The sequence below is a fragment of the Metabacillus sediminilitoris genome, assembly GCF_009720625.1.
GTDB lineage: Bacteria > Bacillota > Bacilli > Bacillales > Bacillaceae > Metabacillus > Metabacillus sediminilitoris.
The window spans coordinates 4,565,172-5,487,917 of sequence record NZ_CP046266.1 but is presented as its reverse complement, the minus strand read 5'-3'; the positions used below and the strand labels follow the sequence as shown (position 1 = coordinate 5,487,917).

Genomic DNA, 922,746 nt, shown 5'->3' with positions numbered 1-922,746 from the left:
ATCCTGACTTCATTTTTATTCCAGGATATTATGAAGAAGTAGGACTTATTGTAAAGCAAGCTCGTGAAATGGGAATTACAGTTCCACTTATGGGTGGAGATGGCTGGGATTCACCTAAGTTAGTTGAATTAGCTGGTGCAGAAGCGTTAAATAACACATTTATTACAAACCATTACTCTGCTGAAGATCCAGATGAAACGATCCAAAACTTCGTTAAAACATTTAAAGAGAAAAACGATGGTGCAGCACCTGATGCATTCAATGGTTTAGGTTATGACTCTGTATATCTATTAAAAGATGCAATTGAGCGTGCTGGAAGTACTGATTCAACTAAAATTAAAGATGCTCTAGCTGACACGAAAAATCTACGCCTTGTAACAGGTGAAGTGACAATTGACGAGAATCACCATCCAATTAAAACAACAACAGTTTTAGAATATAAAGATGGAAAGACAGTATTCAAAACAAAAGTAAATCCTTAAGCAATAGGATAAACTAAAAGAAATGGGGGGGTTATCCTCCCATTTCATTTTTATGAAGATATTATTTTTAAAAGGAGTGAAGAAAAATATGGAGTGGGTGCAGCAACTAATTAATGGTATATCACTTGGCAGTATTTATGCATTAATAGCGCTAGGGTATACAATGGTTTATGGAATAATAAAACTAATTAACTTTGCCCATGGTGACGTATTTATGGTCGGTTCCTTTATTGGTTTTTACGCCATTACAGGATTTGGATTAGGTTTTGTTCCAGCGCTCTTACTTTCAATGGCAGCATGTGCCGTATTTGGAGTACTTATTGAGCGAATTGCATATAAACGACTGCGAAATGCGACGAGAATTGCTGCATTAATTACAGCAATCGGGGTATCCCTTCTTATTGAATACGGTGTAATCTATGTTCGCGGAGCACAGCCGGAAGCATATCCGAATGTATTTCCAAATGCAACATTTGACCTTTTCGGCGCAAAAATTAGTAGTCAGTCTTTATTTATTTTACTTATTTCAGTCGGTCTCATGATTATCCTGCAATTTATTGTTCATCGAACAAAAATCGGTAAAGCAATGCGTGCTGTTTCACATGATATCGATGCAGCCCGATTAATGGGAATCAATGTTGATCGGACGATTTCTGCTACTTTTGCCATCGGTTCGGCTTTAGCTGGAGCAGCAGGAGTTATTTTTGGAATTTACTATACGAAGATTGAACCGCTAATGGGAATTATCCCAGGATTAAAGGCGTTTATTGCAGCGGTATTAGGCGGAATTGGAATTATTCCTGGTGCCATGGTCGGCGGACTTGTTCTTGGTGTAGCTGAAACTGTTGTAAGTGCATTAGGATTTTCTCTATGGAGAGATGCTGCAGCATTTATCATTCTTATTTTAATCCTCATTTTTAAACCATCAGGTATCTTTGGCAAAAACTCAAGAGAGAAAGTGTAGGTGAAACAATGATATGAAAAAATCAAAAGGTTTTTGGCTATTTTTAATCTTATCTATACTAGGCTATGGTATAACTCAGGTTCTAATTAGCAGTGGAATGTTAAATCCTTTTTATAGCAATATGTTAATTAATATCGCTATTAACATCATATTAGCTGTTAGCCTTCACTTAGTTATTGGGATAACTGGTCAATTCTCTATAGGACATGCAGGCTTTTTAGCCGTTGGTGCTTATGTTTCAGCTATATTAACGATGAAATTACTTCTGCCGTTTCCTGTTGCATTGATAGCGGGCGGATTAGTTGCTGCTTTGGCAGGTTTAGTTGTAGGAATTCCAACATTACGATTAAGAGGCGATTACTTAGCAATTGCTACACTAGGATTTGGTGAAATCATCCGAATCGTTTTCCTTAATATTGAGTATGTTGGCGGTGCAGCAGGGATGCAGGTATCCCATTTTACAACATGGACATATGCTTTCGTTTGTCTGTTCCTTACGATTCTAGTCATTATGAACTTTACAAACTCAAGGCATGGTAGAGCAGCTATTTCGATTCGAGAAAATGAAATTGCGGCAGATGCAATGGGGATCAACACAACCTATTACAAAGTTGTTGCGTTCACGATTGGGTCTTTCTTTGCAGGAATCGCAGGCGGATTATATTCTCATAATTTTTACATTATCCAACCAACGAATTTTGGCTTTTTAAAGTCATTTGATATCTTAATCTATGTTGTATTAGGTGGTCTTGGTAGTTTATCAGGAGCGGTTTTAGCAGCTATATTACTAACAATCATTTCTACCTTCCTGCAAGACTTCCCAGAAACACGTATGATTATCTACAGTTTAGTATTGGTTATTGTCATGTTATATCGCCCGCAAGGATTGATGGGTACTCGTGAAATAACAGATCTATTCGGCAAGCGAAAAGCGACGAAAGGAGGGGGCTCTTATGGCAAATAAACCATTGCTGCAAGTTCAAGGTGCCGGTATTCAATTTGGTGGATTAAAGGCTGTTTCAGGCTTTAACATGGAAATTCATCAGGGAGAACTAGTAGGACTTATTGGACCAAATGGTGCCGGTAAAACAACAAGCTTTAACCTGTTAACCGGTGTGTATGTGCCAACTGAAGGGGAGATCTTGTTTGATGGGAAACGTCTCAATGGATTGGCACCATATCAAGTAACTCGCAAAGGCATCAGCCGTACCTTTCAAAATATTCGACTTTTTAGTGAGCTCTCTGTGTTAGATAATGTAAAAGTAGCTAATCATACTTTAGCAAAGCATTCCATTGTTAGCTCGATTTTACGTTTACCTTCCCATTTTTCAGGTGAAAAAGAGATGGAAGAAAAATCAATGGAATTCCTAAAGATTTTCAAGCTTGATAAATATAAAGATGAAAAAGCGAAAAACCTACCGTATGGGCAGCAGAGGCGGTTAGAAATAGCGAGGGCATTAGCTGCAGGTCCCAAGTTATTATTACTAGATGAACCAGCTGCAGGGATGAACCCGCAGGAAACACATGATCTTATGGAGTTAATTGCCTTTATTAGAGGGAAATTCAATTTAACCATATTATTAATTGAGCATGATATGAAATTAGTAATGGGTATATGTGAAAGAATCTATGTGCTTGATCATGGACAGCTTATTGCAGAAGGAACACCAGAAGTAATTAGAAACCATCCGAAGGTTATTGAGGCATATTTAGGAGAGGAGGTTGACAGTTCCGATGCTAAAGGTTAATGAAATCGATGTATTTTATGGGAATATTCAAGCATTAAAAGGGGTTTCTCTCGAAGTTAATGAAGGAGAAATTGTAACATTGATTGGTGCAAATGGAGCTGGTAAAAGCACTCTTTTAAAAACTCTCTCCGGGTTAATAAAGCCAAAGTCAGGAAGTATTGAATACTTAGGAAGTTCCATTTCAGGTAAGCAGGCACAATCAATTGTTAAAGCAGGAATATCTCATGTTCCAGAAGGGCGTCGCGTATTTGCAAATATGTCTGTAGAGGAAAATTTAGAGCTTGGCGCCTATTTAAGAAAGAATAAGAATGAGATTCGTAAAGACTTTGAAAAAGTATATAGTCTTTTTCCTAGACTGCATGAACGGAGAAAGCAATTATCTGGGACGCTTTCCGGAGGGGAACAGCAAATGCTTGCGATGGGAAGAGCCATTATGGCCAAGCCAAAGCTCCTTCTTCTTGATGAGCCTTCAATGGGGTTAGCTCCACTCATCGTAAAAACAATTTTTCAAATTATCGAAGAAATCAATCGTGATGGTACAACCATTTTACTTGTTGAACAAAATGCGAATATGGCATTATCTGTTGCAAACCGTGCATATGTGATTGAAACGGGAAGTGTAGTCGTTTCAGGCTCTGCAGCAGAACTTCAAGCAAGTGAGGAAATTAAAAAAGCGTACCTTGGCGGATTATAAAACTGGTCTTTGAAAAGAGTCTAACATTGTGTTAGGCTCTTTTTTTCGAGGAAATTAATAATAAAACAGATTTTTTCTATTAATGGTGAACGATTGAACTTTAACAATCGTCATACTATTAGAACAAACAGATAGGGGGTTTGGCATCGATTGGAGCAGGTGGAAGAGAGGAAACTAGTTAGTCAAGCAAAAAGTGGAGAGGATGAGGCTTTCACAAAATTGTTTCAGCAAAACTATCGGTTTTTATATAAATATCTGATTAAGCTCACCCTTCATCCTGATTTGACAGAGGACATTATTCAGGAAACAATGCTGAAGGCGTACGTCAATCTCCATAGCTTTAAAGGGGAAGCGAAATTTTCGACATGGCTTATTGCCATCGCTTCTCGATTATTTATTGATCATCAGCGTAAAGAAAGCAGAGATAAAAAGCGTTATGAAAAAATACGATTGAATGTCAAGCAAAAAATGAAATGGGATGTCATGATAAACGGGAACGACTGGTCCGCATATCTTGAATTGTTCGCAGAACTTGAACCGGATATTCGAACACCCATTTTACTGAGACACTATTATGGATTCACATATCCGGAAATTGCCACAATGCTTCATCTTAAAGAGGGAACAGTAAAATCCCGTGTACACAACGGTCTTAAGCGGATTCGAAAGGAGCTGCAATCATGAAAGAAACAAATGAAAACGAATGGATAACTTTGTTAAAGGAAGATTTACAGAAAGTCGAAGAAATGCATGAAATTGATGTACCACAGCAAGTTCAATTAATGAGTACATTACAGGAATTTAAAATGGAACGGAAAAAAATATCTCAACGTGAATTTATCTTATTTTTACTTACAGCCCTTATCATTTTAGTTTCATATGCCACAATTGCTCTAAAAATGACGACATTATTTATCTGGATTCAAGGTTTTGCGATTATTGTCATTCCATTTATATTCCTTGCAGAAAAGAAACATCGAACTAAGCAAAAAGAGGTGATGAAATTTTGACAATGGATGTACTTGTAGCGATCTTACTTGTTTCTCCAATCTTACTTGCTCAGAGCATCTTGTTATTTAAAGATGCAAAGAAAAAAGGTGCTTATTATTGGTTTTGGGGGATATGGGGACTGATTCAGTTTCCATTGCCAGCAATTTTTTATTATTTTATCGTGATAAGACCTTTACGGAAAAAGCCAAAAATGTCCTAAAGTATAGACGATATGAGTTAGGACACTAAAGCCTTTTGTTGAAAAGAAAAAAGACACGGAAGAAGTGAAACATATGATTACTGTGACGAATATTCATAAACAGTTTGGCTCGCAATCTGTATTATCCGGCATGAATTTTTCAATTAAGAAAGGAAGTATTGTTGGTCTCCTTGGTCCAAACGGATCTGGGAAGACAACGATGATTCGTTTGTTAAATGGTGTTATCAGACCTGAGCAGGGGACGATTGATATAAATGGTTTCAACCCAATGACAGATGGGAATGTCATTCGCCAAATGAGCGGAATTGTTACAGAAGGTGCCGGGTTATATCACGAGATGAGCGGGGAAGATAATCTGATTTTCTTCTCGGAAATATATGAGGTCAAGAAAGTAAGGGAAAGAGTTGCTGAATTACTGAAAGAATTTGATCTTTTTGATCATCGCCATAAGAAAGTTGGAACATATAGTACAGGAATGAAAAAGCGACTTGCCTTGGCAAAGGCGCTGCTCCATCGGCCAAAGTTGTTATTTTTAGATGAACCTACAAATGGTCTTGATCCAGATGGAATAAGAGATGTTATGGGGTATTTAACCAGATTAAATCAACATGAGCAAACAACCATTATTATTTGCTCGCATGTTCTTCAACAGTTAGAAGATATATGCCACTCCTATGTATTTATGGAGAATGGGAGAGTTTTAGCTAAAGGGACAAGACAGCAATTAGAGAAAGAGTTTGTAACTGACATTATGCTAAGGGTTGAAACAGGGTTGCAAGTAAGTGATCCTTCCTATGTTGGGCACCCTGTAAAACGCCTTAATGAGAACACACTTCTCTTTACACTATCTTCAAAAAGAGATATATCTCCTTTATTACAAGAAATATTGAAAGAAACATGGATTCATTCTACAAGTATTGAAAACGTAAGCTTGGAATCTATCTATTTTGAAGTGAGGAGGAAAAGGCATGAATAAAAGAATGGTTTGGATCATTGCGAAAAAAGATATGAAATCAATTATTTCAATTAAACAGATTTTGCTGCCAATGCTGATTTTACCAACTGTATTATGTGTTATTATGCCAGCCGTCCTTATTTTTTTTCTTCAAGCCAATCATCTTTCATTTATTAATGGACCTGATCAAATGCTTACGTTAATCGGTGAGATACCTGGAAGAGAAGGGGAAATGATTAGACATTTATCTGATAAAAAGAGTCAAATGATCTATTTATTTGTGAACTATATTCTCCCTTCATTATTCTTGCTTGTCCCTGTGATCACGTCAATGATGATCGCCGCGAATAGTTTTGTAGGAGAAAAAGAAAGAAGAACACTTGAGAGCCTATTGTTTGCTCCAATCAATATAAAAGATTTGTTTCTTGGAAAAGTCCTTTCAGCATTTCTACCTTCAATGACAATTTCGCTCGGGGCTTATGTATTAGGAGCAATTATCATTAATGTTCTTACGTATGGGCAGTTTAATGGTTTTCTTTTCTTAACGGCAAATTGGTTTTTGTTTGTCCTCTGGATTGTGCCATCTTTAACGACCTTAACGATTTTATTTAATGTGCTCATTTCAGCACGTGTTAAAGGATTTCAGGAAGCACAACAGCTAGGCGGAGTCACTGTATTACCGATCATTGGATTGTTAATTAGCCAGGTGAGCGGGCTGTTTTTCTTTAATCCAGTGATTATCTTTTTAATTGGGATTATTCTCATTATATTAAGTATATTTATCTTACTAAAAATTGCAAAGATGAATGAACGGCATATTCTATTTGAAAAGCAAGTAAATTAAAAAAAGCGTACAAAACGGATTCGTTTTGTACGCTTTTTATTGTTTTTACAAGGTTGTTTTCGTAAACTTTGTTGCTATTTACCAAGTCGTGCGGTGTGGTTGATTGCAGCGAGAGATGCTCGCTTTCCGCGGGGCGGGCGGTGAGCCTCCTCGGCGTAAACGCCTGCATGAGTCTCACCTGTCCCGCTACTCCCGCAGGAGTCTCGCAATCTGCTCCAATCAACTTAAAATAGCTTTCGTTTTAAAAGCGACATCTCTTAGAAAAGAGCTTTTTATAAAGTTGTTATCCTAACGAACACCCTTCATAAATCCTTGTATTTTTGGTGAAAGGGCAAAAAGTACAATGCTAAGCAAAATCGCTACACAACCGATGACACCAAAGTAAACCATTTCAGTTTCAGGTGTATAGAATCTTACAATTTGTGCATTAATCGCTTGTGCAGCGGCGCTAGATAAGAACCATAAACTCATTGTTTGGGCTGAGAAAGCCGCTGGCGCTAACTTTGTCGTAGCAGAGAGTCCAACAGGTGATAAACATAACTCACCTATAACGACAATGAAATAGCTAAGAACGAGCCATACTGGACTAACTAGTGAATCCGTTCCACCAAAGTAGGCTGGTAAAAGAATCACAAGGAATGATAAGCCGGCAAACAGTAACGCTAATGAGAATTTTTTAGGTATTGATGGCTGACGATTCCCAAGTTTCATCCATAACCAAGCAAATACTGGCGCTAATATAATAATAAAGAGCGGATTCAGTGATTGGAACCATGCAGGTGAAATAGATAATCCTGCAAATTCCAGCTGTGTACGCTTGTCCGCATAACTAGCAAGTATTGTTGAGCCTTGCTCTTGAATTGCCCAGAACATGACAGAAGCAATAAATAATGGGATATAAGCAATAATTCTTGAACGCTCAACAGCCGTTGTTTTCTCACTTTTATACATCACAATAAAGTAGAAGGTTGGAATGAGGATCCCTAAAATTCCGACAATATTAATGAATGCATTGATTGTAAGTAGTCCCATTTGGATCGTAATAACCAAAATGATTGCAAGTAAGACAGCACCTAAGCCAATATAAGAATAAACTTTTTTCTTTTCAGTAGGTGAAAGGGGGTTAGGTACAATTGTACCGGCAAGCCCAAGATTTTTTTTCTTCGTTAAGACAAAAAGCAATAGTCCAAAAAACATACCGACAGCGGCAATTCCGAAACCTAAGTGAAAGTCATGTTTCATACCGACTTCCCCAACAATTAATGGAGCAAGGAATCCTCCAAGGTTAATCCCCATGTAGAAAATACTAAATCCTGAATCACGGCGATGATCTTCTTCACTGTAGATTTCACCAACGACACTTGAAACATTAGGTTTAAGTAAGCCTGTTCCAAGTACGATAAGGACCATTGAAAGGAAGAACATGCTGATGCTTCCAGGTATAGCTAATACGATATGTCCAAGCATAATTAGTATACCGCCATAAAAGATCGCACGTGACATACCAAATATTCGATCTGCAAGCCATCCTCCGATAATTCCGGACATATATACAAGTGATCCGTAAATAGACATAATTGCCAAGGCTGTGGTCTCATCAATTCCTAAGCCGCCTTTTGACACTTCATAGTACATATAAAATACAAGAATTGCTCTCATACCGTAATAAGAGAAACGCTCCCAAAACTCAGTGAAAAATAATGTGAACAATCCTTTAGGATGTCCAAAGAAACCTTTTTGCGGGACACTTTCCACAATTTTCAGTTTATTATAGTCTGACATCATACAACCTCCTTATTCTTCTACTATAATACTTTTAACTCTACAATATTGTCAAAAATTTTTAAAATGTTGAATTTGCTTGATTTATGTCTAATTTAGTTGTGGATAAATATTTTTATAGAATAATAGTGTTGAAATAACGGTTTTAACCACTGTTTTATTTCTATTTCTTATAAATTGGATAGGTAAGGTATAAAGAGTAAGAAAAAGCAGGTTGGAAAGTAATAGATTGTGTTTGTATATATAGTGCATACAAGTAAACAAAGTGTATACAATTTGAACGCATTAATGTATACACGTAAACAAATGCGTATACATGTTGGTATATGAGGATGTATACAAAAAGGAATACATGAATACAAATTTGTAGACATGTTTTCAAATTGAATACAACAAGAGAAATATTGTCGATCATTTTTGATGGCTTCACCCTCAAGATAAATGGATAAGTTTCTTGCTTAAAATGTAAGGGAATATACTTTGTATTTATTACTTGCCTATGAAAAGGCGTTAGCACTTTTATGAAACTAATTCATTAAAAATTGAGGGGAATGATTTGGTGAGTATGACTATAATCGCAGCAATTGACATAGGAAATGCTTGAGTGAAAGCGATGTTTGGAAAATATGAATATGAATTGTACATACCTAATGTTATTGCTAGAGATAAGGTGATCGTCCGGTTATTGGAATTGAAGAGTTAAATGATAAAGGCCCATTAGAAGGTATTCAAATTAGAGTTCATTCTACAGCTTTAAAATAATGAGATTTATCGAGTTGGAAATTTAGCGACAAAAAGTGACAATCCTAATAAGTTAGACCTAGGAAGTAGTAAATCCGAAGAAGATCAAACACTTGTTATGCTACTTACCTCATTGCATTAGCTGCAGTGAAAGAGCAAAACTCTACGCTGTCAAAAAAACAATCATGTCATTGATGCTATTTACACTCCCTTTGAACTGGATTACCTCGTCATGAAGTGAAAGAAGGAAGATGTAGGCTATCGCTCACAGCTAGTACGTTCAGTTCATCAAATTGAAATTTATTAACTCCAAAATATTAAATTTGATGAAGTAAAGATATACTCTGATTGATTTGCTACATCTATCAATTTAGTCATGATAAGGATCTAAATATTATTAATCGAGATTTAATTGATAGACGAATCCTCAATCAGGATATTGAAGGATTGTCGACAGATTAGCAATCATAAAAAATCGAATGTAGATGATGATAAAGCACAAGGCTTTAACCTTGGAGTATCTAAATCGTTGGAAGCTATAAGAGAAGAAATCCGTTCAAAGCGCGGTGTCGAATTAGATAGCCGTAGAGACGTGGTTGAAATCATTACCGGCAAAATGATCGAAATCATATAATGGTTAAAGGAAGTCGGACAAGTGTTCAAGAAATAACAGACCGTATATTTCTTGAATCGGCTAAAAAACAATACCATCACTTACGAAATGTGTGGCAGAGAAACTCTCAAACAGAAATCTGCTATTTTGTTGGCGGCTGATCGATGGTCTTAAAATATATTAAAACATTAAATAATAGTATAGATGGTATTTTTTATAGAAGAAAAAGAAAGAATTTAGATGATGGCAAAATGCTTATTATAAGTTAATTTCTGATTATGTAAAAAAATAATAATGAATCGAAGATAAATAGATAGAGAAACAAACAGTACAAAAATAGGGTGGTTTCATGAATGAAAAGAGCGCAGCAAGCATACAAGAGTACAAGCAAATACATTCCACGACATCATACAACCTCCTTAGTTCATTACTATAATACTTAACTCTTTAATATGTTCATAAATTTTCCAATAGTCAACTTTACTGTGTTTCATCTAATTTAGTTAAGGAGAATTATTATTATAAAATAAATGGGGGGCTAATAGGTAGAAAGAGTAAGATAGATTAGGTTGAAAAGTAATAGAAAGTATTTGTATACATATTGTAAACGAGTAAACAAAGTGTATTCATTTTGTTTACAAAACAGTATACTTGTAAACAAATGCGTATGCATGTTGGTATATAAAGATGTATACAAAAATGATTACATGAACACAAATTTGCAGACATGTTTTCATATTGAACACAACTAAAGTAATATTGACGATTACTTTTGACTGCTTTACCCTTAAGTTATGGATAAGTTTCTTTCTTGAAATGAAAGGAAATCATAGTTTGTGTTTATTACCTCGTATTAAAAGGTGAAAACACTTTTATGAAACTAATTCATTAAAAATTGAGGGGAATGATTTGATGAGTATGACTAGAATCGCTGCAATTGATGTAGGAAATGATTGTGTAAAAGCGTTGTTTGGAAAATATGATTATGAATTGTACATACCTAATGTTATTGCTAGAGATACAGAAGATCGCCCAGTTATTGGGATTGAAGAGTTAAATGATAAAAATCCATTAGATGGTATTCATATAAGAGTCCACTCACCTGCTTTAAAAGAGAATAATGCTATTTATCGAGTTGGAAACTTAGCGACAAAAAGTGACAATCCTAATGAATTAGACCCAGGAAGCAGTAAATCAGAAGAAGATCAAACACTTGTCATGCTTTTTGCCTCACTGGCATTAGACGCAGTGAGAGAGCAAAATTCTTCGATTTTCAAAAAAACGAACAATGTGATTGATGCGAATTACACCCTTGGAACCGGATTACCTCTTCGTGAAGTGAAAGAAGGAAAAGATGTAGGCTATCGCTCACAGCTATTAGGTTCAGTTCATCAAATTGAATTTTTAGTAACTCCAAAATATCAAGGGTTAAAGGTCAATATTAAGTTTGATGAAGTAAAGATATACCCTGAAGGATTTGCTGCATATATCAATTTAGTCATGGATAAGGATTTAAATATTATTAATCGAGATTTAATTGACAAACGAATCCTCATTCAAGATATTGGCGGATTGTCGACTGATGTAGCAGTCATAAAAAATCGAAATGTAGATGATGATAAAGCACAAGGCTTTAACCTTGGAGTATCTGAATCATTGGAAGCAATAAGAGAAGAAATCCGTTCAAAACACGGGGTGGAATTAGATAGCCGTAGAGACGTGGTTGAAATCATTACCCGTAAAAATGATCGAAATCATATTATGGTTAAAGGAAGTCGGACAAGTGTTCATGAAATAACAGACCGTATACTTCTCGAATTGGCTAAGAAACAGTACCGTCACTTACGCAATGTATGGCAGAAAAACTCTCAAACAGAAATTTGCTATTTTGTGGGCGGCGGATCAATGGTATTAAAAGAATATATTAAAACACTAAATAATAGTTTAGATGGTTACAATATTGAATTTTTCGAAGATGAAAAGGAAAGCATTTGGATGATGGCAAATGCTTATTATAAGTTAATCTCAGATTATGTAAGAAAAAATAATAAAGAAGTGAAAGATAAAAAGATAGAGAAACAAACAGTTCAAAAATAGGGTGGTTTCATGAATAAAAAGGGCTCAGCAAGCATACAAAGGGGACAAGCAATTACATTCCGTCTGCCATCAGACACACCTGACCACATAATTAAACAGCTGCAAAAATTAAAAGAGACAGAAAGAAGAAATTTCTCCAGTAAAATGGCAGAGTTTATTTTAGATGGGGTTAACAATTCATTAACAAAGGATCGAGAAACCGTCACACTGCCATTACCAAAACAATTAAGCAAAGATCAACGAGATTGGCTAAAACACGCTCATTCAGAGGCTTTGTTAGGAAGTATTGTCTACCAATTGCTGGCAGACCCGATTCGAGCGACATCCATATTAGCATCACTTAATAGTAATGCATTAGATATAAATGAAGCACTATATCTGCAAGAAAATGAACCAACAGAAATCGATCATTTTTATACAGACCTAGATGGAACAACTGATACAGATCAAGAGAAACCTAAAATGGTTTCTCTGTCTGTTAAAGATGATCTTGATAATGATTTGGAAAATTTCGATTGGGAGCAAGCTAGGCAGGAACTTGCAACAGCAGAGGAAGAAAATCAAGATAATGAAGAGACGGATGACGTTGATGATCTTCTCGGCGGGTTTCTGGCTAATATGAATAAATGATAAAAAAGATTGCAATAGAGTATGGTGAATCTGGGATTAACATCATGCCCGGCTTCAATCACAGATGGTTCCCGCAGCTAGTCTAATTTACGCAATGATGGACTAGATTAACCGGTTTGTGTCTAATTCCTAATCTAAAACTTTCTAGCATACTATTTAGCTTAAGGAATAAAAATATACTAAGATAAAATTTAAGAAACATATTGACATAAATATTTGGAAAAATATACAATAAATATACTATTTTCCAAGAAAGGGAGGGTTACAAAGATGAAGAATGTAGCAGGCATGACTTTTCATCAAATTCAATATGATGTAACCCGCCAAATGTTTGTATAAAGATGTCGTTTATTTGATAATAAACTCTTTTTATATGTATTTACACGCAGGTTACAAGAAGTAACGTGCGTTTTTATTTTGTCTGTATGATTAGGCATCGTGCGATTACGCGCGATGTCTTTTTTTACGTTTTTCATGTATATCTTAAGGATTTGGATAGTAAGAATTGTTCAATAAGCTGCATTTATTTGTTTTTCCAAAAAAATGTTCCGAGCTCTTGCTCGTTTATATAAATACAATTAAAAAAGGAGTGTTAACGATGGATAAAGAAAAGGTGATCCGTATTGATTTAGATTGGATAAAAGGTGGCTAACAAATATCAAGCATTTTCAACTTAAGGGGAGGGATTTTACTTTGTTCACGGTATTAGGAAAGCTAAGCTGGTTTTTTAAACAATATTGGAAACGATACACAGTTGCGATTACTTTATTAGTGATTGTAAGTGTATTAGATGTTATTCCACCGAAAATTATTGGAATAGCAATCGATGATATTCAATTTGGTCAAATGACTGGAGACCGTTTACGCGAACTTTTGATGTATTTCGGTGCGCTCATCATCTTGAGCTACGGGATAACGTATGTTTGGATGTATCAGTTATTCGGAGGGGCCCATTTAGTTGAGCGAATCTTAAGATATCGCTTTATGAGGCATTTATTATCAATGACACCAAGCTTTTATGAAAAGAATCGAACAGGTGATTTAATGGCAAGGGCAACGAATGACTTAAAGGCCATTTCTTTAACGGCAGGATTCGGTATCTTAACTTTAATTGACTCGACCATCTTTATGATTATAATCGTTTTTGTCATGGGTATTACGATAAGTTGGAAGCTGACCCTTGCAGCCCTTATACCCTTGCCTTTCATGGCATTAGCCATTAATTATTATGGCAATCTCATTCATAAACGCTTTACAGTCGCCCAAAATGCATTTGGCGATTTAAATGACAATGTCCTGGAATCTATTGCAGGAGTAAGAGTAATACGTGCTTATGTCCAGGAAAAAGCAGATGAAAAACGCTTTATTAATATGACAGAGGATGTGTATAACAAAAATATAGCGGTTGCAAAGATTGACGCTTTATTTGAGCCAACGATAAAAATACTAGTCGGCTTAAGCTATGTAATAGGCCTTGGCTATGGGGCGTATTTTGTCTTTCATCAAGTTATCACATTAGGGGAATTAGTTAGCTTTAACATCTATCTAGGAATGCTCATTTGGCCGATGTTTGCTGTCGGAGAGCTAATCAACATCCTTCAGCGTGGAAATGCTTCGTTAGACCGGGTAAATGAAATTCTTACTTATGACGCAGAGATTAAGGATCATAATCATCCTATTGACATAAAAGACGCAGAAACAGTCTCATTTTCAAATGTTACCTTTCGTTATCCAACATCAACAACTGACAACTTAAAAAACGTCACTTTACAAGTGAAAAAGGGGCAAACAATTGGGGTTGTTGGGAAGACGGGAAGTGGAAAGACTACGCTACTAAAGCAACTGTTACGTGAATATCCATTAGGAACGGGTGAAATACTCATCACAGGGGTCCCTTTGGAACAGATCAAGCTTGATACTGTCCATTCCTGGATCGGCTATGTTCCGCAGGAGCAGATTCTTTTCTCACGAACAATTCGAGAAAATCTTCAATTTGGAAAAGAAATTGTTAATGAAGAGGAAATCGCAAGAGCATTGGATTTAGCAGCATTCAACAATGATATTACGACATTGCCAAAAGGGCTCGATACACTTGTTGGTGAAAAAGGTGTTGCACTTTCAGGCGGTCAAAAGCAGCGGATTTCAATTGCTAGAGCATTATTGAAAGACCCAGAAATTCTTTTACTAGATGACGCAATGTCTGCTGTAGATGGAAAAACAGAGGCAAGGATTATTGAGAATATCCGTAAAGAGAGAGCTGGAAAAACAACCTTTATTACAGCGCACCGACTATCAGCAGTACAGCATGCAAATTGGATTGTTGTAATGGATGAAGGACGTATAGTGGAAGAAGGGACACATGAACAGCTCCTTAAGCAAGGAAAATGGTATAAAGAGCAATTTGACCGCCAGCAGGCTGATTCCTATGGAGAGGTGAGCTAAATGAGACAAAATTCAACAGGAAGACGACTTTTTCACTATGCCCTTCTCTATAAAAAAACAATTATAACAGCGCTTGTCTTGCTCACATTTGCCGTAGCTGCTGAGCTAACCGGTCCTTTCATAGCAAAAAAAATGATTGATGACCATTTGATGGGGATTGAAAGCCCTTGGGTAGAAGTAGGAAAGAAGGATAATGAGGCTGTTTTATATAATGAACGCTATTATAAGAAAAGTTCAAACTTGAAAGAAGATGACGCAAAAGGCGATGCAAATTTACAAATCGTGCAAGTAGGACGTTCTTTTTATGTGACAACAGAGCATCTAACCTATGATGGAGAGAGATTAATTCAAAATAATAATATATTAACAGTTTCTACTGGAACGGAAAAAGCAACCTATGAAGTAGAGAAATTAAGTCAACAAGAGTTAATTGCATTTTATCAACCTGAAATTCGCCCAATTATTCTCTTGCTTGGATTTTATGCAGGATTACTTTTTATAGCAGCCCTTTTTCAATATGGGAAAGCATTAATGCTTCAAAAAGCTGCGAATCGAATTATCCAGAAAATGAGAACAGATGTATTTGGGCATATTCAAAGACTGCCCATCACTTACTTTGATAATCGCCCAGCAGGAAAAATTGTTTCACGTGTAACGAATGATACGGAGGCAATAAGAGAGCTTTATGTAAAAGTCCTTGCAACATTTTTTACAAGTAGTATCTATATGACGGGAATTTTTGTCGCTTTGTTTTTCCTTGATGCAAAGCTTGCGCTTATTACATTGCTCTTAGTGCCTATCATTCTGATATGGACGGTTCTTTATCGAAAACTAGCTTCAACATATAATCACTTAATCCGCACAAGAGTAAGTGATATTAATGGGATGATTAATGAATCGATTCAAGGAATGCCTATTATTCGTGCATTTCAACGTAAAAATCAATCATTAAAAGAATTTGAAACATTAAATGAAGAGCATTTTATTTATCAAAATAAATTACTAAGCTTAAATGCAATGACATCTCACAACTTAGTAAATGTTCTTCGAAATGTAACGTTCGTTGTATTAATTTGGTATTTCGGCGGGCAATCAATAAGTGCAGCAGGAATTGTCTCAATTGGTATGCTCTATGCTTTTGTTGACTACCTTAATCGTTTGTTTCAGCCTGTTACAGATATAGTGAACCAACTTGCCCAATTAGAACAAGCGCGTGTAGCTTCCGGGCGAGTCTTTGAGCTTTTAGATGAGAAGGGTGAAGTGGTAGATGAAGGAGAGCTTCCCAGGTATGAAGGAAATGTGTGTTTTGATCATGTTTCGTTTTCATATGATGGTGAACATGAAGTGTTGAAAAATATTTCCTTTCAAGCAAAAAAGGGTGAGGCTGTTGCTTTAGTAGGGCACACTGGCTCGGGGAAGAGTTCAATTATTAATCTTCTTTTCCGCTATTATGATATTGAAAAAGGGAGCATTACAATCGATGGGATGAATACGAGAGATATTCCTCGTCAACAGCTTAGAAGGCATATGGGCATCGTCCTTCAAGATCCATTTTTATTTACTGGAACAATTGAAACGAATATCAGTCTCGATAATCCAGTTATTACAAAAGAGCAAGTGATAAAGGCTCTTCAGGATGTCGGGGCACAGAGATTTATTGAAAAGCTTCCAAATCAATATGATGAGCCAGTCCTTGAAAAAGGCAGTACATTGTCTGCTGGTGAGCGGCAGCTTATTTCCTTTGCCCGCGCACTAGCATATGACCCAGCCATCCTAATATTAGATGAAGCAACCGCTAATATTGATACAGAAACAGAAGCAATGATTCAACAAGCATTAAATATAGTGAAGGAAGGCAGAACAACTTTTATAATTGCGCATCGCCTTTCTACGATACGTAATGCAGACCTCATCCTCGTATTAGATCAGGGGGAAATTGTAGAGAGAGGAAGCCATGAGGAATTATTGAATTTAAAAGGAAAGTATTACCAAATGCATCAAATGCAACTTGGAAAGGAAATTTCGCAGGTAGGATGAATAGAGGAATGACCGTAAAAGTTTACCTTTTACTAGAATCGGGAAAAAGAAAAGAAAAAGTAGGAGGTAATAAGATGAAAAAACTTATCAAAAATGTCATTACATGGGCTCCTGTTATTTATCCGATCGTAAAAAAGATTATGAATAAAAGAAAAGCAAATAAAATTAAAACGTCTACTTATTAGGAATAAGAAGGTAGGGAATGAAATAGGAGCAGGATTACTATATTAGTAGTCTGCTCCTATTTACTAATGTAAAAACTAAACAGATCTATTATTCGCATTTGCTGCAACCTCAGTTTTTGGTTCAGGGACACGGGCAAGAATCACAATTCCAATAATAAATAAAATGATTAGACTAAACACACCACTATTTGAGTTTCCTGTTAACTGCGCAGTTGCGCCCACTAATAGCGGTCCCATAATAGAAGCGAATTTCCCAAAGATATTGTAAAAGCCGAAAAATTCATTTGCTTTTTCTTTTGGAACTAGCTTTGCGAAATAGGAGCGGCTTAATGCTTGTATTCCTCCTTGTGAGGTAGCAACAAGCATGGCCAATATCCAGAAATCTAAAGTTGTCTTTAAAAAATAAGCATAAATACAAACAAAAATATAAATAATGATGCCAACATACAGCATTTTCTTCCCTGTAAATCTCTCAGACAATCTCCCATATAGAATGGCAAACGGTGCAGCGACTACTTGTGTTACAAATAAAATAATTAGGAGGTTTGTCGAGCTGATTCCTAAATCAGTACCATAGGCTGTCGACATTGTAATAATTGTTCCTATGCCATCAATATAGAAGAAATAGGCGATTAGGAAGATAAATACTGCTTTATATTTCCTGATTTCAAATAACGTTTTACCGAGGCGCTTAAAGCTGCTTGCAACTAGGTTAGGCTCACGTTCTATGTAATATTTTTGATGGACATTTTTAAATAATGGGATCGTAAATACTGCCCACCAAATGGCTGTAATCATAAAAGCAATTTTGCTAGCCCATGTCGTTGAAATCGGGATTGTCCCGCTTTGGGCCAAAATGATGATCACAATACTAACAATAAATGGGATCGTACTACCGATGTAGCCTAAACTGAATCCCCGGGCAGAAATACGATTCATTCGTTCCTCGTTTGTCACGTCAACTAAAAATGCGTCGTAAAATACATTTGCACCGGCAGATCCAACTGCTGCTATCGTATAAAAAATGAGTAAGAGCAGCCATTGGTCACTTGGAATAAACGCCAGCAGACCTGTAAATGTTACACCTAACACAAAAAAGAATGTAAAAAAGCGCTTTTTAAAGCCTTTGTAATCAGCAATCGTCCCCAATATTGGGCCAAGCATTGCTAAAATGAATGTCGCGATAGCAATCGTATAGCCTAAATATGCAGTTGAGTTTGCTGAACTGACTCCGGCATTTGTTGCTGCCGATTTATAAAAAATCGGAAACACAGCTGTTGAAATAATAATAGAATAAGCAGAACTTGCCCAATCATAGAAAATCCAACTATTCTCCTCTTTCGTCATACGCTTCATAAGTTCGGCCTCCCTAGTAAACAATTGTACAAGAAATATAGATTGTAACGGTTTGATAGGTAAAATTTAACATAGAATTTACATTTTTACTTTATATCAACATTGTCTTTAATTGAATGTTATTTCCATGACGCTTGAAATATCTCTAAAACCCATTTTTTCATATAAATTCTTTGCGGGATTCCCCAAATAAACATTTAATTGTGCTTTTTGAAAACCTTGGTTCTTTAATTCGTTTAGCGCATGCTCCATTAGTTGTTTGCCTACTCCTTTTTTTCTATAGGCAGGAAAGACATAAAGCGAAATGATGCTGCCAGTTTTTTGCATATGATAAGGATTGAAATCTGGGCCAAGTAATACCCAGCCTGCAATCGTTTGATGATCTAAAGCAATAAGGTAATAAGCACCGCTGTTTATGAATGGCACAAATGAAGCAAGGCCGTTTTGATAATTAGTTTGTACAAAGCCCATCGAACTTTCACTAATAACATTTACAGTCATGTTCAATAGCATATTTAATTCTGATTGTTTTGCTTTTCTGATTAACATTCACATACCTCCATCAAAAACGTTTAATTAGAAAACATTACCTTATTGTATGCGGGGAGTAGGAAATGTGTATAGAGAGAAAGGGAATTGACAATATACAAACGATATAATAATATGTTTGTTAAATAACAAACAACAAATGGATGTGTTTATAAAAATGACAATATTAGAGATGTTTTGGAATGCTTCAATAGAAGAACTTAAACAAGGATATATACAGCAGCAAGACTCCTATATATGCCTGCTTTGTGGTGAGGAAATTGAAAAAGGGGTTATTTACCCTCACGAGAATTTTCTTTATGAGGCCGAAAGGTATATGCGCATGCATATTGAATGGGCACATGGTTCAGTATTCTCATATTTGATCGGGCTTGATAAAAAACTTACAGGTCTTACAGACCATCAGAATCATTTACTCCGCCTTTTTTATCAAGGGAAAAGTGACGCTGAGATTCAACAGGAAACGGGCATCGGCAGTGTGTCAACGATACGAAATCATCGCTTTGTATTAAAGGAGAAAGAACGCCAGGCCAGGACGTTTTTAACAATGATGGAGCTACTAAAAGATAAAGATCAGCATGCACCGTCTTTTGTGCCCCTTCACAAAACGGCAAAGATGATTGATGACCGATACAATATTACGGAAGAAGAACAAGAGGAAATTGTAAAAAAATACTTTCCGGAAGGGCCAAAAGGATATTTGAAAAAGTTTCCTTTAAAGGAAAAGCAGAAATTAGTTGTCCTTCGGGAAATCGCAAAGCATTTGGAAGCTAAGCGAAAGTATGATGAAAAGGAAATGAATCATATTTTGAAAGCTATTTATGATGATTATGTCATGTTAAGAAGATATTTAATTGAATACGGATTTATCGATAGAAAATCTGATGGAAGCGAATATTGGCTGAAAAAATAAATATCCAGGAAGGATGTAAGTGATATGGAACGGAAAAAAGAGCTGAAACAACTATATAAAGAAATACCAATTGAAGCGGGAGTTTACCAAATTAAAAACTGTAAAAACGAGAAGATCCTTATCGGTAGTACAAAGAATTTGAAAACATTAAATGGAGTAAGATTCAGTCTTGAAAATGGTGTGCATACAAACAGAAAATTACAGGAGGAATGGAAATCCTTTGGCAAAGAAGCATTTGCTATTGAAGTATTAGAGCTTTTAAAAAAGAAAGAGAATATTTATTATAACGAGAAGGAAGAGTTGGAAAAGCTGGAAGAAAAGTGGCTTGATCAGCTGCAGCCGTATGGAGAACGGGGATATCATTAAGATATTCATATAGAGATAAAACGAAACAGCCAGCTAGGATGAAATAAGCTGGCTGTTTTTTACTATCAAAAGTTATTTTTTAGGAGGGTTGTATAGGACTTGAAAATGAGGTCAAAAATTTTTATGCAATAAATGTAAAAAAACGGTTATGAAAAAATACCCAATCTATAAAATGTTTTTAAAGATTGAAAGGGGCAAATGATTTAAATAGCGAAAAGGATTTTCATGAATTTATTACTGTAGACATTTCGATATATAGGGAGATAGTTTGGTTTTTTTAAACAAATCAGTTTTAGTCTGTATTTATCGGGGTAGTTATGTTATTGGTATATTATAGGAAAAAATGGATGTTTAAAAAGATTTTTATTTAAAATTTAAGTCTTTTTCACATTATTTCTGGAAAAAAAGAGAGTTGTACAGCAGATAAACGGGCAGTAATCCCCTACCTCAAGACTTGGAGGAAATGAGAAGTTAGTATGGGATAAACTCCCCCGTTAAGAAATGATCTTAATAGAAAGACTTTCTACTAGAGAGAGAATAGATCCAGGGTATTCACAATTTATATAGATGACTACCAAATAAACAATAGATAGGGAGAGGAATTAAATGTCTGGAATCATTCGCGTTACCCCAGCAGAACTAGTTAGCATGTCTAACCGTTATTCAAGTGAAAGCAGCCAAGTAGGAGAGCAAGTTTCTCGTCTTGATACAATGATTAATGAGCTAGAAAGTATGTGGGAAGGTGAATCAAGCAGAGCGTTCAGTGAGCAATACCAAACGTTAAGACCATCTTTCATCCAAATGCAACAGTTACTTGATGACATTTCTACTCAATTGAACAGCACAGCTAAAGCACTTGAAGATGCTGATCAACAAATTGCTAGTCAAATCAGAGGTTAATAGGAAGCGGGTTTTGACCCCTTCCCATGCACAGACAGTTAAGAGATAGGGAGCGCTCTTTTACAAAAAATTGCGCTCCTTCCTTATGAGGTGAACCAATGTGTACATAGAGATTACGATTGATTTAAAAAACTATCAAAATGAGAGCTTCGATATTAGACTCTCAAACTACCACTCTGTCAAAAAAGTGGTTGATATTGTATGGCAGGCAAAACAATTAGATGGAAAGCCAAGAGAAGGGGCTTGGATAAAGGTGACCAATAAACAGAAGGTTGTCCCGGGAAATAAACGGTTAAAGGATGCAGGCATTACAACTGGAGACAGAATCGAAATATTATAAAGGAGATAAGGGGAATGTCAACACAAAAAGACCTCTCATACTTAGCAGAGAAACTCGAAGCAGATATTAAGCGTGACAAGCAAACAATCTCGTTTACGTTTCAAATAGAGAAAATCAAATTAGATAATCCTGCCGAAATTTCTTTTTTAAAGGAGATAAATCCAAAAATAAAAAAAGAAATTCACATGATGGATGATAAGTTATCCATTCTTCATACAATCCCTAATACATACACTTTTCTTCCCAAATTGGAGCAAGTAGATGAGAGAGATAGACTTATGATTGCTTATAAACTTGTTCAACAAGCTGAATATCATTCTTTAACGAGAATCCATTTACTTGTTTGTCCAGAAAACATTGTCCTTGATCAAGGACTTAATCCAACCTTTCTACATTATGGGGTAAAGGAAAGTCTCCCGCCTTATGAAAAAAATAGTGACCAATTAGTAAAAGAGGTAAAGGCAACCGTTGCGGCCATTGTCGACAAACAATTTTCCTTTGAACAATATGTCCACTATGCCGAAACACTTAAGCTTAATGAATTCACGAAACGCGTTTGTCTTGCTAATAGCTTGAATGAGTTAATGGACATCATTGAAGAGCGCATTCAACAAGTGACAAAAGAGAAATCATTGCTCATGACAGTAAATAAAAAGACATGGAAACGAAACCGATATGTGCTGTATGGGTTAATTTTATGTTTTATTCCAGCACTTATTTACTCCATATACTCGTTATTTTTTCTTCAGCCGAAACAAACAAGCTTTATTCATGCGCAGGAGAAGTTTCTTAATAATGAATATAGTGAAGTTGTGACAGTCCTTCAGCCTTACGACATTGAGGATATGCCTAAAGTCACTCAATACCAATTATCGTTGTCATATATCATTAATGAATCATTAGCAGAGGAACAAAAAGAGAACATTCGAAATACAGTAACGTTACAATCAGATCCCCAATATTTGGAGTACTGGATTCTTATTGGAAGAGGAAATGCCGAAGAAGCACTTGATATTGCAAGGTATTTAGAGGATCGCTCATTAATTTTATACGGATTAATAAAGTACAAAGAACAAGTGAAAATTGATGATGATTTAGAGAGAGAAGAAAGACAACAATTATTAGCAGAAATTGAAGAGGAAACAAAGGAGTATCAGCAGGAAATGAAGGAAGAACAAGCAGCAGAGCAAGAAGCTGAACAGTCGGTTTCAGGGCAAACAGAAGAACAATCTAATGCTGAACAAACAGAAGTGAAATCAAAGGCTGTGACGGAGACCCTAAATAAGAATGAAGAGAAACAATCTGCTGAAACAACTGTACAAGAAACAAAGCCGCCTGAATAATGACCTATTTCACAGCAGGCAAACAAATACGGTAATCAACAATTATTGGTGGTGACAAAATAAATGACGATGTTATGGGTTTTCTATCATGATTCTTATCAACAGGTACCACTGACTCCAGATCCTAAGCAAGAGATCACGATTGGACCTGATTTGCAGCATACCATTACCCTTGGATCAGTACACCTTATTGAAAAACCGCTAAGAGTGAAATTTCGTGATGATTCATTCTGGCTGATTCAAGATAAGAATAATGAGAAAATGGAAGAGAATTCACTGCACTCGATTTCCATTGGAGAAGTGAAGCTGGAAATGATGATCACAGCATCTCCTCAATTTACCAAAACTTTTTATATAGAACACATAAAGGAAGTAACATTTTCAACAACAGATCAGCATGCCATCATACATAAGAAGGCTGAATCATCCTTTGAGCAAGATGCTTTTACGCTTTATAGCGGTAAGAATGGAATTGAGATCGCTGCCCGTGAAAAGGAATGTCTTTATAAAAATGGTCAACAAATACAGGAAGCGTCACAGATTGAAATAGGTGATCAGATATTTTGGCCTTTTATGACAGTGACCCTTTTAGAAAAAGATCTTATCAAAATTGAGAGCTTACAAGAGTTTGAGACTAGACTTTCAGAAACGAATAGACCGCAATCTGAAATGCAGAAGAAATATCCGGTGTATCGTCGTACACCGAGAATGGTCTATGATCTGCCTGATGATAAGGTACAGTTTTCCTTTCCAACACAAGAATCGGAGCATTCTAATCGAAGCTTATGGCTGATTATTATGCCACCGCTCATTATGCTCATTGTGATGGGTGTCGTTGCTATCCTCGTTCCAAGAGGGATATTTATTCTGATCTCGTTAGTGATGTTTTTAACAACACTTGTGACCTCAACTGTTCAATATTTTAAAGACAGAGCAAATCAAAAAAGAACCAAGGAACGTCGAAAACGGATTTATACACAATACTTAGAGACAAAACGTCAGGAGCTGCAAACACTTGCAGATAAACAAAAAGATGTTTTAACCTTTCACTTTCCATCTTTTGAACGAATGAAATATTTAACTGAGCAGCTTTCTGACAGGCTTTGGGAAAGAACGCTTGAAAGTCCCGATTTCCTCCAATTTCGCCTTGGAGTTGGAACGGTTCCAGCAAGCTATAAAATTTCATCAACATCCTCTGATATGGCCAACAGGGAAATGGATGAATTATTAGAACAATCACAGCTGCTTGAAAGAACCTATAAGTACTTAGAAAACTTGCCGATTACTGCAAATCTTTCCGAGGGTCCGATTGGGTTAATTGGAAAGAATGCCGTATTGAAAAATGAAATGCACCAGCTAATCGGGCAGCTTGCCTTCTTCCATAGCTACCACGATTTACGGTTTGTGTTTATTTTTGATGAGCAGGAATATAAAGAATGGGAATGGATGAAGTGGCTGCCGCATTTTCAATTACCAAATTCCTTTGCGAAAGGGTTCATTTATAACGAGAAAACACGTGATCAACTTCTTTATTCATTGTATGAGATGATACGAGAACGTGATCAAGAGGAAGAAAAGGAGAAACTGCGTTTTTCACCTCATTACCTTTTTGTCATTACAAATCATCAACTTATTTCAGATCATGTGATTTTGGAATATTTAGAAGGTGACCATAAGCACCTTGGAATTTCAGTTGTATTTGCAGCAGAAGCAAAAGAAAGCCTATCTGATAACATTCATACCCTTGTTCGCTATATTAATGACGAGCAAGGTGATATTTTAATTCAACAGAAAAAGGCAGTGCGAATCTCATTTGATTTGGATCCACATAAAAGAGAGAGCAATGAAAATTTCGCACGCATGCTTCGCACACTTGATCATCAAATAGGCATGACAAACTCGATACCAAATGCAGTGACCTTTTTAGAAATGATGAATGTGAAAAGCGTAGACCAATTGCCGATTAAACAAAATTGGCTGTCAAGGGAGTCAGCAAAATCGTTGGCAGTCCCGATTGGACTTAAAGGAAAAGCGGAAACGGTCGAGTTAAATTTACACGAAAAAGCACATGGTCCACATGGCTTGCTTGCTGGTACAACGGGGTCCGGGAAAAGTGAATTTTTACAAACATATATCCTTTCACTAGCTGTTCATTTTCACCCGCATGAAGTTGCCTTTTTATTAATTGACTATAAAGGTGGAGGCATGGCGCAGCCATTTAAAAATATGCCGCATCTCTTAGGTACGATTACAAACATAGAAGGAAGTAAAAACTTCAGCATGCGCGCCCTGGCTTCGATTAAAAGTGAATTAAAGCGACGCCAACGGTTATTCGATCACTATCGTGTTTCACATATTAATGACTATACAAAGCTATTTAAACAAGGAAAAGCGGAAAAGCCATTACCACATTTATTTTTGATTTCAGATGAATTTGCTGAGCTCAAGGTGGAAGAACCTGATTTTATTAAAGAATTAGTCAGTGCAGCACGGATCGGGCGAAGCCTTGGCGTTCATTTAATCCTGGCAACACAAAAGCCGGGTGGAGTGATCGACAATCAAATATGGAGTAACGCTCGCTTCCGTGTCGCTTTAAAGGTTCAAAATACGGAGGATAGCCGTGAAATCTTAAAAAATGGTGATGCTGCATCCATTACAGTTACTGGCCGCGGTTACTTGCAGGTCGGTAATAATGAAGTATATGAGCTTTTCCAATCAGCATGGAGTGGTGCTCCTTATCATGAGGAAGAATCATATGATTTGGAGGATGAAGTAGCGATTGTTACCGATCTAGGACTAATACCTTTATCAGAAGTATCTTCATCAGATCTGAAACAGAAGGATTCAGTTAGTGAAATAGGCATCATCGTGGATAAAATTGAGCAGCTTCAAGGAGATTTAGGTCTTGAAAAACTTCCAAGTCCTTGGCTGCCGCCGCTTCCTGGCCGCTTATATCGTGAAGAAATTTCTATAGATGACAGGACGAGTATTGTATTTGCCATGATTGATGAACCTGAAAAACAAAGTCAATCACCTTATACGTATAACGTAATCGAGGATGGTAACGTTGGAATATTTGGTTCCTCTGGATATGGAAAAACACATACGATCATGACCCTATTACTTGGAATTGCCAAACAATATACACCAGAAGAGGTTCATTATTATGTAATGGATTTTGGAAATGGCGGGCTATTACCGCTTAAACAGCTGCCACATACCGCTGATTACTTTTTACTTGATCAAGAGCGGAAAATTGAGAAGTTCATGAGGATATTACGAGATGAAGTAGCAAGAAGAAAACTGCTGTTCCAAAAGCAAGAGGTAAGCTCAATTAAAATGTATAACGCCTTAAGTGAAGAGCCATTGCCATTATTCTTCCTTGTGATTGATAATTTTGACCTTGTAAAAGAAGAGATGCTCGAACTTGAACAACAATTAAATCAGTTCGCACGTGATGGTGTATCACTAGGGATCTATATGATGGTAACAGCAACACGAATCAATTCAGTCCGTCAATCGTTCATGAACAACTTAAAAACAAAAATTGTCCATTATTTAATGGATCAATCTGAAGCATATACGATGTTAGGCAGATTGCCGTTTTCTCCGGAAGCAATGCCGGGAAGAGCGATTGTGAAAAAGGACACTGCGTTCTTTGCACAAGTCCTTCTCCCAACTGAAGGAAAAGATGACTTTGAGCAGATGACGAATGTGAAAGAAGAGGTTCAAACGCTTAAGAAGCAGTATGAGAACATTGCAAAACCAACACCTGTGCCAATGCTGCCTACAGAGCTGACAATCGTCAATTTTACTTCGTATATTTCGAAGAAAAATGGCTTGTTACCAATAGGCCTTGATGAAGAAAATGTTACACCGGTATATGTGAATTTCCAAAAGACCAAGCATTGCATTATTCTCGGTCAGGCACAAAAAGGAAAAACAAATTCCCTAAAAGTGCTCATTCATACAGCGCTTGAGCATGAGATTGAACATATTGCGGTATTTGATTCCATTGACCGCGGCCTAGCTTCATTTATTGGCGAAGAGAAATTGGTCTATCTCGAAGGTAAAGACCATATAACATCATGGCTAGATAAACTGGAAACGATCTTTAGAGAAAGGGCGGAAACCTATGACCTGCACATTCAGAGTGGCAGACAAATGCCGCAATTTTCACCTGTTTTGTTTGTCATTGATGGGTATTCCCGCTTCCTGCAAAGCCTTGATAATCTGACACAAGATCGCATTGTCAAATATATGAAAAGCTTTAGTCATCTAGGCTTTAATGTGATCGTCTCTGGAAACAACAATGAATTAACAAAGGGATATGATCCGTTAACAATTGAAATCAAACAAATTCGTCAAGCTGTTATTTTAATGAGAAAATCAGAGCAAACATTATATACACTAACATATGACCGGAAAGAAGCAGAGGTACAACCAGGTTTCGGTTATTATGTTGAAAACGGTAAAGAACAAAGCATTCAGATCCCACTTGTGAATGTTGAAAGGAAGGTGCAAGTATGAATGAAAAAGCAAGTAGCTTAGTAAAACTGATTGTCGTCATCCTACTCATTGTCATCACCCCCCTTCTTTTCTTCCGTACGATCGGAGATAACCCTTTGAAAGTAGTAAAAAGGGAAAATGCAACACAATCGATTGCGATCATCAATGAAGATATTGGGACACAAGAAGATGAAGAAGACATAAAATTTGGTCAGGATGTAGCGGCAATCTTGACTGAGAATTCAAATTTTGAATGGTCTGTTGTAGGAAGAAGTGCAGGAGAAAACGGTTTGCGTAATCTGAAATACGATGCCATCGTTTATCTCCCATCCGACTTTTCGGAAAACATTATGACATATGATGATGAAAATCCGATAAAAACTAACTTTCAATTTAAGATACAAAGTCAGTTAAATGCGGTGAATAAAGAAAAAGTATTAGTAGAAATCGAAAAAGCAACAAAACGTGTTAATCAAAAAATTTCATCCCTTTACTGGAATTATGTATCAGCAGATATGGAAAATATCCGCCAAGAATTTGATGAAATTCTTGAAAAGGAAGTAGCCTTCCAAGAAACAATGACAGCATTTTATAAACCAAGTTCAAAGGACCTTGCTGGACAAATAGATGAACAAAAAAATATGCTGACATCCTTGCAATCTTCTATCCAGCAGGTTGATGAAACAGCACCAGAACAAAAGTCAACGATGGAAGGCTATGCCCAAAATCTAGACACTTTTGTCAAATATGTTGAGCAATACAAGGAATACCAAGAAAAACAGCAAACAATTCTAACTGAAATTCAAGCACAATCAATCCAATCAGTTAACAAAGCAACCGAAAATCAACAGCCATTATTTGCTGCATCAACAAATCTTTTTGAAGAAAATAGCAATCAACTATTAGAAAGCATGACAAACCTGGAAAATAGCATGATGAGCAGCCAACAAGTGTTCAACAAGCTTGAGGAACAAAGATATTCCCAAGTAGCCAGACAAATCAGTGAATATTACGATCATCAAAGAAAAGTTCTAGAATTCTACCAGCAGCTTAAAGACTCAACACTGCTTAATGATGTCGAAGGACAGCTTGCATCCTTAAGTGAAAAGCTTAGTGTGGGTGAGGAAGAACCGACTGAGCCAACGAAACCAACAGAACCTTCTGAGCTGCCGGTTGAATCTGAATCTTCAGGTGTAACAGAGAAGCCTGAACAACCACCTGTTTTACTAAGTTCGGCTCAAGCAGGCAGTGAACAAAGCCAAAATGATGAAAATAATGGCGGAGAGAATCAGGGGCAAGAAGGTAATGGAGAGTCAACAAAACCTTACGTTGATTTGGAGAAGGAACAAGAGGAATTAAATTCACTCTCAGAAGAAATCTTGAAATTAAAAGATCAACTTTCAAATATGGTGAATCCAACACCAGAGGAGCTCCAGCAGGTATTGGGTACACTTGTTACTCTGAATGATCGCATTGTTGCTTTAAAGACAGCATTAGACGAGAAGGAACCTGGAGATAATCCACTGCAAACAAGAGTGAACGAATTATTAGATGAGATTAAAGGATTAAACAGAGATAAAGATGATTTAAACACGATCATTGCAAACAAGGCGAAAGAAATAGAGGATTTAGTGAAAGAACGTGACAGTCTTCTAAAAGAAAAGAACTATTACAGTGATTTGTCAGAATCACTTGGTAAAGAATTAAATCTATATAAAGACTATGAATCTAATATTATTAAAGAAATTGAAAGCAAAGAACAAGCAATCCTAGCATCCAGCGCTCTTTCTCAAACGCGAAAGGATCTGCTGACACCGATCTTTTCCAAGGAAATAAAAAGCAAAGATCTGTTAGATATGATGTATTACTACTCATACCTCGATCGTTATGAATCAACCTTGAACAGCATGCTTGCAGAAAATAAGGAATTAAAGGCTGTTTTAGGTGATGAGTATTTACAAAAAGAAGCGAATAAAATTGTTGAAATAACAAGTGATGAACAATCAGGTTGGGAACAGTTAGGTAAAGATATGCCAACAACCCAAGATGCATTAAATACAATGGAAGATGGCTTTACTCTCTTTATGGCCAAATATCGCCAGTCAGTTGAAGAACAGCAGGCAGCATTAATTGAAAACCTTGAAGCAATCGAACAGGAAGCAACACAGGTGTTAAATCAAATCAATAAGCCTGAACAGCTTCTAACTGTTGTAGAACCGACACCAGCTGTTGATGGTGAGGAAGTTATCTCAGGAAATGAAAGAATTAACGAGCAAATGGACTCAATTCATATGTGGATGGATTCAGTTAGTGAGAGTCAAAGCAGCATTATCAACTTTACAGGGGAGCTGCAAGGAAGAGTAAATGATGTTCAAGCAGATGCAGACCAATTAAATAACAAATGGTCAGCAAATGTTTCATCAACAGAGCTAATCCGCAATGATGTATTTAGTGTTCTGGGCAATACATTTGTTGATGGACAATCAAATGGCTATGTTTATGATTTCTTAACGAACCCACTAAAAATTAGTGGTGACATTCCAGAAGAAACACAAAGTGGCAATGTGCAAAATATCCCGCCAGTTGTTGTCTTGTTCATTGTGTTAATTTCAAGCCTCCTGATAGGGTATGCAAGTTACTATTTTGCACAGCCGCCACTATGGATTCAAGCGACTTTATTCGTGCTATTAAATGTCATTGTTGGTTTAATTATTAGTTTATTTGGATTAGAAATTTATCCATTGCGAGAAGAAAGTGCAGTTGAATGGACGGTCTATACGATCCTCCTTCTTGCAGCAGGAGCGGCTCTAGTTAGAGTGGCATTCACGGCCCATCACCTAGCAGGATTATTTGTAACAGTCGGCATGGTCATTTTCTATGTAACGCCATTACTTGCGTTAACAACACCTAACTTTTCGTTTACAGATCCGATGTCTGAGGTCTATATGTCGATTCAGTATGGTACAGAATCATTATTTACACAGGCAACGATCATCCTTGTGCTTATTATTGCGGTACTAGCTGCTTTGCAGTTTTTTATCTCAAGAAAAGCCGCGACGATAGCGGTCGAAAAAGGATCAGAGACCTATGAAGCGTAAGCAAGCAAAATTAGTTCCTTTCATCTTGCTTATAATTTCAGCATTTTATCTTACGAATGCTGAAATTGTTTTTGCAGATACCACGAAGATTGATGAGCTTGTTCCGAATGATTATCAACAAAATGAATTCAAATCAAATACAGATTTGTTGAAAGACAATCCTTTATTAAATCAGCCTGTCAATATACCAGAAGAACAAAAGGGGATTACCTTTGAAAAAGACAAAATATCGAAAGACGAAGAATTAAAAAGAGAATTATTTTTAAGCAATGCAACAGATCAAAATACCGTAAAAGCTAAAGCAGAAGAACTACAGTTGTTCTCATCAAAAGAAGCAACAACGAGTAATCAAATAGAAGAGGAAACACCATCCTCTTCTAATCTTTCTTTATCGATCCTTATTTGGGTATTAGTTGGTATTAGTATTATGTTGCTTATTCTTGTTTTAATTGTATGGGGGAGATCCCAAGCAAAACAAAAATCTCTACAAAACGTTTAGAGAGGTGGAAATGATGAGTTTATCGAATACATTGTATTCTCTTCAAAATATGATCTCGTCACAATCGAATGATATCGATGAAAAAATTGATCGATTAAGAAAGGCTAAAAATGATATTAGTCATGAACAAAACCTCCTCTTACAAGAAATCAAGCGAATCAAACAACCAGATTTAGGAAATGAGTGGACGGGTAAACGGGCAAACGACTTTGATAAAGAGCGCGAAGAGGCATACAATGTGATGCAAAAAATAGGGGAAACCGATTATTCTGATTACCAGCGATTAATAGAAAACAAGATAAATAGCTTAGAAATTGAACAAAGCTTTTTAAACATCACAAAAGCCATTGCCTATGAAGCTGGTCAATTAGTTGAAAAAGGCGAAGATGCAGTTGACGAGCTGGCAAATAAAATAAACGATATACAAAGGCGGTTACTATAATGGCGGAAATTAAATTAAATTATGAAACCGTAATAAAAGAGTTGAATGAAGTAAAGTCAGCGCTTGCCAATGTGAAAATTGCTCCGCCGCAAGCTAGTACACTAGGCAAAAACAAATTAGATTTCACAACCTATTGGCTTGAACGAGAAGCGAGAATCCATCAACTGATTAATGAGTATGTAGAAATTGTTGATAAGAATATAGAAGATACGAAGGCAAATGTACGCTCATTAAAGGAACAGGATGAAGCAATAACAACAAAAGTGAAAGCGCCTTGATCAGCTCCGACACCTCGAGGGGCTAGGCGCTGGAACTGGATGACAAGAAACTAAAGGAGGCCAAGAGTAGATTGTGAAGGTACTTGAAGCAAAGACATTAATTGATTCAATGGAATCCAGATCACAAGAGTACAGTGAATTACGGGAAAAGCTTGAACAAGTAAAAAGAAAATGCAATGATATCGTCAATCTAGACAATCAGTTCAAAGGAAAAGGAGCCGATGCCATCAAAGGCTTTTACCAAGCACAAATCGATGTTGTAGAAGCCTGGCTCCGCCTCATTGATCGCAACAGGGCATTTTTTAATGGAATATCAGGAAATGCCGCAGACAATGATCTATCAGGAGATACAGTTGTCCATGTTCCATTTCTAGAAGATGAACTCACACATCACATGAAAAATCACAAAGAAATGGTCGCAAGCCAGCAAGATGAACTTCAAAAAATCATCAACCGCATTGATGATCTTGTCTCATTAACTGTTTTCTCCAAAGCCTCCTTTGATAGCAATATGGAACAAGCAGATAAGGATCGAAAAGAAACAATCAGTGCAGTTGATCAACTTGACAATGACCTAAAATCAGAATACACCTTATCAGAAGGTGACGAACAATATACCATCGCACTCTTCCAGCAGCTAATCGAAGCATCCCGCCAAGGCAGCACCATCTCACCTATCCACTTCAACGCAGAAGCCTATAAAGCAAGTGATGTTTATCAGCTGAAGGAGCAAGCTGAAAAGCAAACAAGTGAATACCTCACATTCAAAGATGAACAGGAAAAATTCAGAGAACAGCTAAAGCGGCAAGAGGAGCTCGAAAACCGCCCATGGTACGAAAAAACATGGGACGGCATCAAAACATTCACAGGAGAATTAACAGGCTACTACGATTATATCCGGGCATCAGAAGGAGTTGACCCGGTCACTGGAGAAACCTTAACAACAGGACAGCGTGTCGCCGCTGGAGCCATGGCAGCCGCAGGCTTCATCCCAGTCGTCGGCTGGGCAGGCCGAATCTTCAAGGGCGGCAGCGCCATCTACAAAACTGCTAAAGGCATGCATGCCGCCAACCAAGCACTTGATGTTTACAGAACAGCTAATACCTTCTCAACCCTCGAAAAGGCAGAGATGGGCATTTATGGGCTTGTATCTGCCAATGGGTTTAGTGAGTATTTGACAGGTAAAGATATGTTTGGGAATGAATTGACGGAAGAGCAGAAGCAGAATAGCCTGAATCAGGCGCTTGGGTTGTTGGCTGTTGGTGGATTGGCATTTGCACCACAGATTGTTCGAAACGGGAAAATGGTTAGTGATGAAACAATCAAAAAAGCGCATGAGCTAGCGATGAAAACGAAGGTTGGGGCTTATAGTTTTATAGATGATGTTAAAAATGGAGCAAGAATTGCATTCAATCCAAATGGTAATTTTGCATTTGCCGGCAATACTCCCAACTTGCCGATGAATGTGATGGAATCTTCATCAGTTAAGAAGGAATTAAACAGAGTCTTGTCGAAGATTTCTGTTGGTAGTGTTAGTAAGGGTATAGATAATGTGAATAGACTTATTCCAGGGAAGCCAGGTATTGTAACAGGGGGTAACTCTAACAAGTTAGGTAAAAATATGATAGAGGGGATGGGACTTAAACGTTCTACAAAATGGAGTGGTTATCAAGCACAACATATAATTCCTTCTGAGATGGCAAATAATCCTGTTATTCAAAAAATAGGAATGAATTTCGACGACTCATCTAATGGTATTTTTCTAAGAGTGCCAGCTAATGATATAAGTCCAATGTCTAGGCACAGGGGGTATCATTCTGTTTATAATGAAGTAGTTGAAAGAGCATTAAACAAAATGGATATTAACCATAGTGTCGATAGTTTACAAAAACAAGTTTATGAGTTACAAAATAATCTAAGGAAATTGCAAGAGAATGGTTTACCTTTATATCCTAGTCAAGGTGCAACAGTAGAACTTTGGGAACGAAAGCTTAAACAACTGGAAGAATAATTGTATGAGGGAATATAGTAAGGAGGTATGTTCTAATGGATAAGAAAGATATTAGTTTCCTTGAAGAATTACTTTATAATACAGATAAAGACTATACAATCAGTCAGTTAACGAATACAGACAACCCTTTACTACTTCATTTTTTTGCTGCAAATTATAATTGGAATATCGGATTTGATGTACCAAATGCTATTTTAGAAAATGAGGCCTGTGATTTAGGGACGGGTTTACTAATGTTTCATTATGCAGACGGATATCGTATGTTAGAAAATTCAAATGAAGTTTCAAGTTCTTCTTTAGAGGAATGGAAAGATTTTTTGAGTAAGATTTACAATAAACTTATAAACTTACAATTTAAATCTCAGAATATTTCCTTTGATCCCGAGTTAACAAAAATTCAAAAGTTTAAGTTGAAAAAGAATAACCCTAACATTCCTGATATTCTTATTAGTAAATCACCAGGCGATGAGGTTGATCTTCCTAAAATATAATGTGATTGTTTTATAACCTTGATTGGCATTATGCCTTTCAAGGTTTTTTAATAGATCTAGATATCTTCTTAATGCATAGGCTTCATTCCAATCGTCGGCTGAGTAGGCTGCATCTTTAAATGAGGCAACGTCATCAGGGTTGGGACTTATAGTTTCATAGATGATGTTAAAAATGGAGCAAGAATTGCATTCAATCCAAATGGTAATTTTGCATTTGCCGGCAATACTCCCAACTTGCCGATGAATGTGATGGAATCTTCATCAGTTAAGAAGGTAATAGATGATGTAGTGTCGAAGATATCTGTTGATAGTGTTGGTAAGAGTATAGGTAAAGATTTAAGTAAGAGTCCAAGGAATAAGCCAGGGGTTGTAAATGAAAGCTTTAAGTTAGATAGAAGTCTTCAAACACAGACCAAGCTTATGTATAATAATGGAGCAATAGGTATAATACCTAAAGAAATAAGAGATAAACTAATAGGCAAACAATTTAATTCCTTTGATGATTTTAGAAAAGAGTTTTGGAAGTCTGTAGCAAATTCAAGCTTTGCAAAAGAGTTTAACAACCGAAATGTTTCAAGGATGTTAGAAGGAAATGCTCCTATTGCTCCTAAAGTTGAACATTATGGTAAACATAAGTCATATATACTTCATCATAAACAGCCTATAGACAAGGGTGGAGAAGTATACAATCTTGATAATTTAATGATTACTTCACCAAAAATGCACCAAAATATTTTAGACCTTGCTTATCATTTTGGAAAGAAAGGGCAGTAATTAATGGAAGGTGGAAAAAATGAGTAAAAAGTTATCTAAAGAGGAATTAGTTGAACTAGTAAATAAAATATGTAATCCTAAGCTATCTGATGAAGAAGTAAGTGAATATATAGATATTTTAGAAGACAATGTTCCTCATCCAGCTCCTAGTGACTTAATTTTTTGGAATGATGAGGATTTATCACCAGAGGAAGTAGTAGAGATTGCCTTAGCATATAAAGAAGAAAAATAATTGTATTTAGAACACGTATTAGTAGAACCTTGAATGGCTATTTGTCATTCAAGGTTTCTTTTTTATAAAAAACTTGAATATGCTTGGGCAAAAGCTTTAAGAGAAGGTCAAGCCATAGGCACGCACACCGCCGAACAAGTTTTAAGCAATAGAAGAAGTAAGTTAATGAACGGATTTCAGCGGACAGATAAGTATCAATATTCAAAATATCTTATATACAATGAGGTTGATCTATTTGAAAGAATAGAACGATAGGAATTAGAAAAATCTTGCAAATTTTTTAGATTATTTTGCAACTCTCAACGTTTATCTTGCAACTTTCCCCATTAATCTTGCAACTCCTCCTCCTGATCAAAATTCCTTCCCATATCAAATCTTCTAAATCAGTAAAACCTCCCCCTCTTTACAAAATCCTAACAAGAAATTAACAAAATTCTGATAGTTTCTACAAACTTTTCATTTAATCTATTAAATAGGTCGGAAGTTATAGAACGAGGAGAATGAAAAAGAATTGTTGTTCCAAAACCATACTTAGGGGGAAGAATGATGAGAAGCAAAGGAAGTCTTCGTCGATTTGGTGTGTTTTCGTTAGCAGGGATTTTATTACTTTCTAGTAATCCAGTTATTCCAGATCATGTAAGTGCTGAACCAGATGCTAGTTCGAAGCTGATCATTAATGAAGTTTATGGCGGCGGAGGAAAGGAGTCTAAGGATGGAAGTGTGAAGGCTCCTTATAAGAATGATTTTATTGAATTGTACAACTCGACAAATGAAGATGTAGCCCTTGATGAGTTTACGTTAACATATACGAACAGTAAAGGAGATACGGTTCAAACATTCCAATTTACTGATGGTCAAGTCATCAAAGCAAATGATTATTTCCTTCTCCGCGGTGAGGCAACATTAGGTGATGAGGGTGACAAAGGATTTGGGGACGTTTTTGCTGCTGATGCGTATTATGATACTCCTAATGCAGGAATTGGGATGAGTGATGAAAAAGGAAACGTTGAGCTTAAAAAGAACGAAACAGTCATTGATGCCCTTTCTTATGGTGAACCTGATACGATAAAGGGAGAAGGATCACCAATCACAGGAATCACATTCGATACGTCTGTGAGACGAATCAATTTTACAGATACAAATAACAACAGTGCTGATTTTGAGGTCGTTACTCCATCGCCAACAATGTCTGGCTATACTGAAGGCGATGTTGAACTGATTGAACTTACAAAGATTGCAGATATTAAGACACAAGCAAAACTTATAGGTCAGCATGTGACAGTAGAGGGGCAAGTTTCTGCAGCAAATGTGAAAGCAAGTGCAGATGGTAGTATGTTATATACGTACATTCAGGATGATAGTGGTGCACTTAATGCCATCGGTTTAGATGCTAAAAAAGGACAAAGAGTGCAATTGACAGGTATGGTGCAAGAAGTGAATGGGGAAATTTCCCTTTTAATCGAACAAGTTATAGTGCTTGATGAGAGTGAAGCAGATGTACCTGTTGCATCGGTTTCTTCTAACGAAGCTTTAGCACTTGAAGGCTATCAAGTAAGTGTAACAGGTGATGTAACGGCTAAAACAGAGAACACTCTAACGCTCAATAATGAGCTGTCTGTGTATTTTGATTCTACAGTAGGTTTAACAGCCAATATTGAAGAAGGACAATCTGTTACTGTGACTGGTGTGATGGCGCCTAATCAACAGGGACAATTAAACCTTGTTGTAAGCAGCATGGACGATCTTGCTGTAAATGAAGAGGAAAAGATTCCGAATACAGTAGAGCTTGAGAAGATTGCCGGCTACAGCACAGGTTTAATGTAACAGCAATCTCTGCAGGAAAAGCGGATATAACTGTTATGACAAATGGCGGAAGCATCGTGCTGCTGCTGAAATCACGGTTACACAGCCAGCAGTACCTGAAGAAGATGAAAAGGATACACCACAGCCAGAATCAAATAATGACTCAAATTATGAAAACAATGATCAAGGAATAAAAACAGAAGATAAAGCGGCAATGCCTTGCCAGAAACAGCTACTGCAAATTATCAATTCCTTTTATGGGGAAAAGTGATCCTTTTATCTGGCGGAATCTTGCTTGTCATTTATAAACGTAAAAGCACAATAAACGAATAATCCAAAAAAGTGCCTATCTCCATCTTTCAGGGAGGGCACTTTTGTTTTATATTATTCACTTGCACTTTCTTCAAATAATTTAGAAATTTCAATCACTGTATTTGTTGCTTTGATCATATTCTCAACAGAGATAAATTCAAATTTCCCGTGGAAGTTTTCCCCTCCAGTGAAAATATTAGGTGTCGGCAATCCCATATAAGAAAGCTGTGAGCCGTCAGTACCTCCGCGTATTGGTTCGACAATTGGCTCGATTCCTAATTTCTCCATAGCTTGATGAGCGATATCGACGATGTACTTAACAGGCTCAATTTTGTCTTTCATATTATAGTACTGATCATTCATTTCCAAGATGACGGATTCTTGCCCATAGACGCTTTTGAATTCTTCAACAAGCGCTGTAATCTTTTCTTTTCTTGCTTGAAATTGCAGCTTGTCATGGTCGCGAATAATATAGTGCAGCTTTGTTTTTTCCACATTACCAGTAAAGGAAAGTAAATGATAGAAGCCATCATAGCCTTCTGTGAATTCCGGTGCTTCCATCTGTGGAAGCTTGCTGTTGAACGCCATCGCTATTTTAGCAGAGTTCACCATCTTTGCTTTAGCCGTTCCAGGGTGAACATTATTTCCTTTGAACGTAATTTTCGCGGCGGCAGCATTAAAGCTTTCATATTGAAGTTCGCCAAGAGGGCCGCCATCCACTGTGTAAGCAAAATCAGCATGAAAGGCTGTCACATCAAATTTATGTGGACCTCTGCCAATTTCTTCGTCAGGTGTAAACGCAACTCTTATTTTCCCGTGCTTGATTTCGGGATGCTTAATCAAGAAAGCCATTGCTGTCATAATTTCAGCAATACCGGCTTTGTTATCGGCACCTAGTAATGTGGTACCGTCAGTTGTAATCAATGTATGTCCTGTATAATTAGCTAAATTTGGAAAGTGAGCGGGTGAAAGGACAATATGTAAAGGTTCATTTAACGTAATATCTTTTCCATCATAATTTTCAACGATTTGTGGGTTCACATTTTTGCCTGTGAAATCAGTAGCAGTATCGACATGTGCTAAAAACCCAATCGTAGGCACACTTTTTTCCGTGTTTGCAGGGAGAGTGGCCATAACATATCCATTTTCATCGATGGACACATCATTCATACCAATCTCATTTAGTTCCTTCACAAGCATATTTGCAAGAGTCAACTGCCCAGGTGTAGAGGGACATGTTTCAATGTCTTCATTTGATTGAGTATCCACTTTCACGTAACGAATAAATCTTTCAATGATCTCGTTTTTCATATGAACGTCCTTCTTTCTAAAATTAGGATAATTTCATCTCAGAATAACTGTAAGTAGAAGCCGGAAGATTTCGCTAACCACATATGGGAAATAGGAAACCCGCCTGAGGGAAGCCTCACTTTATCTTATCACTTTGGCTGAAAGATCGCATGCAAAGCATATTTAGGCAAAGAAAAACCATTGGGAACAAACCCAATGGCTCGGTAGGTGTGCTTATACGCCGCGTCTTGCAAAATCAACAAACCGGAACTTATCAAGTCGATGGCGCGATTCCGTATATTGAAACAAGCTGGCATTATCTAAGTGCACATAGTTTTTAACGACAACAATATGAGAAAATCCTTCTAAGTCAAGGTATGTGCGATCTTCCTCGGTACAGTCCTCAACAACAATCTCTTTTTTGGCAAAGCTAATATTCAGTTGCAGCTCATTTTCCAGATAATCATAGATAGACCCTTCACAAATTTGCTTTGTTAAGGTTGGAACATAATCCTTTAGGAAATAGTCCTTATCTAAAATAATCTTTTCTCCGCCAATTGTTCTTGAGCGAATCACCTTCCAGATTTCATCTTTATTTGAAGCGTTCAGTTGTTGCTTAATAAAGGGATCTGGCTTAATTAACCCAAAATCATGAACAGTTGTAATAGATTCCTTTTTGAGGTTTTTAGAAACTTCTTTAAAACTCACTAATCCCGAAATCGGAAAGCTCATTTTTTGCACATCAAGGACAATTGAACCTTTGCCGCGGATTTTTTGAATAAAACCATTTTGCGATAAGAGGTTTAAGGCTTTGCGAATGGTTTCCCTGCTTGTATCGTGTATGTCTGCTAAGTCGTTCTCAGAAGGAAGCGCATTGCCTGCTTTTATTTCACCAGACTTTATTTTATCTGTCCATTCTTTATAAATGGCAAGGTATTTATTCTTTTTCATCTTTATCACCGTTACTATCTTATCATGAATAACTGGCTCCGGTTAATCTCTTGCTAAATAATAAACAACTGATTCATAAGGACGAAGCTCCATTTTTTCAAAATGATTGGCTGTATCTGCGTAGTTAGAAAGCAATTGCTTTCTTGAAAATCCATTCACATTGATATGCTTCGGTAATTCAAATGTTGTTGGCTTCTCATAGAAATTATTAATGACTAATAGTTTTTCCTTAGGAGTTGTTCTTATATACGCGAATATTTGTTGATCATCTTGTAAAAGCAGTTCATATTCACCATCAGTGATAATGTCGTATTCTTTTCTTAATGAGATGAGCTTTTGGTAATGATAAAAAATAGAGTCTAGATCATTTACTGCACTTTCAGCATTTATTTCTTTATAATTGTTTGCTACTTCAATCCATGGCATTCCAGTTGTGAAGCCTGCGTGTTCAGTAGAATTCCATTGAACTGGAGTTCTGGAATTATCACGTGATTTCCGCCTTAATATTTCAAGAATTTCTCCTTCTGATAGACCTTTTTCCTTTAAAATATTGTACATATTTAATGATTCAACATCACGATATTGATCAATCGAAGTGTACTTAGGATCTGTCATTCCGAATTCTTCGCCTTGGTAAATGTATGGCGTGCCTTGCATCATATGAATCGTTGTAGCAAGCATTTTCGCTGACTCCCGATGATATTTTCCGTCATTTCCATAGCGTGAAACAACTCTTGGCTGGTCATGATTACACCAAAAAAGTGCATTCCAGCCGCCGCCCTTGTTCATGCCAGATTGCCATGTTGATAAAATGTTTTTCAAAGAAAGGAAATCCATTTCACCAATAGCCCATTTTTCACCATTTGGATAATCAACCTTTAAATGATGGAAATTAAACGTCATGCTTAATTCTTGACGGTCTGGATTCGAATATTTAATGCAATGGTCAATTGTCGTTGAAGACATTTCACCAACTGTCATACTATCGTATTTTGAAAACACTTCTTTGTTCATTTCATGGATATAGTCATGAACACGAGGGCCATCTGTGTAAAATCTTCTTCCATCACCTGGTGGAATTGAGCCATCATCATTTGGGAATTCTTGATCTTTTGAGATTAAATTAATAACATCAAGACGGAAGCCATCAACACCTTTTTTAAACCAAAAATCCATCATGTTGTACACTTCTTTACGAAGTTCTTCATTTTCCCAATTTAAATCAGCCTGTGTCACATCAAATAAATGGAGATAATATTGATCTGTTTTCTCGTCAAATTCCCAGGCAGGTCCGCCAAACTTGGATTCCCAATTAGTAGGTAGTGAACCATCTTCATTCGAATCTTTCCAAATGTAGAAATCCCGGTAAGGATTATCCTTTGATGAAGAAGCCTGCTTGAACCACTCATGTTCTGTTGAAGTGTGATTCACGACAATATCCATGATGATTTTTATACCGCGTTTATGTGCTTGGTCTACTAAACGGTCAAAATCAGCCATCGTTCCATATTCTTCATGAATCGTAAAATAATCACTGATGTCGTATCCGTTGTCACGTTGTGGTGATGCATAGATTGGTGTGAGCCAAATCACATCTACACCTAATTTATTTAAATAATCCAACTTTTCAATAATACCCTGTAAATCGCCTACACCATTGCCTTGTGTATCATTAAAGCTTTTCGGATAAATTTGATAAACAACTGCTTTTTTCCACCATGTTTTACTCATTTATATCAACTCCTATTTATTATATCTAGGTTAAAGCCTGAGCCCTAAATCTTTTACAAACCATATAACAGAAAGGGAGTCTATCCAAAATAATGATAGACTCTCTTCTTTTACGTTTAATTATTGTGCTTTACGCATTTTCCCTAAAACAATAGTTAAAACGAATGGTACGATTAACACAATGGCCATTCCGATAAAAAATGATCCCCAGTTTTCCGGGAAGATTGATAAGAAACCAGGAAGTCCGCCGACTCCAATTGACGGAGCTTTCACACCTTGCAATGAAATAAACGCACCTGCAAGTGCCGATCCGATAATAGCTGAAATGAACGCAAAGCGGAATCGTAAGTTAACACCGAACATAGCAGGTTCTGTAATACCAAGGTAGGCAGAAACAGCTGATGTAGCAGACAAGCTTTTCAATTTTTCATCTTTTAATACAATCATCATAGCTAAAGCTGCTGAGCCTTGAGCAATATTTGATAGAGCAACCATTGGCCATAAGAAGGTTCCGCCTGTGCTGCCGATTAACTGGAAGTCTACTGCCAAGAATGTATGGTGCATACCTGTGATAACGAGCGGTGCATAAAGTCCACCGTAAATTAAACCGCCTAAAATTGGAGCGACATTGAAAATTCCTACTACAACATCAGTAATGACGTTTCCAATGGCAAAAGTAATCGGTCCAATTGCGATAAATGATACAAGGCCAGTAAGTAATAAAGTAATAGGAGCAACTAGTAAAAGCTGGAATGCGTCAGGAATGCGCTTTTTCAAGAATACTTCAATTTTTGCTAATACATATGAAGCAAGTAAGACTGGTAATACCTGACCTTGGTAACCAACCTTCTGAACTTCTAAACCAAATAAGTTCCAAGTTGGAATTTCTTCCGCAGAGCCATAGCCCCAAGCGTTTAATAAATCTGGATGAACGAGCATTAGTCCAAGAACCATCCCTAATAACGGACTTCCGCCGAATCGATTCACAGCAGACCAGCCAATGAGACCAGGCAAGAACACAAACGCTGTGTTTGCAATTAAATTAATAATACTTGCAACGTCTTTCCATTGTGGATAGACATCAACAAGCGCTTTTTCATCAAAGAAAATGCCAGGACCTGTCAAAATGTTGTTTATACCCATTAGTAAACCAGCTGTCACGATCGCCGGCAAAATTGGAATGAAAATGTCAGCTAATGTTTTAATTGCACGTTGTAATGGGTTTAAATGTTTTTCAGATGCCTTTTTAACATCATCTTTAGATGATTCCCCTACACCTGTTTGCTGTACAAGCTCTTTGTACACTTTATCTACCGTACCTTGTCCAATAACGACCTGAAATTGACCGTTTGTTGAAAATGATCCTTTAACAAGCTCATTTGATTCAAGTGCTGCTTTATCTACTTTCCCTTCATCAACTAATGCAAAGCGCAGGCGTGTAACACAATGTGTTGCAGCTGAAATATTGTCTTTGCCACCGATGGCATCAATGATTTGACTTACTTGTTTTTGATCGATACTCATGGTTTCCCCTCCCGTAATTCTGAAATTTAAATTATATTGGTTGAATCATCATTAAAAGCGTTTCCAATCTAAACCAGATTGTCGAAACATGTATATACATGTATTATAACTATCATAATCATGTATATACATGTTGTCAACAAATTTATATACGCTTTCATTGAAGATAACCATTTATTCGCTATTTAAAACTTTTGATAGAGGGAAATGCTTGTTAATATAAGGTAGTGCAAGATTACAAGAAAACAAATATCGAAAGAAATATATACAATAAAAATTGAGAGGTTTTGAAGAATGAATTTTATAGATTGTATTGAGCCCTTCCTGCTTTCCGATGATAGGATCATTCAGGACTTCGTTTTACATACACTTCATGACTATCCGAATGTTAGGAAAAGCTGGGTAGAGCAGCTGATAAATGAGGCGATTGAAAAAGCTGAAAAAAGAGAATCTATTTTCATATATTTATCAATTGATCCGATGCATGAAGAGATTGTTCCTTTATTGGTAAAATGTGTAAAAAATGCTCGGGAATATCATAAACATTTTTATGAGCGCCTTTTTACGGATTTAGCTCCTGAACTAGCGTTGAAATATAAGGAAGATTTAACACCATATATGCCAAATGAATACTGGGATTTATATGATTTGTTAGTCAATGGCACAAAAGAGAATATTTTAATGGAATATGAAGGTATTCTTCACCTGCTTGAAGCCGAAACATATCATCATCATGCTTTTTATCGGATTGCTAAAAAAGTGGCCTATACATGTGTTAAAAATGAATGGATAACAGAAGCGGAACTAGATGAAATCTTAGAGGCTAACCTAAAAGAAAAGTGGTTTGATTATCGTGGCATACTAGGTGTATATATGCTCGGCTTAATGAAGAATGACAAGTATGTCCAACAGTTAGCCGCATTGCTTGTCCGCGATGAAGATATTTTGCTTGAAGAGGTTGCGGCAACCCTAATATCATTTCAATCGGACAATGTTGTAGAAGCAGTTGCTCCATATATTCTTAAGGAAGAATCAAATATTTTCGCAACGTCAATCGTGGAAAATATTAAAACGGATTATGCAATTGAAGTTCTGCGTAATAGTTATTACAAGGCAGAAGATGAGGATATACAAGCAACAATTATTGAGGCTCTCGCGCATCAGTTAAGTCTTGCAGGTGAACCAGAAATTAATCACTTTGTAAGTAAAAGACCTACAACATATTTATATGATGTTGAACAGTTAGCCTATAGTTACTATAAAATGATCGGTATTGACCATCCGCTTTTAGAAGAGTGGCTTTTAATCATTCGAAAAGAGGAAAACGCGGAAGAAATGATGATTAGTCAACAAGCGACCGTAAAAAAGGCAGGAAGAAACGATCCATGTCCTTGTGGCAGTGGGAAAAAGTACAAAAAGTGTTGCGGATAAAAGGACCTCCGCTTCTAACTTATAGAGTTGGTTACATTTGCTTAAATGCGGAATCTTCATTAGACTCGAAATTGACATTATGATGACGGAGTGAAGGCAAGGTGGATAAGAAACAAGATCAAACCTTTGATATTATCGAAGTATGTTTGCTGGCAGGGAAGATCATGCTTAGAGGCGGCGCTGAGACTTATCGTGTAGAAGATACCATGATGCGAATAGCTGCTGCCTATGGAATTTATCATTCACATAGCTATGTAACTCCTACTGGTATTATTTTTTCAATTGATAGTCATCACCCTACGAAATTAGTGAGAATTGTTGATCGATCAACAAATTTGCAAAAAGTGGCAAAAGTAAACAGTGTTTCAAGGTTAATTAGCAGTGGGGATCTTACTGTTAAAGAGGCGTTAGAGCAACTTAAAGAGATCGAACGGGATGCACTGGCATACCCAACCTGGGTACAAATCGCGGCAGCTTCCATTTCAAGCGGTTGTTTTTTAATTATGTTTCAAGGCGATTGGACGGACTTTCTCCCTGCCTTACTAACTGGTGGAATTGGATTTTCATGTTTAATTTATTTTCACCAATTGGTAGAAATAAAGTTTTTTGCTGAATTTTTAGCCTCACTAATCATCGGGTTGATATCGGTATTGTTTGTTGTATTCAATATCGGTACTGAACTGGATAAGATTATTATTGGTTCTGTGATGCCTTTAGTTCCAGGTTTGTTAATTACCAACGCTGTAAGAGATTTAATGGCAGGACATTTGGTATCAGGCATTTCTAAGGGTGCCGAAGCATTTTTAACGGCATTTGCCATTGGAGCAGGCGTAGCGATCGTTTTTTCATTTTAAAGGGAGAAACAGTTATTCGTTTCTTCTATAGTATTAGTGCCGTGCCCATTGTTTGGCATAAGGATTGCCGGCTCTTTCGCTTATGTAGGTAAGGAGGCTTTTATATTGATTGAACAGTTCATAACTAGTTTTATTGCGACAGCGGCATTTGGTATTATTTTTAGTGCGCCTGCTAAAACATTATTGAAATGCGGTTTTGTTGGAATGATTGGCTGGATGATTTATCTTATCTTGTATCAATATAAGATGGATAGTGTACTTGCCACATTATTTGCTTCCTTTATTATTGCTGTGATTAGTCATTTTTTTGCTAAAAAATATAAAACACCTGTCATTATTTTTAATGTTTCGGGCATTATACCGTTAGTCCCTGGCGGATTAGCATATGACGCTATGAGACAGGTGGTTGAAAATGATTTTAATGCGGCGATTCCTCTTGCTGCAAAGGCATTTATGATTTCTGGTGCGATTGCGATCGGGTTAGTTTTATCAGAGGTCATGAATCAGATTATTCGTAAGGCTAGTCTTAGGAAGATTTAATGACAATTCACTAAATGTATTAAAAAATGAAACTTTGTCATGTATAATGATTTTCATCACATATAGAGAGGTTTTTATCATGAATTCATTTAGTAAAGATCAAATCGAACAATTTCAAAAGCGAAATCAAAATCGTGGGCGCCTTTTAGTTAGTTGCCCTGACCAACCTGGAATTGTTTCGATGATCTCAAAATTCTTATTTTCCCATAATGCAAATATTATTGAGTCAAGCCAGTATTCAACAAATCCTGAAGGCGGAACATTTTTCATTCGCATCGAATTTGAATGTCCCGGATTAAAGGTAAAGGCAAAAGAGATGGAGAAGCAGTTTGCTCTTCTTGCTGAGGATTTTTCAATGGATTGGACGCTAACTCATGTATATAATGTGAAAAAAACAGCAATCTTTGTATCAAAAGAACTTCACTGTTTATTAGAGCTTCTATGGGATTGGCAAAGTGGAGATCTAATGACAGATATTGCCCTTGTTATAAGTAATCACGAGGATGCAAGAGAGGTTGTTGAATCATTTAACATCCCGTTTTATTATATTCCAGCAAATAAAGATATTCGCGCTCAAGTAGAAGAAAAACAACTGGAGCTGCTAAAAGAGCACGATATTGATTTAATTATATTGGCACGATATATGCAAATCTTAACACCGAACTTTGTTGCCGCAAATCCTAATAAGATTATTAACATTCATCATTCATTCTTACCAGCATTCATTGGCGCAAGGCCATATGAACGTGCGTATGGACGCGGAGTAAAGCTAATCGGTGCAACATCCCATTATGTTACAAATGACCTTGATGAAGGTCCGATTATCGAGCAGGATATCGCTCGTGTAAATCATCGCGATGATATCGATAATATGAAAAAAATCGGTCGTACGGTTGAACGAAGTGTACTCGTCCGCGCCGTGAAATGGCATTTGGAAGATCGAATTATTGTTCATCAAAATAAAACGATTGTTTTCTAAGGTTTTGTAGAGTATCTATTCATAAAAGAATACTGTAAATCATGAGGTACTCAAAAGAATGTGATGAGTACCTCATTTTTTATGATGAAAGTTTTGAGGAAGTCATTGAAGATGGCTCTTTTCTAAGAAATTGTTGCTTTTAAAACGGAAACTATTTAAGGTTGATTGGAGCGGAAGTGCGAGACTCCTGCGGGAGCAGCGGGACAGGTGAGACCCCACAGGCGTTTACGCCGAGGAGGCTCACCGCCCGCCCCGCGGAAAGCGAGCATCTGGAGCGGAAATCAACCACACAGCAATACTTGGTAAATAGCAACAAAGTTTGCTAAAACAGCCTTGAAGATTTAAAAGATAAAATAACTAGCCTTGTCATAACTATGTCAGTCTTTTTTAAATTATCAGACAAACCAATTCTTAAAGATGATACAATATGAACAACTTAGAAAATTATCGGGGGGATTGTCGTGAAACGATTGAATGGCAAAACCATAGCTTTAGCTGGACAAAGAAAATCTGAAGAGCTGAGTAAGCTTGTTGAGAATTTAGGCGGGGTTGCTTTGGTACGACCTGCACAAGGAACTGTCTTCCTTGATGATTCAAATGTTGAGAAAGAGATCCATGCATTGGTCGAGGGAAACTTTGATTGGCTTATTTTCACGACTGGTATTGGGACAGATAAGTTATACCAAACAGCAGTGAGTATTGGGTTAGGTGAAAACTTTATTAAAGCATTAGAAAAAGCCAAAATTGCAGCAAGAGGCTATAAAACGGTGAATGTTTTAAAGAAATTAGGAATTAAGCCAGATGTTAGAGATGATGATGGCAGTACAGCAGGATTAGTAAGAGAACTGAAGGCACATCGTTTAACAGGCTGTCGTGTTGCCCTGCAGCTTCACGGTGATCCAGCGCCATTATTAATGAATTTGCTTGATGAACAAGGTGCCGAATATCGTGAAATCCTACCTTATAAGCATATTCCCCCAAAGCCTGAAGTGATGGCACAGCTTGTTGGTGAAATCTTAAGAGGTGAGATTGATGCGGTGAATTTTACTAGTACCCCTCAAGCTCGCTTTTTAATGGCATATGCTAAAGAGCAAGGTGTTGAAAAAGAACTCTTAGAGGCATTCGCAACAAATGTGATGGCTGTTTCAGTGGGCAAAGTGACTGCGCAGGCTTTACGTGAAGTGGGCATTACAAGAATGGTTGTACCAGAGGAGGAGCGAATGGGTAGTGCGATTATTGCCCTTGTCCGTTACTATCAAGACTTAGAAGGTAACAAATGATCGTTTAATAAAAAGTAGAGCGACGCTTTTAGTCGTTCTTTTTTATACACCCAGAATGATGCTTATAATGGTCCGTCACCAAGAGTCATTTGGTTAATTACAGCAGGTAAAAACAAAAAAAGGTGACTCTCTACTCCTAAAAGTAGAACAGTCACCTTTTTTACCGAGTTTAACGAGAAGTAATAACTCACCAATTGACCGATAAGTCCAGCTTTAAATACTAGTGTTTGATTCCTCCAAATTTAACGCTGCAGCTCCTTTTTTTCGATGCAGCACAAGCTTATAGCATATAACGACAACGATCATAAACAGAGTAGTAATGAAGTAAAGAGTACTATATCCAAGTTGTGTGGCAACGATTCCAAGGACATAAGAACCAATTGCTAAACCTGTGTCAAAAAGTGTAAAGAATGTTGCTGTAGCATGCCCGCTTCGATGGCGATCTGTTGCTTGTACTGCAAGTGTTTGTAAAGATGGGACAACCGTTCCATAGCCAAGACCAATAAATGCACCTGATAGAAGAAGCATAAAGGAAGTTTGTGTAATACTTAATAAAAACAATCCGATGAAAAATAGCGCAAGTGCCGGATAAATGATAAAGTGTGGACCTTTTGTATCAAATAAGCGGCCGCTAAAAGGACGTGCGATTAACATGACAACAGCAAAGACAACGAAGAAAAAGCTTGCTGCATCTAATAAATTAAGCTCTTTTGCATAGATAGATAGAAACGAAAGAACACTTGAATAAGAGAACGCTACTAAACTCCCAATAAAAGCAACTGGCAATGCTTTTTGATCAATTAAATCTGAAAACTGTAATCGTTTCTTCGTTTCAGTAGGTGCTTGCTGTAATTCCTTCACCTTACTTGTAGCTGTTATAAGTAATCCGACTAATATTAATACCGCAAATACAAGAAATAGGATCTTAAATGATGCTGCTTGTATGAGAGTTAGTGAGATAAGAGGGCCGAAAACAACTGCAAGATTCGTTGACATGACAAAATATCCAAGACCTTCACCACGTCTTTTTAGGGGGATAAGATCTGCTGCAATTGCACCAGTCGCTGTCGTTGCGATGCTGAACCACATTCCATGGAAAAATCGCAAAACGAGTAATAAAGCATATTGATCGATCCATAAGTACAAAAATGAACAAATTGTAAATAAGAGAAGACTAGTCATTAACATTCTTTTTTTGCCGTAATCAGCCAATAGTTTGCCTGAAAATGGGCGAACGATAATAGCTGATAAAAGAAAAATCGTGACAACTAAACCTGCATCAAGCTCTGAACGATGGAGTTCATCAAGGACATAAATAGGCAAGGATGCTAGTAAGCCATAAAAGGCGATAAAGATAAAAAAGTTACTTAACGAAATACTGATAAAACTTTTGGTCCAAATTGGTTGCTTTTTTTCATGTTCCATTTAGACTCATTCCTCCTTTTTATTTGTTTGGTGTACCAAGTTTCGTTAATAAGTGGAACAAGTTTTCCTGTTCTTCTTTCGATAACGATGCAAGCATTTTTTGCTCAAATGCTCTTACATCTAGTTCAATGGATGGGAAATTTTCAATTGCTTTATCTGTAAGTGAAACGAGCCGCTCACGTTTATCGCTTCCTTGTGTCCGTTTAACCCAGCCGCTATCCTCGAGCTTTACAATTGTACGGGTAATGGTTGGAGCTTCTACAGATAAATAACGCCAAATATCACTTTGTGTCATCGGTCCATTGATTTTTAAGCAAAAAAGAATCGACCATTGTGAACTATATAAGCCGTGTTTTTGGATATGGTCATTTTGTTCTTTTGTCATTAGCCGCGTTTTCTGATAGAGCATGTGAAAGAGCTTGCTTGTGTTTTCCATTTATAATCTCCTCAATCTATCCCACATAAATATGATTAGTTACAAATTATTTACCTAGGTAAATAACAACTTAACTAATATACCATAAAGGAGAAATTTGTAAAGGATAACAGATAGATAAAAAAGATCGCAATCCCATGCAATCCTAAAAAAATAAAAAAAGCCCTCGGCCAAATGAAGCCGAGGGTAGTCATCTGTATTTTAAACTTTCATAGCATTTCCTTTTAAATTTACTGCTTTCTTCCAAGTATTGCTCACAACTAACAAAATAACAAATGCCATGAGTGCGATGATAGAGAAAATGATAAATCCTGAAGCATAAGAGCCGGTCAATTCCTTAAATGTGCCTAATAATGTTGGTAAAAAGAAACCGCCAACGCCGCCTGCTGCCCCGACAATACCTGTAATAACCCCAATTTCTTTTTGGAATCGCTGGGGAACTAATTGAAATACTGCGCCATTACCCATACCTAAACATAACATCCCGACAAATAATACGGCTGTCATGACAAATAAAGGAGGAAGCTGACTAACGGCTACCATACATATGGCAATCATGATAAACAAGACATTTAATACCTTCGCACCGCCGAATTTGTCAGAAAGAAAGCCGCCGACAGGACGGAAAAAGCTGCCTGCTGCTACACATAGCGTAACAAAATCACCGGCTTGGACACTTGATAATTGATATTCATCAACAAAAAACATACTTAAAAAGTTTGTTAACCCAACAAAACCACCAAAGGTCACACTATAAAGCAAACAGAAAAACCATGTATCTTTATAAGCAAATACTTTGAAGTAATTTGCCAATGGCTGTGGTTCTGGTTGTGTTGGTGCATCCTTTGCTAAAAAGATAAAAATTGTGAACGTAATAAGTAGCGGAATAAGGGCGATTCCCATTGTTGCATGCCAACCGATATTTTCAGCAATACGAGGTCCAAATAATGTGGCAATTAATGTTCCGCTGTTCCCTGCACCAGCAATCCCCATTGCTAAGCCTTGCAAATGCGGCGGATACCATCGACTCGCCATTGGTAATGCAACGGAAAAGCTTGCACCGGCAACCCCTAATAAAATCCCGATCATATAAAGCTCTGATAAGGTAGTCCCGCCAAACGTTCCCCAAAGTAGCGGAATTGTCGTAATGCTCATTCCTATAATGGCTGTCTTCTTAGGGCCAATTCGATCTGTTAACACCCCTAACACTATACGGAAAAACGAGCCGGCAAGAATCGGTACTGCTACAATTAATCCTTTTTGAGCAGGTGATAATCCAAAGTCTTGAGTAATGAATACGCCGAGTGCACCAAGTATAACCCATATCATAAAGCTGATATCGAAATAAAGGAAGGAAGAAAATAGAGTCTTCGGGTTACCACTCGATTTTAAATCAGAAATTTTCATTGCATAATCCCCTTTCAGCATCAAAATAGTAAAATTTTATCTTCGTGTCCTGTACTAGGCGTTGTAGGCTATCCATCTAACCTGTCGCTTGCCTCCTACACTTTTCTTAAATATGTGGTTCATTATAAGCGGAGTTTTTTTGCAAGAAAAGTTACACGTTAGAAAATATAACATGGTTTTTGAAAAGCTCATGAAAAAAGAGCGATTGAATTGGAGGTGAAAAAGAGAAGAATGCAGGACAAAATGAGATTTCATGTTAGAAAATGTAACAACAAAAACCTTTATGAATGAAAAATATGAAATAATTAGTTCATTATGAGAAGTCATACCTTTAATGCTGGAGGTAAAGATGAAGCAAAAATTAGTGGTAATCGGAAATGGAATGGCGGGTATTCGTTGTGTTGAAGAAATCTTAAAACAAAATTCAAGTCTTTTTGATATATCAATAATAGGGAGTGAACCGCATCTAAATTATAATCGGATTTTATTATCCTCTGTTTTACAAGGGGAGACGACATTTCAAGACATATCGATCCATTCGTTAACATGGTATGAAGAAAATGGGATAAAACTCTTTTCAGGAGAAACGGTTGTAAACATAGATGATCACAAAAAACAGATTGAAACAGATAAAAAGCGCATCATCAACTATGATAAAGTGATTATTGCTACTGGCTCCATACCATTTGTTTTACCCATACCAGGTAGTGAAAAGGATGGAGTTGTAACATTCCGCACAATAGATGATTGTAAGGAAATCATTGAAACGTCAAAGCATTATAAAAAAGCGGTTGTAATCGGTGGCGGAGTATTAGGCTTAGAAGCAGCAAGAGGACTTGTAAATCTAGGCTTAGAGGTTAAAGTTATCCACAATTCTGCGTATTTAATGGAACGTCAGCTTGATTCAATTTCATCAACCATGCTTCAAAAAGAATTAGAGAAGCAAGGGATGGAATTTCTCTTAGGGAAAGTGACAAAAGAGATTATCGGAGATCATCGCGTGAGAGAAATTCAGTTTACAGATGGGACATCTATAGAAACTGATTTTGTCGTCATGTCAGTAGGGGTGAGGCCGAATATCGAGCTTGCTAAGAAAAGCGGCATTTTGACTAATCGCGGAATCATTGTTAACGACTATTTAAAAACAAATAAAGCTGACATTTACGCTGTTGGTGAATGTGTTGAACATAAAGGCGTGATTTATGGATTAGTCAAACCACTTTATGAACAAGGGAAAGTTCTCGCTAAGCATATTTGCGGGCTAGACGAGCAGGGCTACAAGGGAACGGTCTTATCAACAAGCTTAAAGGTACCGGGTGTTGATCTCTTCTCCGTAGGTGAATTCGCTGAGGATGACACGACGACCTCATTAAAGATCTTGAATGAAGTGGATGGAGTGTATAAAAAAATCGTTATCCGTGATGATATGATTGTTGGTGCCGTGTTATACGGAAATACAGCAGACCAATCGAAACTATTAGATATGATCATAAAAAGAAAGTATGTTAGCGATGAAGAGAAACGAAGCCTTCTTCAAACGGCAGATACGAATGGTCCACAGATAAAATCTATGAAGCTAACTGAAATTATTTGTAACTGTAATGGGGTTTCAAAAGGAGCCATCATGGAGGCAGTTCAACAGAAAGAGTTAACAACAGTTGAGCAAGTGAAGCAATGCACAAAAGCATCGGGCTCATGTGGCGGGTGTAAGTCAGTTGTTTCAGACTTGTTACACTATATTCATAGTGATGAGTGTAATGAGACTATTCAACAAAAATCCTTATGTACATGTACATCATTGACTGAGGATGAGGTTGTCCTGCAAATTCAACAAAGAAACCTCTTCAAAATCCAAGATGTCTTTAAACAACTTGAATGGAAGACCTCTGAAGGCTGTTCAAGCTGTGTGCCAGCTATTAATTATTATTTAGCGATGATCTATCCGGAGAATGAGACATATTTAGTAGAAGGTAACATGAAGGCACAGCTTCAAAGGGATGGAACATATTCAATCATTCCACAAATGTATGGAGGAAAAACGAATGCTGAAGAGCTTCAAAAAATTTCTCACCTGATGAAAAAATACAATCTAACAGATGTCGGGTTTACACCTGATCAACGAATTCAAATAAATGGTATTAAAAAGGAAGAGCTTCATGCGGTCTATTCAGAATTAAATATGCCGTTGCGAGCAGCCCAAAAACATACGATCAGACTTGTAAACAACAGCTTTGGTGAGCAGTATTGTCAGTGCCATAAGGAAAATGCTTTACAGTTATCGATTGATATGGAAAAGGAATTAGATTATTTACTAACACCCCATAATGTTGTATTAGCTGTAGCAGCTTGCAAGCATAGTCCAGTTGATTTGCTGACAAAAGATTTTAGTGTCATAGGTTTTAACAGAGGATGGGAGATTTACGTAGGCGGAAGCATTAGTCCTCAAATGAAGCAAGGTGAATTATTTACAGTAGCTAAACATGATCAAGATGCAAAGGAATTGATATGCGGGCTTGTCCAATATTACAGGGAAACAGCGAATTACCTTGAGCAAGTAAGTGATTGGGTTGATAGAGTCGGCCTTATTCATATAAGAGAAGTTTTGTTTGATGATGTTCTTAGAGGGTTGTTACTTGAACGTCTTGAAGCAGAAAAGTTCGCCTTTACAGGTCAATTTGTAAAGTAGTGACAAAGGTTTTGTTTGAAATGAAATCAGTTTGCAAGCTAAGTAAGCGGGTTTTGCCTGCTTTCCATTAAATAAATAAAGGGATGATGTGCCTTGACCGAGCTATTACTAAAATATTTCCGGACAAAGCAACAAGAGGTTCAATCCGAGAAAATGTATAATACGCAATGTCCGTTCTGCAGTATGCAATGTAAAATGCAATTAATTGAACAATCAATTGTTTCGAGGAAAAAGTATACAACAATAGGGAAAGACAACCCCACGTCTGAAGGGAGGCTGTGCATTAAAGGTATGAATGCCCATCAGCATGCTTTTCATCAGGATCGAATTACACATCCTCTTCTGAAAGTAAATGGAGAATTTGTGCGAATTTCGTGGGAGCGAGCATTGCTTCATATTAAGGAACAATTTTCAACCATCCAGGCAGTTGATGGCTATGATGCATTATCTGTTTATGGAAGTGCATCAATCACGAATGAAGAGGCATATCTGCTTGGTAAATTTGCTCGTGTCGCATTAAAAACTCGTTATATTGATTATAATGGCCGATTATGTATGTCTGCGGCTGCAACCGCAGCGAATCAGACCTTTGGTGCTGATCGCGGGTTCACAAATACGTTAAAAGAAGTGCCATTTACACGAGTCATTATTTTATCAGGAACAAATATAGCAGAATGTCAGCCGACAATTATGCCCTACTTTGAAAAGGCAAAAGAAAACGGCGCATTTATCATTGCAATAGATCCGCGTGAGACAGCAACAACGCAAATCGCAGACATGCACCTTAAAGTAAAACCTGGGATGGATGCAGCGCTGGCAAATGGATTATTAAAGGTGATCATTGAAGAAAACTTAATTGATAAGAAATTTATCGAGGAAAGAGCGACAGGATTTGATGAAGTAAGGGATTATGTAACATCTCTATCATTAGAGGATCTCTCTGATATGACAGGTGTGCCGATTCAACAAATAAGAAGTGCTGCGATTAAATTTGCCAGCGAAGAATCTGGAATGATTTTCACAGCAAGGGGTGTAGAGCAGCAAATCGACGGGACAGATGCTGTGAGGAATTTACTGAATATTCTTATCTCTACAGGCAAGATCGGAAAGCCGCTTTCAGGTTATGGGGCAATTACCGGGCAAGGAAATGGGCAAGGAGCGCGCGAGCATGGGCAAAAAGCCGATCAACTGCCAGGCTACAGATCGATTGAGAATGAAGAGCATCGTGCATACATCGCAAATGTATGGGGTGTTAAGAAAGAAGACCTGCCTAGAAAAGGTGTTTCAGCTTTTGAGGTGTTTAAAAAAATAGATCAGGGTGAAATTACTGGCATGCTTCTTATGTGCTCAAATCCAGTCGTATCAAATCCAAATGCTAATTTTGTAAAAGCTGCTCTAAAGAAATTAAAGTTTCTTGTTGCAGTCGATTTATTTATTTCTGAGACAGCTCAATATGCTGATCTCATTCTACCTGCTTCATCTTACTTAGAAGATGAAGGAACAATGACTAACCTTGAAGGTCGAGTAACACTTCGCGAAGCGAGTCGGCCATGTCCCGGTGAAGCTAAGCATGATTGGGAGATTCTTTGTGAGATTGCGAAAGTACTAGGGAAAGAACAGTATTTTTCTTATACAAAAGCAGAGGACATCTTTAATGAGTTAAGGATTGCAAGTCGAGGCGGTACAGCAGACTATTACGGGATAACATATGAGAAAATTAAAAACGAAGGAGGAATTCTTTGGCCTTGTCCTGACATTGAGCATAATGGAACAGAACGATTATTTGAAAAATCGTTTGCCCATCCTGATGGAAGAGCTAAAATGATTGCTGTTAAAAACACTCCTGATGTTCCGAAGGAAAAAATATGTGATGAATATCCGTTATACTTAACAACTGGCCGAGTGATGTCACACTATTTAACAGGAGTGCAAACAAGGAAAAGCTCAGCACTAGCGGCGAGAAACTTTGAATCTTATCTTGAAATCCACCCAGAGACAGCAAGGAAGTTTAATATCGAAAATAACCGGTTAGTTTCTGTTGCTTCAAAACGAGGGCGGATTGTCGTTAGAAGTAAATGGTCGGAAAAAATCAGGCAAGATACTGTTTTTGTCCCTTTTCACTGGGCAGATAGTCAAAATGTAAACAAGCTCGTCGGAGAAGAGCTTGATCCGCATTGTAAAATGCCGGGGTTTAAGGTGAGTGCTGTTCATGTAAGTCCTGTGTGAAAAAAAATAACATTCAATGTAAAACTTTGTGTAAGAGGTATGGGAATCCATACCTCTTTTTTATCGCAAAAAGGAATGGTAACTCGCGTTTCTTCTAGTACAATTTTCCCCTTATGGTAGCTGAAAACCGCAATTTCACTAGGTTTTATCATGTTAGAAAATAAAACAATGTTAGAAAATCTAACATGTATATAAAATATTTCATTGGCTCGTGATAAGCTATAAGAAACTTTCTTAGGGGAGGAAAATCAGGTGGATAAAAAGAAACTTGTGCTTGTTGGAAATGGAATGGCCGGTGTTAGAGCAATTGAAGAGATTTTAAAAGTTTCAGAGGACTTGTTTGAGATTACAATCTTTGGCAGTGAACCACATCCGAACTATAATAGGATCCTATTATCAAAGGTACTGCAAGGTGATACAAAGGTTAAAGATATTACGTTAAATGATTGGGAATGGTATGAAGAAAATAATATTACCCTCTATACAGGAGAAACGGTAACGAAAATAAATGCTGATATGAAGGTTGTCATTTCAGATAAAGATCGAGTGATACCTTATGACGAATTGATTATTGCAACAGGTTCTGTTCCGTTTATTCTTCCACTTCCTGGTGCTGATAAAGAAGGAGTAACGGCATTCCGTGATATTAAGGATACGGATGTCATGCTTGAAGCATCAAAGAACTATAAAAAGGCGGCTGTTATTGGCGGAGGCCTGCTCGGTTTAGAAGCAGCACGCGGCTTGTTAAATCTAGGAATGGATGTCTCGGTTATTCATATTGCACCTACGTTAATGGAACGCCAGCTTGATGAAACAGCAGGAAAGCTTTTGCAAAAAGAGTTAGAGAAACAAGGGATGAAATTTCTGCTTGAAAAGAGCACAGAGGAAATTTACGGAACAGACAGAGTAGAAGGATTAAAGTTTAAGGATGGCACACAGCTTGAAGCAGACTTAGTTGTGATGGCTGTAGGCATTAAGCCGAATATTGAACTAGCAAAAGCAAGTGGAATATCCATTAATAGAGGGATCATCGTCAATGACTTTTTACAAACAGATCTTCCACATGTGTACGCTGTTGGTGAGTGTGCAGAACATAATGGCATCCCATATGGTCTAGTTGCACCTTTATATGAACAGGCAAAGGTTTTAGCAAGTCACATCTGTGGTCAAGAAGCAGCACCATATAAAGGTTCAGTCTTATCGACGCAATTAAAAGTATCTGGTGTTGAGGTGTTTTCAGCAGGTGACTTTATGGAAGATGGAGAGAAGAAGTCGATCAAAATATTTGATGAGCAAGATGGAGTTTATAAAAAGATCGTTTTACGAGGAAATAAAATTGTTGGAGCTGTTTTATTCGGTGACAGTAAAGAAGGCAATCGACTGTTTTCAATGATTAAAAAAGAAGCAGACATTTCGGATACTGAAAAAATCACGATTTTACAGCCGATTGGCGAGGAAGCTGGCGCTAGTTTAGTGGCTACTATGAGTGCTGATGAAATCATTTGCGGATGTAACGGTGTATCAAAAGGTGCAATCGTTCAGGCGATTCAAGAAAAAGGTTGTACATCCGTTGATGAGATTAAAGCATGTACAAGTGCATCACGCTCTTGTGGAGGATGTAAACCATTAGTTGCAGATGTATTACAACTTACACTTGGCTCTGAATTTGATGCATCAGCTCAAAAAGAAGCAATATGTGGTTGTACGTCACTTTCAAGGGACGAGATTGTAGATGGAATTAAAGAAAAAGGTTTAACACACATAAGAGAAGTCATGAATGTTCTTGGATGGGAATCTGAAGAAGGATGTTCAAAATGCCGCCCAGCTCTTAACTATTATTTAGCAATGGTTAACCCAACTAAATATGAGGATGAAAGAGAATCACGTTTTGTGAATGAGCGTATGCATGCGAATATTCAGAAGGATGGCACATATTCTGTTGTACCAAGAATGTATGGCGGGGTAACGAATGCGGATGAATTACGACGCATTGCAGATGTTGTTGATAAATATGAGATCCCGTTAGTGAAAGTAACAGGCGGGCAGCGTATTGACTTGTTTGGTGTAAGTAAAGATGATCTTCCAAAAGTATGGGAAGATTTAGATATGAATTCAGGATATGCATATGGAAAATCACTTCGAACTGTGAAAACGTGTGTTGGAGAAACCTTCTGTCGTTTCGGGACACAAGACTCAATGGGACTTGGAATTAATCTTGAGAAGAAATTTGAAGGATTACAAACTCCTCATAAAGTCAAAATGGCAGTCTCAGCCTGTCCGAGAAGCTGTGCAGAATCAGGCTTTAAAGATATCGGTTTTATCGGTATTGACGGCGGATGGGAAATCTATGTTGGCGGTAATGGTGGTACACATGTCCGTGGCGGAGATTTATTATACAAGGTAAAAACAGATGAAGAAGCAATGGAAATCACAGGTGCTTACTTGCAATATTACCGTGAAACAGCAAATTATTTAGAACGTACATCAGCTTGGATTGAAAGAGTTGGCTTAGCGCATGTTCAATCCGTACTAGATGATAAAAACAAGCGCAAAGAGTTAAATGCTCGCATGGATGAGGCATTGTCTGTTTATAGAGATCCTTGGAAAGAAATTATTGAAGATAAGAAAACAACGAAAGAACTATTTGAAACAATTGGCGTGTAAACCCGTTTATACGAACGTTCTTTTAATATACACATAAATAACAGAATATTTCGTCAAGGAGGAATATGGACATGAAGGAGTTAATTAAGACAAAGGTACATGTTGGTTCCCTGTTGGATTTACCAGAACGAGTTGGAAAAACCGTTCAAGTACAAAAAGATAAAGAAGTAGCTGTGTTTAAACTTTCCAATGGAAAAATCAAGGCGATTGAAAATAAATGCCCACATAAAGGCGGAGTTTTGAGTGAAGGAATTGTAAGTGGTGAACATGTATTTTGCCCGATGCATGACTGGAAAATCTGCCTTGAGGATGGAAAGGTGCAAGAGCCGGACTTTGGCTGTGTAAAAACGTATGAAACGCTATTAGAAGATGGAGAGGTATATCTTTTATTTTAAGGCTCTTTTCTAAGAGATTGTTGCTTTTAAAACAAAAACTATTTCAGGTTGATTGGAGCAGTGGGACAGGGTGAGACTCATGCAGGCGTTAACGCCGAGGAGTCTCACCGCCCGCCCCGCTAAAAAGCGAGCATCTGAAGAGGGAATCAACCACACCGCATTAATTGGTAAATAGCAACAAAGTTTGCGAAAACAGCCTATTTTTAAAAAGAGAACTAAACAAAAGTAAGGTAGTATAGAATGGTGAGCCTATTAGAAAGCATGCCTTCCCTTACTTAACATACTAAGGGAGGACTAAAATGATGGGGATAGGAAAAGTGTATTTAGTTGGTGCAGGTCCTGGTGATAGTGAGCTGATTACAGTAAAGGGAGTAGAAGCGATTAAGAAAGCTGATGTGATTCTTTATGATCGATTAGTGAATCCTAGATTACTGGAATATGCGAAAGCAAATTGTGAACTGATCTATTGCGGCAAACTTCCAACTCGCCATTTTATGAAGCAAGACGAGATCAACCAAACATTATTGGAAAAGGCATTAGCAGGTTTTACGGTCGTAAGGCTAAAAGGCGGAGATCCAAGTGTCTTTGGCCGAGTTGGTGAAGAGGCAGAAGTTCTTGCTGATTACAATGTGAACTTTGAAATTGTACCGGGCATTACATCAGGGATTGCCGCACCGCTTTATGCGGGCATCCCTGTTACACATCGAGACTATGCTGGTTCATTTGCAATGGTGACAGCACATGATAAATCAAAAAACGGCAAACCGGATATCGATTGGGAAGGACTTGCTAGAGGTGTCCAAACAATTGCTTTTTATATGGGGATTTCAAATCTAGAACATATTTGTGATAACCTGATTCTTAACGGAAAGTCACCAAATACCCCTGTCATCGTGATCAGGTGGGGTACGTGGAGCAGGCAGCAATGTGTTGAAGGAACACTTTCTTCAATTGTTCAAAAGGTACGAGATGAAAACATTGAAAATCCTGCCATCACATTAGTTGGTGATATTGTTGCGACGAGAGAGAAAACAAAATGGTTTGAGAAAAAACCGTTATTTGGCCAACAAATCCTTCTTGCTCGAGGAAGTGCTGATGAGAAGAGCATGGCTGCTGATTTAATTGACAAAGGGGCAGACGTTATTGAATTTCCTAAATGGGAAATAAAGGAGAAGGCGTTAGATCGTGCGGTTAAACAAAAGGTAACATCATATAGAAGAATTTTGTTTAAGACAACAGAAGCGGTAACGCATTTTTTTAACCTATTAAGAAAGAACAAAATCGACATCCGCCACGTACAGGCAAAATTATATTGTCTACAGCCATCATCAATCATTGCCATAGAGAATAAAGGGTTAATAGCCCAATCTGCTGACAATATGGATACAGACGGAAGTCTATTAATCATAGGCGGAAAGATAAAAAATGAGCAAAGATGGAAGCTTGATTATAAGTATGGGGTACATGATTATGCAAGTGTCTATGAAACATCAATTGATGAAAGATTTGACATGGTGATTAAGAGATCGATTGATGATGCAGCCATCACAACGATTCTATTACCTTCGAGTGATGCAGTACACATGTATATGAAGAAAGCTGAACATTATGAGTTATCCAGTCATCTAAATGATCCATTAATCAGCGTCATCTGCTTAAATAAACAGGCCTTTCAAACGGCGACTATGTATGGTCTCAAACCAACATTGATGGTTGAAAATATAAATCCTTTTACACAAGCAAGCGTAAATGTAATGGCAAAAACACAATAGGTAAATTTAAAGCTGAATCACAAGGGTGGGTGCCCATGGAGCCCAATCCATGGTGATTCAGCTTTTCTTATTTAACAGAGCTAAATCAGATTCTGTCTCCATTAATACTCAATTTCTTCATAATCCTTTGGCTGTGGAAGAGGCTCGCCAGGAAGTGTTTTATTGTATTCTGAAAGTGCTTCTGATTTTCTTTGGTATACTTTCCCTTTAAAAGAAGTTGTCACATTATTTTTATTGTTTGTTTTGTCCATGCTGCCAAGTCTCCTTTTATGTGATGATAATTTTAGTCTATCCATTATTGGTCTTTACAATGAAGGTTTATGTAGAAATTTTACATGTTAAAAATTCACACATTTCTTTCATATCTCAATGCTTTACTTGACGAAACCTTATTATAAAAATATAATAACTTACATAAAGTAACCAGCTAATAAAAAGATATTTGTTTTTTGTAGTAAAAATAAGTGGGTAATGTAAATGATAACAATAGAATAAAAAACTAACGTATTCAGAAGATGAAGATACAATAATCAGGAGGTCATATAGATGGGATTTCATAGTAAACCAAATACATTTGTTGGTCATGTGAAAATAAAGGTGCAAAATTTAGAGCGCTCTCTAAAGTACTATCAAGAAGTGATTGGTTTTCAAATTCTTGAGAGAACCAATACAACCGCTAACCTAACGGCTGATGGCAAAACAAGTATATTATCGATTGAACAACCGGAAAACGTTATTCCAAAACAGAGGAATACGACAGGGTTATATCACTTTGCTCTTTTATTACCGAAACGCGCTGATTTAGCAAATATTGTGAGACACTTTGTTGATAATGGAATACAAATTGGTTCATCAGATCACCTTGTAAGTGAAGCTTTATATTTATCAGATCCAGATGGAAATGGCATTGAAATTTATATCGATCGGGATCCTTCTGTGTGGAATTGGAACAAAGGCGAAGTAGCCATGACAGTCGATCCATTAGATTTCGGCGACCTGCTTTCTAGTGAGGAAGAACAGTCATGGAAGGGTCTTCCAGCGGGTACAGTCATGGGTCATATTCATTTACATGTATCTGAATTGAAACAAACGGAAGAGTTTTATACGAAAGGATTAGGTTTTGAAGTGGTTTGTCGCTATGGAGTCCAAGCACTTTTCATCTCTACAGGGAAATACCATCATCATATCGGCTTAAACACTTGGGCCGGAGTTGGTGCGCCAACACCTCCTGAAAATAGTGTCGGGCTTAACTATTTCACATTAATTTACGACAATGAAGAAGCAAGAAAGCGCGTTGTTGAAAAGTTGAACAATATGGGTGCGGCTGTTAGCGAAGAAAATGGTTCTTTTGTGACCTTAGATCCTTCTGGAAACCGTATTTACTTACAAATCTAATGAAGCGGAGGTAAATACTATAATGAAAGAGGAGACCGGAAGTAGAAAGTCAGGGATCGAAATTGGACTCTATTCACTTGCAGATATAGGACCTGATCCACATACAGGCAGAGTCATAAGCAGCCAACAGCGCATAAGGGAAATAATCGAAGCAGCAAAGCTCGCTGACGGGGCTGGACTTGATGTTTTTGGAGTTGGTGAGCATCACCGGTTAGACTATGCTGTATCAGCTACATCGGTTGTTTTGGCAGCTATTGCGCAGGTAACAAAGCACAATCGATTAACAAGCACAACAACCGTGTTAAGTACAGTTGATCCTGTACGTTTGTTTGAGGATTTTGCTACACTAGATCTCCTTTCAGACGGGCGCGCTGAAATCATTGCGGGCAGAGGTGCATTTGTCGAATCATTTCCGCTATTCGGATATCACACAAATGACTACGATGCCCTGTTTACCGAAAATATCGATTTATTATTAAAGCTGAACAAAAACGAGAAGATCACGTGGTCAGGCCGTTTTCGTTCCTCATTAAAAAATGCTGAAATTGCACCGCGTCCAGTACAGAACGAATTGCCAGTCTGGGTTGGGGTAGGCGGTACACCAGAAAGTGCTGCCCGTGCCGGCAGGTTGGGCGTTTGGATGGCAATGGCCATTCTTGGCGGTGATCCAATCAGATTTAAACCATTAGTCGATCTTTATCGTCAAGCAGGCAAAGAGGCGGGTCATAAACCGGAAGCTCTTAAAATCGGTGTTACAGGACACGGATATTTTGCAAACACAACACAACAAGCTAAGGATGAATTCTACCCTTACTATGCAAATTACTGGTCATATGTTAACCGCCAGCGCGGGATGGGATTCAGAATGTCAAGGGAAGATTTCGAACAAATGACCGCTTCAAATACAGCATTGTTTGTCGGCAGCCCGCAGCAAATAATCGAAAAAATCCTTCAACAATACGAACTGTTTGGGCATCAACGTTTCATTGCCCAAATCGATATAGGCGGGATGCCATTCAAGAAGGTTGCTGAAGGTATTGAGTTATTAGCTACAAAAATTGCTCCGATCGTTCGCAAGGCAACAAGTAAATAGAAGACGCCGCAGGAATGCGGCGTTGTTTTTTGTCTAATTTAATCGAATGCAAGAATAAATGGAAAAGTTGCAAGATTAAGTGATGTAGTTGCAAGATCTTTTCAGGAAGTTGCAAAAATAAGTTCACAAGTTGCAAAATCAAACCCTGAAGTTGCAAGATTCCTGCCATATGGCAGCAACTCTTAATGTTAATGTGGCGAGATCGATACGATTTCAATAAAAACTACTCTAAATCCACCCGCTTCAATGGCTTTTTAGCAGGTCCCTCCACGACATCACCTTGAACAGAGAATCTTGACCCATGGCAAGGGCAATCCCAAGTGCGGTCACCACTATTCCATTCGACTTCACATCCCATATGTGTACACGTTGTATCAACAAGATTCAAATTTCCGTCAGCGTCTTTGTAGCAACCGGCTCTTTTTCCATTAATAACGACGACTGAGCCTTCGTCATTTCGAATGTCTTCAATTCGTTTATCTGCAATATCAATTTTTCCTTCAATGAGGTGACCTGCTACATCTAAGTTTTTCATAAGGAATTGTTTGATGCTCGGGTCTGCGTAAAAGCGTGAAGGGCTATATAAGTCCTGGTAAGGATTTTCTTTTTCTAAAACAAGATCACGTAATAGGTGTGCAGCGGCAATACCGTTTGACATTCCCCACTTTCGGTAACCTGTTGCAACAAGAATATTTGGCTTATTAGATGTGATGGGTCCTACATAAGGTACTTTATCTAATGTATAAAGATCCTGTGCTGACCAGCGATACTTAATTTCCTCAATTCCCATTACATCCTGTCCAAACTCTTCTAGGGCCTTGTAATGTGTAAAAGTTGGTGTGCCTTCACCTGTTTTATGACCATCACCGCTAATAAGGATTAACTTCTCGCCGTTGAATGGCGTATAGCGTAATGACCTTCTAGGGGAATCAGCACTATAATACATCCCGCCAGGAAATTCGTATTTTGTTCGTACCCCTAATACATAGGAGCGCTCAGCATGTAATCTTGTAAAGTAAAAGCCTTTCCCATCAAAAAAAGGAAAATGTGAACATGAAATGGCATATTTACACGTTACTCGGCGTCCTTCCCTGGTAATAACCATAGGCTTTGGTGTTGTTTGATCAATATTAACAGCTGTTGTTTGCTCATAAATTTCTCCGCCAGCCTTTGTTATTTCATTTACGAGTGCTTCTAAAAACTTGATCGGGTGAAATTGAGCTTGGTCTTTCATCACAATAGCTCCTTTGACATCAATAGGCAAAGGGATATTTTCGGTAAACTCGCTAGGGATGCCAAGCTTTTGATAGGCATCATGTTCCTTCCTGACTTTCTGTAAATATTGATCACTTATGGCATATATGTAGGCATCTTCATCTGTTAAATCACACTCGATTTGCAGGTCTTTTACTGTTTGGCGGACAAATTGAAGGGCATTGCTGTTCGCTTCATAATACTGTTTGGACTTCTCAACACCTAGATGCTGAATAAATTCATCATAAATTAAACCATGCTGTGCTGTTACCTTTGCAGTTGTGTGTCCAGTTGTACCATTCAGGACTTGATCTGCTTCTAAAACAGCTACCTTTAGTCCCTGCTTTGTTAATAAATAAGCGGTTGTAATACCTGTAATTCCGCCGCCTACTATCGCAACATCAACCTCTGTATCGATTGAAAGCGCAGGGAATGTCTTTAGCTGAGCTGACTCTCTCCAATATGGTTCTGGTTCAAATGGCATTTTCCCTTGTGGAAATTCTTCTGTCAATTGAAACCCTCCTTTAGTTATACAGTTAATTTTTACCCAATTTGGATAAAAACATGTATGAATAAACCCTTTTTTATACAGGTCTGATCCACACTACGTCTCAAGTCTTAGATCAAAATAAAGCTGGGGCTCGTTATGAGGACTTTCAAATGTAGGTAAGATAAGGACATAGCAAACGAAAGGAGGAAACAAGTAATGAAAAAATTTGGTTACTTACTATTAGGCGGGGTGGCAGTGATCGTGTTGCTGTCAAATCTTGCCCCGATGATCGCACTCGGGATCAGCTTGCTCATCATGTATTTCGCCTATAAAGGCTTCATCAAAACTGATTCAACCTTCAACAAAGTAATCTTAGCAACTATCGGTATCATTGCGTTATTTGCATCAGCATCTAATCTGCCAGCGATCTTAGGATTTGTTGCTGTTTATGTCTTATATGTTGTCTATAAAAATTGGAACAAACCTAAAGCTGCAAAAGTGAAAGAAGATAATGATCCATTCACAAACTTTGAAAAAGAATGGAATGACTTAAAAGGAAACTATTAATTAGAAAAGCGTAAGAGCGTGATCAACCCAGGGAAAATAAGACGCTTATAAAATGAAGGTGTTCTTTACCTTGAATCTATGAGTGGCTTGTGACCTCGATGTGTTAGCGCTGGAGCTAGACATCAAAACGAAAAATAATTTAAATAAGGAGAGATTAAAAATGGCTAATATTTTTACTCGAATCAAGGACTCAATTACTGCTGATTTACATGAGGCGTTAGATCAAAAGGAACAAAAAAATCCAATCTCAGTTCTTAATCATTATTTACGACAATGTGAAGCTGAAACGGAAAAGGTTCGAAAACTAGTTGAACGCCAATATTTATTGAAAGAGGAATTTAACCGTGAGTATAAAGAGGCAGCACATCTAGCAGAGAAGCGTAAGTATCAAGCTGAAATTGCTTCGAAAGCTGGTGAAGAGGATCTTTATCAATTTGCATTAAAAGAGCAAGTCCATTATGAGGAGCGTGCAGCACGTCTAGAAGAATCGCTTCAACAAACATCACGCCAGCTTGATGAGCTTGAACAAAAATATGAAGAGATGAAGCATAAGCTAAAAGATATGCATATTAAGCGTATGGAGCTTATGGGAAGAGAAAATATTGCCCGTGCTCATCACAGAATGAATAAAGTTGTTGATAATAATAGTTATTCTACTAAGGCAATTTCTAGATTTGAAGAAATGGAAAACTACCTTGATCGTTTAGAGCATCAAGTAAACTCCGCGTACCACCGCAATACAATCGACGGCCGTATTGCCGAACTTGAAAAACAGCTGAAAAATGAAGAAGCAAATGCAATTTCTTAACAAAAGTATTGGGTGTTCCTGAACATGTCAGCATTTAACTGGAATTCGAAAAAAATGTGGCTTAGCGGGTTCCATGCCCTTTCCATAACAAAACATGGTATGCTAATAAGGCGTGATTCCCTGCGCCTTATTTTTATCATGATGTACCTAGTCACATGCTTTTTAAATAAGCTACTTCATAATCGAATGTAGTTACTACCTTCGATTATGAAGTGTCTTATGACCAACACATTTGTGTTTATCAGAAAGGAGGATGCCTAATGATTCGAAATATAAAAAGCGATTATGTAAACTGGATTATTATAGCTGGGTTTATCCTTCTTTTATTAGAAGTTTTATTTTTTAATGGTGGATTAATTGTCACGTTCCTTTTATCAATTGGATGTATTTATTTAGGAAAGAAGTGGAAGCCCCGCGTTATGGGGAAAGCATTTTTTTGGATCGGTTGGATTTGGCTGATTATAACGGTTCTCAATATGATGACATTTCGCTATTTTTTATGTGTCGTCCTTCTTTATATCATTGTACAATTTTTCCAATCACAGAAACATCCGAAGCAAATTAAGCCAATTATTTTGGAAGCTAAAACTGAAACAGGTTCTGATCCGTTTATTAAACGTGAAAAGATTTTTGAGAATAAATTTTTTACAAGTCAAATGACACCTGAACACGTATATGAATGGAATGATGTGAATATTCAGGTTGGCATTGGAAATACGGTGATTGATTTAAGCGATACCGTTTTACCTAAAGGAGAAGCAATCATCTCAATCAGAAGTTTAATTGGCAATGTTCAAGTCCTTGTGCCATATGAAGTTGAAGTACATGTGAATCATTCCGTTATGGCTGGGACAGTAGCGATCTTTCAGGATCAAGAGCAAAGGATTGTTAATGAGACAATTGTGTATGAAACGGCTGAGTATGTTCAAGCTGAACAGAAAGTAAAGCTGATTACGTCAGTGATTGCAGGGAATCTTGAGGTGAAGCGAGTATGAGCATTATTCAACGGCAAATTCTCATTGGCGCTATTTTTACGATCATCGTCTTTATCTTATTTTCAGTTTTATTTTTTATCGCGTTTCCATTGGAAGGCTGGGATTCATTATGGGAACAAAAAGTGTTGGATTTGCCTTTTATTTATATCGTTCCAAGTATTTGCATGTTAGTAGGTGTTTGTTTCGGATTTTTTTCAGGCTGGTTTTGGAAAAAACAAATTCAGTCGATCACAACAGCAGTGAGAGAGCTAGAAAAAAGTAGAACCCTTCCGGTGGAACGTCATACATTTCCTGAAATTCATGAAATATGGAGCAGAATTGAAAAAGTACAAAAACAAATGATGGAGCAAACAAAGCTTTCCCAGAAGCTTGCAAATGAAAAGGCAGAGGACAATGAAAAAATAATACAAGAGATGGTCGCGCAAGAACGGAATCGATTAGCTCGTGAGCTGCATGATTCTGTCAGTCAGCAATTGTTCGCAGCCTCCATGATGATGTCTGCTATTACAGAATCAAGGTCATTATCAGAGACCTTAGAAACAAAGCAGCTAAAATTAATTGAAGAAACAATCCATCAATCACAGCTTGAAATGAGAGCGTTGTTATTGCATCTACGTCCTGCAGCTTTAAAAGGAAAATCACTTCAAGAAGGTGTAAAAGAATTATTGGTAGAATTAATGCAAAAGGTTACAATGAATATAAAATGGAAAGTTGAACCAATTCCTTTGGATAAAGGTGTTGAAGACCATTTATTTCGCATCCTTCAAGAGTCTGTCTCAAATACTCTTCGCCATGCAAAAGCAACAAACCTTGATGTCCTGTTAATTAAACGGGATGATTTTGTCATTATGCGCATATCTGACGATGGAATTGGTTTTGAGATTGATGAAGAAAAAACAGGTTCGTATGGGATGCAAACAATGCGCGAGCGAGCTGTTGAAATTGGCGGTACATTAAAGGTAGTGAGTTTGAAAAATAAGGGAACTCGATTAGAGGTTAAGGTTCCTGTACTTGCGATAGAGGGTGATTTAAAATGATAAAAGTAGTATTTGTGGATGATCACGAAATGGTACGGATTGGAGTATCCTCTTATTTATCAGCTCAGCCAGATATCGAAGTGATTGGTGAAGCTGATAATGGCAAAAAAGGGGTAGAACTTTGTCTAGAACTGCGTCCAGATGTTATTTTAATGGATTTGGTCATGAACGAAATGGATGGAATTGAAGCTACGAAGGAAATTATTGCATCTTGGCCAGAAGCAAAAATTATTATTGTGACTAGTTTTCTTGATGATGAAAAGGTATATCCTGCACTTGAGGCTGGGGCAACAAGCTACTTATTAAAAACGTCAAAGGCAAGTGAAATTGCTGGTGCCGTTCGTGCGACTTTCCACGGACAGTCTATTTTGGAGCCGGAAGTAACTGGAAAAATGATGATGAAAATGCGTCAAAAAGATGTGACGCATGCCCATGATCACTTAACATCCCGTGAAATGGAGATTCTTATGCTAATGGCTGAGGGCAAATCAAATCAGGAAATTGCGGATGAACTATTTATTGCATTAAAAACGGCAAAAACACATGTTAGTAACATCTTAAGCAAGCTTGAGGTTCAGGATCGTACACAAGCTGTTATTTACGCATTTAAACATTCACTAGTTAAATAAAGTGAGTATTGTATTATTTGGGGGAGATATACATGCATAGAAACCAAGATTTATATAACTATTTAGTCGAGAATTCTTGGCAAATGTCAGAAGATTGGTATAGTATGGTCGAAGATCATGATCCTAAATCTGTTTATTCGACAAATGATCCTACTATTGTTCAAACATTAAAAGAACAGAACCAAGATTATTTTAAGCATTTACACGAACTTTTTATTAGTGAGGAAGAAGAATTTTTTCATAAGTTCCAGCAATGGTCTGAAGAACTGGCCAAAGACCAAAAGCACTTAAATACACCAATTCACTATGTAGTGCGAGAATTTATGAGAACCGAAGAAGTTTATGCTGCATTTTTAAAAAGATTCTATTCGTTAAATAAAGACAAGATTGAGATCGATCAAGTGTTCAAGTGGTTTGAAATGGTAAAAAAGGTAATTAATCTATCCATATATATTTATATGGATGAGGCACATAAAAACACGATGAGACAGCTATCAGCACAAAAAGAAATGATAAATGAACTAAGCTCACCTGTTATTCTCCTTCAAAATCAAACGGCACTGCTACCTTTAATAGGAGATATTGATACAGCAAGAGCGAAATTAATCATAGAAAATACATTAGCACAATGTGCAGAACTAGGCATCGCAAATCTGTGCATTGACCTATCAGGTGTTCCAATCATCGATACGATGGTTGCCCATGAAATGTTTAATTTAATCCAAGCGCTAAACCTTTTAGGTGTAAAATCGATCATATCAGGAATTAGACCAGAAATTGCTCAAACGGCTATTCAGCTGGGACTTGATTTTGACCATGTAAAAACGACATATTCTCTTGCTCATGCCCTGCAGCAAATTAATACATAAAAAGGATGGGTGCATCACTAAAATCGTAAGGATGTACCCTATCCATATCGTTTATCCACATGCTTTTTAGTGAACTTACGACGAATAAACGCAATGAAAACCAATAATATTGGAATAACAATTTGTAAAGGGATATGTAAGTAATAATCAATAAATTCCTCACCGAATTCCCTGGATTCAATAAAATGACCTGCATATAAAAGTGATAAGGGAATAATAATTGTCCCAAGTGCAAGAATGATTGGTCGATAATCCTTTAGGTTAAAAAATTGGGCAATCCCAACAGCAGCCCCATACATCCATCCACCAACCTTAAAAAACACCCCTGCTACCATCATTAAAATAACCAACGCATCAAATCTCTCAAGAAAATCAGCAATCGAAACCATTCGCGTTGCAGATAAAAGCGGATATAAATCCTTGCCATAAATTTCTGGCCCTAAAACAGCCGTGTTCAACATAGTATTAATGGTTAGTAAAATTCCCCCAATGACGATGGTTGCGATACCTATCTTTCTTTTATTCTGTGGCTTGCTTAGAAGAGGGAAAAACATTAAGATAAGGACTGTTTCTCCAAATGGGAAGACAATTGCTTTTGGAAAAACTTCTTTTAATACAGGCTTTAACCCATTCCCTAATATAGGAGTAAGATTTTTGAGAGTAAAGTTATCAACCGATAATAAAAGAATCCAAATAACAAGGAGAGATAAAATATAAACAGGAAAGACAACTTCCCCCATTCGAGCAAAAGACTCAACATTGCCGCGTAAACAATAAATCATTAATACCATAAAGCTTCCAATGATGATTAACATCGGGGTTTCAACTAAAATTGTCGAATAAATTAATTCACCGAAATCTCGGCAGGCAGTTGAGGCAAGTAAAGTAAAATAAAAAAGGTAATACAATATAACTGGGTAGGCAAGATATTTACCTATGATTTTGGGAATCATCTGAATCAATGTATCACCCGGGTAATAATCAGATAATTTGATATAGATGAACATCAATAATAATCCGCATACCATACCACCTAAGTGTGTTAACCAAGCATCCTGTTTCGCAGCTGCACCTTTTCCAAAAATTAACGTATTACCTATTTCAAAGCCAATCATAATAAAAAAAAGTTGAAGGGCACCTATTTTTTGCAGCTTCATGTTTTACTCCTCTGAATGAAAAGCTTAAATTCGTTTACTGATCATAAACCAGTATTTCTGCTTATTATTACCAACTAGGAATACGTTATGCAATGGAGGAATCTGACTGTTTCCTATTAGAGATAGGAACTGTCACCCTGATTGCCATACAAAAAAAGGATAGAATTAGCAACGATATCTGCTTTTTCTATCCTTTGTATTTCTTCATTTATTTTATTTAGCTGCCCAATCCTCAATATCCCAAACCTTTGTCACCCAATCCTCATAAAAATCAGGCTCATGGCAGACAAGGACAACTGTTCCTTTATATGCTTTAATGGCACGTTTTAATTCTTCTTTCGCCACAACATCGAGATGATTTGTCGGCTCGTCAAATAGAAGCCAGTTGCTTTCATTCATTTGCAGTTTACATAATCGCACTTTTGCTTGCTCTCCACCACTTAATTGTGAAATAGGTCGTGAAATATGTTCGTTTTTCAGACCGGAGCGTGCAAGAAGAGCACGTACTTGATGCTGATCAAGATTTGGGAAGGCGTTCCACACATCATCTATCGGTGTAATCGATCCAGCCTTAGCCTCTTGTTCAAAATAAGATGGAAATAGGAAGTCACCGCGATTTGTCGTCCCGCCTAATGGCTTAATCTTACCAAGAATGGTTTTAAGCAATGTTGATTTTCCGATCCCATTCGCACCAACAATGGCAATTTTTTCTCCGCGTTCAATTGTCATTGTAAGCTTTGGTAATAGTGGTCGATCGTAACCAATTTCAAGATCCTTTGCTTCAAACACATAGCGGCTGCTGCCTCTAGATTCTTTGAATTCAAATGTTGGTTTGATCGCAGTTTCAGGACGATCAATACGCTCAATGCGATCAAGCTGCTTTTGACGGCTTTTTGCACGGCCAGTTGTTGAGTAGCGTGCTTTATTTTTTGCAATAAAATCCTCTTGCTTTTTAATAAATTCCTTTTGCTTCTCATATGCGTTAATATGCTGATTCTTATTGATCTCCGCAAGCTCTAAGAATTTTTCATAAGTAGCTGTATAACGTGTTAGTTTAGAAAACTCTAATTGAAAAATCACGTTTGATACACCATTCATAAACTCTGTGTCATGCGAGATTAATAGAAACGCATTTGGGTAGTCTTTTAAATAATTGCTTAACCAGCGAATATGTTCAACGTCTAAATAGTTAGTTGGTTCATCTAGTAATAATACATCAGGCTGCTCTAGTAAAAGCTTAGCAAGAAGTACCTTCGTACGTTGACCACCGCTTAATGCCGATACATCACGGTCAAGGCCAATTGCATCTAGTCCTAGTCCTCTAGCTGTTTCTTCTACCTTCATATCTAGTAAATAAAAACCGCCGGCATCTAAACGGTCCTGAATTTCAGCCATTTTTTCCAGTAATTCCTCAAGCTCTTCAGGTGTTGCTGTACCCATTTTTTCCGTAACAGCATTTAATTCCTTTTCCTGCTCAAATAATGGGAGAAAGGCATCATTTAAAATATCACGAATTGTTTTTCCTTTTGTTAAAACAGTATGCTGATCAAGGTAACCATAACGGACACCTGGTGTCCATTCCACACGACCTGTGTCATGAATAAGCTGCCCTGTAATAATATTCATTAAAGTAGATTTCCCTACCCCATTAGCTCCAACAAGACCAACGCGCTCTCCTGCTAACAGGCGCAGCGTTACATCTTTAAATAACGTACGGTCACCAAAACTGTGACTAAGATTATCGATCGAAAGTAAACTCATTGCTTTATTAACCCTCCAAGCATAAACAGTATCTTTGCTCATTCTACTATTGTTTCATTTTATATGCTACTGGAAATAGCTGAAACAAAAATTGGATGTTTTAACTTAATTAGATTTCTAAGCTAAATAAACTTATAATAGGTAGATAGGAAATAGGTTTTTGAAAGGATGTTACTATGAGTAAAACAGTCGTTCTAGCTGAAAAGCCTTCAGTAGGAAGAGATTTAGCTAGGGTGTTACAGTGTCATAAAAAAGGAAATGGTTTTTTAGAAGGGGACAAATACATCGTAACATGGGCACTCGGTCATCTCGTTACATTAGCTGACCCTGAAGCCTATGGCGATCATTATAAATCATGGCGGTTAGAGGATCTGCCCATGCTGCCAACACCACTTAAGCTTGTTGTCATTAAAAAAACAGGCAAGCAATTTCAAGCTGTAAAAACACAGCTTTTGCGAAAAGATGTCAATGAAATTGTTATTGCAACAGATGCAGGACGCGAAGGAGAACTTGTAGCACGGTGGATTATTGATAAAGCGCGCGTAAATAAACCGCTTAAACGTCTGTGGATTTCTTCTGTAACAGATAAGGCAATCAAAGAGGGTTTTCGCAAGCTGAAAAACGGCAAAGAGTATGAAAATTTATATGCTTCAGCAGTTGCAAGAGCAGAAGCCGACTGGATTGTCGGGCTAAACGCAACACGTGCCCTCACAACAAAGTACAATGCCCAGCTCTCATCAGGACGTGTGCAGACGCCAACACTGGCAATGATTGCCCAGCGTGAGGAAGATATTAAAAGCTTTAAGCCGAAAAAATATTATGGAATGAAAGCACAAGCTACTAACGGCTTAACCCTTACATGGCAGGATGAAAAAACGAAGGATATAAAAACATTTGAAGAAGCACAAATTGATCAGAAGGTAACAAAGCTAAAAGGCAAATCAGCGTCGGTTGTAGATGTGAAAACAACACCGAAAAAATCATATTCACCTGCACTATATGACTTAACGGAGCTGCAGCGTGATGCAAATAAGCGCTATGGCTTCTCAGCAAAAGAGACTCTTTCGATCATGCAAAAGCTGTATGAGCAGCACAAAGTCTTAACATATCCGCGTACAGACTCGCGTTATTTAACAAGCGATCTTGTTGATACATTAAAGGACAGACTTGCTGCATGTAGAACGAAGGAGTATGCCCAGGTCATTGCCAAGATTACAAAGCAGCCAATTAAAGCAAACAAGTCATTTGTAGATGATACAAAGGTTTCCGATCACCATGCCATCATCCCAACAGAGGAATCTGTGCCGCTTAGTGCGTTAAGTGATAAAGAGTTTAAAATCTATGACTTAGTTGTCAAGCGCTTTTTATCCGTATTATTGCCTGCACATCAATATGAGCAAACAGTTGTTACAGCAAAAATTGATGATGAGTCATTTACGGCTAAAGGGAGAAGAATCACGGCACTTGGATGGAAAGAAGTGTTTCGTGATGATACAGATGATGATCATGAGGATGAACAGAAGCTTCCAGCATTATCAAATGGTGATCAATTACCAATTGTCTCTTTATCAAAAACATCAGGTGAAACAAAACCACCTGCTCGTTTTAATGAAGCAGCCCTTCTTTCAGCAATGGAAAATCCAACAAAGTACATGGCTGGAGAAAGCAAAGACTTAATCAAAACAATTGGTGAAACGGGCGGCCTTGGAACAGTAGCGACAAGAGCTGATATTATCGAAAAGCTCTATAGCAGCTTTCTGATTGAAAAGAAGGGGAAGGAAATTTTCATCACTTCAAAAGGAAAACAGCTTTTAAAGCTAGTACCTGAAGAGTTGAAATCACCTGTCTTAACAGCAGAATGGGAACAAAAGCTGACGAAAATTTCGAAAGGCTCCTTATCAAAGCAAGCCTTTTTAAATGAAATGACACAATATGCAAAAGAAGTTGTTCATGAAATTAAGAATAGTAAGCAAAGCTTTAAGCATGATAATGTGACTGGGAAGAAATGTCCTGAATGTAATAAGCTTTTGTTAGAGGTAAATGGAAAAATGGGCAAAATGCTTGTTTGTCAGGATCGTGAATGTGGCTATCGAAAAGGAGTTTCAAAAGTAACGAATGCACGCTGTCCAAATTGTCACAAAAAGCTCGAGCTTCGCGGTGAAGGAGAAGGCCAAATCTTCGTCTGCAAATGCGGCCATCGCGAAAAAATGTCTACTTTCCAAGAAAGACGAAAAAAGAATCAAAACAGCAAAGTATCGAAACAGGATGTAGCAAAATATATGAAAAAACAAGATGAAGGATTTGCAAATAATGCATTAGCAGATGCACTTGCAAAGCTGAATCTAAAAAAATAATGAAAAGGAGTTGAACGATGTGAACCGAAAAATAGGACATGTTACGATTCTAGTTAACGATTATGATGAGGCAATTGATTTTTATATAAATACATTAGGTTTTATATTACTTACTGATAATTCGTTTGGCGAGGGTATGCGCTGGGTGACAGTTGCACCATCAAAGAATCATGAAACCGCGATTGTATTTGTTGAAGCTGATTCAGAAGCAAAAAGGGAGCGTGTCGGCTCCCAAGCTGCCGGGCATGTTTTCCTCGTCATTGAAACAGATGATTTTATCCGTGACTATTCAAGCATGAAGGAAAAGGGTGTAACTTTTCTAGGTGAGCCAAAAGAAATGCCATGGGGAGTAGAAATCGTTTTTGAAGACCTATACGGCAATCGTTTCGACTTGCTTCAAGTGAAAAATTAAGATTGGAAGATAGAAAGTGCCAATAATTAAGACCGATATGTTTATCTATGCACCACGGGAAATTTGCTTCGATGTCGCTCGCGATATTGATATCCATACTCAATCAGCAAGCCAAACAGATGAACGCGCCATAGCAGGTGTGACAAGCGGCTTAATCAAGTTAAACGAAACAGTAACATGGGAAGCCATCCATTTTGGCATCAAACAAAAGCTAACCGTCCGAATTACAGAATTCGATTTTCCAAATCGATTCGTAGATGAAATGGAAAAAGGCGCATTTAAACGGTTTTATCATACTCATGAATTTATAGAAAAAGAAAATGGAACGCTGATGATCGATACATTTGATTATACCTCTCCATTTGGTCTAGTTGGAAAGCTGGCAGATCGGCTGTTTTTAGAGAGGTATATGAAAGAGTTTTTTATTACGAGAAATCGGTTTATAAAGAAGATAGCTGAAGAAAGAGTAGGAGAGAGTTGACGCCGCAGGGATGCGGCGTTTTTTTTGTTTGAAAATAAGAGAGAGGTGGGCGAAATTCGTCGAATTATGTAGGTTGCAAAAAAATGGAAAAGTTGCAAGATTATCGAGTGAAGTTGCAAAATTCTCACTGAAAGTTGCAAGATTAATATCAAAAGTTACAAGATTCCCTTTCGAAGTTGCAAAATCAATTTACTGGCTTCAAAATTTTCTTCATCTTTAGCAGGATTTAAGTCTATAACTACCGAATTAAGCGGGTAAAACTAGCAAGGAGGCAAGAAATGATTATAAAAGAACGTACAATTCCTCTGCAAATAGAAAAATTACAATTTTTAATTAGCCGGACACCACCATCTCATCCGAAAATGCAAATGATGAATGAAAATTTATCAAAAAGACTTTCAGGTTTCAAAGGCGAAACATATCTTGACTACCCTTTAAGCTTCCTCTCTGACAAGGACTACTACATTCTTCACGACCTTCGGATAAAAGATGCTACTCATTATTTTCAAATCGATTCATTCATCATATCTACAAATATTTTGATTATTTTAGAGGTGAAAAATATAGCAGGAGATATCTATTTAGATCCAATCTTTCATCAACTCATTCGAACGTTGGATGGTAAAGAAACTGTCTTTGAAGATCCAATCATTCAAATAAACCGCCAAGAGCTGCAATTGAAAAAATGGTTAAGAAAGCATCAATTTCCTAAAATACCGATTCTTTCTCTCGTTGTTTTTACTCATCCGAAAGCTCTTCTTCGTACATCTCCTGAAAACTTAGCTATTCCTCAAAAAGTAGTTCACCGCAACTTTCTATCAACAAAATTAACTCAGCTCGAAACAGAATACTCTGAAGAACGAATCTCGATTAAGGACATTAAAAGGATGATCAAACTTTTAAAGAAACAACATACACCTCTTGATCAACCAATTCTTGAACAATATGGAATTGGCTGTGATGAATTGCGTAAAGGAGTTATTTGTCCTGCTTGTCTTCATCTTCCTATGGAAAGAGTATTCGGTACATGGAACTGTCCTCAATGCAAGAACAAAGAGAAAAATGCACATATATCTGCACTAAAAGATTATTTTCTCCTTTGCGGATCTGAGATTACCAATGAAAAGGCAAGAGATTTTTTACAAATCTCCTCCCCCTATTTAGCTTCAAGACTTCTTCATTCTCTGAAATTACCTAGCGATGGAACAACAAAGAATAGAATCTACTATTTGTCCTTTAAGAAATAAATGAAAGGGTGAAAAGACTTAAAATAAGTAAAAATAATATTTCAAAAGTAAATAATATTCTTTTATTGTGTAAATGATTGTTAAAATATTCAAATTATAATTGATTGTAATTCATCTCGATAATATAGTGAAATTGTCCAAAAATGACACGTTCAAAAAAGTGTGTTGATCACAAAATATCGAGGAGTGAAGAAAAATGAAATGGAAAAAACTATTTTTATTAGGGCTAGTCGCGACAACGATTACAAATGTAGGAACGGCGCAACAAGCAGATGCCAGAGGTGCAAATCAATTTCAAACAGAAGATAGTAAGGCTTTTCAAAAGCTACATTCAAAGCTATTAGATCATCATAAAAATGCCGACTTGATGATTACGGCGCACCGTGGCCAGTGGCGTGATTACCCTGAAAACTCACTAGGCGCAATCGAAGAAGCAATCGAGGACGGCGCTGAAATCGTCGAAATTGATGTTCGTTTGACAGCTGACGGTGTACCTGTGTTAATGCATGACGAAACCGTAGATCGCACAACCAATGGCAAAGGTAAGGTCAGTGACTTCACATTAGCCCAAATTAAGGAGCTTCGTTTAAAAGAAGGTCTTGGCGGTGCTACAGCAGCACTAACTGAGCACACAGTACCTACACTTGAGGAGGCAATGCTAGTAGCTAAGGATCGTGCCATCGTTAATCTTGATAAAGGCTGGGACATCCGCGAAAGCATGTACGACGTGCTTGTCAAAACCAATACCGTTGATCATGGTCTGTTTAAGGGAAGTTCAAATGTTGAGGATGCAGCAGCTTTCATGGCAAAGGATCCAGAAATTCTATATATGCACATTATCAAAGACCACAATGCTAATGCTGTTGATTCGTTCCCTGAACGACAGCCAGTAGCATACGAGGTTGTTTTTGACGAACTATCAGATCCACAAATTCAACCTGAGAAAGTACGTCAAATTCAAAAGAATAGTCGAGTTTTTGTAAACGTCATGTGGAATGGACTTGCTGCAAAATACACGGACGAAGCTTCACTGAGGGATGTAAACCTTGGATGGAAGGCTGTAACGAATCTCGGTGCGAACATCATGCAAACTGACAATGTCGAGGCTCTGGATTATTGGCGAGACGGTGGTAACATGAAGCACTGGGAGTCGCAAAAAGGTAATCGCACAGTCCGTGTTCAGGCGGAGGACTATATATCAGGTGGACAGGGTATCGGTTATTATGATCTCGATCCAAACCGTGATGACCCGTCAAGCCCAGACTGGATCGATGTCGCAGACAGAGATGGTGCGACTGTTGTAAAGACAAACATGGCAGGTGAATGGGCAAAATATGAAGTGAATATTAATCAATCTGGCATGTATAAAATCTCTGGGCGTTTGTCTGCAGCCGTTTCTCCAGCTGGTACGATCAAGTTGGATTGGGATGGAGAGTCCAGCGAACAGATTGAGGTAAGAAACACCACTAATACTCGTGCATTCGAGCTTCAGGAATGGGAGTATAGATATTTAGAAAAAGGCAGTCATACATTTGTTGTCAATATAACAACACCTAGTTATCATCAGCTGGACTACATTCAGTTTGATTTGCAGAAGTGAGGTTGACTGTTTGTAGATTTAAGAATGAATAATAAATAAGGTGTACAGGCTGCTTCAAAGTATGGAATAAACCAGTTTTGAAGCAGCCTTTTTTGTCGTTTAGGATACGATAAAATTCTTGAACTGTTGATAAGAGCGCGACGTTCAACTCCAAAGCACAGGACGTCGCGTTTTTGAAGCAATCACATAGTCCCTCATAGTCTACAGCTAGAGCTTGCGCTTTGTTCTGTAAACGCAAAGTATGATGCTATAACATGTCATATTTAATAGATTAATTGAATTGTAAAGAACGTAAACCTTTGTAAATGTAGTGTTAAACAACGGTAAATCGTATTGACGCTCATTTATTGCCCAAATATAATGAAATTGTAATTAAAAATTGACACGTTCCAAAAAAATGAAGGAGGGCACAATAAAACGATAAGCAACAAAGAGATGCAATCATTTATGTTCCAATCATACAGAATATTTCGGCATAACAAACAATGATCTTACAAAAGGAGAAAAAGAATGAAAGCAAAAAAACCATTTCTACTCGTAGTGGCATTCATGTTGGTCGCAAGCATTTTAGCAGGTTGTATGGGTAACAATTCAGCAGAAAAAGATACAGCAACAGAACAAAAAGATGAAAAGAAATCACTTGTTGTTTATTCAAACTCATTATCTGAAGGCCGTGGAGATTGGTTAACTGAAAAAGCTGCTGAAGCAGGTTTTGAGCTTGAGCTTGTAGAAGCTGGCGGTGGAGATCTTTTAAATCGTATCGTCTCTGAGAAGAACAATCCTTTAGCAGATGTTGTTTTTGGTTTAAATCAAATGAACTTTGAAACGTTAAAATCAAATGACTTACTTGTTCCATTTGAACCGGTATGGACGGCTGAAATTCCAGAAGGCTCAAGTGAAAAAGACAATTACTACCATCCGCTTGTAGAACAAAGAATTTTTATGATTTATAACAAAGATGTTTATACAGAAGAAACAGCTCCTAAAGATTGGACAGACTTAATCGAAAACGAAGAATTTAAAGGGAAATATCATGTACCTGGTGATTTAGGTGGAGGAACAAATCGCTCTGTTGTTTATGGAATGTTAATGAGACATGTAGATAAGAATGGCGAGTTAGATATATCTGAAGAAGGTTGGAAAGAAATCGAAGCATTCTTTGAAAATGGCTATAAAACGCCAGAAGGAGAAGATGCTAACGCAAACCTAGCTTCAGGAAAAGTTCCAATTTCATTCACATATTCAAGTGGTTTACCTGGTATCGAAGAAGAATTTGGTTTTGAAGCGGGCATCGTTTCACCAGAAGTAGGTGTACCAACAACTGTTGAGCAAGTTGGAATCATTAATAAAGGGAAAGATCAAGATACTGCAGCAGCAGAAGAATTTATTAACTGGTTTGGCAGTGCGGAAGTTCAAGGTGCATGGGCTGAACAATTTGGTTCTTTACCTGTAAATACAAAAGCAGTTGAAAAAGCAACAGAAAAAATGAAACAAATTCGTGAAATGACAATTATTCAAGAAATGGATTACACGTTCATCTCTGAACATATTGACGATTGGGTAGAAAAAATAGAATTAGAAATCTTTTAAGTAAGAAAAGCGGAAGCGCCTTGAACAGCCCCGACAGGCATAAGACGATTCATAATAGAAGGCGTTCTTTGCCTTCAATTATGAAGTGGCTTATGAGCCCGAGGGGCTAGGCGCTGGAGCTAGACAATAGAAAAGCGGAAGCGCCTCGAACAGCCCTGACAGGCATAAGACGATTCATAATAGAAGGCGTTCTTTGCCTTCAATTATGAAGTGGCTTATGAGCCCGAGGGGCTAGGCGCTGGAGCTAGACAATAGAAAAGCGGAAGCGCCTTGTTAAGACCCGGAAAGCAAAAGACGATTATGAATAGATGGTGTATCTTACCTTTAATACATGATTGGCTTATGAACTAGAGGGTCTAAGAGCTGCCTTGATTAGCCTTACGGTTAATCAAGGCAGGACTGAGCGGAAGAATCCTACTCGCTTCCCTTCAGTCCTGCCTTTTAGGTGGACATCTTAAATTTGTAAAACGTTCTTTTCTTACTCCCCCTAGTAAGAAAAACGGTTAAACCGTCAAATTCAGAAGGGATTTGGCGGTTTTCATCATGAAGGAGGATATCACTTGATTAGTTTCCAAGATATACAAGTAAAATTTGATGATTTTATTGCGATACAAAATTTAAATCTAGATATAAAAGAAGGTGAATTTTTCACGTTTCTAGGACCTTCTGGTTGCGGGAAAACAACGACATTACGAACTTTAGTAGGATTTATTACCCCTACGAAAGGGAAGATCTTCGTTGATGGCGAGGATCTTACAAATACCCCGATTGAAAAACGACAAATTGGAATGGTCTTTCAAAGCTATGCTCTATTCCCGACAATGTCCGTTTATGAAAACATTGCTTTTGGTTTAAAAGTACAAAAATATAAAAAAGAAGAGATTAAAAAGCGCGTGGACGAAATTGCAAAAGTTGTCGATTTAAAAGAGGATAAGCTGATGAAAAATGTATCTGAATTATCAGGTGGTCAACAACAACGTGTTGCGATTGCGCGAGCATTGGCGCTTGCTCCAAAAATCATTGTATTAGATGAGCCTTTGTCAAATTTGGACGCAAAGCTGCGAAAGCAATTAAGAAAAGAACTGAAAAAATTGCAGCTCGAACAAGGGATTACCACGGTTTATGTGACACATGACCAAGAAGAAGCCTTAACATTGTCAGACCGTGTGGCTGTTTTTAATAATGGGGTTGTTGAGCAAGTTGGTACACCAGAGGAAATCTACAATCAGTCAAAAACAGAGTTTGTCTGTAATTTCATTGGTGAGGCAAATTCTATCAGCGAAGAAGTAATAGATGAAATTTCAAAAAGATCAGGGATTAAATTCGATTCAGCAAAAAAATATTATATTAGAACAGAAAAGATAAAAACGAAAATACTAGATAGTGATAACCAATCTGTTGAACTTCACGCAAAAGTAGACTCAAAAGAATTTTATGGCACATACTCTCAATATAAATATGAGGTAATGGGTACTTCCCTAATCAATATTGAGAAAGAAGATGGGAATTTTCAATATTCAGAGGGCGACGAAGTAACCTTGTTTATAAATCCAAAAGACATACTTCAATATTAGGAGAATCATAATGAATAAATTTATAAACACTCATATTCAAAATAAACTCTATCTTTGGGTTGTCGGGATCATTCTCACTTGGTTTATTACAACCTTTCTCATTCTCCCAAATGTAAATATTCTTTATACAACATTTTTTGCAGAGGGTGTCTTTTCCTTAGAGCCATTTCAAAAATTGTTATCATCTGAAAGAGCAATGAAAAGTTTAGCTAATAGCTTTCTATTAGGGATTACATTAGTTTTCACTGTAAACATCGTTGGCATTTTCCTAGTGTTAGTTACAGATTATTTTGACATCAAAGGTGCCAAAATCTTAAGACTCGGGTATTTTACAACCATGATCTATGGGGGACTCATTTTAGTAGCTGGATACCAATTTATTTACGGAAATACAGGATTTTTAACGACATTATTAGTGAAAATCTTTCCTAATATGAATCCGGATTGGTTTGTCGGTTATCCTGCGGTTGTGTTTGTAATGACCTTTGCTTGCACGACAAATCATATTATCTTTCTTTCCAATGCCATTAAAAGCATTGATTATCAAACGGTTGAAGCAGCAAAAAATATGGGAGCATCCCCTTTGGGAATTCTCACCAAAATTGTTCTGCCTGTTTTACAACCAGTATTAACGACATTATCCGTTTTGTTATTTGCAACAGGTCTTGGTGCGATGTCTGCTCCGTTAATCGTAGGCGGAGAAGACTTTCAGACGATTAGCCCAATGATTTTAACATTTGCGAATAGTATGAGCTCAAGAGATCTTGCTGCATTGTTAGCAATCTTTTTAGGTGTTTCACAAATTGTTTTACTTTATTTCATAACAAGAGCTGAGAAAAAAGGATTTTATATGTCTGTTTCAAAAGTAAAAACGAAAATCGTGAAGCAAAAAATAGAAAATAAAGCTGCCAACTTTATTGTTCACTTTTTTGGATATGTTCTATTTGCGATCTATGTGCTGCCAATTGCAGCGGTTATTATTTTCTCTTTTACAGATACGTATAGCATCAGTACGGGAACACTTTCGTGGGATCATTTTACATTAGAGAATTACGCAAAAATTTTAACCGATGCATCAGCATATGAACCGTTTGTGATAAGTATTATTTATTCTGGGTTAACTGCCATCATTGTAGTAGCTGCGATGTTATTCGTTGCACGTTTAATTCATAAATACAACAATAAATTAACCACGGCATTAGAATATTTATTTCATATCCCATGGCTAATACCAGGTATTTTAATGGCGTTAGGTTTAATAATCACCTTTGATAAACCGATGTCAATTATCGGAAATATCGTTTTGACAGGAACATTAGGCTTGCTGTTAATTGCATATGTCATTGAAAAAATACCATTTACATTGCGGATTTTGAAGGCGGCTTATTACTCATTCGACAGCTCGCTTGAGGATGCAGCGAAAAATTTAGGTGCGGGCTCCTTTTATACATTTATTCGCGTGATTATACCAATTGTTTTACCGACAACTTTAGCGATACTGGCTTTAAACTTTAATAGTCTATTAGCAGATTATGATCTAACCGTGTTTTTATATCATCCATTGTATCAACCTCTTGGTATAGTGATTCGAAATAACACAGATCCAACAGCTTCGATTGATGCGAAGGCAATGAATTTTGTCTATTCCGTGATTTTAATGGTTATATCTGCAATTGTTATTTATTTTGTTTATGGTAAAGGCAGCAAAAAGAAAAATATATTGTAAAAGAGGTTTATTATGAAGATCATCAAAGAAAAACTAGAAAACAATCTATTTTTAATTGCAGTTCATCGTGGTAGCAGCATGGGGAATGTTGTTGAAAATACAATACCTGCTTTTCATGCAGGCGTTCAATCTGGTTCAGATATTTTAGAAATTGATATTATCCGTTCGACGGATGGGAAGTTTTATATTTTCCATGACGGTAATGAAAAAAGGTTATTAGGACTAGACCGCAATATAAAAACAATGGATTCTAGTGAGATCGATTCATGTAATTATCGAAATAACAATGGTACTGTTGTGAATGTTAAAGTTGAAAAATTGGAAGATGTGTTGAATGCATTTAAAGGCGACATTCTTATCAATCTTGATCGTTCTTGGGAATATTGGGATACACTTCTCCCATTTCTTGATCAGTTTAATATGGAAGACCAAATTCTATTAAAATCTCCAGTTCAAAAGAGTTGGTTGAACGTTCTTGATGCTCACCAAGTAAAATATTCGTTTATACCGATTATTAAAAATCTATCAGATATTGAAGAAATGGAATCTTATAAAAATATTAATATGATTGGCATGGAAATTATTGCGGAAGATCAGGAAAGTCCATTTTTCCGAGATGAAACAATCAAAACGATCAAAGATAAAGATTTATTGATTTGGATTAATGCGATTCGTCTTGATGATCAAAATATTTTATATGCAGGATTTGATGATGATGCTTCAATCATGAAAGGAAAGGAACATGGTTGGCAAAAGCTTGTAGACAAAGGGGCTGATATGATTCAAACAGATTGGCCGAGTCTATTATATAACTATAGAGAAAAACTTAAGCTTACCAAGTAATGGTAAGCTTTTTAACATCGGAAATGAGGAGAAACTATGGAAGACTTACAAAAAATGCATAATCAAATTGTTGAATGGTTAAACGAAATTGTTCCAATCATTAAACGTTCACTATCAGAAGAGTTAAAAATTGAAATAAAAAGAGATCGCAAGGATCTAGTGACAAATATTGATAAAATGGTTCAAGATTTCCTTATTCAAAAAATTACCGAAGCATATCCAACACATATGATTATTGGTGAAGAATCGCAGGAATTAATCATAAGTGATAATCGAGAGCATGTTTGGATCATTGATCCGATTGACGGTACTGCAAACTTTGTGAAACAACAAGATCATTTTTGTATTTTGATTGCTTACTATGAAAATGACATCGGAAAGCTTGGTTATATTTTCGATGTCATGAATGATGATTTATATTATGCAATTGAAAATAATGGAGCCTTTTTAAATAATGAAAAATTACCAAGTCCGGAAGAGATTTCATTACAGGAAGGACTTATTTCAGGAGACATTCGGGATTGGGTTGGCAAAGAGTGCTTAGAACGATTAGCAGAGGAATCTTTTGACATTCGTTATTTTGGCTGTGGAGGCATTGATAGCATTCATGTTATTACAGGTAAGTTTGCAGCATTTGCCACATCCAAATCAGGGCCTTGGGATTTAGCGGCACAGCTTATTTTTGCGAAGGAATTAGGATTGAAAGTTTCGCATTTTAATGGTAGCCATCTACATTATTTAGATCGTGGTGATTGGATTCTTTCTAATAAAGGAGCATTTGACGACTTAATAGAGATATTAAAAGGCTGGTAATGTTAATTTTATGTAGATTTTGATTCAATACTACTAATAAAAAGAGATTTTTTTGATAAAATTGGTAGAACATTATCTAATTCTAAATGGGCAATAATCCCCTATATTTTGAATTAAGATTAGTAGTGATCGCTAACCATCAGTAAGGAATAACACTCAACTGATGAAAGACTCACTTTTACGTTCTCTAGGAGTGGAAAAGATGGTAACAATTTTAGATATTGCTAAGGCAGCGGGTGTTTCACACGGTACCGTTTCAAATGTGCTGAATGGCAAAGGAAATGTTAGCTCTAAAAAAATGGAGCTTGTACTAAAAGCTGCTGAAGAACTAGGATACAATCTAAACAAAAATGCTAAAGTTTTACGTTCAGGCGATAGCCAAACAATTATTATTATATTACCAACCCTTGCTTTAGATGAATTTGCCACATTTTATGAAAGTGCATTAAAAGAGGCTACAGCAAGAGATTACCAAGTGAAATTGTTCTGTACCTATGATAATCCAATCAAAGAATTAGAAGTTATAAAGGAAATTATTAAAGAGAGACCTTCAGGGATAATGGCAGTCTCTTCGTTAGAGGATGCTAATGAATACTATCAACAACTTTCAATTAATAAAAGCGATATTATTTTTATCAATCGCCGCCCGTTAAATGCCTTGGAGTTTATCTCTTTTGACTTCAAAAAAGCAGGTATGGACATGGCAAATTATATGAATCTTTTTGATGGGAAAATCATTGGTGTGTTTACTGATGAAACGAAACATTCTAACGAAAGCGACTTTATTTCATCATTTTTAAATCAAATAAACAATAAAAACATCGTGATTTCACAATCAAATATGGCCCATGAATATGAAAATGCTTTTAATATGATACAAAGTACGTCATTTGATTTTATTATTACTACAAATGTCTCTAAAGCAGTTATGCTATTAAAGGCTTATCATTATGGATCATCCAAACCTTTACCTAAAATTATTGCGATGGCACCTTTTAAAAATACGTATAGTAACGAAATTCTTTATTATTTTCAAGATTATGGATATATGGGTGTGAGTTTGGTTAAGAAAATTATTCTTAATATTCATTTGAAAGACAAAAGCCATTCAAAAATATACGATAATATCGGGTTTTTAGAAAAACATTTAAGTTATAACAAATACGAATCACAAATCAATATACTAACAATTGAATCACCAACAACTAAAGCTTTAATGAAAGTGATTCCACATTTTGAAAAAAATACAAATATCCGAGTCAATTTAGATATTAAAAAGAATAGCGACATATTTGAAATCATTAGAGATGACGAAAAGTGGAAAAGCTACGACATTATACGGTTAGACGTTGTGGGACTATCTTGGTATGGTCAAAAAATTTATAAAAATTTACAAGGCTTGAATAAAAACTTGGATCATGTATTAGATAATTTGCCATACTTCCTAAAAGATTATTATGCAAATATTAATGACGTAACCTATGCACTGCCGTTTGATGTAAGTATCCAAATGCTTTTCTATAGAAAAGATATTTTTGAAAATGAAATTGTAAAAAGAAAATATTTTGAAAAAACGAAATCAGAATTAAAGATACCAAAGAATTTTACTGCTTATAATGAAATATTGAAATTCTTTAATGAAAGTGATTTTGATTCAATAAAAGATGTAAATGGAGCGTCGATGATTACGGGGAATTCAGGGACGATAGCTACTGAATATTTACTGAGATATTATTCCCTTAAAGGCGTATTGCTAAATGATTCTGAAATAAAGCTAGATGTAGATATTGCAAAAAACGCTATGGAATTAATTTATGAAAATTATCGAAATTCTAAAGTTATCGAATCAAATTGGTGGGGAGAAGAAGTGAAGGCCTTCGTAGACGGTAAAACGGCAATGGTCATTGGCTTTATGAACCACTTATCCGTTGTTTCCCAAAGTAATATTAAAGATTCAATCGGAATAGCAAATGTACCAGGAGATACACCATTATTAGGCGGAGGGATTCTTGGTATCACGAAACCAACAGACAAGCTAAATGAAAGTATTGAATTTTTAAATTGGTTGAATAGCAATGAAATTTCAGAGCAAATTACCTTATTAGGAGGAAATTCAGCAAGTTATTTCTTATCTAATAGTTCAGTCGTCCAAACAATGTATCCTTGGCTAAATAAAGCAAAGAAGACCATTATGAATGGAAAAAGGGAAAATACATTTGAAAATGGCCAAAGTATCGATTTAAAGCAAGCAGAAGAAGTCATCGGAAAATACATTCTGCAATTGCTAAAAGAAGAACAGCCTGACTATGATCAATATGTAGCAAAAATAAATGAAGAACTTGAAGCGAAGCAGGAAGAATTGATCACTCAATATTAATACAAATAAAAAGGATGACTTATTAAAGTCATCCCTCAATTTTATTTAACGAAAAACTTTTTTCTGATTTTTTAACATTTTAAAGAACGGTACAACGAATAAGTGGAACACAGTCATATGTGCGATAAAGACGTTAAGCACAAATGCAAGAATGAAAATGGTATCTCCGACGATACCGAAATCGGCATTCATATTTGAAATAAATACTGCCCACATGGCGATAACGACTGGTATATGCATAATCGCAAGTGTTCTTCTTTCTTTCCATAAAAACAATGGGGTAGACGTTGCAATTAATAAATAAGCGAAAAATACATCCATTTCAATCAGCTCCTTATTATTGGTAACGCTTTCACAATATGTGACAACTTAAAGGACGATTTGTGAACGTTTTGTTACAAGTAGTATAACACACCTTGACAAAATAAATAAAGTAAAGATTAACAAAAAATGTAATGGTGAATGGGAAAGCGTAAAAATAGGTATGTTAAGCAATAAATGTTGACGATATAGAATTTTTTGCAGTATAAGTTAAGATGGTAAGTTTTCCTATGGGACAATCTCCCTTTAGTAATACATACCCGTTTAGGATGATTAAAAACGTTTAATACAGTTTTATGAAGGAAAGGTGGTTTTAATGAAGACTACGCAAGAAATATCTAGAAGAAAATTACTTGGTGTAGCCGGTTTGGGCTGGATGTTTGATGCGATGGATGTGGGAATTCTCTCATTTGTTATTGCTGCTTTGCATAAGGATTGGAATTTAACGACAGAACAAATGGGCTGGATCGGAAGTGTCAATTCAATTGGGATGGCAGTGGGTGCTTTGCTATTCGGATTAATGGCCGATCGGGTTGGCCGGAAGAATGTATTTATTTTTACTCTTCTTTTATTCTCAGTCGGAAGTGGTTTATCGGCTTTTGTGACGTCCTTATCGTTATTTCTCATTTTACGCTTTTTCATTGGTATGGGATTAGGTGGCGAGCTTCCAGTAGCATCCACACTTGTATCTGAAAGTGTTCCAGCACATGAGCGCGGTAAAATCGTTGTGTTGTTAGAGAGTTTTTGGGCTGGCGGCTGGTTAATTGCAGCACTTATATCTTATTTTGTTATTCCTAGCTTCGGTTGGCAGGCAGCGTTAATTTTGACGGCATTACCTGCATTTTATGCTTTATATTTACGGATGAAGCTTCCTGACTCACCTCGTTTTCGCGCAATGAATGTGTCGAAACAAAAGGAATCTTCTTTTGTAAAGATTGCGAAGGTATGGGCGAAACCTTATATGAAGCAAACGACCATGCTTTGGATTTTATGGTTCAGTGTTGTCTTCTCTTATTATGGGATGTTTTTATGGCTGCCAAGTGTCATGGTAATGAAAGGCTTTAGTTTGATTCAAAGCTTTCAATATGTCTTAATTATGACTCTTGCCCAATTGCCGGGATACTTTGCTGCTGCTTATTTGATTGAACGAACTGGGCGGAAATTTGTTTTAGTGACATTTTTAATTGGGACAGCGGTTAGCGCCTATTTCTTTGGAAATGCAGAAACATTGCCGCTATTGCTCACTTCAGGAATCTTTTTATCGTTCTTTAACCTTGGCGCATGGGGTGCTTTATATGCCTATTCACCAGAACACTATCCAACGGAAATTCGTGGAACAGGCACTGGTTTAGCGGCAGCATTTGGCAGGGTTGGCGGAATCTTAGGACCGTTACTTGTTGGATACTTAGTTGCAGCAGAGGTTTCGATTGATTCAATCTTCCTGATCTTTGGAATCGCGATTTTAATTGGTGCGTTAGCTGTTTTATTTTTAGGGGAAGAAACGAAGAAAAAAGAATTAGTATAATGGTTTTAAGAGATTAGATTAAGAGCTAATCTCTTTTTTTTCCGCTTTATTCATGGTAAAAAGAATAGTAAAGGAGGCGTTCACATGAATCAGGTTATTGAAACATTGCAAAATCATCGTTCAATAAGAAAGTTTGATGATAGAGCGTTAACAGATGAACAAATTCATACCATCATAAAAAGTGCACAAGCAGCATCTACATCAAGCTTTGTTCAAGCATACTCAATTATTGGTGTAAAAGATAAGCAGAAAAAGGCTCAGTTGGCTGAATTAGCAGGTGGTCAAACATATGTTGAAAATAATGGCCATTTCTTCATTTTTTGTGCTGATCTCTATCGTCATCAATTGATTGCAGAGAAATATGGACAAGATAATAAGGCTGTGTTAGAAAGTACAGAAAAATTCATGGTAGCTGTTATTGACGCTACACTTGCTGCACAAAATGCTGTGATTGCTGCCGAGTCAATGGGACTAGGGGCTGTGTATATCGGCGGCTTAAGGAATCAGCTAAATGAGGTATGTGACCTGATCAAAACGCCGCCACTCGTTCTGCCCCTCTTCGGCGTTGCGGTTGGGTACCCTGCCCATCAACCAGATCAAAAACAACGTTTACCACTTGAGCAAGTGTATCATGAGGATGTGTATCAGCAAGATAAGGACATGTATTTAGAACAACTAGAAAAATATGATCAAGATATCTCTCAGTATTATGACAAACGAACAAATGGGCAAAGAAAAGACACATGGACTGGGCAGATGGCAAGCATGCTATCTAAGCCAACGCGTATGTATATGAAGGAATTTGTAGCAAAGAAGGGTTTTAATAAACAGTAGAAATTCAGGTCTGATGATACATCAGGCTTTTTTTTTATTGCATGGCATGAAAAATAACGATTATCCGTCCAATATTTTACAAATATAGTATAATGCTTAAAAAGGAGAATTTTCCTGCAGTGGGCACCGTGGATCCCATTAACACCAAATATTGCGCTGACAAGTTTTGCTGTGACCTTCATGGTCGAGGGGTATTCGCGAGTGACAACAGGGAGACCAGTTTATTTTAAAAGGAAAAAGAGGGCGTTAAAAACAAAATCAAGTAAGGCGCATCCTGAAATGACAGATTTTACTCTCATTCATAAATCATAATGAATGAGAGATTGAGAAAAAGTGAGGGGCTCATTTTTGAAAAAAAATAAAAAAATGAGATGGTTGATTGGGATTAGCTTATTATTGCTCGTCACATCGATCATTTATAGCGTATTCCGTGATCGTGATCCATATAAATATTACACAGGTTTAGGAAGTGAACTTGCGATATCGCCTAATGATGAAAAGCTTGCTTTCTCTTATTTTCTCGATGGATTTGAAGCAATCTATATGGCTGATCCTGATGGAGGGAATGTAACTAAAATCAGTAAAGAAAACGAAGGCAGATTTCATACGCCGCGATTTTCTTCAGATGGGAAACAGCTCTTATTTTTATCAGCAGATCATGAAGGTATACAGACACTTATGATCATGAATGTGGATGGCAGCAAGAGCAAGCAAATATCGGACAATGATCTTCATATCATTGATGCGGTATTCTCGCCAACGGGTGAAATGATTTATTATATTGCCATGCCTGCCGAGGATTACAAAAAGGCGGAAGGGGAAACAAAGGAAGGCTACGATCTTTATATGATAGATCGTAATGGAGAAGAAGGCCGGCAGTTAACGAATAAGGATCATTTTACAATGAATGATCTTTCTATTTCCAAGGATGGAGCGGAAGTGTATTACAGTTTGTTTGATGGGAATATAGAACAGATTTATTCCTATCATATAGAGGAAAACAAAGAAGCAAAGGTGAAAGAGGGAATTAAGGGAGATATGTATGCTTCCGTGTTTTCTCCAGATAAACAATTTCTTATTTATACGGCAGTGACGGAAGAATCTAAAAATAGCTCTCTGTTCGAATATGAGTTATTTAGTAAAAGTCTTGAAACAAATGAAACAAAAAGGCTCACAAATTTAAAGGCAAATATTCAGTCGCCAGTCTTTTTTCATCACACGAATAAACTTGCATTTTTGGTGTACAAGAACTGGCCGAATGATCCTGCCGAATATCAGCTTATGACGGTTTCGATCAATGGCGGGGAACCAGAGTTCATCGACTTAAACCTCCCTGCTTCTGAAAAAAGTCATTGGCTGATGAAAACATTTGATTTCTTATTGAATGAAAAAGCGATTGCGGTTTATTATGTGTTACTTTTAGGAAGTATAACGGTTTCTTTACAAAGAAGGTCAGGGAGAGTGTTTCTGCCTGCGCTCATTAGTTTAGGTCTCGCAGTATTCGCTTTTATTGGCAGTTTTGTAATAGCTGCTATTATGAATCCGTGGGTTGGAATTGCTGTTGGCATGGTGGCAATTACGCTCTTTCTTTGTTCGCTTCTTTTAAACTTATTTGCTTTTATCATAAAACGATTTGTAAAACCGATTTAATTTTAATCATTAGGCTGCTCAATTCAAAATTGAGCGGTCTTTTTTTGGGGAAAAGTTGTCCACATCATTTATCATCACTTTTAAAGAAAATTATCAACAATATAATTTTTTCGTAAGAAAAAAGAGTGAAACACGACAAAAGTCCTGTGAATAACCTGTGAATAATGGGTAAAAGTACGAATATATATTGTGGCGAACGTTTGTGCCTACACAAAATGTGGATAGAAATTGTGGATATGTTGATAACTCCTGTGGATAAGATGTTGCTAACAGGTAAGGTGGGTTGTTAATATCTAAATTTTTACACAGAGATTGAAAAAAACGGTATAGAAAAATAAAGTTTTTAATAATGATCCTCCGGTTACCCACAATAAAAAATTACTTTTAGAGTTTAAGTGACACAAACTAGTTATGAATGGTGTCATTTCTTTTTACATAATCTAATAGGGAGAATGGAAAAAAGGACGTGTATGAATGATAGAAAAAACATACGAATGTATCATTATAGGGGCTGGAATTGCCGGTTTACAGGCTGCGATTCAGCTTGGAAGATATATGCATGATGTGCTGGTTATAGATAGTGAAAATGGAAGATCAAACTTATGCAGAGGCTATCATAATATGCTTGGCTGGCCTGATGGAGTAAGTGGGCAAACACTGCGGGATTTAGGCCGTAAACAAGCGAAGAGCTTAGATATCGAATTTATGAATGACCTTGTCATTGGAGCTGAAAAAAAAGACAAGCTTTTTTTGTTAAGGACGAAGCAAGGGAAGGAATTCCAAGCACGGACATTGCTGCTTTCAACAGGTATTAAGGATCGCATTCCGGAAATCAAGTATATCGAGCCTTGTTTAGGAATATCGATATACGTTTGCCCAGATTGTGACGGGTATGAAGTAAAGGATAAGCATGTCTTATTATTGGGATCTGGAAGTACTGGGGCAAATCTTGCGCTCACATTAACATATTGGACAAAGAACATAACATTTATTAATCATGATGCAAAACAGCTTGACGAGGCTTTACTACATAAGCTCGAACAAAATCAGATTCAAATCATCAATGAACAAATTGAGGAGATCATGACAGAAAATGAATCCATTTTTAAAGGGGTTATCTTAAAAAATGGACAAAGAGTGAGTGGTGATCGAGGGTTCATCGCCTTTGGCGGAAATGTTGTGCATTCTGAATTAGCCAGTCAATTAGGTGTCGAACGGCTGGAAAATAAACATATTGTTGTTAACCCGCGGACGAAGGAAACAAATGTTACAAATGTATGGGCAGCGGGCGATGTTGTTGCCCATTCAGAACAAGTAACGATCGCCATGGCAGATGGATGCCAAGCAGCCATTTGGATCCATAAACGGCTTCTAAAAGAAAGAGAGGATTCATGACTAGCTAAATATAAAATTTAATAGAAAGATCCTCTCAAAAATAAGATATAATGAGATGAGATTTGAAGAGATTGCAAATAATGGAATAGGTATTTTTATCACTGGAGGTAAAAAGCATGGCAGTATTAGTTTGTGGTGGAGCTGGATACATAGGGAGTCATACCGTATCAGAGCTTTTGGATCGTAATGAGGATGTCATTGTTGTTGATAATCTTCAAAAGGGACATAAACCAGCTGTTTTAGACGGCGCAAAGCTTTATTCAGGGGATTTACGTGATGAGGCTTTCCTAAAAAATGTTTTCCAAGAGAATGAGATTGAAGCTGTTATTCATTTTGCAGCGGATTCACTTGTAGGTGAAAGTGTTGAGCTTCCCCTTCAATATTATGAAAACAACGTTTACGGTACAATGTGCCTTTTAAAAGTAATGACGGAATATAATGTGAAGAAAATCGTCTTTTCTTCAACAGCAGCAACATATGGTGAAGCAGAAAATATTCCGATTTTAGAAACAGATCCAACAGTTCCAACAAATCCGTACGGTGAAACAAAGCTTGCAGTTGAAAAAATGCTGAAGTGGAGCAGGCAGGCGTACGGTCTTAACTATGTTGTCCTTCGTTACTTTAATGTAGCTGGTGCACATATGGAAGGGAAGCTTGGTGAAGATCATCAGCCAGAGACACATTTGATCCCAATTATTTTACAAGTAGCTTTAGGGAAGCGTGAAAAAATTATGATCTTTGGTGATGACTATCAAACAGCTGATGGCACATGTATCCGTGATTATATTCATGTTACAGACTTAGCAGATGCACATATTTTAGCAATTGAAAAGCTTCGCAAAGATAATAAAAGTGCAACATATAATCTAGGGAATGGAAATGGATTTTCTGTAAAAGAGGTTATTGAAACGGCTAGAGAAGTAACAGGACATCCGATTCCAGCTGAGATAGCACCGCGTCGTGCAGGTGACCCGGCGATATTAATCGCTTCATCAGAAAAGGCAATTAATGAGCTCGGCTGGAAACCTAAATATGCAGATCTTCACACGATGATCAAAAGTGCGTGGAACTGGTTCCAAAAAAATCCGAACGGCTATTTAAAATAAAAAATAAAATAGTTACAATAAAAATTGAATTTGCTAGTATAAGATATTTGTATAACGGGGATAATAGTAGTAATCCCCCCCTAATCTTTATATAATGTATGTGCCTCCTTACTTGTAAGGAGGTTTTTTTTTGCGGAAGGCATGAAAAACAACCCTTTAATTTCTACTAAAAATCATATAAAATAAAATTCATGTGTTAGATCATCTTACAAATTACTAGACATTTGGTAGGGTAGGGGAAACAATGAAAAGTGAAAAATTAAGGAGAGCTGAGATTAATCCATTATATCTTGGTATGACTGCATATATAAAAAAAATGAAGGGTGAAACGACATTTAAATCCAACTTAAACTATGTGGATTTGATGGTTTCAGCCATAGGCTGTCTATTGGCGATGAGTTTGATTAGTGTAATTGCCGTTTCTCTAGGGTATCCAATGGCACTTGGACCAATTGGTGCAAGTTGTCTATTAATCTTTGGAGCTCATAATGGCCCTTTTTCTCAACCTCGTCATATCATTGGCGGTCATTTCATTGCGACCTTTGCGTCACTCGCAATTTGGGATGTATTCGGAAAGAATTTTTTGACTATTGGGATAACTTTAGCGGTTGTTATTATTTTAATGATGGTTACAGGCACCATTCATCCTCCTGCTGCAGCTAGTGCCATTGTAGCGATGAATACAGGAGCTGGGTGGGGGTTTATCCTTTGTATGTTCATTTGCAGCCTTAGTTTAATTGTCATTTCATTGTTTTATAACAATTTGTTTCAATCAAGACAATATCCTAAATTTTGGTTATAAAAAAGAGGCGCCTTTAGGCAGCCTCTTTTCGTGTCTTTTGGTTAATGGGCGAAAATAACAACTTTTCCCTTATCTAATTCTTCTTCAAGTTTCTCAGCTTCAGGTTGGGTAACCCCTAATGAAGTCATTTTCGAGCGAAGCTCATCACCGCGAGAACGGAAAACGTTCGCCATCTTATCGAAGAGACCTTCTTCTTTCATGCCCACATTGCTTGTATCGGTATTTTCTGTTAAATGCTTTGAGCGAGCCGTATCATGTGCAAAAAGATAAATATCATCTTTGCTAAGTCCTTGTGCTTCAAGATTTCTAATTGTTTCTGTAGCTTGTACACCATTTTCTACAACAAAAGTTTTCATGAATCTTCATCTCCTTAGCGTTGATAGTTTACTATACCCGCCTCAAAGTTAATAAAACATGATAGGGGAAAATAAGAATGATTTATCATTATTTAAAAGGGAAATGGGTAAGAAGATTTTACCTATAAAAGTAGTGAACCAATTTGATAAAATGAAGAGGAGCTAGAGAAGAAAAATGTAGAAATGAATCGGTAAGCAAAAAGATTCGGACAAGATCATCTCTTTGTTTGCATTCAACTAGCGGGAGGCATATTGATGCAGGAATTCATTAAAAATGAGTGGTCAACATTATTAAATGGCCAATTTGAAAAGCCATATTTTAAACAGCTTATAGAATTTATAAACGATGAATATAACGAAGGCATCATCTTTCCTAAAAGAGAGCATATTTTTGAAGCACTGAACAAAACATCCTATCAATCTGTTAAAGCAGTTATTTTAGGTCAAGATCCATATCACGGTGACGGCCAAGCACAAGGATTAAGCTTTTCCGTTCAGCCGCATATGAAGCTTCCGCCTTCGCTACGAAATATTTTTATCGAGCTAAAAGAAGATCTGGGCTGTGACACACCGCAACATGGCTCGTTATTGAAATGGGCTGATGAAGGCGTATTATTATTAAATACAGTACTGACAGTAAAAAAAGGGATGGCTAATTCTCATAAAGGTAAAGGCTGGGAACACTTTACAGATGAAATCATTACATTGTTAAATAAACGTGACAAACCAATTGTGTTTATTTTATGGGGGAAACATGCAGGTGAGAAGAAGTCTTTCATCACATCTCCACAGCATCTAATCATCGAATCATCACATCCGAGTCCATTCTCAGCTAGAAAGGGTTTTTTCGGAAGCAAGCCATTTTCTAAAACAAATGATTTTTTAAAGCAACATCATATGGAGGAAATTAATTGGTGCTTAGATGAGTTTCCGTTTCATGAAAAGGAGTTAAACTAGGTGCAAGAGGCAACAGTAAACTGCGTAAAGTGTCAGCATTTCTATGTCACGTGGGATCCAAAGTTTCCGAATGGTTGCCGGGCGTATAGATTCAAATCATCAAGCAGACCTTCCATCATGGTAAAAAAATCATCTGGAACCGCCTGTCTGAACTATAAACAAAAGGCAAACAAGACTTAAAGGAGGGTATAAATATGAATATACATGTATCAAAGCTCCTTCAAAAAATGGAGGAGGAATTACTCAAAGCAAAACATAGTCAATCAGATAAAGAACTAAGAGAAAAACTTGTTGTGATTCAGTCATTATGTGAAGTCATTTTAGATGAAAAGTCAAGCTCGTTGCAGATTCCTTCATCTCCTGCAAATGAAATGAATCAAACGGAACTTCGAAAAATGATGGGGAATCTTTCAATCAAGAAACAACCATCCATTTCATCTAGTCCTTATAAGGAAGAAGATGCAAATGGTGATTCGCTTTTTGATTTTTAACAGCGGATGTGTTCAATGAATCAGTCAATATACTTCAAAATGGTTACGAAATCGTCATAAATTCTGGTTGTAATAGGTTGAAAGAAAATGATAGTGCGATAAGATGGAAGAGTAATAAATAAGGGAGGTGTTGTGGTATATGAAGCTTTTTCTTATTTTAGGTGCAATAAATGCCTTTTTAGCGGTTGCATTAGGGGCGTTTGGTGCACATGGATTAGAAGGGAAGATTCCTGAAAAATACATAAAAACGTGGCAAACAGGTGTAACCTATCAAATGTTCCATGCAGGTGGTTTATTTATCGTAGCTTTTTTAGCAGATAAATTGGCGAATGTTGGATTATTAACAACAGCTGGATGGTTATTTTTAGCGGGAATTATCTTATTTTCAGGTAGTTTATACGTATTGAGTGTGACACAAATCAGTATACTAGGGGCGATTACTCCGCTAGGAGGCCTCGCATTTTTGGGCGGCTGGCTGCTTCTAGGCTATGTAGCAATACGTTATTTATAAAGCGAGACTTCTATCAGTGGGGGGGTCTTCATCCCCCATTGACAGTTAGAGAGACTTATCACGCACAATACGCCACATCGTGTGGCTTCGCCTGACTCGGACGTCAATCGCTCGTCAGATCTTTACGGGCAGTTATCTCCCACTTATCTTCTTTGCTTCTCTCGAATCTTGAAGTGGGAGTTTTACTGCCCGTTAAGGTGGGATAAAAATTGGGATTGGCTGACTCTTTCTAAGGAGTCAGCCAATATGTTTATCTCGGCGGATAGACAGCTAGTGTATTTTGCGGGAAATAGTTAATCTCTTCATCAAATGTTACATAATCTAAATAAACCATTAATAATAAGTAGCGCATGCCTGTTTGCGGATCACTTAAAATAAGGTGATCACGTCCAGCTGCCTCTATCACACCTTTAATCACCTTTGCATTCCACTCGCGATTGCCTTCAAACGTCAAATAAACGGTTGCGGTTTTGCCGCGATTTAAACGTAGAATATTTTCGATATAAGATTCTTCTAAAGGCAACATGCCATTTTGTGCTGTACCTGGAGGCTGTCCAGTAGGTTGAGTACCTGGAAGGTAGGTTGGAGCATATTGTCCTGGATATGTAGGATATCCTGCTCCTGGCTGCATTGGAAATTGTTGAGCACCTTGTACACCTTGAAAACTTGGCATCCCCTGCATGCCAGGCATCCCTTGCATACCAGGAAGTCCCTGCATACCAGGCATTCCTTGCATCCCTTGCATGTCAGCGCCGTAAGGTTGAGATTGCACTTTTTTGTTGTTTGCCATTAATAAAACCTCCTAAATGAAAAATGGAATAATCAGCTAAGAAGACAATCTGCATAGACAGCAAGCTGATAAAAAGAGTTTTTAAATCCTCCTGGACATAACGGTTGTCACGAACAAATTAAAACAGTTTTATTACTATTTTCGTAAGATGAATAGGGAAAACTTCATTCATACTTTGCTCAATTATACGTATGTACGGGGAAAACAACTTATGACTTTTGGTGGAAAATAACAGAGGAGATATAAATATGCTAAATCTTACATTCGAAGAAATAACAGAAGAGCTGCTAAGCATCGCGCAAAAGATTGTAAATTCAAACATTGAGTATAATCTGTTAGAAAACGGCCGAGAAATTCGATCATTAGAGGAACTGAAGGATGAATTTCTAAATCCGCTGACAAGAAGCGTATTCATAAAACGAGATGAAACGTACATTGGTGTCATGGATTACTTGGACGAAAATCCAAATGATCACTATCCATGGTTAGGCCTGTTAATGATTGACCTTGAAGTTCAAGGAAGGGGTTATGCAAAACAAGCCTATCAACAATATGAAAAGGAAATGATCAATTTAGGAAAAACGGCGGTGCGCCTTGGGGTTTTAAAAGGAAATAAGAAAGCAAAACAATTTTGGGAATCAATTGGCTTTGTCTTTTATGAAACAAAGCCATATAAAGAAGATAGACAAGTAGATTGTTATGAAAAAGAGCTGAAAAAATAGACGTTACCGGGTTTGAGGGGTAACGTCTGTTTTCCTTTAAAAGGAAAGAAAAGAAATTATTGTACTTTGTTTTTGTGTCTAGCTCCAGCGCTAGCTCCGAAGCATAGGACGTGCAAGTGCAGTCAATGCGACAGGACGTCGCGTTTTTGACTGCCTCGAGTCATAAGCCACTCCATAATTGAAGGCAAAGTACGCCTTCTATTATGGACCGTCTTATGCTTGTCGGAGCTGAACAAGGCGCTTGCGCTTTTCTAATTGTCTAGCTCCAGCGCCTAGACCCTCGAGGTCACAAGCCAATCAGGAATTGAAGGAAAATACACCTTCTATTCCTGATCGTCTTGTGCTTGTCGGGTCTGAACAGGCGCTCACGCTTTTCTTAGTTCACATAAAGGAAAGAGTGAAGTTTTGAAGCGCTTAAAAGGTTTCCGACAAAGAATGAACCGAATTCTCCGTAGCGTGCACTTACTTCATCAAAGCGCATTTCATAAACAAGCTTTTTGAATTGAAGGACATCATCAGAGAAAAGCGTTACACCCCACTCATAATCATCAAAGCCGACAGAGCCAGTAATAATTTGTTTCACTTTGCCTGCATATGAACGACCGATTAAACCGTGACTCTTCATTAAGTTACGGCGCTCTTCCATTGATAGTGAGTACCAGTTATCATTGCCTTGACGGCGTTTATCCATAGGATAGAAGCAAGAATACTTTGCTTGTGGCAGCTTTGGATATAATCTAGAGCGAACATGCGGGTTTTGATATGGATCTTCATTGCTTTCACCAGCCAAATAATTGCTAAGCTCAACAACAGAAACATAAGAATAAGTAGGAATTGTAAATTCAGCTAGCTTCGTTTTATTGAACTCAAGCTCAATTTCATTAAGTTCCTCCATTGTTGGACGTAAGATCATCATCATAAAATCTGCTTTTTGACCAACGATGGAATAAAGGGCATGGCTGCCTTGCTCTTCATTCTCTGTCACATTCCACTTTTCAAGTAAACCTAAAAACTCATGGATCGCTGCTTGGCGCTCATCACTTGTTAATAGCTTCCATGCTGACCAATCAATTGAGCGGAAATCATGCAAGCAATACCAACCATCTAGTGTTTGTGCTGCTTCACTCATATCTATTCACTCCTATATGATAAATTCGTTATGTACATTTTAACTATATCATAATTTGTCCATTCGACTAAATGAATTAAACGTGAACAAAAACTAAGGAAAACAAGAAAAAAGATTTGGATAAATTGATAAATAAAGCGCATGTTAACAAATTGGAAAGAAAAATAGCCAACAGGTCAGTTATGAAAATCTGCCGAGTTTGTGAAAGATCAGTTTTCAGTCTATTCTGAAAGTATAAACTTTTAAATGAAAGCGTTTAAGTGTAACCTGTATTGTTTGAAATTACCACTAAGTGGAGTATTCTAGAGGAAGAAGTACACATATTAAGAAAGTTAAGGTATTTTAAACTTCATTTTGTGACTGGCTAAAGCTTATGAGCTACTAAGGTGCTTTTACATTTCTTATTTCAAGGAGGTTTTTTTGTGTCAGATTTATTTTCGGCATTAAAGGAAAAAGTGAGCGGACAACAGATTAAAATTGTTTTCCCGGAAGGATTAGATGAACGTATTTTAACAGCTGTTAGCCGACTGGCTAGTGAAGGGGTTCTTCAACCAATTTTGATCGGTAACGAACAAGAAGTAACAAATAAGGCTAAGGGTTTAGATCTAAGCTTAGATGGAGTAGAAATTTACGATCCTCATAACTATCCGCAAATGGACGAGCTTGTTGCTTCATTTGTTGAAAGACGTAAAGGAAAAGCAACAGAAGAGGATGCACGTAAAATTCTTTTAGATGAAAACTATTTTGGAACTATGCTAGTTCATCTTGAAAAAGCACAAGGTCTTGTAAGTGGTGCGGCACATTCTACTGCTGATACTGTACGCCCTGCTTTACAAATTATTAAAACAAAAGAAGGCATTAAAAAGACTTCTGGTGTGTTTATCATGGTTCGCGACGATGAGAAATATGTGTTCGCAGATTGTGCCATTAATATTGCTCCAGACAGCCAGGATCTTGCTGAAATCGCGATCGCTAGTGCAAAAACGGCAGACATGTTTGATATCGAGCCGCGCGTTGCGATGCTAAGCTTTTCAACAAAGGGTTCTGCAAAATCTCCTGAAACAGAAAAAGTTTCAGAAGCAGTTAAAATTGCAAAAGAACTTGCTCCAGACCTAGTATTAGATGGTGAATTCCAATTTGACGCGGCGTTTGTTCCTTCAGTTGCTGAAAAGAAAGCTCCAGACTCAGTAATAAAAGGAAATGCAAATGTATTCGTATTCCCGAGCCTTGAAGCAGGAAACATTGGCTATAAAATCGCCCAACGCTTAGGTAATTTTGAAGCAGTAGGTCCAATCCTTCAAGGATTAAATAAACCAGTTAATGACTTATCACGTGGTTGTAATGCAGAAGACGTATATAAGTTAGCATTAATTACAGCTGCACAAGTATAATGAAACAAGCTTCGATTTTTATAATCGGAGCTTTTTATTATGCAATAATATTATTTATAAGATAAGTAAACCTTATTTTTAGGGAAGTGTTTTTAAATTATTGTATAAAGAGGGATAAAAGATGAGTAAGATCGAAGTAATTGTTTTAAATGAGGAAGATGCTAAAATGGCTGAAGCGTACGGAGCTGACCGCCTTGAATTGGTTTCTGCCATAAGTGAAGGGGGATTGACCCCGAGTTATGGAACGATTAAGAGAGTTACCAATAGTGTCAATATACCAGTAATGGTGATGATTCGCCCTCATAGCTTTTCCTTCGTCTATCGGAAGGAAGAATGGAAAGTGATAAGGGAGGATATCAAGGTTGCTAGAGAACTGGGTGCAGCAGGGATCGTATTCGGGGCATTAACAGAAGAAAAATCAGTGGATTTCGAACTTCTATCAATGGTAGTAGAAGAGGCAAGTGGCCTATCTGTTACCTTTCATCGTGCCATTGATGAAACGAATCCATTAAAACACTATCATGAACTTTGCAGGTCTCCATATTCAATTGATAGAGTGTTAACCTCTGGCGGCAAACCAACCGTCATTGAGGGAGTAGACATCTTACATCAATTGGTTCAGGAATCGATTGGTACTGAAAAGCCTGGCATTCTTCCTGGTTCAGGCCTTACAATAAACAATATTGAAATGGTTCATCAGAGGCTGCAAGCTGAAGAATATCACTTTGGCTCAGGACTCCGAAAAGAAAGAGATTTTCGGAATGCAATTGATGGGGAAGTTCTTCAAAAGGTCAAAACAATTGTGAGCAAAAGGTAAGTGTGACAGCTGCAACTCGTGCAAAGCCATCTCCAAAAAAGGTGCGGAAAAACGCTAAGTAGTTCAGATAATGTGAAGGTAGTGTAAAATCGTAAAGGTTTTACACTTTGTTTTTGCCCAGCTTATCGTACTGGTTTTTCATAGAATGAATGCAACACCTGTTATCATTTTTCACCTGTAGAATGTCCCTGCATTCCATTCTCTTCCTGTTCTCATGGTATGGAAGTGATATATAATAGTAAAAGGAAAAAAACGTTAAGAACAAGGGAGTACTAAGTATGGACCTTTTATCATCAACCACATTAATCACTCAACCGCAATGGCGGGTCATTGATCAATCAAGTTTAGGACCTCAGTTTGATGCAAAGCATTCGTTTGCGATTGATGATACATTATGTGCCAGTGTAGGAAAGCAAAAATCACCAGCAACAGTAAGAACTTGGGTGCATCACAATACGATTGTACTAGGAATTCAAGATACAAAGCTGCCGTTTCTCGAAGAAGGAGTGAATTTCTTAAAGAATCTTGGCTATCGTGTGATTGTCAGAAACTCTGGAGGACTTGCAGTTGTTTTAGATAAGGATGTATTAAATATCTCGCTCATTTTCCCAGATACAGAAAAAGGCATTGATATCAATCGCGGCTATGATGCGATGCTAGATTTAATTAGGAAGATGCTGAAGGAACATGGCGGACAGATTGAAGCACGTGAAATCGTCGGATCCTATTGCCCAGGGAGTTATGATCTAAGTATCAATGGAAAGAAATTTGCCGGGATATCTCAACGTCGATTGCGCGGCGGGATTGCTGTACAAATCTATCTTTGTGTTAGAGGAAGCGGGGAAGAGCGGGCAGATTTGATCCGTCAATTTTATGACATCTCATTAAAAAATGAACAAACGAAATTTATCTTTCCAACGATAAAACCGGAAACAATGTCATCATTAAGTGATTTGCTGCATAGTGACCTTTCAGTTGAAACGATGATGTTTGAGCTATTAACGACGTTGAAGGAGAATAGCCAGCAATTAATTCCTTCTTCCTTAACAGCAGAGGAACAGCTTCTTTTTCAGCAAAACTTAGTTAGAATGAACGATCGAAACGATAAAGTGTTCAAGCAGTTTCGTAATGAATGATAGTTGTGCATGCTTTTTATAGGAATCTCTTTTATTTTACTATTCTTAGAGCTATGAAGGCCAAAAATAGGTTGGGCAACAAGGAAAGAGTCCGTCATCAGAGTTATGAAGGCCAAAAATAGATTGGACAACAAGGAAAAGGGTCGTCATCAGAGTTATGAAGACCAAAAATAGGTTGGGCATGAAGAAAAGGGTCGTCATCAGAGCTATGAAGACCAAAAATAGGTTGGTCAACAAGGAAAAGGGTCGTCATCAGAGTTATGAAGACCAAAAATAGGTTGGTCAACAAGGAAAAGGGTCGTCATCAGAGTTATGAAGACCAAAAATAGGTTGGGCAACAAGGAAAAGGGTCGTCATCAGGGTTATGAAGACCAAAAATAGGTTGGTCAACAAGGAAAAGGGTCGTCATCAGAGTTATGAAGACCAAAAATAGATTGGGCAACAAGGAAAAGGGTCGTCATCAGAGCTATGAAGACCAAAAATAGGTTGGTCAACAAGGAAAAGGGTCGTCATCAGAGTTATGAAGACCAAAAATAGGTTGGGCAACAAGGAAAAGGGTCGTCATCAGAGCTATGAAGACCAAAAATACGTTGGTCAACAAGGAAAAGGGTCGTCATCAGAGTTATGAAGACCAAAAATAGGTTAGGCAACAAGGAAAGAGTCCGTCATCAGAGTTATGAAGGCCAAAAATAGCTTGGGCAACAAGGAAAGAGTCCATCATCACAGCTATGAAGGAAAGGACCCTTATTTTTTCTGAAATGATTAACCTGAACGTTTGAAACAGCAAAGATCATGAAAGAAGAGAGGTCTAACTTAGTTAGATCTCTCTCCCATTTCTAGTCTATCTAGTATTCTTCTTTTCCGGTAAAGCATAATACCTGTTTCAGCTAAATCGTGAATCATTGAGCGATTTGTTATGGCTCCGAACACCATTCCTGCAATGGGGACCATTTGAAGAAGTTTTTTCCATCCAAATTGATCACGGTATGTGAAGACAACCTCGCGCCATCCTTGCAACTGGGAGATCATTTCTTGGTTTGTTGATTGACCTCTTGTATAAAATGTCGATAATTCATTTAAAATGGCTTGTTTCCCAACAATATCAGCTGATGAAAATTGCAGACATTTAACGATGAAAATCCGCTCTTCGCGATCTTTTGGGTCATAACCATAAGTGATGGCAATTTCCTGGAGTGTTTTTAATGAAAGGCCAAGTATAACTGGAATATCCACCGCTAATGTGAAAATTCCGCCGATCCCTGTTGTTGCTCCTTGTACAGTTGCTAGCTTGCTTCGTGTCGATTTCAACTCTTCACCAACGGCATCCATTGTAGTCAATGGAAGTGAGGAGACATCGGAAATGATCAAATCTTCATTTTGCGAATGCTTACGGAGTTTGGTTAAAATCAATTTTTCTTGTGTTAAATATTGTCCGCCTGTTTGGACAAATTGCCCAAGCTCATCTAGTAATAAACCAATTTTCTTTTGAATAAAAGCAGGAGTTATCTTATCTAATAGCTTAAAAGGGAGGCGGCCAAGTTTTTCCCAAAACCAAAGTCCCTTTTGATCCTTCTCCCATTTTTCAATAACGTGTAATTCTGTTTGTAACCATTCCTTCGTTTCCACATCATTCCAACTTTCATATGTTAGTAATAGCAGATGATTGTTTTATGTCTTAACTATACATGTTCTACGGTCTTCAAATAAAAAAGTTTCAAAATGGGAAGGTTTCTGTCTCAAATCATAGAATTTGTATGCAAAAGAAAAAGACGCGGGAAGCTCCACGTCTTTTTACTCAGCCATTTTTTCTAAGTTTCCGTTTCGATCCATTTTAAAGGTAGTCGCGGAAGTGCGATCTTCCTCATCAAATAAGACTAGCTTTCTTGCGCGATTCATAATTTTCATCAATGTTTCATAGTCTTCTTGAACAGTAACGGTATCTTGTTCAAGTCTCTCAACCTTTTTCGTTAATTCTTCATTTTGCTTAGAAAGTTCTTGATTTTCACGTTTTAACCGTTTGTTTTCACTCATTAACGCCTCTGAATGCTCGTTAGATGATTTATAAGAATGCAAGAATGAAATAACTTGCTCCATCGTCAATCTATTAGGTGAACCATATGCTTGAGTCATTCCTTGTGCAGGAACTATGCTTACTTCTTGTGCTTGTTTTGGTAAGTTTGCAGAAACGGTAACATCTTCATCAGCAGGCATCACTTCAGCCATATGACTCTCTAAAGCTGACATCATCGTAAGCTCTTCTTGCTCATCAAAATCAATAGTAGGTACGTCTGGAGAGTATAAAAGCTGTTTCTTAACTGGTTGTCCTTTTCCTAACGCACGCATTCTTTGTTTTCGCTGTTTTTTAGCAAGCTGAAGTGCTTTTTCATAGTCATGTCGTACAACAGCATTCCAGCGAAAGCCACATGCAGCAGAAGTTCGATTCAGCTTATCTCCTACTTCTTCAAAGGCGTTTAATTGGGTACTGCCTTCACGGACATGTCTTAACACCGTTTCAGCTAGTAATAAATCATTCTCTTCAGACCAAGCATCTTGTCTTTGTTTCATCATATTTCCAACTCCCTATAGCATGAAATATTTTTACATTTACTGTTAATAACATGGACAAATTCCTAAAGTTTTATACAAGGTTCTTAAGAGGATAGTAGTTTTTTCTTTTTGAGGGGGAAAAATAACGAATTTTTCACCTTTTAGTGAACAATCTATCTTTTATTTTTCCAATCTACTATGTATGGAAAAACCATCCAGTGGTGGAAGTGAAATATGAAGACGATGACTTAAGCGAACTTGCAATGATTGGTGAGAAGCGGTAAAATATCTTTTAGCTAAAAAGCATCGTACTCCTTTTATAAAGTAGATTAAAGACTCTTATTTTGGGAAAAAATGAATAAAATCTTTCGGTTTTTATATAAGTTGAAAACAACTGTCATCACCATTGTTAAAAGTATGCAAGGGTGATTTTTTAATTGTCTTCTAGCCCATGTATTTTTGTTGTAAAACGAAGAAATTTGTCGAATAAAAGATCTGTTTTTATGGAGTTTTAAGTAGGGTTTTCGGTGTTCATGTCGAATAGATATCGTTACAATATAGAAATAAAAAGATAAGTCAGAACGGAAGAGGGAAGACAATGGAAAATGGAAAATTGTCTGAGGAAAAGGTATTTAAAGATCCCGTTCATCGTTATATCCATGTACGAGATAAGCTTATTTGGGATCTGATTGGAACGAAGGAATTTCAACGATTAAGAAGAATTCGCCAATTAGGAACAACGTATTTAACGTTTCATGGTGCAGAGCATAGTCGCTTTAATCATTCTTTAGGTGTGTATGAAATTATTCGCCGTATTGTGGATGATGTCTTTAAAGGACGTCCAGAATGGAATGATGATGAGCGATTATTGTGTCTATGTGCAGCACTGTTGCATGATTTAGGCCATGGACCGTTTTCACATTCCTTTGAAAAAGTGTTCCATCTAGATCATGAAGATTTTACACAAGCGATTATTCTTGGCGAGACAGAAGTTCATTCGGTGTTAAAACAGGTCGACAACGATTTTCCGAAGAAGGTTGCCGAGGTTATTGCAAAAACATATGAAAATAAGCAGGTTGTTAGTTTAATTTCCAGCCAGATTGATGCAGATCGTATGGATTATTTGCAGCGCGATGCCTATTATACAGGTGTCAGCTATGGACATTTTGATATGGAACGGATTTTACGGGTGATGCGTCCCCGTGAAGATCAAGTTGTCATAAAAAGCAGCGGAATGCATGCGGTAGAGGATTATATTATGAGCCGCTATCAAATGTATTGGCAGGTATATTTTCACCCTGTGACACGAAGTGCGGAAGTTATTCTCACAAAAATCCTTCATCGGGCAAAACAACTGCATAAGGAATTTTACTCCTTTAAACATAATCCTATTCATTTTTATTCGATGTTTGAAGATGAACTGACATTAGAAGATTACTTGAAATTAGATGAATCGGTTATTTTGTATTATTTTCAAGCGTGGGAAGATGAGGAAGATCCGATCTTAAGTGATTTATGTAGAAGGTTTATGAATCGTCAACTGTTTAAATATGTTGAATTTAATCCTAATGAACAAATGATGACATTAATGGAACTGACAACATTATTTAAAAAAGCTGGTATTGATCCGGACTATTACTTAGTTGTCGATTCTTCTTCAGACCTGCCATACGACTTTTATCGACCAGGTGAAGAAGAAGAACGGCTTCCAATCCACTTACTTATGTCAAATGGTGATCTGCGTGAATTATCGAGACAATCAGAAATCGTTGACGCCATCTCTGGAAAAAGAAGGACAGATCATAAATTATATTTCCCGCTGGATATCCTGCAGGATTTCTCAACGAAACGATCAGCAAAAAAGAAAATACTTGAACTATTAAAGATTTCTAAATAGAAAAGCGCCTGTTAACATGACCTGTGCGATGGGGAGAGGTGCTTTTTCCCGACAGAAAAAGAGGATAAAGAAAGAGTTAGGAGATGACGGGGCATTGATGAAAGAACATGCTAAGTTGATGAAGGTTATCTCATCAGCTGGTGAAATCATTGGTCGGAAAAAACTGCAAAAAATGATTTATATCGCAAAAAAGGTAAACCTGCCTTTTTATGAAAAATATAATTTTCACTTTTATGGACCGTATTCAGAGGAGCTGACACTCCGGATTGAAGAGCTTTGTAACTTAGGATTTATTCATGAAGTTCATGAGAAAAAAGGCGGTTATTTTCAATATCGTTATTCGTTAACAGATAATGGGAGCGAGTTTTTAGGGCATTATGATCTAGATATGCCTCCTCTTAAAGATTGTATCCTTGATTTAAATGAGCAGAGCTCAAGGTTTTTAGAACTTGTTTCAACTGTTTTATATTTTGAAGGGTTAGCGCAAGAAGAGGTAAAAGAAAAAGTATTTACATTAAAAAGTAAGCAGCGTTATACAGAAGAAGAAGTTTTAGAAGCGTATAACTATATCGAAAAAATTAGAGGATTAGTAGAAGAAGAGCCCGCCGATCAATAAAGGCGAGCTCTTTTTTCTTACCCTGATAGTTTTATTGATCACTTAAGCGCTTTCCATTAACCGCATAGTGATTTTTGCTCATTTCTTCAATGAAAACAGCGATTTTTTCAGATGGTGCACCAGTTGTTTCAGAGACAGCAGCAGTTACTTTTTCAACTAATGCTCTTTTTTGCTCCTCTGTTCGACCCTCTAGCATTTTAACTGTTACATATGGCATTGTTCAGTTCTCCTTTTATATAAGTTTTGGCTTCATGCTGATATAATATTTGTAAATATAGCCTGTAAATATAGTATACTTTAATCGAAAATGAATTGCATTACATGGTAAGCTTTTAGTGAGTAGTACATGTTCGTTTGATTTTATTCGTCTAAAGGAGAGAGAGATGGACAATTTAAATATAAGTAACTTTTTAGCTTTTCCATTAGAAGTGATACCATATGTTATCATTACGTTAATTGTCGCATTTACTTGCCACGAATTTGCCCATGCCTATGTCGCATATAAATTCGGTGATCCGACTGCCGAGAGACAGGGGAGATTAACGCTTAATCCTTTGGCACATTTAGACCCATTTGGTACACTGCTTATTTTTATAGCAGGATTTGGATGGGCAAGACCTGTTCCGGTTAATCGTTATTTTTTTAAACGTCCTCGTTTAGCAGGTGTGCTCGTTTCTGTCGCAGGCCCTTTAAGTAATTTAGTCCTTGCTTTCCTTGGGACGGCCATTTCGTTTATTTTGGCAGCAACAAATATGCTGTCAGCAATTCCAGAAAACTATGGGAATAGTATGCTGCAATTTTTCGATCTTTTCGTATCACTGAATGTCATGCTGTTTATATTTAATCTGCTCCCGTTTCCGCCGCTGGATGGTTACCGCATTATAGAGGATCTTTCACCGGCAAATGTTAGGGCGAAGCTGACACAATATGAGAGCTATGGCATGATTATTTTTCTGATCCTAGTGATTACACCTCTTGATCGTTACATAATCCACCCTATTTTTGATGTCGGTGGAACAGCTGTGATGAACCTATTTTATTTTTTATTAAGTCCAATTATAGGATAGTTGATGAAGGAGGATAAAGAATGGAACAAGATAAAAAGAAAAAAAGTATCGGGTTTAATATTATAAAAAGTGATCCAACTGATGGGCATAAGGGCTTTGGTGTGGGCGCACTTAGCCTTGATAATGTGTCACCAGTCTTTATTGATGTCGAAGAAGGAGAAGCATTCGTTGATATCGGTGCCATGCATGCTAGAAGTGTTGTTGAAAAAGGTATTAAATTCCTTAAAACGAAAGAAGAAGTTCCTAATGGAAAACCTTATTGGCTTGTATGGGTAACAATTGACCGAAAGTTAGAAGGGCCGTATTATGCTGGTGTGGCTGCGTGTGAAATGACGGTTGACCGTTCGATCAGAAGAGGGTATAAATCACTTCCAGAGCATGTAAATCGCATGGATAAATCAATGAAGCGCCATATCATCGTTGATCATATGGATGAACGTTCAAAAAAAATCCTTGCAGATTACTTAAAAAAGCATGACAAAGGCATGTGGGAGCTTTCTGAACAAAAATTAAAGGATGATCTCAACACAATGTAAATATGTCTGAATTGTGACGGTTTTGTGAATAAATTGGTAAAATCTTGTGATTTTTGCGTAAAATTAGTAGACTAGGTATACAGTTTTTTTATAAAACTAGGACATAAAAAACCCCGAACAGAGATGTTCGGGGTTTTTTACTGTTAAGAGTACTATGGCATGCATGTCGGGGATGTTCAAGGCGCTTCCGCTTTAGTATCAATCCCACCATTTAAACAGCTTATCAAACAAACTATCTTCTTTTTGTTTAGATTCCTTTTCTTTAGGCATTTCCGTGCTATGTTCTGTACAATATTCTGTTGGTTCAGTGCCTTCAACATAATAGGTTAGCCGTTTTTCGGGGCATTCCTTTGTAGCGAGTTTTCCGCTGGCAGGATTAATGTATACCCCGACAAGACCGTCTGGAGGGCGGAATGCCTTTACAGATTCATCCTCCAATGCCTTTTCCATAAAACGAGCCCAGATCGTTTTTGAATAGCCTCGTTCTTGGACGAGATCAATTGATTTCCCTTTATCATAACCTGTCCAAACACCTGCAACGATTTGTGGGGAAAAACCAATCATCCAGCTGTCTGTTGACGTTGAGCCTGATTTTCCTGCGTAGTCCCTTGTTAAGGTATTCGCAATACTTTGTCCTGTAACAGACGTGTATCCATTTAACTTTGGATCGAACATACCTGTCATCATATGTGTTGTGACAAACGCAGCTTGCTCATTTAAAATTTGTTCCTTATTCTTTTCAGCTTTATAGATAACGTCACCATTCGCAGCTTCAACCTTCGTAACAAACGCAGGCTCAATTTTTTTTCCGCCATTTCCTAACATTCCATAGGCATTTACAATATCAACTAACCGAATTGGTGATGTGCCCAACGCTGCTGAAGGGACTTTCTTAATTTTCGTATCCAGCCCAAACTGTTCTCCAGATTTGACGAGCTTATCCATACCAAGGAACATATGTGTTTTCACTGCATAAATGTTATCAGACAATGCAATGGCTTGGAGCATGGTGATAAAGTCATTCGCATAATAGTCATTATAGTTGCTTGGTTTATACGTGGCCTTTCCATCATCATATGAGAATGTTGTTGGTTCACTCATCATCTCTGTAGAAGGTGTAAAGCCATTGTTTATAGCTGTATAATATAATAATGGTTTGATCGTTGAACCTGGCTGTCTTTTAGCTTGTGTCGCCCTGTTAAACGGACTTTTTTCATAATCACGTCCACCGATTAATGCTTTCACATACCCTGTTTTTGGATCCATTGCGACAAAACCAGCTTGTATATCTGATTTTTTTTCAATAGAGGAAGCGACAATTTCTTCTGCGATTTTTTGCATGTCAGGATCCAATGTCGTATAAATTTTTAGCCCCTTTGTTTTGAGAATATCCTCGTCCATTTGTAAGTCCATTGCTAACGAACTCATAACAGCATCTTGAAAATAGGGAGCCATTCCTTTTTGGACCTTTTCTTCCTTCGTTGTATAGACAAGTTTTTCACGTAAGGCACCATCTAACTGCTTCTCTGTAATATAGCCCTCATTTGCCATCATTTTTAAAATAATCGTTTGGCGCTCTTTCGCTTTTTCTTGATTGATATATGGAGAATAAAGATTTGGTCCCTTCGGAATACCTGCAAGCATCGAGGCTTCAGCTAATGTTAATTGACTGGCATTTTTACCAAAGTAGTAATTAGCTGCAGCCTCGATCCCATAAACACCATGACCATAAAAAATTGTGTTTAAATACCCCTCTAAGATCTCGTCCTTGCTATAATTTTGCTCAAGACGAATTGTATAAAATGCCTCCATCGCCTTTCGCTGCCACGTCTTTTCATGCTGCAAAAACAAATTACGAGCATATTGCTGTGTAATCGTACTTGCACCCTGAACCTTAGCCATCGCCCGCAAATCGGCCAATGCAGCACCTGCAATTCGTTTATAATCAAAACCATGGTGATCATAAAAGCTCCTGTCCTCAATCGCGATAGTAGCTTGCAGAACATGTTCAGAGATATCATCAAGATTTACCCAATACCGTTTTTGACCATTATGCAATTCCCCAATCTTTGACCCGTCACTTGCATAAATAATCGTTGATTGTGGAACTGTTAAAGAAGGTGGTCCTTGCCATTTTGCATACAAAACAATACTAAGAACGACCGTGGAAAAAAAGATCAATAATAGCAAACTAATAAATGTTATTGCGCGGATTGTTTTTAACGTAATTCGTATACGCCTTGGTGTGATCACATCCATTTGGCTCACCTCCAACTTTTAAAAATAGAAAGCATAGCTCTACTGTAAAATATACAGAGCTAGGCAAAAATAACTCCGAACTTTAAGATATTAGCCATTATGGGTTCTTTTTAAGCATTTTAAACATTTTGATCAAAAGTCATAAACTTTTTTCTTGATTTTTTGCTAGATTTATCTATAGTTTTAAAAGGATATAAAGAAAAGCGGAGGCGCCTCGAACAGGTCCGACAAGCATAAGACGCTTTCCGAATAGAAGGTGTACTTTACCTTCAATTCGGAAAGTGGCTTATGACTCGAGGACCTAGGCGCTGGAGCTAGACACAAAACTAAGTACAACTGTCTTATTTCGAGCTTTTGTATAAGACTCTAAACATTTTCAAAGAATAATAAAAGCTAAATACAAACATTTCTCTACTTGGGTTTGACCCGCAAGTGTTTGGATAAATGTATAGTAGAAAGCTGAAAGGATGGTAAAAAAATGAGTGAATTATGGTACACAGAAAAACAAACGAAGAATTTTGGGATTACATTAAAAATTAAACAGACGTTACATACAGAACAAACAGATTTTCAGTATTTAGAAATGGTTGAAACAGAAGAATTCGGTAACATGCTATTTCTTGATGGAATGGTTATGACATCTCAAAAAGATGAATTTGTCTATCATGAAATGGTTGCACATGTTCCTTTATTTACACACCCGAACCCTGAGAATGTTCTAGTTGTTGGCGGTGGAGACGGTGGTGTAATCCGTGAAGTGTTGAAGCACCCGCAAGTGAAAAAAGCTACACTTGTTGATATCGATGGCAAAGTTATTGAGTACTCAAAAAAATACCTTCCTGAAATTGCAGGAAAGCTTGATGATCCACGTGTTGAAGTAAAAGTAGGCGACGGCTTCATGCATATTGCAGAAAGTGAAAATGAATATGACGTGATTATGGTTGACTCAACAGAGCCAATGGGACCTGCTGTTAACTTATTTACAAAAGGCTTCTATGCTGGCATTGCTAAAGCACTTAAAGAAGACGGCGTTTTCGTTGCACAAACGGACAACCCTTGGTTTACACCTGAATTAATTACAAATGTACAACGCGATGTAAAAGAAATTTTCCCTATCACACGTCTTTATACAGCGAACATCCCAACATACCCAAGCGGTTTATGGACATTCACAATTGGTTCTAAAAAATACGATCCACTTGAAGTAAGCGAAGATCGCTTCCATGAAATCGAAACAAAGTACTACACAAAAGAATTACACAAAGCTGCGTTTGTCTTACCGAAGTTTGTTAGTGACTTAATTAAATAATATAGAAAAGCGGAAGCGCCTTGCCCAGCTCCGAAAAGCATAAGACAGGCTGGAATAGAAGGTGTACTTTACCTTCAATTCCAGAATGGCTTATGACTCGAGGAGCTAGGCGCTGAAGCTAGACAATATAGAAAGTGAGAGAAAATTCTCTCACTTTTTTTAAAGAATGGAGGAAAAATCAATGAGATTCGATGAAGCATATTCAGGCAATGTATTTATTAAAAGCCACCCGAATTATGAAGAAAGTGAAGCGGTTATTTATGGCATGCCAATGGACTGGACAGTTAGCTACAGACCTGGCTCACGTTTTGGCCCAGCACGTATCCGCGAAGTGTCAATTGGTCTTGAAGAATACAGCGCTTATTTAGATCGAGAACTGGAAGAAGTGAAATATTATGATGCCGGAGATATTCCGCTTCCATTTGGTAATCCGCAAAGAAGTATTGAGATGATTGAGGATTACATCGACCAGCTTTTAGCAGATGACAAATATCCACTTGGAATGGGCGGGGAGCATTTAGTATCCTGGCCAGTCATGAAGGCTATGTATAAAAAATACCCGGACTTAGCGATTATCCATATGGATGCACATACAGATCTACGTGATGAATATGAAGGCGAGCCATTATCACATTCAACACCAATTAAAAAAATTGCGGATCTAATCGGACCAAAAAATGTGTACTCCTTTGGGATCCGTTCTGGCATGAAAGAGGAATTCCAATGGGCAAAAGAAGTGGGCATGCACATCTCTAAATTTGAAGTGCTTGAGCCTTTAAAAGAAGTATTGCCAAAGCTTGCCGGGCGCCCGGTATATGTCACAATTGATATTGATGTCCTTGATCCAGCACATGCACCAGGTACAGGAACTGTAGATGCCGGCGGGATTACATCAAAAGAGCTTTTAGCATCCATTCATGAAATTGCAAAATCGGATATACGTGTTGTTGGTTCCGATCTTGTAGAGGTTGCACCAATTTATGATCATTCTGAACAAACAGCAAATACAGCAAGTAAAATTTTGCGAGAAATGATTTTAGGTTGGGTACAAAAGAAGGGTTGATGACAGAAAGAGTCTAACAAGTAATCTTGTTAGGCTCTTTTTTTTTGCTGAAATGTCCGTAACTATATTGATACATCTGTAATAAAAGCGAAGTCGGCAAAAAGTTGTCAATAGGAATAGGAGTATATAATCCTGGATTAAAAGAGAAATTATACCAATTACAGTGAAATTTTTAGTAAAACAACTAAATCTATTTTTTCTCTTAAAACCTTATTAGATTCAACTAGACAAGTAGATTTTCCTGGGTAAATAAGACTATCATAAAAAAATAAAAAGAAAATTGCTAAATCCTCCCTGAAATATTACAAGAAAATGCATGTTACGATATGTTCGAATCAAGCAAGGATAGGGAGGATGAACACATTGAAGAAGAAAATGATTTTTTCAGTTGTAGCTGGAGCAGCACTGTTAATGGCTAATCCAATCGCAGATAAGGCAGATGCTGCGTCAAATTCATCGAATGCACAAGCAAAAGTGTACTATTACCAATCTAACAATATAAATATCGATGAAATAAATAGTTTATTAGAAAAATACATGCAAAACGTTCAAATAAAACAACCGACAGGCCAGCCTGCAGAAGTTGAAGTGCCTAAAGAAGAAACGACAACAACTGAACAACAAGCACAGCAACCAACACAGCAGCAGCCAACACAAACAGAGCAGCCAAAAACAGAACAGTCTGCATCCCAATTAAGTGCATATGAACAAAAAGTAGTCGACCTAACAAATCAGGAACGTGCGAAAAATGGACTGCCAGCACTTCAAGTTGATACAGCGTTAAGCAAGGTTGCCCGTGAAAAATCATTGGACATGCAAAGAAATAACTATTTCTCACATACAAGCCCAACATACGGATCTCCATTTGATATGATGAAAAAGTTTGGAATTACGTATAAGGCTGCAGGAGAAAACATTGCAAAGGGCCAACGCTCACCTGAAGAAGTCGTAAATGCATGGATGAACAGCGAAGGACATCGTAAAAATATTTTAAGCTCGAACTTCACTCATATTGGAGTTGGGCATGTAGCAGATGGAAACTACTGGACTCAACAGTTTATCGGGAAATAAAAATGAAAGTAGCGACTAGGTAACTAGTCGCTATTTTTCATGGAGAAAGATATGAATTTGGCTTCTTTTTATGTTTATTATGCACTGAGCTTTACGATTAAAGAGTTTTTGACTGAACATGGGGATGATTTTAAAGCAATTGTCTTTCGTCAATTGCTTTTTTCGGCTTATTACCAAGATATGACCTATCTTGGTAGGAAAATCCATCAACTCTGAGTATTAATCTATCAACTTTCTTAAAAAATCTATCATTCGATACAATTCGTAATTTACACACATTCCAAAACAAAAAAGTTAAAAATCAGTTTACTACCCGACAATGAATCTTCCCTCTTGCGTTGTTGCAATTGGTTCTTTACAATAGTAAAGTTATAGAAGAATGATGAAAAGGAGTGTTCGACATGTCAGAAAGCACACCTATTCAATTAACTGTTTTATCAGAAATTCGTAATGGTAATGATGATAAAGAAACGATTGAAGTCAAGACAACAGGAGAGTATGTGCAAAAGGGAAAGACTCTGTACATAAGGTATGAAGAGGAGCATGAACTCGGCTTCGTAAAAACAACGGTTAAAATAGCAGGGAATGAAGTTGTTGTCATGCGTTCAGGGGCTGTTGCGATGAAGCAGCGCTTTTCTGAGGGAATGGTAACCTTAACAGATTATTCAACACCTTTTGGCAAACTTCAGTTAGAGACAAAAACAAAATCGTTAACAATTGATACAAATGAGCTTGAAGGCAAGCTCGTTATTTTATATGATTTGCAAATAGACGAAAAAGAAAAACATGTACATAAATTAGTGTTGACCTATAAGGAGGAACAGAAATGAATATCGTTGAACAAGTAAAAGAACGGTTAAAGGATGAAATCAAAGCTGCAGTTAGTAAAGCAGGTCTTGCTGAAGAAGCACAAATTCCTGACGTTCTTTTAGAAATCCCAAAAGAAAAAGCACATGGGGATTATTCGACAAATATGGCGATGCAGCTTGCCCGCGTGGCAAAAAAGGCACCTCGCATGATCGCAGAAGAACTTGTTGCGAACTTTGATAAAGAAAAGGGCTCAATTGAAAAAATTGAAATCGCAGGACCAGGCTTTATTAACTTTTACATGAACAACAGCTATTTAACAGATTTAATCCCGTCTATTTTAAAAGCTGGAGCTAGCTATGGTGAAACAAACATCGGCAATAAGGAAAAGGTTCAAGTAGAATTTGTATCAGCTAATCCAACAGGTGACTTGCATCTAGGTCATGCTCGCGGTGCTGCTGTCGGCGATTCATTATGCAATGTTTTAGCAAAAGCAGGCTATGATGTGTCACGTGAGTATTACATCAATGATGCCGGTAATCAAATTAACAACTTAGCCCTTTCAGTTGAAGCACGATATTTTCAAGCACTTGGAAAAGATGTTGAAATGCCTGAAGATGGCTATCATGGCGAAGATATTGTTGGGATCGGAAAGAAAATTGTTGACGAATTTGGAGATAGATTTGCTGAACAAGACCGAGACGAGCGTTTAGCTTTCTTTAGAGAATACGGGTTAAAATACGAAATGGGCAAACTAAAAGCAGATTTAGAGGAGTTCCGTGTCTCATTTGATCATTGGTACTCAGAAACATCCCTTTATCATAACGGTAAAATTGATGGCGCCCTTGCAGCATTAAAGGAAAAAGGCCATATTTTTGAAGAAGGCGGGGCAACATGGTTCCGCTCAACAACATTTGGTGATGACAAAGACCGTGTGTTAATTAAAAACGACGGATCTTACACATATTTAACACCTGATATTGCATACCACAAGGACAAGCTTGATCGCGGTTTTACAAAGCTTATCAATGTATGGGGCGCAGACCATCACGGCTATATTCCACGTATGAAGGCAGCGATTGAAGCGCTTGGCTATGAAAAAGACACACTTGAGGTTGAAATTATTCAACTTGTTCACCTTTACAAAAACGGTGAAAAAATGAAAATGAGTAAACGTACTGGTAAAGCTGTTACAATGAGAGATTTAATTGAAGAGGTAGGCCTTGATGCTGTTCGCTACTTCTTTGCAATGAGAAGCGCTGATACACATATGGATTTTGACCTTGATCTAGCCGTTTCAAAATCAAATGAAAACCCTGTGTTCTATGCGCAATACGCACATGCACGTATTTGCAGCATGCTTCGCCAAGGGGAAGAGCAAGGATTAGCATATGAAGATAACTTAAAGCTAGATGAAATCACGTCTGAAAAAGAATTTGACTTATTGAAAAAATTGGGTGAATTCCCACAAGCGGTAGCTGAAGCAGCACAAAAACGCATCCCGCATCGCATCACAAATTACATTTACGATTTAGCATCAGCGCTGCATAGCTTCTATAATGCTGAAAAAGTGCTAGATCCTGAAAATACAGAAAAAAGCCGCGCTAGACTCGGCTTAATGAAGGCTACTCAAACAACTTTACAAAATGCATTTACATTAATTGGTGTATCAGCACCAGAAAAAATGTAAGGAATAAAAAATCAGTTGAACATTTGTTCAACTGATTTTTTTATGAGTTGTAATATAGTCGATGGAAGTGAAAAGGTATAATAAATTAGATAAATGGTTCAATTAAGAGAAGAAGTGGTTCAATCCCAACAAAAAACAGCTGCTCACTATTTGCAATTCGTTATAAAAAATGTGAAACAAGAGTAGCCACAGCTTCTTTCCCTCTTTCTAGCAATGGGCGCTTTTTATAAAACTCATATGTTAACAGCTCAGATCGATTGAAGTCTTCATAAATAGACGTTTTGACAAGTTTGACAAATTCTTGATCATAAATGATGCAATTCATTTCATCATTTAAATATAAGCTTCTTTTATCAAAGTTAGCTGTACCGATATCACATAATTGATCATCGATCACGATGACCTTTGCATGGTAAAAGCCGTGGTAAAAGCGGTAGATCTCAGCTCCGGCTAATAAAAGCTGTCCAAAGTACGGAAAAGCAGCTTGTTTAACTAAAGGATGATCAGCTTTCATAGGAACCATAATTTTTACTTTCATTCCATTTGCTAAAGCGCGCAGTAACTCATCCAAAATTTTTTTCCCTGGTATGAAATAAGGAGAGCAAATAAGAATTTCTTGTTTTGCCTCTTTAATGAATGATAGAAAATGCTCATCAAGATGCTTACCATACGTAGAAATAAAGGTATGTTTACTTTTACCTTGCTCGAGGTTAGGAAAATAACGTGTTTCTTCAAGGTAATTCTCAGCTGTTGAATCAAACCAATCCCTTAAAAATTGCTGCTGCAAATCAGAAACACCTTCACCAGTGAGTTTGAGATGGAAATCTCGCCAATAGCCAAATTTAGGATCTTTTCCGATATATTCTTTTCCGATATTAAAGCCGCCCAAGTAACCGATTTTTCCATCAATAACGGTTATTTTACGATGGTTTCTTGCCTGAAGGGTATAAAAAAAGTATGGAAATCGGGGAGCATGTGAGCGGGCAAATTTTACGCCTTTTTCTTTTAGGACATTGATTTTTTGTTTATCAAGCTCAAAACTCCCAACATAGTCGAGCAGGAGACGCACTTCCACGCCAATGCTTGCCTTTTCACCTAATAAAGAGAGGAATTCATTGCTAATCTCATCATTTTTTACGATGTAAAATAACACGTGAATGCTTTGCGTACTATTTTTTATGCTTTCGAATAAATCATGAAAGAGCTTTTCACCGTCAATAAAAAGCTCGAGATCGCTCTTTTTAGGATGGAATTGAGTATACTTTGATTTGGAAAGATGATCTTTTCTTCCTAAATGATAATCAATTGTAAATAAGCAAATTACTGCCACTATGATAAAGCTGATAATCAAGAATATAGTCAATCACTATTCCTCCTAGTAGCATAACAATGCATTAAAAATCTTCCATTTCCGGTATTGTGTACAAAAATGTTCCTTTTTATCCCGATATCAACGGGCAGAATGTCCCTGCTGAGGATTAATAGCATGTCCATTTTCTTGCATATTTTCGGGGCTGATGAATACATATGTAACGAGTATATTGAAATTTCACAATGAAAAGTGTTGACTGAATGATCATTCATAAAATATCATAAGAGTATAGAATGAATTCAGAAAATTAGAAGTGTTACGAAACAAAGGGTGAAAAGATCGTAAGGAAAGAGACCGGAGCAATGGGGAGATAGGGGGAATAGAATTGGATGCACTATTATGGGTGAATTTTCTTGCATTCGTAATTGTAACCGCTTACGCAATTCATTTGTTTGTCTACTTACTTCGCACGAGAATGGCCTACATTAAGCTAGGGAAAAAAGTTGAATTTGAAAGTAAAGTAAAGGAAAGATTGCAAAAGGTTTGGGTAAATGTGTTTGGACAAAAAAAGCTCTTAAAGGATAAAAAGAGCGGTGCCATACATGTCATGTTTTTCTATGGCTTTATACTTGTTCAATTTGGAGCGATTGATTTTATTATTAAAGGATTAATTCCAGGGGCGCATTTACCACTCGGTCCGTTATATCCCGCTTTTACCTTTTTTCAGGAAATTGTCACATTTATGATTTTAGTAGCAGTTGTATGGGCGTTTCACCGCCGTTATGTTGAAAAGCTTGTTCGCTTAAAACGCGGCTTCAAAGCAGGCTTGGTTTTACTTTTCATCGGCGGACTAATGTTGTCTGTTCTTCTTGGCAATGGAATGGGCATCATCTGGCATGGTCATGAACTGACATGGTCTGAGCCAATTGCTTCCTCTTTAGCCTTTTTACTTAGCTTTGTAGGTGAAACAGGGTCAATTGTGATATTTTATGTCGCTTGGTGGATCCATTTGCTATTTTTATTAACATTTTTAGTATATGTCCCGCAATCAAAACATGCACATTTAATTGCAGGACCAGCAAATGTGTATTTTAATCGTGTTTCAAATCCAGGCAAGCTTGAAAAAATTGATTTTGAAGATGAAACGCAAGAAACATTCGGTGTTGGAAAAATCGAGGATTTCACACAACCACAATTAATTGATTTATATGCATGTGTAGAATGCGGGCGCTGTACAAATATGTGTCCTGCAACAGGTACAGGAAAAATTCTTTCACCAATGGACTTGATTTTAAAGTTACGTGATCATTTAACATATACTGGTGCAGCTGTTACACAGAAGCAGCCATGGGTACCTGCAGCAGCTTTTAGTCATACACAAGGAAATAAAATTGCGATGATGGCTGCTAGTGCTGGTGCGCAGGAATCGGCAGCAACAGCTGTTGGCTATAACCCGTCTTTAATAGGCGAGGTCATCACAGAAGAAGAAATTTGGGCATGTACAACTTGCCGTAACTGTGAAGATCAATGTCCTGTTATGAATGAGCATGTAGATAAAATCATTGATATGCGCCGCTACCTTGTTTTAACAGAAGGCAAAATGGATACAGATGCACAACGTGCCATGACAAATATTGAACGTCAAGGAAATCCGTGGGGACTTAACCGTAAAGAGCGTGAAACCTGGCGCGAAAGCCGCGAGGATGTTGTAATCCCGACTGTAAAAGAAATGAGCAAGGCACGTGTTGAGTTTGAATTTTTATTTTGGATCGGCTCGATGGGCTCTTATGACAACCGCAGCCAAAAAATAGCCCTGTCATTTGCAAAGCTTTTAAATGAAGCAGGAGTGAAATTTGCGATTCTTGGTAATAAGGAAAAGAACTCTGGTGATACACCGCGCCGTCTCGGTAATGAGTTTTTATTCCAAGAACTTGCGACAAAAAACATCGATGAATTTGTGAAAAACGACGTGAAAAAGATTGTCACAATCGATCCGCATGCTTATAACATTTTTAAAAATGAATACCCTGATTTCGGCTTAGAGGCTGAGGTGTATCATCATACAGAGCTGCTTGCAGAGCTGGTTACGGATGGTCGATTAACACCGAAGTTGCCTGTAAATGAAACCATAACCTTCCACGATTCCTGTTACCTGGGCAGATACAATGAAGTGTATGAAGCGCCTCGTACCATTTTAAAAGCGATACCAGGGGTAAAGCTTGTCGAGATGGAACGAAATCGTGAGAAAGGCATGTGCTGTGGTGCTGGTGGTGGATTAATGTGGATGGAAGAAGAAACAGGCAGCCGCATTAATGTCGCACGAACAGAGCAGGCATTAACTGTAAATCCATCTGTGATCAGCTCAGGCTGTCCATACTGTTTAACAATGCTAAGTGATGGGACAAAAGCAAAAGAAGTTGAAGAACAGGTGAGCACATATGATGTAGCAGAGCTGCTTGAAAAATCAATTTTTGGCGAACAAAAAGAGTTGGTTTCTTAAAATGGCGGGACAGTCCCTAACTTATGGAGAGGGGCAGTCCTTGCTTAAAGAGCGCCTTCTATTCTGTCCTGTCTTATGCTTGTCGGAGCTAAGCAAGGCGCTTCCGCTTTTCATTGTCTAGCTGCAGCGCCTAGCTCCTCGAGTCATAAGCCATTCCAGAATTGAAGGTAAAGAACACCTTCTATTCCGGCCTGTCTTATGCTTTTCGGAGCTAAGCAAGGCGCTTCCGCTTTTCTACTGATTGAGCGTTCGTTCGGGTTCATTTATGCAAACGCTTTCTGAAGTTGATATGAAAGCTCATATATATAATGACATAACCATTCTTAAAGGAGAGATACACATGGCGAAAACAGTGATTTTAAGTGGAGTAAGAACACCGGTTGGTAAATTTGGCGGAGCATTATCGACATTAACGGCAGCAGAGCTTGGCGGAATTGCTATTAAAGAAGCGTTAAAACGAGCAAATGTTGATGGAGAACAAGTAAATGAGGTTATTTTTGGAAATGTCCTGCAGGGCGGACAAGGGCAAATTCCTTCACGCCAAGCAGCACGGAAAGCAGATCTTCCGTGGAATGTGAAAACGGAGACGATCAACAAAGTATGTGCTTCAGGCTTAAGAAGTGTGACATTAGCAGATCAAGTCATAAGAGCTGGTGATGAAGAGGTGATCGTTGCTGGTGGAATGGAATCGATGAGTAATGCTCCGTATCTTTTACCAAAGGCACGTTGGGGGTTGAGAATGGGCGATAGTGCTGTGAAGGATTTGATGATCCATGATGGCTTAACATGCAGCTTTACTGGCGTTCATATGGGCACATATGGAAACAGTACGTCTGCTGAATTACATTTGACTCGAAAGCAGCAGGATGAGTGGGCATTAAGAAGTCACCAGCGTGCCGTTCAAGCCCAGGAATCTGGCCTATTAAACGAAGAGATTGTTCCAGTTGCTGTTCCACAACGAAAAGGCGATCCGGTTATTGTTGATGCAGATGAAGCACCACGTAAGGATACATCAATCGAAAGACTATCTAAGCTTGTTCCTGTTTTTGATCATGATGGAACGATTACAGCTGGAAATGCTCCTGGTATTAATGATGGTGCGGCAGCCCTCGTCCTGATGAGTGAGGAACGAGCACAGAAAGAAGGGCTTACGCCATTAGCAGCAATCATTGGGCATACAGCGATTGCAACGGAAGCAAAGGACTTTCCGAAAACGCCAGGTCTTGTGATTAATGAGCTATTAAAAAAGACTGGTAAAACGGTAGAAGAAATAGACTTATTTGAGATCAATGAAGCATTTGCAGCAGTGGCATTAGCAGCTAATCAGATTGCAAATCTCGATCCGGAAAAAGTGAATGTAAATGGCGGGGCAGTAGCACTAGGTCATCCGATCGGCGCAAGCGGAGCGAGAATTATCATTACCCTGATTCATGAATTGAAACGAAGAGGCGGAGGGATTGGTATTGCTGCGATTTGCAGCGGCGGCGGTCAAGGCGATGCCATTATGATTGAAGTTTATTAATTTAAGAGATTGCGAGGAGGATAATGATGGATATTCAAAAGATTATGGTTATCGGAGCCGGGCAAATGGGCTCCGGCATTGCTCAGGTGTGTGCAGCCGCTGGCTTTGATGTTTTTCTTCATGATCTAAAAGAGGAATTTGTTAATAGAGGAATGAGCTCAATTGACAAACAACTCCAAAAACAAGTAGAAAAGGATCGAATTACATTACAAGAAAAAGACGCGATCCTTGAAAGAATTACACCCTCTGTTGACCTTACACATGCAGGTTCAGTTGACATAGTGATTGAAGCTGCTGTTGAAAAAATGGATGTAAAAGCATCATTATTTCATGAACTAGATAAATTAGCACAGGAGCACGCCATTTTAGCAACAAACACATCCTCATTGCCGATTACAGAAATTGCTGCTGCAACAAAGCGGCCAGAAAAAGTAATCGGTATGCACTTTATGAACCCAGTCCCAGTCATGAAGCTGGTAGAAATCATTCGTGGTCTGGCAACATCAGATGAAGTCTATGAGGCTATCCACGATCTGACAAAAAAACTAGCGAAAGTCCCAGTTGAAGTCAATGATTTTCCAGGCTTCGTTTCAAACCGAATTTTAATGCCGATGATCAACGAAGCTATTTATACCGTTTATGAAGGTGTCGCAACACCAGAGGCAGTTGATGAAGTGATGAAGCTTGGAATGAATCACCCAATGGGACCGCTGACCTTAGCTGATTTTATTGGTTTAGATACATGCCTATATATTATGGAAACCCTCCATGAAGGCTTTGGTGATGACAAATACCGCCCATGCCCATTGCTGCGAAAATATGTGAAAGCAGGCTGGTTAGGGAGAAAAACAGGCAAAGGCTTTTATTCCTATTGATTTCACCGCTTTTCGAAGTGCCTAGCTGCTCCTCTTTGCCGGGGCTAAGCAAGGCGCTTCCGCTTTCATTGTCTAGCTGCAGCGCCTAGCTCTTCGAGTCATAAGCCAATTCAGAATTGAAGGTAAAAAACACCTTCTATTCTGCCTTGTCTTATGCTTGTCAGAGCTAACCAGTCGCTTCCGCTTTTCATTGTCTAGCTGCAGCGCCTAGTCCCTCGAGTCATAAGCCATTCCAGAATTGAAGACAAAGAGCGTCTTCTATTCTGGCCTGTCTTATGCTTTTCGGGCCTAAGCAAGGCGCTTCCGCTTTTCTACTAATCCAAAGGGGTGGCATCAAGTGAATTTACATTTTACAGATGAGCAATCTATGATGCGGAAAATGGTTCGTGAGTTTGCAAAGTCAGAGGTCGAGCCATTTGTTGAAGAAATGGAAAAGGGTGTTTTTCCAAGAGCGATCTTAAAAAAAATGGGAGCGCTTGGGCTGATGGGGATTCCGATTCCGGAAGCGTATGAAGGGGCTGGTATGGATTTTACTTCCTATATCATCGCGATCCATGAAATTTCAAAAGTAAGTGCAACTCTTGGTGTTATTTTATCTGTCCATACATCTGTTGGGACCTATCCAATTTTAACCTTTGGTACGGAACAGCAGAAGAAGAAATTTGTCACAAAGCTAGCTAAAGGAGAGCATTTAGGCGCTTTTTGCTTAACAGAACCGAATTCAGGCTCAGATGCTTCCAGTTTGAGAACGAGAGCTGTTAAGATGGGAGATCATTATCGATTAAATGGCACAAAGGTGTTTATTACAAACGGCGGTGAAGCTGATACGTATATCGTATTTGCCAGAACGGGAAGTGGAAAAGGAAGCCAAGGTGTATCAGCATTCATTGTTGAGAAAGGAACACCCGGATTTATAATCGGAAAAGATGAACACAAAATGGGCTTGAATGGCTCTAGAACCGTCCAGCTTACATTTGAAGATGCGAAAGTGCCGATCGAAAATCTCCTTGGTGAAGAAGGGGAAGGGTTTAAAATTGCGATGGCTAATCTTGATGGAGGCCGAATCGGTATCGCAGCACAATCGCTGGGAATTGCTGAAGCGGCACTTGAAAAGGCAACAAAATATGCGAATGAACGACAACAATTCGGAAAACCGATTGCAAGTCAGCAAGGCATCGCTTTTAAACTAGCTGATATGGCAACAACAGTGAAAGCTGCAGAGCTATTAGTCTATCAAGCGGCATTTCTAAAAGGTAATCAACTACCTTGTGGGAAGCAGGCAGCGATGGCCAAGCTGTTTGCCTCAAAAACAGCGATGGATTCAGCGATAGAGGCTGTGCAAATTTATGGAGGCAATGGCTATACAAAAGATTACCCAGTAGAAAGATATTTTCGTGATGCAAAAATATGTGAAATTTATGAAGGAACGAGTGAAATACAACGAATTGTCATCAGCAAATACTTGTTAAAAGAAAAGTAAATATCGGGGGATGAATCTATGTATTTTAAGCTATCTGAAGAACATGAAATGTTGAGAAAAACAGTAAGAGATTTTGCGAGAAAAGAAGTTGCACCGACTGCGGCAGAGCGTGATGAGCAAGAGCGCTTTGATTTGAATATTTTTAAGAAAATGGCTGAATTAGGATTAACGGGCATTCCTTGGGCAGAAGAATATGGCGGAATCGGAAGCGATTATCTTTCATATGTCATTGCTGTTGAAGAGCTTTCAAGGGTGTGTGCATCAACAGGTGTTACGTTATCTGCCCACACATCATTAGCAGGCTGGCCGCTTCACAAGTTCGGAACAGAAGAACAAAAGAAAAAATACTTAACACCTATGGCATTAGGTGAAAAAATTGGTGCCTATGGTTTAACTGAGCCAGGTTCTGGATCAGATGCGGGCGGTATGAGAACAAATGCGAGAGTAGATGGTGACAACTATATTTTAAATGGCTCAAAAATCTTTATTACAAATGGCGGTGTAGCAGATATTTACATTGTTTTTGCCGTAACAGACGCTTCAAATAAAAAGAAAGGTACAACGGCGTTCATAATTGAAAAAGATTTTGAAGGATTTTCGGTAGGGAAAAAAGAAAGTAAATTAGGTATCCGCTCTTCACCTACAACGGAAATCATTTTCGAAGAATGTAAAGTTCCGAAAGAAAATGTGTTAGGGGAGATCGGTGATGGCTTTAAAATTGCGATGATGACATTAGATGGCGGCAGAAATGGGATTGCTGCTCAAGCGGTCGGCATTGCACAAGGAGCATTAGATGCTGCAGTGGAATATGCAAAAGCGCGTGAACAATTCGGAAAACCCATTTTCATGCAGCAGGGAATTAGCTTTAAGCTTGCTGATATGGCAACAAATATTGAAGCGGCGCGTCTATTAACCTATCAGGCGGCATGGCTGGAATCAGAGGGATACCCATACGGAAAAGAATCTGCTATGTCAAAGCTTTTTGCAGGTGACACGGCCATGAAGGTGACAACAGAGGCTGTTCAAGTATTTGGAGGCTATGGCTATACAAAGGATTACCCAGTCGAACGATTTATGAGAGATGCAAAAATTACGCAAATATATGAAGGGACACAGGAAATACAACGACTAGTTATTTCCCGTATGCTCACCAGTTGAAGATAACGACTATTTGATGTTTTACAACAAGCCCACTTTTAGGGCGGGAAAAGCGAGATTTAAATAATGGGAATGGAAAGAGTTTAATCTGTCTTAAAATAAGCGGGTTTCGTCCCCTTTCCTAGAAGTTAGGTGGTAGGTAGATGAAAAAGCGCGAGGTGCTTGCATCTGTGAAAGACGAAAAGTTAATTAAAAAGCGTCGAGATCAGATGGTTAAAGGTGCGGTGAACCTTTTTAAAGAAAAAGGGTTTCACCGCACAACAACAAGAGAAATTGCCCGGTCAGCCGGCTTTAGTATCGGAACGTTATATGAATACATCCGTCAAAAGGAAGATGTATTGTACTTAGTGAGTGATTCCATCTACGACCAAGTACATCTCCGTCTTGAGCAAGATATTGACACAAAACAAGGTACACTTGAAAGCTTAAAGCTAGCAATTAAAAATTATTTTAAAGTGATGGATGATATGCAAGATGAAATCCTTGTTATGTATCAAGAGGTAAAATCCCTATCAAAGGATGCCTTGCCATATGTATTAAAAAAGGAATTTGAAATGGCTGAGATCTTTAAGGAAATTATGAAGAGCTGCATTGATAATGGCGAATTAACGTTATCTGAGCAAGAATGTGAACTGCTGGCCCATAACATTATTGTTCAAGGACAGATGTGGGCCTTCCGCAGATGGGCGATCCAGAAGCTTTATACGATTGACCAATATATTGAATTGCAAACAAAGATGCTTTTGCAGGGAGTTAAATAACGAATTGCAGGTCTTGGGAAGCAGCTTGATTCAGCTCTGACAAGGATAAGGTCCAGAATGAGAGGGGCTAATATAGACAGTTACGGACTCAAGCGTTATCACGGTAACAGATGTGCACATCTGTGCTTTTTTGCTTAGCGCTGCTAGACACGAACAAAGGGGTGTTGTTAAATGGCGACAACAGAAATCTACAAACCGAAGCATTCCGTTCGTTTTGTAACAGCATCAAGCTTATTTGATGGTCATGATGCGTCGATCAACATTATGAGGCGTATTTTACAAGCGAGCGGTGTTGAGGTGATTCACCTTGGACATAACAGGTCGGTTGAGGAAATTGTCTCAGCTGCTATTCAAGAAGATGTCCAAGGGATTGCGATCTCATCTTATCAAGGGGGACATGTTGAGTTTTTTAAATATATGTATGATCTTTTAAAAGAGCAAGGTGCCGAACATATCCGTCTCTATGGCGGTGGCGGTGGAGTCATTATTCCCCGCGAAATAAAGGAATTGCATGAATACGGCATTGCGAAGATTTTTTCTCCAGATGATGGTAGAGAACTAGGGCTGCAAGGTATGATCAATTATATGATTAAGGAATGTGATTACACACCATTATCGGAAAAAAATATTGAGCTTGAGCAGCTGCAGACAGGAGATCCGATTACAGTTGCAAAGCTTATTTCCTATGCAGAAATGAAAGTACAGGAAAAGGAAACATTCCCACATGTTGAAGAACTGTTTGAACAGCTTAAGCAGCATGACACGTATGCTCCTGTCATTGGTATAACCGGTACAGGCGGAGCTGGAAAAAGCTCCTTAACAGATGAGCTGATCCGCAGATTTCTCAATGAGGTGCCAGAGATAACGATTGCTGTTCTATCCGTTGATCCTACAAAGCAAAAAACAGGTGGAGCACTATTAGGGGATCGGATTCGGATGAATGCTATTTTTTCACCGAGAGTGTATATGAGAAGCTTAGCAACAAGGAAATCCAAAACAGAGCTCTCATTGGCCATCCAAGATGCCATTTCCGTTGTAAAAGCGGCCGGATTCGATCTGGTTATCGTCGAAACAAGCGGGATTGGCCAAGGTGATGCCGAAATCGCGGAAATCTGTGATCTATCGATGTATGTGATGACAAGTGAGTTTGGTGCACCATCACAGCTTGAAAAAATCGATATGATTGACTATGCCGATTTCATTGTCATCAATAAATTTGAGCGCAAAGGCTCTGAGGATGCAAAGCGCCAGGTACAAAAGCAGTACCAGCGAAGCAGGCAATTATTTGATCTGCCATTAGATAGGATGCCTGTTTACGGTACAATTGCAAGTCAATTCAATGATCTTGGCACAAATACATTATTTGCAAAGCTCCTCGAATCAATCAATGAAAAAACAAACCAGCAATGGCAGTCATCCTTGCCTGTTGCAAAGGATGTAGAAAAACAAAATGTGATTATTCCTTCTGAAAGAAGATACTATTTGCGAGAAGTGAGTGAAGCAGTAAGAAACTACCATAAACAAGCAGAAGAACAAGCATCTGCTGCAACAAAGCTTTTTCAAGTGAAGGGAACATTGAAAACCCTTACAGAACATGAAGGGAATGAAGGAATTCTTCCATCTTTACGGGCTTTACAAGAGAGACTTGAAGAAAACTTAACACCACAATCTAAAACATTTTTAGCGCAATGGCCGGAAATGAAAGAAAAGTATGCTCAAGATGAGTTGACAACCGTCATTCGTAATAAAGAGATTGTGACACAATTAAGAACCACTTCATTATCAGGTTTGTCCATTCCAAAGGTTTCATTGCCTAAATATCGAAATGATGGCGATATTTTATTGTGGCTTTATAAAGAAAATGTCCCAGGTTCGTTTCCATATACAGCAGGTGTATTCCCTTTTAAACGAGAAGGAGAAGATCCAAAGCGACAATTTGCCGGAGAAGGAACACCCGAACGGACGAATCGGCGCTTTCACTATTTATCAAAGGACGATACGGCAAAACGATTAAGCACGGCATTTGATTCTGTCACATTATATGGAGAAGACCCGGCACACCGTCCAGATATTTATGGAAAGATTGGTGAGAGCGGAGTTAGTATTTGTACGTTAGATGATATGAAAAAGCTCTACAACGGTTTTGATCTTTGTGCTCCATCAACTTCAGTATCAATGACAATTAATGGACCAGCACCAATTATATTAGCCATGTTTATGAATACAGCGATACATCAGCAAGTCGAGAAAAAAGAAGCTGAGCTCAAGCGTGCCCTTTCAGAACAAGAGTATGAAGAGGTAAAGTCTTTTACCCTGCAAACTGTGAGAGGAACCGTCCAAGCCGATATTTTAAAAGAAGACCAGGGACAAAATACATGTATCTTCTCAACAGAATTTGCCTTAAGGCTTATGGGGGATATCCAGCAATACTTTATTGATCAAAAAGTAAGAAATTATTATTCTGTCTCCATTTCCGGTTATCATATCGCAGAAGCTGGTGCGAATCCGATCTCACAATTAGCATTCACTCTGGCAAATGGCTTTACATATGTAGAATATTACTTAAGCAGAGGAATGGATATTAACGCATTTGCACCAAATCTTTCTTTCTTCTTTAGTAATGGACTTGATCCCGAGTACACAGTTATTGGCCGTGTTGCCAGAAGAATCTGGGCAACTGTGATGAAAGAGAAATATGGAGCAAATGAACGAAGTCAAAAATTAAAATACCATGTACAGACCTCAGGCCGTTCTTTACATGCTCAAGAAATTGATTTTAATGATATTCGTACGACATTACAAGCATTAATGGCTCTGCATGATAATTGTAATTCCCTTCATACAAATGCATACGACGAAGCGATTACCACCCCGACAGAAGAATCGGTGCGAAGGGCAATGGCGATTCAAATGATCATTACAAAAGAACATGGCTTAACGAAAAATGAAAATCCATTGCAAGGTTCTTTCATCGTTGAGGAATTAACCGATTTAGTTGAAGAAGCAGTCCTGCAGGAATTTGATCGAATCAATGAGCGAGGCGGTGTGCTCGGTGCAATGGAAACCCAATATCAACGCGGGAAAATCCAGGATGAATCCATGCATTACGAAATGAAAAAGCACACGGGTGAACTGCCAATCATCGGTGTGAATACGTATCTTAATCCTAATCCAAACACACAGGAAGCAATGGATCAAATGGAGCTTGCCAGAGCAACGAAGGAAGAAAAAGAAACACAAATTCATAATCTTCGTGCCTTTCAAAAAGAAAATGAAGGCAAAGTGGAAGAAGCACTGCAAAAATTAAAGAAAACAGCAATTGAAAACGGCAATCTCTTTGCTGAGCTCATGGAAACCGTACAAGTCGCAAGTTTAGGTCAAATCACACAAGCCTTGTATGAAGTTGGCGGAAAATATAGACGGAATATGTAGGAATAGATAAAAAGCAATTGGAGGTTTTGCCAATTGCTTTTCTATAAGAAATAATGTGTAACATATAAAGACCTTCCAATATGGTTATCCTGCGTTTAAGGCGGCGGTGATTTTGCACGATAGTGGTTTTGAATAAAAAAACACTTTGTTGGATTTTTTCCCTCATAAATGTGGCATAAACTGCTAGAATTTGTTTATAATGAATGGTATGATTGGAAGGCTTGACTTTGTACATAACAGATTTTTTAAGAATTGTTTGTGTCTAGCGCCAGCGCCTAGCTGCTCGGGCGGCATGGTCAATCAGGAACTACATTCGTTTTCTTGATTGATTCATATAGCCTAAGGCTGAACAAAGTGCTTGCGCTTTTCGGATAAAAATAGATGTTTGACCTAGAAAGGGAGTGCCTTAACTTGAGTCTAAAGCAATTAACAGAAGAGCAAATAAAGGAAATGGCAATGGTTGAAGTAGCTTATGAACTTTTCCTAGAAAGCAAAAAGCCATATATTTTTAGTGAATTAGTGGAAGAGATTGCTACACTTCTTGGTTTAACGAAACAACAAGTTGAAGATAAAATTGCACAATTTTATACAGATATTAATATCGATGGCCGCTTTATTTGTGTAGGTGAAAACATGTGGGGATTAAGAACGTGGTACCCGTATGAGCAAATTGAAGAAGAAATTGTGCCAACTGTGACACCTAAAAAGAAAAAGACGAAAAAAGGTGCAAAAGCTGACCTTGAGGATGATTTCGATGATATCGAAGACCATCTTGATTATGATGAATTAGATGAATACGATGATACTGATCTTGATGATGACGACGATGACGATGATTTTGACGATATCGATGATGTCGATTTAGATGAAGATGATGATGACGATGATCTGATTGAAGATGATGAAGAATTCGAATTAGATGATGATGATGAAGATCTAGATGATGAAGAGGAAGAAATTTAAGTTCATAACGTCTTGACTTTCTTTTTTATACTAGGTAGAATCTATTTTGGGCTCTTAAAAAAGCAATCGTTTGTATTTATTATACAATTACCGCTCCCTTTCAACTTGTTTGGAAGGGAGCTTTCTATTTTTTTAGACATTTTTCGCAAGCATACAGTGCCGTTGCTGACAAGATGCAGGAGGTTGCGTCTAATACCTGCTCGGGCATGATAAGGCACTTTCGCTTTTCTAATTAGTTCCCCAACTATTTTCACGTTCATTGCATGAAGGAATGGGAAGGAACCCGCTGAATTTTTACAGCTGTCAAAGGTACCCAATAGATTCAGCGTAAAGTTAGCTCGTTCTAACCTTAATAAAAGTGGGGCTTTATTGGCTGCTCCATTTTTTTCTTCATTTTAGCTTATGGCATAAATACGCCACTAGTCTTTTGCACAAAATAAATATATCCAAGCTTCTGAGGGGGAAGACAAACAATGACAAAGTATATTTTTGTAACAGGTGGAGTAGTTTCTTCACTAGGAAAAGGAATTACAGCAGCTTCACTTGGCAGATTATTAAAAAATCGCGGTATGAGTGTAACAATTCAAAAATTCGATCCTTACATAAATGTGGATCCAGGAACAATGAGTCCTTATCAACATGGTGAGGTTTTTGTTACAGATGATGGTGCGGAGACAGATCTAGATTTAGGTCACTATGAGCGTTTCATCGATATCAACCTAACTAAATATAACAACGTAACAACTGGTAAAATATACTCAACAGTATTAAAGAAAGAACGTCGCGGTGATTACCTTGGCGGAACTGTACAAGTTATACCACACATCACAAACGAAATTAAAGATCGTGTTTACCGTGCGGGAAAAGAAACAGGTGCAGACGTTGTTATTACTGAGATCGGCGGAACAGTTGGTGATATCGAATCACTACCTTTCTTAGAAGCAATTCGTCAAATTAAAAGTGACATCGGCCGTGATAATGTGATGTATATTCACTGTACACTTGTTCCTTACATTAAAGCTGCTGGTGAAATGAAAACAAAGCCTACACAACATAGTGTAAAAGAACTTCGCAGCTTAGGTATTCAACCGAACGTCATCGTTGTTCGTACAGAAATGCCAATTTCACAAGACATGAAAGATAAAATTGCGTTATTCTGTGATATCGATACAAACGCTGTTATCGAGTGCCGTGACGCAGAAACACTTTATTCCATTCCTTTAGATTTACAAGCACAAAATTTAGATTCAATTGTATGTAATCATTTAAAACTAAACTGCAATGAAGCAGATATGACAGAATGGAAACAGCTTGTTGAGCGTGTAACAAATCTCTCGAAAGTAACAAAAATTGGTCTTGTTGGGAAATATGTTGAATTACAAGATGCATACATTTCTGTTGTCGAAGCACTTCGTCATGCAGGTTATGAATATGATTCAGATATCGAGATCAAGTGGGTTAATGCCGAAACATTAACAGAAGAAAACGTAAGAGAACAGCTTGACGATGTTGATGGAATTCTTGTTCCTGGCGGCTTCGGTGACCGCGGGGTAGAAGGTAAAATCCTTGCAACTACATTTGCGCGTGTAAACAAAGTTCCATTCCTTGGAATTTGTCTTGGTATGCAAGTAGCATCAATCGAATTTGCACGTAATGTTGTAGGCTTAAAAGGTGCAAACTCATCTGAGATTGATCCAACGACACAATATCCTGTCATTGACTTACTTCCAGAGCAAAAAGATATTGAGGACTTAGGTGGAACTCTGCGCCTAGGATTATCACCAAGTAAGCTGCAAAAAGAAACACGTGCTTATGAAGCTTATAAAGAAGAAGTTGTATATGAGCGTCACCGTCATCGTTATGAATTCAATAATGAATACCGCCAAGCAATGGAAGAAGCAGGCTTTGTCTTCTCAGGAACAACACCTGACGGACGTTTAGTTGAAATCATTGAAATTAAAGATCACCCATGGTTTGTGGCATCACAATTCCACCCGGAATTCACATCTAGACCAACTAGACCACAACCATTATTCCGTGATTTCGTACATGCATCATTAACAGCGAAAGAAGGAAAATAATTTTGATAAGAGCTAGCTCATCTTTGATGAGTTAGCTTTTTTTCGTAGGGGGAGAGAGTTGCTCGAAAATTGCGGATATGTATCGAATGATAGATTTTTTGGGAAAGTTGATAGATTTTCTGTCTAAGTGGATAGATTTTTTCGGAAAGTTGATAGATTTCAAAAAGATTAAATAGAAAAAAGCAATTAATCGTAGTTAATTGCTTATAGATCATCCTCATATTCAGTTAAAATCTCTTTTATCGTGAAACTAAGCGCATAGTAGACATATAAAGAAGTCATTAATGCAGGAAAACCGTATCTTTCACCGTCATCTCCAGGAATTAATGGCTGGCGAAGCTTTGCATCAACATGCAAATCGGTGATTTCCTGTAAGCCCGAATCTGCATTTTTGATCAAAGCAGATACCCCAACGGTTTGAATTCCTTGATCTGACAGCTTTTTGGCAATGGAGATCGCTTTTTCATCTGTTGAACGATACGTAAACAGAAGCACTCGATCTTCTGGTGAAAGAGTTTTTATTTGACCTGCTTCATCCAAAAGAGCCTCAGCGCGAACTAAAGGTTCGGTACTTGTCAAAGCTTCCAATACGACACCATGGAGCTCTTTGCAGCCATATATGTAAAGTGTTCCTTCCCCAATTAATGCCCCAGCAAGGAGTCTTGCACTTTCTTCAATATTCATGTCTTCTTGATCTAAGATACGATTAAAATGTCCGGTTAATTGTGTGGTGAAAATTTTCATCATCGAATGGTAGAACTCCTTTCACATTTCACATGTATAAAGTATTATATCTGAAAGGAAAGAATTCTGAAAGAAACCAGATTTTAAGAGGGTTTTTTCTGAAAATACCAAATATATCAAAAAATGTCGACAAATGATATAATTTAAAAGCAGGAAATTGATCATGAAAAAAGAATTAATGTAAGTGTTGAAAAAAATCGAATGACATGACTAAGTTTAAAATCCGATTCTAACGTGAAGCGGAGTTTTAGTATGTGATGACAAGATGCTAACTGCCGCTGCCATCTAAACAAGATGAGTTTTAAGTTAAGCGGGTTCCATCCCCTTTCCTTCAAGCGAAAATACAAAATTGACAAAGAGGAGTATTAATCATGTTAAAGGAAAAAATCTTAATTGTAGACGATCAGTATGGAATTCGTATTTTATTAAATGAGGTATTTCAAAAAGAAGGCTATCAAACATTCCAAGCTGCTAGCGGATTTCAAGCATTGGAAATTGTCGAAAAGCATTCTCCAGACCTCGTGCTTTTAGATATGAAAATTCCTGGTATGGACGGAATTGAAATTTTAAAAAGAATGAAAGTAATCGACCAAGATATTCGCGTCATCATTATGACCGCTTATGGAGAACTAGATATGATTCAGGAAGCAAAAGATTTAGGAGCGCTCACTCATTTTGCAAAGCCATTCGATATTGATGAAATTCGTGATGCGGTAAAAAAGTATATACCCCTTAATGCAAATAAATAAACATTTATGTAAAAAAAATTGTCGAAATGTTGCCCATTTTCGAAGATATTGGTATGCTTAAGTATGTGAAAAGTGTTCATCCGGACTTTACATATTCGTGAATATTCTGGTCAAGCTAGGTATGATATGCTTTTCTGTATCAGAAAAATTAGGTTCATTAGGAGGATTTTTAATATGCCTTTAGTTTCAATGACAGATATGCTAAATAAAGCAAAAAAAGAAGGATATGCAGTAGGTCAATTCAATATCAACAATCTTGAATTTTTCCAAGCAATCCTACAAGCAGCTGAAGAAGAAAAATCACCAGTTATTCTTGGTGTTTCTGAAGGTGCTGCACGCTACGTTGGCGGATTCAAAACTGTAGTGAAAATCACTGAAGGTCTTCTTGAAGACTACAAAATTACTGTTCCAGTTGCAATCCATCTTGATCACGGTTCAAGCTTTGAAAAATGTAAAGAAGCAATTGATGCTGGATTTACATCTGTTATGATTGATGCTTCACACGATCCATTTGAACAAAACGTAGAAACAACTTCTAAAGTTGTTGAGTATGCTCATTCAAAAGGTGTTTCAGTTGAAGCTGAGTTAGGAACTGTTGGCGGACAAGAAGATGATGTTGTTGCAGAAGGCGTTATCTACGCAGATCCACAAGAATGTAATGAACTTGTAAAACGTACTGGTATTGATTGCTTAGCACCAGCACTTGGTTCTGTTCACGGACCATACAAAGGTGAGCCAAACTTAGGTTACAAAGAAATGGAAGAAATCGCTAACCTAACAAATATGCCATTAGTACTTCATGGTGGTACTGGAATCCCAACGAAAGACATTCAAAAAGCAATCTCTTTCGGAACGGCAAAAATCAATGTTAACACTGAAAACCAAATTGCTTCTGCAAAAACGGTTCGTGAAGTGTTAGCTGCGAAACCAGAAGAATATGATCCACGTAAATACATGGGACCAGCTCGTGACGCTATTAAAGCAACTGTAATCGGCAAAATGCGCGAATTCGGTTCTTCAAACAAAGCTTAATATGTAAGTGAATGATTGATAGCCGCCTTTTTAATAGAGGCGGTTATATTCTGAATAATAAGAAAGCGCTAACAGTACTTGTTAGTGCAACCTTCTAATCCTAAACCTAGCTGATGAGTAATAGAATAGAATGAAACGGGCGGTTTTTAAATTGCCCGTTTTAGCATTCAATCGAACAGGTTGGGTCACATCCCTTAAAACCACTAAACCAGACTACCTCAATTTTTATTATTGGATGATTCTACCTAAAAAAGTGTAATCTTGTAGTATAATATTGTTGTCAAGCCTAATAGATGGTTTAATAAGAAGTAAGTTATTTTTGGACAAAATAAAAACAAATTGTTTGTGATGTATTTACTTGGGCATTAAAGGAAATAAAGATATAAACAGCTTGAATTCTTTTCTTTATCTAGGAAAAAATGTTGACAAGAGATGTTCCTTATTCGGAAAACATGCTGGCTAATGAAGAATAGGCGTATTTTTTCGTACGTGTTTGATAGAGATTTGCTTGCGAAATTAGCGCAATGCTCACCCTCCATGTTCTTTCCGGAAAGTCAACTTCATAAGAAGGGAGACTATCATGGAAAAATTAAAAGTTGCCGGTGGAGATTTGCTCAAAGGTACAGTAAATATTAGCGGTGCAAAAAACAGTGCGGTCGCGCTGATTCCTGCGACAATATTAGCGCAATCACCAGTCACAATTGAAGGATTACCAAACATTTCTGATGTAAATATACTTGGAGACCTTTTGGAGGAAATTGGTGGAAAAGTAGAATTGAAAAATAATGAAATGATTGTTGATCCATCATCAATGATTTCAATGCCTTTACCGAACGGAAAAGTGAAGAAGCTTCGCGCATCCTATTATTTAATGGGTGCAATGCTGGGTCGATTTAAAAAAGCCGTCATTGGGCTTCCTGGAGGATGTCATTTAGGTCCTCGTCCAATTGACCAGCATATCAAAGGGTTCGAAGCATTAGGGGCACAAGTAACAAATGAACAAGGTGCGATTTATTTACGGGCCGATGAACTTCGCGGGGCACGAATCTACCTTGATGTTGTCAGTGTTGGTGCAACAATTAATATCATGCTTGCCGCTGTTCTGGCAAAAGGCAGAACCATTATTGAAAATGCTGCAAAAGAACCAGAAATCATTGATGTAGCAACATTGCTTACTAGCATGGGTGCAAAAATTAAAGGTGCTGGAACTGAGACGATAAGAATTGATGGAGTCGAAACGCTTCATGGCTGTCGTCATTCGATTATACCTGATCGTATTGAAGCAGGTACATATATGATTATTGGCGCTGCAATGGGGAAAGAAGTGATGATTGATAACGTCATTCCGCTTCACTTAGAGTCACTAATTGCCAAGCTAAGAGAAATGGGGCTTCATATCGAGACAAGCAATGATCAAATTTTGATTGTTGGCGGTCAAAAAGAGCTAAAAGCTGTTGATATTAAAACACTTGTTTATCCAGGATTTCCAACAGATCTGCAACAACCGTTCACCTCATTATTAACAAGGGCTACAGGAACAAGTGTTGTCACTGACACCATATACTCAGCCCGCTTTAAGCATATTGATGAGCTTAGAAGAATGGGTGCTGTTATAAAAGTTGAGGGCCGTTCAGCCATCGTATCGGGTCCTGCGAAACTTCAAGGTGCCCGTGTCAAAGCAAGTGATTTACGAGCAGGCGCTGCGCTTGTATGTGCGGGGCTGATGGCAGACGGAATTACTGAAATTACCGGTCTAGAACATATTGATAGAGGATATAGCCAGCTGGTAGAAAAACTAACTGGTCTAGGCGCTACAATCTGGCGTGAAAGGTTATCCGAAAAAGAAATCGAGCAAATGCAAAATTCTTAAGGGGATCCATCTATTTTTCCCTCTTTCGCTTCCTTAGGTCATATATTTTCATTTTCACCTAATTGTATAAGAGAAGAGAAGGAAAATGGATGATGATATATAAACTAGTCAATTGTGCTTTCGTTACAATTGTACACCTGCCAAAATTCATAGACACAAAGGGGAGAATGGCTATGGAAAGAAGCTTATCAATGGAACTAGTAAGGGTAACAGAAGCAGCAGCACTCGCTTCAGCACGTTGGATGGGAAGAGGAAAAAAAGACGAGGCTGATGAAGCAGCGACATCTGCTATGCGTGATGTTTTTGATACGGTTCCAATGAAAGGCACGGTTGTAATTGGGGAAGGGGAAATGGACGAAGCACCAATGCTGTACATTGGTGAAAAGCTTGGTACAGGATATGGTCCACGAGTCGATGTAGCAGTAGATCCATTAGAAGGGACAAACATCGTTGCTTCTGGTGGCTGGAATGCTTTAGCAGTCATTGCGATTGCAGATCATGGCAATATGCTCCATGCACCAGATATGTATATGGACAAAATTGCAGTAGGACCTGAAGCAGTAGGTTGCATCGATATCGAAGCGCCAATCATCGATAATTTAAAAGCTGTTGCAAAGGCAAAAAACAAAGATATTGAAGATGTTGTTGCAACAGTTTTAAATCGGAAAAAACATGAACATATCATTCAACAGCTTAGAGAAGCAGGAGCAAGAATCAAAGTCATTAATGACGGAGATGTAGCGGGAGCAATTAATACAGCGTTTGATCATACAGGTGTTGATATTTTATTTGGACAAGGCGGTGCACCTGAAGGCGTTTTAGCAGCTGTAGCACTTAAATGCTTAGGTGGAGAAATCCAAGGAAAGCTCATCCCGCAAAATGATGAAGAACTTGCACGCTGTATCAAAATGGGCTTGGATGTAAATAAAATCCTTCTTATGGATGACCTTGTAAAAGGTGATGATGCGATCTTTGCTGCAACAGGAGTAACAGATGGCGAGCTTTTAAGAGGAGTCCAATTTAAAGGGAACACAGGTACGACACATTCCATCGTTATGCGTGCCAAATCAGGAACTGTCCGATTTATTGATGGCAGACATAGCTTAAAGAAAAAACCAAACTTAGTAATAAGATAATGTTAGACTGTATGAGTTTTCAAGTACGCACAAATCAAGCTGAGGATAGGATCGCTTATTACTACAGTAAATACCTTTTTGAGAAAGCGCGGTAAATGAAAAACTCGCTTTCTCCTTGTCTAGCGCAAGCACCTAGCCTTCAGTCACACAGGACGTGCAAGTCGAGTGAAGTTGGCATGGATACTCATATGCAGTCTTATTTCCTCGAGTTCCTCGAAGCTGAACAAGACGCTTGCACTTTTCTGGTTGTCTAGCTGCAGCGCCTAGGCCCTCGAGTCATAAGCCAATCCATAATTAAAGGCAAAGAACGCCTTTTATTATGGCTCGTCTTATGCATGTCGGGCCTGATCAAGGCGCTTACGCTTTTCTAATTTGTCCAGCTCCAGCGACAGGACGTCGCGTTTGTAACTGCCTCGAGGTCATAAGTCAATTATGAATTGAAGGTAAAACACCTTCTATTCATAATCGCCTTTTGATTGTCGGGGCTGAACAAAGCGCTTACGCTTTTCTAAAAACCTCAAACTTCTAATTGATTTTCCAAAAATGATTGATTAAATTTGTGAAATAGGGTAAAAATAAAGAGTGCTGCATTGAATGAAAAATGCTAAATCTACTTCAATCTCACCTTCATTTTCCTTCTAACATGTAACGTACTAGTTTTCTCTTCATTAGTGCAAATGATGGTAAATCTTCTGAATGTAAAAACTGGATACCAAAATAAGTCTCCATATTGTAGAAATAAATAGATGGAAATGTAAATGCTTAAATTTGAAAAATAAAAAGAGTGGTGTTTTTATGAATCAGGTTTCAATTTCTTCATTGGAACATATGAAATTGAAAGAATTGTACGAGCTTGCACGTCATTTTAAAATATCGTATTACAGCAAGCTGACGAAAAAAGAATTGATTTTTGCTATTTTAAAAGCAAATGCAGAACAAGAGGATTTATTATTCATGGAAGGTGTCTTAGAAATCATCCAGTCTGAAGGATTTGGCTTCTTAAGACCGATTAACTATTCACCAAGTTCTGAGGATATTTATATTTCTGCTTCGCAAATTAGACGTTTTGATTTACGAAATGGGGACAAAGTATCTGGAAAGGTGCGTCCACCAAAAGAAAATGAACGCTACTACGGCTTACTTCATGTTGAAGCAGTTAATGGTGAAGACCCAGAAACGGCTAAGGAACGTGTCCACTTTCCAGCATTAACTCCACTTTATCCAGATAGACAAATATACTTAGAAACAAAACCAAATTATTTATCAACAAGAATCATGGATCTAATCGCACCTGTCGGATTTGGTCAGCGTGGCTTAATTGTTGCCCCGCCTAAGGCAGGAAAAACAATGCTTTTAAAAGAGATCGCTAACAGTATTACGACTAATAATCCTGAAGCAGAACTTATCGTTCTATTAATAGATGAACGTCCTGAAGAAGTAACAGATATTGAACGTTCCGTAGCTGGTGACGTCGTTAGCTCAACGTTTGATGAAGTACCTGAAAATCATATTAAAGTAGCTGAGCTTGTTCTTGAGCGAGCTATGCGCCTTGTTGAACATAAAAAGGATGTTATTATTTTAATGGATAGCATCACTCGTTTAGCACGTGCATACAACTTGGTGATCCCGCCAAGCGGACGTACATTATCTGGTGGTATTGATCCAGCAGCCTTCCACCGTCCAAAACGCTTCTTTGGAGCAGCGCGTAACATTGAAGAGGGTGGAAGCTTAACCATTCTTGCAACAGCATTAGTCGATACAGGTTCACGTATGGATGACGTTATTTACGAGGAATTCAAAGGAACAGGAAATATGGAGCTTCACTTAGACCGCTCACTTGCCGAAAAACGTATTTTCCCAGCAATCGATATCCGTCGTTCTGGGACAAGAAAAGAAGAACTTCTTATTCCAAAAGACCATCTCGACAAATTATGGGCTATTCGTAAATCAATGTCAGATTCACCAGACTTTATTGAAAAGTTCTTAAGAAAACTTCGTCAAACAAAATCAAATGAAGAATTCTTTGGTCAATTAGATGCGGAAATGAAGGCGGTTAGGAATAGATAATTTTCGGGTGTGTGAGGTAGAGGGATGTTGGGCTTAGTTTTTGCTAAGCGCCCGACATCCAGCTCCAGCGCCTAGCCCCTCGAGGTCATAAGTCAATCAGGAATTGAAGGTAAAGAACACCTTCTATTCCTGATCGTCTTATGCTTGTCGGGGCTGAACAAGGCTGGGCTTAATACTTAGTTTTAGTGTCTAGCTCCAGCGCCTAGCCCCTCGGGGTCATAAGTCACACATGAATTGAAGGCAAAGTACGCCTTCTATTCATGCGCGCCTTATGCCTGTCGGGGCTGAACAAGGCGCTTCCGCTTTTCTTAATTAGTAATATTTAACTTCAGCTTGCTTTTAATCTTAGCACTTGTTATAATTTCCTCATGTGCTTTTCTAGATGATATTTGTCAATCGGACGAGTTGAGTCTAGGATATTTAACTCTGTTTCGGATATGATTCAGGGCGGAAGGAGATGAAAAGAATGAAAACAGGAATTCATCCAAACTTTAATAAGGTTATGGTGAAATGTGCTTGTGGTAACGAATTCGAAACTGGATCTGTATTAAACGAGATCAAAGTTGAGGTTTGTTCTGAGTGCCATCCATTCTACACAGGACGTCAAAAATTTGCAGATGCAGGTGGACGTGTAGATAAATTCAATAAAAAATACGGCCTTAAACAAAAGTAATAAAGGTTTAATACAACAGGCAAGACGAAACTGCTCTTGCCTGTTTTTTCACGTCAAAATTTGTAATTTGTAAGTTAATTTTAGGTGATCCTACATATATTCGTAGGAATGTTGAAAAGTTTCGATGCATGAATTTCATGTTTTATCCACTCTGGTTAACAAGCAAGCAGGGTAGATAAAACAGCTGGAAATCTGCCTTAATATATAGATATTTAAATATTACAGTACCAATATAAACGGTACGGTCAATCGATTCTGAATCTTGACGTCGAAGGGAGAGGCCGTCTAAATGTATGTCATGAAACAAAGCGGGTGGCTTGAAATAATCTGCGGAAGCATGTTTTCAGGTAAATCCGAGGAACTCATTCGCCGGGTTCGACGTGCGCAATTTGCGAAACAAGAAGTAAAGGTTTTTAAACCTAGTATAGATAACCGCTATAGTGAAGAAGAGGTCGTTTCACACAATGGTACAGCAATCATATGTAAGCCGTTAGCTTCTTCACTAGATATTTTTAAGCATATTAGCGAAAAAACAGATGTGATTGCTGTCGATGAAGTACAGTTCTTTGATGAACATATTTGTGATGTGTTGACATTATTAGCTAATCAAGGATACCGTGTCATCGCAGCTGGGTTAGATCAAGACTTTAGGGGCGAACCATTTAGTGTTGTACCACAATTAATGGCTATTGCAGAATTAGTCACTAAGCTTCAAGCCGTATGCTCTGTCTGCGGTTCACCTGCAAGCCGTACACAAAGACTAATTAACGGGAAACCAGCTTCATACGATGATCCAATTATTCTTGTCGGGGCTTCAGAATCATATGAGCCTAGATGCAGACATCACCATGAAGTGCCAGGTGCTCCTGTCATGGATATAACAAAAGAAAATAGTGAGACGAAGCTTTAATATAAATTTTAATAGGGTAAAAAAACAACCTTACTCTATAAAAGGAGTAAGGTTGTTTACTTAATCTATTAAAAACTAAAAATCGAACTAATTAAATTCTTTCGTCTCGGTTTCTTTTGTGTAGTAGACTGGTCAAAAACAAGCGAATGATCCTTTGGCTCGCGTTTTGATTGAGCATTCTCTAAATCTTCTATTTTTTGCTCTAGCAACGCAATTTTTTTCGTTAATTCCTCTATTTCTCTACGGTGCTGAAGCATTTGGTAAGAAACAACATCATCAGCTTTGCTTCGCAGCGCCCTTTCTAGTTCTTCCATTCGTTTGATAAGTGATTCTTCAAGTGGATTCTCGACAACTTCAACATTTTTTAACGTTCCTTTGCGGCTGCCTTGGACCGTCTGTACTGCTTGAGAAACTGGCTGCGATTGTGTTTGTGGTGGTTGCGATTGGCTTTGAATCTGCTTTAATCGTTCAACATCTTCATTTGAAAATTGATAGTGCCCAAGTTCATTTTTCTCCAATTGCATATCTAATTGTTGCACCCATCTCATTAACGTTCTTCTTGAAACACCTAATAATTTTGTAACATCTGCTGTACTCATCCCTTTATTCCTCCCCAAATGTTTAAGTACAATCCAGAAACACTAACGATAAGACAAAAAGAAAAACATCCATCCGACAAGTAAACATCTTTATGTACGTTTTCGACCTTCGTTGTCTGTTCCCTTCACGTATGACAAAACAAGTATGAATTCGGCAAAGAAAGTGGGTGTTTTACATTATTATGTAAAGAGGGTGTCGATACCTGACTAAGCTTCATAAAGCTCAAGTGGCAGACCGTCTGGATCCTGAAAAAATGTGAACCTTTTCCCTGTATGAGGATCAATGCGAATCGGTTCAGGAATGATTCCTTTCTGGGTGAGCTCTTCAACTGCCTCCATTATATTCGGTACATCAAATGCAAGATGTCTTAGCCCGACAGCTTCAGGCTGTGACGGTCGCATTGGCGGATTTGGAAATGAAAACAATTCAATTTGGTATGTTTCATTTATCATAAGATCTAACTTGTAGGAATTCCGCTCTTCACGAAAAACCTCATTAAGAACCTTAAAGCCAAGTATGTTCGTGTAAAACGATTTGGAAGCTTCATAGTTAGAACAGATGATAGCTATATGATGGATTTTGTTAATGTTCATGGATATTACCTCTTTTCATTCTATATAGGTGTGGTATTTTTCCCAAAGATAGTAATTCGACCAAAGAGATCGATAATCCCCCCATTTATAGAAGATTCCCTTTATTATGGGAGTTTTTTCCCGTTAAACGTTAGCGATCGATAAAAGTATACCAATTTTTAGAAACTATAGATCAATTTGCTTTTGACGCTTTATCTGACCTATACTATAATTAGAATGTTATGCATGAAAATTGAGGTGAACATGTATGTTAGATCGTTTACAATCGGTGGAAGACCGTTATGAAAAATTAAATCAGCTTTTGATGGATCCAGACATTATCAGTGATACGAAAAAGCTGCGTGAATATTCAAAAGAACAATCAGATTTACAAGAAACTGTTGAAGTGTATCGTGAATATAAAGAGGTTCGCGAGCAAATTTCTGATACGAAATCAATGCTTGAAGAAAAGCTTGATGCGGAAATGCGTGAAATGGCAAAGGAAGAGCTTTCTGAGCTAGAGTCACGTGAAGAGGAATTAACGGCACGTTTGAAAATTCTCCTTGTTCCTAAAGATCCAAACGATGATAAAAACGTTATTATGGAGATCCGCGGAGCTGCAGGTGGAGATGAGGCGGCATTGTTTGCTTCAGATTTATACCGTATGTACAGCCGCTTTGCTGAAATGCAAGGCTGGAAAACAGAAGTAATGGAAGCGAACGCTACTGGTACTGGCGGTTATAAAGAAATTATCTTTATGATCAATGGGAAGGGTGCCTATTCGAAATTGAAGTTCGAAAATGGAGCACACCGTGTTCAGCGTGTTCCTGAAACAGAATCGGGCGGACGTATCCATACATCTACAGCAACAGTTGCGGTTTTACCTGAGGCAGAAGAGGTAGAGGTAGAAATCCATGAAAAGGATATTCGTGTTGATACCTTTGCATCAAGCGGCCCGGGAGGACAAAGTGTAAATACAACGATGTCTGCTGTTCGTTTAACACACTTGCCAACAAACACAGTCGTTTCATGTCAGGATGAAAAATCGCAAATTAAAAATAAAGAAAAAGCAATGAAGGTACTTCGTGCACGTGTATACGATAAATTCCAACAAGAAGCACAGGCAGAGTATGATCAAAACCGTAAACTTGCTGTTGGAACTGGTGACCGTTCAGAGCGTATTAGAACATATAACTTCCCGCAAAACCGTGTAACGGACCATAGAATTGGTTTAACGATTCAAAAATTAGATCAAATTCTTGAAGGAAAGCTTGATGAAGTTGTTGACGCATTAATCGTTGAAGATCAATCAAGCCGACTTCAAGCTGCGGAAGAATAAAATCATGAACGTTGTTTTCGAAGCCCTGAACTGGGCTTCTTCTTTTTTAAAGGAAGCGGGAAGAGATGAAAATGCGGGTGAGCTTTTGCTCCGTCACCATTTAAAAATGGAGCGGGCCACACTGCTTTCAAATTTGAGACTGGTCCTCTCAAAAGAACAGCAGCAAGCATTTAGATCTGATGTGATCAAACATGCAGAAGGAATTCCTGTACAATATTTGATTGGACATGAAGAATTTTACGGCAGGCGCTTTAAAGTAAACCAAGAGGTGCTCATTCCACGCCCTGAAACCGAGGAATTAGTGGAAGGAGTCTTGCAGCGAGCAGCACAGTATTTTCAAGGAAATGAGAAGCTTCAGGTAGTAGATGTTGGGACAGGAAGCGGTGCCATCGCAATCACATTAGCACTCGAAAACCCGCGCTTCCTAGTCCGTGCTATCGATATCGCCGAAGAATCCCTGCAAATAGCAGAGCAAAATGCCAAAGAATTAGGCGCTGATGTTGAATGGCTGCACGGTGATCTTCTTGAACCAATTTCTACACATCGTTTGAACAAATTTGATATCTTAGTATCAAACCCGCCATATATCCCTGATTGGGAAATTGAAACACTCTCACCCGTTGTGAAGGATCATGAGCCAATGCGAGCTTTGGCAGGAGGGGAAGATGGATTAGACTTCTACAGAAGACTTATTCAAGACATGCAAGACTTATTGAACACTCCGGCAATGGTAGCCTTTGAAATTGGTGCAGGACAAGGTGAAGATGTAAAAGAGCTTATGTTAAAAACTTATCCACCTGCAAAAGTAGAAATTGTTCATGATATCAATGGGAAAGATCGGATGGTATTTGCGTTGATTGGGGACAGTTCCTCTTCAACGTAAAGCAGTTAGCGGTGAAACATAAATATATCAGCGAACGCTGATAAAAGCTGAATTTCGCTGATATATTTAGGATATCGCTGATATAATTGAAATAACGCTGATAAAACGGAAATTTCGCTGATATTTTTAAAAACGCTAATAAAAACCGCTTAATTTAAAATGTGTGTAATACTTCAGCAGTCTTGGGAACTGTCCACACCATTCACAACTATGAAACTATTTTTTTAAAAGATAGTTTAAGAATCTCTCACGCTGTCCATACTGTCTACCAAGGGAGGCGTGAGAAAATGAAAAAACAACAACTTGTACTTATATATATATTCTTATTATTTTTGGGAGCAATCGTTAGTGTTTATAAAGAGCCGGTGTCAGCGAGTACAGAGGAACCAGTTGCAATTCCGGATGAAGCGATTCGACTGCGTATTCTTGCCAATAGTGATTCTGATGAAGATCAAGCATTAAAACGAAAAGTTCGCGATGCAGTGAACAAGGAAATCACAAAATGGGTGGCAGAGTTAACATCAGTAGAAGCAGCTAGACAGTTAATTCAATCAAAGCTTCCAGAGATTGAAGCGATTGTTGAGGATGTGCTTGAGGAAGAAAATGTTGAGCAATCGTATACAGTTAATTTTGAAAATGTAAGTTTTCCAACAAAGCTTTACGGAAATTTTATCTATCCAGCAGGTGAGTATGAAGCGATTCTAATCAGTTTAGGTGAAGCAAAGGGAGCGAATTGGTGGTGTGTCTTATTCCCGCCGCTATGTTTCTTAGACTTTTCAAACAGTGTAGCTGTAGCAGAGGATAAAGAAAATCCAACAATGAATGACAGTGAAAAAACAAATGAAAAACTTTCTTCTCTTGTGATTGATGAAGAGGAGGAAAAAGAAGAAGTAGAAGTAAAATTCTTTTTAGTAGAGTGGTTCCAAGGATTATTTGCATAAAACGGGAACATTCCCTAAAAAATTAGAATAAATCTAGTTTTCACCTCATAGAGTTGAAGTAGAAATTGACTAAATGGGGTGGAAACATGTTTTATCAGTTAAAAATAGCCGAAGAAAAAGATCTTGGAAAGCTATCTGGCTTTGTTGAAAAGGCTGGAGTGAGTTCTGAAGGATTTGAAAGTCTCATAGATTATTTTGTCATGATGGAAAACGGCGAGAATGAGATTGTCGCTTGTATCGGTGTGGAGCCGAACAATGAAAATGGCTTGCTCAGATCTCTCGTTGTCTCGGACAAGCTTAAACAAGCACATATCCTAACACTTTTTCAAAGCATACAAACATTAGCAGAACAAAAAGGAATTAAAAATTTATTTTTAGTTACAAATAAAGAAGCATCTGTTCAGTTCCTATCTTTAATGGGCTTTAAAGAAATTGAACGGATCGCCATCCCCAATCAGTTATTAACATTAGAACATATAAGGGGCTCACTTGAAGATGAAAATGCGAAAATCATGGTAAAGTCTTCATAATGTGGATATATCCACATAATTATCCACAAAAGCCACAACCCTTATCCACAGATTGTGGATAAGGGTTGTTTTATTGAATGTCTTCTTTTATACTTTCATAAGTTAATTAAACGGTAAACAAGGGAGTTAGCATATATGAACACAAAGCAATGGATTGTGGATGATGGAACAGATTTATCCACGACTTATCCACAACTTTCACAACCAGCACAGTTATTACGGGAAAATGAGGTAGTTGCTTTTCCAACTGAAACAGTTTATGGCTTAGGAGCAAATGCTTTCTCTGACGAGGCTGTGCGTAAAATCTATGAAGCAAAGGGCAGGCCGAGTGATAATCCACTGATTGTCCACATTGCATCGATTAGCAAACTAGATGAGATTGTGCAGGATATCCCCGAATATGCGTATAAATTGATGAACGAATTTTGGCCAGGTCCTTTAACACTTATTTTACCGAAAAAAGGGAACAAGTTATCCACAATTGTTACAGCTGGGCTTGATACTGTTGGTGTGCGCATGCCAAATCATCCAGTCGCACTAAAGCTTATTCAGGAAGCTGATGTACCCATAGCGGCGCCAAGTGCAAATAAGTCGGGAAAACCAAGTCCAACACATGCTTCACATGTGTATCATGATTTGAACGGGAAAATAAGTGGGATTGTTGATGGCGGTGCAACTGGAGTAGGAGTTGAATCAACAGTATTGGATTGTACAACAACCGTTCCGACGATCTTGCGGCCAGGGGGTGTTACAAAGGAGCAGTTAGAGTCAGTCATTGGTGAAGTAACAATTGATCAAGCTCTTTTAGAGGAAGGTCATGCTCCTAAATCGCCGGGGATGAAATATACACATTATGCACCAAATGCCCCTGTATTTGTTGTACATGGCGGTGTTTCTTTTTTACAGGAAATAATTGATCAATATCAAAAAGAAGGAAAAAAAGTCGGTGTTTTAACAACTGAAGAGCATTTGCCGCTGCTGCATGCACATAAAGTGATCACATGTGGAACTCTTACTAATTTGCAGACCGTTGCGGCACAGCTTTATGATGTTTTAAGAAAATTTGATGAAGAAGACATCGATCTAATTTTAAGTGAAAGCTTTCCTTATGATGGAGTCGGCGAAGCGATTATGAATCGATTATTAAAAGCCGCTGGAAATAAAGTGATTAAATGAATATACTCGTGAATTCGGATGATATATGTTCCATTTCAGACATTAAAATGAAAAAAACGGACAATATCATAGTCAAATGCGACAATAAATCGTGACTTTAAGTGCAAAAGTTCTATCGCCCATCTGCTGAACAATTCTAACATATTCCAAATCGGCCGAGCATACAGTTAAGTAGGCGTGTCCGAGGAGGGTAATGATGAATATTGAATCGATTATGGGTGAATTAATTACATTATTAATTATGGCACTGGCATTAGGAATGGATGCCTTTTCAGTTGGTCTGGGGATGGGGTTAATCAAATTAAAGATTAAGCAAATCTTTTACATCGGGATCATAATCGGTGTTTTTCATATAGTAATGCCATTAATGGGTATGATGATAGGAAAACTTCTAAGCGATACCTTTGGAACGATCGCAACTTTATTAGGTGGAGGCTTATTAATATTATTAGGTATGCAGATGATTTTTGCTTCGTTTAATAAAGACGATGAACCGCTCATTACCCCAGTTGGATTTGGTTTATTTGTCTTCGCACTGAGCGTTAGTTTAGATAGCTTTTCAGTCGGTTTAAGCTTAGGGATTTATGGGACGAAAACCATTCTGACTGTCATCATCTTTGGACTTGTAAGCATGGTGTTAACATGGTTTGGCCTGCTTGTAGGTAAACATGTGCAAAATTGGATAGGTTCGTATAGTGAAGCGTTGGGTGGCAGTATTCTATTAGCGTTTGGCATAAAATTAATCTTTCCTTTTTAAAGTTAAAACCGGTTGTTTGAAATTGGTCTGACCCAAGAAAGTTAGACATATTTGATTAAGCAGCTTCCAAGACCTGAGTTCGGTATTCTACCGGGCTTAGGTCATTTAATTTTGCCTTCATGTGTTTGTGATTGTAGTACTCAATATATTGCTTTAATTCGTCTTGAAAGTGTTCGATACTATCAAATTTTTGTAAATAAAGTAATTCAGATTTTAACACTCCAAAGAAACTCTCCATTGCGGCATTATCATTAGCGTTTGGTGTAAAATTAATCTTCCCTTTTTAAATGATGAAAGGACTGGGTGCAAATCGAACCAGTCTTTTGGGCGTTTCCGAATATAATGTGACTAAGCACTTCGATATCACAGTATAAAAAACCGGTTGTATGTTTACAACCGGTTAAAAAATGTTTGCTCATAAGATTCTTTGATGCTCATACTATTAAGATCATTTCCGATTAAAATAATGACGGGAGTTTGTTTTATGTCAGCTTCTACTTTTTCAAGAAACAGTTTACGTGAAGCAAGTTGGAAGGAGTAAAGTGAATTCTCTCCTTTGAATTGAATAATCCCTTTTCCACGAAAAATGTCCTTTGGTAATCCCTTCAACCACTTCTCAAATGCCTTTTTTTCGAACACTGGTAAGTTTTCTAATTTCACAGCTTTAATCTTTGCGTGGTTTACATGGTCGTGATCATCATGGTCATGTTCACTGCCATTACAAGAACAGCTTGAATTTTGTTCAGCTTGAGACAGATTCAATGTTCGAACTCTCTTTTTTAAAAGCTCATCTACTGAAATATTGCCAAAGGTGGAATGAAGAATTGGAACTTCGTTAGCTATTAGTTTACGAAGTTGGGAATTGATTTTTTCGAGCTTTTTCTCTGATATAAGATCCGTTTTATTTAAAATAATAAGAGTTGCGCAAGTGATCTGCTCTTTTAATAAAGTACGTATTTCCTTTGAACTTGAAAAAATACTTTGGTAATCAAGGTAATTACTTGCATCGACTAAACTTATAATAGACCGTAATTCAAATTGGTCAATATATGATGGATTAGCTATTGCTTCTATGATTTCATTAGGATTTGCTACTCCTGTACCTTCAATTAATAATGTGTCTACTGGATTCTTTACAAATTGATCTAGAGTTTGTTTTAAATCATCTTGTATTGAACAACATATACAACCGTTTAATAGCTCAACCATTTTCTCATTATCAAATAAATGATTTTCAACGTTGGTGTCACCAAGCTCGTTTAATATAATGCCTAGTTGCTTATCTTGTTTTTTACATTCTTCTACGATCCTCTTTAGTACAGTTGTTTTTCCGCTTCCTAAAAATCCACTTAAAACATATACCTGTATTTTTTGTTTCATAGTAGTCCCTCACCTTATAAAAAATATGATAAATAGGAATCGTTACGATTGTAATCTATTAATCATATTACAATATTATGTAATAAACAACGAAAATAGGTCGAATTTACAAAACCTTAATAAAATCTATAAATTTCTTAAATCTTAGCTTTACAAACAACCACTATTATAAGAACTGTTGAAAAAAGTTAGGAGGAAAGAAAAAATGGTATTTAAAAGAGGTTTGTCTAAGAAACTAGTAACAGTTGGTGTTCTATCAACTCTAGTAGTTGGTGGATTTGCAGGGTTAAACCAAAATGCTGAAGCAAAATCAGGTAATAAGGCTAATCCTGAAATAAAAAATGTCATCTTCTTAATTGGTGATGGAATGGGTCCTTCTCCTATTGCAGCTCATCGTTATATGAATGATGATCCGTCAACTAAAGAGATGGAGCTTACAGAATTTGATAAATATTTAGTAGGGATGCAAACGACATATCCTGACGATCCAGCACAAAATATTACTGACTCTGCATCTGCAGCGACAGCAATGGCATCTGGTATTAAAACATACAACAATGCAATTGGTATGGATGCAGATAAAAATCCATATGAAACTGTTCTTGAGCGTGCAAAAGAATATGGAAAAGCAACTGGCTTAGTAGCAACTTCTGAAGTAACACATGCAACGCCAGCTTCTTACGGTGCACATGATGAAAGCCGTAAAAATATGGATGCTATTGCAAATGATTACTTTGATGAGTTAATCAATGGTAACCACAAAGTTGACGTTATTCTTGGTGGAGGTTCTAATCACTTCACTCCAGAAGGCCGTAAGATCGATGATCGTGATCTAGTAAGTGAATTCAAAAATGCTGGATACAGCTATGTTACAAATAAAGAAGAACTAATGAATGATGATAATGGACAAGTATTAGGATTATTTGCTACTGGCGGTCTGCCAAAAATGATCGACCGTGCTGAAAGCATTCCTTCCTTAGAAGAAATGACGACAACTGCAATTGATCGTTTAAACAAGAATGAAGATGGTTTCTTCTTAATGATTGAAGGAAGCCAAATTGACTGGGCAGAGCATGATAATGATGTTGTTGGTACGATGAGTGAAATGGAAGATTTCGAGAGCGCATTTAAAGCTGCGATCGACTTTGCGAAAAAAGATGGTCAAACTTTAGTTGTAACGACAGCTGACCATGCTACTGGCGGATTATCATTAGGTTCTAATACAAAAGCAGCAAAAAGCGGTGAATACAATTTCCATGTAGGTCCAATTAAAGCATTCAAAGAGACTCCTGACTACATTGCAGCAGAACTTTTTGCAGCTGGCGAAAATGCAAATGTAGAAGAAATCATGCAAAACCATATCGAATCTGATTTTTACGGTAAAATTACAGATAGTGAAATTCAAGCTATAAAAGATGCAGTGGCTTCTAAAACTAGAAATATTACATCAATTGATAATGCAATTGAAGCAATTATTAACGATCATTCAGTAACTGGTTGGACAACTGGTGGACATACTGGGGAAGATGTACCTGTTTTTGCATTCGGCCCTCAAAAAGCTCGTTTTGCTGGATTAATCGATAACACAGATCAGGCTAATATCATTTTCAATCTTCTTGAAGAAAACCAAAAGCCTGGTAAAGGTAAGAATTAAGATAAGGATTAAAATAAGTAATTGCCTAATTTCCTAACAATTAGGTAGTAGGCTAAATGAATTGTGTGCAGCAATTAAAATATTCTTATATCAACCAAAATAAACAATGAACAAATAGAAAGCCATTAACTCTTATGGCTTTCTACTTTTTTAAGGTGTGGATATTTGTATCAATCCTGAAAGAAAAATTCTTATAAAAGGTTATTAGTAGATAAAGATGGATTTCGAATCTTTCTAAAAATTAAAATTATAAACTACTTACTTGGATAAAGGGAGTTTTGAAAATGAATTCTACTATTTTAAAACAGTCAAAGGAGTTAATTGGTTTAGCTCTAGTTGTTATTTTTATCTATTTATTTATTTTCCTAGATTATAATACCCTCCAAAAAGAAATAACGATCCCAAAAGAGTGGTTAAATGTCAATACAATCTTTCTTAGTATTGTTATTGAGGCCATTCCATTTATTTTACTTGGGGTATTTGTTTCGTCACTCATACAAATATTTGTTTCAGAAGAAACATTAAAAAAATACATCCCCAAAAACCCAATTGTTGCCGTGCTGCCTGCTGCACTGCTTGGTGCAATTTTCCCGGTATGTGAATGTGCGATCGTTCCAGTCGTTAGAAGATTAATCAAAAAGGGAATGCCTTTACATGTAGCTTTCGTGTTTTTAGCTTGTGCACCTATCTTAAATCCCGTTGTTGCGGCATCAACTTATTTTGCCTTTAAATCAAATACTAGCATCCTAATTGGCAGAATGGGTCTAGCTTTTGTTTTATCAATGGCCATCGGCTTAGTTTTATATATTTTCTTTAAAAATAGTAACCAATTGAAAGTAACATCTGAAGAATTAGTAGGAAAACAACAAACATCTTCGACACAAATGCTAAACGTAAATAGGTTGAAAGCTACTTTGTATCATGCAAGTGATGAGTTTTTTGACATGGGTAAATATTTAATAATTGGTGCTTTAATAGCAAGCTTATTCCAAACATTCTTAGACCGAAATGTTCTATTATCAATGGGATCAAATGAATTTACGTCGCCATTAGTAATGATGGGCTTTGCTTTCATATTATCTCTATGCTCTGAAGCAGACGCATTTGTTGCATCATCATTTGGAAGTACGTTTGCTCCTGGAGCTTTATTGGCATTCCTAGTATATGGGCCAATGTTAGATTTGAAAAACACGATCATGCTGTTCGCTTATTTCCGCTTAAAGTTTGTGTTCAGTTTTATTCTAGTTGCTACAGCTGTCGTTTATATTGGAGTAATCATCTACCAGTCATTTGTACTGTAAAAGGGAACGGAGGATTTATATGGAACAAACCAATGATTTGAGCTTTCAAAAATTTATACGGGGCATCATCTTAGTGGGCTTTACATTACTACTATTTAAATTAATACTCTCTGGAAACATTACGAACTTTATCGCACCGAGAATGCTGCCATTTGTTTATTTTGCAACTGGCATATTTCTTATAATGGGCATTCTACAGATCTGGAGAAGTGATTCAAAGAAGGATCTTGATATTTTTTGTGATTGCGGGCTTGATCATAATCAAAAATCATCACCAATTAAGTCGCTTATCATCTATTGCTTGTTTTTGTTCCCGATTTTTACTGGATTTTTATTTCCGGATGTGATTTTAGATAGTTCAGTTGTTGCTAAAAGAGGGATAAACCTTGCTTCTGCAAATGCTTCGGTTGAACAAAAGCAGGCTTCAAGTAATGGTGGAAATGAAGCTGTCTCTGAAGCAACTGATTCAACCACATCCGATTCATCTCAGCCAAAAAGTCTAGATGAACTATACCTTGAGGGCTTGCTAAATAGTGACAAAATCGAAGTGACAGATGCGGAGTATTCAAAAATAATTTCCTCTGTGGAAACGAACTTAGATAAGTTTGTTGGAAAAGAAATTGAATTAACTGGCTTTGTCTACCGTGAACCAGATTATCAGCTGGATCAATTTGCGGTTTCACGTTTTACGGTATCTTGCTGTGTAGCTGATGTACAAGTAATGGGAACTTTAGCAACAGGAGAAATTGCAAAACAGTTAAAAAATGATGAATGGGTAAAGGTTACAGGTATAATAGAAAAAGGAGAACGGAATGGTCAAACCTTACCTTCTATTCAAATCAAAAACCTAGAAAAAATTGAAGCCCCATCTGACCCGTATATCTATATATATTAACCATTTAAAAGTGTAGAGTTATTCTCTATACTTTTTTAATTAGAAAAAATAATCCATATTTATGGAGTCTCTGACTACTTTCTGAATAATGATTCCATTATAATATAGAAAAGGAGTGTGTTTTATGACAAATGTACTATTCGTCTGCACAGGAAATACTTGTAGAAGTCCTATGGCTGAAGCGTTGTTTAAGCATATCAAAAACTCTGATACGATTCAGGTAAAGTCTGCAGGGGTTTTTGCAATAGATGGAAGTGATGCGTCACATTATGCAAAAGAGGCATTGAATGAAAAAGGTATACAATGCAGTCATCAATCTTCTGCATTAAGCGAAGAGCTTGTTGAATGGGCTACAGTGATTTTAACTATGACAAATAGTCATAAACAATCTGTCATTGATCAATTCCCACATGCAGGTCGTAAATCCTTTACCCTTGCTGAATATGTCGCAGAAGATGGCGTGGCAACACTTGATATTAGTGATCCGTTCGGAGGAACGCTTGCAATGTATCGTGAAACATTATCAGATTTAGAGGGACTCATAAAAAAATTGCGAAATAAGCTTGAGAAATAATTGTTTTGAGGGAGAAGCAAGTGATGAGAAAAGAGAAAAAGTATACCTTTGGTTTACGGCTTAAACTTGTTTTGTTTACAACCATACTGGCATTGATTACGTATTCAACAAGTGCATTTTTCATTCATGTTATATCTAATTATACGGATCACATGATCTCTCCATCTGTTTTCACAACAATTACGCTATTGCTGGGAGTCTTTTGGTCTGGTGTCCTTGCATACTTTGGATCAGGTTTTCTTACTAGAGCGCTCCAAAGACTGGAAAGCTTTGCATATAAAGCGGCAGAAGGGCATATTAATGAGGATGTTCCGCTGACAAAGAGCAATGATGAAATTCAGGGATTAAGCATAGCCTTTAATAAAATGTTACATAACATGAGAAATATGGTACAGAGTATCGAAACAAATTTTCATGTAACAAATGAGCAATTGAATCAAATGACAAAGGCTTCTAGCGGCGCATCCACACAAGCGGAAGCTATTGCGAAAACAGTTCAGGAGATATCAAAAGGTGCTGATCAATCAGCAATGGCTGTTCAAGAAACGGCAGCTGCTGTTGAGGACATTATTGAATTTGCATCACAGGTTGAGGACAAGGCATCTTCATCAGAGCAACTGTCCAAAGAAATGGTTACTTCTCTAACAGAGAGCAAGAAGGTATATGATTCAATCATTACGGGAATTCAAAAATTAGCGAATGAAAATGAAGCATCGATGACAGCTGTTCGTCGTTTAGAGGAACATGCAAATGAGGTTTCATCCATTGTTAGGCTTGTTGGTGATATCGCAAATCAAACGAATTTACTCGCATTAAATGCTTCGATTGAAGCTGCCAGAGCCGGTGAGCATGGAAAAGGCTTTGCCGTAGTAGCGGAAGAAGTGCGCAAACTAGCGGATGAAAGTGCAAAGGCTGTGCAGGGCATTACAGGGTTAATTAAAAATATTCAGCAAGAGGTTCATAATGTCGTTGGACAAATTGCCGAGCAAGTAAAAACAGCGAAAAATCAAGCTGAGAATGGGCAAATGTCAGCAAAAATGCTTGAAGAAACGAGCCAATCGATCTTAGAGGTGGCAAACGCTGTCCATCAAATAAGCGAGCTCGTTCATCAGCAAATGCATTCTCTGCAAATGACAGGCGAGCAGGCCCAGGAAGTAGCGGCAATTGCTGAAGAAACATCTGCTGGTGCACTAGAAGTTGCTTCTGCGATAACAGAGCAATCGGACAATATAGATCATATGAATCAACTAGGAAAGAAACTAACGGCAAGTGCAGAGGAACTAAGGAAAACAATTGATCGTTTTATTATATAGGCATAGAATAAAGTAAGGGAAATAAAAATCTAAATCGCAGGAGGATACAATGAAGGTAGCTGTAGCATCAGATCACGGTGGAATCAATATACGCAAAGAAATCATTTCTTTACTTGAAGAATTAAATATTGAATATGAGGACATGGGATGTGAGTGTGAGACATCTGTTGACTATCCTGACTATGCATTGCCGGTTGCAACAAAGGTTGCAGCAGGTGAGTTCGATCGTGGAATCTTAATTTGTGGAACAGGCATTGGCATGAGCATTGCTGCAAATAAAGTCAAGGGCATCCGCTGCGCACTTGTTCATGATATGTTTAGCGCCCAAGCAACACGCGAGCACAATGATACAAATGTCCTTGCAATGGGTGAGCGTGTCATTGGACCTGGCCTTGCTAGAGAAATTGCAAAAATCTGGTTAACAACAGAATACCAAGGTGGACGCCATGCAACACGTGTCGGTAAAATTAGTGAATATGAAAAGGAAAATCTATAAGAAGGAAGTCGTGGTACAATGACGAATCTTGATGATTGGCAAAAGGATCTCGTACATCTAGTGGAAGACTTTTGCGCCCAAGCAAATGTAAACAAAGATGATATCGTTGTAATTGGCTGTAGTACAAGTGAAGTCATTGGTGAAAAGATCGGCACAGCAGGATCGGAAGAAGTAGCGAATATGATCTTTCATACACTAACCGCACAGCTAAAAGAGACAACAGGTGCCCACCTGGCGTTTCAATGCTGTGAACACTTGAATCGTGCAATAGTAATGGAAAAAGAAGCAGCAAGAGCAAATCGCTTTGAAGAAGTGTCAGTCATTCCAGTCAGACAAGCTGGTGGAGCCATGGCAACCTTTGCCTACAACCACATGGAAAATCCCGTTGTCGTGGAATCGATCAAAGCCGACGCAGGCATTGACATTGGTGATACATTCATCGGCATGCATCTTAAGCATGTTGCTGTCCCATTGCGAGGTAAAATCAAGCAGCTAGGCTCCGCACACGTCACCATGGCAAAAACCCGTCCAAAACTTATCGGCGGCAGCCGCGCAGTATACGAAATGACAGACGAAAATCAGTCTTGTCGTTAAACAGAGGGAATCAACATATAAAGTTGGTTCCTTTTTTGTGTTGAAAAGAGATAATTGGAGGGAGTGGATTGATTTTGCGGGGACGAACTATGTGATTTAAAAAAATCTATATTCGACTAATTCCGCCACAAACTCCTCTATATCTCAATAAAATGACAAAATATTCTTTCATTGCTGTTGACTTTAGGAGAGAAAGTAACGACAATATATTGTATCAATTTGAAACATGATAAAAATACTAGGAGAGAGCCGTTTCGTCAGGAATTGTAAAGAGTTACTAGGTGAACGAATGATGTTTCTGAAAAACCTAATGAATATTCGTCTTTTAGCCGCGAATTTCAAAAAAAGATCAAAATTAATAAAAATTTTTCAGAAAATCTTTTACATTCCCCCTGATTAACGTGTACAATATAGTTGGAATTAGACGTTGTGAAGCTGTAATCTAAAATTTATAACAAAACGGTTTTGAATGAAGGGAGATACTACGTAATGAAATTTTTACCAGAACAAGATGCGAAAATTTTTGAAGCTATTCAACTGGAACGTACTCGTCAAGAAGCAAAGATTGAATTAATTGCTTCTGAAAACTTTGTAAGTGAAGCTGTTATGGAAGCACAAGGATCAGTCCTTACAAATAAATATGCTGAAGGTTATCCTGGTCGTCGTTATTATGGTGGCTGTGAGCATGTTGACGTAGTAGAGGATATTGCAAGAGACCGTGCTAAAGAAATCTTTGGAGCGGAATATGTAAATGTTCAGCCACACTCTGGTGCTCAAGCAAACATGGGTGTTTACTTCACGATTTTAGAGCAAGGTGATACAGTTCTAGGAATGAACTTATCACATGGCGGTCACTTAACACACGGCAGCCCAGTTAACTTCTCTGGTGTTCAATACAACTTTATCGAATATGGTGTAGACGAAAAAACTCACCGCATCGACTATAATGATGTATTAGAAAAAGCAAGAACACATAAACCAAAGTTAATCGTTGCTGGTGCGAGTGCATACCCAAGAGCAATTGACTTCAAAAAATTCCGTGAAATCGCTGATGAAGTTGGCGCATATTTCATGGTGGATATGGCTCATATCGCTGGTTTAGTAGCTGCTGGTTTACATGAAAACCCAGTTCCATATGCTGATTTCGTTACGACTACAACACATAAAACACTTCGCGGACCACGTGGCGGAATGATCTTATGTAAAGAAGAGTTCGGTAAGAAAATTGACAAATCAATCTTCCCTGGAATCCAAGGCGGACCGCTTATGCACGTGATTGCAGCAAAAGCAGTATCATTCGGTGAAGCTCTTCAAGACAATTTCAAAACATATGCGCAAAACATCATCGACAATGCAAAGCGTTTAGCTGAAAAATTACAAGCTGAAGGTCTTACACTTGTTTCAGGTGGAACAGACAACCATCTTCTATTAGTTGACGTTCGTTCTCTTCAACTAACAGGAAAAGTTGCTGAGCATGTATTAGATGAAATCGGAATTACTGTTAACAAAAACACAATTCCATTTGAAACAGAAAGCCCATTTGTAACTAGTGGAATCCGTATCGGTACAGCTGCTGTTACTAGCCGTGGCTTTGGTCAAGAAGAAATGGATGAAATCGGCAGCATCATCGCTTTCGCCTTAAAAAATCATGAAGACCAAGAAAAACTTGCAGAAGCAAAACAACGAGTAGAAAACTTAACAAGCAAATTCCCTTTATATCGAAACTTATAATATAAAAGCAGAGGACAGACTTATGTGATTAATAAGTCTGTCCTTTTTTGCGGGAATAAAAGGGTTCAGATGGATAGGGCACGGTGAATAGAAATGGTTGGAAAGTGGTTCAATAAACAAAAAAAGAGGTTTTATTAGGAAAGCATTAAGTAGAAAGAGTTCAAAAAACAATAGATATAGTAACGACATTCACCTAAAGCTTAGCAGAGCACAAATCCTTTTCAAAAAGAAAGATTCAATATGTCAAAATAAGTATAGGCGATTTCATATATAACAAACTTGAAACTATGATGACTTTTCTGTAAAATCTATTGAAGTGTCAAAAGAAAAGGAGATGATTTGGTGGGTAAAGTATATGTTTTTGATCATCCATTAATTCAACATAAACTTACATATATTCGTGATATCAAGACAGGAACAAAAGAATTTCGCGAACTTGTTGATGAAGTAGCTAGTTTAATGGCATTTGAAATAACAAGAGACCTTCCATTAAAGGAAGTTGAAGTGGAAACACCTGTATGTACGGCAAAATCAAAGGTGCTTTCGGGGAAAAAGCTAGGAATCGTTCCAATTTTACGTGCTGGATTAGGAATGGTAGATGGTATTTTAAAACTAATCCCAGCTGCGAAGGTTGGACATGTTGGGTTATACCGTGACCCAGAAACGTTGCAACCAGTTGAATACTATGTAAAGCTTCCTTCTGATATTGAGGAGCGCGAATTAATCGTAGTTGATCCAATGCTCGCTACAGGCGGTTCAGCAATCGAAGCCATTCATAGCTTGAAAAAACGCGGTGCAAAAAACATTAAATTTATGTGTTTAATCGCAGCGCCAGAAGGCGTGGAAATAGTCAAAGAAGCACATCCAGATGTAGATATTTATATTGCAGCTTTAGATGAAAAATTAAATGATCATGGCTATATTGTTCCTGGATTAGGCGACGCAGGCGACAGATTGTTCGGAACGAAATAATAAAAAGGGGAAACCGCAGAGGTTTTCCCTTTTTACATGTTTTTTCATTCAAACGAACAAACTACGATAGAGGTGGATTTTGATGAAAATCAATAAATCAAGCATTGCTTGTCTCATCCTTCTAATCGTAATGTTCAATACACGGACAGCTAGTGGTGAAACATACCCGAACATACCGCCCCTTCCAAGCGAAAATCAAGAGGATATGCTACGGGAAATGTTCATTATTAAAAAAGAGCAGCTTCAAGAGTTTACAGAAAAAATAAAAAGCAACCCAGAACTTAGGATTTTGCAAACCTACGAAAAGGTGTTTACGGGATTTTCAATAGAAGGACCAGTGGACCAATTACAAGGTTTAAAAAAGAATCCTGCTGTGCTTCATTCCAGTCCAGTTGTCTCCTATGCATCACAAATCAAAGATAGTGTACCATTTATCGGGGGAGAAGAGGTAAGAGGTCTTTTTGACAGTGAAGATCATCGCTTAACAGGCAAAGGAGTAAAGGTAGCTGTTATTGATACAGGTATCGACTATCATCACCCTGATTTGTATAGAAATTATCGAGGTGGCTATGATGTTATTGATCAAGACAAAGATCCGATGGAAACGAAAGCGCACGATGGTAGTGAAACAATTCATGGTACACATGTAGCGGGTATTATCGCTGCGAATGGAAAAGTGAAAGGTGTAGCCCCAGAAGCAGAAATTATTGCATACAGAGCATTAGGTCCTGGTGGAATGGGAACATCTGATCAAGTAATCGCGGCAATCGACAAAGCCATTGCAGAAAAAGTTGATATTATTAATCTTTCCCTGGGCAATAATGTGAATGGTCCTGATTGGCCAACAAGCCTGGCACTTGATCATGCCGTTGAATCTGGCATTGTAGCTGTGACATCTAGTGGAAATTCCGGCCCAGATGTATGGACAGTGGGTTCACCCGGAACATCTGCTAAAGCAATAACCGTTGGTGCATCATCACCGCCTCTGCAGATTCCATTTTTAAAAGTTTCCGGACTTAAGCAGGCAATTCCTATGAATTCTTTGCAGGGTGCTTTACCTTGGGAGTTACATAGCCTAGACACAATTGTGTTTGGTGGTATCGGTACAGAAAGCGATCTAAATGATGAGGTGCGGGGGAAGATTGTGCTCATGGAAAGAGGGGAAATAACCTTTACTGAAAAAGTGTTACATGCACAGCAGCATGGAGCAAAAGCCGTTATCATTTACAACAATGTAAAGGGGAATTTCGCAGGCTCCCTTCAAATTCCAATTGATATTCCTGCAGTCAGCATTTCGAAGAAAGATGGACTGGCACTTATAAAACAATTAGAAAAACATGCGAGTGTCCGCACAATCTATCAAAAGGAAGAAGATAAACTAGCGAATTTTAGCTCAAGAGGACCTGTGACAAATACGTGGGAAATAAAACCCGATGTTGTTGCACCTGGGGTGGCAATCGATAGCACTGTTCCAGATGGCTATTTAGCCCTGCATGGGACAAGTATGGCAGCGCCGCATGTTGCAGGGGCATGTGCCCTCATCAAACAAGCTCACCCAGATTGGACCCCTGCGCAAATAAAGGCAGCGCTGATGAATACGGCGAAACAATTAGAAAACAAACAGCATGAAAAGCTTAAGCCGAACGAACAAGGTGCAGGGAGAATTTCTGTTAAAGCTGCAGTTGAAGCAGAAGTTCTTGCCTATCCAGGTTCACTTGCCTTTGGCCAATTCGAAACCTCCCATCCGCGTACAAAGAAAGAGGAAGTTCTGACAATTGAAAATCATTCGAAGCGTGAACAAACCATTTTTTTCAATACACCAAAAAATGAACCCGGTATTCAGTGGCAGCTGCCAGGTAAGGTCACAATCAAACAAGGGGGAACAGAAAAAATAACCATTGGTATCGATGTAACACCAAATCGTATAAAACCAGGAATCCATCAAGGGTGGCTTGTTTTAGAGCAATCGACCAAGAAGATTGAGCTTCCATATTTATATGTAGTCGATGAACCGGATTATCCGAGAGTAATGGGCTTTGAATTGGCTTATGGTGATCAACCGGATACTTACAAGTATCAATTATATTTACCTGGTGGTGCTGATGAGATGGGAATCGCGCTTTATGATCCAGATTCTTTGACCTTTGTGGAATTTTTAGATTGGGAAAGAGATGTCCCAAGGGGAATTGTGGAAAAAGAGATTAAGAAAGAGTCGTTAAAAAACAAAACAGGCTTATATAAGGCAATTATTTTCGCGAAAAAAGGCGGGCGGGAAGATCATATAGAAGTTGATGTTTTACTTGGTGAATAGTTAACTGTCTTAATAAAATCAAGGGTTATTTGGGGGTAAATGTGAACGATTTGTGATGAATTAAGTTGTTTGTGAAATTAATAACTTAAATCAGATTGACAATTACTTTTCTACTATTGTATGCTAAACAAGGGCGATTTGGTAAGGTTTTCAAAACCGCCAAAAACGTGTTATTTACCCTCTTTTTCCTTTATAAATCAAGTAGCGAGGAATTGATTTATAGAATGCGACAAAAACAACGCCATCCATTACAAGCGATGGGCCTCATGTCAGCCATTATTTCCCACTTAGTAGGCTCTATATTACTAGGCGTTTTTGCTGGACAATGGATTGATAGCTTTCTACATACTAGGCCGGCATTCTTGATTGTTGGTTTACTGTTAGGACTTGCTGCTGGAATCTACGGTTTACTCAAGTTAGTCCACCACTTTTTCTCAGGAGATTGATCAATATATGTATGATATACACCTGATGTATCGCAGGTACAGATCGTATATATTCTATCTGCTTTCCATCTATGTCATTGGATGGGCGGCTACTGAATATCAGCCAGTTTTTCTCGGTCTTATTTTAGGTACGTCTGTAAGTCTTTATCATTTATGGGTAATGGTACGGAAAAACGTACAGTTTGGACGGGCATTACAAGAAAATAGGAAGATAAGGTCATTAGGGACAGCCTCTAGATTTGCAACGGCTGGTATTGCTACCTTAATTACTCTGAAGTTTCCAGAGATGTTTCACTTAGTAAGTCTAGTTATTGGAATAATGACAATTTACATTGTTATTATGATAGATTATGTCATTCAACAACTACGCGCGTAGTTTGGAAGAGAGGTGAAATCATTGGGTCATGAAGCTCCTATTAAAGAGTTTTTAGGTCTTACTTTTAATTTATCAAATGTTTTTATGATAACTATTGCTAGTGTTATCGTATTTATTATTGCAATGGTAGCTTCTAGAAATTTACAGATGAAACCAACTGGTAAGCAGAATTTCCTTGAATGGATAATTGATTTTGTTAAAGGCATTATTAATAGTTCAATGGATTGGCAAACCGGTGGGAGATTCCTTACATTAGGTATTACATTATTAATGTATATCTTTGTATCAAATATGCTAGGTTTACCATTTTCAATTGCATTAGGTCACACTTTATGGTGGAAATCGCCTACAGCGGATCCTGCTATTACACTTACACTAGCTGTAATGGTTGTTGTACTCACGCATTATTATGCTGTGAAAATGAAGGGTGTGTCTGAGTATGGTAAAGATTTCTTAAAACCATTCCCTGCACTTCTACCAATTAAAATCATTGAAGAATTTGCGAATACTTTAACACTTGGTCTTCGTCTTTACGGTAATATATATGCCGGTGAAATTCTTTTAGGTTTGTTAGCTGGACTAGCTACTAGTGGCTATGCTAACGGCTTTGCAAGCGGTATTCTAGGAACAATCGGAGCAGCAATTCCGATGCTTGTATGGCAAGGTTTTAGTATCTTTGTTGGTTCGATCCAAGCTTTTATTTTCGTTATGTTAACAATGGTTTATTTAGCACACAAAGTGAGTGCAGACCATTAATAATAAAACTTGTTCAAATCTATTGAACGATTTTACAAAAGAAAAAATAGTTTCAATATAATAAAGGAGGATTTTTTAAAATGAATTTAATCGCAGCTGCAATCGCAATTGGTTTATCAGCGCTAGGTGCTGGTATTGGTAATGGTCTTATTGTTTCTCGTACAGTAGAAGGTACTGCTCGTCAACCAGAATTACAAGGTAAATTACAAACATTAATGTTCATCGGTATCGCATTAGTTGAGGCCCTTCCGATCATTGGTGTAGTTATCGCGTTTATCGTTTTAGGCGGCGAATAATAACGGGATATTCCCTGATAAAAGTGGCGAAGATTGATTGAAATACCTTCTTCGCCATTGCTTTATGCCTTGTTATGATTATTTTTTAAAATGAACAACCATTTAATGAAAATTTTTCGATAGACCCATCATGGAAAACTTGAAGGGAGTGAAACCGAGCTATGTTAACATTTGATCTTGCACTAGGTGCGTCTACTGGCGGACTGAACACAGGTGATATTATATTCCAGCTTGTCATATTCTTAATTCTACTTGCATTATTAAAGAAATATGCATTAGGTCCGGTTATGAACATGATGAAGCAACGTGAAGAACACATTGCAAATGAGATTGCTAATTCGGAAGAAAGAAACAAAGAAGCACAAAAACTCGTTGAAGAGCAACGCGATCTTTTAAAACAAGCTCGTTTAGAGGCTCAAAGCTTAGTTGAAAATGCGAAAAAGCTTGGTGATCAACAAAAAGAAGAAATTATTCAAGCTGCACGTGCTGAAGCTGGCCGATTAAAAGATGGAGCTTTACAAGAAATTGAAAGAGAAAAAGAACAAGCTGTTGCAGCACTACGCGAACAAGTGGCATCTTTATCTGTTTTAATTGCATCTAAAGTAATCGAAAAAGAGTTGAACGAACAAGAGCAGGAGAAATTGATCAACGACTACATTAATGAGGTAGGAGAAGGTCGATGAGTAACGGTATTGTTGCAAAACGTTATGCAGTAGCTCTTTTTCAACTTGCAAAGGAACAAAACACAATTGCTCAATTTGAGAAAGAATTGAACATTGTAAAAGAAGTTTTTACAACAAATAAAGAATTGATCGATGTTCTTAAACATCCTAAAGTGACAAATGAAGCAAAGAAGACAATCATAAAAGAATCATTTGCCAGCCTGTCTCCGCAGGTGCTAAATACACTTTTACTCCTTGTTGAACGTCATCGTGTAGATATTGTAACAGAAGTAGTGAATCATTTCATACAGAGTGCTAATGAAGCAAGCGGTATAGAAGATGCAGTTGTATATTCTGTTCGTCCACTTACTGATGCGGAATTAACATCAATTTCTACTTCATTTGCAAAGAAAATTGGCAAGACTTCACTTCGATTACAAAACGTTGTGGATAAAGCGCTATTAGGCGGTTTAAAGCTTCGAATAGGCAATCGTATTTATGATGGAAGTATTAGCGGTAAGCTTGAACGTATAGAGCGACAATTAGTCGCGAATAGATTGTAGATAGGGGTGACACTCATGAGCATCAAAGCTGAAGAAATTAGTGCGCTGATCAAAAAGCAAATCGAAAATTATCAGTCTGATATAAAAGTTAGCGATGTCGGTACTGTAATCCAAGTTGGGGATGGTATCGCTCGTGCTCATGGCCTCGACAATGTCATGGCTGGAGAACTTTTAGAATTCTCAAACGGCGTTATGGGTATGGCTCAGAACCTTGAGGAAAATAACGTTGGTATTATTATTTTAGGACCATTCACAGAAATCCGTGAAGGTGACGAAGTTCGTCGTACAGGACGCATCATGGAGGTTCCTGTAGGTGAAGCATTAATCGGACGTGTAGTAAATTCATTAGGACAACCAGTTGATGGACTTGGTCCGATTGAAACAACAAAAACAAGACCGATTGAAAGTCCAGCACCTGGTGTTATGGATCGTAAATCAGTTCATGAACCACTTCAAACAGGTATTAAAGCGATTGACGCGCTTGTACCAATTGGACGCGGACAACGTGAGTTAATCATCGGTGACCGCCAAACTGGTAAAACTTCTGTAGCAATCGATACAATCTTGAATCAAAAAGATCAAGATATGGTTTGTATCTATGTTGCAATCGGTCAAAAAGAATCAACGGTTCGTGGTGTTGTTGAAACATTACGTAAGCATGGTGCATTAGATTACACAATCGTAGTAACGGCTTCTGCATCATCACCAGCTCCAATGTTATTCTTAGCTCCTTATGCTGGGGTAACAATGGGTGAAGAATTCATGTATAACGGCAAACATGTTCTTGTTGTATATGATGATCTTACTAAACAAGCTTCGGCATACCGTGAGCTTTCATTATTACTTCGCCGTCCTCCAGGTCGTGAAGCATACCCTGGTGACGTATTCTACTTGCATTCCCGTCTCTTAGAGCGAGCTGCAAAATTAAGTGATGCAAAAGGTGCAGGTTCATTAACTGCATTACCATTCATTGAGACACAAGCAGGTGACGTTTCAGCTTATATCCCAACAAACGTTATCTCAATCACTGATGGACAAATCTTCCTTCAGTCTGACCTCTTCTTCTCTGGCGTACGTCCAGCGATTAATGCAGGTTTATCTGTATCTCGTGTTGGTGGTTCAGCACAAATTAAAGCGATGAAGAAGGTTGCTGGTACATTACGTCTAGATCTTGCTTCTTATCGTGAACTTGAATCATTTGCTCAATTCGGTTCTGACCTTGATAAAGCAACACAAGCGAAACTTAACCGTGGTGCTCGTACTGTTGAAGTACTGAAACAAGGATTAAACAAACCATTAAAAGTTGAAAAACAGGTTATGATCCTATATGCATTAACAAAAGGGTTCTTAGATGATATCCCTGTAGTTGATATCACTCGTTTTGAAGATGAATTCCATGCATATACAGAACAAAATAACAAAGCACTTCTTGAAGAAATTCGTACAACTGGCGGACTTCCAAAAGATGAAGAAATGGTAGCAGCAATTGAAGCGTTCAAAAAGACGTTTGCTGTATCTGAATAATAAATAATTGTGCAAAGGTGAAGGCTTTCTAATGCTTTCACCGAGCATGTTTAAGTAGAGAATAATCGAAGGTGGTGAGAACCTTTGGCATCATTACGTGACATAAAAAACAGAATTAATTCAACGAAAAAGACTAGTCAAATTACAAAAGCAATGGAAATGGTATCTGCTTCGAAGAAAAACCGTGCAGAAGCAACTGCGAAGGCATTTGTTCCTTACATGGAAAAAATTCAAGAGGTTGTTGCCAGCATTGCAAATGGTAGTTCTGATGCAAGTCATCCAATGCTAGTAAGCAGACCTGTTAAACGTACTGCCTATTTAGTGATAACATCTGACCGTGGTTTAGCAGGAGCCTTTAACAGTAATGTTATCCGTGCTGCGTACCAAGCGATTCAAAAGCGACATAAATCGAATGATGAATTTGTTGTGATTGCAATTGGTAGAATGGGCCGCGACTTTTTCAAAAAACGTGATATGAACGTAATTTCAGAAATCATTGGTATGGGTGATGATTTATCATTCTCAATGATTAAGGATATTGCAAGTAATGCAGTGAACATGTTCGCTGATGAAGCGTTTGATGAATTATATATGTATTACAATCACTTCGTAAGTGCAATACAACAAGAAGTTACTGAGAAGAAGCTTCTTCCGTTAACGAATATTTCTTCTGGTAAGCAAATAACATCATATGAATTTGAGCCAGAACAAGAAGAAATTTTAAAAGTGTTGCTGCCACAGTATGCTGAAAGTCTCATCTATGGAGCATTGCTTGATAGTAAGGCTTCTGAGCATTCGGCACGTATGCAAGCGATGAAAAACGCAACCGATAATGCAAAAGAGTTAATAAATGGACTTACTTTAACATACAACCGTGCACGTCAAGCTGCGATTACACAAGAAATCACAGAAATCGTTGGCGGAGCTGCGGCGTTAGAATAGGTTTTTTAACAAGTCTAAGTAACGGTCTTTACTTAGTATTAGTGTCTAGCTGCAGCGCCTAGACCCAAAAGTCTAAGTCAATCAGGAAATGAAGGCAAAGAACACCTTCTTTTCCTGCTCGTCTTATGCATGTGGGGTATTTAGCAAGGCGCTTACGCATTTCAGATAGGAGGGAAAACGAGATGAATAAAGGACGCATTACTCAAATTATGGGTCCGGTTGTTGACGTAAAGTTCGAAAGCGGTCAATTACCAGACATTTATAATGCCCTTACAATTAAAACCGATGCTACTGAAACTCAAGTCGGTATTGAATTAACGTTAGAAGTTGCCCTACATTTAGGTGACGATACTGTACGTACAGTTGCAATGTCTTCTACTGACGGTCTTGTTCGTGGAACAGAAGTAACTGATACAGGTGCACCAATCTCTGTACCTGTTGGTGATGTGACATTAGGTCGTGTATTTAACGTATTAGGAGAAAACATTGACTTAGATGAGCCAATCGCTGCAGGAGCTCGTCGTGATCCAATTCACAGAGAAGCACCTAAATTTGATCAACTTTCAACTGAAGTTGAAATTTTAGAAACAGGAATCAAAGTAGTAGACTTACTTGCACCATATATTAAAGGTGGTAAGATCGGTCTCTTCGGTGGTGCCGGTGTAGGTAAAACGGTTTTAATCCAGGAGTTAATCAATAACATCGCACAGGAGCACGGTGGTATTTCTGTATTCGCAGGTGTTGGTGAGCGTACTCGTGAAGGTAATGACCTTTACCATGAGATGACTGACTCTGGCGTTATTAAGAAAACAGCAATGGTATTCGGGCAAATGAATGAGCCGCCTGGTGCACGTATGCGTGTTGCCTTAACAGGTCTTACAATGGCTGAATATTTCCGTGATGATCAAGGACAGGACGTACTTTTCTTCATGGATAATATCTTCCGTTTCACACAAGCAGGTTCAGAGGTTTCTGCCCTACTTGGACGTATGCCATCTGCTGTTGGTTACCAACCAACATTAGCAACAGAAATGGGTCAGCTACAAGAGCGTATCACTTCTACTAATGTAGGTTCTGTTACATCTATTCAAGCAATTTACGTTCCAGCCGATGACTATACGGATCCGGCTCCAGCAACTACATTTGCTCACTTAGATGCAACAACAAACCTAGAGCGTAAATTATCTGAAATGGGTATTTACCCTGCGGTGGATCCTCTTGCTTCAACTTCACGTGCCTTATCACCTGAAATCGTTGGAGAAGAGCACTACAATGTAGCTCGTCAAGTACAACAAACTTTACAACGTTACAGAGAGCTTCAAGATATCATTGCAATCCTTGGTATGGATGAGTTAAACGATGAAGACAAGCTTACAGTTGCTCGTGCTCGTCGTATTCAATTCTTCTTATCTCAAAACTTCCACGTTGCAGAACAATTTACTGGCCAAGCTGGTTCATATGTTCCTGTTAAAGAAACAGTACGTGGTTTCAAAGAGATTCTTGAAGGTAAGTACGATCACCTTCCAGAAGATGCGTTCCGCTTAGTTGGTCGTATCGAAGAAGTAATCGAAAGTGCAAAACAAATGGGCGTAGAAGCCTAATATTGGGACCTAGGAGGGTATGAGTATGAAGACAGTATTAGTCAATGTCGTTACTCCCGATGGCCCAGTTTACGATGCAGACGTAGAAATGGTGAGTGTAAAAGCTCAAAGTGGTGAGCTTGGTATTTTGCCAGGTCATATTCCTATGGTTGCTCCATTGCAAATTGGAGCAGTTCGCCTTAAGAAAGGGAGCAGCACTGAACTTGTTGCAGTTAGCGGCGGCTTTATCGAAGTACGACCTGACAAAGTGACGATTTTAGCACAAGCAGCTGAATTAGCAGAGTCAATTGATGTGGTTCGTGCAGAAGAAGCAAAAAAACGTGCTGAACAACGTCTAAATCAAAAAACAGACGATATCGATTTTAAACGTGCTGAATTAGCACTTCGTCGTGCAATCAACCGTTTAAATGTAACGAAATAAATCACAAAAAAAGGATGGATCATTAGCTTCCATCCTTTTTTATTTTTAAAGTACTTAGAGGTTATATAACCGGAAACTGTCTCTTTATACTCCTTTTATCGATAACATGATTACATTAATATGTATTGAGCTTTAAAGGCCTCTGTTGGCTTTTTTAAGGGTTTTAATCGATATCCCTACACCTAACCATACCCACAACTCTAGAAGCCTCTAAACGACCTGTAGATGATATTCATCCCAATATATGTAAGATGATGAAAGGTAAGTAAACATGTTGGAACTGTAAAATATAACCTTCAAACAATAAATTTTTGTTAAAACTGAAAATTAATCATGTTACAGTCATTTTTTTATATAATGTTCAAGGGTATAGATCATCATCCATTAATTGGATATTTTGGCGAATTTATTTATTACATTATAGGTAAAAATGAGCTTGTATTTTTGCAAAAATGTTGTATGATTTAAGTTGCTTTGTGTCTTTAGTAAAGCAAAATGGAGGGATGTACGAATGCCCGACTACAGCCAGATCGCTCTTATTAGTATGGTTGTAAATCTTGCCTTTATGATTGTTACCTGGTGGGCTTTACAAGCATTCAACATTGAAAAATTGATTAAACCGGGCAAAGTAATACAAGCGAGATTGCTTTTAATCTTATTAACAATCGCAATTGGTTCTATGGTTAGTAGTTTTTTCCTTGATTATTTTTTATGGTCTCAACAGCTTCCTATGTTATTTTAACTAAAAAAATATCGCTAAATCTGTGTATTACCTGGTTTATAGGTCTTTTGATTGGGTAATAAAACTACATAAACAAAAAGAAAGTCTAATATTGACGACTATTTCCACGTATGACTACCTCTAATCCGGTAACAATGTTACTAAGGAGAGGAAGTGGTCGAAAATGAGAAAAAAAGAAATAGCAATTTTAGCCTTTACTATGTTTATCATTATTACGTTAGTGTCGAATCATATAGGAGCCGCAGGGATCGATTCCAACATTTCCCGCATAGCTGATGGGATGAAACAACAAGGCATACAAATTGATGAATGGTCTTTATACGCTAAAAAAAATGTCGATCGAAAATCAATCAATGAAGTGAAACAAATGGCGGGTCAATATCGCGGGTTCAAATGGACGTTTGAAGAAGACGGTGAAGTGTTTAAGGCGATCGGTTACTTTGAGAATAAAAAAGAAAAAATAACCGAGAAACTACAAATTTTAACGACCCTCACAAACGATTATTCACAATCGTATATCCTTTATGGTGTTAAAGGAGTAGGTGAGCACTCAAGCTGGAAAACAGCGGATGAATATTTTGGCAAGAGATCTTTCGACATTTTTCAAGAAAATGTAACAAGTTTCGCTTGTGTGAGTGGAGTAATTGATGATAAGATCAATCTTAGTTTGGTCCAAAAATCAAAACAATTATTAAAAGAATTTCAAGCAAATCCGGTCGAAAATTTACAGGAACAAGATTTTCTTTCGGTATCAGCAAAAACCCCATTATGGGAAGATTTTATACCAACAAACAACAATGAAATGAACATACAAATTGCATTAAGAACGGACGGAATGGGCGACAAAACTACAGTTGTAATAGGAACACCAATCATTACGTCTGAATATTAATATAGAGAAATTGGGACGCGGAGGGGAATACTTTGGAAAAAATCATCGTCCGCGGCGGTCGTAAGTTAAACGGTACTGTCAAAGTTGAGGGAGCAAAAAATGCCGTTTTACCTGTTATCGCTGCATCTTTGTTAGCAAGTGAAGAAAAAAGTATTATCAGTGATGTACCTACGCTCTCCGATGTGTATACAATTAATGAAGTTCTGCGACATTTAGGCGCAGATGTCCATTTTGAAAATAATCAAGTGATTGTAGATGCATCAAAAGAGCTAACAACAGAAGCACCATTTGAATATGTAAGAAAAATGCGTGCCTCAGTTTTAGTAATGGGCGCACTTTTAGCACGTAATGGTCGTGCACGTGTGGCATTGCCAGGCGGTTGTGCAATAGGTTCTAGACCAATTGACCAGCATTTAAAAGGTTTTGAAGCAATGGGAGCTACAATTAAAGTTGGTAACGGCTTTATTGAAGCAGAAGTAAACGGAAGATTGAAAGGTGCTAAGATTTACCTTGATTTCCCAAGTGTTGGCGCAACTGAAAACATCATTATGGCCGCTTCTCTTGCTGAAGGAACTACTATCATAGAAAACGTCGCAAAAGAGCCTGAAATTGTGGATTTAGCTAACTACATTAATGCAATGGGTGGAATTATCCGCGGTGCGGGTACAGGAACGATCCGCATTGAAGGAGTTGCCTATTTAAAAGGTGCACATCATACAATCATTCCTGACCGTATTGAAGCAGGTACATTTATGGTTGCTGCTGCTATTACTGGTGGAAATGTTTTAGTTCAAGGTGCAGTACCTGAACATTTATCATCACTTGTTGCAAAGATGGAAGAAATGGGAGTTACAATAATCGAAGAAAAAGATGGCTTGCGAGTAATTGGACCAGACAAATTAAAACCAATTGACATCAAAACAATGCCACATCCTGGTTTTCCTACAGATATGCAATCACAAATGATGGCCTTGCTTTTACAAGCTGAGGGAACAAGTATGATTACAGAAACAGTCTTCGAAAATCGCTTCATGCATGTTGAAGAATTCCGTCGCATGAATGGAGATATTAAAATTGAAGGTCGTTCTGTCATTATCAATGGCCCTATGGACTTGCAAGGCGCAGAAGTTGCAGCAACAGATTTACGTGCTGGTGCAGCTCTAATCCTTGCTGGCTTACGTGCTGAAGGTCATACACGTGTAACAGAATTAAAACATCTCGATAGAGGCTACGTAAACTTCCACACAAAACTTGCTGGAATCGGTGCTGACATTGAACGCGTCAACGAAGAAATAACAATTAAATCTGAACAGCAAGCTGCTGTATCAGAGTAAATATGCCTTCAATAAAAGAAGTAGTAGTCACCTGTGGCAGCTGCTTCTTTTATTTTTGCCTTTTTTCGGATTATTCTTTGTAACATATCAGCCAATTCTTTGCATATATTGGCCGATTTAACCGAATTTATTGTCCATTCTCCATATTCTCTTAAAAGAATAATTAAAGTATATGTATGTAACAGGACTTTACTAGAATACCTATAATAGTAGAAGTTTATACATAAAAAAATGAAAAAATTCTAAGCTCTACAAATACTTTCACTGCTTGTTCAATCTACATAAAATAATCGATTGTCTACGTTTTTTCAGTCATAATTGCTTGTCCACGCCCATAAGATGAACTATAGATATTCCACTCAACCTATTCAATTGGAGGCCTTAAACATGAAACCAATTAAGCCAGTTCTCTTTGCACTTGGAGCGTTATTTTTCATTATCCTGTTAATTCCCACTCTGTTAGTTGCACCATTTATGGATCAATCAAAAGGGAAATTAGGTGAGGAACTTTCTGTTGCTAAAAGTGATGCACCTGTTTTAGCAGAATCACCTGTCGCTGTCCCTGTATATAGAAGCCAAACAAAGGAAATTGAGAACATCCCATTAGAAGAGTATGTCATTGGAGTCGTTGCATCCGAAATGCCAGCTGAATTTGCGTCAGAAGCTTTAAAAGCACAGGCCCTTGCCGCTAGAACGTATATCACAAAACAATTAATGAATGATCAAGCATTAGGCGTACCAAAAGGATCCATTGTGTCAGATACGCAAATGCATCAAGTTTATAAGAACCCTGAGGAGCTAAAAAAGCTGTGGGGGAACGGGTATACTGAAAAAATGAGCAAGATTACAGAAGCTGTTGCTGCAACACAAGGCAAAATTCTTACATATGATAACCAGCCAATCGAGGCTCAATTCTTTTCGACAAGTAATGGCTATACTGAGAATTCTGAAGCATATTGGAAAGAATCCATTCCATATTTAAAAAGTGTAGCAAGCACATGGGATGAAAAATCTCCTAAATTTTACGATCAAATGGTTATTTCCATTCAAGATTTTGAGAACAAATTGGGGGTTAACATAAACGATAATGGATCAGTCGGAAAAATAACGGAGTTGACACCTGGAAAGCGAGTTGCGAAAGTTGAGGTTGGCGGGAAAGAGTTTACCGGTAGAGAAATACGAGAAAAACTAGGATTAAGATCATCCGACTTTACATGGGAAATGAAGGGCGACTCTGTCGTCATCGAAACAAAAGGATTTGGACACGGCGTCGGGATGAGCCAATATGGGGCAAACTTTATGGCTGAGGACGGGAAATCCTATTCAGAGATCGTTTCTTATTATTATAATGGTACAAAGATATCTGAAGCAGAGCCATTTTTATCGAAATATACAGCGAACAAATAAAGTTGAGATTACCTGCTATTAGTGGAGAGATTTATCTCCCACTGCGAGACATATCGAATATTGTACTGGCAGTTACCCCCACATTGGCTTCTTTGTGTTCTATAATGTGGGGGATCTGTTAATGCAGGATAAAAGGGGCTTATGAGCTCCTTTTATTTTTTTTGAAAAACTTTCGCTTTGCAATCCAATATGAAACGGCAACCCCAATTGTATCTTTAACAAAATCAATCACTGTTGCCGTTCGATATGGTACGAAGGATTGGTGTATTTCGTCTGTAAGGCCATATAGTATTGCGAAGACCCCTGCTAGTATGCTTGCTCTCTCACTCCATTTATGATGTGCCATAAACGCAATGGCAATTAACCAATAAAGAATGGCAAATTCAATTAAATGCAACGATTCCTTCAATAAGGCATCAAAGGAAAATGGAGTTTTAACGAAGGCATCTGCTGGATTGCTCGATAAAAACCAAATAAGCGCCATATATATGAGAGGAAGAATGGTAAGGATGAATTTTTTCACGGAAGAACTCCTTTAAAAAAATTTTTCAAAACAATACATATTATTATAAACAAAGCACATACTAAATTTAAAAAAATTTTTTTAAAGATGTGTATATAATTCAGATAATCTGTTCAGACTGATTGCTGAGGTGATGATACAATGAGAGAGGAAGAAAAGAAACGTACTTCTCAAAATTCAAAAATTCAACAATTTTTTAGAAAACGTTGGGTATTTCCGGCAATTTACCTAATGAGTGCAGCAGTTATCCTTACAGCAGTATTATGGTATCAAAGCATTAGCAACAATGTTGCAGAGGATTTAAATACTTCTGAAGAAGATGCAATGAATGATCCAGAAGCAGTTGAAGTAAATGCATTAAAAGAAAACGTAGCAATGCCTGCTTTAGATCCAGATGCAGTGAATGTTGTCAAAAAGTTCTATGATCCAAATGCGTCAACAGAAGATCAAGAAGCAGCACTAGTATTCTATGACAATTCGTATCGTATGAACAAAGGGATCGACATTGCGAAAGAAGATCAAACAGAATTTGATGTTGTTGCATCATTAAGTGGAACAGTAACAAAAGCTGAAAAAGATCCAATCTTAGGATATGTTGTAGAAATTGAGCATGAAAACGATCTTGTGACTGTTTACCAATCATTAGCTGAAGCAAGTGTACAAGCTGGTGATAAAGTTGAACAAAAGGAATTAATTGGTAAAGCTGGTAAAAACCTTTTCAATGAAGAGGATGGCATTCACGTACATTTTGAAATCCGTCAAAATGGAACAGCAATTAACCCTCTAACATTTATGGATAAGCCGGTAACATCCATTGAAGAGGCTACACAAGAAGAAGCAGCAAATGAGGAAATGATCCAAGAAGAAGCTGAAACAAGCGAAGAAGCACCGAAAGAAGATGCTGAAGCACCAAAAGAAGACACTGGTTCAGAAACTGAAGAATCTCCAGAAGCAGAAAAAGATGCTGAAAAGGGAGAAACTGAAGGTGCAGAACAATCTAGCGAGCCTGAAGCTTCAAATCAATCATTGAATTCATAAGGATAAAACAGATACGAGGCTGAACTCACATTTGTGAGAGCAGCCTCGATTTTTTTGTTTGGCTTTTTTTAAGAGATTGCGGCTTTTAAAACGAAACCTATTTAAGGTTGATTGGAGCAGATTGCGAGACTCCTGCTTAGAAATGCGGAAGCGCCTGTTTAGCCTAGGGCAAATAAGACGCTCTTGAATAGAAGACGTTTTTTGTCTTCAATTCAAGAGTGGCTTATGACATCGAGGGCTAGGCGCTGGAGCAAGACAAGGGAGCAGCGGAACAGGTGAGTCTCATGCAGGCGTATACGCCGAGGAGGCTCACCGCCCGCCCCGCGGTCATCGTGCATCTGCAGCGGAAATCAACCCACTACTTGGTAAATAGCAACAAAGTTTGCGAAAACAGCCTTTTATTGAAACGGGTACCATGCACATCCATCCTCACACAACTCGACAAATTTCTCGGGAAATATTGATCATCCCACATCAATCCATCATATAAAAAACCCCTCAAAAAGCAGTCATATTTCTTGAAATTCACATAAAAATAAAAAAAAATTAAGAAATCCCTTGTCCCTCTTGACATTTCGTGCATATTCCCTAACCCAAGCTAATAAAATGTTACAAACCTATCAAAGAGAGTGTTTGAGGTGAGGGATCGTGAGTGTACATTATATACGCAGTAATGGAGGCATCATACGATCATCTAAGAGAGAGTCAGCCAAGTCTTGGTATGCGAGTCTCATTTCACACTTCTCACATCCATATTAGGGAGGTCGAGTGGTGTGCACGATTACATCAAAGAACGCACAATCAAGATTGGGAAGTATATCGTGGAGACAAAGAAAACAGTTCGCGTCATTGCGAAGGAATTTGGAGTTTCCAAAAGTACCGTCCATAAAGATTTAACGGAGAGGCTACCTGAAATTAATCCTGATCTTGCGAATGAAGTAAAGGAGATACTTGATTATCATAAATCAATAAGGCATCTTCGTGGTGGGGAAGCAACAAAGCTTAAGTATAAGAAGGACGAGATTTTAGAAGAACAGCCAGTAAAATAAAAAAACTATCTATTTCGATGTAAATCGACAAATTCCTACAAAAGCCAGTTAATTTATTTTACAAAATCATACTATTTTTTTGATTTTATGCTAAAATATAAAATTAGGGCAGTAATTCTGGGAATGAAGATTTGCAAGGAGGATATAGATAGAATGTTTGCGAGGGATATTGGTATAGATCTAGGTACGGCAAATGTACTGATTCATGTTAAGGGAAAAGGTATTGTGCTAAACGAGCCATCTGTTGTTGCGTTAGACAAGAATACAGGAAAGGTTCTTGCGGTTGGCGAAGAAGCTAGACGAATGGTAGGACGTACTCCTGGGAATATTGTTGCAATTCGCCCTCTTAAAGATGGGGTAATTGCAGACTTTGAAGTAACAGAAGCGATGTTAAAGCACTTTATTAACAAGTTAAATGTAAAAGGTTTGTTTTCAAAGCCGCGCATGCTGATTTGTTGTCCAACTAATATTACTTCAGTTGAGCAAAAGGCAATTAGAGAAGCAGCTGAAAAAAGCGGCGGAAAAAACGTATTTCTTGAGGAAGAACCAAAAGTAGCAGCGATTGGTGCTGGTATGGACATCTTCCAACCATATGGAAATATGGTAGTTGATATTGGCGGTGGAACGACGGATATCGCAGTGTTATCAATGGGCGATATTGTCACCGCCTCTTCAATTAAAATGGCTGGGGACAAATTTGACCTGGAAATTTTAAACTACATTAAACGTGAGTACAAGCTCCTAATCGGTGAACGTACAGCTGAAGACATCAAAATAAATGTTGCAACGGTATTCCCAGGCGGACGTTATGAAGAAATCGACATTCGCGGCCGCGATATGGTAACAGGTCTACCTCGCACAATTACAGTGAATTCTAACGAAGTGGAAGAAGCACTTCGTGAATCAGTTGCTGCTATCGTACAAGCCGCTAAAAGTGTGTTAGAACGTACTCCTCCAGAGCTTTCTGCAGATATCATTGATCGCGGCGTTATCCTAACAGGTGGCGGAGCCCTTATTAATGGCTTAGATCAACTTTTAGCTGATGAACTAAAAGTACCAGTCTTAGTTGCAGAAGCACCAATGGATTGTGTAGCGATTGGAACAGGAATTATGTTAGACAACATGGATCGTCTTCCACGTCATAAAAAACTTATCTAATAAACTATACGAAGAAGAGTCTCATTTTTGGGGCTCTTTTTCCATTTTTCAGAAAGAATTAAAAATCTAACATACTTTTCCTGAAAAAATGTAATGAGAAAACGATTATACTCATTTATAATAAATAATAGGGGATTCTGTCGAAAGAATTCAGATTGTGCGGAAAAACATGAATAAGTGGGTGAAATGATGTTAAGAGGATTATATACGGCTACAGCAGGAATGCTAACACAACAAAAACGAACAGAGATGCTTTCAAATAATATTGCCAACGCAAATACTCCCGGCTATAAAGCAGACCAGGCAACAATTCGTGCGTTTCCAGAGATGCTGTTAAGCAAAATGGAAAATGGTAAGGTATCTAAAACGGTTGGAACCTTAAATACGGGCGTTTATTTGCAAGAGCTTACTAGTTCAAACCAGCAAGGTGAACTAAGAGAAACGGGATTAATGAGTGATGTAGCACTTATTGAACGTAATGTCCCGATTCACCAAGAAACAAATGTAAAAGGAGCGCTCTTTTTTGCTGTTGAAAACGGAGCAGGTGAAGAGCGTTATACTCGAAATGGCCATTTCACTCTTGATGAAAATGGAACATTGCTTTCTGAAGGAAATCCAATGTTATCAACAACTGGTCAGCCGATTACGATTGCATCGAGCAATTATCAAATTTCAGATGATGGCGATATTTTTGCAGATGGAGAGTTTATTGCGCAAATTGATGTCCGCTTTGAGGATGATGTCCGTAATATCGTAAAAGAAGGAAATGGCTTGTATCGAGCAGTCGATGGTCAGGCAATCCCTTCTGCAACGAATAATGGAGCAGTTGGGTACAGCTTAAAACAAAAATACGTTGAAAACTCTACAGTAGATGTTGGACGTTCATATACAGATATGATGACAGCATATCGTTCATTTGAAGCAAATCAAAAAGTATTGCAAGCATATGATAAAAGTATGGATAAGGCCGTGAACGAAATTGGCCGCTTATAATAGGGGGAACAGAATATGTTACGCTCAATGATTACAGCGACTAATACAATGGGCCAGCTTCAAAAACAACTTGATACAATTGGCCATAATTTAGCCAATATTGATACACAAGGTTATAAGCGAACAGAAACAACCTTTTCAGAGCTAGTTCGTCAAGCATTCAACAACGGAACAAGTGAACGTGATGAAACTGGACGTTTTGGAGAATTAGGAATCCGACAAGGAACAGGTGCAAAGCTTGGTAAAAGTCTCGTTTTTTCTCAAGGCAGCTTAAAACAAACGGGCAGAGCATTGGATCTTGCATTTACTGAACCAAATCAGTTTTTACAAATGAATGTGAATGGGGAAACACAGTATACAAGAGATGGTGCCTTGTATTTATCTCCAACACCAGATGGAAGTAACCGATTGATGCTTGCGACAGCGGAAGGTCATTCTGTCTTTGATGAAAATCAAAATCCGATTATTTTTGATGATACATTCAAAGAACTGCAGATATCAAATGACGGGACCATTACAGCTGTTCCGAAAAACGATGCTGATCAACCGCAAATTTATGGGTTAGGTGTTGTACAATTTGACCGCCCTGAATTACTTGTCCAAAATGGAAATAACCGTTACAGCCTTACTGATGCAGGTGCAGCACAAATCACCTACTTAGATGGAGCAAATCGCGGTGAAGTTTCAATTCAGCAAGGCTCACTTGAAATGTCAAATGTTGATTTATCAAAGGAAATGACCGATTTATTAATCTCACAGCGTTCTTATCAAATGAACGCAAAATCCGTTTCGATGGGTGACCAGATGTTGGGATTAATAAATGGTGTAAGATAGGGGCTTAGACGATTGGATGCAAAACAAACATCGAAGGCAGCTACTCGAGAAGATGTAAAAAAAGCCAAAAAGGAAAACAATGAACAAGAAAAAACAACCATGAGGATTCGAGTCCGCTTAATACCAATATGGGCTAGAGTCCTGCTTGTTCTGTTTTTTATGGTCGTTAGTACGATTGTTGGGATTGTTGTTGGGTACGGCGTTATCGGCAGCGGCAATCCAGCAGACGCATTTGATAAATCAACATGGCAGCATATAATAGATTTAGTTGAAAAAGAATAAATCATGAGGGAAGGTGAAAACCTTCCCTTTGTCGTATATAATTAGAAAAGCGGAAGCACTTTGACTTCCAGGCAGTTACCATTAATACGTTCATTACTGAAAAAAAGGAGTTCATACATATGTTAGATATCCAACAAATTAAAGACATCATTCCACATCGTTACCCATTCTTATTAGTTGATCGAGTTTTAGAGGTAGAGGAAGGCAAACGTGCAGTTGGCATTAAAAATGTGTCAGCGAACGAAGAGTTTTTTAACGGTCATTTCCCAGAATATCCTGTTATGCCTGGTGTGTTAATTGTAGAAGCACTAGCACAGGTCGGTGCCGTTGCGATGCTCAAAAAAGAAGAAAACCGCGGCCGGCTGGCCTTTTTCGCAGGAATTGACAGCTGCCGTTTTAAAAGACAAGTTGTCCCAGGTGATCAATTACGCCTTGAGGTTGAAATTATCCGCTTAAGAGGCTCACTTGGTAAAGGAAAAGCAACCGCAACTGTTGATGGCGAAATCGCTTGTGAAGCAGAAATTATGTTTGCTTTGGGCGATAAGAAAGATGAAGTATAAAAAAGGAGACAAATTGACCCGTCTAGGTCGTTTGTCTCTTTTTTTGTTGAGGATGTTTTAGGCTATAAAAAAATGTCTAAATAGTAAAAGATGGTGAATAATGCCTACATAGTCGGGCAACATATACAAAGATCTATGCCAAAATATATGGCCCACATTGAAAGGAGCAATAATTATGACTAAAAAATGGCTTTTAACATTGTCTGGTTCTCTATTAGCAGCAATGATCGTAACAGGCTGTGCAGATGACGGAGATCCTGCACCACAAGAAGAAACAGATGACCAACTACCGGACGAAAACGGTGGATCACCAGTAGATGAAAACCTAGATGAAAACATGGACCCTCAAGGAACGGAAGAGGGTACTGAAGAAGGAAACGAAAACGATGAGTTAATGGAAGAAGAAGGAACAGAGGACCCTGAAAACGGTAAGACAGAAGAAGGGAATAACGCTGGAACGGAAGAGGGCGACATGACCCCTGATGAAGAACCTAAAGAATAATTGATATGATAGAGAAGCGGCTAACCTTGGTTAGTCGTTTTTAGTGGTGGAAAAGTTGGAAGGGGTCATTTCTTTTAAGAAGTGGTTCAAAATCAAACAGGAAAGATGTTCAATAAAATGAAAAGCAGGTTCATTCCCCGTGAAAAATGGTTCAATATTAAGCGTTCAATCCAATTCTCCAAAACACTTTCCCAAAAATTAAAACCCAGATTTTCAATAAATCATTCATAAGTATGATCCTAATACGAATATGATGATGTAGAAGACGACAAGACTTTTTTGTCCTTAATTTTTAGAAAAATAAGTGGACACCATTACCATAATAAAAAAGAGGTGTGATATAGGTGAAAGATATGAACATTCCTCATGAACAGCAAGCAGCATTCACCAGAATGAAGGCGTATCAACCGTTTCATAGCCGTTTTGACCCTTGCCGACCAATTGGATTGAAATTCTATTCTACGCCTCCAAATTTATATATGGGATTCCAGCCGCCTAACCTTCAACAGTTTTCGCCTAGGGTGGCATTGCGAAAAGGGACTCTCTGGCCGGCATTATATGATCCCTATAGGAATCCTTATGAAGGTAAAGGAGGGAGATAGCTGTGAAGCAATTACCTGATGAATATTATCAGCTGCTTGAGGAAATTCAAGCCACTGATTTTGTCCTTGTTGAGTTAACACTTTATTTGGATACACACCCAAATGACGTCCAAGCGCTCCAGCAATTTAACCAATTTGCTATGTACAGCAAGCAGCTCAAACAATCATTTGAATCAAAGTTCGGCATGCTCCAGCAATATGGAAACAGCTTTGCAGATGCAAATTGGAGCTGGGGAACGGCTCCATGGCCTTGGGAAGTGTAATGAAAAATGAAAAAAGGATCGGCCGTTACCGATCCTTTCCTTCCTGCATGAATGGACAGTCATATCCGCTGGATTAAGCTTGAGTCATAAAAGTACTGGAGGCGGCGGATAACTGCCCATAAATGTCGGATAAGTCTCTCGCTTTAAAAGAAAGGAGAATGTGACACTATGTGGGTTTATGAAAAAAAGCTCCAATATCCGGTAAGGGTTAGTACATGTAATCCAACTTTAGCGAAATATCTAATTGAGCAATACGGCGGCGCAGACGGTGAATTAGCTGCGGCATTACGGTACTTAAATCAGCGGTATACCATTCCAAAGAAAGTCATCGGATTATTAAATGATATCGGCACAGAGGAATTGGCTCATTTGGAAATGATTGCCACAATGATTTATAAGCTTACAAAGGATGCAACACCTGAGCAATTAAAAGCAGCAGGAATCGCTCCACACTATGTAAATCATGATTCAGCTCTTTTTTATCACAATGCTGATGGCGTACCATTTACAGCAAGCTATATTCAAGCGAAAGGGGACCCAATTGCTGACCTTTACGAGGATATCGCTGCCGAAGAAAAAGCAAGAGCTACATATCAGTGGATCATTAATCTTTCTGACGACCCTGATCTAAATGATGGTCTTGCCTTCTTAAGAGAACGTGAAATTATCCATTCACAACGTTTTAGAGAAGCGGTTGAAATATTAAAAGATGAACGTGATCGTAAGAAAATATTCTAATGAAAAGGCACGGAACGCTTTGTTCCGTGCCTTTTTAAAGTAGATATAAGGTCCTTGTACATCGTTTTGGTGTTTAGCTGCAGCACTTAGCCCCTCGGAGTCATAAGCCACTCATGAATTGAAGGCAAAGTACGCCTTCTATTCATGATCGTCTTAAGCCTGTCGGGGCTGTACAGGCCCTTCCGCTTTTCTACCTATAATTTTGTCGTTTCTTTTCGCTGATGAACATTTTCTGTAAAGGCTTTGATGAGAGGATCTCCAGTTAAACCCTGCCCCATTAATGTACGAAGCAGCACCTCTGGATCATAGATTGGTTTTGAGGTGATGAGTCTTCCTTCAATTAGGATTGATGTGTGTTTTTCAAGTGATGTGATGGTTTTAATTTTGGCAATAATTTGTGCGGGGGCATTGCTTTTTTTCGTAATGGTGACAAAAAGTCTCATCTGCTCCTCGGTTTCTACTAACTTTTCAAAAAAAGAATGGAATTCTACCGGTATTAACGCTTCAATTAACCATGAGTTTTCGCCATCTTCCATGTTAATAACTAACCCATCTTTTAAGGGAATTTCTCGGAGTGTTTTCTCTTGCTTGACTTCCTGCTCAACTTTTAAGCCTACAAGCTTGAACGTTTTCAAATTCATCACCCTCATCCGCTTATTTTTTCACTATTATCTGGACGTCCGAGTATCTCTTGCCATCCATTTTTTAGTATTTGTTTCTATTGTAACATATGTACAACCCGAAGCTAATCAGATAGCCTTCTTGAATGTTCAATAAGGGTCCCTAAGTGCTGAAATTAATGTTAATGGTCCCCGCCTTCCTACTTGCAAAATAAATCCGTAACTTTCCAGATCCTTTACTAACCTAAAAGCTTTTGCAGGATCATACATGTGACAAAGTAAAAACCTTTCCAGTATCAAGAGGAAATTCTAAGCAAACACTTGTGAAATCCTCAGATTCAGAAAGGTCAAATGCTCCAATACATGCTTTTCAATAGTTACGTTAAAAGTTTACTAGAAATACTAACAAGTTGTTTGTACTTCAGATTTCATACTAATTACCTTGATTAACTTTACATCTGACATTTTGAAAATATAATAAATGTCATTTTCATCAGTGAAATTTATTATACTTTCATTAATTAAACTCTTATAGACATTTTCTCTAGAATTGGATTGGATTATTTGTGATACTGAAAATCCATTATCAAAATAATAAACAATTTTATAGCTATTCATTATCTTCCTCCATTTCATCACATAAATTACGGTGATAAAGAGGGCTTTATGGGGTTTATTCCTATTTTCTTTTCATTGCCCCACCTTTACCACGTCTTAAGGTCTGTCTCCCTTACAAAGACATAAAAATATCAGCAAAAAAGATAGAAAATAATTTTATAAACAAAAATCGATGATAAAAGGAAAAAATACCTAAATGAAAAAATAGATTCGACAAATCCTATCAAAGTAAAACAAAAATTTACTCATTTTTCCAATTTGAGCAAATCGATTACAATACGAATGTGCATGACAGAAAGGAGGAACGAAGTGATCAATCAAGTCATTTTAGTAGGCAGGTTAACGAAAGACCCAGAAATCCGCTATACAGCAGACGGTGCTCCTGTAGCTAATATTACCCTTGCTGTAAGTCGTCAATTTCGCAATGCCGCAGGAGAAATTGACACAGATTTCGTAAACTGCACGGTCTGGAGACGAACAGCAGAGAACACGGCAAATTACTGCCGAAAAGGCTCAATCGTCGGTGTCACAGGTAGAATCCAGACACGAAGTTATGAAAATGCAGAGCGCGTCCGTGTCTATGTCACCGAAGTTGTAGCTGACTCCGTTCGTTTCATGAGCGGAAAACCACGAGAGTTAGTTGAGCAAGAAAGTTAATTTTTCCGCTATTTCTTCATAAGAAAGAATCAATGGTATCCCCTTACCTCCCCGTTTTTAGGCTGGTTGCTCAAAGTACCTTGAGTAACCAGCCGATTTTTTTGTATAGATTTGCAAAAATATATGACAATGGTTCTAAATTAGGCCACTATAGAAATCTTATTATGGTAGATAAACATACCATCCTAAGTATCGCAGAAGCAAAATAAGTGAAGTCTATAAATTGACAAATTATTTTAATTATAAAAAAAGCTTGAAATTTTGTGGGCGTTTACATATTATATTAATAAAGGTACCTACTTTTAGTTAAAGATCACTATGTTATGATGTTATTGATAAACATTACGATAAAATAGGAGGAATAAGACATGAAATATTTTTTAGACAGTGCAATTCTTGAGGAGATACGTTACGCTTATGAAAATTGGGCAATTGATGGGGTAACAACAAACCCGCGTCACATTATGAATAGCGGGAAACCATTTTTAACGGTTCTTGATGAAATGGCAAGTGAATTCAGAGGGGTAGAGAATTTCCCAATTTCAGCTGAAATTAATCCACATTTAGATAATGCTAAAGAGATGGTGGAAGAAGGAAAGAAAATTGCAGCACTGTCTTCAAACTTTGTCATAAAAATTCCTTGCACAGAGCCTGGCTTAATTGCTGCAAAAGAGTTTGAGCAAGAGGGTATTCCTACAAATGTTACTCTTGTATTCTCACCTTCACAAGCATTGCAGCCAGCAAGAATCGGGGCAAAATTTGTTTCCCCATTCGTGGGTTGGAAGGAAAATAGCGGGGACGATACAACTCAATATATTAAAGACATTGTAGATATCTATAAAACTTACGGTTATGAAACAGAAATTATTGTAGCTGCGTTACGTAATGGCAAGCAAATTGTCGATGCTGCCAAAGCAGGGGCAAACATCGTAACATGTGGCTTTGATGTTTATAAAAACAGTTTTTATCATGCGTTTACAGATTATGGTTTAGGTGTATTTCGCAATGCATGGGATAATACAGCAAAAGAAGTGCCAGTTATTAAATAAAACATGACTGTTATACTAAATGTCCCTCTTAGAATTAATAATCTCCAGCTTGGAGGGGCATTTTTTTAAGAAGAATGAAAAAGGGTGTGCAGGTACTTGTCTAAATATGATTTATTGAAAGAAATAAACCGCCATATATCTATTTATCATGTTGAGGATTCTTTGTTTAAGCAATATGGAAATTTAGTTGATTCCTACGATTTTGAAGAGTTAAAGCCTTATATGGATCAAACGATCATCCCAATAGATAGTAATGAGTATGTAGCATCTGTGACTGAAATGGAGCAAACAAAAGTCAAAGAAGAGATCCAAGCAAACTTTTATGGTGGAATGCCTATTCAAATCGGGTATTGTAATGGTCCAAATAGTACGCTAAATGGTCTTGAGTACCATAAAAGCAGTGAAATTAATGTTATGATGACTGATCTTGTCCTTCTTTTAGGAAGAGTGCAAGATATTGAGAGCAATCAGTATGACGCTAAAAATGTAGACGCATTCTTTTTTCCTAAAGGAACAGCTGTTGAGCTATATGCGACAACGTTACATTTTGCCCCTTGTAAAGTGGATGATCAAGGCTTTAAAGCCGTTGTTATTTTACCTGCAGGCACGAATGAGCCCCTTGAGAAAGCGGTCGAAAAAAAGTCAGAGGAAGATGAGCTGTTATTTATGAAAAACAAATGGCTGCTTGCACATCCAGACAGGGAAGTACTAATCAACCGAGGCGCTTATCCGGGAATATTGGGAGAAAACGTACAAATTTTACACATCAACAATGAAAAATTCTAAAGTTAAACACAGTAGTGAAATATATGAAAACGCTTCCCTCTTTGAGGCGTCTTAAATCAAGGTGTCCTATTTACCTCCTGCGCGTTCCATTCATTTGTTCTAATATGGATGTTACCTTTCTAGTAAGGTGTGATACTCCTTTCGAACGCATCATGAGTTTAGGTCATCTAGGGGATTGAGAGGAATCGTAGACCAAACGAAAATCTCCTGATTTTATTTGGAAGCGGATCGTCTTTCATAAATCTGATACAATCATACATTAAAGTAAGGGGAGAGTTGCTATGCGAGACACACAAGGATTAAGGAAAGTTCGTAAAAGGAACATGTTTGCATATGGAATTGGGGATTTATTTGGAGGCGGGTCCTTCTTTATCATCGGAACATTATTCATGGTTTTCCTGACCGATGTTGTTGGACTATCACCTATTGAAGCAGGAACCATAGTAGCGTTAGGGAAAATTTGGGATGCTTTGCTGGATCCGACAATTGGGTATATTTCCGATAATCTTACAACAAAGCGCGGAAGAAGACGGATCTTTTTCCTATTGGGGATTATTCCGGTTGCGATAAGTTTTAGTATGCTGTGGATACCGATTGAGGGAACTCATGCATTTAAGTATGCGTATTTTGTTTTTGCTTATTTGTTATTCAATACCGCGTTTGGAATGGTTATGGTTCCTTACAACACGTTAGCTGCTGAAATGACAACAGATTATAATACGAGATCGAAAATGACGGGAGTCCGAATGGCATTCTCTCAAGGTGCTTCCTTCTTAGGTGCGTTCTTTCCTAAAAGAATTGTAGACGCTTTCCCAGATGGACAAGGGTACCTTGTTATGGGTATTGTATTTGGTCTATTATTTGCCATTCCATGGATCCTTGTATATAAAGGGACTTGGGAAAGTGAAAGAACGGTTGAGAAAAGAGTGAAGAAACCATTCTTGCAAGAATTTAAAGAGCTTTTCTTGAATTTTGGAACTGCTTTTAAAAATAAATCGTTTAATGTTTATTTGGCTATGTATCTTGGCTCATACGTTGCCATGGATGTATTCAATGCTTTGTTCTTTTATTTTGTCGCATACTATATGCTTCGAGAAGGTATTTATGCAGATACGTTAAGTTTTGTCCAAATTACACAGGTATTGTTCATTCCGTTAGTAACCTATATAGCGATTAAACTAGGGAACAAGCTGACTTATAATCTCAGTATGTTTATTTGGGGCGCTGGTATCGTGTTATTCAGTCTATTAACACAAGACAGTTCGATCTTTTTAATCTATCTTGCAGCCTTTTTCTTAGGAAGCGGACATTCAGGTGCAGTCATGATTCCGTGGAACGTTCTGCCATTCGTCTCAGATGTTGATGAAATGATCACCATGAAGCGAAGAGAAGGGGTTTATGCCGGCTTGATGTCGTTCATTCGAAAATCTTCTCAGGCATTGGCGATCTTCCTTGTAGGACTAGCCTTAAATGGGATTGGATATGTACCAAATGCTGAGCAATCGCTTGCTACATTACAAGGTTTGCAAAAGTTATTTATGATCGTGCCTCCCGTGTTAATTTTACTAGGTATCCTCTCTACATTAGGATTCAAGATCAGTCCTAAAAATCATAAGATCCTGCTTGAAGAGATTGCGAGAAGGAAAAATGGCGGCAAGGCCGAGCACGTAACACCTGAAACAAGAAAAGTATGTGAAAGCTTAACAGGCTATAAATATGATAAACTCTGGGGCGGATCAACAAGTCAGAGTGGAATCACAAATAAATCGGTTAGTTGATGGGTCTTTTAGTTAACTCTTAAGGCCGATAGATAGATGAATAAATGGGCTTAGCCTTTATCTATTAGGTTGGATGACGGAAAAAGCACAGATAGGAGAAGTGAAAGAATGGTAGAAACAATGAAGGTAAATAAAGGACTAGCTGTCAAAACGTTAGAAGATGGATTTGAAGTCTCATTTAATCATGTCCTTTTGCTTCGTCACACGGTCCAACAACCGATGCTATTTGTTGGACAAGGTGAGGAAACAATCGATATGTACCGCGGCAACTTTGATATCAAGGATTATGTGATGGAGCGCACACCGCTTAAATATGCGCGGGTTGAAGAAAAGAACAATGAATATATGGTTGAACTTGCGAAGTCTGAAGGCGGGCAGGCCGTGCTTCTTCTGACAATTAAAGAAGAAGATAGCCGTTTAAAAGTTGAATATACACAAGTTGATTCTGCGATCAACCGTTTCTGGCTGCGAGTAGCAGCAGATCAAACTGAAAAGGTATATGGGTGTGGTGAACAGCTTTCTCATTTTAATATGAGAGGGAAAAATTTCCCGCTATGGACGTCTGAGCCGGGGGTAGGAAGAAATAAAAACACCTATGTGACATGGCAAGCCGATGTGAAGGATAAGGCTGGCGGCGACTATTACAATACAAACTTTCCGCAGCCGACCTTTGTATCAACGAAAAAGTATTATTGCCATGTTGAGACAACGGCTTATGCTGATTTTGACTTCCGGAATCCAAATTTTCATGAGCTGCAAATTTGGGAAGTTCCAAAATATGTCTTATTTGAGACAGCAGAAACGTATATTGACCTCGTCGAAAAGATTACGAACTTGTTTGGCAGACAGCCTGAGCTTCCAGAATGGGTATACAATGGCGTGATTTTAGGCATTCAAGGCGGAACAGAGGTTGTGGAGGAAAAGGTTTCACGAGCATTGGATAGAGGCATGAAGGTTGCCGGCGTATGGTGTCAGGACTGGCAAGGCAAGCGTATCACTTCCTTTGGTAAACGCTTAATGTGGAACTGGAAATGGAATGAAAATGAATACCCTGAGCTTGATAAAAAGATTCCAGAATGGAAAGAAAACGGAATTCGCTTTTTAGGCTATATCAATCCATATGTAGCGATAGAAGGCTATTTATATAAGGAAGCGGAAGAAAAAGGGTACTTGGCATTAAACGAGCAAGGTGACATCTATTTAGTTGATTTTGGCGAGTTTTATTGCGGCGTTGTTGATTTTACAAATGAAGAGGCATGTGTTTGGTATAAAGGAGTCATTAAAGAAAACATGATTGACTTTGGTATTGATGGCTGGATGGCAGACTTCGGTGAATACCTGCCAACAGATGTCGTCCTTAAAAATGGTGTGGATGCACTAATCATGCATAATGCATGGCCAACGATGTGGGCGAAAATCAACTACGAGGCAGTGAGTGAAGCTGGAAAATTAGGTGAAGTTGTTTATTTCATGCGTGCTGGATATACAGGTGTACAAAAATATTGCACCCTCCTCTGGGGCGGTGACCAAAGTGTGGACTGGACGCTGGATGACGGTCTAGCATCCGTTATTCCTGCAGCATTATCATCGGGCATGATCGGATGTGGCTTGCATCACAGTGATATTGGCGGATATACAAGCCTGCACGGCAATAAACGCTCGAAGGAATTGTTAATGAGATGGTCAGAAATGGGCGCCTTCACACCAATGATGAGAACACATGAAGGAAATCGACCAGATGATTGCTTCCAATTTGATGGTGATGAGGAGTCATTAGAGCATTTAGCAAGAATGTCGAACATCTTTGTGACGCTTGCTCCTTATACGAAAGCAATTGTAAAAGAAAATGCAAAGCGCGGCATTCCGGTTCAACGTCCATTATTTATGCATTACGAAAAGGATGAAAAAGCATACGACATCCAATACCAGTATTTATATGGTAAGGATTTACTGGTGGCTCCAGTTCATCAAGAAAGCCAAACAGAATGGGAAGTTTACTTGCCTGAGGATGAGTGGATCCATGTTTGGAGCGGCCAAGAATACAAGGGCGGATCTGTGACTGTGCAAGCTCCAATCGGATATCCACCTGTATTTTACCGTAAAAACTCAGAGTGGAAAGAGTTGTTTTTAGCATTATCGAACATCTAATGTGGTCATTCATACGTTCAAAAGGTTGTTGAAACATTTTTCAACAACCTTTTTTACATCTATTCTGCCAGTTCAATGATCTAAAGGGTTGAAGTCTCGATAAGATAGTAATGTATGTTATAATAGTTATGATGTATGTGAAATAAAAGGGAATTGATCGTTCGTTGCTTTTTACTTCCATCAAGTTTCATTTATATAGATAAATGTAAGTGATTGTAAGATACAATCAGGAAAAAAATGACTGTTAAACATTCAGATCTTAGCTGAAAGGAGATTTACAATTGGCAAGTATGGTTGATCCAAACAAGAATATTTCTTTATATCTTCAAGTAAAAGATATCCTTATTAAACGGATTCAAGAAAAAGTATGGGCTCCTAATACGCTGATTCCTACAGAACAAGAATTGATGGACGAATTTAATGTAAGTCGCACAACGTTACGACAGGCTATTTCAATTCTTGTTCAGGATGGGCTATTAGAGAAAAGGCAAGGGAAGGGGACGATTGTAAAGTCACAGCAGCTAACGGGAAATGGAAGGCTGAAGGGCTTTGCAGAAGAGGTTACTGAAAAAGGGCTGACTCCTAAATCAAAGTTACTGCGTGCCGAATTTAAACATGATTTGTACCACGAAAAATCAATGCTTAATATCCCGGAAGATGAAGAAGTTTTAGTGATTGAACGGATTCGTTTTGCTGACCAGACCCCAATTGCGATTGAGCGCACTTGCTGGCCTTCCCATATTGGAAAGCTGTTTATTAATGAGGATTTAGATCGTGCGAAGTTTTACGAAATTTTAGAAAGCAATGACATTATTTTGAAGCGTGCAAAAGAGAAGATTTCGGCGATTAATGCGACCTTATTTGAAGCTGACTTACTTGGAATACGTGGCGGGGAAGCAATGCTGGAGACGGAACGATTAAGCTTTGGACTTGATGATAGACCGATTGAATTTTCTACAATCAAGTTTCGCAGTGATAAATACCATTATAATATTGAGCTTACGAGATAATGTTGCAAACGAGACAGTGATTTTCATCACTGTCCTTTTTTATTTAGGTTTATTTAAAAGATTGTTGCTTTTAAATGGGAAAACGATTTAGGTTGATTGAAACGGATATGCGAGACTCCAGTGGGAGCAGCGGGGCACTGAGACTTATTCAGGCGTTAGCTCCGAGGAGGCACACCGCCCGCCCCACAGAAAGCGAGCTACAGCGGAATCGCTGATATATCAGCGGAATCCAAGATATATCAGCGAAATCGGAGATATATCAGCGAAATCGGAGATATATCAGCGGAATTCGAGATATATCAGCGGAATCCAAGATATATCAGCGAAATCGAGATATATCAGCGGAAATCGAGATATATCAGCGGAAATCGAGATATATCAGCGGGAATCCAAGATATATCAGCGAAATCCAAGATATATCAGCGGGAATCCAAAGATATAACAGCAGAATTCAAGATATATCCTGTATTGGAAATCAACCATTCCCAAAACTTGTTATATAGCAACTAAGTTTCGAAATCAGTCTTAAATAAAAAAGACAAACCCACAAAGTGGATTTGCCTATAGAATAGGATTATTTGATAGAGCCTGCCGTCATTCCAGCAATAAAATACCGCTGAAGGAAGACATATGCACAAATCATTGGAATCGATGCAATAATAACGCCAGCAAAGATCATCGGATAATTTGTTAAGTATTGTCCTTGGAAGCTTAGAAGGGCAATCGGCAATGTTTTGACACCATCAGATTTTAACAGTAATAAAGGATGCAGCAGGTCATTCCAGACAATCACGAATGCAAAAATGGTAACAGTTGCAATCGATGGAAGGGATAAAGGCATCACAATTCTTAAATACGTTTGCCATTCATTGGCCCCATCAATTTTGGCTGCTTCAATTAGTTCGCCAGGTAATGTTTTCATAAATCCTGTTAAGATAAACACAGCAATTGGGATAAGCGATGCGATCGTCACCACAATCACACCTGGAAGGGTATTCAATAATCCTAATTTATTAATTAATAGATAGATTGGGATCATATTTACTTGTGTTGGCACCATCATTCCGATAACAAAAAAACCAAAGAAGAGGTAGCCAAGCTTTTTAGGCATTCTGATAACCGAATAAGCGATAAGACTTGCAAACAGTAAAATGCAAGCGACACTAACAAGTGTTACGGTCACGCTATTAAAAAAATAGGTCGTCATTGACTCTTTCATAAATAACTCTTTATAATTTACAAATGACCAGCTTTCTGGAAGACCCAGCGGGTTTTTGTATAACTCTGGCGTTGTTTTGAAGGTTGTAAACAACACCATGCTAAAAGGCAATATAATAATCGCGGCATAGATGAATAGCGTCATATTCTTTGATATTTGTCTCAAGGGATCGCCCTCCTCTCTAGTAGTACCTAGTAGTTAACCTCATTCGATTTAAGCATTTTGAATTGAATAATTGTCACAATGGCAATGATCAGCATAAAGATGACAGCGGCTGCTGATGCATAGCCAAATCGAAAGTTAATAAACGCTTCGTGATACAAGAAGGTAGATAAGATTTCAGTTGAATGTGATGGTCCGCCTCCAGTCATTGCGATGACTAAATCAAAGGCTTTAAAGCTTTGAATGGTCGTATAGGCGATGACAATGGTCGCGGATGGTGCTAAAAGCGGCCATGTAATATAGCGAAACGTTTGCCACTTGCTGGCACCCTCAATACTAACAGCTTCATACAGTTCTTTAGGAATCGCATGTAAGCCTGCAATAAAAATGATCAGCATTTGGCCGGTATGTGCCCAAAATTGTACAAAAGCTAAGCTATAGATTGCGATGTTGCGGTCTCCGAGCCAGGACTTAGCTATATTCTCCAACCCAAGCTGACTGAGCAGATTATTGATCACACCGATGTTCGGATCATACATAAATGTCCAAACAAATGCGATAGAAACAGATGCTACAATTGTCGGGAAAAAGTAAAGGGCTCGATAAAAGACGTTTACTTTCGTGTTTTTGACAAGAAGCATCGCAAAAAATAAACTAAGAATCGTTTGGCAAATGAGCACCGTTAGCGTGAATTTTAAATTGTTGCCCAAAGACTGGATAAAAGTTGGGCTATCAGTCAGCATTTCTTTGTAATTGGCAAGCCCAACAAAATTGTAGGCATTCGCAACTCCATTCCAATCCGTCAGACTTAAATAAAGAGCAGATATTGTAGGACCTGCAAAGAAAATGCTATAAATTAAAAATCCCGGGAGTATAAAGAAAAACAAAGACCAATTCCATTGTAATTTTCTCCTCTTTTCAAGTTTAGAAGAAAAGGAGGGAGCGAATTTCGCTCCTGTTGCTTTGATTGCTTTATTATTTGATTGCACGACTAACCTCTTCTTGTGCTTTTTTCGCAGCTTCTTTCGGTTCCACTCCCGATAGAACATCCTGAACTGCTATTTCAATCGCCTTGCTTACTTGCTCCTTTGAAATCGTATAACGAGGTTGGAACAATGTTTTCTTTTCAAGCCATTTTGCTGTTTCAGTTAATTCTGGAGAATCATATTGAATATCATTTAGTGTAAGCATCTGACCAGTACCATTCGCATACTCTGCTGCAATGTCAGGTTGTGTTAGAAATTCAATGAACTTCAAAGCCTCTTCCTGATGTTCAGATTTAGCATTAACACCAAGCATGAAGGTTGACGTATGAATGCCTTCGTATTTCATTTCCCCTTCAGGAACCGTAATCGGGGAAATCAGTCCTTGTTCAATTTCTGGATTTTGTTGTTTTACCGTTGACATCATATAAGAACCGAGTGCAAGGATCGCTCCTTTTTCCTGAGCAAATAATGCGGCTGCTCCTTCTTTTTTCGTGCCAAGCGGGTCTTTTTGAAAATAGCCCTTATCATTTAATTCTTGAATCTGTGACAATGTTTTAACAAACCATTCATTTGTTAATTTTTCTTCGCCCTTTTCTAATTTTGCAAACGTGTCATCAGATGGCTGATTGTTCATGACCATTGGATTAATAAATTGGCCTGGGCTAATATCTCCGGCAAACAAAATTGGATCATAACCATTTTCTTTTAATACTTCGCTTACTTTTAGGAAGCCTTCCCAGTCTGTTGGCGGCTCAAGTCCTAATTTCTCAAAAATCCCTTTGTTATAGACAGGAATATTATAGACAAGCTGGTAAGGAACAGCTAATTGTTTCCCATCCTTAACTCCCGCACCTAGCAAGCTTTCAGAAAAGCGATCGATAAATGCTTCATTTGATAGATCAACATATGCGCCTGATTCCTGTAATGCTTCAAATTGACTTCCCGGGAAGCTTGCAAAAACATCGGCTCCTTCTCCTGATAATAATGTGGCAGAAGCATTGGCAATATAAGAATCAGAAGGCAAAACATTCATCTCAACATTGATACTTGGATTTTCCTGTTCAAACTTTTCGATAAGACCGTTAAAAACCTCTGTATCCTCACCGCGCCAATGCAGGAAATTAATCGTTGTTGCACCTTCTTCTGAATTTGATGCTGAATCTTTAGAAGCACATCCAACAAGTGCCATACTTAGAAACAAGACAAAAGATAAGGAAAGAATCGATATTCTCTTCAATTGTAATACCCCCTCTTAAAATATAGACATGATTTTCATCCTGATGTTGTAATTATTAATTGGAACATCATGATGTTTTTGTTCGGGTGAGACATGGAAAAGAGATGCTTAACCGAATGAACTAAAACGCTTTCATTTTGAATGATGGGAATAAGAGCTTTTCAATCAATCTCAGTACGCTTCTTTTTTTATACTGCTGTTAAATCGTCACTTGGCTCTCCTTTAGGATCTCTTCAATCATGACAGCCTTCCCAAGCTTGATCGATTGTTCTGCTGCCAGTCCAACCAAGACAGACCATAATCCATCCTCTACTGTTGCAGTCGTCGTCTGTTTGTTTTCGATATTATCAATGAAATAAACATGCTCATAATAAGTGGCACCGCCATGGCCGCTAGTCTCGATATGATCAGGATAAGCAGGAGTCATGAGCCTTGACGGCTTCTCTTCCCCGCATAAAATCTCAAGATGATTTCTAGGGCGTTTTGCTGAAAGAAAATCCTCATTTTCAGAAGCCTTTAACCGGCCTTTATCTCCACAAATGACAAGCTCTTCATAAAAAGTTGGTGAAAACATACATAAATTAAAATTTGCTCGTACATCATTTTCGTAGATAACGGTAACAAATGCATTGTCGATAATATCTGCCTGCTCATTGTTATACGTAAAATCAGTAAAATTAACGGCCATGTTACCGCTCGCATATACTTGAACGGGTTTGGACTGTGCAAATAAATTCATTAAATCAAAGTAATGGCAGCACTTTTCGACTAATGTACCTCCAGAATACTTGGAGAACTTATTCCACTGATTGACTTTATCTAAAAATGGAATTCGATGTTCCGTCATGCTAATTGTTTTTACGTCACCTATTGCTTTTCTTTCCAGGGTTTCATGAATCGATTCGGCATATATGGCCTTATAACGGTATTGCAGACCTATTTGAAAAACAGATTCATAGTCTTTAGCCAATTGCATGATTTCATAGGCGTCTCGTAATGTCGTGGCCATCGGCTTTTCTAATAGAATATGTTTTCCCGATTTAACAGCCTCTCGTATCACATCAATATGGGTGTAATTGGGTGTGCAGATGATCAATCCATCTGCCTCGGGATCATGGCAAGCTGCCTGTAAAGAATCATATTTAACTAATGAATGGTCTGAAAGAGTCGAAAATAATCTTTCCGCTTCCTCAATACTAGACGGATTCTGATCATAAACACCGTATATTGTTGCTCTTTCTTCCATCATCGTCACCTTCATGTGCTCTCTTCCAATATTGCCGCAACCAATGATGTTGAATTTGTAAGACGGCTGCTCTCGATAAGAGAAATACCTGTCTTGATCTGGCAAATAATCGAATTTTGGATTACGTGACATATAACGGTTTTTTACTTTCTTACCTAGTAGATTCATATTGTCCCTCCCAAAAATAAATTACATCACTATGATTAAACAAAGGTTACAACCTTAAGGTAGCATATTGAAAAATAAATGTAAACGAAAAATTCAGAAAAATATTTTCCGCTCACGAATGCTTTCAATCTTCCTGTATGAAAGGGCATATCATGATGAAAGAAGGTTTGGAAAAGGGCTCTTAATGGTAGTGATGCTTATTTAATGATCTAGCAGGAGACGTATTTGCAAAAAATATGAAAAAAACACTTGAAATCCTGTAGACGTTTTCATATTATAGTATTAAAGATACCTACTTTTTATCTAAAGGTAATTATGTTTCAGGTGGGCTTACTCTAAAGAAACCTAGTAATAAAAGTTGAATTTTCATAGAGTACAAGGGAAATACTAAGGAAAGCGAAGTATATGATTTTTTTATGGAACGAAAGGTAGTTATCTATTGATTTATTGTAGTGATGAATTAAGTTTGCAGCATAACATGTTAAAGGAGAAAAACGATGGCAAATACAGCAATTTTATATCTTCCAATTGGAAGAAAAACATTTGATCTTGAAACAGCAGAAATGTACCGCAGTCAAAGCATGAGTAGGCTTGAACAAAGTGGTCATCGTGTTGTTGCACCAAATGAAATCCTTACATCAGTAGAGGAGCTTGAACAATTTCTGCAATCAGTAGCAACAACTGAAATTGATACGGTTTTATATCAGAGTGTCACATTTGCAGATGGTGAATTTATGGTGAAGGCACTGGAGTATTTTAAAGTACCAGTTATTGTCTGGTCTGTACGCGAGCCAAGTGTAGGCGGGCGCCTGCGCTTGAATTCATTGACTGGCGGCAATAGCACAAGCAATGTTCTGCGCAATCATCAGCACCCATTTGCATTCGTATTTGGAAATCCTGATGAAGAGAAGCTGCAAACGGAATTGCTTGAGAAATTTGATGTCATGCGTGTTCTAAAATCTTTACAACAAATGAAAATAGGAGTTGTCGGCGACTATCCTCCGGGATTCTTTTTCTCAGATGCAAACGAAGAGGAACTCAAACATGCGCTCGGCGTGACGCTTCATAAGATGGATTTACAAGAAGCGTTTAAGAAGTGTGTGGAACTTCCTGAAGAAGAATGGATCGGTGAAATTGATCGGGCTGAACAACAAGTCATTGGCTTGAATCGCGAGGATGAGACAGTTCATAAGTTCGCACAGTTCTCCACATACATTAAGAAACAGATTAAGGAAGAAGAGATTAAGTCAATTGCGATGAGATGCTGGCCGGACTTTTTCAATGATTTAGGCGCGGCACCATGCTCGGTTCTTTCGCAGTTTACGGAGGATGGAATGGTTTCTTCCTGTGAATCCGATATACATGGCTCGATTTCAATGTATATTTTGCGTGAGTTAACAGGTGGAAGTGCACCATATTTAGGCGACTTGGTTCATGTTGATGAAGGGAAAAATTCAGTTGTATTTTGGCATTGCGGAGCTGGGGCATACTCGCTTGCCCATCCTGCTACAGGTGCGACAGCTGGCGTGCATCCTAACCGAAAAATCGGGCTTGCGATGGATTTTGGCTTAAAGGCTGGGGAAGTCACTATATTCCGAGTAAGCCATACCCCAGACGGGTACCGATTACTCGTTATGAAAGGACATGCACTTGATGTCGAACAGCCTTTTAGTGGAACCTCAGTCGAAGTGGAATTAACAACAGATGTGACAAGCACACTTTATGAGCTGATGAATGCAGGCTATGAGCCTCACTTTGCCCTCGTATATGGCGACGTAACGAAACAATTAATTGAACTTGGGCGTCTGCTTAAGCTGGAAACGAATGTGTTTGTATAAAAGACCGGTTGTTGCTCCTGCTTTGGACTGGAATGTGACTGAAGGGAGTGTTGAATAAGTGGCAAGTCGTTTCGAGCCTTCCAAAAGCACGTCCCTCTATTTACAAGTAAAGGACACGATGATCAAACGGATCCAAGAAAAGGAATGGGCACCTTATTCAATGATTCCGACAGAAAATGAATTGATGAGCGAATTCAATGTCAGCCGAACGACGATACGGCAGGCTGTTTCGATTCTTGTTCAGGAAGGGATTCTGGAGAAAAAACAGGGGAAAGGGACAATCGTAAAGCCTCAAGTCTTTGTGGGAAGCTTAGGAAAGCTAAAGGGATTTGCGGAAGAAGCATTGGAGAATGGCATCTTCCCAAGCTCTAAATTGTTATCTGTTAAAACAAGCCGAGAATTTCGCAAAGAAAAGTCTTTGCTCCAAGTACCTTTAGAGGAAGAAGTTGTTGTCATTGAACGCCTGCGTTTTGCAAATCAGACACCTGTTGCCATTGAGCGTACATGCTGGCCGTATCATATTGGAAGGATGCTGCTCCATCAGGATTTAAATGGTGCAAATTTTTATGACATATTGGAAGAAAAAAATATCGTCCTAAAAACCGCGAATGAGAAAATCAAAGCGATTAATGCATCGCTAATTGAGGCTGATTTGCTCGGCATCAGAGGCGGTCAGGCGCTGCTGCAAATGGAAAGGCTTAGTTTTGGACAGGAAAACAAACCAATTGAGTTTACAACAACAAAATTCTGCAGTGATAACTATCAATATTTTATTGAACTTGTGAGATAAGAAAAAACGGATAGGAGTGGAGAAAATGTCAACAATTACAACAGATAAACAATATGGATTATATATTAATGGGAAGTGGGAGCAAACGGCTGACATGATGGAGGTCGTGAATAAATATACTCAAGAGGTGGCTGCACATATTTCAGTAGCCGAAAAGGAGCATGTCGATGCAGCTGTACAAGGCGCAAAGGAAGCATTAAAAAGTCCATTCTCCCCTTATGCCCGCTATGAGGTATTAATGAAAGCAGCTCAGTTATTAGTTGAGCGCCGCGACGAATTTGCCCAAGTGCTTGCGGTAGAGGTTGGAAAGCCGATCCGCGAATCCCGCGGAGAAATTGAACGTGCTGCGCAAACGTTAGTGATTTCAGCGGAAGAAGCGAAACGCATTCATGGAGAAGGGATTCCAGTTGAGTCGGCGCAAGGCTCTGAGAACCGCATGGCTTTTACAGTTCGCGTACCAGTAGGAGTCATTGCTGCCATTACACCATTCAATGTACCTGTTAATCTCGTTTGCCATAAAATTGGTCCTGCTTTAGCGGCTGGGAACAGTGTTGTGTTAAAGCCGGCAGAAGTGACACCGATTTGTGCCCTGATGTTAGCAGAATTATTGGAAGAAGCAGGTCTTCCAAAAGGCCGCCTTCAAGTCTTGACTGGTGAGGGTGCAACAATTGGAGAATGGCTGCTAGAAAACAAGGATGTCAATATGTTTACATTTACAGGAAGCCCTCGCGTAGGAGAATACATTCGCTCGAAAGCGGGATTGCGCAAGGTGGCATTGGAACTGGGCAACAACTCGGCAACGATTGTGCACAAGGATGCAAACCTAGAGCAAGCTGCAGCTTTGATTGCTCAAAAGAGCTTTAATAATGCTGGTCAAGTGTGTATATCTGTACAGCGTGTGTACGTGCAAGAGGAGATTTTTGCATCATTTATCGAATTATTAAAAGAAAACACAGAAAAGCTTGTAGTAGGTGACCCATCAAGTGAAGCAACAGATATTGGGCCGATGATTCGCCTTCGTGAGGCAGAGCGTGTTGAAAGCTGGGTAGGTGAAGCAGTTGAGCAAGGAGCTGTTATCGCATTGGGCGGTAAGCGCGATGGTGCATTATATGAACCTACCATTCTTACAAATGTACATGACGATATGAAAGTGTGCCGCCAAGAAGTATTTGGTCCAGTGGTGTCAGTTGCGACATATCAGGAAATCGATGAAGTGATTGCAAAAGTAAATGATTCTGACTATGGCTTACAGGCTGGCCTTTTCACAAATAATTTGCAGTTTGCCATGAAAGCAGCTCGAGAAATCGAGGTTGGCGGTCTGATTGTCAATGATGCTTCTGCGTACCGAGTAGATCATATGCCATATGGCGGAGTGAAAAACAGCGGCAATGGCAAGGAAGGTCCGAAGTATGCAATTGAGGAAATGACGGAAGAACGTATTATTGTCTTAAACTTATAATCTTGAAAAATGAAATGGTAAACATCTATTTTCTAGGAATGAAGGTGAACGAGTGGATTTCTTCCTTATCCTTATTCCAATATTCGGCATCTTTGCACTCGGCTTTATAGGTCAAAAGAAAATTGGATTCGATACGAAAACGATATCGACAATGGCTCTTTATTTAATGTCACCTGTTTTAGTCTTCCGAACCTTTTATACAACGAAGTTTGATCTGACCTATTTTTATATGACACTTTATACATTTGCCCTTTGTTTTTGTTTAATTGCGGTTGTCTATATCATTGCATTTATACGCAAATACTCGGTTAAGGAAACATGCGGCATGATCCTGGCTTCCTCGTTTATGAATAATGGAAATTACGGAACCCCTGTTGTTCTATTGCTATTCGGAGCAGTAGGTCTCGATTATGCGATTGTTTTAATGGTGATCCAACAGCTTGTCATGTGTACGGTAGGTGTCTATTATGCTGCAAAAGGAAGCCCTGAAGGAGATGGGGTGCGCTCTGCTATCCGGGCGGTGCAGCGGATGCCTATGGTTTATGGGGCAGCATTAGGGTTTGTGCTTCAAGCCTTTCATGTCAAATTGGGAAATTCCATTACAGAGGCAGTAAATATGGTGGCGGATGCAGCCATTCCAACCGTTATGATTGTCTTGGGCATGCAGCTCGCAAAAATATCGGTGAAAAACCTTGAGAGGGAAAAAGTTTCTCTCTCTCTTCTAACGAAATTAGCAATTTCACCAGGAATCGCTTATCTGCTTACATTGTTTTTGCCTGTTGACGAAATGGTCAAGCAAATCATGATTATTATGGCAGCGATGCCGACAGCAGCGAATACGACAATGTACGCCCTGCAGTATAATACAGAACCAGAATTCGTTTCGAGTGCGACGCTTATTAGCACCTCGCTAAGTTTAGCGACATTGCCAGTCATTTTTATGATTGTTCTTTGATCCTTTTTCTTCTTCACAGAAGAAAAAGGGCAAGAAAATCGTCTGAACGGATGATAAGAAATACAAAAGAATCTCATTAATTCGTTAATGGGATTCTTTTGTAAAGTTTTATCTTAACTCCTACCTCAAGATTCAAGAGAAACAATGAAATTAGGTGTGGAAAACTGTCCATAAAAGAATCCGATGAAGGACAGGACATCCAAGTCAGGCGAGACATGCGATGTGGCGCTTTGAGCGTGATAAGTCTCGCTATGCATCTTAACGGGCAGTAAGATTCAATAGAAAGCTAAAGCAAAGAAGATAGAAGAAGGATTTACTAAAAACTCATCGATAACCAAAGGACGGAGTTTTATATGGAAAAATATATATTGGCGCTAGATCAAGGAACAACTAGTTCCAGAGCAATTCTTTTTAACAAAAAAGGCGAGGTTTTCTATCAGTCACAGGCTGAGTTCAAGCAATACTTTCCGAAGCCAGGCTGGGTAGAGCATAATCCGGACGAAATTTGGAGCTCTATTTTAGCAGTCATCGCGTCTTGTTTATCAGAATCAGGTGTGAAAGCGAATCAAATTGCTGGCATTGGCATCACAAATCAACGTGAAACAACGGTTGTCTGGGATAAAGAAACAGGAAGGCCTGTTTACAATGCGATTGTCTGGCAATCCCGTCAAACAGATGAAATTTGTGAAGAGTTAAAGGATAAAGGCTATCATGACATGTTTCATCAAAAAACAGGGCTCTTGATTGACCCTTATTTTTCTGGAACGAAAGTGAAATGGATATTAGACCATATCGAGGGAGCAAGAGAAAGAGCGGAAAAAGGACAACTATTATTCGGAACAATCGATACATGGCTGATTTGGAAATTGACGGGAGGAAATGCCCATATAACAGATTACTCGAATGCTTCGAGAACGTTAATGTTTAATATCTATGATTTAACGTGGGATGACGAGCTTCTCGGCATTCTTGATATACCTAAGTCCATGCTGCCGAAAGTGAAGTCTTCTTCAGAGGTGTATGCTCATACGGTTGCCTATCACTTTTTTGGGGAATCTGTGCCGATTGCAGGTGTAGCAGGCGATCAGCAAGCAGCTTTATTTGGTCAGGCGTGTTATGAAAAAGGAATGGCCAAAAACACATATGGCACAGGCTGTTTTATGTTAATGAATACAGGAGAAAAAGCCGTCTCCTCTGATCATGGTTTATTAACGACGATTGCTTGGGGAATGAATGGGAAAGTAGAGTACGCATTAGAGGGAAGCATTTTTGTCGCAGGCTCTGCAATTCAGTGGCTGCGTGATGGCTTACGAATGATCAAGGATGCCAAGCATAGCGAAGAATACGCTTCAAGGGTTATATCAGCTGATGGCGTGTATGTTGTTCCGGCATTTGTCGGCTTGGGCACCCCTTATTGGGATAGTGATGTAAGGGGAGCAGTTTTTGGGTTAACACGCGGCACAACAAAAGAACATTTTATTAGGGCTACTTTAGAATCGCTCGCTTACCAGACAAAAGACGTAGTGGGAGCGATGGAGCAGGATTCTGGGATTAAGCTAAAGACATTGCGTGTCGATGGCGGGGCCGTCAAAAATGATTTCCTTATGCAATTTCAAAGCGATATCTTAAATGTTCCAGTTGAAAGGCCAGCAATAAATGAAACAACAGCATTAGGAGCGGCCTATCTAGCTGGATTAGCTGTAGGCTACTGGAAGGATCAAGCAGAGATATCACAAAAATGGAATCGAGATATCTCGATCAAACCGCAAATGGAAGAATCAACAAGAGACCAGTTATATTGTGGCTGGAAAAAGGCCGTTCATGCAGCAAGTGTTTTTAAATAATCGAACGAACTTGGAATAAAGTGAAATGAGGGAGACAAATGAGTTTTTCAAGTGAAAAACGAAACGAAGTTTTGCAGCAGCTAGAAGCTGTGAATTATGATGTACTTGTCATCGGAGGTGGCATTACAGGCTGCGGAATCGCGCTGGATGCTCAAACGCGGGGAATGAAAACAGCATTAGTGGAAATGCAGGACTTTGCCGCTGGGACATCAAGTCGATCAACGAAACTCGTACATGGCGGGCTGCGTTATCTAAAACAATTCGAAGTGAAAATGGTGGCCGAGGTTGGTAAAGAGAGAGCCATTGTTTACGAAAATGGTCCACACGTTACAACACCAGAGTGGATGCTTCTTCCGATCCATGAGGGAGGGACGTTTGGAAAGTTCTCTACTTCGATTGGTCTCTTAGTATACGATTTTTTAGCAGGAGTAAAAAGCAGTGAACGCCGCTCCATGTTAAGTATCGAAGAAACGCTAAAACGTGAGCCTCTATTAAAAAAGGAAGGTTTAAAAGGCGGCGGATATTATGTGGAATACAAAACAGATGATGCACGGTTAACCATTGAGGTTGTAAAAGAAGCTGTTAAGCAAGGAGCCACTGCGATAAATTATACAAAGGTCGAACAATTTATCTATGAAAACGGCGTCGTAAAAGGAGTCATTGTTGTTGACCAAGTAACAAACAAGTCAATTTCCATCTATGCAAAAAAAATCGTCAATGCCGCAGGTCCTTGGGTCGATACATTGCGGGAAAAAGACAACTCCAAACAAGGAAAGTCCTTGCAATTAACAAAAGGAATTCACCTTGTCATTGATCAAAGCCGGTTTCCGCTCAACCAAGCTGTTTACTTTGACACACCTGATGGTCGCATGGTGTTTGCGATCCCAAGAGACGGAAAAACCTATGTCGGAACAACAGATACTGTCTATAAAGGAGATCTTGCCCATCCAAGAATGACAACAGAGGATCGGGAATATGTCATAGATGCGATTAATTACATGTTCCCTTTCTTAAATATCACTGTCAAAGACGTTGAATCGAGCTGGACAGGATTGCGCCCATTGATTCATGAAGATGGGAAAGATCCATCGGAAATATCGCGCAAAGACGAAATATGGACATCTGATTCAGGGCTTATCACGATTGCAGGCGGGAAGCTGACAGGCTACCGTAAAATGGCAGAAATCGTTGTTGATCTACTTGTGAAAAAATTCAAAGAGGAAGACGGAAGAACATTTTCCGATTGCATAACAAAAACACTGCCGATCTCAGGAGGAAATGTGGGCGGCTCGAAACAGTTCCCTGCCTTTGTAGAAGAAAAGGTGAAGAAAGGTATTAAAATCGGACTATCAAGGGAAGAAGCCGAAAAGCTTGTTAAAAGATATGGATCAAATGTTGACGAAGTATTTAAATATAGTAAATTTCATTTGGAAAATTCGTCAGATATGGAATTGCCGCTTTATGTGTTTTTACAACTCATCTATTCGATCAACGAAGAAATGACAACAAAACCTATCGACTTTTTCAATCGCAGAACAGGCACATTATTATTTGATATTCATTGGGCAAGGGAATGGAAGGATAAAGTCGTTACCTATATGGCTGCTGCTTTGGAATGGAATGGGGAACAAACTTGCAACTATCAAAAAGAATTGGAACAACATATAGAAGATGCTTATACAGCTTTAGATGAAGAGACGAAGGAAAAAGTAAGTTGAGATTAAATGAATAAAAGAGGATCATATTTAAGAGGCTGACATAAAAGTTAAAGGGTTCCGTTTTGAGGTGCATTTTGAATAAATGACATAGGAAATGACGTATGAACTGGCATACGTCATTTTCTTTATTTATCAAGGTTATTGGGAGTTTATAATGAATTTTGACATACCCATTGACATCATTTTTTATGGTGGACAATATGTATTGTACAATTTAAAAACAAGGTCAAAACTACTGTCAATTTTAGTACCGTTTGTTGTGTCGGTATTATGACATCCTTCTTCAACTACCATGAAAATTAACTTCTGTTAGATCCGAAAAATGGCAATACTTAAATAGACGCAGCTCATTCATCTTTTTAAAAGGGGAGAGCGTCTGATCATTGGTGTTTATTTACTTGTTTAATGGATTATGAAGCTTCTGTTATTGTAACCGTATAGCCTAAGTTTTCTAGTCTTCGAACCGAATGGCGTACAATTGATACCTGTCTTTGTTTATCAAAGTAGTCTTCGCCTAAGTCTACATACATTTCTTTTCTAGTTAACAGGTAATATGCGATCCGTAATATCGCATGGGCAACTACTATAGCTGCTCTTTTGTTGCCTTTTCGTCCTGCTGTTCGTCGATACAATGCACCAAGATAGTTTTTTGACCCTCTGACTGATTGAGCTGCTTCAGTTAATGCTGATCTTAAATACTTATTTCCTTTTTTAGATTTAGTTGATTTTCTTTTCCCAGCACTTTCATTATGTCCAGGTACGAGAGCTGCCCATGAACAAAGATGTGCCGCAGTTGGAAATTGATTTTGAACATCAGTACCGATTTCAGCTAGGATTTGTTCAGCCATTCTTCTGGCGATTCCAGGAATCGAATCTAGTCTTTCAATATCTTCTTCATACGAGTTTACTCGTTGGGCTATCTCTTGATCTAACATTTCAATTTGCTCAGTTAGAAAATCAATGTGAGTTAAAATCGTTTTGAGCATTAAGCGTTGATGTGGGTTAACATAGCCCTGAAGTGCTAATTCAAGTTCTGCTTTTTTCTTTTTCATTGTACGACGAGCGAAGTTTGCTAGTTTCTCAGGATCATCCTCGCCGTCAGCGATAGCTCGAAGCATATCCTTCGAGGAAACCCCCATAATATCTGAAACGACAGAGCCTAGTTTGATATTGGCTCCTTCTAAAACTTTTTGAATTCGATTATGTTGTCTTGCACGTTCTTCGATAATACTGCGGCGATAACGGACAAGTTCCCTCAGCTCTCTTTGAATACGGTTTGGAATGAAACTCGCTTTGAGTAAACCATGGCGAAGAAGTTGGGCAATCCATTCGGCATCTTTAACGTCGGTCTTACGACCGGGGAGTGCCTTCATGTGTTGGGCGTTTACTACTAGAAACTCAATCCCTTCAGATTCTAGTAGGTTAACGATAGGTTTCCAATAAACACTCGTGCTTTCATTGCGACATGAGTACAGTCATGTTCCTTAATCCAGTCGATTAACTTAAGCAGAAAAACTGTTTTGGTAGGAAACGTTTGAATCTCCTTTCCATCAGGTGTCATAATACATGCAGTGATATTGTCCTTATGAACATCCATACCACATGCTCTTTCAATGATTACATCCATTGAAATTCTTCCTTTCTAGGCTTGTAAATTGGAGGCTGGTGCAACAATCAGAATAAGGATTAATCTACCATGAGTGCTTCCCGTAAGGGAGCGACAGTTTGTGGTGCACCGTGGTCGTTGGAGTCAGACTAACGGATGGGCTCTAAGGCACCATAGTTTATCGACCTTCCTCTCCCAGCCTTAGAAGCAGTATGGACGGATTCAATACATTTTCATTCTTTGTGGTGAAGCGCCGATTTTGCGCTTCATGGATGGCTAACGGGCAGGGTAGTTGAACAAGAAAAAATAATAATAATAAGATTCAGTTAGAGGAATGATATAAAAAACATATCTGAAGGAAGTTGATTTATATGGATAAAAAAAAGACATTCGCTTTAGCGATGTTAATCGTTCCTTGGCTAACTGTTCCGTTCATGGGGAAAAAATCATTTTTTAGGTTTTTACCTGTAGCAAGTTTTGTTAATTTATTCTTAAGTGTGTTAGGTGTAATTGCTAATAAGAAAAAATGGTGGGTAAATAAAAATCCTTTATCTCCCGGTTTTGTAGATTTTACATATATATTAGGTCCTTTTTTTGTAACCACACTATGGGTATTTAAACTAACATACGGCAGTTTTCTCAAATATTTAATTACAAATTTGGTAATAGATGCTATTTGTGCTTATCCTTTTGCTGAAATATGGGAAAAGGTAGGAGTATTTAAATTTAAAAAGTTGAATCATACTATATGGTATTTTATATGTGTGTCATTAGCAATTATTATTTATGGGTATCAGAATATAGTAGAAAAATCGATTAATAAAAATCAAAACGAGGTTTAAAGGAATACTTTGAGTAGTTTCTACATCTCTTTGTGAAATTAAGGAAAAGTAAACTACCAAGGCAAATGACCGTCAAGAATTGCCTATTAATTGAAAAACTTAATTTTAAAGGGGGGAAGAAAAATGTGGTGAACCCCAAAGAAAGGTTATTGTGGAGTATTGCTCTTCCAGGATTTGGTCAATTTTTAAATAAAAAATATTTAAAAGGTATTGTTTTTGTTTTTTTAGAGTTCTTGGTGAATGTCCAGGCAAATTTTAATGAAATCATTATTTTAAGTTTTCAAGGAGATATTGAAAATGCAATTTCAAAGGCAGATTATCAGTGGTTAATGTTTTATCCATGTTTGTATTTTTTTGCAATGTGGGATGCGTATAAAGATTCAGGAGGAGAACAAGATTGCTTTTCCTTTCTGCCATTTGTTTTTTCTGCATATTTCGTTACAGTTGGATGTATTTATTCTTCAAAATTTAAACTATTTGGTGTACTATTAGGTCCTGTTTGGCTTCCAATCATTTCTGTTATTCCTGGTGTGATGGTAGGCTTACTCTTAAGAGGAATATTTTTCAAAATATATTTACTGAAATATAAAAATGTTTAGTTTGTGAAAATATATACTTAAAGTAACGGGTGCTTTACTTCAATATGGAGTAAGGCTTTTTTGTTCTTCAACTAATGGAGCGTTTAGTAAAAAAAGAGATGTTAATTTTACAACATCTCCTTTACTTTTAATTTCTTGTGATTTTTAGACTCTAATTCATATTTTAGATATTCCAGAAAGGGTGCTTTAGTTGAAGAGTGGGCATTGTTGCCGAATCACATTTTCTTTTTCAACAAACGGGTTAATCCAAGATGAAAGTAGTATAAGAATATTATTAGTAGGCGATACCTACACGTGATTTTATATAATCGCTTGCTTTTATCTGTTTAAATGAAAATTCTGCTGTATCCGGTACGGATATTTCAGCTCCACCCTCCGGCAAAAAATTCCGGTCTATTCGATATTTGCCTACCCTTTCTCCATACGGCAAGTACGTAGGACAGACAATCGTCCATTCGAGGGTTGATTGTTTGAGCATATCGTAAACTTTATGATGTTCTTTCGCTGCACGGGTTGACTTCTGCTTTGATTCACTTGATTGATAACGCAGAGAATTTGGCGTGGTTCTACTTTGCAGAATACCCGCAGTTCCTATAGTTATTATTCGTTTTATACCTTCGTTTTCCATTGCTTCGATAATAAGTGGCATACTTTCTGATAGAGTGGTTGTGCCATCAGTATTTAGTGCACTAATAACTACATCAATCCCATGCATTGCACGTACGATATCATCTTTATTTAAAACATTCCCTTTAATAATGGTTAAATTTTCATTATTTATTTGAATCTTCTCTGGAGTGCGAACTAATACAGTAACATGATGACTTTCATGAAGGGCATAAGTAACTATTTGACTTCCAACTCGTCCAGTTGCACCTAAAATTAAAATATTCATAAGAATGAGGCTCCTTTTGCAAATACTAATATTTTACTATAAAAGTTATTTTATTGTCTTGTTCAACGAACGTATAAACCAATAGATATTACAAAAAAGATTGTGAATAAAAAGAAACTTTTTTAAGGGTAATACGTAATAAATATATGAAAGAGGTGAGTTACAGTGGAAACTTTTGTTGCTATTTTAGTTATTTTATTATTATTAGGACTATCTCTTGCCTTTGTAAGTTGGACAGTAAAGGAATTATATAAAATGATAAAAAGAGCTAAGTAGAGTAAGGTTTGCTTTTAAACTCTTTTTTACATACCTATAACATCGCTTAAGTAAACTAATCTTGTAAAGTATACATTGGATTTTTTGGGTACTTGTTGAATTAACGGGTGCGTTCGTATTATGAGGTTAACCAGTTTTTACTGGTTGACCTTTTTTATATAGGACCTATTATATCGGTAGCCAGGGTAGGACGTACGGGTGCGTGGGACCATGATCTCGTCAACTAAACTGTCCGCCCCCTACTTGAAGAAACATGTTTGAGGCTGGTTGGGACAACGATCTCGTATAACAAGCGAAGCTATGATACTGCAAGAGGAATAGGGGCTACTGGCAAAACAAATGGAGAGGAAGAGATAAAGAATGAATCCAGTAATCGGTCTGGATGTTTCAAAAGGGGAAAGCCAGGTTCAAGCATTTTTAGATAAACGAAAGCCGTTTGGAAAAAGTTTTAGTGTATCACACACGACTGAGGGACTAGATGCCTTACTTCATTATTTGAAAGTGGTAGAAAATGAGACTGGTATAAAACCAAGTGTAATATTAGAATCGACGGGACATTATCACACTCCTGTCATTCAGTTTTTAGAGGAACAGAATTATTTATACATTATGATCAATCCTTTACTGTCTTATCAGGCAAAAAAATCGAGTTTGCGAAATGTGAAAACAGATGAAATAGATGCTTTTCGCTTGTGTGAACTGTATTACAAAGAAGAGCTTGAACCCTATAAAAAAAGGGGTATCCAACGTTTAAACCTTCGTCATCTTACTAGACAACATGAAACCCTTACGGGTTTGTATGTTCAAGCTAAGTTACAGTTTCATGCGATTTTAGATCAAGTGTTTCCTGAATATAAAGGGGTATTTGGAGATTTGTATTCAAAAGTTTCTCTAAACATACTCCTGGAATTTAGTACGTCAGAATCTGTGGTACAGGCTGGAGAAAACAAGGTAACCGATAAAATAGCGAGTTTATGTATGAGTCGTTCGGAACGTTGGGCACAAGAAAGGGCAAAGAAGCTTTATGAAGCAGCTCAGCGTAACCCATTTAAGAGCATAGTCTATCAAAGTCATTTGATAAGCCTTGAAATGTATATTCAACTGCTTCTCCAATACCAAGAGCATCTAGCAAAGTTAGATGATCAAATAGATGCCCTGGCAGGAGAAATAGAAGAATATAAGATTATCCAGTCGATTCCCGGTATCGGAGAAAAAATCGCGGCAACGATTATTTCTGAAATTGGAGAAATCGAACGGTTTAATCACCCTAAAAAATTGGTTGCCTTCTCTGGAATCGATCCAAGTGTACATTCATCGGGGAAATTTACAGCGACGATTAATCGAATCACCAAGAGAGGCTCAAGCAGACTGCGACATGCCTTATATATGGCTGTTCTCTGTGGGATCAGATCCTCTCGTAATAAGAAGCTAAAAGAGTTCTATGATCGAAAGCGAGAAGAAGGAAAACCTTTTAAAGTCGCAATGATTGCATGTGTAAATAAGCTTATTCATTGGATTTATGCCTTACTAAAACGTAAAGAAGCTTTCCTGGATTTAGCTTAACAAAAACAATTAGGCAAAACATGAAAAACCTTCCAATATAAATGAGGAAGGTTATTTGGCATGAATATTTTTAGTATATCATTTTGTTTATAGGATTTTTATTGAAAAATGTTGACATCCTATTAGCTGGTTTAGTTGAAGAAGAATTATGTGATTTTATGAGAGAGGTCAGAATTTGATTATTCAATTAAAGGGCGCAATTCTGCAGCAAGAATTACGCTCTTTCTTTTTGTTAATATCCATTTTCCTTAATAAGAGAAAGGATTAATCGTAAGTAAATCGAAGTTAATTAGAAGATGTTATTTAGTTGAGTATCAAGACATACTACTCAACATTAAGGAGGAAATCGATTATGAGCGATACACAGACATTACGAGGACTCACCACAGTTAGTTTTTGGACGGATGATCTTGCAGCAGCAAAGAAGTGGTACGCCGAGCTATTGGGAATCGAACCATACTTCGAACGTCCAGGATATGCTGAGTTTCGCCTCGGCGATTACCAGCACGAACTGGGTCTGATAGATAGCAGCTACGCGCCTGATAGTTCAGCGACCTGCCCGGCCGGTGCTGTAGTGTACTGGCACGTCGACGATGTAACAGCAACTTTCAAGAAGTTGCTGTCTATGGGAGCGAAAGAGTATGAGGCGCCAACAGAGCGCGGCGAGGGGTTCATCACTGCTTCCGTAGTAGATCCATTTGGGAATATCCTAGGCATTATGTACAATCAACACTATTTGGAGGTTCTAGGTTCGACCAGAAAAGTGTGACCTAGACGTCGGCAATCACAAGTTCGCCGAGGTTTGGAAAGTAGCAGTGTGGCGTAGCAATTATTTGTACAGTGGCTGTCTCGAATTATGTTATGCTAACCTAACTGTTCGGTATTCAACTACTATTCTGGAGACAAAAAGTAAAAAAAAGAGAAAAGGTAAAAAGGGTTTCACGAGGTAATATTAGTAATGGACTATTCCAGAATAGGGCGCAATTCTGCAGCAAGAATTGTGATTAATGTCGTAGTTCGCAAATATTATGTAGTAGCTTATTCAAGAATCAGGGCCCGATTGTTGAACAACACCTTTTAAGACCTGATTATTAAATGACTTTATTGTTACTAATTTCGAGTAAAATAAGTACATGTCAAAGAATAATAAACAACTATTTTAACACCATTTGAATTTTTAAAATGGTGTTTTGCGTATTTATGGCAGCAGAATTAAACAACTTTATTGTTATTCATCACTTATATTACTGTTCTTCTTTTGATTCTAGAAAAGCATCGACTGATTCATCCAATAATCTTTCCCGATTTGGGTCTTCATTGACATCTGTATCCACTTCCATTGTTTGTTTAAGTATGTCATATATATCATCTTCTTTATTTAATCGATTAACTTGATTTTTATGTAGGACTGGATTATGGTGATTATTTTTTTGATTTGGCATATAATCTCCTTCTGAAACAGATATTTTATATTAGTATGAACAATTGATTCAAAATAAAATCCAATACTGCTTTTAGATTGATTATTATTTCAGTTTCTTTTCACGAACTGGGGCCTATTAATGATCAATAAGAAATTAAAGATCAATCTTCAGCAAAACTAGCTAATAGAAGCTCAGGTGTTATTCCGTTAAAGGGCGCGATTGTGGAGCAACACAGGTAGAAAATGATCAAACTTTTTTCAAAATGGATTCTTTTTATTTATCGTAAAATGCTGGTTTGTGAGGAATTTTTAATCAATCTTTATTTAACAGCAACAAAGTATGTAGAATTTTCAAAAATAAATGTTGACAGAAAGCATATTTTTCCTTTTAATTGTAAATGTAAACGCTTTATGCAATCGTTTGCGCATCCACGCAAAAACAATCCACGCATTACACACTCTTACCAGTTTCAAAGTTTCATTGAGGAGAAGCTAATAAAATGGAGGTTGAAAGATGCCAAGATTATTGAAAAGTGCACTTGTTTTTATTTTATTTATTACAATGGTATTTCCATCATTACAGCTGCTAGCAGCAAACGCAGCAGAAAAGGATCCTGATCTTCCTGAACACACGGTCAGAATTCACTATGTGAAAGACGATAAAAACTACAAAGACCTTGGATTATGGTTATGGGAGGATGTAGCGGAAGCACCAAAAGAATGGCCGAAGGATGCTTTGCCATTTACAGAGGAGCAAACTGATGAACACGGCTGCTATATAGATGTGAAAGTAAAAGAAGGCGCGAAGAAACTCGGTTTCCTTGTTGTGAATCGCGTGACTGGCGAGAAAATAGGCGGAGACAAAGTTTTCACAATGCTTGAAGACTACAATCATTTATGGATTAAAAATGCGGATGACACGGTTTATACTTCATCTAAATGGGAAAATCCGATTGGCATTGTCAGCGCAGAAATTGTTTCAAAGCAAAAGCTTCTGCTTGGACTGACAAGAACAGAAGGTTTAACGGAAGAGGAACTGCTTTCTTCTATTAAAATACAGGATGAAAACGGCGCGGACATTCAAGTTGAAAGTGTAAAAATTACATCGGATTCAACAGTGGAAGTCAGTACTTCTGCAGAATTGACGAATGATTCTTACTCCGTTACATACGCCGGTAAATCAATTGCGGCAACTAAAGGATGGAGAATGATTGATGAGCTTTATTCGTATGATGGCGATGATCTTGGTGCTGTCTATCAATCTGGCAAAGCTGTGCTGAAATTATGGGCGCCTAAAGCAAGCAAGGTTACAGCGGTTATTTATGATAAAAATGATGCAGTAAAAGAGATTGGCAAGCTAGATTTAGCTATGGGAGAAAAAGGGGTTTGGTCAATAGAAGTCAAGCCTGAAGATCTCGGAATCACTGATCTTAAAGGATATTATTATCAGTATGAGGTAACAAATGGCGGCGAAACAAAGAAAGTTCTCGATCCTTATGCAAAATCAATGGCTCCTTTCACTGTAAATACAAAAGGTGAAGCAGGTCTTGATGGCGATATGGTGGGGAAAGCAGCAATTGTTGACCTTGCAGGAACAGACCCAGCAGGACTTGATTTTGCGAAGATTGACGGCTATGAAAAAAGAGAGGATGCAGTCATCTGGGAAGTGCACGTCAGAGATTTTACGTCTGATCCTTCAATTGAAGGGGATTTAACAGCTGACTGGGGTACTTATGACGCGTTTAAAGATAAGCTTGAATATATCAAATCTCTTGGTGTGACTCACGTTCAATTGCTGCCAGTGATGGCTTGGTATTACGGTGATGAGACGAACATGAGAGAACGTGAGCTTGAGTATTCTGCGGCGAACAATGAATATAACTGGGGCTACGATCCTCACAGCTATTTTTCACCGGACGGAGCTTATTCGATGAACCCGAAAGATCCGGAGCTCAGAATTAAAGAATTAAAGGGTCTCATTGACGCGGTGCATGATTCAGGAATGGGTGTTGTGCTTGATGTTGTGTATACCCATATGGCAAAAGCAAGCATGCTGAATGATATTGTCCCGAACTATTATGCTTTCCAGGATGCTAATGGAAACTTTATCGGCGGGTTTGGAAACAACCTTGCAACAAATCACGTTATGGCTGAAAAGCTAATGGTTGATTCCGTTAAGTACTGGTTTGAAGAATACAAAATAGACGGCATGCGTTTTGATATGATGGGTGATGCTACGTACGATTCCATCCAGAATGCCTATAATGCTGCTTCAGAGATTAATGAAAATGCCTTATTCATCGGCGAAGGCTGGAGAACGTTCGGCGGTCATCTTTCAGATCCATCACTTGCAGGCAAAGGTGCCGATCAGGACTGGATGAACAAAACGGATGATGTCGGAGTCTTCTCAGATGAAATCCGCAATGAGCTGAAATCTGGTTTTGGATCAGAAGGGGAACCACGATTTCTAACAGGCGGAGCAAGAAGCCTTGATCTTATTCTGAAAAATATTAAAGGGCAGCCTACCAATACAGCTGCAGATGATCCTGGTGATATGGTGCAATATATTGCGGCGCATGACAATTTGCCGTTATATGATGTAATTGCCCAATCCATCAAAAAGGATCCATCTATCCCTGAAAACAATGAAGAAATTCATGAAAGAATCCGGTTAGGAAACTCACTTGTGTTAACATCTCAAGGCACAGCATTCCTGCATGCAGGACAGGAGCATGGCAGAACAAAACAGTGGCTTGGCGAAGGCCTGCCTGAGCAAAAATTTCATACGCTCCAAGATGAAGCTAGAAAAGTGTTCGGTTACTTCATTCACGATTCCTATGATTCTTCAGATGCAATCAATAAATTCGACTGGAAGAAGGCAACGGATGCGAGTGCATATCCAGTCAACAACACGACTCGTGAATACACAGCAGGTCTGATTGAACTAAGAAAATCAACGGATGCTTTCAGATTAGGAAGCAAGGAACTTGTTGATTCTAATGTTACTTTAATTGAAGCACCGGAAATGAACGTGTCTGACCTTGTGATTGGCTATAAAAATGTATCGACAGATGGAAAAAAAGCCTACTTTGTGTTCGTAAATGCGGATATGAAAGAAAGGACCCTAACTCTTTCTGAGGATTTGAGGAAAGGCGAAGTCGTTGTCGATAATGACGAAGCAGGCGCTGAAAAGGTTAAAAAAGAATCCGGATTTAAGCTGAAAAAAGATTCCATTACAATCGAACCTTTAACGACGGTTGTCGTAAAAGTAAGTGTTGATTTAAAATAAAGTTTGATAATATAAAAAAGTTCGATAATTTATAAAAAAGATTAAAACAAAGTTTGATAAAACCCTGTTAATATAGGGTTTTTCTTTTGACCCTTAAACTTCAGCTGTATTGTTCAATTAAAGGCGCTTTAAGTGAGGAAGGTTGCAGAAGTACAGGTAAATGTAAATACAGTAATACACAAAGATGTAAATACAGCTATAAAAGAAGAAAAGAATTTAAAAAGGTTACATTTCAATTGGATGTGGACTTACAAAAAAGATTACGTACTTTTGCTGCAATGAATGATACAACGATGGTTGAGATTGTTGAAAAAGCTTTAAATGATTATATGGATAAAAATGAATAAATTTTATTGTACGGCTATAGGTGTATATGAATTCATATAACAATATAAATTAATTGTTGATTCTTAGTATGTTTGTTTGTTGTATAAAATCCCACTTTTTTATGCAGTTTCCAAGCTCCTTTCGAAGCTAAAAACATTGATAAATCAACCATGTATAAAATCATGCATAAACGATAAAAAACACAAAAGCGCCAAACCCTTGATATACAAGGGTTTGGCGCTTTTGTAACTTCCTAAAGTTGCGATTATGTAAACTGACTCTGCATACTCTATACATTTTTTAAGGGGCACAGACAGTAATTCGGAAAAATTGTATGTTAAAGCTATAAACCTGATATAAAAGGAACTTACTACATAGATAACCTGAGTGGGTAGGCAATAATGGAAAGTTAATACTTGCCCAATGTTTTCTAAAATCACTAACATATATTATTTTATAAGTTAAATTTTATGAGGTGATTTATATAGTTAACAATAATCGATCTTTTCAGGGATGCTGTCCTATGGTTCCAATTCCAAAACCGCCGAAGCAAAGAATAATCGGTCCACGAGGACCAAGAGGGCCTCAAGGACCTCAGGGTGAACAAGGACCTCCAATTCTAGGTCCAATCCCTACAACTAATTTATTGTACTTTACTTTTTCTGACGGTCAAAAACTTATATATACAAATGCTGATGGCTTAGCGGAATTCGGAACAACTCAGATATTATCACCAAGCGAAGTTTCCTATATTAATTTGTTTATTAATGGTATAATTCAACCCCAAACTGCTTACCTTGTGCAAACAGGAGTATTAACCTTGTTAACACCAACAGCACCTGAAGCGGGTGTACCGATAACGCTTCAGTTTATCCTGATTAATCTTTAAAAAAGCTAGTATCCATAAAAAAGTCAATAAAATGCGAAATTTTTTATGGATACTGTTTTTTAATAGCTATTTTTATAATTGATTCAAATAACTAATTTATAATAAATTCAAGTATAATTGGCATAGTAGGAGAATCAGTAGCAAGTGAAGCACCGCCTACAATAGTTACTGCAGTAGTGGAAAGACCTGTTACATTATCACTTGTTTGAAGTACACCATTAATATATAAATTTACAACCGCAGGTGAAGCAGGAAATGTTGAAGTAGTAACACCAGCATCATCGGTAAAGTCTGTATTAGCAAATGTTAAATCAGCAGCTGCAGCTGTACCTGTTGATGCTGTGGTTGTAAATCTTCTTCCCGCCATGAATGGTTTGACAATAGGCATTTATATTCCCTCCTTTCCGTAAATAGGACAACAAAATGAGAATAAAAGATTAAACCTCATTCTCATAATAGGTTAGTTCCATTTTTAGTAGAGACCTAAAAAAATTTGTTCTCTTATCTATTTATTTTATTCTACTAGCTTACTTTAGAAACGATTAAATGACCCGGTATATAAGTATAATTTTTAGTTGTATCAGTGACTCAACTAACTTAATTTGTTTATAGCTCCTTAGCATACCTTAAATTATTGACGTACTCCAATAAGCAGTAAAAAAGGATCTTCGAAGATCCTTTTTTCAGTGCCTATAATACTTCATTATGTAAAATAAAAATGTATAAAGTATTCATTCGATCCTTTTGGAGCTTATGTAAAGTACCCTTTACAGTAAAGTTTCCTTTACATTCTAATAATGTATAGAGAGGAATGTTTACTTATATGAAAAATCGAATGAAACAATTTAGGCAGGAGAATGGAATTTCTCAGGAACAAATGGCAAAAATGTTAGGTGTGTCTCGCCAGACAATTATTTCAATTGAAAAGGGGCGTTACAATCCTTCATTGCCTCTTGCTATTCAAATTGCTCGTTGTTTTAACACAATTGTAGAAAAAGTTTTTCTTTTAGAAGATGTAGAAAAAGAATAGTTTAACAAGATTATATTTGCCTTGATAGGAGGTTATTTTTATGTAAATGAGTAGTAAAGCAGGGAGAAGGTTTTTCTTAATAAGTGGCTTTATATTCTTATTTTATAGTCTGCTAATAGGTTTTTCGAGCATATCAACAGGGGCTTTCTTTGTTGGTCATGAACTTGTTTTTTTAGGTACAACAGTTATGTCTTTTTGTCTAGCATATCTATATCCGCAATTTAAAGAAAATGATGAACGTTCAAAAAGAATACGAGAAAGAGGAATGTTTTTTAGTTATTTCTTTATTTTATGTTATATGGTTATTCTCATGCCGCTTTTTCAATTTGAAATCATTAACTTAAATGGATATCAGACAGTTAGTTTGTTAGCAACATTAACAATAATAACTGTATTTTCTTCATTTGTTGTTTTGTCAAAACGTTACTAAGGAATTGCTCCTTATTGTGCTCCCTCAGTTAGATACGATTATCTCTCGAATACTCACTTATTCGCAGGATTTCAAATCACTTGAAAGAATAGTAGGGGATTAATTGAATGAGTTTTGACCATTTTGGCTACATGAAGGCGTACTTAAATAAAGGAGGTAGTAATAACTCCAATAATTTCCATATAATGTACGCATTCTCCACGCTCCCCTTGGAGGTTTTCGCTCCCATGTCTCAACGGGTCAATTGCCCTCTCATTCCTTCGTCACACCTATCCAAGTGGTAGAGGCCGGTCTTTCTAACGGAACGGGTCAGAGCCCTTTTGCACAATAAATCCGGTACTTCGTACTTTCTTTGAGATCCTACGAATAAGCCAATATTCGAAAATATTAATCTTAAAGCTATTAGTTTATATATTAGTACATTAAATAATGTATTCTGGTTTAAGTTATGCAGCCATTTGAGCTATTGGTTGTACTTTGTGGGGACGATAAGATTCATTTTTTTGGGCCATTCCAACTAAAACTCTTGCGAGTTTATGAACTAATTTCATAATCGATTTCATTTTCTTCATTTTTTTCACTTTAACATTGTTAGCGTGCAGCTCTTTAAAATCAGGGTTGTTCATGACTAGACTCATAGTTGCTAAGTACAAAAATCGACGTAAACGAGATCTCCCACGTTTTGAGAGGACAATTTGACCTTTCCATTTACCTGAACTAGCCTCTGCCAGATGTAATCCTGCATGACGCAATAAGGAATTACCGTGTGCAAATCCACTTAAATCTCCTGCTTCTCCTAAAATACCTGCAAGTGCAATTTCGCTAATCCCCTTAATGGCAAGTAACTTTCTTGCGTAAGGAATTCGTTTAAGAACGTCAGTGACTTCCTTTTCAACTCGTTCAAGTTGAGCTGTTGCTAGATCAAACTCTTCAATTAATTGTTCAAGGTGTAGTTTATAAGCATCAAGTGCTTGTCGCGTTCCCACTGAATGCTTAGCTAATTCAATTAATTGATGTGCTTTTTTTAACCCAGGTTGTCTCTTCATTTGAGTTTTCCAACCTTTAACGATATCTGGTGCCTTCATTGAACGAAGTTCATTTGGTGTAGGGAATAAGCGAAGAGTGGCGATTGCACCTTTCCCTTTAATATCTTTGAATACCTGTCGAAGTTCAGGGAATACAATATCTACCCATCGGTTAATTTGATTGATAGTACTGACTAGTCTTTTAACCGTCATATCCCGGTTGGACATTAGCACTCTGAGTTTTTCAAAGGCTTCTGAAGTAGGACGAATAAAGGAATAGTAACCATTTTTGACCATATCAGCAATAACAAGAGCATCTTTTTTATCACTTTTGGATTGGGTATTATCCCTGTTTTCCTTGTTTTTTTTCACTAGATGGGGGTTAACAGTTACAGCTTCAATATCTTGAGCAAATAGCCATTTTGATAGGTTAATCCAATAATGTCCTGTAGGTTCCATACCAACTATTGTAGAATCAAATCCTTTTTTGGTTATTAATTGGTTAATCCATTGTAGTAATCTTGCAAAACCATCTTCATTATTTTCAAATGTAAGAGGGTCTCCGACTACTATTCCACGGAAATTCACAGCTCTAGCTACGTGTAATTCTTGGGCAATATCAACACCAACAACAAGGTGTTTATCAGAAATTCTCTCAATTAGTTGATTTTGTTTGTCTTGCATTTTAAACTTCATATAAGGGCTTCCTCCTTAAGGTTTTGAGTTAGAGTGGTGTCTATACTCAAATCTTACTGAGGGGCCCTGTTTTTTTCAAAGTTGATAATTAATAATCTACAGGAATTCTAATGGGTGCTTAAGTTTAATAAGGACCCGGTATTTTAATAAAGAAAATTCGCCAATACTGACTGTGGCGAGTTTTGCTTTTTTTATAAGCCATTACGAATGCCAAAACAACTGTCATTTCGGTACGTTTTTTTAGAAAAGCACTTCAAAACAGAACCCTTTACAAGTGTCAGCCTCTTTTTCTGTAAAAGTAAATTTATCCGTGAAAAGAATACAGCCCTCTTAGGTCGTAAGAGAGAAATTGATTCCTACACTTTCAAAAAGATTATTGATACAATAAGGGAGAACATGGAAAGGTAAGCAACCATGCGAAATCAAAGATTAGAAACGTTGGAAAGGTAGATCTTTATGAGATTGTCACGGAATAAGGGACCATTTTATATTCAAGTGAAAAATGAATTAAAAGAACGGATCATAAAAGGAGACTATCCAAAAAATTCGTTAATTCCGCCTGAACCCGTTTTAGAAAAGGAATTCGGCGTTAGTAAAATCACGATACGCAAAGCTGTCGAACAATTGACAATTGAAGGCTATGTGGAAAAACATAGCGGTATCGGTACGAAAGTATTGGCTAATCGAGCAATCTCGAAATTATCAAAGGGGCAGGGATTTTCTGAATATTTATTATCGACAGGATATACCTTAAGGAAGGGCAGCGTAACGATCACTAAAGTTGATGTTTCAAGCCATCCAATTTTATCTACCTATTTTGAACGAGAGTGCTATTGCATTGAGCGGATCTATACGTTAAATGATCAACCATATATTCATTTTACGCACTATATTCCAGATCGATTTTCACTTTCGTTAGACCCTGAAGCGTTTAAAAATTCCTTATATGAACTATTGTATGAAAAGGGAGTATACTTTAACAGATTTCAAGATGAATTTGGTGTAGAGACGCCAAATGAAAAAATTGTTAAGCTGCTAAAGATCGAATCAAAACCACTTTTTCAAAGAACTCGTTATTCTTATGATATCAATGAACAATTAATCGAATATTCGATCGGATACTATAATACCGATATTCATAAATATGTTGTAAATTTAAATGTATAGGAGAAATAGCTAAGTTTACCCAATAAGTTCTTAGCTTTTTTTCTTTTATTCAATGTTCCTTGTTGGAGAATGGAATATTTTACATCTAAATTTAGCTAACAAACATTATAACGTTATGTTTACATTGGTGATTTTCTGTGTTATCTTTACGTTGTATCAATCTTAAACAACTTCTTGCACCAACAAACATTATAACGTTATGAACATTAATTGTTTTTCTATACGATCCTATGTGTATGAGAAAGAAATAAGACTGCATGATATGAATTGTAAGCGTGGTTAAATAGAGTACGGAAAAGGTGAAAATGGAATGAAAGACTTCGTAATACGTAATGTAAAACGAGTAAATGGAGAAGAGATCGATATTGTCATTGAGGATGGCAAAATTGCTCAGATAGAAAAGGCTGGGTATGGACGCGGAAAGCATGTATTAGATTACTCGGGTGCTTATGTATCAAGTGGTTGGATTGATTTACATGTCCATGCATTTCCTGAATTTGATCCGTATGGCGATGAAATCGATGAAATAGGAGTCAAGCAAGGTGTAACGACAATCGTAGATGCAGGAAGCTGCGGAGCTGACCGAATTTCAGATTTGGCAGCAAGCAGAAAAAAAGCTAAAACGAACTTATATGCATTTTTGAATATTTCACGTATTGGGTTAAAAAGGGTGGATGAATTATCCAATTTAGAATGGATAGATAAAGGGAAGGTTGTACAAGCAGTAAAGGATTATAAAGAGGTAATCGTTGGATTAAAGGCACGGATTAGCAAAAGTGTTGTTTGTGAAAGCGGTATCGAGCCTTTAAGGATCGCGCGTGCTCTTTCTACTGAAACATCATTGCCGTTAATGGTCCACATTGGTTCTGGGCCGCCAACTATCGATGAAATCATTCCACTCTTGGAAAAAAGAGATATCATTACCCATTATCTCAATGGGAAACAAAATAATCTTTTTGATGCAAAAGGGAATCCCCTCCAAGTGTTCAAGGATGCGATTGAACGCGGTGTGCATTTGGATGTTGGTCATGGTACGGCAAGCTTTTCATTTAAAGTTGCTGAAGCGGCAAAACGACATCACATCGGTTTAAATACGATCAGTACTGATATATACCGAAAGAACCGAATGAACGGTCCAGTATATAGCATGGCAAATGTACTGACAAAATTTCTTTCCTTAGGATATTCGCTGGAAGAGGTGATCGCAGCGGTTACGACAAATGCAGCAAACTGGCTTAAAAAACTTGAGCTTGGCCGCATAAAGGTTGGGGACGTTGCGAATATAACACTTTTTACAGTTCAAAATGAACCGATTATACTCACTGATTCTGAAGGAGAAAAGCGAGTAGCGGACCGAAGAATAGTAACAAAAGGAGTGGTTGCAAATGGCGAATTCATTGAATGCTAAATATGGGCTTAAACGTGTGATAAATGCAAGTGGACGAATGAGTATCTTAGGTGTATCAGCTCCGACTGATACGGTTATGGAAGCGATGAAACAAGGTGGACAAAATTATGTTGAGATTGCTGATTTAGTCGATAAAGCAGGTGACTATGTAGCGAGCATTCTAGGTTCAGAGGCAGCAGTCGTCGTTAACTCGGCATCAAGCGGTATTGCCCTTTCTGTTGCCGCAATAGTGACACAGGGGAATCGCCGTAAAAGTGAGCGTCTTCACCAAGAAGATATTCCCAAAAGTGAAATCATCATACTGAAAGGCCACAACGTCCAATACGGAGCACCTGTTGAAACGATGATTTATTTAGGCGGTGGAAAGCTTGTTGAAGTTGGCTACGCCAATGAAGGAAGAGCGGAACATATAGAGGATGCGATTTCTGAAAACACAGCAGCCATTCTTTACGTCAAATCACACCATGCAGTCCAAAAAAATATGATTTCCGTTGAGGAAGCTTGGGAAATTGCCCAGCGAAATGGAGTTCCACTCATCGTCGATGCTGCGGCAGAAGAAGACATTCAAAAGTATGTGAAATATTCAGACCTAGCGATCTATAGCGGTTCAAAGGCCATTGAAGGTCCAACATCAGGGATTATCGGTGGTAAGCGAAACTATATTGAGTGGGTAAAAGTTCAATTACATTGTATTGGACGCAGTATGAAAGTCGGGAAAGAAACAACATTTGGATTACTTCAAGCTCTCGATGAATACGGCAAAAAAGAAGATAAAAGTGAACAAGAGAAAGAATTATTACAAGCTTTAATGCCATTGAATGAACTTGAGGGCGTCAATGTTACGGTTGTTCAGGATGAAGCGGGTCGTGCGATATTCCGTGCACGGATTCAAATTGATCCAAAACTAGCACACATAACTGCAAAAGAAGTCAATACAGGACTGCGCGAAGGTGAAATTGCCATCTACACACGTGATTATGGTGTGAGACAGGGCTATTTCGATATCGATCCCCGTCCGCTGCAAAATGATGATATTGAGGTAATTGAATCTAAGATACGTGAATTAGTAGGAGGAAAATAAAATGACAACCATTAAAAAACGTTTTTACAAGGACCGTGTTTCATTAAATGTTTTAGCAAATAGTGTCGAGAATGCCAAAGAGGTATTCGAAGCAGCTGAAGGATATGTTTTAGTCGGTGTTCTTTCAAAAGATTACCCAACAGTAGAAGAAGCAGTAGCAGCAATGAAAGAATACGGAAAAGAAATTGATGAAGCCGTATCAATTGGATTGGGCGCTGGTGACAATCGTCAAGCTGCTGTAGTAGCAGAGATTGCGAAATACTACCCTGGCAGTCATATTAACCAAGTATTTCCTTCTGTAGGAGCAACACGTGCAAACCTTGGTGAAAAAGATAGCTGGATCAATAGTTTAGTGTCTCCGACAGGACGCGCAGGATATGTAAATATCTCAACAGGTCCGGTTAGTGCTGCACAGGACGAGCATGCGATTGTACCGATCAAAACGGCAATTGCGCTTGTACGGGATATGGGCGGCAATGCATTAAAATACTTCCCAATGAACGGGTTAAGCAGTGAAAACGAGTTCCGTGCAGTTGCACAAGCATGCGGGGAAGAAGGATTCGCGTTAGAACCAACAGGAGGGATTGACAAGGAGAATTTTGAAACAATCTTGCGTATTGCTTTAGAGGCTAATGTGCCGCAAGTCATTCCTCACGTGTATTCATCGATTATCGACAAAGAAACAGGAAAAACAAATGTCGAAGATGTCCGCGAATTACTTGAAACGATCAAGAAATTGGTGGATCAACATGTCTAAACATGTTGCAGCATTTGGAGAGGTTATGATGCGCTTGCAGGTGCCGGGATATGAACTCCTGTCACAAGCAAGCACATTAAACTATTCTTTCTCCGGTACGGGAGTAAATGTAACCGCAGCTTTAGCACGCTTTGGGCATACAGGGTATCTCGTGTCCACATTGCCAGCGAATGCAGTTGGCGATGCAGCAGTATCGTACCTTCAAAAACTAGGGATTACACAATCATTCATTAGACGAGATGGGACTTACGTTGGAATGTACTTTTTAGAAAATGGATTCGGTGCGCGGCCTAGTCGGGTTACTTATTCCAATCGACTTGAGAGCAGTTTCAATACATCCTCTGAGGGGACGTATGATTTTCATAATATGGCAAAGAAAATCGATGTTGTTCATTTTTGCGGAATCACGCTTGCGATGAATGATTCTGTTCGTCATCACATGAAAACATTCGCCAAAGCTGTTAAAGAAAATGGAGGTACAGTTGTTTTTGACTGTAACTATCGTCCATCCCTCTGGGGTGAAGACGGATATGAAAAAGCGAAGCCACATTATGAAGAGATGCTTCATTTGGCGGATATTGTCATGATGAATGAAAAAGACGCAATGTTTGTCCTTGGTATGAAAACCGAGATGGAAGATCGCCGGGAGCAGCTCATGGATTTGATTCCAGCCGTAGCGAAAAAATACACGATTTCTGTCATTGCTGGTACGCACCGTTCAATCAACGGTAACAATACACATTCTTTGAGCGGTTTTATCTTTAAGAATCAAACATTCACATTTTCAAAAAGACTCACGTTTTCTGTCTATGACAGAATAGGCGCAGGAGATGCTTATACAAGTGGAATTATACATGGTGAAATGGAAGGGTTTTCACCTGAGAAAACAGTTGAATTTGCCGCAGCAGCAGGAATGCTTGCACATACAATTGTAGGCGATACCCCGATGTCATCGGAGAGTGAAATACTGCGGACGATGACAGAATCAGTGGGCGATATAGAAAGGTAGAAACGTTTTGTGGTTATGTACAGTTGCTACTCTCTTATGGATTAATAAGGTACTTTCAACAAGAAAATACCAATTTGTGAATGATAAAGACTAGAGAAAATACGAGAAATGGGAAAAACTCCTTTTCTCGCCAAGGATTTGAAAACGTTTACTTTAGGGAGTAGGGGGAAGAAGGATGGAATTATATTTATTAGCGGTTACATTGCTTGCGATTGTGATTGTCATTTTAGGAGTAGCATGGTGGAAATGGCATGCGTTCATTAGTTTAACCGTGGCGAGTTTGTTCTTAGCGGTTATGTCCGGATTATCAATGGATAAAATCGTTGTTGCTTATGAAACCGGAGTTGGGAGCGTCTTAGGCCATTTAGTAGGAATCTTAGCGTTAGGTACGATTTTAGGAAAGTTGATGTCAGATTCAGGTGCTGGAATGCAAGTTGCAGATTTCTTCATTCGCATCTTTGGTGTAAAGAAATTGCCATGGGCGATGTTGCTCTCAGGCTTTATCATTGGGATCCCGGTATTTTTTGACGTAGGGATTGTCATGTTATTACCTCTAGTTATTTCAATTTATCGAACGACGAAACAAAACATTTTATTAATTGCAATACCTGTTCTTGCTGGGTTATCCATTGTACATGGTCTTGTACCTCCGCACCCAGGGGCAATGACTGCAATTGGTATCTATAATGCCAATATAGGAAAAGTTCTGGTCTACTCACTCATCATTGCACTGCCAGCAGCAATCATCGCAGGTCCATTGTTTGCAAAGTGGGTGAATAATCGCGTTATTCCTGAAAGAGAGCCAGAGCTCATTCGAGTAAGTAAGACGTCAGAAAAATTGCCAAGTACAGGAATATCATTCTTCATTATCTTATTACCTGTTCTATTAATGGTATTATCAGTTATTGCACCGTATATGGCACTGCCTGATGGCGTGTTAAAATTATTTATCTTTATTGGAAGTCCTGTCATTGCCCTTCTCATTTCTTGTTTCGCAGCATTTTACTTCCTTGGAATTCGCCAAGGTATGGATAAAAATTTCATTAAGAAGTTATCAGAAGAGTGCTTGCTGCCAGTTGCTTCCATTATTTTAATCATCGGTGCAGGCGGTGGATTTAAACAAATCCTTATTGAGAGTGGCGTAGGTACATCCATTGCTCAAATGTCAGAGAATTTATCCCTATCTCCAATTGTTTTGGCGTTTATCGTAGCCGGATTAATTCGAGTTGCTACAGGTTCAGCGACAGTAGCATTAACAACAGCAGCTGGTATTGTGTCGCCCATTATCGAACACATGTCAGGTGTGAACTTAGAATTGCTCGTTATCGCAACAGGTGCAGGATCGCTAATGTTATCACACGTAAATGATGCTGGTTTCTGGATGGTAAAAGAATATCTGGGCTTAACAGTAAACGAAACATTTAAAACGTGGACGGTATTGGAGACAATGCTTTCATTTATTGCATTTGGAACTGTTTTATTGTTCGATTTGTTCATATAAAAAGCAAAACTCCTTCTCCTTTTAGGTAGAGGGAGTTTATCTTTATCATCCCTATTGTAGCAGGAGGAATAAAAATGACTTGGTTAAAAGAAATACTGGGAACGGAAAAGGCAATTATTGCAATGTGCCATTTATTGCCCCTGCCAGGAGACCCTTATTTTAATAAAGAAAAGGGGATGGAATATGTTGTTGAAATGGCAAGAAAAGATTTGCATGCCCTTCAAGAGGGCGGTGTGGATGCTGTCATGTTTTCAAACGAGTTTAGCATGCCGTATTTAACAGATGTAAAAACGGAAACGGTTGCTGCGATGGCTCGAATTATTGGAGAATTGATGGCAGATATGAAAGTTCCATTTGGTGTGAATGTATTATGGGATGCAAAAAAATCACTAGATTTAGCTGCTGCAACAGGGGCGAAGTTTGTCAGAGAAATTTTCACTGGTGTATATGCCAGCGATTTTGGAACATGGGATACAAATGCAGGTGAAACGATTAGACATCAGCATCGAATTGGCGCTGAAGATGTAAAGCTGTTATTCAACATTGTCCCAGAAGCAGCCAAATATTTAGCTGATCGGGATATCGAAAGTATTGCTAGATCAACGGTATTTAATAATCGACCTGATGCATTATGTGTATCTGGCTTAACAGCAGGCTCACAAACTGATGCACAGTTACTAAGACGCGTAAAAGAGGTCGTTCCAGAAACCGTTGTATTGGCAAACACAGGCGTCACACTAGATAACCTTGAGGAACAGTTAACGATTGCTGACGGCGCAGTCACTGGCACCACGTTTAAACACGATGGGAAATTTGAGAATCATGTTGATGTTAGACGAGTAAAGGAATTTATGGATAAGGTGAAGACTTTTCGCCATTCGTTTTAAGCTTGTTGGATGAATAACAAAAAAACGACAGTTGCTAAACTGTCGTTTTACTTCAAAACCTTCTTTTCAATTAGTTTAACAAGCTTCTCCCACTGCGGGGCCTTTTTATCTTCCATTATCTTTCCCTTTTTCTTCTTTGTTGCCATTCTTTGAACCCCTTTCCTAACTCATAGACAAGGTAAAGAGCTCTTCTAATTCATCTGCTGAAAGCTCTGTGATCCAATTTTCACTCTGAATAATTTCATCGTTTAAGGTTTGTTTTTTCTCTAGCATTTCATCGATTTTTTCTTCGATCGTGCCTGTTGTTATCAGTTTATGAACGTGGACAAAACGGTCCTGGCCAATGCGGTAAGCCCTGTCTGTCGCTTGGTTTTCAACGGCTGGATTCCACCAGCGGTCATAGTGGATGACATGATTTGCGGCAGTTAAATTTAAACCTGTTCCACCGGCCTTTAACGACAAAATTAAGATTGGAAACTCTTTATTTTGAAAAGCATCAACCATGCGGTCACGCTCATTTTTCATCACACTGCCATTTAAAAACAAGACTCTCTCACCAAATTCTTTTTCGAGCAGGCTTTTCATCATTTCGCCCATCCCGATATATTGCGTAAAAATGAGGCAGCTTTCTTGCTGCTCACGAATATTGGTTGTTAACTCGATTAGTTTTTCAATTTTATGTGAGCGTGTCATGAGCTGTTTCGGTACCTGCTCTTTTAAATATAAGGCTGGATGATTACAGATTTGCTTGAGCTTGCCAAGCATTTTTAAAATTAACGCCTTTCGCTGCATCCCTGCGAGGGAATTAACTTGTTCGAATGTATCTTTAACAAGCTGCTCATATAAAGATGCCTGCTCGATCGAAAGCGGAACATATTCCTTTTGCTCCTGCTTATCAGGAAGGTTCAAGGCAACTTGTTCATCACGCTTCGTTCTTCTCAGCAAAAATGGCTTAATATAACGCTGCAGCTGTTCAATTTGCTCGACATCTCGTTCCTTTTCAATCGGCAGCACATAGTGCTTATGAAAGCTGTGCAAGCTTCCTAAATAACCGCGGTTTAAGAAATCATAGATCGACCAGAGCTCAGTAAGACGATTTTCCATTGGTGTTCCAGTCAAGGCGATATGATGCTGGCCGCGGAGCTTGCGAATCGCGCGCGACTGCTTCGTATGAGCATTTTTTATATTTTGCGCCTCATCAAGACAGATCGTGCTCCAAGTAATCGAGGAGATGTCCTCAAAATCAGCATGTGATAACCCGTAGGATGTTAAGACAACGTCTGCATCCTTGACCGATTCGGCAAATTTTCGATTACCACCATAATGGAGCTTCACACGAAAATGTGGAGCAAATTTCTCAAATTCCTTCTGCCAGTTGCCAAGAACAGATGTTGGTGCAATGATCAGTGCCGGTTGTTCAGGCTTCTCTCTGTCTTTTACATATGAAAAGTACGCAATCATTTGAATGGTTTTCCCTAATCCCATGTCATCAGCTAAACAAGCGCCGAAGGAAACACTGCGTAAAAATAACAGCCAATCAACACCGTTTTGCTGATAAGGACGAAGGGTGCCAAGAAATTCATCAGGAATCTCATGTGTTGGCAGCTCGCTTGTGTCAGTCAGCTTTTTAAGCATGCTCTTCATTTGCTGATTGAGCTCAATTTGAATATTGGCAAATGCCCGTGTATCAAGGATCTCATCGTAATCCGCATCAAGATCCTTAGCACCCAGCTCCTGATGTAAAATATCTGACAGATGCAAGCCTTCGCGATCCGCTCTTTTTAAAATCGCCTGTACCTGCTTAATAAAAGCAGGGTCAAGCTTGATCCACTGCCCTTTAAAATTTACGAGTCGGCGCTGCTGGGAAACAAGTGCTAAAAATTCCTCTTCACTCATTTCCACCCCATTTGTGGCAAAGCGCCAATTAAAATCAATCAGTGAATTCATGCCGACAAAGGACTGTCCGCGTGGGGAAGATGAAACCTTAGCCTTCAGCATCAGCTGTGACTCTTTGACAACCTGCCACCATGACGGAAGTAAAATTTCCACACCCATATTGATCAATGTTTCACTCGCATCCGTTAAAAATAACCATGCTTCATCCTCTGTGACATACGTTGTTCCTGTTCGAAAGCTTAACCATGGAACAACATTCGCAAAGCGCTCCTGTTCACGCTCAATTTTATGAACATATGGACGCCATTTTTTCGGCAGCTCACCTTCGCCTTGAAAATGAACAACTTCTTCCTCTTCTACCTTACTGCGGAGCAGGATTTCAAGCTGCCAATCATCGCCATCTGTCTCAGGTTCATTTAAGCGGAGACCAACAGAGAATGGGGTATCATCAAGCTGCCAGCCGATCTTTTCAAGAAAATCTCCTTCATCGATGAAATGTCCTTGGAAGGTTGTTAAAACAGGATAACTGTTCACAACATCAGCCCAGGCATTTCGGAGTACCGTATCCTTTTCGACCATGTCAGCTAAGGCAGCTGAAAACCATTCTAATGCAAAGCCTTCCAGCTTATTTGCTGCATCCTTAAAGCGTGTCACACCATGTTTCCAGCTTGCAAAATCGGGAACATAGCTTCCGCTTGCAATCAGTTCATAGATTTCCTTCGCTGTTTTTGCTAGCTTTTTGGTTTCCTCTGTGAAAGAAATCGTTGCGAGCGAATTAAACGTTTCCTTTCCAAGCATCTCAACCATCATCCAGGGGGAAAGCAGCACAGCAGGCGTTCCAATATACGTAATGTCTTCCAGGTTCGTTCCGAAAAAGGAGGATTCATGCCACGTGAAAAGGGAGCGTGAGAATTCAGCAACCTCTAATGGGCGTTCATCATGCTCGGCTGTACAATACACATAAAAAGAGTAATCCTCGATTTGTTCTGCATGAACGACAATGTTGACCATATTAATCATGAATCAATTTCCCTTTCTTCAGTTCTTCTTTAAAGGCACGCAGACGCTTATGCTCCTCAGCTAATGTCAAGATGTAATTCTCCCACACTTCTTCGCGTTTCAGCTTTTTATACTGTGCTTTAATGCGCTTCAAATAACGAACAGCCCTTTTATAGTTTTCACGTGACTTCAACCTTATCTCATCCTGTACGGATTTCACATAAATGGGCAGCAGGACACCAGGCTCATTTTTTTCAATATCCTTTAAAACATAAGAATCAAGCTCTGATAATGAAAATCCTAAAAGAGTCTGTAGCTCAATCCAATTCTTGTATTTTTCCTTCTGTAAGAGATAGTCATCATACTCCGCATAACTAAACGGAAGCATGTTCCGGCAGGCATTTTCAAAAAGCTGATCATCCTTCATTGCATCACTATACTCTTTAATTAAATTCAACATATAACGAATCGTCTGCCGTTTTTCATCAAAATGCACCGAACTATGAATATACTCTGTTGAATGGTCCATCAAATAGGAAATCCAGCCAGAAAGCCGTTTCCAATTTTTCTTTTTCAAAATATCTTCAACCCAATTAAACGTAAATGGCAATGCCGCAGGAGTCAGCTTCCGTAAAGTAGTAAAAATCTGCTCATCACGTGACTGAAGGAAATCCATATGCATTAACGCTGTTTCCATTTCCACAGCATAAGGCGATTCCTGCTTCAATTCATCGTGGAGACGTTCTTCAAGCCACTCACGTTCAATCGAGATAAACTTGTCTCTTCGCAAAAGCTCAATCCAAAGCAGCTGATAAAGATGACTACGTTCATACTGATAATGCTTACTCGTATAAAGCAGCTCCCGAAACCGTTCCACACTATCAACCAAAAGCGGATCAAGCGCAAATGGCAAGGCATACCGCTTCATCTCACGAATCGCTGCCCCGACATTGTCTGTAAGTTGATCAATATACGGATAAATAATATGTTGCAACATATAGTCACTTGGATTCGTCTCATTAAGCAGCTTCAAAATCTTCAAAAACACGGTCACAGATGCTTGCACAATAAAAAACTGCTTCATCTCAGGAGACTTCGGTGCCTTTTGCTTAAGAGTCGAATAGTACTGATGAAAAAGACTTTGAAATAGCTGGTGCGGTGATGACACATGTTCATACCATTCATCATATTGACGATCAAAAAAAACAATCCAGCTTGCTAAGGATGAATCCTCATACTCCTTATCAGGCTTATAAAAAGAGCTTGCTTTTCGAACATGTTTCTTTAACACATCATCAACAGACATCTCTTCTTTCCAATAGTCTACAAAAGTGCCAACTCGGTCTACACTTGCATATACATAAAGGAAAGCAGCAATCCGGTGCCTGCAAATCTCCTGTGATGGACATGTACATGAACTCATCACAAAATCATCCAAATCAAGCTCAACCTGAACACTTGTCACATCCTGTACCTTTGCTGAAACCGTATGACTTGTCGTACTTACGTTATAAATACTGCCTTGCCGATATAAGATGAGACCTTTTTTAATTAAATTCCGATCATCCTCATCCTTATTTGAAAGCAATTTTTTTATTTGCTCACCGGCACCAAGTACAAGTTCTTTACTAAGATCTCGACCAAGCATCATCGTGTACCCCCTTTCAAAGAAAAGCGGAAGCGCCTTGTCCAGCCCTGACAAGCATAAGACGATCATGAATAGAAGGTGTAATATGCCTTCAATTCATGAGTGGCTTATGACCTCGAGGGGCTAGGCGCTGCAGCTAGACACATATATTAGATACAAAGAATGTATACGTTTTATATTTACTAAAAACCTAATTCTTCTATTATACCGCATTCGAATTAGATCAAAAAGGTTTAGCATGAGATAAAACGGGGGACATAAAAGGGAAGTTATTTTCGAAATGTGTGAATGTTTTTAAAATGGACAACTGGGCAATCATGACTTAGATAATGTAAATAATAAAAATGTATCTATTCTGTTGACAGAAATTTTCAATAATTACCACGTTGCAAGTTTGTCTATTACCAAGTATAATAGTCTCATATTGTCTGAAATTGTAAAAAAAGAAAGGGATTTGTAACTATGAAAGATAGTCAGCTAAATCAAGAAGAGCTGCTGCAAATTCTGTTACGCGCTCACGATAAAGGCGAAAGAACAACTGACATGACAACAATTGACATGATCGAAGATTTAATCTCACAAATAAAAAAAGTATATGCATCATAAAAATGCGAGCGCCTGGGGTGCTCGCATTTTGTTGTGTTTTGGGGACAGCCAAAAGATTAATTTTATTGATTCGCCAATCCCTATTAAAAATTGTAAAATCATGTTGAAGGAGGTGAAAATGGTGGAAGAAAGATTAACCCGAATAGAAGACATGTTATCGAAGATCATAAAAATGGTAGGAAATATGCATGAAGACCAAACATCGATGAAGCAAGATATCACATCGATAAAAAGCGAACAAACATCGATGAAGCAAGATATCGCAACAATAAAAAGCGATCAAACATCGATGAAGCAAGATATCGCAACAATAAAAAGCGACCAAACATCAATGAAGCAAGATATTGCGTCAATAAAAAGTGAACAAACATTGATGAAGCAAGATATTGCAACAATAAAAAATGAGCAAAAGTCGATGAAAGAAGAACAATCTGCCATGCGCCTTGAACTTAGTGAAATGCGCTATGAAAACGAAAAACATTATGAAGAAATCATTGCGAAATTTGATTCATTAGAAGCAGACCATGAACACACATGGGAAAAGACGGTAAGAAACGAAAGGGAAATAGCAAAGATGAGGAATCAACTTGACCTCTAGTAAATACATTCATTGTGATTAACTCCTCTCAATTCCCCTCAACAAGTACTACTCAAAGACACATATAAGATAAGAAGGAAGTAAGATGTCTTTCATAATGAAAGCGACAATTTTTCTCACATTTCTAACGTTCAAAAATTAAAAGTGCCTGTCCGAAAGGTGATGATCATTCATCTACCGGAAAGGCACTTCATTCATTTTAGTTTAATAACATTGTTAGCAGTGCAGTTACAATAACTGTAACAACTGGGAGTGTAGCATACAGAATCGTTTTGTTACGCTTTTTCACTCTAGCAATTTCTTCAGGTGTAGCCCAAAAATGATCTGACATCAAAATTTCCCCTTTAGATATGATGGTAGCTGGCTGGCTTTTCTAAGAAAGGAGCCCCTATAGCTTTGCGTCATCGCTTTTCAGTGATTTTGCCTTTGTAGTTTTATTATCGGGAGGAATAATGTCGATTTATATGGGTCTTTCGGATTATTTATCTAATTAAGACTAATATACTAGTTTTGATCTGCTAGGTTTCAGTGATTTTGGATTATTACTACTAAGCTTGCTGGATTCACTGATCCCTATTTAGTATTATTTTCTGCTATATGATATGGCGGCACCTGAAACCAACCTTTTGCTTCATTTTTGAAAGTTTATCTGTCAGAGAATAACTGTCATTCCTGTAATAAATATGTAACTTATAGCCAAAACTAACTTTATAAAATTAAATAGTAAAGTATAGGGGGCGTAACATGGGTACAAGTGTCACAAACACAGGAAAAACCACTGTCATCTTTCACCATGATGATCATGCTGTGAAGAAAAGACTTAATTTGGAGCAATTAACGGCTTTATTAGGAGCAGATCTTATATTCATTGATGAATTTAAAGAAGCAAAGAAAATTGATAAAAAGATATGGAATAGTCATGTAAACGGTATGGATTTAGCGATCTATCTAAAATAAACGTACAGATGATGCTTAATAATCCAATGACAAAGGCATTAGTGTCCTCTGTTACCTAATGCCTCCTAATCAATATTTATTTCATAAAATAATACTATCTCTATTCTTCTTTGAAAAAATATCAACGAACATTCTTTTGACATATCTTTTGCCCTATTTAATATACATTTTCCGTACCAACATTTTTCAATTTTTATCAAATATTTTGTTTTTTATAAGAAATCAATAATTTATAAATTATTGTAAAGAGTGTCGAAGGAGGATTTCCAATAATTATCAATTACTTCAATATACTAAAAAAACTTATAGTCAATTTGTTCTGTGCAACATGGAGTTTTATAGGTTATGCAATCTATTAAACAAAAATATTTATTTGTCGATAAATTATATAGATATAGAATAATGTATCGACAAACATGTCGAAATATTTTCAAGGGAACAAAGGGTATGGCAAATTGGATTACACCAGAAGAAATTGCAAGAAAAGAGAACAAAAGAAAAACTTATTACTTACTCACTTCCGATTCTAGCAATCATCATACGGGCACTAGTAACGATAACAACGAATGGATAATAAAATAAAAAGGACTGATTCAAAAAAGTTTGAATCAGTCTTTTTGCTTTATATCATATAAGAATGCGTTTACATGAAATATTTGGTACAAATTGCCCAAAAAAAAATGTAAAAATACTGACAAAAAGGTGATAGAATAAGTTCAGCGGTTAAACAAAACAAGTAGAAAGTCATCCTTTTTTGTAAAAATATGTTGTTTTTTTGTAGATATAAACATATTTATTCTTTATAATAGTCTAGTCATCTTAAAATAATAGATTAAAATTTTTGGAGGTCATCATGGAAGAAACTATCAGCTTGAAGGAGCTGTTTCAGACTTTAAAGAAACGTCTCACACTTATCATCATCATCACAGCCATTGCAACTGCCACTAGTGGAATTGTTAGTTATTTTCTCCTAACACCTATGTATCAATCTTCAACGCAAATTCTTGTCAATCAATCAAAAAGTGATCAACAAGTATATAATCCAGGTGAAGTTCAAACAAACCTTCAATTAATTAACACATATACCGTGATTATTAAAAGTCCAGCGATTTTAGATAAAGTGATTAACCAAGAAAAATTAGATATGTCAGCTGTAGCACTTAATGAATTAATAACAGTAGGAAGTGAACAAGACTCACAGGTTGTAAATATAACTGTTCAAAATGAAGATCCACAAAAAGCTGCAGACATTGCTAACGCAATTGCCAAAACGTTTCAAACTGAAATTTCAAAAATTATGAATGTAGATAATGTAACAGTTTTAACACAAGCACAAATTGGCGAGGATCCATCACCAATCAAACCACAACCAGTGTTAAATATGGCCATTGCATTAGTCGTTGGTTTAATGGCAGGTGTAGGTATAGCGTTCTTACTTGAATACCTTGATAACACAATCAAAACAGAGCAGGATATTGAAAATCAACTAGGGCTTCCAGTATTAGGTGCGATTACAAAGATTAATATGGAAGGCGAATTAAATCCGCAAGCTATTAAAGTAAAGTTTAATGGAACAAGAGGTGAGTCAGTTGGCTCGTAAAGATAGACAGAAGATTTTTCAATTGCAAAACAGAAGTTTAATCTCATTAACAAATCCAAAATCACCAATCGCAGAGCAATTCCGTACTGTCCGTACGAATATCCAGTTTTCCAGTGTTGATGAAGAGCTGCAAACAATCATTGTTACCTCTGCTGGTCCAGCTGAAGGGAAATCAACAACAACAGCAAACTTAGCCGTTGTCTTCGCGCAGCAGGGTAAACGTGTGTTATTAATTGATGCAGATTTAAGGAAACCAACAGTACATTATACGTTCCGTACTGAGAACCACGTTGGTTTATCAAATGTATTAACAAGACAAGCATCACTTGATGAAGCAGTGAAAACTACAGATCAAGAAAATCTTTGGGTATTGTCAAGTGGTCCGATTCCACCAAATCCTTCAGAGTTACTTGGATCAAGAGGAATGAATGCTTTATTTGAGCTTGCAAAGAATGAGTATGATGTCATCATCCTTGATTCACCACCAGTATTAGCTGTAACAGATGCGCAAGTATTGTCAAATCTAGCTGATGGGGTTGTACTTGTTGTTAGCAGCGGTAAAACAGAAATCGATTCTGCGAAGAAAGCAAAGGAACTTCTTGAAAGTGCAAAAGCGAAAATAATAGGTGTTGTATTAAACAATAAGAAAGTTCAAGACAGTCAGTATTATTATTACTACGGGGGAAAATAGTCACGTTTCGACAATTTACCCCCCTTTTCTTGGGGGATTCATGATGTTAAGCTTAGTTCATGTCGAATTTTTGGGTAAAAAGTACGATAAAATGCCAAAATTATCAAGTTGGGGTAGGTAAAATGATCGATATTCATAGTCATATTCTCCCTGGTGTAGACGATGGTGCTCAGTCCATCGAAGATTCAATAGAGATGGCAAAACAGGCTGTAAACGAAGGGATCACGAAAATAATTGCAACACCTCATCATCAGAATGGGAAGTATGTTAATAAAAAGCAAGATATTATAGATAGAGTATTAGAGCTTAATAGTTTATTTTCGAATAAGAAAATACCGTTGGAAGTTTTACCGGGACAAGAAACACGAATCTTTGGTGAGTTATTAGAGAATCTTGAAAAAGGTGAAATCCTCACTCTTAATAACTTAAACTACATCTTTGTGGAATTGCCTTCGGGTCATGTCCCAAGGTATACGGAGAAACTCTTGTTTGATGTACAGTTGCAGGGATTGACGCCAGTGATCGTGCATCCAGAAAGAAATGCAGAGATTATGGAGAATCCGAACAAACTGCTTAATCTTGTAAAAAAAGGTGCACTAACACAAGTTACCGCAGGAAGTATAACAGGACACTTTGGAAAAAAGATTAAAAAATTTTCGCTAGATTTGATAGACGCTAACTTGACTCATTTTTTAGCTTCAGATGCACACAATGTTTCTAATAGAAGCTTTAAAATTAGGGAATCGATTTCTGAGATAGAGAAAGAGTTTGGTAGTCAGGCGGTGTATTATTTTCAAGAAAATGCTGAACTTCTAATTAAAGGACAGGCTGTTTATAATCAAGAGCCAAGTCAAATTAAGCGTAGGAAGTTTTTAGGGTTTTTCTGATTTTTGGTTAGTGATTTCTAAGTTAGTATCAAATCAAAAATCACTTGTACTTAGTTTTAGTAAAATGTGAACTGATAAGGTGATTTTAGCTAACTTCTTTAATTACTAATTGTGGAGTGGGGTAAAAGATGAATAGCTTTAAAGATTTACCAAAAACGATACAAAAAACAATTCGTTATATTTATCAAGACGCACCGTTAGATAAATTGATCTCCATTCAAAAGATAATAAATGATGTAATTAATAAAAGGATAAGAGATGAAAATAATTAGACATTTTATGATAGATGTCTAATTAAAACACATAAATATTGTGTGCTTTAATTAGATATTTCATTGAAAAAAATTTGTGTAAAGAAGGGGTAAAAATTGAGTTATTCTAAACGGATGTCACTTCTGATGGGGATGGATTCAATCATTGTCTTGTTCTCAATCTATATCGGCTATTATATTTTAAATCCTTATTTTAGTTTTTATAATTTACAATTGCTGGTTATTAGTTCTTTAACCTTACTTTTTAGTCATCATGTGTTTGCATTTATTTATCGTTTATACCATAAGGCATGGGAATATGCGAGTGTTGGTGAACTTGTAACGATTGTAAAGGCTATAACTTACTCGATCGTCACAGCTGCTGGAGTGCAGTTAATTGTAAATGGTCACATTTATGTTCGAGTTCTATTTATCACATGGCTTTTACATATGTGTTTAATAGGAGGGTCAAGGTTCTCTTGGAGAATTGTTAGAGCAAGGATTATTAAGTCGGACGTAAAGAAAAAGAAAGCACTTATTGTTGGAGCAGGTTCAGCTGGTACAATGCTTGTTCGTCAATTGTTAAAAAATAACGATAGTGAACTAAAACCAGTTGCTTTTGTTGATGACGATTTTTCAAAGCAGAAGCTTCAAATATATGGTGTGACAGTTTTAGGGAAGTCAGAGGATATTCCTAAAATTGTTGAAAACAATGAGATTGATCATATTATCATTGCGATTCCGTCACTTAGTAAACATGAAATTCAAAGAATTTTTCAAGAGTGTAGTAAAACTAACGCACAAACGAAAATTATGCCAATGATTGAGGATATTGTTACAGGAAAAGTAGCAGTGAATCAATTCCGTGATGTTCAGGTGGAAGATTTATTAGGGCGTGATCCAGTAGAATTAGATATTCAAAGTATTTCGAAGAAACTGACTGGAAAGACGATTCTTGTGACAGGAGCTGGTGGCTCCATTGGTTCGGAGATTTGTAGGCAAGTAAGTAAATTTAAGCCGAAGAAATTATTGCTTTTAGGCCATGGTGAAAATTCTATTTATAGTATTGATATGGAGTTAAGAAATCAAGTTAAAGATGAAGTTGAAATCATTCCAATTATTGCCGATGTACAAGATCGAAATAGAATATTTGAAGTAATGGAATATCATAGACCAGATGTTGTGTATCATGCAGCGGCTCATAAACATGTACCTTTGATGGAATATAATCCAAAGGAAGCTGTAAAAAATAATGTAATTGGGACGAAGAATGTGGCAGAGGCTGCGGATACGTTTGGAGTTGGTACTTTTGTACTTGTTTCATCTGACAAAGCAGTGAATCCAACGAATGTGATGGGTTCTACAAAGCGGATTGCGGAGATGGTAATTCAGGAATTGAATAAGCATAGTGATACGAAATTTGTTGCTGTTCGATTTGGAAATGTACTTGGTAGCCGTGGTAGTGTTATTCCGCTGTTTAAAAAGCAAATACATGCTGGTGGACCAGTTACAGTGACACATCCTGAAATGACGAGGTATTTTATGACAATTCCTGAAGCATCACGTTTAGTGATGCAAGCTGGGGCACTTGCCCGCGGTGGCGAGATTTTTGTCCTTGATATGGGTGAGCCTGTAAAGATTGTTGATTTGGCGGAAAATCTTATTAAACTATCAGGTTATACAGTTGATGAAATTGGGATTAAGTTTGCTGGGATTAGACCAGGTGAAAAGATGTTTGAGGAGCTTCTTGGTGAGAATGAAGTTCATAGTGAGGCTGTGTTTCCAAAGATTTTTGTTGGGAAAACGGTTGGGTTTGAGTATGAGCGAGTGAAGACTTTGATTGAGAATTATGAAAGTTTTGATGTGGAATATATTCGTGAGTATGTATTAGGGTTAGCTAATAAAAATGAAGATTTGTTAGTAAAAAGTGCGAATTAATTGTTGTGCTGTTCTTTAGTTGCAAAAGGTAAGGATATCTATTATTTCAGCTGCAGGACTTAGGGACAGATTTTTATTTGCGACAGCCTAAAGAGTTACTATCTATTGTTGATAATGAAGATAATTTTGATAACTCGTTTGAGCTTGAGTATGATTTGTTCACAAAAGAAGGTTTAATTTTTTTGAAAGAGATTAATAAGTCTTCAAAGGTTGATATATATTATATTTGTAAGAATGTACCAAAAGGATTAGGGCATGATTTGTGGTGGTAGTATATTTAGGTGATATCTCCTTACCTGTACGATGGAGACTAAATCGTGATGATAGTAGGAGTGTCTCTTTTTGTGATTGATGGATTCGCTACAAATTATATAGTTAAAAGTTTGAAGTAAGTGAGATTGTTGGTTGGATAAGGAGAAATCCATTTAGCACTAATTTACTCAATAACTATTCAAGGAGTGTTACATGCATGTATTTGAAGATAAAAAGATTGATAGATATCATTCTTTCTCTAATAGGAATAATTGTTTTATCACCGATATTATTAATTCTTATTATAGCTATTAAGTTGGATTCAAGGGGTCCGGTGTTATTTAAACAAAAGCGTGTCGGTCTTCATAAAACTCATTTTAAAATTTTAAAGTTCCGTACTATGAGAATAGATACGCCCAAGGATACTCCTACTCATTTATTAGGGAACCCTGAACAATATATTACTAGGGTAGGTAAGTTCCTTAGAAAGACTTCATTAGATGAACTACCTCAAATTTGGAACATCTTTGTTGGTCAGATGAGCATTATCGGTCCTCGTCCTGCTTTATGGAATCAGTATGATTTGATTGCAGAACGTGATAAATATGGTGCTAATGATGTGCCTCCTGGATTAACTGGTTGGGCACAGATTAATGGAAGGGATGAACTCCCTATTGAGATTAAGGCAAAGTTGGATGGAGAGTATGTTAAGGGCATTGGCTTCTTAATGGATATTATGTGCTTCTTTGGGACTATAATTAGTGTTTTAAAAAGTGACGGGGTTGTTGAAGGTGGAACTGGAGCTAAAAAGGAAGTTGTGAGCAATAAGGAGAGCATTTCTAAATGAAAAAAATACTTATTACAGGAAAGAACAGCTATGTAGGTATGAGTTTGGAGAGATGGCTTGGCGAATATCCTGAAAAATACTCAATAGATTCTATAAGTTTAAGAGATGATTCATGGAAGGAAAAGGATTGCTCGGGATATGATGTTGTGTTTCATGTAGCAGGGATAGCACATGTTTCTTCAGATCCTAAAATGGAAGAGATGTATTACAAAGTAAATCGTGACCTTACAATAGAATTTGCTAAAAAGGCCAAAGGTGAAGGTGTAAAGCAGTTTATTTTTATGAGCAGTATAATTGTATATGGTGATAGTAGTAGAGATAAAAAAGTCATTGATAAAAATACAGTACCTACTCCAAGTAACTTTTATGGTAATAGTAAATTGCAGGCAGAAGAGGCTATCAAGCCTTTAGAGAGTGATAATTTTAAAATCGCTATTATTAGACCTCCAATGATTTATGGTAAAGGATCTAAAGGGAATTATTCCAAGTTGGCAAAAATTGCTCGAAAACTACCGATCTTTCCAGATATAGATAATCAACGCAGTATGCTTCATATAGATAATCTTTGTGAATTTATTAGGCTAATGATTGACAATGAAGAGAGTGGATTATTCTTTCCACAAAATCGGGAGTATGTTAAAACAAGTGAAATGGTCAGATTGATTGCTGAGATTTATGGAAAGAAGATTAAACTAACGAAAGTTTTCAATCCTTTTTTTAAAGTTGCGGGGATGAAAATTGGGTTAATAAATAAGGTTTTTGGCAATTTAATTTATGAAAAAAGTATGAGTGATTATAAGGGAAATTATCAAATAAATAATCTTAAGAAAACAATTGAATTAACTGAGGAGTAAAGATGAAGGGTGAAAGGGATTTGAAAAAACATATATTGGTTGTAGCACAATATTTCTATCCTGAACAATTTCGTATTAATGATATTTGTACAGAATGGGTTAAAAGAGGTTATAAAGTAACAGTGATTACTGGTATTCCAAACTACCCTCAAGGCAAGTATTATGATGGATATGGATTATTTAAGAAAAGAAAAGAAATATATAAAGGTATAGAGATTATTAGGATTCCACTTATTCCAAGAGGTAATAATCCAATAATGCTTGCATTAAATTATTTATCCTTTGTAGCTTCTGGCTTTTTCTGGAGTTTATTCACAAAAATAAAGGCTGATTTTGTTTTTATATATGAAGTTTCTCCGATGACTCAAGCACTTCCGGGTGTATGGTATGCAAAAAACAGAAGGATACCATGTTATCTGTATGTTACTGACTTATGGCCTGAAAACGTAGAAATTGTTGCGGGGATTAAAAATGAGCGTATTTTAAATATAATCGGAAAAATGGTTGATTATATATATAGACGTTGTAATAGAATATTTACTTCCTCAAAGAGTTTTATAGAAGCTATTAATATGCGTGGTGTGGAGCTAGATAAATTAGAATTTTGGCCTCAATATGCTGAGGATTTTTATGTTCCTGTTGATAAAGATAATGTATCAGTATCAGAAATTCCTCAAGATGATGCATTTAATATTATTTTTGCAGGTAATATTGGTGTTGCACAAGGTTTGAATATACTACCTGAAGTAGCACACATTTTAAAGAATAATAGCATGAAGGTTCGATTTAATATAGTTGGAGATGGACGTTATAAAAATTCATTAATAAATCTAGTTAACGAATTTGATGTTTCAGATATGTTTAATTTTATATCTAAACAGCCTGCCACGAGAATTCCAGAGTTCATGGCAGTATGTGATGCAACATTAATAAGTCTTTCTAAAAGTAAAGTATTTTCTATAACCTTACCTGCAAAAACACAATCTTGTTTAGCCTGTGGGATCCCTGTAATAGTTTCGGCTGATGGAGAAATACAAAATGTTATAAATAAGGCTAAAGCAGGTATTTGTAGTGATGCTGGAGATGCAAAGCAACTTGCTGAAAATATTCGGAATTTGGTTTTAATGTCTTCGGAAGAATTACAAAGGATGTCAAGAAACGCAATTGATTATTATAAGGAAAATTTTGATAAAAATAAGTTGTTAAATAGAATGGATGAACTTTTCAAAAAAAACTAATTTTATAGAATGGAGATAACTAATATGTTTAAAGATAAAACTTTATTGATAACAGGTGGTACAGGCTCTTTCGGTAATGCCGTAATGGAAAGATTCTTAGATAGTGATATAAAAGAAATCCGTATCTTTTCACGAGATGAAAAAAAGCAAGATGATATGCGTAAATTGTATAAGAATGACAAATTGAAGTTTTACATTGGTGATGTAAGGGACCTAGCAAGTGTAAAAAACGCAATGCATGGGGTTGATTATGTTTTTCATGCAGCTGCTCTTAAACAAGTTCCTTCATGTGAATTTTTCCCTCTAGAGGCTGTAAAAACGAACGTATTAGGTACTGAAAATGTATTAACAGCTGCAATAGATTATGGAGTAAAAAAGGTAATTTGTCTTTCAACAGACAAAGCAGCTTATCCAATTAATGCTATGGGTATTTCAAAAGCAATGATGGAAAAAGTATTTGTTGCTAAATCAAAAACTGTTGATCCAAATAAAACACTTATCTGTGGGACTAGATATGGAAATGTTATGGCTTCACGTGGTTCAGTTATCCCATTATTTATCGAACAAATAAAAAATGGTCAGCCATTAACAGTCACTGATCCAAACATGACTAGATATTTAATGAGTCTTGAAGAGGCTGTTGAGTTAGTTATATTTGCATTTCAAAATGCAGAGGCTGGAGATATTATGGTTCAAAAAGCACCGGCTAGCCTAATTGGGGATTTAGCTATAGCTTTAAAAGAACTTTTTAAGGCAAATAATGAGATAAAAGTTATTGGTACTCGTCATGGAGAAAAATTATATGAGACTCTCTTAACAAGAGAAGAGTATGTTGTAGCAGAAGATTTAGGTGGTTTCTTTAGGGTTCCAGCTGATAATCGTGATTTAAACTATGGAAAATATTTTGAACAAGGTAATGAAAAACTTTCAATTGATGAAGAATACAATTCCCATAATACACATCGTCTAAACATCGAGCAAATTAAGGGGAAATTAATGCAACTCGAGTATATAAAAGAAGAACTTGACAAGTGGAAGGTGCTCGTATGAGATTTTTAATATTAGGTGCTACTGGGATGGCTGGTCACGTGATAGCTATATATTTAAAAGAGCAAGGCCATGAAGTAACAGCACTAACTAGAAGGCCTTTTCCGTATTGTGAAAATATCATTGCTGATATTACTAATTTACCAATAGTTTCAGAAACGATTAATAATGGTAAATATGATGCTGTTATAAACTGTATCGGAATTTTAAATGAATTTGCTGAGGAAAATAAACATCAAGCTGTATTCTTAAATAGTTATTTACCTCATTATCTAAGTTATCAAACTAGAGAATCAAAAACAAAGATAATTCATATGAGTACAGATTGTGTTTTCTCAGGTAAGAGTGGAAATTATAATGAAAATTCCATTAGGGATGGAGAAACCTTTTATGATCGATCAAAAGCACTAGGAGAATTAGAAAACGAAAAGGATTTAACTTTCAGGAACTCTATTATAGGTCCCGATATTAATGAATATGGAATAGGACTGTTTAATTGGTTTATGGAGCAAAATGGAGAAATTAATGGTTTTACTAAAGCTATTTGGACTGGAGTAACTACTTTAACATTAGCAAAGGCAATGGAAAAGGCTATGGAAAATAATTTAGCTGGATTATATAACTTAGTTAATAATGACTCAATTACTAAGTATGAACTATTAAAACTCTTTAATAAATATTTTAAAGATAATAAATTAACAATAAATAAAAGTGATAAAGTATCATTAGATAAATCGTTGATAAATAGTAGGAATGATTTTGATTTTGTCGTTCCTTCATATGAAGAAATGATTATGGAAATGAAAGAATGGGTTGTTTCTCATAAAGAATTATATCCACATTATTTTAATTTAGAGTAAAAGGATGATGTATATGAACAAACTTAAAGTTATGACGATCGTTGGAACTAGGCCTGAAATTATTAGATTAAGTGAAACAATTAAAAAAATGGACAAATATTTTAATCATATACTTGTTCATACCGGTCAAAATTGGGACTATACACTTAATCAAGTTTTCTTTGAAGAATTAGAAATTCGTGAGCCAGATTATTATTTAGACAGTGTTGGGGGAAATCTAGGTGAAACAATGGGAAATATTATTTCTAAAGCCTATGAACTTCTTAATAGAGAAAAACCAGATGCATTACTGATTTTAGGAGATACTAATTCATCATTATCTGCAATATCTGCAAAAAGACTAAAGATACCGATTTTCCATATGGAAGCAGGTAATCGTTGTTTTGATGAAAACTTACCTGAGGAAATTAATAGAAAAATTGTTGACCATATATCAGATGTGAATTTGCCATATACTGAGCATGCTAGGAGATATTTGATAGCTGAAGGAGTTAGGAAAGAGCATATCTATGTAACTGGTTCTCCTATGACAGAAGTGTTGAAGAAATATGAAAATAAGATCCAAGAGAGTAATGTACTTGAGACCCTTGGTCTAGAAAAAGGAAAATATATATTAGTTTCTGCCCATAGAGAAGAAAATATTGATAATGAGGAAAACTTTTTATCACTTATGAATGCTATTAATGAGATAGCCGAATATTATCAAATTCCAGTAATATATTCAACCCATCCAAGAAGTAAAAATATTATTGAGAAAAGAGACTTTAAATTTCATCGATTAGTTAAGAGTCTAAAACCATTTGGTTTCTTTGATTATAATAAACTTCAATTAAATGCTTTTTGTGTACTTTCTGATAGTGGGACAGTGCCTGAAGAGGCTTCTATACTAGGATTTCCAGCTGTATCAATTAGAACATCTACTGAACGTCCAGAGGCGTTAGATAAAGGAGTTATTATACTTGGTGGAATCAAAAAAAATGATGTAATTCAGTCTGTTGAATTATGTAGGAGTATGTGGGAGGCTAATGAATTAGTCATTCCTGTTACCGATTATCAAGATACTAATGTTTCTGTTAAGGTTATAAAAATAATTCAAAGTTATACACAGATAGTTAATAGGGTTGTTTGGGGGAAAGGATAAGTTAATCATATGAATATTATGGTTTTTAATGTTCCAGCAGAGTCTGTTGGAGCATTATCAATTTTAAATGAATTTTATGATGACACAAAGTACTGTAAAGATAAGAGTATTAATTGGTTTTTTGTTCTTAGTAAACCAAACCTTAAAGAAACTGATAATATTAAAGTACTGCGGTTTCCTTGGTTAAAGAAAAGTTGGTTTCACAGGTTATATTTTGATAATATTATCGCACCAAAATTAATTAAGAAATACAAAATAGATAAGGTAGTTTCGTTTCAAAACGTTATTATTCCCCATACAAATGTAAATCAAACCTTATATGTTCATAACTGCTTGCCTTTTATTAATTATAAATTTACTTTAAAGGAAGATAGGCTTCTCTGGATTTATCAAAATATAATTTCTAAAAAGATTATAAAATCAATCAAGGAAGCTGATAAGGTAATTGTTCAAACCAAGTGGATGAAAGAAGCTTGTATAGAAAGAACATATGTAAAAGGTGATAAAATTAGTGTGATGCCTCCTAAAATAAATTTAGATATAAAGCATTTTTTTGAACCAAATAAAAAGTCTCTTTCAACCTTTTTCTACCCTGCAAGTGAGTTTGTTTATAAAAATCATGAATTGATAGTTAATGCATGCAAAAAGTTGAAAGATGAAAATATTACAGATTTTAAGGTTATTTTCACTTTAGTTGGTGATGAAAATGACCATATCATAAAGTTATATAGAGAGGTAAAACAACATCAACTTCCGATAGAATTTGTTGGGAGTCTTTCAAGGGAAAAGGTTTTTGATTTATATACAAAATCAATATTAGTATTTCCATCATATATTGAAACTTTTGGATTACCTTTACTAGAAGCAAGAATGCACAGAACACCAATATTAGCTTCTGATTGCAGTTTCTCTCGAGAGGTTTTAGAGGATTATAGTGATGTGAATTATTTTGATCCATTTAATTCAAATAATCTAGAGTATTTATTAAAGGAAAAACTCATGTAATGGTATTGGATTATATATTTGTTTTTTTCCTACACAGATTTTTTTATTTCTGTTCTATAGTTTATCTAATAAAAATGTAATACTAATAAATGGTGAATTTTCCGATGGTAGGAGACAATCATCTCACTTTAAAATTTCGATTATATGATAGCACAATATGAATATATGGAAAAGCTCAAGGTCACGTTATTCTATAGACTTAGACAACTTAGATTTGATAATTGGTCAGTTTTATTACGTTCAGATTATAGTGTCGAAGAATTTGTGTTTTTAAATCTATAATCTATTGCTTAGAAAAGTGAATATAAAGTAATAACCTAATAATATTTAATAATATTCATCATTAGTAGATTTGAGGTTTATGATGGAGAATGAAGTTATAAAATCAGGGCTTAAAAACTCGATTATTGTAGTTATAACACAATCGGTTAGTTTAGTACTCGGAATATTAAAGATTTTGATTTTACCGATCATGTTAGGTACAACCAACTTTGGATACTGGCAAGTTTACCTTTTATATATTTCATATGTAGGTGTATTTACTCTAGGTTTTAATGATGGAATATACTTGCGCTACGGAAAATATAATTATCAGGATTTGCCTAAAAAAGTATTTAGATCAAGTATTAGGGTTTTCATTTCTATTCAAATATGCATTATGTTGATTGTTTCTTTATTAATTTTACTTGAACCTGATATAGAAAAACAGAAAGCCCTGCTATGGGCTTCAATTAACATTCCAATTACAGGTCTATCAGGTGTCTTGATTTACATTTTACAAGTAACTAATCAAATAAAAAAATATAGTATCTATACTATACTTGATAAAATCATTGTACTTTTAATAATAATTTTATTATTCATTTTTAAAACTGATCAGTATATTTTAGTGGTCATAGTTGATACTTTTTCAAAAGTTATAGTTTTGGCTATAATGTGTTATTCATGTAAGGACATATTATATGGAAAAGGAATTAATATAAAAACGGCCTATAAAGAATTATTTGAAAATATTTCGGTCGGAATAAAATTGATGTTAGCTAATCTAGCGGGTATGTTAGTTTTGGGGTTCGGTCGATTTATAATAGAGAGATTTGAAAATGTTGAAGTATACGGAACTTATTCTTTTGCGCTCTCAACTATAAACTTATTGTTAGTTTTTATTTCAGCTGTTGGGTTAGTTATTTATCCCACTTTAAATAGGTTAGAAGAGAAACGATACTCGAAGTATTTTGTAGAGTTGAATAATATAATGGTTATTATAGTTTTTGGGCTGTTGATTTTTTATTTTCCTTTGTACGTATTTATTAGTAGAGTTATGAATGAATATGTACAAATTTTTGAATATTTGCCTATAATTTTTGCTATAATCTTTATTCAATCAAAAATGCAAATTTTAATAAATCCATATTACAAATTACTTCGACAAGAGAAAGCGATGCTTAGAGCAAATATTGTAGGAGTAATAATAGCTATTCTTATTATAGTACCTTCATATCTTATTAATAAATCTGTACTAATGGTTGCTATTGGTACCTTTTTAGCTATGGGAATAAGGTTATATTTATCTGAGATATATTTAAAAAAGATCCTTTCTATTAATTATAAATCAAATATAATAGTAGAGATTTTTGGCATAATAATTTTTATTTTCTTTGCTTACCAATCAAACTTATTAATAGGTTTTTTCGGTTATTTAATTGTTTTTTGTATATGTTTAATCCGTAATATAAAGACTGTTAATCAATTTATAAGATACTTATTTTAGGGGGGATAATTTGCATATTGTATTTATAGTAGGTAACTATTATCCATACTATTCAGCTGTTGGAAACTGTGTTGGTAATGTTGCTGATGAATTAGCAAAAGGGAACAAAGTTACAGTTATTTGTCAAAAGAATTTTAATGAACAAGCTGATGTTGAAGTTTTTAATAAGCAAAAAATTATTAGAGTAGCTACACGTGAAAACAATGTCAGAGAGATACTGAGTTCAAAAATTAATACTGAAAAAGGCTTTAAGAAAAAAATTTACAAGGTGTTACAAGGGACATATAAGGTTTCAAGAGTAATAAAGACTACTTTTTCAAGGGTCACTTTAAGGAAAGAATTAGTGAATTCCTACCTAGATACATTATATAATATCCAAGAACCCATTGATCTAATTATCCCTGCTTGTATGCCTTTTGAAAGTGTTATTGCAGCATGTAAGTTTAAGAGCCAATATCAATATTCTGAGGTTCAAATTATCCCCTATTTATTTGATAATTTTGTTGATAATGAATCCTTGCATAGAACGAAAATAAATATGAAACTTAAAAGAAAAAAACATTTACTATTAGAAGAAGATATGCTAAAGAATACGAGTTCAATACTTATAATGAATCAGTTAAGAGAGCACTTCTCTTTAGAATTTCCTAATTTTGAAGATAAATTGGTAGTAGTTGAACATCCTTTATTAAAACAGTACTCTGAGGACCCTGTAGAAAATAAGGGGAGTATTGAATTAATATATGCAGGGAGTTTCTATAAAAAAATTAGAGATCCAAAGTACTTTTTGAAGGTTGTAGATAATGCATTATCTTGTATTAATGCAACTATTCATCTATATACCTTTGGTAATTGTAATGAAATAATTGAAAAATATTCCAAAATGGATAAACCAATCCTTAATCATGGTAAGGTTTCTACCGAAAAAGCATATAAAGAATTAAATAAAGCAAATATTTTAATTGCAGTTGGAAATAGTAATAATAAGCAAGTTCCAAGTAAAATATTTGAGTATTTATCATTTGGAAAGCCTATTATATATTTTTACTCTAATCCTAACGATACTAACTTAGAAATCCTTAATAAATATCCGCTATCATTATGTTTAAAGCAGGATGATGATAAGTTTGAGGATAACGTAAAATTATTTGTTGAATTTTGTGATAAACATAAGTACTCCCATATATCTTATGAGGTTGTTGAAAAACTTTTTAAAGATGCAACTCCAAAATATACTGCTGAAATAATTAAGAAAATCTATGAGGAGTCAAATATATGACCATAATTGAAAACGAATTAGAAGTTTTGAAGAAAATGGATCTAATAATTCTAATACGTAATATAGTTGTTACTATGCAGGGGAAGAGTTATGGATTTTAAAATAAATCTTAGAAAACTTTCGGTAATTTCTCTATATTTATTAACAATACTTTTTATTTTCTTAATACTAAATGTAATATCTGAAATGAGTTATGACGAATGGCTTATTATAATTAATATATTAATACTCAGTGTTTTACTTATACAACTAGTCTTTATAAAAGTGCTAAAATATGAGTTTTTTTCTATTAGTGTTTTATTTTTACTTTTTTCATATGTATTTCATTTATCATATCAATTCTTACTTTTAATTGATTTTGATTTTGGTGGAATGTCTTATGCTATACCAACAACTCGATATGGAAATGATGTATACAGAGAAGCGGTAGAATATTCTTTAAAGTCAATCATGATGTTATTTTTAGGTATGATGGTACTAATGCCACATCATTCTAAACGTGAAATAATTTCTGTAGATAATTCGGATTCCAATAAATTTAATAAGATATTAGGAATAATATTGATAATTATTTCCCTTCCAGTAAATGTATATATTTTAGTAATTAAGATACAAGGAATGATCGCTGGGGGATATGTAGGTGTTATAGAGAATTCTGTAGGAGTTTTGCCCTCATACTTATCAAATTTATTGTTACCTGGTGTATTTTTACTCTTAGTATCTATTAAAAATAATATAAAATTAGTAAGATTGATTGCTGTAGCTTTTATTTTTTATACTTTCTTAGGAACATTTGCTGGTCAAAGGGCATATACCATTCTAAATATTATTCTTTTCCTTTATTTGTATTTTAATAGTATAGAAAAGCCCAAATTCAAAACTATAATTTATAGTGTAATAGCTGGTTATTTCACCCTTTCATGGTTTATTGTAATAAGAAATAATAGGGCTGAGGGATTAAGTATTTCTTCTTTATTTGAAATATTTAATCTTGAAAATAGTGTTATTCTTAACACCTTTTCCGAGTTAGGGTTTACAATAAATATTGTTTGTATAACTCTTAGTCAAGAGGTTAATCATATCTTTGGCGGTCAAGTGCTTTATTCTATATTAACAATAATACCAAAAGTGTCAGAATTATTTAGTGAATTCAATAATTATAACATTTATAATGCTTTTGATTTAAGTCGTTATGGTAGTTCGTACATTGGAGATTTTAATTTTGACTTTGGTAATGTTGGAATATTTATATCTGCAATATATGGATTAATTATTCAAAAGTTAAATAATACTATTAAAAGATTATTACAAGAAGGAAAGTATTTTAAAGTTGCTTTAATTCTACCGTTAATATTGGAGTTATTGTTTACAGTACGTTCTGGTACTTATAAACTACTGCGTATTTTTATATGGACATCGATGATTATTTTAATCATAAAATTAAACCTCACATTAATTTGGAAAGGAGGAAAAAATAACTATGCAAATAAGAAAGCTCGTTGAAAAAAATGATATATTACTAGGCTACTATTTAAAAATTAGGTGCTTTATTTATTTAGTAGTGTTTTATCCATATCGCAAATTAAGAGAATCATTTAGAAAATATGGATTGGATAAATCTAATTCTTATATTAAAAAGATTAAAGACATTCACTCCGGAGAAAGGTGTTTTATTATTGGAACTGGCCCTAGTTTAACAAAAGAGGATATTTATAAACTGAAAAGTGAATATACTTTTGGCACCAATGCATTATGTTTATTATTTAACGAACTTAAATGGAAAACTAATTATTTTGTTATTTCTGATAAAAAGGCATATAAAAAGTTAGTTAACAATCTACCGAAAGATGACACTAACAATATCTTTATCTCCAGTCCGAAGAGTAAGGATGTTAAAGATGGACACACATATGTACCTATAAATCCTGTAAATAACTACTTAACAACTAATAAGTATAAAAAATTTTCTGATAATATACATGTTTGCTGTTATGATGCAAATACTGTTGTATTTAATGCATTACAGATAGCTATTTATATGGGTTTTAAAGAAATATATTTGATAGGCGTAGATTGTAATTACAGTGATGACGCAAAAAAAAGGTATTTAGTTGATCACCAAATAAATAATCCATATTATAAATCTGCTGGTAGAAGTATGATTGAAGATTTTAAAGTGGCTAAAAAGTATGCAGATAAATTTGGAATAAAGATATATAATGCAACACGTGGAGGAATGTTAGAAGTCTTTGAAAGAGTAAATTTAGATAAAGTATTATAATAAATAACATTAAGTTACTTATCCGTATTAATAATATTTCTTTTAAAATTATTAAAATAGAGTGTTTTAATTATAACGATCTCTAAAGTAGACAAATTAAATCAGATTTAAGGGGAAGTTCAGTAATGATAAATTCTGAACCTTTCTCTTCTTATGCAACTTTTTGACCTTTTCATCATAGTAACCCAATTTCTCAAGATCATTTTTAAAAAAGCTATATTTTGAGGATATGAAGGTTAATTATTATGTATAGAGGATGAGGTTAAGCTAATATTCTATAAATCTTTACATTCTTTCGATGATTACAGTGACAGTAAAAAAGGAATGGGTACAAAAATTGTGCACCGCCATAAAACTATTCCAACTGCACTTGACATTTTTCTGGTACAATCATCGGCATCTTCCTATCTAGTAAATGCACTACCATCTGCGGCACCAACGCTCCAGGCCCTAAAGCTTGTCCTACACTAAGCGTTGGAATCCTCTTATTAGCAATCCACTCTGTAATTTTTCCCTCCGTCGCATAGCTTGGCAGATAGCTAGCATAACTAGAAGAAGGGAAGGTCATTCCTCTTGAAACAAATGGACGTTTCTTTTGTTTTATTGGTTTAAATCAAACAAAAATATGTTAGCTTATGGTGTCTGTAAGTCAGACTGCAAACGTAGGAACCGTCCCATTGTTCCTTTGTACAATTATTAATTGTGATACCTCACGCGAAATAAAATTTTGTGAAACATAGTCTTCGTTCCACCTCATTTTTTCCCTCCTGATTCGTTTCCTATAACGGCTTTCACATTTAGTATTTGGGATAAGCCCTGACCACAGTGACACTCTAAAATAGGTCTTTATCACCGTTGCTCCACATCAATAGGGACATAAAATTTCAAACAAAATTGTAATTGTGAATGCGCTTACAACTCTGATAATATAAGAGCAAGAAATGAGGTGGTTAAAAATTCATGAATGATTTCCTGAATGAGCGTCACAATAAAATCATCGAAATTTTGCAAAAGGAGAGGAGATATGTAACAGCTTCTGAATTGGCTGAAAAGCTACATGTTTCTAAAAAAACTATTTATCGAGACATAAATGAAATATCAGAAAATAATCCTACCTCTTATCGAATTATAAAGAAAGAGAATAATGGATATTCATTAGAACTTATTGAGGAAAACAGCGCCCATGGTGAATTTGAACATCCAGAAGAAAGACGTTTAAACCTATTATTATATCTCCTTTCTATTGCACCTTGTAAAACATCCATCCAGAAAATAGCAGATAGATACTTTGTGAGTCAAAGCTCCATCATAAATGATTTTAAGCATATAGAGAAGAAAATAACGCCGTACAACTTACATTTATCAAGGAAGAATAACGGTACCTGTTTAGAGGGGGATCAACTTGCATTATATCGCTTAATGTCTGTCATTATTGAAAGTTATTTAAAACAAACAGGAGATTCATTAAGTCAAGATGATATACCTGATTGTATTAAGAATATAAAAGTAAAGAATGCCAGATTGGATGAATTAAAGAAGCTGCTTCATGATATGCAAGTGGAACATGATTTACTTTTAGATCAGCCATACTATTTAACATTATTTTGTTCGCTTCTTTCTATTATAGAAAAGCACACGAATGGGATGCAGCTCTTAGCCAACGAGGGAAAAATCTACGAAGAAATAGATGGAAATTCAGCTATCTATTCGATGACGAAACATTTGGTGGATAAGCTGGAATTGCTTTATACCATTCGATTAAAACCATACGAAATGTATTCTCTTTATTATATTTTAAAAGCTTATAAACTCAATTCTAAGTTTTTCCTAAATCAAGATACCAAAGAAATCAAGAATGAAAAAGTCAAGACACTAGCTGAGCAGTTCATTTTAAACGTAACAGAAAACAGCGGTTATCAGTTTATAGAAGATAAAGAATTGGTCGAGCGATTGACCTTGCATCTTTATTCAATGGTCTATCGACTAGATCATCAAATCTATATTATGAATCCTATTATCAAATCGATAAAAACGAATTTCCCAAAGATTTTTAATCTGGTGAAAGACAGTGCCAAAGAATTAAATCAAGAAGGCATCTACGATAAATCGATAACAGATGAAGAGATTGGCTATATCGCGTTGTATTTTCAAATCTCCTACGATGAAAGATTTGCTAATAAAATACCAATATTAATTGAATGTTCAAGTGGAATTGGTACATCTCACTTGCTAAGCGGGAAAATCAAGAAAAATTTTCCGGAAATACACGTAAAAAAAATTATTGCTCAACAGCGGATTAAGCAAAGTGATTATGATGATGTTGAACTCATTATATCTACTGTCAAAACGCACAGTATTGTCGATAAACCTACGATTCTTGTCAGCCCTATTTTAAATGATGAGGAAAAGTATAAAATTCATCAATTTATAAAAAATTATTATCAACAACAAAGTTCACATCAGAACAATTATCTAAAAGTATAGGAGGTTCTAAGATGGTGGTTAATATGGAAGAGTTAGATTTTAGTAAAGTAGTAACGGAGGATCTCATTCAATTGGATTTACAAGCGACAACGAAGATCGAAGTGATTAAGGAATTAACAAATCTATTGTTTGTAAACGGTTGCATAGATGATGAAGAAGGTTTTATTAAGGATGTGATGTATCGTGAAAGTGAGGGTGTGACTGGTTTAGAAAAAGGGATCGCGATCCCTCATGGAAAATCAGATTATGTTCTCAAAACCTCAATTGCCATTGGCCGAACAAAACAGCATGTGGAATGGGAGTCAATGGATGGAAGTCCAATTAATATTATCATCTTGTTTGCTGTGAAAAATACCGATAAAACGACAACACATATCAAACTGCTTCAGAAAATAGCCGTCTTATTGTCTGATGAAGAAACGATTGAACAGTTCCAAACGCTTCAAACGAAGAAAGATTTTTTAAATCTATTATCCAAAAATAATTAATTCGGGGGAATGAAGAATGAAAATTGTTGGGATCTCTGCTTGTACATCTGGCATCGCCCATACGTATATTGCGAAGGAAAAACTAATCAAAGCTGGTCAAGAGCTAGGATATCAAGTTCGAATTGAAACACAAGGAACAATTGGCACAGAGGATGAATTAACGAAGGAAGAAATCATGGAAGCAGATCTGGTCATTATAGCTGCTGATATCAAAATTAGTGGGAAAGAACGATTTAAAGGAAAGAAAATAATCGAAATTCCAACCAATATAGCGATAAAGGCACCGAAGCAATTATATAAAAAGATTGAAGAAGAATTAAATTTAAAACAATAATTCTGTAATAATGAGTCAGAATTTTTAGATTTATTATAGTAAAAGACTAGTCAGATAGTGAGGGCTAGCTCCACTATCTAATCTAGCAATTTATGAAAATATCAATGAACTGGAAATTAACTGGAAAGAGGATGCTGAACGTACTGTAAAAGGAGGGCAATTATATGTTAAAAAAACTTCAAATTAAGAAGCATGCTTTAACTGCTATATCCTTTATGCTGCCACTTGTTGTTGCGTCAGGACTTTTAATTGCAATTGGTAATTTAACTGGTGGAACTGTTATTGAAAATTATAAGGAAGCCTATTCGATTCCATCAGCTCTTGTCTCTTTAGGTGTGTTAGGGATGGGATTACTCGCTCCTGTTATCGCTGGTGCCATTGCCTACTCCATAGCTGATCGTCCAGGGATAGCCCCCGGCCTATTAATGGGTTTAATTGCGAATGCAATCGGTGCTGGATTTTTAGGCGGAATGTTAGGTGGATTTATTGTCGGTTATTTTGTTTTATTTCTTAAAAACAATTTAAAAGTACCAAAATGGGCAGAAGGCTTAATGCCGATGATGATCATTCCCTTACTATCCAGTTTGGTTATCGGTCTATTGATGTTCTTTGTCTTAGGGGTGCCAATTGTATGGGCAACAGATGGGCTAACATCCTTTTTAACAAGCATGCAAGGATCGATGAGATTTGTATTTGGAGCCATTTTGGGAGGAATGGCAGCATTCGATTTCGGTGGTCCGGTCAATAAAACTGCTTCTCTTTTTGCCGATGGACTTTTACTAGAGGGAATTTATGAACCTGAAGCAGTCAAAATTTTAGCCAGCATGGTTCCTCCATTTGGGGTAGCACTCTCATGGGTTATGGCAAAAGCATTTCGTAAAAAGAAATATACCAAATCAGAAGAGGATAATATTAAAATCGCGTTTCCAATGGGAGTTTGTATGATTACCGAAGGTGTTATCCCGATTGCAGCTGTAGACATTGTGAGAGTAGTCGTCTCTTGTACGACTGGTGCAGCAATCGGAGGAGGATTCTCGATGATGTGGGGAGTTGGCTCACCTGTTCCTTCAGGCGGTATGTTTATCGTGCCAGCAATGAATCATCCTCTATTATTCTGTTTAGCTTTACTGATTGGATCAATGATTACTGGAGTCATGCTGTTTTTATGGAAGAAGGAGCCTGTCGAAAATGCAGTGGATACGACTGAAGAAGAAGAAATGGATTTATCAGATATAAAAATCTCATTTTAATAGATTGGAAGTGATTACGATATATGTTTCGATGAAAGGCATGCTGGAACGCGCCAATAAAGGCAAATATGCAGTAATGGCTATCAATTGTTTTAACTTAGAGACCGCTAAAGCAGTGATTGACGCAGCTCAGGAATTGAGAGCACCAATCATTATTGACCTATTACAAGATCATTTGATGGCTCACTTAGGAAGCAAGCTTCTCACTCAACCAATTATCGAGATGGCGAATGCTGCAAGTGTGGAGGTAGCTATTAACCTGGACCATGGACAGGATATAGGGTTTGTCAAAAGATGCTTAAGAGATGGGTTTTCGAGTGTGATGATGGATGCTTCCGCATATCCGATCGAGCGGAATATCGAAATTACACGCAATATGGTCGAATTTGCCCAAACCTATGACGCCAGTGTAGAAGGAGAAATTGGCAATATCGGTTCCGTGGCTGGAAATCATATGACCGATGATGAAATGTATACCGATCCGGAACTAGCGATCTATTTTGCCAAAGAAACAGGGATAGACGCGTTAGCCATTTCCTTTGGCTCCAGTCATGGCGATTATCCAGAAGGCTACTTTCCTGAATTCCGTTTTGATATCTTAGAAAAAATTAAACAGGAAACAAACATGCCTCTTGTTTTACATGGCGGGTCTGGCTGTGGAGAGGAAAATATCAAAAAATCGATTGAACTTGGCATTAATAAGATTAATGTTGGTTCAGATTTTATGAAAGCACAGATTCATAGTATTCAAGAAAGCTTAAAAGACGAAGGTAGTCTAGATTATTTTGAGATGATTCATCGAACAGTATCTGCCGGAAAAGAGTTAGTAAAGGATTATATTCAATTATCCCAATCAGAAGGGAAATCACTGTAGAAAGAGAAGAAAACATGAAACAATTTTTAGAGGTTGCACGTTCTCCTTAGGTTTTGCAGATAGAGCTAGTAGGGTAAATTGTCGTCCATGTCAAAGAGGATTTCAGAGGTAACGTTTCACAAAAAATTGATTGTCCAAATTCAGGAGGTAATGTAAATGCTTACAACGATGAAAGAATTATTAAGTGTAGCTGTTAGAGAGAGATTTGCTGTTGGGTCCTTTAATATCGCAAATAGTGAATTTGTAAAAGCTGTCATTGAAACAGCCGAGGCTGAAAACTCACCAGCAATTCTGCAAATTCACCCTAATGAAATCAATTTAATGACCGATCACTTTGCAGCCTACTGCAGAGAAGCAGCTCATAATGCCAAGGTGCCGATCGTCATTCATTTAGATCATGGTGGAACGATTGAAGATGTTGTAAGAGCGATTCGCAATGGATTTACATCTGTCATGATTGATGGATCACATCTGCCATATGAAGAGAATGTGAAGCTGACTCAAGAAGCGGTAAGGATCGCACACGCTGTTGGTGTATCTGTTGAAGGAGAACTAGGAACGATTGGTGATACAGGTACTAGCTCTGAAGGCGGCGCAATGGATATTATCTATACAGATCCTGACCAAGCAAGAGACTTTGTTGATCGAACAAATGTTGATACATTAGCAATTGCCATTGGTACGGCACACGGATTTTACCCAAAACACATGACGCCTAAATTAGAAATTGATCGGTTAAAACAAATTCATTCGAAAATCGATATTCCTCTTGTGCTGCATGGCGGTTCAGATAACCCTGATGAGGACATTACAGAATCCGTTAAATACGGAATCGGAAAAATCAATTTATCAAGTGAAATGAAACGCGCCTTCTTCAATCAATTAAGAGAAACTCTGCAAGAATACCCAAATGGATATGAACCAGATGTACTTTTCCCAAGCTCAACTGCTGCGGCGAAAGAAGTCATAGCTAGAAAGATGAAGTTATTTGGTTCAACCGGGAAAGCTGATCTGTATGGAGCTTCAAGTAAGGCTGGTTTGTTAGTGAAGTAGGGGGCAGGAAGCAAAAGAAGTGCGGGGATGCTAATCGCGCTTCTTTTGTTTTTTTCAGAAAGTTTATTGACGAAATGAATAAATTAAAATGAACGATGTTGGAACCAATGTATTGGAACTTATTAAGGTAGTAGAAAGGGTATGATGATATGATTCAACCAATCTTTTTAACTCCTGTGTTCCAAGAACGGATCTGGGGTGGAACAAGATTAAAGGATATATTTAACTACGATATCCCATCGAGTACGACGGGCGAGTGCTGGGCGATTTCTGCCCATCCAAATGGGCAAAGTACGGTAACAAACGGGAAATACAAAGGAAGCACATTATGTGAACTTTGGAATGATCATCGTGAATTGTTTGGAAGGATGGAAGGTGATCGTTTTCCTTTATTAACAAAAGTGTTAGATGCAAATGACAATTTATCTGTGCAGGTTCACCCAGATGATCAATACGCAAAAGAGTGTGAAAACGGTGAAATAGGCAAGACAGAATGCTGGTATATTATCGATTGTGAAGACGATGCTGAAATCATTCTCGGTCACAATGCTCGTTCAAAAGAAGAGTTAGTAAGCATGATTAAACATAATAAGTGGAACGAGTTATTAACGAGAAAGAAAATAAAGCCTGGTGACTTTTTCTATGTGCCAAGTGGTTCGATTCATGCATTATGCAATGGGACTCTAGTCTTAGAAACTCAACAAAGCTCAGATACAACCTATCGTGTCTATGATTATGACCGCCGTGATCACAATGGAAATTTACGTGAACTTCATTTAGAGAAAGCAATTGAAGTAACGACTACTCCTCATCGAATAAGAAAAGTTGACCCTATCATTCATAAAATAAACACTTCTACAATTACAACTTTTGTTGAAGAACAATATTTTACTGTCTCTAAGTGGCACGTTTATTCCCGTTTAGAAATGATTCAAGATAAACCATTTATGTCAGTAAGTTTGATTGATGGAAAAGGTAAGTTAACTGTGAATCATGATAGTTATCTACTAAATAAGGGGCAGCATTTTATCTTACCAAACAATATGGGAGCCTTTGTGTTAGAGGGAAATATGCAAATGATTGTCTCACATCCTTAAATAGGATAGCTAATAGTGAAAGTAACTCAAATTTTAAGAATAAAATGTTGGGGGAGAATTATGATGCTATTTGGGGCAATTGAAGCAGGAGGGACAAAATTTGTTTGTGGGATAGGCAGGGAAAATGGACAGATTTATGACCGGGTAAGCTTTCCAACCACTACACCTCAAGAAACAATGAAACAAGTTGTATCTTTCTTTAGCCAGAAAAACATCGAAGCGATCGGAATCGGCTCATTTGGTCCTATTGATCTTAATAAAGACAGTACAACTTATGGATACATCACAAGTACACCAAAACCTTATTGGAACAACTTTGACTTCATTGGTGAAATAAAAAAACATTTTTCAGTTCCTATCAGTTTTGACACAGATGTAAACGGTGCAGCCCTTGGTGAAAGTAAATGGGGAGCCGCAAAAGGGCTGGATAGCTGCATCTATATAACAGTTGGTACTGGGATAGGAGTTGGCGCAATGACAGAAGGTCAACTTCTTCATGGCCTCCTTCATCCAGAAATGGGCCATATCTTGATAAGAAGACATCCTGAGGATCGTTTTGAAGGATGCTGCCCATACCATCGAGATTGTTTAGAGGGAATGGCTTCAGGTCCATCGCTAGAAAAAAGATGGGGCAAAGCAGGATTGGAACTCTTCAATAACGAAAAGGTCTGGGAAATAGAATCTTATTATTTAGCACAGGCGATTGCTAATTATATCTTAATTCTCTCACCTAAAAAGGTTATTTTAGGTGGTGGGGTCATGAAACAAGAACAACTCTTTCCTTTGATACGAAAAGAAGTAGTAAAACTATTAAACGGTTATATACAAGCAAACGAGATTTTAGATGATATTGACTCTTATATCGTTCCTCCAGGTCTAGGTGATAATGCTGGATTAGCAGGGGCAATTGCACTTGCTCAGAACAGCCTTATTGAAATGAGGCATCTGTAAGTTGTATGTATTAAGGGTCGCAGACTTTAATAAAAAGAAATAGAACATAAGGATGGCTTCAGGTATTGAACTGAGGTCTTTTTTTGAAAAGTAAAGAAAGTATAAGTTCTTTCTGCTTCGTTTTATTGTCTAGCGCAAGCTGAAGGCACGAGGTTAAAGAAACGTATCTAGCATATTTTGAAATACTTCGAAATAAAGTAAAAGGAGAGTCAGTCATTAATATGATTAGCTCTCCTTTTTGGATGACAAAAATCTGTTGGATGAATAGTAGGAGAAGGCTTCCTCTGTTAAAATATACCTATACCTGTTTCATCAGGATAGCTTTTTTTATTAAATGATCTTGTGTGATATAGTAGCTGTGGAGGGATGATATGATGATTAGTGAAAAACTAGTAACGGGCTTAATAAAACAGATGAACTATGAGTTTTACTCTGCACATGCATATCTAGGAATGGCTGCTTATTGTTCAGCTGAGAGCTTAGATGGTTTTGCAAATTTCTTTCTAGTACAAGCTGAAGAGGAGCGCTTTCATGCGATGAAGTTTTATAACTTCATTAATGATATGGGGGAGCGTGCAATCGTAGAGGGCTTTCCTGCTCCACATAATGGTTTTGATTCCGTACTAGAAGTATTCGAAAAAGGGTTAGAACATGAGAAAGAGGTTACTCGACGTATTTATGAACTTGCTGATATTGCCTTAGATGAGCGTGAGCATGCGACAATGACGTTTTTGAAGTGGTTTATTGAAGAACAAGTTGAAGAGGAAGCAACATTCGATAATCTTATTCAGAAATTAAAGCGTATTGATACAGATAGTAACGCCTTTTTTATGCTTGATAGTGAACTGGGAAAACGGACATTCGCTTCAGAAGCTTAGAGTTTGGGTGCCAGTCACCATCCAAATTTTATACTTAGTTAAAGAGTCAGTAGAGTAGGAGAAGGATAAATAGTAAAAGGCTCATACTTAATAGGATGAGTCTCAGGCTGTCGAGAAACCTTGGCAGCCTTTAATTTCCCTTAAATACTTTAATCATTCACTGCGTTCATTTTATATCATATATGTAATAATAATGGGTCTGTGAAGAGGATACTTGTTGTATACTCCAATCTGCTAGTAGGCAAATACAAACAAAAATGTACATTCTAAAACAATCAAAATTTTACATAACTTTATTGACATTTATACTCAGGAAAGCAGAATTCAGTACTTAGCTTTATAGAAGTAAAAGATAAAAACGTGTTATATGCTGAATTTTATAAAAGGAATGAGGCGAAGACCCCAATACAAAAAGGCTAGGATGAGGCCGTATCCTAGCCTTTTTGTATACCATAAAATCGATTCCGGTGAAAAAATCGAATGAAATGTAATCAGAATTTTAAACAAATGTAATCAGAAATTTGAACAAATGAAAATAAGTTATGGGATAATGACTACTTCAAGACGGGCTCTGAATATTATGCAAGTTTTTTTTACCTTCAAGAGCCGAATGTGTGTCCATATACTGTAAAAGTTATGGGAGCTAAGTTTAAAACTTGTTTAAGTTAATTTGTTATTACGGTTTAGGTGGTGCAAAGTTTGGGAGAGTCGAAAAAGAAAAGAAAAAGAGTCAGAGTAAGATGGGGAAGAGTATTTGGAGCGCTTCTTCTTCTGTGTATCTTTATTATTGGGGTATATAGTGTTTATCAGTACATACAAGGAACAGTAGAAGCTAACAATAAATCATTTAAAAATGATAAAGGAAACTATTCTTTTCAAGGGAAGAATGATGAAATAGGTGCCGTAAACGTTCTTTTATTAGGAAGTGACTCTAGAGGGGAAAAACAGGCTCGAACTGATACGATTATGGTTGCACATTATGATCAACGTACTCATACGGTTAAACTTATTTCTTTTATGCGTGATATGTATACCTCTATACCTGGACATGGGAAGGGAAAATTAAATGCGGCTTATGCATATGGAGGTCCAGAATTATTGAGGGAAACCATTACAGAAAATTTTAATTTAGATATTAATTATTATGCTATTGTAGATTTTAAAGGATTCGAAGAAGCAGTAGATATCCTCGTTCCAGATGGAATTCAAGTAGATGTACCACATGTGATGTCTTCTGGTATTGGAATGGAGTTAGAGAAAGGTAAGCAGATACTTCATGGAAAAGAGTTGTTAGGATATGTCCGTTTTCGTCAAGATCGTTTGAGTGACTTCGGCCGAGTACAAAGACAACAAGAAGTTGTTTCAAAGATAATGGAAGAATCTATAAGTATTGATAATGTGGCGAAACTCCCTAAGCTATTGGGTATATTGAATTCATATGTTAATACAAATATGGATACTTCTACACTGTTTACTATCGGAAAAGACATTGTAACAAAGAAAAGTGGAGATTTAGAGACTTTACGCATCCCTGAAGATGGCACTTTTCAAAATAAACGCTATGAGGATAATGGTGAAGTATTAGAGGTGGACTTTCAACAAAATAAGGAAGCTCTCAAAGAGTTTTTAGTAGGCGAATAATGATAGTGTTGGTCATAATGAAGTAGAAAAATCAAATGGGGGTTGATTTCAGCATTAGTCTATAAAATTCATTCATAAATTCCTCAAAGCACTACAGAAACAACTTTATCCCATTCTCAGGCGGGCAGTAATACTCCTACTTCAAGATTCGAGAGAAACAAAGAAGATAAGTGGGAGATGACTGCCCGTAAAGATCCGACGAGCGATAGACGTTCAAAGATCAGGCAAAACATAAGGACGTGGCGTTTTATGCGTGATAAGTTTCGCTAACCAACAGTGGGGATGAAGAAAACCCCCACTGTTGGAAGTCTCACTTTATTTTAACCCCGTCCTTACTAAGGAACGGGGTTATGAGTGTTTGAGGTTTTAAAATTAAATAACATTCCATCGATAATGAGTGAAGTTCACATTAATAACTGTTTGGAATAGTGAGTTAATAGTCAAAAAATATCAGAATAAAAGTTATCAGTATGTCCAAGTTTACTAGATTTCTTGCACCAGAACCTTAAATTCTATTGTATTAAGTTATTTTGGAAGTAACCGTCTTCAGTTCCAAAAATAGTCGTTTAAGGAACTATTTTATCAGGTTCATGTTGTTGATCTTATTGGTTTTTAGGAGGAATGCGAATTCAGACATTGTTAACAGTAAGTGTAAAAATGTAATAATCTGTTCATCGTCTATTCATATAAGAGGTATATTATAAGGATGTCAAAAAGAGATTGGAGGAGTTAATGATGAACCTCGCGTGGAAAGAAATGAAGAAAAATAAAGTAAGATTTTTGATATTAGGTTCAATTGTTTTTCTTGTTAGTTTACTAACTTTTATTATTTCAGGTTTAGCAAATGGATTATCACAAGACAATGCTTCATTAATTAAAAATTTACCAAACGGACAATTTTATATGAATGCAGATGCAAACGAAACCTATAATCTGTCGAGAATAGATAGCAGTATCCAGGAAAAACTGCTAAACGATCAGAAAGATGCTGTAGCACTATCAATTCAAATGGGCTTTTTGAATGATAAGAATGGCAAACAACAAAGCGTTGCTTTTGTCACCTCAACAAATTCAAAATTGTTTAATGATGTCAAAGCCGGGGAGATCATATTGGATCGCTCAATGGAGGATATAGGGATAAAAGTTGGAGATATTTTAACGAACAATCAATTTAGTGGCGAGTTTATTGTAAAAGGTTTTGTCGACCAAAAGAAATTCAGCCATGCACCTGTCGCTTTTATTAGTTTAGAGGACTACAAAGAAATTTATCGGGTAGATGAAATGCAATTCGTTTTCATACCAGGAGGAGATTCTTCTCAAGAATTTACGGGGTTACAATCATTTTCAAAGCAAGATTTTCTCAATACGATTCCAAGTTATAATGCAGAACAGATGTCTTTAAATATGATTGTTTGGTTTTTAGTTGTCATTAGTGGAATGTTGTTTGCCATCTTTTTCTACATGATGAACGTTCAAAAAATTGGTTTGTACGGTATTTTAAAAGCAATTGGTCTAAAAACAAGTAGATTATTTAAAATGATGTGGACACAAATGATTTTTATTACAGTAACTTCACTTGCTTTGGCTATTGCACTTAGTCAAGTCTTTACTATGATTGCACCTGAAGAAATGCCCTTTAATTTAACCATTGAAACAACAGCGCAATTGTCTCTAGTATTCCTACTTATCGGATTTATTGGAGCTACACTCTCAGGTATACAAATAAAAAAGGTCGAACCATTAAAAGCGATCCAACAAGGGGAGATTTAATATGTCAATATTTACAATTGATAAAGTTAGAAAAACGTTTACTAATGGGGAAGTAAAAGAAGAAATACTAAGAGGAATTAATCTTTCTCTTAGAGAAGGTGAGGTAACAGCATTAGTGGGTGCATCAGGTTCTGGTAAAAGCACGCTGCTTACAATAGCTGCGGGACTTCAACCTACATCAGATGGCCAAGTCATATTCGAAGGCAAAAATATGACGACCATGAGTTCAGAGCAAATTCGAAAAATACGAGCAAGTAAATTTGGTTTTGTCTTTCAATTTGCACATCTTGTTCCTTTTCTCACAGTAGAAGAACAACTAATGCTAATGCTGGATGTTTCTGAATCGAAATTAAAGAAACATGAACAAAAAAGAGAAGCTAATAGAATTCTGCAATTAGTTGGGATGGACCATCGGAAACATGCTTATCCCTCTTTATTATCAGGTGGGGAGAAACAGAGAGTTGCAATTGCTCGTGCAATCATTCATAAGCCCAAAGTTCTCTTCGCAGACGAACCAACTGCTAGTTTAGATTCGAAAAGGTCTAAAGATGTTATGTCATTAATCAAAGATTTAACGAAAACATTAAACATTACTACCCTAATGGTTACACATGACGAAGAAATGCTTTCTTACGCTGATCATATCATTAAAATGAGTGATGGTCTAATTGCATAATGAAGATTCAACCTTAGAGCCTTAGGAAATTATGCTTTTTAATATAAAAGTAGCCCTGCCATATGCGCTAGGCTATTTTTTATATACAGTTTTATTATTGATGTAATTCGTTTAAATTTTATATTATAGTGGACAACATAAAAAAACTGAAGCTTTAGATATATTTCTAATTTTTACCTATAGGAGTAACCATTATGACGAATATTCTAATTGTTGATGACGATATCAATATTTTAAAGCTTGTAAATATCCATTTATCTGAACAAGGTTATAAAGTATTCAAAGCAAAAGACGGAATCGAAGCTTTGGAGATCCTTAATAAGGAAAGATGCAGTTTGGCAGTTGTTGATGTGATGATGCCTTTTATGGATGGCTATACATTAACGAAAGAGATTCGAAATCATTATCATATCCCGGTCATCCTTTTAACAGCTAAAAATCAAATCGAGGATAAGGAACAAGGATTTCAAGCAGGTACGGACGATTATCTTGTTAAACCATTTGAACTGAAAGAATTAAGCTTTCGTATAAAAGCATTGTTGCGGCGATATGATCATCAACCAGATGAATCTATTCTTCGCATAGGCAGGACAACGATAAACAAAAAAAGCTATGAAGTTAAGATCGGAGACCGAACGATCCTTTTACCATTAAAGGAGTTTGAACTTTTGTATTTTCTCATGTCAAAACCTATGCAAGTGTTTTCCAGAGACCACCTGATTGAACATATTTGGGGGTTAGATTATGAAGGGGATGAACGAACGGTAGATGTTCATATAAAAAGGTTAAGAGAACGTTTTTCTAAATTGACGGATGATTTTCACATTAAAACAATACGCGGGGTTGGATATTCACTGGAGGCAAAACGCGAATGAAATCTCTTTATGTAAAATTTGTTGCAATTACGATTGGAATCATGATTTTTAGTAGTATTTTTGCCTTTTTAATATCCAATACGTATTATCAGCAAAAATTAAAACCCTATAACGATCAAAAAATCACAAAAATTGCACAATCGATCGCTATGTTTACTGACGAGCACCCTCATATGAACTTGAAAGAGTACTTAGAACACATTTCAGCAATTGGATATCAAATTTATCTGGTGGACAATGCTGGAGAAGAGTCTTTTTTTGGCGCAGCATTTAGGGATAAAAGTCTTTCTGTTTCAATGAAAGAGTATGTATTAAACGGCAATACTTATCATGGTATTCTTCATTTTCCACAAAAAACGTTTGTAACAGGCTTCTTTGCAAATGAACTGAAGAATACAATTGGTGTTCCATTAACATATAACGGAAAAAATTACGCTCTGTTCCTCAGGCCGGATATTAAACTCCTTTTTAATGAGATGCATTTTTTATTTGGGTGGCTACTTGCATTCACGATTATTTTGAGCATCGTTATGGTGGTTTTTAGTACCAAATATTTAGTAAAGCCAATTTCAAAATTAACAACAGCCACAAAATCACTCTCCAATGGTGATTTCAATGTTGAACTCGATATTACTCGTCATGATGAGTTAGGAGAACTTTCACATAGCTTTTTACGAATGGCAAGAAAATTAGAACAAATGGATGACATAAGAAAGGAGTTCATCTCGAACATTTCTCATGATATTCAGTCACCTCTATCCAATATAAAAGGATATACAAACCTATTGGAAAATGAATCAATAAGTCTAGAAGAAAGAGGTCAATACGTTTCAATCATTAATGATGAAATTAGAAGGCTGTCGACTTTAACCAAACAATTATTACTTCTAGCCTCATTAGATCGTAATGATGATATGATGAAAAAAAAGCCATTCAATGTCGGTCAGCAAATTAAGGAATTGATACGAAATTATCAATGGCTATTAAGTGAAAAAGGCATAATGCTTAGCTACTCCTTACCAGATACAGAAATGATCGGTGATCCATCTTTGCTCAATACGGTTTGGGATAACCTATTAACAAATGCCATTAAATATAATAAACCTGATGGTACTATTGAAATATTGCTTGAAGTAAAAGGAGAATCGATAGTAGTAACGTTCAAAGATACAGGAATAGGATTGAATCATACAGAAATAGAAAGGATATTCGATCGCTTTTATCGGGCAGATACCGCACGTACACGAACAATCGAGGGAACAGGACTTGGTTTATCAATTGTTTGGACCATTATCAAATTGCATGATGGTCATATTAATGTGAATAGTAAAGAAAAGGAAGGAACTACGTTTATTGTTGAGTTACCTGTTAATTAGTAATACTACAATTTGTCATTCATTGCCGATTGAATTGCAATCGGTAATGAATGACTCTTTTTTTGTAAATGTTTTTATTCATCTTCTGTTCATATTTATGGAGTAAATTATAGAAGAACATGAGAAAGGTACTTATTTATAAATTAAGTCGAGGAGGATTTTGTTATTATGAATAAAAATAGTCAAATACTGCTGGTATTATTGGTATAATAGGAGCGATATTGGGGGCACATATGGCTGGTTCAGGTTCGTATGCATTCTGTCCCATTCATGCACATATCCTCGTCGTTGGTTGGTTAAGCCTTTTTGCATGTGCGGTTTATTATAAGGTTTTCCAAATATCACTCTGCTTTTGAATCTTCATAGTTTTCAGCACCAACTATATGGCAAAGTTTTCGTTTTATTTCATTCGATATCAAGTTAACCAACCTCCAATTTTTATAGTAAAAAGATACGTTTGACCATGTTATAGAAGTGTTACAAACTCAACCAATTATAGCCAGGTAATCCAATAGAAGCTAAATTATTTAATAATTCAATTTTACCAGGACAGATTTTAATAAAACAAAGATCTGTAAATAGGAAATGATTAAAAATAAATAGTTCATTAGAAATTAGTAAGTTAAAAATCTCATTTCAATACGTTATGATTTACCTTGTTTATCCACGAATTATCTATCTAAGTAACTATATATTCTTAATATAACTATGGACTTTAATCCTATTGTGTATGCAGTTATACTTTAAAATAGTAAGATGGTTAGTTGTAAATAAAAATAAGACCTTCATCCTACTTTTTTTTACAAAAACAATAATTAGATGTAACTTAAACTACATATTGGATCAATATTTCTTATCTAAAATAATTAGTGAAACGTTTCGATTTAATTTAATTTAGATAGGAGATGTAAAACATGAACAGAAAATTATTAGCAGGTGCTTCGATTGCATTTACGTTATTATTTAGTCCGTTGCACCAAACATTTGCACATGAATCAACAGGGGATACGAGAAAGGTTGATAATGTTGCACACCGTGGTGCTTCAGCATATGCGCCGGAAAACACAATTGCTGCGTTTGATAAAGCAGTAGAAATGAAAGCAGATTACATTGAAATCGACGTTCAACGAAGCAAGGATGGCGAATTGGTTCTTATTCATGATACTACTGTTGACCGCACAACTGACGGTACAGGAAAAGTAGGCGATTTAACGTTTGAAGAGCTGAAAAGCCTTGATGCAGGAAGCTGGAAGGGCGAGGAATTTACTGGAGAAAAAATCCCGACATTTGATGAAATTCTTGATCGCTATCATGGTAAGATCGGCATTTTAATTGAGTTAAAGGCTCCAGAGCTTTACCCGGGGATTGAAGAGAGTGTCGCTCAGGAATTGAAGGAACGGAATCTAGATAAACCGCAAAATGGAAAAATTATTATTCAATCCTTTAACTTTGAATCTATGAAACTTACGAATGAACTGCTCCCGAATGTTCCGATCGGTGTTTTAACAGGTTCGCCATTAGACACAACAAAGGAAGCATTAGAGGAGTTTTCTACCTATGCTGACTACTTTAATCCACACTATGGAATTGTGACAAAAGATTTAGTTAATCAAGTTCACACACTTGGAATGAAAATTTCATCTTGGACTGTTCGTAGCCAAGAGGCAGCTGATTTCCTTTTTGAAATGGGAGTAGACGCTATTATTACCGATTATCCTGATTATGTGGATCCTAGAAATTAACACTTAAAGAGAGGTAGTGAGACTGGCTCCAATGGTGAGCTGGTCTCTCTCTTCTATAATAGGTTATCGAACAACAAATTTTAGTGCTGGCAGAAAAATGATATTTGATAAAATGAAAAATTGTTAGTTGAATTAATAGTTCTTAAGTTATAAGAGATTAATAAATGAACTGTTTAAATTTATCTTACGATCAAACCCATACTTAATAGGAATTAATATTTTAAATTATGATCAAGTGGCCTAACAGAGACTTTCAGTTTGTTAATAGGGACAATAAGTAGATAAATGGTTTGGTAAAATCTCTTATTTTTAAAAAGATATAAAATTAAGAATTAATTAAAAAGAGGTAGTTGTAGTAGGACGTAGTGGCTCTAGAAAGAGTACAATAATTCGTTCTATCAATAATTCGGAAGCGATTACAAGTGTGAGGTAGTTGTTAATGATCTTAATATCAATGATTCCAAGATTAATATCAATAGTAAAGTAGGAAGTTGGGTTGGCATTCCAACATATTAATTTATATCCTATTCTGCTGGTATCGTAAGAAATAAGAGGGAATAGGGGGACTCTCCCCCAAAAAAAGTCTGGGTGATAACTTAGGCCTGTTTTTTATGGGTTCATTAGAAAGACATAGGTAAATGATCCTGATAGTAAAAAAATGCTTACTAATGTTGGAGGTTTATGGTAAAATGTTGGTGAAACGTTTCGATAGACATATAAATTAGATCTGAAAGGGGTAAATGATGAAAAAAGCAAAGATCGTCAGTTTACTTTTTGTGTTTTGTTTAGTGACAAATTTGGTTATTACAAATATGGTTTCAGCCACTGATTATGAAAAAGATAGAGCTTTACAAGTTGAATTGGAAGCGATTGCAAAGAAAACATATAAATACTTTCAGGATCATACCGATCCAAATACAGGTTTGACATATGATGAGGTGCGCTTCACTGAAGAAGGAAAAACAGAAGCAAGGCATACATCACCGACGAATATTGGAATGGATATGATGAGCACTGTTTCAGCACAACAGATGGGGCTGATTACAGAAGCTGAAGCAGTTAAAAGAATAAAGGTGACATTAAATACGTTAGAAGAGCTTGAAAAATGGAATGGCCTTTTTTATAACTGGTACAATACAGGGGACGGTTCCATAAAAAAAGATTGGGGACAATTTATCTCTCAAGTAGACAATGGCTGGCTTTCAGCGGGTTTAATCGTAGTCGGACAAGCTTATGAGGAATTGTATGATCAAACCAGCAGGCTAGTCGACAACATGAATTATACGACCTTATATGATCCTGAGGTTGGCCAGTTCCGCGGCGGCTATGATGTGGCAAAAGGGAAGTTAACTGACCATCATTATGGCTTGTTTTATACTGAGCCCCGAGTGGCAAGTTATATTTCTATTGGAAAAGGGGACGTACCAGAAGAGCACTGGTGGAAGATGTATCGAACCATGCCAAAAGAGTGGGACTGGCAAGCTCAAATTCCACAAGGAAACGATGTTCAATATGACGATGTGACAGTGTTCGAAGGTCATTATGTTTACAATGGCCAGAAGTTTGTTCCTAGTTGGGGCGGAAGCATGTTTGAAGGCCTAATGCCTGGAATTGTTTTAAAAGAAAAAGAGCTTGGGACAAAAGCATTAGGCTTGAATAATAAACGTCATGTAGAGCTTCAAATTGCATATGCAAAAGAAAAAGGATACGCTGCATGGGGATTTTCACCAGCAGCAACACCAACTGGCTACAGCGAGTTTGCGGCAACGCCACTTGGTACTTCAGGGTATAAGGATGGAGCCACTGTTACTGCACATGCTACTTTCTTAGCTTTAGACTATGCACCAGAAGCGGTTCAGAAAAACATCAAGGCATTAAAAGACTTTAATATGTATGGGAAGTATGGATTCTTCGATTCAGTGAATGTAGAGACCGGAGAACTTGCAAAAGCATATCTCGCACTTGATCAAGGAATGATCATGGTCTCAATTGCCAATTTTGTAAATGATGGTGTCATTCGTGACTATTTTCATAGCGACCCAATTGGTAAAAAGCCAGAAGAGTTGTTAGAAAAAGAAGTTTTCTCGATTCAATAGTCAGCATAAATTGTGGGGCTAAGGCACTTTATACTGAAAAATAGTTTTCAATATTTTATGTAAAATGTAATCTAGTGACAAAGCTTACATAATCTCGTATTATGATGTCTGTTATCGAAACGTTTCACCTTTAAAATATGTAATAATTTACTTAAGTTCGAAAGGACGACCATATATGAACGATTTTCAAAACAATCTCCACTATTTAAGCAATTGTATAGATGACCACCGTTCAACGATGTATGAATTGGTCAATAATAAAGGTTTTACACATCCAGATGTACTAAAAATCAGTCAAAAAATAGATAGGAAAATCATTTTGCTGCAAAAATTAATGGTTGTTTCAGGCTCTTAAATAAAAAAATCCAGCCCCTAAAGCTGGATTTTTATTTATATATTTGTTACTGATTCCCCTTCAATAACAGTAACATAAATTCGTTCATGTTCAACCGGTTCATTAGCGATCAGTTTAAGTAATTGCTCCGAACCGACAGCTCCCCATCTCCATTTAGAGTAATCAATTGTTGCTAAACGGGGATGGACGTAATTAGAAACTTCTATATTATCAAAGCCGATAATGTGAATATCTTTTCCAACTTTATAATCCGTATTTGAAAGATAGTCATAAATACCGATCGCCATTTCGTCATTTAAGCAAAAAACAGCAACTGGTTGGTTGGATTCCTCGAGAATTTGTTTGGCCGCTTTTTCACCAGATGACTTAATAAAATTCCCTTCAATTTCAGTGAAATCAATATCTGGATGCCTGCTGGCCGCTTGTCTGACTGCATTTAATCTTTGGATCGAATCATAGGTACCTTTTGGACCTGTTAGAACGTAAATCTTGCGATGGCCTTTATCAATTAAATGATTAATAGCAAGGGTAGCCCCAGCCTTATTATCGAGTAACACTTGACTAATATTAGGATGGTCCAGCTCCCGATCTAATACCACCAATTTATGACCCAAATCCGCATATTGAAGCAATTCTTCATCAGAGAGTGTTTCATCTAAAATAATTGCACCATCAATCATTCGCTCCGGCAGAAATAAATGCGAGCGCTTTCCGCTGCAGACGATGAGTTCATAGCCTTTTTGACTTAGTGTTTCACGCATTCCCTGAAGGAGTTGTCCGTAAAAAGCACCACTATAGTCTGTTAAAAATACCCCTAATATTTTAGTTTCCCGTTTTTTTAGATTTCGTGCAGCCGCATTTGGGATATAGTTTAATTCCTTGGCAATTGCCAAAATTCTAGCAGAGGTTTCTTGTGTCACTTTTGGGTTGCCGTTTAATGCATAAGACACTGTTGAAATGGACACACCTGCTTTTTTTGCAATATCTTTTATACTAACCACGTTCGATCTCTCCTATCTATCCTTTGGCCATTTCTTATATTATACTGTTTTTTTAGCTAACCTATATTAGATCGATGCAATTCTCTTTAAATTGGTCAGGAAAAGAGATCCTAAATAGCAATCAGGCGGCCAAATGGGCCGCCGCCATTATATAAAAATTTCGATCTTATTCGTAGGTTTAGTCAAAAGCTGCTCCAGATCTTGATTTGAAATGATTAATCCTCCACTTCGGTAACGATTTGATACCGTTTCTGTAGAAACAGGATGACCATTTATTAACACTTTTTTTACCTTAAGACCTTGAAGGTGATAACTAAACACAAGGGAATGATTCATATACTGATAATGAAATTCCAGTCCGTTTAATTTTTCAGGTAATACCGGGTCAATTACAAGATTCCCATTATCCTGCCTAATTCCTAAACAATTGGAAATGAGTTGATTCATATAAATTCCTGGACCGCTAGAATAAATGCGCCAGCCACCTTTTACAGGAACCGAACCAGTAAGCAGCTTATTAAAATTTTCACCAGCTTCATAACGAGTGTTAAATTTACCATCTGAGCTGCTGAAATAAGCATTGCTTTGCCTGCGTTCAGCATTTGAAACCACTTCTTGGATTCCAATCGGGTTGATCATTAATAAACCATTCCAGACTTCATCGACTTTTCCCAGCTTCGCCATAGCTTCTACATAGCGAATATGTGCATGCACATATTGAAGGCCTATTTCACGGCCAAAATTCGCTGCCTGCTCAGCTCGTTTAAAGTTCGTACTAACACCGCCATGATAATTTGCTGGCTTATTCATTAAACGGACACCATCTGGGCAAAAAAGGTTTTCTTTTATTATGTGATAATGACCTTCCGCTTGTTCTGGTGTCAGCAACTCACTAATCATGCTGCGTGTCATCGGGAGGAGACGGTAATCGATCCCAGTCTTTGAGTCTGTTGGATGAAGCATAAGCTCAGGGTTATCAGAATATTCTAGATAAACAAATCCAGGAATGACATCTGACTGTAACATATATTTTGAAAAGTCTTCTTGAATCCCCTTTGCTAATTTCTCAAGTTCTATTGCATCTTGTTCATTTTTTTTTCGTAATACCTTTGAAAGCTGGTTAAAGACTTGGTAAGTTAATGAGACTGTCCAGCTGCTCACCATGTATTGCTTCAGCTGTGAGTTTGCCGGTTGTAGGGTATCGTCCCAATCACCATCACCATAGGAAGACAAGTACGTTTCATGCAAGAAATGGCTTTTAATATAAGCGATTTCCTTCTTTATATGGCTCAAGATTGTATAAGTATCTTCTGTAAATTGGTGATTGCTCCGTCTTGTATATGGTACTTTTTCATCCAAAATGCTAAAATCATTTGTTACAGATAAATAGTCACTTACAACTTTTAATGGCCAGACAATAATATCACCGTGACTTTCTTCAGCCTTGATCGTAAAGTATTTATCAAACATGAACCATTGCGGCCAGTTTCCATCGTCCTCAAATTGATGGGAATAGACTGTTTTTATAATTTCACGAACTGTATCGTATTTCTGAGTAGCCATAAAATATTCTGTCGGTCCTTGACATACATCCCGTGTTCCCCACGCTGCCCCGCCATATTGTTCAAGTCCATGAGGTACGGAATAGTGCACGAGCATATTATGTGTATACCACCAGGCTAAAGCGTTCACTTTTTCCAGTTCTTCAGTTGGTTGGCCATTTTGCTGCAATCGGAAACCATTCATGACTGATTTGAAAAACAATCGATAGCGCTCAATTTCTGTTTCCATTTCACGCTCTATAAATGGGATATGACCTCCATGTAATAAACCTTGAATAGACATCGTCCAGTTGCTTGCCTCATTAATCTCAAGAACAATAAGAGAAGCAGCATGAGGGACGATGTTCGTTGCAAATAGGCTTTCATCCTTCATCGATACCTTTGCACCTGTCACTTTCAGGTGATAGCTCAGGTTAGGGTAATGTGAAGCATTCATTGCTGATCCGTCTGCATAAAACGAAAAATGATCTTCTGTTTCGGCTACATGGAAAGGTGTCTCATACTCATTTCCATTCATTGTTACCTGGTTTGTTACAAGGTAACGGTATTTTTTGCCGCTTGTTGCTTGAATGGTGAGATGTATTTCAGGCGAATCAACGATTGTGTAATTTGTGACAATGATTAATTCATTATTTGCTTTGTAATACCAACGGGCATAGTTAAACCCAAGCTCAAACATAGATGGCATTGTTAAGAGATGGAACTTTCCATCTAATTCGATATAAATTCGTTGTCCAGCTGTTTTCATTATATTTAATGCATTTCGGGTATTTGAAAGCATTTTATTAAAGGAAGTATTTCCTACAACAAGCTGTGAATTAAATACTCCATAAATATGCGAGGTAGTCGTCAGGACAGTTTCTATGTTTTGAACATTTTGCCCTGACATTAAAATATGTCCATGCGGCCTTTCGACATATTGTTCCTTTTCTTTTAAAATGACATGCTCATGCTTATCAGTGAAAAATGATAAGAGAATGTTTCCATCCCATTCTTCTTGATGACGTTTGGGAAAGAAGCGATTAATTTCTTCCTGTGACATAGAAGATGCTTGAAATGGCTTGCCAATTCGATTTGAAATCCGTACCTTTTCTTTAGACTTCATTTCTTTAAAAGAGGTTTCCTGAACCAAATTCCATGCAGTAGCTATTTCTTCTGCAAACTCTGGTGAAGAAACGGCATCAGGATGATTTCCTTTAAATAATCCATAGAATACAAATTGAGCCTGTCCATTCAAACGGACTCGCTCTGATTGCAGGGCGGTATAAGCAAATTCATATTGATAGATTTCATTTGCAAGCATTTCTTTTTTTAACGCTTCAGGCTCATCGGTTTCTTTATAAGATAAGCCGAAAAACTGAAAGCCGTCTGTAGAAAAACCTATAGCCTTTGTTAGTGCCCCCTGTTGCATATATGGAAATTTGCCCTGTTGAGGCTGGTTTTGCCGTGAACATACGACATAACCTTTTTGAGCATCCTCGAAAACAATATGATCAATATATTGAGAAACATAGGCTTCATTTGTGCGAACCGCTCCTTTATCTGCGATTCCCAGATCTTGGCCATAAATAATATCAACTTCAACATTATTGCCTCCAACATTGATATTCCAAAACCAAATTCCTTGTTTAGTAAGAGTAAAAGTAACGGTATATTTAATATCTTCAACTAAGCCATCCCAAGTAACTTGTGATTCAGAATAGTGGACATTGCTGGCAGATTTAATTCCCAATAACGGATAAACCTGTATGCCAGTCTCTTTATGAAGACGCAAATATAAGTTGTTCAGCGAACCATCAATCGGGTTAGTCAGCAGCTGATTAATCATTGTTGTCTGATGAGATATTTCAAAAATGTCTCCGCTATTTAAAAACGTAAATAAAAGATCACCCGCATCTATTCGAAACTGTGTATCAGTCAAAGTGGTCATAGATAAATTCCTCATTTCTGTTATTTTACTAGTTGAAATGGTAATGCGAATACTTCATGGCTATTTGAACCAACATAAGCTTCGAAAGAGCCTGCATCGCTTGTGAATTCCATATTGGAATGATAATAACGCAATTGCTTCTCTGATAAGGTAAAGGTTACCTTCTTCGTTTCACCTGGCTGAAGCAAGATTTTTTTAAAGGCTTTTAGCTCTTTAAGCGGGCGGACAACTTCACCTGCTATATCACGAACATAAAGTTGAACAATTTCCTCTCCAGCCATTTTTCCGTTATTGGTAACTTCAATTGACACCTCTAACAATTGATCATGGGTCATAGGAGTGCCCGAAATTTTGGCATTGTTGTAGCTAAATGATGTATAGCTTAAACCGTAACCAAATGGAAGGAGCGGCTCGTTTGGTATATCCAAATATTTAGAAAAATAGTGATCCTTCGCTTCAGCAGGAGGTCTGCCAGTATTAAAACAGTTATAATATACCGGGATCTGTCCGACTGAATAAGGGAAAGACATTGTTAATTTTCCAGAAGGGTTGGCATCACCAAATAGCAAATCTGCAATGGCTGCACCGCCTTCAGTTCCTGGGTACCAAGCTTCTAACACTGCATCTGAGTGCTCAATAACACCATGTAAATCAAGTGGCCGCCCGTTAAATAAAACAGTTACAATTGGTTTCTGCGCTTGTTTCAATTTTTCTATTAAGTCAAGTTGCGCCTGTGGTAAACGGATATCTGCACGGCTGCAAGCTTCACCACTCATTCCTGAATGTTCTCCGAGTGCTAGAACAATCACATCAGAATTCTCGGCAATTTTTAGTGCTTCTTCATATTGTTTTGGTGAACTAGTTTCAATGTCACATCCATTAGAAACAAGAAGATGGGATGAATCTACTTTTTTCAAAATGCCGTCATATAACTGTACAGCCTCTTCTTTTGAACCTAGCCAAGACCATGGGCCTAAAATGTCCCTATTCTGAGCAAAAGGACCGATTAGGGCAACCTTTAGACCTTTATTAAGAGGGAGGACACCATCATTTTTTAATAACACACATGATTTTGTTGCAAGTTCGCGGGCTGCTTGGCGATGGTTTTCTGAAAGGATGATTTCTTTTTCCAGATCAATGTCTGCTCCACGAAATGGATCCTCAAATAATCCGAGCTTTTGTTTAAGGCGTAATATTCGAACGACCGCCTCGTCAAGTATTGATTCATTGACTTCTCCAGCATCAATCAACTGTCTTAAGTGATCAACATAGCAGGTTGTCATCATTTCAATATCAAGCCCAGCTTGAATAGCTTTTAACGCAGCTTCAGCCGAATCTTCTGCTACTCCATGTGGAATCATCTCTTTTACCGCTCCCCAGTCAGAAATAAGGATACCGTTGAAGCCCCACTCATCGCGAAGTAAATCCCGCATCAATTTTTTGTTTGCTGTTGCCGGAATCCCATCGACCGTATTAAAAGCGGTCATGACCATTTCGCAGCCTTCATCTAGTGCTGCTTTATATGCAGGTAAATAGGATTCATACATCTGGCGCTCAGACATATTCACTGTATTGTAATCTCTGCCGCCTTCGACAGCCCCATATGCAGCAAAATGTTTGACACAGGCAGCAACTCTGGTTTTGTCTTTTGTTAAATCCTTACCTTGGAAACCGCGAACAAACGCCCTTGCAAATTCGCTGTTTAAATATGGATCTTCACCCGTTGATTCCATCACTCTTCCCCAGCGTGGATCACGTACTAAATCAACCATCGGTGCAAATGTAACATGTACACCTGAAACAGATGCTTCATGAGCCGCAATTTCTGCACTTTTTTCAGCTAATTCCAAATCCCAGGAACAGCCAATAGCTAATGGAACAGGAAAGATGGTTTTAAAGCCATGAACAATATCAGCCATCATTAATAATGGAATCCCCAAACGAGAATCTTTTAAATGGGCTTGTTGAATATTCATAACTTCCTTTGCACCTGAAGCGCCAAGAACAGATCCGGTATTACGAATGTTTTCTTCAGAAACACCCATCTCGGCCATTGGACCGGTTATTTCTCCTTGGCTCTTAGATCCTTTAAAAAATGGGGTTGCCAGCTGTAATAATTGGGCAATTTTTTCTTCTAATGTCATTTGTTTTAATATAGAAGTAATTTGCTGGTCTCTCATCATAAATCCTCCAATTTGCTTATTTGCATTCTATGTTACTCTCCAGTCAGGTTTATAGAAACGTTTCGAATCGATATGAATCAAATTATAGACGCTTTCAAAAATGTAGTCAATTAATAATCGAAACGTTTCTCTGAATTTTTGGTAGGAAATGAAACAAATTATATGTATTTAATTGATATAGGGTAAACTTCTTCCGTATATTTTATTAAATTATAAAAAAATTATGTTGAAACCGATTACAAGTTATTTTATAATGTTATCGAAACGTTTCTATGAATCGAATCTCCATCAGGATAGTATTTCCGCAAGTAAAGAAACGTTTTTATGAAAAGATAATCGAAACGTTTCACTATAAGGGGGGAATAGGTTAATAGAAATAGATATATCTTTGAGGTGGATGAATGATTTACCTTGATAATAGGAAAAGTGTTTATTAAAAAAGTTAGATTAGGGGGATTACGAAATGAAAAATACCTTAGTTAAAAAAGCTGGCAAAAAAGTGGCGGCTATTGCATTAATTGGTTCTGTTATTTTTTCAGGGGCCCTAGCAGGCTGTTCAAATAATGAAAGTAATGCCGATTCTGATAAAACAACGATTAATGTTTGGGGCATGGGAGAAGAGGCAAAATCACTTCCCAAAATTGCTGAGCAATTTGAAAAAGAAAATCCCGAAATTGATGTGAAAGTACAAGCAATTCCTTGGGATACGGCACATGACAAATTATTAACAGCAGTTGCCTCCAAAAAGGGACCTGACGTCGTACAAATGGGTACAACTTGGATTCCTGAATTTGCTAGTGCTAATGCGTTAAAGGATTTAACTCCACATATGGAAGATTATCCAGAACTCCAAGCAAGCAATTTTTTCGAAGGTTCAGTAGAAACAACTAAATATGAAGATAAAGTAGTAGGTGTTCCTTGGTATGTTGATTCACGAGTTCTTTATTACCGTACCGATTTATTAGAAGAAGTTGGGTATAAGGAAGCACCAAATACATGGGAAGAACTTCGCGACGCTGCTAAAAAATTAGCTGAACGAGGAGAAGGTAAATATGGAATCAGTATTGATACAAAAGAGCAAACCTTAGGCTTCATGTTTGCCCGTCAAAATGGATCCATGTTGCTTGGTGAAGGAAATAAACCATTATTTAATGAAAAAGAATTTGTTGAGGCAGTATCTTATTTAAATGGCTTCTTTGAGGATGGCTCAACACCTAAACAAGATCTAGGTATTGATATTGTACAAGCATTTAAAGGTGAAGGAATTTTACCAATGTTTATTAGCGGTCCTTGGATGGTTAAATTAATTAACGATCAAGCTCCTGAATTAGAAGGGAAATGGGCTACAGCTGTTCTTCCTGCTAAAGAAAGTAACCTTTCTGCATTAGGCGGCTCGAATTTATCCATTTTTGAATACACAAAAAATGAAGAGGCTGCATTGAAATTCTTAGCGTATATGAGTAAGCCTGAAGTACAAATAGAATGGAAAGAAATGACGAATTCACTTCCGGCTAATAAAAAATCATGGGGAGACAAATCTTTACAAGGAAATGAGCAATACAAAACATTTGGCGAGCAAATGGAAAACTCTCAAGCAATGCCGGTAATTAAGGAATGGGAAGAAATTGCACAAACATTTCTAACAAGTTTCGAAAAAATCTATCGCGGCGGAGAAGATGTGCAAAAAGAGATGGATGCTTTCAATAAGAAAGCTCAAGAGATCTTAGCTGATTAAAATTTTTCAATAAGGATGACTAGCAGGGTTTCCTTGCTAGTTACCCAAATTTGTCCAAGTTATTTTGGGCATAATAAAGGAAGTGACTCGCTATGAAAGGTACTATAAACAAAAAAATTCCATATCTCTTTATTGCACCTGCACTTATTTTGTTGTGCTTGTTTTCACTGTTTCCTATATTTGTTGCTTTAATTATTAGTTTTACAGATATCGATTTGGCCGGCTTAGCTGATTGGTCAACGATTTCTTTTATAGGAATAAAAAATTATCTGGATGTACTAAGTGATCCCATTTTTTTGAAGTCTATCCTTAACACCTTATTTTATGTCGTTTTTGGTGTTCCATTGGTTATTGTATGTTCATTAGGAATCGCCATTTTGATCAATTATGGAAAAGCACCTATATTTAAAGCCTTTCGCGCAGTATTTTATATGCCTTCGGTAACGAACGTCGTAGCGGTTGCGGTCGTGTGGAGTTACTTATACAATCCTCAATTCGGGCTGTTTAATTATATTTTAGGACTTTTTAACATTCCTGCTGTTCCTTGGCTACAGGACCCTCTTATGGCAAAAATATCTTTAATCGCTTTAGCGTTATGGAGAGCTATTGGAGTAAATATGATTATTTTCCTTGCAGCATTGCAAGGAATTCCTAAAACGTATTATGAGGCGGCACAGTTAGATGGAGCAAGTGACTGGAAGCAGTTAACAAAAATAACGATTCCATTACTGAGATACGCCATTTTCTTCGTATCTATCACAACTATGATCGGGTGGCTTCAATTTTTTGAAGAACCGTTTATCATGACCGATGGTGGGCCGCTAGATAGTACGACATCTGTAGCGCTATTTATATACCGCAATGGTTTCCAACTTAGTAACTTCGGTTATGCTGCAGCTGGTTCCTTTATCTTGTTTATTGCCATAATCATTGTGACTCTAATTCAATTCAGGCTACAGAAAAAAGAAGTTGATTATTAAGTGAGAAATCCGAGGTGACCCAAATGAAAGCAAATCAATATGTTAATAATCAGCGCTCCAAGCAGTGGATATTAGGAATTGTTCTAACGATCGGCGGATTTTTAATCTCTATCCCATTTATTTGGATGATTCTATCTGCGTTTAAACCCGAAAGTGAAATCCTTCAAATCCCGCCGACTATGTGGCCAAAAGATTTCACATTTGATAATTTTTCATATTTGTTTGATAATATGAACTTTGGAAAATATACATTCAATACAATCATCGTTGTCCTGTGTTCATTTATCGGACTCTTCTTAAATGCAATGGCAGGCTTTGCATTTGCAAAATATGAATTTAAAGGGAAGCAGCCACTTTTTTATTTAGTTTTAGCAACAATGATGATTCCTGGACAAGTAACGATGATCCCTGTGTATTTGATCCTGAATCAATTACAATTAACCAATACGATGGCAGGAATTGTATTGCCTGGTCTAGTAGGGGCATTTGGAATCTTCTTATTTAGACAGTTTATGTCCACGATTCCAGATGAATTATTAGAAGCTGCAAGACTTGATGGGGCAAGTGAATTCAGGGTATTTATCCAAATTATTTTGCCAATTTCTAAACCGATTCTAGCTGTGCAAGGAATACTAACATTTATAGCAGGCTGGAATAGTTTTTTATGGCCATTAATTATTGCTAATGATGAAAGCCTATATACATTATCTGTTGGGCTTGCATTATTAAAAGGCCAATACGGTGGAAATTTTGGATTACAAATGGCAGGCTCAACGTTCATGGTTGTTCCGATTATTATTATCTTCTTACTTTTCCAAAAGCATATTATCGAAGGATATACGATTTCTGGAATGAAATAAGATGTTTAAAAGTCCCTTGGTTGGGGCTTTTTTGTTGTTTAAGGAACCATATGGGTGATCGAAAACATATTGAAAGATCGCATAGGGTACTATCCCAGAGAATCACAGATGATTTTATAAATCTGTACTTAAAACGCATCGAAGAATCTCAACAAAAACGGATGGTTATGCAAAAAAGTCGATAATGATAATATATATTTTTTTTAAAAAAATACGGAAGGTGTTTCATCATAATAAAGTCGTAATTTATAATATAGTCATTTAAAAAATAATAAAGATGATTAAAACGCCAGTCACGTTATTCCATTAAATGGCCATATTCTTGAATAAGAAAAGAAATTAGATGGTTCATCTTAAAATAGTATGTTATGCCATTAAAGGACAGTATTTCTGTATATAGATATATACGTTAACTTAGAATAAGGTTATATCAGGTTTGTGGGAAGTGAAAAAATTTAAGCATTATTAAATAGGGGAGATAGTCATGCAATATGATTTAAATACTAACGGTATAGATTCACTAAAGCAATCCTACATATGTATGGACGAGTTGTATAAAACAAAATCAGGGTGAAATGAGATGATAATTGATCAATCAAAAGTCCAAATGAGTCTGTTCATTGGACCCGTTCGCCTCATACCAAATGCATATGTTTATGAAGCAAGCGATGCAACCATGCTAGGTTATTTGCTGCGAAAAGTAGAAAAAGAATATGGCATTCACTACATTCGGACGATTCGCAAAAATGCCGTTAAACTTTATGATGAAAAAGAAGTCTTTGAAGCCGGCAAAGGAAAGGTCCTTCGTGAAGGTGGAGACGTGACCATCATTGCGAGTGGCATCATGGTAGCTGAATCATTGAAAGCAGCAGAATGGGAATAGAAGCTTCTGTTATCGATATGTATTCAATCAAGCCAATTGATAAGGAGTTAATTGTCCACTATGCAGAAAAAAACAAAAGCAATCGTTACAGCAGAAAACCATAATGTTATTGGTGGATTAGGTAGTGCAGTTGCAGAAGTATTGAGTGAGCATTGTCCAACTCCGTTAAGAAGGATTGGAGTAAAGGAGCAATTTGGTCAGGTTGGAAAAGCCGATTATTTAAAAGGATTTTATCAGTTAACGGCGAAGGATATTGTCGCTGCTGTGAAGGAATTAATTTAGGTAGAACGATTTTTGATCAAGCCACTATCATAAATTTTGTATAGAGAGTCGATCATTTTAGAGTGATTGTCTCTCTTTTTTATTTTTCTAAAAAAAGCTTTCCTTTTATAAGGAGTAAGGCTTTTTGTATTGAGTACGATCGTTCTATTATAGGTGAGCACATGAATTTTAAAGAGTTAGCTAGAATGGCTGGACTATCTATCGTACTTTAACGATTCTGTTTGTGATAAATGGTATAGTAGGATATAGCTTTTTCCCACTGATAACAAAAGCCGAATTCAGAGAGTGAATTTGACGCTTCAGGAGCAATCTTGTTATCCTAAGACCATTGTTCACTGGCATTTCACTCAGATACTTGGAGGTTTCCTATTGAATCTTATCGTTACCCAATTAAAGAAAATGACCTACAAACAGATCATGATGTACGCGACACTAGCCATTTGTTTTGTCGCCTCTATTATTTTTGTGAATCATAATTATTCATTCTATGATCGTCCAATCGCAAAAGTCATCAAAACGGAGCTGGAAGAGACAACGAAAGTGACCGATTTACATAATAATGAAGATCGATTATACAATCAGCATATCATTGCTGAATTAAAAAATGGTGAAAAGAAAGGAGAGCTTATTCATTTAACAAATGAGTATTCCGCTTCAGGTGCCTTTGATCAAGAATATCAGATTGGCAATGAAGTGTTTGTTTTGATTGATCCAAATACAGATGAAGATACAGGTTTAACTGGGACCATAAAAAACGTAAAGCGGGATAAGTACGTTTTGTTCATCGCATGGATTTTTATTTTTTCTTTACTGATCGTTGGAAAAAAGCAAGGGCTGTTTTCGATTATCAGTTTGGCTGTCAATGCCATTATCCTATCGTATGCTTTAGATGCTTATTTAAAGACAGGCACAATCAGCTTATTAGTGGCATGTGGTATTAGCGTTATATTATTTACTGTCATTTCTCTCCTACTTGTTAACGGTTTTAATGAGAAAACCTATGCTGCGATTGTTGCAACCTTGCTGGCAACCTTTGTATCTCTAATCATTACCTACGGTGTCATGTGGCTGACAGCTGAAGAAGGCCTTCGATACGAGGAAATGCAGTTTTTAACGCGACCTTATAAAATGGTGTTTATGGCAGGGATATTAATAGGATCCCTGGGGGCCGTAATGGATGTGGCCATCACCATGTCTTCCTCAATATTTGGGTTGTACGAAAAAAATAACCATATATCGATAAAAGCTCTAAAAGCCTCAGGGATGGAAATTGGCAAGGATGTAATGGGAACGATGACAAATATCTTATTTTTTGCCTATATAAGTGGATCGATACCCATGCTCATTTTATATATGAAGAATGGCTCACCGCTTGGATTTACACTATCGATGAACTTGTCATTGGAATTAGCTCGAGCTTTGGCTGGAGGAATCGGTATTGTCTTAACCATTCCGATCGGCCTGTATATTTCGATCTTTTTGGTTAATCGAAAGAAGGCGAGATTATGAATGTATTAGTCTGTCTAGCAGCCATCTTATTTCTATTAATGGTACTGATAGGAGGGAAGAAAGGGGCAAGGTCTTTTATCGCCTTATTCTTAAACTTTTCTGTGCTCCTGTTTACCATTCTTATCATGACGAACCCACATGCAAATCCAATTATCTTAACCCTAATTGCTTGTACGTTTATTAGTTGCATTAATCTCTTTTTTATCAACGAAGTGAACAACAAAACAATTACGGCATTCGTCTCTACGATCATAACACTAGCTATTTTGCTCTTTTTTATTGTGATTGTAACAGACAAAACAATGATTCAAGGATTTGGAGAAGAAGAAACAGAGGAACTTAGCGCGTTTTCCCTCTATCTAGGAGTAGACTTTGTAAAGATTGGCGCTGCCATGATCATTATGAGTACCATTGGTGCCATTATCGATGTGGCCATTTCGATTTCTTCTCCCATGCGGGAACTGTACAATCATCACCCAAATGTTAGTAGAAAGGAATTATTCACATTTGGCATAAGTATCGGGAGGGATATACTGGGAACCAATACAAATACATTGTTTTTCGCCTTCTTTGGGGGATACTTAGCCATGATTATATGGTTTAAAGATTTATCTTATTCAGTAGGAGACATTGTTAATTCAAAAATATTTAGTGCTGAAATGATAAATATCCTTTGCGCTGGAATTGGTATAGCTATGGTCATTCCTATTACTTCCTGGATCACAGCCTATTATTTTGATAAAACAAGAGGAAAATAACATTGAAACAGAATGAAAACAGCATCAGAAAGGTGAAATTGATTTAGGTAAAACATGAGGACATGGTAAAAGAATAGATCTATATTCACCGGATGACGAAGTAAATAATTTGTTGGATTAAGTTGGGTTCGGGGTTTTGGTATCCCTACCTTTACCTTACTATTATTAAAAGGTTTATATCAGCGTTCGCCGATATATTTGAAATCTCGCTGATATATGCTGAATTTCGCCGATATATCCTGAATTTCGCTGATATATCATAAATTTCGCCGATATATCCAGATTTTCGGTAACGGCCTTCAGCGGTTAAATAGGATTGGAAGGGACATGGGGATGGGAACCATGTCCTTGTTTTTTAGCTTACGAAAACAATTACAAGAGGTTAGAGCTAATCAAAGTAACGATGAAGAGAAAATTGAATCTTTATCTTCTATCCAGAATGCTGATGCACTAAAGGTTAACCGGAAGTTCCTTGAAACTACCACGTGCCAAAAAAGCATTTCTTTTCTATAAGATGATGGAAAGGATCGAAAGATTTCAGATGAACTTAGCCTCTTTTATTTATTTCAAATGCTGTAGAGAAATAAAACATAGAATAACGGAGCGGCTTTTTATGGAAATGATTCTCTTTTTATATCGACAAATTATTTTTGGAATTGAAAAATAGATTACTTATAGGAATATTTTCCAATATATTTAGTGGGGAAATTAAATGCTTTTTTACATATAACATGATTTTTGCCCTTGTACTATGTCTTAATACTTATATTTAATTGTCGAAATGTTGAGTCTATCCCTTTATTAACCGTACATCCTATAAACGGTAGAATATATACTTATAAATACTTCATAATGTGAATTATTTATAATAAAAAATGTGGGGGATATCGATGAATTTAAAAAAGAAGGTTTTGTCTGTTTCTCTATCCAGTCTTATGGCAATAAGTGCTATTTCCCTTGTTTCTGCCCCAGTTAGTGCAGTAGGCAATGGACCAGGTGCAGGTAATGGCTCTATCCAAACTTCAATTCTACACACGTATGACAGCATGGTAGAATATTTGAAAACAGAGGATGCTAAACAAGAGGCCATGGATTTGGAAATCATCGGTCAAACTGTGAAGGGCCGGAATATTTATTTGTCAAAATACATATCAAATCCTGATAACCCTACCATTCTATTTTTAACTCAGCAGCACGGAAACGAGCAGCTAACAACTGAAGGAGCTCTTGAATTCATTAAGCACTTAGGCACAAATAAAACAAAAGATGTCTTGGATAAAGTGAATATCTTAGTCATCCCTATGTTAAATGCTGATGGTGCAATGGGTGATGTTAATTTCTCCTTGGATCATTATTTAGCCGATGGAAATCGACACTTAACACGGTATAATGCAAACGAGATTGATTTAAATCGAGAGCACGATAAACCAATAAGCAGTATGCAAATTGAAGTGAAAGCCTTATATGAAAATGTGTTTGAAAAATATAATATTGATTACATGATTGACCTGCACCATCAAGGATCAACTAGTGAAACAGAAGGTGAACTTGTTTCAGGGTCAATTCTTTATCCGACTAATTCTGAAGTCAAACCTGATGTTCTTGAGCGTTCTAAAAAATTAGGAGCAGTAGTTTATCATGCTATTGAGAATACCGGCTGGGGCCATATTGGAAAATACAATGGCGGTTCAGGTCAAAATATAGGACGCAACGGAGCAGCTGTCCGTTATGATATATCCACTCTTCTGTTTGAAATGCGGGGCATGTCTGATCACTATATCGAATCCTACGCGCTTGGACAAAAAAGTAATGGTTACCTAATTAAACAAACGATTACCACTTTAGATTCAACGGTGAGAGCGATTGCGGATGGTTCTATCGATACGGTTGATACAAGCTTTTGGAATTCCCTTCCTACTCAAACGAATCGAACTGGTGAAGAATCCGATGAATAAAAATATCTAGATTTTCTTTTTCTTTCTCTAAGGGGGACAAGGGGACAGGACAGGTCCCCTGTCCTAAAAAACAGGGGGACGGTTCTATTGTTTTCAGACATATTGAAAACACAAGAACCGTCCCTTTGATTTCCTTTGTTTTTGGTACCCCTATTTTTCAATCAAACCTATTAAGAAAGATTCCCATTTTTCATGTGAGGTGATCTCCTCAAAAGCAGATTTTTTGATGTTATTCGGTTTCATTTCAGTCACAAAATAGGCTTTATTTTGTGGGACATGGTCTGGTGAGAGCATCATAACTTCTCGAATTTCTATGCCCTCTTTTATTTCCTGGATCCCATCAAAGCTCAAGCCGGTTTTGACAGATTGTTTTGTGATTTGTCCATTTTCATTTAATCGATAAGCATAAGGTGTTTTGACATGATGGATTGCTTCTTCTCGAACGGTAGGCACACCAATCGCTTCTGCCGTGACAACTGAAACAGCAGCTTTTGTACCGATTGCAAGTGCTTCTGGTTGTTCCGTCATTGTCGCTTCAAACTGGTAATGGTTTTCCTCGCCGATTGCTAGCTCGTTTACTGGATAATCATTGATTTTACCAAGCGTTCCTTCAAGCTTCTTTCCTGCGGCAATCGCTGTTAAGGGCATTCCTGTTTCTGACTTTTTATATTGGTTTTCTGTTAGCTGTCCTTTTATCGCTAGGACATTGGATGCAATGGTAATGACAGGATTTCCGAGTTTTTTATTCACTTCTTTGACAATTCCGTCGGTTTCGCTCACCATCATTGCTGAGCTAGTTTGTTCGTTTATAGAGTTTAATTGGCTATCATACTTTCTCACTTCTTCTTCAAGCTTGCTTTTTTCGAGTTCTTGTTTATACATTTCCTGTTCAATTGTACTGATTATCATATCTGAAGAAGCATTTTCATTAATGCGTAAACCAACCTCTAAAGCAGTCTCATCAAATTCAGATTCAGATGCAGAATCAGATTCAGATTCAGTAGTTAGGGTAGAAGAGGAGATAGAGGCTTGGTAATCCAATAATGTACTTAGGTATTCATCAATCCCGGCTATTTCTCCCTCTGCCTGCTGCTTTTCCAACTCAACTGTTTCTCTCAAATGATCTAGTTCAGGTGTTGTAAACTCAAACAAAGGAGTTCCTGCCGTTACTTTATCACCTTCTTTTACAAGAAATCGTTGAAATTCTTTTTCTGAATCATGAAAGTAAATATCATATTCCTCTTGGGGCATAATGACACCATCTGTATGAAATGTCTCAACAACATTTTTTTCTTTTACGCGTGTCCAGTCTTCGACGTATACGGTATGTTGAACCTCGCTGTCATTCTTCCCAATTAAATACCCGTTTATGGCAATAAAACTCAATGAAACAGCCGTTAGCGAAATGATTTTCCACTTTTTCATCCTAACCACCTCCTAAATAAGATAGGTACTTCAACATATGCCATTAAAGCTGTGTACAGCCATGTGAAAAGATAAAATAATAGAATGACAGTGAGGGTTACAAATCTATTTCTTTTAGTAAGATTTTTAAGGTAATAGTAAAGTATCGTTATTGCGACGATGTGAAACAGTGTAATGGCACTGAAAAAATGATTCCAAAACTCGTTACGTATAAAATACTGGCTGATTACTCCAAATGAAAAGGGATTGCTTGCATGATTCAAATCAAATAAAACAAATACAAGAGATGTGATGGAGTTTTCAACTAAATGAACCGCAAACACAATGATCTGAACTGCCACTGCTTTTAGGTAAAAAACATCAAGTGAAAGCCAGAAAATAAAGGCAGCAAACCAAATAAATAGACTAGTATAGAACAAGCTTGAAACAAGTCTTCCTCCTAACAATAACAGCTTGCCTGCTTCAAATTCTTCTATGGTGCGATCCGTAATTGTTCCAGAATATGACTCTGTTCCAATCCCAAAATATGTACTTGCTGCAAAAATAATAAAACTGAATAGATAAAGCAAGATCAGTTTAAGGCCAATACCTGTAACTCTCTCCGCTTTTTGTAATTGATAAAGACTTGTTTCCGGTCGTAATAGCCCTTTTAATACTTGCATCTGATAGAACATACATGTTTCCCCTTTTTAATAGAATTCAGCTATTCTTATTTTATCTTAATTTTTAGGGGAATGATGGATGTAATTAAAAATTTGTTGTTGGCAATTAATAAGCCAAAGCGAGTTCCAACTATAGCGATCATGTTATAAGCAGAGATGGAGGCCTACTACTTTAGCCTGTGGATTTGTAATAATACTGGGATTAATTAATCTGCTATGAATAATCGGTAAACGATAAAAAGTAGAAAAGGGTGCTTAAAAGGTCGCCATTTACGACATTTTGAGTCACCCTCTTTTTAAGTATTTTCTCATTTGACATGAAATAAACCGGGATGCCTAGTCACTACTCATGACCCGTTTTTTAGATCTCTTAGTACCATTGGCATTTTCTTTTCTTCTTCATTTACCTTCTTTTCTGGAAGCTTATTACCTTTAGAATTTGCTGATCGAAATCTTGCTGCATCCATTCCATCTATTATATTAGTCAAGATGACACCTCCTTTTTACTTACCTTTTAACATTTTCGGGTATTTATTCTAGAGACGTCCTAAATGTTTTATGAGCAAACAATTTCCTGTCTGTCTATGAAGGAACTTTCAATAAAAAATCGATCAAGGTTATCCTTGAATTTCTTAAGTTTGCACATATTAAAAATAAACGTTTCATTCAACGTTTGTTTTGCTTGATTGATTTACGTTATATTAATTTGCCCTTTATTAGTCATTTACATAAACATGATAATATGAAAATGTTGTCAAAAATTCCAATAATTTTTAAAGCTGAGAGGAGAAAGGGCATGTCGAAGAGCAAATGGCCAACAAAGCTTTTAGCAATTCCAATGAGTATGATGATGCTAACAACGTTGCTGCCTGTGCAACATGCAGATGCTGCAACAAAAAATTCGGTTCCAACGGCTGAAGCAGGACAAGTTCTTGCAGATTGGAAGTTTTCAAAAGACTATGTGAAATCAGGAACGATTGAAACAGGCAATCTTGTCCTAGAGGACGCGAGCGGAAATGGAAATGATTTAGTCCTTCAAACGGTTGGGGATGCCTCTTCTGCAGAAGTACAAAACATGGTGAAATGGTCAGAGGATGATCTTGCAAATGCTGATGATGTCCAAAGTATCGAATTTGGTAACGATAAGCAAGCACAAGGTGGAAGATATTTTAGCACAATAAATGATGCAATGATTAACAGTGAAAAATTTGAAGAAGGCTTTACAATTGAGGCAATTGTGAAAATGCCCCAAAATTTTGCACCTGAGAAGCATAGCTGGATGGGAATTCTAACTCGACAAGGACAGGCTGCTGACCTTAATAAAACAGAAGGGGAGAAGGAAATCCTCTCTACATTATCTGTGTCGAACCTGAAAGAGTTGCAGTGGACAAGCCATCCTACAAATTTAAATCATAATGAAACAAATTGGTCGTTTTCGTTAGACAGCAAAGAAGATTGGTATCATGTTGCGGTTGTAAATGATGGAAGCCATACAAAGTTATATGTGAATGGTGTGACAGATTTCCGAAATACGGATGCGGAAATGATCGGTATTGATGCTGTGGAAGGGAAGGGCTGGAATATTGGCGCTTCTGAGTGGGCAAATGAATTAGATACATTATTCGCGGGGAAAATTCAAGAAATAAAAATGACGGACGGAGCAACTTCTCAGGAACAATGGTTAGTGAACAATCCTCAAGGTGAACATGTTGAATATGGGACAAATGAAAGGATACCTCTGTTAACAAACAAACAGAATTATAACTTTCTATTTGTACCAGACCCGCAAAAAACGGTGCGTTATAAGCCTGAGATTTTCTCTGCCCAAATGAAATGGGTGGCGAATCAAGCAAAAAAACATAATATTGCGATGACTGCTTTTGTAGGCGATATGGTTGACCAAAGCAATGTCGTAGAGGAGTGGACCGCTTCAGACGCAGGGGTGGACATGTTAGATAAACATCGTATTCCATACCTTACTACAGCTGGAAATCATGATTATGGTACTGGAGATCCGTATTTAACGTATTATGGTGCCGATCGTTTTGTTGAAAAGGACTATTTTAAAGGAAGCTCACCGTCTGGTTATAGCTCATACGGCATAGTACCAGCAGGAAGCTATAACTACTTATTCTTGATGGTTGATATGTACCATATGGAGCAAGACATGGCTTGGGCAAAACAAGTATTAAACGAACATTCTGATCTTCCAACTATTTTGGTGTCACATGAAATTTTAGGAATTGGTGGAGACGGATTATCTGCTTCAGATACGAAACGAGGAAATATGATTTGGAATGAGTTAGTCAATTTAAACGATCAAGTATTTATAACGGTAAACGGTCACCATCACGGTGCTCTCCATCGCATAAAGCAAAATGCAAAAGGGAATGATGTGATCCAAGTACTTGTTGACTATCAATCTAGCTATGCAGGTGGAAATGGCTGGATGCGTTTCGCTGAGTTTGATGAGAAGTTGAACAAAATTAACTTTAAAACGTATTCTCCATGGGTAGAAAATCTTTCAAAGAACGAACGTACGTATTTTGATGTGAAATATTTAAACTCTGAAAACGATCAGTTTGAAATTGATCTTAATTTTAAAGAACGCTTTAATTTTTAATCATATATCTGTTTTAAAATAAAAGATCTCAGGCTCTCTTCCATAAAGGATAGAGAGCCTGTTATTTTAATTCCTTTACACCTTCAATCATATGTAAAAGCATACATTTAAAAGTGGTTAAAAATTTTCAATTAAAAATGATAAGAAAGATTACATTTACATATAATAAAAATACATGTCAGCTAAAACTTAAGAACGCTTCCCAGTACCGCCTATATCTCTTGTTACATCTTTTCTTTCATCTTTTGTCATTCGTAAACACCTCACATATCTTGATATATATAAGTTGTCCACGATTAGGAGGCGATATACATGAGAAGGAGTAATAAAAAGACTGCCGATCAAGCGAGAGTTGGCGACGATGATACACCAAAATCAGAGAATGACCAAGAAAACAAAGATTATATATTTGTTAAGGTAGGTTTTAAAAAGGAGAATTTTGAAAAAATCCAAGCTTATACGACATATGCAAATGTGGAAGCCAAAATGGATAAAATAGATGTGGAATATACAGCAGAGGATTTCATTAAAGGGGCAACGATGTATTTTATCGATTCCATGCTAGATAATATTGATGCACATAAACCAAAAGAAATAACAAGGAAATTATATGAGTCACTTCCTGAGTTCCTGCCTATTTTAAATGAATCCGCCAAAAGACTAGGAAATACTTCAAAGGAAAATGTTGAACCACTGATTCATTCTCATGAAGGCGCGATAAAAAATAATCTAAAGAAAATATTGAAAGAACAAAAGATGACACAAAAAGAGCTATCAGAAATAACAGGTATCGATAAAAGTAACTTATCCATTTATATGAATAATAAATCCCAGCCATCTATCGAATTCTTTCTTAGAATTTGGCATGCTCTCGACTATCCACCCCTCAATGAAATGTTATATAGAGAGAAATCCTCTGATGCATAAGCATTTATTTTTTTGCATCACGGTTATAAGTTTTCAACTTTAATTAAAAATTTTTAAAAAATGGTTATAATACAAGCACCAATTTCAATAACCTATATCATACACATACTAAGGGCTTTTAAAAAATGGGTTATGAATACATTTGGGAAGTTTGTGCTACTGTTCTGCTTCGGAGTAAAGTGGGCTGCATAGGCAAGTAGCGAAAAGCTTCCCAGAAGGAAGGTGCAACTTATGGACATAAATACAGCTTTGTTTATGGTATCTTTATTGACTTTTATCGTTCTGTTAATTGAAAAAATTAAAAAGTAGTTTGAGAGCGCCAGGCCACAAAAAAATTCTCAGCTTTATATAGAACAAGGATTATATATCATAGAGGAAAAGGTACAAGTAATCTAATGAATGAAATAATTCCTCCTTGTCAAATAAGAATCATTACGATATGATATAAACCGGAATCATTACGAAAAGGGGGAATTTACTATGAAAACAGTTAAACATAATAATTGGCACTGCTGCGTCAATTTTATAAGTTTCCATGAATACATACGAAATCACTTTCTTAAAATTGGTATCTTAATGGTATGTGTCAGCTTGTTAAGTGCTTGTGCGCAGTCCTCGCAAAGTACTGTTAAGGAAAAAGCAGAAGACAAACATATCCATTTTCTCTATAATTTCTCCACTAATTCTCTCGATCCTCATGTTGATACAAGTTATGTTCCGCTAAGAGCAGGGATTACTGAAACACTTGTCCGGCTAGATGAAGAAAATTTAACGATTGCACCATGGCTGGCAGAAGGCTGGGAAGGTGAGGATGGGCAACATTGGACGATTAAGCTTCGTGAAGATGTTACGTTCCAAAATGGGAAGAAAATGGATGCTGAAGCGGTGAAAGCCTCTCTTGAACGAGCACTGAAAGAGAGTGTTGCGATTCAACATGCGCTTAAAATCGATACGATTGAAGCAGATGGCTACACATTGCATATTTCAACAAAGGAACCTTTTCCGGAGTTTGTTTCTGAGCTTGTTAACCCTAATGTTTCTATCATTGATGTAACAGAAGAGGACATTGTCAATAAACCTGTCGGTACAGGACCTTTTACTTTGAAGTCATTCACACCTGGAAGTAAGCTTGAGCTCGAGCGTTATGCTGATTATTGGGATGGTGCTTCAAATCTTGATTCAGTGACATTCGCTTTTAATGAGGATGCAAATGCTCGTTCGCTAGCACTGAAGTCTGGGCAAGTTGATATTGTTTATCGTCCAGAGGTAGAAAGCTTGGAATCATTACAAGCACAAGATGGGATGAAAGTTGAATCAACTGAGACATTCCGTGTCCATCAAATGACGATGAATATGGAGCGGAAAAGTTTGCAGGATGTCAATGTGCGCCGTGCTGTTGATGCATTGATTGACCGTCAGAAGATTGTTGATACGATTCTTTTAGGTTATGCGAAACCTGCTGTTGGGCCATTTTTACCATCACTGCCGTTTGCCCCATCTTATGAACAGAGCGAAACAGGAACAGATATAGCTGTGAAGTACTTGAAGGAAGCAGGCTATTCACTTGAAAAGGGGAAAATGCAAAAAGACGGAGAGCCGCTTACATTTACCCTTTTAACCTATAGCGCAAGAGCAGACTTGCCGTTAATTGCTCAAGTTTTTCAATCGGACGCTAAACGAATTGGAATCGATGTTGAAATTCGTCAAATCGATATTCCTGAGGAATACATGGCGTCAAACCGCGATTGGGATTTGGCTACGTATAGTAATTTAACAGCCCCGCGCGGAGATGCCGGCTACTATTTAAATGCAACCTATCATCCAACTGGCGCTCTCAACTTTAGCGGTGCTCATGAGCCTGAACTGACTGCCATTATTGACAAGCTCAATCAAACTGTTAGTCAAGAAGAACGAGCTGAGCTTGCAGAGCAGGCGGCTGATTATGTCCATGACAATGTGATCAATTCCTTTGTCTTGCATCCTTCCACCATTGTTGCGTATAACGAAAACAAAGTTAAAAATTGGCTGACAACGCGAAGTGAATATTACATGATTACAAACAAGCTGGATGTGAAGTAAATGGTTCAAATTCTTGCTCGGAAATTCTTTGAAGTTTTATTTTTTATGTTATTTATTACATTTGTCAGTTTTTTGTTTGTTCGGCTTGCACCTGGTGATCCTGTTTTGACGATTTTGAATGTGGATGAGCTATCAGTTAGTCAGGAGCAGGCAGAGGCATTAAGAGAGGAGTTGGGATTCAACAAGCCATTGCTCGTCCAGTACGGGCTTTGGCTGCTTAACTTTATCCAGCTTGATTTCGGGAACTCTTATGTCACGGGTCAACCTGTCATGGACATGATTTTAATGGGGCTCCCTGCCACAATTGAGTTAGCTGTTGGTGCGTTGATTGTCATGCTGGTCGTATCAATCCCGCTTGGATCGCTATCTGCTCTTTATCGGAATAGCTGGATTGATCAGGTGGGTAGAATCCTATCAATTATTGGCGCGGCCATCCCGAGTTTTTGGCTTGGTCTTATTTTTATTGATTTATTCGGGGTACGTTTTAATTGGCTTCCGACCATGGGGAGAGATGGATTCATCTCATTGGTCTTACCGTCACTGACACTAGGGCTGGCCATTTCAAGCGTATATGTTCGTTTGCTTCGTTCCAGCCTGCTTGATTCGCTTAGTCAGGAATTTATCCGTGCAGCGAGAGCGCGCGGGTTATCAGAATGGCGAATTTTCCTCGTGCATGCATTTCGGCACAGCCTCCCACCTGTTATTACCGTGTTTGGAGTCAGTTTAGGAAGTCTGATTGGCGGTGTTGTGGTGATTGAAGTTTTATTTGCGTATCCAGGGATAGGAAAGCTTGTCGTTGATGCGATCCGTCAACGTGATTATCCCTTAATACAGGGGTATATTTTAATCATGGCGATCATTGTTTTTATTGTAAATACATGTGTGGATGTATCTTACAGATATTTAAATCCCGAAATGAAACTAAAAGAAAGGGAGACTAGCTGATGAAAGGACTGTCTATATGTTTGCCAAAGGTAAAAAAGCACAGTTGGCAAGGGGTGCTGGCGCTGATATGCCTAATCCTTGTTTTTGTAGTCGCCATCTATGCTTTTTTTTATTTACGGCATGATTCAACATTAACAAATCTCGATGGACGCCTCCAGGGAATGAGTCTTCAGCATCCACTTGGAACAGATCAACTCGGTCGGGACGTACTGACCAGGCTCTTACTTGGCGGTCAGCAAACAATCGGTTATAGTTTGCTGGCGCTGATTGTTGCCCTCATTATTGGAATCCCCTTTGGTCTTATTTCAGGTTATAAACGCGGGTTAGTTGATCGGGTATTTATGCGAATTGCCGATGGATTTTTAGCTTTTCCAGATATGATTGTCGCCATTGTCCTGAGTGGATTACTTGGACCGGGCATCTCAAACCTTGTTCTTGCAATTGTGATGGTTAAATGGGTTAGTTATGCTCGTCTTGTTCGCAGCACGGTTTTATCAGAGTCCCAAAAAGAGTATGTGCTGATTGCCCGCACCAATGGGCTATCTTCAAGTAAAATTATGCGTAAGCATTTATTTCCCCATATTGTGGGGCATGTTCTCGTGCTAGCAAGTCTAGATCTAGGAAAAATTATTTTGCTCATTTCGGCCTTTTCATACATTGGACTTGGGGCACAGCCTCCAATTCCTGAATGGGGAGCCATGCTAAACGACTCACGCCCGTATTTTCAGTCAAGACCTGAATTAATGATCTATCCTGGTTTAGCGATTGTGATTGTTGTGCTGCTAACGAATATGCTTGGCGATTATTTACGTGACCATTTTGATGTGAAGAAAGAGGTGGGACAATGATTTTATCGCTTGAGAACGTATCCATTAGCAGCAGAGAAAAGAAAATTGTTGATAACGTGTCACTCTCTATTCAAAAAGGAGAGTGGTATGCACTGGTTGGACAAAGCGGGAGCGGAAAAAGTTTACTGTCACAGGCAATTGGACAAATGCTTCCACCTAATTTGCAGGTAGAGGGAAAGATTCTTTTTAAAGACGAGGATTTGCTATCGTTATCACCAAAACAGATAAGGACTTTTCGCGGCCAAAAACTTTCCTATATTTTTCAAGATTATCAGGGCTCTTTTACACCGTTTCGAACAATTGGCCAGCATTTTGAAGAATACCAGAAAGCACACGGCATTCGCGATGCCAAAACCCGGAAAATAAAGTCAATGGATGCACTTGAATCTGTTGGGTTAGATGAAGCTTTGTACAAGCGATACCCGTTTCAGTTAAGTGGCGGACAACTTCAGCGAGTTTCGATTGCTATGGCCCTTTTGCTGTCACCTGATCTATTAATTGCAGATGAAATAACAACTGCACTTGACAGTGTCTCTGGGCACAGGATTTTAGAATTGCTTGCGAAGCGGCAAAAAGAAACAGGCTGTGCGATTTTATTCATCACCCATGATTGGCGCCATGTCAGACGTTATGCGACTCGTTTAGCTGTCATGAAGGAAGGGGAAATCGTTGAATCAGGCGGGAAGCATCGGATCCTCGATCATCCGCAGCATGACTATACTAAGCAATTGATCCAAGCTGCACCTATACTAGGACGCGGTCTTCCATCAGGGTTAAAGGAGGTTGATACGTATGAGTCTGCTTACTGTTAAACAACTGACAAAATCCTATCAAGCAGGAAAAACAGCGGTGAACAACCTCTCATTTGAACTGAACAAGGGGGAATGTCTAGGCCTTGTTGGTGAAAGCGGCTGTGGTAAAAGCACATTGGCTCGTTGCTTGCTGAGGATTGAACCGATTGACAGCGGATCGATCTATTTTAAGGAAGAAGCAATTGAACAGCTTAATGAGCGTCAGTTACATCCTTACCGAAAAAAAATTCAAATCGTGTTTCAAAATCCATTAGCTGCATTAAATCCAAAGCTTAAAATAAAGGATTCACTGATTGACCCTTACGCCCAGTATAGGAAGGAACTGAACCTTAGCCATTTTTCCTATACCTCTGAGGATGCCTTTGTCAAGCAGCTTTTTGAAGCCGTTGAGCTGCCGCCGGGTTTAGCCAATCAATATCCTCATGAATTAAGTGGCGGACAGCGGCAACGTGTTACGATTGCCCGAGCGATCAGCATTGAACCTGAGCTCATTGTTCTAGATGAGCCAACTGCAAGCCTTGATGTCATTTCACAAGGGGCAGTGCTTACTTTATTGTCAGAGCTTCGCGAAACGTTAAGTCTCTCTTACTTGTTTATTTCACATGATCTTGCTGCTGTCAGGCAAATGAGCCAGCGGATCATGGTGATGAAAGAAGGAGAGGTTGTCGATCAATTCAACAGCGATCATTTATTTAATGAGGAACGCCACCCTTATACAAAAGAGCTCATTTCAATTTTTTAGATAGAATAATAGGTGGATCGTGATACAAAATGGACTGTAAACGATCGGTGTGAGAGGAGTTGCTGTGGCAACTCCTCTTTGATGCAAGCCGCTATTATCAATTTTGTATGGAGAGTCGATCATTTAAGAGTGATTGTCTCTCTTTTTTATTTTTTTTCTAAAAAATTTTAAAACCAACGCTACCCAACATGCACAAACTTCCTATATACCCTATGAAGGAATTTAGGGAGGTCATCACTCATGAAAAAAGCAATCACAAAAATAGCATGCGTTGATACATATGAATCACTCACCACATTCTCAACAATTGAAGACTTAAACCAATCCATCTATAATCACATCACGCACTACAATGAAAATCTATCACCAACAATGATTACGATCTTAAAGCTCTTAGGAAGATACAGTATCAAGTATCTGGGCGTTTCCTTTCTAACAAAAAATAAAATTGGCGAACTGGTCGGGAAAAGTAGACGGACCATTATTCGCGTTTGCCATGAGCTAGAGAACTTAGGAATCATTAAGCAATATCCTCTAAAACGGGGCAGTGATCAGCAGCAAACATCGAATGCCATTGTTATTCAGCCATATGTTGAACAGGTTGAAAATAAGAATGTCACACAAGACAAGCAAGAAAATGTCACACCAAAAACCAATTCTTCTTCTTTAAACAATCTAAAAGATCTTAATACGTATGATGGTCCTATTCAGCTGCCATACCAATCATTTCGTAACATGTGTCATTGCTTTACAAAAGAGAAAAAGATCGTTAATCGCCTTTATGGTGTTTATTTAGGTCAAATCAAACATATCAAGCCATTCTATGATGAAAAAGTGTTGCTTGATCTCGGGATATTAGCGATAAAACTCGCGTTTCAAGCTACAAAGAGGAAAAAGATCGATAACCTTTTTGGCTATTATAACGGTGTATTGGATCAATTGTTTACAAAGCTATATTTTGAGGATATGAAGGGAAATCATTGGAGTGTAGAGGAGGATGTTTGTTAATTTCTATAGACCCAAACTTTAGGATCTATCATTTTGAAAATGAGTTGATGAACCTTCTATTTACAGGCTCATCCGTCATTATTTGGTAAATACCAATGCATGGATTTTAAAAAAAGTAAACTTTTTACATGGTGGATTTAGGCTTCCAAGTTTTATTGTTAACAATACTATGTATGGTATGTCTGCTAACATTATACTCTTCAGCGAGCTTTCGTATCGATATGCCATTTTCTGTTGTATAACGTATTCGAATTTCTTTGACGTTTTCTGCAGTTAGGTGTGAGCGGCTCATATTTGTTTTACAGACTAACATAGGCTGCTTTCTTCTCATCTCATCTAATTTTGATCCAAGAAGGGTTTCTTTAATTTTTGCTTTGGTCGCAATGGATCTAGCTTTACCTAATTTCGCCTTTGATAAGTTTTCTTTATGCTTTTTTGACAGCTTACGCCCTTTCATTGCGATGCTGATCTTTTCAGCTCTAGATAAATCTTTCATTTTGTTCTCCCTATAAGACCGATAATGTAAAAAATTAAGGTTGTATTCTAAGTTTGTTAATTTGTATTATAACCAATTTTTAGGTGAATAGTATTGATTTTAATCGGGAAATTTTGGATAAAATCAGATTGCCTTAGATGGATATGTACTACCAAAAAAAAGGGTACATACGTATATGCACCCACCATAAAACTATTCAAACTGAACTTGCCACTTCTCCGGTACAATCATCGGCTCCTTCCTGCCTAATAAATGCAATACCATCTGCGACACTAAAGCACCAGGCCCTAATGCTTGGCCAACACTAATCGTTGGAATCGTTTTATTTGCAATCCACTCAGCAATTTTTTCTTCCGTCGCATAGCTTGGCAGATAGCTGGCATAACTGGAGGCAGGGAAGATCATTCCTCTTATATCATCAATCGAGCAATTTTCTGGAATCCCGATATAGTCCTCTACATTCATTCCGTTAGGTGAAAATGTTAAAACAGAGGTACCAAATCCTAAAGCAACAGCTGTTGTAATAAATAATCCTTTTTGTCGTGCCTGGCGGTGCAGCACAACGGCTTCCGGCAGGCAGAAGTAATCAATGGCATCAATGACATAATCTGCACCTTCAAGAAACGCTTCAACATTTTCTTCGTTGACTCCTTCTGTGAATAAAGTAATCTCTAAATCTGGATTAATCGCTAATAGATGATCTTTTAGCGCTTCGACCTTCAGCATACCAACTGTACGATGTGTTGCCGCACATTGGCGATTTATATTTGATTCATCAAAAGTATCCGGATCAGCTAATGTTAATTTGCCAACACCCATTCGAGCTAGTAGTTCAGCAGCAAAGCCGCCAATGCAGCCACATCCAGCAATCGCAATTGTTGTTCCGTGTAATCGGCTTACTTCTTCTTCTGACATAATTCCTAGGTTTCTAGTAAACTGTTCTTTAATCATTAGCGTAATACCTCCATAACTTGTTTATCTGATTCCATTAAAAAAGTATATAATGTTGGTCTTTGTTCTTTAATTTGTTTGATTGCTTCTTGGAGATCGACGACACATGGGACGGTTAGCGAACCTAAATAGATTTTTGGTACACCAATTTCTTTGAAAATCGAGCTGAAAATGCGGTTTAAGTACCGAAAGACGCGTTCATCAATACAGGCGATCCAATGTGTAATGCCGTTTTGATTTGAATAATGAAAAATGGTTCGGATCAAATGGACGCCAACTTCATGTTTTGGTAGTTTTGTAAAGGCACTTATTTCTACATAACTGTTTTCTTTTAATTTCATAAGCCGGCCATAATTTAGATCATAGATTTTAAAGTTTTTCATTGTAGGCAGCTGCCCGATCGGCTTAAAGATGAGACGTGTCACGCCAACGACTTGATTGATTGATGTTTCTTGCGCGATAAAATAAAGGGAGTCCTGTTCATAAGGATCCTTTTCACCTTCTTTAAAAAATCCTACCTCCTGATAACGCTTCTGATGAAGGGCGATTGCCTCCTCTCTGATTTTGTTTTTTGCTAGACCAAAATAATACTGAGGGGTGTTTTCCATGCGACATCTCTCCTTATAAATTGTCATTTTTTAGTGCAATTTAACTATATAGGAGAAATGATTACTTTTGTTTGTCAAAAATCGCCAACACTCTACAAAATCAGATAACGGGTAATGGGGAATGATGGTATAATAATGGTATTTATTTTAGCTGGGAGATATCAATATGTTGGAATTAGAGAAGAAACTATACAATGAATATTTCCAGGAACATCGTACAAAGGTTACGACCTATTTGTTTTGGATCAATGCAATCTTTTTACTATTAAGCTGTACATGGAACTTTCTATTTTTAGTCTTTCAATTAGCGTATTCCCGGGCGAATTTTCCAGCATTACTAGGTTGCTTAGGGATTCTGTTTTTACTAGGAATCGTCAATCACTTTGTCAAAATACCTTCGAAAATCAATCAGTATTTCATGTTGGCGTATTGTGCGGGTTTAATAACGGTTCTTTATTTTGAATCAGGATATAGTGAGTCATGGTCCTTTTTTCTCCTTTTACCATTATTAGGAGGACTTTATGGTGAAAAGAGAATTCTTTTCTATTATTCGTTTCTAGGTCTCGGCATTCTATCGTATTTAAGTTTTGCATCGCCAACGAGTTTGTACACACCAGATAGTATTGATATTTCCAACAGGATATTGGTTTATATCATTCTCGCTACGTTAAGCTTTTTCGTCTTAAAGACTCTCCACATCATTTATATGAAACAAGTCAATCTCGTTCTTCAATCGATGCAGATAACAATCGAAGAGGTTGTTAACAGCTTTATCGTTGCGGTGGAAGCAAAGGATCTATATACGTTTGGGCATAGTGAACGTGTTAGTATGTATGCTGTCGCTCTCGCAAAGTATCTGCCGGAATGCAGCAAGGAATGCTTAGAAAAATTGAGATTAACTGGGCTGCTTCATGATATTGGAAAAATCAATATCCCTGAAGCGATACTATCAAAAGAAGGAAAGCTGACAGATGAAGAGTATGAAGTGATTAAAACACATCCTGTTGTTGGCGCAAGAATGGTGGAGCGAATTGAAAGGCTGCAAGAATTAAAAGACGGCGTCCTCTATCATCATGAACGTTGGGATGGGAATGGGTATCCAACAAAACGTAAAGGGGAGGACATCCCGTTAGAAGCTAGAATCTTAGCGATCGCAGATGCATTTGACGCCATGACAAGCAATCGTTCTTATCGAAAAGGATTAACCGTTGATGAAGCATTCCAAGCTCTTGAAGAGGGGAAAGGGACTCAATTCGATCCACAGCTCATAGATGTTCTCCAAAACGTGAAGGGTGAGTTTAGGAACATCTATCAAAAAGCGAACGACCCGATAAAGGAGTTTGAGTCATTGACGGATTTGTTTTAGAAAAAATTGATTGTTTATGAGCTCTTTTGCAACTTTGAAGGGGAATCTTGCAACTTGTCCGATAATCTTGCAACTTTTTATGATATTTTTGCAACTCCAAGATATAATCTTGCAACTTCTTTATTTTTTCTTGCATTCTACAAATTCCATTAAATAAAACAACGCCGCCTTTTTGCGGCGTTTTCTCTATTTCCTCAAAAACGATGCTTCGATTAAACCAATATATTCTTTTACCGCAATAGCTCCATTACTCTGATTCGATGGTGCAAATTGAAGAGGATATAAGTCAATCTTTTTACTAACCAAGTATCCCGTTGGATAAGCTTCTACAGCAACGCCTTCATTCTCAAAATGTTGAACAGCACGTTGCATATGAAAGGCAGATGTAATTAAAATAGGTTTTTCAAATTGATGCTTTTCTAGTAATTCGGCAGTGAACTTCGCATTCTGTTCTGTATTTAAACTGCGATCTTCCATATAAATATCGTTGGGGTTAACACCTAAACTGACAAGCAACCGTTTCGCAATTTCCGCCTCATTCCCGCTATCTTGGAAAACCTGTCCTCCAGATACGATGATCGGAAGCTTCGTCTCATTGTATAGTTGAACAGTTGAGATCAATCGACTAGATGCAGCACCAGATAAATGTCCTTTCCCGTTTAGATCATGAGTATCATGAGTAGCCCCACCCCCAAGCATCACAAGAACATCTCCATCTAAATTTTTCGGCACACTATATTTCTGTTCAAGTGGGAGAAGCAACAGCTGGCCTGTGATCGGGATCACGTATAGATAATTGACAATGGCAATGGAAAGGATCCACTTAAAAAGAAGCTTATTTCGTTTAAATGTAAAGTAACTAAGGATAAAAAGTGCCGTTGGGAAAATACCAGGCGGTGTGAAAAAGCTATAAATAAATTTAATGATATATACCATACAAAGGTTCCACCTTTTTAGAAAGGATTCATACAAGAAAAGTATAATACAAATTTTGTATGGCATGGCCTGAAAATTTCGTGCCTTTAATTAAATGTTTGTTGAAAGAGTACCTCTTTATTGAACCATTTCCCAATATCATTAAATCTACTATTCTTCTATTGAACCACATCTCACATCCATTTATTGAACCAAGTTCATTTTTCCGCCCTCTGGTGTAAACCACGCGAAAAGGGCATGTAATAAAAAATGGTTTTCCCTGTATGATTGGCAAAAAAAGTGGGTTGAAAAATAATTTTTTGGGGTAAAAATTAGTAACGACACCCATGACTGCGTTTTCATTTTCGAATAATATAGCAATCAAAGATAGGAGGCGGTTTTAATGTCGTTGATATCTAAGATACTATATGTTTGGCATCATATCAGAAGGAATTACCATCAGGAGCTGCTTGAAAGTTGCCTTGATCGTAACTTAAAAGCTAAATTAAGAAATAAACTCGATTATCACAAAAAGAAAGAAGATCAGTTAAGATCATTGAAAGCATCAGTATAGATGCTTTTTTTATGTAATGAAGCGTTGACCAAATATATAATTTCTAGACTGGATCATAAAAAAGTCGAATCCTTATCGTAAAGGGAATCGACTTTTTTTATCTAGATTATTTGGCTATATTATTTCTTACTACTCCAATCGCAGCACAACATCCTTTAAAGTATCAACCGTGCCAACATTTCCCGGAAAGATAATATAAGGGATAAAAGGAAATTTACTTTCAGCCGATGTTTTCCAGACAGGAACGCCTGGGGCAATTTGACCAGCAACGATTGCGCGTTTGACTCCTAAGCCTTTTGTACCGATATCACTTGATGTGATTCCGCCCTTTGCAATGAGGTAACGAGGCCTGATTGCAAAATCCCGTACAATGCTTGTGACAGTATCGGAAATTTTTACGGAAAGCTTAAGCTCTTCTTCTTCCATGTTTTCGCCTAAATCTAAACGTTCTCTTTTGGTGTAAATGACGGTTGTGATTCCTTGTGAGACTTTATTTTCTGCTTCGTGGCGAACGCGGGTTACTTCAGTGCTGAAAGCTTTTTGATTTAGGACAAGGTGACAATCGAATTCGATAAAGTGAAGTCCTGGTAATGGGTAAAGCGTTCTTAATTGTTCTGTTGTTTTTTGGACATGTGAACCGACAACGATTAATCCGCCATGATCGATCGCGTCATCAATGATTTCCTTCGTTTATATGTTAGTTTGATAGATCAGAAGACTAAGTGTAGAAAGTGCTAACAAAATAATGTTTATTGAAAATGAATACACAGATCCGTGCTGGATACCCAACTAAATGGCAGCGTACTGCCTGTCTCATCCTATTAATATAACAACCATTGCTGGTGTATGACAGATATCTGTTAAGGAATAGTGTAGATTCCTCTCTATAAAGGGTATAGATAAACCAGTGTCCCCGGTTACAAACCGAATGACACTAGTTATTCTTTTATGATTTTACGACCAACTTTTGGTCACTAAGAAACTTTGCAATCGAAAACGATGAGGCACCAAGGGCACTAGAGTATGTGCCTAAGGAAGAAAAGCGAATGTTTGTGTTGCTTCTATGGTAAGTGGACAGACGCTCGGTTAAGATCCGATTGATTGGATTTGTGATCCAGTTTTCTAAAAGAGCCATGCGGTTTCCGATGATGATCATTTCAGGGTTAAATGTATTGATGATATTGGTCAATCCAATTCCAATATGTTCACCAATATTATTTAATAATTGCAGAACTTTTCGGTTGCCTTTTCTTGCTTCATTCAGGATGGTGTCAATCGAAATGTCTCCATCTATAGAACCCGCTAATTTGCTTTCTTCTAATAAAGCACTTTCAGATGCGTACAATTCCCAGCAGCCGCTATTTCCGCACGGACATTTTTTTCCATTAGATTCGATTGTAAGATGACCCATTTCTCCTGAAATACCTGATGTGCCGGTGTAGAGGGTGTTATTGATAATGATCCCGCCGCCAATCCCGATTCCGATGCTTAGATAAATTAAATTGGCGATGTTTTTCCCAGCTCCGTATAGTTGCTCGCCATAACAGCCAGTATTTGCTTCATTTTCAACCTTTGTTGGAATGTTGAACTTATTTTCGATGATTTGTTTTAGGTCAATTTGGCGCCATTTTAGATTTGGAGCAAAGAGTATGTTTTCATCCCTATCGATCATTCCAGGCACACCGATGCCGATTCCTACTATTCCATAAGGACTTTCCGGCACGGACTTGATAAGTGCTTCGATGATTGAACATATCTCATTCATGACATATTCAAAATCAGTTTCTTTCAGAGGGATGTTCATTTCCTCAATGATATTCCCGCTTAAATCTGTTAATACGCCTAGTAGATAATTTACACCTAAGTCAATTCCAATCGAATAGCCAGCTAAATTATTAAAATAAAGCAATACTGGTTTTCGCCCGCCGCTGGACTGTCCGGCTCCAATTTCGTAAACGAAGGAATCGGTGATTAGTTCTGAAACCATCGTCGATACTGTTGCTTTGTTTAAGCCTGTGTCCTTCGAAATTTGGGCGCGTGATACAGGGCCGTTTTTTCCGATATACGTAAAGACGATGGACTTATTGATTTGTTTGACAAGATTCTGATCGCCGGTCTGTAACGTTTTCATTTTTCCTCCTTATAAGATTTCTTTTTTTCATAGTAACATAAACACTTGGTTTATCACAGTAGGAAATGCATAAAGTTTGTTTAATCGCTAATACAATGTGTAGTAATTTTCAGCCTTTCCTGAATAATTATCATGTTGATTTAGAAAAAACCATCTCTTTTTAAGTGGTTTTTATGAATTTTTTTAAGAAAAATATTGACAACGTTTACACGACGGGAGTAAACTTAGTTTAAACATTAAACAAAGTTAATGTCATTCAAAATAAGTAATCGATAAAACGATAAACAAAACACTTTCTAGGAGGAAATGAGCTATGACATACTTTTCTACTATTAATAAAATCAATTTTGAGGGAGCAAAATCTACAAATCCACTTGCGTTTAAATTTTACAATCCAAGCGAAAAAATTGGCGATAAAACAATGGAAGAATATTTACGTTTTGGTGTAGCATACTGGCATACATTTACTGCTGATTTATCAGATCCATTTGGTGCTGGAACGGCTGATCGTCCATGGGATAAATTTAGCGGCTTAGACTTAGCGAAGGCTCGAGTTGAAGCAGCGTTTGAATTCTTTGAGAAGCTTGGTGTTCCTTATTACTGTTTCCATGATGCTGATATTGCACCAGAAGGAAGTAATTTAAGAGAAACATATAAGAATTTAGATATCATTGTTGCGATGTTGAAAGATTACATGAAAGACAGCAAGACGAAATTACTTTGGAATACGGCAAATAACTTTTCGCATCCGCGTTTCGTACATGGTGCTGCTTCTTCTAACCATGCAGATGTGTTTGCTTACTCTGCAGCAAAAGTGAAAAAGGGGCTGGAAATCGGTAAAGAGCTTGGTGCAGAAAACTATGTATTCTGGGGCGGCCGTGAAGGATATGAAACATTACTTAATACAGATATGAAACTAGAAATGGATAATCTTGCTCGTTTATTCCATCTAGCTGTTGATTATGCAAAAGAAATCGGTTTTGATGCACAATTCTTAATTGAACCTAAACCAAAAGAGCCTACTTCACACCAATATGATTTTGATGTTGCAAGCGGGTACGCTTTCTTACAAAATTACGATCTGCAAAATCATTTCAAGTTTAATATTGAAGCAAACCATGCGACATTAGCTGGTCATACATTTGAGCATGAACTTCGCTATGCACGTATCCATGGTATGTTAGGTTCTGTTGATGCAAACCAAGGTCATCCTTTATTAGGCTGGGATACGGATGAGTTCCCAACAGACTTATACTCTACAACACTTGCAATGTATGAGATTATTAAAAATGGCGGTTTAGGCAGCGGCGGATTAAACTTCGATGCGAAGGTTCGCAGAGGTTCATTTGAGCCGGAAGATTTATTCCATGCACATATCGCAGGTATGGATAGCTTTGCAGTAGGGTTAAAAATTGCGCAAAAATTAATTGATGATAACGTATTAGACGGTGTTGTTCAAGATCGCTATAAAACATTCACAGAAGGCATTGGCCTTGATATTGTTCAAGGAAATACGGACCTTAAAAAATTAGAAGATCATGCATTAGGCTTATCAGAGATTAAATTAGAGTCTGGTAAATTAGAAAGAATCAAAGCGAAAATCAACCAATATTTGCTAACGTTTTACGCTGGAGAATAAAAAGTAGGCGGGTGTTAAAATGAAATATGTCATTGGTATTGATTTAGGGACAAGTGCAGTTAAGATTCTGCTTGTCAATCAACATGGTGATGTTGTACAGGAGCTATCAAAAGCCTATCCCTTAATTCAAGAAAAAACAGGATATAGTGAACAAGACCCGCAAGCTTGGGTAGATCAGACAGTTTCTGGACTGTCTGATCTTCTCAAGGACTTTAACGGAAATCCTGAAGATATTGAAGGAATTAGTTTTTCTGGACAAATGCATGGTCTTGTCTTGCTAGATGAAAAGAATGATGTTTTACGGAATGCTATTCTTTGGAATGATACGAGAACAACGGAACAATGTAAACGTATTTATGAGATCGTTGGCGAGAAACGCTTGCTTGATATTACAAAGAACCCAGCATTAGAAGGCTTTACGCTGCCGAAAATTTTATGGGTAAAGGAAAACGAGCCTGAGGTTTTCGAAAAAGCGAAAGTGTTTGTTCTTCCTAAGGATTATGTACGCTATAAGCTGACAGGCAGCCTGCATATGGAATACTCTGATGCGGCTGGAACGCTTCTTTTAGATGTTCGCAAGCAGGAGTGGAGTAACGAAATATGTGAGCTGTTAGAGATTGATCATCATCTTTGCCCGCCATTAGTTCATTCACATGATGAGGTGGGGACAATTTCTCCTGAAATCGCAAAGAGAACGGGTCTTTCTGAGTCCGTTCGCGTGTTTGCAGGCGGAGCAGATAATGCATGCGGGGCAATTGGCGCAGGCATTTTAGAAGATGGAAAAACGCTATGCAGCATAGGAACGTCCGGCGTTGTTCTTTCATATGAAGAAAACGGGACGAAGGATTTTCAAGGGAAAGTTCATTATTTTAATCATAGTGCACCCGATGTCTACTATACGATGGGTGTTACATTAGCAGCAGGTTATAGTCTCACATGGTTTAAAGATGTTTTTGCGAAAGAAGAATCGTTTGAAAATCTCTTAGCAAATGTGGGATCGGTTCCAATCGGGGCAAATGGATTGTTATTTACACCTTATATCGTAGGTGAAAGAACGCCGCATGTTGATGCCGAAATACGTGGAAGCTTTATCGGAATGGATGGCTCCCATCAGCTGGAACACTTTGCCCGAGCTGTTTTGGAAGGGATTACGTTTTCACTGAATGATTCAGTCGAGATTTTCCGTGAAAATGGCAAAAACATTGATACTGTTATTTCCATTGGCGGCGGAGCTAAAAATGAAGCGTGGCTCCAAATGCAGGCTGATATATTTAATGCAAAAATTGTTAAGCTATCAAGTGAGCAAGGTCCTGGAATGGGGGCGGCCATGTTAGCTGCATATGGCTGCGGCTGGTTTGCATCCTTACAGGATTGTGCAAAGGAATTTTTGCGAGAAGAAAAAGTGTATGAACCAATTCAAGAACATGTTGAATCATATAGAGGGCTATATGAAATCTACAAAGATATTTATCCGGCAACTACTGGATTAAACAAACGTTTAATGGAATATCGAAATTGAATGATTGCGGTCAAAAGGTAGAGTTGCAAAATTAATAGTGAAAGTTGCAAGATTCACCTTAAGAGTTGCAAAATTAATAGTGAAAGTTGCAAGATTCACCTTAAGAGTTGCAAAAATAAAAGTGAAAATTGCAAGATTCGTATTAAGAGTTGCAAAATTATCTAAGAAAGTTGCAAGGTTAATCATGATGCTTGTCTTTCATAGATGTTTAAGAGGTATTTAAACGGATTGTCGAGACCAATTTTTTCTTTCCGGTCCTTCTTTTACAGTACTCCACGTCAAAGAAGTAATGATGTGGGTGCTGTAAAGGACATCTGTAACGACTAATCATAGAAAGGAAAGCGCTTTACTGGATTGCTTTTTCATCAAGGGAGGGACACATAATTTATGAAAACAAAAAATTACTCTTTCTATATTATAGCGATTACACTCATTGCCACATTAGGCGGATTGCTCTTTGGGTACGATACAGCTGTTATTTCGGGGGCAGAGAGATCGTTACAAATTTACTTAACGGATAGCTTAGGATTAAGTTCATTCGTTCATGGGTTAACTGTTTCAAGTGCATTAATTGGGTGTATTATAGGTGGATTTATTTCAGGATATTTTTCAAATAACTTTGGGAGAAGAAACTCTTTAATTATTGCGGCGGTCTTATTTTTTATATCAGCATTAGGGTCTGGTTTTCCAGAATTTTTATTTTTCACTGCGGGAGAACCAAGTATTGAACTGCTAATTGTGTTTAATATTTATCGAATTATTGGTGGGATCGGTGTTGGTCTGGCGTCAGCAATCGCACCAGTTTATATTGGCGAAATGGCTCCAGCTGAAATTAGAGGTCGATTAGTTTCTTGGTATCAATTCGCTGTTATATTAGGTATGCTCGTTGTTTATTTCGTAAACTGGGGAATTGCCAATGGACAAACAGCGGAATGGATCAATGATACTGGTTGGAGATATATGTTTGCTTCTGAAGCGATTCCAGCCCTAATTTTCGGGGTCTTGTTATTTTTTGCACCGGAAACACCTCGTTATTTAGTATCAAAAAACAACGATCAAAAAGCATTGGCTGTTTTAACAAAGGTAAATGGATCTGTAACAAAATCAAAAGAAGTGCTTAGTGAGATTAAGCAAACCTTATCAACTAGTAGTTCATCATCTGGTAAATTGCTTTCTTACGGCAAAATAGTCATCATTGTCGGGATTTTACTTTCTGTCTTCCAGCAATTTGTCGGGATTAATGTTGCTTTATATTATGCACCGCGAATTTTTGAAAGCATGGGAGCAGGACAGGATGCTTCAATGTTACAAACGGTTGTCATGGGGATCATCAATGTCGTCTTTACGATTATTGCAATTGCTACTGTAGACAAATGGGGCCGTAAACCATTATTAATGGTTGGTTCAATTGGGATGGCCATCGGGATGTTTGGTGTAGCCGGTTTAGCTTATTTTGATATTATCGGTGTTTCCACACTTGTCTTTATTATTATTTATACGGCTTCCTTTATGATGTCATGGGGACCGATTTGTTGGGTACTCTTATCTGAAATTTTCCCTAACAAAATCAGAGGGCAAGCGATGGCGATTGCCGTTGCAGCGCAATGGGCGGCGAATTTCTTTATTTCATCAACATATCCGCCGATGATGGAATTTAGCGGTGCGATGACATATGGATTTTATGGAGTCATGAGTGTATTATCAATGGTATTTGTCTGGAAGATGATTCCGGAAACAAAAGGAAAAACACTAGAGCAATTAGAAAGTATTTGGAGTGCTGATAAAAGTCATACAAGCACACAATCTAAAAAAATCGGATAATCAATAATTGGACGGGGTGAAACAAACCCTGTCCTTTTTAGTAATGGGAGAGTGTTCGGATGTGGATTGAAATGGAACGAGTAAAAGGCAGATGGAAGCTTTACAAATTAATGAATGATCATGGTATGGAAGTACATCTTTTAAACTATGGCGGGATTATGACCAAAATCATTGTTCCTGATAAAAATGGAAAGCTGGAAAATGTCGTTTTAGGCTATAAACATGATCAAGACTATGAATCTAATCCCAACTTTTTCGGTGCAATCATTGGTAGAGTGGCAGGAAGAATTCAAAACGCTTCCTTTTCGCTTGAAGGGAATACCTATTCTTTAGAAGCAAACGAGGGCGGAAACCATCTCCATGGCGGGGCAAGCGGTTTTCATTGTGTTGTTTGGGATGCCGAACCCTTTCAAAAGGATGGGGCGATTGGTGTGAAACTCTCACATTCCAGTGTTGATGGAGAGGGTGGATATCCTGGGAATGTAGAGGCGATAGTTACCTATACATTAAATCAACAGAATGAGTTAATCGTCGATTATGTTGCTACATCTGATAAAACAACAGCCCTTACCATGACAAACCATTCCTATTTTAACTTAAGTGGAAATGGGAAAGAGACGATTCACGATCACCATGTGACCATTCAAAGTCATCAATATGTCGAGCTTGACAAGTCACTTATCCCAACAGGAACAGTATTGCCTGTTGAAAATTCACCATTTGATTTTCGCCAAGGTCGAAAGCTAGCGGATGGGATCCAATCTGATTCACCACAAAATCAACTGGCCAACAATGGGTATGATCATTATTTTCTCTTTGATCAGAATAGCAATGAAAAGGTCATTGTAAAAGAACAAACGAGCGGGCGTGTCCTGACAATCAAAACAGATCAGCCTGGCATGGTAATGTATACATCCAATAATTTGAGTAAAGGCTTTGAATTGGCGGAAGGTCCTTCACGAAAGCATCTAGGTGTTTGCTTTGAAACACAAGCCTCCCCAGCATCATTGCACAACGAAGGATTTCCATCTGTTGTATTACAAGCAGGTGAAGCTTATAAAAAGCAAACCATCTTTTCGTTTGGGGTGGAATGAAACTGGCGTATAAATTTATCCCGACAAAATAGACAGAATGGGACCGACTTGTATAGTTGGTCCCATTCTGTCTATTTTTACTGCTTCTGCAGCTGTGTTGGAAGCATTTGAATCGAGTGATTTAATGTGTCGAGCTTGCTTTCAATCCTATTCAGTAAATATAGGGTAACGATGATCGGAAAGCCGACTTCACTAATGACTGATAACCATTGTTCCATTTGTTCACACCTCTTTTATAATGGAATAAGGGTAAGGGCTGACGCTACATTTCGTTGTCAGCCCTCGATCTATTAAGCAAGTGTAATTTCTGTTACATTACGGTCAACCATTCTCGCTCCTTTTTTAGAGACAAAATCTCCACCTGTTGTAATAAAAATATTAGAAGCTAAGATTTGGTCCATTGCTGTTGAAAGGGCTAGCTGATCAACTGGATCCTTTGGAGAATCAATGTTTACTTTCACTGTTTTTCCCTCTGTATTTAAAAAGTGCAGTTCTAATGTTTTCGCCATCATGTTCACCTCCTCATTTCTGTTTTCCTAATACATCATGCTACGACCTCCATTGCTGGTCGTCACATTAGCTCGTCACTTGATTCGTGTCATTACGTTCAATCGATGATAGTGACTGTGTTTGTAAGCTTGCAATGGCTTGTGCTGCTTGAAGCAATTGATCAGCTGTGGCTGATGTCTTGATGTTGTTGTAATTTTTACGCTTCAAAATCACTTTTCCTTTTTCATCTAAACCCATATCAAAGACAAGACTTAGTTGAGACTCGATTAATACTTGAACCGCCATGTTCTCACCTCCTTTCACCCTATATATAGAAAGAAAGGGGAAGTTGGGTAGCGGGGAATTTATATTTTTTTAAAAAAGATGGGGGTTGGTGGAGTGTTTTTATTCCTATTGTTAACTTTAAGGGTCAAAAGGGGTTGAGGATGAAGGGGAAGGTCGTTCATTAGGGGGATGTGGGATGAAATCAGGTTGAGGGTGGGAGAAGGTCGTTTATTAAAGCTATGAAGGACCAAAAGAGGTCGAGGATCGAGAAAAGGTCGTTCATCGGAGCTATGAAGGACCAAAAGAGGACGAGAATTAAAGAAAAGGTCTTTCATCGGAGCTATGAAGGACCGAAAGAAGACGGGAATCGAAGGAAAGGTCTTTCATCAGAGCTATGAAGGACCAAAAGAGGACGAGAATTGAAGAAAAGGTCTTTCATCGGAGCTATGAAGGACCAAAAGAGGACGAGAATTGAAGAAAAGGTCTTTCATCGGAGCTATGAAGGACGAAAAGAGGCCGAAAATCGAAGAAAAGGTCGTTCATCCGAGCTATGAAGGACCAAAAGAGGGCGAAAATCGAAGAAAAGGTCTTTCATCGGAGCTATGAAGGACGATAAGAGGACGATAATTAAAGAAAAGGTCGTTCATCAGACGATGATTAGGATTGGGTAAAATGAGTGGTTTTATAATTCAGTTTCTTCCTTATTGCTAAAAGTTAGCATAACGTGTTAAAGCTTGGAAATAATAAGCAAGAATGAAATATCGTTCTAGGGAGACCATTATGCAACAACAAAAAATAAGTGCACTTCAACTCTTTTATGTCATAGTGGGATTCGAACTTGGAACCGCGATTATTCTGGATATAGGGGCTGGAGCAAAGCAGGATGCATGGTTGGCAATTCTGATTAGTATGTTAAGTGGTCTGATTCTAATGGGTGTTTTTACACAATTATCACTTTATTATCCGAATGATACATTATTTTCAATGTTACCAAAAATCATCGGAAAGTACCTTTCTTATCCAATTATATTGACTTATCTTTTTTACTTTATCTATTTAGCAGCAACGGTTTGCCGTGATTTCGGGGATTTAATTTCTTCTACATTGTTAGTTGAAACCCCAACAGTCGTAGTGATTGGAAGTTTTATGGTATTAGTGATCTATTGTCTTCGTGGTGGAGTTGAGGCATTTGTAAGAATGGGAGAAATGGTATTTCCACTATACATTATATCTTTGATTGTTATTTGGATTTTATTATTAAGTGTGGAAGATTTTAATCTAAATAACCTTACCCCTATAATGGGAAATGGATTAAAGCCAATTTTGAAAGAGGTATATCCTGGTATTATAAACTTTCCTTTTGGAGAAATGATTATCATTATGATATTTATTCCTTATTTAAATAACAAACAAATAATTAGAAAGGTAGGCATGACTGTAATTTTAGTCGGTGGGTTAATACTTACCATTAATTCAATTTTGGTTTTATCTGTCTTAGGTCCAGAAATTTATGGTGAGCATTGGTTTCCTTTTTTTACAGCTACTCAGATGGTTTCTATTGCAGACTTCCTTGAAAGATTTGATGCATTGGTTATTTTAATGATGGTATCAGGGGTATTTTTTAAAGTTGGGGGTTGTATATTTGGTGCTGCTGATGCAATCTCCCAATTAGTTAAGTTAAATCATACTAAATCGGTACTACTCGGTTTAGGGACCATTATTTCTCCATTATCATTATTAATTGCAACGAATTTTGTTGAATATTTGAAAATTGCATATGATTATTTTATTCCCTATCTTTTCGTGCCACTACAAATAATCGTGCCAATAATACTGCTTTGTATTGCATTTATCCGTAAAAAATTTAACCTTGGTAATTCGTCTACCTGAAGTCAATCTATTATTGAAGATATGTTTAAGATATTTAATTGATTACGATTGAAATGGATCAACTTGCGCATTAGGTATGTGAATCTATTGATCCAAAGAGATATTGAGGTTTTTTCAGTTTCTTTAAGTAAAATCTATCTAACAGGCATTACAGGTTGCTTTATCTAAGGGGGGATGAGGTATGGAAAAACTTCTGAAAAGATTAAAAAATATGAAGTTGAAGAGCATTAAGTGGCCGAAATGATTTATGTCTATTTTGATGGAATTTAGCGAAAATGAATAAATTTGATGGAGAAACTATATCTAATAGTCATAAAATTTTTATACTGTCTGAACATCTTAACCAACAATTTCCCTCGCTTTTTTAATCCCTCTCTTTTCGTTCAATAAACCTGTTGAATATTTTTGTAAGTCCTACCCGAAACTTGTCTAACAAAAAGAATAGATAATGACGTCGATACCTTCTATAATTAAAATGGATTTTCCAATAGATACCATAATTGATCGGTATTTTTAAATTTGAAACTAGTAAACCTGAAATCAATTTCATAGATTGAACAATTTGACACATAGCGAAACTGGAGGAGTGTAATGGGTAAGCTAATTTGTATTGTAACAGTGTTAGTATGTGCAGGATCTATTATTGTTGGGAATATTCACTGGAATAATAAGATATCAGCCAAAGCTGAAATGGTGGAGAACTATAAAGAACCTGCAGTAATAGAGGAAAACGTGATGGGTGCGGAAATTCCTATAAAAGAAGTAGAAGAAAAAGAGAGCGATCTATCTACATATACTCAAAATTTGCCAGAACAACTGCAGAAAAAAATTCAACATGCTTCCACCTCTGGAAAACCAGTACATCTTGTCATCTACGGTTCAGAAAGTACTTCTGCTAAAAAAGGTGCATGGCCTGAGCTGCTTAGGAATCAATTACGATCTACATACGGCGAGAAAGTAATTAAAGTCACGGTTATTTCAGAAGGGGACAAGACCTCCATTGATGTGCTACGTTCAAAATCATACGAAAACGTTAGTAAGCAAAAGCCTGATGTAGTCTTATTTGAGCCTTTTACCCTTAAAGATAATAGCGGAAAAATCCCGATAAATAATCGATTAGGCAGTATAGAAGACATGATTGATTCCTGGAAGACAGCAAATAAAGCTGTAACGATTCTTCTGCAGCCGGCAAATCCAATCTATGGGGCAACATATTATCCGAAGCAAATAAATGAGCTGAAAGAATTTGTTAAAAAACACAACATCGCTTTCATCGATCATTGGGGAAATTGGCCTAATGGGAAGGATAAAAAAATAAAGAATTATTTAACACCGACTAGCATGCCTAATGAAAATGGAAATAAAGTATGGTCGCAATACTTAATCGATTATTTTGTTGCTAAGTAGTATGGCTAGTACCAACTGAAAATATCATATGCAATTTCATTCAGCTTGCATAAAATACCTTCTGTAGGATAAGCCTGAGCCAACATCATAAGTTGGCTTTTTTATATATGAACACACAAAGTAAAGATACGTTTTTAATTAACAACGATAAAAACATATAAAAAGAAAGTGTTTTCATTTATAATAAGGACAAGCTACTTTAAACCAAAAAAGGAGTGTTAATAATGGAGCATCAAGGAAATGTGTTTAACGGAATGATCTGGGGGGCATTGTTAAGTATTCCATTATGGCTTACATTCTTTTTAACTTTAAAACTACTGTTCTAAAAAATAATAATATCTTATAAAGAGCTGATAAAGCTCTTTTTTTATTGCCTTAAAAGGGTGAATTTATTAAGGGGAAAAGACAATTGGAGTTTCCTGATTAACTTTTTAGTACTCACGATCTTTTGGCATGGAAAAATATCGCAACATGGAATTTATTTCATTTGATTGCACATACTATTTTCACTTGGAAATAAAAAGTGTTACATAGAGGTGAACCAATGAGAATTGATATACCAAAAGATCAAATTAATCAACTTCATGAATATAAGGAAGCGCAAGAAAAAATGTCAAAACAGATGATTGATTATTGGTATGATTATTCATCATTTGATACATGGCAATTTTGGGTGATTGTCGGAATGATTATTATTCCACTCGTTATTTTATATCTTTTTATTGATCGTAAAAGAATCTTTTTATTAGGATTTTTTGGATTGAACATTCATATTTGGATGGTTTATATTGATGCAATCGGGACAAGATTTAATTTTTGGGAATATCCATATAAAGCGATTCCTCTCCTGCCTATTCACTTTGGGTTAGACACTTCTTTCGTACCGGTCTTATTTATTTTTTTATATCAATGGACATTAATAAAGCACAAAAATTTCTATATCTATTCTTTTTTAGTAGCTGCTGGTTTAACTTTTCTCTTAAAGCCATTACTTGCTGCCCATCACTTTATGCATTTAAAATCTGGAGCGAACTTTTTTTACTTATTTTTGGGATATATCCTTATTATTTTAATCTCAAAAGGTATAACAAATGTATTTATATATCTTCATACTAAGGAAGAGAAAAGTAAGGATTGAAAAAATAGAGCACTCATAAATTTAGTGTTTTTTATATTGGCTGTTTTCGCAAACTTTATTGCTATTTACCAAGTAATGCGGTGTGGTTGATTGCAGCGAGAGATGCTCACTTTCCGCGGGGCGGGAGGTGATCCTCCTCGGCTGTTAACGCCTGCATGAGTCTCACCTGTCCCGCTGCTCCCGCAGGAGTATCGCAATCTGCTCCAATCAACCTTAAATGGTTTTCGTTTTAAAAACAACAATCTCTAAGAAAAGAGTATATATTTGATAAAAAATGCGCGAAGTCAACAGTTCAAGTTGGCTTTTTTGGTTTGCATTCTAGTTCTCTCATATAATCAGAAAATGTATGATGATGTATGAATAATTCTTAGAATAAGATGAATAATAATGTCAGTTGTATTTACAAGTGAGGGATAAATATGGATCTTCTTATTAAGCAAAACTTACTTCTAACAATACGTGCCTTATACTTTTGTGTTGAGGAGCAATGGGCAATATTGGGGAAACGCCACCAAATTTCACCAGCTCAGCAGCATATCTTATTTTTGCTTTACTCATCAAATAAAAAATCACTTGCACCATCAGAATTAAGTGATCTAGGCTGTTGGCATATTTCAACGGTCTCAAGGTTATTGAAACCGATGGAATTAAGAGGACTAATAAAAATTTCCCAAGATAAACGACCGAAGTATAAAGAAGTCAACCTAACTCCAACAGGTATTCAGCTGATACAAGAATTAATTAACTCAGTTGGTAAAATGGATTCCTTTCCTTTGAATATTAGTCATTTAACTAATCATGAAATTGAACATTTTCTTGAATGCTCTCAAAAAATTTTGGATGTTAATAAGAGTGAAAATTTTGGAAATTGGTACAAGCAAGTCAAAACAGGCAGTTACTGATAAGGTGATAAGGGGGAATGTACGTGATAAATATTGGGGATAAAATGAACACGCTATTTTGGACAGCGATCATAGGCCTGATACTTACAACGATTTACTCGATTGTCATTGTTCAACAAGGGATTAAAACAAAGAAAATGATTACGTTTATTTATCAAAATATCTCAAAAAAAAGTACAAGAAATCTTGCTTAACAAGTTAGCCAACACAAGAGTTGGCTTTTTTATATGTTAGTTTGATAAAATTTACCTTTTCTTAATAAACAAATGTGGTTTTTATCACAAACAATGTGTACCATTAAAGTTGTATGAATGTAAATCTCGAAGGTTAAAGGAGTTGAGACTTTTGAAGAATATACGTTTAAAATCTTCCTTAGAACAGAATCAAATACAAAATCGCCTAAAATATAAACCTGAAATCTTGGAGCTACATATAAACGAAGAGAATCTTTATGAACCAGAAAAACTTGTAAGCCAAATAAGAGCTATAACTTCAGAAGGTATCCGTGTCTATCTTCATCATCCCTCGAAATTTAAGGGAGAGTATTTAGATATCATTAGCTCAAGTAAAGAGATGCGTGACTTTTATGATTGGTCTTCCTCTGTGTTAGCAAGTATTTGTAAACAAGAAAAAATCAAATGCATCATTCATTGTCATTATGCAAAATCTGAAAGCAGCAAATTTGTTGATCAAACCAAACGAATCGAAACGAGAAAGCGTATTGAAGAGATTTTAAGAATTAGTGATCAATGTTTTCTTTGGGAAGATACAATTCGAGGTATATTCTCGGCTGGTAATCCTCATCTTTTGGAAGAAATCGTCCAACCGTTGAACCTGCCGTTAAATATCGACATTAGTCATTCATTTATCGCCTTACAAGGTGAGAATCATCAATTACATCATCATTTAGAAACCTACCATCGATATGCACACTATTACCATCTCGTCGATTCAAAAGGCCTTACTCATGATTCATTGCCCCTAGGAAAAGGAAATATTGATTGGAAAATGGTTAAATCATATGTGAAAGATACCGACTTTATCTTTGAAATAGATTTAAAAGAATCGAACTATCTTGACTGCAGTCCGATGATTGAAAGTGCAAAGTATTTTAATCGTTTAGATATCCTGTCACCATCTAAGATTTTTTGACAATATAACGTTCTTATTTAAGAGGGAGTGTTGTAGCACTTCTTTTTTTATTTTAAAAAAGGTGCGTATTGACTTGTCTTTATGGTCGTATTCTAATTTTTATAGAATATATGTTCGTGTTAGATTTTTGAAAATGGTATTTTTATTAAACAAAACAAACTTTTATTAAAGAAAAAATAAAGAAATTGAATTTTAATTTATTGTAAATTTTTACAAAAATTAGTGTTATTTACCTAGTACAGAAGGTATAATTAACTTCGTAAAATCCACCAAGATTCGACTTCAATATGTATACTTCGTTTTTCCGCTAAAAGCCTGCATCTAAGTTCAATCAGACAAAATCAATCTTTTAAAAGAATAGGAGGTGTAAGTGAATCTATTTAGCTGTATGAGCAATCTAGTAAAAAAGGATGGAATCGCATTGCAGCAGGCAAGTCATTATTTCATTAGGCAAAAGGGAGATGAAGTATATGTTCACCTTGAAGCATTTTTTTCTAACAGAAGTAACGCCATTTGAGGATTCTATGTTTATTGAAGTTGGGATCGTCCATGCTTTTGATGGAGCCATTCAAGTAGAAACGATTATCCACTTTGTTGAAGGAGAGATAGAAAACACAGAACCTATGAATCTTGTTCATTAATCGATTTCTAGTTAAGGAGGGATCGCAAATGAAATGGGAATAGAAAAACCCTTTAGCAAACACTTTGAGCGGCGTGTGCAAAAGGGTGCAGTGAGTTGGATATATGCCAACTATACTAGGTATTATATCCAACTCCTTTAAAAAATGAAAGGTAAAAGTTTTAGAGGAGGATGAAGAATATGAAGAAATTCCAACATAATATCCAAAAGGAAGTTAAAGAGGTGCCATACATTATTAATGAATTAACCATGATCATTCTTCCATGGTATTCAAAGCATGCTTATTTAAACAGTACCATACTAGAGTTGTATCAGGAGGTTGATGTCAATGCTGGTTCGTTAGCGATTGTCAACCAAAGCTGTATTTATTATGGGAGTGATCTGAAGGGCAGGTTGCATCACGCTTCCATGATCTTAAAAGGGCAACGCATGCTGCCTGTGTTAATAAGTGAATCAAATCGAATTTGTATGGTGCCGACATGCTCACCTTACAAACCGGAATGTGTATGGCTCTCTTATAAACATGTAAAAGATATTGTTCCAAAAGAAAATCGTACAGTTGTCATCCTATCAAACAATCAGCATGTTGAATTAGATATCACGAGAGATGCCTTAGAAACTAGATTATCAAGAGCCGCACGTGTTGTCAGTACGCAAGGGTACAGACAGGAACAAATGACAGATCTTTATAAAATGCAGGTTGTGGCAGAGGATGCAAATCTTTATACGTTAAATAAGGATGTGGAGCATGATCAATTAGAGCAATAGATCGTAAGTTATGAAATGAAAATGGAAATCCACCAACCATATTCGGCTGATGGATTTCTAGTTTTTGATGTATTCAAGTGTAAGTGGATGACCTTATGTTTCTTCTACAATCTTTTGTGAGATCCAGCCTTCTTTGCCAGAGTCTGTTTCCACCTTTAGCCAGGTAATCCCTCTATCATCAATCGATTCTTCCTCTAAATATGTGACGGTTTCGCCTACTTTAATTGACTCGACGATGTTTCCGTTAAGGGATGGGGTGTCACGAATATTTCCGCCCTCTTCATACTGCTCTTTAAGTGTAAATTCTGTTGGATTGACTGATTCGACTGTTGCTACTACCTTTGATTGCAAACCACTAAGATCAAATCCTAATGATTTTTGGACCTTTTCTTCTGTTGCCCACTTATCAAACTTATGCCATGTTTGTGCATAGGCTTGTGTCGGGTTCTTGACAATCGCAATTGGTAAGAGGATTGCTAGAATAAATGCGGCAATTCGAAAGGTCTTTTTTAAGTGTGCTTTGTGTCTAGTCGGGCGTTTTTGTACGAGATGCTCCGTTTTGCCGAATCCTTTTATCAGAACAGCAAACGTATCCTCAATGAATTCGATCCACGACGGGATCACGTAATTGCCCGCATTTCTCCTTTTTGTTAGGAATGTATGAAACCAATTCATAATTGGATATGAAACAAGTTCAATCGCTTTTTTCAAGATGATGCTTAACCATTCAATAAGCTTCGGTAAGAGACGAATAAGAATGGGGCTGCTTATGATGATAACAAAATAGGTCACAAGCGCAATTCGTAACCATACTGGCAGTAATGACAGTGGCACCCAAAGCCAAAACACTTGATCTATAATGGTTTCCACAGGTTAATTACTCTCCTTTTGTTGTTTGATAGATATTTCGTAATTCATCAAGAGGATCATCATAATGGTTTTCTTGTGGCTCATTTTTCTCTCTGCCAATTGGATCATGAGGAAAATAAGCTCTAATTTTTTCAATTTGTTCTTTTGCTTCCACTTCATCGACTGCAGGGTCTAGTAAGATATTTCGTACTTGTTCCTGCACTTCGATACGGAATCTTTCTTCATTTTGAATGCGATTTTTCACGATGCTTCGTGCATCTTCATTTTCTTCAGCGATTAAAACGGCTTTGATTAGATTGCCTGCTTCGATCGCATCTTGGATTTCATTTGCGAGGAAGCTGGCGTTATTCAATTTCTTCTCACGGCGATGTTGTTCTAGTTCATACTCTTGATCAATTTTTCTAAATTCTCTATCATGCTCTTGGTCATGTGTACTTTGTTTCACGAGCACATTAATATCTGTAACAGCGACGCCGACTTGTTTTAATCCTGCAACCATTGATGAATGCTCATGAAGATCCTCGATATGGCGCTTTACTCGTTTTGCCTCAGAAATTGGATAGTCACATGTGATTTCCTCGAGCCAATACGGAATTTTCTTTTTAATATAGGTAACAATTTCACCAGCACCTTGCTGAATAAGTGAAATTGGGTCGACCACCTTGTAATCAATGGACAGGTCAACTAAGAATTGACGGCCGCGATCCTGTGAGGGCACCTCGTTTTCATATTGAAAGTTTAATGTCGACATGTTAACGATATATACTTTTGTATATTTGCCTGCACGCAGATCACTTCGTGAGATTCGGTCACCATTTTTTACAACCAAGAAGTTGCTATCTTCGTTTGTATAGACAAATGCTTGTGTCATGGATGAAGCTGGCGGCTTTTCAAAAAAGCTAAATTTAACTGGTTGTACTTCGATTAAATTCATTTGAATTTCCTCCTTATTGCTTAAATAACATTCTTGTCAGTAAAGTTTGGAATTAGTTCGGATTAAGCAGCTTGCGCTTTTGTTCATCCATCATTTCTTCATATAATTCGGTAAAAGGCTGACGGTTTTGAGTTAACATCCTGATTTTTAACCAATTTTTTGTTCGCTCTCCTACTGACCTGTTTTCATGGTAGAGGAGGGTGAGGGCGAGGGGAGCTATTTTTTAGGCTGTTCCGTTGCAGTCATTGTTAAAAACTCCTCACCTAATCTCTTTTTTTTGCTATATTTAAGTGCTTCGATTAGAAATGGCGCAAGGTGTTTCTGTATATGATCAGCAGTCTGTGTATCGACTAGGCTTTGGACATCTAATCGGATGATTGAGAAAAAGAAGTGTAGAAACTCAAATGGTTCCTCACGCTTTTCCTGTTCTGCAAGCAGCCAATCTCCAAACTGCTGGTAAAATGCTTCCTCATAATCTACGTTCAAGCTTCCTAGTTTCAGTAAGTACGTAAATGTGTTCGGATAGAGAAAAATGCCAATCTCCGATCCGAGTGCAACAGTTGCCGTCCATTGAAGGGCAAGATTATTTCGCTGTGCACTCCAGCTTTTTAGGAGATTGATAATCTCCTGGACATATTGATTTGAAGTGATGAGCTTTGTTAACACTTTTACCACTGTTTAACGATAAAAGATATTGTCATGCATCCATGTAGCCAATATCCGTATTTGTTTTTTTCGTGAGGCGTTCAGCATGCAGGATGTTTAAACGCTCCCCATCCGTTAAAAACGCTTGCTCATTCCCTTGTATCCATAACGGCTGAAGGTGTTGTGCCATAAGTGTTGATGCTTCCATAAAGGTTTTTTCAGGGACTTCTTTTAAGATTGCTAGTGTCACATATTGAGAAACGAGACTAAGAGAATGTCCATGTTCATGATACCAATGATTGACTCGTTCTTCCACTTGACTTTGCAGTTGACTGATCATCGTTTCTAGATCGATGCTGCCATTTAAAACAGGGAGCAGCTTATCTGGAAGCATGGCAATTTCAAATAGCTGCAGCTTTTCTAAGTATGGATCTATTCTATCTAATATCGCTTCTGGAACGTCATCGATTCCTTGTGCCTCAGCATGCTGAATCAGAATGCTTCTTTTATTAGAAGGACCTTTATGCGAATGTGTGATAACCCAATCAGGCAGCTGAGTGTCTTCTATTGTGATTACAAGGTTGTCAGCTGGATTTGTCCATTTCGGATATTAGCAGCCAACCAGCCAGTTAAGCCGCCTTCTGTTAAAAGAAAGGAAAATTATTTCCCATCCTGATAAATCGGAAACTGGTTATACGACGAGGTATTCATTGTTTGTATAATATATTCAATTGAATGAGAGGATAGAAGAGTAATAACGGTTTTCGATGCAATCGTCATTACTTTAGGAGGTGCCGTTAATAGTCTTGCAATCTTCTCAATATGAAGAACAACTTCCTCATGTGGATATGCAATATACGTACGCATTCGTAACTTCTCGTGAACAAGCGCATTCCTCAGCTTGGCATATTGTTTTAAATCAACAAAAAAGGAATGAATATAAGAATGTCTGCGGCTAGCCTCTAATAAAAGCTTCATAAACGCATCATTTTGATCATGTGGATTCAACCGTTTTAACACACTATGAATCTGATTAAATGCCACTTCAAAACGCTCGGCAAGCTCTGGGATTTGTTGTTGAATCGGGCTTTTAAATAGAATTCACTACCCTTATGAAAATATGTATCTACGATAATAGTATACAAAATAAGGGTCTTATTTCCTAGAGAAGGAGAGATATTTGTCATTATATGTATGAAGGTGGAGAAATTGAACCAAGGATCGTGCTTTGACGAGAGGGGTGGTTATTAATTTTGATATGATCTTGCAAGTTAATAAAGGAATCTTGCAACTGAGAGTAATCATTTTGTAACTTTGATTGATAATCTTGCAACTTATCGTGGTTATTTTGCAACTTTAAAGGATATTTTTGCAACCTTTTTAAAAAGCTACTTTTTTATTGTTTTAGAACTATGAACATAATAATAAATGAATGCTGACAAAATAACCTATGATAGAGATCACGAAAGAAAACATGTAAAACAAAAATTTTGTTCTTTACCTTTGTTATTTAAGGTTGATTGGAGCGGAAGTGCGAGACTCCTGCGGGAGCAGCGGGACAGGTGAGACTCATGCAGGCGTTTAAGCCGAGGAGGCTCACCGCCCGCCCCGAGGAAAGCGAGCATCTGTTGCGGAAATCATCCACACCGCACTACTTGGTAAATAGCAATAAATTTTGTAAAAACTGCCAATGATCGATGTCATGATCGGGATTGTGATTGGTCTTATTGGTGTATGGTTGATTGGAAGAAAGTCTGCATCTAGTCGCATTCCACATTTAATTACCAAAACGATCCGGGCTCAGGCACAATTCTTATTGGTTCTTTTCTCTGAACAGGGAGATGGCTTTCATGCGAGGAATAGTAAAGAGTTAAAAAAAATGCGAATCAATTTAGCGAATTTAAAAACAATTTACCATACAGCTGCGGGGGAAATTCCAGTTAATCGAGAGGACTTGGATTATTATTGGCCCGTTATCTTTTCCATCGAGAATGTAAGCTATCTCCTGGAGGATTGCTCAAAAATGGAGAAACGTCCGATTCTTACCGATCAAGCACTTTCACAATTGCTTTACGCCTGTGAAATGACGGCCAATGCAGCTAGTCAAAAACGTTCACATTCAATAAAAAATATCCCGGAAATAGAAGGATTCCCAAGTATACAGAGAGAATTGATGAATTTGCAGAAGGCACTTAAGTAGGGATATTTCATAAGCGAAAGATAAAGGGAAATGATTTTTTAAATCAATGGCTCTGTTATCTTTTGTTGTTGATTTTTTAGGTAATGGAAAAAGACCGCTTTTTCGGACTTTTTGTCATATTATTTTTCAATTGCTAATCTGAAAACCAAAAGTGCAAGCAAAATGGTTAATGGAGTCATGACCAATGTTTCCAAGGCAGAGCTTGAAGCTAAATTGCCTATTGTATTAAGCACCATAACCCCAAACATGACCCATGTACCGACATTCACTGTTCTTTTGAGCTTTCCTTTGAAGACATATCCTGCTTTTATAGCAATAATTGAAATAAATAGTATTTGCACAACGATTGATATGATTTCAAAGATAATTAAATCCGCCTCACTCTTTAATCGTCCTCCCCATACAAAATCATGTGGCACAATTTTTAGAAGGATCAGGACATGCATCAAAAGTGCTAGTGTATTAATGGTGATTATTATATTACTTGCCAGTCTAACGCTAATTAATTTTTTCATTTCCCTCTCCTCAATCAATTGCGTTGCAATTTTAATGACTCTACATGCAATATATTCAACCATTAAGGATTTATGATGATAGGAAACGTAGGTAATAAAACTGAAAAGCTGCTTAACTTTTAACTTGTTTAAACCAATGGGGCAAGAAGAGTTAAACTTAACGAGCAACTTAGTTCAATATTAAATTAAAAAAGAACCCTTTGAATTAACTAAATTCTAAGGGTTTTCTCTGGTTCAGTGAATAAAGTGTTGAAATTTAAAAGACAAACTCCATGAATAGAGAGCATGCTTTTTGCTAAGCACGTATTTGATAAAAAAGTGGAGACGTACTTGGTTAAGTAGCAGGGGGTCTCTTGATTAATTGTGACTTAATCCATTTTAACTAAAGATGGTGTTGATCCGGTTTACCAATCAGTTTTATAATTGATTTCATTTTCTTCATTTTTTTCACTTTAACATTGTTGGAGTGAAGCCCCTTGAACTCGGGATTGTTCCTGACAAGACAATATTGGAAGAAGATACAAATGATATAATTTGTTAAAACTAATAATAAGGTAATATGTTGTACAAAAAGGATAGATGTAAGCAGGTATAATTCCCCTGTTCATCTATCCTTTCTTTTTTACCCTATATGATGTGTAACATTATAATAAATCGTTTTCTTATAGGTTTCATAATTATTTTCATGCTTTTCATAAACTTATTCCAACATTCTATTTTTTAAATATAGCAAAAGGTTTCCCTACTGGTAATAGAATATGTCCAAAATGAGTATTTAACACAACTGCTGCAGAACCGTAGAATGACAATAAAGCAATACATAGTTCTGAAATAGCAGCAAGCATATGGGTTGCTTCGTGCATAATATTAAACGAACTCAATGATAATCCAATAAATAATAAATCAATAAATACAAAAATAAAGAAGAGCACCTTATGGGTTTCCATCGCACCAATCGTCATAAATATACTAAAGATTAAATAACCGATAAATGCAACTCCAAGCTGTTTAGCATCTGCATTTTCTGCAAGGGTTTCCCCAAAAGCTCCTAATTGAATTAACCAAGTCGTTCCAACTCCAAACCAAAAAAGGCCAAAAGCTCCAAAAGCAGTTGTTCCGAATATGTTGTTATGCTTTGAATCAAGAAAAGCAGCTATTAGTTGAGCCAGGCCGCCTAAAAAGAATGCCCATGGTACAATTAAAGAAAGTCCTTCTGTCAGTCCTAATTTTTGTGAAGATGCAACAAGAGTGACCATTGCCAATCCAAATAAGCCAAGTGCTGATGGATCTGCTGTTGTAATTTTAACTTGCGTATGATTCTGAGTATCCATTATTTCCTCCTAAAAACAAACTCATATAAAAATAAAGGAAAAAATAATATATGTCAATAATATTTTGCCCAGCATGTCAGCAGCAGTTTCCAAAGGCAAATAACTGGTGCAATCACTTCTCAACGAACATAACAACATTGAATTACGGAATAATCTATATTCTCCAAATTTCTTTTACCCTCAACCTCCTACCGCTAGGATTCAAATCACAAAGCCATTCTATTATTATCATGATCTAAATCATAACGAAGACAGTATAGTTCAATAGGACATTTCGAATTTTAATAAGCTAGGTGGGGGAGTATGGAAAGATTCTTGGGAAGGTCTATTAGACATAGGTGATCCGATATTTGTAGATACCAATAATAAAAATTATCCTGTTCTGACTGCTGAACACGGTATGGGTGTATGGGAACCATCTGTATTATATAACTCTTTAGAAGAATTTATAAAGGAAATTAAATAAGAGGGCAACAGCCCTCTTATTTAATGCCACTATTTATAGCTAATATAGGTAGATTAACAAAATAATCCTGCCCTTTAGTACAAGAAGAAAAGGGACTGCCGCAGTAGTCCGATCATTAACTTTTGCACCCCCGTCAGTTGAAGATGTAATAGAAATGGCTATCACAAAAAAATCAACACTTTATATCCTCAATAGACCTTATTAAACACACAAAGGCGATGACACTCAGTCAGCGCCTTTCCATTGTATTGATAATCGAACTTTTTAACACAAGTGGTGGTTTAGCTAAGGATTATTTTACACTGAATCCTCAGCTTTTATTTATTATTGTTAGTGGTTTCCCAAGTAATATTAGGTTCAGAAGGCTGAGGATCATTTTTCATTAAGAAAAGCTGCAAGCCAGCTAAATCATCGGTATTGATAAAATCAACACCCGCTTTCAAAAGTTCCTTCCATACAGCATCCCTAGCTGGAGATGCGATGTCAGGGGTCGCCCAAAAACGTACTTTCTGTCCATTATCATGAGCGGTTAAAACAATATTATTCAGTTTGTCCCTTTCATTTTTTGGCATCTCACCTACACCCATCCATGTAAAATGTTTTGTCCAATTATCACTAATAATTGGCATAAACTCATTGGATGCACCTGAATCAAGGTCACTCATTCGTCCATCATAGGCTGCATAGCGAACGGGCTGGTTCTCCATTAGATCTTTTGGACGATTTCCTGAAATATAAACAGTAATCGCCCCCGGTTTTACCCCTGAAGGCAAAAACTTTGTAAGCATGTTTTGATATTTTTTAAGCTGTTCATGGATAACTTGATAGGTCGCTACATCCTCCGACTTCACATCGATCCATAGGATGAACTCTTTATCATATCCTGGATAAACGGCTCCATTATTATCTTTAACTCTTTCCTTCATTTGGTCAAGATATAGTGATTTCAATGTTCGATCTGGTCGTAAATCCTCTTTATCATGTGCAACAAGGAGTTCACCATCAACAAGCCAAACATCAGCTTCTACACTCGTAAATCCATGCTCCAGGGCATCTGTTAATGGACGGGTATGCTCGTAATCATTATGTGCGTGAGCTTTTGCAAGAGGAACTACAGTCTCTTGTTTAGATAATGGTGAATTGCTTTCCCCGGCAACAGCAAAAACATTTGTAAAAGATAGCATGAAAACAGAAGCAATAAGTGTTAAAACAGCCAAGAATTTCTTCATAGTTTCTAGTCCTCCTATAATAATAGATTACCTTTTCCATCTTAGAGAAAAACCATTAAAGTTCAATGAAATTACAGGATTCTTAACAAACCCTTTAATTACTTTACATGTTTTATATAAATGGCAAAATATTTTTACAAAAAAATAAAAAAATATAAATTTAATAAAAAAATTAAACTTTTATCTTTTGTTCGTTTAAAAGAAAATCAAGTTAATTTCCTTTTTAGTTAATACAATTTTGTTATGCAACTATACTCACCCCTTAGCTTAAGTATAATTGTTCACAATCTATTTGTTTTGATATTAATATTTGATCATTTCACATAGTATATAACTCTTTCCAATAGCAAAAAATAAAATACAAAATTAAAGGGGTAAAGATAAATGCGGGAATTTATAGAAAATTTAGACTTAGGAGCAAAGGGATTATGGTTTCCTGTTGCAGCAAGTATTTTATTTGCTATAACAGCCCTTATAATCCCCAAAAAGAACATTTCTTGGAGGGAAATCTATATTACATTTGGGGTAGTAGGGTTTGTTACTTGGTTTAGCGATGGTCTAATTGCGAGGGTATTTGACCTTTTTGATATAGGGGATCCGAATAAAGCTGGAATTGGAGATATTCTCAGTTATACCTTTATACCAACCTCACTTGCAATACTTTATTTAAACTTCCTTACAAAGGATAATAAATGGAAATTGACAATCGGTTTCACTTTACTATCACTTTTAATAGAATTTGGGATGGTCTATGTTGGGTATATGAAATATAAAGGATGGAGTTGGTTAATTTCAATACCTGTGTTTCTTATTGCTTTCGGTCTTATACTACCAATTCATATTAGGTTAGTTAGAAATAAGTAACTATTGTCTAGATATTATAAACCTTTTAGCTTTTAAAAGAGGACATTAATCGTTTGGATATTGTCCTCTTGAAATATTATTTAATTTTATATTTGATAACAACTTTCGAACATTTCATAATATGGAGGGCAATTCATTTTATTTTTGTAATTCAATACCAAATATCAAAGAATTGTGGCCCTATCCATTTTTTAATGAATGAAACGGGTCTATTTTGGCATTGTCTTTTTGGAGTTAGAAAAGTTTATTTTTATAGTAGCACAATAAAAAAGGAAATCACTGGCTGCCATCCCTTTCTAAAACTCTTGCACCTTATAGTTTAAGTAGAAACCTTCACAATCCCTTCTACCCTTTAACATAATCTAATCCCTAAAATGTGTTGTTTCAGAAACTGGTACAACGCAAAAAGGCGACTTGTTATTAAAGAAATGCTCCCAATTGTAGAAGATACTATCTTTCTTTTTATTGAGAGAAATCACAAGAACCCAATAAATCGATCATGTACGAGTGAATAGTGTCTTTTCAACGTACAGGTTAATGGCAGAGTGAAACACATAGTCTATGTTACTTGCAGTGTTTTTTTATGTGAACGACAAAAAATAACAAATTTATCTAAAAAAGTAATAATAAATTAATATGCTATTTACATTGTTTATGTATTGTTAAATCGTAGCAAATATTAAGGAATAGGATGTGGAGAACAGTGAAGAAGAAAAGAATCTTGTCGTTGACTGTACCGTTTATGTTGGCATCATCTTTGTTTGGAAATGCTGCAAGTGCAGCCCCGAATGATAACTGGTTACAAAGCAGCAAAACAGAGTTAAGTGCTCATCGTGGTGCACAAGTGGCCGCCCCTGAAAACACATTAGAAGCGATAACTCAGGCTGGACTATTAGGATATGGCTTTGTTGAAATTGATGTCCAAAAAACAAAGGACGGCCAATACATATTAATGCATGATAAAACGGTTGACCGCACTACTACAGGCTCTGGAGAGGTAAAAGATTTAACATTAGAAGAACTTCGTAGTTTTGATATTGAAGATAAAGAAGGAAAAGTAACAGAGTATAAAGTACCTACACTTGAGGAAGTGTTAGAGGAAGCTCATAAATACAATATTGGTATCAATTTTGATGGTTCAAAAGGCGACTGGGATGATAAGGAATTCGTAGACGGTATTATGGAAGAAGCTGAAGAAGCCAAAGTATTGAATCATTCATTCTTTGTACTAAGTAATGACGATATTCGAAATCAATTTAACGAATGGTACCCAGAAGCAACTGTGACATTCCTAGGAAATGCATTGAAGAATGTAGATGCTGATATTGAAGAATTAAAACAATATGATAGCGCCATTTACTCAACATCGATTAACAATGTAGATGAAGAAACTGCCAAAGAAGTTAGAAAAGCAGGCCTAAAACTGCATGTATACTCAGTTAACTCTGCTGAAACATATGAAAAAGCGAAACGTATTCATCCACGATTGATTGAAACAGATGTGATTATACCTTAACCAAAATTGGATCACCATCGTTTTAGTTGTTGTATCCGTTATTTTACTGCCAGGAATACTGTTTATAACGAAGGAGAAATCAGTAACCAATATTCCATAGTTTACTAAATTCAAATTTTAAAATTGTTTCATTCCTTCAGCCGATATTGATTTTAAAGCACATATAAGAAATGGGCTTGAGCTAACGGGGAAGGGGAAGTTTAGTTTCATAAGCATATAAAATAAAAAAGGGAAAGTCCCCACTACTCGAGGACTTTCCTTTTTCTTGATTCACTTTTTCAAGCTCAGCTGCCAAAAAAGGATCATCTATCGTTATGGTCGATTGGTTACGAGCCATTTCTTGAGGTGATTCTTTCCTGCCATCATTCAACCCCGAGATGGGGGCATTCCTCTAATAATTTCTCCATGCCTTCTCATACTTCTCAATAATCGTTGGACGAGTCAACGTATTCGTTTCAAGCGGGACTTTATTGCCTTTTTCGTCTGTTATTTCTTGATCAATGTCTTTTCCAAACGAGGTTAAGCCGTCTAGAACGTCATTTGTTAGAAATTTTGTTTTCACGTTAATTTCTGTTTCTTTAAGTGTGAAGGCTTCTCGTTTTGCTAAGACGAATCCCCAGTCGCCAAAGCTTGGGACATCGACGTGCAGGTTAGCTGTATGGAGGTCTGCAGCTTGGACTGTTTGGTTGATGGACCAATACACGTCTGTTGCAAAGGTCGGGCTTGTGGCTTGAATCATGATCGAACCGCCTGGTGTCAGATGGTTTCTTATCAGCTGATAAAATTCCATTGTGTAGAGTTTATTTAATGATTCATTATTTGGATCTGGTAAATCAACAAGAATGACATCATAAAATGCTTGTTCGTTTTTTAGGTATTGAAAAGCGTCTTCATTTTCAACGTGTACTCGTTCATCCTCATATGAGTGTTCATTTAGGTTCACAATATCACGATGTGTTTTGCCAAGCTCAACGACTTTAGGGTCTAGATCGACTAATGTCATTGATTTCACTTCATCGTATTTTTGTAATTCACGTAATGCTAAACCATCACCACCCCCAAGGATGAGAATATGTTCCCGCGATTGTGCGGTTGCCATGGCAGGGTGTACGAGTGTTTCATGGTAGCGGTATTCATCACTTGAGCTGAATTGAAGCTGTCCGTCGAGAAATAACCGCAAATCTCCTTGTTCCTTTGTCAAAATGATTTGCTGATATTCTGTTTGTTCTGTATGTATAATCGGATCGCGATATAGCTTTTGCTCAAAGGAAAAGGCGGTTTCTTCACCAATAAATAAGCCGCCGACAAGCAAGAGGAAAATCGCAATTCCAGCAGTGAAATGACGTCGGAATGTTTTGATTTCCTTTTTAAAATAAAGTAAGATCCATAAGGCTACGACAACATTTATAATGGCTACGAGAAAAGCTGTTTTGACAAGCCCGAATTCCGGACGGAAGATGTAAACAAATAAGAGTCCGCCGATTAATCCACCGGCATAATCGGAAAAGAGCACCCTTGCTGTACTTTTTTTCACGGTGACCCCGATTTCATTCGCTTTTCTAATTAAAATTGGCAGCTCTACACCTGTCAGCGCCCCGACTAGTAAAGTAATGAAATATAAAAAGAAAGAGTCCATTCCTTCACTTAAAAAGGCTGAAACACCAAACAGGACAAATGTTGAAAAACCAGCGATGATTCCAATTAAATATTCAATCCACACAAAAGATAGGAGTAGATTCTTTGTTACTTTCTCACTGATTGAAGCGCCGATTCCCATTCCCGTTAAGAAAAGAGAAATGGTGAGGGTGTATTGTTTCACACCATCACCAAGTAAATAGGAGCCGGCCGCACCGAATAAGACTTCAAAAATAATACCGCATACTGATACAATGCCTGAGGCCCAATAGATTGCTTTGCTTTGTTTTATCGTATTTTCGATCACGAAATGGTCTCCTTGTTTTAAATCATTAAAGTCTCGCTTATGTGATGGATGCACCAATGACGAATGCTAAACCAATCGAAACACACATGCTAATAATTCCAACAGAAATATTTCCTTTTTGCAGCTGTTCTTCGACAGAGAATTTTCTAGTGAGTAATTCAAATAATAAATAAGCAATTAATTGCAGAAGAGTCCCATATGCTCCCCAAATAATCGTGTCTACAACGCTAGCACTATGATAAATGGAGAATGCTAGAATGATACAGATCCCGATGATTTTCCCGCCGATTGAAAGGGATACTGCTTGGTTGCCATTTAATACCTCATCCCAATCCCGATACTTCTTTGTCATGACTTCAAAAATGATTAATCCAATTAAAACAACTGCGATGGCTATCACAAAGTAGACAGCCGTTAACAGAAATGGTTCCATATTTTATCTTTCCCTTCCTGATTATTTTCCAGTACCAGGTCCGCCGCCGCGGACAGCTGATGTGCCACCTCTGACAGTGGAGGACGTTCCGTTTGAATTTTTATAGTACCCACCGGAAGTTCCATAGCCATGATAACAATCTTCATTGTTTGCCTGACATTTATTTCGCTGTTTTTTGCCCCAATCATCAACATCGAGCAAATCATCTAAGATCCATAGCACGAGTAACCCGTCAAAGAAATCCGGACTGTAATTATTACGGACAAAATCGTAAGACGATATTTCAACATTTGTATGTGCCGTGTTTTCTTCATTAGTCGTAAGAATCACAAATGAATCCTGATAGACGAGAACTTGTTTGTTTTCCTTTTTCTCACTAACCTCTTTTGGCTTTTCATAATTTTGTAATTCTGTTGCAACTTCGTCGATGGATTTATTTTCAGCAAGATAAATTTCAGAAATTTCATTTGCACTGTCCTGCACGGATACAACATCTTGAAGGATATAATTCGTATCAATAAATTCAGCAATTCCATCTTTAAAAACCGTACCGCCTGTTGAACCTTGCATGTCATTTCCACATGCTGACAATAGCAAAATAAAAGACAGCATAACAAAAAGAAGTGGTTTTTTCACGTACTCACCTTCTTTCTCGGGCAATCTAGTTAGAAGGACATCTCAAGTTTAATGTACTTAAGATGTCCGATTTTGCCCATTATTCTTTTCCTAATTTTCTTTTTAATGCTGCGAGTTCATCATCAACATCATTTTTTTCTAATGCTTCAAACTCATCATCTAAGCTTCTGTTAGCTGATCTCATGTCTTCGCTTGTTTCGGCTTCTGCCTCATATTGCAGCACTTTTTCTTCCATCCGTTCAAAGCCGCGTTTTGATTCATCACCGCCAATGCCGGAAAGGGTGCGATTAATTTTTGTTTTTGTTTTTGCTGTTTCAGCACGGGCCTTTAATGAATCCTTTTTCAATTTCATTTCATAGTATTCAGCTTTCATCTCGTCTAATTTTTTTCGAAGGGAATCTGAATCAAGCTTAGCGCGATCATAGGATTCTTTTAATGTATCTGCTGTTTGTTTGTGAATTTTCTTGTCTTCTAACGCGCGTCTCGCAAGGTCATCATTTCCTGCTTCAATAGCTGTGACGGCTTGTTCATCACGTTTCTCAACCATTTTCTGTGCATCTTCATATTTCTTTTGGAGCATTTTCTCATTTGCAATTTGTTTGGCCACAGCTGACTCGGCGTCACGAATATCTGATTCCATATCTCTCATAAATTGCTCAAGCATTTTGACCGGATCTTCTGCTTTATCGATTAATGCATTTAATTCAGAATCGACAACTGTTTTTACGCGCTTAAATAATTTAAACATGGAATGTCCTCCTATTTACTTGCGATTATTTTTAATTCGTATTGCTGGATTTCATAACCAGCACTTACTTCGATTTCACTGCCCCATTTTTCAACGGAAAGGAAATTTTCTTCCTCTTCATCACAATAGTCATAGTACCCGCAAATCATACCGTTAACATTCTGATTTCGGCCAATTCCTGTTACACGGGCAGAACCTGATTCATCAAGATGGTAAACGATACCGTCATGTTCAATCTTTTTTGGAAGAGGCTCCTTGAGTTTCAGCTTTACTTTTTCATACATGCCAAGATAGAGCTCGTCATCCATTTCAACACTTAACCAAATTGTCTTTGAAACACCCTCAAGCTGGTAGGCATGCCATTTGAAGCCATGGTCATCATAACTGATTTTACCGACTATTTTATAATCCTCTAAATCATACGTTACGATGTCATCTACTTGCAGGTTAAACATATTTCGTTCTTCTACAGGCTTTGGGACATTCTCTTTCTTCCCAAATAACTTACTAAAAAAACTCATGGATCCACCTCGGCTTCATATCCTTTTTCTTACACGTACTACTACGATAAGAAATGGATAAAGTTTCAAATTTTTGATATAGTCCGTTTTGCAAATGAATCTTCGTTAATGCCCAATAGTGGTATTATACCGCTTTTTTCCAGAAAGTTAACCTGGCGTTGTTGGTAATTGAAGAGTGAAGCGTATCTGAAAAGAGGAGAAATGCACGAAGTACTGAGTTTAATGCTCCTAAGAGTAATGCACCAAGCTTGCATCCAACTCAATACTACTTAATTCCTATTATTTGTAAATTATTAATGAAATTGTTAAGTTTATGTAAGGTGAATGTGTTTTTAATATTAATATTCACTTGATCATATTCAATTTTGGTGTAGAAAGAAATATAGTAACAGAAACATAAAAAATTCTTTGTTTAATTATACGAGGGGTAAGGAAAAGGGAGAAAATGAAAAACTTACAAATGGTTTTAAACTTAGAGTTTATAAAGAAATATGTACTAGAAATAGGCGTTATATTATGTTTTGTTTTGCCGCCTGTTGGGATCTTTTGGCTTTTGTGTATTGGTTGGAATCAATTGAATAAAACGATAGATTTAAAGGTTCCTATTTATTTAAATACGACGATTTTCTTTTATATTTGTTTGGCAATAGCAGCTTTAGGTTCGAGTTTTTCTCAAAAAAATGAATCACATATGTTGATTTTTGTTATGATTTTAGGGTATTTGGGGCTTTACTTAAATATTAAAGAACGTGCATCTTTGGCATTTATTTACCGCTTTAAATATATCATGATCATTGGCGGAATCTATTTAGTGGCACTAGGAAATATATTGAGAGAGTTCCCTGTATCAAACACTTATTTAGGACTGCTTACAGGTACCAAATTTATTGGACCGACAGAAGGTATCGGAGGAAGATTATTTGGAAGTGCATATAATCCGAATTTTACTGGCTTTTTATTATTAGTCATTCTTACTTTTCTATTAGCAGATCTTTTAAAGAAAAAATATGAAAATACCAAAAACATAACAAAATGGGAATGTTTTCTTCCACTATTTATTGTGATGGGAATTTTTCAAACAAGTTCACGTGCTAGTATCGGTGTTATGTTTATCGTGTTAGTCCTTTTCTTGTTAAAACTTGTACCTAAAATAGGAATAACAGCTATCATTGTGATTCTCTTTGCTAACAACCAAATCTTTGCGCTTATACCTAGGTTTGACATTATTAATGAAGCTTTTCTTGAAAGGAAAGTCATTTGGGAAAACAGTATTCGTATTTGGAAGGAGTATCCTTTCTTTGGAACGACTCCATTAGGATTCTATGATGCATACCTTCATGTTGGTAAATCTGTTATTCATGAACCAATATACCATGCTCATAATATCTTTTTAGCAACCTTTTCTGAGTATGGAACAATTGGCGGGCTTGCTTTTATATTACTTTTAATGACGATTACACTTAAGCTGTGCTGTTTAGTATTTTTAAATGCAAAAAAGAAGGCATTGCTTAATTTTTTTCTATTATCACTGCCTGTCATTCTATTATCGGGAATCTTTGATCATCCTCTCGTGTCACCACAGACTGCTCTATTGACTACGATTTTAATAGGTTGTTGGGATCGGTATACGGAAAGCATACCTTTTGTTGAGAAGTCTATTTTGACAATGAAACGGGCTTTTGCAAAGGTGATTTATGTTGAGAAAAAACCTCTTCCACATCACTTGACCGAAACAGAAAAGAAATAAAAGACACAAATATGCGAAGAAAGAAAAACTACATGATCTTTTCTTTCTTCGCCATTTTATGTCAAATAAGCTCTCGCTACACTAATTGATGCAGCATCGGTTCTTCTACTTCCTTCGTAGCCTGTGTAACAACCTTCGTAAGAGAAGTAGATTTTTTCTTTTGATCAAGCCATTTTGCCAAAGCTTTTGTTGTGCTTAGGAAATCCTTAATCGCTGTTTTACTGATTACTTCGTATAAACTAAGGAAATCAAGGACATACGTCTTTTCCCAGAACGTATAGTCTAACGAATCCCAGCTCCAGTTTGTCATATCATACATATCGAAAATGATGACTAAATCTTGTAAACTGTTACGGTATTTTCTTACAGTGTTCTCAGATTTACCAGCAGTTTTTTCTTTAAAAAAGGCAACCATATCTTCTGCGTAGAAGCTATTGATTGATTCTATCGTGAAGCCTAATTGTTCATAGTCTGGATCGATTTCAACTCGCGGAGCCGCTTGTTGATTCTGTTTTGTGATTTGTTCAAATGTTGAAATCCGCTTGTCACCGCCCGTTACAAATGGTGATAACGGAAGACCGAGCTCTTTACGTACAGTATTAAAATCGGCTGTTATGTCAACATGTTGATATTGCTGGCGAACTTGTTGATAAAGATTGAATTCAATTTGCTTTAACCAGTTCTCAGCATCAGCGATTCTTCCAGATTCGATTAATTCTTTAATTGTCAGACCTTTAAATTGCCTAATTGGTTTATCGAATTCAAAGCGGATATCACCTTGGGCATAGAGAGCAAAGTACTGCGGAATGTCTTTCCCAAGTGAAAACATCATGTCTCTAATTTCCGCATAAAATGGAATCGTGAATGACTTCGTTTTTTCATCAAGATTTGTAAGAGCTAAACAATCAATTAATGGATCAATAATTTGTTTAAACTCTTCTAAACGTTTTTCGTCCAAGCTAATAAACGTCAACAAATCGTTTTCAACGAAAAGCTTTCCATACACTTCAGCCAAAAAAATAGGTTCAGAGATTTCATTATCTGTGTATTGATACCAGTTGCCAGCCCAGCTGCAGGCCTTATTTTCCTGATCCCAGGTATCGATCGTAAAGTGTTCCTGGCCATGTATAAATTGAGAAAGCACTTGTTGATCCTGTACAGTATATTGAAGGGTATACTCTAGTATCTCTCTTGTTTGCTTGTCATTTTCTTCATCAACTAGAAGAGAGGCTAGTATCTCTGGTAAATAATCAAACAGCACCTGCTCACGTGTGAGTTTGGCATTTTGCATTAATTCTTCAACTTTCTTCACTGCACGAAAGACACCATTTGGGTCTTGGAAGATTTTAACTCCATTAAAATAGTATAAATCATCAAATGGCTCAAGCAAGGCAATGGTGCCAATCCACGGGGCAAACGTTGGCAGATTATCGCGACTGTCAGCTACCTGATACTGTTCTTTTGTCAGGACGTCCTCAAATAAGATCGTTTCGTTTTCTTTGTTAATGGCTTGGACCAATTTTGGGGAAAGGGTAAGCCATGTGTTTGCCATCTGCTTTTCTTCCTGTGGAAGCTGTGATTCAGTTTCGTTCATAAACATTTCAATGCCGCGGAGTCCGTTTTCAAAGCGATGGAAGAAAAAGAGATAGAAATCAAATAATCCAGAATTTAACATCTCATCAAGAGTGTGTTGTGATCGGTTTTTAAATTCTGCTTCTAATTGGTAATACTGGACACGAGGTATTTTTTTGCTTAAAAAGTCTTTCAGCTTTATCACAAGCTTGTGTTTGTTTTGCAGAAAACGATCTTCTTTGACTTCCTGTATTTGAATGACATTTTCTTTTACTAAACAACATTTTTTATATTTTTTCCCGCTGCCGCATGGGCATGGATCATTACGTTTAATTTCCAAATTTATCACCTATTAATCTCTACTATTTAAAAATGTAACCATATGTGATTTTAGATGATTATATCGAACTATTCAAGTGCCGGGAATTTTTAAATGGATGAAACCTTTGCCCTTTATGATACGTACTAATAGTTGTACGAAAATAAATTTTACTTAATGGGCTGCGAAACCTCCATTTCAAGATGGTGAGAATCAAGGGGAGAACGGTCCTTAAAGATGAAATAACTCTCGCTATATAGGAGTCGATTCGATTGAAACCATTTGTTCATTTTTTACTGAGATCATCAGTTGCTACTTTTTCAACAGGTTCGGTTTGGCTGATTAGTTTTTTCGCATTTAGCCAGCCATTCTTGCTTTCAAGTGCCTATGCATTAGGTGGAGGTGTAGTCGCTTACCAATCTATAAAAGGGGTTACGACACATCGTTTTCTAAAACATAACAAGCTTACTGGGAAGGAATATCGATATATTAAAAAGAATTTACAGGAAGCGGATAAAAAAATAAAACGACTTCGCAAAGCCTTATTGAATATTCGATCAATCTCTTCCATTAAGCAAAATTTAGACATTCTTCGCGTGGTCAATAAAATTTATATGATCACGAAAAACGAACCAAGACGATTTTACTTAGCTGAACGATTTTATTACTCGCATTTAGACTCCCTTGTTGAAATAAGTGAAAAGTATGCTTTATTATCAGCACAGCCAAAGAAAAATGCCGAATTAAACTTTCAATTAAATGAAACACGCCGAACGATCTCAAATCTAACAGAAACAATAGAAAAAGACTTATATAACGTGCTTGAAAAAGATATCGACAATTTACAATTTGAACTAGATGTCGCAAAGCTCTCAATAGATAAAACAAAGAAACAGTAATTGTAGGAGGTATGTTCGTATGACAAATAAGAATGAACTAGATGAGTTACTTTCGAACCCATTCGGTGAAAATGAAGTTATCATAGATGATCCTGCTGCACCTGTCCAATCGAAAAAACTAATTGATGTACTGCCTGAGGAAAACCGTCAAAAGGCGATTCAGCTTGCCGAACAAATTGATCCGAAAAATCAGCAGGCAATTGCATTATATGGTACACAGGCGCAAACAAAGCTTTTGAATTTTTCTCATACGATGCTCGACCATGTTCAAAAAAAGGATAGCGGAGAAATCGGGGCCATCATCGGCGATCTCATGAAAAAGCTTGAACAAGTGAGTCCAGATGATCTGAAGTCTGAAAAAGGGAATCTACTTACCCGTATGTTCGGTAAAGTTTCAAACTCTGTTCAAGAGGCATTATCAAAATATCAAAAAACAGGTGCGCAAATTGATCGCATCAGTGTAAAACTAGAGCATTCAAAAAATGATCTTCTTGGCGATATCAATGTTTTAGAGCAGCTATATACTCAAAACAAAGAGTATTTCCATGCCTTGAATGTTTATATTGCGGCCGGAGAGCTAAAGCTTGAAGAATTAGAGAAAAAGACGATTCCAGAATTAAAGAAAAAAGCAGAGGCCACACAAGATCAAATGGCCTTTCAAGAGGTAAATGACTTAATGCAATTTGCCGACCGCTTGGAAAAACGTACACATGATTTAGTCCTAAGCAGACAAATCACAATGCAAAGTGCACCGCAAATTCGCTTAATCCAAAGTGCAAACCAAGCATTAGTTGAAAAAATTCAATCATCGATCACAACAGCGATTCCGCTTTGGAAAAACCAAGTGGCGATTGCACTTACCCTGCTTCGTCAAAAAAATGCAGTCGAAGCCCAAAAGCTTGTATCAAAAACAACAAATGACCTGTTATTGAAGAATGCTGAAATGCTGAAAGTAAATACAGTTGAAACAGCAAGGGAAAATGAGCGGGGACTTGTTGATATTGATACACTTAAAAAAGTTCAAGATCACTTAATTTCAACACTAGAAGAAACGCTGCGCATCCAAGCTGAAGGCCGTGCCAAACGTCTTCAAGCGGAACAGGATCTCGCAACGATGGAGAACGATATGAAGAAGAAATTGGCGAGAATGTGATCGCAGGGAAAGCCCGATAACCGTTAAATGCGGTTACCGGGCTTTTTTGTTTATTCCTTTGAAAATGCTTCGACATTTGATTGATTGAATACTGATTGGTCTGGTTGAGGCAATTGTCTATCGATGATTCGTTGTTGTGTATGTATTTCTTGAGGTTTAGAGGGGAAGTCATTGCTGAAAATGTACGAATTGCCGAGAAAACAGATAAAAAGAAAGATAAGTGTAAAAATGACGAGCTGTCTGTGATTCATGTATTTTACCTCCATAAAAGTTCTACTATACATAGTTTCGTCAATTCTACGAGTATATAAACAACTTTTACGTATTCTTAAAATGAAGGACAATTCTACTTATATGAATATCAGAAATGGCTTTCATCAAGCCAATGAAGACCAAAACCCCTAAAAGAAACGAAGATAAAGGTCTTCATCAAGCTAATGAAGGCCAAAACCCCTAAAAGAAACGAAGATAAAGGTCTTCATCAAGCCAATGAAGACCAAAACCCCTAAAAGAAACGAAGATAAAGGTCTTCATCAAGCTAATGAAGACCAAAACCCCTAAAAGAAACGAAGATAAAGGTCTTCATCAAGCCAATGAAGACCAAAATCCCTAAAAAGAACGAAGATAAAGGTCTTCATCAAGCTAATGAAGACCAAAACCCCTAAAAGAAACGAAGATAAAGGTCTTCATCAAGCTAATGAAGACCAAACCCCCTAAAAGAAACGAAGATAAAGGTCTTCATCAAGCTAATGAAGACCAAAATCCCTAAAAGAAACGAAAATAAAGGTCTTCATCAAGCCAATGAAGACCAAAATCCCTATAAGAAACGATCGTAAAGTCCTTCATCAAGTCTTTAAAAGTTAAAATCACTTTTTTAGTCATCATGCTGAACCTTAGGAACAATCATATAATCCTTGTATTCAGCCAGCTTTTCCTCCAAAAGGATTTCTTCCAAGGATAACCCAGGTGGTAAAGTAGGGTCACCTTCAATCATAAAATCATCACCACAATTTTCATTTGTAACTGTGAAAAGAGATCTTGTGTACTCATAACCATCTCCTGAAGTAGACTCAGTTGGACCTATATTGACACAACTTTCATCAATCTCATTCTTTTTACCTTGCTTATTGATATAAAAATATTTGTTTTCAATGATTCCTTCACTTTCTGGCAGCGGCGTGATGCCATATCCCTTTTCATTAATCTCAATAACGGTATACCCGTCAATTTTTTGGGGTTGCGGTGCGTGTTCGATATTGTGTAAAACGCTTATTTCACCAATATAGCCTTCAGGAATCACATAATAATCATGGGTTTTCTTTTCATTCACATTTATTAGCTGCATGGAACCTACTAAACTAATTGAAAATAAAGCGGCTATAACAAGTCCATTTAAGATGGCCTGTTTTCTTTTTAAAGGTTGTTCTATCACTCGTCTTTTTTGCCATTCGTCGAAGAGGAGAAAGAATAAAGAACATATAACGGCGAAAGGTCCTAGTTCACCGATTATCAATGAAGTTAGACAAGCAAACAAAAGATGAATAAAGGAAGCGAGTATAAATCTATATTTTCCAGCTCGTTTTGTTAAATAGTCTGATAGAAAAGAAATAGGTATACCATATATGACATTTCCGATACCAGCATATATCATGACAACAATGAAAAAGACACCGGGATCCTCTGATGAAAATTCTAATAGAAAATAAACCAGGGCCAGAAGAAGAGTTGAATAAAGGGCAGCAAAGCTCTTTCTACCTATGTTTGTATGCATTACAATATCTCCAATATTTTGTCATTATAAAATAGTATAGCATTACGGAACGCAAACATTCTTCTATTTGATAACCCAATGGATAATATTGAGAATTTTCGCTATGATGGAAGAAGACAGTTTCAAAAGGAGGACTTCCATATGACAAAAGAATCCATCCTCATCGTTGAAGACGAAGAAAAGATCGTAAGACTGCTCGAATTAGAGCTTGAATATGAAGGCTATACCATCGGCAAGGCGATGGACGGAATTGACGCACTTGAAGCCTATCGAACGGGAAGCTGGGATTTGATTTTATTAGATGTGATGCTTCCGGGGTTAAGCGGAATCGAGCTGCTTCGAAGAATCCGTGCTGATGACTCACTTACTCCGGTTATCATGCTAACAGCGAAAGGTTCTCTTGAGGATAAGGTGTCAGGACTTGATCTTGGGGCGAATGATTACATCACAAAACCATTTCAAATCGAGGAGCTGCTTGCCAGAATTCGTGCCGTGTTAAGAATGCGTCCTGCGGCAACCTCAAAGGAAGTTGATGATGATGAGTGGTTAACAGCAGGTGATTTAAAGCTGAATGAAAAAACACGTGAAGTCACAAGAGGTGAAACAAACATTGACCTTACCCCAAAGGAGCATGATTTACTGCTTTTTCTGCTGAAAAATAAACGTTTAGTGTTAAATCGTGATCAAATTTTAGAAGCTGTTTGGGGATATGATTACTTTGGAGATACAAACGTAGTGGATGTGTATATTCGCTATCTTCGAAAAAAGATCGATTATCATTTTGAAACCCCATTAATTCATACGATAAGAGGCGTAGGCTACGTCCTAAAGGATGCAAAATGAGACTGCGAAAGAAAATCAATTTATATACGACCGTGCTGTTTATTTTCCTCTTGCTTTTAATGAACGTCTCCATCTATCTCATTTTCAGCAACTTGATGAAAACAAATGAAATCGAACGGGCGGAAGCAGAGACAGCAAAAATCGCGGTTGATGTTAGTGAAAATGTCAATCGAATTACCCCATCTGATTTACTTCGTGCCTATCTACCGATAGATGGCATGATCAAAATTGTAAAAGAGGATCAAGGGAAAGGGACAGCTGTTACATCCGATACGGAAAAAGAGTTGAGCAAACGTGAGGGTCACTTTTATCCTGGTGAACAGAGCGAAATTATCACATTTCAGCAGGAAAAATACGTTTTCGTTTCACATCCAATTATTTGGACAGATGGAACAATCGTTAACCTGCAAATCACCAAAAGCATCCAAGCTACAGAAGATATGCTTGCTGTTTTACGCATTGTTTTAATGGCAGTAACGGTCATTGCGATGATCCCTGTTCTCATATCAACTACGATTTTAAGTAACATTATCGCCGGACCGATTCGCTCGATGATCGAGACGATGAAGGAGATTCAAACAAGCGGTCAATTTAAACGAATGAATCTTGAAGGGAAATCAAAGGATGAGCTTGTTGAGATGGGCGATACCTTTAATCATATGATTGATTTGCTGCAAACGAACTTTGAAAAACAAGAGCAATTCGTTTCAAACGCGTCACATGAATTGAAAACACCGCTAACGATTATCGAAAGCTATGCAAATCTTTTAAAAAGACGAGGGTTAGAACGTCCTGACCTTTTTCACGAATCAGTAGAGGCGATTCATTCAGAGGCCATACGCATGCGAGAGATGACAGAACAATTGCTGCTGCTTGCGAAGCATCAGGAACAATGGAATATTGAGAAGGAAATCGTTAACCTGAACGAAATCACCACTGAATCTATCAAAGTGTTTCAAAAGGCCTATCATCGTAAAGTGGAGATTCACAGCAGTGATGATACTATTGAAGCAACTACTGACATTCAAAAACTAAAACAGCTCTTGTTTATTTTTTTAGACAATGCACGAAAGTATAGTGATGATGATATCTCTGTCCATATAGGAAAAACATTTATTCGGATCGAGGATAGAGGCATTGGAATCCCAAAAGCTGAATTGCCAAAGGTATTTGATCGTTTTTATCGTGTTGATAAAGCAAGAACCCGAAAACAAGGTGGTTCGGGTCTTGGCCTTTCCATGGCAAAGGAAATTTCAGATGCCATCGGTGTCCGGATTGACATAGAAAGTGTGGAAGGCATTGGAACGAAGGTCACGCTTTTTTTCGAATAGAGCATGATTTCTCATCAAGTTCTCATTTTACTGCGATATATTAAAGCCAACAAAATGTTGGATGGAGTGATACGATGAAGAAAAGAACATGGCTATGGACAGCAGCAGTCGTTGTCATTTTTACGCTGCTTGTATTTGTCGGTTTTCAATGGCTGGCACCTTCCTTTTCTGCGGAAAACTTGACTGAAAAAGAGGCAAAACAGGTGGCACTGGCAAAATACCCTGGAGAAATTATGAAGACAACAAAAACAGATCATGAATATAAAATTGATATGCAGCTGGAAACAGGGACGTATCTTATTCGAATCGATGCAAAAAGCGGAGATGTTATATCGATAAAAAGACAAAAGGGCCTAGAGAAACAAGAGGGACCGCAAGAAACACCAGAAAAGAAACTTACCGAAAAAGAAATAGAGAATCGTATTTCGTCACAGGGCAGGCTAGAATCCATTGATTATGTCCAAGAGAAAGACCGATCTTATTATAAAGCAGTTGTACACAACAAGAATGAAGTCATTACCCTCAAACTAGACCCATATTCAGGAGCTATACTTGACTCAACAAAAGAAACGGCTACGATTATTTCTGAAAAAGAAGCCATAGTGATTGCTGAAGAACATCTAAATGGAACAGGTGATGATGAAGCAGAATACCATCAGCTTCCAAATCAGACGCCATACTATTTAGTCGAAGTTGAGTTAGAAGATGACCGCGAGGCAGTTGTTCAAGTGGATGCTTACACCCGACAAGTTAAATCTGTTACGTGGGAAGACCAAGATGATGGAGATGATGACGCTGAATAAACGAATTCTCATCAAATTTTAATCTTTCTTTCGCTTTCCTCTCATTTTTGACGTCTATAGTAAAGACTGTAAGACAAAAACAAATTATAGGAGGAAAAAGAAATGAAGAAAATGGTCACAATTACATTAGCTGCAGCGATGGTATTAGGTGGTTCAGTTGCAATCAATCATAGCTTTGCAAAAGAGGATAATCAGACTAAGGCAGAACAGACAACGAAACAAATTGGTATAGAAGAAGCCAAAGCGGCAGCGCTGGAGAAGGTAAACGGAACAGTTGAGAGTGTGGAGTTAGAAGATGGTCAATCCTATTATGAGGTCGATATTATAAAGGATCAGAAAGAGTTTGATATTAAAGTGGATGCTGCTTCAGCTGAAATTTTAAAGGTTGAAGAAAATCGCAATGATGATGATGACGATGATCGTGAATTAGAAGCAGCTGCTAAAGGAGCCGTCATTTCTGAGGATGAAGCGGTTGCCATTGCGAAAAAGAACATCACAGGTGAAATCGTAAAAATCGAATTAGATGAAGATGATGGAAGATTTGAATATGAAATGGAGCTTAACACATCAAATGGTGAAGCAGAAATCACAATTGATGCAACTAGTGGAAAAGTGTTAGAGCTTGAACAAGATGACGATGACAATGATGACGATTAATAAGCTGGCCCCCACCTTAGAGGATGGGGGTCTTTGTCATAGGTAGCGAAAAACGAAAAACTAGGCTATGATAAAGAAAAACTGGTTAATTTTAGGAGGAGAATTCATCAATGACAGATACAATAAAATTCGATCTGCACACACACAATGAGCGCTGTGGACATGCAATTGGCACAATCGAGGATTATGTAAAGAAAGCAATTGAATACGGCTTGAACTATATCGGAATTTCCGATCATTCCCCATATTTTTATAGTGAGGAAGACCATCTCTATCCAACGATTGCTATGCCCAAAAGTGAGTTCGTTCTATACATAAATGAAGTCCTTCGCTTAAAGAAAAAATATGAAGATAAAATTCATGTTTTGCTAGGAATGGAAAGTGACTTCTATCCAGAACATATTGACGTGTATCGCAGACAATACCTTTTACATCCTTTTGACTATGTGATTGGCTCTGTCCATTATGTTCAGGATCTAAACATTTTTAAAAAGGGCCGTTGGGAAGGCTTAACATCACAGCAAAAAATTCAAGTGAAAGAAGAATACTATGATTTAATCCAACAATCAGCAAAAAGCGGCGTATTTCAAATCCTTGGCCATATTGATGCCATGAAAGGATTTTATCCGGAATTTACATCAATTGAAACAGATGCCATTGAACAAACTTTAAAAATCATTGGTGAAGAAGATGTCGCGATCGAGATCAATACATCAGGTAAAACAAAAGATTGCGGCGGCTGGTACCCTGCAGATGAGATCTTAGAACGAGCACTCTTTTATAATGTAAAAGTTTCCTTTGGCTCTGACTCACATACACCAGAACGGATTGGCGATGAATTTGAGCTAGTGCAGAAGCGGTTGAAGGAAATCGGGTTTTCGGAATGGGCTTATTTTATTGAAAAGAAACGGTATATGACACCGCTATAAGCATGGGGGAGATGTTGAATATTGTCGAATGGTCGATATTCTTCTGAAATCGGACAATATATAATAAAAAGTGGACAATAAACCGGATAAACCCGACAATATAATGTTATAAGTGGACAATATTGTATTTGCACATACAATAAGACCGGGAGATTCTCCCGGTCTTATTATATATCTATATCATCTTTTTTTCGTATCTTTCTAAAGATCGTTTTCATCAATATAAAGAACACTGCAACTGCTATATATACTAAAAACAAGGCGATAAATCCCCAAAGTCCGATAATAGCGTCGATAAATTCCATGTTGCCTCGATTTGTTATCGCTTGTTGAATTTCAATAGCGAAAACGAGGACAAACATAAATGTTAAGGTATATAAAAAGGCGATCAGATGAAGGCCGAATGGAAATTGTGACAACCATTTTGAAATGACAAATACACATGCAAAGGTAAAAATACCGATAAAGCCCATAATCCAGAAATGCATGTCCTTATCCGTCATCTGCATGCCGAAAATATCATTGATCATGATAATTAAAATATCGTGGATGTTGTTAACAATCTCAACAATAAATGAAATGCCATCCCTCATAAAAAGTTCACTCGTTTCTTCATTTTAGTAAACTTTATTATACCAGTGATTTTAGCAAGAGTGCATCGTTTCCTATATTTGTTAACGAAACTTAACAACGGGACTGAGCATTGGTGTCTTTTGTGAACAAAATGTAAGCCGCCTCATGATCACCTGAGGTGGCTATGCTATTATATTTTAAATTTCTTAATCATATCCTTTAAATTTAAAGCCATGGATACAGGCTACTCATTTTTCTTTCGAATATTCGTCCACATCCCATCATAGTTTGTTATTAGACAGGCTGCGAGGTGTGGACAAATGAGGAGAAGACCATCAAGTAAACTTCCACTTTTAATCATCATGATCGTTATCATTGTGTTGGTCATCATGATGATTAGGGTTTTATCTGGCTTTGGTGATGAGGATCCAGTTGATATCGTCGAGGCGTTTTATCAATATGAGCAGGAAGGTGACTTTGGCAGTGCATGGGAGCTGTTTCATCCTATGATACAGGAGCGTTTTTCAAAAAACGGGTATGTAACGGAGCGTTCACATATTTATATGAGCCATTACGGTGTGGAGACTTTCTCCTTCAAGCTTTCAGAGGCAGAAGAAGTGCAAAATTGGAAAATGGCTGAGGATGAAGATAAGATCCCAACTGCCTTCCGGATTGAAGTCCAACAAACCTTTAATAGTAAGTTTGGGACGTTTACTGTTGTGCAGGAAGTGTATGTTGTGAAGGTAGAGGAAGAATGGGTAATTGTTTGGGAGTTTGATTAGAGGGAATGAAAAAAGGCCGTGCACTCATCAATGTGCACGGCCTTTCATCTTACATTCCGCTAAACATAAAGAACATAGCTCCTGCAAATACCAAAATAACGAGAAGAATAAGTAATATAGAAAGAATTAAGATAATCCAGCCAAGTACTTTTCGTCCTGTCACAATTAAATAAATACCGAGAACGATTGGTCCAAAGATGAAGCCTAAAATTCCCCAAAGCCATGGGCTGCGATTATGCTTTGGTGCGTCAACCGCTAAGAAAATGGCAATTGCAATAGAAATAATGAGTCCTAATGAAAATTCCACAATAAAAACCTCCTTCAATTTCGTTTACTTTAAAGGATATGGTGCTCTGCTTATTTTATACATATACCCAAATAAATATATCATAACTCTCAAGAGGATTTGTATCACTATAACTAAAAAAAGCCAGCCCATTAAGGACTGACTTGTTCATTCACTTGTGCTTGCTGTATTCTCAGAGATTTCCAAATGCTCTTTCAGCTGCTTAGATAAAGCTAAACGCTCTTCTTCTGGAACAATATAATAGTAAATGCCATTGATTTTATCTCCTGAACCTTTGACTTGGAACTGTTCAAGATTTTGGCTTGCAGCCTTATAATTAGCTTGGATTTCCCACATTTCATCGAAGGTAAGGTTTGTTTTTACATTATCACGAACAACGCCAAACATGTCGCCAAACTTTGTAATCGAAGAAACATTTGCACCCTTTTTAATAACAGCTTCAATGACTTGACGCTGGCGATCCTGACGGCCAAAATCACCTCGTGGGTCTTCATAACGCATTCTCGTATAAGCTAACGCCTTTTTACCATCTAAAGAAACTAATCCTTTGTTGAATTCGTATCCTTCATACGTAAAATCAAGTGTGTTATTTACCTCAACACCACCAACAGCATCAACTGTATCTTTGAAGCTTTCCATATTGATTTTTACAAAGTAATCAATTGGAATGTCAAGGAAATTTTCAACCGTGTCTAATGCCATTTCTGTACCGCCAAATGCATAAGCATGGTTAATTTTATCCTCTTTGCCTTTTCCTACAATCTCAGTTCTAGTATCACGCGGGATACTTACCATTTGCGTTGAGTTTGTATTAGGGTTTACAGTCATTAAAATTAACGAATCAGAACGACCGACATCACCTTCACGTTCATCAACACCCATTAAAAGGATCGAAATGGGATCCTTTTCAGAAAACTTCACTTCTTCGGTACGTTTATCAGATTTTTCCCGATCTAAATCCTCATGGATACTTGCAACCGTGTCAGCAGCTGACTTATAAAGATAAAAGGCATATCCGCCTGTGCTTAGTACAAGAACACCGATTATGCTAAGAATGATCCATAAGACCTTTTTCTTCTTCTTTTTTTCTGCTCTCATATATATTTCATCCTTTTTATTCATATTAATGGTCTAACTATAACGATTATAGTGCTCTCCTCCTATTATCACAATCTTTTTTTTGTGAAAAAATGTTTCCAATCAATAGACGTCCTGTCTTCATAAAAAGTTTCAAGGCTTGTCGAATTTTGTCTATTGATTATAATAGGCAGATAGGATAGAAATCCTTATAATTATTCTGACAATATATAGAAAAAAATAGGAGGAAAGACGAACTTGATTAAACGTTTCGTTTCATTATCACTAGTTTTTACATTACTAATGACCCTATTCATCCCATTTTCGCCAAAAGCAGTTGCTGTAAACGACAGCTTAACTTTTTTACCAGCTAAAAGTAATAAGGATGGAATACAGCTGCAATGGAGAACAACTTCTTCATCACAGGCTGATGAAAGTTTTACATTAATAAAGAATGCTGAGGAGAAGCAAGTTGCTTCGGCAGAAATGATTGAATCTTCCACTGATTCAGAAGGAAACCTACAAAGAACATATCAGTTTATTGACCAACAAGTGGTTTTAGATGAAACATATACATATTCTGTTAAAAGAATAGGTGATACAGAACTTCAAACACAACCAATTGATGTGACCTTTCAACAAGGAAATGAAGCACAAGACATATTCAAATTAAACATTGATCATGTTACAGACAGATCCATCAAGGTGACATGGCCTCAATACCAAGATGCGGATTTATATCAGATTATTTTAGATGGAAAAGTAATTGAAGATATTAAACAACAAACAACCTATGAATTTAAGAATCTTGTAAGTGAGACAAGCTATTCTATTAATATTAAAGCAATAAAAGACGGTTCCGTTTTAACAGAAGCAGAAGAACATGTAAAAACTTCAGCTTCACAGCAACCAGAAAATATAGATCAAAATATTGAAGAAGAAAACATTAGCGATGAATCCAAAAACATCGCTGCAGCTGAACCAGTAGAGGAAATTGTTTCGGTTCCAGACGCAGCTGAACCAACAGAGGAAATTGTCTCGATTCCAGACGCAGCTTTAAAACGTGTCATTAAATCGTCATTAAAGTTAGATCGAAATGACATTTACCTATCAGATATGGAAAATTTAACAACACTTCATGCATCTTATGAAGGTGTTAAAAATCTAACGGGGTTAGAAAAGGCAACAAATTTACAAAAGCTTGAACTAGCAGGAAACGATATTAATGATGCTTCTGTTCTGCAAAATTTAGTGCATCTTAATTACCTTGATCTTTCAGAGACAGGCATAAAAAATATTGAACCAATTTCCACATTATCTAAATTAGAGACATTAGATATTAGTTATTTAGAGCTTTCAACGATCTTACCTTTAGAGCAATTAGCAAATTTAACAACATTAACAATCTATGGTGAATTATACTTTACTTTACAAGACGAAATTGCCTCCCTCGAACGTGATGGACTAATAATTAACCATGATGATTATTACAATTTGTATATCGATGCGATAAAGGCAAATGAAGCACGAGCAATTATTAACTGGGAATATGCTGGTGAAAACGAGGTAGATTATTACGAAGTTAAAGTTGCTGGTAACATAGTGAAAGTGGATGCTCAAGAAACGAGTTATACATTTGAAAATCTTGATCCTAATACCTCATATGATGTTGAAATTATTGCATATGACAATCAGGGCGAACAACTAGGACTAGCTGTGTCTAGTTTTAAAACACTTCAAATACCATCAGGTGAAAAAATTGATTTTCCTGATAAGAATCTAGAAAAGGCTATTAAAGCTGAATTTGGTTTGGACAGGGATCTTGTTGCAACTGACATGGAATCTTTAGAAGAACTTTTTCTTTACAAAAAAAGAATTACAGATTTAACAGGTTTAGAATCGGCTGCAAATCTACGTGTTTTATACTTAGCAGGAAACAAAATTACTAACTTTTCTCCTTTAAATGAGCTTGATCAATTAGAAAGTTTGTCATTAGGTGAAACAGGCATAAAAGATCTATCGATTTTGGCTAACCTTCATAAATTGGCTGACCTTTCTCTTGAAGGTAATGATTTAGAGAGTCTGTCAACATTGCCAAATTTACCTAATTTAAAGAATTTAACAATTTATGATAATAATATTAAAACTCTATCAGGATTAGAAAACTTTAAACAATTAGAAGTATTGGATCTTGATAACAATCCGATAGAATCAATTGCAGGAATTGAGCAGCTAAGCAACTTAAAGGATCTTTATTTAAGCGGAACATTGATTTCAGATATTGATAAATTAGTAGAGTTAGACATGCTGCAATATGTTGCTTTACACGATACGGAAAATCTCGATTTATCTAATGAATCTGTTGCACAAGTCATCGAACAGCTTGAAAATAATGGTGTGATGGTTGCCTATGACGGTTCAGAGGAAGAAGAAGAGTGGTTAGACGTCTATATCAATGCTGTAACAGAAAACTCGATGGAGTTATATTGGGATTATTATGGTGAGCAGGAAATCTCATCATTTGAAATCTACGTAAATGGAGAACTTTTACAGACAATCTTAGCAAGTGATGAAAACTACTTGAAAATTGAGAAGCTAGAACCAGAAACAGATTATGAAGTAGAAGTAAAAGCTTTAAACGAGGCTGGAGAGGTTGTACTAAGTAGTATAACTGATGGAACAACATGGGGTGAACCGTCAGGGGATGTAGTCGTATTTAAAGATGAAGCCCTTAAGGAACTCGTTAAAGAGGATTTAGGTATTGATCGTGATCCACAAGAAAGTGACTTAGAAAAGTTAACGATAGTATATTTGCATGAAACAGATATTACCGACCTTACAGGCTTGGAATATGCAACAAACCTTAATGATTTTAGTGTCTATCGAAATACAGCTCCTTTAAATTTAGCACCACTTGAAAATTTAACAGAGCTAACGCAAATCACGATTGATGAAACTCAAATCGAAAGTTATTCAGGTTTAGCAAAAATCAAAAACCTCCATTCATTAACGATTATGAATAATGAATTAACAGATATTTCTTTTGTTAGTAGTTTGACTAAGCTGGAAGATATTTCGCTGATGAACAATCATATTAACGATATTTCAGCTTTAGAATCTTTAACAAGATTAAACTTTATTAATCTAGCAAACAATCAAATTGAGGATCTTGCACCTTTAGCGGCACTAAATGATTATCTCTACTACTTAGATGTAAGTAATAATCCAATTAAGGATATTACTAGCATCGCAAATCTTGAAAATCTTTATGAGCTGATCTTAGATGAAACAATGATCGAGGATATTACTCCATTATTAACAATGACTAATCTTGAAAGAGTATCATTGTACAATATTTCTACACTGGATCTTTCAGCAGACTCAGTTAAAGAGGTCATTGAGCAATTAAAAGACTGGGGTGTAGACGTTAATGTAGATATTGACAGTACACCTGAACTACACATTGACGAAGTTACACAAAATTCAATCTCTATTTCGTGGGATAAAATGCTGCCGAAGGGGAAAGGCGAATATGTCGTTAATTTGTATTCGAACTTCGGTGAAGAACTTGTTGAAACGATTATATTAGATAGCAGCCAAACGAACTACACCTTCACAGGTCTTACTCCGTTTACAGATTATTTGTTTGATGTAACTGTAGATGAAGAAGATTATTATAATTATGTATATGGTGAAGCAACAACTTTACCAATTGAAGGTTCGGTTAAGGACGTCAGCATGTTTGTATATAAAACAGAAGATGTGCCTGTCGTTGATGCCATGTTCGACCTATATGGAATTGATGAAGAAAATGAACAAGTATATCGTTACGGTTGGTCTGACGAACAAGGTAGATTAATTGACTACACAGATGATGAACCGATTGACATATTTGAACTGCCAATCGGAAATTATGAAATCATCTTCACAACAGAAGATGGAAATGAAATAAGCTTCCAGTTCGAAATCACTGGAACAGAAGATTATGTGGAAAATCCTATTTTCTTCTTATTAGAAGAAGGAGAGGACCCAGTGACTCCTCCGAATGATGGCGATCAGGGAGAAGATGTGGACAAAGAAGAAGAAGGAAAAGCACCAACACCTTCGGCAGGAAAAAATCCTCCTACCACTGTGGATCCTCCAGCTGATGGATCAGAAGAAAAAGCAAATAGAGAGCTTCCAGAAACGGCTTCAATGATGTATAACTATTTGATCATCGGACTTATTGTACTAAGTCTTGGCGGTGCGGTACTCTTTATTCAAAAAAGAAAAAAGGTTAATGAAATGTAAGCTGAAAGAAGAAAGGGGGCCTAATGGCCCCCTTTTTTTGCAGTTAAAATGAAGGGGAGATGTGTCGAAATGTGTCGGGCGGTCAATAAAATACTGTATTCGGACAATATATTTGAAATTAGGACAATAAAAAGTTAGAACTGGACAATAAAAAGATCAATTCGGACAATAATACATGAATTTCGGACAATAAGTTATTTCCAAAGGGCGAAGATCCCGTTCGGATAATAAAATAATGTATTCGGCTGATAAAATACAGATTCTAGATGATAATTTAGCAACTATAGACAATATATACCTAGAACAGGACAATAAAATATGAATTTCGTACAATACGTCATTCTTCGGCTTAGCAGGATGTAGTAAGAATCATGACGAATGAGATAGAGAATAAATATAAAGGACAGGGAATGATGAAATGATCATGAAACAGCGGTTGTATCCCGAAATGATTAAGAAATTAGAAATGCTGCAACTTAGAATTCCGACCGATCATCAGAAGTACCATGTTATTAGTGGGGATTTGGCAAAAAGGAGAGCTGGGTACTTTGGAGAACGAAGTATTGATTACTATCTTGAGTTTCTTCCAGACAAGCACTTCATTTTACATGATGTTAGGCTTTTCGATGGAGCACACTATTTTCAATTAGATACTGTCATACTTTCGAGAAAATTCATTCTGATATTAGAAGTGAAAAATTATGCAGGAACCTTATTTTTTGATAGTAACTTTAACCAACTGATTAGAATTCAAGATGAGAAGAAAGAAGCTTTTCCTGATCCAATTTTGCAGGTAGAACGTCAAAGCTATCAATTGAAAAAATGGTTGAGACTTGCTCATTATGACATGCCGGTTGAATCACTGGTTATCATCAGTACACCGCGTACCATCCTTGGAACAACTCCTCAAAATGAAAAAATCTATCGTAAAGTTATTCAGAGTGCGAAACTCCCATTTGTGATGATGAAACTTGAACAAACGAATAAAAAGAATTACATAAGTGAGGAGCAGCTTCTGCAGCTCAGTAAGTTCATATTGGACAGTCATTCCCCTCTTGAGATTGATATTCTTACTCATTACCAAATACAAAAATCAGATATTATAAAAGGAGTCATTTGCTCGCAATGTCAAGCGATTCCGATGGAAAGAAGGAAAGGTAAGTGGATATGTGAAACTTGCAGTTTTGTATCAAAAGATGCCCATATTTCTGCTCTGAAAGACTATTCTTTACTAATCGACACTACCATTACAAATAAAAAAATGAGGGATTTTTTAAAGATTTCCTCTACATCTGTGGCAAATAAATTACTTTTTTCTTTAAAACTCAGGAGCAGTGGCACTAATAAAGGAGAATCTACTTCTTGAATTTTTGATACTATCAATCCCCCCCTGAAACATGAATTCTGTATAGCCTAGACTTTTTCCTGATTTATACTAAATAAAAACAGAATTTTGTCGAAATAAACTATGAGAACAAATTAGGTAGTAAAGGAGTTTGAACATGGCCGGCCAGGAGTTGAAACAGCATTTAACACAATTAGAAGAGCAACTAGCTATTTTAATGAATAGTTATAAAGACTACAAGTCTAGAAACATTCAAAATGAACAAGTTAACATTTCATTGTTACAACATATCTTATATGTAATGGCAATCATCAGTATTACAATATTATCAACATATGTCATTAGTTCTTTTCTAATCGAAGTAAAGGATTATATGCTATCCATAGCAGTCGTACAAGCTCTCCTTTCAATAGGGGTATATATTTATTTTGCGAAAAAATTGATAAATGTCCCAAAAAAACCACAGCCCAAAACAACTTCAAATAAGTCCGTTTTTGAATTAGATCAACAAAGATTTGCCATTTTACAAGAGCTTGCAAGATCACCCATCCCACAATCATATATTACTCCAACTGCAATAAAAAAAATGCTGCAGCTTGTTAACAGTGGCAAGTGTTTAACAATTGATGAATGTTTAGCTCAAATTAATCTACAGCAAGAAAAGCATAAAGAAGAGCTTAAACTTATTCAAAACTTACAAATGATTTCCTTTCATTAATAAAAAGGAAGTTTATTTCTGTTTATGGGAAATCTTTGTAGATTGCGAGTTTTTGTGTATAATTTTATATAGGAAAATGTCGATTAATGGGGGAAATACTTGTGAAAAAGCTTATAGTTTTAATTACACTAATTGTGTGCGGAGCAGCTATTATTTTTGGAAATATCCATTGGAATAATAAAATTTCCGCACATGGTGAAGAGATGAAAAATACAAATAGAGAAGCTTCCGATGAAAATGTAGAGGAAGATATTAAGCTAGACATCTCAACATATTCTAGTAATCTACCTAAAGGGCTACAGCAAAAAATGAACAATGCGATTAGCTCTGGAAAGCCATTGCAATTAGTTATTTATGGATCTGATGCAACTTCTGATGAAGAAGGAGCATGGCCATACCTACTTACAAAACAGTTAAAGGGTATATATGGTGAAGAATTATTCAACGTTACTGTACTTTCTGAAGGTAACAAAACAACTCTTGATGTTGTTGAACAAAAATCATACGAAGAAGTGAATAAGTTAAAACCAGATGTTATCTTATTTGAACCGTTTATGTTAAATGATAATAGTGGCGTAATTGGTGTGCCAAATACGATTAATAATATTGAAACGATGATAAAATCTTGGGAAGAATCTAATAAGGATGTAACCATTCTTATGCAACCGACTAATCCAATACATGGTGCTACCTTTTATCCAAAGCAGGTTGACGAATTAAAGGTTTTTGCAGAAACGAATAAAATCATCTATTTAAATCATTGGGAAAAATGGCCGGAATTAGCCGATGAAACAATGAAAGAATACTTAATAGATAACAGCCAGCCGAATGAAAAAGGGAATAAGGTATGGGCAGATTTCTTAATTAATTATTTTATTGCTAAATAGACAAAGGAAATACTCTTTTATCTATTTTTCTATCTAAATTTGAAGTAATAATAAAAAGAAGAGGATCTGAAGTTTTATCAGAGCCTCTTCTTTTATATACATGTAAATTAATAGCAAGAAAGGAAAGTGCCCAAACCTTAAAAATTGTTTATGCATGAATGATTACATGTGAAAATTTAATTTAATAGAATTGTATTAGATTTCCAAATGTAACCGATTCTCCCTACGAAGTCAATTTTATACCAGTTACCTGTTTCCTCAATAATTGGATATTCTACTCCTTTCATTATCTTTCCAAACGTAATTTGGTTTCCTGTAATATTTTGTTTAACGTATATATCTGATATGGCTTTTACTTTTTTTGGACTATTCGGTAGTCCGTTATTTAATGAAGGAACAGAAACATTTGCTAGATACTCTGTTTCTCCCTTCTTTATATACCCAAATGTATTTCCGATTTTCACTTTATACCAGTTTACAAATTGATCATCAATAATTGGAAATACTTGATCATTATAGAGTGTTCCAATAATTGAATCACCTGTCATCTGTTTATAAATATTCATGTTTTTCTTTGGAGAAAAATAACTTTTATCCAATGATGTATTGGCCTTCCAAACATATCCTACTCTTCCTAAAAAGTCTATTTGATACCAATAATCAGATTCATTAACAATTGGGTAAGAAATTCCTTTATTAATTTTTCCAATCGTCATTTGGGTCCCAGTTATATTTCCCTTAACATATAATTCATTTTTTGCTGTAAATGATTTCGAAAGGACTCTGCTTTTGTTTAGCTTTGACTGATCAATCGTAGAAATCCCTTTTGTATTTGCTTTTTTGATGTAGCCGTAAGTATGACCAAACTTCACTTTATACCAATTAATAAAGTTAGATTCGATAATTGGGAAAGCTTCTCCCTTGTTTATTGTTCCAATTGTAGCATCACCTGTCATCTGCTTATATACTGGAATATTAGTAGTTGGAGAAAAGAAATCATATTGTTTCTCAGAATCCGTAGCCATTTCTTTATTATAGTTTAGTATTGTTGCATTCAAGTTGCTTTTCTCACTAATAATGATATGTGGATTTAATTTAGGATCTAGCTGTTTCATAATTTTCACTAAGCTGTCTTTATAAATTGCCACACACCCTAATGTATATTGTGTAGAAGTAGTTCTTGTATGAAGGAATATTGCACTTCCTTTACCTTTAATAATCGGATTCGTATTGTAATCAATTGCAACGACATAAGAGTATAACGGATGAGTTAATTTTTCATAGGATTTCCACCTGTTATCCGGATTACCTTGGTAATATACCATCTTATTATAGTCATTAGAATGGACGTCATCGATCCAATAATAATACTTATTTGTATTTGTATAAGGTAGTTTTTCTCCTGTAGGTTTTGTTGCAGTTCCAAAGGCAGAAGTCAGACTATACACACCTTTTGGCGTTTTTCCGTCTCCTTCAATCTTATTTGAAGTTAATCCATTTTTTCCCACAACACCACTCATTCTAGAATACACTTTTACCCATTTGCCATTTTTCTTTTGATAAAACGAAATTTCTGCGTTCCTTGAATTTGTTTTATCAGTGGTCGCTAAAATGACCTGATTAATACCACCTTTGAGTTGACTTAATTGACTTTCAACTGATGGAGTTGCTGCGTTTGTGATGGTTGAAAAGAACGGGAATATTGCAATAATCAAAGTTAGAATGTAAATAAAAACTGATTTTTTCATAAAATATAATCTCTCTCCTCATGTGGTGTTTAATAAAATTATAAGTCTTAATAAATGACTAGAAAAGAACAAATCCAAAAAATGGGCATATTTCTGCATCTAACTAATATGTAATATTACACATGTTTTGTAGGGCATGTACTTCATTTCATGGCTTAAGCGAGTATTTCGTATATTTTTTAAAAAGAAATGACCAAAATCTTGTAGAATTTGTGCATGAAAGGAGAGGATTATGATTAAGATAAATCTTCACTTATTTTCCTTACTGTTATTACTAGTTTTCATGAATTTTACATTTGCTGAAGTACATGCTTTTCAAAAGGTTGATCAGCTCCTCGTTTTAAAAACAAAAAAGTCTCTATTTGATAGTCCTGATAAAAATACGAATACTAAGCAATTAATAGATCCTCAAATTATTAAAACTATTAAAAAACAAAACGATTGGTATGCCATTGAAACAAAAAATGGGGAGAAATGGATAACTAATGCAAGTGTAATAACGAACTTTAAGCAAACCAAAGTAAATAAAACTTACCTTTTAGGAACGAATAAGATTGCCGTTCCCATTCCATTTTTCATAAATGATCGAATCTCAATTCCAAAAGGTACAGTTGTAAAAGCAATGTATGAAGGGAATGGGTTTATTCAAGTTACTTATCATAATAATAGCTACTGGATAAAAAATGATCGTACTTTAAAACCATTTGAACAATCGGTTCAGCCTATTAATAAGAAACTAGTCTTTAATACAAAGAAAGTCCTTTTTTCTTTACCGTCTCAGCATGCTAATACAAAACAACAAGTCGATATTCAAATGATGACTGCTAAAAAGCAATTTAATAACTGGTATGCCATTGATACTGAGAATAGGGAAAGGTGGGTAACAGATTCGTCTGTTCAGGAATATGCGCCGGATAAGACAGAGGAAAATAATAGATTGTTTTTGACTAAACCGAGACTAGGTTACTTTACCCCTGCTTTATTATCAACAAATGCAGTTATCCCAAAAGAAAGTGAAGTTACAATCATAGAAAGATGGAATGATTGGATTTCTGTTGATTATAATGGGAAAAACTATTATCTAAAATCCCCTAGTTATGAAACGAATTTGGTACCAGCGAATCCACAATCTGCTGGAGAGTTAATTAACAAAGAACTTTTACTTAAGACAGACAATGAGTTATTTACATATCCTTCTACTTTATATGGAACTGGAAAATTAATAGATGAACATTTTATTCTTGCAACTCGTCAATGGAAAACCTGGTACCTTATTAATAATGGACAAGAGCAGCTCTGGATAAATAGAGACAATATAATAGAAGATTTTAATCCAATACCTTTTGAAAAAACGTATAAACTAACTGCTAATAAACAAATATATATAGCTCCACTTTATGATGCTGAAAGAATAACAGTCGAAACTGAAACAGAAGTGAAAGCAGTTAGAAGGTGGAATGAGTGGGGAGAGATCGAATATCAAGGAAAGAAATATTGGATACTCGATGAGTAAAGATGAATGAGAAATAAAAGTTGTGTTATCAAACCATGATAAACACAACTTTTTATATTTCTTTTGATAGTAGAATTTTAGTGAAATCAAAATTTCTTTTCGAATAGCGTAATTCTATAAATAATACATACCCTTTACAGGTAGTATATTATTAAGTAAAATAAAGTTTGGATATTTTTCGTAGATAGTTTTAATTGACGATTAATTTCTTGATGTACTGTTTAAAAATGAATGAAATAGACGATATTGATGCGTGTCTGTAATAATAAATATTAGCAAAAATCGATACATATTTTTGTAAGCAATCATTCATTTGCTATATTTAATTAAAGAAAGATCAAAATTTGTTGGAATAAGAAAATTGGAGGTAATTCCTATGTCAAAAGAAGTTATTTTAAATGATATTAAATTTGGTGGAAATAATCCATTTGTTTTAATTGCAGGCCCTTGCATGATAGAAGATGAATCACTTGTTTTATCTACTGCAGAAAAGGTAAAAGAGCTCACAACAAAACTAGGTATTCCATACGTGTTTAAAGCATCTTACGATAAAGCAAATCGATCTTCAATCCATTCACATCGCGGGCCAGGTCTTGAAAAAGGATTAGAGATTTTAGCTAAAGTAAAGGAACAGTTTGATTTACCAGTTACTTCTGATATCCATGAACCAAATCAAGCAGCGGCAGCAGCTGAAGTGCTAGATATCATTCAAATTCCGGCATTCTTATGCAGACAAACAGATTTACTAGTTGCTGCAGGTAAAACAGGGAAAATCGTTAATGTAAAAAAAGGCCAATTCCTAGCTCCTTGGGACATGAAAAATGTCGTAACGAAATTACGTGAAACAGGTAATGATAACATCCTCTTAACTGAAAGAGGTTCTACGTTTGGATATAATAATTTAGTGGTTGATTACCGTTCACTTATTACAATGCGTGAGCTTGGCGCTCCAGTTGTCTTTGATGCAACACATAGCGTACAAATTCCTGGAGGTCTTGGAACAACGACTGGAGGAAAACGTGAATATGTTCCTTATCTTTCTCGCGCAGCTGTTGCTGTTGGCGTTGACTCTGTATTTATGGAAGTTCACCCTAATCCGGACGAAGCACTTTCTGATGGACCGAACACTGTGAAATTAGAAGAATTAGAAAACATTCTTAAGCAAATTAAAGAAATTGACGACATCATGAAGCGATAATGGAAATAGGGGGATGGAGATGGAAATAATTTCTAAAAGTTATCTTTCAAGTTTTCATGAAGTTTTAGAGCAAGAAGCATCTGCAATCATATCCTTAAAAGAAGTACTTGATGAGGAAACAATTAATCGTGCGATCGAGATGATTCTTACATGTAATGGAAGAGTCGTCGTTACCGGAGTGGGAAAATCTGGTATTATCGGGCGGAAAATCAATGCAACTTTAGCAAGTACTGGAACGCCATCACTTTTTCTCCACCCTGCAGAAGGATTGCATGGTGATTTAGGAATGGTAACAAAAGAAGATATTGTTATCGCAATTTCTAATAGTGGTGAATCTGATGAGGTTCTTAGACTTATTCCATCTATAAACAAGATTGGTGCTAAAATGATTGCGATTGTCCAAAATACGAAATCTACTTTAGCGGTCAAGTCTGATCTCGTTCTTAGTATTGGAGATGTAACTGAAGCTTGTCCTCTTGGTCTTGCACCGACAACAAGTACAACAGTTACGTTGGCGCTTGGGGATGCCCTTGCTGTTGCTTTATTAAAAGCGAGAGATTTTAAACCGGAAGATTTTGCTGTGTACCATCCAAGCGGCTCATTAGGCAGAAAATTGTTATTAACTGTTCAGGATGTTGTTGTTTCTACAAATAAGAACCCGGTTGTTCATGGGAATGTATCGATTAAAGAGGCATTATTTTTAATGACGGCTCAAGGAATGGGTGCTACAAGTGTTGTCGATGAGCATGATCTTCTAGTGGGAATTTTGACAGATGGAGATATAAGAAGAGCGTTTGCCCTATCTGATAATGTTTTATTGTCACATGTTGATGATCTTTGTAATCGAAATCCAATTGTTATTACTTCTGATATGCTTGCAGTTGATGCACTTAAAATAATGGAAGAACGAAAAATTAATGTCCTTCCTGTCGCTGATTCTAATAATCGACCAATTGGAATGATTCATATCCATGATTTAATGAAATTAGGAATATAGGGTGTATATATGAATATTAAATTAATCGTGTTTGATGTTGATGGGGTATTAACAGACGGAAAACTTTATATTGGATCAGATCGAGAGGAATATAAAGCGTTCCATACTCAAGATGGCATGGGGATCAGTCTGGCACATTATGCTGGAATCAAAACAGCAATCATTACTGGGAGAACTTCTGAGTCAGTATTAAAGCGATCAGAAGAATTAAAAATAAATTATGTTCATCAAGGTATTCATGACAAGCTCGAAGTTATGGAACAAATCATGAAGGATTTGGATATCACTTTAGAGGAAGTTTGTTATGTTGGAGATGATATTAACGATCTTCCAATTTTACAAGTTGTTGGATTTTCAGCCGCGCCTTCCAATGCTGTTCCTATTGTTAAACAGCATGTTCAGTATATTTCTCAAGAAACTGGCGGTAATGGAGCTGTAAGGGAGATTATTGATCATATTTTGAATCAAATGGGAGATTACTCGGCTCTATTAACAGATTATTTACAAGGGAAATTTAAAATTACTCAATAGATAAGAAAATGAATCAACCTTAGTCCGAATTATTGGGCTAAGGTTTTTGTATTTCCTTTATTTATGTACTATTCATACATTATAGCAATTATACTAAACCATAGATTGTTTGGTATAATTGATATGAAATTTATGGAATATAACTTGTTTAATAATTTCATATCTACCATATCAAAGAATAAGTAAAGTAAAAGTATACTAGCATATAAGTGAGGGAATAGGATGAGATTTGCTTGCAAGTTACCTTTTTGGGCGATGTTTTTAATTGTATTTATTATTTGCAATCATGTATATGATTCAACTGCTAGTGCAGAGACGATTTTAACAAAAAATGAATTACTGCAGAATGAAAAAGCCAGCAGAGAGGAAAAAGAAACAAAACTGCTAGTGTCATATAAAAAAGGAACAAATTTAGATAAACATATAAATAAAACTTTTATGAAGGATAAAAAATCCTTTAAAAACTTGAATATTGATGTAATTACTTTCGATAATCATGCGGATAAAGAGAAAGTAATGAAAGAGCTAAAACGAAATAAGGCTATTCAGTCTATTGAAGAAAACACAACGCGACAGCTCTTTTCTTTACCAAATGATCCTTATACTAAGCAGCAAGGATATATCGAAAAGCTTGAATTACCTTACACATGGGATTTAATGAAAGCTAAAGCAACTCATGAAGTAGTAGTAGCTGTTCTTGATACTGGTTTAGATATAAAACATGAGGATTTACAAGGTGTAATTGCCCCTGGCAGTTATAACTTTATAGACAACAGCTCTCAAGTTTATGATTTGAATGGGCATGGAACCGCAGTAAGTGGGATTATTGCAGCAAATACGAACAATGGAATTGGTATTTCAGGTGTTGCTGGAAACTCTAAAGTAAAGATTTTACCGCTACAAATAGCCTATTCAGATGGAGTAATCTACCAAGAAGATGTTTTAAAGGCTATAGACTATGCTATTGATAATAACGTAGATATTATGAATATGAGTTTTGGTGGGGAAACTTCCTCAACGCTAGAGCAAGAGGCGATAAAAAAGGCTGTTAGCCATGGAATAATGATTGTAGCGTCAGCTGGGAACGAGGGAGATACACGCTATATGTATCCAGCGTCATATGATGGAGTTATATCAGTTGGAGCAATTGATAAATCTAATAACCTCTTCTCATTTTCTAACAAAAACGATAAAGTTGATATTGTTGCCGATGGCAGTGTGATCTCAACTGGATTAAATGGGAGTTATAGTCAATGGGAAGGCACTTCATTTTCAGCGCCTATCGTATCTGGTATTGTTAGTCTTTATAAGGAAATAGATTCTACTCTAACTCCTAGTAAGATTAGCAACATTATTGAATCAACAGCTATTGATTTAGGGAAGACTGGAAAAGACAATCTATATGGATATGGTCTCATTAATCCTAAAGCATCTGTTGCTTATTTGGTTCATCCAAATCCGATTCAACCCAATGTAGAACAAGTTGGAGACAATGATGTTACTATTAAGGGGAAATCTATTAATATAGGCTTTCAAATCATTGCGAGTGTCAGCGGCAAAACGATAGGTAGTTCAAATATAAAAGATGATGGAAGCTTCTTAATCAGCATTCCAATACAAAAAGCTGGAACAACCATCTCTGTCATTGTTAAAAATGATGGAGTGGAAAGTGTACCATTATCAATAAAAGTTACTGATAAGACACCGCCTACTATGCCGAACGTTGGAGCAATAACAAACATGACAACGACAGTATTAGGGCAGGCAGAGGCTAATTCAACTGTGAAAGTTAAAAATGGGAAAACGGTTATCAAATCAGCAACAGTATCATCAACAGGTTCTTTTTATTTGACGGTTCCTCCTCAAAGCGTAAATACGAACCTATCAATCATTGCAACTGATCGAGCAGGGAATAATAGTCAATCTAAAATGATAAAAGTAAGCAAAGAGACAGTCTTTGAGGAAAAGCAGGCAGTTGTACTTGGAAATAATGTAAACATTTTAAATGGTTATTTGCCGCAAAATAAAGTAGTGGGTACTTTAAAAGACAGGGAAGCAGTAAAAGTCATTGATTTAAAGAATGGCTATTATCGAGTGATTGGAAGTAATTCTAGAGGATGGGTACATCATAGCCACTTACTTGTTATCCCTAAGAATATCATTTATTACGGAAATGTTAGTGCATCAACCACTTCATTGCGAAACGGTTTTAAAGATCATAATAAAGTTATTGCAACCCTTAACAACAATGAGCCATTAACAATCATTGAAACAAAGGAAGGATACCATAGAGTCATATCATCCTATTCACGGGGGTGGGTAAAGGCAACCGATGTAAAAGTGACGTTAAATCCTTTGCCATATCCGATAAAATCTGGATTTGTGAAGACAAATCAAGCAGAAATGAAAAATGGCTACATGCCATGGAACTCTGTAATTGGACATCTTCAAAAGGATGATTCAGTCAAGATCATTGACCTTAAAATGGGCTATTATCGTGTTATTACTAATGGAGGAAAGCGAGGCTGGATCCATTTTTCTAACATTCGGTAATGTGTAAAACGCAATCAATAAGTTGTCTTAAAATAGCCCGGCTATTAGGAGATTGTACACCATAACAGCCGGGCTAATAAATTCATTTATTTTTAGTTGATTTACTCAATAAATTTATAGAAAAAGATTACTTAACGTTTTTTTTGCATCCTCATAATCTGCATAATCGATTAATCCGTTTTCAAACATTTCTTCTAATTTTTCAAATCCGTTTGGTACCTGACCAGTTGAAATTTCATGAAGTTCATCCCAGATTTTTTCATTATGTTCGAATTCCATTATACATTCTCCTTTCATAAGTAAATGCAAAAAAAGAAAGATATTATTTGTTATTATTCCCCTTTTTTGGGAGTGGTAATCTTACAAATATGCACTATTTTATTAATTATGATTTTTTTCTTTTTAAAATAGTAAATTTGGAATAAAAAATAACCTACCAGCGCATTGGTAGGTTATTTTTATTGAGTTATTCTTCTACATTCTCATTTTCTGTAGTGATTGATTCTTGATTAGTAACGGTCTCTTGATTAGTAACGGTCTCTTGATTAGTAACAGTCTCTTGATTAGTAACAGTCTCTTGATCAGTAACAGTCTCTTGATTAGTAACAGTCTCTTGATCAGTAACAGTCTCTTGATTAGTAACAGTATTTACTTTTGAAACGCTTTGTTGATTAGTATATGGAACAAGTGAAGAATCAGTTTTCACCCAATATTCTTTTCCGGAAAGTTCAACTAATGTCCAATCTTTCCAAGTTTGCTTTCCGTTGACAATTGACTCTTTATTAATGATTGAATTGTTAGAGTTTAAAGAAGGAATTGTGTAGCCTTCTTTTGATTGTGATAGCTTGAATTGCTGATTAATTGCTGTTGGATGATAATCGGTAATGATAGAGGCATTCGTAATCCAACGTTCACCATATTCAGTATTAATCGCGTACCAGTTTCCTCTTTGTCGAGTTGCTTTTACAATCATAGGTTCAACAGATTCATTTGTATTGCTTCCGTAAGAAGGAAGGTTAAACAGTGTTTTTCTTGTTAGTAATACAAGCTCTTGATCTATAGGCTCTGTCGATTGGTCAATTATAAATGGCTGCAATACACCATCAGTTCTTAACCAGTACGTTTGTTGATCATAGATAACTGACGTCCAATTATTCCATTCGCTAGTTGCTTGGAGAATCGTTCCGGCAGGAATTGATCTAACTGCTGCTGATGATGATGGAATGCTGTGTGCAACTTTAGGTAGTAACAGTTCATAATTACTATCTATTTTCTTTGTTTGGCTTTCAGTAATTGCTGAAGAGTCGCTAACCCATTTTGTTCCGAAAGATGTGTCAATCGCATACCAGTTGTTCATCTTTCTAACAACTTGATAAGTACCTGCTTGAACAGATTGGCCTGAGTTTGAGCCAAACGATGGTAAATCAAATAGCACTTTACCTGTAAGTAAAACAATTTTTTGATCTACTTGCTCTGTGGAACTGTTAATCGTAAATGGTTCTAGTGTATGATCTTCTCTAATCCAATAATGTTTACTATCATATTGTAACTGAATCCAGCCATTCCACTTTTGTGTAGCTGTTACAACTGAATCTTTTGGTAATGATGTTCTATTAGCTGTATAGATAGGTGCTGCCCATGCTACTTTAGGGACTAATAGTTTATAGGTTTCATTAATTGCCGTTGGAGCATAATTTTTTATAACGGATGCATCTGTTATCCATCTATCTCCATATGGAGTATTGATTAAATACCAGTTATTCCATTTCTTTTTAGCTGTCACGACTTGTGGATCAATGATTGTCTTTGTATTTTTGTTTTGCAGCGGCATGCTGAATAATGTTTTCTTCGTTAGTAATAATAATGGTTCATTTACATTCTCAACTTGACCATATACTAAGCTGGATGCATAAATCCATGTCTTACCTGAACTTGTCGAGACTCTTAGCCAGCTATCTTTTGTTGCGTCTACTTTGTATACGCCAGGTTTAATTGTCTTATTAGTAGCATGCTTAGCATTAGGTCGATTTAAGGTTGATTTGGTATCGAAAGTTGTAATGGTTTTATTTACATGAGTAACTTTCTTTTCCCAAAGTTTGTCTGATTCTTGTGCAAGGTATAATCCTACTGCTTTATTTCTTCGCCATTCCTCAGGGAACACAGAAACTGGAGGATTTGTATTAGGAACATAATAGCTAATCTCCGGTGTTAAGCCAGGACGATTAAATGTTTCTATGAACCAGTCTTTATAACCAGAACCACTAGGGGTGGAGGTTGGTATAACGAGACTATAGCCGGTCATGTCTCCGACTTTTTTTGCGATTGTGTAATCACGGTTATAGTTTATTTTATCGATTTTATAGTCCCAAAATAGGATTCTTCCTGAAGAATGGTAGGATACAGTAATTTCAGGGTCAACCCAATAAGTAAAGGATGCTAGCATAGCACTTTCAGGAGCCTGTAAAGCCTTTTTACCTGGATAATTCATATAAGAGGGTTGTTTTACTAAACCAGTTGTCCAGCCTGCTGGATATTGTCTGTTTAGGTCGATTCCTTGAGCATTTGCTTTCCATCTTTTGAAGTTTTTACTTCCGTTATTCATCTTAATTAACGATTGATGTGTCCAAGAAGGAAATGCATTTAAGCCACTTTGCTGAAGTGTAACACCATCTGGATTGACCATTGGAACGAACCAAATTGTTACTTCATTTAAAAGCGATCTAGGGGAGTAGCCATCAATAGTAGAATTATTTACATAGGCTTCAGAATACTGATCGATCATTTCCATTGCGATATTTGTCGTTAACCATTCTCTTGCGTGGTGAGAACTATTAATAAATAACGTTGCGTCTCCTCGTCCGATACCAACTGCCCACATTTCTCTCCCATAAGGAGTCTTCCCAAGTGATTTGTACGTTATAAGATCTGGATACGCCATTCCCAATTTTCTAATATCTGCTGTCATCTCTTCATACGTATATGTTTGGTTTGGATTGACATAGCTTTGGGCATTCGAGTTTTCTGGGAAAAGTACTAACCCCATCCAAAGAAAAAACGAAATTAGTAGTAATTTCTTCATTTTTCAGCTCCTTTATAGTAATAAATAACCAAGTTCTATTATACTAGTAAGTTATATTCATATAAATACAAAATTCTACAAAAATAGCAAAAAAAGAGAGTTGCTTTTAAGCAACTCTCTTTTTAAGGATAAACTCGTTTTGCATAAGAAGTACTTACCCATCCTATTTTTCCGTCTGGCGTACTTACTTTATACCAGCTACCACTTGTAACTAAATTATTATACTCATCTACTATACCTCTTACGTGTGTATAGTCATTTAACGTCGAAATAATGTTGCTAGATGTGGTTGGATTTTCTCGAACGTTTAAAGTAGTGCCTTCGACTTGAATTCTAATTAGATTAAGAATACTCATGTAGTCTTTATACGTTGAGAAACTAAAAGTTGTCCAATACGTCTGGCCTTTGTAACGAAGTTGAATCCAATAGTCATTTGTTTTAGAAGAAACAGAGAAAGTTTCACCTTTAGGAATTGTAATTGCGGATTTACCGCCATTTTTACTTAAATATAATGTAAGATTTGAATTTGCTTTAGCAATAATTCCGTTAGGATATTTATCCGTATAATCTGGAACTGAATAGGTTGGTGTTCCAACATTAAACGTATTTGCATTCTCATAATCATTTGGATTGTAAGCTAAAATCCTATTCATATGACCTGCGATTTTAAATCCCCAATCAGGATCACTAGCATATTTCACGTTCATTCCACCTGTTTTATCGCCTAGGTAAGGGCCGAAAAATTGGAAATAGCCAGGTGATAAGTATTTATGACGAACAAAAGCAGCCTCATAATTAAGGTTTTCTTCAATCGTGTCAAAATAATAAGCTGAATCAAATGGGGCACTATCATAGGCACCTAACCCAAAAAGGTTTTGTTTCGTCTTTGCAAGTGTAGATGTTCCATATGCAGATTCATGAATCGCAAAAGCTGCAAAGAATAATTCATTCATACCGTATTTTCTTGCAATATCGATAAAAGTTTGTCCTTTACCGGAAAAAACACTGTTCTTATTATTAACATTTTCATAGTTAGTAATATAGTTATTAATCTGTGCTGCAGTTACATTAGATGGTTTTCTTAGATTAATATATTGGTAGGTATCCTCTGTTTGAGGAATAACATTAATATAACTTCCAGAAGACCAGCCTGTCATGTCGCCAGATTGAATTTTGTACCAGCCATCTTGCTCATCAAGAATTTTTACATCGGTATTAAAACTAATTGAGCCAATAGAAGCATAGCTAGTACTAGGACCTGTTCGCACATTCAATGTGGAAGAAGTGATAACACCATCTTTTTGTTGAATATCCTCTATTGGTTTTTCTGGTTCTTCAGTTGGAGGTGGTGTTGACTCAGTCGTTAATTTAATTGAACGATAGGAAACCCATCCTCTCGTATTACTTGCAACGACTCGATAATAGCCATTTTTCAAATCAATGATTTCAACTTCTTGACCAGCTTGTAATGTTCCTACTTTATGATTATGTGGCATATATCCATTAAGGACAGAAACATTTCCAGCAATAGAAGCCCCAGTTTGTTTTTCATAAGGTACTGCTGTATTTTGGATATTTACAGATGTTGTTTTTATCCAGCCTCTTGTATATGGGGCAATTACTCGATGATAACCGGATTTTGTTTCTAAAACTGTAAGTGGTTCATTTTGATCAAGAGTAGCTATTGTTTTATTGCTATCAGAATAGCCGTTTTTTACTTCAGTTGTACTATTAGTAGTAACTCCATAATAGACACCAGATGGCATTAATTGAAGATCGTCCTTATGAACCCAACCGCGTGTGTTTTCAGCAACGACCCGATAGTATCCATTCTTTAAGTCGATTACTCTGACATGGACGTTTAAATTTAATGTTCCAACCTGACGGTTATGAGGCATGTACCCGTTAAGTACTTCAACACCATTTTTATCTGCTACCGCCTGCTTCTCGGTATATGGAACGGGTGTAGAACGTAATTGTACATCTGAGACAGGCATCCAGCCTCTAATATATGGCGCAATGACGCGATAATGTCCATTCTTAACCTCTAAAACAGTTAGAGGCTGATTTGCACCGAGAGTATCTAAGACTTTATTATAAGACATATAACCGTTTTTAATTTCAGAAGTTGATGATGTAGTAACACCGTACGTCACACCATTAATGATTTCAGATGCTATTTGTTGGTTGGGAGAATCCTTTTTTAATAGATCGGCTGCTAAGAGGTCCTTGTTCTCAACCCATCCTTTGATTGTTTCAGATTCTACTAAAGACCATTCACCTTGTACTTTTATGACGTCAAACTCAGCACCATTTGTCAATTTTCCTATCTTTTCTTCAAGCAATCCTGGACTATTCCGTACAGTTAAATTATCTTGCGTGACATATGAACTAACTTCGATATTGGTTGTTTTACTTTCAGTTGCAAAAGCGTTAGTAGTTAACAAACCACTTATCAAAAGTGTAGATACCACTGCAAGATTTCTTGCTTTTTTCAATTGATCTCCTCCATTTGTTTTTTTTTGTAAAATAGCATAGTAGCTATGAATTCTAGTAAAATAGTAATTTACTTGAAATATTATACTAGATAAATAGGGTAGAATCTACAAATAATGACATTTTTATATTTTGATTTCATGATTATAAGAATTTAGAACTAAATAAAATGCATCTTTAGTCGAACACTGTTGTATTTTTTTCCATACATAAACGATTCGACCTGAAAATTCAATTTGAAACCAATTATCCAATTCCTTTAGAGTAGGGAAAATAAAGTTTTTATTTATAGTTCCTATTGTTTTTTGTTTACCAGTAATATTTTCTTTTACGAATAGATCTGTTTTTGCAGTAAAGGTTTTAGACGGCACTCTATTTGTACTTAAATGACTATTTTTAATAGTTGATACACCTTTTGTATTTGCTTTTTTAATATACCTGAATGTATTGCCGAATTTGACTTTATACCAATTGACAAACTCGTCTGTAATAATAGGAAACTCTTCGCTTTTATAAAGTGTGCCAATCGTTGCCGATCCTGTCATATGTTTATATAAGGGTATATTTTTAGTTGGAGAGAAATAGTTATAATCGACTCCAAAGTATTTATCGATACCATTTGCCAAACCTGTTACTAGCTTATCTTGATAGGAAGATGTTGCGAGTTTTTTATCTTCATTTGCATTACTCATAAATCCTAATTCTGGAAGCGCGACAGGCTTTTTCGCCCAATTAAATCCAGTTAAATCACTTCTTGGTGATAAACCATCGCTCCATGCTTTTTTAGCTCCAGTTGCATTTATTAGTTCTTCCAACATTAATTCAGCAGCTTTTTTACTCGTATTATTAATTGATTTTGTGTGTTTACCTGAAGGATATAAAATATGGATACCTGAGATATTATTATCATTATTACCATCAGCATGAATACGAACTGTAAAATCTGCATTTACATTATTACAATATTCCGCACGTTCTATATTGCTTAAGCTATATCATGTGCCGTTCTTGTTATGTAAACAGAATAACCGCGATTTTCCATTTCTTTTTCTAACTTTAGTCCAATATTTAGTGTGAATTCATATTCAGGTATTTTTGTAACGGTTCCTGCTGTACCTGAGGATACTTTCGTTTTTAGTGTATTTGATCGTGGGGCAATGGGCTCTTTTCCGCTATCCCATTTTTTTTGATGACCAAGATCTATACAAATCTTTTTACTGTTAGCACTTGCTTCCGAATGAGGGACAGTAATGGAGGTGAATAACAACATACATAACATTAATAAAAATAGAATTTTTTTCATGATTCACTCAACCTTTTAATGTTTGTATCAATTATCTTTGATAATTTATAGTGTAAATGTCATATAAAAGTTTATGGGGATTTGGAACTAATTTCGATAAGGAATTGGCAGATGAATTTTTTAGTGTTGTATGTAGAAGATAATAGAATGATAGAAATAAGGAGTGCTTTAAATTTAATAGCTATAAAATTGATTTATTACACATTCTATTTGAGTTATAATTAATAGTAAATTGTACTATTGCAGTAGGAGGATCATATGCAGAAAGTAAAAAAAGCAGTAATTCCAGCAGCTGGATTAGGAACGAGATTTTTACCTGCAACAAAGGCACAGCCGAAAGAAATGTTACCTATTGTAGATAAGCCAACGATTCAATATATAATAGAAGAAGCCGTACAATCAGGGATTGAGGATATCCTAATTGTTACAGGCAGAGGAAAACGTGCTATTGAAGATCACTTTGATAAATCATATGAACTTGAAACAAGTCTTGCACAGAAGGAGAAGTGGGACCTTCTTGAACAGGTTAGTTCGATTTCTGATCTGGCCAATATTCATTATATTAGACAAAAGGAACCTAAAGGGTTAGGTCATGCCATCTATTGTGCAAGAAGATTCATTGGAGATGAACCTTTTGCTGTCATGCTAGGAGATGATATTGTCCAAACGAAAGAAAAGCCTTGTTTACAACAGTTAATCGATGTCTATTCTGAGAGTGGTTGTTCAGTAGTAGGTGTTCAAAAGGTAAAACATGAAGACGTTTCGAAGTATGGGATTGTCGGTTTTAAGGGGAAAACTGAAAACTCCATCTATCATGTTGATTCTTTTGTTGAAAAGCCTGACGTTACTGAAGCCCCATCAGATATTGCGATCATGGGAAGATACATCTTAACACCGGAAATTCTAAATATTCTTGAGGAGCAGCCTCCTGGTTCAGGTGGAGAAATTCAACTAACAGATAGTTTAAATACATTATTAGCTACTAGTCCAGTCCTTGCATATGAATTTTCAGGTAAACGATACGATGTTGGTGATAAATTAGGGTTTATTAAAGCCACAATTGACTTTGGATTGCAACGTCCGGAATTAAGAGACGATATTATTCGCTATATCACAGAGTTAGGTGTAGTTAACAACACATAATAGTTATTGAGGGGTCTGGCACTGCAGTGGAGTCAGCCTCTTTTTATGTGAATTTTTCTGCATATCGACTTTTTTTTTACACAAAGGTTAATACTTGTATAGATAAGACTTTTTTGATAACTTTGTACATTAAGTTAGTAACAAAATTGTAAACTTTGCTTTTATAGAATTATTTTGACCGTTATGTATAATAGATATTAGTGTTTCAAACACATATTGTTAGGAGTAGAGATGATGGTTGAGAGTTTAAAACAATTACGAGAGCATAAGGGTTTTATTTTAGCTCTAGCTCAGAGAGAACTAAGTGTAAAATATAAACAATCCTTTCTAGGAAAATTGTGGATTGTTATTCAACCTTTTATGTTCATGTTGATTTTAACAGTCGTATTTTCTAAGTTTGCTCGGTTACCGAGTGAGGGAGTACCATATCCGCTGTTTTTCTTAACAGCATTACTGCCATGGAACTTTTTTACGAATGCTGTAAGTGCCGCACCAGGTGTAATAGTCGGGCAAACAGGATTAATAAAACAGAGAGCGTTTTATAGACTATCCTTGGTAGTTAATCGCATGATAACAGAATCAGTAAACTATTTTTATTCTCTGATCAGTCTTGTTATCATCTTTATTTACTTTAAAGTGACATTAAGCTGGACAATGTTTATGATTGTTCCGTTATTTTTCTTACAATTAATCTTAATAATGGGCTTTATGATGCTATTATCATCGTTAAATGTGTATGTTCGTGATATTGGATTAGCAACACCTATTATCACACGTCTATGGTTTTATTTATCTCCGGTTATTTATTCGTTCGAGCAAATTGGTGATGAGTACAAACAATGGCTCATCTTAAATCCGATGACAGGTATTTTAGACGCATATAGAAAAGTATTATTACATCAGCAAATGCCAGAATGGATTCCATTAGCATATACTGCGGGTTTTTCAATTGTTATTTTCGTGATCGGTTTTCTTGTTTTTAATAAATTAGAGAAAAAATTTGCTGATGTTTTATAAGAATGGTGGTTAACATGAATTCAACAGATATCGCAATTGAATTTTCCCATGTTGGGAAAAAATATTCTAGAACGGCAAAACTAACACGTCTTAAGGATGTCGTTACAAAAGTAACTCAGAATTATCGAGGAGATAATGACTTTTGGGCACTAAAAGACGTCTCATTTTCTGTCAAAAAAGGCGAAGCAATTGGGATTATTGGTTCTAATGGTTCTGGAAAAAGTACCTTGTTAAAACTGTTATCAGGTGTAACAGTCCCAACTGAAGGTGATATTAATATTAATGGTTCAATTGGTGGTCTAATCGAATTAGGGGCAGGGTTTCATCCAGAAATGACAGGTAGAGAAAATGTGTATATAAATGGTGCTATCTTAGGTTTATCTAAGAAGGAAATTGAAGACAGATTTCCACAGATTATTGAATTTTCCGGATTAGAAGAATTTATCGATATGCCATTAAAAAGTTACTCATCAGGCATGAAGGTTCGTCTCGGCTTTGCAGTAGCTATTACAATCGAAACTGATATTGTTTTATTAGATGAAGTGCTAGCTGTAGGAGACAGTTCCTTTAGAAAAAAGGCTTTGCAAATGATGGAGAGCTTTCTTGCAGATAAAACAATCGTATTCGTGTCACACGATATCGGACAAATAAAGAGAATTTGTGATAAATGTATTGTTTTAAATCGTGGGAAGCTGGTTTATATGGGTGAAACTGAGGATGCAATGAAAGTATACCAAGACCTTGCTAATGCACCTCAAGCAAGTTTTAATACAAGGCTCCAAAATTACAAAACTCATCTAGTCGAAGGCGTGCTCTTAAATGAACAAAATGAAGAAACTTCAATCTTTAGCCATGGGCAGGATCTTGCTATCAAATTAAAAGTTAATCTTCATCCAAAATTAAAGAATCCAGTCATAAAAGTCAAAATAAAAGCAGATGAGATTTCAACTTTTACGGATACGATCGCAGAGTTTGTCATGAACCCATCCGAGGAAGGTGTCATTGATACCACTCTTACAATAAAAGAGATTCCTTTATATAACGGGAAATATAACGTCGATGTGATGATTTTAAACAGTGCAAATGAAATTGTTGAAGTGAAAAATGGTGTTTTAAGTTTTTCAGTCATTAATCATAAGCAGGACTTTAAAATGAGAGGATTTATTAACGTTCCTCACAACGTTTCCAATCTTGAACAATCATCTGATCAACTATGTACACTTGATAATAAGGCTGATGATATAGAAATTAGGTTAAGTTTTCCTAGTGAGGAAGTAAAATATGGTGTTGTTACTTTCCATAAATATATTAATAAATCATTGTATGTGCCAATTACTCACTTCACAGTGCCAATTAACTATGGACAAACAGGTGTGTTAACGATCCCTAAATCTTTTCTAGGTAATGGGAACTATATTTTTGATATCATTACATTAAACAAAGAGAAAAGAACAGTAAAAAAAGAAGAGAATGTTGTACAATGCTCCATAAATGATAAAACAGAGAAATCCGGCCTAGTTTTTCTAAAACATTCATGGGATTGACACACAAAGGAGTGCAAACCTGGTTATGAAAAAAATCGATTTTTACTTTGTAGATCAAATTAATTTCCACAAACGAAACTTTGATAATTTTATTTCGTTTGTGGAGAATGATTTTTCCTTTAAATATAACAATGCATATCCTGCATTGAAAAAAAGTTTTGGGAAATATGAGCTTAAAAAGATCAGTGGGCTTCCGAATTTTTCAAAATATGAAGAACTATTTAAAGATCTAAATGATAAGCCTCTTTCAGAACTGAAGCAAGTTAGCTATAAAGGCTATAATCTTTGGGATGTTATCCATGCAGAAATGTATGCATATCTTACACCTAAAATTTATCAGCTTTACATAGCAAATGAAATTCCTGCACAACAAGCAGATTCAGATTGTTTATTAGAATGGCTTAGAAGCTCTAAAATTGAAGATGAAACATTTCAAAATTTAGTATTTTATAATTTTGCAATAGGTGCATTTTGGATTGATTATTGGGCTGCTACATTAAAGAGAGTAAAAATAAATAATGTATGTGTGTTTGGTGGTACAACCATTTATTCGAGAGCTGCAACTCTTGTTGCCCAATGGAATAATATAAATGTTCTTTCATTTGAAGGTTCATTTATAAAAGATTTCCACTATGCAGACAGCGCTTCTGGCATGATTACGAACAACCATCGTTTTGCTGATCATTCGAAATGGGTGAGGCTGCAAGGACTAGACTTTCTTGACAAGCAAGCAGAATGGCTTGAAGAGACGATGGCTAATCGTTTAAATCTAAATGTTGTCCAGCCTAACAAGCTCACGAAAGAAGAATTATATCAACGTTATAATATTGATCCAAATAAAAAATTAATCCTGCTTATAGGGCAAGTATTAAATGATTTTTCCATTACGAGAGATTTGAAAAATTATGAATCTTCCATTGATTTTTATGTAAATGTCATTAAATCGATTGCTGATAAAAAAGATTGTCATCTCTTTATCAAACTGCACCCATGGGAAAATCATAAACAAAATAGTACAACAGAATTATCAAAGCGCGTCTTGGAAAAAAAGTTAGCTGACCATTCCATTACCAATTTCACTGTCGATTATGATGTAAATATTGATTCTTTAATTGATTTCTCTGAAATAGGCATTACGTCTTGTAGTCAAGCAGGTTTAGAGATGCTTTATATGGGGAAAAGAGTTGTTCAGGTTGGTAATGCTTTTTATGGCAATAAAGGCTGGACTGTGGACGTAACAGAGCCTGAATTTTTACCTCTTTCTATTGATATTGCATTATCAAAACCGCGTCTGGAGCATATTGAATTACGGGAAGTAAGGAAGTTTATCTATCATTTACTACATAGTAATTGCTTTAAAAGAACTGGTGAAGACATAAATTTTGAAAAGAAGTTTTATGAAGTAACTGCGTTTAATAAAAGCAGAGAAGCAGGTATCATTCAGCGTGTAAATAAAAAGCTTAAAAAATATAAATTGAAATTAAGACGTGTAAAAACACTTGCTAGAAAAGCAATTAAAGAACCTAAAAAGGCAGCATTAGCCCTTAAATACAGAGCAAGTATGTATTTTAGTATCATACAGGCAAAAATGACTTCTAAAAAAATTGTGAACATGGTTATGGGACAAGCAACATACAGCAAAATATTCGAGGATATGCTAGCTAGATTCAATCATGTTTTAAAAGATGATTATTTAATGATTGTGACTGAAAAATCGTTAAAGAATGCAGATGTTTATCATTACTGGAGACCTAACGCCAGTAAATCGGATATTAAACATCCTGGTATTGTAACGGTTCACCATGATTTCGATCGTGATTCAGAAAGCTTAAGCTTAAGACACTTTATCGACAGCTATAAACTTGGTGATATGATTTTATGTTTAAATGAACAACAAAAAGAAAGAATCTCCGAGTACCTTGGACAATCAAAACCAATTAAAGTCATCCCGCATGGTTATGATACAAGCTTTAAACCTAAGGATGTATATAAGAAAGAGATTAATTCAGACAACAAGCTAGTCATTGGTTTTTCTAGCCGTAGATATCCTAGGCTAATTAAAGGTGAAGAGACATTATACAAAATTATTGAAGGTTTAAAAGACCAGCCAGTTAAATTCGTCTTCATTGGACAAGACAGAAAGAAAGAACAAGAATTTTGCGAAATGCTCGGGGTAGATTCTGAAGTATATGAGAAAATTCCTTATAGTGAGTTTCCTCAATTGTATAGTCAAATGGATTTATTTTTAATTACTTCAAAGGCCGAGGGCGGTCCAGCATCCTTACCGGAAGCGCTAGCAACAGGTCTTCCTGTTGTTTCTACTCCATGTGGTTTTGTTCCGGATATGGTGACAAATGGCCAGAATGGTTACATCGTTGATTATGAAGATGATCAAGCATTTGTTAAACGAATAGAACAATTTATTCAAAATCCTGAATTGCTAGAACAAATGGGATTGAGAGCTCTTGAAACGAATAACCTAAAATCATGGGAAGACATTATCAAGGATTACATCAAGGCGTATGAAGAAGTGTTAACTCTTAGTGATAATGAAGGTGAAGAACATGGAATTCAACGCAGCAAGGGTACTATCTAGATACGAAAGAACTGCACGTATTGATAATAAGGAAGTCAAGTATGTACTATACCCTTCTAAAAGTGATAAAATGTTAGTTTGCTTTACGACACTTGGCCCGCATATATATGAAAGAATTCGTATGTTTTGGGAAGAAAACGAAGAGTGGGATATTAATTTTCTTTTTATCTCAGATAATAATGGTAAGCAAAAAGGTGGCTTATATTATTTGGGCTATAAGGATGATTACTTTGTTGAAAGGCAAACGATTCAGTTAATCGAGCTTATAAGTGAGCTGCAAAATGTGAAAGAAATTTACACAATCGGTTCCTCAATGGGAGGATATGCAGCCATTTATTATGCGATTAAGTTGAATTTTCAAGGTGCCATTTCAGTAGTACCGCAAGCAAATGAAGAGCTTATTCATCAATATGGCTGGCAAAAGTGGAAGCAAGTATTACAAGAAGTTGGTCCGTTGCCAAATTTAGGTTCGATCATAGCATCAAGGGAGTCACTGCCAAGTCTTTATATTCAATATGGAACATATCCAGCAGATTTAGAAGCAGCAGAATATTTAAAAAAATCACTTGAACAAAAAAATGGATTATATATGTTTGATTGTTTTCCGAACGGAGAACATACCTCGGATTTCATGACGAAAGAATTAATCTATCAAATCCTTCATCTTTTTTCACTTAAAAGTAATCATGGAGTAAAGGGTGGGATAGGCTAATCATATAGCTTATTGTGTGTATGATGTAACATCAACCCATTTCTTGATAAAGGAGTGTAACATATGTCATCACCAAATATAATATCCACAAAATATGATCAGATTATTTCTAAAGGGAAAGCGATTTTACAAGAGGAAGCTCAAGCGATTTTAACTACAGGTATTGATTTAGGTGAAAGTTTTTATCATGCAGTTGAAATGATCACAGAATGTAAAGGGAAAATTGTTGTAACTGGTATAGGAAAATCAGGCTGGATTGGCAGAAAAATATCTTCAACCATGTCCAGCTTGGGAATTCCTGCTGTTTATATGAGTCCTGCCGAAGGTTTACATGGTGATCTAGGAATTGTTCAAAAGGATGATATTGTCTTAGCGATTAGTAAAAGTGGTGAATCACAAGAGATTTCAGATATCCTTCCTACTCTAAAAAAAATTGAATCAAAGATGATTGCAATTACGGCTAATGAAAACTCTACGATGGGAAAACATGCTGACATTGTTTTAACACTATCTATTGAAAGAGAAGCATGTCATATGAATTTGGCTCCTACTACAAGTACAACTGTTACCTTGGCTTTAGGTGATGCATTAGCATTAGTTGTGTCTGAGCAAATAGGATTCACTTCCAACGATTTTGCACTATATCATCCAGGAGGAAGTTTAGGTAAACGTCTAACATTAAATGTTGAGGATTTACTTGCTTCTGACTCGTATACATTTGTCTCAATTGACGATAAATTTCAAGATATTGTCATGGAGTTAACAAAAAGACCTTTAGGCGGTACAGTGGTATTGGATCATGATAAAAAAATGATCGGAATTATTACAGATGGGGATTTAAGAAGATCCATTGAAAAGCATGGAGAACATTCTTTTCAATTAAAAGCATCGGAAATCATGACAAAAAATCCAATCGTTATAAATAAAGGGATAACAGCTGGCCAGGCTATTCAAGTTATGGAGAAGAATCAACGTGAAATTTCTGTCATTCCAGTAATGGATAAGAATGAGTATGTTGGAATGCTTCGTTTACATGATATATTAAAATTAGGATAACAGAGTGTCCTCATATCTTGAAGTGTGTTTTTTTTCAAGAAAGAGGACTTCTTTTTTATGGATGATAAGGAGATAATGAACATATGTCTCCGTTTACTTATTACACTTATTTTCACTTTAGAGATGACCAACGGTATTGTTTCTATGGTAGAAATGATCTTAAGGAGTTAAGAGAATATGATTGGGGTATTTTGTCCAAAAGAGCAGAGAATTCCTTTTCTGGATTCATTTTTTCAAGAAAGAATTACCTACCAACCTAGAAAATACATAAATCAATTAACAGGCATAACTGCTTACGGCAATGAGTTTTACATTCAACAGGGGATAAAATTAGCTGAGAAAAATAATCTACCATTTTATACAATTCAACAAGGATTATCCTGTCAATTTATGAATGCCGATCAACTGTTTGATTTTGAGTACTCGTTAATAATTGATCAGGACATGTCGATTCGCAACAATGAGGACTCTTCGCAACTAAATGATTTAATTCATACAGCTGATGTGAAAGGAGACTTATTGGAAAGAGCGAAAGAGGCTTTCGATTACATAATTAGAGATAATGCTAATGAGAATGGAAGCATTATATTAGTCGATGAGAAAAAATCGCTAGATATTCAAAAAGAAGCTGCTTTTAGTAAAATGGTCGATATGGTAATGAAAAGCTATCCATTAAATACGATTACCATTATATCGACATTTGAGGGCGAAGGTTACCTAAAGGAGCTTTGTCAAAATGAGAATATAAGAATCATTACTAGTGCTGTTGAAGCTGAAGAATTGCTCTATCAGGCGAAAAAAGTATTTGTTGTGGAGTCGTTTGAAGGATTTAAAGCGCTTCTGCTTAATAAAGAGGTGCATTGCTACGGGTTACCTTTCTATTCTGGATTGGGCCTTACAACAGATGATATGAAAAGTAGTAGTACAAAAAAGGGAAGAACATTATTAGAACTTTTTACCATCTTTTTTTACATCTATGAAAAGCAAATAAATCCATTAACAGGGATGCCTACTGATTTAAATGATATCATTAAAATAATTGAAGACAAAAAAAGGAATCAGCTCGTACCTAAGGAGAAAAAGATCTATTGCTTTGGTATTCAGCCATGGAAAAGAGGATTTGTCCGGCCATTTGCTAAAACTCCTTTTAATACTATTTATTTTCCCAAAACAGTTCATGAGGTACATGAGCAATTCGATCAAGAAAGTGAATTACTAGTTTGGGGGCATAAAGAGCCAGAGGACGTAAGAGAGTTAGCAGATAAATGGAATAAGCCAGTTATGCGCATTGAGGACGGTTTTATTCGATCAGTGGGTTTAGGAACGAATGTAACCCTCCCATGGTCGTTAGCGTTAGATCACAAAGGCATTTATTACAACCCTCAAGAAGCGAGTGAATTAGAAAACATTCTTAATTCTCAATTGTTTACTGATAAGATGCTTGATGATGCAAGAGAAATTAGAAGAAAAATAGTAGAGAATCAATTGACAAAATACAATTCTGAACCAATTGAATCTCTACATCTACCTAGCGAGGGAAAAAAGGTTATTTTAGTACCTGGCCAAGTTGAGGATGATGCTTCCATTCGTTATGGGTGTACAGATATAAAAACGAATACTGATTTATTAAATTCTGTGAGAGAACAAAATCCTGATGCTTATATTATCTACAAACCGCATCCGGATATCGTTTCAAGAAATCGGCAGGGTGAGGTAACCTCAGATTTTATAACTGATGCATGTGATCATATCGAGGTTGATGCAAGTATCATAAGCTGTATAGAATTTGCAGATGAAATCCATACGATGACATCTCTAACAGGATTTGACGCATTACTAAGGGATAAAACGGTATATACGTATGGATCACCTTTTTATGCCGGATGGGGCTTGACTTATGATCGTCATAAAGTAAACCGAAGAAAGCGCACCCTAACACTAGATGAACTTATTGCCGGAGCTTTGCTTGTGTATCCAACATATTATGATTGGGAAAATGAGATAAGAGTTTCCTGTGATACAGTTGTCAATAAGCTTATTGAAAAACGAAATAAATATTTTGAAAATGGCGAAGTGAAAAACAAGATAAAAATACCAAATCGTCTAAAAAAAGTAGGATTCTTATTAAAAGAAATCATACAAAATCATTAAAATGGGGGTAACAAGTTTATGAAAGTAACAGTTATTGTTCCTGCTCGATATGGGTCAACTAGATTTCCTGGAAAACCACTTGCAAATATTCTTAACAAACCAATGATTCAGCATGTATACGAAAATGTATCGGCATCTACATTAGTGGATGAGGTTATCGTTGCAACAGATGATGAACGGATAAAATCAGTGGTAGAAGGATTTAATGGTCATTGTTTCTTAACTTCAAAGGAGCATGCTACAGGTACAGATCGAATCGCAGAAGTTGCAAGGAATCTTTCTACAGATATTGTCGTTAATGTTCAAGGTGATGAGCCTCTTATCTCAGCAGAACTTATTGAAACATTAATAAAGCCATTTCAAGATGATGAGAAGTTACAGATGGCCACTCTAAAGTCAAAAATAAAAAATCAAGAAGATGTAACAAATCCCAATGTTGTAAAGGTAATTACGAATAAAAATAATCATGCTGTCTATTTTTCACGATCAACGATTCCATATAACCGTGAAAAAATTGAAGTAGATTATTTTAAGCATATAGGTGTGTATGCGTATAGGAAATCGTTCCTATTTGATTATATTAACTTACCAGAGTCCATCCTGGAAAAGGCTGAATCTTTAGAACAGCTAAGAGCAATTGAAAATGGTCATTCTATCTATGTATCTGAAGTTTCTAATGAGTTAATTGGAGTAGATTCACCAGAAGATATTGAGAAAGTAGAAAAGTTTTTAAAAGCACGATAATTAAATTATCGTGCTTTTAATAATACATATTAAATTCTAAAAGGCAGTAAAACACTCACATCGAGGAGATTCAAATAAGATAAATAGGGAACTGACTGTAAAGATCCAAAAAGTCTCGCTTTATATGTTTATTGATTTTTGTGCCTTCTCGATAAATTGATCAACTTGATCTATTGTCAACTCGATATCATTTTCATTTGCTATTTGCTGTGTTGCTTTTTCTATTAGAGAAACACCTTTCACTTTCATATCTTTGTGTCGGGGAATAATATGATAGTGAATATGACGGACCATTTCACTTATTGTAACGGAATAAACTCTTTCAGCCAGCTGTTCATTTCTCAAAAAAAGATCAATCTTTTTCATGATGGTTTGAACATCATTCAATACTTCAAGAGGAATGTCTGACCAATTTTCATAATGGTCTAATGGTTCAATATATATGTAACCTAGAATATTTGCATCCAGTGGTGCATGGGAAACAACGATATGTTGGTTACGGTAAATTTCTAAATGATGATGCTGATTATTTTTTTCACAAATAGGACATTGCATGATGTCATTACTCCTTATTTTTTGTAGTTTAGTATTTCCTTTACTGAAGAAATAAAAGTAGGAAAAGGATGATGAATGTTCTTTGCCTTCTTTAAAAAGAAAAGTATTAGTAAGATAAAAGCGACAGGCGTGTTCGTCAATCGTTTAAAAAGCGGTCCTTTACTAATTATTTGTGTTTCTGTTAAACGAGAATGAATATTTGGCTTTTTGTGATAGACTATAATTTGTGGAATATAGCTTATTTTTAACTTTTTTTTCATCAAATCACTTAAAAAGATATTTTCTTCACCAGAGGGATACTTAGTCCCAAGACCAAAGTTTTCATCAAATCGTAAATCTTCGGGTTTTACATTTTTTAATCTGACAAATAATTCGATAGAAGATTTCCTAGTTATATCTCGTTTAGAAATTTGGGTTTTAGGATTTGAATCATAATTATTTTTGTAGTAAACATCTTGTATTGGATCAAATATCTGAAAGCAAGCAACATCTATTGATGCATCTTTTTCTAATGTGTTCATTACATTTTGGAAGGAATCCTCTGGATACCAGCAATCATCATCAGAAAAGGTGACAATTGAACCGCTTATGTATTTCAATCCTTCATTTCTTGAGTAGGATAGGCCCTTTTTATTTAGCTTTACATGCTTTATTTTCATATTATCATGGGATAAATCATGGATACACTCATGATTTATTTGTGTGACTAATATGACTTCGAAATTTTGATACGTTTGAGAGCTAAGACTATTAAAAAGTCTATTAAGTTCATCTGGACGATTACCAAGAGTAGGTATAATTATGCTTATCATGTGAGGCTCCCTTTTTATATTTAAATAAAACTTAACATATAGTATTATATTTTTGGTTTATATTTATCATATAAAACTTTATTGACCATAATCAATAATGAAATGGTAAAAAGTTAATTGATAACACAAAGAAATAAGGAGCTAATAATTTAATGGATATTTGTGTAGTGGGAACAGGATATGTAGGTTTGGTATCAGGTGTTTGTTTTAGTGATCTAGGAAATAGAGTTACATGTGTTGATGTAGATGAAAGTAAAATAAAGAAATTATTAGAAGGTAAATCTCCTATTTATGAGCCTGGTATTGAGGACTTCATCCAAAAAAATCTAAACGAGGGCCGTTTGTTTTTCACAACGGATTTAAAGAAAGCAATGGAATCTGCACAAATCATCCTTATTGCGGTAGGAACACCTAGAAAGCAAAACGGTGAAGCAGATCTTACATATATTGAAAATGTCGCAGAATCAATCGGACAAAATTTGCAAGATTATAAAATCATTGTTACAAAAAGCACGGTTCCAGTAGGGACGGGAAAAATCATTAAAGAGATCATTAGTCGACATGCCGGAGATGTAAAATTTGATGTAGCGTCTAATCCAGAGTTTTTAAGAGAGGGTTCAGCTATCTATGATACGTTAAACATGGAAAGAGCGGTAATAGGAGTTGAAAGTGAAAAAGCGGCGAATCTCCTTAAGGAATTACATAAACCACTGACATCAAATATTGTCCTTACAGATATTGAAACAGCAGAAATGATTAAATATGCCTCAAATGCTTTTCTCGCAACAAAAATAAGCTTTATTAATGAAATTGCGAATGTTTGTGAATTATTAGGTGCTGATGTAACAAAGGTTGCTGAAGGTATGGGGTATGATAAACGTATAGGAAATGCTTTTCTACAAGCAGGTATTGGATACGGAGGGTCTTGCTTCCCTAAGGATACTAGTGCATTAGTAGCTATAGCTGAACAAGCTGGATATGATTTTAGAATTGTGAAGGACGTTGAGCAGGTAAATAAAGAGCAGCGCTTTAAAGTTGTTGATAAATTAAAGGTTGCGTTAAAAAATGACTTAAAGGGAAAGAAAATATCCATTCTAGGCCTTGCGTTTAAACCGAATACAGATGATATGAGAGACGCACCATCTGTAGACGTGATCCCTATCCTGCAAAATGAAGGAGCAGAGGTTGTTGCATATGACCCTGTAGCAAGTGAAAATGCACAAAAAGTAATTCCTAATTTACAAGTCACTGATACAATGCAAGAAGCGATTCTAAACAGTGATGCAATTGTTATTTTAACGGAATGGAATGAATTTAAAGAGATGGATTTGACTGAAGTTGCAAGGTTAGTCAAACAAAAAATCATTATTGATGGTCGTAATATTTTTTCAATTGAAAAAATGGAGTATATGAAATTTTATTATGCCTCAATTGGACGGAAAACAGTCTCTTTCAACTAAATGGATGAAGAGGAGATTTTTTATATGAAAGTTTTATTAACAGGCGGAGCGGGATTTATAGGCTCTAATCTAGCAGATGAATACATAAAAGCTGGTTATGAGGTTGTTGTAGTGGATAACTTAATAACAGGGAAACAGGATCAAATACATCCTATGGCAACATTCTATGAAGCAGATATTTGCTCGGAAGAATTCTATCAAATTGCTCTCAAGGAAAAACCTGATCTTATTAATCATCATGCAGCAAATATTGATGTACAATCTTCAATTATAAATCCTGGATTAGATGCAAAGATAAATATTATTGGGACATTAAACGTATTGGAAGTATGTAAACAATTAGGTGTCCCGATTATTTATCCATCATCTGCAGCTGTTTACGGTACACCTAATTATTTAGGAATCGACGAAATACATGAAATTGCTCCAATATCTAATTATGGTATTTCAAAATATACGCCGGAACAATATATTAAGCTCTATCACGGCCTTTACAATGTCCCTTATACGATTTTCCGTTATGCTAATGTATATGGAATGCGTCAAGATCCAAAGGGAGAAGGCGGGGTTATATCTGTATTAATGAAGTCAGCCATTAATGGACAAGACTTCAACTTATATGGTGATGGTAAGCAAACAAGGGATTTTATCCATGTTGCTGATGTAGTGAAAGCGAATTTATTAGCAAGTGCTACTCCTTTAAATGATATTTTTAATATTAGTACAGGCACTCAAACAGAGCTGCTTCAACTAATTAATTTAGTCAAGGAAACAGTTAAAACGCAATTTCATGTTCATTATCTACAAGAAAGAAAGGGAGATATTAAACATAGTTATCTTCTAAATGATAAGGTTAAGGAAAAACTTGGTTGGAAGCCAACAATCGATCTTTTAGAGGGAATAAATAGGACCTATCAGTATTATTTAAACAAATAAAGGAGTTTTATATGTTTTTCATTCAAGCAGTTTTATGGTTTTTTATCATTTTGATTTTTTATATTTATTTTGGATATCCTACTTTACTGTGGATATTAACAAAATTAAAAAAAGCAACGATTAACTCTGATCTTACCTTTGAACCAATGGTAACAATGTTTATTGCTGCCTATAATGAAGAAAAGGTCATAAGAAATAAACTCTTGAATACAGTTGGTTTATCTTATCCAAAAGATAAATTACAAGTGATTGTCGTTTCAGACGATTCTTCAGATCGAACAAATGACATTGTAAAAGAGGTCGCTGCGGAATATCCTTTTATAGAATTAAATATTGTTTATGGACGTAAAGGGAAAACAGAGGCATTAAATAAAAGTGTAACTTTGGCCAAAGGAGACATCCTTGTATTCTCTGATGCAAATTCAATGTATAAGAAGGATGCAATTCAGCATTTAGTCAAATATTATGTTGATGAGTCAATAGGAGGGGTTTGTGGGGAATTAAAATTAGTTAACCCGACTAATTCTACTATTGGTGAATCTGAGGGCGTATATTGGAAATACGAAAGATTGCTAAAAACATTAGAAAGTCAAACAGGTACAACTGTTGTTGGGAATGGCTCCATTTATAGTATTCGCAAGTCTTTATTTAAACCAATGAATCCAAATGTAGGCGATGATATGCAAAATCCCCTCATTATGATTGGTCAAGGGAAGCGATTTATTTATGATAGGGATTCTGTAACAATAGAAGAAACATCACCTAGTAATGTCGAGGAATTTGGACGAAAGGTACGAATTGTAACTAGAAGTTTTACTGGAGTTCTTTCCTATAAAAGGTTATTTAATCCTATAAAAAGACCAGAACTTTTCTTTAAATATTTATCGCATAAATTACTAAGGTACCTTGTTCCTTATTATATGATCATCATTTTTGTCTTAAATTTATTTCTTATATCTCAGCCTTTTTATATGATTTTGTTTGCTTTGCAAATTCTTTTTTATCTATTAGCATATGTAGGAAGATTTATGAAAAGTTTTGTCACGTATATACCATACTATTTTTGTATCGTAAATTTAGCTGCTTTAATTGGTACCTACCGAGCTCTAACTGGTAAACGACAAGCTGTGTGGAAGCCCACATCAAGGTAAACTCTATCCTTTGAACAGTAAAAAAGTGAAGAGATATTATCTCTTCACTAATTATTTTTATCTTTAAGCGGAGTTCTTGAATTTGTTAATTTACTAAGAACAGTTAACAAAGGCTTATGGTTGCCTATTAATCCAATCAGTTCTGCAAGTACTTGGAACAAGATGCACAGAGCTACAATGATTAATAAAGAAAACCAAAGCGTTCCTCTTGTAAAAAGAATAGCAGATAATCCAAAAGATGCTCCAATTGCGTATATGATCATTACTGTCGCTCGATGGCTATATCCCATTGCTAATAGTCTATGGTGAAGATGGGCTTTATCGGCTGTTGATATTTTTTGTTTGTTGAGTATTCTTCTTAAAATGGCAAACATTGTATCAAAGATTGGAACAGCCAGGGCAATGATTGGTAAGCCTAAGCTGAAAATGGTCACACTCTTATATAAGCCGAGAATCGAGATAACAGCTATACAATACCCTAGAAAAAGAGCTCCTGTATCCCCCAAAAATATTTTTGCAGGATGGAAATTATAAGGTAAAAACCCTAATATACTTCCGATTAAAATAACTGTAATTGAAATAACAAACATTTGTCCATTCATAATAGATAGAACTAAGATAGAAGATAAAGCAATTGCTGATATTCCAGCTGATAAGCCATCAAGCCCATCAATTAAATTGATTGCATTTGTTATTGCAATAATCCAGATAATCGCAATAATATAACTAAAAATTCCTAGTTCAATTCTTTCACCAGTGAATGGTATGATAATAAAATTTATCTTAACACCGGAAAATACAACAATTAGCGCAGCTATTAATTGCCCTAACATTTTCCATTTAGGTGTTAGATTGTATTTATCATCAATCAAGCCAATGACAAGGATGATAAATCCTCCAAGCATCACAGGTACTAAATAGTTATAGAAGGGCTTTAAATAAAGAATACCTGCCGTTGCTCCTAGAACAATTGAAAGACCGCCTATTAGTGGTTTGGGATCTTTGTGAACCTTACGATAATTAGGTATATCTACGAATCCAAATCTTTTTGCAAATTTTATAACAAATGGAGTAGAAACTAACGAAACAGTAAAGGCAAGAATAAAACCAAATATTTGGTAAATTGTGATCATTGTGTTTGTGTCACCTCTTTTAAGGTGTAATTTATAAAATCATCTCATGAGAAGGATAATAGATTTTAATTAATTATGCAATCCTTTTTCTAAAATGTCCTAGTTCGCGAAATGAAGCTCTGATTGATAAGACGTCATGAGTCAAAGAAAAGTTTCATTTTTATTGTCTAACTATATTGCTTGAAATAAACATGTAAAAAAATAAAATAACCGTAGAGAAGATCTCTATAGTTATTTTATTTTTTATATAATCCATTTTTTGCAGGCACAAACAAATTCTTTCTATTCGTTTGTGCCTGAATACTATCACTTTATTAAGGAGCTTACCCTTCATTTGACTCATCTTCAACAGCACCTGTTGTTTGCTTAAGATGATTTTCTAATTCAGTTGAAAGTTCAATAAGTTGCATTTCATCTGGAACGAAATAATATGTCCCGCCAATATATTCATCAGAACCTTCAAGTTTTAGCTGTTCAATGGCAGATGATTTAAAGTTGCTAAATTGTGATTGTAAACCTAAACCTTCACTTACCCGCATATTTGTTTCAATATTATCTCCAACATGTGAAGCAATTTCATCGACTTTTAACAAGTTTTTGGGAGTGAAAATCGAACTAACAGCTGCAGTAATAATTTGTTTTTGGCGGTCATTTCGACCGAAATCCCCTCTAGGGTCTTGTTTTCTCATTCTAGCGTAGGCTAATGCTTCTTCACCATTTAATGTCATTGTACCTTCATGAAACTCAATTCTGTCTTTACCCTTAATATCACTTTTTTCCGTAAAATCAAATGGAACTTCTACAGTAACGCCACCAATTTCATCGATAATTTCTTTGAAACCTTCAAAGTTAACTGTTGCATAATAGTCAATTGGAATGTCTAATAAATCTTCTACAGCATTTATTGTAGCATCTTTTCCACCATACACATAAGCATGATTAATTTTGTCTTCTTCGCCCTCTTCTTCAATATAAACCCTTGTATCCCTTGGTATACTTAAAAGTTTCACCGTTTGATCCTTTGGGTTAATCGTCGCAACCATAATCGAATCTGTACGACCATTTCCACCTGAGGAGTAATTCTCAACGCCTAAGAGTATTATCGAAAATGGATCTTCTGAGATTTCTACTGCTTCTGTACGTAATTTTGACTTATCTCCTCTTGCTAATTCTGAATAAGAGCCACTGGCAGCCTGAAACGTTTCAAATAAAACGTATCCCATATAGCCAGCTATAACTAAAAATAAAAGAATCGCGAAAAAAAGAATTCTTCTTAAGAACAGTCTTCTTTTCTTCTTAACCCTCTTCATTTGTTTTCTCTCCATAAGGTTCTCCTCTTATATCTAAATTTTAAGTTCCTCTTCTAAATAAATAACATCACCTTCAAAAATTTCACTTTTACCATTTGTCAGTTCTGTCATCCATTCAAAAAAGTCATTTTTTTTCTCTTCTTCTACGTAGGTTTCCACTTCCACATCATTTAAATAATGAATTTCCTTTAATAAATATGTGGAAGAACGTAATTCATTTTCCACTTTCCCCAACCATGTATAGTCAATTTTTGTATGAATGACACGCATAAGTTTTCTTTCGACAATTCCAACTGCATTTAATCCTTCCGAAACAGATTTACCATATGCACGAATTAGTCCGCCTGTTCCGAGTTTTATCCCGCCAAAATAACGGGTAACAACGACGACCGTGTTTTTTATTTTTTTCTTTTTTAACACCTCGAGCATTGGAACCCCGGCTGTTCCACTAGGTTCTCCATCATCATTTGCTTTTTGAATGTGATCATTTTCTCCAATGATATATGCTGAGCAATTATGATTGGCGTTGTAATGTTTCTTTTTAATTTGCTGAATAAAATGTTGCGCGTCCTCTTCAGTTAAAACACGCTCTATATAACAAATAAACCGAGATTTTTCGATAATTAGTTCATGCTCTCCATAGCCTTTTACGGTATAATAATGTGAAAGCATGCTTGTACACCTCCTGACAAGCAAGCAAAATAAAATTGTGGCATCTATCTATTATAAAACGACATTTTTCTCACTTCAATCGTAAATAATATGACAATCTATAAAGAATGTCGTTAAATTTTGTAAAAAATTGATGAATTCCATGTTTATCAGTTAATTATTAAGGGTAATATATATAGGTTGTAATCTAATTTTAATAATTAAATCTAACTTTTTATATACAAAACGGAGGCAAAATCATGAACTCCAACAAAATAGACAGTAAGTTACTTGATGAAGTTCTCGACAAAATGATTCATACTGTAGATGGAAGCAAAGACGAAATTTTCCAAATCGGCGAACAGTCACGACATCAATATGAATCATTAGTAGAAGAGTTAAAGGATATAAAAATTCAAGTGAGCCGGGTCATTGATGAAGGTGACAAGCTTGAAGTACAAACAAGGTTGGCCCGTAATCGGCTTTCAGAGGTAAGCAAGAACTTTAAAGAGTTTTCAGAAGACGAAATTCGTGAGGCATATGAAAAGGCCCACAATCTTCAGGTAGAGCTCTCCATGATGCAGCAGCATGAAAAGCAGCTGCGCAATCGCCGTGATGACTTAGAAAGACGCTTGCTGGGCCTGCAGGAAATCATCGAGCGCTCAGAGTCACTTGTTAGTCAGATAACAGTTGTCTTAAATTACTTAAACAGAGATTTACGCCAGGTAGGGATGCTTTTAGAGGATGCCCAGCAAAAGCAGGATTTTGGTTTGAGGATAATTGAGGCGCAGGAGGAAGAACGAAAGCGAGTATCTCGTGAGATTCATGACGGTCCGGCACAAATGCTGGCAAATGTTATGATGAGATCAGAGTTAATTGAACGAGTCTACCGTGAGCGCGGTGCTGAGGAAGGATTTAAGGAAATCCGTAACCTGCGCCAAAACGTTCGCAATGCCCTTTATGAGGTAAGAAGGATCATCTATGACTTAAGGCCAATGGCACTAGATGACTTAGGACTCATTCCGACCCTCAAAAAATATATGAACACAATCGAAGAGTATAATGGAAATACAAAAATTCACTTTGAGAGCCGTGGCTGTCTTGAAGATCAACGGCTTTCATCACGTTTTGAAGTGGCCCTGTTCAGGCTGGCACAAGAGGCGGTCACAAATGCGCTCAAGCATGCGGAAGCAACCGAAATTACTGTGAAGGTAGAAGTAACTAAGGAAACTATTTCAATGCTCATTAAAGATAATGGCAAGGGTTTTGATGTTAATGAATTTAAAAAAATCAAAGATAAAAAATCATTTGGACTGATCGGAATGAAGGAACGCTTGGACTTGCTTGACGGAAAAATGACGATCAATTCAAAAATTGGCCTAGGGACTTTCATCATGATTCAAGTCCCGTATCAAGCATGCTGATGTTCGTACATACTGATAAATACGGTCTAATGGCTTATTGACGGTATATTAGGAAAATAGACTAGAATAAAAACAGTGGGGAGGCGTAAACATGAAAACGAAAATAGTTATTATTGATGACCATCAGTTATTTCGTGAAGGTGTAAAACGCATATTAGACTTTGAACCATCATTTGAGGTAGTAGCAGAGGGTGATGACGGGGAAGATGCTTTAGCAATTGTCGAAGCACACAAACCAGATGTCGTGATCATGGATATCAATATGCCGAAAGTGAATGGTGTTGAAGCAACAAAACAATTAATCGAAGCGAATGCTGAGACAAAGGTCATTATTTTATCTATACATGATGATGAAAACTATGTAACACATGCATTAAAAACGGGTGCAAGCGGCTATTTATTAAAAGAAATGGATGCAGACACACTGATCGAAGCAGTAAAGGTTGTTGCTGACGGTGGTTCTTACTTACATCCGAAAGTGACACATAATTTAGTAAATGAATTTAGAAGACTTGCAACATCAAGTGGACAAGCTGCTACAGCGCAAGCTTTACAACCAGAAATTCGCCGTCCATTACATATTCTCACTCGCCGTGAGTGCGAAGTGCTCCAAATGTTAGCCGATGGTAAAAGCAACCGCGGGATCGGTGAAGCATTGTTTATCAGTGAAAAAACAGTTAAAAACCATGTTAGTAATATTCTGCAAAAAATGAATGTAAATGATCGTACCCAGGCGGTTGTCGTTGCAATTAAAAATGGCTGGGTTGAAGTAAAATAAAGAATGAGAAGGGTCAGGCTCAGGTACAGAGTCTGGCCCTTTTTATATGAAATCGGCTGATATGTTATTGAATTAGGACAATAAAATTAAAAATCGGACAATATAACTGTTGTTCTGGACAATAAAACGGTATTTTTGAACAATTCAGATGCAGTCTTCTCGGAATTATAAGACGAAGTAGTGAAATTCGATGGACTATCCGTTAGAATAAGGAGGTAACGAATAAGATTTTGGTAATAAGGAAGGAATTAATACTATGAAAACGGCTATTTTAACGGATAGTACCGCATATATATCAGAGGAATTACGTGAAAAGTATAATATACAGATGATCCCGTTGAGTGTAAATTTCGGGATGGATACCTATCAGGAAGAAGTCGAAATTACTTCAGAGCAATTCTTTGCAAAGGTGAGAGAAAAAGAGGATTTCCCAACAACATCACAGCCCCCTGTTGGAATGTTTGTTGAACTATTTGAAAAGCTTTCACTTGAATTCGATGCTGTTATTTCTATTCATCTATCAAGCGGGATAAGTGGCACATATAACGGTGCAGCAACAGCGGGAGATATGGTCGATAACATAGACGTATATCCATTCGATTCAGAAATTAGCTGCATGCCACAAGGATTTTATGCCATTGAGGCGGCACAACTTGCTCAAGAAGGAAAAACGCCAGAACAAATCCTCGCCCGATTAGAGGAGATGCAGCAATCTGTTCGCGCATACTTTATGGTCGATGATTTATCAAATCTGCAACGCGGTGGGCGTCTAAGCGGGGCACAGGCGTTAATTGGCAGCTTGCTGCAAGTGAAACCAATTCTGCATTTTGAAAATAAAGTCATTGTTCCTTTTGAAAAAATTAGAACACGTAAAAAAGCGCTAAATCGCGTTTATGACCTTTTTCATGAAGATGCCGGCGAAAATGTTCCGATGAAAGCGGTGATTATCCATGGTAATCGACCTGATGAGGCGGAAAAAATGAAGCAGGATCTAGGTACGAGATATCCGCATGTTGAATTTTATATTAGTTATTTTGGACCTGTCATTGGTACACATCTAGGTGAAGGGGCAATTGGGCTAGGGTGGTACAGGAAATAAGGCTCATTTTCCACTGCTTAACTTGTAGAATAATAAGGGAAAAGTACGAATGGTGTAGTGCTTTTTTCTTATATTGATGTTAAATTATGGACATGTATTTTTCTATCCTCCATAATTACTCATGTGAAAAGCTTAAGGAGGATTAGATTATTGAGTATAACGACCGATCAACTGCCTGAATCCACCCAAGATGTTAGGAAAAGAACATATCGGCATTGGACAACTTTAGAAGACCGGAAGCTAAAAGAATTACGTCAAAACGGCATGAAATTTAAACATATCGCTATTCAATTATCACGCACAGCTATTAGTGTAGAAAAACGTTACCGAAAAATCACAGCACCAACGAACGATTGAGGTGACAAATGAGATTTTTACTGAAAAATCAAGAATTGACACCAGTTTTTTCACCTCAAGAAGGTGCACCGATCGCCAACCATCCACATATTCCACAGAAACTTCTTAAAGAAACATTCGCTTATTCAACAGAGCTTCAACACCATCTACATGGCAGAGAGCTGCTGCAAACTGAAATTCCTATCACACTAGAAACCCTTCATACTCATTATCATCATGGCTTTATTAAACTAAATTATGGTGTTTACCGTGAAAATAACCGCTTAACATGTACTCGATGCGGTAATCACAACCCGTTATTTTTTGCCTCTTTTTCATGTGCACAATGTGGAGAGCAGCACTGCCATTATTGTAGAAAGTGCATCATGATGGGGCGGATCAGCGAATGTACACCTTTGTATCGTTGGACTGGACCAGCACCCACTTATCATGCATCCGTTCCTTTAGAGTGGGAAGGAACCTTGTCTAATGGACAGGCATACGCATCAGAAAAGGTTGTACAAGCTATCCAAGATAATCAAGAAATACTTGTCTGGGCTGTATGTGGAGCTGGGAAAACGGAAGTATTGTTTAAAGGCATTGAATACGGTCTGAATACTGGAAAAACAATATGCATTGCCACTCCTAGAACAGATGTTGTCTTAGAACTAGCACCCAGGCTGCAAAAAGTCTTTCCTTCTGCAACAATCTCCGCTCTTTATGGCGGGAGTGAAGACATTCACCAACCTGCTGCCTTATATGTATCAACAACACACCAGCTTTTGCGATTTAAAGAAGCATTTGACTGTGTGATTGTTGATGAGGTAGACGCGTTTCCATACTCTGTAGATCAATCACTGCAATTTGCCGTAGCGAAATCACGCAAACCACATAGTTCGCTTATCTATTTAACCGCAACACCTTCAAAACAATGGAAACGAGATGTCATGCGAAAGAAGCGAAATGCAGTAAAAATCCCTGCTCGCTATCATGGTCATCCATTGCCAGTACCGGCATACACGTGGTGTGGTGATTGGAAGCGGAAATTAAAGAAGGGAAAACTTCCAAACGTGATTGTAAAATGGATATCCAACCAGCTCCAATCGCAAAAGCAGGCGTTTTTATTTGTTCCATCTGTCTCTGTTATCGATCAGGTTGTTGATATATGTAAGCAGTATGAAAACCGAATTGAAGGAGTCCATGCAGAGGATCGTCAGAGAAAGGAAAAGGTTGCTCGCTTTCGCAACGGGGACATTCCTCTTATCGTCACATCTACAATCTTAGAGCGAGGGGTCACGATCCCAAACAGTGATGTAGCTGTGCTTGGCAGTGAGGATGATATTTTTACTGAAAGCGCCCTTGTCCAAATTGCTGGCCGAGTAGGCAGAAGCTCGACATATCCAACAGGTGAAATCATCCTGTTTCACTACGGGAAAACTCAAGCAATGATTGATGCGAAAAGACACATAGAACAAATGAATCATGAAGCTAGAAAAAATGGTCAATTGATAAAGTAAAAACTTTCCTAAAATCCCCTTGATATGGCATAATCATTATATATTACTGGCTTTAATAAGGAGCTCGATTAGATGGTTATTAATGCTATGGAACGAATTATAAAGGATTTATTAGACGAATATAAAAATCGCTTGTACCTCCATTGTACGTGTGATGAATGCTTAGATGATATTCTTGCCCTTACTTTAAATAAAACGCTGCCTCGTTATGTGACAAAAGAGGAAAATATCACGTACATTAAAGCAAATTTTGTTGATAAGCAAGAATTGACGTCACTTTTAGTGAAATTAGCAGAATGCGCTAAAATAGTCTCGAACAGACCAATCTGCCATAATACGTAATAGGGGTTGATTCCAATCAACTGTCTAATTTGCCATGAGGAAATCGCACAAAAAGCAACATGGACAAGCTTGCTTTTGCAAGCTGACAAGGTTTCATGTGATCAATGTTTTCAAACGTTTAAGCAGATTACAGGATCAACTTGTCCTTGTTGCAATAGACCGCAGGAAACGATGGAGTTATGCAGTGACTGCACAAGGTGGGAGAATGACCCGCAGTGGAAAAACATCCTCGCAAAAAATATCTCTGTTTTTGAATATAATGATGTGATGAAGGATGTGCTCTCTACTTTTAAATTCCGCGGTGACGCAGCGTTAGTAAATGTATTTAAACAAACGTTTGTTTTTAGCTATAAAAATCACCTTTCATCACAGCAATTTGACGCTGTTTTACCCATTCCATTGAGCAATGAGCGCTTACATGAACGAGGCTTTAACCAAGCGAAGCTGCTTGCAAATTTTCTCCCGCTTCCACAACTAGACGCCCTCCAACGAACCCACCATGAAAAACAATCGAAAAAATCCCGGCATGAACGATTACAAGCTGCACATGTCTTTTCAGTAGATAACCCAAGTATCATTGAAAACAAACGTATCTTATTAGTAGATGATATCTATACAACAGGCAGTACCATCCGTCATGCAGCAAAACAACTTATTCAAAATGGAGCAGCACATGTTTCCTCGCTCACATTAATTAGAAGCTAAACTTTTTTCATCCTCTGCCGATATAATGAGTAGATAATAACGGATAGGAGAATGACCATGGGAGAATTAGCAAACTGCCCAAAATGTAATACTTTATTTGTGAAAACACAATTTCGTACCGTATGTGATGCATGCTTTAAGGAAGAAGAAACAGCTTATGAAACAGTCTATCAATTTTTGCGTAAGCGTGAAAATCGTAAAGCACTTTTACATGAAGTCGTCGAAGCTACAGATGTCTCTGAAGATTTAATCTTGAAGTTTATTCGAAATGGACGAATCCAGCTGTCGAATTTCCCTAATCTCGGTTATCCATGTGAAAAATGCGGTGAATCGATTAGAGAAGACCGTTTATGTAAAAACTGTAAAAAGGACATTCATAACCAATTGCATCAAATGGAGCAGGTAGAAATGATTAGTGAACGTAATAAGGAAACAGGGAATAAATACACATACTACTCCCAAAGAACTAAAAAATAGAGAATAGCTAAACAATTAAAAAACTGATCCGATATTTACTATAGATCATGTACGAAGGCGAGGGAATCATCTTGAAAATAAACAATCTTGGTTCAATGGGCGTCAATCCATATAAACGCAGTTTAGAGAAAAGTGCGCAAACAGCACAAAAGCCTCAAGCGAAGGAAGATAAAGTAGAGATTTCCTCAAAAGCAATGGATCTCCAACAAACGAATGAGGTTACGAAAGCGAGACAAGAAAAGATCCAAGCAATTAAAACACAATTAGAAAATGGCACATATACAATCGATCCAAAGGCGATTGCAAATGGCCTGCTAAATTTTTATAAAAAATAATGTCTCACAAACAGCAATGGAGGGTTATCAGTGCAAGCAGAAAAATTAATTCAAACATTAGAAAAGCTTTTACAACTACATCAAAATCTTCACAAAATAACCCTCCAAAAAACAGAGAGCTTAAAAAGTGAGAACGTTGAACAAATAAAGGAATTGCTGAAAAAGGAGCAAATGTTCCTGCAGGCAATTAAACAAATAGAAGCGGAAAGAATTCAGGAAACGATTACCTTTTTAGGAAGTGAAGGAGATCTTACTCTATCAGCCTGTATTGAAAAAGCGAAGGGTGAACAGAAAGAATCTCTAAAGGTCATCGCGAAAGAATTCAAGGAAACAATGGACAAGCTAAAAGAGGCTAACCTGTTAAATCGAGAATTAACACAGCAGGCATTGCAATTCGTTTCCATTTCACTTGATATGCTGATGCCACAAGAAAGCTTTACAAACTATCAACGTCCGGATCAAAACCAAACACAAACGGAAAAACGACGCCGATCATTATTTGATTCACAAGTATAACGAAAGGAGGAAACCATCATGACATCGACTTTTTTTGGATTAGAAATTGCAAGGCGCGGTATGTTCACTCAACAAAGTGCCCTAAGTACAACCGCACATAATGTTGCCAACGCAAATACACCTGGCTATACACGTCAACGTGTTAATTTTGAACAAACAACCCCATATCCTCCTGTAGGAAAAAACAGTCCAACAATACCCGGTCAATTAGGTACAGGTGTTGAGGCTGGTACGGTAGAGCGTGTTCGTGAAGATTTTTTAGACGTCCAATATCGAAGCGAAAACAATAAGGCCGGCTACTGGAGTTCTCGCGCGACTGCATTAGAAAAAATGGAAGAAATCATGAATGAACCTTCAGAAACAGGCCTATCTGTTACACTCGACAAGTTCTGGCAATCCCTTCAGGACTTAGCGGCAAACCCAACAAATGCTGGAGCCCGCTCAGTTGTGCGTGAGCGAGGTATTGCTGTGGCTGAAACATTTAATTATTTATCAACTTCATTAAAATCCATCCAAGGTGATTTGAAAAATGAACTTGATGTAACGGTGAAGGAAATTAACTCCCTTGCTTCACAAATTAACAATATCAATCAGCAAATTTCATCAATCGAACCAAATGGCTATTTGCCTAACGACTTATATGATGAGCGCGATCGCTTAATCGACCAGCTTTCTTCACTGGCGAACATTAAAGTTTCAGCAACTCCTTCTGGTGGGAATGCTTTAACAATCGCTGAAGGAGCATATACAGTTGAAATTGTTGATGATAATGGAAATACACTCGGAACGCTTGTTGATTCGAAACAGAAAAAAGCTAACGAATTAACTGTTGGCTACAATTCTGGTAACGGCTTAGTAGAATCGGTCACAATCGGCAGGCAAAAACTAGATGTTTTAGATTTTAATAGCACAGGGAAAATAAGCAGCTTAATAGATTCATATGGATATACGTATGAAAGCGGAACAAGCACATTTGAAAAGGGTCTATACCCAGACATGCTTACAAATATCGATACAATGGCATTTGAGTTTGCGAACAAATTCAATGCAGCACATAGAGAAGGTTGGAGTATTGAAGATTATAATTCTGACACACATACACCAGTTGATTTCTTTTCATTCGGTGATGTGTCATTAACTGATTCAAGAGGTGCAGCTGAACTCATCCGCATTTCAGATGATATTCTTGAATCGACTGATCACATTGCAGCAGCCTTGCCTAACGCAGCTGGAGAAGTGACAATTGGTGACAGCCAGAATGCCCAAAAGCTTGCTGATGTAAAAAACAAAACATTTAGTATTGATGGCAACACAACCTCTTTCCAAAACTATTACGAAGGAATCATCGGTGGAATGGCTGTTGACTCTCAAGAAGCACAACGTTTAACGTCAAACAGTGAAGTGCTTAGAGATGCAGTTGAGGTACGAAGACAATCGGTCAGCGCCGTATCGCTTGATGAAGAAATGACAAATATGATCCAATTCCAGCATGCATACAATGCATCTGCACGAATGATCACCATGCAGGATGAAATATTAGATCGAATTATCAATGGAATGGGATTATCAGGAAGGTAGGTAATTAGTTATGCGTGTAACACAAGGTATGCTGGCTTCTAACTCGCTGCGTCATTTAAGTCAAAGCTACACGAATATGGGCAAATACCAGGATCAGCTTGCTACAGGGAAGAAGATTACCCGACCTTCTGATGATCCGGTTGTGGCGATTAAAGGGATGTTCTATCGAACGAATTTAACAGAAGTTGAGCAGTATAAACGGAACTTGAATGAAGCGTACCAATGGATGGAAAGCTCTGAGGCTGGAATTGAACATGCCAATCAAGTAGTTCAGCGTGTCAGGGAGTTATTAGTTCAAGGGAATAATGGATCAAACAGTCCAACAGATTTACAAGCAATTGCCGTTGAAGTTGGGCAGCTAAAAGAGGATTTAGCAAATGTCGCAAATACTCAAGTTGCAGGCCGTTATATTTTTAATGGGACGAAAACAGATACTCCACCAGTTAATGTTGAAGATGATACTGTTACTGTCGATATGAATACAGATGCCTTTAATGTAGAAGTTTCAAACGGTGTGAATTTGAAAGTGAATATTAATGGGACAAATGTTTTTGGACAGGACCTGTTTAACACCCTTCAATCCATTGAAGATGCTTTAAACAGCGGCAACATGGAAAATGGCGATGACATGCTTGGTGACCTTGATAAACATTTTGATATGCTATCTGCCGAGCGTTCTGAAATTGGTGCCCGCTATAATCGTTTAGAGATGGTTGATGCAAGAATTCAAGATCAGGAAATCATTGCAAGCAGAATTCTATCAGAAAATGAGGATGCTGACCTGGAGAAGGTCATTACAGATCTAACCATCCAAGAAAGTATTCACAGAGCATCATTAGCCGTTAGCTCAAAGGTCATTCAGCCGACATTAATAGACTTTCTAAGATAAATAGATAATTGATTTGGTCTGACACATCATGCATGAGTCGGACCTTTTTACTAGGAGTGAAGATGATGAACGTACCGCAAATTCGCTTGCAAAGTATACCTGCCCAACTTAGTATTCATACTACAAAAGGACAACAAACAATCGAACAGCCAAAAGCAGAAGTCTTGATGGAACAACCAAAAGCTGATCTAACAATTGAAACCATTCCAGCCAATTTAACAATTGACCAAACAGAAGCATGGGCCGATATGGACCTAAAGCATATCTCACGCAGAGTGAGCGAGACCGCGCAACAAGCCCATCAAGATGCCATGGAAGGAATTGCCCGCAGAGCAGAAGAAGGCCAGCAATTAATGATGATTGAAAATGGCGGAACACCGCTTGCTGACATTGCAAAAAAGCGAAGTGAAAAACCAATGTATCAATTTAATATTGGATTTATACCATCAGCTGGCAGTGTGAAAATAAACTATGAACCTGCTAAAGTGAATATTGATGTTAAAACGAATAAACCAAATATAGATGTAAAAGCAAATAAACCAATCATTGACTATCAACCAGGTGAAGTTGACGTCGAACTAGCAAGAAGAAATGAACTCCATATTGATTTTGAACAAGTAGACAAAGGGGAGTAAGCGAATGGAAATAACAACGAAATACCATGGTGTCATCGAAACGGATGAAAAAGACATTCTTCAGTTCCAAAATGGAATCCCAGGCTTTTTAGAAGAAAAATCGTTTGTCTTACTTCCATTAGAAACGGATTCTGCTTTTTGGATTTTACAATCAACAGTTACACCGGAATTAGGCTTTGTCACGGTGAATCCATTTCTTTTCTTTAAATCGTACGAATTTGATCTTTCAGAAAATGATAAACAGTTTCTTAGCCTAAAGTCAGAGAGTGATGTTTCAGTTTGGACGATTCTAAATGTGAAAGATCCATTTGAAGAATCAACAGCTAATTTACAGGCACCGATTATTCTTAATACGAAAAATAATCAAGCGAAACAAATTATCTTGAATGACAACCGATATAAAACAAAGGAAAAATTGTTTAAGGAAAAAGTTACGAAATAGGAGGTGGAAGTATGCTCGTTCTGACAAGAAAGTTAAATGAAGCCATACAAATAGGCGATGATATTGAAATTACAGTTCTCTCAGTACAAGGGGATCAAATAAAGCTTGGGATTAAGGCTCCGAAAGAAGTTGAGGTTCATCGGAAAGAGGTTTATCTTTCAATTCAAGAAAGTAATAATGAAGCAGCTTCCATTCTACCGAATATATTAGATATTTTAAAAAATACATCGAAAAACCTTAAGTGATAAAACTTGAGGTTTTTTTATTTTTTCTATAAAAATCTATTAAACTATATGAACTCCTGACGATATATAAAGTAAGAGGTTGAACATGTGGCGGCCGACATGTGGGATACCTTAAATTAGTAGAAGATTCACATGGATGTGGGTCATTCATATATTCAAGGAGGAAGTTTATAATGAGAATTAATCATAATATTGCTGCGCTTAATACTTATCGTCAGTTGAATAGTGCTTCAACAAACCAATCTAAATCAATGGAGAAATTGTCTTCAGGTCTTCGTATTAACAAAGCTGGAGATGATGCTGCAGGTCTTGCAATCTCTGAAAAAATGCGTGGACAAATCCGTGGTTTAGACCAAGCATCTCGTAACTCTCAAGATGGTATTTCCTTAATTCAGACAGCTGAAGGTGCTTTAAACGAGACTCATGATATTCTTCAACGTATGCGTGAATTATCTGTTCAATCAGCCAATGATACTAACACAGCTCAAGACCGTACAAATATCCAAGATGAAATGAATCAATTAACAAAAGAAGTTGACCGTATTCGTGATACTACTCAATTTAATACTAAAAACTTACTAAACGGCTCTATGGACGGTGCGGTAAATACTGCTGTTGCTAACATTAATACAAGTGGAACTATTAAAGTAGCTGGATCTGCAATTTCCGCAGGTACTGACGCATTAACAGCTTTACAAGATGCTAATGGAAATAGTTTAGGAATTACTGCTACAGATACTGTTACAGTATCATATGTTAAAGATGGTACAACTGTAGAAAATACAATGACAGTTGGTACCTTAACTACAGCTGATCTTGGAACAACGAATGGTACCACAGATGATACAAATACTGCAGTTTCTGTCTCAGGAGGTAAAATTTTATTTACAGCAAGCAACACTGGATTTACAGGGGCAATTAACGGTTTAACAATTACTGTAAAAGACAGCGGTGGAAATATTCGTACTGCAGCAACAAACGCATTATCATCTTTTACTGAAACTACATCCGCAGCTAATGTTCAAACTGATGGAAAGGCAACTTTCCAAATTGGTGCAAATACTGATCAAAATATACAACTTGATATTAATGACATGGGGGCTTCTGCTCTTGGAGTTAAAGGTTTACAAGTATCAACTCAAACACAAGCAAACGTTGCAATTAAAGCAATTGATACTGCTATTCAGAAGGTATCCGCGGAACGTTCTAAATTAGGATCTTTCCAAAATCGTTTGGATCACACAATCAATAATCTTAACACATCTTCAGAAAACTTAACTGCTGCAGAATCACGTGTTCGTGACGTAGATTATGCTTTAGCTGCGTAAGCAGTAACAAGCACAGTCGTCCTAGTTGGAAACGGCTAGAGATCATAATCGGGTGAATTGCTGGAAACCCCTTATAGCTTTTCTTACCACAACGTAGTTGGAAACGACAAGCGTGATGGTTTGAAAAAAGAAAAGATTGGGCAATCAGCAGCCAAGCTCCTGTCTCGAAAGAGTGGAGAAGGTTCAACGACTAGGATAGACCATCTAAGGCGAAAGCTATGATGATGAAATCCATAGGTGAAACAATGTACATCAGCATTGCGTATCCGAAGTGCCCGACCCCTACTAGATTGCTAGAGGGTGAAGATATAGTCTAGTCATTTGTGAAAGCAAATGTTCGCACGATGGCGAAAGAAATGATGAACCAAACAAAGAATTCTATTCTTTCTCAAGCAGCACAAGCAATGTTGGCTCAATCCAATCAAATGCCTCAAGGCGTATTACAACTCTTGAGATAATTGATTAGAGGGCGTCTAGCTTGGTAACGAGCTAGAGGATAACTGGGTGAATTGCTGGAACTTCCTAAAGCTTCATCAACCACAACGTAACTGGAAACGGTCAGCGTGATGGTTTGAAAATGATGAAGATGAAACAATGGATAATCAGCAGCCAAGCTCCTATGAGGAAACTCTGGAGAAGGTTCAACGACTAGAGAACACGGTCTAAGGTAAAAGCTATGGCTATGAATCTCGTAGGGCAGCAAAAGCTGTTCGAAGTGCCCAGCCCCTTGAAAAAAGACAAGGGTGAAGATATAGTCTATTCTGTAGTCGAAAGATACAGCCGCAAAGCAAGCGAATCAACAACCACAAGGAGTTTTACAACTTCTTCGTTAATTTTAGATTATTTAGGAGAGACTCTAGTTTTACTAGGGTCTCTTTTACATATATAGTTAATGAAAAAGAACGAAAATATATATTATATACTAGAACATACATGCGTCTGATGTTATACAGGGCTTCTCTCTTTTGTGGGAAGTCCTTTTTCAATTGAAGGAGGAGACAAAATGGAGGAAGTGTGTCGGTATGGGCCTTACCTGTAGAATACCTGATTGGTTCTGTAGATTTGTTTAAATTAGGTCACTTTTAAACCATTTTTAAAATTACATATACAAACTAAGAAGCCCATATCTTAAAGATTAGATTGGGCTTCCTTGCTCCTTATATCTTCGATTATATTAAGTTTATCCCATTCTTAACGGGCAGTAAGACTCCTACTTCAAGATTCGAGAGAAACAAAGGAGATAAGTGGGAGATAACTGCCCGTAAAGATCCGACGAAGGACAGGACGTCCAAGTCAGGCGAGACATAAGGAAGTGGCGTACTAAGCGTGATAAGTTACGCTAACCATCAGTGGGGGATGAAGAAAACCCCCACTGATGGAAGTCTCACTTTATTTCTTTTAATCTCAACATTATGCCGATATACATACTACAATTTTAAGAAACGTTCATTAATTCCTCTGTTAATAGTAGGAACTCTCTTTTGTTTCTGTCTCGTAAGGACTGATTGATTTTCTGTTGGATTTTTTCTTTTCGGAAATCAAGCAGAGCCTTGTCTAACACCATTTCAGCAAATACAGAATCTATGACATTTACTTTGTCTTCTTGATCATCGCATTCGAAAGAAATGAAAGGGTATATGCTTCTATTGAATTTTAATACACCAAAATCCCCCATTTCGCTGTAATAAAATCAATGAACCTCTTGATAAGAAAGGAGATTGAAAGGAAGAATGACATCAATTGTTGTTCCTTTATTCATTTCACTTTCAATAACGATCTTTCCTTGATGTGCTTCAATAATTTTATAACAGACCATTAATCCTAAGCCAATCCCTTTTTCTTTGATACTATAAAAAGGTTCTCCGAGATGTGGGATACGTTCTTTTGGAATCCCACACCCTTGATCGATAAAGCGAATGCATACTTGATGATCATCAAGCTTATTGACTTGAATTAAAACGTCTCCTCCTATCGGCATCGCTTCAATTGCATTTTTTAAAATATTGATAAACACTTGTTTTAATTGGTTTCCTTCACAGGCGACCAAAGGAATGGCAGATTCAAACTCTGATCTAATTTGAATGTTATTCATCGTTGCTTGAGGTTGAAATAACGTTATAACCTGATCTACTAGCATGTGTAAATCATTGAGTTGAATCTTAACAGCCTGTGGTTTAGCTATCGTTAAATATTCATTGGTAATTCCTTCAATTCGATTCATCTCTGATAACACCACATCTATATAACGCTGATTGTTCTCATTTTCCGTTAATTTTAGTAATTGCATAAACCCTTTCATTGCGGTTAAAGGATTGTTAACTTGATGGGCAATTGCAGTGGCTAATTGTCCTACAACAGCAAGCTTCTCTGATTTTCGTAATAATTCTTCAGTTTTTAAGCGTTCAGTGATATCTCGAGAGATAAGCAGTAAAACTTCCTTTCCATTCAAGTTAAAAACACGGACATTAAATTCGGTATTTATTTTTTTGCCTGTTTTTTTAAAAACAAATTCGTCTTCTAAAGTGAAAGAACATTTTCCTTCGCTGATTTTTTCCACAATTTTTATGAACATTGTAGAATTTTGAGGAACAATATCGGCATATGGCATCGAGAGAAGTTCTTCTCTACTGTACCCAAATCTTTCACACCCAACTGGGTTTACTTCAAGTAATCGAGATGGATATCGATCCTCATTCAATTCCACTAAGTATACGGCATCAGGTAAATGTTCAACTAGAACACGGTATTTCATCTCACTTTCCTTTAATTGTTGATGTAAATGATGGAGTTCTCTTTTTACTTTTTTTCTTTCGGAAATGTCTCTATAGATTGTTGATATAGCAATCACATTTCCCTTTGAATCCACAATAGGTGAAAGCGTTAAACTTATATTGAAAAGACTTCCATCTTTTCGTTGTCTAACTGTTTCCAACTTAGTGGTTATAGATTCCCCAGATATAATCTTTTGAATAGTTTCAAAGGCTCGATCTATTAAAAAATCAGGTACACAAGGTAATGTTTGTCCCTTGATTTCTTGTATAGACCAACCCAACATCTTCTCATAAGCTTTATTAGCTTGTAAAATATGTCCTTTTAAATCAGATATAATGATCGCATCTGTGTTATGACTGATGAATGATTCCAGTCGTTCTTTAGTCATCCTTAATTCCTCTTCCATCTTTTTTCGTTCCGTTATATCAATAGCAGATCCGACAACCTCGATGACTTTTCCTTCTCGTTTAATAGGCCTAAGTGAGATGAAAATATAGATTTTATCATTTGGCCATGGTAGTTCAAACGTGACTTCGTGTCCTTCCCATGCCCTTTGATAATATTTCAGTAGTCGGGGAACAAAATGTAAAGGGGCGACGGAATTTAAATCTTTACCTGTTACTTGTTCAAGATAGACGCCACTTTTAGCATATAACTGTCCATCACATAAGGTGATGATAAAACTTTCATTCTCCTTTTTAAACTTAAAAATACCTCCTTGCTGTTCATGAACAGTATCCTTTAGTTCTTGCCTTGATTCTGCTAATGTTTGATTCAATCTTGATAAATCCTGTGTTAAGCGATGTAATTTATGGAAAGCTTCAATAAGAAAAATACCAATTAAGAGTCCAATTAAAACAAATAGGTAATATGCAATATGGAAATACATAGTAGCACTTGCATCTGAAAAAGTTTCTACTATTAAACTGTAAACAACAAAATGGATAGCTAGATAAAAAAAAGCTCTTTTTATGGATGGAAGGTTTTTTATGAGGCTTTCAAGTAGAATGAATAGAAAAATCGTTCCCCCTAAAATTACTACGCCCGTTATCCAATAACCACCTATATAAACGTGAGCAATGCAAATACCAATTGCTGTCATCCATCCAGCTCTATGACCAAAATAAACAAATGATAGAATAATAGGAACAAATCGAAGATCATAGAGAAATTCATTATATCTAATGGGGAAGAACATCAGAATAACTGCAACAATGCTAGCATAACATCCTCCCAATAGATAGCTTGATTTCAAACCTTTACTTGTAGTAAAAACTTGAAAGACTATAGCTGCGCTTACAAAGAATGAAAAAATAGAAAGGTTAATGAAAAAATCCTTAAGCATTTATTTCATCCCCCCTAGAAATTATTTCCTGCCAAATGCGGAGTTCTTCTTTAAAACATGTCTCTCTTCAACTTAAGTCTTTTATTAAAAAGACACTTTCACCAACAGGTGAAGTCTTCCAAAAATTCCAAGCCCAATAAAACCAATTTTCATGTTAGTTCCTTCTTATTCTTTATTTTTAAACGGTTACATTTATTTGTACGTGTATTGTATACATTTTTTTGTTTTCTGTATACTTATTTAAATAAAAGTATACAGAATTTTCGCGTTTTTATGTTAACTTTTTATCCTAAAATTTATAATTAGGTGAAATAGTATTCAAAAACATTGTCATAGTGTAGAAAAGGAGGATAGGTTGTTTTTGTATGGCTAATTTGACTTACTTTTTTGTAGCGTCGACACAATTTGGCAAAACAACCATCCTGATCTGCTTATTTGCATTCCTATGAATAGATACGAGATAAAGTGAGACTTCCATCAGTGGGGGGGTTCTTCATCCCCCACTGATGGTTAGCGAAACTTATCACGCATAAAACGCCACGTCCTGTGGCTTTTGCCTGACTTGGACATCCTGTCCTTCGTCGGATCTTTACGGGCAGTTATTTCCCACTTATCTTCTTTGTTTCTCTCGAATCTTGAAGTGGGAGTCTTACTGCCCGTTGTGAATGGGATAAAATGTAAAATGGTGAACTTCCTCGTGGATCAAAACTGTTAGAAGAAAGACTCGTTGGGGAATTAGGTGTTAGCCGTACACCTATCCGTGAATCAATATGCAAACTTGAACAAAAAGGACTTATAAAAGGGAAAAGAGTGGTGAATCCGACAGAAATAGATTTACGCAATATCTTTCAAGTTCGCATTTTACTAGAAGGTTTTGCTATTTTTGACTGCCAAAAAGATTCTTACAGGAATTAAAGCCAAGCATATGATAGAGTCCCGCCAACATGTTGACATATAACCCATGCTAAGACTATAAATGGAAAAAAGCTGATTTCTCCAACGATAAGGAAAATCAGCTATATCTTCAATGGACGTACTTCATTTAAGGTAGGTGCCTTTTTTAAATCAAATGAATATTCCCCGTCCATTTGTTGCTTGATTATTCATTTGTGACTGTAACTTAAAATGTGTAAGCAAAAGTCCAGATCTGCCTGAAGATGATTTTTCATCAGGGTTTCAGCAGCCTGCCCATCTCTTGCTTTAATGGCTTCATAGATCTCTTCGTGTTCATCAATTAAACGTGGACGATTGTATAGCACCACTGTCTTTCGAAAAAGAAAAATAATTGACTGCATTCGGTCTATTGTATCTATCATTATAGAGTTACCACTGGCCCGAACAATAATTTCGTGAAAGCGTTCATTAGCTTTCATAATTTCGTCAATTGTTCCTTCTCTGCCAATTTTGATACATTCCGAAAGTGAATTTAAATCTTCCTCAGGCAAATAAGTTGCAGCTGATTGCGCTGAGAAACCCTCCAGAAGAATCCGTACTTGGAATAAGTCGCGTAAACCTTTCTCAGTAGGCTGGACAACCCTTTTATTGACGATAAGTCCTTCATATTCAAGTTGTCGAATAGATTCTCTAATAGGAGTACGGCTACATCCCAATTCCGTTGCGAGCTTTTCCTCAACAATTTTCGTTCCACCTGGTATATCTCCATTTAATATCTTGTCACGAATCACTTCATATGATTGATGATAAGCAGGACGAGACTTCCCGCTGTTCTTATTCATATTGTTCACTCCTATTTTCCACAACCTAATTATTAATAATATTAACAAAAATTCATCATAAAAAGTATAAGAAAGAAAGCTTGTATAAAAATAAATACAAAAATAAATAAAATGTATACAAAAAATAAAAAATAGCATACAATAATTTTCAGTAAGATTATTTGTAAGCGCATTCAATTTGTGAATGTAACTTTCTTATCTCTTAAAACTAGTCTATTTATACCACAATCTGTTTTACTTTATTCCGCAGCTTAAGTGAATGTTATTAAAAAATTTTCCTTCAAAAACATACTAGACAATTCTAGTAAAAGCGTATATGATTTCTGTATACAAAGATTTATAAAATGTATACAATTTATAAATATTTGTATACTGTTATTTTTGTAAACGTGTACAATGATTTTTACTTTTGCTCGTAATACTTCCTTATAATGAGTTTTACGAAAAAAAGCATTATAGTAAGAGATTTTGTCAATTTTGGGAGGAAAACATATGAAAAGAAAAATTGGTTTTATAGGATTAGGAATTATGGGGAAGCCGATGTCTTTAAATCTTATGAAGAAAGGACATCAGTTAACTGTTTACGATATTAATAAAGAAGCGGTAAAAGAATTGGTAAAATCAGGAGCTGATGAGGCTGTATCATTAGAAGAGGTAGGAGCGAATAACGATGTAATTATTACAATGTTGCCTGCTTCTCATCATGTAAAAGGAGTTATTTTAGGAGAGAATGGCATCATTAATAGCGCAAAAGAAGGTACAGTCATTATTGATATGAGTTCGATTTCTCCAGTTGCTTCAAAAGTAATTGCAAGCGAGCTTTCTACAAAAGGCATTGAGATGTTAGATGCACCTGTAAGTGGAGGAGAACCGAAAGCAATCGATGGTACTTTGGCAATTATGGTAGGTGGTAAAGAAGACGTTTTTGAAAGCGTTAAACATGTACTGTATGGAATGGGAACAGAAGTTACATTAGTCGGAGCTAACGGAAGCGGCGTTACGGCAAAATTAGCGAATCAAGTGATTGTGAATTTAAATATTGCAGCAATGTCGGAAGCACTCGTTTTAGCTGCGAAAGCGGGCATTGATGTTGAGAAAATGTATCAAGCAATTCGAGGCGGACTTGCAGGAAGTACAGTACTAGATGCAAAAGTTCCGTTAATTCTTGATAGAAACTTTGTTGCTGGTGGAAGAATTGATATTAACCTTAAAGATATTACGAATGTAATGGAAACGGCACATGAAATCGGTGTTCCACTACCACTATCTAGCCAGCTTTTAGAAATTTTTCACGCCTTAAAGGTAGATGGAAAAGCGAGTCACGATCATGGAGGCATCGTACAGTATTACGAAAAACTTGCGAATGTTGAAGTAAGGAGGGCTTAAATGATGAATATTATTAAAAGTAATGAAAAAAGAGTAGCAAAAGATGTTTTTAATAGTATACCTTCAGTTGATGAGAATGTTGTGAATGAAATACTTCAGAAAGAGCTCGTGGATTTCAATAAAAAAATTATCGTTCTTGATGATGATCCTACTGGTGTACAAACGATTCATGATATATCAGTTTACACGGATTGGTCAGTAGACAGTATTACAAAAGGTTTTCTAGAAGAAAAATCAATGTTTTTCATACTCACAAACTCTAGGGGTCTCACGGAAGACGAGACTGAAAAAGCACATAAAGAAATTGCTGCAAATGTTGTAGAAGTAGCGAAAAAATATAATAAAGAATTTGTCATTATTAGTCGCGGTGACTCAACGCTTAGAGGACATTACCCGCTTGAAACAGAGGTATTAAAAGATACAGTGGAAACAGATGCTGATATCAAGTTTGATGGAGAGGTGATTTTTCCTTTCTTTAAAGAAGGAGGGCGCTTTACAGTTGATAATATTCACTACGTTCAATATGACGAATATTTAGTACCTGCTGGTGAAACAGAATTTGCGAAAGATCGAACATTTGGTTATGAGCGCTCTCATTTGGGAGAATGGGTGGAAGAAAAATCAAATGGTCAGTTTACAGCTGAAAATACAACGTATATTTCACTTCAACAAATTCGTGCGTTAGATATTGACGGAATTACGAATCAATTACTAGCTGTTCAAGGTTTTAATAAAGTGATTGTAAACGCTGTAGATTACGTGGATGTGAAAATCTTGACAATTGCGTTAGTAAAAGCGATGAAAATAGGTAAGGACTTTATGTTCAGAAGTGCAGCTGCGTTAACGAAAATCATTGGTGGAGTTAGTGATAAAGGATTGTTAACGAAAGAAGAGCTAATGAAAGAGAAATCTGAAAATGGGGGACTAATTATCGTCGGTTCTCACGTCAAAAAGACAACGGAACAGCTTGAGGAATTAAAAACATGCAGCTTTATTGAGTTTATTGAATTTAATTGTCATCTTGTCTTAGAACCTGACCGATTCAAAGAGGAAATCAATCGAGTGATTGAAACGTGTGAAAGTCTCATTTCTTCTGGTAAAACAGTAGCGGTTTACACAAAAAGAGAGCGACTAGATCTCGGTGAAAACAAGAAAAAAGAAGAGTTAATGCTTTCGGTTAAAATATCGGATGCCGTAACGAGTATTGTTCAGCGATTAAAAGTAAGACCTAATTATATTGTCGCTAAGGGTGGGATCACATCGAGTGATATAGGTGTAAAAGGTCTTGAAGTAAAAAGAGCAACGGTAGCTGGTCAAATTAAGCCAGGGATACCTGTTTGGGTAACAGGTACTGAAAGTAAGTTCCCAGGTATTGCGTACGTCATTTTCCCAGGTAATGTCGGAACGAAAGATACATTAAGAGAAGCAGTTGAAATTTTAAGTAGATAAAAATAGGTTTTTCATAGATTACATGCAATGAAAAAGTGGTGTATATGAATGTGCAACATAAACTTCACGTTGTGTGTGCACATACACCATTTAGTCGCCATGATATTTTTGTAAACGGATATCAAACAGCATTTACCTAATATTTATGCTAGTTTCACTCATAATATGAAGTTATCCCATTCTTAACGGGCAGTAAGACTCCTACATCAAGATTCGAGAGAAACAAAGAAGATAAGTGGGAGATAACTGCCCGTAAAGATCCGATAAGTTTCGCTAACCATCAGTGGGGGATGAAGAAAACCCCCACTGATGGAAGTCTCACTTTATCAAACTATCACTAAGGAGTATACAAAATGTTAGCAAATACAAGAGATGTGTTAAAACATGCTCAACATCATCAATATGCGGTTGCTGCTTTTAATGTATATAATTTAGAAACTGTACAAGCTGCAGTGAAAGTAGCTGAAAAAGAACAGCAGCCCGTTATTATCGCGTTAGGAGAACGTTATTTTCCGACTGTAGATGTAGAAGGATTTTCAGCGATGGTCAAAGGAATTGCGACTAAAGCAAGTGTACCGATATGTCTTCATTTAGATCATGCGTATGAAAAGAAGTCGATTATTCGTGCCATTCGTTCTGGTTTTACATCGGTTATGTATGATGGATCAAAGTATGAGTTAGAACAAAACATACAGCATACAGCAGAAATTGTAGATATTGCGCATATGGCAGGTGTATCTGTTGAAGCTGAAATTGGATCTTTAGCAAGAGGCTCTTTTTCGGATGAAGAAGAAGGAAGCGGAACATTAACCGATCCACTGTTGGCGAAAGAGTTTGTTGCCGAAACAGGTGTTGATTTTTTAGCGGCTGCGATTGGGACGGTACACGGTATGTATCAAGGAGAACCAAATATTGATCTTGGTCTTTTAGAAAAAATTCGTCAGGAAGTAGAAGTACCACTCGTTCTTCACGGTGGATCTGGGACACCTGATGAAATTATTACAAAAGCGGTACAAGCCGGTATTTGTAAAATTAATGTTAATACAGAAGTATCGATGGAAGCTGTTTCATTTTTACAGAGGTATTTTAAAGAGAACGAAATGGTTCATCTTTCAACGGTAATGGCTGATATGCAAATGGCGATGGAGCCCGTGATGACTAAGTTTGTCCAATTGTTTGCGAATAGGTAAGATCGAATGAAAAAAATTTTATAAAAAGAAAGCGTTTACGTCTGGGAGGATGAGATATGTATTCAGTATTTGGGTTAAGTCATGATGCGAGTCTTTTACTATATGCAGTCATTTCAATTTTAGGTTTAATCGTATTGATAGCGAAATTTAAAACGAATCCATTTGTCGCACTTATTGCTGCAGCTCTCTTTATGGGAGTGATATCTGGAATGAAATTCCCTGATATTGTAACAGCCTTTCAAGAGGGTGTTGCCGGTGTTTTAGGCTTCATTGCGATTGTTCTTGGTCTTGGAACAATGCTTGGGAAGATGATGGCTGAGTCAGGGGGAGCCGAGCGTATCGCTCGAACGCTTGTTAATGTGTTTGGTGAGAAAAATGTTCACTGGGCGATGATGGTTGTAGCGGTTATCTGTGGTATTCCAGTGTTTTTCCAAGTTGGTGTGGTATTATTAATTCCACTTGTGTTTGTTATTGCGAAACATACAGGAACGCCTCTAATTAAAATTGGTCTTTCATTAATTGCGGGTTTAGCGGTTGTACACAGTCTTGTGCCGCCTCACCCTGCTGCGATGCTAGCAGTTGATATTTTTCAAGCAGATTTAGGAAAAACAATTCTGTATTCTCTTATTGTAGCGTTTCCAGCTGCAGCAATAGCGGGCCCAATTTATGGTTCTTATATTTCAAAAAAAGTTCATGTAGAACCTACTGGAGAACTTGTTGAGCAATTTACTGAAACGAAACACGAAAATTTACCAGGCTTTGGAATTACGTTATTTACGATTTTACTTCCAGTTATTTTGATGTTGCTTGCGACAATCATTGGTTTTATCTATCCTGAAACAAGTACGATTCGATACTGGGCAGATTTCATTGGAAGTCCGGTTGTAGCACTGTTTATTTCTCTAGTCGTTGCGTTTTATTCATTTGGATTTGCTCGCGGATATGATAAGAATGATCTTTTGAAATTTACAAATGAGTGTCTTGGTCCAGTAGCTTCTATTGTTTTGCTTATTGGTGCTGGTGGTGGATTTAATAAAATTCTAATCGCTAGTGGTGTAGGAGAAGCGATTGCTGGATTTGCACAAGATGCACATCTTTCACCAATATTGTTGGCATTCTTAATTGCAGGTTTAATCCGTGCTGCAGTTGGTTCTGCGACTGTTGCGATGACAACAGCTGCTGGAATTGTTGCACCGATTGCGGCAACAATGCCTGGTGTTAGCCCAGAATTATTAGTGCTTGCAGTGGGCGCAGGTTCTATTATGCTTTCTCATGTAAATGATTCAGGATTTTGGTTAATTAAAGAGTACTTTAATATGTCGGTGTCTGAGACATTTAAAACATGGACTGTTATGGAAACCATTTTATCTTTTGTCGCTTTTCTGATGGTTCTTTTACTTGATATATTTATTTAAAAAATTCTTGTGCCATTCCAAATAATTCATATAGGAATTCAAGTTCAATAGGATAGACTCTAACTGTTGGTGGACTTACCTTTTTCGATTAGTTAAATTAAATTTAAGCATCTTTATTAATGAGATATAACTAATTAATAAGGTACATCTCTTCTTAACGAATTTGAAGTGCTCGCTGTGGAAAACAGTGAGAAGGTCAAGAATTATTAAAATGAAGTATCTGCATGAAAGGGTTTTAAATGTAAGAAAGTAAAAGAGTTACTTTCGGAAATAAGATAAACGGACCTATACGGTGAATTTTTATCATGAATGTTTAAATTGGAAGTTGTATTATTTGTGAAACACCAATTTTAATGGATGTTTAAGAAGGTAAAGTTCCAATAGGGTAAATCCTATTGGAACTTTTCTATTTTTACGAAAATGCTACTAACTAATTCGTAAAGAATAAAAAACTTTAACTATATAATATAAATACAGAAGAAATCCTCTATAAAAGAATGGGATAATGATAGTTCAGGTGAACTGATTAAGGAGATCAATAATACCATTTTAGAAAATCAAAAAAAGAATGAAGCAATGCTCAGCGAACAGTTTGGTGCATATCCGGATTGATACCTAACCGAATTTTTTTTTCATCTTCCCCCTTATTTAAAGAATACTCCATATTCAATACATCTAAATCAGTTTAATTTTTTCTTCATATTAAACTTTACAAAAAAGCAACCGATATAAAGATAGATAAAATTAATAGGAGTGTTTTCAATGTCGGTAGAAAATCTATCTTCACAGCCAGCACTTCACACCTTTGATACAACTAGAACAAATGGCCAAATAGAAAGTAAAGAAGCAAATATAAATGATAAACAAGCTATTCAAGATAAACAATCTCCTCCATCAAAACAAGAAATGGAACGGGTAATCGAGGGGATTAACAAAGTATTAGAACCATCAAATACGCATATTAAATTTGAACTTCACGAAAAATTAAACGAATACTATGTCACAATTGTTGATAATAACACAAACGAGGTAGTCAGAGAAATTCCTTCGAAAAAATGGTTAGACATTTATGCGGCAATGACAGACTTCGTTGGGTTGATCGTTGATAAAAAAATCTAGGAGGGCAGGTAAAATGGCAGGAATAAGAATAGGCGGACTTGCTAGTGGAATGGATATTGATACGATTGTATCTGATTTAATGAAAGCAGAGCGTATACCACTTGATAAATTAACACAAAAGAAGCAGACAGTAGAATGGCAACGTGATGATTACAGAGATATGAATAAGCTGTTAAAAGAGTTAGATGATATGCTTTTTATCAATGATAATAGCATCGGAAGAGAAGCCACTTTCTTGAAAAAATCTGTCTCCAGTTCAGATGATTCGAAGGTTTCGGCAAAAGCAATTAATGCACAAACAAATATCTCTTCAACAATTGATGTACTAAGCTTAGCTAATTCATCCACATGGAAAACATCTGGAAATATCAATTATACCGCACAAGATATTGAGTTGAAGTTTAAAGTGAAAGACCCTGGTGCAACAGAATATCGTTATTCATCTATTAAATTATCAGCTTCAGATTCAATTGACAATGTTATAAGTAAAATAAATTCTTCTACCCTCGGTGTCACAGCGATGAAGGAAAAAATCAAAATCTCTGACACTGAATATAAAGATACAATTGTTTTTACCAATAATAAAACAGGAGCAGGAGTTGAAATTGCCTTAGATGATCGAGATGCTGCTTCTGAAACAGCCACACAAACATTTATGAGCAGTTTAGGATTCACCTGGGGTGGCGCTACAGGGAAAACGTTAGTTGCAGATCAAAATGGTGTAGACGCAACCATCAAAGTAAATGGTTATGAAATGCAAAAAAGCTCAAATACTTTTACCTTAAATGGAATTGAATATACTGCAAAGGGTGTCACAAGTTCATCAGTGTCAATCTCTTCCTCAACAGATGTCGATAGCATCCTAGATTCAGTCGTTAAATTTGTAAATAAATACAATGAAGTCATCGATAAAATTAATGGAAAACTATCAGAAGAACGCTATCGTGACTATCAACCACTAACAGATGAGCAAAAAAGTGATATGGAAGACAAAACCATTGAGCTTTGGGAAGAAAAAGCAAAAAGTGGTTTATTGAAAAATGATTCGATTCTTTCAAGCGGATTAAACAGTATGAGAATGGATTTTTATGCCCCTGTAAAAAATTCAACAAATCCTGTAGGATTTCAACAATTAGCTGAAATCGGAATAAAAACCTCTTCTAATTATTTAGATAAAGGAAAATTAATAATCGACGAAACAAAATTACGTGAAAAAATTCAAGAAAATCCTTCAGCCATCTACCAATTATTTAATGCAGATGGAGGTACAGAAGAGACAACTGGGATCGCGAAAAGACTCCGTGAGACGATCAAAGATACGATTAGTAATATAGAAGAAAAAGCTGGGAATTCTTTAAAAGTAAATAATCAATATACACTAGGAAGAAACTTAAACTCTATCGAAAACCAAATCGACCGCTTCGAAGATCGCCTTACCCAAGTCGAAGACCGCTACTGGCGACAATTTACAGCAATGGAAAAAGCAATACAGCAATCAAACTCACAAATGAGCTATCTCATGTCACAATTCTCATCGTAATAAAAAGGAGCGAAAACCATGGCAATCAACAACCCATACGCAGCCTACCAGCAAAACGCAGTCACAACCGCCTCACCGGGTGAAGTCACATTAATGCTTTACAACGGCTGCCTGAAATTCATCAAACAAGCATCTCTTGCAATTGATAATAAAAAAATCGAAGACAAAAACACAAACATCCAAAAAGCTCAAAAAATCATTCTAGAACTCATGGTCACACTCAATATGGATCTAGAAATCTCAAAAAATATGGCTGTTATGTATGAATACATCAACCACCGCTTAACAGAAGCAAACGTCAAAAACGACGGCTCTATCCTAAAAGAAGTAGAAGGACTTGTCATTGAATTCCGTGATACATGGAAGCAGGTTATTCAAATCAACCGCCAGCAACAGCATCGTCAAGGTGGACAAGCATAGTGAGCGCCATCTCAAAGGTATACGAAGTGACAGAACAGCTTTTTCAACTAGTGTCTCAACAAGTCACAAAGGATAATCGTGATGAATGCATTCAACAAATCACCTCACTGTTAGAGATGCGGGAACAGCTCCTAACACAGGTTCATCCACCTTTTGCTGCAGAAGAAAAGCAACTGTTTCAGCAAATTGCCGATTGGAATGAAGTGATTACAACTAAATTCGTTGAGATCAAGCAGCATATTCAGCAGGATATGATCCAATTGAAAAAAACGAAGTCATCCAATCAGCAGTATGTGAATCCGTACCAACATGTTTCGGCAACAGATGGTATGTTTTACGATAAAAGAAAATAGGTGAAGCATGATGGGGTCATTAACGAATGATCAATTTGAATTTCTCCATTTTTACTATAATCTCTTAAATACGATTGAGGAAGGCTTCGATTATGTGATTGATAGCTTTACAAATTTGGATCTTACGGATGCCGATCAGGTTTTTAAGGATATTTTAGTAGCTTTTTATCATGTTGATTCATCGAACGACATGTTGCTATCCCTACTTACTGAAGAAGAAAGTGACCTTGTTCAGGATGTGAAAACATTTGATCAAGTGATTTTAACGTTAGATGATGAATCAACCATTTACTTAACTCCTGACAGACATCAAGCGTTTGTAAGAAATCAATTAGCCCCTGTTTATTTGGCTTGGAAGGAAAAAATCCAATCGAAGCTGCAGCCATATATCGCACATTAAAACTCGCCACTCAAGCGAGTTTTTTTTCATATTCTTGAAATCTCTGCCATATACTATTACACCGTAAGGGAAATTTACATAAAAGAAATAAAATTCACAATTTTTTCACGCTGAATTTACGTTTATGCAGGAAACAAGGAGGGGTATATAGAAATAGTAGACATAGCTTATCCCACATTCATGGACATTAACACCACACCTTAGAAGTTGGAGTCATTCAAAGTAATAAATGTGGAGGATAATGGCCTGCAATGTCAGATAAGTTTAGCTAACCCATCAGTAGAGGCTTATGAAAACTCTTACTGAAGGAAGTCTTGCTCTATACAAAAAGGAGGAATTCAATCATGAGATATAACGTCAGAGGGGAAAACATTGAAATAACTCCAGCATTACGAGAGTATACAGAGAAGAAAATTGGTAAGCTTGAACGATATTTTGAAAATTCCGTTGACGCAAATGTCAATGTGAACCTAAAATTTTATAATGATCAAGAGTCTAAAATAGAAGTAACGATTCCGATGACAGATCTGGTGTTGCGTGCGGAAGAATCCAATCAGGACATGTATGCAGCGATCGATCTTGTCGTAAATAAATTAGAACGCCAAATTCGCAAGCATAAAACAAAAGTCAATCGCAAGTTTCGTGAGCAAGGTGCACCAAAGTTTGTGTTCAGCAACATCCAAACAGATGAGGATGGACCAATTGAAGAGGAAGACCAAGAGGTTGTCCGTACAAAGCGCTTTGATTTAAAGCCAATGGACAGCGAGGAAGCGATCCTGCAGATGGACATGTTAGGACACAACTTCTTTGTCTATACGGATTCTAAAACAAATAATACAAATGTTGTGTATAAGCGAAAAGATGGAAAATACGGCTTAATTGAGCCTCATGTATAAATAAAACAGCGCCTTTTAGGCGCTGTTTTATTTATAGAAAAAATGATTTGACAAAATAAAAGACAGCGATTACAATGTGTGTAACGGGTTACATATTGTAAATCTTTTTTAAAGGCCTATCTGTAACCGGTTACACATTATGCTTGAGGTGGAACAGTTGAGAACAATAAAAGATGTAGCACAAGAAGCAGAAGTATCTGTTGCAACTGTTTCAAGGGTGTTAAATAGTAGTGGGTATGTAAATGAAGATACGCGTAAAAAGGTGTTAGATGCAATAAAAAAATTAGATTATAGACCAAATGCTGTTGCGCGAAGCTTATTTAAAAAACAGTCTAAAACGATCGCATTGATTGTTCCGAATATAACGAATCCCTTTTTTCCAGAGGTTGCTCGGGCGATTGAGGATGTTATGAGTAGTAAGGAATATACACTGATTCTATGTAATTCAGATGATCAAGAAGAAAAAGAAAATAAATATTTTGAAGTGATGAAGCAAAAATATGTGGATGGTGTCATCATTGTTACAAGTACACTAACGCCAAAGCATATTGAGAAAAATGGAATTCCAATTGTAGCGGTTGACCGTTTTATTGATAAAGACATTCCTTACGTTTCTGTTGATAATGTAGAAGGTGCAAGAAAGGCGGTTCGATATTTACAATCAACTGGGTGTCAGAAGATTGCACATATACGAGGGCCTGAAAATCTTCTTAATGCAGAACAACGTTTTCAAGGATATAGGTTAGAGCTTCAAAACAAACATTTGTTTAATGAAGATTTAGTTGTAAATGGTAATTTTAACTTTACAACAACGACAGAGGTAACGAAGCAATTATTAAAAAAACATCCGGATATTGATGGAATCTTTGCTGGTAATGATTACATGGCAGTAAGTGTGGTTAAAGCAGCGTTAGCTCTCGGTAAAAGAGTGCCAGAAGATTTATCGGTTATTGGCTTTGATGGAATTAATCTCGCTAAATTAACGAATCCTGAAATCACAACGATTGCGCAGCCTATTTATCAGATTGGTTACAAGGCAGCAGAACTTTTATTAGATTTAATTGACGGGAAACCAATTGATACGTATAACCATGAATTAAAAGTTACGTTAAGTGTAGGCCAGACAACGAAACAAATGAGGTGAACAAAATGAAGAGTCAAAAGATTACCGTGATCGGTAGTATAAATATGGATATCGTGACAAAGTCATCGATCATTCCTAAGGTTGGTGAAACGGTTATGGGTGATTCCTTTTTTACGATTCCAGGTGGAAAAGGAGCAAACCAAGCTGTTGCAGCAGCAAGGTTAGGGGCTGATGTGACACTTATTGGCTGTGTTGGAGAGGATGCTTTTGGAAAAGAATTGACTGAGCATTTAGGGAAACAAGGTATTATGATCGACAATGTGAAACCGGTTACACATTCGTCGACTGGTATTGCATCTATTACTCTATCAGATGGAGATAATAGCATTATCGTTGTTCCAGGTGCTAATTATGAAGTGACACCTGAAGTTGTTAAAGAACACGAGCATATTATTGAAGAAAGTGATGTCGTGCTTTTACAACTTGAAATTCCACTTGAAAGTGTCATAGAAGCCGTTAATCTAGCAAAAAAGCATCATAAAACAGTCATCTTAAATCCAGCTCCGATTCAACCATTACCTAAGGAGCTATTACAGCAAGTCGATTATTTAACACCAAATGAACATGAACAACAGCTATTGCTGTCAGCTAATGACCTTATAGATGAAGAGCTGGAGCAAATAAAGACTAAGTGTATTGTAACACAGGGTTCTAAAGGTGTTACCATCTATAAAAACGAAGAAAAGCTAATATCAGGATTTAAGGTAGAGGCAATCGATACAACTGGGGCAGGGGATTCATTTAATGGAGCTTTAGCTGTTTCACTTAGTAATGGGGCATCTTTAGAGGATGCTTGTCAATTTGCAAATGCGGTTGGCGCCTTATCGGTAACAAAGCTAGGAGCACAATCAGGTATGCCGACAATACAAGAAGTAGAGGCATTTCTTTCAGCACAGAGAGGATGACAGATTTTGAAAAAACAAGGAATACTTAATAGTCATATATCAGAAATACTATCACGGCTTGGTCATACAGATACAATTGTTATCGGTGACTGCGGCCTGCCAATACCAGATGAAACTCTTCGAATTGATCTAGCTCTAAAACAAGGTGATCCAAGTTTCATAGATACTCTGCAGGTTATTTTAGAGGATATGGTTGTTGAAAAAGTTACACTTGCAGAAGAAATAAAAGAGCAAAATACGTCCATTCTAGAGGAAACATTAGGTTTACTAGGTGACGCGGACTCTGAATATGTATCACATGAAAAATTCAAAGAGCTTACGAAAAAAGCAAAAGCAGTCATACGTACAGGGGAGACGACACCATATGCTAATATCATTCTACATGCAGGAGTGATTTTTAAATGAGCCAAACACCTTTAGCGCAAATGAAAGGAATTTCGAAAGCGTTTTCGGGTAATAGAGTACTAGAAAATGTGGAGTTTGAGATTATGCCAGGTGAAGTTCATGCGTTAATGGGGGAGAACGGCGCTGGAAAATCTACACTCATGAAAATATTAACAGGGATTTACGAGCGTGATTCAGGAAGCGTTTACATTAAAGGCGAAGAAGTTCACTTTAAAAACGCGAAAGAAGCAGAGAATGCTGGTATCGCTGTTATTCATCAAGAATTGAATATCATTCCATATCTATCTGTTACAGATAATATGTTTCTAGGAAAAGAATTAACATATGGAAAGTTAGGGATCGTTAAGCATAAGGAGATGCAGCAAAAAACGAAAAAATATTTAAATCGTTTAGGTGTTGATATTGATCCTGACATTGAAGCTGGTGAGCTGTCTGTTGGTCAGCAGCAAATGATTGAAATAGCAAGAGCAATTGCGGCAAATGCTGAGATTCTCATTATGGATGAACCGACTGCAGCATTAACTGATCGAGAAATAGAGGCTCTGTTTGTTGTTATTAATTCATTAAGAAAGAAAGGTGTAGGGATTGTTTATATCTCACATCGTATGGAGGAAATTTTTCAAATTTGTGATCGAATTTCCGTGCTTCGTGATGGACAATTCATTGGGACAAAGGATATTCCAACAACAAATTTTGATGAAATCGTCAAAATGATGGTTGGCCGCCAATTAGGTGACCGTTTTCCTGAAAGAAATACAACTCTAGGTCCTGAACGATTAAAGATTGAGAACTTTTCATGTAAAGGGAAGTTCGAAAACATAAGCTTTTCTGTTAAACAAGGCGAGATTTTAGGTGTGGCAGGTTTGATGGGAGCGGGAAGAACCGAGATAATGGAAGCTATTTTCGGCCATCGTCATAAGCAGAATGGAACAATGATGATCGATGGGCAAGTTGTCTCTATTAAATCACCATTCGATGCGATTAAAAAAGGAATAGGCTTTGTTACTGAGGATCGCAAGAGTGAAGGGTTAGTGTTAGATTTATCTGTTCGTGAAAACTTTTCGCTAACGAACTTAACAAAGATTTCAACAAATAGCTTGATTTCAACTAAGCAGGAAGAATCTTTTGTTGATGACTTAATTCAAAAACTTCATGTAAAAACGGCAAGTCGTGATTTAGCTGTTAAATCATTGAGTGGGGGAAATCAACAAAAAATTGTGATTGGTAAATGGCTTGGCATTGAGCCGAAAATATTAATTTTAGATGAGCCAACACGTGGTGTTGATGTAGGAGCAAAAAAGGAAATTTACCAGATTATGAATCAACTCACCGAGCAAGGTGTCGCAATCATCATGGTATCTTCCGAGCTTCCTGAAATTTTAGGGATGAGTGATCGAATCCTCGTCATTCATGAAGGAAAGGTTTCGGCTATTCTCTCAAGAGCAGAGGCGAACCAAGAAAAAATTATGCAAGCAGCAACAGGGGGGAACGAATAATGAAATCAAAAACGGTTTCAACTAACCTGCAAAAATTAGGACCGTTTGTCGGTTTAATTATCATTATAATCACTCTATCAATTGTAAGCCCGAATTTTATGACAGTTGATAATATCTTGAATGTTCTTAGACAAGTATCAATTAATGCACTTATCGCTTTTGGAATGACCTTTGTTATTTTAACAGGTGGAATCGATTTGTCAGTCGGTTCAATTTTAGCCTTATCATCAGCTGTTACAGCAAGTATGTTAGCAAGTGGGATGGATCCGATTCTAGCTATTTTAATCGGTTTAATTGCTGGTGCCATCATGGGTGCAATCAATGGGTTTATCATCACAAAAGGTAAGGTTGCGCCGTTTATTGCAACACTTGCAACGATGACGGTCTTCCGTGGACTTACACTCGTATATTCAGAGGGTCGTCCAATTACAGGCTTATCAAGCAGTGAGTTATTTGTCCTAATGGGAAAAGGGTATGTTGGCTGGATCCCTGTACCGGTTATTTGGATGCTTGTCACATATGGGATTCTTTACTTCATATTAAAAAAGACAACGTTTGGACGTAAAGTATACGCAATTGGAGGAAATGAAGAAGCAGCAATTTTATCAGGAATTCGTGCAAATCGAGTGAAAGTATGGATATACTCGCTAACAGGGTTATTATCAGCATTAGCTGGTATCATTCTTTCTTCACGTTTAAATTCTGCTCAACCAACAGCAGGTGCTTCATATGAGCTTGATGCCATTGCAGCTGTTGTTCTAGGTGGAACTAGCTTATCTGGCGGACGCGGCTGGATTTTTGGAACATTAATTGGGGCATTAATCATTGGTGTCCTTAACAATGGTTTAAATATTATGAATGTGAGCTCCTTTTATCAGCAAGTTGTTAAAGGAGGTGTTATCTTACTAGCCGTATTGCTTGACCGTAAAAAATCCGCGTAAAAAAAACATAAATGAAACAAGGGGGATTTACCATGAAAAACATGTTAAAAGGGTTATTATTTTTCGCACTAGCAATGGTTTTATTAGTAGGTTGTTCAACTAAGCCGCCAGGTTCTTCGTCTGAAGAAGGTTCTTCAGAAGGAGCAAAAAAAGAAGGAGACGTGAAAGTGGGTCTTTCCATCTCAACACTAAATAATCCATTCTTTGTCACATTAAAAGAAGGTGCTGAAGAACAAGCAAAGGCAAAAGGAATTGAAATCGTAGTTGCTGATGCTCAAAACGATTCAGCAAAACAAGTTAGTGATATCGAGGATTTAATTCAACAAGGTGTTGATGTTTTACTAGTTAATCCAACGGATTCTGCAGCAGTATCAGCTGCAATTGAATCTGCAAACAGTGCAGACGTTCCAGTTATTACGTTAGATCGTAGTGCAGAAGGTGGCGAGGTTGTTGCACATATCGCTTCAGATAACGTGGCTGGAGGAAAAATGGCAGGCGATTTCATCTTAGAACAGCTTGGAAATAAAGGGAAAGTAGTAGAAATTGAAGGAATCCCAGGATCATCTGCAGCTCGTGAAAGAGGAGAAGGTTTCCATCAATCAGTTGATGCAATCGATACAGTTGAAGTTGCTGCAAAACAAACAGCAGACTTTGACCGTGCAAAAGGTTTAACAGTTATGGAGAACATCCTTCAGGGAAATAAAGACATTCAAGCAGTATTCGCACATAATGATGAAATGGCTTTAGGAGCGCTTCAAGCGGTTGAAGCAGCAGGATTATCAGATGTTATTATCGTAGGATTTGATGCAACGGAAGATGCGGTAAAAGCAGTTGAAGACGGCAGACTATCAGCAACAGTGGCGCAAAAGCCAGCTATTATTGGTCAGCAAGGTGTGGACACAGCTATTCAAGTAGCAAATGGAGAAACAGTAGAAGAATTTATCCCTGTTGAGCTTGAATTAGTAAAATAAGTGATGATTGAGAGAGCCTTTGTGTGAGGCTCTCTCTTTTGTGTAAAGAAAAGGACGGAACCTCTTATTTGAAGGTGGGGTGAAGTAAAAAGCAATTTCAACATCATGTTAAGTGGGAAGATAATCCGCAATAGCCGTTTTGTATGGTGCCTGCCTCTAAGCCTAGGTTGTCCCCCACCTAAAATAATGCTAAAATAAAGGATGTTTAATAATCAAAAAATGTAAATTATGATTTCACTCTATACACAGAGGAGCGTATTAAATGCTTGGAATTTTAAATAAGGTGTTTGATTTTAATAAACGTGCCTTAAATCGTTATGAAAAAATGGCGAATCAAATTGATGCGTTAAGCAGTCAAATTGGCAGTTTATCTGATGAAGAACTTAAGGCAAAAACAGAAGAATTTAAAGGTCGTATAGCAAATGGTGAAACGCTTGATGATCTATTAATAGAAGCATTTGCTGTTGTACGTGAAGCAGCAAAGCGTGTCTTGGGAATGTATCCATATAAAGTCCAGTTAATGGGTGGTATTTCCTTACACGAAGGGAATATTTCTGAGATGAAAACAGGTGAAGGGAAAACGTTAACTTCAACAATGCCTGTTTATTTAAACGCGCTTTCTGGTGAAGGTGTTCATATTGTGACAGTCAATGAATACTTAGCAAGCCGTGATGCACATGAAATGGGTCAATTGTTTGAATTCCTTGGCCTCACTGTTGGACTTAACTTAAATTCACTGAACAAAGATGAGAAGCGTGAAGCATATGCAGCAGATGTAACATATTCAACAAATAATGAGCTTGGTTTTGATTACTTGCGTGACAATATGGTTCTTTATCGTGAACAGATGGTGCAGCGTCCGCTTAACTTTGCCGTTATCGATGAGGTTGACTCGATTTTAGTCGATGAAGCGAGAACACCGCTGATCATTTCTGGACAAGCTGCAAAATCGACAAAGCTTTATATTCAAGCGAATGGATTTGTACGTCAGTTAACGCAGGAAGAAGATTTTACGTATGATGTGAAATCAAAAGCTGTTCAGCTGACAGAGGACGGAATCACAAAGGCTGAAAAAGCGTTTGGCATTGAAAATCTGTTTGATATTAATCATGTGAATTTAAATCACCATATTAACCAGGCATTAAAAGCGCAGTTTGTGATGCAAAAGGATGTTGACTATGTGGTGGAAGAAGAGAAAGTAGTGATTGTCGATTCCTTCACAGGACGTTTGATGAAGGGACGCCGCTATAGTGATGGACTTCACCAAGCGATTGAAGCAAAAGAAGGCTTGGAAATTCAAAATGAAAGCATGACATTAGCGACAATTACATTCCAAAACTACTTCCGTATGTATAAGAAGCTATCTGGTATGACAGGTACAGCAAAAACAGAGGAAGAAGAGTTCCGCAACATTTACAATATGCAGGTTGTGGCAATTCCAACGAACAGACCGATTGCTCGTGATGATAAAGCAGATCTTGTTTATCGTTCAATGGAAGGGAAATTCCGTGCTGTTGTCGAGGATGTCTCACAGCGTTATGATCTTGGTCAACCTGTCTTAGTTGGGACAGTTGCTGTAGAAACATCTGAATTAATCTCACAGCTTTTAAAGAAAAAAGGTGTGCCGCATCATGTGCTGAATGCGAAAAACCATGAGAAGGAAGCAGAGATTATTGAACATGCCGGTCACCGTGGTGCCGTGACGATTGCAACAAATATGGCTGGACGTGGGACAGATATCAAGCTTGGCGAAGGTGTTCGCGAACTAGGCGGGTTAGCTGTTATCGGTACAGAGCGTCATGAATCACGCCGTATTGACAACCAGCTTCGCGGACGTTCAGGCCGTCAAGGGGACCCTGGTGTGACGCAATTCTATCTTTCAATGGAAGATGAGCTTATGCGCCGCTTCGGTTCTGAAAATATGATAAATATGATGGATCGTCTTGGTATGGACGATACACAGCCAATTCAAAGTAAAATCGTTTCCCGTGCTGTTGAATCCGCACAAAAACGTGTTGAGGGTAATAACTTTGACGCACGTAAGCAGCTTCTTCAATATGATGATGTCCTGCGTCAGCAGCGTGAGGTTATTTATAAACAACGTTTTGAAGTTCTTGATTCTGAAAATCTTCGTGAGATTGTGGAGAAAATGGTGCAATCAACAATTGAGCGTGTTGTCAATACACATGCATCACTTGCTGAGGATGAGGAAAACTGGAACTTGGATGGAATCATAGATTATATGAATGGAAACATCCTTCAAGAAGGTGAGCTTTCAATCGACGAGCTTCGTGGAAAAGTTCCTGAAGAAATGACTGAGCTCATCTATAAGAAAGCTCTTGCGATTTATGACGAAAAAGAAGCAGATTTCGGTGAAGAACAAATGCGCGAGTTTGAAAAAGTTATTCTTCTTCGTGCTGTTGATTCAAAATGGATGGATCACATCGATGCCATGGATCAGCTTCGTCAAGGTATTCATTTACGTGCATATGGTCAAAATGATCCGTTACGTGAATACCAAATGGAAGGCTTTGCGATGTTTGAAAATATGATTGCTTCGATTGAGGAAGATGTAGCGAAGTACATCATGAAAGCACAAATCCGCAATAACCTTGAGCGTCAAGAAGTAGCAAAAGGCCAAACGGCTGTCCACCCAAAAGAAGGCGATGAAAAACCAAAGAAAAAACCAACTCGTAAAGTAGTTGAAATTGGTCGTAATGAGGCTTGTATTTGCGGCAGTGGTAAAAAGTACAAAAACTGTTGTGGACAACAATAAGTAGCTTTCATCATCAACAAAAGGATATAATATATAAATGACTAAAATGAGAGAGATGGGAACATCTCTCTCTAAAATTGTTGTATTTGACCTCTCACCTTACTTTCTCAATGTGAGAACCTCTAATCATTCGCAACAAACAAATATCCAAAATAACTAATAAATTAACCCCGAGGTGACTGTAATGGAATTAGTAGAAATTCGACATGAACTTGAAAATACAGCTAAACGTTTAGCGGACTTTAGGGGGTCTCTTTGACCTCGATATCAAAGAAGCGCGAATTCAGCAGCTTGAAGGGCAAATGACTGCACCTGATTTTTGGGATAACCAAAATGCGGCACAAGCTGTTATTAATGAAACAAATGCGTTAAAGGAAATGGTCGACCAATTTCATGAGTTAAACGAGTCTTATGAGAATTTGCAATTAACATATGAGCTTGTGAAGGAAGAGGAAGACGCAGATTTACAAGAGGAACTTGTTTCGGAAATCACGGATTTGGTAAGTAAGTTAAATGATTTCGAACTTCAGCTTCTTTTAAGTGAACAGCATGATAAAAATAATGCGATCTTAGAGCTGCATCCAGGTGCTGGCGGTACCGAGTCACAGGACTGGGGTTCAATGCTGCTTCGTATGTACACACGCTGGGCAGAGAAAAAGGGCTTCAAGGTTGAAACACTTGATTATTTACCAGGTGATGAAGCTGGGATCAAAAGTGTGACATTGCTTATTAAAGGACATAACGCTTACGGCTATTTGAAAGCTGAAAAAGGTGTCCATCGTTTAGTACGTATTTCACCATTTGATTCATCAGGTCGTCGTCATACATCATTCGTTTCTTGTGAAGTTATGCCAGAATTTAATGAAGAAATTGAAATTGAGATTCGGACGGAAGATTTAAAAGTTGATACGTACCGTGCAAGCGGTGCTGGTGGTCAGCATATTAATACAACTGACTCAGCGGTCCGGATTACACATCTTCCAACAAATGTTGTTGTGACATGCCAAACAGAGCGTTCACAAATTAAAAACCGTGAACGTGCGATGAAAATGCTTCAAGCGAAGCTTTATCAAAAGAAAATTGAAGAGCAGGAAGCAGAGCTTGCAGAAATCCGCGGCGAGCAAAAAGACATCGGTTGGGGAAGCCAAATTCGTTCATACGTCTTCCACCCATATTCAATGGTAAAAGACCACCGTACAAACACAGAAATTGGAAACGTGCATGCTGTTATGGATGGCGAGCTAGATCCATTTATTGATGCGTTTTTACGTTCAAAATTATCCTAATATCGAAAACAACCAGGTTTGCATCTGCAGCCTGGTTGTTTTTTGTTGTAAAAGTCTTAATGGATTTTTTTATCCTTCTAGCAAACACTACTCATAAATACTTAAGTGTACAATAACTCTTTAACCAATTACCACGTTATTTAGCTGTTGTTCACAGCTTAAGTATCGTCTGCTATACTCGTCTAGGATATTTTATCACTCATCTCAGAAAAAAGGGGGGAAACCCATGAATGTACGGAAACGACATCATCATTCAAATCCTAACCTTGAAAAATTCATTGAATATCTATACATATTAATTGGGTCAGCCTTCGTCGCGATCGGTTTTAATTTGTTTTTACTTCCAAACCGGATTGCTTCCGGCGGTGTCAGTGGGATAAGTACCATTTTAGATGCGATATTTGGCTTTGAACCTGCTTATGTGCAATGGGCATTCAATATTCCGCTTTTCATTGCAGGTGTTATTTTACTAGGAAAACAGTTCGGGTTTAAGACATTGATTGGGACTATTTTTGTTCCGTTTGTTGTGTTTGCCACAAGAAGCTGGCAGCCGGCAACACTTGATCCGTTATTAGGTTCCTTATTTGGCGGAATTTCAATTGGCCTGGGGCTCGGAATTGTTTTTCGAGGGAAAGCATCGACGGGCGGAACAGACCTTGCCGCACAAATCATTCATAAATTTACCGGGCTATCACTCGGTACATGTGTTGCATTAATTGATGGATTAATTGTGTTATTAGCTGCATTTGTATTTGATATTGAACGGGGTCTTTATGCGTTAATCGCCCTGTATGTAACAAGTAAAACAATTGATATTGTGCAAATAGGCTGGGGACGTTCAAAAATGGTGATGATTATTACAAATATGCAGGTTGAGGTGCAAAATGCCATTCTGAACGATATTGACCGCGGTGTCACACGTCTAACAGCACATGGAGGTTTTACGAATAATGAAAGACCTGTATTGATGTGTGTTGTCGACCAGACTGAATTCACAAAATTGAAACAACTGGTAAGAAGTATTGATCCTGATGCATTTGTGACGGTTACGGATGCTTCTGAAGTACTTGGAGAAGGTTTCAAGCGAACGTAAATAGGTTATACTATTTTTGACTACATAACCGTTCTTATTTTGGGGAGGATCGATTGATGAAAACAAAATTACTTGCCTTAATGCTAGGAACATCCGTTATTCTAGGAGCTTGTGGTGGTGGCGAAGAAGAGCCGCAAGAAGAAGCAACTGGTACAACAGAAGGCGAAACAGCGACTGCTGATGCTGAAGAAATCGTGAATCAAAGCTGTATTGGCTGCCATGGACAAAATCTTGAAGGCGGCGGCGGGCCTAATTTAACTGAGGTTGGCGCAAAGTACAACAAAGATGAAATCAAAGACATCATTGTGAATGGAAAAGGAAGCATGCCTAAAGGTATTTTAGATGAAGCAGAGGCTGAAGTTGTTGCTTCGTGGTTAGCAGAGAAAAAATAAAGCTGTAATAATAACATTATTTTTATTAAAAAGAGAGGCTGACTATGACAAAAGTCATCCTTTTTTTCTTGTTTTCCTCAAGATTAGTCAGGAATTTCGGAAAAAATCAATAAAACGCTTTAGAAATCTTTACGATTTTGTTACATTCTCCCATCGATATCCTCCTGAATCCCGCGATATCAAGGTTTTTACCGGCCTTTTTTCTCCTGAAATAAAAATGTAATATAAATTTAGTCTATTTTTGCCGAAAATTGATGTTATAATTGATTTTGTAGTTTACAAGACAAGGATTTATTATGTCTAACAGGTCGACAATTTACGACAATGAGCGACATAATCCAAAAAAACTATAGTAGGGGTTTTTTTATGATCGAAATGTCAGAAGTATATAAAACATACCCAAATGGCGTTTTAGCCATTAATGGGATTGATATAATGATAAACCAAGGTGAGTTTGTCTATGTCGTTGGACCTAGTGGGGCCGGTAAGTCTACATTCATTAAAATGATGTACCGTGAGGAAAAACCTTCAAGCGGTAAGATCGTGATTAATGGCGTCGATTTATCACAGCTTAAAGAATCAAAGGTTCCGATGTTAAGAAGAAGTATTGGTGTCGTTTTCCAAGACTTTAAACTATTACCAAAACTAACAGTCTTTGAAAATGTTGCATTTGCATTAGAAGTTATTGGCGAGAATCCAAAAACAATTAAAAAGAGAGTACTGGATGTATTAGATCTTGTCCAGCTTAAACATAAAGCACGATTTTTCCCAGATGAGTTATCAGGCGGGGAACAGCAACGTGTTTCTATTGCACGTTCTATCGTAAATAATCCTGCTGTCATGATTGCGGATGAGCCGACAGGTAACCTTGATCCTGATACATCATGGGAAATCATGCATTTGTTCGAAGAAATTAATAATCGTGGCACAACAATTGTTATGGCAACACATAATAAAGAAATTGTTAACACGATGAAAAAGCGTGTCATCGCAGTCGAAGATGGAAAGATTGTGCGTGACGAAGCAAGAGGGGAGTATGGTATTTATGATTAATACTCTTGGTCGTCATTTTCGTGAAACGCTAAAAAGCTTAGCAAGAAACGCTTGGATGACATTTGCGTCAGTTAGTGCAGTAACCGTGACATTAATATTAGTTGGTACATTTTTAGTGATCATGATGAACTTAAATAATGTCGCAACAAATCTTGAAGAAGATGTTGAAATTCGCGTTTTAATCGATGTAACAGCAAATGAAAAGGCACAGACAAAGTTAAAAAGTGAAATAGAAAAAATAGAACAGGTCGATTCAGTTGTCTACTCTCCTAAAGAAAAAGAACTTGATCAGCTAGTTGAGAGTTTAGGTGAAGAAGGTAAATCCTTCGAATTATTTGAACAAAACAATCCATTAAATGATGTGTTTGTTGTGAAAGCATCAAATCCTCAAAATACAAAGCTTGTTGCAGATAAAATTGCAAAGTTTGATAATGCATCAAAAGTAAAATATGGTCAAGACGAGGTTGAAAAGTTGTTTGATGTGCTTTCAATTTCTCGAAATATAGGGATCGCACTTATTATTGGTCTTGTTTTCACTGCGATGTTCTTAATCTCTAACACAATTAAAATTACCATTTTTGCACGTAGACGTGAGATTGAAATTATGAAGCTTGTTGGAGCAACAAATGGCTTTATTCGCTGGCCGTTTTTCTTAGAAGGGTTATTTTTAGGAGTTCTTGGAGCCGTCATCCCAATTGCTCTTATCACGACTGTTTATCAATCATTATACGTTTGGGCGCTGCCAAAACTTCAAGGTTCGTTTGTTGAATTACTGCCATTCAGCCCATTTGTATTTAAGATTTCCGCACTTTTACTCTTGATTGGTGCTTTAATCGGAGTATGGGGAAGCTTGATGTCAGTTCGTAAATTCTTAAAAGTGTAAAACTAGCAGTCTTTGATTGCTAGTTTACTAGCTTTTAAACATAGATAAAGGAAATTTAGGCGCTGAATAAGCGCTTCGATATCAAGCCTAAGCGGCCTGAGTCCCCTTGTATTGATAGGTAAGGAACACCACGCGTTCCTCTAACCTGTCTTTTACTTGGCGGGCCTTAATTAGGGCGCTTTCGCTTTTTACATAACGCAGAGGAGGAAACATGTTGAAAAGAAAAATAGCTGTGTTCAGCTTGGCTGCGATCATGGGGACAAGCTCATTATTACTACCAAATGCCAATCTTGCCTTCGCTGAATCGTTAGAGGAAAAAAAGCAGGACATTGAAAAGAAACAATCCAATGTATCATCTAGCATGAGTGAAAAGGAAAGTGAAATCTCAAAACTAGAAAAAGAGGAAGCACAATTAGATTCGGAAATTGAATCCCTTGATCTTCAAGTAGCTGAAACAAAAGGAAAAATAAGAGAAGAAGAAGCTAGCATTGCAGAAACAAAGAAAAAGATTGAAGAATTGAAAGTGCAAATTGAGGAAGTAAAAGCTAGAATCGCAGAACGTAATAAATTATTAGAAGACCGCGCTCGTGCACTTCAAGAGAGCGGTGGAATGGTTAGCTATTTAGATGTGCTTCTTGGTTCGCAGGACTTTGGCGATCTTGTCGCACGGGTAAGTGCCGTTACGACAATTGTCGAAGCAGACCGCGAGATTCTTAGAGCCCATGAAGAAGATAAAAAGTTATTAGAAAAATCAGAGGCAGATCTAAATAGTCAATTAAAAAAATTAGAAGATTCCCTTTCGGAATTAGAAGCTCTGCAAACACAATTAAATAGTCAGGTTAATAAAAAGAAAGAACTTATGAAAAAAGTACAAGTGGATCATGAAGAAGCATCACATGAAATGCATGAATTAGAAGATGAAGCAGCATTTTTAGCTGAACAGAAAAAGGCGATTGAGCTAGAAGAAAAACGTCAAAAAGCTGCAGCAGAAGCAGCCGCTCGTGAAGCAGCCCGTGCAGCAGAGGAAGCTAAGAAAAAAGCCGCAGCAGCAGCTAAAAGCTCAGCAAATTCTAGTTCAACATCAAGTTCTAAATCCAGCTCAGATTCAAGTTCAAGTTCAAACAGTTCATCATCATCATCTTCACAAAAGCCAGCAGTTTCGAGCGGTAGCTTTACGTGGCCAGCATCAGGTACGTTTACTTCTGGTTATGGATACCGTATTCATCCTGTAACAGGCGGTAGAAAGTTACATGCTGGAATAGACATCGCAAACAGTACAGGTACACCAATTGTCGCATCAGCTAGTGGAACAGTCATCCGTTCTGAATATTCTAGCAGCTATGGAAATGTTGTTTACATTACACATAATATCGGCGGACAAGTCTATACAACACTATATGCGCATATGGATTCACGCCTTGTCAGTTCCGGACAATCTGTTTCAAAAGGTCAACAAATCGGAACCCTAGGTACGACAGGCCGTTCAACTGGACCGCATTTACACTTTGAAATTCATAAAGGACCATTTAGTGGTTCATCAAGTTCAGTTAATCCTTTAGACTATCTATAATTATGTTACCCTTATTAAAACCTCTAAAACGTTTGTTTTAGAGGTTTTTATTTTTTGCCTGACCTTTCTGAAGGGATTTTATTGAGTTTGAATTTGGTTAAAATTTATAAAGTAAGAATGGTCCTTCATCAAGGTATGAAGACCTTTTCTGAAGCGAATTAAGTGAGAATGGTCCTTCATCGATGCTATGAAGACCCTTTCTGAAGCAAAATAAGTGAGAATGGTCCTTCATCAAGGCTATGAAGACCTTATCTGAAGCAAATTAAGTAAGAAAGGTCCTTCATCAAGGCTATGAAGACCTTATCTGAAGCGAATTAAGTGAGAATGGTCCTTCATCAAGGCTATGAAGACCTTATCTGAAGCAAAATAAGTGAGAATGGTCCTTCATCAAGGCTATGAAGACCTTATCTGAAGCAAAATAAGTGAGAATGGTCCTTCATCAAGGCTATGAAGACCTTATCTGAAGCAAATTAAGTAAGAAAGGTCCTTCATCAAGGATATGAAGACCTTATCTGAAGCGAATTAAGTGAGAATGGTCCTTCATCAAGGCTATGAAGACCTTATCTGAAGCAAAATAAGTGAGAATGGTCCTTCATCAAGGATATGAAGACCTTATCTGAAGCAAAATAAGTGAGAATGGTCCTTCATCAAGGATATGAAGACCTTATCTGAAGCAAATTAAGTAAGAATGGTCCTTCATCAAGGCTATGAAGACCTTTTCTGAAGCAAGTTAAGTGAGAACAGTCCTTCACCACCACCGTTACCTAATATTTTCTGCTTTTCCATTTGCCTTACATGATTTGTACAAGCTTGACATATACTAAAAAAAGGATGAGTAAAAGTTGTTTTACATAAACCTGGCTAAGTTGGATATAGGAGGTATACGATGAAACAAAGAATAAACGTCATGTTACTAGCATTAGCTTTCGTCATTGGTGCAGGTGGTATGTATGTTGGTATGGGGTATATGGATCATGATACTCCAATGGATGCAAAAGCAGTTGCGTCAATGGGGACAATGTTTAATGCTGAAGAACAGGCATCTGAAATTGAGGGCTTTGATAAGTTCAAGCAGGCTCTTGAATTAATCTCAACTCGATATGTTGAAGAGGTGGATGAAGAGGAGCTGCTGGAAGGTGCGATCCAAGGCATGCTTTCAACGTTGGATGATCCATATTCGGTCTATATGGATAAAGAAACGGCACAGCAATTTTCTCAGTCGCTTGATTCTTCCTTTGAAGGAATTGGTGCAGAGGTCGGAATGAAAAGCGGTAAAGTGACAATCGTTTCTCCATTTAAAGGATCACCAGCAGAAAAGGCTGGGCTTCAACCAAATGACCAAATCATTAGTATTAATGGTGAAAATGTTGAAGGATTAAACCTGAACGAAACAGTCCTTAAAATCCGCGGGAAGAAAGGGACAAAGGTTAAAATCGAGGTGCTTCGAGCAAATTCAAAGGAAAAGCTCTCGTTTAACGTTATACGTGATGAAATCCCACTAGAAACAGTCTTTAGCTCAACAAAGGATTATCAAGGGAAAAAAGTCGGTTATATCGAAGTTACATCTTTTTCGGAAAATACGGCAGAGGACTTTAAAAACGCTTTAGCCAAGCTAGAAAAGACGAATATCGAAGGTCTTGTATTAGATGTACGCGGCAATCCCGGCGGTTATCTGCAAAGTGTTGAAGAAATTCTAAAACAATTTGTTACAAAGGATCATCCATACATTCAAATTGAAGAGCGTAATGGCGATAAAAAACGATATTTCTCAACACTTTCTAAGAAAAAGGATTACCCAGTCACAGTCTTAATCGATAAAGGAAGTGCATCAGCCTCTGAAATTCTTGCCGGGGCATTAAAAGAAGCATCTGGGTATAAGCTTGTTGGCGTTACTTCCTTTGGAAAGGGAACTGTGCAGCAGGCCGTACCAATGGGCGATGGCAGCAACATTAAACTAACGCTTTATAAATGGTTAACACCGAAAGGAAACTGGATTCATAAAAAAGGTGTTGAACCGACAATTAAAGTAGAACAGCCAGCGATTTATCAAGCAAGCCCGATTCAGCTTGAAAAAAGCTTGGTGCCTGATATGAATAATGAACAGGTAAAAACTGCCCAGATCATCTTAAAAGGCCTAGGCCTTGCGCCTGGAAGAGAAGATGGCTACTATAGCAAGGAAACCGAAACGGCTGTAAAAGCATTTCAGGAAACAAATGAATTGCCTGTCAGCGGAAAAATTGATCTGCAAACAGCAGATACCCTTAATCAAAAAATAACGGAAATAAAAGAAAAAGATGAAAACGATCTACAGCTGAAAATGGCAATAAAGGCACTATTTCAATAAAAAGAACAGTCCCTTACCGCTTAAAAAGCGACGGGGATTGTTCTTTTTTTATTTAACGACAGCCCTTCTAATTAACCACAGTTGCCAACTCTCTCTACGGACGAAAACGCCACGTCATTTTCGAATTAATATAGTAAAAAGAGTACTATGCAGGGGGGAATCAGCATGAAAAAGTCCAGCTATCAAAAGGAGCAGGTTTATCAACGGTTAGTCGTGGAATTAAGTGCTAAAAACTCAGCTGCTCAATCACATGCTAGTTCTAGTAAATGGATTCGATTGTTTAGTATGTATATAGCAAACTACACAACGATTAAAGAAGTAGAACAGATTGATCAAGAGTGTGTTCGCGAATATTTCGCTTATTTGGTGAAAAATCATAAGCGGTTGTCTCTTAGCTTGGCAGATATAAAGAAATCCGTGCAAATGCTTGAGGAGATCCTACATATTGAAGTGGACAGTACGATGAGTGACTTTTCTCTTTCAAATACAAGTCTATGGAACAACTTAAAATAAGCATACTCAATTATCATGAGAGATGGTAAAATATGAGTAACCTAATAGTCACGGGTAGTAACAGTAAGGTGGGATTCTGTTTTGTTAGAAAATTGGTTACTAGAGTTGCTTTTTGCTGTTGGCCGCTTCTTTATTCATCCATTATTTTATTTGTTTTTCCTCATGACACTCGCTTATGGTTATGTTCGTGTGAAGCGGGAAAGAAAGTCTTTTCATATACGTGTCCAAGATTTATATGATGAAATGAAGTTTACCTATACAAAGGGATTGCTTATTGGTGGTATTGCATCTGTTGTCCTTTTTTGTTTAGGTGTCAGCCTGCCATTTGGAACGATCGTCTTGCTTGCCATCATCACCGCAATCATCGGTTTTACGTTTCAATTACGTTGGCTGTCAGCTGCTTTTTCAGTTGGCATCACTTTCTTTGTTACAGTGCTGTTAACAAGTGGACAAGCTGGGGGAATACAAGAATTTTTGGTTGGTTTGTCAGAAACGAATTATGCTTCATTAAGTATCCTAGCCGGGTTAATGATTATCGCGGAAGGTGTGCTAATTTATCGTACAGCATATAAAAACACATCACCTTTTATTAAAACGAGCACGAGAGGATTACCAATTGGTACACATCAAGCAAATCGAACATGGATGCTGCCTTTGCTTTTTCTTGTACCAGGTGGCACATTAACCTCAACATTACCTTGGTGGCCTGTCTTAACGATAAATGGAGAACCGTTTTTACTGATGTTCATTCCGTTTTTTATCGGTTTTCATCAACGTATACAAGGGTCGCTGCCACAGGCAAGTATTAAAGTTACTGGACTCCGCGTCATATGGCTTGGTGTCGCAACCTTGCTTCTATCGGTGCTAAGTATATGGTTTACTGTCGCTGCGTTTATCGCGATGTTCATCGCAATGGTCGGACGTGAAATCATTACAATACGTCAGCGAATCAATGATAATGCAGCAGCCTTTTATTTTTCAAAGCGTGATCAGGGCTTAATGATCCTAGGCATACTTCCTCATTCACCAGCAGAGAAAATGAATTTGCAGGTAGGGGAAATGATTATGAAGGTAAATGGACAAGCTGTCAAAACGGTTGAAGAATTTTATGAAGCCCTTCAGAAAAATGGTGCATTCTGTAAGCTTGAAGTCATCGGTTACAATGGTGAAATTCGTTTTGTCCAAGGTGCTTTGTATGTTGGCGAGCATCATGAACTAGGGATTTTATTTGTACAGGATGATAAGAAGTGGGAGACGGAAGCAGTTTAATTCTCCGGAGCTTTTAAAAAGAAAATGTTTATATTCGCATAAAATGAGAGGTACTTAGAGGTGATGGTTAAATCCCTTATAAGTACCTTTTTTTTATTTCGATGAAAAATGATTAGTACTAAAAATAGATGGGGATAAATGGAAAGTATTTATTGTGTTTCTAAAAAATCAATTTGACAGACCGTATACATTTGTATACAATTTACATGTAAGTAACGTATACGAATGTATACAAGGAGTGTTTAATAATGAAGGATTTAGAAGGCCATATGAAAGGTGAAAAGCATAGGGGTGGGGGGCATAAAGGAAGACGCCATCATCATGGTGCTCAAACCTTTCGCAGAGGTCGTGCACTTGAGTTTTTAGAAAGATTAAATGTAAAACGTATAACATTGACGCAACAACTTGAAGCACCAGAGTTCCAAGAGATCAAACAAGTTATTCTTGGAGAATTAAAAGCAATTGAGTTGATAATTGACGAATTTACTAAGCACTTTGACATCCACGAAGTAGAAGACATGAATACAAAAGAGAACCAATCAGAGAATGAGTAAGAAAATGGTTTAGTTACTAAAAGGAGGAACAGTTCATGAATATCATAGAAATAATCAATTCTCGCCGCAATATAAAAAGTTTTAAATCAGATCCGATCAATATGGAGCAAATTAGCAAATGGCTGCAAGCCGGTACGATGGCTCCTAACCATAAAATGACCGAACCATGGGAAGTGTTTATCATTGGTCCGGAAACAAGAGCAAAGTTAAACCATAAATCCGATTTCTTCAATGCTCCAGCAGTACTTGCTGTTTTATCCAAACATGGCAGCACAGAAGTTGAAACAGTGGAAAATGCACTTGCAACTGCTTGCTTTGTACAGAATTTTAATTTAGCTGCTTGGGCAGAAGGTGTTGGAACATTCTGGTCCTCAATGGGGAATGCGCAGAAAAACCGTGATATTATGGGTGTTCCCGCTGGATATGATGTTATCGGGGTATTTGGTGTAGGTTACCCAGAAGAAATTAATAATCCAAAAGAAAGAACGCCGATTCAAGAAAAAATAAAGCACTTATCATAAAAAATATCATCTCCAGATATCGTTTTTCATCATAGTATAAATGTAATTTTTTATGAGCTCATCAAATTTAAATTCTGGAGGAAAAAGTATGAATGCAGATGAGTATATTGATTCTCTGTATAGTAAAGATGATCCTATATTAGATCATGTTTTAGAGAGTATTATTGCAAATGGCATGCGAAATATATCCGTACCCCGAATATTGGGAAACTTCTTACCCTATTAGTAAAGATCTCCGGAGCCAAAGAAATACTGGAAATCGGAGCACTAGGGGGATATAGCGGTATCTGTCTTGTTCGCGGTCTTCAGAAAGAGGGGCATTTGACCTCTCTAGAATTAAAGCAAGAATATGCTCAATTGGCACATGAGAATCTAAAAAAAGCCGGTTTTGGCGATCGTGTCACTTACTATACTGGAGAAGCATTAAAAAGTTTAGATCAACTTGAAATGCAACAAAAAAAGTTTGATTTCATCTTTATTGATGCGGATAAGGAAAATTATCCGAACTATTTAGATTGTTCATTACGTTTAGCTAATCCTGGTGCATTAATCGTTGGGGATAATGTTTTACAACGCGGACAGGTATATGACTTCTCACATGTTGATTTACGTACTGAAAATATGCGCGCTTTTAATCATCGCATGGCGAATGATCCTAATTTGGAATCTATCATTCTGCCAGTTGGACAAGGGTTATCTATTGGTCGTGTAAAGGGATAAAAATAATAAGGATGAGGAAGGTTACCGATTGGTTTTAACCGTTGGTATCCTTTTTTATTTTTAAAATTTAGCAGTTTCTGAGGCTGCTATAACTAACTGAACAAAAATTATGAATAAGTAGACGGAAAGGAATGGGAAATCCTTTATTTTTTCAACAAAAGGGCCACCTTGTTGAATAATCAGGAAGATTAAAAATTGTGATTAAATATTGTTTTGTTTATGAAATGTTTAACTTTACTAGCGTTTTTTATAGGTAAATAGAGTCTATTAAAAAAATTAGTATCTCTTGAATTAAAGGGATAATGTAATGTTAAAACAGTAGGATTGGATCCGATCCACTAATGATAAGAAAGAGGCTGTCCTTTAAGTGTCACATACTTAAAGAACAGCCTCTAAGTTATTATTATGGGATCGCATAAACTTCGACAGTGAAGCTCTCTCCATTCGTATTTTCCGGATTGGCGATATAAAGATCCTCGCTGGTTTCGATTTCTGTTTCCGATCCGTCCTGGAGGTCATAGAAAATGGTTTCATCGATACCGAAACTAATGTCTTTCATGACATCGAACTTGGCATCCGTTGGTCCATCGACGATTTTCCACTGTAACTTGGTCGCATATGACGGTATGTTCTGAATAGAGAAGTTATCGCTGGAACGGTGGTCCTGACCGTCTTGTGGCTGGCCTTCAGAACGAATCGTCGCAATTTTCTCAGGGGCTTCGACCTGGACGTGGAATCGGTCTCCGTCTAATATACGGTCATACGCGTACCAGGTACCTAGCCATGTCCCTGCAGCTTGATTGGAGTCCGATGAAATAAGGCTCACAGAAAAATTATCCGATCCATTCGTCGAGGAGCCTTGCCAGGTGGAAGCGAACGGATACTCGTCACAATCCTTGCCGGTCCGATCCTCATCTTTGAATTCCCGGTCACAAGTCCTTCTTGTCTTTGACCTGTTGCTGTTGTATTCATCCGGATGACGTTTCGTATACATCCGTGTCAACGTGCTGTCGCCGACAGCGCCCGGTATCTTCTTTCCGACCATTTGAGGCTTTGTCTGTTCCGGGTGATCCATCGCGAACTTCCAATGCTGGCCGGCTTCGGCTAACATCGAAAATTCCGGTTTCGTGATCGGAACATTGAAGATTGGCGTGGCTTTGCTGAATACTGCCCCTTGCCAGAAATATTGATCAGGGAAAGCGAACATATATTTTGCAGAATCGTAACGAACGGTCTGTTTAATGCCATCAATGCTCTTTTGAAATTTTCTTGGTGCGTGGGTAAGGGTAAGTTTTGGCCAAAATTCCATGTACCCCAACTGATCAGGGTTTGCATCAGATGGTGGGGGCGCTTCAGATGTGAAAATTTCTGTACTGAAGTTCGTGTTTTTCCATTGGGCGATCGTTCGTTCCGTCGGTGGATAGTCGGGATCCTCTTTACAGTCACCTGCGTTCAGCTTGGCTTCACATACCATATCGATTTTCAACTTGGCTCCATTCAAGGATGGATGGGTCACGAGAATATCGTCAAGTGTATAATAGACTCTCATTTTCCGGCTTTGGTTGGAGCCATAGCCTATTTCAGTGAATTGAAATTGAACGCCTTCGTTAAGACAGATCCCACCAAAGCATTTTACAGGGACTTGATATGTTGCGACGTGGGACCAACAGAAGGAATACCGGTTCTTGATATACCCTGTTTCTGAACTGCTGTCTGGACTTCTCTGGCATTCTTCTGTAGTCAGGATATGATCATAGTCGAAGTCAGGGGGTGTCCATCCGGCTGCCGTCTTGACCGGAGGCGCTATGTTCGCTCTGTATGTTGTGTCACTTTGCTGGTCTTCTTCCATCAATTCATCTAATGTTTGGATGCCTTCTTTTTTCTGGATCTGATCTTGCTTGATCCCAAGCTCTTCAACTGACTTGCCTTGCTTCATAAGTTTAGTTGCCTTTTCAATCTTCTCCTTGTTGTTTGGGAGCCAATAACCTCCGCCATTTGAATCAGACTGCGCTTGTACTGGTGAAATCATTCCTATGACCAAAAACAAAAGAAGTACAGATAAAACGATATGTCTGTAAAAACTGGACATCCTATCCCTCCCTTATTTTTTGATTTGGAACAAAATGTTGTCTTAGACACAGATAGAAGAATTTTCCTTGTAAACAATAAACTAGATCCATTACTTCGATGGCATCCAAATCGATGACAGGATACTATAAATAGAAAAGTTTGACAATATATTCCAATGAAAATGCAACCAATAACCTACAATAATTTCCAGAATAATTAGCGTACTAGGAAAAATGGGTCGTATAAAGAACCCATTTATATCGGGCGCTTGTGCGGCTGAGCTTAGGTCGTATCATATAACGGGTAGGATTCCCGTCGAGTAAGAACTAGCCATTCGCTCGTAGCGAGTCTTGGAGGACTAAAGGTAACTTTAGTTTTTAAGCCGTAGACAGTTAGGTGGCGGGACGAAAGCCAATTGGTTGAGCCATTGGACAGTTACAAGAGGAAAAGATGATGCCTGAAGGCGTTAAAATCAGACGAATACGGTACCTTAACAATATAGTGGAACAAGATTATCGTTTCATTAAGAAACGTGTGCGTTCTATGTTGGGATTCAAGTCGTATGAAACAGCCACTTCTATATTGAGTGGTATTGAGGCGATGCATATGATGAAAAAAGGACAACTTCACCAACGGTTGAAGTCTGTCCAAAATGAAGTCAAATACATACATAAGTTGTTTGGAATTGCATCATAATCTGTCATTGAACAAGCAACAGTATGTCCAAGTTTTAGAGATTACTTGCAATTGTCTTGAAGTTTTTGCACCAGAACCCGAGTTTTTACAATAAACGTTAGGGTAATGAAAAGATAGATTCCCAGTGTAATACTTGTAATAACAATAGATGTGGTGAAAATGACACCAATTAAAATAGAAATCAAAGCGATGATGGCAAGCCAGGTTGTATAAGGAAACCATTTTACATGGTAGCCCGAAACGTCTGGCTGCTGCTTCCTTGATTTTAAATGGGCAAAGGCAATAATCAGCCATATGAATAGGACGGTATAGCCTAGAGAACCCATTAAAAAATCAAATGTTTTGCTTCCTGCAAATAAAGAGATCAATACACCTACATAGAGAGAAGATGTGCACATTAAAATCGAATAAACAGGCACCTTCTTTTCTGACAGTTTCGCAAAAATTTGCGGAACCCGTCCGTCCTCAGCCTGGGTATACAGCACACGGGATGAGCCGTATAAGCCTGAGTTCATGGATGAAATAATCGCTAATAAAATAACAGCATTCATAATGTGATCTGCTCCCGGAATGCCTATCATCTTAAACACCAAAACGAAGGGACTTTCCTGAACGGCATTTACTTGATTCCATGGAATTAAACTAACGATTATAAAGAAAGGGAAAAGGTAAAAAGCAATAATTCGTGTTAATGTACTACGAACCGCTTTTGGTACCACTTTCTCAGGGTCCTTCGTCTCTGCCAAGGTTACGCCAATAATTTCGGTTCCTCCGTAAGAGTAAATCACAACAAGCATTGCTGTAATTAATCCGCCCGGCCCTTGAGGGAAGAATCCACCGTGCTCTGTTAAGTTGGAAAGGCCGGGAGCCGAATGTTGGCCAAAGGATACAAATAAAAGCAGTAAACCAGCCAAGATAAAAATGATGATGACACTAATCTTGATCAAAGCAAGCCAGTATTCTGTTTCTGCAAAGATTTTAACTGACAGCAGATTGACGATTGTAATTAAAGCTGAAACGGATAATGCTAACATCCAAATCGGATAATCGGGAAACCAATATTGAAGGAAAATCGCAGCAACTACGGCTTCAGCTGCAATATTTAATACCCACATCTTCCAATAAATCCAATCAAGAAAATGAGCAGGGAAATGTCCCAAGGTCGACTGAACAAGATCACGGAAAGTCCTCGCATTGCTATTGCGAACGGCCATTTCAGCCAATCCCTGCATAATAAATAATAAGATAATCCCGCCGATCAGGTAGGCAATAATAACAGAAGGCCCTGCCATATCAATGGCGGAACTGCTTCCTTTAAATAATCCGGCACCAATGCTTCCTCCTAAAGCCATCATCATAATATGACGTGAGGTCATGGTTCGATGCAAACTCTGGTTGTTATTTTCCATAACTTTACCTCCACTTTTGTATAAGTAATACTTTTATTCACTGACTGCCTAATACCAGCCAGAAGCTGACTGCATCTAAAAAATAAAAAAGGCTTATCGTCTCTTTTCTCATCATGAAATGAGAAAAGAGACGATAAGCCTTTAGCTAACCGCGGTACCACTCTTGTTGATCCTGTTGAATCCTGCTTTTAGACCTTTTAACGGGGGTTAATCGTCAAGACATAGGAAATTCCGGTTCATTCCTTTTGTCAAGCAGCTCCCGGGCGAGTTCAAAGCGATCATAGACTGCGTCACACCAACCCGCAGCTCTCTGTTCCTATTCATCAGCTTTTACTACTCCCGTTCTTTGCTTTTGTAAAATTAAAAGATATTGGACAGTTCTAAATTAATACATATCACTATATATGCTGAATTTTTTTATGTCAAGAATTTATTTGCTATTCTTTTTTTATCGTTTGTATGATTCTCGTATGAACCTTCTATCATCAGCATTTAGAAGTATTCCTTGTATATAACGAACAGCGGGCCACCAAGTGATTTCGTTACGAACGGACAGCAATCAGAACCTTTGAAAAGTAATCCTCTCTTTTTTGTTTCTTATCGTGGTAGAATGTAAAAGCGGTAATCAGGGGAAATCCGGTGCAAAATATAAAAAGTTAGATTGAGGGTTATGGTGCAAACCTCGAATTTTGTCAAAGTATCAACAAAAATATAAGGTTAATTCCGAACGTTTCAGTTTTATATGCCGTTAATATTCGGCATATAGTTTTCCATTCTGAATAAAAATTGCTCGTGGAGTAGGTAATATTCATGTTAGTTAGCCGTCTGATTCTTTTTGCACCAGAACCAAATTTTTTATCCATATTATCGGTATAATCTTTGAAAACTTCTTTTTCAAAGATTATCAATATGTAAAGGTTCCGGTGAAACAGTAGAATTATAGGATATTCCTGTGAGGTAAGTGTAAAGAAAGTGGATAGAAGATACAAAAAAAAGCATCTGCTTTCAGCCAGCAGCTATTTTTTCAGCAATTTAAGAAACCCATATCTAAAAGGATTAGATTGGGCTTCCTTGCTTCTTATAAACTTCGATTATATTTCAGTTTTCCTGTTTATATACAACAATTAAGAAACGTTCTTTAACTTTTCTGTTAATCGTAGGAATTCCCTTTTGTTTTTATCTCGTAAGGATTGGTCAATTTTCTGTAGGATTTTCTCTTTTCGGAAATCAAGTAGAGCCTTGTCTAACACCATTTCAGCAAATAGAGAATCTAGGACATTTAATTCAGGTTGTGGTGAATTAAGCAAATTCTTTTCCATAAAAAATCAACTCCTTGACCTTTTTTCTATTATACTAACCACTTTCATAATATTCAAAACATTTGAATTAGAATTCGAGACAATAACAAAATTAATGGCACGGAAATAGTGTAAGCGACCTTGTTTATTCTGATAAGAATAAACAAGGTCGCTTATTGTTGTTAAAAATCTTTTTTAATCTGTTTAGTCAATAGGGGGTATTTTTGCACATCCCCCGAAAAAGAGGAATAAGGAGTACTTCACTGAAATTAGGGAAGTACTCCTGTTAAATGACAATAAAGTTGTTGAATTTCCAATAAAGTCGTTTAAAACATAATAAAGTTGTTTAAAAACGTCAGTCATGTTATTCCGTTAAAGGGCCATATTCTTGAATAAGAGAAGGAATTATTCGTAAGTAAAACCGATCTATAAGTTATTCAATTAACGGGGAGTTTAGTATAGAAGCTAGTTAATGAGAAGAGACTTTAATGGACATCAATCCAAAAATTGGTTATTCTAGCAGCTGATCTGTTATCAAACAGAGGAAATATAAATCCGATGATTGACTGAAAAATATGTTTACAAAAAAACAGAAAAGGAAGGTTGATTCCACATGATAGGAACGGAGAGTAAAAAACAAGAAATTTTAAAAGCTTACCAGTTCAGACATGCTTGCAAGTCATTTGATAACAACAAAAAGATTTCGGATGAAGATTTTCACTTTATTTTGGAGACAGGAAGATTATCTCCAAGTTCAGTTGGCTTAGAGCCTTGGAAGTTTGTCGTGATCCAGGATGAAGCGCTTCGCGAAAAATTAAAACCTGTATCCGGCGGTGCCCAGGGACAACTGCCCACTGCCAGCCATTTTGTAGTTATATTGGCTAGAAGAAAAGAAGGCTTAAGGCATGATTCGGTTCACGTGATCAAAATGATGAAAGACATTCATCATATGCCTGAAGAAGTTGTGCAAGGTCTTTCCGGTTTCTATAAATCCTTCGTCGAAACAGAACTCGAAGATAATGACCGTCTCATTTTTGAATGGGCAAGCAAACAAACATATATAGCATTGGGAAACATGATGACAGCCGCGGCTCAAATTGGTATTGATTCCTGTCCGATCGAAGGTTTTGATAAAAAGCAGGTGACCGCTATTTTACAAAATGAGGGTATCATTAACGCAAACGATTTCGGTGTAGCCTGTATGGTCGCTTTCGGATATCGGCAAGAGGATCCCAAACGTCCAAAAACAAGACAAAATCTGGATGAGGTTGTTGAGTGGCGATAAACTTAAGATGATATTTCTTAACATCAGGAGACATGTTCACAAAGACATGTCTTCTTTAAATGTCATTTTGGCGATAAGTCCCAAAATAGCTATATAAATGAAAAACTGGAACGGAGGGCGAAAATACCTACGTATTTAAAAGATACGCATTTGAATCGTGTTTAATAAATTGTTCCATTAAATGGCGCATTTCTGGAGCAAGAAATGTGCTCTTCTTAATGAATTTGTCCATTTAATGGAAGAAAGATATTGCTTATATTAGACTCTAATATAGAGGGAGAAATTAGTTATGGAGGTGAATAAGAATGAATTATGTCTTTATCGTTTTAATAGAGTTTTATCCATCTTGGCTTGCCATGACTCGTGAAGAAAGAGGAAAACGGGCTAATGAGTTAAAAGAAATTATCTTAAAATACCCTGAAGTACACGTGCGTTTCTTTGATGCAGAAGCCTTACCTGGAAAGGATTACACAGATATTATTTTTTGTGAAACTAATAATGTTCAAAAGTACCATTATATGTGGGAAGAATTAAGAGACCATCCTGTATATACAGAAGGGCATATGAAGATTAAAAACGTTATTATGGGAATAGAAGAAGCCTATAAAAAGTTTGAAGAAGATTCATTTAATAATAATTAAGCATTTTCATCACTTTTTCTTATCGAGTGCTTTTCTTTAACATCTGTGGAGCCTATATCTAACATAAACGATCTTCCGGAAAAGGGCACACAATTTATCTCTTAGCAGGAAAACAATTAAGAGAGCCAAAGGAGGATGAAAACAAATGATCAAACAAAAGAAGAGCTGGTGGATTTTAGCTATTGTATCGATCGGGGTGATGCTGCCTTTTATGTATCCTTATTTGACTCTCGATCCTGCTAAAAGCCGTATAGCGATTTCATCAGAAACCATCGAATATCCTGCACTGATCATGCATATTGCATTTGCTTTCATTGCCTTAGTGACCGGGTTTCTTCAGTTTATAAACCGTATTCGCCGCGATAACCCAAAGGTCCATCGCATTATTGGCCGAATCTATGTCATTAGTGTCTGTATCAGCGGCCTTCTTGCACTCGCCGTTATCTTCTACGTTGAAGATTTTACAAAAGCATTGGCCTTTCTGGCATTGGCCATTTTATGGTTATTTACAACCTGGCAGGCTTACCGAAAAGCTGTAAAAAGACGTTTCAGCGAACATCGGATATGGATGATACGCAGCTTCAGCATCACCCTGGTGGCTGTCAGTGCCCGCATCCTGGTGCCGATTCTTCTTCTCTGTTATCTTACTTTGAATGGCTTCACGCTTTCAGGCGGAAGAGAGCAGCTGATCGAAGAGCTTCTAAAGGTAAATATTTGGGCGGGCCTTGTTCTGAACATCGTGATCGTCGAGTGGATGATCCTGAGCCGTAAAATGAAAGAACTTTAATTTTATCATTGAATCTACCGTTTGGAAGTCAGATTTCACAATCGGCCGCGTTTTTAGAGTAACGAAAAAAGCCCAATTTCTTAATTTTAATACTGAGAAACTGGTCATTTATCAAAAAAAATTTACGATATATTAACGGGAATTCATAATGGAACTGAGGCAGAGCCATTTGGCTGGACTCTTAAGTTGTAGACTTAGAGATTGAAGCAGGAATTAATTATTTAGTTCCTATTTCTGTACATAATATCGTGGGGAAGAAGGTAGTACTGTGAAAACAACAGGAAATTTTACCGACAAGGCCGATATATATGCGAAATATCGCCCCAGTTACCCTAATGAATATATTGATTATTTATTTTCAGCTAACCAACTGAAAGAGGATCGGATTGTGGCCGATATTGGTTCAGGTACGGGGATATTTAGCCACCAGCTGCTTGAAAGAGGTTTATATGTTATTGGAGTTGAGCCAAATGATGACATGAGAAAGATGGCTGAGCAATCGTTAAAACTATATTCTCGTTTTAAATCAATAAAAGCAACTGCTGAAAATACCACTTTAAAAGGGAAAAGTGTGGATTTAGTAACTGTTGCCCAGGCATTTCATTGGTTTGATAAAGAAGCATTCAAAATCGAATGTCAACGGATTTTGAAACAAAAGGCAAATGTCGCTCTTGTTTGGAATAGCAGAGATTTAACTAGTCCGATTATTAAAGAGAATGCAGAAATTTGCCAAAAGACCTGTTCAAATTTCAAAGGATTTAGCGGTGGAATAGAGGAAACTCCAGAAGTGTTTAACAGCTTTTTTAGGGATGGAAAGTATGAGTTTAAAAAGTATCAAAATGATTTGCTTTTTGATTATGAAGGCTTTTTGGGAAGGAATTTATCAGCGTCCTATGCTCCGAAAAAAAATGACGAAGAGTATAAAAGTTTTGTTTTTCTCCTATCAGAGTTATTCGAAAAATACAGTAAGAATGGAAAAATTGTTCTCCAAAACATAACGCGAAGCTATCTAGGCAATGTCTAGACAGCCGAACATAAAAGGGCTTTAATCGAAGTTCCCATTTGAATTTTAGATTATCATTTACTAATTACGATTTTCAACAATCGGGCCATATTCTTGAATAACAAAAGCAAGCATTACATCGATTTTTTTACATATAATTCCATGTTAGCATTTAAATATAGGGAGGAAATATGTGTAATGATTAATAAAAATTTACTAAAGGATGTCATTGTTGTTGGGGGAGGACCAGCGGGTATGATGCTGGGTTTATTACTGGCTAAGGCTGGTGTTCAAGTAATCGTCTTGGAGAGCCACGATAATTTTGATCGTGAATACCGTGGAGAAGTGCTTCAGCCCCGTTTTATTCAATTGCTTAATCAATTGAAATTACGCGAGTATATCGAACAATTGCCTCATTCTAAGCTAAAGAAAGGTGCTTTTTATCATTATGATAAAAAGAAAGGTGACTTTGATTTTACTTCCATGATTGCAGAAGCACCTTATGCGCTCTGGATTCCTCAGCCTATTTTACTTCAAGCACTCTACAATAAAGCAAAGGAATATCCAACGTTTGATATGATGTTTCATGCCCCGGTAAAAAAACTACTCGAGAAGGATGGAACAGTAACAGGAGTGGTTGTTGAGCGAGAAAATAAAGAGCTGCTTGAATTTCAGGCGAAAATAGTAGTCGGAGCTGATGGACGGTTTTCCACGATTCGTCGTTTAGGTGGTTTTGAATTAGAATATCAACATTATCCTGGTGATCTAATCTGGTTCAGTGTAAAACGGCCTTCTCATTGGGGTGAAGAATTACGATTTAAAATCACAGAGGGACACAGCTATATAACACTGCCGAAATACCCTGATTTACTTCAAGTAGGCATTGCTTTACCACGGGGTGAATGGAAAGAAACACAGCGTCAAGGGATAGAAAATTTTCGTCAAGAAATTATGCATGCAAACAAAGGATTTCATGAATTTGCTGAATCTTTGGTTGACTTTAAACCGTTCGTACCACTTCAAGCTAAAAATCATATGGTTAAAACGTGGGCAAAGAATGGCTGCTTGCTGATCGGTGATGCTGCTCATTGTTCATCTCCTGTAGGAGCAATAGGAGTTTCTTTAGCAGTAACGACAGCAGTTGTAGCGGCTGATGTTATTTGGGATGCGCTACAAAAATGTGATGTCTCAGCTAAAGTTCTCTGTAGAGTCCAAGAAATTCGAAGTGAGGAGATTGAGGAAATTCACCAAATTCAAGAACGAATGGGAAATTTGTTTTTTACTTCGTCAAAATTTGTGAAAGGGATCCGACCATACATCGTATCTGCTGCTTTCAAGACTCCCCTTTTTTCGATGATTCAGAAGAAGCTATTTGTCATGAAAAAACCTGTAGCCATTAATCCTGAATTTGTATTCGATAAATAACAAGATGACGATCATCTTTATTTATTGTAAAAACGGCTCTTTGTTCTTTATGGCTGTTCGGGGTTCACGTCAGGTGGCGGGTTCCATCTGTAGGTGTCGATGATGTTCCATAGAAAAAAAGTTCTTTACTGGAACAGGCAGTTGTTCTTAAATAAACGGGCCAGATTGTTTAAGATCAAAGTTGAAATAGCTTAGAGATTATGAAGAGTTGTACTTAAAGTAATATTGTACTAATTATGGTGTTATAAATATTTAAGAAATAACTAGTAGCCATATCAAACGGAGGAGCGTACCTGTATTCGAATACAGTTCTAACTAATCCCAGGTGAACTTCTCAAAAGGTAAATAAGATTCTTTATAATAAATACCTTGTTCAAGGTCATAGATCAATTTTGCAGTTGCTTTCTGAGCTTCCTTTTTTGTTTTAAAGCCACTCCTTTTCTGTTTTGGGATCTCTACAAAAAGCTACAATTTTTCGTAAAAACTCCCTACCCTGCTACATAAAATTTACATAACTTTAACATTTTCCCTATATTCAAATATCATACACTCCTTATAGTAAAATTTGTGTGTTTAATAAGCATTCAACTTCTTAAATTTCGTCTAAGAGATTGAATAAATATTAAAGGAGAAAATAAAGTATTTTAAAATTAATCATTTAAAAATTTGCAGCAGAAAAGGAGAAACATAAAAGGTATGAAATTTATGAAAAAAAAATCAATAATATTACTTGCAACACTAACTATGGCATCTTCTACGCTTCCTGTTCAGGCCGCCAGTCAATATTCTGATATCGAGCGGAGCTTTGCGAAAAATGAAATTCAAACTGGGGTTGATAATGCCTCAATAAAAGATAAGCTTTCAAAACCTTCAAAGCCACAAGGGACTACTGAAGAAGTAAATGTAGATGCTCCTGAAGTTAATCAACCTTTACCAGCAGTGGATAATGGTGGAAATGCTAATGATGCTATCTTAAAGAATATAGCTGCGACTAATCCTTTTATTAATATTTTAGATGGTTTTGATCAAATCTGGTCTATGAATCAACCAGATTGGAGAGACGGAACAGCGTTAACTAAACCAGGTGCAAATGGTAAGGTTGCAAACTATGGTGACGGACCTACCGTTTATTTTGATGGATATAAAAATGATAAGACAAAAGTAGTAGCAGATAAGAAGACATATGCTAACGAAGAAATCAGAGATGCAGAGACTTGGGCAGCTAATATAAAATATGTAGAAGACGTTACCAAAAACAGAACTGATGAAGAGGCGTTAGCGGCCTATTATGATGATCAAAGAGATAAGATATATAGTATGATGGAAGCTTATGGGCCTTTAGCTAATACCTACGTAGATATCGTTAACCCGATCACAAGTGTTGTAAGATCAACAGAGGACATGAATAAAGTATTGGAAGAAACGACTGTTGAAGACGAAAGTCAAGGAATGGGACAATGGAAGGGATCTGAACTATCAGATGCGATGGATTTAGTTCATTTAATTAGATTTAGGAGCCCTTCTTCGTCAAACCCTTCTAAGTACTTTTTCTCTTCTCCAAGACCATACAGAATGAATTCAAATGGAGAAGTGAAAGAAGTTGTTGATAAGAACGGTTTACCTGTTTGGGAAACAATCGGCAGTGGTGAAAGTACAGTAGAAGAATTACCTTCAGGTGGTAAAAAAGAAACGGGAGAAAGACATTACCAACAATATGAAACGAATGTGGAAGTAATTCCTGCATTAGAATATGTAAAAAGAGAAGCGGAAGACGGAAGAGGCAAAGACGGAGCTTTTCCAAGTGGGCATACAAGTGCATCTTATTTGTCAACATTCGGATTTGCATACGCAACACCGGAAAGATATGCTGAATTTTTAACAAGAGCTGCTCAAATGGGAGAAAATAGAATAGTGAGTGGAATGCACTCTCCACTTGATGTTATAGGAGCAAGAATACAATCTACAGCAATGACTGCCTATGCATACAATCTTCCAGAAAACAAAGAGGTATTGGATAAGGCTTATGAAAATACTGGAGAAGTATTTGGTGAATTAGCTGAATCAAAAGAAATGAGCTTGTACGAATATGCACATACGGTAACAGAGGATTATAAGTTTGAAAGTGCGTACGATGAAGAAAAGTGGGAAGATCATGAAGCAAATAAAGCTTTCTATCGGGAAAAACTTACTTACGGATTACCTCAAACAGGAACAAAAGGTTTAGACCCTGTAGTACCTAAAGGGGCAGAAGTTTTATTGGAAACTCGTCAGCCTTACTTGACAGATAAGCAACGTAGAGAAGTATTGTATACTACAGAAATTGAATCAGGCTACCCTGTAATAGACGAGTCAAATGGTTGGGGAAGACTTGATTTGGTAACAGCATCTGATGGATATGGTGCGTTTTTAAGCAATGTAACAGTGGATATGGATGCTTCAAAAGGAAGATTTAATGCCCATGATTGGTGGAGAAATGATATTACTGGCAATGGTATGCTTACCAAGCAAGGGACAGGAACGCTTACATTGACAGGAAATAATAGTTATTCAGGAGGCACATTGCTACAAGGAGGAACGTTAGAAGCTACTTCTACGACTGCTTTTGGTGAAGGCGATCTTTATGTAGAAAATGGTGCAGTTTTAGTTAATGTAGATGGACCTTTAAATTTAAATGGCAATTTAACAATGGAAGCTGGAAACCTAGATATTGCTATGGATAATGACAACAGTCAACTAAATGTAGATGGACTGTTATACCTTGATGGTGGGGACCTGAATTTGGATCTTTCTAATTATGAAATAGAAAAGGTTACAAACATTACTTTAATGACTGCCGACAAGGTGAAAGGTAAATTCGATAATGTAACTGCTGATGGTTACAAGGTAACTGTCACTTACAGAAATAATAGTGTCGTTGCACATATCAAAGCAAAATAATAGCATTTGGTAATTCGAAATCGAGTAGGAGGGGGTGATGCCCCCCGACTCCGGGTAGAAAGGCAGCCCATTTGGCGGCTCAAACCCCCACAGAACCCGGCGTGCGTATTTCCCGCACCGGGCTCTTCAGAAATTACTTCACAGTTTTGCGTACACTTTCAATTTTGAATATGGAATTGAAAGTTTAGGACGCTCTATGGGGAAAGGATTTTAAAAAACATATGGAAGATTTATTATTTATTTAATCACCAATATATTGCTAGATGGTGTGTACATTTACTTATGGTATCCTATTCAGCGCAAACTTGGTATGGCTTCTGGAGAAATGTCTCCACATACTACCTTTGCTATTATGATAGGGGTTGCAGTTATCATTTATTTATTTATTTATTTCAAGTATGGTAAGAGAAAGACAATCAAATTTATGAAAAAATCTGAGTTGAAAACAATTTGAGACTACTAGTAAGAAATAGTGGTCTTTCCTCTTTAGTGGGAAAATCAAGTATTCTATGATGGCATAGCGCTTAAACAAACGGTATCACCAGTCAAGAGCAATCTTCAGCAAAACCAGCTAATAGTTTGTCAACATTTTTCAGTAAAAAACTATATTTTCTCGTGATATACTAATAATGTCCATGACAAATAACCTTCCTAATTTACATATTTGGAAGGTTTTTCATTTTATAGTTAGATATAGTACTTAAGCTATATCTTGGAAGGCTGTTTTGCTTTTTAATAAGGCATAGATCCAGTGTAAGAGCTTATTCACACAAGCAATAACGGCAACCCTAAAGGGTTTACCTTCATCGCGTTTTTTGTCATAGAACTCTCGTAATTTCTTGTTTCTTGCAATGATCTCATCTGTTGTCTTTTGCTTTCTGGTATCACGAATACCGCACCTTACAGCCATATATAGAGATCGCCTTAATCGGCTAGAGCCTCGTTTAGTAATTTTGTTTTGAGTAGCTGTAAATCGACCAGAAGAGTAAACACTAGGGTCTATTCCGGCAAATGCAACTAACTTTTTAGGGTGATTAAACCTTTCTATCTCTCCAATTTCTGAGATGATTGTTGCCGCAATTTTTTCTCCGATACCGGGGATAGATTGGATAATCTTATATTCTTCCATTTCTTCAGCGAGGGCATCTATTTCAGCTGCTAACTTTGATAGGTGCTCTTCGTATTGAAGAACGATATTAATTAATATCTTTAGATTAAAGATGTGACTGTCGTACATATTATGCTGAAATGGATTTCTATCTGCCGCCTCAATAAGTTTCTCTACTTTCTCTTCAGCCCACTGATTTGATCGACTCTTACACAGGGATGAAATGATATTGATTAACTCTGACTTTGGTATTTTTAATACAGACTCTGATGTAGGAAATGTATTAAGGACATTTAAAGAGACTCTGGAATATAGATCTCCAAACACACCTCGATATTCAGGAAATACTTGATCTAATAGAGTTTGTAATTGTAATTTTGTTTGAGATGAGACACTTACTATTGCTTCCTGTTGTCTGGTGAGGTTTCTCAGATTTAATAACTGAATTCCTCTTTTTCTATGAGGTTCTAACTCTTCCTTGTAGAATAGCTCGCAAAGTTGGTACGCATCTACAGGGTCTGTCTTTACCTTTCTAAGATTGGTACTACGTGAGCGATGAGACACTAGAGGGTTCACCATAATATACACATAGTCTTGTTCATCTAAAAACTGGACAACAGGGGAATGATAAGGACCAGTTGACTCCAAGATAACCGAAGGTTTCATTCCATCTGATGCTTTCGTAACCTCCTCTAAGAAAACTAATAAGCTATCTAAACCATCCAAAGTATGCTTAACACTAAAGCTTTTACGATAAGGTTTTCCTTTATCTAAAAAGGCTTGAACCTGACTTTCTCCTTTTGAAACATCCAGACCAATCACTGGATTCATCTATCAATCTCCTCCTTGAAATGAATTAGTCGGTAACCCCTAAGCTTCTTGTAATGCCATAGGTTCGCTTGTTAAACGGGATCTATGTCCCAACCAGCCTAAAACATGTTTATACAAGTAGGGGGCGAACAGTTTTGCTGACGGGATCAAGTCCCACGGGCGCTGCGTTCTACCCCGACTACCGCTATCATAAGACCTCATGAAAAAAGGTCAACCAGAAAAAACTGGCTGACCTTATATTACGATCGGGCGCTATTCTTAAGTAAAGAATGTGCCTTTTTTCTTGTATTTCAAGGGTTCTCACGGTTCTATAATTGGTTATTGTCTGCGATTGTTGAATAACTTGCGTATAAAAAAGTCTCTCCTTGAACATAATAGTATCTAGATTAATTGATTTATAACATGGGAGAGTGAAAGAATAATGTTATTATCAGAAGCCTGGGAAAAGTATCAACTAGATAAAAAAATAGAGGGGTATTCGTCTCTTACATTAAAAACATATTGTTTTCAATATAATCTCTTATTACGATTTTTCGGTGATATTGATATGGATGAACTTACTACAGAAAAATTAAAAGAGTACCTAATACAGGCGGGCGAACACTTAAAGCCGTCTAGTTTGGGACACAGGGTTCGTTGCATTAAATCACTCTTCAAATGGACGCATGATGAAGGCTTTATTCCTAAAAATCCTGCTGCTAAATTAAAAGAGCCAAAATTAGGCAAAAGAATTCCAAAATTCCTTTCAGAACTAGAGATTGAACATCTTAGGGAAGCTTGTCATACTTCGATGGAGAATGCGTTATTTGAATTTATGTATTCTACTGGTTGCCGTATTGGGGAAGTTGTAAAATTAAATCGTGATGATATTAATTTCTCAACGAATTCAGTCATTGTACATGGGAAAGGTGATAAAGAAAGGGAAGTGTACTTTAATACCCGTTGCTCCATCTGGTTAAAAAGGTATCTAGATGAGCGAGATGATAAGGATTCCTGTTTGTTTATTACGGATAGAAGGCCAAACAGGCGTATGAGTATTGATAATCTGAGATATATTATCAAACGCATATCAAATCGCGCGGGGATAAAAAAGAGTATACATCCTCATCAATTACGACACAGCTATGCTACACATATGATTAATAACGGTGCGCCACTTGAAGTGATCCAGAGCTTACTGGGACATGAGAAGAGTGAGACCACTAAAATATATGCTCAGCTAAGTGGAAAGTTGAGACACGATTTTTATAGTAAATATTTTTGAAAGCTATATAAATTAAACTTTAATCGAAATCGAGGCACGCATTTAAATAGGCGTGTCTTTTTGTTATCGGGCCATTTAATGGAGTAAGGCTTATCGAGAGGGCCAGGATTGCAACCTAGCGACTTCTTTTTACCCCCATCACAATTTTATCTAATTGTAATAGGATAATGGGGAAATTCAATTTTTTCTTTCATTTGATGAATAATATCTTCCGAATTAGTAAACTAGTAATAAAAACATATAATCGAAAGGAAATTGATTGTTATGATCAAATTAATTCTCTAAAAAAGAAACACGAATTTGAAAGTTTAACAATTAATAAAAAAATCAACCAAAATCCGTTTATGAAAAAATTAGAATTGTGTTAAAACCTAAAAAGCTACTTCAAAGATTGACATCTCTGAAGTAGCGCCTGCTTTATAACTTTCTATATTTCTCCGGTACTCTGGAATCGAATATGGGAACTTCTTTTCTTATTTGCGGTACTTTCTCTAAATCTAAAGTTGCCCTTAATTCACCAACCTCTTGATCTAATTTCTGAACGATGTCTCCCCAAGGATCTATAATTTGTGAGCAACCTGCGAATTTTACTCCTAACTTTGTCCCAGTTACATTTGATGCAACAACATACATTTGGTTCTCAATTGCACGTGCACGAAGTAACGTATTCCAATGTGTTTCCCTTGCGAGTGGCCATTCTGCTACGATGTGCAGTACTTGAATACCTTGTAATGCTAAGTCACGAATAATTTCAGGAAATCGTAGATCGTAACAAATAATAACCCCCATCTTCACACCTTCAAGTTCAAATACTTCAACTTGATTAAGACCACCCGTTAAAAACTTTGGCTCATCTAACATCGGAACAAGGTGCATCTTGTCATATGTGTGAACAATCTCACCCATTCGATTTACAATAACCGCTCGATTAAAGATATCTTTATCTTCTAATACGACAATCGAGCCACCCACCAAATTTACATTAAACTTCTTAGCCAGTGATTGTAAAAATTCAGTTGATTGATTACCATCCACTTTGCATATTTCTTTCAATTCTTCCAGTGCATAGCCCGTAGACCACATTTCAGGAAGAACTACAACATCCAAGTCGTCATTGTAGTTAGCTTCTAACCAGCGTTCAATGATTTTCCTATTCTCTTCTGGATTTCCAACTTCCAAATCCATTTGAAATACTAAATAATTCACATTGGTCACTCCTCAATTGTATTTAGTAATGAAGTATCTGGTTTCACAAACAACCATAAAATAGCTGCAATGAATACAGGGATTATAGTCACTCCTAATGTGATATTCCATCCAAAGTTTTCTGCTAACCAACCACATAACAACGGTGATACAAATGCTCCTAGATTTCCCCACAAGTTCATCCAACCCGAAACGGATCCAGAAAAATTTCTGCCTAAGTCTGTAGCAGAAGCCCAAGAACACACTACTGTGAATCCAAGTGAACCCAAGCATATTGATAACCATAAAACATTCATATATGGAGATACTGTCATAACAGCCAGGTACATTGAAATAATAAATATAATTAAACCTGAGATAGCTAAAGAGGATCTAGAAATTTGTTTTGAAAAACCTTTACGTACTAAACGGTCAGAAAGCATACCACCTGTCATTACGGTTATTAATATTGCTAACCATGGAAGGCTTGCAGCAAATCCCATTTTACTTAATGAAAATCCTCTATCTTCCAGTAGGTATGTGGGTAACCAAACTAAAAAGAACGTAATGATATATAAAACAACAAAATATTGCAAGCCTAACGCCCAAAATCTATAGCTTTTCAAAAATGTATTCCATGGTGCTCTAGCTTTAGCGGTATTAACAATTTCTCTGCCTTCTAGTATATATTCTTTTTCTTGTTCATTCACTAATTTGTGAATTTCAGGATAGTCTCTAGCGATAACCCACCATACACCCGCAATGATTATTCCTATCAATCCAAAAATATAAAATACAGCTTGCCAGCCAAAATATTGATAGATATAAACCGTAACGATAGGGGCTATAACTGGTCCAAAATAGGAACCTGCCAATAAAGCACTAGACGCTCTAGCCTTTTCATCTCTTCTAAACCAATTTGTATTAAATACGGCGTTAGCTGGAAACATCGGTCCTTCACCTATTCCAAATAAGAATCTCACCGCATACAACAGACCGTGAGATTTAACTAAACCAGTCAAACCCGTAAATACTGACCACCATACTAGAGCAAAAGTGATCATTTTTCTTGGACCAAACTTTTCTGCCAAAAGTCCTGCTGGAATTTGCATTAACGCGTAACCTAATGAGAATAATGATGCAAGCATCCCAAACTGAACTTTATCTAAGCCTAAATCATCCATCATTGGTTTTGCTATTATTGAAATATTCGATCTATCCATGTAAGCGATTACACCAATGATGAAGAAAAAGAAAGCTAGTCCCCATCTAACTTTTGTCGGTTTCTTTTTGGGCGCTGAAGAAGTATCTGAAGTGTACAAATTACGTTGGGCCATTGAATTATTTTTCAAAAAAATCCCCCCTTAATTGACAATGGAATAATGATGTTTAATTTTTCTGTTTAACTTCGGGTGTTCAATTTCATATTCAAATTTATCACCAAAAATAAATCCATTTTTTGTAGGTACAGTACCTGAAAAAATAACAGTATGTTCTAAATCATTTTCCCCTAATTTGTCCAGCTTTTCTAATAAAATATCAACCTCTAAAAGTGCTTCTAAAGTGTCTTCTTGATATAAACATTTTTCCCCATTTGAAGTAACATAAGAACGTAAAATAATATTATCCCAGTCTTCTCTTAAATCTGCTAATTTCCAAAAATCAGTTGCAAGGGGTTTATCACATACTAATTTAGACTTTAAAATATCCTCTTTTTCTACTTCTCGATCAGTATGATCGCTGCCAAGGGTAACCAACCATTCTTTTCCGTCATGGAATAACACATATTCTGTTTCCCCGGAGGAAAATTTGCTTCCATGACATTCATTAGAAAAATTCAGTTGTTCTACTTTTTGTGGATATATCATGGGTACATTAGGTGGAGGTGCAATTCCTAATTCTTTTAATTCATCTATGTGTTCTTGGATTTTTTCTGTATTTCTTCCCCCATACCCAACAACAATTACTTTATTAATCTCAATTTCATGTTTTTTAACCTCTCCATTAGGAAGATGTAAATTAATTACTTTCCTCATTTGAATTCCTCCTCAATTGATTAATAATTTCATTTTTGGTATTTTCCACATGGTTATTCGATGCTATCAAAAGTTGATTTATATCTTGTGATTTTAAACCTTGTACAATTTCTTTATGTTCAGAAATTGTTTCCTCAATACGCGACTTCTCAGTTATTGCTTTTAACCCAAACCATCTTATCTGATCACCGATTTCCTCAAACCATTTTTCTAATCGCTCATTTTTAGTTAAAAATACAATTTTGGAATGGAACTCCTTATCTAATTCAATAAATCTTTGATGATCTGTTTTATTTTTTTCTTGTTCCTCAATGTAACCTTCTAATACTTTTATTTGTTCTAACGTAATATTGCCACAAATTTTTTCTAGTGAGAAACGGTCAAACATCATTCGTATTTCCATTACTTCAATTACATGTTCTTCTGTAATTTCATTAATAAACGTACCAACCCGTGGCTTTGAAATTATCCATTTTTCCCTTTCTAACAACGCCAGAGATTCTCTTACAGGAGTTCTACTTATCCCTAACTTTTCACTTAGGTCTCTTTCATATATTGTTTGACCCGGTAATAGTTCATAATTCAAAATTGATTTCTTAATTGCCTCAAAAGCTATATCTCTTAACGCCATACCTGTTTCTATTTTTTTCATTGTTCACCTCCTGGTATGTGGTATACCTCATTCTATTACATCTTGAAAATTCAGTCAATTCAAAAAAACAGATTTTTAATGATTTACATTTGAAAAGTAGCTACAATATAGTCCAAGTTTCACTCATCAGGTAGGGTTTAATGGAGTGCTTGTTGCATGCTAACGTTCCTGAAAAATGATAAAAATTTTTTCAATTCTTATGATTAAGAACTAAGATGTAAAAGTAAGCCAATTGTAGATTTAATTTTTTTGGATTTAGTAATGCTTTTTATTTCTTGAAAATAGTAAGGAAAATATATACGTTCTTTTTCCGGAATCGGGCGCTTTCCTTGAACAAGGATCAGCGCTTATTTTCATTATAGGGCCAGTTTATGGAGTAACGGAAAAAGTCCAATTTCTCAGTATTAAAATTGAGAAGTTGGGTTTTTATATTGAATTTCCTTAGCGTTGTTAGTTCTAAAAGAATTGACAACGTTTTTGTTAGGGGATATAATATAAATTGTTATCCGAAACGTTTTGGAGGAAATAAAAGTGACAACAATAAAGGATATTGCCAAAGCTGCTGGTGTTTCAGTAACAACCGTTTCAAGAGCCCTAAACGGTTACTCGGATGTTAATGAAAAGACGAGAGAAAAGATTATTGCGGTTTCTAAACAACTAAATTATAGTCCTAATACATTGGCAAGAAGTCTAGTAATGAAAAAATCTAAAACAATTGGATTACTCGTTTCAGGGATGACAAAGCAGAGTGGAAAAGACAATCTTTTATTTGAGGTGTTACGCGGACTTAATCAATTTTCTGCGGAAACAGGCTATGACTTAGTGTTATTTAGTACGAATTCGACAAAGCAGCGTGAAAAAACATATTCTCAGTTATGTCGAGAAAGACGGGTAGATGGTGCGATTATCCAAGGGATTAAAACGGATGATCCATATTTACAAGAGGTTGTCGATAGTGATATTCCTTGTGTATTGGTTGATATTCCGATTGAAAGTGAAACAGTCGGGTATGTAACGACAGACAATGTGCTAGGAGCTAAAAAAGCCGTCAATCACTTATTGGAACTCGGTCACCGCAATATCGCGATGGTCAATGGACATGAATTCGCATTTGTGAGTCAAAAGAGGTTAGAAGGATATGAACAAGCGCTTCAAGAGGCGAATATTCCTTCCCGAACTGAGTGGGTGATAAATGGTGCTTTTGAAGAGGAACAAGCTGAACACCAAGTGTATCAGTTGTTGAAAACGCATCCAGATATTACGGCGATTTATTGTGCGAGTGATTTAATGGCCATTGGTGCAATGAAAGCTGTAAAAAGGCTTGGGTTATGTATACCAAATCAAATTTCTATTATTGGGTATGATGATATTTTGCTATCGTCCTATATGACACCTTCGTTAACCACTATTGCACAGAATTTTTACGAAATGGGATTTGAGGCAGGCAAAATGCTTATCGAGATATTAGAAGACAAGGCAAAGTCTCACAGAAAATTATTAGAAACGAGACTCATTGTTCGTGAATCAACGATCAAAAACCACACTTAATTGTGGTTTTTAAATAACCCTAAATCCGAAACGTTTTGGTAAAAGGAGTCATGCTCCTTTATTTATTAACCTAAAAACCGAAACGTTTTGGATAGAAAATGAGAGGAGACTATTATGGATTATCGAGTAATTAAAGAAAATGATTTATTTTTACTAACTGACACGAAAGGAAATATACCAGAAAACCACCCCTACGGTTTAGGACTTTATACGAAAGATACAAGATTCCTAAGTAAATTAGATTTACGAATTAATGGGGAAGAACCAATCCTGCTTTCTTCAGATGCAACAGAAAACTACATGGCTAAAATTTTACTAACAAATCCGCATATGGAAAAAGACGGAGAGTTAATTTTATGGAGAGAATCAGTAGAGATTGAGCGTCTTCGCTTTATTTGCGATGATATTCTTTATGAAACAATCAAGGTGAAAAACTACTATCCAAAATCCATTTCTTTTAATGTTAGCGTACATATGGACGTTGATTTTGCGGATATGTTCATTGTTCGAGGATTCCAAACGGGAAAAGTTGGCCAGCGTCAAGGTCAAACAGCTGAAGATAATACGCTCACTTACCATTACGCAGGAGCAGACGATATTTACCGCGCTACAAAAGTACAATGGGATAGACCAGCAGAAAAGGTAAATGAAGAAGGAAGCATTCAATTTAATTTTACGCTGGGTCACGGTGAGGAAGATACAGTCACGCTCATGATTCAACCTCTAATTGGTGAAAAACAAGAAAAAACATTACGAAGCGTTCAAGAAGCAATGGAGCAATTAAAGCACTCATATGAGCAATGGGAAGAAAAAATAGTAAAAGTGACAACGGATTATCAACCATTACAACGCCTCATAGACCGTGGTATTGCGGATTTAAAAGTATTGTTAACAGACTTAGGATACGGTCAATTCCCTGTTGCCGGCCTGCCTTGGTTTGGTGTACCGTTTGGCCGCGATAGTTTAATTGCTGCCCTTCAAATGTTAGCGTTTAACCCGGAGATTGCAAAGGGAACGCTCTTAACAATGGCAAACACCCAGGGACAAAGTGTTGATCCATGGAGAGATGAACAGCCAGGTAAAATTATGCATGAAATTCGTTTTGGGGAGTTAGCGAATACGAATCAAATTCCATTTACACCTTATTATGGAACCATTGATGCAACCCCGTTATTCTTAATTTTATTAACTGAATATGTAAAATGGACAGGGGATTTTGAGCTTGTAAAAAAACTTGAAGGAAATATAGAAGCAGCTCTAACTTGGATTGACCAATATGGTGACCGTGATGGTGATCTATTTGTTGAATATCACCAAGAGTCAAGTAAAGGTATTGCAAACCAGGGATGGAAAGATTCTGGTGATTCTATTGTCCACCGCAACGGTTACTATGCCCAAACACCGATTGCACTCTCAGAAGTGCAAGGATACGTGTATCAAGCAAAGACTGGTTTGGCAGATATTTACGAAGCAATTGGCCGTACCGAGGAGGCAGAAACTCTCCGCAGTGAAGCAAATGCGTTGCAAGTTAAGTTCGATGAAGCATTTTGGATGGACGATGTGTCTTTCTATGCGATTGCCCTGGATGGAAACAAGCAGCAAGTGGGAACAATCACATCCAATCCAGGCCATCTCTTGATGTCAGGTATGCTGTCTTCTGAGCGAGTGGAGGCAGTTTCTAAGATACTTCTTTCTTCTAAGATGTTTTCCGGATACGGGATTCGCACGATGGGAGAGGAGGAAGCAGGATACAATCCAATGAGCTATCATGATGGAAGCATTTGGCCTCATGATAACAGCTTAATTATACTTGGATTAAGCAAAATAGGAAAACAAGAAGAGGCAAATAATGTAATTCAAGGCTTGATCGATACTTCTTCACATTTTGAATATGATCGTCTCCCGGAGCTGTTTTGCGGGTATTCCAAAGAACGTGGAAAGCCGGTTTTATATCCGGTAGCGTGCTCACCTCAAGCCTGGGCAGCGGGAACGCCATTATTATTTATTCAATCGATCCTAGGAATGTTCCCGGACAGTACGAAAAAGCAAATTCACCTTAGTCCGCAGCTACTGCCATCCATGAATGAGCTATCTTTAGAAGGGATCGTAGTTGGAAACGGTCAGCTATCCCTAACTGTCAGGAGAGAAAACGACGAAGTTGCAATGGACATTATGGAGAATACAACTGGCTATGAGATTGTTATGCGATAATGCCAACTGGGGGAGTCACGATGAAAAAGTGGTTTAAATCGATTGTAGTTGTCACTTTGCTTTCCGGGTCCCTCCTTACAGGATGCAACCCAGTGGAGAGCTCTGAAACAGCAGATGGAAAAACAGAAATTGTGTTAAGCGGCTGGGGTGGAAATCCTACTGAAGCAAAATTACTTCAACAGACTATTCGTGATTTTGAAAAGAAACATCCAGATATAAAAGTAAAGCACGACGTAATTGCCGATCAATATATGGACGTTTTGAAAACACGTTTAATCGGTGGGACGGGACCCGATGTTTTTTATCTGGATGCATTTGAAGCTCCGGGTTTAATTGAATCGGGAGTGCTGGAACCACTGGACAAATACGTGACAAAGGATTTTGACGTGAACGATTTTGAAAAACCGATGCTGCAAGCTTTTCAACACAACGGAAAAACATATGGGTTTCCAAAAGACTATTCGACACTTGCTCTTTTCTATAACAAAAAAATGCTAGAGAAAGCTGGAGTAGAAGTACCGAAAACGTGGGATGAGCTGCAAGAAGCAGCGAAAAAGCTGACGAAAGACAGCGTGTATGGTTTGGGAATCACACCTGAATTGGCGAGGCTATACTTCTTGTCAGAGTCAAAAGGCGGACAAGTCATGACTGACAATAAAGCAAGCTTTGCCAGCAAAGAAGTAGAAGAAGGTCTGCAATCCATCATTGATATGCGGTTGAAAGATAAATCTGCCGCACAGCCAAATGAAGCTGGGGCAGACTCGGGAATCGAAATGTTCGGACAGGGAAAGGCAGCCCTGGTTTTAGAAGGAAACTGGACCATTCCATATTTAAGTGATACATTCCCAAACGTTTCCTATGGGACGGCAGAAGTGCCAGCAATTGAAGGAAAGAACAATACAATGGCTTTTACGGTTGCATATGTGATGAATAAAGAATCGAAGCATAAAGAGGCGGCATGGAAGTTGATTAAGTATTTAACGGGAAAAGAAGGCATGAAAACATGGACGAGCAAAGGGTATGCTTTACCGACCCGAAAATCAGTGGCCGAGGAACTGGGATTTGCAGACGATTCACTACGCGGACCGTTAGTATCGGGAGCTTCCTATGCAACCGTATGGCAGGATGGCCCTTACTTGCCTATCGCTTTTACAAACTTTAACAATCAATTTTTAAGCGCTTTTTTAGGAGATCAACCATTAAGAGAGGCACTGGAAAAAGCTCAAAAACAAGCAAATAAGGAAATTCGAATTAATGAATGAGAATATGTAGTGAGAGAGCTCTTGGGTGCTCTCTTTACACCATTCACTTTTCTAGTTCACTGTACAACACAGGACAATGGAGCTGATAGATATGAAAAAAACGAGAAAAAAATATACCCTCTATGAGATTGGACAAGGCTACACGTTTATGCTGCCTGCTATCTTTGTGTTGGCAGTTTTTATCATTGCCCCCATTCTCTATGCCATTTTCTTATCTTTTCATAAGGTAGAACTGTTGGGAGGTTCATCTTATGATTTCCGGGGGATAGACAATTTTGTGAAACTGATGGAGGACGAACGGGCCAAGATTGCACTTTGGAATACCATTAAGTACGTAGTCATTGTAGTTCCTGCTCAAACTCTTTTGGCTTTGGTCTTAGCAGCCACTTTAAATGCAGGGTTAAAGGGAGAAAAGTTCTTCCGCATTGTTTACTTTTTACCTACTTTAACGTCTTCTGCCGTATTAACGCTAATTTTTATGTGGATGTATAATCAAAACGGTTTAATCAATAAGCTGTTGGGGATGATCGGCCTACCGGGGTATAACTGGATTGGAGATCCGGATGTAGCCTTGCCTGCGATAATGATTATGAATATTTGGTCGACGGCTCCTTTCTTTATGACCATTTACTTGGCTGCTTTGCAGGATATTCCGGACACCGTTTACGAAGCGGCGAAAATCGATGGGGCGAATTTTTGGCAAAAGTTTTGGTATGTTACTGTTCCACAGTTGAAACCTGTTACATCATTTGTTGTAATTATGGGACTCATTGGAACATTCCAGTTATTTGATCAATCTTACATTTTCTCTAAGGGTTCGGGCGGTCCCAACAACTCCACATTAACTGTTGTTCTTTTAGTTTATCAATACGCCTTTAAAAACTTAGGAACGATGGGATATGCCGCAGCTATGGCATTAGGTTTAGCGCTTGTCATTCTTTTGGCTACTCTGCTGCAGCGAAAGTTTTCGAAGGAAGAAAACCTATACTAGGAGGTAAACAACATGAGAAAATATGGAGTTGGAAAAGTCATTTTATATACGATCCTTATATTGTATGCGATTATCACACTCATTCCATTTTTGTGGGCCGTTTCATCTTCTTTTAAATCATTAGAAGAAATTGTAAAAGGAACGATTGATTTTTGGCCTAAGGACTTTACACTTGATAACTATAAGCAAATTTTTATACAGCAAGAGCATTTTCCGAGATGGTTGTTTAATAGTTTATTTATTGCCATTGTAGGAACCATCCTAAATCTTCTTTTTAACTCAATGGCAGGATATGCTCTGGCACGGCTTAGCTTTCCAGGGAAAAAAGGGTTATTCATTATTATTTTAGCAGTTCTCATGATTCCGGCACAAGTAACTATGATACCGAATTTCTTGATTTTAAAGAGTCTTGGATGGTTGAACACATACCAGGGAATAATTGTTCCATCGATGATTAATGCTACATTTATTTTCATGATGCGCCAATTTTTCCTCAATTTTCCGAAAGAGCTGGAAGAAGCTGCATCACTCGACGGATTAACGAAACTTGGAACGTTCTTCCGCATTGTTTTACCGTTAGCAAAACCAGCTTTAGCGGCACAAGCAATCTTTGTGTTTATGGGATTCTGGAATGACTTTATGAGGCCACTTATTGTGATGTCAGATGTAGAAATGTTTACGCTTCCATTAGGTTTGAATACGTTTAAAGGGCAATTCATAAGTTACTGGAACTATATCATGGCTGCATCCATGGTTTTTACAATGCCAGTCTTGATTTTATATGCTTTCTTTAACCGATACTTTGTAAAAGGGGTTACGTTTACAGGGGAAAAATGATGGATTCTAGTACATGAAATCGATTGTCAATGCTTTTATCATGATTTCGCTTGCAACGCTTGGACTATGGTCGGCGGGAACTGCAGTGGTTGAAGGTGGATTATCCTTTGAAAGGATCTTTGGCGCAGCTCTATCCTATAATCCAGCTTTACCAAAGCTAACGAGCTTTATTTGGCTTTATGTTTTTTATTCTTATATCGTGTTGTATTTAGGAGGGTTATTCCAATTCTCAGATTGGAATGGCAACATTTCTCCTCTTGGCCACGTGCGTCAAACACCGATTGAAGAATTTTCATTCATGCCACTAATCCTATTAACTTGCTTGTGGTCGTGCTGACAGTAGTGGGATTTATTGGCTTTAATAAACGAGATATTGAAAATTAATATTAGCAGAGGGGATTGTCCAGAAAGTCAATGATAACTAACTTCTGGTAGCCTCTTTTTTTAAGTCGAACTGTGGAAACAGTTATAATCCGAAAGAATTTCGATAGTAGATATTCCAGAATAAGGGCAAAAGGTAAAGATCGTTATTAATGTCTTTTAAGATTATCTTGAAATCGAGTCTTCTACATAAGGGCGCTTTAATTGAATAATATTTTTTGTATTTTTTTCAGATAATATATGAAAAATCACATTTAATGAGCTCAAAAAATATATTTTTGCAATTGCGGGAGCTTGTTTGTGACAAGATAGCCCCCATAGGACATTCTATAAGAGATTATGAAATATGGGATGAAGTCTTAATAAAGGAAAAGAAGATGGATGTTCACCTAACCAAGATAAATAAATGGAAGTCAGTATCTATTTTTAGATACTGCTTCTTATTTTAGGGAAACTTAAGCAAACGTTAAGTTCTTGATAATCACTATGATAGATAATATTAAGCAGATCATTGAAGGAATAATCATTACAATTGATTGATGTGCTCGAAAAATGTGAGCATGTATGGCTCCCATCATGAGAAGTACAAACAATACACCTGATCCAACAGCCAAGTTTCTATTCCATAAACCTCCAATCATTCCTATTGCTCCAATAAGTTCAATAAATCCAATAACAGACATGAACCATAATGGATATTGATAATGCTGCCAATGTTCAACCTGAAACGGGATACGTAAAAGTTTTATGAATCCTCCGACTAAAATAAAAACGGCTAAAATTACTTGCATAACAACAGTTATCATTTAACCTCACTCCTTTTAAAGACCTTATTAGGTGTATTCTCATTGAATGATTGTATGGAAAAATATTCTATATAATGATTCTATCATTAATAGAATCATTATAGTGAAAGTTATGTATACGCCTTTGTAGGAATGTGCTTTTTTTTTGAGATAGTATCTAATTTTCTATATTTTGTAGACATTATAAGTTAATAACTGTTAGAATAGTCAGAAATATATTAAGGGTGGAAAAAATGAGGAAGAAGTTAGGCTGCTTACACGCACATTATTCGAATATAGGATATATAGAAAATGCACTTTCATCATTTGAAATAGAATTAGTTCATTTTGTTGACCCAGGATTAATGTATTGTGTTTCATCTGATGAGAAGTTTTTAACATCAGATGCACAAGACAAGGTAAAAGAGCAAATAGAATGGATTTCAAGATGTCATGTTGATGCCATCCTTATAACGTGCACGAACTATATTGCACTCTTAAAGGAAGATGAACTTTCATTAACAGTGCCTATTATAAAGATTGATGAACCCTACTTTGATTACATATGCAATATAAAGGAACCTCAAACAGTTCTATTCTCAAATCCAGCGACTGTTGAAGGAACAATGGCACGTCTTAATAATTATGCTAATATCCATCAGAAGTCTTTGGATATAGAGGTTATTGTGATAGAAAACTCATTTGAGTTGATCATGCAAGGGTTAAAAGATGAGTACAATCAAAAAATATATAAGTTTTTAAACCAAATCTTAAAAGAAAAGAATAAAGTGATATCTGTTGCTCAATTATCTATGGTTGAAGCATCTCAGCAATTTGAGTATAAAACATCTAAAACGATTATTAATCCTTTGGATACATTAATATCTTTCATTATTAATAAATTAGCGCTTGATAAAAAGAATACTAATAGTTAAAGGTTCATTAAAGTTTAAAACAAATAAATCAATTGAGTTCATAAAATTTCCCCCTTTGATAGTTTATCTTAAGCGATCCACGAACGAATGTCCGAGCTAATTCGTTACATCATAATCTAATCGAATACATGATATTCCGATCGTTCTCAAATTGAAGTTAAGATAAACCGGAATGTTGGCGGTAACCCTGAATAAAAAATCTTTCCATACAAACACTATGTATAGATTACTACTAGATCAGGAGGGATTCACATGGAAAATATATTGGAAACAGTTATGGATGCCATGAAATCATTTACAGTTCAAGACGAAGACCAACCTCTTCATGTCGGAGAAGTGATGGCTTGCTGGATTTACTTAGCAGGCCTTGAAATAGCCAAAGTATCAGTTCAAGCAGGTATAAATACTACGACGGATGATGAACTAAAAGCGATACTTGAAGAAGATATGAAACTAGGGAACAGTCAAAGGAAACGACTCCATGATTTCATGATTAAGGAAGGAATTACGTTACCTCCTGCCCCTGAAGAGATGCCACTATCAGACCCTAACAGTGTTCCTCTTGGTGTTAAATTAACGGATGATGTGATTGCAAATGAATTATCTTTAAAAATCATTAGTTTGATCATGCGTGCGGCTAGTGCTGCTACCGAATCAATTCGAACAGATGTCGGTTTATTGTTTATTCAGTTTCAAGCAGAAAAATTAGCTTTCGCGACTAGGTTAAAACATTTAATGCGTAAACGCGGATGGATTAAAGTACCACCGTTTTACGTTCCACCTGGTTCCCAAAAACCATTAAGTTAAGGGTAGCGTAGAAAGTAACATATAGGCACTAACACAAGTATCCTCTAAATAATTCTTGCAGGAGAATTAATATGCCAATCAATACTTGATCTATTACCCATGGTTCAAAAAAATCTTTATTATTACATAGTCAATATGGTCAGGTTATTTCCTCAAAGCAAAAGACAGATTTATGAAATTGGAAAATGGACAGATAGACTTAAACATTGCTGCTGAGTTTACAACTACTTACTGCCATAAACTATATTTTTTATTACTAAATACAGGAAGATATAGAAACAGGAGTTTAACTCATAATAGTCAACTCCTGTTTATTTTTATTCAAAATTCAATTTTATTGCAATCGACATAAAATCTTGAACAATTAAAAACGGTATGACTTAGGTAAAGTAGGTATCCCAATTCCTTTTAATAGAGAGCATGTATTGGATGATGACAGCAGACAAGAAAAAGAATAAGTTTGCTAGAGGGAGAGAACCCTTTTTTAAAGAGAAGAAAGAAAAAGGGTTTAAAAGTTTATTTGCCAGTGGTCTTTTCGTTTTATAGATGGGGATATCGTTTTTTTAGATTGCATTTGAAAATCGTGCATAAATTACAAGGCAGTGCCATGCTGCTGTAGTTTTTTTTATCTTGTTTTTTTGCAATTATTTTCTGGTACCAAACACTAATGTTGCCTTACATTCATAGTTAATAATTTTTCAGCGTTTACATAACCATTCCCTTGCGCATTAGGGTCTTGTTCAATATCTTCACATGCGTTAATCAGCTGTAGTTTGATGTCGTCGGGAGACTGGTTTGGATTCATTTGTAGCATTTGAGCGACTACGCCTGCACAGATTGGGGTGGCCATTGAGGTTCCTGATAAGGAAAAATAGTTTGAATCGACACGTGCTGATGCATTTGTTTTATCTAGAAAAGATCTCGGTGAACGTAAAGAAATAATATTGACCCCAGGTGTCACGAGATCAGGTTTTATCAGACCATCAATTGTTGGACCGCGGCTTGAAAAGTCGGCTACTATATCATTGGTACGGTCAACCGTATTGCGATCGTTGGCAGCACCTACGGTAATCACTTTTGGACTTATCCCGGGGCTGGCAATCGTGGATGGTTGAGGACCTGAGTTTCCTGCGGCTACACACACAACCATTCCATTATCCCACGCTTTTTCCACAGCCCTTACGACAGGGTCATCTTCAGCGGACTGTTGTGCATCACTGCCAAGTGATAATGAAAGAATATCGATATTTAATTGTGCTTGATTTTGGATACACCATTCCACCCCGGAAATAACAGTAGAAAGTGAACCAGATCCCATTTTATCAAGAACCTTTACTCCGACTATATTCGCCTCAGGTGCAGGTCCTTTATATTTTCCCCCGGATAATCTTCCGTTTCCTGCTGCATCTCCTGCACAGTGTGTACCATGGCCATTATCATCATATGGAGCCGTTCGATTATTAATAAAATCTTTAAATCCTTTGATCCGTCCTTGTAAATCTTCGTGTGGATAGATGCCTGTATCAATAACGGCTATAGTTACACCTTTTCCTGTTAAGCCGCTTTGCTGTAATTTGTCGGAGTGAATGGATGGGGTGGCTATATCAAGCAGGGCTGTCACTTTTCGATCATAATAGATTTTTTTAATGTGACTGCAATTATCTAGTAAATGTTCTATTTTTTCGATAGATAATTTAGTAGAGCAACAGGAAATGGAAGGATACTGATTCAGTGTGCTGGTATTTGTATTTTTAACATCATTTATGCCCAGCTCAAAACAATCTGCCTCAAACTCAATAATTAATGGTAACTTCTTTGCCTTCTTACTTACATACTCTATGGGTCGATGCAAAAAACACGGAATGTTGCGAAATGGGGAATAGACTTTCAGTAATTCTTGACGTATGTTTTTATCAAGTTTATGCCCATTTCTCCGAACCAGCTGAACCACGGAAAAACCAAACATGAACATTCATTCCTCTCTTAAAATTTTTGTATAAGATATCCTACGTAAATTTTTAATAGAGGAATGATTAAAACGTTCAAAAAATACAAAAAAGGCAAAAAACTAGAAATAGATTAGCCTTTTACCTCTTTTAGGACGTTCTCTAGATTTTCCCTTGCATTTATAATCATTTTTTCATACAGGCCCAAAATGGATTGACCATAAGTAGTGCTTGGCACAGCCCATTTTCCGTTTAAACCAACCCATGATGGAGCAGAGCCTCTTGCTACAAGATCAAAACGAGGATCAACGAGTGGATATTCATCAGGTAATGGTTTAATAGATGCATAGGCATATAAATGTTGCAAATGGGCAAGCACACCTTCCTTTGGTGTTTCAAAGCTTGCGCCAGGGTTATCCGGACCTGTTGCACCTAATCCACAAAAGTTGTTCTGTTTAGGATGCACAACCCCAGTGAATCGGAGATAGTCTGTTTCATGCATGGCTTGTGCAAAGGCAATGTCACCTCTGATTCCATAATATTCTCCGAACGTTGAATAATAAATCCCTAACTCTAGCGCATCTGGATTGATATTTTTAACAAATAGATTCATATGTTCCGGAGAAAGAAAAGTTTGGCCTAATATGGAATATCCGGATGGTATTTCGACATCTTCGGTACCTCTCGAGTCTTCAGCAATAATAAATGCATCACGGATCCCCGTCATTTTGACTTCTTCTAAACGTTTTTCTGCATTATCCAGGCTTGAAAAAGCCCCTGCCTGAACCCTGTACCAGGTGACACCTGAGATGGATACGGTATCCACAAAGGATTCAATTCCCTTGGACCGAAGAAATGTGACACGCTCGTCCGCATTATCTCTTGACTTGAACGACCCGGCTATAACTTTATATTCCGTACCTGTATCGGGATCATCCTGTTGTTGCTTGCGTTTAAGATTAAATGCTTTTGCTATTCCATTTGCATGACCTTGTGCCACTTTTTGGCGCCATGATGATTGTTTCATCAGTGCTGCATCTTGCGCATTATCAATAAAGCCATTTTCTGATAAAAGGGCATGCATCGCGGTTTCACGCAGAACATAGAAATTGGCCTTTTTTTTGCCGCGGTCTTGTAGTTGATTTAATTTTATTACTTCCGCATGGATGATATTTTGATATGTTGCTGTCGTAGAAGAGTCGGATAAGCCTGTGTGAATATAATCTTCGTAGCCCCTTGCAGAACCATTGAAAGCATTGCAGTGAATCGACAAATAAAAATCGGCTCCCCAAGCGTTCGCCTCATTTATCCGCTCGCTTAAGCTCTTGGTTGTATCGCCTGTACGGCTCATCTTCACTTGAATATTTTCATATTGAGTAGTTAAGATTGAACGTATTTTAAGTGCAATATCTAAAGCAATATCTTTTTCCTTCAGTCCATGGCCCCCGGCACCTGGGTCAGAGCCGCCATGACCTGGATCTAAATAAAGCTTCATCAATACCTTCCTTTCTTCTATTAAATTTATCTTACGTAATATATATATGAGAAAAATTCAAATTTGGATTGGACAAGTGCAATATTTTAGGAATTTAGGATTTATCTTTTCGAAGGAACCTATCATTCATACAGGGTGTATCCCAACAATATCATTTTGCAGTTGTCAGGATCTGCCACCTTATGATAAGATAAGAACAAATGTTCGGTTAAATCGCATTAATCAATAAACAGTTAATAACATAGTAGATTATCCAGACATAGTTTATACCTTCTCTACCTTCCAATGTCATCATGAAATTCAGTTATTACAAAAATATTTCATTATTTTGAAACTAGTAAACTCTCGCTAATCAGATACATATATGTATCTTGATAATATTTTTAAGGAGGATAAAGATGACGCAAAAAAAGGTTAAATTGATTCCTTATACCATTCAGTCTATTGCGGATACAACAAATGAAACACCAAAGGGGATTCAATTGGTACAGGCCCCTGCCATATGGGAGAAAAGCAATCAAGGAGAAGGCATTGTCATTGCCGTCATTGATACCGGTGTTGATACCGATCACCCGGATCTTAAGGAACGAATAATTGGCGGAAGGAATTTTACAACGGATCATAATGGTGACCATACCAATTTTGAGGACAATAACGGTCATGGCACACATGTATCGGGAACCATTACGGCAAGCCTTAATAATAACGGTGTTGTGGGGGTCGCTCCTAAGTCTCAAATATTAGGTTTAAAGGCATTAACAGGAGAAGGTTCTGGTAATTATGAATGGATCATAAATGCCATAAACTATGCAGTTGAATGGCGTGGTCCAAAAAATGAACGAGTTCGAGTAATTTGCATGTCACTAGGCGGTCCGCATGATGTACCTGAAATGCATAAGGCGGTTCAAAATGCAGTTAATCAAGATGTATCCGTAGTAGTTGCTGCGGGAAATGAGGGAGATGGCGAAGAGGATACATTTGAGTATGCCTACCCCGGGGCATATAACGAAGTCATTTCTGTCGGTGCTGTGAGCATGGACCTAAAGCTCGCTCCATTTACGAACACCAATACGGAAGTGGATCTTGTCGCTCCCGGAGTAGATGTGATATCAACATATCTAGGCAATAAATATGCAAAGCTGTCAGGGACCTCAATGGCGGCTCCGCATGTTGCAGGTGCTTTAGCTTTAATCATAAATTTAAGTGAAAAAGAGTTTAATCGAATTCTTAGTGAAGCAGAGGTCTATGCCCAACTAATCAAACGGACATTACCGCTTAATTATCGAAAAAGCTCTGAAGGGAATGGCTTTCTCTTACTTAACTTAGTTGAACAATTAAATGATAGGATCATCACTCCCAGTATGAATGGGAATGATAAACAACCATAATAACTAGATTGCAAGAGAGGAAGAGGAAGTAGGCCATTCACAATAGGTTATTGATAAATACTGCCGCCTCATGGAACGGACAGGCAGTTCCCCCTGTCCGTTGTCTTATATCAAGGCTCTTTTCTAAAAGATTGTTGTTTTATAAATAGTTTTTTTGCAAGTACATTGATAAGTTGATTGGAGCGGAGGGTGCGAGACTCCTGCGGGAGCAGCGTGACAGGTGAGACCCCGCAGGCGCAAAGCGCTGAGGAGGCTCACCGCACGCCCCGCGGAAAGCGAGCATCCTGGAGCAGAAATCAACTACTCTGAACCTTTGTCTAAAGCAACAAAGTTTACGAAAACAGCCTATATCAAACAAGAAAGGAAAACATTATGGAGAACATGAATAGGCAAGAATCAAATGAAAGCGAAGATTTAAAAGCCACATTGTTGGCACTGAAGGATTACAAAAAGAAGATTGAAAATGCAAAAGAGTATTATGACGAAGTAGAGGATAATCGGATCATCAAGGATTATTATCACAACATTGATTTTAATGAAGCAAACAAAACAAAATTATTTAAACAGCTATCTCAATTAATCAAGAATACACATGAAAATCAGCTTCCTTATAACTCTAAAACACGGGATTACCTCTATTCAACGGTTGACCTCCATATAGATGGAACCCTTAAGAGCATCTATTCTAAAAAAGAACAGAAGCCTGAACAAGTCATAAGAGAAGATTATGACACAGACCAAAAAAGAAAAATAGCTTATGACAAGTTATTAAAAAGTAACTTAAATAACGATTATGATAAGCAAAAGGCTGCAGCAGCCATTGAAAATGAAATCATGTATAATTGCGAACATGTTGTGCCTCAGTCATGGTTTGATAAGGATAATCCAATGAGCGGTGATTTGCATCATCTTTTTACATGTGAAAAAGAGTGTAATTCCTCAAGATCCAACTATCCTTATTTTGATTTCGATGACTATCCTCCCCAAATAGAGACTGACGCGATTAGAGCACAGTGCGGGAAATATGAAGAGGGAAAGTTTGAACCTGAAAATGGAAAAGGAGCTGTTGCGAGGGCGACATTATACTTTTTGTTAAGATATCCCGGAGAAGTTAGCCGCTACAACGGTAGAGACATAGAAATGCTGCTAAAATGGCACCGTGATGATAAAGTATCCATTTATGAAAAACATCGAAACAAAGAAATCTTCCAAATTCAAAAGAATCGAAATCCCTTAATCGATTTTCCGCAATACGCAAACAAAATCGATTTTATGTTCGGTTTATCCTAGAAGGAAAACATATAAAAAAAATCCTATTTTCTCCTTTCTAGTTGGTTGATAGACTACTCACCAGTCCTAACTGATTCGGCCATTTTTTTATTTTTGAACTGTTAACCGTTCATGTTATTACAAGATCATAAATCATTCTAGAACCTTGTTAAATAAATAGCACATAGAAATAGTATTTGTTTTGTAAGAGATAGAAAAAAATACCTAATCTTGCTATAGCCGGCTAAAAGGAGACTTTTCATTTGTTAGCCGGCTTTTTTATATAAGATATTTTTGAATTTACGTATAACTCTTCTATAGTATTTTGTGTATAGCCATTAAGAAGGCTATGACTTTATAGTTTTATGAGAAATCCCTTGTTTCTTTTTATAAGATTTCGTTATTGATTAACTTTAACATATCTGTAAAATCAAAAGGATCATATTTTTTAGCAATCTCTGAAAACTGGGATATCGTTCTTAATGTTTCAATGCTTTCGACAGGGTGGGATCCAGATGCACTCTCTGCAGATAGCATCACAGCATTTGTTCCATCTAATACAGCCTGAAAGATATCTGTTACCTCTGCTCGAGTAGGTACAGCATGTTCAGTCATAGATTGCAGCATCTGAGTAGCCGTTACAACAAACTTCTCTGCTTTGTTACATTCATATATGATTGCTTTTTGTAAGAGAGGGATCCATTGGAAGGGTAATTCGACTCCTAAGTCACCTCTTGCTATCATAATGGCATCTGATTTTTCACATATTTCAACAAAATTTTGTATGGCTTCAAGTGTTTCAATCTTAGCCATAAGCTTCGGAGGGTTTGTTATTCTCTTTATCAAAAATTCGCGAATATGTTCAATATGATTCGGTGTCCTAATAAAAGAACAAGCAATAAAATCAACTTGCTGATCAATAAGAAACTGAATGTCTTGTTTATCCTTTTCAGTCAGTGCCGGTAAGGATAGAGCTGTGCCGGGAACATTAACTCCTTTTCTTGATGAAATCGTTCCGCCAACATTTACGATTGTTTTTATTGACTGAGGGTCTTTACCAATTACAGTTAATTTAACTTCACCATCATTGATTAGTATTTTACTCCCGATTTCCACGTCATGAACTAATCCTTTATAATCGATACTTCCAACTTTATTATTACCAACAACCTCATCTGTTGTTAATAGAAATGTTTCTGCCTCTTGAAGGGTAATGCTTTTTTCATGAAATTGACCTAACCTTATTTTAGGTCCTTGAAGATCTCCAAGAATTTTAATTTCCTTGTCTTTCTCTTTGCTAATAGAACGTACAAGTTGGATAACATCATTGTGGCTTTCGTGATTTCCATGAGAAAGATTTAAACGAATCATTGTCATGCCATGATCGATCAATTCAGATAATACCTCTCGGCGATTACTTGCTGGTCCAATCGTACAAATTCGGTCTATCATCTTCTACCTCCTTGTCTTTAACCAGTTATAGTATGTCCAGAAGGATTGATATGACAATCACTAATCCGAAGGGAGCATTTAATTTTGGATATTGCTCTTACCTAAGTTCAATAATCAGATACTTACCAATTTCTACCCCGATGAATGTTCATTTAATCATAGAGAAGGCAAATTCAACAATAGAAGAACTATGTTCAAAGTTACCTAAAAAAACAGTAATCTTTAAATAATTGATAGATTTGTATCAATGATCATTACGCATAAAAACCCTATTTGTTTCCAACATTAATCATGTCAACATTTCCTTCGACAAAATCATATTTACTTTCAATTGTTTATCACCTGAAATCGCTTTACTATAAGGACAAGAACAAAAAAGAGGTGACTCAAATGGAAACAAACCAAAACAAAGGTGACTTTCGCGTTAAAATTCAACGTTTTGGAAGTTATTTAAGTGGCATGATTATGCCGAATATAGGTGCATTTATCGCATGGGGAATTATTACAGCATTATTTATTCCAACAGGCTGGATGCCAAATGAACAATTTGCAACATTAGTAGATCCGATGATTAAGTATCTATTACCACTATTAATCGGATATACAGGCGGTAAGATGATTTACGATGTTCGCGGTGGAGTTGTTGGGGCTACAGCGACAATGGGTGTTATTGTCGGTGCAGATATCCCAATGTTCTTAGGTGCCATGATCATGGGTCCGCTTGGAGGATATCTCATTAAACAGGTTGACAAATTATTCAAAAACAAAGTGAAATCAGGCTTTGAAATGTTAGTCAACAATTTCTCAGCAGGTATTTTAGCGGCAATTTTAACGCTTATCGCCGTTTTAGCGATTGGCCCATTAGTATTAGGTTTAAACAATGTATTAGCAGGCGGCGTACAAGCCATAATTGATGCAGGCTTATTACCACTAGCAAATATTTTCATTGAGCCAGCAAAGGTTCTGTTCTTAAACAATGCAATTAACCACGGGATTTTAAGTCCGTTGGGGATTGAACAGGCAGCAGAACAGGGGAAATCGATCCTATTCTTATTAGAAGCAAATCCTGGTCCAGGGTTTGGGATTTTATTAGCATACATGATCTTTGGTAGAGGTTCAGCGAAACAAACAGCACCAGGTGCAGGGATTATCCACTTCCTTGGTGGTATTCATGAAATCTATTTCCCTTATATTTTAATGAAGCCATTATTATTATTAGCTGTTATCGGTGGGGGAGTTAGTGCGGTATTTACGTTCACTATTTTTGATGCAGGATTAGTTGCAAGTACATCACCTGGCAGTATTTTTGCTATCTTAGCGATGACACCAAAAGGCAACTTTACTGGAGTTGTTTTAGGTGTAATCGTAGGTACAGCTGTTTCATTCGCAATAGCATCATTAATCTTAAAATCAAGCAAGAAAACAGAAGAGGAAGAAGATATTACAGCTGCAACAGCAAAAATGGAATCACTAAAAGGGAAAAAGAGCTCAGTTAGTGAATCATTAACTGTTGTTGAAACTGCAAAACCTGCTGAGGAATTTGATTTTAACAATGTTCATAAAATCATTTTTGCTTGTGATGCAGGAATGGGGTCAAGTGCTATGGGTGCTTCGATTCTTAGAAATAAAGTCCAAAAGGCAGACATCCAAGATGTTGATGTGACAAATACGTCAATTAACAACATTCCAAATGATGCAGATATCGTCATCACGCATAAGGATTTAACAGATCGTGCAAAAGCGAAATTGCCAACTGCACATCATGTATCTGTAGATAATTTCCTAAACAGTCCTAGATATGATGAAATCATTAATCAATTAAAATAAACAATTGGTAAGGGGGATACACTACTTTTTGAGTATATGTATCCCCTTTTTTCATTGTTGAATGATGACACTTGATATTCCGGACAACTGTCATGTTTGTCATAACAATTAAATAATGTCAGGAATACATTTGAAAAAATCACTTTATCATTCATTTGAAACAGAAGTTACTTGATATTTATAATTAAACTATGTCAATAACTCATCTTTGAGGAACGAGTTGATAGATATGATTGTTTCGGCTAGGGAACGCCTCATTCTTCATTATTTAGTTGATGAGGCTAACCAGGAAGTAACGATTAAAGAACTTGCTGAGCAAATTGATGTCAGCGAAAGAACAATTCACCGTGATTTAAAAAATATCGAACCGCTTTTAGCAACGTTTCAATTACATCTTGTGAAGCGGGCAGGAATCGGTATTAAAATCGTTGGGAATGAAGAAAATTTCCAGCAATTGCGTATCGCCATTCAAAAGCAGGATTATAAAGAGTATACGCCAGATGAAAGAATGATGGTTGCATTATGTACGTTGTTAGATCATCATGAGCCAATCAAATTATTAGCCTTGGCAAATGATTTAGGAGTCACAACAGCGACAATCAGTCATGATCTCGACAAGCTGGAACCTTTTGTGAAAGAGTATGGACTAACCCTTATTCGAAAAAGAGGATATGGCATTGAATTAATTGGTAAAGAGGAAGCAAAACGGAGTGCGATTAGCAGTCTTATCACAGACCAGTTTGATGTTCCGGATTTCCTAAAGATGGTCAGAGAAAGTATTGAAAGAAAGTCAACGAATAAAATCGATTCCATTTCAGAACGATTACTTGGCCTTGTGCAAAAGGAAAAGCTTATCATTATTGAAAATCTTATTAATCAAATTAATTCTCGCTTACCATATCCGTTAGCAGATAGCTCCTATGTTGGGTTAGTTGTGCATCTTGCGCTGGCGATTGAACGAATCGGGCGCGGTGAAAACATCACGATCAAAAATGAATACCTTGTACAACTGAAGGATTCCCGTGAGTTTCATTTTGCACAGGAAATTGCACAAATGCTTGAAAACACCTTTCAAATTGACATTCCTGAGGAGGAAATTGGGTATATCACTATGCATTTAAGGGGTGCTAAGCACCGTTTTGAAGGGAAAGTGGATATCCAAGATGAGAATGTTGAAATTGCCTATTTGGTTCAACGATTAATCGAACAAGTTGAGGAAATGACAGGAGACCGCTTGAAGGATGATGCCTCATTATCACAAGGCTTACTCGCACATCTACAGCCTGCCATCTTTCGAATCAAACAAGGAATGAAGATTACGAATCCGCTTCTTGCAGAAATTAAACGGGATTATCAAGAGCTTTTCGATGTTGTCGCAAAAGCGGTGGAAGTCACATTCCCATTTGATCATGTTCCTAATGAAGAAATCGGATACCTCGTTCTCCACTTTGGAGCCGCATTACATAAGCGGAAAGGAAGAACGAATCTAAAGGCATTAATCATTTGTTCAAGTGGGATAGGAACATCAAAGATGCTCGCTACACAAATAAAAAATCAATTTCCTGATATCGCTGAACTCAGAAACATTTCGGCCTTTGAGTTAAAGGATATTGATATTGAAACATATGATATCATCCTGTCTACGATACCGATTGAGGAACTTTCAACAGATTACTTACTAGTAAGCCCGATTTTAACAGCACATGAATTAGAGAAGATAAAAGATTATATTCATAAAAAAGGCCTTACTATAGCAAATTATAGTGTGAATAATGATCATCAGGAAAAAGCAGACATGACGCTGACTTATGAGGAATACAAGACGTTTACAAGGCAATCAAATCGACTTATTGAACTGTTGGATACGATGGAAGCGTTTGGTATTGATCAATCATTTACCATCGAAAAAATCTTAAAGCATGTAAGTAAGAAGCTTGTAGCCAACAGACTCATTGACGATGGGAAGAAGCTTGTCAATGCCTTGCTAAAGCGTGAGCATATCGGGGGATTAGCTATTCCGCAAACAAAGCTTGCCTTGTTTCATACGAGGAGTGATACTGTGATTCGCCCTAGCTTTCATATCATTGATTTGGAAAAGCCAATGATGTTAAAGGCGATGGATAATGAACAGAGTAGCGTCACCCGCATCTTAGTCTTATTAGCGCCAGAACAAGCTGACAGCAGCCAGTTAGAGCTGATGAGCTTTATTAGTGCAAGTATTATTGAATCACAAGCGAGTATCAACATCTTTGAATCTGCTGCGAAAAACAGCTTAATTCAATATATTAGCCAAAAGTATTTTACTAACTTTGTTAAAAATCTAAGGAGTGAATAAATTCATGAGTATATTAAAAGAAGCGAACATCCAATTAAATCAATCATTTGCAACCAAAACAGATGCAATTAAAGCAACAGGTCAAGTATTAGTAGAGCAAGGTTATGTAAAGGAACAATATATCGAGCAAATGTTAAAAAGAGAAGAGCTGTCTTCTACATATATGGGGAACTTCATTGCGATTCCACACGGAACAGAAGAGTCAAAAGAAGATGTTTTACAATCAGGTCTTTCTGTTATCCAAGTGCCCGAGGGCGTTGATTTTGGCAACGGAAATATTGTGAAAATCTTAATCGGTATTGCAGGAAAAGGTAATGAGCATCTTGAGATTCTTTCTAAAATTGCGATTGTTTGTTCTGAAGAAGAAAATGTTGAAAAATTAGTTCAAGCAAAATCGAAAGAGGACATTATTTCACTTCTAAGCGAGGTGAACTAATTTGAAAGCAGTACATTTTGGGGCCGGAAACATCGGAAGAGGCTTTATCGGCCTTCTTCTGCATCAATCTGGCTATGAAGTCCAATTTGTCGATGTAAATGAAACATTAATCGATGAAATCAATAAAGAAAAAGCATATCGCGTGATCCTAGCTAACGAGCAAAAAGAAGAATTCCATGTTGAAGGTGTATCAGGTATCAACAGTGCAAAAGCTCCAGAAGCTGTCATTGAAGCTATTTCATCAGCTGACCTAGTTACAACAGCTGTTGGTCCGCATATCTTAAAATTCATTGCCCCGCTAATTGCTGACGGTCTGAAAAAGCGTACGAAAGAGAATGACATGCCTGTTAATATCATTGCGTGTGAAAACATGGTTGGCGGAAGCAGTGAGCTTCAAAAGCATGTGCTTGAAAAACTAAATGATAAAGAGACGTCATGGGTACAGGAGAATGTTGGTTTCCCGAATTCAGCTGTCGATCGTATTGTACCAAATCAAAAGAATGACCGACTCCTGGACGTTTTGGTCGAGCCATTTCATGAGTGGGTCATTGACTCTACAGAAATGAAGGGCGCACAACCAGAAATTAAGGAAGCGCTGTTTGTCGAAAATCTCCAAGCATATATCGAGCGAAAACTGTTTACCGTTAATACAGGTCACGCTGCTACAGCGTATCTAGGCAATTTAGCTGGCCATGCAACGATTGCTGAATCAATCAAAGATGAAGAAATCAAGAAAACAGTCTTAGGCTCGCTTGAAGAAACAGGTAAAGTACTTGTTGCAACATATGGTTTTAATGCCGATGAACATCAGCAATATATTCAAAAAATCATCGGACGTTTTGCAAATCCATTTATCGTCGATGACGTCCAACGGGTAGGGAGAGCACCACTCCGTAAGCTTGGCGCAAAAGACCGCTTAGTTGCTCCTGCTTTAGCATTTATGAACGAATTCAATGAAGTACCTGAGAACTTAGTGAAGGTCATTGTAGCCGCACTGAAGTTTGTGTCAGAAGAAGATCAAGAATCATTGACTCTTCAGGAAAAAGTTCAGGCAAAAGGCGCTGCAGCAGCATTTAGTGAGATTGCTGGTCTTGATATGGATCATCCATTAGTCAAAAAAGCAGCAGAAACGTTTTAGGAAAGGTAGATCCCCTATTATGATGAATAGGGGATCTATTTTTATTTTTTAATAGCAGAATAAAAAGCTGAATGATGAAAGTCAGCTATTTCCCATATCAGTAGTTTCATTGATTATATTAATGAAAAACCTTTAAAAAATGACAGCTAAAATGAACCACACAATCATTAACAATTGAATCAATACTTTGGCTATGCTGCCGCCTAAGAATCCAATAACAGTAGCAAAAGCAACTTTTGTTGCCTTCATTGTTTCTTTATGAAGGATTAATTCTGTAACAAGTACTGCCAAGAACGGAACAAGAATAATCCCAAAGGGAGGGAAAATGAACGATCCAACAATAGTAGAAATAGCTGCAACAGTCTCTGATATTTTTGAACCGCCGTATTTTTTTACAAAATAACTGTTTGCAATAAGATCCGCTGCAATTAGAACTACACTTAGTAACGCTATACTAATCCAAAACCACAAGGATAATGCATCTGAATCAATGAGGAATTGATAAACAACAAATCCTCCCCATATAGCAACAATTGAAGGAATGATAGGATAGATAATCCCAACAAAACTAAGGGCAAATAACACGATGGTTAATCCCCACCAAACAAATTCCATTAAAACGCCACCTCTTATTATTAACATTTATTTGAATGAACTTAATTATTGATATTTCCATTTAATAATAAAATTCAAACATTCATCTATTATTACGAGACGAATAGGTAAATGGTTTCTATACAAATCGTAAAAAATTGCGACTTTTTCTGATAAATCATTACTATTTTGGCAAATTGATAAACGTGATTTCATAGGGAGTCCAATTAACTTATTTATAAGGCTCTGCTAAACTTGGTTGTTGATTTCCACTACAGGCGTTTGGTTTCAGCGTACGGTTCGGGAGCCTCTTCGGCTACGCCTGTGGGGTCTTGCATTGACACGCTTCTCCCTTGTCTTGCTCCAGCGCCTAGCCCCTCGAGGTCATAAGCCGCTCTTGAATTGAAGACAAAGAACGTCTTCTATTCAAGAGCGTCTTATGCTTGTCGGGGCTGAACAGGCGCTTCCGCATTTCTAAGCAGGAGTCTCACGCCTTACGCTCCAATCACATAGTGATCAAATATCAACAATAGACTTATAGTTATTTTTATAAAAATATAAGAATGCCGTACCGAAGGCGAAATTAAAATCCTCATCCTATAGGAGATAGGGTAGAAAAGAGAAATATCTATGATCCACAAAAAAAGTGAGCTTCTAAAGTCTGCTGTGACAATAGAAGCTCACTTTTTTCATTTCTTATTCTTTATTCATTAAGCTATGCTTTCTACCGTAAATAAAATAGATAAACAATCCAAATACAAACCAAATACCGCATGCTATCCATGTAGAAACAGAGAGTTGAGATATTAAGAATAAACATAGTAGGAATGAGCAAATCGGTATAACTGGAAAGAACGGTACTTTAAAACCACCTGATGGTATACTCTTATCTTTTCTTAAGTAAATGACCCCGATTGAAACTACTGTAAATGCAAGTAATGTTCCCATGTTCACTAATTCTGCTAGTTTAGACAAAGGTATTACTCCAGCACAAAAAGCTGTAAGTGCTGCAAAGATCCATGTATTTTTAATGGGTGTTTTATATTTTTTATTAAGCTCACACATAATTTTTGGTAATAATCCATCACGACCAAGAGCGTAAAGAAGTCTTGTTCCTCCGTATAACATCACAAGTATAACTGTCATCATCCCGATAACAGCACCAAGTGAAATCACACCAGAAACCCAATCTTGATGAATGAGCTGCATAGCAAAGCTGACTGGGTCACTTACGTTTAGATGTGTATATGAAACAATACCAGTTATAACAAGCGAAACCAATACGTAAAGTAATGTACAAATTAATAATGAACCTATAATTCCAATTGGTAAATTTCGTTGTGGATTTTTTACCTCTTCAGCCGCTGATGAGACAGCATCAAATCCAAGATAGGCAAAGAAAACAAGTGCTGCTCCGCTCATTACTCCACTTATTCCGAACGGCATAAATGGCTGCCAATTAGCAGGCTCCACATAAAAAATACCTACCCCAATAAATAAAAGAATAACACCTACTTTAATAAATACCATAATCTTATTAAGCTTTGCAGATTCTTTTATCCCGCGCGTTAATAAAAAAGCAATGGCAAGTATAATGACAATAGCTGGTACATTTATATAAGTTCCTTCTACTGGATTAAAAGGACCCGAGATTGCCTTTGGAATCGTGATATTAAATCCTTCTAACAAAGCAGACAAATAAGCAGACCAACCAGTTGCGACCGAAGCAACTGCTAATCCATATTCTAATACCAAAGCCCAACCAACTAACCAAGCGACTAATTCTCCAAATACAATATATCCATAGGTATAAGCACTACCTGCTATTGGTACGGATGAAGAAAATTCTGAATAACACAAACCTGCCAATGCACAGACAATAGCAGCTATAATAAAGGAAAAAACAATAGCTGGTCCAGAATGACTTGAAGCTACTGTTCCAGGAAGGATGAATATACCTGTTCCAACAATGGCACCAACTCCAAGCAATACTAAATCAAATGCTCCTAACGTTTGCTTTAGCTGGATATCTCCTTTTTTTCTTAATAATTCTCCAATATTTTTTCTTCTGAATAGTACATTTTTCACACGTAACCCTCATTTTTCTTTAAATATTATAAAAATTCTAACCTTTTATTTCTTATAGGTCAATTAATTTTGTCGATTTACCAATTTTTATGTCGAAAAATATTTCACTATGATACCTTTAAATTTTTGCACAGTATCAAAAGTTGTTATTTAGTCGAAGACCATAAAATGAAAATTAGGAAGTTATAGGCGTGTTCGGAGGAGATGAAGATTTGGATTTGCAACAGGGAGACAAGGATTTGTCGAATATTGTAGTTTAGTCAATATCTTTCTGATTTAGGACAGGACAATATAATCCTGATATAGGACAAAATGTTCTAAGATCCGGACAATAAGTTCCGATGACAATAAATTTTAAAGCCGATTAACCTATTATTTCCTCTAATTTTATCAGCTACTACTTTTGTTTGAAAATAAAAAAATACCCACCATTTCATCAATCAAATGGCGGGTATTTATTCATTTATTGCAGATCAGCTGCACCTTGTGCAATCAGATCAAATAACTCCTCAATGTCTTCTGCTTCAACACATGAGAACGCAATACGAAGATCTGTGTCGTTGATTGAAATCGTTCCAACTCCATATTTATCTAATAGATGTAAGCGAAGCTCTTCTGCGTTAATTGTGTGTAATTTTAAGCACATAAAGTATCCAGAGTTAAATGGATAGTATGTCCAGTATTTTTGGTATTCTTCTTTTGCTAATACTTCTTTTGTTTTATCTGCTCTGCTTTTCATAAGCGCGAATTTCTGCTCTTTTTCAACAGGGAATTCTTCTGATTGCAGGGATTGCAGGATAATGGATTGTGAAGGGTGTGAGGCACTTGAAATCGTTCCTCTTATGATCCCTTTTGTTTTTTGCTCTAATGCATTTAGGATTGCAGCGCTTTTACTTGCATATGTGATGAATCCTACGCGGAAGCCCCATACATAGTTTTCTTTTGTTGCACCGTCAACTTTAATTGGCAGGATGCGCGGGTGTACATCTGCTAGCAGACTAAAGATGGACTCTTTCATTGAATCTTCATAAAATAATCCGAAATATGCATCATCAATTAGTGCAATCACATTTAATCCTTCATCAGCTGCTTCTTTAAGAACAGCGACAATTTCCTTCGCCTCAGACTCAAGAGGAGTATATCCAGTTGGATTATTCGGGAAGTTTAGTAAGACAACAACTTTGCCGGCTTCTTTTTGCGCTTGGATGGATTCCTTAAGCCCTGCCACGTTAAAGCCGTTTGCTTCATTGAATAAAGGATATGTCTTCACAATACCGCCGCGGCGAACGGAAAACGTAATGTTGTAGTTGCCCCAATATTTATCAGGTAAGATAACTGGTGTGCCTTCGTCGACAAATAGATCAGCTACGATGCTTAAGCCATGTGTAAGAGCATTTGTGACAACAGGTGTTCCAACTGATTCTGCATCTAAGCTTGGGTTATCTTTAAGAATTTTTTCTTTCCATACTTTTCTAAGATCTTCTTTCCCTTGTGGCGGTGCATAAGGAAAAAGGTCTTTCGGTGCTACTTTATCTCCGAATAGATCTTGAATATGTTGAAAGTGCATTGGTTGGCTTTCCTCTGTCGCAATTCCGATCGTTGCATTAAAGCGGTGTGCTTTTTTGCCTGCTTCAGCAGATTGGCTTAAAATCCCTTTTGGATAAAACATTTCTTTTCCGAGTTGTGACAACATATCATAAACGTGTTCATTGTCTTCTTTCACTGCCTGATTTAGTGTTTGTGCTAATTGATTCATTGCGCTTTCCACCTTTATCGTAAATAAATATTTAGAAAATTCATTATGAGATATTTTATCATACTAAAGATTTTTCTCACAGTGTAATCAAAAAAATTATTCCCAAAATCAGTTCAACCCATATGAGGAAAAATTTTTTTCACGCTATACTATAAGAAATAAACCACGCTAGATAAAAAATGAGAAGAGGGGCATAGACATGCAAATTGTCACAATTATACTTGGAATCATTATTTTACTTAATATGTCATTTGCGATTGTCGTCATTTTTCGTGAACGAAGAGATGCATCTTCTTCATGGGCATGGTTACTTGTACTGTTTTTTATTCCATTGCTCGGGTTTGTGTTATATCTTCTTTTTGGACAAAATTTAAGTCGATACCATATGTTTCAATGGGAGGATCGCAAAAAGCTTGGGATTGACAAATTACTTACAGAACAGCTGGAACATATTCGCGACGATACGTTTGATTTTCGGAATGAGACAGAGAGACAGTATAAGCAGCTCATTTATATGCACCTGATGAATAATGATGCCGTTTTAACACCTAATAATCATGTCGAACTGTTTACAGATGGAAAAGCCAAGTTTGATCGATTGTTTGAGGATATTGAACATGCGAAGGACCATATCCATTTGCAATATTATATTTTAAAAAATGATCAGCTGGGAAAACGGCTTGTAGAGGCGTTAGCGAAAAAGGCAAAGCAAGGTGTGAAGGTAAGGGTATTGTACGATGACTTAGGTTCTAGAAGTCTGCGAAAATCTTTTTTTGCTGAACTGAGAGCAGCACAAGGAGAAGTGGAAGTGTTTTTCCCCTCAAAGCTAAGGTGGATCAATTTGCGGCTTAACTATCGTAACCACCGAAAACTTGTCATCATTGATGGAAGAATTGGGTATGTTGGCGGCTTTAACGTTGGTGACGAATACTTAGGACTGGATCCAAAATTCGGTTATTGGCGTGACACACATTTAAGAATTCAAGGTTTTGCCGTTTTTGCGATTCAAACCCGTTTTATTTTAGATTGGAACCAAGCAACACACAAACGAAAAATTCCATACCTACAGGAACATTTTCCGAAGCTGTCGTTTGAAGGTGACAGCAGCCTGCAAATCGTCACAAGCGGTCCTGATTCAGAATGGGAGCAGATAAAGCACGGGTATATCAAAATGATTTCCGCGGCGAAAAAAACCATTCTCATTCAAACACCATACTTTATTCCTGATGCAAGCTTGCTTGACGCATTAAAAATCGCCTGCTTATCAGGAGTAGATGTGAAATTAATGATTCCGAACAAACCGGACCACCCGTTTGTTTATTGGGCTACTATGTCCTATATAGGGGAAATGCTAACCTCCGGGGCAACTGTTTATATTTATGAAAATGGATTTATTCATGCGAAGACAATTGTCGTTGATAACGACATTTCGTCAGTAGGGACAGCAAATATCGATGTGAGAAGCTTTAAATTAAATTTTGAGGTGAATGCGTTTATGTATGATGCAGAGATTGCCAAAAACCTTGCAGACGTTTTCCAAGAAGATATTGCACGATCGAAGGAGCTAACATTAGAGGCTTACCATCAACGTGGAAGATGGATTAAATGTAAGGAATCAGTCTCTCGTTTGCTTTCACCGATTTTATAAAAAGGCTCCTTTCTAAGAGATTGTTGGTTTTAAAGCGAAAACTATTTAAGGTTGATTGGAGCAGATTGCGAGATTCCTGCGGGAGCACCGCACGACTTGGTAAATAGCAACAAAGTTTGCGAAAACAGCCGATAAAAAAGAAGGGGAATGGGCGAACTTCCCCTTTATTTTGTATCAAGCTTAAAAAACTTTTCAATCATTGCGGTAATGCTTTGTAATGTCGGCTCATTTTTAATATTGCCTAACATCCCTTGAATCACAGGAATTCGCGGTGAATCAAGCATGATTTCCTCCGCTAATACATCAAGTGTTATGATCGTGTCTTCATGCTTGATTCGATCCTTCGCTAAATTTATGTGTCTTATGACATCCTCTTTATTCGGTTCCGGGTAGAGTTCAGACAATTGATTGACAAAATCATCTGTTAAAATAGGCTCCTCATTTGATCGAATATATCCTGCAACCAAATCATCCATTCTATTTAGTATATAGGTTGATAGTTTTCGCAGGTCCACGTTTGCCTTATCAAACATCATCAGCTTGACATAGGCATGAGTAATTCCTTGGAGAATCATGTTTAAATCAAACACATACTTGGCCGCTTTTTCGCCATAAATAGCTAGCAGTGAAGAATGATAGAAGCTTCCAATTTCCTGGCTCATTTTTCGAATGAACGCTTCTATTTCAGGATTCAGAGGAATGGCTTGTTCACGAATTTGCATAATGATAAACTCTTTATTTTTGTATATCTCTGCTAGCTGTGCCTCTAACTGGGCAATAAATATTTCACGAGGTGATAAATTATCTAAGGCCAGTGAATCAAGTCGCTCTTGAATCGATTGAAACTGGTATTTAAAGACGGCTAACATGAGTGCCTCTTTTGATTTGAAATAAAGGTAAAATGCCCCCTTTGAAATTCCACAGGCATCCACAATCTCTTGTATGGATGTTGATGAATAGCCTTTTTTAGCAAAAAGACTAATTCCAGCTTCAATGATTTTCTTTTCCTTTTCCTTCATCTTTATCAATTTCTCCTTAAGAGTTTTATATCGTAATAAGCTGCTGAATGATTTTTTTTAGGGAAACACTATATGAATCATCACCATCTGTTCACATTTACAAAAAATTAATGTCTGAACACTTCAGTTTATATTGACTGTGAACGACCGGTCATTTATATTATTAGTTATTGTGACCGATTAGTCAATTAACCAAATACGAGCTGGAGGATAATATGAATAGCATAATTAATTTTGTTCTAAGAAACAAGTTTGCAGTATGGCTTCTGACGATTATTGTCACAGTTGCCGGTCTTTACTCCGGGTTAAATATGAAGCTGGAAACCATTCCTAATATTACAACACCTGTCATAACAGTTACAACGGTTTATCCGGGTGCAACACCTGAAGAGGTAGCGGATAAGGTTTCAGAACCGATTGAACAAGTTATTCAAAACCTAAACGGTGTAAATGTTGTTAGTTCAAACTCTTTTCAAAATGCCTCATCAATTCAAGTCGAATATGGATTTGAAAAGAATATGGATGAAGCAGAGGATGAATTAAAAGACATTATAGCAGATATTGAATTACCAGAGGGAGCAAATGAGCCTGATGTAGCAAGACTCAGCTTAAATGCTTTTCCAATCTTAGCGTTAAGTATTGCCAATGACGAGCAATCACTTGCTGAGCTTACAACAATTGTCGAGGACGACATTTTACCTGCTTTAAAAGGGGTGGACGGTGTTTCTTCTGTTCAAGTATCTGGTCAGCAGCTTGAAGAAGTACAATTCACCTTTAATGATGAAAAAATGAAGGAATATGGTCTTGATGAAGAAACGGTACAAAACCTTATTAAAGGAGCAGACGTTAATTTTCCTCTAGGCTTATATACACTTGAAGAAACTGAGAAATCAGTTATTGTCGATGGAAATATTGCGAGCATAGAAGATTTGAAAAATCTAGAAATCCCTGTTATGCCATCCTCTCAAGGAGCTGGTCAGGGGGCAATACAAGGAAATCAAGCGACTGATATGACTGTTCAGTCAGCGCAAGGCGGCCAAGCAGCAGGGCAGGTTCCAGCTGCGCCAACAGAAATACCAACAGTAAAGCTTTCTGAAATTGCCGATATCAAATTGGTTGGAAAAGCAGAATCCATTTCCAAAACGAATGGAAAAGAAGCGATTGGTATTCAGATTGTGAAAGCAACAGATGCAAATACGGTTGAAGTTGCGAAAGAAGTTGTAGAAGAATTAGATAAGTTTGAGGAAGACATAAAAGGCTTGGATGTTGTTTATACCCTTGATCAAGCAACACCTATTGAAGAGTCTGTTAACACAATGTTAAGTAAAGCTGCATTTGGGGCACTTTTCGCAGTTGTGATTATTCTTATCTTTTTAAGAGATATTAAATCAACCTTAATTTCGATTATTTCCATTCCATTATCATTGTTAATTGCGATTATCTTGTTAAATCAAATGGATATCACCTTAAATATGATGACGCTTGGGGCAATGACTGTCGCAATTGGCCGTGTAGTCGATGACTCAATCGTTGTTATTGAAAATATATATCGAAGAATGTCTCTTAAAGGAGAACGTTTAAAAGGGAAAGCACTAGTACGTGAGGCAACGAAGGAAATGTTCATGCCGATTATGTCCTCAACAATCGTGACAATCGCAGTATTCCTGCCATTAGCACTTGTTAAAGGGATGATTGGAGAATTATTCTTACCATTTGCGTTAACAATTGTATTTGCATTATTAGCCTCATTATTAGTGGCGGTTACGATTGTTCCGATGATGGCACATAGCTTATTTAAGAAAAACCTTTACGGTGAAGGCAAGAAAATCAAGCATGATGAACACAAACCAGGGAAATTCACCGGAGCATACCGCCGAATTTTAAACTGGACGTTAAATCATAAAATCATTACATCATCCATTGCGATTATATTGTTAGTTGGCAGTTTATTCCTTATTCCGATTATTGGGGTCAGCTTCCTGTCATCTGAAGAGGAAAAAATGCTGATGGTCACGTATAAACCAGAGCCAGGTGAAACGAGAGAATCGGCAGAAGAACAAACGGAAAAGGCAGAAAGCTTCTTCTTAGATCGAGAGAATGTCAAAACAGTTCAATATTCATTAGGCAGTGAAAACCCGATGAATCCTGGTGACACAAATAGTGCGGTCTTCTTTATTGAATATGAGGATGATACACAAAACTTTACCGAAGAAAAGGAAACGGTTATTCAGGATTTACAAGAAACAGTAAAAAGTGGCGGAGAATGGGCTTCACAAGACTTTGCTTCAGCAGGAGCAAGCAATGCGATCACCATGTATATATATGGTGATAGTGTCGAAGAGATTGAACCTGTCGTAGAAGATGTACAAGAAATCATGGAAAGACATGAAGATTTAAAAAATGTTGAATCAAGTTTAGCAGAAACATATGAGGAATATACATTTGTTGCAAATCAAGATGAACTAAGCAAGCTTGGCTTAACTGCAGCACAAATTGGGATGGAACTTAGCCCAACGAGAGAACGTCCTGTCTTAACAAAGGTTGAAAAAGATGGAGAAGAGTTAAATGTGTATCTTCAAGTAGAAGAAGAAACATATGAAACAGTTAATGATCTTACAGATCAAACGATCCAATCACCATTAGGAAAAGAAGTGAAGATTGGTGATGTTGTTGATGTAAAAGAAGGCGAAACATCTGATACTGTTACAAGACGTGATGGCAAAATCTATGTTCAAGTATCAGGAGAAATTAAGACAGATGATGTAGCAAAAGTATCAGCTGATGTTCAAGCAGAGGTTGATGATTTAGATGTTCCATCTTCAATCGATATTAATATGGGCGGGGTAACAGAAGATATTCAAGAATCATTCACACAACTAGGCTTGGCAATGCTAGCAGCGATTGCGATCGTGTATTTCATTCTTGTTATTACATTCGGCGGAGGTTTAGCGCCATTTGCGATTCTGTTCTCATTACCATTTACAGTCATTGGTGCGCTTGTAGGGCTCTTAATTGCAGGCGAAACATTAAGTATTAATGCCATGATTGGAGCGTTAATGTTAATTGGTATCGTTGTGACAAACGCGATCGTTTTAATAGACCGAGTGATTCATATGGAAAAAGCAGGATTAAGTACGCGTGAGGCAATATTAGAAGCTGGTACAACTCGTCTGCGTCCAATTCTTATGACCGCTATCGCTACAATTGGTGCATTAATTCCATTAGCACTAGGCTTTGAAGGCAGCGGAATGATCTCAAAAGGACTTGGCGTAACGGTTATCGGCGGTCTAACAAGCTCAACTCTATTAACACTCGTCATCGTACCGATTGTTTATGAAATGTTAAGTAAGCTTCGTCGAAAAAAAACATTAGTTGAAGAAGAATAAGGTAGTGTAAAAGGGTCTGACTTTGTTATGTCAGGCCTTTTTATTTGTTGTGACGCGATACACCTGTCATGAAGGTTCAAATACTCGAATATTCCCTAATGATTTGACATATATATGTTTAAATAGGATTGGGGGAACATTCATGGATGATATCTTATTTCTCATTATCGCACTTTGTATCTTAAGTCTGATTACGACTCTCAAAATCCTTATAGCGGTGTGGGGAAAGAAATACCGCTACAAAAGTACATGGGATATGCTTGAGTTTGAAGATAGCCGGACAAGTGAAGAAATCAAGAAAAAAAAATATGGTCAATGAAAAGCAGGTGAGACTCCTGTTTTTTTGTTTGGCGGGAAAATGGATGATGCTCGGAAGGAAACTTTATAACATAATATAATGTAATGATCTGTGCAATTTAGTAGATGTTTTCCTTATAGGATAACAAATTGTTTCTTTGAGCTCTTTGTAGTATATTTGAGAGACGAATTCAATAAAAAGAGGTTAGTGCTAATGAGTTTACAAAATGAAATAAATAAGCGCCGTACGTTTGCCATCATCTCTCACCCAGATGCCGGTAAAACGACGTTAACAGAAAAACTGTTATATTTTGGGCAGGTTATTCGTTCGACAGGGACAGTAAAAGGAAAAAAAACGGGTAAATTTGCTGCGTCAGACTGGATGGAGATCGAGAAAAAACGTGGTATCTCTGTAACGTCCAGTGTGATGAGCTTTCCATATCATGATTTCCATGTCAATATTCTGGATACTCCAGGACATGAAGATTTTAGTGAAGATACGTATCGGACATTAACAGCAGTTGATAGTGTTGTGATGATTATCGATTCAACAAAAGGTGTTGAGCCGCAAACAATTAAGCTGTTTAAGGTTTGTCGGATGAGAGGTATTCCTATTTTTACGTTTATCAATAAGCTTGACCGTGAAGGCAGAGATCCTCTTGAATTGCTATCAGAAATTGAAGAAGTACTTGGGATTGAGTCTTATCCAATGAATTGGCCTGTTGGCAGCGGGAAACGATTTTTAGGAATTTATGATCGATTTAATGATCAATTTGTCCGTTTCAAAGGTGACGAGGAAGAGGAAGTATTTCCTATAAGTGAAATTTCAGAGCATGGCTTAGAAGATGAACCTGTCTATCAGGATACATTAGGTGAAATTGAACTTCTTGAAGAGGCTGGAAATGAATTTTCGCCTGAGCGTGTGAAAAAAGGAGAGCTAACACCTGTATTTTTTGGTAGTGCGTTAGCAAACTTCGGTGTGCAAACCTTTTTTGATACATTCTTACAATTTGCTGCACAACCGCAGCCGCGTAAAACGGATCAAGGCTTGATCGAACCAGAGAAGGATCAATTTTCAGGTTATATCTTCAAAATTCAAGCGAATATGAATCCGGCGCATCGTGACCGAATTGCTTTTTTCCGTGTATGTTCTGGAAAGTTTGAGCGCGGAATGAGTGTAAACCTTAGCCGTACAAATAAAATAATTAAGCTAAATCAAACACAGGCATTTATGGCGAAGGACCGCGATACCGTAGATGTTGCCTACCCCGGTGATATTATTGGGATTTATGATCCAAATATTTATCAAATTGGCGATACCTTAATTGAAGGAAAAGGCCAGTTTCAATATGAAGAGCTGCCGCAGTTCCCGCCAGAACTATTTAAACGTGTGCAAGCGAAAAACGTCATGAAAGCAAAGCAATTTAGAAAAGGAATCGAACAGCTTGTTCAAGAAGGAGCGATCCAGTTATTCAGACAAGAGTTGAATGATTCGATGATCCTTGGCGCTGTCGGTCAGCTTCAGTTTGAAGTATTTGAATATCGAATGAAGGCTGAATACAATGTGGAAATCGAGTTCACTTCACTTGGTGAAAGAATTCCGCGTTGGATCAAAAGCGAGAAGTTTGAAAAACGTTTCTTTGATTCTAGAAGTATGCTCGTTCGCGATCGCTATGGAGCATATGCCGTGTTATTTGAAAATGAATTCACGTTAAGATACTTCTTAGAAAATCAAAAAGAAATTGAGCTAGTTGACCTGTTAGAGGAAAATGACTATCAAGGTATCACATCTTAACGATCATGTTTTAGGCTGATTCTTCGGAATTAGCCTTTTTAAATGAAGGAAAACAAAGGGTAACCGGCGAATTTTTCCATTATGCATGATAAGATAATGAGTAACATGACTAGAAAAACACATTTCTTACATAAGCGGGGGAAAACATTGGATATTATTCAAGCGACCTTAAAGGAACTGGACGATGTCACGGCCTTATTTAATGATTACAGAATTTTTTACGGACAACCATCTGATCGAGAGAGTGCGAAAGAATTTATTGCAGCTCGAATAAGAGGGAATGAATCCGTTATTTTTCTAGCGATTGATGGTAAAAAACCGCTGGGGTTTGTACAATTATACCCAATTTTCACATCAGTAGGAATGAAACGAAAATGGCTGCTAAATGACTTATTTGTTAATGAAAGCTCTCGTCGTCATGGTGTCGGCAGAGCCTTAATGAATCAGGCGAAACAGTTCGCGATGGAAACCAACTCAGCCGGGATTCTGCTAGAAACCGCAAAGGATAATCATAAAGCACAAGCACTTTATGAAAGCTTAGACTATGAAAAAGAGGATTCCGTCTTCTTTTATACCCTTTCTATCTAACACGATTACCTTTTGAAGAGGAGAACATTCATGGTTTTAAAAGTAATATTGGCGTTGATACTACCGTTTTTACTCGTCAATTTGTTTACACGTGTATGCTATAACCACTATGTTGGCACAGCTTTAACCGCTGCGTTGCTGATCGCTTCATATGTAAAAGGTTATACAGATAATCCGTTCATCATTGTACTGGACATGACATCGCTCGTTATCGGATTTATTTATGCCCGAAAAATGAAGGCACAGTTACTAAGGAAGTAGCAGGTTTGAGTCTGTCCAAAAGGAGATATACTAATAGAAAGAAGAGAGCTGCCAGAAGGAGCTCTTTTTCTGTTCATAACGCTAAATTGAAAAGTTGCAAGATTATGATCATTGCTCCAAAATAAATGATCCAATTTGCAAGATTATCAGAGAAAGTTGCAAAAATCATTCCTCAAGTTGCAAAATCCAACCGAAGTATATCAAATCAAATGAATTCATTTCTATGTGAATAAAATAAATGCGAACTTTAGTTCGTATTTCTAGTGATTTTCCAGTTAAATGTGGTAAACTACTACTATTGAATCTTTCTGAATGGGGGCTTATGCGTGAGCGAGCAATTTGAATTAGTCTCAAAATACAAGCCGCAGGGTGATCAACCTAAGGCTATTCAGTCGCTTGTCGAGGGAATTCAGCAAGGAAAAAAATATCAAACACTGTTAGGTGCAACAGGTACAGGTAAAACCTTTACTGTTTCAAATGTGATAAAAGAAGTCAATAAACCAACATTGGTTATTGCCCATAATAAAACGTTAGCTGGGCAGCTATATAGTGAGTTTAAAGAATTTTTTCCAAATAATGCGGTTGAATATTTTGTTAGTTACTATGATTATTATCAACCTGAGGCATATGTACCTCAAACAGATACATTTATTGAAAAAGATGCAAGCATTAATGATGAAATTGATAAGCTGCGCCATTCAGCTACATCGGCATTATTTGAGCGTCAGGATGTCATCATTATTGCCAGTGTTTCGTGTATATATGGTCTCGGTTCGCCTGAGGAATATAAAGAGCTTGTGGTAAGTTTACGAACAGGCATGGAAATCGAGCGGAATCAATTATTAAGAAAACTAGTAGACGTCCAATATGAACGGAATGATATTGATTTCCGAAGAGGTACATTCCGCGTCCGCGGTGATGTAGTGGAAATTTTTCCGGTATCTCGGGATGAGCAATGTATTCGTGTCGAGTTTTTTGGCGATGAAATCGATCGGATTCGTGAGGTTGATGCGTTAACAGGCGAGATTATGGGGGAGCGTGAGCATGTAGCCATTTTCCCTGCGTCCCACTTCGTAACAAGAGAAGAAAAAATGCAGAAAGCGATCATCAATATCGAGGCAGAGCTTGAGGAGCAATTAGAGAAAATGCGTGAAAACGGCAAGCTTCTAGAAGCACAGCGTCTTGAGCAAAGAACAAGATATGACTTAGAAATGATGAGAGAAATGGGATTTTGTTCAGGGATTGAAAACTATTCACGTCATTTAACACTTCGTCCCGCAGGTTCAACGCCATATACACTGCTTGATTTCTTTCCAGATGATTTTCTAATCGTCGTTGACGAGTCACATGTTAGTATACCTCAGGTTAGGGGTATGTTTAATGGTGACCAGGCCCGCAAGCAGGTGCTTGTCGATCATGGCTTCCGACTGCCATCAGCAATGGATAACCGTCCGCTGCGTTTTGAAGAATTTGAGAAGCATATTGAAAATATCATCTTTGTTTCTGCAACACCTGGTCCATATGAAATCGACCATACGCCAGAAATGATTGAGCAGATTATTCGTCCAACAGGCTTGCTTGATCCAACCATTGATGTCCGTCCAATCGAGGGACAAATTGATGACCTGATCGGTGAAATTCAGGCGAGAGTTGAAAAAAATCAACGGGTGCTTATCACAACATTAACGAAAAAAATGTCTGAGGACTTGACGAACTATTTAAAAGAGATTGGGATAAAAGTAAATTACTTGCATTCAGAAATAAAAACATTAGAACGGATCGAAATTATCCGCGAGCTCAGGCTCGGTACATATGATGTTCTTGTTGGAATTAACTTGTTAAGAGAAGGATTAGATATTCCAGAGGTTTCATTAGTTGCAATCCTTGATGCGGATAAAGAAGGGTTTTTACGTTCAGAACGTTCACTAATCCAAACGATCGGCCGTGCTGCACGTAATGCTGAAGGTCATGTCATCATGTATGCCGACAAGATGACAAACTCAATGGATCTTGCTTTAAATGAAACGAAGCGCCGTCGGGAAATTCAGCAGCTGTACAACGAAAAACACGGTATTACACCACAAACGATTCAAAAAGGTATACGAGATGTGATTCGTGCCACAGTGGCTGCAGAGGAGCATGAAGAGTATGATACATCTCCTGCAAAGAAACTGACAGGCATGACGAAAAAAGAACGCGACAAAGTGATTTCAGAAATGGAAATCGAAATGAAGGAAGCAGCAAAAGCACTGAACTTCGAACGTGCTGCAGAGCTGCGTGATTTAATTTTAGAGCTAAAAGCGGAAGGATGAAGCGATAATGGCAATGGAACATATCGTTGTAAAAGGAGCACGTGCTCACAACTTAAAAAATATTGATATTACCATTCCGCGCGATAAGCTTGTTGTCATAACCGGTCTATCAGGTTCAGGCAAATCATCTCTAGCCTTTGACACCATTTATGCAGAAGGGCAGCGCCGCTATGTTGAATCATTATCTGCCTATGCGCGTCAATTCCTTGGACAAATGGATAAACCTGATGTTGATGCGATTGAAGGACTTTCACCAGCGATTTCAATCGATCAAAAAACAACGAGCCGCAATCCGCGCTCAACAGTCGGAACGGTAACGGAAATTTATGATTACATGCGTCTTTTGTATGCAAGAGTAGGACGGCCGACATGTCCCAACCATGGAATCGAAATTTCATCGCAAACAATTGAACAAATGGTTGACCGAATTTTAGAGTATCCTGAGCGGACAAAGCTTCAGATCCTCGCACCTGTTGTATCAGGGAGAAAAGGTGCACATGTAAAGGTATTTGAAGATATAAAAAAACAAGGCTATGTGCGTGTTCGTGTAGACGGCGAAATGGGAGAGCTTTCAGACGATATTGAGTTAGATAAAAATAAAAAGCATTCGATCGAAGTAGTCATTGATCGGATCGTCGTCAAAGAAGGGGTAGAATCACGTTTAGCCGACTCACTTGAATCTGCATTACGCCTTGGTGAAGGAAGAGTCATTATTGATGTTATTGGTGAAGAGGAGCTGCTTTTCAGTGAACATCATGCATGTCCGCAATGCGGCTTCTCAATAGGCGAGCTTGAACCAAGAATGTTTTCATTTAACAGCCCGTTTGGGGCATGTCCTGAATGTGATGGGCTTGGAACAAAGCTTGAAGTAGATGTAGATCTTATTATTCCGAACAAAGATCTGACGCTTACTCAACATGCAATTGCACCATGGGAGCCAACAAGCTCTCAATATTATCCGCAATTACTTCAAGCTGTTTGCCAACATTATGACATTAATATGGATGTTCCTGTGAAGGATATTCCGAAACACTTATTTGATAAAATCTTATTCGGCAGTGACGGAGAAGAGATTTATTTCCGTTATGAAAACGATTTTGGACAAATCCGCGAGAACTATATCGTATTCGAAGGTGTAGTTCGCAACGTGGAACGCCGATATAAAGAGACAAGCTCAGATTATATACGTGAGCAAATGGAAAAGTATATGGGGCAGCAAAACTGCCCAACTTGTAAAGGATATCGCTTGAAGAAAGAGACGCTTGCCGTTTTAATTAATGGAAATCATATCGGTGAAATAACGAAATTGTCTGTTGTGGATTTGTTAACATTTTTTAAAAATGTCCAATTATCGGAAAAAGAAGTACAAATTGCTAACTTGATTTTAAAAGAAATTAGTGAGCGATTAGGGTTCCTAAATAATGTTGGACTTGATTATTTAACATTGAATCGTGCTGCAGGAACGTTATCTGGAGGAGAAGCACAGCGAATTCGACTTGCTACACAAATAGGTTCACGACTTACCGGTGTTTTATACATATTAGATGAGCCGTCAATCGGCCTGCATCAGCGTGATAACGATCGTCTCATTCAAACGATGCAAAATATGCGTGATATTGGTAATACATTAATCGTTGTTGAACATGATGAAGATACGATGATCGCCGCCGATTATTTAATCGATATTGGTCCTGGTGCAGGCATTCATGGCGGTCAGGTGATCGCTGTCGGTACACCTGAAGAGGTGATGAACGATGAAAATTCGTTAACAGGTCAATACCTAGTTGGGAAAAAATTCATTCCACTTCCAGTTGAGCGCAGAAAGCCTGATGGACGTTTTATTGAAGTGAAAGGGGCAAAGGAAAACAACCTTAAAAATGTCAGTGTGAAATTTCCTCTAGGAACATTTATTGCCGTAACTGGTGTATCTGGTTCTGGAAAAAGTACACTTGTCAATGAAATTCTTCATAAATCACTTGCCCAAAAGCTTAATCGTGCAAAAACGAAGCCTGGTGAACACAAAGAGGTTAAAGGAATTGAACATTTAGAAAAAGTCATTGATATTGATCAATCGCCAATCGGTCGTACCCCAAGATCAAATCCTGCCACATACACTGGTGTGTTTGATGATATTCGCGATGTGTTTTCAACAACAAATGAAGCAAAGGTACGCGGATACAAGAAGGGACGCTTTAGCTTTAACGTCAAAGGCGGAAGATGTGAAGCATGCCGAGGCGACGGAATCATTAAGATCGAAATGCACTTTCTGCCAGATGTGTATGTCCCTTGTGAAGTTTGTCATGGCAAACGCTATAACCGTGAAACGCTTGAAGTCACGTATAAAGGCAAAAATATTTCAGAAATTCTTGGCATGACTGTAGAGGATGCTGTTTCATTCTTTGAAAACATTCCAAAGATTAAACGAAAACTGCAAACACTTTATGATGTCGGTCTAGGGTATGTCACACTCGGCCAGCCGGCAACAACTCTTTCCGGCGGAGAAGCACAAAGGGTGAAGCTAGCTTCAGAATTACACCGTCGTTCAAATGGCAAGTCGATGTATATTCTTGACGAACCAACAACAGGCCTTCATGTTGACGATATCGCCCGACTATTGAAGGTATTGCAAAGACTTGTAGAAAACGGTGATACTGTTTTAGTCATTGAACATAACCTTGACATCATAAAAGCAGCAGACTACCTCGTTGATTTAGGTCCAGAAGGCGGAGACAAGGGCGGACAAATTGTCGGAGTCGGAACACCAGAAGACCTCATTAAAAATGACCAGTCTTATACAGGAAAATATTTAAAACCAGTCATTGAGCGTGACAGGGAACGGATGAAAAAACTGATAAAAGAAAAAGAGGAAGTTGTTCAATAGAATAAAAAGTGTTTATGTATAGAGAGCATCTAGATTTGAACAGCACCCCAATTGTAAGACATACCTAACAATTGGAGGTGCTGTTTTTTATTTAGCTTAGATAATGTCCAATTAACATCACAAACTATTAAGTGCTGTCCATTAGGACCAAGAGATATGAATACTAAGATGATTGGAGTATACGAAATATGCACTTCTGAAGGAAAAAGGACTAAGAAATAATGATCCCACATAAAAGTAAATGTGGGAATTTTTTGCTAAAAACGAAAATACTGAAACCTTAACCTCCTGCCAATCGTATTAAAACTAAGGAGAGTGAAGAAGAATTGGATAAAACCAATAAATTAATTGCATCGTTAAATTATTTTAGTGTGTTTTTTGCGCCGTTTCTTTTACCGATTGCCATCTATTTTATTGTCGATCATAACGAGGTAAAGCAGCATGCTAAAAAAGCGATTGTTTCTCATATCGTTCCTTTTATATCGGTCGTGGCTATGATTGGGATCGTTGTGTTTAGTGGTTTTTCAAACCTATCAGAAGGTGCCTTTTTAACTGTATTTTTTGGAAGCTTCCTAGTTGTTGGAATCATAAATATCATTGTGGTTATATGGAATATTGTGAAGGGGATTAAACTTTTAACAACGATATAATCAAAGTGGGTGGAAAAGCCAGCTCAGGCACTATACGTTGACTGGAAACAGTTTTTTCAGGTCCAAAGCATGTTCCGCACTCGTTCCATTATATAAAAAGGCTGTTTTCGCAAATTTTGTTGCTATTTACCAAGTAATGCGGTGTGGTTGATTGCAGTGAGAGATGCTCGTTTTCCGCGGGGCGGGCGGTGAGCCTTCTTGGCGTAAACGCCTGCATGAGTCTCACAATCTGCTCCAACCAACCGTAAATAGTTTTGTTTTTAAAAGCAACAATCTCTTAGAAAAGAGCCTATAAAAAACTGAGATTGGGGAGAATCATATGCATGAACAAAGAAAACGAATTTTAAAGCTTGTGGAAGAAGGAAAGCTAACGGCAGATGAAGCTCTTTCATTAATTGAAGCATTAGAGAAGGATGAACAATTAAAAGCAGAAAAGATCACAGCATTATCAACAGAAGTGATTAACAATCATGATGATAATACAGCGAAACAAACAAATGATAAATACTCCTCATTAGGGGCTAAACTTATGGATTGGGTCGATACCGCAGTGAAAAAGGTAAAGGAAATCGATCTTGATTTAAATTTTGGAAAATCAATTGATATTAAGCATATTTTCCAGTTCCAAGGTTCCTCTTTTCATAGCATCGATATTCATCTACCTAATGGCAGTGTCAATCTAAAACCATGGAGCGAAAAGGATATTCGGCTGGAATGTGATGCAAAGATGTACCGTGTAGAAAATATGGATCAGGCAAGACAGAACTTCTTGGCAGAAGTTGAGTGCTTAGTTGAAGGAAATCGTTTGATTTTTAATACAGATAAAAAGACAATGAAAGTCAATTTAATCGTGTATGTTCCAGAACAAACGTATGAACAAGTAAAGATTAAATTGTTTAATGGGCCGATTAGAGGGGAAGCTTTACAAGTAGGGACTCTTAAAGCAAAGACGGCAAACGGTGTTGTGACCTTCTCTGATATCAATGGAAAAAATGGAGAGTTTGAAACGGCAAATGGACAGATTAAGCTTTCGCGGTCAAACTATGAAAAAGTTGAAGCAGAAACAATTACAGGTTTTATCCAGTTTAATGGATCTGCTGACAAGATTGACGCTCAAAGCTTTAATGGGAATGTATTGCTGACGTTAGTTGATACAGCATGTGAGGCATTATATGCGAAAACGACGACTGGTAATATTGAAATAAATATACCAGATGAAACAAAACTCATTGGTGAGTTTAAGTCTCACTTAGGCAGCCTGTCAGCACAGCTGAAGGATGTGGACATCATACTTGAGAAAAATGAAACCATTCAAAAAGAGCTTAAATTCAGAACATCACCAGAAACAAAGCTCTCATTATTTGCTGATTCAAAAACAGGTTCGATTTCGATAAAAAATACGTAAGGGTTGAAGATCATGAAAAAATTAATCCGATCAAATTCAGATCGAAAACTATCCGGTGTTCTTGGCGGTTTAGCAAAGTATACAGGAATTGATGCGTCACTATTAAGGGTTCTGTTTGTCATCTTACTTATTTTTACGGGATTTTTCCCATTAGTGCTTATCTATGCTGCCTGGATTTTTGTTGTTCCAGAAGAATCGGACGTTATGTAAGATGATTAGGTGGTTCGTCAGTATTTTAGTAAATGCGTTAATCCTTATTGTTGTTGCGGGCTACTTTCATTCTTTTCATTTAAGTGGGATCGGAGCAGCCATAGGAGCAAGTTTCCTTTTATCCATTTTAAATATACTTGTTAAACCATTCCTCATTTTGTTAACACTTCCTGTAACCATTTTTACTTTAGGTTTATTTCTCATTGTCATAAATGCTGTTACACTGATGATTGCTGAAGGTCTGATGGGTGATGCGTTTAATATTGATAGTTTTGGTGCAGCCATATTAGCTGCTGTCGTGATTTCCTTGCTGCATCTCATGATTCAAAAGGCGATTGTTGAGCCATTGCAAAAGAAAAAATAAGGCTGTTTTCGCAGACTTTGTTGCTATTTACCAAGGAGTGCGGTGTGGTTGATTGCAGCGAGAGCTGCACGATGACCGCGGGGCGGGCGGTGAGCCTCCTCGGCGTGAACGCCTGCATGAGTCTCACCTGTCCCGCTGCACCCGCAGGAGTCTCGCAATCTGCTCCAACCAACCTTAATTAGTTTTCGTTAAAAGCATCAATCTCTTAGAAAAGAGCCAAAAATAAAGAGTAACTTACCTCTAGATCCTAAATAAACGTTTGTTTAAGAGTGAGATGCTGCTAATCTCGCTCTTTTTTCGGCTTCTTTTCTTTAAAAATCAAAAATCTGCACATACTACTATTGGGTGAATAGCATGTACAGACGAATTCTTTGGCGTAAATATGTTGTTATATGTATAACCATTCTATTACTATCATTCCTGCCTCTGCATTTTGTAAAAAAGAATACCATTCATTCTTCAAGTATTGAAATCCATGCATCAAAAAATCTTTACCTTGCACATCAATATACGTCTGCAACAAATAAACACATGTACGTAAGTGAAAATGCTGCAAATACCGAACCACCCAAAACGTATAGCCCCAAAGGTGAAAAAGAATTCTCAAAAGAAAAATACCGTGCTTTAAAAAAACATAAAAGTCATGCAAATGAAACACGTTCCATCACTAAATTTCCTTACCACCGTTTTGATGTAACGGTTGATAAAGATGTCAAACCTTCAGACAAACTCTTTATCAATTGGGAGGGGAAGTCTCTGCAAGGAAGACAAGTAACGATGTATGGCTGGAATGTATCAACTGGAAAATGGGTGGAGCTGGACCGTAAATTGGCTGGTAAAGACGAATTTCAACTTAATGGAACATTTACCGCTGAAGACTACGTACACAATCAGCAAATAAGTGTCATTGTCCAAGATCAGATCTCCGCACAATCGAAAAACTATGATTACTCATTTATATGGATGTCTGATACACAGTATTATGCTCAAGATTATCCCGCCATTTTTAATACTGTAACAGAATGGATCTCCCAAAATAAATCAAAAATGAACATTAAATATGTGTTTCATACCGGTGATATTGTCAATAAAGGCAATGATGAAAAGCAATGGAAACGTGCTGATTCCTATATGAATACATTAGACGTCGCGAAAATTCCCTATGGGGTCCTACCCGGTAATCATGATAAAGGTGACCATTTTAAGAAGTATGAACAATATTTTGGTGAAAGTCGGTTTCGTAAAAAGCCGTATTATGGAGACTCCTATCAAAATAATCGAGGTCATTATGATCTTATTTCAGCAAATGGCAAGGATTATGTTTTTATCTATATGGGCTGGGAGGTTAGACCTGAAGACATTGAGTGGATCAACAAGGTGTTAAGCCGTCATTCAGATCGTACCGCTATTTTGTCCTTTCACGAGTATTTACAAAAAAACGGGAAACGCAGTCGCATAGGAAATGAAATTTTTGAAAAAGTAGTTGTTCCAAATACAAATGTCGCAGCCATTCTTTGTGGTCATTATCATAGCAGTGAGCAATTAATTGACGATATTGATGATAATTTAGATGGAATTCCGGATAGACGTGTATATCAATTAATCGCTGATTATCAAAAAGGACCTGGTGGGGGGAACGGCTTTATCCGCCTTCTTCTCGTTGATGAGGAAACGAACACAATCGATGTAAAAACATACTCACCATATTTGGATCAATACAATTTTTACAAATCAGACAAATACCCGAAAAAAGATGAATTTTCGATGGATATGGATGTGAAAAAAACCGAAAAAATGATATCAACTAGCTATTTCGAAGTAAACGTGTATAAACGAATCATGGACGAGAAAGTCGTTTACAGAGAAATGAAATAGTAAGCCTAATTCAGATGGAACGAGAGGGCTATTGCATCCTTTATAACACCCAAAATAATAAGAGCTGGAACTGACGCATTTGTATAGAGCACTTGATACAGTATTCAATCAAATGCGAATAGCGGGTATTAGTATGCACACTATTTATAGTAACGCGTATATAGAGTCATTTCATGCAATTCCCAAAAAGAACAGGTAGATTGTACATGCTACGACAGTTTGAAATGACCTAGTACATGTTCAACATAAGTTCTGTTTAATTGTGTGCCAGCTCATGTTATAATGAGAAACTTAGGATCATTACGATTTTTGCTTATAATTGAACGGATGCCAATAAAAGCCTCCGCCTAGCGATAAAATATGGAGGTGTAAGAGAATGAATAAACGATGGACAATCGGTAAAATTAAAGAATTTGTTGAGAAAAATTCGGAAAGTAAGTTGCTAACAACGGAATATCACGGTTTCTCTCAAAAGTTACTATTTAAATGTGCATGTGGTAGCAATTTTGAAAAAACATTTACGAAATTTAAAAATAATAACCAACGTAAATGTGACGTGTGCCAACCGCCAAAAGCGTCACGCTAAACGTATATCGAATAAACGAAGTGCCGATTTCAATGAAATAGAAGTTGGCGCTATTTTTATTTTATAGGATGATGGATCCGTTACTTGGAGCATTGCCAATGCATCTGATGCAACTTAACATACCCTTATACAAAGAAAAAGACGTGTGCGAATTCACACGTCTTTTCATATGTCATTTATTCATTATCAAAGGAAAATAGGCCTTTAACGTTGTCCATCCTTTTGGTTCCTAACGATCAATGCCTGATAGCCTTTCTTAGTTAATTCCGCGGCAAGTTTAGCAGCATTTTCTCTTTCTTGAAAGGCTCCTAGTTGAACTCTATACCATTCTTTCTTCACAGCTTCTGGTATTTTCTTTAGTTTATAGTATGCAGCAATACCACTCACGATAGCTTGTGCACATGCTTGGCGATAGTCAAGTGAGCGCAGTAAATGAGCTTCGACCTTATGAGTCATAAACCCGCATTCACAGAGAATAGCTGGCATATTCGTTTTCTTTAAAAGATAGAAATCAGCTGTTTTGACACCGCGGTCTACCCGAGAAGTGCTTGCAACAAGTTTTGCTTGTACAATTTTGGCTGCTTCATAAGCAGTCTTCGGTTTTGAGGTATAGACATATGTTTCAATCCCTTCTGCAGATGTCCACTCTTTACCATTTCCATGTGCGTTCGCATGAATGGAGATGAACAGATCAGTTTTTGCGTTATTCGCTTTAGAGGCCCTTTCTGCTAAAGGGACATCTCTTTGATCAGAATGTGAAAATAAGACAGTCACATGTTCGTAACCTAAAAGAAGCTTTTTCATTTCATTTGCAACTGCTCGGTTAAATTCGTATTCCTTCATCCCATCCACTGTTCTCTTACCGGCTGTATCAAATCCGTGCCCAGCATCAATCATTACTTTCATTAAGATAGCCTCCTAAAATAGATTTCACCGTATATATAGGAGTTTTTTTCATGTGAGGACTGGTAGTCAAAGAGATTTTTTTCTTGCTTCTATCAATTAGGACTGCGAAATAGGATTTGCCTATAAAATGTTTGACGAAAATGATCGTTGTAATCTGTTCGTTCACCTTTCCTTTTATAAGGAATTAACTTAAGATACTAGACAGAGAGACTAATTTTATATTTTGGAATATAATCCACTAATGCTAAAATAGAGAAAGAGCCTTTTTACTCAGGTAGAAGCACAACAATGTTAACACGAATACATCATTTACATGAGATAACTCTCTTGTAATCGAGGAGGATACACTATGGCTAAAGTTCGCACGAAGGATCTTATTGATAAATTTAATCTTGAAGTTATAAGTGGAGAGGAAGGCATTAATCGCCCGATTGTAACGAGTGATTTGTCCCGTCCTGGTATTGAGATGGCAGGGTATTTTACATATTATCCGAAAGAACGTGTTCAGTTGTTAGGAAAAACAGAGCTTTCATTTTTCCACCAGCTGAGTGTTTCAGAGAAAAAGCATCGCATGGATGAGCTTTGTACAGACATTACTCCAGCCATTATTATTTCAAGAGAAAATGAAGCACCAGCTGAATTAATTGAAGCATCTAATCGTGAGGGTGTGCCTGTTTTACGTTCATCAATGAAGACGACACGTTTATCAAGTCATTTAACAAACTTCCTTGAAGGGAAATTGGCACCAACAACAGCTATTCATGGAGTACTAGTTGATGTGTATGGAGTAGGTGTGCTGATCATTGGGAAAAGTGGTGTTGGTAAAAGTGAGACAGCACTAGAGCTTGTAAAACGAGGACATCGCCTTGTTGCCGATGATTGTGTGGAAATTCGTCAAGAAGACCAAGATACGCTGATCGGAAGCGCACCGGAGCTTATTGAACACCTATTAGAAATCCGCGGATTAGGCATTATCAATGTCATGACTTTATTTGGCGCAGGTGCTGTTCGTAACTTTAAGCGCATTACCCTTGTCATTAATTTAGAGCTATGGGATCAAAATAAACAATATGATCGTCTAGGCTTAGAAGAAGAGAAAATGAGAATTATTGATACAGATATTACAAAGCTGACAGTACCGGTTCGACCTGGTCGAAACTTATCAGTCATCATTGAAGTTGCTGCTATGAACCATCGTTTGAAAAAAATGGGTGTAAATGCAGCTGAGCAATTTACGAATAAGCTTGCAGGTGTGATCGAAGAAGGCGATCATGACGAGGAATAAGTGATGTAAGCGAAAGGGGATGCCCCCTTATCAGAGGGGCAGATCTCTTTGAATAATAGAGAGAGAAGTTAACGATAAATGTAGGGAGATGATCGAATGGAAGAGAGTATAAAGCCTCTTGATCCCATATTTCTTGAATTAGGTCCCATCCAAATTTATTGGTATGGAGTCATTATTGGGGTCGGAGCATTACTTGCGCTATTAATAGCTGTTAGAGAAAGCGAAAGGCGAGGATTACATAAGGATACATTCGTCGATCTTGTCTTATTTGCGATTCCTATTGCTATTTTAGGTGCAAGAGCTTACTATGTCATTTTTCAATGGGATTACTATTCACAAAACCCTGGCGACATTATTAAGATTTGGAATGGCGGCCTGGCGATACATGGCGGTCTTATCGCAGCATTTATTACAGGCGCGGTCTTTGCTAAGGTTAAAAAGCTATCGTTTTGGAAGCTTGCTGATATTGCTGCACCGAGTATTATCCTAGGACAGGCAATTGGTCGTTGGGGGAATTTTATGAACCAAGAAGCACACGGCGGACCTGTAACGAGAGAGTTTTTAGAAGGTTTACAATTACCTGAATTCATTATTAACCAAATGTATATTAATGGACAATACTATCACCCTACTTTTCTATATGAATCAATATGGAATCTCATTGGTTTTATCGGTTTAATCTTATTAAGAAAAGCGAATTTCAGACGCGGAGAACTCTTTTTAACCTATGTGATCTGGTATTCGATTGGCCGCTTCTTTATTGAAGGCCTTCGTACTGACAGCTTAATGCTGACAGAGTCGTTACGAATTGCCCAAGTTATTTCGATTGTTCTCATTGCGATTGCAGTTGCTGTCATTATGATCCGTCGTGTCAAAGGGTATTCTAAGGCTAGGTATTTAGATTCAAGTCAATGATGTAACACTTATTTTGTAGAAACTTCAAGGAGAGACTTGCTGTGGGAAGTAGTTTGAAAAATGGTTTTAAAGCTGGAATGCAGACCACCTGGACATTAGGAAAAGTGATCTTTCCGATTACTTTCATTGTTAGTTTGCTGCAGTATACACCTGTATTGGGATGGCTAACAAAGCTTATTACACCGCTTATGGGGATTTTCGGCTTATCAGGTGAAGCAGCGATCCCGTTAGTAATCGGGAATTTACTTAGTCTTTACGCAGGCATTGGGGCGATTTTATCACTTGATTTAACGGTGAAAGAAGTGTTTATCATCGCGGTTATGCTGTCTTTTTCACATAATTTACTTATCGAGTCTTCTGTTGCAGCAAAGGTTGGTCTTAAACTTTGGATCATCCTGCTCGTCAGATTTGGTCTTGCATTTGGATCAGCCATCATTATCAACCTTGTTTGGCAAGGCGGCTCTGAAATGGCGCAATATGGATTTGTAAGCAAAACAGAAGTGACTCCAAACGGATGGTTAGAAATCATTCTGTTAGCAGTACAGAAAGCCGGGTTAGGTGTTATCCAGCTTGCCATCATTGTGATTCCGCTTATGATTGCCATTCAATTTCTAAAAGACTTAGGATTATTGAACGTTTTTACACGGTGGATGGCGCCTGTTACACGGATGCTTGGCATGAAGGAAAATACCTCAATGACACTTGTGGCAGGACTTACGATCGGATTGGCATATGGTGCAGGTGTGATGATTCAAGCTGTCAAAGAGGACAATGTAAGCTATAAGGATTTAACTCTGGCATTTATTTTTCTTGTTGCCTGTCATGCTGTGATTGAGGATACACTCATTTTTATCCCGTTGGGAATTCCGGTATTACCTTTACTCATTATTCGTTTAACTGTCGCCATTATTTTAACCATAACTGTTGCTGCTATTTGGCGTAAAGCTGAGGCAGGACAGACTCGTAGAAAGGAAGCGTCATATGAAAATTAATACAATACTCTTCGATTTAGATGGAACATTAATCAATACGAATGATCTCATCATTGAATCATTTCTTCACACACTAAATAATTATTACCCAAATAAATATCAACGCGCGGATGTGCTTCCATTTCTTGGACCAACATTATATGAAACGTTTGGCAGCCTGAATCCTGAAAAAATGGAAGAAATGGTGAAAGTTTATCGCAAGTTTAATCATGAACAGCATGATATTCTTGTAACGGAATTCGAAACGGTTTTTGATACAGTAAAAACCCTTCATGAGCAAGGCTTTAAGCTTGGGATCGTGACGACGAAAATTCGTGATACCGTCAAAATGGGGTTAAAGCTCACAAAGCTTGATCAATTTTTTGATGTTGTCGTTACACTTGATGATGTTGAACATGCGAAACCTCATCCTGAGCCAATCTTAAAGGCGTTAGAACAGCTTGGTTCATCACCTGAAGAAGCGATCATGGTAGGAGATAACCATCATGATGTAGAAGCAGGAAAAAATGCTGGAACGAAAACAGCAGGTGTTTCATGGAGTGTGAAAGGCAGAGAATATATAAGCAGTCATCATCCAGATTATTTGTTGGAAAAAATGAGCGATATCCTGCCAATCGTCGGAGCGGAATAATGTGAGAAGAACGACTAGATACCCGGTTTCGGGTGCGAATTCGTTATGGCATGTATATAAAACCGTTCCATTTTGGAAGGTTGTTCGAAACTTTGTTGTGATTCAGCTTGCAAGGTACACACCTTTTTTGGGAATGAAGAACTGGCTGTACAAAACGTTTTTACGAATGAAGGTAGGGGATCAAACTTCTTTTGCATTAATGGTGATGCTCGATGTCATGTTTCCTGAAAAAATATCGGTCGGTAAAAATACCGTGATTGGTTATAATACAACAATATTAGCTCACGAGTATTTAATAAAGGAATATCGTCTTGGAACGGTAGAAATTGGTGACGAGGTGTTAATTGGTGCCAATTCTACTATCCTGCCAGGCGTCACGATCGGTGATGGTGCGATTGTTTCAGCAGGCACACTCGTACATAAAGATGTTCCGGCTGGAGCATTCGTTGGTGGGAATCCAATGAAAATCATTTATACAAAAGAAGAGTTGGCGAAAAGGGAAGAGCATAAGGCTGCTAGTAAATACTAGTAGCCTTTTTGTTTAAGGCTCTTTTTTAAGAGCTTGTTGTTTTTAAAACGAAAATTATTTAAGGTTGATTGGAGCAGATTGAGAGACTCCTGCGGGATAAGCGGGACAGGTGAGACTCATGCGGGTGTTTACGCCGAGGATGCTCACCGCCCGCCCCGCGGTCATCGTGCATCCCTCGCTGCAATCAACCACACCGCACTACTTGGTAAATGGCAACAAAGTTTGCGAAAACAGCCTTTCGTAAAGATTGTTACTACAAAAGCTATTTAAGGTTGATTGGAGCAGATTGTAAGACTCTTGCGGGTGGAGAGGAAATCAACCACCCCGCACGACTTGATAAAGCAACAAAGGATGCAAAAAACCGCCATGCTTAAATAAGACCCCATTGGAATCAACATAATCAAACGTTTGTTTAACTGTCTTAAAACCAATCGCCTTCTAAAAAGACAGAATAAATCATTTTTTCTATTTGAATAATAAGTAAGCCTAAATGTAAATAATTCCTTGAAAAAGTAGCTTTACTTTGGTAGTATATTAGCATATTAGCGAAGTAAAGGATTCTGAAAATTATAAATCATAATTCACTGACGGGGGTACAGACACACATGTTTATGTTTGAGAAACCGCTTGGAATGGTTGATACATTACCAAACTTATTTGAAGTAAAAAAGAAAACACGTCAGGCAATGACGAATGTAATCGAGCAATGGGGATTTCAATTTATTGAAACACCAACACTTGAATATTACGAAACGGTTGGTGTTCAATCAGCCATCCTTGATCAACAGCTTTTTAAATTATTGGATCAGCAGGGGCATACATTGGTGCTTAGACCGGATATGACGGCACCGATTGCACGTGTTGCTGCTTCTAAATTATATAATCATCTTTATCCATTACGCCTTGCATACTCTGCAAATGTTTTTCGTGCCCAGCACCGTGAAGGTGGACGTCCGGCAGAGTTTGAACAAGTGGGTGTGGAATTAATTGGCGACGGGACAACAAGTGCGGATGCAGAGGTTATTGCGTTAATGGTTGCGACGCTTAAAGATGCCGGCCTTGAAAATTTCAAAATAGCGATTGGACATATTGAATATGCAAATGCTTTATTCAAAGAAGTATTAGGAAATCAAGAACGAGCAGATGTGCTGCGCCGCTACTTATATGAAAAAAATTATGTTGGCTACAAAGAGCATGTGAAGAGCCTGCCGTTATCCTCTATTGATCAAGAGCGTTTATTTACGTTATTAACACTGCGCGGCGGCATTGATAAAGTGGAAGCAGCAAAGGCAATTGTTTCTTCTAAAGAAGCCCGCAATTCGCTTGAAGAAATTAGTCAGCTGTGGTCGACACTTGAAGCATTCCAAGTGACAGATTATTTAAAGCTAGATTTAAATATTGTCAGTCATATGAGCTATTACACAGGTGTTTTATTTGAGGTATATGCGGATAATGTTGGCTTTGTGCTCGGCAATGGCGGCAGATATGATCATCTATTTGAGAAATTCAATCACGCTGCACCAGCAACAGGGTTCGGTATACGTCTTGACCGATTAATTGAAGCGCTCAAGATGTCAGATGAACAGCAGCTTCAATGTGTGATTTTTAGTCAGGAACGCCGTGAGGAAGCGATTGCCCGTACTGCAGAGCTTCGTGCTAATCATAAACGTGTTGTCATGCAAGACATTACAGGAATTAAAGATGTGGATTCTTATACAAAACACTTTGTTGAAGTTGATTATATTATCGGATCAAGAAAGGAGGAGCTGTAGGATGTCAAATTTATTAACAATTGCGATGCCTAAAGGGAGAATCTTTGAAGAAGCGGCAGATATGCTTCGTAAAGCAGAATACCAGCTTCCTCCTGAATTTGATGAATCACGAAAGCTTATTTTAGATGTGCCAAATGAAAACATTCGCTTTATTTTAGCAAAGCCAATGGATGTTGTGACATATGTTGAACACGGTGTTGCGGATGTCGGCATTGCCGGCAAGGATGTCATGCTTGAAGAAGAACGTGATGTGTATGAAGTTCTTGATTTGAAAATAAGTGAGTGCTATTTAGCTGTAGCAGGTCTTCCGAATGCAAAACTGGATGATGTGGCTCCTAAAGTAGCAACAAAATATCCCAAAGTAGCATCAAGCTATTTCCGTGAACAAGGTGAACAGGTTGAAATTATTAAATTAAACGGTTCAATTGAGCTTGCCCCATTAATCGGCTTAGCAGATCGAATCGTTGACATTGTCTCAACTGGGAGAACATTAAAAGAGAACGGTTTGGTGGAGCTTGAGCATATTTGCAATATTACATCACGTTTGATTGTAAATCCTGTCAGCTATCGCATGAAGGATGAAGCCATTGATGAACTAGTTGAGCGCCTGTCGAAAGTAATTGGAGGTTAATGTCATGAAAATTACCCGTATTACTGATAAAAAAGTATCGTTAAGACGTACAATTGAAGCTGGTACTGAGGAGCAGCGAAAAATCGTTCAATCGATTATTTCAACTGTTCGGGAAAAAGGGGATGCGGCTCTTTTTTCTTATACGGAAACATTCGATAAAGTTTCCTTATCAAGCTTAAAGGTAACTGAGGATGAATTTTCAGCAGCTTATAAGGAGCTTGACAATGAAATGATCGAAATCATTCGTGAAGCAGCAGCTAATATTCGTTCATTCCATGAAAAGCAGAAGCGTGAATCGTGGATCAGCTACAATGATGAAGGAACAATGTTAGGGCAAAAAATTACCGCACTAGATGCAGTAGGTGTTTACGTACCAGGTGGAACAGCTGCCTATCCATCTTCAGTGTTAATGAATGTCATACCAGCACAGGTCGCTGGGGTAAAACGGATTGTGATTACATCTCCGCCAAACGGGCAAGGCACATTACCTGCGGGTGTGTTAGTAGCGGCAAATGAGCTTGGTATAGCAGAGATTTATAAAGTTGGCGGTGCTCAGGCAATCGCCGCATTAGCATATGGAACAGAATCGATCGAACCTGTCGATAAAATCATGGGACCAGGCAATATTTTTGTAGCATTAGCAAAACGTGAAGTCTTTGGAATGGTTGCGATTGATATGATTGCTGGACCTAGTGAAATAGTTGTCCTAAGTGATGAAACAGCACGTGCAAACGAAATTGCTGCTGATTTATTATCACAAGCAGAACATGATAAAAACTCATCTAGTATTCTCGTGACAACCTCTATGAAACAGGCAGAAGAAGTAAAGGCTGAGGTAGAAAAACAAGTTGCGGTATTACCTAGAGTAGAGATTGCGAAAGCATCCATTGAAGCTTTCGGACATATTTACGTTGCAGATGATCTTGAGACAGCGATTGCTGTTGTGAATGAGCTTGCACCAGAACATCTTGAAGTATTAACAGAAAATCCATTAGCACTGTTAAATGAGATTAAGCATGCAGGGGCGATTTTCCTTGGACGATACAGCTCAGAGCCGATCGGGGACTATTTTGCTGGACCGAATCATGTCCTGCCGACAAATGGAACAGCCCGTTTTTCAAGTCCATTAAACGTAGATGATTTTGTGAAAAAATCGAGCATTATTTCTTACAGTGAAAAAGCCTTCCAAAACAATTACGCGAAAATCACAAAATTAGCAAGACTAGAAGGGCTTGAAGCCCACGCTCGTGCGCTTGAAGAAAGACTAAAATAAGGAGGAATTACTTATGACAAGAACGGCATCAATTAATCGAAATACAAAAGAAACGCAAATTTCCTTATCATTTAATGTGGATGGAAAAGGCGAATCATCACTAAAGACAGATGTTCCATTTATGGACCATATGCTTGATCTTTTTGCAAAGCATGGACAATTTGATTTAACAGTTGATGCAAATGGTGATATTGAAATTGATGATCATCATACAACAGAAGATATTGGCATTTGCTTAGGACAAGCGTTACGTGAAGCACTAGGAGATAAAAGAGGGATTAAGCGCTACGGCAATGCCTTTGTTCCAATGGATGAGGCGCTTGCCCAAGTTGTTGTTGATTTAAGTAATCGTCCGCATTTTGAGTTTAAAGCAGAGTTCCCGAGCGGGAAAGTCGGAACATTTGATACAGAAAATGTCCATGAGTTCCTGTGGAAGCTTGCCCTTGAAGCACGCATGAATCTCCATGTGATTGTTCACTATGGCCATAACACACATCATATGATCGAAGGGATTTTTAAAGCATTAGCGAGAGCATTGGATGAAGCGACAATGATCGACCCGCGAATTGAGGGGGTACTTCCTTCAACGAAAGGAATGTTATAAGATGATCGCCATTATTGATTATGGAATGGGCAATTTATATAGTGTCAGCAAGGCATTAGAGCGGATGAATGTTGACTATGTGATTTCAAATGAAAAAGCTGTCCTCGATAAAGCAGATGGCTACATCCTGCCTGGAGTTGGTGCATTTAAAGATGCGATGGCGATATTAAATGAAACAGGTCTAACAAATTATATTCAAAAAATCGTTGCAGATGGCAAGCCGCTTATCGGTATTTGCCTTGGTATGCAGCTTTTATTTGAAGAAAGTGAAGAAAACGGCTTAACAAAGGGTTTATCACTTTTACCAGGGAAGGTTGTCAAGATACCGGAAAATGTGAACGGAAATCGACTCAAAGTGCCGCATATGGGATGGAATGACCTGCAAATCAAACATGATAGCCCGCTTCTTGCTGGGATTGATCATGGTTATGCTTATTTTGTTCACTCCTATTATGTTGACTCTGAACAAACAAATGCCTTGTTAGCGACAGCACAATATGGTGTTGATGTAACAGCTGTTGTTGGAAAAGACAATGTATATGGCACACAATTTCACCCTGAAAAAAGCAGTGAGCTAGGGTTAGCCATTTTGAAAAATTACATTAAGATCGTGGAAGGGGAATGAAAATGAGCCAATTTATCATATATCCTGCAATCGATATGCGGGGCGGCAAGTGTGTAAGATTGCTTCAAGGTGACTATAACAAGGAAACGGTTTATGGTGATTCTCCTTTTGATATGGCTAAAACCTTTGATGATCAAGGTGCGAGCTGGATCCATATGGTTGACCTTGACGGAGCAAAGGAAGGAAAGCTTGTCAATCATCAGCATGTGATTGATGCGGCAACAAAACTATCAGCAAAGATCCAAATCGGCGGCGGAATCCGTACAGAAGAGGATGTCGAGTACTATTTATCAAATGGTGTTGATCGTGTCATCTTAGGAAGTGCTGCTATCTCAAATCCAGAATTCGTAAAAAAAATGCTCGCGGCCTATGGTGAGAAAATTGCGATTGGTATTGATGCAAAAGACGGTTATGTATCAACAGAAGGCTGGTTAAATACGTCAAATGTCAAGGCAACTGAGCTTGGAAAAGAGCTTGCCGCAGCTGGTGCAGAAGTCTTTATTTTCACAGACATTGCGACAGACGGCATGCTTTCAGGACCAAATGTTGAAGCGATCGTCGAAATGGCAAAAGCTACAAATAAACGAGTCATTGCCTCTGGCGGTGTAAGCTCATTAAAAGATTTAGAGACACTTGCTGAATACGAAAGCGTTGGCGTCAGCGGGGCAATTGTTGGCAAGGCGCTCTATACAAATCAGTTTAGTCTAACGGAAGCATTGAAAGTAGGGAAAGAATCATGATTACAAAACGAATTATCCCCTGCTTAGATGTGAAGGAAGGACGAGTTGTCAAAGGCATTCAATTTTTAGGCTTAAGAGATGCCGGTGATCCAGTAGAACTTGCCAAGTTTTATGATCAAGAGGGTGCTGATGAGCTTGTATTTCTTGATATCTCTGCATCACACGAAGGCCGGAAAACAATGGTCGATGTTGTCGAACAAGTTGCGGCCCAGCTTGCAATTCCCTTTACTGTTGGCGGCGGCATCAATTCACTTGAGGATATGAAAAGAATTCTTCGTGCTGGTGCCGATAAAGTTTCCCTAAATACAGCTGCACTAATGAATCCTGAACTGATTTCTGAAGGTGCAGGCTTCTTCGGTTCACAATGTATTGTCGTTGCGATTGATGCGAAGTATGACGAAGAATTAGGCAGCTGGAGAGTGTTCACACATGGTGGCAGAAATGCAACAGAATGGGAAGTTGTCGCGTGGGCAAAAGAAGCTGTTAAACGTGGTGCCGGTGAAATTCTGTTAACAAGCATGGACAGTGACGGTGAGAAAAACGGCTTTAACCTCGCGCTAAATAAAGCAGTAAGTGAAGCTGTGTCCGTACCTGTCATTGCTTCAGGCGGTGCAGGAAATGCCGAACACTTTTTACAAGCATTTCAAGATGGGAAAGCAGATGCAGCATTAGCAGCGTCTATCTTCCATTATAAAGAAACATCTGTTAAAGAAGTAAAGGATTACTTAGACAAACAGGGGGTGAATGTACGATGATAGAATCAATTAGATTTGATCAAAACGGATTAGTTCCAGCAATCGTACAAGATGCAGCAAGTAAAGAAGTGTTAACATTAGCATACATGAATGAAGATTCCTTAAAAAAGACATTAGAAACAAAGGAAACATGGTTTTACAGCCGTTCAAGACAAGAGCTGTGGCATAAAGGCGGAACATCTGGAAACATTCAAAAAGTAATTGAAATGAGATATGACTGTGATCAAGACGCAATCCTTGTCCTCGTACAGCCAGCAGGCCCTGCATGTCATACAGGTGCGTATACCTGCTTTAGTGAAACGATTGATAAACAGGAAGTAGTAGTAAACCAAGACCGCTTCCAAATTTTAAACACTCTTGAAAAACTAATCGCTGAACGCGAAAATGAACGTCCAGAAGGCTCTTATACAACATACCTATTTACGGAAGGCGTCGATAAAATTCTTAAGAAAGTCGGCGAAGAAGCAGCAGAAGTTATTATCGCCTCTAAAAACCGCGACCACGAAGAACTAAAATGGGAAGCAGCCGACTTATTATTTCACTTAATGGTCCTTTTAAGAGAGCAAAAGCTGCCATTAGATGAAGTATTAAAAGTATTAGAAAAGAGACATGTTGCAAAAGACTAAGGAAGAAAAGGCTCAATACCTGAGTCTTTTTTCGTTTTGTGTGAGGGATGAAATGAAATTCCGCTGATATAACGAAAAAATCGCTGATAAAATGGAAATTCCGCTGATATAACGAAAAAATCGCTGATAAAATGGAAATTCCGCTGATATAACGAAAAAATCGCTGATAAAATGGAAATTCCGCTGATATAACGAAAAAATCGCAGATAAAATGGAAATTCCGCTGATATAACAAAAAAATCGCTGATAAAATGGAAATTCCGCTGATATAACGAAAAAATCGCTGATAAAATGGAAATTCCGCTGATATAACGAAAAAATCGCTGATAAAATGGAAATTCCGCTGATATAACGAAAAAATCGCTGATAAAATAAGAAATTCGCTGATATATCGGAAAAAAACACTAGTGATTCAAATTTTGCTGATAAAACGGAACTTCAACCTACTTTGTACCCATAATGTTGCATACTTAACCTAATTTTTAATCGAATCCTACACAAGCTACTTTCTATAAAAGTGCGAAAAATGTCGTACATTTGAACATTATGACAAGCATCGTTACGATTTCCCACTATTGTTCACCACTTAACTTATGGTATACTAACGTACGGTGAATTCGGTAGAATGGAGGTTTTCAGTGGGAAAACAATTTTTTAATCAACAAAAAAAATCACAGGTTGTCCCGTTTCTCCAAGATGGACAATATTATTATAATAAGGGCCTTAAGGCTTACCGAGAACAAAATTATCCAAAAGCAAGTAAGTATTTGCAAAAGGCAGTTGAGTTAGATCCGAAAGACTCTGTTAAGCTATCCCAATTAGCGACCGTTTATACTGATATGGGAAAGTACAGCCAATCAAATGAATTGCTTTCATATATACTTGAAGAAGTTGATAAAGAGATGACTGAGTGTCATTACTTCATGGCAAATAATTATGCACATCTCGGCTTATTTCAGGAAGCATACAAATGTGCAGTTGCCTACACAGAAAAAGATCCTTATGGTGAATTTATTGAAGAAAATGAAGATCTTATTGAGCTACTAACAATGGAAGATGATGAGGATGATCCGTTTTTAAAGGATCCTGATGACCTGATTATTAAACAGGATGCAGCCAAATCACTATTAGAAGATAGCCAGTTTGAAGAGGCGATTTCACTACTTGAAGAAATTGTCGTTGAATATCCTGAATTTTGGTCTGCGCATAATAATTTATCACTTGCTTATTTCTATATTGGAGAAGTTGAAAAGGCAAAAGAATTTTTGCAAACCGTACTTGAAAAAAATCCTGGTAATCTACATGCTTATTGCAATTTATTAGTGTTTTATTATTATGAACGACAGGATGAAAAGGTTGAAGAGCTTGCAAAAATTTTATCAAATGTCTACCCGCTTCTTTATGAGCATCGTTATAAATTAGGTGCAACTTTTGCCTTGGTCGGCTATTATCCACTTGCCTATAAATGGCTTCGTTCCCTTCAAAAACAAGGGTTTGAAGGTGATGATACGTTTTATTATTGGTTATCCTATTCTGCTTATTTTACAGGGCGTGAAAACGTTGCAAAGCAGATGTGGGAACGGGTATTAAAAGAAAATAAAAACAAGGCTGGTTCAGAACCGTGGAATACTGAAAATAACTTCTCAGGTTTGCTGGCAGCAAGCATGACAGTTGAAGAGCGGTTATATGCCATTTTCCTTGCAAAGAAAACAAATAGTGTTGATCATATTAAAGAATATCAAGCATCAAACGTTCCTCAGTCACAAATAGAAAAAGAATTTATCAAATTTGCTTTATCAAAGGATTCTGGCTCTTATGACAACATATCCTCTCTATATTACATTGCAGAGACATTATTTGATCACAATGATCATGATGAACTGTTTTTATTTGCCTTTCGAGTCCTGATCAATGCCCATAAACATGAATATTCACTAACGAATCATTGCGGATGGGCCGCAGCACTCCAATATGTCTGGAAAAAACAATGTAACGAGTCTGTGAGCCAAACAAACATTGCAAGTACGTATGAGCTATCTGTTTCATCAGTTAGTAAATACGTTAAGCTCGTAAAGAACATTCTTGAATAGAATTATTTTGCTAAAGTGAACAAAGTGGAAGTGTGTGAAAACAAATGCTTCAGGTGAAACGAACGAATGAATGGCTGGTAAAGAACGCCCTTCCTTCATTTACTTTTGTAAACCTTGAGGCAATTGCACTTCCGCTTTTTTTATGAGCAAAAAAATGGCATGAAACGTTTATTTTTTATAGGATGTTTTTAGGGCAACTTAATTAAGTGAGATAAAATCCTCGACTCTTAAGTCTAGAGGTGTGACTGGCTGTTAAAAATGGGAAAAAGACGACGTACACAAATCAAAGTAAATAACCATTAAGGAGTGAACATTGGTGTCTGAAGAAAAAATTTATGACGTTATCATCGCAGGAGCTGGTCCTGCTGGTATGACAGCAGCTGTATATACATCACGTGCAAATTTATCAACATTAATGATTGAACGTGGAGTGCCGGGCGGTCAAATGGCGAACACGGAAGAAGTAGAAAACTATCCTGGTTTCGATCATATATTAGGACCTGAACTTTCAACAAAAATGTTTGACCATGCAAAGAAATTCGGGGCTGAATATGCATATGGCGACATTAAAGAAATCATTGATGGTGAAGAATATAAAACGGTTGTAGCGGGTAAGAAAGAATATAAAGCACGTGCCGTCATCATTACAGCTGGTGCTGAATATAAGAAAATCGGTGTTCCTGGTGAAAAAGAATTAGGCGGCCGCGGCGTTTCTTATTGCGCAGTATGTGATGGTGCCTTTTTCAAAGGAAGAGAGCTAGTTGTTGTCGGTGGCGGGGATTCCGCTGTAGAAGAAGGTGTGTATTTAACACGTTTTGCTTCAAAGGTTACGATTGTCCATCGCCGTGAAGAATTACGAGCACAAAAAATTCTTCAACAACGCGCATTTGATAATGAAAAAATTGATTTCATTTGGAACCATACAGTAAAAGAAATTCATGAACAAGATGGTAAAGTTGGAAAAGTAACATTAGTGAATACGGTGAACGGTGAAGAACAAGAATTTAAGACAGACGGGGTTTTCATTTATATTGGTATGCTGCCATTATCAAAACCATTTGAAAGTCTTGGTATCACAAATGAAAATGGGTATATTGAAACAAATGAGCGCATGGAAACAAAGGTAAAAGGTATTTTTGCTGCAGGAGATATTCGTGAAAAAATGCTTCGTCAAATTGTAACAGCTACTGGTGATGGAAGTATTGCTGCACAAAGTGCACAACACTATATAGAAGAATTAGCAGAAAAGTTGAAAACTGTAAAGTAAACTTAACGATCTACTTGATATCCAGCTCCAGCGCCTAGGTCCTCGAGGTCATAAGCCACTCATGAATTGAAGGTAAAAAACACCTTCATTTCATGAGCGTCTTATGCTTGTCGGACCTGATCAAGGCGCTTACGCTTTTAATCTTCATAAATTCGTAATTCTGTCTTAACTCTCCTGTAACATGAGTGAAACAATTATAGGTTATTATATAAATAGTAATTGACCCCCTTTTATAAATAAACTTATTTAGAGCATGGGCGCCCTTTCCATGCTCCCTTTTTTTGTTTGCAAAACTGTTTGAATTTTATTGAAAATAAATGAAACAGTTTTCTTCCTCATCCGTATATACATATAAAGTATGTTGTCTTCGTCATGCTTCACGCAATTAATTTCTATTTTTATATGAATATCATTCATAATCATGTTCATTACATACCTTCATATAAAAATAAGTTTGGCTAGTCGTGTTCATTGTGAAGACAAGATTAAAATAGTATAATAAATAAAAGTCAAGAGCGATTTTATCCCACTTTAACGGGCAGTAAAACTTCCACTTCAAGATGCAAGTGAAGCAAAGAAGATCAGTGGGAGATAACTGCCCGTAAAGATCTGACGAACGATTGACGTCCGAGTCAGGCGAAGCCACACGATGTGGCGTATTGTGCGTGATAAGTCTCGCTAACCACATCAGTAGGGGATGAAGAACCCCCACTGATGGAAGTCTCGCTTTATCCCACCTTAACGGGCAGTAAAACTCCCACATCAAGATGCAAGAGAATCAAAGAAGTTAAGTTGTAGATAACTGCCCGTAAAGGTCCGATAAGTCTCGCTAACCATCAGTGGGGAATGAAGAACCCCCACTGATGGAAGTCTCGCTTTATTTTACACCATTCAAAGAAAAATCCACCTGAAGAAAAATACAACTGTCATGTAAAAAATTGAGGTGAAAAAGTTGCAAAGAGTAACGAATTGCGTCTTAGTCGAAGGTGATCAAGTCCTTCTTCTCCAAAAGCCTAAAAGAGGCTGGTGGGTAGCACCTGGCGGCAAAATGGAGTTAGGTGAATCCATAAAAGATACTGTCACCCGTGAATATCGAGAGGAAACGGGCATATATATTAAAAATCCTCAATTAAAGGGAGTATTTACCTTTTTAATTCAAGATGGGAAAGACATTGTTTCTGAATGGATGATGTTTACATTTTTAGCAACAGAATTCCAAGGTACAAATGTCCTTGAATCAGAAGAAGGTACGATTAAGTGGCATGACAAAGAAGACATTAACCATTTGCCGATGGCACCTGGCGATCATCATATCTTGGAGTATGTCATGAAAGGGACAGGTATGCTATATGGGACTTTTACATATACACCTGAGTATGATCTTATTTCCTATCGCTTAGATCCGCAATAATGACAGAAATAACCAAAAAGATTGGCAGATTATCTGACAAAAACACAATGTATTTATGGGTTTGTGTTACGTTAAAATCATTCAATCATTAAACATAGATAGGACAAAAAGAAAGGAGGACCAGAACATGTCTGAAGAAAATAAAGTTCAGCAAGCATCACTTCAAGAGATACAAATGGTGATCATCACCGGTATGTCTGGAGCAGGTAAAACCGTCGCTATTCAAAGTTTTGAGGATCTCGGTTACTTTTGCGTGGATAATTTGCCGCCAACATTGTTACCGAAATTTCTTGAGCTTATGAAAGAATCAGGCTCTAAAATGAATAGGGTTGCATTGGTCATGGATCTACGCGGCAGAGAGTTCTTTGATCATCTTTTTCAGGCACTTGATGATTTGGCAGAAAGTACGTGGCTTACTCCGCAAATATTATTTCTTGATGCAAAAGATGCAACACTTGTGACAAGGTATAAAGAGACACGCAGGTCACATCCTCTCGCATCAAAAGGTCTGCCTCTAGAAGGAATCGGACTTGAACGTGAATTGCTTGAGGAGCTTAAAGGCAGAGCACAGCTAATTTATGATACATCAGATCTCAAGCCTAGAGAATTAAGAGAAAAAATATTAAAGCAATTTTCTTCAAGTGTTGAGCATACCTTTACAATTAATGTGACATCATTTGGATTCAAATATGGTGTACCGATTGATGCAGATCTTATGTTTGACGTACGTTTCCTGCCTAATCCGCACTATATTGACCATATGAGGCCAAAAACAGGCTTAGAAGAGGAAGTCTCTTCATATGTTCTAAAATGGAATGAAACACAGAAGTTTTTAGAAAAGCTTTTGGATTTGCTCAGCTTTATGCTTCCTTATTACAAGCGGGAAGGAAAAAGTCAGATTGTCATTGCGATTGGTTGTACAGGAGGACAGCATCGCTCTGTGACACTTGCTGAATATATTGCAAAGCATTTTAAAAATGATTACCACACTCAAGTGTCTCATCGAGATATTGAAAAGAGAAGGAATCATTAATAAATGAAAAAAGAACATTTGCCTAAGGTTGTCATCATTGGCGGCGGTACTGGTTTATCCGTCCTTTTAAGGGGATTAAAGCAGTATCCGGTCGATATAACAGCAATCGTTACGGTCGCTGATGATGGCGGAAGCTCGGGCAGACTTCGCGATGAACTTAACATACCTCCTCCTGGTGATATTCGTAATGTATTAGCAGCTTTATCTGATGTGGAGCCTCTTATTGAGGAGCTTTTTCAACATCGTTTCAATAAAGGAAATAATTTAACAGGACATTCATTAGGGAATTTAATCCTTGCAGCAATGACAAACATTACAGGTGATTTTGTTCATGCTATAAAAGAAATGAGTACGGTTTTAAAGGTGCGTGGGAAAGTATTGCCTGCAGCAAATTCTAGTGTCATCCTCAATGCGGAAATGGAAGACGACACCATTGTTTCAGGCGAATCAAAGATTCCTTTTTCAGGGAAGAAAATAAAACGCGTCTTTCTTACACCTAAAGAAATTGAGCCGTTACCTGAAACATTAGATGTCATTAGAGCAGCGGATTTAATTATCATAGGACCTGGAAGTCTTTACACAAGTATATTACCGAATCTTCTTGTACCGAAAATAGGAGAAGAGGTTTGTAAGGCAAAAGCAAAAAAGGTTTACATTTGTAATGTCATGACACAGGCAGGAGAAACATTAAACTTTTCTGCAAGTGATCATGTGAAAGCATTATATGATCATATGAAATGCACATTTATGAATACAATACTTGTAAATGAAGAGGAAATTCCTGATCATATTAAATCTCTCTATGAAGAAGAGCTTGCAAAACCAGTACACTTTGATATCGAGGCATTAAGAATGTTAGGCCTTGAAGTGATTACAGATAAAATTGTAAGTTATGAAAATAGTGTGATTCGACATGACACGAATAAAGTAGCAAAGCTTTTATATGGAATCCTACAACAAGAAATGTCATAAGTGCATGGCTAAGAATGGGGGTGCAGAGATTGTCATTTGCATCTGAAACAAAAAAGGAATTAACAAACCTGGAAGTAAAACCTTGCTGTGTAAAATCTGAATTATCTGCCCTCATACGCATGAATGGTTCACTTTCATTTTCGAACCGTATGATTATGATTGATATTCAAACGGAGAATGCCGCCATTGCAAGGCGTATTTATACATTGTTAAAAAAGCAATATGATGTATCAGTCGAATTGCTTGTTCGTAAAAAAATGCGATTAAAAAAGAACAATGTGTATATTGTTCGTCTAATCGAAAAGGCGAAAGCCATATTAGAGGATTTAAATATTATCGAGGAAGGGTTCACATTTGTTAGAAGGATATCAGAAAAGCTGGTAAAAAAGAAATGCTGCAAGCGTTCGTATATTCGTGGTGCTTTTCTTGCTGGCGGTTCTGTTAATAACCCTGAAACATCCTCATACCATCTTGAAATTTTCTCGCTTTATAAAGAACATAATGATTCTTTATGCGAGTTAATGAATACATTTGATTTAAATAGTAAAACATTAGAACGAAAAAAAGGCTTTATTACGTATCTCAAAGAAGCAGAAAAAATAACAGAGTTATTAAATGTCATAGGTGCACATCAAGCATTGCTACGATTTGAGGATGTAAGAATTGTCCGTGACATGAGGAACTCTGTCAATCGCTTAGTGAACTGCGAAACAGCTAATCTTAATAAAACAATTGGCGCAGCATTAAGGCAGGTTGAAAATATTCGCTTCATCGATGATAGAATCGGCTTAGAAGCATTACCTGAAAAGCTTCGGGAAATTGCAAAGCTGCGAGTCGAATATCAAGATGTCACATTAAAAGAACTTGGTGAAATGGTATCAAGCGGAACAATTAGCAAATCTGGTATTAACCATCGCTTGCGCAAATTAGACCAAATTGCTGACCAACTAAGATCAGGCCAACCGCTATCATTAAAATAAATATAAAGAAGAGAAGAGGAGATAAATATGATTGAAAAGAAAGTTGAAGTTTACCTGAAAACGGGATTACAAGCTCGCCCAGCCGCATTATTTGTGCAAGAAGCAAACCGTTTTTCATCAGATGTTTTCCTAGAGAAAGATGGTAAAAAAGTTAATGCAAAAAGTATTATGGGTCTTATGAGCTTAGCGGTCAGCTCTGGATCTGAAATTACTCTTATTGCTGAAGGCAATGACGAACAAGAAGCAGTTGAAACGTTAGCAGCTTATGTGCAACAAGAAGGATAAATAGATAAGCACACCGCTTTTACATTAAGCGGTGTGCTTTTTTAACAGATATTATTGTACAGATAAAGGATAATAAAAAAGATCAAGGACAAAAAGGTAGCTAACACGAAAATAAGAGTTTCATCAAAGTTATGAAGGATCTATTGAATGGAAATAAAGTGGGGAAAGTCCTTCATCGAGTTTATGAAGGACTTTTTGAAAGAAAATAAAGTGGAAAAGGTCCTTCATCGAGTTTATGAAGGACCTTTTGAAAGAAAATAAAGTGGAAAAGGTCCTTCATCGAGTTTATGAAGGACTTTTTGAAAGAAAATAAAGCGGAAAAGGTCCTTCATCGAGTTTATGAAGAACTTTTTGAAAGAAAATAAAGCGAAAAAGGTCTCTCATCGAGTTTATGAAGGACCTTTTGAAAGAAAATAAAGCGGAAAAGGTCTCTCATCGAGTTTATGAAGGACCTTTTAAAAGAAAATAAAGCGGAAAAGGTCCTTCATCGAGTTTATGAAGGACTTTTTGAAAGAAATTAAAGCGGTCAAGGCCCCTCATCAAGATTATATAACGCTAATTTTATTTGAAAAAAAAAGCGTGAATTCTAGTATGAATTCACGCTTTAAATCATGATGTGCTTTTCATATTAGCACCAAGTATGACAACCCGATACCTAAAAAAAGCTAGATTCTTTCCAAAATTACTTTTTGCTATCAAGTACATTGCGATCTAACACTTTATCAACTAAGCCATACTCTAATGCACGGCTTGCTGTCATAAAGTTATCACGCTCTGTATCACGCTCGATCACATCTAGAGGCTGGCCAGTACGCTCAGATAAAATTTGGTTTAATTTGTCACGTAAGAAAAGAATACGCTTAGCAGCGATTTCGATTTCAGTCGCTTGACCTTGTGCTCCGCCAAGTGGTTGGTGAATCATGACTTCACTGTTAGGAAGGGCATAGCGTTTCCCTTTTTCACCAGCAGCAAGTAGGAATGCACCCATAGAAGCAGCCATACCGATACAAATAGTTGAAACTTGTGGTTTAATAAATTGCATTGTATCGTAAATCGCCATACCAGCTGTAATCGATCCACCAGGGCTGTTAATATAGATTGAAATATCTTTTTCTGGATCTTCCGCTTCTAAGAATAATAGCTGTGATACGATTGAGTTTGCCACATTATCATCAATACCACTACCAAGCATAATAATACGGTCTTTTAAAAGACGGGAGTAAATGTCGTAAGCACGCTCACCACGGTTTGTTTGTTCAATAACTGTAGGGATTAAATTCATTTTCTATTCCTCCTTCGTAATAAGAAAGATTGTACTAAGGATATATAGTGATTTTTATGTAATCCTTAAGTACAGTGTTAAGCATAAATAAGTAATTCTTTATGTAGTTCCATCATACAACTAAGGTCAATAAAGGTCAAACGAAAAGACTGAAGAACCTTCACGAACTTTGTCTATACCATTCTATGTTCCGTTTACGCATAACATGTATTCATGTTTCCCAAATTTTCCATGTTTCAAACGGCCATGCTTACGAAGCAAAAAATAAGTTGGTTTAAAAAGACAGTTGAAATTACCGGAAAGTTCCCGTATAATTTTCGTTACTGGTGTTATATTTGCGCTCGTAGCTCAGTTGGATAGAGCGGTGGTTTCCGGTACCACGTCTGCCGGGGGTTCGAATCCCTCCGAGCGCGTCATAGAAGTCAAAAATAGCAAGGGTCTGAGTTGATCTCAGATCCTTGCTATTTTTTTGTGAAAAAGAGGTTTGCAAACATTTTGCAAACCTTAAGTTCGATAAGTGCATGTTTTTTTATGGATAAGAAAATTTATTATAAGAAATAAAAACTAATACAACATTTAGTATAATATTTCCATACACTATTTAATTGACAAAAATAATAAAAGAGGATTTGATACTAATAAATTTAATGTTTTTGGAGGATCATACGGAGTTTTTACAAGAATGCTTGGAGCTGTGCCATATAGGCAAGACCAAATGACTTACATGAAATTTCAAATTTGCTTCAAGATATAATGTATAACGAACAAAATAAGCATTTGGATTCTATGTTTATATTAGGTGGCATTGATAAAAACAATGAACTAATATTATTTCAAAGAGGTAGAGACGAAAACAAAATGACAGTGAAAACTCCTGAAAATATTCCACAAGTTACCTACTTACCAAATGAGGAAGCAATGGTATTAGATTTTGATTCAATAATTGGACCTAGAATGTATAAATTGATTCACGGAAAAGGTAAAATAACACCAAATAAAGTACTAAAATTGCACTTGCTACTGAATAGTGAAGTCGAGAAAGTTGATTCAACTGTAGGCAAGAAAACAAGAGAATTAATAATAAAAAGGGAATAATTATTTAATAAGATTCATCAATTAAATGGCTCTTTTTTAACTTGATTAATAAACAATCGTAGAAAAATGCCACATAAATTAACCTCATAAAATGGTAAACAAATTTGTTATACCTTATAATTAATAATTGATTTTATTTTGAATTTAATGGGGGATAACTTTGATAATCGATAAACTTTCAAATGCTGAATTATATTATGGCCTTCATCCTCGTATAAAAAAAGGACTTCAATTTCTTATTGATAATGACTTGAATTCATTAACACCTGGTAAATACGAAATTGAGGAAGATAACATTTTTGTTTTAATTCAAGAATATGAGACTATTCATACTGAACAAGGACGTTGGGAAGCTCACTATAAATACACTGATATTCAATTTATGATTAGTGGAAAAGAGTACATGGGTTATGCGAATGTAGATGGATTGAAAGTAGTAGAAAAACATAAAGAAAAAGATATAATGTTTCTTGATGGCAATGGCGATCTATTAATGGTAAATCAAGGGAGTTTTACTATCTTTTCACCTGAAGATGCCCATATGCCAACACTATGTGTTCAGGAACCTCAACAAGTTAAAAAGGCAGTTGTGAAGGTTTTTTGTGATTAATAAAGGTAAGTTGTGAATTGAGTAATATCTGAAGAACGAAAGAAGCAAGCACATAAAAAATATCATTTTCTTTTAGTCCTCATCATAGAGGGCTTTTTATTTTGCCTTCATGGAGGTGATCTAAAAAAATATATATATATAAAGGGGGAGAGAGCAATGTTACAGGCTACGGAGGTACAACAGAAAATAAATACAATTGCTGAATTAAAAGCTGATGTGAAAAACTTGGACAAAGCGTCTCCACACTTGAAAGGACTTCAGATCGGCACGATCAACAAATCATTTCGATGAATGAGAAGTTAAATAAAATAGATGATAACACTACTTGGATCAAACGCACTATTATTGACGCAAGAATTACAGCGATTAGCACCGGAGTAATCGTCGGAGCAATCGTATGCGGCAACATCTAGTTCGCAAGTAAATGTAAATATTAATCTAGAATATTTAAAGAAAAACTTTAGTTACTGGAATGTCAAAATCACAAGTTAAACAAATATTAGGTAATGAGTATAAAGAGGGGATTGATCATATTGATGGTCATGAATTATGGAGATTTGAAATTGGGAAAGTTGAAGGTTATGAGTTTAATAGTCCAAATGAAGATGCAATCGATATTAATGGAATAAAAAATGGTAGGTTAAAATACTTTGTGTCTCTTACGTTCGAAAAAGAAGTTGTAAAGAGTGTATATATCCGTTACTTAGATAGCGGTGGAAAAGTCCCTGAATATTATAAAAATGATTCAGGCTATGTAAGAGATAATGGAAAGGAATCTAGTGTAAATAATAGTAAGTTTATTGATTTTGGTGATAGTGGTGAACAGGTTAAAAAGGTGCAAAGACAACTAAACTCTAAAAGATTTGGTTTACCACGGTATGGTAGTGATGGTGTTTTTGGAGAAGAGACAGAGAAAGCTGTTAGAGCTTTTCAAAAACAGCAAGGAATTCTTGTTGATGGTATAGTAGGTCCTGTTACTTTGCAAAAATTAGGTATTAATAGTAACGATAGTGTTAAAGAGTTTGGCTATCCTGGATATATTATTAAAAAGGGATCAACCGGTAGTAATGTAAAGAATATTCAAGAGGTAATAGGAGTTAAAGTAGATGGGATTGTTGGACCTAAAACTTGGAATCAGATGTTTTAAATGGTATAAACCTTTTGTTCTTACTAAAGGGTGTACCTTTCCAACGGGTAACACACTTTCTTGAAATAACAAAAAGCCCTTCTCCAAATGATGAACTATACCCCGAATAACGGACACCACTATAAAAGGTGCCCCATATTCGGGGTTTTTTGTACCTCTCAAAAAAATCCCGTTTATAATAAACTTAATGAATATGAACGGGGGATTATCTTAATGAGGAATTTATATACAGATTTTCAAATTAAGGAATTAGAAAAAAATCCAAATATAGTAAGTGTTTCAGAACGGACAATCACCTACAGTCCTGATTTTAAGATAAAAGCAGTACAGGAATATAAACAAGGGAAGTTACCTTCTCAGATCTTTATTGAAAATGGATTTGAATTAGAGATTATTGGCAAAAAGCAACCTAAACGTTGTCTCCAAAGATGGAGGGAAACCTATGATCGTTTTGGTGAGGAAGGGTTCCTTACGGAACGTCGTGGTAAGGGAAGTACAGGGAGACCATCCTCAAAATCCCTTTCTGTAGAGGAACAACTTAAGAAGGCAGAAGCTCGGATTAAATTCCTAGAGGCTGAGAATGATTTTTTAAAAAAGCTAGAAGAATTAGAAAGGCAGGCGTTGAAGAAGAAAAGATATTAACAAAGGCTGAAACGTTTTATTTGATTGAGAAGACAATTAGGGAACACCAGTTGAAGGGTTCTGTTACCTACCTATGCAAATTAGCAGGTGTAAGTCGTAGTGGCTATTATGACTGGCTAAAGTCTGCCTTATCACGGGAACTTCGAGAAGAGAAGGACGAATTAGATATAGAACTAATTAGGCATATCTTTATAAGTAAAAAGGAGAAGGTTGGAGCCCTTCAAATCAAAATGTTCTTGGAGAATGATTATTTAGCTGTGATGAACCACAAGAAGATTAGACGGTTGATGGCTAAATATAATCTAGTAGCCAAGATTAGAAGGACAAATCCTTATCGAAAAATAACAAGGGCGACTCAGGAACATCGTACCTGCCCCAATATCCTTAATCGTGAATTTAGCCAGGAAGAGCCAGGGAAAGTGTTACTTACGGATATTACCTATATTTATTATGGTAATGGACAGAAGGCTTATTTATCTTGCGTTAAAGATGGAACAACGAAAGAAATCCTAGCTTATTATTTATCGACTTCCTTGAAAATGGATATTGTACATAAGACACTGATAAAGTTAGAAAAAGCAGTAAATGGCTACTTCCATCCGGAAGCAATCTTACATTCAGATCAAGGGTTTCACTATACTCATCCTGAATTCCAGATGAAAGTAAAGAAATTAGGACTAACACAATCCATGTCCCGCAAGGGGAATTGTTGGGACAATGCCCCAATGGAAGGATTCTTTGGCCACTTCAAGGATTTGGCTGAGTTTAAAACGTGTGAAAGTATATCTGAAGTGAAAATAGAAATCGATAGAGTAATAGAGGATTATAACAACTACCGTTATCAATGGGGCTTAATGAAAATGACCCCGGCACAATACCGGGGTTACTTATTAGCAGCATAGGCACTTTTTTTAAACTGTCCGTAATGTGGGGCACAGTTCATGAGAGGGGATTTTATTTATTCTTCCTATACTTCATTTATATCTTTAAAATTAGTTACTCCACAAGTTCATCTAATATAATGGACTCTTCAAATTTATTAAACCCTTTATCTTTTTTCACATTTAGAATACTCATTGTTATTATTGTGCCTATCGAATTAATTACAAATATTCCAATATTGATCCGATCAATATTTAGATTGTAAAATCCTGTCGAAAAACAGAAATGAAAATATTTCCTGTTAAAAGGAAATATATAGTAAAATTGATATAGATACAAATAACTAAAGAGGAGAGTTTAGATGAATAAAAGGGGAATTATATCAATTTTAACTGTAGGCTTAATATTTTCATCACTATCATTAGGCACTGTTCATGCAGAGGATAATCAGTATGAATTGTCAAAAAAAGCGATTGATCAACAAAATGAATTGAAAAAACCACTAAATGAAGACATTCATAATTCTCGTGTGTTTGAGGTATTTGAGACTAATTCTCTAAAAACATTGAAAGGTACTCAAAACTCAAAAAATATTAATGGTAACAAAAGCATTAGCGCTGCTAACAAAGATCCATTGTTTGAGAGTGAATATAATGACGAATTTAGAGTAGCAGACTCAATGTTACTTAATAGATTGATGTATGGGCAATTTCTACCTATGTACGATACCGATATTTTTAAGGTAACAATACCAAAGAAAGGTTTATTTTTGGTAGCAGGTTCTTCAAACTCTTATGCTATTGAACTAGCTTTTGGTACTTTTGAAAAAGATTATAAAGATAATGGTAACTTAGAATACTTAGGATCAGAGTTTAATGGGGATGTCGAAGTGCAGGTATATCAAGTGCATAAAGGAGGTACATATTACATATCTGCATTTGACTATGATAATACATACGATCTTGATGATAATACTTATGACGATATGTATGCTTTCATGGCTTCATTTGTAGATAATGTAAAGCCCACAATGCCAACTGTAAATAAGGTGGATAGTAATGACAAAGTGGTAACTGGAAAAGCTGAACCTAATTCTTCTGTTAATGTTAGGCATGGAAAAACAGGACTAGGTACTGCCAAAGCTACATCCAAAGGTGATTTTTCTGTTAAAATTACGGCTCAAAAAGCAGGAGCAAAATTGACAGTTACAGCAAAAGATGCTGCTAATAATGTGAGTCCGACAGCAAAGGTAACTGTGGCAAAGGCAAGTAAGAAGTAAATCAATTTATTTTTTTAACTTGGTTCGTACTTATTGAAGAAGTACAAAAGCCCTCTCCTTAGAAAAGAGAGGGTTATTTATATCTAATCTTCCCAAATATCCTTCATTAAATCTTCAATTTCTCGTCTTAGCTTTTCAGTTTCATTCTTTAATACTTTTACTTTATCTCCTTCAATTTCTACAACGTCACCAACATTGGCTTTATTGGTAAATATTATAAAATGAATTCAAAATGAATACATTAAAGCCTTTTGTCAGGTGAAAAGACAACCACGCATATTCAAACGATCCAACATTATCAGCTGCTAACCACAAGTACGAAACCAACTAAATTGCGCATAAAAAAGACCCCCTAATAATAGGTGGTCTTTCATTTGAATAATTCCCCAAATATTTTACCAGTTACTTTTCCTGCTACTCTTCTTACGATCCTCTTTCCAATAGTACCTTTTTTACAGTATTTACATCTCCTAGGATTTTTGATAATGTGTATAAGAATGATCTAAAACCATGCATGATATTCACTCCTCATAATTGTAAAGGTCATCCACACATACAACCTAAAAACAAGCAAGTTTAAAAGCTTTATCGATAGGCATATAGTTTCGGTTATTTATCTAGTAGAAAATCAGCTATAATATCAAAAATATATACTTTTAATGAAATTATATAATGGAACAAAATAATAATGTTTGCAAACAAAATTGCAAATAGAAGTACTAACGCAATACGAAAAATATGATGTGAACTTACTAAACTATCTATATAATACCCCTGAAAAAACGGGAAATCCATACACTGTGAAAGATAATAAAATGTTCTTAATTGGTTTCCGGTACCACGTCTGCCGGGGGTTCGAATCCCTCCGAGCGCGTCATAGAAGTCAAAAATAGCAAGGATCCTGAGTTCATCTCAGATCCTTGCTATTTTTTGTGGATGATAAAAAATCTTCTTAAACTGGGGATTTAAAAACAGCTTAAAAGGGTATAACAGGATATCCTACCTATTTATCATAAAACAAGAATGAAGGAGAATGACTATGAATGCATCGATGCCAAGTGAGTTAGTATGGAGATTAGTACGTGCGTTTACTAATCAGGATAAAGAAGAAATTAAAAGACTCAATCATATATGGTTTCACCAATTAAAAAAAGCCGCTTAATAACCCATGTTTCGGAAAAAAGAACCATCACATCTCATGAAAAGAAGCTGCCTAACGGTGGCTTTTTTACTTTGAAAATGAGAGGATAAATAGTATGAAAACATTTAAAGGAATTGACGTTAGCCATTGGCAGGGGAAGATAGATTGGAAAAAGGTTCGACATGCAGGAATTGATTTTGTGTTGATAAAAGCAACAGAGGGAGTGGGTTTTACTGATCCAATGTTTAAGGTTAATGCAAAAGGTGCATTGGCCCAGAACTTTCCTAAGGGAGTTGGAGCATATCACTTTGCGAGAATTACTTCTGTTGCGGATGCCCTTGAGGAAGCAAACTATTTTGTGGCAGTTACGAAGGAATTCAATTTTACTGGACCATTGGTGTTAGATCTTGAAACGAATAAAGCAAAGTTAAATAAAGAGCAATTAACAATGGCGGCTGAAGCGTTTTTAGATCTTGTGAAAAGGGAGTCAGAAAAGAACGTTGCGCTTTACGTCAATAAAAATTTCCATGATAACTACATTCATAAAATTGATGTCCCATTATGGTTAGCTCGCTATCGAGATGAAAGCAGAGGTCCTGGGGTAGAATGTGATATTTGGCAGTACACGGATACTGGACGAGTTGAAGGGATTAGCGGCCCTGTTGATATGAATATTGCTTATGGCGATATCACGATGACAAAACAAAGCGAAAACGCTTTGAATCATGGAGAATATAGGACTGAAAAAGGTGATACATTAAGTCACTTAGCTGCAACATTCAAAACCACAATAAAGGAACTTCTACAGCTTAATCAATCTTCAAACCCTCATGATGACCAAAACAGAAAACATGAAGGAAAAGAATCTGCAGCAGCTATACCATCACATAAGTACTATACGATTAAATCTGGTGATACATTAAGTGCAATCGCTTTAAGAAATAAAACCTCTGTTAAACAGCTTCAGCAATGGAACAAGATTAAAAATGCAAACAAAATTTATGCTGGTCAGAAGATCAGAGTGAAATAAAAAAAGATAGATGAAAAATGAACGTGTCATGTTCAAATAAGGGATACGTAAGAATTATTCATTCTTGCATTTTGCAGGAGGACAAATCCCTACGTGCGTTATTACGACGAGGACTTTTGATAAGAGAAAACTCGTCTTTTTTCATGATGTAAATCAATTTGCAGATATTTAGCTAAATTCAGCATTTTTTTACCTAAAAAGCATATTCATGTAGTAAGATAGTAGTATGCGACTAAATTATAGGATTTTAGAACCAACGTATTGAAAGCGTTTACTTAATGCGTTAAGATGGAACTTAGCAAAACCAATGATCAATTCAGTTAGATAAAACCTATACTAATAAGTATATAGAATACAAGTATCTGATCAAATACATACTAATTATTTTGTTGAATAGTAGTTTTCACATGTATAAATGTGTATGTTTTGTGCACTAAGTGTAAAATGTAAAAATAGGGGGAAATAAAATGAAAATTGGGTTAATACAAGAACAATCGTTAAAATTAAAAATGACTCAAGAGTTACAGCAAGCAATCACTTTATTACAATATTCATCAGCTGATCTCCTTTCATATGTCCAGGAACTCACAATGGAAAATCCCCTTATTGAAGTGCGCGAAACGTATAGTACACCGTATAGACAGCAAAGGGCTAAATCTTCGGATAAGCAATCCTTTATCGAAAATACATTGCAGGATAAAACGAATCTTCGAGATCATTTGCGAAATCAATTAATTGATTTTTCGATGAAAAGAAAGGATAGAGTTTGTTTAGAACTACTAATCAATGCACTTGATGCAAATGGTTATTTAAAGGATGACCTAGGTGAACTGGCAAGTGTCTTGAACGTATCCGACGAATTTCTTGAGAGCAAGCTATATTTATTGCAAAGTCTAGATCCTGCAGGCATTGGTGCCCGCTCACTTCAGGAATGTATTTTATTACAACTTAGACGACTTCCTGTTCGAAATATGACAGCTGAACATATCATATCCGATCATTTTCAAGCTTTTGCCGAAAAGTCTTGGAAGGACCTGGCGAAAAAGCTTACTATTTCAATTTGTGAAATACAAGAAATACAACATTTAATTAAAACGCTTGAGCCTAGACCTGGCTTAAAGTATGAAAGTAATGAATCAACATATGTGACTCCAGACATCATCGTAAGAAGGTCAAATAATGAATTGCAAATTATTTATAATGACGAGCTTATGCCGCAACTACTATTCAATCAACCTATAGAATCAGATATTCCAAACAAGTTAGATCTTGAAACGAAAGACTATTATTCTAAAAAGCTAACACAGGGTAAATGGCTTCAAAGAGCATTAGAGCAGCGTAAAGAGACGATGATTAATGTGATGAGGGTGATTACTGAAAAACAAAAGGACTATTTCCTTTATGGTAAAAACCAACTAAAACCGTTAACATTGAAGAATATTGCCGAAATACTTGATATTCATGAATCAACTGTAAGCAGAACGGTAAAGGATAAATATGTTCAAACACCACATGGTCTTGTCAGTATGAAGTCATTTTTCTCCAATAAGCTTGATGAAGAAAAGGGCGAAATTTCCACCACATCAGTAAAGATAAGGCTAAAAGAATTAATTGATGCTGAGGATAAAAACAAACCATTATCAGATCAAAAAATTGCAAATAGCCTAAAAGCAAGCTATGGAATAACGATTTCGAGACGAACGGTAACGAAATATCGTGAGCAATTAAATATTCCGACATCAGGAATAAGAAAGCAGTATTAAGAATGGATGTGCCAGCAGCTAATGAAGAAAGTTATTTTTTACTCAAAGGAAAATTGCTCCTTATGTACGAAGGGGCTTGCAGTATTAGAAGATATTCAACAGGAAATTCCATTTGATTATGAAATTGTTGATATTTACAAGGATGATCAACTCCTTGAGTTATATCAGCTTATGATTCCTGTTGTAAAAATTGGTAAAGATGTTGTTTCTTATGGGATTTTAGAAAAAGAAGAGATAAGAAAGCGGTTACTTTAAAAAAGAAGTGAATCATTCTTGAATATGCAAAACTTCCCTGTTAGAATAAAGATGTAGCAAGGAAGATTTTTTTTTGAGTAGGCGGGACATAATATGTCATACCGGGACATAATTGGTCCATACCGACTCAGAAAGGGATAGCAAAAATGAATTCATTAATAGAAGTACAAAAGAAATTATTGCCTGACCTGTTGCAGGTTATGCAAAAACGCTATCAAATTCTTCAATACATTCGATTGATGCAGCCGATTGGACGTAGAAGTCTCTCAACAAGTCTTGGATTAAGTGAAAGAATCCTGAGAACAGAAGTTCAGTTTTTAAAAGATCAGGATTTAATCGACATTCACACATCAGGTATGTCTCTAACAAAAGAAGGTTCTTCTCTTTTAATTATTCTCGAAGAAATGATGAAAGATGTTTTAGGTCTCTCACATTTGGAAAATAAATTAAAGGAAAGATTTAATCTAGACAAAGTGATCGTTGTTTCTGGTGATAGTGATCAATCTCCATGGGTGAAAAAAGAAATGGGAAGAGCATGTGTATCATGTATAAAAGAGCGATTAGACGGTAAAAATATCGTCGCTGTAACTGGAGGGACAACAACTGCAGCTGTTGCAGAAATGATGACACCAGATAGTAAGAATCGTGAAATTCTTTTTGTTCCAGCACGTGGAGGACTTGGAGAGAATGTGGAGAACCAAGCGAATACAATCTGTGCAAAGATGGCAGAACGTGCAAGTGGGAATTATCGACTTTTGCATGTGCCAGATCAGCTTAGCAAGGATGCGTATCAATCAATAATCGAGGAACCCTCAATAAAAGAACTCTTAAGCATAATGAAATCCTCTAGTATGGTTGTTCATGGAATAGGAGACGCTAAAACTATGGCGGAGCGCCGGAGAACTCCGGAGGCAGATTTTCTTAAAATCAAAAAAGGAAATGCCGTAGGAGAAGCTTTTGGTTATTATTTTGACCATGAGGGTGAAATTGTACATAAGGTTCAAACAGTAGGGATTCAGCTAAGTGACATTGGCGAGGTACCAAATGTTATTGCAGTAGCAGGTGGTGCTTCAAAAGCAAAGGCAATTAGAGCCTATATGAAACAAGCATTAGATTCTGTCTTAATAACAGATGAAGGTGCTGCAAATGAGTTAATAAGGGATTAATCATCCCTGATTATATACGTTCATTTCTTTCAAATTAGTAAGAGGTGAACACATTAATTAATGTAGCGTTCAAAGGTACTTATACCTTGAACATATTAAAGGAGGAAATTTATCATGGCAGTAAAAATCGGTATTAATGGTTTTGGTCGTATTGGTCGTAATGTATTCCGTGCAGCTTTAAAAAATCCTAACGTTGATGTTGTTGCAGTAAACGACTTAACAGATGCTAACATGTTAGCTCATCTTTTAAAATATGATTCAGTTCACGGAAAATTAGATGCAGAAGTAACTGTTGACGGTAACAACCTTGTTGTTGACGGAACAACAATTCAAGTTTCTGCTGAGCGTGACCCATCTAAATTATCTTGGGGTGAGCAAGGTGTTGAAATCGTTGTTGAATCTACTGGTTTCTTCACAAAACGTGCTGACGCTGCAAAACACTTAGAAGCAGGCGCTAAAAAAGTTATCATTTCTGCTCCAGCAAGTGATGAAGATATTACAATCGTTATGGGTGTTAACCAAGATAAATACGATGCAGCTAGCCACGATGTAATCTCTAACGCTTCTTGTACAACTAACTGTTTAGCTCCATTTGCTAAAGTATTAAATGATAAATTTGGTATCAACCGTGGTATGATGACAACAATTCACTCATACACAAATGACCAACAAATCTTAGACTTACCACATAAAGACTACCGTCGTGCTCGTGCAGCAGCTGAAAACATGATCCCAACAACAACTGGTGCAGCTAAAGCAGTAGCATTAGTATTACCTGAATTAAAAGGTAAATTAAACGGTGGAGCAGTTCGTGTTCCAACTCCAAACGTTTCTTTAGTTGACTTAGTTGCTGAGTTAGATGCAGAAGTAACTGTTGACGAAATCAATGCAGCTCTTAAAGAAGCAGCTGAAGGAGATCTTAAAGGTATCCTTGGTTACAGCGAAGAGCCACTAGTTTCTGGTGACTACAATGGTAACCAAAACTCTTCTACAATCGATGCACTTTCTACAATGGTTATGGAAGGTAAAATGGTTAAAGTTATCTCTTGGTATGATAACGAAACTGGTTACTCTAACCGTGTAGTAGATCTTGCTGATTACATTGCTCAACAAGGTCTTTAATCCTTAAAACATACAAACTCTTCATGGGAGAGTTTCATAATAAGGGATATTGCAAGAAAAAAATGGGGAAAGGGGATAATCCCCTTTCCCTTTTTCGGTATTATTCGTTATTATTATCTATGGAGGACTGAAAGGGAGATAAAGCCTTTCAAAAATAGCTGGGTGTACTTTGGATCATACCTGGTTTTGGTGTTTAGCTGCAGTGTCGCTGCCTCGTGGTCATAAGTGAATCCACCCGAATGGTAAAACGTTCTGGGAGGCTTGTTTTTTGCTTGTAACGGGGTTGAAAGACGCTTCCGCATTTCAATTAAATGGAGGGCTTTTCATGAACAAGAAGTCAGTAAAAGACATTGATGTCAAAGGGAAAGTCGTCTTTTGTCGCGTTGATTTTAACGTACCGATGAAAGATGGACAAGTTACAGATGAAACACGTATCCGTGCAGCATTACCTACGATTCAATACCTTAGTGAACAAGGTGCTAAAGTCGTTTTAGCTAGCCATTTAGGTCGTCCAAAAGGTCAAGTAGTGGAAGAGCTTCGTTTAAATGCAGTTGCTGAAAAACTACAAGAGCTTATAGGTAAAAATGTTGTAAAAACAGACGAAGCTTATGGCGAAGCAGTGAAAGCTGAAATTGCAAAATTAGAAGAGGGCGGCATTCTATTATTAGAAAACGTTCGTTTCTATCCTGGTGAAGAAAAGAATGATCCGGAATTAGCGAAAGCATTTGCTGATTTAGCTGATGTTTATGTAAATGATGCATTTGGTGCAGCACATCGTGCACATGCTTCAACTGAAGGAATTGCTAAGCATATTCCAGCTGTTGCAGGTTTCTTAATGGAAAAAGAACTTGAAGTATTAGGAAAAGCTTTATCAAATCCTGAACGTCCATTTACTGCAATCATTGGCGGAGCAAAAGTAAAAGATAAAATCGGTGTTATTGAAAACCTGCTTAACAAAGTTGATAACCTGATCATCGGTGGCGGATTAGCTTACACATTTATCAAAGCTTTAGGCCATGATGTTGGTAAATCACTATTAGAAGAAGATAAAGTAGATTTAGCAAAATCTTTCCTTGATCAAGCAAAGGAAAAAGGCGTTAATTTCTACATGCCTGTCGATATCGTTGTAGCAGATGATTTCTCAAATGATGCAAATACTCAAATTGTATCAATTGACAGTATTCCTAGCGATTGGGAAGGTCTTGACGCAGGTCCAAAATCACGTGAAATTTATGCAGATGTTATTAAAAAATCCAAATTGGTTATTTGGAATGGACCAATGGGCGTATTCGAATTAGATGCATTTGCTGGTGGAACTAAGGCTGTTGGTGAAGCACTTGCTGAAGCAAAAGATACATATTCAGTCATTGGAGGAGGAGATTCAGCAGCGGCTGTCGAAAAGTTTGGCTTGGCAGATAAAATGAGCCATATTTCTACAGGCGGTGGAGCTTCTCTTGAATTTATGGAAGGTAAAGAACTTCCAGGTGTTGTAGCATTAAACGATAAGTAATAAACAAAAGCGTAAGCGCCTTGAACAGCTAGGCGTGGAGCTGGAGCTTTATCACTAGTACGAGAATCAAATCTTAAAGAAATCAAAAACGAATATAGACTTGCTCGTTGAACTATAGGATTTGTCGCGACATCCTTATACGTCAACCACTGCATTTCTATATGAAGAGGACGGTGTAATCATGAGAAAACCGATTATTGCTGGTAACTGGAAAATGAACAAAGTATCTTCTGAAGCTAGAAGCTTTGTAGAAGAAGTAAAAGGTCTAGTGCCTAATGCTGATCATGTTGACTCAGTAGTCTGTGCTCCTGCACTATTCTTAGGAAGTCTAGTAGGCTTAACTGAAGGTAGTGACTTGAAAATCGGTGCACAAAACATGCACTTTGAAGAAAATGGAGCTTTCACTGGCGAAATCAGCCCAGTGGCACTTAAAGATTTAGGTGTTAGCTATGTTGTTTTAGGACACTCTGAGCGCAGAGAAATGTTTGCTGAAACAGATGAGACAGTAAACAAGAAAACAATTGCTGCTTTCAAACATGGTTTAACGCCAATCGTTTGCTGTGGTGAAACACTAGAAGAACGTGAAGCAGGCAAAACAAATGCACTAGTTGGAGAGCAAGTAAAACAAGCTCTACAAGGCTTAACGGAAGATCAAGTAAAACAAACTGTTATTGCTTACGAGCCAATCTGGGCAATCGGTACAGGTAAATCTTCATCTGCACAAGATGCAAATGAAGTATGCGCACATATTCGCCAAGTTGTTAGTGAACAATTCTCAGGGGATGTTGCACAAGCAGTACGTATTCAATACGGCGGCAGTGTAAAACCAGAGAACATTAAAGAATATATGGCACAATCTGATATCGATGGCGCTTTAGTTGGTGGAGCAAGCCTAGAAGCACAATCTTTCCTTCAACTTTTGGAGGCTAGCAATAATGAGTAAAGCACCAGTAGCGTTAATTATCCTTGACGGCTTTGCTTGCCGTGAGGAAACAATGGGAAATGCAGTTGCCCAAGCGAAAAAGCCAAACTTTGATCGCCTTTGGAATCAATATCCACATGCGCAGTTAACGGCTTCTGGTGAAGCTGTAGGTCTTCCTGAAGGACAAATGGGTAACTCTGAAGTTGGTCATTTAAACATCGGTGCAGGCCGCGTTGTGTACCAAAGTTTAACACGTGTGAACGTAGCAATCCGTGAAGGTGAATTTGAAAAAAATGAAACATTTACGGAAGCTATTAACCATGTGAAACAAAACGGTACAAACCTACATCTTTTTGGTTTATTATCTGACGGTGGTGTTCACAGTCATATTCACCATTTATATGCTCTTCTCCAGCTCGCAGCAAAAGAAGGCATAAAAAATGTGTACATCCATGGCTTCTTAGATGGCCGTGATGTTGGACCAAAAACTGCTAAAACATATGTGAATGAATTACTAGAAAAAATCAAAGAATACGGTGTCGGTGAAATTGCGACATTATCAGGCCGTTACTATTCAATGGACCGTGATAAACGTTGGGATCGCGTCGAAAAATCGTACCGTTCAATGGTATATGGTGAAGGTCCTGTTTATAGCAGCCCAATTGAATGTATAGATGATTCTTATAACAATGGAATTTTCGATGAATTCGTCCTTCCATCTGTTATGACGAAAGAAGACGGATCACCTGTTGCCACAATTAGTGAAAACGATGCGGTGATTTTCTATAACTTCCGTCCTGACCGAGCGATTCAAATTTCAAACACGTTTACAAATGAGGATTTCCGCTCATTTGACCGTGGTGAAAAACATCCGAAAAACTTACATTTTGTTTGCTTAACACACTTCAGTGAAACAGTTGATGGGTATGTTGCCTTCAAACCAACAAACCTTGATAATACAATCGGTGAAGTGCTAGCACAAAACAATTTAACTCAGCTTCGGATTGCTGAAACAGAGAAATATCCTCATGTTACATTCTTTATGAGTGGTGGACGTGAAGATAAATTCCCTGGCGAAGAGAGAATCTTAATCAATTCTCCAAAGGTTGCAACATATGATCTTAAGCCGGAGATGAGTGCATATGAAGTAACGGACGCGTTACTTGCAGAAATTGCGGCTGACAAATTTGATGCAATCCTTTTAAACTTTGCAAATCCTGATATGGTTGGCCATTCTGGTATGCTAGAGCCAACGATTAAAGCAATTGAAACAGTTGATGAATGTCTTGGTAAAGTTGTCGATGCAATTCTCGCAAAAGGCGGTAAAGCCATCATTACAGCTGATCATGGAAATTCTGATGAAGTTGTGACACTTGAAGGTGAGCCAATGACTGCTCATACAACGAATCCTGTTCCAGTAATCGTGACGGAGAATGGCATCACACTTCGTGAAGGTGGAAAATTAGGAGACTTAGCTCCAACTATGTTAGACCTATTAAAAGTTGAACAACCAGTTGAAATGACTGGAAAAACATTAATCCAAAAATAAAGGAGAGAAATTAAATGCCATACATTGTAGACGTATATGCTCGTGAAGTATTAGATTCTCGCGGAAACCCAACAATTGAAGTAGAAGTACACACAGAATCAGGTGCGTTTGGTCGCGCTATGGTACCAAGTGGTGCTTCAACTGGTGAATACGAAGCAGTTGAGCTTCGTGATGGAGACAAAGAGCGTTATTTAGGAAAAGGCGTTTTAAATGCAGTTAAAAACGTAAATGAAATCATCGCTCCAGAATTACTTGGTTTCGAAGTAACTGAACAAGTTGCAATTGACCAAGCGTTAATCGCTCTTGATGGAACTGAAAACAAAGGTAAATTAGGTGCCAATGCTATCCTTGGTGTATCTATGGCTGCTGCTCGTGCTGCTGCAGATTACTTACAAGTACCTTTATACCAATACCTTGGCGGATTCAGTGCAAAAACATTACCAGTACCAATGATGAACATCGTTAACGGTGGTGAGCACGCTGATAACAACGTTGACATTCAAGAATTCATGGTTATGCCTGTCGGTGCTGAAAACTTCCGTGAAGCATTACGCATGGGAGCAGAAATCTTCCATAGCTTAAAATCAGTTCTTCATGGTAAAGGTCTTAACACGGCTGTAGGTGATGAAGGTGGATTCGCTCCTAACTTAGGATCAAACGAAGAAGCTCTTCAAACAATCATCGAAGCAATCGAAAAAGCTGGTTACAAACCAGGTGAGCAAGTAATGCTTGCTATGGATGCTGCATCTTCTGAGTTCTACAACAAAGAAGACGGTAAATACCATCTTTCTGGTGAAGGTGTTGTTAAAACATCTGCTGAAATGGTTGACTGGTATGAAGAAATGTCTTCTAAATACCCAATCATCTCAATCGAAGACGGTTTAGACGAAAATGACTGGGAAGGTCATAAATTATTAACTGAACGCCTTGGCGGTAAAGTTCAACTTGTTGGTGATGATTTATTCGTTACAAACACGAAAAAGCTTGCTGAAGGTATCGAAAAAGGAATCGGTAACTCAATCCTTATCAAAGTTAACCAAATCGGTACATTAACTGAAACATTCGAAGCAATCGAAATGGCGAAACGCGCTGGCTACACTGCTGTTATCTCTCACCGTTCTGGTGAAACAGAAGATACAACAATTGCTGACATCGCAGTTGCTACAAACGCTGGTCAAATTAAAACTGGTGCTCCATCACGTACAGACCGTGTTGCGAAATACAACCAACTTCTTCGTATCGAAGATCAACTTGTTGATGCAGCAAGATATGATGGAATCAAAACGTTCTATAACTTAAAGAAATAATAATGTGATAAAGAAGGAGCTGCTCTAGAGCAGCTCCTTTTTATTGTGTTCCGTCGAAATTTGTCATTTGCAAGATTGTTAGCATAAGTTGCAAAATTACATTCGAAAGTTGCAAGATTCCTTGATTAAGTTGCAAGATAATCTTATAAAGTTGCAAGATTATTCGAAAAAGAATCACTTCGCCAAGAAATAACTCAATATTGTGTAAGAACCCTAAGTATGGTACATTTAAACTATCTAGATGTGCGTATATCAGGAGGTGGCGTTTCATGCATACAGCATTAATTATCCTACTTGTGTTAGTATCTATTGCTCTAATCACGGTTGTATTATTACAATCAAGTAAAAGCACTGGCTTATCAGGGGCAATCTCTGGTGGTGCCGAACAGCTTTTTGGGAAGCAAAAAGCTCGTGGACTTGATCTTATTTTACACCGCGCAACAATTGTCTTATCGGTACTATTTTTTATTTTAACAATCTTAGTCGCATATATTGTTCAATAATTTGTGAAGCAAAGGGTCTGGGGCATCAGGCTCTTTTTTTATTATGTTAAGACCTCCGAGCAAACTAATTGGTCATTAATCATACTTTTGTTTAAATAGAAATAAGCAGAATACATAAGTAATGCTAGTAAATATAGGATAAACTAATAAAAGATCTTGATGTTGAAGGAGTTATTAGAATGAAGAGAGTATTACCAAAGCCATTTACATTTGAGGGTGGAGAAAAAGCGGTTTTATTATTGCATGGATTTACAGGCAATACGGCAGATGTCCGTATGCTTGCACGTTTCCTAAGTGAAAAAGGGTATACATGCCATGCTCCACAATACAAAGGCCATGGCGTACCTCCAGAAGAGCTAGTTCATACAGGTCCAGAGGATTGGTGGCAGGATGTCGAGCAAGGATACAATCACTTGAAAAATATGGGGTTTAAAGATATCGCTGTTGCTGGTTTATCACTGGGAGGAGTGTTTTCCCTTAAACTAGGTTACACTGTACCTGTAAAGGGTATTGTTCCAATGTGTGCACCAATGTATATAAAAAGTGAAGAAGTTATGTATCAGGGAATTCTTGACTATGCTAGAAACTATAAAAAGTTTGAAGGGAAATCACCTGAAGTTATTGAAGAAGAAATGGTAGAGTTTGCGAAAACTCCGATGAATACACTTAAAGCCTTGCAGGAGCTTATTGCAGAAGTTCGCAATAATGTTGATATGATTTATTCCCCTACATTTGTGGTCCAAGCTAGACACGATAACATGATTAATACGGATAGTGCGAATATTATTTATAAAGAAGTAGAAAATGATCAAAAACAATTAATTTGGTATGAAGAGTCAGGTCATGTTATAACCCTCGACAAGGAACGCGATAAATTGCATGAGGATGTATACCAATTTTTAGAAAGCCTCGATTGGTAAAAAGGAGGATACGAGATGAGTCAAGAAAATCAAGAAATTCAAGTACATATTGATAAACTACTGGCTTTTATGAAAGAAGAAGCTTATAAGCCGCTCACTGTTCAAGAGCTTGAAGAAGCGTTTGGAATTGAGGATTCAGCGGAATTTAAAGATTTTGTCAAAGCCTTGGTGGCAATGGAAGATCAAGGACTTGTTGTCAGAACACGGAGCAACCGCTACGGCTTACCGGAAAAAATGAATCTATTAAAAGGAAAGTTAATTGGACATGCAAAAGGCTTTGCGTTTGTTGATCCGGAAGATACTAGCTTAGATGATGTGTTCATTCCGCCAACAGAGCTAAAAACGGCGATGCATGGTGATACCGTCTTAGTCAGAGTAAGTCCTAAAGCTTCAGAAACAGGAACAAGAACAAGACAAGAAGGTACCATCATTCGCATTTTAGAACGCGGTGTACAAGAAATTGTTGGAACATATACGGAAAGTAAAAACTTTGGCTTTGTGATCCCTGATGATAAAAAGATTGCCAATGATATTTTTATCCCTAAAAATGCATCAAATGGTGCAGTCGAGGGTCATAAGGTTGTTGTGAAACTAACAACCTATCCAGAAGGCCGGATGAGTGCAGAAGGGGAAGTCATTGAGATATTAGGTCATAAAAATGACCCAGGTGTTGATATCTTATCAATCATTCATAAGCATGGACTGCCAGGCCCGTTTCCTGAAGAAGCGCTCCAGCAGGCAAATGATGTTCCAGACTCAATTAGTGAAGACGATTTGAAGGATCGTCGTGATTTGCGTGATGAAGTGATTGTGACAATCGATGGTGCTGATGCGAAGGATTTAGATGATGCCGTTACTGTTCAAAAATTAGATAACGGACATTATAAGCTTGGCGTTCACATTGCTGATGTAAGCCATTATGTTACAGAACAATCGCCAATTGATCGGGAAGCATTAGAGCGCGGTACAAGTGTGTATCTTGTTGACCGAGTCATTCCAATGATTCCACACCGTCTTTCAAACGGAATATGTTCGTTAAATCCTAAGGTAGACAGACTAACATTATCATGTGTCATGGAAATTGATGAAGAAGGAACGGTTGTGAAGCACGATATTTTCCAAAGTGTTATTAAAACAACAGAAAGAATGACATATTCTGATGTAAACAAAATTCTTGAAGACCGTGATGAGGAGCTTATTCAAAAATATGAAGCACTTGTCCCGATGTTTGAACAAATGGGTGAGCTTGCACAGGTCCTTCGTACAAAACGGATGAACAGAGGAGCTATGGACTTCGATTTTAAAGAAGCAAAGGTTCTTGTGAATGATGAGGGAAATCCAACAGATGTTGTCATTCGTGAACGTTCTGTAGCTGAACGCTTAATTGAAGAGTTTATGCTCCTCGCCAATGAAACGGTAGCTGAACATTTTCATTGGATGAACGTGCCGTTTATTTATCGTATTCATGAAGAACCTAACACAGAAAAGCTGCAGCGATTTTTAGAGTTTATTACTAATTTCGGCTATGCTGTGAAAGGTTCGGCTAATGATATTCATCCGCGGGCATTGCAAAATATTTTAGAAGAAGTAACAGGTACACCTGAAGAAACGGTTATTTCTACGGTTATGCTCCGTTCCATGAAGCAAGCAAGATATGATCCAGAAAGTGTCGGGCATTTCAGTTTATCAACGGAATTTTATACACACTTTACGTCACCAATCAGACGTTACCCTGACTTAATTGTCCACCGTTTAATCCGTACGTATTTGATTGAAGGAAAAGTTGATGAAGGAACGCGCTCTAGCTGGGCGGAAAGTCTGCCTGTTATCGCAGAACAAGCATCAAATATGGAGAGAAGAGCGGTTGAAGCTGAGCGTGAAACAGACGAGTTGAAAAAAGCTGAATACATGCTAGATAAAATTGGTGAAGAATATGATGGCATGATTAGCTCTGTCACAAACTTTGGAATGTTCGTTGAACTGCCGAATACAATCGAGGGTCTTGTCCATGTCAGTTATATGACTGACGACTATTACCGTTATGATGAACGTCATTATGCAATGATCGGTGAGCGTACTGGAAATGTCTATCGAATCGGTGATGAAATAACGGTACGAGTTGTGAATGTAAATAAAGACGAGCGTTCAATCGATTTTGAAATTGTCGGTATGAAAGGGACAAGAAGACGTCCCGAAAAAGAAAAACCAAAGGTCATTTCAGTTGGAAAAGGCCGAAATGATGCTAAACAAAAAGATGGCCAGGCAAAACAAAAGGATGATGGCGAGTGGTCAACAAGACCACCTCGCAAAAAGAAAAAGAAGCATTATGAAAATGCACCAAAAGCAAAAAGAAAAAAGAAAAAACGTTAAATTATTGCAAGCTGACACGAACCTTTCGTGTCAGCTTGCCTTTCCGTTTGATGGAATCAATTTAAAAGTAACTGCGTAATCATTGAGATTACGTCCATTATTTGCTAAAATAATAGTCTATCGCTAAATCCGCAAGTTTTGAGGGGAGGGGAAACAATGCCTAAAGGAATGGGAAAAGTCGTTGCACAAAACAAAAAGGCGAATCATGATTTTTCTATCGAAGAAACATATGAAGCCGGCATTGTCCTTCAAGGTACAGAAATTAAATCGATTCGAAATGGCCGTGCGAACTTAAAGGATTCGTACGCACGTGTTGAAGGCGGGGAAGTCTTTTTACACAATATGCATGTGAGTCCATATGAGCAGGGAAATCGATATAATCACGAACCACTGCGTACAAGAAAGCTTTTGCTCCATAAACGTGAAATTGTTAAATTAATCGGTGCGACGAAAGAAGAAGGATATGCACTCGTCCCGCTGAAAATGTACTTAAAAAATGGCTATGCTAAAGTTTTAATCGGTCTTGGTAAGGGTAAAAAGAAATATGATAAGCGTGAAGACTTAAAGAAAAAAGAAGCAAAACGCGATATCGAACGTGCCTTCCGCGATCGCCAAAAAGATTATTAGGAAAAACCTTACAATTGCAATTTTGTATGAGTTTGATATAATAGGTTTTGTAAGACAGTCACTTACACAACAATTTCATAAGCAATTAAGCTTATTCTATCTTCATATCTCCCGTATTCCCTAGCTGGTATATACGGCTTATCATGGGGGCGTTACGGATTCGACAGGGGTAGTTCGAGCTTAGGTTGCGGGCCGAAGGGATCGTCTTCGTTAAAACGTCACGCCAATAATAACTGGCAAAACTAACAATAACTTAGCTTTCGCAGCTTAATAACTGCGTAGCTGTTCCTCCCTCCATCGTCCATGTGGTAGGGTAAGGGACTCACTCTTAGTGGACTACACCTAATTCCTCCGTCTGGGGATGATGGAAGAGATTAATCAGACTAGCTGCTCTGACGCCTGTCGATAGGCATAGGAGTTAGCGAAACTGCGAATATATCGACTACGCTCGTAGACGCTTAAGTGGCGATGTTTCTGGACGTGGGTTCGATTAGTAATTAGTCGCCTTATGTGGTAACACATAAGTGAAAATTCGGCTTTATCGGTGAAACCTAAGTCACCTAATTAGTGATAGGGCAATACCGAGCGGTATGTGGAGTAATCCAACAGCCGTGTATCGACTCATAGGCTGCCATTGCATGGGTAGTACTAGGATACGAAATTTCATCTGAACATGTTCAGATAAATCTACGTTTCGTATAATACGCCGAGGGGCCTGGTCTTCAGGTTCAAGATATAGTCAGTGCCATATCGAAAGTATGGAATAGCACGTCCCACCGTCTCCACCAAATACATAATTTGGTGGTTTTTATTTTGTTTTTTTTACCCCATATCAAGTAGAAAGAAGCATTATATTCGAAAAAATTACTCCTCAAATAATAACTTCTTTTTTAAAAGCGTTGGACTATATTTTCCGATTCTAAGTGTTACCCTTTCATAGTGTTTTAAAATCCATATGGCACGGTTTCTTTTTTTCTCGACTCTTAAATATCGTGATACATGTTTTAAAGTAAGCAATACATTCTCTTTTTTCTTTATTATTAATGTAAAGGAATCTTTATGTCGATCAGGATTATAATTCTTTTTATTATTAATTGTTCCTCCGGTTAAGGAAAAGATATAAATTAATAGTTCTTTGTCAGTTGAAGAAATTGTAATACATGGTCGTCAGTGTTCGTTTGCATGCAATCTAGTTAATGTGATAGAGCCTTCACCATCAATAATTCCTGCCCTAAATTTCCAACCTTTAAAAGGAACGTTTGTTCTGTGTTATAGTAATTATACATGAATAATTTAAAATAGGAATAAAGAAATGAAAAGATGATAAAAGAATGGGATAGACCTCTAAAAAGTAGTTTTAGTTATTTAAGGTGTCTATACTGTTTGTGTTTTTTTAGTAATTTTTGGGACCTTTGTACAATTGTAGAGAATAATTTCTTTTAAGTATATTTATAGAGTATTTAAAACAATAATTATATTCTTGGTGGTGAAGTCTTGGAAATCTATACATTTAAAAAACCCATCTTAAAAAAGTCTACAAAAAATATAGACATTATAGATTCTGAAGACCAAATAATCGGTAGCATTCAACGATATTTTAGAAACAAATTTGAATACATCGTTGATCAAATATTTGATGAATTATCTATCCATGTTAGAGTTTTTGATAAAAATGGAGATCTAAAAGTGAATGCACAGGAAGGTCCATTTATAAAAAATTTTCTAAAATCAAAATGGGATGTGAACGATAAGGAATATGGTGAGTTTCAACTAGTGGATCATACTAAAATTAAAACGAATGCAAGGCTTGCCTATACGATTCATAATCATCATTACAAGGTAGAAAAGGATATTTACAACAAGGTGACGAGGATTAAAGACAGTAGTGGAAAAACAATTTGCGAAATTACATATGATAAGCCTATTCCGCCTAAGACAATAACGATTAAAATTTTATCACCGGTTACTGATATATATACGATAGCCTGTATTTATTACCTTTTCTCGTTAAGGGATTAATGAAAGTGATGGTGAAAATAGTGGAGATAAGGTAATCATTTAAAAAAAGATAAAGTTATTTGTTCTTTTTAGAAATTTACAATATGGAGTAATTTAACCATAAAACATATATTCATACATGGGTGTACCTTTATACAAGTCAACAATCAGTCTCTTTTATTGAAAGCCTAATTTCTCAGTTTATCTCTGAGTCATTAGGCTTTTTATATTTGTTTCATCTTGACAATGAATTTCATTTTTTCCTGACGTTCCCTGATTGGACATAGAATCTTGTGGGATTTCTAATAAAATTACATCTTAAATTAACCAGTATGAAATATAGGAGGAGATAAATACTAAAATGATTGGAGGTGAAAAGATGGAGAAAAAACCAAATCATTATGATGGAAGTGCTTTATTTGACTTTACTGTAAATAATGAGACAACTAATGAATCGCAACAAATGACGGATGAAATGCGACAGAATATAAGCGGTAATCCTTACTTTTTCGAAGTGAATGAACTGACAAATCCATAGGTACAGGACTTACATAAAAATGTAAATGATACAGATGGAAATTTTAAAACAGAAGGAGAAAACAAATGGCAAAATTACTATACATTACAGCTCATCCACATGATGAAACACAATCTTTTAGTATGGCAGCAGGTACTGCGTTTATTGAGACCTACAAAGAAGTAAATCCGAATGATGAAGTCGTTCATATTGATTTATACAAAGAGAATATTCCTGAACTTGATACGGATGTTTTCAGCGGGTGGGGAAAGCTTCGGTCTGGTAGTGGATTTGAAGAACTTTCAGCGGAAGAAAAAGCAAAAGTGGGACGTCTTAATGAACTAAGCGAACAGTTTATGTCAGGAGATAAATATGTTTTTGTCACACCTTTATGGAACTTCTCATTCCCTCCAGTAATGAAGGCATATATAGATTCTGTTGCAGTTGCAGGTAAAACATTTAAGTACACAGAACAAGGACCAGTTGGTCTATTAACAGATAAAAAAGCACTTCATATCCAAGCGCGTGGAGGTGTTTATTCAGAAGGGCCTGCTGCTGAAGTAGAAATGGGGCATCGCTACTTAAGTATCATTATGAATTTCTTTGGAGTGCCTTCTTTTGATGGTTTATTTATTGAAGGACATAATGCTATGCCTGATAAAGCACAAGAAATCAAAGAAAATGGAATTGCACGTGCAAAGGACTTAGCTCATACTTTTTAATGGATTGTTAGCAATGACTTAGTTTACAATACATTTAGACGCTTTTCTGGAATAGGAAAAGCGTCTTTTCTTATGTTACTATGAAACTAGAAGCGAGGCATTTGTTCCTGAAAGTGGCGAACACCTCTCTATACGACATTATTTTATTCGAAAACAGCCAATAAAAGGAGAATCTTATGTGCCGAAACATTCGAACATTATTTAATTTTGATCCGCCAGCTACCGATGAAGAGATACATGCAGCCTCTCTACAGTATGTCAGAAAAATAACGGGCTATAACAAGCCGTCAAAGCTGAATGAAGAGGCATTCAATCATGCAGTCAATGAGATTGCCATGATCTCTAGAAACCTGTTTAACACCCTGGAAACCAATGCCGAGCCTCGCAATCGAGAGGTTGAAGCTGAGCGTGCTCGTGCTAGATCTGCTAAAAGGTTTGGAACAACTCAATAGGGATTATTTTGTTAGGATTTTGCGCCTCCTGTATTCTTTTAGCTTGTTCCAATAATTTGGCGCTTTCCTTCACTGTGGAGAGCTTTTTTGCGTGTTTGACATAGAAGGAGAATTCATAGTGAAACTAGTTATTTGTTGTCTTATTTTTTAAAGGAAATCCTGAAATTAATATCAAGCTATATCCCCACATTAACCAAGAAGCGAATAATGGTAGTGAATCACTATGTAAATTTGGAAACACTTTTTCAAAATAAAGAATACTAAATATATCTAAAATCATTCCTGGAAGAGCAATTTGGATTGAGGATCGTATACGTTTTGATTGCGGTATCTTCCTAAAGTAATAGTAAGGATATGTTGCGGCTGTAATTAAAGGGATTGTCAGAATAAAAACAGTTAGCAATAAAGGTTCATTGCCAGGAATTAGAAATAATTGTCCAAAAAAACGGAAAAGTAATGTGGCTGAAAGCCATAATAAAAAGCCCCAGAATATATTTTTCATAAAATTACCTCCTATTGGATGTATAGTAAATAATTCCGCGTTTATACTATTTCCCCTTCAATTAATTGGTAATTTTTACATTAAATTGATTCGCGTTGTTATTGCAAAAGATAAAGAAATAATGAACTAAACCAGTGTCTTTTTTAACGTGAAGTTTATAAAAGTGTTTTCTTATTTAACAAACAAAGAAAAAAGACGATTCCCATATCAGAATTAAAGGGTTTCGTTTTCAGGTGCTTTCTTAATAAAAGACATAGGAAATGACGTATGAATTGGCATACGTCATTTCCTTTATTTAACAAGGAATTTGGGAGTTTTTAATGATTATTGACATAGCAATTGACATCTATTTTTATGACGGACAATAAGTATTGTACAATTAAAAAATAAGGTCAAAACTACTGTCAATTTCAGTGTCGTTTACTTTACCGGTATTCTGCCCCCCTTCTTTAACTAACGGAGCAGTTTAGCCTAAGAGCGGTATTTGATTTTTATTTAACATGGGCATTAATATCGAATGTTTTTAAGTCTCCCTTTGGTTTCTTCAGAAGCAAATAAATAGATTCATCAATACAAAAAATAAGAAGTGAGAAACGCCAAGCACTTAGTAGTGAAAGGGTTGGCGTTTTTGTAAATTCGATATGGTTTATATTTGTCAACCGTGTATACAGATTTTTAGATTGTATTTATGTTTAGCAATGTAAAGGAAAAATTGTTTAATCATTATCCTCTTCTTCGTCTACATCTACCACTAAAAAATCGGCAAGGGTCTACAATCACCCTTACGTTGAACGAACAAGTACTGATGTTTCCAGATGCATCTGTTGCGGTACAAGTGACTGTTGTTGTACCAGGGGGAAAGAAGGATCCAGATTCTGGTGTACACACAGCCGTAACACCAGGAGAGTTATCGCTTACTATAGGTTCTTGAAAGTTGACAAATGCTCCACTTGTACCTGAATCATTGAAAACAGTGATATCGTCAGGACAAGTGATGGTCGGTGTACAACATGGATGAGTGGAGGGAACTAATAAAAGCTCCAACGAGTGATTAATAATATAGCCATCAAAGTTAGGGCCACAAGTGCAACCGGTATCAAGAAATGATTGTCCAGTCACACTTAATTCAATAATGATCGGTTCTTCGATAATGGTTGCTGATGCAACTACTTCAATCCCGACAAAAGGATCAAACGTTCTAACTATTGATTCGCCCGGTCCTACTTCAAAAATCGCATCATCATAAGAAATCTGTATAATATTGGGTGGATCTGCTAGAAAAACGTCAGAAGGTGGGATTTCACCAGGAACTACATTCCCTGTAAAAGTCGCATTTCCAGTTAAAATTTGTGCAAATATTTGATCTATTGTAAAACCACCAGCAAAACCTGGTCCACAAGCAACATTAATCAAGGTGATAAGGTTAATAACAAATGTTTCATTAGAACAAATTATCTGAGGGGCGGTTAGAGTATTAGTTATTGCTCCACATAGAGCAGATTGTGTGTCACTTATGGTTTCTGAACAATTGTTTGACAAAGGCATCAGCAAAACCTCCAAAAGTAGGTGGTTGAAATGCATTGATATTAAAGGGAAAACCTCTAAAGTTAAAAGTTACCATTTTTTGTTCTCCTTTTATATATTTTTCCAAATATACTGGTTACAAGTTCTTACTAACTCCCAACCCAAATCACAGTTTTTGTTTTTAAGAGATTAGCTGGACAACATAAATGAAGAAATGAAAAGCCTACTAGTTATATCTATACACCCGTAATATATGTTACAAGTAGTCCTAAAGAAGCTTATACAAATGGTGGAAAGAAAAATTGGCAGATACCTAAATTATTAAGCTACTATGAAAATTAAATTATGTAAGGAAGAAAAGAAGGCAATACTAAAGAAGACGCAGCTCATTCATTTTTAAAAAAGGAGAGCGCCTGATTCATAGGCTATTAAAAAGCTAATCTTTAGACTGGATCAGGATGCTTCTGTTTCTGTCAGCGAAACGGTGTAGCCTAAGCTTTCAAGACGACGAAGCGAATGACGTACAATTGATTGTGCTCTTTGTTTATCAAAGTAGTCTTCACCTAAGTCTACATACATTTCTTTTCGTGTTAAAAGATAGTAACATATTCGCAATATGGCATGAGAGACAACAATAGCAGCGCGTTTTGTACCCTTGCGGGCAGCTGTACGTCGATACAATGCCCCAAGGTAGTTTTTAGATCCTCTTACTGAGTGAGCTGCTTCTTGTAAGGCTGATTTTAAATATTTATTCCCTTTCTTAGTTTTGGAAGATTTTCTTTTACCAGCACTTTCGTTTTGTCCTGGAACTAACCCTGCCCAAGAACACATATGAGCAGCGCTTGGAAATTGATTTTTAACATCAGTTCCAATCTCAGCTAGAATCTGTTCTGCCATACGGGTAGCGACACCTGGAATTGAATCTAAACGTTCAACGTCATCTTGATAAGAACTCATTCTTTCTGCAATTTCATTATCAACCTTCTCGATTTGATCTGTAAGAAAATCAATGTGAGTGATAATTGTTTTAAGCATCATTCGCTGATGAGGGCTAATGTAGCCTCGTAATGCTAACTCTAGTTCCTCTTTTTTCTTTTTCAATGTTCTGCGAGCGAAGCTTGCGAGCTTTACGGGATCATCTTCTCCATCAGCAATCGCACGAAGCATCTCCATAGCGGAAACACCCTTAATTTGTGACACAACTGAACCCAGTTTAATGTTAGCACCTTCTAACACTTTTTGGATTCGATTTTGTTGTCTCGCCCGTTCTTGAATGATACTTCTACGGTATCGAACTAATTCTCGTAATTCTCTTTGATCTCGATTGGGAATATAGCTAGCTTTTATTAATCCATGACGAAGAAGCTTCGCAATCCACTCAGCATCATTTACATCAGTTTTCCGTCCAGGAACAGCTTTAATGTGTTGTGCATTGACTACTAAAAATTCAATTCCCTCACTTTCTAGTAAATTCACAATTGGCTTCCAGTATACGCTGGTGCTTTCCATGGCAACATGAGAACAATTGTGTTCCTTAATCCAGTCTAGTAGTTTTAACAAAAACACGGTTTTCGTTGAAAAAGTTTGAATCTCCTTTCCTTCTGGTGTAAGAATACATGCGGTGATAGAGTCTTTATGAACGTCCATCCCACATGCTCGTTCAATGATTACATCCATTTTAATTTTCCTCTCTACGACATATTATTAGTGGAGGCTGGTGCAACAACCAGAACAGGGATTAATCTACTATGAGTGCTTCCGCAAGGGAGCAACAGTCAGTGGTGCACCGTGGTCGAAGGAGTCAGACTAAAGGGTGGGCTCTAACGCACCATAGTTTATCGACCTTCCTCTCCCAGCCGTAAAATCAGTATTGACGGTTCTAGACCATTTTCATTCTCTGTGGTGCAGCGCTGATTTTTGCGCTGCATGGGCGGCTAAAGGGTAGCTTTAGTTCAATAAGGATCCGGTATTTTTAATAAAGAAAACTCGCCAATACTGTGGCGAGTTTTGCTTTTTTTATAAACCATTATCAATGTCAAAACTAGTGTCATTTCGGCACGATTTTTCGGAAAAGCACCTCAAAACGGAACCCTTTACTTATCAGAAAGAATCGTCTTTTTCAGGTTGAAACTTTACGAGTGACATGTCTGAAATCCTTTTTAAGGTTACCGATTATCGTAACAACGAGAACTCCTAATTACCAAACTGCAGGGATTTCTTCTCATCATCATTACGCACTGTACTTTCCGTCACTTCATTACTTGTTCTCAAAGGGATTTCCTTTAAAAAGAAAACAAGAATAAAGGCTGCAACAAGAACAAGAGTACCTGTTAAGAAAACAGTTGATAATGTTTGACCTAAAGCATCTCTAATACTATCAATCATTTGAATGAAAATCTGTTGGACGTCTGCTGGTAAGCTTTCTTGTGTTTTTTCAAGCAATGGTTTGTTCATTAATGCTTGAGGATTTGCAAATGCAACCATTTGTTCTGTGACTTTTGGATCTAAGGAAGTAAGAGTTGCTGCCGAAGATGATTGCATGGACTCTTTAAGATTAGTAGCCAAATTATTAGACATAACTGTCCCCATTACAGCAACACCAATTGTCCCACCAAGATTACGGAATAATTGAGAAGATGCAGTAGCAACCCCTAATTCTTCATGTGATACAGCATTTTGAGTGGCAAGTGAGAACACTGGCATACCTAATCCGAGTCCTATCCCAAATACAATCATGCTTGTTACAGCCATTGCGACATTATCCATAAAGATCATGATCGCCATACCTGCAATCATGATTGGAACGCCAATCATTGCAAAGCGTTTATATTTGCCAGTTTTCGCCATCATTTGACCAGTCATTGCACTTGCAAAAACCATCACAATCGACATTGGCATTGTTACATATCCAGCATAAGTAGGTGAAATTCCTAATACCCCTTGAACAAAGAATGAGAGATAAATCATTGCACCCATCATACCGAAGTTCATAATAAAACCAATTAAGTTTGAGATTGTCACGACATTGTTTTTAAACAAGTGAAGTGGCAAGATTGGATTTTTTGCTTTTGATTCTACAAAAACAAAGATACATGCTGAAAGAAGTGAAGCAATTAAAAGTCCGATAATTTGAAAGGATGCCCATTCGTATTCGGTACCAGCCCAAGAGAAAGCAAGCAATAAAGGGACAATGGTTGTTGTCATAAATAGGGAACCTAAGTAATCGATACTTTGAACATTCTTTTGCTGAACTTTTGGAAAGAGCATCATAATCATAACAAATGCTACAATACCAACCGGAAGGAAAATCCAGAATAACCAATGCCAATCTAAATGATCGACTAAATAGCCGCCTAATAATGGCCCAAGTACACTAGAGAATCCAAATACAGCTGTTAATAATCCCATCCATTTGCCACGTTCACGTGGTGGAAATAAGTCTCCTACAGCTGTAAATGCAGATGATTGGATAATCCCTGCACCAATCCCTTGGATCCCTCGATATAAAATAAACTGATAAACGTCAGATGAAGTCCCTGTTAAGAAAGCACCTAACATAAATAACAAAATCCCGATTAATAAAAAGGGTTTTCGTCCGTACATATCAGAAAGCTTTCCAACAAGCACTGTGGCTATTGTTGATGTTAATAAATATATATTTATCGTCCATGTATAATAATCCATACCATCTAGAATGGCAATAATACGAGGCATTGCCGTACTAGTGATCGTTTGATTGATTGCCGCAAAAAACATGGCAGCCATAATCGCAATCATGATCGATACTTTTCTTTTCGCTGATAAATGTTCCATTTTCTCGCTCTTCTCCATAATGAAATTTTGATTAAATGTTTGAATTTAAGATTGTAAAAATTCTTTTTAAATGTTGGATATCTTCCTCTGAAAGCTTTCTAAAGTGCATATGCATCAATTTTTCTTGATCCTTCAGAATTTCTTCAATCGCTGCTTTTCCTTTCGAAGTGATGGTGATGTCTACGACTCGGCGATCTATACTTGAACGCTCTTTTTTCACATATTCCTCTGCTAGTAGTTGGTCTGTTACACCTGTTACGGCAGCTGGAGTAATGTATATTGCTTGAGCAAGCTCAGAAACCTTCTGTGGACCATCCTTCTCCAATTTATAGAGTAATTTAAACTGTGTGATATTCAGTTTATAACCTCTTTTATTCCACTCATGGGATATTCCTTTAATAAACATGCTGAACTTTGTGGAGACCTCGAACAATTCTTCACTATTAGCCACAGATCATTCCTCTCTCTCAACTTTCTTTTAGTAAATTAATAGTTAACTAAGTTAATCATTAAGTAATGAATAATATATTCCTAAATTAGTTGTATGTCAAGCGATTGTTTTTATACAAGGCTGTTTTCGCAAACTTTGTTGCTATTTACTAAGTAGTTCGGTGTGGTTGATTTACGCTCCAGATGCTCGCTTTCCGCGGGGCGGGCGGTGAGCCTCCTCAGCGTAAACGCCTGCGGGGTCTCACCTGTCCCGCTGCTCCCGCAGGAGTCTCGCAATCTGCTCCCATCAACCTTAATTAGTTTTCGTTTTACAAGCTATAATCTCTTAGAAAAGTAACTTGAGGTCAGAGGTAAGTCTTATAAGTGCATGGAAGTAATTAATAAATTTTTCAAACAGAGATTAATCTGCCTCAAATAAGGGAACAGAAAAACATACAATGATGAATAAATGAGGTGATTGCTTTGAAGGATACAATTCTTCTTTACGGCAAGAAAATGATAAAAGAATTTAAAGAGGACAGGGTGACAGGCTTAGCTGCCCAGCAAGCTTATTATTATTTTCTCTCTCTGATCCCAATGTTAATTTTATTAGTTTCGATTGTTCCATACTTGAATATTGATCCTAATAAAGCATTAGCTTTCATGGATAATGTCTTAGCACCAGAAACGGCTCAGCTGATCAAGGATAATATTCTCACTATTATTAGTAATGAAAGTGGGGGATTACTAACATTTGGTATTATCGGAACGATTTGGTCTGCATCAAGCGGGATGGATGCTTTTATCAGGGCAATGAATATTGCCTATGATGTTGAGGAGACAAGATCATTTATTAAAATTAGATTAATTTCAATCTTCTTGACGCTTGGATTGATTTTATCCATTGTTGTTGCCCTTGTTTTTCCAATTTTTGGACAAGTGATCTTTGATTTTGTTCAATCCTTTATTCCAGTCTCTGAGCAATTTGAGGTGATCATTACGATTTTACGCTGGGGAATTGCTGGCATTGTCATCATCGGATTTTTAATGACTTTATACCTTGTTGCACCAAATAAACGGTTTCCGTGGAAGCATGTGATACCTGGAGCTGTTTTTGCTGCTTTATTATGGCTGGTCGGTTCAATTGCCTTCTCATTTTATGTCAGTAATTTCGGGAATTATACCGCTACTTACGGAAGCTTAGGCGGAGTCATTGTCCTCATGCTATGGCTTTTCCTGACAGGACTCACCTTTGTGTTAGGTGGAGAAATTAACGCTGTTTATCATCGGGAAAAAAGCCAAAAACTGATTACGCAAAAGGCTGTTTCCTCTTAACTAAAAAATGCATACGAGTAAGCAGGCCAATTCATAAACGGATTGGTCTTTTTAATCATGACCTATAGCATTCAATAAAGGGATCTTTTGACTTAGACAGCAATACAACGAAATTAAATAAATCGTCTCATTTACTACATAAGTTATTTTCTTTTAGACTATATAAGTCAGAAAATACCAATTTCATTTAAAGGGGAGAGGCTCTTGAAAAGGAAAATATGTATTATAGGCAGTGGCACAGCAGGCTTACAGCTAGCTTATTCTTTAAAAGAAGAATTTGATGTGACGGTTGTTCACGCAAACTCTTCTGATAAGATCCAAAATGGCCGAATACTGTCAACCCAAGTACACTTCGGCTCTACAAGAAATCGAGAAAATCGCTTTAACATGCCAAAATGGGAAGATACGACGCTTCTTAACAGTATCCATATGACGATTGGGAATCAAAAACTATTTGTTGGAAAGCTAAAAGAGCCGGCATTATCTGTTGACCAGCGTCTCTACTTTTCACAAGGTATGAAGGATCTTGAAACAAAGGGAGTCTCATTTCGTCATCTAAGAGTACATAAAGAACAAATTGAAAGTTTCGTAGCTGAGTTTGATTTACTGATTGATTGTACAGGGAAATCGGGTCCTCTTTTTCCATTTCCTATAGAAAGTGAGCTTTCCCCTTTCCAAGTGCCGCAAAGAAAATGTATCGTAGGTTATTTTTTCGGAGTCAAGCCAAATCAACCACTAGGTGTTAGCGTAACCGTCCTGCCTGGAATAGGGGAGATGTTTGAAATTCCTGCACTAACAGAACATGGATCTGTTACGATATTGTTTCTTATGGCAATTCCAGACAGAGAGTTAGATGTATTTAAAAAGATGAATAACAAAAACGCATTTACACATCAAATGAAAAATGTAACAAGGGAATATTTCCAAGACATCCACGAACGGATCGAACAAGATATGTTTGCTCTTGCTGATGATAATGCCTTCCTTCAGGTTGCCATTAAACCTGTCATTAGGAAACCTTACGTAACCTTTAAAAATAAACTAGTAGTTGGATGTGGAGATAGTGTTTTTCTTAATGATCCCATTACTGGCCAAGGGTGTAATCTTTCATCATATTGTGCTGAAAAATTGTACGAAACGTTGATACAATATAAAGATTCAAACTGGGATATCCGAGTGGGTGAGGCATATTGGGATCAAACAAAAGCATATGTAAAAGAAGTGACAGAATGGACAAATGCAATGACTAAGGACCTTCCACAGCATGTTATTCAAATGCTGTTAGGGGGTGCAGAAAACCAAATGATTGCCGATGAGGTCGCAAATTGGTTTGCGGATCCGCGTAAAGCATATGAAGCTTTTTTTCAACCATCTAATCTTTAATAGGTAAACTGAAAACAAATGTTTATTAAATGTCTTACCTAATAGAAGGATTTCTTGTAAATCTACTAAAGCTATGTGAAGAAAATTTAAATACGTATTTGTTAAGAGAGTTATACATAATCATACTCTCTTTTTTTTTTTGAACAAATTTACTAACAATTATAGGCGAAAGTACTTTTTTAGTAGAAGAAAGGAAAATTCAATTAAACAATGAATATATATAGATAAGAAAATATGTAAATGGATAGAAATATTTTTATTCAATGAATAGCGCAGGTAGAATAAGGAGGGAAAAGATGACAGTTAATCCTAAACCAGCTGCAACAGTAGTGTTAATGGATGATATGTCCAGAATTTATTTAACGAAAAGGCCAGTAACGATGAAATTTTTAAGCGGCTATTATGTATTTCCAGGTGGTACAGTAGACAAAGATGACTATATACAAGAATGTGAGTTTAGCCTGAATGAAAAACGGGATGTCTCATTTGATCATGCATTTTATGTAGCAGCTGCAAGGGAATTGTTTGAAGAAGTAGGTATTTTACTTTGTGTCAATAACGAGGGATCTGCTGTACGAATGAATGAAGAAACAGAAATAACCTACCGTCGACAGCTGATAAATAGAGAAATATCATTTGTATCAATGTTAAAAAAAGAGGGTCTTTATTTAAATATTAATGCTTTAACCTACTTTGGGCACCTCACATCACCCAAAAAGAGTCCTATTCGCTTCGATACACGTTTTTTTCTTGCTCAGCTGCCGAAAGATCAATCCCCAAAACCGGATTTATATGAAATTGAGAAAGCTTTCTGGTTTTATCCAGATGAAGCATTATCAGCTTTTCAGAGTGGAAAGATTTCATTGGCTGCTCCCACAGTTCTTGCCCTCAAAACGATTAAGAACTATGTAAACGGCAGCTTATTAATGATGCCTGAGATCCAAAGGTGAAAAACAGTCAACTTTTTAAGAGCGTAAAGAATAAGCAGAATTCTGTAATCTGACAGCACCTTCTCTCATCAGCTTGATGAGATGTGCCTCTGTCGTTCTTTTTGCAACATTGTATACCTTAGGGTGAACGTTCTCTTTATAAATCATTTCACTCAATTGATCAGACGTTAAATCCTTATGTTCCTTTAGAAGTGATTTAATTTGATTTTCACGATCTAACCGGCGATTTATAACAAATTCAATATGTTCATATGGCTTTAAAACCCAATCACCATGACCTGGTCCTATTTTTTTTAATGTCAATTGTTTTAAGCGTTGCAATGTTTGAAGGTAGTCAGACATATCTCCATCTGGCGGACCGATCCATGATGTTCCTTGGGCTACGATATTATCTCCAGCAATAAGAACTTGTTGTGATGGAAGATAGAGGTTTAATTGTCCAGAAGTATGACCTGGAGCATGCAAAATTATCACTTCCTCGCCTGCGACCTTGATGATTTCGGTATCATTTAAAAACTTTATTTCTCGTAAAGGTGAAATAGAAGCAAGGACTTCTTGTCTTTCAAAAGAATGACAAAAAACAACAGGGTTCCACTCCTTTAATTGCCGTACACCTGGTGCATGGTCTTGGTGTGAGTGTGTAAGAATGATGGAAGCTGGTGTTGCAAGTTCGTTTTCCTTAATGGCTCTTACTAATTCTATTTTCGTTTCTTTTTGATCATATCCGGCATCAACTAAGATGCATTCCTGCTTATTTCCGATTAAGTAGCAATTCGTTGTCGTATATGGCTTTAACGTTGGCGAAGGAATCGGTACCCGAATCACTTTTAGCGTCTCCATCAAAATCATCCTTTCATTATACCTGCTTATATAATAACTAACGTAATATTCATGAAAACATCTTGAAATTCCTGCTTTAGCATAGACTCTATCGCCATATTCCTTGTTAAAGAACGTAAAAAAATGCTAAAGGAGAATGACACTTGGGGAAGTCAGCAAGTATTTTTAGGACATGCTGGTTGAAAAAAGTGAATAAACATAAATTTAAAGTCAACTATAAAGATAAGAATGATAAACGAGGAGATTTATTGTGGAGCCATATAAAATAAATAACATGATTATTGATGATGAATTTGATGGTGAGGAATTTGTGACAGCAGACTTTACTCACCAAAATGAAGAGTATAGCATTACGTTTAAAAAAGCAGACCTTGAAATCGTTAATGCCTGGATATTTAAGGAGGGTACGTCACTTCCTGCGAATTTATCTGATCATACGATTGAATTAATAAGGGAAGATGTAAAAAAGAGAATCTAAAAAAATGTTTTAATAAGCAGCTTCGTATGATAGGGTAGCGATTCTCAAGAATCGCTTTTTCTTATTGGCCCAACTGAAAGTAAATAGTAGTATCTGCAGTCTTTCGTGGAGGAGAACAAGTAGGTAAACAAATAAAGAAAGAGAACGACCCGTCACCAAGAAGTTCCCTTTTCTATTATCTTAGAATGAAGAAATGAAGATTTAAAACAAACACATATTATTACACAAAAAATCCGTGTCAGTTAATACTTAAAAAACTCATTTATTAGGTTCAGCTGGCTCTGAAATATCTTGAAGGGCATCTCCTGCTTTATCATTTGACTGATTATTAACTGCTAAATCACCAAGAGAGACGATTCCAATTAATTTATCCCCTTCCACAATTGGAAGTCGACGAATTTGTTGCTGTGACATGATCGTTGCCGCTTCCTCAACAGACATATCCTTCGTTCCTTTGACGACATCATTTGTCATTAATTTAGAAACGGTCGATTCACTTGAAAGGTTATTGGCTATTCCATTTATGACTAAATCACGATCGGTGATCAATCCTACTAATTTTCCGTCTTCACAAATTGGAATAGCTCCTACTTCTAGTTCTTTCATTTTTTCGGCAACTTCTTTACACGAATTTTCAGGTGTACAACTATCAACATTTGTTGTCATAACTTCAGCAACTTTCATTGAAACTCCTCCTTTATTATGAATCACTCACATTTAGTACATACCCGCCTTATCATTTATAAAACGAGTTATTAGAATCCGCCTTTTTATGTTTAGGACAATTACATGTTTGTTTAAAGTCGATTCTTGCGGGGTAAAACCTACATAACATAACCTGAGAAGGGGGAATTAACAATGGATAGTAATTGGAAGAAAAAATTTATGGTCGGTGGAATGGCTGCTGCTTTATCATTCAGTGTATTAGCAGGCTGTGGTGATGGTGTGGACCAAGACAATGGTGTGAGTGATGGGGAACAAAAGGATGAAGTAGACGAAAATGAAGAGGTGAAAGAAGGATTAGAAAATGATGTCAATGATGCACAGAAAGAGTTGGAAGAAAGCGGTGTAGGTGATGGGGTCGATCAAGACAATGGTCCTAGCGATGGTGAAGAAAAGGACAGTGTAGATGACGAAAATAAAAATCCAGAAACAAACTAAGGATTGGGATTCCTTTATATAAGTAATTACCTGATCCTGCATAAGTCGGGAATAAGCGATTTGGATCTCTTATTGTCTTATACTGTTCAAGTCGCTTGCGCTTTTGTGGTCTAAAATAAGCTGTCAAAGTTGGGAGGCATTTAAAATGACTAAGACATATTATGTTTCTGTTGAAGCCGAGGATATCCAAGAATCCAAATTGGATGACCATCTGCACTATTATGAAATCGAAGCTACAAAGGAGCAAATACAGGTAATAGCGAATATCCTGCGTGAGATCAAACGAACAGAATATGATCCAAAACCGATTATTACATCGTTAAATGAAGAAAACGGGATAAAAACACGTGAAGAACAGCATCATTTGATTAAAAATCTATATGAAAAAATTTATCAGCTAGGAACCTTTGAGACAAAACAAGAGATCCGTTCATTACAGATTTTAAACCAGCTTTGAAAGAAAGCTGGTTTTCTGTGTACAAGCATTCACACTATCTAACTGAAACTGTTTATTAGTTGCAACCTTAACTCCCACAATTTTTTTATTTTGCTCCTGCTTTTAACAATATTTCTTCTATTTCTTTAAAGCCCTTTTCACGTGCATGCTGTAAAGGAGTCACATTTTCTTTGTCTGGAATGTTCACATCTGCTCCATGTTCGATCAGCAATTGCACCGTTTGCTGCTGTGTTTCGTTGCCATTATTTAATATAATGGCTTCCATTAGAGCAGTCCAACCTAGGTTATTCACATGATTTACATCAATCTCAGTATTGGTAAGAAGCTCTTTCACAACATCTACATAGCCATGCTCTGACGCTGGGATCAAAGCAGTGCCTCCATATCGGTTTGTAATGGCGGGATCAGCACCGGCAGCAATTGTCAGCTTCAGAATCTCGATAAATCCTTCTGCACCAGCATATAGGAAGGGGTTGTTTTTCATGTCATCCTGGATGTTTACGTCAGCCCCAGCCTCAATAAGGACATTGGCCGTCTTTCTATCATTGTTATATGTCGCAATCATGGCCGCAGTACGTCCTTGTGAGTCCTGGATATTTATATTTGCGCCTTTCTTAATGAGGGTTTTTATCCTATCAGTTTCTCCATGTTCTGCTGCTTGAAGTAGCTGTTCATTTATTTCTTCACTCACGATTTCTCGCTCCTTTGCCTGCTTGTTGGCCTCTCCACTCTCATTTGAAACACATCCCTGAAGCAAAAGGCTGCAGCCAATAAATACGATCAGCCATTCCGGTATAACTAGCATCTTCTTCTGCATGAGATGTGACAAGAAAGGAATATGCAACTTAATCGTTCCTTTCTTTCCAAAGAACAAATGGGTCTTTCTCTGGTATAAGGTTGTTCAGCTTAATTAATTTAATATCTCGTTCTTCTTTTGGAAGACTTACTTGCTGATAAACATATTTCGTTCCTAACCCGGCCGCTTCCTCGTCTTCAGCAGTAAATGCATAATAAACATGTTGAATATTTGCCCAGTAAATGGCACTTAAACACATCGGACAAGGCTCACCGCTTGCGTAAAGCTCACAGTCTGAAAGGTCAGTTTTAGTAAGGATACGACAAGCTTCACGGATAGCTTGAAGTTCAGCATGTGCTGTAGGATCATGTGTTTCGAGGACATCGTTTACCCCCTTTGCAACAATCCTTCCATCTTTAACAATGAGTGCCCCAAATGGTTTACCCTTTTTGTTTTTCGTATTGTCATAAGCTAACTCGATGGCCATTTGCATAAATTCTTTTTGACTCATATCCATGCACTCCTTTGAAAAGGTAATTCATTTCTAAGATATCATAATATTAAGGCAAGTTATTTTATTAAAATTCTACTAATAGGTTGTAGAATAAATATTTTAAACCTATCATCATAATTTGTATTTTTTCAGTAAAAACTAAACATAAGAAATTATTCTAATGATACTTTAAATTGTGTACTTAATCACAAAGATGGTGATTTTTAAAGCATTTTAAAGGATTTCTTAGATAAACCGATAATATTTTAAAAAAATTCGAATAGTCCAGGATAACAAATTGAGTTATAATAGAAAAAGCGGCTTTTTATATCCCACTAATCATTCAGTATTACATATGTAAAGGAGAATTGGATATGTCAGAAACAAATACACAAACAAAACCTGAACAAGTTTCACAAAGCTTGTCAGCTAATCAAGAACTCCTTGATCAGTTATTAAAACCTGAGGTTCAGGAGTCTTTAACTACATTAGTTGAACAGCTTCCAAAATTGACTGAACTTGTTAATGTTTTAACAAAGTCTTATGATTTCGTTCAATCTGTTTCAACAGATGAAGTATTAAAAAATGATACAGTTGGAGCGATTACAGAGCTTCTAGAGCCTGTAACACACTCTGTTAAAAATGTAGCAGCTACTGCTATTGAAGCGAAGGATCGTGCAGAGGAAAGCAACGAAGTGATCGGTTTATTCGGTTTATTAAAAATGTTAAAAGATCCACAAGCACAAAAGCTATTCCGTTTTGTAAATGCTTATTTACAAATTTCTAACGAACGTGGTACAAAATAATACTTAACAATTTGAATAGTAAGAACGGAGGATAATCAATGTCTAAACATATCGTCATTTTAGGTGCAGGTTATGGCGGACTTTTAACTGCTGTTACTGCTCGTAAATATTTAAATAGAGCTGATGCAAAAATCACTGTGGTAAACAAATACCCAACACACCAAATTATTACTGAATTACACCGTCTTGCGGGTGGTACTATTGGTGAAAAAGCGATTTCTATGCCATTAGAAAAGCTTTTCAAAGGAAAAGATATTGATCTTAAAATTTCTGAAGTGACATCCTTCTCTGTTGATAACAAAGAAGTAAAACTTTCTGATGGGTCAACTTTAACATATGATGCACTTGTTGTTGGCTTAGGAAGTACGACTGCTTACTTTGGTATCCCAGGACTAGAAGAAAATAGTATGACATTAAAATCAGTTGCGGAAGCAAATAAGATTTACAATCATATTGAAGATCGTATTCGCGCATATGCAGAAACGAAAAATGAAGCGGATGCAACAATTCTTATCGGCGGCGGCGGTTTAACTGGCGTTGAATTAGTTGGGGAAATTGTTGATCATATGCCTAAAGTAGCGAAAGGTTACGGCGTAGATCCGAAAGAATTGAAAATCATGCTTGTTGAGGCAGGTCCAAAAATTCTTCCGGTTTTACCTGATCATTTAATTGAGCGTGCAACAACAAGCCTTGAAAAACGCGGCGTTGAATTTATTACAGGTATGCCTGTAACAAATGTAGCAGGTAATGAAATCGAATTAAAAGATGGCCGTAAAATTGTTGCAAATACATTCGTTTGGACTGGTGGAGTACAAGGCCTTCCAATGGTTGGAGAATCAGGTCTTGCAGTAGATCGTAACCGTGCGACTGTTAATAGTTATCTGCAATCTTCTTCACATAATGATGTATTTATCGTTGGTGACAGTGCAGTTGTCTTCCCTCCAGGCGGCGGACGTCCATATGCGCCTACAGCGCAAAATGCTTGGCAAATGGGTGAACTTGTTGGTTACAATCTATTTGCATTCTTTAATGAGAAATCAATGGAAGAGTTCTCACCAATTAACTCAGGTACACTTGCAAGCTTAGGACGTAAAGATGGTGTTGCAATCGTAGGTGGAAATGAAACTCCACTTAAAGGACTTCCAGCATCATTAATGAAAGAAGCAAGTAATATTCGTTACTTAACACATATTAACGGTTTATTCAGCTTAGCGTACTAATCATATATTTCTTAAAAGAAAAACTCGCCTTCATGAAGTGACCTCTAAAAGTTAGACACGGTTATTTCATTAGGCAACCTGTTGGGCATGAACCCGGTATTGTACCGGGCTCATGCCTTTTAATTTTTCCTTAATTCGTTTGTGATTGTAGTAGTCGATATATTTAGCTAGTTCCTGCTTGAAGTGTTCTAAACTTAAAAGTCCTTCATAAGCATGATGAAGGACCAAAAGGTAGAAAATGAAAGAAAAAAGGTCCTTCATAAGCATGATGAAGGACCAAAAGGTAGAATATGAAAGAAGAAAAGTCCTTCATAAGCATGATGAAGGACCAAAAGGTAGAATTATGAAAGAAGAAAAGTCCTTCATCGGCTTGATGAAGGACCAAAAGGTAGAATATGAAAGAGAAAAAGTCCTTCATAAGCATGATGAAGGACCAAAAGGTAGAATATGAAAGAAGAAAAGTCCTTCATCGGCTTGATGAAGGACTAAAAGGTAGAATATGAAAGAAAATAGGTCCTTCATAAGCATGATGAAGGACCAAAAGGTAGAATATGAAAGAAGAAAAGTCCTTCATCGGCTTGATGAAGGACCAAAAGGTAGAATATGAAAGAAAAAAAGTCCTTCATCGGCATGATGAAGGACTTTCACTTATAATATTAACCTAAAATGATAAATTCTTTTTATATGATAGGCCGTCTAAATCGTTTTTACCAATGATTTATTTTTCTTAGAACGTTATACTTACAGTTGGTAATAAAATACATACTAATAAACAAATATAAGAGGAGATACCTATCATGTTCAAAATTTTCATTGTAGAAGATGATGCAAAACTTGTTTCTCTATTAAAGGACTTTCTTTCAAAATACGAATATGAGATAAATGCGGTAACTGATTTTAGTACGGTATTAGAACAATTTGAACAGTTTGAACCACATATTGTCCTATTGGATGTTAATCTTCCTAAATATGATGGCTACTACTGGTGCAGGCAAATTAGAAAAAAATCAACATGTCCGATCTTATTTGTTTCAGCTCGTGATGCGAAAATGGATCAAGTTATGGCACTTGAGAACGGTGCGGATGATTACATAACAAAGCCTTTTGAATATGAAATTGTGCTAGCGAAAATAAAGAGCCAACTACGGAGAGCATATGGTTCATATGCAGCCAATCAAAATGGATGGACTTTGAAGGTAAATGATTTAGTTCTTGATGTTGAAAGATTAGAATTGCGCCAAGGGAATAGGAAAGTTGAATTGAGTCATACGGAAGCAAGAATTCTTGAAGAATTGATGAAAAAAGCAGATCGGGTCGTCAGTCGGGAACGGCTGCTAGAGAAAATTTGGGATGATCAAGTATTTGTCGATGATAATACGTTAAATGTTTACATTACAAGAGTGCGAAAGAAGTTAGCACAACACCACATTCAAGATGCCCTGCAAACTGTGCGGGGAAAAGGGTATCAACTTAAAACGAATTGGGGAAATGAAGATTGAAATTATTTATTCGTGATCATATCTCTTTAACATTCTTTTATTTTGTCCAACTTGGCGTTATGATTCTTATTTTCTGGCTCGATGGCTATAAAAATCAGACAACGATCCTTTACGCTTGTTTTCTTAGTACATGTATTTTTGCGGGGTATCTTTTTTATCGATTCGTGACAAACAAATCGTTTTATAAAAGATTGTCTACCCCGATCTCTTCTCTGAATGATTTATCGATTGAACTTCAATCAGCACCACTGCCTGAGAGTTTACATCACTTTCAAAGACAACAAATTCAAAACTATCAACAAGAACTACATAAATACAAACATAAACTTGACCACCACATTCAATTTATTAATCAATGGGTCCATCAAATGAAAACACCGATCTCTGTTATTCATTTAAGTATTCAAGATATAGAAGATGATGACCTTTTTGAATCGATTGATGTAGAGCTTGATCGACTTAAAAAAGGACTTGAAATGGTTTTATTCAGTTCAAGATTAGATCATTTTGAAAGAGATTTTCATGTGGAAACGATTAACTTAAATAGCTTAATAAGAGAATTAACATCTAATCAAAAGCGCCTTTTTATCCGTAATCGCGTCTATCCTGAACTTTCAATAGATCCTTCGATAACCATTACATCAGATGAAAAATGGCTTTCGTTTGTGATTTCACAGCTTATAACGAATGCAGTAAGGTATACAGTTGAAAAAGGGCGGAAAATTGTTTTTCGTGGAAGAAAAGATGAAACAAAAACGGTTTTAGAAGTTATTGATGAAGGCATTGGAATCCCTAAAAGTGATTTACCACGTGTTTTCGATCCATATTTTACAGGAGAAAATGGAAGAGCATTTCAGGAATCAACAGGAATGGGGCTTTATTTAGTAAAGCAAATCTGTGAAAAGCTTGGTCATCACGTCGACATTGAATCTGATAGTAAGTCCGGTACGGTGGTAAGAATTAGTTTTTAACATGATAAAGCGATGGGACGCAGCACATGTATGAAAGGTAAAGCAGACTTTCCTTTTCATGCTCTTACTTGCCATAGGAAAATCAAGGCGCTTACACTTTTCGTAGCTTACAAAAATGTAAGCTAACTGTAATTTAACGACATGGAAGAGTTATTTCATTCTAGTTATGATTGTATTAGAATGAACAAGGAGTGAAAGAAATGTCGGTATTACATGTCAATCATCTAACGAAGGTATATGAAGGAAGGATTGCTCAAAAAGCTTTAGATAATATTCATTTTTCAATCGCCAAAGGAGAGTTTGTTGGCATTATGGGCCCATCCGGGAGCGGGAAAACGACCTTGCTAAATATGATAGCAACGATTGATAGACCAACATCTGGTGATATTTTGATAAATGGTAAAAATCCTCATCATTTAAAACGAAGAGAAACAGCTTTATTTCGAAGGCGGGAGCTAGGCTTTGTCTTTCAACATTTTAATTTACTAGATACACTAACTGTTGAAGAAAATATTGTCTTGCCGCTTACGTTAGATGGAGTAAGAATGGAAGAGATGAACAGAAAGGTTAAGCATCTAACGGGAAAATTAGGGATTGAGCAAATTCTTGGAAAGAGAACGTATGAAATTTCGGGCGGACAAATGCAGCGGACTGCGATCGCTCGAGCAATTATTCACAATCCATCCCTTATTCTAGCTGATGAACCAACTGGTAATCTAGATTCGAAATCATCTAAAGAAGTGATGAAAACACTGGCAGCTATTAATAAGGAAGAACATGCAACAACTTTAATGGTCACACATGATCCCCTCGCTGCGAGCTACAGTGATCGCGTCATTTTTATAAAAGACGGAAAGCTTTACAATGAAATTTTTTGTGGAGATAATCGACAGACTTTCTTCCAAAAAATTATCGATATGCTTTCATTGTTGGGAGGAGACAGTCATGACCTTTCGACAATTCGCTTATAGAAATGTAATGAGAAACAAACGTACTTATGCCGCTTATTTTTTAAGTAGTGCATTTTCTGTGATGATCTTTTTTGTTTATGCTCTTTTTATTTTTCATCCAGGAATCCAAAAGGGAGTTACAAATTCGGCTGCCGTTCAGTTAATGATCGCGGCTGAAATCATTATGTACTTTTTTTCCTTCTTTTTTGTGATCTACTCAGTTGGGACATTCTTGAAGTCACGAAAGCGTGAATTTGGGATATTAATGATGCACGGTATGACAAAGAGACAGCTGAATTTACTCGTTTTTTTAGAGAATATGCTTATTGGGATAGGGGCAATTCTAGTAGGCATCTGTTCAGGAGTGATAACAGGGAAATTATTTTTAATGCTTGGTTCAGCCATTTTGAAAATAGAGACCCTACCATTCCATTTTTCTTTTCAAGCATTAAGTTTAACGGTTGGTGCATTCTTGCTGCTCTTTCTTTTTATTTCTTTATTTACAACTTTTCTCGTTCGTACCAATAAATTAATTGATTTATTTCAGGCAGGACAAAAGCCAAAAAAAGAACCGAAAGCATCTCCAGTTTTATCAGGAATCGCAGCTGTCTTACTGCTCACAAGTTATTATTTATCAGCTACGACGACAATGCAAAATTTATTATTTCGAATGCTGCCTGTTATTGCAATGACAATTATCGGAACGTACTTTTTCTACACACAATTATCCGTTTTTATCATCAAATTATTACAGAAAAATAAACAGCTATTCCGGAAAAAAACAAATATGTTGACCATTTCAAATTTAGCTTATCGACTTAGAGACAATGCTAGAATGTTTTTTATGGTAACAATCGTATCAACTGTTGCTTTTTGTGCTGTCGGGACCCTTGCATCGATGAATGTGATTAACAAACAATTTGAAGTCGATTATCCTGCAGCGATTAGTTATGTTGCAAAAAATGAACAATCGATTCACGAACAACATCTGCAGCAAATTAAGAAAGAACTAAAGAAAAATAGGATTGAGTATACAACTTATCAGTTTCCGATCCTTTATATAGATGTGGCTTCAACAAATGAATGGTATTTACCTGCCAAGCTTCCTGTTATTTCTTTTTCAGACTATAAAAAAACCGCTATGTCGGCAGGTTTTGAGTTTGATGAAAAGATGCCTTCATATGATGAAGTTTTGGGAATGACAACACATCGATTTGAAAATGACGATAATCTGGTAAACTATACATTGGGACAAAGCAGAATAGAGGTTACTAGAAATGATTACACAAAGCATGTGGCGATTCCAAGAGAGCTTGTTGAAGATGAAGGGATTGTCGTAAATGATGAGCTTTTTGAAAAGCTTGCAATAAATGAAAAGAAAGAGCAGTTTACTGGTTTTTTTATGAATGATTATAAGAAAACAGCAGGTATGTTTGAGAAACTCGTAAATGAAGGCAGAGTGATGTATACAGATGATCAAGCATATGCAATGACTGTTAGTGGAACACTTCTGAATTATCAAATGAGCTTGTTCAGTATGATGTTATTTATTGCTTTATTAATTGGGGCAGTTTTTTTCATTGCGGCTGGAAGCTTCTTATATTTTAGACTTTATGCGGATTTAGAGTATGATGTCCGCCAATATTTAACGATCATGAGGGTAGGGTTAACAGATCAAGAGTTAACGAAAATTGTTACACAGCAACTTCTGCTGCTATTTTTTGTACCAATTATTGTGGCGATTGTCCACAGCATTTTTGCGTTTATTGCTTTGCAAAGTTATTTTACTGTATCAATTGCAGGTAAAACAATAGGAGTTCTCATATGTTTCTTTCTTGCACAACTGCTCTATTTTTACTTTATTAGAAAAATGTATCTAAGAAAATTAAGGAAGTCATTGATTTAATCAATTTCTATGGGAGGTTAATATGGAAAACTGGATTACAAATAGTATTGAACAATTTGGATATTGGGGGGTATTTTTACTAATTGCCTTGGAAAATGTATTCCCACCGATCCCATCAGAAGTTATACTTACATTCGGGGGAATGTCAACGAATTTTACAGAGTTAACCATCCCTGGTGTCATCCTGTCAGCTACCGCTGGTTCACTAGTAGGAGCGGTGATCTTATATAAGATTGGTAATCTTCTTGATGTAGAAAGACTTGAGAAAATAGTTGATCGCTGGGGGCATATCCTTCGTGTGAAGAAAAAAGATATTCATCGAGCAGATCATTGGTTCGATAAATATGGTTACTGGACAGTCCTTGTTTGTAGAATCATTCCATTGATCAGAAGTCTTATCTCCATTCCGGCAGGGATGTCACGTTTGAACTTTTGGCTGTTTCTTCTGTTTACAACAATTGGTACATTAGTATGGAATATCATCCTTGTTTCGGTGGGGGCGAAATTCGGTGAATCATGGGAAGAAATTGTACAATTCATGGATATTTATTCAAATATCATCTATGCGGTGATTGCATTAGTAGGTGTTGCAGCCGTCGTATTTTTTATTAAAAAAAGAATGATGAATAAGGGAGAATAAAAATGGATTTTCTAATGCTTATAAAAGCAATTATTTTAGGACTGGTAGAAGGATTAACAGAATTCGCACCAGTATCATCAACAGGTCACATGATTATTGTTGATGATGTGTGGCTGCAATCAGAAGAGTTTTTGGGCAAATATGTAGCAAACACATTTAAAATTGTCATCCAGCTTGGTTCCATTTTAGCTGTTGTCGTTGTTTTTAGGAATCGATTTATCGATTTACTAGGCTTAGGCAGACTGAACAAAAAATCAGTTTCTGCTACTAATAATCGCCTTAAGTTATCACAAGTAATCGTTGGATTAATTCCTGCCGGTATACTTGGCGTGCTTTTCGAAGATTATATTGATGAACATTTATTTTCTATTGAGACTGTATTGATTGGATTAGTGGTTGGTGCCATTTTGATGATTATTGCAGATGTTTTTGGTCCTAAACAACCTAAGACAGAAACCGTTGACCAAATTACGTATAAACAAGCATTTACAGTTGGACTTATCCAATGTCTATCATTATGGCCTGGATTTTCAAGATCAGGATCAACGATTTCCGGTGGTGTTTTAGTAGGGATGAGTCACCGTACTGCATCGGATTTTACGTTTATTATGGCAGTTCCTATTATGGCAGGTGCCAGTTTTATCTCCTTATTGAAAAACTGGGAGTACTTCACACTTGATGCGATGCCATTTTTCATCGCCGGTTTTATTAGCGCGTTTGTATTTGCATTATTATCAATCCGCTTTTTCTTGAAGCTGATTAATAAAATAAAGCTCGTACCATTTGCGATTTACCGTATTTTATTAGTGGTTGTTATCTACATTGTTTATTTTTAAATAATAGAAGGCTAAGAATGGCACGGACTTTAAATGCTTTTCTTAGCCTTTTTTTATTTAATTCCAGAATTATAGTGGTTATTTCTTTGACTGGGTCGCAAGTTTCATAGGATAATACTCGTTACTTGAATGAAAGAATACTACTCAAATGATATTATAAACCGTGAAGTATGAATATATACTTCACGGTTTATTCATATATAGTGAAAAATTTTGATAAATACTGTTATTGAATAAATGCAACCGTAACAAAACAAGCTACTACCTCTTTCTAGAAATGATAAAACCATTGTCTATTGCTTCAAAGCCAATTTTAGGATAGTATTCCATTGCAATAGGTGAAGCTAAAAGAATTAACGAAGCTTCTTCACCGATATGTTCTTGAACTAATCGTACAAGTTCTTTGCCTATACCTTTACTTTGATACTCTTTATTTACAGCTAAATCTGATAAATAACAACAATAACTATAATCTGTAATCGCTCTGGCAATCCCAACGAGTTTGCCATTGTCCCAAGCTGTGATGAGAACGTCAGCATTTTCTATCATTCGTTGTAATCTGTCTAAATCATTAACAGGTCTTTTAATACCTGACGATTTGAATAGGATCGATAGTTCCTCTGCTTTAATGATTGCGTCTTTTTTATAAGTGATCTTAATGATATTTTCCATATGTCTCCCCCTAATGAATATAAATGAATTTACCATATTTACATAATTTTGAAAATGAAAATTGAAAAGAACAAGGTGAAACTTCAACAGTAGATGGTTTGATTTTTACTAATAATAAACCATTTTATTTTGGTATTATTTGTAGAATAGGAGTAGAAGGTCAATGGGAGGTGTAAATAATAATCATAAATAATGATTCACAAACTGTCATTATCGTCATACATGAAATTTATGGAATAAACGAGCATATGAAGAATATTTGTCATTTGTTATCTAATAAAGGTTTTGATGTCATTTGTCCAAATTTATTAAACAAAGATACATCTTTTGATTATTCTCATGAGAAAGCAGCTTATCTTCACTTTATGGATAACATAGGGTTTAAGAAGGCATCAGATATAATAAAACGTCTATTATTAGATATGAAAGATAAATATAAAAAAGTATATTTGATTGGATTTAGTGTTGGGGCAACTGTTGCTTGGTTGTGCAGTAAAGAAGAGAGTCTCGATGGCATTGTTGGATACTATGGTTCACGTATTAGAAATTATTTAGAAATAGACCCGCATTGTCCTACAATGCTGGTTTTCCCGCAAAAAGAACGATCATTTCATGTTGATGAGTTAATTTCCTGCTTTGAAGAGAAAAAGATGGTCGAGGTACATAAATTTAATGGGTTACACGGGTTTAGTGACCAGTATTCTCCAAACTATCATGTAAAGTCAGCACAGGAAGCATTTAGCAAAGTGATTGAATTTATTAAAAGACATTGATGAATCGAATGTAGTTGTGAAGAATGTAAGAGGATTTATGCCAGTATAATTCAAAGGAGAAATTATGGAAGAAAACAAATGAAAACATATTATAAATTCTATGTAGGTTGAAACGTAGAAAAGATTAACTATCAAATTCACGGATACCGTTTTAGGTGAGAAAACTTTAGGTATCATTATTCAAATAATTCATAAAACGAGAAAAAAACCCATTATGAGTTGTTTTTGTAGTATCCTCTTTAACTAAGGCGAGTTAACACAAATAATTGAATTTGACAAAAAAATACATTTATGATATAATTTACAATTAAAAAACTTCTGTGTATAATAAGATTCTCCTGGCCGGGGGAATCTTATTTTTTTACACAGGAGGCAATTATAATGAACCCTAATGAGTCCAGTTTAACTTCCTTCATATCAGCTTTTGGGCGAGCATATCACAGTAAATATGACACACCAAAAATTTTTGATGATTTTGTTGCAATAGATCTAATTTCCAAAAAAGAGTTTTCAGACATTAGTGAGAATATGATAAAAGGAATCCAGTTTTTCAACGAAGATATTGCTAAAGCGTTTCAAAATCAACCGGAAGAAATTTTAAAATGGATTACACAAGTCCAGCTTTCTCCAACACCCCTAGCTCGTGCTGCATATTGCGAAAAAGTATTGTTAAATGAAATTATGTTAGGGTTAAAACAGTATGTCATACTTGGAGCCGGTTTAGATACTTTCTGTTTCCGACATCCAGAATTGAAAAACAGATTAGAAATATTTGAAATTGATTATCCAGCTACACAGGAATTTAAAAAGAAAAGACTGGATCATGCCAATTTTAAAATCCCGAGTAATCTACATTTTGTTTCTATGGACTTTACCCATATGTTTTCTTTTCAAGATCTAATAGATGAAGGTTTTGATAACAAAAAAACCTTTTTTAGCTTTTTGGGTGTTTCTTATTATTTAACCAAAGAGGAAAATTCAAGCTTGATAAATAATTTATTTGCCAAAGTCCCATCAGGAAGTTCTATAGTTTTTGATTACGCAGACGAAAAACTCTTTGAAGAAAAAGGAATGTCTAATAGAGTTAAAAATATGGTAAAAATGGCTTCAGCAAGTGGAGAACCAATGAAATCGTGTTTCACTTATTATGAGATCGAGAAAATGTTACAAAATTCAGGTTTACTAATTTATGAGCATTTATCGCCAGCTAGGATAAATGACTTTTTCTTTAGTGATCGGAAAGATTATTTGTCTGCTTTTGAAACGATTCATTATGTCCACGCTGTAAAAGAATAAGATTCTAAGTAACTAACCGCCAATACAAATGATAATTAAGCGGCTAGTTATCTATTCTAATACGATATATCAGATACTATCTCTTACTGAACCACTTCTAATTGAACTAACTTAAAGCGCTTCTTCATGAACGAGGAGGCGCTTTTTCTTGTCACCCCAAAATATAACCCCATTCGAAGATCTATTTCAAAACAATACATCTCAAGCCCTACATGAAAATAAAACCTGAGATTGTTCATCAATTTAAGGATTTATAGGACGATAGTATGAGAAGTAATGAGACCGATATGAAGTGAAAATTTCCTTTTATTATTTCATCCTTTATATAGAGATTCGGTTTAGTTACTACCATTTATATAACGGGGGAATCTTAATGGAAGTGTATATCATTCTTACAGATACAGGTACGATCTTTACAAGATTGCTAAAAATGTTTACGAAGCATTCATTAAACCATGCTTCAATTTCTTTTTCAAATTATTTAGAAGATACGTATAGCTTCGGAAGGAAAAGTCATTATAACCCTTTCATCGGAGGATTCGTAAAGGAAAATATGAACGGAAAGTTATTTGAACAAGCAACTTGTGCCATCTATAGCTGTTCAATCTCAGAATCTGCCTATACGCAAATGCTTGAGGTTGTTCAAGAAATGGAAAGGCAACAACAGAACTATAAATATAATTTCATCGGCCTATTCGGTGTTCTGTTTAATAAAAGAATCAATAGGGAGAATGCTTATTTTTGCTCAGAATTTGTGGCAACGATCTTAAATAGGGGAGGAATTTCATGTAAGAATAAACCAGCATGCCTTGTTAAACCGAATGATTTAATAGAATCTGAAAATGTTCGTTTTGTTTATGAAGGAAAACTACAGACCTATTTATTACAACAAAGGAAAACTACAGAGCAAGAGCCCATTGAGGATACATTGAAAACAAGGAAATTATTAACCGTAGATACTATTTATCTAAAACTTTCAAAGACAATTGCGAGTTAATTGGAATAAAACTATTTTTTTCCATATTTTCAATTTTTGAAAAACACGCTATAATCACTATGTTAACAATTGAGATCGATATGAATAGATAGATTCAACAGTTAGGAGATACAAACGTGTTGGTAAGTAAATCAAAGGTATTAATATTAACTGAGAAATATGGAAATGGGCATGTTCAAGTTGCTAAAACTCTGCAAAAAGAATGTGAAAAAATGGGGTTTGGGCAGGTTATCATAACTGAACTATATAAAGAGTCCCACCCTCTCATATCTCAATTAACAAAACATTTATATATTAAAAGTTTTTCATATGGAAAACGATTTTATAAACTATTCTATTATGGTGTTGATAAAATGTATAACAAACGTTTTATGAATTTATATTATGCATTGGGCTATAAACGGCTTTCTGAATTGATTCAAACGGAGAAGCCTGACATGATTATCAATACATTTCCGATGATGGTTGTACCGGAATATCGCGATAAGACAGGGGAAATTATTCCTACATTCAATGTGGTAACAGACTTTTGTCTTCACAAAATATGGGTGCATAAAAATATTGATAAATACTATGTCGCAAGTGAACAGGTTAAAAAGAAAATTCTGGAACTAGGGGTTAAACCAAATCAAGTACGAATTACCGGTATCCCAATCAGGGAACAATTTGAACACTCTAAAGGTGAAAAAATCAATAACGCAAGGGTATATACGAAATACAATCTAGATCCTACTAGAGAGATCGTCTTAATTATGGCTGGTGCGCATGGGGTTTTAAAAAATGTTGATAAATTATGTGAATCATTATCGAAAGAGAATAACCTGCAGATTGTCATCGTATGCGGGAAGAATGAAACCCTTAAGAAGAAGCTCGATCCGATCGCTAAACTGTATCCAAAGACGATTATTCCATTAGGCTATGTTGAAAATGTTGATGAATTATTTCGAATTTCTTCCTGCATGATTACGAAACCTGGCGGGATCACGTTATCGGAAGCAACAGCACTAGGTGTCCCGGTCATTTTATATAAACCAGTACCAGGACAAGAAAGAGAAAATGCTTTATTTTTTGAGAAGAAAAAATCAGCTGTCATCGTCAACGATTACAAGGAAATGAAAGAAGTTGTGTTGAATCTTCTTGAAGATAAAAAGACATTAGAAGTGATGAGGAATAATATTAAGAAGATGTATCACCCGAATGCTGCCAAAGCTGTTTTGGAAGATATGATTGAAGAGTCGTACAAATAAGAGATTTAGAGGCTAGATTGTGTTCGTTTCACATGGTAGTATGTACTGTTCTTCGATTATTATTTACGTGTAGTCCATCTTCGTTTCCTTGTATTCCTCACGTTTGATGCTTCGTCATACATTAAAATAATATTTTAGAATAAATTTAGGCTTGACGTATACTTGGTAAATTGTTTAGGATAGAGATATCAAAAAATGGAAGGGTGTAGTAAGTACATGATTTTATAATCCTTTTTCAAGAAAAACATTCGTTAATTACGCAATGGTTTCCTGGATAGGATAAGTCTGTACTTTTAAGGCTGCTATACCCTTAATACGGAATTATGTGCTCTTTTCCTATTCAGAAATTTAATCTATTTTAACGATATCTTTTCTGGATAGGATTAGTCATGTGCATATATAGATAAAAGGTCATGCTTTGTTTGCCTTTTGCTATATAACCTTGCCTCCTATTCAGAGACGAATAGGAGGTTTTTGGTTTTTATAAACAAAAACAAGCAAATGAAAAGAAATCCAATAGAAAAGAGAGGCTATCATACATGACAACAGAACAAAGGAAAAAAATGATCATTTTAATGATCAATATGTTTATTGCCATCGGAAGCTTCGGAATTATCATCCCGATTTTACCGGCATATTTAAAATCAATTAATCAAGGGGGAACAGCTGCAGGGTTAATGATCGCTATCTTTGCAGGTGCCCAACTCATCTTTTCACCAATTGCCGGAAAATGGACAGATCAATATGGCCGCAGAATCATGATCATTTATGGCTTATCAGGCTTAACATTGTCAATGTTTGTTTTTTATGCTTTTGATAATATTTGGTGGCTATATGCTTCACGTGTCATAGGAGGAGTTGGAGCAGCTTTCCTTATTCCAGCGATTTTTGCTTATGTAGCTGATATTACGTCATTCGAACAACGTGCTAAAGGCAATAGTTTAGTTTCAGCGGCGATGTCACTGGGAATTGTTATAGGACCTGGAATTGGCGGATTTTTAGCTGATTTTGGCTTGAAGGTTCCATTCTTGGTCTCTGCCCTTGTATCACTTTTGGCTGTTTTATTCTCTGTTCTTGTTTTGAAGGAAAGTGAGACAAAGCAAGGATCTGCAGAAAAGGCAATCCACATTGATAACGAATCAATGGTGAAAAAAATGGTTCGTTCTGTCAAAATGCCATTTTTCATCCCGCTTATTATTACGCTTGTCATGAGCTTTGGTTTAATGGCTTATGAATCAGTTGTCGGTCTTTTCGTTGACGATCTATATGGGGCAACACCACAAGAAATTGCTCTTATGTTCACTTCAACAGGAATTGTTAGTGTTATTGTTCAATTATTTGTTGTTGACCGCCTTGTCAATCGCTATGGTGAAGGAACTGTATTAAATATCTTTTTAGGAGTAGCAGCACTTGGTTTCCTTCTATCCTTATTTGCAACAAGCTATGCATTTTTCTTTGGAATCTCACTATTGATTTTCCTATCAACATCCATCCTGCGTCCTGTTCTAAATACACTTATTTCAAAAATGGCTGGGAATGAGCAAGGTTTTGCGATGGGGATGAACAATGCATATATGAGTATCGGAAATGTATTAGGACCGACACTTGCCGGGCTGTTATATGATATTCAAATTAGTTCTCCATTTATTTTAGGTCTTATCCTGTTAGTCATTACATTAGCGATTGCTTTCGTCTGGCAAAAACGGGTATTACAACAAAATAATATGAGAGTAAAACCTGAGAAGGTATAAATATAAGGACGTTTCTCTTTTAGAGAAACGTCCTTTCTTTTTGTCCTAAACCATCGTTCTGATTTCTTATTCACATAAAATTTCTTGATAGAGACAATCCTTTATATGTGAAATCGAGTGGCATTCCTGTGATTGCTACTCACTTTCTATAAAGGGGAAAGGATCTTGCCAGTCCTTCATAAGCTCTAAATTCTTTAGAGTTGACCAGAGTAGCAACTGTTTTCAAAATTTGAAATTCTGCATGATATAAAATAATTAATACAAAAAACAAATATTTAAAACATTTTATAAAAATAAATTAAAATAGTTAAAACAATACTTGAAATAATTAAGTTATATTGTAGAATCTAATTAGATATATATGGAAGGGAGAGAATCATGGCTTATCCGCTAATAACAGATTGTCCAGTATGCAGTAAAAAATTAAAAGTAAAAAAGTTGCACTGCACACATTGCCATACAACGATTGAAAATGAATTTGAGATGTCTAAATTTGCAAGTCTCGCTACAGAGCAGCTTGATTTCATCGAGGTTTTTATAAAATGCAGGGGAAACATTAAGGAAGTCGAAAAGGAACTATCTATATCATATCCAACAGTCCGTGGAAAATTAACGGAAATCATTGAAGCACTCGGATACAAGACACAGTCTAAAAATAAACTGGATAAGCAAAAGGTTCTTACAATGCTCGATTCAGGAGAAATCACAGTTGATGAAGCGATTAAAATGTTAAAAGAAGATGGGGAGGATTCATAATGAAAGAAGAAATCGCAAAGGTCATGACGATGGTTCAAGAGGGAAAAATAGATGTTGAAAAAGCGACTGAGCTCTTGCAGGTAATGAGGGGAGATGACACACAAAATCAGTCAGAAAAAAGCTCCGATTATTATCGTAAAATGCTTAAAGTTCAAGTTGTCTCTACTGAAAGAGATAATATTTATGTGAATGTGCCAATTAATTTAGTGAAAGCTGTTTTGAAAGCAGGAGTAGGAATCGCTTCAAAAGTTCCACAGGCAGAAATGTATGTAAAGGATATTGATATTGATCTTCTGCTTCAAGCAATTGACAATGAAATAGACGGAAAAATCGTTGATGTGACATCTGCGAACGGTGACAAGGTTTCCGTCGTTATTGAGTAGAAGAATGATGATCGTAAAAATTAAAACGAAGAAGGGCCTTCACTTTTCGGTACCAGTTCCCTATTTTATTATTAATGGCTGCATATCGCTTATCTGTTCACGTGTTTTCTGGAATGGAGTGAAAAGGATGACAAACCATCATCCCAAAGCAAGTGTATGGATTCCGGAAACATTGGATAAAAATACACTTAGTGTGTTAGTAGCATCCTTGAAAGCTCATAAAGGAGTAACGATCGTAGATGTAGACTTGAAAGATAACATGAAGGTGAAAGTCATATTATGAGCAAGAAGAGGTTAAAGAAGATCATTTTATTTATAAGGAGAATACAAGTTGAAAGCAGAAGATAATAAAAATATAGGATTTGTTGTGGCAGGTTTGCTTTTGGCAATCTTAATGTCCTCAATGGACAATACCATTGTTGCTACAGCGATGGGAACGATTGTATCAGATTTAGGCGGGCTTGATAAATTTATTTGGGTTACTTCTGCCTATATGGTAGCTGAGATGGCTGGCATGCCGATCTTTGGGAAACTATCCGATATGTACGGACGTAAACGGTTTTTTATTTTTGGAATTGTGCTCTTTTTAATCGGCTCCATTCTTTGCGGTACCGCCCAAAGCATTGAACAGCTTAGTATTTATCGGGCCATTCAAGGAATAGGTGGAGGGGCTTTAATTCCAATCACCTTTACTATTCTTTTTGATATTTTCCCACCGGAGAAACGCGGAAAAATGACTGGGTTGTTTGGTGCAGTATTTGGTCTTTCTAGTGTTTTTGGTCCATTGCTTGGTGCGTATATCACAGACTACATCAGCTGGCATTGGATTTTTTATATTAATCTTCCACTTGGGCTGCTTTCATTCTTTTTCATTTTGAAATATTATAAAGAATCACTAGAGCATGCAAAACAAAAGATTGATTGGCTTGGTGCTTTCACACTTGTAGGTGCAGTTGTTTGTCTAATGTTTGCTCTTGAACTTGGCGGTAATGAATATGACTGGAATTCTGTTACGATTATTGGTTTATTTGTTGGGTTTGTCATCTTGTTTATTTCGTTTTTAATTGCCGAAAAAAAAGCATCAGATCCAGTTATTTCATTTACCATGTTTCAGGACAGATTATTCAGATCTAGTACGCTAGTTGGCTTGTTTTATGGAATAGCCTTCATTGTCGCATCAATCTATATACCAATATATGTTCAGGGTGTGACTGGGGGAACTGCAACAAATTCTGGTCTCATTCTTTTACCGATGATGCTTGGTGTCGTCGTGTCCAGTCAACTTGGGGCGATGTTTGCATCAAGAATCGGTTATCGGAATGTGATGCTCGTTTTTGCATCTATTTTCATCGTTGGAATTTTCCTGCTAGGTACGCTGACGGTTGATACACCAAAGTTTTATTTAACCTTGTATATGATTATTGTTGGTCTTGGTACTGGTGCTTCTTTCTCTGTTTTAAGTATGGCAGCAATTCATCACATGGATACAAGACAGAGAGGATCAGCAAATTCAACCATTTCATTTGTAAGACAGCTTGGAATGACGATCGGGATTACGATTTACGGTATTATTCAGAGAAATTTATTTTCTGATAAAATGAATAGCTCATTTGAAGGGACGGGTCAACCATTTCAGGGGAATGCATCAAACGATCCGCGAGCACTTTTATCACCTGAAGCACGCGCAGCTATACCAGAACCTATCCTGGAAAAAATCACAGATGCACTTTCTAGTTCAATCGCGCAAACATTTATGTGGGCTTTAGCTCCTGCGATTCTAGTGATTATTTTTACTTTCATGTTAACAAATGATCGACTCGAAATGTCATCAAAACCAGAACAGGAACTGCAGCCTGAGTAAGAAATTTTAAAAGAATAAGCGATTTAGAGTCTATCCTAATTGGATAGGCTCTCATTTTTTATTTCATTAATTAGATGACTAAATGCCTTAAGATTAAGGAACTTATTAAATACTTTTGCTATACTTTAATAAAATAAATGAGATTAGGAGAATTAAATTGTTAAAAAAAATGAAAGCTTGGTCAAAGAATTTGAAGAAGCAGGTTTTTATTCTCTATTTTGCTTATAAAGATGATAGAGTACCCTTGTATGCAAAGCTATTTGCTATTTGTGTGGTTGCATATGCGTTCAGTCCAATTGACTTAATTCCTGATTTCATACCGATTCTAGGGTTTATAGACGATCTTATTATCGTACCATTAGGTGTCATGCTTGCTTTAAAAATGATACCGGAGCTTGCTATAAAGGATTGTGAAGAAAAGGCAAATGAGTTAATGAAAAAAGGTAAACCTAAAAATTGGATAGTTGGGTCTTTCATCCTCTTATTTTGGAGTCTGATTCTAATATGGGTTATTTATTCAACGTATCATTTCTTCACATAACGATTATTTTTATAACTCAGATTCATTCATCATCTGAGTTATAAAAATAATCGACCGGTCTTTTTACCCTTAAACTTTATTTCTCAACTCATCATAATCCGTTTTTATATATTGAAATATTTTTGCGTTGCCGCCTCGATCTGGATGAGCTAGTTTTAATAACTCTTTAAAACCAGCTAACACGTCTTTATCACTAGCCCGTTTAGATAGTCCGAGTTTTTGACGATATTCGTTTGGGAGTGCAGCCTGCTCAACATGATTGTTTCCAAGTCTTTCTTTTAATGAGATAATTTCATCACGTAATTCAATATTTTCTCTTAATAAATCAATTGATTCTTGTTTTAATTTGTTTTTCTTATGTATTAATAACATCATTTCATGATTTAACTGATCTTTTTGCTTTGTTAATTGCTTTGTTGTATTCTCAAGAAGTTCTTCTAATCCTTTTATATGTGCATCTTGTACTTTAAGTTTTAATGTTAATTGACGAATCAACTCATCTTTATTTGGAATGGTCTGCTCATTTATAAATTGATTTAAGGCATCTTCATCGATTGTAAATCCGGTTGCTCTAATCTTCCCTTCACGCAGCCAGTTTCGAAACGTCTCAATATTATCTGTTACCCCTGCTTCCTTCAACATTTCAAATGCTTGATCAGTGTTCAAAAAATACCCCTGCCCCTCGTAAGACATTATTTCTTCTACTATATATATAAGGATGAATACCTCTTTTTTTGCACTTCCTATCAAAAATGACCCATTTTTTATAAAAAGTTATATTTTTTATGTATAAAAGAATGATAGTTTGGGAATGATAAAGATAAGAAGATAAAAAAGGAGGAAATAAATATGTTAAGAGAAAGTAAAGTATCTTTAGCTGATTTTGTAGAGCATGATCGTTTTGATTTAAATACATATCTTAAATGTTTAGTGAATAAGGTTCAGGATGAATTAGAAAATAATTGGGTGAAACAAAAACCAATGAAAAAGCAGGTTCGCTCTTGAAGACAAAGCGTATGAAGACATAAGAAGGGTAGAAGAATACGATAACAATTCTTCTACCCTTCATCTTTAAATTTCACTTTTAGGAGATAATCCGTGCATAATAAATTGTATCGTTCTTTCAATTTCTTCGGGATCATCCCAATCTGCTTCAGGTAAGAGCAAATATCTTGCGATGACATAACCAAAAATCGTGGAAATGGTCAATCTTATGGCACTATATGTCGGCATTTCAATAATTTGACCTTTTGCTTGGTAATATTCAATAACCCTCTCAAATCGCGTAAATATTTTTTTGGCAATATGCTCTTTAAATTGTTCTTTTAATTCTGGTTGAAAAGGTATCTCTTGAATTAAAATGCGAAAAAGCTGCATGTTATGGATGATAAACTTTGCTCGATTCTCAATAATGGCTCTTAAGAATTCTTCAAAGGTTTCAAAATCAGCTTTTAATACTTTATCAAAATCTTTAATGACAAAGGGGGCAATTAGCTTCGCCATCATTGGCGCGACAATCGAGAGGAGTAAGTCCTTCTTCGTTTTATAATGGCGAAAAATGGTGCCTTCAGCAACACCTGCTTTTTTTGCAATTTCACTCGTGGAAGTTGCAGCAAATCCTTTCTCAGCAAAAGCTTCAATCGCAGCAGCTAAAATTTTCTTCTGCTTTTCTGTCAGCTCTTCTTCATGGTTAAACAATTCATCTATCATTTTATCTTGTTCAGACATTTTTTGCTCCTTTGTATCTGATAACAAAAATATCGAAATTTTTGTACTCATTATCGGTTTACTTCTGCTTTTCTTAATCTTAACCGATTTTATAAAGAAGTTAAAATGCTTTGAATACCTTTAAATTTTTCGATACTTTCTAAGCGCAAAAACATTTAAGATGATAAAAACAAGAGAAAATCCAGCCAATATAAGAAGATTCATGTAAATTTCGTTCCAGCCGTACCCTCTTACCATCACATCCCGTAATGCTTCAGCAGCATAGTAAAGCGGCGTTAATGGTCCAATCCAGCTAAGCCAGCCTGAAATTGTTTCCAAGTTAAATAACCCTGAAAAGAAAATTTGCGGTACAACGATAATCGGAATAAACTGAATCATTTGCAGCTCATTATTCGCAAAAGCTGAAAGTAAAATACCAAGTGTTAGAGCTGTTAAGGAAAGGAGTAAAGTAATTAACAACACAAATCCGAATGCACCTTCCATCAGCATACCTAAAACATAAATGGCATAAGCAGCAATAATCGTTGCCTGTAACATGGTAAAAATCCCGAAGCCGATTACATAGCCGATAACGATTTCCCATTTTCGCAAAGGGCTTGAAAGCAATCGTTCAAGTGTACCAGTTGTACGTTCTCGTAAAAATGATACACCTGCAATCAGAAAGACAAAGAAAAACACAAAAAAGCCGAGTAGAACTGGACCAAAATAATCAAACTGTCCCATTTCATTGGAGCCGTGTAAATAATGTACATCTATTTCACTAGCCGTTTCACCATTTCCTTGCAGAGACGATAAAGCAGTTTGAATCCATTTAACAGTTGCTCCATTTACAGAAGGGTCACTGCCCTCGAGAAAAATGAATGGAGTTTGGCCTTCAACATATAGATAGCCATCAATCTCTTTATTTGATAAATCTTCTTTCGCTGTTTTTTCACTTTCATATTTAGTGACTGTCGCATCTTCCAGGTTCATTTTTTCTATCATGGCCTGCGGAACATCGACAAACCCTACTTTAGGTTGATAATCTTCCCCATTAAAAACGAGATTCAACATTGTTAGAACAAGGATCGGTGCAAAGATTAGTAATCCCATTGTTCTCTTATCACGAATAATTTGCCGTAATATTCGAATGACGAGTGCTTTTATTCTCATGATTTAGCACCTCCATAAACAAGAAATGCCTCTTCAATAGTGGCTGAATTTGTTTTTTCTTTCAGTTCCTCAGGTGTCCCGATTGCAATAAGACGGCCATCCCGCATTAATCCTAAACGATCACACTTATCTGCTTCATCCATTACATGTGTGGTGACAATAATCGTCTTGCCATTTTTCTTAAGTTCATAAAAGGCTTCCCAAATGCTTTTCCGTAAAACAGGATCAATTCCTACAGTAGGTTCATCGAGAATTAATAGCTCTGGTTCATGCAAAAGGGAGATGGCTAACGATAATCTTCGCTTCATTCCTCCAGAATAATTCGAAACAAGTTTCGAAAGATGGTCTGTAAGCTGAACGATCTCCATCACTTCATTGATTCTTTGTTGTTGTGCTTTTCCTTTTAAGCCATATAGCGAGGCGAAAAATTGAAGATTTTCTTTTGCAGATAGCTCGCCATAAAGAGCATCAGACTGAGCCATATAGCCAACTCTTTCAATCAGGTTTAACGAAGGCATTTTTTCCTGAAATAAATACGTATCACCTGATGTTGGAAGCTCCAAACCAATCAACTGCTTAACAAGCGTCGTTTTGCCTGCACCTGATGGTCCTAGAAGACCAAAAATTTCGCCTTCATTAATTTCTAGATTAATATCTTCTAAGACTTGCTGTTTTCCAAAGGCTTTTGAGATTTGTTGAATAGAGACAATTGCATCTGTATGATTCAAGTTTCTCCACCTCTTTCGATTAAGTGAGTGATTACTCACTCTTATGTTACAATCTTTTAGTTTATTCGTAAAGTGAGTAATTACTCACTATTAATGTAACTATTTATCCTTTATTGGTGAGGTGAAGACACAAATTTGGCTAGTGAGCAAGAAAAAAGGTCTTCATACGAAAGATGAAGGCCCAAATCCGTCGAGTGAGCAAGAAAAAAGGTCTTCATAAGAGAGATGAAGGCCCAAATGCGTCGAGTGAGCAAGAAAAAAGGTCTTCATACGGGAGATGAAGGCCCAAAACCGTCGAATGAGCTAGAAAAAAGGTCTTCATACGAAAAATGAAGGCCCAAATCCGTCGAGTAAGCTAGAAAAAAGGTCTTCATACGAGAGATGAAGGCCCAAAACCGTCGAGTAAGCAAGAAAAAAGGTCTTCATAAGAGAGATGAAGGCCCAAATCCGTCGAGTAAGCAAGAAAAAAGGTCTTCATAAGAGAGATGAAGGCCCAAATGCGTCGAGTGAGCAAGAAAAAAGGTCTTCATAAGAGAGATGAAGGCCCAAATGCGTCGAGTGAGCAAGAAAAAAGGTCTTCATAAGAGAGATGAAGGCCCAAATGCGTCGAGTGAGCAAGAAAAAAGGTCTTCATAAGAGAGATGAAGGCCCAAATCCGTCGAGTGAGCAAGAAAAAAGGTCTTCATACGAGAGATGAAGGCCCAAATCCGTCGAGTGAGCAAGAAAAAAGGTCTTCATAAGAGAGAAGAAGGCCCAAATGCGTCGAGTGAGCAAGAAAAAAGGTCTTCATACGAAAGATGAAGGCCCAAATCCGTCGAGTAAGCTAGAAAAAAGGTCTTCATACGAGAGATGAAGACCCAAAACCGTCGAGTAAGCAAGAAAAAAGGTCTTCATACGAAAGATGAAGGCCCAAATCCGTCGAGTAAGCAAGAAAAAAGGTCTTCATACGAGAGAAGAAGGCCCAAATGCGTCGAGTGAGCAAGAAAAAAGGTCTTCATACGGGAGATGAAGGCCCAAAACCGTCGAATGAGCTAGAAAAAAGGTCTTCATACGAAAGATGAAGGCCCAAATCCGTCGAGTAAGCAAGAAAAAAGGTCTTCATACGAGAGATGAAGACCCAAAACCGTCGAGTAAGCAAGAAAAAAGGTCTTCATACGAGAGAAGAAGGCCCAAAACCGTCGAGTGAGCAAGAAAAAAGGTCTTCATACGAGAGATGAAGGCCCAAATTCGTCGAGTGAGCAAGAAAAAAGGTCTTCATACGAAAGATGAAGGCCCAAATCCGGTGAGTAGTTAGAGTAAAGGTCTTTCATACGAGAGAAGAAGGCCTAAAACCGACGAGTGAGATAGAGTAAAGTTCTTGATGAAGACCAAGGAAGGAGAGACTCCTTCATAGTTTAAAAGAAACAAGAATTTAGCCAGATTAATAAATTTTTTATTCGTAGAAGGTCCATTGATGAACTCCTACTTTTTTAAAATTTCTTTCTAAAATCTTTCGAATCCTTCTTTTGGATTCTACCACCTTACACCAATCATGAATGACATTTGTCGTAATTCTTTGATCAGGAAAAAGAAGTTTAAATTCTGTTACGTTTCGCATGACTGCAGCTGTAACCTCTTCTTCGTGCCCGCATTCTTCACAAACACATTTTTTCCCCTGCACAGAAATTGAAAACGAGGTGCACTTAATACAAGTGATTCCCTTACGAAGTTGGTCATAATCATAAGCTGTTAATAGTTTAAAAGGTGAGTCTTTAATATGAAGTGAAATTAATTTATCAGCTAGCAACCTATGTTTTTTATCTAACTTTCTAGTAATCATATTTAGTTTTTTTATATAACTATTAACCTGAGCTGGGAAAATGAAAGGTTTGTTGAGAGGTGCTTGGTATAAGGTGAATCCGGGGTTGATGAAAACGACAGAAGCATGAATGGGTATATTAAATCCGAGGTTTTGAAGTAACTGACGCAGCAATGATTCACTTCTACTCAACTGGTTTAGAGGATTAGTAATTTCCGATTTGGGCTTCTTATATAATCGATCTGATTCGTAATAATAGTCCCCTTCATAATTTTTCACTTCGAATAAATAAATGGTATCAGAAAGAATCACTAGGGCATCAATTTGGAACATGGTGTTATTTAGTTTGAGTAGCAAATCATTCAGTATCAAACATTCACACTGAAGCTTATCTGTCAATGTATCAAACAATATCTCGCCTTCATTTCCCTTTTTAAGATTGAAATAGTACTGTTTGTCTTTGTCAGATAAACTGATTCGAGAGTTTAAGGTCTTCAGGATAAGTAATTCTATAGATTCATTACGAGATTTATATGGCATAGTCCACATCCTTTTTTAAATTTTCGAAACATCATGACTATTATATTAAAGATCTCTCTTCATTTAAAACTATTTCCGTGGTTAGTCCTTTGATGAAACCTGCTTTATATTTTTTAAAACCTATTGACAATAGACAGGAAAATAACAGTTAATTAATATAAGTGTAAAAATTGTTACATATAAGGCTAAATCAAACTGCTTTTTGAAAGTGGGGCAGATTTTTGAGGAATATATTTAAACAACCTACATTACTTGTCCAATTAATCGGATTTATTTCAATCATTGTTTTGATGACAGTTCTTTCTGTAAGCGTTATCTTTTCCTCGATGATTGATGACATGACAAAAAAGTCACTAGGTAATCAAGCGATGACGGTGGCAAAAATGACTGCTCAAAAGGAGAAAATTATCGAGGCCCTTGATGATCCTGATCCATCTTTAACGATACAACCAATTTCTGAAGAAATTCGTAAATTTACTGGGGCTGGTTATGTCGTTATTGGTAATAAAGAAGGTATTCGTTATTCTCATCATAAACCGGAAAATATCGGGACAAAGATGGGGACAAGCAGTCGTAAAGTACTTGAAGAGGGTGCATCGATTATATATGAAGGTATTGGGATTTCTGGGCCAGCTATAAAAGCTAAAACGCCTATTTATAAAAATGGAGTTATTATTGGTGTTTCATCTGTTGGTTTTTTAACAGTTGAAGCGGAAGAAAGAGTGAAAGAGTACCGTATAAAATTATTCCAGTTTACGATCATTATTATTTTTATTGGAATGATCGGAGCCATTCTTTTAGCAAGAAGAGTAAAGAAACTAATTTTTAATTTAGAACCAGAAGAAATATCATTTTTGTTTAAAGAAAAAGAAGCTACGATTGAGTCGATAAGGGATGCTACCGTTGCTTTTAATAAAAATTATGTCATCACTTCCATAAATAAAAGAGCTAGGGAATTACTAAAAGGTGATCAAGATGAGATAGGTGGAAAGGTAGTTGATACTCGTCTAATAAAAATTATAGACTATGTTATTCAAACAAAACAAAGTTTAATAAATCAAAAGTTTCTGTTTGGTCACCAGCTATATATGGTCGATGCTGCGCCGATTATACAAAAACTAGAAACAAGTGGAGCTGTATTAACGATCAGGCCGATTTCAGAAATTGAACAATTGACAAATGAAGTCTCACAGATTAAGAGTATTTCTGATAATATTCGCGCTCAAAACCATGAATATTTAAATAAATTAAATACGATATATGGGTTGATTACGCTAGAACAATATGATGAAGCTAGGGAACTGATATCCGATGAAGTGAAAGAACGTCAGGATATTGTTGTTTTTTTAACATCTTCCGTTAAAGACCCGTTTATAGCTGCTTGCCTTCTAGGAAAAATTAATCGTTCAAAGGAAATGAAAATACAACTAGAAATTGATGAAGAGAGCAATTTAGCACAAATCCCTGGATCATTTAACACGAAAATGTTTGTTACCGTTCTTGGAAATATCATTGATAATGCTATGGAAGCTGCAAGTAAAGCTAAAGGAGAACTTGGGTATGTCAAAGTTTCTTTTACTGACTTTGGGAGTGAGATTATCTTTGACATCGAAGATAATGGAAAGGGTGTTCCAGAAGAGTATCATGTAAAAATATTTGAAGAGGGTTTTACGACAAAGGTCGGAGAAAATCATGGACTTGGCCTATCTATTGTTAAAAATACAATCGAATTAATGCAAGGACAAATCTATTTATCTACTAGTGATTCTGGTGGAGCTCGATTTACAATAGCTATTCCGAAAAAAAAGGTGTAAGGGGGAGAGTATATGTTAAAAAGTCCAATCAAAGTCATGATCATAGAAGATGATGAAACCGCTATCAAGATTTATGAAAAATTTACTCATAAGATTGATGGATTTCAAGTTGTAGCAACTACGAGTACTGGGAAACAGGCATTAGAATTAATAAATGTTTTTACTCCGGATTTGATTTTACTAGACGTATTTCTCCCAGATATAAAAGGCACCGATCTTTTATGGGAAATTAGAAAACAACTACGAAGTGTAGATGTAATCTTAATAACCGCAGCCAATGATGTTGATACAGTTAGTGAAGCTATAAGAGGCGGGGCTTTCAGTTACCTTATGAAACCTATTATGATTGATAAGTTTTTGGATACTCTTGAAAAATATAAAGAAACTAGATTAGCATTATTAAATTTAACAACCGTTGAGCAAGAAGATGTTAATAGCTTTTTTAGAATGAACAGTCGCGAAGAACATGTTGTAGACATGGAAAAAGCAGGGGGATTACCAAAAGGAATTGATAAACATACATTAAAGAAGGTTAGACAAAGTATGAAGGAAATGAAAGATAGTATAAATGCAGAGGAATTTGCAAAAATTCTGGGAGCCAGTCACTCCACAGTAAGACGTTACCTTGAATATTTAGTAGCAAATGATGAGATGGAAGTAGAAATTTTATACGGGACCATTGGCAGGCCAGAGCGAAGGTATCTTAAAAAGTAAAGAGAAAAAGCCGGATGTTAGCGACTCAAAAGGTCAGCACACATCCGGCTTTTATTAATAGATAAGAAAGTTTAAATTTTTGAACTTAGTTTCGGTGTCTAGCTCCAGCGCCCAGCGACTAGTGAACTTCCCCCTCCTCCTTACGATAAGTCAACATCGTATCGCTTTCGCTCTTCGTGTTTCCTTTATCTCATACGGAGTGCTCCAGTTCATACGTCGCTGAACGGTCGCTTGCGCTTTTCTTAATGTTTTTCCACAAGCGCCATCCATTCATCAATCGTGACAGATTGGATACGATCGTTCGTTGATTCAATTGAAAAATAGTTTTGAATGATTTTACTAGCTGAAAGGAGATGGGAATCCACTATTTTGACTTGTTCTTCAGATGTAGTTGTTCTTTTAACCCAATCGGGGTAGTTGAATTTCTTTTTGCGGTGTTCTGCTTTTACGAATGATAGGTTAGCTTGCTCAAACCATGTTTTCCATTCTTTTTCGGAATAGCTGCGGACATGGCTGTCATCTCGCAATTTTTCCAACCGATTGACGAAATCATCTAATTCCTCATCTTCTGGAGCAATATTGTCGATAAGGAGAAATTTACCGCCGGGTTTTAGAACACGGGAAACCTCTTTAACAAAAATATCTGGATTCGGAAAATGGTGTGGAGCAATTCGGCAGGTAACCGCATCAAACGTATTTTCTAAAAACGGAAGCGACTCTGCATCTGCGATCACATAAAATATGTTTGAGGCTCCAGAATCCAAGTGGCCTTTAGCCGTCTCAAGCATTTCATAAGTCAAGTCTGTTGCAAAAATCTGTCCTGCGTGCGGAGCTAATGATTTGACTACATGCCCGCCGCCTGTTGCAATATCAAGTACGATCGAGGATGAATCTACATTTAACCAATCCTTTAATAGGACTAAATCTGAACCCTTAGCATGTGTAGTGCTTGTCACATATTTTTGTGCATGTTGACCAAATTGCTGCTGAACCTTCTGCTTGATTGCTTCTGATTTCTCATTCATTTTTCATTTCTCCTTTTGATAGATAAAAAGAGAAGAGATACCTCTTCTCCTATGATGTATTCTGATTGATTGTAAAATAATACTTATTTTTGCATATTTAAAGATTCTAAGATTTCTTGTACCAAAACTTCTTGCTCTTCTAAAAATTTGACAAATTCTTCAGAGTTTTTATATCCGTTTTCCCACCCATTTGTTTCTAAGACTTTTTGCCATTCTGGCGTTTGCGTCAACTCAGTTAATGTTTTATTCCAATAATCAACAGCATAGTCAGGCATTTCTTTTGGTCCGAACAATCCGCGCCAGATCGTAAATTCTGCATCAATTCCTGCTTCTTTATAGGTTGGGATATCTGCATAAGTGCCTTGAAGTCTTTCAGGAGATGATACTCCAAGTACTCGTACTTTTCCAGCCTTTAAATATTCACCTGTACCGGAAATATCAGTAGCAAGAATATCGGCATTCCCGCCAATTAAAGCTGTCATAGCTTCTCCGCCACCATCGTAAGAAATATACTTTATCTTCGTTGCATCTACACCTGCTTTAACGGCAGGCAGCATTGCGACGAGGTGATCTTGTGAACCTGGTGCAGAGCCGCCAGCCAGTGTAAGGCTGCTAGGATCTTTCTTTAAATCGTCAAATAATGATTTCAAATCCGTGTATTTAGAATCAGCACGTACGACAATTGCTCCATAATCCTTTGTTAGCTGTGCCAATGGTGTTAAATCTTTATAAGAGTGTGGGCTGTTTCCTTCTTTTTTCAAATTATTAATAAGTAATGGAACAGAAGGAAGAATCAGGCGATAAGGGTCTTTCTGATCCTGGCTAATAAAATCGGCAATACCAACAGCTTGACCACCACCTGGTTTGTTTTCAACTGTCATTGATTGTTCGACTAGACCTGTATCAGCTAAAGCTTTTGTTAATGCACGGGCTGTCGTATCAAGGCCTCCACCAGCGCCAGATGGTGCATTAATCAAAAATGGTTTTTCAGGATAAGAAACTTCTTGTTTGTTGCTTTCGCCGTTTACTTCTGTTGTGGAACCCGATCCTCCACAGGCTGCCAGACTTAGAACTAATGCTCCGCTGGCAAAGATACTCCCCCATTTTTTCCATTTTAATGTAGAAAACATTTTTCTTCCCCCTTATTTATGATAACGCTTTCAAATGAATCGTATCATTGTCCAAAAAGTGTGAACAGTTTATGATCATTCATTTAATAAAACGTATAAGTGATCTTTTTTTCATATTTTTCATGGATAGCATCCTCTAATTGTGAAAAATATGAAAAAAAGTAGAAAAAATAAAAGCAATTGAACTTATTCTTTTAATCTTCTAATAAATACTACTTTCAAAGATAATTTTGGAAAGCGGTTACATAATTGCTACATAAAATTGGGGGTAGATGGGTTGGAAAAAATTTTTGATCGGTATGCAGGGGTTATCTTTTTATTAATAGGAGCCGCCTTTATTTTCGAAAGCAGAAAAATATCTTCGAGTTCCTATGGCAGTAACGTTGGTCCGGATATTTTTCCGATTGGCCTTGGTATTCTATTAATCTTACTAAGTATACGACTATTATTTGAAACAACGAAGTACGTTGGTGAAGCAGAAAAAAATAGTAAACCCGATTACAAACGTTTTTTACTTATTTTAGGTGCTGCAATCCTATACGTCCTACTTTTAGACACAATTGGTTATGTTATTACGACATTTTTATTTTTACTTTTTTCATTTCGAGTGATGAAAACAGGAGGATGGATCAAAATGATCTTAATCGCTGCGGCTTTTTCATTCGGAGTATATTATGTGTTTGTAGAAGTACTACAAGGATCGTTACCAGGATTCCCATTATAAAATCATAGGAGGTGTATGAATGGAAACTTTGCAATTTTTATTAGATGGATTTAGTGTTGCTATGCAATGGCACAACTTGTTATTTGCCTTTTTTGGAGTATTAATTGGTACGGCGGTTGGAGTACTACCTGGCATCGGTCCGATGAGTGGTGTAGCGTTATTGATTCCAATCACAAGTACACTTACCGGGGGACTAGACCCTGAAAGTGCTGCTGCTAGTTCGCTTATTTTACTAGCTGGCGTTTATTATGGTGCCATGTATGGTGGCTCAACAACATCTATTTTATTAAATACACCTGGTGAATCATCTTCAGTGGTGACGGCTTTGGATGGCTATCAAATGGCGAAGCAGGGAAGGGCAGGTGCAGCTTTATCGATATCTGCGATAGGATCATTCATTGCCGGTATTATTGCCTTACTTGGATTAACTTTGTTAGCTGATCCATTATCTGAAATGGCACTATCATTTGGTCCATCAGAATACTTCTCCTTAATGTTACTAGGTCTTTGTGCTGTCAGTGGACTAGCGGGAAAATCAATCACAAAGGCGTTAATCATGACAGTGCTAGGATTGCTGCTAGCTACCATAGGCATTGATAATGTATCAGGTGTTTCACGTTTTACTTATAATTTTGCCTATTTATATTCAGGGCTTGAGTTTCTAACGGTAGCTGTTGGTTTATTTGCACTTGGCGAAGTGTTCAAGACGATATTAGAAAAGGATAAAGATGGCGGAAAAATTGCTAAGGTAGGTCGAATTCTTCCATCAAAACAAGATTTCAAGGATAGCACAAAACCGATCGTACGCGGCTCACTTCTTGGTTTCTTTATTGGAGTTCTTCCAGGTGCCGGTGCTACACTTGCTTCGTTCTTTTCTTATATTACAGAAAAAAAATTAAGTAAAAATCCTAATAAGTTTGGGAATGGTGCTATTGAAGGAGTAGCGGCTCCAGAGTCAGCGAATAATGCTGCATCAGGGGGAGCGATGATCCCATTGCTGACAATGGGGATACCAGGGTCAGGAACAACGGCTATTTTAATGGGTGCCTTAATTATGTACAATGTTCAGCCAGGTCCATTATTATTTGATGACCATCCAGAGGTTGCCTGGGGACTTATTGCTAGTATGTTTATAGGAAATGTCATGCTACTCATTCTTAATATGCCTTTAGTAAAAGTGTTTGCAAAAGTAATCGAAACACCGTCCCACTATCTATTACCTATTATTATCGCGATTTCCATTTTCGGAGTGTATGCCGTACAAGCAAATACATTTGATTTACTATTGCTTCTTGCCTGTGGTGTGGCCGGCTATTTTTTAACTAAGTACGACTATCCAGTAGCACCTCTAGTACTTGCACTCGTACTCGGTCCTATGATTGAGAATAATATGCGACGGGCGTTAACAGCATCAAAAGGCGATTTTTCCGTATTTATTACTAGTCCAGTTTCTCTCCTCTTTTTAATTATTGCCGTTTTATGGATCTTAGTTCCATTAATTTTGAAATGGAAAGGCCGAGATGTGATCGTTAATGAAGAAGAATAATAAAAAGTAATATGGGATAAGAAGGTAAATATGCATATCTATGTATGTTTACCTTCTTTCTTTTTCTGAAAGAAGGGTAAATCATATGGAAATATTTTTTCAAATCTTGTTGCATATCATTCTTCCATTATTTGTGTTAATTTTGGCAGGGGTTGTACTCATGAGAGTTTTCACCCTTGATTTATCGACCTTGTTGAGATTAACGGTGAATTTTGTTGAACATTAGCCCAGGCTCATACCTGAAATAGAATAGGCTGTATAATCTAATTATAAATGCGGTTTTTTGAGATTCAAATGTACTTAATGATGAACACTATCCCGGCTTCTTAGAAAGTTTGTTCTTTATTGCCCTGGTAAAAGCCACTTTTCGCAATGATTAAAGAGAATTTTGTCCTTCATATGTTAGATGAAGGCCATTTTTTACATTTTAAGAAGAGTTATGTCCTTCAAAGGTTAGATGAAGACCACTTTTTGTAATTTTAAGAAGAGAAAAGTCCTTCATAGCCCGTATGAAGGCCGCTTTATGTAATTTAAAGAAGAGAAAAGTCCTTCATAGCCCTTATGAAGACCGCTTTATGTAATTTAAAGAAGAGAAAAGTCCTTCATAGCCCGTATGAAGGCCGCTTTATGTAATCTTAAGAAGAGAAAAGTCCTTCATAGCCTGTATGAAGGCCGCTTTATGTAATTTTAAGAAGAGAAAAGTCCTTCATAGCCCGTATGAAGACCACTTTTTGTAATTTAAAGAAGAGAAAAGTCCTTCATAGCCCGTATGAAGGCTACTTTTAGTAATTTAAAGAAGAGAAAAGTCCTTCATAGCCCGTATGAAGGCCGCTTTACGTATTTTTAAGAAGAGTTTGGTCCTTTATTTGCCCGGCGGGTAATAACCGAAAAACTCGAATTCAAGCTGTTCTTATGTTTTAAAGGCGTCATCATTGTGGTGAAAGGGTATAATAAATTAGCAGAAGCAGACACTAAAATGGGATAATTGTGTTGATATAAAAAATTAGGTACCTAAAATATGTATAAGGCTAAATTTAAAAATTTGAAGATAAATGTCATAAAAAGAAGAGGAGATACAATGACAAAAGAAACAATAAGTCCGGGATGGAACTTTGACAACAGTTATACACGCCTGCCAAAGAAGTTTTTCACCAGCCATAATCCGACCCCTAAAAACTCACCAGAGTTGATTATTTTTAATGCACCTTTGGCAGCGTCGCTTGGGTTAAATGAAGAAGAGTTGCGAGGAAAGGATGGCGTAGCGGTGTTTGCCGGAAATGTCATTCCCGAAAATGCTTCACCGCTTGCTCAAGCTTACGCAGGGCATCAATTCGGACATTTTAATATGTTAGGGGATGGACGGGCTATTCTCCTTGGCGAACAAATCACGCCAAAAGGAGAGCGCTTTGATATTCAACTAAAGGGTCCTGGTCGAACACCATATTCCCGCGGTGGTGATGGCCGTGCAGCACTTGGGCCAATGCTGCGTGAATATATAATCAGTGAAGCGATGCATGCGCTTGGTATTCCGACTACCCGCAGTCTTGCAGTGGTAACAACAGGTGAGAACATCCTTCGTGAAACCGTACTGCCTGGTGCGATTTTGACCAGAGTGGCTGCCAGTCATATTCGCGTCGGTACCTTTCAATTTGCAGCACAATGGTGCACAGTTGAAGAACTGAGAGCCCTTGCTGATTATACATTGCAAAGACATTATCCTGACATAGACAATGATGAAAATCGCTATCTTTCCTTGCTGAAGGAAGTGATCAAACGTCAGGCTGATTTGATTGCAAAATGGCAACTCGTTGGCTTTATACATGGAGTTATGAACACCGACAACATGACCATTAGTGGTGAAACGATTGATTATGGACCATGTGCTTTTATGGATACGTATGATCCTGCAACAGTATTCAGTTCGATTGACACTCAGGGCCGCTATGCATATGGAAATCAGCCATATATTGGTGGATGGAATCTTGCACGATTTGCTGAAGCCTTACTGCCGCTGTTGCATGAAAATGAGGAAAAGGCTGTCGAACTTGCCCAAGAGGAAATTTCAATTTTTACTGAGTTATATCACCATAACTGGCTGACAGGAATGAGAGCGAAACTAGGAATCGTTAACGAAGAGGAACAGGATGAAGCTCTCATAAAAGATCTCCTAGATATGATGCAGAAGAATGGTGCGGATTATACAAATACCTTCCGTGCATTAACATTTGATCAACATAGGAATACAGTTTTGTCTGGCACGGAAGAATTTGATCAGTGGTATAAGCTGTGGCAGGAGAGACTTGTTAGACAGGAGATTTCCAAAGAATCCTCACAGGAATTAATGCGAAACTCCAATCCTGCTGTCATCCCTCGGAATCATCGGGTGGAAGAGGCGCTAGATGCAGCAGTGAAGCAAGAAGACTTCAGTGTAATGGAACAGCTTCTTGATGTTCTTGCACAACCATACGCACACACACCAGAAAAGGCGGAATACTGCACACTTCCTGAACCGTCAAATCGTCCTTACCAGACGTTTTGCGGTACGTGATAAAAGCCTGCTTTCTTCCATACTAGGATATAAACTTCACCAAGCAATATAGAAAAAGCGTGTATTTAAATCTAAACACGCTTTTTTGATTTGCACTGTCCGAAATGAAGAGCATATTAGCAGGGAGTAAGGTAATTACCTGATATAATGGCAAGAGGATGGAAGGTGGAAATTATGAAGATAAGTATCCTAGATCAATCACCGATTTCTTCAGGTAAAACAGCAGAAGATGCATTAGAAGCATCTGTTAAATTAGCGCAATTCGGTGAGCAATATGGGTACACACGGTATTGGATTGCTGAACATCATGATATATCAGGACTTGCATGCTCTGCTCCAGAAGTCATGTTAGGGTACATAGGAGCAAGAACTAATACAATTCGAATCGGTTCAGGAGCAGTGCTGCTGCCAAACTATAAACCGTACAAGGTTGCTGAAACACATAATTTGCTTGCTACACTCTTTGAGGGGCGTATTGATATCGGAATTGGACGGTCGCCAGGGGGTTCAGCAGAAGCATCATTGGCCTTATCAGATAACTTTTTACAGCAAATGAGTAAATATCCCGAATCTGTTAAAGAACTTTTGAGATTTATAAATCAAGATTTTCCCTCAGACCATCTATTTTCAAAAATTACCGCTTCACCGCAGCCGCGGGAATCCCCTCAGCCATGGATTCTTGGCACTAGTACGAAAAGCGCGTTATTAGCTGCGGAATGTGGAACAGGTTATGCGTATGCACATTTTATGAGAAACCATGGAACGAGTATTGTTGAAGGGTATCGGGACAATTTTAGAAAGAATGGAAAATTGGCGAGACCAAATATCATTATTGCTGTTTCGGTCATTTGTGCGGAAACAACAGAAAAAGCTGAAAAATTAGCTTTAAGTCAATTTTTGTGGGCGATACTGTCATCTAAAGGGGAAAAGATGATTAAAATCCCTTCAATAGAAGAAACAGAGCAATATACATTTTCTGAAAAAGAAGAAGAAATGATACATAAGATGAAAAGGAAAATGATTATTGGGAATCCTCGTGAAGTAAACCAGCAGCTTCATGCACTGCAAGCTTTGTATGGAGCAGATGAAATGATGATATTGACGATCACTCATCAGTATGAGGACAGGCTTCGATCCTATCAACTCATTGCTGAGGAACTTTCTAAAAATAAGTGAAAAGAGGGAAAAATATGAAGTGTAAAATAAACCGTAATGCAGCAAAGGTATTAAAGAAAATGCTAGATAGCGATGATGCAACAGGAAAAATGGTTCGTGTTTTTGTTACACAACAACACGGCGACCATGCCCACTATGATCTAAAACTTGATACACCAACAGAACATGATGAAATTGTAAAAACAGATAAAGATATCGACATTTTATTAGACAAAAGAAATGACTTTCTTGACGGAGTTTGGATTCAATATTTCTACGTGCCTCGAGAAGAGTTCATCATTACAAATCCTTCAAAGGGAAGTCATACTCACTAAGCCACTTATTTGTGAAAGAGACCATGCTTTATTATAGGGAAATCACTATAAATGAGGCATGGTTTTTTTACGTACAATTCAGGAGAAACCGGAAGATACATACTTTCAAATGAGCCATGATTATTGCCTGATTAATGGAAGCACATGCCACAGTTAAATTTAAAATATTCATTTTAATATGAAGGAAAAGGGACGGAAGCCGTTTAAATAGTCATATATATAAGGATATGACAAATAACTTTGATAGAGCTTGTTGATTTCTGCCTTACATGAATTGGATTATGGCACACCAACAGATCTTTAAAGTGAGTACATAAGAGGGGGATGCAAATGGGAGAACAAGATCTATGGTTAAGGATGTCAGATGGTCATGACGTGTTTGTGAAGAAATGGTATGAAGAAAAAAAGAAACCAACAGCCATTTTACAACTATCACATGGCATGGCAGAGCATATTAAACGCTATCACGAGTTTGCGAATTCATTAGCATCAAAAGGTATTGTTGTGTTTGGAAATGACCATCGCGGACATGGTGAAACTGGTGGGAAAAGTGGTGTTTTAGGATTTTTTGCTGAAGAGAATGGATTTGAACGTGCGGTAGATGATTTAAAGGAAATCAATTGTGTTATTCATGAACAATATCCTGATACACCTGTTTTTCTGATGGGGCATAGCATGGGGTCATTTTTAGTTCGACGCTTTGTACAGCGTTATCACAACTGTATTCATGGTGTGATTATTTCGGGGACGGGCGGCAATCCTGGCTTTATGGGAAAGCTCGGTAAAACACTAGCAAAATCTCAAATGAGAAAATTAGGAAACAAAACAGAGAGCCCTTTAATGAATAAACTAACTTTTGGCAGCAACAATAAAAAGATTGCAGATGCTGAAACAGAATATGATTGGTTAACTCGAGATCGAAACGAAGTCAAGAAGTATATTGATGATCCTTATTGTGGGTATATTGCTACGACAGGTTTTTATTATGATTTACTATCAGGACTAGACATCATCCATAAAAATAATGAAGTAAATAAAATCGATAAAAACTTACCATTCTTCTTTTTTAGTGGTGATCAGGATCCAGTCGGCAATCATACGAAGGGTGTCATCGGTGTGATCGAACAATTCAAAAAGCATGGTATTAAAAAGATCGATTATACTTTTTACAAAGAAGGGCGTCATGAAATGCTTAATGAAACAAATCGTGAAGAAGTGACGAACGATATTATTCAGTGGATAGAGAAGCAATTATCGATTAGTTGTTGACATGTAACCAAAAGGTTTCGTATTATATATACGAAACCTTTTGGTTACATAAATAACATGGAGGCAATAAACATGACAAATAATCAAGATAAATTACCTGAAGTCCGTAAAACGACCATTTTTAATGCACCAATTGAAAAAGTATGGGAAGCAGTTTCTACTTCTGAGGGCATTGCTGGGTGGTTTATGCCAAATGATTTCGAACCAAAGGTAGGACATGAATTTACGATTCATTCACCATTTGAAAAATCACCATGTAAAGTGTTGGAAGTAAACCCGCCAAATGGACTGTCATTCTCATGGGGAGTATTTGGCTGGGAAATATCATTTGAATTAAAAGACTTAGATGGAAAAACAGAGTTTACGCTTGTTCATTCTGGTTGGGGAGCGCCAAACGATATTGTCGGACCAGCTGGAGAGACATTTACTGTTGTAAGAGATCGAATGAGCAAAGGCTGGGATTCTATTGTCAGCGACCGTCTGCGTAAAGTAGTTGAGGAATAATGTCTGCCGCACAAAAATATGATGTTTTCCAAGCGATAGCAGATCCTTCGCGAAGAAAAATGCTAAAGCTTTTAGCAAATCAAGAATTACCTGTGACAATGATTAGTCATCATTTCCCAATGAGCCGTACTGCAGTCTCTAAGCATTTGAATATCCTTTTGGAATCAAATCTTGTCAGTGTAGAGAAAGTTGGCAGGGAAAAAAGGTACAAGCTTCAGCCTGATGCCTTACTCGAGCTAAAACATTGGCTATCCTTTTATGAACAATTTTGGGATAACAAGCTTTCGATGCTTAAACATCTTGTTGAAAATGAGGAAACAGATGAATTAAAGGTCATTGATAGCAAACGTACCAATGAATAAATAGAGAGGCTGTCTCAAAAGTTTCCTTTGAGACAGCCTCTTGAATAAAAGATTAAAACATTCCCATTAGCTGATTAACAGCAAGGAACACAAACATAATCACGCAGCCAATTAAGACACTATTTGCCAACCATTTATTTCTAAACTGGGCTTCAACTTTTTTAGAATTAAGCAATATAACTAATGAGATTGCTAGAAAAGGCATAAATAATGCACCAAGTGCACCATAGATAATAATCAGTTGGACCGGTTTACCAAAGAATAATAGAATCAATGGAGGAAATGTCAGCCAAGCTAAGTAAAAGCGATAAGCCGGATCTGTTTCTTCAACAGACTTGTTTTCATAGGATTTATCTTTACGTGCTTTCATAAGACGAATAAAATCCGCAAATAGATATGGAACACCATTCCAAACACCTAATAATGAACTAAATGCTGCAGACCAAAAAGCGATTAAGAATAACCAACGTAAGGTTGCACCGAATTCTTCGCCTAGCATTTCCGCTAAAGTTAGTAATCCTTGATCCCCGCTAAGCGTTACACCTGTCCCAAATAAAAACTGTGCACCGATGATTAAGGAAGCGATTGTAAAGATGGCTGTAACAGTATACGCTACCTTCGAGTCTGTTCTCATAACGGAAATCCAGCTTTTACCTTCCCACTTTTTCTCTTTCAGCCAATATCCATAAGATGCCATCGTAATTGTACCGCCAACACCGCCAATCAAACCAAGCGCCATCATGAAAGAACCATCTGGCATTGTAGGAATGAACCCCTTCGCAAAATCACCAAAACTCGGTAAAAACAATGCAGCAGTACCAATAATCGTAATGAACATAATCGCGATTAATACGGTCATAATTCGTTCAAATAGTAGATATCTGCCACTAAATACGAGAAGGAAGCCAACGACAGAATGGACAATTGCCCATCCCCATATAGGCATGATTGGAAACATCGCTTCCATTGCCATTCCGCAAGTTGCAGCAGCTGCAGCACCATAAACAAAACCCCAAATAATTGAATAAGTACTAAAATATCCAGTTGCCCAGCTCCCTAATGAACGCCATCCTTCTAAAATGGTTTTACCAGTTGCTAAATACCAACGGCCAACACCTTCATTTAAAAAGTATTTTAAGACAGAACCGATAATGATTGCCCATACAAATGTCATCCCAAAAGAAGTACCAAGGACAATGGCCGTAATCATATCTGCTGTTCCAACACCAGTTGCTGCTACCGCAAGCCCTGGACCGACCATCGACAATTTTTCCTTTAGTGATGTTGGTTTTTTGTATTCATTTGGTGGTTGGCTGTGATTGTTCAAATCCTTTTCTACTTTCATCCCATTTCCTCCTTGTCTAATAAAACGTTTACAAAATTAGTTTATCATAATAGTTTGCTGGTTTTTCTTTTATCTACCTTTTTTGGTAGAGTCTGGCTTTGAACAAGTATGGCCCCCTCTAGTAGCTATGAATCTAATCTTTCAATTTAGCAGAATATGAGGGGAGCCTATTTTCATCCTCCTTGCTTAAAAACAGTTTTCAAAGATCGTCGTGATTCCTTGCCCGCCAGCTGCACAAAGTGTCGCTAAACCATATTTTTTCTTTCGTTTTTTCATGGCGTGAAGCAGTGTGACACAAATGCGCGAACCACTGTTTCCAATTGGGTGACCTAAAGCAATCGCCCCGCCATTAACATTTACTTTTTCAAGTGGTAAACCAAGCTCTTTAATGACAGCAAGTGATTGTGCAGCAAATGCTTCATTTAATTCAAAGAGATCAATATCATCTAATGATAATGACGCTGTTTTTAACGCATTTAGAGAAGCTTGAACAGGCCCGATTCCCATTCGGTCTGGTGTAACTCCACTTACCCCAATACCAATGATTTTCGCAAGCGGAGTTAAATTGTATTGATCAATCGTTCGCTTGGACACGATTAACAGCAAGGACGCACCGTCATTTAGTCCCGAAGCATTTCCAGCTGTTACAGTACCATTATCCACAAATGCAGGCTTCAAATTAGCAAGTTTGTCGAGACTTGTTTTTCTAGGATGTTCATCCTGACTAAATTCAATTGGTGCTCCTTTTCTTTGTGGTATGGAAACAGGAATAATTTCCTCCGCAAAATCACCGTTTTCAATGGCGTTTGCTGCCTTGATTTGGCTGTTTAACGCAAATTCGTCTTGCTCCTGCCGACTAATTTCATAATCCTTTGCAAGATTTTCAGCAGTGAGTCCCATCGTAAATCTTCCATAAATATCTGCAGGCTGAGAGCCAGGCTGGCTTTCTTTATTAGGATCCAGCAATTCAGCATTTCCAGATAAATAACCAAAGCGTGCCTTTCTCATATAATATGGAGCTGTACTCATGCTTTCGACCCCGCCAGCGAGCATTGCATCTGCCATTCCTGTTTTAATACTTAGGAATGCATTTTGAATCGCCTGCATACCCGAACCACATTGGCGGTTTACCGTATATCCCGGCAGTGATTCTGGAAATTTTGCTTTTAATAAGGAGTAACGAGCTATATTCGACTGATCCTGTGTTTGCTTTGCTTGACCGATTATGACTTCATTTATGATTTCTAATGGTATCAGCTGTTTTGCTTTTATATCTTCATACAAAGGAAGTAACAATTCATCTGGCTGAACATTAACTAATGCACCGCCGATTTTCCCAACAGCTGTTCTTTGGGCACTTACGACGTAAACATCATTTTTCATCTAGGATGACCTCCTTTAGTGATTCAGCAATGACAAAGTTACTTTCCGTTTTACTTCGAACTTCTTCAAGCTGGATACCTGGCATTAACTCGATTAAAGTAAGGGTATTATTCTTCATTTCAAAGACTGCTAGATCGGTAATAATAACGTCTACTTTCCGAATGGAAGTGATAGGATACGAGCAGCTTTTTACTAATTTTGACTCGCCTTTTTTATTCGTGTGATTTGTTGTCACGATAATTTTTTTAGCGCCGCTCATTAAATCCATCGCACCGCCAACACCCATAATGTTTTCCCCAGGAATCGCCCAGTTAGCAATATAGCCATTTTCATCAACTTGCAGAGCACCTAGTATAGCAACATCAATATGTCCGCCTCTAATCATCGCAAACGAATCGGCACTGCTAAAATAAGAGGCCCCGATTGCTTCACCAATCGGAAGTTTTCCAGCGTTCACTATAAGTGGATCAATATCATCTTTCGTTTTTAGGTCGTCGACACCTAATAACCCATTTTCTGTGTGTAAAAAAACATGTTTAGACTCGATATATTTGCTGACAAGAGTAGGAATACCAATACCGAGATTGACGATATTACCATCCTTCAGTTCTTTTGCAGCACGCATCGCAATTAATTCTTTTGGTTTTACCATTGTGTTCATCGCGCTACAACCCCTTCTTTTGTTACTATTTTTTTGCTGTAGACAAGGGCATCAACATAAAGATGTGGTGTCGCAATTAATTCTGGATCAAGCTTGCCGGCTTCAACTATTTCATCGACTTCAGCAATCACATAATCAGCTGCAGTCGCCATCATCGGATTAAAATTTCTCGCTGTCTTGTAATAGATGAGGTTGCCAAGCTCATCTGCTTTATGTGCGCGAATTAAGGCAACATTCGCCTTTAAAGCTGGTTCAAAACAGTATAACTTTCCATCGATTTCTCTTATTTCTTTATCCTTCGCAAGCTCTGTCGATACAGACGTAGGTGTGTAATAACCGCCAATACCGGCACCTCCAGCTCTAATCGATTCTGAAAGTGTCCCCTGTGGTAAAAGCTGGACATCAATTTTTCCTGAGTGGTACATGTTGCCGACTTCTCGATTACTTGTAAAATAGGAACCTATTGCTTTTTTGATCTTTCCTTGTCGTAATAGCTCTCCAAGGCCTTTTCCTTCTTCACCAAGATTGTTGCTAATAATGGTTAGCTCTGTGGCATCATGGTTGATTAGTCCATCAATCAGTGTCAACGGTGCTCCGACAAGACCGAAGCCTCCAACCATAATGATTGAGCCAGTTTTAATCGGAAGAATAGCTTCTTCTGTTGTTTTCATTTTCCCCATTTTATTTCTGCCTCCTCGTAAACTAGTCGTATGAGTTACTTAAAACAACTCCTTTTTGTTTGAAGGTCACTAGACTTTTGCGAGAACGCAAAAAAGCCCAGACTTGACCATAAGAAAAAGGAAACACAAAGAAATTTCCTCACTTCCAATGGATAAGCTGGGCTTTCTTAATTTAAATGAAATGGGTGTATTTCACCATTAAGAAGACACTATCCGTTCGTAAGAATGTTAACGTTTTCAGTTAATTCTATTTTATTCTAACAAAATAGAATTTTGCTATCAAGAGATTTCCTCCATTTTCTTCTTTTTTTCAATATAACGTGTGTACGCAGCTTTTAATGCGACAATAACTGAATTTGTTGATGGTGTATAATAATGAGTCTCAATCCTTTTAATGAGATCATCTAACCCATTTGTTAAATCATAATTGACAAGAACTCTGCTCAAAAAATCTCGAGCAAGATCAGTGACAAATGTAAATTCTGCATTCACAATGACATTTGTTTCAATATCAATTTCTAAAACAATACCAGATGTCTTATAAATCTCATACATTGCACTGCCTTGTGGGGCTTTCGCATATCCCGTAACGAGCACTGTTTTTAATTCAAATTGTTTTGTCATGATAATTGCATCCCCTTTAATGTATTTATTATATTTTAAAGGAAAAAGGAAAGAATTGATATTCAGATTTTTATAGATGCTGATACTACCCGAGATAGCAGGATGTTCATAATAAATGAAATAAAAGGAGCAGAAAATGGCAGAGGAACTTAGAAATTTATTTAATCAACAATTTATCAATGAACTCTCGAATAAGATAAAAGCAGAGCAAGCAAGTTTTAATAAAGATCAATTTCAAGCACTTATTTACAATGAAAGCTGGAATGAACTCGCATTAAAACAGCGAGTAAGACATATTACAAGTTGTCTTCATCAAACAATAGCACTGGACTATACGGAAGTTCTTGAAGTATTAAAAAAGGTAGCTCCGTCCTTTCAAGGCGGTCTAACTGGCATCATATTCCCAGACTATGTAGAAGTATATGGACTGGATCATTGGGAGGAATCTATGGAAGCACTCCAATACTTCACCCAACTTTCTACATCTGAATTTGCAGTAAGACCTTTTGTGGTAAAAGACCAGTCTCGAATGATGAAGCAGTTTCTTCTATGGAGCATGCATCCTAATGAGCATGTCAGACGATTAGCAAGTGAGGGCTCAAGGCCGCGATTGCCGTGGGGAATCGCTCTATCAAGCCTCAAACAAGATCCAAGTCCGGTTATTCCAATCTTAGAAAATTTAAAAAAAGATCCCTCTCACTATGTACGCAAAAGTGTAGCAAATAATTTAAATGACATTTCAAAAGATCATCCAGAACTCGTCTTAGACATTGCGCAGAAATGGTATGGTGAACACGAACTGACGAACTGGATTATTAAAAAAGGGATCAGAACACTAATGAAAAAAGGTAATCAACAAGCACTAGAACTGTTTGGCTTTGCAGGAAATTCTCATTTAAAAGTAGAAGATTTGCTTGTTACAAAGACAATCCATATTGGTGACACGATATCCTTCTCATTCGGCCTCAAATCAACAGATGAAAAACCAACTAAGCTGAGAATTGAATATGAGATCAACTTCGTAAAAGCAAACGGTAAACAATCAGCAAAATTATTCAAAATCACTGAAACAGTCATTCAACCGGGTGAAAAAAAGATTTATACAAAAAAGCATTCATTTAATGACTTAACAACAAGGAAACATTATCCTGGAGAACATTCTCTCTCAATATTTGTAAATGGTGAAATGAAGGTGACAGAGGAATTTGTGGTAGTGCAATAAATTGAAAAATGGTTCAATTATCGCCATAAAGATTCAATGAAAAGAAAAGAAGTTTCAATCTCTCCAATTCCTTTGATTTATGTAAAAAGGCAGCAGGAGCATGCGAACGGGGGCGTTATTCCAAAAAGGATTAAGGCCTTTTTTGTTGAGGATGTTGCTAACAAGATGAATAGTAGAAGAAGCCTTATAGTTATTTATCATAAGTCTTATTAAACTTACGAAATAGATAAAAGAGTAAATGGGATAAAGGAAGAATATATAGGCAGGTTAATGCCTGTTATTTTTCTTTCATTAACTGGTTTATTCCTTTAACAAAGGAATGCTTGTTACTTATTAAATAAAAACGAAGCAGGATTGTTCAATAAGTAGAAGAACAAAAGATGTTAAAATTTTGTCGTATTAGACATATATTGTATATTAAGAAAAACAGAGTTTTATTTACATCCTCACTAAGCAAAAACTTCAAACACTAAGAAACGGTTGGTTCAAGCACTGTCAATGTATTATCTGTTGAATTTAGATTTACATTAGCACCTATTGGAATAGCGGCTTTATAAAAGCCATGACCTGTAGTAAGGTTGACTAGCAGTGGCTTTCTTAAAGGGACTAATAAAGAATTAATTAAATCTTCATATGTTGTACCATAAGATACAAGGCAATTCGTACATTCTCCCATAATAATACCAAGACAATCTTGAAGTTTACCTGACATTAATAATTGAGTTAAATACCTAAAAATCATTGTAGTTGGAGAGTGGGTTTCTTCTAAAAAAAGTATTTTTCCTTTTGTATCAATTTCATATGGTGTACCAAGTGCATTTACTAACGAAGTCAAATTTCCACCCACTATTGGACCTGTTACATTTCCCGGAACTAAACCCCTTTGGGTTATGTTCGGTGGATTTTGGATCACCCTGGGAGAATTCAACGTAGAAATTGCTTCAAAAAATTGATTGAAGTTATAAGCAGGTGTTTCTGGTCTAAAGTCAATAAGCATTAAACTATGGAATGTAATTAAATTACTAAATTGATATAAACTATTTAATAATACTGTTATGTCACTATAACCAGTTATAATTTTAGGATTCTGTCTAATGACTTCAAAATTTAGATAAGGGAGAATGGTCTGAACCCCAGTCCCTCCACGGGTTGCAAGGATCATTTTGACATTCGGATCTCTGACCATATTCATTAAATCATCTGCTCTTTGTTGAGCTGATGTTGCTACGATGCCGCCATAAGAATAAACATACCTGCCAAAAACGATATTAAAGCCCATATTTCTCAAGTATTGTACTCTGGTATTAATAATATTTGCATCAAGAGGGGTGCCAAGTGTAACTAATCCAATTGTATCTCCTCTTTCTAATACCGGGGGTCTTATTGCCATATTTCCACTCCCTCTTTACAATTAAAATTTACGATAATAAAAAGTATTATAAAGTGATCTGAAATATGTCATATTCAAGATAACTACTAATTAAGTGCCTAAACAGTAAGAAGATAATATTCAACAGAAAAAGGAATTTACTTCTTCAACTAAGGGGTTTTAACGAGCCTAAAATATGCAAATTTTTATACAGAAATGCGGACACATTCCAATGAACAGATTCTACGGATTTTGGTGTTGTTCGTCTTGTAAACATTTATCAAAAGATGCACACATACATGCATTAGATGATTACAACTATTTATTTGGTGAAGAGATTACTAAAAAGCAACTTCGTTCATTTCTCCATATTTCTTCAAGAACAAGTGCAACAAAATTCCTCAATAAGTTAAATTATCACCATATTGGAACAACTAAAAACAGGGTTTACTTTATAAAACATCCTTAGCAAATGAGTACTCAAACAAATAAAATAGAATAAAATAAAAAACCCCATATCTTTTTCTACCCCCTTATTCGTTTATAAAATAGAGAGTGTTAAAAGGAGTGAATAGTATGCATAGTAACGTGCGGGAGGACCTTGCTAATAAGAAGTTATATAAGCTTGAGGAATATATACCAGCGCTTTTGGCATATAGCAAATTTTTAACGAAGAGCAGTTGGGATGGAGAGGATATTGCACAAGAAACTTTTCTGAAGGCAATTGAGAAATATGGTCATAAGCCTGAAAAGATCTCCTCTGCCCTGTTAAAGAAAATGGCCTATAATCAATGGATCGATACAATCCGTAAGCGGAAAAAAGAAGCGATAGAGGATGTGCTTGAGAATATCGCTGAAATGAATGGACATCCATCTGTTGATAAGATGGAGATCGTTCAATATCTACTCAATCATTTTACGCCGAAACAAGCAGTTATCCTTTTTTTAAAAGAGGCATTTTGTTATCAATCTAATGAGATTGCAGAAATTCTTGGGACTACAGAAATGGCGGTAAAATCAATCTTATATCGCTCAAAAAAGCGAATTGAAAAGCAAAGCAGCACAGAGCTCGACTGGGAAAAGGAAGAAAGACAATTGCTATCAGAATTGTTTCATGACGCTCTCGTCCAACAGGATCCTTCTATCCTTATTCGTACTATTCCGATGATACACTCTTTAATGAAGGAATCCATTACGGCCATTCCTTCAAAAACACTCTCTCCTTCAAGCGTACTATGCTTGGCTGCATAACGTATAAACACTGACAAGGAGGGTTTTATAATGACAGCAATTCCATATGTGATTGAGCAATCGAATCGAGGAGAAAGGTCATATGATATTTATTCCCGTCTGTTAAAAGATCGGATTATTATGCTTGGTGATGAGATCAATGATCAAGTTGCTAACAGTGTTGTTGCACAATTATTATTTTTGGCTGCTGATGATTCTGAAAAAGATATATCATTGTATATAAATAGTCCAGGTGGTTCCACCTCTGCAGGATTTGCCATTTTTGATACAATGCAATATATAAAACCAGATATTAGGACAATTTGTACAGGAATGGCTGCTTCTTTCGGTGCTACCCTGCTCCTTGCCGGAACAAAGGGAAAGCGCTATGCCTTACCAAATAGTGAAATTATGATTCACCAGCCGTTAGGCGGAGTGAAGGGGCAGGCGACAGATATCGAAATCTCTGCAAGACGAATTCTAAGGTTAAAAGAGCATGTAAACAAATTATATGCAGACTTCACTGGACAGCCAATTGAAAAAGTAAGAATTGATACAGAACGGGATTATTTTATGAGTGCAGAAGAGGCACTGCAGTATGGAATTATTGATGAAATTATTTACCCCGCCTCTAAACTTGAGTAATACAAAGAAGCGAAGGTGAGGCTGCCCGTAAAAGTTCGACGAAGAACAGGACGTTCAAGTCGGGCTAAAGCCACAGGATGTGGCGTTCCAAGCGTGATAAGTCTCGCTAACCATCAGTTGTAGGTAAGGATACCCCCACTGATGGCAGTCTCGTACACTATCCGCATTAATAGGAAAAAAGGCGATTCCTTTCATTTGGAATCGTCTTTTTTATTGATAAAAATGAGTTAACTAGACCCAAGTTCCTACTAAATTCAGAGACTATAAGCTACTAGAAATAGTGATTGATATGTGTTAGTGTTTACTCTGTGGATTTTTTTAGGGTGAAAAAAAAGGTCTTTTGTTATATTTGAAATATAATTGTAATATTAATAACATAATTTTGTCGCATTTTGATGATATACTACTAATTGTGGCTGAATAAGTCTAAAGTATTACAAATTGATGATAAAAGAATATTACTAGATACATAGAAATAGAATTTGAATGAGAATCGAAAGCAGGGGAAGAGAATGTCAAAAAAGAAACTAATAGTTATGAATTTAGCAGTCATGATCGGTTTAGGCAGTACATTTGCTATTCCTTCAGCAAATGCTGAATCAAGTTCGAGTTTATCAGAAGTTCAGCAGCAGCGTTCAGAAGTTCAAGAAAATATTGCAAATGCAGATCAAGATTTAAAGAAGATTCAAGAAGAAATTAATCATTTAAATGCGCAAATCAAACGCGTTGATCAAGCTATTGCAGAAAACAACAAAAAAATGGCACAAACAGAAAAAGAAATTGCTGCCGCTAATGCAGAGATTAGTAAAATGGAAGAAGAAATCGCAGTTTTAGAAGAGACAATTAAAAATAGAACAGAAATCTTAAAACAACGTGCTATTTCCTACCAACATAGTGGTGGAAATGTTGACTATTTTGATGTATTAGTTGGTTCTTCTAGTTTCAGTGATTTTGTAAACCGCGCAATCGCAGTCGGGAAAATTGTCGAAGCAGATAGAGAACTTTTACAACAGCATGAGGCAGATCAAAAATCTTTAAAAGAAACGCAAGCTGCTAAAGTGAAAAAGCTTGCTGATCTAACAAATCTGAAAACAGAATTAGAAGGTATGAATGCTCAAGTTCTTGAACAAAAAGCAAACAATGATGAGTTGAAAGAACAGCTTAAAAATGATGAAACTGCAACAATAGCTGCAAAAGCAAGTTTACAGCGAAAAGATAGTAATCTTGCTTCAGAAGAGGCTAGTATTGAACAAAGTATTTCACAACAAGCTTCACAATCTGCTGATGTTGAATTAACAAGCGGTGATAATGTCGATTCTTCAAGCTCAAGTTCTAATTCTAGTACAAGCAGTAAAAAAAGCAGTACTAGCAACAAAAAAACAGTAGCATCAACACCAGTAAATTCTAATGGTACTGTTAATGACTTAATTAGAGCAGGTTATAAGTATTTCGGTAACTCTGTTTATGTCTTTGGTGGCGGTAGAAGTGCATCAGATATCGCAAATGGTAGATTTGACTGTTCAGGATTTGTTATTTGGGCATTTTCAACAGTTGGTGTACAATTAAGTGGAAATACAGATTCATTAAAGCACGCAGGTACACAAGTTTCATCTAGCAATATGCAACCGGGAGATCTTGTCTTCTTTGATACGTACAAAAAAGACGGACATGTTGGAATCTATGTCGGTGGCGGAAAATTCATCGGTTCTCAAAGCTCAACAGGTGTAGCAATTGCAAATATGTCTAGCGGTTATTGGGGAAGTAAGTTTAACGGACGTGTAGTACGTATTAATTTATAAAATAGTAGATAGGGCTGACTATTATGTGTCAGTCCTTTTTTACGTAATCTATACCTTTTTAATTCCCAAAGTTTTTTAAATTGAAACATAAAATCTATTATCTCTCCCGATTTTTTTCACTGTAGATGGAATAATTAGAAGGTAAAAGGAATGAGAGAGAAACTGATAGACGAATAAATATTTAATTATCTTTATAGAGTTGCTTTTTCAGACGAAATATTATACGATATAAAACGTAATAATTACGAATTAAGAAATAAACCATTTGATGACAATGAGAGCAGTTGTTTAGATGTTAAGGTGTTACTAATTCGTATCACTTATAAATCGTAATGGTATCGTTTTGTAAGAGGGAGAAGATTGAATGAATAAAAAAGTCCCAGTAACAGTATTAAGCGGATATTTAGGATCAGGAAAAACAACGTTATTAAATCATATTTTAGCGAACAAAGAAAATAAACGGGTCGCTGTCATTGTGAATGATATGAGTGAGGTGAATATCGATGCCACACTCATCAAGCAAGGCGGATTTTCACGGACAGAGGAAAAGCTGGTTGAACTGCAAAATGGCTGTATTTGCTGCACATTACGAGAGGATTTAATTTTTGAAGTTGAAAAACTAGTTAAGCAAGGGGATATTGACTATCTAGTCATCGAATCAACTGGTATTTCAGAGCCCGTTCCTGTTGCCCAAACCTTTACATATGTTGACGATGAGCTAGGAATTAATCTGTCAGAGCTTTGTGAATTAGATGCAATGGTAACGGTAGTTGATGCCAATCGCTTTTGGCATGATTTTTCTTCTGGTGAAACACTTTTGGATCGTAAGCAGGCAACTGATGAAACGGATACGAGAGAGGTTGTTGACTTATTAATTGATCAGATTGAATTTGCCAATATCATTGTCTTAAATAAAGCAGATTTAGTTGATCGGGAAGATATTGAGGAATTAAATGCTGTTATTCAGAAATTAAATCCTGAAGCGAAAGTGATAGAAAGTATCTATTCTAAGGTGAATCTATCTGACATATTGGATACACATTTGTTTGATTTTGAAAAAGCAAGTCAGGCAGCAGGATGGATCAAGGAGCTTATGACTGAACATATTCCTGAAACAGAAGAGTATGGTATTACATCATTTGTTTTCAAACGCAGACGTCCGTTCCATCCGCAAAGATTGATGGAGTGGCTTGAGAATTGGCCGGTAGATGTTGTGCGTGCAAAGGGGTTCTTTTGGTTAGCTTCACGAAATAATATGGTTGGTCTGCTATCGCAAGCTGGTCCTTCGATTATGATTCAAGGAGCAGGTGAATGGATTGCAACATATTCGAAGAAAGAACAGCAAGAGATTCTAAAGGAAGAGCCTGATTTATTAAGGAAATGGGATGAGCTGCATGGAGACCGGATAACAGAACTCGTAATGATTGGGATTGAGATGAATCATCAAGAAATAGTGGATTCCCTTGATCAATGTCTATTAACAAATGATGAGATGAATCAAGATTGGTCAACCTTTGTTGATCCACTACCAGCCTTTACAGCAGCAGTTTAAATTGAGAAACATCTATATTATTATAGGAGGAATAAAAAAATGAGAGTAACGATAACATTAGCATGTACAGAAACAGGGGATCGAAATTATATAACTACTAAGAATAAACGAAATAATCCAGAGAGAATCGAATTGATGAAGTATTGTCCACGTTTGAAAAAGCGTACATTACATCGTGAAACAAAGTAATCGAAAAACCAGAAAGCATTATTTGGCTAAACAACAAGAAGCCAAGTAATGCTTTTTATTGTTAGATATAACCTTGTCTGAGGTTTGTTGCTGATGTCTCTGCTACTCAACTTATGACCTGTTGTTGACACTTATTTTATACTAGACTATTATTAAATCAGCATAAATACGGTAAAAATAGGTTGATAGACTTATATAAAGCTATCATGAAAAGGGAGGACCGGTGAAAATCCGGCGCGGTCCCGCCACTGTAAATGAGAGCTTTTTACATTGTAACCACTGTAATGGGAAGGTTGTAAAGAAGCGTTGATCATGAGTCAGGAGACCTGCCTGTTTTTATTACACCTTGTACTACGAGGATAGGAGGGTGTTAAGAGGGATTCGACATATTCTTGACGTCTACTTCTTAATGATCTGATCTAACTCCTCATAAGGGGTTTTTTTTATGGTTAAGTTTACATATTAGATGGGAGAGAAGGAAGAGTGATTTTAAAGAAAGTAAGAAATTTATTTTTTGCTGTTATAATCATATGTACTTTATCAGTAGGGACTTTTCAGCCTGTTACCTTTGCTGCTGAGGAGGTCACACAAGAAGGTACAATTACGATTGTAGGCAATGGCGAAAATATTCTTGAAGAGACGAGTTATATCTATGAGGAAGATACAACAGCATTTGACGTTCTCGTTAACTCGGTTGGAGCGGAAAATGTCGAGTATGTTGATTATCCATCAGGGAAAATGATTACAGGAATTAATGGTTTAACGCCGGCAGAAGACGAAACGTTCTACTGGGCATTTTACATTAATGGTGTATCGGCACAAGTTGGTGCTGACAACTATAAGGTTCAAAATGGAGATAAAATAAGTTTTCGTTATGTTGATTGGACAAATCTAACAGACTCAAGTGTTTCACTAAAGGTTATCGGTAATGAAGAAAATGACATGATCCTAAATCCTTCAACGATCTCTTTTATTGATCAGCCAACAGCATTTGATTTATTAAAAGTAGTTTTAGGTCCTGAAAAAATGACTTACACCACCTATGATTTTGGTGCAATGATCGATAGTATCGATGGTTTAAAAGCAGAAGGAACTTATTATTGGGCTTTCTACATAAACGGTGAGCAAGCACAAAAAGGTGTCTCTGATTATCAACTTCAGAATGGTGATGAAATCTCTTTACAATATGAATCTTGGGAAACACCTGAAGAAGAACCGAAAGAAGAAGAAGTGGAACAACCTGAAGACCTTTCATCGGCTAAGCCATTTGATGAAGCAACATTAACAAATTCGATTATTAATGCTACAGAATATGTGCTACAAAACGAATTTGGTGATTGGCAGGCAATTGCTATTAAACAAGCAGGGAAAACCTTGCCAGCAAACTACTTTGAAAACCTTAAAAAGCAAATTAAAGACAAAGATGGAAGTTTCTCAAAAATTACAGATTATGAGCGATTAACATTAGGTGTTTTAGCGGCTGGTGGGAATCCAACAAATATTGAAGGCTATAATCTAGTTGAAAAAATTTATAACGGAAATGTCACAAAGCAAGGATTAAATGGTGTAGCAAATGCTTTGATTGCCTTAGATAGTGCTGAATTCGACATACCTGAAAATGCAAATTGGTCCCGTGAAGAACTAGTTGGTTATTTAATGGAGAATCAAAACGAAGATGGTGGCTGGTCATGGAGTGGTGATTCAACAAGTGATAGTGATACAACAGCGATGGTAATAACTGCTCTTGCTCCTTACAAAACTGAAAGTGACGTGAAGGCAGCCATCGATTTAGCTACAAGCTACTTATCTAATCAGTTTCAAACAAATAAAATAGATAATAGTTCTACGGCAGCGCAAATCATCATTGGACTTTCAGCTTTAGCAATTGATGCGAATAGTGAAGCATTTACAAATGATGAAGGCAGTTTAATCGATTATCTGTTAACTTTCCAAAATGTTGATGGTGGATTTGATTGGCAAGGGGGAGACACGAGTGATGTATTTTCAACTGACCAAGCATATCGTGGTATTGTTGCCTATCAATTGTTTTTGAACGGTGAAGGTTCTTTATACTCACTTCCGCTTGTTGACAATGGCTCTACACCAGCACCACCTGTAACTCCGGCAGAAGATGATAAATCAGATGAAGTGAAAGTTGATACGGATAACAACACAACACAAGAGGAAGAACAAGCAGATTCAGTTAACAATACAAACAGTGATAACAAAATAAATACTGAAACCAACAAAGAACAGCAATCGACAACAACTGAAACACACCGCTTGCCAAATACAGCAACATCACATTTTAATTTATTAGCAGCAGGCGGCATTCTAGTAATAATCGGTTTAGTTGTCTTTGTTTATCAAAAGCGACGAAACATGAATAAAGCATAAACGAAATGAGGATGACGGACAAAAAAGAATTTCATTTCTTTCAACCAATCAATACGATTGTTCATGTTGGAGGGATGCTTATTCTTTATGTTAAAGTCACCCTCGTTTTCTTGATATAGCATATGTTATGAGAATCCAAATAAAAGAAGGATATTAGTAGGATAGGAGGTATAAGATGAAGAAGTTTAACATCATGCTCATCGCTTTTATCGCGTCATTATTGTTCTTAACCGCATGTGAAAAAGATGAAGTCGTACCAGCTGCAGAGACAGCAAAAAAAGAAGAGACAACAACAGATCAAGCCACAGCTGACAAACAAACTGAGCAAGAAAAAAAGAATACGTCTGAAGAGCAAGAAAATGAGAAAGCGCAATCAAAAGATGCAGCAAGTACGGTTCAGTCTACAACAGTAAATTCGACAAGCAGCGAAAAAAATACCAATGATACAAGTGAAAAGACAGAAAATGAAGAAAAAACGGATGCACCATCGACTAATCGTACAATCGAAAATAAGCCTGCAAATCATACAACTACTCAATCAGCGGCAAAACCTGTAGAAAAAGAAACGAATCAAACAACTACTACTTCAAAATCACAATCCAGCACGGTAACGAAATCTATACCAGCACAGAAACCTGTAGAAAAAGAAGCAGAAAAACCGAAGGAGCCACAAACCCAGCCACCAAAGAAAAAAGAAATAAAAGAAACGGTTACCATTGCAGTTATAGGTGATTCTGAAAAAGGAACGATCCTCTCGTCAACAAAGGTAGAAATTACAGCTGGAAATACTGTTTTAGATGTTACGCAATCGATTTTAAAGCAAAAAGGAATACCGATTAGTGTAACGGGAAATGGATCCACTGCTTATGTGGAAGGAATTGCGAATCTATTTGAATTTGACCGCGGGCCTTTAAGCGGCTGGACAGCAAAGAGAAATGGTATAACTATAGGTAGAAGTTCAGATGTGATTGAAGTGAAAAATGGCGATACGATACAATGGATCTACACGACAAATTACAAAGAGGATAGCAAATAATGACAAGAGGCATTCATTCGTACCATCCTTTTGTCAGCTTTTTATATTACGTAGGAGCAACAGCACTGGTTATGCTTTATAAGCATCCGGTGTTTTTGCTTGTTGGGGGACTTTTTCTTATTCTATTTAATTTTCAATTAGATAGAGGAAAAACCTTAAGAAGCTGGTTGCTCATGTTACTCATCCTATCCTGCTTTTTTCTCATCGTTAATCCATTCGTAAATCATCGCGGTACACATATATTGTTTTATTTTTACAACAACCCGATTATGCTCGAAGCAATTTATGGCGGGATGATTTCAGCATTATCTATTTTTACGATTATGGTTTTATTTACTTCTTATAATCTTGTCATCACTGCTGATAAATTTTTATATTTATTTTCAAGATGGCTGCCACAATGGGCATTACTTGTAATGCTTTCCATGAGATTTGTTCCATTGTTAAGAAGAAGATTAAGAGAAATAGAAACCGTCCAAAAAGGAAAAGGACTTTCTGTAATAGAAGGGAAAGTAAAGGATCGTGTTAAAAATGGCATTAATTTCGTCCAAATCTTGTTAACATGGTCACTTGAAGAAGCCATTCAAACAGCTGATTCAATGGCTGCAAGAGGGTATGGGCTAAAGAAACGCAGTAAATATACGCCATATAAATGGCAGATGAAAGATTGGCTGGCGAGTTTTTTTATGATCATTATTGGAGCCATTGGAATAGTTGGCTGGTGGTTAGGTGATGGTGTATTAAGTATCTACCCTATTTTAGAAACAATGGCGATTCAAGGTAGAGAATGGTTTTATTTGATGATTTATACCTTCTTTATAGGTGCACCAGTAATGATTGAAGGAAGGGAGGAGTTACGATGGCATTTTTGGAAGCAAGGCAGATAAGCTTTGCATATCCTGAAGAAAAGCAAAAGGTGATACATGAAGTTTCTTTTACAGTTGAACAGGGGGAATTTATTGTTCTTTGCGGTCCTTCTGGTAGTGGAAAGTCAACACTATTAAGATTGATGAAGCGAGAAATTGCCCCGCATGGCAGCTTTTCAGGTGAGTTCTTTCTTGAAGACCGATCACTAGCTAGTGCACATCCAGAGAAGATTGCAAAAGATATTGGGATGGTGTTTCAAGATCCTGAAAATCAAATCGTTATGGAGAATGTATTAGAAGAACTAATATTTGGGATGGAAAATATGGGTGCCTCAACAGAGGAAATGAGGAAGCGAGTTGCAGAAATCGTTCATTTCTTCGGTTTAGAGGGATTACTTAACAGAAAAACACATGAACTTTCTGGAGGTCAAAAGCAATTAGTAAATTTAGCTTCTGTGCTATTGCTTGAGCCTAAAATCCTGTTGCTTGATGAGCCTACCGCACAATTAGATCCTGTCGCAGCTCGAGAATTTATTAGCATGCTTCAGACGATGAATGAAGAATTCGGGATAACCGTTATCATCGCAGAGCATCGATTAGAGGAGTTGTTTGGGATTGCGGATCGAGCGATTGTATTGGACAAGGGAGAAATTGTGTCATTTGACCATCCTAAACAGGTTATATTTACACTTGGACAAAATGCAAATCATCCCATGTACCACTACTTACCTAGTCCTGCCTTGCTTTACCTTGAAAACACAACAAATAAACATGTTCAGGACATCCCATTATCGGTGAAGGAAGGGAAGAACTGGCTTAAAAATCGTCGTATAGAAAGTAGAGGGACATTCGAGCAAAGGGTAAATGATCAGAGTGAATTAATGAAGCTAAAACAAATTGATTTTCAATATTCAAAGGACAAGAACCTGATATTGAACGGACTTTCCTTAACCGTTTTTGAAGGAGAATGGCTTTCAATCGTTGGGGCCAATGGAACTGGAAAGTCAACATTATTAAAGATTATGGCAGGTCTTGAACAGTCACAACGCGGCACTGTCTTTTATAAAGGGAGAAAAGTAAAGAGGCAAATGCCATCAGAAATCGGCTATCTTCCGCAAAATCCAAAGTTGTTCTTTATCCAAGATACGATAAAAGATGAACTTGAGAGTATCATTGACTTTCACCATCTCCAATCTGGGGAAGAGCGAATGAATGAACTATTGACGGTTTTACAACTAGAAAACGTAAAGAATCGACATCCATATGATGTTAGCGGCGGCGAAATGCAAAAGGCTGCACTTGCAGGAGTACTGCTTCCAAAGCCGAAGCTATTATTAGTTGATGAACCTACTAAAGGGCTTGATCCTGAAGCAAAATACCGATTTGGAGAGTTACTCAAATCATTGCAGGAAAAAGGGTTAACAATCGTAATGGTTACTCATGATATTGAGTTTGCAGCCAAGTATTCAACAAGATGTGCCATGATGTTCCAAGGCTCAATAACAATCGAGGCTCCATCAAAAAGCTTTTTTCAAGGGAATGCGTTTTATACAACAGTAATCAATCGAATGACAAGAGGAAGCGATATTCCTGATGTCTTAACAGTTGAGGAGGCTCGGAAAATTTGGCGCGTTCACGGGTAATCCTATTAGTTATTGCGGCATTCATAAGTTTAATTCTTATTGTAGAGCCTCTGATTTCTTCCCAACAGTATGTCCTTGTAAGTTTCCTCATTATCTCATGTACCTTTCTTCCTTTTATGATTCGCTTTGAGCGTCGAAAGGTAGCTGGAAGAGAGCTTGTGATGCTGGCGGTTTTGGCGGCGATTGCAGCTGTAAGTCGGGTGCCCTTTGCATCGATTCCAAGTGTGCAGCCAACAACCTTTGTGATCATCGTCACGGGAATTGCATTTGGAGCAGAAAGCGGTTTTGTCGTCGGGGCACTAGCTGCTTTAGTGTCAAATTTATTTTTAGGCCAAGGGCCGTGGACCCCTTGGCAAATGTATGCATGGGGAATGATCGGTTTAACTGCAGGACTATTGAGGCATACATGGCTAATGAAGCATACAATCGGCAGGCTTATTTTTGGATTTATGGCTGGAATTCTTTTTGGATGGGTCATGAATCTATGGTATTTTGTCAGTTTAGGTGAACGGGTTGGGATGGCTGAAATCGTTGCTTATTATGGGGCAAGCCTTTATTTCGATTTAGCTCATGCTTTTTCGAACGTCTTTTTCCTCATCGTTTTTGCAAACAGCTGGGTTAAGATTTTACAGCGCTTCAGAAAAAAATACGGTTTGCTTGATCAATAAGGGTTAGCACGAGTTTAGGGAAGACCTTTTTTTTGCTTGCAGTGAATTTGATGATTGGTATCAATTACCATTTTTATCTTTTTAAAGATCTATTAAAGTCTAGTAGGGTAAAACAAAAAAGCCATCTCCAAAAGATACTTTTATTAGAGATAAAGAAGGTTTTTCTTGCTTTTTGTCAAATTATTTAAAAAAAGTTTGTAATAGTGAAAGTGGTGATAGCTTGGATTCAACATCTGGATCAATAATTGCTACGAAAAAGAAATTAATTCAGTATTTAGAAAGTAATGAAAAAGATTTTTTAAAAGCCTGGCATAAAAGTATTTTCATTCATGAAAAAGATATGTTTAAGGAGCATATAGAAGGTAACGGATTCCATATGTACGTGTTAATTAAAAAGGCAATTATGGAACCTGTAGCAGATGAGACTGTAAAAGAGTTTGCTTATAAGGTTGCAAAAGAACGGGTCCTTAGTAATAGCAATATTGGTGAATTTGTTTACAATGTGAATTTAGGACGGAGTACGGTAATAAAATATGTAATCAAATCTGGAATATCGATTACGGACTTGCAGCCAATCATCGATGTGATTAACAATCATTTTGATCGTTACTGCTATCATGCCGTTACGAGATACACGGAGTTAAAAGATATGGAATTAAAAGAAAAAGTGTTGTTTATTAATCAATCTCACAAGGATCGATTATCCCTGCTCGGTCAAATGTCCTCTAGTTTTGTTCATGAATTTAGAAATCCTCTAACATCAGTAATTGGCTTTATAAAGCTGTTAAAAATGGAAAACCCCTCATTGAAATATATGGAAACGATTGAGCATGAATTGGATCAATTAAAGTTTCGAATTACTCAATTCCTTCATGCTTCTAAACTGGACGTTGTCGATAAGAACGAAGAAGAGCTTGATATTGAAGAATTGTTTACAGAAATTCTCTCATTTCTATATCCAAGCATTGTTGATGGGGATGTAGATGTAATCACGAACATACAGTCAGCAAGTAAAATCATTGCAGTAAAAGATGAAGTGAAGCAAGTATTAGTCAATATTATATTAAACTCAATTGATGCATTAAAACATAAATCATCGAATCGAGAGTTAGTGATTACTTGCGAGGAAAAACAGCAATCAATTGTGTTTACGATTTCGAATAATGGTCCCGAAATACCTGAAGAAATGAAAGAAGCTATTTTTGAACCTTTTTATACGACAAAAAGTTTAGGGACTGGAATAGGGCTTTATGTATGTAAAACACTGATCGAAAAGCATAAAGGCACCATTCACTGTGAATCTAATCAAGAGAGTACATCATTTATTATCAGTTTCCCGATGGTATAAACGTATGTTATTCATGTTTATGTTTATATTAAATAAAGACGACCACTACTAACATGTAATGGTCTTTTTTGATTTCTTACAATAGAAAAATTTTGTCTTTTCCTTGAAATATCGTTTAAAAAATTTTTAGAAAAGTCTTTCAATTTTTTTTACAATTAGTACTTTTATGTATTTATCTTTTCCTTTTTTTCATGTATACTAATCATTGTGACAAATGTTCATCGGGTGATGAACGAAATTTCTTTGTAAGGGGGTTACGTACATGAAAATAGGTGTCGTTCATTTTGGTTGGGCTACAGCTGGTACAGCCCAGATCGTTCGTACCCTTATAGAAGGACTATCCATTCAAGAGAATACTGTATATGGGATCGAATGCAATAGAACAACTAAAGATATAGAATTAAAAGAATTAACGAAAAAGAGCCTGGCAGCAACATTAGGCTCAAATAGCTATGTGGTAAGAAGTGTTCCTGTTCAATATTGGAACGAGAATGCTTTACAAATAGCGGATCAATTATCAACTCTTGATAAGGTGATCTTATTAGGTGGAAGTGTCGTTAACAGCGAACATCTATCAGGGAAACTTTTACAAGTTCCTGTTAGTATTTTTAATGATGTAAAAGGTTCACAGCTTACATTAGGCTATGATACAGCATTAAACTCGATTGTTGAAAACATTGAGAGTGTAAGAGATACTGCAAGTTCATTGAACTATGGTAAAGTCAGAGTCTTTTGTGTGCAAATTCCCGGAAATGGGACTTCGAAGTTAGTAGTAAATTCAGCGCTGGCAGTTGAAGCTGAAATTGTGTCAACAGCTAGTGTGGAAGAAATTGAACATATTAAGCAACATGTAAAAGAGGAAGAAATCGTCGAACAAGGTTATACTTTCTTATTGATGAACGAGGGAGTAGATCCGAAACAATTAGAAGGACATTTTACTGGATTTGATCTTGATTGGAGATTTGTCGAGATTGATGAATCACAATTAGGAGGACCATATCCAACTGCATTAGACAGATTAATTGCCAATCAATTAAAAGCAGCTGTTCTTGATTGGAGTTTATCTGATCAGTCTTCAGGGCATTTCGTTATACAAGACGGTCAAGTATTGTTAAAATGTAACGCGACAGAACCCGCTTAAATGCAGCTAAATACTTACATGAGGTTATAGTGAAGGCAAGTTTTGTTTTAATGTCTAGCACAAGCAGCCTAGCACCCTGGGGTCATAGCCCGCACAGGAATTGAAGAAAAAAAACTTTCTCTTTCTATGCATCTTACACCTGTCAGGGCTTTAACTAGTCGCTTGCGCTTTTCTTATGAAAATAAATATTTTCGGAGGGAATAACAAAATGAGTGAATTAACACAATTAGAAAAATTATCAATTGAAACAATCCGTACACTATCTATTGATGCAATTGAAAAAGCAAATTCAGGACATCCAGGAATGCCAATGGGTGCAGCTCCAATGGCATACACTTTATGGACAAAGTTCATGAATGTAAACCCATCAAACCCAAGCTGGTTTAACCGTGACCGATTCGTTCTTTCTGCAGGACATGGTTCAATGCTTCTATACAGCTTACTTCACTTAACTGGTTATGATCTATCAATGGATGATTTAAAATCATTCAGACAATGGGGAAGTAAAACTCCTGGACATCCAGAGTTTGGTCATACTGCAGGTGTAGATGCAACGACAGGTCCACTTGGTCAAGGTATCGCAATGGCAGTTGGTATGGCAATGGCTGAACGTCATTTAGCTGAAACATACAACAAACCATCATATAATGTTGTTGATCACTTCACATATGCAATCTGTGGTGATGGTGACTTAATGGAAGGTATTTCTTCTGAAGCAGCTTCATTAGCAGCACATTTAAAATTAGGACGTCTTGTTGTCCTTTATGATTCAAATGATATTTCTTTAGATGGTGATTTACACAAATCATTCTCTGAAAATGTAGAACAACGTTTTACAGCACAAGGCTGGCAAGTAATCCGTGTTGAAGACGGAAATGACTTGAACGAAATTTCAAATGCAATTGAACAAGCGAAACAAGATTTAGACCGTCCTACTTTAATTGAAGTAAGAACAACAATTGGTTACGGTTCACCTAATAAAGCTGGAAAATCTGCTTCACATGGTTCGCCACTTGGTGCAGATGAAATTAAATTAACTAAAGAAGCGTATAACTGGACATTTGAAGAAGATTTCCACGTACCAAGTGAAGTATATGATCACTTTAACAAAACAGTAAAAGAAGCAGGATCAACGAAAGAAAACGAGTGGAATGATTTACTTGCTGCTTATGGAAAAGAGTACCCAGAACTTGCAGCACAATTGAAAACAGCAATCAGCGGTGAGCTTCCAGAAGGCTGGGATAAAGACATTCCAGTATATGAAGAAGGTTCAAGCCTAGCTTCTCGTGCATCTTCTGGTGAAGTATTAAATGGAATTGCAAAAAATCTTCCATCATTCTTTGGCGGTTCAGCTGACTTAGCTGGTTCTAACAAAACAACAATTAACGGTGCAGGAGACTTCTCAAGTGAAGATTATGCAGGACGCAACATTTGGTTCGGTGTACGTGAATTTGCAATGGGTGCTGCATTAAATGGTATGGCATTACATGGCGGTTTACATGTATTTGGAGGAACGTTCTTCGTATTCTCTGACTACTTACGCCCAGCAATCCGTTTAGCTGCATTAATGAATCTTCCTGTAACATATGTATTTACACATGATAGTATCGCTGTTGGTGAAGATGGCCCTACACATGAGCCAATCGAGCAGCTTGCATCATTACGCGCAATGCCAAATCTATCAGTTGTTCGTCCTGCTGATGGAAATGAAACGGCAGCAGCTTGGAAATCAGCAATTGAATCAACAAAAACTCCAACTGCGCTAGTATTAACTCGTCAAAACCTAAAAACAATCAAAGGTACGAAGGACACTGCATACGAAGGTGTACAAAAAGGAGCATATGTTATCTCTCCAGCATCAAAAGAAACTCCAGATGTTCTTCTATTAGCATCAGGATCAGAAGTTGGTCTTGCAATCGAAGCACAGGAAGTTTTAGCGAAAGATGGTATTGAAGCTTCAGTTGTAAGTATGCCTGCATGGAATCGCTTTGAAGAGCAATCTGCAGAATATAAGCGCTCTGTTCTTCCTAAAGATGTGAAGAAACGTTTAGCAATTGAAATGGCATCTCCACTAGGGTGGGATCGTTACACTGGTGATGAGGGCGATATTCTTGCGATTAATACGTTTGGTGCTTCAGCTCCAGAAAGTCGCATTTTAGCTGAATATGGCTTTACAGTTGAGAACGTTGTTGCTCGTGTAAAAGCACTTATTCAAGGATAATATACCAAACATCAAGAGGCTGACGGTCATATAAAGTGTCAGCCTCTCTTTTTATAAGGCTCTTTTCGTAAAGATTGTTGTTTTAGCAAGTAACAAATTGGAACAGCTGTCGATTGTTGTGGCAGGTGAATAATTGAAAAAACAACAAAGTATGCGAAAACAGCCTTTTATAAAACAAGGTACTTCTCAAATCATTATTAATAATTAGGTGCTGTGTATGGAAAACGATAGGCTTAATAAAATCATTGAAGTCGCTAGACTTTATTACCAATTAGATTATAGTCAACAAGAGATTGCTAAAAAATTAGACGTCTCAAGGCCGACTGTTTCAAGGCTGTTAAAACAAGCAAAGGATACTGGAATTGTCGAAATCAAGATCAATAACCCGCTTGAAACAGGTGCAGTATTAACGGAGCGTTTAAAGGAAAAGTTTGGCTTAAAAGAAGTCGTTGTTGCTTCTGTTCCAGATTATGAACACGCTTCAATAAAAAGGCACTTAGGAGAAGTAGCAGCAGACTATTTAAACAAAGTAGTAAAAGACCATGATATCATTGCTACTTCATGGGGAACCACTGTTTATGAGGTAGCAACACAGCTTAAACAAACGCCAATTAGTCATACAACGGTTGTTCAGCTCAATGGCGGTGTCAATCATTCTGAAGCTAAAACATATGCTTCTGAAATTATTCACTTATTTGGTGAAGCCTTTAATACACAAACCTTTCTACTGCCTCTGCCAGCAATTGTGGACCATATCGTTGTAAAGCAGGCAATTGAAGCCGATCGGCATATACGTAAAATACTCGATTTAGGTAAACAAGCCAATATTGCTATTTTTAGTGTAGGAACACCTGTAGTGGACTCCGCATTATTACAAGCAGAATATTTCACAAAAGAAGACCAACACCTTATCCAATCGAAAGCAGCTGGAGAAATTTGCTCGCGATTTTTTGATAAAAACGGTGACATTTGTGTGGAAAATTTAAACAATCGGACGATTGGAATCGAGCTTCACGAACTTGTTAAAAAAGAAAGGTCGATTTTAGTAGCAGGCGGACCTAAAAAGCTGGAAGCTATTTACGGTGCATTAAAAGGGAAATATGCAAATGTATTAATAACGGACGAGCATACTGCTAGTTTATTAATTGAGTTGGATTATTAAAAAGCCATATACGGTTTGTGCGTATATGGTTTTATTATTTGCTGATCAATAAGAAGGATAATCCACAAACATGGATAATTACATATAAATAACACATGATCATTAGGGGATGGTATGATGGAGAATAACTGTTCGAAATGTAACACGGTAATGGTCGAAGCGAGTCTAGACAGTTTTCCGTTTCGAATATACAAAGCTGAAGAAAAACCAAACGCCCAAACAATGAGTGCGATCAGTCCTTGCTATGTATGTCCTAGCTGCGGATTTATAGAACTTTATGCAAAAGAGCCTAATAAGTTTAAGTAAGCAGAGTTATTGTATGACATACTTAGGTAAGGTATTGTAAAAGAAGAAATGGAGGGAAACTAGATGAAATTAACAGGTAAAAAGGTTTTAAGCTTTGTCCATGAGGATTTTGAGGACTTAGAGCTATGGTATCCAATTCACCGTTTACGCGAAGAAGGTGCAATCGTGGATTTAGTCGGTGAAGATGCGGGCTATACATATAAAGGAAAATATGGTGTCCCTGCAACATCTGATTTTGCCTTTAAAGATGTTGATCCGAATGATTATGATGCATTACTTGTACCAGGCGGCTGGGCTCCTGACAAGCTTCGACGCTTTCAAGAAGTAATTGATATCGTTCAACACATGGAAGAAAGAAAAAAACCAATCGGTCAAATCTGCCATGCAGGCTGGGTCCTAATCTCTGCCAAAATACTAGAAGGCAAAACAGTAACAAGCACACCAGGAATTCGCGATGATATGGAGAATGCTGGAGCAAAATGGCTAGATGAAGCAGTTGTAGTTGATGGACATTTAATTTCAAGTAGACGTCCACCTGATTTACCAGATTATATGAGAGCATTTATTCAAGTTTGTGAAGATTAATAATAAAATTGAGCTTATTGTCTGATCCTTATGCATTGTTGGGAACGATTGAAGAACAAAGGACAAATTCAAATTCCTATTACACTCAACTATTATAAGACATTTAAAGTTACTCAAATATTGGGTGCGAAATTATGCAGCTTAATACGATAGTGACATATTACCATATAACAGAAAACACTCATAAACCCCTTTCTTAAAATGTTAGAACGGGGTTATGAGTGTTTTCTGTTTAAAAACGAAATAAAGGAATCGTTATTTTACAATAAGATATTCCAAAAGGAATCTAAATAATCCAGCTGGAAAGAGTTAATTTGTATAAAATAACCTTTCGAAAGTTTCTGACATTAGATTGACAAGATCAGGCACACTGATTACAATTGAAAATGATTATCATCAGCAAGTAGGAGGAAACACACTATGTATAATGGAAGAAATAGTCGAAAAATAATATCTATTACTGCATTTATTTTATTATTATCAATGGTATTACTTGGTTGCACAAATGCAACTAATGGATCTGCACCGAAAAGCGATGAGGACAATATGCTAAAGATAGCTTGGCCGAGAGATGTAGGCGAAATGAATCCTCATATTTATAATCCTTCACAATTATTTGCTCAATCGATGGTGTATGAACCGTTAGTAAGCTACCAAGAGGGTGGCGAACTAAAACCACATCTAGCTGAGTCATGGGAAATTTCTGAAGACGGGAAAGTATACACGTTTCATTTGCGTCAAGATGTGAAATTTTCCGACGGAACAAGCTTTACTGCAGAAATTGTGAAAAAGAATTTTGATACGATTTTGAAAAATGTTGAAATACATAGTTGGTTAGGTTTCATTTCGAAAGTTGGTCGAACGGATGTAATCGACGAAAATACGTTTAAACTGACATTAACTGAACCATATTATCCAACGATTCAGGAGTTGGCAGTTGTTCGACCAGTTCGATTCTTAGGTGAAGCTGGATTCCCTGAAGATGGTGATACCTCAAAAGGTGTCGTTGAACCAATCGGTACAGGTCCATGGGTTTTGGAAGAGTATAAAGCTGATGAATATGCTATTTTCAAACGCAATGAAAATTATTGGGGTGAACTTCCAAAAGAAGAGAAAATCCAAGTGAAAGTCATTCCTGATGCGGAAACGCGGGTACTTGCTTTTGAAAAAGGTGAGCTAGACCTTATTTACGGAGAAGGTGTGATCAGTTTAGATGCTTTCAAACAATTGGAGTCTACTGGAGATTATGAAACTAGCATTTCAGAACCAGTTGCGACAAGACAGCTTGTCATCAATTCAACGAAAGAACAGCTTTCCGATGAACGGGTACGTCAAGCGCTACATTATGGTTTTAATAAAGAAGCACTTGTTGAAGGGATTACATCTGGTTACGAGGAAAAAGCAGATTATATTTTACCGACAAACCTCCCTTATACGAAAGGCAATGACGCTAAGGTCATTGATTATGATGTAGAAAAAGCAAAATCGTTATTAGATGAAGCAGGGTGGACGCTTCCTAAAGGAAAAACGGTTCGTGAAAAAGATGGACAGACTCTTGAAGTCGAGTTGATGTATGATTCAGCAGAATCGATTCAAAAAACAATGGCAGAAACGCTGCAAGCTGAGTGGGGAGCCATTGGTGTGAAATTAAACATTGTTGGGGTTGAATTAACGGAGCAAATTCAGAGATTTAAAGATAATAAATTTGATATTAATTTCTTTAGTAACTATGGAGCTCCTTATGATCCTCATACTTTCTTAAACATTGTTTTGTCAAAAGGATTTGGATTTAATGAGGCGATATCAGCATATCCGAACAAAGACGAATTAATGAAACAAATCGCCGAGGTTCCGAAAACAACAGATGAGGAAAAACGCCAGCAGCTTTACTCGTCTATCTTAACATCAATCCAAGATCAGGGAGCAATTATTCCGATCTCTTATGTTAAGAAAACAGCCATTTATCAAAAGGATGTTACTAATTTTACTTTCCCGGCTAATCGTGACGAACATCCATTCACGGGAATTAGCATCGAGCAGTAAGTAGCAGGAGGCTTTCATGGGCACCTATATTTTTAAACGATTGATATCTATTATTCCGGTTTTTCTCTTAGCTACATTTCTTACAACTGGAATGATTCACCTTTCACCGGTAGACCCGGCTGAGGCCTACTTAGCAGCCGCCCATATTCAACCGACTGATGAGATTTTGGAGCAAAAAAGACATGAGTTTGGTTTAGATCAACCATTCCTCATTCAATATGTAAACTCTATTATGAAGATATGCCAACTTGATTTTGGCATATCTTATGTTTCGAATAAGCCTGTTTTGGATGAGGTTACATTGAGATTACCGGCTACCTTTCAGCTTGCTCTAGGAAGTATCGTCATAGCTGTACTAGTGAGTATCCCGCTAGGCTTCCTTGCTGGAGTAAAGAAAAATAGTGTAATCGACCATTTTAGCCGGATTCTCTCGTTTTTAGGGGCATCGATTCCGTCTTTTTGGCTCGGTTATCTTTTCATTTTTTTCTTTTCTGTTAAACTTGACCTTTTTCCAGTTGAAGGAATTGGGACATGGCAGCATCTTGTTCTGCCTTCCGTTACACTGGCCCTGCCTTTAATTGCAATCTATACAAGATTGTTACGTGCGAGTGTTCTTGAAAATTTGCAACAGCCATATGTGCTATTTGCCAGGACAAGAGGAATTAACGAAAAAACGATTATGGCCAAGCATGTCTTAAGGATTGCCATTTCCCCGATGATTACTGGTCTTGGGATGAATCTTGGGAAATTACTGACTGGAACAATCATCGTGGAAGCAGTTTTTTCTTGGCCAGGGTTTGGTCGTTATTTTATTGAAGCTATTTTTAATCGTGATATACCAGTCATTCAATGTTATGTGCTGATTGCAGCCAGCTTATTTATTTTAAGTAACTTACTTGTTGATTTAATTCAAATGTATATTGACCCGCGCATTTCCAGGAAAGAAGGGCAGCAGCAATGATTATAAGTTTACCTAAGATATTCAGAAGTCAAAAAGTTATTCCCATATGCTCGATTATATTAAGTATTCTTGTTATCATTGCTATCTTTGCTCCATGGATTGCACCCAATGATCCTATTGCTGTCAACTTAGCTTATAAACTTCATCCTCCTTCTTGGGCTTATCCATTAGGAACGGATCATTTAGGAAGATGTAATCTATCGCGTATTTTATATGGGGCGCGCCTTTCATTAGGTTTTGCGATGCTAATCTTTCTTTCATCCATACTCATTGGTTTACTTGTTGGAACCTTTTCAGGGTATAAGGGCGGCCTTGTTGATCATGTATTGATGAGGTTTTGCGATGGTGTCATGGCTTTTCCAAGTCTTATCCTTATTCTTGGACTTGTTGGCATATTCGGACCTGGACTTACACAAGTGATCATCGCGTTGATGCTTGTGCAATGGGTCTACTATGCAAGAATGTTCCGAGGAATGGTCCTTAGTCTGAAAGAACAAAACTTTATTGCAGCTGCGAAAATAAGCGGCTCTTCTCAATGGAAGATTATTAAAAATCATATTGTCCCAAATGTACTCCCTCCACTTGTCGTCATGGGTACATTAGAAATGGGCTGGGCCATTATGGATATATCCGCCATGTCGTTTCTAGGACTAGGAGTGCAACCCCCTACACCTGAATGGGGAGCGATGATTCACGAAGGGAAATCGTATATTCGGACAAATCCAGAATTAATGCTTTATCCAGGTTTGATCATTATGCTCGTTATTGTTACATTCAATTTACTAGGAGAAGCGTTATCTGAACGGTACGGTGTCAAACGTAGATTTTAAAAAGGGATGAGAATATTGGGTGCAGAACAGTCGAATGTGTTACAAGTGAAAGATTTACATGTACAGGTAAAAACAAAAGATGGTGTTACCCCGCTTGTTCAAGAGATAAATTTTGAACTAAAGCCTGGACGTGTACTTGGTCTAGTTGGGGAAAGTGGATGCGGTAAAACTGTTACAAGTATGTCCATTTTTCAACTTCTTGATCGGAAAACGACAACGATTGATGGGAGTATAACATTACAAGGACGTGAATTGAACGGTTTAGCCGATAAAGAAATGCGGAAGATCCGTGGCAAGGATATTGCCTTTATAATGCAAAATCCGATGAATGCTTTTACACCTGTTTTTACGATCGGCCATCAATTTATCGAAACCATTCGTTCTCATACGCAATGGAATAAAAAACAAGCAACAGAGCTTGCCATCGAGGCAATGCAGCATGTGAACTTACCCAATCCTGCTAACCTATTAAAATCGTATCCTTTTCAATTGAGTGGCGGCATGCTGCAACGGGTGATGATTGCCATTGCAGCCTGCTTACATCCAGCCGTTATTATTGCTGATGAACCAACTACCGCACTTGACGTCAATAATCAGAAGAAAGTGCTGTACCACTTAGATAAAATTCGCTCTGAATATGGTTCAGCTATTCTTTTAATATCCCATGATCTCGGAGTCATTTCGGAAATGGCAGATGAAGTAGCCGTTATGAAGAATGGCAGGATTGTAGAAAAAGCGGATGTGTTTCAGCTATTTGATGAGCCGCAGCATGAGTATACGAAGAAACTACTAAATGCACGCTCACTAATACATTTAGATGGATCTATCATCCATTTGGCTTAGCCTAATGATAGGTATTTACCCCATTCTTAACGGGCAGTAAGTCCCTTACCAAGATTCAAGAATTTATAAAGTAGCAAAAAAGATAGGTGAGGGTAAACTGCCCGTAAAGATCCGATAAGTTTCGCTACCATTCAGTGGGGGATGAAAAAAACCCCCACTGAATGAAGTCTCACTTTACAGGAGTGAACAAATGAGTTTATTACAAGTAAAAGAAGTCACTCATAGCTATGGATCCCGAACGTTTTTAAACTGGAAAGGTCGCCCTAAAAAAGTACTTTCTGATATTTCGCTTGCGATTGAGGAAGGTACATGCTTAGGAATGCTTGGTACGAGCGGGGCCGGTAAAAGTACTTTAGGAAAAGTGATTCTTGGTATGGAACGACCACAAAATGGAAAAATTCTGTTTCAAGGCCATGATATTTATACTGCAGATAAACATACTCGGCAAAAAATCCGTCGCGATATTCAAGCTGTCTTTCAGGATTCATACTCATCAGTCAATCCCCGCATGACAGCCGAACGGATTATTGCAGAGCCTTTAGAAAACTATGAAAAGCTTACTATTGCTGAACTAAAACGGACCATTGTAGAATTATTGGAAAGGGTTGGACTGAGTGAAGAGGACTTAAAAAAATACCCGCACCAATTCAGCGGCGGACAATTGCAGAGGATTAATATTGCAAGAGCGATCTCCCTCAAACCAAAGCTAATTGTTCTAGACGAATCTGTTAGTAGTCTCGATATGGTTAACCAAACACTTATTTTAGAATTACTAAAGGAGCTAAAAGAAGACTTCGGGTTATCTTATTTCTTTATTACCCATGATATTAAAGCTGCCTATACGATTAGTGATACAGTTGGTGTACTAGAAAAAGGAGAATTAGTCGAGCATTTCGATTCAAAAGAGGAGTTTTTCACTTCAGAACATCCTGTCGTAAAAGAGATGCGAGGATCTATACTTGCTGAGCACCCACGTTTTCGTTCGATTCGAACAAGGGTTAGCCAAACTTAATTGAAACGTATTTATTCTAATGCCTCGATTTCATTCATATAATCGGGGCTTTTGTTTTTAAGGCTTTTTTCGCAAACTTTGTTGCTATGGAAATATTATTGGGTATGGTTGATTTCCGCTCCAGGATGCTCGCTTTCCGCGGGGCGGGCTGTGAGCCTCCTCGGCGCACAGCGCCTGCATGAGTCTCACCTGTCCCGCATGAGTCTCGCATATCCGTTCCAATCAACTTAAACGTTTTTTGTTTAAAGAACCTTTTTAAAACTAACAATCTTTTAGAAAAAGAATTATTTTTAATTTACAAGGAGGAGAGTCGGATGAATCATCGTACATATCTTGCTTTAGCGATACCTCTAACGATCTCAACGATGACACAGCCCTTATTAGGGGCTGTAGATACAGCCGTGGTCGGGCAACTGCCTGATCCAGCTTATATTGGCGGTGTTGCTGTTGGGACCCTTATTTTTAATACTTTGTATTGGGTATTCGGGTTTTTACGGGTCAGCACATCTGCTTTTGCCGCACAAGCTAACGGGGCAAGCGATTCAGTTCAAGAAGTTCTTGCTTTATCTCGTCCCTTTTTATTAGCCCTACTTGTAGGCCTGTGTTTTATTTTCTTACAATGGCCAATCGAATATTCGGCTCTTACATTGATTGCACCTGATTCTGATGTAAGTCAGTTTGCAGCTGAATATTTTCGGATTCGAATTTGGGGAGCTCCATTCACTTTGATGAACTACGTTATTCTTGGTTGGTTAATGGGGATGGACAAGATTAAAGAAGCTTTATTTTTACAAGTGTTAATGAATATGTTAAATATGATCTTGGCCATACTTTTTGTTCATGGCTTTTCTTTTGCCGTAAAAGGGGTCGCTATGGCCACCTTGATTGCTGAAATCACAGCTTTCTTAATAGGAATAATCATTGTGTGGAGAATATTACCTTTTAAATGGAAAATACCATCCATTCATGCGCTTATAGATACACAGTCTATGAAAAAGATGTTTCATGTTAACAAGGATTTGTTTATTCGAACAATTTGTTTATTAGTCGTTTTTAATATGTTTACAGCAAAAGGCGCTTCGTTTGGAACAGAATTTCTTGCTGCCAATGCTGTATTATTTCAAATTCATTACATAATGGCTTATTTCTTTGATGGATTTGCGAACGCCTCTAGTATTCTAGTAGGGAAAGCGGTAGGATCAAATGACGAAAAACTATATAAAAAAACACTTACTTTATCTTGGCAATGGTCGATAATTATTGCTCTTATCATCGCTTGTGCCTATGGATTATTTCAAGAACAGATTATTGGACTTTTTACGAATTTACCTAGTGTAATTGAACTTTCGACCAAGTATGGTGCTTGGCTTATTATTTACCCTTTTGTTGCTTGTTTTGGCCTTATCATTTACGGTGTCTTTACAGGAGCCACTGAAATTGCTCCCGTTCGAAACTCGATGATTTACGCAATGATTGTCTTTATCATCCTACAAGTTACAGCAACCCCTGTCTGGCATAATCATGGTCTATGGCTTGCTTTCATCGTTTATACTATTGGACGATCCGCCTTCCTAGTCATGTATATTCCTAGGTTAAATAAAAAATTGACACTAAAGGAGGAATTTGAAAATTAGTCAAAATTAACTTAAAAATTATAAAATATCAAATGGAATCATTCTTAATGTGCTAAAAACTAAAACTCTTAAAATAACTGTTCTCTAATCTATAAAGATTTAATACTGTTCAATTGATTAAAAAGAAATAATACGTATCTTGTTGTCTTCATTGTGGTTTTCTTCGATTACAGAAGGTGGAAACCTTAGCGATTAGAATTTGTCAAAATGCAGTTTGTAGCTCACTAGAATTACCATCAGTAAAGAAGGGTGTCTTAAAAATTCGTAAAAACGATTTTTTAAAACACCCTATTTTCCATTTAATATTTTATGAATGTAGTCAATAGCAATGGCACGAATTATTTTAAACTTTTGCTTAAAAATGCTTTTGTTCTGTCAAATTGAGGATTTATAAATAATTCATCTGGATGCCCAGATTCGATAATTTCTCCATCGTCCATGAAAATGGCCTTATTTGCCACTTCCTTCGCGAATCCCATCTCATGTGTCACTACAATCATCGTCATGTGCTCTTCAGCCAAATCCTTCATTACCTGTAATACTTCGCCGGTCAATTCTGGATCCAATGCCGAAGTTGGTTCATCAAATAGCAAGATTTCAGGGTTCATCATAAGTGCTCGAGCAATCGCTACTCGCTGTTTTTGACCGCCCGAAAGATTGGCAGGGTAAGCTGTTGCACGATCAGAAAGACCAACCTTTTGCAGAATCTCACTGCTGCGTTTCTGGATTATTTCTTTTGTTTCATTCTTTACCATTTTAGGAGCAATCTCCAGATTTTCTTTAACAGTAAGGTGTGGAAAGAGATTGAAATGTTGAAAGACCATTCCCATTTTGGAGGTGATATGCTTGATCTCCTGTGGCTTTGAGTAGATCCCATCTTTCACCAGATATTCGTCGGATACGTTGATGCTTCCGCCGTTAATTTCTTCAAGGTGAATGAGACTGCGGAGCATTGTGCTTTTCCCAGAGCCGGAGGGACCAATTACTGCAACCACATCGTTTTTATTTACTTCAAAACTAATCTTTTTTAAAACTTCTAACTCGCCATATGATTTTTTGAGGTTAGATACTTTTATGATAGCCACATACACAACTCCTTCTTATTCAAATTTGAATCGTCGTTCGAGCCATTTAAAGAACATCGTTAAAATAATCGTCATGATCAGATAAATAACGCCTGCTAAAAAGAAAGGCATGATCGTAAAATCACGGTTCACAGCAGTCTGGGCAAAGTGTAACAATTCCGGAACAGCAACAGCATAGAGCAGCGCGGTATCTTTGACCAAAGTCACTGATTCATTCGACACGGCAGGAAGAGCAACACGGAACATTTGCGGCAGGATAATTCGTGTCATCGTCTGCCATTTATTCAAGCCAAGTACTTTTGATGCTTCATATTGACCTTTATCAATTGACAATAGACCACCACGGAAGATCTCAGCAAAATATGCAGCATAATTCAAAATAAAGCCCAAGCAGGCTGCAACAAAGCGATCCAAAACCAAATATTCTCCAATGACTGGAATCATTGGCAAGCCGAAGCAAATAAATAAAAGCTGTAGTAAAAGCGGTGTACCCCGCATCAAATAAATGTAAATCTGGGCGAGCCAAGATACAGGCTTAATGCTGCTTTTTACAGCAAGGGTTAGTAGAAAGCCCAGTGGAATTGACACCACAATGGCAATCAAAAACAAGAGGACTGTCGCCTGAGCTCCTTCGAGCATTGGCTTAAGTATTGAATTGAAATATTCTACTGACATGAGTGTTTCCTCCAAAACAAAACAGGGTTTCCAAAGGAAATCCTGTTCGCCTTATTTTTACTTGTTCATGAATGATAAATTTTTATACTGTTGATGGTGCAAGACATTCAGCTTAAGCGCAAGCTCCTCGAGCCCCATAGGTTGATAAAGGTGCTTTTACTTACTTTAATACCTTATCTTCGCCAAACCACTCTTTTGAAATTTCAGCTGAGGTTCCGTCCTCATTCATTTCATCTAGTGCTTTTTGTAATTTCTCTAACAGAGCTTCGTTGCCTTTTTTAACACCTATTCCATATTCTTCTGGTGCAAGTGATTCATCTAGAAGCTTAAATGTGCCTTCTTCTTTAGACATGTAATACTTAATAACCACTTCATCAATAACGACTGCATCTACACGTCCAGATTTTAGGTCGCTTAGTGCCAAGACATTGTCGGAAAACTCGGTAACTGTCTTGATTTTTGATTTTACAGGATTAGCGTTTAAGGCATCAGATGCTGAAGAAAGAGATTGTAGACCAACTGCTTTGCCTTCTAAATCATCTAGTTTTGTCAGGTCTGAATCAGCTAAAGTGACTACTACCTGTGAATTTTTTAAATAAGGTTTTGTGAAAAGAACTTTTTCTTTACGTTCATCAGTAATGGTATATCCGTTCCAAATAAGATCAATGCGTCCACTGCTTAGTTCTGATTCCTTTGTCTTCCAGTCAATTGGTTGAAATTTAGCCGTTACTCCCATTTTTTCAGCAGCTGCTTTGGCTAAGTCAATATCAAAACCAACAATTTCGTTATTCTCATCTCTAAATCCCATCGGTGCAAATTTATCGTCAATACCAATTACAAGTGTATTGTCTTTTTTCTCCTCAGGTTTTGAGCATGCTGCAAGTAGTGAGAATATCGCTGCAATTGCTAGAATAATAGTTGCAAAACGTTTCATTCTGAAAACCCCTCTTTTATCTTAATATAATTTCGCTTTAGTACGTTACCATATTATAAGATACCATAAAATGAGTAATGGATATACCCCCAATTTTTTCTTTTCATGTTCAAAAACATAATTGTTCACTCTTTTAAATAATTGAATGTTATTTTGTTCTTAAATGGCCATGGTTATTGTTGAATTGAATGACATCTTACGTCTGTTCAAATGAATGAGAATACGTCTTAAGTCTTAGAGAAGTTTACACCTTAAGTCATTTAACGCTTCCACTTTTTGTTATTAGAATAAGGACTGTAGTTATAACGATACAGTTTGTATGAATTCAAAAATTGGAAGGAGTAAACATGTTATGTCTTGGTTTACAAAATGGTCTTTTAAGAACAAAGCTGCAGTAGCCATTATGTCTTTGCTTGTTTTGGTAATGGGAGTATTAAGTTATTTTCGCTTACCAATGGAATTTTTACCTTCAGCTGATCAACCATTTATTTCAGTTGTAATAGTTGGCGAAGGTTTAGATGCGAGTTCAATGGAGGAACAAGTAACAACCCCGATTGAAGAGGCTGTCGATCGTGTAAATGGAAAAGTGAACGTGTTTTCAACAACAGGTGATGGTTATTCCTCAGTCGATATTCATCTTGAATCAAGTGTAGATAAGAAAGAAGCAAAGCGTGAGATTGAAGATGCGTTAGCAAATGTTCAATTACCTGATAATGTAATGAAGCCGAATATCGTTCAATTGAATACATCTATGATTCCAGTATCATACATTTCGTTAACTTTTGATAAAGGCATTAATCCTGAAACCATTCAATATGCAAAGGATGAGATTGTCCCTTATTTCAAAAATATTGATGGTGTTGCAGATATTCAAACCAATGGAACAATTCCATCATATGTATCGGTTGAGTTAGATGAAAAGAAAATGGCGGAAAAAAAGGTCTCGATTGAACATATCATGCCATTGCTGCAAGGGCAAAACATTGCTACCGCAGTAGGTGAAAAGAATGTAGATGGGAAAACATCCAATATCAAAGTTGTTGGTGATCTTAATACAGTTGAAAAGCTAGAGAATACTGAGATTCTTCCATCTATACCACTCAAGGATGTTGCAAGTATTACGATAGAAAAGCAAGAAAACAATCTTACGAAAGTAAATGGCCATGATGCATTAACATTCGTTATTACGAAAGACAGCAATTCAAATGCTGTCACAATAAGTAAAGAAGCGAAAAAAGTTTCTCAAGAAGTAAATGACAAGTATGATAACTTAGAAACAAATGTGATTTTGTCGACTGCTGATACGGTAGAATCATCTGTTCAAAGTATGATGAAGGAAGTCTTACTAGGAGCCCTTTTTGCAACAATTGTGATTATGCTTTTCTTACGTAATCTTCGTTCGACGTTAATTACGATTGTATCCATTCCGCTTTCATTAGGATTTACCTTATTCCTGCTAGCTCAATCTGGAGTGACCTTAAATATTTTAACGCTAGGCGGTGTGGCCGTTGCAGTTGGACGTCTTGTAGATGATAGTATCGTTGTGATTGAAAATATTTTTAGAAGAGCACAAACGGAAAATTTCTCAGTCAAAATGGTGATTGAAGCAACGAAGGAAGTTGGCTCAGCAATCACATCATCAACCCTAACAACTGTTGCAGTCTTTCTGCCATTAGGATTATTAAGCGGCAGCTTACAGGACTTTATGCTTCCTTTTGCCTTAACGATTACCTACTCGTTATTAGCTTCATTACTTGTTGCTTTAACAGTAGTGCCGCTTATGAGTGCAGGTCTTCTTAAAAATGCGAAAATAAAAGAGCATAAACCATCGGCTCGTTTTGAGAAATTTTTAACATGGTCATTAAATCATAAATGGATTGTTGTTTTAACAGCATTGATCCTGTTTTGCGGGTCAATTGGAGCTTATATCATGCTCCCTAAAGGGTCTGTAGACAAAACAAAAGCGGATTATGTCTTTGTTTCATTGGAGTATCCTAATGAAACACCGATTGAAAAAGTAAAAGAAGAGTCTATAAAGCTTGAAGAGTATATTTTAAAACAAGATGGCATTGATAATGTTTATTTGCAACTTGGAAACTCTGAAGATGCCGCAAAGTATGGTGAAGTCGGCAGTCCTACAGAAACGCAAATTTTGACAACATTAAAAGCTGATGCTGATATGGGAGCATTTATCGAAACCATCAATACCCAAAAGGATGAATATAAAGATGCGACATTAGAAGCGACTGAAGCTACAATAATGGGAGGAGGAGCAACTTCTATCACAATTGATGTCATCGGTGATGATGTCGTTGAACTCATCAATGTCTCGGAAAATGTTCAAGCTGAAATAGAAGAGATAGAGGGAGTTGAGAAAGTAACTTCCAACCAAGAAGAAACAAAAACAGTTTATTCATTCGTCGTTGATCCTGGGTTAGCCAAAGCTGATCAAGTTGCCCAACAAGCAGCAGTCATGCTTAACAAAACACCACTTGGTACGATTGAAATAAATGACCTGCAAACAATGGTCATGCTGGAACCAGTCTTCAATCCTGAAACAGAAAAAGAATTATCAAATGTTCCAATCATGACAGCAAATGGTATGACGACCATTGCTAAAGTAGCGGAGTTAAAGGAAACAGAAGAACCTACTAGCACATTCCACAAAGACGGCGAGCAATATGTAAGGGTAACAGCGACAGTTGATCCTGAAAAACTATCAACGATTTCAGAAGAAGTAAATAAAAAGATTTATGGTGATAAAACGGTTGATGGCTTAGAACTCCCTGATAACGTCGAGGTTCTTGTAGGTGGAGCAAGTGTCGACCAGGCTAGTGAATTTAATGATTTATTTATGACGATGCTTGCATCGATTGGAATTGTGTTCTTAATTATGGTCATTACATTTAAAACAATCCGAGCACCAATTGCTATTCTCTTCTCCTTACCATTAGCAGCAATCGGGGCAATATTAGGAATCGTTATAAGCGGTATTACTGTTGATGTTACGGCACTGCTTGGTGCGTTAATGCTAATCGGTATTGTTGTAACAAATGCCATCGTTCTGCTTGACCGGGTAAAACAAAATGAACAAACAATGATTATTAGAGATGCATTAGTTGAAGCTGCGACAATCCGAATGCGCCCAATCATTATGACGGCCGTTGCAACCATTTCCGCCATGCTTCCATTACTATTTAAAGAAGCTGAAATGGGCAACCTTGTTTCTGCAAGTCTGGCCATCGTTGTAATAGGTGGATTGAGTGTAGCAACATTATTAACGCTAGTCGTTATCCCTGTTATTTATGAACTGCTGCACTTCAAAAAGGCAAAAAGACAAAGATTAAAAGCTGAAAAAAACGGTGAAACATTAGCTGGTTAATAGAATAAGTTTAAGAGGTTTGGCTATTGAATAGTCAAACCTCTTTTATTTTTTATGAATAGGAAGGTTTTTGATTTTGTCAATTGTTTAAAAAAGAGTTTTATTTTTATATTAGGAAAAAGTTGTTGTGCATACTTACTAATTTCATCTTGTCTATAAGTTGTTAATTGTGTACCTAATTCAGTTGAAAATTCAGTGTCAAAATCAGAAATATAAAGGGTAAGGACAGCTCCATTCTGTTTCTTCTAAACGATAGTTACTTAAAATATTCATCACAAACACCTCCAATATTAGTAGGGGAAATACAGGACAGCTTTATCTTATTTAACCTGTAGTAAGGGGACGGCGTAATAAGTCTCGTCTTAAAACTGTTATGAAAATGTCAAAGAATATCTTAGTCTCCTAGCTTGTTGGATGTATAATAATGAGTATGAAAGCTATAAATTGGAGTTGATGAGATGTTTAACACATCTGTAGGATTATTACGGTTTTTTGGAATTCTGGAGGGGATTTCTTATTTAGTACTTCTCATAATAGCAATGCCCTTAAAGTATTTTCTAGATTTCCCAATTGCCGTCACCATTGTCGGTGGTCTGCACGGTTTCCTATTTGTTTCATTCGTCATTATGGTAGCCATTGTGAAATTTAGAAAGCATTGGTCTGTTTTATGGGGAGTATGGGCCGTATTTTTATCGTTTATCCCATTTGGTACGTTTTATTTAGATAAACAATTAAAAACGAAGGAATAAGCTAGCTTTTTCTTGATCCCGTAAAAGCACTGTATGACGCAGTGCTTTTTTATTTACTCGGCACAGAAAGTTGAGATTGATACAGAGGGAAAGACAGTTGAAGAAGTGAAGGAAGAATTAAATAAAAATAGACCTCAAATGGGTGAAGGCGGCCCAATGAATGACATTCTTATTAAAAACGCTGAAGAAGCTGGAATTGAAACAGATGGTAAAACAAAAGAAAAGATAATGGAAGAGTTAGGAATAGATAAACCATTGACTTGAAATGATGGAATAAGTTTTAGGAGCTGGCAATTTATTAAATGTCAGCTCCTTTTTGTATTAGGCCTAATGAAGGGAGTGAAGGACTTAATTCGATTACCCTCACTTCATTGAATAATTTCAACTTTTTCTAAAATGTTCTGAGTGGTTTCTTCATTATAGAAATACGTAATGGATAGCTTTTCATTCGTTTTTAGTGATTCGAGTATCTTCATTTGTTCTTGATTAATTTGCAAGGCAATTGGTTTATCATCAATGATGACTTCGATAGAATGCGTATCGATGAGTCCTACATATATTGCTTTTGCAGTAATAAGTGATTGTTCCTTTCCTTGTCCTGTATTCACACTGCTATTTGTTTCCACATTCGTTTGTTTAGATGTACCACACCCGGCTAACAAAATCATGGATGATAAAAGTAAAATGATCGATTTCAAAGAAATCCCTCTGTTCTATGTTTTTTTACTATTTATATAGACTAGCTGACGATTTGATACGTGAATGAGGAAAAAAAAATTGTTTCTCCACATTGACTTATACCGTAGAGGGGTATAGTATATAAATATCAAAAGTATTATACAACTAATTTTCCCATTCAAATTCATTCAAACATTATAAATAGAGGAAACATGCCCATCAACAAATGGAACTGCTTGAGGATAAGGGGAAAACGGCGATGATCGTCGCAATCAACGAACAATATTCAGGTATTGTTGCTGTGGCAGATACAGTGAAAGAAACATTAAAAAAAGCAATCCACCGTTTAAAGAAAATGGGTCTCGAGGTTGTCATGATGCCTGGTGATAATGAACGAACAGCTAGATCCATTGCCGCTGAAGTAGGAATTAACACATTTATCGCGGAAGTGCTGCCTGAAGGGAAAGCGGCAGAGATGAAAAAGTTACAAGCACAAGATCGTGTTGTTGCAATGAAAGCCGCTGATATCACATTAATGCGGGGAAATTTAATGAGTATAGCAGAAGCGATCTTAATGAGTAAAAAAACAATCCGCAATATTAAACAAAATCTGTTCTGGGCTTTTGCTTATAATACAATTGACATTCCAATTGCCGCGCTTGGTTTTCTTGCTCCTTGGCTTGCCGGTGCGGCAATGGCCTTTAGCTCAGTATCTGTCGTATTGAATGCGTAACGTCTGCAAAGAGTAAAATTACATGTCAAAGATATGTGATGAAGGAGTAGAGAAAAATGAAAAAATGGGCAATATCAGCAGTCATTTATTTACTCGTTGTTATTGGTGCATATACACTCTTTTCTCAATTGAGAGAAGATGATGGAAATGACCATCAGGAGAGTGCTGTACAAGAAACAAATCGTACGGATCATGGACATGAAGATCACCATGGTGAAGAAAACGAAAAAGGAAATGAGCGTCAAATTACAGCAAATGTCTCTTATGAGAATAATGGACTTCTTGTGAAGCTAGTGGATGATAAAGATCAGCTCTTTGATGATCTAGAAGTCAATCATGAAAAACTTCTCCATTTAATTATTGTTGATGAACATCTCAATCAATTTCACCATGTTCATCCAGAGAAAACGAACAATGGTACATTCACATTAAATATGGATTTGCCTGAAGGATCATATAAAGCATTTGTTGATATTAAGCCAAAAAATGCATCGTATCATGTAGAACCAATTCCTTTTCATATAGGTGGAAAAGTGGTAGACCATCATCATCAAGCCCTTCAACCAGATAGGACACTTACTAAAAAGGTTGATGAATATGAGGTGTCTTTAAAAATGAGTGCACAAAAAGCATCTGAACCAATCACCTTGTCTTTTGAATTAGATGAAGCTAATTTGCAGCCTTATTTAGGTGCAATGGGGCATATCGTAATCTTAAATGAAGATGCTACTGAGTATATTCATGTTCATCCAGCGAATGATCACGAAGCTATCTTTGAAACACAATTTAGTCAAGCTGGTACGTATAAAATTTGGGCTGAGTTTAAGCAAAATGGTGTTGTTCGAGCATTTCCATTTGTTGTTGTGATTCAGTAGATTTTTGCAAGAACTAGAGCTGGTATATTACTATTAAGAGAAAAAGGTATAGGGGGATGTTGCTGTGAGCACTGAACAAAACAGCCAAAATCACTGTGACCATGATGATGAAAGAAGAAGCCATCATTCAGAAAAAGTGAAAAAAAATCTCGTCACGCGTTTAAACAAAATTGAAGGGCAAATTCGTGGAATTAAAGCATTAATAGAAAAGGATACGTATTGTGATGATGTTATTACACAAATTTCAGCAACACAATCTGCATTAAACAGTGTTGGAAAACTATTGCTTGAAGGACACTTACGGACATGTGTTGTCGAAAGAATTCAAGAGGGTGACGAAGAAATCATTGATGAATTATTAATAACCGTCCAAAGATTAATGAAAAAATAGGAGGAATTATGATGGAAACTGTAACATTAAAAGTAGAAGGTATGTCTTGTAATCATTGTGTGAATGCGATTGAAAGTAATGTTGGAAAATTGCAAGGTGTTTCAAATGTAAAGGTAAATTTAGATAATGGAACAGTCGAGGTAAGTTTTGATAGCAGTGAAGTATCAAAAGAAGCAATGATCGATGTGATTGAAGATCAAGGGTATGATGTTGTTTAATCAAGATAAAAAAGAACCTGTCCAAATTTAGGGCAGGTTCTTTTGATCTTTAATCAATTATTCTTGCGTTTGGCTTACCGCTTCTTTTGCTCGCAAAAACTCTTCTTCTACCTCAATTGAATACGTTTTTTCCTTACGAAGATCAAGATCATATAAATAATCATGTGCACTAGATTGTGCCTCTAGGCGCATAACCTTATCTTCCATTCTCGCAAAGCCATTTACGATATTTTCAGATTGTGAAGAAACTAGTGTGCTTTTGATTCGATGTGTTGTAGTTGCAGCATTTGCTCTTGAAATGAGCATTGATTTACGATTTTGTAAATTAGCATAAGTATCTTTTAATTTAACAACTTGAGCTTTAAATTGTGTCGTTTGATTTTTAATGGCTGCTAGTTGCTGCTCTAGCACCTGTAGCTTCTTTTCATTTTCAATTCGATCATGGATTGCCAGCTTAGCCATATCGTCATTGTCCTTTTCAATTGCTAATTGCTGTTGTCTTTTACGATCTTTAATGATTGTTTCAACTTGCTCGATTAATCCTTTATGCTTTTGTTCAAAGTATAGTTGGCTACCTAATGCAGTCTGTGCTTTTTCAAGCTCTTCTTCAAGTTCTCTTATATATTGCTTAACCATGCTTACTGGATCCTCGCACTTGTCCAATGTATGGTTTATATCTGCAGCTGCAATTGTTTTAATCCGTTTTAAAAGTCCCATTATTTATATTCCTCCTTGTTTGTTTTACGCTCCCACTCATCAAGAATATCGTGAGCATGATTTGTGTGTAATGGTGTGGTAACGAACATTGGTTCATCTATAAAATGTGAAGCTGTCTTTTTCTTTTTAAAAGCGAAATAGAAAACGACTAGTAAAAGTGGGATGGCAATGATTAACGGCAGGATTGAGAACAACCCGATTCCAAGTAAGATCACACCAACCCATTTCTTTACGGATTCTCCATTTGCTTTTTTCCAGATCCACCAGCCTAAAGCAATTAATCCTAGGTTAAATAGGAATGGGATGAATGAGAAGCCGAACATGTTCACGTGACCTCCAATTCCTACATCTCTATGATGAAAACCGCCCCTGCCAGGACCCATATGTGCGTGCATAGATTGTGTAAAGAAATGTCCAACAACATTTAAGACGATTGACAGGACAAGAAGTCCAAGTAAGGTAATCCCAATCCAGAGCAAAGGATTTCTTTTTGTTTTCATTCTTTCACCTCCTTTCAAGATGTGTTAACTTGCTATGGTTATAATGTAATAGAGTTTGGTGAAAAGACGGTGAAAAATTGGCCAATGTTGAAAAATAAAAAAAGCTTGTAGAGTTTTTTCTACAAGCTACATTGTTTTAGATGGAATTTTTACGATAAAAGTACTACCTTCACCTATTTTACTTTCTACTGATATACGGCCGCCGTGTATGTCTACGATCCATTTTGCAATGGAAAGACCTAGTCCATGTCCGCCTTGTTGTCTTGTTCTTGCTTTATCGACACGATAAAATCTTTCAAATATATGTGTTAAGTTCTTTTCATCTATTCCGATTCCATTATCCTTAACAGAGATCGTAACCAAATTCTTTTCCATCGTAATCGACAATGTGACAGAACCAGATTCTTTGGAATATTTAATTGCATTATCGAGGAGGATATACAACAGCTGAGTGATACGGTCTTTGTTGCCAAAGATTGTAATAGCAGTTGAAATGTCTAATTCAAGCTGAATATTTTTCGAAGCAGCATGGCCTTCAAAGGTGTGAATCGTTCGTTCGGCAATAGGTCGAAGGTTAAAATCTTCAAATGAAATGTTCGGGTCATCTGAATCAGATCTTGCCAGTGTTAGTAAATCTCCTACTAATCCAGACATTCGTTTTACTTCGTCTTTTAAATTTCCGACCATTTTTGCTGAGATCTCATTTTTCTCCTCATCCTCCATTTCAAGAATATCTAAAGAAGAGAGCATCACACTTAATGGTGTCCGCAATTCATGGGAAGCGTCTGCCACGAACTCCTGTTGCCGTTTAAAGGCCCGCTCAATTGGAACCATTGCCCGATTTGACATCACTCGGCTAAAAGCAAAAGCAATGAATGAAAAGATAAGCGCTGAAAATGCTAAAATGATGAAAAGTCTTTTTAGTAATTGTAATAAATCCGTGATATTTTCGCCTATATATAGATATCCGACTAGCTGATCATGATCATAGATTGGTCTAGCAATCATCAGAATCTGCAACTCTGGATCTTTTGGTATATAGGTTGAGAAGCGGCGATTATCTTTATTTTTTTCATTTTTTATAAATAGTTTACGATCAAGAATAAATTCCTCTTTTCGCAATTCTTCTTTTTCAGGTTTCCAATTTTTAATAAAATTGATAAAAGCCGTTTTGAGGAGAGGTAATTGTTCATTATTTAATACCAATTCCCCTCTGGTATCTAAAACATAATAAAATAACGGATCACTATCTGTCGTGACGAATTCCTGATTATCATTACGTTCACCTGGATGATGATTAGGGTCTTGTAAGAAAAATTCCTCAACAAGCTCTGCTTCATGTCTTACTCTATCGCGCAATTCACTTCTTTCAGCAGAAAGAAACCAAAAATAGACAAATGAAAATAAAATAATGATAAATAACATCAGAAAAAGAATAATGAGCAAACTATACTTAGCCGTTAGCGATCGCCGGGTTTTATAGAAGAGATCACGTTTAGTTCGTTTCAAGTTTATATCCTACCCCTCTGATGCTTTGTAACCAATCTCCTTTTCCGAATTTCTTTAGCTTTTTACGCAGTAATTTAACGGTCGCATCAATTGTTTTATATGCCACATCTGTCTTGTTTCCCCATATTCGCTCAAATATGATGTCTCTAGTCAGGACTTGTCCTTTATTTTGCACCAATAAATCAAGAAGCTGGTATTCACGCGGTGTCAATTGAATCATTTCTTGATCCATTTGCAGCGATTGGCTTGTTCGATTGATCGTTAAATTTTCAATTAGCAGAACTTCTTCACGAATGGGTGAAAAATTACGACGTGATAGTGCTCTTAGTCTTGCTAATAATTCATCAATTTCGAACGGTTTCACAAGGTAGTCATCTGCTCCAGAATCAAGTCCGGCAACACGATCTTGAATGGCATCTTTTGCAGTTAGCATTAATATCGCTCCACCATACCCATTGCTTCTTAAGAGCCGGCAAATCTCGATGCCATCTCCATGAGGCATCATCCAGTCCATAATGATCACATCATAGTGAGAGGCTTTTGCATACTCATATGCATCTTCACCAGTTTGTACCCATTCTACTTGATACTTTACTTTTTTCATAAGCATATATGTAATAAGCTCACCAAGCTTTTGATCATCTTCAGCTAATAAAATATTCATGTTGCACGACTCCTTTCATACCTACAGCTTAACCTATCGTATCATGATTAAATGAAAAGATAGAGAAAAATAGGAAACGATTAATGAGCTGCAATGAAAAAACAAGTAGCTTGATAATCAGAATCATTGCTATGATCATTTTAGATAAATTTCTGATGATGACAGGGGAGATTACAATGACGTTTGAAAAGTATATTGAGGCATTGGACCTTGCTTATATTTCCTCATTTTCTAAGAAAGTAAACACAAGCTGGGGATGCCTCTTTTATAATGAGGATCAGCCAAATTATTATGATGCAAACCATGCTCATATTTCTAGTTACACACATGCCTATGAAGAAATTATTGATGAGGTCATATCTTTTTATGAGGAAAAACAGTTAGTTCCAAGGATTTATCTTACCCAATATGGAGGACATGAAGATTTTATCACAACACTCAAACAAAAGGGGTTTGGCTTTGAAGAATTTGATAGTCCAATTCAGCTTTGGAAAACAAAGGTTGATATCATTAAGAATCCGAAGGTGCAAATTGAAAAAGTAACAGAAGAGAATATGCAGTCTGCCATCGATATTGAGTGCCAAATCCCAGAATTAGGCGGGACGATCAGGGACAAGGCGTTCAAAGAAGAATTTTCACAAGAAGCTTACACTCATTATTTATTAAAATATGACGGTGCTCCATGTTCAACAGCATGCATTTTTCAACATGAGAATGATGCAAGATTAGAAAGTGTTGCCACATTAGCAGAATATCGGGGAAAGGGACTAATTAGTCAACTCATTCACCATATTCAAGAGGATGTATTAAATAGAAATATTGATCGACTTTGGGTCATGCCAATAAATGAAAGAGTAGAAAACGTTTATAAGAAATCGGGATTTGAGACCATTGCGAATGTTAAGGTTGGGCATGCTTATTTAGGCGGAAAAAGTATAGAAGATATTCGGAAGGGACAATAAAAAATCCTTATATTGACAGGACAAACTTCAGTCTGTTACTTTATTAATAACAATATTTTAGGAGATGTGTTTTGTGAGGGTTTCTGTTCTTAACTAATCGAAGTAAATACTTCAACTACATGAATACACTTGAAAAACTTTTAAGTTATTAAAGGTTTATTTGAGTATGTTTCTGTAGAAAGTTAAGAACAAAAACGGTTAACATACACAATTTGCGATCTCCTGCATAGTGCCCGTATATAAACCGTGCTTTGTTTAAGCACGGTTTTTTGTGCAATCAGAATGGATAGTTTAAAAATGATTGTATAAATAAACAAAGGCAATCGTCATTAAAGTTTGGCGACATGCTAAGGTTTTATATTGGGCAAATATGTTTATTAGGCGAATTCTGCCAAATAATTCGAGATTTACAAAGGTGATGAACAACCCATGTTCATCACCTTTTTTTATTTACTAAGCTATGTTAAAGCTAATTGTTGATTTTTAATAACTTTGTTGATTGTAGCGTAAGGCGTGAGACTCCTGTTTAGAAATGCGGAAGCGCCTGTTCAGCCTAGGGCAAATAAGACGCTCTTGAATAGAAGACGTTCTTTGTCTTCAATTCAAGAGTGGCTTATGATCTCGAGGCAGTTACGAACGCGACGTCCTGTCGCTGTAACTGCACTTGCACGTCCTGTGCTTCGGGGCTAGGTGCTGGAGCAAGACAAGGGAGAGGCTCCCGGACCGCCCGCGGAAAGCGAACGCCTGCAGCGGAAATCAACAACCAAGTTTAACAGAGCCATTTATTAAAAAAATATTGGAGGTTCATACATTGAACAAAACAGCGATTCAACGTCTAGAATTTGATAAAGTACTTGTATTACTAAGTGAATATGCCATGAGTGATGCGGCAAAAAAAAGAGCGAAAGAACTGCTGCCAATTCAAGATGAGAAAAAAATACGCAGATGGCTGAATGAAACAACTGAAGCATGTAAAATCATTGAGACTTCATCAAGTATTCCTGTTCATTCGCTACATGGTGTTGAACAACTCGTTGCCCTTGTCGATAAAGGGTATCTCATCACCCCTGAACAATTCGGGTTTTTAGGGGCATTTTTAGATAGTGTGAAGAAAATCAAAAAATTTATGATGAAACAAGAATACCATGCACCTACAATTAGTTCATATGCCTATTCCCTTTATGAGCTGTCAGAGCTGGCTGATGAAATCTCACGCTGTATTCGTAACAATCGAGTTGATGATTATGCAAGCAAGTCATTAACGAAAATTAGAAATAAAGCTGGGGCACTGGAAGAGAAAATCAAAGCAAAATTAGCGCAAATCATGAAAACATCTTCTAGTTATTTGCAGGAGCAAGTTGTCAGTATGAGGAATGGAAGATATGTCGTACCTGTAAAAAATGAATATAAGCGAAAATTTTCAGGGACGATCCTTGATCAATCCTCAAGCGGTTTAACGGTGTATATGGAACCAAGTGAACTAAATAAGCTGCAAGACGAACTTGCCTTTTTGAAAGTGGAAGAAGAGCTTGAAGTTCAAAAAATCCTTGGGATCTTAACCGAAATGACTGCAAACTATAAACAGGAGCTTCTCCTAAATATTGAAGGGATGATTTCCTACGATTTTATTTTTGCCAAAGCAAAACTAAGCAAGGTTATGCGTGGAAATGAAGTGCAGCTTAGGCCGGATGAAGGTTATCAGATAATAAATGCAAGACATCCATTATTAGGTGAGAATGCTGTACCTTTGAACGTTACATTAGGCAGAGACTATCAGGCTTTAGTGATCACAGGACCGAATACTGGTGGTAAAACAGTAACAATAAAAACGATTGGTTTGTTGGCCATGATGGTTCAGTCAGGGCTCCATATTCCAGCGGATCACAGTAGCTGTTTTTGTATAATCAACGATATCTTTGTAGACATTGGCGATCATCAAAGCATCGAACATTCTTTAAGTACATTTTCTTCTCATATTCGCAATGTCATTGATATTCTAAAACAATCACGAGAAGATACACTCATTATTCTTGATGAAATCGGATCAGGTACAGATCCTCGCGAAGGTATGGGGTTAGCCATTGCAATCTTAGAAGCACTGTATCACTCTGGAGCAATGATTGTCGCGACTACTCATTATAGTGAAATAAAAGAATTTGCCGAAAAAGCGAGCGGATTTCAAAATGGATCAATGGATTTTGATATTGAAACACTGCAACCACTCTATATGCTCATCATTGGTAAGGGAGGAGAGAGTCGAGCGTTTGCGATTGCGCAAACATTAGGAATGCCTGAAGAAATCATTACAAGAGCAACCGAAATTTCCTATGATCAACCTCGGGGGGAAATAATGATAAATCCATCCATATCGACTCGAGAACCAGCTCGGATAAAGAAGCCAATCCAAAAAGGAAACCAATCGGTAATAAATTACCAAATCGGTGATGCTGTTTGGGTTCCACATCTGCAAACGAAAGGAATCGTTGTTTTAAAACCTAACTCAATGGGAGAGATGGAATTATTCGTAAAAGGTGAAAAGCTCATTCTTAATCATAAACGAGTAAAACCATTTATAGAGGCAAAAGAATTATATCCAGATGCATACGATTTAAACCAAGTATTTGATAATAAAGAAGACCGTAAGAAGAAAAAAATGATGAATCGAAAGCATGTGGAAGGGTTAACGATTGATTATCCCGAAGAATAAAAGAAGTTCCATCAAGAGAAAGTTGTAGGAAATGCAACTTCTCTTTTTTACTAGGAAGTGTTTTTCTAAAGTTGGAAGGTTTATTATTTAAATCGGGGTGATTAAATGATAGAAATAATCTATGATACCAGTAATCTTGAAGGATCTTGTTATATAGAGATTCTTCCTGATAAGTATAAAGGGGAGTGTTGGAATCCTTCTTCAATTTACTTTACAGAAGAAAACTTCGGCTATATCACGCCTGTCTTTGAAAAATGCCATAAGAAATTTGATTATTATGCATTCAATGAAATTGATATAGATACTTGGAAGTTAATTAGTAAGGAATTAGAATATGTGAAACAATATTTAGCTAATAGTCCCAATCCATATTCACTGAAAGATATTATAGGGTTTCCGTTCACTGATTCTGAAGAAGAGTTTATAGATAATTTTGATACAAACGTAAAGCAACTGATCTCGATGATTACCCAATTTCTGTCGTGGATAGAGGAAAAAAGTGCTTCAACAAAGTTTATATCCGTTTTAGGAATGTAAACGAAAGAGCAGAGTCAAACAAACTGAATAAAAAAGCTGTCAACAAATGGGTATTGCAAAGATTTGGTGACAGCTTTTTTAATTATTATGTGAAAAACTTCACAAAAACATATTGCATTTTATTTAGGAGCGGCATATAATAAAAACATCAATACAATGTGAATAACTTCACAAACATATGTGAAAATATTCACAAACTATTTTTCAGGAGGAATACAAAATGAAAATTGCCGTTATTGGATGTACACATGCTGGAACAGCAGCTATTTCAAATATGATAAAACTATACCCAAATGCAGATATAAATGTATATGAAAAAAATGATAATATTTCATTTTTATCTTGTGGAATTGCGTTACATGTTAGTGGAGTAGTAAAAGATCCAAATGGTCTATTCTATTCTTCTCCAGAACAATTAACAGAGCAAGGTGTTAATATGTTTATGAAACATGAAGTGATTGATGTAAATATTGAAAATAAAACAATTATTGCACGAAATCTCGTTACTAATGAAACATTACATGAAACATTTGATAAATTAGTTATTGCCACTGGTTCATGGCCTGTTATTCCTAAAATCGAAGGAATTGAAATGGAGAATGTCTTACTTTGCAAAAACTTTAACCATGCACAGACAATTATTGAAAAAGCAAAACATGCACAAAATATTGTTGTAGTAGGAGCAGGTTACATTGGCATTGAGTTAGTAGAGGCGTTTGAAATGAGCGGCAAAAATGTTACGCTTATCGATGGCGAGGAACGAGTTTTGAGCAAATATTTGGATGAACCTTTTACAGATATTCTTGAAGCGGATTTCCAAAAGCGTGATATCAAGCTAGCCTTAGGAGAAACTGTCACACGTTTTGTTGGGAATGATGAAAAAAGAGTAGCAGCCGTACAAACAACGAATGGCACATATGAAGCAGATCTAGTGATTTTATGTATTGGTTTTCAGCCAAATACACGGTTGTTTAGAGGACAAATTGATATGCTTGAAAATGGAGCAATTAAAGTAGATGAATACATGAGAACAAGTAATCAAGATGTATTTGCAGCAGGTGACAGCTGTGCAATCCGCTACAATCCAACAGGCGAACATGCTTATATACCATTAGCAACAAATGCGGTCAGAATGGGAACATTAGTAGCAAAAAATCTTATTAAACCAACCATTCGTTATATGGGCACACAAGGAACTTCAGGTCTAAGACTATTTGATCAAAATATTGCTACAACTGGTTTAACTGAAACAGCAGCACTTCGTATGGGTATGAATGTGAAAAGTATCACAATCTTAGAGCATGACAGACCTGAATTTATGCCAACTTTTGAAGATATTATGCTTAAAATCGTTTATGAAGAGGATACAAAACGAATTGTCGGAGCACAGGTAATGTCTAAAGTAGATGTTACTCAATCTATTAATACACTGTCTGTTTGTATCCAAAATAAGATGACAACAGAAGAATTAGGTTTTGTCGATTTCTTTTTCCAACCACACTATAATAAGCCTTGGAATTTCTTAAACCAGGCTGGTTTACAAACCATTTAAGCTGTGATGTGAGGCTTGCTCAACTTTTTGAGTGAGCCTTTTTAAAAGGATAAGAAAGTATAAGCTTATGTACTTAGTTTTGGTGTCTAGCTCCAGCGCCTAGCCCCGCGAGGTCATAAGCCATTCAGGAATTGAAAAGAACACCTTCTATTCGATCGTCTTATTTGCCTGAGGCTGAACAGGCGCTTGCGCTTTTCTTATGTGTCACGCTTTTAATATAGTTGGAAAAGCCATACAATATAAGATGTAATCATTTTTCGGAGGTGTATGTGGTGAATTATCGTATTGAAAAGGACACAATGGGCGAGATTCAAGTACCAGCTGATAAATATTGGGGAGCCCAAACACAACGAAGTAAGCAAAATTTCAAAATTGGCGGCGAGAAGATGCCAAATGAAGTAATTATCGGTTTCGCCATCTTAAAAAGAAGTGCTGCAAAAGTAAATGATTCACTTGGAAAGTTACATAATGAAAAAGCTAAGGCAATAGTAAAAGCATGTGATGAAATTATAGAGGGTAAATTAAATGAACATTTTCCACTTGTCGTCTGGCAAACAGGCAGTGGAACACAAAGTAATATGAATGTGAATGAGGTCATTGCCAGAAGAGGAAATGAATTTCTAAAGGAAAAAGGGATGGATGTTACGATTCATCCTAATGATGATGTGAATATGAGTCAAAGTTCGAATGATACGTTTCCTACTGCAATGCATATTGCAGGAGTGTTAGCCGTAACCAATAGGCTGTTGCCGGCTATTGACACGCTTTCTGTAACATTGGAAGAAAAAGTAAAAAAATTCAAGGATGTTGTGAAAATTGGACGGACACATTTGCAGGATGCGACACCGTTAACACTTGGACAAGAGATTAGTGGATGGTCACATATGCTTCACCAAACGAAAGAGATGATTCAACAATCGGTCGAGTATATGAAAAATTTGGCTATTGGCGGTACTGCTGTCGGGACTGGAATTAATGCACATCCAGAGTTTGGAAGACGTGTTGCAGAAGAAATCAGCAGTTATACAGAAGAAAAGTTCACATCGTCAATCAATAAATTCCATGCTTTAACAAGTCATGATGAAACAGTATTTGTACATGGTGCATTAAAGGCATTAGCAGCAAATCTAATGAAAATTGCAAATGATGTTCGCTGGTTAGCAAGCGGTCCTAGGTGTGGTATTGGTGAAATAACGATACCTGAAAATGAACCAGGCAGCTCAATTATGCCTGGGAAAGTGAATCCGACCCAAAGTGAGGCATTAACGATGGTTGCAGCTCAAGTAATGGGAAATGATGCGACAATCGGTTTTGCAGCAAGCCAAGGGAATTTTGAATTAAATGTCTTTAAGCCTGTTATCATTTATAATTTTTTACAATCTGTCCAGCTGCTGTCAGATGCCATCATTTCCTTTAATGATAATTGTGCGATTGGTATTGAAGCTAATTTACCTGTTATTAACCGCTATGTGAACGATTCATTAATGCTTGTTACAGCCTTGAATCCTCATATCGGGTATGAAAACGCAGCGAAAATAGCTAAGCTTGCGCATAAGGAAGGATTAACGTTAAAAGAAGCGGCCGTTAGGTTAGAGCTATTAACAGAAGATCAGTTTGAACAATATGTGAAACCTGAAGAGATGGTTTATCCAAAAGAATAATCAATCGATATACAAATCGGTGTAATAAAAGGCAGTGGATTTTTCAAATAAATCCACTGCCTTTTGTGTTTTTTATTGGGGAAAATCTCCTATAAATCAATGATTTAACTATTAACAATTTTCGTTATATGACGATATAAACCTTAGATATAGAAGGGGCAAACTATAGAAAAAGGAGAATACTCATGAAACAGGTTTTAACATTTAAAAGTATAAGATCAAGAATTTTTGCAGGATTCATTATTGTCATTGCATTAGTTATTGGTCTTACGTTAGTTAATATTATTTCAATTAATAAAATTAACAATAACACAGACCATATTGTAAATGAAAATTTGAATTTACTCATTTATAACCAAAATTTATCGTCTACAGTAAAAAATGGTATAGCAGCAGCACGGGGCTTTTATTTAACAAAGGATGAACAATACATAGAAGATTTTGAAGCACAATTCTCTTTGAATGAAGAATTAAGCAAAGAAGCGATTGAAAATGGGATGTCTGAGGAAGGGAAGAAACTTGCAGATAAATCACAAGAATGGTTTGAGATCGCTGCAAATCAAATTATTCCAGCATATAGCCGTGGAGATGTAGAGGAAGCACGCCGGTTATTGGCAGAGACAGATCCTTTAGTTAACGAAATTGTTACAGGTTTTGAAGATGCTACTCAGAAACGAGAAGATTTGATTAATAGTGACGGAAAAGCAATTATCGATCTAGGGGAATCAACTGCAACTATTTCGATTATTGCTTCAATTTTAGTGATTTTATTTGCAGTCCTTTCAGCCATTTTTACATCAAGAGCTATTACTAAACCGATTAAAGTTGTCATGGAAAGAATGGGCTCAATGGCAGCAGGGGATCTAAGTCAGCAGCCAATACGTACTAATTCACGGGATGAAGTAGGAAAACTAGTTGATTCAACAAATCAAATGTCTGATAAAGTTCGTGAGCTATTGCAGCAAATTTCCGATGTGTCTGAAACAGTATCAGCACAAAGTGAAGAGTTAACGCAGTCAGAAAATGAGGTAAGAGTAGGATCTATTCAGGTTGCTACGACAATGCAGGAAATGGCGTCTGGTTCTGAAGCACAAGCCAGTCATACAACAGACCTGACTTCTACGATGACAGAATTCGCAGCGAAAATTAGTGAATTAAACATGAATGGTGAACAAATTCAACAATCTTCCAATCAAGTCATCTCACTTGCTGTTACAGGCAGTGAATTAATGGACGGTTCATCATCACAAATGGCAAAAATTGATGGGATTGTTCAAGAAGCGGTCTTAAAGGTGAAAAATTTAGATTCGAAATCAAAGGAAATCTCAACACTTGTCGAAGTGATTAAAGCAATTGCAGATCAAACAAATCTCTTAGCCTTAAATGCTGCAATTGAAGCTGCGCGTGCAGGGGAGCATGGAAGAGGGTTTGCGGTAGTTGCAGATGAAGTCCGTAAACTTGCTGAACAGGTTGCTGTATCTGTAACAGAAATAACAGGCATTGTAAAAGGTATTCAAGAAGAGACGAATAATGTAACAGATTCTTTAGAATCCGGTTATCGTGAAGTAGAACAAGGGACAGAAAAAATCGAAGAAACTAGCACAACATTCAAAAATATTGATAAGGCTTTAAACAATATGGCTCAGGATATTCAAGAGGTACTAGAAACACTAGCAATGATTTCGAAAGACTCACAAAGTATGAATACAAAGATAGAGGAAATAGCGGCCATTTCCGAAGAAGCAGCTGCTGGAGTTGAGCAAACATCTGCTTCCTCACAGCAAACAAGCAGCTCGATGGAAGAAGTAGCAAAAAGCTCAGATGATTTAGCAAAATTAGCTGAGAAAATGAATCTATTAGTGAGACAATTTAAATTGAAATAGATTGTTAGGAAGTGGATTGTATCCCTGCTTTATCTGACATAAGAAAAGGACCGGTAAAGCGGGTCCTTTTCACCTATTATCTCCATAATGTAAAGGAATTTTCGCATAAAATGCAGCGCCATTTTCTTCATTTGCAGCCCATACTTCTGTTTGATGTATATCTGCAATTCGTTTTACAATGCTTAATCCTAAGCCGAACTCTCCTTTATGTCCCTTTTGAAATGGATCGAAAAGACGATCTTTTATATGATCATCAATTGGAGAACCATCATTCCATAAGCGCAACAAAATGTCATCCTTTGTTTTTGTTAGGGTGATGGAAATCACCTTATTGGCAAATCGTAATGAATTCTCAAAAAGGTTTTCGATCAGTTTTTCCCATTGCTCCACATCACCTAAAACCATCGCTCCATCTAAGTGAAGCTGCCAATCCAGTTCAGGCTTTGCCCATTTAATTCGATCTACCTCATCAGAGAGAAGCTGATCAAGACGAAAGGTTGTTTTTATTGGTTTTCGTGTTGCTAAGAAATCAAGCTTTGTCAAATAAAGCAAATCCTTTATTTTTTTCTCAAGCTTTTCAGATTCCTCTTCAATCACATTCATTGTACTTGTTAAGTCTCCCTTAGGAAAAATCCCGTCAGTTACTGATTGTGCGTATCCGCGAATGACCATTACCGGAGTTTTTAGATCATGAGAGATATTTTGCAGTAAGGTCTGTTGTGCTTCATCTTTTCTAACGAGATGCTGCCTCATTTTCTCAATCGTATGACCGAGCTTGCCAATTTCATCGTTACGATCGACGATTACAGGCTCATGCCATTCCTGTTCAGAAATGTTTTTAACATGTTTTTCTAATGTAACAAGTGGTTTCGATAAATATCTTGCAAGCCATATCGATGGGATCCAGCTGAAAAGAAATACAATAAACATAACGATCATCAGTTGGCGAAAAAGTGTATAGACCAGATCGTTTCGATATGTATCCCAAGAATAGGATAGTAGATAGCTTGGTTCTCCATCAACGGTGAATTTTCTAATGACATAAAAAAGTGTTTGGTTTTGTAAAGTATTTTCATAGCGTTCAACAACATTCGTTTGTTTTTCAGCTAACTTCTGAGTGTGTTTAATAAAATCAGCTGGTAATTCATTTGAATATAAAATGAATGAATTATAAATAGGCAAAATCATATGTGAAACGGTACGATCTCGTTGTCCGGATGCCCCAAATTCATTTCTTTTATTTTCCGGATTTCCGAACTCTGTTAATACCATTTGTTCATTTTCAATCGTTTTATAGATTTCCTTCGTAAAAAACCCCCTTAACGTTGTTGGAAAGAGGATGACCAATAATAATGAAATCGCTAATAAAATCCCAGAGAAGACAAGCCAAATTTGAAAGGCTAATGATTTATTTTTCATCCTTTTAACATCCTATAGCCAAAACCATAAATCGTTTCGATCTTAAGCTCAGGCATCTTTTTCCGTAATCTTCTTACAAGGTCGTCAACTACACGATCTGTTCCATAATAATCAGAACCCCATAATTTTGTTAAGATTTGTTCTCTGGAAAATGCCAGTCCTTGGTTATGCAGAAAAAGCTGTAGTAAATCAAATTCCTTTGAGGTCAGATTTAAGTCATTTCCATTTAAGTAAACAATCCTAACCTGTTCATCAATATGGTAAGGGGGAAGATTGATCATTGTGCTTTCTTTCTCCGAATATGTTCTCGTTAACAGTTTTTGTACCCTGATGACAAGCTCCCTTGGTAAAAAAGGCTTTGAAATATAATCATCACTTCCCAGTTCTAACCCTAAAACACGATCAATATCTGCATCTCTTGCTGAGATAAAGATAACTGGTACGTCAGGTGTTGCAGCTTTAATTTCTCTAATTAATTGGTAGCCGTCAATATCTGGCAGCATAATATCCAATATCCATAGATGAGGAGGCTTGTTAATAAGATTTCTTGCTTCCAAACCTGTTAAACAAGAAGTTACCGACCAGTTTTCATTTTTTAAATACATGGTTAATAGTTCGTTTAAATTTTTTTCATCTTCAACTAAATATATAGTAAAACTCATCGTTTCACTTCCTCTCAGGCACTATTATACAACGTCCTTTCTTAGCTGTTTGGTCTTTTCACAATTTCCCATAATTCTTTCATTATTATCCCAAACTCTTTCATTATAGTATCACTATGAACAAGAAAGAAGGGATGAAAGGCATGAAAGCCATTATTCTTACAGGAGTATCATTATTATTCATTCTTATCGTAATTGGTGGATTTGTTAGTACACAGGGAGCATAAATACATTTCGAGAATACAATATTGGAGGGCTAATGATGGGCTATTATGATGAAACCGAAATCACAAGAGAAAAAAGTAAACCACGTCGAAGCTTTAAACCTATTTTATCATCGCTTGTTAGTGGAGTTGTCGGTGGTGCACTCGTCTTAGGTGTTACAACGTTTTTAGAGCAGGGATCCCAAACGGAAAATAAAGCGTTAGTAGAAACTTCTACACAAAATGAGGCAAAAGAGACTGCATCTACTGTTTCAACAAAGGAATTGTCTGCAGACTCCAATTCAATTGCAGACATTGTTGAGCAATTATCACCAGCCATTGTAGGAATCACGAATATGCAATCGCAAAACAGTGGAGATATGTTTAGAAATTTTTCCGAGAACAGCGAATCTGAAAGTGTAGAAAGTGGGACAGGTTCTGGAGTTATTTTTAAAAAAGCAGGTGATGCAGGCTATGTCATCACAAATAACCATGTTATCGAAGGGGCCGAGTCAATCGAAGTAACCCTGTTTAATGGTGAAAAAGTCCCTGCCGAACTAGTTGGAACAGATGCATTAACAGATATTGCTGTCCTTAAAATTGCTGCTGAACACGTAACAGTTGTGGCAGAAATGGGGGATTCAGCTTCACTTCGTACCGGTGAAAATGTTATCGCAATTGGGAATCCACTTGGCGAAGAATTTTCAAGAACGGTTACACAAGGAATTGTCAGTGGTGTCGATCGCACAATCGATGTGACCACATCTGAAGGAAATTGGGCATTAAATGTTATTCAAACAGATGCCGCAATCAATCCGGGTAATAGTGGTGGACCACTTATTAATATGAGTGGTGAAGTGATTGGTATTAATAGTTTAAAGATAAGTCAAAACGGTGTTGAAGGATTAGGTTTTGCGATCCCGAGTAACGAGCTCATGCCTATTGTTGAAGATTTAATGAAAAACGGAAAAGTTCAAAGACCTTTTATTGGCGTAGGACTCATTGAAATGAGTCAAGTTCCAGAATATTATCTACAGGAAAACATGAAACTACCAGAAGATGTAAAAGAAGGGGTAATCGTTGGCAATGTATCAGAAGGTTCCCCGGCGGCTGTTGCAGGACTGCAACAACAGGACGTGATTGTTTCAATGAATGGAACTGCTACTACAAGTGCCAGTGAATTAAGAAAAATTCTTTACACAGAAACGGAAATAGGTGAAGAAGTAGATATTACCCTTTATCGTTCAGGGAAAAAAATGAACGTTCAGATTAAGTTAACAAACCGAGATGCAACGAATGCATAGTGTTTCGTTAAATGATCAAATAAAGGAGTAGCCGTTACTCGTTTAAAATAGATAGGAAAGAGGCTGACTCATGGTTAGGAGATCCTAATGAGTCAACCTCTTTTGTCTAAATTGACCTTTTTTCCGTTTAATGAGTAACAAATGACCATTTTGCAAATAGTAACGATATGAAGCAACACTTCCATTAGTGGGAGCAATTTGCCCGTTAATAAGAAAAGATCTAGCCAAGGAGTGGTTAATGTATGGAGAAAAAAACAAAGTTAGACAGCAAGCAAATAGCAGGAAGAGCATATGAAGTTGAGGATTACAACCGTCAAGATGAGCTTTCATCAGGCTTAGCTACAACGCATGAACAAGCATCAGATGATTATATGGAAGGTACAATTGATGCAAAGCTTAGTAATCAGGATGAATCTAGAAGCTAAATAAATGAGGCAATTATTGCTTTTCTATTAAGGTTGAAGAAACTATTACATTCACTGCGGTGATGTAATAGATTCTTCAACCTTTTTCTTTGCTTTTATGAAATCTATCGTTTTTAAATAGTGAATTTATAAAATGGGTACAATTGTATGCTTATGTCTTTAACGATGTAAGTTGTTTCAGCATATATTGTTGTTGTATTGTCAATTGAAATAGAAAGAGGTGAACATAAATGGGTCAAGAAGGTGGAGGTTATGCAGGAGGTTTTGCATTAATCGTTGTCTTGTTCATCTTGTTAATCATCGTAGGTGCTGCTTACGTTGGTGGAGGATACTAATCTTAACGAACGATCATAAGGATCAGGGAGAGCCTACTTTTTGGTAGGTTCTCTTTGTTGTAACACTAGTGAGTATAATGAAATGATTTAATATTTACCGGTTTTTTAATAAAGCTGCAAATGCGTTTGTTCTACTAGGACAAGCGATCTAGTCATAAAAATGAAAGGAATACGGTAGGGGAGGAGTCATATGAATACATTTGAAGAAGCAGCTTCCTTCGAACATCAATTTTGGCTTCAAGTATTAGGAGACCATGCTCGGTTTATTTTAGATTCTTTAGCAGAAAGTCAAAAAGCGGATATTGAAAAAGCAAAGTATTTCAGACAAGTTTTCGATACATTATTAAAAAAGGCAAGAGAAAAAACAGATCTAGTATCCTTAACATTAGAAGCAGAAGAATATGCATTAGAGTTTCGGGAATTTAAGCTCTCGATTATAAGAAGGCATGTCGCAGGTCATATAAAGATTCATTTAACCCCAACATTCATTAATCACATGGTAAATGAACTTGAAGAATACTTACTCGTTTTAACATATTTAAAAAAGAAAGAAAAGCCGCCCATTTTCCATGAGCTTCATCATCATTTAGTGTGGTTAATAGATGCTGCAGGTCATGCCGGGGCAATTTCGGATACTCTTGATGCATCAGAAAAACAACTTAAACTTAAAAGTGATTTATTTACGAAGCAATTTGAGGATTTTTACTTAAAGGCAGTTGAATTATCAGGCTATTTAAGGGCAAATATCGATTCTTTTCCAGCATTAACGAGAATGAACAAAGAGGTAAAACTGGAAATTGAACTTTTTAGAGGCTTTTTATCTGAAATTGAAGAGATGGGTCTAACAAAACAAATGTTAAGTACATTCTCTCCGTTAATGGCAGATCATATGTTGCGTGAGGAATGCTACTATTTAATGAAGGTTGCACAGTCAACAAACACGAATAAACCAGATTGCGATCCAACAAAACCTAGATTAGAAAAGTAAAAGTGCCTTGCAACATGTAGTAGACACTCATGTTAGGAAAGGTTTGTTCCTTTCTTTCATGAGTGTCTTTTGATTATGTACTTTTACGACCTGTGTAGGTTCTTAATGAAGAGATTGAATCGAAAAATGGGAAGAGTCCTTCACAAAGAAGATGAAGAACCCAACTTTGTCAAAGACCATTCATCATGGTGTTTTTCCGTTTTGCACGTTCATTTTTAATAGTACGAATTGTGTGGGACGGCACTGCCGAATAAAATGAGCAGTACACCAAAAACCTTTGTGCATGAAACAGATTCATGTAGAACAACAATCGATGCAATGATCGCTGCAGGCAGTTCAGCCGCACCGAGTAATGTGGCTAGACCGGGGCCAATTTTGAGTGTACCTATCGAAAAAAGTAAAACAGGTAAAAGGACCCCAAAAAATCCTAAAATGCTGCCAAACTTCCATAATCCCTCACCTAAAGAACCATTTACGATGAAATTGGGTGAAAGAAAGATTAATAAAAAGAGCATATCTCCTAAGGTCATAAAAAACTCCTCGTTATCGAGGGGAGATGAATGGCAACTATCCGCTAACAAAAATAAAAAAGGGCGAATGAAAAGGAAAAATCTCTCATATTAGAACCTGCTTCCTTCTTAATGCGGGATAAATTTAAGACCAATTGTTGAAGTAATGATCACAGTAATAAAGAATATACGTTTAAAGCTAGCAGATTCTCCTAAAAATAATATACCGATTAATGCACTTCCAACTGTTCCAATACCAGTCCACACAGCATAGGCTGTTCCCATTGAGATTGACTCCATTGCTTGGGACAAGAGGGAAAAACTCAGAGTGAATCCAGCAATCAAATAAAACATGTTCAGAATCGATTTTTTCTTGTTAAATTTAGAAATTGCAGCAACACCAGCAACTTCACAAAATCCTGCTAAAATGAGATAGACCCAAGCCATCTCTTACACCTCCCTTTTTGAAGTATTCCGATCATTCGTTACTAACTTTAACCCGATTACCCCTGAAATAAGGAGCGTACATAAGCCAATTTTTAACAAACTAATTGAGGTACTAAAAAAGAGAATCTCTACAAGCACCGTTCCAGCAGCACCTAATCCAGTAAAAACAGCATAAACAGTACTTATTGGCAAGTGATTTGTCGCTTTAATGAGTAAATAAAAGCTAATCATAATAGCCAAAATCGTTCCTGCCCATTCAAATGAACTCCCAGCATGCTTTAAACCTGTAACCCAACTTACTTCAAATATGGCTGCAAAATAAACGATCACCCAGTGTTTATTCAAACATTTCCCCTCCCTTTTCTAACGCATAGGAATCTATAATTAAGGTGCTTCCGCATGTAATGTTATTCCTTTCCAAAAAATTTTCCAGCTTGCATGTAGTCTTTTTTGAAATCGGTCGTTTCCGCTATATAGCAATTCAACTAAAACCGTATCATATAGACCAATAAATGCCGTAACAACATCATTTACAGGTTCAGTAAGAGAATCACGATTCTGCTCAAAAACGTCAATTAATACTTTTTCGATGTCATCATAAAAGAGATAAACTTTATCCATTACTTGCTGATATAAATGTGTAGGAGGGAGAAAGCCCATCCTTAATAAAAATTTAGTATTATCATACATTTCGTATCTTTTACTAAATCCTTGTAAAAACTCAAAGAGAGCTACCTTTAAATTTAAATGATCTTTTGTAAAAAAGTCTTGAATATAGGTCCTTTCAGTTGCTAGAACTTCATTTAATATTGTTAAAAATAATTCATCTTTATTGGCAAAATGTGCATAAATGGATTGCTTTTTAATCCCTACTTCCCCTGCAATAGCAGATAGTGAGGTTCCATCATAGCCGCTGTTTGCAAAATGAAACAATCCTGCCTTCTTAATTTCGTTAGAGGACATCTTCATCACCTTCCTGACGTTCGTCAGTTATGTAGTATAATTGTCCGTTATAGAAGTGTCAACTAAAAAACGCTTTTATGTAAAATATAGTTGTTTTTACCTATCGCTTCAAAATCTTGACATTGCTTTTTTTATAGCGTCCTTGTTATGCTAGTTCTTGGAATTTAAAGTACAAGTTTAAGAGGAGTAAGCTACATGAATCAATACATCTTTAAGATCACTTCGATCATCACTCTGTGCTTATTCTTATTTCCAAATATGATAAGTGCTACCTCAGAAAATAATGAATTACAACTAAATAGTGAAGCGGTTATATTAATAGATGCTCAATCAGGTCAGGTATTATATGAAAAAAATAGTGACGAGAAGCTTCCGCCAGCTAGTATTACAAAAATTGCAACCGCTATTTATGCCATCGAAAAAGGTAATTTGAATGATATTGTCTCTATTAGTGAAAATGCAACAAAGGCCGAGGGGACGCTGGTATACTTAGAAGCGGGGGAGCAAGTTCCATTAAAAAAACTTATTCAAGGTCTTTTGATTAACTCTGGAAATGATGCAGGGGTGGCGATTGCTGAACATTTAAGTGGTACTGTTGAACAATTTGTAATCGATTTTAATCAATATTTACAGGAAGAAATAGGTGTTGAAGATACGCATTTTACAAATCCTCATGGTCTATACAATCCTGAACATTTAACAACTGCCGAAGATATGGCAAAAATTACACAATATGCAATACAAAACGAATTATTTCGTGAAATTTTTGATACACAAGAGCTTAAGTGGGATGGAGAAACATGGGATACAACGTTAATTAATCACCATCTAATGGTTCGCGATCAGTCGTATGAAGGCATAACAGGCGGTAAAAATGGCTTTGTAACGGAAGCTGGTTTTACACTTGTGACAAGTGCTGAACGGGAAAAGTTGAGCTTAATAGCTGTTACGTTAAACTCAAAAACAGATGAACAATCTTATCAAGATACAACCGCATTATTTAATTATGGATTCCAACATTTTGAAACTGAAAAAATTGAAAGTAATGAACAGTTTGTTGATGCTTGGAAAAATAAGTATGAAACAGATGAGGAAATTGTCTATGTGAAAAAAATAGGAGAAACCGTTGAAAAAGATATTCTCCCAACTGGAGAACTTCTCATTAAGGGTGAAGACGATCGAACGATCAAACAAGAAATGCTTGAAGAGCTGAAAAGCAATGATAAGAATGAACAGTTAAAGAGTAAAATTGTAGAACCGCCAGTCTCGGAAGAACAGATCAATGCAGAGAAACATTTGCATATTTTAGTACCATTTGCCATATTCATCTCATTTTGCATTTCAGGTATTTTTTACTTGCAAATAAGAAAAATATAAAATGTAAAGCAATGCACTTGTTCATCCTTTTTTGCATATATTTGTTAATTTCGTTATAATGTAAAATGGATATTATTCTCTTATGAAAGAAGTGTTAATCGATGAACTTGGGTTTTGGGGAAATCATGCTTATCGTTTTTGTCGCATTATTATTATTCGGTCCAAAGAAATTGCCTGAGTTAGGTAAGGCGGCCGGGAAAACATTAAGGGAATTTAAACGAGCTACAAAAGGTCTTATGGATGATGAAGATGATACATCAGTAAAAAAGTAATGAAGAAAAGCTCTTTTGAATAAGCAAGAGGCGGGGCAATAGCCAATGTCTCTTTTTTTGTGTGATAAAAATAAAAAGCGAATCGGAGGAGTAAAATTGAATACACCTATTTTTAAGGAAACATGGGATTTAGAAACCTTTTTTAATGGTGGTAGTCATTCTTCTGAATTTAAAACGTATTTACAAGAAATTGATCAGCTTGTAAATGATTTGGAGCAAGATATGCGTAAATGGCCTGGCACATTCTCGCAAAATGACATAAATATATTATTAATGTCGATAAAAAAGATTTCATTTATAACCATTAAATTGGAGCAAGCAAACTCATTTGTTGGCTGTTTACAGGCTCAAGATACATCAGATGGGCAAGCCAATCTATTGCGCTCGAAACTAACGTCAATGAGTTCAGCTTTTACAAAAGTCATGCTGACATTTGAACAATTGCTTGGTGATATCGAAGAAGATGTATGGGCGGCACTTCTGAAAGATTCGCAATTAATCGAAATTACATATGTATTAAATGAGATGCGTAATCGGACAAAAGAACGACTTTCTGTTGAAAAAGAGCAATTAATTCAAGATTTGTCTGTCGATGGTTACTTCGGTTGGGAGCAATTATATGATCTTTTAGTTGCGAAAATTCAAATCCCATTTGAAGAGAACAATGAAATAAAACATCTATCAGTTGGCCAGGCATCAAATAAATTTTCAGACCATGACCGCAATGTTCGGAAAAGTCTTTTTGAGAAATGGGAAACGGCTTGGGGCTCACAGGCAGATGTTTTTGCAGAGACGCTTAATAGACTAGCTGGTTTTCGTTTAAAGGTTTATAAAGAACGAGGCTGGGATGATCCTTTAAAAGAACCTCTTGAGATCAACCGGATGAAAAAAGAAACACTTGAAACAATGTGGCAAGTTATATCAGAAAACAAACAGCCACTTGTTGATTATATGAAGCGAAAAGCTAAAATGTTAGGGGTTCCAAAACTTAGCTGGTATGATGTAGAAGCACCGGTGGGTGAAGCAAGCTCAGCAATGACTTACCAAGAAGGGGCACAATTTATTTTAAAGCAGTTTGAACAATTTGGTCCATTGTTAACTAAATTTACAAAAACAGCTTTTGAACAGCAATGGATTGAAGCAGAAGATCGTCCAGGTAAAGCACCTGGTGGTTTTTGTACTAGTTTTCCTGAAAGCGATCAGTCACGCATCTTTATGACGTTTTCTGGTACACCATCAAATGTTTCAACACTTGCTCATGAATTAGGTCATGCTTTTCACTCATATGCCATGAAGGATGTTCACCCATTAAATTGTGATTATGCAATGAATGTAGCTGAAACGGCATCAACCTTTGCTGAAATGATTGTTGCAGATGCAGCAGTAAAACAAGCAAAAGATAAAACGGAGCGTCTCGCTTTGCTGGAGGATAAATTACAACGAAGTGTTGCGTTATTAATGAATATACATGCCCGCTTCTTATTTGAAACAGCATTTTATGAAGAACGGAAACTTGGGGTTGTACCAAGTGAAAGATTGTCTGAGTTGATGGTAAAGGCACAGAAAGAAGCATATTGCGATTCACTTGAAGAGTATCACCCGCATTTTTGGGCATCAAAGCTGCATTTCTTTATTACAGATGTACCATTTTATAATTTTCCTTATACGTTTGGCTATTTATTTTCACTTGGAATTTATGCCAAAGCGCTTGAGGAAGGGAAAGCATTTGAAAAGAAATATATCGATCTGTTAAAGGATACAGGGGCAATGACTGTCGAAGAATTAGCAGCCAAGCATTTGTCTGTCGATTTAACAAAACGTGATTTCTGGGAGAATGCTGTAGCGATAGCTGTTAGTGATGTAGAGGATTTTATGAAGTTAACAAATGAATCGTAATTAACAAGCAAGTATGTTTAAAAAGGATATCTGGTTGCCGTTGTTCTTACATATGTATTGGCAAGCATAGGAACAGCTGGTGTCCCAGGAGTCGGTTTAATCTTATTAGCAATAGTTTTAAACTCTGTAGGATTACCTGTAGCTAGAATTGGTTTAATCTTAGGTATTAACTAACCGCTTATTAGATATGGCACGAACAGCCGTTAATATTACAGGAGTAAGTAGAAGGATATGACTCTCGTCTGTGATATTGGCTACATTTTTGAAACGGAAATAATCCGCAATTAGAGAAAAGTCCTTCATCAAGGTATGAAGGACTTTTCTGCTGTGATGTAAGTGGAAAAGGTCCTTCATCAAGGAAATGAAGGACTTTTCAGATGCGAAATAATTGGAAAAGGTCTTTCATCAAGGTATGAAGGTCTTTTTGCTGTGATGTAAGTGGAAAAGGTCCTTCATTAAGGAAATGAAGGACGGTTTTGATGCGAAATAAGTGGAAAAGGTCCTTCATCAAGGAAATGAAGGACTGATCTGATGCAAAATAAGTGGAAAAGGTCCTTCATCAAGGAAATGAAGGACAGTTCTAATGAAATTTAAGTAAAAATCGTCCTTCATCGATGTAATGATGGACATAACAAAAGACCTTAAATTAAATCTTCTAAAATTGTGATAATATTAAGGAACATAACAAACCAAATGAAGAAATTAATCCAACAATCGCTCCGCCTTCTTCAAATGCTTCTGGCATCATTGTCGATGCAACCATTGCCATAATTCCTCCGGCAGCAAAAGCAGAAATAAATGAAAGAAGTGTTGTGGAAGCATCCTGTAAAAGAGAAAAGCCTAGTAAGGAGCTTAATGAAGCAAGAAGTACGACAATTAGCCACATAATCAGTAGCGTTTTTTTACTGTAACCATCTTTTTTTAGACCAACCGTACTTGATAGCCCTTCAGGAAAGTTACTTAAAAAAACGGCAATCACCATCAAATAACTCACCGTACCTTGTTCTAGCAAACTCACGCCAATAATAACTGATTCTGGAATGGCATCAATGATTGTTCCAATAAAAATGGATAACCCTGAATGATTATCACTTCTCTTTTTTGTCCGTTTCCGTTCATTACCGCCTTTTTTGGTAATAAACAGTTCAGAAATTGTAAAGACAAATGCTCCAGATAGAAATCCAATTGACGTCGTCAAAACGCCATCTTCTCTAATGGATTCAGTAAGTAATTCAAAGGAAGCCGCCCCGATTAAAACTCCAGTTCCAAATGACATAATCAGACCTGTTACCTTTTTCGGGAGATCTGTATATAGACCAATAAGAGCACCTATCAAGATTGAGGAACCGGCAAGTGCTCCCCAAAATGCAGACTGAAGCAAATTTTTATCCTCCTATCCATTATTCTACCTACTATCTTCCCCAGTTTTAAAGAATCATCATCCCATTAAATGAAGAAACTTTGTAAAATATCTAAAGAAATACAAAAAAGCGACTGACCAACGTCAGCCGCTTTTATCTTATTTCATGATAATTTCTTCAAGATCATCAAGTAGCTTATTTGCAGCCAAGACACCACCCGCTGTATTCCAGATCGCATCATCTACTTTATAAGCTTTTCCAGCCTTAACTACTTCAAGGTTTTTCCAAAGTGGATCATTTGTCCATTCTTCTTCTGTTTTCGTTGCTTCCGTATCACCAGGTGGTGCATACGTGAAATAGAATAAGATGTCTGCATCCATTTTTGGAATGACTTCTTTACCAACTTCACGAACAAATAAGTCATCTTTATTATCTGCAAATAATTCTTGAACACTACTTGAATGTTTTAATCCAAGCTTATCGAAAATCACACCAGAGAATGTATCTGTGTAATAAACTCTAGTTAATCCAGCCATAAAACGTACAACTGAAACTTCTTGGTTTAATTTATCACCAGCTGTTTCTTTGAACTCAGTAATACGTGCTTCGAAATCATCAATCACTTTTTGCCCATCTTCTTCAAGGTTGAGAGCTTTTGCATATAATTTAAAGTTTTCCTGCCAGTCGCCTCTTAATGTTTCAGAAAAAACAGTTGGAGCAATTGCTTTTAATTGTTCATAACTTTTTTCCTGACGCATTTTGTTACCGATAATAAGATCTGGTTTTAGTGCAGCAATTGCTTCAATATTGATTTCACTTTCTGTACCAACAACTTCAACATCTTTCATATCACTTGCAATATGTTCATACCAAGGCTCACCTAACCAAGATTGTACGGCACCTACAGGTTTAACACCTAATGAAAGGAGTGCTTCAGTACCTTCGTTTGTCAGGATGACTACTTTTTTTGGTGTTCCGGTAATTTCTGTTGTACCCATTGCATGTTCAATCGTATAGGTTTCTTCAGCTTTCGAATCGTTGTTACCTTCAGCACCCTCTGTTTCAGTGCCTTCTTCAGCCTTGTTGCCGCAAGCAGCTAGTACTAACATGATGATACTAAGTAAAAATAATGATAGCCACGATTTTTTATATGTAGTTTGCATACATATCCTCCTTATTTATTTGATAATGATTTTCATTTGCTAAGAGAATGATAAAATCTATTAATTAAAATGTCAACATTTAATTGAAAATGATTTTCAAATTCAATTATTTTTGTTAGAATAAAAGCAGTTAAAGAGAAGCAATCGTTTGACATAGGGAGAACAACATGGTATTAAAATCAAATCAACTTAAAATTTTTGGCTTAATAATAGGAATTATCCTACTTATTGTATTAATGTTTGGAAGTCTTATATTGGGATATACGGATACAAGCTGGAAACTTGCATATGAAGCATTTACTAGTTTCGATGGTTCAAATGAGCATATTATCATTCAAAATGTTCGCTTACCTAGATCGTTAATTGGAGCAGTAGTTGGTGCATGCTTAGCTGTAGCAGGGGCATTAATGCAAGCGTTAACGAAAAATCCTCTAGCATCACCAGATGTTTTTGGGATTAGTGCCGGTGCAGGATTCTTTCTCGTTATTGGGGTTTCTATATTTTATGTCGATTCATTACAAGCTTTTACATGGATTGCATTCGCTGGAGCCGCCTTTACTGCATTTGTTGTCTATTTCATAGGATCATTCGGTAGAGAAGGATTAACACCAATGAAGTTAACATTAGCCGGTGCCGCTATGGCAGGGTTGTTTGCTTCATTAACACAAGGTTTGCTTGTTGTGAATGAGTCTGCTCTCGATCAAGTTTTATTTTGGTTAGCAGGTTCTGTTCAAGGAAGAAAACTTGAAAGCCTGCACACCATTTTGCCGTATGTTATACCGGCCTTGATCATAAGCATGATAATGGCGCAGAAAATCAATGTGTTAACAATGGGTGAAGCTGTCGCGAAGGGATTAGGACAACGTACAGGATTTGTAAAGATTCTTGCTGCGTTAATTATTATTGTGCTTGGCGGCGGTGCTGTTGCAGTTGCAGGTCCTATTTCTTTTATTGGGATTGTCATCCCGCACTTTGCAAGATTTTTAGTGGGACATGACCATCGCTGGATTATCCCATATAGTGCCGTACTTGGTGGCGCACTATTAGTTATTGCGGATATTTTAGCGAGATTCATCATCATGCCTGAAGAAGTGCCAGTAGGAGTTATGACAGCCTTGATTGGAACTCCCGTCTTCGTTTATATCGCACGCAGGGGGTTCGGTCAAAAATGAAAAAATATTTCAGATTACGTTTAGGTTCAGATAAAATTTCGTTTTTAATTGATAAAAAAGCACTGATAACATCACTTATCTTACTCGTTATTGTTTTGACGATCTTCATATTCAGTACAAGTATAGGTGAAGTAATAATCAGTCCTCTTAATGTGGTGAAAACATTTTTTGGCTATGGAAATGAAATGGAGAATCTATTTGTTTATTCGTTTCGCTTACCACGGATCATCATTGCTTTATTAGTTGGCATTTGTTTAGCAGTAGCAGGTGCTATCCTGCAAGGGCTGATTCGCAATCCATTAGCATCACCAGATATTATCGGAATCACAGGTGGAGGTTCTGTAGCAGTAGTGGTGTTTCTTATGCTATTTAGTAATAAGAATAATGCCTTAACTGTTAGCATAGAATGGATGCCAGTTGCAGCGTTTATTGGGACGACAATAATAGGATTACTCGTTTATCTACTGTCTTGGAAAAATGGATCCTCTTCAATCAGACTTGTTTTAATAGGTATTGGTTTATCAATGCTAACTCAATCATTAACAACATTATTTATGATAAAAGGTCCGATTTACCAAGCTGCACAAGCAAATGTATGGATTACAGGAACAGTTTATGCCTCAACATGGGAACATGTTCGCGTATTACTGCCAGTCGTCATCATCTTATTGCTTGTAAGCCTCATTTCGGTTCGAAGAGTCAACATACAAGAACTTGGTGATGAACTTGCAACAGGTGTAGGCAGTGCCGTACAAAAAAATAGATTATTTCTCTTAATCTTAAGCACAGCGCTAACGGGAAGTGCAGTAGCTTTTGCTGGAGCAATTGGATTTGTCGGATTAATGGCACCGCATATTGCTAGAAGATTAGTCGGTTCTTCATTTGGTGCACTTTTACCTGTTTCAGCATTAATAGGAGCCATCTTAGTGATGGTTGCTGATTTAATAGGAAGAACATTATTTTCACCATTAGAAGTACCAGCCGGTGTGTTTACCGCGGCAATTGGGGCACCATATTTCATATATTTATTATATAAGTCGAGAAATAATTAATATAGAAAAGCGGAAGCGCCTTGAACAGCTCCGACTAGCATAAGACGCAACATAATAGAAGGCGTACTTTGCCTTCAATTATGGGGTGGCTTATGACTCGAGGCAGTCGAAACCGCGACGTCCTGTCGCATCGTCTGCACTTGCACTTCCTGTGCTTTGGAGCCACGGCGCTGGAGCTAGACAAAGAAAAGCGGAAGCGCCTTGAACAGCTCCAACTAGTATAAGACGAACCATAATAGAAGACGTACCTTTGCCTTTTACTTATGGAGTGGATTATGAATCGAGGCTAAGCGCTAGAATCAATGAACAAAACTACTATTCTTACTTACAAAAAGGGGCGATTTAGTATGCATGCAATTGAAACAGATGCGCTCACACTTTCTTATGGTGATACAATTATTATTAATGAATTAAATGTAAAGATTCCAAAGGGCGAAATTACTGTTTTTATTGGAAGTAATGGTTGTGGGAAATCTACATTGCTTCGTTCGATTGCAAGGTTGTTAAAGCCGAAAGAAGGAACTGTATTACTTGAAGGAAGCTCGATTGCTAAATTGCCGACAAAAGAAGTGGCAAAGCAGCTGGCTATTTTGCCTCAAGGTCCTGTTGCACCTGAGGGGTTAACGGTCCTTCAGCTAGTAAAACAAGGGAGATATCCTTATCAAAGTTGGCTGAAACAATGGACAGAGGAAGATGAGGCAGCTGTTAATAGTGCCCTTGAAGCGACTGGAATGCAGGATTTTGCTGAAAGAGCAGTTGACTCACTTTCAGGTGGTCAAAGACAACGAGCTTGGATTGCTATGACACTGGCTCAAAAAACAGATATTATTTTATTAGATGAACCAACAACATATCTTGATTTGACACATCAAATTGAAATCTTAGATTTATTATTTGAATTAAATGAACGTGAAAATCGTACGATTGTAATGGTTCTTCACGATTTGAATTTAGCATGCAGATATGCTCACAATTTAGTTGCGCTTAAGGATCAAAAGATTTTTGCTCAAGGAAGACCTGAGGATGTTATTACTTGCAGCCTCGTTCAAAATGTATTTCAGATGAATTGTGATGTAACAGTCGATCCACTTTTTGGAACACCATTATGCATACCACATGGAAAAGGCAGATGTATCGTAAAAGAAGTTGGGGTTATGAATGGCTGAATTAACAAAAACAGAGATTAATTCTTTATCAAAGTATCGTTTAAGTACCGAGCATAGTGTGAAAGATCATACGTTTTATGGAAGTGACTTATTAAATCCTGTAAAGCTCAAAGAATTATTCGAAGGCAGTTTACAACATAAACTAAATACGAATAATCAACATGTTATCGGTTCAATGCTTGTGAAAAGATATGCCTTTTTAGCAGCACTCGTTTTAAATGCAATGAGTTTGTTTAATAAAGGCATCAATTGTTCACTTCATAATATGTTCATGCAAACGGATGAAAAGGACCCTTTGTGGCTGCCGAACTTTTATTTTGAAGATAAAGAGGTAACAACACCTGAAATGAATCGAGCGCAATGGAGAACTTCTGTTGTTCAAACTTTATTTCTGGAAAATATCGAGAAAGTGATTACAACCATTTCAAAGCAGGCAAAAGTCTCTAAAGTTATCCTGTGGGAGAATATTGCCATTTATATCTTTTGGATGTATGAGACCGTATTACAGGATCCTAATTTATCTGATGAGGTAGCTGCAATCGTACAAGAGGATTTTCATTATGTGGTAATGGAAGCACCACCACTATTATTCGGCACAAAAGCACGGAATCCATTAACACAATTTTATCAACCAAAACAAAATGATATCCGTATGCGGAAAACCTGTTGTTTATTTTATTTAACATCAAAAAATCATGACCGTTGTCAAACATGTCCAATCGAATGTAAAAAATGATGAATCATTGTGGAGGAGGACATTAAATTGGAAAACGAATTTCGTAAACAATTTGATGGATTGCTTGAAAAATATACAGAGCTATTAGTTGGTGATGATTCAGAAGAAGTAATCGAAAAGGTCAAAATATGGGCACTTTATTCACATATTTCAAAATCAATGCCACCGCTGGCAAAGCATTGGAATGCTACATATCCTGATGCCAAAAATGAAATAAAAGAAATGATAAGTGAAATAAAACAACTGAATGAAAAACATCGTCAAATTACTAAAAAGGAAGAATAAAAACCTCAGCTCTCATAAAAAAGCTGAGGTTTTTTATTTTATTTAATTTTTCTTATTGTATAGCTCCAGCGCCGTGGCTCCCGAAGCACAGGAAGTGCAAGTGCAGTCGATGCGACAGGACGTCGGGGTTTCGACTGTCTCAGAGTCATAAGCCACCACATAATTGTAAGCAATGTACGCCTTCTATTATGGATCGTCTTATGCTTTTCGGAGCTGAACAAGGCGCTTCCGCTTTTCGTTATTGTGTCATTCCATATGGAGATTGCTGTTGAAGATAGTTAGAAAATTGTTGATATGATTGTTGAAGCTTTTGAGTTTCAGCTGCTTCAAGTGAGTACCAGCCATTTTGAAACATATAATTATACAAATCACGTTCTGCTTGTTGTGTTTCGTTAAAGATGGTTAAGATATCTTGGTAAAGTGCCTGATGGCTTGCCTCATTTAAAGCAGTAGAATATGAGTCAGTCATATATTTCTCTGTAGCTAAAAGATCATTAACAAAATCGCGGTCATTCATTTGTGGACCTTTTTGAATTTGTGTTTCAGGGTTTGCAATTTTTTGTGGTTGATTGTTATTCATCGCTGTCACTCCTATTGAAGTTGTGATCCTGTTGCTTGTTGCTGTTGCTGCTGCTGCTGTGTTTGAAGATGACTTAAAATTCTTTGGTAATGTTGATGGTGCATCTGACCAACTTTTTCTAATTGATTTTTTACATCCTGATTTTGACACTGTGATGCAAAAAAATGAGCCTTTTTCATCGCTAAAAGGTTCCAGGAAAGCATATCAGTTAAATATAACTGATCCTTTGTTGTTACAATGCTTGGTGGCTGTTGCATCATTGTTTGTTGCTGCTGCATATTTTGTTGTTGCATGGAATAACCTCCTAACAAATTGTCATACCTATCATTCCACTTCACAATTTAGCTATTCAACGAATAGAGAATACCAAAATTTGTATAATCAAGGTAGTGATTAGCGATGGTTATCCACTTCTTATGTCTTTAGTTTTTCCTGTTAGGGAATAGGGAAAAGTATAGACATTATGAAATGGCTTAAAATCACTTGAGGAGTGTTTGATATGGAAAAATTATTAAGGAACTCTTTCATGTATTTATCTAAAAATAAAATGTTAACAAAATTAGCAAAGAAATATGGTTTAAGATTTGGGGCATCACGATTTGTTGCAGGTGATACAATTGAGCGAGCAACAAAGGTAATAAAGGATTTGAATAAACAAGGTCTTGTTGTAACGCTCGATTTCTTAGGTGAGTTTATTGAAGATGAACAAGAAGCATATGAAATGGCAACAAATTCAATCAAAGCAATCGAAGCGATTGGAAACAATGATTTACAATCACAACTTTCATTGAAGCTAACATCGATGGGATTAGATATTTCAGATGAAGTGGTAATGAAAAATATGAGGCGAATTATGACTGTAGCAAAACAGCAAAACGTATTTGTAACAATTGATATGGAAGATTATTCGAGATGTCAAAGAACAATAGATATCTTTAAAGAGCTAAAGAAGGAATTTAACAATATTGGTACAGTTCTACAAGCTTATTTGTACCGTACTGTAAAGGATATAGAAGAATTGAATGAGTTTAGTCCAAATTTGCGACTTGTAAAAGGGGCTTATAAAGAATCTCCGAAAGTTGCATTTCCGGAAAAGAAAGATGTGGATGAAAATTATAAAAAGATAATTAAAATGCATTTATTAAATGGGAATTTCACAGCTGTTGCAACACATGATGATGCAATGATCGACTATACAAAAAAATTGGTAAAGGAACATCATATACCTAAAGATCAATTTGAATTTCAAATGCTCTATGGAATTCGTCCTGAAAAGCAGCTGGAGCTTGTCAAAGAAGGGTACTCCATGCGTGTATACGTACCATATGGAACAGATTGGTATGGATATTTTATGAGACGACTTGCAGAAAGACCAGCAAATGTCGCATTTGTTCTAAAAGGAATAATGAAAAGATAATGAATATGAGAGGAAGCTGCAATGGTTATGTCTAGTCCCCGTTTGAAACATAAGCCAATCCAGAATGGAAGACATAGAAGGCCTTCAATTCTGGCTCGTCTTATGCTAATCAGAGCTAATCAGGCGCTTTTCGTTTTCTATTGATTTCCCATGTTGTTTTGTTTATACTGCTGGTTTTGGCTTGTACGTTTTCCGCCACCTGCATGTTCATTTGTCGGGCCGGCATTGCCTTTTACACTTGCAGCACTAACTCCGGCTTTTGAAGGATGTTTTTTTAAACGTGCCATTTACGATCACCTCCTAAAAAAATATCCTTTCCATAGTTGAATTCGATTATTTAGGAAAAATAAAGAAATGTATTGAAGAAATTTTCAAAATCTTTTATATTAATAGTAGTGGAACGAAAAGCAAGATACATTTTTTTTTGGGACAAAAATGAATGAGCATTCATTCAAAAGAGGGGGAGAAAAAATGGTCCAGCGAATTAGGAAAGCCGCTATATTAGGTTCAGGGGTAATGGGTTCAGGAATTGCAGCACTTTTAGCGAATATTGGCATCCCTGTTTTATTATTGGATATTGTGCCGAGTAAATTGAATGATGATGAGGTAAAGAAGGGGTTAACATTAGCGGATAAGGCTGTAAGAAACCGAATCGCAGCGGCATCGATCCAAAAGCTTTTGAAACAAAAGCCTGCACCACTTACTGTTAATGAGAATATCGAGCTTATAGAAGCGGGTAATCTCGAAGATGATCTATATCGATTATCAGAAGTTGACTGGGTAATCGAAGTAGTTGTTGAAAATCTTGCAATAAAACAAAAGGTATTTGCAGAAGTTGACAAACATCGAAAAATGGGAAGTATTATCAGTTCAAATACATCAGGTATATCAGTAGAAGCAATGGCTGAAGGACGTTCAGAAGACTTTAGGAAACATTTCCTTGGGACACATTTTTTCAACCCGCCGCGTTATTTAAAGCTATTAGAAGTAATTCCAACAAAAGATACAGATCCAAATGTTCTCTCCTATATGAAAACATTTGGTGAGAATGTATTAGGTAAAGGTGTTGTTGAAGCAAAAGACACACCAAACTTTATTGCAAATCGGATTGGTACGTATGGATTACTGATAACTGTTCGAGAAATGCTTAAAGGTGGATACAGTGTTGGTGAGGTTGATTCGGTTACAGGGCCTCTTATCGGCAGACCCAAAAGTGCAACCTTCCGTACTCTTGATGTTGTTGGTCTAGATACGTTTGCACATGTTGCTAAAAATGTATATGACCAAGTTGACGGTAAGGAAAAAGACGTTTTTGCAGTGCCTGCTTTTATGCGTAATATGCTTGATAAAGGCTGGTTAGGTAGTAAAAGCGGTCAGGGATTTTATAAAAAGGAAGGAAAAACAATTCTTGAATTAAACCCGGAAACGTTAGCATATGAAGAAAGAAAGAAATTACAGTCAGCATCTATCGAACTGACAAAACAAACAAAGGGATTAACTAATAAATTGAAAGCGCTTATTTATGCGGGTGATCGTGCTGGTACTCTTTTACAAAAGATTATCTATCCAACCCTTTCATACTCTGCAGAGCTCCTTGGAGAAATTGCAGATGATATTGTTGCAATCGATCGGGCGATGAAATGGGGATTTGGATGGGATGTTGGTCCTTTTGAACTTTGGGATGCAATTGGTGTATCCGAATCAATTGAGATAATGGAACAGCAGGGAATAGAGGTCCCAGTCTGGGTAAAAGAAATGGTTGGAAAAGGCTATGATTCATTCTATCGAAAAGAAAATGGTGTCCTATTCTTCTACAGCAAAGGTGAATACAGGCAAATTAAACAAAACCCAAAAGTGATCCATTTAAAAACACACAAAGAAGTACACGGTGTCATAAAGAAAAACAGTGGTGCAAGCTTAATTGACTTAGGTGATGATGTAGCACTGCTAGAATTTCATTCAAAAAGTAATGCGATCGGTTTAGACATCATTCAAATGATTAATTTTTCAATTGACGAGGTTGAGAAGAATTACAAAGGACTTGTCATCGGAAATCAAGGTAAAAATTTCTGTGTAGGCGCAAATCTTGGGATGATTTTAATGGAGGCTCAAGATGATAATTTATTTGAAATCGATATGGTTGTGCGCGGTTTTCAACAAGCCATGATGAGGGTGAAATACAGTAAAAAGCCAGTTGTGGCAGCGCCATTTGGAATGACTCTTGGCGGTGGAGCAGAAATTTGTTTACCTGCAAGCAAAATTCAAGCATCAAGTGAAACATATATCGGGTTAGTTGAAACTGGTGTTGGATTAATTCCTGGAGGCGGCGGAAATAAAGAGCTTTATTTGAAACAGTTAAGCAATATGCCTAAAGGTGTTGACTTTGATTTACAAACGGTTGCAAATAAAGTATTTGAAACGATTGCAATGGCAAAGGTGTCAACATCAGCTGCAGAGGCTAGAAAATATCATTTCTTAAGTGACAATGACAACATAAGCATAAATGGTGATCATTTAATAGATGATGCGAAACAACAAGTTATTTCTTTATATGACAATGGTTATCAACCGCCAATTAGAAAGAAAGTGCCTGTTGTCGGTGAAACCGGTTATGCAACACTATTGCTTGGAGCACAATCTATGCATCTATCAGGCTATATTTCTAAGCATGATCTAAAAATTGCGAAGAAACTTGCTTTTGTTATTGCAGGAGGTAAAGTCCCATTTGGCAGTGAAGTGGATGAACAATACTTATTAGATTTAGAAAGAGAAGCATTTTTAAGTTTAGTAGCCGAAGGAAAATCTCAGCAACGGATGCAGCATATGCTTGTAAAAGGAAAACCGTTAAGAAATTAAAGCATCATCACCTGATCCTTCAGATAAATAGAAAGTATGTATGATAGGAGCAAACTGGCAGTCAAAGACGCTATGTAACTTCCTTTAACTTTTGACGGCACCTGCACTACTATGCGTCATATGGTACTGGAGTTAAGCCGAAACATTAAGACATGAAAGCGAGGTTGGGAGAATGCGAGAAGCAGTCATTGTATCAGGTGCGAGAACACCTGTCGGGAGAGCAAAGAAAGGATCATTAGCCAATATGCGCCCTGATGATCTTGGGGCATTAGTTGTAAAGGAAACGTTAAAACGTGCAGGAGATTATCAAGGCAATATCGATGATTTAATTATTGGCTGTGCAACACCTGAAGCAGAGCAGGGGTTAAATATGGCCAGAAATATTGGGGCTTTAGCAGGACTTCCATATACAGTACCAGCGATTACAATCAACCGCTATTGTTCATCTGGTTTACAAAGTATCGCTTATGCCGCCGAAAAAATTATGCTTGGGACGACAGATACAGCAATTGCTGGTGGAGCTGAATCGATGAGTCTTGTTCCAATGATGGGCCATGTTGTCAGACCAAATGCAAAATTGGCTGAAGAGGCACCCGAATACTATATGGCAATGGGACATACGGCAGAGCAGGTAGCACAAAAATATGGGATTTCCCGAGAAGAACAAGACTCTTTTGCAGTGAGAAGCCATCAGCGGGCAGCAAAAGCGATAGCAGAGGGGAAATTTGACGATGAAATTGTTTCAGTAGATGTTCCAATTCGAAATGTTGGACCCGATTTTAAACTTCAGGAAAAAATCCTGCACTTTAACAAGGATGAAGGTGTACGAGCGAATACAACGGCAGAAGTGTTAGCAACCCTTCGCCCCGCTTTTTCCGTAAATGGTTCTGTCACTGCAGGAAATTCATCACAAACGAGTGATGGTGCAGCAGCCGTAATGGTCATGGAGAGTGAAAAAGCAGCTTCATTAGGCTATAAGCCAATGGCAAAATTCCGTTCCTTTGCTGTAGCCGGGGTCCCGCCTGAAATTATGGGAATCGGTCCAGTAGCTGCTGTCCCATTAGCATTAAAATACGCAGGTTTGGAGCTTGCAGACATTGGATTATTTGAACTAAATGAAGCATTTGCTTCCCAATCCATCCAAGTCATTCGTGAGCTTGGCTTGAATGAGGATAAGGTAAATGTTAATGGCGGGGCAATTGCTCTGGGTCATCCGCTCGGCTGCTCTGGTGCAAAATTAACATTAACACTAATCCATGAAATGAAACGCAGAAATGAACAATTTGGGGTTGTTACAATGTGTATTGGCGGAGGTATGGGGGCAGCTGGAGTATTTGAATTACTCTAAGAAAAGCGCAAGTGCCTTGTTCAGCCTAGGGAAAACAAGGTGTAATTTACCTTCAATTCCTGATTGGCTTGTGACCTCGAGGTAGTCAAAGACGGACGTCCTGTCGCCTTGACTGTACTTGCTCGTTCTGTGCTTCAGGGCTAGGCAATGGAGCTAGATTTCTAAACTAATTATGAAGAATTTATAATTTATATTATCTAGGAAAAGCGGAGAGGAAGCTTATTAAAAAACATATTTAAATAGAGTAGGCAGAATACTTCAATAAATAGGGGGATTTATTATGGCAAAAGCAACTGATGCAGTCATTAAAGGTGGAAGCTTTTTAATTGAAGATGTATCGTATGATCGTATTTTTACTCCCGAAGATTTTACAGATGAGCATATTATGATTGCGAAGACAACGGAAGATTTTGTTGTAAATAAAGTTTTGCCAGAACTTGACGACATTGAAAAACATCAATTTGAAAAGTCTGTTAAGCTCTTGAAGCAAGCAGGGGATCTTGGTTTGCTCGGGGCAGATGTACCTGAAGAATATGGAGGATTTGGTCTTGATAAAATAAGCTCTGCCTTAATTACAGAAAAGTTTGCTAGAGCCGGAAGTTTTTCATTATCATATGGTGCCCATGTTGGAATTGGTTCTCTTCCAATCGTCCTTTTTGGGAATGAAGAGCAAAAGCATAAGTACTTACCTGGCTTGGCTTCTGGAGAGAAACTTGCTGCTTATGCACTTACTGAACCAAATTCAGGCTCAGATGCACTTGGTGCAAGAACAACAGCAAAATTAAATGCTGAAGGTACTCATTACGTGTTAAATGGTGAAAAGCAGTGGATTACAAATTCAGGATTTGCAGATGTATTTGTCGTCTATGCAAAAGTGGATGGTGAGCATTTCTCTGCATTTATTGTAGAAAAAGACTATAAAGGCGTTTCAACAGGTCCGGAAGAAAAGAAAATGGGGATAAAAGGATCTTCAACTCGAACTCTCATTTTGGAAGATGCACATGTACCGAAAGAAAATTTATTAGGTGAACTAGGTAAAGGACATGTGATCGCTTTTAATATCTTAAATATTGGACGATATAAACTGGCTGTAGGAACAATTGGTGCTGCTAAACGTGCAATTGATATTTCAGTTCAATATGCAAACCAGCGAAAACAATTTAAAACATCAATCGCTTCGTTTTCAGCTATTCAAGAGAAGCTTGCTAATATGGCGGTGAAAACATATGCCATGGAAAGCTCTGTGTATCGCACGGTTGGTTTATTTGAAGATCGCATGAGCCGATTAACAGAAGAACAAATTAAAGTTGGAAAAGAAGTTGCTGCATCAATTGCTGAATATGCGATTGAATGTTCGCTAAATAAAGTATTTGGTTCTGAAACACTTGATTATGTTGTAGATGAAGGAGTTCAAATCCATGGAGGATACGGCTTTATGGCCGAATATGAAATTGAGAGAATGTATCGTGATTCAAGGATTAATCGAATTTTTGAAGGAACAAACGAGATTAACAGATTATTAGTACCAGGGACGTATTTACGGAAAGCAATGAAGGGCGAGCTCCCATTATTACAGAAAGCTCAAAGTCTCCAGGAAGAATTAATGATGCTTATGCCGGAAGAAGTTGGTGAAGAAACATTGCAACAAGAAAAGTACCTGCTTAAAAACGCAAAAAAAATCGGTGTTCTTATCGCTGGTTTAGCAGCTCAGAAATATGGAAAAGAGCTGCAAAAAGAGCAGGAAATTCTTATTAACATTGCTGATATTGTAAGCAATGTGTATGCAATGGAATCGGCTATTTTACGTACTGAAAAGGCGATAGTGAAAAAAGGTGAAGAGAAAAACAAGCAAAAGCTTCTTTATACTCAAGTATATTGTCAGGAGGCTTTTAACGAAATCGAAGCACATGCAAAGGAATCTTTAATTGCCGTTGAAACAGGAGATTCTCTCCGTATGATGTTGTCTGCATTACGAAAATTCACTCGTCACACACCAATTAATGTAATTAGCAAGAAACGAGAAATTGCTGCCGCACTAATTGAGAAAAATGCATATTTATCATAATATAAGGCTCTTTTCGTAAAGATTGTTGTTTTAGTAAATAACAAATTCGAACAGCTGTTGATTGTAGTAGATATGCGAGACTCCTGCGGCAAAAGCGTGCTTCGGAAGACCACGCAAGTGCAAAGCAACGAGGAGGCTCCTGAGACCGCCGGCGGAAAGCGCGTACTGCAACGGAAATCAATCCAGGTTATTCATGTAAATATAAGTGAAATGCAACAAAGTGCTTGAAAACAGCCTAATATAAAAATCCTGACAATCGTTGCATACGGTTGTCTTTTTTTATATGTGGAGCAGGATCTATTTATTATAAAAATTACGATGTAATATTATGTCTAATTAGTCTTGAATACGGATATGTGATAAGATAAAGTAAAGGTAAAATTGGTATGTTTAGGTGGTGAAAATAGTATGTCTGTCGCTTTCTATTGGTATCCCAAATGTGGCACATGTCGCAAAGCAAAAAAATGGCTTGAAGAACACAATATTAACTTTACTGAAATACATATCGTTGAGAATCCGCCGTCTGAAGAAGAGTTAACATCTTTCTATCAAAAAAGCGGATTAGAGTTGAAAAAGTTCTTTAATACAAGTGGTAATAAATATCGAGAACTGGGCCTTAAGGATAAATTAGCCTCTATGTCAGAGGCTGAGATGATTAAGTTGTTATCAACTGATGGGATGCTTATTAAGAGACCAATTACAGCCAGCGACGAGCGTGTGACAGTTGGATTCAATGAAAAGCAATTTGAACAAATATGGGGTAGTAATTGATCATTCTTGCATAGTTTTCTATAAACTGGTAAAACAATAATGACTATCTATTTTCAGCTTAAAGGAAAGGGAACACACCTAACTTATTTAATTTAATAAGTCATTTGTAAATAGACAAGTTTTATAAGAAAAACTTAGTTTGTTCCACCCGTTTTAGTTGGGCTTTAAGTTATGCTTAATTTTTCCTTCATTTTGGATGAAGGCGTTCATACGCCTTGTGCGTTTAGCTAATAACTATGTAAGGATAAAAAATGATATGGATGCTGGAGGTAATGAAAATGAACACACCAAAAGAACTTCGTTATTCTGAGGAACATGAGTGGGTAAAAGTTGAAGGAGAAAAGGTACGCATCGGTATTACAGATTTTGCACAATCTGAACTAGGTGATATCGTATTCGTTGAATTGCCAGAGGTTGGCGATGAAATTAAAGCGGACGAGCCATTCGGAAGTGTTGAATCTGTAAAAACGGTTTCTGAATTATATGCACCTATCAGTGGAAAAGTAGTTGAAATCAATGAAGATTTAGACGATAGCCCTGAATTTGTTAATGAATCACCATACGAAAAAGCTTGGATGATTGTCATTGAACCGGCAAATGTCGCTGACGTTGAAAACTTAATGACAGCAGAACAATATGTAGAAATGACAAATGAAGACTAATTAGCATGATGATTTGAATTGATGGACACCCTACTAATAAGGTAAAAAAGGGTGTCCATTTGTCTATAAATAAGGCTCTTTTCTTATAGATTGTTGTTTTAAAACGAAAACTATTTAATGTTGATTGGAGCGGAAATCAACCACATCGTACTACTTGGTAAATAGCAACAAGTTTACGAAAACAGCCTTTCGTAAAGAGTGTTGTTTTAGCAAGTAACAAATTCGAACAGCTGTTATTGTAGTGAAAGGTTCGAGACTCCTGCTGGAGAAGCGTGCCCCAGGAGACCCCGCAAGTGCAAAGCATAAGGAGGCTCGTGAGACAGCCCGCGGAAAGCGAGTACCTGCAACGGAAAATCAATCCAGGTTATTCATGTAACTATATTTGAAGTATCCGAAAACAGCCATAAATAAAGAAGTAATATTAACTTTATTAGCTGCTTTAATAAAATGTACCAAGAAGTGGTCGTTTCTTTTTATTATTTTTTCTAAAATACGTTAAATTTTAGAAAAAACATAAAATAAAAAGGAAACAACCTCGACAAATCGAATAATTTATAGAAAAGACTTTTACTATAAAAACAGGTGATGTTTATGTCGTTCGTTGAGGTTGAAAAAGTATTAATTGTTGAAGGCAAATCAGATAAACAAAAGGTACTAAATGTGTTGAATGAACAGATCGAGATTATCTGCACGAATGGGACGATAAGTGTAACAAGGCTTGACGAATTAATTGATGAATTATTTTCGAAGGATGTTTACATTTTAGTGGACTCAGACGATGCAGGTGATCGATTGCGTAAACAATTTAAAAGAGAATTTCCTGAGGCATCACATATTTATATTGATAGAGCTTATCGAGAAGTAGCAACAGCACCAGATCATCATGTTGCTTCTGTTTTATTAAGTGCAAATATTGATGTAGATGCGAAGTTTCTTTAGAAAGGTGTCCAATTTTCTTAGATATGATTGAATGGGAAGAGAAAAAAATTATTATAAAAAATGAAGGACTAATGGCTTTATATTTATACACTCCGATGTGTGGAACATGCCAGGTTGCAAGACGAATGTTAACAATCGTTGATGAATTATTTCCATCACTGGACATTCATTCAGTAAATTTAAATTACTTTCCAAAAGAAGCTCAAGAATTAGGTGTGGAAAGTGTACCTTGCTTACTTATTTTTGAAAATGGTCTTGAAAAAGAAAGGATTTACGCCTTTCAATCAGTAAGCTTTTTACACGAGCTTTTCACGCAGTATATACAATGAAATGACATATTTCTCAGGAAATAATAAAAGAAATACACATTAATGAATAAATAGGCAGAAACTGTCGACTTCTTTATAAAGGAATCCTTCGTCATGCAATGAAGTTATTACTATAACTTGATTGAGAACGGAGGATTTTCTATGTATGTAACAACATTTATATCCAATTTTAATAAAGCACGTTTTTTAACCCCACTCCTATTAAACCAAACATTAGTTGTGGAAATTCGCCCCTACCAAGAATCAAGTCATTTTATTGAATTTACATCAAATGGAGCGAAGAAGTTAGTGTCACCCCCAAAAAAAATTGATTTTACTTTAGAAGGTGATGAACAAGACATCAGTGAAGTGTTATTACATAATGTTAGCCTTAAGCAGTTAATTGCGTTTGGGAAAATCTCTATCAAAGGGACGTACCGCACTTTTTTAAGAGTTGAGGCAATCATTAAATTGTGTTGATCATTTTGGGTAATATTCGATCTTTTATGTCCTAACTAGATCGTTCTTCAATCAATTAAATTTATTGACAATATTGAAAATAGCATGTACAATCAGTCTCGTACTTATTTACTGACATAATATTTAAATTTTAATTATATAGTTTGTCTCTTATCAAGAGAGGTGGAGGGATGTGCCCTATGAAGCCCGGCAACCATCAACAAATGTTGAAATGGTGCCAATTCACGCAAAGCTGCAAGCTTTGGAAGATGGGAGAAAGGACTTTTTTCTTACGCCTTTCTGCTCACGTTGCGGAGAGGTTTTTTAATTTTCTACTATAAAATTTTTCCACAAGTCCTATCGGTGTAAAACTACCTGAGAAAGTATTTTGTATTTTCATCTTTTCGATCATAATTTGATGCGATATGATGATCATTAAAAAATCTTTTCTTTAAAATTTAAATGAAAATAATGAAAGATAAAAGAACTGAAAGTAGGTGACATCTTGATTACATTACAGAACGTTAAAAAAATTTATTCAACAAAAGCAGGTAATGTTACAGCTGTAAATAATATAAACCTTGAAATTAGCAAAGGTGAAATTTTTGGGATTATTGGCTATAGTGGCGCAGGAAAAAGTTCATTAATTCGTTTGTTAAATGGATTAGAAAAGCCAACAAGTGGTTCTATTCATGTTGCTGGTAGTCAAATAGATGCGATAGGCGGAGCGAAATTACGTAAAGCACGGTTAGAAATCAGTATGATTTTCCAACATTTTAATCTTTTATGGTCAAGAACGGTAAGAGAGAATATTTCATTTCCGCTAGAAATTGCTGGTGTTAAAAAAACTGAACGCTTGAAACGTGTTGATGAGTTAATCAAACTAGTTGGTCTAGAAGGTCGTGAGAATGCTTATCCTTCACAATTAAGTGGCGGTCAAAAGCAGCGTGTAGGGATAGCGAGAGCATTAGCTAATAATCCAAAGGTGTTACTATGTGATGAAGCAACATCTGCACTAGATCCGCAAACAACGGATTCTATTCTTGATTTACTTGTCGATATTAATAAAAGATTAGGGCTTACCATTGTGTTAATTACACATGAAATGCATGTTATTCGAAAAATTTGTCACCGTGTAGCCGTAATGGAAAACGGAGAAGTTGTTGAGCAAGGGGACGTATTAGACGTATTTAGAAATCCGAAACAACCAATAACAAAACGATTTGTGAAGCAGGTTACTGAGCCTGAGGAAACAAATGAGGTCGTAGCACACTTATTGGAACTTTATCCGAAAGGAAAAGTTATTCAATTATCATTTGTAGGCGAATCAACTGAAAAGCCTTTGATTACAAATTTAATAAGAGAATTTGCAATCGATATTAATATTTTGCAAGGAAAGATTTCTCAAACTCAAAACGGTTCTTATGGTAGTTTGTTTATTCATTTAGATGGTGAAGAGCAAGAACTGAATAGAGCGTTAGAATATATTTATAATCAGCATGTAGAGGTGGAGGTAATTGCAAATGCTTGAACAACTTCTACCTGAAGTGAAATGGGAAAAGGTATGGGAAGCCACATGGGAAACCATTTATATGACGAGTTTGTCTGTTGTGGCGACGTTTTTTTTAGGAATCATTTTGGGTTTACTGTTATTCTTAACTGCAAAGGGAAACATATGGGAGAACAAGTTCATCAATGGTCTTGTTGCAGTTATTGTTAATATATTCAGATCAATTCCTTTCATTATCTTAATCATTTTGTTATTGCCATTTACGAAAGTACTAGTTGGTACAATTCTTGGTGCTAATGCAGCATTACCAGCATTAATTATTGGTGCAGCACCTTTTTATGGTCGTATGGTTGAGATTGCTTTGAGAGAAATTGATAAAGGTGTTATTGAAGCGGCAAGATCAATGGGGGCAAAATCAGGTACAATTATTTGGAAAGTGTTACTACCTGAATCAATGCCAGCATTAGTTTCCGGGATTACGGTAACGGCGATCGCACTTATTGGATCAACAGCAATGGCCGGAGTAATTGGTGCGGGCGGATTAGGAAATCTAGCTTTCCTAGAAGGTTTTAACCGCGGGAATAACCAAGTAACATTAGTTGCAACAGTTATTATCCTAATTTTCGTGTTTATCATCCAAATTATTGGAGATATCATAACTAAGACGATTGACAAACGATAGGAGGAGAAGGAATGAAAAAATCTTTATTAGCTATTATACTTGCTATTTTCACAGTTGCTCTTGCGGCTTGTGGAGGTGCTGCCGATGAGGGAGCAGAAGGTGGTTCTGAAGGTGATACAAAAACATTAAAAGTTGGTGCTTCACCAGTACCACATGTTGAGATTTTAGAAGAAGCAAAGCCTTTGTTGGAAGAAAAAGGTATTGACTTAGAGATTGTTGAATTTACAGATTATGTTTTACCGAACAAAACGTTAGCTGAAGAAGAGTTAGATGCAAACTATTTTCAACATGAGCCATATTTAAATTCTCAAATCGCAGATAATGGATATAAGTTTGTAAATGCTGGCGGCGTACACATTGAGCCAATTGGTGTTTATTCTAAACGACACAAGTCTTTAGAAGATCTTCCAGAGGGTGCAAAAATCATCATGAGTAACTCAGTTGCGGATCATGGTCGTATGCTTTCAATGCTTGAAGAAAAAGGATTAATCACATTAAAAGAAGGCGTTGAAAAAACAGCTGCAACAATTGAAGATATTGCTGAGAATCCAAAAAAATTAGTATTTGAAGCTGATATCGAAGCGCCAATGCTAACAAAAGCATATGAAAACGATGAAGCAGATGCAGTTTTAATTAATGGTAACTACGCTTTAGAAGCTGATTTAAATCCATCTGAAGATGCTATTGCACTTGAATCACCAGAAAATAATCCTTATGTAAACTTAATCGTTGTACGTGAAGGTGACGAAGATAGAGAAGAAATCAAAACGTTAATTGAGGTTTTACAATCTAAAGAGATCCAAGAGTTTATTAAAACAAACTACAAAGGATCTGTTATTTCTGCAGCACAAGGTGAATAAAAATGTGAAAGCTGACAATGAAAATTGTCAGCTTTTCTTTTTTAAAAAGTTTGAATTATAGAGAAAAGGGAAGAAAATGAATGGGATCATGTAAATGCCATACTTATCTTTTTGTGAGTACTGTCAATAATGCCTTATCAATTGTCACCATCTCTTACGTGCTTTGAGTAATGAGAATATTCTTGCTACAATTAATAATATAGGAAATGGCATTGACATAAAGGACAGCGATAACGGTGGAGCAAGTTAGTTCATAAAAGTTTTCGATCAAAACTTTTGAAAGTGATGGTAATAAATTAAATCCCGCATTTACCATCATCCAAAAATGTTGAAAGGATTGATTCACTATTTACTCGAATGAATTATTAGATCTTCACTACACAACTGGAATGGAAAAGGCAATGCATCATTCACATGGTATAGGGTATGCGGAATACTCACTTAAGCATGAAAAACGTATGGATGTAGAAGCTGCCCGTGAAGAAGATTATCGACAAAGTCAGAAAATATATGCTCAAATCGAAAGAAAAATGAAAAAATAAACAAAAGAACCAGTCCCGGACTGGTTCTTTTGCATGTATGAACAAGCACGGTTCGCCGATACTAGATATGCCGAGAGAATGTTTTTTATGACAATGTTAAAACTAATCTATGTGAGGAAGGTAGATTCAAAGGTCAATGTGTTATATAGTATTAAAAGGCTCATTTCTTGTTTAAACTACATATTGATGTGATATTTTCTTACAACCGAAAATTTGTTTTTATTATACAGGATTCGAGGATGTTCGTTAAAGGTTGTGTTCACTTTTGATTTGTTATAAAATTAGAATGAGAATAAATTGAGAATTAGTAAACTTTATATATTATGGAGGTATTGTTATGGCAGGTTCTACATTAATCATTAAGGATTTACACGTAGAAATTGATGGGAAAGAAATTTTAAAAGGTGTAAATCTTGAAATAAAAGGCGGAGAGTTCCATGCAATTATGGGACCAAACGGAACAGGTAAATCCACATTATCTTCAGCAATCATGGGACATCCAAAGTATGAAGTAACTAGTGGAAGCATTACTTTAGATGGTGAAGATGTGTTAGAAATGGAAGTAGATGAGCGCGCACGTGCAGGTCTATTTTTAGCGATGCAGTATCCAAGTGAAATTAGCGGTGTAACAAATGCTGACTTCTTACGTTCTTCAATTAATGCACGTCGCGAAGAAGGCGAAGAAATTTCATTAATGAAATTTATTCGTAAAATGGACGCTAATATGGAAGAATTAGAAATGGATCCAGATATGGCACAACGTTATCTAAATGAAGGGTTCTCAGGCGGTGAGAAAAAACGTAATGAGATTCTTCAATTAATGATGATTGAACCAAAAATCGCTATTCTTGATGAAATTGACTCTGGTCTTGATATTGATGCTTTAAAGGTTGTTGCAAAAGGAATTAATAAAATGCGCAGTGAAGAGTTCGGCTGTTTAATGATCACTCACTATCAACGTTTATTAAACTACATTACACCAGATAAAGTACATGTTATGATGCAAGGGCGCGTTGTAAAATCAGGTGGTCCTGAACTAGCACAACGTTTAGAAGCAGAAGGATATGACTGGATTAAACAAGAACTAGGTATTGAAGACGAAACTGTTGGACAAGAAGCTTAAGCGTAAGGGGGAGTAAAGATACATGGAAACGAATACTTTCAATCAGGACTATGTCACAAGCTTTTCCAAAAAGCTTGGTGAACCGGATTGGCTTACAGAACTTCGCTTACAAGCTCTTGCCAAGCAAGCGGATCTGCCAATGCCTAGACCGGATAAAACAAAAATAGATAAATGGAATTTCACTAACTTTAAAGAACATACTGTATCAGGTGAAAAAATCAACTCTTTAAATGAGTTAACTGATGTAGTAAAGAGCTTAATTGACAGTGAAACAGCAAACCAAAATTTATACGTTCAAATAAATAATACAGCTTCTTACACATCTTTATCTCAAGAGCTAAAGGATAAAGGTGTGATCCTAACCGATATTCATACTGCTGCAAGCGAGCATTCTGAATTGGTTCAAAAATACTTTATGAAGGATGGCGTAAAGGTTGATGAGCATCGATTAACTGCTTTTCATGCAGCTCTTTTTAACGGTGGCGTCTTCGTTTATGTTCCAAAAAATGTAGAAGTAGCTGAACCAATTCAAGCGGTATTTGTACATGATAATCCAAATACTACACTGATTAACCATGTTATTGTCGTTGCAGAGGATAATAGTTCAGTAACATATGTTGAGAACTATATTTCTACAGTAGAAGTTGAGAAAGGGATCTTCAATATCATTTCTGAAGTTTTTGCTAACACAAATGCAAAAGTAACATATGGTGCAGTAGATACACTTGCAAAAGGAATCACAACATATGTGAACCGCCGCGGTGTTGCAGGACGTGACGCTCGCATTGAGTGGGCATTAGGACTTATGAATGATGGAGATACAATCTCTGAAAATGTGACAAACCTAATTGGTGACGGATCATATGGAGATACAAAATCAGTAGTTGTCGGCCGTGGAGAGCAAAAACAAAACTTTACAACAAAAGTTGTTCATTTTGGAAAGCACTCTGAAGGGTATATCCTAAAACATGGTGTTATGAAGGATAGTGCGTCATCTATTTTTAATGGCATCGGAAAAATTGAACATGGTGCATCGAAATCAAATGCAGAGCAGGAATCACGCGTGCTGATGTTAAGTGAAAAAGCTCGTGGGGATGCAAACCCTATTTTATTAATTGACGAAGATGATGTAACAGCAGGACATGCAGCTTCTGTAGGACGTGTTGACCCTGTTCAGCTTTATTATTTAATGAGTCGCGGTATTCCTAAGGTTGAAGCAGAACGCCTTGTTATTCATGGTTTCTTAGCTCCTGTCGTAAGAGAGCTTCCAATTGAAGGTGTGAAAAAGCAATTAGTTGAGGTTATCGAAAGGAAAGTCCGATAATGGAAATCCATGATATTCGTCGTCACTTTCCGATTTTGGATCAACAAGTAAATGGCAGAGACCTTGTTTATTTAGATAGTGCTGCAACTTCTCAAAAACCGACAGCTGTTATTGACGCTTTGTCTACCTATTATCGTGAATATAATTCAAATGTGCATCGCGGTGTGCATACATTAGGTACAAAAGCAACTGATGGTTATGAAGGAGCACGTGAAAAGGTTCGCAGATTTATTGGGGCTAATTCCATTCAAGAAATCATTTTTACACGCGGGGCTACAACAGCGTTAAATATAGTTGCACAAAGCTATGGCCTAGTTAATGTTAAAGAAGGCGACGAAATTGTCATCACATACATGGAGCATCATGCAAATGTTATTCCTTGGCAACAAGTTGCAAAAGTGACTGGAGCGACATTAAAATATATTCCTTTACAAGAAGATGGTACAATTGATTTGAAAGATGTAGAAGAAACGGTAACTTCCCAAACAAAAATTGTTTCTGTCGCACATGTTTCAAATGTACTTGGTACAATCAATCCTATTAAAGAAATTGCCGCTATTGCCCATCGAAATGGTGCGATTATGGTCGTTGATGGCGCCCAAAGTACACCGCATATGAAGATCGATGTTAAAGAATTAGACGTTGACTTCTTTGCTTTTTCTGGTCACAAAATGTGTGCTCCTACAGGCATCGGTGTACTATATGGCAAGAAGGCGCTTCTTGAAAAAATGGAACCTGTTGAATTCGGCGGAGAAATGATTGATTTTGTTGGTTTACAAGAATCAACGTGGAAAGAGCTTCCTTGGAAGTTTGAAGCTGGAACCCCAATCATCGCTGGTGCAATTGGTCTTGGTGCGGCAATTGATTTTCTAGAACAGCTTGGTTTAGATCAAATTGAAGCACATGAGCATAAACTAGCTCAATATGCGCTCGAGCAATTAAGCCAAGTAGAGGGTATTACAATTTACGGACCAAAACATCGTGCAGGCTTAGTAACATTTAATATAGAGGATGTTCACCCTCACGATGTCGCAACAGTTTTAGATGCTGAAGGAATTGCTGTACGTGCAGGCCACCATTGTGCACAGCCTCTTATGAAATGGTTAAAAGTTTCTGCTACAGCAAGAGCTAGTTTTTACCTGTATAACACAGAAGAAGAAATTGATAAATTAGTGACAGGTATTATTAAAACAAAGGAGTACTTCAGTAATGTCTAAACATCTAAACCTTGACACTTTATACCGACAAGTCATTATGGATCATTACAAAAACCCTAGAAATAAAGGGGTTCTTGAAAATAGTCTTACAGTCGATATGAATAATCCGACATGTGGCGACCGTATTCGCTTAACACTTGATCTTGAAGATAATGTGGTAAAGGATGCAAAATTTGAAGGAGAAGGCTGCTCCATTTCTATGTCATCAGCATCAATGATGACACAAGCAATTAAAGGGAAAACACTTGATAAAGCACTTGAGCTTTCTAAAATATTTTCTGATTTGATGCTAGGTAAAGAGTACGATGGTGATCTTGATCTAGGAGATATCGAAGCATTAAAAGGTGTAACAAATTTTCCAGCACGAATTAAATGTGCGACGCTAGCTTGGAAAGCGATGGAAAAGGGCGTTAATCACAACAAAGAATAGGCAACAAGAAAAATTTAAATGATTGGAGTGAATGTTAATGGCTAAAAAAGCACCTGAAATCGGCGATTACAAATATGGTTTTGCTGATAAGGATGTTTCCATCTTCCGTTCTGAACGAGGTTTAACGAAAGAAATCGTTGAAGAGATTTCTCGTATGAAAGAAGAGCCACAATGGATGCTCGATTTCCGTTTGAAATCTTTAGAGCATTTTTATAATATGCCAATGCCACAATGGGGCGGCGATATGTCTTCATTAAATTTTGATGAAATTACGTACTACGTAAAGCCATCTGAAAAATCAGAACGTTCTTGGGATGAAGTTCCTGAAGAAATTAAAAATACATTTGATAAACTAGGTATTCCAGAAGCAGAGCAAAAGTATTTGGCTGGTGTATCTGCACAATATGAATCAGAAGTTGTTTACCACAACATGAAAGAGGATCTTGAAGATCTTGGGATCGTCTTTAAAGACACTGATTCAGCGTTAAAGGAAAATGAAGATATTTTCCGCGAGCATTTTGGTAAGGTCATTCCACCTGCTGATAATAAATTCTCAGCGCTAAACTCAGCTGTATGGTCTGGCGGATCCTTCATTTATGTTCCTAAAGGAATTAAAGTTGATACGCCATTACAAGCTTACTTCCGTATTAACTCTGAAAACATGGGTCAATTTGAGCGTACTCTCATCATTGTTGATGAAGGCGCACATGTTCACTATGTTGAAGGGTGTACAGCACCAGTTTATACAACAAATTCACTTCATAGTGCCGTTGTTGAAATCATCGTAAAAGACGGCGGATATTGCCGTTATACGACGATCCAAAACTGGGCAAACAACGTTTTTAACCTTGTTACAAAGCGTGCTGTTTGTGAAGCGAATGCAACAATGGAATGGATTGATGGTAACATCGGTTCTAAGCTTACAATGAAATACCCTGCCGTGATTCTTAAAGGGGAAGGCGCCCGCGGAATGACATTATCGATTGCCCTTGCAGGAAAAGGCCAGCATCAAGATGCTGGAGCGAAAATGATTCACTTAGCACCAAATACTTCATCAACGATTGTTTCTAAATCCATCTCAAAACAAGGTGGTAAAGTAACATATCGTGGAATCGTCCAATTCGGTCGTAAAGCAGATGGTGCAAGATCAAATATTGAATGTGATACACTCATTATGGATAATCAATCAACATCAGATACAATCCCTTACAATGAGATCATGAACGATAATATTTCACTTGAGCATGAAGCGAAGGTTTCTAAGGTATCAGAAGAACAATTATTCTACCTAATGAGCCGTGGTATTTCAGAAGAAGAAGCAACTGAAATGATCGTAATGGGCTTTATTGAGCCATTTACAAAAGAGCTTCCAATGGAATATGCAGTTGAAATGAACCGTCTAATTAAGTTTGAGATGGAAGGTTCAATCGGTTAAGAACAAAGAGGACTGACGTAATTGTCAGTCCTTATTTCATCTAAAATCTTCGAAAAATGTCTCCACGATTACCTTCTATTGTTATATTCTAACTGTTACGATAATCAAAGCTTTATGTAATCTTCCAGGTGGTATAGTATGATTACATAGAGAATAAGATAAAAATTACATAAGTTTCAAAAGGATGATTAGATTGTCAATTCAAATTGGACTAACTGGTTGGGGAGATCATGATTCCCTTTATCCTTTAAAAACGCAAACGAAAAATAAATTACAAGAATATGCTGCTCATTTTCCAATCGTTGAAATTGATGCGAGCTTTTATGCCATTCAACCAGAACGAAATATTGAAAAATGGTTGAGGGATACACCTGATTCATTTCAATTTATACCAAAGGCATATCAAGGTATGACAGGACATCTTCGCGGAACAGATACTTTTGAACAAAAAGACGAGATGTTTAAAGCATTTATTAGATCTATCAAACCTATTCAAAAAGCGAACAAGCTTGCAATGGTTTTATTTCAATTTCCTCCATGGTTTTCATGTACGAAAGAAAATGTTACATATTTAAAATGGTGTAGGGAGCAAATGGATGATATAGATGTGGCCCTTGAATTTCGTAATCAATCATGGTTTTCAAACAGCTACTATGATCAGACACTAAGGTTTATGGAATCTGAGAGATGGATCCATAGCATTGTTGATGAACCACAGGCCGGCGTGAGGTCCATTCCAACTGTTCTGCATCCTACAGATTCTAGAAAAACATTAATTAGAATGCATGGGCGCAATGTACATGGCTGGAATAAGCCGGCTTCTAATGAAGATTGGCGAGATGTGAGGTATTTGTATCAGTATAATGAGGAAGAGTTGCTTCAATGGAAGGACCATTTAGACCTCCTTCAAAAACAGTCAGAAACGATTTTTATGCTCTTTAATAATAATTCTGGCGGAGATGCGGCAGCAAATGCAAAAATGATGATGGACATTTTAAACATTACGTATAAAGGGTTAGCTGAAAAACAATTAAGCTTGTTTCAAGATGAAGAGGGGCTGTAACGTCAAGTGGAATGGGTTATTTTAATTATTGTAGGTGTGTTTGCAGGGACATTAGGTAGCTTAGTTGGATTAGGCGGAGGGATTATTGTTGTTCCCATGCTGCTATCTTTAGGATCCTATCTCCCTTCTTTTAACGATGTCTCGCCGCAAGTAGCTGTTGGGACATCTTTATTGGTTGTTATCTTTACAGGTTTGTCTTCAACATTAACCTATATGAAATTTAAAAAAGTGGATTATAAAAGTGGACTTATCTTTTTTATCGGAAGTGGACCAGGCAGCATTATTGGCGCCTATGTAAATAAATTATTTAATACAAGTTCTTTTTCTATTTGGTTTGGTTTATTTATGATCTTTGTTTCCATTCTATTAATGGTAAAAGGTAAACTGCCGCAACTAAAGCAGCGTCAGGGAAAAAAAGTAATTCGACCTTATATCGGTGAGGATGGGAATGAATATACCTATGCATATCAACCAATTCCTGGAGTGATCATCTCGTTTGTGGTTGGCTTTATTTCAGGAATATTTGGCATAGGCGGCGGTTCATTAATGGTACCAGCAATGATCCTATTGTTCATGTTTCCGCCACATATCGCAGTTGCTACATCCATGTTTATAATATTCCTATCGTCTGTTATTAGCTCAATTACTCATATTGCCTTAGGGAATATAAACTGGCTTTTTGCTGCTGCACTCGTCCCGGGAGCATGGATTGGCGGAAGAGTTGGAGCAATTATTAGTACGAAAATGCAAGGAAAAACAATTATCAATCTATTAAGAATTGTGTTAATCATTGCTGGATTCAAATTGATTTACGAAGGTTTTTTTGGATAGGTAAAAGAAAGTACCAGCATATAGAGAAGCGGCAAAGAAAGAACAATTTCATTCAGTCATAGAGTAAGGAGAGGGAATCATCATGCTAGAAACAATCCATCTTTACCACACAAATGATTTACATAGTCACTTTGAAAATTGGCCAACTATTGTACAATTTATAAATAAAAGACGAGAAATCCATGTGCAAAATCATGAACAAATGTTTCTTCTGGATATTGGCGATCATGCAGACAGATTTCACCCTATTACAGAAGCGACAAATGGCAAGGCAAATGTAGAATTGTTAAATATGCTTCAATATGATGCAGTGACAATTGGGAACAATGAAGGAATTACATTCTCTCACGATGACTTAGATTCTCTTTATGAGAAAGCGGAATTTCCTATCATCGTATCAAATCTATATACAGAGCTAGGAGAACGGCCAGAATGGGCTGTTCCCTATCAAATTTTGACCTTAAATAATGGAATAAAGGTTGCCCTACTAGGTGTAACAGTCTATTATGAAAAGTTTTATGCCCTTCTTGGATGGAAAGTAAAAGACCCTTTTCAAAGTATTTTAGAAACAGTCCAGCAAGTAAAGGAACAGGCTGACATCATTGTTCTGCTTTCACATCTCGGGATTAGTGATGATGAGATTATTGCAAGGGAATTTCCTGATATCGATATTATTATTGGTGGTCACACACATCATGTCCTTCAAAGAGGAAAAAAAATAGACGATACTTTAGTTGCAGGAGCCGGTAAATATGGACAATATGTCGGTCATATTTCGTTAACTGTAGATAGTGAACAAAAAGAATTAGTAAATTGTAAAGCTTCTATCACTTCAATGATGGAACAAGATGAGGGTTGCTCTGAAACGGAAGTATGGCTGAAACAAATGTTGTTAAAAAGTGAAGAAAAGCTTTCAGAGGTAGTTGGAGTGTTAAAGGATGATTTGACGCTTGATTGGTTTAAAGATTCCCCATTTCCTTTGTATTTAGCTCGTGCCTTACGACAATGGTGTCATGGTGAAGTGTCGATGATCAATTCAGGGATATTATTAGAACCGTTGAGTAAAGGACCTGTAACGAAAAAAGATTTACATCGAATATGTCCTCATCCTATCAATCCATGTAAGGTAGAGTTAAAAGGAGATGTATTGAAAGAGGTCATTATACAAGCAAGAGAAGAAAGAATGGAACATCTTGAACTAAAAGGTTTAGGCTTTAGGGGAAAAGTGATGGGAAGAATGGTCTTTGATGGGATTGACGTAAAAACAGAGAGGCTTGCAGATGGGAAAGAGCATGTAACTGAAATCATTGTGCTAGGTGAGCCGATTAATCTAGATAGGGTCTATGCAGTGGCAACAGTTGATATGTTCACACTTGGTCCATTATATCCTGAAATTAGCCATTCTGAGAAAAAACTCTTTTATATGCCTGAACTATTAAGAGATCTCTTAGCTTGGAAAATAGGTGAAAATCCAGCGGGAATGTAGGCTATACATCTACACACTCCCTTAACTAACTCATATTGTGTTAGTAAGGAAGGAGTGTAGTTTGTAATGGTTAGCCTAACTCCAATTATTATTGATGGAAAACAATTTACGGCAATCACAATTGCGTTACCAAAAACAAACTTTATGGCAATTACAAACGATAAAGGCTATATTATGTGTGGTGCTCTAGATGTGGCATTATTAAATGAAAAATTAAAGGATAGAGGAATCATTGCAGGCCGAGCAGTAGGGGTTCGGACAATTGATCAATTACTTAATGCTCCATTAGAATCCGTCACATATGAAGCTGAAAAACTTGGAATTGTTGTAGGAACAATAGGAAAAGATGCCCTTCTAAAAATGTCATAAGGGAAAATCAGCAAAATGCTTTTTTTCGAAGACAAGCATAAAAGTGAGACAGGAGGATGTTTAAAAATGCGGTTTTAAATTCCTGACTGCCAATTCCATCCTCTTCTTAGCTGCAAGCTTTGAGAAAAACATCAAAACAAAGTACCTTAACTTAAAAAAAGATGCGTACTTCCTTCTTAACAAGCATAAACATAGCTTGTAAAGGAGGGATTTTTTTGGCTAATTTCCGCGGTCGCCGCCCGCGAAAAGGACCCTTGCCTTTTCGGTATGTGTTGTTACTAACCTTGGTTATTTTTATATTTCTAACTTCAGGGAGTTTCTGGGTCGTCAATAAACAAGTAGAACCAGCGTTAATGGATATTGCAGAGCTTGAAGCAACAAAGGTAGCAACGACGATTATACAGGAAGCTGTAAAGCAAGAAATTGTTGATTCAAATAAAGCAAAGGATCTAGTTACGACACATGAAGATAAAGATGGGAATATTACGATGATTACGTTTGATTCCCAAACGGTTAGAAAGGCGTTAGATCATGTCACAGAGAATATTGTGACAAGGCTTCATGCCATTGAAGAGGATAATTTTAAGGATACAAAAACTGGATTAGCTTCTACTAATGGACAGAGTGATGGGATTATGTATGAGATTCCCTTAGGACAAATAACTGACAATGCGATTTTAAGTAGTTTAGGGCCAAATATCCCTGTACGCTTTTATTTAATTGGTGATGTTCATACAGATATTAAAAGAACAGTTAAGGAATATGGTATAAACAATGCAATCCATGAAGTCCTAATTTATACCGAGGTGACCGTACAAGTCATTATTCCCTTTTCCTCAGATACAAAAAAAATCTCAAATTCAATTCCGGTCATTGATATAACAGTCCCTGGTGAAGTTCCTCTCTATTATAACGATGGTGGTAATAACTCTCCAGCAATTGAATTACCGAAAAACTCAAATTAAGGAAGATAAGTCAACTAAGATGATAGCAGAAACAAACACACAGTGAAAATTCACTGTGTGTTTGTTTGTATTTCAAAGCAGGAATCTCTGCAGGATTACTTTCTATTCCTTCTATCTGCACGTTCCCATGCTTTTAGATGTGGATATGGATCAAATGACCATTCTGTACGACCATTATCCTTATAAAGACCATAATGAAGATGCGGAGGGAATTTTCCAGCTGTTCCAGGAGGACCGTATCCCGAGCTTCCGACAGAACCTATAAGTTGACCGGGTTCAACGACCTGACCTGTTTGCAAGCCATCGGCAAATCCATTTAAATGGGCGAAATAGTGGTACGTATTATCAATATCTCGTATGCCGACGCGCCAGCCTCCAAAACGGTTCCACCCCTTCATTTCAATCACACCATAACAAGTGGCTCGAACTGGAACCCCATAATTTGCGAATATATCTGTTCCTTCATGAATTCTACGGCCTCCCCAGCCCCTGGCATCACCCCATGTATTGTTATAGCTGAAATTATGGTTTAGAGGAACAGGGAAAGCATGTTTATCTAAGTCTAGATGGCCATATTTTTGATACAATTTCATATGACCTATAATAAGTCCAACAGCTTTATCACGTTGATAATAATCCCATAAACCTATCTTTATATTTTCAAGATCTGCTCCATATGCTTGTAAAAAATGGGCAAATGCATATAGAACATCTTCATCATTTGTTGGATCTGCCCGTTCATCTCCATCACCATCAATACCCATTCCGCCAAAAAATCCTATACTTAACGGATTCATATCATTTTTATTTGGATTGAGTGGACCTGTCCATATCTCAGGCTTGATATAGATTTCAATCAATCCCTTTGCTTTAGGAATATCATTTCGAGAGTGTCGTACATTTCTTTCATATTGATCTATAGAAGCTAAGACATACCAAGGAATATTCGTTACAGTTTCGACTTTTTTATATAAGCTCATTCGCTTTTGAAATTCTTCATTTTGATTTGTTTCAGCCCCATAAGTGATCGATTGAGCTGTGAAACTAATCATTGTAACTATAATCATTATCCTTAAAACATTGCGCACAGTAATGAGCTCCTTTCAGTCGGTATCATATCTTTAGTTTGGTTAGCAATTGATATTTCATTAATAGCAAATGTTAGAAATTGCAAACTAGCCTTTTCCTTGTCCCTCTCGTTTTCATATGTTAAAGTTGATACTGATGTAGAAATAACGACAATTATCTTAATAATTTACATTTTAGAATATAAATGGAGATGAATCAGATGGCGAAAAAGGAAGAATATTTGCGTAAGCCAGAATGGTTAAAAATAAAATTAAATACGAATGAGAACTACACCGATCTTAAGAAAATGATGAGAGAAAATAATCTTCATACAGTTTGTGAAGAAGCAAAATGTCCGAATATCCATGAATGCTGGGCAGTTCGTAGAACAGCTACATTTATGATTTTAGGCTCGGTTTGTACGCGCGCCTGTCGTTTCTGTGCCGTCAAAACAGGATTGCCGAATGAGCTTGATTTAGCAGAGCCGGAACGTGTTGCAGATTCTGTTGCGTTAATGAACTTAAAGCATGCAGTTATTACAATGGTCGCTCGTGATGATTTAAAGGATGGCGGTGCAAAGGTTCTTGCTGAAACCATTCGTGCAATCCGCCGTAAAAGTCCATTTACATCTGTTGAAGTATTACCTTCAGATTTAGGCGGTGTTTACGAGAACCTAAAAATGGTCATGGATGCGAAGCCCGATATTTTAAACCATAATATTGAAACAGTTCGTGAGCTTACTCCAAGAGTTCGTGCCCGTGCGAAATATGAACGTTCTTTAGACTTCTTAAAGCAAGCAAAAGAAATGCAGCCGGAAATTCCAACAAAGTCTAGTCTAATGATTGGACTAGGGGAAACAAAGGAACAAATCATCGAAACAATGGATGATTTAAGAGCAAATCATGTTGATATCATGACAATTGGCCAATATTTACAGCCGACAAAAAAGCATTTGAAAGTTCAAAAATACTACCATCCAGACGAATTTGCAGAGCTTCGTGAAATTGCAATGAGCAAAGGCTTCAGCCATTGTGAAGCTGGTCCGCTTGTTCGTTCTTCTTATCATGCTGATGAACAGGTTAATGCTGCAACAAAACAAAGGCAAGCACAAGCCTAAAAACGTGGCAGTCTCAAAGAGGTGGAAAGCGTTTGATTGCACTTCACTTCCTGTGCATATTAATTGAAAAGGAAGAGATCCAAATCTGTCTCTTCCTTTTTACTTTGCAAAAATTTATTTCATCGCGCCATTGTTAAAACGAGTTTTTTCATAGTTGTCTTTTGTATCATCATCTAAATCCTCATTCATCTCACCATAGCCTTCTCCATTTGCATTCTCACCTTTATTCAAGGCACGACCTTGTGGATATTTAAGCATTTCTTTAATTGTTTTGCTTATTATTTGATCAATATTGCGGCTTGTGGAATCAAGTGGACTGAATGCTTCTATTTGCTGGATCATATTATCTCCATCTGAAACGTAAACATGATAATATCTTGGAACGGCAGATAATGCTGTTTTCTTGACTTGATCTGCTGTTTCAAATCGATTATCAGAGTCTGTTTCATAGGCAACCAATACTTCCTCATCAGTTACCAATGTAGCAACATCATTTACATTTGGTAACTGTACAATTAAGCTGCTAATTGTATTTGCAGCCTGCTCCCGATCCATGCCGGGTGTATGTCTGAATGTAATATCTTGAGGAATGCCGCTTTTTTGGTGTCTTACATAACCAAAGTTTGCTGTCTTACCATGATTGACATTTGTATGACCCTCTTCATTGTAAAGATCTGTTCGATCCTGTACATTTATTGTATTGCCGCTTTCATGTAAGAATGAAGATTCCTCACCAGCACCATACTGACAAGCAGTTAAGAATGATAAACCAACAGCACTAAACATTAATTTCCTTTTTATCAATTCTAGCACCTCCTCAATTTTATCATGACCAAAGTTATTTAAAACTCTCTTAGTAATTGATGGTTGAGCTTGATTAGATTATGATAAGAATAAGGAATATGGATGGAGTGAAATAATCATGATATGTGTTCAAAACCAATGTTTTGAGTTAGTACAAGAAGTGAAAGACGGCTTTAATGAAGAAGCTTTTAAGGAAAGATACAGTGAAATTTTAAATAAATATGACTTTATCGTAGGTGATTGGGGATATAATCAACTTAGGTTGCGAGGTTTCTTTGATGATCAAAATCAAAAGGCTTCTTTTGACACAAAGATCAGTACGTTGGATGAGTATATTTATGAGTATTGCAATTTTGGCTGTGCATATTTCGTCTTAAAGAAAATAAAAAAATAACGTGGCTCATTTGCAGCAGTCACGTTATTTTTCTGTTCGCACATACTTCTAAATCAATTCATATAAAAAATCACGCATTTCCTCAGCATCTTCTTCGTTAAGTTTAAATGCATATTCTAAATATCCCGGTTCTTTAAGATCGTCTTCACCGATAATAGCGAAACGATTACTCTGTATATCAAGGACGATTTGTTTACCATAATACCTGTCACTCTGAATAATAGCCAAATCAAACCGGTGATTTTCCCCCATAAAGCTTACAAATCTTGTTTTCGTATCAACAGTATCATCATATAAAAAAAAGCGTTCAGACATAGATAAATCTCCTTTATACACAAATAATTTCCTTTAATAAGACAAAATCAAAGGTGCTCTCACTTTATTTTTTTCATTATGTACATCATAGCAGAATGTCTTATTTCTTTTAAGAAAAAGTAGAGGTATATGGAAAACAAAATAAAATTTTCCAAGAATTAAGTCGAAAATTAGATTGTTGTGATAAAATAGATTACGTAATGTAGATAGCCAGAAGGGTTGAGTACACATGAACAGTGGATTTATGGAAAAACAATTCAGGAGATTTAAAAAGTGGAATAAGCTTTTTTTACCACTGCATAAATTACGCTATTATCCGCCGAAGTTTGTGCTTAGGGATCCTGTATTAGAGGGTGTATATCAAGCAATAACAAGTGGACAGCAGGTAGCTGTAATCGTAATCAATGTCTCAAACCTTCGAGAATTTTCCCAACAACTGGAAACCAATCAATTATACGAATTTAAAAATGATTTAAAAATTGGTTTTAAACATGTTTTTGATGATTCAATCTACAAGAATGATTTACTTGTTGTTCATGATTATTATAGTGAAGGATTAACGATTTTTTTAAGAATCAATGACGAAAAACAGAGTGTTGTACATATCGAGAAAATGTTAAGAGTTCTTATGCCACAGTTGGAAAAATGGATTTTTGCAAAATATCCATACTTTCATCATACATTTGAAATTGGCTATATGTTTATGGAAAGAAAACAATGTACAACACAGGATGCATTGTATTTAGCACAACAGCAGGCTGTAGCAATGGCTGAAAAGCGTGTGCAAACTCGCTATATTGAAACATTATTAGAGGTTCGTGATATCATTCAAAAGCGGGAAATTACTTTATTAGCTCAACCTATTATAGATTTATCAAATAAACGTATTAAGGCTTGGGAATTTTTAACGAGAGGACCTAAAGGAACCGCCTTAGAAAACCCTCTCCAATTATTTTCTCTTGCCAGACAATCGAATTTAATATATGACTTGGAGTTATTAGTTTTAGAAAAATCATTCCAAATGATTGAACGCGTTAAGTGTGTTGATGATGTATTTTTAAATTTCACTCCTATAACGTTAGGGAATAAACGATTTATCCCAGCACTTGAAAAATTATTAGACCGCCATCAAAATATTAACCCTTATAAGATGATCTTTGAAGTAACTGAGCGTGATTCGATAGAAGGATTAACTTTTTTTCGAGATAACATAAAACAGTTACGACAAAAAGGTTTTCGAATTGCAGTTGATGATACAGGAGCGGGCTATTCTAGTCTGCATACGATCAGTGAAATAATGCCAGATATAATAAAAATTGATCGATCCGTTATCCAAGATATTGATACAAACAGAGTGAAGGAATCGATGTTAAAAGGGCTCATTTTAATTGCTAAAGAAACAGGATCTCTTGTGGTCGCAGAGGGCATTGAAAAGAAAGAAGAAGCTGAAGTCTTAAAGAGAAATCATGTTGATTTAGCGCAAGGGTATTTTTATGCTAAACCAGGCACACTAGAAAAAGAGCGTGTGGCTTTACTATAAGCTGTTAGATAATAAATATATGAAGCGTTTTGGAGAAGGACGGTGGAAATCATGTACTTTGTTGATCGTGAATTAATTGAAGCAAAGCTATGCTTTCTTGAAAAACAGTTAACTATTTTTAATGAACATACAAGTTGGAGCAATGATATCGAGAAGGCTGCACTTGAAAGAATCTGTCAATTAAGTATAGAAGCCATTCTTGATGTAGGCAATGCAATAATTGACGGATTTATTATGAGAGATCCAGGGAGCTATGAAGATATTATTGATATCCTGTTAGATGAAACAGTTATTAATAAAGATGAAGCAATGGGATTAAAAGAAGTCATTTTACTTAGAAAAGTATTGGTTCACGATTATTTACATGTTGATGTTGATAAGCTCATCCATACCTTTACGATTCATAAATCGCCTATAAAATCATTTCCAACAAATGTTCGAACATACATACAAAACGAATTAGGTCCTGTTACAGCCTTCAAGCCGATTTAATCGTGTTTTTAAGATCTTTCCCCATTAAGGATGACTAATACGAGTCATCCTTTTCATTTAAAACAAATAAGAAAGATGTGAGATTTGTGAAGCGATATAAGGGTTATTTAATTGATTTAGACGGTACGATGTATAAAGGAACAGAAAAAATAGAAGCAGCTAGTATGTTTGTTGAGCAATTAGTAAAAAACAATTTACCATATTTATTTGTTACGAACAATTCCTCACTAACACCAGAGCAAGTAGCTAAAAAGCTAACCGATTTTCAAATTCCTGCCACGGCAGAGACTGTTTTTACGACAAGCCAGGCTACTGCTAACTTTATCTGGGAAAAAAAGAACGATGCAACTGTTTTTGCGATTGGAGAGGTCGGATTAAAAACCGCTCTTCAAAGAAAAGGATTGGAGCTTGTAGAAAAGGATCCTGATTATGTCGTGATGGGTATAGACCGTGAAATTTCATATGAAAAGCTTGCGAACGCATGTATTGCAGTCAGAAATGGAGCTGCATTTATTTCAACGAACGGTGATATTGCGCTGCCGACAGAAAGAGGCCTGATGCCAGGAAATGGGGCACTAACTTCAGTGGTTTCAGTCTCAACGAAAACACAGCCAATCTTTATAGGTAAACCAGAAAGTATTATTGTTGAACAAGCGTTACAGGTTTTAGGCATAGAAAAAAGTGAAACCTTAATGGTTGGAGATAATTATGACACCGATATTAAAGCAGGTATTAATTGCGGTTTAGATACATTGCTTGTACATACGGGTGTTACATTGAAAGAACATTTACATGCCTATTCGATTCAACCAACATATACAGTTGATTCGTTAGATGACTATGTACGCAGAGTCTTAGAAGTGTAAGAAACCAAAAAAGCAATCGGTGAAATGCCGATTGCTTTTTTTAGCTCATATAGTGAATAAACACTTCAGTTTTTATTTAGGATCTTTTCTAAGAGATTGCTGCTTTTAAAACGAAGCCTATTATAGGTTGATTGGAGCAGATTGCGAGACTCCTGCTTAGAGCAGCGGGACAGGTGAGACTCATGCAGGTGTTTACGTCGAGGAGGCTCACCGCCCGCCCCGCGGTCATCGTGCATCTCTCGCTGCAATCAACCACAACGCATTACTCGGTAAATAGCAACAAAGTTTGCGAAAACAGCCTTTATTTAACATTTCTAGCACGATGGGCAAGTCTGCTAGAAGCTGCTGCAGCAATCGCACCAACGATATCATCTAAAAATGTATGACATTTGCCTGTAGATTTATCATTTAGATATTTTAAGATACCTGGTTTAAGTTTATCAATATATCCATAATTAGTGAATCCGATGGAACCATATATGTTTACAATTGAAAATGCAAGTATTTCATCAACACCATAAAGGCTTTCATCCGTGCCGATAATCGATTGTAATGGTTCCTCTAATTGACCTTTTTCAGCTAACACATCCAATTGAATTCCGGTAATGATTGCATTTTGTACTTCTCTTTTCGTAAGGACTCGATCCACATTTTCTAAACATTCATCAATTGATAAATCAGGGTGATACTTTTCCTGTAGAAAGTATACGAGATCTGCGATATCTTCAAGTTTTACTCCGCGTTTTACCATCCAATCACGTGCTGTTTTTTCAACTATATCCATCTTTTCATTACTTTTCATAAATAATCACCCAATTCTTTATGTTTAGAGTATTTATTCATGATATGACAATCATCATGCCATTATTCAAAATAAATCTCATTATATTCTATATCATTGTTTACAAAACGGTTAATGCATAATCATGATATTGAGCAGCCTTTATTTATATATATAAAAGGAACGTATTACTATTATTCGACATAACCAATTTTCCTACCTGCATCAATTAATCATAAACTTGGAGAAAAGCGATTACGATAGAGTATAAGTTTGTTCTGGAGGGATGAGTCGTGAAAAAAACAATTTATGAGGAGTATGGAATAAAAGTTCAAGATCTAGAGAAACTTGGCCACTATGATTCTTTTCGTGTACATCAATCCCAATTTCTTATCATACCTGTCATGCATCTTGATGAGGAAGAATTATATGAGCTTTATCACTTTAGTCAATATATGGAAGAAAAGCGTGAACCATATGTAGCCAACATCGTATTAACGAAAAAAAACCACATGTTTTTTGAGAAGGACAAAGCAAGATATATCATTATTAAATGCTCGCCATATACACAAGGGAGATTTACTCACATTGGCAGGGAATTAGCGCGTTTTCATCAGAAGGCAAGAACATATCCCTATCAGGTATCAAAAATGCAGCGAATTGGTCAGTGGAAAATTCTCTGGGAAAAGCGGTTGGATCAATTAGAAACATTTTGGCGGGGCAAAATTCATAGCCAACCATTGACGAAATTTGAAAAGATGTTTGCCGAATCCTTCCCTTATTATTTAGGATTAGCAGAAAATGCTATTCAGTATTTGGTCGATACTGAGTTAGATGAAGAACCACAACCGATCGATTCAGGTACAATCTGCCACCTTCGTTTTCATTCAGCAACCTGGAACCCGGAGATGTGTGTTAAAATACCGACTGATTGGGTTTATGACCATGGAAGCCGTGACATTGCAGAATATTTGAGACATCTCTTTTTTGAAAATCAGGAAGAATTATCAACAAATGGTTTTCGCTTTTTGGATGAATATGATCGAACAACACCACTTTCCGCTTTTTCATGGAGACTTATCTATAGTAGATTACTGTTTCCTATCCATTATTTCGAATGTGTAGAAAATTATTATTTATCATCTGAAGAAGATAAAGCAATGTTTGAGGAGACAATGAGAGAAATTCTGTTAAGGTCTGGCGAGTATGAATTGTTGTTAAAAAGTTACTCAAGCATGTTATCAATGAAAACGAAAAGAATCCTATTACCTGTAATAGAATGGCTGTCATAAAGACTCATTCTTTATCACTAGAATATGGCTGATTATATCGGGATAAAAGTGAGTCAGCCATTGTTTTTTCTTAAGAACATATCTCTTTATTGTGGTAAAATAAGGATGGGAAAATTTGATTATATGAGGTGAGTCCTATGGCAAGACCGTATGTATTTGTAACAAGGAAGTGTTCAGAGATTGAGCTACAGCCTTTATATGAGGTAGCAGATATTGAAATGTGGCCAGAAGAAGAAACACCATGTCCAAGAGAAATATTAGTTGAAAAGGCAAAAAAGGCTGATGCGTTATTAACGATGCTTTCAGACTCAATTGATAAACAATTATTGGATCAAGCAAAACAGTTAAAAGTGGTTGCGAATCTTGCCGTTGGATATGATAACATTGATGTCGCTTATGCAAATGAGCAGGGGGTTGTCGTTTGTAATACACCAGACGTGCTAACAGATACGACAGCTGATTTAACATTTGGTTTAGTACTCGCTACTGCCCGCCGGTTAATGGAGGCATCTGATTATGTCAAAAATAATCTGTGGAAAGGCTGGGGGCCACTGCTGCTGGCTGGTCATGATGTACATCATAAAACGATAGGCATCGTTGGGATGGGGAAAATTGGACAAGCTGTTGCGAAACGGGCTACAGGCTTTGAAATGAACATTCTCTACCATAATCGTACAAGAAATAGTGAAGCTGAGAATACGCTGGGGGCAACATATTGTTCTCTTGATGAATTATTAATATCGTCTGATTTTGTTGTTAGCTTGACACCATTGACCAATGAAACAAAAGAGCTTTTTAATATGGATTCATTTAAAAAAATGAAAAACACTGCCATTTTTATCAATGCAGGCCGTGGAGCTGTTGTCAATGAGCATGATCTCTATGAAGCTTTGATTAATCAAGAAATTGCTGGTGCTGGACTTGATGTGTTCTTAAATGAACCAATTGAATCAACACACCCATTGGCAGGATTACATAATGTGGTCGCTTTGCCGCATATAGGCAGTGCAAGTTATGAAACAAGACATAAAATGATGAATTTATGTGCAGAGAACATTGCTTTAGTCTTAAAAGGATCTGCTCCAAAAACAAATGTCCTGACAAAATAATATACTGAAAAAATGAATGATCGACGATGTTCATCCTTTACTAAGAAAAATAGGTGAAAAATAAATTCTATATATATCAAGCTAGTAAGCGATTACATAATAAAAACTGAAAATTCACCCTTGTAAAAGTTTTCTATGCATTTTATAATGACAAGTATATTGATGGTGTCTTTTATGAGGGTACAGTTGTACTTTCTAGATGAACATAAAGGAGTGGCAATTGTGAAAGCGATACATGTTGGACTTTTAGGTCTTGGAACGGTTGGAAGTGGTGTCGTTAAGATTATCGAAGATCATCAAGATAAATTAATGCACCAGGTTGGTTGTCCAGTTAAAGTGAAAAAGGTACTAGTGAAAAATATAGAGAAGAATAGACAAATTCACATTGAAAAAGAGATCCTTACTACAAATGTAGAAGATATAATTAGCAATCCTGAGATAGATGTAGTCATTGAAGTAATGGGCGGAGTAGAAGATACTAGACAGCTGTTAATTGAAGCCCTTAAAGCCAAAAAGCATGTTGTAACAGCAAATAAGGATTTAATGGCATTGTACGGAACAGAATTGCTTTCAATTGCAACAGAAAACGGCTGTGATCTATTCTATGAAGCAAGTGTAGCTGGTGGTATTCCAATTTTACGAAGCTTAGTGGATGGATTAGCATCAGACCGAATCACAAAAATGATGGGAATTGTTAATGGAACAACAAACTTTATCCTTACAAAAATGACAAAGCTAGGGAGTGCATATGAAGATGTCTTGAAGGAAGCACAAGACCTAGGCTATGCTGAGGCTGACCCAACTTCAGATGTTGAAGGATTGGATGCTGCTAGAAAAATGGCGATTCTTGCTCGTTTAGGATTTTCCATGCATGTTGATTTAGAAGATGTAAATGTAAAAGGAATTTCAAGTGTAACAGACGATGATATCGACTATAGTAAACGTCTCGGCTACACAATGAAACTGATCGGTATTGCTCAAAGAGAAAATGGGAAAATTGAAGTTGCTGTTGAACCAACTTTATTGCCTGAAACACATCCATTGGCTTCCGTTAATGATGAATATAATGCTGTATATGTATATGGTGAAGCAGTTGGTGAAACAATGTTCTATGGTCCTGGAGCAGGCAGTCTTCCAACGGCAACATCTGTTGTCTCAGATTTAGTTGGCGTCATGAAAAACATGAGATTAGGCGTTAATGGAAGAAGTGCGATTGCACCACAATTTGAAAAGCAAATTAAGAGCCCAGACCATATTTTTGCTCAACATTTCTTAAGAATAAGTGTAAAAGATCAAGTAGGTGCTTTTTCAAAAATCACTTCGCTTTTCTCTGAAAGAGGAGTTAGTTTTGAAAAAATCCTTCAATTGCCAATAAAAAATAGTAATCTAGCAGAAATCGTGATTGTGACACACAAAGCAGCTCAAAGTGATTTTGAAGAAATTTTACAACACTTAAATGATTTAGCAGTCGTAGAAAAAGTAAAAAGTACGTATCGCGTAGAAGGGAACGGATCAATATGATGTGGAAGGGTCTTATTCAAGAATTTGCAGAATTTTTACCAGTAACAAACAAAACACCAAAATTAACTCTTCAAGAGGGAAATACTCCTCTTATTCATTTACCTAAGCTATCTGAGAAACTTGGGATTGAATTATATGTAAAGACAGAAGGAACAAATCCTACTGGTTCATTTAAAGATCGCGGAATGGTCATGGCTGTTGCAAAAGCAAAGGAAGCTGGCAGTGACACTGTTATTTGTGCATCTACAGGTAACACTTCAGCTGCTGCAGCTGCTTATGCAGCAAGAGCAAATATGAAATGTATCGTATTGATTCCTGACGGTAAAATTGCATTCGGAAAACTCGCACAAGCGGTTATGTACGGAGCTGAAATTTATGCGATTCAAGGGAATTTCGACCATGCGTTAACAATGGTTCGCAACATTAGCGAAAAGCTGCCAATTACGTTAGTGAATTCTGTTAATCCATATCGAATTGAGGGGCAAAAAACAGCTGCTTTTGAAGTATGTGAGCAGCTCGGAAGTGCACCTGATTACCTAGCTATTCCTGTTGGGAATGCTGGAAATATTACAGCGTATTGGAAAGGCTTCAAAGAGTACAATGAAAAGAAACAAACAGGTCTGCCGAAGATTCACGGTTTTCAAGCAGAGGGTGCTGCTGCGATCGTACGCGGTGAGCCAATTGAAAACCCTGAAACGATTGCAACAGCAATTAGAATTGGAAACCCTGCTAGCTGGGAAACGGCTGTGAAAGCAAAAGAAGAGTCGAATGGAAAAATTGATTCTGTTACGGACGAAGAAATTATCGAAGCATATCAACTCATTGCTCGTGAAGAAGGAGTATTTGCAGAACCAGGTTCATGTGCGTCAATTGCCGGCTTAATTAAACACCGTAAACTTGGATTAATTAAAGAGGGCAGCAAAGTTGTAGCTGTATTAACAGGTAATGGTTTAAAAGATCCAAATACTGCGATCGATGTTTCTGAAATTAAGCCAATCGTTCTTCCAAATGATGAAGAAGTCTTCTTAAACCAATTAAATGGGGTTACAGTTCAATGAAAGAAGGGGACATGTTAAAAATTACCGTACCGGGAAGCACAGCCAATTTAGGACCTGGCTTTGATTCGGTTGGGCTTGCACTCGGTAAATATTTAACACTGGAAATAAGAAAAGCTGATCACCTTCATTTCGTTCCGATGACAGAGCATGTTATGGACACACCTAAGGATGAAAAAAACTTTATGGCTAAGATTGCTATAACGGTAGCAAATATGCACAATAAACACTTACCAGCCTGTGAAGTAAAGGTGTGGAGCGATATACCAATGGCAAGAGGTATTGGCAGCAGTGCTTCAGCCATTATCGCAGGGATAGAGATGGCTAATCAACTTTGTAACCTGCAATTAACGAATGATGAAAAGCTAAGAATTGCCAGCCTTGAAGAGGGACATCCAGATAATGTCGGTGCTTCCCTCTACGGTGGTTTAGTTGTTGGGCTGCATCAAGAAAGTCAAACTGAATTAGTTTGTATAAAAGATCTTGATGTTGATACCGTTGTTGTCATCCCTAAATACGAAGTGTTTACAAGTGATGCTAGAAATGTATTACCTCAATCATTAGAATACAAAACCGCTGTAGAAGCAAGTGCAATTAGCAATATGCTTATTGCCGGGCTGTTAACAAACAATTGGAAGCTAGTTGGACAAATGATGAACAAAGACCTCTTTCATCAGCCATACAGAAGCAGTCTCATTCCAGAAATTCAAGGTGTACAAGAAAAGGTTCATGACCTTGGTGCATATGGTTCTGCTTTAAGCGGTGCTGGTCCTACGGTCATTTGTTTCATTAAAAAGGGTAAAGGTGAATATTTAGCTGAGAAGCTCGCAAGTGAGTTCATAAACTGTAATGTAGAGTGTCTTGAAATTGATTATGAAGGCTGTAAAGTAGAACAAATTCAAGAAGCTAATCGTATATAACAAAAGGACTGACACATGTCAGTCCTTTTGTTAGCTTATGAAAGTTTTTTTAGAAATGTATCTGTTGTCTAGCTAATGCGCCCAGCTCTTCAAGTCATAGACCACAATGGATAAAAATAAAGTAGAACTTCTATTCATAGGTATGCTTGTCAGAACTATCCAAGGCGCCTTTGCTTTTCAAATTAAAATACTTGCTCTACTTCTACAACACCTGGTACTTCTTCTAATAGAGCACGCTCAATACCGGCTTTTAACGTAATAGTTGAGCTTGGGCAGCTTCCGCAAGCACCTAGTAGGCGAAGCTTTACAATACCATCTTCCACATCAACTAATTCACAGTCCCCACCATCGCGAAGTAAGAATGGACGTAATTTATCTAATACTTCTTGAACTTGTTCAAACATTACTGTTTCAGTCATTCAAATCGACTCCTTCCTTATTTACATACATTATATGTGAAATCAAGTGAAAAATCTAATCGAAAGATTGGATAATCATCATCTTGTACCACCCTATTTTACCATATTTCATATTTTAAAAAAAATGGTACATCTAACTAGGATTTAAAGGCCTTAAATATAGGAGAAAAATCGAGTAATGTCAGAAAGAAGCAAAGGGATATTAGATTTGAACGGGATAAGTCGAGCTTAATATGGAAACATATCGATTATTCGAATACAATAGAAAAAAAGAAGTGTGAGGTGGAATGTGTGAAGCCAGTTGAAATTTGTGTGTACGGGGCAGAGATACTATGTCCCAGCTGTGTCAATTTACCATCAGCAAAAGAAACATATGAATGGCTTGAAGCCGCATTAAAAAGAAAATACCATAATCAACATTTCGAAATAAAATATATTGATATTCATAACCCGCCAAACGAGCCAGATAAGCAGGAAATGGCTGAAAAGGTCATTAATGATGAATACTTCTATCCACTTGTCGTTATAGAAGGTACGGTTGTTGGAGAAGGAAATCCACGGCTTAAAAAGGTTTATGAAGAAATGGAACAGCATGGGTATGTGAGTGTATAAACATAAGTATGTGCAGTGCAGAAAAAAATGAGGTAACTTCAAAACAAAAAAATCGTTCCTTTATGTTGGAAAGGTGAAGAGATACTTCACTATCCAAAGAGGAACGATTTTTCTAGTTAAATAAAAAGAGCTAATCCATTATCCGTTATGATATTTATACATCCATAATACACCGGATTTTAACAGACGTGGTACTCGTCCCATAAGTGGACGATCATTAACAAGGCCAAATCCTTGCTTTTTACCTAGAGATCCAAGTACCCCTTTAAGTTTAAATGGTGGGAAAGATTCAGGAAGCGGTTCTCCATTCCATTTTTTCGTTAATACTTGGACAATTTGTTCAGCTTGAGCTTCAGCTAATTGTGCACTTGGAGCATGTGGAAGACTCGCACAATCACCGACAACAAAAGCATCAGGATAAGTAGGGATGTTATGCTGTGTCGTTAAGACAACTCGGCCTTGATTATCCTTTTCAACAGGAAGATCACGAACAACCTGATTAGGCTGAATACCTGCTGTCCATACAATGGCATCACATTCAAATGGTTCATCATGATTATAAACAATATTAGGTTCAACTCTAGTAATATTAGCACCATTGATAATTTCAACACCATGTTCTGTAAACCAATTTTCAACATAACTACTTAATCGCTCTGGGAAACTAGAAAGTATATGCTTACCACGGTCAAATAATTTAATATTTAAATCTTTACGGCTTTCTCTAAGCTCACTTGCAAGCTCAACACCGCTTAATCCTGCACCAACAATGGCAACAGTTGCACCTGCATTTAAATTGTTTAATTTCGTATACGTATCTCGAGACTGGTCAATCGTTTGGATGCTATAAGTATATTCATTTGCTCCTGGTACATTATGATACTTGTCCTCACAACCTAAACCGATAATTAAGTCATCATAAGGAACAATAACTTCTTGATTTAAAACAACTTCATTATTATCAAGATTTACAGAAGTTACTTCCCCGTATTTAGTTTGAAGACGCGGATGTTCTGGAAATGAGACGCGAATATGATGGTCGGAAATTGTACCTGCTGCAAGAGCATAATATTCGGTTTTAAGACAGTGATAAGGATTTTTATCAATTAATGTAATTTGTACATCATCTGGCAACTGGTTTGGTAATAGCCTTAGAAGAATACGCATTCCACCATAGCCGCCGCCAAGGATCACTAGGTTCTTCATGTTCGATACTCCTTTTTCCCCACATTTAATTTAGAATATAATAATGAGAAATCACAAAATAATTAGTCAAATAATATAAAATGCATAAAAAGTATAACGAATTTAAAGAAAAATCTCAACACATTATCAAAAAAGCGTTTTCTTTATTTTAAAAATGTTGTAAGTAACTATAAAACAGTATGAATGATATCAACAACCATTACAATCCCTATTCAGCTTTAATTAGGAAGTTTATGTGATATAACTTAGTTGTGGACTAAAAATGGTCCAGATGTTGTAATAACTATCTGGTTTAAGGATCTTCGCTTAGTATCAGTTCGATTAAAATGTAATTTTAGTGAGTTTTGTCTTAAATTGGGAATTATGAAGGATAACTCATATACAATCAAAAAAGAGCTATCCTCTATTGGAAGGGTGACGCCGCCAATCAGGAGGAATTTCCACCGGATTTCGCATCTATATAAATCAAGTCTTGAATTCTTAATTTTTTTTCTTCTCTCATTTCCGCCCAGCGGTCTTTTGCCATTGCAACGATTCCTTTTTCAATTGTTTGCTTTTGCAGTTCAATGACTCGGGAGAAATATCTAGTTGCTTGGGTTGTTAAGCGGAGGCGTCTGCTTAGTTCTCCGATGAGATAGAGAAGCTTTATTTCAGTTAATTGAGTATGGTTAAAGTCGCCATACATATATGATTGGATATATTCAGTAAGTGCTAGGTGTAAAAAGCGTGTTTCTTCGTCTACATTTACTTTTTCTGTACGATATAACCATGCTAATCGTAAATATAGTCCTGATAATGTTATATGTTTTTCTTTTTTTATTGTTGCACAATAAATGGCTAATTTATATGACTTAATCGCATCCTCCAACGAGCGTTCATGGCAATAATTAGGTCCATTCCAATTGGAACAAATCTTTTCCTGGATGGCTTCAAATGAAGTGGGAAGAAAAAAGGATGAAAATTCTTCTGAAGTGGAATAGCCACAATTAGGACAAACTTGAACATAATAAAGAAGTGGATTGATCTTTGTAGAAATATAGTGTGAACAAAAATCAGTATCATGTTTATGCGCCCGGATATATTTCGATAATACTTTCTTTGTTGTATACGTTTCTTGACATACAAGACATTTGACTGGTTTGTCATATAAATATTCTGGGTCTTTTCTCATAAGTTACACTCCATTCTTTCTGAATGTAAAGTTTGGTAATGCTAAATAATAAGTAAAGTATACCAGAAATATAAGTAAAAAGAACTATTTCGAAGGTAGGGTTAGAAAAATATTATTGTAAATGCAGAGATTAAAAAACAAATAAAAGCTCCCTACAACGGCAGGAAGCTTTTACTTCTATAAAACGGGGGATATTTGTATTGTGCTCTCATTACCAACATTTTATACTAATAAAAACAAAATCTTTTGGAGGACATCATGAATTCATTTCAATTCACAAAAATGCACGGATTAGGAAATAACTATATTTATGTAAATCTTTTTGAGGAGCAGCTTGGAGAAGAGAGTTTACCTGAAATTGCTAGACAAGTGTCAAATATTCATACAGGTATAGGGTCAGATGGTATGATTTTAATTTGTCCTTCAGAAGTTGCAGCCGTTAAAATGAGAATCTTTAATAATGATGGCTCTGAGGGGAAAAATTGTGGGAACGGTTTGCGTTGTGTTGCAAAATATGCGTTCGAGCATAAAATAGTAACGGATACTAGATTTAAGATCGAAACATTATCAGGACTTGTCGAAGCAAAAGTACAGGTTAAGAATGATCTAGTAACATCAATCACAATTGATATGGGTGAACCGCGTTTGTTAAAATCCCAAATTCCAATGCTTGGTCATGGTGATGAAAAAACGATTAATGAAAAAGTAGAATTTGCTGGACAACTATTCGGGATAACAACCGTTTCGATGGGGAATCCACATGTCATATTTTATGTTGATGACATTAATCAAGCACCTGTTACATCATTAGGTCCTATTGTTGAGAAGGATGAACGTTTTCCAGAAGGAGTTAACGTTGAATTTGTCCAAGTCGTTTCAAAAAATGAACTTCATTTTAGAGTTTGGGAAAGAGGGTCAGGTGTTACACAGGCTTGTGGTACAGGGGCTTGTGCAGCAGTTGTTTCTTCTGTCTTAAACAATTACACAGCCCTTGGTGAAGAAACGACTGTCCACTTAGCTGGAGGCGACCTGCAAATTAATTGGACAGCAGAGGGTAATGTATTAATGACAGGTCCTGCAGAGGTTATTTGTACTGGAACGTATTTTATCAATTCCTGATCAATCAGGGCGTTTCAGTTGAGTGAGGAAAAACAAAGAGGTATACTTTAAGTATCGTTTCATTCTGATTAAGGAGGAATTCTGATGAATGATGTTGTAATAATTACTGAAGCGGCAGCTTTTCAAATAAAAGATATGATGAAAGAACATGAAGAAGAAAATGCATATCTTCGCGTATCAGTTAAAGGTGGAGGCTGCAGTGGGCTTTCCTATGGTATGGGATTTGAACATGATATAAGTGAAGATGACCAAGTCTTAAATCAGCATGGATTAACAATCCTTGTAAAAAAAGAGGATTCACCAATTTTAAACGGTACAAAGATCGACTATAAGCAATCCATGATGGGCGGCGGCTTCACTATCGACAATCCAAATGCTATTGCAAGCTGTGGCTGTGGCTCTTCATTTAGAACGGCGACAAATGTTGGTTCTCCTGAAGAGTGTTAATAAATAAACAAAACGACTGTCTAAAGGCAGTCGTTTTGTTTATGTTTAGATGTCTAAACCATCGTGTCTTGCTTTGATGCTCAACCAAATAAACTTGTACTGTGCAATGGTTGTACACGTGCTTTAGGATCTAAATAGGCTTTTGCATTATTTACTGCAGTAGGTGCTTCACCAAATCCACTTGCAATAAGTTTAACTTTTCCTTCATATGTGCAAATATCACCAGCGGCATAGATTCCGGCAATATTCGTTTCCATTTTAGAATTAACGAGAATGGAGTTTTTCTCGATTTCTAAGCCCCAATTTTTGATTGGGCCAAGAGAAGAAACGAACCCATAGTTTATGATTAAGTCGTCAATATCAAGGACTTCTTTTCGATCTCCTTTTACTTCCTCTAAAACAAGTTGTTCGATTTTATCATCACCAATTAGCTCTGTTGGAACAAATGGCGTTACTAAATTTACCTTTGACTTTTTTAATAACTCTACACTATGTTCATGTGCTCTGAATTTATCACGTCTATGGATAAGGCTGACACTTTCGGCAATTGGTTCAAGCATAAGTGCCCAGTCTACAGCTGAGTCACCGCCACCGCACAGTGCTACTCGTTTTCCTGAAAATTTGTTTAAGTCATCAACAAAGTAATGTAAGTTTTTGTTTTCGTATTTTACTGACTCCTCAAGTTCGAGTTTACGAGGCTGAAATGCTCCGTTACCAGCAGTAATAATGATTGTTTTTGTATAATGTACTTCATTGTTTGTTGTAAGTTTAAATACACCATCAGCTTGTTTTTCAACTTGTTCAACGGCTTGTTCTAAGGCGATTGTTGGGGAAAATTGCTCCATTTGTTCTTTTAAATTATTAACGAGCTCTTGGGCTCTTACTTTTGGAAAACCTGCGACATCATATATGTATTTTTCTGGGTATAATGCAGAAAGCTGGCCACCTAATTGCGGAAGACTTTCAATGATTTTGACACTAGCTTGTCTCATTCCACCATAAAAAGCAGTAAATAACCCAACAGGTCCTCCACCGATGATGGTAATATCATATATTTTAGTATCTTCTTTCATAAGTTTTCCTCCCTTTTAGACTGTGCTAAATCACAACAAAATCTTATCACACAAACCTGCATAAATCATTTTCTTCAACTTATATGGATACATATCTAATTAAGAAACTATTCATAAAATGGAATGAAAACGATTATAAAATTGATTATACTATACAAAAACATAATATAAATTAGTTTCTAAAAATTATATAGAAATTCGGATGAAATGTTACTATTCATCCTAAATGGATAGGTAGATGAATATACTGACATAAGTGAACGGGTTCACAATTTTTTATCGCTTTACTCAAAATATATGTTGTATAACATAGGGGTAATGAATATTATTCAGTTACAACATTCTAAAAAGGAGTAGGTGATTATGTGAGAAAGCCAAGAGTTGTTGTGTTAGGTGCAGGTTATGGTGGGTTAATTACAGTGACTCGCTTGCAAAAGCTAATTGGTGTAAGTGAAGCAGAGATTACCTTAGTGAATAAGAATAATTATCACTATGAAACAACCTGGTTGCATGAAGCTTCAGCTGGTACTTTACATCATGATCGTGCTCGATATCCAATTAGAGAAGTCATTAATACAAGTCGCATTCACTTTATGAAAGATACAGTTGTTGCAATTGATAAACAAGCAAAAGTGGTTACCTTAGAAAAAGGTCAGGTAGAGTATGACTACTTAGTTATTTCTTTAGGTTCACATCCTGAAACATTTGGAATAAAAGGATTAAAGGAGTATGCATTTGGGATTACAAGCATTGATTCTGCACGTCAATTACGTGAGCATATAGAATATCAATTTGCTACCTATAATATGGAAAAGGATAAAAAAGTAGAACGCCTTGCCATTATAGTTGGTGGTGCTGGTTTTACAGGAATTGAGTTCTTAGGTGAATTAGGAAACAGAATCCCAAAACTTTGTAAAGAATATGATATTGATTTCCAGAAAGTTCGCATGATTTGTGTTGAAGCTGCGCCAACTGCTTTACCTGGATTTGATCCTGGATTAGTAAATTATGCAGTGAAATACTTACAAAAAAAAGGTGTGGAATTTAGAATAGGTACGGCAATAAAGGAATGTATAAAGGATGGTATTATCGTTTCCAAAGACAATCGCATGGAAACAATTAAAGCAGGTACGGTTGTATGGGCAGCTGGTGTTCGAGGTAATAGCGTTGTCGAAGAAGCAGGATTTGAAAATATACGAGGACGTGTGAAGGTTGATGATTATTTACGCGCACCAGGTCATGAAGACGTATTTGTTATCGGTGATTGCTCATTGATTATAAATGAAGAAACAAACCGTCCCTATCCACCTACAGCACAGATTGCTATGCAGCAAGGAGAAGTTTGTGCCAAAAACTTACAAGCAGCGATTTCCGGCTCTAAAAAAATGATTTCATTTACACCAGTCATGAAAGGATCTGTTGCATCCTTAGGTGATCATGATGCAGTTGGATTTGTCTTCGGCAAGAAATTTGTAGGCTCTAAGGCATCTTTTATGAAAAAGATGATTGATAATCGTGCTTTATATATGATTGGTGGTCCTTCCTTAGTGATGAAAAAGGGGAAATTCAACTTCTTATAGGAATCTGGATTTTTTTATTTTAATTTTACAAGTTTAGACACTAAGTATAGTCTCGTATCCATTTTTATAGGAAATAATTGGGGGAATTGATAAGATGTCACAATCAAAGCGGGGAAATGTGTGGTTAGCTGTAACAGGAATTGTACAAAATAATCGTAATGAATGGCTTGTTGTTAAGAAAACATATGGAGGATTAAAAGGTAAATGGTCATTTCCCGCTGGTTTTGTGGAACAAGGTGAAACGATAGATGAAGCAATTGGAAGAGAAGTATTTGAAGAAACGGGAATCAACGCCAAGGTGGAAGGTGTCATTGGGATTCGATCAGGTGTGATAAATGAAGTGATAAGTGATAACATGGTCATTTTTACCTTAAGAGCAGAAACAAATGAAATTACCGTCCAAACAAGTGAGTTAGAAGATGCAGCATTTATTCACCCAAAGGATCTTATTGATCATCCAGATTCATCCTTACTACTTGTAAATTTTGCTAAAGCCTCTTTCGATTATAGCCTTAAAAAGCACGATCATTTTAATCCTGGAGATCACTTTGGCTATAATGTATACCACTTATTTTTATAATATTCCCAATTGTAAGAATTCTAAAGGGATTGAAAGATAAGGGTGTATGTATTCGCTTACATGAAAATATTCGTCAGATTATCTTCCTTTATAGTTGACAGAATATTTGGTATATTATGACGAAACTACTATTTCTAAAAAGGAGAGATTTGGATGAAGACAACAACGGTAGAGACGACAAAGAAAGAATGTCCTTATTGCTCAGGAATAGGCTATTTTCAATTAATCTTAGGCGGTTCAGAAACATGTACCAGCTGTGAAGGTACTGGTGAAAAATCATAAAGCGAGACTTATCGGATCTTTACAGGCAGTGATCACCCACTAAACTTCTTGCAACTCCGAGAAACCTTTTACTGCCTGTTAAGGATGGGATAAAGCTACCCTTCTGTAAGTGGGGGTTCACTTTATCCCCCACATATCTTCTTTGTCATCACTCAAATCTTGCACGATGAGATTTACTGACTGTTAAGAATGGGAAGAAATGATCCTTTAATCACTGTATAGAAACTAGACAAATGATCTGGATAGACATCCATTTGTTCTATTTTTCACTCACAATAATTTAGCAATTCTTTAACAAACATTCATAGACTTATGATTGACTGTCTACCGTTAGTTCAGTACACTTAAATTGGTGTATGGGAGGTGGTAGACATGTTAAGCTTACCTGTTTTATTAATATCAATGCTTTTATTCTTAGTATTATTTTTTGGAATCGGGTTTTTATTAAATATGCTTTTACGCATGTCTTGGATTATGGCAATTGTCTATCCAATTGTTTGTATTTTTATTATAGATAATGTGAGATTTATTGAATATTTTCAAAGCCCTAATAAATCTTTTCCAGCTTTAGGCGAGAAAATTTTATCTTTAGCACTTGCCGATATTTTAATCCTATCTTCAGGTTTGATTGGGGCAATTTTATCAGGAGTTATTATTAAGATGCTCCGTAAAAGAGGATACCAAATGTTTTAAAAATCGTACTTTTGAAAGTCTGCCGGGTGTGACGTGCAGGCTTTTTTGTTGTTTAAATATAGGTGTATTTTGTGTGTAAAATTGTAAAGGATTTCGTGTTTTTAAAAATTGTTAAAATATGTATTTCGCCTATTTTTGAATATTCTCTCTCAAAACTGGAAACGAATAATTTGTGAGAGGAGTGAATAGGCAAAATATGATAAGTATAAAGAGAGTATCTAGAAGGTTGTTTATGACCTTATTATTTTTAGGAGCATTAACAACGACAATTGAGGCTATTTCAGGTGTAGAAGCAAAGGATATATCTAACTGGTATTTAGATGATCGTTCAACTTCTGATGGGAGCTATGAAGAAGAAGCTGAGGATAAGAAGGAAACGTTCAGAATATTAGGTTTAACCTTTAAAACAATGAATACTGAACAAACCGTTGCAACGAAAGTTTCATCAAGCGTAGAAACAGTTAATCATGATGTTCCCCTGGAAGAAGCATTTGATTGGTCAAAATATCCAACAAAGAAGGTCGTTGCCACAGGTTATACTGCAGGGATTGAATCAACTGGAAAACAACCAGACCATCCTAGTTATGGGATTACATATTCAGGTGTGAAAGTAAAGAGAGATTTATATTCAACTGTTGCTGCAGATCCAAATGTGTTTCCTATTGGGACAATTTTATTTATCCCTGATTATGGGTATGGAGTTGTTGCCGATACAGGTAGCGCTATAAAAGGGAATAGACTAGACCTTTATTATGAGACAGTGAAAGAAGTATACGCGAGCTGGGGAAAAAAACAATTAGATGTCTATGTTATACAAATGGGCGACGGTAAATTAACAGATGAACAATTAGAAAGTTTAAATAATGATAAATCAATGCAGGTATTTAGGCAAAAATATATAAAAAATAAAACGAAAAGCTAGTGGAAAAAACACACTAGCTTTTCGTTTTATATGATTAATCTTTCGTTGGAGGAGGAAACATATCAGGATGTAGAATATACGCTAGTTTTTGAAGTCCAATAAGCAACCGTGGTGAAGGCCGGCAAAATAATGCCTCTTCTAATAGATGGATATGCCCATTTTGCACAGCCCGTAAGTTGGAAGCTTCATTTCTTTTCAAAACATGTTCTCGTTTCATCCTTGACTGCTTTACCCCGACCCATGATAGGCAAATATGTTCCGGATCTCTTCGATGTACATCTTCCCATGTTGTTTTGACACTAGCCAGTTCAACATCATCAAAAACATTTTTAGCACCTGCTAATTGACAAAGTTCTGTTAACCAATTGATTTTCCCGGGAGTAAAAATAGGATTTGGCCACCATTCGAAGTAGACTGATTTAGGATGTTGAATTTTTTTTGCAATCTCTTTATATGTAGAAAGAGTTTGCTGATAGTGCTCAATTGCATGTGATGTTTCCTTTTCTTTTCCTGTTATTTTTCCTAAAGAAATAAGATTTTCAGCGATATCATTAAAAGATTGCGGGTTAAATACAATGTGTGGGATGTTGCGCTTTTTTAGTTCATCCACATTTTTTTCCATACCAGGTACACTTAAAGACGCCAGCACTAAGTCTGGTTTAAATGTTTCTAATAGATCCATATTGATTGAAAGGTCTGGGCCAAGCCTTGGAAGATGAGAGATATCTGCCGGCCAATCTGAAAAATCATCCAGAGCCACAAGGTAATCTTTTAATCCTAGATAAACGGCAAGCTCTGTATTACTAGGACATATGGAAATCAGCCTCAATTATCATCACCTGCATTTCACGAGAGTGTAAGAACACCGCCGAGATTAATAGTAATCATTAGAAAACAGCTTTTACCTTGCCGTTCCAGCTGACATGGCGGGTTAAATCAGTGCAATCCTCATTTTTTTTATAAAAATAAGAAATATAAAAATAGAGTAAGTAGAATACCTGTTAGCCCTCCAAAGAAAACTTCAATAGGCTGGTGTCCAAGAAGTTCTTTTAGCTGCTTCTGTTTTTCTTGTTCGGCTTTTTTCGGCCATACTTTTGCTTCTTCTACAAATTTATTGAAATCAACCACAAGCTTATTTAAAACAGTGGCTTGTTCACCTGCATGTCTTCTGACACCAGTTGCATCAAACATCGTAATAATGGCAAAAACAGCAGATATCGCAAAGATGGACGATTCTAGTCCATGATCCAATGCAACCCCTGTAGAAAGAGCAGTGACAGCTGCTGAATGTGAACTGGGCATCCCGCCTGTACTTGTTAACAGAGACCAATTCCATTTCCTCGTAGCGATAAATTGGATTGGTACTTTCACAAATTGAGCAAAAAAGATAGCAGCTAATGACGCAAGTAAGGGGAAATTATGTAGTAAATCCAAAGTATATACTCCTTTCATTGCTGTGAGATAGGATAAAGAGTACATTTCGTTTAAAACGATTCATGATCTGTTACAATAAAATATGTAATACATATACCAAACATTAATAGGCTTCAGATACCTTTACCTTTGTATACAATGGCAGATAAGTAGCTAAAATGAGGATATGTATGAAAGATTTTCTTCATTATAGCATATCTTCCTACTAAGCTTTTAGATCATAAAACATCTTTTTTAGTTGATTCTTAAGCTTTACGTTTGTATGAAGTTTTTTGGTGTCCAGCGCCCCTTTATATTCGTTACGAGACTTGTTAAGGTCTTTTAGCAAATCAAAATAAAACGAGGTGTTCTTTTTGTTTAAGGTACATAATCAGTTTGAACAAAATATTCAACATGAAACACTAGTCATCGGAATTTATCAACACAATGGGAAATTATCAGGTCTTGCAGCAGAATTGGATTCACAGCTGGATGGTCAAATCACAGATTTAATAAAAGATGGAGACTTGTCTACAAAACAAAAGGCGATTACTAAAATACTTACCCTAGGAAGACTAGCGATAAAACGTTTATATTTTGTTGGCTTAGGAAAAGAAAAAGAAATAGAATTTGACTTTGTAAGAGAAGCATTCGGAAAAATTTTCAAAACAATCCAAGAGGCAAAATTACAAGATGTTACGATTGCATTAGATACTTTTGTTTCAGAAAATGTTGCTGGCAATGACGCGGCACATGCTTTAGCTGAGGCTTTTGCATTATCTACTTACAAAATTGTTGATTACAAACAAAAAGCCAATGAACCTGAAAAGAACATCGAAACGATTCATGTCCTTTCACAAACAGAAGAGATAGATGAGATTAAGTCAGGATTGGAAGTTGGATATGCCTTTGGTAAGGGAACTAATAGTGCAAGAACGTTAACCAATATGCCGCCCAATTTGTTAACTGCAACTGAACTTGCATTATACTCGATCGAATTAGCGAATAAGTATCAGTTTGAATATGAAATTCTTGAAAAAGAAGATATGGAACGACTCGGAATGGGAGCATTGCTTGCAGTAAACAAAGGTTCAGTAGAGCCTCCTAAAATGATTGTTTTAAAATATCAAGGAAAAGAAGAGTGGACAGATGTTGTCGGCTTAGTTGGTAAAGGAATTACTTATGATACTGGCGGCTATTCGATTAAGCCAAAGGATGGCATTGTCGGTATGAAAACCGATATGGGCGGTGCTGCAGCAGTTCTTGGGGCAATGGAGATTATTGGTGAGATTAAACCAGAACAAAATGTTGTAGCAGTCATTCCTTCAACAGATAATATGATTAGCGGTGGTGCCTTTAAACCGGATGATGTCATCGTATCATTAAGTGGAAAAACAATTGAAGTGTTAAATACAGATGCAGAAGGGCGCTTAGTTCTAGCAGATGGAGTGACATATGCTAAGCATCATGGCGCAAATTATTTAATAGACGTTGCAACTTTAACAGGCGGAGTTATTATTGCATTAGGTACTGATACTACAGGTGCCATGACAAATAATGAAGCTTTATTTGAACAAGTACTTCAAGCTTCACATGAATGTGAAGAACCAATTTGGCGTTTGCCTATCACAGAAAAAGATAAAAAACGCGTACGCAACAGCAAAATGGCGGACTTAAATAATTCACCAGGCCGAGAAGGCCATGCGATTATGGCTGGAACCTTTATTGGTGAATTCGCTGAAAACACACCATGGGTTCATCTTGATATTGCAGGTACAGCAACAACTTCGAAAGGCAGCGACCTTGGTCCATCTGGAGCAACAGGAGTAATGGCAAGAACATTGGCAGCGTTTGTAGAACGGTTTGAAGCAAGTGAATAATTGATTGTTAGAAAGAGTCGGCTCTATATTTGGCCGATTCTTTTTTATTTCCGGCAATCTAGGGGATATGCAAGATTAAGGTAGGTTTTTGCAAGGTAATACAGAAGTATTCATCTAAGATGCTGAATGAATGGAAAAGTACCTTATGCTAAATTTTTCTACCAATCACCAATACTCTCCCTCTTTTAGCTAAAATTCCCGTTGACATATTGAAAAAGATTATGATAAATTTATAACTGTTTTTTTGGTTCTTTACCATATTAGTAAACTAAAGGGTTTTGGGGGTTTTTATGTTGAACGCCGTATTAATTGCTGTAACTGTTATGCTTATTTTAAGCTTATTAAGAATAAACGTTGTGTTTGCATTGATTGTTGGTGCACTAGTAGGTGGATTAACTGGCGGATTAGGTATCGCTGCAACTATTGAGGCATTTACGAATGGGTTAGGCGGAAGTGCAACAATTGCCTTAAGCTATGCTTTATTAGGAGCATTTGCTGTTGCTTTATCTAAAACTGGGCTACCTGACGCGATGGTAGCTACTGCAATTAAAGTAGTAGGCAAAGAAGGTGAAGAAAAACGGAAGACACTTTCGAAAGCCTTAATTCTCTTAATCATCTTAATTATTTCGATCTTCTCGCAAAATGTTGTCCCAGTTCATATTGCATTTATACCTGTACTAATTCCACCTTTATTAAAGGTTTTAAATGAACTTCAGGTTGATCGCCGCTTAATCGCAACGATTATTGCCTTTGGCTTAATTACACCATATATGTATTTACCTGTTGGCTTTGGCGCCATTTTTCAAGGAATCATGCAGACAAATATGGAAAAAAGCGGCTTAGAGGTATCTTTATCTGATATCCCGACTGCGATGGCTATCCCAGCTCTTGGAATGGTTGTAGGGCTCTTAATTGCAATCTTTTTCACATATCGTAAAAAAAGACACTATGAAACTCGTGAAGTTACAGGACAAGATTTAGAGAATCCATATACTAAGAAAAGCATCATGATTGGAATCATCGCAATTATTGCGTCGCTTTCTGTTCAACTATTTCTTTCGCAAAAGCTTGAAGTAGAAGGAATGATCTTTGGTGCATTAGCTGGATTAATCGTTCTATTTATTGGGGGCGTTTTAAAACGTAATGAAGCAGATATCGTCATGACAAATGGAATGAAAATGATGGCATTTATCGGATTTGTCATGATAACAGCATCAGGTTTTGCTAGTGTTATACAGGAAACAGGCCATGTTGAACAACTTGTTGAAAAATCTGCTAACTTGATTGGTGGAAACCAGGCTATTGGTGCATTGTTAATGCTTCTTGTAGGCTTACTTGTCACAATGGGAATTGGTTCTTCCTTTTCAACCGTTCCAATCATTACAGCCATTTTTGTTCCTTTATGTATTCAATTAGGGTTTAGCCCGATGGCGACAATTGCCATTATTGGTACAGCAGGCGCGCTTGGCGATGCAGGTTCTCCAGCATCTGATAGTACACTTGGCCCAACATCTGGTTTAGCAGTTGACGGCAATCATAATCATATTTGGGATACATGTGTCCCAACCTTTTTTCACTATAATATTCCATTGATTATTTTTGGGTGGATTGCCGCAATTATTTTATAATGAATTTTTTACACATTAAAAAAACTCTTTTCTAAGAGATTGTTCTTTTAAAACGAAAACTATTTAAAGTGATTGGAGCAGATTGCGAGACTCCTGTGGGTTGCTCACCCCCTGCCCCGCGGAATGAGAGCATCCCTCTCGATGCAATCAACCACACCGCACTCCCTTGGTAAATAGCAACAAAGTTTGCGAAAACAGTCTAAAAAAAAGAGGACAAATCATTTTACAGTGTGATTTGTCCTCTTTTTTGAATACATAAAGTTGGCTCGGCAGCGGCTCATGCGGCCGAGCATGAATGGTATATGGCGTTAAAGTCATGGCTTTAATGTTGTGTTCCATTCTTTTATGCTTATATTAACTCTCTCCAGTAACTCCTCATCATCCCATTCTAGTACTGTCTCTATCAATTCTGGATCTTTTTCTATTATTTCTTTTTCTAGCATTTCTCTCTCATGTATGTTTAAAAAATATTTTTTAAGTACTAATTCTTTCATCTCGTACACTCCCTTGTCATTTACTCTACTATTTTTATTGACAAAACTAGAATCAATTATACATTCAAGTTTAGAAAATAGTAAAAAAGGAGGATTTAACGATTTTTCGACAATCCTTTTTCTTGTCATTCCTATTTATTCCAGTGTATCATTTAATTATCCTATTTTTAGGAGGGGGAGATATTATGAGTTGGATGAAAGAACACAAACTAATTGTAACAAGTATGATTGTATTTGCCTTATGTATAGGAGTTTTAGGAGTTATATTAGTAGATATGATTGATAAAAAGGCGGTCTCTTCCTCAGAAACTGTAGCGAAAGAAGACAATACTATAGCAGCATCTCAACAAAACACTACGAAAACAGAAACAAATAATATCACTGAAAACCCATTCGGAAGTAATAAGACAAACCTCTCTGAGGAAGATATCTTAAATTATATGCACGGGATGTCACATCAAAAGGTTGTTGCAGAAGAAAAGTGGCTCCATTATGAAATGACAAATGAACGAATTCAATTTTTGATAAGTGTTGTTGAGAATGACAATTATAAAAACGGGGAGTTATTACTGGACATCCTTCAACGTTGGGCTGAAGGAGACTTCCAAAGAGCTGATAAAGATCATAATAAGATTTGGAGTTTGCAAGGCGGTAATGTTGGTGAGGCAACAGGTGTCATGACTCCTGAACAGGAGCAGCAGTATTTAGAAGAGAATAAAGGGAGTATTCAATAGAGAAGACATCATAGGATGTCTTCTTTTATAAGAGAATTTTCAAACAAAACGCTTCCGGCTTTTCGTTTGTCGAGCTCCAGCGCCAAGCCCCGAAGCACAGGACGTGCAAGTGCAGTTACAGCGACAGGACGTTGCGTTTGTAACTGCCTCTGGTCATAAGCCACGCATGAATTGAAGGTAAAGAACAACCTTCTATTCATGCGCGTCTTATGCCTGTCGGGGCTGAACATGGCCATCCGCTTTTATGGGTTACGCAGCAATTTTTTTATTTGTTGCTTTTGTAACAGCCGAATAAATTCTCGGGGCAATTAGTGCTCCGAAAATTGTAAAAGCTACATCCTTTACAATAAACCAAGCCATTATAGTCCAAGCAGTACTATAGGACATTGGAGCATTCATCCACATGTTTAATGCAAGCCACATATATGTTGTTCCGATTACATAGATAAGAGAAATACCAACAAATGAAGCGATCATGAACGATGATTTCTTTTTTTCTTTCCCTAACTCAATGATTTTCCCAACAGCATAAGCAGTAACAATATAAGATAAAATAAATCCACCAGTACTTTCGAAAATAACACCAATCCCAGCATGAAACTGTGCAAAGACAGGTGCACCTGCTATTCCTACTAACGCATAAATTGTCATTGATAAGGCACCAAGTCTGCTGCCCAAAAGCAGACCAGCTAATATACAGAAAAAGGGCTGCATGGACAATGGAACATTTGCGATTTGAAGGAATGGCGCCCAGGATGTAATATTAGCCCCAACAGCCATTAAAGCAGCAAACATTCCAACTAGCGTAAGATCATATGTACTTAATTTTCGTTTCATGGTTATCCCCCTCGTTTTCCCATTCTAATAAAAAAAGAATAATTGAGGTTTGCATGTATGTCAACTTAAATTTATATATAGTTAACAAACAGAAGGGTATGATGTTCAGTGTACTTTGGCAAAAAAAGAAAAATGAATTCATCTGATCGAGTACCGCCAAATCAGAATGTAACCACAACATTTCCAGTTCTCCATTCTGGAAGTGTTCCATATTATGAAGACAGTTCTAAATGGAATTTGCAAATATATGGTTTAGTTGAGAATCCGAAGCTTTACTCGTTAGAGGAGATTTTGACAATATTCCCACAAGTGGAACTTTCAAATGATATTCATTGTGTTACGGGTTGGTCAAAGCTTGATACAAGTTGGAAGGGAGTAAGAACGAGGGATCTTGTTAAGGACGTATCGATCCAGTCACATGCTAAACATGTTGTATTGCATGCAGAAGAAGGCTGGACAACAAATCTTACAATTGAAGATTTTCTGAAAGAGACGAGTTTGCTTGCCCATTCATACAACAACGACCCGCTGACACCTGAACATGGGTATCCGCTTCGAGGAGTGTTTCCACATCTTTATTTTTGGAAAAGTGCAAAATGGCTACGCGGTATCCAATTTACTGAACAAGGCCATCCAGGTTTTTGGGAACGAAATGGGTATCATATGAAGGGGGATCCATGGTTGGAGCAAAGATACAGTTTTGATTAATGCATGACCTCGGCATTCTTGAACTCGATTGTAGGAGAACTGTCGGGGCCCTGGTTGATTCTTTTTGTAAAAATGATATCAGATATAACTAATTTTCTACTTTCAAAAGAATAGTCTTTCCATTTTCATTTTAATCGTTATTGAAAAAGCGTAATTAAGCCAGAGTCAGATAGTGAATCTGTACTCTCAAGCGCTTGAGATAAATCATGATTTCCTTTTTCAATAACGACAATTGCAATTGAAAACCCATGGTTTTTCAGCTCAATAATATTTTTGGCCGGATTTTAGTGGATAAGTTGCTTGTTTTTAATAAAATCCATAACCATTTTTCCAATAATCCCGATTATGAATAAAACAATAAATGAGTAAAAGTAAGTCCAATTATGCAATTTATAAAGATCAGTATATACAAAAATTGGTTGAACTATAAAAGAGATTATACCAACAACAATAAGGTCCGCAATTAAATAAAATTTCCACTTGCTAAATGTTTGATACATTAATGCCATAATACTGGGAACTACAATAAATTCCACAGAGGCAAGGGGAGAAAGAAACTGAACTAACTGATAAGGGTGACTCCACAAAAGGAAGTATTCTCCTATATCATCAAAAACAGTAGTTAAAGCATAACTGATCATAAATGCTAGTGAAATTAGCAAAATCCTTTGCCGATCTATAAACAAAATAAATATTATGAGAAGGATAGCATTCAAAAGTAGGATACTCCACCATTGTATACTAAACAAATCATGATTCATCCAATGCTCCATTTCTATTTTGTGTAATGCATTAGTCATTTCTTCAATAACTTTTTCCATAAGATACCTCCTTATGTAAAGTATCCCCAGGAGTTTTAATAATAATTCCACCGAATATTAAGAGTCTTTTATATAGAAGGAAAATAAGACATAAAATGGTTACTTAATGACATGTGCGGAGATCCATGGTTGGAGCAAAGATACAGTTTTGATTAATGAACAGCTTAAAATCTTTAAACTTTGTATGATGTTAACGATAATATTGAAAGTTTTAAGACGATGAAAAGTTATCCTCATGAGAGGATAACTTTTTAAGGTTGACTGATTGTGAACGTCTGGCAATGATAGGAATTTCCTTCTGGCATGAATGTGACACTATCAACTTATCATGTAGAGTAATAGCTAATAATCTCAGCTTTTTAGAACCATGGCCAATTAGAATTTTCTTAACATTTCCCACTTCACGATCAATCCGAACTATTTCTTTTTTTTCTTTTTTTTGAGTATTTCACGTAGAGGGCGTTGATTGGAAAGTTCAACTTTTTCTTCTGACTCTACTTTTATTTTTTTTCCCTTAACAAACTCGTCAACTTGTGCTTGAAGGTCTGTTACTACTTTCTTAAGATGTGCCTTTTGTTCTTCTGATAAGTTCTTTCTATTTTCTTTCGTAACACCATTTTTACGGAGAACATCCTGCACAAAAAGCTCCATCATTGAAGACGAGATTTCATGGAGATTTAATTTTTTATCAGACACTTGTTTCACCTCACTTTGGTTAATTGTATTGAGGATAATGACATATATGTTTAATTGAATAGTAGTTCTATAATGTCTAATCAATTATTTTTGATTAGACACCATTCAAATATTGTTACTATGAAAGAGGCTGTCTAAAAGATATCTTTTTCGACAGCCTTCTCTTATATTTTAAAAAATATCGAGGCTAACAATTAATGCAACTAAAATTTGTAGAAGAACTTGAAGAGAGATTGCTACATCCGTATCAGTAGTTGCAACAGTAACACCGCTAGAGTTTTCGATGACAAGACTTTGTCTATTAACTTGTTTCATGTCAGCCTGTTGTAATAATTGTTGTGTTACTTGCTCAGCGCGATTACTATCAGCGATCGTTAAGTTGATAACAAGAGCGATAGCAACTTGAAGTGCAACTTGAAGAGACACAGCTACTTGTGTATCTGTCGTTGTAACAGAAATGTTAGTAGAATCTCTGACAATAATCGTCTCAGATGAAAATTGTTCGATATCACTCACCTGGTCTGCATATTGTTGTACAGTTCCGCGGGGTGCTGCCCAATTATATGGTTTTGCTTTCATTTTATATTCCTCCTTTCAATGTAATATATGAATGGAAAACTATTCTTGTATGAGACAAACATTCTAGTAATAAAACCCTTTTTACTTTCTTCTATTTGTTTATGGTTCTTATATTTCTGTTTTTAGTATTATTTTATTATCTCGAGAAAAAATCATGGCAAACTGTAATCAAGTGGATACTCACTTCAGTTCATTATAGTAGGAGAATAATATGTGATAATGTTAAAAAGAGTAAGAGTGGCAGTTTTGGTAGTAGGTATAAGGAACAAAAACATTGTTTAGTAACTAGAAAATGAAGAAAGAGACTGGAGCTTTTTTAAACACCAAAAGCTTTTCATCCAGTCTCTTCATATTATCCTTTTACATCAATAGATTTCCCTAAATTAGGGTGTGGTGCTTCGAGCATTTGGAGTATATTTTGATTATTTTGCTGTGCGGCTGCCATCGTTTTTTTAACTAAGGCAATGCTAATGCTTTGCCCAACGAAGCCTGATTCATTCCAATCGATAAAGCGGCAATATCTATAAAAACACCTCCTCTTGATTGTATCGGAAGCTTGTTATGTATATTGAAACGGAAAAAGTTAACGATAAAGAGGGCGCTTAAGTGAATGGAGATCATCCTCTGTATTCGTATTTCGCTCACTAATGAGCTTGATCGCATCTTGTATTCCCTCATTATAAATATAAGGTCCTAGTTTTTCTAAACAAAAGTCCAAAACTGCTTCGGCTGCAATCTCTCCAATTTCTTCATCTCTTTCTTGATAAAAAAAGCTAATAATTTCTTCTTTCATTCCTTGCTTGGCTTCCTTTGAAAGATTAATTAACATGTAAAAACCACCATCCAATTCGTATACTTAATCAATACAATACTAAAAATAGATAGAACTTTCTTTATGATACATCATGCATGTGAAGATAAGCGAAATTAAACGAAATCATTGAAATTTTTAATAAATCAGCTAAAAATAAAATAATCCGTGAACAATTATCAACCTAAATCCACGACTATATAAAATCATGTAAATGATTTAGGATAAATAAAGAAAGCAAAAGTATGTATATGGAGGCAGTGTAATGAACTATTATATCGTAACTGGTGCATCACGCGGTTTGGGGGAAGCGATTGTAAAGGAATTACTAAATCCTAACAATGTCATTATTTATTTATCAAGAACAAGCAATCCTGCTTTTGACGAACTAGCAGCTAGTAAAAAAACAGCCATTTTTTTTGAAGAATGTGATCTTTCAGATATTGATCAAATTAGAGCTGTAATGAAAAAAGTGTTTTCTAAGATTGATGCTAAATTGGCAAACAAGATTACATTGATTAATAATGCAGGGATGGTTGATCCAATCAAGTATGTAGGTGAAGCAGATGAAAAAAACATCGTATCTGCTGTTAAACTTAATTTACTTGCTCCGATGATTATGTCTGATTATTTTATAAAAGAATCAAAGGGATATACAGGGCAGGCAGTGATTGTTAATATAACTTCTGGTGCTGCAAACCGACCTACAGCAGGTTGGAGCACTTATTGTAGTGTAAAGGCAGGATTAAACATGTTTACAAATACAATAGGTGTGGAGCAGGGAGAACGTGAGAATAACGTGATTGCTATTGCATTTTCACCAGGCATTATGGATACCCAAATGCAAAGTACGATTCGTACAGCAGATAGAAAGGATTTTTCTTCAAGTAATCAGTTCAAAGAATATCATGAGAAAGGCTTATTAAGAGCACCAGGCTTTGTTGCACATCTTTTAATAAAATTGTTATCAAGTTCATTAGAAAATGGTCGTGTTTATGATATAAAGGAGTTCATCTAAAGGTGAAAGGACATTTTACAAAAACTTAATAATTATTAAATGCCAAAAAAAGATTCGCAAAAATTGTCAACTGGTGTAATAATAATTGTAATGAAAATTTGAGGCCTCAATTTACATATTTATTACTTTGTGTTTAGATGGTAGGATAGATAAAAAGACCCATAAAAAGACGATTTACATGATTTATGTTTAATAATTTTAAGGATTGTCATGTCTACTTCAATTTGATTCATCAAATCTTAATAGTTTCGTATATTGTAAACAGTTTAGAGGTGACTGACATTAAACAAGTAAAACAAAAAAAGTTTGCAGTCATCATTTCCTTATCAGTTATGATCATCACTTTACTGTCTTCATTAAACTTTTATGCTACTTATTTTAATACACGTAAAACGATCGAATTAACAATTGCAAATCAGGCTATGTCAACAGCTAGGTCCATTGTAGATCATCTCGACATACATACATATGAAAAATATTTAGAGGAACAATCAATACATAATCTTAAAAAGCTTGAGGCTGAGCTTATCGAAGCTCGTAAGTATACAGGTGCTAAATTTGTTTATATCCTCAAAAATCAAGAGAATAATCAACCAGGAATAGTAGCAAAGGGACTTTTAGCAAATGATTCAACAACAAGTGTGGATGATTGCTGCATGCTGCCAAAAGAACTAAATAGTAAGTTTACAGAGTATAAGCCATTTTTTGCTAGAATAGAGGATGATATAGGAGGTACCTATATTTTATCTGGTATACCTATTGTAAATGAAAATGGGCAAACACTCGGGTCACTTGTCGTAAATGAAAGTGTCGATAAAGTGGATAAAATAACAGATACTGTGATGAAAAACAGCGTTCCGTTTTTTTTATTTAGTGGATTGTTTGTTATCCTTTCCTTTAGTATTTTTATTGGCTTTCAATTATGGTTGCGCAAAGAGGTTTCAACACAGGTCGGAGATACAGAAGAGACGTACCAAGGTGAATTTCATTCAATGCTGCAAACTATGAGATCCATTCGTCATGATTTTATTAATCATATCCAGGTTATTCAAGGTTTATTGAAGATTGGAAGAGAAGACCGGGCATTTGAGTATGTGAATTCTTTAACGAGTGAAGTCGAAACAATGGAGCTTCCGCTTAAAGTGAAAAATCCAGCACTATATATCTTATTACAATCTAAGTGGGCGAGAGCGCAAAATGAAAAGGTTGATATGCATCTTTTAATAGATGATCATACATATCATAAAATAAAATCGATCGATTTAATTAAGTTATTTTCTAATTTAATAGATAATGCATTTGATGCAACCTTACTCCTGCCTGAATCTGATCGATTCATTAGTATTGAAGCAGAATCTTCTCCAACAATGTATGTATTTAAAGTAGAAAATATCGGTCCGATTATTCCAAATGAAATCATAAATAAAATTTTTGATGTTGGATTTTCAACTAAAGAAGAGAAACGCGGAGTCCCTAGAGGTGATGGGCTAGGTATTGTAAAGTACGTAGTGGATAAATATGGAGGTTCTATTGTTGTTAACTCCGTTAAAAATACCACAACCTTTATTGTGAAAATCCCGATTAAATCTTAAAAGCTATCATATGATAGCTTTTTTTTGTTCCAATTTTTATTTTTTTACATATAAATAATAAAAGTTTGTTTTTTTAGGGAATGAACTGTAAGAGAACCTATCTTACTTGTTGATATGAATAAAGATATGTGTTACATTATTCTGAATATTTAGTTTAAGGAGGGTAACCATGCGACGAGTAAAAATAATGGATGTATTTAATCATCCAATTGCACAAAAATATTTAAATCGTTCAGGTGTTTCACACGCGATTAGAGTTGCCGGGTATGCTGTGCAGCTCGCCATTAAGCATGATGTAAATCCTGACATTGCAGCTAAAGCAGGCCTGCTTCATGACATTGGTCATTACGAATGGTATACAAATGGTAAATGGGATTATGAGGAATATAAAAAAAATGATATTCATGCGATTAAGGGAGCGGAACGTGCCCATAAGCTTCTTATTCGTCTTGGAGAAGATCGCCAATACGCAAAAGAGATTGCATTAGCCATTTTACTCCATACAGATTCCTACTTGCCTGAAAATTCAATGAAAAAAAATTCCCTGCAGCAAATTGTCCGTCTCGCCGACGAAATGGATGAAGAACCATTTGGTAAGCATCATTACCGTGAAATAAGCAGAGAAGATGCACTAAAAAAAATAAATAGACTTGATCAAGAAATAGAACAGCTGATTAATGAATATCGGAAGACAGTTTGAAATGTCGATGATAAAAAAATCGGGTGCAAGATGTTCTTTTTCTTTCATATACAATATTGATCAGTGGGTTAATAAATAAGAGCACACAGAAAAATTTCTTAATAGAATTTTACTGTGTGTTTTTTGAAATCTTTTGTTCTCAACATACATAATTTTAAATAAAAAATTGAAACCAACCACATCATTCATTCGTATAAACATCTATAGGTATGATGTCTCTTTTCTTTTTCCTTACGGTCATGTTATCAAGAAAAGTATAATGTTTGACTGTGGTGTTTGGGAAAGATAAGATAATAGTAATATATATAATGAGACAAATATGACTTTAACTGCATGATGACTGAGTAAAACGTATAGCATAAGGAAGTTGAGCAGGAAGGAAAGCACATTTTTAAGAAAATAGGTTAAGTTAAAAAGTAGTCAGAGTTTCATCATCCTCTTACAATACAGGTGAAGATGCAGCTAGTGCCAATCAGTGCTTATAGAGAAAGAAAATATGTTTCCGGTCGATACGATCATATTCAATATCGTGCATTTTTAAAAATTACTTTTAACAGGAGGAAAGATCAAGATGGGATTTCTTATTTATTTTATTATCATCATGGCTGTACCATTATTGATTCAATTGTATTTAAAAAACACGTATAAAAAATATTCAAATGTAGGCACATCATCAGGGATTACCGGTGCCGAAGCGGCAAGACGGGTTTTGGATGAGAACGGATTATATAATGTTAAGGTTGAACCAGTAAGAGGAAGACTAACAGATCATTATGATCCTAGAAGTAAAGTAGTTCGCCTTTCTCAAGACAATTACTATGGAAATTCGATTGCTGCTATCTCAGTAGCTACTCACGAAGTTGGTCACGCTGTGCAAGATAAAATGGATTATACTCCATTAAGAATCAGACACGCTCTTGTACCTGTTGCAAACTGGGGATCAAATTTATCCTTCTTCTTTATTCTAGCTGGTATGTTAATGCAAGCGTCTGGAATGTTCCTGCTAGGAATCATATTTTTTGCAGTTAGTGTCCTTTTTCAGGTAGTCACACTACCTGTCGAGTATAATGCTTCAGCTAGAGCCCATGATTTTATGGTGAGTTCGGGAATGATTCGAAACAACGAAGAGAGTGGCGCAAGAAAGGTTTTAAATGCCGCCGCTTTAACATATGTAGCAGCAACGATTATCGCTATTATGGAGCTATTACGTTTCATACTCATGTTTGTGGGTATGAATAATAATGAAGAATAATAAATAGTGTGCAGGATCGTTATTTGAAAATGATCATGCATGTAGAGGTCAGACTTAGAATATGTCTGACCTCTATTCTTTCATTTGTAAAAAGGCTGGATTTACTGGTAATCTTTTCTTATACCTTGTACAGTTTTTATAGATCTTAGAACTTTCTGAAACCATAAAATCAACAGATTCGTATACATAGTTTGTGATGTTACCATACTTATTCTAATCATGTGAGAATTTGTCTATACTAGCATAGAGATAAAAAGAGGAAGAGGATCCATGAAACAGGAGGAAAAAAATGTGCTAAAATCAAAGACCCATTTTTGGACATTGCAGATTTTACTGATGCTATTAATTGTCTATATTGGTTCAAAGGTATCTTTTTTATTTGAGCCAATCATCGTCTTTGCTTCAACTTTATTTTTCCCGATACTTATTGCGGGAATTCTATTTTTTATTTTTGCTCCAGTAGTTAAGTGGCTTGAGAAAGGTAAGGTGCCAAGAACATTAGCGATATTAATTCCATACATCGTTGCGATTGGTGTGGTTTCATTACTCATCGCCTTTATTGGTCCAATTCTTTCTGAGCAGGTTACAGATTTAATAAAAAATTTCCCGAGATATGTAAAGGAAATTAGTTCATTTGTCATTAATATGTCGCAAACCGGCTGGTTTGAATGGGTAATGGAACAGGAGTATGTATCACTCGAACAAATTGAAAATACATTGACAGGTTATGTAGGAAACTTACCTGAAAACATTACTACAAGTATCACAAAAGTTTTAGGTGTTGTAACAAATATAACGTTAACATTGATAACAGTACCGTTTATCTTATTCTATATGCTAAAGGATGGCCAAAAACTACCTTCAAAAGCAGTTTTAATCTTACCGAATGCATATCGTCATGAAGGGTTAAAGATTTTTGATGATTTAAATGAAACACTTTCAGCATATATTCAAGGGCAGCTAATTGTGTCACTTGCAGTAGGGATAGGCTGTTTTATCGGTTATACAATTATTGGATTAGATTATGCGCTTGTCCTTGGAATTGTCGTTGCAGTGGCGAATATCATTCCTTATTTAGGTCCGTTTATCGGGGCAGCACCAGCTGTTATTATCGCTTTACTTGAGTCGCCGACAAAGGCGTTATTAGCTGCGCTTGTTGTGTTAGTTGTTCAGCAAATAGATGGAAATTTTTTATCTCCACTCATTATTGGGAAACGCCTAAATACACATCCGTTAACGATTATTTTACTGTTAATCGGTGCCGGCAGTTTTGGCGGAATTCTGGGTATGATTTTAGCAGTACCAACTTATGGTGTGTTAAAAGCTGTGACGTTAAATATTGTTCGATTAATCAAGTTACGCATGAAATATAAACAAGACCTTAATAGTGAAAATTTGAAGATCTAGGCTGAACCCTTCCTTCATTTGAACATATAATGCTGATAAAGCTACTTGAAAGGCGATAGAAGTGGCAATCTACAATTGAAAAAGGGTGAGGAAATGCCTGCATTCGTAGGGCCGGTACAAGTAAATGAGGTAGAAGCCAATGCGATATTTAAAGTTGGCGATACATTTAGTTTATCACCTAAATCTTCGGATAAAACAACAGTTGGCTCAGGTTCAGTTAGCACTGGTGATTTCATTCAAACACAAAATCTCTTCAATATAACGAACTTCTATGATGCTGATTTAATTGATCAGCCATCCATCTTAAATAAATAGTATTTCAAAGGCTGATCTAAACAGATACATGAGAAAGCATGGCACTGTTGAGTCAGTCTTTTTTTTGAAGGCTCTTTTCTAAGAGAGTGTTGCTTTTAGAACGAGAACTATTTAAGTTTGATTGGAGCAGATTGCTGCACTCCTGCTAAGAGCAGTGGGACAGGTGAGACTCATGCAGGCGTTTACGCTAAGGAGGCTCACAGCCCGCCCCGCTAAAAAGCGAGCATCTCTCGCTGCAATCAACCACACACCGCACTACTTGGTAAATAGCAACAAAATTTGCGAAAACAGCCTTTTATTATTTGCTGCAAAAGAATAAAACAACTACTATAATAAAAGCAGCAGGAAATAGAAAGGATGAAATCGCTTTGAAAATAAGAAAGGCAAATGTACATAATGGTAATGAGCTTATTACAAATGTTTATATTTATGAAAATAAAAAACAAGAATTTAGTTTAATTGCCATTCCAGAGATAGAGTGGTCGACAACTGTTCAATATGAAGAAGAAAGAGGACTGCTAAAGTCAAGACTTATTGATTCCTTATCACAGCGTGTTCCGGTTGAAACGGCTGAAGAGTTAGCGAATAAAATGATTCACTGGGTTGGCGAAATGTAAGAGGTATAATAGTTAATGACAAAGAGGCAAAGCTTTCAGTTGCCTCTTTGTATTGCTTATTGGATAAAATCATTTATCTAGCTGTTGAAACAAAACCTTAATTGGTCAAACGCTTACAGGTGGAATGACTGGAACTACATCTTTAGTTGATCAAGATGATTGTTCATTTGTATGTGAGATGTCCAAAAATTCCTCAACTTGATTGGTATACTTGTCTCTTGGGTAGCCCATATATAGATTTGAGGAAAGTCTGATAGGATCACCAAAAAAATATCGTTCATATTGAGTTTGACGAGTTCCAAAAGCACTCATTGCTACATCCCAGGCAAGCCTGAATATTTTCGTCTTTGTTACAGCATTGCACCCGGATCCTTGGCAATAGTGATTTAAATCTTTCTGCAATGGAGAATGGAAGTCCTCTTCCGTTTGAATGGCAACTAATCCGCCTGCACCAATAAGCTGCAAAATTTCAATCATACGAGGGTAGAGTTTAGGGAACATATTTACTGCTACGTATAGGGAATGAGTATTTGGGATCATTGTCCCCCATTCATCAATAGATGCCTGTTTATCCGCACGATCCAACAAGGCGTTCATTGTTTCTAATCCAATAATTACTTCACTTATTTTTTCCCTAATATGATGGTATTCAGATAGATTCAGCGTATTTACCATCAATTGAGCAAGGCCAAGAATAAATTCAGTTTTTGTAATTTGCCTAATTACGACCTGCTGAAGTGTAAGTGGAGTAAAACTACTTCTTGAAAATAGTTGATAAGCAATGTCTGGTCGATGATAAAAAAACACACGTTCCCAGGGAACTAAGACGTTATCAAAAATAATCATCGTATCTATTTCATGAAAACGAGATGAAAGTGGATAGTTAAAATGAGATGCCCCCTGGTTATAGGATTCACGGCAAATAAACTTTACCCCATTTGTATCAGTAGGGATACTAAAAGAAAAGGCATATTCCTCCTCCATATTTTTAGCGCCAGATGGAAAGATTAAGACCTCGTCAGTCATGCCGCCTTGTGTTGCTAAAAGTCTAGCTCCTTTGACAATAAGTCCATCTGAAGTTTTTTTTATTATCTTTGTTGCGATGGGCTGGGCTGTTATTTCATCATAAGTTGAAGATCGGTTGATTTGAGGATTAATAAAGCTATGGGTGAAGGAGAGATCTCGTTCGCGAGCCGTTTCATATAAATTTATTAAGTTTTTACTAAATTCTTCATCCTGATCATTAAGTAAGCTTGCTGAGGATGATAGAGCCATAATGACCGTGTTTAAATAATCTGGTGTTCTTCCCATCATTCCTGCTGTTTTTGATGCCCATGTTTTCATCATAAATTTTCTAGCTTCGAGGTCTTCTTTTGTTTTAGGCTGTAAATATGATAGGCCGACTCGTTGATTCGTTTTTGGGGACTTGAACGTCATGTTCTCTATAAAGTCTGGGTGGACTTGTAAATCATAGAGAGAAGCTTTTGTTAACATCGCTCCTTTATAAACGGGATGTGCTGAAAGCTTTTCGGTTATTTGTTCACCTCGAATCCACACATTTGGCTTCATTTGATCCATGCGTGTTAAGTATTCCCTTCCACTTATGGCAGCCAATTTCATCACTCCTCACCGTCAAATATGTAACAATATATGCATCTGAAAATCTTAGGGTGAGGAGAATATGTAAAAATAATGTAATAAAATAGCGGAAACTTTTAAAAGGAATTATGCTTCTCAATAAGGAATAAAGATAATAGTAATATAAACTTAATGTTTGTAAGCGCTTTCTAAATGTTTAAATACCTGCACCAAGGAAAAAATAAGAAATAATATCTAATTTTGAGAGGTGTGAGTAATGTGCATGAAGAAAACTTTTTTAAAGGGATGATCTGGGCAACGTTTTTAAGTGTACCATTATGGTTATCATTTTTTGGCTGGATGAAGCTAACGATTGGATTATTAAAGTTTTTATAAATAGATGAAATCAGTATTTCACGATAGATGTCCAAGAGCCTCTTTCATTTAACATTTTTCTGTAAATTGGAAAATAATGTTATAGTAAAATACGATTCGAAAAAAGTGGGTATAGTTGTGAGGGGTCATTGGATGGAAGTGCTTGTAGTACGGCAACCTATTTTTACTCTCCTGTATTACGTCCTAAAATAAAATTAAGTCAATCAAACAGGCTATTGTCTTGCTGGAGCGAAATGAATAAATGGCCATATGGGCTCTCTATTAAAAGTATGCAAAATTCCAATAATGGTTGAAAAATGCAGGAAGTGATTAAAATGTCACTTATCCGTTCCAAATTATGTGAACAAATTGCTGTTCACACTGGCAGAAGCCAATCAGCAACATACATGTTAACTGGAATATTCTTATTAATTGTTACATGATTAAATCGTAATTTAGTTGATATTTTAAATGATTTACCCCTAACAGATGATATTCAAGAGGCACTCTTAGAAACGAAAAATGATCTCTATCAGGTTCTTTCATGGTCTATACAGATTGAACATTTCAAATGGGAATTAGAAGGATTGAATTTACCAAAAGAGGTCATTAATCAATTTTATATCCATGCTAGTAACTGGGCTTTAAGTATGATGGAAGCAAGGGATGCAAATATTTATACACAAAAAACTGCTAGTGTTTAACTAGCAGTTTTTTGTGTATCATGCAATGACTCTTTATTTCGCTTGCCTTTGAAATAACCAAACGCTACGACTGCTGCTACTACAATAAACTCAAATGCATATTGGAGCCATTCTTCTGCAAAAAAACCGGCTATAAAAGGTTCTTTTACAATCATTTTTGTAGCTGTCCAAGTTACCACAGCAGCACCGATTAAAATAATGATTGGATACTTTTCCATGAATTTCAAAATAATTGTACTTCCCCATACAACAATCGGAATCGAGATAAGCAGGCCAAGGAAGACTAATAAAAGACTTCCGTGTGCCGCACCAGCTACAGCTAGTACATTATCAAGCCCCATAGCAGCATCAGCTATGATGATTGTTCTAATCGCTGCCCACATATTATTACCTGATTCTACTTCATGTTTTTCTTCTTCTGTTATTAATTTGTAAGCAATCCAAATTAAAAGGATGCCTCCAATTAGAAGAAGACCAGGAACTTTTAACAAGTACACAACAAGCATAGTGGCAATCGCTCTAATAACAATTGCCCCAATGGTTCCTAAAATAATGACCTTTTTTTGCTGATCTTTAGGAAGCTTTCTGGCTGCAAGACCAATGACAATTGCATTGTCACCAGCTAAAACTAAGTCAATAACAATGATTGACAACAGTGCTGTAAAAAATTCAATAGAGAAAAAATCCATTTCTTTTTCACCTCACCTCTTCTATTTTTTGATTTTTGATAAACAATATTCTTGTAAAGATTTAACACAAAGAGGATTGTATGCAGATAGATATGTCTGTATAAAATAAATAAAAATAATGTGATAAATACATAAAGTCAGTAGCGGTTTTTACTATGAGATTTTAGAATAAATAAAAGAAAAAAATTTTTCTTTTTAAAAAGGAAAAATCCCCCTTACGTCGAAAGAAGTAATAAACTCGCTGTTTTTTCCTAATAGAAGTTGGTCTTTTAACTGGTAAAAGAACAATTAAAGGAGGTCATACGCTCAATGGGAGTGCAGCCTACATTTTTTGTATTAGATGATAAGATGGTTGCGGTTTTTTCGGTTATGAAAGACAATTGCAAAATTAAAATGGAATGCTTGTTTTCAAAAACTGGAATTGAGGATTACACCTTAGAGTATCATGGACCTATAGAGAAAAAAGCGGAATTAATTGAATTAGCTATTGTAAATGCACAAAATATATTTGATCATCAGATTTTAACCGTATAAAAATGGGTTGACCTTTTGCTTTTTCATTGAAAACAAAAGGTCAACTTTTTGTTTTTGGCTCTATTAAACTTGTTGATTGCAGCTAGAGGCGTTCGTTTTCACGACTTCAGCTACAGAACATTGTGCCAAAATCAATAATGAGCTATAACAGTACCTTGTTTTTAAAATCGGGTAAAAAGATGTATATAAAATATATATTTTGGACTATTGCGTTTCGTTTGCGGTATCACGCACCGTGTAGGATGAATTATTTTCGGTGAAAGGAACTGTCAATTAGATTAAAATGAAACTATAGAAAGCAGCATATATTGTATACGTTGGCCATGCATTCGTTTACCAACATAAAAGGAGTGTGAAACGATGGATCAGCAAAAAATTGATGAAATGACTGAGCTATTAATAAAAATTGAACAAGATATTAAAGAGACAAAAGAATCTTTACGTTGTATAAATAGAAGTATAGATAAGTATGATAAATACGCAATTCTGAATGTTTCTTAAAAAACTTGGCTACTAGCCAAGTTTTTTTATTTGGCTGTTTTCACAAACTTTGTTTCCATTTACCGAGTATTGAGGTGTGGTTGTTTGCTGCTAGAGGATGCTCGCTTCAGGAGTCTCGCAATCTGCTCCAATCAACCTTAAGAGTTTTCATTTTAAAGCAACAATCTATTAGATAAGAGCCTTTTATTTTTGAAGAAAAGGTGATTTGAAAATCAGGAGGGGATTCACTATTTGGGCTTGGTAATTTGCCAAACTTTTCTAATGTTTATATTGACAATTAAGAAAAAACTAGGAGAAAATGTAGTAGAGTAAGGGGTACATTATACTATTATTTCCTACTAAAAACCCTAGATGTATAGTAATATTAAGCTATAGAGGTGGTTGTTATAGCAGAAGTTGAGAGTCAATCTATTAAAAGGCACATGTTGCAATCTATTTCCTCACAACTAGAACATTCTGAGCTACAAGATCTATTATTTTCTTTTGTGGAAGACAAGCAAATCGTTAATTTTGGACAATTAGCCATCATTCATCATGAGGCATTTGGCGGTAAAGACTCAGAAATTATACAACTAGCCGCAGCAATTGAATTACTAATTTTATCTTTTGACATGTTTGATGATCTTGAGGATTTAGATAATATGAAAGAACTATGGATGCAAATTGATCGCTCCATTGCAATCAATGCTGCAACAACACTTTACACAATAAGCCAACAAACTGTTTTAAACCTCTCCTCACCATATAAACATCAAGTACTATCAGCGTTTTTACAATTCTCCATGAAAGCAATGGAGGGACAACATGATGATTTGCAAAATTTAATGAGCACAGAAGAAGAATGTTTGCATGTGATGAAGCGTAAAGCAGGTTCCCTTATTGCTTTAGCTTCGGTAAGCGGAATGTTGTTAGCAGGGGCTAATTTCCCTGAAGTTGAAGAATATTCATATCAAGTTGGAATTGCTGCACAAGCAGATAACGATTTCAGAGATTTATTTAATTTAAATAAAAATGACATCACTTCAAAAAAAAAATCTCTTGCATATCTTTATTTAGAGAAAGGCTACAATGAACATTCTCATGTATTAATGAAGTTTATTGAAAGTGGCAGAGAAATAATAGAAGAATTCGGCAGTATCGAAAACTATAAACAAATTCTGTTCGATTCAGGTGTGATGCAATACTTAAATGTAATTAAGCAAGTTGCTATTAATCGAGCAAAAAAGAAAATAGAAAGTTTAGACATAAAAGAAATTCATATAGAGAAAATTAAATCTCATTTGATAATAAATAAAAAACCAACTAATAAGGAGAGATAACCATGCAAGAAATCGTAAACTTTTTAATTGAAAATCCAGACGTACTAGAGAAAGTTGTTAATGGCCAAGCAAGCTTATTAGGTGTGGAATTAGACGATGTTTTAGGAGTAATAGAGGGAATTCTTGGTTCAGCTTCATTAAAAAATTTTTATTGGATTTAATATTAATTGAAAGGTGTTATTAATGCGTATTACCTTTAATAGAATAATTCAAATAGCAGTCATACTCAGCATAATTGTAACTTTTTACACCATACACTTGAATTATAAGTATCCGTATGTTGGAGCTGGTGTTAAAGTAACAAGTGATAATGAAATGTTGATAAATGTTATTGAACCAAAGACGTGGGCTGAAAAAGTTGGCATTCATCTAAACGACGTTGTTTTAGAAATTAATAATGAAGATCCGTTGTTACACAGCCCAGCTATAAAATATGGAATTCTTGAACAAGTATATGATTTAAAGGTTTTACAAAATGGTACAATAAAAGAATTTGAAATACCAACATCACTTATTAGTTATCAAAGTTTGTTTATTATAATAATTCCTTTGACTGTCCTTTTTTTATGTTTATTTTGTATTTTTTTCGTCTATCGAACAAACAAAGGTGTAAATTTAAGGTCTGCTCACTTTTTAAATTTGTTTCTTTTAATTATTGGTATGGCATATATAAGTGCAAGTGGTTCTTCAAGAGGAGATTCAATAAGTCGATATATTAATTTGACTCTTTTTTTATTAGTTCCTGTGAGCTACCTTCATTTTATATATCAATATTTTCAAGAATTAGGAAAAAAACTATTTAGTTTCAATTTCCTAAGAATTGGCTATCTCCTGGTAATTATTAACTTCGTTTCAGAAATAGTTCAAAATATGCTAATAGTAAACAACTTTGATTTTAATAGAATATTAAATCTATGTTCATTTTTATTCTTACTTGTTTTAACCTTTGTTTTAAAGTTTACAGGTCTGAAAAAAATAAAATATTCTGAGCAAGCTTATATAGTAAAGATTCTTATAATGACAAACGTAATAGCATTTACACCCTTTTTACTATTTTACGTTATACCATATGTTATCTTTCAAAAGTATATCTTTTCAGCAACTTTTTTAGCTGCCTTTTTATTATTAATTCCTTTTTCTTTGGTATATCAATTCTTAGCTACTAAAATATATGATATAGATTTTCTATTAGGAAGAATTAGGTATTACTCATTATTAGCAGTTATTCCCTCATTTATTATAGTAGGAATTATGCTCTTATTAAAAGAAAATAACCCAACCTTTTATCCAATTAGGCTATCTGTATATATCTATTTAGTAATAGTTTTAATATTCTATTCCAAAGAAATCTTGGATTTCCGCTTTCGATTTAAAAGATTTTCTGAAAAATATAACTATCAAGATAGCATTTTTAAATACACACAAAGTATCAGAAAGGCAAGTAATTTAGAGCATGTTGTTTCTGAGTTAAAACAAGTTATTTTAGATGTTTTACTTGTAAGTAAAGCTTATTTTATTGAAGTGGATCGTGAAAAAAATCTTACATCTGTTGATTTAAACGCTAAAGAAGCGGATTATAGCCCATATATTAAACAGATAAGAGATGTAACTGATGAAATTGGGAAAATCATCGAAGTAGATCGAGGATTTGTCATTAATACTGGTGAAACTGAAAATAAAAGCTATGTTTTGCTTTGCTTATCTATTCTTAATACACCAAGACTCACAAGAGACGAAATTTCTTGGTTAAAAACCTTATCATTCTACACAAATGTTTCTTTAGAGAATTTTTTAAAGATTGACGAACTTATGCAGCATATGCAAAAGCTTGAGACAGAAGGACATAATCCAGGCTGGCTGACGAAGCTGTTGTTTTCGATCGAAGAGAAGCAACGTTCTAATTTAGCGAAGGATCTTCACGATTCTGTGCTGCAAGATTTAGTGTCTTTAAAGAGACAGTGTGAGCTTGCATTAGTTGAAGTTGATGCGGATTCAAGTCAATTAAAGAAAAAGCTGCAAGAGATGAATAGCAGTATGACAAAGATCATTAAAACGACACGTGAGACATGCCAAGAACTTCGTCCACAATTACTTTATGATTTAGGTTTAGTAAAAGCATTAAATAAGCTTGTTATGCAATATCAGGAATATGTTGATTTTGACATTCGTATCAATACAGGCAACTTTACAATAACACTTGATATTGATACACAATTAAACATTTATCGCATTGTTCAAGAGCTTTTAACAAATGCACACAAACATTCAAAAGCATCACAAGTTCTTATTATATTAGTTTGTATTAAAGAAAAAATTGTTCTGCATTATGAAGATAATGGAGTAGGCTTTGAATATAGAGATTTTTATGATAAGACTGAAAGTATGGGCTTGTCGGGAATTAGTGAGCGTGTAAAAGCATTAAAAGGCTCAATTACGATAAATACGTCAAAAGGTAATGGATTAAAAATTGATGTTGAGATATAGTAAAAAGGACTTGGCTGGTGCCAAGTCCTTTTATAAAGTTATATAATATAAATATAATTAAGAAACATTTCAAGAAACAGATAGGATCTTGTAAAAGGGTGAGATGAATGATACATATTTTAGTCGTAGATGATCATCCAGCAGTTCGAGAAGGTACAAAAGCAATACTTGAGGCTGAGCCAGGGATTAAGGTTGATTGCTTAGATCCTCCATATACTGTTGAAGCAATAAATAATATTGACTTATCACCATTTGATGTGATTTTAATGGATTTAAACTTAGGTGATATAAATGGGATGGAAATATCGAAAACAGTCATACATAAGAATCACTCTTGTAAAATCATTCTATACACTGGATATGATGTTTGGGATTATTTCGATGAAGCCATTCGAATTGGTATCCATGGAGCTGTTAGTAAGACAGAATCAAAAAAGAAACTATTAACCTATATTCACCATGCAATTGAAGGTGACATTGTAGTACCGTATCAATATTTTAAAAATCTGCTTAGTCAGAAACAAGCGGAAATGATTGAAACAAATTCGGACCGACAAGACTTTAATGAACGTGAAAAAGCGATCTTGCAAGAAGTTGAAAAGGGACTGACAAATCAGGAAATTGCCGATCATCTTCATCTAAGCAAAAGGTCGATTGAATATAGCTTAACAGCGATATTTAATAAGCTAAATGTTAGTACGCGTACAGAAGCAGTTCTTATTGCAAAAGCAGAAGGAATCATTGATTAACATAATGAAGTGGTAAAGGGGGAGTTAGATGGACATCGATATTAAAAATACATTGATGGAAGCCTTAGGCATTACGATAACATCTGTTACAGCTGAAGAAGTTGTTGCAACAATGCCTGTTGATCAACGCACACGTCAAACATATGGTATGTTACATGGTGGAGCCTCTGTTGCATTAGCAGAAACAGTTGCAAGTGTAGGAACCTACTATTTAATTAACCATGAAACTGAAATTTGTGTCGGTATGGAAATAAACGCTAATCATGTTCGCGGAAAAGAGTCAGGAATGGTTACCGCATATGCAAAGCCTTTACATCAAGGAAAGACAACAATGGTATGGGAAATTAAGATAGTTGATGAAATGGATCATTTAATTTGTATATCACGTTGTACAATGGCCGTTATAAAAAAGAAATAATCAATAAACTATCAGCTGCCTCGTTTGATCGACACGAAAATTTGAAATAAAAAAAGTAGATAAGCTTATTGCTCATCTACTTTTTTACGTTTCCTAGCTTTTTGTAAATCATCCTGTACACTGTTTTCCCATAATGGCACTCCAATATTGTAAGCGGCTCTCATGATAAGATGACCAGCAATAGGTGAAGTGATAAAGACGAATACAATTCCTAAAAGTACCCTTGCGTTAGCTACATGATCTATTAGTAAATAATAAAGAAATAGTCCAAGCAGTATACTTAGAACTCCTAAGGTTGCACTCTTTGAGGCAGCATGATTGCGTGTATAGGCATCAGGCAGTCTGACAACACCGATCGCTGCAAGTAAGCTTAGTAATGAACCAAGGAGAATGAGAAGTCCTACGACAAATTTACTGATTTCGATCATTTTCGATGATTTCTCCCTTCTCCAGCCACTTTGAAAAGGCAACTGTTCCAATGAATGCGACGATTCCAATAAGTAAAATGATCTCTACGAATGCACTGGAATCAATTGCAATCGAGAGGATGGCCGTAATGGCAATCAAGTTAATGCCTATTGCATCAAGGGCGATGACTCTGTCTGGTGTTGTAGGCCCTTTTACAAGGCGAAAGACGAATAATAAAGATGAGATGGCAACGATGAATAACGAGAGGCCGATGATAAATTGAAACATTATCGGCTCACCTCCTTAATTGCTTTTTCAAATGAATTTTTAATATCGAGCTTAGCTTGTTCAACATCATCAATATCCATTGCGTGGATATAAAGTGTCTTATTATCTTCAGATACTTCTATTACAAGAGTTCCTGGTGTTAAGGTAATTAAATTTGAAAGTAACGTGATTTCCCAATCCTTTTCAAGATCTGTTTCTAAGGCGAAAATCGCTGGCTGCATCGAAAGTTTAGGAGATAAGACAACTTTTACAACACCTATATTTGCTTTTACTAGTTCACTGCAAAAGAGGAAAAAAAGTTTGATCACGGCCATGACGTTTAATAGATAAAAGCGTTGTTTGAAAAATCTCCGTAGAAAAAATAGAATCAACGCTCCAAAGAAATACCCTTTGAAAAAGGCAAGTGATGAATAATCATTTGATAGAAACATCCAAATATATGCGAGAAAAAAGTTTAGTAATAGTTGAAATGCCATATGCACTACTCCTTCAATACGGCTTGAATATAAATTGTTGGGTCAAGCAAAGTATCGGCAGCTTGAGAAATATAAGGTGATATCCATTCTACACCGAGACCATATGCAGTAGTTAAAGCGATTAAAATTACAATTGGTATTAATAGGCCTTTCGGTGATTTCTTTTGAACGAGAAGTTCTTCTTTCGGTTCTCCCCAAAACCCATGAATAAAGATTTTCATAACAGAGTAAAGTACAAGTAAGCTCGACATGAGAACAATGAATGCAATTGTATATTCTCCGGCTTCAAAACCGCCTTGTACGATTTTTAGTTTCCCAACAAATCCACTAAATGGCGGAATCCCTGCTAAAGACAATGCTGCAATAAAGAACATCCAACCTAAAAACGGATGACTTGCTATCAAACCGCTAAATTTTCGTAAATGGCTTGTCCCTGTTATAGCGATGATCACACCAACTAATAAAAACAGAGCGCCTTTAATGATCATATCATGAATTAAATAATAAACAGATCCTTCAACTGCCTCTGGAGTGTTTGCGGCAATTCCAAATAAGATCACACCAACAGCAGTGATAATATTATAGATAACAATTTTCTTGATATCCCAAAAAGCGATTGCGCCAATCGCACCAAATATGATTGTTAAAGCTGCTAACCAAGCAAGAATTTGATGTGTAAAGGATGGGTCATGATAAAAAATAAGTGTGTACACACGTGTAATCGAATAGACACCAACCTTTGTCAACAGTGCACCAAATAAAGCGGTTACGACTGTTGGCGGTGCTTGATAGGAACCTGGCAGCCAGAAAAATAATGGAAAAATGGCTCCCTTCAGCCCAAACACAATTAAAAATAGGATGGCAAGGACAGTTATATAACCCGATTGCCCCATTTCAGAAATTCTGACACTTAAATCAGCCATGTTTAATGTGCCAGTGACCGCATAAAGGTAAGCAACAGCAATAACAAAAAGGGCCGATGAAATAACATTCACTAGGATGTACTTAATTGATTCTTGCAGCTGTATTTTTCTACTGCCTAAAACTAGCAGCAAATAGGAAGACATCAGCATGACTTCGAAAAATACAAAAAGATTGAAAAGGTCGCCTGTTAAAAATGCACCTGAAACACCTAAAATCAAAAATTGTACGCCAGGATAGAAGAAAAATTTCTCCCGATCATGGCTAATCGTTGAGAAGGCAAATAACAATGATGTAAAAGCGATAATACTTGTCGTTAATACTAAAAGACTTGAGTACATATCTGCTACAAGTACGATCCCATATGGCGCCTTCCAGTTTCCGACCGCTAATGTTTGAATGCCGCTTTCGTGTACACGTTGTACGATGACAGAAGAAATAATAATGCCAGCGAATGATGCTATGGCACTTATCCACTTCTGTACTTTTATGTTTTTATTGAAAAAGATTAATATAATCGCTGTAAACAGCGGTATGATGATTGGTAAGATAATTAAGTTATTCATAATCATTTCCCCTTAGTTGATCCATATCATCTGTTCCAAGCTCCTGATATGAGCGGTACGCGAGAACGAGGAAAAATGATGTAACCCCGAAACTAATAACGATTGCTGTTAAAATTAACGCTTGGGGGAGTGGATCAACATACCATTTTGCATGTTCACCAAGTAATGGTGCAGCTCCATTTTTTAGACCGCCCATCGTTAAAATTAAGAGATGTGCACCATGACTTAACAAACCAGTACCGATAATAATCCGCAATATACTTTTAGAGAGCATTAAATAAGTGGCTGCACTAAATAAAAAACCACAGATTATACACATTAAAACTTCCATTTATTCTGTCTCTCCAATCGTTTGAATAATCGTCATTGTTACACCAATAACAACGAGATAAACACCTAAATCAAACAAAACAGCGGTAGCTAAAGATGTTGTCCCAAGAATAGGGAGATCAACATAACTAAATGTGTGAGTTAAAAATGGAGCGTCAAAGAAAAATGAGCCAACCCCAGTTAACAAAGCGATAAGCAATCCAGTTGCTGTCATTTTAATGTAGTCTATTGGTAAAAACGCTAGGACCGTTTTTAAATCAAAGGCTAAGAGTAAAAGGACAATGGCACCTGACGTCAATAATCCACCGATGAAGCCACCGCCCGGTGTATAATGGCCTGAAAAGAAGAGATGCCATGAAAACAAAATGATAATAAATACAACCACTTTTGTTGCAGTTTGGAGGATGAGATCATTCGTTTTTATGTTTGTTTTCTTCATCTTTCTTCCTCCTTTCTGACTTGAAGACGAATCATGCCGAAAATACCTAATGAGGCAATTCCTAGTACAGTTATTTCAAATAATGTATCAAACCCTCTAAAATCTACAAGTATGACATTGACCATATTTTTCCCGCCTGCTAACTTGTAGCTGTTTTCAATAAAATAAGTGGAAATTGTTTCGGAAACACGCTGGCTATTTGCCGATAATGCCAGTAAGGAAACGATTGTTCCAACACCTAATGAAATAATAAAGTTTGGCCAATTAAAATTAAGCTTTTTCTCTGGCTTTTTAAACTCTGGCAAATGATAAAAGCAAAGTAAAAACAATGCTACAGATACAGTTTCAACAGATAGTTGAGTAAGAGCTAAATCAGGTGCTCTAAAAAGGACGAAAAAGAGTGAAACTGTATAACCTACTGAACCAAGTGCTATGATCGATGTCAAACGAGATTTGGCAAAAAGAGAAGTGATTGTTCCAATCAAAATGACACCTGCAAGAATCACTTCATAAATACCAACAGATGCATTTCCTTCTAAGCTGAATGAAAATCCACCTTTAACAGCAAGTGATGTTCCTAAAATAACAATAAAGAAAGTAAAGATATACAAAAGGTAGTTTCGGATAGAGCCTGTCATGTAAAACCTTGTGAGATGAAACGATGATTTATCAAGGCTGTACAAGGCTGCGTCATATCCTTTATTAATCGTTAATCTTTCAGGGATAAATCGATAAATACCGCTCCATTTTCTAAGTGTGAAATAACCAAGTATCCCCAATGCAACAACTCCTATTGTCATATACAACTCCAAAGTAAAGCCATGCCAAGGTGAAATATGAACATGGAAATGCTCGCCATCACCAAGTACAGCAGGAATGATTGAAGCCATTGCCGGCTCAATGATCGTATATGCTAATAAATTAGGGAAGAAAAAGAACACAATGACAAGTGAAGCTAAAATAATTGGAGATATAAGCATTCCTATTGGTGCTTCATGTGGTTTTTTCTCCAGTTTTTCTGGCTGATACTTGCCTGTAAACGTCTTAAAGACAAGAACCATACTATAAATAAATGTGAAAATACTTCCAACCCATGCTACGATCGGGAATAAAAGTCCCAGTGATTCTAGATTGAAGATATTCAATTCAACGATACGAATCATACTTGAAAAGAACATTTCTTTACTAAGAAAACCATTGAAGGGCGGCAAGCCAGCCATTGAGAATGCACCAATAATCGATATGGTAAACGTAATTGGCATTAAGCCCATTAATCCACCTAATTTTCGAATATCACGAGTGCCTGTTTCATGATCAATGATACCTACGATCATAAATAAACTTCCTTTAAATGTTGCATGATTCATTAAATGAAACATTGCAGCTAAAATGGCAACTGTATAGTAGCTGTCATCAATCGAATCAAGAGCTATTGCAGCTGAGCCAACACCAAGCATTGACATAATCATCCCGAGCTGACTGACAGTTGAGAAGGCTAAAATCCCCTTTAAATCTGTTTGTTTTATAGCATTAAACGATCCCCAGAACATGGTGAAGATTCCAAAAGCGGATACAATCCAGAACCATTCAGGTGTTCCAGCGAAAACTGGACTAAACCTTGCTACTAAATAAATACCTGCTTTAACCATTGTTGCTGAATGTAAATAAGCACTAACAGGTGTAGGCGCTTCCATCGCATCAGGTAACCAAATGTAAAATGGAAATTGTGCAGATTTTGTAAATGCCCCGAAAAGAATAAGGATTAATGCTGGGATAAACAAATGATGTTGAGCAATTGTTGGAACTTGCTCAATAATTTCTCTAATACTAAACGTATTCGTCATCATATAAAGCATGATGAAGCCACCGAGCATAAGAAGGCCGCCAAAGATTGTGATCATCATTGATTTCTGAGCACCATAACGTGATTTCTCTCGTTCATACCAATATCCAATTAAGAGAAAGGATGAAAGGGATGTAAGCTCCCAAAAAGTATAAAGAACAATTAAGTTATCTGATAAAACAACTCCTAGCATTGCACCCATAAACAGGAGTAAGTATACATAAAATGTATTTAATTGTTCCTTTACCTTCGATAAATAATAAATGGAATAAAGAATAACAAGGGCACCGATTCCTGTAATAAGCAGGGCGAATAGCAAACCTAAACCATCTATGTATGCTGTGAAATTGATGCCGAGAGAAGGAATCCAACTGGCTGTATTCCTTATTGTTTCCCCATTCATGGTGGATGATATGAGTGAGAGAAAATAAACAAAAAGCAAAATCGGTAGTGGTAAAATGAACCAACCTGTATGAATTTTCTGAAAATAATTATGAAGAAATGGCACAAGTATGGCAATGATAAATGGTGATAGAATTGCCACATGAAGTAATGTCATCTATAAACCTCCTTACATTTTTGGCGATAGAATGAATTTCTAAAAAACCAGAAATAGTACATGATGAACGAAAATAATTTGTTAAGGTTCTTTGGTGCCTTTATCAAAATTATTATGTTCAAGTTCGTTTGTAACTATCATTATACGTGAATGTTCATGTGATTTCGAGTTCATATGAACATAAAAATGATAACAAATATTTGCTAACTTGTATATTCCTAATCTCTCAAGTTAATCATAAACTTGAGGTGATTTACTTGCAAAAATGGAAGATTTTCATCGCAGGAAGCTTGTTCTTAACGTTGTTTAGCAGTGCTTGGCTAATGAATGAAAAAATGAAAAGAGAATATGTTGAAACTATTCCAATTGAAAACAAAACAATAAATATATCAACTTCCGAAACACCAATTGATTTATTAACGAAGGATGCACGAATGTTTGAACGATTTAAACCACGTGAATATGTTCGTGTTGTCGCCCGTTAAAGGATGTAATCAATAGAGGACATCCTCTTTTTAATGGGAAAAATTGAATGATTGGTGAACTGTCATTTTTTTCTTGTAAACGGAAGGACTCTGATACATAATAATGAAGGAATTATTTATAACATTGAAGATTATTTTACTCAATCGGGGAATAAAAAGATGAAAAATACGTATTTTACAAGTTACTTTCCACTTATTACCATTTTATTGTTTAGCACATCATTATCGATTGCAACTGTCATCGCCGTCATTGAGTATTTAAAAGTATTCGGTATTTATGATGGGATGCTCGAATTCTTTTCGAATAACGGAATAAGGCTGGCATTATTTTCATTGTTCGCATTGATGTTTTTTATGGTTTTTTCGGCTTTAAAATTAATAGCAAATACGGTTACAGAACTTTCATTACTCTTTTTTTCAAAAGATATTGCAGGTGAGAATCTTACAAAAATTAGAGGCGGGTCAACATATTATCTAATCGCAGGTGCTCTTTCACTTTTATGCGTACAATTTCCCCTTGGAATTATTGGCATCTTTCTCATCGCAACAATCTGTTATTTTGTCTTTATTGTTTACAAAATCAGCAGTTCTTTAACTTCATCCTCGTTAATTGGTCTTGTTCTATTTCATGTCTTATTTTGGTTTATATTTGTTTTAGGAACTTTATATTTGTGTTTTAAATTATACAATAGTGTAATGGCAAGCTTGCCTGTTTAATAGGAAAAAAGATGGAATGCTGTTCCATCTTTTTTTGTTTGCTTATTTCTTGTATAGGTTGTGGCAAGTGATCCTGTTCACTAGCTAAGCTAAGATAAAAATCGTTTGCGAATTTCCGGGGAAGGGACCATACACTCTTCTTTCTTACCAAACCATTTGTATCGATTTTTGGCAATGAAATTATAAATGCCATCACGAAGCGGCCTGGGCATAAGTACAAATAGATAGAGAATGCTCCACCATCCGCCTAAACCTAGAAAAATGTGAAGTTCTGCCGTCGATCTTGTATAAGCAGATTGATTCTTGATCAGCACAACAGATTGAAGGTCGTTAGTTGGCAGGGAGTGTTTCTTTAATAATTCTTGTCCAATTGCCGATTGTAACGCAGCAAATTTAAAGGTTTCCCGTTTATCATGACGAATAATAAACTGAACGGTATCATTGCAAAATTGGCAAACCCCGTCGAATAAAAGGATTTGATGATTTGCTGTTTTCATCATGATTAGCCCCTTCCTTAAAATGATCCTATTGCTTATTTCAATGTGTCTCTCCAAATGAGCATTTGCGGACCCTGGTCATAAACATTCCGTATACTTCCATTTTTATCTTTGCCAACCCAAACACCAGCAGTATACTTATCTGTTAATCCAACAAACCATAAATCGTTATAGTCGTTAGATGTTCCTGTTTTTCCACCGATATAATCGCTTGAAATAGTTGCTTTTTGTCCTGTTCCACTTTTCACAACAGAAGCTAACAAAGATCGCATTTGATCATTAGTTGATTCTTTCCATACACGAACAGGTTTATCTTTCCATTCGTATAGCGTTTTTCCGGTTAAGTCAGTAACTTTTATAATCGCATGATTTTCGTAATAATTACCGTCATTTCCAAACGAAGTATATGCGCTTGTGAGCTCAAGAGGTGAAACACCGTAAGTGAAACCTCCGATAGCAGTTGCTAGCTTTTGAACATCATCCTTTGTGATGGAAGAAAAACCAAATGGTTTTAAGTATGAAAATCCTTTTTCAATTCCAATTTTATCAAGCATCCGAACGGCAGCAGTGTTATATGAATATTTTAATGCTGTTTCAAGAGATACCATTCCATAATTTTTACCGCTGTAATTTTTAGGGCAGTAATTATTTTTACAAAAAGCGCCCGCATCAATTTTTGAGTTTACAGTTGCTCCTGTCAGATCAATATATGGTGCAAAATCAAGGAGTGGTTTTATCGCAGAGCCCGGCTGTCTATATGCTTGAAAAGCTCGATTGAATGCATGCTTTTCATAATCTTTTCCACCTGAAAGAGCAACAATTTTATGTGACTGATGATCAATGACAGCTGCAGCACCTTGTATTTCATTAAAAGGAAGATGCTTCTCGATGGCGGTTACAAGCTTGTTTTGTAAAGCAGCATCCATTCCTGTATGAACAATGATTCCTTGACTGATAACATGATCAATACGATTTGAAAGCTCGTTGTTAATTTGTTCATTGTCATTTGCATTTTGAAGCTTTTTGGCATAGCCTTCACTTTCTGCTATCAATTGTTTTAATTCTTGATGGACGAATGTCACATAATCAGGATGGAAGTCAACACGTTCCTTTTTTGAGAGCGTGATTGGATAGTTCATGGATTCTTCCATTTCTTTTTGTGAAATTATCCCATTTTCAAATAATAACTTTAGTAATCGCTCTTGTCGCTCTTTTGTATTCTCAAAGTTTTTTATAGGGTCATATAATGACGGATTATTAGGAATGGCACTAATAAATACAAGCTCAGCTAAGTGGAGCTCTTGAAGCTGCCTGTTAAAATAAGATGTAGCAGCTGTTCCTATTCCATATGTCCCGTTACCAAAGTAGATTGTATTTAAGTAATCTTTCAGTATCTGTTCTTTCGTAAAATTCTTTTCGAGTTGATAGGAGTATAGTAGTTCACTTAGTTTTCGATTATAACTTCGTTCATGTGTCAAATAAACATTTCGTGCAAGCTGCTGAGTGATCGTACTGCCGCCTTGTTCAACTTCTTGACTTCTTGCATTAATAAATACAGCACGAAGCATACCTGCAGCATCAAAACCAATATGATCAAAAAAACGTTGATCCTCTGATGCAATAAATAATGTCTTCACAACATCCGGAATCTCATTGTAATGAGTATACGTACGGTTTTGCTGTTTTGAGGTTATTTCAGATATAAGCCGTCCTTCATGATCAAAAATGTAGCTATTTTGTGGTAAATCAACCGATTCAATTGGAATCTTTTCGTCTAAAACAGTTCCTAATCCTTTTACAGCTTCTGATTCTTTGCCGGCAACATATGCACTGAAAAAAAAGATTGGTACCATTACTCCTACAAATGCCCACCCAAATAAACGTAGCACAACCTTCACACTCTTTCTAATAAATAAATTCTAGTCCTATTGTAACCTAATAAATGAAAGGAATGGATTTATTTTTCATTTTTAGATAGATCATTTCTAAAATTAATCTGATTGGATGATTAACCCTTATATGCTATTAGCAGCGATCACATTAGGAGATTATGAAAAATAAGTTGTTTTTATGGTGATTGATGGATACTTGATTTGAGCTTATTTCTTTTATCAGATGAACAAGGGGAAATATAATAGACATATAAGCAAAAATGTAGATTCAAAGGGAGTGCTTAAAGATGAAACATTGGAAAATGTATATTGACGGAGAATGGACCGATACAATTGAAAAAATTGATGTAGTAAACCCTGCAACAAATGAAAAGTTTGCAACTGTACCAAACGGGGGAACCCAAGAAGCAATAAAAGCAGTTGATGCAGCACACGAAGCATTTAAGAACTGGTCTAAATTAACAGCAGCAGAACGTGGGGATTATTTGATGAAATGGCATCAGCTCATTGACCAAGCAAAGGATGAAATTGGAGCGTTAATGACAAAGGAACAAGGAAAGCCATTACAAGAAGCGATCGGTGAAGTCAATTATGCTAATAGTTTCATCTCTTGGTATGCAGAAGAAGGAAAAAGAATTTATGGTGAGACAATACCTGCTTCTGATTCAAAAAAACGAATTCTTGTTCAAAAACAACCTGTTGGGGTTATAGCAGCAATCACTCCTTGGAATTTCCCGGCAGCGATGATTACAAGAAAAGTGGCACCAGCCTTGGCAGCAGGATGTACAGCTGTCATTAAACCGGCTGAACTCACTCCATTGACAGCATTAAAAATCGTAGAACTTGCAGAACAAGCTGGCATTCCCAAAGGGGTTATCAACATAGTTACAGGTGATGCTAAAGCAATTGGAGAAGCATGGATGAAGGATGGACGTGTCCGTAAGATTTCATTTACCGGATCAACTGAAGTCGGGAAACTGCTTATGCGCCAGGCAGCTGATACTGTAAAGAAAGTATCTTTAGAGCTTGGTGGACATGCGCCATTTATCGTGACAGAAAATGCGAATATAGAAAAAGCTGTTCAAGGATTAATCGCTTCAAAATATCGAAATGCCGGTCAAACATGTGTATGTGCAAACCGTATTTATGTGCACGGAGCTATTATTGATGCATTTGTTGATGCTTTTACAAAAGCGGTTGCTGAATTTAAGGTTGGTAACGGTCTGGAAGAAGGAGTGAATATCGGTCCGCTAATCGATGAGCGTGCTGTTAATAAAGTCGTAGCTCAGCTTAAAGATGCAACAGAAAAAGGGGCAAAAGTAGCCATAGGCGGAAATAAAGTAGAAGATCTGAAAGGTTTTTTCATTGAACCGACCGTCCTTGTCGATGTAACAGACGATATGCTTTGCATGAATGAGGAAACATTCGGGCCACTCGCGCCTATTGCAACATTCCAAACAGTGGAAGAAGTCATTGAACGAGCGAATAACACTCCATATGGATTAGCTGCATATGTATTTAGTGAAAATATTAGTGAAGCCGTTCAAATTTCCGAGGGACTTGAATATGGAATTGTCGGCTTAAACGACGGGCTACCATCTGTTGCTCAAGCTCCTTTTGGCGGATATAAACAAAGTGGGCTTGGACGTGAAGGCGGCCACTACGGAATTGAAGAGTATTTAGAAGTTAAGTATATTTCGATAGGATTATCATAGAGATAGAATTTAACATAATGCCATGCACACGAAAGTTCACCTACTAATATCGTGTGCATTTTTCCATTGTTAAGTTTTGTAACTGAAAACTGAAATATAGAGCGAAAACTGTATTACTAATAAAAGAAATCATGTTGAGGTATTTGAAGGCAGGACGATTATAGCCTAGTACTAAAAAAGTGCACTAGATTCAACATATAGGGCATTTAATTTTATTCTAAACCACTAAACACTGTTTTAATGTAAAAGTATGGAATCCTTGTATATCAACATAAATAAGTGCTTAGAAAATCTCTTAAGCCCTTTGAAAATCCTATTTTCAAATTCTCTAAAAAATCAAATGTCCATCAGAACAATAATTGGCAATGAAATAAACGTAAGCTGCAAAAAGATTACAACTAAATCAAGGAAAAATACTGGCAGCTTTGATCCTAGTAATAGTCCGCAAACCTGACATGTAGATTAGCTGTGAGACTGACATACACCCAATCGTCATTGATAAGAAGGGTCCAGAAATATCATGTAGACCAAAAAAAATGATAAATACATAAAGGAATAGATGTTAAAAAATAGGTGGAAACCATATTCTTCAGAAGGAAAGAAAAAATAGTCAAGGGATTTTTCACTATTTTTTGAAAAATTGAAGTTAAATCAGTATTTGCGATGATATAATAATGGTAGATAAAAAGTTGAATATACAACGAAAGGAGGATTGAAATAGCTTGGAGGGACAAGAGCAATTATTATTTATTGATTTTGAATTTACGATGCCAGAGGGGAAATCAAACCCAAAAGGATTTTATCCGGAAATCATAGAAGTTGGCATAGTTTCTGTTAAGAACCATGAAATTGTAGAACAATATTCCTCATATGTTAAACCAATACGATTCCCCTTATTAAGCGAGCGATGTAAATCCTTTCTGCAAATTTCTCAGGCTAATATAGATGAAGGAATTTCCTTTACTGAATTAATATCAATTTTAACACGACACAATCAACATCATCCTACAACGGTTATAACATGGGGCAACATGGATATGAAGGTGTTACGCCAAAATTGTCAGTTGAATGATGAAACCTTCCCATTTACCGGTACATTTCGAGACTTATCAATGGAGTATAAAAAGTTTTTCGGAGACCGAAATCAAACGGGACTTTGGAAGGCTGTTGAGGAATATGGAAAAAAGGCAACGGGTAAACATCACCGTGCATTAGATGATGCGTTAACGACGTATAATTTATTCAAATTAGTTGAAGAGGATAAACGTTATTTACAAAAACCGAATCCTCCGACGATAGGGGACCGTATCGATTTGGCAAAGGTATTAAATAAATATGCAACATAACAATAAGTTTTTACCATTCGTGACTTACTCAATAACAATATTTGAGATGTGAGAAGTATGGAAATATTGTTATTGAGTAAAATGAAAGGTCTTACTTTTTAATGAAAGTAGTCTTTTTCTAAAGAGGATAGATTTTCAAGTGATTGTTTTGCCCAAGTAGTATCCATTTGTTCAAGCTCGTTTTTTAATGAATGTAATGCATCTTTAAGTGATTCTTTATAATCTGGAACATCTCCATCATAAAGCTTAACCATCTTCTTAGGGACATTTGTTTGTTCATTATAGGCCAAAGCACGTCTTTCATGGAAAAGTTGAACATCTACTTGATTAGGATTATGTAAATCTCCTTGCTGTGGATGCTTAAGAACTGCCTTTACTTTGACTAAATAATGCATGGGACGAATGTCTGTAATTTCACCGATATATTTCCCTGTTTTATATAACCCTGTCACTATTTCTCCAATTTTTCTTTCATCCATTTTGTTCATTCCTTTATAAAGATTTTATCGTTTTTTCTCGTAATAACCGGCAGTAATCTCCCACCATCTAAGCTTAACTGAAATAAAGAAGGAATGGTAGGGATAGTTGCCTATAATCATCATCAAAGGATAGAACTTGGCTTTTAACCATTCGTGATCGAAGGAGAAAGTTCACCCTGCCTAAAAGTCTCCCTCTATCTTACCATGTAGAAATATGCTAGTGAAATGATTGAAAACTTGCTATAGTTAGGATATAGAAAGGTCGTGAAAAAATGAATCTACTTCCTTCTGTTTTAGGATTGTTTTTGTATTTTCCTGAAGATAAAACAGAATACATACCTGCTGTTATTACGATGGCTATCTTTGGTATTGCTGCTTTTTTAGCATTTCGTTACATTGTAAAGGTTTCGAAAAAAGAACAAGGAAAAGTGGACGAACTTTATAACAAATCGGTTAATAGAAATGAACAAGAATAACAAAATCATACCAGTATAGTTAATAGGATTTTCCCTTATATGTCCAGAACTAATCCCAAGTATCGTGATGTCATAGTCAAAGAAGGTAAAACATATCTTCTATTCGTGATTTGCTTATGCATTAGGCAAGTTCGGCTTTTACATATCTGTATAATCATAGCTCATTTTGCAAAAAATACCCTTTAGTGACTAAAATTTATGGAGGGTATTATGAAACGTAAAACGGGATTGTTATTATTGTTACCGTTTATATTATCCGGCTGTATGGAGAAAACGATTACAAAAATGGATGTTGAAATGTTTAATCCAAACGGTGATTCTCTAGGAACAATTAAATTATCTGAGCAAGCTGATGGTGTGAAATTAGAAGTTTTATTAGAAGGACTTCCTGATGGGGAACATGGTTTGCATATTCATGAAAAGGGAAAATGTGATGCTCCAGACTTTAAAAGTGCAGGAAATCACTTTAACCCAGATGATAAACAGCATGGGTTATTACACCCTGAGGGTGCACATGCAGGTGATTTACCTAATATTATCTCAGAGAATGGTAAAGTTGATGCTGAATTGATGGCACCACAACTTACTTTAAAAGCTGATAATAAAACTTCTTTGCTTCCTGAGGAAGGTACATCCATTGTCATAACTGAAGGAAAAGATGACGGGATGACACAGCCTGCGGGAGAGTCTGGTGCAAGAATTGCCTGTGGGGAAATTACCGATAAGGAAGCAGAACGTGAAGATAAAAAAGAGGTAACACCGGCTGAAGAAGAAAAATAGGGCTGACAAGCAGCCCTATTTTTCTTCTTTATATATAGGTAATGATATAATAGCAACTGTTCCTTTATTGGGTTCACTTTTGTATCGGATCGAACCACCGTGATTTTTAATAATTGTATATGTAACCGTAAGTCCGAGCCCTGTACCATTTTCCTTTAATGTGTAATATGGCTCGCCGAGTCTGGTAATTTGTTCTGGTGACATTCCAATCCCATTATCAATTACTTTAATGCGGACCACCTCATGTGAAGTGAACGCCTTAATAATGACGTTCCCATCTACGTTTGAAACGGCCTCAATGGCATTTTTTATGATATTAATAAATACTTGTTTTAATTTTGCTTTATCCCCAATTACAAACAAATGATGGTCAATGTGACTTTGGATCGAAACCGTTTTAAAGTTTGCATAGGAGGTCATAAGCATTGTAACTTCTTCAAGAATATCGTATAGATCTATTTTTTCTTTCAAAAAGAATTGTTGACTTGCTAAGCCTAAATAATCTGAAATAATGGCTTCGGCACGATCTAATTCATTTAGTACAATATCCATATATTCTCTTTTTTTAGTTATGGTAATATCTGAAGTACTGCCGATTAATTGGATAAAACCTCGTACGACTGTTAGAGGGTTTCTTACTTCATGGGCAACACTCGCTGCTAGCTCGCTAACGATCGACATTTTTTCAGCATTTACTAACTCCATTCGGATTCTTGTACTCTCTGTCATATACTCAATTAAATAAATAGAACATATTAAAATAATAGTAAGTGACGCCATATTTATACTCATGGCGAGCAAGTGATCTAAAGTGAATCTGCTAGAAAATGAAACGCTTACAACACTGTAATAAAGTAAAGTTACAGCAAAATTGCTACAACCATAAATGATGGAAAACAAGTATTTCTTTTTTAAGCCAAAGTCCTTCCATTTACGATAAATGAAAAAAGGAATAACACTATAAATAATTAAACTTACTGCTACGTAATACCATTCTATATCGAAGAAATAAATTCTAAAAACAATGGTTGTAAGTAAGGTTAACAACCCAGGTATCAGACCACCATAAATAAAACTAACAAAAAGTGGAATGGCTTGTAGATTAAAGAATAATCCATCAATAAATTCAATTGGCCAAATAATACAAAATAGCGAGGATAAAATCGTACTACACGTAATAATTACTTTATTTGGCTTCAATATATAAGAATGTGATTTACTTAACCAAATAAATTGATAAATAAAAATAGGTATAATGATAAATGAGATTTGTAAAATAAGTTCTTTTACTAGTTCCATTAGTTAGTCACCTTATTATGAGTTTGCCTAATTATACCATCAAAAAGCAGAAAATTGATTAAATTTTTAATAAAATTACTATGAATCATTTAATTGGAAGAATGAAGAGCTTAAGATCATTTCTTAAGCTCCTAATAGTTAATTTAGTGCTTTAACTAAGCGAACTAATCCTTCCTTTAATGATTCTCTTGAGCAAGCAAAATTCATCCGGAGAAATCCAGAACCATTTTCTCCAAAGGTTGAACCTAAATGTAATGCAAGCTTTCCCTTATTTAAAAGGAGATTCTTTAATTCATCATCTCTTATTTCTAAATCTCTTACATCAAGCCAAACAAGATAGGAAGCCTCAGGTCTAATTACTTTTACGCTAGGTAGGTGCTCTTTTAAGTAATTTTCAATGAATAAAACACTTTCTTCAAAATAACAAATTAGCTCATCAAGCCATATTTCGCCATGTGTATAAGCGGCTTTCATTGCTTCTGCACCTAATGTATTAATTGTTGTTAAACCATGCAGCTGAAGGACGGAATTGAATTTTCGTTTTAGTGAATCATTCCCAATAAGTACTGCTGATGCTTGTAGACCAGCAAGATTGAATGTTTTACTAGGTGCAATACAAGTTATCGTTTGATTTGCGATCACTTCACTAATTGAGGCAATTGGCGTATAGCGATTGCCAAATAATAATAAATCAGAGTGAATGTCATCAGAAACAATAAGCACATCATGTTTTATACAAAGTTGGCCTATTTTTGTTAATTCCTCTTTACTCCAAACACGACCACTTGGGTTATGTGGATTACAAAGAATAAACATCTTTGTCTTTTGATCTGCCAGCTTTTCTTCTAGATCTTCAAAATCAATATCGTAACGGTTATCCTTGTTTAAATGTAATTTGTTAAAAAGTACCTCTCGATTATGTTTTTTGGGCATATCAAAAAATGGGTAATAAACTGGTGGTTGAACAACAATTTTATCGTCTGATTCTGTATATGCTTGAATAGCTATGCTTAAAGCTGTCACAATACCGGGAGTATATGTAATAATATTGTCAGCAATCTCCCAATCATGACGTTTTTTTAACCATCTTTGAATGGATTTTTCTGTTTCATTCCCCGGCATCGTGTACCCAAAGATGCCATGGTCTACCCGTGCGTGCAAAGCATCAATCACTTCATCTGGTGCAGGGAAATCCATATCGGCCACCCACATTGGCAGAACATCATCAACACCAAATATATTTTTCGTATAATCCCATTTCGCAGAATCTGTCCCTTTCCGGTTTATAACTCGATCAAATCGATTCAATTCTATCACCTCATTATTATTTAAGATCATATTTGACGATAAGTAAAATATTACAATCAAGAAATATTAAAGGATATTTGAGAATGACTACATTTCTTAGTATATAACCTCACAATTATGATACAATGACAGTGCAAAAAATAAGAACGTAAAAGGTGAAAAAATGGAAGCGCAGCAAACAAATATTCAATTGATGGAAATATTATTTAAGTGGGATCCACTAGGCTACGGTGAAGGAAGTTACGATACAGAAATAGTAGATGTTCTTCAAGCTGTTCATATATATGATGATGAAATCCTTCTAGCAAGAAAAATTCAAGCCATTTATGAGTTTTCATTTGAGGAAATCATTCCACTCAAAAAATGTGAGAAGCTTTCGAAACAACTTCTATTTATTAAAAATAATTCGAGCTGTGAGATTTAAGTTTTATCCTTAACATAAAATCATATAAAGCGGAAGCGCCATGCCCGGTTGTCGGGTTTAACGAGGTGCTCCGCTTTTTCTTTTTATCTAGCTGCAGCGCCAAGCTCCTTGAGTTATAAGCCAAGCCATAATGGAAGGCAAAGAACGCGCCTTCTATTATGGCTTGGCTTATGCTTGTCGGAGCTAAACAGGCGCTTTCGCTTTTCTAGTTTGCCTGACAAAAATCAAATATTTTCTCTGTTACATGCTCTGGTCTTTCTTCTGGTACTAAATGGCCTGTGTTTTTAAAGGAGAAAAAGGTTGAGTTTGGCAGGTCTTTGTTCAATCGCTCACCAACTTGGACGGGAACAATTTTATCTTCATCTCCCCAAATAAGCAGACTCGGTTGTTCGATTAACTTTAGTTCCTCAGCGCCAAGATCGCCTTCATGATCGCGAATCATTCTATTTAAGGCCATAAAAATACGATCATCATGAAATGGTTCCATATAGCCATCCATCATCTCTTGATCAATGAGAGATCGGTCATAAACGACATTGTATAAATTTTTTAACACACCTTGACGTGCAAGCCAATGTTTAATGCATAAATAAAAATAAGGAACATAGGAACCGAATATTAAAGTTGGATGGACACGCTTCATGTAGCCTGAGCTGCATAAAAGTACGACTTTTTCAAATAAATCTGGTCTTTCTTTAGCTGCAATAAGGGAAACTTGTCCACCCATTGAATGACCAACAATATAAGCTTTTTTAATTTGTAAACTTTCTACTAATTGAATAACCAAGTTTGCCATGTTTTTGTATGAATGGACAAACCTTGTTGACTTCTCTGTTTTTCCGAAAGGCGGAAGATCGATGGCAATAATTCGGAATTCATTCTCTAATAATGGAATGATTTTTCGATAACAAAAGCTCGAGGACAAGAATCCATGTATCAGTACCATTGTTGGCTTCGTAGGATATTTTTCATACACCTCATAATGTACGTTTACACCAAGAATGTTCATGGTACTGCAATAATAATGACTTTTTTCCATAAGCATTCACTCCGTTTTTTTTCTATATATAGTTGTTAATCCTATGATAAAATGAAGTGTCGTTTAGCAATTGGTGGTGATGAGTATATTTTTTATCGTCACTTGCTAAATAACTAATGAAGTTTTTTATATTTTTACCGAAAAAAAATGGTTCACACATGTTAAAACTTACCCGTTATTCTTTCGTTGAAATCATATGAAAAACATGCAATAGAGTGATATAATTATCTGAAGATTTGAATAGTAGGAGTGGTGAAAATGAAGTTTACAGAAAAGGAAGTCGAAATATTAGAGCTTCTAGAGAATGACTGTCGCTTATCTGCAGAACAAATCGCCAAAATGATTGAGTTGACAGAAGATGAAACAAAACAATTAATAAAAAATTTAGAAGACCAGCGCATAATTGTTGACTATACTGCACAAATAAATTGGGGGAAAGTTGACGGACATGAAGGTGTAAAAGCAATGATCGATGTCAAAGTTCAGCCAAAACGCGGTGTTGGCTTTGATGAAATTGCAAGCAGAATTTACCGTTTTAAAGAAGTGAAATCTGTTTATTTAATGTCTGGAGCTTATGATCTTTCCATTATTATTGAAGGTAAATCAATGTCTGAGATTGCACAGTTCGTTTCAGATAAACTTTCAACTTTAGATTCCGTCTTATCAACAACAACTCATTTTATCTTAAAAAAATATAAGCATGATGGCACAATATTTGAACAAGAAGATGAGGACAAGAGAATTGTGGTGTCACCATGATTGAACCTTCATATTACCTCTCAAATATCGTACAAGAATTAAAACCATCGGGAATCCGAAAGTTTTTCGATTTAGCTGCAGGTATGGAAGGTGTTATTTCGTTAGGTGTTGGAGAGCCTGACTTTGTTACACCTTGGAATGTAAGGGAGGCTTGTATTCTTTCATTAGAACAAGGATATACTTCCTATACAGCAAATGCTGGATTAATTGAACTGAGAAAAGAAATCAGCCATTATTTAAAAAATTTAACGAATATTGAGTACAATCCACATAATCAAGTATTAGTTACGGTTGGTGGAAGTCAAGCACTCGATATATCATTAAGAGCAATTGTAAATCCTGGTGATGAAGTAATCGTGATCGAACCTAGTTTTGTTTCGTATGCATCACTTGTTACATTAGCAGGAGGGATTCCCGTTCCAGTCCAAACAACAGGGGATATGGAATTTAAACTTCAACCAGAAGAGCTTGAAAAGGCGATTACTGAGAAGACAAAAGCCATTATCTTATGTTCGCCAAATAATCCAACAGGAACTTGTCTTAACAAAAAAGAGCTTGAAATGATTGCTGAGATCATTGAAAAGTATGATTTGTTAGTCATTTCCGATGAAATCTATGCAGAGCTTACATATGATGAAGCGTATACAAGCTTTGTTTCGATTAAGGGTATGGAGGAACGTACAATACTTGTTTCAGGGTTTTCAAAAGGATTTGCGATGACTGGATGGCGACTAGGATATATTGCTGCAAATCCGGAATTTCTAAATGCCATGTTGAAAATTCATCAGTATTCCATGATGTGTGCACCAACAATGGCACAATATGCTGCTATTGAAGCAATGAAAAATGGAAAAGAAGATGTTATTCACATGAAAAAGAGCTATAGACAACGCAGGAATTTATTTGTGGGAGCATTAAATGACATTGGGTTAACTTGCCATGTTCCTGGTGGTGCATTTTACGCATTTCCATCCATTCAAAAAACAAACCTTACATCAGAGGAATTTGCTGAACAACTATTAATGGAAGAAAAGGTTGCCGTCGTTCCCGGAAATGTATTTGGTAAAAGCGGAGAAGGATTTGTTCGTTGTTCATATGCATCATCTTTAGAACAGCTTCAAGAAGCTGTAAGAAGAATGCAGCGATTTGTGGAAAGTCGTACGTGATTTTCGGCGAATAGTACGCGTCAACAGTAGTGATTTCATTAACAATAAAAAAAGCCGACCATTAATGGTCAGCCATATAGAGAAATAAAAGGGGGGAATACTAGAAAGCCTTATGCTTGTATTATCCCCCTTTTTTTGTGCTTTAAACCTACTTTTTAAATTTTATTAAGACTCATTGTTGATTTTAATACTTTGTTGATTTTGTAAGACTCCTACTTAGAAAAGCGAGTCAGAGGAAGACCCCACAGGCGCATAGCGCCGAGGAGGGCTCCCAGACCCGCCCGCGGAAAGTGAACACCTCGCTGCAATCAACAGGCAAGTTCTTAGAGCCTTTTTTAAAAGAAGTAACCTCCATTTCAACTTTTCCTCAAAAATACCTTTTTCAAATATGAAACAATTATACGCAAAATCACGTTTTATGAATGAAAGATAGGGGGGGGGGGAGCCCGAGATGACTGAAGACGAATTAATCAAAAAGGCTAAGCAAGGAAACATGAACGCATTCGGACAACTTGTAGAAATCCATTATCCGATTGTTGAGAAATTCGCCTACCAATTAGGTAATAGGCATGAAGAAATAGAAGATATAACACAGGAAGTATTTATTCGAGTCTATCGCTTTCTTGACCAATTTTCGCAGGCAAAATTTTCAACATGGTTATATAAAATCACCTTAAATGTAACAAGGGACTTTGCAAGAAAACGTCAATCAAACCTGCGAAAGGTTTTTAAAATTCAACAAGATGTTCGCAATCATGATTATCCCGAAATAGAGGCTAAAGTGCTGCGAAATGAAGAGGATCGTATTCTTCACATCGCCATTCAAAAACTTGATGAAAAATACCGAATACCAATTGTCTTATATTATTTTCATGACAAGAAATACGATGAAATCGCTGAAATTATGTCGATTTCATTATCTACAGTCAAAACGAGATTATTACGGGGAAAGACAATGCTAAAGAAAATGTTGGAAGAACTTAGCAGGAAGGAAGGTGACATACATGGATGACAAATTATTTGAAGAAAAAATGCAAAGTTTAAAGAATTCCTATGAACATATCTCAACTATTTCCTCACCTGAGAAAATAATCAATGTTGTGAAAAAAAATGAAAAACCACATAAAATCCGTATATTTTTCCAACTTCCATATATTGCATCATTTATTGGGGTTCTTCTTATCGGTGGAATTTTAGGTGCACAATTTTTAACAAATTCAAAAGACGGGACTAGTGGTGAATCAACAACACCTAACGAAGAAATAATCAATCACCCCGTTACAGATGAAAATATAGAAGCAGCAATAAATGAAACTCGCGGCTATTATGAACGTAAACTAGATGAGCTTAAAGAGAAGTTGGATTTTGAAGATGTTGAGCAGTATGGCTTTGTACAAGAAGCAAAAAATGCTGTTGAGAAGTTTGAGGAAAGAGAAAATTATGCTTCACAAGAAGAGCTTACATCTTACATGGAAAAAGTAAAGGGAATCATTTCTTATCGAGTATCAATGCCACAAGAAGAATTTGCCTTATTACAAGAAACAGCCGCAAATGATGAAACGATTCGTGCGGATCAACTATATGATTATCTTGATAAACTAGACATGCTGCATGAACTGTTTTATGAAAAATGGGATCAATTGTATTTGGAAAACCAATCAACAGTAACCGATATTGAATCATATGTCGATGAATTAAATGCCGGAACAATCGTAACAGATAATCAAGAATATAGCGAATTAATAAAAGCCTTACATTCTTATGGTTATGCATTCTTTCATGAGGGAGAAGGTTCTATAAATTTCGGACCAGATTATTCAACGATTCATAACCAATTACATTCCTTAGATGAAGATGCGAAAGTATACTTGAAAATCAAATCAGAGAAGAAAGCTTTGTTAGACGGAGCGCTCTCTATTAGTCATAAAAATTTAGGTGAACGATTACTAGAAATTGAAAATTTTGTTCTAAATAATCCAACGTCATCGAAAGGAGAAGAATTAAAAGAGCAGTACGCTTTATACTTGAACTTCTATTTAAAAGGCACGAACAACACTTCGATCACAACGGAAGATGGCAAAATAAAAGCTGAAGTAAAAGCGGATTTTGAGTCATTACTAAATGAAAATAAGTTTTCTGAAACAGCCAAAATAGTCAAAGATTTTTATCAAAAGCTTGAGGGAGCACATTTCTACTATACAGATGAAATAGTCAAAACAAAGATTGAAGTTTCAGGCGAGTTAAAGCCAAAAAGTGATGTATATGCCATTCAAACTAATTTATTGCCAATTACGAAAGAGATGGTCACTAGGTATGAAATGTTTAAAGAAAGTGGTGACTTGGCGATTTATACACAGCCTTATGCCGGGATGAATACAATCGAAATGGCTGTTGCAAGAATATATATGTATGCAATTGAAAAAGGTGATTATGAAACAGCTTATAAACTTTCCACAGATAGAGAGAATGGAAAGCTTCCTGAACTAGAAGCGTTTCAAATAGAAATGAAAGAATCAGCATTTGACTTTCAAGCACTTTCCAATGAGGTCACAAATGTGAACACAAACTACCTGCAAGATGGTGAAGTGATTGAACACATCTTTATGATAGAGAATGGTGACATGGTTACTTTTCGTATGAAATTGGAAAATGGCTACCCAAAGATTGAATATAAACCACTTTAATAGCAGCGGCTTCATCCGTTGCTTTTTTGGGTATACTAATTATGAGAGCATATTTTATTTTTGATAAATACGTAAAGATGTGGTATAATTTTTTATTGCGTATAAAAGGACATTTAAATATAAGAAATTAGGAGTGTTATTATGACAACAAAATACGAAGTTGGTAGTGTTCATACAGGTAAAGTAACAGGGATTCAAGCTTACGGTGCGTTCGTAGCTCTTGACGAAGAAACACAAGGATTAGTTCACATTTCTGAAATTACTCATGGTTTTGTTAAAGATGTAAACGAACATTTAAAACTTAATGATGAAGTACAAGTTAAAGTTCTTTCAATTGACGAAAACTCAGGAAAAATCAGTTTATCAATTCGTGCAACTCAAGAAGCACCTGTTGAAGAAAAGAAAGAAGCAGTACAAAGAAAACCTAAAAAACGTCAAGCAACAGTTAAAACTGAAACAGAAACTCCACAAGGTTTTAATACATTAAAAGATAAACTTGAAGAGTGGATCGAACAATCAAAACGCGAAGAAATTAAAAAATAATGATAAAAAGGATGGGAAGTAAGATTCCCATCCTTTTTTTTGTAAAAAAAGAAGCTAACATTATTATTAGCCTCTTTAAAAATTTATCGCGCTTCTGGACGTGGTTCTCTAGCAACTTCTTCTGAAGGCTTAAATAGTAAACCTAGGTTAATTAAACCTGCTATTCCCACTAACCCGTATATAATTCTTGATAATGCTGTATCGTCACCAAAAATGGCAGCTACTAAATTGAATCCGAAAAATCCAATAAGTCCCCAGTTGATAGCACCAATGATGGTAAGTAGCAGTGCAATACGTTGAATTCCACTCATTTTGTAACCTCCTTAATTAATGACTACACCATTAGGTTGTGAAAATATCGGAAAACTATATGTGAAAATTATTGGAAATTCGCTTTCCTTTACATTCAATTTTTAAATGTACATAATCTAACTATGGGAGGCGATATGAATTGGAAAACTTTACATACTATAACCCGACACAATTAATCTTTGGGAAAGGACAGGTCGAGCAATTAGAGACTGAGATCCCGAAATACGGAAAAAAAGTATTGCTTGTTTATGGCGGAGGAAGTATTAAACAAAATGGTCTCTATGATCAAGTTGTTAACCTATTTAAAAAAATCAATGTTGAATATGTTGAATTATCAGGAGTTGAACCAAATCCGAGATTATCAACAGTACATCGTGGTGTGGAAATATGCAAGACAGAAAATATCGAGTTTATTTTAGCAGTCGGCGGCGGCAGTGTCATTGATTGTACAAAAGCGATTTCTGTAGGTGCAAAATATAATGGGGATGCTTGGGATATTGTTACAAAAAAGTATATTCCGACTGAAGCTCTGCCGTTCGGGACTGTGTTAACAATAGCAGCAACAGGTTCTGAGATGAATGCAGGCTCTGTTATTACAAATTGGGAAACGAAAGAAAAATATGGATGGGGCAGTCCAGTTACATATCCGAAATTTTCAATTTTAGATCCGTCCAACACCTTTACTGTACCCGAAAACCAAACTATCTATGGAATGGTTGATATCATGTCACATGTTTTTGAACATTATTTTCATCATACGAAAAATACACCATTACAAGATCGTTTTTGTGAATCACTTTTAAAAACAGTGATTGAAACTGCACCTAAGTTATTAGAGAATCTTGAAAACTATGAGCTCCGTGAAACGATTCTTTATTGTGGAACAATTGCCTTAAATGGCCAATTATCAATGGGCTATCATGGAGACTGGGCTACACATAATATTGAACACGCCGTATCAGCTGTATACGACATTCCACATGGCGGCGGATTAGCGATCATTTTCCCACATTGGATGAAGCATACATTAGATGAAAATGTATCTAGATTTGTACAATTAGCTGTAAATGTCTTTCAAGTGGATCCTAGTGGCAAAGATGACAGAACCATTGCATTAGAGGGAATTGAAAAACTACGTGAATTCTGGAATAGCATCGGTGCGCCAAGTCGATTACAAGACTACAACATTGGGAATGAAAATATCGAGTTAATGGCAGATAAAGCGATGGTATACGGTGAATTTGGAAACTTTAAAGCACTTAATAAAGAGGATGTAACAGCAATATTAACGGCTTCCTTATAAATAGAAAAACACGGAGTATGAATGTCATTTTTCCTCCGTGTTTTTTAAAAGAATTATGTCGAAAATAAAATACGGTATTGGTTACGCTTACAAATTTACCCTAGCTTGATTTACAAGAACAGTTTAGATAAAGTGTTAGTAGTACATTATTATTTGATAAGTAATGGAGGAGAAAATGTTATGACACATGTACGTTTTGATTACTCAAATGCTTTAACTTTTTTTAACGAACATGAAATTACATACTTACGTGACTTTGTGAAAGCTGCACATCAATCTATACATGAGCAAACAGGTGCTGGCAGTGATTTTTTAGGTTGGGTCGATCTTCCAACAAACTATGATAAAGAAGAGTTTGCCCGTATACAAAAGAGCGCTGAAAAAATCAAATCTGATTCAGATGTTCTTCTTGTAATTGGAATTGGTGGTTCATACTTAGGAGCACGTGCAGCAATTGAAATGCTTAATCATTCTTTTTATAACTCATTAGCGAAAGAGCAAAGAAAGACACCACAAGTCATTTTTGTTGGAAACAATATTAGTTCTACATATATGAAAGATGTTCAAGATTTACTAGAAGGAAAAGACTTTTCTATTAACGTTATTTCTAAATCAGGAACAACAACTGAGCCTGCTTTAGCTTTCCGTCTTTTCAGAAAGCTTTTAATTGAAAAGTATGGAGCACAAGAAGCAAAGCATCGTATTTATGCGACAACTGATAAAGCTCGCGGAGCATTAAAAACTCTTGCAACAGAAGAGGGCTACGAGTCATTTATTATTCCAGATGATGTTGGCGGCCGTTATTCAGTATTAACAGCAGTTGGATTATTACCGATTGCAGTGACAGGTGTTGATATTGAAGCAATGATGAAAGGTGCTGCTGCTGCAAGCGTTGACTTTGGTAAAGCTGAATTAGATGAAAACGCAGCATACCAATATGCTGCGGTACGTAATGTTTTATACAACAAAGGTAAAACAATTGAAATGCTAATCAACTATGAGCCAGGACTTCAATATTTCTCTGAATGGTGGAAACAATTATTCGGTGAAAGTGAAGGGAAGGACCAAAAAGGAATCTATCCATCATCAGCAAACTTCTCAACTGATTTGCACTCATTAGGACAATATGTACAGGAAGGACGCCGTGACATTTTCGAAACCGTTATTAATGTAGAAAATTCTCGTCACGAGTTACTTGTTGAAGAAGAGGCAAATGATTTAGATGGATTAAATTATTTAGCAGGTAAATCAGTTGATTTTGTAAATAAAAAAGCATTCCAAGGGACAATGTTAGCTCATACCGATGGCGGAGTGCCTAACTTAGTTGTATCAATTCCTGAAATGGATGAATATACATTTGGCTATTTAGTGTATTTCTTCGAAAAGGCATGTGCAATGAGCGGTTATTTACTAGGTGTAAATCCATTTGACCAACCAGGTGTTGAAGCATACAAAGTAAATATGTTTGCTTTACTTGGTAAACCAGGATTTGAAGAGAAAAAAGCTGAGCTTGAAAAACGCTTAGAAAAATAATTTTGAAAAGAGAGGGACTGGCTTCATTGTCAGTCTCTTTTTTCATTTTCAATTAATGTAAATATATAAACCTTTATTTCCTTGAGAATGTTTTTTCGTCATTAGGAAAATCTAACAATAAAAAGGGGGTTATAAAATGATTGACATTCCTTCACAGTTAGACGGAAAATCGTATGAGTTATATGAACTTGAGCAAACATTAAAACCGATTGGCTACTCAATCGGTGGTAATTGGGAATATGATCATGGCTCTTTTGATTATAAAATGGATTCAGATGCTGGCTATCATTTTTTAAGAATTCCTTTTAAGGCAATTGATGGACAACTTGATTCTCACAATACAACGGTTCAAATAGGTACACCATATCTTTTGGCACATAAATATCAAATAGGATTAGATGACCATGCAAGAAATGGGAATTTTAGTGCCTCATTTAATCAATTCCAGGAGCCGCAGGATAAAGATGCTTCCATAAGTGACGAATATATTGACAAAGGAAAAGCACTTGTCAAAGAACTTGAGGAAAAACTTATTTGAATATCATGAACGGCTAAAAAGCCACTCAACGACCAAAAGGGAAACACCTTTTGATACGATGAGTGGCTTTTGCTTAATGAGTATAAACAATTAAGGAATCATTGGCTTGAATTTGATAAGTTAGAGGCGGATTTAATTTCGTTTCCTCTCCTCTTTTTACCCCAATTAAGATTGATTCATTATCAAGGAGTTCATGGCTTGCATCCCTAAATGTTTTTCCTACTAACCGATCTGTTACGGGCAAAACTTGAAATAGATTACCACTTGCGGGATTTAGCTCAGAATAAAAGTGTGAAAGGCCATTTTTTGCTAGATAGCTGCTCATCATAAAATGGCTCGTTAGTTTATAGGATTTTATAATTTCATCTGCACCAGCTCTGCTTGCATTATTTGCTTGATGTTCTGTTAGGATTTCAATCACACAATATAATTTGGGATTTACACCCTTTAATGTTAATAAAACGAGAATGGAATACATATCAGCATCATGTTCATTTTTATGTTGATCAGCTGTGATAATCGCTGCATCAGCATCTTCAATATTTGCCTTTTGCAAGGTTCGATCGTTTGAGGGATTACCGCGAATAAAATGTACATTCTCAATAAGTGGTGCAGTATGTAATGTTTCGTCGATTAACACAATTTGTTTATAAGGTTTAACTGATAGTAGTGATTCAATCATTTCATTAGCCTTTTCATTCCAACCAATTAACACAACATGATTCGTACCTTTAAATGGTCTTTCACCTTCCATATACGAATGCTGTGACTTAATAGCAGCTGCAGAAATCGTTGCAAAATAGGCGGTGACAAAACTTGCTCCAACAATGATCATCAACATAGCAATTCCTCTGCCAACATAGGTATGTGGAACATAATCACCAAAACCAACAGTTGAAATCGTTACAACAGCCCACCAAATCCCATCAAAGGTAGTGGGGAATTCATTAGGTTCCACAAGCGACATGATGGATCCAAAAACAAGAATAATAAGGAGGACAATTAATGTTAATCGATAATATAGCGGCCATCGTAACCAGTGGATAATGGTTTTGTTTGAATTTGCCATCCATCAATCATCCTTTCTTATTCGGTAAAAACGATAGGACTTCTTTAATGATTGTGTTAATTTTTGTTGTGACCTCTTCTTTTCCATATGTCTCAATAGCGAGTTGTATTGTTTCAATTGTTTCGTCGGAAAACTCAATAAGTGCTTTATCTTCCTCAGAATCATTATAAAAACCTATAAAAGCATCTAAACCTTCATTCATTTTATCGATGGCTTCACTAAGTTGTTTTTTCTCATCTTCACTTACTTTCAAAAGATCACCACTTTCATTACTAAGGTTATACCCATATATCTCCTTTTTACTCTTCTTAGTATGTGCACTTCCTGAAATAGATTGCGAAATTTTCACAAGAATATATAACGAAAGGGAAAATATTAAGAATGACAAAATAGTTCACACTAAGGAATAGGGATAGTCTAAAAATACTAAAGGAATAAAGAGATAAATGGCCTATAAAAAGTCGGAAATTGTCACATTTTTAGTATTATTTTTTGCCGTGTAGAATTATTATAAAAAGTAGAACTATAGAATGAACTTAAAAAATCGTCGGGAGAGACTAATGAATAAATATTTACAGATCTTGATTAAAAATGTTAGAAAACATCTTGAGGCATGGCTAAACAATCAGGAACGTATTCAACAAAAGGAGTTATATCGTTTCCTTCACTCGATTGTTGGGACGGCATCAACAATTGGCTTTCATAAAGGAGGAGAAATAGCTCAAAAGTTAAAGAGTCAATTGGATGAAAATGATGAAAAAGAATGGCTGAAGGAAGATCTGCAAGAGTTTTTATTTCCTTTAATTTCAACTTTTTATTATGAGGAAATTTCTAATATAAACGAGATCGTTGAACGGAAAGAGGAATTGAAAGATAAAAAGCTTATTTTGTTAATTGATGATGATACAGCATTACTAATGTACCTAAAAGATGAATTAGAGAAAAATGATTGGCTTGTGATTGCAGTGGCAGACCCGGACAGGGCTATTAATTCTTATTATGACTTAAACCCTGATTGTGTGATTATCGATATACACATGAAAAATAAAAGTGGGTTAGACGTTTTAATAGAGCTTAAGGAGAACATGAAACAGCATTTTATCCCAATGATCATGATCAGTGTTGATCATACAAAGGAAACGAGAATGAAAAGTTACCAATTAGGTGCGGATGATTATATTCATAAGCCATTGGAGATGGACGAATTTATGATCAGAATTAATCGTCAAATAGAAAGAAAACTGGCAATAGAGGACTTAATTTTATTGGATGATTTAACGAAAGTATTTAATCGTAAATATTTACAGAGAACATACGATCGTTTTGTAAGCAGCATGAAAAGAAACTATAAAGTATTTAGTATCGCAATGGTGGACCTCGATCAATTTAAACAAGTAAATGATACATATGGCCATATTGTAGGGGATAAAGTTTTAGCAGGATTTGCTGAAATCGTTAGAATTCGATTAAGGCTAAACGATGTTGTCATTCGTTATGGAGGAGAGGAGTTTCTTATCCTATTTCCGGAAACTCGAGCAAATGAAGCAAAGATTGTTCTTGACCGGATATTGGCAGAGTTTTCAAAAACACCATTTAAAAGTATGGACGATCAAAGTGAATTCTATTGTACTTTTTCAGCGGGCATACAAGAAGTTTATTTAGATGAACTAGATTTAAAAAAGAATATTGACCTTGCTGACGGAGCACTATATGAGGCAAAAAGTGAAGGCAGAAATCAGGTGAGAATAGTCCCTGTCAATAATGTTCGTCTCCATAAAAAAATCGTTCATATTGGCATTATTGATGATGACCCGATTATTCGCACGATGCTTCAAGATTTGATTAGTAAAAGTAAATATACAGATGGATTCTCGTTAGATATACAACCATTTAAGGATGGTATGGAATTTTTTGAATCAGATTGGTATTTAAAAAAGAATGAACCTTACTTAATTATTTTGGATGGGATGATGCCGCGGATGGATGGCCTGGAGGTTCTTCAGAAGTTAAGAGAACTTCGATACCACGAACGGTTTACAATCATGATGCTTACCTCTCGTAAAAGTGAGCAAGATATTTCAAGAGCCTTGCAGCTAGGTGCGGATGACTATATTACTAAGCCTTTTAAGTTATTGGAGCTGGAAACTCGCTTAGGGCATTTAATTAAGAGGATGAAATAGTATGATAGACATTGGTTTAGCAGCCCTTTTTATATTGCTTATTGTCATGTTGTTCATTTTACTGAGCTTATTTTTTTATCTCATGGTTAAAAAACATATAAATAATCAACTGAGACAAAAAATAAATGAATTAAAGGAAATATACCGCTTGAAAATGTTTCACTATTTACAAACAGGTGAACTACATTTTCTAGATTCAAATCAGAGTGAAGAAAAATTCATCGCACTAATCGAACTGCTTCAAGAGTATTCAAATGTATTAGACGATTCTGCTGTAAAGAAAAGAATTAGTTGCATTGCTAAAAATCATTTGACAAAGTATATAGAAAAACAGCTCAAACAAAGACGATGGAGCCTCAGAATGAATGCTCTCTATTTAATTGAAGATTTTTATATGGATCATTTAAGGTTAACACTACATGACATATTCAAAAAGAAAAAAACGACGAATGCAGAAAAAACACAAATACTAAAGCTATTAGCAATGTTTCAAGATGAAAAAATAGTCGAGTATATTAAAAATTTGAATCATAACATATCAGATTTTTCATTGTTATCGATTTTCTCGAATATGGAAGAAGATCATATTGATCGGTTTGTTGCTAGTTTTGACGAACTTCTTTTAAGACTGCAATACATTCTAATTGATACGATCGGGAGAAAACAACTTATTAACCATCATTCTCTGCTGCAAAGGCTTGTTTTGCAAGGCGAAGAAGAAGTAAGAATCCGATCGTTAAAAGCATTTGCAAACATAGGTGTGCCAATTGATAAGAAATATGTTTCACCTTTTTTTAATTCAGATAGTTGGCAAATCAGGATGATGGCTACAAAGGTGGCTGGGGTACAAAGGATGGAAGATTATAAAGGAAAGTTAATTGAGCGACTATCCGATCGTGAATTCGTCGTTCGTTCTGAAGCAGCCAAAGCAATTTTACGCTTTAAGGATGGCGTGGACATCCTGACAAAAGTAACGGAAGAGTCTGAGGATATGTTTGCTAAGGATATGGCTTTTGAATGGCTAGAAAAGGAGCGCGGTGGTTATTCATATTAATTGGTCGCATTTATTAACAGTTGGCAGCTGGTTTATTTTTATCTATATGATCTTGATTATGACCGTTTATGGAGGCATGATCATACTCTCCCTTTCGCAAATACGAAAAAATTATCAATTGCATGAAGTGGTGCCATACGAAGATTTATTGCAGTCAGAGTTTACAAAACCAGTTTCTATCCTTGTTCCTGCCTATAATGAATCAGCTGGAATTTATGGCACGATAAGATCTCTATTAAGTATCGAATACCCTGAGTATGAAATGATCATTATCAATGACGGATCGACAGATGATACACTTGAAAAGCTCTTTATGAGATTTAAGCTTGTGAAAATCAATCGTGTCGTACGTAAACAGTTAGATACAAAAGAAGTAAAAGGTGTCTATCAATCAACCATTTATCCTCATCTTATCGTGTTAGATAAAGAAAACGGCGGGAAAGCCGATGCATTAAATGCAGGTATTAATTGTTCGAAATATCCTTATTTTTGTTCGCTCGATGGTGATTCAATTATTGAAAGAAATGCTTTTTTAAAAGTGTTAAAACCAATTATTGAGTCAGATGATGAAGTGATTGCATCTGGCGGTAGCGTTAGAATTGCAAACGGATGTGACATCCAAAATGGCGAACTTGTCAGTATAGGGCTATCACATAAACCAATTGTTATCATGCAAGTTATTGAATATTTACGTGCTTTTTTAACAGGACGTGTTGGGTTAAGTAAAAATAATCTTCTCCTCATTGTCTCAGGAGCTTTTGGTGTATTTTCGAAAAGGTGGGTTGTTGAGGCAGGCGGTTATGCCCATACAGTTGGAGAAGACATGGAGCTGGTTGTTCGGCTACACAGATTAATAAAAGAGAAAAAAGTAAATAAAAAAATAATTTATGTACCAGATCCGGTTTGTTGGACGGAAGCACCTGAATCCATTAAATTCCTCCGCAGGCAAAGGAAAAGATGGCATCGAGGTCTATTTGATAGTTTATGGAAGCATAAAAAATTGTTGTTTAATCCTAAATATGGATCAATTGGCTTGTTTGCCATGCCTTATTTCTTTTTTATAGAATTCTTAGGACCGTTAATTGAACTGATTGGTTATATTATCTTGATTATCTCAATTTTTACGGGAAGCATTTATATCGAATATGCGCTCTTATTTTTTATACTTGCATTCATTTACGGTTCAATCTACTCAATGGCAGCTGTTTTATTAGAGGAATGGACGATGGAAAGATATCCAAAGGTAAAGCATTTGACGATTTTATTTTTTATTTCACTCACTGAGACATTTTGGTATCGCCCATTAACTGTTTTATGGCGTGTTGAAGGAATGGTTGAAATGGTAATTGGTAAAAAGGGATGGGGAGAAATGATTAGAAAAGGTGTCTCAAATGACTAAAAAAAATGTACTTATTACTTTTGGGTTCTTGCTGCTTTTTATCTTGTTTACATCTCCATTTTGGATATGGCAACTAAAATCAACCGAACATTTGAATGTATTAATCATTGATAAAACCGTACCAGATCAGTCATATCGTGAACACAAAGGGCTAGTATGGATTCTTAATCATTTGAAGCTTAAGCAGGATGGTAGCCAAACATATGATCCAAAAGAGGATTATGTTGGATTTGTCCCGACAGACCAACCGCCAAAGTTTAACATAAGTGAGTTTCCAAACGATTTATCAGGATATGACGTATTATACGTGGCAGATGGATATGGTGTATATGAAGATGAATATGGCAGTGAAAATGCAGAAGGAAATCGTTCTGAACTACTTTATGGTGGGATGACATCTGAAGAGGTTATTGCCATTAGTTCATCATTAAGTAAAAATAATCAAACACTTATTGCAGAGTTTAATACGTTTGGATCCCCAACAGAGCAAGAAGTACGTGAGGAGTTTTATTATTTATTGAATGTCACTTGGACTGGTTGGATGGGGCGTTATTTTGATGATTTAGAATCTAAGGAAGTACCCCGATGGCTTAAACAAAATTATGAACGGCAATACGGCGAATCGTTTTCTTATAAAGGGAATGGGATCGTTTTTGTCAATGAAGACGATCAAGTGATTGTCTTAACAGACGAGGACTTAGAAAAGAACTATGTGATGTTCCAGTCAACTAAAAATGGTTTAGCTGAAAATGAATTAAAAGATCCCATTCAATATAATTACTGGTTTGATGTGGTAGAAGCAATTGACCAACAGGAAGTACAGGCTAATTTCAAGTTATCATTGTCTGAAGAAGGAGAAAAAAAACTGAAAGAATACAATTTGCCCACAACGTTTCCAGCGGTGATCCATCATATTGATCAATCATATGATAGCTACTATTTTGCAGGTGATTTCGCTGATCAGGAAAAAGTGCCTGCCATTTATGGGATAAGCGGGTTAACTTGGTGGCAAAAGCTTTTTTCCTTTGAACAAAAAGGCAGAACAGATACATTCTTTTGGAAAGCTTACGTACCTATGATGACAGACATATTAACTACTAGAAAAGATGTTTCGAAAAAGGAAACAGTAGCTGAACCTGATATTAATATTGAATCAGGAATCAAATTAATAGGGCATTCAGGGAAAGATTATCTCCAAGTATATAACAATGGAAAATGGGAGGATATTCTTATTAAAGGCGTCAATATGGGAATTGCCAAGCCTGGATCATTTCCAGGAGAAACGTCAATAACCAAAGCAGAATACTCACGATGGTTCAAACAAATCAGTGACATGAATGCGAATGCAATTCGTGTATATACGATTCATCCCCCTGCATTTTACCAAGCGTTATATGAGCATAACGTAAATAATGAGGACCCTATCTATCTATTTCATGGTGTTTGGGTTAATGAAGAGACATTTATCGAAAAGAAAAATGCTTTTGATCCAGCCGTAACAAATGATTTCAAGGCGGAAATACAACGAACAGTGGATCTTATTCATGGACAGGCCGAATTAGAAGTTAGAGCCGGGCATGCAAGTGGAAGGTATCAATTTGATCTATCACCTTTTTTATTAGGATGGATCATAGGTGTTGAGTGGGATCCGGAAGGTGTAGTAGGAACAAATGAACAGAATCCTGAAAAAACGAGTTATAACGGAACCTACATCAAGACAACCAATGCTGCACCATTCGAAGCATGGTTGGCTGAGATGTTGGATTTTACGGCAGCTTATGAAGCTGAACACTATGATTGGCAGCACCCGATGAGCTTTACAAACTGGGTTACAACAGATTTACTTACACATCCTAGTGAGCCTAGTGAAGAGGAAGATATGGTGACAGTAAACCCAAATGAAATTGAAGCAAAAGAATCCTTTTATGCTGGATTATTTGCTTCGTATCATATTTACCCTTATTATCCCGACTTCTTAAATTTTGAAGAGAAATATGTGGAATATGTTGACCATAGAGGAGAAAAAAATAACTACGCAGGCTATTTACATGATATGAAAGAAAATCATGAGCTGCCAGTACTTGTTGCTGAATTTGGCATTCCAGCATCGAGAGGGCTTTCACATGAAAATGTGTATGGCCTTGATCAAGGTAATCATTCAGAACAAGAGCAAGGTGTTAAAGTGAAAAGACTATTTGAAGATATCATGGAAGAGAAGATGGCAGGCGGTATAGTCTTTTCCTGGCAGGATGAGTGGTTCAAAAGAACATGGAACACGATGGACTACGATAATCCGGACCGCAGACCATTTTGGGATAATATCCAAACAAATGAACAACACTTTGGTCTCTTAAGCTTTGATCCAGATACAGAACAAACACAATTAAAAATTGATGGTGATCCATCTGATTGGGAAGCAAGGGATGAAGAACCCCTGCAAACGATAACTGAAAAAAATCCAATTAAAAACGTGTATGTGTCAAGTGATTCCCGAGGTTTGTTTATACGGATTGATTATAATGAAGCACAGTGGAAGAAAGGTGACTATCAAACATCAATTTTATTAGACACAATCAAAGATCAGGGTCAATCAACAATTCCTGAAGCTGCTGGCTTAAAAGAAGAGGAAATTGACTTTTTAGTAGAGCTTAAAGGTGAGAAAACCTCAAGGGTGTTAATTGATAGTTACTATGACACGTTTTATTATCACTATGGTCACTTGTTAAAGATGATTCCAACGCAATCCTATGCAAATAAAAAAAACAATGGGATTTATCATCCGATCCGTTTAACACTTAATAAAGAATTGACGATAAAAAAGCAAGAAGGAGCAATTACATTGCCACTCTCAGCTTATGATACAGGGAAGCTGCTATTTGGTAATGGAAATCCAACTTCAAAAGAATATAATTCACTTGCGGATTTTTATAGAAAAGATGGAATCGTAGAGCTTCGGTTACCGTGGCTTATGTTAAATGTGAAAGATCCAAGTCAAAAACAAATAATGGGTAATATATGGTCGAAAGCTGGAATAAAAAGTTCAGAAACAATAGAGTCTATTTCTACAGCAATTGTCGTGACAAATCATCAAAAAGAAATTGTGCAGCGAGTACCGGAAAATAATGGTGAATGGATGCATTACACGTGGGAAACATGGGGAGAACCACTCTATCATGAGCGTTTAAAGCAATCTTATTACATCATAAAGGAAACGTATCTAGAAGCAAACAAATAACTAACAGGTCTTGATGTAAAGATTTTGTATGGGAGGCTTTTGAAAAAGCAATGGCAAAAATTTTACTTGCTGAAGATGAAGAAGTACTTCGTATGCTTGTTGTTGATACTCTTGAGGATGAAGGGTATAAAATCGATGAGGCGTGTGATGGAAAAGAAGCATATAACTTAATTAAGGAAAATTCATATGATCTCATCATTTTAGATTATATGATGCCGGTGTATACCGGTTTAGAGTTGCTTGAAATGATTCGTCATGATAACAATCAAACGAGGATCATGATGTTAAGTGCTAAAAGTCAAAAATCAGTTCAGCAAAAAGTATTAGAAACTGGTGCAGACTATTTTATGACAAAACCGTTTAGTCCAATGAAGCTTATTGAAAGAATTGAGGAGATTTTAGGTGAAGCTGAATAAGCTCTTAAAGACTAGATTAGCTGCTCAATTTACCCTATTAACAATAACAATTATCGTTACATTTAGTTTGTTAATTGCTGCGTTATTGATTTATCAATATAGGATAACGGTTGATATTGAGCAGAAAAATGAAAAGCTTGAAGAAAAAGAAAGAATTGCAACAGATTTACGCTATGCTTTTAATATGGCTATTTCAGAAATGAGAGCCTATTTTGCCTATGATGGATATGAATCGTATTTTGATAATGTAAAGAAACAACAAGCGATTGTAGAGACTAAGCTGGCTACACTACAAGATATAGCTGAAAATGAAGAAGATGTGTTAATGATTCAAGATACACAATATTTTTATACTTACTATTTTCATGATGTCATGCCCAGAACAAAAGAATACTATGATACAGGGCAATATGATGAGGTAATAAAAGTTGCCGTCATACAAAATGCATCAGAAACCATACGTACTTATCAAAGAAGTATCAAGGATTATACAAATGGTCTTCATAATGAGCATAACTCTCTCCATGTTCAGTTCACAAAAAAGGTTTTCTTCTGCCAGGTCGTTTTTATCATTGTCTTATTTTTATTAATTGCATGTATGGGGATTATTACTAGGGTTATGTTGAACAAAATAGGCAGACCATTAAATGACCTTACTGGTGCAGCAAGTGAAATAGCTGACGGACAAACAGTGTTGTTTACTGACAAAACAAATCGAGATGATGAACTTGGCCTGCTTTCAAAAGCCTTTGAAAAAATGAGTAAAAGCATCCAAGACAAAGAGCAGGACTTACATGCGCAAAATGGAGAATTATTAGCACAACAGGATGAACTGCAATCACAGCAACATGAGCTTGTCGAAGCACTGGAAATGATGCGGAAAAGTGAGTTTATTCTTAATAAAAGAAATGAGTTAATTAGAGGGATCGCGAACAGTTTAGATAAAAGGGAAGTATTAAAAAGCATTGTAAAGACAATGTGTGAGGTAATTGGTGCAGATAAAGGAATCATTGTTTTACTTGATCGAGGACATGAGCATGCAAGCTTTGGCGTATCAGCGCAGGGAGTGAAGCAGTTTATTCATCATTTGCATTCAGGGTTAATCACAAGGCTTAAGGAAACAAAGCAACCATATACAGTGAAAAGAGAAAGTTTACATGCAGAGAAGGCCTACCATACTTCAATTTTCTTTTCATATGATTTATACGTACCAGTCATTACTGGATCAGGAAAAATGGAAGCTATTATGATGTATACACGATTTCATCAACCATTTCATGAATCTGAGATTGAGGAATATGATAGCCTAAGTAAACAGCTAGCCATTTCTTTAGATAAAATCCAGTTATTCGAACAATCTGAATCAGAACGATTATTGTTTCAAGATATTTTAAATACGATTAACGAAGGAATTCAATTGGTTGACGTAGATGGCACAGTGATTCAAGCTAATCAAAAGCTGTGCGACATGTTTAAATGCAAGTTTTCAACCATCCTTAATAAGAGCTATAGTGATTGGCTTGAAATGGTAAGTCAAACTGTAAAGAATAGCGATGAACTTAAGGGCTTTTTCGATCGTATTTTATTTAACGGTCATATAGGTGAAACAATGTGTATTTATCATCAAGAACTTCCAGTCCAAAAAGTTATACAAGTATACAGTGAACCATTAAAAAGGAATGGTGAGAAATTTGGTACGGTTATTGTCCATCGAGATATTACAAAGGAATATGAAGTAGATGTGATGAAATCTGAATTTGTAAGTACGGTCAGTCATGAATTAAGGACACCGCTTGCAAGTGTATTAGGATTTACAGAACTTATGCTAAATAAAGAGTTAAAGCCTGAGCGCCAAAAGAAATATTTAACAACAATTTACAAAGAAGCAAAACGGTTAACTGTACTTATTAATGATTTCTTAGATGTACAACGAATGGAAGCCGGTAAACAATCGTATGACAAAAAATATGATGACATTGTTCCACTACTCAGCAGCATCATTGAGGCTCATGAAATCAATCATCCAAACCATGTCTTTCATTTTCAAACAAAAACAACTCATACAATGGTTCTTGGCGACAAGGATAAGCTTACACAAGTGTTTACGAATTTAATTAATAATGCAATAAAATATTCTCCAGATGGCGGCAATATTTATGTAACTGTTTATGAAGAAGAATCACAGTTAAAAGTAGCGATAAAAGATGAAGGATTGGGAATACCTGAGGAATCGATTGATAAACTATTTTCAAAATTTTACCGGGTAGATAATTCTGACTATCGGAAAATTGGCGGAACAGGACTCGGGTTAGCGATTGTTAAAGAAATCATGAAACAACATGATGGCGACATATCTATACAGTCAAAACTGAAAGAGGGAAGTACTTTTACAGTGAATTTCCCCCTTGTTATTGGATATTCAGATGAAGAAAGAGGAAAAAATGGAAATCTATCTGGAATGAATAAAGTAAATGTTATTATCGTTGAAGATGATAGTAGTTTAGCTGCTTTGTTGCAAACTGAACTAGAGGAAAGTAACTTTCATGTAAAAGTATTTAGTGAAGGAAAGTCTGCATTAGCAGCAATTAAGGAAGAGCGACCTGATGCCATCGTACTTGACATCATGCTTGAGGATAAAGGCATGAACGGTTGGGACATTATTAAGCATCTTAAAGGAATCGAAGATCTTAAATTAATTCCAATCTTTATTTCCTCTGCTTTGGACGAGAAGGAAAAAGGTTTGGCTCTTGGAGCAAACGATTATTTGATAAAACCATATCAACCAAGTAAATTATCAAAACTTATTCTCCAAACCTTATTGAAAAAAGACTGGAGCGGACAAATTCTTATTCCAAGTGAAAACGATGAATAAAGTGAGATATCCAGCAGCGGGGATATTTTTCATCCGTAACTTTAGCTTGCGAGCCATATCACGCTTAGAACGCTGCATCCTGTAGGTTTGCCTGACTTGGACGTCAATCGCTCGTCAGATCTTTACGGGCAGTTTTCCTCCACCTTCTACTTTACTTCTCTAAAAATATTAAGGTCGGGTTTTACTGCCCGTTAAGACTGGGATAAATGATAAGGAGACTTCTAAAACGATCAGCCGTTATCGTAATGCAGTGAAATAGTTTATACTAAATGAATAAGAGGTTACGCCATTCAACGAAAGGGGAAATGAATGTGTTAAAGAAACAAACATTACATACTCATAAACGCGATGAAATGATTGAAGTAACCGAGGAGGTACAAGCTTTTGTGAATGAGCTGGGTATACAAGAAGGAACCGTTTTGATTTATTGTTCACACACAACAGCAGGTATTACAATCAATGAAAATGCAGATCCTGATGTAAAAAGTGATATGATAAGACGCTTTGATGAAACATACCCATGGAATATGGTGAAGGATATGCATGCTGAGGGAAACACAGCTGCACATATGAAAGCAAGCACTGTTGGTGCATCACAAACAGTTATTATTACAGGTGGAAAATTGCTCTTAGGAACATGGCAAGGTATTTACTTTTGTGAATTTGATGGTCCAATGCAAAGAACGTATTATTTGAAATGTTCCTAGTATGAGGTGAGAAATGGAATTTTTGTTTATTATGGTTATTTATCCAGTGATTGTGGTCATCATGTCAGTTGCTGGTTACCTATTAACTAAAAAAAGTTATGTAACACCATCTATCATTTTTGTTCTTTTTTCATTTTTACTATTGATCTTTTATAATGAATCTTTCTTTATATGGGTTATCGTATATTCGGCCTTATCAATTATCATCTCAGTCATCATGTCGTTTTTTATGAAAAAAACACACAAACAAAAACCCACACAGTAAAGGGGAATCCTTTGACTGTGTGGTGACTAGTATCATAAAAATTTTCAACAAAGAGTCAAACCTTTCTTTATTGATCAAATGTAATTGATTTAGAAGGACAAGCTTTGTTATGCACTAAAAGAACATTGACCAATCTTTCCTACGATTTTATTTGCTGCCAGAAAATGTGGTGTATGACGACGTTGATGAGCCTCATTCGAAAACTGGAATAAATAATGATCATCAAGTCTTGTAACTTGTGATAAGAGATAGGCTGATTCAGTTGCATAAGGTTTTCTTCTAGTATTTAAAGATTCGATGATCCCCTCTGATGTTTTTATCCCAATGCCATGACCAAAGTATAAACCATTTCCTAAATCGATGACATTTTCTCCCCGCCACTGTGGTTTGTTTGGATCAAACTGCGGATTATTAAAATATAAACAATCACCAGGCAAAAAATCATTTCCCCTACGTGTATAAATCGGAAGGTCATCATCTGTTTGCCAATCACGTAAATACATCCCTTGATAGATTCGATTAAATTGATCGAGATTAATGCTTTCAAGTACGGCCTTATAAAAGATAATCACGATTGATGTTGCACATTCAAATCCATACAAAGTGCCATTTTGAAAAATATCCCGAATGGCATCAGAAGGGAGATTTCCGTATTTTAACTGGAATCCTCCTTGGTCTGTTAGTCTCCAAAAACGGTCATTACATTTTGCGTTTTGAAATGTCGTAAATCTAGCTTTGCTTGCAAATAAATCTCTTGCTGCTTGAATGGTGGCTTGACGCATGTGAAGATCAAACTGTAGATGTTCGTGATTAAAAAAGGAATATCTTACTTGATATTGGCTCATTCGATCGATAGTTTCTTTTTGTTCGTCTGTAAAATTTGTCGCTTTTAATTGATTAGCATTTATCATGCTATGACCAATAAATATCACTTTGCACCCTCCCATGATCGTAGTTTTATTAAAGTTTATGGGTAAAAGAGTGGGGATAGAAATAGATATCAATAAATTATAGATAAAAAGGTATGAAAAAGGCATGGTTACAAAGTAACCAAGCCTTTCAGGACTATTTTTTATTCTCGGGAATTTCTGTCTTTGCAAAATCAGCGGACAAAATTTCAAGGTTTAATCTTAATTCCTCATTAGCCATTGGTAATCCGTGACCTGTCACAGCAAGTGATGGTTTTAATGCTTCAAGTTTTTTGACAGATTCCCATGCTGCATGCCAATCGATTGTAAAGTATGCAGGTGGGCCGTGTATTTCTTGCTTTTGTGTAATGACATCATAGAGAGATTCTTGTTCAACAGTTGTAAATGCATCCCCGACAATTAATGCCTTATCGCGGTCTCTATAAAGGGAAATATGACCTGGTGTATGTCCAGGAGTATGGATAAATTGCCAATCAGACAGACCAGGGATCGATCTGTTTTCATCTAATACCTTAAGATGTGAACGAATATCGATGCTGTGTCTGGGAAACATTGGTGACATCTTTGCGACAAGTCCTTCTACTTCGGGGGTTGGCGGCGGATAGTCACTTTTACCAGTTAAATAAGGTGCTTCTAAATTGTGTGCATATACGGGGACATCCCATCTTTTTAGCAGTTCTTCTAATGCACCAACATGATCAAAATGTCCATGAGTCAAAATGATGCTTGTTGGTTTACACCCTTCCCCAAATCGTTTCTCAGCTTCGTTTATAATAAACTCGTGTGAACCAGGCATACCAGCATCAATTAAAATAAATTCATTTGTAACTCGAGGGTTTCCAATAAAACAAATATTTACAATCTGAACAGACAAACAAAAGATATCTGGGGCTACCTCAATCCCCATTCCACTAGTGACTGAACTCAAAGGCATTTTTTCCATACGTGTACCTCCATTTATCTCGTAAATGTCAAAGTCCTGCAAAGTACAGGAAGCGGCGGTCTAAGCGTAATAAGTTTCACACATTACCCATCCGTAAGGATAAAAATACCTACTGATAGTAGTCTCATTTATTTTCTTTGTTAGTATTGCATAAAATAAAAACGGTATAACCTAAATTAGGTCAGAATCAAGAAAAATTTATCATTGACATAATCACCTGATCATTTTATAGTTAAACACGTTAATAGTTAAACAGTTTAACTAATGGAAGGCGGCTCCTTACTATGAAGGAAAAACAAATAGAAGAATTAATTAATCGCTATCTAACAGTATCATTTTCAGTTACAAAAAAAGCTGAAAACCTTATGAAGGACTGTATTGGTGACAATATTACATACGATCAGCACTATACATTACGATATATACATCGCGCTGGAATGTGTACCTCTACAGAGCTGGCAGAAGTGTTTGAGGTAAAGAAAAGTGCGATTACGGCCATTATTAATCGGTTAACGGAAAAGGAATTAATAAAACGAACACGTGACGAAAATGATCGTCGTGTCATTTATTTAACGTTAACTGAAAAAGGAGCTGACTTGTTTAAGAAATCAGAGGATAATGCACAAAAATTAGTTGAATCAATTATTACAAGGTTTGAAGATCATGAAATTAAAGCATTTATTGAAACATATGAAAAGCTTAATCATTTATTAGACAATCTAAAAGACTGTAAAATGGAGGAATAAGTGTGAACACAATCATTAAAGGAAAATGGTTCGTGATTGTTGGATGGATTGCTGTTGTAGCAGGGTTGTTTTTCCTTGCGCCAAATATGGCAGACCTAGTAAGAGAAAAAGGACAGATAAGTGTCCCTGATGGGTTTTCTTCTTCATTAGCGTCTGACATTCTTGATGAGGTACAAAAGCAGGAGAAGGCTGGAGATTCAACACAGGTTGCTCTCGTTTTCCATAATGAAAATAAACTATCCTCAGATGAAATAAAGGAAGCTGAACGAGCTATTCACCTGCTAGAAGATAATGAGGAACTCGATGTAAAAGAGATCTTAACTCATTTTAACGAGGAAAGTTTAAAAGAACAGCTTGTTTCAGACGATGGGAAGACGATATTGGCTTCTGTGACAGTTAATTGGGACGATCGAGAATCAAAAGTAGTTTCAGATTTACTTTATGAGACGATTAAAGATGTAAAAGTTGATCATTATTACACTAGTGGATGGATGATTGATGAAGATGTGATGACGAGCTCACAGGAAGGGTTAAAGAAAACAGAGGGAATTACTGTTGTTTTTATTTTAGCAGTTCTTCTGCTTGTTTTTAGATCTGTCATAGCACCATTTATTCCACTTATCACTGTAGGAATTACGTATTTGGCTTCACAATCAATTGTTGCCATCTTAGTTGATACTGTGAATTTTCCTATTTCAAACTTTACACAAATTTTCTTAGTGGCTATTTTATTTGGAATTGGAACAGACTATTGTATTTTGCTTTTAAGTCGTTTTAAAGAAGAATTAGCTCATCGTGAAAGTGTAATAGAGGCAATTGTTGAAACGTATCGTCATGCAGGCCGTACGGTCTTCTTTAGTGGCTTAGCGGTCATGATTGGCTTTGCTGCCATAGGATTCTCACAATTTAAACTCTATCAATCTGCATCTGCAGTAGCTGTTGGTGTAGCGGTATTACTTATTGCATTATTTACGGTTGTGCCATTTTTTATGGCGGTTTTAGGGAGTAAAATATACTGGCCATCAAAAGGAACGCTAGAACATAAGGACAGTAAAATATGGGAATATGCCGGTCGTTTCTCCTTAGCACGTCCGATTATAGCCTTACTAATTGTTGCGATCGTATCCGTTCCATTTTTATTAAAATATGATGGTGATTTATCATTTAATTCTTTAGAGGAAATAGGTAGTGATGTTAACTCGATTAAAGCGTTCAATGCCATTTCAGATAGCTTTGGTCCTGGTGAATCAATGCCAACCCAAATCATCCTAAAGAATGATGAAGAAATGGATTCAACTGAATATATCGGCTTAGCTGAAAAAATAAGTACTGAGTTAGAAACAGTTGATTTAATAGATTCTGTGAGATCTGTTACAAGACCTACAGGGGAAAAAATTGAAGATTTTTATGTCTCAAACCAAGCGGAAACTCTTGAAGAAGGACTTGGTAAAGGTAATGACGGAATCGAACAAATTAGCGAGGGTCTTGCAGAAGCTGAAACAGAGCTTTCTAATTCATCTCCACAGCTTAAACAAGCGACAGACGGAATTAATGAGTTGATTTCTGGGACGACAGAAATAAATTCTGGAATGTCTGAAATTCAAACAAATTTAGCCAAAATTGAAGCAGGTATCCGTCAAGGATCAGCTGGTTCAAATGAAATTAAAAATGGCCTAGCAGAAGCTAAGGCAGGCGCGGAGGAGCTACATGCAGGCAGCGGTCAATTGCTTGCAGGTTATGAAGCTGCCAGTGCAAATTTAGGAACGCTTTATAAGAAATACGAAGAAGTTGGCCAAGGCATTATTGGGCTTTCAGGGGCGCTCACGCAATTAGATGCAGATTTTAATGCACTAGAAGAGAATGAGGCATATCCTGGCCTTGCTAGTGACCCTGCATATGGGAAAATTAAAGGAACTGTACAAGATATCGCTAAAAATCAGCTTCCTAATTTAGCTGGCGGTCTTACTCAATTAAACACAGGCCTTAACGAACTCAGTAGCGGTGTAAGCATGGCGAATGGAAAATTCGTTGAATTAATAGATGGTCAAAAACAAATTTCTGAAGGTTTATCACAGTTGATTGCAGGGATTGAACAGCAGCAGGCAGGTTTAGAGCAATTAGCAAATGGCCAAGGTCAAATTGTTAACAACATGCCAAAAATAACAGATGGTTTGTCTGGTGTAACAAATGGACAAAAGCAGCTGTTAGACGGTTTTGGAAACCTTGATAGTCAAATGAATCAATTAACAGATGGGTTAGGTCAAAGTGTTGATGGGTTAAACGAAGTATCAAACGGCCTTGGCTCAGCACAGGACTATTTAGCAGATTTATCTAAAACATCTGAGAGCTCAGGTTTTTATTTACCAGAAGATGTGTTAGAAAGTGAGGAATTTGCACAAGCGCTTGATACGTATTTATCAACTGATCGGAAAGTAATGACGATAGATGTTACATTTGAAGCGAATCCATACTCAAATGAAGCAATTGGTCAGGTCGATGAAATCAATGCTGCGATTCAACGTGCAACAAAAGATACAAAACTAGAAAATGCCGAGGTTGCAATCGGCGGCATTACAAGTACGAATGCCGATTTAAATACGGTTTCTAATAATGACTATACACGAACAGTCATATTAATGCTTGTCGGTATCTCTATCATTCTAGTATTTTTATTTCGTTCACTCATTATGCCGCTTTATTTAATCGGTTCATTGATTTTAACGTATTACACGGCAATGGGAATTAATGAAGTCATCTTTGTTAATATACTAGGCTATACAGGCATTAGCTGGGCTGTTCCATTCTTTGGATTCGTCATTCTTGTAGCACTTGGTGTAGACTACAGTATTTTCTTAATGGATCGCTTTAATGAATTCAAAGATTTAACGGTAGGAGAAGCTATGCTGATGGCAATGAAGAAGATGGGAACCGTTATTATATCAGCTGCCATCATTTTAGGCGGCACGTTTGCTGCAATGATCCCATCAGGAATGCTATCACTCGTCCAAATTGCATCAATTGTTTTAACGGGCTTGTTGCTATACGCATTAATTATTCTGCCACTGCTTGTCCCAGTTATGGTGAAAACATTTGGCGCGGCAAACTGGTGGCCGTTTAAACGTGCATAGTTTTGAAATAAAGGAATAAAAACAGCAGGTTTCAGTTTTTCTATGAAACTTGCTGTTTTATTTTTGCAAATATATGATGGATATCAGATAGAAGAATCTCATGGAGGTGTTGACATGAGATTAGAAGTGGCCATGTTGAATGTCATAAAAGGAAAAGAAAAAGAATTTGAGCAATCATTTAAAGAAGCTTCATGCATTATTTCAAGAATGAATGGATATATTACCCATGATCTTCAAACGTTTTTTAGAAGGAGATAGGAAATATTTTCCGCTAGTAAAGTAGGAGAAACTGGAAAATCATACGATTGGCTTAGACAGTCCAATGAATATCAGGACTGGAAAAAATTATTACACGACTTTTATGATCCTTATCCAGTTGTTGAGCATTTTGAAAGTGTTTGATAAAGGCCTTTTAAAACGAAAACTATTTAAGATTGATTGGAGTAGATTGCGAGACTCCTGCGGGAGCATCTCTCGCTGCAATCAACCACACCGCACTACTTGGTAAATAGGAAAAAAGTTTGCGGAAACAGCCTTTATAAAAGAGAAAGCGCTTATTCAGGCTAGGGCAAATAAGAGGTGGAAGGTCAAGGTTACCATTCATTTTTATTGAAGAAATAACCCCTAATCGTTAGAGAATTAATACAGATCTAAAAGAACTCTACGTTAGTAAAAAAAGTTTTAAACCTCTTATCTGGATCTTGATTTCAATTAATGTAAGTGTTACAATTATGATAATTATTTTTGTTCGGATAAGCTGAAAGATGGAAATTGCTTTAAAGTGTTCCTCTTGAATAGTTGTCTAGCAAGAATAGTAATATATGTGGAGAGTTCATCCACACAGGAGGAATTTCAATGTTAGAAGGTAAAGTTAAATGGTTTAACTCTGAAAAAGGTTTCGGATTTATCGAAGTAGAAGGACAAGACGATGTATTCGTACACTTCTCTGCAATCCAAGGCGAAGGCTTCAAAACTTTAGAAGAAGGCCAAACAGTTACTTTTGAAGTAGAACAAGGCGCTCGTGGACCACAAGCTGCTAACGTTCAAAAATAAGTATAACGCTGCATAGCAGCTATAATAGAAGACTCCTTTTGGAGTCTTTTTTTTATTGCTCTGAAATGACATGAAAATTTTCCATGCAACGAATATCCTAACCTATCCTTTTCCTATTGGGTGAGCCCGCTCATTAGATCATCTAATCCATGAGCGAACGATTTTCGGTAGTGCTAGACAAGGCGCAGTCACAATTGTTCTACAAGAATATACCGATTAATAGGCCGCCCGATTCCACCGTATTCAATCTGAATGTTAACAGCACCCCTCTGTTCCATATACTCAAGATATCGTCTTGCTGTAACCCTTGCAATTCCGACTCCTTCGGCAACTTCTTCTGCAGAACTAGCCTGTTGCTGTTTTTTTAAATAAACATTAATTTTTTCCAGTGTATGTGCATTTAAGCCTTTAGGAAGCTCTGTTTGCTGCTGCTTGTTTTGTTGAAATAATAAACGATCTAATTCTTGTTGAGTAATCGATTCTTTCTCTTGAAGCTTAAGCTGATAATGACGATAGTTTGTAAGAGCTTGCTTCATTCGATCAAATTTGAATGGTTTCATAATATAGTCTTTAGCACCAAGTTGCAGTACATATCTTACCGTTTCGATATCACTTGCTGCTGTTATGGCGATGACATCAGTACGAAACCCTTCTGATCGGATTTGCTTTATTGTTTCAATTCCATCTTGACTCGGCATATAAATATCGACTAAGGCTAAATCTGGATGTTCTTCTTTTATAAAATCAATGCCATCTTTACCATTTGATGCAGTACCTATTACTTTAAATCCTTCGACCTGTTCAACAAATTGTTTATTAATTTCTTGTACCATTGGATCATCTTCAATAAGCAGAACACGAATAGTTGATAAATTCTTCATATCATATTACTCCTAATCTTACATCGAAAAAGTGATGGTAAAGGAGGTACCTTGCTCTGGTGAGGATTCTATTTGAATGGTACCATTTGCTTTTTCAACGATTTCTTTTATTAAAAATAAGCCAATTCCTCTGTTTGAACCTTCTTTTGTAGAAAAGCCTTCTTGGAAGATAAATGGTTTTGCTTTTTTTGAAATACCTATCCCGTTATCCTCAATAAGAATCGATAAAAGCTCTTCATGCTGTTCAATACTTATATAGATCTCTTTTTCTAATAAGGTACTATCTTTAAACGAGTCAAAAGCGTTTTCTATTAAATTACCAAAAATAATGACAAAATCATGATCATCGAGTGGAGAGGGAAAAGACTCCAATCGACTATGGCGATCGATATGAACAGTGATACCTAACTCTTTTCCTCGCCTTACTTTACTTAATAGAAGACCAGATAGACTTTCACTGATGATATTTTTTGATAAAAAGCGAGTTAATTCTTCATTCTCTTCAGTAATTTGAAAGACATATTCTAAAGCCCTATTTTTATGACCAAGCTGAAGTAAACCTGCTATCGTATGGAGCTTGTTCATATGTTCGTGATTTTGCACTCTTAGAGCGCTTACAAAGGCTTTTACCCCCGTTAATTCTTCTGCGAGTTTTTTTACTTCTGTCCGATCCTGAAATATGGCAACAGCTCCCACAGGTACGCCTTTTACTTTAATAGGAATCCGATTACTTAAAATATTTAGATTCCGAACAGTTAATTCTTTGTTGTATATTGGTTTTTGTAAGCGGAGAATTTCAGGTAGTCGTGTATCCGTAATAATCGTATTAATGTTTTTACCAATTACTTCTCCTGTAATTCCCATCATCTCTTTCGCTTTGTTATTAAAAACGGTAATATTTTCATTAAAATCAATCGCAATAATACCCTCACGCATCGCATTAAAGGTTTCAGTTCGCTCAACCACTAATCCAGCTATTTCATGCGGTTCAAGATTAAACATTTCTTTTTTAATTCGTGAAGCAAGCAGCCACGCACCCCAACCCCCGAATAGTAAAGAAATAGCACTTGTTAAAAAGATCTCCATTCGCAAATTCCAAATAACTTCTAAAAATGTCGGCACGATATATCCAGCTAATACAACGCCAACTTGTTGATGGTCTTGATTAAGAATTGGAACAAATCCACGTATAACGCTTCCTGCTTCACCTTTTGCCTTTGTTGTAAATGTTAGCTCAGCAAAGGCCGGTCCTTCATCAGTTCCTCGAGACTTTTGTCCAATCATAGTAGGGATTGGATGTGATAGGCGTATATGATCCATGTCCATGACGACAATATAATCAGCTTGATGAATAACACGCATTGATTCAACGCGTTCGTTAATCATACTCCTTTCTTCTGCATCACCAGTAATCATGAAACTAATATCCGGTACTTCAGCAACAGTACGAGCTGTGAGTAATGCTCTCTGTTTTAAGTCTTCTTCTTGTGCATCTATAAAATTACTTATAATTACAATACCAGCCAATAAAAGGGAAAACCCTACAATAAAAAAGATTAAACCCGTAATTTTTGTTTGAATGGATAAACGACGCATAAGGTGTTCCTTTCTCTATTCATTTCGAGTTTGTTTTTTATTTTACCATGTAAATATATCGCATGTTACAATTACTGATAGATAAATATGGGGGTAATGGTGGAGGATGAAGTATTTAATAGGCACTAGTTTACTTGTAATCGTCATAATCTTAAGTATCTTTTTTTCTCCTTTTGATCTATTTAAACAAAATGACGATCTGTATGATGATGAACAAGAGGGGTTATCTGAGCAAATTACCATCCGTTTTAGTCATGTTGTTGCGGAAAATACACCTAAGGGATTAGCAGCACAAAAGTTTGCCAAATTAGCTGCTGAAAAAACAGAAGGATTAGTAAAAGTAGAGGTTATTCCTAATGGGACTATGTATACGGATGAGGAGGAATTAGATGCACTCATGAACAACGATGTTCAAATGATTGCACCTTCTGTATCGAAAATGACGAGATTAGCACCCGAATGGGGATTATTTGATTTACCATTTTTATTTGAAAGCAATGAGGATATCACATCTGTCATTTCAGGTGAGATTGGTCATAAATTTTTAAAACTCCATGAAGATAAAGAGATAAAAGGGATGGCTTTATGGAGTAATGGTTTCAAACAAATGACAAGCAGTGTCGGGGCATTACAGCACCCTGAAGATTTCCAAGGACAACGTTTTCGGATTATGCCAAGCTTTGTTTTAGAAGAGCAGTTTAAACGATTAGGAGCAGTTCCAATCGCTATTCCATATGATCAATTATATATGACACTTGAAGAGAATAAATTTGAAGGACAGGAAAATACCATTTCAAATATCTATTCAAGACGTTTATATGAATATCAAAGCCATTTGACACTTAGTTACCATGGGTTTTTAGGGTATGCTGTATTAATGAATAAAGATTTTTGGGATAGCCTGCCTACAGATGTTCAGTCAAGTTTAACAGAAGCAATGGATGAGACAACTACATGGATGATCAAAGAATCACTGGAAATGAACAAACAACAACTACAAGAGTTGGCTAAAGAATCATCGATTGACATTCATTATTTAACAAATGAAGAAAAAGTAGTGTGGAAGAAAAAGCTTGAGCCTGTCTATCAATCCTTGCTTGAACATGTAGATGAGAATTTTGCCAAGGAATTTATTACTCAAAGGATTAAACAAATGGAGACACAGTAAAATGTGTCTTTTTTGATAGGATTAAAAAGATAAAATGATTGAATGCTTGTCAGGGTTTAACAAGGCGTCGGGCTTTTATTCATAATCTTTAAATGTATATTTTGCTTCCTTATAAAGTATAACGGCACATATCTAATCAAATGAAGAAGGAATGTTATATATTATAGTAACTTAATAGAGAGGTGGTATATTTTGAAGGCTGATGCAGTTTTTGAGGGTGGTGGCGTCAGGGGAATAGCATTTGTCGGGGCAATTCAAGCAATGGAAGAGGGAAATGTAGAATGGGAGAGACTTGCCGGGACATCGGCAGGTTCGATCATTGCTGCTCTTTTAGCATGCGGTTATAAAAGCTATGAAATAAGTGAAATGCTGAGAGATATCGATTATTCTAAATTACGCGGGAGGACGATTTTGAATCGGATTCCCATTATTGGAAGTTTCATTGAACTGCTCATCCATCTTGGCTTTTATAAAAATGACTATATAGAGGCATGGATGGATTCACTCCTAATCGAAAAAGGTATCCAAACATTTGCAGATCTTCCAGATGGAAAACTAAAAATTATTGCTTCAGACGTATCGAATGGACAAATGCTTGTTTTGCCTGATGATTTGGTAAGATATAATATGACCCCTGCTGATTTGAAAATTTCTACTGCAGTCATGATGAGTACTTCTTTGCCATTTTTCTTCCGTCCAGTTAAATGGAAATTAAAAGATGGGAAAAAATCCTACATTTTAGATGGCGGATTACTAAGCAATTTTCCAATTTGGTTATTTGATACTGAACACCCGCGTTTCCCAACATTTGGATTTCGTTTTGTGAAAGAAGAAGTAAATATAGATCCTGTTATTCCAACACCGATCCACCTTGCTAAAAATATATTTAAGACAATGCTTCAAGCCCATGATATAAGACATATGAGCGAGGAAACAAATGAACGTACTATTAAGATTCCAACTGGCAGTGTGAATACAACTGATTTTGAACTAAATGAGGAAGAGTTAGAAATTCTATATCAATCAGGTTATAAGTATGCAAAAGAGTTTTTGGCGAAATGGAATTTTGAACAATATAAGGAAAATCGAAAGAAATCCAAAATCAAAAAAGAACAGAAAAACGAGCGTATATAAATCTTACAGTCTATTTTATTATTAATAGACCAAAAAGAACAAAAAGACCATTATCACCATAAATATAAACTTTCTAAATTATCAGTTAACATAAAGACTGTAGTTGGAAGCGCTAACATTTAAAGGGGTGAATGGTCGATGAAAATAAATTTTAAAAATTTAACTGTTCAAGTTATTATCGGTATTCTACTTGGAATTACGGTTGGTTTTATCTTTCCGGAGTTTGGAGCACAGCTAAAGGTATTGGCTGATATTTTTATCAAGTTAATTAAAATGGTGATTGCACCAATTATTTTCTTTACAATTGTAATTGGAATTGGAAGTATGGGAGATTTAAAGAAGGTTGGGAGAATCGGGGGAAAGGCCTTACTTTATTTTGAAATTGTTACAACATTTGCATTGGCGATCGGAATACTAGTTGTTTCAATCATTCAACCAGGAAACGGTTTTAATACAAGTGGGGCTGAAGGAGCGGATGTCTCTGAGTACACGACACAAGCAGAAGAATCAAGTCATGGAATGATGGACTTTATTATGAGTATCGTACCTGAAAATGCAGTTGCAGCATTAGCTGGAGGAGAGTTACTGCCAATCCTATTCTTTGCGGTATTATTCGGTCTAGCAACAGCTTCATTAGGTGAAAAAGCAGCTCCTGTCATATCTTTATTTGAAAAATTAACAGATATTTTCTTCGCAATTGTTAATATGGTCATGAAAATGTCTCCAATTGCAGCGTTTGGGGCAATGGCTTATACAATTGGCAACTTTGGTTTAGGTTCTCTCGTTTCATTAGGAAAATTAATGGGATCCGTTTATATTACAATGTTTTTATTTATCGTTATCATTCTAGGTGCAATTGCAAAATATTATAAATTTAATATTTTTAGTTTTATAAAATATATTAAAGAAGAAATTTTACTTGTATTGGGCACATCTTCATCTGAATCTGCATTGCCAAAATTAATGCAAAAGTTAGAAAGATATGGTTGCTCTAAATCAGTAGTAGGACTTGTTGTACCAACAGGCTATTCATTTAACTTAGATGGAACGTCTATTTATCTATCAATGGCTGCTGTATTTATCGCTCAAGCCTACGGCATTGATTTAACAATCTGGCAATTGGCAACGCTACTAGGTGTTTTGATGTTAACATCTAAAGGTGCTGCAGGTGTTACGGGATCAGGATTTATCACATTAGCAGCTACATTAGCAGCATTTCCGATGATTCCTGTCGAAGGAATGGCACTAATTCTCGGAGTTGATCGCTTCATGTCAGAAGCGCGTGCTATTACAAATCTCATTGGAAATGGTGTAGCAACAGTGGTTGTTTCTAAAATGGAAAATGAATTTGATCCAGACGGATATGTTGAAAAAGAAGATGAAGTAGATTCTCCTACTATTGAATCATCTGTTCACATGGTAGCAAAATAATAAAAATAGGCTGGCTCAACAAATTTGAGTCAGCCTATTTTTATGATAGAAGAAGGTAATCCCGTCTAATTGATGAATGTTAACTTAATAAAAGGAAAGGGAGGAAGATATTATGCGATTTAATAAGAAAGGGAATCTCTGTGAAATCCTAGATATTGAGTATCCAATCATACAAGCTGGAATGGCAGGGGGAGCTACAACAGTGGAGCTAGTAGCAAGTGTCTCCGAAACAGGAGCACTTGGTACTTTAGGTGCTGCGTATATGAAGACAGAAGACATAAAGGATGCAATAAGGAGCATCAAAAAACGGACGAATCGTGTCTTTGCTGTTAATCTGTTTTGTACGTCAATGGAGGATGATTTTTCACGTATGAAAGAGGTACAGACAGTTTTAAATCCATTCCGTGTAAAGCTGATGGTTAAGAATCCGGATGAGACAAAGAAAACTCCAGACGATTTTGAAAAACAGTTCCAAATGGTGATTGAAGAAAACGTTCCTGTTATTAGTACAGCATTTGGAATCCTTCCACCTGATAAAATGAAATTGGCCAAAACTAGAGGAGTTAAGGTTGTGACTATGGTTACAACCGTTCAAGAAGCGATAATTGCTGAAAGAGCTGGGGCAGATGTAATTGTTGCACAAGGTAGTGATGCCGGTGGACATAGAAGCACATTTGATATCAAGAAGCATCCGAATGGAGCAAATATCGGTACTTTTTCATTGATTCCTCAAGTAGTCGATCATGTAACAATACCGGTTGTTGCTGCAGGAGGAATCATGGATGGAAGAGGTATGCTGGCTGCTATGGCTTTAGGGGCAGAAGGAATCCAAATGGGAACACAATTTCTTACAAGTAAAGAGTCTGGGATACACCGTTTATACAAAGAAGCCCTACACAAAAGTACAGAAGAAAGTACAGTCATAACAAAAAGCTTCTCGGGACGCCCTGCTAGAGGGATAAAAAATGAATTTATTTCACAATACGAAAGCTCTGGTGTCAAGCCATTACCATTTCCGAGTCAAAATACGTTAACAGCTGATATTCGAAAAGGAGCTGCAGAGCAAAATAATACTGACTACATGTCATTATGGTCAGGACAAGGGACTAGATTATTAAAGGCAGATAGAACAGCGGAATGCATTATTCGTGAAGTAATTTCTGAAATGGAAGAAGTTTTAAGGGTTTTAAATGGGAGATAAGAGAGTTTATTTAGTGTAGTTTTTTTTGCTTTTTCGTTCCACCAATATCTGTGATAATAAAAGAGCAATTTGGTACCATTCGCAAAATTTGTTGCTATTTACCAAGTAGTGCGGTGTGGTTGATTTCCTTTACAGATGCTCACTTTCCGCGGGGCGGACGGTGAGCCTCCTCGGCGTAACGCCTGCATGAGTCTCACCTGTCCCGCTGCTCCCCCGCAGGAGTCTCGCACTTAAGCTCCAATCAACCTTAAATAGTTTTAGATTTAAAAGCAATAATCTCTTAGAAAAGAGCCTAAAATAATAAAATAATTAGCTCGAGAAAGAAGGCAGGAGAACTATCTTATTTTAAAATAAAACAAGATAGTTCTCCTTATCAAAACCTTCTAACGGAGTAGCGAAAATTATTAAACTCGTTCCTTCAAGCACAATTAGCATTGTCATGTAATGAAAGCTGCCGATTTTGTCAATGCGGCAGCTGTTTTGTGTTCAACCAATTGTTTTATGGACATGTATTTGAATGCGGGAAGTAAAACAATCTAATTAATGATCGTATATGAAATTATTCTACTAGATTATAATTCTTCAAAAATTCCTTTTTTACAAATTGTAGAGATTCTTTAATATCGGCATCCATTTTCGCTTCATCTGCATTTTCAGAAAGGTCTCTCCAAACTTTAATATCAGAACCTACGATACCTCCTGGGCGAACGAATGGCTCCATCACTATGCAGCCATCATATTTGATGTCACGAAGTGCCTGACCCATTTCTGACCATGGCATATGACCTTTGCCGGGTACTTTGCGATTGCCCTCACCAATGTGAAAATGTCCTAAATCATCACCAGTATAACGGATGGCATCGCCAATAAAATCTTCTTCAATGTTCATATGAAAGCTGTCTAACATGACTTTAACATTGTCTTTTCCTATATCTCTTACCAGTTCAACAGCTTCTTTTGCATCATTCACTAAAAATTGTTCAAATCTATTTAGGGTCTCTATTAATAACGTAATCTCATATTGTGCAGCAAAATCAGCTAATTCCTTCAAACTCTCGATACTTTGTTTTCGAGCTTCAGGTTTATTGATTGGTTTTGTGTAATCAACAGGCCAATAAGAATAGATGGTACCGCCAATTTTACGGATACCGGCTTTGTGCAGTGCAACTAAAATCTTTTTCATAAAATCAATTCCATTTTGCCTAACATTTTCATCTTGGGAGGAAACATCGTATTCTTTTGGAAGTCCAATTCCTGCTGTTAAAGTGATATTGTATTTCTCTGCTTCAGACCTTAAAGAATATAATTCTTCATCAGACATATTTACAATTCCTGCAGCTCCTACCTCTAACACATCAAAGCCAAGATCGGAAACTTTTTTAACATATTTAAGATAATTTGTATCCCAATCTTGTTCCCAATAAGCAAAATAGACTCCAAACTTCATTTTTAACGCCTCCATTATTTAAATTTATATATTGTATAAACTCCCTCTTTTAGAGAAAGGGCTTACAAAAAATATGATATTTCGTATGATTGTTTATTGAATTCATAATTTAACTATGTTACTATGTAGTAACAATACAATATTAGTATGCTATGAATAAATAATAAGAATTCCTAAAGGAAAATGTCAAGAAAAAAATGAGAATAGAAGTAACAGAAGTATTTTTATTTTTATAGAGTTTGAATAATCATATAAAATCTGGGTTAATAGAAGAGAATATATAGAAAAAGGAATGAAGTGAGGAATGGTCTTATTGAAAAATGTACGACTGGATAAATCGGTACCAATACCATTATATTTTCAACTAAAAGAACTAATTCTATCAGAAATCAAAGAAGGTAATTATAAGATTGGGAGTCTGATTCCTACAGAAAATGAATTGAGTGAGATGTTTGGGATTAGCCGTACGACCGTAAGGCAAGCAATAACAGAACTTGTTCAAGAGGGCTGGCTGTACCGTGTGAAAAGTAAAGGAACATATGTATCCAAGCCTAAAATTGAACAAAGTTTCATTCAGGCTTTAGGTTCTTTTAATGACCAAATTGCAGAATTAGGGAGAACTCCAAGCACAGAGCTTCTTGATTTTGAAGTGATTGTTGCTCCTGATGAAGTGGCAAAAGAGCTTAAATTAAAACCAAATGAAAAGGTAGTCTACATTCATCGTAAACGCTTTGCTGATGAAGATCCGATTGTCATGGTAAAGACATATCTTCCATTTAACAAGTGCAAGTTTGTTTTGAATCATGATTTAGAAAAAGAGTCATTGTATCCTGTATTAGCATTACATGATGATACACAGATATATAAAATCCGCCGTTTCATAGAAGCTGTAGAGGCAGAAGATTATGATATTGAAAATTTAAATATTAGCAGTGATAAGGCAATACAGCAATTTCTTTCAATTGGTTACAACGTATATGACGAACCGATTGAATACTCATTAGCGAGATATCGGGGAGACCGAAACAGGTTTGAGGTAATAATCTCAGCCAATTCACAGAAATAGTCATTATCATCTATGCTTCCATTCCGGAATGGAAGCATAGATGATAACAAATTACGATTTTTGAATAGATTCAAGGGGTGCCAAATAAATGACAAAGTATATTTTAGCTCATGACTTAGGAACATCGGGGAATAAAGCTACGTTATTTTCTGAAAATGGCAAATTAATTGGAAGTTCAGTCTATTCTTATCCTACTGATTATTTTAACGGCACATGGGTAGAGCAGGACGCAGAAGATTGGTGGGAAGCCGTATGCATCACAAGCAAGGAATTAATTGGATCTTTAGGTATTAATCCGATAGATATTGCTGTTGTTAGCTTTAGCGGCCAAATGATGGGCTGTCTTTGTGTAGATAAATCAGGAAATCCTTTGCGAAAGGCTATTATTTGGGCTGATCAACGTGCACAAAAACAGGTAGCACAAATTGAAGAGTTTATTACTCAAAAGGACTTTTATCATATAGTCGGACATCGTAATACAGCATCATATGGAATCCAAAAGCTTATGTGGGTTCGTGATCATGAGCCGGAAATATATGAGCAAACCTATAAAACCTTAAATGCAAAGGATTTCATTGTATCTCGGCTTACTGGGAATTTTTATACTGATTATTCAGATGGGAACAGTAATGGATGTTTTGATTTGGTGAATTTAAAATGGTCCGATGAAATTATTGAATATGCTGGAATAGACCCTGATAAACTTCCCGAATTAAAGCCATCAACCTTTGTTGCTGGAGGAGTAATAAAGAAAGCAGCGGAAGCAACAGGTTTAGCCGAAGGAACACCTGTAGTTATTGGCGGCGGCGATGGTGTAACAGCAAGTGTAGGCGCAGGATCCATAAGCCCTGGGAAAACTTATTGTTGTATCGGTACATCGGCATGGATTACGACCGCTTCTGAAAAACCAATTTTTGACGAAGAAATGAGAACGGTTACTTGGGCACATGTTGTTCCTGGATTATATGCTCCAAATGGTACCATGCAAACTGCTGGAGGAGCCTATAATTGGCTGAAAAATACGATCTGCCAATATGAAATCCATGAAGCAGAGGTCAATGGAAAGTCACCCTATGACTATATGAATGCACAAATTGAACAGTCTTCTGTTGGCTCAAATGGTGTTATCTTTCTTCCGTATCTTCTAGGCGAAAGAGCTCCAAGATGGGATGCTGGGGCAAAAGGTGCTTTTATTGGTTTGAAATCTGAAAATCAACGAGGAGATTTAATCCGTAGTGTTTTAGAAGGAGTAACAATGAATCTGTCGATCATTTTAGACATTCTCCGTAAACATATGGATATTGATGAATTGCTTGTCGTTGGCGGGGGAGCAAAGGGTGCTGTTTGGCGCCAAATTATCGCAGATATAAATAATGCAAAGGTTATTGTTCCAAATCTGTTAGAAGAAGCAGGAAGTATGGGAGCTGCTGTAACTGGTGGTGTAGGGGTAGGAATGTATAAAGATTTTTCTATCATTAATCAATTTATTGAAATTAATCATGTACATACACCAAATACAGAGGCTGTTTTAGCCTATCAGCCTATTAAGAAAATTTTTGATAATTGTTATTTTGCTTTGAAAGATGTTTTTGCAATTGATTAATAGTTTAAGAGGGGATGGGGAATTATGCCATTAGTTACTACGGAAAAAATGTTGATAGATGCTCAAAAAGAGGGTTATGCAGTAGGTGCATTTAATGTGGAAAATTTAGAAATGGTTCAGGCTGTTGTTGAAGCTGCAGATGAATTAAGATCACCTGTTATTCTGCAGACATCTGCTAAAACTGTTCAATATGCAAATTTTTCTTATTTTCACTCGCTTGTGAAGGCAGCAGCAGATGGGGTAAGTGTTCCAGTTGCTCTTCATTTAGATCATGGGGACAGCTTTAAATTGGCAATGCAGGCCTTAAGAGCAGGTTATACATCGATTATGATCGATGGCTCTAAAGAATCTTACGAGGAAAATATTTGTTTGTCTAAAAGGGTTGTAGATGCCTGTGCTCCTTCTAAAATCTCTGTTGAAGCTGAACTAGGTAAAGTAGGCGGTAAAGAAGATGATATCGATGGGGGAGAGGGTGGATTAACAGAACCTTTAGAGGCAAAAGAATTTGTTGATCGAACAAATGTAACCTCTTTAGCAGTAGCTATTGGAACATTACATGGCGTATACAAAGGTGTGCCAAATCTCGATTTAGAGCGGTTAAGTGAGATCAGAAAGGTCGTCAGTGTACCTTTAGTATTGCATGGCGGATCTGGCTTATCCGAAGAATCGATCAAGGAATGTATCAAAAGAGGGATTTGTAAGGTGAATTATGCGACTGAGCTCCGAATTGCCTTTACAGAGGGCGTAAAGAAGGCATTATCGGATACACCGAATATCATTGATCCGAAAAAGTTTACAGGTGCGGGCAGAGACATGGTCAAACAAATGGCGATGGACAAAATCAAAACTTGTGGCTCTGTTGGAAAAGCAATAGTACCAACGGTATAAGTGGGGAAGCAAAAATGACAAAACTACTATTAGGAATCGATATCGGAACCTCCGCGTGTAAAATTGCTATTTTCACTAAAAATGGCGAGGTGTTAGCTCAATCTAATCAAGAATACCCGATTTACTATCCACATGCAGGCTGGGTGGAACAGAATCCTGATGAATGGTGGAGCAGTGTTTGTATCGGAATTAAAGAAAGTATTGCGAAAGCAGGAATTAACTCCTCGCAAATTGTTGGAATCGGAATTGCGGGACAAGGTTGGTCCGCGATACCTGTCGATATGGAAGGTAATTGTTTATCGAACACGCCTATTTGGATGGACACACGTGCAAAAGAAATTGCTGAGCGTGTAACGAATGAAATCGGTGCAGACAGGATTTTTGAAGTCGCTGGTAACTCCTTTTTACCAGCCTATACGACCCCTAAACTGTTATGGTTTAAAGAAACAATGCCTGAAATTTATGAGAAAACGGATAAGTTTTTACAGAGTAATAGTTATATCGGAATGAAACTAACCGGTGTGATGTCATCAGATAAATGTCAAAACTATGGGGTTCATTTTTACAATACAAAAACCTTTACTTATGATGAAACACTTGCGGAATCAATGGGATTATCGATCGATAAGGTGCCTGATATCTATCAATGCCACGATATTATAGGGAGAGTGACGAAAGAGGCAGCCGAACTTACTTCCTTAGCAGAAGGGACACCGGTTGTTGCTGGCGGACTTGATGCAGCTTGTGGAACATTAGGTGCAGGTGTTTATCTTCCAAAGCAAACCCAGATCCAAGGAGGGCAGGCAGGAGGAATGAGCATTTGTGAAGATCAGCCGATTGCTCATCCTAAGTTAATTTTTAGTCCTCATGTCGTTCCAGACTTGTGGTTATTACAAGGAGGAACCGTTGGCGGCGGCGGAGTTTTACGATGGTTTAAACAAGAGTTAGGGGCTGGCCAATCCTTTGATGAGTTAACAGCCTTAGCAGAGGAAGTTCCACCAGGGTCAGAAGGAGTTACTTTTCTTCCTTATATGTCCGGTGAACGAGCACCGATTTGGAGTCCTGATGCAAAGGGCGTCTTCTATGGTTTGAGTTTTGATAAGACAAAAGGACATATGGTACGCGCAGCATTAGAAGGTGTTGCTTTTTCCGTACAACATAATCTTAAAGTGGCGGAAGAAGCGGGCGTTAATATTCATGAACTAGATTTAAGAGCCATGGGTGGCGTAGCAAACAGCGAATTATGGGTGCAAATTTATGCAGATGTAACCGGATGTAAAATTACTGTACCAGCTTCTGATACAGCAACAACACTTGGGGCTGCTCTGTTGGCGGGAGTAGGTGTGGGAATGTATAAGGATTTTGAAGAAGCTGTTGAGGAAACGGTGCAAATAACACGCATTCAAGAACCTCATATGGAAAACAATGAAATGTATAAAAAGTCATTGGCATTTTACTTAGCGTTATATGAAAGTTTAAAACATACTTTCAGCCAATCAACAATGAATAAAGGAGGGACTTTTGACAATGAAGGCGGGAGTGCTTTACGCAAGAGAGAAATTGAAATATGAGGACATTCCAACGCCCTCTCCTAAGGCAGGGCAAGTATTGATCAAAGTAAAATATACGGGTATTTGCGGTTCTGACCTTCCAAGGGTTAATGGGGATGCTTCGCATTACTATCCGAATGTTTTAGGGCATGAATTTTCTGGTATCATTGCTGAGGTTGGAGAGGGTGTAGAAAGCTTAAAAGTGGGAGATAAGGTTGCAGGAGTACCTCTCATACCATGTTTTAGCTGTGAAGATTGCCAAAAAGGAGATTATGCTCTTTGCAAGCATTATAGCTTTGTAGGTTCACGACAGTTTGGTAGTTTTGCAGAATACGTGGTTGTACCCGAAAAAAATGCCGTTAAGTTTGATAACTCGATAAGCTATGAACATGGGGCCTTTTTTGAACCGATCACGGTCGCCTTACATGGGTTAAATCGCTTAGATTATAAACCTGGTGGTACAGTGGCCATTTTAGGTGGGGGAACTATCGGTTTATTCACAATGCAATGGGCAAAGATCTTTGGGGCAAGGAAAGTTGTGGTATTTGATATAAACGATGAACGATTGGAGCTTGCCAAAAAATATGGAGCAGACGAGTGCATTAATACGTTAGAAAAAGGCTTTATTGAACAGGCCAAATTCTTAACCGATGGCAGAGGATTTGATTATGTTTACGAAACTGCTGGAAGTACCGTTACGATGAAAATGGCATTTGAGCTAGTGGCAAATAAAGGCGGTGTCTGTTTAATTGGAACTCCTACAAGAGCAATATCGTTTAACGTAGAGGAATGGGAAAATTTAAATCGAAAGGAATTCAACTTAACAGGCTCATGGATGTCTTACAGCGCGGAATTCCCGGGTAAAGAGTGGGAGCTAACTGCCCATTACATCCATACTGGTGAGTTTAAATTGGATGATACTTTTATTTTTAAAAAGATTCCTTTAAGTGAAATAGCCGATGCATTTGAAATGTACAAAACACCTGGTCTTGTAAAAGCAAAAATATTGATTGATAGTGAAAAATAATGATCGTTATCAGAGACTGAAAGGAACCGAACATGATTACTACCGTTACTTTAAATGTTGCTATTGATAAATCCTATGTGATTGATGTATTGAAAAAAGGAGAGGTAATGCGTGTACATGAATGCACCAAAACTCCTGGCGGCAAAGGTTTAAATGTAGCAAGAGTGATAAAGCTTTGCGGTGAAGATGTATTGGCTACAGGGATTGTCGGAGGCCATTCCGGAGCATATGTAGAAGATTTGTTAAAAAAACAAGATATCGCATATGACTTCGTACATACAGCGTCAGAAACGAGAACATGTATTAATGTCTTAGATTCAGAAGGGAATTCTACTGAATTTTTGGAGCCGGGAGATCCAGTCTCCCAGACGGAATTGAATGATCTCCTTGTTAAATTCGCGGATATGATCACTGAAAGTGATGTGATCACCATTTCTGGAAGCGTACCCAAAGGGGTCAATATCGACATATACGCAAGACTTGTTGCGATGGTGAAGGAAAAAGGGAAACAGGTGATATTGGATACTAGCGGAGATCTTTTAAAAGAAGGCATTAAAGCTTGTCCAACGATGATTAAGCCTAATCGTGATGAAGTGAAAGCGCTTCTAAATATGTCAGTTGATAATTGGGATGAGCTTGTTGCTGGTGCGAGAAAACTTCAAAGTAATGGGATTAAATATGTTGTCGTTTCATTAGGAACAGAAGGAGCTTTAGTGGTAACAAAGGATCACATTTACCATGGCAAACCGCCATGTATTCAACCTGTTAACACGGTTGGATCTGGTGATTCGATGGTGGCAGCTTTTGCTGTAGGATTAGCTAGAAAATATCAAGTTGAGGAAATGTTACGGTACGCCATTGCTGTTTCAGCAGCCAATACCTTAACGATGACAACTGGCAATTTTAAAGAAGAGGACATGAAAGTACTTTATGATCAAGTCACGATTACACATCTATAAATATTGTTAAAGGAGATTTTAGTATGGATATGCTGAAAAAATTATACTCTCTTGAAGGAAAAGTAGTGCTTATTACTGGAGGTGCTCAGGGTATTGGGAAGGCTGTTGCTGAACACATTGCCGCAGTAGGTGCAGATATTGTGATTTTTGACCAACAGGCAGAAAAAGCACAGGCTACAGCTAATGAAATCGCAAAAGAGTATCAATGCAGAGCAATGGCAATAGGCGTTGATGTAACAAAACCTGAGGAGATTGCTGTTGCTATTGAAAAAGCTGATGCAGAAATGGGGAAATTAGATTTATTGTTTAATAATGCAGGAATCGTGATTCAAAAACCAGTAATTGATGTTACCCCAGAAGAATGGCTAAAAGTAATTAATGTCAATCTAAATGGCATTTTCTTTGTAGCTCAGGCCTTTGGACGATATTTAATTGCTCGTGATAAGCATGGTGCTATCGTTAATACTGCTTCTATGTCAGGTACGATTGTTAATTACCCGCAGCAGCAAGCATCTTACAATACATCAAAGGCCGGTGTGGTTCAATTGACAAAATCCCTAGCAGTCGAATGGGCTGAAAAGGGAATAAGAGTAAACTGCATAAGTCCTGGCTATATCTTTACAGAATTAACATCCTTTGTTAGACAAGATTGGCAGGATTTATGGAAGGAGTTAACTCCATTTAAACGAATGGGTAAGCCAGAAGAATTAGCTGGTGCTGTTATTTATTTGCTATCTGATTCAGCATCATTTGCAACTGGAACAGATTTAATTATTGACGGTGGTTTCACGATTGTTTAATAACTTTTGAAACATCAGAGGGGGAATTTAATATGATTGATAGTATTATATTTGATTTAGATGGGACTCTATGGGACACCACTCATATAGGGGCACAATTTTGGTCAGAAGCTGCTTCAAACTATCATCTTCCTGTTCAGGTGACAGGAGATCAACTAAAAGGTCTGTATGGATTACCAGTTGATATTATTGCAAAGAAATTGTTTCCAGATGCCGCAAAGGAAGTACTCCAGGCTATTATGCGGGAAAGTTCTGAGAAGCAATGTCAGTACCTTGAAAAGGAAGGTGGCATTCTATTCCCAAGACTGCTAGAAACATTAAATGAACTAAAGAAAAACTATCGGCTTTTCATTGTAAGCAATTGCGAGGAAGGATATATTCAAAGTTTCATTAAAGTAAATCAACTAGAAGGTTACTTTGAGGATTTTGAATACCCTGGTAGAACGGGGCTCTCAAAAGCAGATAATATCCGTATAGTTATTGACCGAAATCAGTTAAATAACCCTGTCTATGTAGGAGATACAGCCTTAGATGCTGCGTCTGCAAAGGAAGCTGACATTCCTTTTGTATATGCTAGATATGGATTTGGACATGTTGAAAAGTTCGACGATGTCATTGATTCGTTAAATGAACTAAATCAATTATCACTTCTCAAGGATTAAAATAGTTTTAATTTTTAATAAATTTCTATTCTTTGTTTTTGAAATATTTATATGATTAATAGATAATGGATCATCTTTGTAAAAATTGTTTAAATGAACTATGAAAGCGCTGTTAATTTTCTTGAAATTCTTTTAATAAGCATATTGATAACGCTATCATGATGTTGTATAGTATGTATATACATATATTGTAATGTAGTAACAATACTATGTATCAAAAAAACATACAATCTAATCTAGGGGGAAATGCACATGAAGAAAAAGGGTTTACTTTCATTGCTTTTAGGTTTAGTAATGGCCGTGTTACTAGTTGGATGTAATTCTTCAGAGGGTTCATCAGGAGATGGAAAATCTGATAAAGAAGAGTTTAAAGTTGGTTTTGCGATCAAGACTCAAGATTCTCCTTACTTTGTGTCATTAGTAGAAGCGGTTGAGGAATATGCAGGGGAAAAAGGTTGGGATGTAACAGTTCTAGATGCAAATGGAGATACAGCAAAAGAAGCAGAAAACATGGAAACATTTATTGCTCAAGGGATGGATTTAATTTTCTTAGATAGCGTTGAACCAGATGCTGCAGTTCCTAGCATCAATAAAGCTGCAGAAGCTGGAATTGGTGTTATTAACCTAGACAGTGGGGTTGGCGAAGGCGCTAAAGATATTACAACAGTTTACTCAGATAATAAACAAAACGGTAGATTAGTAGGATTAGCTTATGCTGAAAAAATGGCGGATAAAGAAATCAAATCGATTATCCTAAGTGGTGCTAAAGGGAACGTAGCAGGTACGGAAAGAAGAACAGGTCTTTTTGCCGGTATTATTGAAGGGAAAACTGGAATTACAGAAGAAGAAGCTTGGAAACAAGCAGAAGCATTTGATAAAGAATTAACATCAAAGGGTAAAGCCACTCATGCTGAAGCGAAATTTACAGTTGCTGGTCAAGGTTGGGGGAACTGGACTGAGGAAGAAGGTCTAACAGCTTCTGAGGACTTGATTACAGCTAATCCAGATTTAACAACTGTATTAGGTGAAAACGATCAAATGTTATTTGGTGCAATGACAGCGCTTAAAAACGCTGGGGCTGATGGTGTTGATATTGTTGCTGCTGCGGATGGAGCGAAAGCAGCTTATGACTTAATTAAAGAAGACAAATACTTTGCGACAGGTGAAAACAGCCCTTATAAAGTTGCAGAGTTAGGTGTTAAGATTGCTGAAGAAATTTTAGTCGATGGCAAAGATATGTGGAGCTACGAAGAAATTACATTAACAACGCCTGCGGCTGTAACAAAGGAAAATGTAGACGAATATTATGAATTCGGTTTCTAAAAACTAAAATCTACAAACTGTCTATTACTTGAAGGCAACGAGAGTAATAGACAGTACCACCTTTCTTAGGGTTTTGGTTTTAATCGCTATCATTTTAAAAATTAGTATAAGTGAAGTCAGATGAATTGAAGATCTGCCATTTTACGAATGTTGGTGATGACTTCATATCATTACTTCTATAGAAAGGGGAGGCAAAAAATATGGAGAAAGAATATGCCGTGCAAATGAAAAATATTTCGAAGCATTTCGGCGGTGTAAAAGCGTTAACAGATGTTTCTCTTAATGTGGAAAAGGGCGAAATCCATGCATTAATAGGTGAAAATGGTGCTGGAAAATCCACCTTGATGAAAATCTTAGCAGGGGCATACCAAAAAGATACAGGCCAGATAGTCATTAATGGTAAAGAAGCAAAAATTACATCACCTAAAGATGTAATTAATTTAGGAGTTTCCGTTATTTATCAAGAATTTATGCTGGCACCTGATCTTACTGTTGCAGAAAATATCTATATCGATAAACTAGCTAATTCAGGCATGTTAATTAATTGGAAAATGCTGAAGAAGAGGGCAAAGGAAGAATTAATAAAGCTTGGGTTCGATGATATCGACCCAGATGCAAAAGTTGGAAGTTTGAGTGTTGCCTATCAACAAATTGTAGAAATCTGCAAATGTCTTGCAAGAGAAGCAAATGTATTGGTTTTTGATGAACCAACTGCCGTATTAACGTTTTCAGAGACTCAAAAGCTATTATCTATTATCAATAATTTAAAAAAGAATGGTGTTAGTATTATCTATATTTCTCATCGTCTTGAAGAATTATTAGAAATCAGTGATCATATTACCGTATTAAAAGATGGAAAATACGTAGATACAGTCGTTACCTCCTCTATTAATAAGGAAGAATTAGTTTCCATGATGGTTGGAAGAGAGATTACCCAATTGTTCCCTGAACGCAAGTCAAAAATCGGAAATGAAATATTAAAGGTTGATCATTTAAGTTCCGGAAACCTTGTTAAAGATGTAAGTTTCTCTATTAAAAGTGGTGAAGTGGTTGGGTTTAGCGGTTTAGTAGGATCAGGCAGAACCGAAGCAATGCGGGCAATATTTGGAGTAGATAAAAGGAAATCTGGAAAAGTCATTTATTTTGGAGAAGAAGTGAATTTTAAAGATCCAAAAGAGGCAATTAATAAAGGATTTGGACTTCTCCCTGAGGATCGAAAAAAACAAGGATTATTGTTAGAGCAATCCATTCGGATGAATACGACAATAGCGTCCATGTTCAAAATAAAGAAATTCGGTGTGATCAATCATAAAAAAGAAAAAGAATATGTGAAAGATTTGCTGGCTAGTATTGCGACAAAGTATGGATCGATGGAAGATAATGCAAATAGCCTAAGCGGAGGAAACCAGCAAAAAATTGCCCTTGCAAAATGGCTGTCTGCAGATTGTAAATGTCTTGTATTTGATGAGCCTACTCGAGGGGTAGACGTTGGTGCGAAAACAGAAATCTATAAGATTATCAATCAACTTGCTGAAGAAGGTGTAGGGGTTATCGTTATTTCCTCTGAAATGTCTGAGATTATCGGCATGTGTGACCGTGCCATTGTTATGCGTCAAGGAGAAATAGCCGGTGAGGTAGATAAGTCAGAGTTAACGGAAAATAATCTTATAAAACTTGCAATGGGGGTATAAAAGACATGGAAAACATGGAATTGGAATATAACAAAAACCTGACAACAGGGAAAAAAATGAAAAAGTTTAATTTCAAACAATTCCTAATCGATAACAATACATATATCATCCTAGTGTTATTAATCATCATCAGTAGTATGCTTTCCGATACCTTTTTAACATCTATGAACCTGAGAAATATTGCTCTTCAACAGGCAGCGCCAATATTAGTCGCTATTGGGATGTTATTTGTTATCTTAACAGGTGGAATTGACTTATCAGTCGGTTCGGTTATGGCTGTAGGCGCAACCGTCTCTGCTATTTTGATTAGTGATATGGGAATGAATTATCTTCCGGCAATGATTCTTGCTGTATTGATGGGATTAATCTTTGGTTTATTTACAGGTATTTTAGTAGCCTATGCAGGTATGCAGGGGTTTGTGGCCTCCTTAGCTACGATGACAATTGCAAGAGGAATTTCCTTTGTTATTACGGAAGGAAGACCAGTTAAACTTGAAGCTGGAACTCTAGATACGATTGTAAGCAAGGAGTTCTTTTATCCTATTATCCTTATCGCGATCATTTTAATCGTTCTATTCGCGTTAGTACAAAAATATACAAGCTGGGGACGAATCGTTATTGCGATCGGTAGTAACCCAACGGCAGTACAGCTTGCAGGTATCCGCACAAAAAGATACATCATGTCAACATATGCTGTGTCAGCTGCACTGGCAGCATTAGCAGGTGTTTTTATTGCAGCAAGATCTTCAACTGGAAGTGCTACTGTTGGAATGAGTCAAGAGTTGGATGCCATTGCAGCTTGTGTAATCGGTGGGGCAAGTCTTGCTGGAGGTAAGGGCTTTGTCATGAAAGCCGTAGCTGGCGGACTTATTTTAGGATTAATCGGAAATATTATGAACTTAATGGCCGTCCCATCTTATCCACAGGACATTATTAAAGGATTTATTATTATCGCAGCGGTATTATTGGGAATCTTAACTAATAAATCTGAAAAGACAGTTTAATAGTTTAGGAGCTTTTATATGATGGACAAAACTTATGAGATCAATGAGTAATGAAAGGGCGAAGAATTTCATGAAAACATTAGTAGTAAATTCTGATGGCCAATTAGTGATGAAAGAAATACCCATTCCAAAATACAATTCGAAACAAGCTTTGGTAAAAACCATTAGCTGTGGAATTTGTGGTACGGACGCAACTATTATCAAATCTGAATTCAAAGGTTTTCCTAGAGAAACATATCCCTTAATGCTTGGGCATGAAGGGGTAGGCCGAGTAGTTGAGATAGGATCTGAGGTAACAAGCTTTAAAGTCGGAGACATCGTTTTGCTTCCTTTTAACGATGAGGATGAAGAACAATACGGATCATTATTTTCAGCATGGGGAGCTTTTAGCGAGTACGGTGTTATCAATGATAAAGAAGCTTATGAGGAGGGCGAGATTCCTGATGTTGCCCATGCTCAGCAGATAGTACCTGATGATATTGATCCTGTAGATGCAACAGTTCTTGTCACATTAAGAGAAGTTTATAGTACGATTAGATACTTTGGTCTTAATCAAGATGATCGTATTGTCGTTTTCGGCAGCGGACCTGTTGCGGTTACATTTATCAAATTAATGAGTTTAATGGGAATCCAATCGATTGGAATTGCTAGAAGTAAGGAAAAGCAAGACATTCTTTTAGCGAACGGAGCAAGTGCAGCTTTTAATAGCAGAGAATCTGATATTAAGAAAGAGATCCGAGCGTTATACCCTAATGGAGTCAAGTTTGTTTTAGACGCTGTTGGGGCTGCAGAGATTATGAATCAAGCGATGGAATTGATCGAAGACCGAGGAGAAATCCTTTGTTATGGTGTACCAAAATACAATCACATGCAACTTGATTGGAGTAAAGCTCCCTACAATTGGAAGCTTAATTTCCAGCAAATGCCCTCGAAGCTTGAGGAAAGTGAGTCATATGGTCAGATTTTAACTTGGATCAGAGAAGGTAAGATTAACTTGAAGGACTTTATTTCAAATTACTATCCGTTTGAAAATATTTTGGATGCTTTTAAAGAGTATATGAATCATCAAATTTTAAAGAAAGCCATTATTACTTATCCATCATCGTGATGGGGATTAATTTTTCGACATATGAGGGGGATATGCAAATGCTTCAAGCGATTATGGTTGAGCCAGGTAAAATTGAATTTAATAATATACCAGTTCCAGAAGTAAAGCCTTACCAAATTAAGATCAAAATGAAGCGAATTGGAGTTTGCGGTTCCGATATCCATGTGAATCACGGCAAACATCCTTATACAAGTTATCCGGTAGTACAAGGTCATGAAGTTTCAGCAGAAGTTGTTGAGGTAGGCTCTGAAGTAATGAATGTAAAGATCGGAGATAAAGTGACCATCCAGCCCCAAGTAGTCTGCGGTGAATGTTATCCATGTACCCATGGATTATATAATGACTGCGAAGAACTGAAGGTTATGGGTTTCCAAACAACAGGAATGGCAAGCGAGTATTTTGTTGTTGATGCTAGTAAAGCATTAGCACTGCCTAATGAAATGAGTTTTGAGCACGGGGCAATGATCGAACCACTTGCTGTTGCCGTACATGCTGTAAGACGTGCTGGCGATGTAACGAATAAAAAGATCCTAGTACTAGGCGGAGGGCCAATTGGTAATCTCGTTGCCCAAACAGCTAAAGCAATGGGAGCAGAAGCAGTGCTCATATCAGAATTAAGTAAATATCGCTTAGAAGTGGCGGAAAAGTGTGGCATTAAGACGATTGATGCTAAAAATGAAGACTTATTGAAAGGCATCCTTGCGAATTTTGGTAAAGACCGAGCAGACATAATTTTTGAATGCATAGGAATCAACGTCACCATTGATCAAGCCATTAATTATGCCCGAAAAGGAAGTACCATCGTTGTTGTTGGCGTATTTGCAGACTTAGCAAACATCAACATGGGCTATGTGCAAGACCATGAACTATCCTTACTCGGCAGTGCTATGTATCGCGAAGAAGATTATATAAAAGCGATCGAACTTGTTAAGGAAGGTTTAATTGACTTTGATACGTTAATCACGCATCGAGTGAAATTTGAAGATTATGCGAAAGCATATGCTCTAATTGATGAACAGAAAGACTACGCAATGAAGGTTATGATCGAAATAGACTAATATTTTATCAATTGCACTGAAATAGCGTTGCCTATTACTGATACCTCAAAGCTCGGTATGAAATCAAAAGGAGGGAACGGTCACTATGAAACTAACAGTGTTTAAAAACGAAAAAGATATTGATCAGGCAGCAGCAGATAGTGTGATCGAGGTAATCAAATCAAACCCGGAGGCAACCATAGGTCTAGCGACTGGTCAAACTCCAGTTGGGCTCTATCAGAAGCTGGTTCAAGCCCATCAAAACGGGAAAGTTTCTTTTAAACAAGTTACGACATATAACATTGATGAATATGCTGGATTGGCAAAAGATCATCCGCAAAGCTTTTATGATTTTATGAAGACTCACTTGTTTTCCAAAGTCGATGTACCTGAAGAAAATATCCATATTCCTGATGGCGCTTCTTCGGACTTAGAGGCGGAGGCAGAACGTTACGAAGCCGAGCTCGAGAAGGCTGGGCAGCTAGATGTACAAATTTTGAGTATTGGGTTAAATGGTCACATTGGCTTTAATGAACCAGGACACACACTTCATGCAGAAACACATGTGGTAACCTTAACAGAAGACACTCGTGAAGTTAATTCGCAGGCCTTTTCATCTCTTGAAGATGTTCCTAAAAAAGCGATCACGATGGGGATAGGATCCATGATGAAGGCAAAAAAGATTGTTTTTATCGCAAAAGGCGAGGCAAAAGCATCTATCTTAAAGCAAGCTTTTAAAGGACCAATTGATCCATTAGTTCCAGGATCACTCTTACAGCTCCATCCTAATCTTGAAGTGTATTTGGATGAGAGTGCAGCCGAATATTTAAAGTAGAACAACATACAAAGAAATTATGTGATGAAACCTTGTGTCTGCTTATAAAGGAAAATAAAAATTTTTTAATCTATTATGTCACGACATAATTACATAGCAACAATAAACGGAGCAGAAACCTAAAGGGGGATGAGGATGTATGAAAGAAAAAATCTTAATCACGCCTAAATCTTTTAAAAACTTCAAAGAGAAGGCTCATAAACTGCTTCAGGATCAAGGTTACGAGATCATCGAAAATCATTTAGGCAGAACGTTGACGGAGGAAGAGATTATCGAGCTTGCTAATGATAATGTTGTCGGAATTATCATTGGTATCGATCCACTTCCAGCTAATGTTTTAGAACAATGCAAAAGCTTACGAGCTATCTCTAAATATGGGGTTGGCATGGATAATATTGACCTTAAAAGAGCAGATGAACTTGGAATTCTTATAAAAAACGCGGTAGGGACAAATTCAATTTCAGTTGCTGAGCATGCGATTGCTCTTATGTTCGCAGCTGCAAGACATTTACCGAGTATTGCTGCTGGGGTTAAAGCGTATGGATGGGAACGTAGCATTGGCTTCGAGTTAACGAATAAAAACCTTGGTCTCGTTGGTGGCGGACAAATTGGAAAAGAGGTTGCCAAGAGAGCGGTTGGACTTGGGATGAAGGTTGCAATCTATGATCCTTATTTTAATGATTTCGAATTCCTAGAAAAATATAATATCCAAACAATTGATGAGTTACCAGAACTATTAAAAGAATCCGATATCATCTCCCTTCACTTGCCGGCAACGGAAGAGACAAAAGGGCTAATCAATGTTGAAACATTAAAACTAATGAAGCCAACAGCCATCCTTATTAACACATCTCGGGGAGAACTTGTAGATGAAGCAGCGCTATATCATGCGCTTGCTAATCAGGAGATAGGTGTTGCGGCACAAGATGTGTACTCTTCTGAACCGCCAGAACAAGGAGATTTATTAGTAGCATTGCCAAACTTTATCTTAACACCACATATCGGTGCTTTTACCCATGAGGCTGTTGAACAAATGGCAATGGTTTCAACAGAAAATCTCATCAATATGCTAGCTCAAAAGGAAGTTGCAAAATGAAAAATGATTCAGATTATTTATCCGGGAAGGATCAAGCCTGTCACAAAGTCATTACAACGGTAACAGGATCAATAGCGTCGGAGGAAATCGGCTTTTGCCATAGTCATGAGCATTTATTTTTAAAAAAAGGACCTAGTGCGGTGATAGATTCTTCTTTGCAAATTGATGATTTTGATAAAACCATACAGGAACTGAATTTGTTTAAAGCGGTTGGTGGTACGACCATAGTGGATGCCCAGCCAATTGGCAGTGGCCGCCATAGTCAGTGGCTGATGGCTGCTTCCCAGCAAACAGGGATTCAGATCGTTGCTTCCACTGGGTTTCATAAATTAATGTTTTACCCTGAAAATCATTGGATTCGAAATGCTGATGCTGATACACTCACTGAATTATTTAGAGATGAATTGGAAAACGGGATGTATACAGATGGAGAAGAGGCATGGCCTGTAAAACAAATTGAAGCACGGGCAGGTATTATTAAGACGGCTGCAGATATCGAAGGTGTAGGAGGTCAATATTATCGGCTGTTCAAAGCAGCTTCACATGCAGCAATTGCTACTGGGGCACCGATCATGAGTCACACCGAACTCGGATTTGGGGCTCTTGACCAGATTAAGCTTTTTACAGATTTAGGCGTTGCTCCTAGTCAATTAATCATCTGCCATTTAGACCGAAAAATGGATAACGCTGATTATATGCTCCATGTTGCGAGCACGGGGGTTTATTTAGAACTCGATACCATCGGACGATTTAAATATCATTCGGATGATCAAGAAATAGATCTCATTACTAAGCTGATTGAAGCAGGTTATGAAAATCAACTTTTACTCGGACTGGATACCACCCGAAAGCGATTAAAAAGCTACGGTGGTGAACTTGGTTTGGATTATTTAGTAAAAAGTTTTTTACCTAAACTTGAGGATAGTGGTGTATCAAAAGACTTAATCCGAAAATTCATGCACGAAAATCCGGGAAAAGCATTTAGCAAACGTATTTTTACAACCTAAACAGATAAACGGAGAGGAGATATCCCTTTGAAATTACCAGAAAAAGCAACGCAGCCGACAATGTATTTTATCGGTGTAACGACCACGAAATCTTCCATTATGAAGCTTTTCCCTCTATGGGCGGAAGCGTTAGGACTAGAAAATGCAGTATTAAAAGGGATTGATATCGATATTCATGCGGATCCTCAAGTCTATCGGGATGTGGTGCAGTTTATCAAGGATGATGAATTATCATTAGGAGCTCTTGTAACAACCCATAAGATTGACCTTTATCATGCTGCGAAGGATCTCTTTGATTACTTTGACCCGTATGCAACGATGTTTGGTGAACTTTCTTCCATTTCCAAAAAGGATGGTCGGCTTGAAGGCTATGCAAAAGATCCAATTTCCAGCGGTTTAGCAATGGAAGCTTTTATTCCAGAAAACTATTGGAACAACCATGGTGGAGAATTGTTCATTATAGGAGCTGGAGGAAGCGCTATCGCAATTAGCTCTTACTTGTTAGATCGTAATAAGGGTAAAAACATCCCATCGCGAGTGGTGATTACAGACTTAAACAAAGAGCGTCTCGAGGAAATTAAACGTATTATTAGCGAAATTAATCCAGATGTCAATGTTGAATACCATTTAACACAAGAGCCAAGCCAAAACGATGCACTACTTACCCAGCTTAAACCGTATTCTTACATAATTAATGCGACCGGGTTAGGAAAAGATCGGCCTGGTTCTCCATTAACGGAGACGTGCATTTTCCCAAAAGATAGCTTTGTATGGGAATTGAATTATCGTGGTAAGCTGGATTTCTTTCATCAAGCTCTTCGTCAAAAAGAATCAAGAAATCTTTATATAGAAGATGGTTGGATTTACTTCATCCACGGCTGGACACAAGTTATTGCTGAAGTCTTCCATATCGATATAACAGGATCTGTTTTCGACAAAATTGAACAAATTTCAAATGAAACTAGATAAGTAATTTCGAAGAATGAAAAAGTATTGATAAAAACCAACAGAGGTGACTATAGGATGACTGAAAAAGTGTTAAAACCATTTACAATTGATTTTGATCTTATTACTGGCCACTCCGAAACAAAAAATTCAACAAAGCGACCACTTTCGAAAATGAAGGGTATGTATGCTGATGATGTTGCTTTTGAGTCTGCAGTACAAAACGATGATCAACTAGTTTATGAGTTTTATGAGCTCGACTTACCAGAAACACCAGGTAATCTATTATTTGGAACAAGTATCGTCTACCCTGGAAAAGTTGGCGATGAGTATTTTATGACGAAAGGCCACTTCCATACTATATTAGACACTGGTGAAGTGTACTATTGCCTAAGTGGTTATGGGGCAATGTTAATGGAAAATCCGGAAGGAGACTGGGATATACAATATTTCTCTCCAGGAAAAGGCGTCTATGTACCACCACGTTATGCGCACCGTAGCATCAATCTAGGCAATGATCCACTTGTGACCTTCTTTACATTCCGGGCAGATGCCGGTCACGACTACGGTACCATCGAAACAAAGGGATACAGAAAACTCGTTGTTGAAAGAGATGGAAAACCTGAAATCATTGATAATCCAAAATGGAAAGAATAAGGGGCATTGACAATGAGTAATAAATGGGAAGTTTTAGGGAGAATTAAGGAATCAGGATTAGTTGTTGTTGTTCGAGCAAACGATCCGGATGAAGCGAAAAAAATTACCGAAGCCTGCTTAAAAGGTGGAGCAGCTGCAATTGAAATTACCTACACTGTTCCAGGTGCTACCCAAGTCATCGAAGAGCTGGCGAAAGAATACCAAAACGAGATTATTATTGGGGCAGGAACCATATTAGATCCTGAAACAGCACGAATTGCACTGCTTTCAGGTGCCGAATATGTGGTCAGTCCTTATCTTAATGAAGAAACGATTAAACTGTGCAATCGATATCAAGTCCCTTGTATGCCAGGTGTAATGACTGTTGAAGGTGTCGTCAAAGCAATGGAACTAGGTGCAGACATTTTAAAAGTGTTCCCAGGCGAAGCCTTTGGACCAAATATTATCAAGGCAATTAAAGGTCCTCTACCTCAATCTAGCCTTATGCCAACAGGTGGTGTTAGCTTAGATAATGTAGGAAAATGGATTAAAGCAGGAGCTGTTGCAGTAGGTGCCGGAGGATCTCTCACTGCTAGTGCCAAAACGGGTGATTACAAAACTATTTCCTCATTAGCCGAACAGTTTGTCCAAAAAATAAAAGAGGCAAGATTAGAAAAAGCATTCTCGGGAAGTTAGATAGTAGAAAGATCAGCTTGCGAAAATGAATAAAGTGAAGCTAACAAATGGGCACGGGATCATTTTCCGTGTCTATTTGATTACCTTCTGATTATTATTTTCGGCACATAGTTCATGCCCTAAACTCGATGGCGAGAGAGTTAGTATAGTGGGATTAGAAGTAATTTATAACATCTCAATTGAATAACTAAATAACATATTTAGTTCTCATATTGATCAAAAAAAGAAGGTGCGTATAGCATATATTTAATGTAAGCATATGACACCTTTATCCGGTTACTTTGTTTAGAAAAAGGCTCATGAGTTACTGTGGAAATCAGTAGCAATACCATTTTTTTATATTTCAGCAGATGTTAAGCAACCGTTTTTATTGCCCAAATCCCCTTTACCTTTTCACAAAAATTATTATCGTGGCCACCATGATCGTAGTCCTCTATCAGTTTTCACAAGTTTTCCTTAAATTGTTTCCATAAAATTTAAACTATTCAATAATAATAAAAACACTATTTAAAAAATAAATATATGAATAAATAACTGTTTTCCTGAGAAATACAATTGTATTTCTCAGGAAAATTTATTATTATAATATAAGTTATTTAAGTGTGATAGATAATAAATGGAAGATGAAGAATCTTCCTAGCTATTAAAAATGTTTCATAAGCTTTTAGCTAGATAGCTAGCTTCATCATTTCCACACACAAATAGAGAGTGTATTAGTAGCTTGCTTGAAATTGCGTCTAGTAATAGTGAAAGAGGAGGGAACGGAGTGGAAAACAAAGAATTAAAGAGAGGTTTGGAAGCGCGCCATATCCAGATGATTGCTTTGGGAGGCACAATTGGAGTTGGCTTATTTATGGGTTCGGCTAGTACGATTCAATGGACAGGTCCGTCAGTACTGCTTGCTTATGTAATTGCAGGGATATTTATCTTTTTCATTATGCGGGCAATGGGGGAAATGCTGTATGTCGAACCAAGTACAGGATCATTTGCGTCATTTGGCCATAAGTATATTCATCCATTAGCAGGTTATATGACTGCATGGAGTAACTGGTTCCAGTGGGTTATCGTTGGTATGTCAGAAATTATTGCAGTTGGGACATACATGAAGTATTGGTTTCCGGATTTACCTGCTTGGATACCGGGAATCATTGCAATGGTGATTCTTGGTGCTGCGAACTTAATTTCTGTTAAATCGTTTGGTGAATTTGAATTCTGGTTTGCGATGATTAAAATCGTTACCATTTTATTGATGATTGTAGCGGGTGTTGGTCTTATTTTCTTCGGGTTTGGTAACGGAGGAAACGCAATTGGATTATCTAACCTTTGGGAAAATGGGGGCTTCTTTGCAGGTGGTTGGACTGGGTTCTTTTTTGCTCTATCACTGGTTATTGGAGCTTACCAAGGTGTCGAGTTAATCGGGATTACAGCTGGTGAAGCAAAAAATCCACAAAAAACGTTAACTAAGGCCATTCAGAGTATTATTTGGCGAATCTTAATCTTCTATATTGGAGCCATTTTTGTGATTGTTACAGTTTATCCTTGGGACCAATTAGATTCAATTGGTAGTCCGTTTGTTGCAACATTTGCGAAAGTTGGTATTACAGCAGCAGCTGGTATTATTAACTTTGTCGTCATTACAGCAGCAATGTCTGGTTGTAATAGTGGTATTTTCAGTGCAGGACGTATGCTCTATACATTGGGAATAAATGGACAAGCGCCAAAATTCTTTACGAAAGTCACTCGTAATGGTGTGCCGTTATACGGAACGTTTGGTGTACTAATTGGTTTGGTAGTTGGTGTTATTTTAAGTTATATTGCACCGGAAAATTTATTTGTGCATGTATACAGTGCTAGTGTACTACCTGGTATGATTCCATGGTTTGTAATTCTAATTAGTCAAATTCGTTTCAGAAAAATGAATGGAACTGTAATGAACAAACATCCATTTAAAATGCCTTTTGCTCCAGTCTCAAATTACTTAACGATTGCCTTTTTAATTATGGTATTAATTGGTATGTGGTTAAATGATGAAACACGTATTTCACTTATTGTAGGAATTTTTTTCCTAGGTATCGTTGTCATTAGTTTTTATGTTTTTGGAATAGGCAAGCGTGTTCCAGGAGATGCTCATTCAGATGGTGAAATGACTAACATATAATTCAGAATGATTGGTTTCGTATTTTAGGATTATTATTAAGTGTTTGTTTCGTCTAGTTTATCTCTAGTTATATTTCATTGAGGATTTCCTATAAAAAAATAAGGAATTACTTTAAGTGGCTTGGAAGAAGTAGTAACATTTGTATTGAAAGGGCCCCTTTAAATGGGGCTTTTAGCAGAAAAAAATTAATTTATAAAATATTCTTTTAATGCTTGTTGTAAAGTTCCTAATGTTTTCGTCTTTTTATAAAATGTTTGGCCTGAGTGGATCATTTTTCTAACAACTTCAGCTCTTAACCCTGTAATCACTGTGTTACAACCCATCATGGATGTGCCGTCAATGATTTTCATCAAATGATCAATGACGTCATTCGCCATATCGCTAATTCCAGATAAATCCACAATTAATGTTTGAATACGTAATCTCCCAATTTCTGTTAAAACTTTCTCCTCCAGAATGGCTGTTCGATATGAATCAACTGAACCAATCAACGGTAAAATACAAATAGTTGATGAGATAGGGATGATTGGAACTGAGAGATTTTCAACCAACTGTCTTTGTGCTGTTATTAATTTGTCCTTGTATGTAGAATAACTAATAAAAAAGGTATTTAAGAATTGATCGACGAGATTATTTATTTGTTGTTCCATTTCAAAAAAGTCTTTTAATTTCCTATTATCAGATAATTCGTTATACTTTTGTATAAAATTCCACAATGTTCTACGAATGGCTTGAACCCACTCCAACTTGAATGATAATGCAATGGAATGTGTTGCCCATGCTATACCTTCTTGTTTAGCAAAAGATCGAAGTTCTTGTTCATTACCATCTATAATATCAATAACCAGCTTTTGAGCATTATTTACCAAGTTAATATTGCCAATTCTTAAAATTTCATCAATTTTATCTTTTACATTAACTGCTTCATGTAATAGTGCATTTTTAAATTTTTCTTTATTTTGTTCGATGAATTCTTTTATTGAATATGAATTTTGAAAGCTAAGCCCCAATTTAGATTCCTCCCTTTATACTACCCCAAAATCCTAATACCCTATTCTGTGTTTTCTAAACCTATTATTTTTTAAAAAAGTTTTACAAGCCGTAATTCATACAGAAAGCTTAAATTAACAAGTCTTTTTTCATTCATAAGGTGTCTTAACTTTAGAAATTTGTAGATTGAATTAGAAAACGATAAAATTGATAAAAGAAAAGAAAGAACGTTCTAATTTAGGTGGTAGGTGGAAAATGAAAGTATTAGTCGTTGAAGATAATCCAAGTGTTTGTTCTATGATTGAAATGTTTTTTTCAAAAGAAGGAATTTCAGGTGAATTTGTTCACGATGGTTTAGAAGGCTATGAACGTTATAAAACGGATGAGTGGGACTTAATCATCCTCGACTGGATGCTGCCCGGGATAGATGGTGTTTCACTCTGTCGAAAAATCAGAGAAGAAAAAAGTTCGATTCCAATTATTATGCTGACTGCAAAAGATAGTGAGTCTGATCAAGTATTAGGACTTGAAATGGGTGCAGATGATTATGTCACAAAGCCATTTAGTCCGCTAGCTTTAATGGCAAGAATTAGGGCAGTTACTCGACGATATCAACTTATTGAACAAGATCAGCATGCTAATCATGCTGATCTTATTCAAACAGAAAACTTTAAAATCAGCAAATCAACTAGAGAAGTTTATTTAAAGGATAAAAAAATCTCTAATTTGACACCGAAGGAATTTGATTTGCTTTATTACTTTGTAAAAAATGCACGGCAAGTCTTTACTCGGGAACAATTGTTAGAGCAAGTTTGGGGTTATCAATTTTATGGTGATGAACGAACGGTTGATGTCCATATTAAACGATTAAGAAAAAAGGTTGAAACTCCAACACAACCTTTCTTCCATACTGTATGGGGAGTTGGCTATAAATTTGATGAATCGGTTGAAGGCAATGAGGATTAAGTACATTTATCAACAGTTTATTAGTCATATAAGTATTCTCATAATAGCATTTATCATATTAAGTCTATTATTTGCCCATTTTGTTGAAAACATGGTTTATGAAAATAAAGTAAAAGAACTAACCAAGTATGGGGAGAATATTTTAGAAGATTTTGATCGGGCAGGACAGGAATTCATTTTTACGCAATATCAACATGTACTGAATACTCAAAATATTTCTTTTAGTATCTTCGGTCAAAATGGTGTCATTGTATATCCAGTTGCTAATAACGCGACAAGAGCAAGACTTAGTGATGAGGATTGGAACAAACTCTCCAGAGGGGAAAAGATTATTACTAAGCATAATATTAAATGGGCTAACCAGGAAGTTTCATTGGTAGCAATACCTTATATAGGTAGAGGCGAGGTTATTGGCGGAATATTACTCATTTCCCCTATAAGCGGTTCACGGGAAATGATCAGTGAGGTCAATCAATATTTACTCTATACAGTTATTATCGCATTATCTGTTTCATTTTTACTGAGCTGGGTTCTCTCAAAAATTCATGTGAATCGAATACAAAAAATAAGAAAAGCGACATCGAAAATTGCTAATGGTGATTATGATGCTTATCTTCCAGTATCAAACTTTGATGAAATTGCCGAAATGTCAAATGATTTTAATGATATGATTGATCAATTAAAAGCACAAAATGAAGAAATAGATAGTCTTGAAAAGCGACGAAGACAATTTATTGCCGATGTATCACATGAACTTCGCACTCCATTAACGACAATTAGCGGTGTCATTGAAGGACTAAAAAACAATATGATTGAAGAGGACGAAAAAGAGAAAGGCATTCAGCTCGTTAGTCAAGAAACAAAGCGATTAATTCGACTTGTAAATGAGAACCTTGATTATGAGAGGATTCGATCGAATCAAGTTAAACTTGTTATCGAAAGAATTCAATTAAAAGAGGTATTGGAAGTCATTAAAGAACATTTATTGCTACAAGCTGAAGCAAAAAATATTCATCTAATTATTGATGTCGATGAAGATAGTATGGTTTTTGCTGATTACGATCGCCTGATCCAAATTTTAATTAACATTACAAAAAATAGTATTCAATTTACAAATGAAGGATCAGTTTTGCTGCGAGGAATTCAGGGAAGTGCAGCTACGATTATTGAAATTGAGGATACGGGAATTGGAATGGATAAGCAGGAAATTGAATCAATTTGGCGGAGATTTTATAAAGCTGATATATCAAGGACGAGTAACCAATTTGGTGAATTTGGGCTTGGTCTTTCCATTGTAAAACGTCTAGTTGAACTTCACAAAGGAGAAATTACGATTACAAGTGAACGAAATAGAGGCACTAAATTTACAATTACCATTCCTATTAAAGAATGAATAGGAATGATGATATCTGTTCCTTTTTTTATTTTTTACCGTTTGTTCATAGTTTATTCATATTTATTTGTTAAGATAGTTTTATAGAAACAGCAAGACAATAGAGATGATTAAGGAGACTTAGAATGATAGAAAAAGTATTTTCAAGTAAAAAAACTCTCGCAATTCTGGCCGCTCTTATTGTAGTGGTAATCGCAGTATTTATTTTTCTTACTACTCGGAGTGAAGCTGTAGCAAAAATAGGTAGTGAAAAAATTACAAAAGATGATTTATATACATTTTTCGTTGAGCAAAGTGGTGCATCTGCAGTAGATACACTTATCACAAAAAGTATTATTGAACAAGAGGTTGAAAAAGAAAAGGTTTCTGTGAATCAAGAAGAAATTGATGAAGAACTTCAAAAATTAATCGATTCCTATGGTGGACAAGACGTATTTGAACAAACATTAGCAAGTAGTGGTTTAACACAGGATCTTTTAGAAGAAGATATAAAAACAAATCTACAAATTGAAAAATTACTAGAATCAGAAATTAAAATTACTGATGAAGAAATGAAAACATACTTTGATGAAAATAAAGATACATTTGCACAAGCAGAGCAAGTAAAAGCAAGCCATATATTAGTAGAAGATGAAGCAAAGGCTAAAGAGGTAAAAGAAAAACTGGCTTCTGGCGAAGACTTTGCAGCATTAGCTAAAGAATATTCAACAGATACAGCATCAGCGGAATCAGGTGGGGACTTAGGATTCTTTAGTAAAGGGTCAATGGTTGCAGAATTTGAAGATAAAGCATTTTCTATGAAGGTTGATGAAATCAGTGATCCAGTTAAGTCGGAATTTGGATATCATATTATTAAAGTAACAGATAAGAAGGAAGCAAAAGAAGCAATCTATGAAGATAGTAAAGCTGAAATCAAAGGCGTTTTATTAGATGAAAAGGTTGCTGCTGAATATCCAACCTGGTTAGAAGATAAAAAAGAAGAGTACAAAATAAAAAATTATTTAAGTGAAAATGACAAAGAATAATAAGTTAGCAAGCGGATTCCTTAGGGGGTCCGCTTTTATTTGTAGTATTATGAGGATTTACAAAGAAGATAGATGGAGGTTAACTGCCTGTAAAGATCCGATAAGTCTCGCTATCCATCAGTGCGGGAAAAGTCCCCCCACACTGATGGAAGTCTCGCTTTATCCCATTCTAAACAGGCAGTAAAACCATCTGGCTTAAGATTAAAGGATTTGCAAAGAAGGTAGATGAAGGTTAACTGCCTGTAAAGATCCGATAAGTCTCGCTATCCATCAGTGCGGGAAAAGTTCCCCCACACTGATGGAAGTCTCGCTTTATCCCATTCTAAACAGGCAGTAAAACCATCTGGCTTAAGATTAAAGGATTTGCAAAGAAGTAGATGAAGGTTAACTGCCTGTAAAGATCCGATAAGTCTCGCTATCCATCAGTGCGGGAAAAGTCCCCCCACACTGATGGAAGTCTCGCTTTATTTGCATAGCTTGTCAAAGTATAATAAGGATACTGACGATAAAGACAAGAATATGTTTTTAAGAATGGGAGCTTAAAATTATCAATGATTCCAAGATTAAAAAAGTTAAATACTCTACGTAATCAAATTTTTGCTGTCTTTCTGTTTGTCATGATTATTGTTTTATCTATCGTTTCAATGATCGTATATAACCAGGTTGGTAACGTGATGAAAGAAAATGCAGCAAAGCAAATCCAACAAACGGCAATTGAAGCAAACGGGAGAATGGAAACGCTTTATAATCAAATTGATACATTATCGAATCAATTGGCGACAAATGGTACAGTTCAACAACTATTATTTAATATTGTAAATGGTGAGAGCATAGACTTTGCCAAAAGACAATCGCTTCTTAGAGTTATCAATAATATCCATGCATACTCAGATGGTATTTCATCTATTGAATTATATACTGCATCTGGTAATAGGGTTTATCCTTTTAACGATAATAAACTTTCAAATGTCATTGATGACGAATGGGTGAAAATGGCTGATCAAGAAAAAGGACGCTTAGTATGGGTAGGAAAGGACCAAAAGGATCAAAATTATTCATACGCAATTAGAAGGGTTAGTTTAATGGAACGTTGGTACTCAAATGGAGGGTATTTGGTCGTTCGAATTTATAATAGCTATTTTCAAGTAGATGATAATAGGATGAATAACGTAGAAAATGACTATATGATGCTGCTGGATCGAGATCTCTCTCCCATTACAACTGATTATGGAATTGATATTCAGAATTTTTTGTTAGAAAAAAAGAAAACGATTACAATTGATAAAAAAGAATATTTGATTGTAACAGAACAATCTAAACAAACAGGTTGGACACTTGTTATTTTAAAACCAACTAGTTTTCTTATGGAAAATGTTTCCACAGTACGGCCTGCCATTCTTTTTTCTGTAGCAATTGGCTTTTTCCTATTCTTTGTTTCTTCTATGTTTCTAGCAACGATCATTACTAGGCCGATAAAAAGACTAACAAATACGATGAAAAACGCAAAAATGGATGAATTAAAGAAGAATCCGGAAAGCATGTCATCATTAGAAATTATTGAATTAAATAAAACATACAATCAAATGGTAGACAACACAAATCACTTGATACAAGAGGTGTATGAAAAGGAAATACTTCGCAGCAGAACCGAGCTGAAAGCATTGCAAGCACAAATTAATCCCCATTTTCTTTACAATACCTTGAATGCTCTTTATTGGTCCTTAGAAGAAAAAGGGGAAGAAGAGTTAGCGGAGACTGTCATTGCGATGTCGGAGCTCTTTAGATATACGATTGGAAAGTCGAATAATGATGAATGGGTAACGATACAAGATGAGCTTGAGCATATTGAACGTTTTTTACAATTAATGAAAATGAGATTGGGTGACCGTCTGCAATGGGAGATCGTTGCTTTAAAAGAATTCGATTCTGTAAAGATACCTAAGTTAATGATTCAGCCATTAGTTGAGAATGCAATCTTACATGGAATTGAAAATAAAAGAAGGCAAGGCTTTGTTTCCATTATTGTTGAAAAAGCCCACCATTCTAGCAACATTACAATCAAAGTAAAAGATAATGGTATGGGAATTGAACATGAAACACTTAATAAGATTAATAGAGCAATAGAAAATGATTATGCCTCATCTATGAAAGGTATAGGGATGGCGCTGACAAATGTGAATAAAAGGCTTCAACTATATTATGACCAACATAACTTAAAAAATCTTTCTTTAATGAGTAAACAGGGCAATGGAACGATAGTAACATTTGAGATTCCGATTATAGGAGGGAATTAAAAATGGATTCAAAAACGATTCTGATTGTTGATGACGAGCAAACGACTCGGCAAGGTTTGCAAAAAACACTTGAAAAATGGTCTGGCGGCAAATATGACATTCTAAGTGCTGCAGACGGTCCTGAAGCTTATGAATTATTCAACAAAAACAAAATTCACTTATTAATCTCCGACGTCTCAATGCCAGAAATGGATGGTTTAAAGCTATTAAGTAAAATAAAAGAGAATGGTTATAAGCCTGTTGTAATCATTGTTTCAGGCTATCCGGATTTCAATTATGCCCAAGAAGCGATTCGTCTTGGTGTAATAAATTACTTGTTAAAGCCTTTAAGTAAGCAGAAACTGATTGAGGCAGTCGAGCATGCTTTAAAAACTGAAGCTAGCCTTGAGCGGACAAGCTATTTGGAAAAGGTCGCAGATGATAAACTCATAAATGTTGATACAAATCATGATCATTCTAATTCTGCTATTAAAGAAGCAATAGATTTTATTAATAATAATATTGAAAAACCGATCACTCTAAAGGAAGTAGCAAATACTGTCCATTTAAATGCAAGCTACTTCAGTGTATTGTTTAAAGAACATACGCGTTTGACATTTAGTGAATTTTTAACGAGAAAAAGACTGCAAATTGCAAAAACACTATTGTTGACAACGAATTTACAGATAGAAGAAATTTCCTTCAAGGTAGGGTATCAAACGGCTAAATATTTCATTAAGATTTTTAAAGATTATGAAGGTGTTACTCCAAGTAAATTTCGAAAGATTTCTGAGCTTGAGGATGCTTCTACCTAAAAATAATGGAATTTTCCCCAATCGCGGTAACCTTACCGCGATTTTATCGTCATGCTAAAATTCTAATTGTAAGAGAAATAATAATTACAGGGGGTTATAACATGTTTAAGAAAGCGCATACATTATTATTTGTGCTCATTCTTCTACTGACTGCAGCTCTTGCTGGATGTAGCGGCTCTAATCAGGTTGATGGTGAGGGTGATTCAAAGAAAACAATCAAGTTTATGCATCTTTGGCCGGCTGGAAGCTCAAAGCAACAAAATTTGATTGTATCAGATATCATCAAACAATATGAAGCAGAGCATAAGGATGTAAAGATTGAAGTTGAAGTTCTAGAAAATGAACAATATAAGAACAAAATAAAAGTTCTTTCTTCTTCTAATGAACTTCCGGATGTTGGGTTTACTTGGGCTGCTGGATATATGACGCCATTCGTAAAAGGAAAACTTTTTGCAGAACTAGATGATGTCCTTAATGATGGCTTGAAAGATTCCTTTGTAAGCGGAACTACAGAAGCATATGCTTTTGAGGGAAAAACATATGGACTTCCTCTCGAATTGAACATTGCTCCTATTTATTACAATAAAGAGATTTTTGAAAAATATAATCTAGAAGTACCGCAAACATACAGCGAATTCCAAAATGTAGTGAAAACACTAGCTAGTGAAGGTGTTGCACCAATCGCACTTGGCAACAAAGATCGCTGGACAGGTTCATTATGGTATATGTACTTAGCAGATCGCATCGGCGGTGCTGAAGTTCTTAACAAAGCAATTGACCGAACAGGATCATTTGAAGATCCAGCGCTTGTATCAGCAGCTGAAGAAATTCAAAACCTTGTAAATGAAAACGCTTTTAATAAAGGTTTTAACGGAGTATCGAATGACGAAGGAAAATCAGAATTCTTAAATGGTAAAGCTGCAATGTACTTAATGGGTACATGGGAACTTCCTAACTTTACAACGAATGAAGATATTCCAAAAGAATTCCGTGATAACGTTGGTTACTTTAAATTCCCTACAGTTGACGGTGGTAAAGGAGACATTGATAGCTGGGTTGGCGGACCTGGAGTTGGTTTATTCGTAGCAGAAAATTCAGAAGTAAAAGCTGAATCAAAAGAATTTGTGAAATTCTTTGTAGAAAAATGGGGCGAGCAATCGGTAGAAAAAGCAGGGGTTCTTCCAGCAACGAAAGTTGATACAGAAAAAGTAGAATTGCCGCAGCTTTATATTGATGTATTGAATGATTTAAATAATGCTAGCAATTTAACATTATTTGCAGATGTACAAATGAGTGCTTCTGTTGCTGAAACACATTTAAACTTAATCCAATCATTATATGGCAATGAAGTAAAACCAAAAGATTTTGCAAAACAGCACGAAGATGCACTGAAGGCTGAAGAAGGAAACTAATCTAATGAATGTAAACTGATCATATTGTAAAAAGCGCCTATGAGCTGAAATAGATGTCATTCATAGAGTGTTAACTTGGACTATTTAAGGTCTAGGCGCTTTTAGGTTTTCTTTCGGGAAGGAGTTGAATTATTTTGAATAAAGTCATGTCAGATAAAAAGGTAATTGCTCTCTATATAACACCAGCTCTTTTTCTAATCCTTGCATTGATTTACGTTCCAATTGTACAAACAGGATATTATGGCTTGATGAAATGGAATGGGATTGGTGAGATGGAATTCATCGGCTTAAAGAATTATTCCCAACTAATCAATGACCCTCTATTTTGGAAAAGCGCCCTCCATTCCTTTTTGTTAGCACTCTTTTCTGCACTAAGCTTGATCGGTTATTTATTCATCTCTATTATTTTAGCCGGCAAGATAAAGGGTGCGGATTTGCTCAGAAAGATTTATTTAATTCCAATGCTTCTTGCATCAGTTGCAATTGCTCAACTATGGCTGAAAATATATCATCCTACGAACGGAATTATTAACAGTATGCTTCTTGCTATTGGCGTCGATAATACACCAGCATGGCTCGCAGAACCTAACATAGCACTATATGCGATTATCGTACCAATAATTTGGCAATATGCGGGTTTTTACATTTTGATTTATTATGCTGCCTTAAAGAACATTCCGGAATCACTCATTGAAGCGGCGAGAATCGATGGAGCATCACCATTCCAAATTGCTTTAAAAATAAAACTTCCATTAATCATGAATGTCATCAAAGTGACAATTGTTTTAGCAGTTGTTGGATCACTTAAATACTTTGACTTAATTTATGTCATGACTGGCGGAGGACCGAATGGAGCAAGTGAGGTTATGGCTTCTTACATGTATCAAAAGGCATTTAAGGGGTTTGATTTTGGGTATGCAAGTGCAATTGGTTTCTTCTTATTAATTATTTGTCTAATTGTTACTTATCTCATTCGTAAACTTACAGAAACGAAAAATGATATTTATTAAAAGAAGGGGGGATTTTAGTGGATACAGTAAAAGCTACAGGCTCTCCGGTCAAGATCAGGAAGCAGAAAACAAATTTAGCGACAAATTCACTGCTTAGTCGAAGTGCATATACGATTATGTATGTTTTTTTAATCATCGTAGCCGTTTTTCAACTTTTTCCGATTGTCTGGCTATTTCTATTTTCACTGAAAAATAATCAGGAAGTTTTCAATATGTCTCCCTTTTCCTTACCTGAAACTCCCCGGTGGGAAAATTACGCAAAGGTTTGGACAGAAGGGAACATTAGTCAGTATTTTTTAAATAGTGTAGTTTATACTGTTGCTGCAGTAGTATTGACGGTTTTACTTGCAAGTTTCGTAACATTTGCACTTACGAGAATGAATTGGAAGGGGAGTAAATTAGTATTGGGATTATTTATGGTAGGTTTAATGATCCCTGTCCATTCAACACTAATTCCTTTATTTAGTACATTTACATCCATTAACCTGATTGATAATCCTCTTTCTATTATTTTAACGTATACGGCATTCAACTTGCCGATTACAATTATGATTTTATTAGGGTTTTATGAAGCCCTTCCTCGTGAAGTGGAAGAAGCAGCAGTTATGGATGGAGCATCCATTAATCGTATCTTTTTTCAAATTACTCTGCCGATGACATCGCCGGTAATTGCAACAGCTGCCATTATTAACATGATCTACAACTGGAATGAATTCGTTTTTGTAAATACGTTTATCAGTTCAGATGTATATAAAACACTAACTGTTGGGATTCAAAATTTTATTGGTCAGTACACAACAGATTGGGGAGCAATTGGTGCAACCCTTGTCATAAGTATCCTGCCAATCCTAATTGCATTCTTTGTCTTGAGTAATCGTATTGTTGAAGGAATTGCAGCGGGTTCAGTAAAAGGGTAATGAAAAAATAGAATAATAGACAACAAGAATGAAATAGTCATAGGGGGTGGTCAACAATGCTTTTTGAAAAAGCCATGGGCAAGCTATTTACTCTATGTGAATGGGTGATGAAACTAGCCTACCTAAATATTTTGTGGTTCCTATTTTCGTTAGCAGGACTGCTTGTATTGGGAATGATGCCGGCAACAATAGCCCTTTTTTCAATCGTACGAAAATGGCAGCGGAAAGAGACTGATTTCCCAATATGGAGAACATTTCTTTCCATATATCGGGAGGAATTCAAAAAATCAAATCGGCTGGGTTGGTGTCTCATCGCAAGTGGAGTATTTATCACTTTTGATTTTCTTCTCATAAGAACAGTTCATGGTACCCTTCAGTTAGCATTGATCGTACCATTAATCATGATTACTGTTTTTTATATCATTACGTTGTTATATATCTTCCCTGTGTATGTTCATTACGATTTGAAAATGATTGCTTATATAAAAAATGCTTTTTTCCTAGGCATTCTTAATTTTCATATCACGCTTATAATGTTAGCTGGTCTTGCGGCAGTTAGTTACTTGATTTTACTTCAGCCAGGTTTCATTCCTTTTTTTAGTATTGTATCTTTTGCTTGGGTTTTAATGCTTGGGGGAAATTACTGTTTTAACCGTATTGAAGCACGAAAAAGGAAAGTAAGAAAATCATATATTTAAAAGATTTTATGGATAGATTCATTGTGATATCCGTTCAATAAAATCTGTAGAACAATTTGAGCTTTCTAAAAAAGTCTATCAATAGACAAAAAAATTTAGAGGGGAGAGGAAAAGTTTGAATTATCGTGAACTTGGAAACACAGGGATAAAAGTAAGTGAAGTTAGCTTTGGAACTTGGGCAATAGGCGGAGCATGGGGCAAAACAAATGACACGGAGTCATTAAGAGCTTTAGAATACGCTATTGACCAAGGTGTAAACTTTTTTGATACGGCGGATGTCTATGGAGATGGTCATAGTGAAGAATTACTGGCAAAAGCGACGAAAGGCCGTGAAGACCATATAGGAATTGCAACAAAGTTTTGTCGTAAAGGAGATATTTTTGATCCGGAAAATTATTCATATGAAATGGTGCGGACGTACTGTGAAGACAGTCTTCGTCGTTTGAAAAGAGAAGCCATTGATTTATATCAAGTACATTGTCCTACTACTGATATTTTAAAGGATGGTCAAGTATTTGAAGTTCTTGATCGTCTAAAGGAGGAAGGGAAAATTCGTCATTATGGCGTTAGTGTAGAAACAGTAGAGGAAGGATTACTTTGCTTAGAAAATCCAAATGTTAAAAGTCTGCAAGTTATTTTTAACATTTTCCGTCAGAAGCCTTTAGAGGTGTTGCTCCCTGAAGCGAAAAAAAGAGGAGTTGGCATTCTTGTCCGTTTACCGTTAGCAAGCGGACTGTTGACTGGAAAATATACAATTGATCATGTGTTCGAAGAGGATGATCATCGAAACTTCAACGAAGAAGGAAAGTCATTTAACATTGGAGAAACGTTTGCTGGTCTTGGATTCAAAAAAGGTGTGGAATTATCTAATCAGCTTAAATGGATTGCAGAAGGCAGACATTCAATGGCCAGTGCAGCACTTCGCTGGATCCTGGATCAAAAGGAAATCACATGTATTATTCCTGGTTTCAAGAATCAAAAGCAAGTGGCAGACAACCTTGACGCCATTCATACAAAACCTTTCTCCCTTGAAGAAATGAAAATGCTTGAAAACTTTTATCATGAAAAAGTAAAGGAATATATTAAAGGGCCATACTAACAATCATAGTTTAGTAGAACACAACAGTAATCCCCTTCTTTCCAGCCTAATCAGGACAAGGAAGTGAAGGTGATGGAAACTGTCCAAAACACTTAATAGAAGAAGGGGTATCTAATATGGCTATCATTCGCAATCCGATTTTAACAGGATTTAATCCTGATCCAAGTATTTGTCGAGTTGGGGAAGATTATTATATTGCAGTATCAACTTTTGAATGGTTTCCAGGGGTAGGGATTTATCATTCTAAAAATTTGAAAAATTGGCGATTGGCAGCACGACCGTTAAATCGTTTAAGTCAATTAAACATGATGGGAAATCCAGATTCGGGCGGCGTTTGGGCCCCTGCCCTTTCCTATAGTGATGGCAAGTTTTGGCTGATTTATACAGATGTAAAGGTTGTAGAAGGACAATGGAAGGATTGCCATAACTATCTTGTTACAAGTGAAACAATAGATGGAGATTGGTCAGAATCTATTTATTTAAATAGCTCTGGTTTTGATCCTTCTTTATTTCACGATGAGGATGGAAAAAAATATTTAGTTAATATGTATTGGGATCATCGAGTGAATCATCATAATTTTTATGGAATAGTTCTCCAAGAATATAGTGTGGAGGAACAAAAATTAATTGGTAAAGCGGAAGTGATCTTTAAGGGAACAGATATTAAACTGACAGAAGCGCCACACGTATATAAACTGAATGGCTATTACTATTTATTAACAGCAGAAGGTGGTACAAAATATGACCACCAGGCCACTATTGCTAGGTCAAAACAATTGAGGGGGCCATATGAAGTGCATCCGGCAAATCCGTTGATTTCTTCATTTTCATCACCGAGAATTCCCCTCCAAAAAGCTGGGCATGCATCAATTGTACATACACATACGAATGAGTGGTTCCTTGTCCATTTAACTGGCAGACCTCTGCCGAGAGAAGGCCAGCCTTTATTAGATCCGCGTGGTTATTGTCCACTAGGAAGAGAAACCGCTATTCAAAGACTCGAATGGAAAAATGACTGGCCATATGTCGTTGGAGGAAATCATCCTTCATTAGAGATAGAAGGTCCAAGCATAGAAGAAGTTCAGTGGAATATGGATTTTCCTGAGAAAGACGACTTTGATAGTGATTCTTTAAATCCACATTTTCAGAATTTGCGTATCCCGTTAGGGGAGGATATTGTTTCTTTGAAGGATCATCCAAGTCATTTACGACTCTATGGGAAAGAATCGTTGACATCCAAATTTACTCAAGCTTTTGTTGCTCGACGCTGGCAGCACTTTAACTTTACTGCCGAGACAAAAGTCTCATTTAAACCTACGTCATTTCAGCAATCGGCAGGTTTGGTAAATTATTATAATACAAAGAATTGGACTTCATGCCAAATATCTTGGAATGAACAAAAGGGTAGAATTCTTGAGCTTATCACTTGTGATAATTTTACATTTGCCCAACCTTTACAAAGAAAAGAGATTGTTATTCCAGATGAAGTCGAATATGTGTATCTTCGGGTTGATGTGAAAACAGAGGTTTATCATTATTACTATTCATTTGACGGTGTAAATTGGATCCTCATTCCAGTTGACTTCCAATCCTATAAATTATCAGATGACTATGTTCAAGGCGGAGGATTTTTTACAGGAGCATTTGTCGGTATGCAATGCCAAGATACATCTGGACAAAACAAGCATGCAGATTTTGATTATTTTATTTATAAAAGCAATTAACAATGAACGGACTCTTAACATGAGTCCGTTTTTTCGTCTTCTCTTGAAAAATAGGGATTTGTAGTAAGAGTGGTTCAATAATAGGGGGCCAAGACGGTAAAGGTTCAATAGATAGGAAGGTTCAATCTCCCCTTGAGAAAGAGAATAGAAGTGAAATATGCTTTCAAACATTTAACTAAACCACACTAAGGTGCATTGACGATGGAGTGCCTGATAAAAAGTATATGAATAATCACTCAATCAAATCAAAAAGAAACAGAATTAATTTGCTATACATTATCAAGCTATAATAAACTGTTTAAAGGTAAAATAGTAACGAAAAGAATGAAATGAGTACATAAAGAGAGGGATAACCAATGTTACATGAATTTACAATAAACATACCTTATAAGCAAATTGACCAATATACAGACAAGCTAAATGCAGCTGGAATTTATAATCTGTATTATGAATCACCAATTGAAATCATAAAAGTCCAAAATGGCTATGGGTATGAAGAAAAAGAGGATCAGCATATCGATTTGAAAATTTATGCAAGTGATATAGAAGTAGAAAATCTACCAGAGTCCTATTTTTCACTTTTGGAATCAACTCTTTCAGTTTCAAAAGAAGATTTCCAGTATATGGCTTACGAAGAAGAAAATTGGGAGCAGTCATATGAGTTTCAAGATATTGATCTAGGAAATGGCTGGGTCATTGTCTATCCGAATTCACAACAACAATATGAGGGAAAAAAGATTCTTAAATTCGATCCATTAGCAGCATTTGGAACAGGTCTTCATGAAACAACTCAAGGATGTTTGCGAATGATTTTAGAAAAAGATCTTACAGGAAAAAGTGTTCTCGACTTAGGTACAGGATCTGGTATGCTAGCTATTGCTTCATCGCTTAAAGGGGCAGAAAAGGTCGTTGCTGTTGATTATGAGGAAGTGGAGAGAGAACTTTATCATAATGCGAAGCTGAATGGTTTAACAAATGATCTGCAGGTCGTTCAAGCTGATTTAATCACGGGTGACTACCAAATTAATGATCATTTTGACCTGATCTTAATCAATATTGGTGCAAATGAAACAATGAGTATTTTAAAAAGACATGATTTATTAAAAAACAGTAATGACTTTATTATCTCTGGACTAGTTGAATGGCATATCGATCAGCTGATAGCAGATTTTGAAGCCGGTGAATTTAAGATAAAAGAAAAGAAACAAACAAATGAATGGGTAACAATTCATTTTACAAAAACTTTTATTCATTAAAAAAATTTTAGAAATTGAAATCCAACTCTCACCATGAGATTGTAAAAAACTCTTAAATTGAAGGTGAAAATCATCTTCTATTTAAGAGTTATCTTTTTTGGTCTGGCATATCAAGGTACTGCTATTTTGATCTATGGTCAAATATGGTGGATCGAAGGGTAAATGAATGAACATTGATTTGGATTTTTTTAATAATTTGTCCGATTATGACAATGTTTAATCGCTTTAATGTTTGATACCTTCGTTTACATAACTATTGCTAATCATGAATGATTGTAATCGGATAATTTCATGTTTTATTGCTAAGAATGGATTTAATTATACGGTTAGTACATCCTAACCATATAACAGACATTAACCCTAGACTTGCTGTTTAATGAATTTACACGAACCATATTAAATATATTTATATTTGTATCAAATCAGCTACAGGCTGATTTGAACACAATAGAAACTATTGTTGTTTGAAAATCAAAACTCATTAAGTACTCAATTAGGCTTTTTAGATGAGAGACCTTTACTAACGGAAATAGAAATGACAGTTATATCAGGCGGTACTTAAGCTTCCTATCATATTGAAAGTGAAGTAATCAGCTTCTTTTATTATTCTGTTGAAGATAGAAACTAATGAAGGAGGATAAAAGAAATGTTTAACGGGTTAAAGATTAAAAATATGTTATTTATTTTACTTGGCTCAGCTATATTTGCCTTCGGACTAGTTAATTTTAATATGCAAAATAACTTAGCAGAAGGCGGACTTACAGGGATTACCCTGCTATTATATTTTTTATTTACAATCGATCCTTCTATTTCAAATCTAGTATTGAATATTCCGCTGTTTTTTGTAGGCTGGAAACAACTTGGACGCACGTCTTTTATTTATACAATTCTTGGTGTAGTTAGCCTATCGCTATTTTTAGCAATATTTCAGCATTTCCCTATAAATATGCCGCTACATGAGGATATGACACTTGCTGCATTATTTGCAGGCGTCTTTATCGGTATCGGATTAGGGATCATTTTCAGGAACGGGGGAACAACTGGCGGCGTCGATATCATTGCACGCCTCGTTGAAAAGTACGTAGGCTGGAATATGGGGAAAACAATCTTTTTATTTGATTTATGCGTTATCGGGATTTCTTGGTTGTTATATCTAAACTATAAAGAAGCAATGTATACCCTTCTAGCTGTTTTTATCGCATCAAAGGTTATCGACTTTATGCAGGAAGGAGCTTATTCTGCAAAAGGGGCAACGATCATGTCCAATCGAAATCCGGAAATTTCCGAAAAGATTATGAAAGAAATGGAACGTGGAGTGACCATATTAAAAGGGAAGGGCTCTTTCTCTAAACAGGATTTGGAAGTTTTATACTGTGTCGTGAGCAGGGGAGAAATCTTTCGATTAAAACAAATTATAACGTCAATTGATCCTCATGCGTTCGTCGTCGTAAGTGATGTTCATGATGTATTGGGAGAAGGTTTTACATTAGATGAAAACAAAAAGCCAATTATAAGTTAACAGTAGTGACTAATAAGGGGAATAATCTCTGAGCTTAAAGTCTATTGCTCTAGAATTAAGTATTCAAATTGATGATAATCGTCAGGAAATATAGGAAATGATAAAGAAAAACAGAGTCACTCATCCTAGTGTACTAAAAGTCAGCCAAGAATTAGATTTGAATATTTTCAGTTTGCAAAAAATGGTACTTTTAAAATTAGTATAAGCCATTTAAAGCACAAACTTTTTTAAGTAAATAAATTTAAACATTCGTTGGAAATATCGTAACGAGTGTTTTTTAATTTTTAAAATAATTGGAAAATAGTATTTAAACGTTTATAAAGCTTAGTTACCAAAAATGGTTGGTTAAATACTGGCATAGAATTTGCATGAATTTATTAGTAATTTACTAACTTTATATATGTTATATAAGGGTATAATAGAAAGGCTGTGAATTAATCTTAGTCTCATAAAGATCAATTACATTTGGAAAGAGAAATTTTGGTTAAATGTTAAGTAAGTAAAGAAAGGAAGGTAATTTTATGAAGAAAAGAATAGTTGATATCATTTATATTTTATTAGGTTCTTTTATCTTTGCATTGGCTATCAATCTTTTTATTATACCTAACGACCTTGGAGAAGGTGGGGTAACAGGTATAACCATTATATTGTTTTATCTTTTTGAATGGTCTCCTGGATTATTAAGTTTAATTATAAATTCATTCTTGATTGTGATAGGTTTTAAATTTTTAAATAAGACTACTATTATTTATACGATATTAGCTGTTGTATTCAATTCCTTATTTCTGCATGTAACTAGATTTTGGAGTATTTCCTCAGATGAATTAATGGTTAATGCGATCTTTGGCGGTATTTTTGCAGGGATTGGCATTGGACTAATTATTCGGGTAGGAGGAACGACTGCAGGTACAACGATACTTGCGAGAATTACGAGCAAATACCTTGGCTGGAGTATAAGTTATGGTCTTTTATTTTTTGATTTAATTGTGGCCTTATCATCATATTTTATCATTGGTACAGAGCGGTTGATGCTTACAATTATTATGCTTTACATAGGAACAAAAGTAATGGAATTTATCATTGAAGGGGTAAATCCTAAAAAGGCAATTACCATCATATCAGAAAAACCAGATGATATTGCTAAGCAAGTAAACGAGAAGATGGACAGAGGTGTGACGGTTTTTTCTGGCCATGGGTATTATACAAAAACATCTAAAGATATCCTATATATCGTGATAAGCAAGCAAGAAGTGGTGAAGCTTAAAAAAATTGTTAAGGCAACTGATCAGCATGCTTTTTTAGCTATACATGATGTGCGTGATGTTTTTGGGGAAGGTTTTTTAGATATTTCAAAAACGTAAAGAGAGGGTGGAATTTAACTCCCCTTGAAGGTCAAGGGGAGTTTTTTATTGAGATTTAATACGAAAAACATATGCTAAGAGTTAATGTTTAAACGGTTTATTCGATATTGAAGTGTTTGTCTGCTTAAACCTAATTCTTGAGCAGTTCTTGTTTTGTGATAATTATTTTTTTCAAGCACTTTTTTAATGTAATATTCCTCTGCATTTAGTAAGTAGTCTTTTAAATGACGAATTGATTCAGGTTTATTTACTGTTTTCATATCGTGAACACTTACAATTGGGAATTCCTGATGTGATGCTAGTGTAGATTTATTTCTAAAGTTAAATGGTAAATGTGAGACTTCGATTATGGGTTCATCTACGACTAGATTCATTGCACCCTCAATAACATGTTCTAATTCCCTAACATTACCCGGCCATTCATATTCTTCGAAAATTTTCATGACATTTTCATTTACCCCTTTGACATCCATTTGGAACATTTGATTGTATTTCTGGATAAAATGGTTGATTAATAAATGAATATCACCCTTTCGCTCTTTTAATGAAGGAATGAATAAGGAAACGACACTAAGCCTGTAATATAAATCTTTTCGTAAACGATTATTTGCAATTGCTTCCACAGGATCCTCGTTAATCGTTGATATGATTCGGACATTAACCTTTCGATCAACTGTATCCCCGATGCGTCGTATCGACTTCTCTTGAATTGCTCGCAATAATTTTGCTTGAAGCATTGGACTTAATGAGTTAATTTCATCTAATAACAATGTACCTCCCTCAGCTTGTTCAAATAATCCAATACGTTCAGTTGCTCCGGTAAATGCTCCTTTTTTTGTGCCAAATAATATGCTTTCGATAAGAGTTTCTGGCATAGCAGCGCAGTTTTGGGAAATGAAGGGACCTGACGAATGCTCACTTCCATTATGGATGCTTTGAGCAAATAATTCCTTTCCTGTACCTGTTTCCCCGATTATTAATACAGAAGAAGGCGTGCGAGTTGCTCTTTTGGCAATCTCAATAACCTCTTTAATTGCATCACTTTCACCTATTAAGCTATCAAAAGTATAACGAGTATTACTTTTAAGATTCATATTATTTTTAAGTAAGTTCTCTATTTTTGTTACATCTTTAGCAATTTCAATGGCACCAATTACTTTTTCATTTTCGTAGATTGGAAACGTATTATTAATTGTAGTAATTGCTTTCCCTTTTTTTGTAAAGTATGTCTGCTTTACATTTTTAATTTCTTTATTGTGGTATAACGCTTCAAGTAATGTACTTTTTTGTCCATCTTCAAACCTGAAAATATCTAAAAAATCTTTGTTTATGACATCTTCCTTTGTAAGAGATTCAATCTCAGACATTTTATTATTGTAAATAATAGTTTTACCTGAGTCGTTTATAACATGAACACCTACATCAATTTCATTTATTAATGTTTCATATATTGTAGTTAGTTGTTTAAAATGGTGATTTATTTTGCTGGATTCCATTATAGTATCTCCTTTAGCAATTTATTTGCTATTTTTTTATGGAAAATGTAAAGGATTTTTGACGAATTTTGAGATTAATCATTTATTTGTATCATATTCTTTTCATTTATTTTATAGATTGATTGTAGAATAGGCAAATAATTCTTCATATAATTAATAATTTAGCGTAAATTCGAAAAAAAAATGGAATTATTCTACTGGATCATAAGTTGGCACGGAACTTGCATATATGTATAGTGAGAAGAAATTTAAGGGAGAATGAATGTTAGTTGTTTTATAAGGCTAATAACTTATCAATAAGAAAACGTTAGATTCATTCTAGCTTAAAAACTGCAACAAGTTGTAAAAATTTTTTTTCGAATAAAGCAAATTTTTTTAATAAGACGACTAATTTTTTATCTACTTCATTACTTATCTTCGTATTTTAAGCTAATTAAAAAGTTGGCACGGAATTTGCAAGTTAATTATGTGAGTGATAAAAAGATTAGGGTCTACGACGATTAGAGGAGGAATTACATTGACAACATCTACATCAATTATCGAAAAGACAGAAAGCCTCGGGGCAAAAAACTATCATCCACTACCAGTTGTTATTTCTGAAGCAAAAGGGGCATGGGTGAAAGATCCAGAGGGTAATAAGTATTTAGATATGTTAAGTGCATACTCAGCAGTAAACCAAGGACATTGCCATCCGAAGATTATTGATGCTTTGAAAAAACAAGCAGATAAAATAACATTAACATCCCGTGCATTTCATAACGATCAATTAGGTGCATTTTATGAAAAAGTTGCACAATTTACAGGTAAAGATATGATTCTACCTATGAATACAGGGGCTGAGGCAGTAGAAACTGCAATTAAAACAGCTCGCCGTTGGGGTTATGATAAGAAAGGGATTGAAAATAACCAAGCTGAAATCATTGTTTGTGAAGATAATTTCCATGGTAGAACAATGGGTGCTGTTTCACTTTCTTCTAATGAAGAGTATAAACGTGGATTTGGGCCAATGCTACCTGGCATCAAAATCATTCCTTATGGTGACATTGAGGCATTGAAAGAAGCTATTACACCAAATACAGCAGCATTCCTACTTGAGCCTATTCAAGGTGAAGCAGGAATTAAAATTCCAAGAGAAGGTTTCCTAAAAGAAGCTCTTGAATTATGTCAAAAAGAAAATGTCCTATTTATTGCTGACGAAATTCAATCAGGTCTAGGACGTACAGGGAAATTATTTGCTTGTGATTGGGAAGATGTAAAACCAGATATGTACATTTTAGGTAAAGCTCTTGGCGGCGGCGTATTTCCTGTTTCTGTCGTTGCGGCAAATCGTGAAATACTTGAAGTGTTTGAGCCAGGTTCTCATGGTTCAACATTTGGTGGAAATCCACTAGCATGTGCAGTTTCTGTTGCAGCTTTAGAAGTTATTGAAGAAGAAAAATTAGTTGAACGCTCTTTAGAGCTAGGTAACTATTTCAAAGAAAAATTACAACAAATTAAAAACCCAATGATTGCAGAAGTTCGTGGTAAAGGTTTATTCATCGGAGTTGAGTTGAAGGAACCAGCGAGAGAATATTGCGAACAATTAAAAGAAGAAGGACTTTTATGTAAAGAAACACATGAGAATGTTATTCGATTTGCACCACCGCTTATAATTAAACAAGAAGATTTAGATTGGGCAATTGAAAAGATTTATAAAGTATTAGAAAAATAAAAAGAGAATGTACTATTGAAAATGAGGTGGATTCCGTGGGAGCGGTCAAAGAAAAAGGCAAAGAAGTTGGTATGCTTGAATCAACTCAACAAATCATTCATGAAGCATTAACAAAGCTTGGTTATGAAGATCAAGTGTATGAGTTGTTGAAAGAACCTATGCGTATGCTAACAGTACGAATTCCGGTACGTATGGATAATGGGGAAATAAAAGTATTTACTGGATATCGTGCACAGCATAATGATGCAGTAGGACCAACAAAAGGGGGCATTCGTTTCCATCCTGAAGTGACAGAAGATGAAGTGAAATCTTTATCGATCTGGATGACTTTAAAATGCGGGATAGTAAATGTACCTTACGGTGGCGGTAAAGGAGGAATTATTTGTGATCCTCGAAATATGTCTTTTCCAGAGCTTGAGCGATTGAGCAGAGGATATGTTAGGGCGATTAGTCAAATTGTAGGTCCTACGAAAGACATTCCAGCACCAGATGTATTCACAAACTCGCAAATTATGGCATGGATGATGGATGAGTACAGTCGAATTCGTGAATTTGATTCACCTGGATTTATTACTGGTAAGCCTGTTGTATTAGGTGGTTCTCATGGTCGTGAAACTGCTACAGCTATGGGTGTAACGATTTGTATCGAAGAAGCAGCTAAACGCAGAGAAATGAATCTTGTCGGAGCAAAAATAATTGTTCAAGGTTTCGGGAACGCAGGCGGATACTTAGCGAAATTTTTATCAGACCGCGGAGCTAAAATTATCGGGATTTCCGATGCTGTTGGAGCATTATATGATGAAAATGGTCTGGACATTGAATATTTACTTGATCGACGTGATTCTTTTGGAACAGTAACGAATTTATTTCAAAATACAATTTCAAATAAAGATTTACTTGAGCGTGAGTGTGACATTTTAATCCCTGCAGCTATTTCAAATCAAATTACGGTTGAAAATGCACATAATATTAAGGCGAAAATTGTAGTTGAGGCAGCAAATGGTCCCACTACGATGGAAGCAACTAAAATTTTAACTGAACGAGGAGTATTAATTGTTCCAGATGTATTGGCAAGTTCAGGTGGTGTAACTGTTTCTTACTTTGAATGGGTACAAAATAATTTAGGTTATTACTGGACGGAAGAAGAAGTATTAGAAAAACTACGTGCGAAAATAGTAGATGCATTTAACGCAGTTATTCAAACAGCATCTGTTCATAAAGTCGATACTCGCTTAGCGGCATATATGGTTGGCGTACAAAAAACAGCTGAAGCATCAAGATTTAGGGGCTGGATTTAAGGAGGAATAAACTGTGGGTTACTATCGAATTATAGACAGTCTTGCTGATGGAATTGTTGAAGAAGTATTCATTAAAGAGGGAAGTTTTGTTTACGAGTGGGAACCTTTATTTCTTATTAAAACCCCAAATGGAGCAATAAGAAAAGTAGAACAAGGTGTTAGTGGCATCATTTCAAGGGTTAATGTAAAGCCTGGTGATAATGTTTTTTCAATGATGACACTTGCTGTTATTGAGGAAGATTTACTGCCATCTGGTTGTGATTAATGCATCAATAAATACTATGAAAAACATTTTAGGAGGAGAATCCATGTTACCAACATATAAACATGAACCATTTACTGATTTTACTGTAGAAGAAAATCGAGTAGCTTTTGAAGAGGCGTTAAGAAAGGTAGAAAGTGAATTAGGAAAAGAATATCCATTAATTGTGAATGGTGAGCGTATTACAACAGAAGCAAAAATCACTTCTATTAATCCATCAAAAAAAGCTGAAGTTGTTGGTTATGTTTCAAAGGCCAATAAAGAAATTGCAGAACAAGCTATTCAAGCTGCAGATGAGGCTTTCAAAACATGGAAAAAGGTTAATCCAGAAGAAAGAGCTAATATCTTAATCCGTACAGCTGCAATCCTACGTCGCCGTAAACATGAATTCTCTGCTTTGCTTGTAAAAGAAGCAGGTAAACCATGGAGAGAAGCAGATGCAGATACTGCTGAAGCAATCGATTTTCTTGAATATTACGCACGTCAAATGATTGAGTTAAAAGACGGTAAGAAAGTAAATAGCCGTGAAGGTGAACAAAACAGATATATCTATACACCAACTGGAGTTTGTGTAACAATTTCACCATGGAATTTCGCGTTAGCTATTATGGCTGGAACTACTGTAGCACCAATCGTAACTGGTAATACAGTATTATTAAAACCTGCGAGTACAACACCTGTAGTAGCGTATAAATTTGTTGAAGCACTTGAAGAAGCAGGTCTTCCTAAAGGAGTAGTAAACTATATTCCAGGTAGCGGTGCAGAGGTAGGAGATTACTTAGTTGACCACCCTAAAACAAGCTTAATCACATTTACAGGATCACGTGACGTAGGTGTTCGCTTATATGAAAGAGCTGCTGTTGTTCACCCTGGTCAAAACCACTTAAAACGCGTTATTGTTGAATTAGGTGGAAAAGATACAGTTGTTGTTGATCGTGAAGCAGATTTAGAATTAGCAGCACAATCAATCGTTGTATCTGCTTTCGGTTTCTCAGGACAAAAATGTTCAGCTGGTTCACGTGCAGTTATTCACCAAGATGTATATGATCAAGTATTAGAAAGAGTTGTTGAACTCACAAAAGAACTTTCACTTGGTGAACCAACAACGAATAATGTTTACATGGGACCAGTTGTTGATAAAGCTGCGTTTGATAAAATTATGAGCTATATCGAAATTGGTAAAGAAGAAGGTCGTATTCTAACAGGTGGTGAAGGTGATGATTCGAAAGGATTCTTTATCCAACCTACTGTTATAGCTGATTTAGACCCAAATGGAAGAATTATGCAGGAAGAAATCTTTGGACCAGTTGTCGGCTTTAGTAAAGCAAAAGACTTTGACGATGCAATTGAAATTGCAAACAATACTGAATACGGTCTTACTGGGGCAGTAATTACAAATAACCGTGCTCATATCGAACAAGCGAAACAAGATTTCCAAGTTGGTAATCTTTACTTTAACCGTAACTGTACTGGAGCAATCGTTGGATATCACCCATTCGGTGGCTTTAAAATGTCTGGTACAGATTCAAAAGCCGGCGGACCTGATTACTTAGTTCTTCATATGCAAGCTAAAACAATTTCTGAAATGTACTAATAGATCGAAACTTCCCTACTTCCAATAACAAGTAGGGAAGTTTTTTTGTAACTTTCATAACAGGCAGTAATACTTATCGCTAAAGCTTCATGTCATACAAAGAAAATAGGCAGATATCTGCCTGGAATGCTCGAAGTTCTAATCGGGGGTAAAAGTCACCCCAAGCGAATGAAAGTCTCGCTTTATCAAGAAAAACTATGATATGATAGAATATATTTTATTGTGTAAAGGAGATCATTATGGGAAAAATACTTGTTTTTGGTCATAAAAATCCGGATACAGATACAATCTGTTCTGCTATTGCGTACGCTGAGTTAAAAAACAAACTTGGCCAAAATGCTGAACCAGTCCGTTTAGGTGAAGTAAGTGGTGAAACACAATATGCACTTGATACCTTTAAAAAAGCTGCTCCACGCTTAGTAGAAAAAGTAGCAGGTGAAGCAAAAGAAGTTATTTTAGTTGACCATAACGAACGTCAACAAAGTGCAGATGATATTGATGAGGTTCGAGTTCTAGAAGTAATCGATCATCATCGTATTGCAAACTTTGAAACAAGTGATCCATTGTATTACCGTGCTGAGCCTGTTGGTTGTACAGCAACAATTCTTAACAAACTATATAAAGAAAATGGCGTTGAAATTGAGAAAGAAACAGCAGGATTAATGTTATCAGCGATCATCTCTGACTCATTATTATTCAAATCACCTACATGCACACAAGAAGATATCGATGCAGCGAAAGAGTTAGCAGAAATCGCTGACGTTGATGCGAATACATATGGCTTAGAAATGCTAAAAGCCGGTGCTGATTTAAGTGATAAAACAGTTGAACAATTAATCTCAATTGATGCAAAAGAATTCCAAATGGGTTCAAGCAAAGTAGAAATTGGACAAGTTAATGCAGTTGATACAAATGATGTCCTTGTTCATAAAACAGAATTAGAAGCAGCACTTTCTAAAGTAATTGCTGACAAAGGATTAGATCTATTCTTATTTGTTGTAACTGATATTTTAACGAATGATTCAGTTGCCCTTGCAATTGGAAAAGAAGCAAATAAAGTAGAGAAAGCTTTCAATGTTACACTAGATAATAATCAAGCAACACTTAAAGGTGTTGTATCACGTAAAAAACAAATCGTTCCTGTGTTAACAGAAGCGTTTACAAAATAAGTTAGAGTGAAAGCCACAGACCTAATAAATCTGTGGCTTTTATTATTTAGGATTATGGAATGTAACGGTTTGTTTGTCCTTTTCCTCTGCTATACCCGGTTCTTATTGCATTTAAGGATGAGCATAAAGAGATTTAATTGTTTTATGTGTACAGATAACACGAAGAGTTCATATGATTTTATTACTTCTTATAGTATAATAACGGAGATTAAGAAAATGTTGGAAAGGCGGATTAACATGATTCAATTAAGTATTTCAATTTTAATAATGTTGATTTCACCTGTTCTGACATTTGGAGACAATGCGCAATTGAATCCATTAGAAGAATCATCCTATACACTTCTTGATCGTGATCATAAAGTCCAAATTGTAAATAATGCATCTAGCCTTAAGCTGTTTTTAATGAAGACCTTCGTGACTTTTAATAGTCTTAAGGATAGTGCGAAAGTTACAATGCTTCTTGATCAGCAGTTAAAAAACTTCATTGAATATCTTCCTTATGATAAGCCGTTTTTGGTTGTGAAGAAATTCCAAGCTAATTATTTATCTTAAGTAAAAATTAGTACGAACATCATATGCTATAGCAAAAAACAATCAGTCTTATAATAAGGAGAATGTTACATAAATGATTAAAAAAAATCGAATAGTTGCCTTTTTAATATTTCTTGTTGTCTTTACTAGTGTGATGCTAACAACATCAAAAGATATTTTAAATAATATTAAGCTCGGCTTGGATTTACAAGGTGGATTTGAGATCCTTTATGAAGTGAATCCTGCAAAAGAGGGACAAGTTATTGATGAAAAGGCACTTGCAGCTACCGCAGAAGCGCTTGATAGACGTGTAAATATTTTAGGTGTAAGCGAGCCGAATATCCAAATAGAAGGCGAAAACCGAATTCGTGTTCAATTAGCTGGTGTTGAAGACCAAAACGAAGCAAGGGAAATACTATCAACAGAGGCAAACCTCTCTTTCCGTGATGCAAATGATCGTCTCATGATGGATGGTACTGACTTAGCAGAAGGCGGTGCTGAACAAACTTTTGACGAGAATGGCAAACCAAGTGTTTCGATAAAGCTAAAAAGTGCCGATAAATTTCGTGATGTGACAGAAGAGATTGTGAAACAAGCTCCTAACAATGTATTAGTTATTTGGCTTGATCATGAAGAAGGTAAAGATTCATTTGTGGAAGAGAGTACAAAGTCACAACCAAAATATATTTCTGCTCCAGTTGTAAGTCAAGTATTTAATCAGGATACGGTATCAATTGTAGGGGATTTTACTCTAGAAGAAGCGCAAAATTTAGCAGATATTCTGAATGCAGGGGCACTGCCTGTTAAACTTGATGAAATCTACTCAACTTCAGTAGGTGCATCATTTGGTGAACAAGCAATGGATAAAACTGTATTTGCAGGCATTATTGGTGTACTAGCTGTTTTTGTCTTTATGATTGCTTATTACAGATTTCCAGGTTTTATTGCCACAATTACATTAACGGTTTATAGCTATTTGACTCTCCTATTATTTGATTGGATGAATGTCGTATTAACGTTACCAGGTATTGCAGCTCTTATTTTAGGTGTTGGTATGGCTGTAGATGCCAATATAATCACATATGAACGAATAAGAGAGGAAATCAAAGTCGGAAAATCCATACAAGCGGCATTCAAGGCAGGTAACCAAAGCTCTTTTTCAGCCGTTACAGATGCTAATTTAACGACACTTTTAGCTTCTGCTGTGCTATTCTTTTATGGAACAAGCTCAGTTAAAGGTTTTGCGACAAGTTTGATCATTGGGATTCTTGGAAGTTTTATCACAAATGTGTATCTTTCAAGATGGTTATTAGGTCTTTGGGTAAACAGCAGAATCTTTAATAATAAGCCTAACTGGTTTGGTGTCAAGAAAAAAGACATTCATCACATCTCAGAAAGCTTTGATACCCTTGATTTACCAACGAAATTTGATCGCTTTGATTTTGTGAAGCATCGTCGTAAGTTTTTTGCATTCTCAGGTGCTATATTGGTTTTAGGGATCATTCTTCTGTTCATACTTCGGTTGAATCTAGGTATTGATTTTACGAGTGGAACAAGAGTAGAATTGCTTTCTGACAGTCCTCTTAATACAGAGATGGTAGCTAGTGAGCTTGAAAAATTAGATCTGCCGACAGATGATATTGTTATTTCGGGAGAAAATAATAATTCAGCAGTGGCGCGTTTTAAAGGAATCTTGTCGAAATCCGAAATAGCCACTTTAAAAGATCACTTTAGTGATGAATTTGGAGCCGAACCTAATGTAAGCAGTGTTACACCGACTGTTGGGAAAGAGCTTGCTAAAAACGCGTTAACAGCACTACTTATTGCCATTGTCGGTTTAATCATTTTCGTCACATTACGTTTTGAACTGCGAATGGCTGTGTCGGCAGTAATCGCTCTCTTATATGCGACATTTTTCATTATTCCGTTCTTTAGTGTTACAGGTCTTGAAGTAGATATAACCTTTATTGCTGCCCTTTTAACCGTCGTTGGGTATTCAATAAACGATACGATCGTAACGTTTGACCGAATGCGTGAGAATATGCAAAGAAGAAGATATTTGAAAAAATATGAAGATATTGTTGAGGTTGTTAATACAAGTTTGCGCCAAACTTTAGGACGATCAGTAAACACTGTATTAATGGTTGCGATCACAGTAATCTCCTTACTCATTTTGGGAAGTGAGGCAATTCGACCATTCTCAATCGCCTTACTTGTTGGCTTAATCGTTGGAACATATTCTTCAATATTTATTGCTGCTCAATTATGGGTAGAGCTGAAACATAAAGAATTGAAGAAAAAAGGTGTTATTAAGACATTTAAGGAAAAACGTGTATATACAGATGAGCCGCAAGTATAATAAATAGTAAGAAAAAATGCACAAAGGCAAAAAACTTTGTGCATTTTTTATAGAAAAATGATTAATAACTGTTATTATTCAATTTTAGATTGCACACCTTGCTCCTCATTTTGTTCATCTAAAGAACCACCATATAATTCATTAATCTCTCTAGCTATCTCATCTAAAAACTCATCAGATAATAAAGGTTCAGTTTCCTTCTTCATAGAATCCACCTAACATTCCTTTTATTAAAGTATTCTTAACCTTTCCAATAGATTTATTCTTTTCCTGTATATTTAGTGTATTTAAAATAATAAGCAGGATTAAATAATAAATATTTTTATGAAGAAATTAACTATTTACTAAATATAATCATAGGAGTAATATATTCATCAGTTTCATATATCAAATCGCTTAATCCTTTAGGAACGGGGGACCCAATTTATGTGGATCTTTTATCCTCTTGGGGTGAATCCTATTTTAAGTAGGTAAGGATACTCTTTTGTCCTGAACCCGACAGCTAACTCCGTAAGCGTTATGAGAGGTCGGTGAAGCAGGTGAGACATCAAAACTAATGTCCACAGGGCTATTTACTATGCCTTGTGGGCTTTTTGTCGTTATTAAGATATTAAAAATTAATTAATTAACGGCTTATATGGAGTTACCTGGGGAATATATAAAATGAATTTAATACTAATTTGGTGGTGCAAAAATGATAGCTGCGATTAAACGATTTTTAATTGGTCGACCACTTAAGTCAACCGAATTAGGGGAACAAAAACTTAATAAAAAGAAAGCTCTTGCCATTTTATCTTCTGATGCTTTATCGTCAGTCGCATATGGCCCTGAACAGATCTTACTTGTTTTAGTAACAGTAAGTACGGTTGCTTTTTGGTATTCAATCCCGATTGCTATTGGGGTGCTTTTCCTATTAACGGCTCTTATTTTGTCTTACCGACAAATTATTTTTGCCTATCCGCACGGAGGGGGAGCATATGTCGTTTCGAAGGAAAACCTTGGTGTCAATCCTGGGTTAATTGCAGGGGGGTCGTTATTAGTCGATTATATACTTACCGTAGCAGTAAGTGTATCTGCTGGAACGGATGCGATTACTTCTGCTTTTCCAAACTTACATGACTATAATGTCCTAATTGCATGTATTTTGGTTATCTTTTTAACGATTTTAAATTTAAGGGGAATAACAGAGTCAGCCTCTGTGTTAGCTTATCCAGTTTACTTATTTGTATTGGCGTTATTTATTCTGATTGGAGTAGGAATTAATAATATACTAACTGGCAATGTCTCACCAGATTTACATTCACCTATAGGCACACCAGTAACTGGTATTACCTTATTTTTGCTGCTAAGAGCTTTTGCATCTGGGAGTTCAGCATTAACTGGTGTTGAAGCCATTTCTAACGCTATTCCTAACTTTAAAGATCCCGGTCCGAAAAATGCTGCAAAAACATTAATGGCAATGGGGATTTTACTAGCTATCTTATTTTCGGGAATCGTTTATTTAGCTTATTACTATGGCATTACACCAAAAGCTGAGGAGACGGTTGTCTCACAAATTGCTGCAGAAACGTTTGGAAGAAATTTCATGTACTATTTCATACAGGGAACAACAGCTATGATCCTTGTACTTGCTGCGAATACCGGATATTCAGCATTTCCATTACTCGCCTTTAACCTTGCTAAGGATAAATATATTGCAAGGATGTTTACGATAAGAGGCGATCGTTTAGGGTATTCAAATGGAATTATTTTTCTAGGAGCCGCATCAATTCTGTTAATCATTGTTTTTAAAGGCCAAACAGAACAATTGATACCACTTTATGCTGTAGGAGTTTTTATACCTTTTACATTATCTCAGACCGGGATGCTCGTAAAATGGATTCGAGAAAAGCCTAAAGGCTGGATTGTTAAATTAGTGATCAATTTCATTGGTGCCTTAATTAGTTTTCTAGTTATGTTAACATTTTTTATCACCAAATTTGGTCAAGTATGGTCTGTTTTAATTTTCTTACCATTACTTGTTATCATCTTTCATCGGATTAAAAGTCATTATTTGGCGGTAGGAAACCAGCTAAGGATAACAACTTGTGATCCTGTTAAACCAATTGAAGGAAATGTCATTATTGTACCTGTAGCTGGAATCACTCATGTGGTTGAAAACTCGCTAAACTATGCAAAGTCTCTTAAGGCAGATCAAATTATTGCGGTGTATGTTTCCTTTGAAAGAAAAGATGTAAAAACATTTGAAGAAAAATGGCAAAAATGGCAGCCTGATATAAGATTAGTTACACTTTACTCTTATTACAGAAGTATTATCCATCCGTTAAAAAAGTTCATTGACACAGTAGAACATAAAGCAAACGAATCGAACTATCGGGTAACTGTATTGATACCGCAGTTCATTCCAAAGAAAAAATGGCATAATATTCTTCACAATCAGTCAAGTTTACTCATTCGTGCAGTACTTCTTTATAGAAAGGATGTTATTGTCACTACTGTTCCCTACCATCTTAAAGAATAACTCTCAATAGTAGAATGAAACGAAAAATTTAGTTCTGAAGAATAAGAATATTAAAGCATTTTAGTAGCTTATTGACACTGGATAAAATGATTTGATATTCTCAAAACTAAACAATTATATAGGTGAAATCCTCATCATATCTCGGTGAGGTAGAGGTTGCAGCGGTTATGAGTAGTGTTTTTGGAGATCTGGTGGGATTGTAGAAATAAACACAAAAGGAATTGCTGCCGAAGTATGGGTAACCACACCAGCTATCCATACTGGGACTGCATCAAAAAGGTGTAGTACTGTCATAGATTAACATCTATGGAGAGCTATGAAGAGATTGTTGCGGTTTTTTTGAATTCAAAGCGCATGAATATACAATTTCATGCGCTTTTTTCGGAGGGTTTATGATGAAAGAAAAAAAGTGGGGGCTGTTGATTTTAACCTCTTTAGTTGTAGGTAATATGGTAGGTTCAGGGATATTCATGCTGACGAGCACACTAGCACAGACAGCAAGTCCTCTTGGCGTCGCATTGGCATGGTTACTTACAGGTCTTGGTGTATTAATGATTGCACTAGTTTTTGGGAAATTATCGATTCGAAGACCTGACTTAACTGCCGGTCCGCAAAGCTATGCCCGTGAATTATTTGAATCACCTCGTACGGGAGATATAGCCGGATTTAGTATGGTTTGGGGATATTGGATTGCGAACTGGATTAGTAATGTTGCCATCATTACAAGTTTTGCAGGATACTTGTCAACATTCTTCCCGATTATGAGTGCTTCTACTGTTTTATTAACAGTTGGAAATCAAGATATTGAGGTTGGAAGATTTGTTACATTTACTATTTGTACAATCTTGCTTTGGGGAACTCATTTTATCTTAATTACAAACCTTAATGCTGCAGGAAAATTAAATGTAGTTGCGACAGTTACGAAAATAATGGGTTTTGCTTTATTTATTGTTGCAGCACTATTCACATTTCAATATTCAAACCTTGGGGATCTTTATACACCAGTAATAGATTCAGCAGGTCAAACACATGGACTTTCTTCTCAAATTAACATGGCGATGATATCAACACTTTGGGCATTTGTTGGAATTGAGTCAGCTGTTATTTTATCTGGACGGGCAAAATCACAAAGAGATGTCAGCCGCGCCACGGTTATCGGCTTATTTATTGCGTTATTGATCTATATGGGAATAACGTTGCTTATTATGGGGGTTTTACCGCAAGAGGTTTTAAGAGCTTCTGATAAACCGTTTGTGGATGCACTTTCTGTTATGATTGGTGACACCGGTGCGACAGTTATGGCGATACTCGCTATTATTGCCTTATTTGGATCAACAATTGGTTGGATCCTGCTAAGTGCTGAGGTACCTTATTAAGCGGCAGCAAAAGGAGTCTTTCCGAAATATTTTGCTAAGGTTAATAAAAAGGGAAGCCCTGTACGAGCATTAACATTAACAAATGCAATGTCACAATTATTTATTCTATCGGTTATATCAGGTACGATAAGTGAGGCCTATACATTTTTAACGACATCAGCAACGCTTGCTTATTTGATACCATATTTAGTCTCAGCTATTTTTTTCTTGAAGCTAATTATAAAAGGACAGACATATGATCATCAAAATGGATTGCGTATGGTAGATGGAATCATTGCAGTTTTTGCCCTTATATACTCGATTTATGTCATTAAATCTGGAATAGCTGATATGGTGACATTTACATTGGGAATAGGACTATTCGCAGCTGGAGTGATCTTGTACCCAATTATTAATCGCGGGAAAAAGAATCACCAGCTTACTAATAAAAACTAAAATATTGCATATTCACTCGATATCTTATTAGACAGGAAAGATGAAAGCGAAAAATCAGCTTGGTAAAAATTGTACAAGCTGATTTTTAATATGACAATACCAATATCATAGTGAGTGAAAGGTGATCATGACTTAAAGGGCCATCCTCCAGACCAGATAACAGGTGAAAATTGAAATTGGTTCTAAAGGGTGTGGAAGTGGTTCGATTCCAACCGACAAAAACACAAAGTGAAATCGAGAAGAAATACCTATTGCTTTGTTTTTTATTATTTGATTATTTAGGCCTATAAAGTGGAGCTGTTTTGTGAAAATAAACCTTTTTTATTATTCTGTAATATTTAAAACTGAATATTTAAACAATTAAGTTCTTTGTATCTATAGGGTGGTTCTTATTTCCTAACCGTAATTATTATTATTGTAGAAAAAGTTCTTTTAGGATATTATATATAATGTATAAGTGTAAGATGGGAGGAATAACGTTGAAAAGAATTGGACTTGCTTGGCAAATTCTCATCGGTTTAATTCTTGGGATTATTGTTGGAGCGATCTTTTATGGTAATCCACAAGTAGCTGCATATTTACAGCCGATCGGTGATATATTTTTAAGATTAATAAAAATGATTGTTATACCAATTGTCATCTCAAGTATTATTGTTGGGATTGCAAGTGTTGGCGATACAAAAAAACTTGGCCGTTTAGGTGGTAAGACGATCCTCTACTTTGAAATCATTACGACAATCGCTATTATACTTGGTCTGGTTGTTGCGAACTTATTCCAGCCTGGTGCTGGAGTGGATATGGGATCTATTCAAAAAACCGATATCAATAGTTATGTTGAAACAGCTGAGAATGTAGAAACTCACGGTATTGCTGAAACATTTGTCAATATCGTTCCTAGCAATATTTTTACTGCTTTTATCGAAGGAGATATGTTAGCTATTATCTTTTTCTCTGTTTTATTTGGTTTTGCACTGACAGCAATAGGAGAAAGAGGAAAGCCAGTGTTAGCATTTTTCCAAGGTACAGCTGACGCTATGTTTTATATGACAAATCAAATTATGAAGTTTGCACCATTCGGTGTATTCGCGTTAATCGGAGTAACGATTTCTAAATTTGGTTTAGAATCACTCATTCCTCTAGGGAAATTAGTTATTACTGTTTATCTGACCATGGCGTTTTTCATTATTGTGGTACTAGGTATCGTTGCAAAAATGGCTGGGGTTAATATTTTCAAATTTATTCAGTTAATAAAAGATGAATTACTGCTTGCGTACTCTACAGCAAGTTCAGAAACAGTATTACCAAGAATTATGGAAAAAATGATTAAATTCGGCTGTCCAAGAGGGATTGCTTCATTTGTTATTCCAACGGGCTACTCATTTAATCTAGATGGTTCAACATTATATCAAGCATTAGCTGCCGTTTTCATTGCACAAATGTATGGAATTGACCTGTCACTATCACAGCAGATTTCTTTAATGCTAGTTCTTATGGTGACATCTAAAGGTATTGCTGGTGTACCAGGGGTATCATTCGTTGTACTATTGGCGACATTAGGAACAGTCGGAATTCCGATTGAAGGTTTAGCCTTTATTGCTGGTATCGATCGGATTTTAGATATGGCTAGAACAGCAGTAAATGTTGTAGGTAATTCACTTGCAGCAGTAGTGATTTCAAAATGGGAGGGAGAATTTAAGCCTAATTCTTCTTCTAAACAAGTTGCATAAGAATATTTGAGGCATTACTGCATTGAGCAGTAATGCCTTTCTTAATGGAGGAAAGTAAAAGATATGCTGTTTTTATAACTGGTCTAGCCAAGTAAATAGATCATTCTATTTAAAAATTGTGTTTTCTTCCTTTTTTATTGAAGAAATCTGGATTAAATAGTTTACTTCATCTTTTACTTGCATATTAATTGTGAAGTCAGTTCCTCATCAGAAATTTAAAATATTGTATAATATAACTCTGAGGCTGGGAGGGAGAAGGAATCGAATATGATTGAATTATTGCCTTTAATGATAGAGCGAGTTGGTATTCTTGTTATTGTTGCGTTTTTGCTTTCTAAGATGCAATCTTTTCGCCAAATCATCCATAATGAGCATACTTTTACTGAAAAAATAAGTTTAATTATGATATTTGGTCTATTTGGCATCATTAGCAATTACACTGGAGTATTAATTAATAATGGAGCAATTATGGCGCAAGCATGGAATGCTGATGGCGATATTGATGGAGCAATAGCCAATACAAGAATTATGGGTGTTGTCATCGGGGGGTTACTTGGTGGTCCATTTGTAGGTTTAGGTGTAGGTGTTATCGCAGGTGTGCACCGTCTAACACTAGGTGGGTTTACAGCTATTGCCTGTGCTCTATCTACAATAATTGCTGGAATCGCCACAGGGGTTATAGGAAAACGATTCGGAATTAGAAAAAATAGATCACCTTATGGAGCTGTGGTGATCGGGATTTTAATGGAATGTATGCAGATGGGGATTATCCTATTGATTGCGAAGCCATATGAATCCGCTCTCAATCTTGTTGAAGTAATTGCTATTCCGATGATTGTTATTAATGCTTTTGGAACGTTATTATTTATTTTTATCATTCAAAACATATTTCTTGAGAAAGAACGGCTAAGTGCATTACAAACACAAAAAGCTCTTTATATTGCACAGCAAACGCTTCCTTTTTTTCGCCAAGGGTTAAACCCGCATTCCTGCAAAGAAGTTGCCGAAATTATGCTAAAGGGAACAAATGCTGATGCAATTGCGATTACAAATCAAGAACGTGCCCTTGCACATGTTGGAGTAGGTTTAGACCATCATAACCCATCTCACCAACTTGCAACTAGATTGACTAAGAGAGTACTAGAATCAGGGGAAGTAGAAGTTGCCAAGTCGAGAAGTGAAATACAATGTTTTAAAGAAGACTGCCCTTTACAGGCTGCAATTGTATTGCCTTTAAAAGCACATGATCAGACAGTAGGTTCTTTAAAGATTTATTATACCCAGCCAAGCAAATTAGATACAGTTGAGAAGGAGCTAGCTGAAGGTCTAAGCAGGCTTTTTTCAACACAGTTAGAGCTTGCAGAAGCAGAATTGCAAAGGAAACTATTGAAGGATGCGGAAATTAAAGCGCTACATGCGCAAGTTCATCCCCACTTCTTTTTTAATGCAATGAATACCATTTCAAGTCTAATTCGTACAGATGCGGATAAAGCAAGAAAGCTCTTATTAAATTTTAGTACATTTTTTCGAAGCAACCTGCAAGGTGCGAGGCAAATTTTAATACCGCTTGAAAAAGAACTTGAACATGTGGAAGCATATTTAACCTTAGAACAAGCTCGCTATCCTGATAAATACCAAGTTGAGATGAAGATAGATCCAGCGTTAAAGTCTGTTTTAATCCCGCCGTTTACTTTACAGCCATTAGTGGAAAATTCCATTCGTCACGCTTTTCCAAAGATGAAAAACGGAAAGGTGGCGGTTACTGCACAGATAAAAAACGGGAAAATGGTCCTTATCACAGAGGACAACGGTATGGGAATTCCTCAGAACTTAACTGGTTTAATCGGAAAAGAAACCGTTCATTCTGATGAAGGAACTGGAACAGCACTATGGAACATTAAAAAGCGAATTGAAGAGTTATATGGACAAGAAGGATCGTTTACGATCAGCAGTGGACAAGATTGTGGGACAAAAGTGTCTATGATATTACCTTTAACAATTGAGCCAATGGGGGAATTAAGATGATTAAGGCATTTGTCGTTGATGATGAGCCATTAGCTAGAGATGAGTTAGCATATTTATTACGCCGAACAAAACAAGTGGAAATTGTGGGTGAGGCAGAATCGATTGACGATGCAATTGGAAAGATATTTGAGGTGGAAGTGGATGTCCTTTTTTTAGATATTCAGTTAGCAGGTGAAAGTGGATTGGATTTAGCTAGTAAGATTCTTCAACAAAAACATCGGCCGGAAATTGTCTTTGCAACTGCATTTGATGAATACGCATTAAAAGCATTTGACTTGCATGCAATTGACTATTTATTAAAGCCATTCGATGAAACGAGAGTTCAAACAACAATCCAAAAATTAGCAAAAATTCTGCGTACAAAGAAAAATATGAATGGAGCAAAAATAAGCAATCGGACTGAAGGGAATGACCGGCTAGCGATAACAGTTGATGAACGAATAGTCATCATCAACGTAAATGAACTATTATATATTGGAACAATTGATGGAAAAACAATCGTTGTTACGGAAAAAAATAAATATCAAGTCAGTGAACCACTCATTAGCTTTGAACGAAAGCTTCAATCACATCAAATCTTACGTGTTCATAGAGCATTTTTAATAAATATATATGCAATTGTAGAAATTGAGCCGTGGTTTCACTCCACCTATAATCTCATTATGAAAGACGGGGAAAAAGTACCGGTAAGTCGAACATATACAAAGGATCTAAAACAATTGCTGGATTTTTAATTGCATTTCAGACTTGAAAATATGCGGCTCAGTCTCTCATTTTAGCATTTTATTTTGAAACCGCAATGTTAGCGTTTTTAAGTAGTAACATGAAGACAAATAACCTATAAGGAGGTCGCATAAAATGAATGCGGTTACAATAGTTATTGCTTCGATGTGTATATTAATGATTGCTTATCGTCTTTATGGGACATTCATGGCTGTTAAGGTTTTAAAGCTCAATGATGCTAAACCTACTCCAGCACATGAATTAAATGATGGGAAAGACTATGTCCCAACAAATAAATGGGTAACGTTCGGACATCACTTTGCTGCGATTGCAGCAGCTGGTCCACTTGTAGGACCAATCTTAGCAGCTCAATTTGGTTATCTTCCAGGCTTGCTCTGGTTATTAATTGGGGCAGTTATTGGTGGGGCTGTACATGATGCAGTTGTTCTTTTTGCGTCAATGCGAAAAAAAGGCAAATCACTTTCTGAAGTAGCAAAAGAAGAACTTGGACCTGTTGCAGGTTTCTGTACAGGACTTGCGATGTTGTTTATTATTACAATTACAATGGCTGGTTTGTCCATGGTTGTGCTTCATGCTCTTGAAAATAACCCATGGGGAACGTTTGCAGTAGGAATTACCATTCCAATTGCGATGGGTGTAGGTTTGTTTTACAAGAAAACAGGAAACTTAAAATTAGCTTCAACAGTTGGCTTTATTTTGCTTATGATTGGGGTTTTTGCAGGACCATCCATACAAGGTACTGCACTTGGAGATTTCTTAACACTTGATTCAAAAACATTGGCTATTATTTTACCTATTTATGCTTTCTTTGCAGCAGCTTTACCAGTATGGCTTTTACTTGCACCAAGGGATTACTTAAGCAGCTTTATGAAAATTGGTGTATTTATCGCTTTAATTATTGGAGTGTTCATTATTAATCCTTCGATCCACTTTCCAGCAGTAACAGAGTTTGTTGGCGGAGGCGGACCGATTTTAGCAGGACCAGTGTGGCCGTTCATTTCAATAACGATCGCATGTGGAGCCATTTCTGGATTCCATGCCTTCGTTGGTTCAGGTACAACACCAAAAATGCTCGATCGTTGGAGTGATATTAAAGTAGTCGGTTTTGGAGCAATGCTTGTTGAATGTTTAGTAGGAATCATGGCACTAATTGCAGCTACTGCTCTACAGCCTGCTGATTATTTTGCGATTAACTCAACACCTGAAGTATTTAAAACATTAGGAATGGAAGTTGTTCACTTGCCAGAACTAGCACGTGAAATTGGATTAGATTTAGAAGGTAGAACTGGTGGGGCCGTAACATTGGCTGTAGGGATGACGTATATCTTTACAAGCATACCTTGGTTTGATACCTTATCATCTTACTTCTTTCAATTTGTTATTATGTTTGAAGCCGTCTTTATCTTAACGGCAATCGATGCAGGCACACGTGTAGCTCGTTATCTCATTCAAGATTTCTTCGGTGAATTTTATCAGCCATTGAAAAAAACGGATTGGCTGCCTGGAAACATTATTGCGAGTGCATTAGCATGTTTTATGTGGGGATATCTTCTTTATTCAGGGGACATTGGTTCCGTTTGGGCATTATTTGGTGTATCCAACCAGCTTATGGCCTCAATCGGGTTAATTATTGGTGCGACTGTTATTTTGAAAATGGCAGATAAACGGAGATATATGTTAACATGTCTCATCCCGCTTGCCTATTTGTTTATTACAGTAAACTATGCAGGCTATTGGATGGTGAAAAATGTTTACTTAAACCCAGCTGCAGCAGGTTTCAATGTTCTGAATGCAATATTATCAATTATCATGCTCATTTTGGGTGTCATCATATTAGTATCTGCTATTAAAAAGTGGATGGAACTTTGGAACACGCCACGTGTACAAATGGATGTTACATCAGTATCTTAATACAAAATTTTTTATAATATATTAATTAAAAGAGGCTGTTTTAGAATTTTGAACTGTGCCCCACATTACGGACAGTTTAAAAAAAGTGCCTATGCTGCTAATAAGTAACCCCGGTATTGTGCCGGGGTCATTTTCATTAAGCCCCATTGATAACGGTAGTTGTTATAATCCTCTATTACTCTATCGATTTCTATTTTCACTTCAGATATACTTTCACACGTTTTAAACTCAGCCAAATCCTTGAAGTGGCCAAAGAATCCTTCCATTGGGGCATTGTCCCAACAATTCCCCTTGCGGGACATGGATTGTGTTAGTCCTAATTTCTTTACTTTCATCTGGAATTCAGGATGAGTATAGTGAAACCCTTGATCTGAATGTAAGATTGCTTCCGGATGGAAGTAGCCATTTACTGCTTTTTCTAACTTTATCAGTGTCTTATGTACAATATCCATTTTCAAGGAAGTCGATAAATAATAAGCTAGGATTTCTTTCGTTGTTCCATCTTTAACGCAAGATAAATAAGCCTTCTGTCCATTACCATAATAAATATAGGTAATATCCGTAAGTAACACTTTCCCTGGCTCTTCCTGGCTAAATTCACGATTAAGGATATTGGGGCAGGTACGATGTTCCTGAGTCGCCCTTGTTATTTTTCGATAAGGATTTGTCCTTCTAATCTTGGCTACTAGATTATATTTAGCCATCAACCGTCTAATCTTCTTGTGGTTCATCACAGCTAAATAATCATTCTCCAAGAACATTTTGATTTGAAGGGCTCCAACCTTCTCCTTTTTACTTATAAAGATATGCCTAATTAGTTCTATATCTAATTCGTCCTTCTCTTCTCGAAGTTCCCGTGATAAGGCAGACTTTAGCCAGTCATAATAGCCACTACGACTTACACCTGCTAATTTGCATAGGTAGGTAACAGAACCCTTCAACTGGTGTTCCCTAATTGTCTTCTCAATCAAATAAAACGTTTCAGCCTTTGTTAATATCTTTTCTTCTTCAACGCCTGCCTTTCTAATTCTTCTAGCTTTTTTAAAAAATCATTCTCAGCCTCTAGGAATTTAATCCGAGCTTCTGCCTTCTTAAGTTGTTCCTCTACAGAAAGGGATTTTGAGGATGGTCTCCCTGTACTTCCCTTACCACGACGTTCCGTAAGGAACCCTTCCTCACCAAAACGATCATAGGTTTCCCTCCATCTTTGGAGACAACGTTTAGGTTGCTTTTTGCCAATAATCTCTAATTCAAATCCATTTTCAATAAAGATCTGAGAAGGTAACTTCCCTTGTTTATATTCCTGTACTGCTTTTATCTTAAAATCAGGACTGTAGGTGATTGTCCGTTCTGAAACACTTACTATATTTGGATTTTTTTCTAATTCCTTAATTTGAAAATCTGTATATAAATTCCTCATTAAGATAATCCCCCGTTCATATTCATTAAGTTTATTATAAACGGGATTTTTTTGAGAGGTACAAAAAACCCCGAATATGGGGCACCTTTTATAGTGGTGTCCGTTATTCGGGGTATAGTTCATTTTGACAGCCTCTTTTAATTAAATTACCTTCATGTATCCAAAACCATATACTGAGCCGATTGTTAATGCGATGGTCCATATGACTAAACTAATCGCCATCCACGAAATCACACGAGGACGTGAAGAACCAAAGGTGAGTGCTAATATAGCAGCTAAGTCTGTACCTACGATACCGGGAGCAACCAAGGCAAGTCCAGGTAGTCCATATTTTTCCCATATTCTCCTTGCTCTTGTTTCTCTTTTTGATGGTGCTGTTATCCCCTTCTTTTGTCTTCTTTTCTCTCTCCACTTTGAGAGCTGTCTAAAAAAGAGTCCGAAAATAAGTACCATTAGAAAGTTTCCTGCAAAACCAATGATCCCGACAGCGATCGGATTTAAACCCAATCCAATTCCTAGCGGAACAACAAGAAAGACATCTAATAAAGGGGCTGCCGCTAGTAAAAATAATATAAAATATTGCCAAATGCCGTCAGTTTGTTGAATCCATTCCATACATACGTTTCCTCCAAAATCATATTGTATTAGCTACATTTACGTTTAATAGAAAATAAAGTTTCAAAGTTAGTAAATTTTGTTAGTTTTCTTTAAATAAATAAGCCTGTAAGATTATGTAAATCTTTACAGGCTTATTATACTCTTTAGTTAAGTTTATATTTGTCTTTCAGAAATTGCGGTGACATCTTAATCATTCTTTCTAAAACAAAAGTAGCAATCACAACATCATCGACAATCCCAAAGAGGGAAAGAAAATCGGGAATTAAATCAAAGGGAAAGAATGCATAGGCAATTATGAACAGGATTCCAATCGCTTTTTTATGCATCTCTACTTCCTTAGAGAAAAAGAATTCTTTTAGAAAGGGGATGAACTTCCAAAATTTTAGTATGAATTTGATCCTCTTAAAATACTTATACATGTCTATCACCCCTACTAAGATGTAATAAAATTGTGTATCTAGTATAGTTCAAGCTTACTAGTCAATTAAATGACTTGAATAAAATCTTGGTCATTACTTGCAACACCTTCATTGAACGTAAGTCTCGTTTTAAAGCGGTAAGTGATGTCCTCTGAAGAAGCTTGTATTGTTTCAGGCAGTTTAAACGTAAAGGAAATTTTATTACATTCTTCAGAATTAATGACATTAGTGGACAAAATGATCGCTGTATCAACAATTTTTTCTTGTCCAGTTGATTGATTGACCATCACTAAATCACAGTCAATTCGCTTAACTTTCTGTTCAATTGTTCCACCCTTTATATAAAAATATCCATTAATTAATTCTCCGCGATGATAAGTATCCTTTGGTAATACAAGATCTATGTTCGCGGAACCTACACCTAGTAGAGACATGTATTTTCTCAATAACATAATTATCCTCCTTGATTAATATGATTAGATAATTTTTTCATATATTTTTGATCGATACGTTTTTCAATCTTTTCAATTTGTGCTTTATCTTTCAGTAATTCTTCTTTATTTTTTCTCATTAGCTCTACAAATGATACTTTTCTCATTGTTGAAGTCTCCTTTTTCGTTTACCTAAGTTGGAGTTTCCAAATAAAAAAACCTTTACCAATATTGGTAAAGGTTTTTTTAACAAATAAAGACCTTTACCAATAAGTAAAGGTCTTGCTAACAACAGTTCGTTGCCAACAAAGCCGAGAGTGAGAAACCTCTGTATTGACGACTTTATTGTAAAAGCTACTCCCCTTTAGGAGATACGATTAATTTAATTACATAAATCATAAGATATATTGGTTCTTTCGTCAATATATAATAACAGGAAATTGTGACAGAATCTTTAATGTTCTAAAAGTCCATCTTACTGAATATAAATAAAATCCAATCTTGTTGCTCTTATTCTTGGAGTTTTTTTAAATCTTGAATGGCCTCTGGAGGGAATGCGATACGGCAAATAATTTTAGCAAGTTCGTAATAGTTTACTGGGCTTCCACTTTCTTGTTGTTTTTCTGGTATTTTTTCAGATAATACCATGATCGACCACGAAACTGTGTCCAAATCTAAATCTTTCCAAACAAGACCTTGCTCTTTGGCATTTTCGAGACTTAAACGAATCCTTGAGTGTGTAATTCTCTTTGCTTCAGCAATTACTTCAGCAAATTGTGAATCTTTTAGGATCAATTCTGGAAATACTCGTGTTAAACTTTGTTGATCAAGCTGTTGATAATGTTGTTCTAATAAACTTGCAAAAAATGCTTCTGGGTCAACGTTTGTCCAATTTGGCTCAGGGGGTAAAAGTTTTTCGATTTTATCCTCAAGAAGCGACATCAAAAGTTGCCTTTTATCTGTAAAATACCTATAAAAGGTACCTATAGCAACACCTGCATGTGAAGCAATCTCCTTGGCATTTGTTTGATCATACCCTTTTTCAATAAACAAGGCACGCCCGCTTTCAAGTAATGAACGTCTTTTTTGCAGAGCTCGCTTTTGTTTAGGCACATAAGGATATTCCCCAACAAGATGTTCGTCTTCATGTTCAGACATAGTATCACCTCAACTTTATCTTAACACATAAGAACTAAAACATGAACTCAAGTTCATATTTGTTGACACACATGTTGTGACATGCAATACTTGAACTAAGTTTCTTGTTAAATCTATTACTTTTTTATACTTTTATTAAAAATGGAGTGTAAAGTCAAAATGATGGCAGATAGCAAAGCTAAAGAAGGGGATAAAATCCTTTTTGAACGAAACAGTATGTTGATTATGGGAGAAGTGTGCAAAGTAAGAGAAGAAAGTGTCATAGTCACGATAAGCAAGTCTGATGCTGAGGAACTAAAAATTGACACACCACTTACTGTAGTGTCACATAAAAACTATCAAATTATGAAATCTGAGGAAGGTGTGAATGTTTATGACAACTGATTCTAAAATGCCGATAACTGTGGATTCAACGATCTCATTAAAAGGTATCGTAAAAGCAATTTTTAAAGATACTGTGCATGTACAAATAGGCGGGAAGATTATAACATTACCATTATCGGATTATAAGCTATTAAAAGGTGATAGTTAATGAACGTTTTTTTATTAATATAAAAGAATTGAATATATATTTAGCACCATGTATTGAAATGAATATCATACATGGTGCTTTTTTAAGTAAGGCGATGATGTTAAAATTTCATTGTCGATTTTAATGAAATGACTGCTCGAGGAAAGCTTAGCCATTTTCGCGGCTAGCAACATTATGATTACTGGAGCTTTATATATTGTAGGAAAGGTTATTCGGAATGATGATACACTATAAGAAAAAATAAATAATCACTCAAGGGAGGTGAGCATATGGAATTAGAATTTTCTTCAGATATTATTCATTTGCTGTTTACAACGTGTTTAACGATTTATTGTTTTGGCTGGGTATTGTTAAAACTTACGCAACATTTACCAGTAACTGGTCAAATATCAGTTTCTTTTAAGGAATTCATTACAAAAATTCGACCTGAAGGACAAAATTTATCTTGCAATGGATTTCAGCTGCAACAACATGTAACAACAGTCATAAAACGTAAAGAAGCACCGGCGAGTGATGAAACAGACCATGTTTTCTCCTTAAATTTGTTTTTACAACAGTTTGAAGGAGGAAATACATTTCATGAAAAAAATAAAAAACCATATGCTCATCATTTTAAAAAAATATAAGGTAATTCTTCTTTGTGCAGCCCTTTTACTTGTTCTATCAGGATGTGGAATAAACCAAGCTCCAATCACACCTGAGAGTCCGGGGATTTGGGATCATTATTTTATTTATACATTTTCTTCAATCTTGGCATTTGTTGCATCGTTTTTTCATGGCAATTATGGATTATCCATAATTCTTGTGACAATTGTGGTAAGATTATGTCTATTGCCATTAATGCTTTCGCAAGTAAAAAGCCAAGAGAAAATGAAGGGATTATCACCGGAAATTCAAGCTTTAAAGGAAAAATATAAATCAAAGGACGAGTCTTCCCAAAGAAAGCTTCAAGAAGAAATAATCGCCCTTTATCAAAGACATAAAGTAAACCCATTATCTATGGGATGTTTACCAATGCTCATTCAGTTTCCAATTCTCATTGCTTTTTACTATGCAATTGTTAGAACACATGAGATTTCAACTCATAATTTTTTATGGTTTAATCTCGGCCATTCAGATCCATTCTTTATTCTTCCAATTTTAGTTGCTGTAACTAGCTATATCCAAAGCTCTCTATCCGTGAGAGAAGCTGTAAAAGCAAATCCGCAAATGGCTTTGATGAAATATCTTTCACCGATCATGATGGCAGTCTTTTCAACAGGAGCTCCTGCAGCAATCCCACTATATTGGATTGTCGGCAGTCTCTTTATGATTTTGCAACAATTCGTATTGAAAATGATGAAGAAAAGTAAAAATACTTTTGTTGAAGAAACAATGAATTAAAACACAAAAAGCATGTAGACAAAGTCACTTTAAGTGGTGAGCTTTCCTACATGCTTTTTTAGAATACCTTCTTTTATTTAAACCAACCTTTTTCCTTTGATTGTGTAATGGCCTCTATACGATTTTTAACGTCAAGTTTCTCTAATATCGTTGAAATATAGTTACGCACCGTTCCGGTTTTGATGCTGAGCTGATCGGCAATTTCTTTTGTATTCTTTCCGTCTGCAACGAGCTCTAAAACTTCCTTTTCACGCTCAGTGAGCGGGTTTTCTTCACTGTATACATCATCCATTAATTCTGGGGCGTAAATTCTCCGGCCTTGCATAATGCTTCTGATTGAATTGGCTAGTTCATCACTTGGGCTATCTTTCAATAAATAGCCGCTAACACCAGCTTTTAATGCTCTTTGGAAGTAACCAGATCGCGAAAAGGTTGTTAAAATAATGATTTTGCAGCCAGTATCCTTGAGGACTTCCGCTGCCTCAAGTCCAGTCATTCCAGGCATTTCTATATCTGTAATGCAAATATCAGGTTGAAACTTTTGAACCAGTGCAACGGCTTCTTCTCCATTACTAGCTTTCCCAACAACTTCCATGTCATCTTCTAAATTGAGTAGTGAACCCAATGCTCCTAAAAGCATTTGTTGATCTTCAGCAATGACAATTCGAATCATGTAAGCTCCTCCTTATCTGTCTGCATCACAACGTTCGGTACTTTAATAAGTAAGGTTGTTCCTTCCCTTGAATAAATTTCCAAACTTCCGTTAACAAACTCTAGGCGTTCAGTCATTCCTGTCAGGCCGTTTCCTCTAGTGAAGTTATCCTTTGTTATTTTGCCAATACCGTCATCCTTAACCATTATTTGAATCAAGTTTCGAGACTGTTTGAATGTGATAAAACAAGTAGATGCACCACTATGTCTTACAACATTGTTCACTGCTTCCTTCAAACACATGCTGAGAATATTTTCAGTTAACAATGGGACATTTTTAAGTGAAAATTCTTGATCACATACAAAATGAATTTGCGCTGCTTCGAGTATTTGTTCAATGTGCTTGATTTCGTCTTTTAATCGAATGCCGCGCATTTCTGATACTAGATTTCGGACTTCATTTAATGCGGTTCTTGCCGTCTGTTGAACATCTTTCATTTCGTTCTGAGCCTGTTCTGGATCTTTGTAAATTAATTTTCTAGCTAAATCACTCTTTAACCCAATCAGTGAGAGCTTTTGCCCAAGTGTATCATGAAGATCCCTAGCTATACGTTGTCGTTCTTCTACTTTCACGAGCTCGGAAATCTTTTTGTTAGCATCTTCCAGTTTTTCTTGAAGCTGGCCCCGTTCCTTTCTATTATAGATGCTGAAAGGAAGTAAGATGACACTTATACTCATAATAATGACAAATGGCAATTGCTGCAGAAATAATTCCTCTATCTGCATAATTGTCAAGTAGATGGAAACAATTGTCCCAAGTAAATGAAGAATATATAGCAAGATAAAAGCAAGCCGTTTTTTTATATTACCAACAAGGTAGGCAATATAAAGAGAAAAATAGACATAGTAAAACAAATAAGACAACGTGATGGAGATACCGATTAGGATGCTTGACCACAAATAAACGGACCAATTTTTCGATATGTAAGCAAAACGATACGAAATAAAAAACAAAATAGTCAGTATGATACCAATGATAATTTCAATCATAGAGGATGATTTAAAAATATAATAAAACGGTAGAACACTAAGAAATGCCCAAATATATGGGGAAATACCATTACTTTTTTGGAATATTACACGTCTTTTTTTCATGATCAAACCTTCTAAATGGATTTTTTATGCTTAAACGATATTTTATCATATTCATGTTTTTTATTTAACTTTAAAGTTGGTAAATGTTTCTATTGAGATAAAGAAACGAGTGGGAAATAGCGTTTAGCCCATTATTGGAAAGAAAATCTTATTTGCTGCAAGATACTCTATCACACAAATGGGATAATAGGTATCCACGAAAGTGAAATATCAATCTAAGGATTTCCTTCATTCTTAGAATAATAAAATTTGTATGATGTATGCATTATGTTATGAGCTCAATTACCCATTATACAATGGAAAGGTGGCAGATAGTAAGGGGAACGGAGGATGAATAAGAGGTGTTTTGATCGAATCAACCTTAACTCTATTTTGGAGCTAAGGTTTTTTGTGTATAAAAAATTCATCCTGACATTTACCTGACACAATCGAGACGTATTCTAATAAATGTTAACAGCAAGCATCAGTCATTCATCACAATATAATGACCTTTTATTTATAAAGGAGGACAGTATTTAGAAAAGGAGTTTCGAGTTGAAAAATAATCTACTAATTAATAAAGGAAGGAAGAAAAAAATGAAAAAATGGATACTAAGTCTCGTAGTGGTAGTTGTTATCATAGGGGGAGGAGCAACAGCTTATGGAATATACAATAGCAAAACACAAGAAGCTAGCGCACCTGTCATACAAACTCAAACAGCGGTTGCAGAAGTAGGAAATATAGATGTGACAGTAAGCGGGACAGGAAGCATTTCTACTATTAATAAAGAAATCATCAAAGCTGAAGAAAATAATGCCGTTGTAGAAGAGGTATTAGTTGCAGTTGGTGAAACAGTTGAAGAAGGCGAAGATTTAATCACATTTGAAGATGATGATCTTGATCCAATTGAAGCTCCATTTTCAGGAGAAGTCACAACATTGAACGTAAAAGAGGAAGACACAGTTTCGATGGGAACTGAGTTAATTGAAGTAACAGATTATAATCATTTAGAAATGGTTGTAAATGTTGATGAACTAGATATTTCTAAGGTGAAAGTTGGACAAACAGCAAAGATCGATGTAAGTGCACTGCCTGATATAGAGTTCACCGGCACTGTAACTAGCGTACCTAAAGAAGCAAATGAATCAGAGAGCAGTAGTGTCGCGCAATATGCTGTAAATGTAAAGATTAATGAACCAAAAGGTATGAAAGTAGGAATGACAGCAGAGGCAGTCATTACAACGGAAAGTAAGCAAAATGTCATAACGGTTCCAATTGAAGCTGTTCAAAAACAAGGTGACCAATATTATGTTCAAGCTTCAGCTAGTGAGGAAGAAGGAAGTACACCTGAAAATGAACAGCAATCAAGTTCAGATACAAAAACAGCTGACATAGAGAGTGCTGCACCACAAGGAACTCAAAAAACAGTTGAAGTTGGTCTCCAAAATGAAGAAGTTGCTGAAATTATTAGCGGTTTAAGTGAAGGAGAGGAAGTTATTCTGCCTACACTTCAATCAAGTGATGATTCTGAGGAAAATATGAGAGAGATGATGAAAGGCGGATTCCCAGGCAGTGAAATGCCAGGAGGCAATATGGGACAAGGTGGAAATAGAGGAGGTACTGGTCAATGATTGAGGAGCAACGAATTGTTGACATTCGAAATGTCAGTAAATATTATACCCTTGGCGGTGAAACAGTAAAAGCACTGGATGGTGTCAGTTTTTCAGTTAATAAAGGAGACTTTATCGCCATTATCGGGCCATCAGGATCTGGTAAGTCGACTCTTATGAATATGATTGGGTGCCTTGATGTCCCTGACTCTGGTGAATATCTATTAGATGGGAAGAATGTCTTTTCATTAAAACAAAAGCAATTAGCAGATGTACGAAATCAGAAAATCGGGTTCATCTTTCAATCATTTAATCTATTATCAAAACAATCTGCTTATGAAAATGTAGAACTACCTCTCATTTATCGAGGATTAAATGGCAATAGTAGAAAGGAAATTGTCATGGGTGCGCTAAAAAAGGTCGGTTTGGCTGAACGTGCAGGTCATCGGCCAACAGAATTATCAGGAGGACAGCAGCAACGTGTAGCGATTGCTCGCGCTCTTGCTGGAAATCCACCTCTTTTACTTGCTGATGAACCAACAGGTGCCCTGGATAGTAAAACAGGAATTGAAGTGATGAAATTAATAAAAGAATTAAATGAACAAGGTCACACGATCATTTTAATAACACATGATTTAGAGATTGCCAAACAAGCAAAACGAGTCATCCGGATTCAAGATGGAAAAATCACCGAGAGAACGGAGGCGCTTGTTCATTGAAATTAGGTCAAGCCGTAAAAATCGCTTATAAAAATATTGTATCAAACAAACTTAGAGCCTTTCTAACGATGCTAGGTATTATCATTGGGGTTTCCGCGGTAATTGCCCTTGTCTCGTTGGGGCAGGGTGCATCCCAATCCGTTTCAGATGATGTATCCTCATTAGGGACAACAATGGTGTCAGTCAATATCCAGGGGAATTCTACAACGGAAGAAGTAGTCGATTATGATGAGGTAATGGCATTTGAAGAATACTCGGAAGTAGAGGCTGTATCTCCAACGGTCTCTGGAAGCGGTACAGTTAAAAATGGAACAACTAGTAAGGATAGTGTCTCTATTAGTGGAGTAACCCCTGCATATGAGGATGTGCAGATGACAACAATTAGCTCCGGACGATTCATTTTGGACATTGACCAAGAAAATCGTAATAAAGTAGTCGTATTAGGCTCTAATGTAGCAACTGAGCTATTTGGTTTTACAAGTTCTGTCGGTAATGAAGTGAAAATAGATGGAACAACATTTAAAGTAGTCGGCGTACTCTCTGAACAAGGTGAAGAGTTGCAAGGCTCTGTTGATGATATGGTTCTTATCCCGTTTACAACTGCACAACGCTTTTTAGGGCAAACAGTAATCAATTCAGTCGATGTAAAAATGGCTTCAGAAGAGACAGTTGAAATTGGTATGGAAAAAATAGAACGATTTTTGTACAACCAATTTAGCGGTGATGAAACAAGCTACAATGTTCGTAATCAATCAGATATAGCAGAAGCATTAACATCTGTAACAGATACGATGACCCTTTTACTTGCAGGCATAGCTGGAATCTCACTTATTGTCGGTGGAATTGGCATTATGAATATCATGTTAGTATCTGTAACAGAAAGAACGAGAGAAATAGGAATTCGCAAAGCAATAGGCGCAAAGAAGAAAGATATCTTAACACAATTTTTAATCGAGGCAACCGTCTTAAGTGGTCTTGGAGGATTACTTGGTGTCTTAATCGGAATTGGCAGTGCAGAGGCGCTATCCATCATATTAGATATGGCGGTCTCTATTTCCTGGTTGGCAGTTGGAGTGGCAGTAAGCTTCTCGATCGTGATTGGAGTTGCCTTTGGTATTTTTCCTGCAAACAAAGCAGCAAATTTAAGTCCTTTAGAAGCTTTAAGGCACTAATAAAATCGATGTAAGGGGGATGACAAAGAAAATGTCAAACTCCTTTTTTCTATATAGGTTAGTAACATAACCAATAAAGAACATTATTAGTGTTAGCTTTCCACTACTATTCTTTCATTCAAATGAAATGTATCCATTTTAACATAAGCGGAGTTTTGACTAAAATTAAGTTATAATCTAAAGAAAAAGGAAAAAGGCAATGAAATCAATTTTAGTTGTAGAAGATGAAATCGCCATTTCAATGGTACTTGGTGCATATTTAGAAAAAGAGGGATATGTCGTTCACTATGCATACAATGGTGTCGAAGCATTACAAAAAAATGAAGAAGTAAACCCTGCACTTATTTTATTAGATATTATGATGCCCATGCTTGATGGCTGGGCAGTTTTAGAAAAAATTCGTGAGAAAAGCTCTTGTCCGGTCATTATGATTACAGCCCTGTCAGATATGAATCAAAAATTACAAGGCTTTGACGGCGGTGCAGATGATTATATAACGAAGCCATTTGCAGCGGAAGAAGTACTAGCAAGAGTTAGTGCAGTATTAAGACGATCTCCCCAGCTGGAAGAAACAGAAAAAGTAAAGCTTTATGGAACACTTAAAATTAATTTTCTTTCACACCAGGTTTTCATAAATGGCATTGAGATTCAATTGACACCAAGAGATTTATCCTTGTTTTTATTTTTAGCAGGGCATCCGAATCAAACCTTTACACGTGAGCGATTAATTGAAAATGTATGGGGCTATGATTATGAAGGAAGCGATAGAGCGGTCGATCTTGCAATAAAACGAATTCGTAAATTACTAAGCGGGTGGGATGCATCATATGGAGAGATTAAGACGCTTCGCGGATTGGGTTACCAATTCTATATTCAATAAAAAGAAATCAAAAACCCCACTATTATATTATTGGACAAGGCGGTATTTAATCACATTAATCATCGGTTTGATCTTAATTGCCGTTGTATCGATCTTTTGGATTAGACATAACACGATCGAAAGTAAATTACAATTAACAAAGTTATTTGCTCAAGAACTGTCTGATCGATCGGTTGATGAAACAGGCAAGATTATTATAAGTCCTCGGCTTCCTTTTATTTTAGAGGAAAGGGAGAAATTTCTTAATAGTAGAGAGCCGTTAAATTATTATATAAAAACGAATGAAGGGGATATCCTATCACCTGGACCAGGGAAAATGGGTCCTGGAAAACAAGAGCAACAACATTTGGAGCTCATCCAATTGATGAAAATCCCTAAAGAATTAACCGTAGAGAAAATATCTTCAGCAGACAATCGAACTGAGTTTGCAATCATATCACCTATCGTTTTTGAAGAAGATACAATTGGGGCTGTCATCATCATTCAACCAATTTCAGCTTTAACAAATATAAATCCAGAAGAATATCAGTTACTAGGCTTGCTTCTAGGAGGTTTAGCTATTTTAGGGTGGTTTGTGATCTATTCTTTATCAAGGAAATTAGCTAGACCAGTCGAACAAGTAGCAGATGCAGCTGGTGAGCTAATGAGAGGGAATTATGAGATTGAGTTAAACGAAGATGTTCAAGAAAAAGAACTGCATCAACTAGTCGTTTCGTTTAATGAGATGGCGAAGCGTCTTAAACAGCTTGAAGCATTAAGGACTGAATTATTAGCAGGTGTAACACATGAATTGAAAACACCGATTACATCAGTAAGCGCGCTGATTCAAGCTGTTAACGATAATGTTGTTACAGATGAGCGAAAAAAAGAATTTCTCCAAATGTCGTTAAAAGAAGCGAAAAGATTGCAAAGCATGGTAGAGGATTTATTAGATTTTAATAGCTTTAGTGCAGGATCCATTAAAGTCATGAAAGAAAAAATTGAAATGTGCCAAGTAGTAAAAGAAATCGTTTATCAATGGGAGATTGTACATCAGCCCTTATTGGAAAACGTGAATATAACCTTTACTACTCACGAAGATCATTTTTTAGCAATAGGTGATCATGTAAGAGTCCAACAAATTTTAGTAAACTTATTAAACAATAGTCTTCATGCTGTAAAAGGAAGAGAACTAGGAAAAATTTCAGTGGATTTATTTAGGAATGGCCAATTTATTTGTCTGGAAGTAAAGGATAATGGATATGGTATACCTAAACAGGAACAACCCTTTATTTTTGAACGGTTTTATCGCGGTGAAAACAAAAAGTATGTTGAAAGAGGCCTTGGCTTAGGACTACCATTTAGTTTGCTTTTAGCAAAATCACTAGGTGGAAATCTAAGCTTGAAGGAAAGTTCGACGGAACAGACAATTTTGTCATTTCAATTGTTAAGCACAAGCTAAAAAAGATTACAAAAAATACGATAAGTAATAAAAAGTAAAAAGTAATAGACACCAGCCCATTTCTTGCAGTATAATTAATACTATCGAAGAGAACGAACCCAAAAGTAACTACCACCGTAAAGGGGAGTAGCGTCAGGATAATCCTGAAACAAAGTCGTCATTCCATGAGCTTTTAGTTCATCGGCTTTGTTGGCACTTAGCTGTGCTTAGCGAGACCTTTGCCATATGGCAAAGGTCTCTTTGTTTTTGGGTAAAAGAATGTAAGAGTAATATAATTTGGTTTTTAGGAGGTAACAACATGGATATGGAATTTCTCTCTGCACTTTTTGCAATTATTATGATTGATTTAGTTTTAGCTGGAGATAACGCCATCCTAATTGGTCTTGCGGCAAGAAAATTGCCAAAGCAACAGCAAAAGAAAGTTATTTTATGGGGGTCACTAGGAGCCATTGTGATTCGAATAGTCGCGACACTTGCAGTCGTTTGGTTATTAGAAGTACCTGGTCTCCATTTAGTCGGTGGTCTTCTATTGGTGATCATTGCCTACAAACTACTTGTTGATGAAGATGACCATGGTGATGTGCAAGCGGCTGATAACTTCTGGGGAGCTATTCGTACAGTTCTAATCGCTGACGCATTAATGGGACTCGATAATGTGTTAGCTGTTGCGGGTGCGTCACACGGAAATATGCTTTTAGTTGTACTTGGATTAATCATTTCTGTTCCAGTTGTGATGTGGGGTAGTACAATTATTCTTAAATGGATTGAGCGTTTCCCAGTTATTGTTACAATCGGTGCAGCGATCCTAGCATGGACAGCATCAAAAATGATTGTAGGGGAAGGCTTCTTAAGTGGAATTTTTGCTAATGGCTTCGTAAAATATGGTTTTGAGATCTTAGTTATTCTTGCAGTTATTGGCTTAGGAAAATATAAGCAAGCGAAAAATGCAAAAAGAAAAGCAGCAAAAAGCAGCGAGGAAGCAGCTATAGCAAAGGCTGAATCTAATTAAGTAATTTGAATTGAAATGAGAGACGACCAACCAATGGGATCAAAATTGGAAGGTCGTCTTTTTCTTTATGTAGGAAACGAAATGTCATAAACTTTGAATAAGCGTAATGTAATTAATACCAGTATCACTGTCTAAAAGGACTTGGATATGTAAGTGTCATCAATTCACAATTGATGAAAAATTGTTTTTCCACTACAATATGTAATGGAAGGTGAAAAAATGAATATAAACAAATTTCGTTTTGATCAAGTAGGATTAAATCGCTTTTTTGGCCCTTTAGAGGCTAAAATTATGGATATTATTTGGACTAATTCTGAAATGAGTATTAAAGAAGTAAAACAACAGCTCGAAAAAGAAAAACCAACAAATTTTAATACAGTTATGACAGTGATGAATCGTCTTGTTGACAAGAAAATACTTGAAAAAAGAGTTGAAGGCAGAATGTCACAATTTAAACCTGTTCAGTCAAAAGAAGAATTTATTGATGAACAGTCAAAAAAGCTGACAGAAAATCTGTTAGATGAATTCGGCGGGCTTGTTGTCAATCATATGCTTGATTCCTTACAAGATGTCGATCAAAGTTTACTTGAACGATTAGAACAAAAAATTGAACAATTAAAAAAAGGAAAAAGTGAATAATGTGGAGATATAAATCACTCTTCGTTTTAGGATTAGGTCTATTGTTTGCGTTAATTCTAAGCGTCCAAATGGGGATGTATGTGATGAATCACTTATTTGGAACGATTATATCCTTAAATATTTTCCAACTTTGTATTAGCTTATTTCATGGAAATACATTTGTATACCATGCTGTGTTAATAGCAGTAAATACCTTTATAGCTTATACCATTTTTATGATTGTTAAAAAGGTTATACAACAAATTTTTGGTATATACAAAGTAAATAAAAGAATATCGATTGAAAAAAACATTCAACTTACTGAAAAAATAAATGGCACATATAATCGGAAACAAAATGATATTACGATTATCGATAGTACTGAGCCAATTGCATTTACTATGGGATTCTTTAAGCCAAAAATCGTGCTATCTAGTGCTTTAATTACAATGCTGGATAAAGCTGAATTAGAGGCTGTGATCTATCATGAAACTGCCCATCAAAAGTATTATGACCCACTCATGTTACTTGTTTTACAAATCATTTCGGAAGTGATGTGGTATATCCCACTCACGAGATGGTCTTATGAGAATTATAAAATTATGATTGAATTAGTTGCAGATGAATATGCCATTAAGAGGATGGGTTCTGAGCTTGGACTTGGTAGTGCACTCCTTAAACTAATTAAAACACGTTTAAGCGGAAGGGGTACATCTGCCCTTGTACCTTTTGCAAATGGAACGGTAGACTTCCGAATAAAGCAACTAATTAATCCAGAACCAACTATTCCGGTAAAAATGCAGACGAAATCAGTCTTCATATCGATTAATATGATCATGATTTTGATGACTTTGTTGGTTGTTGTGTAAATGACTTAATAAAAAATAAACACTTTTTGCTGACCTTTTTATTCTTGACCGATATGTATATATGCACTACAATTTGTTGTGTATATATACATAGATAGCTAGATAGATATTTTTTTGGATTTCAACACTACAACGTGTAGTGTAAATTATGTTAAGAAGGTGTAAGCATGTCAATGAGAAAGAAAAAATCAAATAAGCAATCTCCAAAATTTATCTTTTGGATCGTCGGAATTCTTGCAATTTGTCTAGGTGGACTACTTTTCATTTCAAATTCGACATCAAAAGTTGAAGCATTTGATTATGAATATCAACCATTTTTAGGGGAGGATACAGCTCCAGTCCAAATCGTTGAATTCGGTGATTATAAATGTCCAATTTGCAAAAATTTTAATGAGACACTTTTTCCGCAAATAGAAAAGGATTTTATTGATACTGGAAAAGCATCGTTTTATTTTATGAATTATTCTTTTATCAATGTTGATTCAGCACGTTCCGCTAAATTTGCTGAAGCTGTTTATAAAGAGTTAGGTAATAAAGCATTCTGGGAATTCCATAAGCTTCTTTATGAAAGACAACCTGACGACATAAAATATGAAAAAATGGATGTTTTTACAGAGGATTTTCTTGAGGAGACATTAAAAGAAATCGTTTCTGAAGAGGATGCTCAAAAGGTTGTTAAATCATTTAATAACAATGAAGCTGACTCGGCATGGAAATCTGATATGAATACGGCAGAAAGGATAGGAGTGGCAGGGACACCAACAATTTATGTCAACGGGGAAGTATTTGAAGGGAATAGTTATGAAGATCTTAAAGAAGTGGTAGAAAAAGCTATAGCCGGTGAGTAATCAATGAATAAACCATTATTATTCACGTGGATCGTGTCTTTGATCGCTACATTAGGGAGTTTATTTTTTAGTGAAATTTTAAACTTTATCCCATGTACCCTCTGTTGGTATCAACGAATTCTCATGTATCCATTAACACTCATACTTGGTATAGCCTTTTATCATGGAGATCGTACAGTTTATAAATACGTGTTACCTATATCATTGGTTGGAATGGTCATTTCTTGCTATCATTATTGTCTACAAAAAATACCAGTTTTACAAAAGTTCGAAATGTGTACAAGCGGGATTCCATGCTCTGGAGAGTATATAAACTTATTAGGCTTTATCACGATCCCATTTCTAGCGTTCATTGCTTTTACTGTTATTACATTAATGATGATCATCATTCGTAAGTAGTAAGATAACCTTTAAATGGAGAGGGAAAAAAGGAATCTATTCAATAGGTTCCTTTTTTCCCTTTTAGAAAAGAATATAATGGGAGTGCGAGGGTATTAGCAGCTCCCTTTAGACTGGATGAAATACTGTGAATAATGAGGGTACTTTAACGAAGGGAATTTTACGAGATTAGTAGTTGAAGAAAGAAGCACCTACAATAATTAACAAGATAAATAAAACAACGATTAATGCGAAGGAGTTGTTTCCGTGTCTATTGCTCATAACATTCACCTCCCTAATCAGAGATAATACATCTTATGAAATGGAAGCTGTTTTTGTATAATACAAGCATGGAGTTTATAAAAATAGGCGGTCTAATAGGCAATGAAAAAAAGAGTCAATAATAGACTCTTTGATTGTGGAGATATTTTGTCTTCAAATAACGTTAAAAGTCCGAAAAATCATCAGTAGGGAATCGACTCACTATTAATGGAGTCTCGCGCTTCAAAATGAAATAGTTATGAACGCTGAATCCCATTATTAGAGAAATTTTTAATCATTTTTTGTAAATTTCTATGACCCTCACGTAATTTAATTGTTTCTTCTATGATTTTTTGGAAGCCTTCCAAGTCCTTATCAGATGCATTTAAAACAGATTTTGGAATACCTTCAACTAGTTGTTGTAAGGTCATATCTTCTCTCACGAACAACGACCACCTTTCTTTCCTGATTTTGATGGACTGTATTATGTCCTCTTTAATATTTTTCGTACGTAATGATGTTTTCCTGCATGTAGCAGTGAAAATTTATCTACAATTCTCATCAGAGAGTTTTAAAAAATGAAAAGAAAAGTGATAATTTAACAAAAATCGGCAAGTTTCATAGGTGATTTTTGATAAATCTAAATAATAAAAAACACCAGAAACGAAATAACGTCCTGGTGTAAGCTTTAAAATTAGACTGATAATTATTATATAACTTGATAGACAAAATTATTTTGTTGTAAATTTTCGCTAACTAAAGTAATTTCATTTGCCGGAGTTTTTGAAGTAATGCTAACTCCATCTCCAATCGTCACACCCGGGGCAACGACTGCCTTTTCAATGATGACATTATCTCCAATCACAGCTCCTGGCAAAATGACTGAATCCTTAATGATTGACCCATTTCCAATTTTAACTCCGCTAAAAAGGACTGATTTTTCAACAGTACCATATATTTCGCAGCCTTCACTGATAAGGGATTGTGTCACTTTTGCATTTGAATCAAGGTATTGGGGAGGGTGAGTTTGTTCCACTGTGTAAATTCCCCACTCTTTATCATTTAGAAGAATATTGGTTTCCTTTTTTAGTAAATCCATATTAGCTTCCCAATAACTGCTAATCGTTCCAACATCTTTCCAATAACCATTAAATCTATATGCAAATAGTTTAAGGTTATCTTGCAGCATCGTAGGGATGATATCTTTGCCAAAATCTTTTGTAGAGAATGGATTTTGTTGATCTTGTTCTAAGTATGCTTTTAGCGTTTTCCATTTAAAAATGTAAATTCCCATAGATGCTAAATTAGATGAAGGGTTTTTTGGTTTTTCTTCAAAGTCAACAATTCGATCATTATATTCATCCGTTTTTAATAGGCCAAATCTGCTTGCTTCCTTCCAAGGAACTTCAATCACAGAAATGGTAGCATCAGCATTCGTATCGATATGGTGTTGAAGCATTTTATTGTAATCCATTTTATAAATATGATCGCCAGAAATAACGAGTACATGTTCAGGGGCATATTGTTCGATGATATGCATGTTTTGATAAATTGCATGTGCAGTTCCTTCATACCAACGTTCTCCATTTTCACACTGGTATGGAGGAAGAATGCTTATACCGCCATCTCTTCTGTTTAAATCCCAATCTTTTCCGTCACTGATATAACTTTGTAAAATATGAGGTTGATATTGTGTTAATACACCTACTGTATCGATTCCAGAATTTCTGCAATTACTTAGTGTGAAATCAATAATGCGATATTTTCCTCCAAAGGGAACTGCGGGTTTAGCTAAATTCTCTGTTAGATTTTTTAATCTTGTTCCTCTTCCTCCGGCCAAGAGCATTGCGATACATTGCTTTTTCAATATTGTCCCTCCTGAAATCATTTTCTATTAGGTATATGTAAAATTTTTATAAGCGGTCTTCTTCCCATAGCTTATAAAAATACTCTAATTCTTCCTCATTGATTAAAGTTTGCTTATGATCTTCTTCTAGACTTTCTACATAAGTGACATCCTTCACCTAAAAATCCTCCTCTGGTTGTCTTTAAATTAATAATTAACAGGTTTTATGTTAACAAATATAACCCATTTTAATAAATGAAAATAATACGCCTAATTTAGATGAGACTCGACAAAAATAAATCATTTAAGGAGGATTATTACCTGTTTTATAAATATAATTGTTGAAATAAAAGAGAAAATTTAAAACTTTGTCGAAATTTTTTTGTGAAAATAAGTGTGTGTACATGTGAAAAAATGAAACTTGCTTAATCACCTTGTCCTTGATAACTGAATAGAATGGATTAAAACAATTCTTAGGGGGATATAGGTGAAATTTTTTAGGTTTTTTACTAACTGGTATAAAGCAAAGCAGGAAAAACACATGAATAAAATGAAGATACAAGGTAAATGCCCAGTATGCCGTGGTAATGGATTTGCTTCCATTTCAAGTCCTTATCTAGGAAACATTGTTGAATGTTATTATTGTAAAGGTACTGGTTTATATGCCGAATGGGAAAAAAATAAATAATGTTTATTTCCTCTAACAAAAGGTTAGAGGCTTATTTTTTTAGAAAGGCATACATACTAATTCACAAAAAGGGGATGATAAGCTATGACTTATATAAAACTTTGGAAGGGGAATGAATATGAACAAAAAATGGTTTCTTATGATTACAAGTATCTTTTTTGCAGCAATCGTATCTGCTGGTTGTAATGCAGAACCAGATCCAGCACCAGAGGAAGATCAAAATCAAAATCAAAATGTAGAAGAAAATATGGAAAACTTAGATGAAAATGTAGAAGAAAATGTACCTGGTGTAGATGAGAATGATACAATGAATAAAGATGACGAAAAAGATGCAGATCCAGATCCAGAAGATGTGATTGAAGATGCTGAAGACATAGGTGATAAAGATAATAAAGATGAATAAATGGACTTAACAATAAAACCCTTAGTTCTTTGAAAATGAACTAAGGGTTTTAAATCTTTCTTAAAGATCAATCTTTAGTAATTTATCATCATCTTTCCTTGGTTGGCCGCGACCATCACGATTGTTTGTTATGGTAAAGAGTCTTGAATCCTCGATATACACATCACGCATTCTGCCGCTATTTTCATGAATAATGTCCACTGACCGTGTTGTTAAATCAAAACTACGGATTCTTGAATCTCTTAAGGTTGCAATGTAAAGTTTTCCATTATTATAATCAATACCGGATGGTGCCCAAGTATCTTCACCAGTATGGAAAAGAGGAGATATCATACCTGGTGCTTCTTCATCTCCTTGAATGACAGGCCAGCCATAGTTTTGACCAGGTTTAATCAAATTTATTTCATCATGGGCAGTCTGGCCGTGTTCCGTGCTATATAACCTTCCTTCTTCGTCCCATGCTAATCCTTGTGGATTGCGGTGCCCATATGAATATACATATGAGTTTGGGAAAGGATTGTCTTTGGGGATGGTCCCATCTAAGTTCATACGAAGGATTTTCCCTGCTAAGCTGTTTTTGTTTTGAGCGAGTTCTGAATGTCCTGAATCACCTGTTGTAATATAAAGCATTCCATCCGGGCCGATTCTCATTCTGCCGCCATTATGTATTTGACCTCCGGGAATATCCTCTAAAAGGACGTTCGTTTCCTTCCATGTATCTCCATTCTTTTGTAGCACAACAACTCGATTTTGTGTCATATTTTCTTGTACATACGTATGGTAAGCGATCGCTTGTTGAGTAGAATCGAAGTTAGGCGTCAACACGAATCCGAGCAATCCACCTTCACCTTCGTGAAGGACATCTTTTGTGACAGATAATTGTTGAGTTTTTACTGATCCTGACCCAGCGACTGTTTCAATGATTTGACCATCACGCTGAGTTAAATAAAATGTTTCATCATGTTTTGTAATTGTCCAAGGTATATGTAAGTTAGTAGCTAATACATCTACCGTTGAACTGATTGTTTCAATTGCTTCTTCATCAATTGTATTATTTTTTTGTTCACGGCTATTTTGTGAATCCTCAAGCGAGCAACCTGTTAAGGCTAATAAAAGCAAGAAATATTTTATCCCTTTATACATAACTTGTCTCCTTTGTTAGAGATTATCAGGCAGTAATATCCCGGTTTTAAAAGACTAGGCAGGAGATTAACTGCTTGTAAAAGCCTGAAAAGTCTAGGTAGATGAAGAAAATCCCTCTTATGAACGTATCGCTTAACCTAATTATTGGTATTATTTGTATTAATAGTAGCAACTTTTAAAGGGAAATCAAAGTTTAGTGGAAAAAAATCTTTTAACTGACTAATCGTAATCGTAATCGCTGATATCTTGCTCTTAATTCTACAAGTCACCATTATATCCAATCTTCGGATTCATGTTCTGGATGAAATTGATATAATTTTAGGTCAATAACATGGTTTTTATTGAATACAATCCCTTCATCTTCGAGAAATTGTTTTTGAGCAGAAATGGCTTCATTTTCCTTTAAGCCAATCTCTCCTTTTGAATTAATCACTCTGTGCCAAGGAAGATGATATTTTGCACTCATCGAATGAAGTATTCGGACGACTTGTCTTGCTCCTCTTGGACTGCCGGCCAACCTTGCAATTTGTCCATAAGTCATGACCTTTCCGGGGGGGATATTCTTAATAATATTGATCGTTCTTTCTGTAAAGGAGAGCATAATTATTTCCTCACTTCTAAAACATTTTAATCAAGAAACATGAACGGCATAATGTCATACTAGGAAGCAAATGCATAAGGAATGACAGCATGTAAGATGTCCGATAAGCTTTGGTATATCATAACGATTTATCAACGAAATGTAAAAGGTAGTGCATTTTGAAAAAACACTACCTTTATCCCGCTTATTTTCATGTATACTATAATTTTAATGCAAATTTATAGAGAAATAGGTGGATAAATTGAACGGGACTGCACATGCAACAATCGGAGCTGGAACAGGGTTTGTCGTTGCCCAGACAGTTCACGCTGATCCGACTACAACTTTATTACTTGTAGGATTGGGTGGATTAGCGGGACTGATTCCTGATATTGATATTGATGGGAAACTAAGTAATAAAATTACATTTTCACATACGTTAATTCGATCTGTCGCACAATTAATCGGCTTAATGATGATTGTCTATATTTTTTTTGAAGGAACAGGTAGTGAAAGGTGGTTAGGTATTGGCGCAGGCGTAGCTATCATTGTGATTGCTTCCTATATTAAGCAAAGGCATATGTTAACAATTACCGGTTTAGGTGTGCTGGCGGGAGGTATTTCATTACAAGAAATATGGCTGATTTTATTAGGTATTTATATTATTATTGCTTCCTTTCTCCCTCATCGAAGCTACACTCACTCACTATTAGGAATTGGATTTTTTGCTTTTATTGCTCATTATTTTGAAGCTTCGATTCGAATCGAGGGCATATTTCTAACATGTTTGCTTAGTTATAGTAGTCATTTAATTGCTGATATGAAGGTTTTACCGATTAATAAGCGCGGAGTAAAATTCTTTTTACCTTTTTCTTCGAAGGAATTTTAACATGGACTAAAAAAGTATGAACTTTAGACTAAATGAGAATGTTGGCAGGAAAAATAACCTAAAGTGGTGATGAAATGAAGATTGAAAACCTTGAGGTTTTTTGTCTTGTAGTAGAAGAAGGCAGCATAAATAAAGCTGCAAAGAAAAGATACTTATCACAACCAGCAGTTTCAAAACAAATTCACTTGCTAGAGGAAAACTATGAAACATTATTATTTGAACGCAACAATGGAAAGCTCATCTTAACGGAAAGCGGAAAAGCATTATATCCAATTGCAAAAAAAATAGTCAATGATTATCATCAATCACTTGTTATTGTCAGTCAAATAAAAAATAAAGTGAAATTAGCTTTAAATATCGGTGCATCACTCACAATTGGAGAGTATTTATTGCCAAAGCTATTAGGGGAATTTAAAAAGAACTTTCCACAAATAGAGATTACATTGAAAATAGGAAGTACACCGACCATTCTTGCTCAGCTTGAAAAGGATCAAATACACATTGCATTAGTAGAAGGTGAAGTAAAAGGTGAGAACTTTAAAGTAACGAAATTTGCCCAAGATGAGCCGATGGTCGTTTTCGCTGCAAAACATAAATGGAAAAATAATCGTAATGTGCCATTACGAGATGTTTTAACTGAGAAATTAATATGGAGAGAAGAAAACTCTGGAATTAGAGTGTTAGTGGAGGAAATTCTCAAACAACATAATCTGCTAGATCAACTTCATGTTTATATGGAGTTTGGGAGCACGCAAGCAATAAAGGGTGCTGTTGAAGAGAATTTAGGTATAAGCATTCTATCGAAATTGGCCATTGAAAAAGAACTAAAAGAGGGTTCATTAAAGGCATTGCCAATTGAGGGCATTGATTTTAAAAGAAACCTATGGGTTGTCCAAAAGAAAGATTATATTATCCAGAAATCTGTTAAAGTATTTCGTGATTTTTTATTTCAAAAAACATATTCTACATAATCAGTTTTTAGCTGTCTGTCACCAAATCATTAGGTGAAAGGCAGCTTTTTTTAGATATGTATTCTTATTAAAATAAAATGAAATTGAATATGTTAGCTGTATAGCTATAACGATTCGTTATAGCTTATAACATTATTCGAATTTACCATACCTCCTATTATTGATACATTATTAGTAAGATATTCTTTAAATGATTATTTTCATTTCAAAGATTGTTAGAGAAAGAAGGAGAAGAATGAGTAAGCTATGGAAACGATCCTTCGCAATTTTTTGGTTCTTTTTTAAGCTGAGCCCAGTAACATTCGGGGGCGGTTATGCATTAATACCCGAAATTGAAAAAGAAGTAGTTGATAATAAAAAATGGTTAAAAAGGGAAGATATAACCGATGTTTTCGCATTAGCACAGTCAGTTCCTGGTGCAATAGCTGTTAACACAGCTATTTTCATCGGGTATCGATTTGGTGGAGTAAGAGGTTCAATTGCAGCAATGATAGGTATCTTACTACCTACTTTTACAATCGTATTAATATTGGGTTTTTTATATATGTTTTTTAGGGGTAATTCAGTAGTAGAAGCAGCATTTATGTCGAGTAGAGCTTCGATTGTAGCATTGATTGTTTATGCAGGAATTAAAATAGGCAAAACATCTATTCTTGATTATTCTACCTTTATCGTTTTTGTCATAGCATTACTAATCCTCTTATTTATAAACATTCATCCTCTATTCGTTATATTAGGAGGAATGGTGATTGGAATCATCCTAATGTTAATTAAAGATAAATTGGATAATAGCGGAAAAATGATTTCTGCTAAAGGAGAATGCAAAAAGGATACTGCAATATAAACATGAGTAAGTTGAACTGGGTTATTCAAAGATAAACATGAATAAATGTGGGGGATGATCTTTTTGCTTTTGGATTTGTTCATGACATTCTTTTTAATTGGCTTCATTTCCTTTGGGGGAGGTTATGCAATTATTCCTGTTATTGAGATGGAGACTGTTAATCATGGCTGGATGACAACTCAAGAATTTACAGATATTATTGCGATCGCAGGCATGGCACCAGGGCCAATTGCAACAAATAGTGCAATATTAGTAGGTTATTCTCAGGCGGGAATCCTAGGATCGGTTGTCTCAACATTAGGGATTGTCCTTCCATCCTTCATTCTGATTATCATTATTGCCGTTTTATTTAGTAAATTTTATAAAAATAGGATGGTAGAAGCAGCATTTTATGGTTTACGACCAGTTGTGTTAGGACTTATTTTTTATTCCGCAATCAAGTTTGCCATTTCTAATCATGTAATCAGTCTGAATTTATCGTGGCAATCAATGTTCCTATTCGTTGTATTTGGCTTATCATTATTTGCATTAATCAAATTAAAGTGGCACCCGATGTTTGTGATTCTTTTATCTGGAGGAGTAGGAATCGTTATGTTTTCATAATAACCAATCAATTTGATTCATTTCTAATGGGTATGGTTAATATTCCTACCTTTGAAGGTGTTTCTACTAAATATAAAAACTACCAGTTTGTATTTAATTCAGACGGGTAGTTTATTTATGTCATTTAATAAAGGTTTTATAAAGATAAACAGCGAGCTGAACTTTTAAGTAGTCCTCAAACTGATTGAAATCTAATTCAAGAATTTCCTCCATTTTTTTAATTCGGTTATAGAGAGTGTTTGTGTGAATATGAATTTCTTTAGCGGTTATATTCATTGAGCGGTTATTCTGTACATACGTAATCAGAGTTTCCAGTAGTTCACTATGTTCAGTCCATAACAAGGAGAACGTCTCTTGTAAAAATACTTCAATTTCTTCTGTATGATGGTGTAAAAATAAGCGGCTGATTCCTATATCCCTATAATGAAGAACCCCTTTTTTCTTTTGTTTTTTCAGATAAAGAAGGGCTTTTTCAGCTTTTATGTGATTTTCTTCAGCATGACCTGGGTAGTACTGTCCAGTGGAAATTCCCGATCTGGCAGTAATAGTAAACTGCTGGTTCCACAATTGGATACTACTTTCAATTATTTCTATGAGATATTTTTCATGCTCTGTGTTCATAGATGAAGAAAAAAAGGTAATCTTATTGTTATAGCTAAAAAGAAGTGTGTTTTCAGATGGAATTTTCTTTTTCAGGTGATTAAGCAATAGTAATGCATTATTTTCAAGGGAATGAAGATCGGCGCTTCCATCAAGCTCTATGAGAGCAGTCAAGTGAAAGTAATGGATCTGTATACCTAAATCCGCTGCAGCGATTTCTACCTGCTGAGGTTTTCTTTTTTTTAGAAATTGTTGATAGGCTTCATTTGTTTTCTTATACATGATTTCGGTCTGGGACCGAAGCTTCATCAATTCAAGAGAGAGTATTGGAGCTCCCTGTTCAATAATCAGTTTGTCGAGTTGTGACAGCGGAGAATGACCTTCGACAATTAAACATCCTAAAAAAATAGATCCCGACCTTATCGGATAAATATAGCAAGCTGTTTCAAAAGTATCACAGATCAACACATAAGCAGGCTCAGATTTATTGGTGAAGAGTAGAAAGATGTCATCAAGACTTTTTGCTACATGAGGATTGTATTTAGGCACACATTTGCCCATCAGGTAATCTGCTAAGACAAAACTTTTCTCCATCATTTTATTCATTTCTAAAATAATGGCATTCAGCCCTTTGTTTTGAATCGACAACCTAGTAAGAAGATTGTGAATATCTCCTCTTTTTGCTAACAACCCGTTAACTTCTCTGAGTTTTTCTGATAAATGAGTGACTTCATTTAGGCTTTCCTGTACTTCTTTGTGAAGCTGGGCATTATGTATGGCAATAGCAGCCTGAGCAGCGAAGCTCTGTAAAAGAATAAGGTCTGACTTGCTGAGACCATCTTCTTTCTCAAAGCAATGAAGGGTGATAACGCCTATTTTTTTCGATTGGAATGAGATAGGTATTGATAAAATGGATTTAATATTTCGAGAATTGTGCGCTTGTTCAAGAATAGAAAAATTATCCTTGCTTAAGTCGGTCATATTATCATAAATCTCATTTTTTGTTCCAATCAGACACTCACAGCCCTCTTGATATACCTTACCTGTAATTGACTCACCCACATTTACCTTAAAATGTTTAATAGAGTCGTTAAAACCAACGAAAGATTTTACGATTAATTGATTCGAATGTTCCTCTAATAACTGGATATAGCCGGCATCTGCGTTCTCGGTAATATTAAAGGCAAAATGGATAATTTTATTCAGTACTTCATCTAATTCGAGAGAAGAGCTAATTGCTTTGAAACTTTCAATCAAATTCATCATCACATGATGTGTTTTTTGATTTTCAATGGTTACCTCTTTTTGAATGACCTTTTTATTTTGCATAGTTTCTTCACCTCAGATGTTGATATCAACAATGGTAAGAGCTGAACTTTGTTTGATTCCACATTGTTTATTTATCTGATATTTTATAATATTTAGTAAACATAGAGAAGGGAAAATTGTTTCCTATCATTTTTTTGTAAGCGATTCCACTTTATTTGAGAGGAGAAACGTTAATTTAAACATTGCATTTTGTTGTGGCATGTCTCGTTTTTCGTTGGTTTGTTTTTGGAATTTATTCGTGAACTAAAAAGGGGGATATGTAAATATGCAAAACAGCTTAATAGAAAATAAAAAAAGGCACTTAATACTTGTACTTTTATTTTTAGGATGGTGTTTATCTTATCTAGACAGAATGGCAATGAATGTGGGCATTGTTGAAATTGCGAAGGATTTTAATCTCAGTCCTTCTGTGATGGGAATTGTACTTAGTAGTTTCTTTGCAGGATACGCAATTATGCAAGTGCCTGGTGGCTGGCTGGCGGATAAATACGGATCCAGAAAAGTAATTGCAGTCGCTATTTTATTTTGGTCTATCTTTACTGTTTTAACAGGGATGGCATGGTCATTAATGTCGATGGTTGTGATTCGTTTTATGTTTGGCCTCGGTGAAGGAGCATATCCAGCTGCAAGTTCGAAAGCGATAGCCAATGCTTTTCCAAAGAAAGAACGTCCTGGAGCTCAGACGATCATGATGTCATCAAATTCACTTGGAGGAGTAATAGCACCGCTTATTGCGACACCATTACTAGTGTGGATTGGCTGGAAAAATTTATTTTTGACTATTGGTATTTTAGGTATTGTGGTTGCATGGCTGCTTTGGCATTACCTGAAACCAGAAAATATGAAGCAAGATCATTCTGAAGAAGAAGTCTCAGAAAAAGCTTCATTTAAAGATGTTATTAAAATACCGATCACATGGAAGTTAGCCATTATGTGGTTTGGAATGAGCACAGTTATTTGGGGACTAATATCATGGATGCCTCCTTATCTAGTAGGAGCTAGAGGACTTGATCTCATGTCAATGGGAATGCTTACTTCAATTCCAGCACTAACGGGTGCCATTGCAACAGTTATTGGTGGGCAGCTAATTCAATCTTATTTGAGTGGAAAAGAAAAATTGATCGCTATTGTGAGCTCTATTTTGGTCATCGTATGTTTGTATTTGTTATATAATGCGCCATCTGTAACGTTTGTCATTACATTTCAGTCATTGTGCACAATATTTCATGGACTCGTATTTGCCACTATCTTTTCCTTACCGCATAAAGTGATTTCAAAGACTAATATCGGTACAGCTATAGGGATTATAAACCTGGGGGGAATGATTGGGGCTTTCCTTGCCCCAATGGCTATGGGATATTTAATTGAAAAATTTAACGGTTCTTATACACCAGCTTTCATCTATCTTATTGTTTGCGCAGTTTTAAGCATTGTAGCAGCAGTGGCCTTAAATAAAAAAAGAGACTTATCCTTTGAGAATAATGTAATCATTAGTGGAGGAAAATCAATCTAAATGACTAGTTGTCTTTCTTTATGAAAAATTAATTGTAGCCATGAAAACTAGAATATAAGAAGGAGAGGTCAGTATTGAGTAAACAAAATCTACTGCAATGGTTAGAGGAAAATCAGGCTTCATTTTCAGATATGGCGAGAAAGATTTGGGAGCATCCCGAAATGTCATATGAGGAAAAATATGCTTCAAATTTGCAAATGGTAGAACTAAAAGAAGAGGGATTTACGATTGAAACATCTATCGGAGGAATTCAAACAGCTTTTATAGCGGAATACGGTTCAGGTAAACCGATCATAGGAATATTGGGAGAATATGATGCCTTACCAGGATTGTCGCAAACAGTTAGTCCATCTCGTCAAGAGGTAGTCCCAAATGGACCAGGGCATGGATGCGGGCACAATTTGCTTGGAACAGCGGGAGTTGAAGCAGTAGCAGCAATAAAAAAAGCGATTGAACAAGAAGGTCTAATTGGTACAATTCGCTATTATGGCTGTCCAGCTGAAGAGCTATTGTCTGGAAAGACATTTATGGCAAGAGCGGGCGCATTTGATGATTTGGATTGTGTCTTGACCTGGCACCCGGGTACAGCGAATGAAATCACGAATTCAAGTTTGCAAGCCATGACATCAATAAAATTTTACTTTAAAGGAACAACTGCACATGCTGGAGTAGCTCCTCATACAGGAAGAAGTGCACTTGATGCTGTTGAACTTATGAATGTAGGGTCTAATTACATGAGAGAACATGTTCCTGACGGTTCGAGAATACATTATGTAATTACAAATGGAGGTCTTGCACCTAATATTGTGCCTGGTGAGGCAAGTGTTTGGTATTATTTGAGAGCCGCAACAAAAGACATAGTAAAGGAAATGCAAAATAGATTGCAAAAGATTGCCCGAGGTGCAGCCATGATGACTGAAACAGAAGTTACTTGGGAGATATTGGCGAGCCCGTATGAAACTTTCCCAAATGAAATCTTAAATGATTTGCTGTATGACAATATGCTGCAGTTAAATGAGCTGACATATACAGAAGATGAGAAGTCTTTTGCCAAAGATTTAGCGGGCACCTTAAATACAAAAAATATGATAGAAAATGAAGTTGAGGAATTGCTTCCAACCAATTGTCTGAACAACAAATCCTTAATAGGAACGACATTTGGGGCTTCGACAGATGTAGGTGATGTTTGTTGGATAAAACCTGTTGGACAAATCATGACAACATGTGCTCCAGCAGGAGTCCAATTTCATACGTGGCAGGCAACCGCAAGTTTCGGTTCTTCCATTGGTATAAAAGGTATGCATTATGCTGCAAAAACGATGGCACTGACAGCCTATGACTTGTTGTTAAACAAAGACAATGTATTGGAAAAAGCAAAAGCTGAATTTAATGCAAGCACGAAAGGCAAGCAGTATGTGCCTGGGATACCGAAAGAAACCCACCCCCATGTACAATAGGTTAATAGATTTCGTAACTTATTTCTCTTTTCATAAAAAGAGTTCAATACTTCAGGACAAACTCGATTAATATAAGCTTTTGTTGATCAAGCTTTAAGTGATTGCGACCTCACAGGATGGACAAAAGATACTTAGTTCAATTCTATTAAAGATTATGGGCAAGTGTATTTAAATAAAATATATTATTTATAATGAAAAATAAAGAATGACTATCATAAAATAAACCCTAAGTTCTATTTGAACTTAGGGTTTTATATATTAATCCAAAATCTTAACTTGAACATCCTTTCTTCCCCACTGCTTTGCTTCTGATTCTGATGGAATAAACACGTCAATTTTTTTACCATCAATTGCTCCGCCAGTATCGCCGGCAATGGCTTCACCATAACCTTCTACATGTACTTTTGTACCTAATGGAATAACATCGGGATCAACGGCAATTACCTTTTGATTTGGATTAGCTTTTAAGTCAATACCTGTTTTTGTCGTACCAGAACATCCTTCACAATTTGCTGTATAAGCTGTTGCTTCAACAGTTATCTCCTTTTCAGCAGATTTTTCAACAGAAGCTTCTTCATCAGATTTTTCTTCTGTCTTTTCAACAGGTACAGCTACTTCAGATTTTTCAACTGGTTTTGTTGAATCATTCTCAACAGTTACAGACTTCACTTGATTGTTAGTAGCTGTTGTAGTAGTTTCTTGCTTATTGTCTTTATGTTCTATGATTATTTTGTTACCAGGATGGATGATATGAGAGACAATCCCGTTCCACTCTTTAAGATCATCAACTGACACGTTATTTTCTACAGCGATATTCCAGAGAGAATCGCCCTTAATAATTTCATAATACTCTTGAATAAATAATTTATCTTCAGGTTGAATAATATCTCCTGTTAACTCATTCCAATCTTTTAACTCTTCAACAGACACATCTTTTTGTTCTGCAATATCCCAAAGAGTGTCACCCTCTTGCACATTCACTTCTTCAGCTGAGGCATTTCCAGTAATACCTACAGTTAATGCAACAACGGTTATGAATGATAAAATGCTTTTTTTCATTTTACTTACCTCCTAGGTTGCTTCCTTACTTGTGCTAATCGATGTTTCCTATCTTAACACGAAACACAAGCTTATAAAGGACAAGGAGTTAACAGTTATATTACGATATTACGAGGATATAATAGCAATGTTACAAATCGTTCCTTATTTAACCATTAAAACAATTATTTGTTAAAAATTATAAGTTTTATCCTTTTTTTATTAATTAACCACATTTTATAACTGGAAATCATAGGAGTGAAAACTCCTTAGAAGGCTAAAAGTCACTTATTAACCGTTATGAAAGAAAAATGTGTAAAGTATTTGTAGGAGTTAAAGTTTAACAATATAAAAGATTGATAGGACAAATAGACTTAAAGTTAAAATGAACATCCATCATTAAGTCTATTTGTTGATTATGTAAATCGAGTTTTAACACAAAATGAACTAGAGAAAAGATTAATTACACACCTTATGAATACTAAATGATAATGGAATCATTTTAACTGTCATTTTATTTGTAAATAGAATTAATCTAAACTTACTATTTTCTTTCACAAAATCATTAATTTACTGTAATCATAACTTCATGCTGGATACATATTTCTTATCTAGAATGAATAGTGAAATAATATTTTAGATAGGAGATGGAGCTATGAATAAGAAATTAGTCGCAGGAGTTGGCCTCGCTTTTACGTTACTATTTAGTTCACTTCACCAAACCTTTGCTGCAGAATCAACAGGTGAAATAAGAAAGGTTGATAATGTTGCACATCGCGGTGCTTCTGGATATGCACCCGAGAATACGATAGCTGCCTTTGATAAAGCAGTAGAAATGAAAGCCGACTATATTGAAATCGATGTTCAAAGAAGTAAAGATGGAGAATTAGTATTAATCCATGATACAACCGTTGATAGAACAACGGACGGTACTGGGAAAGTCGGTGATTTAACGTTTGATGAGCTAAGAAATCTTGATGCAGGTAGTTGGAAAGGTGAGCAGTTTACTGGAGAAAAAATTCCGACATTTGATGAAATTCTTGACAGATATCATGGGAAAATTGGTATTTTAATAGAATTAAAAGCACCAGAGCTTTATCCTGGGATTGAGGAAAGTGTAGCGAAGGCATTAAAAGCAAAGAATCTTGATAAACCAAGTAATGAAAAAATAATTATCCAATCGTTTAATTTTGAATCTGTAAAAAAAATGAACGATTTATTACCAAAAGTACCTATGGGCGTGTTAACGTCTTCTAAAACTCATACAACACCAATGGCACTACAAGAGTTTTCTTCTTATGCAGATTACTTTAACCCTAGTTATACAATCGTTTCAAAAGAGTTAGTGAATGAAGTGCATGATTTAGGAATGAAAATATCTTCATGGACAGTCCGAAGCCAAGAGACAGCAGATTTCCTTTTGGAAATGGGAGTTGACGCAATTATTACAGATTATCCAGATTATGTTGATCCACGTATGCAAAATTAAGTAATCAAGCCGTTCTTCCTTACTTGCAAAGGAGTTCGGCTTTTTTTATTCTTACAGTTTCACATTTTTATAGAACAAACTGTATGAAAACTTTCATTATTTTATAGTCAGTTTTGACAATTGATATCTTATATAGAAGGAATTAGTATTTATCTTATGAATAATAAGAGTAATGATCTACGAGGGGAGGACATTATGACTTATACAGAACAAATAGAAGTTAAAAAAGAGATAAAAATCCGTGATATTTGGGAAGCAAAGAAACGTATTGCTTCTATTGTAACTTCAACACCATTAATCAAATCTATGATTCTTTCTGAAATAATAGGTCGCTCTGTTTATTTAAAACTTGAAAATGTTCATGATGTTGGAGCATTTAAAGTTAGAGGTGCGGCAAATAAAATCCTTAGCTTAAACGAGAAAGAAAAAAAACGAGGGGTTGCCACATATTCAACAGGAAATCATGGTATGGCTGTTGCATACGTGGCGCAAAAACTAGGAATCGAAGCAGTTGTATGTATTTCAAATCGTGTACCAAAAGCAAAAGTCGATTCGTTAAAAAGGCTTGGAGCAAAAATAGAGATTGTTGGAGAAAGCCAAGATGAGGCGGGAGAACGCTGTTATGAGTTGGAAAGAGTGAAAGGGTTAACGGTAATCGAGCCATTTGATGATCCGCATATTATTGCTGGACAAGGTACAATTGGCTTGGAATTGCTGGAGACCCTTCCTAATATAACGGATGTTATTATTCCTCTATCAGGTGGAGGCCTTCTGTCTGGCGTTGGCTTGGCATTAAAATCAAATGATCCGGATATAAGAGTAACTGGTGTTTCAATGGAAAAGTCCGCTGTCATGTATGAAAGCTTGAAAGCCGGAAAACCTGTAAAACTCGAGGAAAGCGAGACACTTGCTGATAGTTTATTAGGTGGCATCGGGCTTACAAATCAATACACCTTTGAAATGGTTCAGAAATATAAAGATGATGTACTACTCATACCTGAAGATGAGATTGCATATAGTATGGCTTTTATGATGGATAAACACCGAATCATAATGGAGGGTGCAGCAGCAACTGGGGTCGCAGCCGTTTTAGGTAATAACATTCCTTATCAAGATGGTGATCTTGTCATTATTATTAGCGGACATAATGTTGATCTATCAATCTTAAATAAAATAATTGAAAATTATATGCTTGCAAACAAAGGGTGAGATGATGTCAAGTGGTATTGGTATTGATAATGTAAGAATCGAAAGCGATTTTTTAGGGTCAATGGAAGTACCAAAGGAATCATATTATGGAATCCAAACATTGAGAGCTGCAGAAAACTTTCCAATTTCAGGATATCAGATTCATGAGGAATTAATTAAAGCATTCGCAATCGTAAAAAAATCCGCAGCCTTAGCTAATATGGAGGTAAAGCGTTTATATTCAGGATTAGGTAATCAAATCGTAAAAGCTGCAGAGGAAATCATTGAAGGGAGATGGCATGAATATTTTATCGTCGATCCAATTCAAGGGGGCGCTGGCACCTCGATGAATATGAATGCAAATGAGGTGATTGCTAATCGCGCCCTTGAATTACTTGGCTATGAAAAAGGTGACTATATGCAATTAAGTCCAAATAGCCATGTAAATATGTCACAATCAACCAATGATGTCTTTCCAACTGCAATCCATCTTGCAGCACTGAATATGCTAGATAAATTATTACATACAATGGAGAAGATGCATGGGGTCTTTAAGACAAAGGCAAAACAATTCGACCATGTTATAAAGATGGGGAGAACACATCTTCAAGATGCGGTACCAATCCGTCTTGGTCAAGAATTTGAAGCATATAGTCGTGTAATAGAGCGTGACATAAAGCGAATTCAACAATCATGCCAGCATTTATATGCAGTAAATATGGGGGCAACGGCTGTTGGGACAGGGTTAAATGCTGATCCGCGTTACATTAAAATGGTTATCAAACATTTAGCTGATAGCAGCGGCCTTCCTCTAACAGGTGCTGAACATTTAGTTGATGCGACGCAAAATACAGACACCTACACAGAAGTATCAGCTGTACTCAAGGTTTGTATGATAAACATGTCAAAAATAGCAAATGATATTCGTTTAATGGCATCGGGCCCACGTACAGGCTTAGGTGAGATCGTATTGCCGGCAAGACAACCAGGTTCATCCATTATGCCAGGAAAAGTAAACCCTGTTATGCCAGAGTTGATAAATCAGGTTGCTTTTCAAGTGGCTGGTAATGATTTGACTATTTCCATGGCCTCAGAAGCTGGTCAACTTGAACTAAATGTAATGGAGCCTGTACTAGTGTTCAATTTACTTCAATCCATTGAAATGATGAATAATGCTTTTACTGTTTTCACCACGTACTGTCTTGAAGGCATTCAAGCAAATGAAGAACGGTTGAAAAGATATGTAGAAAAAAGTGTCGGTATTATAACAGCGGTTAATCCTCATATTGGCTATGAAGTCGCGGCTCGTATTGCAAGAGAAGCAATTATAAATGGTAAATCTGTTCGTGACCTTTGCTTACTATACGACGTATTAACAGAAGAAGAATTAGAAATTATCTTAAATCCATATGAAATGACTGAACCAGGTATTTCAGGTGCCATTCTTTTTGATAGAGAGTAAATCCCCCTCATTATAAAGAAGTAGATAACGAATTGATATATTAATAAAATAATTTATTGAGAAAAAAAAGGAAATTCAGTAGACTGTATTCATTTAATATGGTTTGCTATTATTAGAAGTTTTCAAACTATCAGAAATAATGATCTTCTAGATAGTCGTTAAAAAACTGTTAAAAGTAGATTTAGTTGGATTGGAGAAAGCTAATTTTTTCTTACTTGTTTTAATCTTAAAGTGGCATGAGGGGGGACACCATGGGATTAACAATAAAGGATATATTAAATTACGAAATAATGAAAAATGCTAAAATCATAACAGGGAAAAGTATTGCAAACGAACGATCTGTACAGTGGATTTCAGTAATTGAGATGCCTGTTGAAAACTTTGTTCGTAAAAATGAAGTTGTTTTAACGACTGCAATTGGCTGCAATAATGATGTTGAAACGTTAAAATCATTCGTTCAAGATGTTATCGACTCTGAAGCATCAGCACTTATGTTTGCGATGGGAAGGTATATATACGATATTCCGCGGGAAGTGATTGAATTAGCAGAGAAGCATAACTTCACGCTAATAGAACTTCCATGGGAAGTGCGTTTTGCTAATATAATTGAAGAAGTTATGAAAGAAATTAACGATATTCAGCATAAAGAACGGAAAAAATCAGAGAAAGTCCAGCAGGAGCTATTAAAGTTAATTTTAAAAGAAACAGATCTTAAGCATATTTCAAAATTTATCCAAAGACATATTGGCTGTTCGATTATTATTACGGATCGATCTGGAACGATTCAAGAGAAAGGCTGTCATTCTCAAGAGTTTATTAAGAAGTGGAAAAACTGTGTTCTACAAGGGATCCTCCCTTTAAAAAAAGAAGAATCGATGATAACACGTGACCCTATGTTTCAAAAATTTCAAATGATAGAAATTGAAGAGCAGACGGTTCTTCAGCTCCCCGTCCTACAAGTGTTAGGTGATGCACAAGGCTTTATATTTGTCATGCTCCCACCTCATGCATCTGTAGACTCCTATTTAACACAGTATCGTGTGAATGTACTAGAACATTCAGCAACAACAATCGCTCTTTGGCTATCAAGAAAAAATGCTATCGAGGAAACAAAAATCAGTCTTCGCAGTGATTTCGTGCAAGAGCTTGCAAAAGGAGAATTTGTTTCATGTGATCAGGCGAATTCACGAGCAAAATTACTAGGCTACAATATTAAGCATCCTTACGTCTGTATTGTAGGTTTTCCTGAAAACTTAGAGGAACTTTTCCGAAAACGAAAACGGGATTATGATTCTTATGATCATTGGCTCGAAAGCATGATTCATTATATTGAAGAAGAAATTTATTATGCAGCACAATCTCTTAAACGAGAGGTAATGATGACATATCAAGGAGATCAGCTTCTTATATATTTAGAAATACAGTGTAAAAATGAAAACGCTACAAATTTTTTAGACCTAGTAGAAAGACGTCTAAAGAATTTATTGCCTGAGGTTGTCATATCTTGGGGAATTGGGAACTTTCGCGAAGGCTTTACTGGCTTTGCAGAAAGCTATCAACATGCAAACGTTGCCTTAAATATTGGAAGACGAAAAAAAGGAACAGGACATCGCATGATGTATGAGCATACCCGTGTCGACCGGGTGCTCTTAAATCTTGCTCAAAATCATGAGATGAAGGAAGTCATTATGTCGACAATTGAACCGCTTGTTGAATATGACGAACAACGCAATATGGATTTAATTGGTACATTTAGTGCGTATAATCAATATCACGGTAATGTAAGTCAAACGGCAAGATCATTGAATTTGCATCGGCAATCCTTGTTGTATCGTTTAAGAAAAATTGAATCATTAACAGGGCTTTCGTTAGTTGATCCTGATGATTTATTTTTATTGGATTTAAGTATTAAGACTTGGAAAATGGGTGTATCTGAAGAATTAACACAACAAAGATAAATATTGGGGGTATAAAATTATGGTGAATATTGGTACTGATGTTGTTAAACGTGGAATGGCTGAAATGCAAAAGGGTGGAGTTATTATGGACGTCATCAATGCTGAACAAGCAAAAATAGCAGAAGCAGCAGGTGCTGTTGCTGTTATGGCACTTGAACGTGTTCCTGCTGATATTCGCGCTGCAGGAGGAGTGGCACGCATGGCAGACCCGACGATTGTTGAGGAAGTCATGAATGCAGTATCCATCCCTGTTATGGCAAAGGCTCGTATCGGACATATTGTTGAAGCACGTGTATTAGAAGCGCTTGGAGTTGATTACATTGATGAAAGTGAAGTATTGACACCAGCAGATGAAGAATATCACCTTGATAAACGTAAATACATCGTTCCTTTTGTATGTGGTGCAAGAAACCTTGGAGAAGCATTGCGCCGTATCGGTGAAGGAGCTTCTATGCTACGAACAAAAGGGGAACCTGGAACAGGAAATGTTGTCGAAGCTGTGCGTCATATGCGTCTTATTCAAGCGCAAATTCGTCAAGTGGCTAGCATGAGTCATGATGAATTAATGACAAAAGCGAAGGATTTACAGGCACCATTTGAATTTCTGTTGCAAATCAGAGAAACAGGCAGACTCCCAGTCGTTAACTTTGCTGCAGGTGGAATTGCAACTCCAGCTGATGCTGCCTTAATGATGGAGCTTGGGTCTGACGGTGTGTTTGTTGGCTCAGGAATCTTCAAGTCCGATGATCCAGAAAAATTCGCAAAAGCGATCGTCGAAGCAACAACTCATTATCAAGATTATGAGCTTATCGCTCATATTTCAAAACGTCTAGGCAATCCGATGAAAGGGATTGAAATCTCGACCTTAGACCGTTCACAACGAATGCAAGAGCGCGGTTGGTAAATGATAGGTTTTAATAGAGACCGGTATGGATATTTCCATGCCGGTCTATTTTATTTGGATAACTTAAGTAGAAAATTCATTTTTAGCAGCAAAAATAGTATAAAAGACAAAGTCGTTTGTCAAAATGTACACCTTTCTATAAAGCGTATAACGAAACAAACCACGTGAAATCAGTGTTTGTTAGATTATCTACCAAAAAGTTCATACTTTTTTGATAATTTGACTACAAACTAATTAAAATCTTCATACATTTTTGCAGATGATAGATGTTTCCCGCAGCCACTATAATAAACACATAGAATGATATTCATACATTTTCATAAACAAACCATTGTTGAATTTAGGAGGGAAGGTTCCTATGACATTTGGAACAGCAGAGTATAAAGAGAGAATTCGTAAAACAAAAAAAAGAATGGCAGAAAAAGGGATTGATGTATTACTCATTACGGACCCAGCCAATATGAACTACTTATCTGGTTACGATGGTTGGTCGTTCTATGTACATCAAATGTTAATCATTTTTAATGACGAAGATCAGCCAATTTGGATAGGAAGAACTCAAGATGCAAACGGTGCGAAAGTGACTACATGGCTATACCATGAAAATATCATTCCGTACCCAGAAGATTATGTACAATCTGATGTAAAACACCCAATGGACTTTGTCGCAGATATTTTAAAACAAATTGGTCAAGATAACCGTTCTATCGGTGTAGAAATGGAAAACTACTATTTCACGGCCAAATGCTATCAACAGCTGCAAAAAGGACTGCCAAATGCAAAGTTCCATGATGCAACGCTTTTAGTAAACTGGGTCCGCATTGTGAAATCAGATACTGAGATTGAGTATATGAAACGTGCAGCATTATTTGTTGAAAAAGCAATGATGGCTGGCATTGAAATGATTAATGAAGGTGTTCGTGAATGTGATGTTGCTGCTAAAATCTTGCACACACAAGTTACAGGAACAGCAGAATACGGCGGGGATTATCCGGCGATTATGCCACTGCTCCCATCTGGAGAGAAAACATCTACTCCTCATTTAACATGGACAGATGAACGCTATAAACAAGGTGATACCGTGATCTTAGAATTAGCGGGTTGCTATAAACGATACCACTCACCGCTTGCAAGAACATTAAATATTGGGAAACCATCAGATAAAATTAAAAATCTTTCAGATGTTGTTGTTGAAGGTTTGAATGCTTGTCTTGACATGATAAAACCTGGCATCGCCTGTGAAGAAATTGAAGAAACTTGGAGAAAAACCATCCAAAAAAGCGGCATTATTAAGGAATCACGACTTGGTTATGCAATGGGGTTAAATTATCCTCCTGACTGGGGTGAGCACACAGCAAGTATCCGTAAAGGAGATAAAACAATTCTTCAGCCAAATATGACATTCCATCTCATTCCTGGCATTTGGTTAGATCAATACGGATTTGAGGCGAGTGAAGCATTACGAGTAACCGAAACAGGCTGTGAAACATTCGCGAAACTTCCAAGAGATTTATTTATTAAAGATGGAGCTCTTACAAAATCCTGAAATAACTTTATATCCTACATGTATGAAACTTAAGCAAGTTTTGTCATTAGGAACGAGGAGGTGAAGCAGACCATGCTTATATTTACAGAGCAGGAGCTTAAACAATATGTGAAATTAAATCTTGAAGCCATTTCAACGGTTGAAGATGGTTTTACGAAACTAGCAAACAATGAAGTAGAAATGCCACCAATTATGCGTGTTGATATTCACGATCAAAATGGTGAAGTAGATGTCAAAACAGCATATGTTAAACGAAAAGATATGTTTGCGATAAAGGTTTCATCTGGGTTTTTTAATAACTACAAGCTTGGTCTTCCAAGTGGAAATGGACTAATGATGTTGATTAGTACACAAACGGGTATTCCCCAGGCACTACTTCTTGATAATGGTTATTTAACAGAAATAAGAACAGCAGCTGCCGGAGCGATCGCAGCAAATTACCTTGCACGAAAAAAAATTGAAACAGTTGGTGTGATCGGTGCAGGAAGTCAAGCGAGATTTCAGGTGAAAGCATTAAAACTAGTAAGAGATTTTACTAAAATCATTGTTTATGCTCGTTCAACAGACAAAGCAAAAAAGTATGCTGAGGAAATGACCTCAGAATTAGGTATTGATGTCCAAGTTGTTGACAGCGCAGAACAAGTCGTTCGAAATAGTGACTTGGTAATAACGACAACTCCAGCAAAGGAGCCGATTATCAAGGCTGAATGGTTACATCCTGGTCTTCATATTACAGCAATGGGTTCTGATGCTGAACATAAGCAAGAATTAGAAGCTGAAGTACTAGCACGAGCAGATAAGCTTGTGTGTGATACGAAAGCACAATGTGCGAGATTAGGAGAATTACATCACGCACTAGACAGTGGTGTTTTAACTTTGGATTCGTCCATTATTGAACTTGGTCAATTAACAGCGAAAAAGGTAATCGGCCGTGAGAATGAAGAACAAATTACTGTCTGTGATTTAACAGGTACAGGTGTTCAAGATACAGCAATTGCATTGTTTGCTTACAATGAAATGGTCAAACGCAATATGGGGTTAAATGTTGAAAACAAAACGTTTGAACTAAAAAACTAATGAGGAGTGGGGAACATGTCAAACGACAACATTAAAGTAGGTACGAAAGCAGTATGGGCAGGGGAGAAAGAATATTTAGTACATGGTGCAACGCAAGTACCTGTCGTACTAAGTGTAGCTTACAATTATGATGATATGGATGAATGGTATGATGTAGCAATTGGAAAGAAGAAAGGCCATATTTATGGACGTAACACAAATCCAACTGTTCAAGCGTTCGAGGATAAAGTGAAAATCCTTGAAGGTGCAGAAGCGGCGACAAGTTTTTCAACAGGAATGGCTGCGATAAGCAATACTTTATCTACCTTCTTATTACCAGGAGATCGGATTGTATCGATTAAAGATACATACGGCGGTACAAACAAGATCTTTACAGAGTTTCTTCCTCGTCAACAAATTGAAGTTGTCCTTTGTGAAACGGGAAATCATGAAGCAATCGAAGCTGAAGTAGCAAAAGGCTGTAAAGTATTATATTTAGAAACACCAACAAATCCAACTGTGAAAATTACTGATATTGAGCGCATGGCAAAAGCAGGACGTGATGCAGGAGCGCTTGTGATCGTTGATAATACATTTGGTACACCAATTAACCAAAATCCACTTTCATTAGGAGTAGACTTAGTGATTCATAGTGCAACGAAATTCCTAGGTGGTCATGCAGATGCATTAGGTGGTGTTGTATGTGGTTCACATGAGCTTGTTGAAAAAATTTATCACTTCCGCGAAATCAATGGTGCAACAATGGATCCAATGGCTGCTTACTTGACTCTACGTGGAATGAAAACTCTTCACTTGCGTGTTCGCCAGCAATGTGCAAATGCAATGGCGCTAGCAAAATATTTACAATCAAAAGGATTAGTTGAAGACGTTTACTATCCAGGTCTTGAAACACATCCAAACCATGAGATTGCGAAAAAACAAATGAAAGACTTTGGCGGAATGCTTAGCTTTGCAGTAAAAGGAGGAGTAGATACAGTTAGAGATCTATTACCAAAATTACAATTTGCAAACCGTGCTGCAAATCTAGGTGCAGTTGAAACAACTGTAGGGCCTGCTCGAACAACTAGCCATGTTGAATGTACATCAGAAGAGCGTGCAGCAATGGGTATTCCTGAAGGCCTCATTCGTGTATCTTGTGGTATTGAAGATATTGAGGATTTAATTGCAGATTTTGAGCAAGCTTTCCAGCACGTTGAAAATGCTTTGCAAGTTTAATAGAAGATAAAATTCATAATGAGGTGAGCGGAAATGGCGAATGACCATCCAATAGTTGAACAAGCGGAAAGACTGCTAGATAAATTGGTTGAATGGCGTCGCACGTTTCATCAACATCCCGAGCTTAGCTTCCAGGAGTTCGGGACCTCTCAATTTGTTGCTGAAACGTTGCAAAAGATTGATGGAATGATAGTAGAAAGGGGAATTGGTGTCGAGACCAGTGTTGTTGGTACATTAACATCTGGAGAAGGTCCAACGATTGCAATTAGGGCAGATATTGATGCATTGCCAATTCATGAAGAAAATATGTCGAGCTATCGTTCAAAAAATGCTGGTGTCATGCACGCATGTGGTCATGACGCACATACTGCTATTTTACTAGGTGTTGCCAGTATGTTATCTGTTCACTTCAAAAAGGGAGAAATAAAGGGAACAGTAAAATTCATTTTTCAGCCAGCGGAGGAATGCACTGATGAACATGGTCTTTCTGGATCACCATATATGGTGCAAGCTGGTGTCTATGACAAAGTAGATACAGCGATTGCCCTACATATGTGTCCTTGGCTCCCGGTGGGAGAAGCACAAATAAACGATGGATACAGTATGGCAAATGTTGATGTGTTTGAAGCAAAGATTTTTGGCACAGGAGGCCATGGAGCATATCCAGAGCTTGGTACAGATCCGATTTGGATGCTTGGACCTGTCATGCAAGCATTACATGGGATTGTCGCAAGAAAAGTCTCAGCATTGGATGCGGCAGTTGTAAGTATTGGCCAAATTCACGCAGGGACAGCAAGTAATATCATTCCAACTGAGGTATTAATTGAAGGGACGATCCGCAGTTATACACCTGAAATCCGCGATGTATTAGAATCACAATTAAAGAAAGCGTTTTCGATAGTTGGACCTCTTGGTGGTCATTATTCTTTAACTGTCCAAAGAGGTGAACCAGCATTAAAGAACCATTCAACTGTTAATGAGTGGCTTACCCAATCGATAACAGAAATTTATCCTAGTTTTAAGATCATAAATCGCCCTTTTGGACTTGGTGGAGAGGACTTCGGTTATGTGACACAAAAGCTTCCTAGTTCTATGTTTTTCCTAGGATGCGCCCCAGAAGATGGGATCCAAAGGGATTTGCATACACCGATCTTTGATATTGACGAAAATTGCTTACCAATCGGGACAGCTATTCTCACACAAACAGTCATTAAGTATTTAAAAGGTGATGTTAGCTTACCAAGTAATAATAATTTGGAGGTGCAAACAAATGGCGCATAAACTTGCATTTATTGGATTTGGTGTCGTTGGTCAAGGCTTAGCTGAAATTCTTCGTGACAAAAAAGCCGCATTGAAACAAGAGGAAGGATTTGAAGCAGTTATCGTTGCAATTTCTGATTTAATGAAAGGATCAATCTATCATCCGGGCGGACTTGATATCGATACGGCTTTACAAGTATTAAACGAAACTGGAAATTTAGATAACTATCCGCAAACACCAGGACTTGTAACTGGGTGGGATAGTCTCAAAACGATTAGAGAAACAAATGCTGATACAATTATTGAAGTTTCCTACACAGATGTGAAAACAGGTCAACCTGCGATTAATCATTGTAAAGCTGCATTCGAGAGCGGTAAAAACGTTGTCATGACAAACAAGGGGCCAGTCGCGTTAGCATATAAAGAACTTGCAGAAATTGCTGATAAACATGGTGTACATTGGGGCTTTGAAGGTACGGTTATGAGTGGAACTCCTGCATTAAGAATGCCGATCTCAACATTAGCAGGGAATGAGATTACAGAAATTCGCGGCATTTTAAATGGTACAACAAACTATATTTTAACGAAAATGGAAGCAGAAGGTGTATCTTACGAAGAAGCATTGAAAGAAGCACAAGCGCTAGGCTATGCAGAAGCAGATCCTACTAGTGATGTAGAAGGCTATGATGCAAGATATAAAATTGTTATTTTATCAAACTATGTGATGAAAGCACCTTTGACTGTAGAAGAAGTTTCTTGCAATGGAATTACAAACATCACATTAAAAGATATCGAGGATGCAAAAGCACAAGGAAAGCGATGGAAACTTATAGCGAAAGCTCGCAAACAAGGTGACAAAGTAATTGCCTCCATTGCACCGGAAAAAGTTGCGATCACAGACCCTCTTGCTTCTATTAGTGGTGCTACAAACGCAATT

The 922,746-nt window shown here is 36.6% G+C and carries 844 protein-coding genes, 1 tRNA gene, 1 other RNA gene, 16 pseudogenes, 5 riboswitches and 1 other annotated feature (2 of these 868 running past the window's edge); of the genes and pseudogenes, 650 read left to right on the top strand and 212 right to left on the bottom strand.

The annotated features are described in order from the left end of the window. The 10 genes from GMB29_RS26310 to GMB29_RS26265 form a co-directional block, all read left to right on the top strand. Positions 1-482, top strand: the end of a protein-coding gene (locus GMB29_RS26310; RefSeq protein ID WP_136356169.1) for an ABC transporter substrate-binding protein. The gene continues 703 nt to the left of window position 1, outside the view; only the last 482 of its 1,185 coding nucleotides appear in the window; the start codon falls outside the window, past its left edge; it ends in the stop codon at positions 480-482. 88 nt (positions 483-570) lie between these two features. Further along, positions 571-1,446: a branched-chain amino acid ABC transporter permease gene (locus GMB29_RS26305; protein WP_136356352.1), complete on the top strand. Its 876-nt coding sequence runs from the start codon at positions 571-573 to the stop codon at positions 1,444-1,446. A gap of 13 nt (positions 1,447-1,459) precedes the next feature. After that, positions 1,460-2,410: a branched-chain amino acid ABC transporter permease gene (locus tag GMB29_RS26300; RefSeq protein ID WP_136356167.1), complete on the top strand. Its 951-nt coding sequence runs from the start codon at positions 1,460-1,462 to the stop codon at positions 2,408-2,410. After that, positions 2,400-3,194: an ABC transporter ATP-binding protein gene (locus tag GMB29_RS26295; RefSeq protein WP_136356166.1), complete on the top strand. Its 795-nt coding sequence runs from the start codon at positions 2,400-2,402 to the stop codon at positions 3,192-3,194. The genes GMB29_RS26300 and GMB29_RS26295 overlap by 11 nt, the downstream gene beginning before the upstream one ends. Next, the gene (locus GMB29_RS26290) at positions 3,181-3,888 is read left to right on the top strand and encodes an ABC transporter ATP-binding protein (RefSeq protein WP_136356164.1); all 708 of its coding nucleotides are present in this window, start codon (positions 3,181-3,183) and stop codon (positions 3,886-3,888) included. The genes GMB29_RS26295 and GMB29_RS26290 overlap by 14 nt, the downstream gene beginning before the upstream one ends. Before the next feature lie 150 nt (positions 3,889-4,038). After that, the gene (gene sigY / locus GMB29_RS26285; RefSeq protein ID WP_136356162.1) at positions 4,039-4,572 is read left to right on the top strand and encodes an RNA polymerase sigma factor SigY; all 534 of its coding nucleotides are present in this window, start codon (positions 4,039-4,041) and stop codon (positions 4,570-4,572) included. Beyond that, a complete protein-coding gene (locus GMB29_RS26280; RefSeq protein ID WP_136356160.1) occupies positions 4,569-4,898 on the top strand; it encodes a YxlC family protein in 330 nt (109 codons plus the stop codon). Before sigY ends, GMB29_RS26280 begins: the two co-directional genes overlap by 4 nt. A 2-nt stretch (positions 4,899-4,900) precedes the next feature. After that, complete coding sequence (locus GMB29_RS26275; protein ID WP_136356350.1) at positions 4,901-5,098, top strand: transcriptional regulator; 198 nt, start codon at positions 4,901-4,903, stop codon at positions 5,096-5,098. A 73-nt stretch (positions 5,099-5,171) separates the two neighbouring features. Further along, positions 5,172-6,074, top strand: coding sequence for an ABC transporter ATP-binding protein (locus GMB29_RS26270; protein WP_227551436.1), 903 nt, complete (start codon positions 5,172-5,174; stop codon positions 6,072-6,074). Beyond that, entirely contained in the window at positions 6,067-6,897 is an 831-nt protein-coding gene (locus GMB29_RS26265; protein WP_136356157.1) for an ABC transporter permease subunit, read from the top strand. The genes GMB29_RS26270 and GMB29_RS26265 overlap by 8 nt, the downstream gene beginning before the upstream one ends. A gap of 288 nt (positions 6,898-7,185) precedes the next feature. On the opposite strand, the gene GMB29_RS26260 is transcribed toward GMB29_RS26265, so the two are convergent. Next, positions 7,186-8,679 carry a peptide MFS transporter gene (locus GMB29_RS26260; protein ID WP_136356153.1) on the bottom strand — a complete coding sequence of 498 codons (1,494 nt, stop codon included), beginning with the start codon at positions 8,677-8,679 and terminating at the stop codon, positions 7,186-7,188. Between the two features lie 613 nt (positions 8,680-9,292). Between GMB29_RS26260 and GMB29_RS26255 the strand changes: the two are divergent. From GMB29_RS26255 to GMB29_RS28150, 6 genes and pseudogenes are all read left to right on the top strand, one after another. Next, positions 9,293-10,325: pseudogene (locus GMB29_RS26255) on the top strand (Alp7A family actin-like protein). 620 nt (positions 10,326-10,945) lie between these two features. Further along, a complete protein-coding gene (locus GMB29_RS26250; RefSeq protein ID WP_136356151.1) occupies positions 10,946-12,130 on the top strand; it encodes a ParM/StbA family protein in 1,185 nt (394 codons plus the stop codon). 9 nt (positions 12,131-12,139) lie between these two features. After that, positions 12,140-12,760 (top strand): hypothetical protein, encoded by a 621-nt coding sequence (locus GMB29_RS26245; protein ID WP_136356149.1) that lies wholly within the window; start codon positions 12,140-12,142, stop codon positions 12,758-12,760. A 693-nt stretch (positions 12,761-13,453) separates the two neighbouring features. Continuing rightward, positions 13,454-15,202 (top strand): ABC transporter ATP-binding protein, encoded by a 1,749-nt coding sequence (locus tag GMB29_RS26240; RefSeq protein ID WP_136356147.1) that lies wholly within the window; start codon positions 13,454-13,456, stop codon positions 15,200-15,202. Beyond that, positions 15,203-17,239 carry an ABC transporter ATP-binding protein gene (locus GMB29_RS26235; RefSeq protein ID WP_136356145.1) on the top strand — a complete coding sequence of 679 codons (2,037 nt, stop codon included), beginning with the start codon at positions 15,203-15,205 and terminating at the stop codon, positions 17,237-17,239. A gap of 74 nt (positions 17,240-17,313) precedes the next feature. Beyond that, positions 17,314-17,424 carry a hypothetical protein gene (locus tag GMB29_RS28150; protein WP_406600300.1) on the top strand — a complete coding sequence of 37 codons (111 nt, stop codon included), beginning with the start codon at positions 17,314-17,316 and terminating at the stop codon, positions 17,422-17,424. 75 nt (positions 17,425-17,499) lie between these two features. Here GMB29_RS28150 and GMB29_RS26230 read toward each other — a convergent pair whose 3' ends face one another. Both GMB29_RS26230 and GMB29_RS26225 read right to left on the bottom strand, forming a co-directional pair. Beyond that, positions 17,500-18,780 (bottom strand): MFS transporter, encoded by a 1,281-nt coding sequence (locus GMB29_RS26230; RefSeq protein ID WP_136356143.1) that lies wholly within the window; start codon positions 18,778-18,780, stop codon positions 17,500-17,502. 108 nt (positions 18,781-18,888) lie between these two features. Then, entirely contained in the window at positions 18,889-19,329 is a 441-nt protein-coding gene (locus tag GMB29_RS26225; RefSeq protein ID WP_136356141.1) for a GNAT family N-acetyltransferase, read from the bottom strand. Between the two features lie 157 nt (positions 19,330-19,486). On the opposite strand from GMB29_RS26225, the gene GMB29_RS26220 reads away from it, so the two are divergent. The 15 genes and pseudogenes from GMB29_RS26220 to GMB29_RS26150 all read left to right on the top strand — a co-directional run bounded on the left by GMB29_RS26220 (position 19,487) and on the right by GMB29_RS26150 (position 37,349). After that, positions 19,487-20,242 (top strand): DUF2087 domain-containing protein, encoded by a 756-nt coding sequence (locus GMB29_RS26220; protein ID WP_136356139.1) that lies wholly within the window; start codon positions 19,487-19,489, stop codon positions 20,240-20,242. 24 nt (positions 20,243-20,266) lie between these two features. Further along, entirely contained in the window at positions 20,267-20,608 is a 342-nt protein-coding gene (locus GMB29_RS26215; protein WP_136356137.1) for a GIY-YIG nuclease family protein, read from the top strand. A gap of 606 nt (positions 20,609-21,214) precedes the next feature. After that, positions 21,215-21,508 carry a WXG100 family type VII secretion target gene (locus tag GMB29_RS26210; RefSeq protein WP_136356135.1) on the top strand — a complete coding sequence of 98 codons (294 nt, stop codon included), beginning with the start codon at positions 21,215-21,217 and terminating at the stop codon, positions 21,506-21,508. Between the two features lie 100 nt (positions 21,509-21,608). After that, entirely contained in the window at positions 21,609-21,848 is a 240-nt protein-coding gene (locus tag GMB29_RS26205) for an ESX secretion system protein YukD (RefSeq protein ID WP_136356133.1), read from the top strand. Between the two features lie 14 nt (positions 21,849-21,862). After that, a complete protein-coding gene (essB, locus tag GMB29_RS26200) occupies positions 21,863-23,191 on the top strand; it encodes a type VII secretion protein EssB (protein ID WP_136356131.1) in 1,329 nt (442 codons plus the stop codon). Positions 23,192-23,254: 63 nt separating this feature from the next. Beyond that, the gene (gene essC, locus GMB29_RS26195; RefSeq protein WP_136356129.1) at positions 23,255-27,721 is read left to right on the top strand and encodes a type VII secretion protein EssC; all 4,467 of its coding nucleotides are present in this window, start codon (positions 23,255-23,257) and stop codon (positions 27,719-27,721) included. Beyond that, on the top strand, positions 27,718-30,798 hold the full coding sequence (gene esaA / locus GMB29_RS26190; RefSeq protein ID WP_136356120.1) for a type VII secretion protein EsaA: 3,081 nt from the start codon (positions 27,718-27,720) through the stop codon (positions 30,796-30,798). Before essC ends, esaA begins: the two co-directional genes overlap by 4 nt. Beyond that, complete coding sequence (gene essA, locus GMB29_RS26185) at positions 30,788-31,297, top strand: type VII secretion protein EssA (RefSeq protein ID WP_136356118.1); 510 nt, start codon at positions 30,788-30,790, stop codon at positions 31,295-31,297. Before esaA ends, essA begins: the two co-directional genes overlap by 11 nt. A gap of 13 nt (positions 31,298-31,310) precedes the next feature. Further along, the gene (locus GMB29_RS26180; RefSeq protein WP_168733905.1) at positions 31,311-31,739 is read left to right on the top strand and encodes a YwqH-like family protein; all 429 of its coding nucleotides are present in this window, start codon (positions 31,311-31,313) and stop codon (positions 31,737-31,739) included. Further along, on the top strand, positions 31,739-32,017 hold the full coding sequence (locus tag GMB29_RS26175; protein WP_136356115.1) for a YwqI/YxiC family protein: 279 nt from the start codon (positions 31,739-31,741) through the stop codon (positions 32,015-32,017). The genes GMB29_RS26180 and GMB29_RS26175 overlap by 1 nt, the downstream gene beginning before the upstream one ends. A gap of 73 nt (positions 32,018-32,090) precedes the next feature. After that, a complete protein-coding gene (locus GMB29_RS26170) occupies positions 32,091-34,028 on the top strand; it encodes a T7SS effector LXG polymorphic toxin (protein ID WP_155443954.1) in 1,938 nt (645 codons plus the stop codon). Between the two features lie 35 nt (positions 34,029-34,063). Further along, on the top strand, positions 34,064-34,519 hold the full coding sequence (locus GMB29_RS26165) for a DUF4274 domain-containing protein (RefSeq protein WP_136359336.1): 456 nt from the start codon (positions 34,064-34,066) through the stop codon (positions 34,517-34,519). A 339-nt stretch (positions 34,520-34,858) separates the two neighbouring features. After that, positions 34,859-35,293, top strand: a pseudogene (locus tag GMB29_RS26160) (hypothetical protein); the annotation flags it as partial. A gap of 19 nt (positions 35,294-35,312) precedes the next feature. After that, entirely contained in the window at positions 35,313-35,525 is a 213-nt protein-coding gene (locus GMB29_RS26155) for a bacteriocin immunity protein (RefSeq protein ID WP_136357837.1), read from the top strand. Positions 35,526-36,071: 546 nt separating this feature from the next. Beyond that, a complete protein-coding gene (locus tag GMB29_RS26150; protein ID WP_168733953.1) occupies positions 36,072-37,349 on the top strand; it encodes a lamin tail domain-containing protein in 1,278 nt (425 codons plus the stop codon). A 363-nt stretch (positions 37,350-37,712) separates the two neighbouring features. On the opposite strand, the gene pepT is transcribed toward GMB29_RS26150, so the two are convergent. From pepT to treP, 4 genes are all read right to left on the bottom strand, one after another. After that, positions 37,713-38,951: a peptidase T gene (gene pepT / locus GMB29_RS26140; protein WP_136357831.1), complete on the bottom strand. Its 1,239-nt coding sequence runs from the start codon at positions 38,949-38,951 to the stop codon at positions 37,713-37,715. A 213-nt stretch (positions 38,952-39,164) separates the two neighbouring features. Next, complete coding sequence (gene treR, locus GMB29_RS26135) at positions 39,165-39,881, bottom strand: trehalose operon repressor (RefSeq protein ID WP_136357829.1); 717 nt, start codon at positions 39,879-39,881, stop codon at positions 39,165-39,167. A 42-nt stretch (positions 39,882-39,923) separates the two neighbouring features. Next, positions 39,924-41,612: an alpha,alpha-phosphotrehalase gene (gene treC / locus GMB29_RS26130; protein ID WP_136357827.1), complete on the bottom strand. Its 1,689-nt coding sequence runs from the start codon at positions 41,610-41,612 to the stop codon at positions 39,924-39,926. A gap of 120 nt (positions 41,613-41,732) precedes the next feature. Further along, positions 41,733-43,136 (bottom strand): PTS system trehalose-specific EIIBC component, encoded by a 1,404-nt coding sequence (gene treP / locus GMB29_RS26125; RefSeq protein WP_136357825.1) that lies wholly within the window; start codon positions 43,134-43,136, stop codon positions 41,733-41,735. A gap of 294 nt (positions 43,137-43,430) precedes the next feature. On the opposite strand from treP, the gene GMB29_RS26120 reads away from it, so the two are divergent. From GMB29_RS26120 to GMB29_RS26100, 5 genes are all read left to right on the top strand, one after another. After that, positions 43,431-44,567: a YecA family protein gene (locus GMB29_RS26120; RefSeq protein WP_136357823.1), complete on the top strand. Its 1,137-nt coding sequence runs from the start codon at positions 43,431-43,433 to the stop codon at positions 44,565-44,567. A 101-nt stretch (positions 44,568-44,668) separates the two neighbouring features. Further along, positions 44,669-45,421 (top strand): threonine/serine exporter family protein, encoded by a 753-nt coding sequence (locus GMB29_RS26115; RefSeq protein ID WP_136357821.1) that lies wholly within the window; start codon positions 44,669-44,671, stop codon positions 45,419-45,421. A gap of 102 nt (positions 45,422-45,523) precedes the next feature. Then, the gene (locus GMB29_RS26110; protein ID WP_136357843.1) at positions 45,524-45,961 is read left to right on the top strand and encodes a threonine/serine exporter family protein; all 438 of its coding nucleotides are present in this window, start codon (positions 45,524-45,526) and stop codon (positions 45,959-45,961) included. Positions 45,962-46,040: 79 nt separating this feature from the next. Then, complete coding sequence (gene purU / locus GMB29_RS26105; RefSeq protein WP_136357819.1) at positions 46,041-46,940, top strand: formyltetrahydrofolate deformylase; 900 nt, start codon at positions 46,041-46,043, stop codon at positions 46,938-46,940. Between the two features lie 461 nt (positions 46,941-47,401). Beyond that, complete coding sequence (locus GMB29_RS26100) at positions 47,402-48,220, top strand: uroporphyrinogen-III synthase (RefSeq protein ID WP_136357817.1); 819 nt, start codon at positions 47,402-47,404, stop codon at positions 48,218-48,220. A 213-nt stretch (positions 48,221-48,433) separates the two neighbouring features. Here GMB29_RS26100 and GMB29_RS26095 read toward each other — a convergent pair whose 3' ends face one another. The 3 genes from GMB29_RS26095 to GMB29_RS26085 all read right to left on the bottom strand — a co-directional run bounded on the left by GMB29_RS26095 (position 48,434) and on the right by GMB29_RS26085 (position 51,488). Then, the gene (locus GMB29_RS26095) at positions 48,434-49,645 is read right to left on the bottom strand and encodes an MFS transporter (protein ID WP_136357815.1); all 1,212 of its coding nucleotides are present in this window, start codon (positions 49,643-49,645) and stop codon (positions 48,434-48,436) included. A 19-nt stretch (positions 49,646-49,664) separates the two neighbouring features. Next, a complete protein-coding gene (locus tag GMB29_RS26090) occupies positions 49,665-50,081 on the bottom strand; it encodes a MarR family winged helix-turn-helix transcriptional regulator (protein ID WP_136357813.1) in 417 nt (138 codons plus the stop codon). A 201-nt stretch (positions 50,082-50,282) separates the two neighbouring features. Then, positions 50,283-51,488: a nitrate/nitrite transporter gene (locus GMB29_RS26085; RefSeq protein WP_136357811.1), complete on the bottom strand. Its 1,206-nt coding sequence runs from the start codon at positions 51,486-51,488 to the stop codon at positions 50,283-50,285. A 349-nt stretch (positions 51,489-51,837) separates the two neighbouring features. On the opposite strand from GMB29_RS26085, the gene nirB (GMB29_RS26080) reads away from it, so the two are divergent. From nirB (GMB29_RS26080) to cobA, 6 genes are all read left to right on the top strand, one after another. Continuing rightward, entirely contained in the window at positions 51,838-54,174 is a 2,337-nt protein-coding gene (nirB, locus tag GMB29_RS26080; RefSeq protein WP_136357809.1) for a nitrite reductase large subunit NirB, read from the top strand. Beyond that, a complete protein-coding gene (locus GMB29_RS28145) occupies positions 54,174-54,245 on the top strand; it encodes a hypothetical protein (RefSeq protein WP_406600360.1) in 72 nt (23 codons plus the stop codon). The genes nirB (GMB29_RS26080) and GMB29_RS28145 overlap by 1 nt, the downstream gene beginning before the upstream one ends. 22 nt (positions 54,246-54,267) lie before the next feature. Continuing rightward, positions 54,268-56,400 (top strand): assimilatory nitrate reductase catalytic subunit NasC, encoded by a 2,133-nt coding sequence (nasC, locus tag GMB29_RS26075; RefSeq protein ID WP_136357807.1) that lies wholly within the window; start codon positions 54,268-54,270, stop codon positions 56,398-56,400. Between the two features lie 252 nt (positions 56,401-56,652). After that, positions 56,653-59,064 (top strand): nitrite reductase large subunit NirB, encoded by a 2,412-nt coding sequence (gene nirB, locus GMB29_RS26070; RefSeq protein WP_136357805.1) that lies wholly within the window; start codon positions 56,653-56,655, stop codon positions 59,062-59,064. A gap of 65 nt (positions 59,065-59,129) precedes the next feature. Then, positions 59,130-59,459, top strand: coding sequence for a nitrite reductase small subunit NirD (gene nirD / locus GMB29_RS26065; protein WP_136357803.1), 330 nt, complete (start codon positions 59,130-59,132; stop codon positions 59,457-59,459). Positions 59,460-59,761: 302 nt separating this feature from the next. Beyond that, positions 59,762-61,231: a uroporphyrinogen-III C-methyltransferase gene (gene cobA, locus GMB29_RS26060; protein ID WP_136357801.1), complete on the top strand. Its 1,470-nt coding sequence runs from the start codon at positions 59,762-59,764 to the stop codon at positions 61,229-61,231. Between the two features lie 101 nt (positions 61,232-61,332). Here cobA and GMB29_RS26055 read toward each other — a convergent pair whose 3' ends face one another. Then, positions 61,333-61,482, bottom strand: coding sequence for a hypothetical protein (locus tag GMB29_RS26055; RefSeq protein ID WP_155443953.1), 150 nt, complete (start codon positions 61,480-61,482; stop codon positions 61,333-61,335). A 295-nt stretch (positions 61,483-61,777) separates the two neighbouring features. Between GMB29_RS26055 and GMB29_RS26050 the strand changes: the two genes are divergently transcribed. After that, positions 61,778-62,626 carry a VOC family protein gene (locus tag GMB29_RS26050; RefSeq protein WP_136357799.1) on the top strand — a complete coding sequence of 283 codons (849 nt, stop codon included), beginning with the start codon at positions 61,778-61,780 and terminating at the stop codon, positions 62,624-62,626. A gap of 22 nt (positions 62,627-62,648) precedes the next feature. After that, a complete protein-coding gene (locus GMB29_RS26045) occupies positions 62,649-63,719 on the top strand; it encodes an LLM class flavin-dependent oxidoreductase (protein WP_136357797.1) in 1,071 nt (356 codons plus the stop codon). 223 nt (positions 63,720-63,942) lie between these two features. On the opposite strand, the gene GMB29_RS26040 is transcribed toward GMB29_RS26045, so the two are convergent. Then, positions 63,943-65,457 (bottom strand): FAD-dependent oxidoreductase, encoded by a 1,515-nt coding sequence (locus GMB29_RS26040; protein ID WP_136357841.1) that lies wholly within the window; start codon positions 65,455-65,457, stop codon positions 63,943-63,945. 222 nt (positions 65,458-65,679) lie between these two features. On the opposite strand from GMB29_RS26040, the gene GMB29_RS26035 reads away from it, so the two are divergent. The 6 genes from GMB29_RS26035 to GMB29_RS26010 all read left to right on the top strand — a co-directional run bounded on the left by GMB29_RS26035 (position 65,680) and on the right by GMB29_RS26010 (position 70,368). Continuing rightward, positions 65,680-66,030 carry a lmo0954 family membrane protein gene (locus GMB29_RS26035; protein WP_136357795.1) on the top strand — a complete coding sequence of 117 codons (351 nt, stop codon included), beginning with the start codon at positions 65,680-65,682 and terminating at the stop codon, positions 66,028-66,030. A gap of 160 nt (positions 66,031-66,190) precedes the next feature. Next, entirely contained in the window at positions 66,191-66,838 is a 648-nt protein-coding gene (locus tag GMB29_RS26030) for a PspA/IM30 family protein (protein ID WP_136357793.1), read from the top strand. A 260-nt stretch (positions 66,839-67,098) separates the two neighbouring features. Continuing rightward, complete coding sequence (gene liaF / locus GMB29_RS26025) at positions 67,099-67,833, top strand: cell wall-active antibiotics response protein LiaF (RefSeq protein ID WP_136357791.1); 735 nt, start codon at positions 67,099-67,101, stop codon at positions 67,831-67,833. Continuing rightward, complete coding sequence (locus tag GMB29_RS26020; protein ID WP_136357789.1) at positions 67,830-68,870, top strand: sensor histidine kinase; 1,041 nt, start codon at positions 67,830-67,832, stop codon at positions 68,868-68,870. The genes liaF and GMB29_RS26020 overlap by 4 nt, the downstream gene beginning before the upstream one ends. Beyond that, positions 68,867-69,499 carry a response regulator transcription factor gene (locus GMB29_RS26015; protein WP_136357787.1) on the top strand — a complete coding sequence of 211 codons (633 nt, stop codon included), beginning with the start codon at positions 68,867-68,869 and terminating at the stop codon, positions 69,497-69,499. Before GMB29_RS26020 ends, GMB29_RS26015 begins: the two co-directional genes overlap by 4 nt. A 32-nt stretch (positions 69,500-69,531) precedes the next feature. After that, positions 69,532-70,368: an STAS domain-containing protein gene (locus GMB29_RS26010; RefSeq protein WP_136357785.1), complete on the top strand. Its 837-nt coding sequence runs from the start codon at positions 69,532-69,534 to the stop codon at positions 70,366-70,368. Between the two features lie 38 nt (positions 70,369-70,406). Here GMB29_RS26010 and GMB29_RS26005 read toward each other — a convergent pair whose 3' ends face one another. Further along, entirely contained in the window at positions 70,407-71,525 is a 1,119-nt protein-coding gene (locus tag GMB29_RS26005) for a GerAB/ArcD/ProY family transporter (RefSeq protein ID WP_136357783.1), read from the bottom strand. A 213-nt stretch (positions 71,526-71,738) separates the two neighbouring features. Then, positions 71,739-73,286: an ABC-F family ATP-binding cassette domain-containing protein gene (locus GMB29_RS26000; protein WP_136357781.1), complete on the bottom strand. Its 1,548-nt coding sequence runs from the start codon at positions 73,284-73,286 to the stop codon at positions 71,739-71,741. 176 nt (positions 73,287-73,462) lie between these two features. On the opposite strand from GMB29_RS26000, the gene GMB29_RS25995 reads away from it, so the two are divergent. The 11 genes from GMB29_RS25995 (at position 73,463) to GMB29_RS25945 (ending at position 88,303) form a co-directional block, all read left to right on the top strand. Further along, positions 73,463-75,640, top strand: a complete 2,178-nt coding sequence (locus tag GMB29_RS25995; protein ID WP_136357780.1) for a DNA topoisomerase III — start codon at positions 73,463-73,465, stop codon at positions 75,638-75,640. Positions 75,641-75,659: 19 nt separating this feature from the next. Further along, positions 75,660-76,052, top strand: a complete 393-nt coding sequence (locus GMB29_RS25990) for a VOC family protein (protein WP_136357778.1) — start codon at positions 75,660-75,662, stop codon at positions 76,050-76,052. A gap of 16 nt (positions 76,053-76,068) precedes the next feature. Further along, positions 76,069-76,533, top strand: a complete 465-nt coding sequence (locus GMB29_RS25985) for an SRPBCC family protein (RefSeq protein ID WP_136357776.1) — start codon at positions 76,069-76,071, stop codon at positions 76,531-76,533. A gap of 278 nt (positions 76,534-76,811) precedes the next feature. Beyond that, positions 76,812-77,780, top strand: a complete 969-nt coding sequence (locus GMB29_RS25980; protein WP_136357774.1) for a nuclease-related domain-containing protein — start codon at positions 76,812-76,814, stop codon at positions 77,778-77,780. A 196-nt stretch (positions 77,781-77,976) separates the two neighbouring features. Continuing rightward, positions 77,977-79,380: a glycerophosphodiester phosphodiesterase family protein gene (locus tag GMB29_RS25975; RefSeq protein ID WP_136357772.1), complete on the top strand. Its 1,404-nt coding sequence runs from the start codon at positions 77,977-77,979 to the stop codon at positions 79,378-79,380. Between the two features lie 510 nt (positions 79,381-79,890). Next, the gene (locus tag GMB29_RS25970; RefSeq protein ID WP_136357770.1) at positions 79,891-80,970 is read left to right on the top strand and encodes an extracellular solute-binding protein; all 1,080 of its coding nucleotides are present in this window, start codon (positions 79,891-79,893) and stop codon (positions 80,968-80,970) included. A 560-nt stretch (positions 80,971-81,530) separates the two neighbouring features. After that, positions 81,531-82,544, top strand: a complete 1,014-nt coding sequence (locus GMB29_RS25965; protein ID WP_136357769.1) for an ABC transporter ATP-binding protein — start codon at positions 81,531-81,533, stop codon at positions 82,542-82,544. A gap of 10 nt (positions 82,545-82,554) precedes the next feature. Next, entirely contained in the window at positions 82,555-84,270 is a 1,716-nt protein-coding gene (locus GMB29_RS25960; protein WP_136357768.1) for an ABC transporter permease, read from the top strand. Between the two features lie 12 nt (positions 84,271-84,282). Further along, positions 84,283-85,113, top strand: coding sequence for a glycerophosphodiester phosphodiesterase family protein (locus GMB29_RS25955; RefSeq protein WP_136357766.1), 831 nt, complete (start codon positions 84,283-84,285; stop codon positions 85,111-85,113). Positions 85,114-85,149: 36 nt separating this feature from the next. After that, complete coding sequence (locus GMB29_RS25950; RefSeq protein ID WP_136357764.1) at positions 85,150-85,926, top strand: inositol monophosphatase family protein; 777 nt, start codon at positions 85,150-85,152, stop codon at positions 85,924-85,926. 202 nt (positions 85,927-86,128) lie between these two features. Continuing rightward, positions 86,129-88,303, top strand: a complete 2,175-nt coding sequence (locus GMB29_RS25945; protein ID WP_168733952.1) for an extracellular solute-binding protein — start codon at positions 86,129-86,131, stop codon at positions 88,301-88,303. Between the two features lie 45 nt (positions 88,304-88,348). On the opposite strand, the gene GMB29_RS25940 is transcribed toward GMB29_RS25945, so the two are convergent. Continuing rightward, positions 88,349-88,624, bottom strand: a complete 276-nt coding sequence (locus tag GMB29_RS25940) for a spore morphogenesis/germination protein YwcE (RefSeq protein WP_136357760.1) — start codon at positions 88,622-88,624, stop codon at positions 88,349-88,351. Positions 88,625-88,940: 316 nt separating this feature from the next. Here GMB29_RS25940 and GMB29_RS25935 point away from each other — a divergent pair, with 316 nt between their 5' ends. The 6 genes from GMB29_RS25935 (at position 88,941) to GMB29_RS25910 (ending at position 95,936) form a co-directional block, all read left to right on the top strand. Further along, positions 88,941-90,149 (top strand): MFS transporter, encoded by a 1,209-nt coding sequence (locus GMB29_RS25935; protein WP_136357758.1) that lies wholly within the window; start codon positions 88,941-88,943, stop codon positions 90,147-90,149. An 84-nt stretch (positions 90,150-90,233) separates the two neighbouring features. Further along, entirely contained in the window at positions 90,234-90,983 is a 750-nt protein-coding gene (gene nfsA, locus GMB29_RS25930) for an oxygen-insensitive NADPH nitroreductase (protein WP_136357756.1), read from the top strand. Positions 90,984-91,331: 348 nt separating this feature from the next. Further along, positions 91,332-92,633, top strand: coding sequence for a TolB-like translocation protein (locus GMB29_RS25925; protein ID WP_136357754.1), 1,302 nt, complete (start codon positions 91,332-91,334; stop codon positions 92,631-92,633). Positions 92,634-93,107: 474 nt separating this feature from the next. Further along, complete coding sequence (locus tag GMB29_RS25920; protein ID WP_136357752.1) at positions 93,108-94,028, top strand: NAD(P)/FAD-dependent oxidoreductase; 921 nt, start codon at positions 93,108-93,110, stop codon at positions 94,026-94,028. 116 nt (positions 94,029-94,144) lie between these two features. Then, on the top strand, positions 94,145-95,134 hold the full coding sequence (gene galE, locus GMB29_RS25915) for a UDP-glucose 4-epimerase GalE (RefSeq protein ID WP_136357750.1): 990 nt from the start codon (positions 94,145-94,147) through the stop codon (positions 95,132-95,134). Positions 95,135-95,378: 244 nt separating this feature from the next. Then, positions 95,379-95,936: an HPP family protein gene (locus tag GMB29_RS25910; protein WP_136357748.1), complete on the top strand. Its 558-nt coding sequence runs from the start codon at positions 95,379-95,381 to the stop codon at positions 95,934-95,936. Positions 95,937-95,977: 41 nt separating this feature from the next. Here GMB29_RS25910 and GMB29_RS25905 read toward each other — a convergent pair whose 3' ends face one another. Next, complete coding sequence (locus tag GMB29_RS25905; RefSeq protein WP_136357746.1) at positions 95,978-96,292, bottom strand: YflT domain-containing protein; 315 nt, start codon at positions 96,290-96,292, stop codon at positions 95,978-95,980. 255 nt (positions 96,293-96,547) lie between these two features. Here GMB29_RS25905 and GMB29_RS25900 point away from each other — a divergent pair, with 255 nt between their 5' ends. From GMB29_RS25900 to GMB29_RS25890, 3 genes are all read left to right on the top strand, one after another. Continuing rightward, positions 96,548-97,249, top strand: coding sequence for a uracil-DNA glycosylase (locus GMB29_RS25900; protein ID WP_136357744.1), 702 nt, complete (start codon positions 96,548-96,550; stop codon positions 97,247-97,249). 194 nt (positions 97,250-97,443) lie between these two features. Beyond that, complete coding sequence (locus GMB29_RS25895) at positions 97,444-97,740, top strand: YwdI family protein (RefSeq protein ID WP_136357740.1); 297 nt, start codon at positions 97,444-97,446, stop codon at positions 97,738-97,740. A 139-nt stretch (positions 97,741-97,879) separates the two neighbouring features. Further along, positions 97,880-98,251 carry a DUF423 domain-containing protein gene (locus GMB29_RS25890; RefSeq protein ID WP_136357738.1) on the top strand — a complete coding sequence of 124 codons (372 nt, stop codon included), beginning with the start codon at positions 97,880-97,882 and terminating at the stop codon, positions 98,249-98,251. 250 nt (positions 98,252-98,501) lie between these two features. Here GMB29_RS25890 and gerQ read toward each other — a convergent pair whose 3' ends face one another. Continuing rightward, positions 98,502-99,041, bottom strand: coding sequence for a spore coat protein GerQ (gene gerQ, locus GMB29_RS25885; RefSeq protein WP_227551435.1), 540 nt, complete (start codon positions 99,039-99,041; stop codon positions 98,502-98,504). A 248-nt stretch (positions 99,042-99,289) separates the two neighbouring features. On the opposite strand from gerQ, the gene GMB29_RS25880 reads away from it, so the two are divergent. After that, positions 99,290-99,763: a GNAT family N-acetyltransferase gene (locus GMB29_RS25880; RefSeq protein WP_136357736.1), complete on the top strand. Its 474-nt coding sequence runs from the start codon at positions 99,290-99,292 to the stop codon at positions 99,761-99,763. Positions 99,764-100,139: 376 nt separating this feature from the next. Here the strand turns inward: GMB29_RS25880 and hemQ are convergent, their stop codons facing one another. After that, the gene (hemQ, locus tag GMB29_RS25875) at positions 100,140-100,892 is read right to left on the bottom strand and encodes a hydrogen peroxide-dependent heme synthase (protein WP_136357734.1); all 753 of its coding nucleotides are present in this window, start codon (positions 100,890-100,892) and stop codon (positions 100,140-100,142) included. Positions 100,893-101,314: 422 nt separating this feature from the next. Here hemQ and pta point away from each other — a divergent pair, with 422 nt between their 5' ends. The 3 genes from pta to GMB29_RS25860 all read left to right on the top strand — a co-directional run bounded on the left by pta (position 101,315) and on the right by GMB29_RS25860 (position 104,236). Further along, positions 101,315-102,283: a phosphate acetyltransferase gene (gene pta, locus GMB29_RS25870; protein WP_136357732.1), complete on the top strand. Its 969-nt coding sequence runs from the start codon at positions 101,315-101,317 to the stop codon at positions 102,281-102,283. Between the two features lie 121 nt (positions 102,284-102,404). Then, positions 102,405-103,100 carry a copper homeostasis protein CutC gene (locus tag GMB29_RS25865; protein WP_136357730.1) on the top strand — a complete coding sequence of 232 codons (696 nt, stop codon included), beginning with the start codon at positions 102,405-102,407 and terminating at the stop codon, positions 103,098-103,100. A gap of 278 nt (positions 103,101-103,378) precedes the next feature. Then, positions 103,379-104,236: an octanoyl-[GcvH]:protein N-octanoyltransferase gene (locus GMB29_RS25860; RefSeq protein WP_136357728.1), complete on the top strand. Its 858-nt coding sequence runs from the start codon at positions 103,379-103,381 to the stop codon at positions 104,234-104,236. Positions 104,237-105,049: 813 nt separating this feature from the next. On the opposite strand, the gene GMB29_RS25855 is transcribed toward GMB29_RS25860, so the two are convergent. Then, positions 105,050-105,862, bottom strand: a complete 813-nt coding sequence (locus GMB29_RS25855) for an EcsC family protein (protein WP_136357235.1) — start codon at positions 105,860-105,862, stop codon at positions 105,050-105,052. 165 nt (positions 105,863-106,027) lie between these two features. Beyond that, positions 106,028-106,804: an RsfA family transcriptional regulator gene (locus GMB29_RS25850; RefSeq protein WP_168733936.1), complete on the bottom strand. Its 777-nt coding sequence runs from the start codon at positions 106,802-106,804 to the stop codon at positions 106,028-106,030. A gap of 577 nt (positions 106,805-107,381) precedes the next feature. Here GMB29_RS25850 and GMB29_RS25845 point away from each other — a divergent pair. Continuing rightward, positions 107,382-108,680 carry an HD domain-containing protein gene (locus tag GMB29_RS25845; RefSeq protein WP_136357233.1) on the top strand — a complete coding sequence of 433 codons (1,299 nt, stop codon included), beginning with the start codon at positions 107,382-107,384 and terminating at the stop codon, positions 108,678-108,680. A 94-nt stretch (positions 108,681-108,774) separates the two neighbouring features. Then, the gene (locus GMB29_RS25840) at positions 108,775-109,296 is read left to right on the top strand and encodes a YwgA family protein (RefSeq protein WP_196305215.1); all 522 of its coding nucleotides are present in this window, start codon (positions 108,775-108,777) and stop codon (positions 109,294-109,296) included. Between the two features lie 31 nt (positions 109,297-109,327). On the opposite strand, the gene GMB29_RS25835 is transcribed toward GMB29_RS25840, so the two are convergent. Beyond that, entirely contained in the window at positions 109,328-109,513 is a 186-nt protein-coding gene (locus GMB29_RS25835; protein ID WP_136357231.1) for a 2-hydroxymuconate tautomerase, read from the bottom strand. Positions 109,514-109,694: 181 nt separating this feature from the next. Between GMB29_RS25835 and GMB29_RS25830 the strand changes: the two genes are divergently transcribed. Together GMB29_RS25830 and GMB29_RS25825 are read left to right on the top strand one after the other, a co-directional pair. Continuing rightward, entirely contained in the window at positions 109,695-110,363 is a 669-nt protein-coding gene (locus GMB29_RS25830; RefSeq protein ID WP_136357258.1) for a site-2 protease family protein, read from the top strand. Positions 110,364-110,383: 20 nt separating this feature from the next. Continuing rightward, positions 110,384-110,899 (top strand): YwhD family protein, encoded by a 516-nt coding sequence (locus GMB29_RS25825; RefSeq protein ID WP_136357229.1) that lies wholly within the window; start codon positions 110,384-110,386, stop codon positions 110,897-110,899. Between the two features lie 198 nt (positions 110,900-111,097). On the opposite strand, the gene GMB29_RS25820 is transcribed toward GMB29_RS25825, so the two are convergent. Further along, positions 111,098-113,158, bottom strand: a complete 2,061-nt coding sequence (locus GMB29_RS25820) for a transglycosylase domain-containing protein (protein WP_136357227.1) — start codon at positions 113,156-113,158, stop codon at positions 111,098-111,100. Between the two features lie 478 nt (positions 113,159-113,636). Here GMB29_RS25820 and speE point away from each other — a divergent pair, with 478 nt between their 5' ends. From speE to argS, 5 genes are all read left to right on the top strand, one after another. Continuing rightward, on the top strand, positions 113,637-114,467 hold the full coding sequence (speE, locus tag GMB29_RS25815) for a spermidine synthase (protein ID WP_136357225.1): 831 nt from the start codon (positions 113,637-113,639) through the stop codon (positions 114,465-114,467). Between the two features lie 181 nt (positions 114,468-114,648). Continuing rightward, on the top strand, positions 114,649-115,530 hold the full coding sequence (gene speB / locus GMB29_RS25810; protein WP_136357223.1) for an agmatinase: 882 nt from the start codon (positions 114,649-114,651) through the stop codon (positions 115,528-115,530). A 363-nt stretch (positions 115,531-115,893) separates the two neighbouring features. Further along, positions 115,894-116,601: a CAP domain-containing protein gene (locus GMB29_RS25805; RefSeq protein ID WP_136357221.1), complete on the top strand. Its 708-nt coding sequence runs from the start codon at positions 115,894-115,896 to the stop codon at positions 116,599-116,601. A gap of 401 nt (positions 116,602-117,002) precedes the next feature. After that, positions 117,003-117,431: a YwiB family protein gene (locus GMB29_RS25800; protein WP_136357219.1), complete on the top strand. Its 429-nt coding sequence runs from the start codon at positions 117,003-117,005 to the stop codon at positions 117,429-117,431. Continuing rightward, entirely contained in the window at positions 117,428-119,098 is a 1,671-nt protein-coding gene (gene argS, locus GMB29_RS25795) for an arginine--tRNA ligase (RefSeq protein WP_136357217.1), read from the top strand. Before GMB29_RS25800 ends, argS begins: the two co-directional genes overlap by 4 nt. Before the next feature lie 160 nt (positions 119,099-119,258). On the opposite strand, the gene cls (GMB29_RS25790) is transcribed toward argS, so the two are convergent. After that, a complete protein-coding gene (cls, locus tag GMB29_RS25790) occupies positions 119,259-120,449 on the bottom strand; it encodes a cardiolipin synthase (protein WP_136357256.1) in 1,191 nt (396 codons plus the stop codon). Positions 120,450-120,795: 346 nt separating this feature from the next. Here cls (GMB29_RS25790) and GMB29_RS25785 point away from each other — a divergent pair, with 346 nt between their 5' ends. From GMB29_RS25785 to GMB29_RS25745, 9 genes are all read left to right on the top strand, one after another. Then, the gene (locus tag GMB29_RS25785; protein ID WP_136357215.1) at positions 120,796-122,910 is read left to right on the top strand and encodes a (Fe-S)-binding protein; all 2,115 of its coding nucleotides are present in this window, start codon (positions 120,796-120,798) and stop codon (positions 122,908-122,910) included. A 340-nt stretch (positions 122,911-123,250) separates the two neighbouring features. Then, positions 123,251-124,432, top strand: a complete 1,182-nt coding sequence (locus GMB29_RS25780; protein WP_136357213.1) for an acetyl-CoA C-acetyltransferase — start codon at positions 123,251-123,253, stop codon at positions 124,430-124,432. Between the two features lie 26 nt (positions 124,433-124,458). Next, the gene (locus tag GMB29_RS25775; protein WP_196305214.1) at positions 124,459-125,307 is read left to right on the top strand and encodes a 3-hydroxybutyryl-CoA dehydrogenase; all 849 of its coding nucleotides are present in this window, start codon (positions 124,459-124,461) and stop codon (positions 125,305-125,307) included. Positions 125,308-125,644: 337 nt separating this feature from the next. Further along, positions 125,645-126,787, top strand: coding sequence for an acyl-CoA dehydrogenase (locus tag GMB29_RS25770; protein WP_136357209.1), 1,143 nt, complete (start codon positions 125,645-125,647; stop codon positions 126,785-126,787). An 18-nt stretch (positions 126,788-126,805) separates the two neighbouring features. Continuing rightward, positions 126,806-127,945, top strand: a complete 1,140-nt coding sequence (locus GMB29_RS25765) for an acyl-CoA dehydrogenase (RefSeq protein WP_136357208.1) — start codon at positions 126,806-126,808, stop codon at positions 127,943-127,945. 143 nt (positions 127,946-128,088) lie between these two features. Then, the gene (locus GMB29_RS25760) at positions 128,089-128,706 is read left to right on the top strand and encodes a TetR/AcrR family transcriptional regulator (RefSeq protein ID WP_136357206.1); all 618 of its coding nucleotides are present in this window, start codon (positions 128,089-128,091) and stop codon (positions 128,704-128,706) included. A 171-nt stretch (positions 128,707-128,877) separates the two neighbouring features. Further along, positions 128,878-132,138: a fused isobutyryl-CoA mutase/GTPase IcmF gene (gene icmF, locus GMB29_RS25755; protein WP_136357204.1), complete on the top strand. Its 3,261-nt coding sequence runs from the start codon at positions 128,878-128,880 to the stop codon at positions 132,136-132,138. A 411-nt stretch (positions 132,139-132,549) separates the two neighbouring features. Beyond that, a complete protein-coding gene (rpoE, locus tag GMB29_RS25750) occupies positions 132,550-133,101 on the top strand; it encodes a DNA-directed RNA polymerase subunit delta (RefSeq protein WP_136357202.1) in 552 nt (183 codons plus the stop codon). 473 nt (positions 133,102-133,574) lie between these two features. Then, a complete protein-coding gene (locus GMB29_RS25745; RefSeq protein WP_136357200.1) occupies positions 133,575-135,182 on the top strand; it encodes a CTP synthase in 1,608 nt (535 codons plus the stop codon). A gap of 204 nt (positions 135,183-135,386) precedes the next feature. On the opposite strand, the gene GMB29_RS25740 is transcribed toward GMB29_RS25745, so the two are convergent. Further along, a complete protein-coding gene (locus GMB29_RS25740; RefSeq protein ID WP_136357198.1) occupies positions 135,387-135,929 on the bottom strand; it encodes a DUF2529 family protein in 543 nt (180 codons plus the stop codon). Positions 135,930-136,297: 368 nt separating this feature from the next. On the opposite strand from GMB29_RS25740, the gene GMB29_RS25735 reads away from it, so the two are divergent. The 7 genes from GMB29_RS25735 to GMB29_RS25705 all read left to right on the top strand — a co-directional run bounded on the left by GMB29_RS25735 (position 136,298) and on the right by GMB29_RS25705 (position 144,363). Continuing rightward, positions 136,298-136,675, top strand: coding sequence for a response regulator (locus tag GMB29_RS25735; RefSeq protein WP_136357196.1), 378 nt, complete (start codon positions 136,298-136,300; stop codon positions 136,673-136,675). A 174-nt stretch (positions 136,676-136,849) separates the two neighbouring features. Further along, a complete protein-coding gene (locus GMB29_RS25730; protein ID WP_136357194.1) occupies positions 136,850-137,707 on the top strand; it encodes a class II fructose-bisphosphate aldolase in 858 nt (285 codons plus the stop codon). 580 nt (positions 137,708-138,287) lie between these two features. Then, a complete protein-coding gene (locus GMB29_RS25725; protein WP_136357191.1) occupies positions 138,288-139,577 on the top strand; it encodes a UDP-N-acetylglucosamine 1-carboxyvinyltransferase in 1,290 nt (429 codons plus the stop codon). A 173-nt stretch (positions 139,578-139,750) separates the two neighbouring features. Next, positions 139,751-140,713: a class II fructose-bisphosphatase gene (glpX, locus tag GMB29_RS25720; RefSeq protein WP_136357189.1), complete on the top strand. Its 963-nt coding sequence runs from the start codon at positions 139,751-139,753 to the stop codon at positions 140,711-140,713. A 795-nt stretch (positions 140,714-141,508) separates the two neighbouring features. Beyond that, positions 141,509-142,780 (top strand): transcription termination factor Rho, encoded by a 1,272-nt coding sequence (rho, locus tag GMB29_RS25715; RefSeq protein ID WP_136357188.1) that lies wholly within the window; start codon positions 141,509-141,511, stop codon positions 142,778-142,780. Positions 142,781-143,246: 466 nt separating this feature from the next. After that, the gene (gene rpmE, locus GMB29_RS25710) at positions 143,247-143,453 is read left to right on the top strand and encodes a 50S ribosomal protein L31 (protein ID WP_136357254.1); all 207 of its coding nucleotides are present in this window, start codon (positions 143,247-143,249) and stop codon (positions 143,451-143,453) included. Between the two features lie 289 nt (positions 143,454-143,742). After that, on the top strand, positions 143,743-144,363 hold the full coding sequence (locus GMB29_RS25705) for a thymidine kinase (RefSeq protein ID WP_136357186.1): 621 nt from the start codon (positions 143,743-143,745) through the stop codon (positions 144,361-144,363). Between the two features lie 68 nt (positions 144,364-144,431). Here the strand turns inward: GMB29_RS25705 and GMB29_RS25700 are convergent, their stop codons facing one another. Together GMB29_RS25700 and gloA2 are read right to left on the bottom strand one after the other, a co-directional pair. Continuing rightward, positions 144,432-144,980 (bottom strand): MerR family transcriptional regulator, encoded by a 549-nt coding sequence (locus GMB29_RS25700; RefSeq protein WP_406600299.1) that lies wholly within the window; start codon positions 144,978-144,980, stop codon positions 144,432-144,434. A 189-nt stretch (positions 144,981-145,169) separates the two neighbouring features. After that, complete coding sequence (gloA2, locus tag GMB29_RS25695; RefSeq protein WP_136357182.1) at positions 145,170-145,556, bottom strand: SMU1112c/YaeR family gloxylase I-like metalloprotein; 387 nt, start codon at positions 145,554-145,556, stop codon at positions 145,170-145,172. Positions 145,557-145,803: 247 nt separating this feature from the next. Between gloA2 and prfA the strand changes: the two genes are divergently transcribed. The 6 genes from prfA (at position 145,804) to GMB29_RS25665 (ending at position 151,161) form a co-directional block, all read left to right on the top strand. Then, positions 145,804-146,874, top strand: coding sequence for a peptide chain release factor 1 (prfA, locus tag GMB29_RS25690; RefSeq protein ID WP_136357180.1), 1,071 nt, complete (start codon positions 145,804-145,806; stop codon positions 146,872-146,874). Positions 146,875-146,878: 4 nt separating this feature from the next. Then, a complete protein-coding gene (gene prmC, locus GMB29_RS25685) occupies positions 146,879-147,757 on the top strand; it encodes a peptide chain release factor N(5)-glutamine methyltransferase (RefSeq protein WP_136357178.1) in 879 nt (292 codons plus the stop codon). A 287-nt stretch (positions 147,758-148,044) separates the two neighbouring features. After that, complete coding sequence (gene spoIIR / locus GMB29_RS25680) at positions 148,045-148,698, top strand: stage II sporulation protein R (protein WP_136357176.1); 654 nt, start codon at positions 148,045-148,047, stop codon at positions 148,696-148,698. Between the two features lie 86 nt (positions 148,699-148,784). Further along, positions 148,785-149,228, top strand: a complete 444-nt coding sequence (locus tag GMB29_RS25675) for a GNAT family N-acetyltransferase (protein ID WP_136357174.1) — start codon at positions 148,785-148,787, stop codon at positions 149,226-149,228. 135 nt (positions 149,229-149,363) lie between these two features. After that, positions 149,364-150,404, top strand: coding sequence for an L-threonylcarbamoyladenylate synthase (locus GMB29_RS25670; RefSeq protein ID WP_136357172.1), 1,041 nt, complete (start codon positions 149,364-149,366; stop codon positions 150,402-150,404). 196 nt (positions 150,405-150,600) lie between these two features. Continuing rightward, positions 150,601-151,161, top strand: a complete 561-nt coding sequence (locus GMB29_RS25665; protein WP_136357170.1) for a manganese efflux pump MntP — start codon at positions 150,601-150,603, stop codon at positions 151,159-151,161. Between the two features lie 55 nt (positions 151,162-151,216). On the opposite strand, the pseudogene GMB29_RS25660 reads toward GMB29_RS25665, so the two are convergent. Both GMB29_RS25660 and GMB29_RS25655 read right to left on the bottom strand, forming a co-directional pair. Further along, positions 151,217-151,420: pseudogene (locus GMB29_RS25660) on the bottom strand (IS3 family transposase); the annotation flags it as partial. A gap of 131 nt (positions 151,421-151,551) precedes the next feature. Beyond that, positions 151,552-152,541 carry a CobW family GTP-binding protein gene (locus GMB29_RS25655; RefSeq protein ID WP_136357166.1) on the bottom strand — a complete coding sequence of 330 codons (990 nt, stop codon included), beginning with the start codon at positions 152,539-152,541 and terminating at the stop codon, positions 151,552-151,554. 205 nt (positions 152,542-152,746) lie between these two features. Between GMB29_RS25655 and GMB29_RS25650 the strand changes: the two genes are divergently transcribed. From GMB29_RS25650 to spoIID, 24 genes are all read left to right on the top strand, one after another. Beyond that, positions 152,747-154,195: an alkaline phosphatase gene (locus GMB29_RS25650; protein WP_136357164.1), complete on the top strand. Its 1,449-nt coding sequence runs from the start codon at positions 152,747-152,749 to the stop codon at positions 154,193-154,195. A 284-nt stretch (positions 154,196-154,479) separates the two neighbouring features. Beyond that, positions 154,480-155,496 (top strand): permease, encoded by a 1,017-nt coding sequence (locus tag GMB29_RS25645; protein ID WP_136357162.1) that lies wholly within the window; start codon positions 154,480-154,482, stop codon positions 155,494-155,496. A gap of 19 nt (positions 155,497-155,515) precedes the next feature. Further along, a complete protein-coding gene (locus GMB29_RS25640; protein ID WP_136357159.1) occupies positions 155,516-156,391 on the top strand; it encodes a TIGR03943 family putative permease subunit in 876 nt (291 codons plus the stop codon). A 124-nt stretch (positions 156,392-156,515) separates the two neighbouring features. Next, a complete protein-coding gene (locus GMB29_RS25635) occupies positions 156,516-156,965 on the top strand; it encodes a low molecular weight protein arginine phosphatase (protein ID WP_136357157.1) in 450 nt (149 codons plus the stop codon). 23 nt (positions 156,966-156,988) lie between these two features. Further along, on the top strand, positions 156,989-158,278 hold the full coding sequence (locus tag GMB29_RS25630) for a methyl-accepting chemotaxis protein (RefSeq protein WP_136357155.1): 1,290 nt from the start codon (positions 156,989-156,991) through the stop codon (positions 158,276-158,278). A 49-nt stretch (positions 158,279-158,327) separates the two neighbouring features. Beyond that, complete coding sequence (gene rpiB, locus GMB29_RS25625; RefSeq protein ID WP_136357153.1) at positions 158,328-158,774, top strand: ribose 5-phosphate isomerase B; 447 nt, start codon at positions 158,328-158,330, stop codon at positions 158,772-158,774. Between the two features lie 18 nt (positions 158,775-158,792). Next, on the top strand, positions 158,793-159,368 hold the full coding sequence (locus GMB29_RS25620; RefSeq protein WP_136357151.1) for a TIGR01440 family protein: 576 nt from the start codon (positions 158,793-158,795) through the stop codon (positions 159,366-159,368). 489 nt (positions 159,369-159,857) lie between these two features. Next, the gene (gene glyA, locus GMB29_RS25615; protein WP_136357149.1) at positions 159,858-161,099 is read left to right on the top strand and encodes a serine hydroxymethyltransferase; all 1,242 of its coding nucleotides are present in this window, start codon (positions 159,858-159,860) and stop codon (positions 161,097-161,099) included. 342 nt (positions 161,100-161,441) lie between these two features. Beyond that, positions 161,442-162,071 carry a uracil phosphoribosyltransferase gene (gene upp, locus GMB29_RS25610; protein WP_136357147.1) on the top strand — a complete coding sequence of 210 codons (630 nt, stop codon included), beginning with the start codon at positions 161,442-161,444 and terminating at the stop codon, positions 162,069-162,071. A gap of 82 nt (positions 162,072-162,153) precedes the next feature. Further along, positions 162,154-164,382: a S8 family serine peptidase gene (locus GMB29_RS27545; RefSeq protein ID WP_136357145.1), complete on the top strand. Its 2,229-nt coding sequence runs from the start codon at positions 162,154-162,156 to the stop codon at positions 164,380-164,382. A gap of 224 nt (positions 164,383-164,606) precedes the next feature. Continuing rightward, on the top strand, positions 164,607-164,828 hold the full coding sequence (locus GMB29_RS25600) for an AtpZ/AtpI family protein (RefSeq protein WP_136357143.1): 222 nt from the start codon (positions 164,607-164,609) through the stop codon (positions 164,826-164,828). Positions 164,829-164,835: 7 nt separating this feature from the next. Next, positions 164,836-165,204: an ATP synthase subunit I gene (locus tag GMB29_RS25595; protein ID WP_136357140.1), complete on the top strand. Its 369-nt coding sequence runs from the start codon at positions 164,836-164,838 to the stop codon at positions 165,202-165,204. Between the two features lie 21 nt (positions 165,205-165,225). Continuing rightward, the gene (gene atpB, locus GMB29_RS25590) at positions 165,226-165,960 is read left to right on the top strand and encodes a F0F1 ATP synthase subunit A (protein WP_136357138.1); all 735 of its coding nucleotides are present in this window, start codon (positions 165,226-165,228) and stop codon (positions 165,958-165,960) included. A gap of 80 nt (positions 165,961-166,040) precedes the next feature. Further along, positions 166,041-166,256 carry a F0F1 ATP synthase subunit C gene (atpE, locus tag GMB29_RS25585; RefSeq protein ID WP_136357136.1) on the top strand — a complete coding sequence of 72 codons (216 nt, stop codon included), beginning with the start codon at positions 166,041-166,043 and terminating at the stop codon, positions 166,254-166,256. Positions 166,257-166,417: 161 nt separating this feature from the next. Continuing rightward, positions 166,418-166,939, top strand: a complete 522-nt coding sequence (atpF, locus tag GMB29_RS25580) for a F0F1 ATP synthase subunit B (protein ID WP_136357134.1) — start codon at positions 166,418-166,420, stop codon at positions 166,937-166,939. Continuing rightward, positions 166,936-167,481 (top strand): F0F1 ATP synthase subunit delta, encoded by a 546-nt coding sequence (locus GMB29_RS25575; protein ID WP_136357132.1) that lies wholly within the window; start codon positions 166,936-166,938, stop codon positions 167,479-167,481. The genes atpF and GMB29_RS25575 overlap by 4 nt, the downstream gene beginning before the upstream one ends. 15 nt (positions 167,482-167,496) lie before the next feature. Next, positions 167,497-169,005, top strand: coding sequence for a F0F1 ATP synthase subunit alpha (atpA, locus tag GMB29_RS25570; protein ID WP_136357130.1), 1,509 nt, complete (start codon positions 167,497-167,499; stop codon positions 169,003-169,005). A gap of 84 nt (positions 169,006-169,089) precedes the next feature. After that, a complete protein-coding gene (gene atpG / locus GMB29_RS25565; RefSeq protein WP_136357128.1) occupies positions 169,090-169,947 on the top strand; it encodes an ATP synthase F1 subunit gamma in 858 nt (285 codons plus the stop codon). Between the two features lie 182 nt (positions 169,948-170,129). Then, positions 170,130-171,548 carry a F0F1 ATP synthase subunit beta gene (atpD, locus tag GMB29_RS25560; RefSeq protein WP_136357126.1) on the top strand — a complete coding sequence of 473 codons (1,419 nt, stop codon included), beginning with the start codon at positions 170,130-170,132 and terminating at the stop codon, positions 171,546-171,548. A gap of 25 nt (positions 171,549-171,573) precedes the next feature. After that, positions 171,574-171,969, top strand: coding sequence for a F0F1 ATP synthase subunit epsilon (locus GMB29_RS25555; RefSeq protein WP_136357124.1), 396 nt, complete (start codon positions 171,574-171,576; stop codon positions 171,967-171,969). Between the two features lie 511 nt (positions 171,970-172,480). After that, positions 172,481-172,711 (top strand): DUF1146 family protein, encoded by a 231-nt coding sequence (locus GMB29_RS25550; RefSeq protein WP_136357122.1) that lies wholly within the window; start codon positions 172,481-172,483, stop codon positions 172,709-172,711. 163 nt (positions 172,712-172,874) lie between these two features. Continuing rightward, positions 172,875-173,603, top strand: coding sequence for a YwmB family TATA-box binding protein (locus tag GMB29_RS25545; protein ID WP_136357120.1), 729 nt, complete (start codon positions 172,875-172,877; stop codon positions 173,601-173,603). A gap of 32 nt (positions 173,604-173,635) precedes the next feature. Beyond that, positions 173,636-174,937 carry a UDP-N-acetylglucosamine 1-carboxyvinyltransferase gene (gene murA / locus GMB29_RS25540; RefSeq protein ID WP_136357118.1) on the top strand — a complete coding sequence of 434 codons (1,302 nt, stop codon included), beginning with the start codon at positions 173,636-173,638 and terminating at the stop codon, positions 174,935-174,937. Between the two features lie 396 nt (positions 174,938-175,333). Next, positions 175,334-176,344 carry a stage II sporulation protein D gene (gene spoIID, locus GMB29_RS25535; protein WP_264766613.1) on the top strand — a complete coding sequence of 337 codons (1,011 nt, stop codon included), beginning with the start codon at positions 175,334-175,336 and terminating at the stop codon, positions 176,342-176,344. A gap of 139 nt (positions 176,345-176,483) precedes the next feature. Here the strand turns inward: spoIID and GMB29_RS25530 are convergent, their stop codons facing one another. After that, positions 176,484-176,867, bottom strand: coding sequence for a VanZ family protein (locus tag GMB29_RS25530; protein ID WP_227551433.1), 384 nt, complete (start codon positions 176,865-176,867; stop codon positions 176,484-176,486). Between the two features lie 141 nt (positions 176,868-177,008). Between GMB29_RS25530 and GMB29_RS25525 the strand changes: the two genes are divergently transcribed. The 11 genes from GMB29_RS25525 to GMB29_RS25475 all read left to right on the top strand — a co-directional run bounded on the left by GMB29_RS25525 (position 177,009) and on the right by GMB29_RS25475 (position 184,886). Then, positions 177,009-177,905, top strand: coding sequence for a stage II sporulation protein SpoIIQ (locus tag GMB29_RS25525; RefSeq protein ID WP_136357115.1), 897 nt, complete (start codon positions 177,009-177,011; stop codon positions 177,903-177,905). Between the two features lie 773 nt (positions 177,906-178,678). Further along, entirely contained in the window at positions 178,679-178,954 is a 276-nt protein-coding gene (gene spoIIID / locus GMB29_RS25520) for a sporulation transcriptional regulator SpoIIID (protein WP_046588600.1), read from the top strand. A 153-nt stretch (positions 178,955-179,107) separates the two neighbouring features. Then, positions 179,108-180,112, top strand: a complete 1,005-nt coding sequence (mreB, locus tag GMB29_RS25515; RefSeq protein WP_136357113.1) for a rod shape-determining protein — start codon at positions 179,108-179,110, stop codon at positions 180,110-180,112. A gap of 189 nt (positions 180,113-180,301) precedes the next feature. After that, complete coding sequence (locus GMB29_RS25510) at positions 180,302-181,105, top strand: flagellar hook-basal body protein (RefSeq protein WP_136357111.1); 804 nt, start codon at positions 180,302-180,304, stop codon at positions 181,103-181,105. 15 nt (positions 181,106-181,120) lie between these two features. Next, positions 181,121-181,939: a flagellar hook-basal body protein gene (locus GMB29_RS25505; protein ID WP_136357109.1), complete on the top strand. Its 819-nt coding sequence runs from the start codon at positions 181,121-181,123 to the stop codon at positions 181,937-181,939. 12 nt (positions 181,940-181,951) lie between these two features. Beyond that, positions 181,952-182,221 carry a DNA-directed RNA polymerase subunit beta gene (locus GMB29_RS25500; protein ID WP_227551432.1) on the top strand — a complete coding sequence of 90 codons (270 nt, stop codon included), beginning with the start codon at positions 181,952-181,954 and terminating at the stop codon, positions 182,219-182,221. 119 nt (positions 182,222-182,340) lie between these two features. After that, positions 182,341-182,781, top strand: coding sequence for a 3-hydroxyacyl-ACP dehydratase FabZ (gene fabZ, locus GMB29_RS25495; RefSeq protein WP_136357107.1), 441 nt, complete (start codon positions 182,341-182,343; stop codon positions 182,779-182,781). Positions 182,782-182,956: 175 nt separating this feature from the next. Continuing rightward, positions 182,957-183,283: a hypothetical protein gene (locus GMB29_RS25490; protein WP_136357105.1), complete on the top strand. Its 327-nt coding sequence runs from the start codon at positions 182,957-182,959 to the stop codon at positions 183,281-183,283. 353 nt (positions 183,284-183,636) lie between these two features. Next, positions 183,637-183,885 carry a spore coat associated protein CotJA gene (locus tag GMB29_RS25485; protein ID WP_136357248.1) on the top strand — a complete coding sequence of 83 codons (249 nt, stop codon included), beginning with the start codon at positions 183,637-183,639 and terminating at the stop codon, positions 183,883-183,885. 2 nt (positions 183,886-183,887) lie between these two features. Next, complete coding sequence (locus tag GMB29_RS25480; protein ID WP_136357103.1) at positions 183,888-184,148, top strand: spore coat protein CotJB; 261 nt, start codon at positions 183,888-183,890, stop codon at positions 184,146-184,148. A 168-nt stretch (positions 184,149-184,316) separates the two neighbouring features. Further along, the gene (locus GMB29_RS25475; protein ID WP_136357101.1) at positions 184,317-184,886 is read left to right on the top strand and encodes a manganese catalase family protein; all 570 of its coding nucleotides are present in this window, start codon (positions 184,317-184,319) and stop codon (positions 184,884-184,886) included. A gap of 194 nt (positions 184,887-185,080) precedes the next feature. Here GMB29_RS25475 and GMB29_RS25470 read toward each other — a convergent pair whose 3' ends face one another. Then, positions 185,081-185,527 carry a YwpF-like family protein gene (locus tag GMB29_RS25470; RefSeq protein ID WP_227551431.1) on the bottom strand — a complete coding sequence of 149 codons (447 nt, stop codon included), beginning with the start codon at positions 185,525-185,527 and terminating at the stop codon, positions 185,081-185,083. 138 nt (positions 185,528-185,665) lie between these two features. Then, a pseudogene (locus tag GMB29_RS27540) lies at positions 185,666-185,876 on the bottom strand (hypothetical protein); the annotation flags it as partial. Between the two features lie 557 nt (positions 185,877-186,433). On the opposite strand from GMB29_RS27540, the gene GMB29_RS25465 reads away from it, so the two are divergent. From GMB29_RS25465 to GMB29_RS25440, 6 genes are all read left to right on the top strand, one after another. Further along, complete coding sequence (locus GMB29_RS25465; RefSeq protein WP_136357245.1) at positions 186,434-186,781, top strand: single-stranded DNA-binding protein; 348 nt, start codon at positions 186,434-186,436, stop codon at positions 186,779-186,781. Between the two features lie 368 nt (positions 186,782-187,149). Continuing rightward, a complete protein-coding gene (locus GMB29_RS25460) occupies positions 187,150-187,830 on the top strand; it encodes a transaldolase family protein (RefSeq protein WP_136357099.1) in 681 nt (226 codons plus the stop codon). Positions 187,831-187,926: 96 nt separating this feature from the next. Further along, positions 187,927-188,616, top strand: a complete 690-nt coding sequence (locus GMB29_RS25455; RefSeq protein ID WP_136357097.1) for a DUF4867 family protein — start codon at positions 187,927-187,929, stop codon at positions 188,614-188,616. A gap of 281 nt (positions 188,617-188,897) precedes the next feature. Further along, positions 188,898-190,394, top strand: a complete 1,497-nt coding sequence (locus tag GMB29_RS25450) for an MFS transporter (RefSeq protein ID WP_136357095.1) — start codon at positions 188,898-188,900, stop codon at positions 190,392-190,394. Between the two features lie 108 nt (positions 190,395-190,502). Beyond that, the gene (locus tag GMB29_RS25445) at positions 190,503-192,542 is read left to right on the top strand and encodes an alpha-glucosidase (protein WP_136357094.1); all 2,040 of its coding nucleotides are present in this window, start codon (positions 190,503-190,505) and stop codon (positions 192,540-192,542) included. Between the two features lie 290 nt (positions 192,543-192,832). Continuing rightward, on the top strand, positions 192,833-193,552 hold the full coding sequence (locus GMB29_RS25440) for a GntR family transcriptional regulator (RefSeq protein WP_136357243.1): 720 nt from the start codon (positions 192,833-192,835) through the stop codon (positions 193,550-193,552). A gap of 574 nt (positions 193,553-194,126) precedes the next feature. On the opposite strand, the gene GMB29_RS25435 is transcribed toward GMB29_RS25440, so the two are convergent. The 4 genes from GMB29_RS25435 to GMB29_RS25420 all read right to left on the bottom strand — a co-directional run bounded on the left by GMB29_RS25435 (position 194,127) and on the right by GMB29_RS25420 (position 198,570). Then, the gene (locus GMB29_RS25435; protein WP_319941437.1) at positions 194,127-194,936 is read right to left on the bottom strand and encodes a carbohydrate ABC transporter permease; all 810 of its coding nucleotides are present in this window, start codon (positions 194,934-194,936) and stop codon (positions 194,127-194,129) included. Between the two features lie 26 nt (positions 194,937-194,962). Continuing rightward, a complete protein-coding gene (locus GMB29_RS25430; RefSeq protein WP_406600298.1) occupies positions 194,963-195,922 on the bottom strand; it encodes a carbohydrate ABC transporter permease in 960 nt (319 codons plus the stop codon). Beyond that, the gene (locus tag GMB29_RS25425; RefSeq protein ID WP_406600297.1) at positions 195,909-197,156 is read right to left on the bottom strand and encodes an ABC transporter substrate-binding protein; all 1,248 of its coding nucleotides are present in this window, start codon (positions 197,154-197,156) and stop codon (positions 195,909-195,911) included. Before GMB29_RS25425 ends, GMB29_RS25430 begins: the two co-directional genes overlap by 14 nt. Before the next feature lie 199 nt (positions 197,157-197,355). Continuing rightward, positions 197,356-198,570 (bottom strand): Gfo/Idh/MocA family protein, encoded by a 1,215-nt coding sequence (locus tag GMB29_RS25420; RefSeq protein WP_136357090.1) that lies wholly within the window; start codon positions 198,568-198,570, stop codon positions 197,356-197,358. Positions 198,571-199,067: 497 nt separating this feature from the next. Here GMB29_RS25420 and sftI point away from each other — a divergent pair, with 497 nt between their 5' ends. From sftI to GMB29_RS25390, 6 genes are all read left to right on the top strand, one after another. After that, entirely contained in the window at positions 199,068-200,408 is a 1,341-nt protein-coding gene (gene sftI, locus GMB29_RS25415; RefSeq protein WP_136357089.1) for a sulfoquinovose isomerase, read from the top strand. A gap of 58 nt (positions 200,409-200,466) precedes the next feature. Continuing rightward, positions 200,467-201,198 carry a GntR family transcriptional regulator gene (locus GMB29_RS25410; protein ID WP_319941436.1) on the top strand — a complete coding sequence of 244 codons (732 nt, stop codon included), beginning with the start codon at positions 200,467-200,469 and terminating at the stop codon, positions 201,196-201,198. Positions 201,199-201,223: 25 nt separating this feature from the next. Further along, complete coding sequence (locus GMB29_RS25405) at positions 201,224-202,657, top strand: aldehyde dehydrogenase family protein (protein ID WP_136357087.1); 1,434 nt, start codon at positions 201,224-201,226, stop codon at positions 202,655-202,657. A 52-nt stretch (positions 202,658-202,709) separates the two neighbouring features. Further along, a complete protein-coding gene (locus GMB29_RS25400; protein WP_136357085.1) occupies positions 202,710-203,612 on the top strand; it encodes an AEC family transporter in 903 nt (300 codons plus the stop codon). 353 nt (positions 203,613-203,965) lie between these two features. Further along, positions 203,966-205,456, top strand: a complete 1,491-nt coding sequence (gene glpK / locus GMB29_RS25395; RefSeq protein WP_136357083.1) for a glycerol kinase GlpK — start codon at positions 203,966-203,968, stop codon at positions 205,454-205,456. Between the two features lie 38 nt (positions 205,457-205,494). Further along, a complete protein-coding gene (locus tag GMB29_RS25390; protein WP_136357081.1) occupies positions 205,495-207,174 on the top strand; it encodes a glycerol-3-phosphate dehydrogenase/oxidase in 1,680 nt (559 codons plus the stop codon). 410 nt (positions 207,175-207,584) lie between these two features. On the opposite strand, the pseudogene GMB29_RS25385 reads toward GMB29_RS25390, so the two are convergent. Then, positions 207,585-208,801: pseudogene (locus GMB29_RS25385) on the bottom strand (IS110 family transposase). A 350-nt stretch (positions 208,802-209,151) separates the two neighbouring features. Here GMB29_RS25385 and GMB29_RS25380 point away from each other — a divergent pair. Continuing rightward, on the top strand, positions 209,152-209,622 hold the full coding sequence (locus tag GMB29_RS25380) for a hypothetical protein (protein ID WP_227551430.1): 471 nt from the start codon (positions 209,152-209,154) through the stop codon (positions 209,620-209,622). 128 nt (positions 209,623-209,750) lie between these two features. Continuing rightward, positions 209,751-210,221, top strand: a complete 471-nt coding sequence (locus GMB29_RS25375) for a hypothetical protein (protein WP_168733998.1) — start codon at positions 209,751-209,753, stop codon at positions 210,219-210,221. 274 nt (positions 210,222-210,495) lie between these two features. On the opposite strand, the gene GMB29_RS25370 is transcribed toward GMB29_RS25375, so the two are convergent. Continuing rightward, positions 210,496-211,116: an NAD(P)-dependent oxidoreductase gene (locus GMB29_RS25370; protein WP_155443952.1), complete on the bottom strand. Its 621-nt coding sequence runs from the start codon at positions 211,114-211,116 to the stop codon at positions 210,496-210,498. Between the two features lie 636 nt (positions 211,117-211,752). On the opposite strand from GMB29_RS25370, the gene GMB29_RS25365 reads away from it, so the two are divergent. Beyond that, positions 211,753-212,955 carry an IS110 family RNA-guided transposase gene (locus GMB29_RS25365; protein WP_155443951.1) on the top strand — a complete coding sequence of 401 codons (1,203 nt, stop codon included), beginning with the start codon at positions 211,753-211,755 and terminating at the stop codon, positions 212,953-212,955. 352 nt (positions 212,956-213,307) lie between these two features. Continuing rightward, entirely contained in the window at positions 213,308-213,724 is a 417-nt protein-coding gene (locus tag GMB29_RS25360) for a VOC family protein (protein ID WP_136359231.1), read from the top strand. A gap of 475 nt (positions 213,725-214,199) precedes the next feature. Here GMB29_RS25360 and GMB29_RS25355 read toward each other — a convergent pair whose 3' ends face one another. Next, positions 214,200-214,397, bottom strand: a complete 198-nt coding sequence (locus tag GMB29_RS25355; RefSeq protein ID WP_136359233.1) for a hypothetical protein — start codon at positions 214,395-214,397, stop codon at positions 214,200-214,202. Between the two features lie 495 nt (positions 214,398-214,892). Between GMB29_RS25355 and GMB29_RS25350 the strand changes: the two genes are divergently transcribed. The 3 genes from GMB29_RS25350 to GMB29_RS25340 all read left to right on the top strand — a co-directional run bounded on the left by GMB29_RS25350 (position 214,893) and on the right by GMB29_RS25340 (position 218,883). Further along, a complete protein-coding gene (locus GMB29_RS25350) occupies positions 214,893-217,667 on the top strand; it encodes a pullulanase (RefSeq protein ID WP_136359235.1) in 2,775 nt (924 codons plus the stop codon). An 86-nt stretch (positions 217,668-217,753) separates the two neighbouring features. Next, the gene (locus GMB29_RS25345) at positions 217,754-218,014 is read left to right on the top strand and encodes a hypothetical protein (RefSeq protein WP_136359237.1); all 261 of its coding nucleotides are present in this window, start codon (positions 217,754-217,756) and stop codon (positions 218,012-218,014) included. Between the two features lie 503 nt (positions 218,015-218,517). Continuing rightward, positions 218,518-218,883 (top strand): DUF4183 domain-containing protein, encoded by a 366-nt coding sequence (locus GMB29_RS25340; RefSeq protein ID WP_136359239.1) that lies wholly within the window; start codon positions 218,518-218,520, stop codon positions 218,881-218,883. 91 nt (positions 218,884-218,974) lie between these two features. On the opposite strand, the gene GMB29_RS25335 is transcribed toward GMB29_RS25340, so the two are convergent. Beyond that, positions 218,975-219,271, bottom strand: a complete 297-nt coding sequence (locus GMB29_RS25335) for a DUF4183 domain-containing protein (protein ID WP_136359241.1) — start codon at positions 219,269-219,271, stop codon at positions 218,975-218,977. Between the two features lie 435 nt (positions 219,272-219,706). On the opposite strand from GMB29_RS25335, the gene GMB29_RS25330 reads away from it, so the two are divergent. Together GMB29_RS25330 and GMB29_RS25325 are read left to right on the top strand one after the other, a co-directional pair. Further along, positions 219,707-219,913: a helix-turn-helix transcriptional regulator gene (locus GMB29_RS25330; protein ID WP_136359243.1), complete on the top strand. Its 207-nt coding sequence runs from the start codon at positions 219,707-219,709 to the stop codon at positions 219,911-219,913. Positions 219,914-219,959: 46 nt separating this feature from the next. Next, a complete protein-coding gene (locus GMB29_RS25325) occupies positions 219,960-220,343 on the top strand; it encodes a hypothetical protein (protein WP_136359245.1) in 384 nt (127 codons plus the stop codon). Between the two features lie 446 nt (positions 220,344-220,789). Here the strand turns inward: GMB29_RS25325 and GMB29_RS25320 are convergent, their stop codons facing one another. Continuing rightward, complete coding sequence (locus GMB29_RS25320) at positions 220,790-222,064, bottom strand: IS110 family RNA-guided transposase (RefSeq protein WP_136359316.1); 1,275 nt, start codon at positions 222,062-222,064, stop codon at positions 220,790-220,792. Positions 222,065-222,520: 456 nt separating this feature from the next. Between GMB29_RS25320 and GMB29_RS25315 the strand changes: the two genes are divergently transcribed. The 7 genes from GMB29_RS25315 to GMB29_RS25285 all read left to right on the top strand — a co-directional run bounded on the left by GMB29_RS25315 (position 222,521) and on the right by GMB29_RS25285 (position 229,874). Beyond that, a complete protein-coding gene (locus GMB29_RS25315) occupies positions 222,521-223,231 on the top strand; it encodes a GntR family transcriptional regulator (RefSeq protein ID WP_136352184.1) in 711 nt (236 codons plus the stop codon). A gap of 310 nt (positions 223,232-223,541) precedes the next feature. After that, complete coding sequence (locus GMB29_RS25310) at positions 223,542-224,639, top strand: amidohydrolase/deacetylase family metallohydrolase (protein ID WP_136352185.1); 1,098 nt, start codon at positions 223,542-223,544, stop codon at positions 224,637-224,639. After that, on the top strand, positions 224,617-225,720 hold the full coding sequence (locus GMB29_RS25305) for a DgaE family pyridoxal phosphate-dependent ammonia lyase (protein WP_136352186.1): 1,104 nt from the start codon (positions 224,617-224,619) through the stop codon (positions 225,718-225,720). The genes GMB29_RS25310 and GMB29_RS25305 overlap by 23 nt, the downstream gene beginning before the upstream one ends. A 1-nt stretch (position 225,721) precedes the next feature. Next, a complete protein-coding gene (gene dagF / locus GMB29_RS25300) occupies positions 225,722-226,477 on the top strand; it encodes a 2-dehydro-3-deoxy-phosphogluconate aldolase (RefSeq protein ID WP_136352187.1) in 756 nt (251 codons plus the stop codon). Beyond that, the gene (locus GMB29_RS25295; RefSeq protein ID WP_136352188.1) at positions 226,470-227,486 is read left to right on the top strand and encodes a sugar kinase; all 1,017 of its coding nucleotides are present in this window, start codon (positions 226,470-226,472) and stop codon (positions 227,484-227,486) included. Before dagF ends, GMB29_RS25295 begins: the two co-directional genes overlap by 8 nt. 175 nt (positions 227,487-227,661) lie before the next feature. Further along, a complete protein-coding gene (locus tag GMB29_RS25290) occupies positions 227,662-228,987 on the top strand; it encodes a GntT/GntP/DsdX family permease (protein WP_136352189.1) in 1,326 nt (441 codons plus the stop codon). 74 nt (positions 228,988-229,061) lie between these two features. Then, the gene (locus GMB29_RS25285; RefSeq protein ID WP_136352190.1) at positions 229,062-229,874 is read left to right on the top strand and encodes a BtpA/SgcQ family protein; all 813 of its coding nucleotides are present in this window, start codon (positions 229,062-229,064) and stop codon (positions 229,872-229,874) included. A gap of 162 nt (positions 229,875-230,036) precedes the next feature. On the opposite strand, the gene GMB29_RS25280 is transcribed toward GMB29_RS25285, so the two are convergent. Both GMB29_RS25280 and GMB29_RS25275 read right to left on the bottom strand, forming a co-directional pair. After that, on the bottom strand, positions 230,037-232,790 hold the full coding sequence (locus tag GMB29_RS25280; RefSeq protein ID WP_136352191.1) for a DEAD/DEAH box helicase: 2,754 nt from the start codon (positions 232,788-232,790) through the stop codon (positions 230,037-230,039). Next, complete coding sequence (locus tag GMB29_RS25275) at positions 232,783-234,420, bottom strand: SWIM zinc finger family protein (RefSeq protein WP_168733790.1); 1,638 nt, start codon at positions 234,418-234,420, stop codon at positions 232,783-232,785. The genes GMB29_RS25280 and GMB29_RS25275 overlap by 8 nt, the downstream gene beginning before the upstream one ends. A 459-nt stretch (positions 234,421-234,879) precedes the next feature. Between GMB29_RS25275 and GMB29_RS27150 the strand changes: the two genes are divergently transcribed. Then, the gene (locus GMB29_RS27150) at positions 234,880-235,023 is read left to right on the top strand and encodes a YwzD family small protein (protein WP_168733791.1); all 144 of its coding nucleotides are present in this window, start codon (positions 234,880-234,882) and stop codon (positions 235,021-235,023) included. Positions 235,024-235,144: 121 nt separating this feature from the next. Beyond that, positions 235,145-235,621: a hypothetical protein gene (locus GMB29_RS25270; protein WP_136352193.1), complete on the top strand. Its 477-nt coding sequence runs from the start codon at positions 235,145-235,147 to the stop codon at positions 235,619-235,621. A gap of 199 nt (positions 235,622-235,820) precedes the next feature. On the opposite strand, the gene GMB29_RS27785 is transcribed toward GMB29_RS25270, so the two are convergent. Beyond that, the gene (locus tag GMB29_RS27785) at positions 235,821-235,952 is read right to left on the bottom strand and encodes a hypothetical protein (protein WP_264766587.1); all 132 of its coding nucleotides are present in this window, start codon (positions 235,950-235,952) and stop codon (positions 235,821-235,823) included. A gap of 21 nt (positions 235,953-235,973) precedes the next feature. After that, positions 235,974-236,056, bottom strand: a riboswitch (cyclic di-GMP riboswitch). A gap of 309 nt (positions 236,057-236,365) precedes the next feature. Here GMB29_RS27785 and GMB29_RS25265 point away from each other — a divergent pair. The 34 genes from GMB29_RS25265 (at position 236,366) to GMB29_RS25100 (ending at position 274,457) form a co-directional block, all read left to right on the top strand. Continuing rightward, positions 236,366-236,578, top strand: a complete 213-nt coding sequence (locus GMB29_RS25265; protein WP_136352194.1) for a hypothetical protein — start codon at positions 236,366-236,368, stop codon at positions 236,576-236,578. Between the two features lie 345 nt (positions 236,579-236,923). Next, positions 236,924-237,160: a hypothetical protein gene (locus tag GMB29_RS25260; protein ID WP_155443950.1), complete on the top strand. Its 237-nt coding sequence runs from the start codon at positions 236,924-236,926 to the stop codon at positions 237,158-237,160. A gap of 271 nt (positions 237,161-237,431) precedes the next feature. Further along, on the top strand, positions 237,432-238,178 hold the full coding sequence (locus GMB29_RS25255) for a YveK family protein (RefSeq protein WP_136352195.1): 747 nt from the start codon (positions 237,432-237,434) through the stop codon (positions 238,176-238,178). Then, entirely contained in the window at positions 238,147-238,869 is a 723-nt protein-coding gene (locus GMB29_RS25250; RefSeq protein ID WP_136352196.1) for a CpsD/CapB family tyrosine-protein kinase, read from the top strand. Before GMB29_RS25255 ends, GMB29_RS25250 begins: the two co-directional genes overlap by 32 nt. 122 nt (positions 238,870-238,991) lie before the next feature. Further along, positions 238,992-239,756: a tyrosine-protein phosphatase gene (locus tag GMB29_RS25245; RefSeq protein WP_136352197.1), complete on the top strand. Its 765-nt coding sequence runs from the start codon at positions 238,992-238,994 to the stop codon at positions 239,754-239,756. 368 nt (positions 239,757-240,124) lie between these two features. Beyond that, positions 240,125-241,945, top strand: coding sequence for a polysaccharide biosynthesis protein (locus GMB29_RS25240; protein WP_136352198.1), 1,821 nt, complete (start codon positions 240,125-240,127; stop codon positions 241,943-241,945). 469 nt (positions 241,946-242,414) lie between these two features. Continuing rightward, on the top strand, positions 242,415-243,044 hold the full coding sequence (locus GMB29_RS25235; RefSeq protein ID WP_136352200.1) for a sugar transferase: 630 nt from the start codon (positions 242,415-242,417) through the stop codon (positions 243,042-243,044). Then, entirely contained in the window at positions 243,041-243,898 is an 858-nt protein-coding gene (locus tag GMB29_RS25230) for an NAD-dependent epimerase/dehydratase family protein (RefSeq protein WP_136352201.1), read from the top strand. The genes GMB29_RS25235 and GMB29_RS25230 overlap by 4 nt, the downstream gene beginning before the upstream one ends. 2 nt (positions 243,899-243,900) lie before the next feature. Then, positions 243,901-245,136, top strand: coding sequence for a glycosyltransferase family 4 protein (locus GMB29_RS25225; protein WP_136352202.1), 1,236 nt, complete (start codon positions 243,901-243,903; stop codon positions 245,134-245,136). Between the two features lie 24 nt (positions 245,137-245,160). Then, complete coding sequence (locus tag GMB29_RS25220) at positions 245,161-246,186, top strand: polysaccharide biosynthesis protein (protein WP_136352203.1); 1,026 nt, start codon at positions 245,161-245,163, stop codon at positions 246,184-246,186. Continuing rightward, a complete protein-coding gene (locus GMB29_RS25215; protein WP_136352204.1) occupies positions 246,183-247,043 on the top strand; it encodes an SDR family oxidoreductase in 861 nt (286 codons plus the stop codon). Before GMB29_RS25220 ends, GMB29_RS25215 begins: the two co-directional genes overlap by 4 nt. A gap of 13 nt (positions 247,044-247,056) precedes the next feature. Further along, positions 247,057-248,184 carry a non-hydrolyzing UDP-N-acetylglucosamine 2-epimerase gene (wecB, locus tag GMB29_RS25210; protein WP_136352205.1) on the top strand — a complete coding sequence of 376 codons (1,128 nt, stop codon included), beginning with the start codon at positions 247,057-247,059 and terminating at the stop codon, positions 248,182-248,184. 9 nt (positions 248,185-248,193) lie between these two features. After that, positions 248,194-249,189, top strand: coding sequence for a glycosyltransferase (locus GMB29_RS25205; RefSeq protein ID WP_136352206.1), 996 nt, complete (start codon positions 248,194-248,196; stop codon positions 249,187-249,189). A gap of 364 nt (positions 249,190-249,553) precedes the next feature. After that, a complete protein-coding gene (locus tag GMB29_RS25200; protein ID WP_168733792.1) occupies positions 249,554-250,957 on the top strand; it encodes a lipopolysaccharide biosynthesis protein in 1,404 nt (467 codons plus the stop codon). Between the two features lie 10 nt (positions 250,958-250,967). Then, positions 250,968-252,236 (top strand): glycosyltransferase family 4 protein, encoded by a 1,269-nt coding sequence (locus tag GMB29_RS25195; protein ID WP_136352208.1) that lies wholly within the window; start codon positions 250,968-250,970, stop codon positions 252,234-252,236. Positions 252,237-252,326: 90 nt separating this feature from the next. After that, positions 252,327-253,739, top strand: coding sequence for an O-antigen polysaccharide polymerase Wzy (gene wzy / locus GMB29_RS25190; RefSeq protein WP_136352209.1), 1,413 nt, complete (start codon positions 252,327-252,329; stop codon positions 253,737-253,739). Next, positions 253,717-254,517 (top strand): 6-hydroxymethylpterin diphosphokinase MptE-like protein, encoded by an 801-nt coding sequence (locus tag GMB29_RS25185; RefSeq protein ID WP_136352210.1) that lies wholly within the window; start codon positions 253,717-253,719, stop codon positions 254,515-254,517. The genes wzy and GMB29_RS25185 overlap by 23 nt, the downstream gene beginning before the upstream one ends. A gap of 960 nt (positions 254,518-255,477) precedes the next feature. Next, the gene (locus GMB29_RS25180) at positions 255,478-257,001 is read left to right on the top strand and encodes a BglG family transcription antiterminator (protein WP_136352211.1); all 1,524 of its coding nucleotides are present in this window, start codon (positions 255,478-255,480) and stop codon (positions 256,999-257,001) included. An 11-nt stretch (positions 257,002-257,012) separates the two neighbouring features. Then, complete coding sequence (locus tag GMB29_RS25175) at positions 257,013-257,489, top strand: PTS sugar transporter subunit IIA (protein WP_136352212.1); 477 nt, start codon at positions 257,013-257,015, stop codon at positions 257,487-257,489. Between the two features lie 16 nt (positions 257,490-257,505). Further along, positions 257,506-257,823 carry a PTS fructose transporter subunit IIB gene (locus GMB29_RS25170; protein ID WP_136352213.1) on the top strand — a complete coding sequence of 106 codons (318 nt, stop codon included), beginning with the start codon at positions 257,506-257,508 and terminating at the stop codon, positions 257,821-257,823. A gap of 164 nt (positions 257,824-257,987) precedes the next feature. Further along, positions 257,988-259,073, top strand: a complete 1,086-nt coding sequence (locus GMB29_RS25165) for a PTS fructose transporter subunit IIC (protein WP_136352214.1) — start codon at positions 257,988-257,990, stop codon at positions 259,071-259,073. 19 nt (positions 259,074-259,092) lie between these two features. Next, positions 259,093-259,947, top strand: coding sequence for a class II fructose-bisphosphate aldolase (locus tag GMB29_RS25160; RefSeq protein WP_136352433.1), 855 nt, complete (start codon positions 259,093-259,095; stop codon positions 259,945-259,947). Positions 259,948-260,103: 156 nt separating this feature from the next. Next, positions 260,104-261,000: a ketose-bisphosphate aldolase gene (locus tag GMB29_RS25155; RefSeq protein ID WP_136352215.1), complete on the top strand. Its 897-nt coding sequence runs from the start codon at positions 260,104-260,106 to the stop codon at positions 260,998-261,000. Positions 261,001-261,149: 149 nt separating this feature from the next. Next, complete coding sequence (gene manA / locus GMB29_RS25150; RefSeq protein WP_136352216.1) at positions 261,150-262,097, top strand: mannose-6-phosphate isomerase, class I; 948 nt, start codon at positions 261,150-261,152, stop codon at positions 262,095-262,097. A 63-nt stretch (positions 262,098-262,160) separates the two neighbouring features. Then, positions 262,161-263,048, top strand: a complete 888-nt coding sequence (locus tag GMB29_RS25145; RefSeq protein ID WP_136352434.1) for an ROK family protein — start codon at positions 262,161-262,163, stop codon at positions 263,046-263,048. A gap of 374 nt (positions 263,049-263,422) precedes the next feature. Next, the gene (locus tag GMB29_RS25140; RefSeq protein WP_136352217.1) at positions 263,423-263,926 is read left to right on the top strand and encodes a ferritin; all 504 of its coding nucleotides are present in this window, start codon (positions 263,423-263,425) and stop codon (positions 263,924-263,926) included. Positions 263,927-264,625: 699 nt separating this feature from the next. Continuing rightward, complete coding sequence (locus GMB29_RS25135) at positions 264,626-265,567, top strand: LCP family protein (protein ID WP_227551428.1); 942 nt, start codon at positions 264,626-264,628, stop codon at positions 265,565-265,567. 735 nt (positions 265,568-266,302) lie between these two features. Beyond that, entirely contained in the window at positions 266,303-267,337 is a 1,035-nt protein-coding gene (locus tag GMB29_RS25130) for an ABC transporter permease (protein WP_136352219.1), read from the top strand. Between the two features lies 1 nt (position 267,338). Continuing rightward, on the top strand, positions 267,339-268,013 hold the full coding sequence (locus GMB29_RS25125) for an ABC transporter ATP-binding protein (protein ID WP_136352220.1): 675 nt from the start codon (positions 267,339-267,341) through the stop codon (positions 268,011-268,013). A 194-nt stretch (positions 268,014-268,207) separates the two neighbouring features. Further along, on the top strand, positions 268,208-268,888 hold the full coding sequence (locus tag GMB29_RS25120) for a response regulator transcription factor (protein WP_136352221.1): 681 nt from the start codon (positions 268,208-268,210) through the stop codon (positions 268,886-268,888). Further along, a complete protein-coding gene (locus GMB29_RS25115; RefSeq protein WP_136352222.1) occupies positions 268,885-270,264 on the top strand; it encodes a sensor histidine kinase in 1,380 nt (459 codons plus the stop codon). Before GMB29_RS25120 ends, GMB29_RS25115 begins: the two co-directional genes overlap by 4 nt. Positions 270,265-271,178: 914 nt before the next feature. After that, a complete protein-coding gene (locus GMB29_RS25110) occupies positions 271,179-272,006 on the top strand; it encodes a glycerophosphodiester phosphodiesterase (protein WP_136352223.1) in 828 nt (275 codons plus the stop codon). Between the two features lie 743 nt (positions 272,007-272,749). Then, positions 272,750-274,102 (top strand): glucoamylase family protein, encoded by a 1,353-nt coding sequence (locus GMB29_RS25105; protein ID WP_136352224.1) that lies wholly within the window; start codon positions 272,750-272,752, stop codon positions 274,100-274,102. A gap of 175 nt (positions 274,103-274,277) precedes the next feature. Next, positions 274,278-274,457, top strand: coding sequence for an aspartyl-phosphate phosphatase Spo0E family protein (locus GMB29_RS25100; RefSeq protein WP_136352225.1), 180 nt, complete (start codon positions 274,278-274,280; stop codon positions 274,455-274,457). Between the two features lie 35 nt (positions 274,458-274,492). On the opposite strand, the gene GMB29_RS25095 is transcribed toward GMB29_RS25100, so the two are convergent. The 3 genes from GMB29_RS25095 to bglX form a co-directional block, all read right to left on the bottom strand. Then, on the bottom strand, positions 274,493-275,458 hold the full coding sequence (locus GMB29_RS25095; RefSeq protein WP_136352226.1) for a LacI family DNA-binding transcriptional regulator: 966 nt from the start codon (positions 275,456-275,458) through the stop codon (positions 274,493-274,495). 147 nt (positions 275,459-275,605) lie between these two features. Beyond that, positions 275,606-278,950, bottom strand: coding sequence for a GH36-type glycosyl hydrolase domain-containing protein (locus GMB29_RS25090; protein ID WP_136352227.1), 3,345 nt, complete (start codon positions 278,948-278,950; stop codon positions 275,606-275,608). A 20-nt stretch (positions 278,951-278,970) separates the two neighbouring features. Next, positions 278,971-281,130 carry a beta-glucosidase BglX gene (gene bglX, locus GMB29_RS25085; RefSeq protein WP_136352228.1) on the bottom strand — a complete coding sequence of 720 codons (2,160 nt, stop codon included), beginning with the start codon at positions 281,128-281,130 and terminating at the stop codon, positions 278,971-278,973. A 466-nt stretch (positions 281,131-281,596) separates the two neighbouring features. Here bglX and GMB29_RS25080 point away from each other — a divergent pair, with 466 nt between their 5' ends. From GMB29_RS25080 to GMB29_RS25050, 8 genes and pseudogenes are all read left to right on the top strand, one after another. Further along, positions 281,597-282,868, top strand: coding sequence for a sugar ABC transporter substrate-binding protein (locus tag GMB29_RS25080; protein ID WP_136352229.1), 1,272 nt, complete (start codon positions 281,597-281,599; stop codon positions 282,866-282,868). Positions 282,869-282,960: 92 nt separating this feature from the next. Further along, complete coding sequence (locus GMB29_RS25075) at positions 282,961-283,848, top strand: carbohydrate ABC transporter permease (protein ID WP_136352230.1); 888 nt, start codon at positions 282,961-282,963, stop codon at positions 283,846-283,848. A 23-nt stretch (positions 283,849-283,871) separates the two neighbouring features. Further along, positions 283,872-284,708, top strand: coding sequence for a carbohydrate ABC transporter permease (locus tag GMB29_RS25070; RefSeq protein ID WP_136352231.1), 837 nt, complete (start codon positions 283,872-283,874; stop codon positions 284,706-284,708). Positions 284,709-285,288: 580 nt separating this feature from the next. Beyond that, positions 285,289-285,695, top strand: a pseudogene (locus GMB29_RS25065) (transketolase C-terminal domain-containing protein). After that, positions 285,652-285,873 (top strand): transketolase C-terminal domain-containing protein, encoded by a 222-nt coding sequence (locus GMB29_RS28140; protein WP_268921676.1) that lies wholly within the window; start codon positions 285,652-285,654, stop codon positions 285,871-285,873. Before GMB29_RS25065 ends, GMB29_RS28140 begins: the two are co-directional and overlap by 44 nt. A gap of 399 nt (positions 285,874-286,272) precedes the next feature. Then, complete coding sequence (locus GMB29_RS25060) at positions 286,273-287,382, top strand: YibE/F family protein (protein WP_136352435.1); 1,110 nt, start codon at positions 286,273-286,275, stop codon at positions 287,380-287,382. After that, positions 287,379-288,140 (top strand): YibE/F family protein, encoded by a 762-nt coding sequence (locus GMB29_RS25055; protein WP_136352232.1) that lies wholly within the window; start codon positions 287,379-287,381, stop codon positions 288,138-288,140. The genes GMB29_RS25060 and GMB29_RS25055 overlap by 4 nt, the downstream gene beginning before the upstream one ends. A gap of 890 nt (positions 288,141-289,030) precedes the next feature. After that, positions 289,031-290,095, top strand: coding sequence for a M14 family zinc carboxypeptidase (locus GMB29_RS25050; protein WP_136352233.1), 1,065 nt, complete (start codon positions 289,031-289,033; stop codon positions 290,093-290,095). 150 nt (positions 290,096-290,245) lie between these two features. On the opposite strand, the gene GMB29_RS25045 is transcribed toward GMB29_RS25050, so the two are convergent. From GMB29_RS25045 to GMB29_RS25035, 3 genes are all read right to left on the bottom strand, one after another. Next, entirely contained in the window at positions 290,246-291,520 is a 1,275-nt protein-coding gene (locus tag GMB29_RS25045) for an efflux RND transporter periplasmic adaptor subunit (protein WP_136352234.1), read from the bottom strand. Continuing rightward, complete coding sequence (locus GMB29_RS25040) at positions 291,517-292,194, bottom strand: hypothetical protein (protein WP_136352235.1); 678 nt, start codon at positions 292,192-292,194, stop codon at positions 291,517-291,519. The genes GMB29_RS25045 and GMB29_RS25040 overlap by 4 nt, the downstream gene beginning before the upstream one ends. A gap of 335 nt (positions 292,195-292,529) precedes the next feature. Further along, positions 292,530-292,670, bottom strand: a complete 141-nt coding sequence (locus GMB29_RS25035; RefSeq protein WP_155443949.1) for a hypothetical protein — start codon at positions 292,668-292,670, stop codon at positions 292,530-292,532. Positions 292,671-292,978: 308 nt separating this feature from the next. Here GMB29_RS25035 and GMB29_RS25030 point away from each other — a divergent pair, with 308 nt between their 5' ends. The 8 genes from GMB29_RS25030 to GMB29_RS24995 all read left to right on the top strand — a co-directional run bounded on the left by GMB29_RS25030 (position 292,979) and on the right by GMB29_RS24995 (position 302,166). Then, on the top strand, positions 292,979-294,805 hold the full coding sequence (locus tag GMB29_RS25030; protein ID WP_227551427.1) for a LamG-like jellyroll fold domain-containing protein: 1,827 nt from the start codon (positions 292,979-292,981) through the stop codon (positions 294,803-294,805). 312 nt (positions 294,806-295,117) lie between these two features. After that, positions 295,118-295,732, top strand: a complete 615-nt coding sequence (locus tag GMB29_RS25025) for a helix-turn-helix domain-containing protein (RefSeq protein WP_136352236.1) — start codon at positions 295,118-295,120, stop codon at positions 295,730-295,732. 576 nt (positions 295,733-296,308) lie between these two features. Then, positions 296,309-297,811, top strand: coding sequence for a nickel ABC transporter substrate-binding protein (nikA, locus tag GMB29_RS25020; protein WP_406600359.1), 1,503 nt, complete (start codon positions 296,309-296,311; stop codon positions 297,809-297,811). Beyond that, positions 297,812-298,756, top strand: a complete 945-nt coding sequence (gene nikB, locus GMB29_RS25015; RefSeq protein ID WP_136352238.1) for a nickel ABC transporter permease — start codon at positions 297,812-297,814, stop codon at positions 298,754-298,756. It begins immediately after the preceding gene. Next, entirely contained in the window at positions 298,756-299,604 is an 849-nt protein-coding gene (gene nikC / locus GMB29_RS25010; RefSeq protein WP_136352239.1) for a nickel transporter permease, read from the top strand. Before nikB (GMB29_RS25015) ends, nikC (GMB29_RS25010) begins: the two co-directional genes overlap by 1 nt. Further along, on the top strand, positions 299,601-300,416 hold the full coding sequence (locus GMB29_RS25005) for an ABC transporter ATP-binding protein (protein WP_136352240.1): 816 nt from the start codon (positions 299,601-299,603) through the stop codon (positions 300,414-300,416). The genes nikC (GMB29_RS25010) and GMB29_RS25005 overlap by 4 nt, the downstream gene beginning before the upstream one ends. Then, complete coding sequence (locus GMB29_RS25000; protein ID WP_136352241.1) at positions 300,397-301,158, top strand: ABC transporter ATP-binding protein; 762 nt, start codon at positions 300,397-300,399, stop codon at positions 301,156-301,158. Before GMB29_RS25005 ends, GMB29_RS25000 begins: the two co-directional genes overlap by 20 nt. Positions 301,159-301,398: 240 nt before the next feature. Then, a complete protein-coding gene (locus tag GMB29_RS24995) occupies positions 301,399-302,166 on the top strand; it encodes a helix-turn-helix domain-containing protein (RefSeq protein ID WP_136352242.1) in 768 nt (255 codons plus the stop codon). Positions 302,167-302,290: 124 nt separating this feature from the next. Here the strand turns inward: GMB29_RS24995 and GMB29_RS24990 are convergent, their stop codons facing one another. From GMB29_RS24990 to GMB29_RS24980, 3 genes are all read right to left on the bottom strand, one after another. Beyond that, complete coding sequence (locus GMB29_RS24990; RefSeq protein WP_136352243.1) at positions 302,291-302,662, bottom strand: helix-turn-helix domain-containing protein; 372 nt, start codon at positions 302,660-302,662, stop codon at positions 302,291-302,293. Between the two features lie 192 nt (positions 302,663-302,854). Further along, on the bottom strand, positions 302,855-303,613 hold the full coding sequence (locus GMB29_RS24985) for a ThiF family adenylyltransferase (RefSeq protein WP_136352244.1): 759 nt from the start codon (positions 303,611-303,613) through the stop codon (positions 302,855-302,857). Next, the gene (locus tag GMB29_RS24980; protein WP_136352245.1) at positions 303,613-304,221 is read right to left on the bottom strand and encodes an N-acyl amino acid synthase FeeM domain-containing protein; all 609 of its coding nucleotides are present in this window, start codon (positions 304,219-304,221) and stop codon (positions 303,613-303,615) included. Before GMB29_RS24980 ends, GMB29_RS24985 begins: the two co-directional genes overlap by 1 nt. A gap of 166 nt (positions 304,222-304,387) precedes the next feature. On the opposite strand from GMB29_RS24980, the gene GMB29_RS24975 reads away from it, so the two are divergent. Further along, positions 304,388-305,587 (top strand): HD-GYP domain-containing protein, encoded by a 1,200-nt coding sequence (locus tag GMB29_RS24975; protein WP_136352246.1) that lies wholly within the window; start codon positions 304,388-304,390, stop codon positions 305,585-305,587. 186 nt (positions 305,588-305,773) lie between these two features. Here GMB29_RS24975 and GMB29_RS24970 read toward each other — a convergent pair whose 3' ends face one another. The 3 genes and pseudogenes from GMB29_RS24970 to GMB29_RS24960 form a co-directional block, all read right to left on the bottom strand. Further along, complete coding sequence (locus GMB29_RS24970) at positions 305,774-306,523, bottom strand: YdcF family protein (RefSeq protein ID WP_136352247.1); 750 nt, start codon at positions 306,521-306,523, stop codon at positions 305,774-305,776. 682 nt (positions 306,524-307,205) lie between these two features. Then, positions 307,206-307,763 (bottom strand): annotated as a pseudogene (locus GMB29_RS24965) (nucleotide-binding domain containing protein); the annotation flags it as partial. Between the two features lie 259 nt (positions 307,764-308,022). Continuing rightward, positions 308,023-309,207, bottom strand: coding sequence for an ROK family protein (locus GMB29_RS24960; protein ID WP_136352249.1), 1,185 nt, complete (start codon positions 309,205-309,207; stop codon positions 308,023-308,025). Positions 309,208-309,520: 313 nt separating this feature from the next. Here GMB29_RS24960 and xylA point away from each other — a divergent pair, with 313 nt between their 5' ends. The 4 genes from xylA (at position 309,521) to GMB29_RS24940 (ending at position 315,280) form a co-directional block, all read left to right on the top strand. Then, positions 309,521-310,846, top strand: a complete 1,326-nt coding sequence (xylA, locus tag GMB29_RS24955) for a xylose isomerase (protein WP_136352250.1) — start codon at positions 309,521-309,523, stop codon at positions 310,844-310,846. Positions 310,847-310,865: 19 nt separating this feature from the next. Further along, entirely contained in the window at positions 310,866-312,365 is a 1,500-nt protein-coding gene (gene xylB / locus GMB29_RS24950; protein ID WP_136352251.1) for a xylulokinase, read from the top strand. 387 nt (positions 312,366-312,752) lie between these two features. Then, positions 312,753-314,186 carry a D-xylose transporter XylE gene (xylE, locus tag GMB29_RS24945; RefSeq protein ID WP_136352253.1) on the top strand — a complete coding sequence of 478 codons (1,434 nt, stop codon included), beginning with the start codon at positions 312,753-312,755 and terminating at the stop codon, positions 314,184-314,186. A 59-nt stretch (positions 314,187-314,245) separates the two neighbouring features. Next, positions 314,246-315,280 (top strand): aldose epimerase family protein, encoded by a 1,035-nt coding sequence (locus GMB29_RS24940; protein WP_136352254.1) that lies wholly within the window; start codon positions 314,246-314,248, stop codon positions 315,278-315,280. A gap of 77 nt (positions 315,281-315,357) precedes the next feature. Here GMB29_RS24940 and GMB29_RS24935 read toward each other — a convergent pair whose 3' ends face one another. From GMB29_RS24935 to GMB29_RS24925, 3 genes are all read right to left on the bottom strand, one after another. Then, positions 315,358-315,498 carry a YvrJ family protein gene (locus GMB29_RS24935; protein ID WP_136352255.1) on the bottom strand — a complete coding sequence of 47 codons (141 nt, stop codon included), beginning with the start codon at positions 315,496-315,498 and terminating at the stop codon, positions 315,358-315,360. Between the two features lie 72 nt (positions 315,499-315,570). Beyond that, positions 315,571-315,789 carry a DUF2922 domain-containing protein gene (locus GMB29_RS24930; RefSeq protein ID WP_136352256.1) on the bottom strand — a complete coding sequence of 73 codons (219 nt, stop codon included), beginning with the start codon at positions 315,787-315,789 and terminating at the stop codon, positions 315,571-315,573. A gap of 67 nt (positions 315,790-315,856) precedes the next feature. Further along, on the bottom strand, positions 315,857-316,075 hold the full coding sequence (locus GMB29_RS24925) for a DUF1659 domain-containing protein (RefSeq protein ID WP_136352257.1): 219 nt from the start codon (positions 316,073-316,075) through the stop codon (positions 315,857-315,859). A gap of 450 nt (positions 316,076-316,525) precedes the next feature. Between GMB29_RS24925 and GMB29_RS27780 the strand changes: the two genes are divergently transcribed. From GMB29_RS27780 to GMB29_RS24885, 9 genes are all read left to right on the top strand, one after another. Continuing rightward, positions 316,526-316,660 (top strand): hypothetical protein, encoded by a 135-nt coding sequence (locus GMB29_RS27780; protein WP_264766586.1) that lies wholly within the window; start codon positions 316,526-316,528, stop codon positions 316,658-316,660. Between the two features lie 174 nt (positions 316,661-316,834). Then, positions 316,835-317,944, top strand: a complete 1,110-nt coding sequence (locus tag GMB29_RS24920) for a GerAB/ArcD/ProY family transporter (RefSeq protein WP_168733793.1) — start codon at positions 316,835-316,837, stop codon at positions 317,942-317,944. 591 nt (positions 317,945-318,535) lie between these two features. After that, positions 318,536-319,351: an SGNH/GDSL hydrolase family protein gene (locus GMB29_RS24915; RefSeq protein ID WP_136352259.1), complete on the top strand. Its 816-nt coding sequence runs from the start codon at positions 318,536-318,538 to the stop codon at positions 319,349-319,351. 544 nt (positions 319,352-319,895) lie between these two features. Further along, positions 319,896-320,489, top strand: coding sequence for a CBO0543 family protein (locus GMB29_RS24910; RefSeq protein ID WP_227551426.1), 594 nt, complete (start codon positions 319,896-319,898; stop codon positions 320,487-320,489). Positions 320,490-320,908: 419 nt separating this feature from the next. Beyond that, on the top strand, positions 320,909-321,391 hold the full coding sequence (locus GMB29_RS24905; protein WP_136352260.1) for a MarR family winged helix-turn-helix transcriptional regulator: 483 nt from the start codon (positions 320,909-320,911) through the stop codon (positions 321,389-321,391). A gap of 23 nt (positions 321,392-321,414) precedes the next feature. Then, a complete protein-coding gene (locus GMB29_RS24900) occupies positions 321,415-321,585 on the top strand; it encodes a hypothetical protein (RefSeq protein ID WP_155443948.1) in 171 nt (56 codons plus the stop codon). A 151-nt stretch (positions 321,586-321,736) separates the two neighbouring features. Beyond that, complete coding sequence (locus GMB29_RS24895) at positions 321,737-322,543, top strand: TIM barrel protein (RefSeq protein ID WP_136352261.1); 807 nt, start codon at positions 321,737-321,739, stop codon at positions 322,541-322,543. 470 nt (positions 322,544-323,013) lie between these two features. Continuing rightward, positions 323,014-323,184 carry a hypothetical protein gene (locus GMB29_RS24890; RefSeq protein ID WP_155443947.1) on the top strand — a complete coding sequence of 57 codons (171 nt, stop codon included), beginning with the start codon at positions 323,014-323,016 and terminating at the stop codon, positions 323,182-323,184. A gap of 179 nt (positions 323,185-323,363) precedes the next feature. Then, the gene (locus GMB29_RS24885) at positions 323,364-323,951 is read left to right on the top strand and encodes a competence protein ComK (RefSeq protein ID WP_168733795.1); all 588 of its coding nucleotides are present in this window, start codon (positions 323,364-323,366) and stop codon (positions 323,949-323,951) included. 93 nt (positions 323,952-324,044) lie between these two features. Here GMB29_RS24885 and GMB29_RS24880 read toward each other — a convergent pair whose 3' ends face one another. The 5 genes from GMB29_RS24880 to GMB29_RS24860 all read right to left on the bottom strand — a co-directional run bounded on the left by GMB29_RS24880 (position 324,045) and on the right by GMB29_RS24860 (position 327,444). Further along, positions 324,045-324,821: an SH3 domain-containing protein gene (locus GMB29_RS24880; protein WP_136352263.1), complete on the bottom strand. Its 777-nt coding sequence runs from the start codon at positions 324,819-324,821 to the stop codon at positions 324,045-324,047. A gap of 7 nt (positions 324,822-324,828) precedes the next feature. After that, positions 324,829-325,755, bottom strand: a complete 927-nt coding sequence (locus GMB29_RS24875) for a hypothetical protein (RefSeq protein WP_136352264.1) — start codon at positions 325,753-325,755, stop codon at positions 324,829-324,831. 216 nt (positions 325,756-325,971) lie between these two features. Then, a complete protein-coding gene (locus tag GMB29_RS24870) occupies positions 325,972-326,421 on the bottom strand; it encodes a hypothetical protein (RefSeq protein ID WP_155443946.1) in 450 nt (149 codons plus the stop codon). A 31-nt stretch (positions 326,422-326,452) separates the two neighbouring features. Next, positions 326,453-326,794, bottom strand: coding sequence for a hypothetical protein (locus tag GMB29_RS24865; protein WP_136352266.1), 342 nt, complete (start codon positions 326,792-326,794; stop codon positions 326,453-326,455). A 266-nt stretch (positions 326,795-327,060) separates the two neighbouring features. Continuing rightward, positions 327,061-327,444, bottom strand: coding sequence for a hypothetical protein (locus GMB29_RS24860; RefSeq protein WP_136352267.1), 384 nt, complete (start codon positions 327,442-327,444; stop codon positions 327,061-327,063). Positions 327,445-328,090: 646 nt separating this feature from the next. On the opposite strand from GMB29_RS24860, the gene GMB29_RS24855 reads away from it, so the two are divergent. Next, complete coding sequence (locus GMB29_RS24855; RefSeq protein WP_136352268.1) at positions 328,091-328,600, top strand: FUSC family protein; 510 nt, start codon at positions 328,091-328,093, stop codon at positions 328,598-328,600. Positions 328,601-328,719: 119 nt separating this feature from the next. Here GMB29_RS24855 and GMB29_RS24850 read toward each other — a convergent pair whose 3' ends face one another. The 3 genes from GMB29_RS24850 to GMB29_RS24840 all read right to left on the bottom strand — a co-directional run bounded on the left by GMB29_RS24850 (position 328,720) and on the right by GMB29_RS24840 (position 332,141). Next, positions 328,720-329,115: a hypothetical protein gene (locus GMB29_RS24850; RefSeq protein WP_136352269.1), complete on the bottom strand. Its 396-nt coding sequence runs from the start codon at positions 329,113-329,115 to the stop codon at positions 328,720-328,722. 713 nt (positions 329,116-329,828) lie between these two features. Further along, positions 329,829-330,446 (bottom strand): acetate uptake transporter, encoded by a 618-nt coding sequence (locus tag GMB29_RS24845; protein ID WP_136352270.1) that lies wholly within the window; start codon positions 330,444-330,446, stop codon positions 329,829-329,831. A gap of 783 nt (positions 330,447-331,229) precedes the next feature. After that, positions 331,230-332,141, bottom strand: a complete 912-nt coding sequence (locus GMB29_RS24840) for a phosphatidylinositol-specific phospholipase C/glycerophosphodiester phosphodiesterase family protein (protein WP_211091253.1) — start codon at positions 332,139-332,141, stop codon at positions 331,230-331,232. Positions 332,142-332,525: 384 nt separating this feature from the next. Between GMB29_RS24840 and GMB29_RS24835 the strand changes: the two genes are divergently transcribed. Both GMB29_RS24835 and GMB29_RS24830 read left to right on the top strand, forming a co-directional pair. Then, a complete protein-coding gene (locus GMB29_RS24835; RefSeq protein ID WP_136352271.1) occupies positions 332,526-333,005 on the top strand; it encodes a hypothetical protein in 480 nt (159 codons plus the stop codon). Positions 333,006-333,708: 703 nt separating this feature from the next. Then, entirely contained in the window at positions 333,709-334,521 is an 813-nt protein-coding gene (locus GMB29_RS24830; RefSeq protein WP_168733796.1) for a glycerophosphodiester phosphodiesterase, read from the top strand. Positions 334,522-334,912: 391 nt separating this feature from the next. Here GMB29_RS24830 and GMB29_RS24825 read toward each other — a convergent pair whose 3' ends face one another. From GMB29_RS24825 to GMB29_RS24805, 5 genes are all read right to left on the bottom strand, one after another. Continuing rightward, positions 334,913-336,463: a polyamine aminopropyltransferase gene (locus GMB29_RS24825; RefSeq protein WP_136352273.1), complete on the bottom strand. Its 1,551-nt coding sequence runs from the start codon at positions 336,461-336,463 to the stop codon at positions 334,913-334,915. 37 nt (positions 336,464-336,500) lie between these two features. Further along, the gene (locus tag GMB29_RS24820; protein WP_136352274.1) at positions 336,501-336,896 is read right to left on the bottom strand and encodes a DUF350 domain-containing protein; all 396 of its coding nucleotides are present in this window, start codon (positions 336,894-336,896) and stop codon (positions 336,501-336,503) included. A 21-nt stretch (positions 336,897-336,917) separates the two neighbouring features. Continuing rightward, positions 336,918-337,532 carry a DUF4247 domain-containing protein gene (locus tag GMB29_RS24815; RefSeq protein WP_136352275.1) on the bottom strand — a complete coding sequence of 205 codons (615 nt, stop codon included), beginning with the start codon at positions 337,530-337,532 and terminating at the stop codon, positions 336,918-336,920. A gap of 79 nt (positions 337,533-337,611) precedes the next feature. Next, positions 337,612-338,280 (bottom strand): PspA/IM30 family protein, encoded by a 669-nt coding sequence (locus GMB29_RS24810; RefSeq protein ID WP_136352276.1) that lies wholly within the window; start codon positions 338,278-338,280, stop codon positions 337,612-337,614. Positions 338,281-338,291: 11 nt separating this feature from the next. Further along, entirely contained in the window at positions 338,292-338,801 is a 510-nt protein-coding gene (locus tag GMB29_RS24805; RefSeq protein WP_136352277.1) for a DUF4178 domain-containing protein, read from the bottom strand. A gap of 445 nt (positions 338,802-339,246) precedes the next feature. Between GMB29_RS24805 and GMB29_RS24800 the strand changes: the two genes are divergently transcribed. Continuing rightward, positions 339,247-340,548 carry an O-antigen ligase family protein gene (locus GMB29_RS24800; protein WP_136352278.1) on the top strand — a complete coding sequence of 434 codons (1,302 nt, stop codon included), beginning with the start codon at positions 339,247-339,249 and terminating at the stop codon, positions 340,546-340,548. 76 nt (positions 340,549-340,624) lie between these two features. On the opposite strand, the gene GMB29_RS24795 is transcribed toward GMB29_RS24800, so the two are convergent. Then, on the bottom strand, positions 340,625-342,460 hold the full coding sequence (locus GMB29_RS24795; protein ID WP_168733797.1) for an SEC-C domain-containing protein: 1,836 nt from the start codon (positions 342,458-342,460) through the stop codon (positions 340,625-340,627). 251 nt (positions 342,461-342,711) lie between these two features. Between GMB29_RS24795 and GMB29_RS24790 the strand changes: the two genes are divergently transcribed. Then, a complete protein-coding gene (locus GMB29_RS24790; protein WP_136352280.1) occupies positions 342,712-343,338 on the top strand; it encodes a 5-bromo-4-chloroindolyl phosphate hydrolysis family protein in 627 nt (208 codons plus the stop codon). 19 nt (positions 343,339-343,357) lie between these two features. Then, positions 343,358-344,491 carry a toxic anion resistance protein gene (locus GMB29_RS24785; protein ID WP_136352281.1) on the top strand — a complete coding sequence of 378 codons (1,134 nt, stop codon included), beginning with the start codon at positions 343,358-343,360 and terminating at the stop codon, positions 344,489-344,491. 50 nt (positions 344,492-344,541) lie between these two features. Here the strand turns inward: GMB29_RS24785 and GMB29_RS24780 are convergent, their stop codons facing one another. After that, on the bottom strand, positions 344,542-344,742 hold the full coding sequence (locus tag GMB29_RS24780) for a hypothetical protein (RefSeq protein ID WP_136352282.1): 201 nt from the start codon (positions 344,740-344,742) through the stop codon (positions 344,542-344,544). Positions 344,743-345,365: 623 nt separating this feature from the next. Continuing rightward, positions 345,366-346,262, bottom strand: coding sequence for a DUF6843 domain-containing protein (locus GMB29_RS24775; protein WP_136352283.1), 897 nt, complete (start codon positions 346,260-346,262; stop codon positions 345,366-345,368). A 141-nt stretch (positions 346,263-346,403) separates the two neighbouring features. On the opposite strand from GMB29_RS24775, the gene GMB29_RS24770 reads away from it, so the two are divergent. The 5 genes from GMB29_RS24770 (at position 346,404) to GMB29_RS24750 (ending at position 350,825) form a co-directional block, all read left to right on the top strand. Continuing rightward, positions 346,404-347,105: a response regulator transcription factor gene (locus GMB29_RS24770; protein WP_136352284.1), complete on the top strand. Its 702-nt coding sequence runs from the start codon at positions 346,404-346,406 to the stop codon at positions 347,103-347,105. Continuing rightward, the gene (locus GMB29_RS24765) at positions 347,102-348,436 is read left to right on the top strand and encodes a sensor histidine kinase (protein ID WP_136352285.1); all 1,335 of its coding nucleotides are present in this window, start codon (positions 347,102-347,104) and stop codon (positions 348,434-348,436) included. Before GMB29_RS24770 ends, GMB29_RS24765 begins: the two co-directional genes overlap by 4 nt. 74 nt (positions 348,437-348,510) lie before the next feature. Further along, positions 348,511-349,239, top strand: a complete 729-nt coding sequence (locus GMB29_RS24760; RefSeq protein ID WP_136352286.1) for a PepSY domain-containing protein — start codon at positions 348,511-348,513, stop codon at positions 349,237-349,239. A 102-nt stretch (positions 349,240-349,341) separates the two neighbouring features. Next, positions 349,342-349,896, top strand: coding sequence for a PepSY domain-containing protein (locus GMB29_RS24755; protein ID WP_136352287.1), 555 nt, complete (start codon positions 349,342-349,344; stop codon positions 349,894-349,896). Between the two features lie 110 nt (positions 349,897-350,006). Continuing rightward, positions 350,007-350,825 carry a histidinol-phosphatase gene (locus GMB29_RS24750; protein WP_196305212.1) on the top strand — a complete coding sequence of 273 codons (819 nt, stop codon included), beginning with the start codon at positions 350,007-350,009 and terminating at the stop codon, positions 350,823-350,825. Between the two features lie 167 nt (positions 350,826-350,992). Here GMB29_RS24750 and GMB29_RS24745 read toward each other — a convergent pair whose 3' ends face one another. After that, positions 350,993-351,418: a hypothetical protein gene (locus tag GMB29_RS24745; RefSeq protein ID WP_136352288.1), complete on the bottom strand. Its 426-nt coding sequence runs from the start codon at positions 351,416-351,418 to the stop codon at positions 350,993-350,995. A gap of 300 nt (positions 351,419-351,718) precedes the next feature. On the opposite strand from GMB29_RS24745, the gene GMB29_RS24740 reads away from it, so the two are divergent. Continuing rightward, positions 351,719-352,180: a hypothetical protein gene (locus GMB29_RS24740; protein WP_136352289.1), complete on the top strand. Its 462-nt coding sequence runs from the start codon at positions 351,719-351,721 to the stop codon at positions 352,178-352,180. 49 nt (positions 352,181-352,229) lie between these two features. Here GMB29_RS24740 and GMB29_RS24735 read toward each other — a convergent pair whose 3' ends face one another. Beyond that, entirely contained in the window at positions 352,230-352,487 is a 258-nt protein-coding gene (locus GMB29_RS24735) for a hypothetical protein (protein WP_136352290.1), read from the bottom strand. A gap of 147 nt (positions 352,488-352,634) precedes the next feature. Beyond that, entirely contained in the window at positions 352,635-353,585 is a 951-nt protein-coding gene (tagU, locus tag GMB29_RS24730; protein WP_136352291.1) for a polyisoprenyl-teichoic acid--peptidoglycan teichoic acid transferase TagU, read from the bottom strand. Between the two features lie 237 nt (positions 353,586-353,822). On the opposite strand from tagU, the gene GMB29_RS24725 reads away from it, so the two are divergent. From GMB29_RS24725 to GMB29_RS24710, 4 genes are all read left to right on the top strand, one after another. Next, positions 353,823-357,854: a leucine-rich repeat domain-containing protein gene (locus GMB29_RS24725; RefSeq protein ID WP_136352292.1), complete on the top strand. Its 4,032-nt coding sequence runs from the start codon at positions 353,823-353,825 to the stop codon at positions 357,852-357,854. Positions 357,855-358,272: 418 nt separating this feature from the next. Continuing rightward, positions 358,273-359,220 carry a nuclease-related domain-containing protein gene (locus GMB29_RS24720; protein WP_136352293.1) on the top strand — a complete coding sequence of 316 codons (948 nt, stop codon included), beginning with the start codon at positions 358,273-358,275 and terminating at the stop codon, positions 359,218-359,220. Between the two features lie 136 nt (positions 359,221-359,356). Continuing rightward, positions 359,357-359,917 carry a hypothetical protein gene (locus tag GMB29_RS24715; RefSeq protein ID WP_136352294.1) on the top strand — a complete coding sequence of 187 codons (561 nt, stop codon included), beginning with the start codon at positions 359,357-359,359 and terminating at the stop codon, positions 359,915-359,917. Between the two features lie 101 nt (positions 359,918-360,018). Next, positions 360,019-360,804: an SGNH/GDSL hydrolase family protein gene (locus tag GMB29_RS24710; RefSeq protein WP_136352295.1), complete on the top strand. Its 786-nt coding sequence runs from the start codon at positions 360,019-360,021 to the stop codon at positions 360,802-360,804. 176 nt (positions 360,805-360,980) lie between these two features. Here the strand turns inward: GMB29_RS24710 and GMB29_RS24705 are convergent, their stop codons facing one another. Next, complete coding sequence (locus GMB29_RS24705) at positions 360,981-362,552, bottom strand: L,D-transpeptidase family protein (protein ID WP_136352296.1); 1,572 nt, start codon at positions 362,550-362,552, stop codon at positions 360,981-360,983. Positions 362,553-362,784: 232 nt separating this feature from the next. On the opposite strand from GMB29_RS24705, the gene GMB29_RS24700 reads away from it, so the two are divergent. The 5 genes from GMB29_RS24700 to GMB29_RS24680 all read left to right on the top strand — a co-directional run bounded on the left by GMB29_RS24700 (position 362,785) and on the right by GMB29_RS24680 (position 369,344). Then, the gene (locus GMB29_RS24700; protein ID WP_136352297.1) at positions 362,785-364,065 is read left to right on the top strand and encodes a hypothetical protein; all 1,281 of its coding nucleotides are present in this window, start codon (positions 362,785-362,787) and stop codon (positions 364,063-364,065) included. Between the two features lie 376 nt (positions 364,066-364,441). Beyond that, positions 364,442-365,263 carry a 3-deoxy-8-phosphooctulonate synthase gene (kdsA, locus tag GMB29_RS24695; protein WP_136352298.1) on the top strand — a complete coding sequence of 274 codons (822 nt, stop codon included), beginning with the start codon at positions 364,442-364,444 and terminating at the stop codon, positions 365,261-365,263. Between the two features lie 19 nt (positions 365,264-365,282). After that, positions 365,283-366,260, top strand: a complete 978-nt coding sequence (locus GMB29_RS24690; protein ID WP_406600296.1) for a KpsF/GutQ family sugar-phosphate isomerase — start codon at positions 365,283-365,285, stop codon at positions 366,258-366,260. Between the two features lie 9 nt (positions 366,261-366,269). Next, the gene (locus tag GMB29_RS24685) at positions 366,270-366,791 is read left to right on the top strand and encodes a KdsC family phosphatase (RefSeq protein ID WP_136352300.1); all 522 of its coding nucleotides are present in this window, start codon (positions 366,270-366,272) and stop codon (positions 366,789-366,791) included. Between the two features lie 222 nt (positions 366,792-367,013). Continuing rightward, positions 367,014-369,344 carry a S8 family serine peptidase gene (locus tag GMB29_RS24680; protein ID WP_136352301.1) on the top strand — a complete coding sequence of 777 codons (2,331 nt, stop codon included), beginning with the start codon at positions 367,014-367,016 and terminating at the stop codon, positions 369,342-369,344. A 114-nt stretch (positions 369,345-369,458) separates the two neighbouring features. Here GMB29_RS24680 and GMB29_RS24675 read toward each other — a convergent pair whose 3' ends face one another. The 5 genes from GMB29_RS24675 to GMB29_RS27775 all read right to left on the bottom strand — a co-directional run bounded on the left by GMB29_RS24675 (position 369,459) and on the right by GMB29_RS27775 (position 376,222). Further along, a complete protein-coding gene (locus GMB29_RS24675) occupies positions 369,459-369,623 on the bottom strand; it encodes a hypothetical protein (RefSeq protein ID WP_155443945.1) in 165 nt (54 codons plus the stop codon). A 187-nt stretch (positions 369,624-369,810) separates the two neighbouring features. Further along, the gene (locus tag GMB29_RS24670; RefSeq protein WP_136352302.1) at positions 369,811-372,423 is read right to left on the bottom strand and encodes a M14 family metallopeptidase; all 2,613 of its coding nucleotides are present in this window, start codon (positions 372,421-372,423) and stop codon (positions 369,811-369,813) included. A 122-nt stretch (positions 372,424-372,545) separates the two neighbouring features. Next, on the bottom strand, positions 372,546-374,921 hold the full coding sequence (locus GMB29_RS24665) for an SH3 domain-containing protein (RefSeq protein ID WP_136352303.1): 2,376 nt from the start codon (positions 374,919-374,921) through the stop codon (positions 372,546-372,548). Between the two features lie 123 nt (positions 374,922-375,044). Continuing rightward, a complete protein-coding gene (locus tag GMB29_RS24660; protein WP_319941517.1) occupies positions 375,045-375,899 on the bottom strand; it encodes an N-acetylmuramoyl-L-alanine amidase in 855 nt (284 codons plus the stop codon). A 5-nt stretch (positions 375,900-375,904) separates the two neighbouring features. Next, positions 375,905-376,222, bottom strand: coding sequence for an N-acetylmuramoyl-L-alanine amidase (locus tag GMB29_RS27775; RefSeq protein WP_264766585.1), 318 nt, complete (start codon positions 376,220-376,222; stop codon positions 375,905-375,907). Positions 376,223-376,480: 258 nt separating this feature from the next. On the opposite strand from GMB29_RS27775, the gene galU reads away from it, so the two are divergent. The 8 genes from galU (at position 376,481) to kdsB (ending at position 387,185) form a co-directional block, all read left to right on the top strand. After that, entirely contained in the window at positions 376,481-377,365 is an 885-nt protein-coding gene (galU, locus tag GMB29_RS24655) for a UTP--glucose-1-phosphate uridylyltransferase GalU (protein WP_136352304.1), read from the top strand. Between the two features lie 234 nt (positions 377,366-377,599). Next, positions 377,600-378,382 carry an ABC transporter permease gene (locus tag GMB29_RS24650; protein WP_136352305.1) on the top strand — a complete coding sequence of 261 codons (783 nt, stop codon included), beginning with the start codon at positions 377,600-377,602 and terminating at the stop codon, positions 378,380-378,382. A 14-nt stretch (positions 378,383-378,396) separates the two neighbouring features. After that, positions 378,397-379,926 (top strand): ABC transporter ATP-binding protein, encoded by a 1,530-nt coding sequence (locus GMB29_RS24645; protein WP_155443944.1) that lies wholly within the window; start codon positions 378,397-378,399, stop codon positions 379,924-379,926. 25 nt (positions 379,927-379,951) lie between these two features. Then, positions 379,952-382,522: a glycosyltransferase gene (locus GMB29_RS24640; RefSeq protein WP_136352306.1), complete on the top strand. Its 2,571-nt coding sequence runs from the start codon at positions 379,952-379,954 to the stop codon at positions 382,520-382,522. Then, positions 382,491-383,234: a hypothetical protein gene (locus GMB29_RS24635; protein ID WP_136352307.1), complete on the top strand. Its 744-nt coding sequence runs from the start codon at positions 382,491-382,493 to the stop codon at positions 383,232-383,234. Before GMB29_RS24640 ends, GMB29_RS24635 begins: the two co-directional genes overlap by 32 nt. Before the next feature lie 63 nt (positions 383,235-383,297). After that, the gene (locus GMB29_RS24630; protein WP_136352308.1) at positions 383,298-384,290 is read left to right on the top strand and encodes a KpsF/GutQ family sugar-phosphate isomerase; all 993 of its coding nucleotides are present in this window, start codon (positions 383,298-383,300) and stop codon (positions 384,288-384,290) included. A 177-nt stretch (positions 384,291-384,467) separates the two neighbouring features. Continuing rightward, positions 384,468-386,441 carry a capsular polysaccharide export protein, LipB/KpsS family gene (locus GMB29_RS24625; protein ID WP_136352309.1) on the top strand — a complete coding sequence of 658 codons (1,974 nt, stop codon included), beginning with the start codon at positions 384,468-384,470 and terminating at the stop codon, positions 386,439-386,441. Between the two features lie 18 nt (positions 386,442-386,459). Further along, entirely contained in the window at positions 386,460-387,185 is a 726-nt protein-coding gene (gene kdsB, locus GMB29_RS24620; RefSeq protein WP_136352310.1) for a 3-deoxy-manno-octulosonate cytidylyltransferase, read from the top strand. Between the two features lie 120 nt (positions 387,186-387,305). Here the strand turns inward: kdsB and GMB29_RS24615 are convergent, their stop codons facing one another. Then, on the bottom strand, positions 387,306-387,740 hold the full coding sequence (locus tag GMB29_RS24615; protein WP_136352311.1) for an HIT family protein: 435 nt from the start codon (positions 387,738-387,740) through the stop codon (positions 387,306-387,308). Between the two features lie 14 nt (positions 387,741-387,754). Then, positions 387,755-388,552 (bottom strand): glycosyltransferase family 2 protein, encoded by a 798-nt coding sequence (locus tag GMB29_RS24610; RefSeq protein WP_136352312.1) that lies wholly within the window; start codon positions 388,550-388,552, stop codon positions 387,755-387,757. 152 nt (positions 388,553-388,704) lie between these two features. Between GMB29_RS24610 and GMB29_RS24605 the strand changes: the two genes are divergently transcribed. The 3 genes from GMB29_RS24605 to GMB29_RS24595 are packed head-to-tail and all read left to right on the top strand — an operon-like array spanning position 388,705 to position 392,099. Next, entirely contained in the window at positions 388,705-390,012 is a 1,308-nt protein-coding gene (locus GMB29_RS24605; protein WP_136352313.1) for a UDP-glucose dehydrogenase family protein, read from the top strand. A 24-nt stretch (positions 390,013-390,036) separates the two neighbouring features. Beyond that, a complete protein-coding gene (locus tag GMB29_RS24600) occupies positions 390,037-390,948 on the top strand; it encodes an NAD-dependent epimerase/dehydratase family protein (RefSeq protein WP_136352314.1) in 912 nt (303 codons plus the stop codon). Positions 390,949-390,959: 11 nt separating this feature from the next. Continuing rightward, positions 390,960-392,099 carry a glycosyltransferase family 2 protein gene (locus GMB29_RS24595; protein WP_136352315.1) on the top strand — a complete coding sequence of 380 codons (1,140 nt, stop codon included), beginning with the start codon at positions 390,960-390,962 and terminating at the stop codon, positions 392,097-392,099. A 47-nt stretch (positions 392,100-392,146) separates the two neighbouring features. Here GMB29_RS24595 and GMB29_RS24590 read toward each other — a convergent pair whose 3' ends face one another. The 3 genes from GMB29_RS24590 to GMB29_RS24580 all read right to left on the bottom strand — a co-directional run bounded on the left by GMB29_RS24590 (position 392,147) and on the right by GMB29_RS24580 (position 395,214). Further along, positions 392,147-393,232 carry a glycosyltransferase family 4 protein gene (locus GMB29_RS24590; RefSeq protein WP_136352316.1) on the bottom strand — a complete coding sequence of 362 codons (1,086 nt, stop codon included), beginning with the start codon at positions 393,230-393,232 and terminating at the stop codon, positions 392,147-392,149. A 323-nt stretch (positions 393,233-393,555) separates the two neighbouring features. Continuing rightward, positions 393,556-394,557: an LCP family protein gene (locus GMB29_RS24585; RefSeq protein WP_136352317.1), complete on the bottom strand. Its 1,002-nt coding sequence runs from the start codon at positions 394,555-394,557 to the stop codon at positions 393,556-393,558. A gap of 18 nt (positions 394,558-394,575) precedes the next feature. Then, positions 394,576-395,214, bottom strand: a complete 639-nt coding sequence (locus GMB29_RS24580; protein ID WP_136352318.1) for a YigZ family protein — start codon at positions 395,212-395,214, stop codon at positions 394,576-394,578. Positions 395,215-395,453: 239 nt separating this feature from the next. On the opposite strand from GMB29_RS24580, the gene GMB29_RS24575 reads away from it, so the two are divergent. From GMB29_RS24575 to GMB29_RS27530, 17 genes are all read left to right on the top strand, one after another. Further along, on the top strand, positions 395,454-396,617 hold the full coding sequence (locus tag GMB29_RS24575; RefSeq protein ID WP_136352319.1) for a two-component sensor histidine kinase DegS: 1,164 nt from the start codon (positions 395,454-395,456) through the stop codon (positions 396,615-396,617). A gap of 91 nt (positions 396,618-396,708) precedes the next feature. Then, positions 396,709-397,395 carry a two-component system response regulator DegU gene (locus GMB29_RS24570; RefSeq protein WP_136352320.1) on the top strand — a complete coding sequence of 229 codons (687 nt, stop codon included), beginning with the start codon at positions 396,709-396,711 and terminating at the stop codon, positions 397,393-397,395. Positions 397,396-397,651: 256 nt separating this feature from the next. Beyond that, positions 397,652-398,494, top strand: a complete 843-nt coding sequence (locus GMB29_RS24565; protein ID WP_136352321.1) for a DegV family protein — start codon at positions 397,652-397,654, stop codon at positions 398,492-398,494. A gap of 150 nt (positions 398,495-398,644) precedes the next feature. Beyond that, positions 398,645-398,851, top strand: coding sequence for an SANT/Myb domain-containing protein (locus GMB29_RS24560; RefSeq protein ID WP_136352322.1), 207 nt, complete (start codon positions 398,645-398,647; stop codon positions 398,849-398,851). Between the two features lie 8 nt (positions 398,852-398,859). Next, complete coding sequence (locus tag GMB29_RS24555) at positions 398,860-400,347, top strand: ATP-dependent helicase ComFA (protein WP_136352323.1); 1,488 nt, start codon at positions 398,860-398,862, stop codon at positions 400,345-400,347. A gap of 72 nt (positions 400,348-400,419) precedes the next feature. Next, positions 400,420-400,689, top strand: a complete 270-nt coding sequence (locus GMB29_RS24550) for a late competence protein ComFB (RefSeq protein WP_136352324.1) — start codon at positions 400,420-400,422, stop codon at positions 400,687-400,689. Between the two features lie 6 nt (positions 400,690-400,695). After that, positions 400,696-401,394 (top strand): ComFC family protein, encoded by a 699-nt coding sequence (locus GMB29_RS24545; RefSeq protein WP_227551425.1) that lies wholly within the window; start codon positions 400,696-400,698, stop codon positions 401,392-401,394. A gap of 57 nt (positions 401,395-401,451) precedes the next feature. Continuing rightward, complete coding sequence (locus GMB29_RS24540) at positions 401,452-401,871, top strand: TIGR03826 family flagellar region protein (RefSeq protein WP_136352325.1); 420 nt, start codon at positions 401,452-401,454, stop codon at positions 401,869-401,871. 71 nt (positions 401,872-401,942) lie between these two features. Continuing rightward, a complete protein-coding gene (flgM, locus tag GMB29_RS24535; RefSeq protein ID WP_136352441.1) occupies positions 401,943-402,206 on the top strand; it encodes a flagellar biosynthesis anti-sigma factor FlgM in 264 nt (87 codons plus the stop codon). A 30-nt stretch (positions 402,207-402,236) separates the two neighbouring features. After that, on the top strand, positions 402,237-402,722 hold the full coding sequence (locus GMB29_RS24530) for a flagellar protein FlgN (protein ID WP_136352326.1): 486 nt from the start codon (positions 402,237-402,239) through the stop codon (positions 402,720-402,722). A gap of 18 nt (positions 402,723-402,740) precedes the next feature. Continuing rightward, complete coding sequence (gene flgK, locus GMB29_RS24525) at positions 402,741-404,300, top strand: flagellar hook-associated protein FlgK (RefSeq protein WP_136352327.1); 1,560 nt, start codon at positions 402,741-402,743, stop codon at positions 404,298-404,300. A gap of 10 nt (positions 404,301-404,310) precedes the next feature. Further along, positions 404,311-405,189, top strand: coding sequence for a flagellar hook-associated protein FlgL (gene flgL, locus GMB29_RS24520; protein ID WP_136352328.1), 879 nt, complete (start codon positions 404,311-404,313; stop codon positions 405,187-405,189). A 65-nt stretch (positions 405,190-405,254) separates the two neighbouring features. Then, on the top strand, positions 405,255-405,824 hold the full coding sequence (locus GMB29_RS24515; protein ID WP_136352329.1) for a DUF6470 family protein: 570 nt from the start codon (positions 405,255-405,257) through the stop codon (positions 405,822-405,824). Positions 405,825-405,828: 4 nt separating this feature from the next. Then, entirely contained in the window at positions 405,829-406,266 is a 438-nt protein-coding gene (fliW, locus tag GMB29_RS24510) for a flagellar assembly protein FliW (RefSeq protein ID WP_136352330.1), read from the top strand. Positions 406,267-406,277: 11 nt separating this feature from the next. After that, complete coding sequence (csrA, locus tag GMB29_RS24505) at positions 406,278-406,511, top strand: carbon storage regulator CsrA (RefSeq protein WP_136352331.1); 234 nt, start codon at positions 406,278-406,280, stop codon at positions 406,509-406,511. A 173-nt stretch (positions 406,512-406,684) separates the two neighbouring features. Beyond that, positions 406,685-407,839 carry a flagellin N-terminal helical domain-containing protein gene (locus tag GMB29_RS24500; protein WP_136352332.1) on the top strand — a complete coding sequence of 385 codons (1,155 nt, stop codon included), beginning with the start codon at positions 406,685-406,687 and terminating at the stop codon, positions 407,837-407,839. Positions 407,840-408,183: 344 nt separating this feature from the next. Next, a complete protein-coding gene (locus GMB29_RS27530) occupies positions 408,184-408,297 on the top strand; it encodes a flagellin (RefSeq protein ID WP_076512307.1) in 114 nt (37 codons plus the stop codon). Positions 408,298-409,274: 977 nt separating this feature from the next. On the opposite strand, the gene GMB29_RS27525 is transcribed toward GMB29_RS27530, so the two are convergent. Both GMB29_RS27525 and GMB29_RS24485 read right to left on the bottom strand, forming a co-directional pair. Continuing rightward, positions 409,275-409,403, bottom strand: a complete 129-nt coding sequence (locus GMB29_RS27525) for an IDEAL domain-containing protein (RefSeq protein WP_227551777.1) — start codon at positions 409,401-409,403, stop codon at positions 409,275-409,277. 126 nt (positions 409,404-409,529) lie between these two features. Further along, entirely contained in the window at positions 409,530-411,956 is a 2,427-nt protein-coding gene (locus GMB29_RS24485) for a PAS domain S-box protein (protein WP_136352334.1), read from the bottom strand. Between the two features lie 681 nt (positions 411,957-412,637). On the opposite strand from GMB29_RS24485, the pseudogene GMB29_RS24480 reads away from it, so the two are divergent. Continuing rightward, positions 412,638-412,835 (top strand): annotated as a pseudogene (locus tag GMB29_RS24480) (GntR family transcriptional regulator); the annotation flags it as partial. A 224-nt stretch (positions 412,836-413,059) separates the two neighbouring features. Here GMB29_RS24480 and GMB29_RS24475 read toward each other — a convergent pair. Further along, positions 413,060-413,692 carry a GntR family transcriptional regulator gene (locus tag GMB29_RS24475; RefSeq protein WP_136352335.1) on the bottom strand — a complete coding sequence of 211 codons (633 nt, stop codon included), beginning with the start codon at positions 413,690-413,692 and terminating at the stop codon, positions 413,060-413,062. 492 nt (positions 413,693-414,184) lie between these two features. Here GMB29_RS24475 and garR point away from each other — a divergent pair, with 492 nt between their 5' ends. The 29 genes from garR (at position 414,185) to GMB29_RS24330 (ending at position 444,696) form a co-directional block, all read left to right on the top strand. Continuing rightward, positions 414,185-415,078 (top strand): 2-hydroxy-3-oxopropionate reductase, encoded by an 894-nt coding sequence (garR, locus tag GMB29_RS24470; protein WP_136352336.1) that lies wholly within the window; start codon positions 414,185-414,187, stop codon positions 415,076-415,078. 3 nt (positions 415,079-415,081) lie between these two features. Further along, entirely contained in the window at positions 415,082-416,527 is a 1,446-nt protein-coding gene (locus tag GMB29_RS24465; RefSeq protein WP_196305211.1) for a four-carbon acid sugar kinase family protein, read from the top strand. Between the two features lie 353 nt (positions 416,528-416,880). Next, the gene (locus GMB29_RS24460; protein ID WP_136352337.1) at positions 416,881-417,717 is read left to right on the top strand and encodes a class II fructose-bisphosphate aldolase; all 837 of its coding nucleotides are present in this window, start codon (positions 416,881-416,883) and stop codon (positions 417,715-417,717) included. Between the two features lie 56 nt (positions 417,718-417,773). Next, a complete protein-coding gene (locus GMB29_RS24455) occupies positions 417,774-419,132 on the top strand; it encodes a GntP family permease (RefSeq protein ID WP_136352338.1) in 1,359 nt (452 codons plus the stop codon). Between the two features lie 762 nt (positions 419,133-419,894). Then, the gene (gene flaG, locus GMB29_RS24450) at positions 419,895-420,251 is read left to right on the top strand and encodes a flagellar protein FlaG (protein ID WP_136352339.1); all 357 of its coding nucleotides are present in this window, start codon (positions 419,895-419,897) and stop codon (positions 420,249-420,251) included. Between the two features lie 13 nt (positions 420,252-420,264). Further along, positions 420,265-421,791, top strand: coding sequence for a flagellar hook-associated protein 2 (locus GMB29_RS24445; protein ID WP_136352340.1), 1,527 nt, complete (start codon positions 420,265-420,267; stop codon positions 421,789-421,791). An 18-nt stretch (positions 421,792-421,809) separates the two neighbouring features. Next, positions 421,810-422,211 (top strand): flagellar export chaperone FliS, encoded by a 402-nt coding sequence (fliS, locus tag GMB29_RS24440; protein ID WP_136352341.1) that lies wholly within the window; start codon positions 421,810-421,812, stop codon positions 422,209-422,211. After that, positions 422,211-422,564: a flagellar protein FliT gene (locus GMB29_RS24435; RefSeq protein WP_136352342.1), complete on the top strand. Its 354-nt coding sequence runs from the start codon at positions 422,211-422,213 to the stop codon at positions 422,562-422,564. The genes fliS and GMB29_RS24435 overlap by 1 nt, the downstream gene beginning before the upstream one ends. 10 nt (positions 422,565-422,574) lie before the next feature. Beyond that, positions 422,575-422,964, top strand: a complete 390-nt coding sequence (locus GMB29_RS24430) for a DUF8042 domain-containing protein (protein WP_136352343.1) — start codon at positions 422,575-422,577, stop codon at positions 422,962-422,964. Positions 422,965-423,308: 344 nt separating this feature from the next. Then, positions 423,309-423,860, top strand: coding sequence for a ribosome hibernation-promoting factor, HPF/YfiA family (hpf, locus tag GMB29_RS24425; RefSeq protein ID WP_136352344.1), 552 nt, complete (start codon positions 423,309-423,311; stop codon positions 423,858-423,860). 157 nt (positions 423,861-424,017) lie between these two features. Continuing rightward, positions 424,018-425,004: a LacI family DNA-binding transcriptional regulator gene (locus tag GMB29_RS24420; protein ID WP_136352345.1), complete on the top strand. Its 987-nt coding sequence runs from the start codon at positions 424,018-424,020 to the stop codon at positions 425,002-425,004. A gap of 5 nt (positions 425,005-425,009) precedes the next feature. Next, on the top strand, positions 425,010-425,909 hold the full coding sequence (gene rbsK, locus GMB29_RS24415) for a ribokinase (RefSeq protein WP_136352346.1): 900 nt from the start codon (positions 425,010-425,012) through the stop codon (positions 425,907-425,909). A gap of 6 nt (positions 425,910-425,915) precedes the next feature. Further along, positions 425,916-426,314: a D-ribose pyranase gene (gene rbsD, locus GMB29_RS24410; RefSeq protein ID WP_136352347.1), complete on the top strand. Its 399-nt coding sequence runs from the start codon at positions 425,916-425,918 to the stop codon at positions 426,312-426,314. Continuing rightward, complete coding sequence (locus GMB29_RS24405; RefSeq protein WP_136352348.1) at positions 426,311-427,810, top strand: sugar ABC transporter ATP-binding protein; 1,500 nt, start codon at positions 426,311-426,313, stop codon at positions 427,808-427,810. Before rbsD ends, GMB29_RS24405 begins: the two co-directional genes overlap by 4 nt. After that, complete coding sequence (locus tag GMB29_RS24400) at positions 427,810-428,751, top strand: ABC transporter permease (RefSeq protein ID WP_136352349.1); 942 nt, start codon at positions 427,810-427,812, stop codon at positions 428,749-428,751. Before GMB29_RS24405 ends, GMB29_RS24400 begins: the two co-directional genes overlap by 1 nt. A gap of 32 nt (positions 428,752-428,783) precedes the next feature. Beyond that, complete coding sequence (gene rbsB, locus GMB29_RS24395) at positions 428,784-429,722, top strand: ribose ABC transporter substrate-binding protein RbsB (RefSeq protein ID WP_136352350.1); 939 nt, start codon at positions 428,784-428,786, stop codon at positions 429,720-429,722. Positions 429,723-429,984: 262 nt separating this feature from the next. After that, a complete protein-coding gene (gene secA / locus GMB29_RS24390; protein ID WP_136352351.1) occupies positions 429,985-432,498 on the top strand; it encodes a preprotein translocase subunit SecA in 2,514 nt (837 codons plus the stop codon). 184 nt (positions 432,499-432,682) lie between these two features. Beyond that, positions 432,683-433,784 (top strand): peptide chain release factor 2 gene (gene prfB, locus GMB29_RS24385; protein WP_136352352.1). Its coding sequence is split into 2 segments (ribosomal slippage): positions 432,683-432,754 and positions 432,756-433,784, totalling 1,101 coding nucleotides; the frame shifts between segments, so codons are not numbered across the junction. Between the two features lie 226 nt (positions 433,785-434,010). After that, positions 434,011-434,877 (top strand): YitT family protein, encoded by an 867-nt coding sequence (locus GMB29_RS24380; protein ID WP_136352353.1) that lies wholly within the window; start codon positions 434,011-434,013, stop codon positions 434,875-434,877. Positions 434,878-434,933: 56 nt separating this feature from the next. Beyond that, positions 434,934-435,269, top strand: coding sequence for a cytochrome c551 (cccB, locus tag GMB29_RS24375; protein WP_136352354.1), 336 nt, complete (start codon positions 434,934-434,936; stop codon positions 435,267-435,269). 366 nt (positions 435,270-435,635) lie between these two features. Continuing rightward, complete coding sequence (gene ftsE, locus GMB29_RS24370; RefSeq protein ID WP_136352355.1) at positions 435,636-436,322, top strand: cell division ATP-binding protein FtsE; 687 nt, start codon at positions 435,636-435,638, stop codon at positions 436,320-436,322. Then, entirely contained in the window at positions 436,315-437,205 is an 891-nt protein-coding gene (gene ftsX, locus GMB29_RS24365) for a permease-like cell division protein FtsX (protein ID WP_136352356.1), read from the top strand. The genes ftsE and ftsX overlap by 8 nt, the downstream gene beginning before the upstream one ends. 214 nt (positions 437,206-437,419) lie before the next feature. After that, the gene (locus tag GMB29_RS27875) at positions 437,420-438,775 is read left to right on the top strand and encodes a murein hydrolase activator EnvC family protein (protein ID WP_136352357.1); all 1,356 of its coding nucleotides are present in this window, start codon (positions 437,420-437,422) and stop codon (positions 438,773-438,775) included. A gap of 886 nt (positions 438,776-439,661) precedes the next feature. Beyond that, a complete protein-coding gene (locus GMB29_RS24355; RefSeq protein ID WP_136352358.1) occupies positions 439,662-441,119 on the top strand; it encodes a S41 family peptidase in 1,458 nt (485 codons plus the stop codon). Between the two features lie 165 nt (positions 441,120-441,284). Beyond that, complete coding sequence (locus GMB29_RS24350; RefSeq protein WP_136352359.1) at positions 441,285-441,632, top strand: swarming motility protein SwrAA; 348 nt, start codon at positions 441,285-441,287, stop codon at positions 441,630-441,632. Between the two features lie 81 nt (positions 441,633-441,713). Beyond that, positions 441,714-442,901, top strand: a complete 1,188-nt coding sequence (locus GMB29_RS24345) for a PDZ domain-containing protein (protein ID WP_136352360.1) — start codon at positions 441,714-441,716, stop codon at positions 442,899-442,901. Between the two features lie 248 nt (positions 442,902-443,149). Beyond that, positions 443,150-443,455 (top strand): hypothetical protein, encoded by a 306-nt coding sequence (locus GMB29_RS24340; protein ID WP_136352361.1) that lies wholly within the window; start codon positions 443,150-443,152, stop codon positions 443,453-443,455. 35 nt (positions 443,456-443,490) lie between these two features. Continuing rightward, the gene (locus GMB29_RS24335; protein WP_136352362.1) at positions 443,491-443,976 is read left to right on the top strand and encodes a nitroreductase family protein; all 486 of its coding nucleotides are present in this window, start codon (positions 443,491-443,493) and stop codon (positions 443,974-443,976) included. A gap of 138 nt (positions 443,977-444,114) precedes the next feature. Next, positions 444,115-444,696 carry an O-methyltransferase gene (locus GMB29_RS24330; RefSeq protein WP_406600358.1) on the top strand — a complete coding sequence of 194 codons (582 nt, stop codon included), beginning with the start codon at positions 444,115-444,117 and terminating at the stop codon, positions 444,694-444,696. Positions 444,697-445,099: 403 nt separating this feature from the next. Here GMB29_RS24330 and GMB29_RS24325 read toward each other — a convergent pair whose 3' ends face one another. After that, on the bottom strand, positions 445,100-446,785 hold the full coding sequence (locus GMB29_RS24325) for a NucA/NucB deoxyribonuclease domain-containing protein (protein WP_136352363.1): 1,686 nt from the start codon (positions 446,783-446,785) through the stop codon (positions 445,100-445,102). 404 nt (positions 446,786-447,189) lie between these two features. Here GMB29_RS24325 and GMB29_RS24320 point away from each other — a divergent pair. Next, positions 447,190-447,462 (top strand): annotated as a pseudogene (locus GMB29_RS24320) (DDE-type integrase/transposase/recombinase); the annotation flags it as partial. Between the two features lie 41 nt (positions 447,463-447,503). Here the strand turns inward: GMB29_RS24320 and GMB29_RS24315 are convergent. Beyond that, on the bottom strand, positions 447,504-448,871 hold the full coding sequence (locus tag GMB29_RS24315; protein WP_136352364.1) for an amino acid permease: 1,368 nt from the start codon (positions 448,869-448,871) through the stop codon (positions 447,504-447,506). A 123-nt stretch (positions 448,872-448,994) separates the two neighbouring features. Beyond that, positions 448,995-449,227: a binding site (T-box leader), on the bottom strand. A gap of 768 nt (positions 449,228-449,995) precedes the next feature. Next, positions 449,996-450,190, bottom strand: a complete 195-nt coding sequence (locus GMB29_RS24310; protein WP_136352365.1) for an IDEAL domain-containing protein — start codon at positions 450,188-450,190, stop codon at positions 449,996-449,998. 592 nt (positions 450,191-450,782) lie between these two features. On the opposite strand from GMB29_RS24310, the gene GMB29_RS24305 reads away from it, so the two are divergent. From GMB29_RS24305 to GMB29_RS24285, 5 genes are all read left to right on the top strand, one after another. Further along, entirely contained in the window at positions 450,783-451,454 is a 672-nt protein-coding gene (locus GMB29_RS24305; protein ID WP_136352366.1) for an NAD(P)H-dependent oxidoreductase, read from the top strand. Positions 451,455-451,759: 305 nt separating this feature from the next. Further along, positions 451,760-452,095 (top strand): darcynin family protein, encoded by a 336-nt coding sequence (locus tag GMB29_RS24300; protein ID WP_136352367.1) that lies wholly within the window; start codon positions 451,760-451,762, stop codon positions 452,093-452,095. A gap of 145 nt (positions 452,096-452,240) precedes the next feature. After that, complete coding sequence (locus GMB29_RS24295; protein WP_227551424.1) at positions 452,241-452,882, top strand: DUF2306 domain-containing protein; 642 nt, start codon at positions 452,241-452,243, stop codon at positions 452,880-452,882. A 268-nt stretch (positions 452,883-453,150) separates the two neighbouring features. Continuing rightward, the gene (locus tag GMB29_RS24290) at positions 453,151-453,906 is read left to right on the top strand and encodes a class I SAM-dependent methyltransferase (protein ID WP_136352368.1); all 756 of its coding nucleotides are present in this window, start codon (positions 453,151-453,153) and stop codon (positions 453,904-453,906) included. 177 nt (positions 453,907-454,083) lie between these two features. Next, the gene (locus GMB29_RS24285; protein ID WP_136352369.1) at positions 454,084-455,310 is read left to right on the top strand and encodes an FAD-dependent monooxygenase; all 1,227 of its coding nucleotides are present in this window, start codon (positions 454,084-454,086) and stop codon (positions 455,308-455,310) included. 315 nt (positions 455,311-455,625) lie between these two features. Here GMB29_RS24285 and GMB29_RS28135 read toward each other — a convergent pair whose 3' ends face one another. Beyond that, the gene (locus GMB29_RS28135) at positions 455,626-455,763 is read right to left on the bottom strand and encodes an Arm DNA-binding domain-containing protein (RefSeq protein ID WP_136352444.1); all 138 of its coding nucleotides are present in this window, start codon (positions 455,761-455,763) and stop codon (positions 455,626-455,628) included. Between the two features lie 243 nt (positions 455,764-456,006). On the opposite strand from GMB29_RS28135, the gene GMB29_RS27870 reads away from it, so the two are divergent. Then, positions 456,007-458,247: a phosphatase PAP2 family protein gene (locus tag GMB29_RS27870; protein ID WP_136352370.1), complete on the top strand. Its 2,241-nt coding sequence runs from the start codon at positions 456,007-456,009 to the stop codon at positions 458,245-458,247. Positions 458,248-458,947: 700 nt separating this feature from the next. Here the strand turns inward: GMB29_RS27870 and GMB29_RS24270 are convergent. Further along, positions 458,948-460,186 (bottom strand): IS110 family RNA-guided transposase, encoded by a 1,239-nt coding sequence (locus tag GMB29_RS24270; RefSeq protein ID WP_136352371.1) that lies wholly within the window; start codon positions 460,184-460,186, stop codon positions 458,948-458,950. Positions 460,187-460,607: 421 nt separating this feature from the next. On the opposite strand from GMB29_RS24270, the gene xerA reads away from it, so the two are divergent. Further along, entirely contained in the window at positions 460,608-461,450 is an 843-nt protein-coding gene (gene xerA, locus GMB29_RS24265) for a site-specific tyrosine recombinase/integron integrase (protein ID WP_136352372.1), read from the top strand. A 417-nt stretch (positions 461,451-461,867) separates the two neighbouring features. Here the strand turns inward: xerA and GMB29_RS24260 are convergent, their stop codons facing one another. Genes GMB29_RS24260 through GMB29_RS24245 form a run of 4 tightly spaced genes read right to left on the bottom strand, consistent with a single transcriptional unit; the run spans position 461,868 to position 465,323 of the window. Beyond that, positions 461,868-462,656, bottom strand: a complete 789-nt coding sequence (locus GMB29_RS24260) for a carbon-nitrogen family hydrolase (protein WP_136352373.1) — start codon at positions 462,654-462,656, stop codon at positions 461,868-461,870. A 5-nt stretch (positions 462,657-462,661) separates the two neighbouring features. Beyond that, positions 462,662-463,972, bottom strand: coding sequence for an MFS transporter (locus tag GMB29_RS24255; RefSeq protein ID WP_136352445.1), 1,311 nt, complete (start codon positions 463,970-463,972; stop codon positions 462,662-462,664). Positions 463,973-463,999: 27 nt separating this feature from the next. After that, entirely contained in the window at positions 464,000-464,671 is a 672-nt protein-coding gene (locus tag GMB29_RS24250; protein WP_136352374.1) for a DUF2848 family protein, read from the bottom strand. Next, entirely contained in the window at positions 464,655-465,323 is a 669-nt protein-coding gene (locus GMB29_RS24245; RefSeq protein ID WP_136352375.1) for a GntR family transcriptional regulator, read from the bottom strand. The genes GMB29_RS24250 and GMB29_RS24245 overlap by 17 nt, the downstream gene beginning before the upstream one ends. Before the next feature lie 531 nt (positions 465,324-465,854). Between GMB29_RS24245 and GMB29_RS24240 the strand changes: the two genes are divergently transcribed. The 6 genes from GMB29_RS24240 (at position 465,855) to GMB29_RS24215 (ending at position 472,509) form a co-directional block, all read left to right on the top strand. Beyond that, positions 465,855-466,871, top strand: coding sequence for a LacI family DNA-binding transcriptional regulator (locus tag GMB29_RS24240; RefSeq protein WP_136352376.1), 1,017 nt, complete (start codon positions 465,855-465,857; stop codon positions 466,869-466,871). A gap of 114 nt (positions 466,872-466,985) precedes the next feature. After that, entirely contained in the window at positions 466,986-469,082 is a 2,097-nt protein-coding gene (locus GMB29_RS24235) for an amylo-alpha-1,6-glucosidase (protein ID WP_136352377.1), read from the top strand. A 20-nt stretch (positions 469,083-469,102) separates the two neighbouring features. Continuing rightward, positions 469,103-470,344 carry an ABC transporter substrate-binding protein gene (locus tag GMB29_RS24230; RefSeq protein WP_136352378.1) on the top strand — a complete coding sequence of 414 codons (1,242 nt, stop codon included), beginning with the start codon at positions 469,103-469,105 and terminating at the stop codon, positions 470,342-470,344. Positions 470,345-470,435: 91 nt separating this feature from the next. Next, positions 470,436-471,335, top strand: a complete 900-nt coding sequence (locus GMB29_RS24225; RefSeq protein WP_136352379.1) for a carbohydrate ABC transporter permease — start codon at positions 470,436-470,438, stop codon at positions 471,333-471,335. Positions 471,336-471,347: 12 nt separating this feature from the next. Then, positions 471,348-472,172: a carbohydrate ABC transporter permease gene (locus GMB29_RS24220; RefSeq protein ID WP_136352380.1), complete on the top strand. Its 825-nt coding sequence runs from the start codon at positions 471,348-471,350 to the stop codon at positions 472,170-472,172. Positions 472,173-472,185: 13 nt separating this feature from the next. Continuing rightward, positions 472,186-472,509: a hypothetical protein gene (locus GMB29_RS24215; RefSeq protein ID WP_227551423.1), complete on the top strand. Its 324-nt coding sequence runs from the start codon at positions 472,186-472,188 to the stop codon at positions 472,507-472,509. 499 nt (positions 472,510-473,008) lie between these two features. On the opposite strand, the gene GMB29_RS24210 is transcribed toward GMB29_RS24215, so the two are convergent. Continuing rightward, positions 473,009-473,359 carry a DoxX family protein gene (locus GMB29_RS24210; protein WP_136352381.1) on the bottom strand — a complete coding sequence of 117 codons (351 nt, stop codon included), beginning with the start codon at positions 473,357-473,359 and terminating at the stop codon, positions 473,009-473,011. 233 nt (positions 473,360-473,592) lie between these two features. On the opposite strand from GMB29_RS24210, the gene GMB29_RS24205 reads away from it, so the two are divergent. Both GMB29_RS24205 and GMB29_RS24200 read left to right on the top strand, forming a co-directional pair. Further along, on the top strand, positions 473,593-474,273 hold the full coding sequence (locus GMB29_RS24205; RefSeq protein WP_136352382.1) for a hypothetical protein: 681 nt from the start codon (positions 473,593-473,595) through the stop codon (positions 474,271-474,273). Positions 474,274-474,525: 252 nt separating this feature from the next. After that, positions 474,526-475,080: a DUF3231 family protein gene (locus GMB29_RS24200; RefSeq protein WP_136352383.1), complete on the top strand. Its 555-nt coding sequence runs from the start codon at positions 474,526-474,528 to the stop codon at positions 475,078-475,080. 664 nt (positions 475,081-475,744) lie between these two features. On the opposite strand, the gene GMB29_RS24195 is transcribed toward GMB29_RS24200, so the two are convergent. Next, the gene (locus GMB29_RS24195; protein ID WP_136352384.1) at positions 475,745-477,046 is read right to left on the bottom strand and encodes a S8 family peptidase; all 1,302 of its coding nucleotides are present in this window, start codon (positions 477,044-477,046) and stop codon (positions 475,745-475,747) included. A gap of 113 nt (positions 477,047-477,159) precedes the next feature. After that, positions 477,160-478,521 (bottom strand): N-acetylmuramoyl-L-alanine amidase, encoded by a 1,362-nt coding sequence (locus GMB29_RS24190; RefSeq protein ID WP_136352385.1) that lies wholly within the window; start codon positions 478,519-478,521, stop codon positions 477,160-477,162. 398 nt (positions 478,522-478,919) lie between these two features. Here GMB29_RS24190 and GMB29_RS24185 point away from each other — a divergent pair, with 398 nt between their 5' ends. Both GMB29_RS24185 and GMB29_RS24180 read left to right on the top strand, forming a co-directional pair. Then, on the top strand, positions 478,920-479,909 hold the full coding sequence (locus tag GMB29_RS24185; protein WP_136352386.1) for a S8 family peptidase: 990 nt from the start codon (positions 478,920-478,922) through the stop codon (positions 479,907-479,909). Positions 479,910-480,281: 372 nt separating this feature from the next. Beyond that, the gene (locus GMB29_RS24180; RefSeq protein WP_136352387.1) at positions 480,282-481,199 is read left to right on the top strand and encodes an endonuclease I family protein; all 918 of its coding nucleotides are present in this window, start codon (positions 480,282-480,284) and stop codon (positions 481,197-481,199) included. A 366-nt stretch (positions 481,200-481,565) separates the two neighbouring features. On the opposite strand, the gene pyk is transcribed toward GMB29_RS24180, so the two are convergent. Next, positions 481,566-482,630 (bottom strand): pyruvate kinase, encoded by a 1,065-nt coding sequence (pyk, locus tag GMB29_RS24175; RefSeq protein WP_136352388.1) that lies wholly within the window; start codon positions 482,628-482,630, stop codon positions 481,566-481,568. Between the two features lie 390 nt (positions 482,631-483,020). Here pyk and GMB29_RS24170 point away from each other — a divergent pair, with 390 nt between their 5' ends. The 4 genes from GMB29_RS24170 to GMB29_RS24155 all read left to right on the top strand — a co-directional run bounded on the left by GMB29_RS24170 (position 483,021) and on the right by GMB29_RS24155 (position 488,366). Further along, a complete protein-coding gene (locus GMB29_RS24170) occupies positions 483,021-484,457 on the top strand; it encodes a PTS mannitol transporter subunit IIBC (RefSeq protein WP_136352389.1) in 1,437 nt (478 codons plus the stop codon). A 229-nt stretch (positions 484,458-484,686) separates the two neighbouring features. Then, positions 484,687-486,792 (top strand): BglG family transcription antiterminator, encoded by a 2,106-nt coding sequence (locus GMB29_RS24165; RefSeq protein WP_227551775.1) that lies wholly within the window; start codon positions 484,687-484,689, stop codon positions 486,790-486,792. A gap of 4 nt (positions 486,793-486,796) precedes the next feature. Continuing rightward, positions 486,797-487,228, top strand: a complete 432-nt coding sequence (locus GMB29_RS24160; protein ID WP_136352391.1) for a PTS mannitol transporter subunit IIA — start codon at positions 486,797-486,799, stop codon at positions 487,226-487,228. Between the two features lies 1 nt (position 487,229). Then, a complete protein-coding gene (locus GMB29_RS24155; protein ID WP_136352392.1) occupies positions 487,230-488,366 on the top strand; it encodes a mannitol-1-phosphate 5-dehydrogenase in 1,137 nt (378 codons plus the stop codon). A 132-nt stretch (positions 488,367-488,498) separates the two neighbouring features. Here GMB29_RS24155 and GMB29_RS24150 read toward each other — a convergent pair whose 3' ends face one another. From GMB29_RS24150 to GMB29_RS24140, 3 genes are all read right to left on the bottom strand, one after another. Next, on the bottom strand, positions 488,499-488,981 hold the full coding sequence (locus GMB29_RS24150; protein ID WP_136352393.1) for a DUF456 domain-containing protein: 483 nt from the start codon (positions 488,979-488,981) through the stop codon (positions 488,499-488,501). A gap of 675 nt (positions 488,982-489,656) precedes the next feature. Then, complete coding sequence (locus GMB29_RS24145) at positions 489,657-491,048, bottom strand: branched-chain amino acid transporter BcaP (RefSeq protein WP_136352394.1); 1,392 nt, start codon at positions 491,046-491,048, stop codon at positions 489,657-489,659. A gap of 463 nt (positions 491,049-491,511) precedes the next feature. Continuing rightward, positions 491,512-492,804 (bottom strand): aminotransferase class I/II-fold pyridoxal phosphate-dependent enzyme, encoded by a 1,293-nt coding sequence (locus GMB29_RS24140; RefSeq protein WP_136352395.1) that lies wholly within the window; start codon positions 492,802-492,804, stop codon positions 491,512-491,514. Positions 492,805-493,003: 199 nt separating this feature from the next. Between GMB29_RS24140 and cls (GMB29_RS24135) the strand changes: the two genes are divergently transcribed. Beyond that, positions 493,004-494,452: a cardiolipin synthase gene (gene cls, locus GMB29_RS24135; RefSeq protein WP_136352396.1), complete on the top strand. Its 1,449-nt coding sequence runs from the start codon at positions 493,004-493,006 to the stop codon at positions 494,450-494,452. A gap of 164 nt (positions 494,453-494,616) precedes the next feature. Here the strand turns inward: cls (GMB29_RS24135) and GMB29_RS24130 are convergent, their stop codons facing one another. Continuing rightward, entirely contained in the window at positions 494,617-495,471 is an 855-nt protein-coding gene (locus GMB29_RS24130; protein WP_136352397.1) for a TetR/AcrR family transcriptional regulator, read from the bottom strand. A 215-nt stretch (positions 495,472-495,686) separates the two neighbouring features. Here GMB29_RS24130 and GMB29_RS24125 point away from each other — a divergent pair, with 215 nt between their 5' ends. The 13 genes from GMB29_RS24125 to GMB29_RS24065 all read left to right on the top strand — a co-directional run bounded on the left by GMB29_RS24125 (position 495,687) and on the right by GMB29_RS24065 (position 512,081). Further along, entirely contained in the window at positions 495,687-498,857 is a 3,171-nt protein-coding gene (locus tag GMB29_RS24125; protein WP_136352398.1) for an efflux RND transporter permease subunit, read from the top strand. A 142-nt stretch (positions 498,858-498,999) separates the two neighbouring features. Then, positions 499,000-499,176 (top strand): hypothetical protein, encoded by a 177-nt coding sequence (locus GMB29_RS24120; protein ID WP_155443942.1) that lies wholly within the window; start codon positions 499,000-499,002, stop codon positions 499,174-499,176. A gap of 192 nt (positions 499,177-499,368) precedes the next feature. Continuing rightward, complete coding sequence (locus GMB29_RS24115) at positions 499,369-500,949, top strand: peptide chain release factor 3 (RefSeq protein WP_136352399.1); 1,581 nt, start codon at positions 499,369-499,371, stop codon at positions 500,947-500,949. Positions 500,950-501,096: 147 nt separating this feature from the next. Beyond that, positions 501,097-501,537, top strand: a complete 441-nt coding sequence (locus GMB29_RS24110; RefSeq protein ID WP_136352446.1) for a GNAT family N-acetyltransferase — start codon at positions 501,097-501,099, stop codon at positions 501,535-501,537. A 30-nt stretch (positions 501,538-501,567) separates the two neighbouring features. Further along, positions 501,568-501,798: a CsbA family protein gene (locus tag GMB29_RS24105; RefSeq protein ID WP_136352400.1), complete on the top strand. Its 231-nt coding sequence runs from the start codon at positions 501,568-501,570 to the stop codon at positions 501,796-501,798. 326 nt (positions 501,799-502,124) lie between these two features. Next, a complete protein-coding gene (uvrB, locus tag GMB29_RS24100; protein WP_136352401.1) occupies positions 502,125-504,110 on the top strand; it encodes an excinuclease ABC subunit UvrB in 1,986 nt (661 codons plus the stop codon). Between the two features lie 7 nt (positions 504,111-504,117). Further along, positions 504,118-506,991: an excinuclease ABC subunit UvrA gene (gene uvrA / locus GMB29_RS24095; RefSeq protein WP_136352402.1), complete on the top strand. Its 2,874-nt coding sequence runs from the start codon at positions 504,118-504,120 to the stop codon at positions 506,989-506,991. Between the two features lie 326 nt (positions 506,992-507,317). Continuing rightward, positions 507,318-507,641, top strand: a complete 324-nt coding sequence (locus GMB29_RS24090) for a magnetosome magnetite crystal formation protein family (protein ID WP_136352403.1) — start codon at positions 507,318-507,320, stop codon at positions 507,639-507,641. Positions 507,642-507,960: 319 nt separating this feature from the next. Further along, positions 507,961-509,046 (top strand): DUF4097 family beta strand repeat-containing protein, encoded by a 1,086-nt coding sequence (locus GMB29_RS24085; protein ID WP_136352404.1) that lies wholly within the window; start codon positions 507,961-507,963, stop codon positions 509,044-509,046. A 12-nt stretch (positions 509,047-509,058) separates the two neighbouring features. Continuing rightward, the gene (locus tag GMB29_RS24080) at positions 509,059-509,256 is read left to right on the top strand and encodes a PspC domain-containing protein (protein WP_136352405.1); all 198 of its coding nucleotides are present in this window, start codon (positions 509,059-509,061) and stop codon (positions 509,254-509,256) included. Between the two features lies 1 nt (position 509,257). Next, positions 509,258-509,620 (top strand): phage holin family protein, encoded by a 363-nt coding sequence (locus GMB29_RS24075; RefSeq protein WP_136352406.1) that lies wholly within the window; start codon positions 509,258-509,260, stop codon positions 509,618-509,620. 354 nt (positions 509,621-509,974) lie between these two features. Continuing rightward, positions 509,975-511,495 carry a metallophosphoesterase gene (locus tag GMB29_RS24070; protein ID WP_136352408.1) on the top strand — a complete coding sequence of 507 codons (1,521 nt, stop codon included), beginning with the start codon at positions 509,975-509,977 and terminating at the stop codon, positions 511,493-511,495. Positions 511,496-511,871: 376 nt separating this feature from the next. Continuing rightward, positions 511,872-512,081 (top strand): hypothetical protein, encoded by a 210-nt coding sequence (locus GMB29_RS24065; RefSeq protein ID WP_066232608.1) that lies wholly within the window; start codon positions 511,872-511,874, stop codon positions 512,079-512,081. A 204-nt stretch (positions 512,082-512,285) separates the two neighbouring features. Here the strand turns inward: GMB29_RS24065 and GMB29_RS24060 are convergent, their stop codons facing one another. Next, complete coding sequence (locus GMB29_RS24060; RefSeq protein WP_136352409.1) at positions 512,286-512,987, bottom strand: N-acetylmuramoyl-L-alanine amidase; 702 nt, start codon at positions 512,985-512,987, stop codon at positions 512,286-512,288. A gap of 349 nt (positions 512,988-513,336) precedes the next feature. On the opposite strand from GMB29_RS24060, the gene hprK reads away from it, so the two are divergent. From hprK to GMB29_RS23960, 21 genes are all read left to right on the top strand, one after another. Continuing rightward, positions 513,337-514,272 carry an HPr(Ser) kinase/phosphatase gene (hprK, locus tag GMB29_RS24055; protein ID WP_136352410.1) on the top strand — a complete coding sequence of 312 codons (936 nt, stop codon included), beginning with the start codon at positions 513,337-513,339 and terminating at the stop codon, positions 514,270-514,272. Between the two features lie 96 nt (positions 514,273-514,368). Continuing rightward, entirely contained in the window at positions 514,369-515,187 is an 819-nt protein-coding gene (lgt, locus tag GMB29_RS24050; RefSeq protein WP_136352411.1) for a prolipoprotein diacylglyceryl transferase, read from the top strand. A gap of 41 nt (positions 515,188-515,228) precedes the next feature. Continuing rightward, positions 515,229-516,179, top strand: a complete 951-nt coding sequence (locus GMB29_RS24045; RefSeq protein ID WP_196305209.1) for a nucleoside recognition domain-containing protein — start codon at positions 515,229-515,231, stop codon at positions 516,177-516,179. Next, a complete protein-coding gene (ppaX, locus tag GMB29_RS24040) occupies positions 516,169-516,810 on the top strand; it encodes a pyrophosphatase PpaX (protein WP_136352412.1) in 642 nt (213 codons plus the stop codon). Before GMB29_RS24045 ends, ppaX begins: the two co-directional genes overlap by 11 nt. A 1-nt stretch (position 516,811) precedes the next feature. Next, on the top strand, positions 516,812-517,339 hold the full coding sequence (locus GMB29_RS24035; RefSeq protein WP_136352413.1) for an acyltransferase: 528 nt from the start codon (positions 516,812-516,814) through the stop codon (positions 517,337-517,339). Between the two features lie 209 nt (positions 517,340-517,548). Then, entirely contained in the window at positions 517,549-517,713 is a 165-nt protein-coding gene (locus GMB29_RS27145; RefSeq protein ID WP_168733799.1) for a hypothetical protein, read from the top strand. A gap of 231 nt (positions 517,714-517,944) precedes the next feature. Beyond that, positions 517,945-519,111 carry an ATP phosphoribosyltransferase regulatory subunit gene (locus GMB29_RS24030; RefSeq protein ID WP_136352414.1) on the top strand — a complete coding sequence of 389 codons (1,167 nt, stop codon included), beginning with the start codon at positions 517,945-517,947 and terminating at the stop codon, positions 519,109-519,111. Between the two features lies 1 nt (position 519,112). Continuing rightward, positions 519,113-519,742, top strand: a complete 630-nt coding sequence (gene hisG / locus GMB29_RS24025; protein ID WP_136352415.1) for an ATP phosphoribosyltransferase — start codon at positions 519,113-519,115, stop codon at positions 519,740-519,742. Between the two features lie 4 nt (positions 519,743-519,746). Beyond that, entirely contained in the window at positions 519,747-521,015 is a 1,269-nt protein-coding gene (hisD, locus tag GMB29_RS24020; protein WP_136352416.1) for a histidinol dehydrogenase, read from the top strand. 13 nt (positions 521,016-521,028) lie between these two features. Further along, a complete protein-coding gene (gene hisB / locus GMB29_RS24015; protein ID WP_136352417.1) occupies positions 521,029-521,619 on the top strand; it encodes an imidazoleglycerol-phosphate dehydratase HisB in 591 nt (196 codons plus the stop codon). A 1-nt stretch (position 521,620) separates the two neighbouring features. Continuing rightward, a complete protein-coding gene (gene hisH, locus GMB29_RS24010) occupies positions 521,621-522,244 on the top strand; it encodes an imidazole glycerol phosphate synthase subunit HisH (RefSeq protein ID WP_136352418.1) in 624 nt (207 codons plus the stop codon). Between the two features lie 2 nt (positions 522,245-522,246). Next, the gene (hisA, locus tag GMB29_RS24005) at positions 522,247-522,984 is read left to right on the top strand and encodes a 1-(5-phosphoribosyl)-5-[(5-phosphoribosylamino)methylideneamino]imidazole-4-carboxamide isomerase (RefSeq protein WP_136352419.1); all 738 of its coding nucleotides are present in this window, start codon (positions 522,247-522,249) and stop codon (positions 522,982-522,984) included. Further along, on the top strand, positions 522,981-523,739 hold the full coding sequence (hisF, locus tag GMB29_RS24000; RefSeq protein ID WP_136352420.1) for an imidazole glycerol phosphate synthase subunit HisF: 759 nt from the start codon (positions 522,981-522,983) through the stop codon (positions 523,737-523,739). Before hisA ends, hisF begins: the two co-directional genes overlap by 4 nt. Beyond that, a complete protein-coding gene (hisIE, locus tag GMB29_RS23995; RefSeq protein WP_136352421.1) occupies positions 523,736-524,365 on the top strand; it encodes a bifunctional phosphoribosyl-AMP cyclohydrolase/phosphoribosyl-ATP diphosphatase HisIE in 630 nt (209 codons plus the stop codon). Before hisF ends, hisIE begins: the two co-directional genes overlap by 4 nt. 638 nt (positions 524,366-525,003) lie before the next feature. Next, positions 525,004-526,455, top strand: a complete 1,452-nt coding sequence (locus GMB29_RS23990) for a tetratricopeptide repeat protein (protein WP_136352422.1) — start codon at positions 525,004-525,006, stop codon at positions 526,453-526,455. Between the two features lie 316 nt (positions 526,456-526,771). Then, positions 526,772-527,722 (top strand): thioredoxin-disulfide reductase, encoded by a 951-nt coding sequence (trxB, locus tag GMB29_RS23985; protein ID WP_136352423.1) that lies wholly within the window; start codon positions 526,772-526,774, stop codon positions 527,720-527,722. A gap of 952 nt (positions 527,723-528,674) precedes the next feature. Beyond that, positions 528,675-529,133, top strand: coding sequence for an 8-oxo-dGTP diphosphatase (locus GMB29_RS23980; RefSeq protein WP_136352424.1), 459 nt, complete (start codon positions 528,675-528,677; stop codon positions 529,131-529,133). 127 nt (positions 529,134-529,260) lie between these two features. Further along, entirely contained in the window at positions 529,261-530,166 is a 906-nt protein-coding gene (rapZ, locus tag GMB29_RS23975; RefSeq protein WP_136352425.1) for an RNase adapter RapZ, read from the top strand. Between the two features lie 3 nt (positions 530,167-530,169). Beyond that, entirely contained in the window at positions 530,170-531,138 is a 969-nt protein-coding gene (locus GMB29_RS23970; RefSeq protein ID WP_136352426.1) for a gluconeogenesis factor YvcK family protein, read from the top strand. A 29-nt stretch (positions 531,139-531,167) separates the two neighbouring features. Further along, positions 531,168-532,118, top strand: coding sequence for a DNA-binding protein WhiA (gene whiA / locus GMB29_RS23965; RefSeq protein ID WP_136352427.1), 951 nt, complete (start codon positions 531,168-531,170; stop codon positions 532,116-532,118). 27 nt (positions 532,119-532,145) lie between these two features. Further along, entirely contained in the window at positions 532,146-532,403 is a 258-nt protein-coding gene (locus GMB29_RS23960) for an HPr family phosphocarrier protein (protein ID WP_136352428.1), read from the top strand. 682 nt (positions 532,404-533,085) lie between these two features. Here GMB29_RS23960 and clpP (GMB29_RS23955) read toward each other — a convergent pair. Beyond that, positions 533,086-533,685, bottom strand: a complete 600-nt coding sequence (gene clpP, locus GMB29_RS23955) for an ATP-dependent Clp endopeptidase proteolytic subunit ClpP (protein WP_136352429.1) — start codon at positions 533,683-533,685, stop codon at positions 533,086-533,088. Positions 533,686-534,022: 337 nt separating this feature from the next. On the opposite strand from clpP (GMB29_RS23955), the gene GMB29_RS23950 reads away from it, so the two are divergent. The 26 genes and pseudogenes from GMB29_RS23950 (at position 534,023) to GMB29_RS23825 (ending at position 559,214) form a co-directional block, all read left to right on the top strand. After that, a tRNA-Arg gene (locus tag GMB29_RS23950) sits at positions 534,023-534,098 on the top strand. A gap of 325 nt (positions 534,099-534,423) precedes the next feature. Next, complete coding sequence (locus GMB29_RS23945; protein ID WP_155443941.1) at positions 534,424-534,780, top strand: hypothetical protein; 357 nt, start codon at positions 534,424-534,426, stop codon at positions 534,778-534,780. A 160-nt stretch (positions 534,781-534,940) separates the two neighbouring features. Beyond that, positions 534,941-535,390 carry a NanQ anomerase/TabA/YiaL family protein gene (locus GMB29_RS23940; RefSeq protein ID WP_168733800.1) on the top strand — a complete coding sequence of 150 codons (450 nt, stop codon included), beginning with the start codon at positions 534,941-534,943 and terminating at the stop codon, positions 535,388-535,390. A gap of 156 nt (positions 535,391-535,546) precedes the next feature. Then, a pseudogene (locus GMB29_RS23935) lies at positions 535,547-535,803 on the top strand (hemolysin XhlA family protein). Between the two features lie 59 nt (positions 535,804-535,862). Further along, on the top strand, positions 535,863-536,537 hold the full coding sequence (locus tag GMB29_RS23930) for a peptidoglycan-binding domain-containing protein (RefSeq protein WP_136352432.1): 675 nt from the start codon (positions 535,863-535,865) through the stop codon (positions 536,535-536,537). Between the two features lie 213 nt (positions 536,538-536,750). Continuing rightward, positions 536,751-538,081, top strand: a protein-coding gene (locus tag GMB29_RS23925; protein ID WP_155443851.1) for an IS3 family transposase whose coding sequence is annotated in 2 segments (ribosomal slippage) — positions 536,751-537,120 and positions 537,120-538,081 — 1,332 coding nt in all. Because the reading frame shifts where the segments join, the coding sequence is not laid out codon by codon here. Positions 538,082-538,422: 341 nt separating this feature from the next. Then, on the top strand, positions 538,423-539,340 hold the full coding sequence (locus GMB29_RS23920) for an Ig-like domain-containing protein (RefSeq protein WP_136358951.1): 918 nt from the start codon (positions 538,423-538,425) through the stop codon (positions 539,338-539,340). A gap of 1,039 nt (positions 539,341-540,379) precedes the next feature. Further along, positions 540,380-540,502, top strand: coding sequence for a hypothetical protein (locus GMB29_RS27770; protein WP_264766584.1), 123 nt, complete (start codon positions 540,380-540,382; stop codon positions 540,500-540,502). Between the two features lie 94 nt (positions 540,503-540,596). Next, the gene (locus GMB29_RS23910) at positions 540,597-541,511 is read left to right on the top strand and encodes a GH25 family lysozyme (protein WP_136358949.1); all 915 of its coding nucleotides are present in this window, start codon (positions 540,597-540,599) and stop codon (positions 541,509-541,511) included. Positions 541,512-541,978: 467 nt separating this feature from the next. Further along, positions 541,979-543,274 carry an RNA polymerase factor sigma-54 gene (gene rpoN / locus GMB29_RS23905; RefSeq protein ID WP_136358947.1) on the top strand — a complete coding sequence of 432 codons (1,296 nt, stop codon included), beginning with the start codon at positions 541,979-541,981 and terminating at the stop codon, positions 543,272-543,274. Between the two features lie 21 nt (positions 543,275-543,295). Next, complete coding sequence (locus tag GMB29_RS23900; RefSeq protein WP_136358945.1) at positions 543,296-543,529, top strand: glutaredoxin family protein; 234 nt, start codon at positions 543,296-543,298, stop codon at positions 543,527-543,529. A 146-nt stretch (positions 543,530-543,675) separates the two neighbouring features. Continuing rightward, a complete protein-coding gene (locus GMB29_RS23895; protein WP_136358943.1) occupies positions 543,676-544,695 on the top strand; it encodes a sugar-binding transcriptional regulator in 1,020 nt (339 codons plus the stop codon). Positions 544,696-544,809: 114 nt separating this feature from the next. After that, positions 544,810-545,817 carry a type I glyceraldehyde-3-phosphate dehydrogenase gene (gene gap, locus GMB29_RS23890; protein ID WP_136358941.1) on the top strand — a complete coding sequence of 336 codons (1,008 nt, stop codon included), beginning with the start codon at positions 544,810-544,812 and terminating at the stop codon, positions 545,815-545,817. A gap of 325 nt (positions 545,818-546,142) precedes the next feature. Beyond that, positions 546,143-547,327: a phosphoglycerate kinase gene (locus GMB29_RS23885; protein ID WP_136358939.1), complete on the top strand. Its 1,185-nt coding sequence runs from the start codon at positions 546,143-546,145 to the stop codon at positions 547,325-547,327. A gap of 181 nt (positions 547,328-547,508) precedes the next feature. Continuing rightward, entirely contained in the window at positions 547,509-548,270 is a 762-nt protein-coding gene (gene tpiA, locus GMB29_RS23880; RefSeq protein ID WP_136358937.1) for a triose-phosphate isomerase, read from the top strand. After that, on the top strand, positions 548,263-549,798 hold the full coding sequence (gpmI, locus tag GMB29_RS23875; RefSeq protein WP_136358935.1) for a 2,3-bisphosphoglycerate-independent phosphoglycerate mutase: 1,536 nt from the start codon (positions 548,263-548,265) through the stop codon (positions 549,796-549,798). Before tpiA ends, gpmI begins: the two co-directional genes overlap by 8 nt. A gap of 14 nt (positions 549,799-549,812) precedes the next feature. Beyond that, the gene (eno, locus tag GMB29_RS23870; RefSeq protein ID WP_136358933.1) at positions 549,813-551,105 is read left to right on the top strand and encodes a phosphopyruvate hydratase; all 1,293 of its coding nucleotides are present in this window, start codon (positions 549,813-549,815) and stop codon (positions 551,103-551,105) included. Positions 551,106-551,374: 269 nt separating this feature from the next. After that, positions 551,375-551,608 (top strand): preprotein translocase subunit SecG, encoded by a 234-nt coding sequence (gene secG, locus GMB29_RS23865; RefSeq protein WP_136358931.1) that lies wholly within the window; start codon positions 551,375-551,377, stop codon positions 551,606-551,608. Between the two features lie 179 nt (positions 551,609-551,787). Continuing rightward, positions 551,788-552,528: an alpha/beta hydrolase gene (locus tag GMB29_RS23860; protein ID WP_136358929.1), complete on the top strand. Its 741-nt coding sequence runs from the start codon at positions 551,788-551,790 to the stop codon at positions 552,526-552,528. A gap of 15 nt (positions 552,529-552,543) precedes the next feature. Then, positions 552,544-554,898, top strand: a complete 2,355-nt coding sequence (gene rnr, locus GMB29_RS23855; RefSeq protein WP_136358927.1) for a ribonuclease R — start codon at positions 552,544-552,546, stop codon at positions 554,896-554,898. A gap of 156 nt (positions 554,899-555,054) precedes the next feature. Then, complete coding sequence (smpB, locus tag GMB29_RS23850; protein WP_136358925.1) at positions 555,055-555,525, top strand: SsrA-binding protein SmpB; 471 nt, start codon at positions 555,055-555,057, stop codon at positions 555,523-555,525. A gap of 153 nt (positions 555,526-555,678) precedes the next feature. Then, positions 555,679-556,018, top strand: a transfer-messenger RNA (tmRNA) gene (ssrA, locus tag GMB29_RS23845). A gap of 1,001 nt (positions 556,019-557,019) precedes the next feature. After that, positions 557,020-557,544, top strand: coding sequence for a tubby C-terminal domain-like protein (locus tag GMB29_RS23840; RefSeq protein ID WP_136358923.1), 525 nt, complete (start codon positions 557,020-557,022; stop codon positions 557,542-557,544). Positions 557,545-557,902: 358 nt separating this feature from the next. After that, entirely contained in the window at positions 557,903-558,061 is a 159-nt protein-coding gene (locus GMB29_RS23835) for a hypothetical protein (RefSeq protein WP_155443940.1), read from the top strand. A gap of 65 nt (positions 558,062-558,126) precedes the next feature. Next, a complete protein-coding gene (locus GMB29_RS23830; protein ID WP_136358921.1) occupies positions 558,127-558,762 on the top strand; it encodes an FMN-dependent NADH-azoreductase in 636 nt (211 codons plus the stop codon). Between the two features lie 176 nt (positions 558,763-558,938). Further along, positions 558,939-559,214 (top strand): DUF2277 domain-containing protein, encoded by a 276-nt coding sequence (locus GMB29_RS23825; RefSeq protein WP_136358919.1) that lies wholly within the window; start codon positions 558,939-558,941, stop codon positions 559,212-559,214. 124 nt (positions 559,215-559,338) lie between these two features. On the opposite strand, the gene GMB29_RS23820 is transcribed toward GMB29_RS23825, so the two are convergent. The 5 genes from GMB29_RS23820 to GMB29_RS23800 form a co-directional block, all read right to left on the bottom strand. Further along, entirely contained in the window at positions 559,339-559,716 is a 378-nt protein-coding gene (locus GMB29_RS23820) for a DUF5367 domain-containing protein (RefSeq protein ID WP_136358917.1), read from the bottom strand. A gap of 723 nt (positions 559,717-560,439) precedes the next feature. Continuing rightward, on the bottom strand, positions 560,440-561,261 hold the full coding sequence (locus GMB29_RS23815) for an HYR domain-containing protein (RefSeq protein ID WP_211091278.1): 822 nt from the start codon (positions 561,259-561,261) through the stop codon (positions 560,440-560,442). A gap of 432 nt (positions 561,262-561,693) precedes the next feature. Next, entirely contained in the window at positions 561,694-562,917 is a 1,224-nt protein-coding gene (locus GMB29_RS23810) for an IS110 family RNA-guided transposase (RefSeq protein WP_155443939.1), read from the bottom strand. Between the two features lie 516 nt (positions 562,918-563,433). After that, positions 563,434-565,053: an MDR family MFS transporter gene (locus GMB29_RS23805; RefSeq protein WP_136352448.1), complete on the bottom strand. Its 1,620-nt coding sequence runs from the start codon at positions 565,051-565,053 to the stop codon at positions 563,434-563,436. A 31-nt stretch (positions 565,054-565,084) separates the two neighbouring features. Then, positions 565,085-565,504 (bottom strand): MarR family winged helix-turn-helix transcriptional regulator, encoded by a 420-nt coding sequence (locus GMB29_RS23800; RefSeq protein WP_136352449.1) that lies wholly within the window; start codon positions 565,502-565,504, stop codon positions 565,085-565,087. 494 nt (positions 565,505-565,998) lie between these two features. Between GMB29_RS23800 and GMB29_RS23795 the strand changes: the two genes are divergently transcribed. From GMB29_RS23795 to GMB29_RS23785, 3 genes are all read left to right on the top strand, one after another. Then, entirely contained in the window at positions 565,999-566,817 is an 819-nt protein-coding gene (locus GMB29_RS23795; protein ID WP_136352730.1) for a YihY/virulence factor BrkB family protein, read from the top strand. A gap of 204 nt (positions 566,818-567,021) precedes the next feature. Beyond that, a complete protein-coding gene (locus GMB29_RS23790) occupies positions 567,022-568,200 on the top strand; it encodes a styrene monooxygenase/indole monooxygenase family protein (protein ID WP_136352450.1) in 1,179 nt (392 codons plus the stop codon). Between the two features lie 296 nt (positions 568,201-568,496). Further along, on the top strand, positions 568,497-569,150 hold the full coding sequence (locus GMB29_RS23785; protein WP_168733803.1) for an NUDIX hydrolase: 654 nt from the start codon (positions 568,497-568,499) through the stop codon (positions 569,148-569,150). 15 nt (positions 569,151-569,165) lie between these two features. On the opposite strand, the gene GMB29_RS23780 is transcribed toward GMB29_RS23785, so the two are convergent. Further along, complete coding sequence (locus tag GMB29_RS23780; protein ID WP_168733804.1) at positions 569,166-569,990, bottom strand: MBL fold metallo-hydrolase; 825 nt, start codon at positions 569,988-569,990, stop codon at positions 569,166-569,168. Between the two features lie 250 nt (positions 569,991-570,240). Here GMB29_RS23780 and GMB29_RS23775 point away from each other — a divergent pair, with 250 nt between their 5' ends. Beyond that, entirely contained in the window at positions 570,241-570,468 is a 228-nt protein-coding gene (locus GMB29_RS23775; protein ID WP_136352453.1) for a hypothetical protein, read from the top strand. A 258-nt stretch (positions 570,469-570,726) separates the two neighbouring features. Here the strand turns inward: GMB29_RS23775 and GMB29_RS23770 are convergent, their stop codons facing one another. Further along, positions 570,727-571,152: a CBS domain-containing protein gene (locus tag GMB29_RS23770; RefSeq protein ID WP_136352454.1), complete on the bottom strand. Its 426-nt coding sequence runs from the start codon at positions 571,150-571,152 to the stop codon at positions 570,727-570,729. Positions 571,153-571,326: 174 nt separating this feature from the next. On the opposite strand from GMB29_RS23770, the gene GMB29_RS23765 reads away from it, so the two are divergent. Next, on the top strand, positions 571,327-571,629 hold the full coding sequence (locus GMB29_RS23765; RefSeq protein ID WP_136352455.1) for a hypothetical protein: 303 nt from the start codon (positions 571,327-571,329) through the stop codon (positions 571,627-571,629). Between the two features lie 145 nt (positions 571,630-571,774). After that, a complete protein-coding gene (locus GMB29_RS23760) occupies positions 571,775-572,086 on the top strand; it encodes a hypothetical protein (protein ID WP_136352456.1) in 312 nt (103 codons plus the stop codon). An 85-nt stretch (positions 572,087-572,171) separates the two neighbouring features. Here the strand turns inward: GMB29_RS23760 and GMB29_RS23755 are convergent, their stop codons facing one another. After that, positions 572,172-572,891, bottom strand: coding sequence for an ankyrin repeat domain-containing protein (locus tag GMB29_RS23755; RefSeq protein ID WP_136352732.1), 720 nt, complete (start codon positions 572,889-572,891; stop codon positions 572,172-572,174). A 40-nt stretch (positions 572,892-572,931) separates the two neighbouring features. Next, positions 572,932-573,393, bottom strand: coding sequence for a nucleoside deaminase (locus GMB29_RS23750; RefSeq protein WP_136352457.1), 462 nt, complete (start codon positions 573,391-573,393; stop codon positions 572,932-572,934). Positions 573,394-573,749: 356 nt separating this feature from the next. Here GMB29_RS23750 and GMB29_RS23745 point away from each other — a divergent pair, with 356 nt between their 5' ends. Both GMB29_RS23745 and GMB29_RS23740 read left to right on the top strand, forming a co-directional pair. After that, the gene (locus GMB29_RS23745) at positions 573,750-574,181 is read left to right on the top strand and encodes a helical membrane plugin domain-containing protein (protein ID WP_136352458.1); all 432 of its coding nucleotides are present in this window, start codon (positions 573,750-573,752) and stop codon (positions 574,179-574,181) included. Positions 574,182-574,219: 38 nt separating this feature from the next. Then, positions 574,220-575,401, top strand: coding sequence for an NAD(P)/FAD-dependent oxidoreductase (locus GMB29_RS23740; protein ID WP_136352459.1), 1,182 nt, complete (start codon positions 574,220-574,222; stop codon positions 575,399-575,401). A gap of 69 nt (positions 575,402-575,470) precedes the next feature. Here GMB29_RS23740 and GMB29_RS23735 read toward each other — a convergent pair. Further along, positions 575,471-575,596 (bottom strand): annotated as a pseudogene (locus tag GMB29_RS23735) (IS3 family transposase); the annotation flags it as partial. Between the two features lie 43 nt (positions 575,597-575,639). Between GMB29_RS23735 and GMB29_RS23730 the strand changes: the two are divergent. The 7 genes from GMB29_RS23730 (at position 575,640) to GMB29_RS23700 (ending at position 582,203) form a co-directional block, all read left to right on the top strand. Further along, entirely contained in the window at positions 575,640-575,852 is a 213-nt protein-coding gene (locus GMB29_RS23730) for a hypothetical protein (protein WP_196305288.1), read from the top strand. A 346-nt stretch (positions 575,853-576,198) separates the two neighbouring features. Next, a complete protein-coding gene (locus GMB29_RS23725; RefSeq protein WP_136352460.1) occupies positions 576,199-576,900 on the top strand; it encodes a response regulator transcription factor in 702 nt (233 codons plus the stop codon). Next, positions 576,897-577,871, top strand: a complete 975-nt coding sequence (locus tag GMB29_RS23720; protein WP_136352461.1) for a HAMP domain-containing histidine kinase — start codon at positions 576,897-576,899, stop codon at positions 577,869-577,871. The genes GMB29_RS23725 and GMB29_RS23720 overlap by 4 nt, the downstream gene beginning before the upstream one ends. 200 nt (positions 577,872-578,071) lie before the next feature. After that, positions 578,072-578,842, top strand: a complete 771-nt coding sequence (locus GMB29_RS23715; protein ID WP_136352462.1) for an ABC transporter ATP-binding protein — start codon at positions 578,072-578,074, stop codon at positions 578,840-578,842. Beyond that, the gene (locus GMB29_RS23710) at positions 578,817-580,727 is read left to right on the top strand and encodes an FtsX-like permease family protein (RefSeq protein WP_136352463.1); all 1,911 of its coding nucleotides are present in this window, start codon (positions 578,817-578,819) and stop codon (positions 580,725-580,727) included. Before GMB29_RS23715 ends, GMB29_RS23710 begins: the two co-directional genes overlap by 26 nt. Before the next feature lie 22 nt (positions 580,728-580,749). After that, positions 580,750-581,367, top strand: coding sequence for a DedA family protein (locus GMB29_RS23705; RefSeq protein ID WP_136352464.1), 618 nt, complete (start codon positions 580,750-580,752; stop codon positions 581,365-581,367). Between the two features lie 2 nt (positions 581,368-581,369). Continuing rightward, positions 581,370-582,203, top strand: a complete 834-nt coding sequence (locus tag GMB29_RS23700; RefSeq protein WP_136352465.1) for an undecaprenyl-diphosphate phosphatase — start codon at positions 581,370-581,372, stop codon at positions 582,201-582,203. 261 nt (positions 582,204-582,464) lie between these two features. Here the strand turns inward: GMB29_RS23700 and GMB29_RS23695 are convergent, their stop codons facing one another. Next, the gene (locus GMB29_RS23695; protein WP_196305208.1) at positions 582,465-582,875 is read right to left on the bottom strand and encodes a GNAT family N-acetyltransferase; all 411 of its coding nucleotides are present in this window, start codon (positions 582,873-582,875) and stop codon (positions 582,465-582,467) included. 176 nt (positions 582,876-583,051) lie between these two features. Between GMB29_RS23695 and GMB29_RS23690 the strand changes: the two genes are divergently transcribed. The 10 genes from GMB29_RS23690 to GMB29_RS23645 all read left to right on the top strand — a co-directional run bounded on the left by GMB29_RS23690 (position 583,052) and on the right by GMB29_RS23645 (position 592,480). Beyond that, on the top strand, positions 583,052-583,648 hold the full coding sequence (locus GMB29_RS23690) for a dienelactone hydrolase family protein (RefSeq protein WP_136352466.1): 597 nt from the start codon (positions 583,052-583,054) through the stop codon (positions 583,646-583,648). Positions 583,649-584,029: 381 nt separating this feature from the next. Beyond that, on the top strand, positions 584,030-584,944 hold the full coding sequence (locus tag GMB29_RS23685; protein ID WP_136352467.1) for a class I SAM-dependent methyltransferase: 915 nt from the start codon (positions 584,030-584,032) through the stop codon (positions 584,942-584,944). Positions 584,945-585,317: 373 nt separating this feature from the next. Beyond that, complete coding sequence (locus GMB29_RS23680) at positions 585,318-585,941, top strand: hypothetical protein (protein WP_196305207.1); 624 nt, start codon at positions 585,318-585,320, stop codon at positions 585,939-585,941. 119 nt (positions 585,942-586,060) lie between these two features. Continuing rightward, complete coding sequence (locus GMB29_RS23675) at positions 586,061-587,188, top strand: diglucosyl diacylglycerol synthase (protein WP_136352736.1); 1,128 nt, start codon at positions 586,061-586,063, stop codon at positions 587,186-587,188. A 539-nt stretch (positions 587,189-587,727) separates the two neighbouring features. Further along, a complete protein-coding gene (locus tag GMB29_RS23670) occupies positions 587,728-588,939 on the top strand; it encodes an MFS transporter (protein WP_136352468.1) in 1,212 nt (403 codons plus the stop codon). 378 nt (positions 588,940-589,317) lie between these two features. Then, entirely contained in the window at positions 589,318-589,695 is a 378-nt protein-coding gene (locus tag GMB29_RS23665; protein ID WP_136352469.1) for a DUF2089 domain-containing protein, read from the top strand. Then, positions 589,695-590,078: an SHOCT-like domain-containing protein gene (locus GMB29_RS23660; RefSeq protein WP_136352470.1), complete on the top strand. Its 384-nt coding sequence runs from the start codon at positions 589,695-589,697 to the stop codon at positions 590,076-590,078. The genes GMB29_RS23665 and GMB29_RS23660 overlap by 1 nt, the downstream gene beginning before the upstream one ends. Positions 590,079-590,205: 127 nt before the next feature. After that, positions 590,206-590,361: a hypothetical protein gene (locus GMB29_RS27140; RefSeq protein WP_196305206.1), complete on the top strand. Its 156-nt coding sequence runs from the start codon at positions 590,206-590,208 to the stop codon at positions 590,359-590,361. A gap of 48 nt (positions 590,362-590,409) precedes the next feature. Then, the gene (locus GMB29_RS23650) at positions 590,410-591,939 is read left to right on the top strand and encodes an MDR family MFS transporter (protein WP_136352472.1); all 1,530 of its coding nucleotides are present in this window, start codon (positions 590,410-590,412) and stop codon (positions 591,937-591,939) included. Positions 591,940-592,096: 157 nt separating this feature from the next. Further along, positions 592,097-592,480, top strand: a complete 384-nt coding sequence (locus tag GMB29_RS23645; protein WP_136352473.1) for a YkvA family protein — start codon at positions 592,097-592,099, stop codon at positions 592,478-592,480. A 69-nt stretch (positions 592,481-592,549) separates the two neighbouring features. Here GMB29_RS23645 and GMB29_RS23640 read toward each other — a convergent pair whose 3' ends face one another. Next, positions 592,550-593,146 carry a hypothetical protein gene (locus GMB29_RS23640; protein WP_136352474.1) on the bottom strand — a complete coding sequence of 199 codons (597 nt, stop codon included), beginning with the start codon at positions 593,144-593,146 and terminating at the stop codon, positions 592,550-592,552. Between the two features lie 183 nt (positions 593,147-593,329). Between GMB29_RS23640 and GMB29_RS23635 the strand changes: the two genes are divergently transcribed. Next, a complete protein-coding gene (locus tag GMB29_RS23635; RefSeq protein ID WP_155443937.1) occupies positions 593,330-593,485 on the top strand; it encodes a hypothetical protein in 156 nt (51 codons plus the stop codon). A 66-nt stretch (positions 593,486-593,551) separates the two neighbouring features. On the opposite strand, the gene GMB29_RS23630 is transcribed toward GMB29_RS23635, so the two are convergent. From GMB29_RS23630 to GMB29_RS23615, 4 genes are all read right to left on the bottom strand, one after another. After that, the gene (locus tag GMB29_RS23630) at positions 593,552-594,208 is read right to left on the bottom strand and encodes a TetR/AcrR family transcriptional regulator (RefSeq protein ID WP_136352738.1); all 657 of its coding nucleotides are present in this window, start codon (positions 594,206-594,208) and stop codon (positions 593,552-593,554) included. Positions 594,209-594,328: 120 nt separating this feature from the next. Continuing rightward, the gene (locus GMB29_RS23625; protein WP_136352475.1) at positions 594,329-595,360 is read right to left on the bottom strand and encodes an ABC transporter permease; all 1,032 of its coding nucleotides are present in this window, start codon (positions 595,358-595,360) and stop codon (positions 594,329-594,331) included. Next, positions 595,357-596,088 (bottom strand): ABC transporter ATP-binding protein, encoded by a 732-nt coding sequence (locus GMB29_RS23620; RefSeq protein ID WP_136352476.1) that lies wholly within the window; start codon positions 596,086-596,088, stop codon positions 595,357-595,359. Before GMB29_RS23620 ends, GMB29_RS23625 begins: the two co-directional genes overlap by 4 nt. 1,432 nt (positions 596,089-597,520) lie before the next feature. After that, positions 597,521-598,426: a nuclease-related domain-containing protein gene (locus GMB29_RS23615; protein ID WP_136352477.1), complete on the bottom strand. Its 906-nt coding sequence runs from the start codon at positions 598,424-598,426 to the stop codon at positions 597,521-597,523. Positions 598,427-598,647: 221 nt separating this feature from the next. Between GMB29_RS23615 and GMB29_RS23610 the strand changes: the two genes are divergently transcribed. Both GMB29_RS23610 and GMB29_RS23605 read left to right on the top strand, forming a co-directional pair. Further along, the gene (locus tag GMB29_RS23610; protein WP_227551422.1) at positions 598,648-600,240 is read left to right on the top strand and encodes an ATP-binding protein; all 1,593 of its coding nucleotides are present in this window, start codon (positions 598,648-598,650) and stop codon (positions 600,238-600,240) included. A gap of 12 nt (positions 600,241-600,252) precedes the next feature. Further along, the gene (locus tag GMB29_RS23605) at positions 600,253-600,954 is read left to right on the top strand and encodes a response regulator (protein WP_136352478.1); all 702 of its coding nucleotides are present in this window, start codon (positions 600,253-600,255) and stop codon (positions 600,952-600,954) included. A gap of 242 nt (positions 600,955-601,196) precedes the next feature. Here GMB29_RS23605 and GMB29_RS23600 read toward each other — a convergent pair whose 3' ends face one another. Beyond that, entirely contained in the window at positions 601,197-601,979 is a 783-nt protein-coding gene (locus tag GMB29_RS23600) for a class I SAM-dependent methyltransferase (protein WP_136352479.1), read from the bottom strand. An 83-nt stretch (positions 601,980-602,062) separates the two neighbouring features. Beyond that, positions 602,063-603,109: a tripartite tricarboxylate transporter substrate binding protein gene (locus tag GMB29_RS23595; protein ID WP_136352480.1), complete on the bottom strand. Its 1,047-nt coding sequence runs from the start codon at positions 603,107-603,109 to the stop codon at positions 602,063-602,065. Positions 603,110-603,386: 277 nt separating this feature from the next. Here GMB29_RS23595 and GMB29_RS23590 point away from each other — a divergent pair, with 277 nt between their 5' ends. From GMB29_RS23590 to GMB29_RS23555, 8 genes are all read left to right on the top strand, one after another. Continuing rightward, positions 603,387-603,833 (top strand): tripartite tricarboxylate transporter TctB family protein, encoded by a 447-nt coding sequence (locus tag GMB29_RS23590; protein ID WP_136352481.1) that lies wholly within the window; start codon positions 603,387-603,389, stop codon positions 603,831-603,833. Between the two features lie 19 nt (positions 603,834-603,852). Then, positions 603,853-605,379 carry a tripartite tricarboxylate transporter permease gene (locus tag GMB29_RS23585; protein WP_136352482.1) on the top strand — a complete coding sequence of 509 codons (1,527 nt, stop codon included), beginning with the start codon at positions 603,853-603,855 and terminating at the stop codon, positions 605,377-605,379. A 1,078-nt stretch (positions 605,380-606,457) separates the two neighbouring features. Continuing rightward, a complete protein-coding gene (locus tag GMB29_RS23580; protein ID WP_136352742.1) occupies positions 606,458-607,927 on the top strand; it encodes a protein adenylyltransferase SelO in 1,470 nt (489 codons plus the stop codon). A gap of 174 nt (positions 607,928-608,101) precedes the next feature. Continuing rightward, entirely contained in the window at positions 608,102-609,103 is a 1,002-nt protein-coding gene (locus GMB29_RS23575) for an LLM class flavin-dependent oxidoreductase (RefSeq protein ID WP_136352483.1), read from the top strand. Between the two features lie 14 nt (positions 609,104-609,117). After that, a complete protein-coding gene (locus GMB29_RS23570) occupies positions 609,118-609,417 on the top strand; it encodes an iron-sulfur cluster assembly accessory protein (RefSeq protein ID WP_136352484.1) in 300 nt (99 codons plus the stop codon). Between the two features lie 330 nt (positions 609,418-609,747). After that, positions 609,748-610,686 carry an alpha/beta hydrolase gene (locus GMB29_RS23565; protein ID WP_136352485.1) on the top strand — a complete coding sequence of 313 codons (939 nt, stop codon included), beginning with the start codon at positions 609,748-609,750 and terminating at the stop codon, positions 610,684-610,686. Between the two features lie 72 nt (positions 610,687-610,758). Next, positions 610,759-611,190 (top strand): SRPBCC family protein, encoded by a 432-nt coding sequence (locus tag GMB29_RS23560; protein WP_136352486.1) that lies wholly within the window; start codon positions 610,759-610,761, stop codon positions 611,188-611,190. Beyond that, entirely contained in the window at positions 611,187-611,552 is a 366-nt protein-coding gene (locus tag GMB29_RS23555; protein ID WP_136352487.1) for an ArsR/SmtB family transcription factor, read from the top strand. The genes GMB29_RS23560 and GMB29_RS23555 overlap by 4 nt, the downstream gene beginning before the upstream one ends. 52 nt (positions 611,553-611,604) lie before the next feature. Here the strand turns inward: GMB29_RS23555 and GMB29_RS23550 are convergent, their stop codons facing one another. From GMB29_RS23550 to GMB29_RS23530, 5 genes are all read right to left on the bottom strand, one after another. Then, complete coding sequence (locus tag GMB29_RS23550) at positions 611,605-612,897, bottom strand: Nramp family divalent metal transporter (RefSeq protein WP_168733806.1); 1,293 nt, start codon at positions 612,895-612,897, stop codon at positions 611,605-611,607. Between the two features lie 186 nt (positions 612,898-613,083). After that, positions 613,084-614,280 carry a thiolase family protein gene (locus tag GMB29_RS23545; RefSeq protein ID WP_136352488.1) on the bottom strand — a complete coding sequence of 399 codons (1,197 nt, stop codon included), beginning with the start codon at positions 614,278-614,280 and terminating at the stop codon, positions 613,084-613,086. Then, positions 614,270-614,932, bottom strand: a complete 663-nt coding sequence (locus GMB29_RS23540; protein ID WP_136352746.1) for a 3-oxoacid CoA-transferase subunit B — start codon at positions 614,930-614,932, stop codon at positions 614,270-614,272. The genes GMB29_RS23545 and GMB29_RS23540 overlap by 11 nt, the downstream gene beginning before the upstream one ends. A gap of 5 nt (positions 614,933-614,937) precedes the next feature. Then, complete coding sequence (locus GMB29_RS23535; protein WP_136352489.1) at positions 614,938-615,621, bottom strand: CoA transferase subunit A; 684 nt, start codon at positions 615,619-615,621, stop codon at positions 614,938-614,940. 279 nt (positions 615,622-615,900) lie between these two features. Continuing rightward, a complete protein-coding gene (locus GMB29_RS23530) occupies positions 615,901-616,245 on the bottom strand; it encodes a DUF3870 domain-containing protein (RefSeq protein ID WP_136352490.1) in 345 nt (114 codons plus the stop codon). A 136-nt stretch (positions 616,246-616,381) separates the two neighbouring features. Here GMB29_RS23530 and GMB29_RS23525 point away from each other — a divergent pair, with 136 nt between their 5' ends. Then, positions 616,382-617,467, top strand: a complete 1,086-nt coding sequence (locus GMB29_RS23525) for a DNA alkylation repair protein (protein WP_136352491.1) — start codon at positions 616,382-616,384, stop codon at positions 617,465-617,467. A 469-nt stretch (positions 617,468-617,936) separates the two neighbouring features. Here GMB29_RS23525 and GMB29_RS23520 read toward each other — a convergent pair whose 3' ends face one another. Next, complete coding sequence (locus GMB29_RS23520) at positions 617,937-618,857, bottom strand: S66 peptidase family protein (RefSeq protein ID WP_136352492.1); 921 nt, start codon at positions 618,855-618,857, stop codon at positions 617,937-617,939. A 555-nt stretch (positions 618,858-619,412) separates the two neighbouring features. On the opposite strand from GMB29_RS23520, the gene GMB29_RS23515 reads away from it, so the two are divergent. The 22 genes from GMB29_RS23515 (at position 619,413) to GMB29_RS23410 (ending at position 644,947) form a co-directional block, all read left to right on the top strand. Further along, entirely contained in the window at positions 619,413-620,087 is a 675-nt protein-coding gene (locus GMB29_RS23515; RefSeq protein ID WP_136352494.1) for a sigma-70 family RNA polymerase sigma factor, read from the top strand. A gap of 30 nt (positions 620,088-620,117) precedes the next feature. Then, positions 620,118-620,711, top strand: a complete 594-nt coding sequence (gene clpP / locus GMB29_RS23510) for an ATP-dependent Clp endopeptidase proteolytic subunit ClpP (RefSeq protein ID WP_136352495.1) — start codon at positions 620,118-620,120, stop codon at positions 620,709-620,711. A gap of 512 nt (positions 620,712-621,223) precedes the next feature. Beyond that, positions 621,224-622,510, top strand: coding sequence for a C40 family peptidase (locus GMB29_RS23505; RefSeq protein WP_136352496.1), 1,287 nt, complete (start codon positions 621,224-621,226; stop codon positions 622,508-622,510). Positions 622,511-622,874: 364 nt separating this feature from the next. After that, entirely contained in the window at positions 622,875-624,062 is a 1,188-nt protein-coding gene (locus GMB29_RS23500) for a GTP-binding protein (RefSeq protein ID WP_136352497.1), read from the top strand. A gap of 39 nt (positions 624,063-624,101) precedes the next feature. Continuing rightward, a complete protein-coding gene (gene rpmG / locus GMB29_RS23495) occupies positions 624,102-624,251 on the top strand; it encodes a 50S ribosomal protein L33 (protein WP_136352498.1) in 150 nt (49 codons plus the stop codon). A 162-nt stretch (positions 624,252-624,413) separates the two neighbouring features. Next, a riboswitch (cobalamin riboswitch) is annotated at positions 624,414-624,599 on the top strand. A 135-nt stretch (positions 624,600-624,734) separates the two neighbouring features. Further along, positions 624,735-626,648 (top strand): DUF4430 domain-containing protein, encoded by a 1,914-nt coding sequence (locus GMB29_RS23490; protein WP_136352499.1) that lies wholly within the window; start codon positions 624,735-624,737, stop codon positions 626,646-626,648. Positions 626,649-626,823: 175 nt separating this feature from the next. Continuing rightward, complete coding sequence (locus GMB29_RS23485; RefSeq protein WP_136352500.1) at positions 626,824-627,684, top strand: DUF4430 domain-containing protein; 861 nt, start codon at positions 626,824-626,826, stop codon at positions 627,682-627,684. Beyond that, on the top strand, positions 627,684-628,571 hold the full coding sequence (locus GMB29_RS23480) for an energy-coupling factor transporter transmembrane component T (protein WP_136352501.1): 888 nt from the start codon (positions 627,684-627,686) through the stop codon (positions 628,569-628,571). The genes GMB29_RS23485 and GMB29_RS23480 overlap by 1 nt, the downstream gene beginning before the upstream one ends. Beyond that, on the top strand, positions 628,544-630,193 hold the full coding sequence (locus GMB29_RS23475; RefSeq protein WP_136352502.1) for an ABC transporter ATP-binding protein: 1,650 nt from the start codon (positions 628,544-628,546) through the stop codon (positions 630,191-630,193). Before GMB29_RS23480 ends, GMB29_RS23475 begins: the two co-directional genes overlap by 28 nt. Further along, complete coding sequence (locus tag GMB29_RS23470) at positions 630,175-630,861, top strand: ECF transporter S component (protein ID WP_136352503.1); 687 nt, start codon at positions 630,175-630,177, stop codon at positions 630,859-630,861. Before GMB29_RS23475 ends, GMB29_RS23470 begins: the two co-directional genes overlap by 19 nt. Positions 630,862-631,081: 220 nt before the next feature. After that, complete coding sequence (locus GMB29_RS23465; protein WP_227551421.1) at positions 631,082-632,209, top strand: histidine kinase N-terminal domain-containing protein; 1,128 nt, start codon at positions 631,082-631,084, stop codon at positions 632,207-632,209. Between the two features lie 262 nt (positions 632,210-632,471). Next, positions 632,472-633,350 carry a 6-phosphofructokinase gene (locus tag GMB29_RS23460; RefSeq protein ID WP_136352504.1) on the top strand — a complete coding sequence of 293 codons (879 nt, stop codon included), beginning with the start codon at positions 632,472-632,474 and terminating at the stop codon, positions 633,348-633,350. Positions 633,351-633,558: 208 nt separating this feature from the next. Next, positions 633,559-635,571, top strand: coding sequence for a transketolase (tkt, locus tag GMB29_RS23455; RefSeq protein ID WP_136352505.1), 2,013 nt, complete (start codon positions 633,559-633,561; stop codon positions 635,569-635,571). Between the two features lie 217 nt (positions 635,572-635,788). Then, complete coding sequence (locus tag GMB29_RS23450; protein WP_136352506.1) at positions 635,789-636,733, top strand: DNA-binding transcriptional repressor DeoR; 945 nt, start codon at positions 635,789-635,791, stop codon at positions 636,731-636,733. A gap of 117 nt (positions 636,734-636,850) precedes the next feature. After that, the gene (locus tag GMB29_RS23445) at positions 636,851-637,039 is read left to right on the top strand and encodes a hypothetical protein (protein ID WP_136352507.1); all 189 of its coding nucleotides are present in this window, start codon (positions 636,851-636,853) and stop codon (positions 637,037-637,039) included. 63 nt (positions 637,040-637,102) lie between these two features. Further along, entirely contained in the window at positions 637,103-637,624 is a 522-nt protein-coding gene (locus tag GMB29_RS23440; protein ID WP_136352508.1) for a type 1 glutamine amidotransferase domain-containing protein, read from the top strand. A gap of 420 nt (positions 637,625-638,044) precedes the next feature. Then, a complete protein-coding gene (gene nikA / locus GMB29_RS23435; protein WP_136352509.1) occupies positions 638,045-639,667 on the top strand; it encodes a nickel ABC transporter substrate-binding protein in 1,623 nt (540 codons plus the stop codon). 16 nt (positions 639,668-639,683) lie between these two features. Continuing rightward, entirely contained in the window at positions 639,684-640,628 is a 945-nt protein-coding gene (nikB, locus tag GMB29_RS23430; RefSeq protein WP_136352510.1) for a nickel ABC transporter permease subunit NikB, read from the top strand. After that, complete coding sequence (gene nikC / locus GMB29_RS23425; protein ID WP_136352511.1) at positions 640,625-641,458, top strand: nickel ABC transporter permease subunit NikC; 834 nt, start codon at positions 640,625-640,627, stop codon at positions 641,456-641,458. The genes nikB (GMB29_RS23430) and nikC (GMB29_RS23425) overlap by 4 nt, the downstream gene beginning before the upstream one ends. Positions 641,459-641,473: 15 nt before the next feature. Further along, on the top strand, positions 641,474-642,301 hold the full coding sequence (gene nikD / locus GMB29_RS23420; RefSeq protein WP_136352512.1) for a nickel import ATP-binding protein NikD: 828 nt from the start codon (positions 641,474-641,476) through the stop codon (positions 642,299-642,301). 190 nt (positions 642,302-642,491) lie between these two features. Continuing rightward, on the top strand, positions 642,492-643,313 hold the full coding sequence (nikE, locus tag GMB29_RS23415) for a nickel import ATP-binding protein NikE (protein WP_136352513.1): 822 nt from the start codon (positions 642,492-642,494) through the stop codon (positions 643,311-643,313). A gap of 314 nt (positions 643,314-643,627) precedes the next feature. Further along, positions 643,628-644,947: an MATE family efflux transporter gene (locus tag GMB29_RS23410; protein ID WP_136352514.1), complete on the top strand. Its 1,320-nt coding sequence runs from the start codon at positions 643,628-643,630 to the stop codon at positions 644,945-644,947. Positions 644,948-645,285: 338 nt separating this feature from the next. Here GMB29_RS23410 and GMB29_RS23405 read toward each other — a convergent pair whose 3' ends face one another. The 3 genes from GMB29_RS23405 to GMB29_RS23395 all read right to left on the bottom strand — a co-directional run bounded on the left by GMB29_RS23405 (position 645,286) and on the right by GMB29_RS23395 (position 647,641). Beyond that, entirely contained in the window at positions 645,286-646,032 is a 747-nt protein-coding gene (locus tag GMB29_RS23405) for an amino acid ABC transporter ATP-binding protein (RefSeq protein WP_136352515.1), read from the bottom strand. A 15-nt stretch (positions 646,033-646,047) separates the two neighbouring features. Next, positions 646,048-646,707, bottom strand: a complete 660-nt coding sequence (locus tag GMB29_RS23400; RefSeq protein ID WP_136352516.1) for an amino acid ABC transporter permease — start codon at positions 646,705-646,707, stop codon at positions 646,048-646,050. Between the two features lie 160 nt (positions 646,708-646,867). Then, complete coding sequence (locus GMB29_RS23395; RefSeq protein WP_136352517.1) at positions 646,868-647,641, bottom strand: amino acid ABC transporter substrate-binding protein; 774 nt, start codon at positions 647,639-647,641, stop codon at positions 646,868-646,870. A 352-nt stretch (positions 647,642-647,993) separates the two neighbouring features. On the opposite strand from GMB29_RS23395, the gene GMB29_RS23390 reads away from it, so the two are divergent. The 3 genes from GMB29_RS23390 (at position 647,994) to GMB29_RS23380 (ending at position 652,036) form a co-directional block, all read left to right on the top strand. Next, positions 647,994-651,023, top strand: a complete 3,030-nt coding sequence (locus GMB29_RS23390) for an efflux RND transporter permease subunit (protein WP_136352518.1) — start codon at positions 647,994-647,996, stop codon at positions 651,021-651,023. Between the two features lie 458 nt (positions 651,024-651,481). Further along, positions 651,482-651,772 (top strand): DUF3817 domain-containing protein, encoded by a 291-nt coding sequence (locus GMB29_RS23385; RefSeq protein ID WP_136352519.1) that lies wholly within the window; start codon positions 651,482-651,484, stop codon positions 651,770-651,772. A 33-nt stretch (positions 651,773-651,805) separates the two neighbouring features. Further along, entirely contained in the window at positions 651,806-652,036 is a 231-nt protein-coding gene (locus GMB29_RS23380; RefSeq protein ID WP_136352520.1) for a hypothetical protein, read from the top strand. A gap of 104 nt (positions 652,037-652,140) precedes the next feature. Here GMB29_RS23380 and GMB29_RS23375 read toward each other — a convergent pair whose 3' ends face one another. Beyond that, positions 652,141-652,470, bottom strand: a complete 330-nt coding sequence (locus tag GMB29_RS23375) for a hypothetical protein (protein ID WP_136352521.1) — start codon at positions 652,468-652,470, stop codon at positions 652,141-652,143. 200 nt (positions 652,471-652,670) lie between these two features. On the opposite strand from GMB29_RS23375, the pseudogene GMB29_RS23370 reads away from it, so the two are divergent. The 4 genes and pseudogenes from GMB29_RS23370 to copZ all read left to right on the top strand — a co-directional run. Further along, positions 652,671-653,183, top strand: a pseudogene (locus GMB29_RS23370) (HAD-IC family P-type ATPase); the annotation flags it as partial. A gap of 56 nt (positions 653,184-653,239) precedes the next feature. Further along, entirely contained in the window at positions 653,240-654,058 is an 819-nt protein-coding gene (locus GMB29_RS23365; RefSeq protein WP_136352523.1) for a DUF8832 domain-containing protein, read from the top strand. A gap of 64 nt (positions 654,059-654,122) precedes the next feature. Next, positions 654,123-654,449, top strand: coding sequence for a metal-sensitive transcriptional regulator (locus GMB29_RS23360; protein WP_136352524.1), 327 nt, complete (start codon positions 654,123-654,125; stop codon positions 654,447-654,449). An 11-nt stretch (positions 654,450-654,460) separates the two neighbouring features. Next, the gene (gene copZ, locus GMB29_RS23355) at positions 654,461-654,667 is read left to right on the top strand and encodes a copper chaperone CopZ (protein ID WP_136352525.1); all 207 of its coding nucleotides are present in this window, start codon (positions 654,461-654,463) and stop codon (positions 654,665-654,667) included. Between the two features lie 57 nt (positions 654,668-654,724). On the opposite strand, the gene GMB29_RS23350 is transcribed toward copZ, so the two are convergent. The 4 genes from GMB29_RS23350 to GMB29_RS23335 form a co-directional block, all read right to left on the bottom strand. Then, positions 654,725-655,384, bottom strand: a complete 660-nt coding sequence (locus GMB29_RS23350; RefSeq protein ID WP_136352526.1) for a PspA/IM30 family protein — start codon at positions 655,382-655,384, stop codon at positions 654,725-654,727. Beyond that, positions 655,384-655,884: a hypothetical protein gene (locus GMB29_RS23345; RefSeq protein ID WP_136352527.1), complete on the bottom strand. Its 501-nt coding sequence runs from the start codon at positions 655,882-655,884 to the stop codon at positions 655,384-655,386. Before GMB29_RS23345 ends, GMB29_RS23350 begins: the two co-directional genes overlap by 1 nt. Positions 655,885-656,010: 126 nt before the next feature. Further along, a complete protein-coding gene (locus GMB29_RS23340) occupies positions 656,011-657,393 on the bottom strand; it encodes a sensor histidine kinase (RefSeq protein ID WP_155443936.1) in 1,383 nt (460 codons plus the stop codon). Continuing rightward, positions 657,380-658,057 carry a response regulator transcription factor gene (locus GMB29_RS23335; protein WP_136352529.1) on the bottom strand — a complete coding sequence of 226 codons (678 nt, stop codon included), beginning with the start codon at positions 658,055-658,057 and terminating at the stop codon, positions 657,380-657,382. The genes GMB29_RS23340 and GMB29_RS23335 overlap by 14 nt, the downstream gene beginning before the upstream one ends. Before the next feature lie 176 nt (positions 658,058-658,233). On the opposite strand from GMB29_RS23335, the gene GMB29_RS23330 reads away from it, so the two are divergent. From GMB29_RS23330 to GMB29_RS23305, 6 genes are all read left to right on the top strand, one after another. Next, positions 658,234-659,019, top strand: a complete 786-nt coding sequence (locus GMB29_RS23330) for a GNAT family N-acetyltransferase (RefSeq protein ID WP_136352530.1) — start codon at positions 658,234-658,236, stop codon at positions 659,017-659,019. Between the two features lie 811 nt (positions 659,020-659,830). Beyond that, positions 659,831-661,726, top strand: coding sequence for an endonuclease MutS2 (locus GMB29_RS23325; protein WP_136352531.1), 1,896 nt, complete (start codon positions 659,831-659,833; stop codon positions 661,724-661,726). 105 nt (positions 661,727-661,831) lie between these two features. After that, positions 661,832-662,263: a hypothetical protein gene (locus GMB29_RS23320; protein ID WP_136352532.1), complete on the top strand. Its 432-nt coding sequence runs from the start codon at positions 661,832-661,834 to the stop codon at positions 662,261-662,263. A gap of 220 nt (positions 662,264-662,483) precedes the next feature. After that, the gene (locus GMB29_RS23315) at positions 662,484-663,815 is read left to right on the top strand and encodes an FAD-dependent oxidoreductase (protein WP_136352533.1); all 1,332 of its coding nucleotides are present in this window, start codon (positions 662,484-662,486) and stop codon (positions 663,813-663,815) included. Between the two features lie 272 nt (positions 663,816-664,087). Then, on the top strand, positions 664,088-665,476 hold the full coding sequence (gene fumC, locus GMB29_RS23310) for a class II fumarate hydratase (protein WP_136352534.1): 1,389 nt from the start codon (positions 664,088-664,090) through the stop codon (positions 665,474-665,476). Positions 665,477-665,661: 185 nt separating this feature from the next. Then, on the top strand, positions 665,662-667,359 hold the full coding sequence (locus GMB29_RS23305) for a methyl-accepting chemotaxis protein (protein WP_136352535.1): 1,698 nt from the start codon (positions 665,662-665,664) through the stop codon (positions 667,357-667,359). Positions 667,360-667,428: 69 nt separating this feature from the next. On the opposite strand, the gene GMB29_RS23300 is transcribed toward GMB29_RS23305, so the two are convergent. Further along, positions 667,429-668,778, bottom strand: a complete 1,350-nt coding sequence (locus tag GMB29_RS23300) for a sensor histidine kinase (protein ID WP_136352536.1) — start codon at positions 668,776-668,778, stop codon at positions 667,429-667,431. After that, on the bottom strand, positions 668,775-669,440 hold the full coding sequence (locus GMB29_RS23295; RefSeq protein WP_136352537.1) for a response regulator transcription factor: 666 nt from the start codon (positions 669,438-669,440) through the stop codon (positions 668,775-668,777). Before GMB29_RS23295 ends, GMB29_RS23300 begins: the two co-directional genes overlap by 4 nt. 262 nt (positions 669,441-669,702) lie before the next feature. Between GMB29_RS23295 and GMB29_RS23290 the strand changes: the two genes are divergently transcribed. The 4 genes from GMB29_RS23290 to GMB29_RS23275 all read left to right on the top strand — a co-directional run bounded on the left by GMB29_RS23290 (position 669,703) and on the right by GMB29_RS23275 (position 672,695). After that, entirely contained in the window at positions 669,703-670,947 is a 1,245-nt protein-coding gene (locus tag GMB29_RS23290) for a S1C family serine protease (protein ID WP_227551420.1), read from the top strand. 242 nt (positions 670,948-671,189) lie between these two features. Continuing rightward, positions 671,190-671,372, top strand: coding sequence for a YozQ family protein (locus GMB29_RS23285; protein ID WP_136352539.1), 183 nt, complete (start codon positions 671,190-671,192; stop codon positions 671,370-671,372). 230 nt (positions 671,373-671,602) lie between these two features. Further along, entirely contained in the window at positions 671,603-671,707 is a 105-nt protein-coding gene (locus GMB29_RS23280) for a YjcZ family sporulation protein (RefSeq protein WP_136352540.1), read from the top strand. Positions 671,708-671,897: 190 nt separating this feature from the next. Then, positions 671,898-672,695, top strand: coding sequence for a DUF2935 domain-containing protein (locus GMB29_RS23275; protein ID WP_136352541.1), 798 nt, complete (start codon positions 671,898-671,900; stop codon positions 672,693-672,695). 215 nt (positions 672,696-672,910) lie between these two features. Here the strand turns inward: GMB29_RS23275 and GMB29_RS23270 are convergent, their stop codons facing one another. The 4 genes from GMB29_RS23270 to GMB29_RS23255 all read right to left on the bottom strand — a co-directional run bounded on the left by GMB29_RS23270 (position 672,911) and on the right by GMB29_RS23255 (position 674,614). Next, a complete protein-coding gene (locus GMB29_RS23270) occupies positions 672,911-673,225 on the bottom strand; it encodes an EamA family transporter (RefSeq protein WP_136352542.1) in 315 nt (104 codons plus the stop codon). A 108-nt stretch (positions 673,226-673,333) separates the two neighbouring features. Continuing rightward, positions 673,334-673,651: a DMT family transporter gene (locus tag GMB29_RS23265; protein WP_136352543.1), complete on the bottom strand. Its 318-nt coding sequence runs from the start codon at positions 673,649-673,651 to the stop codon at positions 673,334-673,336. A 3-nt stretch (positions 673,652-673,654) separates the two neighbouring features. Then, entirely contained in the window at positions 673,655-673,996 is a 342-nt protein-coding gene (locus GMB29_RS23260; protein WP_136352544.1) for a DMT family transporter, read from the bottom strand. Positions 673,997-674,035: 39 nt separating this feature from the next. Further along, entirely contained in the window at positions 674,036-674,614 is a 579-nt protein-coding gene (locus GMB29_RS23255; protein ID WP_168733807.1) for a TetR/AcrR family transcriptional regulator, read from the bottom strand. A gap of 195 nt (positions 674,615-674,809) precedes the next feature. On the opposite strand from GMB29_RS23255, the gene GMB29_RS23250 reads away from it, so the two are divergent. From GMB29_RS23250 to GMB29_RS23235, 4 genes and pseudogenes are all read left to right on the top strand, one after another. Then, a complete protein-coding gene (locus GMB29_RS23250) occupies positions 674,810-675,991 on the top strand; it encodes a D-alanyl-D-alanine carboxypeptidase family protein (RefSeq protein WP_227551419.1) in 1,182 nt (393 codons plus the stop codon). A 101-nt stretch (positions 675,992-676,092) separates the two neighbouring features. Further along, positions 676,093-676,263, top strand: a complete 171-nt coding sequence (locus GMB29_RS23245; protein WP_046512441.1) for a twin-arginine translocase TatA/TatE family subunit — start codon at positions 676,093-676,095, stop codon at positions 676,261-676,263. Positions 676,264-676,359: 96 nt separating this feature from the next. Continuing rightward, positions 676,360-678,159 carry a M3 family oligoendopeptidase gene (locus tag GMB29_RS23240; RefSeq protein WP_227551418.1) on the top strand — a complete coding sequence of 600 codons (1,800 nt, stop codon included), beginning with the start codon at positions 676,360-676,362 and terminating at the stop codon, positions 678,157-678,159. 30 nt (positions 678,160-678,189) lie between these two features. Continuing rightward, positions 678,190-678,394: pseudogene (locus tag GMB29_RS23235) on the top strand (cation:dicarboxylate symporter family transporter); the annotation flags it as partial. Positions 678,395-678,814: 420 nt separating this feature from the next. On the opposite strand, the gene GMB29_RS23230 reads toward GMB29_RS23235, so the two are convergent. Then, positions 678,815-679,540 carry a ZIP family metal transporter gene (locus tag GMB29_RS23230; RefSeq protein WP_136352547.1) on the bottom strand — a complete coding sequence of 242 codons (726 nt, stop codon included), beginning with the start codon at positions 679,538-679,540 and terminating at the stop codon, positions 678,815-678,817. A gap of 138 nt (positions 679,541-679,678) precedes the next feature. Then, complete coding sequence (locus GMB29_RS23225; protein ID WP_136352548.1) at positions 679,679-680,683, bottom strand: ABC transporter substrate-binding protein; 1,005 nt, start codon at positions 680,681-680,683, stop codon at positions 679,679-679,681. A gap of 167 nt (positions 680,684-680,850) precedes the next feature. Between GMB29_RS23225 and GMB29_RS23220 the strand changes: the two genes are divergently transcribed. The 5 genes from GMB29_RS23220 to GMB29_RS23200 all read left to right on the top strand — a co-directional run bounded on the left by GMB29_RS23220 (position 680,851) and on the right by GMB29_RS23200 (position 685,094). Next, on the top strand, positions 680,851-681,855 hold the full coding sequence (locus tag GMB29_RS23220; protein WP_136352549.1) for a FecCD family ABC transporter permease: 1,005 nt from the start codon (positions 680,851-680,853) through the stop codon (positions 681,853-681,855). Next, positions 681,852-682,907 (top strand): FecCD family ABC transporter permease, encoded by a 1,056-nt coding sequence (locus GMB29_RS23215; protein ID WP_136352550.1) that lies wholly within the window; start codon positions 681,852-681,854, stop codon positions 682,905-682,907. Before GMB29_RS23220 ends, GMB29_RS23215 begins: the two co-directional genes overlap by 4 nt. A 347-nt stretch (positions 682,908-683,254) precedes the next feature. After that, the gene (locus GMB29_RS23210) at positions 683,255-684,073 is read left to right on the top strand and encodes an ABC transporter ATP-binding protein (RefSeq protein ID WP_136352551.1); all 819 of its coding nucleotides are present in this window, start codon (positions 683,255-683,257) and stop codon (positions 684,071-684,073) included. Next, the gene (locus GMB29_RS23205) at positions 684,066-684,809 is read left to right on the top strand and encodes an IucA/IucC family C-terminal-domain containing protein (protein ID WP_136352552.1); all 744 of its coding nucleotides are present in this window, start codon (positions 684,066-684,068) and stop codon (positions 684,807-684,809) included. Before GMB29_RS23210 ends, GMB29_RS23205 begins: the two co-directional genes overlap by 8 nt. A 27-nt stretch (positions 684,810-684,836) precedes the next feature. After that, positions 684,837-685,094, top strand: a complete 258-nt coding sequence (locus GMB29_RS23200) for a YusU family protein (protein WP_136352553.1) — start codon at positions 684,837-684,839, stop codon at positions 685,092-685,094. Positions 685,095-685,332: 238 nt separating this feature from the next. On the opposite strand, the gene GMB29_RS23195 is transcribed toward GMB29_RS23200, so the two are convergent. Then, positions 685,333-685,674, bottom strand: a complete 342-nt coding sequence (locus GMB29_RS23195) for a spore coat protein (protein WP_136352554.1) — start codon at positions 685,672-685,674, stop codon at positions 685,333-685,335. 11 nt (positions 685,675-685,685) lie between these two features. Next, complete coding sequence (locus GMB29_RS23190; RefSeq protein ID WP_136352555.1) at positions 685,686-685,967, bottom strand: hypothetical protein; 282 nt, start codon at positions 685,965-685,967, stop codon at positions 685,686-685,688. Positions 685,968-686,173: 206 nt separating this feature from the next. Here GMB29_RS23190 and GMB29_RS23185 point away from each other — a divergent pair, with 206 nt between their 5' ends. Further along, positions 686,174-687,091: a proline dehydrogenase family protein gene (locus GMB29_RS23185; protein ID WP_136352556.1), complete on the top strand. Its 918-nt coding sequence runs from the start codon at positions 686,174-686,176 to the stop codon at positions 687,089-687,091. A gap of 137 nt (positions 687,092-687,228) precedes the next feature. Here GMB29_RS23185 and GMB29_RS23180 read toward each other — a convergent pair whose 3' ends face one another. After that, positions 687,229-687,378, bottom strand: coding sequence for a YuzL family protein (locus GMB29_RS23180; RefSeq protein ID WP_136352557.1), 150 nt, complete (start codon positions 687,376-687,378; stop codon positions 687,229-687,231). A gap of 184 nt (positions 687,379-687,562) precedes the next feature. Here GMB29_RS23180 and GMB29_RS23175 point away from each other — a divergent pair, with 184 nt between their 5' ends. The 22 genes from GMB29_RS23175 (at position 687,563) to yunB (ending at position 710,336) form a co-directional block, all read left to right on the top strand. After that, the gene (locus tag GMB29_RS23175; protein WP_136352558.1) at positions 687,563-689,947 is read left to right on the top strand and encodes a 3-hydroxyacyl-CoA dehydrogenase/enoyl-CoA hydratase family protein; all 2,385 of its coding nucleotides are present in this window, start codon (positions 687,563-687,565) and stop codon (positions 689,945-689,947) included. Between the two features lie 172 nt (positions 689,948-690,119). Then, entirely contained in the window at positions 690,120-691,295 is a 1,176-nt protein-coding gene (locus tag GMB29_RS23170; protein ID WP_136352559.1) for an acetyl-CoA C-acetyltransferase, read from the top strand. A gap of 280 nt (positions 691,296-691,575) precedes the next feature. Then, on the top strand, positions 691,576-693,360 hold the full coding sequence (locus GMB29_RS23165; RefSeq protein WP_136352560.1) for an acyl-CoA dehydrogenase FadE: 1,785 nt from the start codon (positions 691,576-691,578) through the stop codon (positions 693,358-693,360). Between the two features lie 408 nt (positions 693,361-693,768). Next, positions 693,769-694,131 (top strand): arsenate reductase family protein, encoded by a 363-nt coding sequence (locus tag GMB29_RS23160; protein ID WP_136352561.1) that lies wholly within the window; start codon positions 693,769-693,771, stop codon positions 694,129-694,131. Between the two features lie 278 nt (positions 694,132-694,409). Then, positions 694,410-694,793 carry a glycine cleavage system protein GcvH gene (gcvH, locus tag GMB29_RS23155; RefSeq protein ID WP_136352562.1) on the top strand — a complete coding sequence of 128 codons (384 nt, stop codon included), beginning with the start codon at positions 694,410-694,412 and terminating at the stop codon, positions 694,791-694,793. A 591-nt stretch (positions 694,794-695,384) separates the two neighbouring features. After that, positions 695,385-695,732 carry a toprim domain-containing protein gene (locus GMB29_RS23150; RefSeq protein ID WP_136352563.1) on the top strand — a complete coding sequence of 116 codons (348 nt, stop codon included), beginning with the start codon at positions 695,385-695,387 and terminating at the stop codon, positions 695,730-695,732. Positions 695,733-695,755: 23 nt separating this feature from the next. Further along, positions 695,756-696,061 (top strand): thioredoxin family protein, encoded by a 306-nt coding sequence (locus tag GMB29_RS23145; protein ID WP_136352564.1) that lies wholly within the window; start codon positions 695,756-695,758, stop codon positions 696,059-696,061. 141 nt (positions 696,062-696,202) lie between these two features. Further along, positions 696,203-696,520: an SCP2 sterol-binding domain-containing protein gene (locus tag GMB29_RS23140; protein ID WP_136352565.1), complete on the top strand. Its 318-nt coding sequence runs from the start codon at positions 696,203-696,205 to the stop codon at positions 696,518-696,520. Between the two features lie 147 nt (positions 696,521-696,667). Then, positions 696,668-696,775: riboswitch (SAM riboswitch) on the top strand. A 229-nt stretch (positions 696,776-697,004) separates the two neighbouring features. Continuing rightward, the gene (locus tag GMB29_RS23135; RefSeq protein WP_136352566.1) at positions 697,005-698,030 is read left to right on the top strand and encodes a methionine ABC transporter ATP-binding protein; all 1,026 of its coding nucleotides are present in this window, start codon (positions 697,005-697,007) and stop codon (positions 698,028-698,030) included. Continuing rightward, positions 698,023-698,691: a methionine ABC transporter permease gene (locus tag GMB29_RS23130; protein WP_136352567.1), complete on the top strand. Its 669-nt coding sequence runs from the start codon at positions 698,023-698,025 to the stop codon at positions 698,689-698,691. Before GMB29_RS23135 ends, GMB29_RS23130 begins: the two co-directional genes overlap by 8 nt. Before the next feature lie 11 nt (positions 698,692-698,702). Beyond that, positions 698,703-699,551, top strand: a complete 849-nt coding sequence (locus tag GMB29_RS23125; protein ID WP_136352568.1) for a MetQ/NlpA family ABC transporter substrate-binding protein — start codon at positions 698,703-698,705, stop codon at positions 699,549-699,551. A 401-nt stretch (positions 699,552-699,952) separates the two neighbouring features. Beyond that, positions 699,953-700,093 (top strand): YuzK family famiily protein, encoded by a 141-nt coding sequence (locus GMB29_RS27135; RefSeq protein ID WP_168733802.1) that lies wholly within the window; start codon positions 699,953-699,955, stop codon positions 700,091-700,093. Positions 700,094-700,430: 337 nt separating this feature from the next. Further along, on the top strand, positions 700,431-701,216 hold the full coding sequence (gene sufC, locus GMB29_RS23120) for a Fe-S cluster assembly ATPase SufC (RefSeq protein ID WP_136352569.1): 786 nt from the start codon (positions 700,431-700,433) through the stop codon (positions 701,214-701,216). 22 nt (positions 701,217-701,238) lie between these two features. Continuing rightward, on the top strand, positions 701,239-702,540 hold the full coding sequence (gene sufD / locus GMB29_RS23115; RefSeq protein ID WP_136352570.1) for a Fe-S cluster assembly protein SufD: 1,302 nt from the start codon (positions 701,239-701,241) through the stop codon (positions 702,538-702,540). Continuing rightward, entirely contained in the window at positions 702,540-703,757 is a 1,218-nt protein-coding gene (locus tag GMB29_RS23110) for a cysteine desulfurase (protein WP_136352571.1), read from the top strand. Before sufD ends, GMB29_RS23110 begins: the two co-directional genes overlap by 1 nt. After that, the gene (sufU, locus tag GMB29_RS23105; RefSeq protein WP_136352572.1) at positions 703,750-704,187 is read left to right on the top strand and encodes a Fe-S cluster assembly sulfur transfer protein SufU; all 438 of its coding nucleotides are present in this window, start codon (positions 703,750-703,752) and stop codon (positions 704,185-704,187) included. Before GMB29_RS23110 ends, sufU begins: the two co-directional genes overlap by 8 nt. A gap of 37 nt (positions 704,188-704,224) precedes the next feature. Further along, positions 704,225-705,622, top strand: coding sequence for a Fe-S cluster assembly protein SufB (gene sufB / locus GMB29_RS23100; RefSeq protein WP_136352573.1), 1,398 nt, complete (start codon positions 704,225-704,227; stop codon positions 705,620-705,622). A 193-nt stretch (positions 705,623-705,815) separates the two neighbouring features. Then, positions 705,816-706,685, top strand: coding sequence for a DUF72 domain-containing protein (locus GMB29_RS23095; RefSeq protein WP_406600293.1), 870 nt, complete (start codon positions 705,816-705,818; stop codon positions 706,683-706,685). A gap of 6 nt (positions 706,686-706,691) precedes the next feature. Beyond that, entirely contained in the window at positions 706,692-707,516 is an 825-nt protein-coding gene (locus GMB29_RS23090; protein ID WP_136352575.1) for a sulfite exporter TauE/SafE family protein, read from the top strand. Positions 707,517-707,598: 82 nt separating this feature from the next. After that, a complete protein-coding gene (locus GMB29_RS23085) occupies positions 707,599-709,002 on the top strand; it encodes a bifunctional metallophosphatase/5'-nucleotidase (RefSeq protein ID WP_136352576.1) in 1,404 nt (467 codons plus the stop codon). 66 nt (positions 709,003-709,068) lie between these two features. Next, the gene (locus tag GMB29_RS23080) at positions 709,069-709,371 is read left to right on the top strand and encodes a YunC family protein (protein ID WP_136352577.1); all 303 of its coding nucleotides are present in this window, start codon (positions 709,069-709,071) and stop codon (positions 709,369-709,371) included. Between the two features lie 215 nt (positions 709,372-709,586). Beyond that, positions 709,587-710,336, top strand: coding sequence for a sporulation protein YunB (gene yunB, locus GMB29_RS23075; protein ID WP_168733809.1), 750 nt, complete (start codon positions 709,587-709,589; stop codon positions 710,334-710,336). A gap of 95 nt (positions 710,337-710,431) precedes the next feature. Here yunB and GMB29_RS23070 read toward each other — a convergent pair whose 3' ends face one another. Further along, a complete protein-coding gene (locus tag GMB29_RS23070; RefSeq protein WP_227551773.1) occupies positions 710,432-711,388 on the bottom strand; it encodes a M23 family metallopeptidase in 957 nt (318 codons plus the stop codon). 236 nt (positions 711,389-711,624) lie between these two features. On the opposite strand from GMB29_RS23070, the gene lipA reads away from it, so the two are divergent. Beyond that, a complete protein-coding gene (gene lipA / locus GMB29_RS23065; protein WP_136352580.1) occupies positions 711,625-712,521 on the top strand; it encodes a lipoyl synthase in 897 nt (298 codons plus the stop codon). Between the two features lie 114 nt (positions 712,522-712,635). Here lipA and GMB29_RS23060 read toward each other — a convergent pair whose 3' ends face one another. Continuing rightward, positions 712,636-713,322, bottom strand: coding sequence for a YhcN/YlaJ family sporulation lipoprotein (locus tag GMB29_RS23060; RefSeq protein WP_227551772.1), 687 nt, complete (start codon positions 713,320-713,322; stop codon positions 712,636-712,638). A gap of 121 nt (positions 713,323-713,443) precedes the next feature. Here GMB29_RS23060 and GMB29_RS23055 point away from each other — a divergent pair, with 121 nt between their 5' ends. Further along, a complete protein-coding gene (locus GMB29_RS23055) occupies positions 713,444-713,719 on the top strand; it encodes a YutD family protein (RefSeq protein WP_136352581.1) in 276 nt (91 codons plus the stop codon). Positions 713,720-713,767: 48 nt separating this feature from the next. Here GMB29_RS23055 and GMB29_RS23050 read toward each other — a convergent pair whose 3' ends face one another. After that, complete coding sequence (locus tag GMB29_RS23050) at positions 713,768-714,034, bottom strand: DUF3055 domain-containing protein (RefSeq protein WP_136352582.1); 267 nt, start codon at positions 714,032-714,034, stop codon at positions 713,768-713,770. A gap of 229 nt (positions 714,035-714,263) precedes the next feature. On the opposite strand from GMB29_RS23050, the gene GMB29_RS23045 reads away from it, so the two are divergent. From GMB29_RS23045 to GMB29_RS23035, 3 genes are all read left to right on the top strand, one after another. Beyond that, positions 714,264-715,574 (top strand): EAL domain-containing protein, encoded by a 1,311-nt coding sequence (locus tag GMB29_RS23045; protein ID WP_227551417.1) that lies wholly within the window; start codon positions 714,264-714,266, stop codon positions 715,572-715,574. Positions 715,575-715,625: 51 nt separating this feature from the next. Then, entirely contained in the window at positions 715,626-716,066 is a 441-nt protein-coding gene (locus GMB29_RS23040) for a DUF86 domain-containing protein (protein ID WP_136352755.1), read from the top strand. 86 nt (positions 716,067-716,152) lie between these two features. After that, positions 716,153-716,932, top strand: a complete 780-nt coding sequence (locus GMB29_RS23035) for a TIGR01457 family HAD-type hydrolase (protein WP_136352583.1) — start codon at positions 716,153-716,155, stop codon at positions 716,930-716,932. A 301-nt stretch (positions 716,933-717,233) separates the two neighbouring features. On the opposite strand, the gene GMB29_RS23030 is transcribed toward GMB29_RS23035, so the two are convergent. After that, on the bottom strand, positions 717,234-717,734 hold the full coding sequence (locus GMB29_RS23030; protein ID WP_136352584.1) for a phosphatidylglycerophosphatase A family protein: 501 nt from the start codon (positions 717,732-717,734) through the stop codon (positions 717,234-717,236). Positions 717,735-718,006: 272 nt separating this feature from the next. Between GMB29_RS23030 and yutH the strand changes: the two genes are divergently transcribed. The 5 genes from yutH (at position 718,007) to thrB (ending at position 723,610) form a co-directional block, all read left to right on the top strand. Next, positions 718,007-719,005 carry a spore coat putative kinase YutH gene (gene yutH / locus GMB29_RS23025; RefSeq protein WP_136352585.1) on the top strand — a complete coding sequence of 333 codons (999 nt, stop codon included), beginning with the start codon at positions 718,007-718,009 and terminating at the stop codon, positions 719,003-719,005. A 137-nt stretch (positions 719,006-719,142) separates the two neighbouring features. After that, positions 719,143-720,114, top strand: coding sequence for a 2-hydroxyacid dehydrogenase (locus GMB29_RS23020; RefSeq protein ID WP_136352586.1), 972 nt, complete (start codon positions 719,143-719,145; stop codon positions 720,112-720,114). A 222-nt stretch (positions 720,115-720,336) separates the two neighbouring features. Next, positions 720,337-721,635, top strand: a complete 1,299-nt coding sequence (locus tag GMB29_RS23015) for a homoserine dehydrogenase (RefSeq protein WP_136352587.1) — start codon at positions 720,337-720,339, stop codon at positions 721,633-721,635. Next, on the top strand, positions 721,635-722,693 hold the full coding sequence (gene thrC, locus GMB29_RS23010) for a threonine synthase (RefSeq protein ID WP_136352757.1): 1,059 nt from the start codon (positions 721,635-721,637) through the stop codon (positions 722,691-722,693). Before GMB29_RS23015 ends, thrC begins: the two co-directional genes overlap by 1 nt. Beyond that, positions 722,690-723,610, top strand: coding sequence for a homoserine kinase (thrB, locus tag GMB29_RS23005; protein ID WP_136352588.1), 921 nt, complete (start codon positions 722,690-722,692; stop codon positions 723,608-723,610). Before thrC ends, thrB begins: the two co-directional genes overlap by 4 nt. A 182-nt stretch (positions 723,611-723,792) precedes the next feature. Here thrB and GMB29_RS23000 read toward each other — a convergent pair whose 3' ends face one another. Continuing rightward, complete coding sequence (locus GMB29_RS23000; RefSeq protein WP_136352589.1) at positions 723,793-724,029, bottom strand: NifU family protein; 237 nt, start codon at positions 724,027-724,029, stop codon at positions 723,793-723,795. A 291-nt stretch (positions 724,030-724,320) separates the two neighbouring features. Here GMB29_RS23000 and GMB29_RS22995 point away from each other — a divergent pair, with 291 nt between their 5' ends. Then, positions 724,321-724,641 (top strand): YuzD family protein, encoded by a 321-nt coding sequence (locus tag GMB29_RS22995; protein WP_136352590.1) that lies wholly within the window; start codon positions 724,321-724,323, stop codon positions 724,639-724,641. Positions 724,642-724,779: 138 nt separating this feature from the next. Here GMB29_RS22995 and GMB29_RS22990 read toward each other — a convergent pair whose 3' ends face one another. Together GMB29_RS22990 and GMB29_RS22985 are read right to left on the bottom strand one after the other, a co-directional pair. Continuing rightward, the gene (locus GMB29_RS22990; RefSeq protein WP_136352591.1) at positions 724,780-725,847 is read right to left on the bottom strand and encodes an NAD(P)/FAD-dependent oxidoreductase; all 1,068 of its coding nucleotides are present in this window, start codon (positions 725,845-725,847) and stop codon (positions 724,780-724,782) included. A 427-nt stretch (positions 725,848-726,274) separates the two neighbouring features. Then, positions 726,275-727,018, bottom strand: a complete 744-nt coding sequence (locus GMB29_RS22985) for a DUF2225 domain-containing protein (RefSeq protein ID WP_136352592.1) — start codon at positions 727,016-727,018, stop codon at positions 726,275-726,277. Between the two features lie 258 nt (positions 727,019-727,276). Between GMB29_RS22985 and dapF the strand changes: the two genes are divergently transcribed. Together dapF and GMB29_RS22975 are read left to right on the top strand one after the other, a co-directional pair. Continuing rightward, positions 727,277-728,137, top strand: coding sequence for a diaminopimelate epimerase (dapF, locus tag GMB29_RS22980; RefSeq protein ID WP_136352593.1), 861 nt, complete (start codon positions 727,277-727,279; stop codon positions 728,135-728,137). An 84-nt stretch (positions 728,138-728,221) separates the two neighbouring features. Next, positions 728,222-728,584: a HesB/IscA family protein gene (locus GMB29_RS22975; RefSeq protein WP_136352594.1), complete on the top strand. Its 363-nt coding sequence runs from the start codon at positions 728,222-728,224 to the stop codon at positions 728,582-728,584. An 80-nt stretch (positions 728,585-728,664) separates the two neighbouring features. On the opposite strand, the gene yumC is transcribed toward GMB29_RS22975, so the two are convergent. Continuing rightward, positions 728,665-729,657, bottom strand: a complete 993-nt coding sequence (gene yumC / locus GMB29_RS22970) for a ferredoxin--NADP reductase 2 (RefSeq protein WP_136352595.1) — start codon at positions 729,655-729,657, stop codon at positions 728,665-728,667. A 365-nt stretch (positions 729,658-730,022) separates the two neighbouring features. Between yumC and GMB29_RS22965 the strand changes: the two genes are divergently transcribed. The 5 genes from GMB29_RS22965 to GMB29_RS22950 all read left to right on the top strand — a co-directional run bounded on the left by GMB29_RS22965 (position 730,023) and on the right by GMB29_RS22950 (position 733,714). Further along, positions 730,023-731,237 carry an NAD(P)/FAD-dependent oxidoreductase gene (locus GMB29_RS22965; protein WP_136352596.1) on the top strand — a complete coding sequence of 405 codons (1,215 nt, stop codon included), beginning with the start codon at positions 730,023-730,025 and terminating at the stop codon, positions 731,235-731,237. A gap of 94 nt (positions 731,238-731,331) precedes the next feature. Then, a complete protein-coding gene (locus GMB29_RS22960) occupies positions 731,332-731,817 on the top strand; it encodes an NUDIX domain-containing protein (RefSeq protein ID WP_136352597.1) in 486 nt (161 codons plus the stop codon). A gap of 153 nt (positions 731,818-731,970) precedes the next feature. Continuing rightward, on the top strand, positions 731,971-732,099 hold the full coding sequence (locus GMB29_RS27130) for a YuiA family protein (protein WP_168733810.1): 129 nt from the start codon (positions 731,971-731,973) through the stop codon (positions 732,097-732,099). Positions 732,100-732,471: 372 nt separating this feature from the next. After that, entirely contained in the window at positions 732,472-732,792 is a 321-nt protein-coding gene (locus tag GMB29_RS22955) for a YuiB family protein (RefSeq protein WP_136352598.1), read from the top strand. 232 nt (positions 732,793-733,024) lie between these two features. Further along, positions 733,025-733,714 carry a 3D domain-containing protein gene (locus GMB29_RS22950; RefSeq protein WP_406600292.1) on the top strand — a complete coding sequence of 230 codons (690 nt, stop codon included), beginning with the start codon at positions 733,025-733,027 and terminating at the stop codon, positions 733,712-733,714. Between the two features lie 34 nt (positions 733,715-733,748). Here GMB29_RS22950 and GMB29_RS22945 read toward each other — a convergent pair whose 3' ends face one another. Both GMB29_RS22945 and GMB29_RS22940 read right to left on the bottom strand, forming a co-directional pair. Then, positions 733,749-734,543, bottom strand: a complete 795-nt coding sequence (locus GMB29_RS22945; RefSeq protein ID WP_136352600.1) for a cobalamin-binding protein — start codon at positions 734,541-734,543, stop codon at positions 733,749-733,751. Positions 734,544-734,671: 128 nt separating this feature from the next. Next, entirely contained in the window at positions 734,672-735,148 is a 477-nt protein-coding gene (locus GMB29_RS22940) for a divergent PAP2 family protein (protein ID WP_136352601.1), read from the bottom strand. Between the two features lie 353 nt (positions 735,149-735,501). Here GMB29_RS22940 and GMB29_RS22935 point away from each other — a divergent pair, with 353 nt between their 5' ends. After that, complete coding sequence (locus GMB29_RS22935; RefSeq protein WP_136352602.1) at positions 735,502-737,007, top strand: leucyl aminopeptidase; 1,506 nt, start codon at positions 735,502-735,504, stop codon at positions 737,005-737,007. A gap of 293 nt (positions 737,008-737,300) precedes the next feature. Next, positions 737,301-738,635 carry a Na+/H+ antiporter family protein gene (locus GMB29_RS22930; protein ID WP_136352603.1) on the top strand — a complete coding sequence of 445 codons (1,335 nt, stop codon included), beginning with the start codon at positions 737,301-737,303 and terminating at the stop codon, positions 738,633-738,635. Between the two features lie 314 nt (positions 738,636-738,949). Here the strand turns inward: GMB29_RS22930 and GMB29_RS22925 are convergent, their stop codons facing one another. Continuing rightward, on the bottom strand, positions 738,950-739,129 hold the full coding sequence (locus tag GMB29_RS22925; protein ID WP_136352604.1) for a hypothetical protein: 180 nt from the start codon (positions 739,127-739,129) through the stop codon (positions 738,950-738,952). Positions 739,130-739,314: 185 nt separating this feature from the next. On the opposite strand from GMB29_RS22925, the gene GMB29_RS22920 reads away from it, so the two are divergent. After that, positions 739,315-739,863 (top strand): DUF6241 domain-containing protein, encoded by a 549-nt coding sequence (locus tag GMB29_RS22920; protein WP_136352605.1) that lies wholly within the window; start codon positions 739,315-739,317, stop codon positions 739,861-739,863. 249 nt (positions 739,864-740,112) lie between these two features. Here the strand turns inward: GMB29_RS22920 and GMB29_RS22915 are convergent, their stop codons facing one another. Next, a complete protein-coding gene (locus tag GMB29_RS22915; RefSeq protein WP_136352606.1) occupies positions 740,113-740,700 on the bottom strand; it encodes a biotin transporter BioY in 588 nt (195 codons plus the stop codon). Positions 740,701-740,808: 108 nt separating this feature from the next. On the opposite strand from GMB29_RS22915, the gene GMB29_RS22910 reads away from it, so the two are divergent. Continuing rightward, positions 740,809-741,408: a sulfite oxidase-like oxidoreductase gene (locus GMB29_RS22910; RefSeq protein ID WP_136352607.1), complete on the top strand. Its 600-nt coding sequence runs from the start codon at positions 740,809-740,811 to the stop codon at positions 741,406-741,408. A gap of 284 nt (positions 741,409-741,692) precedes the next feature. Here the strand turns inward: GMB29_RS22910 and GMB29_RS22905 are convergent, their stop codons facing one another. The 5 genes from GMB29_RS22905 to GMB29_RS22885 form a co-directional block, all read right to left on the bottom strand. Next, positions 741,693-742,229, bottom strand: a complete 537-nt coding sequence (locus GMB29_RS22905; RefSeq protein ID WP_136352608.1) for a CBO0543 family protein — start codon at positions 742,227-742,229, stop codon at positions 741,693-741,695. 417 nt (positions 742,230-742,646) lie between these two features. Next, positions 742,647-742,925 carry a hypothetical protein gene (locus GMB29_RS22900; RefSeq protein ID WP_136352609.1) on the bottom strand — a complete coding sequence of 93 codons (279 nt, stop codon included), beginning with the start codon at positions 742,923-742,925 and terminating at the stop codon, positions 742,647-742,649. Between the two features lie 171 nt (positions 742,926-743,096). Then, on the bottom strand, positions 743,097-743,504 hold the full coding sequence (locus GMB29_RS22895) for a spore coat protein (protein ID WP_136352610.1): 408 nt from the start codon (positions 743,502-743,504) through the stop codon (positions 743,097-743,099). Positions 743,505-743,856: 352 nt separating this feature from the next. Then, positions 743,857-743,949 carry a hypothetical protein gene (locus tag GMB29_RS28130; RefSeq protein WP_406600291.1) on the bottom strand — a complete coding sequence of 31 codons (93 nt, stop codon included), beginning with the start codon at positions 743,947-743,949 and terminating at the stop codon, positions 743,857-743,859. Positions 743,950-744,087: 138 nt separating this feature from the next. After that, complete coding sequence (locus GMB29_RS22885; protein ID WP_136352611.1) at positions 744,088-744,333, bottom strand: DUF2164 domain-containing protein; 246 nt, start codon at positions 744,331-744,333, stop codon at positions 744,088-744,090. Between the two features lie 247 nt (positions 744,334-744,580). On the opposite strand from GMB29_RS22885, the gene GMB29_RS22880 reads away from it, so the two are divergent. The 7 genes from GMB29_RS22880 to GMB29_RS22850 all read left to right on the top strand — a co-directional run bounded on the left by GMB29_RS22880 (position 744,581) and on the right by GMB29_RS22850 (position 751,216). Next, positions 744,581-745,333: a (S)-benzoin forming benzil reductase gene (locus tag GMB29_RS22880; RefSeq protein WP_136352612.1), complete on the top strand. Its 753-nt coding sequence runs from the start codon at positions 744,581-744,583 to the stop codon at positions 745,331-745,333. A gap of 272 nt (positions 745,334-745,605) precedes the next feature. Then, positions 745,606-746,925, top strand: a complete 1,320-nt coding sequence (locus tag GMB29_RS22875) for a sensor histidine kinase (RefSeq protein WP_168733811.1) — start codon at positions 745,606-745,608, stop codon at positions 746,923-746,925. Between the two features lie 169 nt (positions 746,926-747,094). After that, positions 747,095-747,625 (top strand): HD domain-containing protein, encoded by a 531-nt coding sequence (locus GMB29_RS22870; RefSeq protein WP_136352614.1) that lies wholly within the window; start codon positions 747,095-747,097, stop codon positions 747,623-747,625. Between the two features lie 571 nt (positions 747,626-748,196). Next, on the top strand, positions 748,197-748,877 hold the full coding sequence (locus GMB29_RS22865; protein ID WP_136352615.1) for a zinc metallopeptidase: 681 nt from the start codon (positions 748,197-748,199) through the stop codon (positions 748,875-748,877). Positions 748,878-749,168: 291 nt separating this feature from the next. Continuing rightward, a complete protein-coding gene (locus tag GMB29_RS22860) occupies positions 749,169-750,284 on the top strand; it encodes an AI-2E family transporter (RefSeq protein ID WP_136352616.1) in 1,116 nt (371 codons plus the stop codon). A gap of 75 nt (positions 750,285-750,359) precedes the next feature. Next, entirely contained in the window at positions 750,360-750,599 is a 240-nt protein-coding gene (locus GMB29_RS22855) for a spore germination protein (protein ID WP_227551416.1), read from the top strand. A 368-nt stretch (positions 750,600-750,967) separates the two neighbouring features. Beyond that, positions 750,968-751,216, top strand: coding sequence for a YueH family protein (locus GMB29_RS22850; protein WP_136352761.1), 249 nt, complete (start codon positions 750,968-750,970; stop codon positions 751,214-751,216). A gap of 150 nt (positions 751,217-751,366) precedes the next feature. Here GMB29_RS22850 and hpaB read toward each other — a convergent pair whose 3' ends face one another. Beyond that, positions 751,367-752,836: a 4-hydroxyphenylacetate 3-monooxygenase, oxygenase component gene (gene hpaB / locus GMB29_RS22845; protein ID WP_319941421.1), complete on the bottom strand. Its 1,470-nt coding sequence runs from the start codon at positions 752,834-752,836 to the stop codon at positions 751,367-751,369. Positions 752,837-753,869: 1,033 nt separating this feature from the next. Continuing rightward, complete coding sequence (locus GMB29_RS22840; protein ID WP_136352618.1) at positions 753,870-754,562, bottom strand: TerC family protein; 693 nt, start codon at positions 754,560-754,562, stop codon at positions 753,870-753,872. Positions 754,563-754,871: 309 nt separating this feature from the next. Here GMB29_RS22840 and GMB29_RS22835 point away from each other — a divergent pair, with 309 nt between their 5' ends. The 7 genes from GMB29_RS22835 (at position 754,872) to GMB29_RS22805 (ending at position 760,567) form a co-directional block, all read left to right on the top strand. Continuing rightward, positions 754,872-755,096, top strand: a complete 225-nt coding sequence (locus GMB29_RS22835) for a hypothetical protein (RefSeq protein WP_136352619.1) — start codon at positions 754,872-754,874, stop codon at positions 755,094-755,096. Between the two features lie 360 nt (positions 755,097-755,456). Beyond that, on the top strand, positions 755,457-755,597 hold the full coding sequence (locus GMB29_RS22830) for a DegQ family regulator (RefSeq protein WP_136352620.1): 141 nt from the start codon (positions 755,457-755,459) through the stop codon (positions 755,595-755,597). A 377-nt stretch (positions 755,598-755,974) separates the two neighbouring features. Further along, complete coding sequence (locus GMB29_RS22825) at positions 755,975-756,916, top strand: polyprenyl synthetase family protein (RefSeq protein WP_136352621.1); 942 nt, start codon at positions 755,975-755,977, stop codon at positions 756,914-756,916. A 2-nt stretch (positions 756,917-756,918) separates the two neighbouring features. Further along, positions 756,919-757,077 (top strand): competence pheromone ComX, encoded by a 159-nt coding sequence (gene comX / locus GMB29_RS22820; protein ID WP_136352622.1) that lies wholly within the window; start codon positions 756,919-756,921, stop codon positions 757,075-757,077. Positions 757,078-757,099: 22 nt separating this feature from the next. Beyond that, positions 757,100-759,400 (top strand): sensor histidine kinase, encoded by a 2,301-nt coding sequence (locus GMB29_RS22815; RefSeq protein ID WP_136352623.1) that lies wholly within the window; start codon positions 757,100-757,102, stop codon positions 759,398-759,400. A gap of 107 nt (positions 759,401-759,507) precedes the next feature. Continuing rightward, entirely contained in the window at positions 759,508-760,149 is a 642-nt protein-coding gene (locus GMB29_RS22810) for a response regulator transcription factor (protein ID WP_136352624.1), read from the top strand. Between the two features lie 28 nt (positions 760,150-760,177). Next, on the top strand, positions 760,178-760,567 hold the full coding sequence (locus tag GMB29_RS22805; RefSeq protein ID WP_196305204.1) for a hotdog fold thioesterase: 390 nt from the start codon (positions 760,178-760,180) through the stop codon (positions 760,565-760,567). Positions 760,568-760,632: 65 nt separating this feature from the next. Here the strand turns inward: GMB29_RS22805 and mnhG are convergent, their stop codons facing one another. Genes mnhG through GMB29_RS22770 form a run of 7 tightly spaced genes read right to left on the bottom strand, consistent with a single transcriptional unit; the run spans position 760,633 to position 766,397 of the window. Next, the gene (gene mnhG / locus GMB29_RS22800) at positions 760,633-760,995 is read right to left on the bottom strand and encodes a monovalent cation/H(+) antiporter subunit G (RefSeq protein WP_136352625.1); all 363 of its coding nucleotides are present in this window, start codon (positions 760,993-760,995) and stop codon (positions 760,633-760,635) included. Continuing rightward, the gene (locus tag GMB29_RS22795; RefSeq protein WP_136352626.1) at positions 760,979-761,263 is read right to left on the bottom strand and encodes a Na(+)/H(+) antiporter subunit F1; all 285 of its coding nucleotides are present in this window, start codon (positions 761,261-761,263) and stop codon (positions 760,979-760,981) included. Before GMB29_RS22795 ends, mnhG begins: the two co-directional genes overlap by 17 nt. Further along, positions 761,263-761,739 (bottom strand): Na+/H+ antiporter subunit E, encoded by a 477-nt coding sequence (locus GMB29_RS22790; protein WP_136352627.1) that lies wholly within the window; start codon positions 761,737-761,739, stop codon positions 761,263-761,265. Before GMB29_RS22790 ends, GMB29_RS22795 begins: the two co-directional genes overlap by 1 nt. A gap of 5 nt (positions 761,740-761,744) precedes the next feature. After that, complete coding sequence (locus GMB29_RS22785) at positions 761,745-763,226, bottom strand: Na+/H+ antiporter subunit D (protein ID WP_136352628.1); 1,482 nt, start codon at positions 763,224-763,226, stop codon at positions 761,745-761,747. Then, positions 763,219-763,557: a Na(+)/H(+) antiporter subunit C gene (locus GMB29_RS22780; protein ID WP_136352629.1), complete on the bottom strand. Its 339-nt coding sequence runs from the start codon at positions 763,555-763,557 to the stop codon at positions 763,219-763,221. The genes GMB29_RS22785 and GMB29_RS22780 overlap by 8 nt, the downstream gene beginning before the upstream one ends. Beyond that, a complete protein-coding gene (locus tag GMB29_RS22775) occupies positions 763,558-763,995 on the bottom strand; it encodes a Na(+)/H(+) antiporter subunit B (RefSeq protein ID WP_227551415.1) in 438 nt (145 codons plus the stop codon). Then, on the bottom strand, positions 763,992-766,397 hold the full coding sequence (locus tag GMB29_RS22770) for a Na+/H+ antiporter subunit A (protein WP_136352630.1): 2,406 nt from the start codon (positions 766,395-766,397) through the stop codon (positions 763,992-763,994). The genes GMB29_RS22775 and GMB29_RS22770 overlap by 4 nt, the downstream gene beginning before the upstream one ends. A 257-nt stretch (positions 766,398-766,654) precedes the next feature. Between GMB29_RS22770 and GMB29_RS22765 the strand changes: the two genes are divergently transcribed. After that, the gene (locus tag GMB29_RS22765; protein ID WP_136352631.1) at positions 766,655-766,882 is read left to right on the top strand and encodes a hypothetical protein; all 228 of its coding nucleotides are present in this window, start codon (positions 766,655-766,657) and stop codon (positions 766,880-766,882) included. Positions 766,883-767,041: 159 nt separating this feature from the next. Continuing rightward, positions 767,042-767,599 carry a DUF5366 family protein gene (locus GMB29_RS22760; protein WP_136352632.1) on the top strand — a complete coding sequence of 186 codons (558 nt, stop codon included), beginning with the start codon at positions 767,042-767,044 and terminating at the stop codon, positions 767,597-767,599. A gap of 89 nt (positions 767,600-767,688) precedes the next feature. Here GMB29_RS22760 and GMB29_RS22755 read toward each other — a convergent pair whose 3' ends face one another. Further along, positions 767,689-768,096 (bottom strand): thiol-disulfide oxidoreductase DCC family protein, encoded by a 408-nt coding sequence (locus GMB29_RS22755; protein ID WP_227551414.1) that lies wholly within the window; start codon positions 768,094-768,096, stop codon positions 767,689-767,691. A 35-nt stretch (positions 768,097-768,131) separates the two neighbouring features. Continuing rightward, positions 768,132-769,949, bottom strand: coding sequence for a transglycosylase domain-containing protein (locus tag GMB29_RS22750; protein WP_136352767.1), 1,818 nt, complete (start codon positions 769,947-769,949; stop codon positions 768,132-768,134). 341 nt (positions 769,950-770,290) lie between these two features. Here GMB29_RS22750 and GMB29_RS22745 point away from each other — a divergent pair, with 341 nt between their 5' ends. Next, positions 770,291-771,703 (top strand): NAD-dependent succinate-semialdehyde dehydrogenase, encoded by a 1,413-nt coding sequence (locus GMB29_RS22745; protein WP_136352769.1) that lies wholly within the window; start codon positions 770,291-770,293, stop codon positions 771,701-771,703. 336 nt (positions 771,704-772,039) lie between these two features. Here GMB29_RS22745 and GMB29_RS27505 read toward each other — a convergent pair. Further along, positions 772,040-772,193, bottom strand: a pseudogene (locus GMB29_RS27505) (YjiH family protein); the annotation flags it as partial. A gap of 232 nt (positions 772,194-772,425) precedes the next feature. Between GMB29_RS27505 and kapD the strand changes: the two are divergent. Next, positions 772,426-773,049 carry a 3'-5' exonuclease KapD gene (gene kapD, locus GMB29_RS22740; protein WP_136352634.1) on the top strand — a complete coding sequence of 208 codons (624 nt, stop codon included), beginning with the start codon at positions 772,426-772,428 and terminating at the stop codon, positions 773,047-773,049. Between the two features lie 98 nt (positions 773,050-773,147). Here the strand turns inward: kapD and GMB29_RS22735 are convergent, their stop codons facing one another. After that, positions 773,148-773,528, bottom strand: coding sequence for a kinase-associated lipoprotein KapB (locus tag GMB29_RS22735; RefSeq protein WP_136352635.1), 381 nt, complete (start codon positions 773,526-773,528; stop codon positions 773,148-773,150). Positions 773,529-773,800: 272 nt separating this feature from the next. Between GMB29_RS22735 and GMB29_RS22730 the strand changes: the two genes are divergently transcribed. Further along, complete coding sequence (locus GMB29_RS22730; RefSeq protein WP_136352636.1) at positions 773,801-774,004, top strand: hypothetical protein; 204 nt, start codon at positions 773,801-773,803, stop codon at positions 774,002-774,004. A gap of 210 nt (positions 774,005-774,214) precedes the next feature. Then, on the top strand, positions 774,215-774,784 hold the full coding sequence (locus GMB29_RS22725) for a superoxide dismutase family protein (protein ID WP_136352637.1): 570 nt from the start codon (positions 774,215-774,217) through the stop codon (positions 774,782-774,784). A gap of 15 nt (positions 774,785-774,799) precedes the next feature. Here the strand turns inward: GMB29_RS22725 and GMB29_RS22720 are convergent, their stop codons facing one another. Continuing rightward, on the bottom strand, positions 774,800-776,083 hold the full coding sequence (locus tag GMB29_RS22720) for a sensor histidine kinase (RefSeq protein WP_136352638.1): 1,284 nt from the start codon (positions 776,081-776,083) through the stop codon (positions 774,800-774,802). Positions 776,084-776,221: 138 nt separating this feature from the next. Then, entirely contained in the window at positions 776,222-777,421 is a 1,200-nt protein-coding gene (locus GMB29_RS22715) for a MalY/PatB family protein (RefSeq protein WP_136352639.1), read from the bottom strand. Between the two features lie 133 nt (positions 777,422-777,554). Here GMB29_RS22715 and GMB29_RS22710 point away from each other — a divergent pair, with 133 nt between their 5' ends. Beyond that, positions 777,555-777,815, top strand: a complete 261-nt coding sequence (locus GMB29_RS22710) for a DUF1871 family protein (RefSeq protein ID WP_136352640.1) — start codon at positions 777,555-777,557, stop codon at positions 777,813-777,815. Positions 777,816-778,020: 205 nt separating this feature from the next. Here GMB29_RS22710 and GMB29_RS22705 read toward each other — a convergent pair whose 3' ends face one another. Next, positions 778,021-778,854: an alpha/beta fold hydrolase gene (locus GMB29_RS22705; protein WP_136352641.1), complete on the bottom strand. Its 834-nt coding sequence runs from the start codon at positions 778,852-778,854 to the stop codon at positions 778,021-778,023. 258 nt (positions 778,855-779,112) lie between these two features. Between GMB29_RS22705 and GMB29_RS22700 the strand changes: the two genes are divergently transcribed. From GMB29_RS22700 to yugI, 5 genes are all read left to right on the top strand, one after another. Next, the gene (locus tag GMB29_RS22700) at positions 779,113-779,613 is read left to right on the top strand and encodes an Lrp/AsnC family transcriptional regulator (RefSeq protein WP_136352642.1); all 501 of its coding nucleotides are present in this window, start codon (positions 779,113-779,115) and stop codon (positions 779,611-779,613) included. After that, positions 779,610-780,779 (top strand): aminotransferase, encoded by a 1,170-nt coding sequence (locus tag GMB29_RS22695; RefSeq protein ID WP_136352643.1) that lies wholly within the window; start codon positions 779,610-779,612, stop codon positions 780,777-780,779. The genes GMB29_RS22700 and GMB29_RS22695 overlap by 4 nt, the downstream gene beginning before the upstream one ends. A 451-nt stretch (positions 780,780-781,230) precedes the next feature. After that, a complete protein-coding gene (locus GMB29_RS22690; RefSeq protein WP_136352644.1) occupies positions 781,231-781,791 on the top strand; it encodes an RNA polymerase sigma factor in 561 nt (186 codons plus the stop codon). After that, the gene (locus tag GMB29_RS22685; RefSeq protein ID WP_136352645.1) at positions 781,784-783,463 is read left to right on the top strand and encodes a hypothetical protein; all 1,680 of its coding nucleotides are present in this window, start codon (positions 781,784-781,786) and stop codon (positions 783,461-783,463) included. The genes GMB29_RS22690 and GMB29_RS22685 overlap by 8 nt, the downstream gene beginning before the upstream one ends. 141 nt (positions 783,464-783,604) lie before the next feature. Then, positions 783,605-784,006 (top strand): S1 domain-containing post-transcriptional regulator GSP13, encoded by a 402-nt coding sequence (yugI, locus tag GMB29_RS22680; RefSeq protein ID WP_136352646.1) that lies wholly within the window; start codon positions 783,605-783,607, stop codon positions 784,004-784,006. An 83-nt stretch (positions 784,007-784,089) separates the two neighbouring features. On the opposite strand, the gene GMB29_RS22675 is transcribed toward yugI, so the two are convergent. Continuing rightward, on the bottom strand, positions 784,090-784,317 hold the full coding sequence (locus GMB29_RS22675; RefSeq protein ID WP_136352647.1) for a DUF378 domain-containing protein: 228 nt from the start codon (positions 784,315-784,317) through the stop codon (positions 784,090-784,092). Between the two features lie 140 nt (positions 784,318-784,457). Between GMB29_RS22675 and GMB29_RS22670 the strand changes: the two genes are divergently transcribed. The 3 genes from GMB29_RS22670 to GMB29_RS22660 all read left to right on the top strand — a co-directional run bounded on the left by GMB29_RS22670 (position 784,458) and on the right by GMB29_RS22660 (position 787,692). Continuing rightward, complete coding sequence (locus GMB29_RS22670) at positions 784,458-785,621, top strand: iron-containing alcohol dehydrogenase (RefSeq protein ID WP_136352648.1); 1,164 nt, start codon at positions 784,458-784,460, stop codon at positions 785,619-785,621. Positions 785,622-785,801: 180 nt separating this feature from the next. Next, entirely contained in the window at positions 785,802-787,154 is a 1,353-nt protein-coding gene (locus GMB29_RS22665; RefSeq protein WP_136352649.1) for a glucose-6-phosphate isomerase, read from the top strand. Between the two features lie 136 nt (positions 787,155-787,290). Then, positions 787,291-787,692, top strand: a complete 402-nt coding sequence (locus tag GMB29_RS22660; protein ID WP_136352650.1) for a YugN-like family protein — start codon at positions 787,291-787,293, stop codon at positions 787,690-787,692. A gap of 73 nt (positions 787,693-787,765) precedes the next feature. Here GMB29_RS22660 and GMB29_RS22655 read toward each other — a convergent pair whose 3' ends face one another. Both GMB29_RS22655 and GMB29_RS22650 read right to left on the bottom strand, forming a co-directional pair. Beyond that, complete coding sequence (locus GMB29_RS22655; protein ID WP_136352651.1) at positions 787,766-788,761, bottom strand: potassium channel family protein; 996 nt, start codon at positions 788,759-788,761, stop codon at positions 787,766-787,768. Positions 788,762-788,768: 7 nt separating this feature from the next. Then, complete coding sequence (locus GMB29_RS22650) at positions 788,769-789,014, bottom strand: hypothetical protein (RefSeq protein ID WP_136352771.1); 246 nt, start codon at positions 789,012-789,014, stop codon at positions 788,769-788,771. Between the two features lie 307 nt (positions 789,015-789,321). On the opposite strand from GMB29_RS22650, the gene GMB29_RS22645 reads away from it, so the two are divergent. From GMB29_RS22645 to GMB29_RS22610, 8 genes are all read left to right on the top strand, one after another. Then, a complete protein-coding gene (locus GMB29_RS22645) occupies positions 789,322-790,941 on the top strand; it encodes a response regulator (protein WP_168733812.1) in 1,620 nt (539 codons plus the stop codon). A 1-nt stretch (position 790,942) separates the two neighbouring features. Further along, positions 790,943-791,995 (top strand): HEAT repeat domain-containing protein, encoded by a 1,053-nt coding sequence (locus tag GMB29_RS22640; protein ID WP_136352653.1) that lies wholly within the window; start codon positions 790,943-790,945, stop codon positions 791,993-791,995. 46 nt (positions 791,996-792,041) lie between these two features. After that, positions 792,042-793,394 (top strand): glycosyltransferase family 2 protein, encoded by a 1,353-nt coding sequence (locus GMB29_RS22635; RefSeq protein ID WP_136352773.1) that lies wholly within the window; start codon positions 792,042-792,044, stop codon positions 793,392-793,394. Then, positions 793,387-796,629 carry a hypothetical protein gene (locus GMB29_RS22630; protein WP_136352654.1) on the top strand — a complete coding sequence of 1,081 codons (3,243 nt, stop codon included), beginning with the start codon at positions 793,387-793,389 and terminating at the stop codon, positions 796,627-796,629. The genes GMB29_RS22635 and GMB29_RS22630 overlap by 8 nt, the downstream gene beginning before the upstream one ends. A gap of 50 nt (positions 796,630-796,679) precedes the next feature. After that, positions 796,680-797,045 (top strand): response regulator transcription factor, encoded by a 366-nt coding sequence (locus tag GMB29_RS22625; RefSeq protein WP_136352655.1) that lies wholly within the window; start codon positions 796,680-796,682, stop codon positions 797,043-797,045. Beyond that, entirely contained in the window at positions 797,032-799,917 is a 2,886-nt protein-coding gene (locus GMB29_RS22620) for an ATP-binding protein (protein ID WP_136352656.1), read from the top strand. The genes GMB29_RS22625 and GMB29_RS22620 overlap by 14 nt, the downstream gene beginning before the upstream one ends. A gap of 305 nt (positions 799,918-800,222) precedes the next feature. Next, positions 800,223-800,624 (top strand): secondary thiamine-phosphate synthase enzyme YjbQ, encoded by a 402-nt coding sequence (locus GMB29_RS22615; RefSeq protein ID WP_406600357.1) that lies wholly within the window; start codon positions 800,223-800,225, stop codon positions 800,622-800,624. 13 nt (positions 800,625-800,637) lie between these two features. After that, positions 800,638-800,889 carry a DUF2651 family protein gene (locus GMB29_RS22610; RefSeq protein WP_136352658.1) on the top strand — a complete coding sequence of 84 codons (252 nt, stop codon included), beginning with the start codon at positions 800,638-800,640 and terminating at the stop codon, positions 800,887-800,889. 107 nt (positions 800,890-800,996) lie between these two features. Here the strand turns inward: GMB29_RS22610 and GMB29_RS22605 are convergent, their stop codons facing one another. Continuing rightward, entirely contained in the window at positions 800,997-801,821 is an 825-nt protein-coding gene (locus tag GMB29_RS22605) for a protein-glutamine gamma-glutamyltransferase (RefSeq protein ID WP_227551412.1), read from the bottom strand. Positions 801,822-801,954: 133 nt separating this feature from the next. Continuing rightward, a complete protein-coding gene (locus tag GMB29_RS22600) occupies positions 801,955-802,761 on the bottom strand; it encodes an MBL fold metallo-hydrolase (RefSeq protein WP_136352660.1) in 807 nt (268 codons plus the stop codon). A gap of 284 nt (positions 802,762-803,045) precedes the next feature. Here GMB29_RS22600 and GMB29_RS22595 point away from each other — a divergent pair, with 284 nt between their 5' ends. The 4 genes and pseudogenes from GMB29_RS22595 to GMB29_RS22580 all read left to right on the top strand — a co-directional run bounded on the left by GMB29_RS22595 (position 803,046) and on the right by GMB29_RS22580 (position 807,688). After that, on the top strand, positions 803,046-803,507 hold the full coding sequence (locus tag GMB29_RS22595; RefSeq protein ID WP_136352661.1) for a MarR family winged helix-turn-helix transcriptional regulator: 462 nt from the start codon (positions 803,046-803,048) through the stop codon (positions 803,505-803,507). A gap of 2 nt (positions 803,508-803,509) precedes the next feature. Next, a complete protein-coding gene (locus GMB29_RS22590) occupies positions 803,510-806,635 on the top strand; it encodes an MMPL family transporter (RefSeq protein WP_136352662.1) in 3,126 nt (1,041 codons plus the stop codon). A 114-nt stretch (positions 806,636-806,749) separates the two neighbouring features. Then, positions 806,750-807,037: pseudogene (locus GMB29_RS22585) on the top strand (antibiotic biosynthesis monooxygenase family protein). A 453-nt stretch (positions 807,038-807,490) separates the two neighbouring features. Next, positions 807,491-807,688, top strand: coding sequence for a cold-shock protein (locus GMB29_RS22580; RefSeq protein WP_066330280.1), 198 nt, complete (start codon positions 807,491-807,493; stop codon positions 807,686-807,688). A gap of 188 nt (positions 807,689-807,876) precedes the next feature. On the opposite strand, the gene GMB29_RS22575 is transcribed toward GMB29_RS22580, so the two are convergent. Beyond that, positions 807,877-808,569: a response regulator gene (locus tag GMB29_RS22575; protein ID WP_136352663.1), complete on the bottom strand. Its 693-nt coding sequence runs from the start codon at positions 808,567-808,569 to the stop codon at positions 807,877-807,879. 18 nt (positions 808,570-808,587) lie between these two features. Next, the gene (locus GMB29_RS22570) at positions 808,588-810,165 is read right to left on the bottom strand and encodes an ATP-binding protein (RefSeq protein ID WP_136352664.1); all 1,578 of its coding nucleotides are present in this window, start codon (positions 810,163-810,165) and stop codon (positions 808,588-808,590) included. Positions 810,166-810,271: 106 nt separating this feature from the next. Between GMB29_RS22570 and GMB29_RS22565 the strand changes: the two genes are divergently transcribed. From GMB29_RS22565 to GMB29_RS22550, 4 genes are all read left to right on the top strand, one after another. Then, positions 810,272-811,333, top strand: a complete 1,062-nt coding sequence (locus GMB29_RS22565; RefSeq protein ID WP_136352665.1) for a DctP family TRAP transporter solute-binding subunit — start codon at positions 810,272-810,274, stop codon at positions 811,331-811,333. 192 nt (positions 811,334-811,525) lie between these two features. After that, on the top strand, positions 811,526-812,467 hold the full coding sequence (locus tag GMB29_RS22560; RefSeq protein WP_136352666.1) for a patatin-like phospholipase family protein: 942 nt from the start codon (positions 811,526-811,528) through the stop codon (positions 812,465-812,467). A 138-nt stretch (positions 812,468-812,605) separates the two neighbouring features. Next, positions 812,606-813,898, top strand: coding sequence for a dicarboxylate/amino acid:cation symporter (locus tag GMB29_RS22555; protein ID WP_136352667.1), 1,293 nt, complete (start codon positions 812,606-812,608; stop codon positions 813,896-813,898). Between the two features lie 112 nt (positions 813,899-814,010). Further along, positions 814,011-815,099 (top strand): NAD(P)H-dependent flavin oxidoreductase, encoded by a 1,089-nt coding sequence (locus GMB29_RS22550; protein WP_136352668.1) that lies wholly within the window; start codon positions 814,011-814,013, stop codon positions 815,097-815,099. A 559-nt stretch (positions 815,100-815,658) separates the two neighbouring features. Here GMB29_RS22550 and GMB29_RS22545 read toward each other — a convergent pair. After that, on the bottom strand, positions 815,659-816,546 hold the full coding sequence (locus GMB29_RS22545; protein ID WP_136352669.1) for a D-psicose 3-epimerase: 888 nt from the start codon (positions 816,544-816,546) through the stop codon (positions 815,659-815,661). A gap of 304 nt (positions 816,547-816,850) precedes the next feature. On the opposite strand from GMB29_RS22545, the gene GMB29_RS22540 reads away from it, so the two are divergent. The 20 genes from GMB29_RS22540 to GMB29_RS22445 all read left to right on the top strand — a co-directional run bounded on the left by GMB29_RS22540 (position 816,851) and on the right by GMB29_RS22445 (position 838,637). Beyond that, positions 816,851-817,612, top strand: a complete 762-nt coding sequence (locus GMB29_RS22540) for a GntR family transcriptional regulator (RefSeq protein ID WP_136352670.1) — start codon at positions 816,851-816,853, stop codon at positions 817,610-817,612. A gap of 88 nt (positions 817,613-817,700) precedes the next feature. Beyond that, on the top strand, positions 817,701-819,215 hold the full coding sequence (xylB, locus tag GMB29_RS22535) for a xylulokinase (RefSeq protein ID WP_136352671.1): 1,515 nt from the start codon (positions 817,701-817,703) through the stop codon (positions 819,213-819,215). 24 nt (positions 819,216-819,239) lie between these two features. Further along, positions 819,240-820,103, top strand: a complete 864-nt coding sequence (gene fba / locus GMB29_RS22530; RefSeq protein WP_136352672.1) for a class II fructose-1,6-bisphosphate aldolase — start codon at positions 819,240-819,242, stop codon at positions 820,101-820,103. A 14-nt stretch (positions 820,104-820,117) separates the two neighbouring features. Beyond that, positions 820,118-821,674 (top strand): xylulokinase, encoded by a 1,557-nt coding sequence (locus tag GMB29_RS22525; protein WP_136352673.1) that lies wholly within the window; start codon positions 820,118-820,120, stop codon positions 821,672-821,674. Next, complete coding sequence (locus tag GMB29_RS22520; protein ID WP_136352674.1) at positions 821,631-822,680, top strand: galactitol-1-phosphate 5-dehydrogenase; 1,050 nt, start codon at positions 821,631-821,633, stop codon at positions 822,678-822,680. Before GMB29_RS22525 ends, GMB29_RS22520 begins: the two co-directional genes overlap by 44 nt. 32 nt (positions 822,681-822,712) lie before the next feature. After that, positions 822,713-823,639 carry a 1-phosphofructokinase gene (gene pfkB, locus GMB29_RS22515; RefSeq protein ID WP_136352675.1) on the top strand — a complete coding sequence of 309 codons (927 nt, stop codon included), beginning with the start codon at positions 822,713-822,715 and terminating at the stop codon, positions 823,637-823,639. Positions 823,640-823,662: 23 nt separating this feature from the next. After that, positions 823,663-824,439, top strand: a complete 777-nt coding sequence (locus GMB29_RS22510; protein ID WP_136352676.1) for an SDR family oxidoreductase — start codon at positions 823,663-823,665, stop codon at positions 824,437-824,439. A gap of 32 nt (positions 824,440-824,471) precedes the next feature. After that, complete coding sequence (locus tag GMB29_RS22505; RefSeq protein ID WP_136352677.1) at positions 824,472-825,101, top strand: HAD family hydrolase; 630 nt, start codon at positions 824,472-824,474, stop codon at positions 825,099-825,101. A 252-nt stretch (positions 825,102-825,353) separates the two neighbouring features. Then, complete coding sequence (locus GMB29_RS22500) at positions 825,354-826,424, top strand: substrate-binding domain-containing protein (protein ID WP_136352678.1); 1,071 nt, start codon at positions 825,354-825,356, stop codon at positions 826,422-826,424. 200 nt (positions 826,425-826,624) lie between these two features. Continuing rightward, entirely contained in the window at positions 826,625-828,115 is a 1,491-nt protein-coding gene (locus tag GMB29_RS22495) for a sugar ABC transporter ATP-binding protein (protein WP_136352679.1), read from the top strand. A gap of 5 nt (positions 828,116-828,120) precedes the next feature. Continuing rightward, entirely contained in the window at positions 828,121-829,119 is a 999-nt protein-coding gene (locus GMB29_RS22490; RefSeq protein WP_227551411.1) for an ABC transporter permease, read from the top strand. 70 nt (positions 829,120-829,189) lie between these two features. Further along, positions 829,190-830,227 carry a zinc-dependent alcohol dehydrogenase gene (locus tag GMB29_RS22485; protein WP_136352680.1) on the top strand — a complete coding sequence of 346 codons (1,038 nt, stop codon included), beginning with the start codon at positions 829,190-829,192 and terminating at the stop codon, positions 830,225-830,227. Between the two features lie 38 nt (positions 830,228-830,265). Next, positions 830,266-831,285: a zinc-dependent alcohol dehydrogenase gene (locus GMB29_RS22480; protein WP_136352681.1), complete on the top strand. Its 1,020-nt coding sequence runs from the start codon at positions 830,266-830,268 to the stop codon at positions 831,283-831,285. 85 nt (positions 831,286-831,370) lie between these two features. Further along, positions 831,371-832,099, top strand: coding sequence for a glucosamine-6-phosphate deaminase (nagB, locus tag GMB29_RS22475; RefSeq protein WP_136352682.1), 729 nt, complete (start codon positions 831,371-831,373; stop codon positions 832,097-832,099). Positions 832,100-832,238: 139 nt separating this feature from the next. After that, complete coding sequence (locus GMB29_RS22470) at positions 832,239-833,195, top strand: phosphoglycerate dehydrogenase (RefSeq protein ID WP_136352683.1); 957 nt, start codon at positions 832,239-832,241, stop codon at positions 833,193-833,195. Next, a complete protein-coding gene (locus GMB29_RS22465; protein WP_136352684.1) occupies positions 833,192-834,202 on the top strand; it encodes a phosphotriesterase family protein in 1,011 nt (336 codons plus the stop codon). The genes GMB29_RS22470 and GMB29_RS22465 overlap by 4 nt, the downstream gene beginning before the upstream one ends. 27 nt (positions 834,203-834,229) lie before the next feature. Continuing rightward, positions 834,230-835,171, top strand: a complete 942-nt coding sequence (locus GMB29_RS22460) for a shikimate dehydrogenase family protein (protein ID WP_136352685.1) — start codon at positions 834,230-834,232, stop codon at positions 835,169-835,171. A gap of 54 nt (positions 835,172-835,225) precedes the next feature. Then, complete coding sequence (locus GMB29_RS22455) at positions 835,226-835,804, top strand: glucose-6-phosphate isomerase (protein WP_136352686.1); 579 nt, start codon at positions 835,226-835,228, stop codon at positions 835,802-835,804. Between the two features lie 12 nt (positions 835,805-835,816). Beyond that, positions 835,817-836,479, top strand: a complete 663-nt coding sequence (locus tag GMB29_RS22450) for a bifunctional 2-keto-4-hydroxyglutarate aldolase/2-keto-3-deoxy-6-phosphogluconate aldolase (RefSeq protein ID WP_136352687.1) — start codon at positions 835,817-835,819, stop codon at positions 836,477-836,479. A 766-nt stretch (positions 836,480-837,245) separates the two neighbouring features. Continuing rightward, positions 837,246-838,637, top strand: coding sequence for an amino acid permease (locus tag GMB29_RS22445; RefSeq protein ID WP_136352688.1), 1,392 nt, complete (start codon positions 837,246-837,248; stop codon positions 838,635-838,637). Positions 838,638-838,822: 185 nt separating this feature from the next. Here the strand turns inward: GMB29_RS22445 and GMB29_RS22440 are convergent, their stop codons facing one another. After that, the gene (locus GMB29_RS22440) at positions 838,823-839,647 is read right to left on the bottom strand and encodes an STAS domain-containing protein (protein ID WP_136352689.1); all 825 of its coding nucleotides are present in this window, start codon (positions 839,645-839,647) and stop codon (positions 838,823-838,825) included. Between the two features lie 235 nt (positions 839,648-839,882). On the opposite strand from GMB29_RS22440, the gene GMB29_RS22435 reads away from it, so the two are divergent. The 14 genes from GMB29_RS22435 to GMB29_RS22365 all read left to right on the top strand — a co-directional run bounded on the left by GMB29_RS22435 (position 839,883) and on the right by GMB29_RS22365 (position 857,095). Continuing rightward, the gene (locus GMB29_RS22435; protein WP_136352690.1) at positions 839,883-840,593 is read left to right on the top strand and encodes a response regulator transcription factor; all 711 of its coding nucleotides are present in this window, start codon (positions 839,883-839,885) and stop codon (positions 840,591-840,593) included. Continuing rightward, positions 840,583-841,986, top strand: coding sequence for a sensor histidine kinase (locus tag GMB29_RS22430; RefSeq protein ID WP_136352777.1), 1,404 nt, complete (start codon positions 840,583-840,585; stop codon positions 841,984-841,986). The genes GMB29_RS22435 and GMB29_RS22430 overlap by 11 nt, the downstream gene beginning before the upstream one ends. Positions 841,987-842,111: 125 nt before the next feature. Beyond that, positions 842,112-843,011 (top strand): foldase protein PrsA, encoded by a 900-nt coding sequence (locus tag GMB29_RS22425; protein WP_136352691.1) that lies wholly within the window; start codon positions 842,112-842,114, stop codon positions 843,009-843,011. Between the two features lie 551 nt (positions 843,012-843,562). Then, positions 843,563-845,305 carry a sensor histidine kinase gene (locus tag GMB29_RS22420; RefSeq protein WP_136352692.1) on the top strand — a complete coding sequence of 581 codons (1,743 nt, stop codon included), beginning with the start codon at positions 843,563-843,565 and terminating at the stop codon, positions 845,303-845,305. A gap of 2 nt (positions 845,306-845,307) precedes the next feature. Further along, positions 845,308-846,099, top strand: a complete 792-nt coding sequence (locus tag GMB29_RS22415) for a response regulator transcription factor (protein ID WP_136352693.1) — start codon at positions 845,308-845,310, stop codon at positions 846,097-846,099. Positions 846,100-846,200: 101 nt separating this feature from the next. Continuing rightward, positions 846,201-847,511, top strand: a complete 1,311-nt coding sequence (locus GMB29_RS22410; RefSeq protein ID WP_136352694.1) for an extracellular solute-binding protein — start codon at positions 846,201-846,203, stop codon at positions 847,509-847,511. Positions 847,512-847,645: 134 nt separating this feature from the next. Then, positions 847,646-848,521, top strand: coding sequence for a carbohydrate ABC transporter permease (locus GMB29_RS22405; protein ID WP_136352695.1), 876 nt, complete (start codon positions 847,646-847,648; stop codon positions 848,519-848,521). A 17-nt stretch (positions 848,522-848,538) separates the two neighbouring features. Next, entirely contained in the window at positions 848,539-849,438 is a 900-nt protein-coding gene (locus GMB29_RS22400) for a carbohydrate ABC transporter permease (RefSeq protein ID WP_406600289.1), read from the top strand. 56 nt (positions 849,439-849,494) lie between these two features. Beyond that, positions 849,495-850,136, top strand: coding sequence for a YesL family protein (locus tag GMB29_RS22395; RefSeq protein WP_227551410.1), 642 nt, complete (start codon positions 849,495-849,497; stop codon positions 850,134-850,136). A gap of 115 nt (positions 850,137-850,251) precedes the next feature. Continuing rightward, positions 850,252-851,235: an aldo/keto reductase gene (locus tag GMB29_RS22390; protein ID WP_136352696.1), complete on the top strand. Its 984-nt coding sequence runs from the start codon at positions 850,252-850,254 to the stop codon at positions 851,233-851,235. 116 nt (positions 851,236-851,351) lie between these two features. Continuing rightward, positions 851,352-852,959, top strand: a complete 1,608-nt coding sequence (locus GMB29_RS22385; RefSeq protein WP_136352697.1) for a glycoside hydrolase family 43 protein — start codon at positions 851,352-851,354, stop codon at positions 852,957-852,959. A gap of 356 nt (positions 852,960-853,315) precedes the next feature. Continuing rightward, on the top strand, positions 853,316-854,215 hold the full coding sequence (locus tag GMB29_RS22380) for a 50S ribosomal protein L11 methyltransferase (protein WP_136352698.1): 900 nt from the start codon (positions 853,316-853,318) through the stop codon (positions 854,213-854,215). Positions 854,216-854,861: 646 nt separating this feature from the next. Further along, positions 854,862-855,734: a YitT family protein gene (locus GMB29_RS22375; RefSeq protein WP_136352699.1), complete on the top strand. Its 873-nt coding sequence runs from the start codon at positions 854,862-854,864 to the stop codon at positions 855,732-855,734. Between the two features lie 521 nt (positions 855,735-856,255). Beyond that, positions 856,256-857,095 (top strand): YitT family protein, encoded by an 840-nt coding sequence (locus GMB29_RS22365; protein WP_136352702.1) that lies wholly within the window; start codon positions 856,256-856,258, stop codon positions 857,093-857,095. 74 nt (positions 857,096-857,169) lie between these two features. Here GMB29_RS22365 and GMB29_RS22360 read toward each other — a convergent pair whose 3' ends face one another. Beyond that, positions 857,170-858,591, bottom strand: coding sequence for a sigma-54 interaction domain-containing protein (locus GMB29_RS22360; protein WP_136352704.1), 1,422 nt, complete (start codon positions 858,589-858,591; stop codon positions 857,170-857,172). 517 nt (positions 858,592-859,108) lie between these two features. On the opposite strand from GMB29_RS22360, the gene GMB29_RS22355 reads away from it, so the two are divergent. From GMB29_RS22355 to secDF, 7 genes are all read left to right on the top strand, one after another. Then, on the top strand, positions 859,109-860,302 hold the full coding sequence (locus GMB29_RS22355) for an ornithine--oxo-acid transaminase (RefSeq protein ID WP_136352706.1): 1,194 nt from the start codon (positions 859,109-859,111) through the stop codon (positions 860,300-860,302). A 71-nt stretch (positions 860,303-860,373) separates the two neighbouring features. Then, a complete protein-coding gene (locus GMB29_RS22350) occupies positions 860,374-861,600 on the top strand; it encodes a Glu/Leu/Phe/Val family dehydrogenase (RefSeq protein ID WP_136352783.1) in 1,227 nt (408 codons plus the stop codon). Between the two features lie 13 nt (positions 861,601-861,613). Further along, entirely contained in the window at positions 861,614-861,865 is a 252-nt protein-coding gene (locus GMB29_RS22345) for a biotin/lipoyl attachment domain-containing protein (protein WP_136352708.1), read from the top strand. Between the two features lie 43 nt (positions 861,866-861,908). Beyond that, positions 861,909-863,456, top strand: a complete 1,548-nt coding sequence (pruA, locus tag GMB29_RS22340) for an L-glutamate gamma-semialdehyde dehydrogenase (protein WP_136352710.1) — start codon at positions 861,909-861,911, stop codon at positions 863,454-863,456. A gap of 239 nt (positions 863,457-863,695) precedes the next feature. After that, positions 863,696-864,625 carry a manganese-dependent inorganic pyrophosphatase gene (locus GMB29_RS22335; protein ID WP_136352712.1) on the top strand — a complete coding sequence of 310 codons (930 nt, stop codon included), beginning with the start codon at positions 863,696-863,698 and terminating at the stop codon, positions 864,623-864,625. Positions 864,626-864,862: 237 nt separating this feature from the next. Then, entirely contained in the window at positions 864,863-865,177 is a 315-nt protein-coding gene (locus GMB29_RS22330; protein ID WP_136352714.1) for a hypothetical protein, read from the top strand. Between the two features lie 73 nt (positions 865,178-865,250). After that, positions 865,251-867,515, top strand: coding sequence for a protein translocase subunit SecDF (gene secDF / locus GMB29_RS22325; protein WP_136352716.1), 2,265 nt, complete (start codon positions 865,251-865,253; stop codon positions 867,513-867,515). Between the two features lie 74 nt (positions 867,516-867,589). Here the strand turns inward: secDF and GMB29_RS22320 are convergent, their stop codons facing one another. Continuing rightward, positions 867,590-867,721: a hypothetical protein gene (locus tag GMB29_RS22320; RefSeq protein ID WP_136352718.1), complete on the bottom strand. Its 132-nt coding sequence runs from the start codon at positions 867,719-867,721 to the stop codon at positions 867,590-867,592. A gap of 177 nt (positions 867,722-867,898) precedes the next feature. After that, a riboswitch (cyclic di-AMP (ydaO/yuaA leader) is annotated at positions 867,899-868,046 on the top strand. Positions 868,047-868,209: 163 nt separating this feature from the next. Here GMB29_RS22320 and GMB29_RS22315 point away from each other — a divergent pair. The 6 genes and pseudogenes from GMB29_RS22315 (at position 868,210) to cstA (ending at position 878,254) form a co-directional block, all read left to right on the top strand. Then, positions 868,210-870,036, top strand: coding sequence for an APC family permease (locus tag GMB29_RS22315; RefSeq protein ID WP_136352720.1), 1,827 nt, complete (start codon positions 868,210-868,212; stop codon positions 870,034-870,036). Positions 870,037-870,178: 142 nt separating this feature from the next. Further along, a riboswitch (Lysine riboswitch) is annotated at positions 870,179-870,361 on the top strand. A gap of 67 nt (positions 870,362-870,428) precedes the next feature. Next, positions 870,429-871,847 (top strand): annotated as a pseudogene (locus GMB29_RS22310) (amino acid permease). A 479-nt stretch (positions 871,848-872,326) separates the two neighbouring features. Then, positions 872,327-873,574: a cation:dicarboxylate symporter family transporter gene (locus GMB29_RS22305; RefSeq protein WP_136352722.1), complete on the top strand. Its 1,248-nt coding sequence runs from the start codon at positions 872,327-872,329 to the stop codon at positions 873,572-873,574. 267 nt (positions 873,575-873,841) lie between these two features. After that, the gene (locus tag GMB29_RS22300) at positions 873,842-875,599 is read left to right on the top strand and encodes a sensor histidine kinase (RefSeq protein ID WP_136352724.1); all 1,758 of its coding nucleotides are present in this window, start codon (positions 873,842-873,844) and stop codon (positions 875,597-875,599) included. Beyond that, positions 875,596-876,333 (top strand): LytR/AlgR family response regulator transcription factor, encoded by a 738-nt coding sequence (locus GMB29_RS22295; protein ID WP_136352726.1) that lies wholly within the window; start codon positions 875,596-875,598, stop codon positions 876,331-876,333. Before GMB29_RS22300 ends, GMB29_RS22295 begins: the two co-directional genes overlap by 4 nt. Positions 876,334-876,457: 124 nt before the next feature. Continuing rightward, positions 876,458-878,254: a carbon starvation protein CstA gene (gene cstA, locus GMB29_RS22290; protein ID WP_136352728.1), complete on the top strand. Its 1,797-nt coding sequence runs from the start codon at positions 876,458-876,460 to the stop codon at positions 878,252-878,254. Between the two features lie 89 nt (positions 878,255-878,343). Here the strand turns inward: cstA and GMB29_RS22285 are convergent. The 6 genes from GMB29_RS22285 to GMB29_RS22260 all read right to left on the bottom strand — a co-directional run bounded on the left by GMB29_RS22285 (position 878,344) and on the right by GMB29_RS22260 (position 882,300). Next, a protein-coding gene (locus GMB29_RS22285) for an IS3 family transposase (protein WP_155443851.1) occupies positions 878,344-879,674 on the bottom strand; the annotation gives its coding sequence in 2 pieces (ribosomal slippage) (positions 878,344-879,305 and positions 879,305-879,674; 1,332 coding nt in all). 141 nt (positions 879,675-879,815) lie between these two features. Then, positions 879,816-880,289, bottom strand: coding sequence for a small multi-drug export protein (locus GMB29_RS22280; RefSeq protein ID WP_136357440.1), 474 nt, complete (start codon positions 880,287-880,289; stop codon positions 879,816-879,818). A gap of 146 nt (positions 880,290-880,435) precedes the next feature. Beyond that, a complete protein-coding gene (locus tag GMB29_RS22275; protein WP_319941415.1) occupies positions 880,436-880,618 on the bottom strand; it encodes a YkvA family protein in 183 nt (60 codons plus the stop codon). A 158-nt stretch (positions 880,619-880,776) separates the two neighbouring features. Beyond that, a complete protein-coding gene (locus tag GMB29_RS22270) occupies positions 880,777-881,163 on the bottom strand; it encodes a sporulation protein (RefSeq protein WP_136357435.1) in 387 nt (128 codons plus the stop codon). A 2-nt stretch (positions 881,164-881,165) separates the two neighbouring features. After that, the gene (locus tag GMB29_RS22265; protein WP_136357433.1) at positions 881,166-881,309 is read right to left on the bottom strand and encodes an FbpB family small basic protein; all 144 of its coding nucleotides are present in this window, start codon (positions 881,307-881,309) and stop codon (positions 881,166-881,168) included. 343 nt (positions 881,310-881,652) lie between these two features. After that, positions 881,653-882,300: a TetR/AcrR family transcriptional regulator gene (locus tag GMB29_RS22260; protein WP_136357430.1), complete on the bottom strand. Its 648-nt coding sequence runs from the start codon at positions 882,298-882,300 to the stop codon at positions 881,653-881,655. Positions 882,301-882,459: 159 nt separating this feature from the next. Here GMB29_RS22260 and GMB29_RS22255 point away from each other — a divergent pair, with 159 nt between their 5' ends. From GMB29_RS22255 to yidC, 4 genes are all read left to right on the top strand, one after another. Beyond that, positions 882,460-882,684, top strand: coding sequence for a DUF2187 family protein (locus GMB29_RS22255; protein WP_227551409.1), 225 nt, complete (start codon positions 882,460-882,462; stop codon positions 882,682-882,684). Continuing rightward, positions 882,674-882,832 carry a hypothetical protein gene (locus tag GMB29_RS27125; protein ID WP_168733938.1) on the top strand — a complete coding sequence of 53 codons (159 nt, stop codon included), beginning with the start codon at positions 882,674-882,676 and terminating at the stop codon, positions 882,830-882,832. Before GMB29_RS22255 ends, GMB29_RS27125 begins: the two co-directional genes overlap by 11 nt. A gap of 269 nt (positions 882,833-883,101) precedes the next feature. Next, positions 883,102-883,458 carry a hypothetical protein gene (locus tag GMB29_RS22250; RefSeq protein WP_136357429.1) on the top strand — a complete coding sequence of 119 codons (357 nt, stop codon included), beginning with the start codon at positions 883,102-883,104 and terminating at the stop codon, positions 883,456-883,458. Then, the gene (gene yidC, locus GMB29_RS22245) at positions 883,412-884,215 is read left to right on the top strand and encodes a membrane protein insertase YidC (protein ID WP_227551408.1); all 804 of its coding nucleotides are present in this window, start codon (positions 883,412-883,414) and stop codon (positions 884,213-884,215) included. Before GMB29_RS22250 ends, yidC begins: the two co-directional genes overlap by 47 nt. A 73-nt stretch (positions 884,216-884,288) precedes the next feature. Here yidC and GMB29_RS22240 read toward each other — a convergent pair whose 3' ends face one another. Together GMB29_RS22240 and GMB29_RS22235 are read right to left on the bottom strand one after the other, a co-directional pair. Next, the gene (locus GMB29_RS22240; protein WP_136357427.1) at positions 884,289-884,888 is read right to left on the bottom strand and encodes a response regulator transcription factor; all 600 of its coding nucleotides are present in this window, start codon (positions 884,886-884,888) and stop codon (positions 884,289-884,291) included. After that, on the bottom strand, positions 884,885-886,021 hold the full coding sequence (locus GMB29_RS22235; protein WP_136357425.1) for a sensor histidine kinase: 1,137 nt from the start codon (positions 886,019-886,021) through the stop codon (positions 884,885-884,887). The genes GMB29_RS22240 and GMB29_RS22235 overlap by 4 nt, the downstream gene beginning before the upstream one ends. Before the next feature lie 576 nt (positions 886,022-886,597). Between GMB29_RS22235 and GMB29_RS22230 the strand changes: the two genes are divergently transcribed. The 10 genes from GMB29_RS22230 to GMB29_RS22185 all read left to right on the top strand — a co-directional run bounded on the left by GMB29_RS22230 (position 886,598) and on the right by GMB29_RS22185 (position 895,566). Beyond that, positions 886,598-887,632: an efflux RND transporter periplasmic adaptor subunit gene (locus GMB29_RS22230; protein WP_136357423.1), complete on the top strand. Its 1,035-nt coding sequence runs from the start codon at positions 886,598-886,600 to the stop codon at positions 887,630-887,632. Further along, positions 887,629-888,330, top strand: coding sequence for an ABC transporter ATP-binding protein (locus tag GMB29_RS22225; RefSeq protein ID WP_136357421.1), 702 nt, complete (start codon positions 887,629-887,631; stop codon positions 888,328-888,330). Before GMB29_RS22230 ends, GMB29_RS22225 begins: the two co-directional genes overlap by 4 nt. Beyond that, a complete protein-coding gene (locus GMB29_RS22220) occupies positions 888,327-889,502 on the top strand; it encodes an ABC transporter permease (RefSeq protein ID WP_136357419.1) in 1,176 nt (391 codons plus the stop codon). The genes GMB29_RS22225 and GMB29_RS22220 overlap by 4 nt, the downstream gene beginning before the upstream one ends. A 199-nt stretch (positions 889,503-889,701) precedes the next feature. Next, complete coding sequence (locus GMB29_RS22215) at positions 889,702-890,382, top strand: response regulator transcription factor (RefSeq protein ID WP_136357418.1); 681 nt, start codon at positions 889,702-889,704, stop codon at positions 890,380-890,382. Then, complete coding sequence (locus tag GMB29_RS22210) at positions 890,330-891,823, top strand: HAMP domain-containing sensor histidine kinase (RefSeq protein ID WP_168733939.1); 1,494 nt, start codon at positions 890,330-890,332, stop codon at positions 891,821-891,823. The genes GMB29_RS22215 and GMB29_RS22210 overlap by 53 nt, the downstream gene beginning before the upstream one ends. Positions 891,824-892,121: 298 nt before the next feature. Beyond that, positions 892,122-892,832, top strand: a complete 711-nt coding sequence (locus GMB29_RS22205; RefSeq protein WP_136357416.1) for a TerC family protein — start codon at positions 892,122-892,124, stop codon at positions 892,830-892,832. A gap of 219 nt (positions 892,833-893,051) precedes the next feature. Next, positions 893,052-893,471, top strand: coding sequence for a BlaI/MecI/CopY family transcriptional regulator (locus GMB29_RS22200; protein WP_136357415.1), 420 nt, complete (start codon positions 893,052-893,054; stop codon positions 893,469-893,471). Further along, positions 893,471-894,319, top strand: a complete 849-nt coding sequence (locus GMB29_RS22195) for a M56 family metallopeptidase (RefSeq protein ID WP_136357414.1) — start codon at positions 893,471-893,473, stop codon at positions 894,317-894,319. The genes GMB29_RS22200 and GMB29_RS22195 overlap by 1 nt, the downstream gene beginning before the upstream one ends. A 173-nt stretch (positions 894,320-894,492) precedes the next feature. Then, positions 894,493-895,167, top strand: coding sequence for a DsbA family protein (locus tag GMB29_RS22190; RefSeq protein ID WP_227551407.1), 675 nt, complete (start codon positions 894,493-894,495; stop codon positions 895,165-895,167). 3 nt (positions 895,168-895,170) lie between these two features. Next, the gene (locus tag GMB29_RS22185) at positions 895,171-895,566 is read left to right on the top strand and encodes a disulfide oxidoreductase (RefSeq protein ID WP_136357410.1); all 396 of its coding nucleotides are present in this window, start codon (positions 895,171-895,173) and stop codon (positions 895,564-895,566) included. Positions 895,567-895,734: 168 nt separating this feature from the next. Here GMB29_RS22185 and GMB29_RS22180 read toward each other — a convergent pair whose 3' ends face one another. The 3 genes from GMB29_RS22180 to GMB29_RS22170 all read right to left on the bottom strand — a co-directional run bounded on the left by GMB29_RS22180 (position 895,735) and on the right by GMB29_RS22170 (position 897,694). Beyond that, positions 895,735-895,827: a YjcZ family sporulation protein gene (locus tag GMB29_RS22180; protein WP_136357408.1), complete on the bottom strand. Its 93-nt coding sequence runs from the start codon at positions 895,825-895,827 to the stop codon at positions 895,735-895,737. 236 nt (positions 895,828-896,063) lie between these two features. Further along, positions 896,064-896,249, bottom strand: coding sequence for a hypothetical protein (locus GMB29_RS22175; RefSeq protein WP_136357406.1), 186 nt, complete (start codon positions 896,247-896,249; stop codon positions 896,064-896,066). Between the two features lie 266 nt (positions 896,250-896,515). Then, a complete protein-coding gene (locus GMB29_RS22170) occupies positions 896,516-897,694 on the bottom strand; it encodes a glucose-1-phosphate adenylyltransferase (protein ID WP_136357404.1) in 1,179 nt (392 codons plus the stop codon). Between the two features lie 445 nt (positions 897,695-898,139). Between GMB29_RS22170 and GMB29_RS22165 the strand changes: the two genes are divergently transcribed. Beyond that, positions 898,140-898,340: a methionine aminopeptidase gene (locus GMB29_RS22165; protein WP_136357402.1), complete on the top strand. Its 201-nt coding sequence runs from the start codon at positions 898,140-898,142 to the stop codon at positions 898,338-898,340. A 118-nt stretch (positions 898,341-898,458) separates the two neighbouring features. Next, positions 898,459-898,743 (top strand): hypothetical protein, encoded by a 285-nt coding sequence (locus tag GMB29_RS22160; RefSeq protein WP_136357401.1) that lies wholly within the window; start codon positions 898,459-898,461, stop codon positions 898,741-898,743. A 60-nt stretch (positions 898,744-898,803) separates the two neighbouring features. Here the strand turns inward: GMB29_RS22160 and GMB29_RS22155 are convergent, their stop codons facing one another. Further along, a complete protein-coding gene (locus GMB29_RS22155; RefSeq protein WP_136357399.1) occupies positions 898,804-899,886 on the bottom strand; it encodes a PQQ-dependent sugar dehydrogenase in 1,083 nt (360 codons plus the stop codon). A 271-nt stretch (positions 899,887-900,157) separates the two neighbouring features. Further along, a complete protein-coding gene (locus GMB29_RS22150) occupies positions 900,158-900,487 on the bottom strand; it encodes an MGMT family protein (RefSeq protein ID WP_136357397.1) in 330 nt (109 codons plus the stop codon). A 241-nt stretch (positions 900,488-900,728) separates the two neighbouring features. Here GMB29_RS22150 and GMB29_RS22145 point away from each other — a divergent pair, with 241 nt between their 5' ends. From GMB29_RS22145 to GMB29_RS22130, 4 genes are all read left to right on the top strand, one after another. Then, entirely contained in the window at positions 900,729-901,355 is a 627-nt protein-coding gene (locus GMB29_RS22145) for a metal-dependent hydrolase (protein WP_136357448.1), read from the top strand. 74 nt (positions 901,356-901,429) lie between these two features. Next, positions 901,430-902,326 carry a LysR family transcriptional regulator gene (locus GMB29_RS22140; protein WP_136357395.1) on the top strand — a complete coding sequence of 299 codons (897 nt, stop codon included), beginning with the start codon at positions 901,430-901,432 and terminating at the stop codon, positions 902,324-902,326. A 235-nt stretch (positions 902,327-902,561) separates the two neighbouring features. Then, positions 902,562-903,170, top strand: coding sequence for a chromate transporter (locus GMB29_RS22135; protein ID WP_136357393.1), 609 nt, complete (start codon positions 902,562-902,564; stop codon positions 903,168-903,170). A 63-nt stretch (positions 903,171-903,233) separates the two neighbouring features. Continuing rightward, complete coding sequence (locus GMB29_RS22130) at positions 903,234-903,773, top strand: chromate transporter (RefSeq protein WP_227551406.1); 540 nt, start codon at positions 903,234-903,236, stop codon at positions 903,771-903,773. 120 nt (positions 903,774-903,893) lie between these two features. Here the strand turns inward: GMB29_RS22130 and GMB29_RS22125 are convergent, their stop codons facing one another. Continuing rightward, the gene (locus GMB29_RS22125; RefSeq protein ID WP_227551405.1) at positions 903,894-905,636 is read right to left on the bottom strand and encodes a helix-turn-helix domain-containing protein; all 1,743 of its coding nucleotides are present in this window, start codon (positions 905,634-905,636) and stop codon (positions 903,894-903,896) included. Between the two features lie 331 nt (positions 905,637-905,967). On the opposite strand from GMB29_RS22125, the gene GMB29_RS22120 reads away from it, so the two are divergent. Together GMB29_RS22120 and GMB29_RS22115 are read left to right on the top strand one after the other, a co-directional pair. Next, complete coding sequence (locus tag GMB29_RS22120; RefSeq protein ID WP_136357387.1) at positions 905,968-907,215, top strand: MFS transporter; 1,248 nt, start codon at positions 905,968-905,970, stop codon at positions 907,213-907,215. 74 nt (positions 907,216-907,289) lie between these two features. Then, positions 907,290-908,672, top strand: a complete 1,383-nt coding sequence (locus tag GMB29_RS22115; protein ID WP_136357385.1) for an amidohydrolase — start codon at positions 907,290-907,292, stop codon at positions 908,670-908,672. Positions 908,673-908,930: 258 nt separating this feature from the next. Here GMB29_RS22115 and GMB29_RS22110 read toward each other — a convergent pair whose 3' ends face one another. Further along, positions 908,931-909,731: a LysM peptidoglycan-binding and 3D domain-containing protein gene (locus GMB29_RS22110; protein WP_136357383.1), complete on the bottom strand. Its 801-nt coding sequence runs from the start codon at positions 909,729-909,731 to the stop codon at positions 908,931-908,933. Between the two features lie 634 nt (positions 909,732-910,365). Here GMB29_RS22110 and GMB29_RS22105 point away from each other — a divergent pair. From GMB29_RS22105 to GMB29_RS22060, 10 genes are all read left to right on the top strand, one after another. Further along, a complete protein-coding gene (locus GMB29_RS22105) occupies positions 910,366-911,199 on the top strand; it encodes a glycerophosphodiester phosphodiesterase (protein WP_136357381.1) in 834 nt (277 codons plus the stop codon). A gap of 195 nt (positions 911,200-911,394) precedes the next feature. Beyond that, entirely contained in the window at positions 911,395-912,408 is a 1,014-nt protein-coding gene (gene eutB, locus GMB29_RS22100; protein WP_136357379.1) for a hydroxyectoine utilization dehydratase EutB, read from the top strand. 4 nt (positions 912,409-912,412) lie between these two features. Beyond that, a complete protein-coding gene (aspA, locus tag GMB29_RS22095; protein WP_406600288.1) occupies positions 912,413-913,849 on the top strand; it encodes an aspartate ammonia-lyase in 1,437 nt (478 codons plus the stop codon). 251 nt (positions 913,850-914,100) lie between these two features. Then, positions 914,101-915,807, top strand: a complete 1,707-nt coding sequence (locus GMB29_RS22090) for a PucR family transcriptional regulator (protein ID WP_136357377.1) — start codon at positions 914,101-914,103, stop codon at positions 915,805-915,807. A 19-nt stretch (positions 915,808-915,826) separates the two neighbouring features. Next, positions 915,827-916,711: a pyridoxal 5'-phosphate synthase lyase subunit PdxS gene (pdxS, locus tag GMB29_RS22085; protein WP_136357374.1), complete on the top strand. Its 885-nt coding sequence runs from the start codon at positions 915,827-915,829 to the stop codon at positions 916,709-916,711. A gap of 358 nt (positions 916,712-917,069) precedes the next feature. Continuing rightward, entirely contained in the window at positions 917,070-918,257 is a 1,188-nt protein-coding gene (locus GMB29_RS22080) for a M24 family metallopeptidase (RefSeq protein ID WP_136357372.1), read from the top strand. A 72-nt stretch (positions 918,258-918,329) separates the two neighbouring features. Further along, on the top strand, positions 918,330-919,334 hold the full coding sequence (locus tag GMB29_RS22075) for a cyclodeaminase (RefSeq protein WP_136357370.1): 1,005 nt from the start codon (positions 918,330-918,332) through the stop codon (positions 919,332-919,334). 15 nt (positions 919,335-919,349) lie between these two features. After that, positions 919,350-920,549 (top strand): cystathionine gamma-synthase family protein, encoded by a 1,200-nt coding sequence (locus tag GMB29_RS22070; protein WP_136357368.1) that lies wholly within the window; start codon positions 919,350-919,352, stop codon positions 920,547-920,549. A gap of 33 nt (positions 920,550-920,582) precedes the next feature. Next, complete coding sequence (locus GMB29_RS22065; protein WP_136357366.1) at positions 920,583-921,830, top strand: M20 metallopeptidase family protein; 1,248 nt, start codon at positions 920,583-920,585, stop codon at positions 921,828-921,830. After that, on the top strand, positions 921,820-922,746 hold the 5' portion of the coding sequence (locus GMB29_RS22060) for a homoserine dehydrogenase (protein ID WP_136357364.1). The gene runs 129 nt beyond the window's last position; only the first 927 of its 1,056 coding nucleotides appear in the window; the start codon lies at positions 921,820-921,822; its stop codon lies off the right edge, out of view. Before GMB29_RS22065 ends, GMB29_RS22060 begins: the two co-directional genes overlap by 11 nt.

Excerpts from the sequence above, each read along its gene's own strand:
- GMB29_RS25475 (WP_136357101.1), top strand. The coding sequence starts at position 184,317 with ATGTGGGTTTATGAAAAAAAGCTCCAATATCCGGTAAGGGTTAGTACA.
- GMB29_RS23390 (WP_136352518.1), top strand. The coding sequence starts at position 647,994 with ATGTCTTGGTTTACAAAATGGTCTTTTAAGAACAAAGCTGCAGTAGCC.
- GMB29_RS22185 (WP_136357410.1), top strand. The coding sequence starts at position 895,171 with ATGAATAAACCATTATTATTCACGTGGATCGTGTCTTTGATCGCTACA.
- GMB29_RS27770 (WP_264766584.1), top strand. The coding sequence starts at position 540,380 with ATGAATGCATCGATGCCAAGTGAGTTAGTATGGAGATTAGTACGTGCG.
- xylB (WP_136352251.1), top strand. The coding sequence starts at position 310,866 with ATGAAATATGTCATTGGTATTGATTTAGGGACAAGTGCAGTTAAGATT.
- yugI (WP_136352646.1), top strand. The coding sequence starts at position 783,605 with ATGACAACAAAATACGAAGTTGGTAGTGTTCATACAGGTAAAGTAACA.
- GMB29_RS23670 (WP_136352468.1), top strand. The coding sequence starts at position 587,728 with ATGACAACAGAACAAAGGAAAAAAATGATCATTTTAATGATCAATATG.
- fba (WP_136352672.1), top strand. The coding sequence starts at position 819,240 with ATGCCATTAGTTACTACGGAAAAAATGTTGATAGATGCTCAAAAAGAG.
- GMB29_RS23170 (WP_136352559.1), top strand. The coding sequence starts at position 690,120 with ATGCGAGAAGCAGTCATTGTATCAGGTGCGAGAACACCTGTCGGGAGA.
- GMB29_RS24740 (WP_136352289.1), top strand. The coding sequence starts at position 351,719 with ATGAGGAGAAGACCATCAAGTAAACTTCCACTTTTAATCATCATGATC.
- GMB29_RS25130 (WP_136352219.1), top strand. The coding sequence starts at position 266,303 with ATGAACCTCGCGTGGAAAGAAATGAAGAAAAATAAAGTAAGATTTTTG.
- GMB29_RS22625 (WP_136352655.1), top strand. The coding sequence starts at position 796,680 with ATGGCAAAAATTTTACTTGCTGAAGATGAAGAAGTACTTCGTATGCTT.
- GMB29_RS27150 (WP_168733791.1), top strand. The coding sequence starts at position 234,880 with ATGAAAGATAGTCAGCTAAATCAAGAAGAGCTGCTGCAAATTCTGTTA.
- GMB29_RS26050 (WP_136357799.1), top strand. The coding sequence starts at position 61,778 with ATGGGATTTCATAGTAAACCAAATACATTTGTTGGTCATGTGAAAATA.
- GMB29_RS25955 (WP_136357766.1), top strand. The coding sequence starts at position 84,283 with ATGAAGATCATCAAAGAAAAACTAGAAAACAATCTATTTTTAATTGCA.
- GMB29_RS22250 (WP_136357429.1), top strand. The coding sequence starts at position 883,102 with ATGGAATTAGAATTTTCTTCAGATATTATTCATTTGCTGTTTACAACG.
- GMB29_RS22640 (WP_136352653.1), top strand. The coding sequence starts at position 790,943 with ATGATAGACATTGGTTTAGCAGCCCTTTTTATATTGCTTATTGTCATG.
- nikA (WP_136352509.1), top strand. The coding sequence starts at position 638,045 with ATGTATAATGGAAGAAATAGTCGAAAAATAATATCTATTACTGCATTT.
- hpf (WP_136352344.1), top strand. The coding sequence starts at position 423,309 with ATGAGATATAACGTCAGAGGGGAAAACATTGAAATAACTCCAGCATTA.
- GMB29_RS23250 (WP_227551419.1), top strand. The coding sequence starts at position 674,810 with ATGAATCAATACATCTTTAAGATCACTTCGATCATCACTCTGTGCTTA.
- icmF (WP_136357204.1), top strand. The coding sequence starts at position 128,878 with ATGGCGACAACAGAAATCTACAAACCGAAGCATTCCGTTCGTTTTGTA.
- fliS (WP_136352341.1), top strand. The coding sequence starts at position 421,810 with ATGGCAATCAACAACCCATACGCAGCCTACCAGCAAAACGCAGTCACA.
- GMB29_RS22780 (WP_136352629.1), bottom strand. The coding sequence starts at position 763,557 with ATGGAAGTTTTAATGTGTATAATCTGTGGTTTTTTATTTAGTGCAGCC.
- glpK (WP_136357083.1), top strand. The coding sequence starts at position 203,966 with ATGGAAAAATATATATTGGCGCTAGATCAAGGAACAACTAGTTCCAGA.
- rho (WP_136357188.1), top strand. The coding sequence starts at position 141,509 with ATGAATCAGGTTTCAATTTCTTCATTGGAACATATGAAATTGAAAGAA.
- GMB29_RS24230 (WP_136352378.1), top strand. The coding sequence starts at position 469,103 with ATGAAAAAGTGGTTTAAATCGATTGTAGTTGTCACTTTGCTTTCCGGG.
- GMB29_RS24685 (WP_136352300.1), top strand. The coding sequence starts at position 366,270 with ATGAATATTAAATTAATCGTGTTTGATGTTGATGGGGTATTAACAGAC.
- GMB29_RS25155 (WP_136352215.1), top strand. The coding sequence starts at position 260,104 with ATGCTTACAACGATGAAAGAATTATTAAGTGTAGCTGTTAGAGAGAGA.
- pepT (WP_136357831.1), bottom strand. The coding sequence starts at position 38,951 with ATGAAAAACGAGATCATTGAAAGATTTATTCGTTACGTGAAAGTGGAT.
- speE (WP_136357225.1), top strand. The coding sequence starts at position 113,637 with ATGAGTGAATTATGGTACACAGAAAAACAAACGAAGAATTTTGGGATT.
- GMB29_RS25355 (WP_136359233.1), bottom strand. The coding sequence starts at position 214,397 with ATGCCAAATCAAAAAAATAATCACCATAATCCAGTCCTACATAAAAAT.
- GMB29_RS23540 (WP_136352746.1), bottom strand. The coding sequence starts at position 614,932 with ATGGTAAAACCAAAAGAATTAATTGCGATGCGTGCTGCAAAAGAACTG.
- rbsB (WP_136352350.1), top strand. The coding sequence starts at position 428,784 with ATGAAAAACATGTTAAAAGGGTTATTATTTTTCGCACTAGCAATGGTT.
- GMB29_RS25640 (WP_136357159.1), top strand. The coding sequence starts at position 155,516 with ATGGAACAAACCAATGATTTGAGCTTTCAAAAATTTATACGGGGCATC.
- sufB (WP_136352573.1), top strand. The coding sequence starts at position 704,225 with ATGGCTAAAAAAGCACCTGAAATCGGCGATTACAAATATGGTTTTGCT.
- GMB29_RS25905 (WP_136357746.1), bottom strand. The coding sequence starts at position 96,292 with ATGAAAACTTTTGTTGTAGAAAATGGTGTACAAGCTACAGAAACAATT.
- GMB29_RS22155 (WP_136357399.1), bottom strand. The coding sequence starts at position 899,886 with ATGTATAAAGGGATAAAATATTTCTTGCTTTTATTAGCCTTAACAGGT.
- GMB29_RS22975 (WP_136352594.1), top strand. The coding sequence starts at position 728,222 with ATGAATGATGTTGTAATAATTACTGAAGCGGCAGCTTTTCAAATAAAA.
- GMB29_RS22190 (WP_227551407.1), top strand. The coding sequence starts at position 894,493 with ATGAGAAAGAAAAAATCAAATAAGCAATCTCCAAAATTTATCTTTTGG.
- GMB29_RS25600 (WP_136357143.1), top strand. The coding sequence starts at position 164,607 with ATGCGACAAAAACAACGCCATCCATTACAAGCGATGGGCCTCATGTCA.
- GMB29_RS23175 (WP_136352558.1), top strand. The coding sequence starts at position 687,563 with ATGGTCCAGCGAATTAGGAAAGCCGCTATATTAGGTTCAGGGGTAATG.
- GMB29_RS24315 (WP_136352364.1), bottom strand. The coding sequence starts at position 448,871 with ATGGAAAATAACAACCAGAGTTTGCATCGAACCATGACCTCACGTCAT.
- GMB29_RS24430 (WP_136352343.1), top strand. The coding sequence starts at position 422,575 with ATGGGGTCATTAACGAATGATCAATTTGAATTTCTCCATTTTTACTAT.
- GMB29_RS22500 (WP_136352678.1), top strand. The coding sequence starts at position 825,354 with ATGAAGAAAAAGGGTTTACTTTCATTGCTTTTAGGTTTAGTAATGGCC.
- gloA2 (WP_136357182.1), bottom strand. The coding sequence starts at position 145,556 with ATGAACATTAACAAAATCCATCATATAGCTATCATCTGTTCTAACTAT.
- GMB29_RS25175 (WP_136352212.1), top strand. The coding sequence starts at position 257,013 with ATGGTGGTTAATATGGAAGAGTTAGATTTTAGTAAAGTAGTAACGGAG.
- GMB29_RS22395 (WP_227551410.1), top strand. The coding sequence starts at position 849,495 with ATGCTTTTTGAAAAAGCCATGGGCAAGCTATTTACTCTATGTGAATGG.
- GMB29_RS25000 (WP_136352241.1), top strand. The coding sequence starts at position 300,397 with ATGAGTCTGCTTACTGTTAAACAACTGACAAAATCCTATCAAGCAGGA.
- GMB29_RS24935 (WP_136352255.1), bottom strand. The coding sequence starts at position 315,498 with ATGGAACAATGGTTATCAGTCATTAGTGAAGTCGGCTTTCCGATCATC.
- GMB29_RS25995 (WP_136357780.1), top strand. The coding sequence starts at position 73,463 with ATGAGTAAAACAGTCGTTCTAGCTGAAAAGCCTTCAGTAGGAAGAGAT.
- GMB29_RS24770 (WP_136352284.1), top strand. The coding sequence starts at position 346,404 with ATGACAAAAGAATCCATCCTCATCGTTGAAGACGAAGAAAAGATCGTA.
- GMB29_RS25450 (WP_136357095.1), top strand. The coding sequence starts at position 188,898 with ATGCGAGACACACAAGGATTAAGGAAAGTTCGTAAAAGGAACATGTTT.
- GMB29_RS22215 (WP_136357418.1), top strand. The coding sequence starts at position 889,702 with ATGAAATCAATTTTAGTTGTAGAAGATGAAATCGCCATTTCAATGGTA.
- GMB29_RS25280 (WP_136352191.1), bottom strand. The coding sequence starts at position 232,790 with ATGATTAATATGGTCAACATTGTCGTTCATGCAGAACAAATCGAGGAT.
- GMB29_RS25220 (WP_136352203.1), top strand. The coding sequence starts at position 245,161 with ATGTTTAAAGATAAAACTTTATTGATAACAGGTGGTACAGGCTCTTTC.
- GMB29_RS24350 (WP_136352359.1), top strand. The coding sequence starts at position 441,285 with ATGAAAAAGTCCAGCTATCAAAAGGAGCAGGTTTATCAACGGTTAGTC.
- GMB29_RS26305 (WP_136356352.1), top strand. The coding sequence starts at position 571 with ATGGAGTGGGTGCAGCAACTAATTAATGGTATATCACTTGGCAGTATT.
- GMB29_RS25835 (WP_136357231.1), bottom strand. The coding sequence starts at position 109,513 with ATGCCATATGTAACAGTTAAAATGCTAGAGGGTCGAACAGAGGAGCAA.
- GMB29_RS23685 (WP_136352467.1), top strand. The coding sequence starts at position 584,030 with ATGAACCCTAATGAGTCCAGTTTAACTTCCTTCATATCAGCTTTTGGG.
- GMB29_RS24840 (WP_211091253.1), bottom strand. The coding sequence starts at position 332,141 with ATGAAGAAATTCTTGGCTGTTTTAACACTTATTGCTTCTGTTTTCATG.
- GMB29_RS22490 (WP_227551411.1), top strand. The coding sequence starts at position 828,121 with ATGGAAAACATGGAATTGGAATATAACAAAAACCTGACAACAGGGAAA.
- GMB29_RS22065 (WP_136357366.1), top strand. The coding sequence starts at position 920,583 with ATGGCGAATGACCATCCAATAGTTGAACAAGCGGAAAGACTGCTAGAT.
- GMB29_RS25335 (WP_136359241.1), bottom strand. The coding sequence starts at position 219,271 with ATGCCTATTGTCAAACCATTCATGGCGGGAAGAAGATTTACAACCACA.
- GMB29_RS22700 (WP_136352642.1), top strand. The coding sequence starts at position 779,113 with ATGAAGTTTACAGAAAAGGAAGTCGAAATATTAGAGCTTCTAGAGAAT.
- GMB29_RS25825 (WP_136357229.1), top strand. The coding sequence starts at position 110,384 with ATGGAACAAGATAAAAAGAAAAAAAGTATCGGGTTTAATATTATAAAA.
- GMB29_RS22775 (WP_227551415.1), bottom strand. The coding sequence starts at position 763,995 with ATGAAGAAAACAAACATAAAAACGAATGATCTCATCCTCCAAACTGCA.
- GMB29_RS22255 (WP_227551409.1), top strand. The coding sequence starts at position 882,460 with ATGATGGCAGATAGCAAAGCTAAAGAAGGGGATAAAATCCTTTTTGAA.
- gap (WP_136358941.1), top strand. The coding sequence starts at position 544,810 with ATGGCAGTAAAAATCGGTATTAATGGTTTTGGTCGTATTGGTCGTAAT.
- GMB29_RS23210 (WP_136352551.1), top strand. The coding sequence starts at position 683,255 with ATGCATGCAATTGAAACAGATGCGCTCACACTTTCTTATGGTGATACA.
- GMB29_RS24340 (WP_136352361.1), top strand. The coding sequence starts at position 443,150 with ATGAAGGATTTAGAAGGCCATATGAAAGGTGAAAAGCATAGGGGTGGG.
- GMB29_RS25365 (WP_155443951.1), top strand. The coding sequence starts at position 211,753 with ATGAATCCAGTAATCGGTCTGGATGTTTCAAAAGGGGAAAGCCAGGTT.
- wecB (WP_136352205.1), top strand. The coding sequence starts at position 247,057 with ATGAACAAACTTAAAGTTATGACGATCGTTGGAACTAGGCCTGAAATT.
- GMB29_RS23295 (WP_136352537.1), bottom strand. The coding sequence starts at position 669,440 with ATGAGTTTTACTATATATTTAGTTGAAGATGAAAAAAATTTAAACGAA.
- GMB29_RS26155 (WP_136357837.1), top strand. The coding sequence starts at position 35,313 with ATGAGTAAAAAGTTATCTAAAGAGGAATTAGTTGAACTAGTAAATAAA.
- nikA (WP_406600359.1), top strand. The coding sequence starts at position 296,309 with ATGGTATGTGTCAGCTTGTTAAGTGCTTGTGCGCAGTCCTCGCAAAGT.
- GMB29_RS24715 (WP_136352294.1), top strand. The coding sequence starts at position 359,357 with ATGGCCGGCCAGGAGTTGAAACAGCATTTAACACAATTAGAAGAGCAA.
- ftsX (WP_136352356.1), top strand. The coding sequence starts at position 436,315 with ATGATTAATACTCTTGGTCGTCATTTTCGTGAAACGCTAAAAAGCTTA.
- GMB29_RS25740 (WP_136357198.1), bottom strand. The coding sequence starts at position 135,929 with ATGATGAAAATTTTCACCACACAATTAACCGGACATTTTAATCGTATC.
- GMB29_RS24805 (WP_136352277.1), bottom strand. The coding sequence starts at position 338,801 with ATGAGTTTTTTTAGTAAGTTATTTGGGAAGAAAGAGAATGTCCCAAAG.
- essC (WP_136356129.1), top strand. The coding sequence starts at position 23,255 with ATGACGATGTTATGGGTTTTCTATCATGATTCTTATCAACAGGTACCA.
- GMB29_RS26290 (WP_136356164.1), top strand. The coding sequence starts at position 3,181 with ATGCTAAAGGTTAATGAAATCGATGTATTTTATGGGAATATTCAAGCA.
- GMB29_RS24755 (WP_136352287.1), top strand. The coding sequence starts at position 349,342 with ATGAAGAAAATGGTCACAATTACATTAGCTGCAGCGATGGTATTAGGT.
- GMB29_RS24835 (WP_136352271.1), top strand. The coding sequence starts at position 332,526 with ATGCGGGAATTTATAGAAAATTTAGACTTAGGAGCAAAGGGATTATGG.
- GMB29_RS22660 (WP_136352650.1), top strand. The coding sequence starts at position 787,291 with ATGATTGACATTCCTTCACAGTTAGACGGAAAATCGTATGAGTTATAT.
- GMB29_RS22070 (WP_136357368.1), top strand. The coding sequence starts at position 919,350 with ATGTCAAACGACAACATTAAAGTAGGTACGAAAGCAGTATGGGCAGGG.
- GMB29_RS25440 (WP_136357243.1), top strand. The coding sequence starts at position 192,833 with ATGGTTGATCCAAACAAGAATATTTCTTTATATCTTCAAGTAAAAGAT.
- GMB29_RS26150 (WP_168733953.1), top strand. The coding sequence starts at position 36,072 with ATGAGAAGCAAAGGAAGTCTTCGTCGATTTGGTGTGTTTTCGTTAGCA.
- GMB29_RS24720 (WP_136352293.1), top strand. The coding sequence starts at position 358,273 with ATGATCATGAAACAGCGGTTGTATCCCGAAATGATTAAGAAATTAGAA.
- GMB29_RS25725 (WP_136357191.1), top strand. The coding sequence starts at position 138,288 with ATGGAAAAATTAAAAGTTGCCGGTGGAGATTTGCTCAAAGGTACAGTA.
- GMB29_RS25075 (WP_136352230.1), top strand. The coding sequence starts at position 282,961 with ATGAAAGGTACTATAAACAAAAAAATTCCATATCTCTTTATTGCACCT.
- nikB (WP_136352510.1), top strand. The coding sequence starts at position 639,684 with ATGGGCACCTATATTTTTAAACGATTGATATCTATTATTCCGGTTTTT.
- GMB29_RS25245 (WP_136352197.1), top strand. The coding sequence starts at position 238,992 with ATGATCGATATTCATAGTCATATTCTCCCTGGTGTAGACGATGGTGCT.
- GMB29_RS22630 (WP_136352654.1), top strand. The coding sequence starts at position 793,387 with ATGACTAAAAAAAATGTACTTATTACTTTTGGGTTCTTGCTGCTTTTT.
- GMB29_RS24645 (WP_155443944.1), top strand. The coding sequence starts at position 378,397 with ATGAATTCAACAGATATCGCAATTGAATTTTCCCATGTTGGGAAAAAA.
- mnhG (WP_136352625.1), bottom strand. The coding sequence starts at position 760,995 with ATGATCGAAATCAGTAAATTTGTCGTAGGACTTCTCATTCTCCTTGGT.
- GMB29_RS24940 (WP_136352254.1), top strand. The coding sequence starts at position 314,246 with ATGTGGATTGAAATGGAACGAGTAAAAGGCAGATGGAAGCTTTACAAA.
- GMB29_RS25145 (WP_136352434.1), top strand. The coding sequence starts at position 262,161 with ATGCTATTTGGGGCAATTGAAGCAGGAGGGACAAAATTTGTTTGTGGG.
- GMB29_RS25745 (WP_136357200.1), top strand. The coding sequence starts at position 133,575 with ATGACAAAGTATATTTTTGTAACAGGTGGAGTAGTTTCTTCACTAGGA.
- GMB29_RS23450 (WP_136352506.1), top strand. The coding sequence starts at position 635,789 with ATGGAAAACGATAGGCTTAATAAAATCATTGAAGTCGCTAGACTTTAT.
- GMB29_RS23525 (WP_136352491.1), top strand. The coding sequence starts at position 616,382 with ATGGCAGAGGAACTTAGAAATTTATTTAATCAACAATTTATCAATGAA.
- GMB29_RS23385 (WP_136352519.1), top strand. The coding sequence starts at position 651,482 with ATGTTTAACACATCTGTAGGATTATTACGGTTTTTTGGAATTCTGGAG.
- galU (WP_136352304.1), top strand. The coding sequence starts at position 376,481 with ATGCAGAAAGTAAAAAAAGCAGTAATTCCAGCAGCTGGATTAGGAACG.
- GMB29_RS25235 (WP_136352200.1), top strand. The coding sequence starts at position 242,415 with ATGTATTTGAAGATAAAAAGATTGATAGATATCATTCTTTCTCTAATA.
- GMB29_RS24700 (WP_136352297.1), top strand. The coding sequence starts at position 362,785 with ATGATTAAGATAAATCTTCACTTATTTTCCTTACTGTTATTACTAGTT.
- GMB29_RS23900 (WP_136358945.1), top strand. The coding sequence starts at position 543,296 with ATGAAGAAAGTTATTTTTTACTCAAAGGAAAATTGCTCCTTATGTACG.
- GMB29_RS22715 (WP_136352639.1), bottom strand. The coding sequence starts at position 777,421 with ATGATCTTAAATAATAATGAGGTGATAGAATTGAATCGATTTGATCGA.
- GMB29_RS23040 (WP_136352755.1), top strand. The coding sequence starts at position 715,626 with ATGTACTTTGTTGATCGTGAATTAATTGAAGCAAAGCTATGCTTTCTT.
- GMB29_RS23285 (WP_136352539.1), top strand. The coding sequence starts at position 671,190 with ATGGAGAAAAAAACAAAGTTAGACAGCAAGCAAATAGCAGGAAGAGCA.
- GMB29_RS23665 (WP_136352469.1), top strand. The coding sequence starts at position 589,318 with ATGGCTTATCCGCTAATAACAGATTGTCCAGTATGCAGTAAAAAATTA.
- GMB29_RS22140 (WP_136357395.1), top strand. The coding sequence starts at position 901,430 with ATGAAGATTGAAAACCTTGAGGTTTTTTGTCTTGTAGTAGAAGAAGGC.
- GMB29_RS24675 (WP_155443945.1), bottom strand. The coding sequence starts at position 369,623 with ATGGAATTCGAACATAATGAAAAAATCTGGGATGAACTTCATGAAATT.
- GMB29_RS22525 (WP_136352673.1), top strand. The coding sequence starts at position 820,118 with ATGACAAAACTACTATTAGGAATCGATATCGGAACCTCCGCGTGTAAA.
- cls (WP_136352396.1), top strand. The coding sequence starts at position 493,004 with ATGCAAATTGTCACAATTATACTTGGAATCATTATTTTACTTAATATG.
- GMB29_RS23520 (WP_136352492.1), bottom strand. The coding sequence starts at position 618,857 with ATGGCAATAAGACCCCCGGTATTAGAAAGAGGAGATACAATTGGATTA.
- GMB29_RS24550 (WP_136352324.1), top strand. The coding sequence starts at position 400,420 with ATGGTTATTAATGCTATGGAACGAATTATAAAGGATTTATTAGACGAA.
- GMB29_RS24165 (WP_227551775.1), top strand. The coding sequence starts at position 484,687 with ATGATTGTTTCGGCTAGGGAACGCCTCATTCTTCATTATTTAGTTGAT.
- GMB29_RS26230 (WP_136356143.1), bottom strand. The coding sequence starts at position 18,780 with ATGAAGCGTATGACGAAAGAGGAGAATAGTTGGATTTTCTATGATTGG.
- GMB29_RS26275 (WP_136356350.1), top strand. The coding sequence starts at position 4,901 with ATGGATGTACTTGTAGCGATCTTACTTGTTTCTCCAATCTTACTTGCT.
- GMB29_RS25445 (WP_136357094.1), top strand. The coding sequence starts at position 190,503 with ATGGTAGAAACAATGAAGGTAAATAAAGGACTAGCTGTCAAAACGTTA.
- GMB29_RS22280 (WP_136357440.1), bottom strand. The coding sequence starts at position 880,289 with ATGGAATGGATTCAACAAACTGACGGCATTTGGCAATATTTTATATTA.
- GMB29_RS25090 (WP_136352227.1), bottom strand. The coding sequence starts at position 278,950 with ATGACCACTTTGACTGATACACAGTTTCGAATAGATGCGGGTGATCTT.
- GMB29_RS25215 (WP_136352204.1), top strand. The coding sequence starts at position 246,183 with ATGAGATTTTTAATATTAGGTGCTACTGGGATGGCTGGTCACGTGATA.
- GMB29_RS26270 (WP_227551436.1), top strand. The coding sequence starts at position 5,172 with ATGATTACTGTGACGAATATTCATAAACAGTTTGGCTCGCAATCTGTA.
- GMB29_RS25350 (WP_136359235.1), top strand. The coding sequence starts at position 214,893 with ATGCCAAGATTATTGAAAAGTGCACTTGTTTTTATTTTATTTATTACA.
- GMB29_RS23245 (WP_046512441.1), top strand. The coding sequence starts at position 676,093 with ATGAACTTGGGTTTTGGGGAAATCATGCTTATCGTTTTTGTCGCATTA.
- GMB29_RS23785 (WP_168733803.1), top strand. The coding sequence starts at position 568,497 with ATGACAGTTAATCCTAAACCAGCTGCAACAGTAGTGTTAATGGATGAT.
- GMB29_RS27785 (WP_264766587.1), bottom strand. The coding sequence starts at position 235,952 with ATGTCAGATCATTTTTGGGCTACACCTGAAGAAATTGCTAGAGTGAAA.
- nikE (WP_136352513.1), top strand. The coding sequence starts at position 642,492 with ATGAGTTTATTACAAGTAAAAGAAGTCACTCATAGCTATGGATCCCGA.
- GMB29_RS24125 (WP_136352398.1), top strand. The coding sequence starts at position 495,687 with ATGAATAGCATAATTAATTTTGTTCTAAGAAACAAGTTTGCAGTATGG.
- esaA (WP_136356120.1), top strand. The coding sequence starts at position 27,718 with ATGAATGAAAAAGCAAGTAGCTTAGTAAAACTGATTGTCGTCATCCTA.
- GMB29_RS24785 (WP_136352281.1), top strand. The coding sequence starts at position 343,358 with ATGACAAATAAGAATGAACTAGATGAGTTACTTTCGAACCCATTCGGT.
- GMB29_RS24800 (WP_136352278.1), top strand. The coding sequence starts at position 339,247 with ATGAAAAACTTACAAATGGTTTTAAACTTAGAGTTTATAAAGAAATAT.
- GMB29_RS25180 (WP_136352211.1), top strand. The coding sequence starts at position 255,478 with ATGAATGATTTCCTGAATGAGCGTCACAATAAAATCATCGAAATTTTG.
- GMB29_RS24080 (WP_136352405.1), top strand. The coding sequence starts at position 509,059 with ATGAAAAAATTAATCCGATCAAATTCAGATCGAAAACTATCCGGTGTT.
- GMB29_RS24810 (WP_136352276.1), bottom strand. The coding sequence starts at position 338,280 with ATGTTTAAATTATTTAAGCGCGTAAAAACAGTTGTCGATTCTGAATTA.
- GMB29_RS22295 (WP_136352726.1), top strand. The coding sequence starts at position 875,596 with ATGATTAAGGCATTTGTCGTTGATGATGAGCCATTAGCTAGAGATGAG.
- GMB29_RS24570 (WP_136352320.1), top strand. The coding sequence starts at position 396,709 with ATGAAAACGAAAATAGTTATTATTGATGACCATCAGTTATTTCGTGAA.
- prfA (WP_136357180.1), top strand. The coding sequence starts at position 145,804 with ATGTTAGATCGTTTACAATCGGTGGAAGACCGTTATGAAAAATTAAAT.
- GMB29_RS28140 (WP_268921676.1), top strand. The coding sequence starts at position 285,652 with ATGCAGAAAAAAACAAAAGCAATCGTTACAGCAGAAAACCATAATGTT.
- atpE (WP_136357136.1), top strand. The coding sequence starts at position 166,041 with ATGAATTTAATCGCAGCTGCAATCGCAATTGGTTTATCAGCGCTAGGT.
- GMB29_RS25505 (WP_136357109.1), top strand. The coding sequence starts at position 181,121 with ATGTTACGCTCAATGATTACAGCGACTAATACAATGGGCCAGCTTCAA.
- GMB29_RS22480 (WP_136352681.1), top strand. The coding sequence starts at position 830,266 with ATGCTTCAAGCGATTATGGTTGAGCCAGGTAAAATTGAATTTAATAAT.
- argS (WP_136357217.1), top strand. The coding sequence starts at position 117,428 with ATGAATATCGTTGAACAAGTAAAAGAACGGTTAAAGGATGAAATCAAA.
- prmC (WP_136357178.1), top strand. The coding sequence starts at position 146,879 with ATGAACGTTGTTTTCGAAGCCCTGAACTGGGCTTCTTCTTTTTTAAAG.
- GMB29_RS24460 (WP_136352337.1), top strand. The coding sequence starts at position 416,881 with ATGTTAGCAAATACAAGAGATGTGTTAAAACATGCTCAACATCATCAA.
- GMB29_RS24925 (WP_136352257.1), bottom strand. The coding sequence starts at position 316,075 with ATGGCGGTTCAAGTATTAATCGAGTCTCAACTAAGTCTTGTCTTTGAT.
- atpA (WP_136357130.1), top strand. The coding sequence starts at position 167,497 with ATGAGCATCAAAGCTGAAGAAATTAGTGCGCTGATCAAAAAGCAAATC.
- cstA (WP_136352728.1), top strand. The coding sequence starts at position 876,458 with ATGAATGCGGTTACAATAGTTATTGCTTCGATGTGTATATTAATGATT.
- hisIE (WP_136352421.1), top strand. The coding sequence starts at position 523,736 with ATGATAGAATCAATTAGATTTGATCAAAACGGATTAGTTCCAGCAATC.
- GMB29_RS23680 (WP_196305207.1), top strand. The coding sequence starts at position 585,318 with ATGGAAGTGTATATCATTCTTACAGATACAGGTACGATCTTTACAAGA.
- GMB29_RS24215 (WP_227551423.1), top strand. The coding sequence starts at position 472,186 with ATGAAATCGATTGTCAATGCTTTTATCATGATTTCGCTTGCAACGCTT.
- GMB29_RS25470 (WP_227551431.1), bottom strand. The coding sequence starts at position 185,527 with ATGAATTTGAAAACGTTCAAGCTTGTAGGCTTAAAAGTTGAGCAGGAA.
- tkt (WP_136352505.1), top strand. The coding sequence starts at position 633,559 with ATGAGTGAATTAACACAATTAGAAAAATTATCAATTGAAACAATCCGT.
- GMB29_RS24295 (WP_227551424.1), top strand. The coding sequence starts at position 452,241 with ATGATCAAACAAAAGAAGAGCTGGTGGATTTTAGCTATTGTATCGATC.
- GMB29_RS24630 (WP_136352308.1), top strand. The coding sequence starts at position 383,298 with ATGTCATCACCAAATATAATATCCACAAAATATGATCAGATTATTTCT.
- GMB29_RS25140 (WP_136352217.1), top strand. The coding sequence starts at position 263,423 with ATGATTAGTGAAAAACTAGTAACGGGCTTAATAAAACAGATGAACTAT.
- GMB29_RS24030 (WP_136352414.1), top strand. The coding sequence starts at position 517,945 with ATGTTTATGTTTGAGAAACCGCTTGGAATGGTTGATACATTACCAAAC.
- GMB29_RS23695 (WP_196305208.1), bottom strand. The coding sequence starts at position 582,875 with ATGGAAAATATCATTAAGATCACTTATAAAAAAGACGCAATCATTAAA.
- GMB29_RS24960 (WP_136352249.1), bottom strand. The coding sequence starts at position 309,207 with ATGAAAACGTTACAGACCGGCGATCAGAATCTTGTCAAACAAATCAAT.
- GMB29_RS22600 (WP_136352660.1), bottom strand. The coding sequence starts at position 802,761 with ATGGAAAAAATGCCTTTGAGTTCAGTCACTAGTGGAATGGGGATTGAG.
- GMB29_RS26210 (WP_136356135.1), top strand. The coding sequence starts at position 21,215 with ATGTCTGGAATCATTCGCGTTACCCCAGCAGAACTAGTTAGCATGTCT.
- GMB29_RS23745 (WP_136352458.1), top strand. The coding sequence starts at position 573,750 with ATGTCAGAAACAAATACACAAACAAAACCTGAACAAGTTTCACAAAGC.
- GMB29_RS25575 (WP_136357132.1), top strand. The coding sequence starts at position 166,936 with ATGAGTAACGGTATTGTTGCAAAACGTTATGCAGTAGCTCTTTTTCAA.
- GMB29_RS23050 (WP_136352582.1), bottom strand. The coding sequence starts at position 714,034 with ATGTCTGAACGCTTTTTTTTATATGATGATACTGTTGATACGAAAACA.
- GMB29_RS24070 (WP_136352408.1), top strand. The coding sequence starts at position 509,975 with ATGTACAGACGAATTCTTTGGCGTAAATATGTTGTTATATGTATAACC.
- GMB29_RS24600 (WP_136352314.1), top strand. The coding sequence starts at position 390,037 with ATGAAAGTTTTATTAACAGGCGGAGCGGGATTTATAGGCTCTAATCTA.
- GMB29_RS24185 (WP_136352386.1), top strand. The coding sequence starts at position 478,920 with ATGACGCAAAAAAAGGTTAAATTGATTCCTTATACCATTCAGTCTATT.
- gpmI (WP_136358935.1), top strand. The coding sequence starts at position 548,263 with ATGAGTAAAGCACCAGTAGCGTTAATTATCCTTGACGGCTTTGCTTGC.
- GMB29_RS23445 (WP_136352507.1), top strand. The coding sequence starts at position 636,851 with ATGGAGAATAACTGTTCGAAATGTAACACGGTAATGGTCGAAGCGAGT.
- hisB (WP_136352417.1), top strand. The coding sequence starts at position 521,029 with ATGACAAGAACGGCATCAATTAATCGAAATACAAAAGAAACGCAAATT.
- GMB29_RS23585 (WP_136352482.1), top strand. The coding sequence starts at position 603,853 with ATGGAAACTTTGCAATTTTTATTAGATGGATTTAGTGTTGCTATGCAA.
- yidC (WP_227551408.1), top strand. The coding sequence starts at position 883,412 with ATGAAAAAAATAAAAAACCATATGCTCATCATTTTAAAAAAATATAAG.
- tpiA (WP_136358937.1), top strand. The coding sequence starts at position 547,509 with ATGAGAAAACCGATTATTGCTGGTAACTGGAAAATGAACAAAGTATCT.
- GMB29_RS22545 (WP_136352669.1), bottom strand. The coding sequence starts at position 816,546 with ATGAAGTTTGGAGTCTATTTTGCTTATTGGGAACAAGATTGGGATACA.
- GMB29_RS24085 (WP_136352404.1), top strand. The coding sequence starts at position 507,961 with ATGCATGAACAAAGAAAACGAATTTTAAAGCTTGTGGAAGAAGGAAAG.
- GMB29_RS26045 (WP_136357797.1), top strand. The coding sequence starts at position 62,649 with ATGAAAGAGGAGACCGGAAGTAGAAAGTCAGGGATCGAAATTGGACTC.
- GMB29_RS25025 (WP_136352236.1), top strand. The coding sequence starts at position 295,118 with ATGAGAAGGAGTAATAAAAAGACTGCCGATCAAGCGAGAGTTGGCGAC.
- GMB29_RS24515 (WP_136352329.1), top strand. The coding sequence starts at position 405,255 with ATGAACGTACCGCAAATTCGCTTGCAAAGTATACCTGCCCAACTTAGT.
- glyA (WP_136357149.1), top strand. The coding sequence starts at position 159,858 with ATGAAATTTTTACCAGAACAAGATGCGAAAATTTTTGAAGCTATTCAA.
- GMB29_RS26280 (WP_136356160.1), top strand. The coding sequence starts at position 4,569 with ATGAAAGAAACAAATGAAAACGAATGGATAACTTTGTTAAAGGAAGAT.
- GMB29_RS24745 (WP_136352288.1), bottom strand. The coding sequence starts at position 351,418 with ATGAGGGATGGCATTTCATTTATTGTTGAGATTGTTAACAACATCCAC.
- GMB29_RS24305 (WP_136352366.1), top strand. The coding sequence starts at position 450,783 with ATGATAGGAACGGAGAGTAAAAAACAAGAAATTTTAAAAGCTTACCAG.
- atpD (WP_136357126.1), top strand. The coding sequence starts at position 170,130 with ATGAATAAAGGACGCATTACTCAAATTATGGGTCCGGTTGTTGACGTA.
- GMB29_RS24160 (WP_136352391.1), top strand. The coding sequence starts at position 486,797 with ATGAGTATATTAAAAGAAGCGAACATCCAATTAAATCAATCATTTGCA.
- rbsK (WP_136352346.1), top strand. The coding sequence starts at position 425,010 with ATGAAGAGTCAAAAGATTACCGTGATCGGTAGTATAAATATGGATATC.
- GMB29_RS23140 (WP_136352565.1), top strand. The coding sequence starts at position 696,203 with ATGTATGTAACAACATTTATATCCAATTTTAATAAAGCACGTTTTTTA.
- GMB29_RS25940 (WP_136357760.1), bottom strand. The coding sequence starts at position 88,624 with ATGGATGTATTTTTCGCTTATTTATTAATTGCAACGTCTACCCCATTG.
- GMB29_RS25420 (WP_136357090.1), bottom strand. The coding sequence starts at position 198,570 with ATGAATCTACTAGGTAAGAAAGTAAAAAACCGTTATATGTCACGTAAT.
- GMB29_RS25390 (WP_136357081.1), top strand. The coding sequence starts at position 205,495 with ATGAGTTTTTCAAGTGAAAAACGAAACGAAGTTTTGCAGCAGCTAGAA.
- GMB29_RS22570 (WP_136352664.1), bottom strand. The coding sequence starts at position 810,165 with ATGCGTCGTTTATCCATTCAAACAAAAATTACGGGTTTAATCTTTTTT.
- GMB29_RS22685 (WP_136352645.1), top strand. The coding sequence starts at position 781,784 with ATGGATGACAAATTATTTGAAGAAAAAATGCAAAGTTTAAAGAATTCC.
- mreB (WP_136357113.1), top strand. The coding sequence starts at position 179,108 with ATGTTTGCGAGGGATATTGGTATAGATCTAGGTACGGCAAATGTACTG.
- GMB29_RS22505 (WP_136352677.1), top strand. The coding sequence starts at position 824,472 with ATGATTGATAGTATTATATTTGATTTAGATGGGACTCTATGGGACACC.
- GMB29_RS24355 (WP_136352358.1), top strand. The coding sequence starts at position 439,662 with ATGAAACAAAGAATAAACGTCATGTTACTAGCATTAGCTTTCGTCATT.
- GMB29_RS22675 (WP_136352647.1), bottom strand. The coding sequence starts at position 784,317 with ATGAGTGGAATTCAACGTATTGCACTGCTACTTACCATCATTGGTGCT.
- GMB29_RS24910 (WP_227551426.1), top strand. The coding sequence starts at position 319,896 with ATGAGAATTGATATACCAAAAGATCAAATTAATCAACTTCATGAATAT.
- essB (WP_136356131.1), top strand. The coding sequence starts at position 21,863 with ATGTCAACACAAAAAGACCTCTCATACTTAGCAGAGAAACTCGAAGCA.
- GMB29_RS24920 (WP_168733793.1), top strand. The coding sequence starts at position 316,835 with ATGCAACAACAAAAAATAAGTGCACTTCAACTCTTTTATGTCATAGTG.
- GMB29_RS22135 (WP_136357393.1), top strand. The coding sequence starts at position 902,562 with ATGAGTAAGCTATGGAAACGATCCTTCGCAATTTTTTGGTTCTTTTTT.
- xylB (WP_136352671.1), top strand. The coding sequence starts at position 817,701 with ATGACAAAGTATATTTTAGCTCATGACTTAGGAACATCGGGGAATAAA.
- GMB29_RS25125 (WP_136352220.1), top strand. The coding sequence starts at position 267,339 with ATGTCAATATTTACAATTGATAAAGTTAGAAAAACGTTTACTAATGGG.
- cccB (WP_136352354.1), top strand. The coding sequence starts at position 434,934 with ATGAAAACAAAATTACTTGCCTTAATGCTAGGAACATCCGTTATTCTA.
- GMB29_RS24335 (WP_136352362.1), top strand. The coding sequence starts at position 443,491 with ATGAATATCATAGAAATAATCAATTCTCGCCGCAATATAAAAAGTTTT.
- GMB29_RS23500 (WP_136352497.1), top strand. The coding sequence starts at position 622,875 with ATGAATAAAAAAGTCCCAGTAACAGTATTAAGCGGATATTTAGGATCA.
- GMB29_RS23255 (WP_168733807.1), bottom strand. The coding sequence starts at position 674,614 with ATGTCCTCTAACGAAATTAAGAAGGCAGGATTGTTTCATTTTGCAAAC.
- treP (WP_136357825.1), bottom strand. The coding sequence starts at position 43,136 with ATGAGTATCGATCAAAAACAAGTAAGTCAAATCATTGATGCCATCGGT.
- GMB29_RS22615 (WP_406600357.1), top strand. The coding sequence starts at position 800,223 with ATGAATGTGTTAAAGAAACAAACATTACATACTCATAAACGCGATGAA.
- GMB29_RS24990 (WP_136352243.1), bottom strand. The coding sequence starts at position 302,662 with ATGAAAGATTTATCTAGAGCTGAAAAGATCAGCATCGCAATGAAAGGG.
- GMB29_RS23225 (WP_136352548.1), bottom strand. The coding sequence starts at position 680,683 with ATGCAAACTACATATAAAAAATCGTGGCTATCATTATTTTTACTTAGT.
- GMB29_RS24140 (WP_136352395.1), bottom strand. The coding sequence starts at position 492,804 with ATGAATCAATTAGCACAAACACTAAATCAGGCAGTGAAAGAAGACAAT.
- GMB29_RS25935 (WP_136357758.1), top strand. The coding sequence starts at position 88,941 with ATGAAGACTACGCAAGAAATATCTAGAAGAAAATTACTTGGTGTAGCC.
- GMB29_RS24300 (WP_136352367.1), top strand. The coding sequence starts at position 451,760 with ATGAATTATGTCTTTATCGTTTTAATAGAGTTTTATCCATCTTGGCTT.
- GMB29_RS23630 (WP_136352738.1), bottom strand. The coding sequence starts at position 594,208 with ATGTCTGAACAAGATAAAATGATAGATGAATTGTTTAACCATGAAGAA.
- GMB29_RS26235 (WP_136356145.1), top strand. The coding sequence starts at position 15,203 with ATGAGACAAAATTCAACAGGAAGACGACTTTTTCACTATGCCCTTCTC.
- kdsA (WP_136352298.1), top strand. The coding sequence starts at position 364,442 with ATGTCAAAAGAAGTTATTTTAAATGATATTAAATTTGGTGGAAATAAT.
- GMB29_RS25550 (WP_136357122.1), top strand. The coding sequence starts at position 172,481 with ATGCCCGACTACAGCCAGATCGCTCTTATTAGTATGGTTGTAAATCTT.
- GMB29_RS24245 (WP_136352375.1), bottom strand. The coding sequence starts at position 465,323 with ATGAAAAAAATAGAAACAGGTATGGCGTTAAGAGATATAGCTTTTGAG.
- GMB29_RS24590 (WP_136352316.1), bottom strand. The coding sequence starts at position 393,232 with ATGATCACAATTTACCAAATATTTGGTTTTATTCTTGCCTTTACTGTT.
- GMB29_RS22575 (WP_136352663.1), bottom strand. The coding sequence starts at position 808,569 with ATGAAGAATTTATCAACTATTCGTGTTCTGCTTATTGAAGATGATCCA.
- flaG (WP_136352339.1), top strand. The coding sequence starts at position 419,895 with ATGTCGGTAGAAAATCTATCTTCACAGCCAGCACTTCACACCTTTGAT.
- GMB29_RS22840 (WP_136352618.1), bottom strand. The coding sequence starts at position 754,562 with ATGGATTTTTTCTCTATTGAATTTTTTACAGCACTGTTGTCAATCATT.
- GMB29_RS22200 (WP_136357415.1), top strand. The coding sequence starts at position 893,052 with ATGAATATAAACAAATTTCGTTTTGATCAAGTAGGATTAAATCGCTTT.
- GMB29_RS24905 (WP_136352260.1), top strand. The coding sequence starts at position 320,909 with ATGGATCTTCTTATTAAGCAAAACTTACTTCTAACAATACGTGCCTTA.
- hisD (WP_136352416.1), top strand. The coding sequence starts at position 519,747 with ATGAAAATTACCCGTATTACTGATAAAAAAGTATCGTTAAGACGTACA.
- dagF (WP_136352187.1), top strand. The coding sequence starts at position 225,722 with ATGACAACCATTAAAAAACGTTTTTACAAGGACCGTGTTTCATTAAAT.
- GMB29_RS23780 (WP_168733804.1), bottom strand. The coding sequence starts at position 569,990 with ATGGAGACGCTAAAAGTGATTCGGGTACCGATTCCTTCGCCAACGTTA.
- GMB29_RS25945 (WP_168733952.1), top strand. The coding sequence starts at position 86,129 with ATGGTAACAATTTTAGATATTGCTAAGGCAGCGGGTGTTTCACACGGT.
- GMB29_RS25880 (WP_136357736.1), top strand. The coding sequence starts at position 99,290 with ATGCTAAATCTTACATTCGAAGAAATAACAGAAGAGCTGCTAAGCATC.
- GMB29_RS24605 (WP_136352313.1), top strand. The coding sequence starts at position 388,705 with ATGGATATTTGTGTAGTGGGAACAGGATATGTAGGTTTGGTATCAGGT.
- GMB29_RS26085 (WP_136357811.1), bottom strand. The coding sequence starts at position 51,488 with ATGAAAATTTCTGATTTAAAATCGAGTGGTAACCCGAAGACTCTATTT.
- GMB29_RS24845 (WP_136352270.1), bottom strand. The coding sequence starts at position 330,446 with ATGGATACTCAGAATCATACGCAAGTTAAAATTACAACAGCAGATCCA.
- rapZ (WP_136352425.1), top strand. The coding sequence starts at position 529,261 with ATGTCTGAAGAAAATAAAGTTCAGCAAGCATCACTTCAAGAGATACAA.
- GMB29_RS23045 (WP_227551417.1), top strand. The coding sequence starts at position 714,264 with ATGAACAGTGGATTTATGGAAAAACAATTCAGGAGATTTAAAAAGTGG.
- GMB29_RS23020 (WP_136352586.1), top strand. The coding sequence starts at position 719,143 with ATGGCAAGACCGTATGTATTTGTAACAAGGAAGTGTTCAGAGATTGAG.
- GMB29_RS27870 (WP_136352370.1), top strand. The coding sequence starts at position 456,007 with ATGAAATTTATGAAAAAAAAATCAATAATATTACTTGCAACACTAACT.
- dapF (WP_136352593.1), top strand. The coding sequence starts at position 727,277 with ATGAATTCATTTCAATTCACAAAAATGCACGGATTAGGAAATAACTAT.
- manA (WP_136352216.1), top strand. The coding sequence starts at position 261,150 with ATGATTCAACCAATCTTTTTAACTCCTGTGTTCCAAGAACGGATCTGG.
- GMB29_RS22795 (WP_136352626.1), bottom strand. The coding sequence starts at position 761,263 with ATGTTTCAATTTATCATCGGCCTCTCGTTATTCATCGTTGCCATCTCA.
- GMB29_RS22090 (WP_136357377.1), top strand. The coding sequence starts at position 914,101 with ATGGGATTAACAATAAAGGATATATTAAATTACGAAATAATGAAAAAT.
- GMB29_RS23530 (WP_136352490.1), bottom strand. The coding sequence starts at position 616,245 with ATGACAAAACAATTTGAATTAAAAACAGTGCTCGTTACGGGATATGCG.
- GMB29_RS22075 (WP_136357370.1), top strand. The coding sequence starts at position 918,330 with ATGCTTATATTTACAGAGCAGGAGCTTAAACAATATGTGAAATTAAAT.
- GMB29_RS27545 (WP_136357145.1), top strand. The coding sequence starts at position 162,154 with ATGAAAATCAATAAATCAAGCATTGCTTGTCTCATCCTTCTAATCGTA.
- GMB29_RS22510 (WP_136352676.1), top strand. The coding sequence starts at position 823,663 with ATGGATATGCTGAAAAAATTATACTCTCTTGAAGGAAAAGTAGTGCTT.
- GMB29_RS22320 (WP_136352718.1), bottom strand. The coding sequence starts at position 867,721 with ATGAAGAAGGAAACTGAACCTTTATTATCTGATGAGTTTTTAGATGAG.
- GMB29_RS23270 (WP_136352542.1), bottom strand. The coding sequence starts at position 673,225 with ATGACCTTAGGAGATATGCTCTTTTTATTAATCTTTCTTTCACCCAAT.
- purU (WP_136357819.1), top strand. The coding sequence starts at position 46,041 with ATGAATTCATTTAGTAAAGATCAAATCGAACAATTTCAAAAGCGAAAT.
- GMB29_RS24250 (WP_136352374.1), bottom strand. The coding sequence starts at position 464,671 with ATGAGGAAAGTAATTAATTTACATCTTCCTAATGGAGAGGTTAAAAAA.
- GMB29_RS24885 (WP_168733795.1), top strand. The coding sequence starts at position 323,364 with ATGAAGAAATTCCAACATAATATCCAAAAGGAAGTTAAAGAGGTGCCA.
- GMB29_RS24610 (WP_136352312.1), bottom strand. The coding sequence starts at position 388,552 with ATGATAAGCATAATTATACCTACTCTTGGTAATCGTCCAGATGAACTT.
- GMB29_RS23625 (WP_136352475.1), bottom strand. The coding sequence starts at position 595,360 with ATGAGAATAAAAGCACTCGTCATTCGAATATTACGGCAAATTATTCGT.
- speB (WP_136357223.1), top strand. The coding sequence starts at position 114,649 with ATGAGATTCGATGAAGCATATTCAGGCAATGTATTTATTAAAAGCCAC.
- GMB29_RS26245 (WP_136356149.1), top strand. The coding sequence starts at position 12,140 with ATGAATAAAAAGGGCTCAGCAAGCATACAAAGGGGACAAGCAATTACA.
- GMB29_RS22885 (WP_136352611.1), bottom strand. The coding sequence starts at position 744,333 with ATGTTAATTAATCTTTCAAAGGAAGCCAAGCAAGGAATGAAAGAAGAA.
- GMB29_RS22745 (WP_136352769.1), top strand. The coding sequence starts at position 770,291 with ATGTATATTGACGGAGAATGGACCGATACAATTGAAAAAATTGATGTA.
- GMB29_RS25325 (WP_136359245.1), top strand. The coding sequence starts at position 219,960 with ATGAGTAGTAAAGCAGGGAGAAGGTTTTTCTTAATAAGTGGCTTTATA.
- GMB29_RS25670 (WP_136357172.1), top strand. The coding sequence starts at position 149,364 with ATGAACACAAAGCAATGGATTGTGGATGATGGAACAGATTTATCCACG.
- GMB29_RS24995 (WP_136352242.1), top strand. The coding sequence starts at position 301,399 with ATGAAAAAAGCAATCACAAAAATAGCATGCGTTGATACATATGAATCA.
- GMB29_RS25980 (WP_136357774.1), top strand. The coding sequence starts at position 76,812 with ATGATTATAAAAGAACGTACAATTCCTCTGCAAATAGAAAAATTACAA.
- GMB29_RS24775 (WP_136352283.1), bottom strand. The coding sequence starts at position 346,262 with ATGCATACAAACATAGGTAGAAAGAGCTTTGCTGCCCTTTATTCAACT.
- GMB29_RS25225 (WP_136352202.1), top strand. The coding sequence starts at position 243,901 with ATGAAGGGTGAAAGGGATTTGAAAAAACATATATTGGTTGTAGCACAA.
- GMB29_RS23480 (WP_136352501.1), top strand. The coding sequence starts at position 627,684 with ATGACAAGAGGCATTCATTCGTACCATCCTTTTGTCAGCTTTTTATAT.
- GMB29_RS24580 (WP_136352318.1), bottom strand. The coding sequence starts at position 395,214 with ATGCTTTCACATTATTATACCGTAAAAGGCTATGGAGAGCATGAACTA.
- GMB29_RS23515 (WP_136352494.1), top strand. The coding sequence starts at position 619,413 with ATGCATAGTAACGTGCGGGAGGACCTTGCTAATAAGAAGTTATATAAG.
- GMB29_RS23145 (WP_136352564.1), top strand. The coding sequence starts at position 695,756 with ATGATTGAATGGGAAGAGAAAAAAATTATTATAAAAAATGAAGGACTA.
- GMB29_RS22435 (WP_136352690.1), top strand. The coding sequence starts at position 839,883 with ATGAAAGTATTAGTCGTTGAAGATAATCCAAGTGTTTGTTCTATGATT.
- GMB29_RS22180 (WP_136357408.1), bottom strand. The coding sequence starts at position 895,827 with ATGAGCAATAGACACGGAAACAACTCCTTCGCATTAATCGTTGTTTTA.
- GMB29_RS24930 (WP_136352256.1), bottom strand. The coding sequence starts at position 315,789 with ATGGCGAAAACATTAGAACTGCACTTTTTAAATACAGAGGGAAAAACA.
- GMB29_RS22725 (WP_136352637.1), top strand. The coding sequence starts at position 774,215 with ATGAAACGTAAAACGGGATTGTTATTATTGTTACCGTTTATATTATCC.
- gcvH (WP_136352562.1), top strand. The coding sequence starts at position 694,410 with ATGAACACACCAAAAGAACTTCGTTATTCTGAGGAACATGAGTGGGTA.
- GMB29_RS23085 (WP_136352576.1), top strand. The coding sequence starts at position 707,599 with ATGCTAGAAACAATCCATCTTTACCACACAAATGATTTACATAGTCAC.
- GMB29_RS23110 (WP_136352571.1), top strand. The coding sequence starts at position 702,540 with ATGGAAATCCATGATATTCGTCGTCACTTTCCGATTTTGGATCAACAA.
- GMB29_RS27525 (WP_227551777.1), bottom strand. The coding sequence starts at position 409,403 with ATGGTGTTAGACAAGGCTCTGCTTGATTTCCGAAAAGAAAAAATCCAA.
- GMB29_RS22655 (WP_136352651.1), bottom strand. The coding sequence starts at position 788,761 with ATGGCAAATTCAAACAAAACCATTATCCACTGGTTACGATGGCCGCTA.
- bglX (WP_136352228.1), bottom strand. The coding sequence starts at position 281,130 with ATGAGAGACCAGCAAATTACTTCTATATTAAAACAAATGACATTAGAA.
- GMB29_RS23070 (WP_227551773.1), bottom strand. The coding sequence starts at position 711,388 with ATGATTAGTTTCACAGCTCAATCGATCACTTATGGGGCTGAAACAAAT.
- GMB29_RS24195 (WP_136352384.1), bottom strand. The coding sequence starts at position 477,046 with ATGTTTGGTTTTTCCGTGGTTCAGCTGGTTCGGAGAAATGGGCATAAA.
- GMB29_RS22880 (WP_136352612.1), top strand. The coding sequence starts at position 744,581 with ATGAACTATTATATCGTAACTGGTGCATCACGCGGTTTGGGGGAAGCG.
- GMB29_RS22550 (WP_136352668.1), top strand. The coding sequence starts at position 814,011 with ATGCGATTTAATAAGAAAGGGAATCTCTGTGAAATCCTAGATATTGAG.
- GMB29_RS22315 (WP_136352720.1), top strand. The coding sequence starts at position 868,210 with ATGATAGCTGCGATTAAACGATTTTTAATTGGTCGACCACTTAAGTCA.
- hemQ (WP_136357734.1), bottom strand. The coding sequence starts at position 100,892 with ATGAGTGAAGCAGCACAAACACTAGATGGTTGGTATTGCTTGCATGAT.
- GMB29_RS25865 (WP_136357730.1), top strand. The coding sequence starts at position 102,405 with ATGAGTAAGATCGAAGTAATTGTTTTAAATGAGGAAGATGCTAAAATG.
- yumC (WP_136352595.1), bottom strand. The coding sequence starts at position 729,657 with ATGAAAGAAGATACTAAAATATATGATATTACCATCATCGGTGGAGGA.
- GMB29_RS22595 (WP_136352661.1), top strand. The coding sequence starts at position 803,046 with ATGAAGGAAAAACAAATAGAAGAATTAATTAATCGCTATCTAACAGTA.
- GMB29_RS25665 (WP_136357170.1), top strand. The coding sequence starts at position 150,601 with ATGAATATTGAATCGATTATGGGTGAATTAATTACATTATTAATTATG.
- GMB29_RS25290 (WP_136352189.1), top strand. The coding sequence starts at position 227,662 with ATGGAATTATATTTATTAGCGGTTACATTGCTTGCGATTGTGATTGTC.
- GMB29_RS25170 (WP_136352213.1), top strand. The coding sequence starts at position 257,506 with ATGAAAATTGTTGGGATCTCTGCTTGTACATCTGGCATCGCCCATACG.
- GMB29_RS25310 (WP_136352185.1), top strand. The coding sequence starts at position 223,542 with ATGAAAGACTTCGTAATACGTAATGTAAAACGAGTAAATGGAGAAGAG.
- clpP (WP_136352495.1), top strand. The coding sequence starts at position 620,118 with ATGACAGCAATTCCATATGTGATTGAGCAATCGAATCGAGGAGAAAGG.
- GMB29_RS26220 (WP_136356139.1), top strand. The coding sequence starts at position 19,487 with ATGACAATATTAGAGATGTTTTGGAATGCTTCAATAGAAGAACTTAAA.
- GMB29_RS24575 (WP_136352319.1), top strand. The coding sequence starts at position 395,454 with ATGAACTCCAACAAAATAGACAGTAAGTTACTTGATGAAGTTCTCGAC.
- GMB29_RS24325 (WP_136352363.1), bottom strand. The coding sequence starts at position 446,785 with ATGTCCAGTTTTTACAGACATATCGTTTTATCTGTACTTCTTTTGTTT.
- GMB29_RS25775 (WP_196305214.1), top strand. The coding sequence starts at position 124,459 with ATGGATATTCAAAAGATTATGGTTATCGGAGCCGGGCAAATGGGCTCC.
- GMB29_RS22415 (WP_136352693.1), top strand. The coding sequence starts at position 845,308 with ATGGATTCAAAAACGATTCTGATTGTTGATGACGAGCAAACGACTCGG.
- GMB29_RS23575 (WP_136352483.1), top strand. The coding sequence starts at position 608,102 with ATGAAGATAAGTATCCTAGATCAATCACCGATTTCTTCAGGTAAAACA.
- GMB29_RS24500 (WP_136352332.1), top strand. The coding sequence starts at position 406,685 with ATGAGAATTAATCATAATATTGCTGCGCTTAATACTTATCGTCAGTTG.
- fliW (WP_136352330.1), top strand. The coding sequence starts at position 405,829 with ATGGAAATAACAACGAAATACCATGGTGTCATCGAAACGGATGAAAAA.
- rpoN (WP_136358947.1), top strand. The coding sequence starts at position 541,979 with ATGAAAATTGGGTTAATACAAGAACAATCGTTAAAATTAAAAATGACT.
- GMB29_RS25055 (WP_136352232.1), top strand. The coding sequence starts at position 287,379 with ATGAATGTATTAGTCTGTCTAGCAGCCATCTTATTTCTATTAATGGTA.
- GMB29_RS25705 (WP_136357186.1), top strand. The coding sequence starts at position 143,743 with ATGTATGTCATGAAACAAAGCGGGTGGCTTGAAATAATCTGCGGAAGC.
- GMB29_RS23380 (WP_136352520.1), top strand. The coding sequence starts at position 651,806 with ATGACGCAGTGCTTTTTTATTTACTCGGCACAGAAAGTTGAGATTGAT.
- GMB29_RS23730 (WP_196305288.1), top strand. The coding sequence starts at position 575,640 with ATGAAAGAAAAAAGGTCCTTCATAAGCATGATGAAGGACCAAAAGGTA.
- GMB29_RS23705 (WP_136352464.1), top strand. The coding sequence starts at position 580,750 with ATGGAAAACTGGATTACAAATAGTATTGAACAATTTGGATATTGGGGG.
- GMB29_RS24615 (WP_136352311.1), bottom strand. The coding sequence starts at position 387,740 with ATGCAATGTCCTATTTGTGAAAAAAATAATCAGCATCATCATTTAGAA.
- GMB29_RS27125 (WP_168733938.1), top strand. The coding sequence starts at position 882,674 with ATGACAACTGATTCTAAAATGCCGATAACTGTGGATTCAACGATCTCA.
- GMB29_RS22275 (WP_319941415.1), bottom strand. The coding sequence starts at position 880,618 with ATGCATAAAAAAGCGATTGGAATCCTGTTCATAATTGCCTATGCATTC.
- GMB29_RS23330 (WP_136352530.1), top strand. The coding sequence starts at position 658,234 with ATGACGTTTGAAAAGTATATTGAGGCATTGGACCTTGCTTATATTTCC.
- GMB29_RS24855 (WP_136352268.1), top strand. The coding sequence starts at position 328,091 with ATGATCGATGTCATGATCGGGATTGTGATTGGTCTTATTGGTGTATGG.
- GMB29_RS24565 (WP_136352321.1), top strand. The coding sequence starts at position 397,652 with ATGAAAACGGCTATTTTAACGGATAGTACCGCATATATATCAGAGGAA.
- nirB (WP_136357809.1), top strand. The coding sequence starts at position 51,838 with ATGAAGCAAAAATTAGTGGTAATCGGAAATGGAATGGCGGGTATTCGT.
- GMB29_RS24555 (WP_136352323.1), top strand. The coding sequence starts at position 398,860 with ATGAGATTTTTACTGAAAAATCAAGAATTGACACCAGTTTTTTCACCT.
- GMB29_RS25105 (WP_136352224.1), top strand. The coding sequence starts at position 272,750 with ATGAAAAAAGCAAAGATCGTCAGTTTACTTTTTGTGTTTTGTTTAGTG.
- secA (WP_136352351.1), top strand. The coding sequence starts at position 429,985 with ATGCTTGGAATTTTAAATAAGGTGTTTGATTTTAATAAACGTGCCTTA.
- GMB29_RS22385 (WP_136352697.1), top strand. The coding sequence starts at position 851,352 with ATGGCTATCATTCGCAATCCGATTTTAACAGGATTTAATCCTGATCCA.
- GMB29_RS25200 (WP_168733792.1), top strand. The coding sequence starts at position 249,554 with ATGGAGAATGAAGTTATAAAATCAGGGCTTAAAAACTCGATTATTGTA.
- GMB29_RS22865 (WP_136352615.1), top strand. The coding sequence starts at position 748,197 with ATGGGATTTCTTATTTATTTTATTATCATCATGGCTGTACCATTATTG.
- thrC (WP_136352757.1), top strand. The coding sequence starts at position 721,635 with ATGTGGAAGGGTCTTATTCAAGAATTTGCAGAATTTTTACCAGTAACA.
- GMB29_RS24405 (WP_136352348.1), top strand. The coding sequence starts at position 426,311 with ATGAGCCAAACACCTTTAGCGCAAATGAAAGGAATTTCGAAAGCGTTT.
- GMB29_RS24400 (WP_136352349.1), top strand. The coding sequence starts at position 427,810 with ATGAAATCAAAAACGGTTTCAACTAACCTGCAAAAATTAGGACCGTTT.
- GMB29_RS22925 (WP_136352604.1), bottom strand. The coding sequence starts at position 739,129 with ATGAAAGAATTAGTACTTAAAAAATATTTTTTAAACATACATGAGAGA.
- GMB29_RS24975 (WP_136352246.1), top strand. The coding sequence starts at position 304,388 with ATGTTGGAATTAGAGAAGAAACTATACAATGAATATTTCCAGGAACAT.
- GMB29_RS25030 (WP_227551427.1), top strand. The coding sequence starts at position 292,979 with ATGTCGAAGAGCAAATGGCCAACAAAGCTTTTAGCAATTCCAATGAGT.
- GMB29_RS23795 (WP_136352730.1), top strand. The coding sequence starts at position 565,999 with ATGATAAAAGAATTTAAAGAGGACAGGGTGACAGGCTTAGCTGCCCAG.
- GMB29_RS23315 (WP_136352533.1), top strand. The coding sequence starts at position 662,484 with ATGAAAATTGCCGTTATTGGATGTACACATGCTGGAACAGCAGCTATT.
- GMB29_RS24890 (WP_155443947.1), top strand. The coding sequence starts at position 323,014 with ATGTTCACCTTGAAGCATTTTTTTCTAACAGAAGTAACGCCATTTGAG.
- GMB29_RS22360 (WP_136352704.1), bottom strand. The coding sequence starts at position 858,591 with ATGGAATCCAGCAAAATAAATCACCATTTTAAACAACTAACTACAATA.
- GMB29_RS22425 (WP_136352691.1), top strand. The coding sequence starts at position 842,112 with ATGATAGAAAAAGTATTTTCAAGTAAAAAAACTCTCGCAATTCTGGCC.
- comX (WP_136352622.1), top strand. The coding sequence starts at position 756,919 with ATGCAAGAAATCGTAAACTTTTTAATTGAAAATCCAGACGTACTAGAG.
- GMB29_RS26030 (WP_136357793.1), top strand. The coding sequence starts at position 66,191 with ATGGCTAATATTTTTACTCGAATCAAGGACTCAATTACTGCTGATTTA.
- secG (WP_136358931.1), top strand. The coding sequence starts at position 551,375 with ATGCATACAGCATTAATTATCCTACTTGTGTTAGTATCTATTGCTCTA.
- GMB29_RS23765 (WP_136352455.1), top strand. The coding sequence starts at position 571,327 with ATGGATAGTAATTGGAAGAAAAAATTTATGGTCGGTGGAATGGCTGCT.
- GMB29_RS22380 (WP_136352698.1), top strand. The coding sequence starts at position 853,316 with ATGTTACATGAATTTACAATAAACATACCTTATAAGCAAATTGACCAA.
- GMB29_RS24120 (WP_155443942.1), top strand. The coding sequence starts at position 499,000 with ATGGATGATATCTTATTTCTCATTATCGCACTTTGTATCTTAAGTCTG.
- GMB29_RS23605 (WP_136352478.1), top strand. The coding sequence starts at position 600,253 with ATGTTAAAAAGTCCAATCAAAGTCATGATCATAGAAGATGATGAAACC.
- GMB29_RS24105 (WP_136352400.1), top strand. The coding sequence starts at position 501,568 with ATGGTTTTAAAAGTAATATTGGCGTTGATACTACCGTTTTTACTCGTC.
- nfsA (WP_136357756.1), top strand. The coding sequence starts at position 90,234 with ATGAATCAGGTTATTGAAACATTGCAAAATCATCGTTCAATAAGAAAG.
- GMB29_RS22905 (WP_136352608.1), bottom strand. The coding sequence starts at position 742,229 with ATGGAAAAAGTTATTGAAGAAATGACTAATGCATTACACAAAATAGAA.
- GMB29_RS24970 (WP_136352247.1), bottom strand. The coding sequence starts at position 306,523 with ATGGTATATATCATTAAATTTATTTATAGCTTTTTCACACCGCCTGGT.
- GMB29_RS23755 (WP_136352732.1), bottom strand. The coding sequence starts at position 572,891 with ATGCTAGTTATACCGGAATGGCTGATCGTATTTATTGGCTGCAGCCTT.
- GMB29_RS22110 (WP_136357383.1), bottom strand. The coding sequence starts at position 909,731 with ATGAAAAAAAGCATTTTATCATTCATAACCGTTGTTGCATTAACTGTA.
- GMB29_RS27530 (WP_076512307.1), top strand. The coding sequence starts at position 408,184 with ATGGCGAAAGAAATGATGAACCAAACAAAGAATTCTATTCTTTCTCAA.
- GMB29_RS26225 (WP_136356141.1), bottom strand. The coding sequence starts at position 19,329 with ATGTTAATCAGAAAAGCAAAACAATCAGAATTAAATATGCTATTGAAC.
- GMB29_RS22645 (WP_168733812.1), top strand. The coding sequence starts at position 789,322 with ATGAATAAATATTTACAGATCTTGATTAAAAATGTTAGAAAACATCTT.
- GMB29_RS22160 (WP_136357401.1), top strand. The coding sequence starts at position 898,459 with ATGAACAAAAAATGGTTTCTTATGATTACAAGTATCTTTTTTGCAGCA.
- GMB29_RS25185 (WP_136352210.1), top strand. The coding sequence starts at position 253,717 with ATGCAAATAAGAAAGCTCGTTGAAAAAAATGATATATTACTAGGCTAC.
- GMB29_RS25040 (WP_136352235.1), bottom strand. The coding sequence starts at position 292,194 with ATGTTCTATCAGATGCAAGTATTAAAAGGGCTATTACGACCGGAAACA.
- GMB29_RS22580 (WP_066330280.1), top strand. The coding sequence starts at position 807,491 with ATGTTAGAAGGTAAAGTTAAATGGTTTAACTCTGAAAAAGGTTTCGGA.
- GMB29_RS24455 (WP_136352338.1), top strand. The coding sequence starts at position 417,774 with ATGTATTCAGTATTTGGGTTAAGTCATGATGCGAGTCTTTTACTATAT.
- GMB29_RS25405 (WP_136357087.1), top strand. The coding sequence starts at position 201,224 with ATGTCAACAATTACAACAGATAAACAATATGGATTATATATTAATGGG.
- GMB29_RS23265 (WP_136352543.1), bottom strand. The coding sequence starts at position 673,651 with ATGGCTTGGGTCTATCTCATTTTAGCAGGATTTTGTGAAGTTGCTGGT.
- GMB29_RS25630 (WP_136357155.1), top strand. The coding sequence starts at position 156,989 with ATGAGAAAAGAGAAAAAGTATACCTTTGGTTTACGGCTTAAACTTGTT.
- GMB29_RS25595 (WP_136357140.1), top strand. The coding sequence starts at position 164,836 with ATGTATGATATACACCTGATGTATCGCAGGTACAGATCGTATATATTC.
- GMB29_RS25485 (WP_136357248.1), top strand. The coding sequence starts at position 183,637 with ATGAACATTCCTCATGAACAGCAAGCAGCATTCACCAGAATGAAGGCG.
- tagU (WP_136352291.1), bottom strand. The coding sequence starts at position 353,585 with ATGAGAGCAGAAAAAAAGAAGAAGAAAAAGGTCTTATGGATCATTCTT.
- GMB29_RS26000 (WP_136357781.1), bottom strand. The coding sequence starts at position 73,286 with ATGAGTTTACTTTCGATCGATAATCTTAGTCACAGTTTTGGTGACCGT.
- essA (WP_136356118.1), top strand. The coding sequence starts at position 30,788 with ATGAAGCGTAAGCAAGCAAAATTAGTTCCTTTCATCTTGCTTATAATT.
- GMB29_RS25460 (WP_136357099.1), top strand. The coding sequence starts at position 187,150 with ATGAAATATTTTTTAGACAGTGCAATTCTTGAGGAGATACGTTACGCT.
- treC (WP_136357827.1), bottom strand. The coding sequence starts at position 41,612 with ATGAGTAAAACATGGTGGAAAAAAGCAGTTGTTTATCAAATTTATCCG.
- GMB29_RS22430 (WP_136352777.1), top strand. The coding sequence starts at position 840,583 with ATGAGGATTAAGTACATTTATCAACAGTTTATTAGTCATATAAGTATT.
- GMB29_RS25960 (WP_136357768.1), top strand. The coding sequence starts at position 82,555 with ATGAATAAATTTATAAACACTCATATTCAAAATAAACTCTATCTTTGG.
- GMB29_RS24060 (WP_136352409.1), bottom strand. The coding sequence starts at position 512,987 with ATGAAAGTAATGATTGATGCTGGGCACGGATTTGATACAGCCGGTAAG.
- GMB29_RS25115 (WP_136352222.1), top strand. The coding sequence starts at position 268,885 with ATGAAATCTCTTTATGTAAAATTTGTTGCAATTACGATTGGAATCATG.
- atpF (WP_136357134.1), top strand. The coding sequence starts at position 166,418 with ATGTTAACATTTGATCTTGCACTAGGTGCGTCTACTGGCGGACTGAAC.
- eutB (WP_136357379.1), top strand. The coding sequence starts at position 911,395 with ATGACTTATACAGAACAAATAGAAGTTAAAAAAGAGATAAAAATCCGT.
- GMB29_RS23810 (WP_155443939.1), bottom strand. The coding sequence starts at position 562,917 with ATGGATGTAATCATTGAACGAGCATGTGGGATGGACGTTCATAAAGAC.
- GMB29_RS25920 (WP_136357752.1), top strand. The coding sequence starts at position 93,108 with ATGATAGAAAAAACATACGAATGTATCATTATAGGGGCTGGAATTGCC.
- sufU (WP_136352572.1), top strand. The coding sequence starts at position 703,750 with ATGTCTAAACATCTAAACCTTGACACTTTATACCGACAAGTCATTATG.
- GMB29_RS25070 (WP_136352231.1), top strand. The coding sequence starts at position 283,872 with ATGAAAGCAAATCAATATGTTAATAATCAGCGCTCCAAGCAGTGGATA.
- GMB29_RS23350 (WP_136352526.1), bottom strand. The coding sequence starts at position 655,384 with ATGGGACTTTTAAAACGGATTAAAACAATTGCAGCTGCAGATATAAAC.
- GMB29_RS26165 (WP_136359336.1), top strand. The coding sequence starts at position 34,064 with ATGGATAAGAAAGATATTAGTTTCCTTGAAGAATTACTTTATAATACA.
- GMB29_RS26035 (WP_136357795.1), top strand. The coding sequence starts at position 65,680 with ATGAAAAAATTTGGTTACTTACTATTAGGCGGGGTGGCAGTGATCGTG.
- GMB29_RS22120 (WP_136357387.1), top strand. The coding sequence starts at position 905,968 with ATGCAAAACAGCTTAATAGAAAATAAAAAAAGGCACTTAATACTTGTA.
- GMB29_RS23395 (WP_136352517.1), bottom strand. The coding sequence starts at position 647,641 with ATGAAACGTTTTGCAACTATTATTCTAGCAATTGCAGCGATATTCTCA.
- GMB29_RS23030 (WP_136352584.1), bottom strand. The coding sequence starts at position 717,734 with ATGAAAAGTAATGAAAAGATGGATATAGTTGAAAAAACAGCACGTGAT.
- GMB29_RS25305 (WP_136352186.1), top strand. The coding sequence starts at position 224,617 with ATGGCGAATTCATTGAATGCTAAATATGGGCTTAAACGTGTGATAAAT.
- GMB29_RS22810 (WP_136352624.1), top strand. The coding sequence starts at position 759,508 with ATGATACATATTTTAGTCGTAGATGATCATCCAGCAGTTCGAGAAGGT.
- pyk (WP_136352388.1), bottom strand. The coding sequence starts at position 482,630 with ATGATAGACCGAATTTGTACGATTGGACCAGCAAGTAATCGCCGAGAG.
- GMB29_RS23570 (WP_136352484.1), top strand. The coding sequence starts at position 609,118 with ATGAAGTGTAAAATAAACCGTAATGCAGCAAAGGTATTAAAGAAAATG.
- GMB29_RS23770 (WP_136352454.1), bottom strand. The coding sequence starts at position 571,152 with ATGAAAGTTGCTGAAGTTATGACAACAAATGTTGATAGTTGTACACCT.
- GMB29_RS22195 (WP_136357414.1), top strand. The coding sequence starts at position 893,471 with ATGTGGAGATATAAATCACTCTTCGTTTTAGGATTAGGTCTATTGTTT.
- GMB29_RS26005 (WP_136357783.1), bottom strand. The coding sequence starts at position 71,525 with ATGAAGCTGCAAAAAATAGGTGCCCTTCAACTTTTTTTTATTATGATT.
- xylE (WP_136352253.1), top strand. The coding sequence starts at position 312,753 with ATGAAAACAAAAAATTACTCTTTCTATATTATAGCGATTACACTCATT.
- GMB29_RS23960 (WP_136352428.1), top strand. The coding sequence starts at position 532,146 with ATGATTGAAAAGAAAGTTGAAGTTTACCTGAAAACGGGATTACAAGCT.
- GMB29_RS23160 (WP_136352561.1), top strand. The coding sequence starts at position 693,769 with ATGTCTGTCGCTTTCTATTGGTATCCCAAATGTGGCACATGTCGCAAA.
- rpmE (WP_136357254.1), top strand. The coding sequence starts at position 143,247 with ATGAAAACAGGAATTCATCCAAACTTTAATAAGGTTATGGTGAAATGT.
- GMB29_RS25860 (WP_136357728.1), top strand. The coding sequence starts at position 103,379 with ATGGACCTTTTATCATCAACCACATTAATCACTCAACCGCAATGGCGG.
- GMB29_RS25635 (WP_136357157.1), top strand. The coding sequence starts at position 156,516 with ATGACAAATGTACTATTCGTCTGCACAGGAAATACTTGTAGAAGTCCT.
- GMB29_RS22920 (WP_136352605.1), top strand. The coding sequence starts at position 739,315 with ATGAGTTGGATGAAAGAACACAAACTAATTGTAACAAGTATGATTGTA.
- GMB29_RS23560 (WP_136352486.1), top strand. The coding sequence starts at position 610,759 with ATGACAAATAATCAAGATAAATTACCTGAAGTCCGTAAAACGACCATT.
- GMB29_RS24670 (WP_136352302.1), bottom strand. The coding sequence starts at position 372,423 with ATGAAGAAATTACTACTAATTTCGTTTTTTCTTTGGATGGGGTTAGTA.
- GMB29_RS22240 (WP_136357427.1), bottom strand. The coding sequence starts at position 884,888 with ATGATTCGAATTGTCATTGCTGAAGATCAACAAATGCTTTTAGGAGCA.
- GMB29_RS22950 (WP_406600292.1), top strand. The coding sequence starts at position 733,025 with ATGACCTTATTATTTTTAGGAGCATTAACAACGACAATTGAGGCTATT.
- GMB29_RS22105 (WP_136357381.1), top strand. The coding sequence starts at position 910,366 with ATGAATAAGAAATTAGTCGCAGGAGTTGGCCTCGCTTTTACGTTACTA.
- GMB29_RS23635 (WP_155443937.1), top strand. The coding sequence starts at position 593,330 with ATGTTAAGAGAAAGTAAAGTATCTTTAGCTGATTTTGTAGAGCATGAT.
- GMB29_RS26295 (WP_136356166.1), top strand. The coding sequence starts at position 2,400 with ATGGCAAATAAACCATTGCTGCAAGTTCAAGGTGCCGGTATTCAATTT.
- sufC (WP_136352569.1), top strand. The coding sequence starts at position 700,431 with ATGGCAGGTTCTACATTAATCATTAAGGATTTACACGTAGAAATTGAT.
- GMB29_RS24190 (WP_136352385.1), bottom strand. The coding sequence starts at position 478,521 with ATGAAGCTTTATTTAGATCCAGGTCATGGCGGCTCTGACCCAGGTGCC.
- GMB29_RS25005 (WP_136352240.1), top strand. The coding sequence starts at position 299,601 with ATGATTTTATCGCTTGAGAACGTATCCATTAGCAGCAGAGAAAAGAAA.
- GMB29_RS23220 (WP_136352549.1), top strand. The coding sequence starts at position 680,851 with ATGGTATTAAAATCAAATCAACTTAAAATTTTTGGCTTAATAATAGGA.
- GMB29_RS22735 (WP_136352635.1), bottom strand. The coding sequence starts at position 773,528 with ATGGATGAAAGAAAAATTGGAGAAATAGTGACAGGGTTATATAAAACA.
- GMB29_RS24225 (WP_136352379.1), top strand. The coding sequence starts at position 470,436 with ATGAAAAAAACGAGAAAAAAATATACCCTCTATGAGATTGGACAAGGC.
- GMB29_RS23970 (WP_136352426.1), top strand. The coding sequence starts at position 530,170 with ATGAAAAAAGAACATTTGCCTAAGGTTGTCATCATTGGCGGCGGTACT.
- aspA (WP_406600288.1), top strand. The coding sequence starts at position 912,413 with ATGTCAAGTGGTATTGGTATTGATAATGTAAGAATCGAAAGCGATTTT.
- GMB29_RS25045 (WP_136352234.1), bottom strand. The coding sequence starts at position 291,520 with ATGAAAAAGTGGAAAATCATTTCGCTAACGGCTGTTTCATTGAGTTTT.
- GMB29_RS26300 (WP_136356167.1), top strand. The coding sequence starts at position 1,460 with ATGAAAAAATCAAAAGGTTTTTGGCTATTTTTAATCTTATCTATACTA.
- GMB29_RS23150 (WP_136352563.1), top strand. The coding sequence starts at position 695,385 with ATGTCGTTCGTTGAGGTTGAAAAAGTATTAATTGTTGAAGGCAAATCA.
- GMB29_RS25900 (WP_136357744.1), top strand. The coding sequence starts at position 96,548 with ATGCAGGAATTCATTAAAAATGAGTGGTCAACATTATTAAATGGCCAA.
- GMB29_RS24130 (WP_136352397.1), bottom strand. The coding sequence starts at position 495,471 with ATGAAGGAAAAGGAAAAGAAAATCATTGAAGCTGGAATTAGTCTTTTT.
- treR (WP_136357829.1), bottom strand. The coding sequence starts at position 39,881 with ATGAAAAAGAATAAATACCTTGCCATTTATAAAGAATGGACAGATAAA.
- GMB29_RS23930 (WP_136352432.1), top strand. The coding sequence starts at position 535,863 with ATGTCAAAATCACAAGTTAAACAAATATTAGGTAATGAGTATAAAGAG.
- GMB29_RS24760 (WP_136352286.1), top strand. The coding sequence starts at position 348,511 with ATGAAGAAAAGAACATGGCTATGGACAGCAGCAGTCGTTGTCATTTTT.
- GMB29_RS27135 (WP_168733802.1), top strand. The coding sequence starts at position 699,953 with ATGCATCATTCACATGGTATAGGGTATGCGGAATACTCACTTAAGCAT.
- GMB29_RS24625 (WP_136352309.1), top strand. The coding sequence starts at position 384,468 with ATGATTGGGGTATTTTGTCCAAAAGAGCAGAGAATTCCTTTTCTGGAT.
- nirD (WP_136357803.1), top strand. The coding sequence starts at position 59,130 with ATGGACATGAAGGAGTTAATTAAGACAAAGGTACATGTTGGTTCCCTG.
- GMB29_RS22720 (WP_136352638.1), bottom strand. The coding sequence starts at position 776,083 with ATGGAACTAGTAAAAGAACTTATTTTACAAATCTCATTTATCATTATA.
- GMB29_RS24075 (WP_136352406.1), top strand. The coding sequence starts at position 509,258 with ATGATTAGGTGGTTCGTCAGTATTTTAGTAAATGCGTTAATCCTTATT.
- GMB29_RS25230 (WP_136352201.1), top strand. The coding sequence starts at position 243,041 with ATGAAAAAAATACTTATTACAGGAAAGAACAGCTATGTAGGTATGAGT.
- rnr (WP_136358927.1), top strand. The coding sequence starts at position 552,544 with ATGAGTCAAGAAAATCAAGAAATTCAAGTACATATTGATAAACTACTG.
- GMB29_RS25655 (WP_136357166.1), bottom strand. The coding sequence starts at position 152,541 with ATGAAACAAAAAATACAGGTATATGTTTTAAGTGGATTTTTAGGAAGC.
- GMB29_RS22770 (WP_136352630.1), bottom strand. The coding sequence starts at position 766,397 with ATGACATTACTTCATGTGGCAATTCTATCACCATTTATCATTGCCATA.
- GMB29_RS24595 (WP_136352315.1), top strand. The coding sequence starts at position 390,960 with ATGTTTTTCATTCAAGCAGTTTTATGGTTTTTTATCATTTTGATTTTT.
- GMB29_RS23055 (WP_136352581.1), top strand. The coding sequence starts at position 713,444 with ATGATATGTGTTCAAAACCAATGTTTTGAGTTAGTACAAGAAGTGAAA.
- GMB29_RS25050 (WP_136352233.1), top strand. The coding sequence starts at position 289,031 with ATGAATTTAAAAAAGAAGGTTTTGTCTGTTTCTCTATCCAGTCTTATG.
- GMB29_RS25850 (WP_168733936.1), bottom strand. The coding sequence starts at position 106,804 with ATGATGAAACAAAGACAAGATGCTTGGTCTGAAGAGAATGATTTATTA.
- GMB29_RS25730 (WP_136357194.1), top strand. The coding sequence starts at position 136,850 with ATGCCTTTAGTTTCAATGACAGATATGCTAAATAAAGCAAAAAAAGAA.
- GMB29_RS23715 (WP_136352462.1), top strand. The coding sequence starts at position 578,072 with ATGTCGGTATTACATGTCAATCATCTAACGAAGGTATATGAAGGAAGG.
- GMB29_RS28150 (WP_406600300.1), top strand. The coding sequence starts at position 17,314 with ATGAAAAAACTTATCAAAAATGTCATTACATGGGCTCCTGTTATTTAT.
- GMB29_RS22705 (WP_136352641.1), bottom strand. The coding sequence starts at position 778,854 with ATGGAAAAAAGTCATTATTATTGCAGTACCATGAACATTCTTGGTGTA.
- GMB29_RS25820 (WP_136357227.1), bottom strand. The coding sequence starts at position 113,158 with ATGGATGTGATCACACCAAGGCGTATACGAATTACGTTAAAAACAATC.
- GMB29_RS23460 (WP_136352504.1), top strand. The coding sequence starts at position 632,472 with ATGAAAATAGGTGTCGTTCATTTTGGTTGGGCTACAGCTGGTACAGCC.
- GMB29_RS23660 (WP_136352470.1), top strand. The coding sequence starts at position 589,695 with ATGAAAGAAGAAATCGCAAAGGTCATGACGATGGTTCAAGAGGGAAAA.
- GMB29_RS22760 (WP_136352632.1), top strand. The coding sequence starts at position 767,042 with ATGAAAAATACGTATTTTACAAGTTACTTTCCACTTATTACCATTTTA.
- GMB29_RS25100 (WP_136352225.1), top strand. The coding sequence starts at position 274,278 with ATGAACGATTTTCAAAACAATCTCCACTATTTAAGCAATTGTATAGAT.
- GMB29_RS24210 (WP_136352381.1), bottom strand. The coding sequence starts at position 473,359 with ATGATAACTGTTGTTATGCAAGTAATTTTAGCCGTTTTTATTTTAGTC.
- GMB29_RS23885 (WP_136358939.1), top strand. The coding sequence starts at position 546,143 with ATGAACAAGAAGTCAGTAAAAGACATTGATGTCAAAGGGAAAGTCGTC.
- hprK (WP_136352410.1), top strand. The coding sequence starts at position 513,337 with ATGGCTAAAGTTCGCACGAAGGATCTTATTGATAAATTTAATCTTGAA.
- hpaB (WP_319941421.1), bottom strand. The coding sequence starts at position 752,836 with ATGAAATTGGCTGCCATAAGTGGAAGGGAATACTTAACACGCATGGAT.
- GMB29_RS26040 (WP_136357841.1), bottom strand. The coding sequence starts at position 65,457 with ATGCCATTTGAACCAGAACCATATTGGAGAGAGTCAGCTCAGCTAAAG.
- GMB29_RS22555 (WP_136352667.1), top strand. The coding sequence starts at position 812,606 with ATGAAAATAAATTTTAAAAATTTAACTGTTCAAGTTATTATCGGTATT.
- GMB29_RS23080 (WP_136352577.1), top strand. The coding sequence starts at position 709,069 with ATGGTTAGCCTAACTCCAATTATTATTGATGGAAAACAATTTACGGCA.
- GMB29_RS26260 (WP_136356153.1), bottom strand. The coding sequence starts at position 8,679 with ATGTCAGACTATAATAAACTGAAAATTGTGGAAAGTGTCCCGCAAAAA.
- hisH (WP_136352418.1), top strand. The coding sequence starts at position 521,621 with ATGATCGCCATTATTGATTATGGAATGGGCAATTTATATAGTGTCAGC.
- GMB29_RS23580 (WP_136352742.1), top strand. The coding sequence starts at position 606,458 with ATGACAAAAGAAACAATAAGTCCGGGATGGAACTTTGACAACAGTTAT.
- GMB29_RS22960 (WP_136352597.1), top strand. The coding sequence starts at position 731,332 with ATGTCACAATCAAAGCGGGGAAATGTGTGGTTAGCTGTAACAGGAATT.
- GMB29_RS23805 (WP_136352448.1), bottom strand. The coding sequence starts at position 565,053 with ATGGAACATTTATCAGCGAAAAGAAAAGTATCGATCATGATTGCGATT.
- GMB29_RS27775 (WP_264766585.1), bottom strand. The coding sequence starts at position 376,222 with ATGAAAAAAATTCTATTTTTATTAATGTTATGTATGTTGTTATTCACC.
- GMB29_RS26250 (WP_136356151.1), top strand. The coding sequence starts at position 10,946 with ATGAGTATGACTAGAATCGCTGCAATTGATGTAGGAAATGATTGTGTA.
- GMB29_RS24980 (WP_136352245.1), bottom strand. The coding sequence starts at position 304,221 with ATGGAAAACACCCCTCAGTATTATTTTGGTCTAGCAAAAAACAAAATC.
- GMB29_RS24150 (WP_136352393.1), bottom strand. The coding sequence starts at position 488,981 with ATGGAATTTGTTTGGTGGGGATTAACCATCGTGTTATTTGCCCTTAGT.
- GMB29_RS22335 (WP_136352712.1), top strand. The coding sequence starts at position 863,696 with ATGGGAAAAATACTTGTTTTTGGTCATAAAAATCCGGATACAGATACA.
- GMB29_RS22540 (WP_136352670.1), top strand. The coding sequence starts at position 816,851 with ATGGTCTTATTGAAAAATGTACGACTGGATAAATCGGTACCAATACCA.
- GMB29_RS26015 (WP_136357787.1), top strand. The coding sequence starts at position 68,867 with ATGATAAAAGTAGTATTTGTGGATGATCACGAAATGGTACGGATTGGA.
- GMB29_RS26175 (WP_136356115.1), top strand. The coding sequence starts at position 31,739 with ATGGCGGAAATTAAATTAAATTATGAAACCGTAATAAAAGAGTTGAAT.
- GMB29_RS25545 (WP_136357120.1), top strand. The coding sequence starts at position 172,875 with ATGAGAAAAAAAGAAATAGCAATTTTAGCCTTTACTATGTTTATCATT.
- GMB29_RS24780 (WP_136352282.1), bottom strand. The coding sequence starts at position 344,742 with ATGAATCACAGACAGCTCGTCATTTTTACACTTATCTTTCTTTTTATC.
- hisG (WP_136352415.1), top strand. The coding sequence starts at position 519,113 with ATGTCAAATTTATTAACAATTGCGATGCCTAAAGGGAGAATCTTTGAA.
- GMB29_RS27130 (WP_168733810.1), top strand. The coding sequence starts at position 731,971 with ATGAAGACAACAACGGTAGAGACGACAAAGAAAGAATGTCCTTATTGC.
- GMB29_RS24875 (WP_136352264.1), bottom strand. The coding sequence starts at position 325,755 with ATGAATTTAATCGAAGTACAACCAGTTAAATTTAGCTTTTTTGAAAAG.
- GMB29_RS24985 (WP_136352244.1), bottom strand. The coding sequence starts at position 303,613 with ATGATTAAAGAACAGTTTACTAGAAACCTAGGAATTATGTCAGAAGAA.
- GMB29_RS25760 (WP_136357206.1), top strand. The coding sequence starts at position 128,089 with ATGAAAAAGCGCGAGGTGCTTGCATCTGTGAAAGACGAAAAGTTAATT.
- sftI (WP_136357089.1), top strand. The coding sequence starts at position 199,068 with ATGGCAAATACAGCAATTTTATATCTTCCAATTGGAAGAAAAACATTT.
- GMB29_RS25675 (WP_136357174.1), top strand. The coding sequence starts at position 148,785 with ATGTTTTATCAGTTAAAAATAGCCGAAGAAAAAGATCTTGGAAAGCTA.
- GMB29_RS25645 (WP_136357162.1), top strand. The coding sequence starts at position 154,480 with ATGAATTCTACTATTTTAAAACAGTCAAAGGAGTTAATTGGTTTAGCT.
- GMB29_RS25110 (WP_136352223.1), top strand. The coding sequence starts at position 271,179 with ATGAACAGAAAATTATTAGCAGGTGCTTCGATTGCATTTACGTTATTA.
- GMB29_RS23345 (WP_136352527.1), bottom strand. The coding sequence starts at position 655,884 with ATGAAAACAAAAAGAAATCCTTTGCTCTGGATTGGGATTACCTTACTT.
- GMB29_RS24705 (WP_136352296.1), bottom strand. The coding sequence starts at position 362,552 with ATGAAAAAATCAGTTTTTATTTACATTCTAACTTTGATTATTGCAATA.
- GMB29_RS25975 (WP_136357772.1), top strand. The coding sequence starts at position 77,977 with ATGAAATGGAAAAAACTATTTTTATTAGGGCTAGTCGCGACAACGATT.
- garR (WP_136352336.1), top strand. The coding sequence starts at position 414,185 with ATGAAAAGAAAAATTGGTTTTATAGGATTAGGAATTATGGGGAAGCCG.
- GMB29_RS25205 (WP_136352206.1), top strand. The coding sequence starts at position 248,194 with ATGAATATTATGGTTTTTAATGTTCCAGCAGAGTCTGTTGGAGCATTA.
- GMB29_RS22225 (WP_136357421.1), top strand. The coding sequence starts at position 887,629 with ATGATTGAGGAGCAACGAATTGTTGACATTCGAAATGTCAGTAAATAT.
- GMB29_RS23700 (WP_136352465.1), top strand. The coding sequence starts at position 581,370 with ATGGATTTTCTAATGCTTATAAAAGCAATTATTTTAGGACTGGTAGAA.
- GMB29_RS23565 (WP_136352485.1), top strand. The coding sequence starts at position 609,748 with ATGGGAGAACAAGATCTATGGTTAAGGATGTCAGATGGTCATGACGTG.
- GMB29_RS26020 (WP_136357789.1), top strand. The coding sequence starts at position 67,830 with ATGAGCATTATTCAACGGCAAATTCTCATTGGCGCTATTTTTACGATC.
- GMB29_RS25735 (WP_136357196.1), top strand. The coding sequence starts at position 136,298 with ATGTTAAAGGAAAAAATCTTAATTGTAGACGATCAGTATGGAATTCGT.
- GMB29_RS23190 (WP_136352555.1), bottom strand. The coding sequence starts at position 685,967 with ATGCAACAACAAAATATGCAGCAGCAACAAACAATGATGCAACAGCCA.
- GMB29_RS22955 (WP_136352598.1), top strand. The coding sequence starts at position 732,472 with ATGTTAAGCTTACCTGTTTTATTAATATCAATGCTTTTATTCTTAGTA.
- GMB29_RS24650 (WP_136352305.1), top strand. The coding sequence starts at position 377,600 with ATGGTTGAGAGTTTAAAACAATTACGAGAGCATAAGGGTTTTATTTTA.
- ppaX (WP_136352412.1), top strand. The coding sequence starts at position 516,169 with ATGAAAATTAATACAATACTCTTCGATTTAGATGGAACATTAATCAAT.
- GMB29_RS24750 (WP_196305212.1), top strand. The coding sequence starts at position 350,007 with ATGACAGATACAATAAAATTCGATCTGCACACACACAATGAGCGCTGT.
- GMB29_RS23320 (WP_136352532.1), top strand. The coding sequence starts at position 661,832 with ATGATAGAAATAATCTATGATACCAGTAATCTTGAAGGATCTTGTTAT.
- smpB (WP_136358925.1), top strand. The coding sequence starts at position 555,055 with ATGCCTAAAGGAATGGGAAAAGTCGTTGCACAAAACAAAAAGGCGAAT.
- GMB29_RS24310 (WP_136352365.1), bottom strand. The coding sequence starts at position 450,190 with ATGGAAAAGAATTTGCTTAATTCACCACAACCTGAATTAAATGTCCTA.
- GMB29_RS23400 (WP_136352516.1), bottom strand. The coding sequence starts at position 646,707 with ATGTCAGTAGAATATTTCAATTCAATACTTAAGCCAATGCTCGAAGGA.
- GMB29_RS25950 (WP_136357764.1), top strand. The coding sequence starts at position 85,150 with ATGGAAGACTTACAAAAAATGCATAATCAAATTGTTGAATGGTTAAAC.
- GMB29_RS23725 (WP_136352460.1), top strand. The coding sequence starts at position 576,199 with ATGTTCAAAATTTTCATTGTAGAAGATGATGCAAAACTTGTTTCTCTA.
- GMB29_RS25120 (WP_136352221.1), top strand. The coding sequence starts at position 268,208 with ATGACGAATATTCTAATTGTTGATGACGATATCAATATTTTAAAGCTT.
- pruA (WP_136352710.1), top strand. The coding sequence starts at position 861,909 with ATGTTACCAACATATAAACATGAACCATTTACTGATTTTACTGTAGAA.
- GMB29_RS23475 (WP_136352502.1), top strand. The coding sequence starts at position 628,544 with ATGGCATTTTTGGAAGCAAGGCAGATAAGCTTTGCATATCCTGAAGAA.
- GMB29_RS25165 (WP_136352214.1), top strand. The coding sequence starts at position 257,988 with ATGTTAAAAAAACTTCAAATTAAGAAGCATGCTTTAACTGCTATATCC.
- GMB29_RS26095 (WP_136357815.1), bottom strand. The coding sequence starts at position 49,645 with ATGGAACATGAAAAAAAGCAACCAATTTGGACCAAAAGTTTTATCAGT.
- GMB29_RS22710 (WP_136352640.1), top strand. The coding sequence starts at position 777,555 with ATGGAAGCGCAGCAAACAAATATTCAATTGATGGAAATATTATTTAAG.
- GMB29_RS26055 (WP_155443953.1), bottom strand. The coding sequence starts at position 61,482 with ATGGACAAAACAAACAATAAAAATAATGTGACAACTTCTTTTAAAGGG.
- GMB29_RS24220 (WP_136352380.1), top strand. The coding sequence starts at position 471,348 with ATGAGAAAATATGGAGTTGGAAAAGTCATTTTATATACGATCCTTATA.
- GMB29_RS22635 (WP_136352773.1), top strand. The coding sequence starts at position 792,042 with ATGATCTTGATTATGACCGTTTATGGAGGCATGATCATACTCTCCCTT.
- GMB29_RS22375 (WP_136352699.1), top strand. The coding sequence starts at position 854,862 with ATGTTTAACGGGTTAAAGATTAAAAATATGTTATTTATTTTACTTGGC.
- GMB29_RS25265 (WP_136352194.1), top strand. The coding sequence starts at position 236,366 with ATGGGTACAAGTGTCACAAACACAGGAAAAACCACTGTCATCTTTCAC.
- GMB29_RS24115 (WP_136352399.1), top strand. The coding sequence starts at position 499,369 with ATGAGTTTACAAAATGAAATAAATAAGCGCCGTACGTTTGCCATCATC.
- nikC (WP_136352511.1), top strand. The coding sequence starts at position 640,625 with ATGATTATAAGTTTACCTAAGATATTCAGAAGTCAAAAAGTTATTCCC.
- galE (WP_136357750.1), top strand. The coding sequence starts at position 94,145 with ATGGCAGTATTAGTTTGTGGTGGAGCTGGATACATAGGGAGTCATACC.
- GMB29_RS24635 (WP_136352307.1), top strand. The coding sequence starts at position 382,491 with ATGGAATTCAACGCAGCAAGGGTACTATCTAGATACGAAAGAACTGCA.
- eno (WP_136358933.1), top strand. The coding sequence starts at position 549,813 with ATGCCATACATTGTAGACGTATATGCTCGTGAAGTATTAGATTCTCGC.
- GMB29_RS24485 (WP_136352334.1), bottom strand. The coding sequence starts at position 411,956 with ATGCTTAAGGATTTTTTCATTAACCTTTCTATTTTTTCATTCTTTGTA.
- GMB29_RS23910 (WP_136358949.1), top strand. The coding sequence starts at position 540,597 with ATGAAAACATTTAAAGGAATTGACGTTAGCCATTGGCAGGGGAAGATA.
- GMB29_RS22870 (WP_136352614.1), top strand. The coding sequence starts at position 747,095 with ATGCGACGAGTAAAAATAATGGATGTATTTAATCATCCAATTGCACAA.
- GMB29_RS22300 (WP_136352724.1), top strand. The coding sequence starts at position 873,842 with ATGATTGAATTATTGCCTTTAATGATAGAGCGAGTTGGTATTCTTGTT.
- GMB29_RS24915 (WP_136352259.1), top strand. The coding sequence starts at position 318,536 with ATGGGTAAGCTAATTTGTATTGTAACAGTGTTAGTATGTGCAGGATCT.
- GMB29_RS22080 (WP_136357372.1), top strand. The coding sequence starts at position 917,070 with ATGACATTTGGAACAGCAGAGTATAAAGAGAGAATTCGTAAAACAAAA.
- rpiB (WP_136357153.1), top strand. The coding sequence starts at position 158,328 with ATGAAGGTAGCTGTAGCATCAGATCACGGTGGAATCAATATACGCAAA.
- GMB29_RS25510 (WP_136357111.1), top strand. The coding sequence starts at position 180,302 with ATGTTAAGAGGATTATATACGGCTACAGCAGGAATGCTAACACAACAA.
- GMB29_RS22260 (WP_136357430.1), bottom strand. The coding sequence starts at position 882,300 with ATGTCTGAACATGAAGACGAACATCTTGTTGGGGAATATCCTTATGTG.
- GMB29_RS26215 (WP_136356137.1), top strand. The coding sequence starts at position 20,267 with ATGGAACGGAAAAAAGAGCTGAAACAACTATATAAAGAAATACCAATT.
- ftsE (WP_136352355.1), top strand. The coding sequence starts at position 435,636 with ATGATCGAAATGTCAGAAGTATATAAAACATACCCAAATGGCGTTTTA.
- gerQ (WP_227551435.1), bottom strand. The coding sequence starts at position 99,041 with ATGGCAAACAACAAAAAAGTGCAATCTCAACCTTACGGCGCTGACATG.
- GMB29_RS23180 (WP_136352557.1), bottom strand. The coding sequence starts at position 687,378 with ATGGCACGTTTAAAAAAACATCCTTCAAAAGCCGGAGTTAGTGCTGCA.
- GMB29_RS24255 (WP_136352445.1), bottom strand. The coding sequence starts at position 463,972 with ATGGCCCAACGTAATTTGTACACTTCAGATACTTCTTCAGCGCCCAAA.
- lipA (WP_136352580.1), top strand. The coding sequence starts at position 711,625 with ATGGCGAAAAAGGAAGAATATTTGCGTAAGCCAGAATGGTTAAAAATA.
- GMB29_RS24850 (WP_136352269.1), bottom strand. The coding sequence starts at position 329,115 with ATGAAAAAATTAATTAGCGTTAGACTGGCAAGTAATATAATAATCACC.
- GMB29_RS25080 (WP_136352229.1), top strand. The coding sequence starts at position 281,597 with ATGAAAAATACCTTAGTTAAAAAAGCTGGCAAAAAAGTGGCGGCTATT.
- GMB29_RS22785 (WP_136352628.1), bottom strand. The coding sequence starts at position 763,226 with ATGAATAACTTAATTATCTTACCAATCATCATACCGCTGTTTACAGCG.
- GMB29_RS22125 (WP_227551405.1), bottom strand. The coding sequence starts at position 905,636 with ATGAATTTGATTGAAAGTTTCAAAGCAATTAGCTCTTCTCTCGAATTA.
- wzy (WP_136352209.1), top strand. The coding sequence starts at position 252,327 with ATGGATTTTAAAATAAATCTTAGAAAACTTTCGGTAATTTCTCTATAT.
- GMB29_RS28130 (WP_406600291.1), bottom strand. The coding sequence starts at position 743,949 with ATGGCAGCCGCACAGCAAAATAATCAAAATATACTCCAAATGCTCGAA.
- GMB29_RS23195 (WP_136352554.1), bottom strand. The coding sequence starts at position 685,674 with ATGAATAACAATCAACCACAAAAAATTGCAAACCCTGAAACACAAATT.
- lgt (WP_136352411.1), top strand. The coding sequence starts at position 514,369 with ATGGAAGAGAGTATAAAGCCTCTTGATCCCATATTTCTTGAATTAGGT.
- GMB29_RS22565 (WP_136352665.1), top strand. The coding sequence starts at position 810,272 with ATGAAGTATTTAATAGGCACTAGTTTACTTGTAATCGTCATAATCTTA.
- GMB29_RS25320 (WP_136359316.1), bottom strand. The coding sequence starts at position 222,064 with ATGAAGTTTAAAATGCAAGACAAACAAAATCAACTAATTGAGAGAATT.
- GMB29_RS22330 (WP_136352714.1), top strand. The coding sequence starts at position 864,863 with ATGATTCAATTAAGTATTTCAATTTTAATAATGTTGATTTCACCTGTT.
- GMB29_RS25525 (WP_136357115.1), top strand. The coding sequence starts at position 177,009 with ATGAGAGAGGAAGAAAAGAAACGTACTTCTCAAAATTCAAAAATTCAA.
- sufD (WP_136352570.1), top strand. The coding sequence starts at position 701,239 with ATGGAAACGAATACTTTCAATCAGGACTATGTCACAAGCTTTTCCAAA.
- clpP (WP_136352429.1), bottom strand. The coding sequence starts at position 533,685 with ATGAATTTAATCCCTACAGTTATTGAACAAACAAACCGTGGTGAGCGT.
- GMB29_RS26010 (WP_136357785.1), top strand. The coding sequence starts at position 69,532 with ATGCATAGAAACCAAGATTTATATAACTATTTAGTCGAGAATTCTTGG.
- GMB29_RS22665 (WP_136352649.1), top strand. The coding sequence starts at position 785,802 with ATGACACATGTACGTTTTGATTACTCAAATGCTTTAACTTTTTTTAAC.
- liaF (WP_136357791.1), top strand. The coding sequence starts at position 67,099 with ATGATTCGAAATATAAAAAGCGATTATGTAAACTGGATTATTATAGCT.
- GMB29_RS23205 (WP_136352552.1), top strand. The coding sequence starts at position 684,066 with ATGGCTGAATTAACAAAAACAGAGATTAATTCTTTATCAAAGTATCGT.
- hisF (WP_136352420.1), top strand. The coding sequence starts at position 522,981 with ATGATTACAAAACGAATTATCCCCTGCTTAGATGTGAAGGAAGGACGA.
- GMB29_RS25650 (WP_136357164.1), top strand. The coding sequence starts at position 152,747 with ATGGTATTTAAAAGAGGTTTGTCTAAGAAACTAGTAACAGTTGGTGTT.
- GMB29_RS23920 (WP_136358951.1), top strand. The coding sequence starts at position 538,423 with ATGAATAAAAGGGGAATTATATCAATTTTAACTGTAGGCTTAATATTT.
- GMB29_RS22170 (WP_136357404.1), bottom strand. The coding sequence starts at position 897,694 with ATGATTTCAGGAGGGACAATATTGAAAAAGCAATGTATCGCAATGCTC.
- GMB29_RS25285 (WP_136352190.1), top strand. The coding sequence starts at position 229,062 with ATGACTTGGTTAAAAGAAATACTGGGAACGGAAAAGGCAATTATTGCA.
- GMB29_RS23305 (WP_136352535.1), top strand. The coding sequence starts at position 665,662 with ATGAAACAGGTTTTAACATTTAAAAGTATAAGATCAAGAATTTTTGCA.
- copZ (WP_136352525.1), top strand. The coding sequence starts at position 654,461 with ATGGAAACTGTAACATTAAAAGTAGAAGGTATGTCTTGTAATCATTGT.
- GMB29_RS22815 (WP_136352623.1), top strand. The coding sequence starts at position 757,100 with ATGCGTATTACCTTTAATAGAATAATTCAAATAGCAGTCATACTCAGC.
- GMB29_RS22730 (WP_136352636.1), top strand. The coding sequence starts at position 773,801 with ATGAATCTACTTCCTTCTGTTTTAGGATTGTTTTTGTATTTTCCTGAA.
- GMB29_RS23440 (WP_136352508.1), top strand. The coding sequence starts at position 637,103 with ATGAAATTAACAGGTAAAAAGGTTTTAAGCTTTGTCCATGAGGATTTT.
- GMB29_RS26090 (WP_136357813.1), bottom strand. The coding sequence starts at position 50,081 with ATGGAAAACACAAGCAAGCTCTTTCACATGCTCTATCAGAAAACGCGG.
- GMB29_RS25910 (WP_136357748.1), top strand. The coding sequence starts at position 95,379 with ATGAAAAGTGAAAAATTAAGGAGAGCTGAGATTAATCCATTATATCTT.
- GMB29_RS22465 (WP_136352684.1), top strand. The coding sequence starts at position 833,192 with ATGAAAAATGATTCAGATTATTTATCCGGGAAGGATCAAGCCTGTCAC.
- nikB (WP_136352238.1), top strand. The coding sequence starts at position 297,812 with ATGGTTCAAATTCTTGCTCGGAAATTCTTTGAAGTTTTATTTTTTATG.
- GMB29_RS25970 (WP_136357770.1), top strand. The coding sequence starts at position 79,891 with ATGAAAGCAAAAAAACCATTTCTACTCGTAGTGGCATTCATGTTGGTC.
- GMB29_RS24200 (WP_136352383.1), top strand. The coding sequence starts at position 474,526 with ATGGAAAATATATTGGAAACAGTTATGGATGCCATGAAATCATTTACA.
- GMB29_RS22265 (WP_136357433.1), bottom strand. The coding sequence starts at position 881,309 with ATGAGAAAAGTATCATTTGTAGAGCTAATGAGAAAAAATAAAGAAGAA.
- GMB29_RS25380 (WP_227551430.1), top strand. The coding sequence starts at position 209,152 with ATGGATAAAAAAAAGACATTCGCTTTAGCGATGTTAATCGTTCCTTGG.
- GMB29_RS23740 (WP_136352459.1), top strand. The coding sequence starts at position 574,220 with ATGTCTAAACATATCGTCATTTTAGGTGCAGGTTATGGCGGACTTTTA.
- pfkB (WP_136352675.1), top strand. The coding sequence starts at position 822,713 with ATGATTACTACCGTTACTTTAAATGTTGCTATTGATAAATCCTATGTG.
- nikC (WP_136352239.1), top strand. The coding sequence starts at position 298,756 with ATGAAAGGACTGTCTATATGTTTGCCAAAGGTAAAAAAGCACAGTTGG.
- cobA (WP_136357801.1), top strand. The coding sequence starts at position 59,762 with ATGGGGATAGGAAAAGTGTATTTAGTTGGTGCAGGTCCTGGTGATAGT.
- GMB29_RS25330 (WP_136359243.1), top strand. The coding sequence starts at position 219,707 with ATGAAAAATCGAATGAAACAATTTAGGCAGGAGAATGGAATTTCTCAG.
- GMB29_RS25490 (WP_136357105.1), top strand. The coding sequence starts at position 182,957 with ATGACTAAAAAATGGCTTTTAACATTGTCTGGTTCTCTATTAGCAGCA.
- GMB29_RS22695 (WP_136352643.1), top strand. The coding sequence starts at position 779,610 with ATGATTGAACCTTCATATTACCTCTCAAATATCGTACAAGAATTAAAA.
- GMB29_RS25060 (WP_136352435.1), top strand. The coding sequence starts at position 286,273 with ATGACCTACAAACAGATCATGATGTACGCGACACTAGCCATTTGTTTT.
- GMB29_RS22830 (WP_136352620.1), top strand. The coding sequence starts at position 755,457 with ATGGATCAGCAAAAAATTGATGAAATGACTGAGCTATTAATAAAAATT.
- GMB29_RS23505 (WP_136352496.1), top strand. The coding sequence starts at position 621,224 with ATGTCAAAAAAGAAACTAATAGTTATGAATTTAGCAGTCATGATCGGT.
- GMB29_RS22805 (WP_196305204.1), top strand. The coding sequence starts at position 760,178 with ATGGACATCGATATTAAAAATACATTGATGGAAGCCTTAGGCATTACG.
- GMB29_RS24170 (WP_136352389.1), top strand. The coding sequence starts at position 483,021 with ATGGAAACAAACCAAAACAAAGGTGACTTTCGCGTTAAAATTCAACGT.
- GMB29_RS25800 (WP_136357219.1), top strand. The coding sequence starts at position 117,003 with ATGTCAGAAAGCACACCTATTCAATTAACTGTTTTATCAGAAATTCGT.
- GMB29_RS23130 (WP_136352567.1), top strand. The coding sequence starts at position 698,023 with ATGCTTGAACAACTTCTACCTGAAGTGAAATGGGAAAAGGTATGGGAA.
- GMB29_RS24235 (WP_136352377.1), top strand. The coding sequence starts at position 466,986 with ATGGATTATCGAGTAATTAAAGAAAATGATTTATTTTTACTAACTGAC.
- kdsB (WP_136352310.1), top strand. The coding sequence starts at position 386,460 with ATGAAAGTAACAGTTATTGTTCCTGCTCGATATGGGTCAACTAGATTT.
- GMB29_RS24475 (WP_136352335.1), bottom strand. The coding sequence starts at position 413,692 with ATGAATAAGAACAGCGGGAAGTCTCGTCCTGCTTATCATCAATCATAT.
- GMB29_RS22790 (WP_136352627.1), bottom strand. The coding sequence starts at position 761,739 with ATGGCATTTCAACTATTACTAAACTTTTTTCTCGCATATATTTGGATG.
- GMB29_RS25890 (WP_136357738.1), top strand. The coding sequence starts at position 97,880 with ATGAAGCTTTTTCTTATTTTAGGTGCAATAAATGCCTTTTTAGCGGTT.
- GMB29_RS22985 (WP_136352592.1), bottom strand. The coding sequence starts at position 727,018 with ATGAGAAAAGACCCAGAATATTTATATGACAAACCAGTCAAATGTCTT.
- GMB29_RS22610 (WP_136352658.1), top strand. The coding sequence starts at position 800,638 with ATGGAATTTTTGTTTATTATGGTTATTTATCCAGTGATTGTGGTCATC.
- GMB29_RS24270 (WP_136352371.1), bottom strand. The coding sequence starts at position 460,186 with ATGAATCCAGTGATTGGTCTGGATGTTTCAAAAGGAGAAAGTCAGGTT.
- GMB29_RS24445 (WP_136352340.1), top strand. The coding sequence starts at position 420,265 with ATGGCAGGAATAAGAATAGGCGGACTTGCTAGTGGAATGGATATTGAT.
- GMB29_RS25260 (WP_155443950.1), top strand. The coding sequence starts at position 236,924 with ATGCAATCTATTAAACAAAAATATTTATTTGTCGATAAATTATATAGA.
- GMB29_RS25620 (WP_136357151.1), top strand. The coding sequence starts at position 158,793 with ATGACGAATCTTGATGATTGGCAAAAGGATCTCGTACATCTAGTGGAA.
- GMB29_RS25555 (WP_136357124.1), top strand. The coding sequence starts at position 171,574 with ATGAAGACAGTATTAGTCAATGTCGTTACTCCCGATGGCCCAGTTTAC.
- GMB29_RS23275 (WP_136352541.1), top strand. The coding sequence starts at position 671,898 with ATGAATACATTTGAAGAAGCAGCTTCCTTCGAACATCAATTTTGGCTT.
- GMB29_RS24680 (WP_136352301.1), top strand. The coding sequence starts at position 367,014 with ATGAGATTTGCTTGCAAGTTACCTTTTTGGGCGATGTTTTTAATTGTA.
- GMB29_RS23290 (WP_227551420.1), top strand. The coding sequence starts at position 669,703 with ATGGGCTATTATGATGAAACCGAAATCACAAGAGAAAAAAGTAAACCA.
- GMB29_RS22205 (WP_136357416.1), top strand. The coding sequence starts at position 892,122 with ATGGATATGGAATTTCTCTCTGCACTTTTTGCAATTATTATGATTGAT.
- spoIIR (WP_136357176.1), top strand. The coding sequence starts at position 148,045 with ATGAAAAAACAACAACTTGTACTTATATATATATTCTTATTATTTTTG.
- GMB29_RS23410 (WP_136352514.1), top strand. The coding sequence starts at position 643,628 with ATGAATCATCGTACATATCTTGCTTTAGCGATACCTCTAACGATCTCA.
- GMB29_RS23825 (WP_136358919.1), top strand. The coding sequence starts at position 558,939 with ATGTGCCGAAACATTCGAACATTATTTAATTTTGATCCGCCAGCTACC.
- GMB29_RS23535 (WP_136352489.1), bottom strand. The coding sequence starts at position 615,621 with ATGGGGAAAATGAAAACAACAGAAGAAGCTATTCTTCCGATTAAAACT.
- hisA (WP_136352419.1), top strand. The coding sequence starts at position 522,247 with ATGAGCCAATTTATCATATATCCTGCAATCGATATGCGGGGCGGCAAG.
- glpX (WP_136357189.1), top strand. The coding sequence starts at position 139,751 with ATGGAAAGAAGCTTATCAATGGAACTAGTAAGGGTAACAGAAGCAGCA.
- GMB29_RS22450 (WP_136352687.1), top strand. The coding sequence starts at position 835,817 with ATGAGTAATAAATGGGAAGTTTTAGGGAGAATTAAGGAATCAGGATTA.
- GMB29_RS22410 (WP_136352694.1), top strand. The coding sequence starts at position 846,201 with ATGTTTAAGAAAGCGCATACATTATTATTTGTGCTCATTCTTCTACTG.
- GMB29_RS22420 (WP_136352692.1), top strand. The coding sequence starts at position 843,563 with ATGATTCCAAGATTAAAAAAGTTAAATACTCTACGTAATCAAATTTTT.
- uvrA (WP_136352402.1), top strand. The coding sequence starts at position 504,118 with ATGGCAATGGAACATATCGTTGTAAAAGGAGCACGTGCTCACAACTTA.
- GMB29_RS25295 (WP_136352188.1), top strand. The coding sequence starts at position 226,470 with ATGTCTAAACATGTTGCAGCATTTGGAGAGGTTATGATGCGCTTGCAG.
- GMB29_RS25360 (WP_136359231.1), top strand. The coding sequence starts at position 213,308 with ATGAGCGATACACAGACATTACGAGGACTCACCACAGTTAGTTTTTGG.
- GMB29_RS23595 (WP_136352480.1), bottom strand. The coding sequence starts at position 603,109 with ATGTTTTCTACATTAAAATGGAAAAAATGGGGGAGTATCTTTGCCAGC.
- GMB29_RS25315 (WP_136352184.1), top strand. The coding sequence starts at position 222,521 with ATGAGATTGTCACGGAATAAGGGACCATTTTATATTCAAGTGAAAAAT.
- GMB29_RS24205 (WP_136352382.1), top strand. The coding sequence starts at position 473,593 with ATGAGGAAGAAGTTAGGCTGCTTACACGCACATTATTCGAATATAGGA.
- GMB29_RS25845 (WP_136357233.1), top strand. The coding sequence starts at position 107,382 with ATGGAAAATGGAAAATTGTCTGAGGAAAAGGTATTTAAAGATCCCGTT.
- GMB29_RS24585 (WP_136352317.1), bottom strand. The coding sequence starts at position 394,557 with ATGGAGAGAAAACAAATGAAGAGGGTTAAGAAGAAAAGAAGACTGTTC.
- GMB29_RS22210 (WP_168733939.1), top strand. The coding sequence starts at position 890,330 with ATGGAGAGATTAAGACGCTTCGCGGATTGGGTTACCAATTCTATATTC.
- GMB29_RS24640 (WP_136352306.1), top strand. The coding sequence starts at position 379,952 with ATGAAAAAAATCGATTTTTACTTTGTAGATCAAATTAATTTCCACAAA.
- GMB29_RS22520 (WP_136352674.1), top strand. The coding sequence starts at position 821,631 with ATGAAGGCGGGAGTGCTTTACGCAAGAGAGAAATTGAAATATGAGGAC.
- GMB29_RS25765 (WP_136357208.1), top strand. The coding sequence starts at position 126,806 with ATGTATTTTAAGCTATCTGAAGAACATGAAATGTTGAGAAAAACAGTA.
- GMB29_RS22990 (WP_136352591.1), bottom strand. The coding sequence starts at position 725,847 with ATGAAGAACCTAGTGATCCTTGGCGGCGGCTATGGTGGAATGCGTATT.
- GMB29_RS25895 (WP_136357740.1), top strand. The coding sequence starts at position 97,444 with ATGAATATACATGTATCAAAGCTCCTTCAAAAAATGGAGGAGGAATTA.
- thrB (WP_136352588.1), top strand. The coding sequence starts at position 722,690 with ATGAAAGAAGGGGACATGTTAAAAATTACCGTACCGGGAAGCACAGCC.
- GMB29_RS22835 (WP_136352619.1), top strand. The coding sequence starts at position 754,872 with ATGGGAGTGCAGCCTACATTTTTTGTATTAGATGATAAGATGGTTGCG.
- GMB29_RS25275 (WP_168733790.1), bottom strand. The coding sequence starts at position 234,420 with ATGATGCTTGGTCGAGATCTTAGTAAAGAACTTGTACTTGGTGCCGGT.
- GMB29_RS23830 (WP_136358921.1), top strand. The coding sequence starts at position 558,127 with ATGGCAAAATTACTATACATTACAGCTCATCCACATGATGAAACACAA.
- GMB29_RS24465 (WP_196305211.1), top strand. The coding sequence starts at position 415,082 with ATGAATATTATTAAAAGTAATGAAAAAAGAGTAGCAAAAGATGTTTTT.
- GMB29_RS23550 (WP_168733806.1), bottom strand. The coding sequence starts at position 612,897 with ATGAAAGTAGAAAAGGATTTGAACAATCACAGCCAACCACCAAATGAA.
- GMB29_RS25250 (WP_136352196.1), top strand. The coding sequence starts at position 238,147 with ATGGAACAAGAGGTGAGTCAGTTGGCTCGTAAAGATAGACAGAAGATT.
- GMB29_RS22470 (WP_136352683.1), top strand. The coding sequence starts at position 832,239 with ATGAAAGAAAAAATCTTAATCACGCCTAAATCTTTTAAAAACTTCAAA.
- GMB29_RS24765 (WP_136352285.1), top strand. The coding sequence starts at position 347,102 with ATGAGACTGCGAAAGAAAATCAATTTATATACGACCGTGCTGTTTATT.
- GMB29_RS23000 (WP_136352589.1), bottom strand. The coding sequence starts at position 724,029 with ATGACTGAAACAGTAATGTTTGAACAAGTTCAAGAAGTATTAGATAAA.
- GMB29_RS23185 (WP_136352556.1), top strand. The coding sequence starts at position 686,174 with ATGGAAAAATTATTAAGGAACTCTTTCATGTATTTATCTAAAAATAAA.
- GMB29_RS22235 (WP_136357425.1), bottom strand. The coding sequence starts at position 886,021 with ATGAAAAAAAGACGTGTAATATTCCAAAAAAGTAATGGTATTTCCCCA.
- GMB29_RS25340 (WP_136359239.1), top strand. The coding sequence starts at position 218,518 with ATGGTTCCAATTCCAAAACCGCCGAAGCAAAGAATAATCGGTCCACGA.
- GMB29_RS23760 (WP_136352456.1), top strand. The coding sequence starts at position 571,775 with ATGACTAAGACATATTATGTTTCTGTTGAAGCCGAGGATATCCAAGAA.
- GMB29_RS27140 (WP_196305206.1), top strand. The coding sequence starts at position 590,206 with ATGACAAACCATCATCCCAAAGCAAGTGTATGGATTCCGGAAACATTG.
- GMB29_RS22270 (WP_136357435.1), bottom strand. The coding sequence starts at position 881,163 with ATGTTATTGAGAAAATACATGTCTCTACTAGGTGTAGGTTCCGCGAAC.
- rpmG (WP_136352498.1), top strand. The coding sequence starts at position 624,102 with ATGAGAGTAACGATAACATTAGCATGTACAGAAACAGGGGATCGAAAT.
- GMB29_RS26265 (WP_136356157.1), top strand. The coding sequence starts at position 6,067 with ATGAATAAAAGAATGGTTTGGATCATTGCGAAAAAAGATATGAAATCA.
- GMB29_RS25370 (WP_155443952.1), bottom strand. The coding sequence starts at position 211,116 with ATGAATATTTTAATTTTAGGTGCAACTGGACGAGTTGGAAGTCAAATA.
- GMB29_RS23860 (WP_136358929.1), top strand. The coding sequence starts at position 551,788 with ATGAAGAGAGTATTACCAAAGCCATTTACATTTGAGGGTGGAGAAAAA.
- GMB29_RS22485 (WP_136352680.1), top strand. The coding sequence starts at position 829,190 with ATGAAAACATTAGTAGTAAATTCTGATGGCCAATTAGTGATGAAAGAA.
- GMB29_RS23280 (WP_136352540.1), top strand. The coding sequence starts at position 671,603 with ATGGGTCAAGAAGGTGGAGGTTATGCAGGAGGTTTTGCATTAATCGTT.
- GMB29_RS23600 (WP_136352479.1), bottom strand. The coding sequence starts at position 601,979 with ATGAATGAGAAATCAGAAGCAATCAAGCAGAAGGTTCAGCAGCAATTT.
- flgK (WP_136352327.1), top strand. The coding sequence starts at position 402,741 with ATGACATCGACTTTTTTTGGATTAGAAATTGCAAGGCGCGGTATGTTC.
- GMB29_RS24865 (WP_136352266.1), bottom strand. The coding sequence starts at position 326,794 with ATGCTTCCAGATAAGCTGCTCCCTGTTTTAAATGGCAGCATCGATCTA.
- GMB29_RS23750 (WP_136352457.1), bottom strand. The coding sequence starts at position 573,393 with ATGAGTCAAAAAGAATTTATGCAAATGGCCATCGAGTTAGCTTATGAC.
- GMB29_RS24285 (WP_136352369.1), top strand. The coding sequence starts at position 454,084 with ATGATTAATAAAAATTTACTAAAGGATGTCATTGTTGTTGGGGGAGGA.
- GMB29_RS22150 (WP_136357397.1), bottom strand. The coding sequence starts at position 900,487 with ATGCTCTCCTTTACAGAAAGAACGATCAATATTATTAAGAATATCCCC.
- GMB29_RS22230 (WP_136357423.1), top strand. The coding sequence starts at position 886,598 with ATGAAAAAATGGATACTAAGTCTCGTAGTGGTAGTTGTTATCATAGGG.
- GMB29_RS23165 (WP_136352560.1), top strand. The coding sequence starts at position 691,576 with ATGGCAAAAGCAACTGATGCAGTCATTAAAGGTGGAAGCTTTTTAATT.
- GMB29_RS23615 (WP_136352477.1), bottom strand. The coding sequence starts at position 598,426 with ATGCCATATAAATCTCGTAATGAATCTATAGAATTACTTATCCTGAAG.
- GMB29_RS23215 (WP_136352550.1), top strand. The coding sequence starts at position 681,852 with ATGAAAAAATATTTCAGATTACGTTTAGGTTCAGATAAAATTTCGTTT.
- GMB29_RS22755 (WP_227551414.1), bottom strand. The coding sequence starts at position 768,096 with ATGAAAACAGCAAATCATCAAATCCTTTTATTCGACGGGGTTTGCCAA.
- GMB29_RS24690 (WP_406600296.1), top strand. The coding sequence starts at position 365,283 with ATGGAAATAATTTCTAAAAGTTATCTTTCAAGTTTTCATGAAGTTTTA.
- GMB29_RS23485 (WP_136352500.1), top strand. The coding sequence starts at position 626,824 with ATGAAGAAGTTTAACATCATGCTCATCGCTTTTATCGCGTCATTATTG.
- GMB29_RS24540 (WP_136352325.1), top strand. The coding sequence starts at position 401,452 with ATGGGAGAATTAGCAAACTGCCCAAAATGTAATACTTTATTTGTGAAA.
- GMB29_RS23365 (WP_136352523.1), top strand. The coding sequence starts at position 653,240 with ATGAAAAAATGGGCAATATCAGCAGTCATTTATTTACTCGTTGTTATT.
- GMB29_RS25255 (WP_136352195.1), top strand. The coding sequence starts at position 237,432 with ATGGAAGAAACTATCAGCTTGAAGGAGCTGTTTCAGACTTTAAAGAAA.
- GMB29_RS22455 (WP_136352686.1), top strand. The coding sequence starts at position 835,226 with ATGACTGAAAAAGTGTTAAAACCATTTACAATTGATTTTGATCTTATT.
- nagB (WP_136352682.1), top strand. The coding sequence starts at position 831,371 with ATGAAACTAACAGTGTTTAAAAACGAAAAAGATATTGATCAGGCAGCA.
- GMB29_RS24180 (WP_136352387.1), top strand. The coding sequence starts at position 480,282 with ATGGAGAACATGAATAGGCAAGAATCAAATGAAAGCGAAGATTTAAAA.
- GMB29_RS23125 (WP_136352568.1), top strand. The coding sequence starts at position 698,703 with ATGAAAAAATCTTTATTAGCTATTATACTTGCTATTTTCACAGTTGCT.
- xerA (WP_136352372.1), top strand. The coding sequence starts at position 460,608 with ATGTTATTATCAGAAGCCTGGGAAAAGTATCAACTAGATAAAAAAATA.
- pdxS (WP_136357374.1), top strand. The coding sequence starts at position 915,827 with ATGGTGAATATTGGTACTGATGTTGTTAAACGTGGAATGGCTGAAATG.
- GMB29_RS23820 (WP_136358917.1), bottom strand. The coding sequence starts at position 559,716 with ATGAAAAATATATTCTGGGGCTTTTTATTATGGCTTTCAGCCACATTA.
- GMB29_RS23710 (WP_136352463.1), top strand. The coding sequence starts at position 578,817 with ATGACCTTTCGACAATTCGCTTATAGAAATGTAATGAGAAACAAACGT.
- GMB29_RS22895 (WP_136352610.1), bottom strand. The coding sequence starts at position 743,504 with ATGAAAGCAAAACCATATAATTGGGCAGCACCCCGCGGAACTGTACAA.
- GMB29_RS24065 (WP_066232608.1), top strand. The coding sequence starts at position 511,872 with ATGAATAAACGATGGACAATCGGTAAAATTAAAGAATTTGTTGAGAAA.
- xylA (WP_136352250.1), top strand. The coding sequence starts at position 309,521 with ATGACATACTTTTCTACTATTAATAAAATCAATTTTGAGGGAGCAAAA.
- GMB29_RS23815 (WP_211091278.1), bottom strand. The coding sequence starts at position 561,261 with ATGCCTTTGTCAAACAATTGTTCAGAAACCATAAGTGACACACAATCT.
- GMB29_RS22350 (WP_136352783.1), top strand. The coding sequence starts at position 860,374 with ATGCTTGAATCAACTCAACAAATCATTCATGAAGCATTAACAAAGCTT.
- GMB29_RS23835 (WP_155443940.1), top strand. The coding sequence starts at position 557,903 with ATGGAGAAAAAACCAAATCATTATGATGGAAGTGCTTTATTTGACTTT.
- GMB29_RS24380 (WP_136352353.1), top strand. The coding sequence starts at position 434,011 with ATGAATGTACGGAAACGACATCATCATTCAAATCCTAACCTTGAAAAA.
- GMB29_RS22690 (WP_136352644.1), top strand. The coding sequence starts at position 781,231 with ATGACTGAAGACGAATTAATCAAAAAGGCTAAGCAAGGAAACATGAAC.
- GMB29_RS22495 (WP_136352679.1), top strand. The coding sequence starts at position 826,625 with ATGGAGAAAGAATATGCCGTGCAAATGAAAAATATTTCGAAGCATTTC.
- GMB29_RS23300 (WP_136352536.1), bottom strand. The coding sequence starts at position 668,778 with ATGAAAAATAAATCATTAGCCTTTCAAATTTGGCTTGTCTTCTCTGGG.
- GMB29_RS22750 (WP_136352767.1), bottom strand. The coding sequence starts at position 769,949 with ATGGTACCAATCTTTTTTTTCAGTGCATATGTTGCCGGCAAAGAATCA.
- fabZ (WP_136357107.1), top strand. The coding sequence starts at position 182,341 with ATGTTAGATATCCAACAAATTAAAGACATCATTCCACATCGTTACCCA.
- GMB29_RS26120 (WP_136357823.1), top strand. The coding sequence starts at position 43,431 with ATGAATTTTATAGATTGTATTGAGCCCTTCCTGCTTTCCGATGATAGG.
- GMB29_RS23895 (WP_136358943.1), top strand. The coding sequence starts at position 543,676 with ATGAATTCATTAATAGAAGTACAAAAGAAATTATTGCCTGACCTGTTG.
- GMB29_RS23545 (WP_136352488.1), bottom strand. The coding sequence starts at position 614,280 with ATGAAAAATGATGTTTACGTCGTAAGTGCCCAAAGAACAGCTGTTGGG.
- secDF (WP_136352716.1), top strand. The coding sequence starts at position 865,251 with ATGATTAAAAAAAATCGAATAGTTGCCTTTTTAATATTTCTTGTTGTC.
- GMB29_RS23335 (WP_136352529.1), bottom strand. The coding sequence starts at position 658,057 with ATGAATATTTTATTAGCTGAAGATGATCAAAAGCTTGGTGAGCTTATT.
- GMB29_RS24820 (WP_136352274.1), bottom strand. The coding sequence starts at position 336,896 with ATGGAACCATTTCTGTTAACGGCTGTCTACTTTGTGATAGCCATCGCA.
- GMB29_RS22365 (WP_136352702.1), top strand. The coding sequence starts at position 856,256 with ATGAAGAAAAGAATAGTTGATATCATTTATATTTTATTAGGTTCTTTT.
- csrA (WP_136352331.1), top strand. The coding sequence starts at position 406,278 with ATGCTCGTTCTGACAAGAAAGTTAAATGAAGCCATACAAATAGGCGAT.
- GMB29_RS22915 (WP_136352606.1), bottom strand. The coding sequence starts at position 740,700 with ATGAAACGAAAATTAAGTACATATGATCTTACGCTAGTTGGAATGTTT.
- GMB29_RS27145 (WP_168733799.1), top strand. The coding sequence starts at position 517,549 with ATGGCAACAAAGTTTGCGAAAACAGCCTTTCGTAAAGATTGTTACTAC.
- GMB29_RS25780 (WP_136357213.1), top strand. The coding sequence starts at position 123,251 with ATGGCGAAAACAGTGATTTTAAGTGGAGTAAGAACACCGGTTGGTAAA.
- flgL (WP_136352328.1), top strand. The coding sequence starts at position 404,311 with ATGCGTGTAACACAAGGTATGCTGGCTTCTAACTCGCTGCGTCATTTA.
- GMB29_RS26180 (WP_168733905.1), top strand. The coding sequence starts at position 31,311 with ATGAGTTTATCGAATACATTGTATTCTCTTCAAAATATGATCTCGTCA.